The organism is Lysobacterales bacterium (assembly GCA_016721845.1).
Classification (GTDB): Bacteria; Pseudomonadota; Gammaproteobacteria; order Xanthomonadales; family Ahniellaceae; genus JADKHK01.
The window spans coordinates 54972-907500 of record JADKHK010000013.1; the positions used below are offsets into that span (position 1 = coordinate 54972).

At 64.9% G+C, this 852529-nt stretch carries 745 protein-coding genes, 12 tRNA genes, 1 other RNA gene and 21 pseudogenes (1 of these 779 running past the window's edge); 454 read left to right on the top strand and 325 right to left on the bottom strand.

Features of this window, described 5'->3' with window-relative positions; genetic code table 11:
• Positions 1–227 carry the 3' portion of a Rieske 2Fe-2S domain-containing protein gene (locus IPP28_07595; protein ID MBL0040895.1) on the top strand. Its footprint begins 136 nt before the window's first position, so 227 of the gene's 363 nt are visible here — the last part of the coding sequence; its start codon lies off the left edge, out of view; its stop codon occupies positions 225–227.
• Here the strand turns inward: IPP28_07595 and IPP28_07600 are convergent.
• The 6 genes and pseudogenes from IPP28_07600 to IPP28_07625 all read right to left on the bottom strand — a co-directional run bounded on the left by IPP28_07600 (position 221) and on the right by IPP28_07625 (position 6859).
• Positions 221–2062 (bottom strand): SLC13 family permease, encoded by a 1842-nt coding sequence (locus IPP28_07600; GenBank protein MBL0040896.1) that lies wholly within the window; start codon positions 2060–2062, stop codon positions 221–223. The two genes, IPP28_07595 and IPP28_07600, sit on opposite strands and share 7 nt — an antisense overlap.
• A gap of 109 nt (positions 2063–2171) precedes the next feature.
• On the bottom strand, positions 2172–2867 hold the full coding sequence (gene trmB / locus IPP28_07605) for a tRNA (guanosine(46)-N7)-methyltransferase TrmB (protein MBL0040897.1): 696 nt from the start codon (positions 2865–2867) through the stop codon (positions 2172–2174).
• Positions 2867–3874 (bottom strand): annotated as a pseudogene (gene thiS / locus IPP28_07610) (sulfur carrier protein ThiS). The gene trmB and the pseudogene thiS overlap by 1 nt, the downstream one beginning before the upstream one ends.
• A 23-nt stretch (positions 3875–3897) precedes the next feature.
• On the bottom strand, positions 3898–4983 hold the full coding sequence (locus IPP28_07615; protein ID MBL0040898.1) for an ABC transporter permease: 1086 nt from the start codon (positions 4981–4983) through the stop codon (positions 3898–3900).
• On the bottom strand, positions 4980–5894 hold the full coding sequence (locus IPP28_07620) for an ABC transporter ATP-binding protein (GenBank protein ID MBL0040899.1): 915 nt from the start codon (positions 5892–5894) through the stop codon (positions 4980–4982). The genes IPP28_07615 and IPP28_07620 overlap by 4 nt, the downstream gene beginning before the upstream one ends.
• Before the next feature lie 14 nt (positions 5895–5908).
• On the bottom strand, positions 5909–6859 hold the full coding sequence (locus tag IPP28_07625) for a hemolysin secretion protein D (GenBank protein ID MBL0040900.1): 951 nt from the start codon (positions 6857–6859) through the stop codon (positions 5909–5911).
• Between the two features lie 94 nt (positions 6860–6953).
• Here IPP28_07625 and IPP28_07630 point away from each other — a divergent pair, with 94 nt between their 5' ends.
• Positions 6954–8003 (top strand): GGDEF domain-containing protein, encoded by a 1050-nt coding sequence (locus IPP28_07630; GenBank protein ID MBL0040901.1) that lies wholly within the window; start codon positions 6954–6956, stop codon positions 8001–8003.
• On the opposite strand, the gene IPP28_07635 is transcribed toward IPP28_07630, so the two are convergent.
• The 4 genes from IPP28_07635 to IPP28_07650 form a co-directional block, all read right to left on the bottom strand.
• Positions 8004–8696 (bottom strand): DUF3108 domain-containing protein, encoded by a 693-nt coding sequence (locus IPP28_07635; GenBank protein ID MBL0040902.1) that lies wholly within the window; start codon positions 8694–8696, stop codon positions 8004–8006.
• Between the two features lie 67 nt (positions 8697–8763).
• Entirely contained in the window at positions 8764–9399 is a 636-nt protein-coding gene (locus tag IPP28_07640; protein MBL0040903.1) for a phosphoribosylglycinamide formyltransferase, read from the bottom strand.
• On the bottom strand, positions 9399–10436 hold the full coding sequence (locus tag IPP28_07645; protein MBL0040904.1) for a phosphoribosylformylglycinamidine cyclo-ligase: 1038 nt from the start codon (positions 10434–10436) through the stop codon (positions 9399–9401). Before IPP28_07645 ends, IPP28_07640 begins: the two co-directional genes overlap by 1 nt.
• Positions 10437–10530: 94 nt before the next feature.
• Positions 10531–11817, bottom strand: coding sequence for a hypothetical protein (locus IPP28_07650; protein ID MBL0040905.1), 1287 nt, complete (start codon positions 11815–11817; stop codon positions 10531–10533).
• Between the two features lie 78 nt (positions 11818–11895).
• Here IPP28_07650 and IPP28_07655 point away from each other — a divergent pair, with 78 nt between their 5' ends.
• The gene (locus IPP28_07655; protein MBL0040906.1) at positions 11896–14073 is read left to right on the top strand and encodes a serine/threonine protein kinase; all 2178 of its coding nucleotides are present in this window, start codon (positions 11896–11898) and stop codon (positions 14071–14073) included.
• 63 nt (positions 14074–14136) lie between these two features.
• Here the strand turns inward: IPP28_07655 and metG are convergent, their stop codons facing one another.
• Positions 14137–16179, bottom strand: a complete 2043-nt coding sequence (gene metG, locus IPP28_07660; GenBank protein ID MBL0040907.1) for a methionine--tRNA ligase — start codon at positions 16177–16179, stop codon at positions 14137–14139.
• Between the two features lie 139 nt (positions 16180–16318).
• On the opposite strand from metG, the gene apbC reads away from it, so the two are divergent.
• Positions 16319–17407: an iron-sulfur cluster carrier protein ApbC gene (gene apbC / locus IPP28_07665; protein MBL0040908.1), complete on the top strand. Its 1089-nt coding sequence runs from the start codon at positions 16319–16321 to the stop codon at positions 17405–17407.
• A 1731-nt stretch (positions 17408–19138) separates the two neighbouring features.
• Here apbC and IPP28_07670 read toward each other — a convergent pair.
• Positions 19139–20272 (bottom strand): annotated as a pseudogene (locus IPP28_07670) (acyltransferase).
• Between the two features lie 60 nt (positions 20273–20332).
• On the opposite strand from IPP28_07670, the gene IPP28_07675 reads away from it, so the two are divergent.
• The 4 genes and pseudogenes from IPP28_07675 to IPP28_07690 all read left to right on the top strand — a co-directional run bounded on the left by IPP28_07675 (position 20333) and on the right by IPP28_07690 (position 24016).
• Positions 20333–20989 (top strand): YqiJ family protein, encoded by a 657-nt coding sequence (locus IPP28_07675; protein ID MBL0040909.1) that lies wholly within the window; start codon positions 20333–20335, stop codon positions 20987–20989.
• An 8-nt stretch (positions 20990–20997) separates the two neighbouring features.
• Positions 20998–22794: a flotillin family protein gene (locus tag IPP28_07680; GenBank protein ID MBL0040910.1), complete on the top strand. Its 1797-nt coding sequence runs from the start codon at positions 20998–21000 to the stop codon at positions 22792–22794.
• A 10-nt stretch (positions 22795–22804) separates the two neighbouring features.
• Positions 22805–23417 (top strand): annotated as a pseudogene (locus tag IPP28_07685) (DUF1287 domain-containing protein).
• Between the two features lie 29 nt (positions 23418–23446).
• Positions 23447–24016: a dCTP deaminase gene (locus tag IPP28_07690; GenBank protein MBL0040911.1), complete on the top strand. Its 570-nt coding sequence runs from the start codon at positions 23447–23449 to the stop codon at positions 24014–24016.
• Here the strand turns inward: IPP28_07690 and IPP28_07695 are convergent.
• Both IPP28_07695 and IPP28_07700 read right to left on the bottom strand, forming a co-directional pair.
• A complete protein-coding gene (locus tag IPP28_07695) occupies positions 24013–25089 on the bottom strand; it encodes a dienelactone hydrolase family protein (protein ID MBL0040912.1) in 1077 nt (358 codons plus the stop codon). The two genes, IPP28_07690 and IPP28_07695, sit on opposite strands and share 4 nt — an antisense overlap.
• Complete coding sequence (locus IPP28_07700) at positions 25086–27134, bottom strand: diguanylate cyclase (GenBank protein ID MBL0040913.1); 2049 nt, start codon at positions 27132–27134, stop codon at positions 25086–25088. The genes IPP28_07695 and IPP28_07700 overlap by 4 nt, the downstream gene beginning before the upstream one ends.
• 96 nt (positions 27135–27230) lie before the next feature.
• On the opposite strand from IPP28_07700, the gene rimO reads away from it, so the two are divergent.
• Complete coding sequence (rimO, locus tag IPP28_07705; GenBank protein ID MBL0040914.1) at positions 27231–28556, top strand: 30S ribosomal protein S12 methylthiotransferase RimO; 1326 nt, start codon at positions 27231–27233, stop codon at positions 28554–28556.
• Positions 28550–29377, top strand: coding sequence for a DUF3025 domain-containing protein (locus IPP28_07710; protein ID MBL0040915.1), 828 nt, complete (start codon positions 28550–28552; stop codon positions 29375–29377). The genes rimO and IPP28_07710 overlap by 7 nt, the downstream gene beginning before the upstream one ends.
• Positions 29378–29398: 21 nt before the next feature.
• On the opposite strand, the gene IPP28_07715 is transcribed toward IPP28_07710, so the two are convergent.
• From IPP28_07715 to IPP28_07725, 3 genes are all read right to left on the bottom strand, one after another.
• Positions 29399–30190: a transporter substrate-binding domain-containing protein gene (locus tag IPP28_07715; GenBank protein ID MBL0040916.1), complete on the bottom strand. Its 792-nt coding sequence runs from the start codon at positions 30188–30190 to the stop codon at positions 29399–29401.
• Positions 30191–30299: 109 nt separating this feature from the next.
• Positions 30300–30803: a transcription elongation factor GreB gene (gene greB, locus IPP28_07720; GenBank protein MBL0040917.1), complete on the bottom strand. Its 504-nt coding sequence runs from the start codon at positions 30801–30803 to the stop codon at positions 30300–30302.
• Positions 30804–30806: 3 nt separating this feature from the next.
• A complete protein-coding gene (locus IPP28_07725) occupies positions 30807–32321 on the bottom strand; it encodes a DUF853 family protein (GenBank protein MBL0040918.1) in 1515 nt (504 codons plus the stop codon).
• A gap of 113 nt (positions 32322–32434) precedes the next feature.
• Here IPP28_07725 and IPP28_07730 point away from each other — a divergent pair, with 113 nt between their 5' ends.
• The gene (locus IPP28_07730; GenBank protein MBL0040919.1) at positions 32435–33904 is read left to right on the top strand and encodes a transglycosylase SLT domain-containing protein; all 1470 of its coding nucleotides are present in this window, start codon (positions 32435–32437) and stop codon (positions 33902–33904) included.
• 63 nt (positions 33905–33967) lie between these two features.
• On the opposite strand, the gene IPP28_07735 is transcribed toward IPP28_07730, so the two are convergent.
• The 3 genes from IPP28_07735 to IPP28_07745 all read right to left on the bottom strand — a co-directional run bounded on the left by IPP28_07735 (position 33968) and on the right by IPP28_07745 (position 36026).
• On the bottom strand, positions 33968–34405 hold the full coding sequence (locus IPP28_07735) for a hypothetical protein (GenBank protein MBL0040920.1): 438 nt from the start codon (positions 34403–34405) through the stop codon (positions 33968–33970).
• 155 nt (positions 34406–34560) lie between these two features.
• Positions 34561–35412, bottom strand: a complete 852-nt coding sequence (gene psd / locus IPP28_07740; GenBank protein ID MBL0040921.1) for a phosphatidylserine decarboxylase — start codon at positions 35410–35412, stop codon at positions 34561–34563.
• Complete coding sequence (locus IPP28_07745) at positions 35412–36026, bottom strand: SCO family protein (GenBank protein MBL0040922.1); 615 nt, start codon at positions 36024–36026, stop codon at positions 35412–35414. Before IPP28_07745 ends, psd begins: the two co-directional genes overlap by 1 nt.
• Before the next feature lie 64 nt (positions 36027–36090).
• Here IPP28_07745 and prmB point away from each other — a divergent pair, with 64 nt between their 5' ends.
• The 17 genes from prmB to IPP28_07830 all read left to right on the top strand — a co-directional run bounded on the left by prmB (position 36091) and on the right by IPP28_07830 (position 55474).
• The gene (gene prmB / locus IPP28_07750; protein ID MBL0040923.1) at positions 36091–37017 is read left to right on the top strand and encodes a 50S ribosomal protein L3 N(5)-glutamine methyltransferase; all 927 of its coding nucleotides are present in this window, start codon (positions 36091–36093) and stop codon (positions 37015–37017) included.
• Positions 37014–38129, top strand: a complete 1116-nt coding sequence (gene aroC, locus IPP28_07755; protein ID MBL0040924.1) for a chorismate synthase — start codon at positions 37014–37016, stop codon at positions 38127–38129. Before prmB ends, aroC begins: the two co-directional genes overlap by 4 nt.
• A 90-nt stretch (positions 38130–38219) precedes the next feature.
• Positions 38220–39248, top strand: coding sequence for an aspartate-semialdehyde dehydrogenase (locus tag IPP28_07760; protein ID MBL0040925.1), 1029 nt, complete (start codon positions 38220–38222; stop codon positions 39246–39248).
• Between the two features lie 162 nt (positions 39249–39410).
• Positions 39411–42002 carry a hypothetical protein gene (locus IPP28_07765; protein MBL0040926.1) on the top strand — a complete coding sequence of 864 codons (2592 nt, stop codon included), beginning with the start codon at positions 39411–39413 and terminating at the stop codon, positions 42000–42002.
• Between the two features lie 114 nt (positions 42003–42116).
• Entirely contained in the window at positions 42117–42887 is a 771-nt protein-coding gene (gene truA, locus IPP28_07770; protein ID MBL0040927.1) for a tRNA pseudouridine(38-40) synthase TruA, read from the top strand.
• A complete protein-coding gene (locus tag IPP28_07775; GenBank protein ID MBL0040928.1) occupies positions 42884–43522 on the top strand; it encodes a phosphoribosylanthranilate isomerase in 639 nt (212 codons plus the stop codon). Before truA ends, IPP28_07775 begins: the two co-directional genes overlap by 4 nt.
• Entirely contained in the window at positions 43494–44738 is a 1245-nt protein-coding gene (gene trpB / locus IPP28_07780) for a tryptophan synthase subunit beta (GenBank protein MBL0040929.1), read from the top strand. Before IPP28_07775 ends, trpB begins: the two co-directional genes overlap by 29 nt.
• Positions 44739–44758: 20 nt before the next feature.
• Positions 44759–45559: a tryptophan synthase subunit alpha gene (locus IPP28_07785; GenBank protein ID MBL0040930.1), complete on the top strand. Its 801-nt coding sequence runs from the start codon at positions 44759–44761 to the stop codon at positions 45557–45559.
• 83 nt (positions 45560–45642) lie between these two features.
• Positions 45643–46512 (top strand): acetyl-CoA carboxylase carboxyltransferase subunit beta, encoded by an 870-nt coding sequence (locus IPP28_07790; GenBank protein ID MBL0040931.1) that lies wholly within the window; start codon positions 45643–45645, stop codon positions 46510–46512.
• 99 nt (positions 46513–46611) lie between these two features.
• On the top strand, positions 46612–47895 hold the full coding sequence (folC, locus tag IPP28_07795) for a bifunctional tetrahydrofolate synthase/dihydrofolate synthase (protein ID MBL0040932.1): 1284 nt from the start codon (positions 46612–46614) through the stop codon (positions 47893–47895).
• 61 nt (positions 47896–47956) lie between these two features.
• Complete coding sequence (locus IPP28_07800) at positions 47957–48940, top strand: SPOR domain-containing protein (protein ID MBL0040933.1); 984 nt, start codon at positions 47957–47959, stop codon at positions 48938–48940.
• Positions 48937–49476, top strand: a complete 540-nt coding sequence (locus IPP28_07805) for a CvpA family protein (GenBank protein ID MBL0040934.1) — start codon at positions 48937–48939, stop codon at positions 49474–49476. Before IPP28_07800 ends, IPP28_07805 begins: the two co-directional genes overlap by 4 nt.
• Positions 49477–49484: 8 nt before the next feature.
• The gene (gene purF / locus IPP28_07810) at positions 49485–50957 is read left to right on the top strand and encodes an amidophosphoribosyltransferase (protein MBL0040935.1); all 1473 of its coding nucleotides are present in this window, start codon (positions 49485–49487) and stop codon (positions 50955–50957) included.
• On the top strand, positions 50954–51760 hold the full coding sequence (locus IPP28_07815) for a ferritin-like domain-containing protein (GenBank protein ID MBL0040936.1): 807 nt from the start codon (positions 50954–50956) through the stop codon (positions 51758–51760). Before purF ends, IPP28_07815 begins: the two co-directional genes overlap by 4 nt.
• A 209-nt stretch (positions 51761–51969) precedes the next feature.
• Positions 51970–52803 carry a hypothetical protein gene (locus IPP28_07820; protein MBL0040937.1) on the top strand — a complete coding sequence of 278 codons (834 nt, stop codon included), beginning with the start codon at positions 51970–51972 and terminating at the stop codon, positions 52801–52803.
• 3 nt (positions 52804–52806) lie between these two features.
• Positions 52807–53337 (top strand): hypothetical protein, encoded by a 531-nt coding sequence (locus IPP28_07825; GenBank protein MBL0040938.1) that lies wholly within the window; start codon positions 52807–52809, stop codon positions 53335–53337.
• 19 nt (positions 53338–53356) lie between these two features.
• A complete protein-coding gene (locus tag IPP28_07830; GenBank protein MBL0040939.1) occupies positions 53357–55474 on the top strand; it encodes a hypothetical protein in 2118 nt (705 codons plus the stop codon).
• Positions 55475–55581: 107 nt separating this feature from the next.
• Here the strand turns inward: IPP28_07830 and IPP28_07835 are convergent, their stop codons facing one another.
• The 4 genes from IPP28_07835 to rlmM are packed head-to-tail and all read right to left on the bottom strand — an operon-like array spanning position 55582 to position 60053.
• Complete coding sequence (locus IPP28_07835) at positions 55582–56871, bottom strand: amidohydrolase (protein MBL0040940.1); 1290 nt, start codon at positions 56869–56871, stop codon at positions 55582–55584.
• Positions 56872–56882: 11 nt separating this feature from the next.
• The gene (locus IPP28_07840) at positions 56883–57287 is read right to left on the bottom strand and encodes a hypothetical protein (GenBank protein MBL0040941.1); all 405 of its coding nucleotides are present in this window, start codon (positions 57285–57287) and stop codon (positions 56883–56885) included.
• 48 nt (positions 57288–57335) lie between these two features.
• Entirely contained in the window at positions 57336–58970 is a 1635-nt protein-coding gene (locus IPP28_07845) for an FMN-binding glutamate synthase family protein (GenBank protein ID MBL0040942.1), read from the bottom strand.
• Between the two features lie 60 nt (positions 58971–59030).
• The gene (gene rlmM, locus IPP28_07850; GenBank protein MBL0040943.1) at positions 59031–60053 is read right to left on the bottom strand and encodes a 23S rRNA (cytidine(2498)-2'-O)-methyltransferase RlmM; all 1023 of its coding nucleotides are present in this window, start codon (positions 60051–60053) and stop codon (positions 59031–59033) included.
• Between the two features lie 222 nt (positions 60054–60275).
• Here rlmM and IPP28_07855 point away from each other — a divergent pair, with 222 nt between their 5' ends.
• A complete protein-coding gene (locus IPP28_07855) occupies positions 60276–63896 on the top strand; it encodes a M36 family metallopeptidase (GenBank protein ID MBL0040944.1) in 3621 nt (1206 codons plus the stop codon).
• Positions 63897–63967: 71 nt separating this feature from the next.
• Here the strand turns inward: IPP28_07855 and IPP28_07860 are convergent, their stop codons facing one another.
• The 10 genes from IPP28_07860 to gshB all read right to left on the bottom strand — a co-directional run bounded on the left by IPP28_07860 (position 63968) and on the right by gshB (position 71687).
• Complete coding sequence (locus tag IPP28_07860; GenBank protein ID MBL0040945.1) at positions 63968–64528, bottom strand: nucleoside deaminase; 561 nt, start codon at positions 64526–64528, stop codon at positions 63968–63970.
• A gap of 22 nt (positions 64529–64550) precedes the next feature.
• On the bottom strand, positions 64551–64862 hold the full coding sequence (locus tag IPP28_07865) for a hypothetical protein (GenBank protein MBL0040946.1): 312 nt from the start codon (positions 64860–64862) through the stop codon (positions 64551–64553).
• A 50-nt stretch (positions 64863–64912) separates the two neighbouring features.
• Positions 64913–65470 carry a TMEM165/GDT1 family protein gene (locus IPP28_07870; protein ID MBL0040947.1) on the bottom strand — a complete coding sequence of 186 codons (558 nt, stop codon included), beginning with the start codon at positions 65468–65470 and terminating at the stop codon, positions 64913–64915.
• A 250-nt stretch (positions 65471–65720) separates the two neighbouring features.
• Positions 65721–67439, bottom strand: coding sequence for a glutamine--tRNA ligase/YqeY domain fusion protein (locus IPP28_07875; protein ID MBL0040948.1), 1719 nt, complete (start codon positions 67437–67439; stop codon positions 65721–65723).
• 53 nt (positions 67440–67492) lie between these two features.
• The gene (locus IPP28_07880) at positions 67493–67756 is read right to left on the bottom strand and encodes a DUF3253 domain-containing protein (GenBank protein ID MBL0040949.1); all 264 of its coding nucleotides are present in this window, start codon (positions 67754–67756) and stop codon (positions 67493–67495) included.
• A 160-nt stretch (positions 67757–67916) separates the two neighbouring features.
• A complete protein-coding gene (locus IPP28_07885; protein MBL0040950.1) occupies positions 67917–68840 on the bottom strand; it encodes an aspartate carbamoyltransferase catalytic subunit in 924 nt (307 codons plus the stop codon).
• Complete coding sequence (gene ruvX / locus IPP28_07890; protein MBL0040951.1) at positions 68837–69286, bottom strand: Holliday junction resolvase RuvX; 450 nt, start codon at positions 69284–69286, stop codon at positions 68837–68839. The genes IPP28_07885 and ruvX overlap by 4 nt, the downstream gene beginning before the upstream one ends.
• Positions 69279–69845 carry a YqgE/AlgH family protein gene (locus IPP28_07895; protein MBL0040952.1) on the bottom strand — a complete coding sequence of 189 codons (567 nt, stop codon included), beginning with the start codon at positions 69843–69845 and terminating at the stop codon, positions 69279–69281. The genes ruvX and IPP28_07895 overlap by 8 nt, the downstream gene beginning before the upstream one ends.
• A gap of 40 nt (positions 69846–69885) precedes the next feature.
• Positions 69886–70701, bottom strand: coding sequence for an energy transducer TonB (locus tag IPP28_07900; protein ID MBL0040953.1), 816 nt, complete (start codon positions 70699–70701; stop codon positions 69886–69888).
• Positions 70702–70742: 41 nt separating this feature from the next.
• Positions 70743–71687: a glutathione synthase gene (gene gshB / locus IPP28_07905; GenBank protein ID MBL0040954.1), complete on the bottom strand. Its 945-nt coding sequence runs from the start codon at positions 71685–71687 to the stop codon at positions 70743–70745.
• Positions 71688–71931: 244 nt separating this feature from the next.
• On the opposite strand from gshB, the gene pilG reads away from it, so the two are divergent.
• The 7 genes from pilG to IPP28_07940 are packed head-to-tail and all read left to right on the top strand — an operon-like array spanning position 71932 to position 84850.
• Positions 71932–72336, top strand: coding sequence for a twitching motility response regulator PilG (gene pilG, locus IPP28_07910; GenBank protein MBL0040955.1), 405 nt, complete (start codon positions 71932–71934; stop codon positions 72334–72336).
• 58 nt (positions 72337–72394) lie between these two features.
• On the top strand, positions 72395–72943 hold the full coding sequence (locus IPP28_07915; protein ID MBL0040956.1) for a purine-binding chemotaxis protein CheW: 549 nt from the start codon (positions 72395–72397) through the stop codon (positions 72941–72943).
• A gap of 12 nt (positions 72944–72955) precedes the next feature.
• A complete protein-coding gene (locus IPP28_07920) occupies positions 72956–74989 on the top strand; it encodes a type IV pili methyl-accepting chemotaxis transducer N-terminal domain-containing protein (GenBank protein ID MBL0040957.1) in 2034 nt (677 codons plus the stop codon).
• 60 nt (positions 74990–75049) lie between these two features.
• A complete protein-coding gene (locus tag IPP28_07925) occupies positions 75050–75874 on the top strand; it encodes a protein-glutamate O-methyltransferase CheR (GenBank protein ID MBL0040958.1) in 825 nt (274 codons plus the stop codon).
• A gap of 8 nt (positions 75875–75882) precedes the next feature.
• On the top strand, positions 75883–82263 hold the full coding sequence (locus tag IPP28_07930) for an Hpt domain-containing protein (GenBank protein MBL0040959.1): 6381 nt from the start codon (positions 75883–75885) through the stop codon (positions 82261–82263).
• Complete coding sequence (locus tag IPP28_07935) at positions 82250–84376, top strand: chemotaxis protein CheB (protein ID MBL0040960.1); 2127 nt, start codon at positions 82250–82252, stop codon at positions 84374–84376. Before IPP28_07930 ends, IPP28_07935 begins: the two co-directional genes overlap by 14 nt.
• A gap of 12 nt (positions 84377–84388) precedes the next feature.
• Positions 84389–84850: a chemotaxis protein CheW gene (locus IPP28_07940; protein MBL0040961.1), complete on the top strand. Its 462-nt coding sequence runs from the start codon at positions 84389–84391 to the stop codon at positions 84848–84850.
• Between the two features lie 18 nt (positions 84851–84868).
• On the opposite strand, the gene IPP28_07945 is transcribed toward IPP28_07940, so the two are convergent.
• From IPP28_07945 to IPP28_07965, 5 genes are all read right to left on the bottom strand, one after another.
• Positions 84869–85585, bottom strand: a complete 717-nt coding sequence (locus tag IPP28_07945; GenBank protein MBL0040962.1) for a methyltransferase domain-containing protein — start codon at positions 85583–85585, stop codon at positions 84869–84871.
• Between the two features lie 4 nt (positions 85586–85589).
• Entirely contained in the window at positions 85590–85988 is a 399-nt protein-coding gene (locus IPP28_07950) for a hypothetical protein (protein ID MBL0040963.1), read from the bottom strand.
• A gap of 46 nt (positions 85989–86034) precedes the next feature.
• Complete coding sequence (locus IPP28_07955) at positions 86035–86631, bottom strand: HNH endonuclease (protein ID MBL0040964.1); 597 nt, start codon at positions 86629–86631, stop codon at positions 86035–86037.
• 77 nt (positions 86632–86708) lie between these two features.
• Entirely contained in the window at positions 86709–88187 is a 1479-nt protein-coding gene (locus IPP28_07960; protein MBL0040965.1) for a DUF1501 domain-containing protein, read from the bottom strand.
• A gap of 7 nt (positions 88188–88194) precedes the next feature.
• Positions 88195–89982 (bottom strand): DUF1800 domain-containing protein, encoded by a 1788-nt coding sequence (locus tag IPP28_07965; GenBank protein MBL0040966.1) that lies wholly within the window; start codon positions 89980–89982, stop codon positions 88195–88197.
• Positions 89983–90177: 195 nt separating this feature from the next.
• Between IPP28_07965 and IPP28_07970 the strand changes: the two genes are divergently transcribed.
• Together IPP28_07970 and IPP28_07975 are read left to right on the top strand one after the other, a co-directional pair.
• A complete protein-coding gene (locus IPP28_07970; GenBank protein ID MBL0040967.1) occupies positions 90178–90633 on the top strand; it encodes a MerC domain-containing protein in 456 nt (151 codons plus the stop codon).
• Between the two features lie 73 nt (positions 90634–90706).
• Positions 90707–90895, top strand: a complete 189-nt coding sequence (locus IPP28_07975; protein ID MBL0040968.1) for a 30S ribosomal protein THX — start codon at positions 90707–90709, stop codon at positions 90893–90895.
• 57 nt (positions 90896–90952) lie between these two features.
• On the opposite strand, the gene IPP28_07980 is transcribed toward IPP28_07975, so the two are convergent.
• Complete coding sequence (locus IPP28_07980) at positions 90953–92188, bottom strand: imidazolonepropionase (protein MBL0040969.1); 1236 nt, start codon at positions 92186–92188, stop codon at positions 90953–90955.
• 69 nt (positions 92189–92257) lie between these two features.
• Between IPP28_07980 and IPP28_07985 the strand changes: the two genes are divergently transcribed.
• Positions 92258–93487 carry a formimidoylglutamate deiminase gene (locus IPP28_07985; GenBank protein ID MBL0040970.1) on the top strand — a complete coding sequence of 410 codons (1230 nt, stop codon included), beginning with the start codon at positions 92258–92260 and terminating at the stop codon, positions 93485–93487.
• Here IPP28_07985 and IPP28_07990 read toward each other — a convergent pair.
• From IPP28_07990 to IPP28_08005, 4 genes are all read right to left on the bottom strand, one after another.
• Positions 93466–93975, bottom strand: a complete 510-nt coding sequence (locus tag IPP28_07990) for a methylated-DNA--[protein]-cysteine S-methyltransferase (GenBank protein MBL0040971.1) — start codon at positions 93973–93975, stop codon at positions 93466–93468. The genes IPP28_07985 and IPP28_07990 overlap by 22 nt on opposite strands.
• 10 nt (positions 93976–93985) lie before the next feature.
• Positions 93986–95401 (bottom strand): DNA-3-methyladenine glycosylase 2 family protein, encoded by a 1416-nt coding sequence (locus IPP28_07995; GenBank protein MBL0040972.1) that lies wholly within the window; start codon positions 95399–95401, stop codon positions 93986–93988.
• A 25-nt stretch (positions 95402–95426) separates the two neighbouring features.
• A complete protein-coding gene (locus tag IPP28_08000; protein MBL0040973.1) occupies positions 95427–95618 on the bottom strand; it encodes a hypothetical protein in 192 nt (63 codons plus the stop codon).
• 148 nt (positions 95619–95766) lie between these two features.
• Entirely contained in the window at positions 95767–96045 is a 279-nt protein-coding gene (locus tag IPP28_08005; protein ID MBL0040974.1) for a SemiSWEET transporter, read from the bottom strand.
• Between the two features lie 69 nt (positions 96046–96114).
• Between IPP28_08005 and IPP28_08010 the strand changes: the two genes are divergently transcribed.
• The 8 genes from IPP28_08010 (at position 96115) to IPP28_08045 (ending at position 102950) form a co-directional block, all read left to right on the top strand.
• On the top strand, positions 96115–97785 hold the full coding sequence (locus IPP28_08010) for a urocanate hydratase (protein ID MBL0040975.1): 1671 nt from the start codon (positions 96115–96117) through the stop codon (positions 97783–97785).
• Between the two features lie 40 nt (positions 97786–97825).
• The gene (locus IPP28_08015) at positions 97826–98110 is read left to right on the top strand and encodes an AbrB/MazE/SpoVT family DNA-binding domain-containing protein (GenBank protein ID MBL0040976.1); all 285 of its coding nucleotides are present in this window, start codon (positions 97826–97828) and stop codon (positions 98108–98110) included.
• A complete protein-coding gene (locus IPP28_08020; protein ID MBL0040977.1) occupies positions 98107–98451 on the top strand; it encodes a type II toxin-antitoxin system PemK/MazF family toxin in 345 nt (114 codons plus the stop codon). The genes IPP28_08015 and IPP28_08020 overlap by 4 nt, the downstream gene beginning before the upstream one ends.
• A gap of 33 nt (positions 98452–98484) precedes the next feature.
• Positions 98485–99921, top strand: coding sequence for an MATE family efflux transporter (locus IPP28_08025; GenBank protein ID MBL0040978.1), 1437 nt, complete (start codon positions 98485–98487; stop codon positions 99919–99921).
• Between the two features lie 120 nt (positions 99922–100041).
• Positions 100042–101019 carry a hypothetical protein gene (locus IPP28_08030; GenBank protein ID MBL0040979.1) on the top strand — a complete coding sequence of 326 codons (978 nt, stop codon included), beginning with the start codon at positions 100042–100044 and terminating at the stop codon, positions 101017–101019.
• On the top strand, positions 101016–101567 hold the full coding sequence (locus tag IPP28_08035; protein ID MBL0040980.1) for a hypothetical protein: 552 nt from the start codon (positions 101016–101018) through the stop codon (positions 101565–101567). The genes IPP28_08030 and IPP28_08035 overlap by 4 nt, the downstream gene beginning before the upstream one ends.
• Before the next feature lie 121 nt (positions 101568–101688).
• Positions 101689–102498 (top strand): hypothetical protein, encoded by an 810-nt coding sequence (locus IPP28_08040; GenBank protein ID MBL0040981.1) that lies wholly within the window; start codon positions 101689–101691, stop codon positions 102496–102498.
• An 83-nt stretch (positions 102499–102581) separates the two neighbouring features.
• Positions 102582–102950: a VOC family protein gene (locus IPP28_08045; protein MBL0040982.1), complete on the top strand. Its 369-nt coding sequence runs from the start codon at positions 102582–102584 to the stop codon at positions 102948–102950.
• Between the two features lie 91 nt (positions 102951–103041).
• Here the strand turns inward: IPP28_08045 and IPP28_08050 are convergent, their stop codons facing one another.
• Positions 103042–103824: an enoyl-CoA hydratase/isomerase family protein gene (locus IPP28_08050; GenBank protein MBL0040983.1), complete on the bottom strand. Its 783-nt coding sequence runs from the start codon at positions 103822–103824 to the stop codon at positions 103042–103044.
• A 179-nt stretch (positions 103825–104003) separates the two neighbouring features.
• Between IPP28_08050 and IPP28_08055 the strand changes: the two genes are divergently transcribed.
• The 3 genes and pseudogenes from IPP28_08055 to IPP28_08065 all read left to right on the top strand — a co-directional run bounded on the left by IPP28_08055 (position 104004) and on the right by IPP28_08065 (position 106410).
• A complete protein-coding gene (locus tag IPP28_08055; GenBank protein MBL0040984.1) occupies positions 104004–104681 on the top strand; it encodes an FKBP-type peptidyl-prolyl cis-trans isomerase in 678 nt (225 codons plus the stop codon).
• Positions 104682–104748: 67 nt separating this feature from the next.
• A pseudogene (locus tag IPP28_08060) lies at positions 104749–105565 on the top strand (CoA pyrophosphatase).
• Positions 105562–106410 (top strand): sulfurtransferase, encoded by an 849-nt coding sequence (locus IPP28_08065; GenBank protein ID MBL0040985.1) that lies wholly within the window; start codon positions 105562–105564, stop codon positions 106408–106410. The pseudogene IPP28_08060 and the gene IPP28_08065 overlap by 4 nt, the downstream one beginning before the upstream one ends.
• Here IPP28_08065 and IPP28_08070 read toward each other — a convergent pair.
• A complete protein-coding gene (locus tag IPP28_08070; protein MBL0040986.1) occupies positions 106407–107180 on the bottom strand; it encodes an enoyl-CoA hydratase/isomerase family protein in 774 nt (257 codons plus the stop codon). The genes IPP28_08065 and IPP28_08070 overlap by 4 nt on opposite strands.
• A gap of 66 nt (positions 107181–107246) precedes the next feature.
• Here IPP28_08070 and IPP28_08075 point away from each other — a divergent pair, with 66 nt between their 5' ends.
• Entirely contained in the window at positions 107247–107669 is a 423-nt protein-coding gene (locus IPP28_08075; protein MBL0040987.1) for a copper chaperone PCu(A)C, read from the top strand.
• Here the strand turns inward: IPP28_08075 and IPP28_08080 are convergent, their stop codons facing one another.
• Both IPP28_08080 and uvrA read right to left on the bottom strand, forming a co-directional pair.
• Positions 107670–108086, bottom strand: a complete 417-nt coding sequence (locus IPP28_08080) for an acyl-CoA thioesterase (protein MBL0040988.1) — start codon at positions 108084–108086, stop codon at positions 107670–107672.
• Positions 108083–110971: an excinuclease ABC subunit UvrA gene (gene uvrA, locus IPP28_08085; protein MBL0040989.1), complete on the bottom strand. Its 2889-nt coding sequence runs from the start codon at positions 110969–110971 to the stop codon at positions 108083–108085. Before uvrA ends, IPP28_08080 begins: the two co-directional genes overlap by 4 nt.
• Before the next feature lie 228 nt (positions 110972–111199).
• Here uvrA and rplU point away from each other — a divergent pair, with 228 nt between their 5' ends.
• The 3 genes from rplU to obgE all read left to right on the top strand — a co-directional run bounded on the left by rplU (position 111200) and on the right by obgE (position 112961).
• Positions 111200–111511: a 50S ribosomal protein L21 gene (gene rplU / locus IPP28_08090; GenBank protein ID MBL0040990.1), complete on the top strand. Its 312-nt coding sequence runs from the start codon at positions 111200–111202 to the stop codon at positions 111509–111511.
• Between the two features lie 18 nt (positions 111512–111529).
• Complete coding sequence (gene rpmA, locus IPP28_08095) at positions 111530–111784, top strand: 50S ribosomal protein L27 (GenBank protein ID MBL0040991.1); 255 nt, start codon at positions 111530–111532, stop codon at positions 111782–111784.
• A 136-nt stretch (positions 111785–111920) separates the two neighbouring features.
• Positions 111921–112961: a GTPase ObgE gene (gene obgE / locus IPP28_08100; protein ID MBL0040992.1), complete on the top strand. Its 1041-nt coding sequence runs from the start codon at positions 111921–111923 to the stop codon at positions 112959–112961.
• A 118-nt stretch (positions 112962–113079) separates the two neighbouring features.
• On the opposite strand, the gene rpsT is transcribed toward obgE, so the two are convergent.
• Entirely contained in the window at positions 113080–113343 is a 264-nt protein-coding gene (gene rpsT / locus IPP28_08105) for a 30S ribosomal protein S20 (protein ID MBL0040993.1), read from the bottom strand.
• 92 nt (positions 113344–113435) lie between these two features.
• Here rpsT and murJ point away from each other — a divergent pair, with 92 nt between their 5' ends.
• Positions 113436–114989 (top strand): murein biosynthesis integral membrane protein MurJ, encoded by a 1554-nt coding sequence (gene murJ / locus IPP28_08110; protein ID MBL0040994.1) that lies wholly within the window; start codon positions 113436–113438, stop codon positions 114987–114989.
• Between the two features lie 16 nt (positions 114990–115005).
• Here murJ and IPP28_08115 read toward each other — a convergent pair whose 3' ends face one another.
• Entirely contained in the window at positions 115006–116124 is a 1119-nt protein-coding gene (locus IPP28_08115) for a thrombospondin type 3 repeat-containing protein (GenBank protein ID MBL0040995.1), read from the bottom strand.
• A gap of 202 nt (positions 116125–116326) precedes the next feature.
• On the opposite strand from IPP28_08115, the gene IPP28_08120 reads away from it, so the two are divergent.
• The 12 genes from IPP28_08120 to IPP28_08175 all read left to right on the top strand — a co-directional run bounded on the left by IPP28_08120 (position 116327) and on the right by IPP28_08175 (position 131591).
• Positions 116327–117283, top strand: a complete 957-nt coding sequence (locus IPP28_08120) for a bifunctional riboflavin kinase/FAD synthetase (protein MBL0040996.1) — start codon at positions 116327–116329, stop codon at positions 117281–117283.
• Complete coding sequence (gene ileS, locus IPP28_08125) at positions 117280–120159, top strand: isoleucine--tRNA ligase (protein MBL0040997.1); 2880 nt, start codon at positions 117280–117282, stop codon at positions 120157–120159. The genes IPP28_08120 and ileS overlap by 4 nt, the downstream gene beginning before the upstream one ends.
• A complete protein-coding gene (locus tag IPP28_08130; GenBank protein MBL0040998.1) occupies positions 120071–120676 on the top strand; it encodes a lipoprotein signal peptidase in 606 nt (201 codons plus the stop codon). The genes ileS and IPP28_08130 overlap by 89 nt, the downstream gene beginning before the upstream one ends.
• On the top strand, positions 120673–121620 hold the full coding sequence (ispH, locus tag IPP28_08135) for a 4-hydroxy-3-methylbut-2-enyl diphosphate reductase (GenBank protein ID MBL0040999.1): 948 nt from the start codon (positions 120673–120675) through the stop codon (positions 121618–121620). Before IPP28_08130 ends, ispH begins: the two co-directional genes overlap by 4 nt.
• 105 nt (positions 121621–121725) lie before the next feature.
• Positions 121726–124977, top strand: a complete 3252-nt coding sequence (locus tag IPP28_08140) for a M36 family metallopeptidase (GenBank protein ID MBL0041000.1) — start codon at positions 121726–121728, stop codon at positions 124975–124977.
• A 112-nt stretch (positions 124978–125089) separates the two neighbouring features.
• Positions 125090–125165 (top strand) — tRNA-Thr (locus tag IPP28_08145).
• A 103-nt stretch (positions 125166–125268) separates the two neighbouring features.
• Positions 125269–125688, top strand: a complete 420-nt coding sequence (locus IPP28_08150; GenBank protein MBL0041001.1) for a VOC family protein — start codon at positions 125269–125271, stop codon at positions 125686–125688.
• 176 nt (positions 125689–125864) lie between these two features.
• Positions 125865–127778 (top strand): marine proteobacterial sortase target protein, encoded by a 1914-nt coding sequence (locus tag IPP28_08155; protein MBL0041002.1) that lies wholly within the window; start codon positions 125865–125867, stop codon positions 127776–127778.
• Between the two features lie 5 nt (positions 127779–127783).
• Complete coding sequence (locus IPP28_08160; GenBank protein ID MBL0041003.1) at positions 127784–128326, top strand: sortase; 543 nt, start codon at positions 127784–127786, stop codon at positions 128324–128326.
• A 70-nt stretch (positions 128327–128396) separates the two neighbouring features.
• A complete protein-coding gene (locus IPP28_08165) occupies positions 128397–129161 on the top strand; it encodes an NAD kinase (GenBank protein ID MBL0041004.1) in 765 nt (254 codons plus the stop codon).
• On the top strand, positions 129142–130512 hold the full coding sequence (locus IPP28_08170; GenBank protein MBL0041005.1) for a S8 family serine peptidase: 1371 nt from the start codon (positions 129142–129144) through the stop codon (positions 130510–130512). The genes IPP28_08165 and IPP28_08170 overlap by 20 nt, the downstream gene beginning before the upstream one ends.
• A 161-nt stretch (positions 130513–130673) precedes the next feature.
• The gene (locus tag IPP28_08175) at positions 130674–131591 is read left to right on the top strand and encodes a 5'-nucleotidase (GenBank protein MBL0041006.1); all 918 of its coding nucleotides are present in this window, start codon (positions 130674–130676) and stop codon (positions 131589–131591) included.
• Here IPP28_08175 and IPP28_08180 read toward each other — a convergent pair.
• Positions 131578–132963, bottom strand: a complete 1386-nt coding sequence (locus tag IPP28_08180) for an L-serine ammonia-lyase (GenBank protein MBL0041007.1) — start codon at positions 132961–132963, stop codon at positions 131578–131580. The two genes, IPP28_08175 and IPP28_08180, sit on opposite strands and share 14 nt — an antisense overlap.
• A gap of 70 nt (positions 132964–133033) precedes the next feature.
• On the opposite strand from IPP28_08180, the gene IPP28_08185 reads away from it, so the two are divergent.
• Positions 133034–133261: a glutaredoxin family protein gene (locus IPP28_08185; protein ID MBL0041008.1), complete on the top strand. Its 228-nt coding sequence runs from the start codon at positions 133034–133036 to the stop codon at positions 133259–133261.
• A 92-nt stretch (positions 133262–133353) separates the two neighbouring features.
• Here IPP28_08185 and IPP28_08190 read toward each other — a convergent pair whose 3' ends face one another.
• From IPP28_08190 to IPP28_08200, 3 genes are read right to left on the bottom strand one after another with little or no spacing between them, the layout of a single operon-like run.
• Positions 133354–133902, bottom strand: a complete 549-nt coding sequence (locus IPP28_08190) for a YceI family protein (GenBank protein MBL0041009.1) — start codon at positions 133900–133902, stop codon at positions 133354–133356.
• Positions 133899–134504 carry a cytochrome b gene (locus IPP28_08195; protein MBL0041010.1) on the bottom strand — a complete coding sequence of 202 codons (606 nt, stop codon included), beginning with the start codon at positions 134502–134504 and terminating at the stop codon, positions 133899–133901. Before IPP28_08195 ends, IPP28_08190 begins: the two co-directional genes overlap by 4 nt.
• The gene (locus IPP28_08200; protein MBL0041011.1) at positions 134488–135078 is read right to left on the bottom strand and encodes a polyisoprenoid-binding protein; all 591 of its coding nucleotides are present in this window, start codon (positions 135076–135078) and stop codon (positions 134488–134490) included. Before IPP28_08200 ends, IPP28_08195 begins: the two co-directional genes overlap by 17 nt.
• A gap of 92 nt (positions 135079–135170) precedes the next feature.
• Here IPP28_08200 and IPP28_08205 point away from each other — a divergent pair, with 92 nt between their 5' ends.
• Positions 135171–138731, top strand: a complete 3561-nt coding sequence (locus tag IPP28_08205; GenBank protein MBL0041012.1) for a response regulator — start codon at positions 135171–135173, stop codon at positions 138729–138731.
• On the opposite strand, the gene IPP28_08210 is transcribed toward IPP28_08205, so the two are convergent.
• Entirely contained in the window at positions 138710–139507 is a 798-nt protein-coding gene (locus IPP28_08210; protein MBL0041013.1) for a hypothetical protein, read from the bottom strand. The genes IPP28_08205 and IPP28_08210 overlap by 22 nt on opposite strands.
• A 442-nt stretch (positions 139508–139949) precedes the next feature.
• Here IPP28_08210 and IPP28_08215 point away from each other — a divergent pair, with 442 nt between their 5' ends.
• Positions 139950–140168 (top strand): hypothetical protein, encoded by a 219-nt coding sequence (locus IPP28_08215; protein ID MBL0041014.1) that lies wholly within the window; start codon positions 139950–139952, stop codon positions 140166–140168.
• Positions 140169–140458: 290 nt separating this feature from the next.
• Here IPP28_08215 and IPP28_08220 read toward each other — a convergent pair.
• A pseudogene (locus tag IPP28_08220) lies at positions 140459–141536 on the bottom strand (IS110 family transposase).
• A gap of 589 nt (positions 141537–142125) precedes the next feature.
• On the opposite strand from IPP28_08220, the gene IPP28_08225 reads away from it, so the two are divergent.
• Positions 142126–142380, top strand: a complete 255-nt coding sequence (locus tag IPP28_08225) for a hypothetical protein (protein ID MBL0041015.1) — start codon at positions 142126–142128, stop codon at positions 142378–142380.
• An 88-nt stretch (positions 142381–142468) separates the two neighbouring features.
• Complete coding sequence (locus tag IPP28_08230) at positions 142469–142777, top strand: hypothetical protein (GenBank protein ID MBL0041016.1); 309 nt, start codon at positions 142469–142471, stop codon at positions 142775–142777.
• Between the two features lie 288 nt (positions 142778–143065).
• On the opposite strand, the pseudogene IPP28_08235 reads toward IPP28_08230, so the two are convergent.
• A pseudogene (locus IPP28_08235) lies at positions 143066–144147 on the bottom strand (IS110 family transposase).
• Positions 144148–144477: 330 nt separating this feature from the next.
• On the opposite strand from IPP28_08235, the gene IPP28_08240 reads away from it, so the two are divergent.
• Together IPP28_08240 and IPP28_08245 are read left to right on the top strand one after the other, a co-directional pair.
• Complete coding sequence (locus tag IPP28_08240) at positions 144478–144744, top strand: type II toxin-antitoxin system HicA family toxin (GenBank protein MBL0041017.1); 267 nt, start codon at positions 144478–144480, stop codon at positions 144742–144744.
• Complete coding sequence (locus tag IPP28_08245; GenBank protein MBL0041018.1) at positions 144729–145097, top strand: type II toxin-antitoxin system HicB family antitoxin; 369 nt, start codon at positions 144729–144731, stop codon at positions 145095–145097. Before IPP28_08240 ends, IPP28_08245 begins: the two co-directional genes overlap by 16 nt.
• Before the next feature lie 36 nt (positions 145098–145133).
• Here IPP28_08245 and IPP28_08250 read toward each other — a convergent pair whose 3' ends face one another.
• The 3 genes and pseudogenes from IPP28_08250 to IPP28_08260 form a co-directional block, all read right to left on the bottom strand.
• The gene (locus IPP28_08250) at positions 145134–146060 is read right to left on the bottom strand and encodes a histone deacetylase family protein (protein MBL0041019.1); all 927 of its coding nucleotides are present in this window, start codon (positions 146058–146060) and stop codon (positions 145134–145136) included.
• Positions 146061–146080: 20 nt separating this feature from the next.
• Positions 146081–146635, bottom strand: a pseudogene (locus IPP28_08255) (cob(I)yrinic acid a,c-diamide adenosyltransferase).
• Positions 146636–146639: 4 nt separating this feature from the next.
• Complete coding sequence (locus IPP28_08260; protein ID MBL0041020.1) at positions 146640–147188, bottom strand: hypothetical protein; 549 nt, start codon at positions 147186–147188, stop codon at positions 146640–146642.
• Between the two features lie 76 nt (positions 147189–147264).
• Here IPP28_08260 and ubiH point away from each other — a divergent pair, with 76 nt between their 5' ends.
• Entirely contained in the window at positions 147265–148449 is a 1185-nt protein-coding gene (gene ubiH / locus IPP28_08265) for a 2-octaprenyl-6-methoxyphenyl hydroxylase (GenBank protein ID MBL0041021.1), read from the top strand.
• A pseudogene (locus IPP28_08270) lies at positions 148449–149646 on the top strand (FAD-dependent oxidoreductase). Before ubiH ends, IPP28_08270 begins: the two are co-directional and overlap by 1 nt.
• Position 149647: 1 nt before the next feature.
• On the opposite strand, the gene IPP28_08275 reads toward IPP28_08270, so the two are convergent.
• Positions 149648–150823, bottom strand: coding sequence for an ATP-binding protein (locus IPP28_08275; protein MBL0041022.1), 1176 nt, complete (start codon positions 150821–150823; stop codon positions 149648–149650).
• Positions 150824–150969: 146 nt separating this feature from the next.
• Here IPP28_08275 and IPP28_08280 point away from each other — a divergent pair, with 146 nt between their 5' ends.
• A complete protein-coding gene (locus tag IPP28_08280; protein MBL0041023.1) occupies positions 150970–153066 on the top strand; it encodes a molybdopterin-dependent oxidoreductase in 2097 nt (698 codons plus the stop codon).
• Positions 153067–153127: 61 nt separating this feature from the next.
• On the opposite strand, the gene IPP28_08285 is transcribed toward IPP28_08280, so the two are convergent.
• The 3 genes from IPP28_08285 to IPP28_08295 all read right to left on the bottom strand — a co-directional run bounded on the left by IPP28_08285 (position 153128) and on the right by IPP28_08295 (position 160099).
• The gene (locus IPP28_08285) at positions 153128–158041 is read right to left on the bottom strand and encodes a lamin tail domain-containing protein (GenBank protein ID MBL0041024.1); all 4914 of its coding nucleotides are present in this window, start codon (positions 158039–158041) and stop codon (positions 153128–153130) included.
• Positions 158042–158215: 174 nt separating this feature from the next.
• Positions 158216–159181, bottom strand: coding sequence for a sensor domain-containing diguanylate cyclase (locus IPP28_08290; protein ID MBL0041025.1), 966 nt, complete (start codon positions 159179–159181; stop codon positions 158216–158218).
• A gap of 69 nt (positions 159182–159250) precedes the next feature.
• The gene (locus IPP28_08295; GenBank protein MBL0041026.1) at positions 159251–160099 is read right to left on the bottom strand and encodes a pirin family protein; all 849 of its coding nucleotides are present in this window, start codon (positions 160097–160099) and stop codon (positions 159251–159253) included.
• A gap of 133 nt (positions 160100–160232) precedes the next feature.
• Between IPP28_08295 and IPP28_08300 the strand changes: the two genes are divergently transcribed.
• A complete protein-coding gene (locus IPP28_08300; GenBank protein MBL0041027.1) occupies positions 160233–160673 on the top strand; it encodes a DMP19 family protein in 441 nt (146 codons plus the stop codon).
• A gap of 8 nt (positions 160674–160681) precedes the next feature.
• Here the strand turns inward: IPP28_08300 and IPP28_08305 are convergent, their stop codons facing one another.
• The 5 genes from IPP28_08305 to IPP28_08325 all read right to left on the bottom strand — a co-directional run bounded on the left by IPP28_08305 (position 160682) and on the right by IPP28_08325 (position 165840).
• On the bottom strand, positions 160682–161221 hold the full coding sequence (locus tag IPP28_08305) for a GspH/FimT family pseudopilin (GenBank protein MBL0041028.1): 540 nt from the start codon (positions 161219–161221) through the stop codon (positions 160682–160684).
• Between the two features lie 93 nt (positions 161222–161314).
• Positions 161315–162034 (bottom strand): UDP-2,3-diacylglucosamine diphosphatase, encoded by a 720-nt coding sequence (gene lpxH / locus IPP28_08310; GenBank protein MBL0041029.1) that lies wholly within the window; start codon positions 162032–162034, stop codon positions 161315–161317.
• A gap of 52 nt (positions 162035–162086) precedes the next feature.
• Positions 162087–162710 carry a peptidyl-prolyl cis-trans isomerase gene (locus IPP28_08315; protein MBL0041030.1) on the bottom strand — a complete coding sequence of 208 codons (624 nt, stop codon included), beginning with the start codon at positions 162708–162710 and terminating at the stop codon, positions 162087–162089.
• 25 nt (positions 162711–162735) lie between these two features.
• Positions 162736–163971: a hypothetical protein gene (locus IPP28_08320; GenBank protein MBL0041031.1), complete on the bottom strand. Its 1236-nt coding sequence runs from the start codon at positions 163969–163971 to the stop codon at positions 162736–162738.
• A 63-nt stretch (positions 163972–164034) separates the two neighbouring features.
• Positions 164035–165840: an ABC transporter ATP-binding protein/permease gene (locus IPP28_08325; protein ID MBL0041032.1), complete on the bottom strand. Its 1806-nt coding sequence runs from the start codon at positions 165838–165840 to the stop codon at positions 164035–164037.
• Positions 165841–165897: 57 nt separating this feature from the next.
• Between IPP28_08325 and IPP28_08330 the strand changes: the two genes are divergently transcribed.
• Complete coding sequence (locus tag IPP28_08330) at positions 165898–166323, top strand: DUF4399 domain-containing protein (GenBank protein ID MBL0041033.1); 426 nt, start codon at positions 165898–165900, stop codon at positions 166321–166323.
• 27 nt (positions 166324–166350) lie between these two features.
• Here IPP28_08330 and aroB read toward each other — a convergent pair whose 3' ends face one another.
• Positions 166351–167436, bottom strand: coding sequence for a 3-dehydroquinate synthase (gene aroB / locus IPP28_08335; protein MBL0041034.1), 1086 nt, complete (start codon positions 167434–167436; stop codon positions 166351–166353).
• Complete coding sequence (gene aroK, locus IPP28_08340; GenBank protein ID MBL0041035.1) at positions 167433–167975, bottom strand: shikimate kinase AroK; 543 nt, start codon at positions 167973–167975, stop codon at positions 167433–167435. Before aroK ends, aroB begins: the two co-directional genes overlap by 4 nt.
• Before the next feature lie 46 nt (positions 167976–168021).
• Between aroK and xrtH the strand changes: the two genes are divergently transcribed.
• The 7 genes from xrtH to IPP28_08375 all read left to right on the top strand — a co-directional run bounded on the left by xrtH (position 168022) and on the right by IPP28_08375 (position 172708).
• The gene (gene xrtH, locus IPP28_08345; GenBank protein MBL0041036.1) at positions 168022–168585 is read left to right on the top strand and encodes an exosortase H; all 564 of its coding nucleotides are present in this window, start codon (positions 168022–168024) and stop codon (positions 168583–168585) included.
• A 4-nt stretch (positions 168586–168589) separates the two neighbouring features.
• Positions 168590–169402 (top strand): NAD-dependent epimerase/dehydratase family protein, encoded by an 813-nt coding sequence (locus IPP28_08350; GenBank protein MBL0041037.1) that lies wholly within the window; start codon positions 168590–168592, stop codon positions 169400–169402.
• A gap of 69 nt (positions 169403–169471) precedes the next feature.
• Positions 169472–169681, top strand: coding sequence for a dodecin domain-containing protein (locus tag IPP28_08355; protein MBL0041038.1), 210 nt, complete (start codon positions 169472–169474; stop codon positions 169679–169681).
• Between the two features lie 175 nt (positions 169682–169856).
• Positions 169857–170546 carry a response regulator transcription factor gene (locus IPP28_08360; protein MBL0041039.1) on the top strand — a complete coding sequence of 230 codons (690 nt, stop codon included), beginning with the start codon at positions 169857–169859 and terminating at the stop codon, positions 170544–170546.
• A gap of 56 nt (positions 170547–170602) precedes the next feature.
• The gene (gene pdxH / locus IPP28_08365; protein ID MBL0041040.1) at positions 170603–171190 is read left to right on the top strand and encodes a pyridoxamine 5'-phosphate oxidase; all 588 of its coding nucleotides are present in this window, start codon (positions 170603–170605) and stop codon (positions 171188–171190) included.
• The gene (locus tag IPP28_08370; protein ID MBL0041041.1) at positions 171148–171993 is read left to right on the top strand and encodes an ABC transporter substrate-binding protein; all 846 of its coding nucleotides are present in this window, start codon (positions 171148–171150) and stop codon (positions 171991–171993) included. Before pdxH ends, IPP28_08370 begins: the two co-directional genes overlap by 43 nt.
• Before the next feature lie 19 nt (positions 171994–172012).
• Complete coding sequence (locus tag IPP28_08375; GenBank protein MBL0041042.1) at positions 172013–172708, top strand: VIT family protein; 696 nt, start codon at positions 172013–172015, stop codon at positions 172706–172708.
• Between the two features lie 42 nt (positions 172709–172750).
• On the opposite strand, the gene IPP28_08380 is transcribed toward IPP28_08375, so the two are convergent.
• The 6 genes from IPP28_08380 to IPP28_08405 are packed head-to-tail and all read right to left on the bottom strand — an operon-like array spanning position 172751 to position 177786.
• Positions 172751–173776: a phosphotransferase family protein gene (locus IPP28_08380; protein ID MBL0041043.1), complete on the bottom strand. Its 1026-nt coding sequence runs from the start codon at positions 173774–173776 to the stop codon at positions 172751–172753.
• Entirely contained in the window at positions 173773–174987 is a 1215-nt protein-coding gene (locus tag IPP28_08385; GenBank protein ID MBL0041044.1) for an acyl-CoA dehydrogenase family protein, read from the bottom strand. Before IPP28_08385 ends, IPP28_08380 begins: the two co-directional genes overlap by 4 nt.
• Positions 174988–174995: 8 nt before the next feature.
• The gene (locus IPP28_08390; GenBank protein MBL0041045.1) at positions 174996–175706 is read right to left on the bottom strand and encodes a histidine phosphatase family protein; all 711 of its coding nucleotides are present in this window, start codon (positions 175704–175706) and stop codon (positions 174996–174998) included.
• Between the two features lies 1 nt (position 175707).
• Positions 175708–176289 carry a YggT family protein gene (locus tag IPP28_08395; GenBank protein ID MBL0041046.1) on the bottom strand — a complete coding sequence of 194 codons (582 nt, stop codon included), beginning with the start codon at positions 176287–176289 and terminating at the stop codon, positions 175708–175710.
• A gap of 2 nt (positions 176290–176291) precedes the next feature.
• On the bottom strand, positions 176292–177113 hold the full coding sequence (locus IPP28_08400) for a pyrroline-5-carboxylate reductase (GenBank protein ID MBL0041047.1): 822 nt from the start codon (positions 177111–177113) through the stop codon (positions 176292–176294).
• A gap of 4 nt (positions 177114–177117) precedes the next feature.
• A complete protein-coding gene (locus IPP28_08405) occupies positions 177118–177786 on the bottom strand; it encodes a YggS family pyridoxal phosphate-dependent enzyme (GenBank protein ID MBL0041048.1) in 669 nt (222 codons plus the stop codon).
• 81 nt (positions 177787–177867) lie between these two features.
• Here IPP28_08405 and IPP28_08410 point away from each other — a divergent pair, with 81 nt between their 5' ends.
• The 9 genes from IPP28_08410 (at position 177868) to phoU (ending at position 185940) form a co-directional block, all read left to right on the top strand.
• A complete protein-coding gene (locus IPP28_08410; protein MBL0041049.1) occupies positions 177868–178905 on the top strand; it encodes a type IV pilus twitching motility protein PilT in 1038 nt (345 codons plus the stop codon).
• Positions 178906–178950: 45 nt separating this feature from the next.
• Entirely contained in the window at positions 178951–180078 is a 1128-nt protein-coding gene (locus tag IPP28_08415; GenBank protein ID MBL0041050.1) for a PilT/PilU family type 4a pilus ATPase, read from the top strand.
• A 6-nt stretch (positions 180079–180084) separates the two neighbouring features.
• Positions 180085–180345: a DUF2007 domain-containing protein gene (locus tag IPP28_08420; GenBank protein MBL0041051.1), complete on the top strand. Its 261-nt coding sequence runs from the start codon at positions 180085–180087 to the stop codon at positions 180343–180345.
• Between the two features lie 110 nt (positions 180346–180455).
• The gene (locus IPP28_08425) at positions 180456–181568 is read left to right on the top strand and encodes a porin (protein ID MBL0041052.1); all 1113 of its coding nucleotides are present in this window, start codon (positions 180456–180458) and stop codon (positions 181566–181568) included.
• Between the two features lie 11 nt (positions 181569–181579).
• Positions 181580–182599: a phosphate ABC transporter substrate-binding protein PstS gene (pstS, locus tag IPP28_08430; GenBank protein ID MBL0041053.1), complete on the top strand. Its 1020-nt coding sequence runs from the start codon at positions 181580–181582 to the stop codon at positions 182597–182599.
• Positions 182600–182603: 4 nt separating this feature from the next.
• Complete coding sequence (pstC, locus tag IPP28_08435) at positions 182604–183569, top strand: phosphate ABC transporter permease subunit PstC (GenBank protein MBL0041054.1); 966 nt, start codon at positions 182604–182606, stop codon at positions 183567–183569.
• Entirely contained in the window at positions 183569–184423 is an 855-nt protein-coding gene (gene pstA / locus IPP28_08440) for a phosphate ABC transporter permease PstA (protein MBL0041055.1), read from the top strand. The genes pstC and pstA overlap by 1 nt, the downstream gene beginning before the upstream one ends.
• Positions 184416–185219 carry a phosphate ABC transporter ATP-binding protein PstB gene (gene pstB / locus IPP28_08445; GenBank protein ID MBL0041056.1) on the top strand — a complete coding sequence of 268 codons (804 nt, stop codon included), beginning with the start codon at positions 184416–184418 and terminating at the stop codon, positions 185217–185219. The genes pstA and pstB overlap by 8 nt, the downstream gene beginning before the upstream one ends.
• A 22-nt stretch (positions 185220–185241) precedes the next feature.
• A complete protein-coding gene (gene phoU / locus IPP28_08450) occupies positions 185242–185940 on the top strand; it encodes a phosphate signaling complex protein PhoU (GenBank protein ID MBL0041057.1) in 699 nt (232 codons plus the stop codon).
• A gap of 14 nt (positions 185941–185954) precedes the next feature.
• On the opposite strand, the gene IPP28_08455 is transcribed toward phoU, so the two are convergent.
• From IPP28_08455 to IPP28_08475, 5 genes are read right to left on the bottom strand one after another with little or no spacing between them, the layout of a single operon-like run.
• The gene (locus tag IPP28_08455; GenBank protein ID MBL0041058.1) at positions 185955–186281 is read right to left on the bottom strand and encodes a hypothetical protein; all 327 of its coding nucleotides are present in this window, start codon (positions 186279–186281) and stop codon (positions 185955–185957) included.
• Positions 186282–186288: 7 nt separating this feature from the next.
• Positions 186289–187113, bottom strand: coding sequence for a GNAT family N-acetyltransferase (locus tag IPP28_08460; GenBank protein ID MBL0041059.1), 825 nt, complete (start codon positions 187111–187113; stop codon positions 186289–186291).
• 26 nt (positions 187114–187139) lie between these two features.
• On the bottom strand, positions 187140–187610 hold the full coding sequence (ybeY, locus tag IPP28_08465; protein ID MBL0041060.1) for an rRNA maturation RNase YbeY: 471 nt from the start codon (positions 187608–187610) through the stop codon (positions 187140–187142).
• Positions 187607–188593, bottom strand: coding sequence for a PhoH family protein (locus IPP28_08470; protein ID MBL0041061.1), 987 nt, complete (start codon positions 188591–188593; stop codon positions 187607–187609). Before IPP28_08470 ends, ybeY begins: the two co-directional genes overlap by 4 nt.
• A 36-nt stretch (positions 188594–188629) precedes the next feature.
• Entirely contained in the window at positions 188630–189709 is a 1080-nt protein-coding gene (locus tag IPP28_08475) for a M23 family metallopeptidase (GenBank protein MBL0041062.1), read from the bottom strand.
• Between the two features lie 145 nt (positions 189710–189854).
• On the opposite strand from IPP28_08475, the gene IPP28_08480 reads away from it, so the two are divergent.
• A complete protein-coding gene (locus IPP28_08480) occupies positions 189855–190496 on the top strand; it encodes a methyltransferase domain-containing protein (GenBank protein MBL0041063.1) in 642 nt (213 codons plus the stop codon).
• Positions 190497–190502: 6 nt separating this feature from the next.
• Here IPP28_08480 and IPP28_08485 read toward each other — a convergent pair whose 3' ends face one another.
• Entirely contained in the window at positions 190503–192086 is a 1584-nt protein-coding gene (locus IPP28_08485; GenBank protein ID MBL0041064.1) for a hypothetical protein, read from the bottom strand.
• Positions 192087–192213: 127 nt separating this feature from the next.
• Here IPP28_08485 and IPP28_08490 point away from each other — a divergent pair, with 127 nt between their 5' ends.
• Positions 192214–194385, top strand: a complete 2172-nt coding sequence (locus IPP28_08490; protein MBL0041065.1) for a hypothetical protein — start codon at positions 192214–192216, stop codon at positions 194383–194385.
• A gap of 4 nt (positions 194386–194389) precedes the next feature.
• Here IPP28_08490 and IPP28_08495 read toward each other — a convergent pair whose 3' ends face one another.
• Genes IPP28_08495 through IPP28_08505 form a run of 3 tightly spaced genes read right to left on the bottom strand, consistent with a single transcriptional unit; the run spans position 194390 to position 198394 of the window.
• Complete coding sequence (locus IPP28_08495; protein MBL0041066.1) at positions 194390–194923, bottom strand: hypothetical protein; 534 nt, start codon at positions 194921–194923, stop codon at positions 194390–194392.
• An 8-nt stretch (positions 194924–194931) separates the two neighbouring features.
• Positions 194932–196956 (bottom strand): hypothetical protein, encoded by a 2025-nt coding sequence (locus IPP28_08500; GenBank protein ID MBL0041067.1) that lies wholly within the window; start codon positions 196954–196956, stop codon positions 194932–194934.
• 1 nt (position 196957) lies between these two features.
• The gene (locus IPP28_08505) at positions 196958–198394 is read right to left on the bottom strand and encodes a hypothetical protein (GenBank protein ID MBL0041068.1); all 1437 of its coding nucleotides are present in this window, start codon (positions 198392–198394) and stop codon (positions 196958–196960) included.
• A gap of 88 nt (positions 198395–198482) precedes the next feature.
• Here IPP28_08505 and IPP28_08510 point away from each other — a divergent pair, with 88 nt between their 5' ends.
• Positions 198483–199040 carry a sigma-70 family RNA polymerase sigma factor gene (locus tag IPP28_08510; GenBank protein MBL0041069.1) on the top strand — a complete coding sequence of 186 codons (558 nt, stop codon included), beginning with the start codon at positions 198483–198485 and terminating at the stop codon, positions 199038–199040.
• A 50-nt stretch (positions 199041–199090) separates the two neighbouring features.
• Complete coding sequence (locus tag IPP28_08515; protein MBL0041070.1) at positions 199091–201433, top strand: serine/threonine protein kinase; 2343 nt, start codon at positions 199091–199093, stop codon at positions 201431–201433.
• On the opposite strand, the gene IPP28_08520 is transcribed toward IPP28_08515, so the two are convergent.
• Together IPP28_08520 and miaB are read right to left on the bottom strand one after the other, a co-directional pair.
• Entirely contained in the window at positions 201367–201921 is a 555-nt protein-coding gene (locus IPP28_08520; GenBank protein MBL0041071.1) for a tyrosine-protein phosphatase, read from the bottom strand. The two genes, IPP28_08515 and IPP28_08520, sit on opposite strands and share 67 nt — an antisense overlap.
• Positions 201918–203264: a tRNA (N6-isopentenyl adenosine(37)-C2)-methylthiotransferase MiaB gene (gene miaB, locus IPP28_08525; GenBank protein ID MBL0041072.1), complete on the bottom strand. Its 1347-nt coding sequence runs from the start codon at positions 203262–203264 to the stop codon at positions 201918–201920. Before miaB ends, IPP28_08520 begins: the two co-directional genes overlap by 4 nt.
• Here miaB and IPP28_08530 point away from each other — a divergent pair.
• Positions 203235–204137: a lytic transglycosylase domain-containing protein gene (locus IPP28_08530; protein ID MBL0041073.1), complete on the top strand. Its 903-nt coding sequence runs from the start codon at positions 203235–203237 to the stop codon at positions 204135–204137. The two genes, miaB and IPP28_08530, sit on opposite strands and share 30 nt — an antisense overlap.
• Before the next feature lie 83 nt (positions 204138–204220).
• The gene (locus IPP28_08535; GenBank protein MBL0041074.1) at positions 204221–205324 is read left to right on the top strand and encodes a hypothetical protein; all 1104 of its coding nucleotides are present in this window, start codon (positions 204221–204223) and stop codon (positions 205322–205324) included.
• 4 nt (positions 205325–205328) lie between these two features.
• Here the strand turns inward: IPP28_08535 and IPP28_08540 are convergent, their stop codons facing one another.
• The gene (locus IPP28_08540) at positions 205329–206444 is read right to left on the bottom strand and encodes a trypsin-like peptidase domain-containing protein (protein MBL0041075.1); all 1116 of its coding nucleotides are present in this window, start codon (positions 206442–206444) and stop codon (positions 205329–205331) included.
• A 156-nt stretch (positions 206445–206600) separates the two neighbouring features.
• Here IPP28_08540 and petA point away from each other — a divergent pair, with 156 nt between their 5' ends.
• The 7 genes from petA (at position 206601) to IPP28_08575 (ending at position 213778) form a co-directional block, all read left to right on the top strand.
• Positions 206601–207203 carry a ubiquinol-cytochrome c reductase iron-sulfur subunit gene (gene petA, locus IPP28_08545; protein MBL0041076.1) on the top strand — a complete coding sequence of 201 codons (603 nt, stop codon included), beginning with the start codon at positions 206601–206603 and terminating at the stop codon, positions 207201–207203.
• A gap of 2 nt (positions 207204–207205) precedes the next feature.
• Entirely contained in the window at positions 207206–208456 is a 1251-nt protein-coding gene (locus tag IPP28_08550; GenBank protein ID MBL0041077.1) for a cytochrome bc complex cytochrome b subunit, read from the top strand.
• An 8-nt stretch (positions 208457–208464) separates the two neighbouring features.
• On the top strand, positions 208465–209208 hold the full coding sequence (locus IPP28_08555; protein ID MBL0041078.1) for a cytochrome c1: 744 nt from the start codon (positions 208465–208467) through the stop codon (positions 209206–209208).
• Between the two features lie 176 nt (positions 209209–209384).
• Complete coding sequence (locus tag IPP28_08560) at positions 209385–209981, top strand: glutathione S-transferase N-terminal domain-containing protein (protein ID MBL0041079.1); 597 nt, start codon at positions 209385–209387, stop codon at positions 209979–209981.
• 26 nt (positions 209982–210007) lie between these two features.
• Positions 210008–210403 (top strand): ClpXP protease specificity-enhancing factor, encoded by a 396-nt coding sequence (locus IPP28_08565; GenBank protein MBL0041080.1) that lies wholly within the window; start codon positions 210008–210010, stop codon positions 210401–210403.
• A gap of 64 nt (positions 210404–210467) precedes the next feature.
• Positions 210468–212951: a protein kinase gene (locus tag IPP28_08570; protein ID MBL0041081.1), complete on the top strand. Its 2484-nt coding sequence runs from the start codon at positions 210468–210470 to the stop codon at positions 212949–212951.
• A gap of 23 nt (positions 212952–212974) precedes the next feature.
• On the top strand, positions 212975–213778 hold the full coding sequence (locus tag IPP28_08575; GenBank protein MBL0041082.1) for an FHA domain-containing protein: 804 nt from the start codon (positions 212975–212977) through the stop codon (positions 213776–213778).
• A 24-nt stretch (positions 213779–213802) separates the two neighbouring features.
• On the opposite strand, the gene nadC is transcribed toward IPP28_08575, so the two are convergent.
• Together nadC and IPP28_08585 are read right to left on the bottom strand one after the other, a co-directional pair.
• Positions 213803–214651 carry a carboxylating nicotinate-nucleotide diphosphorylase gene (gene nadC / locus IPP28_08580; GenBank protein MBL0041083.1) on the bottom strand — a complete coding sequence of 283 codons (849 nt, stop codon included), beginning with the start codon at positions 214649–214651 and terminating at the stop codon, positions 213803–213805.
• Complete coding sequence (locus IPP28_08585; GenBank protein ID MBL0041084.1) at positions 214648–214920, bottom strand: hypothetical protein; 273 nt, start codon at positions 214918–214920, stop codon at positions 214648–214650. The genes nadC and IPP28_08585 overlap by 4 nt, the downstream gene beginning before the upstream one ends.
• A gap of 83 nt (positions 214921–215003) precedes the next feature.
• Between IPP28_08585 and purE the strand changes: the two genes are divergently transcribed.
• Together purE and IPP28_08595 are read left to right on the top strand one after the other, a co-directional pair.
• Positions 215004–215510, top strand: a complete 507-nt coding sequence (gene purE, locus IPP28_08590; GenBank protein MBL0041085.1) for a 5-(carboxyamino)imidazole ribonucleotide mutase — start codon at positions 215004–215006, stop codon at positions 215508–215510.
• Positions 215507–216652 (top strand): 5-(carboxyamino)imidazole ribonucleotide synthase, encoded by a 1146-nt coding sequence (locus IPP28_08595; protein ID MBL0041086.1) that lies wholly within the window; start codon positions 215507–215509, stop codon positions 216650–216652. Before purE ends, IPP28_08595 begins: the two co-directional genes overlap by 4 nt.
• Positions 216653–216714: 62 nt before the next feature.
• Here the strand turns inward: IPP28_08595 and sodB are convergent, their stop codons facing one another.
• Complete coding sequence (gene sodB / locus IPP28_08600) at positions 216715–217293, bottom strand: superoxide dismutase [Fe] (GenBank protein MBL0041087.1); 579 nt, start codon at positions 217291–217293, stop codon at positions 216715–216717.
• 141 nt (positions 217294–217434) lie between these two features.
• Here sodB and grxD point away from each other — a divergent pair, with 141 nt between their 5' ends.
• The 12 genes from grxD to IPP28_08660 all read left to right on the top strand — a co-directional run bounded on the left by grxD (position 217435) and on the right by IPP28_08660 (position 232008).
• Positions 217435–217752 (top strand): Grx4 family monothiol glutaredoxin, encoded by a 318-nt coding sequence (grxD, locus tag IPP28_08605; protein ID MBL0041088.1) that lies wholly within the window; start codon positions 217435–217437, stop codon positions 217750–217752.
• 1 nt (position 217753) lies between these two features.
• Positions 217754–218464 (top strand): SDR family NAD(P)-dependent oxidoreductase, encoded by a 711-nt coding sequence (locus IPP28_08610; protein ID MBL0041089.1) that lies wholly within the window; start codon positions 217754–217756, stop codon positions 218462–218464.
• Between the two features lie 3 nt (positions 218465–218467).
• On the top strand, positions 218468–219061 hold the full coding sequence (locus IPP28_08615) for a hypothetical protein (GenBank protein ID MBL0041090.1): 594 nt from the start codon (positions 218468–218470) through the stop codon (positions 219059–219061).
• A 206-nt stretch (positions 219062–219267) separates the two neighbouring features.
• Positions 219268–222444: a TonB-dependent receptor gene (locus IPP28_08620; protein ID MBL0041091.1), complete on the top strand. Its 3177-nt coding sequence runs from the start codon at positions 219268–219270 to the stop codon at positions 222442–222444.
• 136 nt (positions 222445–222580) lie between these two features.
• The gene (locus tag IPP28_08625; GenBank protein ID MBL0041092.1) at positions 222581–223621 is read left to right on the top strand and encodes a cyclic nucleotide-binding domain-containing protein; all 1041 of its coding nucleotides are present in this window, start codon (positions 222581–222583) and stop codon (positions 223619–223621) included.
• Positions 223622–223684: 63 nt separating this feature from the next.
• Positions 223685–225040 (top strand): LOG family protein, encoded by a 1356-nt coding sequence (locus IPP28_08630; protein ID MBL0041093.1) that lies wholly within the window; start codon positions 223685–223687, stop codon positions 225038–225040.
• Positions 225041–225173: 133 nt separating this feature from the next.
• Entirely contained in the window at positions 225174–225791 is a 618-nt protein-coding gene (locus IPP28_08635; protein MBL0041094.1) for a GspH/FimT family pseudopilin, read from the top strand.
• 35 nt (positions 225792–225826) lie between these two features.
• Positions 225827–226270: a type IV pilus modification protein PilV gene (pilV, locus tag IPP28_08640; protein MBL0041095.1), complete on the top strand. Its 444-nt coding sequence runs from the start codon at positions 225827–225829 to the stop codon at positions 226268–226270.
• A gap of 62 nt (positions 226271–226332) precedes the next feature.
• Complete coding sequence (locus IPP28_08645; GenBank protein ID MBL0041096.1) at positions 226333–227241, top strand: pilus assembly protein PilW; 909 nt, start codon at positions 226333–226335, stop codon at positions 227239–227241.
• Positions 227238–227780 (top strand): pilus assembly protein, encoded by a 543-nt coding sequence (locus IPP28_08650; GenBank protein MBL0041097.1) that lies wholly within the window; start codon positions 227238–227240, stop codon positions 227778–227780. Before IPP28_08645 ends, IPP28_08650 begins: the two co-directional genes overlap by 4 nt.
• 11 nt (positions 227781–227791) lie before the next feature.
• Positions 227792–231538 (top strand): pre-peptidase C-terminal domain-containing protein, encoded by a 3747-nt coding sequence (locus IPP28_08655; protein MBL0041098.1) that lies wholly within the window; start codon positions 227792–227794, stop codon positions 231536–231538.
• A 98-nt stretch (positions 231539–231636) separates the two neighbouring features.
• On the top strand, positions 231637–232008 hold the full coding sequence (locus tag IPP28_08660) for a pilus assembly protein PilE (protein ID MBL0041099.1): 372 nt from the start codon (positions 231637–231639) through the stop codon (positions 232006–232008).
• Positions 232009–232103: 95 nt separating this feature from the next.
• Here IPP28_08660 and IPP28_08665 read toward each other — a convergent pair.
• The 5 genes from IPP28_08665 to ftsY form a co-directional block, all read right to left on the bottom strand.
• Positions 232104–232179, bottom strand: a tRNA-Asn gene (locus IPP28_08665).
• Positions 232180–232219: 40 nt separating this feature from the next.
• Positions 232220–233338 carry a hypothetical protein gene (locus IPP28_08670; protein MBL0041100.1) on the bottom strand — a complete coding sequence of 373 codons (1119 nt, stop codon included), beginning with the start codon at positions 233336–233338 and terminating at the stop codon, positions 232220–232222.
• Entirely contained in the window at positions 233335–233829 is a 495-nt protein-coding gene (locus IPP28_08675; protein ID MBL0041101.1) for a dihydrofolate reductase, read from the bottom strand. Before IPP28_08675 ends, IPP28_08670 begins: the two co-directional genes overlap by 4 nt.
• A gap of 9 nt (positions 233830–233838) precedes the next feature.
• Positions 233839–234885, bottom strand: coding sequence for an A/G-specific adenine glycosylase (mutY, locus tag IPP28_08680; protein ID MBL0041102.1), 1047 nt, complete (start codon positions 234883–234885; stop codon positions 233839–233841).
• Entirely contained in the window at positions 234882–235892 is a 1011-nt protein-coding gene (gene ftsY / locus IPP28_08685) for a signal recognition particle-docking protein FtsY (protein ID MBL0041103.1), read from the bottom strand. The genes mutY and ftsY overlap by 4 nt, the downstream gene beginning before the upstream one ends.
• A 117-nt stretch (positions 235893–236009) precedes the next feature.
• On the opposite strand from ftsY, the gene IPP28_08690 reads away from it, so the two are divergent.
• From IPP28_08690 to IPP28_08730, 9 genes are all read left to right on the top strand, one after another.
• A complete protein-coding gene (locus tag IPP28_08690) occupies positions 236010–236375 on the top strand; it encodes a hypothetical protein (protein ID MBL0041104.1) in 366 nt (121 codons plus the stop codon).
• Positions 236372–236938 carry a 16S rRNA (guanine(966)-N(2))-methyltransferase RsmD gene (gene rsmD, locus IPP28_08695; GenBank protein ID MBL0041105.1) on the top strand — a complete coding sequence of 189 codons (567 nt, stop codon included), beginning with the start codon at positions 236372–236374 and terminating at the stop codon, positions 236936–236938. Before IPP28_08690 ends, rsmD begins: the two co-directional genes overlap by 4 nt.
• A gap of 31 nt (positions 236939–236969) precedes the next feature.
• Positions 236970–237470: a pantetheine-phosphate adenylyltransferase gene (gene coaD / locus IPP28_08700; GenBank protein ID MBL0041106.1), complete on the top strand. Its 501-nt coding sequence runs from the start codon at positions 236970–236972 to the stop codon at positions 237468–237470.
• A gap of 25 nt (positions 237471–237495) precedes the next feature.
• The gene (locus IPP28_08705) at positions 237496–237993 is read left to right on the top strand and encodes a hypothetical protein (protein ID MBL0041107.1); all 498 of its coding nucleotides are present in this window, start codon (positions 237496–237498) and stop codon (positions 237991–237993) included.
• A gap of 77 nt (positions 237994–238070) precedes the next feature.
• Positions 238071–238334, top strand: coding sequence for a YfhL family 4Fe-4S dicluster ferredoxin (locus tag IPP28_08710; protein ID MBL0041108.1), 264 nt, complete (start codon positions 238071–238073; stop codon positions 238332–238334).
• On the top strand, positions 238331–240013 hold the full coding sequence (gene ggt / locus IPP28_08715) for a gamma-glutamyltransferase (protein MBL0041109.1): 1683 nt from the start codon (positions 238331–238333) through the stop codon (positions 240011–240013). Before IPP28_08710 ends, ggt begins: the two co-directional genes overlap by 4 nt.
• 15 nt (positions 240014–240028) lie before the next feature.
• Positions 240029–240898 carry an MBL fold metallo-hydrolase gene (locus IPP28_08720; GenBank protein ID MBL0041110.1) on the top strand — a complete coding sequence of 290 codons (870 nt, stop codon included), beginning with the start codon at positions 240029–240031 and terminating at the stop codon, positions 240896–240898.
• 30 nt (positions 240899–240928) lie between these two features.
• Entirely contained in the window at positions 240929–241408 is a 480-nt protein-coding gene (locus IPP28_08725) for a DUF4920 domain-containing protein (protein ID MBL0041111.1), read from the top strand.
• Positions 241409–241411: 3 nt separating this feature from the next.
• Positions 241412–242827 (top strand): DUF839 domain-containing protein, encoded by a 1416-nt coding sequence (locus IPP28_08730; GenBank protein MBL0041112.1) that lies wholly within the window; start codon positions 241412–241414, stop codon positions 242825–242827.
• Positions 242828–242857: 30 nt separating this feature from the next.
• Here the strand turns inward: IPP28_08730 and IPP28_08735 are convergent, their stop codons facing one another.
• Positions 242858–243400 carry an NUDIX hydrolase gene (locus tag IPP28_08735; GenBank protein ID MBL0041113.1) on the bottom strand — a complete coding sequence of 181 codons (543 nt, stop codon included), beginning with the start codon at positions 243398–243400 and terminating at the stop codon, positions 242858–242860.
• Positions 243401–243532: 132 nt separating this feature from the next.
• Here IPP28_08735 and IPP28_08740 point away from each other — a divergent pair, with 132 nt between their 5' ends.
• On the top strand, positions 243533–245023 hold the full coding sequence (locus tag IPP28_08740) for a hypothetical protein (protein MBL0041114.1): 1491 nt from the start codon (positions 243533–243535) through the stop codon (positions 245021–245023).
• A 7-nt stretch (positions 245024–245030) separates the two neighbouring features.
• Here IPP28_08740 and IPP28_08745 read toward each other — a convergent pair whose 3' ends face one another.
• Positions 245031–245939, bottom strand: coding sequence for an exodeoxyribonuclease IX (locus tag IPP28_08745; protein ID MBL0041115.1), 909 nt, complete (start codon positions 245937–245939; stop codon positions 245031–245033).
• Positions 245927–246493, bottom strand: coding sequence for a nitroreductase (locus tag IPP28_08750; GenBank protein MBL0041116.1), 567 nt, complete (start codon positions 246491–246493; stop codon positions 245927–245929). Before IPP28_08750 ends, IPP28_08745 begins: the two co-directional genes overlap by 13 nt.
• A 116-nt stretch (positions 246494–246609) precedes the next feature.
• Between IPP28_08750 and IPP28_08755 the strand changes: the two genes are divergently transcribed.
• From IPP28_08755 to IPP28_08775, 5 genes are read left to right on the top strand one after another with little or no spacing between them, the layout of a single operon-like run.
• Positions 246610–247755 (top strand): Re/Si-specific NAD(P)(+) transhydrogenase subunit alpha, encoded by a 1146-nt coding sequence (locus tag IPP28_08755; GenBank protein MBL0041117.1) that lies wholly within the window; start codon positions 246610–246612, stop codon positions 247753–247755.
• A complete protein-coding gene (locus IPP28_08760) occupies positions 247752–248039 on the top strand; it encodes an NAD(P) transhydrogenase subunit alpha (GenBank protein ID MBL0041118.1) in 288 nt (95 codons plus the stop codon). The genes IPP28_08755 and IPP28_08760 overlap by 4 nt, the downstream gene beginning before the upstream one ends.
• A 3-nt stretch (positions 248040–248042) precedes the next feature.
• Positions 248043–249455 (top strand): NAD(P)(+) transhydrogenase (Re/Si-specific) subunit beta, encoded by a 1413-nt coding sequence (locus tag IPP28_08765; protein MBL0041119.1) that lies wholly within the window; start codon positions 248043–248045, stop codon positions 249453–249455.
• 7 nt (positions 249456–249462) lie between these two features.
• On the top strand, positions 249463–249735 hold the full coding sequence (locus IPP28_08770) for an oxidative damage protection protein (protein ID MBL0041120.1): 273 nt from the start codon (positions 249463–249465) through the stop codon (positions 249733–249735).
• A 19-nt stretch (positions 249736–249754) separates the two neighbouring features.
• Entirely contained in the window at positions 249755–250318 is a 564-nt protein-coding gene (locus IPP28_08775) for a hypothetical protein (protein MBL0041121.1), read from the top strand.
• Here the strand turns inward: IPP28_08775 and IPP28_08780 are convergent.
• Positions 250294–251340, bottom strand: a complete 1047-nt coding sequence (locus tag IPP28_08780) for a hypothetical protein (GenBank protein MBL0041122.1) — start codon at positions 251338–251340, stop codon at positions 250294–250296. The two genes, IPP28_08775 and IPP28_08780, sit on opposite strands and share 25 nt — an antisense overlap.
• A gap of 2 nt (positions 251341–251342) precedes the next feature.
• Positions 251343–252758 carry an MBOAT family protein gene (locus IPP28_08785; protein MBL0041123.1) on the bottom strand — a complete coding sequence of 472 codons (1416 nt, stop codon included), beginning with the start codon at positions 252756–252758 and terminating at the stop codon, positions 251343–251345.
• A gap of 79 nt (positions 252759–252837) precedes the next feature.
• Here IPP28_08785 and IPP28_08790 point away from each other — a divergent pair.
• The 14 genes from IPP28_08790 (at position 252838) to IPP28_08855 (ending at position 269085) form a co-directional block, all read left to right on the top strand.
• Positions 252838–252912: transfer RNA gene (locus IPP28_08790), tRNA-Val, on the top strand.
• Positions 252913–253080: 168 nt separating this feature from the next.
• A complete protein-coding gene (thrS, locus tag IPP28_08795; GenBank protein ID MBL0041124.1) occupies positions 253081–254985 on the top strand; it encodes a threonine--tRNA ligase in 1905 nt (634 codons plus the stop codon).
• A gap of 46 nt (positions 254986–255031) precedes the next feature.
• Positions 255032–255550, top strand: coding sequence for a translation initiation factor IF-3 (gene infC, locus IPP28_08800; protein MBL0041125.1), 519 nt, complete (start codon positions 255032–255034; stop codon positions 255548–255550).
• A 111-nt stretch (positions 255551–255661) separates the two neighbouring features.
• Positions 255662–255865 carry a 50S ribosomal protein L35 gene (gene rpmI, locus IPP28_08805; GenBank protein MBL0041126.1) on the top strand — a complete coding sequence of 68 codons (204 nt, stop codon included), beginning with the start codon at positions 255662–255664 and terminating at the stop codon, positions 255863–255865.
• Between the two features lie 16 nt (positions 255866–255881).
• Complete coding sequence (rplT, locus tag IPP28_08810; GenBank protein MBL0041127.1) at positions 255882–256241, top strand: 50S ribosomal protein L20; 360 nt, start codon at positions 255882–255884, stop codon at positions 256239–256241.
• A gap of 131 nt (positions 256242–256372) precedes the next feature.
• A complete protein-coding gene (gene pheS, locus IPP28_08815; protein ID MBL0041128.1) occupies positions 256373–257368 on the top strand; it encodes a phenylalanine--tRNA ligase subunit alpha in 996 nt (331 codons plus the stop codon).
• 21 nt (positions 257369–257389) lie between these two features.
• The gene (locus IPP28_08820; protein ID MBL0041129.1) at positions 257390–259765 is read left to right on the top strand and encodes a phenylalanine--tRNA ligase subunit beta; all 2376 of its coding nucleotides are present in this window, start codon (positions 257390–257392) and stop codon (positions 259763–259765) included.
• Position 259766: 1 nt separating this feature from the next.
• A complete protein-coding gene (gene ihfA, locus IPP28_08825) occupies positions 259767–260069 on the top strand; it encodes an integration host factor subunit alpha (GenBank protein ID MBL0041130.1) in 303 nt (100 codons plus the stop codon).
• Complete coding sequence (locus IPP28_08830; protein ID MBL0041131.1) at positions 260047–260403, top strand: MerR family transcriptional regulator; 357 nt, start codon at positions 260047–260049, stop codon at positions 260401–260403. Before ihfA ends, IPP28_08830 begins: the two co-directional genes overlap by 23 nt.
• Positions 260404–260468: 65 nt before the next feature.
• Positions 260469–260545: transfer RNA gene (locus tag IPP28_08835), tRNA-Pro, on the top strand.
• A gap of 86 nt (positions 260546–260631) precedes the next feature.
• Entirely contained in the window at positions 260632–264063 is a 3432-nt protein-coding gene (locus IPP28_08840; protein MBL0041132.1) for a S8 family serine peptidase, read from the top strand.
• A 148-nt stretch (positions 264064–264211) separates the two neighbouring features.
• A complete protein-coding gene (locus IPP28_08845) occupies positions 264212–265354 on the top strand; it encodes an efflux RND transporter periplasmic adaptor subunit (GenBank protein ID MBL0041133.1) in 1143 nt (380 codons plus the stop codon).
• Positions 265355–265366: 12 nt separating this feature from the next.
• On the top strand, positions 265367–268492 hold the full coding sequence (locus tag IPP28_08850; GenBank protein MBL0041134.1) for an efflux RND transporter permease subunit: 3126 nt from the start codon (positions 265367–265369) through the stop codon (positions 268490–268492).
• The gene (locus tag IPP28_08855) at positions 268489–269085 is read left to right on the top strand and encodes a TetR/AcrR family transcriptional regulator (GenBank protein ID MBL0041135.1); all 597 of its coding nucleotides are present in this window, start codon (positions 268489–268491) and stop codon (positions 269083–269085) included. The genes IPP28_08850 and IPP28_08855 overlap by 4 nt, the downstream gene beginning before the upstream one ends.
• 66 nt (positions 269086–269151) lie before the next feature.
• Here IPP28_08855 and IPP28_08860 read toward each other — a convergent pair whose 3' ends face one another.
• Positions 269152–270246: a peptidase M35 gene (locus tag IPP28_08860; protein MBL0041136.1), complete on the bottom strand. Its 1095-nt coding sequence runs from the start codon at positions 270244–270246 to the stop codon at positions 269152–269154.
• 258 nt (positions 270247–270504) lie between these two features.
• Here IPP28_08860 and IPP28_08865 point away from each other — a divergent pair, with 258 nt between their 5' ends.
• The 3 genes from IPP28_08865 to IPP28_08875 are packed head-to-tail and all read left to right on the top strand — an operon-like array spanning position 270505 to position 273534.
• A complete protein-coding gene (locus IPP28_08865; protein ID MBL0041137.1) occupies positions 270505–271833 on the top strand; it encodes a hypothetical protein in 1329 nt (442 codons plus the stop codon).
• The gene (locus IPP28_08870) at positions 271745–272740 is read left to right on the top strand and encodes a zinc ABC transporter substrate-binding protein (GenBank protein MBL0041138.1); all 996 of its coding nucleotides are present in this window, start codon (positions 271745–271747) and stop codon (positions 272738–272740) included. The genes IPP28_08865 and IPP28_08870 overlap by 89 nt, the downstream gene beginning before the upstream one ends.
• Entirely contained in the window at positions 272737–273534 is a 798-nt protein-coding gene (locus IPP28_08875) for a metal ABC transporter permease (GenBank protein MBL0041139.1), read from the top strand. The genes IPP28_08870 and IPP28_08875 overlap by 4 nt, the downstream gene beginning before the upstream one ends.
• A gap of 14 nt (positions 273535–273548) precedes the next feature.
• Here IPP28_08875 and IPP28_08880 read toward each other — a convergent pair whose 3' ends face one another.
• The gene (locus tag IPP28_08880) at positions 273549–274400 is read right to left on the bottom strand and encodes a hypothetical protein (GenBank protein MBL0041140.1); all 852 of its coding nucleotides are present in this window, start codon (positions 274398–274400) and stop codon (positions 273549–273551) included.
• Positions 274401–274404: 4 nt separating this feature from the next.
• Positions 274405–275916, bottom strand: coding sequence for an aminotransferase class III-fold pyridoxal phosphate-dependent enzyme (locus IPP28_08885; protein ID MBL0041141.1), 1512 nt, complete (start codon positions 275914–275916; stop codon positions 274405–274407).
• A gap of 215 nt (positions 275917–276131) precedes the next feature.
• Here IPP28_08885 and IPP28_08890 point away from each other — a divergent pair, with 215 nt between their 5' ends.
• Positions 276132–277319 carry a sensor histidine kinase gene (locus IPP28_08890; GenBank protein ID MBL0041142.1) on the top strand — a complete coding sequence of 396 codons (1188 nt, stop codon included), beginning with the start codon at positions 276132–276134 and terminating at the stop codon, positions 277317–277319.
• The gene (locus IPP28_08895) at positions 277316–277918 is read left to right on the top strand and encodes a response regulator transcription factor (protein MBL0041143.1); all 603 of its coding nucleotides are present in this window, start codon (positions 277316–277318) and stop codon (positions 277916–277918) included. Before IPP28_08890 ends, IPP28_08895 begins: the two co-directional genes overlap by 4 nt.
• 3 nt (positions 277919–277921) lie before the next feature.
• Here IPP28_08895 and IPP28_08900 read toward each other — a convergent pair whose 3' ends face one another.
• From IPP28_08900 to IPP28_08920, 5 genes are all read right to left on the bottom strand, one after another.
• Positions 277922–278215 (bottom strand): DUF4190 domain-containing protein, encoded by a 294-nt coding sequence (locus IPP28_08900; protein ID MBL0041144.1) that lies wholly within the window; start codon positions 278213–278215, stop codon positions 277922–277924.
• Between the two features lie 47 nt (positions 278216–278262).
• Positions 278263–279090, bottom strand: a complete 828-nt coding sequence (locus IPP28_08905; protein ID MBL0041145.1) for a hypothetical protein — start codon at positions 279088–279090, stop codon at positions 278263–278265.
• A gap of 127 nt (positions 279091–279217) precedes the next feature.
• Complete coding sequence (locus IPP28_08910; GenBank protein ID MBL0041146.1) at positions 279218–280756, bottom strand: aldehyde dehydrogenase family protein; 1539 nt, start codon at positions 280754–280756, stop codon at positions 279218–279220.
• Positions 280757–280783: 27 nt separating this feature from the next.
• Positions 280784–280860: transfer RNA gene (locus IPP28_08915), tRNA-Arg, on the bottom strand.
• 59 nt (positions 280861–280919) lie between these two features.
• Positions 280920–285041: a hypothetical protein gene (locus tag IPP28_08920; GenBank protein ID MBL0041147.1), complete on the bottom strand. Its 4122-nt coding sequence runs from the start codon at positions 285039–285041 to the stop codon at positions 280920–280922.
• Positions 285042–285149: 108 nt separating this feature from the next.
• Between IPP28_08920 and IPP28_08925 the strand changes: the two genes are divergently transcribed.
• The 3 genes from IPP28_08925 to IPP28_08935 all read left to right on the top strand — a co-directional run bounded on the left by IPP28_08925 (position 285150) and on the right by IPP28_08935 (position 290091).
• Complete coding sequence (locus IPP28_08925; protein ID MBL0041148.1) at positions 285150–285899, top strand: sulfurtransferase; 750 nt, start codon at positions 285150–285152, stop codon at positions 285897–285899.
• Positions 285900–285933: 34 nt separating this feature from the next.
• Positions 285934–286449, top strand: a complete 516-nt coding sequence (locus IPP28_08930) for a DUF1993 family protein (GenBank protein ID MBL0041149.1) — start codon at positions 285934–285936, stop codon at positions 286447–286449.
• 102 nt (positions 286450–286551) lie between these two features.
• On the top strand, positions 286552–290091 hold the full coding sequence (locus IPP28_08935) for a M36 family metallopeptidase (protein ID MBL0041150.1): 3540 nt from the start codon (positions 286552–286554) through the stop codon (positions 290089–290091).
• 82 nt (positions 290092–290173) lie between these two features.
• Here the strand turns inward: IPP28_08935 and IPP28_08940 are convergent, their stop codons facing one another.
• From IPP28_08940 to IPP28_08950, 3 genes are all read right to left on the bottom strand, one after another.
• Positions 290174–290788, bottom strand: coding sequence for a trimeric intracellular cation channel family protein (locus tag IPP28_08940; GenBank protein MBL0041151.1), 615 nt, complete (start codon positions 290786–290788; stop codon positions 290174–290176).
• A gap of 186 nt (positions 290789–290974) precedes the next feature.
• Positions 290975–293953 (bottom strand): autotransporter-associated beta strand repeat-containing protein, encoded by a 2979-nt coding sequence (locus IPP28_08945; protein MBL0041152.1) that lies wholly within the window; start codon positions 293951–293953, stop codon positions 290975–290977.
• Positions 293954–294204: 251 nt separating this feature from the next.
• Positions 294205–294933, bottom strand: coding sequence for a 4'-phosphopantetheinyl transferase superfamily protein (locus IPP28_08950; GenBank protein MBL0041153.1), 729 nt, complete (start codon positions 294931–294933; stop codon positions 294205–294207).
• Between the two features lie 168 nt (positions 294934–295101).
• Here IPP28_08950 and IPP28_08955 point away from each other — a divergent pair, with 168 nt between their 5' ends.
• The gene (locus tag IPP28_08955) at positions 295102–296232 is read left to right on the top strand and encodes a hypothetical protein (GenBank protein MBL0041154.1); all 1131 of its coding nucleotides are present in this window, start codon (positions 295102–295104) and stop codon (positions 296230–296232) included.
• On the opposite strand, the gene IPP28_08960 is transcribed toward IPP28_08955, so the two are convergent.
• Positions 296229–296792, bottom strand: coding sequence for an acyl carrier protein (locus tag IPP28_08960; protein ID MBL0041155.1), 564 nt, complete (start codon positions 296790–296792; stop codon positions 296229–296231). The two genes, IPP28_08955 and IPP28_08960, sit on opposite strands and share 4 nt — an antisense overlap.
• 130 nt (positions 296793–296922) lie before the next feature.
• Positions 296923–298329: a hypothetical protein gene (locus tag IPP28_08965; GenBank protein ID MBL0041156.1), complete on the bottom strand. Its 1407-nt coding sequence runs from the start codon at positions 298327–298329 to the stop codon at positions 296923–296925.
• 399 nt (positions 298330–298728) lie between these two features.
• Between IPP28_08965 and IPP28_08970 the strand changes: the two genes are divergently transcribed.
• From IPP28_08970 to IPP28_08980, 3 genes and pseudogenes are all read left to right on the top strand, one after another.
• On the top strand, positions 298729–299049 hold the full coding sequence (locus IPP28_08970) for a ferric reductase-like transmembrane domain-containing protein (GenBank protein ID MBL0041157.1): 321 nt from the start codon (positions 298729–298731) through the stop codon (positions 299047–299049).
• A gap of 1 nt (position 299050) precedes the next feature.
• On the top strand, positions 299051–299254 hold the full coding sequence (locus tag IPP28_08975) for a hypothetical protein (GenBank protein MBL0041158.1): 204 nt from the start codon (positions 299051–299053) through the stop codon (positions 299252–299254).
• Between the two features lie 322 nt (positions 299255–299576).
• Positions 299577–300796 (top strand): annotated as a pseudogene (locus tag IPP28_08980) (Hsp70 family protein).
• A gap of 161 nt (positions 300797–300957) precedes the next feature.
• Here IPP28_08980 and IPP28_08985 read toward each other — a convergent pair.
• The 5 genes from IPP28_08985 to IPP28_09005 form a co-directional block, all read right to left on the bottom strand.
• Positions 300958–301290: a transposase gene (locus IPP28_08985; protein MBL0041159.1), complete on the bottom strand. Its 333-nt coding sequence runs from the start codon at positions 301288–301290 to the stop codon at positions 300958–300960.
• A gap of 141 nt (positions 301291–301431) precedes the next feature.
• Complete coding sequence (locus IPP28_08990) at positions 301432–301728, bottom strand: transposase (protein MBL0041160.1); 297 nt, start codon at positions 301726–301728, stop codon at positions 301432–301434.
• Between the two features lie 93 nt (positions 301729–301821).
• The gene (locus tag IPP28_08995) at positions 301822–302592 is read right to left on the bottom strand and encodes an OST-HTH/LOTUS domain-containing protein (GenBank protein MBL0041161.1); all 771 of its coding nucleotides are present in this window, start codon (positions 302590–302592) and stop codon (positions 301822–301824) included.
• 115 nt (positions 302593–302707) lie between these two features.
• Entirely contained in the window at positions 302708–303529 is an 822-nt protein-coding gene (locus IPP28_09000) for an ImmA/IrrE family metallo-endopeptidase (GenBank protein MBL0041162.1), read from the bottom strand.
• 110 nt (positions 303530–303639) lie between these two features.
• A complete protein-coding gene (locus IPP28_09005; GenBank protein ID MBL0041163.1) occupies positions 303640–303987 on the bottom strand; it encodes a helix-turn-helix transcriptional regulator in 348 nt (115 codons plus the stop codon).
• A gap of 239 nt (positions 303988–304226) precedes the next feature.
• Here IPP28_09005 and IPP28_09010 point away from each other — a divergent pair, with 239 nt between their 5' ends.
• A complete protein-coding gene (locus tag IPP28_09010) occupies positions 304227–305453 on the top strand; it encodes a hypothetical protein (protein ID MBL0041164.1) in 1227 nt (408 codons plus the stop codon).
• 30 nt (positions 305454–305483) lie between these two features.
• Positions 305484–306377: a hypothetical protein gene (locus IPP28_09015; protein MBL0041165.1), complete on the top strand. Its 894-nt coding sequence runs from the start codon at positions 305484–305486 to the stop codon at positions 306375–306377.
• 289 nt (positions 306378–306666) lie between these two features.
• Here the strand turns inward: IPP28_09015 and IPP28_09020 are convergent.
• Both IPP28_09020 and IPP28_09025 read right to left on the bottom strand, forming a co-directional pair.
• Positions 306667–306742, bottom strand: a tRNA-Ala gene (locus IPP28_09020).
• Between the two features lie 57 nt (positions 306743–306799).
• Positions 306800–307882: an HRDC domain-containing protein gene (locus IPP28_09025; protein MBL0041166.1), complete on the bottom strand. Its 1083-nt coding sequence runs from the start codon at positions 307880–307882 to the stop codon at positions 306800–306802.
• A 65-nt stretch (positions 307883–307947) separates the two neighbouring features.
• On the opposite strand from IPP28_09025, the gene IPP28_09030 reads away from it, so the two are divergent.
• Genes IPP28_09030 through IPP28_09040 form a run of 3 tightly spaced genes read left to right on the top strand, consistent with a single transcriptional unit; the run spans position 307948 to position 311952 of the window.
• The gene (locus IPP28_09030; GenBank protein MBL0041167.1) at positions 307948–309840 is read left to right on the top strand and encodes an SUMF1/EgtB/PvdO family nonheme iron enzyme; all 1893 of its coding nucleotides are present in this window, start codon (positions 307948–307950) and stop codon (positions 309838–309840) included.
• Positions 309841–309883: 43 nt separating this feature from the next.
• Positions 309884–310771, top strand: coding sequence for a M48 family metallopeptidase (locus IPP28_09035; protein MBL0041168.1), 888 nt, complete (start codon positions 309884–309886; stop codon positions 310769–310771).
• Complete coding sequence (locus IPP28_09040; GenBank protein MBL0041169.1) at positions 310768–311952, top strand: class I SAM-dependent rRNA methyltransferase; 1185 nt, start codon at positions 310768–310770, stop codon at positions 311950–311952. Before IPP28_09035 ends, IPP28_09040 begins: the two co-directional genes overlap by 4 nt.
• 13 nt (positions 311953–311965) lie before the next feature.
• Here IPP28_09040 and IPP28_09045 read toward each other — a convergent pair whose 3' ends face one another.
• Positions 311966–312553, bottom strand: coding sequence for a dual specificity protein phosphatase family protein (locus IPP28_09045; GenBank protein ID MBL0041170.1), 588 nt, complete (start codon positions 312551–312553; stop codon positions 311966–311968).
• A gap of 87 nt (positions 312554–312640) precedes the next feature.
• On the opposite strand from IPP28_09045, the gene IPP28_09050 reads away from it, so the two are divergent.
• The 12 genes and pseudogenes from IPP28_09050 (at position 312641) to IPP28_09105 (ending at position 325712) form a co-directional block, all read left to right on the top strand.
• Positions 312641–314179 (top strand): DUF4080 domain-containing protein, encoded by a 1539-nt coding sequence (locus tag IPP28_09050; GenBank protein MBL0041171.1) that lies wholly within the window; start codon positions 312641–312643, stop codon positions 314177–314179.
• The gene (locus tag IPP28_09055; GenBank protein MBL0041172.1) at positions 314179–314958 is read left to right on the top strand and encodes a hypothetical protein; all 780 of its coding nucleotides are present in this window, start codon (positions 314179–314181) and stop codon (positions 314956–314958) included. The genes IPP28_09050 and IPP28_09055 overlap by 1 nt, the downstream gene beginning before the upstream one ends.
• Before the next feature lie 124 nt (positions 314959–315082).
• The gene (locus IPP28_09060) at positions 315083–315496 is read left to right on the top strand and encodes a lactoylglutathione lyase (protein ID MBL0041173.1); all 414 of its coding nucleotides are present in this window, start codon (positions 315083–315085) and stop codon (positions 315494–315496) included.
• 1 nt (position 315497) lies between these two features.
• Positions 315498–315983 carry a VOC family protein gene (locus IPP28_09065; protein ID MBL0041174.1) on the top strand — a complete coding sequence of 162 codons (486 nt, stop codon included), beginning with the start codon at positions 315498–315500 and terminating at the stop codon, positions 315981–315983.
• Positions 315983–316234 (top strand): YdeI/OmpD-associated family protein, encoded by a 252-nt coding sequence (locus IPP28_09070; GenBank protein ID MBL0041175.1) that lies wholly within the window; start codon positions 315983–315985, stop codon positions 316232–316234. The genes IPP28_09065 and IPP28_09070 overlap by 1 nt, the downstream gene beginning before the upstream one ends.
• A 68-nt stretch (positions 316235–316302) precedes the next feature.
• Positions 316303–318345, top strand: coding sequence for an excinuclease ABC subunit UvrB (gene uvrB / locus IPP28_09075; protein MBL0041176.1), 2043 nt, complete (start codon positions 316303–316305; stop codon positions 318343–318345).
• 178 nt (positions 318346–318523) lie between these two features.
• The gene (locus IPP28_09080) at positions 318524–320251 is read left to right on the top strand and encodes a DUF11 domain-containing protein (GenBank protein ID MBL0041177.1); all 1728 of its coding nucleotides are present in this window, start codon (positions 318524–318526) and stop codon (positions 320249–320251) included.
• Between the two features lie 3 nt (positions 320252–320254).
• Positions 320255–320581: pseudogene (locus IPP28_09085) on the top strand (DUF11 domain-containing protein).
• A pseudogene (locus IPP28_09090) lies at positions 320570–321700 on the top strand (hypothetical protein). The pseudogenes IPP28_09085 and IPP28_09090 overlap by 12 nt, the downstream one beginning before the upstream one ends.
• A gap of 414 nt (positions 321701–322114) precedes the next feature.
• Positions 322115–322591: pseudogene (locus tag IPP28_09095) on the top strand (DUF11 domain-containing protein).
• Positions 322592–322882: 291 nt separating this feature from the next.
• A pseudogene (locus tag IPP28_09100) lies at positions 322883–323320 on the top strand (hypothetical protein).
• 181 nt (positions 323321–323501) lie between these two features.
• The gene (locus IPP28_09105; protein MBL0041178.1) at positions 323502–325712 is read left to right on the top strand and encodes a DUF11 domain-containing protein; all 2211 of its coding nucleotides are present in this window, start codon (positions 323502–323504) and stop codon (positions 325710–325712) included.
• A 43-nt stretch (positions 325713–325755) separates the two neighbouring features.
• Here IPP28_09105 and IPP28_09110 read toward each other — a convergent pair whose 3' ends face one another.
• Positions 325756–326607, bottom strand: a complete 852-nt coding sequence (locus tag IPP28_09110; GenBank protein MBL0041179.1) for a DUF1003 domain-containing protein — start codon at positions 326605–326607, stop codon at positions 325756–325758.
• Between the two features lie 116 nt (positions 326608–326723).
• Here IPP28_09110 and IPP28_09115 point away from each other — a divergent pair, with 116 nt between their 5' ends.
• The gene (locus IPP28_09115; GenBank protein ID MBL0041180.1) at positions 326724–328514 is read left to right on the top strand and encodes an acyl-CoA dehydrogenase; all 1791 of its coding nucleotides are present in this window, start codon (positions 326724–326726) and stop codon (positions 328512–328514) included.
• Between the two features lie 4 nt (positions 328515–328518).
• On the opposite strand, the gene IPP28_09120 is transcribed toward IPP28_09115, so the two are convergent.
• The 5 genes and pseudogenes from IPP28_09120 to tdh all read right to left on the bottom strand — a co-directional run bounded on the left by IPP28_09120 (position 328519) and on the right by tdh (position 333367).
• Positions 328519–328986: a PilN domain-containing protein gene (locus tag IPP28_09120; protein ID MBL0041181.1), complete on the bottom strand. Its 468-nt coding sequence runs from the start codon at positions 328984–328986 to the stop codon at positions 328519–328521.
• A pseudogene (locus tag IPP28_09125) lies at positions 328983–330234 on the bottom strand (NAD(P)/FAD-dependent oxidoreductase). The gene IPP28_09120 and the pseudogene IPP28_09125 overlap by 4 nt, the downstream one beginning before the upstream one ends.
• Before the next feature lie 33 nt (positions 330235–330267).
• Positions 330268–330999: an arginyltransferase gene (locus IPP28_09130; GenBank protein MBL0041182.1), complete on the bottom strand. Its 732-nt coding sequence runs from the start codon at positions 330997–330999 to the stop codon at positions 330268–330270.
• Positions 330996–332345, bottom strand: coding sequence for a hypothetical protein (locus IPP28_09135; GenBank protein ID MBL0041183.1), 1350 nt, complete (start codon positions 332343–332345; stop codon positions 330996–330998). Before IPP28_09135 ends, IPP28_09130 begins: the two co-directional genes overlap by 4 nt.
• Complete coding sequence (tdh, locus tag IPP28_09140; protein ID MBL0041184.1) at positions 332345–333367, bottom strand: L-threonine 3-dehydrogenase; 1023 nt, start codon at positions 333365–333367, stop codon at positions 332345–332347. Before tdh ends, IPP28_09135 begins: the two co-directional genes overlap by 1 nt.
• Positions 333368–333599: 232 nt before the next feature.
• On the opposite strand from tdh, the gene IPP28_09145 reads away from it, so the two are divergent.
• Entirely contained in the window at positions 333600–335189 is a 1590-nt protein-coding gene (locus IPP28_09145; GenBank protein MBL0041185.1) for a VWA domain-containing protein, read from the top strand.
• Between the two features lie 131 nt (positions 335190–335320).
• Positions 335321–337495 carry a S46 family peptidase gene (locus tag IPP28_09150; protein MBL0041186.1) on the top strand — a complete coding sequence of 725 codons (2175 nt, stop codon included), beginning with the start codon at positions 335321–335323 and terminating at the stop codon, positions 337493–337495.
• A gap of 98 nt (positions 337496–337593) precedes the next feature.
• On the opposite strand, the gene IPP28_09155 is transcribed toward IPP28_09150, so the two are convergent.
• The 5 genes from IPP28_09155 to IPP28_09175 form a co-directional block, all read right to left on the bottom strand.
• Positions 337594–338151, bottom strand: a complete 558-nt coding sequence (locus tag IPP28_09155; GenBank protein MBL0041187.1) for a zf-TFIIB domain-containing protein — start codon at positions 338149–338151, stop codon at positions 337594–337596.
• Positions 338152–338212: 61 nt separating this feature from the next.
• Positions 338213–340081 carry a hypothetical protein gene (locus IPP28_09160; protein MBL0041188.1) on the bottom strand — a complete coding sequence of 623 codons (1869 nt, stop codon included), beginning with the start codon at positions 340079–340081 and terminating at the stop codon, positions 338213–338215.
• Positions 340082–340177: 96 nt separating this feature from the next.
• Complete coding sequence (locus tag IPP28_09165; GenBank protein MBL0041189.1) at positions 340178–341038, bottom strand: methyltransferase; 861 nt, start codon at positions 341036–341038, stop codon at positions 340178–340180.
• Positions 341039–341056: 18 nt separating this feature from the next.
• Positions 341057–342520, bottom strand: a complete 1464-nt coding sequence (locus IPP28_09170) for a M20/M25/M40 family metallo-hydrolase (protein ID MBL0041190.1) — start codon at positions 342518–342520, stop codon at positions 341057–341059.
• A gap of 250 nt (positions 342521–342770) precedes the next feature.
• Positions 342771–342855: transfer RNA gene (locus IPP28_09175), tRNA-Leu, on the bottom strand.
• A 267-nt stretch (positions 342856–343122) separates the two neighbouring features.
• On the opposite strand from IPP28_09175, the gene rnr reads away from it, so the two are divergent.
• The 3 genes from rnr (at position 343123) to IPP28_09190 (ending at position 347900) form a co-directional block, all read left to right on the top strand.
• Positions 343123–345414, top strand: a complete 2292-nt coding sequence (rnr, locus tag IPP28_09180) for a ribonuclease R (GenBank protein ID MBL0041191.1) — start codon at positions 343123–343125, stop codon at positions 345412–345414.
• Positions 345411–346151, top strand: a complete 741-nt coding sequence (gene rlmB, locus IPP28_09185; protein ID MBL0041192.1) for a 23S rRNA (guanosine(2251)-2'-O)-methyltransferase RlmB — start codon at positions 345411–345413, stop codon at positions 346149–346151. Before rnr ends, rlmB begins: the two co-directional genes overlap by 4 nt.
• A gap of 108 nt (positions 346152–346259) precedes the next feature.
• A complete protein-coding gene (locus IPP28_09190) occupies positions 346260–347900 on the top strand; it encodes a vanadium-dependent haloperoxidase (GenBank protein MBL0041193.1) in 1641 nt (546 codons plus the stop codon).
• On the opposite strand, the gene IPP28_09195 is transcribed toward IPP28_09190, so the two are convergent.
• Complete coding sequence (locus tag IPP28_09195) at positions 347901–348236, bottom strand: hypothetical protein (protein MBL0041194.1); 336 nt, start codon at positions 348234–348236, stop codon at positions 347901–347903.
• Positions 348237–348400: 164 nt separating this feature from the next.
• Here IPP28_09195 and gltB point away from each other — a divergent pair.
• Together gltB and IPP28_09205 are read left to right on the top strand one after the other, a co-directional pair.
• Positions 348401–352866 (top strand): annotated as a pseudogene (gene gltB / locus IPP28_09200) (glutamate synthase large subunit).
• Positions 352863–354350: an FAD-dependent oxidoreductase gene (locus IPP28_09205; protein ID MBL0041195.1), complete on the top strand. Its 1488-nt coding sequence runs from the start codon at positions 352863–352865 to the stop codon at positions 354348–354350. Before gltB ends, IPP28_09205 begins: the two are co-directional and overlap by 4 nt.
• 9 nt (positions 354351–354359) lie before the next feature.
• Here IPP28_09205 and cysK read toward each other — a convergent pair whose 3' ends face one another.
• From cysK to IPP28_09235, 6 genes are all read right to left on the bottom strand, one after another.
• Positions 354360–355295: a cysteine synthase A gene (gene cysK / locus IPP28_09210; protein ID MBL0041196.1), complete on the bottom strand. Its 936-nt coding sequence runs from the start codon at positions 355293–355295 to the stop codon at positions 354360–354362.
• A gap of 62 nt (positions 355296–355357) precedes the next feature.
• Positions 355358–356863, bottom strand: coding sequence for a Ppx/GppA family phosphatase (locus tag IPP28_09215; GenBank protein ID MBL0041197.1), 1506 nt, complete (start codon positions 356861–356863; stop codon positions 355358–355360).
• A gap of 5 nt (positions 356864–356868) precedes the next feature.
• Positions 356869–358929, bottom strand: coding sequence for a polyphosphate kinase 1 (gene ppk1, locus IPP28_09220; GenBank protein ID MBL0041198.1), 2061 nt, complete (start codon positions 358927–358929; stop codon positions 356869–356871).
• 52 nt (positions 358930–358981) lie between these two features.
• A complete protein-coding gene (gene phoR, locus IPP28_09225) occupies positions 358982–360310 on the bottom strand; it encodes a phosphate regulon sensor histidine kinase PhoR (GenBank protein MBL0041199.1) in 1329 nt (442 codons plus the stop codon).
• Between the two features lie 17 nt (positions 360311–360327).
• Entirely contained in the window at positions 360328–361017 is a 690-nt protein-coding gene (gene phoB, locus IPP28_09230) for a phosphate regulon transcriptional regulator PhoB (protein MBL0041200.1), read from the bottom strand.
• A gap of 94 nt (positions 361018–361111) precedes the next feature.
• Entirely contained in the window at positions 361112–362623 is a 1512-nt protein-coding gene (locus IPP28_09235; GenBank protein MBL0041201.1) for a M48 family metallopeptidase, read from the bottom strand.
• A 50-nt stretch (positions 362624–362673) separates the two neighbouring features.
• Here IPP28_09235 and IPP28_09240 point away from each other — a divergent pair, with 50 nt between their 5' ends.
• The 7 genes from IPP28_09240 (at position 362674) to IPP28_09270 (ending at position 365673) form a co-directional block, all read left to right on the top strand.
• Complete coding sequence (locus tag IPP28_09240) at positions 362674–363012, top strand: DsrE family protein (GenBank protein MBL0041202.1); 339 nt, start codon at positions 362674–362676, stop codon at positions 363010–363012.
• Positions 363009–363353, top strand: coding sequence for a DsrE family protein (locus tag IPP28_09245; protein ID MBL0041203.1), 345 nt, complete (start codon positions 363009–363011; stop codon positions 363351–363353). The genes IPP28_09240 and IPP28_09245 overlap by 4 nt, the downstream gene beginning before the upstream one ends.
• Positions 363337–363636, top strand: a complete 300-nt coding sequence (locus tag IPP28_09250; GenBank protein MBL0041204.1) for a sulfurtransferase TusB — start codon at positions 363337–363339, stop codon at positions 363634–363636. The genes IPP28_09245 and IPP28_09250 overlap by 17 nt, the downstream gene beginning before the upstream one ends.
• Positions 363633–363968 (top strand): TusE/DsrC/DsvC family sulfur relay protein, encoded by a 336-nt coding sequence (locus IPP28_09255; GenBank protein MBL0041205.1) that lies wholly within the window; start codon positions 363633–363635, stop codon positions 363966–363968. Before IPP28_09250 ends, IPP28_09255 begins: the two co-directional genes overlap by 4 nt.
• Positions 363965–364228 (top strand): glutaredoxin 3, encoded by a 264-nt coding sequence (gene grxC, locus IPP28_09260; GenBank protein MBL0041206.1) that lies wholly within the window; start codon positions 363965–363967, stop codon positions 364226–364228. The genes IPP28_09255 and grxC overlap by 4 nt, the downstream gene beginning before the upstream one ends.
• On the top strand, positions 364207–364605 hold the full coding sequence (locus IPP28_09265; protein ID MBL0041207.1) for a carboxymuconolactone decarboxylase family protein: 399 nt from the start codon (positions 364207–364209) through the stop codon (positions 364603–364605). The genes grxC and IPP28_09265 overlap by 22 nt, the downstream gene beginning before the upstream one ends.
• Before the next feature lie 63 nt (positions 364606–364668).
• Complete coding sequence (locus IPP28_09270; GenBank protein MBL0041208.1) at positions 364669–365673, top strand: isocitrate dehydrogenase; 1005 nt, start codon at positions 364669–364671, stop codon at positions 365671–365673.
• Between the two features lie 12 nt (positions 365674–365685).
• On the opposite strand, the gene IPP28_09275 is transcribed toward IPP28_09270, so the two are convergent.
• Both IPP28_09275 and IPP28_09280 read right to left on the bottom strand, forming a co-directional pair.
• On the bottom strand, positions 365686–368550 hold the full coding sequence (locus IPP28_09275) for a serine/threonine protein kinase (protein MBL0041209.1): 2865 nt from the start codon (positions 368548–368550) through the stop codon (positions 365686–365688).
• A complete protein-coding gene (locus IPP28_09280; protein MBL0041210.1) occupies positions 368547–369110 on the bottom strand; it encodes a sigma-70 family RNA polymerase sigma factor in 564 nt (187 codons plus the stop codon). The genes IPP28_09275 and IPP28_09280 overlap by 4 nt, the downstream gene beginning before the upstream one ends.
• Positions 369111–369244: 134 nt before the next feature.
• On the opposite strand from IPP28_09280, the gene IPP28_09285 reads away from it, so the two are divergent.
• Complete coding sequence (locus IPP28_09285) at positions 369245–370351, top strand: hypothetical protein (protein ID MBL0041211.1); 1107 nt, start codon at positions 369245–369247, stop codon at positions 370349–370351.
• Positions 370352–370422: 71 nt separating this feature from the next.
• Here IPP28_09285 and IPP28_09290 read toward each other — a convergent pair whose 3' ends face one another.
• Both IPP28_09290 and IPP28_09295 read right to left on the bottom strand, forming a co-directional pair.
• Positions 370423–371820, bottom strand: a complete 1398-nt coding sequence (locus IPP28_09290; GenBank protein MBL0041212.1) for a PhoH family protein — start codon at positions 371818–371820, stop codon at positions 370423–370425.
• A gap of 23 nt (positions 371821–371843) precedes the next feature.
• A complete protein-coding gene (locus IPP28_09295; protein MBL0041213.1) occupies positions 371844–372506 on the bottom strand; it encodes a glycine cleavage system protein R in 663 nt (220 codons plus the stop codon).
• Here IPP28_09295 and IPP28_09300 point away from each other — a divergent pair.
• Together IPP28_09300 and IPP28_09305 are read left to right on the top strand one after the other, a co-directional pair.
• Positions 372487–373392 (top strand): 4-hydroxy-tetrahydrodipicolinate synthase, encoded by a 906-nt coding sequence (locus IPP28_09300; GenBank protein MBL0041214.1) that lies wholly within the window; start codon positions 372487–372489, stop codon positions 373390–373392. The genes IPP28_09295 and IPP28_09300 overlap by 20 nt on opposite strands.
• A gap of 12 nt (positions 373393–373404) precedes the next feature.
• Positions 373405–373983, top strand: a complete 579-nt coding sequence (locus tag IPP28_09305) for a hypothetical protein (protein ID MBL0041215.1) — start codon at positions 373405–373407, stop codon at positions 373981–373983.
• Between the two features lie 34 nt (positions 373984–374017).
• Here IPP28_09305 and IPP28_09310 read toward each other — a convergent pair whose 3' ends face one another.
• Both IPP28_09310 and IPP28_09315 read right to left on the bottom strand, forming a co-directional pair.
• A complete protein-coding gene (locus tag IPP28_09310) occupies positions 374018–374341 on the bottom strand; it encodes a ferredoxin family protein (GenBank protein ID MBL0041216.1) in 324 nt (107 codons plus the stop codon).
• Positions 374342–374355: 14 nt separating this feature from the next.
• A tRNA-Glu gene (locus tag IPP28_09315) sits at positions 374356–374431 on the bottom strand.
• 147 nt (positions 374432–374578) lie between these two features.
• Between IPP28_09315 and pcnB the strand changes: the two genes are divergently transcribed.
• The 5 genes from pcnB to pgi all read left to right on the top strand — a co-directional run bounded on the left by pcnB (position 374579) and on the right by pgi (position 379980).
• Positions 374579–375937, top strand: a complete 1359-nt coding sequence (gene pcnB, locus IPP28_09320) for a polynucleotide adenylyltransferase PcnB (protein ID MBL0041217.1) — start codon at positions 374579–374581, stop codon at positions 375935–375937.
• Positions 375938–375945: 8 nt separating this feature from the next.
• The gene (folK, locus tag IPP28_09325; protein ID MBL0041218.1) at positions 375946–376428 is read left to right on the top strand and encodes a 2-amino-4-hydroxy-6-hydroxymethyldihydropteridine diphosphokinase; all 483 of its coding nucleotides are present in this window, start codon (positions 375946–375948) and stop codon (positions 376426–376428) included.
• Between the two features lie 49 nt (positions 376429–376477).
• A complete protein-coding gene (gene panB, locus IPP28_09330) occupies positions 376478–377305 on the top strand; it encodes a 3-methyl-2-oxobutanoate hydroxymethyltransferase (protein ID MBL0041219.1) in 828 nt (275 codons plus the stop codon).
• Positions 377295–378149, top strand: a complete 855-nt coding sequence (locus IPP28_09335; GenBank protein MBL0041220.1) for a pantoate--beta-alanine ligase — start codon at positions 377295–377297, stop codon at positions 378147–378149. Before panB ends, IPP28_09335 begins: the two co-directional genes overlap by 11 nt.
• 277 nt (positions 378150–378426) lie before the next feature.
• Positions 378427–379980, top strand: coding sequence for a glucose-6-phosphate isomerase (gene pgi / locus IPP28_09340; GenBank protein MBL0041221.1), 1554 nt, complete (start codon positions 378427–378429; stop codon positions 379978–379980).
• Here the strand turns inward: pgi and queG are convergent.
• Positions 379972–381039, bottom strand: a complete 1068-nt coding sequence (queG, locus tag IPP28_09345; GenBank protein MBL0041222.1) for a tRNA epoxyqueuosine(34) reductase QueG — start codon at positions 381037–381039, stop codon at positions 379972–379974. The genes pgi and queG overlap by 9 nt on opposite strands.
• A gap of 36 nt (positions 381040–381075) precedes the next feature.
• Between queG and IPP28_09350 the strand changes: the two genes are divergently transcribed.
• From IPP28_09350 to IPP28_09370, 5 genes are all read left to right on the top strand, one after another.
• Complete coding sequence (locus IPP28_09350) at positions 381076–382545, top strand: NAD(P)H-hydrate dehydratase (GenBank protein ID MBL0041223.1); 1470 nt, start codon at positions 381076–381078, stop codon at positions 382543–382545.
• Positions 382542–382979 carry a tRNA (adenosine(37)-N6)-threonylcarbamoyltransferase complex ATPase subunit type 1 TsaE gene (tsaE, locus tag IPP28_09355; GenBank protein ID MBL0041224.1) on the top strand — a complete coding sequence of 146 codons (438 nt, stop codon included), beginning with the start codon at positions 382542–382544 and terminating at the stop codon, positions 382977–382979. Before IPP28_09350 ends, tsaE begins: the two co-directional genes overlap by 4 nt.
• A gap of 117 nt (positions 382980–383096) precedes the next feature.
• A complete protein-coding gene (locus IPP28_09360) occupies positions 383097–384410 on the top strand; it encodes an N-acetylmuramoyl-L-alanine amidase (GenBank protein ID MBL0041225.1) in 1314 nt (437 codons plus the stop codon).
• A gap of 46 nt (positions 384411–384456) precedes the next feature.
• Positions 384457–386253, top strand: a complete 1797-nt coding sequence (gene mutL / locus IPP28_09365) for a DNA mismatch repair endonuclease MutL (GenBank protein ID MBL0041226.1) — start codon at positions 384457–384459, stop codon at positions 386251–386253.
• Positions 386254–386294: 41 nt separating this feature from the next.
• Complete coding sequence (locus tag IPP28_09370; protein MBL0041227.1) at positions 386295–387269, top strand: DUF1684 domain-containing protein; 975 nt, start codon at positions 386295–386297, stop codon at positions 387267–387269.
• 7 nt (positions 387270–387276) lie between these two features.
• Here IPP28_09370 and ptsP read toward each other — a convergent pair whose 3' ends face one another.
• The 14 genes from ptsP to IPP28_09440 all read right to left on the bottom strand — a co-directional run bounded on the left by ptsP (position 387277) and on the right by IPP28_09440 (position 398107).
• Positions 387277–389016 (bottom strand): phosphoenolpyruvate--protein phosphotransferase, encoded by a 1740-nt coding sequence (ptsP, locus tag IPP28_09375; protein ID MBL0041228.1) that lies wholly within the window; start codon positions 389014–389016, stop codon positions 387277–387279.
• On the bottom strand, positions 389013–389282 hold the full coding sequence (locus tag IPP28_09380) for an HPr family phosphocarrier protein (protein ID MBL0041229.1): 270 nt from the start codon (positions 389280–389282) through the stop codon (positions 389013–389015). Before IPP28_09380 ends, ptsP begins: the two co-directional genes overlap by 4 nt.
• Positions 389275–389667 carry a PTS fructose IIA subunit family protein gene (locus IPP28_09385; GenBank protein MBL0041230.1) on the bottom strand — a complete coding sequence of 131 codons (393 nt, stop codon included), beginning with the start codon at positions 389665–389667 and terminating at the stop codon, positions 389275–389277. The genes IPP28_09380 and IPP28_09385 overlap by 8 nt, the downstream gene beginning before the upstream one ends.
• Positions 389664–390575, bottom strand: a complete 912-nt coding sequence (rapZ, locus tag IPP28_09390; GenBank protein MBL0041231.1) for an RNase adapter RapZ — start codon at positions 390573–390575, stop codon at positions 389664–389666. Before rapZ ends, IPP28_09385 begins: the two co-directional genes overlap by 4 nt.
• Positions 390569–391525 carry an HPr(Ser) kinase/phosphatase gene (gene hprK, locus IPP28_09395; GenBank protein ID MBL0041232.1) on the bottom strand — a complete coding sequence of 319 codons (957 nt, stop codon included), beginning with the start codon at positions 391523–391525 and terminating at the stop codon, positions 390569–390571. Before hprK ends, rapZ begins: the two co-directional genes overlap by 7 nt.
• On the bottom strand, positions 391522–391983 hold the full coding sequence (locus IPP28_09400) for a PTS sugar transporter subunit IIA (GenBank protein MBL0041233.1): 462 nt from the start codon (positions 391981–391983) through the stop codon (positions 391522–391524). Before IPP28_09400 ends, hprK begins: the two co-directional genes overlap by 4 nt.
• Positions 391984–392046: 63 nt before the next feature.
• Complete coding sequence (raiA, locus tag IPP28_09405) at positions 392047–392370, bottom strand: ribosome-associated translation inhibitor RaiA (GenBank protein ID MBL0041234.1); 324 nt, start codon at positions 392368–392370, stop codon at positions 392047–392049.
• A gap of 135 nt (positions 392371–392505) precedes the next feature.
• On the bottom strand, positions 392506–393924 hold the full coding sequence (locus tag IPP28_09410) for an RNA polymerase factor sigma-54 (protein ID MBL0041235.1): 1419 nt from the start codon (positions 393922–393924) through the stop codon (positions 392506–392508).
• 91 nt (positions 393925–394015) lie between these two features.
• Complete coding sequence (locus IPP28_09415) at positions 394016–394690, bottom strand: sulfotransferase domain-containing protein (GenBank protein ID MBL0041236.1); 675 nt, start codon at positions 394688–394690, stop codon at positions 394016–394018.
• 82 nt (positions 394691–394772) lie between these two features.
• Complete coding sequence (gene lptB / locus IPP28_09420; protein MBL0041237.1) at positions 394773–395492, bottom strand: LPS export ABC transporter ATP-binding protein; 720 nt, start codon at positions 395490–395492, stop codon at positions 394773–394775.
• Positions 395492–396025: a lipopolysaccharide transport periplasmic protein LptA gene (gene lptA / locus IPP28_09425; GenBank protein ID MBL0041238.1), complete on the bottom strand. Its 534-nt coding sequence runs from the start codon at positions 396023–396025 to the stop codon at positions 395492–395494. Before lptA ends, lptB begins: the two co-directional genes overlap by 1 nt.
• The gene (gene lptC / locus IPP28_09430) at positions 396000–396566 is read right to left on the bottom strand and encodes an LPS export ABC transporter periplasmic protein LptC (protein MBL0041239.1); all 567 of its coding nucleotides are present in this window, start codon (positions 396564–396566) and stop codon (positions 396000–396002) included. Before lptC ends, lptA begins: the two co-directional genes overlap by 26 nt.
• Positions 396563–397117, bottom strand: a complete 555-nt coding sequence (locus tag IPP28_09435) for an HAD hydrolase family protein (GenBank protein ID MBL0041240.1) — start codon at positions 397115–397117, stop codon at positions 396563–396565. Before IPP28_09435 ends, lptC begins: the two co-directional genes overlap by 4 nt.
• A gap of 3 nt (positions 397118–397120) precedes the next feature.
• Complete coding sequence (locus tag IPP28_09440; GenBank protein MBL0041241.1) at positions 397121–398107, bottom strand: KpsF/GutQ family sugar-phosphate isomerase; 987 nt, start codon at positions 398105–398107, stop codon at positions 397121–397123.
• 176 nt (positions 398108–398283) lie between these two features.
• On the opposite strand from IPP28_09440, the gene IPP28_09445 reads away from it, so the two are divergent.
• The 10 genes from IPP28_09445 to fabB all read left to right on the top strand — a co-directional run bounded on the left by IPP28_09445 (position 398284) and on the right by fabB (position 406691).
• Positions 398284–398520: a BolA/IbaG family iron-sulfur metabolism protein gene (locus IPP28_09445; GenBank protein ID MBL0041242.1), complete on the top strand. Its 237-nt coding sequence runs from the start codon at positions 398284–398286 to the stop codon at positions 398518–398520.
• A 39-nt stretch (positions 398521–398559) separates the two neighbouring features.
• Entirely contained in the window at positions 398560–399819 is a 1260-nt protein-coding gene (murA, locus tag IPP28_09450) for a UDP-N-acetylglucosamine 1-carboxyvinyltransferase (GenBank protein ID MBL0041243.1), read from the top strand.
• A 92-nt stretch (positions 399820–399911) separates the two neighbouring features.
• Positions 399912–400793, top strand: a complete 882-nt coding sequence (locus IPP28_09455) for an SCP2 sterol-binding domain-containing protein (protein MBL0041244.1) — start codon at positions 399912–399914, stop codon at positions 400791–400793.
• Positions 400790–401812, top strand: a complete 1023-nt coding sequence (gene nadA, locus IPP28_09460) for a quinolinate synthase NadA (protein MBL0041245.1) — start codon at positions 400790–400792, stop codon at positions 401810–401812. The genes IPP28_09455 and nadA overlap by 4 nt, the downstream gene beginning before the upstream one ends.
• A gap of 5 nt (positions 401813–401817) precedes the next feature.
• Complete coding sequence (locus IPP28_09465) at positions 401818–403356, top strand: FAD-dependent oxidoreductase (GenBank protein MBL0041246.1); 1539 nt, start codon at positions 401818–401820, stop codon at positions 403354–403356.
• A gap of 59 nt (positions 403357–403415) precedes the next feature.
• Entirely contained in the window at positions 403416–403787 is a 372-nt protein-coding gene (locus IPP28_09470) for a cupin domain-containing protein (protein ID MBL0041247.1), read from the top strand.
• A gap of 57 nt (positions 403788–403844) precedes the next feature.
• Positions 403845–404309: a DUF2384 domain-containing protein gene (locus tag IPP28_09475; protein ID MBL0041248.1), complete on the top strand. Its 465-nt coding sequence runs from the start codon at positions 403845–403847 to the stop codon at positions 404307–404309.
• The gene (locus IPP28_09480; protein MBL0041249.1) at positions 404309–404755 is read left to right on the top strand and encodes an RES family NAD+ phosphorylase; all 447 of its coding nucleotides are present in this window, start codon (positions 404309–404311) and stop codon (positions 404753–404755) included. The genes IPP28_09475 and IPP28_09480 overlap by 1 nt, the downstream gene beginning before the upstream one ends.
• A 212-nt stretch (positions 404756–404967) precedes the next feature.
• On the top strand, positions 404968–405483 hold the full coding sequence (gene fabA, locus IPP28_09485) for a 3-hydroxyacyl-[acyl-carrier-protein] dehydratase FabA (protein MBL0041250.1): 516 nt from the start codon (positions 404968–404970) through the stop codon (positions 405481–405483).
• Positions 405483–406691 (top strand): beta-ketoacyl-ACP synthase I, encoded by a 1209-nt coding sequence (gene fabB / locus IPP28_09490; protein MBL0041251.1) that lies wholly within the window; start codon positions 405483–405485, stop codon positions 406689–406691. Before fabA ends, fabB begins: the two co-directional genes overlap by 1 nt.
• On the opposite strand, the gene IPP28_09495 is transcribed toward fabB, so the two are convergent.
• Together IPP28_09495 and IPP28_09500 are read right to left on the bottom strand one after the other, a co-directional pair.
• Positions 406692–407576 (bottom strand): U32 family peptidase, encoded by an 885-nt coding sequence (locus tag IPP28_09495; protein ID MBL0041252.1) that lies wholly within the window; start codon positions 407574–407576, stop codon positions 406692–406694.
• Position 407577: 1 nt separating this feature from the next.
• Positions 407578–408576, bottom strand: a complete 999-nt coding sequence (locus tag IPP28_09500) for a U32 family peptidase (protein ID MBL0041253.1) — start codon at positions 408574–408576, stop codon at positions 407578–407580.
• Between the two features lie 139 nt (positions 408577–408715).
• Here IPP28_09500 and IPP28_09505 point away from each other — a divergent pair, with 139 nt between their 5' ends.
• A complete protein-coding gene (locus IPP28_09505) occupies positions 408716–409189 on the top strand; it encodes a DnrO protein (protein MBL0041254.1) in 474 nt (157 codons plus the stop codon).
• On the opposite strand, the gene IPP28_09510 is transcribed toward IPP28_09505, so the two are convergent.
• Genes IPP28_09510 through IPP28_09525 form a run of 4 tightly spaced genes read right to left on the bottom strand, consistent with a single transcriptional unit; the run spans position 409190 to position 414237 of the window.
• Complete coding sequence (locus IPP28_09510) at positions 409190–409603, bottom strand: cytidine deaminase (GenBank protein ID MBL0041255.1); 414 nt, start codon at positions 409601–409603, stop codon at positions 409190–409192.
• Positions 409603–411081 (bottom strand): UbiD family decarboxylase, encoded by a 1479-nt coding sequence (locus IPP28_09515; GenBank protein MBL0041256.1) that lies wholly within the window; start codon positions 411079–411081, stop codon positions 409603–409605. Before IPP28_09515 ends, IPP28_09510 begins: the two co-directional genes overlap by 1 nt.
• Positions 411078–413006 (bottom strand): pyridoxal-dependent decarboxylase, encoded by a 1929-nt coding sequence (locus IPP28_09520; GenBank protein MBL0041257.1) that lies wholly within the window; start codon positions 413004–413006, stop codon positions 411078–411080. Before IPP28_09520 ends, IPP28_09515 begins: the two co-directional genes overlap by 4 nt.
• 4 nt (positions 413007–413010) lie before the next feature.
• The gene (locus tag IPP28_09525; GenBank protein ID MBL0041258.1) at positions 413011–414237 is read right to left on the bottom strand and encodes an NnrS family protein; all 1227 of its coding nucleotides are present in this window, start codon (positions 414235–414237) and stop codon (positions 413011–413013) included.
• Positions 414238–414325: 88 nt separating this feature from the next.
• Here IPP28_09525 and IPP28_09530 point away from each other — a divergent pair, with 88 nt between their 5' ends.
• From IPP28_09530 to IPP28_09545, 4 genes are all read left to right on the top strand, one after another.
• Positions 414326–414724, top strand: a complete 399-nt coding sequence (locus IPP28_09530) for a hypothetical protein (GenBank protein MBL0041259.1) — start codon at positions 414326–414328, stop codon at positions 414722–414724.
• 63 nt (positions 414725–414787) lie between these two features.
• Entirely contained in the window at positions 414788–416056 is a 1269-nt protein-coding gene (locus tag IPP28_09535; protein MBL0041260.1) for an efflux RND transporter periplasmic adaptor subunit, read from the top strand.
• Positions 416049–419186, top strand: coding sequence for an efflux RND transporter permease subunit (locus tag IPP28_09540; protein MBL0041261.1), 3138 nt, complete (start codon positions 416049–416051; stop codon positions 419184–419186). The genes IPP28_09535 and IPP28_09540 overlap by 8 nt, the downstream gene beginning before the upstream one ends.
• Complete coding sequence (locus IPP28_09545; protein ID MBL0041262.1) at positions 419183–420478, top strand: TolC family protein; 1296 nt, start codon at positions 419183–419185, stop codon at positions 420476–420478. The genes IPP28_09540 and IPP28_09545 overlap by 4 nt, the downstream gene beginning before the upstream one ends.
• 11 nt (positions 420479–420489) lie before the next feature.
• Here the strand turns inward: IPP28_09545 and IPP28_09550 are convergent, their stop codons facing one another.
• The 5 genes from IPP28_09550 to IPP28_09570 all read right to left on the bottom strand — a co-directional run bounded on the left by IPP28_09550 (position 420490) and on the right by IPP28_09570 (position 422639).
• Positions 420490–420897 carry a DUF3224 domain-containing protein gene (locus tag IPP28_09550; protein MBL0041263.1) on the bottom strand — a complete coding sequence of 136 codons (408 nt, stop codon included), beginning with the start codon at positions 420895–420897 and terminating at the stop codon, positions 420490–420492.
• 12 nt (positions 420898–420909) lie between these two features.
• Positions 420910–421149: a type II toxin-antitoxin system HicA family toxin gene (locus tag IPP28_09555; GenBank protein ID MBL0041264.1), complete on the bottom strand. Its 240-nt coding sequence runs from the start codon at positions 421147–421149 to the stop codon at positions 420910–420912.
• Positions 421146–421352 (bottom strand): 2-oxoisovalerate dehydrogenase, encoded by a 207-nt coding sequence (locus IPP28_09560; protein ID MBL0041265.1) that lies wholly within the window; start codon positions 421350–421352, stop codon positions 421146–421148. Before IPP28_09560 ends, IPP28_09555 begins: the two co-directional genes overlap by 4 nt.
• Before the next feature lie 58 nt (positions 421353–421410).
• Positions 421411–421497, bottom strand: a tRNA-Leu gene (locus IPP28_09565).
• 53 nt (positions 421498–421550) lie between these two features.
• Positions 421551–422639, bottom strand: a complete 1089-nt coding sequence (locus IPP28_09570) for a homoserine O-acetyltransferase (protein MBL0041266.1) — start codon at positions 422637–422639, stop codon at positions 421551–421553.
• A gap of 74 nt (positions 422640–422713) precedes the next feature.
• Between IPP28_09570 and IPP28_09575 the strand changes: the two genes are divergently transcribed.
• Both IPP28_09575 and IPP28_09580 read left to right on the top strand, forming a co-directional pair.
• Positions 422714–423376: an SAM-dependent methyltransferase gene (locus tag IPP28_09575; GenBank protein MBL0041267.1), complete on the top strand. Its 663-nt coding sequence runs from the start codon at positions 422714–422716 to the stop codon at positions 423374–423376.
• A 107-nt stretch (positions 423377–423483) separates the two neighbouring features.
• The gene (locus IPP28_09580; protein MBL0041268.1) at positions 423484–425190 is read left to right on the top strand and encodes a DUF418 domain-containing protein; all 1707 of its coding nucleotides are present in this window, start codon (positions 423484–423486) and stop codon (positions 425188–425190) included.
• 1 nt (position 425191) lies between these two features.
• On the opposite strand, the gene IPP28_09585 is transcribed toward IPP28_09580, so the two are convergent.
• The 8 genes from IPP28_09585 to dusA all read right to left on the bottom strand — a co-directional run bounded on the left by IPP28_09585 (position 425192) and on the right by dusA (position 434494).
• Positions 425192–426562 carry a two-component sensor histidine kinase gene (locus IPP28_09585; GenBank protein ID MBL0041269.1) on the bottom strand — a complete coding sequence of 457 codons (1371 nt, stop codon included), beginning with the start codon at positions 426560–426562 and terminating at the stop codon, positions 425192–425194.
• Between the two features lie 9 nt (positions 426563–426571).
• Positions 426572–427252 carry a response regulator transcription factor gene (locus tag IPP28_09590; protein MBL0041270.1) on the bottom strand — a complete coding sequence of 227 codons (681 nt, stop codon included), beginning with the start codon at positions 427250–427252 and terminating at the stop codon, positions 426572–426574.
• A complete protein-coding gene (locus tag IPP28_09595; protein MBL0041271.1) occupies positions 427253–427735 on the bottom strand; it encodes a PepSY domain-containing protein in 483 nt (160 codons plus the stop codon). It abuts the gene before it with no gap.
• Between the two features lie 80 nt (positions 427736–427815).
• A complete protein-coding gene (gene thrC, locus IPP28_09600; protein ID MBL0041272.1) occupies positions 427816–429099 on the bottom strand; it encodes a threonine synthase in 1284 nt (427 codons plus the stop codon).
• Positions 429087–430019, bottom strand: a complete 933-nt coding sequence (locus IPP28_09605; protein ID MBL0041273.1) for a homoserine kinase — start codon at positions 430017–430019, stop codon at positions 429087–429089. Before IPP28_09605 ends, thrC begins: the two co-directional genes overlap by 13 nt.
• On the bottom strand, positions 430016–432484 hold the full coding sequence (thrA, locus tag IPP28_09610) for a bifunctional aspartate kinase/homoserine dehydrogenase I (protein ID MBL0041274.1): 2469 nt from the start codon (positions 432482–432484) through the stop codon (positions 430016–430018). The genes IPP28_09605 and thrA overlap by 4 nt, the downstream gene beginning before the upstream one ends.
• A complete protein-coding gene (locus tag IPP28_09615; protein ID MBL0041275.1) occupies positions 432484–433431 on the bottom strand; it encodes an amidinotransferase in 948 nt (315 codons plus the stop codon). The genes thrA and IPP28_09615 overlap by 1 nt, the downstream gene beginning before the upstream one ends.
• Before the next feature lie 73 nt (positions 433432–433504).
• Positions 433505–434494 carry a tRNA dihydrouridine(20/20a) synthase DusA gene (gene dusA / locus IPP28_09620; protein MBL0041276.1) on the bottom strand — a complete coding sequence of 330 codons (990 nt, stop codon included), beginning with the start codon at positions 434492–434494 and terminating at the stop codon, positions 433505–433507.
• 286 nt (positions 434495–434780) lie between these two features.
• On the opposite strand from dusA, the gene IPP28_09625 reads away from it, so the two are divergent.
• From IPP28_09625 to IPP28_09725, 21 genes are all read left to right on the top strand, one after another.
• Positions 434781–435563 (top strand): hypothetical protein, encoded by a 783-nt coding sequence (locus tag IPP28_09625; GenBank protein MBL0041277.1) that lies wholly within the window; start codon positions 434781–434783, stop codon positions 435561–435563.
• 122 nt (positions 435564–435685) lie between these two features.
• Entirely contained in the window at positions 435686–436411 is a 726-nt protein-coding gene (locus IPP28_09630; protein ID MBL0041278.1) for a hypothetical protein, read from the top strand.
• Positions 436408–437274, top strand: coding sequence for a hypothetical protein (locus IPP28_09635; protein ID MBL0041279.1), 867 nt, complete (start codon positions 436408–436410; stop codon positions 437272–437274). Before IPP28_09630 ends, IPP28_09635 begins: the two co-directional genes overlap by 4 nt.
• On the top strand, positions 437271–438140 hold the full coding sequence (locus IPP28_09640; protein ID MBL0041280.1) for a hypothetical protein: 870 nt from the start codon (positions 437271–437273) through the stop codon (positions 438138–438140). Before IPP28_09635 ends, IPP28_09640 begins: the two co-directional genes overlap by 4 nt.
• Before the next feature lie 65 nt (positions 438141–438205).
• Complete coding sequence (locus IPP28_09645) at positions 438206–438904, top strand: hypothetical protein (GenBank protein ID MBL0041281.1); 699 nt, start codon at positions 438206–438208, stop codon at positions 438902–438904.
• Positions 438901–439683, top strand: coding sequence for a hypothetical protein (locus tag IPP28_09650; GenBank protein MBL0041282.1), 783 nt, complete (start codon positions 438901–438903; stop codon positions 439681–439683). Before IPP28_09645 ends, IPP28_09650 begins: the two co-directional genes overlap by 4 nt.
• Entirely contained in the window at positions 439680–440429 is a 750-nt protein-coding gene (locus tag IPP28_09655) for a hypothetical protein (GenBank protein ID MBL0041283.1), read from the top strand. Before IPP28_09650 ends, IPP28_09655 begins: the two co-directional genes overlap by 4 nt.
• Complete coding sequence (locus IPP28_09660) at positions 440426–440818, top strand: hypothetical protein (GenBank protein MBL0041284.1); 393 nt, start codon at positions 440426–440428, stop codon at positions 440816–440818. The genes IPP28_09655 and IPP28_09660 overlap by 4 nt, the downstream gene beginning before the upstream one ends.
• Positions 440815–441156, top strand: coding sequence for a hypothetical protein (locus IPP28_09665; protein ID MBL0041285.1), 342 nt, complete (start codon positions 440815–440817; stop codon positions 441154–441156). The genes IPP28_09660 and IPP28_09665 overlap by 4 nt, the downstream gene beginning before the upstream one ends.
• Positions 441153–441404 carry a hypothetical protein gene (locus IPP28_09670; protein MBL0041286.1) on the top strand — a complete coding sequence of 84 codons (252 nt, stop codon included), beginning with the start codon at positions 441153–441155 and terminating at the stop codon, positions 441402–441404. Before IPP28_09665 ends, IPP28_09670 begins: the two co-directional genes overlap by 4 nt.
• Positions 441395–441670 (top strand): hypothetical protein, encoded by a 276-nt coding sequence (locus IPP28_09675; GenBank protein MBL0041287.1) that lies wholly within the window; start codon positions 441395–441397, stop codon positions 441668–441670. The genes IPP28_09670 and IPP28_09675 overlap by 10 nt, the downstream gene beginning before the upstream one ends.
• Positions 441671–441900: 230 nt before the next feature.
• Positions 441901–442668: a hypothetical protein gene (locus IPP28_09680; protein ID MBL0041288.1), complete on the top strand. Its 768-nt coding sequence runs from the start codon at positions 441901–441903 to the stop codon at positions 442666–442668.
• A complete protein-coding gene (locus tag IPP28_09685; protein MBL0041289.1) occupies positions 442665–443435 on the top strand; it encodes a hypothetical protein in 771 nt (256 codons plus the stop codon). Before IPP28_09680 ends, IPP28_09685 begins: the two co-directional genes overlap by 4 nt.
• Complete coding sequence (locus IPP28_09690; GenBank protein ID MBL0041290.1) at positions 443432–445315, top strand: hypothetical protein; 1884 nt, start codon at positions 443432–443434, stop codon at positions 445313–445315. The genes IPP28_09685 and IPP28_09690 overlap by 4 nt, the downstream gene beginning before the upstream one ends.
• A gap of 133 nt (positions 445316–445448) precedes the next feature.
• Positions 445449–445709: a type II toxin-antitoxin system prevent-host-death family antitoxin gene (locus IPP28_09695; GenBank protein MBL0041291.1), complete on the top strand. Its 261-nt coding sequence runs from the start codon at positions 445449–445451 to the stop codon at positions 445707–445709.
• On the top strand, positions 445697–446122 hold the full coding sequence (locus tag IPP28_09700; protein MBL0041292.1) for a PIN domain-containing protein: 426 nt from the start codon (positions 445697–445699) through the stop codon (positions 446120–446122). The genes IPP28_09695 and IPP28_09700 overlap by 13 nt, the downstream gene beginning before the upstream one ends.
• Complete coding sequence (locus IPP28_09705) at positions 446119–447969, top strand: hypothetical protein (protein ID MBL0041293.1); 1851 nt, start codon at positions 446119–446121, stop codon at positions 447967–447969. The genes IPP28_09700 and IPP28_09705 overlap by 4 nt, the downstream gene beginning before the upstream one ends.
• The gene (locus tag IPP28_09710; protein ID MBL0041294.1) at positions 447966–450035 is read left to right on the top strand and encodes a hypothetical protein; all 2070 of its coding nucleotides are present in this window, start codon (positions 447966–447968) and stop codon (positions 450033–450035) included. Before IPP28_09705 ends, IPP28_09710 begins: the two co-directional genes overlap by 4 nt.
• Positions 450032–451885 carry a hypothetical protein gene (locus IPP28_09715; protein MBL0041295.1) on the top strand — a complete coding sequence of 618 codons (1854 nt, stop codon included), beginning with the start codon at positions 450032–450034 and terminating at the stop codon, positions 451883–451885. The genes IPP28_09710 and IPP28_09715 overlap by 4 nt, the downstream gene beginning before the upstream one ends.
• A complete protein-coding gene (locus tag IPP28_09720) occupies positions 451872–452273 on the top strand; it encodes a hypothetical protein (GenBank protein ID MBL0041296.1) in 402 nt (133 codons plus the stop codon). The genes IPP28_09715 and IPP28_09720 overlap by 14 nt, the downstream gene beginning before the upstream one ends.
• 44 nt (positions 452274–452317) lie before the next feature.
• A complete protein-coding gene (locus IPP28_09725) occupies positions 452318–454177 on the top strand; it encodes a hypothetical protein (GenBank protein ID MBL0041297.1) in 1860 nt (619 codons plus the stop codon).
• A gap of 68 nt (positions 454178–454245) precedes the next feature.
• Here the strand turns inward: IPP28_09725 and IPP28_09730 are convergent, their stop codons facing one another.
• The 6 genes from IPP28_09730 to mgtE all read right to left on the bottom strand — a co-directional run bounded on the left by IPP28_09730 (position 454246) and on the right by mgtE (position 459214).
• Positions 454246–454665, bottom strand: a complete 420-nt coding sequence (locus IPP28_09730; GenBank protein ID MBL0041298.1) for a hypothetical protein — start codon at positions 454663–454665, stop codon at positions 454246–454248.
• Positions 454666–454738: 73 nt separating this feature from the next.
• The gene (locus IPP28_09735; protein MBL0041299.1) at positions 454739–455272 is read right to left on the bottom strand and encodes a sigma-70 family RNA polymerase sigma factor; all 534 of its coding nucleotides are present in this window, start codon (positions 455270–455272) and stop codon (positions 454739–454741) included.
• Positions 455269–456048, bottom strand: a complete 780-nt coding sequence (gene hutG, locus IPP28_09740; protein ID MBL0041300.1) for an N-formylglutamate deformylase — start codon at positions 456046–456048, stop codon at positions 455269–455271. Before hutG ends, IPP28_09735 begins: the two co-directional genes overlap by 4 nt.
• Before the next feature lie 21 nt (positions 456049–456069).
• Positions 456070–456540 carry a DUF1456 family protein gene (locus IPP28_09745; protein MBL0041301.1) on the bottom strand — a complete coding sequence of 157 codons (471 nt, stop codon included), beginning with the start codon at positions 456538–456540 and terminating at the stop codon, positions 456070–456072.
• 62 nt (positions 456541–456602) lie between these two features.
• Positions 456603–457859 carry an FAD-dependent oxidoreductase gene (locus IPP28_09750; protein MBL0041302.1) on the bottom strand — a complete coding sequence of 419 codons (1257 nt, stop codon included), beginning with the start codon at positions 457857–457859 and terminating at the stop codon, positions 456603–456605.
• The gene (gene mgtE / locus IPP28_09755; protein MBL0041303.1) at positions 457856–459214 is read right to left on the bottom strand and encodes a magnesium transporter; all 1359 of its coding nucleotides are present in this window, start codon (positions 459212–459214) and stop codon (positions 457856–457858) included. The genes IPP28_09750 and mgtE overlap by 4 nt, the downstream gene beginning before the upstream one ends.
• Before the next feature lie 148 nt (positions 459215–459362).
• On the opposite strand from mgtE, the gene IPP28_09760 reads away from it, so the two are divergent.
• Complete coding sequence (locus IPP28_09760; protein ID MBL0041304.1) at positions 459363–461129, top strand: response regulator; 1767 nt, start codon at positions 459363–459365, stop codon at positions 461127–461129.
• Here IPP28_09760 and IPP28_09765 read toward each other — a convergent pair.
• The gene (locus IPP28_09765; GenBank protein ID MBL0041305.1) at positions 461126–462514 is read right to left on the bottom strand and encodes an MBL fold metallo-hydrolase; all 1389 of its coding nucleotides are present in this window, start codon (positions 462512–462514) and stop codon (positions 461126–461128) included. The two genes, IPP28_09760 and IPP28_09765, sit on opposite strands and share 4 nt — an antisense overlap.
• Positions 462515–462642: 128 nt before the next feature.
• On the opposite strand from IPP28_09765, the gene IPP28_09770 reads away from it, so the two are divergent.
• Positions 462643–464670: a M13 family metallopeptidase gene (locus IPP28_09770; protein MBL0041306.1), complete on the top strand. Its 2028-nt coding sequence runs from the start codon at positions 462643–462645 to the stop codon at positions 464668–464670.
• Here the strand turns inward: IPP28_09770 and IPP28_09775 are convergent.
• The 3 genes from IPP28_09775 to IPP28_09785 are packed head-to-tail and all read right to left on the bottom strand — an operon-like array spanning position 464660 to position 467371.
• Positions 464660–465568, bottom strand: a complete 909-nt coding sequence (locus IPP28_09775; GenBank protein ID MBL0041307.1) for an AEC family transporter — start codon at positions 465566–465568, stop codon at positions 464660–464662. The genes IPP28_09770 and IPP28_09775 overlap by 11 nt on opposite strands.
• Positions 465569–465602: 34 nt before the next feature.
• The gene (locus IPP28_09780) at positions 465603–466718 is read right to left on the bottom strand and encodes an inorganic phosphate transporter (protein ID MBL0041308.1); all 1116 of its coding nucleotides are present in this window, start codon (positions 466716–466718) and stop codon (positions 465603–465605) included.
• Positions 466719–466741: 23 nt separating this feature from the next.
• Complete coding sequence (locus tag IPP28_09785; GenBank protein MBL0041309.1) at positions 466742–467371, bottom strand: DUF47 family protein; 630 nt, start codon at positions 467369–467371, stop codon at positions 466742–466744.
• A 148-nt stretch (positions 467372–467519) separates the two neighbouring features.
• Between IPP28_09785 and IPP28_09790 the strand changes: the two genes are divergently transcribed.
• Genes IPP28_09790 through IPP28_09800 form a run of 3 tightly spaced genes read left to right on the top strand, consistent with a single transcriptional unit; the run spans position 467520 to position 470222 of the window.
• Positions 467520–468269 carry a sulfite exporter TauE/SafE family protein gene (locus IPP28_09790; GenBank protein ID MBL0041310.1) on the top strand — a complete coding sequence of 250 codons (750 nt, stop codon included), beginning with the start codon at positions 467520–467522 and terminating at the stop codon, positions 468267–468269.
• A gap of 4 nt (positions 468270–468273) precedes the next feature.
• Positions 468274–469575, top strand: coding sequence for an HlyC/CorC family transporter (locus tag IPP28_09795; protein MBL0041311.1), 1302 nt, complete (start codon positions 468274–468276; stop codon positions 469573–469575).
• Entirely contained in the window at positions 469575–470222 is a 648-nt protein-coding gene (locus IPP28_09800) for an exopolysaccharide biosynthesis protein (GenBank protein MBL0041312.1), read from the top strand. Before IPP28_09795 ends, IPP28_09800 begins: the two co-directional genes overlap by 1 nt.
• Here IPP28_09800 and IPP28_09805 read toward each other — a convergent pair.
• From IPP28_09805 to IPP28_09815, 3 genes are all read right to left on the bottom strand, one after another.
• Positions 470215–472311 (bottom strand): EAL domain-containing protein, encoded by a 2097-nt coding sequence (locus IPP28_09805; protein MBL0041313.1) that lies wholly within the window; start codon positions 472309–472311, stop codon positions 470215–470217. The genes IPP28_09800 and IPP28_09805 overlap by 8 nt on opposite strands.
• Positions 472308–473261: a phosphate/phosphite/phosphonate ABC transporter substrate-binding protein gene (locus IPP28_09810; protein ID MBL0041314.1), complete on the bottom strand. Its 954-nt coding sequence runs from the start codon at positions 473259–473261 to the stop codon at positions 472308–472310. Before IPP28_09810 ends, IPP28_09805 begins: the two co-directional genes overlap by 4 nt.
• 101 nt (positions 473262–473362) lie before the next feature.
• Entirely contained in the window at positions 473363–474130 is a 768-nt protein-coding gene (locus IPP28_09815) for an RNA methyltransferase (protein MBL0041315.1), read from the bottom strand.
• A 122-nt stretch (positions 474131–474252) separates the two neighbouring features.
• Between IPP28_09815 and IPP28_09820 the strand changes: the two genes are divergently transcribed.
• Positions 474253–475047 carry an inositol monophosphatase gene (locus IPP28_09820; GenBank protein ID MBL0041316.1) on the top strand — a complete coding sequence of 265 codons (795 nt, stop codon included), beginning with the start codon at positions 474253–474255 and terminating at the stop codon, positions 475045–475047.
• A gap of 100 nt (positions 475048–475147) precedes the next feature.
• Here the strand turns inward: IPP28_09820 and secF are convergent, their stop codons facing one another.
• From secF to IPP28_09840, 4 genes are all read right to left on the bottom strand, one after another.
• The gene (gene secF, locus IPP28_09825; protein MBL0041317.1) at positions 475148–476086 is read right to left on the bottom strand and encodes a protein translocase subunit SecF; all 939 of its coding nucleotides are present in this window, start codon (positions 476084–476086) and stop codon (positions 475148–475150) included.
• Positions 476087–476101: 15 nt separating this feature from the next.
• Positions 476102–477967, bottom strand: coding sequence for a protein translocase subunit SecD (gene secD / locus IPP28_09830; GenBank protein MBL0041318.1), 1866 nt, complete (start codon positions 477965–477967; stop codon positions 476102–476104).
• A gap of 27 nt (positions 477968–477994) precedes the next feature.
• A complete protein-coding gene (gene yajC / locus IPP28_09835) occupies positions 477995–478324 on the bottom strand; it encodes a preprotein translocase subunit YajC (protein MBL0041319.1) in 330 nt (109 codons plus the stop codon).
• A 76-nt stretch (positions 478325–478400) separates the two neighbouring features.
• Positions 478401–478805, bottom strand: a complete 405-nt coding sequence (locus IPP28_09840; GenBank protein MBL0041320.1) for a hypothetical protein — start codon at positions 478803–478805, stop codon at positions 478401–478403.
• On the opposite strand from IPP28_09840, the gene IPP28_09845 reads away from it, so the two are divergent.
• Entirely contained in the window at positions 478776–479186 is a 411-nt protein-coding gene (locus tag IPP28_09845; protein ID MBL0041321.1) for an MGMT family protein, read from the top strand. The genes IPP28_09840 and IPP28_09845 overlap by 30 nt on opposite strands.
• 38 nt (positions 479187–479224) lie before the next feature.
• Here IPP28_09845 and IPP28_09850 read toward each other — a convergent pair whose 3' ends face one another.
• Positions 479225–481459 (bottom strand): DUF1631 family protein, encoded by a 2235-nt coding sequence (locus IPP28_09850; protein ID MBL0041322.1) that lies wholly within the window; start codon positions 481457–481459, stop codon positions 479225–479227.
• A gap of 116 nt (positions 481460–481575) precedes the next feature.
• Here IPP28_09850 and IPP28_09855 point away from each other — a divergent pair, with 116 nt between their 5' ends.
• Entirely contained in the window at positions 481576–486534 is a 4959-nt protein-coding gene (locus IPP28_09855) for an NAD-glutamate dehydrogenase (protein MBL0041323.1), read from the top strand.
• Between the two features lie 103 nt (positions 486535–486637).
• Here the strand turns inward: IPP28_09855 and IPP28_09860 are convergent, their stop codons facing one another.
• The 3 genes from IPP28_09860 to IPP28_09870 are packed head-to-tail and all read right to left on the bottom strand — an operon-like array spanning position 486638 to position 492412.
• Complete coding sequence (locus IPP28_09860) at positions 486638–488362, bottom strand: STAS domain-containing protein (GenBank protein ID MBL0041324.1); 1725 nt, start codon at positions 488360–488362, stop codon at positions 486638–486640.
• 9 nt (positions 488363–488371) lie between these two features.
• Entirely contained in the window at positions 488372–489847 is a 1476-nt protein-coding gene (gene sbcB, locus IPP28_09865; protein ID MBL0041325.1) for an exodeoxyribonuclease I, read from the bottom strand.
• A 9-nt stretch (positions 489848–489856) separates the two neighbouring features.
• Positions 489857–492412: an EAL domain-containing protein gene (locus tag IPP28_09870; protein MBL0041326.1), complete on the bottom strand. Its 2556-nt coding sequence runs from the start codon at positions 492410–492412 to the stop codon at positions 489857–489859.
• Between the two features lie 272 nt (positions 492413–492684).
• Between IPP28_09870 and IPP28_09875 the strand changes: the two genes are divergently transcribed.
• The 11 genes from IPP28_09875 (at position 492685) to IPP28_09925 (ending at position 508924) form a co-directional block, all read left to right on the top strand.
• A complete protein-coding gene (locus IPP28_09875; GenBank protein ID MBL0041327.1) occupies positions 492685–493938 on the top strand; it encodes an HlyD family efflux transporter periplasmic adaptor subunit in 1254 nt (417 codons plus the stop codon).
• Positions 493939–494037: 99 nt separating this feature from the next.
• Positions 494038–494811: an ABC transporter ATP-binding protein gene (locus IPP28_09880; GenBank protein MBL0041328.1), complete on the top strand. Its 774-nt coding sequence runs from the start codon at positions 494038–494040 to the stop codon at positions 494809–494811.
• A 16-nt stretch (positions 494812–494827) separates the two neighbouring features.
• A complete protein-coding gene (locus tag IPP28_09885; GenBank protein ID MBL0041329.1) occupies positions 494828–495016 on the top strand; it encodes a hypothetical protein in 189 nt (62 codons plus the stop codon).
• Between the two features lie 11 nt (positions 495017–495027).
• On the top strand, positions 495028–497478 hold the full coding sequence (locus IPP28_09890; GenBank protein ID MBL0041330.1) for an ABC transporter permease: 2451 nt from the start codon (positions 495028–495030) through the stop codon (positions 497476–497478).
• A complete protein-coding gene (locus IPP28_09895) occupies positions 497478–499916 on the top strand; it encodes an ABC transporter permease (GenBank protein MBL0041331.1) in 2439 nt (812 codons plus the stop codon). The genes IPP28_09890 and IPP28_09895 overlap by 1 nt, the downstream gene beginning before the upstream one ends.
• 1 nt (position 499917) lies before the next feature.
• Positions 499918–502341, top strand: coding sequence for an ABC transporter permease (locus IPP28_09900; GenBank protein ID MBL0041332.1), 2424 nt, complete (start codon positions 499918–499920; stop codon positions 502339–502341).
• An 8-nt stretch (positions 502342–502349) separates the two neighbouring features.
• On the top strand, positions 502350–504776 hold the full coding sequence (locus IPP28_09905; GenBank protein MBL0041333.1) for an ABC transporter permease: 2427 nt from the start codon (positions 502350–502352) through the stop codon (positions 504774–504776).
• Between the two features lie 8 nt (positions 504777–504784).
• Positions 504785–505450, top strand: a complete 666-nt coding sequence (locus IPP28_09910; GenBank protein ID MBL0041334.1) for an ABC transporter ATP-binding protein — start codon at positions 504785–504787, stop codon at positions 505448–505450.
• A gap of 22 nt (positions 505451–505472) precedes the next feature.
• Positions 505473–506861 carry a sigma-54-dependent Fis family transcriptional regulator gene (locus IPP28_09915; protein ID MBL0041335.1) on the top strand — a complete coding sequence of 463 codons (1389 nt, stop codon included), beginning with the start codon at positions 505473–505475 and terminating at the stop codon, positions 506859–506861.
• A 2-nt stretch (positions 506862–506863) separates the two neighbouring features.
• The gene (locus tag IPP28_09920; protein MBL0041336.1) at positions 506864–508234 is read left to right on the top strand and encodes a hypothetical protein; all 1371 of its coding nucleotides are present in this window, start codon (positions 506864–506866) and stop codon (positions 508232–508234) included.
• 78 nt (positions 508235–508312) lie between these two features.
• Positions 508313–508924 carry a transposase gene (locus IPP28_09925; protein ID MBL0041337.1) on the top strand — a complete coding sequence of 204 codons (612 nt, stop codon included), beginning with the start codon at positions 508313–508315 and terminating at the stop codon, positions 508922–508924.
• A 149-nt stretch (positions 508925–509073) separates the two neighbouring features.
• Here IPP28_09925 and IPP28_09930 read toward each other — a convergent pair whose 3' ends face one another.
• Both IPP28_09930 and IPP28_09935 read right to left on the bottom strand, forming a co-directional pair.
• Positions 509074–510612, bottom strand: a complete 1539-nt coding sequence (locus tag IPP28_09930; GenBank protein ID MBL0041338.1) for a YdiU family protein — start codon at positions 510610–510612, stop codon at positions 509074–509076.
• Positions 510609–512321: a cation:proton antiporter gene (locus IPP28_09935; GenBank protein ID MBL0041339.1), complete on the bottom strand. Its 1713-nt coding sequence runs from the start codon at positions 512319–512321 to the stop codon at positions 510609–510611. Before IPP28_09935 ends, IPP28_09930 begins: the two co-directional genes overlap by 4 nt.
• A 189-nt stretch (positions 512322–512510) precedes the next feature.
• On the opposite strand from IPP28_09935, the gene IPP28_09940 reads away from it, so the two are divergent.
• The 3 genes from IPP28_09940 (at position 512511) to IPP28_09950 (ending at position 514028) form a co-directional block, all read left to right on the top strand.
• Positions 512511–512855: an alkylphosphonate utilization protein gene (locus IPP28_09940; GenBank protein MBL0041340.1), complete on the top strand. Its 345-nt coding sequence runs from the start codon at positions 512511–512513 to the stop codon at positions 512853–512855.
• 334 nt (positions 512856–513189) lie between these two features.
• Positions 513190–513519, top strand: coding sequence for a type II toxin-antitoxin system PrlF family antitoxin (locus tag IPP28_09945; GenBank protein MBL0041341.1), 330 nt, complete (start codon positions 513190–513192; stop codon positions 513517–513519).
• Positions 513516–514028 (top strand): type II toxin-antitoxin system YhaV family toxin, encoded by a 513-nt coding sequence (locus tag IPP28_09950; protein ID MBL0041342.1) that lies wholly within the window; start codon positions 513516–513518, stop codon positions 514026–514028. Before IPP28_09945 ends, IPP28_09950 begins: the two co-directional genes overlap by 4 nt.
• Positions 514029–514357: 329 nt before the next feature.
• Here the strand turns inward: IPP28_09950 and ssrA are convergent.
• Together ssrA and smpB are read right to left on the bottom strand one after the other, a co-directional pair.
• Positions 514358–514705: a transfer-messenger RNA gene (gene ssrA / locus IPP28_09955) on the bottom strand.
• A 75-nt stretch (positions 514706–514780) separates the two neighbouring features.
• Complete coding sequence (gene smpB / locus IPP28_09960; protein MBL0041343.1) at positions 514781–515272, bottom strand: SsrA-binding protein SmpB; 492 nt, start codon at positions 515270–515272, stop codon at positions 514781–514783.
• 63 nt (positions 515273–515335) lie between these two features.
• Between smpB and IPP28_09965 the strand changes: the two genes are divergently transcribed.
• Positions 515336–515782 (top strand): type II toxin-antitoxin system RatA family toxin, encoded by a 447-nt coding sequence (locus tag IPP28_09965; GenBank protein MBL0041344.1) that lies wholly within the window; start codon positions 515336–515338, stop codon positions 515780–515782.
• Positions 515772–516068 (top strand): RnfH family protein, encoded by a 297-nt coding sequence (locus tag IPP28_09970; GenBank protein ID MBL0041345.1) that lies wholly within the window; start codon positions 515772–515774, stop codon positions 516066–516068. Before IPP28_09965 ends, IPP28_09970 begins: the two co-directional genes overlap by 11 nt.
• On the opposite strand, the gene IPP28_09975 is transcribed toward IPP28_09970, so the two are convergent.
• Entirely contained in the window at positions 516055–516441 is a 387-nt protein-coding gene (locus tag IPP28_09975; GenBank protein MBL0041346.1) for an outer membrane protein assembly factor BamE, read from the bottom strand. The genes IPP28_09970 and IPP28_09975 overlap by 14 nt on opposite strands.
• A gap of 77 nt (positions 516442–516518) precedes the next feature.
• Here IPP28_09975 and fur point away from each other — a divergent pair, with 77 nt between their 5' ends.
• Both fur and IPP28_09985 read left to right on the top strand, forming a co-directional pair.
• The gene (fur, locus tag IPP28_09980) at positions 516519–516926 is read left to right on the top strand and encodes a ferric iron uptake transcriptional regulator (GenBank protein ID MBL0041347.1); all 408 of its coding nucleotides are present in this window, start codon (positions 516519–516521) and stop codon (positions 516924–516926) included.
• A 54-nt stretch (positions 516927–516980) separates the two neighbouring features.
• Complete coding sequence (locus tag IPP28_09985) at positions 516981–518705, top strand: hypothetical protein (protein MBL0041348.1); 1725 nt, start codon at positions 516981–516983, stop codon at positions 518703–518705.
• A gap of 52 nt (positions 518706–518757) precedes the next feature.
• Here IPP28_09985 and recN read toward each other — a convergent pair whose 3' ends face one another.
• A complete protein-coding gene (recN, locus tag IPP28_09990) occupies positions 518758–520425 on the bottom strand; it encodes a DNA repair protein RecN (GenBank protein MBL0041349.1) in 1668 nt (555 codons plus the stop codon).
• 54 nt (positions 520426–520479) lie between these two features.
• A complete protein-coding gene (locus IPP28_09995) occupies positions 520480–521583 on the bottom strand; it encodes a GGDEF domain-containing protein (GenBank protein ID MBL0041350.1) in 1104 nt (367 codons plus the stop codon).
• A gap of 90 nt (positions 521584–521673) precedes the next feature.
• Here IPP28_09995 and hrcA point away from each other — a divergent pair, with 90 nt between their 5' ends.
• The 12 genes from hrcA (at position 521674) to IPP28_10055 (ending at position 535865) form a co-directional block, all read left to right on the top strand.
• The gene (gene hrcA, locus IPP28_10000) at positions 521674–522729 is read left to right on the top strand and encodes a heat-inducible transcriptional repressor HrcA (protein ID MBL0041351.1); all 1056 of its coding nucleotides are present in this window, start codon (positions 521674–521676) and stop codon (positions 522727–522729) included.
• Between the two features lie 46 nt (positions 522730–522775).
• Positions 522776–523306, top strand: coding sequence for a nucleotide exchange factor GrpE (gene grpE, locus IPP28_10005; protein MBL0041352.1), 531 nt, complete (start codon positions 522776–522778; stop codon positions 523304–523306).
• An 81-nt stretch (positions 523307–523387) separates the two neighbouring features.
• Complete coding sequence (gene dnaK / locus IPP28_10010; GenBank protein ID MBL0041353.1) at positions 523388–525307, top strand: molecular chaperone DnaK; 1920 nt, start codon at positions 523388–523390, stop codon at positions 525305–525307.
• Positions 525308–525493: 186 nt separating this feature from the next.
• Positions 525494–526612, top strand: coding sequence for a molecular chaperone DnaJ (dnaJ, locus tag IPP28_10015; GenBank protein MBL0041354.1), 1119 nt, complete (start codon positions 525494–525496; stop codon positions 526610–526612).
• 72 nt (positions 526613–526684) lie between these two features.
• Complete coding sequence (locus IPP28_10020) at positions 526685–527122, top strand: VOC family protein (GenBank protein MBL0041355.1); 438 nt, start codon at positions 526685–526687, stop codon at positions 527120–527122.
• A gap of 90 nt (positions 527123–527212) precedes the next feature.
• Positions 527213–529021 (top strand): DUF885 domain-containing protein, encoded by a 1809-nt coding sequence (locus tag IPP28_10025; protein ID MBL0041356.1) that lies wholly within the window; start codon positions 527213–527215, stop codon positions 529019–529021.
• Between the two features lie 73 nt (positions 529022–529094).
• Positions 529095–529892, top strand: coding sequence for a type I methionyl aminopeptidase (gene map, locus IPP28_10030; GenBank protein ID MBL0041357.1), 798 nt, complete (start codon positions 529095–529097; stop codon positions 529890–529892).
• On the top strand, positions 529889–532504 hold the full coding sequence (gene glnD, locus IPP28_10035; protein MBL0041358.1) for a [protein-PII] uridylyltransferase: 2616 nt from the start codon (positions 529889–529891) through the stop codon (positions 532502–532504). Before map ends, glnD begins: the two co-directional genes overlap by 4 nt.
• Positions 532501–533328: a 2,3,4,5-tetrahydropyridine-2,6-dicarboxylate N-succinyltransferase gene (gene dapD, locus IPP28_10040; GenBank protein ID MBL0041359.1), complete on the top strand. Its 828-nt coding sequence runs from the start codon at positions 532501–532503 to the stop codon at positions 533326–533328. The genes glnD and dapD overlap by 4 nt, the downstream gene beginning before the upstream one ends.
• Complete coding sequence (locus tag IPP28_10045) at positions 533328–533696, top strand: Spx/MgsR family RNA polymerase-binding regulatory protein (GenBank protein MBL0041360.1); 369 nt, start codon at positions 533328–533330, stop codon at positions 533694–533696. The genes dapD and IPP28_10045 overlap by 1 nt, the downstream gene beginning before the upstream one ends.
• Entirely contained in the window at positions 533693–534841 is a 1149-nt protein-coding gene (dapE, locus tag IPP28_10050; GenBank protein ID MBL0041361.1) for a succinyl-diaminopimelate desuccinylase, read from the top strand. Before IPP28_10045 ends, dapE begins: the two co-directional genes overlap by 4 nt.
• Positions 534842–534860: 19 nt before the next feature.
• A complete protein-coding gene (locus tag IPP28_10055; protein ID MBL0041362.1) occupies positions 534861–535865 on the top strand; it encodes a Gfo/Idh/MocA family oxidoreductase in 1005 nt (334 codons plus the stop codon).
• 21 nt (positions 535866–535886) lie between these two features.
• Here the strand turns inward: IPP28_10055 and IPP28_10060 are convergent, their stop codons facing one another.
• The 3 genes from IPP28_10060 to parC all read right to left on the bottom strand — a co-directional run bounded on the left by IPP28_10060 (position 535887) and on the right by parC (position 539667).
• A complete protein-coding gene (locus IPP28_10060) occupies positions 535887–536333 on the bottom strand; it encodes a hypothetical protein (GenBank protein ID MBL0041363.1) in 447 nt (148 codons plus the stop codon).
• A gap of 56 nt (positions 536334–536389) precedes the next feature.
• Positions 536390–537319 (bottom strand): TonB family protein, encoded by a 930-nt coding sequence (locus IPP28_10065; protein MBL0041364.1) that lies wholly within the window; start codon positions 537317–537319, stop codon positions 536390–536392.
• Between the two features lie 98 nt (positions 537320–537417).
• Positions 537418–539667: a DNA topoisomerase IV subunit A gene (parC, locus tag IPP28_10070; GenBank protein ID MBL0041365.1), complete on the bottom strand. Its 2250-nt coding sequence runs from the start codon at positions 539665–539667 to the stop codon at positions 537418–537420.
• 156 nt (positions 539668–539823) lie between these two features.
• On the opposite strand from parC, the gene IPP28_10075 reads away from it, so the two are divergent.
• The 3 genes from IPP28_10075 to IPP28_10085 all read left to right on the top strand — a co-directional run bounded on the left by IPP28_10075 (position 539824) and on the right by IPP28_10085 (position 544572).
• Positions 539824–542355, top strand: coding sequence for a hypothetical protein (locus IPP28_10075; GenBank protein MBL0041366.1), 2532 nt, complete (start codon positions 539824–539826; stop codon positions 542353–542355).
• A 62-nt stretch (positions 542356–542417) separates the two neighbouring features.
• Positions 542418–543671, top strand: a complete 1254-nt coding sequence (locus IPP28_10080; GenBank protein ID MBL0041367.1) for a multidrug effflux MFS transporter — start codon at positions 542418–542420, stop codon at positions 543669–543671.
• Between the two features lie 10 nt (positions 543672–543681).
• Positions 543682–544572: a pirin family protein gene (locus IPP28_10085; GenBank protein MBL0041368.1), complete on the top strand. Its 891-nt coding sequence runs from the start codon at positions 543682–543684 to the stop codon at positions 544570–544572.
• A gap of 4 nt (positions 544573–544576) precedes the next feature.
• On the opposite strand, the gene IPP28_10090 is transcribed toward IPP28_10085, so the two are convergent.
• The 4 genes from IPP28_10090 to IPP28_10105 all read right to left on the bottom strand — a co-directional run bounded on the left by IPP28_10090 (position 544577) and on the right by IPP28_10105 (position 550173).
• Complete coding sequence (locus IPP28_10090; GenBank protein ID MBL0041369.1) at positions 544577–546952, bottom strand: protein kinase; 2376 nt, start codon at positions 546950–546952, stop codon at positions 544577–544579.
• 124 nt (positions 546953–547076) lie between these two features.
• Positions 547077–549089 carry a M2 family metallopeptidase gene (locus IPP28_10095; protein MBL0041370.1) on the bottom strand — a complete coding sequence of 671 codons (2013 nt, stop codon included), beginning with the start codon at positions 549087–549089 and terminating at the stop codon, positions 547077–547079.
• Positions 549049–549558: a hypothetical protein gene (locus IPP28_10100; protein ID MBL0041371.1), complete on the bottom strand. Its 510-nt coding sequence runs from the start codon at positions 549556–549558 to the stop codon at positions 549049–549051. The genes IPP28_10095 and IPP28_10100 overlap by 41 nt, the downstream gene beginning before the upstream one ends.
• 9 nt (positions 549559–549567) lie before the next feature.
• Positions 549568–550173 (bottom strand): GNAT family N-acetyltransferase, encoded by a 606-nt coding sequence (locus IPP28_10105; protein ID MBL0041372.1) that lies wholly within the window; start codon positions 550171–550173, stop codon positions 549568–549570.
• 122 nt (positions 550174–550295) lie between these two features.
• Here IPP28_10105 and IPP28_10110 point away from each other — a divergent pair, with 122 nt between their 5' ends.
• The 11 genes from IPP28_10110 (at position 550296) to rplS (ending at position 560317) form a co-directional block, all read left to right on the top strand.
• The gene (locus IPP28_10110; protein ID MBL0041373.1) at positions 550296–551525 is read left to right on the top strand and encodes a sensor histidine kinase; all 1230 of its coding nucleotides are present in this window, start codon (positions 550296–550298) and stop codon (positions 551523–551525) included.
• On the top strand, positions 551522–552163 hold the full coding sequence (locus IPP28_10115; GenBank protein ID MBL0041374.1) for a response regulator transcription factor: 642 nt from the start codon (positions 551522–551524) through the stop codon (positions 552161–552163). Before IPP28_10110 ends, IPP28_10115 begins: the two co-directional genes overlap by 4 nt.
• An 85-nt stretch (positions 552164–552248) precedes the next feature.
• The gene (locus IPP28_10120; protein MBL0041375.1) at positions 552249–553301 is read left to right on the top strand and encodes a hypothetical protein; all 1053 of its coding nucleotides are present in this window, start codon (positions 552249–552251) and stop codon (positions 553299–553301) included.
• Positions 553302–553462: 161 nt separating this feature from the next.
• Entirely contained in the window at positions 553463–554395 is a 933-nt protein-coding gene (locus tag IPP28_10125) for an ATP-binding cassette domain-containing protein (protein ID MBL0041376.1), read from the top strand.
• Positions 554392–555129, top strand: coding sequence for an ABC transporter permease subunit (locus IPP28_10130; GenBank protein MBL0041377.1), 738 nt, complete (start codon positions 554392–554394; stop codon positions 555127–555129). Before IPP28_10125 ends, IPP28_10130 begins: the two co-directional genes overlap by 4 nt.
• 15 nt (positions 555130–555144) lie before the next feature.
• Positions 555145–557004, top strand: a complete 1860-nt coding sequence (locus IPP28_10135) for a Gldg family protein (protein MBL0041378.1) — start codon at positions 555145–555147, stop codon at positions 557002–557004.
• Positions 557005–557015: 11 nt separating this feature from the next.
• A complete protein-coding gene (locus IPP28_10140; protein ID MBL0041379.1) occupies positions 557016–558203 on the top strand; it encodes a DUF4340 domain-containing protein in 1188 nt (395 codons plus the stop codon).
• 173 nt (positions 558204–558376) lie between these two features.
• Positions 558377–558631: a 30S ribosomal protein S16 gene (gene rpsP / locus IPP28_10145; GenBank protein MBL0041380.1), complete on the top strand. Its 255-nt coding sequence runs from the start codon at positions 558377–558379 to the stop codon at positions 558629–558631.
• Positions 558632–558639: 8 nt separating this feature from the next.
• Positions 558640–559143, top strand: coding sequence for a ribosome maturation factor RimM (gene rimM / locus IPP28_10150; protein ID MBL0041381.1), 504 nt, complete (start codon positions 558640–558642; stop codon positions 559141–559143).
• Positions 559144–559146: 3 nt separating this feature from the next.
• Positions 559147–559929: a tRNA (guanosine(37)-N1)-methyltransferase TrmD gene (gene trmD, locus IPP28_10155; GenBank protein ID MBL0041382.1), complete on the top strand. Its 783-nt coding sequence runs from the start codon at positions 559147–559149 to the stop codon at positions 559927–559929.
• A 28-nt stretch (positions 559930–559957) separates the two neighbouring features.
• Positions 559958–560317 (top strand): 50S ribosomal protein L19, encoded by a 360-nt coding sequence (gene rplS, locus IPP28_10160; GenBank protein MBL0041383.1) that lies wholly within the window; start codon positions 559958–559960, stop codon positions 560315–560317.
• Between the two features lie 69 nt (positions 560318–560386).
• Here the strand turns inward: rplS and IPP28_10165 are convergent, their stop codons facing one another.
• Positions 560387–562441: an enoyl-CoA hydratase/isomerase family protein gene (locus tag IPP28_10165; GenBank protein MBL0041384.1), complete on the bottom strand. Its 2055-nt coding sequence runs from the start codon at positions 562439–562441 to the stop codon at positions 560387–560389.
• 74 nt (positions 562442–562515) lie between these two features.
• On the opposite strand from IPP28_10165, the gene IPP28_10170 reads away from it, so the two are divergent.
• From IPP28_10170 to recO, 11 genes and pseudogenes are all read left to right on the top strand, one after another.
• Complete coding sequence (locus tag IPP28_10170; protein MBL0041385.1) at positions 562516–563025, top strand: hypothetical protein; 510 nt, start codon at positions 562516–562518, stop codon at positions 563023–563025.
• Between the two features lie 7 nt (positions 563026–563032).
• Positions 563033–565630, top strand: a complete 2598-nt coding sequence (locus IPP28_10175; protein ID MBL0041386.1) for an EAL domain-containing protein — start codon at positions 563033–563035, stop codon at positions 565628–565630.
• A 148-nt stretch (positions 565631–565778) separates the two neighbouring features.
• On the top strand, positions 565779–566381 hold the full coding sequence (gene rpoE / locus IPP28_10180; GenBank protein MBL0041387.1) for an RNA polymerase sigma factor RpoE: 603 nt from the start codon (positions 565779–565781) through the stop codon (positions 566379–566381).
• The gene (locus IPP28_10185; GenBank protein MBL0041388.1) at positions 566378–566998 is read left to right on the top strand and encodes a sigma-E factor negative regulatory protein; all 621 of its coding nucleotides are present in this window, start codon (positions 566378–566380) and stop codon (positions 566996–566998) included. Before rpoE ends, IPP28_10185 begins: the two co-directional genes overlap by 4 nt.
• 79 nt (positions 566999–567077) lie before the next feature.
• Complete coding sequence (locus IPP28_10190; GenBank protein MBL0041389.1) at positions 567078–567872, top strand: MucB/RseB C-terminal domain-containing protein; 795 nt, start codon at positions 567078–567080, stop codon at positions 567870–567872.
• Between the two features lie 51 nt (positions 567873–567923).
• Positions 567924–569327, top strand: coding sequence for a DegQ family serine endoprotease (locus tag IPP28_10195; protein ID MBL0041390.1), 1404 nt, complete (start codon positions 567924–567926; stop codon positions 569325–569327).
• An 89-nt stretch (positions 569328–569416) separates the two neighbouring features.
• A complete protein-coding gene (gene lepA / locus IPP28_10200) occupies positions 569417–571210 on the top strand; it encodes an elongation factor 4 (GenBank protein ID MBL0041391.1) in 1794 nt (597 codons plus the stop codon).
• A gap of 29 nt (positions 571211–571239) precedes the next feature.
• Entirely contained in the window at positions 571240–572058 is an 819-nt protein-coding gene (lepB, locus tag IPP28_10205; GenBank protein ID MBL0041392.1) for a signal peptidase I, read from the top strand.
• Between the two features lie 214 nt (positions 572059–572272).
• Positions 572273–573109 (top strand): annotated as a pseudogene (gene rnc / locus IPP28_10210) (ribonuclease III).
• Positions 573106–573999, top strand: a complete 894-nt coding sequence (gene era, locus IPP28_10215; protein MBL0041393.1) for a GTPase Era — start codon at positions 573106–573108, stop codon at positions 573997–573999. The pseudogene rnc and the gene era overlap by 4 nt, the downstream one beginning before the upstream one ends.
• Positions 574000–574002: 3 nt before the next feature.
• On the top strand, positions 574003–574731 hold the full coding sequence (recO, locus tag IPP28_10220) for a DNA repair protein RecO (GenBank protein ID MBL0041394.1): 729 nt from the start codon (positions 574003–574005) through the stop codon (positions 574729–574731).
• Here the strand turns inward: recO and IPP28_10225 are convergent.
• Positions 574697–575386 carry a response regulator gene (locus IPP28_10225; GenBank protein ID MBL0041395.1) on the bottom strand — a complete coding sequence of 230 codons (690 nt, stop codon included), beginning with the start codon at positions 575384–575386 and terminating at the stop codon, positions 574697–574699. The genes recO and IPP28_10225 overlap by 35 nt on opposite strands.
• Before the next feature lie 102 nt (positions 575387–575488).
• On the opposite strand from IPP28_10225, the gene rlmD reads away from it, so the two are divergent.
• The 6 genes from rlmD (at position 575489) to IPP28_10255 (ending at position 579881) form a co-directional block, all read left to right on the top strand.
• A complete protein-coding gene (gene rlmD / locus IPP28_10230; GenBank protein MBL0041396.1) occupies positions 575489–576775 on the top strand; it encodes a 23S rRNA (uracil(1939)-C(5))-methyltransferase RlmD in 1287 nt (428 codons plus the stop codon).
• Position 576776: 1 nt separating this feature from the next.
• Positions 576777–577274 (top strand): CYTH domain-containing protein, encoded by a 498-nt coding sequence (locus IPP28_10235; GenBank protein ID MBL0041397.1) that lies wholly within the window; start codon positions 576777–576779, stop codon positions 577272–577274.
• Complete coding sequence (gene nagZ / locus IPP28_10240; protein ID MBL0041398.1) at positions 577268–578281, top strand: beta-N-acetylhexosaminidase; 1014 nt, start codon at positions 577268–577270, stop codon at positions 578279–578281. Before IPP28_10235 ends, nagZ begins: the two co-directional genes overlap by 7 nt.
• Positions 578278–578829, top strand: a complete 552-nt coding sequence (locus IPP28_10245) for a hypoxanthine-guanine phosphoribosyltransferase (protein MBL0041399.1) — start codon at positions 578278–578280, stop codon at positions 578827–578829. Before nagZ ends, IPP28_10245 begins: the two co-directional genes overlap by 4 nt.
• 4 nt (positions 578830–578833) lie before the next feature.
• Positions 578834–579586: an S-methyl-5'-thioinosine phosphorylase gene (locus IPP28_10250; GenBank protein ID MBL0041400.1), complete on the top strand. Its 753-nt coding sequence runs from the start codon at positions 578834–578836 to the stop codon at positions 579584–579586.
• An 88-nt stretch (positions 579587–579674) separates the two neighbouring features.
• On the top strand, positions 579675–579881 hold the full coding sequence (locus IPP28_10255) for a cold-shock protein (GenBank protein ID MBL0041401.1): 207 nt from the start codon (positions 579675–579677) through the stop codon (positions 579879–579881).
• Positions 579882–579933: 52 nt separating this feature from the next.
• Here the strand turns inward: IPP28_10255 and IPP28_10260 are convergent, their stop codons facing one another.
• From IPP28_10260 to IPP28_10330, 15 genes are all read right to left on the bottom strand, one after another.
• The gene (locus IPP28_10260) at positions 579934–581706 is read right to left on the bottom strand and encodes an ATP-binding cassette domain-containing protein (GenBank protein MBL0041402.1); all 1773 of its coding nucleotides are present in this window, start codon (positions 581704–581706) and stop codon (positions 579934–579936) included.
• Between the two features lie 48 nt (positions 581707–581754).
• Entirely contained in the window at positions 581755–582348 is a 594-nt protein-coding gene (locus IPP28_10265; GenBank protein MBL0041403.1) for a YigZ family protein, read from the bottom strand.
• The gene (locus IPP28_10270) at positions 582345–583205 is read right to left on the bottom strand and encodes a hypothetical protein (GenBank protein MBL0041404.1); all 861 of its coding nucleotides are present in this window, start codon (positions 583203–583205) and stop codon (positions 582345–582347) included. Before IPP28_10270 ends, IPP28_10265 begins: the two co-directional genes overlap by 4 nt.
• Entirely contained in the window at positions 583202–583756 is a 555-nt protein-coding gene (locus IPP28_10275) for an RNA polymerase sigma factor (GenBank protein ID MBL0041405.1), read from the bottom strand. Before IPP28_10275 ends, IPP28_10270 begins: the two co-directional genes overlap by 4 nt.
• Before the next feature lie 117 nt (positions 583757–583873).
• Positions 583874–585733: a sulfate adenylyltransferase subunit CysN gene (gene cysN / locus IPP28_10280; protein MBL0041406.1), complete on the bottom strand. Its 1860-nt coding sequence runs from the start codon at positions 585731–585733 to the stop codon at positions 583874–583876.
• Positions 585733–586632 (bottom strand): sulfate adenylyltransferase subunit CysD, encoded by a 900-nt coding sequence (gene cysD / locus IPP28_10285; GenBank protein MBL0041407.1) that lies wholly within the window; start codon positions 586630–586632, stop codon positions 585733–585735. Before cysD ends, cysN begins: the two co-directional genes overlap by 1 nt.
• A gap of 82 nt (positions 586633–586714) precedes the next feature.
• The gene (locus tag IPP28_10290) at positions 586715–588127 is read right to left on the bottom strand and encodes a hypothetical protein (GenBank protein MBL0041408.1); all 1413 of its coding nucleotides are present in this window, start codon (positions 588125–588127) and stop codon (positions 586715–586717) included.
• A 65-nt stretch (positions 588128–588192) separates the two neighbouring features.
• The gene (locus IPP28_10295; GenBank protein ID MBL0041409.1) at positions 588193–589149 is read right to left on the bottom strand and encodes a hypothetical protein; all 957 of its coding nucleotides are present in this window, start codon (positions 589147–589149) and stop codon (positions 588193–588195) included.
• Entirely contained in the window at positions 589118–590536 is a 1419-nt protein-coding gene (gene pbpC, locus IPP28_10300) for a penicillin-binding protein 1C (GenBank protein MBL0041410.1), read from the bottom strand. The genes IPP28_10295 and pbpC overlap by 32 nt, the downstream gene beginning before the upstream one ends.
• Positions 590537–590728: 192 nt before the next feature.
• The gene (locus tag IPP28_10305) at positions 590729–595612 is read right to left on the bottom strand and encodes an alpha-2-macroglobulin family protein (GenBank protein MBL0041411.1); all 4884 of its coding nucleotides are present in this window, start codon (positions 595610–595612) and stop codon (positions 590729–590731) included.
• Positions 595613–595774: 162 nt separating this feature from the next.
• Positions 595775–596077: a type II toxin-antitoxin system RelE/ParE family toxin gene (locus IPP28_10310; GenBank protein ID MBL0041412.1), complete on the bottom strand. Its 303-nt coding sequence runs from the start codon at positions 596075–596077 to the stop codon at positions 595775–595777.
• Positions 596067–596315 carry a type II toxin-antitoxin system Phd/YefM family antitoxin gene (locus IPP28_10315; GenBank protein MBL0041413.1) on the bottom strand — a complete coding sequence of 83 codons (249 nt, stop codon included), beginning with the start codon at positions 596313–596315 and terminating at the stop codon, positions 596067–596069. The genes IPP28_10310 and IPP28_10315 overlap by 11 nt, the downstream gene beginning before the upstream one ends.
• A gap of 144 nt (positions 596316–596459) precedes the next feature.
• On the bottom strand, positions 596460–598307 hold the full coding sequence (locus IPP28_10320; GenBank protein ID MBL0041414.1) for a tetratricopeptide repeat protein: 1848 nt from the start codon (positions 598305–598307) through the stop codon (positions 596460–596462).
• Positions 598308–598348: 41 nt separating this feature from the next.
• Positions 598349–600970: an ABC transporter permease gene (locus IPP28_10325; protein MBL0041415.1), complete on the bottom strand. Its 2622-nt coding sequence runs from the start codon at positions 600968–600970 to the stop codon at positions 598349–598351.
• Complete coding sequence (locus IPP28_10330) at positions 600967–601311, bottom strand: PadR family transcriptional regulator (protein ID MBL0041416.1); 345 nt, start codon at positions 601309–601311, stop codon at positions 600967–600969. Before IPP28_10330 ends, IPP28_10325 begins: the two co-directional genes overlap by 4 nt.
• A gap of 136 nt (positions 601312–601447) precedes the next feature.
• Between IPP28_10330 and IPP28_10335 the strand changes: the two genes are divergently transcribed.
• Positions 601448–602998, top strand: coding sequence for a cryptochrome/photolyase family protein (locus tag IPP28_10335; GenBank protein MBL0041417.1), 1551 nt, complete (start codon positions 601448–601450; stop codon positions 602996–602998).
• Here IPP28_10335 and IPP28_10340 read toward each other — a convergent pair.
• The gene (locus IPP28_10340; protein ID MBL0041418.1) at positions 602976–603542 is read right to left on the bottom strand and encodes a DUF4166 domain-containing protein; all 567 of its coding nucleotides are present in this window, start codon (positions 603540–603542) and stop codon (positions 602976–602978) included. The genes IPP28_10335 and IPP28_10340 overlap by 23 nt on opposite strands.
• A 16-nt stretch (positions 603543–603558) precedes the next feature.
• On the bottom strand, positions 603559–605163 hold the full coding sequence (locus tag IPP28_10345; GenBank protein ID MBL0041419.1) for an NAD(P)/FAD-dependent oxidoreductase: 1605 nt from the start codon (positions 605161–605163) through the stop codon (positions 603559–603561).
• Positions 605164–605325: 162 nt separating this feature from the next.
• On the opposite strand from IPP28_10345, the gene IPP28_10350 reads away from it, so the two are divergent.
• Together IPP28_10350 and IPP28_10355 are read left to right on the top strand one after the other, a co-directional pair.
• Complete coding sequence (locus IPP28_10350) at positions 605326–606483, top strand: NAD(P)/FAD-dependent oxidoreductase (protein MBL0041420.1); 1158 nt, start codon at positions 605326–605328, stop codon at positions 606481–606483.
• 574 nt (positions 606484–607057) lie between these two features.
• The gene (locus tag IPP28_10355) at positions 607058–607198 is read left to right on the top strand and encodes an ATP-binding protein (protein MBL0041421.1); all 141 of its coding nucleotides are present in this window, start codon (positions 607058–607060) and stop codon (positions 607196–607198) included.
• Between the two features lie 227 nt (positions 607199–607425).
• On the opposite strand, the gene IPP28_10360 is transcribed toward IPP28_10355, so the two are convergent.
• Entirely contained in the window at positions 607426–608451 is a 1026-nt protein-coding gene (locus IPP28_10360; GenBank protein MBL0041422.1) for a trypsin-like peptidase domain-containing protein, read from the bottom strand.
• On the opposite strand from IPP28_10360, the gene IPP28_10365 reads away from it, so the two are divergent.
• The 9 genes from IPP28_10365 (at position 608450) to IPP28_10405 (ending at position 616205) form a co-directional block, all read left to right on the top strand.
• Positions 608450–609772, top strand: a complete 1323-nt coding sequence (locus IPP28_10365; protein ID MBL0041423.1) for a right-handed parallel beta-helix repeat-containing protein — start codon at positions 608450–608452, stop codon at positions 609770–609772. The two genes, IPP28_10360 and IPP28_10365, sit on opposite strands and share 2 nt — an antisense overlap.
• Positions 609773–609874: 102 nt before the next feature.
• Entirely contained in the window at positions 609875–610834 is a 960-nt protein-coding gene (locus tag IPP28_10370) for an ABC transporter ATP-binding protein (protein MBL0041424.1), read from the top strand.
• Positions 610831–611592, top strand: a complete 762-nt coding sequence (locus IPP28_10375) for an ABC transporter permease (protein MBL0041425.1) — start codon at positions 610831–610833, stop codon at positions 611590–611592. Before IPP28_10370 ends, IPP28_10375 begins: the two co-directional genes overlap by 4 nt.
• A 75-nt stretch (positions 611593–611667) precedes the next feature.
• Entirely contained in the window at positions 611668–611892 is a 225-nt protein-coding gene (locus IPP28_10380) for a DUF1902 domain-containing protein (GenBank protein ID MBL0041426.1), read from the top strand.
• Entirely contained in the window at positions 611892–612086 is a 195-nt protein-coding gene (locus IPP28_10385; GenBank protein MBL0041427.1) for a type II toxin-antitoxin system HicA family toxin, read from the top strand. Before IPP28_10380 ends, IPP28_10385 begins: the two co-directional genes overlap by 1 nt.
• A gap of 88 nt (positions 612087–612174) precedes the next feature.
• Positions 612175–612918, top strand: a complete 744-nt coding sequence (locus tag IPP28_10390) for an SDR family oxidoreductase (GenBank protein ID MBL0041428.1) — start codon at positions 612175–612177, stop codon at positions 612916–612918.
• Complete coding sequence (locus IPP28_10395) at positions 612915–614345, top strand: deoxyribodipyrimidine photo-lyase (protein MBL0041429.1); 1431 nt, start codon at positions 612915–612917, stop codon at positions 614343–614345. Before IPP28_10390 ends, IPP28_10395 begins: the two co-directional genes overlap by 4 nt.
• Before the next feature lie 70 nt (positions 614346–614415).
• Positions 614416–615987, top strand: a complete 1572-nt coding sequence (locus IPP28_10400) for a wax ester/triacylglycerol synthase family O-acyltransferase (GenBank protein MBL0041430.1) — start codon at positions 614416–614418, stop codon at positions 615985–615987.
• A gap of 77 nt (positions 615988–616064) precedes the next feature.
• Positions 616065–616205, top strand: a complete 141-nt coding sequence (locus IPP28_10405; GenBank protein MBL0041431.1) for an entericidin A/B family lipoprotein — start codon at positions 616065–616067, stop codon at positions 616203–616205.
• A 60-nt stretch (positions 616206–616265) separates the two neighbouring features.
• Here IPP28_10405 and IPP28_10410 read toward each other — a convergent pair whose 3' ends face one another.
• Positions 616266–616982 carry a CsgG/HfaB family protein gene (locus IPP28_10410; protein ID MBL0041432.1) on the bottom strand — a complete coding sequence of 239 codons (717 nt, stop codon included), beginning with the start codon at positions 616980–616982 and terminating at the stop codon, positions 616266–616268.
• Between the two features lie 246 nt (positions 616983–617228).
• Between IPP28_10410 and IPP28_10415 the strand changes: the two genes are divergently transcribed.
• From IPP28_10415 to IPP28_10430, 4 genes and pseudogenes are all read left to right on the top strand, one after another.
• Entirely contained in the window at positions 617229–618035 is an 807-nt protein-coding gene (locus IPP28_10415; GenBank protein MBL0041433.1) for a hypothetical protein, read from the top strand.
• Positions 618036–618562: 527 nt separating this feature from the next.
• Complete coding sequence (locus tag IPP28_10420; protein ID MBL0041434.1) at positions 618563–619348, top strand: zinc metalloprotease; 786 nt, start codon at positions 618563–618565, stop codon at positions 619346–619348.
• A gap of 175 nt (positions 619349–619523) precedes the next feature.
• Positions 619524–620024 (top strand): hypothetical protein, encoded by a 501-nt coding sequence (locus IPP28_10425; GenBank protein ID MBL0041435.1) that lies wholly within the window; start codon positions 619524–619526, stop codon positions 620022–620024.
• 20 nt (positions 620025–620044) lie between these two features.
• A pseudogene (locus tag IPP28_10430) lies at positions 620045–620721 on the top strand (transposase).
• 539 nt (positions 620722–621260) lie between these two features.
• On the opposite strand, the gene IPP28_10435 reads toward IPP28_10430, so the two are convergent.
• Positions 621261–621512, bottom strand: a complete 252-nt coding sequence (locus IPP28_10435) for a hypothetical protein (protein ID MBL0041436.1) — start codon at positions 621510–621512, stop codon at positions 621261–621263.
• Here IPP28_10435 and IPP28_10440 point away from each other — a divergent pair.
• A complete protein-coding gene (locus tag IPP28_10440) occupies positions 621493–623901 on the top strand; it encodes a hypothetical protein (protein MBL0041437.1) in 2409 nt (802 codons plus the stop codon). The two genes, IPP28_10435 and IPP28_10440, sit on opposite strands and share 20 nt — an antisense overlap.
• Before the next feature lie 107 nt (positions 623902–624008).
• Positions 624009–624662, top strand: a complete 654-nt coding sequence (locus IPP28_10445) for a response regulator (GenBank protein ID MBL0041438.1) — start codon at positions 624009–624011, stop codon at positions 624660–624662.
• Between the two features lie 37 nt (positions 624663–624699).
• Here the strand turns inward: IPP28_10445 and rne are convergent, their stop codons facing one another.
• Positions 624700–627588 (bottom strand): ribonuclease E, encoded by a 2889-nt coding sequence (gene rne / locus IPP28_10450; GenBank protein ID MBL0041439.1) that lies wholly within the window; start codon positions 627586–627588, stop codon positions 624700–624702.
• 387 nt (positions 627589–627975) lie between these two features.
• On the opposite strand from rne, the gene IPP28_10455 reads away from it, so the two are divergent.
• Positions 627976–628956 carry an RluA family pseudouridine synthase gene (locus IPP28_10455; protein MBL0041440.1) on the top strand — a complete coding sequence of 327 codons (981 nt, stop codon included), beginning with the start codon at positions 627976–627978 and terminating at the stop codon, positions 628954–628956.
• 10 nt (positions 628957–628966) lie between these two features.
• Here the strand turns inward: IPP28_10455 and IPP28_10460 are convergent, their stop codons facing one another.
• Together IPP28_10460 and IPP28_10465 are read right to left on the bottom strand one after the other, a co-directional pair.
• Complete coding sequence (locus IPP28_10460; GenBank protein MBL0041441.1) at positions 628967–630172, bottom strand: phosphotransferase; 1206 nt, start codon at positions 630170–630172, stop codon at positions 628967–628969.
• Positions 630173–630212: 40 nt separating this feature from the next.
• Positions 630213–630569, bottom strand: coding sequence for a 4a-hydroxytetrahydrobiopterin dehydratase (locus IPP28_10465; GenBank protein ID MBL0041442.1), 357 nt, complete (start codon positions 630567–630569; stop codon positions 630213–630215).
• A gap of 89 nt (positions 630570–630658) precedes the next feature.
• Here IPP28_10465 and IPP28_10470 point away from each other — a divergent pair, with 89 nt between their 5' ends.
• Positions 630659–631243, top strand: a complete 585-nt coding sequence (locus IPP28_10470; GenBank protein ID MBL0041443.1) for an NfuA family Fe-S biogenesis protein — start codon at positions 630659–630661, stop codon at positions 631241–631243.
• Positions 631244–631297: 54 nt separating this feature from the next.
• On the opposite strand, the gene IPP28_10475 is transcribed toward IPP28_10470, so the two are convergent.
• Positions 631298–631630 carry a cytochrome c gene (locus IPP28_10475; GenBank protein ID MBL0041444.1) on the bottom strand — a complete coding sequence of 111 codons (333 nt, stop codon included), beginning with the start codon at positions 631628–631630 and terminating at the stop codon, positions 631298–631300.
• A gap of 11 nt (positions 631631–631641) precedes the next feature.
• Positions 631642–631959: a cytochrome c gene (locus tag IPP28_10480; protein MBL0041445.1), complete on the bottom strand. Its 318-nt coding sequence runs from the start codon at positions 631957–631959 to the stop codon at positions 631642–631644.
• Between the two features lie 349 nt (positions 631960–632308).
• Between IPP28_10480 and IPP28_10485 the strand changes: the two genes are divergently transcribed.
• Genes IPP28_10485 through IPP28_10500 form a run of 4 tightly spaced genes read left to right on the top strand, consistent with a single transcriptional unit; the run spans position 632309 to position 639818 of the window.
• A complete protein-coding gene (locus IPP28_10485; protein ID MBL0041446.1) occupies positions 632309–633085 on the top strand; it encodes an efflux RND transporter periplasmic adaptor subunit in 777 nt (258 codons plus the stop codon).
• Positions 633057–633449, top strand: a complete 393-nt coding sequence (locus IPP28_10490) for a hypothetical protein (protein ID MBL0041447.1) — start codon at positions 633057–633059, stop codon at positions 633447–633449. The genes IPP28_10485 and IPP28_10490 overlap by 29 nt, the downstream gene beginning before the upstream one ends.
• Positions 633446–636736: an efflux RND transporter permease subunit gene (locus IPP28_10495; protein ID MBL0041448.1), complete on the top strand. Its 3291-nt coding sequence runs from the start codon at positions 633446–633448 to the stop codon at positions 636734–636736. Before IPP28_10490 ends, IPP28_10495 begins: the two co-directional genes overlap by 4 nt.
• Before the next feature lie 4 nt (positions 636737–636740).
• On the top strand, positions 636741–639818 hold the full coding sequence (locus IPP28_10500) for an efflux RND transporter permease subunit (GenBank protein MBL0041449.1): 3078 nt from the start codon (positions 636741–636743) through the stop codon (positions 639816–639818).
• A gap of 39 nt (positions 639819–639857) precedes the next feature.
• On the opposite strand, the gene IPP28_10505 is transcribed toward IPP28_10500, so the two are convergent.
• The 4 genes from IPP28_10505 to IPP28_10520 are packed head-to-tail and all read right to left on the bottom strand — an operon-like array spanning position 639858 to position 643296.
• A complete protein-coding gene (locus IPP28_10505; GenBank protein MBL0041450.1) occupies positions 639858–641084 on the bottom strand; it encodes a TraB/GumN family protein in 1227 nt (408 codons plus the stop codon).
• Positions 641077–641964: a carbon-nitrogen hydrolase gene (locus IPP28_10510; protein ID MBL0041451.1), complete on the bottom strand. Its 888-nt coding sequence runs from the start codon at positions 641962–641964 to the stop codon at positions 641077–641079. The genes IPP28_10505 and IPP28_10510 overlap by 8 nt, the downstream gene beginning before the upstream one ends.
• Positions 641954–642997 (bottom strand): agmatine deiminase family protein, encoded by a 1044-nt coding sequence (locus IPP28_10515; protein MBL0041452.1) that lies wholly within the window; start codon positions 642995–642997, stop codon positions 641954–641956. Before IPP28_10515 ends, IPP28_10510 begins: the two co-directional genes overlap by 11 nt.
• Entirely contained in the window at positions 642994–643296 is a 303-nt protein-coding gene (locus tag IPP28_10520; GenBank protein ID MBL0041453.1) for a hypothetical protein, read from the bottom strand. The genes IPP28_10515 and IPP28_10520 overlap by 4 nt, the downstream gene beginning before the upstream one ends.
• A gap of 122 nt (positions 643297–643418) precedes the next feature.
• On the opposite strand from IPP28_10520, the gene IPP28_10525 reads away from it, so the two are divergent.
• Complete coding sequence (locus tag IPP28_10525) at positions 643419–644921, top strand: DUF1800 domain-containing protein (protein MBL0041454.1); 1503 nt, start codon at positions 643419–643421, stop codon at positions 644919–644921.
• A 54-nt stretch (positions 644922–644975) separates the two neighbouring features.
• Entirely contained in the window at positions 644976–646154 is a 1179-nt protein-coding gene (locus IPP28_10530) for a DUF1501 domain-containing protein (GenBank protein MBL0041455.1), read from the top strand.
• Positions 646155–646226: 72 nt separating this feature from the next.
• Here IPP28_10530 and rpmJ read toward each other — a convergent pair whose 3' ends face one another.
• Positions 646227–646352, bottom strand: coding sequence for a 50S ribosomal protein L36 (gene rpmJ, locus IPP28_10535; protein MBL0041456.1), 126 nt, complete (start codon positions 646350–646352; stop codon positions 646227–646229).
• A 221-nt stretch (positions 646353–646573) separates the two neighbouring features.
• Between rpmJ and ndk the strand changes: the two genes are divergently transcribed.
• The 10 genes from ndk (at position 646574) to moeB (ending at position 656360) form a co-directional block, all read left to right on the top strand.
• Entirely contained in the window at positions 646574–646999 is a 426-nt protein-coding gene (gene ndk / locus IPP28_10540; GenBank protein ID MBL0041457.1) for a nucleoside-diphosphate kinase, read from the top strand.
• Between the two features lie 9 nt (positions 647000–647008).
• Positions 647009–648142 (top strand): 23S rRNA (adenine(2503)-C(2))-methyltransferase RlmN, encoded by a 1134-nt coding sequence (gene rlmN / locus IPP28_10545; GenBank protein MBL0041458.1) that lies wholly within the window; start codon positions 647009–647011, stop codon positions 648140–648142.
• The gene (pilW, locus tag IPP28_10550) at positions 648132–648932 is read left to right on the top strand and encodes a type IV pilus biogenesis/stability protein PilW (protein MBL0041459.1); all 801 of its coding nucleotides are present in this window, start codon (positions 648132–648134) and stop codon (positions 648930–648932) included. The genes rlmN and pilW overlap by 11 nt, the downstream gene beginning before the upstream one ends.
• Complete coding sequence (locus IPP28_10555) at positions 648929–650098, top strand: DUF4115 domain-containing protein (protein MBL0041460.1); 1170 nt, start codon at positions 648929–648931, stop codon at positions 650096–650098. Before pilW ends, IPP28_10555 begins: the two co-directional genes overlap by 4 nt.
• Before the next feature lie 46 nt (positions 650099–650144).
• The gene (locus IPP28_10560; GenBank protein ID MBL0041461.1) at positions 650145–650792 is read left to right on the top strand and encodes a tetratricopeptide repeat protein; all 648 of its coding nucleotides are present in this window, start codon (positions 650145–650147) and stop codon (positions 650790–650792) included.
• Positions 650792–651955 (top strand): outer membrane protein assembly factor BamB, encoded by a 1164-nt coding sequence (gene bamB, locus IPP28_10565; GenBank protein ID MBL0041462.1) that lies wholly within the window; start codon positions 650792–650794, stop codon positions 651953–651955. The genes IPP28_10560 and bamB overlap by 1 nt, the downstream gene beginning before the upstream one ends.
• Before the next feature lie 19 nt (positions 651956–651974).
• Positions 651975–653366, top strand: a complete 1392-nt coding sequence (gene der / locus IPP28_10570; protein ID MBL0041463.1) for a ribosome biogenesis GTPase Der — start codon at positions 651975–651977, stop codon at positions 653364–653366.
• A 76-nt stretch (positions 653367–653442) separates the two neighbouring features.
• Positions 653443–654009 carry a molybdenum cofactor guanylyltransferase gene (mobA, locus tag IPP28_10575; protein MBL0041464.1) on the top strand — a complete coding sequence of 189 codons (567 nt, stop codon included), beginning with the start codon at positions 653443–653445 and terminating at the stop codon, positions 654007–654009.
• Between the two features lie 6 nt (positions 654010–654015).
• Positions 654016–655224, top strand: a complete 1209-nt coding sequence (locus tag IPP28_10580) for a molybdopterin molybdotransferase MoeA (protein ID MBL0041465.1) — start codon at positions 654016–654018, stop codon at positions 655222–655224.
• A complete protein-coding gene (gene moeB / locus IPP28_10585) occupies positions 655221–656360 on the top strand; it encodes a molybdopterin-synthase adenylyltransferase MoeB (protein MBL0041466.1) in 1140 nt (379 codons plus the stop codon). The genes IPP28_10580 and moeB overlap by 4 nt, the downstream gene beginning before the upstream one ends.
• Here moeB and IPP28_10590 read toward each other — a convergent pair whose 3' ends face one another.
• A complete protein-coding gene (locus IPP28_10590; GenBank protein ID MBL0041467.1) occupies positions 656361–656600 on the bottom strand; it encodes a DUF1244 domain-containing protein in 240 nt (79 codons plus the stop codon).
• 106 nt (positions 656601–656706) lie between these two features.
• Between IPP28_10590 and IPP28_10595 the strand changes: the two genes are divergently transcribed.
• Complete coding sequence (locus IPP28_10595; protein ID MBL0041468.1) at positions 656707–658830, top strand: S8 family serine peptidase; 2124 nt, start codon at positions 656707–656709, stop codon at positions 658828–658830.
• A gap of 9 nt (positions 658831–658839) precedes the next feature.
• Here IPP28_10595 and IPP28_10600 read toward each other — a convergent pair whose 3' ends face one another.
• From IPP28_10600 to IPP28_10635, 8 genes are all read right to left on the bottom strand, one after another.
• Complete coding sequence (locus IPP28_10600; GenBank protein MBL0041469.1) at positions 658840–659712, bottom strand: DUF4105 domain-containing protein; 873 nt, start codon at positions 659710–659712, stop codon at positions 658840–658842.
• Between the two features lie 34 nt (positions 659713–659746).
• The gene (locus IPP28_10605) at positions 659747–661282 is read right to left on the bottom strand and encodes an FG-GAP repeat protein (protein ID MBL0041470.1); all 1536 of its coding nucleotides are present in this window, start codon (positions 661280–661282) and stop codon (positions 659747–659749) included.
• 164 nt (positions 661283–661446) lie between these two features.
• Positions 661447–665304: a hypothetical protein gene (locus IPP28_10610; protein MBL0041471.1), complete on the bottom strand. Its 3858-nt coding sequence runs from the start codon at positions 665302–665304 to the stop codon at positions 661447–661449.
• Between the two features lie 10 nt (positions 665305–665314).
• A complete protein-coding gene (locus IPP28_10615) occupies positions 665315–667114 on the bottom strand; it encodes a hypothetical protein (GenBank protein ID MBL0041472.1) in 1800 nt (599 codons plus the stop codon).
• Position 667115: 1 nt separating this feature from the next.
• Positions 667116–669134 carry a heme-binding protein gene (locus IPP28_10620; GenBank protein ID MBL0041473.1) on the bottom strand — a complete coding sequence of 673 codons (2019 nt, stop codon included), beginning with the start codon at positions 669132–669134 and terminating at the stop codon, positions 667116–667118.
• A 97-nt stretch (positions 669135–669231) separates the two neighbouring features.
• The gene (locus IPP28_10625) at positions 669232–670080 is read right to left on the bottom strand and encodes a carbon-nitrogen hydrolase family protein (GenBank protein MBL0041474.1); all 849 of its coding nucleotides are present in this window, start codon (positions 670078–670080) and stop codon (positions 669232–669234) included.
• Position 670081: 1 nt separating this feature from the next.
• Positions 670082–670666, bottom strand: a complete 585-nt coding sequence (locus tag IPP28_10630) for a GNAT family N-acetyltransferase (GenBank protein ID MBL0041475.1) — start codon at positions 670664–670666, stop codon at positions 670082–670084.
• Positions 670663–671064 carry a nuclear transport factor 2 family protein gene (locus tag IPP28_10635; GenBank protein MBL0041476.1) on the bottom strand — a complete coding sequence of 134 codons (402 nt, stop codon included), beginning with the start codon at positions 671062–671064 and terminating at the stop codon, positions 670663–670665. Before IPP28_10635 ends, IPP28_10630 begins: the two co-directional genes overlap by 4 nt.
• Positions 671065–671204: 140 nt before the next feature.
• Between IPP28_10635 and IPP28_10640 the strand changes: the two genes are divergently transcribed.
• Complete coding sequence (locus IPP28_10640; protein MBL0041477.1) at positions 671205–673298, top strand: SUMF1/EgtB/PvdO family nonheme iron enzyme; 2094 nt, start codon at positions 671205–671207, stop codon at positions 673296–673298.
• A gap of 11 nt (positions 673299–673309) precedes the next feature.
• Here IPP28_10640 and IPP28_10645 read toward each other — a convergent pair whose 3' ends face one another.
• The 4 genes and pseudogenes from IPP28_10645 to IPP28_10660 form a co-directional block, all read right to left on the bottom strand.
• Positions 673310–673876 carry an NAD(P)H-dependent oxidoreductase gene (locus IPP28_10645; protein MBL0041478.1) on the bottom strand — a complete coding sequence of 189 codons (567 nt, stop codon included), beginning with the start codon at positions 673874–673876 and terminating at the stop codon, positions 673310–673312.
• A gap of 18 nt (positions 673877–673894) precedes the next feature.
• Entirely contained in the window at positions 673895–675544 is a 1650-nt protein-coding gene (locus IPP28_10650; GenBank protein MBL0041479.1) for a hypothetical protein, read from the bottom strand.
• A 7-nt stretch (positions 675545–675551) separates the two neighbouring features.
• Positions 675552–676454 carry a hypothetical protein gene (locus IPP28_10655; GenBank protein MBL0041480.1) on the bottom strand — a complete coding sequence of 301 codons (903 nt, stop codon included), beginning with the start codon at positions 676452–676454 and terminating at the stop codon, positions 675552–675554.
• A gap of 2 nt (positions 676455–676456) precedes the next feature.
• Positions 676457–678865: pseudogene (locus tag IPP28_10660) on the bottom strand (cyclic nucleotide-binding domain-containing protein).
• A 146-nt stretch (positions 678866–679011) separates the two neighbouring features.
• Here IPP28_10660 and IPP28_10665 point away from each other — a divergent pair.
• Complete coding sequence (locus IPP28_10665) at positions 679012–680700, top strand: hypothetical protein (GenBank protein MBL0041481.1); 1689 nt, start codon at positions 679012–679014, stop codon at positions 680698–680700.
• On the top strand, positions 680697–681947 hold the full coding sequence (gene ispG / locus IPP28_10670) for a flavodoxin-dependent (E)-4-hydroxy-3-methylbut-2-enyl-diphosphate synthase (protein MBL0041482.1): 1251 nt from the start codon (positions 680697–680699) through the stop codon (positions 681945–681947). The genes IPP28_10665 and ispG overlap by 4 nt, the downstream gene beginning before the upstream one ends.
• Before the next feature lie 7 nt (positions 681948–681954).
• Here ispG and IPP28_10675 read toward each other — a convergent pair whose 3' ends face one another.
• On the bottom strand, positions 681955–682824 hold the full coding sequence (locus IPP28_10675) for a DMT family transporter (protein ID MBL0041483.1): 870 nt from the start codon (positions 682822–682824) through the stop codon (positions 681955–681957).
• Between the two features lie 179 nt (positions 682825–683003).
• Between IPP28_10675 and IPP28_10680 the strand changes: the two genes are divergently transcribed.
• Positions 683004–683396, top strand: a complete 393-nt coding sequence (locus IPP28_10680; protein MBL0041484.1) for a nuclear transport factor 2 family protein — start codon at positions 683004–683006, stop codon at positions 683394–683396.
• 13 nt (positions 683397–683409) lie between these two features.
• Here the strand turns inward: IPP28_10680 and IPP28_10685 are convergent, their stop codons facing one another.
• From IPP28_10685 to IPP28_10720, 8 genes and pseudogenes are all read right to left on the bottom strand, one after another.
• A complete protein-coding gene (locus IPP28_10685) occupies positions 683410–684897 on the bottom strand; it encodes a DUF4139 domain-containing protein (GenBank protein ID MBL0041485.1) in 1488 nt (495 codons plus the stop codon).
• A 62-nt stretch (positions 684898–684959) separates the two neighbouring features.
• Positions 684960–685173, bottom strand: a pseudogene (locus tag IPP28_10690) (S9 family peptidase).
• A 35-nt stretch (positions 685174–685208) separates the two neighbouring features.
• Positions 685209–686060 (bottom strand): 3-hydroxyacyl-CoA dehydrogenase family protein, encoded by an 852-nt coding sequence (locus IPP28_10695; protein ID MBL0041486.1) that lies wholly within the window; start codon positions 686058–686060, stop codon positions 685209–685211.
• A gap of 20 nt (positions 686061–686080) precedes the next feature.
• Positions 686081–687202 (bottom strand): acyl-CoA dehydrogenase family protein, encoded by a 1122-nt coding sequence (locus IPP28_10700; GenBank protein MBL0041487.1) that lies wholly within the window; start codon positions 687200–687202, stop codon positions 686081–686083.
• Positions 687203–687205: 3 nt separating this feature from the next.
• Entirely contained in the window at positions 687206–688237 is a 1032-nt protein-coding gene (locus tag IPP28_10705) for an HAD-IIIC family phosphatase (GenBank protein MBL0041488.1), read from the bottom strand.
• A gap of 18 nt (positions 688238–688255) precedes the next feature.
• On the bottom strand, positions 688256–688936 hold the full coding sequence (locus IPP28_10710) for a hypothetical protein (GenBank protein MBL0041489.1): 681 nt from the start codon (positions 688934–688936) through the stop codon (positions 688256–688258).
• A gap of 93 nt (positions 688937–689029) precedes the next feature.
• Positions 689030–689641 (bottom strand): 4'-phosphopantetheinyl transferase superfamily protein, encoded by a 612-nt coding sequence (locus IPP28_10715; GenBank protein ID MBL0041490.1) that lies wholly within the window; start codon positions 689639–689641, stop codon positions 689030–689032.
• A gap of 61 nt (positions 689642–689702) precedes the next feature.
• Positions 689703–691730: a S9 family peptidase gene (locus IPP28_10720; protein ID MBL0041491.1), complete on the bottom strand. Its 2028-nt coding sequence runs from the start codon at positions 691728–691730 to the stop codon at positions 689703–689705.
• Between the two features lie 495 nt (positions 691731–692225).
• Here IPP28_10720 and IPP28_10725 point away from each other — a divergent pair, with 495 nt between their 5' ends.
• The 3 genes from IPP28_10725 to phaC are packed head-to-tail and all read left to right on the top strand — an operon-like array spanning position 692226 to position 694597.
• On the top strand, positions 692226–692489 hold the full coding sequence (locus IPP28_10725; protein ID MBL0041492.1) for a hypothetical protein: 264 nt from the start codon (positions 692226–692228) through the stop codon (positions 692487–692489).
• Between the two features lie 29 nt (positions 692490–692518).
• On the top strand, positions 692519–693514 hold the full coding sequence (gene phaE, locus IPP28_10730; GenBank protein ID MBL0041493.1) for a class III poly(R)-hydroxyalkanoic acid synthase subunit PhaE: 996 nt from the start codon (positions 692519–692521) through the stop codon (positions 693512–693514).
• A 15-nt stretch (positions 693515–693529) separates the two neighbouring features.
• Positions 693530–694597 (top strand): class III poly(R)-hydroxyalkanoic acid synthase subunit PhaC, encoded by a 1068-nt coding sequence (gene phaC / locus IPP28_10735; GenBank protein MBL0041494.1) that lies wholly within the window; start codon positions 693530–693532, stop codon positions 694595–694597.
• Positions 694598–694667: 70 nt separating this feature from the next.
• Here phaC and IPP28_10740 read toward each other — a convergent pair whose 3' ends face one another.
• The 7 genes from IPP28_10740 to IPP28_10770 form a co-directional block, all read right to left on the bottom strand.
• Positions 694668–695543 carry a neutral zinc metallopeptidase gene (locus IPP28_10740; GenBank protein MBL0041495.1) on the bottom strand — a complete coding sequence of 292 codons (876 nt, stop codon included), beginning with the start codon at positions 695541–695543 and terminating at the stop codon, positions 694668–694670.
• Positions 695544–695598: 55 nt separating this feature from the next.
• Positions 695599–698433 (bottom strand): protein kinase, encoded by a 2835-nt coding sequence (locus IPP28_10745; protein ID MBL0041496.1) that lies wholly within the window; start codon positions 698431–698433, stop codon positions 695599–695601.
• Positions 698430–698972, bottom strand: coding sequence for a sigma-70 family RNA polymerase sigma factor (locus IPP28_10750; GenBank protein ID MBL0041497.1), 543 nt, complete (start codon positions 698970–698972; stop codon positions 698430–698432). Before IPP28_10750 ends, IPP28_10745 begins: the two co-directional genes overlap by 4 nt.
• 89 nt (positions 698973–699061) lie before the next feature.
• On the bottom strand, positions 699062–701143 hold the full coding sequence (locus IPP28_10755) for a hypothetical protein (protein MBL0041498.1): 2082 nt from the start codon (positions 701141–701143) through the stop codon (positions 699062–699064).
• Positions 701144–701221: 78 nt separating this feature from the next.
• Positions 701222–702715 (bottom strand): pseudouridine synthase, encoded by a 1494-nt coding sequence (locus IPP28_10760; GenBank protein MBL0041499.1) that lies wholly within the window; start codon positions 702713–702715, stop codon positions 701222–701224.
• 3 nt (positions 702716–702718) lie between these two features.
• Positions 702719–703513: an SMC-Scp complex subunit ScpB gene (gene scpB, locus IPP28_10765; protein ID MBL0041500.1), complete on the bottom strand. Its 795-nt coding sequence runs from the start codon at positions 703511–703513 to the stop codon at positions 702719–702721.
• A gap of 14 nt (positions 703514–703527) precedes the next feature.
• Positions 703528–704397 (bottom strand): segregation/condensation protein A, encoded by an 870-nt coding sequence (locus IPP28_10770; GenBank protein MBL0041501.1) that lies wholly within the window; start codon positions 704395–704397, stop codon positions 703528–703530.
• 289 nt (positions 704398–704686) lie between these two features.
• Here IPP28_10770 and IPP28_10775 point away from each other — a divergent pair, with 289 nt between their 5' ends.
• Both IPP28_10775 and IPP28_10780 read left to right on the top strand, forming a co-directional pair.
• Positions 704687–704986 (top strand): YciI family protein, encoded by a 300-nt coding sequence (locus IPP28_10775; GenBank protein ID MBL0041502.1) that lies wholly within the window; start codon positions 704687–704689, stop codon positions 704984–704986.
• A complete protein-coding gene (locus IPP28_10780) occupies positions 704986–705261 on the top strand; it encodes a BolA family transcriptional regulator (protein MBL0041503.1) in 276 nt (91 codons plus the stop codon). The genes IPP28_10775 and IPP28_10780 overlap by 1 nt, the downstream gene beginning before the upstream one ends.
• Here the strand turns inward: IPP28_10780 and queF are convergent, their stop codons facing one another.
• A complete protein-coding gene (queF, locus tag IPP28_10785; GenBank protein ID MBL0041504.1) occupies positions 705262–705651 on the bottom strand; it encodes an NADPH-dependent 7-cyano-7-deazaguanine reductase QueF in 390 nt (129 codons plus the stop codon). It abuts the gene before it with no gap.
• A 111-nt stretch (positions 705652–705762) separates the two neighbouring features.
• Between queF and smc the strand changes: the two genes are divergently transcribed.
• The 6 genes from smc (at position 705763) to IPP28_10815 (ending at position 715500) form a co-directional block, all read left to right on the top strand.
• Positions 705763–709263 (top strand): chromosome segregation protein SMC, encoded by a 3501-nt coding sequence (gene smc, locus IPP28_10790; protein MBL0041505.1) that lies wholly within the window; start codon positions 705763–705765, stop codon positions 709261–709263.
• A 9-nt stretch (positions 709264–709272) separates the two neighbouring features.
• Positions 709273–710073: a cell division protein ZipA gene (zipA, locus tag IPP28_10795; protein ID MBL0041506.1), complete on the top strand. Its 801-nt coding sequence runs from the start codon at positions 709273–709275 to the stop codon at positions 710071–710073.
• Positions 710015–712162, top strand: coding sequence for an NAD-dependent DNA ligase LigA (gene ligA / locus IPP28_10800; GenBank protein ID MBL0041507.1), 2148 nt, complete (start codon positions 710015–710017; stop codon positions 712160–712162). The genes zipA and ligA overlap by 59 nt, the downstream gene beginning before the upstream one ends.
• Before the next feature lie 2 nt (positions 712163–712164).
• Positions 712165–713124, top strand: coding sequence for an EF-P lysine aminoacylase GenX (gene genX, locus IPP28_10805; protein MBL0041508.1), 960 nt, complete (start codon positions 712165–712167; stop codon positions 713122–713124).
• Positions 713125–713159: 35 nt separating this feature from the next.
• Entirely contained in the window at positions 713160–714497 is a 1338-nt protein-coding gene (gene glmM / locus IPP28_10810; GenBank protein ID MBL0041509.1) for a phosphoglucosamine mutase, read from the top strand.
• Positions 714498–714558: 61 nt separating this feature from the next.
• The gene (locus IPP28_10815) at positions 714559–715500 is read left to right on the top strand and encodes an isopenicillin N synthase family oxygenase (GenBank protein MBL0041510.1); all 942 of its coding nucleotides are present in this window, start codon (positions 714559–714561) and stop codon (positions 715498–715500) included.
• 1 nt (position 715501) lies between these two features.
• Here IPP28_10815 and IPP28_10820 read toward each other — a convergent pair whose 3' ends face one another.
• A complete protein-coding gene (locus IPP28_10820) occupies positions 715502–716320 on the bottom strand; it encodes an SDR family oxidoreductase (protein MBL0041511.1) in 819 nt (272 codons plus the stop codon).
• 68 nt (positions 716321–716388) lie between these two features.
• Here IPP28_10820 and IPP28_10825 point away from each other — a divergent pair, with 68 nt between their 5' ends.
• The 29 genes from IPP28_10825 (at position 716389) to deoD (ending at position 745467) form a co-directional block, all read left to right on the top strand.
• Positions 716389–717135, top strand: coding sequence for a triose-phosphate isomerase (locus IPP28_10825; protein MBL0041512.1), 747 nt, complete (start codon positions 716389–716391; stop codon positions 717133–717135).
• 20 nt (positions 717136–717155) lie between these two features.
• The gene (gene secG / locus IPP28_10830; GenBank protein ID MBL0041513.1) at positions 717156–717650 is read left to right on the top strand and encodes a preprotein translocase subunit SecG; all 495 of its coding nucleotides are present in this window, start codon (positions 717156–717158) and stop codon (positions 717648–717650) included.
• A 29-nt stretch (positions 717651–717679) separates the two neighbouring features.
• Positions 717680–717764, top strand: a tRNA-Leu gene (locus IPP28_10835).
• Between the two features lie 73 nt (positions 717765–717837).
• Positions 717838–718197: an NADH-quinone oxidoreductase subunit A gene (locus IPP28_10840; GenBank protein ID MBL0041514.1), complete on the top strand. Its 360-nt coding sequence runs from the start codon at positions 717838–717840 to the stop codon at positions 718195–718197.
• A gap of 4 nt (positions 718198–718201) precedes the next feature.
• Positions 718202–718765: an NADH-quinone oxidoreductase subunit B gene (locus IPP28_10845; protein ID MBL0041515.1), complete on the top strand. Its 564-nt coding sequence runs from the start codon at positions 718202–718204 to the stop codon at positions 718763–718765.
• A 9-nt stretch (positions 718766–718774) separates the two neighbouring features.
• Complete coding sequence (locus IPP28_10850; protein MBL0041516.1) at positions 718775–719503, top strand: NADH-quinone oxidoreductase subunit C; 729 nt, start codon at positions 718775–718777, stop codon at positions 719501–719503.
• Between the two features lie 2 nt (positions 719504–719505).
• The gene (locus tag IPP28_10855; protein ID MBL0041517.1) at positions 719506–720759 is read left to right on the top strand and encodes an NADH-quinone oxidoreductase subunit D; all 1254 of its coding nucleotides are present in this window, start codon (positions 719506–719508) and stop codon (positions 720757–720759) included.
• Positions 720760–720777: 18 nt separating this feature from the next.
• Positions 720778–721305: an NADH-quinone oxidoreductase subunit NuoE gene (gene nuoE, locus IPP28_10860; GenBank protein MBL0041518.1), complete on the top strand. Its 528-nt coding sequence runs from the start codon at positions 720778–720780 to the stop codon at positions 721303–721305.
• A 5-nt stretch (positions 721306–721310) separates the two neighbouring features.
• Positions 721311–722657: an NADH-quinone oxidoreductase subunit NuoF gene (gene nuoF, locus IPP28_10865; protein MBL0041519.1), complete on the top strand. Its 1347-nt coding sequence runs from the start codon at positions 721311–721313 to the stop codon at positions 722655–722657.
• A complete protein-coding gene (locus tag IPP28_10870) occupies positions 722654–725011 on the top strand; it encodes an NADH-quinone oxidoreductase subunit G (protein ID MBL0041520.1) in 2358 nt (785 codons plus the stop codon). The genes nuoF and IPP28_10870 overlap by 4 nt, the downstream gene beginning before the upstream one ends.
• 1 nt (position 725012) lies before the next feature.
• Positions 725013–726059, top strand: coding sequence for an NADH-quinone oxidoreductase subunit NuoH (gene nuoH, locus IPP28_10875; GenBank protein ID MBL0041521.1), 1047 nt, complete (start codon positions 725013–725015; stop codon positions 726057–726059).
• 8 nt (positions 726060–726067) lie between these two features.
• Positions 726068–726556 (top strand): NADH-quinone oxidoreductase subunit NuoI, encoded by a 489-nt coding sequence (gene nuoI, locus IPP28_10880; GenBank protein MBL0041522.1) that lies wholly within the window; start codon positions 726068–726070, stop codon positions 726554–726556.
• Between the two features lie 9 nt (positions 726557–726565).
• Positions 726566–727183, top strand: coding sequence for an NADH-quinone oxidoreductase subunit J (locus IPP28_10885; protein MBL0041523.1), 618 nt, complete (start codon positions 726566–726568; stop codon positions 727181–727183).
• Complete coding sequence (gene nuoK / locus IPP28_10890; GenBank protein ID MBL0041524.1) at positions 727180–727485, top strand: NADH-quinone oxidoreductase subunit NuoK; 306 nt, start codon at positions 727180–727182, stop codon at positions 727483–727485. The genes IPP28_10885 and nuoK overlap by 4 nt, the downstream gene beginning before the upstream one ends.
• Positions 727486–727489: 4 nt before the next feature.
• Entirely contained in the window at positions 727490–729535 is a 2046-nt protein-coding gene (nuoL, locus tag IPP28_10895; GenBank protein MBL0041525.1) for an NADH-quinone oxidoreductase subunit L, read from the top strand.
• A gap of 22 nt (positions 729536–729557) precedes the next feature.
• The gene (locus IPP28_10900; GenBank protein MBL0041526.1) at positions 729558–731069 is read left to right on the top strand and encodes an NADH-quinone oxidoreductase subunit M; all 1512 of its coding nucleotides are present in this window, start codon (positions 729558–729560) and stop codon (positions 731067–731069) included.
• A gap of 45 nt (positions 731070–731114) precedes the next feature.
• Positions 731115–732563, top strand: coding sequence for an NADH-quinone oxidoreductase subunit NuoN (nuoN, locus tag IPP28_10905; GenBank protein ID MBL0041527.1), 1449 nt, complete (start codon positions 731115–731117; stop codon positions 732561–732563).
• Positions 732564–732625: 62 nt separating this feature from the next.
• Positions 732626–732702: transfer RNA gene (locus IPP28_10910), tRNA-Met, on the top strand.
• A 155-nt stretch (positions 732703–732857) separates the two neighbouring features.
• Entirely contained in the window at positions 732858–733373 is a 516-nt protein-coding gene (rimP, locus tag IPP28_10915) for a ribosome maturation factor RimP (protein MBL0041528.1), read from the top strand.
• A gap of 38 nt (positions 733374–733411) precedes the next feature.
• Entirely contained in the window at positions 733412–734899 is a 1488-nt protein-coding gene (gene nusA, locus IPP28_10920) for a transcription termination/antitermination protein NusA (protein ID MBL0041529.1), read from the top strand.
• A 34-nt stretch (positions 734900–734933) separates the two neighbouring features.
• On the top strand, positions 734934–737579 hold the full coding sequence (infB, locus tag IPP28_10925; protein ID MBL0041530.1) for a translation initiation factor IF-2: 2646 nt from the start codon (positions 734934–734936) through the stop codon (positions 737577–737579).
• 12 nt (positions 737580–737591) lie between these two features.
• Positions 737592–737933 (top strand): 30S ribosome-binding factor RbfA, encoded by a 342-nt coding sequence (gene rbfA / locus IPP28_10930; GenBank protein MBL0041531.1) that lies wholly within the window; start codon positions 737592–737594, stop codon positions 737931–737933.
• Positions 737934–737939: 6 nt separating this feature from the next.
• Positions 737940–738806 carry a tRNA pseudouridine(55) synthase TruB gene (gene truB, locus IPP28_10935; protein MBL0041532.1) on the top strand — a complete coding sequence of 289 codons (867 nt, stop codon included), beginning with the start codon at positions 737940–737942 and terminating at the stop codon, positions 738804–738806.
• Positions 738807–738954: 148 nt separating this feature from the next.
• Entirely contained in the window at positions 738955–739224 is a 270-nt protein-coding gene (gene rpsO / locus IPP28_10940) for a 30S ribosomal protein S15 (protein ID MBL0041533.1), read from the top strand.
• A gap of 24 nt (positions 739225–739248) precedes the next feature.
• Positions 739249–741354, top strand: a complete 2106-nt coding sequence (pnp, locus tag IPP28_10945; protein ID MBL0041534.1) for a polyribonucleotide nucleotidyltransferase — start codon at positions 739249–739251, stop codon at positions 741352–741354.
• A 106-nt stretch (positions 741355–741460) separates the two neighbouring features.
• Positions 741461–742225, top strand: a complete 765-nt coding sequence (gene deoC, locus IPP28_10950; GenBank protein MBL0041535.1) for a deoxyribose-phosphate aldolase — start codon at positions 741461–741463, stop codon at positions 742223–742225.
• Position 742226: 1 nt separating this feature from the next.
• Positions 742227–743558, top strand: a complete 1332-nt coding sequence (locus IPP28_10955; GenBank protein MBL0041536.1) for a thymidine phosphorylase — start codon at positions 742227–742229, stop codon at positions 743556–743558.
• Positions 743558–744751, top strand: a complete 1194-nt coding sequence (locus tag IPP28_10960; protein ID MBL0041537.1) for a phosphopentomutase — start codon at positions 743558–743560, stop codon at positions 744749–744751. The genes IPP28_10955 and IPP28_10960 overlap by 1 nt, the downstream gene beginning before the upstream one ends.
• A gap of 8 nt (positions 744752–744759) precedes the next feature.
• Complete coding sequence (gene deoD, locus IPP28_10965) at positions 744760–745467, top strand: purine-nucleoside phosphorylase (GenBank protein MBL0041538.1); 708 nt, start codon at positions 744760–744762, stop codon at positions 745465–745467.
• A gap of 219 nt (positions 745468–745686) precedes the next feature.
• Here the strand turns inward: deoD and IPP28_10970 are convergent, their stop codons facing one another.
• On the bottom strand, positions 745687–747753 hold the full coding sequence (locus tag IPP28_10970) for an NADPH-dependent 2,4-dienoyl-CoA reductase (protein ID MBL0041539.1): 2067 nt from the start codon (positions 747751–747753) through the stop codon (positions 745687–745689).
• Positions 747754–747927: 174 nt separating this feature from the next.
• Here IPP28_10970 and IPP28_10975 point away from each other — a divergent pair, with 174 nt between their 5' ends.
• From IPP28_10975 to IPP28_10985, 3 genes are read left to right on the top strand one after another with little or no spacing between them, the layout of a single operon-like run.
• A complete protein-coding gene (locus IPP28_10975; GenBank protein MBL0041540.1) occupies positions 747928–748767 on the top strand; it encodes a response regulator transcription factor in 840 nt (279 codons plus the stop codon).
• A 21-nt stretch (positions 748768–748788) separates the two neighbouring features.
• Positions 748789–749217 carry a DUF962 domain-containing protein gene (locus IPP28_10980; protein ID MBL0041541.1) on the top strand — a complete coding sequence of 143 codons (429 nt, stop codon included), beginning with the start codon at positions 748789–748791 and terminating at the stop codon, positions 749215–749217.
• The gene (locus tag IPP28_10985; protein ID MBL0041542.1) at positions 749217–750227 is read left to right on the top strand and encodes a 2-dehydropantoate 2-reductase; all 1011 of its coding nucleotides are present in this window, start codon (positions 749217–749219) and stop codon (positions 750225–750227) included. The genes IPP28_10980 and IPP28_10985 overlap by 1 nt, the downstream gene beginning before the upstream one ends.
• Positions 750228–750230: 3 nt before the next feature.
• On the opposite strand, the gene IPP28_10990 is transcribed toward IPP28_10985, so the two are convergent.
• Positions 750231–751019, bottom strand: a complete 789-nt coding sequence (locus IPP28_10990; GenBank protein MBL0041543.1) for a dioxygenase — start codon at positions 751017–751019, stop codon at positions 750231–750233.
• A gap of 126 nt (positions 751020–751145) precedes the next feature.
• On the opposite strand from IPP28_10990, the gene IPP28_10995 reads away from it, so the two are divergent.
• Both IPP28_10995 and IPP28_11000 read left to right on the top strand, forming a co-directional pair.
• The gene (locus IPP28_10995; GenBank protein MBL0041544.1) at positions 751146–752300 is read left to right on the top strand and encodes a pyridoxal phosphate-dependent aminotransferase; all 1155 of its coding nucleotides are present in this window, start codon (positions 751146–751148) and stop codon (positions 752298–752300) included.
• A 4-nt stretch (positions 752301–752304) separates the two neighbouring features.
• Positions 752305–753114, top strand: coding sequence for an amidohydrolase (locus IPP28_11000; protein MBL0041545.1), 810 nt, complete (start codon positions 752305–752307; stop codon positions 753112–753114).
• Here IPP28_11000 and IPP28_11005 read toward each other — a convergent pair.
• Together IPP28_11005 and IPP28_11010 are read right to left on the bottom strand one after the other, a co-directional pair.
• Complete coding sequence (locus tag IPP28_11005; GenBank protein ID MBL0041546.1) at positions 753098–754003, bottom strand: alpha/beta hydrolase; 906 nt, start codon at positions 754001–754003, stop codon at positions 753098–753100. The genes IPP28_11000 and IPP28_11005 overlap by 17 nt on opposite strands.
• 29 nt (positions 754004–754032) lie before the next feature.
• Positions 754033–754752 (bottom strand): site-2 protease family protein, encoded by a 720-nt coding sequence (locus IPP28_11010; GenBank protein ID MBL0041547.1) that lies wholly within the window; start codon positions 754750–754752, stop codon positions 754033–754035.
• Positions 754753–754845: 93 nt separating this feature from the next.
• Here IPP28_11010 and IPP28_11015 point away from each other — a divergent pair, with 93 nt between their 5' ends.
• The 4 genes from IPP28_11015 to IPP28_11030 are packed head-to-tail and all read left to right on the top strand — an operon-like array spanning position 754846 to position 758695.
• The gene (locus tag IPP28_11015; protein MBL0041548.1) at positions 754846–757089 is read left to right on the top strand and encodes a S9 family peptidase; all 2244 of its coding nucleotides are present in this window, start codon (positions 754846–754848) and stop codon (positions 757087–757089) included.
• Positions 757079–757195, top strand: a complete 117-nt coding sequence (locus IPP28_11020; protein MBL0041549.1) for a lipoprotein — start codon at positions 757079–757081, stop codon at positions 757193–757195. The genes IPP28_11015 and IPP28_11020 overlap by 11 nt, the downstream gene beginning before the upstream one ends.
• Entirely contained in the window at positions 757192–758025 is an 834-nt protein-coding gene (gene dapF / locus IPP28_11025) for a diaminopimelate epimerase (protein MBL0041550.1), read from the top strand. Before IPP28_11020 ends, dapF begins: the two co-directional genes overlap by 4 nt.
• Positions 758018–758695, top strand: coding sequence for a DUF484 family protein (locus IPP28_11030; GenBank protein MBL0041551.1), 678 nt, complete (start codon positions 758018–758020; stop codon positions 758693–758695). The genes dapF and IPP28_11030 overlap by 8 nt, the downstream gene beginning before the upstream one ends.
• A gap of 5 nt (positions 758696–758700) precedes the next feature.
• On the opposite strand, the gene IPP28_11035 is transcribed toward IPP28_11030, so the two are convergent.
• The gene (locus tag IPP28_11035) at positions 758701–759549 is read right to left on the bottom strand and encodes a hypothetical protein (GenBank protein MBL0041552.1); all 849 of its coding nucleotides are present in this window, start codon (positions 759547–759549) and stop codon (positions 758701–758703) included.
• Positions 759550–759615: 66 nt separating this feature from the next.
• A tRNA-Ser gene (locus IPP28_11040) sits at positions 759616–759704 on the bottom strand.
• Positions 759705–759836: 132 nt separating this feature from the next.
• Between IPP28_11040 and IPP28_11045 the strand changes: the two genes are divergently transcribed.
• A complete protein-coding gene (locus IPP28_11045; protein MBL0041553.1) occupies positions 759837–760244 on the top strand; it encodes a hypothetical protein in 408 nt (135 codons plus the stop codon).
• Here the strand turns inward: IPP28_11045 and IPP28_11050 are convergent.
• Positions 760220–761221: a glycosyltransferase family 9 protein gene (locus tag IPP28_11050; GenBank protein ID MBL0041554.1), complete on the bottom strand. Its 1002-nt coding sequence runs from the start codon at positions 761219–761221 to the stop codon at positions 760220–760222. The genes IPP28_11045 and IPP28_11050 overlap by 25 nt on opposite strands.
• Before the next feature lie 89 nt (positions 761222–761310).
• Between IPP28_11050 and IPP28_11055 the strand changes: the two genes are divergently transcribed.
• From IPP28_11055 to IPP28_11080, 6 genes are read left to right on the top strand one after another with little or no spacing between them, the layout of a single operon-like run.
• The gene (locus tag IPP28_11055) at positions 761311–762054 is read left to right on the top strand and encodes a 3-deoxy-D-manno-octulosonic acid kinase (GenBank protein ID MBL0041555.1); all 744 of its coding nucleotides are present in this window, start codon (positions 761311–761313) and stop codon (positions 762052–762054) included.
• Positions 762055–762063: 9 nt separating this feature from the next.
• The gene (locus IPP28_11060; GenBank protein MBL0041556.1) at positions 762064–762861 is read left to right on the top strand and encodes an MBL fold metallo-hydrolase; all 798 of its coding nucleotides are present in this window, start codon (positions 762064–762066) and stop codon (positions 762859–762861) included.
• Entirely contained in the window at positions 762858–763868 is a 1011-nt protein-coding gene (gene moaA, locus IPP28_11065) for a GTP 3',8-cyclase MoaA (GenBank protein ID MBL0041557.1), read from the top strand. Before IPP28_11060 ends, moaA begins: the two co-directional genes overlap by 4 nt.
• The gene (gene moaC / locus IPP28_11070; GenBank protein MBL0041558.1) at positions 763869–764360 is read left to right on the top strand and encodes a cyclic pyranopterin monophosphate synthase MoaC; all 492 of its coding nucleotides are present in this window, start codon (positions 763869–763871) and stop codon (positions 764358–764360) included.
• On the top strand, positions 764360–764596 hold the full coding sequence (locus IPP28_11075) for a MoaD/ThiS family protein (GenBank protein ID MBL0041559.1): 237 nt from the start codon (positions 764360–764362) through the stop codon (positions 764594–764596). Before moaC ends, IPP28_11075 begins: the two co-directional genes overlap by 1 nt.
• 2 nt (positions 764597–764598) lie before the next feature.
• Entirely contained in the window at positions 764599–765030 is a 432-nt protein-coding gene (locus tag IPP28_11080; protein ID MBL0041560.1) for a molybdenum cofactor biosynthesis protein MoaE, read from the top strand.
• A gap of 24 nt (positions 765031–765054) precedes the next feature.
• Here the strand turns inward: IPP28_11080 and IPP28_11085 are convergent, their stop codons facing one another.
• Complete coding sequence (locus IPP28_11085; protein ID MBL0041561.1) at positions 765055–766470, bottom strand: DUF418 domain-containing protein; 1416 nt, start codon at positions 766468–766470, stop codon at positions 765055–765057.
• 189 nt (positions 766471–766659) lie between these two features.
• Complete coding sequence (locus IPP28_11090) at positions 766660–768033, bottom strand: exodeoxyribonuclease VII large subunit (GenBank protein MBL0041562.1); 1374 nt, start codon at positions 768031–768033, stop codon at positions 766660–766662.
• A gap of 113 nt (positions 768034–768146) precedes the next feature.
• Between IPP28_11090 and IPP28_11095 the strand changes: the two genes are divergently transcribed.
• The 4 genes from IPP28_11095 to IPP28_11110 all read left to right on the top strand — a co-directional run bounded on the left by IPP28_11095 (position 768147) and on the right by IPP28_11110 (position 775339).
• Positions 768147–770540: a response regulator gene (locus IPP28_11095; GenBank protein ID MBL0041563.1), complete on the top strand. Its 2394-nt coding sequence runs from the start codon at positions 768147–768149 to the stop codon at positions 770538–770540.
• A 94-nt stretch (positions 770541–770634) separates the two neighbouring features.
• Positions 770635–772458 (top strand): FAD-dependent oxidoreductase, encoded by a 1824-nt coding sequence (locus tag IPP28_11100; GenBank protein ID MBL0041564.1) that lies wholly within the window; start codon positions 770635–770637, stop codon positions 772456–772458.
• Positions 772422–774287, top strand: a complete 1866-nt coding sequence (locus IPP28_11105; GenBank protein ID MBL0041565.1) for a 2-oxoacid:acceptor oxidoreductase subunit alpha — start codon at positions 772422–772424, stop codon at positions 774285–774287. Before IPP28_11100 ends, IPP28_11105 begins: the two co-directional genes overlap by 37 nt.
• Positions 774284–775339 carry a 2-oxoacid:ferredoxin oxidoreductase subunit beta gene (locus IPP28_11110; protein ID MBL0041566.1) on the top strand — a complete coding sequence of 352 codons (1056 nt, stop codon included), beginning with the start codon at positions 774284–774286 and terminating at the stop codon, positions 775337–775339. Before IPP28_11105 ends, IPP28_11110 begins: the two co-directional genes overlap by 4 nt.
• A 75-nt stretch (positions 775340–775414) precedes the next feature.
• On the opposite strand, the gene IPP28_11115 is transcribed toward IPP28_11110, so the two are convergent.
• Positions 775415–775945, bottom strand: coding sequence for a transposase (locus tag IPP28_11115; GenBank protein MBL0041567.1), 531 nt, complete (start codon positions 775943–775945; stop codon positions 775415–775417).
• Between the two features lie 62 nt (positions 775946–776007).
• Positions 776008–777018 carry an AraC family transcriptional regulator gene (locus IPP28_11120; protein ID MBL0041568.1) on the bottom strand — a complete coding sequence of 337 codons (1011 nt, stop codon included), beginning with the start codon at positions 777016–777018 and terminating at the stop codon, positions 776008–776010.
• A 111-nt stretch (positions 777019–777129) separates the two neighbouring features.
• Here IPP28_11120 and IPP28_11125 point away from each other — a divergent pair, with 111 nt between their 5' ends.
• The 3 genes from IPP28_11125 (at position 777130) to IPP28_11135 (ending at position 778559) form a co-directional block, all read left to right on the top strand.
• The gene (locus IPP28_11125; protein ID MBL0041569.1) at positions 777130–777873 is read left to right on the top strand and encodes a sterol desaturase family protein; all 744 of its coding nucleotides are present in this window, start codon (positions 777130–777132) and stop codon (positions 777871–777873) included.
• Positions 777870–778310, top strand: a complete 441-nt coding sequence (locus tag IPP28_11130; GenBank protein ID MBL0041570.1) for an SRPBCC family protein — start codon at positions 777870–777872, stop codon at positions 778308–778310. The genes IPP28_11125 and IPP28_11130 overlap by 4 nt, the downstream gene beginning before the upstream one ends.
• Positions 778311–778397: 87 nt before the next feature.
• Positions 778398–778559, top strand: a complete 162-nt coding sequence (locus IPP28_11135) for a hypothetical protein (protein MBL0041571.1) — start codon at positions 778398–778400, stop codon at positions 778557–778559.
• A 4-nt stretch (positions 778560–778563) separates the two neighbouring features.
• Here IPP28_11135 and IPP28_11140 read toward each other — a convergent pair whose 3' ends face one another.
• From IPP28_11140 to IPP28_11160, 5 genes are read right to left on the bottom strand one after another with little or no spacing between them, the layout of a single operon-like run.
• On the bottom strand, positions 778564–779157 hold the full coding sequence (locus tag IPP28_11140; GenBank protein MBL0041572.1) for a hypothetical protein: 594 nt from the start codon (positions 779155–779157) through the stop codon (positions 778564–778566).
• Positions 779154–780122, bottom strand: coding sequence for an MCE family protein (locus IPP28_11145; GenBank protein ID MBL0041573.1), 969 nt, complete (start codon positions 780120–780122; stop codon positions 779154–779156). Before IPP28_11145 ends, IPP28_11140 begins: the two co-directional genes overlap by 4 nt.
• A complete protein-coding gene (locus IPP28_11150; protein MBL0041574.1) occupies positions 780123–780920 on the bottom strand; it encodes an ABC transporter ATP-binding protein in 798 nt (265 codons plus the stop codon).
• A 2-nt stretch (positions 780921–780922) separates the two neighbouring features.
• Positions 780923–782047: an MlaE family lipid ABC transporter permease subunit gene (locus IPP28_11155; protein ID MBL0041575.1), complete on the bottom strand. Its 1125-nt coding sequence runs from the start codon at positions 782045–782047 to the stop codon at positions 780923–780925.
• A gap of 59 nt (positions 782048–782106) precedes the next feature.
• A complete protein-coding gene (locus tag IPP28_11160) occupies positions 782107–782715 on the bottom strand; it encodes a rhomboid family intramembrane serine protease (protein ID MBL0041576.1) in 609 nt (202 codons plus the stop codon).
• A gap of 115 nt (positions 782716–782830) precedes the next feature.
• Between IPP28_11160 and IPP28_11165 the strand changes: the two genes are divergently transcribed.
• The gene (locus IPP28_11165) at positions 782831–783382 is read left to right on the top strand and encodes a DUF2062 domain-containing protein (GenBank protein MBL0041577.1); all 552 of its coding nucleotides are present in this window, start codon (positions 782831–782833) and stop codon (positions 783380–783382) included.
• Between the two features lie 11 nt (positions 783383–783393).
• On the opposite strand, the gene IPP28_11170 is transcribed toward IPP28_11165, so the two are convergent.
• Together IPP28_11170 and IPP28_11175 are read right to left on the bottom strand one after the other, a co-directional pair.
• The gene (locus IPP28_11170) at positions 783394–784125 is read right to left on the bottom strand and encodes a nuclear transport factor 2 family protein (protein ID MBL0041578.1); all 732 of its coding nucleotides are present in this window, start codon (positions 784123–784125) and stop codon (positions 783394–783396) included.
• Positions 784126–784353: 228 nt separating this feature from the next.
• On the bottom strand, positions 784354–784719 hold the full coding sequence (locus IPP28_11175; GenBank protein ID MBL0041579.1) for a DUF861 domain-containing protein: 366 nt from the start codon (positions 784717–784719) through the stop codon (positions 784354–784356).
• 95 nt (positions 784720–784814) lie between these two features.
• On the opposite strand from IPP28_11175, the gene IPP28_11180 reads away from it, so the two are divergent.
• The 3 genes from IPP28_11180 (at position 784815) to IPP28_11190 (ending at position 787908) form a co-directional block, all read left to right on the top strand.
• Positions 784815–786395: an MFS transporter gene (locus IPP28_11180; GenBank protein MBL0041580.1), complete on the top strand. Its 1581-nt coding sequence runs from the start codon at positions 784815–784817 to the stop codon at positions 786393–786395.
• The gene (locus IPP28_11185) at positions 786395–787090 is read left to right on the top strand and encodes a GNAT family N-acetyltransferase (GenBank protein ID MBL0041581.1); all 696 of its coding nucleotides are present in this window, start codon (positions 786395–786397) and stop codon (positions 787088–787090) included. The genes IPP28_11180 and IPP28_11185 overlap by 1 nt, the downstream gene beginning before the upstream one ends.
• An 80-nt stretch (positions 787091–787170) precedes the next feature.
• Positions 787171–787908: a histidine phosphatase family protein gene (locus IPP28_11190; GenBank protein MBL0041582.1), complete on the top strand. Its 738-nt coding sequence runs from the start codon at positions 787171–787173 to the stop codon at positions 787906–787908.
• Between the two features lie 3 nt (positions 787909–787911).
• Here the strand turns inward: IPP28_11190 and ppc are convergent, their stop codons facing one another.
• The gene (gene ppc / locus IPP28_11195; GenBank protein ID MBL0041583.1) at positions 787912–790611 is read right to left on the bottom strand and encodes a phosphoenolpyruvate carboxylase; all 2700 of its coding nucleotides are present in this window, start codon (positions 790609–790611) and stop codon (positions 787912–787914) included.
• A 200-nt stretch (positions 790612–790811) separates the two neighbouring features.
• Here ppc and IPP28_11200 point away from each other — a divergent pair, with 200 nt between their 5' ends.
• Positions 790812–791105: a hypothetical protein gene (locus tag IPP28_11200; protein MBL0041584.1), complete on the top strand. Its 294-nt coding sequence runs from the start codon at positions 790812–790814 to the stop codon at positions 791103–791105.
• Between the two features lie 48 nt (positions 791106–791153).
• Here the strand turns inward: IPP28_11200 and yeiP are convergent, their stop codons facing one another.
• Genes yeiP through IPP28_11215 form a run of 3 tightly spaced genes read right to left on the bottom strand, consistent with a single transcriptional unit; the run spans position 791154 to position 792986 of the window.
• Positions 791154–791717 carry an elongation factor P-like protein YeiP gene (gene yeiP / locus IPP28_11205; GenBank protein ID MBL0041585.1) on the bottom strand — a complete coding sequence of 188 codons (564 nt, stop codon included), beginning with the start codon at positions 791715–791717 and terminating at the stop codon, positions 791154–791156.
• 8 nt (positions 791718–791725) lie between these two features.
• Positions 791726–792493, bottom strand: a complete 768-nt coding sequence (locus tag IPP28_11210) for an SDR family NAD(P)-dependent oxidoreductase (protein MBL0041586.1) — start codon at positions 792491–792493, stop codon at positions 791726–791728.
• Between the two features lie 58 nt (positions 792494–792551).
• Entirely contained in the window at positions 792552–792986 is a 435-nt protein-coding gene (locus tag IPP28_11215; GenBank protein MBL0041587.1) for a cell wall hydrolase, read from the bottom strand.
• 112 nt (positions 792987–793098) lie between these two features.
• On the opposite strand from IPP28_11215, the gene IPP28_11220 reads away from it, so the two are divergent.
• Together IPP28_11220 and IPP28_11225 are read left to right on the top strand one after the other, a co-directional pair.
• Positions 793099–793887 (top strand): hypothetical protein, encoded by a 789-nt coding sequence (locus IPP28_11220; GenBank protein MBL0041588.1) that lies wholly within the window; start codon positions 793099–793101, stop codon positions 793885–793887.
• An 86-nt stretch (positions 793888–793973) separates the two neighbouring features.
• Complete coding sequence (locus IPP28_11225; GenBank protein MBL0041589.1) at positions 793974–797447, top strand: Ig-like domain repeat protein; 3474 nt, start codon at positions 793974–793976, stop codon at positions 797445–797447.
• 10 nt (positions 797448–797457) lie between these two features.
• Here the strand turns inward: IPP28_11225 and IPP28_11230 are convergent, their stop codons facing one another.
• The gene (locus tag IPP28_11230; protein ID MBL0041590.1) at positions 797458–798306 is read right to left on the bottom strand and encodes a hypothetical protein; all 849 of its coding nucleotides are present in this window, start codon (positions 798304–798306) and stop codon (positions 797458–797460) included.
• Between the two features lie 166 nt (positions 798307–798472).
• Here IPP28_11230 and IPP28_11235 point away from each other — a divergent pair, with 166 nt between their 5' ends.
• Positions 798473–798901, top strand: a complete 429-nt coding sequence (locus IPP28_11235; protein MBL0041591.1) for a phasin family protein — start codon at positions 798473–798475, stop codon at positions 798899–798901.
• A 54-nt stretch (positions 798902–798955) separates the two neighbouring features.
• Here IPP28_11235 and IPP28_11240 read toward each other — a convergent pair whose 3' ends face one another.
• A complete protein-coding gene (locus tag IPP28_11240; protein MBL0041592.1) occupies positions 798956–799588 on the bottom strand; it encodes a TetR/AcrR family transcriptional regulator in 633 nt (210 codons plus the stop codon).
• A 13-nt stretch (positions 799589–799601) separates the two neighbouring features.
• Positions 799602–799859, bottom strand: a complete 258-nt coding sequence (locus IPP28_11245; GenBank protein MBL0041593.1) for an acyl-CoA-binding protein — start codon at positions 799857–799859, stop codon at positions 799602–799604.
• A gap of 217 nt (positions 799860–800076) precedes the next feature.
• Between IPP28_11245 and IPP28_11250 the strand changes: the two genes are divergently transcribed.
• Positions 800077–802059: an SDR family oxidoreductase gene (locus IPP28_11250; protein MBL0041594.1), complete on the top strand. Its 1983-nt coding sequence runs from the start codon at positions 800077–800079 to the stop codon at positions 802057–802059.
• Between the two features lie 201 nt (positions 802060–802260).
• Here IPP28_11250 and IPP28_11255 read toward each other — a convergent pair whose 3' ends face one another.
• Complete coding sequence (locus tag IPP28_11255) at positions 802261–802764, bottom strand: phasin family protein (protein MBL0041595.1); 504 nt, start codon at positions 802762–802764, stop codon at positions 802261–802263.
• 107 nt (positions 802765–802871) lie between these two features.
• The gene (locus IPP28_11260; GenBank protein ID MBL0041596.1) at positions 802872–804110 is read right to left on the bottom strand and encodes a patatin-like phospholipase family protein; all 1239 of its coding nucleotides are present in this window, start codon (positions 804108–804110) and stop codon (positions 802872–802874) included.
• Between the two features lie 104 nt (positions 804111–804214).
• Between IPP28_11260 and IPP28_11265 the strand changes: the two genes are divergently transcribed.
• Complete coding sequence (locus tag IPP28_11265; GenBank protein ID MBL0041597.1) at positions 804215–804919, top strand: hypothetical protein; 705 nt, start codon at positions 804215–804217, stop codon at positions 804917–804919.
• A 3-nt stretch (positions 804920–804922) separates the two neighbouring features.
• Here the strand turns inward: IPP28_11265 and IPP28_11270 are convergent, their stop codons facing one another.
• On the bottom strand, positions 804923–805165 hold the full coding sequence (locus IPP28_11270) for a polyhydroxyalkanoic acid system family protein (protein MBL0041598.1): 243 nt from the start codon (positions 805163–805165) through the stop codon (positions 804923–804925).
• 125 nt (positions 805166–805290) lie between these two features.
• On the opposite strand from IPP28_11270, the gene IPP28_11275 reads away from it, so the two are divergent.
• From IPP28_11275 to IPP28_11290, 4 genes are all read left to right on the top strand, one after another.
• On the top strand, positions 805291–805953 hold the full coding sequence (locus tag IPP28_11275; protein ID MBL0041599.1) for a hypothetical protein: 663 nt from the start codon (positions 805291–805293) through the stop codon (positions 805951–805953).
• The gene (locus IPP28_11280) at positions 805940–808645 is read left to right on the top strand and encodes a protein kinase (protein MBL0041600.1); all 2706 of its coding nucleotides are present in this window, start codon (positions 805940–805942) and stop codon (positions 808643–808645) included. The genes IPP28_11275 and IPP28_11280 overlap by 14 nt, the downstream gene beginning before the upstream one ends.
• 22 nt (positions 808646–808667) lie before the next feature.
• Positions 808668–809726, top strand: coding sequence for a putative porin (locus IPP28_11285; GenBank protein ID MBL0041601.1), 1059 nt, complete (start codon positions 808668–808670; stop codon positions 809724–809726).
• Positions 809727–809819: 93 nt separating this feature from the next.
• Positions 809820–810668 carry an FHA domain-containing protein gene (locus IPP28_11290; protein MBL0041602.1) on the top strand — a complete coding sequence of 283 codons (849 nt, stop codon included), beginning with the start codon at positions 809820–809822 and terminating at the stop codon, positions 810666–810668.
• Here the strand turns inward: IPP28_11290 and IPP28_11295 are convergent.
• Together IPP28_11295 and msrP are read right to left on the bottom strand one after the other, a co-directional pair.
• Entirely contained in the window at positions 810652–811236 is a 585-nt protein-coding gene (locus IPP28_11295; GenBank protein MBL0041603.1) for a sulfoxide reductase heme-binding subunit YedZ, read from the bottom strand. The genes IPP28_11290 and IPP28_11295 overlap by 17 nt on opposite strands.
• Positions 811236–812219 (bottom strand): protein-methionine-sulfoxide reductase catalytic subunit MsrP, encoded by a 984-nt coding sequence (msrP, locus tag IPP28_11300; protein ID MBL0041604.1) that lies wholly within the window; start codon positions 812217–812219, stop codon positions 811236–811238. The genes IPP28_11295 and msrP overlap by 1 nt, the downstream gene beginning before the upstream one ends.
• A gap of 214 nt (positions 812220–812433) precedes the next feature.
• Between msrP and serC the strand changes: the two genes are divergently transcribed.
• From serC to IPP28_11335, 7 genes are all read left to right on the top strand, one after another.
• Positions 812434–813513 (top strand): 3-phosphoserine/phosphohydroxythreonine transaminase, encoded by a 1080-nt coding sequence (gene serC / locus IPP28_11305; GenBank protein ID MBL0041605.1) that lies wholly within the window; start codon positions 812434–812436, stop codon positions 813511–813513.
• A 10-nt stretch (positions 813514–813523) separates the two neighbouring features.
• On the top strand, positions 813524–814684 hold the full coding sequence (locus IPP28_11310; GenBank protein MBL0041606.1) for a phosphoglycerate dehydrogenase: 1161 nt from the start codon (positions 813524–813526) through the stop codon (positions 814682–814684).
• On the top strand, positions 814681–815781 hold the full coding sequence (gene pheA, locus IPP28_11315; GenBank protein ID MBL0041607.1) for a prephenate dehydratase: 1101 nt from the start codon (positions 814681–814683) through the stop codon (positions 815779–815781). Before IPP28_11310 ends, pheA begins: the two co-directional genes overlap by 4 nt.
• Complete coding sequence (locus IPP28_11320; GenBank protein ID MBL0041608.1) at positions 815778–816908, top strand: histidinol-phosphate transaminase; 1131 nt, start codon at positions 815778–815780, stop codon at positions 816906–816908. Before pheA ends, IPP28_11320 begins: the two co-directional genes overlap by 4 nt.
• On the top strand, positions 816905–818227 hold the full coding sequence (aroA, locus tag IPP28_11325) for a 3-phosphoshikimate 1-carboxyvinyltransferase (GenBank protein MBL0041609.1): 1323 nt from the start codon (positions 816905–816907) through the stop codon (positions 818225–818227). The genes IPP28_11320 and aroA overlap by 4 nt, the downstream gene beginning before the upstream one ends.
• 70 nt (positions 818228–818297) lie before the next feature.
• Positions 818298–819077, top strand: a complete 780-nt coding sequence (locus tag IPP28_11330) for a DUF2189 domain-containing protein (GenBank protein MBL0041610.1) — start codon at positions 818298–818300, stop codon at positions 819075–819077.
• Positions 819078–819168: 91 nt separating this feature from the next.
• The gene (locus IPP28_11335; protein ID MBL0041611.1) at positions 819169–822033 is read left to right on the top strand and encodes a GGDEF domain-containing protein; all 2865 of its coding nucleotides are present in this window, start codon (positions 819169–819171) and stop codon (positions 822031–822033) included.
• Positions 822034–822036: 3 nt separating this feature from the next.
• Here the strand turns inward: IPP28_11335 and IPP28_11340 are convergent, their stop codons facing one another.
• Entirely contained in the window at positions 822037–822924 is an 888-nt protein-coding gene (locus IPP28_11340) for a DMT family transporter (GenBank protein ID MBL0041612.1), read from the bottom strand.
• A 104-nt stretch (positions 822925–823028) separates the two neighbouring features.
• Here IPP28_11340 and IPP28_11345 point away from each other — a divergent pair, with 104 nt between their 5' ends.
• Positions 823029–823907, top strand: a complete 879-nt coding sequence (locus tag IPP28_11345) for a LysR family transcriptional regulator (GenBank protein ID MBL0041613.1) — start codon at positions 823029–823031, stop codon at positions 823905–823907.
• Here the strand turns inward: IPP28_11345 and IPP28_11350 are convergent, their stop codons facing one another.
• Both IPP28_11350 and IPP28_11355 read right to left on the bottom strand, forming a co-directional pair.
• The gene (locus IPP28_11350) at positions 823908–824975 is read right to left on the bottom strand and encodes a sensor domain-containing diguanylate cyclase (protein ID MBL0041614.1); all 1068 of its coding nucleotides are present in this window, start codon (positions 824973–824975) and stop codon (positions 823908–823910) included. It lies immediately after the preceding gene.
• On the bottom strand, positions 824972–825547 hold the full coding sequence (locus tag IPP28_11355; protein MBL0041615.1) for a hypothetical protein: 576 nt from the start codon (positions 825545–825547) through the stop codon (positions 824972–824974). Before IPP28_11355 ends, IPP28_11350 begins: the two co-directional genes overlap by 4 nt.
• 56 nt (positions 825548–825603) lie before the next feature.
• On the opposite strand from IPP28_11355, the gene IPP28_11360 reads away from it, so the two are divergent.
• The 11 genes from IPP28_11360 to IPP28_11410 all read left to right on the top strand — a co-directional run bounded on the left by IPP28_11360 (position 825604) and on the right by IPP28_11410 (position 837703).
• A complete protein-coding gene (locus IPP28_11360; GenBank protein MBL0041616.1) occupies positions 825604–826896 on the top strand; it encodes an NCS2 family permease in 1293 nt (430 codons plus the stop codon).
• A 50-nt stretch (positions 826897–826946) separates the two neighbouring features.
• Positions 826947–828344, top strand: coding sequence for an NAD(P)/FAD-dependent oxidoreductase (locus IPP28_11365; GenBank protein ID MBL0041617.1), 1398 nt, complete (start codon positions 826947–826949; stop codon positions 828342–828344).
• Between the two features lie 61 nt (positions 828345–828405).
• A complete protein-coding gene (locus IPP28_11370) occupies positions 828406–829089 on the top strand; it encodes a (d)CMP kinase (protein ID MBL0041618.1) in 684 nt (227 codons plus the stop codon).
• A gap of 135 nt (positions 829090–829224) precedes the next feature.
• A complete protein-coding gene (rpsA, locus tag IPP28_11375) occupies positions 829225–830895 on the top strand; it encodes a 30S ribosomal protein S1 (protein ID MBL0041619.1) in 1671 nt (556 codons plus the stop codon).
• A gap of 75 nt (positions 830896–830970) precedes the next feature.
• A complete protein-coding gene (locus IPP28_11380) occupies positions 830971–831276 on the top strand; it encodes an integration host factor subunit beta (GenBank protein ID MBL0041620.1) in 306 nt (101 codons plus the stop codon).
• Positions 831277–831284: 8 nt separating this feature from the next.
• Positions 831285–831557 carry a LapA family protein gene (locus IPP28_11385; GenBank protein ID MBL0041621.1) on the top strand — a complete coding sequence of 91 codons (273 nt, stop codon included), beginning with the start codon at positions 831285–831287 and terminating at the stop codon, positions 831555–831557.
• The gene (gene lapB / locus IPP28_11390; protein ID MBL0041622.1) at positions 831554–832729 is read left to right on the top strand and encodes a lipopolysaccharide assembly protein LapB; all 1176 of its coding nucleotides are present in this window, start codon (positions 831554–831556) and stop codon (positions 832727–832729) included. Before IPP28_11385 ends, lapB begins: the two co-directional genes overlap by 4 nt.
• A gap of 5 nt (positions 832730–832734) precedes the next feature.
• Positions 832735–833763, top strand: coding sequence for a glycosyl transferase family 4 (locus IPP28_11395; GenBank protein ID MBL0041623.1), 1029 nt, complete (start codon positions 832735–832737; stop codon positions 833761–833763).
• Complete coding sequence (locus IPP28_11400; protein ID MBL0041624.1) at positions 833760–835646, top strand: polysaccharide biosynthesis protein; 1887 nt, start codon at positions 833760–833762, stop codon at positions 835644–835646. Before IPP28_11395 ends, IPP28_11400 begins: the two co-directional genes overlap by 4 nt.
• Positions 835646–836527 carry a UTP--glucose-1-phosphate uridylyltransferase GalU gene (galU, locus tag IPP28_11405; GenBank protein ID MBL0041625.1) on the top strand — a complete coding sequence of 294 codons (882 nt, stop codon included), beginning with the start codon at positions 835646–835648 and terminating at the stop codon, positions 836525–836527. Before IPP28_11400 ends, galU begins: the two co-directional genes overlap by 1 nt.
• Positions 836528–836539: 12 nt before the next feature.
• Positions 836540–837703 (top strand): aminotransferase class V-fold PLP-dependent enzyme, encoded by a 1164-nt coding sequence (locus tag IPP28_11410; GenBank protein MBL0041626.1) that lies wholly within the window; start codon positions 836540–836542, stop codon positions 837701–837703.
• Between the two features lie 12 nt (positions 837704–837715).
• Here IPP28_11410 and IPP28_11415 read toward each other — a convergent pair whose 3' ends face one another.
• The 6 genes from IPP28_11415 to IPP28_11440 all read right to left on the bottom strand — a co-directional run bounded on the left by IPP28_11415 (position 837716) and on the right by IPP28_11440 (position 843986).
• On the bottom strand, positions 837716–838489 hold the full coding sequence (locus tag IPP28_11415; GenBank protein ID MBL0041627.1) for a glucose 1-dehydrogenase: 774 nt from the start codon (positions 838487–838489) through the stop codon (positions 837716–837718).
• A gap of 1805 nt (positions 838490–840294) precedes the next feature.
• Entirely contained in the window at positions 840295–840711 is a 417-nt protein-coding gene (locus IPP28_11420; GenBank protein ID MBL0041628.1) for a hypothetical protein, read from the bottom strand.
• Entirely contained in the window at positions 840692–841033 is a 342-nt protein-coding gene (locus IPP28_11425) for a hypothetical protein (GenBank protein ID MBL0041629.1), read from the bottom strand. The genes IPP28_11420 and IPP28_11425 overlap by 20 nt, the downstream gene beginning before the upstream one ends.
• Positions 841034–841132: 99 nt before the next feature.
• A complete protein-coding gene (locus IPP28_11430) occupies positions 841133–842965 on the bottom strand; it encodes a hypothetical protein (protein MBL0041630.1) in 1833 nt (610 codons plus the stop codon).
• A complete protein-coding gene (locus IPP28_11435) occupies positions 842962–843657 on the bottom strand; it encodes a hypothetical protein (GenBank protein ID MBL0041631.1) in 696 nt (231 codons plus the stop codon). The genes IPP28_11430 and IPP28_11435 overlap by 4 nt, the downstream gene beginning before the upstream one ends.
• Positions 843654–843986 (bottom strand): hypothetical protein, encoded by a 333-nt coding sequence (locus IPP28_11440; GenBank protein MBL0041632.1) that lies wholly within the window; start codon positions 843984–843986, stop codon positions 843654–843656. Before IPP28_11440 ends, IPP28_11435 begins: the two co-directional genes overlap by 4 nt.
• Positions 843987–845558: 1572 nt before the next feature.
• Here IPP28_11440 and IPP28_11445 point away from each other — a divergent pair.
• Positions 845559–846029: a hypothetical protein gene (locus IPP28_11445; GenBank protein MBL0041633.1), complete on the top strand. Its 471-nt coding sequence runs from the start codon at positions 845559–845561 to the stop codon at positions 846027–846029.
• Between the two features lie 203 nt (positions 846030–846232).
• On the opposite strand, the gene IPP28_11450 is transcribed toward IPP28_11445, so the two are convergent.
• The 3 genes from IPP28_11450 to IPP28_11460 form a co-directional block, all read right to left on the bottom strand.
• Complete coding sequence (locus IPP28_11450) at positions 846233–846640, bottom strand: MAPEG family protein (GenBank protein MBL0041634.1); 408 nt, start codon at positions 846638–846640, stop codon at positions 846233–846235.
• A 139-nt stretch (positions 846641–846779) separates the two neighbouring features.
• Positions 846780–847427, bottom strand: a complete 648-nt coding sequence (locus IPP28_11455) for a hypothetical protein (GenBank protein ID MBL0041635.1) — start codon at positions 847425–847427, stop codon at positions 846780–846782.
• 127 nt (positions 847428–847554) lie between these two features.
• Positions 847555–847890, bottom strand: coding sequence for a hypothetical protein (locus IPP28_11460; GenBank protein ID MBL0041636.1), 336 nt, complete (start codon positions 847888–847890; stop codon positions 847555–847557).
• Positions 847891–847967: 77 nt separating this feature from the next.
• Between IPP28_11460 and IPP28_11465 the strand changes: the two are divergent.
• Positions 847968–848855 (top strand): annotated as a pseudogene (locus IPP28_11465) (transposase).
• Between the two features lie 252 nt (positions 848856–849107).
• Here the strand turns inward: IPP28_11465 and IPP28_11470 are convergent.
• From IPP28_11470 to IPP28_11485, 4 genes and pseudogenes are all read right to left on the bottom strand, one after another.
• Positions 849108–849311, bottom strand: coding sequence for a hypothetical protein (locus IPP28_11470; protein ID MBL0041637.1), 204 nt, complete (start codon positions 849309–849311; stop codon positions 849108–849110).
• A gap of 961 nt (positions 849312–850272) precedes the next feature.
• Positions 850273–850788, bottom strand: a complete 516-nt coding sequence (locus IPP28_11475) for a hypothetical protein (protein MBL0041638.1) — start codon at positions 850786–850788, stop codon at positions 850273–850275.
• 74 nt (positions 850789–850862) lie between these two features.
• A pseudogene (locus IPP28_11480) lies at positions 850863–851167 on the bottom strand (helix-hairpin-helix domain-containing protein).
• A gap of 191 nt (positions 851168–851358) precedes the next feature.
• Positions 851359–851727, bottom strand: a complete 369-nt coding sequence (locus tag IPP28_11485) for a hypothetical protein (protein ID MBL0041639.1) — start codon at positions 851725–851727, stop codon at positions 851359–851361.
• Positions 851728–852529 lie beyond the last annotated feature (802 nt).

An 852529-nucleotide genomic window follows, 5' to 3' on the forward strand; every position in this document is an offset into this window, starting at 1 on the left:
TCGGCGAGCGTGTGCTCGGCTACCACAACGAATGCCCGCATGCGGGGCGACGGCTGGATTGGGCGCCCGGTCGATTCATCGTCGACAAGGGCCATCTGGTCTGTGCCGCGCATGGCGCGATGTTCAAGCTCGACAACGGCTTCTGCACCTCGGGACCGTGCATGGGCAATGGCCTGGTGCCGATCGCGCTGACCATCGAAGGCGGCGCGGTGGTGCTGGCTCAGTAGATCAGGTTGACCATGATCAGCGCGACGACGGCGAAGATCGCGCTCAAAGGCACGCCGGCGCGGATCAGATCCTGCTGGCGGTAGCTGGCCGGACTCGCCACCAGCGAGATCACCGGGTTCGAGGCGCTGACGAAATTGTTCGAGGCCGCGAGCGTCACCAGCAGCGCGAACGGCGCCGGATTCGCATTTGCCGCCAACGCGATGTTGATCGCCATCGGCACCATCACCACGGTGGCGCCGACTTGCGACATCACCATCGCGAACAGGCTGGTCAGCACGACCAGCGCCAATTGCAGCGCCCAGGCCGGCACGCCGCCAAGCACATGCAGGATCTCCTGCGCGATCCATGCCGCCGCGCCGGTCGAATCCATCGCCCAGCCCAGCGGAATCAGCGAGGCCATGATGAAGATGGTCTTCCAGTTGATCGCCCGGTAGGCCTCGTCCATGTTCAGCACACCGGTCAGCAGCATGCCGACCGCGCCGGCGAGCAGTGCTACCGGCAAGGGCAGGTCGGAGAGCAGGGCCAGCACCATCGACAGCGTGAAGAACACGATGGCGTGATTGAGTCGATGAGGACGCTCCTCTTCCTTCGGATAGTCCGTGACGACGACGAAATCATGGTCTTCCGCGGCATGCGCGAGATCGCGCCAGGCACCATGGAAGACCAGTGTGTCGCCCTGACGCAGCAGGCGTCCGCGGATTTCGTCGCGCCAGATCTTTTCGCCGCGGTTGACGGCCAGCACCGAAATGCCGAAGCGCTTGCGCAGGCGCAGTTCACCGACGCGCTGGCCGATGAATCGCGAGTTCGGCGGCACCACTGCTTCGGCGATGCCGGCGCGGGTCGGATTGAACATGGCGCCGAAGTTGCGTGTCTTCGGCAGCACGCGCAAGCCTTGTTGTTGCGCCCATTCATGAATGCGTTCACGCGGCCCGAGCACGCCGAGAATGGTGTTTGCCCATAGCATCTGGTCGGCCGGTGGCGCGAGGCGAGCCTCCTCGCCCACCTTGATCGCGAGGATCAGCGGCGTGTCGGGCAGGGCCTCCACTTCCGCGATCGACAGGCCGATCAGGGCGCTTTCCGCCGGCACCATCAACTCGACGACTTCGCCTTCGATGCCATAGGTGCTCTCGAAATAGCTGGCGGTCGCGCCGGGCGTCACCACCTGGCGTTCGTCGTCGCGGCTCGGCATCAGCTTCGGCCAGAGCCAGTGGAAATAGGCGAGCCCGGACAGCAGCAGCGCCATGCCGATCGGCGCAATGCTGAACATCGAGAACGGCTCGATGGTGTCGGCGCCGGAGGGCAGGTTGCGGTTCACCGACAGCACCAGATCGTTGAGCAGGATCTGCGGCGAGTTGCCGACCATGGTAATGGTGCCGCCGAGGATGATGCAGCAAGCCATCGGCAGCAGCAGGCGCGACAGCGGCAGGCCGGTGCGCGAACTGATGCGTGCCACCACCGGCAGGAACAGGGCCGTGACGGCCGGATTCTGCATCACCGCCGAAATCAGTCCGGTGACGCCGCAGAGCACCAGCAGCAGGCGTCGTTCATCGCCGTTCGACAGACGTAGGATGTGCGAGGCGGCGGTGTTGAGCACGCCGGTGCGGTCGAGGCCGGCGCCCAGGATCATCGTCGCCATGATCGCGATCACGGCGTTGCCGGCGAAGCCGTCGAACAACTGGTCGGCCGGCACGATGCCGGTGACGCCGAGTGCGACCAGCACCAGCAGCGCCACCACGTCGGCACGCACCCACTCCAGCGTGAACATGACCAGCGTGAACGTGGTCAGTCCGAGCACGAGCAGCATTTCACCAGAGAGGGTCAGGCCGCTGAGCATGGTCCTTGTGGGCCGGGAGGGGATGGACCTGCGTCCGTCCCGAGTGTAGCCCCGTGCGGCGCCATGCCGGAACCGCGCTCGCCGCCTGCGTCAGCGAAATGTCACCGTGTCAGCGCTTGCGGTACAGCAGATCCCAGACCCCGTGGCCGAGGCGTTCGCCGCGCTTCTGGAAGTGGGTCTCGATGCGCCAATCCGGGCGCGGCGCACTCTGGCGCGAGCCGAGTTCATTGCGGAAGGAGGGGCTGGCGTCGAGCACATCGAACATGTGCTCGGCATAGGCTTCCCAATCGGTGGCGAGGTGAAACAGGCCGCCGGGCGCGAGGCGCGAGGCGATCATCTCGACGAAATCCGGTTGCACGATGCGGCGCTTGTGGTGGCGTTTCTTGTGCCAGGGATCGGGGAAATACAGGCGCACTTCGGCGAGGCTGTCCGCGGCGATTTCGTGGCGCAGCACCTCGACGGCATCGTGCTTGGACACGCGCAGGTTCACGAGCCCCGCGGCATCGGCATCACGCAGCAATCGTCCGACGCCGGGTTCATGCACTTCGATGCCGATGTAGTTGCGCGCCGGGTCGGCTTTGGCGGCGGCGAACAGGGCTTCGCCGTTGCCGAAGCCGATTTCGAGCACGACCGGACGGTCGTTGCCGAAGGTCGCTGCGAGATCGCGCGGCCTGCCGGTGTAATCGAGGCCGTAGCGTGGCCATTGGGTCTCGAGTGCCAGCTTCTGGCCTGCGGTGATGCGGCCGATGCGCTTGACGAAACTCTTGATCTCGCGCCGCGGCGGCGTCCGGGTCGAATCCGCCATCAGAGAAAGTGTCCGTCGATCGGACTCGATGCCGATGCGAAACGCTTGCGCGGAATGCGGCCGGCGAGAAAGGCTTCGCGCCCGGCCTCGATCGCCTTGCGCATCGCGCTGGCCATCAACACCGGATGTTTCGCCCCGGCGATGGCGGTGTTCATCAACACGCCGTCGCAGCCGAGTTCCATCGCGATGGCCGCATCCGATGCGGTGCCGACGCCGGCATCGACCAGGATCGGCACCTTGGCGTTCTCGACGATGGTCAGGATGTTGTACGGATTGCGCACGCCGAGCCCGGAACCGATCGGCGCGGCCAGCGGCATCACCGCGACGCAGCCCATGTCTTCGAGCTTCTTCGCGATGATCGGGTCGTCGTTGGTGTAGACCATCACGTCGAAGCCGTCGCGCACCAGCACTTCGGTCGCCTTGAGTGTCTCGATGATGTCCGGGAACAGGGTCTTCTGGTCGGCCAGCACCTCGAGCTTCACGAGCTTGTGCCCGTCCAGCAGTTCGCGCGCCAGCCGGCAGGTACGCACGGCATCGTCGGCCGTGTAGCAGCCGGCAGTATTCGGCAGGATCGTGTAGCGCGATGGCGGCAACACCTCGAGCAGGTTCGGTTCGCCCGGATTCTGGCCGATGTTGCTGCGCCGGATCGCGACCGTGACGATCTCCGCGCCGGCGGCCTCGGTCGCCAGACGGGTTTCCTCCAGGTCCTTGAACTTGCCGGTGCCGGTCAGCAGGCGCGATCGGTAAGTCTTGCCGGCGATGACGAAGCCATCGTCGATCGGGGTCGTCGTGTTCATGCGTACTCCTCAGCCGCCGCCGATCGCATGCACGATCTCGACGCGATCGCCTTCGCCCAGCACGCGCGTGGCGTGCCGAGAGCGCGGGACGATCTCCAGATTCACCTCCACCGCGACCCGCTTTTCGGCGAGCCCGGCGACCATCAGCAATTCAGCCACGTCGGCACCGTCCCGCAGTTGCTGCGGCAGTCCGTTCAACAGGATGTTCATCGGCGCATTGTAGCAATCGACGCTCAATCCAACCGCTTGCGGAAGCGCAGCGTGGCCAGCGAGAGCATGATCATCGTGAAGCCGAGCAGGATCCAGATCTCGCGCTGCAATTCGGGCAGTTCGGCGGCGCGCAGCATGATGCCGCGGATCAAGCGGATGAAATGGGTCAGTGGCAGGATTTCGGCGATCCATTGCGCGGCCCTGGGCATGCCCGCGAACGGGAACATGAAGCCGGACAGCAGGATCTGCGGCAGGAACGTGAAGAAGGCCATCTGCATGGCCTGGAACTGCGTACTCGCGAAGGTCGACAGGAATACGCCGAGACTGAGTGCCGCGAAGATGTAGGTGAGGGCCGACACATAGATCGCCCAGAGTTCGCCGCGGATCGGCACGCCGAAGATGAGCACGCCGAGACTCAGCACGACCGTCACCTGCAGGATGCCGATCAGCACGAACGGGAGCACCTTGCCGAGGATCAGCTCGACGCTGCTCACCGGCGTCGCGATCAGCATCTCGATGTTGCCGCGCTCGCGTTCACGGACGATGGCGACCGCGGTGAACAGGGTCATGGTCATGGTCAGGATCACGCCGATCAAGCCCGGCACGGTGTTGATCGCCGAGCGTCGTTCCGGGTTGTAGCGATTCAGCACGGCCACCGGTGCCGTGCGCGGTGCAGCAACGCCAGGCAGCGGCATCACGACGAGCTGCCTGGCCGCCGCCTGGATCGTCGGGTCGCTGGCATCCACGATCAGCTGCAGTGCTTCACGGTCGCGCGTGGCGAGGCGGCGTTCGAGATCCCGCGGAATGATCAGGATCATGCTGATTTCACCGGCGCGCATCATCGCATCGGCGGCACCCGCCTCCGGCAGCACGGCCCGCACATCGGCGACCTGGCTGTGCGCCAGTGTTTCGATGATCTGGCGACTGGCGCGGGTACCGGCTTCATCGACGACGGCCGCCGCCAGATGGCGCACGTCCATGTTGATCGCGAAACCGAACAGCAACAGCTGGATGGTCGGGATGCCGAGGATCATCGCCGCGGTCAGGCGGTCGCGGCGCAACTGCTTGAGCTCCTTGATGATGATGGCGAGCAAACGTTGCCAGTTCATCGCGGCGTCACCTTGTTGCGGGTGGCGGCGACGAAGACATCTTCGAGATTGGCGCCGAGCGGCTCGAAGCGGATCGTGGCATCGGTCGGTCGCAGCGCATCGATCAATTGCGATTCCGGCAGGTCGCGGCGGACCAGCACGCGCAGGGTCGTACCGAGTTGGGCCACGCCCTCGACGCCGGGAAGATCGACCAGGGCGCGCTGCACCGTGCGCGGATGGGCGGTGATCGCACGGAGTACGCGACTCGGCAGGTTCGCGATCAGGGCCGCGGGCGTGTCGTCGGCGACCAGGCGGCCCTCGTCGAGGATCGCGAGGCGATGGCAGCGTTCGGCTTCGTCCATGTAGTGGGTCGAGACGAGCAGGGTGGTGCCGTCGTCGGCGAGATCGAACAGCGACTCCCAGAATTCGCGCCGCGACTGCGGATCGACCTGACTGGTGGGCTCATCCAGCAGCAGCAACTCCGGTGCGTGCAGGGTCGCGCCAGCGAGGGCAAGGCGCTGCTTCTGGCCACCGCTGAGGGTGCCGGCCAGTTGCGTGGTGCGGTCGCGCAGGTGATAGCGACGCAACGCCAGTCCGATGCGATCCTCCCTTCGCTCACGCGACAGGCCGTGCACCGCGGCGAGAAAGCGCAGGTTCTCGATCACGCTCAGGTCCTCGTACAGCGAGAACTTCTGGGTCATGTAGCCGATGCGGCGTTTCAAGGCTTCGGCTTCGCGAGGAATCGAGAGCCCGAGTACGTCGATCTCGCCGGCGCTGGGCGTCAGCAGGCCGCAGAGCATGCGTATCGTCGTCGACTTGCCCGAACCATTCGGGCCGAGGAAACCATAGACCGCTCCGCGCGGAATGGTCAGGTCGACATGGTCGACCGCGGTCAGCGTACCGAAGCGTCGCGTCAGGCCGCGCGCATGGATGGCGATGTCCCCGCTCATTGCAACGGGGTCGCCTGCAGGGGCAAGCCGGCCGCCAGGTCGCTCGCGGTGCCGGCATCGAATTCGAGTTCGGCGAGAAAGGCAAGGCGATTGGCGTCATTGCCGCTCAAGGCGTAGTAAGGCGTGAAACTCGATTGCGCGGCCAGCATGCGCACGCGCGCCGTCAATGCACCTTCGCGGCCGGTGATGGCGACTGAAAACCGGCTGCCGATCCGGGTCGCGGCGCGTTGAGCGGGCGACAGGTAGACGCGCGCATAAGGTTGTGCGCCGACCAGGAGGATCGCAACGGTGGCACCGACGGCGGGGGTGTCGCCGACCTCCAGCGGAAGGGTTTCGATCCGCGCAGCGACTGGCGCCACGTGCCGCAGGCGTTCGCGCGTGATCTGCAATGCCGCAAGGCGATGCTCCGCCGCCGAGACCGCGGCGCGGGTCTGGGCGAGGGTTTCGCTGCGCGTGCCGGCCAGCACCAGGTCCTCGCTGGCACGTGCGGCCGCGAGTTCGCTGCGGGCGAATTCGGCGCCGGCGCTCAATCGATCGAATTCGGCTGCGCTGACCAGCCCGCGTGCCTTGAGACCAAGTCCGCGCTGAAGTTCATCCTCGGCCAGTTTCAGCGCGGCGCGCGCACGGTCGCTGCGGGCGGCGGCCTCGCGCTTTTGTTCGGTGCGTGCACCCGCTTGTTGTTCCGCCAGCAGTTCGCGAACGCGATCCAGGTCGGCCGTCGCGACCGCCAGTTCGGCCTCGGCACGGTCGCCGCGTTGTTCGAGGATGGAAGCGCCCGCCGCGACCTGCTCACCCTCGTGCACCGACATGATCGTGATCGGCTCGGCTGCCACCGACACCAGTTCGACGCGGTCCCATTCGAGGGTGCCGAGAGCGACCGTCGCCTGGTCGCGCTGACAGGCGGAGAGCAGCAGCGGGACGACTATCCAGAGCAGGCCGTGGCGCATGCAGCGAACCGGTTGAGGGCGGGTGCCGATGGTAGCAATCGGCGATGCGGTCGATGTTGCCGCCGTCGCGACCCATGATAATTTCCGGTCATCCATGACGACGCTCTCCTGGTCTGCCGCCGTGCTGGCCGCGCTCTCGTTCGTGCTCGCGATCGGGTTCTCGCGGCATCGACTGCTGTTGCTCGCGACCGTGCTGGCTGCGGTGGTTGCCGCGCGCATCGATGGCGGCGCACGCGGCTTGCAATCGAGCCTCGCGTTCGCGCCGGTGCTGTTGCTGATTGCTGCCCTCATGCCCGAAACGCGATGGCGCACGAAGCGCAATGCCGGCTGGCTGTCGTTGTTCGCGTTCGCCTTGCTGATGAGCCTGCATGCACCCGCGCATGTGATCGCGGCGCTGGACCGCTTCCTGACGGCGCTCTGGCCCGGATCCGACGCCGGCTTCGGCGCGATGGTGATGCTGTTCCTGGCGGCAGCGGCCTGTCTGCTGCGCTGGGTGCTGCGCGGCACGATGGCCGAGTTGACCGCCAGTCTGGCGCTGATCGCCTTCGGGTGTGCGCTGGCCTTGCTGCGGGATGCCGAGCGCAGCCTGCTTGCATTGACGGCGAGCGGTCTGCTGATCGTGTTCGGTTTGCTCTATGGCGCGTATCGCATGGCCTTCGTGGATGCGCTCTCGGGCTTGCGCAACCGGCGTGCGCTGGACGAGGCCATGGAGCGATTGTCCGGCACTTACGCGATCGCGATGGTCGACATCGACCACTTCAAGTCCTTCAACGATACCCATGGCCATGCGGCCGGCGATGTCGTGCTGCGCGAAGTCGCCGCGCGCTTGCGCCGTCATGCCGGGGCCGCGCCGTATCGCTATGGCGGCGAGGAGTTCTGCATCGTGTTCGAGGATGCTGCGGTCGAACGGGCCGACGACCTGCTCGAATCGGTACGTGCCGCGATCGAGGCACGCGCCATCCGCATCCGGCCGATCGGTCGCGACGGCAAGCCCGGCAAGCCCAAGGACGTGAAGGTCACCGCCAGCGTCGGTGTGGCCGACCGTTCGGAAAAGCGCAAGACGCCGAAGGACGTGATCAGCGCCGCCGACAAGGCGCTCTACAAGGCCAAGGGCGCCGGTCGCAACCGGGTCATGCGCGCCTGATCAGCGCAACAGCATTTCCAGGGTTTCGCCGTCGGGTTCCTTCTGGACGATGCGCACCGGCGTGTAGCCGAGCGCGGGGGCGATCCAGGTGGTGGTGGTGCGTCCGACCTTTTCGCGGATGCGTTCAAGCTTGATGCAGTCGAAACGGCCGCGCGCGGTGGCGATGGTTTCCCGACCAGCGATCCGGTAGCGATGGATGTCGATCTCGCGCTTGTCGGCGACGCGATATTCGAGCGTATCGTGCTTGGCTTTCAGGTCGGCCGCGAGCGCGAGCACGACCAGATTGCGGTCGATCGTGGCCGGGGCGTATTCGAGTGCGACCGAACCGTCGTCGTCGCTGGCGCCGATGCGTTTCGCGGAATGATCGACATCGACGCTGCGATTCTTCTTCTTCCACGCCGCTTTCTGGAAGTAGCGGTAATGCATGGTCTCGGGACGGCCATCCTGCCACCGGAAGGTGCTGTTCTCGTCGATGCGCACGCCGGCGAAGCCGGCCAGGCCTTCGGTGCCTTCGGAGTTCGTGCTGAACTGCCAGCCGTCCTTGCCCATGATCAGTTCGATGCTCGCCTTGCCGAGGACCTTGCCGTTGCGGATCAAGGCATAGTCGCTGTGGAAGGGCTGGATCGGGGCATCCTGTGCCGGTGCGGCGAATGCGGACGACATCAGGACGAGCAAGGCAAACAGACGAATCATCGGGTCAACTCCGGAACAGGCGCACAGCCTACGCGAGCAACTCTGAGTCGCAGGCAAACGCAAAGGTTCAATCGACCCGCAAGGGCTCGGTCAGGATGCGCTCATCGAAGCGGACGTGGTCGGCGTCGAAGCGCAATCGGCCTTCGGCACACCAGCGCACCGCTTGCACGAGCAGACGGTGTTCCTGCGGCAGCAGTCGTTCGGCGAGCGATTCGGCGCTGTCATCGGCGCTGATCGTCAGACGCGTCTGCGCGATCACCGGCCCGGCATCGAGGTCCGGGATCACGACGTGCACGCTGGCGCCGTGTTCGGTGTCGCCGGCCTCGATCGCGCGCCGGTGCGTGTGCAGGCCGGGGTAGTTCGGCAGCAAGGACGGGTGGATGTTGATCATCCGCGACACCCGTGGAGCGACGACGTCGGCCGACAGGATGCGCATGAATCCGGCGCAAACGATCAGGTCGGGTGCGCAGCCATCGATGGCTGCGAACAGGGCGCGGTCGTACTCGACGCGGGTCGAACCGGCTTTCGGCGCGACGTGTGATGCGGGAATTCTGCAGTCGCGCGCCTGTGCGAGTGCGCCCGAGTTCGCCTTGTCGCTGAAGACGCCGACGATACGGGCGTCAAGTTCGCCGCGGCGGACCGCATCGATCAGCGCCCGCAGATTGCTGCCGCGTCCCGATGCGAGAACCGCGATGCGCAGCATCAGCCGATGCGGACGCGTTCGCCGCCACCGGTCGCGACGACCTGGCCGATCTCGCGCGTCGCGAGTCCATGGCCGGCGAGCAGGCGCTTCGCCATCGCGACATCGTTGGGGTCGAGCAACAGGGTGAAGCCGACGCCGCAATTGAAGGTGCGCCACATTTCTTCATTCGCGACGTTGCCCGAGCGCTTCAGCCAGTCGAAGACCGGCGGCAGCACGATGGCGCCGGCATCGATGGCGAGACCCAGGCCGTCCGGCACGACGCGGATGATGTTCTCGGTGATGCCGCCGCCGGTGATGTGGGCCATCGCGTGCACCTCGATCTGGCCCAGCACGTCGAGCATCGGCTTGACGTACAGCGTGGTCGGCGCCATCAGCGCGTCGGCCAGCGATACCGCGCCGATGTTGTCGGCCAGGTTGGCGTTGACATGGCTGAGGATGCGGCGGATCAGCGAATAACCGTTCGAGTGCGGCCCGCTGGCGGCGACGCCGAGGATCACGTCGCCGGCGCGGACCCTCTTGCCGTCGAGCAATTGCGACTGTTCGACCGCACCGACGGTGAAGCCGGCGAGGTCATATTCGCCCGGCGCGTACATGTCCGGCATTTCGGCGGTCTCGCCGCCGATCAATGCGCAGCCGGCCAGTTCACAACCGCGCGCGATGCCGCCAACGACGGCGACCGTGGTCGCGACATCGAGTTTGCCGGTCGCGAAATAATCGAGGAAGAACAGCGGTTCGGCGCCCTGGACGAGCACGTCGTTCACGCACATCGCGACCAGGTCGATGCCGATCGTGTCGTGGCGACCCAGTTGCTGGGCCAGCTTGAGCTTGGTGCCGACGCCGTCGGTGCCCGAGACGAGTACCGGCTCGCGGTACTTGCCGCTGAGATTGAACAACGCGCCGAAGCCGCCGAGACCGCCCATCACTTCCTTGCGAAAGGTGCGCGCGACCAACGGCTTGATGCGCTCGACGACTTCGTTGCCGGCATCGATGTCGACGCCGGCATCGCGATAGGTCAGTCCGGTGGGTACTGCGGCCATGGGGCATTCCGCTGAAAAAAGGCGGGCGATGATACCAGTGGCCTTCGGGCGCTTTCCGTGGCCGTGGCGTGCCCGGCGAGGGTGCCGTGCCGGCTCAGCTCTTGCCGAATGGCCAGCGCAGCTTGTTCAGCAGGCCTTTCTGCTTCTCGTCGATGGTCGGCTGCGTGTTCAGGCGCTGCCGCGGCGTCCATTCGATGCGTCCCACCGCATCATAGGCATTCACCAGGTCGAACACCGCCTCCATGCGCACCTTGGCCATCGCCGAAATCTCGTTCAGGCGCAGCGGATTGTCCATGACCGCGGCGACGACGCCGTGCGAACGATATCCGGGTTCGATGAAGACCTGTTCCTTGAGTCGATAGGTGCCGCCGGGGTCCAGGTGCGACGCGAGTCGCCCGTTCGACTGCATCAGGGCGTGCAGCCAGACCAGGTGCCAATAAGGACGCGACGGTGCCGAGGCACGCGACTGGTTCAGATCCACCGTCGTCAGCTTCTTCCAGGCCGATCGCTGCAATTTGCCTTGGCAATAGACTTCCAGCGCCGACAGACTGGCATCGGCATGGAATACCTCGTTTTTGGGGTCGAGCGTCAGCACCGGGGCCTGGCCCAGCTGGATCTGCGACGGGCCGCCGAGCACGCCGGCACCGAAGAAGTACGGAAGTTCGCCGTCCTCGCGTTCGCTCGCGCCCCCAACCAGGGGTGAATTGGTCGAGAGCGCACCGTCGCGGGCGCCACCGATGCCCGCCTGCAATCCACCAGTGCGTTCGATCGCCTTGTTCTCGGCCCGTCGATTGCTGGACCCGGCCGGCGCAAGGCTGATGCCTTCGACCGTGGCGTCCTCCAGTTTGAGCTGGCGGAAATCCGGCTGCGACTGCAGTTCCTTCTCGCGCTTGATGATGACTTCCAGCCCTTCAGCTGCACCCACCCCGAGCATGGCCGCCTGGGCTTGCTGCTTTCGCTCGGCCAAGGCGTCGGTGCGCGAGGGTTGCAACGCCGGCTCGAAGGCTGCAGGCGCCTGCTGTTCGTAGAAGTTCTCGTCGACGTGGGTAATCCCTGCATTGGCCTGCAATGGCACCGATGCCGCCGCAATCACGCGCGCCAACTGATCGGCGTCGAGCGGATGACGCAGGACCAACGCGTCCTCGGCAGGCGCGTCTGCCTCGACCAGTACCGCGTAATGCACGCCCGACGATTCCGCCTTGATGCGTGCGGCCTCGCCGATCAGCACGCTGGGATCGACGATGACGAGATCGGCGCCGTCATCGTTGCCCCAGATCCACTTGGTTGCAGACTTGGCCGAAAGTTTGCGCAGCAGCAGGCGCAGGAACGCGGTCGTCTCCTCGGAGACGCCGACGACGGCAATGGTCTTGGTCGCGGACATGCACGGATGGTGCGTCTTGCACGGCCGCAACGCAAGCGTCCCGGCGCTATGCTCGGATCGCCCTGCAAATCGAGACCGATGGACGAAGAGGCCGTTACGTCACCCGGACAACGCCACGCGCCTTCGCTCGGGCGTTCGTGGCGAGGTCAGCGTCTGGGCGATTACCGACTCGATGGTGTGCTCGGCGAGGGCGGCATGGGCCTGGTGTTCGCGGCCACCGATACCCGCGACGGTCGCGAGGTCGCGATCAAGCGCGTGCGTCCCGGGCTTGCAACGACCACGTTGATGCGGCGTCTGGCACGCGAGTTCGCGCTGATGCAGCGCGTCGACCATCCCGGCATCGTGCGCCCGCTCGCCCTGGAGGCCGACCCGGAGGGCGCGCCCTACCTGGTGCTGGAGCGTGTGCATGGCGAAGCCTTCGGGGTGGCCGAGCTCGACCGGCCGTCACGCGAGCGCATCGCCTGGATTGCCCAAGCGGCGCGATTGGCCGGCGTGGCGCACGCCGAAGGCATCGTGCATCGCGATATCAAACCCGCGAACCTGATGATCGGCGCGAACGGGCAGGTGTATCTGCTCGATTTCGGCATTGCCAAGCCGGTCGCGGACGAGGCGATGACGGCGCTGACCCAGACCGGCGAACGCATGTTGACGCCGCGTTATGCCGCGCCCGAGCAGTTCCGCGGCGAAGACGTGGACGCGCGCGCCGACGTGTTCGCGCTCGGCACCATGCTGCTCGACAGCGTGTTCGGCATCGACGCGACCGTCCCCGACGCGACGCCGCTGGCGCCGCGCGATATCGCCTGGCTGCAAGCCATCATCGGCTGCGCACGCGATCCCGATCCGGCGCGGCGTTACGCCGATGGCCGCGCGCTGGCCGAGGATCTGGATCGCTGGCTCGCCGGCAAGCGTCCGCGCGCCGCGGGCTGGCTGCGACGCTGGCGCCGGAGTGGCGTGATCGCGACCGTGATGGTGCTGGTGCTGGTGCTCGCGGTCGCCGTGCTGGGCTGGCAATGGCAGGCCGCACGCCGCGCCGCACCGATCGATGCCGGCCTGGGCCTGGTCGTTGCCGACCTCGATGGATTGCCTGCATCGGCATCCGAAACCTTGCAGCTCGCGCTGGCCGCAGACGCCGCCGGCGATCGGCCCCGCGCCGAGGCCTTGATGCGTGCCGCCGATGCCGAAAGTCCGCATCACCCGTTGCCCCTGCTGTATCTCGCGACCTGGGAACGCGGCGAGGGCGAACACACCCAGCTGGCGCGCCTCGATGCCGTGCTCAAGGACAATCGTGACGCCTATCTCGGCCTGTTGCGGGACTGGTTGACCAGCGACGGCGCCTTGCCCTCGCAGACCGAACGCATCCTGCGTGCCGCGCTCGACCTGCGCCCTGCCGCGTGGAAGTTGCGCCTCGCGCTCGCGCACCAGTCCTTGCTGCGGGGTGATGATGCGGCGGCACGGCGCGAGTTGGCGGCGATCGATGCCGATCAGCTCGATCTGAAGCGTGCCACGATCGTGCTCGGCGATCGCGCCATGCTCGGCGACACGCAGGCGGTGGAACGGGTCCTGCCGGCGTTGCGCGCGCGCGATGCGCTGGCGGCCGACGTCGTGGCGGCAACGGTGGCGCTGGCGACCGCGCGTTGCGCCGATGTGGTTGATGGAAGCGAGGCGCGGGTTGCATCGGCGCTCGCCGCGCATCGCCCTGATCTGGCGGAGAAGGCTCAACGCATCGGCCTGCTCTGCCTCGGCGAACTGCAGCGATGGCCGGCCCTGCTCGATGGCGCCCGTCGTGCCTTGCGCGATGCGATCAATGCACAGGACGTCGGCGGCATGCCCGCCATGGCGATCCTGGCCGCGATCGCGGCGGTGCGCTCGGGGGATGCGGACGAGGCCGTGCGTCTGCTCGATCAGGTCGGTGCCGGAACGGTGCACGACGGGCTGCGCCTTGACCTGGCGCTGGCACGACGCATGCTCGGACTGGCGGATGTCGTGTTGCCGGAATTGCTCGTGACGCCTGGCATGACCCGAGACGATCCGGCGCTGGCGGCGCTGGCCCGCGCGTATGTCGCTCATGGCGAAGGTCGGGCCGACGATGCCAGGCAGTCGCTGGCCGACGCACGTCGCGATGGCATTCGCGAATCGCTGTTCGCGATGCACGCGGCCTGGTTGGCGCGGCAGTTGGGCGAGGCCGAGGCATCGACGCCAGAGCGCAGGCCGATGTTGTGGTATCCGCCCACCTCGCGTTGGGCGACGCGGTGGTGAAAACGACATTGCATCGCGCCGGCCGGCGGATGAATGCAGAGCATCGCGACCCGGGGGTCGCTCCTACTTCACCCTCATGCCGGGTTCGGCGCCGCTGTCGGGGCTGAGCAGGAAGGGGCCGCCGCGTTCATCCGAAGCGGCGAGCACCATGCCTTCGCTGAGGCCGAACTTCATCTTGCGTGGAGCGAGGTTGGCGACCATGACGGTCAGGCGACCGACCAGCGTGGCCGGGTCGTAGGCCGACTTGATGCCGGCGAAGACTTGCCGCTGCTCGCTGCCGAGGTCGAGTTTCAGGCGCAGCAGCTTGTCCGCTTCCGGGACCGCTTCCGCTTCGATGATGCGGGCGATGCGCAGGTCGACCTTGGTGAAATCGTCGATCGAGATCGTGCCTGCTGCAGTCGGCGCTTCGGTCTTCTTTTCCGCAGCTTTGGCGGGTGCCGCCGCCTTTGGTGCTTCCGCCAGCGTGTCCTTGCTCGCCTCGACCATGGCCTCGATCGCCTTGGCATCGACGCGGGTCATGAGTGGCTGGAACGGATGGATCACGTGATCGAGCAAGGGTTGCGCGATCTGGTCGAAGTGACCGATCGATTCGCCCAGGAAGGCCTCGGCCTTCGCCACCGTGGCCGGGATCACCGGCTTCAAGTAGCCAGCCATCACGCGGAACAGGTTCAGGCCCTGCGTGCACACGGCCTGCAGTTCGGCGTCGGCGCCCTCCTGCTTGGCGATCACCCACGGCTTCCGGTCGTCGATGTACTTGTTGGCTTCGTCGGCCAACGCCATCACCGTGCGCAACACGCGGCCGAGGTCGCGGGCACGATACGCGGCTTCGATGTCCGGACGGGCGTCGTTGAAGCGCTGCAGCATCGCCGCATCGGGCAGGGTCGTTGCAAGCCGGCCATTGAAGCGTGTGCTGATGAAACCGGCGCAGCGGCTGGCGATATTCACGAACTTGCCGACCAGGTCCGAGTTCACGCGCGCGGCGAAGTCCTCAAGATTGAGGTCGAGGTCCTCGACGCCGGCGCCAGTCTTGCCCGCGAAGTAGTAGCGCAGGTACTCCGGGTTCAGGTGATCGAGATAGGTGCGCGCCTGGATGAAGGTGCCGCGCGACTTCGACATCTTCGCGCCGTTGACGGTGAGATAGCCGTTCACGTGCAGGCGCGTCGGCGTACGCTGGCCCGAGCCGTGCAGCATCGCCGGCCAGAACAGACCGTGGAAGTTGATGATGTCCTTGCCGATGAAATGATGCAGTTCGGTCTTGGTGTCCGGCGCGAGAAAGCCGTCGTACACCAGGCCATGCTGATTGCAGTAGGCCTTGAAGCTGGCGAGATAACCGATCGGTGCATCCAGCCAGACATAGAAGAACTTGCCTGGCGCGTCCGGGATCGGGAAGCCGAAATACGGCGCGTCGCGCGAGATGTCCCAAGGACGCAGACCGCCGTCCAGCCATTCGCCGAGCTTGGCCTTGACCGAGCTGTGTGCCACGTCGCCCGTGAACCAGTCGCGCAACATGCCTTCGAACTTCTGCAGGTCGAAGAAATAGTGCTCGGATTCGCGCAGCACCGGTGTCGCGCCGGACATCACCGAGCGCGGGTTCTTCAAGTCCGTCGCGGCATAGGTGGCTGCACAATTTTCGCAGTTGTCGCCGTACTGGTCCGGCGTGCCGCACTTCGGGCATTCGCCCTTGACGTAACGGTCCGGCAGGAACATCTCCTTCACCGGATCGTAAAGCTGCTCGATCGTGCGCTTGCTGATGTAGCCGGCGTCGCGCAGCTTCAGGTACATCGCCGTCGCGATCTCGCGGTTCTCGTCGCTGTGCGTCGAGTGATAGTGGTCGAACGCGACTTCGAAGGCCTTGAAGTCGCGCTCGTGACCTTCCTGGATGCCGCGAATGAACACTTCGGGCGCGAGCCCGGCCTTTTCGGCCGCGAGCATGATCGGTGTGCCGTGCGCGTCGTCGGCGCAGACGAAATAGGCCGTGTCGCCGAGCATGCGCCGCGCCCGCACCCAGATGTCGGCCTGGATGTACCCGACCAGATGGCCGATGTGCAGCGGTCCGTTCGCATAGGGCAGGGCGGTGGTGACGAGCAGTGTGGAATGCGACGACATGATCTTCTCGGTTGATTCTTCGCCCCGCATCGCGAGGAGAAGACGTCCCGAAGGGACGGATGAGGGGTAATGCGGCCTGCAATGATGCCACGCCGACCCCCAGCCACTAAACTCCGAGATCCGATTCAAGGTACCGATCATGTCCAACGCCCAATCCGTCGCTGAAACCCTGCTCGCCACGATCGTCGATCCGCAGACCGGCCAGACCCTGGTCGAGTCCGGCATCGTCAAGGCCGTCGGTGCGGATGGTGACCGTGTCGTGGTCGACCTGGTCGTGCCCTATCCGGCCGCGAGCTGGCTCGGCGAGCTGCAGGCGCAGGTGAAACGCACGCTGGAAGCCGATGCCGCGATCGTGCTGGCCACGGTGTCGGTGTCGGCGCGGGTGTATTCGCACAAGGTGCAGAACGACCTGACGCCGTTGCCGAACATCAAGAACGTGATCGCGGTGGCGTCCGGCAAGGGCGGCGTCGGCAAGTCGACGACGGCCGCGAATCTGGCGCTGGCCTTGCAGGCGGAAGGCGCCAGGGTCGGCATCCTCGACGCGGACATCTACGGCCCCAGCCAGCCGCGCATGATGGGCGTGTCCGGCAAGCCCGATTCCAAAGATGGCAAGACCATCGAAGCCAAGATCGCGCACGGCGTGCAGGTGATGTCGATCGGTCTGCTGATCGAGGAGGACACGCCGATGATCTGGCGCGGCCCGATGGTCACGCAGGCACTGACGCAGTTGCTGTCCGACACCAACTGGCAGGACCTCGACTACCTCGTCATCGACCTGCCGCCCGGCACCGGCGATATCCACTTGTCGCTTTGCCAGAAGGTGCCGGTCTCGGGTGCGGTGATCGTCACCACGCCGCAGGACATCGCGCTGCTGGATGCGAAGAAGGCGCTGAAGATGTTCGAGAAGGTCAACGTGCCGGTGCTCGGCATCGTCGAGAACATGGCTATCCACGTCTGCTCGAACTGCGGCCACGCCGAACACATCTTCGGAGAAGGCGGCGGCGCCCGCATGGCCGAACAATATGGCGTGCCCGTGCTCGGCAGCTTGCCGCTCGACATCCACATCCGCGAACAGGCCGACGGCGGCACCCCGACGGTGGTCGCCATGCCCGACTCCGACGCCGCGAACCGCTACCGCGCCATCGCCCGAAAAACCGCCGCCCGCCTCTCGCAACAAGCCCGCAACAAGAAGATCAGCTTCCCGAACATCGTGATTCAGAACACTTGATGGCGGCACCGGGCCCCGGGCCGGCGGCGACAGTTTCCGGGGGGAAAGGGGGCCCGGGGGAAGGGGAAAAAAACCCCGCCCCGCGGGGGGGGCCCCCCCCCCCGCCGGGGGGGCCCGGGGGCCGCCCCCCTTTGCCCGGCCCGCGGGGGGCCCGCCGGGGGGCGCGGGCGGGCCGGCCGGGGGGGGGGGGGGGGGAGGGGGGGGGGGGAAGGGCCCCCCCCAACAACCCCCCCCCCCGCGGCCGCCCCAACATCCCCCGGCCGGGCGGCCCCCCCCGCCGGGGCGGGGGGGGGCGCCCGGGGGGGGCCCGGGGGGGGGGGGGGGGGGGGGGCCCCCGGGGGGGAAGAAAGGGGGGGGGGGGGGGGGCGGGGGCCCGCGCCGGGGGGCGGGAACCCCCCCCGCGCGGGGGGGGGGGCCCCGAAAGAGGGAGATACGAGAGGGGCCGGAGGGGGGGCCCCCCCCGGGAAAAAACCCCCCCCCCGGGCCCGGCCCCCCCAAAGGAAAAAAAGTAGGGCCAGCCGGGGAAAGGGGGGGGGGGGGGGGGGGGGGGAAGGGTTCCCCCGGGGGGGGGGGGGGGGGGGGGGCGGGGGGCCCCCCGGGGGGGGCGGCGCGGGGGGGGCGGCCCGGGGGCGGGGGGGCCACGAACGCCGGGGGGGACCCAGGGGGGGGGGCCCAGCCCCAGGGGGGGCCCCCCCGGGGGGGCCCGCCCGGGGCGCCCCCGGCCCGCCCCCCCCCCCGGGCGGGGGGGGGCCCGGGACGGGGCGGGAAGGGGGCCGGGGGGGGGAGGGGGGGGGGGGGAAGCGGGGGCGCGCGGGCCGGGCGCGGGGCCCGGCGGGGGGGGGGGGCCCGCGGGGGGGGGGGGGGGGGCCCCCCCCCCCCCGGGGGGGGGGGGCGCGGGGGGGAAAGGGGGGGGGCGCGGGGGGGGGGGGGGGGGGGCCCCCCCTGGGGGGGGGGGGGGGGGCCCGGGGGGGGGGGGGGGCAAAGGGGGGGGGGGGGCCCGGGCGGGGGAGGGGGGTGCGGCGGGGCCCGGGGGGGCGGGGCCCCCCCGGGGGGGGGGGGGGCGGCGGCGGGAAAAAAAAAAGAGGAAAACGGAAAGGGGGGGGGGGGGAGCAGGGGGGGGGGGAACCTAGAAAACCCCGGGGAAGGCCCCCCCGGGGGGGGGGGGGGGGGGGGGGCCGGGGGGGGGGGGGGGGGGGGGGGCCCGGGGGGCCGGGGGGCCCCCCCCGGGCCCGGGGGGGGGGGGGGGGGGGGGGGGGGGGGGGGGGGGGGGGGGGGGGGGGGGAAGGGGGGGGGCCGGGGGGGGGGGGGTGCCCGGGGCGCGGGGGGGGCCCCCCCGGGGGGGGGGGGGGGGGGGGGCCGCGGGGGGCCGGGCCCGGAGCGGGGGGGACGGGGGGGGCCCCGGCCCCACCCCACGCCCCCCCCCCGCGGGCCCCCCCGCCCCGCCCCCCCCCCCCCCCCCGGGGGCCGGGAGCGGGGGGCGGGGGGCCCCGCCCCCCGGCCCCCCCCCCCCGGGGGGGGCGGCGGCCCGGGCCCCGCCCAGGGCGGGGGCCCGCCCCCCCCGGGGGCCGGGGGGGCCCGGGGGGGGGGGGGCGCGCGGGGCCCCCCCCGGCGCGCCGGGGCCAAAAACCCCACGGGCCCCGGCCCCGGCCACCAAAGGACGGCAGGGCCGGCCCCGGCCCCCCGGCGCTTCCGGAAATACGGCCGCTCCGCAATGCGGTAGGACAGGTCCGAGGCGATCAGCGACAGGACCAGGGCGGTCGGGACGAAGATCAGGGAGGCCGCAATTGGGCCGAGGGGCTTGAGGCTGGGGCCGAGGGTCGCGCCGAGCAGGTAGACGACGATGCTGTGCAGCAGGAACAGCGAGTAGGAACGGTCGCCGATCCATTGCAGGACGCGCCCCGGTGCTTGCGGATGCCGTTGTCCGTAGACGATCGCGAGGATCAGCAGTCCGCCGCTTCCGAGCATGCTCAGCGGGTAGTAGGCGAGGTCGCGATTCAGCAGCAGCACGAACTTCGAGCACGCCACGAAGGCCAGCCAAGCCGCGGCGGCCGCGATCCACAGCGGACGCCGAGCGAGCGCGGCCAGCGGCACGCGCGCAACCGCGATGCCGACCAGGAACAGCAGGCCGTAGCCGTGCAATCGGGCGAGCGGTGTGCCGATCCACAACACGAGCACCAGCAGCACCGTGGCGATCACGAGATGCGCCACCCAGTCGCGACGCGTCACGGCGAAGCCCAGCGCGAGCAGCGGAATCGCGAGATAGAACGCGACCTCGTAACTCATCGACCAGGTCACCGGGTTGATCGCGGTGAGGCCGAGATCGAGGAATCCGTGCAGGAAGGCGAGGTTGAACAGCCAGTCGTGCAACGAGAACACGGTGCCGTCGACTGCCCAGCGTGCGAGCGCCGCGAGCACCAGGGCCAGCCCATAGGCCGGAAGGATGCGCAGGCCGCGCCGGGCGAGGAAATCGACGGGCCGGGCGCGGGCGAAGTCGAACTGGCGCGCCATCAGGAAACCGCTGAGCACGAAGAACAGATCGACGCCGTACAGCGAACGATGCAGCCACAGCAAGGCCGATTCGACACCCCATCCCGGGAAACCCCGCACCTCGGTCTCGGTCCAGCCATAGAACGCCACGAGGCAGTAGCCGAAGGCGTGCACGTTGAAGACGAACAGCGAGGCCAATGCGCGCAGTCCATCCAGCGCGGGCAGGTGCGCGGACGCTGTTGCGGACGAAGCGGCAGGTTCGGTCACGTGGGTGCGCAGGCGAAGATGATCCGGCATTGTCGCAGCGACAGCGACGTGCTGCGATGCAGGATCGAAATTTCCTGCGGCCGCGCTTGAAAGCCGACGGGGCGGCGCCATTGAGCATCGTGCATGCTTCGTGAAAGACTGTCCTTCGACGGTCGGACGGATCAAGGGATGATGGGTTTCCTGTTTGCTGCGCCGAACATCGTGTTCACGGTGTCCTTGGGCGTGCTGGCGCTGTTGCTGGTGCTGGAATTTGCGGGAAGCGGCTTGTCGGATGTGGTCGAGTCGATGTTTCCCGACCTCGATGGCGACGTGCCCGATGCGGACGATGTGTCGATGCCGAGTCAGTTCCTCGGCTGGCTGCGTTCGGGGCGCGTGCCCCTGCTGATGGTGTTCGCGGTCTTCCTGGGCGTGTTTGGTGCCGGCGGGCTGGTCTTGCAATATGCCATCGCCTTGCTGTTCGGTGCACCGCTGCATGTCGGTCTCGCGGCGCTGACGATGCTGCCGCTGTCGCTGCCGGTAGTGCGCATGGCGTCCGCGATCCTGGCGCGGATGATGCCGCGCGACGAGACGGCGGTGATCTCGCGCGACGACCTGGTCGGTCGCATCGCCATCATCGTCACCGGCCACGCACGCAAAGGTTTTCCCGCGCAGGCCAAATTGCGCGACGAATTCCGCACCACGCATTACCTGATGGTCGAACCCGACGAGGACGACATCGAACTTCACCAGGGCGAGGAAGTCGCGCTGATGGCGCGCCGCGGTGCCCTGTACGTCGCGAAACGCGTCGCGCCGCTGCAACTGAACCACACCCATGGGGAAATCCGATGATCGAACAAATGATGGGTCCGGCAATCACCTTCGGACTTGCGCTCGTTGCTTTCATGGTGCTGCTGTACATCGTCAAGGTGTTCGCGCGCATGTACACGCGTGCGTCCAAGGAACTGAGTTTCGTGCGCACCGGCCTCGGCGGACAAAAGGTGATCCTCAATGGCGGCGCCCTGGTGCTGCCGGTGATCCATGAAGTCATTCCGGTCAACATGAACACGCTCAAGCTCGACGTGCATCGTGCGGCCGAGCAGGCACTGATCACCCGCGACCGCATGCGCGTCGACGTCACGGCCGAATTCTTCGTGCGCGTGCAGCCGATCGAGGAATCGATCGCGAACGCGGCGCAGACGCTGGGCCGCAAGACCATCGAGCCAGAAGCGCTGAAGGAACTGGTCGAAGGCAAGTTCGTCGACGCGCTGCGCTCGGTTGCGGCCGAAATGGGCATGGAAGAGCTGCATGAGCAGCGCACCCTGTTCGTTCAGAAGGTGCAGCAGGCGGTGTCCGAGGACCTGCTGAAGAATGGTCTCGAACTGGAAGCGGTCTCGCTCACCGGTCTCGACCAGACCAGCAAGGAATACTTCAACCCGGACAATACCTTCGATGCCGAGGGTCTGACCAAGTTGACCGAAGCGATCGAATTGCGCCGCAAGAAGCGCAACGAAATCCAGCAGGACACCGAAGTCGAGATCCAGAAGAAAAATCTCATCGCCGCGCAGCAGAAGCTGACCATCGCCCGCGAAGAGGAATACGCCAAGCTGCAGCAACAGCGCGAGATCGAGATTCGCCGCGCCACCCAGCAGGCCGAGATCGCGACCCAGCAGGCCGAGAAGACGCGCGAAGCCGAAGAGGCCAAGATCGCCGCGCAGCAGCAGATCGATGCGGCTCGTCTTGGCGCCGAACGTGCCATCCAGGACCAGCGCATCGCGATCGAGCAGCAGCTGAAAGAACGCGACATCGTCAAGGCGAAGTCGGTGCAGACCGCCGAGATCGACCAGCAGAAGGCCGTGCAGATGGCCGAGCAGGATCGCGCGATCGCGATCGCCGAGAAGTCGAAGGCACAGTCCGAGGCGCAGGCCCAGGCGGATCTGGCGCGCGCGTCCGCCGTGCAGGCGCAGGAGCAGGTGGATACCGTGCGCGAAGTCGAACGCGCCGAGCGCCAGAAGAAGATCGAGCTGGTCGAGGCCTCGCGCCAGGCCGAGCGCGAGATGATCGGCATCACCATCGCTGCGGAAGCCGAGAAGAAGGCCGCAAACGATCGCGCCGAAGCCACCCGCACGCTCGCGAATGCCGACGCCGATCGCCAGCGCATCGCCGCGCAAGCCGATGCCGAGGCCGAGAAACTGCGTGCCGAAGCGGCCGAGAAGCGTTACGGCGTCGATGCCGAGGGCCAGCGTCGTTTGAACGAGGCCGCGAACCTGTTGTCTGCCGAACAGATCGCCCTGCAGATCAAGCTGGCCGTGTTGCGTCACCTGCCCGACATCATCCGCGAGAGCGTCAAGCCGATCGCGGCGATCGACGGCATCAAGATCGTGCAGGTCGAGGGGCTGAATGCGGGCGGCGCGGGCGGCGGACAGGGCGATGCGAACGCCACGGCGGGCAGCGGAAATCTGGCCGACCAGGTCGTGTCCAGTGCACTCCGTTATCGCTCGCAGGCCCCACTGATCGAGTCGCTGATGAAGGAAGTCGGCATCACCGGAGCCGACCTGAACGGGATGACGCAGTCGCTGCATGACGGCAGCGGCGAAGCCGATCGCTTGCGCGAGCTGATCGCCAAGCGCGACGCGATCACCCGCAAGGCCGACTGAGCGCGACACGATGCGGCGAATCGTGACTCGCTTGCCGATGATTGCGCTGCTGGCTGGCAGCGGCAGCGTCGTTGCCGATGCCGGCGCCGGCGAGGTCGTCGCCGCGGCGGCGCTCGACCAGGTCGGCGTCACCACGTCCTACGATCCGTCCTATCGCCGGCTCGAATTTCCGAACGGCGATGTGCCGATCGCCACCGGCGTCTGTGCCGACGTGGTGGTGCGCGTTGCGGGAAGCGGGCATCGATCTGCAGCGCGAACTGAATGCCGACATGCGCGCGCACTTCCGAGCGTATCCCGCACACTGGGGGCTGACGAAGCCGGATCGCAACATCGACCATCGCCGCGTGCCGAATCTGCAGCGCTGGTTCGAGCGCCACGGCTGGGCGCTTGCGGTCAGCGCCGATCCGGGCGACTACCAGCCCGGCGATATCGTCAGCTGGCGCTTGTCAAACGGGCGTCCCCACATCGGCGTGGTGGCCACCCGTTATGCCGCCGATGGCCGGCGCCGCCTGGTCGTGCACAACATCGCCTTCGGCGCGCGCGAGGAAGACGTGCTGTTCGCATGGACGGTGACCGGGCACTTTCGCCCACCCGACGCGCCCAAGATCGCGGCCGCCCGCTAGACTGCCGCCCTTTGTCGCGAGGTGGCAGCGTGAGCATCAAATCCGACCACTGGATTCGCCGCATGGCGGAACAGCAGGGCATGATCGAACCGTTCGAAGCCGGCCAGGTCCGCACCAATGCGGGTGGTGGCCGACTGATTTCCTACGGCACGTCGAGTTATGGCTACGACGTGCGCTGCGCGAACGAGTTCAAGATCTTCACCAACATCAACTCGACCATCGTCGATCCGAAGGCTTTCGATCCGAATTCCTTCGTCGATGTCGTGTCCGACATCTGCATCATTCCGCCGAACTCGTTCGCACTGGCGCGTACGGTCGAATATTTCCGCATCCCGCGATCGGTGCTGACCGTGTGTCTGGGCAAGAGCACGTACGCGCGCTGCGGCATCATCGTCAACGTGACGCCGCTGGAGCCCGAGTGGGAAGGCCACGTCACGCTGGAGTTCTCGAACACTACCCCGCTGCCCGCGAAAATCTACGCGCACGAGGGCGTCGCGCAGATGCTGTTCTTCGAGTCCGATGAGGTCTGCGCTGTCAGCTACCGCGACCGCGGCGGCAAGTACCAGGGCCAGAAGGGCGTGACCTTGCCGAAGGCCTAAAGGCGCAGTGCCGTCCGCAGCGACTTGATCAGCATGCGCTTCGGACCTTCGCCGTAGGCTTCGCGCTCGCCGCGGCCCCAGACCGGGTCCGGCCAGGCGGCGTCGCCGTCGAAACGTGCGATCACGTGCACGTGCAGTTGCGGCACGCGATTGCCGAGTGCGGCGACATTGAGCTTGGTCGGTTCGCAGACCGATATCAGCACTTCCGAAACGCGTGCGATCTCGTCGCTGAGGCGGTGCTGGTCGTCGCGCCCCAGGTCGATGATCTCGCGTGCATCTTTCACCTTCGGCACCAGGATCACCCACGGGTAGCGCGCATCGTTCATCAGCAGCACGCGGCACAGCGGCAGCTCGCCGACTTCGCTGCAATCCCCCGCGAGCGCCGGATGCAGGGCAAAACGCGGCGCCTCGGCGAGATGCTGGCGAAAGAACGCGAACGTGCGCCGCCACGCCAGCGCCGCGCTTTCGGCGTGGAAATCGGCGCGTTCGTTGCAGTTGAAGCCATGCCCGGCGGGATAGAAATGCACGGGCAGATCGGGGTGCTTGTGCTTGAGTTCGTCGTGGAAGTCCTGCGGGATCAGCGCGTCGCGCAGACCGAAGTGCATCAGCAGCGGTGCTTTCGGAATCTCGTCGAGAAACGGTCGCGTGCGTGCACCGTAGTAGCTGACGGCCGGCAGCCCGAGCCGCGTCGCGCACAGCCAGGCCAGCGTGCCGCCCCAGCAAAAGCCGATGACGCCGACCGGTCCGTGCGCCTCGGCCACGGCCGCTGTTGCAGCGATATCCAGCAGTGCCTGATCGAAGCCGAGCATGGCGACGCGTTCACGACCAACCGCGATACCGGCGTCGTCGTAATCGAGCTCGACATTGCCGCCGACGCGGTCGAACACGCAGGGCGCATACGCGGCATAGCCGTGCGCCGAGATCTGCTCGGCGACCCAGCGGATGTGGCGATTCACGCCGAACACTTCCTGGATCACGATGACGCTGCCCAGCGGTTCCTCCGGCGGCAGCGACCGATACGCGCGGAAGCGTTGGCCGTCGGCGGCGGCAAGTTCGATCCAGTCGTTGATCATGTCGGCTTGCGGCGGTCGGAACCGGAGCGGGAGATTTCGGTGCGATTCCGACCCAGCGCCTTGGCGCGGTAGAGCGCGTCGTCGGCTGTCGCAATCAGTGCGCTCAATGAGGTCGCGCCGGTCTCGTGCAGTTCGGCCAGACCGATGCTGGCGGTCAGGTCGATGGCCTCGCCCTCGATCACGCCCATGCGCCGCTGTATCGCCAGACGCAGGCGTTCGGCGGTCACCAGGGCCTCCTCGGCGCTGGCACCGGGCAGGGCGGTGATGAACTCTTCGCCGCCATAACGGCCAAGGGGATCGCCGTCGCGCATCTCTTCGCGCAGCACGCGTGCTGCGGCGATCAGGACGCGGTCGCCGAACTGGTGGCCCATCGAGTCGTTGATCGGCTTGAAACGATCGAGGTCGATCAGCAGCAGCGACAGCGGCAGCCCCTGCGCCTTGTGGCGATCGAACAGTTCGATCATCTGCTGCATCACATGGCCGCGATTCGACAAGGTGGTCAGCGGGTCGGTGGTGGCGGCGCGGAACAGATCATGGGTCTGGGCCGTGAGGCGCGCATTCGCGGCGCGGAGCGCGGCATCCTGCGCCGAGATTTCATCGTTCTTCCGGGACAGGATGCGGGCACTGCGGCGCGCTTCGCGCAGGCGCCAGAACACCACGCCGAGCAGGGCCACCAGGGTGGCGATGAAGCCGATGCCGATGCGGCGACGCAAGGTCTCGGTGCGCAGGTTCAACTCCTTCAGTGAGTTGTCGAGGCGCAGCATCTCGACCTGGCGCTCGGCGCGTTCGCGGTCCTGCTTGAGTTCCAGCACCGCCAGTCGCCGTGCCGCCGTCACGCCCAGCAGTTCCTCGCGCAGCACCGCGCGCTGGCGTGCATAGGAGAGCGCCTGCAACGCCTCGCCACGCGCTTCCAGCAAGCCTTCGATCGCCTTGTAGGCGGCGTGCAACTGCGGCTTCAGCTTGGCGCGCGTGAGGTAGTCGAGCGAGCGACCATAGGCGGCTTCCGCAGCGGCCAGCTGGCCCTCGCCGCTGTAAAGGTCGCCGCGATACAGCAAGGCCCGGCCGAGCACGTCGGCCTGGCGCATGGATTCGCCGAGTCGCAAGCCGGCATCGATCTCGATACGGGCTTCGCTCCAGCGCTTCAGCGCAATCAGGGCGCGTGCGGCTTCCAGGCGTTCGAGAGCAATGCCCTGGCGGTCGCCCAGGCGACTGTCGATTGCGAGAGCACGGCGTGCGGTATCGAGCGCGAGGGTCGACTCGCCGACATCGTTCAGCAGGGTGGCATAGCTGCCGAGCGCGGAAGACAGCGCGGCCGGATCGTATTCCTCGCGCGCTGCGGCGATGGCTTTTTCCAGATATTCGCGGGCCGACTGGGTGTCCTCGATTTCGCGGTAGAGCAGCCCGATGTTGCGATACGGCACATCGACACGGTTGCCCGGACCGAGTTGCTTGCGGATATCGAGAGCCTGCATCTGCTGGTCCATGGCTTCCGAGAAGCGGCCCATGTCGCGCAGCACGGTGCCGATGTTCACCAGGGCCAGGGCCGCGTCGGCGGGATGGTTCGCGGCACGGGCGATGCGCAGGGATTCCTGCTGGAAGGCGTACGCCTCCTGCAATTCGCCGCGACGGCGGGCGATGCGACCGAGCAATCCGACCGCCTGCGCGCGATAGCCGGCATGCTGCTGCTCGCCCGCCAGCTTCTGCAGATGTTCCGCGGTCTCGATGCCGGCGTCGTAGTCGCCGGCGACCAGGCTGTTCTCGGCCAGCATCTGCAATACGTACATGCGCTGGGTCGGCGAATCCGCCACGGTGAGTGCATTGCGCCAGTGGCGTTCGGCGCCGGCCGCGTCCTGGGTCGCCGAGTACAGGGTGGCGGCGGCGATCTCGATGCCAAAGCGGCCATTGCGGCCGAGCGCGATGCGGTGCAGGTCCATGGCCCGTTCGACGCCGTGGCCGAAGGCGCTGTCGGCCAGCGCCGCCGGAATGGCGGAGGCCGCAACCAATGCGGCGACGAAGATCGGCAGTCGACGGAAGAAGGCTTTCAAGCGATGTCCTGGACGGGCGCGCGGATGATAGCGGCGCCCGCCCGGTTCAGGCGTGCCGGATATACTCCGCGCCCGTTTTTCCGCCCGGTTCCCGCCATGTCCGCGTCCCAGCCCAAAGTCGGTTTCGTCAGTCTCGGTTGCCCCAAGGCGCTGGTCGACTCCGAGCGCATCCTGACCCAGTTGCGGGTCGAGGGCTATCAGATCGTGCCGAGCTACGATGATGCCGATGTCGTCATCGTCAATACCTGCGGCTTCATCGATGCTGCGGTCGAGGAGTCGCTGGACGCGATCGGCGAGGCCATGGCCGAGAACGGCAAGGTGGTCGTGACCGGCTGCCTGGGCAAGCGTTCCGAACTGATCCGCGAGAAGTATCCGGACGTGCTGTCGGTCTCCGGGCCGCAGGACTACGCGAGCGTGATGAATGCTGTGCACGTGCAGCGTCCGCCGCCGCACGACCCGTTCCTCGATCTGGTGCCGCCGCAAGGCATCAAGTTGACGCCGCGGCACTACGCCTACCTGAAGATCTCCGAGGGCTGCAATCACCGCTGCAGCTTCTGCATCATCCCGTCGATGCGTGGCGATCTGGTGTCGCGCCCGGTCGACGAGGTGCTGATCGAGGCCGAGCGTCTGGTCAAGGGCGGCGTGAAGGAGTTGCTGGTGATTTCGCAGGACACCAGCGCCTACGGCGTGGATCTGAAATATGCGACGCGCAGCTGGCGCGGACGCGACCACGAGACGCGAATGAAGGCCTTGTGCGAAGGCCTCGGCGAGCTGGGCGTGTGGACACGCCTGCACTATGTCTATCCCTACCCGCATGTCGACCACGTCATTCCGCTGATGGCCGACGGCAAGGTGCTGCCTTATCTGGATGTGCCGTTCCAGCACGCCAACCCGCGCATTCTCAAGCTGATGAAGCGTCCGGCATCGGGTGAAAAGACCCTGGAACGCGTACGCGCCTGGCGGGCGATCTGCCCGGAACTGACGATCCGCAGCACCTTCATCGTCGGCTTCCCCGGCGAGACCGAGGCCGAGTTCGAGGAATTGCTGGACTTCCTCGACGAGGCCGAGCTCGACCGCGTCGGTGCCTTTGCCTACTCGCCGGTGGGTGGTGCTAAGGCCAATGACTTGCCGGACCCGGTGCCGGAAGACATCAAGCAGGAGCGACTCGAACGCTTCATGCTGCGCCAGGCCGGGATCAGTGCGGCGCGGCTCCGGCAGAAGGTCGGCAGCATCCAGCGCGTGCTGATCGACGAGGTTGGCCCGACGGTCGCCATCGCTCGCTCGCGTGCCGATGCGCCGGAAATCGACGGCCGCGTCCATGTCGCCGTCGGTACGAAGACCCTGCGTCCGGGCGAATTCGTCGATGTGAAAATCGAACGCTCGGACGAACACGACTTGCACGGAACCGCTGTCGGATCGTGAAGCGGCGCTATCTCGCTCCGGCGCGGCAGGACACGACCGCTGCGACCTTCGCGCATCCGGCCTTCGCCGGGTTTGCGCCGTGGCGCGACTGGTGCACGCAGCCGGAATGGCCGGGGATCGGGACGTTGAGCGCCGGGTTGTCCGGCCTGCGGCATGCCTACACCCGGCAGCCGTTGCGCTTCGTCGCACAGACGCCGGAACTGCTGGCCGATGGGCTGCATTATGAAGCGCGCATCTTCGAGCGCGGCGAGATCGCGACCCGCAGCGGCAACTGGCACGACTTGTTGAACGCGATGGTCTGGTGTCGCTATCCGGCGATCAAGTCGGCGTTGAACTTGCGTCAGCATCGCGATGTGCAGCGAATCGGCACGAAGCAGCGGACGCCGGCGCAGTATGCGCAAACCCTGTTCGACGAGGGCGGCGCCATCGTCTGCCTGCGCGATCATTCGCTGTTGCCGGCCTGGGACGCGCACGACTGGCGCGAACTGTTTCGGCCGGTGCACTGGCAGACAGGCGCGATCGGCGTCGCGGTCTTCGGGCATGCCTTGCTGGAACACGCACTCACGCCGAACAAGCTGATGACGGCGAAGTGTCTGGTCTGGTGCGGCGAGGAGGATGCCGACGAGATTCCCGGCCTCACCGCCGCCGCCATTGCCGATGCCCGCTGGCTTACCGATCCGCAGGAACTCCGTCCGCTCCCGATGTCGGGAATTCCAGGCTGGCACGCACCGCAGGACGAGGCATTCTATGCCGGCGCCGAATGCTTCCGCCCGGTTCGCCCGGGGCGCCGGTATCCGCTGCCGCTGGCGATCGCGCGCTGACTCGGGGCGCGCGCCGTTGGGTCACTCCGCCGCGGCCCAATCGCTCAGGTTGTACTTGTCGAGAATGGTCGCGAGTTCGCCGGAAGCACGCAGCTTGGCGATGCCGGCGGAGAACATGTCGGCGTAGGCCTTGCCGCGCGGGTCGGCCGGCGTGCACGCGATGTACAGCGCTTCCGGGTCGGTGGCGACGTCCGCCATCACCACGCGATCGGCCAAGTTGAGCTTGCCGATCGTCAGCTTGGCGACGTTGATGTCCTCGACCAGCACATCCGCCTTCTTCGAAATCAGGCGCGAGACCGCATTCATCTGGGCACGGCCGGCGCTGGAAATCACGACGATGCGCGCGGGGTCGGCCTTGAACTTCTCGACGTAGGCGTCGACCTCTTCGCTGTAGCTGTAGCCCTCGATGACCGCCAGGCGCTGGTTGGCGAGGCTGTCGATGCCGGCATAGCGCCATTTCGAATCGTCGAGCGTGTAGAACGCGCTCTGCGACATGCCCCAGGCCTCGTTCGGAAACGCAAAGCCTTCGGCGTCGGCCTTCAATGCGCCGACCACGCAATCATGCGCGCCGCGCCGAACCGCGCTGACGGCATCGTCCCAGGGCATCGTCGCGTAACTGATGGTGTGGCCATTGGCGACCGCGATCTTCTCGGCAAGTTCGATCATGTAGCCGGGCGGCTTCTTCGTCGACGGGCCGTTGTAGGGCAGCCATTCGTCGGCCCGGATCGATATCGCATCGGCGAAAGCGCTGGAAGACAGGGCGCAGAGCCCGATGAACAACGCGCAGGAACGAAAACCACTGCTGGCGACCATGGGCAACTCCTGGGTACACGTACTTGTGGACAGGAACGACATCGGGTGACGCAGTCGATGATCCGATGCTACCGCTTTCCGCCCGCTTGTCCATGCTCCTTGACCACGGTCACGCTTCGTAACGAACGTCGATGATGACGAAGTCGCAGCGTCCCGAAGGCAGTTCGGCACTGAACTCGTCGTCGACACGCTTTTTCAGCGCCGCACGCGCCAGTGGCGAGTCGATGCTGATGTGACCGAGTTCGGCATCGGTCTCGTCCGGTCCGACGATGCGGTAACGCTTCAACGCACCGCTGTCGGCCTGTTCGACTTCGAACCATGCGCCGAAGAAGATTGCGCTGCAATCGCTCGGCGGCTCGTGCACCACGCGCACCGATTCAAGGCGCTTGCTCAGGTAGCGCACGCGCCGATCGATCTCGCCGAGTTGCTTCTTGCGGTAGGTGTATTCGGCATTTTCGGAACGGTCGCCTTCGGCCGCCGCGGCGGCCAGCGCCTTGACGACTTCCGGGCGACGCTGTCGCCACAATTCGTCCAGCTCCGCTTTCAGACGCGCATGGCCTTGTGGCGTGATGATCGCCGTGCTGCCGGGCTGCGGCGGTCGCCAGCGTCCCATCGATCAGCGCCGACGGCTGCGCGTGCCGCCGCTGACGCCGCCGAGCACGCCGCGCAGGATCTGGTTGGTCATGCGGGTGCCGGCCGTGCGCATCGCCGACTTCGCGACCGTCTCGATCGCACCCTGACGGCGCTTGGTGCCGAACAGGAATTCCTTGAAGCGTTCGCCCCAGGTGGGTTCCGCATCCGCCGCGGGCGAGGCCTTGCCCGCGGGCGCTTGCGCCGCTTCGGCCGCGGCCGCCTGCTCCTGTACACGGTTCAATTGCTCGAAGGCCGATTCCCGGTTCATCGCCGTGTCGTATTTGGCACCGACGGGCGAGCGCGACCGCACCAGTTGGCGTTCGTCGTCGCTGATCGCGCCGATGCGGCAATGCGGCGGCACGATCAGGGTGCGTTCCACCGGCAACGGGATCCCGCCCTCCTGCAAGGTGGTGACCAGCGCCTCGCCGACGCCGAGCTGGGTGATCGCTTCGACGACATCGACACGCGGATTCGGCGGAAACGTCTCGGCGGCGGTCTTCACCGCTTTCTGGTCGCGCGGGGTGAACGCTCGCAGCGCGTGCTGGATGCGGTTGCCGAGCTGGCCGAGGATCACCGCCGGCACGTCGTCGGGCAATTGCGAAATGAAATAAATGCCGACGCCTTTCGAGCGGATCAGGCGCACGACCTGTTCGACGCGTTGCTGCAACTGTTGCGGCGCATCGTCGAACAGCAGGTGTGCCTCGTCGAAGAAGAACACCAGCTTCGGTTGGTCGAGGTCGCCGACTTCGGGCAGGTTCTCGAACAATTCCGACAGCATCCACAGCAAGAAGCTTGAATACACGCGCGGCTTCAGGATCAGCTGTTCGGACGCAAGCACGTTGATGATGCCGCGCCCGGACATGTCCTGGCGCATGAAGTCGGCGAGATCAAGCGCCGGTTCGCCGAAGAAGCGGCCGCCACCATCGTTTTCGAGTTGCAGCAGGGCGCGCTGGATGGCGGCGATCGATTGCGGCGACACCAGTCCGTACTTCGCCGAAATCTCCTTGGCGTGTTCGGAGACGAAGGTCAGCATGGCGCGCAGGTCGTCGAGGTCGAGCAGCAGCAAGCCCTCGTCGTCGGCGACACGGAACGCGACCTGCAACACGCCTTCCTGCACCTCGTTCAATTCGAGCAGGCGGGTGAGCAGGTTCGGGCCCATCTCCGACACCGTGGTACGCACCGGATGGCCCTTGTCGCCGTAAATGTCCCAAAGCACGACCGGATTGGCTTCGGGCTTCCAGTCGACCAGCCCCAGCCGGGTGATGCGGGCCTGCAATTTTTCGCCCGGTGCGGCGGCTGCCTGGCTGAGTCCGGCGAGATCCCCTTTCACATCCGAGAGGAACACCGGCACGCCCATGCGCGAGAAGCCCTCGGCCAGCACCATCAGCGATACCGATTTGCCGGTGCCGGTGGCGCCGGCGATCAAGCCGTGGCGATTGCCGTACTTCGACAACAGATGCACATCCTGTTCGCCCTTGCCGAGATGAATGCTGCTCACGTCCGTACTCCCTGAGGTTCGAACGGAGATTCTAGCTGCGTTGTTCATGTGCAGCGGTTGCCTCGACCCGGCGCCGCGGCTACCGTGCGCGCAGTTCGTGCAGGGTGTCGGTCATGCGTCGTTTTTCCTATGTGTTCGTTCTGGCGTTGGCCGGATGTGCTTCCCAGCCGCAGCGTGCGGCGCAACAAGGTCACACGGCTTCCGGTGACGAAGTCAGCACGGCCCTGGCCGGGTTCGAGTCCGCGATGGAAGCATGGCGGCGTGGCGAGGCCAATGCCGGCGGCTCGGCGCTGACCAAGGCGCGCCTCGCGCTGGACGAAGCGGTGACCCGCTGCGTGCAATCCGAGGCCTGCGATGCGATGACGGCGCTGCGCGCCCAGTCGACGGCGAACGCACGCATGGCGCACGCGCTGCTCGGCGAGCGCGAGACCGACCCGGTCGAGCCGAACGATGCCGTGACCACGACCGATCATGTTGAACATGCCGGCTCACCCGCCGTGGACATGCCGGAACTCGCGCGTTCCGCGGCGATGTTGAATGGCAAGCGTCTCGACCAGGTCATTCGCCTGAACGGTGCGGTCAAGGCCGGCATCGAGGAATGGTTGACCTGGATGCGTCCGAACCTGCTCGATACCTACGAGAATTACCAATACCTGCGCCATCGCATGTGGCCGGTCTACGAGCAGGCTGGACTGCCCGAAGCCTTGCTGTTCGGCATCATGGCCAAGGAGTCCGGCGGCAAGGTTCATGCCGTGTCGCGCGCCGGTGCTGCCGGATTGCTGCAGTTCATGCCGGCCACGGCGCGCGGCTACGGGCTGGCCCGCAACAGCGGCTTCGACGATCGCTTCGATCCGGCACTGATCACGCGTGCGAATGCCGATTATCTGAACGATCGATTCCGCGAACTCAACAACGACCTCGAACTCGCGCTCGGTGCCTACAACGGCGGCGAGGGACGCATGCGTCGCCTGTCCGGAAACGGCAGCCGTGGATTCTGGGAGGCGCCGGTCTACAACGCGCTGCCGCCGGAAACGCGCGACTACGTGCCCATGGTCCTCGCTGCTGCCTGGCTGTTCCTGCATCCCGAGGACTATGGCCTCGAGTTCGCGAAGTTCGATTCGCGACCGGGACAGATCGTGCTGGAGCGCGCCATGTCGATCAACGAACTGTCGGTCTGCATGGGCCAGTTCGGCAACCCGCGTGGCTGGTTCCGCACGCTGCGCAACCTCAATCCGAGATATGAGGCCGATGCACGCATCGATGCCCGAACGACACTGGATGTCCCGGAGGCGGCTGCGAAAGCCTATGCCGCACGTTGCCGCAGTGGCCTGCTGGCCCAGACAGCGGCGGAGCTGAATGCCGCGCGCCCGCCGGTGGCGTCGGGTTCGACCTGGGTCGCGTCTGCGTCTGCGCCTGCCGGCGCCGGGCGTACCCATGTCGTGCGCAAGGGCGAGACCTTGCATGCCATCGCCCGGCGATTCGGTTGCGGCGTGCCTGCCGTTGCCCAGGCCAATGGCCTGCATCCGCCGCGTTACGCCATCCGTGCCGGACAGCGCTTGCGGGTACCGAGTTGCCGCGCATAAAAAAACCGACCGGCACGGGTCCGGTCGGTCGTTCGCCTCGGGGTCGGGCGATGATGGATGGGATCAGGCGTAGCGGCGCTGGTCGCGGCGCAGATCGCTGGCTTTCTGCAGCTGTTCGCCATGCATCTGACGCAGTGCACGCAGGACCAGCCGATGCAGGTTCTGGATCTCGCCGTAGGGCGAGTTGAAGGTGGCGCGATAGGCGCAGACCAGCCAGCGTTTCAGTCCGGCCAGGCGAATGGCATTGTGCTGGGAACGCACGCGGGCGAACGCCACTGCGGCCTCGACCGACCAGTTGGTCGCTTCGCTGGCGACCGGGGCTTCGCTCGATGTCTCAGCCTGGGTCAGTTCGGCCAGCGCTGTGAGCGCGATCTGGCGGCGCTGGTCCGGCAACAAGGTCGTGATCGACTCATTGACCGCATTGAATTGGCGCAGCAGGGTCAGGTAGCGCGCGAACGCAGTGGTGCGTTGCACCCAGCGATTGTTGGTGACGACGTCCATGATGAGCTCCGTTGCGTGGCTGACGGTGCCCATCATCGTCAACGGCGCCGTGCGAAGCGCGTGTCACGTCACATTTCGTCAAAATGGGGCGGTGGCGCATGTAATCCGCGATCCATCGCACAGTCATATTGCGACCCCGTTCGCGTTATTCCCGCTCAGGGCAGTCGCTGCGCGAGCACCTGACCCAGGCGCACCGGAACTTCCGCGCTCAAGGCCGCGTCCAGCGTCGCGACACCGGGCGGCAGCAACACGATCACGGTCGAGCCGTAGTTGAAGCGAGCCATCTCGGCGAAACGGTCGAGGTGCACCGGATCGGTCCGGTCGCGGTAGTCGCGCACGATCACGCGGTCGGCATAGGCCGGGATCTCGACACCGTGCCACACGGTTTCGACGCCGGAGACCAGCAAAGCGCCGACCATGACCACGGCCATCGGGCCGAACTCGGTCTCGAACAGGCAGACCAGACGCTCATTGCGCGCGAAAACTCGCGGTACCTGCGCCACGGTGCTGGTGCCGACGCTGAACAGCCGCCCGGGCACGTGGCGCGTTTCCAGCAAGCGGCCGGCGCAGGGCATGTGCACCCGATGGTAGTCGCGCGGCGACAGGTACACGGTCGCGAACACGCCACCGTCAAAGCGCTTGGCCAGCGCCGTATCCGCCAACAATTCTTCGGCGCTGAAATCGAAGCCCTTGGCCTGGAACATGCGGCCATAGCGGATCGGCCCGCACTGGCTGATCCGACCGTCGGCCGGCATCACGATCGTCCGCGCGTCGCCCGCGACCACGCGGGCACCCGGTTTCAGCGCGCGGGTAAAAAAAGCGTTGAAGTGCTTGTAGTCGTCGAGATCGCTGCTGGCGGCCTCGGTCCAGTCGACACCGAACTTGTTGGCGATGAAGCGGATCATCGCGTTCTTGAACCACGGTGACTCGATGCGCGCGATGCGCAGCGCGATCGACGACAGCAGTCGATGCGGCAACAGATATTGCAGGGCGATGAAGGGCGACATCAGGACCCCGCGATCCGTTGCAGGTCGGCGAGCATCTTCGCCGGATCGAGCGGCGGCGAGAACCGCCCGATCAGCCGGCTTTCGGTATCGAGTACGAATACGGCGGCGCTGTGGTCGACGTTGTAGTCGGGAGATTCGGTCTGCTCGCGGACATAGAGCACGCCCATCGCACGGGTCAGTGCGCCGAGCCGCTTATGGTCCGCGGTCGCGGCGAGGATGTTCGGGCTGAAGAACTTGGCGTATTCGCCCAGCGTCTTCAGATCATCGCGCTCCGGATCGACCGACACGAACAGGAAACCGACACGGCCGTCGAGCTTCGCGGCGGGCAGGCCGCGGTCGATCTCGCGCATCACGGCCAGCGCGGTCGGGCAGACGTCCGGGCAATGGGTGAAGCCGAAGAACACCAGTTGATACTTGCCCGCCAGGCGGGTCGCGTCGATCGGCTGACCGTCGGCCGCATCCAACGAGAACGGCGACAAGGTGCGCGCCTGCGGGTATTGGCTGAAGGCCGCGTACGACGGCACTGAGGGCGCGCCGGACGGGCGCAGGCCCAGCCACAGTCCGAAGCTGGTCGCGGCCGCGACCAGCACGATGATCCAGGGAAGTTGTCGCATGGGGTCAGCGAATTGGCAGAAAGAGGACGTGGAGTATATCGGCCCCGCTGTCTATGATCGGCCGATGACCGACGAACTCAAGACCATCATCGATTTCATCCGCTACGGCGCTTCGCGTTTTGCCGCGGCCGGGCTGACGTTTGGCCATGGCTACGACAATGCCCTCGACGAGGCCACGCAACTCGTCCTGCACGCCTTGCACCTGCCGCATGACCTGAAGCCGGCGTATGGCGCGGCGCGGCTGGTCGCGAACGAGAAGAAAACCGTGCTCGACCTGTTCGAACGGCGCATTCGCGAGCGCAAGCCGGCCTGTTATCTGACCGGAGAAGCGTGGTTTGCCGATCTCTCGTTCAAGTGCGACGAGCGCGCACTGGTGCCGCGTTCGCCGATCGCGGAGCTGATCGAGCAGGGTTACGAGCCCTGGCGCAATGGTCGGCCCTTGAATCGCGTACTCGATCTCTGCACCGGCGGCGGCTGCATCGCCATTGCCAGTGCGCACTACCTGCCGGATGCCCTGGTCGACGGTGTCGACATCAGCCCCAAGGCATTGTCGCTCGCGAACGAGAATGCCGAGCGTCTGCTCGTCACCGATCGCGTCCGCTTCATCGAATCGAACCTGTTCGCGGGGCTCGACGGCGAGGTCTACGACCTGATCGTGACCAATCCGCCCTACGTGACGCATGCCGAAGTGGACGCGTTGCCCGAGGAATACCGCTTCGAGCCGGAGAACGGCCTGCGTGCCGGCCACGACGGGCTCGATTTGGTGCTGCAGATCCTTGCCGAAGCACCGAAGCATCTCAGCGACGACGGCTTCCTGATCTGCGAGGTCGGCGAAGCCGAGCGTGCGCTGGTCGAACTGCTGCCACAACTGCCGTTCAACTGGATCGAGTTCAAGGTCGGGCAAATGGGCATCTTCCAGATCGAACGCGACAACCTGCTGACCTGGCACATCGAGATCGAGGCCCTGGCCGCGGAGCGACGCGGTCGATGAGCCACAACCGCTTCGGCAAGATCTTCTCGGTCACGACCTTTGGCGAGAGCCACGGGCCGGCGATCGGATGCGTGATCGACGGCGTGCCGCCGGGGATCGCGATAGCCGAAGACGATTTCGCGCACGACCTCGAACGTCGCGCGACGGGCCGGTCGCGCCACACCTCGCAGCGTCACGAGGAAGACCGCGTCGAGATCCTGTCCGGCGTCTACCAGGGCCGCACTACCGGCACTGCGCTGGCGCTGCTGATCCGCAATACCGATGCGCGCAGCAAGGATTACGCGAGCATCGCCGAGCAGTTCCGTCCCGGTCACGCCGATTACACGTATTGGCAGAAATACGGCATCCGCGACCCGCGCGGCGGCGGACGCTCGAGCGCGCGCGAAACGACGATGCGCGTGGCCGCGGCGGTGATCGCGAAAAAGTGGCTGCGGGAGCGCTTCGGTGTCGAAGTGCGTGGGCACATGGCGCAGCTCGGTGAACTCGTGCCGCGTGCATTCGATTCGGACGCGATCGAGACCAATCCGTTCTTTTGGCCCGACATTGCCATGGTGCCCGAGCTCGAAACCTACATGGATGCGTTGCGCAAGTCGGGCGATTCGGTCGGCGCACGGGTCACCGCGGTCGCGACGAACGTGCCCCCGGGCTGGGGCGAGCCGATCTACGGCAAGCTCGACGGCGAACTCGCGGCGGCGATGATGAGCATCAACGCGGTCAAGGGCGTGGAGATCGGCGATGGCTTCGCCTGTGTCACGCAGCGCGGCAGCGAACACCGGGATTTGATGACGCCGGCGGGATTCCGCAGCAATCATGCGGGTGGCATCCTCGGCGGCATTTCGACCGGTCAGGACATCGTCGTCAGCGTCGCAATCAAGCCGACCTCGAGCCTGCGTCTGCCGGGCGAGAGTGTCGACGTGAACGGCGATGCAGTCGAAGTCGTGACCACCGGCCGTCACGACCCCTGCGTCGGCATCCGCGCCACGCCCATCGTCGAAGCGATGCTGGCGCTCACCCTGATCGACCACGCGTTGCGTCATCGCGCGCAGTGCGGCGATGTCGGCGAAGTGGCGCCGCGCATTGCCGCGACCACGACCAAAACCACCACGTCCTGAGCGCCGGAACGTCCGGCGCCGCGACGAGGTCTCGGCCGTTCGGACTTTGCAGCGACTCCCCGGAACGGCGGCAGAAAAAAGGAAAACATCATGAACTCGAACCGCAGTTTCAACGTCGCCGTCGTCGGTGCCACCGGCGCCGTCGGCGAAACCATGCTCAACATCCTGCACGAGCGCGACTTCCCGATCGCGGAACTGGTGCCGCTGGCCAGCGAACGTTCGGCCGGCACGCGGGTGAAGTTTGGCGACCGCAGTTTCGTCACGCAGGATCTCGACAAATACGACTTCGATGGCATCGACATCGCGCTGTTCTCGGCGGGCGGCTCGGTCTCGGCCGTGCATGCGCCGCGCGCAGCCGCGGCCGGTGCGGTCGTCATCGACAACACCTCGCAGTTTCGTTACGACGACGACATCCCGCTGGTGATCGCGGAAGTGAATCCGCATGCGATCGCGCGTTACACCACGCGCGGCATCATCGCGAATCCGAACTGTTCGACGATGCAGATGCTGGTCGCGCTGGCGCCGATTCATCGCGCCGTCGGCATCACCCGCATCAATGTCGCGACGTATCAGTCGGTGTCGGGTGCGGGCCGGTCCGGCCTGGAAGAACTCGGCAAGCAGACGGCGCAGTTGCTGAATTTCCAGGAAGTCGAGAAGCACAAGTTTCCGGTGCAGATCGCGTTCAACCTGATCCCGCAGATCGACGTGTTCATGGACAACGGCTACACCAAGGAAGAGATGAAGATGGTCTGGGAGACCCAGAAGATTCTCGAAGATTCGAGCATCGTGGTGAACCCGACTGCGGTGCGCGTGCCGGTCTTCTACGGGCATTCGGAAGCGGTGCACATCGAGACGCGCACGAAAATCAGTGCGTCCGCTGCACGCGCGCTGCTGGAAGCAGCGCCCGGCATCGAGGTGGTGGACGAGCGCGTCTCCGGCGGTTATCCGACCCCCGTGACCCATGCCGCCGGCAACGATCCGGTCTATGTCGGCCGCATTCGCGACGACATTTCGCATCCGAACGGGCTGAATCTTTGGGTGGTCAGCGACAACATCCGCAAGGGCGCGGCGCTGAACGCGGTCCAGATCGCGGAACGGTTGATTGCCGAATATCTGTGACCGGGCAGGCGGTTTCGCAGCTGCGGGACGGCTGCGATACCGGCAAAACGGGCCGGAAACCCAATCTTCCCCTGTACTTAGGGCCGTGTTATAAGCTCGATTCTAAGATTGCTGACCGTGCGTGATGGTCAGGACCAAACTGGACGAACTGGGGATACGGGCATGAACCGACTGTTGCCGCTTTCTCTCGCCGTGACGCTGGCCTTGGGCAGCAATGCTGCGCTGGCCCTGGGTCTGGGCGGGATCAATGTGAAGTCGGAGTTGAACGAGCCGCTGCGTGCGGAGATCCCGGTGTATGTCAGCTCCCCGGCCGAGGCCGAATCATTGCGGGTGGAACTCGCGGCAGGCGCCGAATTTGCCCGGGTCGGGCTTGATATCGATGACATCGCGGTGCCACTGGAGTTCGACGTCGGCAAGAATGCACGCGGCGAGCCGGTGATTCTGGTGAAGTCGAATCAGGCGATTCGCGAGCCGACCCTCACGTTTCTGGTGGAAGTGAACTGGTCGAACGGACGCTTCCTGCGCGAATATTCGGTCCTGCTGGAACCGCCCGTGACCGTGCCGGTGAGTGCGCCGAGTGCGCCGTCGTCCACGATTGCGCCGGCCGCATCGGTACAACCGATCGCCGAGCCCGAAGCCGCGATGCCGACACCGATTTCCGAGCCCGAGCCGCTGCCTGAAGCCGCGGTCGCGCCGGAACCGCCGCCGATCGAAACCCCCGCGACGCCGGCCGAGGCCGAGCCTGCGCCCGTTGCCGCCGAATCCGAAGCAGCGCCCAGCGAGCCTCTGGCCAGCGAATCGCCGGAAGCAACACCGGAAGGCTCGCCGGCACCGACCGAGCCAGCCCCGGAGCCGATTTCCGAGCCGGTGTCGGTCGCGACGGCGCCGTCCGCGAGCGAATATGGTCCGATCGCATCGGGCGAAACGCTCTGGGAAATCGCCAATACCACGCGTCCCGGCAGCGTCACGCCGAGCCAGATGATGATCGCGTTGCTGCGCGCGAATCCGGACGCGTTCTACCGTGACAATGTCAACGCGCTGAAGCGCGGCGCGATCTTGCGCATTCCCGGCGAGTCGGATTTGCAGGCCTTGGCCGCTGCCGAAGCCGCTGCGGAAATCGTGAGCCAGAATCAGGCCTGGATCGAAGCGACGCGGCCGACGACCGTGGCCGATGCCAGTGTCGAATCGTCCACGCCGAGCACGTCGACCGGTGCGGCGTCGTCGCGACCGGGCGATCGCCTCGAATTGCTGCCGCCCGCGACCGGGCAAAGCGGCGCGGACCGACCGGGTGCGCCCGGCGGTACCGGCGAAAGTGCCGCCGTGCGGGCCGAGCTTGCCCGGACCAAGGAATCCCTGAGCAGCGTTCAGCAGGAGAGCGGCGAACTGCGCTCGCGCGTGAAGGAACTCGAGACCATCAACTCGACCAACCAGCGCCTGATCACGCTCAAGGACAGCGAGCTCAAGAACCTGCAGACCAAGTTGAAGGCGGCCGAGATCGCCGCAGCCGAAGCCGCGAAGAAGCCGGCAGCAACTGCGACGCCTGTGCCGGAGTCGGTGCCGACGCCGGTCGAAACGCCGATCGAGCCGGCCGTGACCGCCACCGAGCCGGTGGCCGCCGATCCTTTGGCAACGGTGGCGCCGGATGCGGTCCAGCCAGATGCCGAGACGACGCCCGATGCCGCCACGGCCGATCCGTTGGCGACCGCCGAACCTGCGACCCCGGATGAGACGGCCGAGCCGGCGGAAGTTACGCCCATCGCCGATGCCGAACCTGTGGCCGTGGGCGAACCGGCGGCACCGGCGGCCGAGCCTTGGTATGGAGCCCTGATGAACAAATATGTACTGGGCGGATTGGGACTGCTGGTCCTTGGCGGATTGGGCTTTGCCCTCGCGCGCCGTCGCAAGCCGGAAGCGCCTGCCGTGGAACCGGGTTCGATCTCCGGTCACTTCGGTGACAGCGTGGGTGGCGACAACGAAGAGTCGTCGATGCTGTCGGCGCTCGCGCAGGACCCGACCGATCTCAACGCGCATCTCAATGTGCTCGAGTTCTATTACATGCGCCGCAATGCCGACAAGTTCGAGGCCGCCGCGGAAGCGATGTACGCGCAGCTGCCCGACCCGAACGCGCCGGAATGGCAGGGCGCGTTGTTGATGGGCCGCGACCTGTGTCCGACCCATCCGATGTTCTCCGATGGTGCCGAAGCGCCGGCCACTGAACATGCGTTCGCCGATCCGTTCGCGTCGGTGCCGAAGTTCGAGGGCCATGCGCCGAAGTCGCAGCCGGCCGCGGTGGAAGACGATTTCGATTTCGATCTGGGCGTCACACCGCCGGCCACGCCGACGACGAAAGCATCGGTTCCGGAACCGGCTGCGGAGAGTTTCGATTTCAATCTGATCGACGACACGTCGAAGCGTGCTGCAACGCCGGCATCGAAGCAGGATCTGTCGTTCGACTTCGATCTCGACACCAGTGTCGCGTCGTCGAAGGCCAACGAGATCTCCTTCGACTTGCCGTCGCTTGATCTCGGCACCGATATCTCGGCGCCGTCGCTGGAGCCGACGACGCAGCAGATGGCCGCGGTCAAGGACGAGTTCCTCGGCGACGATGCCGTGGCGACCAAGATCGATCTCGCCCGCGCCTACCTCGACATGGGTGATGCCGACGGCGCCCGCAGCATGCTCGAGGAAGTTGTCGCCGAGGGCAGCGACGCGCAGAAGGCCGAAGCGAAGAAGCTGCTGTCGGAAATCAGGTAAGCGACCCGATTCGTCGGGACGCGCAGGGGCCGGTAAACTCCGGCCCCTTTGCTTTTGCAGCCGGACCATGGGCGACTACACCGACTTGCCGCATTCACCCACGAGGTGGCTGCGATGACGCGTTACGCGATGGCGGTCGAATACGACGGCTCGCGATTTCATGGCTGGCAGACCCAGCGCGATCGCGTCAGTGTGCAGGCGACGCTGGAGGCCGCGATCGCGAAAGTCGCGCACCATCCGATCGCAGTGACGGCTGCCGGGCGTACTGATACGGGGGTGCATGCCGCCTATCAAGTCGTGCATTTCGACAGCGATGCCGAACGCGTCGAGCGCGCCTGGCTGCTCGGGACCAACACTCATTTGCCGAAGTCCGCGGTGGCGCGCTGGGTGATGCCGGTGGCCGCCGATTTCCATGCACGGTTCTCGGCGCAGTCGCGGCGTTACCGCTACACCATCCTCAACCGTCTGGTGCGTCCGGCGATCGGCCGCGAACGCTTGTCCTGGATCCGCAAGCCGCTGGAGGTCGAGGCGATGCAGGCGGCGAGCCGTTGCCTGATCGGTCTGCATGACTTCACCAGTTTCCGGACCGTTGCCTGCCAGGCCCATTCGCCCGTGCGCGACTTGCGCCACATCGAATTCTCGCGCGAGGCCGACCACATCCACATGGACATCGAAGCCAATGGCTTCCTGCACCACATGGTGCGCAACATCATCGGCAGCCTGATGGTGGTCGGCCACGGCGAACAGCCGCGCGAGTGGATTGCCGAGGTGCTGGCCGCGCGCGACCGCACCCGCGCCGGCGTCACCGGGCCACCGGAAGGACTCGTCTTCATCGGGCCCCGTTACGACCGGCGGTTCGGATTGCCGGACGAGGTGTCGCTGTGAGGACACGCCTCAAGTTCTGCGGCATCACCCGAGTCGATGACGTGAACGCCGGCGTCGCCGCGGGCGCAGACGCGTTGGGGTTCATCCTTGCGGCCGGAAGTCCAAGGCAACTGACGATGGCGCAGTTGGATGCGCTGCTGGCATCGGTGCCGGTGTTCGTGACGCCGGTCGTGTTGTTCCGCGATCACCCGGCGGATGAGGTGTCCGCGGTGTTGGCGCGCTCGCCACGGTTGGTCGCCCAGTTCCATGGTGACGAATCGCCGGGATTTTGTGCGTCGTTCGAACGGCATTGGCTGAAAGCCGTGCCGATGGGGGCGCTGTCCGACGCCGCCTTGACACCTTTCCTGCGAGCCTATGCGGACGCGGGTTGTGGCGGCTTCGTGTTCGACAGTCACGGCGGCGCGGTGGCCGGCGGGAGTGGTCGCGGGTTTGACTGGTCGCGCATTCCGGCAGATCTGCCCGCGCCCCTGGTCCTGGCGGGCGGACTCACGCCCGACACCGTGGCCGAGGCGGTGCGACGCGTGCGGCCCTATGCGGTCGACGTGTCGTCCGGCATCGAATCCGCGCCCGGGATCAAGGATCATGCAAAAATGCGAGGCTTCGCCGATGGGGTTTTCCGTGCTCGAACCGATTGAACCGATCTCCCGCCCCGACGATTTGATGTCCATGCCGGACGCGCGCGGCCATTTCGGGCCTTATGGCGGCCGTTTCGTCGCCGACACGCTGATGGCACCACTCGCGGAACTGTCCGAGGCCTACGCGAAGCTCAAGCATGATCCGGAATTCATCGCCGAACTGGATTACGACTATCGCCACTACGTCGGTCGCCCGAGTCCGATCTACCACGCGAAAGGCCTGTCGAAGGCGGTGGGTGGCGCGCAGATCCTGTTGAAGCGCGAAGACTTGAACCACACCGGCGCGCACAAGATCAACAACACGATCGGTCAGGCCATGCTCGCGAAGCGCATGGGCAAGACCCGCATCATCGCCGAGACCGGTGCCGGTCAGCACGGCGTCGCCAGCGCGACGGTGGCGGCGCGGCTCGGACTCGAATGCGTGGTTTACATGGGCGCCACCGACATCGAGCGCCAGTCGATCAATGTGTTCCGGATGAAATTGCTGGGTGCGACGGTGGTGCCGGTCACCAGCGGCTCGCAGACCCTGAAGGACGCGCTCAATGAAGCCATGCGCGACTGGGTCACGAACGTCGCGAACACGTTCTACATCATCGGCACCGTGGCCGGACCGGATCCCTATCCGACCCTGGTGCGCGATTTCAACGCGGTTTGCGGTCGCGAAGCGCGTGCGCAAATGCTGGCCGAATACGGCCGCTTGCCGGATGCGCTGGTCGCCTGCGTTGGCGGCGGTTCGAATGCGATCGGCCTGTTTCATCCATTCCTCAATGATCGCGACGTCGCGATCTATGGCGCCGAAGCCGCGGGCGAGGGCATCGGCTCCGGTCTGCATGCAGCGTCGCTGGTGGCCGGTCGGCCGGGCGTACTGCATGGCAATCGCACCTACCTGCTGTGTGACGAGAATGGCCAGGTGCGCGAGACCCATTCGGTCTCGGCCGGCCTCGACTATCCCGGCGTCGGTCCCGAGCATGCGTGGCTGAAGGACATCGGTCGTGCGCATTACGTCGGCATCACCGACGACGAGGCGATGGCCGCGTTTCACCAGCTCGCGCGCAGCGAAGGCATCCTGGCCGCGCTTGAATCGAGCCATGCGGTGGCACAAGGCATCAAGCTGGCGCGCGAATTGCCGAAAGACAAGCTCGTGCTCGTCAACCTGTCCGGCCGCGGTGACAAGGACATTTACACGATCGCGAAGCGCGAAGGAATGAAGCTGTGAGCACGCGCATCGACACTCGCATGGCGGCGTTGAAGGCTGCCGGACGCAGCGGCCTGATTCCGTTCGTGACGTCGGGCGATCCGCATCCGGACTGGATGGTCGGCATCCTGCACGCGCTGGTCGAGGGTGGCGCCGACATTCTCGAACTCGGCATGCCGTTCTCGGACCCGATGGCCGATGGCCCGGTGATCCAGAAGTCCAGCGAACGCGCACTCGAACGCGGCATGACGCTGGACCGCACGCTGGCGATCGTGCGCGAATTCCGTGATCGCGACACCACCACGCCGATCGTGCTGATGGGCTATCTGAATCCGGTCGAGTATTACGGCTGGGAAAAATTCGCGACGAACGCCAAGTCCGCCGGCGTCGATGGTCTGCTGATCGTCGACTGCCCGCCGGAGGAAGCCGACAGCGTACGCCCGGTGCTGGCGAAGCACGGACTCGATCAGATCTTCCTGGCGTCTCCGACCACGACCGATGCCCGCATCGCCACCATGGGTGAGCTTGCGCAAGGTTACGTGTACTACGTGTCCTTCGCCGGCATCACCGGCGCCGACCTGCTGGTCATGGCCGACGTCGGGGCGCGGTTGGATGAACTCCGCCAGACGATCCGTGTGCCGATCGCGGTCGGTTTCGGCGTCAAGACGGCCGTGCAAGCCGCTGCGTTGGCGCCGCATGCCGATGCGGTCGTGGTCGGCAGCGCACTGGTGGAGCAACTCGCGGCGGCGACCTCGTTAACGGATGCACAACATCGTGCCCGTGAATTCCTGCGACCCTTGCGCCTTGCCGTCGATGCGGCCCGCGCGACAGAGAAGAACTGATGGCCCGTTCCCCTTCGCATTCCGGTACCCGAAAGCCCGAGACCGATCATGACCTCCACCCGCCAATCAGTGATGCCGATCCGATGAGCTGGCTGAACAAATTGATGCCGAAGCGCATCCGCACCCAGGGCGGCGACAAGCGCAAGGTGCCGGAAGGACTCTGGGGCAAGTGCGAAGGTTGCGGCGCCGTCCTTTATCAGCCCGAGCTGGAAGCCAACCAGCAGGTCTGTCCGAAATGCAGTTTCCACATGCCGATCGGGGCGCGCGAGCGCCTGAAGCTGTTCCTTGACGAGGGCACCGGCACCGAAATCGGTGCTGCGCTCGCGCCGGCCGACGCGCTGAAGTTCAAGGATTCGAAGAAGTACAAGGATCGACTGGTCGCCGCGCAGAAGCAGACCGGCGAAACCGACGCGTTGATCGCGCTGCATGGTCGCCTGAAAGGCATGCCCATTGCGGCCTGCGCCTTCGAGTTCTCGTTCATGGCCGGCTCGATGGGGTCGGTGGTCGGTGAGCGCTTCACGCTCGCCGCCGAACACGCCCTCGCGCAGGGTACGCCGATGGTCTGCTTCGCCGCGTCCGGTGGCGCGCGCATGCAGGAAGGCCTGTTCTCCTTGATGCAGATGGCCAAGACGTCAGCCGCGATCGCACGCCTGCGCGAAGCCGGCCTGCCCTTCATTTCGGTGATGACGCATCCGACCACGGGCGGCGTGTCGGCCAGTTTCGCGATGCTCGGCGACATCAATGTCGGCGAACCGCAGGCGCTGATCGGCTTCGCCGGCCCGCGCGTGATCGAACAGACGGTGCGCGAAACCTTGCCGGAAGGCTTCCAGCGCAGCGAGTTCCTGGTTGAGCACGGCGCCATCGACCTGATCGTCGACCGCCGCCAGATGCGCGACAAGCTCGCCGACCTGCTGGCGATCCTGATGCGGCGGCCGCGCGCCGCGGCAGGCTGACTGCCGACAATTCGTTGCAGTTCCAGCGTGATGCAGGGCACAACGCTTGCATGAACTGCTTCACGGAACGTGGCCACTCGGCTGCGACTGCGGAGACTCATGGGATCGCCCGAATCGCTGGAAGCGTGGTTGTCGCGGCTGGTCGCCGTGCCGACCGATCGGATCGAACTGGGTCTGGCGCGAGTCGACGCGGTGTACGGGCGGCTCGGTCGTCCGCGTCCGGCGCCGATCGTGCTGACGGTCGGCGGCACCAATGGCAAGGGATCGACGGTCGCCTTCCTGGTGGCGATGCTGCGCGCGGCGGGTTATCGGGTCGGCAGTTACACCTCGCCGCATCTGTTCCGCTTCAACGAGCGCATCGTCATCGACGGCGTCGAGGCCAGCGATGAGGCGATCAGCGATGCTTTCGCTGCCATCGATGCCGCGCGTGGCGAGATCGGGCTGACCTTCTTCGAGTTCGCGACCCTGGCCGCGATGCGCCTGTTTGCCAACGGCGCACTCGATATCGCGATCTTCGAGGTCGGCCTGGGCGGGCGCCTCGACGCGGTGAATCTGCTGGATGCCGATGTCGCCATCGTCACCACCATCGATCTCGACCACCAGCAATACCTCGGCGACACGCGCGAAGCGATTGCCGTCGAGAAGGCCGGGATCTTCCGCGCCGGGCGCCCCGCGGTGATCGCGGAAACCGACCCGCCGGCGACTTTGCTGGCCGAGGCCGAACGCATCGGGGCCCATCCCTTGCGACTGGGCAGCGAATACCGCATCGACGTCGACGAAGACGCCTGGCACTGGATCGGCGCGGGCACCAGTCTGCGACTGCCGCATCCGGGCCTGCGTGCACCGGTGCAGCACTACAATGCGGCGGCGGCGATTGCTGCGCTGATGGCGCTGCGCGATCGCGTGCACGTGCCGTTCCGCGCCGTCCGTATCGGCCTGGCCGAAGCCCATGTGCGCGGCCGACTGGAGGTGATTCCGGGTACGGTCGAGACGGTCGTCGACGTCGGCCACAATCCGCAAGCGGCCAATGTGCTGGCCGAATGGTTGCGGCGCCATCCGCGGCGTACGCGCGCCGTGTTTTCGGCGCTCGCCGACAAGGACATCGCCGGGATCGTCGAACCGCTGCTGCCGCGGGTGACGCACTGGCATCTGGCCGGGCTCGATAGCGCCACATCGCGTGGGCTCGACGCGACGCGGCTGCGAGCGCGCATCGGCGACTTGATCGGCGACGACCGCTGCTCGTTGCACGACGACCCGCCTGCGGCCCTCGCCGCAGCGCATGCGCATGCTTCACCCGGGGAGCGGGTGCTCGCATTCGGCTCGTTCCATGTGGTCTCGGCGCTCGGTCCGGTCCTGAACCGATACGCCGCGCCCGCAAACTGACGCCGGTCCGGAACGGCGTCGCCCCGTATAATCCGCGCCCTTCCAACCGCTTGGGATGGCCATGGATCCGATGCTACAAAAGCGGCTGATCGGTGCTTCGGTGCTGATCGTGCTCGCCATCATCTTCGTGCCGATGCTGCTGGATGGTTCCGATCAGGCCGGCTCGGACACCCTGCCGCTGATCATTCCTGAACCGCCCGAACGCGATTTCGAAACCCGCGTCATTCCGCTCGACACCGCTGCGGACACGGCGCCCGCCAGTGTCGCCGAGGCGATCGGCGTGGCACCGGACGAGCCCGCATCGAGCGTCGAACCGGGTGCGGTGCCGGCGAATCCCGATGCGCTCGCGACCGTGGATACGCAGGCACCGACGCGGGTCGACGCGGTGTCGGGCGATGCCGTCAGTCCGGTCGCGACGCCGGCGGCCGCGCCGGTACCGCCCACCGCAGAGGTGAAAGCGCCGGAGCCGGCGCCGGTTGCACCGACGCCCGTCGCTTCACCGCCAGCGGCAACGACGGCGGCGAGCGGACGTTTTCTCGTCGGTCTCGGCAGCTATTCGAACACCGCCAACGCGAATGCACTGGCGACGCAGTTGCGCGCGGCCGGCTACGCGGTCCTGACCGACACGCTCGCCCTGAACGGACAGAATGCAACGCGCCTGCGCATCGGACCGTATGCGACGCGAGGGCAGGCCGAAGCTGCGCGGTTGGCGGTCAAGCAATTGCGCGCCGATCTGCCGGCCGCGATCAGCGAAGTCGACGACACCCCGGCCGCCGATGCGCCCGCGACGGCGCGCAGCGCCGCCACGGCCCAGGTCTGGGCGGTTCAAATCGGCGCATTCAAGGTGGAAACGGAAGCGAACACGAAACGCGATCAGTTGCGTCAGGCCGGATTCGCCGCGTTCGTGGAGAAGATCAACGCCGAAGCCGGCCTGCTCTGGCGCGTGCGCATCGGTCCTGAAAACCAGCGGGCCGATGCCGATGCGGTCAAGGCCGGCGTCAAGCGCCGCTTCGGCATCGACGGCATCGTGGTGCCTTACCCGTGACCATCGCCGACTGGCTGATCGTGCTGACGGTCCTTGCGTCGGTCGTGATCGGGCTGGTCCGCGGTTTCGTGGTCGAGGTGATGGCGCTGGTGGTGTGGGCGGTGGCCCTCCTCGCGTCGGCCTTGCTGGCACCCAGACTGACCGATGCCTTGGCGAGTTCGATCGAGACGCCGTCAGGGCGCATCTTTCTCGCTTATGCCCTGATCTTTGTCGGCACGCTTCTGGTCGGCGCAATCGTCACCTGGATGCTGCGCAAGCTGGTGCAAGGTACCGGTCTTTCCGGTACCGATCGCCTGCTCGGCGGCGTGTTCGGGATCGCGCGTGGCGCCGCGCTGGTCGTGCTGGTCGTGTTGATGCTCGGACTGACGCCGTTTCCGCGGGATGCGTGGTGGCGTGAATCGCGGCTGTTGCCGCAAGTCGTGGTGCTGGCCGAACGTGCCCGCGCCTGGTTGCCCGAGCGCATCGCCGCGCAGATCCGCCTCGACGGCTCGGAAGCGCCGTCACCCATGCCATCCATCGAATCGACTCCTACCTGAGGTTTTCCATGTGCGGCATTCTCGGCATCGTCGGACGCAGTGACATCGGCAGCGCGTTGTACGACGGTCTTACCGTGCTCCAGCATCGCGGCCAGGATGCAGCCGGCATCGCCACCATGGACGGCGCACGCCTGCACCGGCACAAGGGCACCGGGCTCGCGAAAGACGTGTTCGACAGCGAGAGCATCTCCCGCCTCGTCGGTCACATCGGCATCGCCCATTGCCGCTATCCGACCGCCGGCAGCGAAGGCGCCGACGAGGCCCAGCCGTTCTACGTGAATTCGCCGTTCGGCATCGCGCTCGCCCACAACGGCAACCTGATCAATACCGATGCGCTGCGCCGCGACCTGTATGCGCAGGATCGTCGCCACATCAACACCGGGTCCGATTCGGAAGTGCTGCTGAATATCTTCGCGCATGAATTGGCCGCTGGTGATGCCGTGCGTCCAAAGGTCGAGGATGTGTTCGCCGCGATCGCGCGCGTGCACGAGCGCTGTGCCGGAGGTTACGCGGTGGTGGCCCTGGTCCTGGGTCTCGGCGTCGTCGCATTCCGCGACGTGCATGGCATTCGCCCGCTGGTGCTCGGCAAGCGCGAGACGCTGGACGGCCTGGAATGGGCGGTGGCGTCGGAATCGGTGGCGCTCGACCTGCTCGGCTTCAAGCGCGAACGTGACGTGCGTCCGGGCGAGGGCATCGTCATCACCCCGGAGGGCCAGTTGCACGTGCAGCCCTGTGCAGCACCGAAGCAGCACGCTCCCTGCATTTTCGAATACGTCTATTTCGCACGCCCGGACTCGATGATCGAGGATGTGTCGGTCTACAAGGCACGGCTGCGCATGGGCGAGCGGCTCGCGGCAAAGATCCAGCGCCTGCGCGCCGACCACGACATCGAGGCGGTGATCCCGATTCCGGACACCTCGCGCACCGCGGCGCTGGCGCTGGCGCAGGTGCTGGACGTCAAATACCGCGAGGGCTTCGTCAAGAATCGCTATGTCGGCCGCACCTTCATCATGCCGGGGCAGGGCGAACGGGTGAAGTCGGTGCGCCGCAAGCTCAATGCGATCGAGCTCGAATTCCGCAACAAGGTCGTGTTGCTGGTCGATGATTCGATCGTGCGCGGCACGACGTCCAAGCAGATCATCCAGATGGCGCGCGAGGCCGGTGCGCGCAAGGTCTATTTCGCGAGCGCGGCGCCGCCAGTGCGGTATCCGAACGTCTACGGCATCGACATGCCGGCGGCCGACGAGCTGGTGGCCCATGGGCGCAGCGAGTCCGAAGTCGAGCAGTATCTCGGCTGCGACTGGCTGATCTACCAGGACCTCGGCGATCTGGTCGCTTCGGTCGCCGACGGCAATGACGACCTGCGCCACTTCGACACATCGTGCTTTTCCGGCGAGTACGTGACCGGCGTTCCGGACGGGTATCTTGCATCGATCGCGGCCCAGCGCGCCGATACCGCGAAGGCCCAGCGGCGGGGATGAACCTGTTCGACGCCGCCCATCATGCGCTGATGCTGCGCGATCCGGCGGCGAAGGTCGCGGCGGTGCGGCGACTGCACGAGGCCTTCCTGCAGGGCGACGCCATTTGCGCCGAAACGACGGCCGCCGTCGCCATTCCGGTTCCCGGTCGTCCCGATCGGCCCGAACTGGTCGCGCCGCGTGAGCTCGCCGCGCGCGGGCTGGGCTCGGCGGATGGCCGTGCGGCCCTGATCCACGCCGTTGCGCACATCGAATTCAATGCGATCAATCTGGCGCTCGATGCGGTCTACCGGTTCCGTGACCTGCCGCAGGACTATTACGCGGACTGGTTGCAGGTCGCGGTCGACGAAGCGCGTCACTTCGAGCTGTTGCAGGCGCGGCTGGCGCAGCTCGGTCTTCGTTATGGCGACCGTCCGGCCCACAACGGGCTGTGGGATGCGGCTTGCCGGACCGCCGACGACATCCGGGCACGCATGGCCCTGGTCCCCCGGGTGCTGGAAGCGCGCGGCCTGGACGTGACGCCGGGCATGATTGCGCGCCTGCGCGAGGTCGGCGATCACGAAACGGTCGCGGTTCTGGAAGTCATCCTCGCCGAGGAGGTCGCCCATGTCGCGGCCGGAACGCGCTGGTTTCGCCACTGTTGTGGATGTGCAGGTCTGGACCCTGAGCCGACCTTTCTCGACTTGCTGCGCCGCTACGAGGCCGCGATCCGGCCGCCGTTCAACCGGTCGGCGCGCGCCCTGGCGGGGTTTTCGGACGCTGAACAGGCAGGGGTCGAGGCGCTGGTGCCGGTCCGGGACCGCTGATGTCCGGTTTTGTTCCCGGGCTGCGTTACTAGTCCTCGAAGGTCATTCAGCGTCCCCAAACCGGGTGCGCTGGTCCGGCCGAAGGTCCACGTCGCGTCAGGTGCTTCATTCTGCAAAGAATTGATGCTACTTTGCCGGGCGTTTGGGATTCAGTTCGCGCTCAGGCAGTCGCCGTGTGTGCGTTTTCATTGGGAATCAGGAGGAAATCCATGATCCGCAAGTCTCAGTTGTTCCTTGCAGTCGCCGCGCTCGTCGGCATGAACGCCGCCATGGCGGCTTGCAATACCACCCAGTGGGGCCAGGGTAGTGTGACCGCCGTTGTCGGAACGCCGACTCCTGGCAATCCGACTGCCGCAGACGCAGACGGTATCGTGCGTCGCTATAACGGCGTTTGCGGCCTGCGCGCAACGGCTCCGGCCAATTATGTCCAAGACGGACTGCCCAGCGCTGAACCCAGCTTTATCGCACGCTTCTACGTCTACACCGGCGTGACGGGTGGTACGGCCAAAGTGTTCAATGCACTGAACACGGCTGCCGCGGGCAGCACGTTCTCGGTGGACTGGAACGGAACTGGCTTTGATTTCAAGACGGGCGCAGGTGCGACGGCGTTCACTATCGCCGCGACGGGCACGGCCCCCTTCAACAACAAGTGGTACGCGGTCGAACTCAAGTACACCGATGCAACCGACACCGTGTCGGCAAAAGTCAAGGGCAACGGTGCGTTGACTGAAAATGTTGGCTCGGCTGCAGGCTTCACGGTCGCAGGTCCCGATACTGTCCAGTTTGGTTTTGTTAGCGGCACGGCAACTGGCGAAATCCACGTTGATGCCTACGAATCCCGTCGCTCGACCGACATTGGTCGACTGTTGCGCGGCGACGCAAGCGGAAACGGACTGCGAGATAGCGGCGACCTGTTGCCGCTGCGAACTGAAAGTATTGGTTCAGCGCTCTCGCCGGGAAATCCGAATTGCAATGAGGATGCCCCGATTGATGGTGGTGACCTTTCCTGTCTGCGTGTATTGCTCGTCAATGGTGGAGAGTGAGTCATGAGCACAACTAAGATTCTTTCGTCTATTGTTTTGCTTGCTGCTAGCACGGTGGCATTGGCTGAACCGTCGCTTTTGGTCACGATGGAAAAGTCACCGAAGGGTCAGAAGTCTCTGCTTTCTTTCGACTTCGTCGCTGACACTGCTCAGCCGGTCACGGCAATTCGATTTGCGATCGCGTTGAAGCGAAGCGAGCAATCGAAGTCGCTGAAACCCGGCGTCGACGCTGTTTCGGCATCAGAGCGCGCGATCTTGGAGAAGCGGATTTCGCTTGGTCGCTGTGCGGAATCGGTGAGCGCTCCTTCGATTGGTATGTGCGGCGTGGGAACCGGCGATCTGATCGTCTTGGTTGATGGCACCGCATCAAGGAAGGGCATTGCAACCGGTAGCGTCGGGACGGTAGCTGTTCCGAACGACTTGCTGGAGCTTGATGCCAACGGGAAGGTTCGATTGGCGTTCGTAGAATTTGTGAAGACAGAGACTGGCGAGATGTCGAAGGGCATTGTTGTCGGCGACGCCAGCGAAAAGTAATTTAATCGGAGGAATTGCAATGACGATTACCAAATCAAAAATCGGCGCCGTCTTGGCGTTGGCAGTCGGGGCGGGATTGGCTCCGACTGCGCACGCTCAGGTAGTGGACGCCCAAGAAGTAAGCGCAGGGCTCAACACAACGAATAATGTGATTCAGTTCACTTTCACGCCTGACACGGTGACGCCGACACCGGTGAATAACTTCACCGCTCGACCGGTCATCGCAACCGCCAACACCGGTATTTCGAATATCCGTTTCCAGTTGCTCGATGCGAACGGCGATATCGGAACAGCCGGAGCGTGGGTCACCTGTGACGGTGCAACCACCATTGGTATTGGTCTGAACGCAAATACGTTGGTGTCTTGTTCGGCGACTGGCAACTACCTCGTCGAGCGGACCAATGGTTCTGCGTCGATGGCCGCACTTGCCCCGTTTGCTCGTGCCCTGTTCGATGCTGCTCCTGGTACGGCTGGTGTGGATCAAGTGACCTTTGGAACAGTTTGCGATGCTGACGACGATCAGCTGGCAACCGGTTGCACGCTTTATATCGCTCCGACCACTGGTACTCGTGTCATCACCGCTCCGGCGCAGGGCACGGGCTCGATCACGCTGTCGGCAGGTCCGGCCGTTGGCCCGACGATTACCTACACCCCGGCAACGGGCGGTACGGTGACGTTCCCGGCGGCGACCTCGATTGGTGGAACGACGACTCAGGCCATCACCCTCGCGGGTGCCGGTGGCCAGAACGGCGGCACCACGGTGTTGAGCGCGTGCTCGTCGACGGTGGGCAACATCACCTTCACCGATGGCGCTGATACCTGCACGGCAGGTGGCGCTTGCGTCGATGCGTCGCTGGACCTCCAGTGCGTCTCGACCAATGCTGCTCAGACCGGCACGGCGACCTGTACCGAAACCCGCCAGAACGAATCCGTTTCGGGCGACGGCATCACGGTAGTGAGTTCGCGCACCTGGAACGTGTCCTGCCCCGCAGCAAACGTTGCTCCGGCGCTGGCCTACGCCCCGGCTCCGGGTCCGATCACGATGCCGACCGTTGGCCAGGGTCAGACCGCCAACAGCTCGATCGCCGTGACCCCGTCCTTGGGTAGCGGTACCGGTTCGTCGACGGTCAGCGGCTGCGCGTTCTCGGGCGCCGTGGGTGCGACCTTCACGGCCCCGGTCGGCACGCTGACGTTCACGGGCTCGGGCACGACGGCCCAGAACCTGAACTTCTCCTGCGTTGCCCCGACCAATGGTCAGCCGGATGGCACGGCCACTCTGACTTGCTCCGAAAACATCGGTGGCTCGATCAACCCGCGCGTCTGGAACGTGACCTGCCCGGATGGCCTGCCGGTCGCCGCGCCGAACGTGAACTACTCGCAGGCGGGTGGCACCACGATCACCTTCCCGGCCGGTGCGTCGGTGGGTTCGTCGGTTCCCGGTTCGGTCTCGATCGATATCGACATCAACGGCGGCGCCCCGGGTGGCGGTGCTGGTCCGGAAACGGCGTCGGTGTCCTGCTCGGCAACGGCGGGCTTCACGGTCACCGGCGGTACGGCGGGTCCGATCGCAGCAGTGGCAGCGAACGGTACCGATACCACCGCAGCCGTCTCGTGCACCTCGGCCGCTTCGGCCCAGGCCGGCACGCTGACCTGCGTGGCGTCGCAAGTCATCGACGGCGGTGCGCCGACGACGACCAACACGACCTATCCGCTGGATTGCGCTGCTGCTGACGTCAACATCACCTCGGCTCCGCCGGCAGGCCCGATCTCGCTCGCTGGTGCACCGCTGACCAACGTGTCGGGTTCGATCGTGCTGAGCAACTCGGGTTCGGACAGCACCTTGGGCTGCTCGGCCACAGGCGCTGTCACGCTCGGTGTGGTGCCGGGTACGGTGCCGTCGGCTGGTTCGGCGACTGTGCCGTATACCTGCCTGACCGGTGCTGCGGGCGTGGCCGGAACCGGCCAGATCGTCTGCCAGACCCAGGATCCGGATGCAGAAGCAACGCTGACCTATGACATTTCCTGCGTGGGTCTCTCGGATGTGCCGGTGCCGGCGATCAACAACTTCGGCAAGCTGCTGATGGTTGTGCTGGTCATCGGTCTCGGTCTGGTCGGTCTTGGCGCCCGTCGCCAGTGATCTGATTGGCTGAAAAGCTGAAGCAAGACCTGAAGGCCGCTCCGCAAGGGGCGGCCTTCTTGTTTGTGGGGACTTCGGAGCCGATTCAGGATGCCGTTGCTGCAGACCTAGGGTTCGGACGCATCCAACGCACGGTCCACCAAGGTGACGAACGCCTCGACACCACGACGCAGTCCGGCTTCATCGATCATGAATTTCGGCGAGTGATTGGTCGGTGCCTTGCTCGTGTAGATCTCGGGGGAAGTGACGCCCAGTCGGAAGAAGAACGCCGGCACCTGTTCAGCGTAGTACGCGAAGTCTTCGGACGACGTCATATAACCCGCGTCCAGAACCTGGTCCGGAAACATCGTGGTCAACGCCGCAATCGAGCGTGAGGACAGCGTCGGATCATTAACCAATACCGGCATCCCCGCCTTGATCGAGACGGCCGCGGAGGCGCCGGCGCTCTCTGCGATCGCGGTTGCCGTGCGTTCCAGTCGATGCGCGAGATCGGCACGCGTCTCGGGCGTGAAGCTGCGAATCGAGCCGATCATTCTGACCTCGTCGGGAATGATGTTCTCGCGCAGTCCGCCATGGATCGCGCCGAAACTGAGGACCGCCGGCGCGGTGGCGAGATCGGTCTGGCGGGCGATGATGGTGTTCGCGCCGAGCACGATCTGGCTGGCCACGTTGATCGGATCGACGCCCATCCAGGGGCGGGCACCGTGCGTCTGCTGGCCGCGAATGACGATGTCGAAGGTGTCATAAGCGGCCATCATCGGGCCGCTGCGCACGCCAATCTGCCCGACATGAAGATTGCTCGCCACGTGCAGACCGAACATGGCACGAGGTGTGAAACCATCGAATGCGCCCTCGGCGATCATCCGCGGCGCACCGCCGGTCTCGCCATCGGGTGGACCTTCCTCGGCCGGCTGAAAGACGAACAACACCGTGCCGTGCAGTTCATCCCGGCGCGCCGCGAGCAGCTTCGCCGTGGCCAACAGGATGGCGACGTGGGCATCGTGGCCGCAGGCGTGCATGACCCCTGTATCGATGCCGCGATACGTCGTCGTCACGGTCGAGGCGAAAGGCAGGCCGGCCGGCTCGGTGACCGGCAGGGCATCCATGTCGGCCCGCAAGGCGACAGCCGGCCCCGGCCGCGCACCGCGCAGCACGCCCAATACGCCCGTGACGGCGATGCCCTCACGTACCTCCAGGCCGAAGCCGCGCAACTCCCGCGCGACCAGCGCGGCAGTCCGTAGTTCGCGATTGCCGAGTTCGGGATGCTGGTGGATATCGCGCCGCCAATGGATCAGCTGCGGCTCGATCGCATCCAGCACCCGATGGTCGAGCAACGGCCGCTCTTGCGCGACGGCAAGGCCGGCGTGAATGGCCAGCGTCAGCGCCAGCAGTTGCATGGCACCGTGCTTCATGCCGTTCGGCCTGCGCCGAGGCGAGCGCCGAGCAAGGCTGACGGAATCGGCAACATCAGGCCGAGCATGCTCATCCACAGCGGATGCGGCAACATCACGACGTTGTAGATGATGCCCGCGAGCATGAACGCCGCGACGAACAGCGCGCAGGTCCGCGGCCACGCGCGGGACACGCGCGCCGCCACTGCGCCGCCGACGAGACTGCCGAGCCCCCATGCGAACAGCACCGTCACCAAGGCGGCCGTCGGCAGCTTCGCGACATGGGCCGCCACCTGCGCAGGATCATGAAAATCCATGCCCGGCGGCGCCGGAAACCAGTGCAGATTGACAGTTTCGATCATGCCCACGACGAAGCCGCAGGCCACGATGCCGATCAGCACCGCAAGGAATTGCCGAATCATCCGTTCACTCCGTCGGAACCGGTGCGGGAGCGTCGCCGATCGCCGCCGCTACTGCAACTTGGAACCCCGCAGCGACAGCACGTGGGGCGGCGCCGCGAACGTGTCGCTGCGTGCCGCATCCCAGAACACCTTGAACACCGGATGTTCGGGCGTCCCGTCGCGCAACTCGCCCGGCTTGGCCCACACATGCAAGGCCGCGAGCGAGCGAACTTCGGTCGACGACACGCGCCGGATCAAATGCTCCGGCCCCAGTTCGCGCGGATGTTCCAGGCCGGCGGCGGCGATCAGTTCGCGCAGCGCCTTCAGGGTGTTGGCGTGGAACTGGTAGACGCGCTCGGCCTTGTCCGGCACCACCAGCGCGCGTTGGCGCAGTGCGTCCTGCGTGGTCACGCCCGTCGGGCAACGGCCGGTGTGGCAACTCTGTGCCTGGATGCAGCCCAGCGCAAACATGAAGCCACGCGCGGAATTGCAGAAGTCGGCGCCGAGCGCCAAGGTGCGCGCGATGTCGAATGCGGTGACGATCTTGCCGCTGGCGCCGAGTTTGATGCGATCGCGCAGACCAAGACCGACCAAGGTGTTGTGCACCAGCATCAGCGCTTCGCGCAACGGCGCGCCGACATGGTCGGTGAATTCCAGCGGCGCGGCGCCGGTCCCGCCTTCGCCGCCATCGACCACGATGAAATCGGGCACGAGGCCGGTCTCCTGCATCGCCTTGGCGATACCGAACCACTCCCACGGGTGTCCGATCGCGAGTTTGAACCCGGTCGGCTTGCCGCCCGACAATTCACGCAATTCAGCGACGAATTCGAGCAGTCCGCGTGGGGTCGAGAACGCCGAATGCCGCGCCGGCGAGACGCAGTCGACGCCGACCGGCACGCCGCGCGCCTCGGCGATTTCCGCGGTCACCTTGGCGCCCGGAAGCACGCCGCCGTGTCCGGGTTTCGCGCCTTGCGACAATTTCACCTCGATCATCTTCACTGCGTCGAACGCTGCGTTCTCGCGAAAGCGCTCGCGCGAGAACGAGCCATCGCCGTTGCGGCAGCCGAAGTAGCCGCTACCGATCTCCCAGACCAGGTCGCCGCCCATTTCCCGGTGATAACGAGAAATCGAGCCTTCGCCGGTGTCGTGATGGAAGCCACCCCGCTTGGCGCCGGCATTCAAGGCGCGGATCGCGTTCGCACTGAGTGCGCCGAAACTCATCGCCGAGATGTTGAATACGCTCGCCGAATACGGGCTGGCGCAGCGCTCGCCGCCGATCGCGATGCGGAAGTCGTGTGTGGGCGGATCGGTCGGCGCGATCGAGTGGTTGATCCACTCGTATTGCGCGGCATAGACATCCAGTTGCGTCCCGAATGGGCGCTTGTCGACCTCGTTCTTGGCGCGCTGATAGACGATCGAGCGCTGCACCCGCGAGAACGGCAGTTCCTCCGTGTCGTCTTCCAGCAGGTACTGGCGAATCTCGGGACGAATGCGCTCGAAGAAGAAGCGGAAGTGCGAAAGCAGGGGATAGTTGCGACGGATGGCCTGACGCGATTGCGTCAGGTCGCGCAGGCCGACCAGCACCAGGGCCGCGAAACCCGCGAAGGCCAGCCACCATGCCGGTGCAAGCATAGTGGCCGCCCACAGGCTGGCGATTGCGGACACGCAGACGATCGCGAAGGCGAAAAAGCGCGAGGGCAGCATGGCGGACTCCGGCAGGACGACTCGTGCAATTTACGGCATCGCGTGCGCGCGGGCGATGCCTCAGGCGCGCGTCGCGAACACGGTGATTTCCTCGCGATCGTGATACAGCTGCTTGGCACGCAGATCGAGCTCGAACGGTACCGCCGCGCGCATCGCCTCGAAGCATCGTTGCACTTCGGGCCAGCGCTTCTTCATCGGCAGCTTGAGGTTGAACATGGTGTGCCGGCACCAGCCTTCGCGCAACCACGTCGCCATGCGTTCGGCGACCTTGATCGGCTGTTCGACCATGTCGCAGACCATCCACTCCACCGGTTTGTTCGGCTGGTACCGAAAGCCGTCGGCGCGCAGATGTTCGACGATCCCGGTGGCCATCAACGACTCCGCCATCGCGCCGTTATCGACCGCGAAGGTGCGGATCGAACGGCGCACGAATTGGTAGGTCCAGCCGCCGGGACAGGCGCCGAGATCGACGGCGGTCATGCCCGGTTGCAGCCAGCGCCCGCGTTCGTCGTCGTCGAGCAGGACCAGAAAGGCTTCTTCGAGCTTGAGTGTGGAGCGGCTCGGTGCATCGGACGGAAAGCGCAGGCGCGGAATGCCGCCTTTCCATGGCGCGGTTTCGGCATGGGTCGCAATCGATACATCGATCTGCGTACCGCTGTGCGCGAACAAGTGCAGGCGGTGCATGCTGCGCGCGTCGAAGCGCTTTTCGCGCTTCAACGCGGTCGCCATCGCGGATTCGAAGCTGCGCGCAAACGCACGCAATTGTTCGCCATCCGGACTGTCCGCGGTTTCGACCCAGACATCGCTGAGCATCACGCCCGACGCCTTCACATCAGTGAGGATCGGTCCGACCCGATCCTTCGGATCCAGAGCTTCGAACGACGCGCGCACGGGCAGCAATTGCCGCACGAAGATCAATTCACGAACGCGAAGCTTTCGTTGCGGCGGCTGGTGCACATGCAATTCGACGAAGCCGCTGTCGCGTCGGGTCTGCGCATAACCGGCACCGCCACGTGCAGCGAGTTCGTGCTCCAGTTCCTGCGCGCATTCGGGTTCAAAACCGGTGCGGGTGAGGGCGATCAGACGTTGAGTCACCGGCCGGTTCCTCCGGCAACACGCAGTGCGGACCGTTGTGCGATTGCATATTGCGACCGCAACGATGAAGGATCAGAATCTGGCGGCTTGCTGAAGCACAAGTGAATCATTCGATTCACATCCATTCTTGCGATCGAGGTAATAAGCATGGCACCGAGGGTAACGGGGAATTCGAGTAGCGGGCGACGAGTGTCGCCGACGATTCGCGCTTTGGCGATGATGGTAACGGCGACGCTGGCACAGTCGGCGCTGACAAAGGATCTCGCACCGATCGATCGCTGGGCCGATGCTCGGCCTGCAGCACGTGCGCATGCGCCGGTGATCGGCGCTGGCTTGCTGTCCGAATTCCGTGGTCATGTCGACGACCGTCTCGGTGTGCCGACCTTCCTTTGGGCCGGCCCGGATGCTTCGCGTTCGCCGATGAGTCCGACCGTCGGCACGCCTGAAGGCATTGCCCGCGTGCATCTCAAGCGACTTGCCGATGCCTACAAGGTCGGTGCCGACCAGATCGATGCGCTGCAGGTGGTGAATACGTCGCGGCTGAAGAATGGCTCGCAGATCGTGCAGCTTCAGAACGCCGCCGGTGGTATCGAGGTGTTCCGCGAGCGCATTTCGGTGCTGATCAATCCGCGTGGCGATCTCGTTTCAGTGGGCGGCTACATCGCCAGCACGGACTTGATCGATGCGTCGATGCAGGCGCCCGGCGCACGTGCGGCAATGTTTGCAATGAGTGGTGCCGATGCTGCAGCGCTGGCACTGGCCGACTACGGCTTCGATGCCGCGGCCGCCGCGTCAGCCTCGATCAGTCAGGGCGAAGGTGGCTTCCAGAACATCGCGCTGCCTGCTGCAGCCAACGGTGCGTCCTTGGCCGAGCCTGCGCGCGTCAAGCCGGTCTGGTTTCGCTCGGGCGCAGGGCTGATTCCGGCGCATTACGTCGAGGTCCAGGTCGCCGAGACGCCCGAATCGTCTGCCGATTACTACGCTTACGTGATCAGCGCAAAGGACGGGCAGGTCTTGTTCCGTCACAACCAGACGGCCGAACATACCTATCGCGTCTACGCCGAAACGACCGGCGCCCTGCTGCCGTATCCGGGCCCGGAGGGCCGCGCCAATGCGCCGCATCCGACGGCCCAGCCGGACGGCGTGCAACCGCCCTTCGTGCCGTCGGTGTCGACGACCCTGACACAGGGACCGATTTCGAACCCTGCACACATCTGGCTTGCGCCCGGCGCGACGGAGACCACCGGCAACAACGCCGAAGCCTATGCCGACTTCAACAATCCGGATGGGTTCAGTGCCGGCGACCTCCGTGGTGCCACCAACGGCGTGGACACGTTCAACTATGTCTACGACACCTCGCTGGATGTCGGCGTCAACGCCACCCAGCGTCAGGCCGGGATCGTCAACCTGTTCTACATGAACAACTGGCTGCACGACTGGTACTACGACGCCGGCTTCGATGAAGCCTCGGGCAATGGCCAGGTGGTCAATTACTCCGGACTCGGAATCGGTGGCGACAGCATCAAGGCCGAAGCCCAGGATGCGAGTGGCACCAACAATGCCAACATGTCGACGCCTTCGGACGGCGGTCGTCCGCGCATGCAGATGTACACCTGGTCCGGCCAGACACCGCGTCGCGTCGACTATCTGGCGGGCGTCGTGCTGCCGTCGGTGACCTCGGCCGTCGGCGTGCTGGTGACGCCGTCGGTGCCCGGCGCGACGGCGGACATCACGAATGACGTGGTGGTCGTTAACGATGGCAGCGTGACCGGCACCAACGGTACGACCACCGATGCCTGCCAGACGCCATTCGTCAACGATGCCGCCGTCAACGGCAAGATCGCCCTGGTCGATCGTGTCGCAGCGACGCGCGGCTGCAGCATTGGCACCACCCTCGCGAACGCACAGGCCAATGGTGCCATCGCCGTGTTGTTCATCAACACCAGCACGGTTGGCGTGAGCGTCACCGGGTCCTTGCCCGCCTTCACGATTCCGTATTTCTCGGTGTCCCTGGCAGATGGCAATGCGATCAAGGCCGCGATTGCGTCACCGACGACCGTGACCTTGCGCCTGCGTCGCGAACCGCCTGCGGTCTCGCGTGAAGGCGGTATCGACAACGCGGTCATCGCGCACGAGTGGGGCCACTACATCAGCAACCGCCTGGTCCAGAATTCGGCCGGCCTGACCAACAATACCGGTCGTGGCATGGGTGAAGGTTGGGCCGACTTCCATTCGCTGCTGATGCAGGTGAAGGAAGACGACGATCTGGCGCCGAGCAACCCGAACTATGTCGGCACCTACAGTGTCGCCTCGCACTCGCAGTCCGGTCCGAGCACCTCGTATTTCCCGAACACCGGGCCGTACTTCGGCATTCGTCGCTACCCGTATTCGACCAACTTCAACAAGGATCCGTTGACCTACGGTCATACGGTGACCGGCGCCGTCATCGACCCGTCCGTGCCGCGCAGCGCCAATGGTGCGGCCGACAACGCCGCAGTCCACAACATCGGTGAAGTCTGGGCCTCGATGCTGTGGGAGTGCTACACCGGCCTGCTGCGCGACACCGGTCGACTCAGCTTCGCCGAGTCGCAGGACCGCATGAAGCGCTACATCATCGCGGGCTACAAGCTGACGCCACCGGCACCGACCATCCTGGAAGCGCGTGATGCCCTGCTGTCGGCGATCCAGGCCGAAGACGAGCAGGATTTCCAGATCTGCGCATCGGGCTTTGCGCGTCGCGGTGCGGGTTCGGGTGCGGTGGCACCGGATCGGTTCTCCCTCACCAATGCCGGCACCGTTCAGAGCTTCGCGTTCGATTCGGCGGCTGAAGTGGTGTCCGCCACGCTCGACGACAGCACCGCCGCTTGCGATGCCGACGGCGAGCTCGACAATGAGGAAACCGGTGCGCTGAACGTCGTGGTTCGCAACTCCGGCTTCCAGTCGTTGTTGAACACCACGGTGACCGTGACCTCGCCGACCGCTGGCATCAGTTTCCCGAACGGCAACACGTTCGCGGTGCCTGCATCCGCGGCCTTCTCATCGGTGACGGTCGCGATTCCGGTTCGCGCTCAGGGCTTCGCGGCGATCGGCGGCGCGGTCTTCGATGTCGAGGTGAATGATCCTGCCCTCGACAATGCCGCGATCAACCAGTTCGAATTGCGCGTCAATGCCAATGTCGTGCCGAACTCGTCGCTGGTCGACACGTTCGAGTCCGACACCGCGTGGACCAAGCAGTTGGCCAGTCTCTACGGACCGGTTCCCGCAGGCACGATGAGCGATACCTTCTATTGGGGACAGCTGGCTTACTCGGCGACCGACCATACGCTGTACGGTCCGAACCTCGGCGGTCCGTTCGTGACTTGGCTGGTGTCGCCGCCCTTGGCGATGTCGGCTAGCGATCCGTTCGTGATGACCTACGACAGCGCACACAGCTTCGAAGCGCCGAACTGGGATGGTGGCGTCATCGAGTACTCGACCAATGACGGTGCGACCTGGGCGGATATCACGACCTTGACCGGCGCGGCCCTGACGCCGGCGTATTCGGGCGCGCTCACGGCAACGAGTTTCTTCCCGTCGCGTCTCGCCTATCGTGCAACCAATGCGGCGTGGCCGAACTTCAACACCTATCGCATCGACATCCCGGCCGCATCGCCGGTCGCGGGACAGACGATCCGCTTGCGCTTCGGTGTTGCCGCGGATTCTTCCGCCGCGGACTACGGCTGGGAAATCGACAACGTCAACGTGTCTGGCGTGAGCAATACGCCGTTCACCGCGGTCGTGGCGCATGTCGGCGGCTGCAATGCGGGCTTGTTCGGCGACGGCTTCGAATAAGCGTTCGGCAATGAAAAAAACGAAGGGCGCCGCAAGGCGCCCTTCTGCTTTGCGGAACCGCGAGCGATCGTTCAGTAATTCGCGCCACCGCTGGCGCTGTAGAACGCGAGTACATCGCGACACTCGTTGCGCAGGAGGTCGCGCTTCACCGCCACGCCGCGCTTTTCCAGTTCGCCGATCCAGTCGGCGGGCAGCGGACCTTCGTCGAACTCGGTGAGGCTCATCACGTCCTCGGCGCGGGCGCCGATGTGCATCTCGTCGATGCCTGCCCAGAAGCTCGCGCCATAGCATTGGCAGCAGGGCTGCGCCGACGTGACCAGGACGTAGCGGCCGCCGCCCTCGTTCAGGCGGAAGCGCTGCAGGCGCTGTTGCGCGGTCAGGAAAGCCATGATCTCGGCGTGTGCGAGCGAACAGTTCTGCGGCATCACGCGATTCACGCCAACGCTGACGAGCCTCCCTTCGCCGTCGAAAATCGCGGCACCGAACGGGCCGCCGGTGCCGAGTTCGACGTTCTTGCGGGCGAGCCCGGCGACGAAGCGCATGCGCGAATCATCGTCGTCGAAGCGCGTCAGTGGATCGATGTCGGACGACACCCATGCGGGCAGGGTCAGGTGGACTTGGGCGTAGATCATGCTGCGTTCCTTCGGTGTTGCGTTACTGGATCGACGTGGCGTTCCGGGGGGTGCATTGGCCATCGACGCATTGGCAGCCGCTGATGTCTGCGCTGCCGCAGACGCTGCTGCGGCCCTCGCGCAGGCAGGTCGCCCTCACGCCGGCGGGATCGGGCGTATGTGCGACATGCACGCACTGCAGGAATTCGCCGCAACAGTTGCCGACGTTCTTGACGGTGCAGTCCGCGTCCACGGCACAGGTGAGCGGCGATTCCGGTTCGGTCGTCGCGACCGTGTCCACGGTCGCGCAGGCGGCGAACACCATCATTGCGAGGCAGCACATCACGATTCGCATCGTCGGTACTCCGTTGTCGAGTGGGCAAAGGATCGCACGGTCCTCGGTGCTCAGCGCAGCAGCATCCACAGGCCCATTGCCGCGAACAGGAATGCCGCGCTGAAACGCGCCGCGCGCAGCGGCAGGCGATCGGCGAGTCTGCTGCCAAGGAACACCACTGGCACGTTCGCGAGCAGCATACCGATCGTAGTGCCGACGACCACCGCCCACAGCGGCGAGTGTTGTGCGGCCAGCACCACGGTCGCGACCTGGGTCTTGTCGCCCATTTCGGCGATGAAGAATGCGACCAAGGTGGCAATGAACACGCCGCGCCCGGTCGTCGGCAATGCATCCTCGTCATCGAGTTTGTCCGGTACCAGCGTCCACGCCGCAACGGCGAGGAAACTCAGGCCGATGATCCAGCGCAATGCATCTGGCGACAGCCGCTGTGCGATGAGCATGCCGAATGCGCCGGCCAGGGCGTGGTTGAGCAACGTCGCAGCGAGGATGCCGAGGCAGATCGCCCACGGCCGTCGGTAGCGGGCGGCCAGCACCAGGGACAGCAATTGGGTCTTGTCGCCGATTTCGGCGATCGCGACCGCGAGGGTCGAGAGGAGAAGGGCTTCCACGGGAACTCCGGAGGGCAGGGACGATGCGGACACGATGGTCCGTCACGCACGTCCCGGCCCGGGTGATGCGCAACGAACCAGCGGTCTTGCCGCGTCGAAGACGGTCCGCGCCATGGCCGATGCAGGCCAAGCATGTTGACGCGAACGAGGCGGGATCCGGAAGGATCACGCGGCCAGCTACTCCCCGATGGAGTGCGCGCACCTTAGTGAGGATTCGGGCGCGGGGCAACGCCGCACGCCCGGCGTGACCTTACTTGACCGTCCTGGCCCAGGAATCGCGCAGGGTGCAGACACGATTGAAGACCGGTTGGTCGGAGCGATGGTCGACACGATCGGCGACGAAGTAGCCGAGGCGTTCGAACTGGAAGCGTGTTTCCGCCGCGACGTCCGCGAGTGAAGGTTCGAGGCGCGCGGTGACGACGCGTACCGAATTCGGATTCAGGTGATCGCGATAGGTCTTGCCGTCGCGGTCGTCGTCCGGATCGGCCACCGTGAACAGGCGGTCGTAAAGACGCGTCTCCGCAGCGATGGCGTGTCTCGCGCTGACCCAGTGGATCGTGCCTTTCACCTTGCGGTCAGCGCCGGGCATGCCATGGCGCGTGCTCTCGTCGAGCGTGCAATGCACTTCGAGCACATCGCCGTTCGCATCCTTGACCAGGTCCTCGCATTTCACGATGCCGACGCCGCGCAGACGCACCTCACCTCCGGGAACCAGGCGGTGGTAGCCCTTGGGCGGCACCTCCATGAAGTCCTCGCGCTCGATCCAGAGCTCGCGCGAAAACGGCACTGCACGCGTGCCACGCGCCTCGTCCTTGGGATGATTCGCCATGCGCAGCGTTTCTTCATGCGGTCCGGTCAGGTTCGTGATCACGAGCTTGAGCGGATCAATGATGGCCATGCGTCGCTCGGCGCGGGCGTCGAGATCGTTGCGTACTTCGTTCTCGAGCAGCGAGAACTCCAGCACCGATTCCTGCTTGGTGACGCCGGCATTGCGGATGAAGCTGCGGATCGCCTCGGGCGTGAAGCCGCGGCGGCGGATGCCGCGCAGGGTCGGCATGCGTGGGTCGTCCCAGCCGGCGACCAGTCCTTCATTCACCAGCGCGAGCAGCTTGCGCTTGCTCATCACCAGGAAATCGAGATTCAGTCGCGAGAACTCGATCTGGCGCGGCCGGCCGGGTTTCAGCCCGAGGCGGGCAAGTTCGTCGGCGAGCTCCGGCATGTGCCAGACCGGCAGCTGGTCGAGGCACCAGTCGTACAGCGGTCGATGGTCCTCGAATTCGAGTGTGCACAGGGAATGGGTAATGCCTTCGACCGCGTCTGAGACGACGTGCGCGAAGTCGTACATCGGATAGATGCACCAGTCGTTGCCGGTGTTCTGATGCTCGACCTTGCGGATGCGATACAGCGCCGGATCGCGCAGGTTGATGTTGCCTGAACTCATGTCGATCTTCGCGCGCAGCGTGCGCGAGCCATCGGCAAACTCGCCGGCCTTCATGCGCGCGAAAAGATCGAGATTCTCGGCCACCGAACGATCACGAAATGGACTGTTGCGACCCGGTTGCGTCAACGTGCCACGGTATTCGCGCACTTCATCGGCGCTCAGGTCGCAGACGAAGGCACGCCCGTCGCGGATCAGCTTCAGCGCACAACGGTAGATCAGCTCGAAGTAGTCGGACGCATGGCGCAATTCCGCCCACTCGAAGCCGAGCCATTGCACGTCTTCCTGGATCGCGGCGACATATTCCGGGTCTTCCTTGGCCGGATTGGTGTCGTCGAAGCGCAGGTTGCAGCGACCGTCGAATTCGGCAGCCATGCCGAAATTCAGGCAGATCGACTTCGCGTGACCGATGTGCAGGTAGCCGTTCGGCTCGGGCGGGAAACGCGTCGCGATGCGGGTGTGTTTGCCGGAGGCGAGATCGTCGAGGACGATCTGGCGGATGAAATGGTTGGGGACAGGCGTCTCGCTCATGGATCGCGGTTCGGTCAATAGAAGACCGCGAGTTTAGCGGATGCGGACGGGACTCAGTGACCGCGGCTGCGCTTGCGACGCAGGCGCAGGCGCACCGGCCCGCGGGCGTCGTGAATATTCACCGGACGGCCGGACTGGACGATGTCGATCGCGCCCTGGTCCGCCATCTTTGCGGCGACATCGCGCACCGGGCGCATCAGGTCGCGCCATTCGACATTGAGTTCGCCGCCAAGGATGCGTGCGGCTTCGCTGGGACAGATCGTGGCGTCCGGCGTGCGGTGCTCGAGCAGTTCAACGACACACTCGCGGATCAGCACCGCAAGCGAATCTTCGACGGGGAACTGGCGGGAGGTCACGATGCGCGGGCCCTGAATTGCCCGACACGGTAGCGCGCCGCCGAACCGGCGATCATGAGGAATTGTCCGCAGCGTCCGGTGGTGACGATGGTTTGCAGCAGCGCACGGGCGATCCTGTTCATCAGCCCGCGGCGCCGGCGAGTGTGGCCATCACGGCCATGCGGATGGCAACACCGTTCGAGACCTGTTCGAGGATGCGCGACTGCGCACCGTCGGCGACCGCATCGGCGATCTCGACATTGCGGTTGATCGGCCCCGGATGCATCACGATGGCCTGCGGATGAGCACGCCGCAAGCGGGCTTCGTCCAGGCCCCAGTCGCGGAAATAGTCGGCATCGGACGCGATCAACGCGTGCTGCATGCGTTCCTTCTGCAGGCGCAGCATGATCACCACGTCGGCATCGCGTACCGCGTCATCGATGCGATGGTGCACGATGCAACCGGGCAAGGCATCACGGCCGGGCAACAGGGCCTCCGGTCCGGCCACCCGCAACTCGCCAATGCCGAGTGTTTGCAGGGCCTGGATGTCGGAGCGCGCGACGCGCGAGTGCAGGATGTCGCCGATGATGGCGACACGGCGATTCGCCAGGTCGGGCTTGTGGCGCAGGATCGTGTAGGCATCGAGAAGTCCCTGGGTCGGGTGCGCGTGGTTGCCATCGCCGGCATTGATGATCGAGACGCCCTCGGCCGCCTGCTCCGCGAGGAAACCCGGCGTGCCGTTTTCCTTGTGGCGCACCACGAATTGTTCGCAGCCCATCGCCTCGAGATTGCGCAAGGTGTCGAGCAGGGTCTCGCCTTTCTGGGTCGAGGAATGTTCGATGTCGAAGGGAACCACTTGCGCGCCGAGACGCATGGCCGCGAGCTCGAAGCTGACCCGGGTGCGCGTCGATGGCTCGAAGAACAGGTTCACCACCGTGCGTCCGGCCAATACTTGCGGCCGATCCGATTCGCGCAGGCTATCGGCGAGCGCGAACAGCGTTTGCATCTCCGCGCGCGACATCTCGGCGAGGGTGATCAGGTGGCGTCGGGGCGTTGCAGCGTTCATGCGGTGCTGGACTCGGTCTGCGGCTGGCTCAGCCATTGTTCGACGATGCGCCGCGCAGCCTGCGCGTCCAGCATCGCTGCGTCCTTGCGACGCGCGAGACCGGCTCGCCGCGCCGCCGCGAATTCGGCATCGGCCGCCCGCGAGGTGAAGCGTTCGTCGGCGAAATGCACCGGCAGGCGATAGCGCCCTTCCAGCGCGTTCGCATAGGCGCGCGCGGCGTGGGTCATCGGTTGCTCCTGGCCGTCGCGGGCAAGCGGCAATCCGACAATCAGGGCGTCCGGGCGCCAGGTCTTCAGCAGCGCATCGCAGGCCATCCAGTCGGGGCCGCTGTCGGCGTTGCGCAGCACGGCGACGGCACTGGCCGTGCCGGTGATGCGCTGACCGACCGCGACGCCGATGCGACGCAGGCCGAAGTCGAATCCGAGCACGATCGTGGCTTCAGGCATGTCCAGCGGTTCCGGACAGCATGTGGATATCGACGCCGAGCAGGCGCGCCGAGGCATCCCAGCGCTTCTCGATCGGCGTCTCGAACAGGATGTCGTTGTCGCGCGGCTCGGCGGTCAGCCAGGCATTGTCGCGCATCTCCTGTTCGAGCTGGCCGGCCGACCAGCCGGCATAGCCGAGCAAGACGAGGTAGCGCTTCGGGCCGTGACCGGCCGCGATCGCCTGAAGCACGTCCCTGGAGGTGGTCACCATCAGGTCGTCGCCGATGCTCGCGCTCGACTCCCAAGGCTGGCCGGGTTCGTGCAGGACGAAGCCACGCTCCATCTGCACCGGCCCGCCGAGCAATACGCGCTGGTCGGCGATCTCGGGTGGCGTGCGGGTGACACCCACCTGTCGCATCACTTCGCCGAGGCGCCAGTCGGACGGACGATTGACGGTCAGTCCCATCGCGCCCTCCTCATTGTGCTGACAGATCAGGGTGACGCCGCGCGCGAAGTTCGGGTCTTCGAGCGCAGGCATCGCGATCAGCAGGTGTCTGGACAAGTAGCGGGACGAGGACATGGCGCGATTGTAATGGGCGCGGCGTTCCCGATGTGCGTCGTCATTTCCCGGTGACGCTGCCATCCAGGAATTGCCAGGTCCGGGTGATATGCAGCACATCGATGCCTTCATCGCTGGCGGGCAGCGGTGAAAACGGTGCGCCGAGTTCGACGATGCGGATCGCTGCCTGATCCAGGATCTCTGAGCCCGAGGACTGGATCAGGTCGATCCGTTCGACCGAGCCGTCGCGCTTGACCGCGACGGTCAGCACCAGGCTGTTGTGCACCTGCCGACGCCGCGCTTCATCGGGATAATTCAGATTGCCGATGCGTTCGATTTTCGCGACCCAGGCGCGCATGTAGGCGGCATAGGCGTATTCCCGCGTGCTGGCCGAAATGAATTTGCGCTTCGGGCGTTTTGCATAGGCTTCGGTCTGGCGTTCGAGTTCCGCCGCAAGCTTGGCCATCTCGAGACTGTGCTCGATCAGCTCCCGCGCGCTGACCTGGGGCACGTCGGGCGTTTCCGGCTGTGCGTCATCGACACGCTGGACCTGGAAGTCCTTGGCACTGCCGCGCAGCACCGGTTGCGGCGTCGCTTTCTGCGGCTTGGGTGCCCCCGCGCGTTGCGGTGCCGGTGCCAAGCCGTCGGTCGCTTTCGGAATCGGACTGGTGACCGGTTGGCGCGGGCGCTTCGATTCTTCGGATTCGCCGCCGCCCTGCTGCGAGGCATTGGCGAGGAAGTCGGCCTTGTCCGGTTTGGTCGCGGCGGCCGACTGCACGAGGATCACGTCGAGGCTGGGCAGGTAGGCAGCCGGGTCCTCGTAGTCGAAGGTGACGCCGAGGATCACGATGGCATGCAGGATCGCCGAGAACAGCAGGGTGACGCGCAGGCGCTCCTCGGGGCCGATGCGGTGCTGGCTCACGCGAGCTTGCTCTCGATGGCATCGAACAGCATTGCGCCAATGTCGGTACCGGCCTGGGCGTCGATATCGACGATGCCGGTCGGGCTGGTGACGTTGATTTCGGTCAACCAGTCGCCGATCACATCAAGTCCGACGAAGATCAGGCCGCGACGGCGCAGCTCAGGACCGACCTGGGTGCAAATCCAGCGATCGCGCTCGCTCAGCGGTTGGGCGACACCTCGGCCGCCGCGTGCCAGATTGCCGCGGAAGTCATCACCGCCCGGAATGCGAGCAAGGCAGAACGGCACCGGTTCGCCATCGATCATGAGGATGCGCTTGTCGCCCGCGTTGATCTCGGGAATGAATCGTTGTGCCAGTGCGAACTGGCGGCCGTTGTCGGTGAGCGTCTCGAGAATGACATTCAGATTCGGGTCGCCGCGGTGGCTGCGAAAGATCGAGCGTCCGGCCATGCCGTCGATCGGTTTAAGCACGCATTGATCGTGCTCGGCGACGAACTCGCGCAAGTGCGCTGCGTCGCGCGCGACCAGGGTCGGCGGGCAGCATTGCGGGAACTCGAGCGCGAACAGCTTCTCGTTGCAGTCGCGCAGGGCCTGCGGGTGATTCACCAGCAGCGGCCTGGGTTCGCGCGCCATGCTGGCCCAGAGCTGGTCATGCAGGAAGGCGGTATCGACCGGCGGATCCTTGCGCAACATCAGCACGTCGAGTTCGTCCAGACGAAGGATTCGGCGTTCGCCGGCGCTGAACCAGGGGTCGTTGCCGGCAAGCACCTGCAGGGACTGGAAGCGCGCCGACGCGCCGCCCGGCGCCAAAACCAGGTCGGATTGGCCGCAGACGAGGATCTCGTGCCCGCGCCGGCTTGCGGCGCGCAGCATCGCAACCGTGGAATCCTTGGCCGGCCGGATCCGTCCGGGCGGGTCCATCAGCACGCCGATCTTGCGCATGGGTCGGAAACTTCGCTCTTGGGTGGGAGGGCACGCCGCAGGGTTTCGATGCAAGCGCGCAACTGTGTCAGTTTCACGCATGATACCCTTTTTCAACAAGCCATTAGAGTCTTTACTTGACAGGTTTCTCTACGTTGGCTAAACACCATTCAATGAGGTTCGGCACCGCAGTAGTGTGCTTTCCAGCACATTCGACAGGCAACGAACAGGCATCACGTTGGACCCAAAGACTCCCGGGGGTCGCATGGACGAGCAAGGTAAGGAAGGTTCCCTCGCCGGTTTGAAGGTGATGGTCATCGATGATTCGAAGACCATTCGCCGCACTGCCGAGACATTGCTGAAGAAGGAAGGTTGCGACGTCGTGACGGCGACGGATGGTTTCGAGGCTCTGTCGAAGATCTCCGACCAGCAGCCGCAAATCATCTTCGTCGACATCATGATGCCGCGCCTCGATGGCTATCAGACCTGCGCGTTGATCAAGAACAATCAGATGTTCAAGGGCGTGCCGGTGATCATGCTGTCCTCGAAGGACGGTCTGTTCGACAAGGCCCGTGGCCGCATCGTCGGTTCCGAGCAGTACCTGACCAAGCCCTTCACCCGCGAGGAATTGCTGGGTGCGATTCGGCGCCACGTCGACTTGAAGGGCTGACGCCTGTCGCAGGGGGATGCGATGACTCTGGACAGCATTAGCGAGACGTGAGGAACGAATGAGCGAATCCGCACCACCGATGGGCCCATTCGACATGCTGCTCGACTACGAGCATCGAAGTCTTGCCCATGTCGCCGGTTTGCCGGAACAGATCGATGCGCCGGGCCTTTGGCGCGGCATCGCGTTTCGTGTCGCCGGCAAACTGATGGTCAGCAGCATCATCGAGATCAACGAAATCCTGACCTATCCGACGCTCACCTTCGTGCCCGGAACCCGGCCATGGTTGCTCGGAGTCGCGAACGTGCGCGGCAACCTGGTGCCGGTGGTCGACCTGCGCGGTTTCGTCGAGGGCGAGAAGAACACCCACAACGAGCGTTCGCGGGTTCTGGTCGTGAAACAGCAGGGCGGAAGCGTCGGCCTGCTGGTCGACGAAGTGCTCGGGCAGCGCAGTTTTGTGGACGAGAATGAAGTGGTCGGTGCCATCGAGGACGACGAGCGCTATCGGCGCTACGTTCCGAAGCAGTTCGATCTTGGGGGCGTCCGGTATCTGAGCTTCAGCGTGCATGCGCTGGTTCGGAATCGGGAATTTGTTCAGGCAGCGGCGTAAGAGGAACCATCAATGAGCACAACGTCAGCCAATACCGGTTCGCGATTCGGCGGATCCGCATTCTGGGGCCTGATGGCCTTCCTCAGCCTGCTCGCACTGCTTGCGAACGTGGGATGGCGCTTCTACAAGGACAACCAGGAGCGCGCCGCGATCGTCTACACCACCGACCTCCAGGTGCTGTCGCAGCAGATCTCCAAGTTCGCGACCGAAGCGGCGGCCGGTAACCTCGAAGCCTTCGAGGAACTGAAGACGACCCGCACCAACATCGAGACCCGCGTGAACGGTCTGATGAAGGGCGATCCGAAGACCGGCATTCCCGGATACCAGAACGATTCGGATGCGGTGAAGATTCCGTTGAACAAGCTCAACGAGGACTGGCAGCCGATCAACAACGCTGCGAACACGATTCTTTCGCGCCAGGAACTCGTGCTCGATATCACCGACACGGCCCAGGAGTTTTCGGCGGCGATCCCGCAGCTGACCAGCAAGGTCGACGAATTGTTCTCGGTGCTGCGCGATTCTGGCGCGTCCGGCATCCAGATCTACCAGGCCAGTCGCCAGATGCTGCTGGCCGACCGAATGCTGCGTCGCGTGTCCGACATTCTGCGTGGTGGCGATCAGGCGATCTCCGCAGCCGACCAGTTCGCCCGTGACGCCCAGATCTATGGCCGTGTGCTCGATGCGTGGTTGCAGGGTGATGCCGGCATCGGCATCCCGGCACTGACCAATCCTGCTGCCCGCAGCATTGCCACCGACGTGCAGGCGCTTTACGGCGGCATTCGCGAGAACGTCGACAAGATCCAGAGCGCATCGACCGATTTGTTCGAAGTGACCGAAGCCGCGGACAACATCTTCCTGGCCTCCGGACAGTTGCTCGATTCCAGCAAGAACATGGCGACCGGCCTCGGCAAGTTGCCGGCGCAGCGCATGTTCGGCAACGACATCGTCTCGCTGATCATCGGTGGCCTGACCCTGTTCTTCGCCGCACTCGCCGGTCTCTCCCAGTACGGCGCCACGCGCCGCCAGCTGCAGAGCACGGCCGACCTGAACCAGCGTAATCAGGAAGCCATTCTGCGCTTGCTGGACGAAATGGGATCGCTGGCAGAAGGCGATCTGACGGTGAAGGCGACGGTGACCGAGGACATTACCGGCGCGATCGCGGACTCGGTGAACTTCGCGGTGGAAGCGCTGCGCTCGCTGGTGACGACCATCAATGAAACCGCGGTGCAGGTGGCAGCGGCCGCACAGGAAACGCAGGCGACCGCCATGCACCTCGCGGAAGCAGCGGAACATCAGGCGCAGCAGATCACTTCGGCTTCGGCAGCCATCAACGAAATCGCGGTATCGATCGACGAAGTGTCGAAGAACTCCGCCGAATCAGCCGACGTGGCGCAACGCTCCGTGGCCATCGCCGGCAAGGGCGCGGCGATCGTGCGTCAGACGATTCAAGGCATGGACAACATTCGCGATCAGATCCAGGAAACCTCGAAGCGCATCAAGCGCCTCGGTGAATCCACGCAGGAAATCGGATCGATCGTCGAACTGATCAACGACATCGCCGAACAGACGAACATTCTCGCGCTGAACGCCGCCATTCAAGCGGCCTCGGCCGGTGAGGCCGGTCGCGGATTCGCGGTCGTCGCGGACGAAGTGCAACGACTCGCAGAACGCTCCGGTGGTGCGACCAAGCGAATTGAAACGCTGGTGCAAACCATTCAGGCCGATACCAACGAAGCCGTGTCGTCGATGGAACAGACGACGTCGGAAGTGGTCGCGGGTGCCCGCCTCGCCGAAGACGCGGGCCTCGCGCTGGGCGAAATCGAGAAGGTCTCGAACGACCTTGCGGACTTGATTCAGAACATTTCGGAAGCGGCGCGGCAGCAGTCTGCTGCAGCGACGAATATTTCGGCGACGATGAACGTGATTCAGGAAATCACCACGCAGACGTCTGCCGGTGCCTCGCAAACGGCGGAATCGATCGGAAACCTGGCACAGCTCGCGGCTGACCTGCGCCGATCGGTCGCCGACTTCAAGCTGCCGGGCTGACGGAAGTAGTCGATGGTGACCACTGCACCCGCCAGGAACCCCTTTTCGCCCATGCCGAGCATGGGTGATGAGGAGTTCGTGCGTTGGGTGGACCTGCTGCAGCGCAGGACCGGTGTCGTGGTGCCGCCCGACCGCAAGACATTTCTCGTGACTGGATTGCGCATGCGCATGCGCGAAACCGGCTACGCCAGCTTCGATACCTATTTCGATCAGGTCTTGAATGGCGCACGTGGCGCAATCGAATGGGCGACCCTGGTCGACCGGTTGACCGTGCACGAGACACGGTTCTTCCGTCATTCGCCGTCACTCGACTTGATCGCCGAGGAATGGCTGCCCCAGCACATGAAACAGCATCCGGGCGCGTCGGTCCACGCGTGGAGTGTCGGTTGTGCCACCGGCGAAGAAGCCTATTCGCTGGCGATGACGCTGGATCACAAGCTGCGCGCGCTCGATGCCAGCAAGGTGTATTTCGGCGTCACCGCGACCGACATCAGCAACCCTGCGCTCGCGGTCGGCCGGTCCGGCCTGTATCCACGCGAACGACTGGCCGAGCTGCCCGAGGCCTTTCGTTCCGTTTATGCCGTGGCCGAGGGCAAGGACTCTTTTCAGATCGTGGAATCACTGCGCAAACGCGTCGGTTTCGCGGCCTTCAACCTGCTCGACGTGGCGCGTTCGCCACTCAAGAAGCTCGACCTGATCTACTGCCAAAACGTGCTGATCTACTTCGCCCGCGAGCGCCGCAAAGCATTGCTCGATGCGCTTGCCGATCTGCTCAAGCCCGGTGGCCTCCTGGTCCTTGGACCTGGTGAGGTGCTCGGATTTGCCAATCCCCAGCTGACACGGATCGGTGGGCGCCAGACCTTGGCGTACTGCCGGAACGGGTGAGGTTGCGTATGCGTCTGCAACAAGATATCGATTTCACCACCCTCAATTGGGTCAAGCAGGAACTCGACGAAACGCTCAAGCAGGCGCGCCAGGCGCTTGAGGCGTATGTCGACGATCCCGCCGACTCCAGCCTGATGCGGTTCTGCGCCACCTACCTGCATCAGGTGCAGGGCACCTTGCGCATGGTCGAGTTGTATGGCGCCGCCATGGTCGTCGAGGAGATGGAACGCGTCGCGCAGGGCCTGCTCGACGATGCCATCCGCAACAAGAACGATGCCTACGAAGTGCTGATGCGCGGCATCGTGCAGCTGCCCGACTATCTCGAGCGATTGCAGGGCGGTCACAAGGACATCCCGATTGTCCTGTTGCCGCTGCTGAACGATTTGCGGGCCTGCCGCGGCGAAAAGCTGCTGAGTGAGGGTGTGCTGTTCTCGCCCGACTTGTCGGTGTCGATGCCGGCCAGTGCCGCGGGTCCCGACAAACCCTTGCCGGACGCAGAGCTCAAGCCAGTTGCATCGCGGCTGCGCACCAATTACCAGATGGCCTTGGTGAAGTGGTTGCGCGACCAGACATCGAATGTTGCTGCCGCCGGTCTGATGAATGCGCTGGATGGCCTGCGCAGCATCACGTTCCACGAGGAAGGTCGACGGTTGTGGTGGGTGGCTGGCGGCCTGCTCGATGGCGTGCGCAATGGCTTGGTCGACGCCAATCAGGCGGTCAAGCTGCTGTTCGGACGCGTGGATCGTGAAATCAAGCGCCTCGCCGATGCCGGCGAACAGTCGTTCAAGGCCGAGCCGCCGCGCGACCTGGTCAAGAACCTGCTTTATTACGCAGCACACGCCCGTGGTTCCGACGGTCGCGTGGGTGAATTGAAGCGAACCTACAAGCTCGAGATGCTGCTGCCGAGCGACAAGGAAATCGAACACGCGCGTGGCACGCTCAGTGGTCGCAACAAGGCGCTGCTCGACACGGTGTCGACCGCGATCAAGGAAGACCTCATGCGCGTCAAGGACGCGCTCGATCTCTATCTGCGTACCGCGAACGCGAACCCCGCCGATCTCGGTGCGCAGTCGGAAGTGCTGGATCGCGCAGCCGATACGCTCGGCATGCTCGGTCTCGGTGTGCCGCGTCGCGTCATCCTGGAGCAGCGCGACAGCCTGAACGCGATCGTCAGTGGCACCAAGCCGGCCGAAGAAGGCGCCTTGCTCGACATCGCTGGTGCCCTGCTGTTCGTCGATGCATCGCTGGACGACAACATCGATCGCCTCGGTGCGACGGCCGAAGAGCCGGCACCCAAGCTCGACGGTGCCAGCACGATGGAGCTGCCGCAGGTCGAGGTGCGCAAGATCCTCGAAGCGTTGATGAAGGAAGTCCAGGCCAACCTCACACAGGTCAAGCAGGACATCGTCGCTTTCATCGAATCGGGTTGGCAGCACGAAAAAGCCGAATCGATCCCGCGCCTTTTCGACGAGATCGGCGGTGCGATGCGCATGGTTCAGCTCGGTGAGGCGAGCGACCTGCTCGCTGCAATGGGCAAGTTCATCGATGTGGAAGTGCTGCGCCGCAAGCGCGTGCCGACGGCCGACCAGATGGATCGATTGGCCGATGCCGTGGCCAGTATCGAGTATTACCTCGAGGCCACGCATGCCCAGCGTGCCGGGCGCGAGAAGATCCTCGATGTGACCCGTGAAAGCCTGGAGGATCTGGGCTATTGGCCGATGCCGGCCGACGAGCCGGAAGCAGCTGCCGACGCCACCGTCGAGATGGCGACGCTTCCGCTCGAGGCGACGGCGCCAGTCGCGCCGGAGGCAGCGAGCGACACCATGTTGACGTCGATCAGCCTGCCCGGAGCGGCCGAGGTCGATCAGTTCGTCGCGAATATCGATACCGGCAAGTCCGGCATGGATTACGTCGAGACCGTGCCATCGGTCGAGCCGGTCGTGCCAGAGATGCGCACGGTCGTCGAGATCGCGCCGGGCCGCGGCGTGGAAGACCTGGTCGTCGGCACAGCGCCGACGCCGCCCGAGTCTCCGCCGTCGCAGGACGTCGCGGGCCTCAAGTTTGCCGATGCCGTCAGCGGTGCCCAGGCCTTGCAGGCGGCCTCCGCCAGTGGCAGCGATGCCGAAAGCGAAGAAGTCGAATACGAATACGACTGGATCGAGGAAGACCGCGAAGTCATCGAAGAGGCTCCGGTCGCCGACGGCGGCGCCTTCCAGGCCGTGCCTTCGGACGACATCGACGAGGAAATCCGTGAAGTCTTCCTTGAAGAAGTGCAGGAAGAGGTCGAAAACCTCAATCGCAGTTTGCCGGACTGGAAGAACAACACCGCCGACTTCGAGCGCTTGAAGCCGGTACGCCGCTCGTTCCACACGATGAAGGGCAGCGGTCGACTGGTCGGCGCCATGGCGCTCGGCGAATTCAGCTGGAAGGTCGAGAACATGCTGAATCGGGTGCTCGACAAGAGCATCGCGATCTCGCCAGCAGTCATCGACTTGCTCGAGCAGGCAGTGGCGGCCTTGCCGGCGCTGCTCGCGGCCTTGCGCGGCGAGCAACTGCGTGGTGTTGATATTCCGCAGATCATCGAAGTGGCCGAGAAACTCTCGGCAGGCGAAGAGGCCTGGGTGCGCCCGGCCGAGCCGGTGAAGCGCATCGAGAAGGTTCGCGTGCAGGTCAAGCGCGTGAAGCCGAAGCCGGTGGTCGTTGCGCCCCCGCCGTCTCCGATCGTCGAAGCCCCGATTGAACTGACCGAGTCTTTCGACATTCACGCCGACGACATCCATACCGAATCGGCGCAGGAACCGGAGCACGTGGCATTCGTGGCCACGCCGATCGCGCAGCATTCGGTCGATCCGATGATGCTGGAGATCTTGCGCAGCGAAGTCGCGACACATTTGCAGGCAGTGCGTGCCTATCTGACCGAATGTCGTGCGAGTGGTGCGGGGCAGCCGGTCTCGGAGTCCCTGTTGCGCGCGGTACACACGATGCATGGCGCGGTGGCGATGGTCGATCTGCCAGCAGTCGGGCCGCTGTTGGCGCCGCTCGAAGGCTATTTCAAGCGCTTGCGCGGCGCTGGAGAAGCACCGACCCTGGCCGGTGTCGACGCCGTGGAAGAGACGGCATCGATCATCGAGCAGGTCGTTGCAGGGGCGGATCAGCCGGAATTCGTCGCACCCGATACTGCGGTGCTGGCTGAACAGCTGATTCGGTTCCGCAATGGCCTGCCCGAGCCAGACAGCGTGCTCGGTGTCTTCAATGTCAGCGTCGACGAAGAGGAATCGGCGGTTGCGGTCGATCCGTCCGATGCCGATGAAACGACTGAATTCGCGGCTGCGGCCCTGGTGTCGGATGCCGGGTCGATCGAGGCGTCCGTGTCGCCGCAGGACGACAACATCGAGTTGACCGAGCTGGCGGGCGACGATGCCTGGACCTGGGACGACACGGCGGAATCGTCAGCGCTTCCGGAGATCACGCTGGACGAATCGACGTTCGCGGCCGAATCGACCGATGAATCCATGCCGATGCCGACTGCAGATGTGGTCGTCGAAGAGATTTCCCTCGACAGCGCGCCGGTGATGGCCGACGAGGCGCCGGTTCTGGAAGTCGAGGATGCCGATCTCGCCTATCGCGACGACCTGCCGGAGGTGGCGGCAGTGGCCGCGATGGCCGTACCGGACGCGGCGGTTGCAGATCCGGCAGACAGTGGATTCGTCGCGCTTGAGGACTGGTCGATCGAACAGGCCTTCGCAGATGCCTCGTCCGAGCCGGCGTTGCCGGAACTCGGCGACGAAGTGTCGACTCCGGATGAATTGATGCTGGTGGCGTCGGCGTCGACTCCGATGCCTGCGGAAGCAGCGGCCAACGCGTTCGTCGATGTGCCAGCGCCAGTCGCGGCAGCTGCGGCACACGATGTCATGTACGTTCAAGTGGAGCCCGACCAGAATCCGGAAGGATCGCTGGAACTCCCGGACATGGACGAGGACCTGCTCGAGATCTTCGTGCAGGAAGGTGGCGATATCCTCGATGCCGCCGACACGATGATGGCCCGCTTGCGTGAACAGCCGCACGAGCGCGAGATCGTGAGCGGACTGCAGCGCGAATTGCACACTCTGAAAGGCGGCTCGCGCATGGCCGGCCTGGCGCCGATCGGCGACCTCAGCCATGCCATGGAAGCGTTGCTGGAACTGGTTTCGGACGGCCGTCGTTCGATGGATCGTGTGTCGCTGGAATCGCTGGAGCGCGGTTTCGATCGACTGCATCAGCTGGTGCAGCGTGTCGCAAAACGCCAGGCCATCGGCATGCCGGTCAACGTGATCGCACGCTTCGATGCCTTGGTGGCCGGCGAGGAGATTCCGACCATCGGCGGCGCATCGGTCGCAGTCGAAACCGCCGCGGCCGCCATCGAGCCTGCGGTCGCCCCGACCCAGGCGGCGCCTGCGGTCGAAGCATCGCCAGCACCCGTCGCAACTACGCCCGCGCCTGCACCGCGCGCGATGCGCGAGATGGTCGAGGAAGTGGAAGAGGCTGGTCGGGTCGCGCAGGAAATGATCCGTGTCCGCTCCGATCTGCTCGACAATCTCGTCAACTATGCCGGCGAAGTGTCGATCTACCGCTCGCGTCTCGAGCAGCAGATGGGCACGTTCCGCTTCAACTTGCAGGAACTCGATCAAACGGTGACGCGTCTGCGCGAGCAGCTGCGCAAGCTCGAAATCGAGACTGAAGCCCAGATCATCGCGCGCTATCAGCGCGAGCACGAGACCGCGGACGCGGAATTCGACCCGCTCGAGCTCGATCGCTTCTCGACCTTGCAGCAGTTGTCCCGCGCGCTGGCCGAGTCGGTATCCGACTTGGCGGCCTTGCAAAGCGCACTGGACGATTTGACGCGCCAGGCGGAAACCCTGCTGCTGCAGCAGTCGCGTGTCAGTTCCGATCTTCAGGAAGGCCTCATGCGCACGCGCATGGTGCCGTTCGACTCGGTGGTGCCGCGATTGCGTCGCCTGATGCGTCAGACCGCCGGTGAACTCGGCAAGCGCGCCCAGCTGCGCGTCGAGGGTGCACAGGGTGAAATGGATCGCAACGTCCTCGATCGAATGACTGCGCCGCTCGAACACATGCTGCGCAATTCGCTCGCGCACGGCATCGAGTTGCCCGGTGATCGCGCCGACGTCGGCAAGAACGAGGAAGGTACCGTCAACATCGCGATTTCTCGCGAGGCGACGGAAGTCGTGATCCGTGTGACCGATGACGGGCGAGGCATGGACCGCGACGCGATCCGTCGCAAGGCGATCGAGCGCGGCTTGATGAAGCCGGATGCGCAGTTGTCCGACCGCGACCTGTTCGGCTTCGTGCTCGAAACCGGCTTCTCCACCGCGGAAACGGTCAGCAAGATCGCTGGTCGCGGCGTCGGCATGGACGTCGTGCATTCCGAGATCAAGCAGCTCGGTGGATCCCTGTCGATCGACTCGACGCGCGGCAAGGGTTCGCAGTTCACGGTGCGTCTGCCCTTCACGCTGGCGGTGACGCAGGCGATTCTGGTGCGGCTCGGCGAGCATTTGTTCGCAGTGCCGATGTCGTCGGTGCAGGGCGTGGTCCGGATCCGACGCGAAGACCTCGATGCGCGCATGCACCAGCCGAACCCGAGCTACAGCTATGGTGGTGACGACTACACCATCTATGAAATGCACGACCTGCTCGGCACCGTGTCGCACCGCGCCACCGATGATGCGCAGGTGCCGCTGCTGATGATCCGTTCCGGCGACCAGCGCGCTGCCGTGCGTGTGGATGCCGTGCTCGGCAGCCGCGAAGTCGTGGTCAAGTCGGTTGGCCCGCAGATCAGCTCGGTGCCGGGCATTTTCGGCGCCACCATCATGGGCGATGGTTCCGTGGTGATGATCCTCGACATGGCGCCGCTGGTTCGCAAGGTCGCGGCGCTGCGCCAGACCGTCATCGACGAACAGGGCCAGGAAGTGCCCTACCTGCCGGTGCAGACGCCGGTCGTGGCCGAACGCCGCCAGCCACTGGTCATGGTGGTCGACGACTCGATCACGATGCGCAAGGTCACCAGCCGCGTGCTCGAACGCAACGACATCGAGGTCACCACGGCGAAAGACGGTCTCGACGCCGTCGAGAAGATCCAGGACCGCATCCCGGACCTGGTGCTGCTCGATATCGAAATGCCGCGCATGGACGGTTACGAGTTCGCGACGTACATGCGCAACGACCCGCGCCTGAAGGCGGTTCCGATCATCATGATCACGTCGCGTACCGGTGAGAAGCACCGCCAGCGCGCGATGGAAATCGGCGTCGATCGTTACCTTGGCAAGCCCTATCAGGAAGCCGATTTGCTGCGTAATGTCGACGAGATCCTGAGGTTGACCCGTGCCGTCCACTGACACCCATGTCGAAGTCGCGGTTGGCCTGATCTATCCGTCGGGCGACCTGCACACGCACCTGCGCGATGCGCTGCGCGACCTTGGCGCGAGCATCGTCTACGAGACCGAGACCGCGAAATTCGACCGCGCCGCGCTGGATCGTGCGGGCGCACAGGTCGTGATCGTGAACCTCGATCCCGACGCCGACCAGCAAATCGATGCGATCGACGACCTCCTGGTGGACGACCACCTCAAGGTGGTGTTCAACGATGGCGAGGTGACGAGCAGGCTTTCCGGCTACGACTTGGCGCGTTGGGCACGCCACCTGGCGGCGAAGATCGTCGGGGATGCCGAACTGCTGCCGCCGCGGCCGGCGGGTGCGGAAGCGGTGCCGGTGCGCAGCATGCCCCAGCATGCGTTGACCACCTCGAGCATGCCCAAGTCGCTGGATGTGCCGGCCGTCAGCGACCAATCGATGCGCGACGCGACGGACCAGATCGCCAATGCGTTGGCGTCGTTCGACATGCACACGACCAAGCTGGAAGCGAAGAACGCACCGGCGCCGGCGGTGTCCGATCTGGACGATCTGCTGTGCGATTTCGGTCTCTCTCCTTCGGCCGAGAACGCCGCCACGTCCGTCACCACCAGCGACGATTCAAATCCTTTTGCCGACCTCGGGCTCGCGCTCGATTTCGATGCGGAAACGCCCGCGCCCGCGCTACCTTCCACGCCGGTCGTCGCGTCCAGCGGGAGTCCGATCGCGGACGAACTGCTGGCCTTTGCCGATCTCAATTTCGACGAACCCGAACCGGCCAAGGATGTTCCGGCCGGTCTTGACGACTTGCTGGCGAGTCAGCCGCGTGCGGATGCAGTCAAGCCCGCGCCGGCACCCAAGTCAGCCGCATCCTCGCTGCAGACGCCTGCGGAATCGGCGCAGCGCAAGAGCCTGCTCGAAGGATTGTCGCTGTCGCTGGAGCCGCAGGATGACACGCCGGCGCCCGTGGCCGCGGCTGTTCCTGCCGCGGCAGCGGCGGTGGATTTTCCGTTCGATCTCGATGACCTGATGCTCGAGCCGCTGGACGATGGCGCAACGCCCGCGCCGCCGGCCGTTCCCGCATCGCCGAAGCCCGCGGCGGTCGTTCCCACGGTCGTGGCCAGTCCGTTCGACGACCTCGGGCTGGCGCTGGAGCCGATGGGAGGCGATGACGCGCCCGTCGCGCCCCTCTCCCCATCGACCTCATCGCTGAAACCGGCGCCGGCCGCAGCGCCGCCGCAGCCCCAGACGCCATCGGCATCGCCATTCGATGACCTTGATTTCTCGCTGGACGATATTCCCAGTGGTGGCATTTCGGGCGCAGCTGCAGAAGCCGAGCCGGCCACCGCCGACGATTTCAGCTTCACGCTCGACGATACCGTCGAGTTGTCGTTCGACGACTTGAGCAAGGATGCAGCCACCTCTTCGTCCAGATCGGCCGAAGAAGATGATTTCATGCGCGAGTTTGCGGCGATGACGGCGGCTCCGGCGACTTCGGAACGTACCCCGACTCCCCAGGTCGCCGCCGGCGCGTTGGCGCGTGTGTGGGTACTCGGTGCTTCGATCGGTGGGCCGGATGCCGTGCGCGAATTCCTCGCGGCCCTCCCGCCGTCGGTCGGCGCCGTGTTCGTGCTGGCCCAGCACATGGGTGCAGACTTCGTCGACCTGATGGTGGCGCAGTTGCAGAAAGCGACACGCATGCCCGTCGCGATTGCGGAATCCGGCATGCGCACGGGTCACGGTCAAGTCCTGGTCGTGCCCATCGCGGAGCGCATGTTGCTGGATCCGTCCGGCGAGGTGAAAGTGGTCGCGCTGGACGACATTTCGCCTTACAGCCCGTCGATCGACCGCGTCTTGATCGATGTCGCCGACCGCTTCGGTGCCGCAGCCGGCGCCATCATCTTCAGCGGCATGGCCCACGATGCCATCGAAGGCGCCAAGCACATGGCCGCGAAGGGCGGCCAGATCTGGGTACAGGACCCGTCCACCTGCGTCGTCAGTTCGATGATCGACGGCGCAATGGAAGCGGGCATCGTCGGTTTCATCGGAACGCCGGCCGCGCTCGCGGCCGAGTTCGCGCGCCGTTTCGGCAAGGCCTGAAGGAAGCAACGCATGGACAAGCCCAGCGAAATTCGCGGATTGATGATCACGGTCACCAATGGCCGCGTCCTGCTGCCGAACGCGAACGTGACCGAGATCATCACCTATTCGATGCCCGAAGCGATCGAGAACGCCCCCAACTGGCTGCTCGGGCGCACCCGCTGGCGTGGTTGGCGCGTGCCGCTGATTTCGTTTTCGGTGCTCACCGGTCTTGCAGCCAAAGAGGGTGGCGTGAACGCCAAGGTGACTGTGTTGAAGGCACTTGGGGGCAACCCGAAGATGCCGTTTCTCGCGATGGTCGCGCAGGGCTTCCCGCGCCTCACGACGATTTCCAGCGAAACACTGATCACCACCGGCGAAGACGATGCGCGCCCTGCCGGCATCGCCCATACGGTGTTGATCCGCGATGACCAGGCCATCGTGCCGGATCTCGTCGGCATCGAACGCCTGATCAGCGACGCCATCGCGGCCTGAACCGGCGCACCGCGTCGTTCAATCGACGTAGCCGGCCACCATCACGCGCTTGCCGTGCGCGAGCTGCTCGTAGCCGTCTGCCGGCACCGGCAGCACCTCGACGCGCTTGAAGCCGATCTTGCGCATGATCCAGCACAGCGCCTCCGTGCTCGGGACCAGGCAAATGCCGGTCGTGCTGGCTTCGGGACCATGGGTGTCGTCGGTTTCGTCGATGATGCCGAACGAACCCTGCAGCGCACGCACGAACTTGTAGCTGCCGTAATCGACCATGCCACTCATGTTCGGCACGACCTGGGTTTCGACGACGCACATGTGCCGGGTCAGCGCGCGCGCGACGCGCAGGGCACCGACCGGATTCTCCAGGTGATAGATCAGGCCGAGACAGAGGCAGACGTCGAACGGACCTGTCGCCGCCGTATCGAGCGCATGCACGTCGGATTGCAGCAGGCGCATGTGCTTGAGGCCCAGCGTGTCGCGAATCAGGCTGGCATCGGCGACGTGTTCGCTGCGCGCATCGACCGACAGCACGTCGCGAAAACCGAGTTGCGCCAGTTGCACCGAGAACCAGCCTTGATGGCAGGCGAGGTCGACGGCGTCATGGGCCGTGAAGTCGTTGCCGAAGCGTGCACGCAGTGCGGCTTCCAGCATCGCCGAACGGGTGTGGTGGATGCCATCGAGCCAACCCGGATAGAACCACGGACGCGCCAACGCACGCGCTTCGAGATCTGAACTCATGGCCTCATCCTTGATTGGCGGGTGCGAAATCGCGGCGCGCGCTCGCGATGGTGACGGTGAATCCCGCGATCACGTCGATCAGGCACATCGCGGTCAAGGCGAAGAACGCGGCGTGCGCGAACTTCGGCGCGATCAACAATTCGACCAGCGCAACGATGAACACGACCAGCGACAGCGCATGGTCAAGCACGCTCATCGAACTGGTGCGCGTGGCCTTGAAGATCTCGACGTAGAGCAGGGCGAGTCCGAGCAGGATCAGACCGTCTCCGGTGCTGAATGACACGGTGCCGCCGGATGGAAGGGTCAGTGCGAACAGCGATTCGGCAAAACCGGTCTGCGCACCGAATGCGACCAGATTCGCCAGCAACAGCACGATGGACAGCAGGGGAATGGCCGACAACATGGCGCGCACTCTCGAGGTGGGCGCGCATTGTGCCAGACCCGGGCGCTCAGGCGCTTTGGCGGCGGTTGCGCGGCAAATGGCTCATCAGGAAATCCATCTGGTCGGACAGGATGTTGCGGTTCGACAGGATCAGGTGCTCGACCCAACTTGGCCGATAGGGAATCGCCAGCAGGGGCATGTTTGCCTGCTGCGGGGTACGCCCGCCCTTGCGGACATTGCAGGGCAAGCAGGCGCTGACCACGTTCTCCCACGTGTCTCGGCCGCCGCGCGAGGTCGGCAGTACGTGGTCGCGGGTCAATTGCGGCTTGCCGAAATGTTGCCCGCAGTACAGACAAAGATGGCGGTCGCGCGCAAACAGCGCAGCATTGTTCAGTGCCGGAGCGGGTTCAAGCAGCCCGGGACGGGCATGACCGCGACTGGCCACAATCGGATGCAGCGCGACCGTGCTTTGCTCGCCGGTCATCCGGCTCATGCCGCCATGCACGATCAGGCATGGATCGCCAATGGTCCAGGCGACGGCGCCGCGCACGTAAAGGCAGGTGGCGTCTTGCCAGCTCATCCAGTCGAGGATGCGCCCGCTCGAATCGAGCGACAGCACCCGTGTCGAATTCAAGTCGGCCTTCGCTGCAGCCTGCGACAGCATTCCGTCCTCCAGCGCCAGTCAAGCATTCCGCTGGCACCCGAGCATAGCCGAAAGCCATGAAACTGCAGCACGCCTGCTCAAACAGCCGCCGGAAGGAAGCCGAGGTGATGGGAGCCGGTGCCGTTCTGCGAGACGTCATTGAAGCGAGTGACGTTCGGGAACACCAGCCCGCGACCGCCTGCATCGTCCGGGAGACCGTACCAACGAGCCAGGGTCCAGGCGTATTGATCGACGCTGGTGGTCGGGATGATCTGGCCCCAGCCGGCGTCGTCCGGGTTCGAGTTGCTGGTCGCGAGGCTCGGAAAACGGCCGTAGAAACGACCGCCGTTCACGGCGCCGCCGATGACCAGCTGGTGGCCGCCCCAGCCATGGTCGGTGCCGTCGCCGTTGTTGGTCAGGGTGCGGCCGAATTCGCTGGCGGTAAAACTGGTGACCTGGTTGGCGATGCCCATCTGTTGCGTCGCCTGGTAGAACTTGGTCAGTCCGTTCGCGATGGCGGCAAGCTGAGGCGGATGGTCGGCGGCCTGATTGTCGTGGGTGTCGAATCCGCCGAGGCCGACGAAGAAGATCTGGCGCGTCATGTTCAACGTGTCGCGGGCCGAAATCAGGCGCGCCACCATCTTGAGCTGGCGGGTCAGGTAGTCGTCGATGGTGTCATCGGCACCGAAGATCGCGTCGAATGTCGTCGCGCTCGGCACCAGGGCCGAGATCACCTGCTCGTAGTTCGAGACGGTGCGCTTGAATCCGGTGGCATAAGTTCGCTCCAGCGGATTGCCGAGCGGACCGTTGAGGAGCTGGTACAGCGCCTGGCGGCGCGCCGTGGGCTGGCTCCAGGTCGGGTCGATGTTGTCGATGCGATCGACGCCCCAGGGGCTGACGAAGTAGGGCACCACGTCCTCGGCGGTCTGGTAGACGTTGTCACCGTCGGTCGAGATCGTCATTGCCATGTTCTGGTTCGGATTGCTGATGCCGAAGCGATCGGCCAGTATCCCGCCCCAGCCGATGCGGTTGACGCTGTTCGCGGTCGGGGTCTGCCACCAGGCCGACTGGTCGTCATGCGAATACAGTTGCGGCGGCAATGCCACGGATTCGTTCTGGTATTGCGTCTTCGTGGTCGGAAACAGCAGCGGCCCGGTGTTCGCGACGATCGCGAGCGGGCTGTTGGGCTGGTTGAACAGGTTGGCCAGCGCCGTCATCGATGCATGCGGTGCATTGCTGGCCCCGGTCACGACACCGGGATGCAGACCATAGGCAGCGCCACTTGCCGTCGGGGTCAACGACACCAGTTCGCTGCGCGGCACGGCGATGCCACCACGGGTGGCGGCATAGGTCGCATGCGGGGAGACGTCGCGCGGCACGATGAAATTGAAACTGTCGTTGCCACCGTAAAGAAACACGCAGACCAGGGCACGGTAGTCGTTGCCGAGCAGGTTGCGTTGGGATTTCGAATAGACGGTGGCCGCATGGGCCAGCGAAAAACGGCTGGACAGCGCACCGAAGCCCGCGGTCGAAGCGGCGAGGCAAAGCGATTTCTTGAGCAAGTCGCGACGGTTCATGGCTGCCTCACTTCTCGATGACGTATTCGGGGGAAACCATGATCATCCACAAGGCCTCCCAGACGCGGCGCGCACCGTTCTCGTCCCCTGCCGGGACCGTCAACAGATAGGTCCGCAAGGTGGACTTCATGTGCGTGCTCATCGATCCCGACATCAGCAGCAGATTCAGGCGTTCGATGAGCGCGTCGATGGTGGCGTTGCCGGCCAGCAGACGTTCGGCTTCGATGTTGATCTTGGTCGCGTCTGCATCCGCCCATGGCGAAGGATTGCCGGCGTAGTTCCAGACCAGCCAATCCATCACGTTGCTGAAATTGGTGACGTAACCATCGGTCTGGATCTGGAATTCCGGTGCCACCCACCCGCCCGTGGCGATCTCGCCGGCCGGCTTGTAGTCGGGCAGGAAGAAGTTGAACACGGTGCGCGCATGCAGCGGCGATTGCGGGATGTATTGCCCCGGGTACCAGATGTACCAGTCGTTGTAGCGGTTGGATGGGTCGGTGGCGGCGAATGCGCGCCACAACTGCGTCATCCGCAACAGCGGTTCGCGCAGCTTGCCGCGCGGCGCGGCGCCGGTCGTTGCGCCCCGCGCTTCCGGGTCGGTGAGGATGGCGCGGATCACGGTCTTCATGTCGCCGCGCACGCCGAGTCCATTGTTGTTGAATGCCGCCGCCACGCGACTGACGTAGCCCGGACTCGGATTGCTGGTGACGAGGCGCTGGATCAGTTGCTTGCCGATGAATGGTCCGACATTCGGATGATTGAAGACGTTGTCGAGCGCCAATTCGAGATCCTGCTGCGCCGTCACGCCACTGCCGAGCGCGGTCGGCGCCGGACGACCGGCGAGTACGCCGTTCGCCAGTGCCACGCCCGGGTACACCAGCAGCTGCTTGTTTTCGGGATAGGCATGCCAGACGCGATAGATGTTGTCCCACCACGGACCTTCCGGCGCCGTCATCGGCTGGAACCAGCGCTCCGGATGCTCCCAGGCGCTGCAGTACTCGAATTCGCGGACATCGCAGCCGGTGAAGGTAAAGCCGGTGAAGACATGGGCGAATCCGCGGATCGTCTCCTGGTTGTATGTCGGGATCGTCTGGAAGCCGGTCTGGTTCGGGTCATCCATCTCGGTCCCGTCCTGGTTCAGCCGGGTCAGGCCGATCGAGAACAGCTGCATGATTTCCCGCGCGTAGTTCTCGTCCGGTCGGATGTTGTTGGCGACATCGGGCTTGCGATTGCCGAACATCGACAGGTAATGCCCCATCACCGGGCTCAGCGTCACCTGCTCCAGCAGTTCGCGATAGTTGCCGAATCCGTGTTCACCCAGCAGGTCGTAGTAGTAGGCGAGTGCGAAGGGCTCGCCGCCGAGGCCACCGCCTTGATCGGACACGACCAGGATCTCGCTCAGCGAGAATGCGACACGCTGGCGCAGCTGGTCCGGCGCATGCAGGGCGCGTTCGAAAAACACTTCGTTGCGAGTGTCGTTGCCGACGTTGTTGGCGCCGGGGTCCTGCGGATCCTCGGGGAGTGCCGCGATGGCATCCAGATAAGGACGATGCCCGGAGAAGGGCCGCGCGAACTGCTCGTCCAGCCAGGCATTGATCCCGATCGTGTTGAGGTGATCGAACTCGGGCATGGTGGGACCGAAGGTCGCCTGGGTCAGGAAACGCATGGCGTCCTGATCGGTTGCCGGACCGCCCGGCGGTGGTTCGAAACCGCCGGAGAAGATGACCGTTTGCGCGCTGGCCTGGCTGGCCAGACCAAGACCGATCACCGCGACAATCTGCTGCATGCGTGACATGGGCACCCCCGAAGACGTGACGAAATGTAGCAATCTTCATGCCCGCCCAATGTGCGCTACCCGGCAATTTCTGAAGTTCGCCCAAACGATTTCCTCGACAACCCGTTGTTCTGAAAAGACAACAACGACGAGACTTGGATTATTCCGTTATAAAGTTACAATGACGACTTTCCGGCGCCGTGTGACACCGCTTTGATGTCCGTTGAATCCTTGCGAACCCATGATGCCCAGCGCGATCAGCGCTGGCATCGCCGTCTGGACTGGCTCGGTGCCTGGGCGGCTTTCGTGTGTGCGCTGCATTGCGCGGCCTTGCCAGTGTTGCTGGCACTGGCACCGCTCGCGGGCGCGCATTGGCTGGCCTCGCACGTGTTCGATCAGTGGGCGGTGTCGGTTGCGCTGCTGTTTGGTGCGGCGGTGATTGGCGCCGCCTATTGCACCCATCGCTGGCGGCGTGTGCTGGCGCTGTACGCGGGTTCGGCCGTGGTGATGATTTCCGGTGCGTTCCTGGTCCACGATCCCGCTTGGTTGCACGCCAGCCTGCTCAGCAGCGGTGGCGTGATGCTGGCCTTGGCACATGTCGTGAACCGCCGCAGCGCGCTGCGCCATGGCTGCACGCGCAACCTGTGGACCCGTCTGCTCGGGCTGGATTGAACCGAAAACATTCAATTACGCCGGATTCGCTGCTAGCCTTCGCGGCCAAACTCAGTTCAGGAGCAGAAAAACAATGGGCAAGGGCGACCGCAAGACCAAGAAAGGCAAGATCTTCGTGAAGAGCTACGGCAATGTGCGCCCGCATTCGGAAGCCGCCAAGTCGGCTGCGCCGGCAGTCGCAAAGAAGGCTGCCACGCCGGCCGCGAAGCCCGCAGTGAAGAAGGCCGCGCCCGCCAAGAAGAAAGCGACGCCCGCCGGCTGATTGCCGCGCAATCCGTTGCACCGAGAGCCCCCGCGAAGTCGGGGGCTTTTCTTTGGGTCAGTACCGGCGTTCGCCACCGGCAAACAGTCCGAGCGGACCTGGGCCGCCGATCCAGTAACACAACTCCGCAGGCGAACCGACATCCCAGATCGCGAGATCGGCGTCGTGTCCGATGGCGATTCGGCCCTTGCGGCCGCTCAGCCCCAACGCGCTCGCGGCATTCACGGTCGCACCGCGAATGGCTTCTTCGGGCGTCAGTCGGAACAAGGTGCAGGCCTGGTTCATTGCAAGACGCAGCGACAGGATCGGCGACGTGCCGGGATTCAGGTCGCTGGCCACGGCCATCGCCACGCCAAGGCGGCGGAAGGCATCGATCGGCGGCAACTTCGTCTCGCGCAGGCAGTAGAACGCCGCCGGCAGCAACATCGCGACGGTACCTGCTGCGGCCATGCGTGCGACCGCGGCCTCGTTCGTGTATTCGAGATGATCGGCCGACAGGCCGCTGTATTCGGCGGCAACGGCCGCACCATCGAGATCGCTGAGTTGGTCGGCATGCAGCTTGACTGGAAGGTTCAAGGCGCGTGCTGCGTCGAACAACCTGCGCGTCTCGGCCGGCGAGAACGCGATGCCTTCGCAGAATGCGTCGACGGCGTCGACCAGGCCTTCGCGATGCAGTCTCGGCAACCAATCGCTGCAGACGGTGTCCACGAATTCACTCCGTCGTTCCGCGAATTCGGGTGGCAGCGCATGCAGGGCGAGATAGGTGCAGTGCACGTCGATCCCCAGTGCGCTGCCGATGCGTCGAGCAACGCGCAACTGCCGACGTTCGCTATCGAGATCGAGGCCGTAGCCGGACTTGATCTCCAGCGTCGTCACGCCATCGCGCAGCAGGGCGCGCGCGCGCGGCATCGATGCCGCATACAACGCCTCCTCGCTGGCGGCGCGGGTCGCGCGCACCGTGCTGAGGATGCCGCCGCCCGCTTGCGCGATCTCGGCGTAACTCGCGCCATTGAGTCGCGACTCGAATTCATTGGCGCGATGCCCGGCGAACACCAGATGGGTATGGGCGTCGATCAGTCCGGGCGTGACCAGCGCTCCGCCGAACAGTTCCACGCGTTCGGCCATTTCGTCGGGCGCGAAGGGCAGGTCGGCGCGCCGGCCGGCGAACACGATCTGGTGCCCGGCGATGCCGATCGCCGCGTCTTCGATCAGGCCGTAGCCGCGGTCGCCGGCCAGCGTCATCGCGCGCGCGTCGAGCAACAGTCGGTCCCACTGGGTCTTGCCGGTCTTCATCGCGTCGGACCCTGGTCAGGTGGTGCAGTGTAGCCGCTAGGATTGCGCCATCGATTCGATGATTCCGACATGACGCCTCTTCCAGATTTCGTATTGCCCGGCCTCGTCAACGCCCACTCGCATGCATTCCAGCGTGCAATGGCGGGCCTCGCGGAACAGCAGACCGATCCGGCCGACAGCTTCTGGACCTGGCGCGAACAGATGTACCGCTATGCCGGCCTGATCGAACCCGATGACTTGCAGGCCATCGCCGCGCAGTTGTACGTCGAGATGCTGAAGTCGGGCTACACCGCGGTCTGCGAATTCCACTACCTGCACCACCAGCGCGATGGTCGGCCCTACGCCGATGCGTCGGCGATGTCGCGGGCCCTGGTCGCGGCGGCCGACGAAGCCGGCATCGACCTGTGCCTGTTGCCGGTGCTGTACATGCAGGGTGGGTTCGATGGTCGCGCGTTGAGTGCGCGCCAGCAGCGCTTCGGGCATGAGGTCGACGCGTTCCTGCGCCTCGTCGACGCCCTGCGCCGCGATGAGTCCGATGCATTGCAGGTCGGCATCGCACTGCATTCGCTGCGTGCGGTGCCGCCGGAGGCGATGCGCGCCGTGCTCGCCGCGGAAGCCGGCACAGGGCGGCCGATCCATATCCATGTCGCCGAGCAGCTGGCTGAAGTCGATGAATGCCTGGCATTGCGCGGCACGCGACCGGTGTCGTGGTTGCTGGAACAGACCATGGTCGATGCCCGTTGGACGCTGGTCCATGCGACGCATCTGAGCGCGCCGGAAATTCAGGCGATCGCAGCCTTACAGGCCACCGTGTGCCTTTGTCCGACGACCGAGGCCAATCTGGGCGATGGATTGTTTCCGCTGCCGGATTACATCGCGGCGAAGGGTCGTTTCAGCATTGGCTCGGACAGTCATATCTCGGTGTCGCCGGTCGAGGAGTTGCGCTGGCTCGAGTACGGGCAACGCCTGTTCGCGCAGCGTCGCAATATCGCTGTCGACTCGCAGCAACGGTCGGTCGGACGTTTCCTGTTCGATCAGGCGCTGGCCGGCGGACGACACTCGGCCGGAGCCCGGATCGCCGCCAATGCATCGCGCATCACGCTCGATGTCGCGCATCCGCTGCTCGCTGCGCGCAGCGATCGGGAAATGCTCGACACCTGGATCTTCTCCGGAAACATGCCGCTGGTCCGTGAGGTGCGCGTGCGCGGCCGCGATGTCGTGCGCGACGGCTGCCATCTCGACGAAGAACGTATCGCGCGGCGTTACGTCGAGACCGTTCAGCGGCTCGCGCGCAGCTGAAAAGTCGCGTCGGCGTGGCGCGCTTCCAGATCGAGCAGGAAACGCTTGGTGTCGAGGCCCCCACCAAAGCCGGTCATCGATCCGTCGGCACCGATCACGCGATGGCAGGGCACGATGATCGGCAGCGGATTGCGTCCGTTCGCGAGGCCGACCGCGCGCACGCCTTTCGGGTTGCCGATGACGTGGGCGATGTCGCGGTAGCTGCAGGTTTGACCGTAGGGAATGCCGCGCAGTGCCGACCAGACCGACTGCTGGAAGTTCGTCCCTTGCGGCGCGAGCGGCAGGTTGAAGACTTGCGATTCACCCGCGAAATAAGCGGCGAGTTGTCGTCGCAGTTCGGCAAAGGGCGTGACGTCACGCTGCCACCCTGCGCGCGCCGGCTCGTGGCGATTGCGCGGGAACAGCAGCCAGCGCAGGCCGCTGTCATCCGCCGCTGCGGTCAACGTGCCGATGGGACTGTCGATGAGGTCAAAGAAAATCGGGCTCATGCGTAGGTACTCACTGTTCGCTCGCTTCGGTCCAGAGGTGGAGGGCGACGTAACTGCGCCACGGGCGCCAGGTTTCGGCCATCTCGCGTTCGGCGCGCGGTGTCGGATTGCCGAGCGCGCGGCGCACGATCAGATCGCCGAAAGGGAACGCGTCCGGATGGCCGAGCGCACGCATCGCGATGTAGTGCGCGGTCCACGGGCCGATGCCGGGCAGCGCGACCAGTGCGTCGACGAAGGCATCGAGCGACTGGCCGGCACGGAAATGGATGCGGCCATCGACCACGGCCGATGCCAGCGCGCGAATCGTCTGCACGCGTGCCCGGGTCAGGCCGATGCCGTCGAACTCGCGGCCGAGCAATTGCGCTGCGGTCGGAAAGCCGCCGTCTTCGCCGATCAATCGGGTCAGCAAGGTGCGTGTCGCGATGACGCTGATGCGTTGTCCGACGACGGCGCGCACGGCGGTTTCCCAGGCATCGAAACCGACGGGTACGCGCAAACCGGGCCGCGTCGCGAGGCCGTGCCTCAGGCGTGCATCCAGCGACAACACCGACGCGATCGCCTGCGGATCGGCATCCAGATCGAACATGCGTCGCACGCGCTGCGCGAGCGCGGGAATGGCTTTGGTGGGTATCGCTTCGAGGTGCAGGTTCAAGGCGTCGCGCGAGGTGTCTTGTGAAACCCGCAGCAGGGCGTTGGGTCCGTGTTCGGGCAGGGTACGTTCGTAGGTGTTCGCATCGACACGTTCGATGCCCGGCAGCGCACGGGCACGAAGGAACGCGAGCACGCGCGGCCAGTCGTACGGGGGGCGATAGGCGAGGCGCAGGGTCTGGGCCTCGCCGGCGGGCGCATCGTCGTCGCCGGCCTTGCGCAGACGGGTCGGACTCATGCCGGTCGCCGCGAGAAAGGCTTGATTGAACCGGCGCAGGCTGGCGTAACCCGACGCGAAGGCGATGTCGATCACCGGCAGCCGCGTTTCCGTCAACAACTGCTTGGCGATGTGCAGACGATGCGTTCCCGCCGCGGCTTGCGGCGTCACGCCGTAACGCGCGAGAAACACGCGGCGCAGCTGACGTTCGCCGACGCTGAATTCATCGGCCAGTGCGGTCGCATCCTGTTCGTCCAGCGCGCCTTCGTGGATGCGTGCGAGCACGCGATCGGCGAGTTGGTCGCGGGCGCGACCGTCGCGGTCGTCCGGCGACAGTTCCGGACGGCAGCGCAGGCAGGGCCGGAATCCGGCAGCGGCCGCGGCTGCGGCAGTAGCGTAGTAGCGGATATTTTCGGGCTTTGCGGCGGGCGCCGGACAGATCGGCCGGCAGTAGATGCGCGTCGTCCGGACGGCGATGTAGAACAGACCGTCGAAGCGGGCGTCGCGCGCCTGGCGGGCGCGATCGAAGCGATCAATGTCGGTGGGGGAAAGGCCATCCATGGCCGGCACAGTATCAGTGCGCGAATCACTGCACTGGCATGATTTGGACAAGGCTGTCCGAATGCACCGGCGCAGCTGCAATGACCCTCGGCGCAACGTTGTTGCCGATGCTGTGCTTGGTGGATGCAGACCATGTCGCGATCGTCGACAGCACGACATAGACGGCGAGGAAGACGAGTCGCTGGTGCTGGGCGCGGGTCGAGCGGCGGTAGGTCATGGCGGGCCTCCTGGCAATGGATGCACATGGATTGCAACCGGCGTGCCAAGCGATGAAGCCGCATTCCCATGCGGTTTTCATCGCCGATTCGTCATCGTGACGAATGTCCGCGGACAGCGCGCCGTCCGCGCGTGGACAGCGTGAACACTCAGTGCGAGGGCGGCAATCGGTCGCGGTGCCGGTTTTGCCATTTCACAGCGAGGATGGTCATCGACAGCAGCAACGTGATCACGTTCGCCCAGATCATCGGTCGCGAATCGATCAGCACGCCGTAAGCCAGCCACAGCGCGATGCCGATGTTGAACACGATGTACATCGCCAGCGAGATGCTGCGCGTGTCGCGGCTGCGCACGGTCATCCAGGCTTGCGGAACGAAGGCGCCGGTGGTCAGCAAGGCAGCGAGAAAACCGATCTGTTCAGGGATCACGGGAGGCTCGAGGGTGGCGCGCGATGGTAGCGGCCGATGCGATAATGGGCGACTTTCCGAGGGCCGCTCATGACCACCTTCACCCGTCGCGACGATTCGCGCGTCATCCGTGCACCACGCGGCAATGCGTTGAACTGCAAGAGCTGGCAGACCGAAGCCGCGTATCGCATGCTGCAGAACAATCTCGATCCCGAGGTGGCCGAAAATCCCGCCGAACTCGTGGTCTATGGCGGCATCGGCCGTGCTGCCCGGAACTGGGAATCGTTCGATGCGATCCTGAAGTCGCTGCGTGATTTGAACGATGACGAGACGCTGCTGATCCAGAGTGGCAAGCCGGTCGGAATCTTTCCGAGTCATGCCGATGCGCCGCGCGTACTGCTCGCGAACTCGAATCTGGTGCCGGCCTGGGCAACCTGGGAACACTTCCACGAACTCGATCGCAAGGGCTTGATGATGTACGGCCAGATGACGGCCGGCTCGTGGATCTACATCGGTTCGCAGGGCATCGTGCAGGGCACCTACGAGACCTTCGTCGAGATGGGCCGCCAGCACTTTGGCGGCAGCTTGAAAGGACGCTGGATCCTGACGGCGGGCCTTGGCGGCATGGGTGGCGCGCAACCGCTCGCGGCGTCGTTGGCCGGCGCCTGTTCGTTGAACATCGAATGCCGGCAGACGAGCATCGATTTCCGCCTGAAAACGCGCTACGTCGACGAGCAGGCGATCGACCTCGACGACGCATTGGCACGCATCGCGAAGTACACCGCCGCCGGTGAAGCAAAATCGATCGCGCTGCTCGGCAACGCCGCCGAGATCCTGCCGGAGATGGTGCGGCGCGGCGTGCGTCCGGATGCGGTGACCGACCAGACCAGCGCGCACGATCCGGTGCATGGCTACCTGCCGATCGGCTGGAGCATCGAGCGCTGGCTCTCCGAACAGAAGTCGAATCCGGAGGGGGTGCGCGACGCCGCGAAGCGCTCGATGCGCGTCCATGTCGAAGCCATGCTCGCCTTCCATGCACAGGGCATTCCGACGGTCGACTACGGCAACAACATCCGGCAGATGGCCAAGGACGAGGGTTGCACGCATGCCTTCGATTTCCCGGGCTTCGTGCCGGCCTACGTGCGCCCGCTGTTCTGTCGCGGCATCGGTCCGTTCCGCTGGGTCGCGCTGTCGGGTGATCCCGAGGACATTTACAAGACCGATGCCAAGGTCAAGGAACTGATCCCGGACGATCCGCACCTGCACCGCTGGCTCGACATGGCGCGCGAACGCATCAGTTTCCAGGGGCTGCCGGCGCGCATCTGCTGGGTCGGACTGGGGCTGCGGCACAAGCTCGGGCTCGCCTTCAACGAGATGGTGCGCAAGGGTGAAGTGAGCGCGCCGATCGTGATCGGTCGCGATCATCTCGACTCCGGTTCGGTCGCTTCACCCAATCGCGAGACCGAAGCGATGCGCGACGGTTCCGACGCCGTGTCCGACTGGCCGTTGTTGAACGCGATGCTGAACGTCGCCGGCGGCGCGACCTGGGTGTCGCTGCATCACGGCGGCGGCGTCGGCATGGGGTATTCGCAACACAGCGGCGTCGTCATCGTCGCCGACGGCAGCGAAGCCGCCGACCGCCGCCTCGCCCGCGTCCTCTGGAACGATCCCGGCACCGGCGTCATGCGCCACGCCGACGCCGGCTACGAGATCGCCCAGCGCTGTGCGAAGGAGCAGGGGCTGAAACTGCCGATGCTCTGAGTTCGGCGCTCGCCGCTTGCAGTGGTTGTGGCGGGTCGCTATGTTTTATCTGGATAAAACAATTGTGGAGCCTGTCATGTCCCTTGCTGCAACCCTGCGCCGTACTGGCGGTTCAATCACGCTATCGATTCCGAAAGCGGTTGCGAAAGCGCTCGCAGTCGATGCCGGCTCGGTCGTGGAATTGGAAGTGCAGGGGCGAACGTTGTCAGTCACGCCGTCGCGCCGGTCCCTGGCAGAGCGGCTGGCGGCGAGTCCAAGTTCACCGGCGCGGTGGGCGCGCGATGCAACTCTGGAAGACGGCCCGGTCGGGCGAGAACTGCTGTGAGCCGGATTCCTGCGCGAGGTGACATCCTGGCGCTCAGTCTCGATCCGACCAGGGGGCACGAAATTCAAGGGACACGCCCGGTGCTGGTGTTGTCGGCAGATGCCTTCAACAAGGCTTCTGGCTTGTTGCTGGTCGCACCGATCACTCAGGGCGGAACGGCGACACGGCAGAACGGGTTCGGTGTGACCTTGATGGGCTCCGGTACGGTGACGCAGGGCATCGTGCTGTGCGATCAGACGCGGACCGTCGATGCCCGCGCGCGAAGCTACAAGCGCATCGAACGGGCGCCAGCTGCGGTTGTCAACGAAGCACTGGAGTCGGTACGTGCGATCCTGGAGTGACTGCTGTTTCAACAGACGAGTGCGGGGTCAGCGATGCAACTCGAACCGACTCAAGGTGGTGCCGCAGCAGCGCAGGATGTGACGACGCAGTCGAACTGGGCGGCGTTGCGCGAGGCGATTCGCGGCACGAATGCGGATTACACGAAGATTCCGTTGCGGCGCGCGGTGTTCCTGCTGGCGGTGCCGATGGTGCTGGAACTGGTGCTGGAGTCGACGTTCGCGATCGTCGACATCTTCTTCGTCGCCAAGCTCGGGCCGTCGGCGGTGGCCACGGTCGGACTGACCGAGAGTTACCTGTTCCTGCTGTATTCGGTGGCGATGGGTCTGGCCATGGCGGTCACGGCCTTGATCGCGCGGCGCATCGGCGAGGGCAAGGCGGACGAGGCGGCGGTGACGGCGGTGCAGGCGATGATCGTCGCGGTGCTGGCTGCGATCGTGCCGGCGGTCGTCGGCATCGTCTATGCCCAAGATCTGCTGCGATTAATGGGTGCGGATGCCTGGAGCATCGAGCACGGCTATCGCTACACGCAATGGATGCTTGGCGGCAACGCGGTGATCATGCTGCTGTTCGTGATCAACGCGATCTTCCGCGGTGCCGGCGATGCGGCGATCGCGATGCGTGTGTTGTGGCTCGCGAACGGACTCAACATCCTGCTGTGCCCGCTGCTGATCTTCGGGGCTGGCCCGATTCCGGCGCTTGGCATCGAAGGCGCGGCGATCGCGACCAATATCGGCCGCGGCATCGGCGTGTTGTTCCAGCTCTGGATGTTGTTCCGTGGCGGCCAGCACATCCGCGTGCTCGGTGCGCAGCTCGCTTGGCGTGGCGAAGTGCTTTGGCATCTGGTGCGTACTTCGCTCGGTGGCGTCGGCCAGATGCTGATCGGCATGACCGCATGGATTTTCGTGATGCGCGTACTGGCCACGCTCGGTAGCGAAGTCGTGGCCGGGGCCACCATCACGGTACGCATCATGATGTTCGTGATGATGCCGGCCTGGGGCATGTCGAACGCGGCGGCGACCCTGGTCGGCCAGAATCTCGGCGCCAATCAGCCGGATCGTGCCGAAGCCGCGGTCTGGCAGATCGGTCGCTACAACATGGCCTACCTGATCCTGGTCTCGGTGTTGTTCTTTGCGCTGCCGCGCGAGCTGATCGGGTTCTTCAGCGACGACGCCAAGGTGATCGCGATCGGTTCGGAATGGCTGCGCATCCTCTCGTATTCATTCTTCGTCTACGGCTGGTGGATGGTCGCGGTGCAGGCCTTCAACGGCGCCGGCGACACGATGACGCCGACCTGGATCAACCTGGTGTTCTTCTGGCTGATCCAGATTCCGCTGGCGTGGTGGCTGGCCCTGCAACTCGACTGGGGCCATCGCGGCGTGTTCTGGGCGGTGTTCGTGTCGGAGACGTCGGTCGGCGTGTTCACGCTTTGGCTGTTCGCGCGCGGGCGCTGGAAAACGGTGCAGGTGTGAAGGGCGCTGCCCGCGATTGCACCGAATTCTGCCCGCAGGCGGTGGCTTCGCGGTCGGGTTTGGGCGCCAAACCCCGATAGCATCGACCTGCGTTTCCACGAGGCCTTCAGGGAGAGTGCAATGAAGCGGTATCTCGCAGTCGTGTGGATGATGGCGTCGGGCCTCGCATTCGCCGAGGCTGTGGTCGAAAAGGAACCGCCGGCAACGCCGGTTCGCTCGGCGGCGTCGTTGCCGCCAGTGCGCGCCGGCGATGCCCTGAACGCCGGGCTGCTGGCATTGAAGCAGAACGATTTCGCCGCGCTGCAGGAGGCCTTGTCCGACGACAAGGACCTCGCCGAAATCGCCGCAGAGTGGGATGAGCGCGCCGCGCGAAGCAAGCAGCGGCGGGCCGAAACGCTCGAGCAGGATCCGACCGCTCGCGATATGGCCGAGCAGGCGAACGACACGATGCAGGAGACGTGGAACAAACTGCTCAGCGACCAGGGCGTCGACGCGCTCGTTGCGGAATGGCAGCCAGCGCTGACAGAGACCGCTTCGAAGCGCGTGATGGAATTCAATCTCGGCTTCGGCGCGCTGCTCACCGGCATCGCCGGTGACCGCAAGCTCAGCGCCGACCAGGTGCAGCAACTGACACGCTTGATGTATGCGGTGCAGGACTGGACCGGTCGCGTCGATTTCGCCGACGAGGTGCGTCTGCGTCAGGCGGTGATGTCCATCGCGCAACTCGCGCGAGGCACCGGGCTCAAGCGCATCGACGACGTGGAGAGCCTGCGTTTCGAAGAAGCGGCCATTCATGGCGACGAACTCATCCGCACCGTCAAGCGCGTGCTCGCGGCCTATGACGTCGATGCCGATGCCATTCTCGACAGCGTACGGATCGAGGAACACGACGCTGTCGGAGACCGCGCCGTGTTGCGCGTGCAGGGGCGCGTGTTCGGGGTCGATCTGCTGCACGAACAGCCGATGCGTTACTTCGAGGATCACTGGATGGACGCCGATCGTGCCGCGGATAGGGAGCGCTGGGCGGTCGAAGCCGACGAAGCCGACGAACAGGCGGCCGCCGCCACAGCCGTCGCGGCGCCGGAGATCGAGCGATGAAGCGCTGGGCGCGTGCGGTGATGGCGATCGGCTTGATGGGTGCCCTGTCGCTGGTGCAGGCGCTGACGCCGCTGCCGCCAGACAGGGACCGCATCCTCCAGGTGCTGAATGGGGTCTGCGGTTGGGCGCTGAAACACCCGGGTTCCGGCCTGGAGGCGGACCGCAGTCTGCTCGACCCGTTCCTCGCACCCGCGCTGGTCGTGGCCTTCGAGCAGGCGAAAGCGGCCGAGGCCGAATACGTCAAGGCCACCGCTCCGGACGAAAAACCGGAATTCCTCGAAGGTGATCTGATCGTCGGCAGCGTCGAGGGCGCTACCGAGGTCGCGCTCGGCGAACCGCGCATCGACGGCGCGCGCGCTCAGGTCGAGGTCACCGCGATCTACATCGACGAGCGCTTCCCGAAGGCGTCGCGCAATCGCGTCGTGGTGTGGACGAATGTCGTCGAACTCGAGCGGGCCGACAATGCCTGGGGCGTGTCGGATGTCTTGTACCGGGGCGATCCAAAGCAGCGGCTGAGTGTGACGCTGCGGGAGTACGCCACTCCCTGATCGTTGGCGGGCATGGCGCAATCCGAGGGGCACGCTTCACCTGACGAACGTCGGGTCCGGTGCGGTGCCCGCGATGGAATGATGCCGCTGCGTCGATCTCGACGCGACAGGACTGCTCGCCATGATCCGGAAACTGCTGTGCTGCGTGCTCGCAATGACTGCATTGGGGGTTCACGCGCAACTGACCGTGCGTAGCGCCAGCGGCGCCAATCCCGCAGCGATCCAGGCGACGGTCGACCAGTTCCGTGCCGACCTTGGTGGTGCCAACAATGGCGTCGGTGTCTTTTCCGGCGTCGGCGGGCGTCGCGAGGTCAATTGGGATGCGGTGCCCAACGGTTTCTCGGCGCCGAACACGCTGCCGGCCGGATTCTTCAATCAGAATTCGCAGCGTGGTCTGTTCTTCGTCGCGAGTCCTCCGGTCAACGGCTTCATGGTCAGCGATACCAGTACCAGCGGCAATGGCGTCGGCGTCGAATTCACGAACCTCAATGCGACCTATGCGGCGCAGTTCCAGCCGTTCTCGGCGCAGAAGCTGTTCACGCCCTTGTCCGGCAACGTGTTCGACATCATCTTCTTCGTGCCGCTGACCGGTTCGGCGGTTGCCGGCAACGTGCCCGCCACCGTTTCCGGATTCGGTCTGGTGTTCGCGGATGTCGACATCGCGGGCACGACGGCCTTGCAGGCGTTCGATGCGAACGATGTCTCGATCGGTGCGTTCGCGGCGTCGCCGTCGGCCGGCGGCTTGTCCTTCCTCGGCATCCATCTCAATGGCGGCGATCAAGGCATCGCCCGGGTCCGCGTCTCGCTCGGGAATGCCGCCATCGGCCCGGACGATTCGCCGGGCTCGCCGAACTTCCGCGACATCGTCGTGACCGACGACTTCATCTATGGCGAACCAGTGCCGATCCTGCTGAAGGATGGCTTCGAATGAAACGCGCCGTCCTTGTCCGTTCCGCCACTTGACGCTTGAGCGCTTCGGCGCGACAACGGCGGTCCCAACGGAGGAGTACACCCATGATTGCCTACACCCTGGTCGGCACCAACGACCTGCCGCGCGCCGTCGCTTTTTTCGAAGCCCTGTTCGCCGAGTTCAATGCCAAGCACGTGTGGGAAGGCGACACCGGTACGGCCTGGTCGAACGGCGACCAGAATCCCGGTATCGGTGTGATCAAGCCGTTCAATGGCAATTCGGCGACGATTAGCAATGGCTCGATGGTCGCGCTCGCGGCCAGCAGCAAGGAACAGGTCGACCGCGTGCACGCCAAGGCATTGTCGCTCGGCGGCACCGATGAAGGCGCGCCGGGTCAGCGGGGCGACGGCTTCTACGCCGGCTATTTCCGCGATCTCGATGGCAACAAGTTTGCCGCGGTGTTCTTCGGCTGAAGGGCAGGGGCATCGCGGGACGGAGCCCGCTCCCACTGAGATCGGTGCCGTCGTGGGAGCGGGCTCCGTCCCGCGATCATTCCCGCGGACGTTACTGCCCGCGAAACACCGGTTTGCGACGTTCCAGGAAGGCGGTGGTGCCTTCCTTCATGTCAGCGGTCGCGGCGCAGATCGCGAAGGCCTGCGACTCGTAGTCGAGGCCGGCATCGATATGCGTCTCGCCGCCGATCAGCACGGCATCAAGCACGCCACGCACGGCCTGCGGTGCCGATGTCGCGAGTTGTTCGGCGATCTTCTGCACTTCGGCGTCGAGCTGCTCGGCCGCGACGACCCGCGTCAAGGCGCCGAGTTCGTATGCACGCTGCGCGCCGATGTGGTGGCCGAGCAGGCATAGTTCCAGGGTCGCCGAGCGTCCCGCGAGGCGCAACAGGCGTTGCGTACCGCCGAAACCCGGGATCACGCCGAGGTTGATCTCGGGCTGGCCGATCTTTGCCGCGTCCGAGGCGATGCGCAGATGGCAGGCCATGGCCAGTTCCAGCCCGCCGCCGAGCGCAAAGCCCTGGATCTTCGCGATCACCGGCTTGCCGTAACGTTCGATGCGCAGCATCAGTTCCTGGCCGTAGCGCGAGAATTCCAGCGCCTCGACCGGCGACAGCTTCGCCAGCTCGGTTATGTCGGCGCCGGCGACAAATGCCTTGGCACCGCTGCCGGCCAGCACGATCACGCGCACGCGGGGGTCGGTCGCGGCTTGTTCGAAGGCCGCGCGCAATTCGGTCACGGTATCGCGGTTCAGCGCGTTCAGCTTGTCGGGGCGGTTGATCGTGATGGTGCGGATGCCCGCGGCGGTGTCGATCAGCAGATTGGCGTAGGGCATGGTCGGTTTCCGGAAGGGGCGCGCAGTGTAAGTGCTGGACCGGGAACTTTCTGCGCCACGCGCGTTCAATGGCGGTTCTGGCCGCGCGTGGCAGGACCAGGGCCGAGCCGCTAGAATGTCCGGCTTCCGCCCTGACTGCCTCGCGGTCCGGTCGTCGATTTCAACCCCGGAGAGTACGAATGAGCATCCGCTTTGGCGCCGCGTTGTTCGCGGCACTTGCGATCGGCAGCGTTGCCGCGCAGGACACCAGCACCGAAAAAGGCAAGTTGAGCTACGCGATCGGTTTCGAGATCGGTACCGACTTCGTCGACAAGAAGATGGACGTCGACGTCAACACGGTGATCCGTGGCATCCAGGACGGCCTCGCCAAGCGTCCGCCGACGGTGCCGGCCGACCAGATGCGCGCCGCGCTCGACAAGATGCGCGAAAAGCTGATGACCGAAGCCAAGGCCAAGTACGAGCAGATGGCCCGCGAGAACAAGGCCAAGTCCGACAAGTTCCTGGCCGAGAACAAGGTCAAGAAGGGCATCGTCACGCTGCCGTCGGGCATCCAGTACCGCGTCATCGAGGAAGGCAACGGCAAGCGCCCGCTGAAGAACAGCGAAGTGACCGTGCATTACCGTGGTTCGCTGACCAGCGGCCTCGAGTTCGACAGCTCGTTCGCGCGCGGCGTGCCGGCCAAGTTCAAGGTCGACGCGGTGCTCAAGGGCTGGCAGGACGTGCTGCCGATGATGAAGGTCGGCGACCATTGGCAGATCTTCCTGCCGCCGGAGCAGGCCTACGGCATGCGCGGCCAGGGTCCGATCGGTCCGAACGAAGCCCTCGTGTTTGAGATCAAGCTCGTCGACGTCAAGTAATCCGACGCTGACGTGAACCCTGCGAGGCCGGTTGCATCTGCACCCGGCCTCGTTGCTTTCGAATGCCATGAAACGACCGATGAACCTGTTCCCGCCTCCGAAACCGCGCCCGATCGTCACGCCCTGCATCGGCGTATGCACGATGGCCGCCGATGGCTTGTGCGAAGGGTGTGCCCGCACGCTGGACGAGATCGCGCACTGGGGCGGTATGGGTGATGAACAGCGTCGTGTGCTGATGGATGACGTGCTGCCGGCACGCGAGGCTGCGCGTGGCTGAGCGATTCGACATCGAGCGCCTGCGCGCGGCGCTGCACGGCCTTGGCCAGCCGCCGTCCGGTCCGGGCTGGAACCGCGCGCAACTCGCCGATGTGCTGCCGGACTCGGCGCGGCTCGCGCCCGCAGCGGTACTGGTCGGCATCGTCGAGCACGAGGTGCCGACCGTGCTGCTGACACGGCGCACGGAAAATCTGGCGACGCACGCCGGGCAAATCAGTTTTCCCGGCGGCCGCATCGATCCCGGCGATGCCGATGCAATCGCGGCGGCGCTGCGCGAGGCCGACGAGGAAGTCGGGCTCGGCGCCGGGTTCGTGTCACCGCTCGGCTATCTCGACCCGTTCGAGACCATCTCGGCCTATCGCGTGCTGCCGGTCGTGGCACTGGTCCAGCCGGGCTTCGTATTGAACCCGAATCCGGACGAAGTGGCCGAAGCCTTCGAGGCGCCGCTGTCGCTGTTCTTCGATCGCAGCGCCCATCGCGTGCAGCATGTCGAATACCGCGGGTTGCGCCGCGAGATCCACGAATTCGAGTTCGCCGGGCACCGCATCTGGGGTGCGACCGCGGCGATGCTGATCAATCTGCGTGATCGCATGGAGAAATCGGGATGAACGAGGTGCTGATCGGCGTCGAGGCCTTGCGCGCGCGCCTCGGTGATCCCGCCTTGCGCATCGCCGACGTGCGTTTCGATCTGGCCGATACCGGCAGGGGCGAAGCGGCGTATCGGGCTGGCCATCTGCCCGGTGCGGTCTACGCCCACCTCGACCGCGACTTGTCCGACCACGCCCGCAGCGGGCTGGGTCGGCATCCGCTGCCCGAGTCGGCGACGTGGTCGCACTGGCTCGCGTCGGTCGGCTATGCACCGGATCAGGCCTGGGTCGTCTACGACGATGCGAACGCGAGTTTCTCGGCGCGCCTGTGGTGGATGCTGAAAGCCATCGGGCATCGTGACGTCCGCGTGCTTGATGGCGGATTTGCCGCTTGGGTCGCCGCGCACGCGCCCGTTACTGCGACTGTTCCGAACTTCGCGCCGACCGCAGTCGCGATTCGGTTCGATGCCGCCGAGACCGTGGATTTCCCCGAGGTCGAAGCGTTGCGCGACGATCCGTCGCGACGGCTGGTCGACGCCCGCGCGGCGCCGCGTTTCCGAGGCGAGGCCGAGCCGCTCGATCCGGTCGCCGGTCATGTGCCGGGTGCGCTGAATCGTCCGTTTGCCGACAACCTTGATCCCGGCGGACGCTTCAAGTCGGCCGCGATGTTGCGCGCCGAATGGATGAGCCTGCTCGGTGGCGTCGCGCCGGCACGCGTCGTGCACATGTGTGGCTCGGGCGTGACCGCGTGCCACAACCTGCTGGCGATGGAACACGCGGGTCTGCAGGGGTCGACCCTGTTCGCGCCGTCCTGGAGCGGTTGGGTCAGCGATCGCCGTCGCCCGTTCGCGCTCGGCGTCGACTAAGCCTTCGACTTCATCCGGTCGACGAGTGAGCGCAATACCGTCTGGGTTTCATCGCCGAACCAGCCATCGGCGAAGTCTTCGGCCGGGAAGCGGCTCGGGTCGCCCATGATCTCGGCGAGATCACGGCGTGCGAAGCGACGCGTGTTGGCCATCGCCAGTGGCGGCAGGGCCAGATGCTGGCGGCACCAGGCCAGTGCGCGCGGCACCACGTCGTCGATGGACACGACTTCATCGACGAAGCCGATGCGCAGGGCTTCGTCGCTGTCGATCATTGCGCCCGCCACCATCAGTCGCTCGGCCCGGTGCGCACCGACCAGGCGACGCAGCGCGAGCTGGATCACTTCCGGCACCGTCAGCCCGACCTGAACCTCGTTCAGGCCGATGCGGAAGGGCTTTTCGGGATCGGGTGAGCGCGCCATCACGCGGTAGTCGCAGAAGATCGACAGCACCGCGCCGCCTGCCGGTGAATGTCCGGTGATCGCCGCGACCGTCGGGATCGGACTGCGCGCCAGCGTCGCCATCAGTCCGAAGAAATCACCCCAGAACGCGATCATGCCGTTGCGGTCGAGCTCGATCAGTTCGACGACATCGAGTCCGCCGGAAAAAATCTTCGGAGCACCCGACAACACCAACGCACGAAAGCCCTGTCCGGCCGCGTCCGCAAGCGCCGGACGCAGTTGCGCGACCAGCGCGGGCGACAGCGCATTCACCGGCGGGCGCGCGAGGCGCAATTCGAGGATGCGGGACTCGTGTTCGATGCGCTCAAGCATGCGGTTCACCGGTGGCTTCGGAACGGGGGCGTATCATAGCCCGCTCGTCCATACGGTCCCGATGCCATGTCGCTGCGCGCATTCGCCTTGTTCCTACTGATGGTCTCGTCCGCGGCACCCGCCGACGAGGCTGCACTCCGCGCCCGCGATGGCTGGATCCGCGCCGCGCCGCCGGTGGCCCAGGTGCGCGCCGGTTATCTGGTGATCGAAAACGTCGGCGACACCGAGGTCGTGTTGACAAGCGTCGAGAGTGCCGATTTTGGTGCGATCGAAATCCACACCATGTTCGACGACGCCGGCACGATGCGCATGCGCCGCGTACCCGAGTTGCGCGTACCTGCGCACGGCAAAGTCGAACTGAAACCCGGCGGCCTGCACCTGATGATGTTCCGGCCGCAACGTGCGTTGAGCGCCGGTGACGAGGTTATGATCACGATCAGTGGCGCGGGGGCGGCCGTGACGACCAAGCTGGTCGTGCGCAGCGAATAGTCAGGTCAATGCCGCGCGCACGTGCGCCGGCAGTTCGATCGACTTGCCGCTGCGCGGATCCATCCACACGATCACGCTGTCGCCTTCGGCATACAGCCGTTCCGGATGGTCGCGATCGACGATGCGGAAGATCGCGTTGAACGAACTGCGACCGATGCGACCGGCCAGCATGTCGACGACGAGTTCCGCTGGCCACTCGATCGGGCGGCGGAAGTTCATGTTCAGCGCTGCGAGGATCGGCGCCGCCTCGACGCTCTTCCAGTTCGGATGCAAGGTGCTGAACCAGCGAATTCGCGCTTCCTCGACATAGGTCGCGTAGACGGAATTGTTGACGTGGTTGTAGGCATCCATGTCGCCCCAGCGCACCGTCACCGGGGCGCGGACGAGCAGCTTCGGCGGCCTCTCGTTCTCGTTCATGGCTTCGTCTTCTTCGCGGCCTTCTTCGCCGGCTTGGGGGTGGCAGGCATCGCGACACGTTGATCGAGCAGTCGCTTCAGGAAATGCCCGGTGTGCGAGTGAGCGTTCGCCGCGATGTCTTCCGGCGTGCCAGCCGCGAGGATGCGACCGCCGCGGGCGCCGCCTTCGGGCCCGAGGTCGACGATCCAGTCGGCGGTCTTGATCACGTCAAGATTGTGTTCGATCACCACGACGGTATTGCCGTCGTCGCGCAGCCGATGCAACACGCCGAGCAGTTGCGCGACATCGTGGAAGTGCAGGCCGGTGGTCGGTTCATCGAGGATGTAGAGCGTGCGGCCGGTGTCGCGCTTCGAGAGTTCGCGCGAGAGTTTCACGCGCTGCGCCTCGCCGCCGGACAGTGTGGTCGCGCTCTGGCCGAGCTTGATGTAACTCAGGCCCACGTCCATCAAGGTCTGCAGCTTGCGAGCGATCACCGGCACTTTCTCGAACACTGCGAGCGCGTCCTCGACCGTCATCTCCAGCACGTCGCGGATCGAGTAACCCTTGAACAGGATCTCGAGCGTCTCGCGGTTGTAGCGTTTGCCGTGGCAGACGTCGCAGGGCACGTACACGTCGGGCAGGAAGTGCATCTCGACCTTCAGCAAGCCGTCGCCCTGGCAAGCTTCGCAGCGACCGCCCTTGACGTTGAAGCTGAAGCGTCCGGCCTCGTAGCCGCGCGCACGCGCTTCCGGCACCTGCGCGAACAATTCGCGCAGCGGCGTGAACAGCTGCGTGTAGGTCGCCGGATTCGAGCGCGGCGTGCGCCCGATCGGGCTCTGGTCGATGTCGACGACCTTGTCGAACAGGTCGATGCCTTCGACCTTGTCGTAGGGCGCGGCCTGTTCGGCGGCGCCATTCAGTTCGATCGCGGCAATCCGGAACAGGGTGTCGTTGATCAGGGTCGACTTGCCCGAACCGGATACGCCGGTGACGCAGACGAACAGGCCGGCGGGAATTTCCAGATCGACGTGCTGCAGGTTGTTGCCGTGTGCATCGCGCAGGCGCAGCCATTTGTCCGGATCGGGCGCGTGGCGCTTGGCCGGCACGGCGATCGATTTGCGGCCCGACAGGTAATCGCCGGTCAATGAGCGCTTGGCGGCGAGAATGTCGGCGAGTTGCCCCTGCGCGACGATTTCGCCGCCATGCACGCCGGCGCCGGGGCCGATGTCGAGGATATGGTCGGCGCTGCGGATCGCGTCCTCGTCATGCTCGACCACGATGACGGTGTTGCCGAGGTCGCGCAGGCGCGTGAGCGTGGCCAGCAGGCGTTCGTTGTCGCGCTGGTGCAGGCCGATCGAGGGCTCGTCGAGCACATACATCACGCCGACCAGTCCGGCGCCGATCTGCGAGGCGAGCCGGATGCGCTGCGCTTCGCCGCCCGAGAGCGAATCGGCCTTGCGATCCAGCGTGAGATAGTCGAGACCGACATCGATCAGGAAGCGCAGGCGTTCGCGGATCTCCTTGACGATCTTGGCCGCGATCTCGCCGCGCCAGCCATCGAGGTGCAGGTGCTCGAAGAAGCGCTGGGTCTCCTCGACCGGCCAGGCGGTCACCGCAGGCAAGGCCTTGCCGCCCACGAACACATGGCGCGCCGCGCGCCCGAGCCGTTGTCCGGCACATTCGGGGCAGGGACGTTCGCTGATGAACTTCGCCAGTTCCTCGCGCACCATCGCCGATTCGGTCTCGCGGTAGCGACGCTCCAGATTCGGCAGGATGCCCTCGAAGCGATGCTTGCGGTTCACCGTCAGGCCGCCGGACTCGCTGGCGTAGCGGAAATTGATTTCCTCGCTGCCGCTGCCGTGCAGCACCTTGTCGCGCACGTCCTTCGGCAACTGCTGCCACGGCGTTTCAACATCGAAGCCGTAGTGTTTCGACAGCGCCAGGATCATCGCGAAGTAATAGCTGTTGCGGCGGTCCCAGCTGCGGATCGCGCCATTCGCCAGCGCCAGCTCCGGATGCGCGACGACACGCGCCGGATCGAAGAACTGGGTGACGCCGAGGCCGTCGCACTTGCTGCAGGCGCCGACCGGCGAGTTGAACGAGAACAGTCGTGGTTCCAGTTCCGACAGCGAGTAGTCGCAGATCGGGCAGCTGAACTTCGACGAAAACAGGATTTCCTTCGCGACCTTCGCATCCATTTCGGCGACGATGACCATGCCCTCGCTGAGCTTGAGCGCATTCTCGAAACTTTCCGCGAGTCGCTGCTTCAGGTCGGCCTTGGGCTTGAAGCGGTCGACCACGACATCGATGCTGTGCTTGTTGCGCAGGCCGAGCTTCGGTACCGCATCGATTTCGTGGATGTCGCCATTCACGCGCACGCGCACGTAGCCTTGCGCGCGCAGCTGCTCGAACACCTGCAGGTGCTCGCCCTTGCGCTCGCGGATGACCGGCGCGAGCAGCATGTAGCGCGTGTCCGGATCAAGCGCGAGGGTGGCATCGACCATCTGCGAGACCGTCTGTGCCGCCAGTGGTTGGCCGTGGTCCGGGCAGTGCGGCGTACCGGTGCGCGCGTAAAGCAATCGCAGGTAGTCGTAGATTTCGGTGATGGTGCCGACCGTCGAGCGCGGATTGTGCGAGGTCGATTTCTGCTCGATCGATATCGCCGGCGACAGGCCTTCGATGTGGTCGATGTCGGGTTTCTCCATCACCGACAGGAATTGCCGCGCATACGCCGACAGCGACTCGACGTAGCGGCGCTGGCCCTCGGCATAGATGGTGTCGAAGGCCAGCGAGGACTTGCCCGAACCGGACAGGCCGGTGATGACGATCAACTTGTCGCGCGGCAAGTCGAGATCGATGTTCTTGAGATTGTGCGTGCGCGCACCGCGCAGGCGGATCGTGTCCATCACCCGACATCCTCCGAGGAAGCCGGCAAGGCTAGCAGCCGCGGGTCGCGATACGATGTGAAAAAGCCGGTGCCCCGCGAACCCGATCGAATGGTCATTCATTGACCGTTTGGGCGCGTTGCGGCTATGATCCGCGCCCTTTTTGGCTGTTCCAGCCGATGGGGAAGGGACCCCGGAGCAAGCGCGGCCGCGGCCCATGGCCAAAATAACGACAGAGGCATTGCCATCATGTACGCAGTTGTAGTCACCGGCGGTAAGCAGTACCGCGTGATGCAGGGCGAAACCCTGCGAGTTGAGAAGCTCGACGCCGAGGCGGGTTCCTCGGTGAAGTTCGACCAGGTCCTTCTGGTGGGCGACGGCGACGCGATCAGCGTCGGCACGCCGACCGTGGCGGGTGCATCGGTCACCGCGACGATCAAGTCGCATGGCCGTGGCGAGAAGATCCGGATCGTCAAGTTCCGTCGCCGCAAGCACCATCGCAAGCAGATGGGCCACCGTCAGTACTTCACCGAAGTCGAAATCACTGGCATCAGCAAGTAAGAGCCGAGGAGAGCAGCCATGGCACAGAAAAAAGGCGTAGGTTCCACCCGGAACGGCCGCGATTCCAATCCGAAATACCTGGGCGTGAAGCTCTTTGGTGGCCAGGCGGTTGAAGCCGGCAACATCATCGTGCGTCAGCGCGGGACCGAATACCACCCGGGCACGAACGTCGGCCTCGGCCGCGACCACACCCTGTTCGCATTGTCGGACGGCACGGTCGAGTTCAGCGTCAAGGGTCCGAACGGCGGCCGTCGCACCGTCAGCGTCCGCTGAGCGACTGCACCATTCGGTTCACCGGAGAGCCCCGCGCTGCGGGGCTTTCCTGTTTCTGGAACCCAGAATTCCAGCGGCCCGCGAAAAAACCGCTCGCGGCCTTTCCGTTTCCTGAAGAATCCCGCATCCTCCCGCCATGAAATTCGTCGACGAAGCTGAAATCAAGGTGATCGCCGGAGCCGGCGGCAATGGCAGCGTCAGTTTCCGACGCGAAAAATTCATTCCGCTCGGCGGCCCCGACGGCGGCAACGGCGGGGCCGGCGGCAGCGTCATCGTGCAGGCCGACGAAAACCTGAACACGCTGATCGACTTCCGCCATGAACGCCTGTTTCGTGCCAAGCGCGGCGAGAACGGCATGGGCCGGCAGATGACCGGCGCCGCGGGCGAAGACACGGTGATCCGCGTTCCGGTCGGGACCGCGATCATGAACGTCGATACTGAAGAAACCATCGCCGACCTGACCCGCCACGGCCAGCGCGCGCTGGTTGCGCAGGGCGGCAAGGGCGGCGCCGGCAACATGGTGTTCAAGTCCTCGACCAACCGCTCGCCGCGTCGGGCCCAACCGGGCACGCCGGGGGACGAGCGCGAGATCCGCCTGGAGCTGAAGCTGCTGGCCGATGTGGGGCTGCTCGGGTTCCCGAATGCGGGCAAGTCGACCTTCATTCGCGCGGTATCGGCGGCGACGCCGAAGGTCGCGGACTACCCGTTCACGACCCTGTATCCGAACCTCGGCGTGGTCTCGATCAGTCGCGACCACAGCTTCGTCATCGCCGATATTCCGGGCGTGATCGAGGGGGCGGCCGAAGGTGCGGGGCTAGGCATCCAGTTCCTGAAGCACGTGTCGCGCACCAGTTTGCTGCTGCATGTGGTCGACGTGGCGCCGATGGACGAAGCCATCGATCCGGTCGAGCAGGTCAAGACGATCGAGAAGGAATTGAAGAAGTTCGACGCCGAACTGGCCAAGCGTCCGCGCTGGCTGGTGTTCAACAAGATCGACCTGATCGCCGAAGAAGACCGCGACGCGCGTCTGGAAGCGTTGGTCAAGCGCCTGCGCTGGGGCCGCAAGCCGTGGTTCGCGGTGTCGGCGGCGACCGGCGAGGGTTGCGACGCGGTGGTGAAGAAGGCCATGGCCTTCATCGAGGCCGAGAAGCGTGAAGCGGCGGACGCCAAGGCCTGACGTGACTTCAACTGCGCTTGTGGCTTCTGCCCTTGTGGCCTGTACCCACGATAGCCAGCCCAAAAAAAAGCCGGCTTGCGCCGGCTTTTTCGTCAACACGAAGCAGGGCAGCCTCGTATCAAGCCATCGCGCGGATTCGGGCCGTGATGCGGCTCTTGTGGCGCGAGGCCTTGTTCTTGTGGATCTGGCCGCGACCGGCAAAACGGTCGAGCAGCGATTCCGCGGTCTTGAATGCGGTTTCTGCGCCGGCCTTGTTGCCGGACTCGATCAGCTTCAGCACGTTCTTGACGGCCGTACGCATCTGCGAACGCTGACTGTTGTTGTGCAGGCGGTGCTTTTCCGCCTGAACCGCGCGCTTCTTCGCGGACTTGATATTGGCCACAGCTGGACTCCGATATTCGGGGGGGTGAAAAAGGTCGCGAATTATCCGGGCATCGCCGGCCCGAGTCAATCGGTCGTGCCGGGTGCCCGTTCATGAAGCTGCTGCGTTCGACCCTGGTGTTCACGGCGATGACCTTTCTGTCGCGCATCGCCGGCTTTGCCCGCGACATGCTGCAGGCCACGCTGTTCGGCACCGGCGGTGCGATGAGCGCCTTCATCGTCGCCTACCGCATTCCGAATTTCCTGCGCCGCGTGTTTGCCGAAGGTTCGATGGCGATGGCCTTCGTGCCGGTGCTGAACGAGATTCGCGAGCGCAAGGACCCCGCGGCGCTGCGCGACTTCATCGATCACATGGCGGGTTCGCTGGCGGCCGTTGTCTTCGTGGTCGCCGGCGTCGGCATGCTCGCGGCGCCATTGATCGCGACCGTGTTCACGCCGGGCGCATTGGATGAGCCGGAGAAGTTCGCGCTGACGGCGCAGATGCTGCGCATCACTTTCCCGTACCTGGTGTTCATTTCGCTGATGGCCTTGTGCGCCTCGGTATTGAACAGTTTCGGCAAATTCGGCCTGGCCGCCTTCACGCCGGTGCTGCACAACCTCACCGTGATTGCCGCGATGCTGCTGCTGGCGCCGCGCATGGACGTGCCGCCGAAGGCGCTGGCCTGGGGCGTGCTTGCGGCTGGCTTCCTGCAACTCGCCCTGTTGTGGCCGGCGCTGGCGCGGCTGGGCCTGCGGCCGCGCTTCAAGCTCGGTTTCCGCCATGCGGACGTGCGCCGCGTCGGCAGCTTGATGATCCCGACCCTGTTCTCGTCGTCGGTGGCGCAGGTAAACCTGCTGGTGGGCACCGTGTTCGCGTCGCTGCTGGCGGATGGGTCGCAGGACTGGCTGTATTACTCGGACCGGCTGATCGAGTTTCCGCTCGGTTTGTTCGGGGTCGCGATCGGCACGGTGATCCTGCCGCATCTGTCGCGCCGCTTCGCTGCACAGGATCAGGCGGGCTATTCGCATTCGCTGGATTGGGGCCTGCGCCTGGTCCTGCTGGTCGGTTGGCCGGCCGGTCTCGGGCTGATGTTCCTCGCCGAACCGATCACCGCGACTGTCTACAACTACGGCCGCTTTACCGCGCACGACACCCAGATGGCAGCGTGGAGCCTGATGGCGATGAGCATCGGCGTGCCCGCGTTCATGGCCAGCAAGGTGCTGCTGCCGGCGTTTTACGCGCGCCAGGACACCAGGACGCCGATGCGCGCGGCACTCTGGACGGTGGCTGCCAATGTCGGTTTGACCGTCGCAATCGTGACGCCGCTGGCGATGAATCACACGATCGGCGGTCATGCCGGCATCGCGCTCGCCACCGGCGTCGCCGGATTGGTCAACGCGCTCTGGCTGTTCGTCGCGCTGCGCCGTCAACAGATCTTCACCGCGCAACCCGGATGGCCGGCCTATCTGCTCAAGCTCGTGCTCGCCGGCGCGGCCATGGTCGCGACGCTGATCGCGTTGCGTGCTCTGGCGGGCGAATGGTCCGCGCTGCACGCCCTTCACCGCGTGGCCTGGCTGCTCGGTGCCGTGCTGGCCGGTGCCGTGATGTACGCCGTGGTCCTGCTCACGCTCGGCCTTCGGCCCGGGCAATTCCGGGACCGCGGCTGAATTCAGCGGTTCGAACTCAGGTTTCGAAGCCGTTGTCGAACATGACATTGCTGCCGCAGGCATTGCTTGCGTCGTTCGGGCACGGATCGCAGACATCCCCCAAGGTGTCGCCGTCGGCATTGGCCTGGTCGGTGTTGGCGTCGGCCGGGCAGTTGTCGCAGACGCTGCCGACGTTATCGAGATCGCCGTCATTCTGGTCGAAGTTCGACACGCTCGGGCAGTTGTCGCAGGGATTGCCGAACAGGTCGAGGTCGCTGTCGGTCTGGTCGCCGTCCGCGGGACAGATCGGGTCGGTCGCATTCAAGGTCAGCGGGCAATTGTCGATGCCGTCGGCGACACTGTCGCAGTCGTCGTCGCTGTCGCAGACGTCGCCGACGTTGTCCTGATCGTAGTCGGCCTGGTCGACATTCGACGCCAACGGACAGTTGTCGCTGGGATCGGGGATGCCGTCCAGGTCGGTATCGGGGACGATGCCGCACTGGGTCATGCGGATGTCGTCGACGTGCCAGCCGTCGTTGCCCTGGTTGCCGTCCGAGCCGAAGCGGAAGCGAATGCGGACGCTCTGGCCGGCGTACGGGGTCAGGTCGACACGGGTCAGCACGTAGGTCGATCCGCCGCCACACCACGCGCGCTGGCCAAGGTCCGGGTTGGTGATGCCGGTGATCGTGCCGGTGTAAGGATCGGCAAAGATCAGCGCTTCCGGCACATCGGCGTAGGCGCCGCCATTGACCGATATCTGCAGATTGCCGCCGTCGCGGCAGCCCTGATTGACCGGAAAATTGCGGAAACTCTGGAATTCGAGCGTGAGCGGGAACTTGCTCGAATCGTTCGGCAGTGCCACGACCGGCGAGGTCAGCAGTTCTTCCATCGGCGTCTTGAAGTCGCGGCCGCGCCAGGAGCCTGGCGCAGAAAAGGAATTGCTGTTGACGATGGCCCAGCGATCGGCTTTTCGCGCCGGGTTGGTCTGCCAGGAACCGGCACCAGCATTGACGTTGTCGATGAACAGATTGCCGGTCACCGTGCCGATGGCGCAGACGCCCGGGGTGTAACCGGTGCCGGCGTTGACCGCGGAGGCCGACGCGGCAAGTGCCACCAGAAACCAGAATTCCGAACGTGTGCGTGGCAGAACGATCATGGGCAAGCGGCTCCGGAGTGGCGGCCGATCGTAGCCCGACAATGTGATGGAAATCACAGTTTTACGAGCGGATTTCACGTCGCAAATTCAAGCAATTGTGACGCTGGCGCTGCTGGCTGCGACCGACCGTCGGCAGTCCGCGACGACGGGTCACCGCGTTGGCCGTGGTTTGCAGGGTGGCGCCGCTATACTCCCCGGTTCCATGAAGTTCCTGTTTCGTGACACGCGCGGGCCGCGCCTCTGCCCGCGTGGCGCTGTCATTGCCATTGGCGCGTTCGACGGTCTGCATCGGGGTCATCAGGCCTTGGTCGGGCGCGCTTTGGCGCGGGCGCGAGCGCTGGGCTGCGCAGCGGTCGTGCTCGGCTTCGAGCCGCTGCCGCGCGAATTCTTCGGGCGCGGCGGCCGGCTGCCGCGGTTGACGACCGCGCGCGAGAAGATCGAACTGACGCAGGCGCTCGGCATCGACCGGCTGGGGCTGCTGCGCTTCAACGCGGCGCTGTCGAACACCTCGGCCGAGGACTTCGTGCAGCAGATCCTGGTGCATCGCCTCGCTGCGCGCGAAGTCTGGATCGGTCCCGATTTCCGCTTCGGCCACGGCCGCCGCGGCGATGTTGCGATGTTGCGCGACCTGGGCGCGGAGCTCGGCTTCAGCGCACACACGATCGAGCCGGTGCTGGTCGACGGCGAGCGCGTCTCGAGCACGCGCGTGCGTGCCGCCCTGCAGGCGGGGGACCACGTGGCTGCGCGCGAACTGCTGGGCCGCGATTTCGCGATCGGTGGCCGCGTGATCCATGGCCAGAAGCTCGGGCGCACGCTCGGTTACCCGACCGCCAACATCCCGTTGGGCCGGCGTCTGCCGCCGGTGCACGGCATCTACGCGGTGCGCGTGAGCGGGGCCGGCCTGCACGACTGGCCCTCGGTCGCGAGCCTCGGCACGCGACCCACCGTCAATGGTCGCGAGTTGTTGCTCGAAGCGCATCTGTTCGACTTTGATGGCGACCTGTACGGTCGCCGCCTGCGTGTCGACTTCGTCGCCAAGATCCGCGACGAAGCGCGCTTCGCGAACCTCGACGACCTGACCGTGCGCATGCATCTTGATTCGATCGAGGCGCGCCGCATCCTTTCCGAATTCCCATCGACCCAGCGAGAACTCGCGTGAGCATCGACTACAAGCAAACCATTCATCTGCCGGAAACGAAGTTCGCGATGAAGGGCGACTTGCCGATACGCGAGCCGCAGGCACTGGCGGCATGGCAGGCGAGCGATCTGCACGGGCGCATCCAGAGAGCCACCGCGAACCGCCCGAGTTACGTGCTGCACGATGGCCCGCCCTACGCGAACGGCCAGATTCACATCGGCCATGCCGTCAACAAGACGCTCAAGGACATCGTCGTCAAGGGCAAGTTGCTCAGCGGATTCCGTTCGCCTTATGTCCCGGGCTGGGATTGTCATGGCCTGCCGATCGAACTCGTGGTCGAGAAGGAGATCGGCAAGGTCGGCGTCAAGGTCGATGCGCGCACCTTCCGCGCCAAGTGCCGCGACTACGCGGGCAAGCAGATCGACAGCCAGCGCGAAGACTTCAAGCGTCTCGGCGTGCTCGGCTACTGGGATGCGCCTTATCGCACGATGGACTTCAAGTTCGAAGCCGACATGCTGCGTGCGCTCGCGAAGATCGTCGCGAATGGCCATCTGGCGCGCGGCGCCAAGCCCGTGCACTGGTGTTTCGACTGCGGCTCCGCGCTGGCCGAAGCCGAGATCGAATATGCCGACAAGGTGTCGCCGGCGATCGATGTCGCCTACGACGCGGTCGATGCCGATGGTCTTGCCCGAAAATTCGGCGTGACGCAAACCAGCGCCGTCATCGCCGTGCCGATCTGGACGACCACGCCGTGGACCTTGCCGGCGAGCATGGCGGTCACGCTCAATGCCGAGCTCGATTACGCCCTGGTCGAGGGTCCGGCGCGCGACGGTCGTCGCGTGCTGTTGGTGCTGGCCGAAGCGCTGGCGGAATCGGTGCTGAAGCGCAGCGGTGTCGATGTCGTGACCGTGCTCGGTCGTGCCCGCGGCGCCGATCTCGAAGGCTTCAAGCTGCAGCATCCGTTCCTGTCGCGACAGGTGCCGATCATCCTCGGTGAGCACGTCACCGCCGACGCCGGTACCGGTGCCGTGCATACCGCACCAGGCCATGGTCAGGAAGACTTCGCGGTCGGCCAGAAGTACGGCATCGAGGTCGTCAATCCGGTCGGTGGCAATGGCGTCTTCGTCAGCGGTACCGAATTCGTCGAAGGCCTGCATGTCTGGAAGGCCAACGACACGATCATCGAGCTGCTGAAATCGCGCGGCGTGCTGCTCGCGTCCGGCAAGCTCGAACACAGTTATCCGCATTGCTGGCGGCACAAGACACCGGTGGCCTTCCGCGCCACGCCGCAATGGTTCATCGCGATGGACCAGGCGGGTCTGCGCGCGCAGGCATTGGCCGCGATCAAGCAGGTGCAGTGGCTGCCCGACTGGGGCCAGGAGCGCATCACCGGCATGATCGCGAATCGCCCGGACTGGTGCATCTCGCGCCAGCGCACCTGGGGCGTGCCGATCGCGCTGTTCATCGACAAGGAAACCCAGGAACCGCATCCGGATTCGGTGGCCTTGCTGGCCCGGGTCGCCGAGATCGTCGAACGCGAGGGCGCCGATGCCTGGTACGAACTCGACGCGAGCACGCTGCTGGGCGCCGATGCGGCGAAGTACGACAAAGTCACCGACATCCTCGATGTCTGGTTCGATTCCGGCGTGACCCATGCCGGCGTGCTCGACGCGCGACCGGAACTGAATGGCGCGCGGGTAGGCACGATGTACCTCGAAGGTTCCGACCAGCACCGCGGCTGGTTCCACTCCTCCTTGCTCACGTCGGTGGCGATGCACGGCCATGCGCCGTATACGACGGTGCTGACGCACGGCTTCACGGTCGACGCGCAGGGCCGCAAGATGTCGAAGTCGCTCGGCAACATCGTGGTGCCGCAGAAGGTGATCGACCAGATGGGCGCGGATGTCTTGCGTCTTTGGGTCGCATCGACCGATTACCGCAACGAGATGACCTGCGGCGACGAGATCCTGAAACGCGTCGGCGACAGCTATCGCCGCATCCGCAACACGGCGCGCTTCCTGCTCGGCAACCTACATGGCTTTGATCCGGCGCGCGATCGCGTGCCCGCCGGCGAAATGCTCCTGCTCGACCGCTGGGCGATGCAGCAGGCGAAGCGCGTGCTCGAGCTGGCACAGCGCGTCTACGGGCCGGACGCACGCGATGTCGCGAATGTCAGTCGTGACCTGTGCGAGTTCGCGACCCTGGTCCAGGAGTTGATGCGCTTCTGCACGATCGACATGGGCGCGGCCTATCTCGACATGACCAAGGACCGTCTGTACACGATGCAGGAGACGGCACGGGCGCGACGTTCGGCGCAGACCGCGATGCATGCGGCACTGGAAGTGCTGGTACGCGCGCTGGCGCCGATCAGCAGTTTCACCGCCGAAGAGATCTGGACGCTGATGCCGGGGCGAACGCACGATTCGGTGTTCTTCGCGACCTTCGCCGACATTGAGCCATTGTTCGACGGGCTCGCCGTTTCGGCCGAGGAGTCGGCCTTGCTCAACGACCTGACGATCTTGCGTGGCGCTGCGCTGAAGCGCATCGAGGAACTGCGCAACGAGAAGAAGCTCGGGGGTTCGCTGGAAGCCGAGGTCGATGTCTGGCTCGATGCGGCGTCGACGGCCCGTGTCGCCGCTTGTCGCGACGAGTTGCGCTTCTTCTTCATCACGTCGGCCGTGCGCGTGCATGATGTCGCGAACGCACCCGCCGAAGCACTCGTGGCCAGCTTCGGTGCGAACGCGGCACGATTCATCGTGACGCCCACCGAAGCCGTGAAGTGCGTTCGCTGCTGGCACCACCGCGCCGATGTCGGCTCGATCGCGGCGCATCCGGAACTCTGCGGTCGTTGCGCAACCAACGTGGCCGGCGAGGGCGAGCGACGTGACTGGTTCTGACCGGCGGGAGCGGGCGCCGTCCCGCGATCTCCTGGGAATCTCCGGACTCCTGCGCTGGCTGTCGCTGTCGGCGCTGATCGTCGTGCTCGACCAGATCACGAAGTGGTACGCCGTCCAGCATCTCGGCTATGGCGAACGCATTCCGGTTGTCGCCGGCTATTTCGACTGGACCATGGCGCACAACACCGGCGTCGCGTTCTCGATGTTCGCCGACGGCGAGGCGTGGCAGCGCTGGGGCCTGTCGGGCTTCGCGGTCATCGTGTCGATCGGCTTCGCGATCGCTCTGGCGCGACTGTCGAGGCAAGAGCGCGTCAGCGCGCTCGCGTTCGCGCTCGTGATCGGCGGTGCCATCGGCAACATCATCGACCGCGTTCGCCTCGGCTACGTGATCGACTTCATCCTCTGGTACTGGCGCGACCATCACTGGCCGGCCTTCAACATCGCCGACTCCGCCATCGTCTGCGGCGCGGCCGTGTTGATCCTGTTCGGATGGCGTGAAGCCAAGAGGTCGAAATGAACGTCGTGCTCGCCAACCCGCGTGGCTTCTGCGCCGGCGTCGATCGCGCCATCGAGATCGTCGAACGCGCGATCGATGCCTTTGGTGCGCCGATCTACGTGCGCCATGAAGTCGTGCACAACCGTTTCGTGGTCGACAACCTGCGCGCGCGCGGTGCCGTGTTCGTCGAGGAGTTGCCGGAAGTGCCGGACGGCGCAACGGTGATCTTCAGCGCCCATGGCGTGTCGCAGGCGGTGCGCAGCGAGGCGCGCGGTCGCGGGCTCAAGATCTTCGACGCCACCTGTCCGCTGGTGACCAAGGTGCATATCGAAGTCATGCGCCATGCCCGTGCCGGCCGCAATGTCGTGATGATCGGCCATGCCGGCCATCCGGAGGTCGAAGGCACGCTCGGGCAGTGGGATGCGAGTGCCGGTGGCCGCATGCTGCTGGTCGAGTCGCCGGACGATGCGGCGACGCTGGACCTCGATCCCGCGCGCGGTCTTGCGTTCGTCACGCAAACGACGCTCTCGGTCGATGACACGCGCTCGATCATCGATGCCCTGCGCGTGCGCTTTCCGGACATCATCGGGCCACGTCACGACGACATTTGTTATGCGACGCAGAATCGTCAGGACGCGGTGAAACGCCTCGCTGCCGAATGCGACCTGGTGCTGGTCGTGGGTTCGCCGAATTCCTCGAACTCGAACCGCTTGCGTGAATTGGCCGAGAAGCAGGGTGTGGATGCACACCTCATCGATGGCGCCCAGGACATCGATCCGGCCTGGCTGCAAGGCCGTCGCCAAATCGGCGTGACGGCAGGCGCGTCCGCCCCGGAATCGCTGGTGCAGGCGGTCATCGAACGCCTGCGCGCGGGCGGCGCCGAGTCGGTCCGCGAACTCGACGGCGAACCCGAGAGCGTCGTGTTCGCCCTGCCCAAGGAACTGCGCATCCTGATGGTGGACTGAGCGTCCGTCGCCGTCCGTCCCGGTCGTTCGACCGCGCGGCGTTTGCTCGCCCTTCGACGCACGATTCTTGCGAGGCTTGTGCGAGCACGCTGCGGAGTGGGCGCGATGTCGAAACAGTATCCCGGGTGGCGCTTTGTGGCAGCGATGGTCGCATCGTGCATCGCATGTGACCTGCATGCGCAGCCATCGGCGATTCCGCTGGCGGGCCACTTCGATGTGCGCGCGCTTGCGCCGACCCCTGACCCGTCGCACCTGCAGCGCAAGCTCCGCCAGGCCTGGCCTGATGCGGTGCTGCGCATCTCCAACGCGACCGGCGGCGTCGCGGCACTGTTCCGAGAGCAGGGTGCGCTGACCGGTCCGGCCCGGGATGAGGGTGATATCGCGATCGCACGGGCGTTCCTGGCGCAACATCAAGGCGTGTTCGGACTCGATGCCGACGCCATCGACGCGTTGGCCGTGATTGGCGACAGCCCCGGTGGCCGGAGTGGATTGCGCATGCTGCGCGTCGAGCAGCGCCGGGGCGGGTGGCCGGTGTTCGGCAGCGAAACGCGATTCCTGATCGATCGCGACGGCCGGCTGTGGCGCGTATTCGGCGAGCTGCTGCCCGGACTCGACAAGCATGCATCGACACCGGCACGCGACACGCTGTTGTCGCCCGAGGCCGCCCTGTCGCGCCTGTTGGGTTGGGGTGGTTACGCCCTCGACAAGACGCGGGTTCGTGCCAAGACGCGCGCCGACCATGATGCCGTCGAGCTCGACGGGCCGGCGCCGCTGGCGGGTCCGGCCGGAGCACGCCTGATGTGGTTTCCGCGCTCGCCTGGGGTGTTGGTGCCGGCGTGGTCGCTCACGGTATTCCTGTCGGGCAACGAGGATTGGCACGCGTTGGTTGATGCCCGCAGTGGCGATCTGCTGTGGCGTCGCAACATGCGCGAATTCGCCTCGACCCAGCAGGCGCGCTTCTCGGTCTACGTGCAAGGCGACGGCATCACGCCGGCGGACAGTCCTGCGCCGCAATCGCCGAGTCCCGCAGTGCCGGGCGCGGGAACGCAATATCCGTCAATTGCCCGCACCACGGTGAACATGCTCGACGCGCAACGCACCGCATTCAGCCCGAACGGCTGGATCGACGACTGTCCTGCTGCGGCCGATGGCTGTGATGCGACCCGCGGCAACAATGTCGACGCGTGTCTCGACCGCGATGCCAGCAGCAATGTCTGCGACGCCGGCACGCTTGACAGCAACGGTCGCGCCATCGGCAATCCGGATAGCGGCGGCCGCAATCGCGACTTTCTCGGCGCCGCCCCGCGTGACTTCGTCCACACGCCGGCACCATCGGGTGCGAACCCGGATGCCGGCGACAACCCGCTCAATCCCGATTCGCAGCGCGGCGCGTTGGTGCAGGCGTTCTACACGATCAACTGGTTCCATGACCGCATGGCGGCCTTCGGTTTCGATGAGGCTTCGGGCAATTTCCAGCAGCTGAATTTGCTCGGACAGGGCGGATTGGCCGGCGACCGCATTGCCGCCGATATCCAGAACACGGGCAGCAACACCGGGAGTTTCTCGACACCGGCCGATGGTGCCGGTCCCGGGCGTCTGGAGATTTCGCTGTTCACCGGGCCGACGCCGGATCGCGACAGCGCGCTGGATGCCGGCATCGTCCTGCACGAACTCACGCACGGCATGACCCATCGGTTGATCGGTAACGGCAGCGGCCTGCTGTGGGACGTGGCCCGCAGCATGGGCGAGGGCTGGAGCGATTTCTACGCGTTGTCCCTGTTGAACCCGACTGCGGCAGATGCGACCAGTGGCCGCTATGTATTCGCCCCCTGGGTGACCTACAAGCTGGGCGTGCTGAACGACAACTACGTCTACGGCTTCCGGCGATTTCCGTATGGCGGCGATGTCGCGTCCAATCCCCTGACCTTCGCCGACCTCGATGCCGTGACCGCCGACGAGTCGGGCGGCATCGCGCCGAGTCCGCTCAACATCGGCGCCAGTGGCGCGATGGAAGTCCACAACGCCGGCACGATCTGGACGCAAGTGCTGTGGGACGTGCGCGCGCGGGTCATCGCCGATCCCGCCGGCGCGAATGGCGACGTCGCCGTGGGCAACGAGGTCATGCTGCAACTGGTGACCGATGCCTTGAAGATGACGCCGCCGAATCCGAGCCTGATCGACGGCCGCGATGCACTGATCGCGGCGGATTGCGCGACCAACGACTGTCGCAACGAGGCGTCGATCTGGCAGGGATTCGCCGGACGTGGTCTCGGCTATCGCGCGATCGCGCCGCTGTCGGTGATGGGACGTTTCGCGCTGTCGCACATGGGCGTAGGCGAAAGCGTGCGATTGCCGCAGCTCGATGTCGTCGATTCGATGCTCGATGTGTCGATCGACGATGCTCAGGACGGCAATGGCAATGGCCACATCGATCCTGGCGAGACGGTGCAACTCGCCATCCGCTTGCGCAACCCCTGGCGTCGTACCAGCCGGGTCGCGACTGCGGTCAGCGCCAGCCTGGCCACCACGACCGTCGGCCTGCAAGTGCTGGATGCCAATGCCACCTACGCCGATATCGATGCGCAGGCCAGCGTCACCAATGCGGCCGATCGATACCTCGTGCGTGTGCCGGAGTCGATCACTTGCGGCAGCACCATGGCTTTCCAGCTGCAGGTTCAGTCGAGCCTCGGCTTGCAGTTGATCCCGCTGCAGTTGCGGATCGGCACGGCAGCGGGTGTCGGTGCGCCGATCACCTACAGCGCGACGCCTGGTCTCGCCATTCCGACCAGCAGCATCGATGGCGTCGACAGTGCGATGGACATCGTCGACGACCGCGAGATCGCCGATCTCGATTTCCGCATCGACCACCTCACCCATCCGGTTAGCGGCCATCTGAGCGTGATGCTGCGCGCGCCGAACGGTTATGGCAGCGACCTGATCTTCAAGCGCGGGGCATTGATGGTGCCGAACCAGGGCGGCGGCGCCGACTTCGATGCGCTGGTCATCGACGACGACTTGCCGCTGCTAGCCAGCGAAGACTTGAACCAGAGCCTGAGTACGCAGGCGCCGTTCAGCGGCGACTGGTTGCCGGCCTTCAACGGGCCGTTCTGGGACGGCTATCGCCCGTCACCGCCGACACCTCCGGCCGACATCCATCGCGACAGCACGGGTCAATTGTCCCGTCTCGACGGTCTGAGCACCCAGGGGCGTTGGTACATCAGTGTCGCCAACGGCAGCGCCACGCTGGCCGGCACGTTGGCAGGCTGGTCCTTGATCGTGAAACCGCGCGAATACGTCTGCGCCCCCTACCTGCCCGGCGATACCGTATTCCGCGACGGATTCGAGACCCCCCAGTGACGCCATCCGCCCTGCGGTTGCGCCGACAAGCCCGGTTCGCCTAGAATGCGCGCCCCTTCGGGCCTGGGCCGCGGCAGATCGATCGCGATTTCCGGGTTCGACAGGGACTCCTGCCGGTGTAGCTCAGTTGGTAGAGCGGCGCATTCGTAATGCGTAGGTCGTAGGTTCGACTCCTATCTCCGGCACCAATGATCGGAACGGCACCTTCGGGTGCCGTTTTCGTTTCTGGCGACTTGAAATCGCCGGTGTCAGCGCCACGCTTCGTGCTTCATCCACAACGGCGTCATCGCGATGAAATACCTGCACACCATGGTCCGCGTGAGCGATCTCGATGCGTCGCTGCGCTTTTATCGCGATGCGCTCGGGCTTCGGGAGTTGTCGCGCCGGGACTATCCGCAAGGTCGGTTCACCCTGGTGTTCCTGGCGGCGCCGGGTGATGAGGCGGCGCAGGTCGAGTTGACCTGCAACTGGGACCCCGAGGTCTATGTCGGCGGACGCAATTTCGGGCATCTTGCCTACGCTGTCGATGACATCTATGCGGCCTGCGAACGTCTGCAGGCGCATGGGGTGACGATCAATCGTCCGCCGCGCGACGGGCGCATGGCCTTCGTGCGTTCGCCCGACCAGATCTCGATCGAGCTGTTGCAGCGCGGTGATCCGCTGCCGCCGACGGAGCCGTGGCTGTCGATGGCCAACGTCGGCGTCTGGTAGCTCCTCATTCCAGGCCGGGACGGCGCTACGGTCTGCCCGCGATTTGACGGTGACCATCGCTGATCGGGCCGTATCCGGACGGATTTCGCGCGTTCTGCAGGACTGCAATCCCCAGCACGCCAAACCGGCGGATCAGCGGGGAAAGGACGATGCGAGCGGGGCGGATGTGGGCAGCGATGCTGCTGTTGTGGGTGCTGGTCATGCCGGATGCCGATGCCGGGACGGCGCCGGCCGGGCTCAGCGCACGCCGGCCCGATGGCGGTAGCGAACTGCTGGCGGCGACCCAGACCGAGGTCGAGATCGAGATCAACGGCATGGTCGCGCGGGCGACGCTGCGTCAGCGCTTCATCAACCCGCTCGACGTGCACCTCGAGGGGCAATACCGACTGCCGCTGCCGGCCGATGCCGCGGTCTACGCGATGCGCATCGAACTGGACGGACGCGTGATCGAAGGCGTGATCCGCGAGCGCGAAGCGGCGCGCATCGAATACGAAGCGGCCCGCAGCGCCGGCATGGCCACGGCACTCGTCGAGCAACAGAAACTCGACCTGTTCGCGACTCGGGTCGCCAATATTCCGCCGCATGCCGAGGTGCGCGTCGAACTCGAATACTTCCAGAGCATCGGCTTCCACGATGGTCGCTTCGGGCTCGCGCTGCCGTTGACGATCCGGCCGCGTTATGGCGACAGCGCGGCCGACGATTTCGCTGCCTTGCTCGAACAGCCGCAGACAGGCGCGGACGTTGCCGGTGCGACCTTGCCGATCACCCTGAAGCTGCGGCTCGTCGCCGGGGTGCCGGTGCTGGTGCCGGAATCGCCGTCGCACCGGATCCGCGTGCGTCGGCGCGAGCAGTCGTTCGAGATCGAACTCGCCGATGTCGCGGTAATGCCGGACCGCGACTTCGTGCTGACCTGGCGCCCGCAGCCGGGCGCGGTGCCGAGCCTCGCGAGTTTTCGCGAAACCATCGACGGCGATACCTACCTGAGCGTGATGGTGGTGCCGCCGACGGAGCGCGGCGCACGCCTGCCGCGCGAGCTGGTCATCGTGCTCGATAGCTCGGGGTCGATGACCGGCCCCGCTTTCGAGGCCGCACAACAGGCGGCGCGCAGTGCGCTGGCCCGACTCGGGGCGGGCGACTGGTTCAACATCGTCGACTTCGACTCCAGCGCGATCGCATTCCAGCCCGCATCGCTGCCGGTGAATGCCGCGAACATCGCCGCAGCAGAGGCATTCGTGTCTCGCCTGCAGGCCGATGGCGGCACCGAGATTGCCGGTGCGTTGCGGCTTGCGCAATCGCTGCCGGCAGTGAACGGGCATCTGCGCCAGATCGTGTTCATCACCGACGGTGCGGTCGGCAACGAAGGCGCCATCTACCAGCAGCTCGCGCAGACCGATGATCCGGCACGCCTGTTCATGGTCGGCATCGGCGCAGCGCCGAATCGCGCCTTCCTGCGTCGTGCCGCCGAACTGGGGCGCGGTGTCGCCACGGTGATCGACGCCAATGCCGAGATCGATCAGGCACTGATCCAGTTGTTCCGTCGCATCGAGTCGCCGCAGCTCGGCGATGTGCGCATCCAGTGGCCCGAAGGGGCCGAGTCCTATCCGCAGCGCGTGCCCGATCTGTTCGCCGGCGAGCCGTTGTGGCTGACCACGCGCATCGGCGCCGACGCGACAGCGGCGAACGCCGCGATCGGCCTGAAGGCACGCGCGCCGACCGGCACCCTGGACGCGCTGTTCCCGCTCGCGCAATCCAGTCAGGCGCGGGGGATCGCCAAGCTGTGGGCGCGTCGCAAGATCGCCGCGCTGGAGGACGGTATCGCGCTCGGCGACAACGCCGAGCAGGTGCGGAAGGAGGTCCTGGCGACCGCGCTGGCGCATGGCTTGTTGTCCAGCCAGACCAGTTTCGTCGCGGTCGAGAAACGCGTGCGTCGCGGCGACGACGAGGCGATGGCCCGGGCCGAGTTCGCGAATCCTGCGCCCGCCGACCAGGTCGGCTTTGCGCAGACCGCGCTGGGCTGGCGCCTGCAGCTGCTGTTCGCGGCCGGACTGGCGGCGCTGTCGATGCTGTTCCGTCGGGCCGCTCGCGGATGAAGCCGGTGCTGCATCGCATCGCCCGTCTGCTCCTTGCCGCAGCCGCGGTGCAGGCGGGCATCGCGCTGTTTCCGCTCGCCAAGGGTGCGCTGGCGATGCAGCTGATCGCGCACAGTTATCGGCAAACGCCGGGTGCGCGGCCGTGGCCGGGCGCCGATTTTCGCGTCGTCGCGCGGCTGCAGGCGCCGCGCCTGGGCGTGACCCAGCATCTGCTCGATTCGATGAGTGCGCGGGCGCTGGCCTTTGGTCCCGGCCTTGCGCCGGAGGTCAGCGGGCGCGGGCTGATCGTGAGCGCGCATCGCGACAGCCATTTTGCTTGGTTGCGCGAGGTGGGTGTCGGCGATCAGCTGCTGTTCGAACGCGATGGACAGGTGCGGGCGTATCGCGTGGTCACGGGTGAGGTCGTCGATCCGCGCAAGCAGCAGCTCGCGGTCCCTGCGGCCGATCTGCTGGTGCTCACGACGTGCTGGCCGTTCGACGCGCTCGGCGGTCACGCCGAGCTGCGCTATGTGGTGACGGCCATCGCGATCGACCCGAACCCGGGTTGAAACCCGGCATCGCTCCGGTCTGCAACAAAGCGCTTCCGCAGCCGGCAGGCTTGCGGCATCCTGCGCGGCCATGAGCCATCGCATCGCGTTTGCCGCCAGCAAGACCGAAGAAGCGCAGTCCGCGCTGGTCGCACTGCGCGCGGCGCATGGCGAGATCAAGCCTGCCGATGCGGATGTGATCGTCGCGCTCGGCGGTGATGGTTTCATGCTGCAGACCCTGCACCGTCATCGTGATCTGGCCAAGCCGGTGTACGGCATGAAGCTCGGCAGTGTCGGTTTCCTGATGAACCAGTTTCGTCCGGACGATCTGCTGGCGCGCATCGCGCTGGCGCGTCCGACGCAATTGCGGCCGCTGGAAATGACCGCGGTGTCGGAATCGGGTTCGACGGTCGATGCGATCGCGTTCAATGAAGTCTCTCTGTTGCGCCAGACCAAGCAGGCGGCGCACATCCGGGTGTCCTTGAATGGCGTGGTCAAGCTCGACGAGCTGATCTGCGATGGCGTGCTGGTGGCGACACCGGCGGGCAGCACCGCTTACAACCTGTCGGCGCACGGGCCGATCCTGCCGCTGGATTCGCGCGTGCTGGCGATGACCGCGATTTCGCCGTTCCGGCCGCGGCGCTGGCGCGGTGCGGTGCTGCCGGCTTCGGTCGAGGTGCGCTTCGAGATTCTCGATCACTACAAGCGCCCGGTCAGCGCCACCGCCGATGCGAACGAGGTGCGCGACATCGTCGAGGTGACGGTGCGCGAATCGCCGACACGTACGGTCACCCTGCTGTTCGACCCGGAACACAATCTTGAGCAACGGATTCTCGATGAGCAATTTGCCTATTGAACGGTCGATCGCTGCAACGGTGCTGGCACTGGCATCGTGGACACTGTCGGCGGGCGACTGGCGCGACAAGGTCGATGTCGCAGTGTGGACGCAGGCTGCCAAGTCGGCGGCGCCGATCGATGTCCTGATCACGCCGACGACGCCGGCCAAGGCCGCCGTCGACGTGCTTGCCTTGTCGGAACGCACTGCGCCGGCCGAGCGGCCGCGGGTGATTCATGCGGCGCTGCAGTCGGTCGCCGATGCGAGCCAGCGCGACGTGCTGGCCTGGCTGGCGCGCGAGGGCATCGCACATCGCCGCTTCGTGGTCGTCAACGCCATCGCCGCGACGATGCCGCCGGACAAGTTGTCGGCCTTGGCGAAGCGCGCAGACCGATGTCGCGCGTCGATTCCGGATCCCCTCATCAGGCGCTGCCGGCCGAAGACCGAGCCGATGTTGTTCGGCAAGGCGATCACTGCGCTCGAACCGGGCGTCAGCTACATCAATGCCGACGATGTCTGGGCCTTGCCCGGCAATCCACGCGGTGCGGGTGTTGTGATCGCAGGCCAGGACACCGGCTATCGCTGGACCCATCCGGCCATCAAGGCCAATTACCTCGGCTGGAACGGCATCACCGCCGATCACAACTACGCCTGGCACGACGCCATCCCACGCCGGCGGGCGCAAACCTGCGGCGCGAATTCGCTCGCGCCCTGCGACGACAGTCAGCACGGCACGCACACGATGGGGACCATGGTCGGCGACAATGGCAGCAATCGAATTGTCGGCGTGGCTCCGGATGCGAAATGGATTGGCTGCCGCAACATGGAAGAGGGCAATGGCACGCCGACGCCTACCTGGAATGCTTCAACTGGTTCCTCGCCCCAACCGATCTCACCGGCGAGAATCCCGACCCGTCGAAAGCGCCGCACGTCATCAACAATTCCTGGGGCTGTCCGACCTCCGAGGGTGGCAACTCAGGCGAGACATCGCGACCAGTGCGACACCGCCGTCGCCAACCTGACGGCGGCGGGCGTGCTCGTGGTTGCGTCGGCGGGCAACAGCGGCAGCGCCTGTTCGACGGTCAACGACCCGCCGGCGATGTTCTCCGAGTCATTCTCGGTGGGCGCTTGGCAACAGCGACCAGCGCCGACCATCGCCAGTTTTTCCAGCCGCGGCCCAGTGACCGAGGACGGCCGCAACCGCATGAAGCCGGACATCGCCGCGCCCGGTGTCGGCGTTCGGTCATCACGTTTGGCAGGGATACCGCGTACGGCCATGAGCGGCACCAGCATGGCTGGCCCGCATGTCGCCGGATCGGCGGCGTTGCTGATGAGCGCCGATCCGCATCGCGACGCGATCCGCTGGTGGTGAAACGCATCATCATGAATACAGCACTCGGATTCACCAGTGCACAATCGTGCGGCGCATTCCGGCAACGGCGTGCCGCAACGCCTTGTTTGGGATGGCGTCGGAGTGCTGATGCGGTGCAGGCCGCGCTTACGGCCTCGGAATTGTTCGCCAACGATCTTCGAATGACCCGGGAATCGACCGCTGAGAATCGCCTGACGGTCGCGATCAGTTCGCGGGCGTTGTTCGACCTCGGGGAAAGTCATGCGCTGTTCGAGCGTGACGGACTCGATGCCTATCGCGCCTTCCAGATGGCGCGCGAGAACGAATTGCTGGCGCCGGGCATCGCTTTCCCGCTGGTCGAGAAGCTGCTGCGCATCAATCGGCTCTCGGCCGAGACACCGCGCATCGAAGTGATCCTGCTGTCGCGCAACTCGTCCGATACCGGCCTGCGCATCTTCAACGCGATCGAACACTACGGACTCGAGATCGTGCGAGCCGCCTTCACCAATGGCGCCCCGACCTGGCCCTACGTACAACCGTTCGGCGCGCAGTTGTTCCTGTCGGCCAACCACGACGATGTTCGCAGTGCACTCGAAGCCGGTGTCGCCGCGGCGACCATCCTGCCGTCGAAGGCGCCGGACTGGCACTCGGAACAATTGCGCATCGCCTTCGATGGCGATGCGGTGATCTTCTCCGACGAATCCGAGCGCATCTCGCAGGAGCAGGGCCTGCAGGCCTTCCACGACAACGAGATCGAACACGCCGCGAAGCCGATGGGCGGCGGCCCGTTCCGCGCCTTCCTCGACCAGCTGCATCGCATCCAGTCGGCGTTTCCGTTCGGACAAAGCCCGATCCGTACCGCGCTCGTTACCGCACGTTCGGCGCCCGCGCACAAGCGCGTGATCCTGACGCTGCGCGAATGGGGCGTGCGCATCGACGAAGCGCTGTTCCTCGGCGGCCGCGACAAGGGCCCGTTCCTGAAGACCTTCGGTGCCGACATCTTCTTTGACGACTCGGCGCGCAATGCCGATTCGGCGCGCGAACATGTCGCCACCGGCCACGTGCCGCACGGCGTATCGAATCCGACTAGCACTCGATGACGTTGACGGCCAGCCCGCCGCGTGAGGTTTCCTTGTACTTGTCCTGCATGTCGCGGCCAGTGTCGCGCATGGTCTTGATGACCTTGTCGAGGCTGACCTTGTGCTTGCCGTCGCCGCGCAGGGCCATGCGCGAGGCATTGATCGCCTTCACCGCGCCCATCGCGTTGCGTTCGATGCACGGGATCTGCACGAGCCCGCCGATCGGATCACAGGTCAGCCCGAGGTTGTGTTCCATGCCGATCTCTGCCGCATTCTCGATCTGACCGCTGCTGCCGCCGAGCGCGGCGGTGAGTCCGGCGGCCGCCATCGAACAGGCCACGCCGACTTCACCCTGGCAACCGACTTCGGCGCCCGAAATCGAGGCGTTTTCCTTGTACAGGATGCCGATGGCGGCGGCGGTGAGCAGGAAGGTGCGCACACCGGCGAGGTTCGCGCCCGGGCAGAAGCGGTCGTAGTAATGCAGCACGGCCGGGATGATGCCGGCCGCGCCATTGGTCGGCGCGGTGACCACGCGACCGCCGGCGGCGTTTTCCTCGTTCACCGCAAGCGCGTACAGGTTCACCCAGTCGAGCACGGTCAGCGGATCGCGCATCGCCGCTTCGGGTTTCGACGACAACTCGGCGTGCAATGCGGGCGCGCGGCGCGACACATGCAGGCCGCCGGGCAGGGTCGCGATCGTGGTGCGGATGCCGCGCGAGACGCAGGCCTGCATCGCCGTCCAGATCTCGTCGAGTCCGGCATCGATCTCGGCATTGCTGCGCCAGGCCTGTTCATTGGCGTACATCAACTGGGCGATGCCGAGTCCGTGCGTCGCGCAGCGCGCCAGCAACTCGTCGCCGGAGTGGTAGGGATAGGGCAGTTCGGTCTCGTCCGCGACGATGCGATCTTCCGCCGCCTCGTCCTGGTTCACGACGAAGCCGCCGCCAACCGAGTAGTAGTCGCGCGTCGCGATCTCGCGGCCCTCGGCGTCATAGGCCGCGAAGCGCATGCCATTGGTGTGGAACGGCAGTTTCTGGCGCTTGTTCATGATCAGGTCGCGCTTCTCGTCGAAGTCGACCTCGTGCGTGCCGTGCAGGCGGATGCGCTTGCTGGCGCGGATACGGTCGAGCGCGGTCGGGATGAGGTCCGGGTCGATGCGATTCGGCAGATGGCCTTCGAGGCCCATCAGCACCGCTTTGTCGGTGCCGTGGCCGCGACCGGTGAGCGCCAGCGAACCGAACACCTCGGCGCGCACGCGCACGCAACGCGCCAACTGGCCCGATTCGACCAGCCAGCGATCGACGAATCGCGCCGCGGCGCGCATCGGCCCGACGGTGTGCGAACTCGATGGGCCAATGCCGATCTTGAACAGGTCGAAAACGCTGACGCCCATGGCGCGGCTCCATGCGAGGGGCCGGTATTATGTAGGAGCGCCGCGTGCGGCGCGATTCTTTCGAGGTTCCATGCACGCGTTTGAATTCATCCGTCGCGAACGTTGTTCGTTGTGCGACATGGCGGCCCAGATGCTGCACGAACTGGCGGCAGACCCGAGCGACACACGCTACGTCGATGATGACGATGCGCTTGAATCCGTCTATGGCTGGCATGTGCCGGTGCTGCGTCGTGCCGATGGCGAGGAACTGCGCTGGCCGTTCGATGGGGTGAAGCTGAGGCGATTTCTGGATGCATGAATCGCGGGGCGGAGCCCGCTCCCACAAGAGCTCTCACCACTCGGTTGACTGCGGCTTTTGTGGGAGCGGGCTCCGTCCCGCGACTCGACGCCTCAGGACTTCTTGACCAGGCTCAGATCGACATTCACCTCGACTTGGCGGCCGATCATGCTCTCGTCGGCCCAGTCGCCGGTGCCGACATCGAAGGCGATGCGGTCCAGCGTGACTTTGGCTTTCAGGCGCGCACCGTCGGCATTCGGTTCGAAGGTGAACGGAAACTTCAGCGCGACGGTCTTGTTGCGGATCGTCAGCGTGGCGTCGGCCTCGAAGTGCGTGGCATCGATCGCGCGCATCGCCGAGGTCACGAAACGCGCCTTCGGAAAGTCGGCAATGGCAAAGAAGTCCGAACCCTTGAGGGTGTCGTCGCGTTCGCTGTTCTGGGTATCGGCACTGGCCAGGTCGATGCTCACGTCGAGCTTGCTGGTCGCGAGTTGCGCGGCATCGAACTGGATGGCCGGCGCGAACCGGTCGAAACGGCCTTCGAAGGCTTCGCCCTGTTGCTGGCCGGCAAAGGTGAGCGTGCCGGTGCGCATCGTGTAGTCGGCCGCGAGAGTCGAGGACGAAGCGATCAGGGCAAGGAGGCCGAGCAGGCGCAGGTTCATGGTGTATCCGTGGGAGCAGGTTGGGAGACGGTCGCAGCCGCGGCTTCCGCGCGCGGCCTGGCGAAGGGCAGCATGCGCCGCAGGGTGTCGTCGCGGTCGATCAGATGATGTTTCAGCGCGCCGGCCACATGGGCCAGCAGCAGCGCGATGATGGTCCAGGCCAGAAACTCGTGGACCTCGTGGGCGAGGTGCTTGAGGTCCTTGTCCGGCGCGACGATGGCCGGCAGGTTCACCTGGCCGAACCATTGCAGCGGAAAGTTCGAGGCGGAGTTGTAGACCCAGCCCGAGATCGGCATCGCCAGCAATGCGACGTAGAGCAGGCGGTGCACCGCATGGGCCGCAAATGCGACGATCGGCGCCATGCCGGCCACATCCTGCGGGCGCGGATCGATGCCGCGCCAGGCGAAGCGCAGCAGCATTAGCGCCAGCACGGTGATGCCGAACGACTTGTGCAGCGCGTACAGCTTGAACTTGTCCGGCGACACTTTCATGTCGACCATGGTCAGGCCGCCGACCAGCAGGCCGATCACGAACAGCGCGATCGTCCAGTGGAAGAACTTGGCGACGCTGCCCCAGCGCGTGGCATCACTTCTTGCGCTCACGTTTCGCTCCTTCGCGCTGGCCTTCGATGTCGAGCCGGATGGCGATCTCGTCGCCGATCTCGGGGATGTACTTGTGCATGCCGTAGTCGCTGCGACGGATCATCGTCGTCGCGCTGAAGCCGGCGGTGTATTTCAGCGAATACTTGTGGATGGCGGCGCGATTGAACTGCAGGTCGAGCGAGACCGGGCGGGTGATGCCGCGCAAGGTCAACTCGCCATCGATGCGACCATGGTGTTCGTCCTGCTGGGTCACCTGCAGGCAGCGGAAGCGCATGTCCGGGTGCCTGGCGCCATCGAACCAGTCGGATTCGAGCAATTTGCGATTCCAGGCTTCGTCGTCGAGATCGAGCGAAGCGATGCCGATGGTCACGTCGCAGCTGGACTTCGACCAGTCGTCGCGATCGAAGCGGAATCCGCCGCGCAGATCGTGGAACTCGCCTTCGGACTCGCTGAAGCCGAGGTGGCTGACGCGGAACTGCACCTGCGAATGCACGGTGTCGAAGCGATAGCTGTCGGCCGCCGAAGCGGACGTGACTGCGAACAGCGCGAGCAGGGCGGGCAGCAGGATTCTCATGGCCCGCACTTTGCCACGAATGCCGAGTGGTGCCATCGACCCGCGTCGCAATTCCCCTTGGCGAATCTGCAAGCCGCTGGCATCGTCGGCGCATGCGGTCCTTGCTGATCACCGGATGCCTGCTGCTGCCGAACCTGGCCTGGGCCGACGCGATCGCGCCCGCTTTCCGGCTGTATGGCAGCGCCGAAGGCTTGCCGGCACTGTCGACGATGGACCTGACCCAGGACCCCGGCGGTCATCTCTGGATCGCCACCCGCGATGGCTTGGCGCGCTTCGACGGTTTGGGCTTCAAGGTGTTCCGCAACGATCCGGACGATGCCACCTCGTTGCCGTGCAACGACGTGCAGACCGCGCTTGCGACCCGGGACGGACGCATCTGGGTGGGATGCGAGAGCACCGGGCTGGCAATGCTCGACGACAGCGAGGACACCCGGTTCACCCGCATCGTGCCGGACCCGGCGGGCAACGGTCTGCGCGGTGGCGATGTCTTCGCCTTGACCGAGACCGCGCGCGGCGACCTCTACATCGGCACCTACGCGCAGGGACTTGCGCGATTGCGCCGGGGTGAGGCGGCGCCGGTGGCGCTGGACCGGTTGATGGATCTTGATCCGGCCCTGCGCACGGCGACCGTGCTCGACATGGCGGTCGATGTCGACGGCGTGTTGTGGGTCGGAACGCTGGATGCGCTGTGGCGGATCGATGCGGCCGATGCGGATGTGCCGGGCCCGGCGCGCAAGGTGGTTGAACTGCCGCTGGTGAATTCCGTGCAGGTCACCCGCGACGGCACGCTCTGGGTCGGCGCGAATGCGGCCCTGTTCCGCCGTAACGTCGGCACCGACACGCTGGCGCGGGTGGTCCTGCCCGAGGACGCCGGTTTGGTGGAGTCGGTCGTCGACGGCGCTTCGGGCGAGGTCTGGGTGGCCGTGCGCGGCGGCGTGCTACGCCTGCGGGGCGACGGCGGCAGCGACTGGATTCGCCCGCGCCCGGCCGTGCCCGGGGCCCTGCCGGATACCGATGTGCTCGATCTGTTGCGCGATCACGAAGGTGGACTATGGCTCAGCACGGGCGCGCATGGCATCGCCTACCTGCGCCCGGACTGGCAACGCTTTCAGGTCTTCCGGCACGATCCGCTCGATCCCGCGTCACCGTCGAGCGGACGCCGCAGCGGCATCACGCGTTGTCCGGACGACAGTTTGTGGATGCTGGTGCGCAGCGGCGAACTCACCCGCATTTCGCCGCAGGGCGAGGTCGCGCGCTGGACCGGCACCCGCCACGCCGCCGCACTGGCGCGGCGGCGTTTGAGCGGCGTGTGGTGCGACGCCGCCGGCACCTTGTGGCTGCCCGACCGCGAGGGGGTGCTGCATCTCGATCCCGCGCACGACACCCTGGTCACGGGCCTGCGGGTCGGTGAACCCTGGGCCGGTGGGGTCGCCGAAGCGCTGGCACAGTCGCCCGATGGCCGGCTCTGGATCGGCGCGCTGACCGCAGGCCTGAACGTGTTGTCGCCGGATGGACGCAACCAGGTCTGGCGGGCCGGCGAGCAGGGTCTCGACAACGATGACTTCGAGCAGATCAGCGCCGATCCGGAAGGCCGCATCTGGATGGCCGACGCGACCGGCCTTCGCCATCTCGACGATCGTGGCGAGGCCTTCGTGCGCCTGGACGCGGTCGCGCCGGAGCGTGTGCATGCCTTCGCCTTCCTTGATGCCGAACGGCTGCTGGTACATCAACTCGGACGCCTGATGCTGCTGGTCCGTCGGGAGCAAGGCTGGTCGATCGACTGGACCCTGGGCGAGCGTGATGGCTTGCCGGTCGCCGAGGCCTCGACCCTGGTCGTCGACGCTGCCGGGCAAGTCCTGCTCAGCAATCCGCGTGGGCTGTGGCGGGTTGATCCAGTGCAGCCGAGCCTGCATCCGTTCACGCGTGCCGACGGACTGCCGAGCGTGCAGTTCGAGATCATGCCGAGTGCGGTGCGCCAGGGCGAGGATGTGGTGTTTCTGGTCGGCGAGGGCGTGTTGCGCGTGCGTGGCCGGTGGTCGTCGCCATCGCCGCCGTCGCTTCCGCTGAACTGGGCGGCGCTGCGCTATCTGCACGACGAGGAGGTGCGAACCCGCATGCCGGGTGGCGATGCCCTGCAGTTCGGGCCGCTGGATCATGAACTGGCGATCGGTGCGCGCCTGATCTCCTTCATCGAGCCGAAAGCACAGCGGTATCGGTTTCGCATCGAGGGGTTCGACCCGGACTGGGTCGATGTCGGCGCCGCCGGCGAGCGCCTGATCGCGCGCCTGCCGGCGGGCGACTATCGGGTGCAGGTGCGGGCCGAGAATGCGCTCGGGCAGCCCGGCGCGACGACGCTCACGACGCGTCTCGTGATGGCGCCACCCTGGTGGTCGAGTCCCGCGGCGTATGCCATGTATGGCGTGCTGACCCTGCTCGGTTTCGTGCTGCTGTGGCGCATGAACCGCAGGCGCCTGGAGGCCCGTCACGCCATGGCCATGGCCGAGGAGCGGCGGCGTCATGCCGAGTCGGCCAGCGCCGCGAAGAGCGAATTCCTCGCGACCGTGGGCCACGAGATCCGCACGCCGATGACCGGTGTGCTCGGCATGGCCGAACTGCTCGCAGGCACGCCGCTGGATGCCACCCAGCAGCACTACGTCTCGACCGTGCGTCAGTCCGGCCAGCACCTGTTGCGCATGGTCAACGACCTGCTCGATCTGTCGCGTGCCGAGGCCGGCAAGCTTTCCTTGCATCCGCAAGCGACGGCGTTGCACAGCCTGCTGCGCGAAATCGTCGATGCGGTCGCGCCGTTGGCGCAGCGCAAGGGACTCGAATGCGCGCTCGAGATCGCCGACGACCTGCCGAAGGGCGTGCTGGCGGACGCGACGCGGTTGCGCCAGATCGTGCTGAACCTCGCGAACAATGCGCTCAAGTTCACCGCGCGCGGACGCATCGTGCTGCGGGCACGGCGCGAGGGTGCCCTGGTCCGGATCGATGTCGAGGACACCGGGCCGGGCATGACCGAGGCCGAATGCGCGCGCCTGTTCCAGCGGTTTTCGCAGACCAGTTTCGGTGCCGGGCTCGGCGGCAGCGGGCTCGGATTGTCGATCGTGCATCAGCTCGCGCAATTGATGGACGGCGAGGTGGTGTTGCGCTCGACGCCGGGCGTCGGCAGCGTGTTCTCGGTGCGCCTGCCCTTGCCGGACGTGGCGATGACGGAAACCGCGTCGGTCGCGGTCGGCGTGCCGGTTCCGGAGCGCGCCGCGGTGGACAACGCGTCTCGCTGCATCCTCCTGGTCGAGGACGATGCCGTGACGCGTGAAGTCATCGCGACCTGGTTGCGGACGGAGGCTGCGACGGTGCGTGTGGCCGATCAGGCCATGCATGCCCTGCATCATGCCGATGCCGCGGTGGATCTGATCGTCAGCGACCTCGATCTGCCCGGCATGGGTGGCCTGCAGTTGCTGCCCTTGCTGCGGAATCGCATCGGTCGGCACGTGCCGGCGCTGGCGATCAGCGCCCGCAGCGAGGCGAATACCGAAGCCGAGGCACGCGCGGCCGGCTTCGACGGTTTCCTGCGCAAGCCGCTCGACGCCGCGGGTTTGCGCGCGGCGCTGGCCGCACTGCTGCAGGCTCAGCGGAATCCGGCGGCGTAGCCCACGTTGGCGATGTGGTTGACGAGCTCGTAGCAGAGCACGATGTTCTTTTCGTTCGGGTCCCAATAGGCGTTCGCCATGCCGCAATCCTGCGCATACATCCGCACCATCACGCTGCCTTCGGGAAACTTGAACTGCCCGAGCATCGCCGCGAGCTCTTCCAGCAACTTCATCTCGCGCACGAGCTTGGCGGCATCGACGGTGTCGGGCGATTCCGGCTCGACGTAGTTCTTCGGCACGATGAAGCCGTCGAGTTGATGCGTCAGCGTCGAGGCCTGGCCGCGCAGGAAGGCCGACCACGAGGCCGCATTCTCCTGTGCTTCCGGCACGCACGATTCGCGACGTTCGGCGGGCACGCCAAGTCGGCCGGCGAGCGGGCCCATGGTTTCGGGGTCGCTGCCGTAGAGCAGGCAGGCGATCTGGAATCCGCGCTGTTCGTCGATGCCGTGTTCGTCCCACCACGCCAACTGCTCGCGGCTCAAGCCGCTGGTCTTGGCCGAGGCCAGCCACCATTCCATCGCCGCGATCGCATCGGTGCCGTCCTGGCCTTCGCCATCGGGCGCCATCCACCAGGTCGCAAACCGATCCGCCGCGTCCTCCTCGCGACCGAGCACGGGAATGCCGTACAGGTCGACGAAGCCATGCCCGATCTCGTGCAACAACACGAAGCGCAGCGTGCCGCTGACAAATTGGTTCAACGTGATGCTGTCCCGAAACATCGCCTGCGGCGGCGCCAGGCGGATCTTCTCGCTCGCCTGCTCAGCCGAAACCGCCATCGCCCCCACACACAACATACCCGCCACGACACGGCGCACCGACTTCAACATCGCAAATTCCCCCGAAGATGCCCGCGATTGTCAGCGACGGAACGCGCCGCCGTCACCCCGTGATCGCGGGGTGTGATGATCTGCGACAAGAGGCGTGCGTTGCGCTGCTCGCTATTCGCGGAATTGACTGCGTCCGGAAATCCGATTTGCCGGTTAGCCCGACTCTGCGGCCGCGATAAGACATATCCCTACATCGTCGTCGGATATGCCGTTATCTCCCAGCGTCACGCCAATCATCTACTCGGCGCAACTCATCGTGCCACACGCAAGTCTCTTGACCCGCTGCGTTCATCAGGACGAGACTCTGCCGCATAGCCCGACTCTTTGGTCGGATAATTGACGTTAGGCACCATCCCTACCTATGTCGCGAGCACTTAAAAACGCAGCCTTGTTGTTCGTGCTGTATGTCATAGCGTGGCTATCGATGTTTTTTGCTCTCGTTGGCTTTGAGCCCGATCTGATCGTGAGCTACTTCGCCATGGGCTGGACGTTCAGCGGCTTGGAAATGCCGTCTTTCGTGTGGCTGTTTTCATGGCCAGCTTTTGCGTTCATGTTGTCGGCGTGGTTCATCGGCAAGCGCGTTATTTGGGAATGCCGCAATGCTGCCTAACTATGTGTCTATGGACTCCTCCCCCTACGTCAACCTGATTGATCCTGTTCTGCTTCATCACGGGTGGATCGGTGCAAGCGTCTATCCGTCCTCGAAGTGGCGGGATCATCCGCCGGGACATCATGGAATCCGCCGGTGCGGGGCCTATCGTTCAAGCGACCTCGAGGGTCGACATAGTTATCGGCCTTGCCACACCGCGGCCGAGCCGCTGGTGATGAGGTTGATCTGATCGATCCGTTGACGTGCCGCTCTGTGGTGAAAGGGTGTGGTGCGTTGACTGCGGGTATCGATCAGGCGCTGGTCATCACGATCTCCTGATCGAAGCGTTTGCCGTAGTCGGCATCGAAGCTGCGTGCGTGGTGCCACGTCGCCCAGATGATGCGCACCATTTTGTTCGCAAGGCCGACTGCCGCCTTGTTGAAGCCGCGGCGTTCGGCGAGCGCGACCGCCCAGGCGCGCAAACGATCGAGCGGCTTGCCCGCAGCCTGCGCACGTTTTGCCGCCGCGAGTACCGCACGCGCGCCTTGAATCAGCAGCGTGCGGCAATACACGTCGCCGCACTTGCTCATGCGCCCCAGTTGTCGCGTCGATCCGCTCGAATGCTCCTTTGGCGTGAAGCCGAGCCAGCTCGACAGCACGCGACCAATCTTGAAGCGATGAATGTCGCCGACCGATGCGCGCACTGCCGTTGCCGTGACCCAGCCGATGGTCGGCAACTTCTCCAGATCGGCGATCACGCGATCGTCCTTCGCTGTCGACGCGAGTGCACGATCGGCGTCGACGACGCGTTGTTCGAGTGCGCGAATCTCATCGAGCAGCGATGCGATCAGATCGCATGCGCTGATCGAGTGCCTCGTGACCAAGCGCCGTGCGCATCGCCTGCTGGCCACGCTCGGCGCCTTCGGGAATCACGATGCCGAATTCGCGCAGCAAGCCGCGCGCGAGATTGATGCGTGCCGTGCGCGTCTCCTGCCACTGCTGACGCGCACGATGCAGCAACTGGATCACCTGCTGCAGCTCGGTCTTGATCGGCACCGGCTTCAGGTCGATGGCACGCGCCGCTTCGATCATCGCCAGGCAATCCGCAGCGTCGGTCTTGCTGCGCCGCACATAGGGCCGCACGTACTGCGCCGGAAGCAGCGTCACCTGATGACCCAGCGCACTCAGCCAGCGGCCGAAATGATGCGCCGAGCCGCAGGCTTCCATCACCACCCGCACCGGTGCACGGTTCTGCCAGAACGCGATGAACTGCGCACGCGACAGCCGATGTGAATCGATTGCCCTGCCGTCCTGATCAACGGCGAGCACCTGGAACACCGACTTCGCGAGGTCGATGGCGATGGTGGCGACAGCGGGATTACACTTCATGGCGGACTCCTCCGGCGGTGACTGATGCCTCAACACCTTCAGACTGGCACTTCGATGCCGATGCCGCGCCGGGAGGAGTCCATCCCATCATTCAAGCCGACCGCCGAGGAAGTTGCTCGTATCATCCACATACCGTCGCGCGGCGGCGGCTTAACACGGCGTTAGGCCCGAAGTGCAGCAGATCCTCGAACGAGAGCTGGAATTCTTCGACACGGACGAGCAACGCGTTGCTTTTCGAGCCGCCTGCATCAATCCAGTCAACTGCATCGAGTCATGGCAGTACGGCGTAGGGGCGCATACCTGCACCATCGTCGCGGCCGATGACCAAACGCAGATCGTGTACTGCGCATCCGGGTTCGGCCCAGCCTTCCCCTGGAGTGTTCAGCGGCGCGGAGAGACCGACCTCGGTACCGACGCCGTCTGGCACGCATACTTGTATGAGGCATTTGTTTGTTCAACCATGTGGCCGCACGGCCCGCCACGAGGCTTCATTCATTGCGGTCCTGGTGAGCGCAGGGCCTAACCAATCATTCAAGCCGACGCCTTCGGCGCGGCTTAACTCGGGCGTTAGACCTCGCACGCACTGAACATGGCCGACGACGAACTCATCATTGCTCCAGTTCCTGCGCTGGTAGCAGTACTGCTGAACCTGGAGCGACAGAAGGGATCTCCCCTGGTGGAGGCGGAGGTTATTGAGGCACGGAACAACGCCGCGTGCATTGCCATGCCTCGGTCAGCACATGAAGCTGTGGTGAGTGCCCGCGACTACCAAGACATCGATCCGGAGCGTGCGTGGGAAGAGTGGCAGAACATCAGAGCGTCGCTTCATGAAGGCGAGGTCTAACTATGTTTTCAAGCCGAGCGCCGAGGAAGTTGCTCGTATCATCCGAACACCGTCGCACGGCGGCGGCTTAACAAGGCGTTAGGCCTCAATGGACAGTTGGTCGCCAGCCACCGCAGAAGATGTCGCCTCGATGATCGAACGGCATTTGCTTGAATGCCCCGCGGAGTTGGCGACATTGTTCGCGTCGATCCGCACGCCACTACGTGCGGTTCCGATAGAGCGATTCGGCAACACTGAGTACGTCTTCGTCGTAGCGGAACACAACGGCGTGGTCGTCTACTACGAGGATGTGGAAGAAGGCTTCAATCTGTCGCCGCTGGCAGCTGATGGCTCAATTGCCACGCCCGGGTATGAACAGTGGAAGCTGCATCATGCCCTGTGGCATCTTGAGGCCTAACTATCATCTATGGACTCCTCCCCTACGTCAACCTGATTGATCCTGTTCTGCTTCATCACGGGTGGATCGGTGCAAGCGTCTATCCGTCCTCGAAGTGGCGGGATCATCCGCCGGGACATCATGGAATCCGCAGGTGTGGGGCCTATCGTTCAAGCGACCTCGAGGGTCGACATAGTTATCGGCCTTGCCACACCGCGGCCGAGCCGCTGGTGATGAGGTTGATCTGATCGATCCGTTGACGTGCCGCTCTGTGGTGAAAGGGTGTGGTGCGTTGACTGCGGGTATCGATCAGGCGCTGGTCATCACGATCTCCTGATCGAAGCGTTTGCCGTAGTCGGCATCGAAGCTGCGTGCGTGGTGCCACGTCGCCCAGATGATGCGCACCATTTTGTTCGCAAGGCCGACTGCCGCCTTGTTGAAGCCGCGGCGTTCGGCGAGCGCGACCGCCCAGGCGCGCAAACGATCGAGCGGCTTGCCCGCAGCCTGCGCACGTTTTGCCGCCGCGAGTACCGCACGCGCGCCTTGAATCAGCAGCGTGCGGCAATACACGTCGCCGCACTTGCTCATGCGCCCCAGTTGTCGCGTCGATCCGCTCGAATGCTCCTTTGGCGTGAAGCCGAGCCAGCTCGACAGCACGCGACCATTCTTGAAGCGATGAATGTCGCCGACCGATGCGCGCACTGCCGTTGCCGTGACCCAGCCGATGGTCGGCAACTTCTCCAGATCGGCGATCACGCGATCGTCCTTCGCTGTCGACGCGAGTGCACGATCGGCGTCGACGACGCGTTGTTCGAGTGCGCGAATCTCATCGAGCAGCGATGCGATCAGATCGCGCATGCGCGCTGATCGAGTGCCTCGTGACCAAGCGCCGTGCGCATCGCCTGCTGGCCACGCTCGGCGCCTTCGGGAATCACGATGCCGAATTCGCGCAGCAAGCCGCGCGCGAGATTGATGCGTGCCGTGCGCGTCTCCTGCCACTGCTGACGCGCACGATGCAGCAACTGGATCACCTGCTGCAGCTCGGTCTTGATCGGCACCGGCTTCAGGTCGATGGCACGCGCCGCTTCGATCATCGCCAGGCAATCCGCAGCGTCGATCTTGCTGCGCCGCACATAGGGCCGCACGTACTGCGCCGGAAGCAGCGTCACCTGATGACCCAGCGCACTCAGCCAGCGGCCGAAATGATGCGCCGAGCCGCAGGCTTCCATCACCACCCGCACCGGTGCACGGTTCTGCCAGAACGCGATGAACTGCGCACGCGACAGCCGATGTGAATCGATTGCCCTGCCGTCCTGATCAACGGCGAGCACCTGGAACACCGACTTCGCGAGGTCGATGGCGATGGTGGCGACAGCGGGATTACACTTCATGGCGGACTCCTCCGGCGGTGACTGATGCCTCAACACCTTCAGACTGGCACTTCGATGCCGATGCCGCGCCGGGAGGAGTCCATCCCATCATTCAAGCCGACGCCTTCGGCGCGGCTTAACTCGGGCGTTAGGCGTTGAACGTGACCTGCTGGCCGATTTTCGAATGGCTTGTGCGTTGCGACCGCAGGTCGATCAGTCCGCCAAGCCAAACAACGCCCGCACCTGCGCGGCGCCGGCTTCGGCGAGGGCGGTGAGGCTGTAGCCGCCTTCGAGGCCCGCTGCTGATCGTGGAGTGATTGCACTTCGGTGGCGTGGCGCTATCATTTCGTTGTGAACAGCACGCAGCGCAAGACCCTTGAGAAGGTGCTCGCCGACCCCATCAGCGGGAATATCGAGTGGGCGCGCATCGAGTCCCTGCTCAAGGCAGCCGGCTGCAAGGTCGTCGAGGGCGCGGGGTCGTCCGTCACGTTCGAGTTTGGTGGTCGGAAGATGACGATCCATCGGCCGCATCCCGGCAAGGAAGCGCTTCGCTACCGTGTCCTGGCTGTTCGGGAGTTCATCCAGAGAATGGAGATCAAGCCATGGGCAATGCCATGACCTACAAGGGTTACACGGCCAGCATGGTCTTCGACGCCGACGACAAGGTCATTGTCGGGCGCGTCCAGGACATCGACGACATCATCGCCTTCCACGGCGAATCGGTGGCCGAGTTCGAATCAAACTTCCATGCGGCCATCGACGACTATCTGGCGGCATCCCGGGAACTCGGTTCGGCGCCGGAACGACCAGCCAGTGGCAAGGTCATGCTGCGCATCGCACCCGAGGTTCACGCGGCGGCACTGAAGGCGGCTGCACGAAGCGGCACCAGTCTCAACAAGTGGGCGGAAAGCGCGCTGGGCAAGGCGGCACGCAAGGCGCCTGTACGGACTGCGGTGCTGAGCAAAGCCTGATCGAAACGCTCACGAACAGTGAGCGCGCGGAGGCGATCAATCCGCCAAGCCAAACAACGCCCGCACGTGCGCGGCGCCCGCTTCGGCGAGGGCGGTGAGGCTGTAGCCGCCTTCGAGGGTGGAGACGACGCGGCCCGCGGCGTGGCGGTCGGCGAGGGCGACGATTTCGCGGGTGAGCCAGGCGTAGTCGGCGGTTTCGACGTCCAGGCCGCCGAGCGGGTCGAGGCGATGGGCGTCGAAGCCGGCCGAGACCAGGATCAGTTGCGGGCGGAAGCGTTCGACCGCGGGCAGCAACTGTTCCGACCACACCGCGCGGAACTCGCGCGGACCGCTGCCGGCCGGCAGGTGGCCATTGAAGACATTGCCGACGCCGGTCTCGTCGAGCCCGCCACTGCCCGGATACAGCGGCCACTGGTGCGAGGACGCGAACAGCACGCGTGGTTCGCGTTCGAAGCAGTCCTGGGTGCCGTTGCCGTGGTGCACGTCGAAGTCGAGCACGGCCACGCGCTCCAGCCCGCGATCCAGCGCACGCCGCGCACCCAGCGCGATATTGTTGAACACGCAGAAGCCCATGGCTCGGGCCGGCGTGGCATGGTGCCCGGGCGGGCGTACCGCGCAGAACGCGCGACGCGTGCGGCCATCGAGCGCCGCATCCACCGCGGCGACGACGGCACCGGCACCGCGCAGCGCCGCTTCCAGCGAGTCCGCGGCCGGATGCATCACGGTGTCCGAATCGAGGCGCAAGGTCTGCACGTGCGGCGCATGCGCGAAGATCTGCGCGTATTCGACGCCGGGATGCACGCGATCGATCAGGGCGCGCTCGACCAGCGGCGCTTCCACACGCGCAATGTTCGCGAACACCGGCGCATCGAGTGCGCGCAACACCGCCTGGAGACGATCGGGTGATTCCGGATGCCCCGGACCAGGGTAGTGCAGCAGGCAGGCCGGGTGCGTCAGGATCATCGCCGTTCGGTCCGCCGCGATCAGCCGCGCTTGCGGCGCTCGTGCTTCCACAGCACTTCGCCATGCCCGGCAGAACGGGCCAGCACGCGCGATCACGAACAGCAGGTCGGAGACACGATTGAGATAGCGGATGGTGTCCGGGCGCACCGCGTCGTGGTGCGACAGGGTGACCGTTTCGCGTTCGGCGCGACGTGCGATGGTGCGCGCCAGATGACATTGCGCCGCGGCCATGCCGCCGCCGGGCAGGATGAAATCCTTGAGCGGCGGCAGGTCCTCGTTCAGGCCATCGAGGCGGGCTTCCAGCCGCGTGATGTCGGCTTCATGCACCAGTTCGCTGCCCGGGATGCAAAGCTCGCCGCCAAGATCGAACAGTTCGTGCTGGATCTCGGTCAGCATGTCCTCGATCGGCTGCGGCAGCCCGCAGGCAAGCACCACGCCGATAGCGCTGTTCAACTCGTCCACCGTGCCGTAGGCAGTGACGCGTGCGCTGTCCTGGACACGCGCGTGCCATCGCCAAGACCGGTCGAACCGTCGTCGCCGGTACGCGTATAGATCTTGCTGAGGCGGTTGCCCATGCGCTTACGCGGTCGCGGACTGCGCCACGCGGCGCGTCATCAGCGCGTGCGCGCCGAACAGCACCGCCGAATACACCAGCACGCCGGCGATCTGGTTGCGGAAGAACGGGATCGCGGCGATGTAGCAGTTCACCAGACCCTGCAGGTCCGGCGTGTACATCGGGTTCGGATACTCGGCGGCGCCGGCCCAGACCGCGAAATTGGTCACGACGAAGAAGAACAGCGCCGCGCCCAGACCATAACCGACCACGCGCAAGGCGCTGATGCGACCGGCGAGGCGGGTGCCGGCCAGTGCGATGACGGCCATGCAGGCGTAGACCAGCCACATGCCGGAATGGAAACCGATGACGGCATCGGAGATCAGCATCGCGGCCAACGGCACCAGCACGGCCACGTAACGGCTCGCGAACACGGCGCCGGCAAACAGCGCCATCGCCTCGATCGGCGAAAAATTCGGCGGACGCCCGGGCAGCATGCGCGTCGCGGCGGCGACAACGATCAGGGCGACGAGCAGCACGAGGCGCGCGGCGTCGGAACGGAACAACTGCGACATGGACGACTCCGGAACTTCTGGGGCGGACATTCTAATCGACTGACGGGACGCCGGGGCAGCTCGCTATCATCGGCGGATGAAGGATCGGACCGGGCAGGACTTCGATGTCGTGATCGTCGGCGGCGGGCTCGTCGGCATGAGCCTGGCGCTGGCGCTCGATCGTGTCGACGGCTTGCGCGTGCTCGCAATCGAAGCGCAGGCGCCACCGACGCCGCAGGCGCCGCGCTGGGACGAGCGCCATTTCGCGCTCGGCCGGGCATCGACCCTGGCGCTGGACGCGCTTGGCGTGGCCTACGCGGCGGCGGGACAGCATCCGATCCGGCGCATCCACGTCAGTCGTCGCGGTGCGTTCGGACGCACCCTGCTCGATGCCGCAGCGCAGGGATTGCCCGCATTCGGCCAGATCGTGCCGGCGCGGCAACTGGCCGGCGCCCTCGACGACGCGATGGCCCGCACGACGCGCCTCGAACGCGGGCGACCCGCGCGCCTGCAGGACTTCACCGCGCATGACGATCACGTCGCGCTGAACCTGCGCGTCGGCGACGACGAGCGCCATCTGCGCACGCGCCTGCTGGTCGCCGCCGACGGTACCGACTCCGTCATCCGCAACCGCTTGAATATGCCGCTGCAGCGTCACGACTACGACCAGACGGCCATCGTCACCGCCATCGAAGTCGAGCGCGACCTCGATGGTTGCGCCTACGAACGCTTCACCGACAGCGGCCCGATTGCGCTGCTGCCGCTGGATCGCCGTCGTGCCGGTCTGGTGATGACACTGACGACCGAGCAAGCCATCGCCGCACTGGCGATGTCGGACGACGACTTCCTCGCCTTCGCCGAACACCGTTTCGGCACCCGGCTCGGGCATTGGCGCAAGGTCGGGCAACGCCAGCCTTGGCCGTTGAAGCTGCAGTTCGCCGAGCGCGTGGTCGATCGCCGTGTCGCCGTGATCGGCAATGCCGCGCAGACCATTCATCCGATCGGCGCGCAGGGCTTCAATCTCGGCCTGCGTGACGCGCTCGCGCTGGCCGATGTCGTCGCGGCCCATCGCGAGGACATCGGCTCGGTGCAGGCACTGGCCGACTACGCCGAACGCCGTCGCGACGACCGCGAACACACGGCGCGTTTCTCCGATGCGCTGGCGCGCTTCATGGCCAGCGACCTGCCGCTCGGACCGCTGCGCAGTCTGGCCTTGATGTCGGCCGAACACCTGCCGATCGTGCGCGATGCGCTGGTGAATTCGGCCATGGGATTCCGCTGATGAACGCAAGAAACCTGCTGGATGTGATCGTCGTCGGAGGCGGTGCGGTCGGTGCCAGCGCGGCCGCTGCGTTGGCGCAATCGGGGTTCGACGTCGCCCTGGTCGAACCCAATCCACCCGCCGCATCGACCGAAGATGCGCCACTTGATGCGCGCGTCATCGCGTTGTCGCCGGCCTCCGTGCGCTTTGTCGAACGCATCGGCGCATGGCCGCTGCCGGACGCGCGCGCCTTCGCCTATCGCGACATGGAAGTGCGCTCGGGCGACGAGGGGCTGCATTTCGGCCGCGAGCTCGTGGCCGAACCGACGCTCGGCTGGATCGTCGAGCTGCGTGCGTTGCAGGCGCGCCTGTTCGATGCAGCGCGATCCCGTGTGGCCGCTGCGCACGCGGCACGCGTCGTCGACTGCGAACGCGGCGAACGCGAGGCACGAATCGAACTCGACGACGGTACGCCTGCGCGCCCGCCTCGTGGTGTCGGCCGAAGGCGGGCGCTCGTCGTTGCGTGAATCAGCGGGTATCGCTGCGGATGTGCGCGATTACCAGAGCCGCGCCGTCGTCGCGCATCTGACGACCGAGCAGCCAAATCCCGGCATCGCCTTCCAGCGTTTTCTGAAAGGCGGGCCGCTGGCCTTTCTGCCGATCGGCGGCGGTCGTTCCAGTCTGGTGTGGACGCGCCCGGAACCTGAGGTCGAGGCCTTGCTCGCGCTCGACGATGCGGCCTTCTGTGATGCCGTATCTGAAGCCAGTGGCTTGCGCTTCGGACGCGTCGTCGCGGCAACGGTACGTTTCGCGTTTCCGTTGCGCCTGCAACTCGCCGAACGCTTCCACGCCGAACGCCTGGCCCTGCTTGGCGACACCGCCCACGTCGTGCATCCGCTCGCTGGCCTCGGTCTCAATCTCGGCCTGATCGACGCCGCCGCGCTGGTCGACGTGCTCGTCGACGCGCGTATGCGTGATCGCGACCTCGGCAGCCTTGCGACCCTGTCGCGCTTCGACAGCTGGCGCCGCTCCGACACCCACACCGCCGCCCGCGCCATCGACGCCATCGAACGCGGCTTCGGCGGTGACCTCGGCCGCGTTGGCCAATGGCTCTCCCGCGGCCTCGGCCTCGTTGACGCGCTCACGCCGGCCAAACGCTTCTTCGCCGCCGCGGCGTGTGGCGATATCGGGCGCGTGCCGAGGATGGCGCAACGGTGAGTCAGCGGCGCTGCAACGACTGAAGTCTGTTGATCGCATCCGCGAGATTCAGGGCCTGCACTTCGTTCGGCAACGGGAAGCTGCGTTGTTCGCCGTGCACGAACCAGCGTTGCGTGGCTTCGACATCGTCACCCGCGATATGGAATCCGCGCGATGGTTTGGTGCTGGCCGAACGCTTGATCTCGATGGCGATGCGTTCGCGCTTCAACGTGACGAGCAGATCGATTTCCGCGCCGTCCTGGGTACGGTAGAAGCTGCACTCGGCCATTGCGCCCGCGGCCGCCATCAGATGTTCGATCACGAATCCTTCGAAACTGCCGCCGATCACCGGGTGAGCCAGCAATTCCGGTGTGGTCGCAATGCCGAGCAATGCATGCACGATGCCGCTGTCGCGGACGTAGACCTTCGGCGACTTGCGCAATCGCTTGCCGATGTTTCGCGAATGGGCAGGCAGGCGCCGAATCAGAAACAAGTCGCACAACAGATCCAGGTAACGCGTGATGCTCTGGGCCGAAACATCCAGGTTGCGTGCCAGTTGTGCCGCATTGAATTCGGCGCCTTGCAGATGTGCGAGCATGGTCCAGAAGCGTCGCAAAGTTTCGCGCGGCAGACGTGGTGCGAACATCGGGATGTCCCGATGCAAGTAGCTCTGAACGAACTGCTCGCGCCAGACCAGGCTGTGCTCGTCGCTGGTTGCGAGAAACGATTCCGGGAATCCGCCGCGCAGCCAGAGCTGGGCTTGCGTGTCGGCGCCGGTTTCGGTCAGCGTGAACGGCGCCAGTTCGACGACTTCCAGTCGTCCCGCGAGTGACTCCGAAGCGCTTTGCAACAGATCCAGCGATGCCGAACCGAGAACCAGAAACTGGCCACTGCGATGCCCCTGGCGACGGCGCTCGTCGACCGCCACGCGCAGCGACTGGAACAGCGCTGGCACAAAATGCACTTCGTCGAACACCGTCAGGCCTGGCCCCAAACTTGCCAACAAGGCATCCGGATCAGTCAGCGCGGCTCGGTCCGACACGCGCTCGAGATCGAAGAAGCGCGCATCGGGCACATTCCGATCCAGCGCCAATTGTCGCGCCAAGGTGGTTTTTCCGACCTGACGCGGGCCGACCAAAGCAACTACAGGCGCTCTGTCGAGAGCGGCGAGCAGCAGATCGAGGCGGCGAACGAGCATTATTCCTGTAAATCCGGGTTCACATGGATGATATGCAGGGTATTGGAGCGCCGACACATTGTCCACTGTGCCAGCCGCGAATGCGAGCCGGCGGGTGCTTGCTAGGCTACTTCGTCACATGACCAGACATCGCGAGCATGGCGCCCATGAACGGAAACGTCTCGATCCACCACCGCGCCTGCCCGCTCTGCGAAGCGATCTGCGGCTTGCAGTTGAAGTATGTCGATGGCGTGTTGACGTCGATCCGTGGCGATGACGCGGACGCGTTCAGTCGTGGACATCTCTGTCCGAAGGGTGTGGCGATTCTCGACCTGGAGAATGATCCGGATCGGGTGCGTGGGCCGATGCGCCAGGTCGATGGCGTCTGGCACGCGGCGACGTGGGACGAGGCGTTCGCGGAGATCGGGCAACGGTTGCATGCGATCCAGGCTGCGCATGGGCGCGATGCGGTGGCGGTGTATCTCGGCAATCCGAACGTGCATCATTTTTCGCTGATGGCCTATGTGCCGCAGCTGCTGCGTGCCATCGGCTCGCGCAACCAGTTCAGTGCGTCCTCGGTCGACCAGTGGCCGCATCAGCTCGTGAATTGGCAGATGTACGGGCATCAGTGGCTGCTGCCGATTCCCGATCTCGACCGGCTTGACGTGCTGCTGATGCTCGGCGCCAATCCGGTCGCATCGAACGGCAGCCTGATGACGGCGCCGGACGTGACCGTGCGGCTGAAGGCGATCCGCGACCGTGGTGCCTTGATCGTGGTCGATCCGCGCCGCAGCGAGACCGCCGAGATCGCGACGGCGCATCATCCGATCCGTCCCGGCAGCGACGTCTGGTTCCTGATCGCGCTGCTGCAGGCATTGGTGCGACTCGGTGCGCCGCGGCTGGATGCGTATGCGGGCCAGCTCAACGGGTTCGATGTCGCGATGGCGCGCGTGCAGGCGGTGCGGATCGACGATCTGCCGCAGCGCACCGGCATCACGTGGGCGCAGGTCGACGCCATCGCAGCGCAGTTGCATGGCGCCACGAACGCCTGCGTGTACGGACGCATGGGCGTGTCGACGCAGCGCTTCGGCACGGTCGCGCAGTACCTGATCCAGCTGATGAATATCTACCTCGGCCAACTCGATCGCGCCGGCGGTTGTCTTCCGAACGCGGCCATCGTGCCGGTCACCGGGCCGGGCACGTCGAAAGGGTCGCGCGGACGCTGGTCATCGCGCGTGCGCGGCCTGCCGGAAGTCTGCGGCGAATTGCCGGTGGCGGTGCTGCGCGAGGAGATCGAGACGCCGGGTGCGGGGCAGGTGCGCGCCTTGCTGACCGTCGCCGGCAATCCGGTGGCGTCGACTCCGAACGGCGCCGCGCTCGATCGCGCACTCGGCACGCTCGACTTCCAGGTCGCGATCGATCCCTACCTCAATGAAACGACCCGCCACGCCGACTGGATCTTGCCGCCGCCGTCCTTCCTCGCGGAGGACCACTACGACCTCTACTTCAACGCCTTCGCGATCCGTCGCGTCGCGCGCCTGAGCACGCCGACGCAGCCGCTGCCCGAGGGCGCGTTGGCGCAATGGCAGATCCTCGATGGCGTCGTGCGCGGCCTGCGCGAGGCGCGCGGCGAACCGCACACGCCGTTCCTGCCGCCGCGCGAGGTGCTCGCGATGCTGCTCGCGCGTGGCGGCAGCGGCCTCACGATCGACGACCTGCTCGCCGCGCCGCACGGCCTCGATCTCGGCCCGCTTGAACCCTCGCTGCTGCGTCGACTCGAAACTGCGAGCGGCGGCATCGAATGCGCGCCGCCCTTGCTGCTCGACTTGTTCGATGCAGCGGTGAATGAAGACGCGCCCGCCGACGAGACCTTCGATCTGAGCCTGATCGGACGTCGCCACGTGCGCAGCAACAACTCGTGGATGCACAACGCGCATCGGCTGGTGAAGGGCAAGCCACGCCATCAATTGCTGATGCACCCGGATGACCTGGCCAGCCGCGGCATCGCCGGCGGTGCGCGGGTGCGCCTGCGCTCGCGCGTCGGCAGTGTCGACGTCGATGTGCTCGCCAGCGACGCGATGATGCCGGGCGTGGTCTCGCTGCCGCATGGCTTCGGCCATCGCCGCGATGGCGTACAACTCGGCCTTGCCGGCGTGCTGGAGGGCGTCAGCGCCAACGATCTTACCGACGAGACCTGGCTCGACAGCGCGACCGGCAATGCCGCACTGAATGGCGTGCCGGTGCGGATCGATCGCATCGACTGATGCCGCAAAAGAAACGGCCCGCACGAGGCGGGCCGTTGCAGTGCGGGTCGATCCGCGAGGCTTATTCGAAGCCGTCGCGGAAGAACAGTTCACCATCGTTCGGGTAGGCATCGCAGACATCGCCGATCCCGTCGCCGTCGCTGTCGGCCTGATCGGCATTGACGACCAGCGGACAATTGTCGGCGTTGTTCAAGTCGCCATCGCCATCGATGTCCGGATCGCAGGCATCACCGACGCCGTCGTTATCCATGTCGGCCTGATCGTTGTTTGCCGCTGCCGGACAGTTGTCGAGCATGCCGCAGACCGTGTCGCTGTCGCCGTTCAGGACCGGATTGGCGAGGCAGTTGAAGTCCAGATAGGCCACGACGCCGTCATGGTCGGAGGCGCGGATCGGCGACACCGGGCCGGTGGGTGCCGGCAACTGGCGATTGGTCTGATCCGATGCGGCGTTGTTCGAGATGCCGTAGTCGGTGCTCAGGTAATAGCCTTGGGCCGAGCGTGCCAGCAGGATGTGGTCGATGACCTGCACCGAGGCCACGTCGCGCTGGTCCGATCCCTGGACGATGCCGAAGTTCTGCGTGAACTTGTAGGACATGCGCTCGCCTTCCGGCACCGCAAGACCCGAATTGAACAGCGGCGGGGCGACGATGTTGGCGCCGAGGTTGCAGGTTTCCGTGCCTTGACCGTCGCTGAGCACGGCATTGCACTCGTTCGCGGCGTCGTTGTACGTGCCGGCGATCACGCCGATCACGTCAGCATGGCCATCGGTGTATTCGAAGGCGTTGTAGTCGCCGACCAGCACCAGCGGAATGCCCGCCGTGCCCATGCCGTTGAACGGCCCGGCACTGGTCTGGAATTGCTGGACCAGGGTCCCGACATCCTTCGCCTGCTGGAAGCGCTTGGCGCGGTCGCGGTTGCCGGCCACGGTGTCGAGATCGACATTGCCGATCGACTTGGTGTGGTTGTTCAGCACCGCGAACGCATAGGGGCCGTTCGGGCCGTTGAACGTGGCACGCAACAGCAGCGGCGGACGGTCATGCAGGCCTTCGCACGGATAGACCGCCGGCAGGGTGCAGGTGACCACCGGGTCGTACCAGTTCTTGGTCTTGTAGAACTGCTCGACGCTGGCATTGGAGATGCGGCTGCTGTTGATCATGAAGCCGACATCGATGCCGCCCGGGTCGTTGCCCTCGACCAGGAACGACTGATAGTTCGGGCCGCCATCGGCAGCAATCTGGCGAGCCAACTCCTCCAACGTCGTGACTTCATCGACTTCCTGCAGGCCCAGCACGTCCGGTGACTTCAGCACGTTGATCACGTAGGACGACACCTTGCGCAGCTTGTCGCTGTAGGTGAACGCGCCGGCACCCGAGATCGGCGTGTCGCGAACGCAATCGCTGTCGCCGTCGGTGGTGTTGTCATTGTCGCCATCGTCGTCGCCCGGCGGGTCGTCGTTGTCGGTCGGCAACGGCGAGTTCGGGTCGTCGCACAGATGCTGCGTATTGAACGAGCCCACGGTCAGTTCGTTGCCGCCCACGGGCGCCATCACGGCTTCCGGCACCGGCTGGGTGAAGGCCGGCGTGTACTGGGTCGGATAGAACTCGTAGTCGCCGAAGGAGAAGCCGATCACGCCGGTCGCGGCGAAGGTGCTCCCCGCGGTCAGTTCGGTATTGGTGGCGAGGCCAGCCTCGTCGAAGTCGATTTCGATGACTTCCGGGTTGCCGTCCCAGTTGCCCGCGGCTGCATTGCCTGCTTCCGGCGCGAGGCCGAACAGCAAGCCCGATTCGCGGCGCGAACGTGCGCCCCAGGGCGTGACATACGCTTCGGCGTAGAAGTCGCTGGCACGACGCTGGTTCGACGCGGAGATGATCGCCGACGGCATCGACACCAGCATGCCCTCGAAGCATTCGAAGTTGGTGTCGGCATTGTTGAGCGTGCCAGGACCGGAGCCCGGGCAGCTCAAGCTGGCCGGATTGCGCGACGGAATGCCGCTGGCTGCGCTCCAGTCCACGGCGGTCGGGAGTGCCGCCGTGCCGGTGATCGTGACACTGCCGCCTGCCACATTGGTCGCGATCTGGGTCTGCGAAAAGCGTTCCTGGGCCTGGCCGATGACCGTGACCACATCACCGATCGCCACCGTCGGTGCCGTGCTTGTGAACACGAGGATGCCTTCCGAGGTCAGCGCGCTCGCATCGGCATCGGCATTGCTGGACTGCATGAAGAAGCCGTTCTGATCGGCCGGCGATCCATCGATGCCCACAACCTTGGTCACCGCCGTGACGACGGCGCCGACTACGCGAACCTGCACGCCGCCGACGATGGTGGCGTCGTTCGGATTCGGGTCCGCCACGATCGGCGAGAACGCACCGCTGCCCTGGATCTGGTGGATGCGATAGGTTTGCAGGTCGTCGTCGACGATCGTGCCGAGGCCCTGGCCATCGGCGATGGTTGCGCCCGCCGGGTTCGACAGGTTCACGAAGAAGCTTTCGTCCTGCTCGACTGCCGTTTCGCCGGTCACGTTGACGGTGATCGTGCGCGTCAGGTTGGCGGCGTCGAAACTCAGCGAGCCCGAGGCGGCGGTGAAGTCGGTGCCGGCGCTGGCCGAGCCGTTCGCGGTCGCATAGTCGACCGTGACCGAGCCGCTGGACGGTGCGACGTTCATGCTCACCGTGAACACGAACGCGGTCGTGCCGGAGTTGCCTTCGGACAGCGCGACGTCATTGATGCTGAGGCTCGGCTGGTCGTCGTTCTGGATCGTGCCGACCGCCGCCGGATTGCCCGGGAAGGTGGTGTTCTGGCCCGAGCCGGCGCTGATGTTGACGTTGAAGGTTTCGTCGGCTTCGACCGTGGTGTCGCCATTGATCGTGACCACGAAGGTGGCCGAAGACGCGCCTTCGGCGATCGACTTCACTTCGTTCAGCGCGACGTAGTCGCTGCCCGCGGTGGCCGATCCATCGGCAGTGGCGAGCGTGAACGCGACCGGGCCGTAACCCGTCGGCACCGCCTGGTTCAGCGACGCGGTGAAGCTCATCGTATTGCCGGCATTGCCTTCGGCCTGCGAGACCGGGGCGATGCTCAAGCTCAGGTTGACGTCGTCATTGGTGATGGTGCCGGTGGCGCTGGCCGGGGCACCGACGGTGTACGCCGCGTCGGCGTTGATCGTGACGGTCACGCTCTCGTTGCTCTCGACCGCGAAATCGCAGTTCACGATGGCGTTGACGGTCGTCGCATTGGCCGCTGCCGCAATCGTCGCGGTGCCGGCGCCGAGCGTGACATCGCTGCCGTCGGCGGTGTCGCCGCCGGCGCCGACCGTGTAATGCACGGTCAGGCCGCCGGGACCGGCCGCCTGCGTGCTGTTGACGGTGAAGGCAAGATTGCTGGTGCACGCGCCATTGCCTTCGGCGACGCTGTTGCCGCCGACGATGGTCAGGGTCGGCAGCGCGGAATCGTCGTCGGTGACGTTGACGGTGACATCGGTCTGCGCAATGCCGGTGGCGGTGAATTGCAGCGTGGTCGACTCGTTGCTGGCGTCGGCGTCCTGTTCTGCGGCCACGGTGACCGACTGCGGCGTTGCGTAGTCAGCCGGGGTGAACGTGCGCGAAGCCGGCGTGACACTGGCGGCGCCGGCATCGAGCGAGGCGACGTTGACGGTCACGTCGGCGGCGGGCTGGAAGGCGAGGCTGACGTTGAGCGAACTGCCGAAGCCTTCGTTCAAGTTCAACGAGGCCGGGGCGACCACAATGGCCTGGGTGTCGTCGTCCGTGACATTGGCGGTGACGTTGGCTGTGGTGTATCCGGCCGAACCGATCGAGACGGTCGCCGTTTCGTTGGCGAGGTCGAGATCGGCGACGCCGCTGACAGTGACGGTCTGCGGCGTACCGAAGTTGCCGGTGTCGAAGGTCAGTGTCGCGGGCGACGTGGTGGCGGCGCCGGTGTCGTTCGAGGCGACGTTGAACACGGTGCTGCCGGCCGGTGCGCCGGACAGGGTGACGTCGAAGGTGGTCGAACCGCCTTCGCCCAGGTTGACCGAGCCGGCAGTGACCTGGATGGTCGGTGCCGCATCGTCATTGGTGATGGTGCCGGTACCGGTGATCGGGCTACCGAGGTCGTAGGCCGGATTCGCCACGTCGGTCAACGTGACCGTGAACGTCTCATCGGCCTCGAAGGTGTCGTCGCAAGTGATCTGGACGGTGGCATTGCCGGTCGTGTTGCCGGTCGTGATCGTGCCGGTGCCGGTGGTCGTGAAGTCGCTGCCCGAAGTGGCCGTGCCATTCGTCGTCGAGAACGTGAACCCGATGTCGCTCGCAGCAGCAGCCGAACTCGTCACCTGGAAATTCAGCGCCGTCGTGCCACCCACACACCCCGTATTGCCCTCGGCCACCGAGGCGGTGGCGGCGATGGAGAGCGTCGGTGCAGCGGTACAGGGTGTTGCGGCGGACGCTGTGTTTCTTGGGGTCGGAGTGCTTGTTGCGAAGTCCGCGGTATTCGAGTCCGAGTCCGTACATCCGTCGGCCGCACGAAGGGCGCTGAGCGAGACGGAGCCTGCAGGGGCAGTAGCTGCGCCCTCGAAGTAGTTGGCCGTGCCGAATCCCACAAGATCCAAAAACAGCGCGGTTTGCGCGCCGCTACAGGGTGTGGAACCACCATTACAAGCGATAGCCGTTGTCGAATTGGCGAGCAATACCTTTCCACCGGCGCCAGCCATTGCGGTGCCGTTAGTGAAATCTGGTGTTGGCAGCACAGACCCGTTGGCGCCAGTTGCACCCATTCGTACTAGGACGCGCTGACCCGGAGCGATCGATCCTGACAGCGTAGTGGCAACCGCGAAGTTGCCTGTTCCTGCCGCTGATGCATACTGAATTGTTAGGCCAGCCAAGGATTGAGAGGAAGAGCTGCGATTGAAGATCTCGACGAAATCCGCGTGATACGTAGCCCCCACAGACCCGCCATTTGAATAGACTTGGCCAATCGCCAAGTTTCCTGCGGCTTGCGCAGAAACAGACAACAGCACTCCCGACGTCGCGAGAAGTGCCGATCCGAAGAACTTGTTCATGATTACCCCTAACCTGCGGAACTGATACAACGGAACAGGCAGCCTACCAGCGCCGTGTTCCCGGCGCATGACACGGCGCGGCAACGGAAGGTCACATCAGCGGTGGGCGGCTTTGCGGGCGGTCTTGTCGGCGTACATCGCGGCATCGGCGCGGCTGAGCGCGTCGGTCAGGCCGCGATGCGGCTTGCGTTCCGCACAGCCGAGCGACGACGCCACGCCGGCCTGCGCCAGCGCATCGCGCAGGCGTTCGGCGATGCTGCCGGCTTCGGCGAGCGCACAGCCGGGGAGCAGGACCACGAACTCGTCGCCGCCGGTGCGGGCCAGGTGCGCGTCCGTCCGAAGATGTTCGCGCAACGTGTGTGCGGCGCGCTGGATCAGCGCATCGCCGGCGGCATGGCCACGTTGATCGTTCACCGGCTTCAGCCCGTCCAGGTCGAAGGCGATCACCGACAGCCGCTGCCCGACATCGCGACAGCGGTCTTCTTCGCGCGCGCAGAACAGATCAAAGGCACGGCGGTTGCCGATGCCGGTCAGGGCATCGGTCATCGCGCTGGCCTCGTGCTGCACGGCGAGGCGCCAGGCCGTCTCGCGCTCCAGGTCGAACTGCAGGATGGTCGACAACTGCCGCGACAGCAGTTCAATCATCGGCTGCTGTTCCAGCAGTGCCGGATCCTGCGACTGCGGATCGAAGCCGCACAGCGTGCCGAACAGCGCGCCGTCGGCGCGCTGCAGCGGAAAGCTCACGTAGGTATTGATCGGGACCAGCTGGCGGATCGGTGCATCGCGATAGCCGTCGGCGGCATCGACCACCGGCGCAATGCTTGGTGCGCGACCGGCGACCATGCGCGAGCACAGCGTTTCCGCGTAGACCATCGAATCGCCGGGCTTGAGCTGGTAGCCGTTGGCGTCGCTCGGATGCAGCACGATCATGCTCGCGCCCTCGGCGCGGTTGACGCTCCAGACCGCCAGCGGGATGCGCGCATTCAGAAACGCGACCACCGCGCGCGATGCGGTCGCGAAGTCCGGGTAAGGCGGCAGCGGATGGGCCGGATGCAGGCTCATGCCGCCGAGAATAGCCGAGCGCCACCGCGGCGCGACCCGACCTTGGACAGGTCGGGCGCGCCGCACGAGTCAGAAGCGACCGCTGCGGAAATCGTCGAAGGCCTGGCGGATCTCGTCGGGCGTGTTCATCACGAACGGGCCGTAGGCGGCGATCGGTTCGCCGATCGGCTTGCCGGTGATGACCAGCACGCGCGCATCGGTCTCGGCCGAAAGTTCGATGCGCTCGCCGGCACCCAGCATTACCAGTTCGCGCTCGCGCAGCGGACGAATCTGCGACCCGACCTGGGTCAGCCCCGACACCCCCTGCACGAAAGCGGTGTGGCCGGCAGGCGAGACCCACGCAAAGCGCGCGCCCTGCGGCAACTGCACATCAAGGTAATGCGGCTCGGTCGGGCGATCCGCGACCGGACCGATCGTGTCCTCGAAGCGACCGGCGATCACCCGCACGCGCACCCCGGAATCGAGCCTGGCCTCGGGGATGCGTTCGGCTTCGATGTCCTGGTAACCGGGCGTGCCCATCTTCATCGCCGAGGGCAGGTTGATCCAGAGCTGGTAGCCCCAGAGCATGCCGTTTTCCTGCTGCGGCATTTCCTCGTGCACGATGCCGCGTGCCGCCGTCATCCATTGCACGCTGCCGGGGCCGAGATCGCCCTGGTTGCCCTGGTTGTCGCGATGGCGCATGCGGCCGTCGATCATGTAGGTCACGGTCTCGAAGCCGCGATGCGGATGCGGCGGAAACCCCGCGATGTAGTCCTGGGCCTGGTCCGAGCGGAACTCGTCGAGCATCAGGAACGGATCGGCCTGACGGGCAAGTTGCGGATCGAGCAGGCGGGTCAGCTTCACGCCGGCGCCGTCCTCGGCGGCACGGCCGGGGAACCAGTGGGCGATTTCGCGGATGCGGGAAACGGTGGTGTTCATGGCAGCTCCTTGTTGCAGCCAATCTGCGCCCGCCGGCGCCGACGCGCAATCGCGGACGCGGGCAAGGCCGGCTTGCAGGGCTGCATGACACGAAGGGCTTCCGCTACGCTGGCCGCGGGGAATTCGGGGCGACATGGACAAGAATCGCTATCTCGGCGAGTTGGCGGAACATCCCGGTGCGCGCTTCTGGCGTGCGCCGTTCGATGAGCTGTCGCGTCCCGAACAGGTGTTCCGCTGCGTCTGGGAGCTCGAATCCGACGTCAGCGGCGGCGGTTTCGAGCAATATTTCGCGAATTCCGGCGGCGACCATGCCTGGTTCGCCGGTGACGCCCTGCGCGAGATCGGCGCGAAACAACTGGCGGCGATTACCGCCGAAGCGGTGGCACTGTTCGGTGCCGAAGCGCCGGACATCGAGCGCCCGGTCCGGCACGACCAGATCGCCCACCTCGAACGCCCGGTGCACGAGTACTGGGAAGCGCTGAGCGAGGCGTTTTGCGAATACCCGGATGATCTGACCGAACTGCTGTACGACTACGTGTGCGCACACCGCGAGGCGTTTCCGACCGGCGACTGAGCCCGCGGTCAGATCCGGCAGGCGGCGGCGATGGCGGTCGCACTCGGCCGGTCTTCGCGCAGGTCGCCACGGTTGTTCATCACCAGCGCCGTGGCACGGGTCGGGCCACGCGCATCGCAGAAGGTGAAGGTGGCATTGCTGCCGGCGTTCGAACCGTTCGGCTGGAACTGGATGCGCTTGCGGCCGCTGCTGGTGAGCAAGCGCACGTCCTTGATTTCGTCGCGATAGAGCAGGCGCCGGTCGGCGTCATCGATGCGCTCGTTGTTGTTCAGGTCGATCGCGGCGATGAAGCCGCGCTGCCATTCGAAACTGTCGGCACAGGATTCGCCATCGAGGCTCGGGCAGAGAATCGTGTCGTGCTCGTAGAACGCGGCCGCATTGCGCGATTCGGTCAAGGCAGCGAGCAGGGCATTGCGCAGGCTGAGCGTCTGCGCGGCCGCGCGGGCCGAGGCATAGGACGGCAGGGCGATGCCGGCGAGGATGGCGACGAGCGCGACGGCGATCATCAGTTCGATCAGGGTGAATCCGGTGCTGCGGGCGTGGGTCATGGGGTGTCTCCTCCGTGACCGACAGCGTGCGCTCGGGCCGCACCGGCCATCCCGGGTGCGACACCGGAATGCGGCTGCGAAATTTCGGATTCTTCAGGCCGGCAGCGGCAAGGTCGCCAGCCTGAGGCCGTGGGGGTCGATGCGCAGCACGGAGCCGTGTTCGTACCAGTCGCCGAGCACGATGCGTTGTCGCTGATCGCCCAGTTCATGCACGGCCGGACGATGCGTATGGCCGTGGATCATGCGGCGGACGCCGGTCGCGTCGAGCGCCGCTTCGACCGCACTGGCGGTGACATCCATGATCGCGAGGTCCATCGCGCCGGTGTGTTTCGCACTCTCCGCGCGGGCCTGTGCCGCGAATGCGCGTCGCGCCGCCAGCGGTTGCGCGAGGAATTGCCGTTGCCAGTCCGGATGGCGCAATTGGACGCGGATGCGCTGGTAGGCGACGTCATCGAGGCAGAGCGTGTCGCCGTGCAGCAGCAGGGTCGGCGTGCCATGCAGATCGACGACGCTGGATTCGGGCAGCAGCGTCATGCCGGCACGCTGCGCGAACGCCGGCCGGACCAGGAAGTCGCGATTGCCATGCACGAAGGACACCGACACGCCGGCATCGGCGACCTCGCTCAGCGCGTCGGCGACCGTCGCAATCAGCGGCGCGTCATCGTCATCGCCGATATAGGCCTCGAACAAGTCGCCGAGGATGTACAGCGCGTCGGCCTGCTTCGCTTCGCGGCGCAGCCAGTCGCGGAACAATGCCGTGACTGCCGGGCGGCGGTCGTCGAGGTGCAGGTCGGAGATGAACAGCGTGGACATCGGTCATCCGGCGCTCGCGGGTGCGAAGGGGATTCGCACCCGCGAAGAAAGACTACGGCAGGATTTCCGCGCTATTGATGACCACGGCCGACACCGGCACGTCGCTGGGCAGCGGACCCTTCGGGCCGGTCGCGACACCCTTGATGGCGTCGACCACGTCCATGCCCGAGATCACCTTGCCGAACACTGCATAGCCCCACGTGTAGCCGTTTTCCTTGCTGACATGGTTGAGGTTCGGGTTGTCGACGACATTGATGAAGAACTGCGCGGCCGCCGAATGCGGGTCCATGGTGCGCGCCATCGCGACCGAGCCACGCACGTTCGACAGGCCGTTGTCGGCTTCGTTCTGCACCGGCGCACGCGTCGCCTTCTGCGACATGTCGGCGGTGAAGCCGCCGCCCTGGATCATGAAGGTCGGGATCACGCGGTGGAACACGGTGCCGTCGTAGTGCTTGTCCTTGACGTACTGCAGGAAGTTCTCGACCGTCTTCGGTGCCTTGGCGGCATCGAGTTCGATCACGATCTGGCCCATGTTGGTGTTGAGGCGCACCTTGGTCGGCGCGGCGGTGGCGGTCGCGGCAGGTGCCGGCTTGGCGTCGGGCTTGGCCGCGTTCTGTGCCGTGGCAGCGAAGCTGGTGGCGACAAGGGCGAGCGAGATCAGTGCACTGCGGAACATCGGTGTCTCCTGGAACGGGGTGGGCTCAGACCGCGCGTGCGCGCAGTCGTTCAATCAGGACGCGGCGGTCGCTGATCGGCTGGCCGCCATCCTGCACGGCGAAACCGATCGCGGCGTACGCGTTCACGAAATCGATCACTTCGCCGACCGAGGCGCCGGAGCCGTCGGCAATCTCCTGCAGCGAGGCCGGACCTTTCATCATCGCGGTGCCGATGCGGAAATGCTTCGGGAATTCGCGTTCGATCTGCGGCCACTTGACCAGCTTGTATTTCGCATTCAGATCGAAGCCGGGCAGCAGGGTCGTGCCATTCGAAGTACCGATCACGTACAGCCACAGCAAGCGCGACAGCGGCAGCCCGGCGTTCATCGCGCGCAGCTTTTCGATTTCGGCGGCGGGTACCGGCTTCCATTCGCTGCTCGCGATGGTGCCGAGGCAGTAGGGCAGCAACGGTTTCAAGGTCAGCCCGCCGTAGTAGCGGTCGGCGGCGGCATCGACGATCAGCGGCGGCTGGCCGTCACGTTCGAGCTTGCGCGCATCGGCCATGTTCTCCGGCAGGCAGTAGTCGGCCAGGGGCAGCGCCTGCACGGCTGCCGGGGCTGGTGCAGGTGCCGGCGCGGGTGCCGGTGCCGCCACCGGCGGCGGGGTGGCCGCGGTGATGGCCGGTTGCTGTCCGGTCACGCGCCGGGGCAGCAACGATGGTGCACTGATGCCGCCGGCGCTCGGTGCGGGCGTTGCTGCGGCAACCGGAGCGGGTGTCGGCGCTGCAACGGCGGCAGGTGGTGCGACCGGAGTGGGCGCTGCGACTGGCGCAGGGGCCGCTGCGGTGACGGCCGGTTGTTGTCCGGTGATGCGTTTCGGCATGACCGCTGCGGCGGCCGCGGCCGGTGTTGCAGCAGACGCGACCGGTGCAGGCGCCGACTCCGGATCCGCTGCGGCCGCCATGGCCGCACCGCCGGCTGCACGGAGCAGGCTGGCCTTCAGGCCGCCGACACCGATCGGGCGGTGCAGCACATTGTCCTGTTCGTGGCCGTTGGAGGCGGTCAGGCAGATCACGTTGCGACCCGACGACTGCGCCCGCAACCAATCCATGTGCCCGTACAACGAATCGGCGTCGATGATCAGCGCGTCCGCGGCATTGCTGTCGGCGATCCATTCCCAGTTCGCGCCGGCATCACCCCGCAGCGAACTCATCATCGACTTGATCTGTTCGAGCTCCGCCGCAGCGACACTCATCGCCGCGATCCGCATAGTCTTGGCCATCATCCATCCCGAGGTTTGCGCCCGGAAACGGCCGCAAGGGCGGCGATTTTGGCACAGCTTCGGTCAGTCCGTGCCTGCGCCGGTCGCGTGCGCGTCGGCCTGCATCCGCCACAACTCGGCGTAGCGACCATTGCGGGCGAGCAGATCGGCATGATGCCCGGACTCGACCAGGCGGCCGCCATCGAGCACCAGGATGCGGTCGGCGTCGACGATGGTCGAGAGCCGATGCGCGATGATCAGCGTCGTGCGGTTGCGCGCGACCTCGTCGAGTTGGGCCTGGATCAGCCGTTCCGTGCCGGTATCCAGTGCTGACGTGGCCTCGTCGAGGATCAGCAGTGGCGGATTCTTGAGCAGTGTGCGCGCAATCGCCACCCGCTGCTTCTCGCCGCCAGACAGCTTCAGCCCGCGTTCGCCCACTTGCGATTCGAAGCCGTCCGGCAGGCGTTCGATCAGGTCGAGGATTTGTGCCCCGCGCGCGGCGGCAATCACCTCGTCGCGCGTCGCGCCTGGGCGGCCGTAGGCGATGTTGAAATAAATCGTGTCGTTGAAGAGCACGGTGTCCTGCGGAACGATGCCGATGGCGGCGCGCAGCGACCCTTGGGTGACCGCACGCAGGTCCTGCCCGTTGATCGTGATGCGGCCGCTGTCAACGTCGTAGAAGCGGTACAGCAGGCGCGCCAGCGTCGATTTGCCGGCACCGGTCGCGCCGACCACGGCCACGGTCTGCCCGGCCGGAACCTCGAAACTCAGGTCCTGCAGGATGGCGCGACGCGGGTCGTAGCCGAAGCCGACGTGTTCGAAGCGAACCGAGGCGCTGCCCGGCACCAGCGGCTTCGCGTCGGCTGCGTCCTGCACGTCGCGCGACTCCGCCAGCAGCGCGAACATGCGCTCGATATTGGTCAGCGCCTGCTTGACCTCGCGGTAGACCATGCCGAGATAGTTCAGCGGCATCGACAGCTGCAGCAGGAAGGCATTGACCAGCACCAGGTCGCCGATGCTCATGTGGCCCGCGACCACACCGGCGGCCGCGCGCCAGACCAGCAGCGACAGGCCGATCGCGACGATCGAACTCTGGCCGATGTTGAGCAGCGCCAGTGTCTTGAGACTGCGCACGCGCGCATTTTCCAGAGTCTGCAAGCCATGGTCGTAGCGGTCGGCCTCGAAGCCCTCGTTGTTGAAATACTTGACGGTTTCGTAGTTCAGCAGGGAGTCGACCGCGCGCGCGTTGGCATTCGTGTCGGCCTCGTTCATGGCCTTGTAATAGCGGATGCGCCACTCGGTGACCGCGAAGGTGAAGGCGACATAGAGGGTCAGCGTGCCGAGCGTGATCCACGCGAACGACGCATCGAAACTCCTCACCAGGATGATGCAGACGACGGTGATCTCGATCAGCGTCGGCAGGATCGTGTAGACGGTCCAGTCGAGCAGGTCCGAGACCGCACCCATGCCGCGTTCCAGGTCGCGCGAGATGCCGCCGGTGCGGCGTTCCAGATGGAAGCGCAGTGACAAGGCATGGAGGTGTTCGAACACCGCCAGCGTGATCGAGCGAGCCGTGCGCGCCATGACCCGCGCGAACACGATCTGGCGCAGTTCGGTGAACAGGGTGGATGCGAGCCGCAACGCGCCATAGGTCGCGAGCAGCAACACCGGCACGGTCAGCGGCGCGAGCTTCGGATCGAGTGCGTCGACGATCTGCTTGAGCAGCAGCGAGACACTGATCGTCGCTGCCTTCGCGCCAATCAGGAACACCATCGCGACGATGATCCGCAGCCTGAAGCGCCACACGTAGGGCCACAGTGCCCGCAACGTGGCGAAGCCGCCCTCGGGCGGCGCAGTGGCGGATTGCAGCGGATGCGGGATCGCGGACATCGTGGGCTCGTGACAGAGTTGGGACTATGATGACCGCGTCACCATCGACTGGAGATGATCATGCGTTTGCTGCTTTCAAGTCTGGTCCTGCTGTCGGCGACCGCCTTCGCGGACGACGCGCCTGCACCCACGCCGGCCCCGGCCGGCGCCAGCGCCTACATCATTGCCCCGGCCGATGGTGCGACGGTGAAAGGCGAGGTGACCGTGCGTTTCGGCCTGCGTGGCATGGGCGTCGCCCCCGCCGGCATCGCCCAGGCGAATACCGGGCATCATCACCTGCTGATCGACGTCGACACCCTGCCCAAGGCCGGCGAGGCCATCCCCAACGATGCCCAGCATCGCCATTTCGGCGGCGGCCAGACCGAAGTCGCGCTGACGCTCGCGCCCGGCAAACACACGCTGCGCCTGCTGCTCGGCGATCACCTGCATCGGCCGCATGATCCGCCGGTGATGTCGGAACCGGTCACGATTACGGTCGAGTGAGCCCGAGCGCACGCTCCGCTTGCAGGCTCAACCGGCCCCGCCCGCTCTCAGGGTTTCCAGGATCTTCGCATCCGGCACCGACGCGATGATCTCGGCGCGACCGATGCCGCGCCACAGAATCAATCGCAACTGGCCGCTGACGGCCTTCTTGTCGAGGCGCATCGCATCGAGCAGCTTGTCGGCGGGATAGCCGTGCGGAATGCGCGTCGGCAGTCCGAGCCGGACCAGCAAGTCATTCAGGCGATCCAGATCGGCGCTGCTGGCCATGCCGATTCGTGCCGAAAGTTCCGCCGCCAGCACCATGCCGACTGCGACGGCCTCGCCATGATTGAGTCCGCGGTATTCACCCAGGGTCTCGATGGCGTGGCCGAACGTGTGTCCGAAGTTCAGCAGTGCCCGCTCGCCATCCTCGCGTTCGTCGCGCGCGACCACGCCGGCCTTGTGGCGCACGCTGCGCTCGATCGCTTCGACGGTACTGTCTGATTTCAGCATCAGCAGTGCTTCGGCGTGATGTTCGAGCCAGCCGAAAAAGGCGTGGTCGCCGATCGCGCCGTACTTCACCACTTCGGCGAATCCCGCACGCAGCTCGCGCTTGGGCAGGGTGGCCAGCACGGCGGGATCGATCAGCACGGCGCGCGGCTGATGGAAGGCGCCGACCAGGTTCTTGCCCTGCGCCAGGTTCACCGCGGTCTTGCCGCCGACCGAGGAATCGACCATGGCCAGCAAGGTCGTCGGAATCTGCACGAAGGGCACGCCGCGCATCCACAGCGCCGCCGCGAACCCGGTGAGGTCGCCGATCACGCCACCGCCCAGCGCGATGAGTGTGGCATCGCGGCTGGCTCCGATCTTCGCCAGCGCGGAGAAAACCCGATCGGCATTGACGAGCGATTTCTGCACTTCGCCATCGGGCAGCACCAGGCTCGCCAGGCTGCGCGCCGACAGTGCCTGACGCACGCGATCGAGCGCGAGTGGCGCGACCACCTCGTTGCTCACGACCAGCACGTGGCGACCCGCCACCGTGGCCTTGATCGCCTCGGGATCGTCGAGCAGGCCGGGGGCAATCGTGACCGGATAACTGCGCGCGCCGAGTTGCACGTCGACGACCCGCTTCATGCCGCGACTCCCGCGCGCTGCCACTGCATTTCCAGGCGCGCGGCGATCTGGCGCGCCGCCTGCGCGACCGCTGAATTCGAACCGGTGACGGTCATGTCGGCGATCTCCTCGTACAGCGGATTGCGCAATTGCGCCATGGCTTCCAGGCGCTCGCGTCGGTCCGGTGCCCGCAGCAGCGGACGCTTGGCATCACGGGCCAGTCGCGTGAGTTGCTGCGGCACGCTGGCCGACAGGTAGAGCACGTAACCGTGGGCATGAAGCAGGCTGCGGTTGGATTCCGCGAGCACCGCGCCGCCGCCGGTGGCGAGCACCACGCCATCGCGATGCGTCAGTTCCTCGATCAGGCGTGATTCGCGCTGCCGGAATCCGGTTTCGCCCTCGAGTTCGAAGATCAACGCGACGCTGACGCCGTTGCGGCGTTCGATCTCTTCGTCGAGGTCGACGAAGGGCAGGGCGAAATGGGCGGCGAGACGCCGGCCGATCGTGCTCTTGCCTGCGCCCATCGGCCCGATCAGGAACAGATTCGGCGAAGGATTCATGTCGGGATGCTAGCATCGGCGACTTCGATTCCTTCGCGTTCCCGGCATGCTGCGCTTCTCGATCCTGTTCCTCGTTCTGCTCCTCGTCCTGTTCACGCTGGAAGTGCTGGGTCCGGTCGAAAAGCACGTCATCCTGCCGTTCACCGAAAGCCTGGCGACGTTCTCGACCTGGCTGATCCGCCTGTTCGATGATTCGGTGAAAACCTACGGCAATGTCATCCAGAGCACCTCGGTGGCCTGGGGCGTGTCGATTGAACGCGGTTGCAACGGCGTCGAGGCGGTGATCATCCTGTTCGCTGCGATCTTCGCGTTCCCGGCACCTTGGCGACATCGATTCGTCGGCTTCGGTCTCGGTTTCCTCGCGATCCAGAGCCTGAATATCGTGCGGATCGTCAGCCTGTTCTACCTCGGCGAATGGGAAACCGCGAAGTGCTTGCCCGGGCAGGAATGCCATCGCCTGTGGTTCGACTGGTTTCATCTCTACCTGTGGCAGGCACTGATCATCCTCGACGCCCTCGTGGTCTGGCTGATCTGGCTGCGCTACCTGCCGCGTCCCGAGCGTCGCGACCGCCCGCCGCCGTCGGCGCCGATGACGCCGGCCGTGGCCTGAATCGATGTCCCTGCCGCGCGTGCTGATCGCCGGCAGCGGCGATCTGGGGCGCCGGATCGCGGCCCGCCTGCGCGAGGCCGGTGCATCCGTGGTGTCGATCGCACGGCGTCCGCGTCCGGACGAACCCGACCTGATCGCGCTCGACCTGACCCAGCCCGTCGCGGTTCGGCTGCCCGATGCCTTCGACGTGCTGGTGCACTGTCTGGCGCCCGCAATCCGCGACGAGGCCGCCTATCGGGCGGTCTATGTCGATGCCCTGCGTCATTTGCTCGATGCCGTTCCCGGCGCGCGCCGACTGGTTTTCGTCTCCAGCACGGCGGTGTATGGCGACCACGGCGGCGCCCGGGTCGACGAGTCGGCCGAGTGCCGTCCGCGCGAGTTCAATGGCCGCGTCCTGCTGGAGGCTGAGGGGCTGGCCCGGTCCTGTGGTCGCGACGCCCTGGTGCTGCGCCTTGGCGGACTCTACGGCCCCGGGCGCGAGATGTTGCTGCGGCGGGTGCGTTCCGGCGAGCCGCTGCCGGTGTCGGAGCCACCGCTGTACAGCAACCGCATCCATGTCGACGACGCCGCCGCAGCCGCAAGCCATCTGATCACGCAGTCGGCTGCCGGCACCTTCAACCTGGTCGACGATTGCAACGCGCCGCAGCCCGACGTGCTGGACTGGCTGGCCGACCGTCTGCAATGGCCGCGTCTGGCTCGCGTCGCGGGACCGGTTCCGGCGGAGAACAAGCGGGTCGACAACGGTCGCCTGCGCGGCACCGGATTCCGCTTCGACTATCCCGACTACCTCACCGGTTACGACGCGCTGTTGCGGTGACATCGGCGCGAACACAGGGGGTAGACTCGACAGGTGCATCCGCACAATCCCATCACGGCGAGGAATCCCATGGCGACCAATATCGCGAAAGTCATCGAAGTCACCGCATCGTCCAGCAAGGGTATCGAGGATGCCGTCCAGTCCGGCCTGAAAAAGGTCGCGAAGACGGTCAAGGGCATCAAGGGTGCATGGGTCAGCGACATCAAGGTCGTGACCGGCGACGACGGCAAGGTCGTCGAGTGGCGCGTCAACCTGCGCATCAGTTTCCTGGTCGAATGAGGTCCACGGCCGACGACGCGGACGTCGCTGTTCGCGTCATCGGCCGTGTTGCGCGGCTTTTCATTCCGGCGCGCCTGACTTATTGTTGCGGCAGGTTCGCAACAGTTGTTTGCGACAGATGCCGCCCAGTCGCGGACAAGGAACAGGAATGGCCAACGAAGCCGTAGTAGTAGGACTGCTGGAAGACGACCGCGATCAGGCCGATCTGTATCGCGCCTGGCTCGAACAGGCCGGTTTTCTGGTGCGCGCCTACGCCGAAGTGAAGGATTTCCGGCGCCGGCTCGGTGCGGAATCGATCGATTTGCTGCTGCTCGACTGGAACCTCGGCGAAGGTTCCGGGCTGGATCTGCTGGAGTGGTTGCGCCAGTCGGCGCATGCCCGTCTGCCGGTGATCTTCCTGACCGCGCGCACGGCCGAAGAAGACATCGTCTCCGGATTGAAGGCGGGCGCCGATGATTACGTCGTCAAGCCGGCCAAGGCCTCGGAGCTGATCGCGCGCATCCAGACCGTCCTGCGCCGCAGTGGCGTCGCCAACACGCCGACGGGCGGTGGCGGTGGCTGGGTCGAGGAAGTCCTGCCCTACAAGTTCGACCTCGACAAGCGCTCGGTCAGCCTGAATGGCGAATTGATCGACCTCACCGACCGCGAATTCGATCTCGCTTCCTACCTGTTCCGTCGTCATGGCCGCATCGTCAGTCGTGCCGCGCTGCTGGAAAACGTCTGGAACCTTGGCGGTGACGTGAACACGCGCACCGTCGACACCCACGTCAGCCGTCTGCGCAAGAAGATGCTGCTGACCGGCGAGAGCGGCTGGATGCTGAGCGCCGTCTACCAGCACGGTTACCGCCTCGAACCGGCGAAGTGATGCCCTTGTCCTGATCGGCCGGATCGCCTCGGCACTCCGGCATTGGAGTGCCGATGATGTTGTCCGACGAATTGCTGTCCACCTTCCAGCGCCTGATGGCCGAAGCCGAGGCCGCGGGTGAGTCCGATGCGAATGCGATGAACCTGGCGACGACGCAGTCCGACGGCCGCGTGTCGTCGCGCATCGTGCTGCTGAAAGGACTGGATTCGCGGGGTTTCACGTTTTACACGAATCTCGACAGCGACAAGGGCCGACAACTGCGGGCGCATCCGCGCGCGGCACTGTGTTTCCACTGGAAGCGACTCCGCGACGGCGTGCAGGTCCGCGTCGAAGGTCAGGTCGAACCGGTGACCGACGAGGCCGCAGACGCCTATTTCGCGACGCGTCCCCGCGAGAGCCAGCTCGGCGCCTGGGCGTCCTTGCAGTCGCAGACCTTGCCCGACCGCGCCACCTTCGAGCAACGATTTGCCGAAGTCGAACAGCGTTACGCGAACGCACCGGTGCCGCGGCCGCCGCATTGGTCGGGCCGCTGCGTCAGGCCCGACCTGATCGAGTTCTGGTTCGGCGTGCGCTTCCGGCTGCACGAGCGGCATCGCCACGAATGGCGCGACGGCGCCTGGCATTACCGACTGCTGTATCCGTGACCGTTCGATATCCCGAGCGCATCGTCTGCCTGACCGAGGAACCGACCGAGGTGCTCTATGCCCTCGGCGAACAGGACCGCATCGTCGGCATTTCCGGCTTCACGGTGCGGCCGCCGCGTGCGCGGCGCGAGAAACCGAAGGTATCGGCGTTCCTGAGCGCGAAGATCGAACGCATCCTCGACCTCAAGCCGGACCTCGCGATCGGATTCTCCGATATCCAGGCCGATATCGCGCAGGCCCTGATCAAGGCCGGCATCGAAGTCTGGATCAGCAACCATCGCTCGGTCGAAGGCATTCGCGCCTACATCCTGCGCCTCGGTGCGATGGTGGGCGCGGTGGACAAGGCGCGCGCCTATCTCGCCGACATCGATGCCGGCATCGAACGTATCCGTGCCCAGACCGCGGCTTGGCCGAAGCGGCCGCGCGTGTATGTCGAGGAATGGGACGAGCCGCGGATCAGCGGCATCCAGTGGGTGGCCGAACTGGTACGGATTGCCGGAGGCGACGACATTTTTCCCGAGCTGGCCGCGGAACCGCTGGCTCGGCAGCGCATTCTCGCCAACGACGACGAGATCCTCCGGCGGGCACCGGAACTGGTGCTCGGCTCCTGGTGTGGCAAGAAGTTTCGACCCGATCTCGTGGCCGCGCGCCCCGGCTGGGCCGATGTGCCCGCGGTGCGATCCGGCGCACTGGTCGAAATCAAGTCGCCACTCATCCTGCAACCGGGTCCGGCGGCATTGACCGATGGCCTGTACGCGGTGCACGAGGCAATCGCCCGCGTCGCGATGTGCGAGCATCGGTGACGTTGATCAGGAGTACGCAATGCGCAGCAAGCATGTCGAACGTCATCGCACCGATCGCATTGGCTGGCTGCGCGCCGCAGTCCTCGGCGCCAACGACGGCATCGTGTCCACGGCGAGTCTGGTCGTCGGCGTCGCCAGTGCCGGTGGTTCGATGCGCGAAGTGATGGTCGCGGGAACCGCGGGCCTGGTGGCCGGCGCGATGTCGATGGCCGCTGGCGAATACGTCTCGGTCAGTTCGCAGGCCGATACCGAGCGGGCCGATCTCGAACGTGAGCGCCAGGAACTCGCGACCGATGATGTTCACGAGCGCGTCGAACTGGCCGGCATTTACCAGCAGCGCGGTCTGGACCCGGAATTGGCGAAACAGGTGGCCGATCAGTTGATGGCGCACGATGCGCTGGGTGCCCATGCGCGCGACGAACTCGGGATTTCCGAGATGGCGACGGCGCGCCCGGTACAGGCGGCATTCGCTTCCGCGCTGACCTTTGCCGTGGGCGCTGCGCTGCCGCTGCTGCCCGTCGTGCTGGGGCCGGATCGCGTGTCGGTCGCCGCCGTCTCGGCAATCTCCATGGTGTGCCTGGGTGGACTCGGTGCGCTTGCCGGCATTGCGGGCGGCGCCAAGCCGTGGGTAGGCACGGTGCGCGTCATGGGCTGGGGAGCACTCGCGATGGGTGTCACCGCGGCGGCCGGACTGCTGTTCGGCGCCAGCGGCTGATCCCGCCGGGGGATTCGGCCGCGCCGGTTCCAGAGTCCGGCCTTACGAAGAACCCGTTTGTGCCAGCGCGTCCGCACCCATGTTCGCCAGCAAGGCCGTCATCGCACCGGCCTCGGCCGCACGTTCGTTCGAAGCATTGCCCTGTTGCGCACGTTTCGCGACCCCTTGTGCGATCGCCGCCAGGCGAAAAAACGCGAACGCCAGCACGAAGGGCCAATCGCCGATGCTGCTGCGATGGCCCTGATGCTGGTAACGCTCGATCAAGCCCGCTTCGTCGGGAATGCCGAGTGCGACGCGGTCCAGTCCCGCGAGGCCGGGCAGTGCCGGATTGCGCGGCAGGCGCAGGGCCATGCAGAAGTAGCCGAGGTCGGCGAGCGGATGCCCGAGCGTGGCCAGTTCCCAGTCGACGATGGCGAGGATGCGTGGCTCGACCGGGTGCCAGATCAGGTTGTCGATGCGGAAGTCGCCGTGCACCAGCGCAACCCGACCATCGTCCTGCGGACAGCGCGCGGGCAGCCGCTCAATGAGCGTCTCCATCGCATCGATGCGATGGGTTTCGCTGGCGCGATACTGCTTGCTCCAGGTCGCGATCTGGCGCTCGAAATAACTGCCGGGCTTGCCGAAATCGCCGAGTCCGACCGCACCGACGTCGATATCGTGCAGTGCTGCGAGTACGCGCGTGATCTCGTCGTAATACGCGGCGCGCTGATCCGCACCGATGTCGGGCAGGGACGGATCCCAGAATATGCGCCCATCGACATGCGCCATCACGTAGAACACCGCGCCGATCACCGATTCATCGGTGCACAAGGCCAGCGGCTTCGCGACCGGCACGCCATGGCCATGCAGTGCGCTCAGCACCCGAAATTCGCGGTCGACGGCATGGGCGCCCGGCAGCAATTGGCCGAACGGCTTGCGTCGCAGCACATACGTGCCCGACGCTGCTTCTAGCCGATAGGTTGGATTCGATTGCCCGCCCTTGAACTTCGTCGCCGTCACCGGCCCCCGGAAATCGCGTACATGCGTGTCGCACCAGGCGGACAAGGCATCGAGGGGCAGGTCGCTCATCGCGCGCCCACCATCGATTTCGCCAACGCGGTGAGGTGTACTTCGTCGGGGCCGTCGGCGAGGCTGAGCGCACGCGCGCCGGCGTAGGCCTTCGACAGGAATGAATCTTCGGATACGCCGAGCGCGCCGTGGACCTGGATCGCGCGGTCGATGACGCGCTGGGCCATGCGCGGCGCGACGATCTTGATCATGCCGATCTCGTCCTTGGCACCGCGGGCACCGCCGACGTCGAGTTTCTGCGCTGCGGCGAGCGTGAGCAGGCGCGCCTGTTCGATGTCGCAGCGACTGAGCGCGATCGCTTCGCGGACCATGCCCTGTTCGGCAAGCGGACGATGGAAGGCGATGCGGGTTCGCGCACGCGCCACCATCGCGTCGAGCGCACGTTGCGCCAGGCCGATCAGGCGCATGCAGTGGTGGATGCGACCGGGGCCCAGACGCCCCTGTGCGATCTCGAAGCCACGGCCCTCGCCGGCGATCAGGTGATCGAGCGGCACGCGCGCGCCATCGAAGCGCACTTCGGCGTGGCCATTCGGCGCATCATCGAAACCGAACAGATGCAGTGGCCGCACCACGACCACGCCCGGGGTCGACTTCGGCACGATGATCTGACTGTGACGGCGATGCGGTTCGGCCTCCGGATTGGTCACGCCCATCACGATGAAGAAGTCGAGGCGCGGGTCCATCGCGCCGGTGATCCACCACTTGCGTCCGGTCACCACGTAGTGATTGCCATCGCGCTCGATTCGGGTCGCGATATTGGTGGCATCACTCGAAGCCACCTCCGGTTCGGTCATCGCAAACGCCGAGCGCGTGTGTCCGTCGAGCAGCGGTTTCAGCCAGCGCCTCTGCTGTTCAGGCGACCCGTAGTGGTGCAGCACTTCCATGTTGCCGGTGTCGGGCGCGTTGCAGTTGATCGTTTCCGGCGCGATCAAGGACTGCCCGCTCAGCTCCGCGAGTGGTGCGTAGTCAAGATTCGACAGGCCGGCACCGAGCTGCGGGTCGGGCAGGAACAGGTTCCACAGGCCGCGCTGCTTCGCTTCGGTCTTCAGTGCTTCGATGATCGGCGGAATCGTCCAGCGCTGGCCGGGTTGCTCGATGTGCGCGTCGAAGTCGGCCTCGGCCGGCAACACGCGCTCGCGCACGAATCGATCGAGTTCGGCATGCAGGGCATGCGCGCGTTCGGAAAACGGAAACAACGGCGACAGCGCCATGCATCACCTCAGAAGTGGGTCCAGAGCTTGCGTTCGCCGGGTGCCGACAGATGCGGCAACTGGTTGAAGCCGAGCAGGCGCACGCCACCGTCGAACACCACGAATTCGCTGATCGCGGAATTGCGGATGGCGATGTTCAGATCCACCGAACGCGCATCCGGCACCTCCAGCGCCCGTTGCGCCAGTTGCGCGACCACGCCGCCGGAGGTGACCAGCAGCACGCGTTCGCGGCCATGATGGCGCTCGGTCAGGCGCGCCATCGCGGCAGCGACGCGGGCACGGAATCCGAACCAGCCTTCGTCGAGTTGCGATTCCATCGCACCGCTGGCCCAGTGCCGCAGCGCCGCCAGCAGGTAGCGCGCGACCTGCATGCGATCGCGCGGGCCGGGCATGGCCTCGCGGTCGATCGGGCGATGTTGCGGGTGCGTGGCGAGAAATGCCGATAGCACCGCGCCGTGATCGAATTCGTTGAAACCGGGGTCGATCTCCGCCTCGGGCAGCGGTCGGCCGGCTTCGGCGAAGCCCTGTTCGATGCCGGCCAGGGTCTGCTGATGGCGCCGCATCGCGCCGACGACGACGGCATCGAAGCCGATGTCGTGATCAGCGGCGAGCCAGCGCCCGAGGCGTAGCGCCTGATCTTCGCCCAGGGTCGACAACTGGTCGTAGTCATCGGCGTCGAAGGAGGCCTGGGCATGGCGGATGGCGAGGATTTCGGTCATGTCAGAGTCCGATGCCGGTCATGGTCAGCCCGAATTCGGCCAGCGGCGCCGCGATCAGCATGCGCACCAGTTGCAGCGCCAGCACGACGAAGATCGGCGAGAGGTCGAGCCCGCCGATCGGCGGGATGAGCTTCTGGAACGGTTTCAGGATCGGGTCGCTGAGCCGGTACAACATCTGCACGACCGGATTGTAGGGGTCGGGTGAAACGAAACTCAGGACGGCGCGGACGATGATCATCCAGAGCAGGGCGGTCGCCGCGAACTGGATCAGCATCGCCAGTGCGATCACCAGCAGGGCCGGCACGGGCAGGCCGAGGCCGGCCAGGCGATACAGCAGCCAGGTTTCAATCAGGGTCAGCAGAAAGGTGATGAGCAGGGCAGCGAGATTCCAGCCGCGCACCACCGGCAGCGCCTTCTGGATCGGGATCAGCACCGGATTGGTGAGTTTGTAGACGAACTGCGACAGCGGGTTGCGGAAATCGACGCGCAGGCCCTGCATCAGCAGGCGGAAGAAGAACAGCCCGATGACCAGGCCGAACAGGGCCTGGACGATCAAGGCGCCGGCGTTGGCGAGATGGCCCATGCTCAGGCTCCGAACTGGGTCGAGAGCTCGCGCCCGCGTTCCGTGGCGCGAACGACGGCGGCATCCACCAGATCGCGGAATCCGCCGGCTTCGAAGCAGTCCAGCGCAGCCTGCGTGGTGCCGCCGGGCGACGTCACCCGCTGGCGCAGCGTGGCCGGATCGTCGCTGCCGTCTTCGTTCGCCATGCGCGCGGCACCCAGCGCGGTATTCAGGACCAGGGTGCGGGCGGCGGTCGCGGAGAGTCCCTGCCGTTCGGCCGCAGCAATCAGGCTCTCCATCAACAGGAAGAAATAGGCCGGGCCGCTCCCCGACACCGCCGTCACCGCGTCCATCAGGGTTTCGTCGTCGATCCAGACCGTGGCACCGGCCGCAGCCATGATCGCCTCGGCCCGCGATCGAGCGGAGGCGTCGACGCGGGAATCGGCAAACAGACCGGTCACCCCGGCGCCGACCAGCGCCGGCGTGTTCGGCATGCAGCGCACGACGCGCGCACCCGGCTTGAACCAGCCGTGGAAGTTCTGCAGCTGGATGCCGGCGGCGATCGACATCAGCAACGGATTGCGCACAGCGACCTGATCGGCGAGGTCGCGACACACCGTGGCCATGACCTGGGGTTTGACGGCGAGCACGATGATCTCGGCGTCGCGCACCGCATCGCGATTGTCGGCATGCACCGACACCCCGAACTCGGCGGCGAGGCTGTAACGCGCCGCTTCCACCGGCTCGGCCACGTGCATGCTGCGCGGGTCGCTGCCGCGCGCGATTAGTCCACCGATCAGGGCGCGCGCCATGTTGCCGCCGCCGATGAATGCCAAGGTTGTCATGTCGTCATCCACGTGGACCGAAGAGGGCCGATCCTATCCGAACCAGGTTGGCGCCTTCCGCGATGGCGAGCGTGAAGTCGTCGGACATGCCCATCGACAAGGTATCGATGTCGGCATGGCGCTGCTTCAGGGCATCGAAAAGGACGCGCATGCGGCGGAACGTGGCCCGGCGTTGTGTCGGGTCTTCGGCGGGCTTCGGTATCGCCATCAGGCCACGAAGGCGAAGCCGCGGCTGGGCGGCGATGGCGTCGGCGAGCGCGTCGACCATCGCCGGTGCGCAGCCGGATTTGCCGGCTTCAGCGTCGATGTTCACTTGCACCAGCAGGTTGAGCGGCGCCCGATCGGGCGGACGAAATGTCGCCAGCAGCGGAATCAGTTTGTCACGGTCGATGCTCTGTACCCAATCAAAGTGCGCCGCGGCGTCCTTGCACTTGTTCGACTGCAGGGGGCCGATCAGATGCCACTCCAGGTCGAGGTCGGCGAGGTCACGCTGCTTGGTCAGCGCTTCCTGCACATAGTTTTCTCCGAATGCGCGCTGGCCCAGCGCGGCCATCGCACGCACCGATTCGGCCGGCTGAGTCTTGCTGACGGCGAGCAGGCGGACGGCGCGGGTGCCGGTCGCGGCATCAAGGGCCGTTCGAGTACGCTGGAATCGTTCTTGGAGGTCGGTCATGGTTCCGCTCGAGGCGCGTTTTGCAGGCCCGCAAAAAGGGCTATAGTCGGTCCAAGTTTACGTCTCGCACCGGAGAGCCGCATGGATATCGCAGAGCTACTCGCATTTTCGGTCAAGAACAAAGCGTCCGATCTGCATTTGTCTGCAGGCCTGCCGCCGATGATCCGGGTGGATGGCGATGTCCGTCGCATCAACATCCCGGCGCTTGACCACAAGGCCGTGCATTCGCTGGTCTACGACATCATGTCGGACAAGCAGCGGCGCGACTACGAAGAATTCCTCGAGACCGATTTCTCGTTCGAGATCCCAGGGCTGGCGCGCTTCCGCGTCAATGCCTTCAATCAGAATCGCGGCGCCGGTGCGGTGTTCCGTACCATTCCGAGCCAGATCCTGACGCTGGAAGACCTGAACGCGCCGAAAGTGTTCAAGGAGCTGATCGACGTGCCGCAGGGCCTGGTGCTGGTCACCGGTCCGACCGGATCCGGCAAGTCGACGACTCTGGCCGGCATGGTCGATCACATCAACAAGAACGAATACGGCCACATCCTCACCATCGAGGATCCGATCGAATTCGTGCATCAGTCGCAGAAATGCCTGATCAACCAGCGCGAAGTCCATCGTGATACCCACGGGTTCAACGAAGCCTTGCGTTCGGCCTTGCGCGAAGACCCGGACTACATCCTGGTCGGCGAAATGCGCGACATGGAAACCATCCGCCTGGCACTGACCGCCGCGGAAACCGGACATCTGGTGTTCGGGACGCTGCATACGTCCTCGGCGGCGAAGACCGTCGATCGCATCATCGACGTGTTCCCTGCCGGTGAAAAACCGATGGTGCGCTCGATGCTGTCGGAGTCGCTGCGCGCGGTGATCTCGCAGTCGCTGCTGAAGAAGGTCGGTGGCGGCCGCGTGGCCGCGCACGAAATCATGGTCGGCATTCCTGCCATCCGCAACCTGATCCGCGAGGACAAGGTCGCGCAGATGTATTCGTCGATCCAGACCGGAGCCGCCGTCGGCATGCAGACCCTCGACCAGTGCCTGCAGGACCTGGTGAAACGCGGCCTGATCACGCGCACCCAGGCGTCGAGTTATGCCAAGGACAAGAAGCTGTTCGAGTGATGCCGGATCGATGCAGCCTTCCCCGATCCGGCCCGGAGAAACAACATGAGTAGTGTGGACTTCACCTCGTTCCTGAAATTGATGGTCCACAAGAAGGGCTCGGACCTGTTCATCACCGCCGGCATTCCACCGTCGATGAAGGTCAACGGGCGCATTGCGCCGGTGACCCAGGCACCGCTGTCGCCGCAGGCCTGCCGCGACATGGTGCTGAACGTGATGACCCCCTCGCAGCGCGAGGAGTTCGAAAAGACCCACGAATGCCAGTTCGCGATCTCGCTGCAGGGTGTCGGCCGATTCCGCGTCAGTTGCTTCTACCAGCGCAACCAGGTGGGCATGGTGCTGCGTCGCATCGAGACGCGCATTCCGGGCGTCGAGGAACTGGGCCTGCCACCGGTCGTGAAGACGCTGGCGATGACCAAGCGCGGCTTGATCATGTTTGTCGGCGCAACCGGCACCGGCAAATCGACGTCGTTGGCGGCGATGATCGGTTATCGCAACCAGAATTCGACCGGCCACATCATCACGATCGAGGACCCGATCGAATTCGTGCACAAGCACGAGGGCTGCATCATCACCCAGCGCGAAGTCGGCATCGATACCGATTCCTGGGAAAATGCGCTGAAGAACACCTTGCGCCAGGCGCCCGACGTCATCCTGATCGGCGAAGTGCGTACCCGCGAGACCATGGAGCACGCGATCGCGTTCGCCGAAACCGGACACCTCTGCCTCTGCACCCTGCATGCCAACAACGCCAACCAGGCATTGGATCGCGTGCTGCACTTCTTCCCGGAAGACCGTCGCCCGCAGTTGTTGATGGACTTGTCGCTGAACCTGAAGGGCGTGGTCGCACAGCAGCTGGTGCCCACGCCGGATGGCAAGCAGCGCCGCGCGGCGATGGAGGTTCTGCTCGGCACGCCGCTGGTGCAGGATTACATCCGCGACGGCGAGATCCACAAGATCAAGGAAGTGATGAAGGAGTCGACCAACCTCGGCATGCGCACCTTCGACCAGAGCCTGTTCGAGTTGTACCAGGCCGGCGAAATCTCCTACGAGGATGCCTTGCGTCACGCCGATTCGGCGAACGAAGTGCGCTTGCGCATCAAGCTGGCCCAGGGCGGCGACGCCCATTCGCTGTCGCAGGGGCTGGATGGCGTCGAATTGATGGATCAGTAGACGCCCATGCGCTGCGTCTACGTCGCGGAGAACCTGATCGACGCCCATCTGGTGCGCGACCGGCTCTGCGACGATGGCATTCCCGCGGAAATCCACGGCGAGGACCTGACCGGCAGCTTCGGCCTCCTTCCCGGCTACGTCTCGGTCTGGGTGCCGGAAGTCCAGTCCCTCGACGCCGACCAAGTGCTCGAATCGTTCCGGCCAAGTGAGGCGGATGAAGCGGAACGAGGGGATTTCTCCCTCCCGGACGGCGCGGCGCCGGTGTAACGGCGATCACGGCATTGCAACGCCCCCGCAACAAATCCGGCGGGTTGTCATAAAGCAGTCAAATACCGGCAATAGAGTGCGCGCCCATCCGTCATCGAAGGGTCGCCGCCATGTCACATGCTCGTCGTTTGTCTGTCCTGGCGATTGCCAGCGCGTTGTCCCTGCCGGCCCACGCCGAGTACCAGTTCGACCGCATCGGCGAATACGACGCCTTTGTCGACGGCGTATTGCAGACCGATTACAACCGGTTCGACGATGACGTGAGGGACTTCGTCGACGATGCCGAATTCCGCCGCGCCGAGATCATCTTCCGCCTGAAGAACGAGAAGAACACCGAGTTCTTCGTCGGCTACGACCCGCGCGCCGACAAGTGGCTCGACGTCTACGCCAAGTTCATGGTCGGCCCCGGCGGACAGTTCCGCGTCGGCCAGTTCAAGCAGAACATGAACATGGAAGAATTGATCTCGACCAAGAGCATCGACTTCGTCTCGCGCGCACTGCCGAATGCCTTCACGATCGGCCGTAGGCTCGGTGTCGAATACATGCAGTTCGGCAGCAACTGGACCGCATCGGCGGGCGTCTATGATCGCGAACTGACCAACAACGGTGGCAAGGGCACGGGCGTGGTCGTGCGTGCGACCTATGCGCCGCTCTACGAACTCGAGGAAACCCTGCACTTCGGCGTCGCCGTGTCGTCGCAGGAACAGTCCAAGAATGTCGCGCGCTTCTCGACGCGCCCCGAGGCCGATCTCGCGAACTTCCGCCTGGTCGACACCGGCAACATTGCGAATGCCGAGCGCAACAACCAGATCGGTCTGGAAGCCGCCTATTCGAAGGGACCGTGGGCCGTGCAGGGCGAGTACATCCGCGCCGACGTGTCACGCGGTGCCGGTCTCGACGATTACAGCGCCGATGGCTACTACGTCTATGGCACCTGGTTCGTCACCGGCGAAGCCAAGACCTACAAGCAGGGCAAGTTCGACTATCCGGTGCCGAACGATCCCGGCAAGGGTGCGCTCGAACTCGGCCTGCGCTATTCGTCGATCGACCTCGACGACGGCAGCGTGCTTGGTGGCGAGGAACAGAACTGGACGGTCGGCGCCAACTGGTACTGGCGCTCGAACTTCAAGCTGGCGCTCGACTACACCGCGGTGAGCAGCGAGAAAAACGGGGTCTCCGATGACCCGAACCTCGTCACCGCCCGCTTCCAGTTCATGTTCTGAGGACCGACATCATGCTGCCTTCGCTCAAGAGCAAGTTCCTCGTCGCCGCACTGGCATTCAGTGCCTGCGGCATCGCGCCGGCGGCCGATGTCATCGGTGCCGGTTCCACCTTCGTCTATCCGGTCATGGCGAAGTGGTCGGCCGACTATCGTGCGGCGACTCAGACCAAGATCAACTATCAGGCCATCGGCTCGGGCGGTGGTATTGCGCAGATCAAGGCCAGAACCGTCGATTTCGGCGCTTCGGACAAGCCGCTCGATACCGCTGAACTGGATGCCGCCGGCCTCGTGCAGTTCCCGCTGGTGATCGGCGGCGTGGTGCCGGTCGTCAACGTCGCGGGCGTGGCACCGGGTGGCCTTCGTTTCAATGGCACGGTCTTGGCCGACATCTTCCTCGGCAAGATCAAGCGCTGGAACGATCCGGCCATCGCCGCACTGAATCCCGGCGTGACCCTGCCCGACCAGGCGATCACGGTCGTGCATCGTTCCGATGGATCCGGCACCACGTTCAATTTCACGAACTACCTGTCCAAGGTCAATGCCGAGTGGAAGGCCAGGGCGGGCGAGGGCATTACCGTGCGCTGGCCGGTCGGCATCGGCGGCAAGGGCAATGAAGGCGTGGCGGCCTATGTGAAGCAGATCAAGGGTGGCATCGGCTATGTCGAGCTGACCTACGCATTGCAGAGCAAGATGAGCTACGCCGTGATGCAGAATGTCGCCGGCGAATTCGTCGCGCCGAACGAGGAAAGCTTCCAGGCTGCGGCCGACAGTGCCGCCTGGGACCAGGCCCGGGATTTCAATCTGGTCATCACCAATGCGCCGGGCGCGAAGGCCTGGCCGATCGCTGCAACCGTGTTCGTGATGATGAACAAGCAGCCCAAGAATGCCGAGAATGCCAGGGCTGCGCTCGCCTATTTCGACTGGGTGTTTGCCAATGGTGCCGCTCAGGCCAGTGCGCTGCATTACGTTTCCTTGCCCGCCAAGGTGCAGGAGCAGGCCAAGGCGCACTGGACACAGGCGTTGAAGTTCTGACGCCATGCAGGAAGCACTGATCGCTGCTGCCGAACGGCGCGCCGTCCGCGACACGCGCCAGGACCGATTCTTCCGCTGGCTGTTGGCGGGCGCGGGGCTGTTTGTGTTGCTGGCGCTCGGTGGTGCGGCCTTGTCGATGCTCTGGGGCGGACGCGAAGCGCTCGTCGCATTCGGCCTCGACTTCATCACCAGCAGCAACTGGGACCCGATCGGCCAGCAGTTCGGCGCCTGGGTGGCGATCTACGGCACGCTGGTGACGGCGTCGATCGCGATGTTGATCGCGGTGCCGGTGAGCTTCGGCATCGCGTTGTTCCTGACCGAGGTCGCGCCATCGTGGCTGCGTACGCCGGTCGGCACCGCCATCGAATTGCTCGCCGGCATCCCGTCGATCATCTATGGCATGTGGGGTCTGTTCGTATTCGTGCCGATGCTGGCGGAGCACGTGTATCCGTGGGTCGACGCAAACCTCGGGCAATGGCCGATCATCGGTTCCTTGTTCGCCGGTCCGCCGCTCGGCATCGGCACGCTGACCGCGGGACTGGTGCTCGCGATCATGGTCGTGCCCTTCATCTCCTCGGTGATGCGCGACGTGTTCCTGACCGTGCCGACCCGCTTGAAGGAATCGGCCTACGCGCTCGGTTCGACGCGTTGGGAAGTGGTCTGGGACGTGGTGCTGCCGTACACGCGTTCGGCCGTGATCGGCGGCATCTTTCTCGGGCTCGGGCGCGCGCTGGGCGAGACCATGGCCGTCACCTTCGTGCTCGGAAACGCGCATGAACTGTCGGCGTCGCTGCTGATGCCGGGCAACTCGATCGCGGCGACGATCGCCAATGAATTCGCCGAAGCCGATACCGATCTTTATCGCTCCTCGCTGATCGCACTCGGCTTCCTGCTGTTCGTCGTCACCTTCATCGTGCTGGCCTTGGCCAAGTGGATGTTGCGCCAGTTGGCGAAGCGGGAGGGCCTCTGATGGGCGCCGACCTGATCTTCCTGAAACGTCGCATCATCAATGCCGTGGCGCTGTTGTTGTCGGCAGCGGCGGCCGTGCTCGGGTTGGCCGCGCTCGCCTGGATCCTCTGGACGACGCTGAGCAAGGGTATCGCCGCGTTCAACGTCGCGTTGTTCACGCAGATGACACCGCCGCCGGGCGAGGCCGGCGGGCTCGCGAACGCGCTGTTCGGCAGCATCGTGATGTGCCTGCTCGCGACCGCGATCGGGACGCCGATCGGCATCGCCGCCGGCACCTACATCGCCGAATACGCAAACCGGCACTGGATCGGCGGCACGATCCGCTTTGTCAACGACATCCTGTTGTCGGCCCCGTCGATCGTGCTCGGTCTGTTCGTTTACACCCTGGTCGTGCGCCCGATGGGCGGCTTCTCCGGATTCGCCGGCGTGATCGCACTCGCCTTCATCGTGCTGCCGGTGGTGGTGCGCACCACCGACGACATGCTCAAGCTGGTGCCGTCGCAGATGCGCGAAGCAGCGCTGTCGCTAGGAATTCCCCAGTGGAAGGTGACCCTGCAGATCCTGTACCGCGCAGCGGCGCCCGGCATCGTCACCGGCGTGCTGCTCGCGCTCGCGCGCATCAGCGGCGAAACCGCGCCGCTGCTGTTCACGGCGCTGAACAACCAGTATTGGAGCGCCGATCTGTCCGAGCCGATCGCGAGCGCGCCCGTGGTGATTTTCCAGTACGCGATGAGTCCGTTCGAAGACTGGCACGCGCTGGCCTGGGCCGGCGCCTTCCTGATCACCGTGTTCGTGCTGGCGCTGTCGCTGTTCGCGCGCCTGGTCCTGCTACGCAAGCGAGTCGCCCATGACTGATCTCCGCACGGCCGTCGCTGCGCGCGGCGTCCTTCCCGCAAGCGCCACCAAGATGTCGGTGCGCGGCCTGAATTTCCACTACGGTGATTTTCAGGCGCTCAAGGACGTGCGTCTCGACATTCCCGAGAAGCGCGTCACCGCGATGATCGGACCGAGCGGCTGCGGCAAGAGCACGCTGTTGCGGGTGTTCAACCGCATCTATTCGATCTACCCGGGCATGTCAGCTTCGGGCGAAGTGCTGCTCGACGGCGAGAACATTCTCGACGCACGCTATTCGGTCAACCGCCTGCGTGCCAAGGTCGGCATGGTGTTCCAGAAGCCGGTGCCGTTCCCGATGTCGATCCACGACAACATCGCCTACGGCATCAAGCATTACGAGCGATTGAACAAGGCTGACATGGCCGATCGCGTCGAGCAGGCCTTGCGCCAGGCGGCCTTGTGGGACGAGGTCAAGGACAAGCTGAAGCAGAGCGCGAATGGCCTGTCCGGTGGCCAGCAGCAACGCCTGTGCATCGCGCGCGCGATCGCGTTGAAGCCCGACGTGCTGCTGCTGGACGAGCCGACCTCGGCGCTGGATCCGATCGCGACCGGTCGCATCGAGCAGCTGATCGCCGAGCTGCGCAACGATTTCACCATCGTCATCGTCACCCACAACATGCAGCAGGCCGCGCGCTGTTCCGACTTCACCGCCTTCATGTACCTGGGCGAGCTGGTCGAGCATGGCGTCACCGAACAGATCTTCACGCAGCCTTCGGTGCGTCGCACCGAGGACTACATCACCGGCCGATTCGGCTGATTCCGCGGCCGAGGACAGCACGATGCCGAACGAACATATCGTCAAGAGCTACGACGCCGAACTGGCGCGCCTGACCGAAGAGATTGCGCGCATGGGCGATCTGTCCTGCGCCCAATTGCGCGCGGCGGCGAAGGCGCTGGATGCGCGCGACATCGACGCGGCGCGCGCGGTGATGGCCGCGGATGCGGAGATCGATACGCTCGAACACGAAGTCAGCCACGACGTGATCCGGCTGCTCGCGCTGCGCCAGCCGATGGCGCGTGACTTGCGCGAGGTGATGGCGGCTTTGCGCATCAGCGCCGACATCGAACGCATCGGCGACTATGCCAAGAATGTCGCCAAGCGGACCCTGGCGCTCAAGGATGCGCCGCAGATCGCGGCAACGCGCGCGCTCGCGTCGTTGGCGCAGCTCGCACAGGAATTGGTCGCGGAGACGCTCGTTGCCTATCGCGAACGCAATGCCGAGCGCGCGATGAAGGTGCGTGCCCGCGACGCCGAACTCGATGCCGAATACACCCAGCTGTTCCGCTCGCTGCTCACCTACATGATGGAAGACGCCCGCAACATCAGCGCCTGTACCCACCTGCTGTTCGCCGCGAAAAACATCGAACGCATCGGCGACCACGCCACCAACATCGCCGAATACGTCTGGTTCATCGAAAACGGCGAACGCGAAATGCCCGAACGCGAGAAGCGCGACACGACCATCGACGCGCGGTGATCGCCCGATTTGTTTTACCCGATGTGCTTGGCCCACAAGTCAGCGGTGCACCCGAGTAGCGTTCCGACCAACGCAGCGATCGCGAGCCGTTCGGCGGTCGCGCCGATCAATGCCGTCACTGCGACGGCAACCAACGACCCAAGCAGCGTCTGTACGAGCAACGACAAGCTTCGCTTCTTCTCGGTTGTATCGAATCCGATGAGGAAGATGTAACTCGTGACCAACCAGAGTGCGACGAATCGATTGGTGCCGACGGATGCCAGACGAACGTACATAAGTGCTTGGATCGCCGTGTACAAGAGGCCGATACAGATCGACGCAATCGGCAACCAGGGTCTCATTTGAATCTCAGCTTTCCCGCCACTTCATGCGCGTATAAGCGATACGGAAGCCTTGGCGTTCGCCGTTGCGTTGCGAGGCGCTGCCGGGTTCGGTGGCCATCATGCTGAGCGGACAGTGGTGCGAAGCGGCGTAATCGAGGCGGGCGGCGAGGAGAGCAGTCTGTGCCCCCTGGTTGCGTGCCTTGGGGACGGTGCTGGCGCCAGCAAGCAAGGCCATGCCGTCGCCGATGAACAACGAGGCACTGGCGACCGGTTCGCCATCGAGTTCGGCGAGGAAACTGACCATGCGTTCGGCGGGTACGATGGCGCGGCCCAGTTCGTGGATGAAGTGTGCGATGTCGCCGGATTCGCTGCCCCATCCGGACGCTGCAACACCGGCCCAGACCTCGGTTTCGCGTACGTCGATCACGCGTACGCCCAGGCGCGACGCCATTGTCGGTGCCCGTGACACGCCGCCCGCAGAAGGTCGACACAGGACCGAACTCATCTCGATGATGCGGTAGTCGCGTTGCTGCAAGGCGTTCGTCGTGGCGATCCCCGCCAGCGGTGAAATCTCCAGCACGGACTTGGTCGAATGACCATGGAAGAAGGCCTGGATCGCATCGAGTTCATGGCCCTGCGGATCATCGAACACGCCGAAACCGAAGGCCTGCGTCATCGGCGAGCCCGCGCCGTCGAACATCGCGCAGGTGCCGCCGAAGTCATGCCAGCACGAGGTCGACGTGGGGCTCCGTCGTGCCCGCGATTGCACGATTGCGGCACAGGCCAGGCCTTCGGTGCGTTCAAGTTTGCGGGCGAGATCTAGATCGGCGTGCGGGTGTTCGTGATGCATGGGGCGCGGGGTTCCGTGGTCCGGATTCAGTCGATGGCGGCGTAGGGATCGGCAATGCCGAGCGCGGCCAGAAGTCGGGTCTCCAGCGCCTCCATTCGCTCGGCGTCATGGTCGTCGACATGGTCATGGCCCAACAAGTGCAGCGTGCCATGGATGACCATGTGCGCGTAATGGTCGCGCAGACGCTTGCCCTGTTCCTCGGCTTCGCGCGAGACCACCGGTGCGCAGATTGCAAGATCGCCGATCAGCGGCGACTTCACTTCGGGCGGCAAGTCGGTCGGGAAGGACAGGACATTGGTCGCGTAGTCCTTGCCGCGGAAATCACGATTCAGCGCACGACCGGTGTCGGCGTCGGTGATCAGCACGTTGACCTCGGCGGCGCGGCGGCGATTCGCGCCCTTCAACGCGAGTTCGATCCACTGCCGGAACGAGCGCGCTGCGGGAAGGCCTTTCCAGCCGACGTCGCTGCGGATATGCAGGGTCAAAGGCGCACTCACGTCTTGTCCTGCTTCGCGGCGGCCTCGGCCTTTTCGTAGGCCATGACGATGCGCTGCACGATCGGATGACGCACGATGTCGCGGGCTTCGAACAGGGTGAAGCTGATGCCGTCGACCTTGCGCAGCACTTCCATCGCGTGACGCAGGCCCGAGGTCACGTGCTTGGGCAGGTCGATCTGCGTTACGTCGCCGGTGATGACGGCGACCGAGCCGAAGCCGATGCGGGTGAGAAACATCTTCATCTGCTCGACCGTGGTGTTCTGCGCCTCGTCCAGGATCACGAAGGCGTCGTTCAGCGTGCGCCCGCGCATGTAGGCGAGCGGTGCGATCTCGATGACATTGCGTTCGATGAGTTTGGCGACGCGGTCGAAGCCGAGCATTTCGTAGAGCGCGTCATACAGCGGGCGCAGATAAGGATCGACTTTCTGGGACAAGTCGCCCGGAAGGAATCCGAGCTTCTCGCCCGCCTCGACCGCCGGGCGGGTCAGGATCACCCGCTGCACGCGGTTGTTCTCGAGTGCATCGACTGCGCTCGCCACCGCGAGATAAGTCTTGCCGGTTCCGGCCGGGCCGATGCCGAAGCAGATGTCATGGCGGGCGACCGCGTGCAGATAGCGCTGCTGGTTGGCGCCGCGGCCGCGGATATGGCCACGTTTGACCTTGATGCTGACGACCTGTGCCTCGGGCGCGTCGCGTTCGGCGATGCGGTCGGCACCGACTTCGCTCAGCGCGAGATGCACATCGTGTTCGCCGACGGCCGTGGCCTCGGTCGCATCGAACAGGGCACGGATCACCGTCTCGCCGCGCCGGGTCGCGGCCATGCTGCCGCTGATCCGGAAAATCGCGCCGCGATGGGCGATCTCGATGCCGAGTCGTGATTCGATCTGGCGCAGGTGCGCCTCGACCGGACCGGCAAGGTTGGCGAGGCGTTCGTGGTCGTCCGAGGCGAGTGCGAACTCGCGCGATTGAAGTCGTTTCGTCATGGCCGCATTGTAACGCGCGACCCTGCTGCTCCGCGCTCAGTCGGCGAGCACGATCTCGCCGGTATCGATGCTGGCTTGCTTGCGCGTCACGCGGTGCTTGCCGAGGACGCGCTCGAAGCGCTGGAAGTAGGACGGCAGGCCCTCGGCGTCCAGCGTGGGTCCGTCCTGCAACTGGAAATGCAGGTGCGGGAAGAACGCACTGCCGGAAGCACCGATCGCTGCGATGGTCTGGTCACGACGCACGCGGTCGCCGGGTTTCACTGTCACGCTGCCTTGCCTGGCGTGGGCGTAGACGCCGAATTCGCCACCGCCATGATCGATGATCACGTAGTTGCCGAACAGCACTCTCTTGTCCTCGGCGAGCTTGCTCTGGTCGAACTGGCGGTTGTCCGCTTGCGCGTTCTCGACGGCGACAACAGTGCCGTCGCCGATCGCGCGGACCGCGGCCCCGAAGCCGAACCAGGCAGTGTTGTCGCCGAATTCGCCGCGATACATGTCGCCTGTTGCGTCCACCGGCACGAAGTCGTAGCTGTAGCGCATCGCATTGGTCTTGAAGCCCATGGCCTTGATCGGTGCGAACTCGACATCGAAGCGGCGATGATGGCCGAGCGCATCATGGCCATCGTAGTTGATGAAGCGTCCTGCCAGCGGGGTGTGGTAGGCGGCGTGGTTGCGATAGTCGCGCGGGCTCGCCTGTACGGAGGCGCGCAGGCTGCGGCTGCCGTCCGGATTCGACAGTTCGAAGTCGTAGCGCAACATGCTGACCGGAAGCTCCGCAGCCAGCGTGTCGAAGGGATTGAACACGTTCAAACGCTGCCCGGGCGCGATGCGACGTTCGCCGATGATGCCGATGCTCGGGCGCACGCCATTGCCGTCGACGAAGCGGCGCAGCACCAGCGCGCCATCGCGGTTGAAGACGCTCAACTCGATGCGGTCGATGTCGATCGCTTCTTCGCTGCCGTTGGCGACGGTCAGGTCGAAGTTGAGATGCTGCCCGTCGGGCATGCGTTCGATCAGAACCGGTGTCGTCGTGATGACGACAGGGTCGCGGGACAGCGTGTCAGCGAGGCCGAGGGTCGGGAGCATCGCCGCGAGGGCGGAGAACAGGAGGCGCATGGTCGTTCCGGGTAGGAGGAATCGATTCGATGCACGTGGCGACGCCAGGGTTTAAACGAGGTGTCCATCGTGCGCGATGGCATTGCTTGCGCACGGGCGGCCGTCTGCGCGAAAGTGAATCCGATCGGTGGATGGAGGACGGCACATGGCGGTCACGAGACGTTTGCATGTCGGCGGGAAACAGCGTGCGCCGGGTTGGGAGATCCTCAATGCGGTGCCGGCGCCGGAGGTGGATCACATCGGCGACGCCCGCGACCTGTCGCGGTTCGGCGACGCGACCTTTGGCGAAATCTACGCTTCGCACGTGGTCGAGCACTTCGACTACAAGAACGAACTGGCCCAGGCCCTGAGGGAATGGCATCGGGTGCTGGTGCCGGGTGGGCGCGTGCTGATCAGCGTGCCGGACATCGATGTGCTGTCGACGCTGATCGTCGATCGCGCCGCCTGCTCGATGGAGGAACGCTTCCTGCTGATGCGGATGATGTTCGGTGGGCATGTCGACGCCTTTGACCATCACCAGGTCGGTTTCAACGACGAGATTCTCGCGTGGTTCCTCGGCGCAACCGGATTCAGCGGGATGCGTCGGGTCGAGCGGCTGGGGGTGTTCGCCGACACCAGCGAAACCTTGTTCCGGGGCGTGCCGATCAGCATCAACATGATCGCCGACAAGTCGGTGCCGACATGGCCCGGATTCGGCGTATCGGCGGTGCCTGGAACGGACGAACTGGAATGCATCTGCGGCAGCCGCGAACTGTTCGTTGCCTGCCATGGCCAGCGGCGCCGCTGAGTCACCTCAGTCGCAGCGTCCGGGACCGAAGGTGGCGGGTTCGGTTTCGAGTCCGTCGGTGAACAATTCATCGCCGACCATCGGCCCGAATTCGCTGGTGTTGCCTGCGGCATCGACCGCGAGCAGGGTCAGCGGCAACACATTGCCATCACCGTCGAGCTGGAAATTGCGTGATTGCCGTGCGTCCGATTCGCCATAGGTATCGGTGGCGATCAGTTCGCGACCACCGCCCTTGCAGCCGCCTCGATAGAATTGCACGGTGATCGGATAGCTGCTGTGCGCCGGTGCGCTGTCGACGACATAACTCAAGGCGACGCTGCTGCCGCCGCCTTCGGCGACGAAGTTCGGGGGCAGGGTCAGGACCGGATGGTTCTGGAATCGGTTGCCGCCGAATGCAGCGGTCGGATCGTTGCCGGGCGCGTCGGCGTCGGCCGGATCGTTCGGCGTCGGGCCGTCGAAGCCGTTGCTGCTGGCGAGGTCGATGGCGATGCCGCGGTTGCCGGTGAACGAATTGCCGAGGATCGGCGCCTGCCAGCAACTGCCGATCGCGACACCGGCGTTGCCGCCATGCGCAACCAGATTGCCTTCGCCGGGGCCTTCGCCGCCGATCACCACGCGGCAATACCCGCCGAGGCCGACCAGGATCGACGGATAGTGGGCGCCGATGCCATTGCCCATCGCCCGATCATCGCGGCCGACGCCGATGCGGTTGCCGAGGATCTGCGCGTGGGGCACGCCATTCGTGGACTGGAAGGTGCTGGCCGACAATGCGATCGCACTGAAATCGTTGCCCGAAATCGTGTTGCCCTCGGCCAGATCGCTGCCGCCGATCACGGTGTCGCGCGGATCCAGCAGGTACATGCCGAAATCCTGCCGTCCCGGAACTGCGGTGAGGTCGGCGCTGGCGCCGATGATGTTGCCGTGGATACGCACGCGCGTCAGTCCGTATTGCGTCGACAGGCCATAGTCGCGATTGGCGGATATCACGTTGCCCTGTCCGGGCAGCAACCCGCCGACACGGGTATCGCCGCCGATCGTGACACCGGTGCCGTTCGGCACCGCCACTTGTCCGCTCACGTCGACGCCGATGTAGTTGCCCTCGACCACGTTCGGCCCGCCGTTGAACTGGAAGATCGCGCGTCGCCATCGATTCAGCACGAGGCCGCGGACCGTGAGTGGCGCATAGGCGGTAAGACCGTCGCTGGCAGTGTTGGGTCCGCGCAATTCGATCTTCAATGTGTGTGCGATCGGAGACCGTGGCGGGTTCGCATTGGGCAGGGCGCCGGGTTGGGTGTAGCCATCGATGATCAGGGGCTGGAGGATGTTCGGCAAACTGCTGCCGGCAGCGAGGCGCCAATGCTGTGTCGTCGCCTGATAGCCCGCATCGTCCGTCGGCAGGGCGAACGCGATGGTGTCGCTGTCGGCATTGGCGTTGGCGCGATCGATGGCGCCACGCAGCGTACAATCGGCCGCAACGGCGTCGTTGCACCCGGACAATGTGCCGTCGCTGCTGGTGTCGACGACGAACGTGGCGGCGGGTGCCGCGACTGAAGCCGTCATCAGCACGGTGAACAGGGTAGTGCGGGACATGCGAATCTCCTGGCGTCATTCGGGCGTACGTCGCACAGGCAGCGCGACTGACATCACAATGCCGATTTGCGTTCGCTGTCACCTTTTCGCCGCGTTCCACGTAGGGATCAACGGATTCCGAGGACACATGATGCGCTGCCACTGGCTTGCCGGCTTTACCTTGTCGATGAGTTGCCTGCCTGCCTTCGCGCAGGTGACGACCCCGAATCCGATCCTGTTCGTGACGCAGTTCCCGATCCCGGACGACTTCGCGGCGATCGGCTCAGTGTTCGCGAATCATCGCGGTGGCACCGACCTGGTCGGTCGCGGCGGCGATCTCTACATCCGCTACGGCAACGGCACGTTGCGCAACCTCACGCGTGAGGCCGGTTACGGCGAAGCGGGCGTGATGCAGGGCGTGAACGCGATCGCGGTGCGCGATCCGCACGTGCACTGGTCGGGCACGAAGGCCGTCTTCAGCATGGTGATCGGCGCACCACCGCAGCAGTACCAATGGGTCACGAGTTACTTCCAGCTGTACGAGGTCAGCGGCTTTGGCGCCGGACAAACCGTGCAGATCAGCAAGATCGCGAATCAGCCAGCCGACACCAACAACGTGATGCCGGTGTATGCATCGGACGGCACGATCATCTTTGTCTCCGACCGCTCGCGCAACGGCGAACGCCATCTGTATCCGCAGCACGACGAGTACGAATCGACACCGACACCGACCGGGTTGTGGAAGCTCGATCCTGCGGGCGGGACGCTGAAACTGCTGCAGCACTCGCCCTCCGGTTCATTCGACCCGGTCGTCGACAGTTTTGGCCGCGTGCTGTTCACGCGCTGGGATCACCTTCAGCGTGATCAGCAGAACGACTCGCAGGGCAACACCTACGGCACCTTCAACTGGACCTCCGAAGCCGCGAATGCCACTGCGCTGGCTGACCGCAGCGAGGTGTTTCCGGAGCCGCGCATTGCCGTGCCAGGCAGCGGCGTCGAAGGATTCTCGATCAATCACTTTTTCCCGTGGCAGATCCACCAGGACGGCACCGGCGAGGAGACGCTGAACCATCTCGGGCGCCATGAGCTTCACAGCTACTTCAACCGCAGCTTCAATACCGACGCCAATCTGGTCGAATTCATCAGTGCGGTATCCGGACGCGTCAATCCGCGCGATGCCTTCAACTTTCTGCAGTTGAGCGAAGACCCGAACGTGCCTGGGCGCTACTACGCGGTCGATGCGCCCGAGTTCAATACCCAGAACGCCGGCCAGGTGCTTCGCTTCGATGCGGCGCCGTCGGTCAATCCGGCCGATGTGGTGATCGACTATGTCACCCATCCCGATACCGAGGGCACCGAGCCGTCGCCGAACCACAGCGGTCACTACCGAAATCCGGTGATGCTGGCGAATGGCACGCTGATCGCGGCCCATGCCAGCGAGCAGGGCGGCGCCGGCAACAACGGCACCCGCGCGAATCCGGATGCGCGTTACCAGTTCCGCCTGCGGACGCTGTCGACCGCAGGCAATGGCTACCAGGCCGCCAATCTGGCCCTGACCAATGGCCTCGCCCGCTCGGTCACGTACTGGGATCCGGATGTACTGGTCAGTTACAACGGTCCCTTCTGGGAACTGTCGCCGGTGGAAGTGGTGGCGCGCGCGGCACCGAATGCAACCGTCGCGACCACAGCTGCGCCCGAACTCTCCGCGTATGCGCAGCGCAGCGTGATCGAGAATGCGTTCAAGCAGTATTTGCGCGCCAACGGTCTGGGCGTGCTGGTGATGCGCGACGTGACTGCGCGGGACGTCCTCGACAAGCAGCAACCCTTCAATCTGCGCGTTCCGGGCGGACGCCAGACACCGATCAATCCGACCGGTGCGGTCTACGATATCGCGCACATGCAATTGCTGCAGGGCGACCAGATCCGCGGCATCGGCGGTCTGTCGACGCCGACCCCGGGACGTCGCGTGATCGCGCAGTTCCTGCATGACCCCAAGTCGCTGCAGTTGAACGGCCCGAATGCCGGTGGCCCGGCCGGCAGCGTTCCGATCGCCAGTGATGGTTCAGTGGCGGCTTATGTACCCGCATCGCGCGCACTCAGTTGGCAGTCGACGGCGCCGAATGGCACGCCGATCGTGCGCGAACGCTTCTGGATCACGGTGCAGCCCGGCGAAGTGCGCGCCTGCGACGGTTGCCATGGCGTCAACAAGCTCGGTCAGGCCGGGCAGGTTGCGTCGACCCAGACTGCCCAGGCCTTCCTCGATCTGCTCTCGCGCTGGAGCAGCGATGTCGGCTGGATCTTCGCCGATGGCATGGAGTGAGCACTCACTCGCGATAAACGAAGCGGCCCTGCTCGATCGTCATCGCGACGCTGTCGTTGCCGGTCAACGTGCCGCTGAACGTCGCCTCGATGTGCGTCGGAGCGGCTTGCGCGACGGTGACGTCGACGACGAGGTCGTAGCCCATCATGCTGCCGGCGAGAAATCGTTCCGGCGTGTAGTTGGCGAGTTGCGCGACGCTGCCGTTCGGATCGCCGCCGCGGATCGCGTATCGGCCCGGTCCGTCGATGCCGAACAGGTTGATGTTCATGGTCTGTTCGCTGGCGTCTTTCGCGCCGCGGCCCCCGGCGATAAGCAGGGCGCGCGTGTATCCGGGCGGATGGAAGGCGCCGAACAGGTCGTGGTCGGCGATCCATTCGACGCCATCGACGCGCATCGACAACTGGTTTGCCGTCGCCGTCGTGACGGTGGCAGGCGCCGCAGCAGTGATCGCCGCGGCCGGCGGTTCGCTGCAGGCGACCAGCAACAGCGACGACCACATTGCGAGTCGGCGCAGGATCGTGATCGAAGACGTGGACATGGGTACTCCTAACCTTGTTCGTTGGATTCGAAGCCGTCTCTGAACAGCACGAAGACGGCGGCGGGTTCATTGGACTGGCGTTCGACCGCCCCGCTGTCGCAGCGCGCGACGTTGTCGCCGTTGCCGTCGACCGGCACGTCGTAGCCGCGAGCGTCGACGTCGCGTCCGGGCGGACAGTCGATGTGATCGATCAACGGGCTACCGGGCTGTGGCACGAAGACCTGCACCCGTGTCGCGACGTTGCTGAGCGCACTCAGGCCGAGTTGCGACCGTTGCGAAACGATCACGTCCCCGGGTTGTGCCGACGGGCACGACGCAGCGACGAAGTTGCCGCCCGCCGACAGGATCGACGCGCCCGTGCAGCTGGGCTCATTGGCGCCGAGCACGACGCTGTTGCGCAAGCTGATGCTCGTGTTCAGTCCACCGGTGTAGAGCGACGAACCGATGCCGGCCTGCGCACCGAGCAGGGTGCTGTGCGTCAGCGCGAGCTGGGTCGGCGAGGTGTCGGCGTTGCCGGTCGACTCGGCCGCGATGTCGGCACCATAACCCCCGACGCTGATGGCCGAATTGCCGCTGAAGCTCAGATTGACGAACTGGATCGAGCCGTTGTCCTGCAGGTACAGCGCGCCGCCGGCGGTGTTGGCGAGGTTGTCGACGAAGCTGGCGTTGACCAGCGGTGCGATGAAACGACGCGCCATGATCGCACCGCCGATGTTCGCGGCATTGCGCTGGAAGTTGACCTGATCGAGCAGTGGCAGTCCGTCGACCGAATAGATTGCGCCGCCGAACTGCGTCGCGAGATTGTCGGAAAAATCGGTGCGCTCGATTTCGGCGTAACCGAGGATGACTTGTTCGCCCAGCGTGAAGCTTGGGGCCAGGGTCAGTGCGCCACCGCGCAATGCACCGTTGTCGTCGAACGAACAGTCGCGCAATCGCATCTGGCCCTTGCTCCAGATGCCGCCGCCCTCGGCGGCGAGGTTGCGCGCAACCCGGCTGTTGTACAGGTGCAGGACGCTGTATTGGCCGCCCATTGGCGGCTTGATGCCGAACACGTAGGCGGCGCCTCCGAGGCCACTGGCCTCGTTGCCGTCGAACACCGCATCGATCAATGCGGCACCGCTGCCCAGGGTGAACGGCTGGCCGTTGCCGGTGGCCTGTCCCGCAAGATGCAAGCCGGCGCCATCGACCGCACGATTGCCGCCGAAGTGGAGGTGCTCGCCGCTCAACACGGCGCCGTCGTACAGGGCCGCGCCGCCGCCGTGTTGGGACGCGGTGTTGTCGTCGAAGCGCACCCGTTCCGCCGTCGCGCCGGACGCGCCGATGCCGCGCAGCAGCAAGGCGCCGCCATGGCGTGCGGCGTTGTCGGTGAAATTCACGTCGGCCAGTGACAGTGCGGCGAACCATTGCTGGATGGCGCCGCCTTCGCCGCCATTCGCCTGGTTGCCGGCGAACTGGCTGTCGATGATCGTGAGCGGACTGTTGCTGGCGATGGCGCCGCCGTTCGCTGCGGTGTTTTCGACAAAACTGCTGCGCTCGATGCGCACGCCTGCATTGGCTTCGACGTGGATGGCGCCACCGGACAGGGTCGCGGTGGAAGCACGAATCTGCGTATCGGCCAGCAGCAATGTGGTGCCGGTGCCGACATTGATGGCGCCGCCAAAGCTGTTGACGGCGTAGCCTCGGAACAGGTCGAGGCCGCGGATCTCGACGCGGCTTTCGGCGCCGACGATGTTGAAGTGTGCGGCGCCATCCTGGCCATCGAGCGTGATCCGGCTGCCGCCATCGACGATGGTAGCGCCGGTCAGTGTCTTGCGACTCGTGATCGGAATCGTCACCGGCGTCGGCCCGCAGTTGAAGCTCAGCCTGCCGCCGGGAAAAGTCGCGCCCGGATACAACTGCGACAATGCGATGTCGAGTGCGGCTTCACTGCACGTGAACGCGCCAGTGCCGACCACGGCGTCATCGGCGGATGCGTTTCCGGCCCCGATCAGGAGCGTGGCAACTGCGAAGCAATGGTTCATGACGAGGCGCATGTCAGAGGTTCTCGAAGCTGTTGCGGAACAGGAGATCGGGCTGCTGTTGCAGGCGTGCCACGACGTAGCTGGAGGCGCCGCCGTCGGTGCTGTAGCGCTGACCGATCACGACGGGACGACCCGTGCCATCCAGGGCCATGGCCGTTGCGGCTTCGAAGTGGCGATCGGCCCCGACACCGAAATGGAAACGACTCACGCCGGCGTTGCCGAAATCGGCGTCCTTGCTGCCATCGGGCATCAGTCGCACGACCACCAGATCGCTCGGGTTGTCGAGGATGCGGCCGGGGTCGTAGGCACCTGCGACGAGGATGCGACCGCGAGCGTCGACGCGAATCGCCGCAACGCGGGTGACAGCGGGCCAGAGGTCCGGGGCGTCGCTGGCGCTCACGCGGATCTCCGCCAGGCCATCCGCGCTGAACAATGGGTCGGGCGACCATCCGCCCGGGCCGTGGACCAGTCGCAACACGCCGGGCAAACGACCGCTGCCGATCGGCAGGCAACCGAGCAGCACTCGCCCTGCGGCGTCGCGTGCCAGCGACTGCACGATCGGGCAGTCCGTCGCGACCAGGCCATTGGCGCCGCCGACGTCGGCATCGAACGTGCCCTGTGCGGTGATCCGGAAGAGCTTGCCTTGGCGCGTTGCCGGGGGGATGTCGCGATAGGCCGCGAACCAGTAGCTGCCATCGGGGGCTTCCAGGCTGGCGGTGACATGCAAGGCGCTGCCGTCGGGCGGGTTCGGCAACCAGGCGATGCCGGTGCCGTTGAAACTGGTATCCAGCGTGCCGTTCGCTAGGAAGCGCAGCACCACACCTTGCGTGGCCACACCGTCGAACGTCAACACGGCGGCATCACCGCTGACGACCATGCGCCCGGCGGCATCGATGAACACCTGCCGGAATTCGGCATCTTCCGCGCCCATCGATGGCAGGCCGTCGATGTGGCTCTCGAACAGGCCGTCGCCGTAGAACGAATGATCCGGGACGCCGGTGGGCGTGAAACGCTGGATCAGACCGCTGCGTTGCCCCGATCCGTTCAGCGTGGCCGAGCCGACGAAGACGCCGCTGTGATCGGCGGCCAAGGCCAGTGCATGGCAGTAGTCGGTCTCTGCGCCGCCGCGGTTGAAGGTGTAGAAGCCGTAGCCGAAAGGTTGCAGAAAACTGGTGTCGTAGCTGCCATCGGGCAGCAGCCGCAACAGGCCGCAATCGCGGTCGCTGCCGGCGGCGTCGTGAAGGAAGTCGCCGACGACGGTGATGCGCTGGTCAGTGCCGATGGCGATGCCCCGCGCGGTGTCGTCCACCACCGGATTGCCGATGTAGGCGTAGGAAGGAAACAGCACGCCGTTGCCTTGTGCGAAATCCGGGTCGAGCGCGCCGTCGGCGGCTGTCGCGGCGACCGGCGCAAAGGCCAACAGGACGGCGAGGGTGCGAATTCGGAACATGGACGCGGTCTCGCGACGCGGACACGGGCGTCGTCATGGGCACATACGCTGTCGTCGGCCAGACCTGACACGCCGTTACACTCGGCCGATGAATTCTGGTGACGTGACCGAGTTGGTGCAGCGTTGGCGCGACGGCGACGGCGACGCGTTGTCATCGTTGTTGCCGCTGGTGTACGTGGATCTGCGCCGTATCGCGGCACAGCAACTGCGTTCGAACATCGGCCACGACACCCTGCAACCGACGGCACTCGTCAACGACCTGTTCGTGCGCCTGCTCGGCGCGCAGCGCATCGACATCACCGACCGCAAGCACTTCTTCACGACTGCGGCCAAGCTGATGCGTCAGGTGCTGGTCGATCGCGCCCGCGCAAAGTCCCGCGACAAGCGCGGCGGCGATTGGCAACGTGTGGACCTCGTCGAGGCCGCGGCCTTGCCGATCGATGCCGATACCGACCTGCCGGCGCTCGACGACGCACTGCGCAAGCTCGCCGTGCTCGACGCGCGGGTGGCCGAAGTGGTGGAGCTGCGCTGTTTCGGCGGGCTGGAAGTCAGCGAGGTCGCGGCTTTGCTCGGGCTGGACGAACGAACCGTCTATCGGGACTGGGCGATGGCGCGCGCCTGGTTGCGCCAGCAACTGTCGTCGTGAGCACTGTCAGGTGTGGGCGATGATTCGCGTATGAAGGGATGATGCCGCGCATGTCCGATACCGCTGTCGCCTTTGCCGCCGCCCGCGATCAGTTCCATCGTCTGGTGGATCTGGATGCCGAGTCGCGCGCGCGTGAACTGGTGCGACTGGAGGCGGCCGATGCCGAACTGGCCAATTCGGTGCGCGCATTGTTCGCCGGCTTCGACGAACAGGATCTCGCGCCCGCAGCGGCCTCGGGAACGCCGGATCGTCTTGGGCCGTTCCGGGTCCTGCATCTGCTCGGCCGGGGCGGCATGGGCGAGGTTTATGCCGGTGCGCGCGATGATGGCGCGTTCGAACAGCGGGTGGCGCTGAAGCTGATCCGCGCCGGATATGCCGGTCTGGGGCTCGACGGGCGCTTCCATCGCGAACGCCAGATCCTGGCGCGGCTCAATCATCCGCGCATCGCCCGCCTGATCGACGGCGGCCTGTCGGCCAGCGGCCAATCGTGGCTGGCGATGGAATACGTCGATGGCGTGGATCTCGCGGCTTGGGTGACTCGGGCACGTCCCGGTCTGCGTCGCCGTATCGCATTGTTCCTGCGCATCTGCGATGCCGTCGCCTTTGCGCATCGTGCCCTGATCGTGCATCGCGACCTCAAACCGGCGAACGTGCTCGTCGATGCCGACGACGAGCCCAAGCTGCTTGATTTCGGCATTGCGAAACTGGTGGAGGACGATACCGAGGCACAGACGCGAACCGTCGCGGCCGGCCTGACCCTGCGTTACGCCGCGCCGGAGCAAGTGCTCGGCGACCGCACCACGACGGCGACCGACGTCTATGCGCTCGGTGTCGTGCTGTTCGAACTGATCGCGCGGCGTTCGCCCTATCGCGCCGCCGACATGGCGGAAGCGCCGTGGCGCGACGCCGTCCTGCGCGGGGACGTGCATGCACTCGGCGATGTGCTGGGCGACGCGGCCCTTGATGCGATCGATTCGCGCCTCGCTGCCCGCGAACTTGCACCGGTCGTGCGCAAGGCGATGGCCTTGTCGCCCGCGGAACGCTACAGCGGCGTTGCGGCCTTGGCGGACGACTTGCAGGACTGGCTCGACGGGCGTTCGTTCCGCAGTGGCATCGGCACGATGTCGGCACGAATGCGGATGCAATTGCGACGCTGGCGCTGGCCATTGCTGACAGCGACATCGGCCGCCGTGGCGCTGGCCATCGGTGGTGTCGCGGCATTGCAGCAGGCGGCGCGTGCGCGCGAAGAGGCGGCGGTCGCCGAAGCCAATATGCAGGGCATGCTCGACGTGCTCGGCGAACTCGAAGTGATGGACTACACCGAGCCGGATCCGCCACTGTCGAGGGCATTGGTAGCGGCCGGCGAACGCCTGCAACGCGAGCATGCCGAAGAGCCGGCCTATCTCTGGCGTGCGCTCGGTGCGCTGGGTCGCACGCTCTACAACCGTCATCGCCCGGATCTCGCGGCGCCACTGCTGCGCGCCACCGAAGATGCCCTGGCGCGCGACACCGACGCGACGCCGCGGCAGCGTTTCGACTTCGCGGTCATGCGTTACACCGCCGACGCGCCGACGGCCGTTGCGGACATCGCGGCGCAAGCGGCACGGATTGCGGAACTCGCAGCGCGCACCGACGCCGAGAACCGGCTCAGCGAAATCGCGACCAGTGCCTACGGGCTGTCCCTGTATGGCAAGAGTGCCGCAGCGCTGGCGCTGGTGCGTGCCGTTGATACCGCGCCGGCGCAGGTCGCTGCGGCCAGTCGTGCCGTAAGCGACGACTATTTCGTGCGTCGCGGCGACATCGAGTGGCGCGCCGGCGAAGTCGATGCGGCGCGGGCGAGTTACGCACGTGTCGACGGACGGGATCCGCACACGGCGACGGTCGATGCGGTGCAGGTGCTGCGCATGCAGGCGCTGCTGGCACTCGACGCGGGTGATGTCGTGATGGCGCAGGAATCCGCTGCTGCAGCGCAACGTCGCGCGGAAGGCCAGACCTTGCGCCCGGGTGATGCCGAACGTCTGCTGTTGACGCGAGTGCATGTCGCGTTGGCCGGCGACGATGTCGCGACTGCGCAGTCATTGCTCGATCCGGTGCTGCAGCGGTTTGCGACGATGCCGGACGCGCGCCATGTTCGCGCCGACCGACGCAGCGCTGCATGGCTGCAGGCGGTCATCCTCGCGCGCCAAGGTCATTGCGTGCTGGCGCATCCCGCGCTGGACGAAGCCAACGCATCGCTGGCCGGGTCGGTCTCGCTGCCGGCCGTGCAGTCGGAGGCCAAGTGGGCGAGCGAGGCGGTTGCCGCGCAATGCCCGGACGACGAAGCCAATCAGGGCGACGCAGTCGCCCGTCCGAGTTCCGCGCGCGCGGCTGCGACGTCGAGCTTGCGCAGATAACGGATCATGTTCGTCCACACCGCGTGGTAGTTGTAGCCGCCCTCGCGCATTTCTTCGATCGCGTCTTCGGCCGACCAGTCCTCGACGATCATGCGATAGGCGGCGATCACCGTGCCGGTTCGGTCGGCACCATGGCGGCAGTGCAGCAGCACGGGCTGGTTCTCGGGGTCGATCAGCGCCTTCAACGCCCGCATCACTTCGTCGTGATCGACATCCCAGCTCTCGATCGGTGCGTGGATGCGCTGGGCATCCGGCAGCAGCTTGGCGTCATCGGCCGACCAGCGCAGTGAAATCACCGACTTGATGCCGAGTCCCGAGAGCGCATCCTGCGCACCATCGCGCGGCTGGGCGCTGCGATAGATCGTTGCCGATACGCGATGCAGGTTTGGCAGCGCGGGGCTCTCGATCGGCTGCGCCCACTCGTGCGGGCGTGCCGACGTCGCCGCGGCGACGACCAGAAGGGCCGCGGCAAGTGCGGTGCGGATCATGCGGCCGCCTCGGTTGCTGCGACGAGCCGGCCGCGCAAGGAGTTCGTGCGCACCTCGGTGATCACCACATCGACGAATTGTCCGATCAACGCTTTGGGCGCCGGGAAGTTCACGTTGCGCATGTTTTCGGTACGGCCGGTCAAATCGTTCGGGCTCCTCTTGCTGACGCACTCCACCAGCACGCGCTGGACGCTTCCGACCATGGATTCGCTGATCTTCGTCGAGTTGGCCGTGATTGCGGCCTGCAACTGTTGCAGGCGCTCGAGCTTCAGCGCCTCCGGGGTGTCGTCGGCGAGATTCGCGGCCGGTGTGCCGGGACGGCGCGAGTAGACGAAGCTGAAGCTCTGGTCGAACCCGATGTCCTCGCACAGCTTCAAGGTTGCGGCAAAGTCTTTTTCGGTCTCGCCCGGAAATCCGACAATGATGTCGGTGCTGACCGAGATGTCGGGGCGCACCGCGCGGAGCTTGCGGATGCGTGCCTTGAACTCCAGCACGGTGTAGCCGCGCTTCATCGCCGCTAGGACGCGGTCGGAGCCCGACTGCACCGGCAGATGCAGGTAGTTCGCGAGCTTCGGCACGTTGGCATAGGCATCGACCAGGCGATCGGTGAATTCCATCGGGTGCGAGGTCGTGAAGCGGATGCGGCCGATGCCGGGCAGGGCCGCGATGGCTTCGATCAGGAAGGCGAGATCGGCGACATCGCCGTCGTCCATCTCGCCGCGGTAGGCATTGACGTTCTGGCCGAGCAGGTTGACCTCGCGCACGCCCAGCTGTTCGAGGGCGCGGACCTCGGTCATGACATCGTCGAAGCGACGCGACACTTCTTCGCCGCGGGTATAGGGCACGACGCAGAAGGCGCAGTATTTCGAGCAACCTTCCATGATCGACACGAAGGCGGTCGGGCCGTCCTTGCGCGGCGGCGGCAAGTGATCGAACTTTTCGATCTCCGGAAACGAGATGTCGACTTGCGGCCGGCTCGACGTCCGATTCGCCTCGATCATCTCCGGCAAGCGGTGCAGGGTCTGCGGACCGAACACCAGGTCGACATAGGGCGCGCGGTCGATGATCGCTTCGCCTTCCTGGGAGGCGACGCAGCCGCCGACACCAATGATCACATTCCCGCCGCGGGCCTTCTTGAGTTCGCGCCAGCGGCCAAGCTGGCTGAACACTTTCTCCTGCGCCCGCTCGCGGATCGAGCAGGTGTTGATCAGGATGACGTCGGCTTCGGCCTCGTTGTCGGTCACTTCCAGGCCATGCGAAGCCGCGAGCACGTCGGCCATCTTGGTCGAGTCGTACTCGTTCATCTGGCAACCATGGGTCTTGATGAACAGCTTGCCGGACATCGGGACAACCTCGGGATCGAAAAAGCCGCGCAGTTTATGTCTTCCGGGTTGGATATTGTAGGCTGTCAAGGCGCCCGCACTGGCAAATCGCGGGCGAATTCGCGAAACTTTCACGGCGCCCGGCTGGTCCGATCGCCGTTCCCGAAGTGTTCTGCCGGAGTGTTCTGCTTGCGTCCGACCCGTTTCCTGCCCCTGCTGCTCCTCATCCCGCTCGCCGCGACTGCGGGGGACGTGCGCGTGTTCAAGGACAAGAGCGGTGTCATCAATATTGTCAGCACGAACAGCCGTCTTCCCGGCACCGGCGAGCGCTATTACAAGCGCGTCGATGCCAGAGGCACCGTGCATTTCACCTCGAAACCGCCGATGTCCGGGGGCTACTCGGTGGTCTTCGTCGATGCCTGCCCGGCGTGCGACATCCACTCGACCGTGAACTGGAACGCGACACGCTTGAACACGACGGCTTACGCGGATGAAATCGCGGCGGCGGCGGCCGATTACGGGGTCGATGCGTCGCTGGTGCGGGCCCTGATTCATGCCGAGTCGGCGTTCAATCCGAATGCGCGCTCGAACAAGGGTGCGCAGGGACTGATGCAGTTGATGCCGGCGACCGCCGGCATGTACGGCGTGAGCAACGCCTACGATGCCGGACAGAACATCAAGGCCGGCGTCGAACACCTCGCCGGATTGCTCGACCGTTATGACGGCGACATCAAGCTCGCCGCGGCTGCTTACAACGCCGGCGAAGGCGCAGTGAAGAAGTACGGCGGCGTGCCGCCCTATGCCGAGACGCGCGTCTACGTCGATCGCGTCGAGATCCTGATGAAGCGGTACCAGCAGGCGCTCGCAACCGCCGGGGTCGGGGCTTCGTCCTGATCTGCTGTCTCGGGGCCGTGTCCGGTCCCGCGCACATTCTCCGTTCCCTGCGATGAATCCCACATCGCCACCCGGAGAACGTCATGCATCCCACCTCACCGTTTCGTTGCGCCCTGTTGCTGCTGGTCTCTCTTCTCGGGTCGACCGGTGCTTCCGCGGCCGTGTACTGCGCGTCGAACGCGACCGATCTGCAAAACATGCTGGACGCGGCCGCCGGCAGTGCCGATGACGACATCATCCGCGTGCGTTTGGGCAACTTTGTCGCACCCGGCGACGTCAACGGCTTCACCTATGTCTCGGGCAACGACGGCGCGCTGACGATTTCCGGCAACTGGACCGGCAACGTCGCGAATCCCGGCAGCTGCGCGCGCCAGCTGGAGACGCAGCAAGTGACCTGGCTGACCGGGAACGGGCAGCGCCGTGCACTCACCGCGTCGATGACCTCGATGTCGCCCGGCATCCTGCGCATCGAGCAGATCCAGTTCCTGGACGGGCTGACCGGGCTCTCGAGCTTCGGCGGTTGCGTGTCGATCGCGTCGGCCTATGGCACGGTCCAGATCGAACGCAGCGTGTTCGCGGGCTGCATCGCGCCGCTGGGCGACGGCGGTGGCCTCGCGCTGCAGGCGAAGTCGGCGCAGATCAAAGGCAATGTGTTCCATCACAACACTGCCCGTCGCGGCGGCGCGGCGTTCATCGATGGCCGTGGCGGCGCGCTGGTGCTGAACAACAATACCGTCGCCGACAATCTGGCCGAGGGCCTGACCGGTGCCGCAGGGGGCATCCAGTTCGTCAAGTCCGGCATCGACGGCGCGGCTGCCGCGGTGTGGGCCAGCAACAACCTCGTCTGGGGCAACAACGCCGGCACCGATCGCTACGACATCGACGTGAGCGGGTTGTCGGCCAATGCCGCCGTGCTGCGCTACAACCATCTCGGTGTGGTGAAAGGCACGCCGGCGCCGAGCAGCAGCAATACGACTTCGGGCGACCCGCACTTCGTCCTGGCGTCGCGGGAGTTCTGGTTTCATTACGCGACCACCCCGGCATCCGTCGCACGCAACAGCGGCAACAACGCCCCGACCGGCGGCCTGACCAGCATCGACATCAACGGCGGCTTGCGGATCCAGGGCGTCGCGGTGGATCGCGGTGCATTCGAACTCGACGAGTTGTTCGGCAGCAGCTTCGAGTGATCGATCAAGGCGTCTTCGGTCGCTGGATCAGTTCGACTTCGGTGACGAATTCGACGCCGACGCGCAGTGCCCGCACCGTGGCCTTGCTCCCCGGCGCCAGCGCGGCTTCGCGCGAACGCAAGTCGCCTTCGTCGCCGATCAGCTGATTGTTGAATTCAACGACGACATCGCCCGGCTTGAGCCCGGCGTTGTCGGCCGGCCCGCCCGGCAGCAGCAGCGCGATCTGCGCGCCACGCTGCTGCACGGTGCCCTCCGCAGCAGGCGAAGCCGGTGCGCCGGCATATTCGGCGCCCATCCAGCCGCGGATCACTTCGCCGTGCTGGACGATCTGGTCGAGCACCCGCCGCGCCGACGCCGCCGGGATGGCAAAGCTGATGCCGAGCCCGGTGCCGAACTGGGCGGTATTGATACCGACCAGATCGCCATTGGCATTGACCAGCGCGCCGCCGGAATTGCCGGAGTTGATCGCTGCATCGGTCTGGATGAAGTCTTCGTAGCGACTCAGGCTCAATTGATTGCGCCCGGTCGCGCTGACAATGCCGAGCGTGACCGTCTGCGCCAGTCCGTAGGGATTCCCGATCGCGAGCACGACATCGCCAGCGCTGAGGGCTTCCGGTGCCGCGAAATGGGCTGCCGGCAGTTTCGCGCCTTCGACCTTGATGACGGCAAGGTCGGTTTCCTGGTCGACGCCGATCACGCGCGCCGACGTGATGCGCCCGTCCCAGAGTCCGATGAAGATGTCGTCTGCGCCCTCGACCACGTGATGGTTGGTCAGCACGTAGCCGTCGTCGCGCACGATGACGCCCGAGCCGAGGCTGCGTTCAAGGCGCTTGCGTGCCGGCCCGAGGGTGACGCCGTTGTAGCGATTCTGGGTCGGGTCGGTGAACATGCGGTAGGGCTGCTCGGCAACCACGCGCTGAGTGTAGATGCTGACCACCGACGGTCCGGCCTTCTGCACGGCCGCACTGTACGAGCTGGGCGCTGGCGCCGGCATCGCCGCGGGCGCCGGGGAAGTGTTGACGAAGCGTTCCGGCCACAGTCGCGTGGCGACGAAGGCGATGGCGAGGCCGAGCACGACGAACTGCAGGACGAACAGGGCGGTCTGGGTGAGTTTGCGCATGGCCGGCATTCTGACAACGGTTGGCTGCGTTTGTCCGTGCCGGATGGCCGGGTCGGGCACGGATTCGATTGTCCTTGATGGAGCCGATCCACTAGAATCCTGCGTCCTTTGGCTCCCAGAGCCATCCCGATTTCACATCATCGTATGGGGTTTCCCATGGCAGAGCAGGGTGTTAACCACGGGCGTCGGCGGTTTCTGACCGCGACCACCGCCGTGGTGGGGGGCGTCGGCGGCGTGTTCGCCGCCGTGCCGTTCATCAAGGCGTGGCAGCCGAGCGCACGTGCGCAAACCGCCGGTGCGCCGGTCATCGCCGATATCAGCAAGCTGGAGGTCGGTGCCCGCGTCATCACGATGTGGCGCGGCCAACCGGTCTGGATCATCCGGCGCACGCCGGACGTCGTCGAGGCCTTGTCCACGCTGGACGGTCGTCTCAAGGATGCCAAGTCCGACAACCTGGACCAGCAGCCGGACTATGCACGCAACGAAACCCGTTCGCGCAAGCCCGAGATCGCGGTCATGGTCGGCATCTGCACCCACCTCGGCTGTTCGCCGACGTTCGTGCCTGAAATGCTGCCGCAGGCCTTCGACGGCGAATGGAAGGGCGGCTTCTATTGTCCTTGCCACAACTCGCGCTTCGACATGGCCGGTCGCGTCTTCCAGAACGTGCCGGCGCCGGACAATCTGCGCATCCCGCCGTATTTCTTCATCGACGACAACACCATCATGATCGGCGTCGACGCCGATCCGAAGGCGGCCTGATCATGAGCACGAACGTCATCAACCGTGTCATCGACGGCGCCAATGGCTGGATGCAGGACCGTGCGCCGGGCCTGTTCCAGTGGTGGGACCGCCACGCCGCCAAGTACTACGCACCGAAGAATTTCAACTTCTGGTACTTCTTCGGTTCGCTTGCGCTGCTGGTGTTCGTCAACCAGATCCTCACCGGCATCTGGCTGACCATGAACTTCAAGCCGACGGCAGCGGAAGCCTTCGACTCTGTCGAATACATCATGCGCGACGTCGAGTGGGGCTGGCTGATCCGCTACATGCATTCGACCGGGGCCTCGGCCTTCTTCATCGTCGTCTACCTGCACATGTTCCGCGGTCTGATCTATGGCTCGTACCAGAAGCCGCGAGAACTGGTGTGGACGCTCGGCGTGGTGATCTTCCTGGTGCTGATGGCCGAAGCCTTCTTCGGCTACGTCCTGCCCTGGGGCCAGATGTCCTACTGGGGAGCGCAGGTGATTACCTCGCTGTTCAGTGCGGTGCCGGTCATCGGCCCCGACCTGGTCGAGTTCATCCGCGGCGACTACCTGATTTCCGATGCCACGCTGAACCGCTTCTTCGCGCTGCACGTGATCGCCCTGCCGTTCGTGCTGGCCGGACTGATCTACCTCCATCTGATGGCTTTGCACGAAGTCGGATCGAACAATCCGGACGGCGTCGACATCAAGAAGGTCAAGGACAAGGCGACCGGCATCCCGAAGGACGGCATTGCCTTCCATCCGTACTACACGGTCAAGGACATCTTCGGAACGTCGTTCTTCCTGATGATCTTCGCCTTCATCATCTTCTTCGAGCCCACCGTGGGTGGCTGGTTCCTGGAGCACGACAATTTCAGTGCCGCGAACCCGATGGTGACGCCGCAACACATCAAGCCGGTCTGGTACTTCACGCCTTACTACGCGATGTTGCGCGCCATCCCTGACAAGCTGATCGGCGTCATCGTGATGGGTGCCGCGACCCTGATCTTCTTCGCGGTGCCATGGCTGGATCGTTCCAAGGTGAAGTCAATTCGCTACCGCGGCCCGATCACCAAGGTGATGATCACGCTGTTCGTGATCAGCTTCTGCGTGCTCGGCTGGCTCGGCGCGCAGTCGGGCAGCGACACCCAGAAGCTGGTCGCGCAGATCCTGACCTTCTTCTACTTCTCGTTCTTCTTCACGATGCCGATCTGGACCGCGGTCGACAAGACCAAGCCCGTGCCCGAGCGCGTCACCTTCGATCACTGAGACCGACCATGAAGAAGCTGATTGCACTCGCATTTTCCCTCGTCGCTTCGTTGGCCCAGGCCAGCGGCGGTACCGGCGTCACGATCCACAGTTCGGGCGCCGACCTGTCCGACCAGGCCTCGCTGCAGCGCGGCGCGGCCCTGTTCATGAACTACTGCATGGGCTGCCATTCGCTCAAATACCTGCGTTATTCGCGCATGGCCGCAGATCTGGGCCTCACCGAAGAACAGGTGATGGGTTCGATGAATTTCACCGGGATCAAGTTCGGCGAGGCCATGACCGTCGCGCTGAAACCGGTCGATGGTGAAAAATGGATCGGCAAGGCGCCGCCGGACCTGTCCCTGACCGCTCGTGTGCGTGGCAGCGCCGACTGGATCTATACCTATCTGAAGAGCTTCTATCGCGATCCGTCGCGCCCGCTGGGCTGGAATAACACGCTGTTTCCCGGCGCCAGCATGCCGAACGTGTTGTGGGAGCTGCAGGGCGTGCAATCGGCGGTGTTCGACGCGCCGCACGGTGGCCAGGCCGGGGCCGCCCCGGTGTTCTCGCACTTCGAGCAGGCCCAGCCGGGCCGCTTGAAGGCCGAGGAATATGATCAGGTTGCGCGCGATCTCTCGAACTTCCTGCAGTATGCGGCCGAGCCCGCCGGCCTGAAGCGTCAGCAGATCGGCGTCTGGGTCCTGGCATTCCTTGCGGTCCTGACGCTGCTGACGTGGTTGCTGAAGCACGAGTACTGGCGCGACGTGCACTGATCGTTGACGCCGATCGCGAGGCCCGGGTGAAACCGGGCCTTGCCATTTTCGGGCCGACGCGATATTCCGGATTCAGCTGTTTCCGGACACGGAGGTAATCCGACGTGAGCAACGTGAATCCGCCCCCGTGGGGCGCCAAGCGCAAGGCCGCCACGGCGGTCCGCGCGCGCACTGTGCTGACTCTGTTCTCAGGGCGCGACGATATCGACAGTCATCGCGTCCGGCTTGTGCTGGCGGCCAAGGCGGTCGGTTATGACCTGGTGGTCGTCGATCCTGCAAAACCCCCCGAGGACCTGATCGAACTCAATCCTTACAACAGCGTGCCGACCCTGGCCGACCGCGAATTGTCGCTGTACGACGTCGACGTGATCTGCGAGTACCTCGACGAGCGCTATCCGCATCCGCCCTTGTTGCCGGTCGATCCGCTGTCACGCGCCCGGGTGCGTCTTGCGGTCCGGCGCATCGAACGCGACTGGTTGTCGCAGGTCGAGGCGATCCAGACCGGGAGCAAGGCGGTTGCCGAGGCTGCCCGCAAGCGTCTGCGCGAAGGTCTTGTCGCCACGTTGCCGGCGTTCAAAGCCTCGAAGTTCTTCCTGAATCCCGAGATGAGTCTGGCCGACTGCGCACTGGCACCCTTGATCTGGCGATTGCCATCGCTGTCGGTGCAATTGCCCAAGGAAGCCCAGGTCATCATTGACTATGGCGAACGCATTTTCCGCAATCCTGCATTCACTCGCAGCATGACCGATACCGAAAAGCAGCTGCGCCCTTGAGTCGAACGATGAGCGCTACCGAAAAAATGACGTCGAATCGCCCCTACCTGGTACGTGCGATGTACGACTGGATTTGCGATAACGGACTGACCCCCTACTTGCTGGTCGATGCCCGCCAGAATGGTGTGCGCGTGCCGACCCATGCCGTGAAGGATGGCCAGATCGTGCTCAACGTAGCCGTACGGGCGGTGTCCGATCTGGAACTGGGCAACGATCGCATCCGCTTCAACGCACGCTTCGGTGGGGTCAGCCAGCACGTTGATGTGCCGATGCCGGCGGTGCTGGCGATCTATGCTCAGGAGAACGGGCAGGGCATGATGTTTCCGGTCGAGGCTGAAGGCGAAGCGCCCACCCCTCCGGAGAAGCCGGCCGAACCCGAGAAGCCGGCGCGGAAGGGGCCGGGGCTGCGCATCGTGAAATAGGCACGCTGACGCCGGCCGGGCCGCTGACTACAATCCCTTTCCCATTCCGCATCGGTTGCCCAGCGTGATCCAGATTCCCGGTTATCTGATCAAGCGTGAAATCGGTGCCGGCGGCATGGCGACGGTCTATCTGGCCGTTCAGACGTCACTGGAGCGCGAAGTCGCCTTGAAGGTGATGAATCCGGCGATGATCTCGGATCCCACGTTTTCGCGCAGGTTCATGCAGGAGGCGCGCACGCTGGCCTCGCTGGCGCACCCGAACATCGTGGCGGTCTACGACGTCGGCATCACCGACGAGAAGCTGCACTATTTCTCGATGCAACACCTGCCGCACGGTGACTTCCTGCACCGCATCCGCGACGGCATCGGTGAGCGCGAGGTGTTGCGCATCATCGCCGGCGTCGGGCGTGCGCTTGGCTATGCCCATCAGCGCGGTTTCGTGCACCGAGATGTCGCGCCCGGCAATGTCCTGTTCGATGTCAACGGCAGTCCGGTGCTGACCGATTTCGGCATCGCCCGCGCGGTCAGCAAGACCTCACGCATCACCAATGCCGGGGTCAGTGTCGGCACCAGCCACTACATGAGTCCGGAACAGGCGCGCGGTGGCGATGTCGACGGTCGCTCGGACCTGTATTCATTGGGGGCGGTTGCGTTCGAGGCGCTGACCGGGCACGCACCCTACGAGGGCGACGATGGTTTCGCGATTGCCTACGCCCATGTCTTCGAGCCGATTCCACGCCTGCCGCAGCAGGTGCAGCACTGGCAGCCGCTGATCGATCGCGCGATGGCGAAAGACCCCGCACAGCGATATCAGAATGCCGATGAATTTCTGGTTGCGCTCGCCGAGATCGAGCAAAGGCTCCCGGCACCGGTCGATGCCACGCAGCCGATATCGCAGGCGGCAGTGCAGGCGACCCTGAACATGCAGGCCCCTACCCAGGTGATGTCGCGTCTGGCACCGGGCGTACAAGCGGGCGCGACCCAGGTGTTGTCCGTGCCGGCGGCAGCGGGCGACCTCGGTGACGAGTTGCGGTCATTGCGCGAGCAAGCGGCGGCGATGCCGGCATCGATCGTGTCGGCACCGACCCCGGATGCCAGTGCACGCCGCGCCGGGTTGTGGTTTGCCGGATTCGGAATCGTCGCGGCGCTTGCGCTGATCGGTTATGGCCTGTGGCGCGGCCGTGCCCCGGAACCGTTGCCGCCGCTGCCGACGGCGACGCGCAGTGACACCCGACCGACGACGGATGCCATGCCGACGAGCGCGCCGTTGTCGCCACCGTCGCCGACGACCGATGCTGTTGCGGTGCCATCGGACGAGGATCCGAGTGCGCTCGAACTGCTCGGTATTGACGAACCCGATATCGACGAGCAACTGCGCATCGCGCTCGAAACGACGGTCGTCGATCCGATCGCCGAGCTGCTGCGTCTCGCGCGCAACGACATCGCGGGCAAGCGGCTGACCCTGCCGCCGGGCCGCAATGCCACCGACCGCTATCGGTTGGTGCTGAAGATCGATCGCGACAATGCCGTCGCCAGCGCCGGCCTGGTCGAGACCGCGAAGGCGCTGATGGTCGTGGCCGAGGAGCAGTTCGCCGCCGGCAAGATCGACGACTATTTCACGACCGCGGCGCGAGCGATCGAGATCGCCGGCAACTACGATCGCGAGGGCATGGTACGCAAATCGGTCGAGACGCGGCGCAAGCTGCTGGTCGACACCGCGCTGAAGGAAGGCGACGCCGCCTTCGAACGCTGGGATGGCAAGACGGCGCTTGCCGCCTATGCGCGTGCCCTGCATTTCGATCCGGACAACGCGGCGGCCAAGCGCGGCCAGAAGCAATCAACGAACCTCGGACAGCCCGGATTCGTGTTCACCGACAAGGTCGGCGCGACAGCGGGACCGGAGTTGATGGTGCAACGGATCGGCGGCAAGCGTGTCGCGGTGGCCCGCAACGAGACCACGGTCGGTGAATTCACGCGGTTCTGGAATAGCGGCGGTTCGGCCACGCGAGCGGTCCGGCCGGCCTGCCGCGATCGCGAATCGATCTTCCGCAGTTCGAAGACGCGGACATGGCAATCGCCGGGCTTCACCCAGCAGGCCAGTCATCCGGTGGTCTGCGTCGCCTGGCCGGATGTCGAGGCCTATGTCGCCTGGCTGTCCAAGCAGTCCGGAAAACGCTATCGCGCGATGTCGGCGGCCGAATGGACCAGCCTCGCCGCGCAAACCGCGGATGCAACACAATGCCGCGCCAACATCGCCGACCGGCGCTTTGACGCCGAGCACCGCGACCGCGACGCGCTCGCCTGCGACGACGGATTCGCCGGGACCGCGCCGGTTCGCCACTACGATGCCCCCGGCGGGTTGTACGATATGGCCGGCAACGTGCGCGAATGGGTCAACGACTGCGGGTCCGGCTGCAGCAGCCGCGTCGCGATGGGAAGTGCATGGCTGTCGACTGCGGACAAGCTTGATCCGAAGCAGCGCGGCAGCTTTGATGCGGATACCGGTTTCAATACGATCGGCTTTCGCGTCGTGCGCGAGATCGATTGACACACTCAGGAGTTGGATCACACATGAAGCTGCTGTTCCCGAATGGCGAACACGAACCAGTCGAGTTGAAACTGGGCACGACGCGTGTAGGTGGCGCGGCGGGCAACGATATCGTGCTGATGGCGCCCGGCATCGCGGCCCAGCACTGCGAACTCACCTTTGACGGCAGCAACGGCACGATCAAGGTACTGAATGCCGCAAACAGCATTGCGCTGAATGGTCGGCAGGTAATGACGGAAACCCCGATCAAGCCCGGCGACATCGTGCTGTTCGGCAAGATCGGCACCCGGGTCTTGGCCAGCGAACGCATGCAGGCGGCGGCCGCGGCGGCCAAGAAGGAGCCCGAGGACGATGGCCGCACGCGCGTGCGCCAGGCGCTGCCGCGTTATGTCCTGCGCGGCGTGTCCGGCAGCACCTTCGGCAAGACCTTTGCCTTGGTCGGCACCATGACCGTCGGCCGTGCCGCGGAATGCGACATCAGCATCCCGACCGACGAAGTGTCGCGTCAACACGCGAAATTGCAGGTGATGCCGGATGGCATCGCGGTCGAAGACATGGGTTCCGCGAACGGCACCTTCATCAACGACAAGCGGGTCCATACCGGTCTGCTCAAGCCGGGCGAGGAGCTGCGCCTCGATACCGTGCGCTTCATGCTGGTGGCGCCACACCTGGAAATGCAGCAAGTCGCCAAGGCAGCGGAGCCGGCTGCGACCAAGTCGGCGCCGGCAGCGGCTGGCGGCGGTCAGGTCAAGTGGCTCCTGATCGGTCTGGTCGGTGCCGGTGCGGTCATCGCAGCGCTGTGGGCTGCGGGCATCATGAAGTTCTGATGCGTCGCGCGGCTGTGGCGCTGTTCACCAGCGCCGCAGCACGCGCAAACTGAGGTCGATGGCACGCAGGTGCTTGGTCAGCGATCCGACCGAAACGAAGTCCACCCCGAGCGCGGCGATTTCCCCCAGTCGTTCGAACGACACGCCACCGGATACTTCCAGTTCGACCCGGCCGCCGTTGCGGCGCACTGCCTCTTCGACATCGGCGTCGTTCAACTCATCGAGCATGATGCGGTCGGGTCGGGCGGCCAGCGCTGCGTCGAATTCGCGCAGACTCTCGACCTCGATCTCGACCATGCGGCTGCCCGCCACGGCGCGTGCATTCGCGATCGCGGCGGCGATCGAGCCTGCAGCGGCGATGTGGTTTTCCTTGATCAGTACCGCGTCGAACAGACCCATGCGGTGATTCATGCCGCCGCCGCAGCGCACGGCGTATTTCTGCGCCACGCGCAATCCGGGCAGGGTCTTGCGGGTATCCAGTACGCGCGTCCTGGTGTGCGTCAGCGCATCGGCGTAGCGGCGCGTCGTGGTGGCCGTGCCGGAGAGGGTCTGCAGGAAATTCAAAGCGCTGCGCTCGGCACTGACGATGCCTCGGCCGGCACCTTCGATTCGGCACAGCCGCGTGTCGGCAACCACGCGCGCTCCGTCGGCATGCAGCCATTCGATCGTCACGCCCGGATCGAGCGCGCGGAAACAGGCCTCGGCCCAGTCGCGGCCGCACAGCACCATGTCCTCGCGCGTGACGATCGCCGCTTCACAGCGCTGTTCGGGCGGCAACAGGCGCGCGGTCAGATCGCCGTCGCCAATGTCTTCGGCCAGGGCGCGACGCACATCGGCCTCGACCGCCAAGGCGTCCGGCGGCGTCAGCTTCACGTCGGGAAATCCGTGAACTGGGTGGTGCCGATGCCTTCTTCGGGCAGCAGCACGGGCACGCCATCGTCGATGCGGTAGATGACCTTGTCATCGTCGCTGATCAGCGCATCGGCGACGATCGTGTTCAACGCCGTACCGGCCACGTTCTGCACGTGGCCAGCGCGCAATGCGTCATTCACGAACGCCAGCCGGGCACGCGACAGCGGCTTCAACGCGCGCTTGCTCACCGGGCAGCAGAGGATGGAAAGAAATCGTGGATCGAGGGCCATCAGTCATCACGTCGCCATGGAAGCGGGCGCTAAGATAGCAGCCGTCGTGGCGGCCTGAGGCCGTCCATCCCGTGGAGTTGTGCATGACCGCTTCGAACGCCTTGCCCATCGTGGGCATCGTGATGGGCTCGCGTTCCGACTGGGACACGTTGAAGCACGGCGAGGAGACCTTGCAGCGCCTCGCCATTCCCTACGAGGTGCGGGTCGTGTCGGCACATCGCACGCCCGACCTGTTGTTCCAGTATGCCGAGCAGGCGAGTGCGCGCGGCCTCAAAGCCATCATTGCGGGTGCCGGTGGCGCCGCGCATCTGCCCGGGATGCTGGCGGCGAAGACGGCGCTGCCAGTGCTCGGCGTGCCGGTGCAGTCGAAGGTGTTGAACGGCGTTGATTCGCTGCTCTCGATCGTGCAGATGCCGGCCGGCATACCGGTCGCGACCTTTGCGATCGGTGCCGCCGGTGCGGTGAATGCCGCGCTGTTTGCGGCTGCGATCCTGGCGACGCAGGATGCTGCGGTGGCCAAGGCGCTCGATACCTTCCGTCGCGCCCAGACCGAACAGGTCCTGGCGCAACCCGACCCCCGTTCCGCATGACCACGATCGGCATCCTGGGCGGCGGCCAGCTTGCGCGCATGATGGCGCTCGCCGGCGCGCCGCTGGGCCTGCGCTTCCTGGTGATGGACAGCGCCGCCGACGCCTGTGCGGCCCAGTTCGTGCCCTTGCTCGGTGCCGACTATCGCGACGAGCAGGCGCTGGCCGAGTTCGCGCGGCGCGTGGATGTCGTCACTTTCGATTTCGAGAACGTGCCGGCCGAGAGCGCCGAATGGCTGGCAAAGCGAGTCCCCGTATTTCCGAATCCACGCGCGCTTGCGGTGGCGCAGGATCGCTTGGCCGAGAAATCGCTGTTCCGCGAACTCGGCATCGGTGTGCCTGCATTTGCGGCGGTCGACACACGCGAGGATCTTGATCGGGCCGCGCGCGACGTCGGTCTGCCGGCGATCCTGAAGACGCGCCGGCTCGGTTACGACGGCAAGGGCCAGTTCCGGATCAAGTCAGCGAACGACCTCGATGCCGCCTGGGCCGCACTGGGTGCGCAGGCGGAACGTGTGGGGCTCATCCTTGAAGCCTTCGTGCCGTTCGAACGCGAAGTGTCGGTGGTGGCGGTACGCGGCCGCGACGGCGAGTTCCGCGCCTATCCGTTGACCGAGAATTGGCATGAGTCGGGCATTCTCTCGGCGAGCCTTGCGCCGGCCGACACGGACGCGACCTTGGCGCAATCCGCCGTGACTGCAGCGCGCCTGGTCGCCGAGTCGCTCGACTATGTCGGGGTGTTCGCACTGGAACTGTTCGTGCGGAACGGTCAGTTGCTCGCGAACGAGATGGCACCGCGCGTGCACAACTCCGGGCACTGGACCATCGAGGGTGCCGATGTGTCGCAGTTCGAAAATCATCTGCGCGCGGTGCTTGGCTTGCCGCTCGGCAGCATCGACGCACGCGGGCGTTCCTGCATGCTGAACTGGATCGGCGAGATGCCGGATCGGCGCGCCGTGCTTGCGGAGGCGGCGGGCCATTGGCACGACTACGGCAAGTCGCCGCGCGAGGGCCGCAAGGTCGGACACGCGACCTTGATCGCTGACGGCCTGGAAGCGTTGGCCGATGCGCTGGATCGGATCGGCAAGGCACTCGATCGGCGCGCACAGGTTGCGCCGCCGATAGCGCGATTGCGCGGACGCTAGCGCATCGCAGCGCCCGCCGCTCCCGCAGGATCGTGGCGGGAGCGGCCACCGGCCGCGATCAATCAGGCCATCTGTGCCGCGACATGGTCCCAGTTCACCAGGTTCCAGAACGCCTCGACGTACTTCGCGCGGGCATTGCGATAGTCGACGTAGTACGCGTGTTCCCACACGTCGCAGGTGAGCAAGGCGCGGTCGGTGCCGGTCAGCGGCGTCGCTGCGTTCGAGGTGCTGACCAGTCCGAGCGAGCCGTCAGCGCGCTGCACCAGCCAAGCCCAGCCGGAACCGAAAGTGGTCAAGGCCGTATTCGTGAACTGTTCCTTGAACTGCGCGAACGAACCGAAGGCCGCATTGATCGCATCTGCGAGTTTGCCGGTCGGTTCGCCACCGCCGTTCGGCTTCAGACAGTTCCAGTAGAACGTGTGGTTCCACACCTGCGCAGCGTTATTGAACATGCCTCCCGAAGATTTCCGGATGATCTCTTCCAGCGACAGGGACTCGAACTCGGTGCCCTTGATCTGGTTGTTCAGATTGGTCACGTAGGTCTGATGATGCTTGCCGTAGTGGAAATCGATGGTTTCGGCCGAGATATGCGGCGCCAGCGCGTCGCGGGCATAGGGCAGGGCAGGCAGTTCGATGGCCATGTCATCACTCCGTGAAGGGTTGCGGTGAAGGTCGGAAAATGGAGAAGCGCGGACACGAAGTTTAGCAGGCCGTTGCGAAGCCGCCGTCGATATCGCCGCGGGTTGTAGAATCCGCCTCGTCTTCCGCATCGAGATCGCAACATGGAATCCATCGAACGCATCAAGTCCATCGTCGGATCGTCCCCGATCGTGCTGTTCATGAAGGGCACGCCGCAGTTCCCGATGTGCGGTTTCTCCAGTCGCACCGTGCAGGCATTGAAGGACGCTGGTGCCGAATTCACGAGTGTGAATGTGCTTGAAAACCCGGATATTCGCGCCAATCTGCCGCGCTTTTCGAACTGGCCGACATTCCCGCAACTGTTCATCAACGGCGAGTTGATCGGTGGCTGCGACATCACCCTCGAATTGCACGAGAAGGGTGAACTCGCCCAGATGGTGCGCGACGCGGCCAAGGCTTGAGATGTCGGCCGTTCCATCCGGCGCCCTGGCCGGTCAGGTGCTGCTGATTACCGGTGCTGCAGGCGGCCTCGGGTCCGAGCTTGCGAAACAAGCAGCGGCGGCGGGCGCGACCGTGGTGCTGGCGGGCAAGCGCGTTCGTGCGCTGGAGCGCGTGTATGACGAAATCGTCGCTGCTGGCGGTCCCGAGCCGGCGATCTATCCGATCAATCTCGAAGGTGCGACGCCGGCCGAATTCGCGGTGCTCGCGGCCACGCTCGAACAGCAGTGTGGTCGCCTGGACGCGCTGATCCACGCTGCTGCGAGTTTCAGTGGACTGACGCCGCTCGAATCGTTGCCGGCGGAAGACTGGCTGCGTTCGTTGCAGGTGAATCTCAATGCGCCGTTCGCGCTGACGCAGGCCTGCCTGCCGCTGTTGCGTGCAGCGCAAGGCCATTGCGTGTTCGTGCTCGACGACGAGGCCCGGGTCGGCAAGGCCTTCTGGAATGCTTATGGCGTGGCCAAGTTCGCGTTGCGCGGCCTCGTATCCCAGTGGTCGCAGGAGCTGGAACATTCGGGCGTGAAGATGCTCACCTTCACGCCGCCGCCGATGCGCACGACCTTGCGCGCGCGCGCCTATTTCGCCGAGAACCCGGAAGCAGTCGAGACGGCACGGGCGCCAGCGGGCGACTGCCTCGGATTGATCATGCGCAACGCCCAAGTCGCGGTGCATTGATCCATGGACACGCTGTCGGCCGCACTGGTGCTGTTCCTGGTCATGGATCCGCTGGGCAACGTGCCACTGTTCCTGAGCCTGATGAAGGACCTGCCGCCGCAGCGTCGACGCTGGGTGCTGGCGCGCGAACTGGTCATTGCCCTCGGTGCCCTGTTCCTGTTCCTGCTGGCCGGCAAGCCGATGCTGGATCTGCTCAAACTCGATCTCGAAGCGGTGTCGATCACCGGCGGCATCGTGTTGTTCCTGATCGGCCTGCGCATGATTTTTCCGCCGAAGGACGGCGTGTTCGGCGAGCAGATCGGCGGTGAACCGTTCATCGTGCCGCTGGCGGTGCCGGGTATCGCCGGACCGTCGACGATGGCGATCCTGCTGCTGATGGGACATGAGCATCCGGATCGCACCGTCGATTGGTCGATCGCGCTGACCATGGCCTGGGCGGGCACGGCCGTGGTGCTGTTCGCCGCGACCGCGCTCTACCGGTGGCTTGGGGCGAGTGTGCTGTCTGCATTCGAGAAACTGATGGGCATGGTCCTGATCGCGATGTCGGTGCAGATGTTGCTGGATGGTCTGGCCGGATTCCTCGCTCGGGTAGCCTGATCACCAGGCACTCCGGATCACTTGGCAAAAAGTGTTACAACTCAGCACGTTACAAAACTGTCATCGGGCACTGTTAAACTTCGGTTAACCCCCTTATCGCTTCGCGTGGTTGGACGTGCTGGAGGATCGGTTTTCGATCCATCAGATTGGGCGTCGCGCAATGCCGTTGGTGGTGCTTTCTTCCGTTGTCACAACAAGGTGCAAACATGACAAAGCGTAATGCGCTCTCCATGGCGATCCTGCTCGGTTTGGCTGCTGCCATGCCGGTCGTCGCACAGAACACTTCGGCCGGTCTGACTGGTCGCGTCGTCGATGAATCGGGCGCGCCTGTAGCGAACGCCACGATCGAAGTCGTGCATGCCCCGACGGGCGCACGCAAGACGGTCGCGACCGACGCCAATGGCCGCTATACCGTGGTCGGTCTGCGCGTCGGCGGTCCGTACACCGTCACCGCGTCGAAGGACAGCCTGAAAGACGCCGAATCGGACGTCTATCTGGCGCTGGCCGAGCTGACCAATGTCGATGCGCAGCTGGGTGGCGCGGCAGACACCACGTCGCTCGACGCGATCACGGTCACTGCCGATGCGATGTCAATGATGTTCAGCGCCGACAAGATGGGCGCGGGCACGAATGTTTCCGGCGAACAGATCGCGGCTTTCCCGTCGATCGAACGCAATCTGCAGGATTATGCGCGCCTCGATCCGCGCATCGTGCAGACCGACAAGTCGCGTAACGAAATTTCGGTCGGCGGTCAGAACCCGCGCTACAACGCGATCAAGGTCGACGGCATCAGCACCAACGACAGCTTCGGTCTCGAAGGCAACAACTTGCCGACGCCGCGCCAGCCGTTCTCGATGGACACCATCGAAGAAATCGCGGTTGACGTCGCCAACTACGACGTCACGATTTCGGGCGGCGTCGGTGGCGTGATCAATGCCGTGACGAAGTCCGGTACCAACGAATTCCACGGATCGCTGTACGGCCTCTACCGTGACAATTCATGGGTGGCCGAGAATGCCGATGGTTCGGATTTCTCCGGTTTCACCGATGAAACCACCTACGGCTTGACCGTGGGCGGCCCGATCGTGAAGGACAAGCTGTTCTTCTTCTTCAATTATGAAGACTACAACCAGGGTGCGCCCGGTCCGACGTTCGGCCCGGTCGGCTCCTCGGCCTCGAACATCGTCAACATCACGCAAGCCGACATCGAGCGTGTGCGTGCCATTGCCGCCGGCTACGGATTCGATGCCGGTTCTTCGGATGTCGGCGGCGCCGACACGACGGGCGAAGAGTATGGCCTGAAGATCGACTGGAACGTCAACGACGCCCATCGCTTCAACTTCCGTTACGGCACGTCGGACCAGAGTGTCGCCGTGCTTCCGGGTTTCGGTGGCCAGAACGGCAACCAGATTGCGCTCGGTTCGTACGTGTACCAGCGTGATTTCCAGCTCGATACCTATACGGCGCAGTTGTTCAGTGACTGGACCGACAGCTTCTCGACCGAAGCCAAGGTGTCGTATCGCGATTATTCGGCCGTGCGCACGCCCAGGGGCGATCTGCCGGCGATCCAGATTCGAATCGGCACCGGCCTCCTGAATTTGGGGACCGAAGAAAATACCCACGCCAACATTCTCGCGACCGAAACCTGGAACGGCTATCTTGCCGGCAACTGGTTCCTCGGCGACCACACCGTGAAGTTCGGTGCGGATTACGAGAACAACGACATCTACAACCTGTTTGGCCGCCGCATCAACGGCTCCTACTCGTTCAACAGCATCGACCTGTTCGAGCAGGGCATCTCCAGCCGCTACCAGTTGTTTGTCCCGACCGGCGGCAACCTCGATACGATGGCCGCTGCCTGGAGCATTCGCAATCTTGGCCTGTTCGTGCAGGATTCGTGGGCATTCAGCAACAACTTGACCGTGAACTACGGCTTCCGCGTCGACACGCCGAATGTGGGTGAAGACCCGCTGTTCAACGCCGCCGCGTCGGCTGCGTTCCACTACGACAACAGCCAGACCATCGACGGCAACAAGACCGTCGCACCGCGCGTCGGCTTCAACTACACCTTCGACAGCGAGCGCTCGACCCAGTTGCGCGGCGGTTTCGGCCTGTTCCAGGGTGCGGCTGCCAGCGTGTGGCTGTCCAACCCCTACTCGAACAACGGCAGCACCTACACCGACTACTTCTTCTCGACCGGCATTACCCATTTCGATCCCGATCGTGGCGATCAGTTGGGTCTGTTCACGCCGGGCACCGGTGGCACCCAGTCGATCGATTTCGTCGATCCGGACCTGGGCCAGCCCTCGGCCTGGAAGGCGAACTTGGCGATCGATCATGAACTGCCGTGGTGGGGCGCTGTCGCAGCCGCCGAAGTCATCCTGCTTCAGGTTGAAGAAGGCATCTACTATCAGCACCTGAATCTCGGTGCGCCGACGCGCTTTGGTCAGGATGGTCGTGCGTTGTACTGGAACACGGCGGGCTACAACCCGGCAAATTGGCGTCAAGACGGTACCGCGCTGACTGGCACTGCCTCGGGTCGCCAGAACCGCAACCGTTCGTTCAACGACGCGATCATCGCCCGACCGACCAACAAGGGCGGTTCGCAGCAGGGCACATTGTCGCTGAGCAAGCCGATGAGCGAGAGCGATTGGTCGTGGATGGCCGCCTACACCTACACGAATGCCGACGAAGTCAGTGCGCTGACCAGTTCGACGTCGGGTTCGCAGTGGGGCAACGCCAACACCTTCAATCCGAACGAGGAAGTCAACGCGACCTCGTCGTACGAGATCCGCGATCGCTTCAGCGCCGCAGTCAGCTGGAAGCATGCGTTCTTCGAAGATCTGGACACGACGTTCTCGGTGTTCGGCGAAAGCCGTTCGGGCCGACCGTTCAGCTTTGTGTTCGATAACGATGCCAATGGCGACAACCGCTCGTCCAACGACCTGCTGTACATCCCGAACGGTCCGGGCGATGTGGTGTTCGGTTCGGCTGCCGAAGAAACCGCGTTCTGGGCGTACGTGGAGTCGAACGATTACCTGAACTCGCATCGCGGTCAGGTGGCCGAACGCAATGGTGCGCGCGGCAAGGACGTCAATCAGTTTGACGTTCGCGTCTCCCAGGAACTGCCGGGCTTCTTCGGCGACAACAAGGCCGAAGTCTGGATGGACATCCTGAATGTCGGCAATTTGTTGAACGAAGATTGGGGCAAGGTCGACGAAGTCGCCTTCCCGGGTAGCTTCGGCGTGGTCGAGTACGGCGGTATCGATTCGGCAACGGGTCGCTACGTCTACCGCTTCAACACCCCGGACGTGAGCCGTATCTATGACGACCGCGGCATTTCGCGCTGGTCGCTCCAGGTCGGTTTCCGCTACGAGTTCTAAGCGGAACACGCTTGCAGGAAATGAGGAACGGCCCGCCCTGTGCGGGCCGTTTCCTTTGGTGCCTTGACCGGGCCGCCGTTCTGCGGAATTCTCTGTTCCCGCCTTCATGGCCTGACAGCGCATCCTGACCATCGGAATGGTCAACATCAGCCTCTTCAAGAACTTCGTACCCCTCGGCGCGCTGCTGCCGACTGATCGCGCGGAATTGGCGAAATATTCGCGGGTGGGTGTGTATCAGCCCGGGCAGATCATCTTCTCCCGCGGCGAGACCGCACAGACGGTACCGTTCCTGATCTCGGGTGAAGTGGAAGTGTTTGACGGCGGTCAGGGGCGCGTGATTCGTGGCGATACGCCTGAAGCCCGCAATGCGTTGGCCAACGGTCCGCGCCGAGTGACCACCGCGACTTGCCTGAAGACCGCCCAGGTCCTGCTGGTCGATCGCGAACACATGGACCTGATCCTGACCTGGTCGCAAACCGGCGGCCTGGAAGTGACCGAGCATGGGTCACGCAAGAGCGGTGGCGACGATGACTCTCAGGACTGGATGACCGCGCTGCTGCAAAACCAGGCGTTCCATCGCATTCCGCCCGGCAACATCGCGCAGTTGTTTGCGTGCATGCAGTCGGCGAAGTTCAACAGTGGCGAGACCATCATTCAGCAAGGGGATCGCGGCGACTGCTATTTCATCCTCACCGAGGGTCGGGTCCAGGTCGTGCAACAGGATGCCGATGGTTTCAACGAGACCGAGGTGTCGCAGCTCGGAGTGGGCAGTGGTTTCGGTGAGGAAGCCTTGCTGTCCGGGCAGCCGCGGAATGCCACCGTCGTGGCGCAGACCGATATCGCCGTCATGCGCATCGCATGCCAGGATTTCGAGCGCTTGCTCAAGGCACCCTTGTTGTCGCAGATGGTGATCGAGGAAGTGACAGCGGAGCATCAGTTGATCGATGTCCGCCTAGCCGATGAATATGCGCGCGGCCATGTGCCGGGTGCGATCAGCCTGCCGCTCGCGCGTTTGCGCGAATTGGCAGTGCAGCTTGACGCGCAGCGCCCCTGCGCGGTGTATTGCGACTCCGGCCGGCGTAGCGCTTCGGCCACCTTTCTTCTGTGCGAACGAGGTTTCGACGCACGGCTTGTTGCAGGCGGCGTGCCTGCGGAATTGATGACCGAATCGCGTTGATCGGTCGTCTGGCGCGTTCTGCGCCCTGATCAAAGGAATCCCCGAACGATGTCTCCCGTTACTTTGAATGCCCGCATTTCGCCGATGGGCGGCATGGACATGCTGTCGCGCCAGGAAGTCAGCCGGTTGCGTGATGCCAGCCATGGCGGTCTGCACCAGTTGATGCGCCGCTGTGCGCTCGCCGTATTGTCCAGTGGCTCGACCGCAGACGATCCGCGTGCGCTGCTTGACCGTTATCCCGACTTTGATATCCAGGTGCACCAGCAGGATCGTGGCATCAAGTTGGAGTTGATCAACGCGCCGGGAGAAGCCTTTGTCGAGGGCGAAATCATCCGTGGCATCAGCGAATTGCTGTTCGCCGTGGTGCGCGACATCGCTTACGTCGCCAGCGACATTCAGTCCGGACGGTTCAATCTCGAAGAGTCGAACGGCATCACCAATGCCGTATTCGAAATCCTGCGTAATGCACGCATTTTGCGCCCACATCTCGACCCGAACTTGGTCGTCTGCTGGGGCGGGCATTCGATCATGCGCGACGAATACGAATACACCAAGAAAGTGGGCTACCAGCTCGGTCTGCGTGGGCTCGATATCTGCACCGGTTGTGGGCCGGGCGCGATGAAGGGGCCGATGAAGGGCGCGACAATTGGTCACGCCAAGCAACGTCGCCGCACCAATCGCTACATCGGGATCACCGAGCCGGGCATCATCGCCGCCGAGTCGCCGAATCCGATCGTCAACCATCTGGTCATCATGCCGGACATCGAGAAACGCCTCGAAGCCTTCGTGCGCATCGCTCATGCCATCGTGATCTTCCCGGGTGGCGTCGGTACCGCCGAGGAAATCCTCTATCTGCTCGGCATCCTCGCACATCCGGAAAACGCCACCATTCCCCTGCCGATGATCCTGACCGGGCCGAAGGAATCAGTGGCCTATTTCGAGCAGATCGATGCGTTCCTGAAGCTATCGATGGGGCCGGACATCGCCGATATGTACCGCATCATCGTCGATGATCCGAGCGAAGTCGCAGCCGTCGTCAACGCCGGCGTCGACAAGGTGCGACGCAACCGTATCGCCGAAAAGGACGCCTTCTTCTTCAACTGGTCGCTGAAGATCGACGATGCGCTGCAGCAGCCGTTTCAGCCGACCCACGAAAACATGGCGGCACTCAAGTTGCATCGTGGCCAGGAGACGCACGTACTCGCCGCAGAGTTGCGCCGCGCGTTTTCTGGCATCGTCGCTGGCAACGTCAAAGAAGAAGGCATCCTTGCGATTGAGCAGCACGGTCCGTTCGAAATCCACGGTGAACCCGAGATCATGGCCGCGCTCGATCACTTGCTCGCCGCCTTCGTCCAGCAACACCGCATGAAGTTGCCGGGCGGTGCGGTGTACCAGCCATGTTATCGCGTGGTCGCCTGAGATCTGCTGCGTTTCATCGCATTATCGAGGTGGCGTGCCGTTGACCGGGAAGAGGGGCCGTTCGTCGGCCGGTGATTGTCCGGCTGCGAACGCCTCGCTAGGGTGCAAGCATCTCGAAACGGTAGCCAGCATCATGACGGTCGCGACATCCAATGTGGTTGCTTCAGTACGTAATCGACAACGCGGCGTGACGCTGATCGAATTGGTTTTTACGGTTGCGATCGCGGCGATTCTCATGGCGATAGCGGTCCCGAGCTTTCAGTCGGTGATGAATGCCGGCCGCGTGAGTAATCCGGCGAACGAGATGGTGGCTACCTTGCAGTTGGCACGAGTCGAGGCGTTTCGACGCGGCGAACGTACCGTCGTCTGTCGTAGCGACAATGCCGATACCGCTACTCCGTCCTGTAACGCCGGCGCTGGTGCGTGGCGTGGCTGGCTCGCTTTCGTGGATACCGACGGCAACGGCATCGTCGGTGCGACCGAGGTTCGGTTACGGGCGACCAATGTGAGTGCGCCGACGATCGTCATTCCGAGCACCAGAATTTCGGGTGGATCCAGTCGGATCGTGTTCCGTCCCGATGGGTTGGCGCATGAGGCCAATGGAACGCTGCTCGTTGCACAGGTTCGCGTCTGTGTGCCGACGACGACGCCAGCCGAGAACGCACGGGATGTCGTCATTTCAGGAGGCGCACGGATGTCCGTCGTGCGCCGCAACGCCGCGGGCGCTTGTGCCGCGCCGGCGGACTCATGAATTCGGGAGTGGTTGTCATGAAGCGCAATACGTGGATGTGCAGACGGCGGGTCCAGTCAGGATCGAGCTTGTTCGAAGTGATGATCGCGGTTCTGGTGCTGTCCACCGGGATGCTTGGCGTTGCGGCGATGCAGTCCACGTCGCTGCGCAACAGCCAGAGTGCGTTCCAGCGGAGCCAAGCCGTCGTTCTCACCTATGCCATCTCCGATGCAATGCGCGCGAATGTGGCGTCTGCCCGCATCAATGCTTACAACCTGACGTTGCCAACAACCGGTTGCACTGTGCCATCGGCCGGCGGGTCGCTGGCGTCGAAAGATTTGAACGCATGGGTGGCGTCGATTCAGGCGACGATGGGCGGCAGTGCTTGCGGCGGTGTGGTTTGTGCATTGAACGTGTGTCAGATCACCGTGCGCTGGAACGACGAAGCAGGCACGGGCGGCGCAACCTCACAGTCGCTGCGTAGCCGGAGCCGCATATGAGCCGATCATTTCATTCCGTTGGCCGGCCGTCTCGGCAATCTGGCCTCAGCTTGATCGAACTGATGATTTCGATCGTGCTTGGCCTGCTGATCGCCGGTGCGGCAGTCAGCATGTTCTTGTCGTTCAGTCGCACCTACACCGCCTCGGAAAGTCTGTCGCGGATTCAGGAAAACGCGCGCATCTCGTTTGAACTCATGTCGCGCGACATGCGCGAGGCTGGCTCCATTCCTTGTTCGCGATACCTGCCGGTAGTGAATGTACTGAATGGTGCGGATGGTTCTTGGTGGAATACTTGGGGCAGCGGACTGGTGGGTTACGACAACGGCACTTTTCCTGGCTCGCTTGCGGGAACGGATGCGGTGCAGGTGATCTCCGGTGCGTCGTCGACTGCGTTCGTTTCGAATCACGCGCCCGTCTCAGCCACATTCACGGTGGCGCCGGCCAGCCACGGATTTGTCGCAAATGACGTCCTGATGGTCTGCGACTATCGTCAGGCATCGATCTTCCAGATGACCGGCGGCTCCGGCAACTCGGTGGTCCACAACAATTCGGGTACACCCGGAAACTGCAGCAAAGGACTGGGCTTCAAGAAGCCGAGGGATTGTTCGGCAACGGGTGCCGCATATACCTACCCGGACAATTCGGTGATGGTGCGGCTGCAGGCGACACGCTGGTATGTCGCCGCCAATGGTCGCGGCAGCAATTCATTGTTCCGGGTCGCGCTGCGAGGATCAACGGTTGGCGCGGCCGAGGAAGTCGTCGAGGGGGTCTCGGACATGCAGCTGACTTTTCTGCTTCCAGGATCGAGCAACTATGTCGTGGCGAGCTCCATTCCTTCGGCGCGCTGGCGCGACGTGATTGCGATGCGCATGGATCTTGGGCTGTCCGGTATTGATCGGGTGGGTACCGACAATTCGGTGATCACTCGCCGTGTCGTGCACACGGTAACCTTGAGGAGTCGCAACGCATGAATGGCCAACGTTCGATTCGAGCACACGGCCAGCGCGGTGCAGTCCTGGTGATTGTGCTGATTCTGCTGCTGGTGATGACCTGGATGGGTGTGGCGAGCATGCGCGGCACCTCCATGGGCGAGCGCATGAGTGCCGGTATTTATGACCGCAGCATTTCGTTTCAGGCCGCCGAAGCTGCGCTCCGCGAGGCAGAGGCATTGATTGCTTTGAAGCCGGTGTTCCCGACCTCCGACTGCAACGCCGGTTTGTGCGCGCAGCGGGTCGATCTCGCCGCGTCGGACACGATGCGCTGGGAGGATTCGACTGTTGCCTGGCGCGAGGCGGTCTCCAATCTGGATGTCGACAACTCGGGCACCAGCATCGTCGCCGATCCCGAATATTTGATCGAAGCCATGGGCATTGCTCCGAATTGGCCTGGCTGCGATCGGGAAATTCCTATCAACGAGAAGTGCATGTCTCCTCGCTATCGCGTTTCCGCGCGTAGCGCCGAGGCGGATCGTGCCAGGGTCGTCCTGCAAGCCAGTGTCAGCGGATTCTAATGAGGCGTGCCATGAATCAGATCATGAACAATAAATTCCATGCGGTTGATCGGCATCTTCAACGTGCCGCCCTCAGTGCCAGTGTCGCCTTGATCATGGCGATGCCTGTTCAGGCCGGCATCGCCATTCCGAACAAGCCATTGGAGAGCGGCGTTGCGGTGCCGCCGAACGTGATGCTGATTCTCGATACCTCGGGTTCGATGGGCTATCGCAGCTTGCCGAAATACGAAGTCTCGATCGGTGGCGGTGGCTTGAGCACCAGCGATGATGGCGATTCAGTGCCGATCGGTGGGCCGGATGGCACGCGTGAATTGAGCAACGAAACCAACGTCTACGACTTCGATTCGAACAACATCCCCGACGTTGCGTTCCGCACGTATACCTACAACACGCTGTCCTACAATCCGGACGTCACTTACGGGCCGTGGATTACGGCCAGCGGTGCGCCGATGGCGAATACGCCATACACGGCGGTGTCGACCGATGGCAGCCATATCACCGGCGGCACCACCTCGCTGAATGCCTACACGCCAACATTCTTCGTACCCAAGCCGGGTGCGACCGATCTCGAAGACATCACGCAGTATTACCGCTACCAGATCACCGCGGGCGGTGGCAATGTCGTGCGCAGTGACCGTGATCAGGTGAACACAACGAAGACGGTATTGTTCACCGAGACCGGCCTCGCTGCAACACGCAACAACTGGACCAATGGTGGTGGAACCGGTGCCGCTGCGCCGGCAAACGTCGATGCCGGCCGCTCTGCGGCCTTCACGATTCCGGCCGGGGCCGTCAATATGACGGTCACATTGACGGGTTCGGATTCGGACGCGAACTTGTATCTGCGGTTCGGGGCGTTGCCGACGACGAGCGCCTACAATTATCGAAGAAGCGGCAGCAGCAGCAACGAGACGCAAACGGTCGCCAACCCTGCTGCTGGCACTTGGTATGTTGGTGTACGCGCTGCCGATAACGCCAACAACAATTCATTCGCCAACGTCACCCTGAAGGTGGAGTACGAGACCGGCGACCCGGAAACTGGCGTCGTGTCGGTCGGTTGCGATACGACGGTGACAGGTTGGGGTTGGCGGCATTGCGCCTACGCGACGCCGACCGGTCGCAGCGATGCGCAAGAGCGCGCCAACTATGCGAACTGGTGGTCCTATCACCGTACCCGCATGAAGGCCGCCAAGTCCGGCGTGTCGCGCTTTTCCGAACTGGGTGGCGAATATCGCGTCGGACTCGCTGGCTTGGGTTCGATTGTCGAAGAAGTGCCGGTTGGTTCAGACGGGGGATTGTTCCGTGACCGCATCACTCCGGCGTCGACCAATCGCAGCGACTGGTTTTCGAGCCTGTTCGCTATGAACGATAGCGGCGGCACGCCGCTGCGCAGTGCGCTGAAGCGCATCGGTGATTACTACTCGCGGTCGAATGCGGGGAATCCTTATCAGGGCACGGGCGCAGTTGAATTGTCGTGCCGCCAGAACTTCGCGATCTTGACGACCGACGGTTATTGGAACGGTGACAGTGGATTCTCCGGCATGAATGGAGACGAGGATTCCGGTCCGACCGTGAACGGCCCGAACGGCGCCACCTACACCTACTCGCCGGTCCCACCCTACAAAGCGAACGCCGAAAACACTTTGGCCGATGTGGCGATGCACTTCTGGAAGCGGGATCTTCGCACCGATGCCAGCATGGATAATGACGTGCCGTCATCGACCGCCGATCCTGCGTTCTGGCAGCACATGAGTACATTCGGTATTTCGCTGGGTCTTACCGGCACCTTGAAGCCCAGCGATTTCCCGAGTTTGCAGTCGGGGGCGATCAACTGGCCGGCGCCATCGGATGGCGGCGATGCCGAGAATATCGACGATCTCTGGCATGCCGCAGTCAACGGGCGTGGCAAGTTCGTGGCCGCGACCAACCCGCAGTTGTTCGCTCAGGCCTTGCGTTCGGCATTGTCCGCCGTGGTCGAGAGAACGGCTTCCAGTTCGAACGTGTCAGCGAACAGCGCGACGATCAGTACCGAGACGCTGTTGTTCCAGGCACGCTACGTTACCAATCGCTGGATTGGCGAGTTGGTGGCCTATCCAATCACCTCGTCGGGTGCCAGTCCGACGCCACTTTGGACTGCATCGGAGGAAATTCCGGCTGCGGGCTCCCGTACCATCCTGACCTGGAATGGCTCAGCAGGAGCGAACTTCCCAACGGCGGCTCAGTCGACCTACCTCAATGCACCCACAACCGGCGTGAGCGATTATCTACGTGGCGATCAGAGCGAAGAAATCGCCAATGGCGGACTGATGCGCGACCGCTCGCACGTGCTCGGTGACATCATCCACAGCTCGCCTTACTTCTCCAAAGACACCAACACGGTGTTCGTCGGCGCGAATGACGGCATGTTGCATGCGTTTGACGGAGTGACGGGTGAGGAAACATTTGCCTACGTTCCCGGCAATGTCGATCTTGCAGGCTTGAAATCGTTGGCTTCCGACAGCTATTCGCATACCTATTTCGTGGATGGGCCGGTGTTTGTGTCCTCGCGCGAGTCAAATTCCTATGCGAAGAATTTTCTGGTGGCGTCGCTCGGTCGTGGTGGCAAAGGCGTCTTCGGTCTGGATGTCACCGATCCCACCAATTTCGATACGAGCAACGTACTCTGGGACTTCGATGCCGCCGACCACGATCTGATGGGCAATGTGATGGGGCGCCCGATCATCGCGAAAATGAATGATGGTTCGCTCGGCGTGATTGTCGCCAATGGACCCAACAGCACGACTGACACCGCTGTGTTGTACGTATTGAACATGCTGAATGGCGACGTGCTCGCAGAAATCAACACCGGTGTCGGCTCCGCTGTGGCCCCGAACGGATTGTCGACGCCGCGCGCCTGGGACGACGACGGCGATGGCGATGTCGACTTCGTCTACGCCGGCGACCTCAGGGGCAACTTCTGGCGGTTCAATCTGACTTCGGCTTCGCCAGCCAGTTGGGTATCTCCCGCCAATCGTTTGCTGATGCATTCCGCCAAGGATAGCGGTGGCAGTATTCAGCCGATTTCCGGTGGGCCCTCGATTGGTATCGATCCGGTTACCTTCAAGACCTGGGTGTTTTTCGGTACCGGGCGCCTGTTGAATTCGGATGACGTCATCAACGGTGACGGCACGCCAAATACCAAGGTGAATACTTGGTATGGATTGATCGATGATGGCGCAGCCATCGGCGCTCGCGCGACTGATTTGCAAAAGCGCAGCATCGTCGCAGCGGGAACGATCGCCGGCAACGTGGTGCGCGGGTTCGAGCAGAATACGGATCTCCCGGCAGGCAAGAAGGGCTGGTTTATCGACTTGCTCAAGCCGCCGACGCCTGGCACTGCCGAGGGCGAACGGATCATCGGTGATTCCGCCCTGATTGGAACAACCTTGCTGGTATCCAGCGTCATTCCGAATTCGGATGGTTGTGGTTCGGGTGGGCGCGGTTACGTCAACGCATTGGAAGCCTTTACCGGTACCAGTGTCGAGCCCAACTTCTTTGATGTAGACGGTGATGGCGAATACTCGGACGATGTGGTTACTTATGGCGGCAATACGCTTCCGGTAGGTTCCGTCGATCTCGGCGTCGCCATGCCCACTCAGGGTTTGGTGATCGACAATCTACTGTTCGTGGGTGGTTCTGGCGGTGGCAACAGCAGCGTGAAAGTCAACAATCCAGCGAATCAGGGACGTATTTCCTGGCGCGAACTGATCAAGGAGTGAAGTCCGTGAATGACTCAATTGCTTCGACCCGGAAAAATTGGCGATCCAAGTGTTCGCCGGCCAGTCATCGTGCTGGAGGCTTCACGCTTCTTGAACTGATGATCGTGGTGTCGATCATCGCGATTTTGGCGGCGATCGCTTACCCAAGCTTCATGGAACAGGTCGTGAAGACTCGGCGGAAAGCGGCAACGGGTTGCCTCATGGAAGCCGCCCAGTTCATGGAGCGGTATTACACGACTCGCCTGACCTATGTCGGCGCCGACCCTGCGCTGGCGTGCGAAACGGATATCGCCGATTCGTACGTCATCGCCGCACCCACTGGATTGACCGCAACGGCGTACAGCCTCACCGTCGTTCCGCAGGGTTCGCAGGCCACTCACGATACGAAGTGCGGCACCTTGGGTATCGACCAAGCCGGTATCCGCACCAAGTCGGGAACGGCATCAGCGGTCAGTGATTGTTGGGGTTGATCCTGATTTAAGCGCAGCCGTTCTCGGCTGTGCTGCTTGATTCGCAACAACATAAAACAAAAAGCCTGCGAGTGATCGCAGGCTTTTTGTTGATCTGGCTCCCCGAGCTGGATTCGAACCAGCGACACACGGATTAACAGTCCGTTGCTCTACCGACTGAGCTATCGGGGAATTGGAAGGGCGCGCATGATCGTGATTTCAGCGCCTACTGTCAAGTTTGCGATTCGGAAGGCTGCGGCCAATCGGTGGTGATCCACGCGTTTGGACCTTGGAGTTCCTGATCGACGAAGTCGGGATGAAGCAGTTGTACCTCCCATACCAGATCGATACCGTGGTTTTCGCCAGCCATCAGCGGTGGCATCAGGTCGGTGAAGATGGGGTCGAAATCGACATCGCCATCGAGATGGTCGGAGAGCGGCGCTCCCGCCGGGATGAGGGGCAGGAACTGCTCAAACAGCACCACTGCCTGAACGGGCTCCTGAAATTTGCGCGTCTTGGTTTCCTTGCCCGAGCGTTCGGTGTACTGGCCGTTCTCGCGATTTGCCGCGACGACGCGCAATGTGCTGCGTTCTAACGGTACCCGTGCCTCGCCTTCGACCAGCATACGCGCGGCAATGCGCTCGCCGCGGCGCGGGGTGCTGACCGCTGCGGTGAGGCTGATCCGCATATAGCGACGCAGCCTTGCGCGCAGGACGAGCCATAGCCCGGCACCGAGAACGCCGCTGCCGGCGAGCGATTTCATCGCCGGAGACTCACTACCGTCGCTGCCGTGCTGGTCGTACCAAATCGCGCTCGACTCGGGCACTACTTGGTCATGCATGCCAATTGCGGCATTGCCGCCACCGAGCACACCAGCGATGCCGAGCAACACCTTGGCGATGAACCGATCTTTGGGCGACAGTGCGCGCAGGTTTGCCGCAAGCGAGTACTGGTCAGGTGGTTCGACCCACTTCGCTGCTTGCGCGGCATCGCCTTGTGGCGTGAGTAGCGGGGCGTCCACTGGTGCTTCCAGCGTTGTGTCGAAGATCACGCCATCGTCGACACGAAGCTTCGCCACCATTTCGATGTCGATCTTGTGGCCTTTGTAGCGATAGCCTTGAATCAGCGTGCTTGCGATCGGTACGCGCAACTGCGTTGCCGTGACCTTCACCGCCTGTTCGAACACCTGCTTGTTGGCGTCGACGCCGCTGCTGCGCTTCACATCGACGCGTAAGCGCAGCGACAGGACTGCATCATGGCCGACCAGATTCGCGGCGATGCCAGAGAGTTCGCAGACTGGATGTTCGCCGGTCAACCCGTAGTCGATGCGTGCGCTAAAAGTCGAACTCATGGCGGGTTGCTCCGAGCGTAGTCAACGAAACTGTATCCGTAAGCGTGGCGAGTGTCTGCCGTGTGGACTTGGCGCGAAGTCTCGCGCCAGTCGCTGGCGTCAAATGCCGGAAACCATGCGTCGGCATCCGCAAGTGCGACGTCGACGTGAGTCAGGTGCAAGGTGTCGGCGTGTTGCAAGGCAAGTGCATAGATTTCGCCGCCGCCAATCACAAACAGGCGTCGATCGGCGTGCGCGATGGCATCTTCCAGTGTCGCCACCGCCAACATGCCCGGAACCGGGGAGTGGCCACTGCGCGTCAACACCAGATTGTTGCGTCCGGGCAGGGCGCGTCCGATCGATTGCGCGGTTTTTCGGCCCATCAAAATGGTGTGACCAGTGGTCAACGCCTTAAAGCGTTTTAGGTCGTCCGGTAGCGACCACGGCAATTGGTTGTGCAGGCCAATCGCGCGGTTGCGATCAATTGCGGCAATCAGCGAAAGTGCGTTCATCAGTGCAGCTTACGCACTGCGCAGCGCGCGATCGAGTACGCGTCGAATCGCGGTGGGTAACGCCAGATTGACGAAGCGTTCTGGACGGTGCCATTCGTGGTTCGCATCGGCGACAGCGACGGCGCTGTCGAGCCGCGCGGTCAGCGGCTCGATGTCGAGTTTGCCGTGGGTAAAGACGTGACGATAGACCGCGCCACGACAGGGTGCTGTGGTGCTTTTCCAGCGTGTTGCCAATTCCCGTTCGGCGGCCTCTCCCGTATCGAACTCCGGCAGACCGAGCAACCCGCCCCAGATTCCGCTCGGCGGACGCCGCTCGAACAATACTTGTCCGTCTCGGTCGACCAGCACCAGCATCACGATGCGGCGTGTCGGGGTGACTTTGCGCGCCTTCGGTGTTGGCAGCAGTGCGACGCAATCGGTGGCGAGTGCGACGCAATCTTTGCGCAGCGGACAGGTGACGCAGTTCGGGCGCTTTGGCGTGCACACGGTCGCGCCGAGATCCATCAGCGCCTGCGTGTAGTCGCTGATGCGAGCATCCGGAAGTCGCGATTCCGCGATCGCCCAGAGTTGCCGTTCGACCGTCGATTGACCGGGAAATCCGCTGACGCCGCGGTGTCGTGCCAGTACCCGTTTCACATTACCGTCGAGGATGGCGGCACGCATGTGATGTGCTTGCGCCAAGATGGCTGCGGCGGTGCTGCGGCCGATGCCGGGCAGGGCGACAAGTTCATCCAAGGTGTTGGGTAATTCACCAGAATGATGCTCAGTGCAGCGTTGTGCTGCACGATGCAGGTTGCGGCCACGACTGTAATACCCCAATCCCGACCAGTGGGAGAGCACCTCGTCGACCGTGGCCGCAGCCAACGTGGCGAGATCCGGGAAGCGCGTGACGAATCGTTCGAAGTACGGAATGACCGTCGTAACTTGGGTTTGTTGCAGCATCACTTCGCTGAGCCAGACTCGGTACGGCGAGCGCGCTTGCTGCCAAGGCAGATCATGGCGGCCATGGGCATCGAACCAGCGCAATAGCCGTGCTGCGAAATCCGTGTCGGTCATGCGTGATTGCCAGGCTCCGGCAACAAACCATCGACGAACTCTTCGGCATCGAATACGCGCAGGTCGAGAATTCCTTCGCCGACGCCGATGAAGCGAATCGGTACGCCGATTTCTCGTGCGAGCGCGAACACCACGCCACCCTTGGCAGTACCGTCGAGCTTGGTTACCACCAGTCCGGTCAAGCCAACGGCCTGATGAAACTGGCGCGCTTGGTTCAGCGCATTCTGGCCAGTATTGCCGTCGATGACCAACAGCGTCTCATGCGGCGCGCTGGGGTCGAGTTTGCCCATCACGCGCTTGACCTTGGCGAGTTCGTCCATCAGTCCGGCTTGTGTGTGCAATCGGCCGGCGGTGTCCGCGATCAGCACGTCGGCGTTACGAGATTTTGCTGCCGCGATGGCGTCGAATATCACCGACGCGGAATCGGCACCGTCGCGCTGTGCGATCACCGGCACGTGGTTGCGGTCGCCCCAGGTCTTCAGTTGTTCGACCGCCGCCGCGCGAAAGGTATCGCCGGCCGCGAGCATGACGTCCAGGCCTTCGCGCTTCATCCACTTCGCGAGCTTGCCGATGGTCGTGGTCTTGCCCGCGCCATTGACGCCAACGACGAGCAGTACATGGGGCTTCACGTCGTCGCGGATCTCCAGCGCTTGCTCGATCGGGCGCAGCATCGCGACCATCTGCCGGCGCAGGTGCGCGAACAGCGCCGGCACGTCGGCGAACTCGCGCGCCTGCATGCGTCGGCGCAGGTCGTCGAGCAGTTCCACGGTCGCTTTCACGCCGACATCGGCACTCAGCAGGCTGGTTTCAAGCTGGTCGAGCAGATCGTCGTCGAGGCGTGGATGCGAGGACAGCAACGCGCTGACCTGGCGCCCCAGCAGGCTGCTGCGCAATCGATCCCGCCACGTCGGAGACGCGCCGTCCGGTTCGGGGGTGGCAACGGCCGGGCGGGTCGGTTCGGTCGCCGCCGGCACGGTTTCCGGCTTGCGCTTGAAGATTCGGAACATCGGGAGTCCTTGAATTGCCAAAAATGCTAGCAGGGAGTCATGCGGCTTGATTCGGGCGGCGCGTCCGGTTCCAATCGGGCTTGGTCCATGAGGTTTCAACCAAGAAGGGGGAGTGCCATGCGCAAGTCGATGTTGTTGTGGGGTGCCGTCATCGCGATGGCGATTGGTCCGGTGGTCGTGCGCGCCGGTGCCTATGATTCGGTGGTGAAGGTCGTCAACAAATCTCTGTGGGACATCCATGAACTCTATCTGTCCTCGACTTCGCAGGAAGACTGGGGCCCGGATCAGTTGGGCGACGAGGTCGTCGCCAGTGGCGACAGTTTCCAGCTGCACGGCATTCCCTGCGACGACTACGACGTCAAGCTGGTCGACGAGGACGGGGACTCTTGCGTGGTCGGCGGCGTCACGCTGTGTGCCGACTCCGACGCATGGGTGATCACCGACGAAGACCTGCTGGCCTGCCAGGTCGTCACCGAAGAATGAGTCGTGGCGACGGCCGCATCCGCATCATCGCGGGGCGGCTGCGCGGATCGCGGATCGATGTCCCGGATCGGCCTGGACTCAGGCCGACTCCGGATCGCGTGCGAGAGACTTTGTTCAACTGGCTGGCACCCTATGTCGAGGGTGCCCGCGTACTCGATTTGTTCGCAGGGACCGGCGTGCTCGGCATCGAGGCGCTGTCGCGCGGCGCGGGCGAGGTCGAATTCGTCGAATCCGAACGAGGCTTGGCCGAAGCCTTGCGAGCGACGCTGGCGCGGCTGAAGCAATCGGCGAGCGTGCATGGCATGGCGGCCGCGCAATTCCTGACGGCTGCGCGCGCGCCCTACGCGGTGGTGTTTCTCGACCCGCCATTCGACGCGAACCTGTGGTCGGCCACCGCCGAGCGTCTGGAAACAGGCGGGTTTCTCGCCGAGGCTGCGATGATCCACGTCGAGTCCCCGCGCGGCCTGTCGCCGCCGCTACCGACAAACTGGCGACTGCATCGCGAGTTGTTGGCGGGCGAGGTTCGTGCCGCGCTCTATCGACGGGTCGCACCGGTCGGGTAAGCTGCGCGCGCCGCCACTGCCGAGCATCGACTTGCCCCAGTATTCGCCACGTACCGCGGTCTATCCCGGCACTTTCGACCCGATGACGAATGGGCACACCGACCTCGTGCACCGGGCGGCGCCGCTGTTCGAGAAGCTGTATGTCGCGATCGCCGAAAGCCCCGGCAAGGGACCGGTCTTTCCGCTGTCGCAACGCATCGAGCTGGCGCGCGTGGCGATCGGGCCGGTGGCCAATGTCGAAATCGTCGGATTCGACTCTTTGCTCGCCGAGTTCGTGGGCGTAATCGGTGCCGGAGTGATCCTGCGTGGCCTGCGTGCGGTATCGGATTTCGAGTACGAGTTTCAGTTGGCGAGCATGAATCGCCATCTGATTCCGCGTGTCGAAACCCTGTTCCTGACGCCGGCCGAACAGTACAGCTTCATTTCGTCGTCCCTGGTGCGCGAAATCGCGCGTCTGGATGGCGATATTTCCGGCTTTGTCCATCCCGCGGTCCAGCAGGCATTGAAGACCCGCTGGCGCACCGCACTGTAATCCTTAGTCCATTCCGGGGTATGCCATGAAGAACCTGTTCCGTGTCGCCGTACTGCTGAGCCTGCCGCTGTTCGCGATCAGTGCCTGCAAGAAGGAAGAAGCCGCCAAGCCCGCCGTCGTCGCAGCCGCGGTCACGATGCCGACCGATCCGAACGACACCGCGGCCTGGAAGAATTATCTCGTCGGCGTCGCCAAGCAGAACATGGAGGGCATCCGCCAGCGCCCCTACTTCTATTACGTGCCGGCCGGCGACACCCCGGAAGTGCTGGAACAGGTCGATCGCCAGATGTCCGATGTCACCGATGTGGTCGGCCGCGGCATCCTGCCGGGCAACATGATCGCCTTCGGTTCGCCGAACTCGGCGCGCATGGCCGACGTGATCATCGAAGCCTTCAAGGTGGCGCGACCGGCCTCGTTGAAGGAGGTGCGCGTGCTCTTCATCGGCGCCGCTGAAGACGAGCAGCGCGTGCGCGACGCGGTGGCGCCCAGCGCCGCCGACTACGTGTTCGTCGAGGCGAAATAACGCTTTGTCGGGGCGGCACTCGTGGCCGCCCCTGATGCAGTCGGATCGATCACGGTGGGCCGTGAGACAATGGCCGAATGTCCCTGCTGATCAACGATCTCTGCGTCAATTGCGATGTCTGCGAACCGGTCTGCCCGAACAAGGCGATCAGCGCCGGCAAGCATGTCTACGAAATCGATCCGACCCTGTGCACCGAATGCGTCGGCCACTTCGACGTCCCGCAATGCGTGGCGGTCTGCCCGGTTGAATGCATCGATCCTGACCCACAGGTCCCAGAGACGCACGAGCAGTTGCTCGCCAAATACGCATTGCTGATGCGCCAGCAGGAGATCAAGACATGAAGATTCATCGCTATCTGGGCGGGCTGGCGCTCGGGCTCGCGTTCACTGCCCTCGCGATTGCGGAAACACCGAAGGCTCCGGGCAAGGCGGCGATCGCCAGCGCGCACCATCTCGCCACCGACGCCGGGTTCGAAGTGCTGGCCGCGGGGGGCAATGCCTTCGACGCCGCGATCGCCGTGACCGCGGCCCTGGCCGTGGTCGAATCCTCGTCCAGCGGCATTGGCGGGGGAGGATTCTGGCTGCTGCATCGCGCCAGCGATGGCAAGGAGATCATGATCGATGGGCGCGAGAGCGCGCCGCTCGCCGTCGATGCGAAAGCCTATCTCGACGCCGCGGGCCAACTCGATCGCGACAAGAGCGTGAACGGCGCGCTCGCTGGCGGCATTCCCGGCGAACCCGCCGCGCTGGTGCATCTCGCGCAGCATTACGGGCGATTGCCGCTGAAGAAGTCGTTGGCACCGGCGATCCGGCTGGCCCGCGACGGTTTTCCGCTGGAAGACCGCTTGCGCGGCATGCTGGCGATGCGTCAGGAGGTGATGCTGCGTTACCCGGCGTCACGCGCCGTGTTCTTCCCGAAGGGCGAGCTGCTGCCGCTCGGCACCCTCATCAAGCAGCCGGATTTGGCCAGTACCCTGGAAGCGATCGCCGATCGTGGCTTCGACGGGTTCTACAAGGGCAAGCTGGCACGAAAGCTTGTGGACGGCGTGCGTGCGCAGGGCGGCAACTGGACGTTGGCCGATCTTGCGAACTACAAGGCGATCGAACGCGAACCCCTGCGCTTCGACTACCGGGGCGTGCGTATCGTTACCGCAGCGCCACCATCGTCCGGCGGCGTTCTGCTCGCAACCATTCTGAACATCGTCGAAGGGTATGACTACGCGAAGCTCGGTCGCGTCGATCGCATCCACGTGCTGACCGAAGCAATGCGCCGCGCCTATCGCGACCGCAGCTTCATCCTCGGTGACCCGGACTTCGTGCAGATGCCGATCCGCCTGCTGACCAGCAAGGATTACGCGGCCGGCCTGCGTGGCTCGATCCGCATGGATCGGGCCACGCCGTCGTCGTCGCTGCCGGAAGGTCGGGTCGTCGAAGGCGGCACCGACACCACGCATTTCTCCGTGATCGATGCCGACGGCAACATGGCGGCGGTCACCGCGAGCGTGAACCTGCCGATGGGCTCGGGGTTCATCATTCCGGGCACCGGCGTGCTGTTGAACAACGAGATGGACGATTTCGCGCTGGCCGCGAACCAGGCCAATGCCTATGGCCTGATCGGCACCGATGCGAACGCGCCGAAGCCGGGCAAGCGCATGCTCTCGACGATGTCGCCGACCTTTGCGTTCGGGCCGGACCGCATCGCGGTGATCGGCACGCCGGGCGGTTCACGCATCGCGACCATGGTGCTGATCGGGTTGATCGAATTCGTCGAAGGCAGGTCGGCCGCGGAAGTCGTCGCGACCCCGCGCTTCCATCATCAATACCTGCCGGACGCGATCTCGGCCGAAGCCGGCGCGATCGCGAAGGACGATGCGACGGCGTTGCGTGCGCGCGGTCACGTGATCAGCGATGGCGAAAGGCCCTGGGGCAACATGAATCTGGTGGTCTGGGATCTGAAGTCGAATACGCTGAGTGGCGCCAGCGACCCGCGTGGTGTGGTCGGCAAAGCCGATGTGCGTTGAGGTGATGCCATGACGATCCAGCTCTGGTCAGTGCTCGGCAACAGCCAGAAACTCGATGGTGGCGCGATGTTCGGCAATGCGCCGAAAGCGGTGTGGGCGAAGTGGATCGCGCCGGACGAGCAGAACCGCATCCCGCTCGCCTGTCGGGCCTTGTATGCCCGCGGCGTGAATGGCAAGCGCGTGTTGTTCGAAACCGGCATCGGCGCCTTCTTCGAGCCGAAGCTGCGCGAACGTTACGGCGTGGTCGAGGAACGCCATGTGCTGCTCGATTCGCTGGCGGCGATCGGCGTATCGCACGAAGACATCGACGCGGTGGTGATCTCGCACCTGCATTTCGATCACGCCGGCGGCCTGCTCGCGCCGTGGGCCGAAGGACAGGCGCCGCAGCTGCTGTTTCCGAATGCGCGCTACATCGTTGGCGCCGAAGCCTGGGCCCGCGCGAAGTCGCCGCATCCGCGCGATCGCGCCTCGTTCATTCCCGAACTCTGCGATCTGCTCGAAGCGTCGAGTCGACTGGAGATCGTGCACGGCGACCGTTGCGATACGCTTGGCGACGACGTGCGATTCAGCTACTCGAACGGGCACACGCCGGGGCTGATGCTGGCCGAGATCGGCGGTGCCGGAGGCGTCGTGTTCTGCGCCGACCTGATTCCCGGCCGGCCCTGGGTCCATTTGCCGATCACCATGGGCTACGACCGCTATCCGGAAATGTTGATCGACGAGAAGCGCGACTTCCTCGAAGACAAGCTGGCACGCGGCCTGCGGCTTTATTTCACGCACGATCCGGATTGCGCACTTGCCGAGGTCACGCGCGATGCGGCGGGCCGCTTCGGCACCACTGCGATGCAGAACGAATTGCTCGACTACGCCTTGACCACTTCCTGATGTCAGACCGACCCCTACCGGAGTACGACCATGATCAAGCTCGCCCATCTCGGTTTCGCCCTGCTTGCCTTGTTTGCCGTGGAGATGGCGGTGGCGGACGAGTCCAAGCCCGCGCCAGCAGCGACGCTCAATGCCGCGGGTGGCTGGGGTGAAGTGATCGCGGTCGATGCAAAGACCGCGGCACTGGGCACCTCGCTGGAGAAACTCAGCGCCGACAACGCCCGCATCGACGGCGTGTTCAGCGGTCGTGTCGGCAAGGTCTGCCAGAAGCAGGGGTGCTGGCTGCAGTTGGTCGACGGCGAGCAGATGGCGCGGGTGATGACGAACCACGCGTTCACCGTGCCGAAGGACTTGAGCGGCAATGCCGTGGTCAGCGGAACGCTGGAACGTATCGAGATCGGCGAGGATGAGGCGCGGCACATGGCCGAAGATGCCGGAAAGGCTTTTGATCCGACCGCATCGCGGGTCGAGTTCCGGATTTCGGCGCGCGGCGTCGCCACCGCGAAGTAAGTCATGAGCGGCGAACTGCGCGACGCCCGTCGCGATTTCCTGCGGCGCAGTGCCGGTCTCGGGTTGGGAGCCAGCCTGCCGTTCGCCAGCCTGTTCGGATTGGCCGGTTGCCGAACGCATGCGCCGCAGCGCGAATCGTCGGCGAGCGCCGTCGGCTATGGGCCCCTGCGTCCGGTCGCGGACGACACCACGGGACTCGAACTGCTGCGCTTGCCCGATGGCTTTCGCTATCGGAGCTTTGGCTGGAGCGGCGAATCGATGCGCGGCGGCGTCATTCCGTTTGCACACGACGGCATGGGTGTGGTCGGGCATTCCGGTTCGGTCTGCACCCTGATTCGCAACCACGAGGTCACCACGTCGACGGGTGCGATCGGCGCCGACGCGTTGCAGTACGAGGCGCCGGCAGCTGGCGGTTGCGTGGCTTTCGATTTCGATCTGGACACCGGCACGGCGCGCGACTTCCGCGCCGTGCTCGGCGGCACGCTGCAGAACTGCGCCGGTGGCACGACCCCCCGCGGAACCTGGTTGAGTTGCGAGGAAATGACCTTCGATCCGGCCACCGGATTCGACGACAAGGGCCGGCAACGGCCGGAGTTGCACAAGCCGCACGGATATGTGTTCGAAGTCTTCCCGGACGGCATTCGAGCGCCCGAGTTGATCCGCGGCATGGGGCTGTTCAAGCACGAAGCCGCGGCCACCGATCCGGCGACCGGCATCGTCTATCTGACCGAGGATGGCCGTGGTCCATCCGGGTTCTATCGCTATCTGCCGCTCGACCCGGAGCGCCTGTCGAAGGGCGGTGCCCTGCAGATGCTGGCGGTCAGAGGTCGCGCCGACCTGCGCAAAGGGGTGCCGGTCGGCGCGCGGTTCGACGTGCATTGGGTACCGATCGCCGAGTCCGAGCGCTTGAAGCCGGAACCCAACCTGCAGGGTGCGGCCGTTGCCGAGCAGGGGCTCGCGCTCGGTGCGAGTGGCTTTGCGCGTCTCGAAGGCTGCCACATCCATGGCGGCACGATCTTCTTCACGTCGACCAGCGGCGGCGATTTCGGGCACGGCCAGATCTGGGCGTACCGGCCGCGCGAACAAACCCTGAGTCTGTTGTTCGAGGCACGAACGACGGACGCGCTCGACTATCCGGACAACCTCTGCGTGACCCCTCGCGGCGCCTTGCTGATCAACGAGGACAACGACAGCGGTCATCCGCAACGCATGGTCGGCATGGACATGGAGGGACGGACCTTCGCCTTCGCCGAGAGCAATGTCGTTCTCGCGGGCGAACGCGGCTTCACCGGCGATTTCCGCTACGAGGAATGGTGCGGCGTGTGCTTTTCGCCGGACGGGCGCTGGCTGTTCGCGAACTGCTACACGCCCGGATTCACGGTGGCGATCACCGGACCGTGGGAGAACGGGCCGTTGTAGGAGCGGCCCATCGATCGCGATTCGATTCGCCTAACGCCAGGGCGATCCATCGGCATTGCGCTCGGCGAAATACAGGCCGGCCCAGAGCTTCGGATCCATCGGATGACCGGCTGCAGCCTTGGCGACCAGCCAGGCCGCGGCATCCTTGAGCGGCACATGGTGCACGACGATGTTTTCGGTCTCGTCGCCACCGCCGTCGCCCACGCGCGTCAGCCCGGTGGCGCGCACGAAATGGGCGATCTCGGTGCTCAGCCCGGATGAAACCGGTCCGCCGGCGACGTAGTCGATGCGTGCCGCTTCGTAGCCGGTTTCTTCGATCAGTTCGCGATGGGCACTGCTGATGGCATCTTCGTGCTCGCTGCCTTCGAGGTCGCCGATCAGTCCGGCCGGCATCTCGATCGTGATCGCGTTCAAGGGCGGGCGAAACTGTTCGACGAAGACCAGTTCGTCCTGATCGGTCAGCGCAACGACGATCACGGCTCCTTTCGGATTCGCGCGTTCGACGAATTCCCAGCCGCCGCGCCGACGCACATTCAGCCAGCGTCCGTTGAAAAGCAATTCGGTTTCCGTCATGGTGCGCGCCCCTCGATCCAGCCAGCATGCTAGCGGCCGGCTTTCCGCGCCCGCAATGCATGATTCGGCTCGGCGCGTGAAACTTCCGCGCCATCGGCTGGTCTGAGCCCCGTTCCATTTCCGAGGTTGCCCATGCGTGTTCTGCATTCCGTCCTGACTGTCGCGTTGGCGTCGCTGCTGTTCCAGCCGATGTCGGCACTGGCCGAATCGCCAGCGAACACCGCTCCGGCCGCGACCTCCGAAGCCGCTGCCAAAGTGGCCGTTCCGCCCCTGCTCGCGCGTCCGGCGGAGCGACCGAAAGTGGTGCCGCGAGTGCCGACCGAGACCGAGAACCAGATCGATACGGTCACCGATGCACTGACCCTGGTGCGCCTCGCCAAGCAGTTCGAATTGGCCAAGGACTGGCGCCACCAGGCCTATGCATTGGCCAAGCTGTTCGCGATGCGGCCGATGCAGGGCACCGTGGGCTACGAACTGGCCGCGGCCTATGCCCGCCAGGACGACAAGCGCAATGCCTACGACGTGCTGGTGCGCCTGCAGAGCACGGGCTACGGTTTCGATCCCAGCAAGGACGCGCGCTTCGACAAGATCAAGGGCACACGCGTCTGGGACTATGTCGTGCTGAACCTGCAGGCGAACCTGACGCCGTTCGGGGGCGGCCGTGACGGGTTCACCCTGCCGGCCGGTGACACCTTGTTCGAGTCGATCGGCTACGACCCGGTGCGCAAGCAGTTCGTGGTCGCATCGGTGCGCGAAGGCACGATCTATCTGGTCGACGACAAGGGGGCGACGAAGCCATTCATCGTCGCCGATGCCGCCAACGGCCTGCTTGCCAGTTATGGCCTCGCGGTCGATGCGCCGCGCGACCTGCTGTGGGTGATCGGCAACGGCGTGCCGCACAAGAAGGGAATCGTGCAGGCGGATTTCGGTCGCAGCGTGCTGTACAAGTTCTCGCTGTCGGGCGGCAAATTGGTTGCGAAGTACGAAGTGCCGATCGCACATCGGCCCAGCCTGCTGTCTTCGATCGCGGTCTCGCCGAAGGGTGACGTGGTCGTCGCCGACGGTGTCGCGCGCCGCATCTACCAGCTGTCCGGCGAACAGCTGCAGATGATCGTCGAGAACCCTCGTCTCACCAGCATCCGCGGCATGGTCTTCGACAAGACCAGTACCAAGTTGTACTTCGCCGATTACGACCTCGGCCTGTTCGGTATCGACCTGAATACCGGGAAGCCCTTCGCGGTCGCGCCGGAAGCGGGGCTGACCCTCTACAGCGTCGAGGGCCTGGCCTGGTGGAAGGACCAGTTGATCGCGGTGCAGAACGGCTTTCCGCCCGCCCGCGTGATGCGTCTGCAACTGGATGAGGCCGGGACGCGCGTCAAGCATGCACAGGCGCTTGATGCCGCCAAGCCGGAATTTGGGCTGCCGACCCAGGGCGTGGTGGTCGGCGACGCGTTCTGGTTCATCGCGAATTCGCAGCGCGGGCATTACGACAGCTATGGCATTCCGAAGGATGCAGCGCAGCTGAAGCCGGTCCACATCTACCGCAGCGACATCACCTTTGCGGTGGACAGCGGCAAGGGCAAGGTCTCGCCGGCCGCCGCGCCGATGCCGGCCAAGCAGTAGGTCCGGATCAGTCGAAACGCTGCCGCCATTCGCGGCAGCGTCGTCGCGTCAGCGGACCGAAACGGAGCTGGTCCAGCGTTGCTTCCAAGGCGGCCATATCCGGTGCCGCGCAGGCATAGGCGGCGGCATCGACCGGTACCGGCGCATCCAGCGCGATCCGGCTGAGCAGGCGATACAGCAGGGCGTCGTCGCGACCCTTGCGCAGTTTCTCGGCGATCTGCGTCGCGCCGCGCAGGCGCAGGAACGGCACTTCCTCGACGCGCTCCAGCAGCGTGTCCAGCGATCCGAAATGTCCGATCAGGGTCGCGGCGGTTTTCGGGCCGATGCCATGGATGCCCGGAATGTTGTCGACCGCGTCACCCATCAGCGCCAGATAGTCGGCGAACTGTTCCGGACGAATGCCGTACTTGCGCTTGACCGCTGCGGCGTCGGTCCTTTCCTTGCGTGTCACGTCGAAGATCAGGTCGTGCTCGCCGACCAGTTGCGAGAAATCCTTGTCGCCGGTGATCAGCACGCCGCGATAGCCCTGCGCGCGCAAGACATGCAGCGCACTGCCGGCGAGATCGTCGGCCTCGTATTCGCCATCGACCAGCACGCGCAGGCCAAGCGCCCGGCACAGCTGCTTGCAATAGTCGAACTGCGCCGCGAGGTCTGCCGGCGGCAATTCGCGATTCGCCTTGTACGGCGGGTACAAGCGATTGCGGAACGAGGTCGTCAGCGACTCGTCGAAACACACGGCCAGATGCGTCGGCTTTTCGTCGTGCAGCAGGGTCATCAGGGTGTTGAGGAAGCCAAACACCGCGTGCACCGGGCGCTGCTCGACATCGGTGAATTCGGACGCGACCGAGAAATACGCCCGGAACACATAAATGCTGGCGTCGATCAGGTGAACCGGTGGCGGCGTCACGGCAGCCACTCGCGATAGGCCGCGGCGAAACTCGGGCGCGGGCGCTCCGGAACGTCTCCCTCGGGCATGCCGATGTGGATGAAGGCGATGGCGTGTTCGTCGGATGCCAGCCCGAACACTGCGGCGGCCTCGCGATCGTAGGCGGGCCAGCCAGTGATCCATTGCGCACCGAAGCCGAGGGCCTGCGCACCGAGCAGGAGGTTGTAGGCGACACAGCCGGCCGACAGCAGTTGTTCCTGGGGCGGAATCTTGTGGTTCTCGATCAGGCGCGCGACCACGATCAGGCAAATCGGCGCGCGCTCGAAGCGCGATCGGTCCTTGTCCAGCGCCGCGGTGTCTGCTGCCGGCGTGCGCGCGGCCGTGATCGCGGCCAGTCGCTCGCCGAGCACTCGGCCGGCGTCGCTGCGCACACCGATGATCCGGAACGGCGCCAGCTTGCCGTGATCGGGCACGCGCAGGCTGGCGTCGACCAGTTCGCGCAGTTGCGCCGCATCCGGACCGGGATCAAGCAACTGGCGCGAGGGATGTGAGCGGCGTTGCTTGAGAAGTTCGATCAGGCTCATGGCGACCGGGCATCTGCAAATGGCGAATGGTGGCGCAGTGTAGCGACGCCGCCTCCCGCTGCGCCGTCGCATCCGCTAGCATCCGGGCGTCCAATCCACGGATCTGGGGAACCTGCATGGCCGTTACGGTTGCCACGCTGCGCGAAACCGCAGCGAACGAGCGGCGCGTCGCATTGACGCCCGAAGTCGCGAAGAAGCTGAAGGCACTCGGTGCCGAAGTCCGCATCGAAACCGGAGCCGGCCTCGACGCCGCGATGCCGGACGACCTGTTCAAGGATGCGCAATCGATCGCTGCGGCGAGTGATCTGCTCGCGAAGGCTGATGTCGTTCTGGCGGTGCAGCCGCCGGAAGACGACCGCATCGCGAGGATGCGCGAAGGCACGGTGCTGATCGCGATGTTGCAGCCGCATGCGTCGCCCGCCCGCGTCAAGCTGCTGCGCGATCGCAAGATCACCAGTTTCTCGATGGAACTGTTGCCGCGCACGACCCGCGCCCAGGCGATGGACGTGCTCAGCTCGCAGGCCGGCATGGCCGGCTACAAGGCGGTCCTGATCGCGGCGCAGGCGGCGCCCAAGTTCTTCCCGATGCTGACCACCGCGGCCGGCACGATCCGCCCAAGCAAGGTGCTGATCATCGGTGCCGGTGTCGCCGGCTTGCAGGCGATCGCGACCGCACGCCGCCTCGGCGCGCAGGTCGAAGGCTTCGACGTGCGCCCGGAAGTGAAGGAACAGATCGAATCGCTGGGTGCGAAATTCCTCGACCTCGGCGTGTCGGCCGCAGGCAGCGGTGGTTACGCGCGCGCGCTGACGCCGGAAGAACAGGCCGAGCAGCAGAAGCGCCTCGGCGAGCACGTGCGCAACATCGACGTGATCGTGACCACGGCGGCGATTCCGGGGCGCAAGGCGCCGCGCATCATTACCGCCGACATGGTCCGTGGCATGAAGCCCGGTGCCGTGATCGTCGATCTCGCCGCCGAGACCGGCGGCAACTGCGAGTTGACCCAGCCCGGCGAGACCGTCGTCGTCAACGGCGTTGCCGTGATTGGTCCGCTCAATCTCGCCAGCATGGGAGCGATCCATTCCAGCGAAATGTATGCGCGCAACCTGTTCAATTTCCTCAGCCTGATGCTGAAGGATGGTGCACTGAACCTGGACTGGAGCGACGAGCTGATCGAAAAGACCTGCCTGACGCATGCTGGCGTCATCAAGCACGAGGCCAGTCGTGTGGCTGTTGAAGGCGCTGCATCGGAGAAGCAATCATGATCGACGGATTCCTCGCGCTCTACATCTTCCTGCTGGCCGCGTTCACCGGGCATGAAATCATCTCGCGCGTGCCGGTCATCCTGCATACGCCGCTGATGTCGGGATCGAACTTCGTGCACGGCATCGTGCTGGTCGGCGCGATGGTGGCGCTGGCGCATGCCGACACCACGCTCGGCAAGGTCATCGGTTTCATCGGGGTCGCGCTCGGCGCCGGCAATGCCGCGGGGGGTTACGTGGTGACCGAACGCATGCTCGACATGTTCAAGTCGTCGAAGGGGAAGTAAGCGATGAACCTCGATATGGCGACATTGCTCCCAAACATCGCGAAGGCGAGTTATCTGATCGCCGCGGTGCTGTTCATCCTCGGCATCAAGCGCATGGCCAGCCCGGTCACCGCACGCAAGGGCATCGTCCAGGCCGGGATCGGCATGGTGCTGGCGACCGTCGCGACGTTCGCGATCACGGGCGGGCACAACATCGGCCTGATTCTCGGCGCGATCGCACTCGGCGTGATCCCGACCTGGCTCTGGGGCAAGAAGGTCGCGATGACCGACATGCCGCAGATGGTCGCGCTGTTCAATGGCATGGGGGGAGGCTCGGCTGCCGCGATCGGCGCCGGCGAAATGATCAAGTACGTCCACGAGGGCGCGGTGCCGAGCAAGACCACGCTGGTGCTGGCCGTGATCGGCGCACTGATTGGTGCGATCTCGATGTCCGGTTCTGTGATCGCCTGGGCCAAGCTCGATGGGCGCATGGACAAGCGTTTCACCTTCCCCGGCCAGCAATATTTCAACCTGCTGTTCTTCGTCGCGACGATTGCACTCGGCGGCATGCTGGTGATGCAGCTCGATACGACGATCATCGTCGCGTTCTTCGTGATGGCGCTGCTCGTCGGCATCCTGATGACGCTGCCGATCGGCGGTGCCGACATGCCGGTGGTGATCTCGCTTTACAATGCTTTCACCGGTCTCGCGGTCGCCTTCGAAGGCTACGTGATGCAGAACGAGGCGCTGATCATCGCCGGCATGGTGGTCGGTGCAGCGGGCATGCTGCTGACGCAGCTGATGGCCAAGGCGATGAACCGTCCGATCAGTGGCGTGCTGTTCAAGAACTTCGGCGGTGGCGGGCAGTCCGCGGCCGACATCAAGGGTTCGATGAAGCCGATCGAAGCCAGCGACGCGGCGTCGCTGCTGTACATGGCCGACAAGGTCGTGATCGTGCCGGGTTACGGCATGGCGGTGGCGCAGGCGCAACACAAGATCTGGGAGCTGTGCAAGCAGCTGCGCGAGCGCGGCAAGGAAATCAAGTTCGCGATCCATCCGGTGGCGGGCCGCATGCCCGGCCACATGAATGTGCTGCTCGCTGAGGCCGGCGTTCCTTACGACCTGATCGTCGACATGGACGAGATCAATCCCGAGTTCCCGACCTGCGATGTCGCCATCGTGATCGGCGCCAACGACGTCGTGAACCCGGTCGCGAAGACCGACAAGAGTTCGCCGATCTACGGCATGCCAATCCTGGACGTCGCCAATGCGCGCCAGGTCATCGTCATCAAGCGCGGCAAGGGTGCGGGCTTCGCCGGCATCGAGAACGCGCTGTTCTATCAGGAAAACTGCAAGATGCTCTACGCCGACGGCCAGGCCGCGGCGGCGTCGCTGTCGACCGAGCTGAAGCAGATCGATGGCGGTGGCGGGCATTGACGGCGCGATGAGTCGGATCATCCACTGCACCAAGCTCGGCCGAGATGCCGAAGGTCTCGACTTCGCGCCATATCCGGGCGAGCTCGGCGCGCGCATCTACAACGAGGTCTCGAAGGAAGCTTGGGCGGCGTGGCTGGCGCACCAGACCATGTTGATCAACGAGAACCGCCTGTCGCCGATGGATCCGAAAGCCCGCAAATACCTGCGCGAACAGATGCAGGCTTTCCTGTTCGGCGGCGACGCCGACAAGGTGGCGGGATACGTGCCGGTGGATGATTGATGTGAGGAGCCCGAGTCCGGTGACCGCGCGTATTGTTGCCTTGCTGGCGGCTGCAATGGCGACCGGCGTGGGCGCTCACGAATCCGACGATTCCGTGCGGACAATGACCGAGCGTCTGTCCGACCGTTGCGAGCTCGTCGTGCGTGTGGGTGAGGACAGCGAGTCGTGCTGGTCGGAGGTCTGTGCATCGGAGAAATCGGTGCAATTGGGCTGCGACCTGAGTGCGATGCGCCAGGTCGTGACGGTGTCCGCGTCGCCGGACCGCAAGTGGCTGGCGGTGTTGTCGGTGGGCGAGGGACATCCGATGCTCGAGGTCGTGGCGCTCGATGCGCTGACCGAGCAGCACGACTACCGGGTCATGACGACAATCAACCCGTATCCCGGGACGATCGGTTTGGCCGATTGGCAAGACGGCGAGTTGCGGATCGTCAGCGACATGCCGCTGCACGAATTGCCGATCACTGATGGCGATCCAATGGCGCGCATGGGCAGCACCGACGATGTCTACGCGCTCGATCCCGCATCCTGGCAGATCCGCCGCGTCGATCCGGCCAAACCTCAGGTGCCGGGCGCCGCCGACTGACGCGGTTCCGCGAGCGTCGCATCGGCTTCGCGCGTGGTTGCGGTCGTGACCCAACCGCGCTCGACCAGCGCATCGATCAAGGCGTTCGTGTAGGCCGGTTTCTGCCGGTAGTCGATATGCGAATCGTCCGGCAGCGGGAAGTCGCGCAAGGCCGGCACATCGAGTGCGAACAGCGTTTTTGCCGTTGTCGCCGCCGCCATCCTGTCCCAGTAATCGACGCGCGGAAACCAGTCCTCTTCCGCCCAACGGCGCTGGCCGCTGGTGGGCGAGGCGTAGAAGATCACGTCGCCGCCGCGTGCCTGGATCGCGCGCACCCAAGCGTTCGCGGCCTCGACCTGCGGCCACCATTCGTCGAACGGGATCTTCGGCAGATGTCCGCCGAAGCGTTCGAGGTTCGCGGCCAGTTCGCGCTTCTGCGCGTCCCGGTCGCCGCGTTCGTAATCGATATGGCCGAAACGGCGCCGATCCAGCCACTGATAGGGGTGGAACGGTTCGCCCTCGCCATTCCACCAGCGCACCGCACTGCGCAGCAGGCTGAAGTCGCTGCGCGCGATCACCGCGTCGAGTTGCCATTGATTGAGCATCAGCCGATGCGCGGCCCGGCTCGGCGAAAACGCGTGTCGGTAGAATTCGACGACGGACTGTTGCATGTCGAGACTGGGGGCCGCAAAGCCGGCACCATCGATATCGCAGATCACCAGGCCGCGGAAGTCCGGATCGACGGCGAGGTCATGCAAGGTGGCCAGCGGATAGCGGCCATCCATCGCCAGCATCACCGGTTCATGCCGGGGCAGGCGGGTCCGCACGGTGTCGCGGTCGATCGCGTACAGCGTGCGCGAGGCGCCGAGAAAAACGATGGCCTCCGGCGTCGACGTCGCCTTCGCGCGCTGCAGCGACCACAGGTCCGGCGCATCGACGATGATCGGCGTGTAGCCGCGACCGCGCCAATGGTGTTCGACCGCATACAGCACCGAAGCGGCGACCAGGAGGGCGATGACGAGAGCGGTGAGGGCGCGGCGCATGATCAGAACTGGAAGTAGATGAAGGCGCGCGAGACGCCGGGCGACAACACGATGGCCACGATCAGCGCCGCCCAGATCAGCCCGAGCGAGACCGCGCCGCGTTGCTGCAGCCAGCGGCGCAGGTCGTGATGGCGTGACAGCCAGTGCATCGACCACATCAGGCCGAACACGATCAGCGCGATCTTGGCCTCGGCACTCAGGTTGGCCGAGGTGTCCGTGGGCAGGAACATGGCGCTGTGAATCCGCGCAGAATGCACGAAATCCGGTGCACGAAACCAGACCCAAGCGATCAGCACGCCAAACAGCGTGATCAGTCCGCCGAGCAGCGTGCCGATCGGGCCGAGCGAGCGTCCGGCGTGATCGATCGCCGGTCGCGACATGCGCTCTACAACGAGCATCAGGCCATGGAATGCGCCCCAGGCAACGAAGGTCCAGGCAGCGCCGTGCCAGAGGCCACCGAGCAGCATGGTCAGCATCAGATTGCGCAGCGTGAACAGGGTCGAGCCGCGATTGCCGCCGAGCGGCACGTACAGGTAGTCGCGCAGCCAGGTCGAGAGCGAGATATGCCAGCGCCGCCAGAAGTCGGAAAAGCCCGTGGCGGCGTAGGGTGAGCGGAAGTTGTCCGGCAGCCAGAAACCGAGCATCGCCGCGCAGCCGATCGCGCAGGTCGAATAACCGGCGAAGTCGCAGAAGATTTGCCCGGCGAATGCAATCGTGCCGGTCCAGGCGCTCGCACTGTCGATCATCGCTCCGGCCTTGAAGATCGGATCGGCCACCGGGGCGAAGACCGAATCGGCCAACACGATCTTCTCGAACAGGCCGATCAGCAGCAGCGACAGGCCGAGCGTGAAACCGTCCGCCGTCGTGCGTCGCGGCGAGTGCAGCTGCGCGCTGAAGTCGTGGTAACGGACGATCGGACCCGCGACCAGTTGCGGGAAAAAGCCGACGAAGAGCAGGTAGTCGCGCAGGGACTTCTGCACGCGCACTTCGCCCCGATAGACATCGATGCAGTAGCTCAGCGACTGGAACGTGTAGAACGAAATGCCGACCGGCAGCAGGATGTCGAAGCTGGCCGGCTGCCAGTCGACGCCGACGACGGCCAGCAAGACCCGGGTGTTGTCACGCAGGAAGTCGCCGTACTTGAAGAAGCCGAGCAGTCCGAGATTCGCGACCAGGGACACGATCAGCCAGGGCTTGCGATGGTCCGTCCGCGCCTGCGCCATGCGCAGTGCCAGCCACCAGTCCACCGTCGCCGATGCGATCAGAAGCAGGAGGAAAGGCGGGTTCCAGGCCCCGTAAAACAGAAAGCTGGCGGCCAGCAGCACCGACTTGCGCAGCGACCACGACAGACCCGGAAGGTTGAACATCGCGACCACGGCGATGAAGAACACGACGAAGGTCAGCGAGTCGAAGGTCATGGGCAACGGTTTGGGCGGCCGCGCAGTATAGGCGGGCTTGCCTGCGGTCGGCGATCTGCGTATAGTTCGCGGCCCTTGCGGGCGCATAGCTCAGCGGTAGAGCACTACCTTGACATGGTAGGGGTCTCAGGTTCGATCCCTGATGCGCCCACCAATTCCCAGAATTGGTTTTCCTGCAAACAGTCCAGCCGAGAGACGTAGTTCGAACGAACACGATCACGATGACGCGAACCGGAACCCACATCTAGCGAATCCGCAGAATGGCTCCGACATCCCAAGGGCGCTTTCTGCGCCCTTTTTTGTTGCCGCAAGGACCCCCGAAATGATCACGATCACGCTGCCGGATGGCGCGAAGCGCGAATACGCCGCGAACACGACGATCGGCGAAGTCGCCGCCAGCATCGGTGCCGGTCTGGCGAAGGCCGCTCTGGCCGGCAAGGTCGACGGCAAACTCGTCGACCTGAGCTACCCGATTGCCGCCGATGCCGCGCTGGAAATCGTCACCGAGAAGCACCCGGATGCGCTTGAAGTCCTGCGCCATTCGACCGCGCATCTGCTCGCGCAGGCGACGCAGCGCCTGTTCCCGGATACCCAGGTCACGATCGGCCCGGTGGTCGAGAACGGCTTCTACTACGACTTCGCGCGCAAGACGGCGTTTACGCCCGACGACCTCGCAAAGATCGAGGCCGAGATGACGAAGATCGTCGGCGAAGGTTTGCCGGTGTTGCGCTCGGTGATGAGCCGCGACGAGGCGGTGGCGTTCTTCAAGGGCAAGAACGAGCACTACAAGGCCGAGATCATCGAAAGTATCCCGGCCAACGAGGACCTGTCGCTGTACGCACAGGGCGAGTTCATCGACCTGTGCCGCGGCCCGCACGTGCCGAACACGTCCAAGCTGCGCGCGTTCAAGCTGATGAAAGTCGCCGGTGCCTATTGGCGTGCCGACGCCAAGAACGAGATGCTGCAACGCGTCTACGGCACCTCGTGGTTGAACGACAAGGACCTCAAGGCCTATCTGTTCCAGCTCGAAGAGGCCGAGAAGCGCGACCACCGCAAGCTTGGCAAGCAGCTCGATCTGTTCCACATGCAGGAAGAGGCGCCGGGCCTGGTGTTCTGGCATCCGAAGGGCTGGCAGGTCTGGCAGGTCGTCGAGCAGTACATGCGCAAGGTCTACCGCGACAACGGCTATCAGGAGGTGCGCTGCCCGCAGATCCTCGACAAGTCCTTGTGGGAAAAGACCGGCCACTGGGCCAACTATCGCGACAACATGTTCACGACGCACTCGGAAAACCGCGATTACGCGGTCAAGCCGATGAACTGCCCGGGTCACGTGCAGATCTTCAATCATGGCCTCCACAGCTACCGCGAATTGCCGATCCGATACGGCGAATTCGGCGCCTGCCACCGCAATGAACCCTCGGGCGCGTTGCACGGGATCATGCGCGTGCGCGGCTTCACCCAGGACGACGGCCACATCTTCTGCACCGAAGCGCAGATCGAACCCGAAGTGACAGCGTTTCATCGTCAGGCGATGAAGGTCTACTCGGACTTCGGTTTCAGCGACATCGCGCTCAAGATCGCACTGCGCCCCGCCAACCGCATCGGCGATGACGCCGCCTGGGACAAGGCCGAGGATTCGCTGCGTTCGGCGCTGCGGGCCTGCGGCGTGACCTGGGAGGAGTTGCCGGGCGAGGGTGCATTCTACGGTCCGAAGATCGAATACCACTTCCGCGACTCGATCGGTCGCGGCTGGCAGGTCGGCACGATGCAGGTCGATTTCTTCATGCCTGGCCGCCTCGGGGCCGAATACGTGACCGAAGAATCCGGTCGCAAGACGCCGGTGATGCTGCACCGGGCCATTGTCGGTTCGATGGAGCGATTCATCGGCATCCTGATCGAGCATCACGCTGGCATCCTGCCGCCCTGGCTCGCTCCGGTTCAGGCGGTGGTCATGAATATCACCGAGGGACAGGCGGAATACGTCGATTCGGTCGGTGAAACCCTTGTAAATCAAGGCTTCCGGGTCAAGGCTGATTTGCGTGGCGACAAGATCGGCTATAAGATCCGCGAACACACGCTGCAAAAAGTGCCGTATCTGCTCGTCGTCGGAGACCGCGAGCGCGACAATGGCCAAGTGGCGGTGCGCGCGTTGAATGGGGAAGACTTGGGCGTCATGACGCTGGAGCAATTCATCGCGAAGCTGCGCGCAGAAACGGAGAAACACTGAATTTCGTTCGGTGTTTCAGTGAGTTGGGCTCTTTGGAGGTAGCGGTATCAGCACCGAGAAATTGAACCGTCGGAATAACGAGATCCGTGTTCCGCGTGTGCGCCTGATTGGCGCCGATGGCGAACAGATTGGCGTGGTCGGTCGTGATGACGCCCTGCGCATGGCGATGGACCTGGAACTGGATCTCGTCGAGATCGTTCCGAATGCCGATCCGCCGGTGTGCCGCATCATGGACTTCGGCAAGTTCCGGTTCGAAGAGCAGAAGAAGGCGCATGCCGCGCGCAAGAAGCAGAAGGTCGTCGAGATCAAGGAACTCAAGTTCCGCCCGACCACCGACGATGGCGACTACGAGATCAAGCTGCGCAACCTGCGCCGTTTCATCTCCGAGGGCGACAAGGTGAAGATCAATATCCGTTTCCGCGGACGCGAAATGGCCCATACCGAACTCGGTATCGAGATGGCCAAGCGTCTGGAAGCGGACCTGAAGGAAGAAGTGACGATCGAACAGTGGCCGCGTCTCGAAGGGCGGCAGATGGTCATGATGGTGGCGCCGAAGCGGAAGTGACGGTGCCGTAGGAACGCGGAACGGAATGCCGCACAAGCCGGATCGAGCAGGATGGAAAGCGTGGCCTCGGCCACCGCTCGGACCAGTCAAACAACACTCATAGGAAGTGTCATGGCAAAGACGAAAATCAAGACCAACCGGGCCGCTGCAAAGCGTTTCCGGAAGACTGCATCCGGCAAATTCAAGGCCGGTCATGCATTCAAGAGCCACATCCTGACCAAGAAGTCGACCAAGCGGAAACGCAACCTTCGTGGCACCAATCATGTTCGTGCGGAAGACGCAGGTCGCGTCGCCCGCATGGTTCCCTACTTGTAAGCCGGAGGTATAGACCATGGCACGAGTCAAACGTGGTGTAACCGCCCGCGCACGTCACAAGAAGATCCTGGCCCAGGCCAAGGGTTACTACAATGCACGCCGCAAGGTGCTGCGTGTTGCCAAGCAGGCCGTCACCAAGGCTGCTCAGTACGCGTACATCGGCCGCAAGCAGCGCAAGCGCCAGTTCCGTGGCCTGTGGATCGTCCGCATCAATGCGGCCGCCCGCATGTTCGGCATGAGCTACAGCCGCTTCATGAACGGCATGCTGAAAGCCGGCATCACCCTCGATCGCAAGGCACTGGCCGACATCGCCGTGCACGACATCAAGGCGTTCGAAGTGCTCGCAACGAAGGCCAAGGCCGCTCTCGCCGCGTAAGCTTCCAAGCCGGTTCGCGCCGGCCAATGCAGTACACGCGTGGGGAAGGGCTTGGCTCTTCCCCACGTTTTTTTTTGCGTCGCTGAAACTCCGTTTGCGGAGAGACGGGCGCCATCGAAACAGGAATGACGATGGACGAATTGCAGACCGCCGCCGAAGCTGCGACCGGTTCGATCAGGGATGCAGCCACGCTTGACGCCCTCGACGCCATCCGTGTCGCCTGGCTCGGCAAGCAGGGCCGGCTGACCGAACAACTCAAGCTGCTTGGCAAGTTGCCGCCGGAAGAACGCAAGGCGACCGGCGAGCGCGTCAATCAGATCAAGTCGCTGCTCGGCGATGCGATCGAGGCACGTCGTTGCGAGCTCGAATCCGCTGCGTACATCGCGCGTCTGGCGTCCGAACGGATCGATGTCACCATGCCGGGTCGCAATGGCACGCGTGCGAACCTGCATCCGGTCACGCGCACGCTGGATCGCATCACCGACATCTTCGGCCGGCTCGGCTATCAACTCGCCGACGGCCCCGAGATCGAGGACGACTACCATAATTTCGAAGCGCTGAACTTCCCGGAGCACCATCCGGCACGCGCGATGCATGACACCTTCTATTTTCCGGACGGGCGCCTGCTGCGCACGCACACCTCGCCGGTGCAGATCCGCGCGATGCAGGGGCGCACGCCGCCGATCCGCATCATCGCCGCCGGCAAGGTCTATCGCTCGGATTCGGACCAGACGCATACGCCGATGTTCCATCAGGTCGAAGGCCTGCTGGTCGACGAGACGTCGAACTTCGCGGATCTCAAGGGCACACTCAAGCAGTTCGTCACCGCGTTCTTCGAGCGCGATTTCGAGATGCGTTTCCGCCCGAGCTATTTCCCGTTCACCGAGCCGTCGGCCGAAGTCGACATCCGCTGGGACCGCGCCGACGGTACCCAGGGCTGGCTGGAAGTGCTGGGCTGCGGCATGGTCCATCCGAACGTGTTGAAAGCCTGCGGGATTGATGCCGAGCGCTACACCGGTTTCGCATTCGGCCTCGGGGTCGAGCGATTCGCGATGTTGCGCTACGGCGTCGACGACCTGCGCTCGCTGTTCGAGAACGATGCGCGCTTCCTCGCGCAGTTCGCGTGATGGACAGAAGGAACTGATCCGATGAAATTCTCCGAAAACTGGTTGCGCTCGCTGGCGCATACGAAAGCCGAACGCGCCGATCTGCTGCATCGCCTGACCATGGCCGGGCTCGAAGTTGAAGGCGTCGAGGTGCTGGGTGAAGGGCTCGATGGCGTCGTCATCGGCGAGATCATCGAAGCCGAACAACATCCGAATGCCGACAAGCTGCGGGTTTGCAAAGTTTCGATCGGGCAGGGCGAGCCGCTGCAGATCGTTTGCGGCGCGCCCAATGCGCGCGTCGGTCTGAAGGCGCCGCTGGCGACGATTGGCTCGAAGCTGCCGGGTGGTGTCGACATCAGGAAGGCGAAGCTGCGTGACGTCGAATCCTTCGGCATGCTCTGTTCGACGCGCGAACTGCAACTCAGCGACGATCACGGCGGACTGATGGAACTGCCGGCCGATGCGCCGGTCGGTCAATCATTGGCTGCATGGCTCGGCCTGCCCGATGCCTGCATCGAGATCAAGCTGACGCCGAATCGCCCGGATTGCCTGAGCCTGCGCGGGCTCGCCGCGGAAGTGACGGCCTTGTACGGGCTGACGCCGAATGACGGCGCCCGCATCCAGGTCGATGCGAGGTCCACGACCACGCGCGACCTGCGTCTCGATGCACCCGCCGATTGTCCGCGTTATCTCGGTCGCGCCATCGAAGGCATCGACCCGGCGGCGCCGACGCCGTTGTGGTTGAAGGAACGCCTGCGCCGCTCCGGCCTGCGCTCGATCAGCGCCGTCGTTGACGCGACCAATTACGTCATGCTCGAACTCGGCCAGCCGATGCATGCCTTCGACCTCGATGCGCTGTCGGGCGGAATCGTCGTGCGTCGCGCTGCAGCCGGAGAAGCGCTGAAGCTGCTCGACGAACGCGAGGTCATGCTTGATCCGGGTTTCCTCGTCATCGCCGACGAAAAGAAAGCGCTGGCGGTCGCCGGGGTCATGGGCGGTTTCGATTCGCGCGTGACCGATGCCAGCAGGAACCTGTTTCTCGAGTCCGCGCATTTCGCGCCGTCAGCCATCCAGGGGCGTGCGCGCAAACTCGGTCTGCATACCGATGCCTCGCATCGTTTCGAGCGCGGAGTCGATCCCGAGTTGCCGCGTCAGGCGATCGAACGGCTGACACAACTGATCGTCGATATCGCGGGCGGCACGCCCGGCCCGGTGGTCGAGGCCAAGTCGGACGCGCACTTGCCGACGCGTGCTCCGGTGCGCCTGCGTGCGGCGCGACTGGCGCGCGTCACCGGATTGATGCTGCCGGCCGCCGAGGTCGAACAGATCCTGCACGCGCTCGGTTTCGCCGTGCGCAAGATCGAGGGCGGCTGGGAAGTGGTGCCGCCGAGCCAGCGCTTCGACATCGACATCGAAGAGGACCTGATCGAGGAAGTCGTCCGCGTGCATGGCTACGACCGCGTCCCGACTGCGGTGCCGCGGGGCGAGATCGCGCTGCGTCTGCCGCCTGAGGCGCTGGTGCCGGCCGCGGCGATGCGCGCGGCCCTGGTTGCACGCGACTATCGCGAATGCCTGCATTTCAGCTTCGTCTCGGCCGACTGGCTGAAACAATGGGGTCTGGACGAGGGTGGCGTGGCGCTCGCCAATCCGCTGTCGGCCGATCTCGGCGTGATGCGCACCAGCTTGTTGCCGGGTCTGGTCGAAGCGCTGCGGCGCAATCAGGCCCGTCAGCTGGATCGTGTCCGCCTGTTCGAGCTCGGCAAGGCCTTCCGTGCCGGCGACCCGCCGATTGAAACGCCGCGCGTGGCACTGGTGGCGACCGGTTCGGCGGCGGCAGAGCAGTGGGGCGCTGTCGTCCGCGCGATCGACTTCTTCGATGTGAAGGGTGACCTCGCCCAGTTGTTCGCGCTGACCGGTGCGCCGGCCGCATTTTCGCTGCGCCCCGTCCGCCTGCCGTATTTGCACGCCGGCCGCAGTGCCGAAGTGTTGCGTGACGGCCGCGTCATCGGTGTGGTCGGCTGTGTCGATCCGAAGCTCGCGGCCGATCTGGGGGTGACGGGCGACGTCTACCTCGCCGAGCTGGAACTGGCCGCTCTGGCCGAGCGTGCATTGCCGCGTGCGGTTGAACAGAGTCGCTACCCGTCGATTCGTCGAGACATAGCGATCGTCGTCGAAAAGTCGATTGAATTCGCGCGCTTGGAAGGCATTGTGCGGGAAACGCTTGGACTTCTGCTGCGTGATTTCGTGCTGTTTGACGAGTTTGCCGGCAAAGGCTTGCCTGAAAACACAAGAAGCCTCGCTATGGGCTTGATTTTGCAGGATGCTTCGCGCACCCTTGCGGATGTGGACGCTGATTCTGCGGTCCAGTCCGTCTTGACGGCACTGGAACGCGAGACCGGCGCAAGGTTGCGAGGCTGAGATGGCATTGACCAAGGCAGAACTCGCCGAACGGCTCTTTGAGCAGGTCGGCTTGAACAAGCGCGAGGCGAAGGAATTCGTCGACTCGTTCTTCGATGTCATGCGCGATGCACTGGCCCGTGGCGAACAAGTGAAGCTGTCCGGTTTCGGCAATTTCGATCTGCGCCAGAAGAATCAGCGCCCAGGTCGGAACCCGAAGACCGGAGAGGAAATCCCGATCTCGGCACGGCGTGTGGTCACGTTCCGTCCGGGCCAGAAGCTCAAGGTGAGGGTCGAGGCGTATGCTGGATCAGGGCAGCAATAACGAGCTCCCGCCGATTCCGGCGAAGCGCTACTTCACCATCGGTGAAGTCAGTGACCTGTGCGCCGTGAAGCCGCATGTGCTGCGTTACTGGGAGCAGGAATTCACCAGCCTGAATCCGGTGAAGCGTCGTGGCAATCGCCGTTATTACCAGCGCCATGACGTGTTGATGATCCGCCAGATCCGCTCGTTGCTGTACGACCAGGGGTTCACGATCGGCGGCGCGCGCCAGCGTCTGGAAGGCAATCAGGGCAAGGCCGAAGTCACGATCGGGTCCCAGATCGTCAAGCAGGTGCGCCAGGAACTGGAAGAAGTCCTCGCCATCCTGAAGCGCTGACGCGTTGCGGTCAGCCAGCCGAGCGGTCACAATCCGCGCCCGCGTTTCGACGCGGTTTCCGAAGTCGGGGCGTAGCGCAGCCTGGTAGCGCATTTGCCTGGGGGGCAAAGGGTCGTGGGTTCGAATCCCGCCGTCCCGACCAATTCGGACCAATCAACCGGCTGCGGCCGGTTTTTTTGTGCACGTCGTCTCGACGGAGCCGGGGGTGCGATCCGTTAGCATCAACGAATGCTGCCACGCCCGCCACATTTTTTGGTCCTGTTGCTGGTCGGTGCCACGGCCGCGCAGGCCGGCGTGCTGCGTCTGTCCTCTGGCGTCGTCGATCCGCAGCAGTTGGTGCGCGCTCCGGGCGACGATTCGGCCGATGCCGCCGCCAGCCATGTGCTGATCCAGTTCGAGGCCGGTCGCGCCGCGTCGGTGCGTGCCGCGCTGCAGTCGTTGGGCGTGGCCATCGAGGCCTATGTGCCCGAGCACACCCTCCGCGTGCGCCGCGGCGACGTGTCACTGACGACCCTGCGCGCGCTGGCCGGGGTCTCCTGGGTCGGGCGGTGGCGCGCCGAGTGGAAATTCACGTCGGCGACGCGAGCTGCGAGCGGGCCGGGCGAATTCGATGTCTACGGTCACGTCGACGGTGATGCGGACGAACTCGCGGCCGTCGTGGCCAAATGGCTACCGGACGCCCGCGTGCTGCAACGGCCGCGCAGTACCCGGCTCGCGCGCATCGTCGTGGCTTTGCCGCAGCCGGCGATGATCGACACGCTGGCGCAGTCCGACGCGATCACCTGGATCGCGTCCCATGCGCGGCCGGAGACGCACAATACCGAGGCCAGCGGCGTGATCCAGGGCGGGGCAGTCGGCCTGCATCCGTTGTGGTCGCATGGACTCACCGGGCACGGCCAGATCATCGCGGTGGCCGATTCCGGACTGGACGCGAACGAGCGCTGGTTCACGCGCTACAACCCGGGCAGCGGTGCACTGGTCTTCGTCACGCCCGCGCAAGCCACCTTGCCGCCCGCCCTCGGTTCGCGCGTCAGCGATGCCAAGGTGATCGCAAACTGGGTGCAGCCGGGTGCCGACGCCTACGAGACCGTGTTGCCGTGCGGCACGGTGGCGGCGGTCCAGCACGGCACGCATGTCACCGGCACGATTTCAGGCGACAGCGGCATCACCGCCACACCGACGGCCGCGAATGCCGATGTCGGCGACGGCATGGCACCGAATGCGCAGATCCTGTTCCAGGACATTGGCGCCGATTGCCTGGTGATCGACGACTACGCGGCGACGCTGATGCAGGCCCGCAGCGGCGGCGCGCATGTCCACAACAACAGTTGGGGTGCCGCCACCGGCAATGCCTACACCGGCTACGACTTCGATGCCGACGACACGACGTGGCTGCTCGAAGACCTGCTCGTGGTGGCGTCGGCCGGCAATCGCGACGAGGCCATCGCGGCAATCGGTTCGCCGGGCAATGCCAAGAACGCGCTGACCGTCGGCGCCCTGCTGCATGGCGACAACAGTTGTCCGGCCACGTTGTACACGACGAACAACCAATGGGGATCGAGCATCGGTCCCGGCAGCGGATGGCGCGACAAGCCCGAGATCAGCGCCCCGGGTTCGGCGACGATTTCCGCGGCTGGCGACGACGCCAGTGTCGGTGGCGAAGAGCCGGCGCTGACCAGGGCGCTGAGCGGTACCTCGATGGCGTCGCCGACCGTGGCCGGTGGTGCCGCGTTGATGCGCCAATATTTCGTCGATGGCTGGTATCCGCGCGGCAGTGCACGCGCCGGTGATCGCTTGAATCCGCTCGCGGCCACGCTCAAGGCGGCGGTGGTGAACAGTACCGGCGAGCTGATCAACAGTTTCATCGGTGAGACGCGGCTGCCGAGCTACATCACCGGCTGGGGTCGCATGTATCTCGATCGCGACCTGTATTTTCCTGGCGACAGCCGGCGCCAGCGCGTGTTCGAGCGCGCGCATGGCAGCGGGCTCGCGACCGGCGACGTGCATGAATACGCGATCGAGCAGGTCGCGGCCGGCCAGTCGCTGCGCGCGACTCTGGCCTGGTTCGATGCCGCGTCGGTGCCGGGCGTGGAATATCCGCTGGTCAACGACCTCGATCTCGAAGTGATCGGTCCGAACGGCGAGGTCTATCGCGGCAATGCCTTCGGTGACGATCCGAGCTGCCAGACCCAGGCCTGCTTCGATCCCTGCGGGCCGCCCGCGGCGCAGCGCCCGTTCATCACCACGATCTCGATCGATGGCAATGGCACGCGCGACTCGCGCAATACCGTCGAAGCGGTCCGACTGCTCGCGCCGACACCGGGCCGCTACCGGTTCCGGGTCAGCGGATTCAACGTGCCTGGCAATGACCGTGCCGGCAGCGACCGGCAAGGTTACGGGTTGGTCGTCGCCGGCGACTTCGGCGTGCCGTCCGCGGTGCCTGCCGCAGCGCCACTGAACCTGTCGATCGTGCAGAACGACGCCGATGGCATCCGCATCGCTTTCGACGCCGTGGCCGGTGCCGATTCGTATCAGCTGTATCGCGCGACCGGTTCCTGCGCCGGCACCGACATCGCCGATTTCCATCTCGCCGGACAATCGGCGACGGCGCTGATCGAGGACCCGAATACCGTCGGCGGCGATCGTTATGCCTATCGCGTGCGGGCCGTCGATGCCGACACCGAAGGTGCGATCAGCACCTGTGTCGATGTCGTGTCCGCCGATAGCTGCGCCTTGCCGCCCTTGTTCGATCGCGTCGCACCCCGGGCCGATGCGGCATTTGCCGACTGCGCCGTCGCGCTCGACTGGACGCCGGCACCGCCGCGCTGCGCGAATGCCAGTGGCGTCGGCTATCTGGTGCAGCGATCGGACACGCCCGACTTCGTCGCGCCCCTGACGTTCCTGGCGGCCGCGCCGTCGATGATCGATACGCAGGTGCAGAGCCAGACGCTGTACTTCTATCGGGTACGCGCGGTCGACTCCTTCGGCAACACCAGCCTGCCGAGCGCGGCGCGTAACGCCACCACTGCGGGTGCAGGCGGACCGGCCGGTCTCGGTTTCGTCGACGATGCCGACACCCGCAGTTATGCCGATGTGCACGCGCCCTGGCAAATCGCAGCCGGTGTCGCCAGCCAGGGTTTGCGGGCGTATCGCACCAGCGCGGCCGGCGCGCGTTACCCAAAGAACACGTGCGCCGCAATCGAGTTGCCGGCCTTGACGGTCCCCGATGCCGCGAGCCTGCACTACGACGCGCGCTATCAGCTGGAAAATCAGTGGGATGGCGTGGTCGTCGAGATCTCCACCGACGATGGCGCGAGCTGGACTGACCTACCGCCTGATGGCGGCTATCCGGGTTCGTTCGCGCAGACCCAGAGTCCGCCGATCAATGCCTGCGGCTTTGCGGCCGAGCAGGGGGCCTTCAGCGGCGAAACCGCCGCATTCCAGACCTACACGAGCGATCTGACGGTCTTTGCCGGCCAACGCGTCCGTGTTCGCTGGCGCTTTTCCAGCGATCCCGGCATCGAACTCGACGGTTTCCTGCTCGACGCCATCCGCATCGCATCGCCGGGCGCGGATCTGCCGATCGATCTGATTCTGCGCGCGGGCTTCGACAATGACGATGCCGCCGCGATCGGCGGCGCCTGTATCGCGCTGCCCTAGGGTCCGCGGGGCGGGGCGGCGGCACATCCGGTTGCAGACCTGAATCGCGACGCGACCGCGACCTTCGGGCTATTGATTCGAAGTGAATGAACGTTCATTCTCTTCGCCCGGGCCTGGACCCGCCCCCTCATTTCCGTCGAGCACCCTCATGCCGAATCTCTCTTTCTGGCGCATTTTCGCCGCGTTGTCGTTCGCTGCAGCCCTGTCCGCGTGCGGAAAGACGGCGGCGCCCGCTGCTCCGCCACCGACCGCCGTCACCGTGGTGACCTTGAAGACCGCACCGTTGACCTTGACCCGTGAATTGCCCGGTCGCACCACGCCCTTCCTGGTGGCCGAAGTGCGGCCGCAGGTCACCGGCCTGGTCACCGCGCGCCTGTTCACCGAGGGCGGCCTGGTCCAGTCCGGCGACGCCCTGTATCAGCTCGATGACGCGACCTACCGCGCCGACACCGCCAGTGCCGAAGCGGCCGTCGCTCGGGCGAATGCGCTGCTCGAATCGGCCCAGCTGAAGGCCCGGCGCGCCGACGAATTGATCAAGATCCATGCAATCAGCACCCAGGATCACGACAACGCCGTCGCCGCATTGCGTGAGGCCGAAGCCGATGTCGGTGTTGCCAAGGCAGCGTTGCAGTCGGCTCGGGTGCGACTCGGCTACAGCCGCATCACGGCGCCGATTGCCGGCCGCATCGGCAAATCGTCGGTGACCGCCGGTGCGCTGGTGACCGCCAACCAGTCGGAATCGCTCGCGACCATCCAGGAGCTTGATCCGATCCACGTCGATCTGTCGCAGTCGAGCAGTGAACTGCTCGCCTTGCGCAAGGCCCTCGGTGACGATTTCCAGGGCGCCAAGGACTATCCGGTCACGATCCTGCTGGAAGACGGCAGCCGCTACGACCAGGAAGGCAAACTCACCTTTGCCGATGTCAGTGTCGATCCGGCGACCGGCAGCTTCGCGCTGCGTGTGGTGGTGCCGAATCCGCGCGGTGTGTTGTTGCCCGGCATGTACGTTCGCGCCGTGGTCGGCAGTGGCACCTTGCAGGATGCCCTGCTGGTGCCCCAGCAGGGCATCAGCCGCGATCCCAAGGGCGCCGCCAGCGCGATGATCGTGACCGGCGAAGGCAAGGTGGAGCCACGTACCGTGCAGGTCGATCGCACGGTCGGCGACCACTGGCTCGTCACCGGCGGGCTGTCGGCGGGGGATCGCGTCATCGTCGAAGGCCTGCAGAAGGTGCGTCCCGGGGCGATCGTGGTCGCGACGGAAGCGGCACCCGCTGCCGCGCCGACGCGCTGAGCGGAGCACGTCATGGCCCGATTCTTCATCGATCGACCGGTGTTCGCGTGGGTGATCGCGATCATCATCATGCTCGCCGGCCTGCTGTCGGTGACCCAGCTGCCGATCTCGCGTTATCCCGACATCGCGCCGCCCTCGGTCACCGTCAATGCCACGTATCCTGGTGCGACGGCGCAAGCGGTCGAGAACTCGGTGACCCAGATCATCGAACAGTCGATGACCGGACTCGACGGGCTGCAGTACATGTCCTCGACCAGCGATTCGAACGGTGCCGTCGCGGTGACGCTGACGTTTTCGAACGGCACCGATCCCGATATCGCCCAGGTCCAGGTCCAGAACAAGTTGCAGGTCGCGACCGCGCTGCTCCCGCAGATCGTGCAGCAGCAGGGTCTGCGCGTGGACAAGGCACGCGCCGGCTTCCTGCAGGTGGTCGGCTTCGTCTCCGCCGATGGCAGCATGGATCGCAACGACATCGCCGACTACGTCTCGTCCAATGTCGTCGACCAGCTCAGTCGCGTGCCTGGCGTCGGCAGCGTGCAGGTGTTCGGCGGCAAGTACGCGATGCGCGTCTGGCTCGATCCGGCCAAGCTCGCGACGTACCGGCTGGTGCCGAGCGACATCGTGTCCGCGATCCGTGCCCAGAATGCCCAGGTTGCCGCCGGTCAGCTTGGCGGCACGCCGGCGATCGACGGCCAGCAGATCAACGCCACGATCACCGCCCAGGATCGACTGCAATCGGTGGAGCAGTTCGCGGCGATCGTGTTGCGCAGCCATGCCGATGGTTCGGTATTGCGCCTCGGCGACGTCGCGCGGGTCGAGCTCGGTTCCGAGAACTACACGGTGGTCAGCCGCTACAACGGCCAGCCGGCGACCGGGGTCGCGATCATGCTGGCCTCGGGCGCGAATGCGCTGGCCACGGCCGATGCCGTCGCCGCGAAGATCGAACAGATGCGACCGGCCTTTCCGCATGGCCTCAAGACCGTCTTGCCGTTCGACACCACGCCCTTCGTGCGCGTGTCGATCCACGAAGTGCTGAAGACCCTGGCCGAGGCCGTCGTGCTGGTCTTCCTGGTCATCTACCTGTTCCTGCAGAACTTCCGCGCCACCCTGATCCCGACCATCGCGGTGCCGGTGGTGCTGCTCGGTACGCTCGCGGTGCTGCAGGCGCTCGGCTTCTCGATCAACATGCTGACCATGTTCGCGATGGTGCTGGCGATCGGCCTGCTCGTCGATGACGCCATCGTCGTGGTTGAGAACGTCGAACGCGTGATGAGCGAGGAAGGATTGTCGCCGCTCGAGGCAACGCGCAAGTCGATGGACCAGATCACCGGTGCACTCGTCGGCATCGGCGTGGTGCTGGCCGCGGTGTTCGTGCCTATGGCCTTCCTGCAGGGGTCGACCGGCGTGATCTATCGCCAGTTCACCGCGACCATCGTGTCGGCGATGGGCTTGTCGGTGCTGGTCGCGATCGTGCTGACGCCGGCCCTGTGCGCGACCATGCTGTCGCCGTTGAAGAAGGGCGAGCATCACGGCGAACACGGCTTCTTCGGCTGGTTCAATCGCAGCTTCGAGCGCGGCAACCGGGGTTATCGCGGTCTGGTCGGGCGCATGCTCGCCCGCAGCGGTCGCTTCCTGCTCGTCTATGCCGCACTCGCCGTGGTGATGGGCGTGGTCTATCTGCGGGTGCCGTCCTCGTTCCTGCCCGACGAGGACCAGGGCATCCTGTTCACGATCGTGCAGACCCCGGTCGGCGCGACCCAGCAGCGCACGCAGAAAGTGATGACCCAGGTCGAAGACCATTACCAGCAGAACGAGGCCGGGCTGATCGAGTCGGTGTTCGCCGTGCAGGGCTTCAGTTTTTCGGGCGGCGGCCAGAACAACGGCATGGCCTTCGTCAAGCTCAAGGACTGGGAGCTGCGCAAGGATGCAGCATCAGGTGTCACCGCGATGGCCGGGCGGGCGATGGGCGCATTCGGCCAGATCAAGGACGCGATGGTGTTCGCGGTCGCACCGCCACCGGTCACCGAACTCGGCACCACCGGCGGCTTCAACCTCTATCTGAAGGACAACGCCGGGCTCGGTCATCGCGCCCTCGTGGAGGCGCGTGGCCAACTGCTGGCCTTGGCCGGCAAGAGCCCCTTGCTGACCGGCGTGCGCCCGAACGGCCAGGAGGACCAGCCGCAGTTCAAGCTCGACATCGACACCGAAAAGGCGAGTGCGCTCGGCGTCGGCACCGAGGCCATCAACAGCACGCTGACCGTCGCCTGGGGTGGCCAGTACGTTGACGACTTCATCGACCGCAATCGCGTGAAGCGTGTCTACGTGCAGTCCGACGCGCCGTTTCGCATGGTGCCGGAGGATTTCAACCGCTGGTATGTGCGCAATGCCGGCGGCGACATGGTGCCGTTCTCCGCATTCGCGAGCTGGCGCTGGACCTACGGTTCGCCACGCCTGGAACGCTACAACGGCGTGCCCGCGATCAACCTCACCGGCATGCCCGCCGAGGGCGTGAGTTCCGGCGCCGCCATGGCCGAGATGGAACGCCTTGCGGCCGAGTTGCCGGCGGGCGTCGGCATCGAGTGGAGCGGCCAGTCCTTCCAGGAGCGCGTCGCGGACGAACAGACGCCGATGCTCTACGCATTGTCGCTGCTGATCGTGTTCCTGTGTTTGGCGGCCCTGTACGAAAGCTGGTCGATCCCGACCTCGGTACTGATGGTCGTGCCGCTCGGCATTCTCGGCACAGTGTTGTTCACCTGGCTGCGCGGCCTGGAACGCGACGTCTACTTCCAGGTCGGCATGCTCACGACGGTCGGATTGGCCAGCAAGAACGCGGTGCTGATCATCGAGTTCGCGAAGGCCAATGTCGAACGCGGCATGGGCTTGATCGAAGGCACGCTGGCCGCGATCGGCGATCGCCTGCGCCCGATCCTGATGACCTCGATCGCGTTCGGTTTCGGCGTGCTGCCGCTGGCGATCGCGACCGGCGCCGGTTCGGGGGCGCAGCGCGCGATCGGCACCGGCGTGATCGGCGGCATGCTGTTCGGCACCTTCCTCGGCATCTTCTTCATTCCGCTGTTCTTCGTCACCGTGCGCCGCCGCTTCGGAGGTGCGCGTCGCGCTCCGGAGTCGGCGGCGTGAGCGCCATCATCGCGAACGATCGGGCCGCGGCGCAGCGCGATCGCATCCTCTGCGCCGCGCGTCAGTGCTTCATCGAACATGGTTTCCACGCGGCGAGCATGGCCAGCATCGCCGAAGCGGCGGACATGAGCGCGGGCCTGATCTATCGGTATTTCGACAGCAAGAACGCGATCATTCTCGCCATCATCGAGCGCCAGCTGGCGGAGAAGCGGGCCGACATCGCGGCACTCCAACCTGGTGCGGATTTCGCCCAGCGGGTGCGCGACCTGGTCGCGAAGTGGCGCGGCGGCGATGTCCGCACGATGAATCCGACCCTGTTCCTCGAAATGAGCGCGCTGGCATCACGTGATCCGCAGATTGCATCGGCGCTCAGCGAGTCGGACCGTGTCACCCGTTCCGATTTCGCCACCTGGCTGGTCCAGCGTGCCGCGTCCGGGAGTGTGCCGATGAGCGCCGCTGACGCCGAGACTCGCGCATTCGCGCTGCAATGCCTGATCGAAGGGCTGGCCGTACGCATCGTGCGCGAACCCGACCTGTCGGAGCCGATGCTGGCCGACATGCTGGCGATGAACCTGCCGGTGCTGATCCGCTGAGCGAGGTGCGCAAACGACAACGGCCCGCTGTTCGCGGGCCGTCGTGTAGGACGTGGTGCGGGGCGGTCAGTTCTGCGCCGGCGTGTTTTCCGAGAAGTACTCGTGGCTGTCGGCGTTCTTGATGGCGCTCGCCGGGTTGCTGATCGCGAGATTCTTCGCGCCGGTCTGGCCGTAGACGATGTCATCGGTATTGCCGAGCACGTCGAAATGGCTGAGCTCGTGGATGATCGTGCCGGCCTTCGAATCGGTGCCGGTGTTCGGCGCCGACCAGAACGCATTGCACAGGTACACGCGGTAGGGCTGGGTCGGATAGACGTAGGCGTAGGCGCTGGACGTGCAACCACAGTTGAAAGTGAGCTTGGTGTTCGACAGCGCGTATTCGATGCGGTCGTAGTTGCCCTTGACCGAACTGAAACGCGAACTGGTGGCGGTGCCGAACCAGGTCTTGTAGCGCGTGGTGACCGTGCTGTAGGTCTTGCTGGTGAAGTAGCTGTCCGAGTTGATGCCATAGCTGCGTGCCGACGTCAGCGCGGTCTTGATCGAGCTCTGGCGGGTGGTCGAGCAGCTTTCGAACGCCGGCGTCGGATTCAGCGCCTTCATCCCGATCGGGAAGACTTCTTCGTAATTGTTCGGAATGCCACTGCCGTCGACCCAGCGCTGGATCGGGAAGGATTCGACGCGCTTCGACTGGACGTCACGGCGGGCACCATGGTCGTGTGCGTCGCCGGTCTGTGCCAGATCGATCGCGTACTTCATCTGGTACTGGCCGGTCGCCGAGAAATCATAGGCTTCGGACAGGTCGATCTCGATCGACTTGGCTTCACCCGGCTGCAGGGTCATCCAGTCGTCGGGCGCGGGTGCGCCACGCTTGATCCAGCGGCCGTTGTAGTCCGAATCCATGCCGCCGACATTGACGTCGAACAGGTCGTGCTCGATGCCGAAGAACGGCGTCTGCCATTTCAGGACGCTGATCGCTTCGTTGCCTTCGTTGCGCATCGTGAAGGTGACCGCAGAGCCGATGTCCTGGCGGGCCTTGTCCAGCGATGGCGCCATGACGACGCTCAAGCCTGCAGCCTGTACCGACGTTGCCGCGAGCGCGGCGGTAATCGACAACACGAGCGTCCCGAGACCGCGAACAGCGGTCGAATTGCGCTGAATCATGTGCTCTCCCCAGAGTGTTTGTAGGCATGCGTGGATGTTGCCGCTGTGGACAACCGCTCGAAGCTAGCGACGCAGATCGCAGTTTTGCAACGTGTTTCGATTGCGCGCTGCAGCACGTCCGGGTTGCTGATCGGCGTTGTCGCGACGTGCTGCACGCGCGCATTGCGGATCAAAACTGAGTGTGACACTATAACATTTCATGTCGCACTGGTCGGCTGCCTCAGTCGCCCAACCCTCTGTTTATTGGGACCTTATTGAATGAATCGACGCTTGAGCGTGGCACTGTGGACCCTGATGTTGACGTCGACCGTTTCGGCGGATCCGCCTTCTGCCACGGACATCGATGCGCTGGAAGCGCGTATCCGTGCGCTGGAGGCGAGCAGCGTGGCCTTGCAGGCCCAGACCGCCGAGGCCCTTGCGGCGTTGGCGCAAGCGCGCGAGCAGATCGCGGTTCTGCAAGCCGCACCGACTCCGCCGGCCACTTCGGAGGTGGCGGTTGTCGATGCGGGTGCGGCTGCCAGTGCCAATGCCTTCAATCCGGCCATCAGCATCATCCTCAATGGGGGCTATGCCCATCACTCGCTGGATCCGGCCGACTACGCGCTGGCCGGCTTCGCGCTGGCGGGCGAGGGTGGTCCCGGTGCGCAGGGGCTGTCGCTGGGCGAAAGCGAGATCTCCTTCGCCGCGAACATCGATGAAAAATTCTATGGCCAGGTCACGCTCGCCGTGGAGAGCGAGGATGGTGAGGACGGCGTCGGCGTCGAGGAGGCCTACATCGAATCGACGGCCCTGCCGGATGGCCTTACCGCGCGCGCCGGGCGGTTCTTCTCGAATATCGGCTACCTGAATACCCACCACGCGCATACCGACGCATTCTCGGATCGGCCATTGGTCTATCAGGCCCTGCTCGGCAATCAATACGCGGACGATGGCGTGCAATTGCGCTGGATCGCGCCCACCGAGGTCTACCTCGAACTCGGTGGCGAAGTGATGCGTGGCCAGTCGTTCCCGAGTGGCGGCGCGGCCAACGCGGGAACCGGCGTGCGCACCCTGTTCGCGCATGCCGGCGGCGATGTCGGCGACGCGCATTCCTGGCTGGCCGGGGTCTCGGTGCTGGATGCGAGCACCGCGGCGGGCGAGGATGGCTTCAGCGGCGACAACCGCATGTATATCGCCGACTTCACCTGGAAATGGGCCCCGAACGGCAACACCCGTGATGGTGGCCTGACCCTGCGCAGCGAATATCTGCGCGACCAGCGTGACGGGCGTCTCATCGACACCGAACAGGGCACGGACGAGGTATGGGAAGGCCGACGCGATGGCGCCTATGTCGAAGGCGTGTGGCGCATCAATCGGCAGTGGGACGCCGGCTATCGCTATGACCGACTCCGGGCCGACGACCACGGCCCCTACGCCAGTGACGTCGATCCGGTGCGCCACAACCTGATGCTGACTTGGCGCAACAGCGAGTTCAGCTTGATCCGCCTGCAGTACAGCCATGACGAGCCTGCGCCCGATCTGCGCGACAACGCCATTTCGCTGCAATACCAGGCCGCACTGGGCGCGCACGGCGCGCACAAATTCTGAGGTTCACGATGCCCATCCGTCCGTTGTTGTTGCTGTGCCTGCCGCCACGTGCGCGTTTCCGGCATCGGCCAAGATTCGCGTGTTCGCTTGCGAGCCCGAGTGGGCGGCGCTGGTGACCGAGTTGGCCGGCGATGCCGTCGATCTCGATGTCGCGACGTCGGCCCTGCAGGACGTGCATCAGATCGAGGCCAAGCCGAGTCTGATCGCGAAGTTGCGACGTGCCGACGTGTTGGTCTGCAGCGGCGGCGGGCTCGAAGCAGGCTGGTTGCCGCAGCTGATTCGTCAGGCCGGCAACGCCCGGGTCGCGTCCGGCAATGGCGCCTTCATGGCGGTCGCGCAGGTGAACACGCTGGAGCGACCGAGCCAGCTCGATCGTGCCGCGGGCGACGTGCATCCGGAAGGCAATCCGCACATCCAGATGGACCCGCATCGGGTATTGCAGGTGGCCAAGGCGCTGGCGCTGCGACTGCAGCAGGTCGATCCCGCCAACGACGCCATCTACACCCGACGTCTCGGCGACTTCGGTACGCGCTGGAGCGCCGCGATCCTGCGCTGGCAGGAGCGCGCGGCGCCGCTGCGCGGGCGCAACATCGTCGTTCACCACAAGAGCTGGGTCTATCTCGAAGAATGGCTGGGCCTGAAGGAAGTCGGTGCGCTGGAAGCCAAGCCCGGAGTGCCGCCGACCAGTGCCCATCTGTCGAGCCTCGTTGCCACCACGCAGGGCAGCAATACGCTCGCGATCGTGCGCGCCGCCTATCAGGACGCGAAGGCGAGTCACTGGTTGTCCGAACGCACCTCGGTGCCGGCGGTGAGCCTGCCGTTGACGGTCGGTGGTGACGAACGCTCGCGGGATCTGTTCGGCCTGTTCGATTCGACCATCGACCTGCTCCTCGGGGCGGCGAAGTGAGTTTTTCGCTCGAAGGTCTTGATCCGAGCATCCTCGGTCCGGCGGCCCTGGCCGGACTGATCGTGCTGTCCACGCATGTGCCGCTCGGCCAGCGCGTGCTGGCGCGCGGCATCATCTTCATCGATCTTGCGATCGCGCAGATCGCCGCACTCGGGGTGATCCTGGCGCAGTTCCTCGGCGTCGACGAGCAGAGCGCGACGGTGCAGGTCGCCGCAGCCACGGCGGCCTTGCTGGGCGCGGCCTTGTTGAGCTGGACCGATCGGCGCTGGCCGGACTATCAGGAGCCATTGATCGGCACGCTGTTCGTGCTGGCCGCGACCGGCGGACTGTTGCTGCTCGCGAACAATCCGCAGGGTGGCGAGCATCTGAAGGACTTGCTGGTCGGGCAGATCCTGTGGGTGAGCTATGCGCAGTTGTGGCCGGTGGCTTGCCTGTCGATCGTCATGATCGGCGTCCTGTGGTGGCAACGCGAACGCATGGCCGGCTGGCTGTTCTACGCGCTGTTCGCGCTGGCGGTCACCGCATCGGTGCAACTGGTCGGGGTATATCTGGTGTTCGCGAGCCTGATCGTGCCGGCCCTGGCCACCGCCGGCATGAGCGGACGGGCGCGCCTGGTCGCCGGGTATCTGATCGGAGCGCTCGGCTATGCCAGCGGACTGGCGTTCTCCGCGGTATTCGACTTGCCGAGCGGCGCCTTGATCGTCTGGACGCTGTGCGCCACGGCCGTGCTGGCCCAAGTGGTGCCGCGCATCCGCCGCTCGCATCCCGCGCAGCACGAGCAGCCCTCGTTCTGATCCGGAGCTGCTGCTCAGCCGATCTCGATGTGATCCATGCCGTGGTAGCGGTTCACTGCCATCACCGCCTCGTGCACGAGTGGCGTCAGTGCCGGCGAGAACAGGTGGGCGCGATCGACCTGTTCCATCCAGCCGAAGATGCAGTGGCGCAGGTGTTCCTCGGTCCGGGCGTTCGCGAGTGCATCGATCAGCAGCTTGCGGAATTCGCTGCTGGTCGGTACCGAGCCGAGCGCATCGAACAAGGCGGCGAATGCGGCGAACATCTCGCGCGCGTCCAGACCGAATCCGAATTCTTCCGGGCGATAGTCGAAACGACCGCCCGAAGCATCGGCCCAGATCCGGTAACTGACGTGCGCGAGCGGGTGATAGAGCACGTCTTCGCTGATCAGCACCAGCAGCAGCTGTTTCGCGTTCGCCTTGACGCTGCCGGCAGAGGTGCTCCAGAGATGCGTCTGGATGAACTGGAACAGTCGCGTCTGGTCATGGAAATCGGCAAGCTGCAGCTGATCGACGACCAGCACGACCCGCTCGCCTTCGCTGAACGCGCAAGCTTCGGTCAACGCGCGTTCGAACGCGGTCGGCGGCAATTCCTGCGGGCCATCGCCAGTGGTGCCGTCGTCATGCGTGGTGATGATGATCGGCGCCGCTGGCGGTTCCGGTTGCGCGAAGTCGTGATAGACGATGCGCGGATACTCGAGCGCTTGCGCGAGTGCATTTGCGAGCGCGGTCTTGCGCCGGCCCGACTCGCCGGCGATGTGCAAGGTGCGCAGATGCGCGACGTCGGCGCGCATCAGGCAGTCGATCTGGAAACCGTAGTCGTCGTTCGACTCGAAGCCGAACTCGGCGAGGCGGCGGCGCAGGCTCAAAGGCTCAAGCCGCCTCGGCCTTGGGTGCTGCCACGGCGATGCGCGGACCATTCACGAGCGCATCGCGGACACCGGCGACGATCAGGTCGACTTCGTCGCTGGTGATCGTGAACGGTGGCGTGAAGCGCAGGGAATTGGTGCCGCCGTGGATCACGCCGAAGCCGCGCTCACGCAAGTATTCCTCGGTGCTGCCGGTGCCGTAGCACTTGAAGTCCTTCGACAGTTCGGCCGAAAACAGCAGGCCGGTGCCCTGGACATTGGTGATCAGGCCCGGCAGTTCCTTCGCCAGCTGCTCGAACTTCGCGATGAATTCGCGGCCGCGCTCGACGATGTTCGCGCGCAAAGCCGGTGTCAACGCGTCGAGCACCGTGCTGGCGACGTCCATCGCGCGCGGATTCGTGGTCATGGTGTTGCCGTAGATGCCCTTGCGATAACACTTCTCGGCACGCTCGCTGACCGCGAGCACCGACAGCGGATACTGGCCGGCATTCAGCGCCTTCGAATAGGTTTCCATGTCCGGTGCGTCGAGACCGGCGAATTCCGGGTAGTCGACGACCGAGAGATGGCTGGTCGTGCGGATGCCGGCCTGGATCGAATCCATCAGCAGCAGGGTATGGTGCTTGCGGGTGAGTTCGCGCGCAGCAGCGTAGAACGCACGCGGCACCGCACGACCGGGATTGCCTTCGCCCATCACCGGTTCCATGAACATGGCTTCGATGTGCACCTGCTCGCGCGCCGCGTCTTCGAACGCCTTGTGCAGCGCGTCGACGTCGTAGGGCTCGACAGTGATGATGCTGGATTCGTGATGCTTGAAGCTGGCGAGATGGGTGGCATAGGCCTTGCGCGACGAATCGGAGTACAGCATCGGCAGTTCGGTGCGGCCGTGGAAGGCACCCTTGACGGCGATGCGCTTGACCTTCCAGCCGGCATGCGGTGCGCCCGGATCGGTCATCAGTTTCGTGTGCACGTCGGCGATGCGGCCGGCCAGCGACACCGATTCGGAACCCGAATTCAGGCACAGGAACTTGCTGTACGGACAGCCGCCGCGGGTGTGGCCGATTTCCTTGCGCAACGCGCGCGTCAGGCGCAGTTGCGACAGGCTCGGCGTCATCACGTTGGCCATCACGTGCGGCTGGCCCATCGCATTCAGCACTGCTTCCGGCGCATGGCCGAAGCCGAGCATGCCGTAGCCGCCGGAATCATGGACCACGGCGCCTTTCAGCGTGATCAGCCACGGACCGCGTGCTGCGATGGCGAGGTACGGGTTGACGTTGTCGTCGGCGTAGAAGTTCACGAAGCCTTCCTGCACCGCCAGCATCTGTGCGGCCTCGTCCATCGCGACGATGTCCGGGAAATCGGCCTGGATCTGCGCGAAGCGGGCGTACGCGTCATCGACGGCCGTGACCAGTTCCGGGAAGCGCACGGCGAAGCGCTCGATGATCGCGTCGGACAAACCGGTGGTGCGGGCTTTGCCGCCGGCCTTGCGCAGGACATTGAGTTTCTCGACGAGCTTCATGATTGCCTCCAGCCAGACGCGTCTAGGCTTTTCAAATCAAAGGGTTGAAATGCAAGGCGGGCAGGATACCAGCGCCGTTTTGACGCCGTAACCCCCGCCGTTTGAACGCCCGCGATCTGACAGCTGTCAAACCGGGCGTTTGACGCTTGGCCGGCTGGCCCGCAGCGGGTCGTCGCTATCATCCCCGGGCCGGACCGGGCGGCGGTTGGAAGCGAATGACGGGCAGAATGATGGGCAGGATGCGCTGGTCGGACATCGAGACAGGACTGCGCGCGCGTTTGCTGCCGCCGGTGATCCCGCCGGGCGCGATGCCGTTTTTTTCCTTGTCCTATCTGCTGATGCTGCTGTTCCCGGCCTTCATGCCGCGGTTTCCGAGCGTGAACTGGACGGTCACGGCGGCATCCATGCTGGTGTTCCTGCCGATGTATTTCGGCTTCTACTGGCTGCGCGGCTGGCGGCGCGTGGCGACACTCATCGGCATGATCGCGTTGGCACTGGCCATCCTGCCGGCGAACTTCTTCGCGAACACCTATGTCATCTACGCCTGCATCCTCGCGGCTCACCTCAGCATGGTCGAGATGTTGTGCGTCTTCGTCGTCGCGAATGCGGCACTGACCGGAACGGTCTTCGCCCTGGGCGGGCCGGCGACGACGATCGGTCTGATCAATGTGCTGTCGGGCGGCATGGCCATGTTCGGCTGCCGCGCCTGGTACCAGAACGCGCGCAAGAACCAGGCGCTGAAGCTGTCGCAACTCGAGGTGCAGCGCATCGCCGCGCTGGCCGAGCGCGAACGCATCGGTCGCGACTTGCACGATCTGCTCGGGCATACGCTGTCGGTGATCGCGCTGAAGTCCGAGCTCGCGGCCAAGTTGATCGATCGCGACATCGATGCCGCACGGGTCGAGATCAAGGAAGTCGAACGCGTCACCCGCCAGGCCTTGTTCGAGGTGCGCCGTGCCGTGACCGGCATGCGTGCGCACGGTCTGTTGGCCGAGCTCGCGAGCGGTCGTGCGGCTCTGGCGTCGGCCCAGGTCCATTTCGACTACCAGGTGCAGCCGCAGGATCTGCCGACGCAGACCGAGAACGTGCTCGCGATGTGTCTGCGCGAGGCGGTCACCAACATCATCCGCCACGCCCATGCGCGCCGTTGTCATGCGCGACTGGACTGCGCCGAGGCGCGTGTCGTGCTCGAAATCAGCGACGACGGTGTCGGTGGCGTGCGTGCCGAAGGCAATGGCCTGAGCGGCATGCGCGAACGCATCGAAGCCGCCGGTGGCCGGCTGCTGGTGGAATCTCCCAAGGAGGGTGGCACGCAGTTGCGCATCGAGTTGCCGATGACCTTGCCCGAGCCCGAGCACGCATTGAATGCCGCGCGCCATCTCAAGCTGGTGGCCTCGCGATGATCCGCGTCGTCATTGCCGAGGATCAGGCGATGGTGCGTGGCGCACTTGCAGCCTTGCTCAGACTCGAATCGGACATTGACGTGGTGGCCTGCGCGGGCGATGGCGAGGAAGCGTGGGAGATCACCCGCCGGCTGCGCCCGGATGTATTGGTCACCGATATCGAAATGCCGAAGCAGACCGGCTTGGAACTGGCCAAGAAGGTGATCGACACCGGCATGCCGTGCAAGGTGGTGATCCTGACCACGTTCGCGCGACCGGGTTACCTGCGGCGTGCGCTCGATGCCGGCGCCAGCGGCTATCTGCTCAAGGATTCACCGGCCGACAAGCTGGCTGACGCGCTGCGCAAGGTGCACCGCGGCGGCCGTGCCGTCGATCCCGAACTCGCACTTGATGCCTGGAGCGAAGCCGATCCGCTCAGCGACCGCGAACGCCAGGTGTTGCGTCTCGCGGGTGAAGGCGTGGCCGCGAACGACATCGCCGAACAGCTCGGCCTGTCGCATGGCACGGTGCGCAACTATCTGTCGGAAGCCATCGGCAAACTCGGCGTCGAAAACCGCATCGAGGCCTACCGCATGGCGCGGCAGAAGGGCTGGCTGTAACGCTCAGGCCTGGGCAGCGGCAAAGCCGAGGAAGGCCGCCAGCCCGCCGAACAGGAGCACGATCAGCAGCAGGAGCAACAGGCTCATGGCGAGCTGGAGATAGCCGAGAATCATGCCGGCGATGGCCATGTCGTCGCCGATGAATGCACCACTGGATTCGCGGATCTCGCGACGGGCGATATGCCCGCAGACGACCGCGGCGATGGCGCCGACCACCGGCAGCATGAACCAGGCGGCCACCCCGAACACGAGGCTGAGGATGGCATTGGTATTGTGCGGGCGGGTCGGTGTGGTCATGTCGACAGCTTACGGGTTGTGCCTGAAACGACAAGGGTCGCGGAGACTCAACGGACCTGCTTGCAGTTCTCCAGCCAGACCATCTTCTTGAAATCGTCGTAGCGATGGAACGACCCCTTGAAGGTCACCGACTGGCCTTCGCGCATGGTCAGGACCCAGGCCAATTGGTTCGGGCGGAACAGGCAGGCGACGCCGACGCGAAACTGCGCCTGTCCCGGCAGCGGCTTCAACAGCAATTCGCCCATTTCAGGGATCTCGAACGCGACGTTGTAGTCCTCGCCGTCCTCCATGATGTGCTCGATGCGCCCCTTCAGCGCGTAAGAACGACCCTTGTGACGCGCATTCACCGCGACCGCATTCTTGTTTGCTTCGTCCGCGATCTCGCGCGAGAACACGAAGACGTCGCGGGTCGTCGTGTCGTCGCTGTTTTGCTGCCCGGCGCCGCTGGCTCCGGCGACGCGACCGGCTTCACCGCCCTGCAATTTCGCGAGCAGCTCGCACAGATAGGTCCGCATGGTGTCGGCCTTCGCGAGCATGCCTTTCTCGGTCTTCACCAGCATCTCGACGCGCGCGTTCGCACCCTCTTCGCTGACCGTGACGATGGTCGGAATGGCGCGGGTCGCACCGGTCGCGCGCTGTTCGGCCAGCATCGTGCCGGTCTCGGCATCCTCGGTGAGCACGTCCATCTTTTCGGCGATCAGGATGCCGCGCATCTGACCGAGCGCACTCGCGGCGTCGAGATCGGCAACGGTGACATGGCTGCCGAAATTCGTGCCGGTGAAGGCGTTGCCGGATTTGGCGAAGTTGGACTCGCACTCGTTCGCGAACAAGCTGGACGAGGCGATCACGAGCGTGGCGGCGGCAATCAGACGCATGGACTCACTGGCTCCCTGTGGGCGCGCCCGGGACGCGGGCGAAGTCGGCGATGCTCGCGAAAACGAACGCCCGGGCGCAAGGCCCGGGCGTCATGGTGCGGTTGCACTTGAAGTGCAATCGCGACGATCAGAACTCGAACTTGATGCCCTGGGCCAGCGGCAGCGAATCGGAGTAGTTGATGGTGTTGGTCTGGCGGCGCATGTAGGCCTTCCAGGAATCCGAGCCGGATTCGCGACCGCCGCCGGTTTCCTTTTCGCCGCCGAACGCGCCGCCGATTTCCGCACCCGAGGTACCGATGTTGACGTTGGCGATGCCGCAGTCGGAGCCGGCGGCCGACAGATACTGCTCGGCGATCTTGACGTTCTGCGTGAAGATCGACGAGGACAGGCCTTGCGGCACGCCGTTCTGCATCGCGATCGCATCATCGATGCCCTTGAACGGCATCACGTACAGGATCGGCGCGAAGGTTTCGGTCTGCACGCACTCATCCGAATGCTTCACGCCGGTGATGATGGTCGGCAACACGAAATTGCCCGGGCGGTCGGTGAGTGCAGCGCCGCCGGTCTCGACCTTGCCGCCATGCGACTTCGCCAGTTCGATCGCGGCGAGGTAACGCTTCACCGCCGACTGGTCGTTGAGCGGACCCATCAAGGTCGTGGCCAGGGTCGGATCACCGATCTTGCTTTCGACCTGCTTGTAGGCCTTGACCAGCGTGTTCAGCACATCGTTGTAGATCGATTCGTGCACGAACAGGCGCCGCGTCGTCGTGCAGCGCTGGCCGGCCGTGCCGACGGCACCGAAGACAATGCCCGGGATCGCGATTTTCAGGTCCGCCGATTCGTCGAGGATGATGGCGTTGTTGCCGCCGAGTTCGAGCAGTGAGCGGCCCATGCGCTGGGCCACGCGCTCGCCGACCAGACGACCGACCTGGGTCGAGCCGGTGAAGCTGATCAGCGGAATCCGGTGGTCGTCGACAAACTTCTGCGCGATCTGCGTGCCGGCGTCGTTGAACAGGTAGAACAGGTCCGGGAAGCCGCCGGCCTTCAACGCGTCGTTGCAGATCTTCATTGCCGCGATCGCCGACAGCGGCACCTTCGGGCTCGGCTTCCAGATCGAGATGTCGCCGCAGATCGCCGCGATGAACGAGTTCCAGGCCCACACCGCGACCGGGAAGTTGAACGCGCTGATGATCCCGACCATGCCGATCGGGTGCCACTGCTCGTACATGCGGTGGCCCGGGCGCTCCGAGTGCATGGTGTAGCCGTACAGCTGGCGCGACAGGCCGACGGCGAAGTCGGCGATGTCGATCATTTCCTGCACTTCGCCATCGCCTTCCGGCTTGATCTTGCCCATCTCGAGCGCGACCAGCGAGCCGAGCGCATCCTTGTGCTTGCGCAAGGCTTCCCCGCACAGGCGGATCGCTTCGCCGCGTTTCGGTGCCGGCGTCGTGCGCCAGGTCTTGAAGGCTTCCTGGGCGCGCTGGACGATCGTTTCGTAGTCGCTGATCGAGCTGGCATGCACGCGCGAAATCACTTCGCCGGTACTGGGATTGATCGGTTCGAGCACGCCCGCGTCCTGGGTCCCGGCCCATTCGCCGTGGCCGAGGTAGGTGCCGGAATTGTCGGCGCTGAGGCCAAGCGACTTGAGAATGTCGTGTGCGGACATGGAAGACTCCAGAAAGGAAACGAACGATGGCGGCCCCGACACGATTCGAACGTGCGGCCTCGCCCTTAGGAGGGGCGCGCTCTATCCAACTGAGCTACGGGGCCGGTGCGGCCCCGAATTCTAGCGGCATGCCGTTCCTGGGTCGATCCGATCGCGCCGGCGCCTATTCGAAGCCGTCACCGAACAGCTCGATGGCGGTCAGCGTGAGTTCGACGTCACCGATGTTGTTGACGTCACCGGCAGCGACGTGCAGGCCGCCGCGCGTGGTCGTCTGGTACAGCGGGTGCGAAAACTCGAGCGTGTAGTCGCCGGGTTCGAGATCGGGCAAGTTGAACATCCCATTGCTGCCGTCGAACACGCGCACATGCGGGCCGGAGGCATTGACGGCATCGCGGATGAACACGAGGTCCAGCGGCTGGCCATTGCCGACGACGCGACCGACGATTCCGCCGACGCTGTTCGCAGCGACCAGCTCGATGTCGTCGACATAGAACTCGGATTCATTGTCGGCGGCGTCGCGCAGTTGCAGTTGCACGCGGATCATCGACGGGCGCGGCAGGGCGGACACATCCATGCTGTAGGTCGGCGCATACGGGATCCAGCCGGTGTCGCTGCCGTCCGGCAGGCGCAGGCGCATTTCCGCGCCGACCGGGCTTTCCTTGTCGAATTCGATGTGCGCACCGATCAGCGACTTGCTGGTGCGCGGGGCACCGCCTTCCAGCACGATTGAACCATTCGGCGCGGTCATGTCGGCCTTGCCGATCGCACAGAACACATCGCTGGCGGCGCCGGTACGTCCGTCCGCGGTCTGCGGAATCAGCTGGTAGCAATACGTCTCGCCGTCGACGCGGGCGCCGAGCACATGGCGGCCATGCGCCGCGTCGGTATCGATGACTGCGGCGGTATTGCTGAGGATCAGGGTGCCGGGGCCGGACTTCACGATCGCCCGGTCGTAGCGCGGGTCGGTGTCGAAACGCAGCACATGGGCATTCGCCGGCAGCGGCGCCTCGTCTTCGTGCTGGCTGAGCTGGGTCAGCACTTCGGCATGGCTGATGCGCGGCAGCGCGTCGTCGTCCGGACGCATCGGGTTCGCGCCCGCCGCAACCTCGGAGCCGTCGGTCTCGCCGCCCTCGTCGGTGTCGACCGAGCAGGGGTCGGTGCCGTGCAGGCGTTCCTGTGCGGTGCTCAGTCCGTCGCCATCGGCATCGATGCCGGCGCTCGCCGTCGTGGTCGTCGGATCAAGGCAGGCATGCGCGGCCTCGTAGCGATCGGGCAGCGTGTCGCCATCGGTGTCGGTCGCGGCATTGCGCACCGCGAAGCTGGTGGTCGTGCGCTGCACGACGCTGTCGGGGCCGTATCGGGTTTCGAGCACGACGCGGTAGCTGCCGCGCACGCCGGGTTGCAGCGGATCATCGGGCAGGCCGGTCGGCGCGCCCTGGGTGCTCAGGTCGAGGTTGGCGAAGGCGGTGTCGAAGGCTTCCGGATTGAAGGCATCGGCGTTCACGCGCGGCTGCATCGGCGTCTCGACCACGAAGCCGTCCGGGCGTTCGACGCGCAGCAGGAAGCTGATGTCGTTCATCGACACCTTGCCCGCGCCATGGCCGCCGCCCTGGGCGGCATGGGCTTCGACCGGCTCGCCGAGTTCGAAACTGTCGAGCGGCGAACGGTCGTGTTCGGCGCGCGCGAACCGCAGCACCTGCGAGGGCGCCCGATGCTCGTCGACGATGACCCGCAGCGCGAGGTCGCTGCTGCCACCGGCCGAGCTGCCGACGAGGTCGATACGCCAGTCGCCGTTCGGGCCGCTGGCAAGCTGGAACACGCGCTCGCGCGGCGTGTCGACGATCGCGACGCCCGCACCGGACACGACTTCGCTGCCATCGGGGCGGAACAGGCGGATGCTGGTCGGCATGGTCGAGGCGGCGCTGCGCTGCACGCTGAAGTGCAGGGCGCCGGTATCGTTCAAGTAGGTGTCGTCGAGCAACAGGTGGGTCGACTGCGTCGTACCGGCCGGCACCTGCACCTGACGGGCCAGCAGCACGTGTTCGCGCGTCTGCGTCGCGTGCACGGCTTCGGCAGCGAGGTCCAGGGCGTCGCTGTCGACGCCGGTAGCGCCGACCGGAATGAAGTGGAAGTCGCCGCTGGCGGCGCGTGCAAAGGCATCCCACATGGGCTGGTCGGACTTGTTGCCGAGTGCCATGACGGCGATGCGCACCTTCTGGATCGCCTGCAGCAGCAGGGCGGTCGGCTCGCCTTCGCCTTCGCCGCCATTGGTGATCAACAGGATTTCGCGCGGACCGCTGACCCCCGCCGTGTTGAACTGGGTCAAGGCCAGACGCACGCCGTCACCCGGCGCGCCCTTCGGATTCGCGGTCGGCGCCAGTGACGACAGCACCGATTCCAGGCTGGCGCGATGGGCGCTGCTCAACGGTGCCAGCGGCAGCAGCACGCTGGCATCGAGATCGGGTTCGACCCCGTTGCCGTAGTGCGCGATCAGCGAAAACATCGTGCTCGACGACATCCGCGCTGCGGCTTCGCGCACCTTCTGGATCGCCGGCAACAGCAGGCCGACCGGGTCCATGTCGCTGGACAGATCGAGGATCACGGTGACCTGGCGGGTCTGGGCACCGCCCACCGCATTCGCGATCGTGGTGGTCTGACCACCGGATTCGACGCTGAGCGCGAAGGGACCCGGGCCGGACAGGGTGGGGTGGCGGAATTGCACGCGATGGCCGTCGCCATCGGGGACGATACTTTCAATCGGCGCGTCGACGCCGCCGACCGCGATCTTCAGGATGCCGAGACCGGGGCGACTCGCAGCGCCATCGCTGCTGCCTTGGCGCAGCTTGATCGTGCCGACCGGCTGCGGGCCGGGTCCGGGTTCGGCCTGGTTGCCGACCAGGGTCACCGACGGCGCCAGCGGTGCCGGCAGGCAACGCATGCGCAGCACGCCGGGATAGGTGCCGTGCCAGCCGGAGACGATGACGAAGCCGCGCGTGTAGGGCTGGAAGCCCGGTTGCACGAAGCTGGTGTTCACCGAAGACGCGCGCCACTTGTAGAGCTTGCGCGGCGATTTGCCATCGGCACCGTTGGTCAGCACCAGGCTGATCAACGCATCCGGCGTCGGGGTCTGACCGCCATTGTTCAAGGGCAACAGGAACTGCGGCTGCACCGAGAACGACACTTCGCGTCCGGCCGGGCAAGCGCTGAGATCGAACACGCTGTAGTCGCCGCCCAGCTGCTGCGCATTCAATGCGATTTGCGCGACGCTGCCATTGGCCGCGACCGTGGCGCTGAAGTCGATGCCGACCGGACCGAAGCTCATCAGGTTGTTCTGGCCGAGCACGGCCTGTTCATCGACGTAGGTGTAGCGCGCGCGCTGTTGCGCCGGAATCGCCAGCACGTTCAGGTCCTTCACCAGATTGGCAATGGTGAAGTCGTGATAGGCATTGGTGAAGCTGTGGGTCGGCGCGAAGATCTGGATGGCCTGGCGCGTGATGTCGGCCGGATTCGGCGCATCGGTGTGGTCCTGCGCGATTTCCCACCAGGCGCGGATGAAGTCGGCGCCGCGGTAGGGTTCCTCGTTGAAGGTGCCGTATTGCTCCATCAAGTAGGTCCAGAACAGCGCGGCGCCGTAGCTGGCCGTCCACAGCGCGCGGTCCGGGTTGTCGAGATAGCTGTCGGCCTCGCCGAGGAAGGGTGCGGCGCAACTCGCACCGGGATTCAGATCGAGGTCGAAATAGATCTTGTCCTGCATCGCGCGCGCCATGCCCTCGCAGACAGTCTTGCCGAAGGTGCCGCCGCAGCCGTTGACCGAGCCGGCGCCCGCATTGATGTAGGCGTATTCGACGTGGTGGAAGAGTTCATGCCCGAGGATCATGCGATTGCACGAGGCCGAGCGGTTGCGGAAGAAGTCGGACGGCATGGTGATCGCCGACGGATTGGCCAGGCCGTTGTCGCAGTCGTCGGCGGCGTTCGCAGGATTGCCGCAGGCCCAGAACGGCACATCGCCCGGGCTGGTGCTGAAGTAGGGCGCGAGGAAGCCGAGATCGACATAACCGTCGTGGTAGCCAAGCGGATTGCCCTGGCTCTCGACGCCGGTGCGGTCGAGCGCGTCGGCATTGCTCTGGATCAGCGCCGGCGGCATGTAATGCACGGAGTAGATGTTGTCGTCGTAGCGCAGCCGGTACAGGCCGTTGTCGCTGTCGATGGTGTCCGGCAGGTTCGGCGGCCCGGCCGATACAGTCATCGCGACAAAGGCGGCGAGGAGAGGGAGGAAGATGCGCATGGCCGTGATCCTGCTGGGAGGGTTACCCGCACATACGGAGCGGACCGCGCCCGCGGATCATGTCGATCCGAGCCGCTATCATCCGCGTCCCGAATGACGTGTCCGATCATGGTTCTGAACCTCGCCGCCTATCACTTCGTCGCGATCGCCGATGCCGATGCGCTGGCCGACCGGTTGCGCGAACGCCTGACCGCAGATGCGCTGCGCGGCACGGTCCTGGTCACGCCCGAGGGCATCAACCTGTTCCTGGCCGGCGCGCCGGATGTCTTGCGGGGTGTCGTGGCATGGTTGCGCAGCGACGCCCGCTTCGCCGACTTGGTCGTGAAATGGAGCGAGAGCGAACACCTGCCGTTCAAGCGCCTGCGCGTGAAGCGCAAGCGCGAGATCATCACCTTTCGCAAGGACGGGCTGGATCCGGTCGCGGCGCGTGCACCGGTGGTCGATCCACCCACGCTGAAGCGATGGCTCGAACAGGGGCGTGACGATGCCGGCCGCGAGCTCGTGCTGGTCGACACCCGCAATGTGCAGGAGATCGATCACGGCACGTTCGAAGGCGCCCTGACCCTGCCGATCGCCAAGTTCACCGAACTCCCGGACGCCCTGGAGCCGCATCGCGAGGCATTGCGCGACAAGACCATCGTCAGTTTCTGCACCGGCGGCATCCGTTGCGAAAAAGCCGCGATCTGGATGCAGCAGGCCGGCTACGAACACGTGCGCCAGCTTGACGGCGGCATCCTCGGCTACTTCGAGCAGGTCGGCGGCTACGGGTATCGCGACCGCTGCTTCGTGTTCGATGAGCGGGTCGCGCTCGATCCGGCCTTGAAACCGCTGCACGACGAACCCATCGCTGCGGTCTGACCGCCATCCGGGTGGTCCGTAACGGAGTTTGCACATGACCATCCAGATCCACGACGCCTCGCTGCCGTACCTCGCCCGCTTCCTGCGCGCGCTCGACCGCATGATCGACAAGGCCGCCGCGTTCGCCGAAGCCAAGCAGGGCAAGTCTGCCGTCAGTGTCGAGGCGTCGCTGATCAACGCCCGCCTCGCGCCCGACATGTTCGCGTTCGCGCGCCAGGTGCAGATCGCGACCGACATGGCCAAGGGTTGCGCCGCGCGCCTCGCGAATGTCGAAGTGCCGAAGTACGACGACACCGAGACCACGTTCGCCGAACTGAAGGCGCGCATCGCCAGGACGGTCGCCTTCATCGAGAGCTTCAAGTCCGACCAGCTCGATGGCGCCGAAGCGCGTACGATCCAGCTCAAGACCGGCGGTCGCGAGGTCACCTTCACGGGCAGCGACTACCTGTTCGGTTTCGTCTACCCGAACGTGTTCTTCCACCTGACCACGGCTTACAACATCCTGCGTCACAACGGCGTGGAACTCGGCAAGATGGACTTGCTCGGCTGAGTCCGAACGGGCCGGGCGGCGTGGTCACGCGCGCCCGGCGAACTCCTGCGGTACGATCGGCATTCGGTCACATTCGTTTGCCGGAACTCAGGGGATTCGTTCATGAAATCGAAGTTCGCACGTGCACCGCTCGCTCTTGCCGTTTCCATGTTGCTGTCGCAGTCGGCCGGTGCCGCTCTGTTCGAGCCGATCGATCTCTCGCTGGCGCCCGCGTCCAAGAAGAATGCGGTGGCAGACGCCACGCCCCGCCTGAGCATTCCGATGCGGCCGCTGCTTGCCGGCTACGACGCCAAGAAGCTCGATCCCGAATCGATCGCGCGTGCTCACCTCGGCATGATGTTCTCGCAGCAGGATGCGGCCAAGGTGTCGCTGGAGGCGTTCGAGCTGAGTTCGGTCAGCGGGCTCGAGAACGGTGCGAACCTGGTCCAGTTCAAGCGTCGCGTGAACGGCATAGAAGTGTTCCGCGAAGACGTCGGCCTGCTGCTCGATGGCGAGGCGCGACTGGTGGCCTTCCGCGGTCGCGGTGCCTTGCTCGCGTCGGCATCGGCCAAGTCGTTGGCGGTCTTTGGTCTGTCCGCAGTGGACGCCGCGGCCGTCGCGCTCTCCGATTACGGTTACGACTCGGCGGTCATCAAGCAGTCGCTGCAGACGGGACGCAGCGAAGGCGACTACCAGTGGTACGACACCCAGCGCGGGCTGCGTAGTGCTGCCGGTGCGGTGAATTACCAGCCGGTGCGCACCAAGCCGGTCTATTTCCCGACTGCGGATGCCGGCTTGGTGCCGGCGTACTACGTCGAAACCCAGGTCCAGCCGGACGAGCACATGTCGGCGGAGTACTACGCCCATGTCATCAGCGCGGTCGACGGGCGGGTGTTGTTCCGTCACAGCCAGCAGGCCGATGGCACGCCGACGCCGGACACTTACACCTATCGCGTCTGGGGCGAAGCGACCGCGGATGGCTGGCCGCAGCCGTCGCCTTATGGCCGCAACGATATTCCGCATCCGACCGGCTTGCCGGGCTTCATCCCGTCGTTCGTCGCGCAGACCGACGTCACCATCCGCAACAAGCCGTTCTCGATGAACGATCCCTGGTTGCCCGCGGCGACCAGTGTGACCACCGGCAACAACGCCGACGGGTATGCCGACCTGGCCGAGCCGGATGGCTTCGATGTCGGCGACCTGCGTGCAACGACCACGGCCGCGAACCAGTTCCTGCACACCTACAACACGGCGTCGGCGCCCAACGTGTCGAACACCCAGATCATGGCGTCGGTGGTGCAGCAGTTCTACTGGAACAACTGGCTGCACGACGATTACTACGACTCGGGATTTGCCGAGGTCGACGGCAATGCCCAGAACAACAACTTCGGTCGCGGCGGTCTCGGCAGCGACCGCATCAAGTCGGAAGGTCAGGACAACACCGGAACCTGTGCGCCGAGTTGTGCCAACAACGCGAACATGTCGACGCCGGCCGATGGCGCCTCGCCGCGCATGCAGATGTATGTGTTCTCGGGGGTGTCGATTTCGACGCTCACGGTCAACGGTGGCCCGAACTACACCGTCGGCGTATCGGGCACGTTTGGTGCCCAGAGCTTCAACGTGACCGCCGGCATCGTGCAGGCGCTGGACGCCGCCACGGGTGCGATCCCGTCGACGACCGACGGTTGCACGGCGTTGACCAATGCCGCCCAGGTCACGGGCAAGATCGCTTTCGTCGACCGTGGTGAATGCGGATTTGCGGTCAAGGCCAAGGTCGCTCAGGATGCCGGTGCGGTGGGCGTCATCATCGGCAACGTGGCCGGCTCCGGAAGTCCGGGCACGGCGCCCGGGATGGGGGGTACCGATGCCACGGTGACGATCGGTGCCCTGTCGCTGAATTTTGCCGATGCGGAGTCGATCCGCACCATCCTCGGCGACGCCAACCCGGACACGGCCAACATGCAGCGTCAGGTCGGCGTCGGTCGTGACGGTACCCAGGACGGTGCGGTCATCGCGCATGAATGGGGTCATTACCTCAGCAATCGCCTGGTCGCCAACTCGAGCGGCCTGTCGAACAATCAGGGTCGCTCGATGGGCGAGGGCTGGGGCGATTTCAGTGCCCTGATGGCGATGGTCAAGGAAGAGGATCGCGCCGGCGGACCCGCTCCGGATTTCTCGGATCTCTACACGATCGGCAGTTATGCCTCGGGCAATTCCTACTTCGCGATCCGTCGCTATCCGTATTCGACCCAGCTCGGCAAGAACCCGCTGATGTTCAGGCACATCACCAATGGCGTGACCTTGCCGGCCAGTCCGGCACCGGCGTTCGGTGCCGATGGCGGGAGCAATTCGGAAGTGCACAACGCCGGTGAAGTCTGGACCGCAGCGCTGTGGGAATGCTACGCCGGGCTGCTCAACGACACGCCGCGCCTGACGTTCCAGCAAGCCCGCCAGCGCATGAAGGGATACCTGGTGGCCGGCCTCAAGCTGACGCCCCCGGCACCGACCTTCACCGAGGCCCGCGACGGTGTCCTCGCAGCCATCATTGCCCAGGATGCGACCGACTTCCAGATTTGCGCGGCGGGCTTCGCCAAGCGCGGCATGGGCATGCTCGCCGTGTCGCCGCCGCGTGACTCGACCGACCACGCCGGCGCCGTCGAGGACAGCACCATCGGTGCCGACCTGGCCACCACGGCGCTGTCTGCGGACGACAATGCCTCCTGCGACAATGACGGCTACATCGATCTGAACGAGGCGGGCGGCGTCACGGTCGATGTGCGCAATTCCGGCTGGGCATCACTGGCCGGCGGCACGCTGACGGTGACGTCGAGTCATCCGGGTCTGGCCTTCACCGGCTCGAATCCGGCGGCACTGGCGGCCAGCATTCCGTATGCGACCCAGACCTTGAATCTGCCGGTGCAATTGAATTCGCTCCCGGGCTCGGGCGTGATTCAGCTGACGGCGACACCGAATGGCGCGATCGTTTCGCCCCCCGGCACCGCGCAGACAATCTTCGTCCGCGTCGGCGCCAATGACGTGTTGTCGAGTACCGCGACCGAACGCTTCGATGCCAGCAACATCGGCTGGACCACGCAGTTGGCCGACGGTGCCGGTTCGAACTTCCTGTGGCGCCAGTCGACACTGGATGCCACCGGCAATCGGGTTGCTCTGGGTCCGGACAGCGGTTCTTCGGGTACCACCGGCTTCGTCACTCCGGCCATCGCGGTCGGTGCCGGTCCGTTCTCGATCACGCTGACCCACCGCTACCAGTTCGAAGGTGGAACCGTGGCCGACCCGACCCTCTGGGATGGCGGCCAAATCCAGATCAGCACCGATAACGGCGCGACCTGGACGTCGATCGGTGGTGCTGCCTACGACGGTTCGATCAATGGCAACTCGGGCAACCCCATGCAGGGACAGCCCGTGTTTGCGGGCACCAGCACCGGTTATCCGGCGACCATGGTCGACACCATCAATCTCGGCACGACCTATGCCAACAGCACGGTCAAGCTGCGCTTCGCCATCGGTACCGATGGCGGCGCGGGTGCGCCGGGTTGGGAACTGCATACGGTGGCCTTGACCGGCACCAACGCACCGTTCACCGACCTCGTCCCGGAAACCCTGCCTTGCGGTGAAGCGGTGTTCGGCAACGGCTTCGAGTAAGTCGATCCATCCCCCGGCGATCGCAAGGTCGCCGGGGCGTCCAGGAATCCGGCGTTCGAATTCGATCGGGCGATGCAGCCAGTCAACGATCCGGGCGGTGCGTCGACAGCACGTCCGGCATCTGCAGGCCGCGGTGGATGACGACGGCGCGGAACGCGAAGATGAAGAGCAGGGCGGCCGGGCTGGCCCACGCGGCGCCCGGCCAGAACGTGCGCAATGCGATGTACAGCGCGCCACCGAGCAGGATCGGCGTGGCGTAGATCTCGCGTGACATCAGCAGGGTCGGGCGCCCGGCGAGCACGTCGCGGGCGATGCCGCCGCCGATGCTGGTCCAGACGCCGAGCATCACCGCCAGCGGTGCGGCATGGCCGAGGCCGAGCACTTTTTCCGTCGCCGCAATCGCGAACAGTGCGGCGCCAAAGCCGTCGAGATACAGCAGCAAGGTCTGCGTGCGTTCGAACGGGCGCACGATGAAGAAAGTCAGCAGCGCCGAGCCGGCCGCGACCCAGACATAGTTGAAGTCGCCGATCCAGAACACCGGCACGTCGAGGATCAGGTCGCGCACCGTGCCGCCGCCGAGTGCGGTGACGATGCCGAGCACGAGTGCGCCGAACACGTCGATGCAGTCGCGGCGCAACGCCAGTACGCCGGTGATCGCGAACACCGCAGTGCCGATCATGCTGATGGAGTAGAGCAACATGGATGGGATGGCCGCCGGTGTGTGGGATGCGCGGTGTGCGCTCAGGCCTCGCCGTTCGGCAAGGTGTGGTCGACTGTCAGGTGAATCGCATCATCTCAGGTACCGCAATGCCGAATGCCAACACCAGCCTTCCCGTCGATTCGATGTCGAGCGCCTGGGTTGTGGCAAAAGCGCCGCACCGACTCATTCAAAGCCGTTGCGATAGATCGTCGCGCTCGGACTGAGGCTGACCGTGACCGGCGGGCCGTTGCCCACCGCGTTTCGCGCCGTCACCTGGCAGTCATAATGCAAATCGTTGACCAACGGCGCCACGATGATCGGAGACGTCGCCTGAGTGAGCATGAGCGAGCCCGGATCGCACTGTGCGGTGTAGTCGAGGATTGGCGCACCCAGTGCCGGAACGGTGAACACGATACCGGATCCGGCGTCTCCGTCGACGACCGATACGTTGCGAACCTCGCTCGGCACGGCGCGCGCGGCGACGACGATATCGCCCGATTCGGGGCCATCCCCCGCGACATTGCTGGCACGGACGCGGCAAGTCAGGTTCTGTCCATTGCTTTGGCCGCCCAGCGTCAACGGTGACGAGGGTCCGATGACGATGCGTGTGGCCCCGGGCGAACAGCGCACGCGATAACTGGTGATCGGCGCGCCGCCGTCGAACGCCGGCGGATCAAAGGTGAAACGAATTTCTCCGTTGTACCCGACCCCGGCCAGATTCAAGGGCACCTCGGGCACGGTGCGTGGCACGACCGTGAACGTGGCCGACTGGCCAAGACCGGCATCGTTGATCGCTGCGAGCGCGCAACCGTAAGCGGTGCCGTTGACCAGTCCGGAAAAGCCCAGCGGCGACGCGTTCCCCGTGGTTACCCACGCACCCGGGTCGCAAGCGAGACGAAATCCGGTCACGACGGCCCCGCCATTGTTCGCGGGCGGCGAAAACGCAACGCTGAAAGTTGCAACGCCGGCCGTGACCGTCAGCGCGGTCGGTGCGGAAGCCGTGGTCACCGGGATGGCCACGACGGGTGCCGTCGCTGCGCTGGGTCCAACGTCGGCCAGCGTGCGCACGCTGCAGCTGTAGGCGACGCCATTGCTCAGGCCAGGCACCACGATCGGCGACTGCAGCGCATCGATGACGACATTCCCGGGGGTGCATTGCGCGCGGTATCCCGTGACTGGTCCGCTGCCGTTCGGCATGGGTGCGGCAAAACTCAGGCTCAGCTGGGCATTGCCGGGCGTCGCGACGAGGGCCTGCGGCGGATTCGGCACGCGCAACGCAGTCAGCGTGATGTCGTTGCCATCGCCACCGACATAGGAGATGCGGTAGCCGGTGTCGCCATCATGCAGGAATCCGCCCTCGGCGACATTCTCGAAAGCGCCGACGACGGCAGTCGCGCCGGTCACATCGACCAGTTCGATCGTGCTGGGCACCGGCGCTGGCGACAGTGGGTCGAGTACGAGCGTGCCGCCGCCGATGTGGGCTGCAGGCGTGACGAGGCGATCGTTCACCGCTCCGTTGATCGCCATACGCAACGTGCCGCCGGCTTGCACGAGCAGCGCACCCGCCATCGTCCCCGAGCCGGCGAGCGTGCCGCCGTCGGCCACCGTCACCGGGCCGGACAGGCTGGTGTCGATCTGCAGGATGCCGCCGTCCACGGTGGTGGTGCCCGTGTGTGCGCGCGCGCCCTGCCAACGCAGTCGGCCCGCGCCACTCTTGCGTATGCTCGACGTGCCACTACTCGCGCCCGACAGCGTCGCATCGAAGCCATTCGTGTCGATCACGGCGGGAGCGTTGAACACGAACGCGTTCGCGAAGGCCAGGTCCTGGGCGTCGAAGCGCAATCGTGCGCCCGCGCCGTCGAAACTGAGCGGGCCACTGCCGATGTTGCGCGGTGCGGCGATGTTGCTTCGCCGTGTCGCCGGAGCGGCCAGCGCCAGGGTGCCAGCGAGCAACGACGTTCCTCCGGCGTAGTTGGTGGCAGGCACGCTTCCGCCTTCTGGATCGGTGTCGCCCAGGATCTGCACGCCCGCGCCGGCTTTCACGAGCCGGCCAGCGCCGATGATGCGGCCGTCGAATCGGCAGACGTCTCCGAGCGCAGGCGAGACGCTGAGCGCTGCTCCGGCGAGCAAATCGACGACACCGCCATAGATCGGGCCGTTGTCGATGCCACTGATGCAGCCCGCCGAATGCGCGCCAGCCACCTGCAAGGTGCCGAAGTAGAAACTGCCCACGCCTCCGGTAACCGGTTCGACATTGCGTCCCCACACCTGCAACGTGGCGCCCGCATCGAAGCTGGCGCCCACCTTCTGTTCGAAGACGCCTGAGCTCACGCTCACCGAACCGACATGCGCGAAATTGGCGAAGGTCTGCGGATAGCCACCGGATGCCTCCCAGTCGGGCCGGAGGAATTGCGGCAAGTGGACGTGAACGCGGCCGAGCACGTCGCCGTGGTTCACGCCCGACGAGGCACCTGGATTCCAACTGCGAACGATGCCGACGTCGCCTTCGACAATCGCGCCCACTTCATTGGTGAACTGGATGTTGGCCAACCCTTCCGTCGCCATTCGGAGCGAATAGCCGTCGGTGCCGCCGCGCATTCGGCCCCGGTTGACCACGATCGTGTTGTCGAGCGCCGGCATCTCCTGCAGGATGTAAATGCCACCGCGATAGTCGACGCGGCCGTTCACGATGCCCGAGGCTTCGTTGTACAACTCGGACGGATGCCCCTGCCACGGATAACCCATCGTGAACCCGTCGATCGTCCCGGCATTGCTGACATAGGTCGCCTCACGGACCAGGCCGGTGTGCGCTCCGGCGTAGACGAAGGCGATCATCGTCTTGTAGAAGTCGTCCGATTTCAGCTCGCCGAGCACTTGGCCGCGGATGGCGAAAATGGTGCCGTCCTTGCTCGCCACGGCGGCATTCAACGAGGCGCCGGCGCCGATGTCGACGATGCTGTTAGCGCCGACACGGAGCGAATACGGCGCGCCGGCTGCATCGATCGTCGTGTTCGCAGTCACCGCGATGTTCAAATTGGCGATGGTCGGCGCATTGACACCGCCGACCACGGCGCCGGAGCAGACGATCTGCGCGCCGTCGACGATCGGACCGCCGCCGATGACATCGCAACTGGCGTGCAAGGCGCCCGACAAACACAACATCAGCCCTGCGCCTGTCCGCGTCATCATCGCGCCTTCCGCTGTTCGGTCACATGATCATATGATTTGGCACACGAGTCTCCAACGAAAACGGCGCGAATGTTCGCGCCGTTTTTTTCCGCCCCTGGCCTGGTCTGCGTTCACGTCAGGACAGGTGCGGATGGTGCCCCAACAGCCTGCACTCGCCGGATCGACCGCGCACAGGGCGGCGACCATCGCCACGGACCACCCGATGATGCGATTGAAGGTCATCGTCATTGCGCGTTCTCCGCCCCTGTCTGTTGCGGCGAGACCCTCTTGAATCCGGCAACGGCCGAACGCGCGGTTTCATTCTGCAGGTCGGCCGTCGCGTCGCGCAGACTGGCGATCATCCACATCGCTTCGTCCGCGACACCGCCGACGAGGTCGATACGTACCACGGCGTTGTCGTTGACGACGTCGACCGTGCCGTGTCCGGCATCCCGCCACGCCGGCTGCAGGGACTGCAGGGTCGGGCGCAGGCCGATGGCCGCGCAGCACTTGAACACTGCCTCCTTGGCCGACCAGTAGCGCGTCCATGCCCATGGATCGGCGCTGGCCTCGCAGATGCGCATCTCGTCGTCGGTCAGCGCGAAACGCAGCGCGCGCATCCGGTTCGCGCCGATGCATGCCTCGATGTCGAGGCCGAGCGAACGCCACGACGGGGACGAGGCGACGATGGCCGCAGCAAGACCGGCGCCATGGCTGATCGAGCCGCAATAGCCCGCTGGCCAGATCGGTGCATTTCCGTCGCGCCCGACCGCCAGCGTGTGCGCCTGGACCTGCTGCAGTGCCGTGCGTGCGGCGAGTCGGCCGGCAAGGAATTCGTGGTGCCGCTTCAGGTGCAGGTCCGCGGCGTACGCCTCGATGCCCACGGCTGCGGCCCGCGCGTCCAGATCTGGGGCATCGCTGCGTTCGACAGCGATGACGATGCCGGCGGGCAGCAGGTCATGCGGAATGCGCATCGGGCTCCATGTGCCGTGACCAAATCGGGGAAGCGCTATTGCAGCACTCGCCCTCGATTTGCACCAGCTGGTCCGCGGCATCGGGTCGGCAACGCTTGGTGCATACTGAGTGCGCGCTGTGCACGACATCGGGCCGCGCAGATTGGGAACCGCCATCCGGAGCGCGTCTTGCATCCAAGCCCGTCCAGCAATGAACCACCGAGCGCGGCTGATCGCCCGGGCGTGGCGACGAATATTCCGGACGTCCCCTGGCTGCGTCACTTCGGCATCGCCGTGCTGATCGCGCTCGCCCTGCTCGCGGTGTGGGAGTGGCACATGCGCGGCCTGCAGTTGTCCGCGGGCGATCTCGACGACAGCGCCTCGGCCTGGGCCGCACAACGTCGACACATCGCCACCGGCACCGCCGAGGTCGTGATCGTTGGGGATTCGCGCATCCTGTTCGGCACCGATTTCGACCGCTTCGAGGCATTGACCGGGCGGCGTCCGATCCAGTTGGCACTGACCGGCACCCCGGCCCTTCCGGTGCTGCAGGATCTCGCAGGTGATGCCGATTTCCGCGGATTGGTGCTCGTCGGCATCAGCGAACTGGTGTACTTCAGCGTGGACCCGGGGCCGACGAGCGCGGTGCTGGAACGCTATCGGTTCGAGTCGCCGGCCGTGCGCAGCGAGTTCGTGCTGAGGCGGGCGTTGGAGCAGACGTTTGCCTTCCTCGACGAGCACTATCGGTTGGGTACATTGGCGCGCCGCGTGGATCGCGGTTGGCGCGAAGGCGCGCCCGATCCCTACGACGAGGTCTGGAAGGTGGCCGCGAGCGGCGCCGATCGCGAGACCTGGCTGTGGCCACGCATCGCGCACGACGCCCGATTGCGCGCGCATGCGCGCCATGCATGGATCCAGGGCAAGGTGGCGGTGGTCGGCGACGACGTGATCCGCGCGACGCTCGCGGCGACCGTGGACGCGGTCGCACGAATCCGCGCCCATGGCGGTGAGGTTGTCTTCCTGCGGCCACCGTCGGCCTACCAGTTCCGCTTCGGCGAGGAACACTACCTGCCACGCGATCGCGGTTGGGACGCCTTGCTGGCCGCGGCCCGGGTAAAGGGCATCCACTTCGAGGACGACCCGGCGATGCAGGGCCTGGACCTGCCCGAGTACTCGCACCTGACCCGTGCCTGCGCACGCGTCTACACCGATGCCTATGTCCGCGCCGTCGCCGCGCGGACGCCACGCCTGAGGCTGCTCGCGAATGCGCCGACGGCGCTGGCACCGGCGGATTGCCGTGCGGGTGCCGTGCGTCGCTAGGGCAGTTTCGCTGCGATCGACGCCGCCAAGTCACTGATGGTCTCGACCCTGGCAAACTCCATCAGCGGCACCGAGACTGCGAGCCGCTCCAACGTCATCATGACAATCTCCGAGCGCTCGACCGAGTTCGCGCCGAGATCCCTCAGCCGGTCGCTCGGCTTGAACACATGTCCTTCGAGTGCGGGCAACACGTCCTTCGTGGATTCGACGATGGCTTGAAAGGCGCGGTCCCGCTTGGAGGCCGGGGCTGCGTCGTTCGCCGGTTGCGCCGTTTCTTCGGGCGCCGTTGGCTGCTCTATCTCGACCACGTCCGAATCGTCGGTCGCCGATTCATCGCTGCTTTCTTCCTCTTCCTCCCAGGACGCGTCCTCGTCCGTCTCCGACTCGTCTTCGGCTGCCGACTCGTCCTCCACGTATTCCTCGTCGTCGAATTCTTCCTCGGACTCCTGCGCCGAAGCGGTCGCAATCACGCCGAGCGCGCGCTCATGCAGCACGCTGTCAGCGGCAGCAACGACCAGCAGGCCGGTCAAGCCGGTGACGATGGGCAGGCGACGTCGCATCTGGATGCCTCTCTCTCAATCTCGACAGACCCGGCGATGCTCACACGACGGGCACGCGCGCGACAATCGGCGTATCCACGCAGCCATGAAGTTTCACTCGGGAGGGACGAGACACAGACGGTTCGAACGATCAAGGGCCCGTGAAGCGCACCGTGGCCTGGTCGGTATCGGTCGCCAAGGCATCGAGTACTGCGCCGCCGATCAACAAGGCCTGGTTCTGCGAGAGCAGCACCTTGTTCACCCAACTGCCGAAAGTGGTGTACGCGAAGCCGTAACTGCTGCCGGTGCCGCTGTCGTAGTGGCGGGCCATGACCATGCGCATGGGCGGCTGCCAGAAGCTCGATCCCGCAACCAGAAGCAGGCCATCCGTGCGATAGGCGACGCTGTTCGCTTCGCTGCCGGTGACGTTGTTGGCCTCGCCTTCGAGCACGAAGCTGCGTACACCCACTTTGCCGCTGACATTGCCGGCGAAGCTTGCATCGTAGGTGCCGGATGCGGTCGCGCCGATCAGGCACGGACGCAGGGTGCCGGTGTAGGCCCAGCGACAGTTGCCGAGCAGGCGCGTGCGACCGTCGGGCAGCACGGCCATGTCCGACAGACGGTCGTACTTGTCCGCCGTCATGCCCGCGGCCCAGCTGTCCATGTACAGCTGCGCCTTGCCGCCACCGCCAAACGACTGGACCAGCGCGCCGTTCGTGCCGTTGAGTTTGTAGACCATGAAGTCGTAGTCATTGCCGCTCGTGCGCGTCGATCCAGCCATCAGAATGTCGCCGTTCGCGAGGATCGCGACGCGCTTTACTTCATCGTCGAACGCCGCGCCCCAACTCAGCGTCAGCAACCGCGAGCCGATGCTGTTGCCGCCGTCGGTGCCGCCGGTGAAGCTGGTATCGGCGAGGCCCTGCGGGGTCAGCCGCACCGCGAGTCCGTCGTTCAGCGCGCCAGTGCTGCGCAACCTCGTCCCGGCGATCACGGCACGGCCCTGCGCGTCGATCACGATGTCGTGATAGACCATGCCCGCGCCGTTGCCGTCGCACAGCAGTGCCTTGCCGGCATTGCCATAGCTCGAGTCGAGCACGCCGTTGCTGCCGTAGCGCACGACGATGCCGCAATAGCCGTAACCCGTTTCGGTGTAGCCCGCGACATAGATCCGCCCCGACGCGTCGAGTGCGACGCCGTTCGCGACATCGGCGGAACGCCCGCTGCTGCCGAAGTTCGCGCTGAACTTGCCGCTGCCTGCGAACGTGAGGTCAAGCGATCCGCTCGCGGACAGTCGGGTCACGGTCAGGTCGGACACATCGCCGCTGCCACCGAGTGGCGCCCTGCGCGCAAACCCGACGATCACGACCTTGCCATCGGCCTGCACCACGGCATCGTTGGCCTCATCCCATTTCTCGGTCGGCAGATCGAACCAGATCGACTGCCTGCCCCCGTAACCCCAGTTCGCGTCGAGCGGCGGCGTCCACATCTGCGCCTGCAAGGGTGAGGCGCCAACAGACATCAGGGCGAGCAGTGCGGCATTTCGGACTCGAAGGCTCATCACAGATCCCATTCAGCTCCGGCGATTGCCGGCGTGCATGGGGGAACGACATGCGGTGTGCAACCCTGACATCACGTCGACAATCTGCCGCGCGTCAGGCGCTACGCGCAACAGGTTGTTGACGTGATGGCCCGGGTATCAACTTCGCTCCAGAATAAAGGTTGATCTTGCGCGGCGTGTCGACTTACGTCGAAAACACGATCTGGTCGACCGCCGCGCCTGTAGCGCAATTGGTGCCAGCTTCGCCTGCATGTATCAACTCATATACCGCCTCGTGCCGTGGGATCCAGCGCTTCGTCAGCGCGCTCATCTGGATCAGTCTGGACGATTGATTTTCATCAAGAGTGGCCGGCTGCGCAGGGCGTACCATCAACGCTGGCCGAACTGGCGGAGATCCACATGCGCATCACCACCACGCCCTTCCTGGTCGCGATCGCGACCATCAGTGCCGCCAGCGTGATGGCGGCCATTCCAAGCGTCGACTGGGTGTCCACTGCCGCCATGAGCCTGTCCGCCGGCGTGGCGGCCTTGGCCATGATGGGCATGGCGGCCCTGCTGGGGGCGCGTTGGCGTTGGGTCGAGAGCCTGTTCGGCGGGCTCGATCGTGTCTACGAGGTGCACAAGTGGCTGGGTGTGTGGGCCCTGGTGCTGGCCTCGGTACATCTGGTGTTCAAGGCCGGCGCACCGGGACGAGCTGGGCGCGCTGGCGCGCCAGCGTGACGTGGATTGGGTGCAGGTCGCCGGTGGTGCAGATGCACCCGAGTTCCGCGCGCGCATTGAGCGGCTGGTGGGCGAGGTGGGTGCGTCGAAGATCACCATCAGCTTCTGTGGTCCAGTCGGCCTGCTGGAGAAGGTGCGTGCCGAAATGACCCGACATGGCATCCCGGACTCGAAGCTTCACTACGAAAAGTTCGAATTCCGCTGAACCGGGTCGCCGGAGATCGATGACCCGCGAGGGTTCACGCAATCCCGATCGCCGAGCGAGAGGAGCGAGCGCGCTGCGAGGTAGGGTTCCGCCGCGCGTATCTCGACAAGTGCCGTTTGCAGCAAATAGTGCAGCGCACTTCGCTGAAGAGCTTTGTGTTCCATCGGTTACTCGTTGGGGTCGATCCAGCGCGTCACCGTGGTTACGCCGACTTTGTTGTTGCGGAGCTGCGATCCGAGGGTGGAAAGGCACGTGCTGTTGACGCTCACTTAAAACTGACCCGGGCTGCTCGTTCAAAAATGACCCACCCCGGAAGGCTACCCTCAACCTCACAATGACCCCCGAGGAGTGCTCAGCCGAGGTACTCCGCATGCTTTACGGCTATCTGCCGGAGGACATCCGAAGCGATGCAGACAAAGGCACGGTCATCACCGTTCCTGCTGCGTTCAATCAAATGCAAAAGGACTCGACGATGGCGGCCGCTGACGCGGCAGGCATAGGCCGGGTCGCGCTGATGCAGGAGCCGGTAGCTGCTGTCATGAGCGTCATGCGGCAGCGAAAGCACGATGGTGTCTTCGTTGTCTACGACCTCGGGGGCGGCACTCTTGATGTCGCCATCGCCGAGAGCATCGCGGGCCGCGTCAACTTGCTCGCACATGGCGGCATTGCCATGTGCGGAGGACGCGACTTCGACCGGATTCTCTTCGACAACGTCGTCAAACCTTGGCTCTTGGACAAGTTCAACCTGCCTGAAGATCTAACAACCAATCCCCAGTTCAAGTCCTTGTTGCGGATGGCGACCTGGGCAGCGGAGAAGGCCAAGATTGAGCTATCGCAAAAAGACGAGGTGGTTGTCAGTCTGCCCGAAACCGAGTTGGGTGTGCGCGACCTATCTGGCGAAGAGATCTACATCGACATCACGATCGACCGAAAGCGGTACGACAAGCTACTCGCCCCGAAAGTGGAGGAATCCATTCAGGGGGCTCGAGAAACGCTCGAGAAAGTTGGACTGAGTCCGCACGATGTGGAGCGTGTCGTGTTTGCTGGCGGACCAACACATTATAAACCGCTACGCGACAAAGTGGCTTTGAGCTCGGGATTGCACCTTCCACCGAAGTGAATCCAATGACTGCCGTGGCTGAGGGCGCGGCGGTGTTCGCTGAATCTATTGACTGGGCGTCCCAAAGCCGAGGCCGAAAGAGCGCACGAGGAGCAATCAATTCTGGCGGCGCGCTCGACCTTTCGTTTAACTACATCGCTCGCACTCCTGAGTTGAAGGCGAAGCTCGTGGCCAAATTGGGTGCGCGCGCTCCTGCGGGCCTGGAGTTTCAAGTCGACAGCCTGGACACCGGTTGGTCATCCGGACGCATCGCCCTGAAGGACGGCGCCAGCATCGATCTGGGATTGGCGAAGCCCGGCGACAACACGTTCAAAGTGTTCGTTTTCAGTGCCAATCGTGCTCCGGTCACACTTCCGAGGACAAGATCGTCATCGCAGCGCACAGCGGCCAGTATTGATGCCATAGCCACTCGCGGTGTCGGCACGTCCCACTCCAAACCGAGCAGGATGCCGAGGCGTTGATGTCATGCACAACAAACCCAGCGTTTCGGTAAGCCGTGACCGGCTATTTCGGAACAGCGCCAAAATCGGTCACGATCGACCGAAACAGGCGGTCACGCCTTACCGAAACGACCGGTCACGCCTTACCGAAATGGGCGGTCACGATGGACCGAAATACGCAGCCAGAAACAGCCAGCCTTCGTCGGTCTTGATGCAGGTGATGTCGGACAACCACACCTTGTGCGGCGCGGTGGTCGCGACGAAGTGCTGCTGCAGCAGATTCTCGCCACCGGCAGCGAATGGTTCGAGTTCGTGGTCACGCGAAACGCGCGCCGGGCCGCTGCGCGCAATCCTGCGTCACGCATGACGCGACGCACGCGATGACGGCCGATCGGGCGTCCAGCATCACGCAAGGATCGAACGACGCGGATCGAGCCGTAGGTTTCGCGCGAGCCGGCGAAGATGGTCTTCACCACTTCGGAAAGCTCGATATTTCCCCGCTCGCGCACTCGGGTGCGCGGTCGCGCCACTGCAGAAACCCGAGCGCGAGACGCGCAGCAATCGACACATGCGCTGCACCGCGAACTCCGGATCGTTGTCCTTGATCCAGGCGTACCTCACGACGATTCCTTCGCGAAGTACGCCGCCGCTTTTTTTAGAATGTCGCGGTCGAGCTTCAGGCTCGCGTTCTCGGCACGCAGTCGCGCCAGTTCCTTCTGCATCGCCTGGGGCGACATTCCGGTCGCTGGATCAGGCTGCAACTTGTCCCTCTCGCGCACCCAATTGCCTACGGTCTGGGCCGGCACATCGAGCCGCCTTGCCACCTCCGAATGCGACAACCGTTCCTCGATCACCAAGCGCACCACCTCGCGCCGGAAGTCGTCGGGATACGCCTTGCGCTTCTTCGTCTTCATGGACTTCTCCTGTCAGGGTCGATTCAATACGACCCAAAGGCAGGTGTCCACGGAAGCGGGACTGGTTCACACTGGCGCTTCGCGTAACGTGAACTAGCGGGTATGAGCGGGTTCGACCTTCGCTCTGAACCACGCCGAACGCTGCCCATCCACCTCGCGATATCGAAGGTCGAAGAGTCGGGACTCGTGAACCACCTGTCGCCAACTGCTGCAGCCGTACTTGGCAGGCAGTTGCTCGGGGTGTCTTTCTGCAATCCATCGCCCGGCCATTGCCACCGGAGTCCATCCGTCGACGGCCAATGCGCTAGCCGCACTCCTCAGTGCGCGCACGATGCCCGCGGCGGGCCAATCAACGGCGCCATCAGGGGCGATGCCATTGACCACCAGGTCGTGGAATGCATCAGATTGCACGAATTCCGCCGTCAGGCGTCGCGCCTGATCCATGTGCTCGGCCCATCCGCGGAGTTGCTCGAAGTGCCGATCAATGTGGCTGTAGGCCTCGATCAACGCGTCGTGGGCACCACGACATCCGTCCAAGCTCCAGAGGTCGTGCTGACCGATAAAGTGGTGAACCAGGTTGTTCCGCAGGGCGACCAGTTCTTTCAGGTCACTCTCTATCCGGGAAAAATCCTCTGCCGATAGACTCAGGCGCGTCCTCATGCTGAGTGAGATGACGTCACCGGGGGGGTTGGTCGATGCCTCAAAGGAGGGATCGGTCTCGTTGGTTACGACATACGACCCGAGAAAATGACCGACCAGGGTTCCCAGAGTTTTCGTGGCGGCATCGGCGACACGAGCAGCTTGAATCGAGGCCAGGGCATGGGCTGGCCCAGAGATTTCGTGATGTACCACGACAGCCTTGATGAGACGCTCGTACTGCTGCAGGCGCAGCAAGCATCGCCCCAGCAGCCGCTGAACTTCACGTTGAAGCGCTTGCAGCGATTCTTCAGTAGGCATCGTTGTCATAGGGCGGGCGCCGCTAACGTTCCGAAGTCGTCGGGTGCCCATTCGATGCGAACTGGTCGGAGCAGTCAAAACTGTTCTCGTCTTGCCATGACCGATCCCACGAGCGTGGCTCTGCGCCTTCCAGCAACAACAGTGTGATCACCCGGTCCCGGTCGGTGTAGGAATGCTTGAACTCCCGCAATTTCATGTGTGCGCCCTCCTCGGCGCACCAGATCGCCGCGGAGCACTCCACGCCATCGAAGCATTGCACCACGCTTTCGTCGGCGGCCAGGGTGCCGGCGAACGGCTCCTGCGCAGACTCCGACTGGCGGACGCGAGCGCGGGTCATGCGCGCGTTGCGGCTGGCGCGCTGGTACTTGAGGAAACCCTGGTCCCAGTGGATCAAGATCGCACGCTGGTCGGTGGCTTCGATGAAGCGCAAGCACAGCGCTTCGAATGAGACCTCGAAGGTGCGGGCGATGTCGCTCAGCAGGTGCAGCGTGACCTTGCGCTGATCGCCGAGGAGGCGCCGCAGTAGATCCAGGGGCATGAGCAGATTGCTGGCGAATTCGTTGGCTTCGCGCTCGATGTTCCGGCCGTCGAACTGCCCGGACGTGACGCCGCGGTTGTCGCACTCGAAGCGGCTTTGCAGCGCACGGTGCAGAACGAAGTGGCCCAACTCATGCGCGACGGTGAAGCGGCTGCGCTCGGGTGTTGCGTGTTGCTTGTAGAGGATGCCCCATTCGGCTGGATCGTCCGGGTTGCGCACCAAGCAGCCCTCGAAGCCGCTGACGTCGAGCGGCGTCGGTGCCTTGATTTCTCGAACGCCGGCGCCGTAGGGCGTGGTCGGCAGCATCTGCCGCACGACGTCGAGATCGATGGCTTCAGGAATGTTGTCTCCATGCCAGGCGCGCAACCACTTCAGAACCGTGGCGGCCGCGGTGAAGCCATTTAGGGCCGGCGCGCTCACGGCTTCGCGTCACCCTCGCCGCGACCCGGGAACATCAGCTTGAGCGCCTGACGGTAGCGCTCCTTCTCTTCGTCGGTCATGCCCGCATATTCACGAAAGAACGCGACGTCCTCGGGCTTGGCTTCGTGAGCCTCGCGGGGCGTTTCCTCCATCAGGTCCTCGACCGTGACTCCGAAGGTCTTGGCTAGCCGGTGGACGCGCTCGGCGGATGGGCGCTGGCCGTCTTTCATCTCCAGTTCCCAGATGTAGCCGCGGGTGCAGCCGACCGCGTCGGCTACCTGCTGCAGGGTCATGTTCTTGGCTTCGCGTAGGCGCCGAAGCCGGGTTCCGAGTGTCGTTGCCATCGGTCTGCTTCTACTGGACAGGCGTCTCAAGACGTGAGCCAAGAAGTATAGCCACGAGATACATGGGCGGGGTGAAGCGCTCTCGATGATTGACAAGCGGAAATCCGGGTACTAGCCTTTCGCTGTATCTCGCTACACGACAAACAAAGGGAGCATTGCTTTCAAAAACTGACGCCCGTTGTGCCTGATCTCGTGCTGTCCAGCTCCCGACTGCCAGTCCTTTGAAGGAACTCCCCGCAATGAAGAAAACGTTTGTCGATGTGCTTCTCGAACTCCCGGTGGACGCCACGCTCCAGCAGCTCCTGACGGAGCATGCGCTGCCTGTGCCGCTGGGCTTCGCCTGGGACGACACCCCCGAAACCTCACGTGTGCTGCTCGACTGCGTGCGCCAGTGGCCCGATATCGATGCCAAGGATCGCCTGGTCGGCGAACTGAATGCGTGCCTGCCTTTGGCCGACGGGCCGGGGCAGCAGGCAATTTTCCAAGCGGCCGCCAGCGGCGGCAGCGCCCTGATCGGGCTCGCGAGCTGCAAGAGCGACTTGCATCGCGCCTTCTGGTTCTACCGGCACCATCCCGATCTGTTCCGCCACGCGCTGGATGCCGACTTCATCGAACGTCGTGGCAGCCAGGCCCAGCAACATGCGCTGAGTATCAAGCGCCATCCAAACATGACCAAGCCCGCGCTCGCGGCCTTCGGTCAGGCCGTCGCGAAGTTCTATCAGCGCATGCTGAGCTGCGGCGACGGCGTGGAGACCACTATCTTCCAGCGCAGCCCCGGTGTGTTCCTGCTGACGACGCACGTCAAGGGCTTGGCGATGCTGCACCTCGAGTTCCAGGGCACGTCGCTGACGCGCCGCGTCGGCAACCCGAGCATCCACGGCATGCTGGAGTACTCCGAGAAGACTGGCGTGGTGCGTACGCTGATCAAGGGTGGCGCCGCCTACCACCAGATGCTGGCCAGCGAGTTCGCTACCCACCTGCTGGGCCAAGCCGTGGATGCCAAGCGCATCAAGCCGGAGAAACTCGACCTCACTCAGTTCCGTGCCGGCGTCGACTTCCCGCAGGCGATCAAGGACGGGTTCGTTGCCGTGCAACTCAAGCAGATCACGGTGCTGAGTCCGACCGGCAAGCTGAGGGTTGAAGCCACGGCGACAGCGATGGCTCAGCATCAGTCGGTCACCGAGTTGATGCAGGAAGAGATGTCGGCGCCACTGGAGGGCGGTTGGACGGTGACCGCGGTGCAGATCAACCTGTACTACCCGGGTGAGGCAGGGCGCAGGAACCGAGTGATCACCGCCGAGTTGACCAGCATGGGCCGGCTACGGCTTCCGATGCGCGATCCGGTGATGAAGGCCAACGTCGAGCGCTACCTCGTCGAGAAGGGAATCCTGGCGCGCGGCCAGACACTGGATGCGGACGACCTCCCGCAGGTCGACGAGCAGCCGCATTCGATGGTTGAGGGCTGACCGTTGTCGGCGTATGCGGAGTGGGCGCTGGTGTGCCGTTTGTTCTCGACCGGCACGCCCGTGATGAAGATGCGGCTGTCGGCGAGCGAGGTCGGCGTCCTACCCGCGCTGGCGAAGGCTGTGAAGCCGACATCGCACAACGTCAGCATCGTGCCGTGCCCCTACTGTGGGATGAATGGCGGCGAGGTGCGGCGCAGTCGAGACGGCGAACTGGAATGCTGCTGCGCCGAGTGCGGTGCCGTCCCGGTCGATGCCGACGATTTGGCGGCGTTCATGCTTGACGACCACTGGCTACACCGAAAGCTCCGAGCCGCGCTGGATGTCCAGTCAGATGGCGGGTCGGCGACGTTGACCACGAGTGCTTGGCTGCTGGGTCAAGCCGGGAATACGCCGGTGGTGTTGACGCGCGACATCCGCCGACTGTGGCGCGAGCCAGGACTGCTGGATCGGGTGCGCACCGACAACGGCTTGGTACATGTGATTGCACCGGCACACCAGATTGCTGCCGGTGTGCCAACGGACGCGGGCGTGGAGTGGCTGGCACTGGAGGAACGGTTCCGGTTGCGCGGCGACGCAATCTCGTTCCTCGGCGCTCGTGGGACGGCCACCACGGCGCGGCGGAGGAATGATTCGGCGGCGCCGGTCCACGGGCCGTTCTCGGCAGACTTTCGACTCGTGTATTTGGATGGCGAAGCCAGCCCGCCGATTCGCTGCACGAAGGCTCAGTCAGAAGTGTTTCGCGCGCTGTGGGAGTTCGCAGGCCAGGATCGACGAGCTGAAGATGTGATGCGGCGCACTGGCCGCAGCAGCCCGAAGCCCATCGACCTGTTCAAGAGCAACAAAGAGCGGCTCCGGGCCTACAAGACCTTGGTCGTGACCAACCAGAAGGAAGGCTTGTACCGGATGCCGTGCGCGGCACGGTGATCGCCGCCCCTCGGTTCTCTCACCCCGATTGCTGCTCCAATCATCGACTCGGACCGCTCTCCGCGACACCCGCGTAACCTCGCGCCACGACAAGGGTTCTGCCGGTGCCAACCGCGGACGGTTGGTGAGGGTAAGTGGAGAAGAGAGAGGAAAAGGGAGGCGAACCGGGCCGAATTCGCGGCGTCTTCCTGGCGCGCGTGGCACCGGCAAAACTGCGCGAAAACCCGCGGTGACACGGGATTCCGGGCAACAAAAAACCGGCCTTGAGGGCCGGTTCTTGTCTGAGTATTGGTGGAGAGGATGGGAATCGAACCCACGACCTCGTCATTGCGAACGACGCGCTCTACCAACTGAGCTACCCCCCCACATGCCGCTCGGACAGGCCGAGCGGGCGCGCATCTTAGCCGCCGGACCGTGGTGATTCAACTGAAGGCGCGCGCGGCAATGGCGTCCAGCCGCTGGCGTCGCCATTCCGGCAGATCGACAGGCCAGGCCCCGTGGCGCAAGCGAGCTTCCTGAGCCTTGCGCGGGGCGAGCAGCGCGGGCTCGATCGCGAGTGTCGCGGCTTCAGCCTCGATGCCAGCCTTGAGGCGCTCCAGTGCGGCTTCCTCGTCGCGCGAGAATGGCTTCGGCGCGGGAACGAAATCATCGTGCCGTGGCGGATCGCGCAGCAGTTCGAGCAGGTCGCCGGACTTCGCGCGCGGGAATGCGCGCTGCGCCTGCAACATGCGTTGCAACTCGGCGGCCTGGGTCGGCGGCTTCGCGGCGAGGTCGTGCGCGACCTGGTTGTCGATCACCCACGGCTTCGGACGATCGCTGTCGCGTGCGGTCTGTTCGCGCCAACGCAGCAGGGCGTCGAGGCGTCGTTGCGCGTCGAGATCGAGCTTCCAGGCGCTGCGGTAGTCGTGATGGAGATTGACCGGCGTGCCCGCCGCGAATGCGGTGCGCAGGGTGCGTTCGCCCTCTTGCGCGATCCAGGTGCGGCGTCCGAGTGCGTCGAGCCGTTCGAGCAGCGCATCGCCGAGTGCATCGAGATGCACGACATCATCGGCGGCATACGCGAACTGGCGATCACTGAGTGGACGCTGCATCCAGTCCGAGCGCGTCTCGGTCTTCTCCAGTTCGACACCGAGCACGAGCGCGACCAGCTTCTGATACCCGAGCCCGGTGCCGAGGCCGGCCAGTGCCGCTGCGAGCTGCGTATCGAACAAGGCTTCGGGCGGGCGCGGCAAGAGTGGCGCGAGCGCCACCAGATCTTCGCTCGGGCTGTGCATCAGCCAGGTTTGACCGGGCTGCGAGATCGCGTCGCCAAGGTCGTGCAGGACATCGAACGCGAGCGGATCGATCAGCACCGCATCGTCCGCCAGCATCGCCTGCACCAGCGCGAGCTTCGGCCAATAGGTGCGGATGCGTTCGAACTCGGTATCGAGCGCGAGCCGCGACGAGGCACGCAAGGCCGCAAGGGCATCATTCAGCGCCGGTCGGTCGGCAACCCATCGGGCCATGTCAGAATCCAGTGCATCAGGGCGCGCGATGATTGCAGACCAGCGCCCGCGGAGATACCCGAGGCATGTCGGAACGGATGCAGAAACGCGAGTTCTACGGCGCCGTGGCCGGGGTCGCGTTGCTCGTGTTCGCGATGGCCTGGCGCTGGCTGTTCCCGTGGCTGGAGCGCATCGACTGGTCGCGGCCCGCGGTGCCGGTGGTCGAGGCGGTGCCGGAGCGCGTCAGGGAACTGGCAGCCCAGGCCGAGTCGGCGCCGCCGGACGAGGTGATCGAGGAAGAACCCGTACCACCGCCGGGACAACTCGACGAAGCACAACGCAAGCAGGTCGACGAATGGCTGACCGCAGCCAACGCGGCGGTGGAGGAGCGGCGCTGGCTGTCGCCGGACGACGACAATGCCTTGCGCTGGTTCGGCAAGGTGCTCGATCTCGATCGTGGCCATGCGAAAGCGCGAATCGGACGCAGTGCCGTGCTCGATGCACTGTTCGTGCAGGCGGATCACCTGCTGGATGAGGGCGACGCCAAACTGGCCGAAGATCTGGTCGATGCACTCGATCAGCACGGCATCGACGATCGGCGTGCGTCGGTCATCGCCCTGCGCATCACCCGACTCGCGGACGTGCGCGCGCAATTGGCCGAGGCGGCGCAGCGCATTGCCGCCGGCGCGATCTTCGAACCCAGCGACGCCAGCGCAGTCGCGGCTTTCCGCCAGGCACTGGTGCTCGACCCGCGCAATCGGGCTGCGGCGAAAGGCCTGGGCGACATCGAGAACCAGGTGCTGGATGACGCCTTGCGGGCGGCGTCGGAGCAACGCTTCGCCGATGCCGATGCGCTGTTCGTGAAGGCAGTGTCGATCGGTGCCGAGTCCTCCAATCGCGCCGACTACGAACAGAAGATCGGCGAACTCAAGGCACGTGCGAGCGAGGATTTCCTGCTGCGTGCCGAGGCGGCGCTGGCCACCCGAGACCTGGCCAACGCCGCGATCCTGCTCGAACAGTCGCGTGCGCTCGGCGCGGCGCCCGAGCGCATTGCCGCCGTCGAGCAACGACGCGCGAATGCCGCCTTGTATGCGAACTACCAGCCCGGCGACCGCTTCAGCGATGCCTTCAAGGATCGCAGTGGCGAAGGCCCGCAGCTGGTCGTGGTGCCGGTCGGCGAGTTCCTCATGGGGTCGCCGGACAGCGAGCCCGGACGCAGCGCTGCCGAGGGGCCGCAGCATCCGGTGCGCATCACCCGCCCGTACGCATTGGCGCGCAACGAGATCACCGTCGCCGAATTCCGTCGCTTCGTGCGCGAGTCCGGTTATCGCAGCGATGCCGAGCAGCGCGGCGATTCGAATGCCTACGACGAACGCACCGGGCGCATCGTCAAGCGCAAGGACGTGTCCTGGGACAGCGATTTCCAGGGGGGGCGCGCGAAGACCGCCGAGCCGGTCGTGCATGTGTCCTGGAACGATGCCGCCGCCTATGCGGCCTGGCTGAGTACGGCCACCGGACAGCGCTATCGCCTGCCCAGCGAAGCCGAGTTCGAGTTTGCACTGCGTGCCGGCACCACCAGCATCTATTGGTGGGGCGATGGCCATCCGACGCGCCTGGTCGGCAATCTGACCGGCGACGGCGATCGATCCCGCAGCAAGCGCACCTGGGCCAAGTCCTTCGATCACTATCGCGACGGCTTCTGGGGGCCTGCGCCGGTCGCGCGCTTCGAGGCCAACGGCTTCGGTCTGTTCGACCTGGGAAGCAATGTCTCGGAATGGGTCGAGGACTGCTGGCACCAGAATTTCCTGCGCGCACCGGAAGACGGCTCGGCCTGGGTCAATCGCGGTTGCGTGAAACGCGTGGTGCGCGGCGGTTCGTGGGGGAGCGAGCCGGATCAGGCGCGTTCGGCGTATCGGCTCGGTGTCGCCGCGGATACCGGCAGCGCGCGCGTCGGCTTCCGCGTCGCCCGCGACCTGTAGCCACTACACTCCTTCGTTTCGCCCGGGCGCGACTGGAACAGCCATGGATGCACGATTCGGAATGAACGGCCAGCGTCGCCGCGGCGGCATGCGCTGGTGGGTGCTGCTGCTGTTTGCCGGTTATCTCGGCTACTACTGGCTCAGCCATCGCCAGGAGGCCTCGTTTACCGGCCGCACGCAGATGGTCGATACGACGATGGATCAGGAAGTCGCGCTCGGCCTGCAGGGCTTCGAGCAGATTCTCGGCCAGTCGCAGGTGGTCACGACCGGAGAGACCGTCAATTCGGTGCGCGAGATTGCCCGTCGTCTGATCGAGGCCGGTCCGAAGCTGGAACAGTATCTGGCGACGACGCGCGGTGTTCAGGCGACCACGCCGTGGGACAAGTTCGAGTGGGACGTCGCAGTGATCGAGTCGGAGGAGGCCAACGCGTTCTGCCTGCCTGGCGGCAAGATGGCGGTCTATACCGGCATTCTGCCGATCACCCGGAACGATGACGCCCTCGCCAACGTGATGGGCCACGAGATCGCGCATGCCATCCTGCGCCATGGTGCGGAGCGCATGGCGCAGCAAAAACTGGTGCAGCTGGGTTCGGTCGCGGCCGGCATGTCGACCAGCGACATGGACCCGCGCCAGCGTCAGTTGCTGATGGCCGCGATCGGCGTCGGCACGCAATTTGGCGTGACCTTGCCGTTTTCGCGCAGTCACGAATCCGAGGCCGATCATGTCGGGTTGATGCTTGCGGCTGCGGCCTGCTTCAACCCGGCCGAGTCGATCGGCCTGTGGCAGCGCATGGGGGAGCATTCGGCCGGCAAGGCGCCGCCGGAGTTCATGTCCACCCATCCGTCGTCCGAAACACGCATCCAGCGCTTGCAAGCCTGGATGGATGAAGCGAACCAGATTCGCGCTCAATTCTGCGGGAACCAGCAATGAAGAATATCCAGGCCCAGGACGCACTGCCGGTGGTGCGACTGAAGATCGAACGCAAGTCGAATCATCCGTGGATCTTCCAGAAGATGGTCGAGAAACCGGAACCGAAGCCGCGTCCCGGCAGCATCGTCGAAATCTACGATCGCGAAGGCACGTTCTGCGGCCGGGGCTTCTACAACGGCCATTCGCGCATCACCCTGCGCGTGCTCAGCGAGGATCCGGACGAAGCGATCGATGACGACTTTTTCCGTCGCCGCATCGCCGAGGCCATCGATTTGCGTCGCAATGTCCTGAAGCTCGATGCCGTGACCGATTCCTATCGCGTCGTGCATTCGGAAGGCGATGGGCTCTCCGGGCTGGTCGTCGACCGCTTCGGATCACTGCTGGTGATCGAATACTTTTCGGCCGGCATGTGGAAGCAGCGCGATCTGGTGCGGCGCATCCTCGACGAACAGTTTCCGAACTCGACCATGTACTGGTTCGCCGAGGAACATGTCGCCAAGCAGGAAAGTTTCGACTGCAACGTGCCGAGCCCGCCGCCGCCGGTCACCATCACCGAACACGGTCTCAAGTTCCGGGTCGCGGCCGGTGGACGCCACAAGACCGGCTTCTTCTGCGACCAGCGCGACAATCGCCGGCGTCTCGCCGATTTCACCCAGGGCGCGCGCGTGCTCGACCTGTGCTGCAACTCGGGTGGTTTCGCGGTCTATGCGAAGGCCCTCGGAGGCGCCGAGGAAGTGGTCGCGGTCGATCTCGACGAGCAGATCATCGAAGTCGCCAAGCACAACGCGCAGCTGAACAAGGCCAAGGTGCGCTTCATCCACGCCGACATCTTCCCGTGGCTGCGCGACGCCGCGAACAACGGCGAAGAATTCGACACCGTCATCCTCGACCCCGCGAAGATGACGCGTGACCGCGAGCAGGTGATCCCGGCGCTGAAGAAATACCTCGACATGAACAAGCTCGCGCTCGGCGTCGTGAAGCCGGGCGGCATCTTCGTCACCTGTTCCTGCACCGGCCTGGTCAGCGAAGAACAGTTCCTCGACATGATCCGCCGCGCTGCCTTCTACGCGAACCGCACCGTACAGATCCTCGAAGTCCGCGGCGCCGGTCCGGACCACCCGTGGATGGCCCACGTCCAGGACTCGCGCTACCTCAAAGCCGTGTTCTGCCGGGTGTTTTGAAGTCGACTGACCGTCAGTTCTCGAAGCCGAGCTTGGTCAGGTCTTCGCTGCGCACGAGGGTCAGACGTTCGCCGGTGAGGCGTTCGAGGGTGTGCGGCCAGCCGCCGACGGCTTCGAGCAGATGTGCGGCTTCATCCGGGGTCTTGCCGAGGTATTTCATCGCGTAGGCGGCATAGACGTTGCTGGCGCGCCAGCCGACCGTGCAATGCAGCAGGATCTTGCCGTTGCTGGCATCCACTTGTTTCGCGAAGGCCGCGAGCAATTCCGGCGTGTAGGCCTCGGCCTTGTCGATCGGGTGGGTGCTGTAGGCGATGCCGAGCGCGGCCAGTTCGGCACGTTCGTCGAAGCCGATGTTCTCGACGGTCATTTCTTCGGTGCCGCGCACGTTGAAGACCTGGACGATGCCGCGCTCCTTCAGCGACTTCAGGTCGGCCAGCGTCGGTTGTCCGGCGACGACGATGCGGTCGAAGCTGCGTGCTTTGTCGAAGGCGGACTCGGGTGCGGCGGGCACGGCGTTGGCGGCAGACGGCGCCGGTTCGCGCGAAGTGGCGCAGGCACCGAGCAGCATCGTCAGCAACAGGAGGGGCAGGGCAGGGCGCATCGTGGACTCCGCGGTGATCGAGTGGGAGGCGCGAGCATGCCGCGGCCACCCCGGTACGGGAAGTGTCGGCTCCGTCATAATGTGCCGATGACCGACATCGTTCTCGCCACCCTCAATGCGCGTTATGCCCATGCCTCGCTGGGATTGCGCTACCTGCGCGCCAACCTCGGTAACCTGCGCGAGCGCTCCTGCATCCGCGAATTCGTGATCGGACAGAAGAGCGAGGAGATCGTCGAACAGATCCTGGCGGAGCGGCCGCGCATCGTCGGACTGGGCGTCTACATCTGGAATGTCGACGAGTCGACGCGGCTGGTCGCGATGCTGAAATCGGTCGCGCCCGAGATCATCGTCGTGCTCGGTGGTCCCGAGGTCAGCTACGAGACGAACGAGAGCCGCATCTGCGGCTATGCCGATTACGTCGTCACGGGTTGGGGCGATGTCACCTTCGCGAGCCTGTGCGCGCAGCTGCTCGCCGGCGAGACCCCGGTCGCGAAGATCATCCCGGGTGAGCAGCCGCCGCTGGAACAGTTGGTCCTGCCTTACGGCGAATACGGCGACGAGGATGTCTCGCGTCGACACATCTACGTCGAAGCCTCGCGCGGCTGTCCGTTCAAGTGCGAGTTCTGCCTGTCGGCGCTGGACAAGACCGCCTGGCCGTTCCCGCTCGAGGCTTTTCTCGCGCAGATCGACACCCTGTGGCAACGCGGCGTGCGCCAGTTCAAGTTCGTCGACCGCACTTTCAACCTCAAGGTCGACACCTCGCTCGCCATTCTCGGGTTCTTCCTGGACAAGCTCGACGCGAATCCGGCCGATCCGCCCTTCGTGCATTTCGAGCTGATTCCCGATCATCTGCCGGACAAGCTCAAGGCCGGCATCGCGAAGTTTCCGGCGGGCACCCTGCAGTTCGAGATCGGCATCCAGACGTTCGACGCGGCGACGCAGGCGCGCATCTCGCGGCGCCAGAAGAACGAGGTTGCCGAAGCGAATATCCGCTGGCTGCACGAACACTCGCAGGCGCACCTGCATGTGGACCTGATCGCCGGTTTGCCGGGCGAGGACGTGGACAGCTTCGCCGCCGGCTTCGACCGACTGGTGCGCATGGGGCCGCACGAAATCCAGTTCGGGATCCTGAAGCGGCTGCGCGGTGCGCCGATCGCGCGCCACACCATCGAACACGGACTGCGCTTCAATCCGGAGCCGCCGTACAACATCCTCGCGACCGACGTGATCAACTTCGCGACCATGCAGCGCCTGTCGCGCTTCTCGCGCTATTGGGACATCGTCGCGAACTCCGGGCGCTATCCGCGCACGACGCGGTTGCTGCTCGGCGATGCGCCGTTCGCACGCTTCTTGGCCTTGTCCGACTGGCTGTACGCCAAGACGAAGCAGACCCATGCGCTGGCCCACGAGCGCCTGGTGCATTTGCTGCACGAGCATCTGGTCGACGTGCAAGCGCTGGATCGGGGCGACGTCGAGGTGGCCGTGCTCGCCGACTATCGCGACGCCGGTGGCCGCACGCGACTGGCCTTCGAAGCGCCGGATTCGGTGCTGCCGTCACCGCGGCCGCGCAAGGCGGCCAGCGCGACGCCGGCGCGGCAGGCCCGGCATCGGGCAGGAGAGGGATGATGCGCATGTTCCTGTGGGGGCTGGGTCTGTTCCTGTCGACGGCCGCGCGGGCCGATCCCCCGTATTCGGGCACCATCTTTCTCGATCCTGACATCATCACGTCCAGCGACCCGACGACCTATAGCGGGCTCACCTATACCGGCCGGGGCAACCGGGTGATGTTTGACCGTCGAGTCAACGCCTTCGTGACCTACAACGCTTATCTGTTCAATGCCTTCTACAGCGATGGACTTCAGATCGAATTCCAGGTCAATCCCGAGTACGGGAGCGTTGCATCGGCCCAGGTGGAAGTGGCGTTGTATGCGCCGGTGATCGGGCGTCTGCCGCGCGCGCTGCGCGCCAATGTCCTGACTGGTTGGGTACATCGTGGCGACGAGGCCTTCGGCGGCGGCAACCAAAACCTGCTCATCCATACCGGATCGATCGCGCAGAGCTACATCGCCGACGGCATTCTCGAAGAAGCCTTCGTACATGAAGCGTCGCATTCGTCGCTCGACGGCCCGCACGCGGCATCGTCCGGATGGCTGGCTGCGCAGCAGTCGGACGCCGAGTTCATCTCGACCTACGCCCGCGACAATCCCACCCGGGAAGACGTGGCCGAAACCTTTCTCGTTTACCTCGCGGCGCGCTGCCGATCGTCGCGTGTGCCGGTCGCCATGGTGAACACCATCGAGGCCACGGTGCCGGCGCGGCTCGACTATTTCGAGTCGGCGCAACTCGCGCTGGCACCGGTGGTTTGTGACTGGGAAGTTTTTCGCAACGGGTTCGAAACGCCGTAGACGCAGCCCCGGTCCAAGGCGGCCGAAACGATCGTGTTCGTTGGTGTCGAAATACCCGCTGTCCGTTCGACTAGATCCAGACGATGCAGCCGATCGTCGACCCCAACCCAGAGGAGCTGTCGCCATGCCCAAGACCATCATCATCAGCCTGCCCGTCACCGATCTCGAAGCATCGGTGCGCTTCTACACAGCCCTCGGCTTCGTGCACAGCCCGCAATGGTCCGACGACACCGCGGCGCACTTCGTCTGGAGCGAGACGATCAGCGTGATGCTGCTGACCCAGGCCAAATGGCAGACCTTCACCACGCGACCGATTCCGCCGCCGACCTCGAGCGAGGTGGCGCTGGGCCTGTCTTGCGACAGTCGCGCGGAGGTCGATGCGATGAACGCGGCCGCAGCCGCGCATGGCGGCGTCGCCGACATCAATCCGGTCCAGGACCATGGCTTCATGTACGGCCGCGACCTGATGGACCCAGACGGTCACATCTGGGCGCCCATGTGGATGGATCCGGTCGCGATGGCGGGCGAGGGCGCGTGACATGAGCACACCTGCGAAGAACACGATCTGCCTCTGGTACGACCGCGACGCCGAAGCTGCGGCACGGTTCTATGCCGCCACCTTTCCGGACTCGTTCGTCGGCGCCGTGCATCGGGCGCCGGCCGACTTTCCGTCAGGAAAGAAAGGCGATGTCCTGACCGTCGAGTTCAGCGTGCTCGGCATTCCCTGCGTCGGGCTGAACGGCGGGCCCGCGTTCAAGCACAGCGAGGCGTTTTCGTTCCAGGTCGCGACCAAGGATCAGGCCGAGACCGACCACTACTGGAACGCGATCGTCGGGAACGGCGGCCGCGAAAGTGCCTGCGGCTGGTGCAAGGACCGTTGGGGCCTGAATTGGCAGATCACGCCGATCGTGCTCGTCCAGGCGGTGACCAGTCCCGATCCGGCGGTGGCTCAGCGCGCGTTCGAGGTGATGATGACGATGCGCAAGATCGACGTCGCGGCGATCGAAGCGGCCGTTCGCGGTTGATGGCCACGACCAAGCTCGAGCACGGCACCGTGCATCCGTTGCCGCCGGATCTCCGCAAGGCGATCGCGGCGGATGCCGTCGCGACCAGTGTCTGGATCGACATCACGCCGCTGGCGCGCAACGAGTGGATTTGCTGGGTCACCTCGCCCAAGAAGGAAGAAACCCGGCGCAAACGCATCGACGTCGGCATCGACAAGATGCGCTCGGGCCTGCGTCGCCCCTGTTGCTGGCCGGGGTGTCCGCATCGCTGAATGCGGCCGGGGGCGATGCGCGCCTTCCGTTCGATGTGCCGGATCAAAGGCTCTGCGACAATGCCCGAATGACCGATGACGCCATCCCGTTTCAGCTCGTTTCCGAGTACCAGCCGGCGGGCGATCAGCCCGAGGCGATCCGCAAGCTGATCGAAGGCTTCCAGGCCGGGCTGGCGCACCAGACCCTGCTCGGCGTGACCGGATCGGGCAAGACCTACACGATCGCGAACGTGGTCCAGGCGGTCCAGAAGCCGACCATCGTGATGGCACCGAACAAGACCCTGGCAGCGCAGTTGTACGGCGAGTTCAAGTCGTTCTTCCCGAACAACGCGGTCGAATACTTCGTCTCGTACTACGACTACTACCAGCCCGAGGCCTACGTGCCCTCGAGCGACACCTACATCGAGAAGGATGCCTCGATCAACGAACACATCGAGCAGATGCGCCTGTCGGCGACCAAGGCCCTGCTCGAACGCAAGGACGCGCTGATCGTCGCGACCGTGTCGGCGATCTACGGCCTGGGCGACCCGGGCGAGTATTTCCGCATGGTCATCCATCTCGTGCGCGGCGATCGCGTCGAGCAGCGCGAATTGATCCGTCGCCTCACCGAGATCCAGTACGAGCGCGGCGAGTTCGAGCTGAAGCGCGGTTCCTATCGCGTGCGCGGCGAGACCATCGACGTGTTCCCGGCCGAGTCCGAACAGGACGCGATCCGCATCGAACTGTTCGACGGCGAGATCGAGCAGCTGTCGGTGTTCGATCCGCTGACCGGGCACATCCGCCGCAAGCTGCCGCGCTGTACGATCTTTCCCGGCTCGCACTACGTCACCACGCGGCGCACGGCACTGGAAGCGATCGACACGATCAAGGCCGAATTGTCTGAGCGGCTGGAACAGCTGTATGCCGCGAACAAGCTGGTCGAAGCGCAACGCCTGAAGCAGCGCACCCAGTTCGACCTGGAGATGATGGCCGAGGTCGGCTACTGCAACGGCATCGAGAACTACTCGCGACACCTCACCGGCTACGCGCCCGGCGAGCCGCCACCGACCCTGTTCGACTACCTGCCGGCCGATGCGCTGCTGGTGATCGACGAATCGCATGTGACGGTTCCGCAGGTCGGCGGCATGTATCGCGGCGACCGCTCGCGCAAGGAGACCCTGGTCGAGTTCGGATTCCGCTTGCCTTCCGCGCTCGACAACCGGCCGCTGAAGTTCGAGGAGTTCGAACGCCGTTCGCCGCGTGCGATCTATGTCTCGGCGACGCCGGGGCCTTACGAACTGGAACGCAGCGGCGATGCGGTGGTCGAGCAAGTGGTGCGCCCGACCGGTCTGGTCGATCCCGAGGTCGAAGTGCGCTCGGTGCGCACTCAGGTCGACGACCTGCTCAGCGAGATCCACAAGCGCATCGCGATCGGCGACCGTGTGCTGGTCACGACCCTGACCAAGCGCATGGCCGAGAATTTGACCGAGTACTACGGCGAGCAGGGCATCAAGGTGCGCTACCTGCATTCGGACATCGAGACCGTCGAGCGCGTCGAGATCATCCGCGACCTGCGCCTCGGCAAGTTCGACGTGCTGGTCGGCATCAACCTGCTGCGCGAAGGCCTGGACATGCCGGAGGTGTCGCTGGTCGCGATCCTCGACGCCGACAAGGAAGGCTTCCTGCGCAGTGCCGGTTCGCTGATCCAGACCATCGGCCGCGCCGCTCGCAACCTGCGCGGACGCGCGATCCTGTATGCCGACAAGATCACCCGCTCGATGCAGATCGCAATGGGCGAGACCGAGCGCCGTCGCACCAAGCAGGTCGCGCACAACACCGCGCATGGCATCATCCCGCGCTCGGTGAGCAAGGCGGTGGCCGATTACATGGAGGGTGCGCGAGAGGCCGCGAACGACGAGTCGGTGCCCGCCGGCAAGCGCGGGCCGCGGCAGATGTTCCGGGTCGCGGAGGAAAAGATCGACTACGCCGTGCTCGATCCTCAGAAGCTCGCCGCCACCATCCGCAAGCTCGAGGCGCAGATGTACAAGCACGCGCAGAATCTGGAGTTCGAGGAAGCCGCTAAGGTCCGCGACGAGATCCGTCGTGCGCGCGAGCAGGGTCTGATGCGATAGGAGTGGCGCCGTCACCATTGTTTTCCGGGCGCGGCAAGAACTCTCGCTCCTTTGGGCGACTCCCTGCGCAACTGTGATCACGATCACGGATAGACTGCGCCCTGAATCACGTTTGCCGGCACAGGAGTGGCTTCCTGTCGGCGTCGCTTTTCCGGAATTCGGTCGACGGTGGTTGTGAATGAAGACGATGTGGATGTCGCTCGACAAGGCGGCACGGACGCGTGTGCAGTCGTTCCTGGCCCTTGGTCTGCTGCTGGTGCCGCTTGCATCCCAGGCAGCGATGTCGGTCACGCCGTTGACCTGGAACATCGTCGGCCTCGACAGCAATAGCCCGGCCACTGGGCCGAAGCATTTCCCGGTCGGTGCCCGCGTCTGCAGCACGGTGGCCACGACGAATGTCGCGGTGTCCCTGGTCTGGGACAGTGCGAACGCCAACGTCAACATCCGCCCCGGCACGAATTCGGCGCTGAATTTCCCGTCGATTGCCGCGAATGCGTGCGTCGACGCCTACTACGAGGTCGAAATCACGCCGGTACCGGCGGCCTATGACACGACCCGTCGTTATCACATCGTCGCGACCGACGGCAGCGGGAGTTTCTCCAGCCCGGTGCCGCGCGAATTGTATGTCGAGCGCCTGGTTTCGCAGAGCCGCAATGCGATCACCAACGTCCGCTACGGGCCGAACCCGTCGACGCTGACCGTGGTGCCGCCCGGCGGCGGCATGAGCCTCGTGGTCGGCAACACCTACACGATCGAGCTGTCCGGCGGTACCGCCACGCAGGGCTACGAACAGTTCGAGGCCTTCATCAATTTCACCAATACGATCTTCCAGATCCTGGACGTCACGACCACGTATTCGGCGGACACGACGACCCATGTCGACAGTCCGAACGACAAGCTCTACGGTGACGCCTGCTTCTGGGAAAACGACTTGAACAGCCCGCTGTATCGCGCCTGCCGCGATGTCGGCAAGATCGGTGGCAGCAACGTGGTGTCGCTGTACACCATCAAGATCATCGGTGGTGGCGGCACGGCGCAGACGCTGAACACGCTGCTCTACGACTTTTCCGGCAGTTCTTACCATTACAACGCCGACTTCGGGTTGGGCGCGCGCATCGGCAACATCATCGACCCGACCACGGCCACGATCGCCAAGAGTTTCACGCCGTCGACCATTCCGGTCGGTGGCGTGTCGACGCTGAAGCTGACCTTGAGCAATCCGAATACCGGCACGCTCAGCGGCTACAACTTTACCGACCCGCTGCCGGCAGGCATGACGGTCGCGAATCCGCCGAATGCGACGACCAGCGGTTGCGGCACGCCGACCTTTGCGCCGATCGCCGGCGCCACGTCGCTGTCGTTCTCCAACGGCACGGTGGCCGCGAGCGGCAGTTGCACGATCACCGTGAATGTCACGACCGCCGGTACCGGCAGCTTCGTGAACACGACCAATCACCTGTTCATCGACGCCACCGATACCGGCGATGATGCGACGGCGACCCTGACCGTCAACAATGCGCCGCCGCCGCCGGTGTGCACGCCGAATCTGACGATGGCGAGCTGGGCATTCGGCACGACGACGCTGCCGCCGCCGACCACGTTCAAGGCAGGCAACGTCGCCACTGCGACGGCGGCCTTCACCGAGCGCGGCGGCAACACGCCGAATTCGATCGATACCGTGAACGGCCAACCTGCGAACTCCTGGGCTGGTACCGGCTGGAACCGTAGTGCCGATCCGGTGCCCACGGCGGCGACGACGTCGTATTTCGAGTTTTCGGTGGCGACCGCGAATTACGCATCGCAGCCGGTGTCGATCGCGTTCCAGGCCAACCCGATCAGTGGCTGGGCCAATCCGAGCGACAACGAACTCTACGTGTTCGCGAGTGTCGATGGCGGTGCATTCTAGACCGTGTTCTCGAGCACGACCATCCAGCGCAACACCTGGAACACCATTCCGGCGAGCGCCGCAGGTTCGGCGGGGTCGAGCAACACGGTATTCCGGATCATCGGTCGCGGTCGCAGCAATGGTTCCCCGAATGCGCCCTTGCTGGTCGACAATGTCGTGATCAGCGGTTGCGGCGTGCCTGCCCAACCCACGATCGCCAAGGCGTTCTCGCCGAATCCGATCGCGGCCGGTGCAACCTCGACCTTGACCTTCACATTGACGAACACGAATTCCGTGGCGCTCACCGGCGCCACGTTTGCCGACGCGTTGCCGACCGGCATGACCGTGTCGACCGCCGGCTTCGTGAGCAATACCTGCGGCTTCAGCGCCACCGCCCCGATCGTGGGCGCGACCAGTCTCGCCTTCAGCGGCGGCACCATTCCCGCAACCGGCACCTGCACCGTTGCGGTCAATGTCACCAGTTCGGTGCCGGGTCCGAGCACCAACATCAGTGGCTTCATCTCGACCACGCAGACCGGCGAGAACAGTGGTCCTGGCGGTTCCGCGGTCGCGACGCTGACGGTGATCGTGCCGCCAGTGATCGACAAGCTGTTCGCACCGAATCCGATTCTTCCCGGGGGCACCACGACCCTGACCTTCACCATCGCCAATCCCAACGTGAACAACGCGATGGCCGGCGTCGCCTTCAGCGACACCTTCCCGGTGGCGCCGGGTGCGATGGTGGTGGCGGCCGTGCCGAATGCGAGCACGACTGGCTGCGGCGCACCGACTTTTGCGCCGACCGCTGGCGCCGGATCGGTAGCGTTCAGCGGCGGCAGCATCGCTGCGGGTGCAACCTGCACGGTGAAAGTGAATGTCACTGCACCTGTCGCAGGCAGCTACAACAACACGACCGGTCCGGTGTCGCACATCGTCAACGGCGTGCCGGTCAACGGCAATACCGGCAATGACATCCTGACGGTGAATCCGCCGACGCCCGGCATCGCCCTGCTCAAGGAAGTCGGTGCGAGCGCCGTTGGACCTTGGGCCTCCTACCTCACGGTCGAATTGCCGGCCAGTGTCTGGTATCGCTTCACGATCGAGAACACCGGCGACGTGGCACTGACCAGCCTTGGCTTGAATGATCCGCTGCTCGGTGGCGCGGTCAGTTGCGCACCCGCCTTGCCTGCGTCGTTGCCGGTCGCCGACGTGTTCGACAACGACCACATCTTCACCTGCGTCGCCGGGCCGTTTGCAGCCGCGTCAGGCGTGATCACCAATACGGCAACGGCCAGCGGCACCGGCGGCACGCCGGTCAATGACACCGACAGCGCGACCTATGCCAATGCCGCCATGAGCATCGACAAGTCGGCGGCCCCGGCCACGTATTCGACGGCCGGCAACGTGATCACCTACACCTTCGTGGTCACCAATACCGGCAATGCCACGCTCGCCGGTCCGATCACCGTGCTCGACGACCAGACCACCAACGAGACCTGTCCGGCTCTAACCACCATCGGTGATTTCGACAACTTCTTCGATCCGGGCGAAGCGCTCACCTGTTCGGCGACCTACACGATCACGCCGGCTGACGTGATCTCGGGCAGCGTCGTCAATGTCGCCTCGGCCACGAATGGCACGATCGATTCGCCGACCGATACCGCGACCGTCAATCTGATCGGTCCACGTCTGACGCTCGACAAGAACGCGAGTCCCAGCCCGTTCGTGGTGGGCTTGCCGGCCAGCTACACCTTCACGGTGACCAACAACGGCAGCGCGAACACCAGCGGCAACATCGTGGTCAGCGACACCTTGCCGGCCGGCATCACACTGGCGAGCTTCAGCGGCGCGGGCTGGAATTGCATCACGGTCGGTACGCCGAACGTGACCTGCACCTACAGCGGCGCGGCGTTGACGCAGGCGCCCGCGGGCGGTTCGGCGACCACGGTGACGATCAACGTCAACGTCGCGGCCAGCGCGACGACCGGCAACAACACCGCCACGGTCAGCGGTGGCGGTGACCCGACCTGTCCGGCTGCGGCACCCTGTACCGACACGGTGCTGGTGCCGGTGGTCGCACCGGTCCTGGTGACCAGCAAGGTCGGCGTGCTGAACAACGCCGTGGTGTTGCCCAACACATCGACCGAGGCGGGCGACCAGATCAACTACACGATCACCGTCACCAATAACGGTACCGGTCCGGCGACCAACGTGAACGTGGTCGATCCGCTGATCGGCGCGCTGACCTGCGCCCCCGCGCTGGGTTCGACCTTGAATGCCGGCGCGTCGATGGTCTGCACCGGCACCTACACGCTGACGGCGCTCGACATCGGCAATGCCTCGGTCAGCAATACCGCGACCACGACGGCCGGCAATGTCTGCAATCCGACCACCGCCGGTTCGATCTGCAGCGATACGCAAGTCACCCCGCTCGGTGTCGTTCCGGTGCTGACCACGACCAAGACCGGTGTGCTGAACAATGCCGTGGTGGCGCCGAACGACCAGAGCAATCCGGGCGACACCATTGCCTACACGATCCTGGTCAGCAACATCGGCAATGCGGCCGCGACGAATGTCGTCGTGACCGACCCGCGCCTGCCCGGTCTCGTCTGCGCACCGGTCAGCGGTTCGACCCTGGCGGCCGGCGCGACGATGACTTGCACCGGCACGTACACGCTGGTGGCGGGCGACATCACGACCGGTTCGGTGAGCAATACCGCGACCACGACCGCGACCAATGTCTGCAACCCGACCACGACGGGTTCGACCTGCTCGGATACCGAAGTGACGCCGCTGGCCCTGGTGCCGATCCTGACCGCGACGAAGACCGGCGTGCTGAACAATGCCGTGGTCGCACCCAACGACCAGAGCAATCCGGGCGACAGCATCGCGTACACGATCACGGTCGTGAACTCGGGCAATGGTCCGGCGACGAACGTCGTCGTGACTGATCCGCGCCTGCCGGCCCTGGTCTGTGCGCCGGTCAGTGGCTCGACGCTCGCCGCAGGCGCGACGATGACCTGCACCGGCACCTACACATTGGTGGCGGGCGATGTCACGACCGGTTCGGTCAGCAACACGGCGACGGTGGGCGGCGGCAATGTCTGCAACCCGACGACCGCGGGATCAACCTGTTCCGATACCGAAGTGACGCCGCTGACCGTGTTCCCGCTGCTGACCACGACCAAGACCGGTGTGCTGAACAATGCCGTGGTCGCACCCAACGACCAGAGCAATCCGGGCGACAGCGATTGCCTACACGATTACGGTCGTGAACTCGGGCAATGGTCCGGCCACGAATGTCGTCGTGACCGATCCGCGTTTGCCGGGATTGGTTTGCGCCCCCGTCAGTGGTTCGACCCTGGCGGCCGGCGCGACGATGACTTGCACCGGCACCTACACGCTGGTCGCGGGTGATGTCACGACCGGTTCGGTGAGCAATACCGCGACCACGACCGCGACCAATGTCTGCAATCCGACCACGACGGGTTCGACCTGTTCGGATACCGAAGTGACACCGCTGACCCTGGTGCCGATCCTGACGACGACCAAGACCGGCGTGCTGAACAATGCCGTGGTCGCACCGAATGACCAGAGCAATCCGGGCGACACCATTTCCTACACGATCACGGTCGTGAACTCGGGCAATGGTCCGGCCACGAATGTCGTCGTGACCGATCCGCGCCTGCCCGGTCTCGTCTGCGCCCCAGTCAGTGGTTCGACCTTGGCAGCTGGCGCAACGATGACCTGCACCGGCACTTACACGCTGGTGGCGGGCGATGTCACGACCGGTTCGGTCAGCAACACGGCGACGGTGGGCGGCGGCAATGTCTGCAACCCGACGACCGCCGGTTCGACCTGTTCCGACACCGAAGTGACGCCGCTGAATGTGTTCCCGCTGCTGACCACGACCAAGACCGGCGTGCTGAACAATGCCGTGGTCGCGCCGAACGACCAGAGCAATCCGGGCGACACGATTGCCTACACGATTACGGTCGTGAACTCGGGCAATGGTCCGGCCACGAATGTCGTCGTGACCGATCCGCGTTTGCCGGGATTGGTGTGCGCCCCCGTCAGTGGTTCGACCCTGGCGGCCGGCGCGACGATGACTTGCACCGGCACCTACACGCTGGTGGCGGGCGAGATCACGACCGGTTCGGTCAGCAATACCGCGACCACGACCGCGACCAATGTCTGCAACCCGACCACGACGGGTTCGACCTGTTCGGATATCGAAGTGACACCGCTCGCGGTCTTCCCGTTGTTGACCACGACCAAGACGGCCGTGCTGAACAACACCGTGGTGCCGCCGAACGATCAGAGCAACCCGGGCGACACCATCGCCTACACGGTGACGGTGGTGAACTCGGGCAACGGCGCGGCGACGAATGTGACGGTCAATGATCCGCTGCTGCCTCTGTCCTGCACGCCCGCGAGCGGCTCGACCCTGGCGGCCGGTGCGACGATGACCTGCACGGGGACCTATGCACTGACACCCACCGATGTGGGCACCGGTTCGGTCAGCAACACGGCGACGGTGATGGGTGGCAACGTGTGCAATCCGACCACGCCGGGATCGACCTGCAGCGACACCCGCGTGACGCCGCTCGGCCAGGTGCCAGTGCTGACCACGACCAAGACCGCGGTGCTGAACAATGCCGTGGTCGCGCCGAACGACCAGAGCAATCCGGGCGACACGATTGCCTACACGATCACCGTGGTGAACTCGGGCAATGCCGCGGCCACGTCGGTCAATGTCGCCGATCCGATGATCGCTGCGTTGTCCTGCACCATCGCCAGTGTGCCGACGAGCTTGCCGACGACGCTCAACGCCGGTGCGTCCCTGGTCTGCAGCGGTACCCATGTGCTGACGACGATCGATATCGGCAATGGCTCGGTGAGCAACACCGCGACCACGTCCGGCGGCAATGTCTGCAACCCGACCACGCTGGGTTCGACCTGCAGCGACACCGAGGTGACGCCGCTGGTGCTGCTGCCGGATCTGGCCCTGGTGAAGTCGCACGGCGGCAGTTTCGTGCGTGATCAGGCGGGTGGTTCCTACACCTTGACGGTCAGCAACGTCGGTCCGGTGGCCAGCGGCGGATTGGTCACGGTCGTCGATAGTTTGCCGGTCGGGCTGACGGCCACCGTCATCAGTGGCAGCGGCTGGGCCTGCACCCTGGGCACGCTCACCTGCACGCGCTCGGATGCGCTGGCCGCGGGTGCCAGCTATCCGGCGATCACGATTCTGGTCAGCGTCGCGGCGAATGCACCGGACAGCATCATCAACTTCGCCGGCGTCAGCGGCGGTGGCGATACCAACCCGGACAACAACACCGACGACGATCCGGTGACGGTCAGCAACGGCACGCCGCTGGCCCCGACGGCACCTGTGCCGATGGATGCACGCTGGGCCTTGTTGCTGCTGATCGGCCTGATGATGATTCCGGGGCTGCGCGCAGCCTCGCGACGTCCCGCCTGAGATCTCGGGATGCAGGCAGCGTGCCGATCGGCGCGCTGCCTGCTTACGGCCCGCGCAGCATGCCGAGCTGCTTGTCCAGGCGCCGGAATCGCTCCATCATCTCGGCATAGATCTGGTCGGTCTTCTCGTGCAAGTGCGCGACCTCAAGCTCGGCCTTGATGTTGATCTCGTACTCGATGTCGGAACGGACGCGGTCCTTCTCGGCCTGACGGTTCTGGCTGATCAGCACGAAGCAGGACAGGAAGATCGCTTCGAGCGAGACGATCATCGTCAGCAGCCCGAATGGATACGGATCGAACGCCGGTACGCCCAGCGGCAGCGTGTTCAGCGCGATCCAGATGACGAACCAGGCGCCGTTGATCAGCAGGAAGGGCATGCTGCCGCTGAACCACGAGATCCAGTCGGCGATGCGCTGGAACGTGCTGAGCCGCTCCTGGACCTCTTCGTTGACGTTGCGCGAGACCCGCGTGCGCAGCAGGTCGTCGGCCTTGCGCGTCATGTGCCCCATCGCCGCAAGCAGGCGCAGGGCCGCCATCGGGGTCTTCTGGAACAACAGGATCAGGTCATCGCGGTCCATCTCCAGCAATTCGCTGTCGACCAGCGCGATCGCGGTGGCGCTGCGTGGCCCGTTGTCCAGCAAGGCCAGCTCGCCGAAGATTTCGTTGCTCGACGCGACCGTCAGCACGATCTTCTGCCCGGTGGTGTCGCGGATGAACAGCTCGATCTCGCCGCTGCGCACGATGTACAACGATTCGCCCGGATCGCCCTTGCTGAACAAGGTCGCGCCGGCATCGAGACGGCGCAGGTCGACCACTCGCGCGAGCCCGATGCGGTCCTCCTCGCTCAGGTGCTCGAACAGTTCGACGCCGGCCAGCATCTCGGGTTCGCAGGACATCGGTCTCTCCCAGTGCGTCGATCGAGTGTACGCCGCTGCAGCAAGGGGTGGCAGACCATACGCTTGTCGGCGAACCGGTTCCTGCGCCACAGTCCCGCGATGCCCACGGAGACGCCATGAGCCACAGCCCGTTGATCGATCGCCGCCATCTCGATTTCGTCCTGCACAACCTGCTCGGCATCACGCAATTGACGCGCTACCCGCGTTACGCCGAGCACGCTCGCGACATCTTCGATGCAACGATCGATCTCGCCCACCGCATCGCGATCGAGAAGTTCCTGCCGCACAACCGCAAGTCCGATCTGAACGAGCCGCATCTGCTCGACGGAAGCGTGCAGCTGATTCCCGAGATCGGGGATGCAATGCGGGCCTACAACGAGGCCGGATTCACCGCGATCATGGCCGATGCCGGGGATGGCGGCCTGCAGTTGCCGTTCGTGGTCGCGACCGCCTGCGATGCGCTGTTCGCGGCGGCGAACCTCGGCACCTCCGCTTACCCGGCCTTGGCCCGTGCGGCCGCGAACCTGCTCGACGCGCATGCCTGCGACGACCAGAAGCGTCGCTACATGGTGCCCATCCTCGAAGGCCGCTGGTTCGGCACGATGTGCCTGTCGGAACCGCAGGCCGGGAGTTCGCTCGGCGACATCACGACGCTGGCGACGCCACAAGCCGACGGCAGCTACAAGATCTGCGGCGCCAAGATGTGGATCAGCGCCGGCGAACACGAGCTCGGTGCCAACATCGTGCATCTGGTCCTGGCCAAGATCGTCGGCGCGCCGCCCGGCGTGCGCGGCATCAGCCTGTTCATCGTGCCGCGTCACAAGGTCGCCATGGATGGTTCGATCGGTGCACCCAATGACGTGCGTCTCGCCGGACTCAACCACAAGATGGGCCAGCGCGGCAGCGTCAACACCTTCCTGAAATTCGGCGAGCAGGACGACTGCATCGGTGAATTGGTCGGCGAGCCGCATCAGGGCCTCGGCTACATGTTCCACATGATGAACGAGGAGCGCATCGGCGTCGGCGTCGGTGCCGTGCAGCAGGGCAGTGCGGGCTATCTGTATGCGCTGAACTACGCGCGCGAACGCAGGCAGGGTCGTCATCCCGACCAGAAAGATGCGAACGCGCCACCGGTGGCCATCATCGAGCACGCCGACGTGCGGCGCATGCTGCTGTGGCAGAAGTGCGTGGTCGAGGCCGGACAGATGTTGTGTCTCTATGCCGCGCTGCAGGTCGATCGCGCCCATGATCCGGACGCAGGCGTTCAACGCGACGCAGGTCTGTTGCTCGACTTGCTGACGCCGATCGTGAAGTCCTGGGGCTCGGATTCATCGCTCAAGGCGAACGAGCTCGCGATCCAGGTCCTCGGCGGCTACGGCTACACGCGCGAATATCCGGTCGAACAGTTCTATCGCGACAACCGCATCAATCCGATCCATGAAGGCACGAATGGGATCCAGGCACTGGACCTGCTCGGGCGCAAGGTGATGCAGCAGGACGGCGCGGCCCTGAAGCTGCTGTTCGCGGCGATGGCCGAGACCTGTTTGCGTGCCGGTGATGACCCCGAGTTGCGCGTTCATGCGCAACAGTTGCAGCAGGGCATGCGCACCGTGGGCGAAGTCACGCGGATCGCCGCGCAGCGCATGGCGGCAGGCGAGGCGCGGGCGGTGCTCGCCAACGCCACGCACTACATGACGGCACTGTCGACGTTGACCGTGGCCTGGCTGTGGCTGTGGATGGCCGACGCCGCGACCCGCGCTCCCGCACTCGATGACGATTTCCGCGCCGGCAAGCGCCAGGCCTGCCGCTTCTGGTTCGCGACCGAGTTCGCCCAGATCGAACCCGCGGCGCGACTGGTCGGCGAGGTCGATCGATCGGCGTTGGAGATGCAGTCCGGGTGGTTCTAAGTCATCAGCGCTTTGTCGGTGCCGGGCAAGGCAACGACTGAAACACCTCGCGGCCTTCGATCGTGCAGCGGTAGACGGTGGACTTCTTCGGTGTCGGCGTTGTCGTCGCTGACGTGCCTGCAGCCGCCGTCGTGGCTTCGGGTTCGGGCTTGCGTTCCAGCATGATCTCGAAGCTCGGGTGGCCGTTGGCGTCGAGCATGATCTGCAACAGTTCAGGCTTGTGGAATGCGTCTGAAGTATCGAGAGCGCGCAGGTAATTGCTGACTGTGGCGTTGCGGTCGGCGCGGCCGGAGATCTGGAAGCGACTGTCTGAGCCGTTGACGAACTCGACGCGGTCCACGGTGACCGCGGCGGGTGCGAGTTGTTTCAGCGCATCGACGACGTCTGCGGGCGCAGGTTCGCCGGCCTGCGCGATGGCGACGGCCAGACCGAGCGCGAGCGCGGTGAGGAACGAACGGGGAATCGCGGTCATGAATGCTCCGGTGGCTTTGAGTCGTTGCGGGATTGCCCGAGGATGATGCGGGCGTGGCGCTGGTAGGTCCAGTACGCCCAGGCCCAGTTGAGCAGCACGATCAGCCGATTGCGGAAGCCGATGAGGAAGAACACGTGCGCGGCCAGCCAGAACCACCAGGCGAACAAGCCCGGAGAAACGCAGGCCATGCAGATCGACGACGGCAGACATGCGTCCGATGGTGGCGAGGTTGCCGAAGTCGCGATACCGGAACGATGGCGCGGGCTGTCTCGCGATTCGTGTGCGAATCACCGCCGCCACGTGTCGACCCATCTGCTTCGCTGCCGGTGCGACGCCGGGCACGGGTTTGCCGTCCTGCTGCACGCTGGCGAGATCGCCAGCGACGAAGAGTTCGGGATGGCCGGGCACGCTGAGGTCGGGCTCGACGATCACGCGTCCCGCGCGGTCGCGAGGCGTGTCGAGCAGGGAGCCAAGCGGTGATGCGGCCACACCGGCTGCCCACAACACCGTACGTGCGGCCTGTTCGGTGTCGCCAATGCGGTAACCGGCGGCATCGATGGACGCGACTGGCCGCCCGGTGAGGACCTCGACACCGAGTCGTTCGAGTTGCCGGCATGCGGCTTCGGACAAGGCTTCCGGAAAACCCGCGAGCACGCGTGGGCCGGCCTCGATCAGACGAATCCGCGCCGAGGCCGGATCGATACGCCGGAACTCGCGCTTCAGCGTGTGCCGCGCGATTTCGGCCAACGTACCCGCGAGTTCGACACCCGTGGGTCCGCCGCCGATCACTGCGAAATGAAGGCATGCCGCGCGTTCGTGCAGATCATCCGTGGCTTCCGCGCGTTCGAATGCGTTCAGGACGCGACGTCGGATGTCGAGTGCATCGTCCAGCGTCTTCAGACCCGGGGCAAGGGATTCCCAGGCATCGTGGCCGAAGTAGGCATGGCGAGCGCCGGCGGCGAGCAGCAGGTAGTCAAAGGTGAGGATGCTGCCGTCCGCCATCGTGACCGTGCGCGTCGGCGCGTCGATGCCGACGACCTCGGCCATGCGCACTTCGACGTTGCGCTGGCCGCGCAAGATGTGGCGCAGCGGCGCAGCGATGTCCGGCGACGACAGTCCGGCGGTCGCGACCTGGTAAAGCAGGGGCTGGAACAGATGGTGGTTGCAGCGATCGACCAACGTGATGCGCAATGGCGCCGAAGCCAGTGCTCGCGTCGCCCACAATCCGGCGAAGCCGCCGCCGACGATAACGAGATGCGGATGAGCTGCAGCGTCCACGGGTTACTCCGTCGTGTCCTTGCTCGTCGGCAAGCGTTGCCAGTGGCCTTCGCGCAACAGTTCCAGCGGCTGGTAGTGCTGCTTGTAGCCCATCTTGGCGTGGCCATCGAGCCAGTAGCCGAGATAGAGGTGTGGCAGGCCCATGCGTCCTGCCCAAGCAATCTGCTGCAGGATGCAGAACACGCCCAGGCTGCGGCTGGCCATGTCCGGGTCGAAAAACGTGTAGACCGCGCTCAGGCCGATCGGCGTGACATCGGTCACCGCGGCAGCGACCAACCGCTCGCCTTCGCGCACGCACAGGAACCGGGTATCGCACCAGCGGGCCTGCAGGAACTGTTCGAAATCGGCGGCGCCGGCGCCATCCATGCCGCCGCCGGCGTGGCGTGAGCCGAGATAGCGCTGGTACAGGGCCAGGCGTTCGTCGTTGCAATACGGCGGCTCGATGCTCACGCGCAGGCCGCTGTTCCGCTTCAGGCTGCGTGCCTGGCTGCGATTCGGCTTGAACTCGGCGACGACGACGCGGCTCGATACGCAGTCGCGGCAGCCGACGCAGTCCGGTCGATAGACCCGCGGCCCGGAACGCCGGAAACCGGAGCCCAATGCATTCGGGAAGACATGCTTGAGTTCGGGCGATTCCGGATCGAGCACGAGGTCGCGGGCGAGGCGATCGCGGTAGTACCCGCACGGATGCTCATTGGTGCGGTAGAGCTTGATGCTGATCTCGCGGGCGCTCATCCTGGCGCGAATCCGTCGGGCAGCGGCAGCGCTTCACGGGTGCTGCGCGGCAGATCGAGTCGCAGCCCGAAGCCGCGGCGCGTGAGTTCGCGCTGTGCGCGCATCGTCGCTTCGCCATCCAGCCAGATCTCGCGTTTTGCGGCGCGCAGGGCCGGGTCGTCGAACAGGTCGGCGATCGGCATCGTCCAGCTGAGTACGTCGACCGGCATCGGCACGACCAGCGTGTCATCGATGCGCGCGACCAGCATGCGTCCGGCTTCATCCAGTTCGACCGTGGCGCCGGCCGGGCGGTGCATCTCCAGCAGCTGCAGGGTACGCACGAGATAGCGCGCCTCGGCATCGGTTTCAGTCTGCGCGATCAGGTCCAGCAAGGCGTCGCAGCGGGCCAGGTGCAAGGCTTCCGCCGCATCGACCAGGTGTTGCCATTGCGTCGGCGACAATGCGCCGACATTCATCGATTTCGTGATCATCGGATCGTCACCGCACAGCACCGTCATGCGTTCGCGCTGCAGGCGGCCGAGCGCGATCGGATCAAGTTGCCAGACGACATCGTCGATCTTGCGGCTCACACCGATCGCTTCACTCGCCCCCGGCGCCATCGCATCGATCGCGGCGCTCAGGCTCTTGTCGCCGACCAGACGGGCCCACGCGACGCGATCGAGTTCGCGATTCAGCAGGGCATTGCGCGAGTACGGGTCGACCCCCATGCGCTGGGCGAGTTCGCGCCGCGCCGCGGTGAACCCGATCCAGCGCTTCGCCAGCTTGCCGGTACGCTGTTGCGATTGCAGCCACCAGTCCGATTCGCGTGCGTGCGGCGTCGGCGATGGCGGCCCGATGCCGGGCCCGGCATCGTCCTCGCGCCATTCCTCGCTGGCCTGATCGCGGGCCTTGGCGGTTTGCTCGCGCAGATCGCGCCACTTCGAACGCAGGCTGCGCATCAATCCGCCCGGGATCGACTTCACCGTCTGGATCGGATGGGTGCCGATGCGTGCGAGGGTCTTGGCGATGTCCTTGCTGGCATGACCGATCGCGTTCGCGAAGGCCGACGTGCGCGAGATCGCGGCGAGCTGTTCGATCACCTCGATCTCGTGGATGCGCTCGACCAGTTCGGCGCGGCCTTCAACCTGCAGATAGCCGTAATCGGTCGCCAACCGGAACTGCGCGAGATAGCCGCGCATCGGCACCACCGGATCGATCTGCCAGCTTGGGCCGGACAGCAGGGCCGGCTGCAGCACCTGGTCGCTGCGATACTCGGGCTCGGCTTCGAACGCATCGGCCGTGGGCTCGGTCGCCCCCGGTTGTCCCGAGACGAGCAAGCACGCGCACAGGGCAAGCAGCGTGCGCATCAGTTCCAGCTGCAGACGACTTTGCCGCAGGTGCCTGCATCCATCAGGTCAAAGCCGCGCTGGAAGTCGTCGATGTGGATCTGGTGCGTCAGCACTTTCTGCAGCGGGAAGCCGGTCAGCACCATCTGGGTCATCTTGTACCAGGTCTCGTACATGCGGCGGCCGTACATGCCGTGCATGGTCAGGCCCTTGAAGATGACCTTGTCCCAGTCGATGCCGGCGCCCTTGGGCAGGATGCCGAGCAGGGCGATCTTGCCGCCGTGATACATGCAGTCGAGCATGTCGTTGAACGCGTGCGTGTTGCCGCTCATCTCCAGGCCGACGTCGAAACCCTCCATGTGCAGGTCCTTCACGACGTCCTTGAGCGACTGTTTGCTGACGTTGACGACACGCGTCGCACCCATGTCGGCGGCGAGTTTCAGACGGTAGTCGTTGACGTCGGTGACCACGACGTTGCGCGCGCCGACATGCTTGCAGATGCCGGCGGCGATGATGCCGATCGGGCCGGCGCCGGTGATCAGCACGTCTTCGCCGATCACGTCGAATTCGAGCGCGCAGTGCGCGGCATTGCCGTAGGGGTCGAAATAGGCCGCGAGCTCGCTCGGGATCTGGTCCGGGATCGGCCACAGGTTGCTGGCCGGCATCGCGATAAATTCGGCGAAGGCGCCATGCCGGTTGACCCCGATGCCGATCGTGTTCGGGCACAGGTGCTGGCGTCCGGCGCGGCAGTTGCGGCAGTGTCCGCAGACGATGTGGCCTTCCGCCGAGACGCGATCACCGATGCGATAACCGGTGACGCCCGGGCCGAGGTCGACGATGCGGCCGACGAATTCGTGGCCGATGACCAGGCCCGGCTTGATCGTGCGCTGGCTCCATTCGTCCCATTTGTAGATGTGCAGGTCGGTACCGCAGATCGCGGTCTTCTCCAACTTGATCAGCACGTCGTTGGGACCAATCGTCGGCATCGGCACCTGTTCCATCCAGATGCCCTTCGCGGCTTCCTTCTTGACCAGGGCTTTCATCATCGCTTGCGACATGGGCGTTCTCCGGAGCGGGGACGCAATTATGGGGGAGGGCGCTCCGGGTCGCGACCTCCAAGTTGTGGACTGGCGCTGGCGCTGGCGCTGGGCCGGGCGAGGGATGACTGGTCGTTGAACGCGCCGCTGCCGCAGCCGGGAATGCTCCCTCAAGGTTCATGCACACGTCGACAGAGTCGAGGCGCTTGTCCCGTCACTCACCCACGAAGGAGTCACCATGCTGCGTCGCGCCCCGGTTTTGCTCGCGGTCCTACTGCTGATGTTGTCGGCTTGTGCTTCAAAGAAAGCGGTCAGTGACGAGGCGCCGCTCGAGGTGGCGCCTGAAACCGCCGCGGCCTATGCTCCCGCCGACATGGACAGTTCGATGCGCATGGCCTATCCCCCGGACGGGGAGCGCTATGCGCGTATCGAACAGAACCGCGTGACTCGCGTTGTCGACCAGCCGGTATCGACGTTTTCGGTCGATGTCGATACCGGCAGCTACAGCAATGTGCGGCGGATGCTGAATGCCGGCTACCTGCCACCGGCGGACGCGGTGCGCGCGGAAGAGTTCATCAACTACTTCGATTACGACTACGCGCCACCGACGCAACGCGAGGCGCCGTTCGCTGTGCATACCGAACTCGCGCCGGCACCCTGGGCGCCGAATCGCCATCTGCTGCTGGTCGGTCTGAAAGGTTACGAACTGCCGTCCGAAGCATTGCCGCCGGCGAACCTGGTGTTCCTGATCGACACGTCGGGATCGATGATGCCTGCGGACAAGCTTCCGTTGCTGATCGACGCGTTCAAGCAATTGGTGCCGAAACTGCGTCCCCAGGATCGCGTCAGCATCGTCGTTTACGCCGGCTCCGCCGGGGTCGTGCTCGAGCCGACGCCGGGCGATCGCGAGCGCGTCATTTTGGCGGCGCTGAATCGGCTGGAGGCGGGCGGTTCGACCAATGGTGGCGCCGGCATAGATTTGGCATACGGCCTTGCGCGCGAGGCTCGTATCGACAGCGGCATCAATCGCGTGATCTTGGCGACCGACGGCGACTTCAACGTCGGCGTCCACGACCTGGCGACGCTGAAAGCCAGGATTGCCGAGCATCGCGAACAGGGCATCGGACTGACCACGCTCGGTTTCGGCGACGACAACTACAACGACGAACTGTCCGAGCAACTGGCCGACATCGGCAACGGCAATCATGCCTACATCGATTCGTTGAACGAGGCCAACAAGGTGTTCGGTGAGGAACTCTCATCGACCCTGTTCACGATCGCGCACGACGTGAAGGTGCAGGTCGAGTTCAATCCCGCGTTGGTGGCGGAATATCGATTGATCGGTTACGAGAATCGGTTGCTTGCACGCGAGGACTTCAACGATGACCGCGTCGACGCCGGCGAGATCGGAGCTGGCCACGATGTCACGGCGTTGTACGAGATCGTGCTGGTCGGATCCGGGGGCGAACGCACCGACCCGCTGCGCTACACGGCTGCGGCCACGTCAGCGGCTGGTGCGGGCGAATTCGCCTTCGTCAAGCTTCGATACAAGACGGCGCAGGGAGCCGACAGCCAACTGCTGAGCATTCCGGTGACGCGTGCCCAGATCGCCGAGCGAGCGGGTGCACGATTGCAGCAGGCAGCGGCCGTGGCCGCGTTCGCGCAGCGGTTGCGAGGTGCGCAGGACGCCGGGCTCGATTTCGAGGCGATTGCCGACTTGGCTCGGGAGAGCAGCTTGCCCGATCGCCACGGCCATCGCGCCGAGTTCGTCGAACTGGTTCAACGTGCAAGCGCGATCGCGGTCGGCGTCACCGCAGCTTCACATTGAGCCGATCTCGGGCGGCTTCGTCCCGGGCCGCCCACGTTCTGCACCATCGCGCCGTCTTGGCGTTTGCAGCCTGCCTGCCCCTCGGGCATAACACGCGGCTTCGCAATCCTGTTCGAGGTCCGACCATGCATATGTTGGTTCGATTCACCCTGCTCGCCACCGCGTTGGCCGCGGCCGCCGTTTCCGCGGACGAAGGCATGTGGCCGCCGTCGCAAATGCCTTCGATCGAAGCGAAGTTGAAGGCGCGTGGACTCGAACTCGACGCGACGGACCTGTCCTCGCTGACCGAGTATCCGTTGAACGCCATCGTCGGTCTGGGCTATTGCACCGGCTCGTTCCTGTCGCCCAGCGGACTGGTCGCGACCAATCATCACTGCGGTTTCGGCATCGTCCAGTTCAACTCGACGAAAGAAAAGAACCTGATGGCTGATGGCTTCCTGGCCAAGGACTTTGCGGCCGAACTGCCGGCCGACCCGAACCAGCGCCTGTACGTGACCGAATCGATCACCGACGTCACTGCGCGGTTGACGCGGGGCATGGACGGCGTGGGCGGACTGAAGCGATACGCCACCATCGACAAGCGTTCGAAGCAGGCCGCCGCCGAATGCGAGCGCGATCCGGGCTATCGCTGTGATGTCTACAACTTCAACGGTGGCCGCAATTACCTGTTGATCAAGCAACTCGAGATCAAGGATGTGCGCCTGGTGTATGCACCGTCCGAGCAGATCGGCAACTTCGGTGGCGATGTCGATAACTGGATGTGGCCGCGCCATACCGGCGACTTCACCTTCCTGCGCGGCTATGTCGGCCCGGACGGAAAGCCGGCGCCCTACAGCAAGGACAACAAGCCGTATCAGCCGAGGAGCTGGCTCAAGATTGATCCCAAGGGCTTGCAGGTGGGCGATTACGCGATGGTCGCCGGCTATCCGGCGCGAACCAATCGTTCGCGCCTTGCCGAGGAACTGCGCGATGCCATCGAATTCAGCTATCCGCGCAGCATCACGAACATGGGCGAGGCGCTCGACACCATCGCGCGCATGACCAAGGACCGCCCGGACGCGGCGATCAAGTACGCATCGACCGTGCAGAGCCTCTCGAACGGCTGGAAGAATCAGCAGGGCCAGCTCGAAGGTTTCGCGAAGACTACGGCGGTCGCCGACAAGGAAGCGGAGGAGGCACGCCTGCTCGCGTGGATCGATGCCGATGCTGGTCGCACAGCCAAGTACGGCCGGGCCGTGACGGCGCTGAAAGCGGAACTGGCGCGGATTCGTTCACTGCGTGAAACCGAGCTGTATGGCAACAGTCTGCTGTCGATGGGGCCGACACTGTATGGCGCCGCGCGCGACCTGTACAAACTCAGCCGCGAACGGCGCAAGGCCGACGCCGAGCGCAGCTTCGGCTTCCAGGCGCGCGACGAGATCAAGTTCAAGGGCCGCATGGCCTCGATCAATCAGCGCTTCGATGCCGAAGTCGATCGTGCCCTGTTCGAACTTTCGCTCGGTCGTTACCTCAAGTTGGCGAAGTCGGCGCGCATCCCGGAAATCGACCGGGCCCTCGGCATCGACCGCGACGGCATGACCGTGACGGACCTCGATGCCGCGCTTGATCGACTCTATGCGAACACGAAACTCGGCGGCCTCGACGCGCGCATGGCCTTGCTCGATGCGACACCGCGCGACTTCGAGAAGTCCGCCGACAGCTTCGTGCAGTTGGCCGTCGCGATGTATCCGGCCTTCGAACGCATGGAAGCCGAGTGGAAGGTGCGTGCCGGCAACGATGGCCTGTACCGGGCCGCCTATCTGGATGCACTGATTGCGTTCCGCGAATCGGAAGGTCGTCCGGCCTATCCGGATGCGAACAACTCGCTGCGCGTCACTTATGGATCGGTCACCGGTTATTCACCCAGGGACGGTGTCGCCAATACCGAATTCACGACGCTGGAAGGTGTGCTCGCCAAGGTCACCGATGCTGATCCGTTCCTGCACCCGACGCGTGCGGTCGAACTGATGCGTCAGAAGCACTACGGCAAGTATGCCGACCCGAAGCTTGGCACGGTGCCGGTGAACTTCCTGACCGATGTCGACATCACCGGCGGCAATTCCGGGTCTCCGACCTTGAACGGTCGCGGTGAAGTGGTCGGCCTCGTGTTCGACGGCAACTGGGAATCGGTGAGCGCGAGCTGGGTGTTCAATCCGGCCCAGACGCGCGCCATTCACGTGGACATCCGCTACATGCTGTGGGTCATGGACGAAGTCGATCAGGCCGATCATCTGATCCGCGAGATGGGACTGGAACCGACGCCTTGATCCGGTAAAGCGTCGCGGGGCGGAGCCCGCTCCCACAAGAGCCAAGGCGAGCGATGCAGGGGCGTAGCGCGCTACGCCCCTACGCCCCGCGATTTAGGTCAAGCCCCTTCGGTCTGCGACAGGAACAGGAAGGCGAGCAATTCCTTGCCCTTCGGGTGCCCGGCCAGCCAGCCGCGCAGCTCCTTGGCCTTCGCGAAATCGTCGCCCAGCTGCTCGCGCCAGCGGGCTTCGGCGCGGCGCCTGGCCTGTTCCTCGCGCAGACGCTTTTGCCAGTTGGCGTCGAAGATCTTGGCGAGCTGACCGCTGCGCGCCAGTTGTTCGACTAGGCGCCATTCGCCGTGATCCAGCCAGACCAGATCGCAACGATCGCAATGATCGATGTGGTTGGCAGCATCGGCCGAGAAGCGGAACTTGGTCATGAAGCCCTTGCATTGCGGACAGCGCAGCATGGCCTTGTTGTCTTCGGTCTGACTGCTGGCCTCGCCGGCGTCGCTGATCGCATCGTCCGGCGCAGCGTGGGCATTGCGCCATTCCCGATAGTCGATCAGCGACAACAACGCGCCGCGGCACTCCGGACAGGACTGTGCCGGCAATTGCTCGGTCAGCGTGGTGCTGCGCAATTCGTTCGCGGAGCAGGTGGGGCAGGGCAGATTCATCGGAGCGTCCTCGGGTTCTCGACCGGATGACGCGATACGGTGCCCGAAGCTGTCATCGCAATCAATCGAAGCCGTCCGCGAACAGCGCGTCATCGACGATCGTGATCGTCGCTGGCGTGAAGATCCCGGGCCCGGTCGGCGTCACCGTGAATGTTTCGCTGCCTTCGGCGAACGGGTCTGCGTGTACCTGCACCGCAATGCTCGCCTGGTTGGTCCACGGGTTGAACACGACATTGCCGTTGGCAAGGGTGAAGTCGGTGCCGCCACCGGTGGCTGTGCCATTGGTGACGCTGTAACCCACGGTCGTGACGGCCTCGGTGGTGCCGCTCAGCGTGACCGGGATGTAGGCCGTGACGCTGCCGGTCGCAGGTTCGACCAAGGTGAATGATGCGATGGTCGGTGTCGGTGCGGGTTGTGCGGCGAGGGGGGTGGGATGACGGAGCACGCGAACGCCCGACGAGGGCAAAGCGTTTGGATTGCTGGCGCCGTGTGCGCCGGGCAAGGCCGCCGTCGCAGCCTGCGTGTAGCGCAGGCGATCGACAACGGCGCGCGTGGTGGGATCGAAGATGCCAATGGATGCGCCACCGTGGCCACCGGCGCCGGGGCCGCCGGCACCGCCGTTGCCGCCCTGGCCGCCCGCGCCACCAGCGCCGCCGTCGTCTCCCACAGGTCCACCCAGGCCCCTCGGACCGCCGGATTGTGCGTCGCCGCCGTCGCCGCCGTCCCCACCCTGGCCGCCGCTCGAAGGCTTCAGGTAGTTGTCGGCAATCGTTGCATTCGATGTGTTGTCCACGACGATGCCGATCGACGCACCGCCGGCCCCGCCGGACTGGGCACCGAAACCAGCGCAGCCGCCCGCGCCGCCGCCGCCGCCGCTGCCGCCCAGGTCGGGGTTGCAGCCCACGCTGCAATTCTGGCCGCCGCCACCACCACCACCGGCGCCACTCTTGCCGTGGGTGCCATCGACGCCGGCGGAGCCTTGGGGCGGCACATAGAGTCCACTGTTGAGCGCGCCCACGATCGACACCGCCACGCTGCCCGAGGGGCCCGGAACGCCTGCAGCGCCGTTGCCGCCCCCCGCGCCTGGAGCGCCGTCGGTACTGAAGCTCGATGAGGTCGCTCCGCCGCCGCCGGCCGTGGCCCCGCCCGAACCCGGTTCGCCGGATTGACCATTTGCTCCCGTGATGCCGACGCCGCCGCTGCCGCCCTGGCCGCCGATGTTGGAGGCATCCGGGCAGGTGGGATTGTTCCCGCCGGCTCCGCCCAGCAAGGCAATGGTCGAACTGGACTGGCGCGCGGCCTGGCCATCGAGGCCATTGGGGGCCTGCGTCGGTGAACGATCGGGCGCGTCCGCAGCATCGGTGCCATCTGCGCCGCTGCCGGGTTCGATGCGGTTGTACCGAATGAACACGGGCCCGGCGCTGTTGATGACGCGAATGCCGTAACTGCTTTCGCCGGCGGCGACGGCATTGGTCGAACGCAGCGTCAGGAAGGACAGCGTGGCGGGCACATTCACGGCATTGGCGAGAACCGCGGTGTTGCCGCCTTGAACAATGGTCGCGACCGAGCCGGTGCTCTGCACGCGCGCCCAGGTCGCGTCGAATCCGCCGAAGACGTGCACGCCGCCCACCATCGTCAACGATTCGTTGTAGGTGCCGACCTGCACCAGCACCTGCGGCATCAGGTGGGTCTGCGCCAGCGAGATGCCTTGCGAAATGGTCGCGACCGGTGATTCCGGCGTCATGCCGCTGTTGGCGTTGTTCCCGAGCGGCGGCGGCGCGACGAAGATCGCCTGATTCAACTCGCCGTCGATGCCATCGCCGTTGCTGTCGACGAAGTAGGGGTCGGGAAAGTCCTGCGCGTGAAGCATGCCGCTGGCGGCCAATCCGGATATCGTCATCCGACCGATCAATCGCGTGTGATTGTGCATGGTTCGCATCCTCTCAGGCGTGGCGCTAGCGTAGCGCACTGCCTTCGTCAGTCCATACGCAGTCCCGCGCGCCAGGAGGCCAAGCCCGGCAACCTGCTATCGACGCGTCGGTCCGCTCGCCTTGGTCGCGTATACGCCATCGAGGACGAGTTCGGTCCTGAATCCGGACTTCTCCAGCCGCCGGGCGACCTCGGCCGGCACGTCGCGGCCGCTGGTCTTGCGGTTCGGCGCGCCCGTGTAGTGAAACAGGCGTCCGCCGGGACGCAAGACGCGCGCGAGCTGGTCGTAGAACGATTGGGCGTACAGTTCGCCGGCGATGCCGAAGCGTGGTGGATCGTGCAGCACCGCATCGAAACCCTGATCGGGCAGGGCGTGCATCAAGTCCGCGATATCGCCGTGCACGAGGTGCAGGCGCCCGCCGGCCTCGGCGCTGTCCGGGGCCGGCGACCACGGATTGTGCCGACGCAGCCACAACACGTCGCGGTTCTTTTCGACGCTGTGGATGTGCGCCGCGCCGTCAGCCAGGCAACACGCGGCGAAGTAACCGAGGCCGCCGCAGGTGTCGAGAATCTGCTTGCCGCGCGGCTGGATCAGCGCGACCTTGCGCTTCGCGTCGTCCATCGGCGCGATCTGCGCCGAGACCAGCATCTTGATGCCGTCGATCTCGAAGGTCGGCGTGCCCCACTCGGTCGGCACGAGCTTGATCAGCGAACCCGCATAACGCTGCAGCGGCACGAACGCCGAACCGTCCCAGAAATACACCGTGCGGTCTTTCAGTGCTTCTGGCCATGGATAGCGCGTGCCGCACCACTGCCAGCCCTCGGCATCGAGGACAGCTTCACTGCGGGTGCGGCCGAGATCGAACGAATCGACCACCTGCGCCGCACCGCAAGCGCGCGCCGCGCGCAGTGCCTCGGCAAGCGCGCGCGTCAGCAGCGGGCCGCTGTAGCGGGACATCGCGTTTGGTCGTCCGTCCTACTTGCCGAGTTCGACCAGGAATTCGGCGAACGACAGTGCCGCGCCGTCGTAGCTGTCGATATTCGGATTGGTCGATTCGATGACGTAATACTCGTTCGGCGCGTGCGCGCCGCTGCCGTGGCCGAGGCCGAAGTGGCCGGCGGGCAGGTTCAGCGGCGGATCGGTGAACACGAAACCCGGGTACGAACCGGCATTGCGCGGCCACAGCAGCGGGTCGATGCCGCGCCCGCGCAGTGCCGCCTGCATGGCCTGGATGAAGGGACTATCGGCACGGGTCTCGGTCGGGTTGTAGCCGCCGGACACCTTCACTTCGATATCGCCGTAACCGCGCTTCGCGAGATGCGCTTTCAGCGCCGCCACCGCATCGTCGAAGTGCATGCCGGGCACGAGGCGCATGTCGATCTTCGCGATCGCTTGGTGCGGCAGCACGGTCTTGCCGCCCGGACCGGTGTAGCCACCGACCAGTCCTTCGATGTTCACCGTCGGTTGCGACACCAGCCGCTCCTGCGCCTGTTGCCACGGCAGATCATCGATCCAGTGGCTGACGCCGAGCTGCTGTTTGGTGATGGCTTCGTCGCGCACCGTCGAGGCTTTCGCGATCATCGCCCGGTGCGCGTCGCTGATCGGCGGTGCCTTCGGATAGCCGTCGATCGTGATGGTGTTGCCATCTTCGGACACCAGGGTGTCCAGCGCCTTGACCAGACGCCAGGCCGGGCTGTCGACCATGGCTTTCAGCGAGGAATGCACGTCCTTGTTTGGGCCGCGGCCCCATTTTTCGCCACTCGCGATCAGCTCCAACTCGACGATGCCTTTGGCACCGAGGCTCACGGTCACGACACCGTCGAGGCCCTGCATCGCGGTCGGCATGAACACGCCGATCGTCTTCGCGAACGCCGCCTGCACCTTCGGCGTGTGCACCAGCTGGCGGATGTGCACCGATCCGATCTCTTCCTCGCCCTCGGCCACGAGCACGAGGTTCACCGGGAGTTTTCGATCCGCGGCCTTGAATGCATGCAGGGCCGCGAGAAACGCCGACTCCGGACCCTTCTGGTTCACCGCGCCACGGCCCATCATCACCTTGCCGATGTCGGGCATCTCGACGATGCGACCTTCGAGCGGCGGAGATTTCCATTCCGATGCATCGTATTGCTTCACGTCGTACATGAAGTACACGCCGACGGTTTTTTCCGCGCCCGCGTCCAGCGTCGCGAACACGCCGGGCTTGCCCTCGGTCGGGATGATCTCGACCTGCTGGAAACCCGCATCGCGCAGCAACTGCGCCTGATGTTCGGCACCCTCGGTCGAATTCAGGTTTTCCGCCGCGATCGACGGCAACGCGATCCAGTCCTTCAAACGCTGCACATTCGCATCGTGTTGCGCCGCGAGCTGGGCGCGGATCGGTGCGAGGTCATCGTTTCCAGCGAAGGCGCTGCCTGCGAAGGTCGATATCGCGAGCAGCATGGCGACGGTTTGACGCAGGCGGGCGCGCGCTGCAACGGGACGGGCAGTGGTTGGCGTCATGGCAAGGGTCTCGGAGGTGGGCGCAGCGCGCGGAAGTCGCCGTAGTTCTACCAGATGCCTCGAACGCCCGATTTCGCGATGGGACCAAATGTGGGATGGCCGGGCGGGCCGCGTCCGATCGCGGCCACGACGACGTCCGCAGCCTCCGGAAACAACAACGCCGGCACGAGGCCGGCGTTGTGTTTGAAGATGGTGCCCAAGAGAGGACTCGAACCTCCACGGGTCGCCCCGCTAGTACCTGAAACTAGTGCGTCTACCAATTCCGCCACCTGGGCAGGTGTTCCTGCGCCGGATTGGGCCGTGCAGGGGCGCGCACTCTAGGTGCGGGGCGCGGATTTGTCAACGCGGGAGGCGCTTTCGCGGCATTCGACTTACCATGCGTCGATGATCGGGAGCGATGCGTGAAGAAACGAGGCGGCGGCAAGGGCAGTTCGGGTGCGGGATCGGCGGGCGAGCGTCGCGCGCGCGGACCGGGCAAGCGGGTCGGCGGCGGGGCCGTCGCGGCATCGACCGGCAAGCCGAAGAAGAAGGCGGCGCCATGGCTGCCTGACGTGCTGGTGACGGGCCCGGCGCAGGGCGAGCGGTCGAAGCGCACCGCTCCTTCCGGGACGCCCGCGAGCGCGCCGCAGCGGCGGAGTCGTTATGCCGACCCGCAGGCCGAGCGCGAGTCCTTGCGCTACGCCAATCCGATCCTGTCGCGCGAAGGCCTCGCCACATTCCTGGGCGAGTCCGCCGAGTTGATGACGGTCGAGCGCATCGCGGTGAAGCTCGGTTATCGCGACGAAGAACGGCTCGACGCCTTGACCCGTCGACTCACCGCGATGGTGCGCGAAGGCCAGTTGCTGGTGAATCGTCGCGGCGGTTATGGCGTCGCCAAAAAGCTGGACCTGATCGCCGGTTCGGTGATCGCGAACCCGGACGGCTTCGGCTTCCTGAAGCCGGACGACGGTGGCGACGACCTGTTCATCCCGCCGAACGAAATGCGTGCGGTCATGCATGGCGACCGGGTGCTGGTGAACGTCACCAACATCGACCGTCGCGGCCGTCGCGAAGCCGCGATCGCGGAGGTGCTGGAGCGGCGTCGCCCGCGCCTCGTCGGTCGTTTCGACGAGCGCCGTGGACTCGGCATCGTCATTCCCGATGATCGCCGTCTGAGCCAGGAAGTGTTGATCCCGCCCGACCAGCGCGGTGGCGCGGCGGCCGGTCAGATCGTGATCGCCGAGATCACCGAGCCACCGAGCAAGGAACGTCCACCTCTGGGTCGCGTCGTCGCCGTGTTGGGTGAGAAGCTGACCGCGTCGCTGATCGTGCGTGTCGCGATCGAATCGCATGGTTTGCCGCACGACTGGCCGGTCGAAGTGACCCGCGAGGCCGAACGGGTCGAACCGGAGGTCACGAAGCGCGATCGCGAGATGCGTCTGGATCTGCGCGACCTGCCGCTCGTCACCATCGATGGCGAGGACGCGCGCGATTTCGACGATGCCGTGTTTTGCGAACCGCGCAAGGGCGGCGGCTGGCGGCTCGTGGTCGCGATCGCCGACGTCTCGCACTACGTGCCGGTCGGCAGCGAACTCGACAAGCAGGCTTTCGAACGCGCAACCTCGGTCTACTTCCCGGGCTTCGTCGTGCCGATGCTGCCGGAGACGCTGTCGAACGGCATCTGTTCGCTGAACCCGAATGTCGAGCGCCTGTGCATGGTCTGCGACATGGTCGTCACGGCGGACGGCGAAGTCAGCAAATCCAAGTTCCACCCGGCGGTGATGCGCTCGCATGCACGCCTGACCTACACGCGTGTCTGGCGCGCGATCGGCGAACGCGATGCCGAGGAACGTGCGGCGATGGGCGAACTGTTGCCGCACCTGGAAAACCTGCATGCGCTCTACAAGGCCTTCGTGAAACGCAGGTCTGAACGCGGCGCGATCGAGTTCGAGTCGCAGGAAGTGAAGTTCTCGCTCGGCGCCGCAGGCGAAGTGCTGGCGATGCAGCCGCAGGCGCGCAACGACGCCCACAAGCTGATCGAGGAATGCATGATCGCGGCGAACGTCGAGGCCGCGAAGTTCCTGAACAAGGCCAAGGTGCCGGCGCCGTACCGCGTGCATCCGCCGCCGCCCGAAGAAAAATTCGAGGAGCTGCAGAGTTTTCTGGCCGAATTCAGTCTGCGCTTGCCACCGCATGCGTCGGTGAAACCGGCCGACTATGCGGCGCTGCTGCGCAAGATCCGCAAACGTCCCGATGCGCTGCTGCTCGAACAGGTGTTGCTGCGCTCGCAGAGCCTCGCCGTCTACCACCCGGACTGCAACGGCCACTTCGGCCTCGCGCTCGATGCGTATGCCCATTTCACCTCACCGATCAGGCGCTATCCGGACCTGCTCGTGCATCGCGCGATCCGCCACGTGCTGAACGGCGGCAAGGCGGCGAATTACGAGGCCGGGCCCAGCGAAATGCTGGCGCGCGCGCAGCACTGCTCGCAGCGCGAGCGCCGCGCCGACGAGGCCTCGCGCGAGGTCAACGAGCGTTACCAGTGCGCCTGGATGAGCAAGCATGTCGGCTCCGAGTTCGACGGCATCATCAGCGGCGTCACGTCATTCGGGCTGTTCGTCGCCATCGCCGACACCGGTGTCACCGGCCTGATCCACGTCACCCAGTTGCCCAACGACTACTACCACTTCGACGCCGGACGCCGCGAAATGGTCGGCGACCGCCAGGGCCTGCGCTTCCGCCTCGGCGACACGCTGCGTGTGCAGGTGCTGCGCGCAAGCATGGAAGAACGCAAGGTCGATTTGCGCCTGGTGCCGCCGGCCGCCAGCAAGGAACAAGGGAAGAAGAAGCGATGAGCAAGGACATTCTCGCCGGCATCCATGCCGTCGAAGCGGCGATGAAGCATGACGCCGGCAATGTGGTCGAGATCATGGTCGCGGACGCGGCGAAGAATCCGCGTCTGAAGCGGCTGGTCGACGCGGCGCGCGAACTCGACATCAAGCTGCATGCCCGTGACATGGCTCAGCTCGACAAGTTGTGCGGCGGTGAACGGCACCAGGGCGTGGTGGCGTTCTACAACGCGCCGGCCGCGAAGACGGAAAAGGATCTTCCGGCCTTGATCGAGGCCGCCGGCCACGACGCGCTGTTCCTGATCCTCGACGAGATCACCGATCCGCACAATCTCGGCGCCTGCTTGCGCAGTGCACTGGCCGCCAAAGTCACCGCGGTGATCGTGCCGAAGGATCATGCGGCACCCTTGAATGCGACCGTGCGACGTGCGTCGGCCGGTGCGGCGGACCGCATCCCGATCGTGCGTGCGACCAATCTGGCACGGGCGATGGAGGTGCTGAAGGAGGCCGGCGTCTGGATCAGCGGGCTCGATGGCGACGCCACGCAAACGATTCATGACACCGATTTCCGCGGTCCCAGTGCACTCGTGATGGGGGCCGAAGACGAGGGCATGCGACGATTGACCCGCGAGCGTTGCGACTATCTCGTGCGCATTCCGATGCCGGGTCCGATGGAATCGTTGAATGTGTCGGTGGCGACCGGCGTCGCGCTGTTCGAAGTCGCGCGACAGCGTGCGAAGTAACCGCAATCTCGACCTGGCGTATTGAGTTTTTCGAGGCCACTACGTAAGTTGCCGCGATGACGTCGGCGTGAAACCCGACCACCGCTCGATCACTCCAAGGGAAATGGCATGCATCAGATCCAGCAGACCGGCGCCAGCGCCGAAGCCGACGCCGTGTCGGTCAGTCGACGCGGCTTTCTCGGATCGACCGGGGTTGCGGCGGTCAGCTTGATCGGTGCAGGTGCGGCAATCAGCAGTGGCGACGCCAAGGCGGGTTTCGCGCCGCGGCCACGCACCACGCCGCGTGGCGCCAGGGCGCTTGAACAGCGCATCGCACGTGCGGCCGCGAATTTGTCCGGGGTCATGGCTGATCCTGCCGACAATGGTGATGAGCAATCGGTGCCGAATTTCGCGGCCCAGTATTCGAAAGGCCTGCCGCACGATGCCAGCGGTGAAGTCGATGCAGCGGCCTATCAGGCCTTGCGGCGTGCCTGCATCAGCAATCTGGAGTCGGACTGGAGCGCCGTGCCGATGGGGGGCACCGCCAAGCAGGTGAGTCCGCAGGACGCATGGGCGTTCCAGATGGAAGGCGCGGACCCGACCCGGCTGCGGATTCCGGCCGCACCGGCATTTTCGAGCGAGCAGCGCGCCGCCGAAATGTGCGAGGTCTACTGGATGGCGCTGCTGCGCGACGTGCCGTTCGCGCACTATCCGCAGTCGTCTTTGGCGGCCGATGCGGTCGCCGACCTGCGTCGCTTCGCGTTGTTCCGCGATGTCACCGTGCAGACCCTGTTCCGCGGGGTCAGCGCGGGCGAGAAGATCGGCCCGTACCTGTCTCAGTTGCTGTGGAAGCCGATTCCCTATGGCATGACCACGATCACGCAGAAATACGCCGCCGGCGCGCATGGGGTCGATTTCATGACCACGCTCGCAGAATGCCTGCGTGTGCAGAACGGGATCGCGCCGTCGCAGGCGTTGACCCTCGGTGCACCAGTCTATGGCGGTTGCGGACGCGATCTCGGCGAATACGTGCACAAGGATTTCAGTTACCAGGCCTTCCTCAATGCGGCGCTGATCCTGCTCGGCCTGGGTGCTGCGGCGCTCGATGACGCCAATCCGTACAAGGCCTATGCCAATCGCGCCGGCTTCGTCTGCATGGGTGGTCCGGATGTGTTGTCGATGGTCGCGCAAGTCGCGGCCTTGGCGCTCAAGGCGGCGTGGTACCAGAAGTGGTCGGTCAATCGCACGCTGCGACCCGAAGCCTTTGCGCTACGCGTGCACCAGAGCGAAAGCGGCGTGCGCAGCTACCCGATCCATGCCGCGTTGATCGCGTCGCCGGTGCTGGATCGACTGCATGCCGCACATGGCAGCGTGCTGCTGCCGATGGCCTTCGCCGAAGGGTCGCCGACGCACCCCTCGTATCCGGCCGGCCATGCCGCCATCGCCGGTGCGTGCGTCACCGTGCTGAAGGCATTCTTCAAGGAAAGCTTCGTGCTGCCGAATCCGGTGGTGGCAAGTGATGACGGCAATACCCTCGACGCCTATGCCGGCGCGGCGCTGACCCTCGGCGGCGAACTCGACAAACTCGCAGGCAATATCGCCATTGGCCGCAATATCGCAGGCGTGCACTACTGGTCGGATGGTGTCGAGGGCCTGCGTCTCGGTGAACAGGTCGGTCTGGCCTTTCTCGCTGACGTGCGCAGCACCTATCCGGAGTCCTTCGCCGGGTTCGGCCTGACCCGGTTTGACGGTTCGCCGATCGTCGTCTGATTACCCATCGACGCCGTCGTCGCGGCGGCGTCTGCGGTGCCATTGGTGCTTGCGCCAGCGACGTTCCGAGCAGACCAGCAGTCGCCGCATCGGGCGACGCAGCAGCGGCAGGTCCTGGGCAAGCAGCAGCAGGCCGAGCGGCAGCATCCAGAACCCGAGCACCGGCAGGAAGCCGATCACGCCAGCTGCGCTCAGCACGAGTGCGAGCGGGATGCGAACCCAGCGCGAACCCGGTCGTCGCAGCCAGCGCAGGAAGCGCGCGAAGCGTCCCGGAAATCGGCGCTCGACCCGGCGCAATGAGCGGCGAATGCCCTGTTCGTCCTTGTTCGGTGTCATCTGAATGCCCCAGGCAGCGCGTGGTTGTCGCACGGATCGGCGTGTCGTGCGCGCAGCATGCCACCGCTTAGAGCCAAGGCTCTACGCGCCCCCGATACCAGATTGGTCATGGCATTCACTGCGTCACGACGCACACGCGTCGCGATGCATCATGGGCGAACGACATGGGCGACGATCGACAGCTTGGCTTGTATGACCCGCGTTTCGAGCACGACAGTTGCGGCTTCGGGCTGATCGCGAGCCTCGACAACGCGCCCTCGCGCGGTCTGGTCGATGCCGCGATCACGGCACTGGAACGCATGGCTCATCGCGGCGCAGTGGGGGCCGACGGCAAGTCCGGCGATGGCTGCGGACTCCTGCTGCAGCGACCGGAAAAATTCCTGCGTCACGTCGCGGCCGAATGCGGCATCCGCCTCGGGCCATCGTTCGCGGCCGGCAATGTCTTCCTGAGCCCTGACACGGCACTCGCGGCCGAGGCCCGTGGCGTGCTCGAAGCCGAATGTCAGCGCGTCGAACTGCGCGTTGCCGGCTGGCGCGAATTGCCGATCGATACCGAACCCTGTGGCGCGCAGGCACTGGCCAGCATGCCGCGCATGGAGCAGGTGTTCGTGATGCCGACGGTGGCGATGGACCAGTCGAGCTTCCAGCGTGCGCTGTTCCTGGCCCGTCGGCGCAGCGAGATGCGTCTGGCCGACGACCGCGATTTCTACGTGGTCACGCTGTCGGCGCACACGCTCGGCTACAAGGCCATGGTGCTGCCGGCCGGCCTGCGCGTGTTCTACCCGGACCTCGCGCATCCGTTGCTGGCCGCCGCGTTCGCGACCTTCCACCAGCGCTTCTCGACCAATACCGCGCCGCAATGGCGGCTGGCGCAGCCGTTTCGCCTGCTTGCTCACAACGGCGAAATCAACACCATCGAAGGCAACCGGCACTGGGCCGAGGCGCGCAGCGCGAAATGGCGCACGCCCGCTATCGACCTGCGTGAACTGAAGCCGCTGGTGTCGCTCAGCGGCTCGGATTCGATGAGCCTCGACAACATGCTCGAGGTGCTGCTGGCCGGAGGCATGGACCTGCTGCAAGCGATGCGCGTGCTGATCCCGCCGGCCACCGGTGCGCTGGAAGCGCGCGATCCCGACCTCGCCGCCTTCTACGACTATCACGCCCTGTCGATCGATCCCTGGGACGGACCCGCCGGCATCGTGCTTTGCGACGGGCGGTATGCCGGCTGCACGGTCGATCGCAACGGCCTGCGCCCGGCGCGCTGGTTGATGACGCGCGACCGCCACCTCGTGATCGGCTCCGAGACCGGCATCTACGACATCGATGCCGCCGACATCACCGCGAAGGGCAAGATCGGTCCGGGCGAGATGATCGCGGTCGATCTCTATTCGGGCGAATTCCTGGACTCCCCCGCGATCGATGCGATCAACCGGGCGCGCGCGCCGTTCAAGCGTTGGCTGAAGCAGGGCAGCCGTTACCTGGTGTCGGACCTGATCGATCCGGCGCTCGCGACCGAACCCTTCGATGCGGCCACCTTGCATCGACACCAGAAGCTGTTCCAGTTGACGCGCGAGGAGCGCGAAGACCAGTTGCGCGTGCTCGCCGAAACCGAGCAGGAAGCCATCGGCTCGATGGGCGACGACACCCCGCTCGCGGTGTTGTCGCGGCAGACGCGGTCGCTCTACGACTATTTCCGCCAGGCGTTTGCGCAGGTCACCAATCCGCCGATCGATCCGTTGCGCGAACAATGCGTGATGAGTCTGTCGACGCCGATCGGGCGTGAAGGCAATGCCTTCGAGATGGCGCCGGAAAACGCGCGCCAGACCATGCTGAACTCGCCGATCCTGTCGCAACGCAAGCTGCGGCAGATGCTGGCGCACGAGGAATTCGCGAATGCGCATGAGCGTTTCGCGCTGCATTTCGACGCGACCCTCGGCCTGGCGTCCGCCATTCGTCACCTGTGCGCGGCGGTCGAGGCCTCCGTGCGTGCCGGTACCGTCATCGTGATCCTGAGCGACATGCATCCGGAGGCCGGGCGTTTGACGATGCATGCGCTGCTCGCCACCGGTGCGGTGCACGATCATCTCGTGCATGTAGGTCTGCGTTGCGAATGCAACCTGATCATCGAGACCGGCACGGCGCGCGATCCGCATCATTTCGCCTGCCTGATCGGCTATGGCGCGACCGCGGTGTATCCCTACCTTGCCTATCAGACGCTGATCGAGCTGGCGCAAGGCAAGATCATCAAGCCCAAGCGTGGCGGCGAAATGATCGAACTCGGCCGCAGCTACCGGCGCGGCATCAAGAAGGGCCTGCTCAAGATCATTTCGAAGATGGGCATCAGCACGATCGGCTCGTACCGTGGCGCGCGCCTGTTCGAGATCATCGGCCTGAAGCGCGAAGTCGTGGACCTGTGCTTCGCGCATACGCCGAGCCGCATCGGCGGTGCCGGGTTTGCCGAGCTCGAAGCCGATGCGCGCACCCTGCATGCACTGGCCTTCAGCGCGCAGGCGAACATCGAGCCGGGCAGCCTGCTGAAGTATCGCCATGGCGGCGAGTACCACATGTTCAATCCGGATGTGGTGCAGAGCCTGCAGCGCGCGGTGCTGACCGGCGACTATTCCGACTATCGCGTCTATGCCGATCACGTGAACACGCGCCCGGCGTCGACGCTGCGCGACCTGCTTGCGCTGAAGTCGCCGGATGCGCCGTTGCCGATCGAGGCGGTGGAGCCCATCGAATCGCTGTTGCCGCGCTTCGATTCCGCCGGCATGTCGCTGGGCGCCTTGTCGCCGGAAGCGCACGAGGCGCTGGCGATCGCGATGAACCGGCTCGGTGGCCGTTCGAATTCAGGTGAAGGCGGCGAGGATCCGGAGCGCTACGGCACCGAGAAGATGTCGAAGATCAAGCAGGTCGCATCCGGTCGTTTCGGAGTCACGCCCGAATACCTGATCAATGCCGAGGTGCTGCAGATCAAGATCGCGCAGGGCGCCAAACCGGGCGAAGGTGGCCAATTGCCGGGGCACAAGGTCAACGACCTGATCGCGCGCTTGCGGTATGCGCGGCCCGGCATCGGCCTGATCTCGCCGCCGCCGCATCACGACATCTACTCGATCGAGGACCTGGCGGAACTGATCTTCGACCTCAAGGAAGTGAATCCCGAAGCGCTGGTCTCTGTGAAACTGGTGGCGCATGCCGGCATCGGCACGGTGGCGGCCGGTGTCGCCAAGGCCTATGCCGACATGATCACGATTTCCGGCTACGACGGCGGCACCGGCGCCAGCCCGATCTCGTCGATCAAGCACGCCGGCGCGCCCTGGGAACTGGGTGTGTCGGAAGCGCGCCAGACGCTGCGGCGCAACGGGCTGCGCGGCAAGGTGCGCCTGCAGGTCGATGGCGGGTTGAAGACCGGGCTTGACGTGATCAAGGCGGCGATCCTCGGTGCCGATAGCTTCGGCTTCGGCACCGGTCCGATGATCGCGCTCGGCTGCAAGTACCTGCGCATCTGCCATCTGAACAATTGCGCGACCGGCGTCGCCACCCAGGACGAGCGCTTGCGCGAAGCGCATTTCACCGGCTTGCCCGAGCGGGTGATGAATTACTTCCGCTTCGTCGCGATGGAAACGCGCGAATGGCTGGCGCGCCTCGGCGTCGCGAAGCTCGATGACCTGATCGGTCGCACCGACCTGCTGGGCGTGCTCGATGGCGAGACCGACAAGCAACGCGGGCTCGATCTGCTCCCACTGCTCGCCGACGACGTGTTCGACCGTGACGTGAATTCCTGCGCGGCCGGCACCCGCAATCCGCCGCGTGACCCGGCCCAGCTCGCGAGCCGCATGGCCGCCGACATGCGCGAGGCCATCGAGGGCAAGCAGGGCGGCGAGTTCAGGTATGAGATCCGCAATGCCGATCGTGCCATCGGTGCGCGCATCTCGGGCCTGATCGCACGCCGGCACGGCAACCACGGCATGCGCGACAAGCCGATCCATGCGCGCTTCAAGGGCCACAGCGGCCAGAGCTTCGGGGCGTGGAATGCGGGTGGCTTGAACCTTCACCTGGAAGGCGACGCCAACGACTACGTCGGCAAGGGCATGGCCGGCGGCCGCCTGGTCATCCGTCCGCCGGTCGGCGCGCGCTTCGTCGCACGCGCACGCCGATCATCGGCAACACCTGCCTGTACGGCGCCACCGGTGGCGAACTGTATGCCGCGGGTCGTGCCGGTGAACGCTTCGCGGTGCGTAATTCGGGTGCGACCGCGGTCGTCGAGGGCGCGGGAGATCATTGCTGCGAATACATGACCGGGGGCGTCGTCGCCGTGCTCGGGCGCGTCGGCATGAACTTCGGCGCCGGCTTCACCGGCGGTTTCGCCTATGTGCTCGATCTCGATCGCGATTTCGTCGATCGCTACAACCATGAGTTGATCGACATCCTGCGTCTGTCGCCCGAGGGCATGGAACATCACCTGCAGCATCTGCAGCGACTGGTGCGCCGTCACGTGTTCGAGACCGAAAGCGCCTGGGGTCGCACCTTGTTGACCGAATACCGCGACTTCCTCGGCAAGTTCTGGTTGGTGAAACCGAAGGCCGCCAGTCTCGAATCGCTGATCGACACGCTCGGGAGGGCGGCATGAACAAGCCTGTCGCGAAGTCCGCCAAGCCCGGCGTGTTCCAGTTCCTCGAAGTGCCGCGGCGCACACCGCGCGAACTGCCGGTGAACGTGCGCGTGCTCGGCTGGAACGAAATCTACGGCCACTACGACGCGCCGGCCGCGCTCGAGCAGAGCGCGCGCTGTCTCGACTGCGGCAATCCCTATTGCTCGTGGAAATGCCCGGTCCACAACGACATCCCGAACTGGCTGGCGCTGGTCAAGGAAGGCCGCCTGTTCGACGCCGCCGAACTCGCGCACGAGACCAATCCGTTGCCGGAGATCTGCGGTCGCGTCTGTCCGCAGGATCGACTCTGCGAAGGCGCCTGCACGATCAATGTCGGCTTCGAGGCAGTGACGATTGGCGCGGTCGAGAAATACATCGTCGACGAAGCATTCAAGCAAGGCTGGCGACCGGACCTGTCGCGCGTGGTGCCGACCGGTCGGCGCGTCGCCATCATCGGTGCCGGCCCGGCCGGCCTGAGTTGCGCCGATCGGCTGGCGCGTCTCGGCATCGAGGCGCATGTGTTCGATCGCTACGAGGAAATCGGTGGCCTGCTCACCTTCGGCATTCCGCCGTTCAAGCTGGAGAAGCAGGTGATCGCGACGCGGCGCGCGGTGCTCGAAGCGATGGGCGTGACCTTCCATCTTGGTGTCGAAATCGGCCGCGAGCGCACGCTGGATCAATTGCTCGCCGAGTTCGATGCGGTGTTCGCCGGCACCGGCGCCTATCGCTACGTCGATGCCGCGTTGCCGGGGCAATCCTTGCCGGGAGTGGTGCCGGCTTTGCCCTTCCTGGTCGCGAACGGGCGCCGGGTGCTGCACGGCGATACCAAAGATCGCAGATCGGAGGCTGCTCCCACGACGGGGCCGGTGGCGGGTTGGTCGCAGGCGGCGCCGTCGCTGGATGTGCGCGGCCAACGCGTCGTCGTGTTGGGTGGCGGTGATACCGGCATGGATTGCGTGCGCACCGCGGTGCGTCTCGGTGCCAGCGAGGTCACCTGCATCTATCGTCGCGACGAAGCCTCGATGCCGGGCTCCAGGCGCGAGGTGAAGAACGCCAAGGACGAAGGCGTGCGTTTCCTGTTCCATCGCCAGCCGCTCGCGATCGAAGGCGAGGATCGTGCGACCGGTGTGCGCGTCGTCGAGACGCGTGCTTCGGCGCATGGCGCACGCAATGTCGGTCCGGAGATCGTCGACGGCAGCGAGACCGTGATCGCCGCCGATGTGGTGATTCTCGCCTTCGGCTTCCGTCCCGATCCGGCCGACTGGTTGACCACGCACGCCAACGAACGGACCCCCGATCAACGACTCCTCGTCGGGCAGTCCGGGCGCCTGCCGTTCCAGACCGCCCAGCCGAAATTGTTTGCCGGCGGCGATGTCGTGCGCGGCGCCGACCTGGTGGTCACCGCCGTGGCCGACGGCCGCGATGCCGCGGCGAGCATCTCGGCCTGGCTGCGGCAAGGCTGATCGAACCGCCTATTCGTCGGACCCTTCGTTGATGCCTTCGAACAGGAAAGTGCTGAGGTAGCGTTCGCCGGTGTCGGGAAGCATGGTCAGGATCACGCTGCCCGGTTCGGCGATCCGGGCCACTTTCAGTGCCGCCGCGAAGGTGCCGCCCGAGGACAGGCCGCAGAAGATGCCTTCCTGTGTCGACAATGCGCGGGCGGTGTCGCGGGCTTCGAGGTCGGTGACGGTTTCGATGCGGTCGAAGATGTCGCGATTGAGTACGCCCGGAATGAAGTTCGGGGTCCAGCCCTGGATCTTGTGTGGTGCCCATTCGCGACCGGAGAGCAGGGCCGCGCCTTCCGGTTCGGTGACACAGATGCGCAGATCGGGGCGGGCGAATTTCAGCACTTCGCCGGCGCCGGTCAGGGTGCCGCCAGTGCCGTAGCCGGTGACGAACCAGTCGAGGCGGCGACCGGCGAAGTCGCCGAGGATCTCCGGTCCGGTGGTGTTGCGGTGCCAGGCCGGATTGGCCGGATTTTCGAACTGTCGCGCGACAAAGGCACCGTGTTTCGCGGCGTATTCGTTGGCGATGCGAACCATGCCGGTGGCCCGCTCGGCGGCCGGCGTCAGGATCACCTTGGCGCCGAGCGCACGCATCAGTTTGCGGCGTTCGACCGAGAACGAATCGCTCATGAAGGCGACGAAGGGATAGCCGCGCGCTGCGCAGACCATTGCCAGTGCGATGCCGGTATTGCCCGAGGTTGCTTCGACCACCATCTGGCCCTGTTTCAGCGCGCCGCTGGCTTCGGCGTCGAGGATGATGGCGAGCGCGAGGCGGTCCTTCACCGACGACATCGGGTTGAAGGCTTCGAGCTTGACGTACATCGTCACGCCGGCCGGCGCGAGGCGCTGCACGCGCACGACCGGCGTGCGGCCGATGGTGTCGAGGATGCTGTCGAAGATCATGGTCGGACTCCGCGAGGATGGAGCACCAAGGCTAGCGCAGCGGACGCGGTTCCGCAGAGCGATTAGACGGTTTTCACGACCAGCTTGAAGTCGATCGCGGCGAGATGGTCTCGTTCCTGTTCCAGGTCGGTCTGCGTCAAGGGATGCGATTGCAGCCAGCGTTCCGGCAAGGCCAGCTTCAGGGCACGATCGCTGCCCTCGATCGCCAGTTTGGGAACGCGCTCATCGACGCGCGACCGATGCAGCAGGGCGGCAAGGCGCAGCAGGATCATCAGCCGCTCCGCCTGGGGTGCAGCGCGCGCCGGCAGCGATTTCAGTTCCTTGAGCGGAATGCCGCGACGATGGCCGCGCACGACCACGGCCAGGGTCTGCTGTTCGAGGCGGGTGAATCCGGCGAGATCAGAATGCGCGAGGATGTATTCCGCATGTTGATGATGCTGGCTGTGCGCGATCGCCAGGCCTATTTCGTGCACGCGCGCCGCGAAATGCAGCCAGGTGCGATGGGTCTCGTCCAGCTTCCAGGCCTCGGCGACCGCATCGAACATGGTCAGGGCGCTGCGCTCGACGCGTTCGGCATGGGCCTCGTCGACGCTGTAGCGCTGGCACAAGGCCTGGATCGTCGCCTCGCGCGGGTCGCTGTGTTCGGCGCGCCCCACCATGTCCCAGAGCAGGCCGTCGCGCATCGCGGTCTCGCAGGCCTGCATCGACTTGATGCCGAGTGTCTCGATCACCGTGTGCAGGATCACCGCGCCGCCGACGATGACGCCGCGGCGCTCTTCGCTGAGCGAGGGCAGCTTGATCGTGTCGACGTGCCCGGCCTTGATCATGCTGTCGCGGATCTCCTCCATCACCGCACGAGTGATGACGCCATCCTTCTCGCCGAGCTTGTGTGCGATGTCGCCGATCGCCTTGATCGTGCCCGAGGAACCCCAGCACTCCTTCCAGCCTCGGGCCTTGTAGTCGGCCGCGAATTGCTGCAATTCCAGCGCGATGCTGGCGCGGGCGTCGTCGTAGCGTTTGCGCGTGAGTTCGCCGCCGGGGAAATACTTCAGGGTCGAGGCGACGCAGCCCATCTGCAGACTCTCGCGCTCGATCGGTGCATGGCCTTCGCCGATGATGAACTCGGTCGATCCGCCGCCGATGTCGACGACGAGGCGGCGCTTGCGGCTCTCCGGAATCCCGTGCGCCACGCCGAGGTAGATCAGGCGCGCCTCCTCGCGGCCCGAGACGATCTCGATCGGGTGCCCGAGTGCGGTTTCCGCCGCAATCAGGAAGGCGCGCGGCGACTTCAGCTTGCGGATGGTATTGGTCCCGACCGCCCAGACGCGGTCGTCGGGCAGGTGTGCGATCCGCTGGCCGAACTGCGCGAGGCAGGCCAGCGCCTGGCGACGCTTATCGTTGCTGAGCGACCCGTCCTCGCCGAGGCCGGCGGCGAGACGTACCGCCTCGCGCAGACGGTCGATGACCTGCAACTGACCGCGTTCGTAGCGCGCGACCACGAGATGGAAGCTGTTCGATCCGAGATCGACGGCGGCCAGCTCCTCGCCTTCGGGCAACAGGGTCTGCATCGTCGTCACCCGCACAGCCGTGCCAGCAACGACTGTTGTGCCGAATGCGGCATCGCGTCACCGACCTCGATGCGGGCATAGCGGCCCTCGGCATTCAGCGACCAGGCCTGCTGGTTGTCGGCGAGGTAGTTCTCGATTTCCTCGTCGTAGACGCGCTTCGCGATTTCGGCGTCGAGGATCGGGAAGCAGGTTTCGACACGACGCAGCAGGTTGCGCTCCAGCCAGTCGGCACTGGAACAGTAGATCTCCGGCTGGTCGCCGTTCTGGAACCAGTAGACGCGACTGTGTTCGAGGAAACGTCCGACCAGGGAGCGCACGCGGATGTTGTCCGACACGCCGGGCACGCCCGGACGCAGGGCACAGGTGCCACGCACGACAAGGTCGACCTTGACGCCGGATTGCGACGCTTCGTAGAGCAGCCGGATCACGCCGGATTCGTTGAGGTGATTGATCTTGGCGCGGATCGCGGCCGGCTTTCCCTGCTTCGCGTGGTCGATTTCGCGTTCGATCTTGGCCATCAGCGACTTGTGCAGGGTGAACGGCGACTGCAGGATGCGCTTGAGCTTGATCACCGGTCCGAGGCCCGAGAGCTGCTGGAACAGCTTGTGCACGTCTTCGCCGATTTCGGCATCGCAGGTCAACAACCCGAGGTCGGTGTAGGCGCGCGCCGTGCTGGCGTGATAGTTGCCGGTCGACAGATGCACGTAGCGGCGCAAGCCATTCGACTCGCGGCGCACCACCAGCATCATCTTGGCGTGGGTCTTGAAGCCGACCACGCCATACACGACCTGCACGCCGGCCTCCTGCAGCCGGTCGGCGAGACTGAGATTGGCTTCCTCGTCGAAGCGTGCGCGCAGTTCGATCACCACGGTCACGTCCTTGCCGGCGCGCGCCGCTTCGATCAGGTAGGTGACCAGCGGTGAATCCTTGCCGGCGCGATACAAGGTCTGCTTGATCGCGAGCACCCCGGGATCGGTCGCGGCCTGGCGCACGAACTCGAGCACGGTCGCGAACGAATCGAAGGGGTGATGCAACAGGATGTCGCCACCGCGGATCGCATCGAAGATCGTCGGCACGTTGTTGATGCGGGCGTCGATGCGCGGCGTGAACTTCGGGAACTTGAGGTCAGGACGATCGATCATGTCGTAGATCGCCATCACCCGATTGAGGTTCACCGGGCCCTGGCAACGATAGATGTCGTCCTCGCCGACGGCGAAATTGGCCATCAGGATCTTGAGTGTCGGACGCGGCAAGGCGTCGGCCACTTCCAGGCGTACGGCCCGGGCGAAACCGCGTTCCTGCAGTTCCTCCTTCATCGCGTGCGCCAGATTCTCGGCCTCGTCTTCGTCCAGCGACAGTTCGCTGTTGCGGGTCACGCGGAACTGGTACGAGCCCTTGACCTGCATGCCCGGGAACAACTCCTCGACGAATTCCTGCAGCACGCCCGAGAGCAGGACGAAGTCCTGGGTGCCGTCGGAGAGTTCGGCTGGCAGACGGATCACGCGTGGCAGCGAACGCGGTGCGCGCACCAGCGCCATGTTGCCCTCGCGCCCGAACGCGTCCTTGCCCTTCAGCAAGACCACCAGGTTCAGGCTCTTGTTGAGGATGCGCGGGAACGGATGGGCGGGATCCAGCCCGAGCGGCGACAGCACCGGCAGGATCTCGTTCTGGAAATAGCCCTGCAGCCAGCGCCTCTGCTTGGCATTCCATTCGTCGCGCAGCAGCACGCGGATGCCTTGTTCGGCCAGCGCCGGTCGCAGGGTGCGATTCCACAGCCGGTATTGCTCTTCCAGCAGTTCCAGCGCGCGCGAACGCACCCGGTGCAGGGTTTCGAGCATGCTCAGGCCATCGGGTCCGACGGTGGCGCCGCCGAGCTTCAGCGCAGCGACGCGGATCTCGAAGAATTCGTCGATGTTCGAGGAGCAGATGCACAGGAAGCGCACCCGCTCGAGCAGCGGCATGGACGGATCCTGCGCCTGGGCGAGCACGCGGAAGTTGAACTCCATCTGCGACAGTTCGCGATTGATGTACAGGGTTGGATCGCGCAGATCGCGGGACTTGCTCATGGCGGCCACTCGAAACGTGATTTCATTAGCATAGCGAGCGCGCCATGCCGGGTCAGGCGGATTCGTGCAGGATCGCGTCGATCACGCGCTCGCGCGGGAAATGCGCTGAAAACGTGCTGCCGGCACCGACTTCGCTGCGGATCTCCAGCTGCGCCTGATGCAGGCCGAGCACGTGTTTGACGATCGACAACCCGAGCCCGGTACCGCCCTTGTCGCGCGAACGACTGGTCGAGACACGATAGAAACGTTCGGTGATGCGCGGCAAGTGCTCGGCGGGAATGCCGCAGCCGCTGTCCTGCACCGCGAAGCAGGCGCCGCCGTCTTCATCGAACCAGCGCAGCGTGATCCGCCCGCCGGGCGGGGTGTAGCGCACCGCATTGGCGACCAGATTGGCGAAGGCGCTGTGCAAGTCCTTGGCCGAACCGCGCAGATCGCGCGTCGATGTCGCCTCGACCAGAATCTCGTGCTGCTGCTGCGACAGGGCTTCGGCATCACGACGCAGCCCGGTGAGCATCGCCACCATTGCGATCGGCTCGTCGTGGGTGTCGGCCTGGGCATCGAGGCGCGACAGCGTCAGCAGGTCTTCGACGATCTGCGCCATGCGCGCCGACTGCTTGCGCATTTCGCGGACCATGCCATCAAGCTCCGGATCATGTTCCGCATCGATCAGATCGAGGTAGCCGTGCAGCACCGTCAGCGGCGTGCGCAGTTCGTGCGAGACATTGGCGACGAAATCGCGACGTACCTGTTCCAGCTTCAGCAACATCGAGACGTCGCGCACGACCAGCAGCCACTGACCCTGGGCATACGGAATCAGGCGCATGCTCATGCGGATTTCGGGTGTGGCGGGCGAGGGCACGTCGATCAGCGGATCATTCGCGCGCGCCTGCGCCAGCCAGGCCAGGATCTGCGGATTGCGGATCAGTCGGTCGATGATCAGGCCACGATGGCGATGCCCATCCAGGCCGAGCAGTCGGGCCGCGGACGCATTGAACCAGACGATCTGGCGCATCGCGCTCAGCACGACGACGCCATCCGGCAATACCGCCGCAGCTTCACGATAGGCGCGCAACAATCGCACCAATCGACGCTGTCGATGCCGGCTGGCCTGGTGCCGGCGGTAGATGAATTCGGCGACATCGCTCCACACGCCCATGTCGGACGGCGGCGGCAACCGTGTCCGCGCGAGCAGCCAGCGCTGCACGCGCAGCAGGCTGTACAGCGACCACACCGAGTAGCCGGCGAACACCACGATCAGCGCGATCGATACACGACCGCTGACGACGCCGATCGCGAGCGCGACGCCGACCAGCAGCAGCAGGCGACCGATCGAGACCTGCCAGGCGCGCGACTGCAGCACGTTGAGGGTGGGCTTGGGCATGCGCCTAAGCTAACGGCTCAGGCGATGGCGGAGAAGCGATAGCCGGCGCCGCGCACGGTCTGGACCAGGTTTTCCTTGCCGAAGGGTTCCAGGGTCTTGCGCAGGCGACGGATATGCACGTCGACCGTGCGTTCCTCGACATAGACATTGCCGCCCCAGACATGGTCGAGCAGTTGCCCGCGCGAATAGACGCGGTCGGCGTGGGTCATGAAGAAATAGAGCAGACGATATTCGGTCGGCCCGATCGCGACCGGCTTGTCGTCGGCGAAGACGCGGTGCGCCGGTCCGTCGATGCGCAGGCCGCCGAGTTCGACATGGCCGTCCTCGCCGTCGCCCTGCACGCGGCGCAACACGGCCTTGATGCGTGCCACCAGTTCGCGCGCCGAGAACGGCTTCACGACGTAATCGTCGACACCGGCGTCGAGCCCGCTGACCTTGTCGTTTTCCTCGCCGCGCGCGGTCAGCATGATGACGGGTACGTTGCGGGTGAGATCGTCGCGGCGCAGGCGGCGCGCATAGTCGATGCCACTCACGCCCGGCAGCATCCAGTCGAGCAGGATCAGGTCCGGTACCTTGGTCGCGATCGCCTCCTGGGCGGCGCGCACATCGCCTGCATGCACCGGCTTCATGCCGGCACGGGAGATGGCCAGTGCGATCATTTCGCGGATCGCGGCCTCGTCTTCGACGATCAGGATGTGCTTCAACATGTCTTCCGCTCGTTCCTCGAACCCGCGGCATTACACGACAGAAATATGACGCTCGCGTGACTTCGATGGCCACAGCGAGACACGTGGCGCGCGATCAGGTGTCCTGATCCTCGCGGCGGATGCGCTGGCGTTCGAGTTCGGCCATGTAGGGCTTGAGTTCCTCGATTCGGGCCTCGACGCGGGCGCGTTGGTAATAGTCGACGCCGGGGCGTTCGAGCAGACGCTTGAGTTGTTCCATCGCGTCGTAGGGACGACCGGTGTACAGCGCGACTTCGGCGTGGGCTTCGAGCGCACGGGTGTCTTCGCCAGCCAGTTCGCAGGCTCGTGCGAACGTGCCCTGGGTGGTCGGATCGGTGCCGTACTTCGCCAGGATCGGGCGCAGCACGGCCATCGCACGCTGCCCACTGGCCTTGTCGCCATTGGCGTTGAGTGCATCGGCATACGCCAGTTGCACGGCGCGGTGGTCGGGCGAAACCTCGGCCAGCGACTGCAACTGCTTCAACGCCGCGGCAGCGTCGCCGGCGGCGCGCTGCGCTTCGGCACGCGGCAGCAGGAGGGCGAGATCGCCCGGGGCCTTGACCAGCAGCCGATCGAATTCGGCCAGTGCGGACTTCGACTGACCCGAACGCAGCAGTGCCAGTGCCAGACCGTAGCGCAGCGACGGCTCGTGCGCCTCGTCGGCATGACGCAATTCGCCGCGGTAGGTGTCGACAAGTTTCGCCGGCTCTTTCGATGTGAGCACGTGCGCCCGCTCGCGCATGAGCCGGAAGCGCGCTTCGTTCGCCGCCGATTCGGTGACCGCGGGCGGATTTCTCCGAATCGCCTCGACGCGGTTCTTCGCCTCGGTGATGCGCGACGCGGTGACCGGGTGGCTGCGCAGGAATTCGGGCACTTCGACGCTGTTGTTGGAGCGGGTGGCGCGGCCCATGCGCGCGAAGAACCCGGCCATCGCTTCCGGATCGAAGCCGGCCTTGGCCAAGGTGAAGATGCCGATGCGGTCGGCTTCATACTCGTTGTGGCGGGTGAAGTTGATCGCCTGCTGCTGCATCAGGCCCATGCCGCTGATCACCGCGGCTTCGGCACCATTGCCTGTGGAATTGCGCGAAGCGATGATCGCGCCAAGCATTGCCAGCGCAATCGGCAGGGTCGCCTTCTGCATCGACTCGTAGGCACGCACCAGATGATGTTGCGTCACATGCGCGACCTCGTGCGCGAGCACCGCAGCCACTTCGCTTTCGCTCTCGGCGGTGTGCATCAGGCCGACATTCAGGCCGATGAAGCCGCCGGGTGCAGCGAACGCGTTGATCTCATCCGATCGCACGACGAAGAAGGTGAATTCCTGCTCCGGACGTTCGCTGAGCGCGACCAGGCGATAGCCGAGGGCGTACACGTAGTCGTCGATCAATGCATCTTCCAGCACCAGGTCGACGCGGCGCATTTCATACAGCATGCGCGCGCCATAGCGTGCTTCTTCCTCGGGGCTGAGCACGGTGCCCGCCGATGAGCCCATATCGGGCAGTTCGACATTCTGGGCAAACGCGAACGGCGCGCTCAGTACGAAGGCTATAATCGCGGTCAGCAAACGGGTTCGCACGGTCAGACTCATGGTGCCACGGACCCCGTTAGCCTAACCCGAGTTCCGTTAAGGCCGTGCACATGCGCTTTTCGCTATTCATCCAGGATTCGCCGGAATCGGGCGCGGCCGTGGCCAGTGCGCTCGGATTCGCGATTGCGGCCGTGGCCGCCGGCCATGAGTTGCGTCAGATGTTTTTCCACGGCGATGGCGTGCGGAGCGCGCGCGCGAGTGCCGAAGCCGACCACGACCTGCGGGCGCTGGTCGCCCTGGCGCGGCGGCACCAGGTGCCGCTGCTGGCCTGTTCGACCTGGCTGGAACGTCTCGGTGTCGTGTCGGGGGGCGCCGTGCAGGCGGGCAGCCTGGGGCAATGGTGCGGCGTGCTGGACGACGTCGATCGCGTCGTGAGTTTCCGCGCATGAAACGCGTCGCCGTGATCTTCTCGCGTGGCCCATGGCGCGGGGTCGACGCCGGTGCCGGCATCGATGCGGCATTGGCCGTGCTGGCCTTCGAACACGATGTGCAGGTCGGCTTCATCGGTGCCGGTGTCGAATTGCTCGCCGGGGCCGACGAGGGCGACGAACGTGCGCAACGACATCGCATGGTGGCTGCGCTCGCGCATCACGGCGCCAGCCGTTTGCTGGCCAGTCGCGAGTGCCTGCGGGCCCGTGATCTGGTGCCGCGTGGCGCCGAAATCGAACAGATCGACCGCGGCGGTTTCGCGGCCTGGCTGGCGGAGGCAGACCATGTCCTCACGTTCTGAGACCCTGCACTGCCTTGTCCGCGCACCACGCGACGGCGAGGCGCTGACGCTGGCCTTGTCGGTGCTGGCCACGGGCGACGCCCTGCTGCTGCTGCAGGACGGCGTGCACGCGGCGTTCCTCGACGATCTCGTGTTGCCGGCTGGCGTCGAGCCCTGCGTGTTGATGGTCGACGTGCTGCTGCGCGGGCTCGACCCACAGCGCATACGCGGCTTCAATCCGATCGACGAGGCCGGATTCGTCGCACTCGCGGCACGCATGCAGCGGCAGGTGTGCTGGGCATGACCGAGATCGACTTCGATGGCCATCGCATCGAACTGGACGAACGCGGCTACCTGCGTCATGGCGCGGACTGGACCGTGGCGCTGGCCGCGCACCTTGCCGCGCAGGACGGCATCACGCTGACCAACGAGCATTGGGACATCCTGAACCTGCTGCGCGGTCACTACCAGGCCTTCCGCATCGCACCGCCGATGCGCCTGCTGGTGAAGGAGGTCGGCCGGCAGTTCGGTCCCGACAAGGCCAGCAGCCGATACTTGTATCGATTGTTTCCCGAAGGTCCGGCCAAACAGGCTTGTCGTTACGCCGGGCTGCCCAAACCTATGAGCTGCATATGAGCAAGATCCTGATGTATTCCACTGCCATCTGCCCATACTGCGTCGCGGCCAAGAATTTTCTGGTGGGGCGCGGACTGGGCTACGAGGAAGTGCGGGTCGATCGCGACCGCAGCGCTTTCGACACCATGCTGTCGCGCAGCGGCGGGCGCCGCAGCGTGCCACAGATCTTCATCAACGACCGCCATGTCGGCGGCTATGACGAACTGATGCAACTGCATCGCAACGGAGAACTGGATTCATGGCTCACGACCACCCCGTAAGCGACGGCGGCAACGACCGCGTTCAGGCGTTCACCGACTTCCGCAAGCGCATGAACGAGCGCATCCTCGCCGAGGACAACCAAGTCGTGCGCCGCTTCTTCGCGCTCGACACCCAGACCTACAAGCCCGGCGCGCTCGACGTGAAGACCAAGGAACTGCTCGGTCTGGTGGCGTCGATGGTGCTGCGCTGCGACGACTGCATCAGTTACCACGTCGCACAGTGCAAGGAAGTCGGCGTCAACCGCGACGAGTTCTTCGAGGCGTTCAGCGTCGGTTTGGTCGTCGGTGGCTCCATCGTCATCCCGCACCTGCGCCGCGCCGTGGATTTCCTCGATCAGCTGGAAACGCAGGCGGACTCGGCGCATTCTGGCGTTTGACCGCATCCGCCGGGATAATGGCGGGCTACGCGGCCCGCTTGGCCGTTCCCCGGAAGAGTTCCCATGACACACACGATTGCGGTGATCCGCGGCGACGGCATCGGCCCCGAGATCATGGACGCGACCCTGCGCGTGCTCGATGCGCTGCAATGCGGTTTCAAGTACGAATTCGTCGAAGCCGGCCTCGAAGCGCTGGAAAAGCACGGCACGCTGCTGCCGGAGCACACGCTCGAGGCGATCGCCAAGCATCGCGTCGCCTTGAAGAGTCCGCTGACCACGCCGGTCGGCGAAGGCTTCAGTTCGATCAACGTCGAGCTGCGCAAGCGTTTCGACCTGTACGCCAACGTGCGCCCGGCGATCAGCTTCCCGGGCACCAAGTCGCGCTACGAGAACATCGACCTGATCACCGTGCGTGAAAACACCGAGGGCGCCTACATCGGCGAAGGCCAGGCGCTGTCTGCGGACGGCCAGGTGGCGACGCTGACGCAGAAGATCACGCGCCGCGGTTCCGAACGCATCGCGCGTTATGCCTTCGATCTGGCACGCAAGGTCGGCCGCAAGAAGGTCACCATCGTGCACAAGGCGAACATCCTGAAGTCGACCTCGGGCCTGTTCCTGCGCGTGGCGCGTGAAGTCGCGGCCGAATATCCGGATATCCAGATGACCGAGATGATCGTCGACAACTGCTGCATGCAGTTGGTCATGAATCCGCACCAGTTCGACGTCATCGTCACGACGAATCTGTTTGGCGACATCATCTCGGACCTGTGCGCGGGTCTGGTCGGTGGGCTCGGACTGGCGCCGGGTGCCAACATCGGCACCGACGCCGCGATCTTCGAGGCGGTGCACGGCTCGGCACCGGACATCGCCGGCCAGGGCATCGCCAATCCGGTCGCTTTGTTGCTGGGTGCGGCACAGATGCTCGACCACTTCGCGATGGTCGACAAGGCCGCGAAGCTGCGTCTCGCAATCCGTCAGACCATGGCCGCCAAGGATCGCGTGACGCGCGATCTGGGTGGCGACGGCACCACGTCCTCGTTCGCCGACGCGATCATTTCGCGGCTCTGATCGCGATTGCGTTCAGAGCCCTTCGGGCAGCGACTCACCGCGCCCGAAGGCCGCGAGTTCCCGCTCCGTCTCCGCAATTTTCGGATGTTCGGGATTGAGCTTGGATCGACGCAAGCGCAGCGCTTCTTCGTACAGCGACGTGATCTCGTTGCTTTCACCGCCCGCCGCTCGCAGCGTGCGTGCCAGTTCCATGTCGATTAGGGCGACGCGCGGTCCGGGTTCGATCGGTTGCGCGAGGAAACTGTCGCGTGCCCAGCGCAGTTCGGATGCCGCGTCCGTGAACGAACCGCTGCGGCGCAGGCAGCGGCCGAGCAGGGCGCGTGTCCAGCGTGCCTGTTCCGGTTGATCCGGAAAGAGTGTCGCTGAGATATCGATCGAACGTCGGAACTGCGCGCAGCTTTCGGCGAGACGGTCGGCACGATCCAGGACAATGCCGTACGAATTCAGTGTGCCGACCAGTCCGATGTTCTTCCCCTGGGTTTCGCGCAACGCGACGATCATGGCCATTTCCGACGTGGCGCGACTCGTGTCGCCAATCTCGGCGCGCACCGAAGCCATTGCGTCGCGTGCCGTCAGCGTGCGATCGCCGTCGTCGCCGAAGTTCGCTGCCCAGATCTTCGCGGCCTCTTCGAAATAGGGCAGTGCTGAAGCGAACTCGTCGCGCACGTAGAGCAGGCTGCCGTAGTTGAACAACGCCACGGCAAGATCATCGTGATTGGCGCCGAGCGTGCGTCGCTTGCTGTCGATGACGTCCTTGAACAGTGCCGACGCTTCCTCGAAGCGGTGCATGCGTTTGAGCAGATCGGCGATCTCGCCCTTGGTGCTCAGGCTGAGCGGGTGATCGGCGCCGAGGATGCGCGTATGTTCGGCGAGCACGGCCTGAAATGCGGGCAGCGCTTCATCGAACTGGTTCATGGCGCCGAGCGAGCGCGCAATCTCGTGACGGGTGCTGTTCAGCGTGGTGGCGCTGGCGTGCGTGGCTTGATAGTCGATCAGCGCGCGTCGCAGCAGCGGCAGCGCCAGGTCGTAATGCTGTTCGTCCGCCTGCGCCTCGGCGAGCAAGCACAGCACGTCGGCACGCAGTTGCGCCTGATCGGAGCCTGCCGGCCAATCGTCCAGCAGTCGCTCAAGGGTCGAGATCACTTGTCCGGCACGTCGTTGCTGCAGGTCGATTTCCGCGCGCAGAATGGTCGTTTCGATGCGCGCCACATCGGTCGCGGGCAGGCTGCGTTGCATCGCGTCCAGTGCGTCGGCGATGTGCTCGGCCGCGGCGTAGTCGCTGTCGGTGAGCAGCACGCGCGCATGCGCCATCAGCGCCTGCTGTCGCGTGCCGGTGCCCAGGTCGGTCATCGTCCTGATTTCGTCGAACAAGGACCGCGCCTGCTTCAGCTCGCCAAGGCTGTGATAGACGTTGCCGAGGTCGGTGAGCAAGGACGCGCGCAGGTCGGTGTCGATGCTGCGGTCATTGCGCAGGCGTGCGGCGCCCTGATCGACGAGTTCGCGGGCGGTCAAGGCTCGACCATCCATGGCCTGCGGATCCGCGGCCTGGAACAGTTCGCTCAACACGCGCCGCGCGGCATCGGCTCGGAGCGCCTGCATCGTTGCCTGTTCGGCCTGCCACGACGTGGCGACGATGCCGGCCGCAGCGACGGCGATCAAGGCGGCCGACACGGCGACCCCGACGCGATGACGTCGCACGAATTTGCGGGCGCGTTCGCGCCAGTCGGCCGGGCGCGAGCGCAGCGGTCGGTCGTCGAGCCAGGCGCGCAAGTCTTCAGCGAAGGCCTCGGCGCTGCCGTAGCGCTCCTTTGGGGCACGCGCGATGGCCGTCGCGACGATCTGTTCGAGGTCGCGGTCGAGGGTGCGACGCAATTCCTGTGTCGACACCGAGCGCTGACGTGCGATATCGACGGGTTCGGCACGGCGTCGCGACGACTCGTCGCTGCGTCGCGACAGCGCCTGCCGCAGTCGTTGCGGCTCCTGTTCGCAGATGACTGCCGCTGCATGGCGGCCGTTGCCGATGACATAGGGCAGCCGTCCGCACAGCAGTTCGAACAGCACGACACCGAGTGCATGCACATCGGTGGCGGTGCTGACGCCTTCGCCGAGGATTTGTTCGGGCGCGGCATACTCCGGCGTCATCGGCGCTGCTGCCGTGCCCGTCACGCCTTGGTCAGCGACTTCGTCGAGCAGTTTGGCGATGCCGAAGTCGAGCAGCCGCACCTGCCCCGTCGTATCGACCAGGATATTCGATGGCTTGATGTCGCGATGCACGACCAGATTGCGGTGTGCGAAGCCGGCGGCATCGATGACCTGAAGGAACAGGGTGACGCGTTCGCGCAGCGTGAGTCGGCGGGCGTCGCACCAGCGCAACAAGTCCTCGCCGTCGATGTATTGCATCGCCAGCCACGGTGATCCGTCGGCGCTCATGCCGCCGTCGATGAAATGCGCGATGTTCGGGTGCTGCAGCCGCGCCAGAATCGAGCGTTCGCGTTCGAAGCGGCGAATCAGGGCCGGTTCGGTGAAGCCGGCGGCGATCAGCTTCAACGCCACGATCTGAACGCCGCCATCGACATCGCGTTCGGCGCGATAGACGACGCCCATGCCGCCTCGGCCAATCAGCGCGGTCGGTCGAAAGGGTCCGATGGATGAAGGAAGTGCGTGGTCGGCGGCAAGGCCATCCAGCAGGTCGCGCGCTTCGCCTTGCAGCACCGTGGCCTGTGCGGCATGGGCGGCGAGCATGGATTGCACTTCATCGCGCAAGGCTTCGTCCTGCCCCGATTCCCGCAAGACATAGTGTTCGCGTTCGGCCAAGGGCTGGTCCAGCGCTTGCTGGAACAAGGCTTTGACGCGCGCCCAGTCGGCGGCTTCGGTCATCGTGCGGCGACACCCTGCAGGTCGCGCAACAGGAATGCGCGCGCGGTATCCCAGTCGCGACGTACGCTGCGATCGCTGATGCCGAGGTCGGAGGCGATTTCCTCGAAGCTGAGTCCGGCAAAGAAATGCGCCTCGACGATGTGCGCGAGCTGGCCATCGCGGGCTTCAAGGCGATTCAAGGCCTGATCAATGGCAAGCAAGTCGCCGACGCGGGTGTCGACCGGAAGCCCCATCGCGCCGGAAAGATCGGTCCGGATCACGTCACCGCCGCGCTTTTCGGAGGACCGCCGCCGTGCCTCGTCGATGATGATCTGGCGCATCGCCTTGGCCGCAAGCCGGAAGAAATGCTGGCGATCGCTCAAGGGGCGGGCGACGTCCGGCATCAGTTTGAGGAACGCTTCGTGCACGAGGGCGGTGGCCGACAGGGTGGCCGGGCCTTGCTGGCCGAGCGACCGGCTGGCCATCCGCTTCAGTTCCGAATAGACCTCCGCAAAGGCGCGTTCGGCGGCCTCGGCATCGCCGCGCCGGGCCTGATTCAACCATTCCGTCAATTCGCCCATGGCGCCAGCCTTTGAGGTGGAGGCCAGCATACTGGCCCTTGCCTGCGCCACGGCAGTCCGCCTTGTGCCGCCCCCGTTGACCCGCTGTGGTTTTTTTGCGACGATGTCGCGCATCCGCAACAACTCGTGCCGAAATGACCCTTCGCCTGTCGCCACTGTCGGTCCTGATCACCATCGGCCTCGCCGTCGGTCCGATCACCGTGCGTGCCGAAGCGTGGCGGGAGTATGCGCGGTCCGCGATGACACCGGATTTCGCTTGGGCTGACGCTACGAAATCCGAAGCGCCGAGTGCCCGCAACGCGCTGGCGAATGCCTTGAGCGACAACGTGCGCGTCGAATTTCGAACGGCGGTGCAGAGTGAAGTGGTGGAACTCCGCTTCTCGGAAACGCGCGGGAACGACATCGCCGCAGCGAATCTGGCCTCGCTGGCCTTGTTCGACGAGGCCACTCCCGGGCTGAATCGCCAGTTTGCCGGTGCGCAGCTCGCGCACGAATTCGATGGCGGTGCGCGTTTCGGCGCCGGTGTGGTCGTGGCGGAGCAGCAGTTTGCCTCGTTCGGTTTCGGTTCCGAGCGGATCGATACCGGTGACAAGTTGCGCCTGCTCGGCAACGAGTCTTCCACCGCCGCGGGCGTGCGTCTGAATTACACGCAGCCGTTCGGCGAGAAGCTTGCCGTCCAGGCGGCGCTGCAGTCCAAGATCGACATGCAGCCATTCCAGTCCTATCGCGGTGTGTTCAGCGATCCAGGCGATTTCGATATTCCTGCGGAAGCCGAGCTGTCGGCGCGCGTGGCGCTGTCGTCCGCGCTCGGTTTGACCGTGGGCACTCAGCACGTGATGTACAGCGAGCTCAAGGCGTTTTCCAGCTACGCATTGCCGGAACGCTTCCTGTCACTGCTCGGTGATGGTACCTCGCCGGTATTCGCATGGCGTGACCTGACCGTTTACAACCTCGCGTTCGACTATGCCGTCGGCAAGTCGTCGCGGTTGGATCTCCGTTACTCGACGCAGCAGCAGCCGGAGCCAAGTTCGTCGCTGCTCTATGGCGCGCTGCGCGAGGAATTCACCGATCGCAACTTCGCGCTCGGCGTCACTCATCAATTCGACCGCGCCGGTGAACTGCGCCTCGCCGCGAGCCACGCGCCGGTCGAATATTTCCTTGGCACCACCTCGGCCCTCGGTCGCGGTCATGCCAATGGCGACCAGTTTGAATTCGAAGCGCGTTGGCGCGTCGACTTCTGAAGGCTTTACAGGGCTAAAGATCAACTCGGGCTCCTTTCGGAGCCCATTTTTTTGCCTCAGGTTTGGACGAATCAAAGCGATTCGGAAGCGAAATCCGCAAGGCGCGAGCGCTCGCCGCGACGTAGCGTGATATGCGCACTGTGTTGCCAGGCCTTGAAGCGATCGACCGCGTAGGTCAGGCCCGACGTGGTCTCGGTGAGGTAGGGCGTGTCGATCTGTTCGACGTTGCCGAGACAGATCATCTTGGTGCCCGGGCCGGCGCGCGTCAGCAGGGTCTTCATCTGCTTCGGCGTCAGGTTCTGGGCCTCGTCGACGATCACGTAGCGATTCAGGAACGTGCGGCCGCGCATGAAGTTCATCGAGCGGATCTTGATCCGCGATGCAAGCAGGTCATTGGTCGCGGCACGGCCCCAGGAGCCGCCCTCGGACGGGTTCGCGAGCACTTCGAGGTTGTCGGTGAGGGCGCCCATCCACGGCGTCATCTTTTCCTCCTCGGTGCCGGGCAGGAAACCGATATCTTCGCCCACCGAGACGGTCACCCGGGTCATGATGATCTCGCGGTAACGCTGCTGATCCATCACCTGCGCGAGGCCGGCCGCCAGCGCGAGCAGGGTCTTGCCGGTACCGGCGGTGCCGAGCAGGGTGACGAAGTCGATCTCGGGGTCCATCAACGCGTTGAGCGCGAAGTTCTGCTCGCGATTGCGCGCATGGATGCCCCAGATCGAGTGGCTGCCGCCGGTGAAGTCATCGAGGATCTGCAGGCGAGCGATGCCGTCGCGGATGCTGAGGACGCGGAATTCCGGTTCATCTTCACCGGCAAGGTACAGAAACTGGTGCGGCGCCCAGTCCTCGTTCTTGCGCAGCTTGAGTTCGTAGTAAGTGTGGCCCTTCTCGGACCAGGAACGCAGGTCCTTGGCGTGTTTGGTCCAGAAGTCGGCCGGCAGCTCGATGTGGCCGGTGTAGAGCAGGCTGAAGTCGTCGAGCGCGCGATCGTTCTCGTAGTCCTCGGCCGGCACGCCGAAAATCGAGGCCTTGATGCGCAGATTGATGTCTTTCGACACCAGCACGATCTCGGTCTGCGGATGCTGTTCGTGGAGGTGCAGGATCGAGGCCAGAATCTGGTTGTCGGGCAGCTTCTTCATGCGCGACTTGGCCGGGTCCGCCGTCCCGGTCTGGAACAGCAGGCGCCCGATCTGCGAGTCGCGGCGCAGGTTCAAGCCTTTCGGTCGAACCAGCTTCAAGCCCTTGTCGATCTTCTCGGCGCCGTGGGCTTCGATCAATTCGTTGATGAAGCGGCTGACCTGGCGCGCGTTGCGCGCAACCTCGGAAGTGCCCTTCTTGCCGTTGTCGAGTTCCTCCAGCACGGTCATCGGGATGAAGACGTCGTGCTCTTCGAAGCGGAACAGCGCGGTCGGATCATGCATCAGCACATTGGTGTCGAGCACGTAAATGCGCTTGCGTTCGGACATCATCACCGCACCTCCTTGGGGAATCAGAACTTCATCGGGTCCATGATCGCGTCGAGGTTCTGCGCGTCGCAGAATTCGAGGAAATCGTCACGCAGGGAAGCGATATGCGTTTTTGCGGGAATGCCGATGGTGATCTGTGCCGAAAACATTTCGGCACCGGTCTGCATCGCGCGGTAGCGGTTCGAGCTCAGGCTCTCGATCGAGATGCCGTGGTCGATGAAGAACTCGGCGAGCAGATGCAGGATGCCGGGCTTGTCGGCCGCAACCACTTCGACGAGGTAGGGCAGCATCGCATTCTGGGTCTCTTTCGCGGCGGTACGCTGCAGGATCAGGCGGATACCTTCCTCGCGTTCGATGCGGGGTGCTGCTGTTTCGAATTTGGCCACGGCATCCCATGAACCCATCAACAGCATGTTGATCGCGACATCGTCGCCGAGCGTCGACAGTCGCGATTCCAGTAGATGGCAGCCGCTTTCGCCGACACGACGCGTAAGGAGGAGCAGAGGCGATTTTTTTTGCGGAGCCACCGCGATGACGACCAGATAGTTTTCGTTCGATGTCGGTCGCGCCACGGAGTGCTCGTGTGGGCTGAATGGATGAATGCAGAATACTTGTCGCCCCCAGGACCCGCAAGTAACATCGTGGCGTTCCTGGCGACTCTTCCCGATGCAACTCCACGGCAGCATTTGCGCGCTGGTCACGCCCTTCGACGCGCGCGAACAGCTCGACTTCCCCGCACTCGACCGCTTGCTCGACTGGCATCTCGCCAGCGGCACGCATGGTCTTGTGCTGGCCGGGTCGACCGGCGAAGCCGCATTGCTTGACGACGACGAATACCGCATGTTGATCGCGCATGCCGCGGCGCGCATCGCCGGACGCATGCCGGTCATTGCCGGCATCGGCTCGCCCAGCACGACGAAGTCTGTGGCCTACGCGCGCATCGCCGCGAATGCCGGTGCGGATGCCGTGCTCGCGGTTACGCCTTACTACGTGCGTCCGCCCCAGCGTGGCCTGATCGCGCACTACCTGCATCTGGCAGCAGAGTCGGCGCTGCCGATCATCCTGTACAACGTGCCGGGTCGTACCGGCTGCGACCTGTTGCCGGAAACCGTTGCTGCACTGGCTGCGCATCCACGCATCATCGGTGTCAAGGAAGCGCGTCCGGAACCCGAGCGCATGGCAGCATTGCTGCTGTTGCAGTCGCCGGAATTCTCGGTCTTGAGCGGCGATGATCCGACGGCGCTGCACGCGATGTCGGCCGGCGCGAAAGGGACGATCTCGGTCGCGGCCAATGTTGCACCACGTGCTTTTGCACAGCTGTGCGAACGCGCGTTGTCGGCTCGCCCGGCGTCGCGGATGAGCGCAGCCGAAATCGATTCAGATTTGCGCAGGCTTTACGACGTGCTCGCACTCGAATCGAACCCGATTCCGGCAAAATGGGCCTTGCATCGCCTGGGCTATCTTGATGCCATCCACCGTCTGCCGCTGACGCCGCTGTCGGCGCAGCATCACGACGCCATTGATCAATGTCTCGCAGCACTCGCATCGCTCGATGCGGCGCTCGCGGGCTGAGGAGAATCACCGATGTCGAAAATCGTCCCGCTTCCACTCGTGCTGGCTGTCTTTGCCGTGACGCTTTCCGGTTGCGGCCTGTTCGGCAAAGGCAAAATGCACGAGCGTTATCTTGACGCCGAATCAGGCAAGTCGCTGACGGTCCCACCGGACTTGGACTCGCCGGCACGACGCGAATCGATGCTCGTCCCGGAGGCCACCGGGGCACTGGTTGAAGTGTCGGAAGCGCCGGCCGATTCGCTGCCGGTCGACGCGGATGATCCGCAAAGCCGGCTCAAGGTGCGGATGTCGCCTGCTGAGACTTTCGACAAGGTGCTGGCTGCGCTGGAGCAGGCGCAAATCGCGACAATCGGCGACGCGGAGCGCGATGAACATCGCGTCGAGCTGCGCTTCGAGGTGACCGAAGAGCGCAAGCGCTGGTGGTGGAAGGACGGCACGCACACGAACACGATTCGACGCACCGTGCACGTGCTCGACGACGCGATCGGCAGCCGTATCGTGATCGAGGATGGCAGCAGCGGTGTGCGCATCGATGACGAGTACGCGCAGCGCGCGCTGAGCGCATTGCGCGATCGCATCAACTGGGAATGAAGGACGCCTGAGCCGCCGTGCAAGTCGCGGCGGCTTAGCGGATCAGCTGGTCGAGCTTGCCCGGTTTGCCATCCCATTCAGCGGCGTCCGCGGGCGGCTCCTTGCGCGTAGTGATCACCGGCCAGATGCGCGACAGCTCGGCGTTCAGCGGCGTAAAGTGTTCCTGGCCGCCAGGTACATCATCTTCCGGAAAAATCGCTTTGGCCGGACATTCCGGTTCGCACAGGGTGCAGTCGATGCACTCGTCCGGATCGATCACCAGAAAGTTCGGGCCTTCATGGAAACAGTCGACCGGACAGACTTCCACGCAGTCGGTGTATTTGCACTTGATGCAGTTTTCGACGACAACGAACGGCATGCGATCAACCTGGTTGGTACTCCCAAGGGGAATCGAACCCCTGTTTTCGCCGTGAGAGGGCGACGTCCTGGACCGCTAGACGATGGGAGCGCGGCTTGAGGCCACGTTGCAGAGCGCCGTAGTATAACGTCAGTAGCCGCGATCTCAAGGCATCTTGGGCATAATGCCCGGTGCTCGCCGGTACCGTCCGGTGCCGGCTACGACCCAACGGCCGCATTCCGCAGCCACCAGGACATCATGGATTTTCTCGAAACCTCCGATCCCGCCGAAGTGCGGAGACGCGTCGCCGCCCAATTGCGCGTGATCGCGCGCGCCGACCATTGCATCTCGCGGCAATTCATCAGTCCGAATGCGCTGCGCGTGTTGTATCGACTGCGCGACGCTGGCTTCGTGGCCTGCCTCGTCGGTGGTGCCGTGCGCGATCTGCTGCTCGGCAATCGCCCCAAGGACTTCGACGTTGCGACCAATGCGACGCCCGAGCAGGTCAAGGCGCTGTTCCGAAATTGTCGCTTGATCGGCCGGCGATTCCGGCTCGCGCACGTGCACTATGGCGACGAAATCATCGAGGTCTCGACCTTCCGCGGCATCAGCGACGACGGTTCAGGCGACCGCGAAATGGTCGATGGCCGCCTGACCCGCGACAACGTCTACGGCAGCATCGAGGAAGATGCGGTGCGCCGCGACTTCACGGTGAATGCGCTGTATTACGCGATCGACGATTTTTCGGTACACGATTACGTCGGCGGGTTCGAGGATGTGCAGCGACGCGAGTTGCGCCTGATCGGCGATGTCGAGCGCCGCTTCCGCGAAGACCCCGTGCGGACCCTGCGTGCCGTGCGGTTCGCCGCGAAGCTCGGCTTCTCGATCGCCGACGATGTTGCTGCGGGCATCCGCGAATTCGGCCCGCTGCTCGTCGATGCGCCGCCGGCGCGCCTGTTCGACGAGATGCTGAAACTGTTCCTGGCCGGGCACGCGCTGTCGGGTTTCCGCGAGATGGAACGGTATGGCCTGTTTGCCGTGCTGTTTCCGGAGTCTTCCGCTTCGATCCGCAAGGACCCGCGCGGTCGCGCCCTGATCGAGGCGGCGTTGGCGAGCACCGACGGCCGCATCGCGCTCGGACGTCCGGTCACGCCGGCGTTCCTGTTCGCGGCCTTGCTCTGGCCCGCGGTCGAGTATCGGACTGCCTTGCTGGCCGATCGCGGCCATGGCGATCCGGAGGGCGAGGCGTCGGCGCAGATCGTGTCCGAGCAGGCGCAGCGCATCGCCTTGCCGAAGCGCTTCTCTTTGCCGATGCAGGAGATCTGGGACCTGCAGCCGCGCTTCGTGACCAACCAGCGCAAGCGCGTGCAGCGACTGCTGGCGCATCCGCGATTTCGGGCCGCCTACGATTTCCTGTTGTTGCGATCGAGTGCCCATCTGGATCTGGTCGAGTTGGCGCAGCGCTGGGACCGCGCTCAGCAGGAGGGGCCGGATGCGGTGCTGTCGGGTCAGCCACTGGTCGAAAAGTCGGTCGCGTCGGATGAGCCGGTCAGGAAGAAGCGCCGGCGCCGGCGCCGCAAGCCGGGTGAGGCAGCGCCGGCCGCGACCGGCGAGTGAGCAGCGCGATCGACGCATGTGCCTTCGTCGCTCTGGGGGCGAACCTGGATGCACCCGCACCGCGTGTGCGCGAAGCGATGGCCCGGCTTGATGCGATGCCGTTCGGTCGCATCCTCGCGCGCTCGTCGCTGTATCGCACGGCACCGGTGGGCCAACGCGATCAGCCAGACTTCATCAATGCCGTAGTCGCGCTGCAGACATCGCTCGCACCGCTGGTGCTGATGCGCGCGCTGCTTGATCTGGAGACTAGCCTCGGGCGTGTGCGCGCCGAGCGCAATGGTCCGCGCCGCATCGATCTGGACCTGATCGCGTTCGATCAGCGCCGCATCGACACGCCGGGGCTGCAATTGCCGCACCCGCGTGCGATCGAGCGCGCGTTCGTGATGGTGCCGTGGGCCGAGATTGCGCCGGATGTCCGGATTGGAGGCTCGACGGTGCGAGAAGTCGCATTCACGCTGCCGCGTCAGGACATCGCAAGAATTGAGGCTTGAGTCCTTGCCAAACGTCTGCCGATAATCGCGGCCCCCGCGAGGAGCTGCCATGTACGCCGGAGTCACCGAAACCCGCAGCCCGCCGATCACGGTGCCTATGCTGCGACAGTTCAAGCAAGAGGGCCGCAAGATCGCTGCATTGACCGGCTACGACGCGAGCTTCGCCAAGCTCGCGGACGAGGCCGACGTCGACGTGATCCTGATCGGCGACTCGCTGGGCATGGTCGTGCACGGCAAACGCAGCACGCTGTCGGTGACGGTGGATGACATCGTCTACCACGCCCGTTCGGTCGCGCGCGGTTCGAAGCGCGCGCTGCGCATTGCCGACATGCCGTATGCCACCTATCCCGATCCGAAGACGGCCTTCGGCCATGCCGCACGCATGATCGGTGAAGGTGAATGCGCGATGGTCAAGCTCGAAGGCGGTGGTCCGGTGATCGAGTCCATCCGCTACCTCGTCGACCGCGAGGTGCCGGTCTGCGCGCATCTCGGGCTCACGCCGCAATCGGTCCTGCGGCTCGGCGGCTACAAGGTGCAGGGGCGTGGCGATGCTGCTGCTCAGGCGCTGCGCGACGCGGCGCGTGCGGCGCAGGTGGCGGGCGCCGAGATGCTGGTGCTGGAATGCGTGCCGAGCCCGCTTGCGGCTGCGATCCAGGCCGACCTCGCGATCCCGGTCATCGGTATCGGCGCCGGGCCGCAGTGCGATGGACAGATCCTGGTGTGTTACGACGTGATCGGGATCAGTTCCGGTCGTCGGCCACGCTTCGTGAAGAATTTCCTCCAGGGTCGCGACAGCGTGCTCGACGCCTTCAAGGCGTACGTGGCGGAAGTGCGAAGCGGCACCTTTCCAGCCGCGGAGCACGAATATGCCGAGTGAATTGCAGCGCCTTGACGATGGCAACGCGGTCCGGTGCGCCGTCTCGGATTGGCGTCGCGCCGGCTTGCGCATCGGTTTCGTGCCGACCATGGGCAATCTGCATGCCGGCCACTATTCGTTGATTGCGGCCGCGCGTGCGCAATGCGATCACGTCGTTGCCAGCATCTTCGTGAACCCGACCCAGTTCGGCCCGAACGAGGATTTCGCGTCCTATCCGCGCACGATGGAGGCCGATGCAGCCGGCCTGGTGGCCGCGGGCTGCGATCTGCTGTTCGCTCCGACGGCCGAGGTGCTGTATCCGTTCGGCCTCGATGCATCGGTGCGCGTGCACGTGCCGCTCGTCAGCGAGGGTCTCTGCGGCGCATTCCGTCCCGGCCACTTCGATGGTGTCGCGACCGTGGTCGCCAAGTTGTTCCATTGGGTCCAGCCGGACATCGCGTTCTTCGGGCGCAAGGATTTCCAGCAATTGCGTGTCATCGAGCGCATGGTTCGCGATCTCGGTTTGCCGATTGCGATCGTCGGTGTCGAGACCTTGCGCGAGCCGAACGGTCTGGCCATGAGTTCGCGCAACCAGTACCTCGCTACGGAAGAACGTGAGCGTGCGGCCGAGATCTACCGGACCCTGCAGGCCATGCGCGACGCCATCGGGCAGGGCAGGGCGCGCGCGGCGGTGGAGGCGGCTGCCGTGGATCGCCTTGACGCAGTCGGATTTCGTGTCGACTACGCCGCTGTCCGTCGTGCCGAGGATCTGTCGGAGCCGGCAGAAGGTGATCGCGGAAATCTGGTCGCGCTGATCGCCGCCCGGCTCGGCAAGGCGCGTTTGATAGACAACATCATGATTTGATTGAATTTATTTCGAAATGTTGTAATCGAGCAACAGCGGTGTTGTGTTTTTGCATCAGTCTTGCTAAATTACGCCTGCCGAAAGGTCTGATCGCTTGAAATGAGCAATCCCTTTCGACAGCAGGGCGCATTGTTAGGTAATCGTCACTCCGATTAGACCCTCTCTGGTTTTCAGAGAGGGTTTTTTTTGCCTGTGTTTCAGAGGCTTGGCTGCAACGGTGTGGTCATTGGCGCGGGCTATACTCCGGCGTTTCCGGATTCAGCGAGAACGCCCGATCATGAGCTTGGCCTGCGACGCTGAACGTCTGAGTGACACCACGTTGGCGGTCCTGTCGGCCGATGCTGAACGCGGACGGCGGCTACGGCTGCGGGTCGGGCCCGTGTATGCCGATTTTTCCCGACAACGGGTCGACACCGCAGCGCTCGACACCCTTCTTGCTCTGGCCGATCAGGCTGAACTTGAGCGATTTCGGCGCGCCTTGGCCGATGGCGAGCCGCTGAACAGCACCGAGGGTCGGGCTGCGCTGCATCATTCCCTGCGCGCGCGTGCCGAGGATGTTCGTGACGGCATCATGCATTCGGCACATATTGCCGCCGCCGATGCGAGCGAGCGCGTGCAGGCTTGGGTTCGGCGTCTGCTGGATGAGGGCTTTGGCGATTCCCGGTCAGTGCGCGATGTCATCAATGTCGGGATCGGCGGTTCGGACCTCGGCCCACGATTGCTCGATGCCGCGATTGCCGATCCGCAGCATGGGCCACGTCTGCATTTCGTTTCCAGCATCGACGCGCATCGTGCGGCCGAACTGATGGCGGCGCTTGATCCAGCAACGACAATGGTCGTGCTTGTATCCAAGAGCTTCGGTACTGAAGAGACCCTGCTCAATGGACGGTTGCTCGTCGATTGGCTTGAAGCGGCACTCGGTGCAGCCGCGATGCAGCGGCGGCTATTTGCCGTCACCGCAAATGTCCGGGCCGCGCAAGATTTCGGTGTCGATGCCGAGCGCTGTCTGCCGATTTGGGAATGGGTCGGTGGCCGTTATTCGTTGTGGTCGGCGGTCGGTTTTTCGTTCGCGCTTGCGCATGGCATCGACGCGTTCCGGCGACTGCTCGACGGTGCTCGCGAGATGGACCGGCATTTCTTTAGCGCACCGTTGGCGCGCAATCTGCCGGTGCTGCGCGGGCTGATCGAGCATTGGAATCGCGCCGCGCTCGAGTTCCGTTCGCGCTGCGTGGTGCCCTACGACGTACGACTGACGCATCTCCCGGCCTATCTCCAGCAACTCGAAATGGAGAGCAACGGCAAATCGGTGCGCCATGACGGTGCGCCCGTGGACGTGCCGACTGCGCCGATTGTGTGGGGCGGCGTCGGCACCGACGCGCAGCACGCATTTTTTCAGGCGCTGCATCAGGGCACACAAGTGGTGCCGGTCGAATTCATCGGCGTGATCCAGCCGGCGCACCGTCATGACGCGCACCATCGCGTGCTGCTCGCAAACCTGCTCGCGCAAAGCGCCGCGCTCGCTTACGGCCATGACACGCGCGACAGCGATGATCCGCTGGCCGCGCACAAGCATCACGGCGGCAATCGCCCGAGCACGGTTGTCCTGCTCGATGCGCTCACGCCGGAAGCGTTGGGGGCGTTGCTCGCGATGTACGAGCACAGCGTCTTCGTCGAGGCCTGTCTGGTCGGCATCAATCCCTTCGACCAGTGGGGCGTGGAACTCGGCAAGCGCATCGCGAGGCAGTTCCTGCCGGCCTTGACGTCGGATGCCGCCGCGCGCGCGCTCGATCCGGTCACGCAGTCGCTGATCGGCGAGATCCGCTCACGTTGAGCCATGGCGCGCGAGCGCCCATTGCACGTGCTCGCGCACCAGCGGCGAGGGATCGTCACGCCGCGACTGCAGCGCGTCCAGGATGGCCGGCCCGGTCGGTGCATTGCCGAGCGCCACCGCGATGTTGCGCAACCAGCGTTCATGGCCGATGCGGCGGATCGGCGAGCCTTCGGTGCGTGCCAGAAACTCGGCTTCATTCCACGAGAACGCATCGGTCAGCGCGATGCGGTCGAGTCCGTTGCGCGGTAAAAAATCGCGTTCCGCCGTCGGCTGCGCAAACTTGTTCCATGGACAGACCAGCTGGCAATCGTCGCAACCGTAGATGCGGTTGCCGATCAATGCACGCAGGTCCTCGGGAATCGGACCATGCAGCTCGATGGTCAGGTAGGAAATGCAGCGGCGCGCGTCGATGCGATGTGGCGCCACGATGGCCCGGGTCGGGCAGACATCGATGCAGCGCGTGCAGGTGCCGCAGTAGTGGCCGGTTTCCGCGGCGTCATGGGGCAGCGGCAGATCGGTGTACAGCTCGCCGATGAAGAACCAGGAGCCGCGCTTCGTGTCGATCAGGTTGGCGTGCTTGCCGATCCAGCCCAGCCCGGCATTGCGCGCGAGCGCTTTCTCCAGCACCGGTGCGCTGTCGACGAAGGCGCGATAGCCGAACGGTCCGATGATCGCGCCGATGCGATCAGCCAGTTGCTGCAGGCGGTTCCGCATCAGCTTGTGATAATCGCGTCCCAGGGCATAGCGCGAGACATAGGCCAGGCTCGGATCGTCGAGCGTGGCCTGCATGTCGGCGGCATCGGCGCTGAGGTAATCCATGCGGACCGAGATCACGCTGAGGGTGCCAGGCACCAGTTCCTGCGGCCGCGTGCGCTTGCTGCCATGGCGCTGCATATAGTCCATGTCGCCGTGGAAACCATCGTCAAGCCAGTGCAGCAGGTGCGCCTCGTCTTCGTCGAGACGCGTCCCGGTGATGCCGCAGGCCTGGAAGCCGAGGTCGTTCGCCTCGTGCTTGATGCGTGTGGCCAATGCCTGCGGGTCGATGTTCGGATCGGACATGTCGGCAGTATAGGCGTGGCCCCGTACAATGCCGGCATGGAAGACATCGCATCGAATCTTTACCGCGTGGCCGACGTGCGCCGTATCGAGGCGCAGGCGATGCGATTGCCGGGGCACGAGGCCTGGACCTTGATGCAGTGCGCCGGTGCTGCGGCCTTCGCGATGCTGCGTGTGCGCTGGCCTGAAGCGCGGCGTCTGCTCGTCATTTGCGGAAGCGGCAACAATGGCGGCGATGGCTATGTCGTCGCGACGCTGGCGCGTGCACAAGGTCTCAGCGTTTCGTTGCTCCAGGTTGGTGCGGTGCCGACGGGCGAACCGGCCGCGCAGGCCGTTGCCCAGTGGAATGACGTCATCGGCGCCGGCACCGATGGGGATTTGCCAGAGGCCGATCTGATCGTCGACGCGCTGTTCGGCATCGGTCTCGATCGTGCACCGGAAGGTGCGATCGCGGCGCTGATCGCGGCGATCAACGGGCACGCGGCGCCGGTGTTCGCGCTCGACGTTCCCTCGGGCCTGAATGCCGACAGCGGTCATGCTCCGGGCGTCTGTGTGCAGGCCAGTTTGACGCTGAGTTTCATCGCCTGGAAACGCGGGCTATGGACGGGTGTCGCGGCGCGGGTGTGCGGCGAGCGCCGTCTCGCCACTCTGGATCTTCCTTCCGGCGCATTCGTCGGGGTGCCGGCGGATGCACAGCTGATGACCGAGACCGAGGTTGCCAGAGCCTTGCCGCCGCGTGCCCGCGATGCCCACAAGGGCCGAGCGGGGCATGTGCTGGTGGTCGGCGGCGATCAAGGCATGGGCGGTGCGGTGCTGATCGCCGCCGCCGCTGCTGCGCGTGCCGGGGCTGGTCTGGTCAGTGTCGCGACCCGTTCGATGCATGTTCCGGCGTTGCTGGCACGGCAACCGGAGGCAATGGCGCGGGCGGTCGAGAACGACGGCGATCTGCAGCCGATGATCGATCGCGCCAATGTGCTCGCGCTCGGGCCGGGCCTCGGTCAATCGGACTGGAGTGTGCGGCTTGCGCGGCAAGTCTGTGCATCCGGAAAGCCCTTGGTGCTGGATGCCGATGCGTTGAATTTGCTCGCGGCGGGGCGTATCGAACTGCATGGCGATGCAGTGCTGACGCCGCATCCCGGCGAGGCCGCGCGCTTGCTCGGCATCGATGTCCCGACGGTGGAGCGCGATCGCTTCGCCGCGGCGCGCGAACTGGCGCGACGCCATCGTGCCGTGGTGGTGCTGAAAGGGGCGGGCAGTGTGATCGCGGATCGCGACGGGGGGCTGGGCGTCTGTCCGTTCGGCAATCCCGGCATGGCCTCGGGCGGCATGGGGGATGCATTGACCGGTGTGATCGCGGCCTTGATGGCGCAGGGACTTGGACCGGCAGCGGCGGCCCGCATCGGTGTGGCGGTGCACGCACGGGCGGCCGACCTTGTCGCGCGCGACGGCGAACGCGGCCTGCTTGCGAGTGATGTCGTCGCTGCATTGCGTTCAGTCGTGAATCCATGAACTTGCGCGTCGATTTGCCCGACCTGTCCGCGACCGACGCACTGGGCGCGCGCCTCGCGCGCGCCTTGCAGGCGCCGCTGGTGATCGGATTGATCGGCGACCTGGGTGCCGGCAAGACTGCGTTGGTGCGGGCACTGATCCAGTCGCTGCCGACCTATACCCTGATCGAGTCCTACGAGCTCGGCGCGTTGCTGGTCCATCATCTCGACCTGTATCGCTTGCGCCATCCCGAGGAACTGACCGAACTTGGGCTGGCGGACGTGCTCGGGCCGGAGTCCGTGATGTTGATCGAGTGGCCGGACAAGGGGGGCGAAGAGACGCCGACGCTCGACCTTGCCATCCACCTGTTCCGCCTCGGCGACGATGCCCGCCGGGCGGAATTCGACGCGCGAACCGAGGCCGGACGCCGCTTTTGCGAGCGTGTTGCCCGGTAGCTTGATCAAGCGGTTCCGGCCGGGATCTGCCGGATTGTTCAGGAAGTTGCGGTAGTGAACGGATTTGATTGAAGTTTCTTCTTGAAATCCGGTTTCGACTGGCGTTTAATCCGCCGCATGTTCGCCTTTCCCGTCCGTCGCCTGCTCGTTCCAGCACTCGCGTTGATCGCGAGTCGTGCGTTCGCGGGTGATGTGCAGGCCGTGCGTTTCTGGGACGCCGACGATCACACGCGCGTGGTTTTCGACGTCAGTGCGCCGGTGCATTACAAGCTGTTCACGCTCGCGAATCCGGACCGCCTGGTGCTGGACATCGCGCGCAGTCGGGTATCGAAATCGCTGGATGGATTCGAGCTCGAAGGCGCAGTGAAGCGCATTCGTACCGGCCGTCAGGGCGATGACACCTTGCGCGTCGTGCTCGATCTCGATCGCAGCGTGCAACCGAAGAGTTTCCTGCTCAAGCCGGCCGACCAGTTCGGACATCGCCTGGTGATCGACCTGTTCGATTCGGAGTCGGCACCGCGCGTCGTGAAGCGCGAGGCATCGTTGCCGGTCGCGCAGGGCGAGCGCGACGTGGTCGTGTCGATCGATGCCGGCCATGGCGGCGATGATCCGGGCGCTTCCGGCGCGAATGGCTCGCGCGAGAAAGACATCACGCTCGCGGTCGCGCAGGCGCTGGCGGCGCGGATCGATGCCGAACCGGGCATGACCGCGGTACTGACCCGCGATCGCGATTTCTTCATTCCGCTGAAGCGCCGCTACGAGATCGCGCGCGAGCAGAAGGCCGATCTGTTCGTGTCCATCCACGCCGATGCCTTCGTGAAATCGCAGGCGCGCGGCTCGTCGGTGTTCGTGCTGTCGAATCGCGGCGCTTCATCCGAAGCTGCCCGCATGCTGGCGGATCGCGAAAACACTTCCGACCTGGTCGGGGGCGTCTCGATCGACGACAAGGATGCGACCCTGGCCGCCGTACTGCTCGACCTGTCCCAGGGTGCGACCATGCAGGCGTCCGAAATGGTCGCGAACAACGTGTTGCGCGGCCTCGCCGGCATCGGCAACCTGCACAAGCGCGAAGTGCAACGCGCGAACTTCGTCGTGCTGCGCTCGCCCGACGTGCCCTCGATGCTGGTCGAGACCGCATTCATCAGCAATCCGACCGAAGAGAAGCGCCTCAACGATCCCACGCACCGCGACAAGCTCGCCGACGCGTTGGTCGCCGGTATCCGCGACTACTTCGCGACCACGCCGCCGCCGGGCACCTGGTTTGCCGCGAATCCGCAGCGCGCCAAGCATCACGTTGTCGCGCGAGGCGAGTCGCTCTCCCTGATCGCGCAACGGCATCGTGTTTCGGTGGCCTCGCTCAAGCGCGAGAATTCGCTCGCGACCGATAGCGTGAATGCCGGCGTAGTGCTGAAGATCCCGGCATCGATCTGATCGGCCGCGCACGCCGCTAGAATGTCCGGCCCCCGTTGAGGCCGAGATGCGCATCCAGACCCTGCCCGATACCTTGATCAACCAGATCGCCGCAGGCGAGGTCATCGAGCGCCCGGCGTCCGTGGTCAAGGAACTGGTCGAGAATGCGCTCGATGCCGGCGCCAGTCGGATCGAGGTCGAACTGGAAGCGGGCGGGGTCAAGCTCGTGCGCGTTCGCGACAACGGCAGCGGGATCGAGGTCGATGACCTGCCGTTGGCCCTGACCCGCCATGCGACCAGCAAGATCGCCTCGCTCGATGATCTCGAATCGGTGCGCAGCATGGGCTTTCGCGGCGAGGCGCTGCCGAGCATCGCCTCGGTGTCGCGATTTCGCCTGGTGTCGCGCACGCCTGCGGCACCGCACGCCTCGGAACTGGACGTCGACAACGGCCAGTTCGCACGGATCAAGCCGGCCCAGCATCCGGTCGGCACGACCGCCGAGATGCGCGAGCTGTTCTTCAACGTGCCGGCTCGGCGCAAGTTCCTGCGCGCCGAGCGGACCGAGCTCGGGCACGTCGAGGATTGGCTGAGGGCGATCGCGCTGGCGCGTCCGGAAGTCGCGTTCACGCTGCTGCACAACGGGCGGCCATTGCTGCGTGACGAGGCCAGCGGCACGTCGCCCGAATCGCGCGTCGATGCGATGCTCGGCGAGGACTTTCTCGCCCACAGTCTGCGCATCGACCATCAGGCGGCCGGCTTGCGTCTGCACGGCTATGTCGGTTTGCCGACCGCGGCACGGGCGCAGAACGACCGCCAGTTCTTCTATGTGAATCGCAGGCTGGTGCGTGATCGGGTGATTGCCCATGCGGTACGCCAGGCCTATGCCGATGTGCTGTTCCATGGTCGTCATGCGGCCTTCGTGCTGTTTCTCGAACTCGATCCCTTGCTGGTCGACGTGAATGCGCATCCGGCCAAGACCGAAGTGCGTTTCCGCGAACAGCGGCTGATCCACGATTTCCTGTTCCGCAGCCTGCATGAAGCCCTGGCGCAGACGCGCGCCGGGCAGGCGCCGACGATTGCCGCGCCGGCGTTTCCGATGCCGTCGACGAATTCGTTCGTGCCGCAGCAGGCGGGGCTCGGCCTGCGCGTCGGCGAGGGCTTGTCGGCGTATGGCAGCGTCTATGGCCGCAACGAGGCGATGGCCGTGCCGGCGGCGGTCGACGTGCCGACGCTGGCACAGCGCTTGGACGGAGACGTCGTCGCGACGGCGGATGGGGAAATCCCGCCGCTTGGCTTCGCGATCGCGCAACTGCATGGCGTCTATGTGCTCGCCCAGAATGTGCATGGGCTGGTCGTGGTCGACATGCACGCCGCGCATGAGCGTATTACCTATGAGCGTTTGAAGGCGCAGCAGGCCTGTGGTGAGATCGCCTCGCAGCAGTTGCTGGTTCCGACTGCCGTGGCAGTGACGCGACGCGAAGCCGATGCCGCAGAGGATCATCATGCCGAATTCCTGAAGCTCGGCATCGAACTGGCGCGCAGCAGCGAGACGTCGGTGGTGATCAAGCGCATTCCGGTGCTCCTGGATGGCGCCGATGTCGAGCGCCTGCTGCGCGACGTGCTCGCGGAGTTCGTCCAGCACGACAGTTCACGGCGTCTGGAAGAAACCGCGAATGAACTGCTGTCGACGCTGGCCTGTCATGCATCGGTACGCGCCAATCGCCGGCTGACGCTGCCGGAGATGAATGCGCTGCTGCGGCAGATGGAAGCCACCGAACGTTCCGGCCAGTGCAACCATGGTCGACCGACCTGGATGCAGTGGACGATGCAGGACCTGGACCGCCTGTTTCAGCGTGGACGCTGAGCCAGCGCGGACGATGACGACATTGAACCCGAGGATCGACGATGCGCAACGCCCTGATCGCCATGCCACTGTTCGCGAGTGCACTGCTAGCGGCCTGTACGCCGACGCCGTCGCGCGAGGCCGCTGAGGTGAAGACCGTGCCGACGCCGGTTGCTGCTGCAGAACCGGCCTACGATCATGCGGCAGATGTCGAAGCGTGGCGCAGCGCTCGTCTGGCACGCTTGCAGAAGCCGGACGGCTGGCTCAGCCTGATCGGCCTGCATTGGCTGGTCGAAGGCGAACAGACGCTTGGCCATGCGGCAGGCAACGATATCGAACTGGCCGCGGGGCCGGACCACTTCGGCACGATTCGCCTGAGCGGCGATGAAGTGCTGTTTGCCGCGGCCGATGGTGGACCGCAGGTCCTGGTTAGCGACAGCGGCGGCGAACGCAGCGAAGGCGGGCGCACCTGGCATGTGCTCGCGGCTGACGTGAGCGGCAAGCCGTCGCTGGTCAGCGTCGACACGGTCAGCTTTCTGGTCATCAAGCGTGGCGACAAACATGCATTGCGCGTACGCGATTCGGAGGCGCCAACACGCAAGCATTTCACCGGCATCGAACATTTTCCGGTGGACGACAGCTGGCGCATCGTCGCCGACTGGACCCCGCATACCGAACCGAAGTCCTTCGGCATCCAGACCGTCATCGGCACCATCGAAGAGATGCCGAACCCGGGCTACGGCACGTTCACGCGCGATGGACGCGAGTACCGCATCTATCCAGTCGTCGAAGAAGGATCGGACGATCTGTTCATCATCTTCGCCGATCGCACCTCGGGCAAGGAAACCTATGGGCCTGGCCGCTTCGTCTACGCGCCGTGGCCGAAGGAAGACGGAAAGCTGGTCATCGACTTCAACAAGGCCTACAACCCGCCCTGCGCGCTCAACGCCTTCTCGACCTGCCCGCTACCGCCCCCGGAAAATCGCCTCGACCTGCGCGTGACGGCCGGCGAGAAGAAATACGAAGGTGCGCATTGAGCGTTGATCAGGCATTCGCCATCGCATCCACGACCTCGGCCAACGCGGCGCGGTCGGGGGCGTGGAGGAGGCGGGCGGCCTTGTTCTTGAGGGATTTGCGCGACAGCGTGGCGATGGTTTCGCGGACGTCGGCGAGTGCGCTCGGATGCATCGAGAATTCGGTCAGGCCGAGCGCGATCAGCAGCGGCGTGTAGGTCGGATCACCGGCGATTTCGCCGCAGACGCTGATCGGGCGCTTGGCCTGGCGCGCGTTGTCGAGCACGAGATAGAGCAGGCGCAGGAAGCCCGGATGCAGCGGGTCGTAATTGGCCGACACGGCGGCATTGTTGCGATCGGCCGCGAGCACATATTGCGCGAGATCGTTGCTGCCGATGGCGAGGAAGTCGGCATGGCGTGCGATATCGGCGCTGACCAGGGCCGCGGCTGGCACTTCGATCATCGCTCCGAGCGGAATCTCGTCGGCGACCGGATGGCGCGAACGGCGCACTTCATCGGTGCACAGTTCGATCAATTCGCGCGCCTCGCGCACCTCTTCGACCGACGACACCATCGGCAGCAGGATGCGCATCGGACCATAGGCCGAAGCCCGCAGCATCGCCCGAAGTTGCGCCGAGAAGATGTCGCGGCGCGCCAGCGAGTACCGGATGCCGCGCAGACCGAGTGCGGGATTCTCCTCGGCACCGATGTCGAGCGGACCGCCGATGGCCTTGTCGGCACCGAGGTCCAGCGTGCGCAGCGTCACCGGGCGTCCGGCCATCGCGACGATGCCATCGCGGTAGGCGCGGAACTGCTCGTCTTCGGTTGGCAATTCGCGCCGCTTCATGAACAGGAATTCGGTCCGGAACAGGCCGACGCCGTCGGCACCGGAGCGCCGGGCGGCCGCGATCACGTCTGCATTCTCGGCGTTGACATGCAGCTTGATCGACACGCCGTCGCGGGTGCGTGCGTCCGTCACCTTCACGCGTGCACGCTGCTTGCGCAGCTTTTCCGCTTCCTTCTGCTGCGTGCGGAAGCGACTGAGGTCGATGTTGTCCGGGCGCACGATGATGCGGCCCTGGTCGGCATCGAGCAGGATGGGGTCGCCCTCGTGCACCACCGCGAGCGCCTGCTTCACGCCGCAGGCAAAGGGCAGGCGCAGCCCGCGCGCAAGGATGGCGGTGTGCGAATACGGGCTGCTGGCGGTGCAGATCAGGCCGCGCAGACCGCTGTCCGCCAATTGCGCGAGTTCGGCCGGCGGCACGGTGTCACAGACCAGGATCTGGCCTTCCGCGGAATGCTTGCGTTCCGGTTCCGCGCCGCCGCGAGCGAGCGCCGCGTAGACGCGCGACACGACATGGTCGAGATCGTCGCGACGCGCGCGCAGGTACGGGTCGTCGATGGCATCGAACGCTTCGGCCAGCAGGTCGCGCTGGCGCTTCAGCGCCGCCGTTGCGCGCAATTGGTCCTTGCGGATCAGCGCGATGACGGTGTCGGTGAATTCCGGATCGTCGAGGATCATCGCGTGCGCGTCGATGATCTCCGAGAGGTCGCGTGCCAGCGCGCCGCTGACCTTGTCGCTGAGGTTCGCGAGTTCGGTCCGCGCCGTCTTCAATGCACCCTCGAAACGCTTGACCTCGTTCGGCACACCGGCGGCAGGCAAAGGCTCGGTTTCGACATCGATCTTGGTCGAATAGACGACGCGCGCACTGCCGAGCGCCAGACCTTTGGCCGCGATGTTTCCGTCGAGTTCGGTGCGCGCGGTCGTCATTCGCCCTCGTCGAACTTGCGCTGGAACAGGTCGGCCACGGCGGCCATCGCCGCAGCTTCATCCTCGCCTTCGATCCGCAGCCTGACCGGCGTGCCGATGCCGGCCGCGAGCAACATCAGGCCCATGATGCTCTTGGCATTGATCTCGCGTCCGCGGCAGCCGAGCATCACGGTGGACCGGTAACCCGACACGAGTTGCACCAGCTTGGCCGACGCACGTGCATGCAGGCCGAGCTTGTTGCTGATGATGATGTCCTGCTCAAGCATGGTCGACGATCACTCCGTTGCGCGCGCCAGCCGTCGCGGTGTTGACGAGTTCGTCCAGCGATTGTTCCGCATAGTTCATTACCCGCAACAGCATCGGCAGGTTCACGCCGGCGACCCGGCGTACGCGCCCGCCCAGGTTCGCGAGCTTGGCTGCGACATTGCTCGGCGTTGCGCCGTAGACGTCGGTGAGCACGAGCACGCCGGCGCCGGTGTCCAGTTCGCGCATCGCTGCCGAAGCGCGCATCAGGACTTGTTCCGGGCCTTCGCCGAAGCCGGCTTCGACCGCTGCGGTCTTCAATGGCAGTGGACCAACGATGCCGCGCGCCGCACCGAGCATGCCCGGGCCGACGCCGCTGTGGGTGAGCAACAAGACGCCGACGCTCATTCGAGCTCCCGATGGAAGGTCATGACGTGCTCGCGCGTCTCGCGAAAGGCTTCGGCGAGGCGTTCGACGATGTAGACCGAGCGATGCCGGCCGCCGGTGCAGCCGATGCCGACGGTGATGTAGCTGCGCTGGTCCGCTTCGAAACGCGGCAACCAGGTGGCGAGCAGGCCGCGGATCTGTTCGATGTAATGGCCCACTTCCGGAAACTTCGCGAAGTAGTCGCGGATCGCCGCATCGCGCCCGGACAGCGGACGCAGGGTCGCTTCCCAGTGCGGATTCGGCAGGCAGCGCGCATCGAACACGAAATCGGCGTCGCTCGGAACACCGCGCTTGTAGGCGAAGGATTCGAACAGCAGCGACAGGCCGGCGCCCTGGGTGCCGAACTCAGTGGCGATGACGCGGCGCAACTGGTGCACATTGAGGTCGGAGGAGTCGATGACCTTGTCGGCAATCGCCACCAGGGGTCGCAGCAACTTGCGTTCAAGCACGATGGCGTCGTTCAGCGCGAGACCGTCATGCGTGAGCGGATGGCGCCGGCGGGTATCCGAAAAGCGCTTCAACAGCACGTCGTCGCGGGTGTCGAGAAAGATCAGCTGGTAAGCCAGCCCGAGATGGGCGATGCGCGCGAGCATGGCCGGCAGTTTCTGCAAGTCGTCCTGGCGATTGCGCACGTCGACGCCGACCGCGAGTCGCGGGTAGTGGCCCTGCGCGCGCACCGCATCGACGAAGGAGGGCAACAAGGCGGTCGGCAGGTTGTCGACGCAGTAGTAATCGAGGTCTTCGAGCGTGCGCAGCGCGACGGTTTTTCCGGCGCCGGACAAGCCGCTGACGATGATCAGTCGCTCGCTCGGCTGCCCGGGCGTGCGGGGCGGTGGCGGCGGCGTGAAATGCAGGGGCTGGTCTACCATGGCGAGAGTCGACGCATCTGGTGGGCCTGGCGGTCGATGAAGGTTTGCGCAGGGTCGATGCCCTTGCTCTTGAGCAGGAAGGTGCGTGTCGCCGCTTCCACCAGAACCGCGAGATTGCGGCCGGCCGCAACCGGCAGCGTGATCTGCGGCACCTCGACGTCCAGCACGTTGCGGGTGGTGGTCACGCCCTGCAGGCGCGCCATGCCGTCATTCTGCGCATGCACGTCCTCGAGCTTGCCGAGATGCACGACCAGGCGCAGGTACTTGTTCCGCTTGATCGAGGTGTCGCCGAACATCTGACGCACATTCAGGATGCCGAGACCGCGCACTTCGAGCAGGTCCTGCAGCATTTCCGGGCAGGTGCCGTCGATCACGTCGGGTGCGATCAGGGTGAACTCGGGTGCGTCGTCGGCGATCAGGCGATGCCCGCGCGTGACCAGTTCCAGCGCCAGTTCGCTCTTGCCGGAACCGGCATCGCCGGTGATCAGCACGCCGATCGAATAGACCTCCATGAACACCCCGTGCAGCGAGGTGTTGCGCGCCAATGCCCGCGACAGGTGGTACTGCATGTAGGTCAGCACTTCGTGGCCGCGCTTGGCGCTGACCCAGATCGGCGTCTGCGTCTCCTCGGCTGCCTCGCGCAGATCGGCCGGTACCGCCTGGTCGCGTGTCACCACGATCGCGGTGGGCTTGTAGTTCATGATCTTCTGCACCGTATCCCAGCGCTGGCGGGAATCGAGTGCATCGAGGTATTTCAGTTCGTCGATGCCGACGATCTGGACCTTGTTCGGATAGATGATGTTGAGATAGCCGACCAGCGATGGCCGCCGTTGCAGGTTCTCGCCCGGCTCGACCAGTCGATGTTCGCCGCGTTGACCGGCTGACCAGCGCAGCTTCATGCGGTCCGCGACCTGGTCGAACAATTCCCGGGCGGTGATGGTCCGGATCATGCGGCGGCTCCCGTCAGCGAATCGCTGAGGATGTCGATGACGCGTTGCGGCGTGCGCGCGTGGCGCAGGCGTTCGCGTGTGGCGGCGTCGCCGAAGCAATCCGCGAATTCGGCGAGGATGGCGAGGTGTTCGCTGGCGGCATGTGCGGGCACGAGCAGGGCGAAGAAGAGATCAACCGGCAGGCCGTCCGGGGCATGGAAATCGACACCATTGCGGGTGTTGACGAATGCGGCGAGCGGCTTGTCGAGCTGTTCGACGCGGGTGTGCGGGATCGCAACGCCATCGCCGAGTGCGGTCGAACTGCCGAGTTCACGGCGACGCAATGCGGCGTAGATCTCGTCGTGCGGATGATCGGGGCTGCCGAGCAGTGCAGCGATCTGCTGAAGCACCGCGTCGCGGTCGCCGGCAGGGTGGGAGAGCACGATGCGGTCGTGCGAGAGCAGGCGGCTTAGGCGCATCGTCGGTCGGGGTTCCGGGTTGCGGAAGGCGCTGGCCGCACGCTGCGGCCAGCGCAAAGGCGGTCAGGTGCCGGTCTTGCGGACTTGCGCTTCGGCGCGATGATGGTCGGTCAGCTTTTCCTTGTGCTTGCGGATCTGGCTGTCGAGCTTGTCGCTGAGCAGGTCGATGGCCGCGTACATGTCGCTGGCCTCTGCCTCGGCGTGGATCTGCTTCTGGGTGGAGTTGATCGTGGCTTCGGCCTTGTGCAGGAGCTTTTCCAGTCCCAGCACGACGTGCACATTGGTCAGATGATCGAAGTGGCGTTCGACGCGTTGCAGCTTTTCCGTCGCGTAATCGCGCAGTGCGGGAGTGACTTCAACGCCATGTCCAGAGATCTCGAGTTGCATGAGCTACCTCCAACGATTGAGGGCGCGGATGGGCGCCCGGATAGTCCGCCGCGATGGTGACTGTCGCGCCGGCAAGGCAAGTATGGGGTCGGCGTTCGCGATCGGAAGGGAGGCATCGACGAATTCACGTCTCGATCATGCCTTGCGCAACCGGTCGCTGGACGAAGGGATATTCATGGCCTCACGGTACTTGGCGACCGTGCGTCGCGCAACCTGGATGCCGGCGTGTTTCAATGATTCCATCAGCGACTGGTCGCTGAGCGGTCGGGCTTTGCTTTCGGCATCGATCAGCTTGCGGATCATCGCCTGGATCGCCGTGGCCGACGCTTCACCCCCCTCGCTGGTGGCAACCCCGCTGGAGAAGAAGCGCTTGAGTTCGAACACGCCGCGCGGTGTCGCCATGTACTTGCGGGTGGTGGCGCGGGAAATGGTCGATTCGTGCAGGCCGACCTCCTCTGCGATCGCGCGCAAGGTGAGGGGGCGCAGTGCTTCCGGGCCGTAATCCAGAAAAGCGCCCTGTTCACGCACGATGGCGTTGCCGACCTTCAGCAAGGTATCGCCGCGCTGCGCCAGACTTTTCATCAGCCAGCGCGCTTCCTGCAGGCGGCCGCGCAGGTAGTTCCCGGTCTCGCCCCTCGACTCCGCGGCCATGCGTTCGTAGTGGCGGTTGATCCCGATGGCCGGCGCACTGCCCGGGTTCAATTGCACGCGCCAGCGACCGTTGAGCTTGCGCGCGACCAGATCGGGGACAACGGCATCGCCTTCGCTGTCGACCGGGCGTTCTCCGGGGCGCGGATTCAGGCTGCGGATCAGGCGCAGTGCCGAATCGATCTCCGCCGCGCTGACGCCGAGTCGACGTGCCAGTTGCTGGGCATCGGTCTTCGGCAGGGTGTCGAGGTGTTCCGCGACAATCCGCAACGCAAGGTCGCGAGCGGCGCATGCGGGCTGCTGACGCAATTGCAATTGCAGGCATTCGCGCAGGTTGCGCGCACCGACACCGGGAGGGTCGCACTGCTGCAACAGGCAGCGCAGCACCGAGATGTCTTCTGGCGTGACCTGCCAGTCTGCGGGAAGTGCGGCGATGATGCCAGCATCGTCCTCATGCAAGTAGCCATCTTCGCCAATTGCATCGACCAGCGCTGCGGCAATGGCGCGATCGCGCTCGGACAGGGGACGCAGGGCGAGTTGCCAGGCCAGCTCGGCGCGCAGATCGGGTGCCTCGGCGGCGAGTTCACGTTCGCCGTCTTCGCCGGCATGGCCGCCGGACCCCGGTTCGCTCCAGTCACTGAAGGTTTCGAAGTCCTGCAGGTCCAACTGGTCGTCGATATCGTCGGTCGGCTCGGGCTCGCGCTCATCGGACGGCTCGGGACTATCGCCGAAGTCGTCCGCAGGCAGGTCTTCCTCGCGTTCCAGTACCGGGTTCGATTCGAGCAGGTGGGTGACCTCCAGCTCCAGTTCCAGCGTCGACATGGCCAGCAGCTTGATCGCCTGCGTGAGCTGCGGCGTCAGTTTCAGGCTTTGGCTGAGTCCGATCTGGAGAGCGGCTTTGACCACGCTGGGGCGGCCCTCCGTGCGGCCTGGAAGCAAGATTCATTCCAGTCGATTCTACGCAATTCCACGATTTCGCCAAGCGCAACGCGTTGGCTTATTTCCCGGGGTAGCCGAGTTCGCTCATGGTCTGGCCATGCCGTTCCCAGAACAACGCGAGGTCGGCGCCGCGCAATTCGGCGATGTTCATGCTGTTCGAACCCGTGCGGAAGAACTGCGGCATGGCGGAATGCAGCGACGCGAAGTCGACGTCGGCGACGGCTGCGGGTGCCGGCAGGTCGCTGAATTCGGCGATCCGCCGCAATGCCTGTTCGGGGTCGGCAACAATGTCTTCATACCGCAGCACCAGCGTGTTCGCTCGACCCGAGAGCGCCCAGGCACGGGCGTGCGACGACCAGTCGCCGCCCCAGACATCGCCTTTGATGACGTCGGCGAGTTGGACGTCCTCGCCGGCGATGTCGCGACGATAGTGGTAGTACGACACCACCGAAGCGCGACCGTCGCGAACGATGCAGATCGCCTTGGCGTCGTCGTCGGGCAGCTCATGCGTCTTCATGAAGACGATCGTCGGCAAGGCTGCGGCCGCGGCGCGGATCTCGTCACGGGACAGCCCGTGCTTGCGGTGTGCGACCACCTGTTGGAACACGCGGTCGTAGCCGCCCTCGAAATGGTCGTCGTAGAGCGAGAGGGTTTCGAGGCCGAAACCGCGATTGAGCAGGATGCGCAACAGGGTATTGCCGCTGCGCGGATAGGAGGCCAGCCAGATCAGCATGAGGCTCGGGGGCGAATCGTGATCAAGAGTGCGGATTCTGCCTGCCGGACCTTTCGCGGCGCATGCGCGACGTCACAATTCTTCAGATCGTGAACTTCTCGCCGAGATAAACCTCGCGCACGCGCTGATGGACGAGGATCTCCGACGGTTTGCCTTCGGCAAGCACGGTGCCGGCGTGCAGGATGTAGGCGCGGTCGCAGATGCCGAGCGTCTCGCGAACATTGTGGTCGGTGATCAGCACGCCGATGCCACGGTCCTTGAGATGCGCGACGATGCGCTGGATTTCCGATACCGAGATCGGGTCGACACCGGCGAAGGGTTCGTCGAGCAACATGAAGCGCGGCTTCGCGGCGAGCGCGCGTGCGATCTCGACGCGCCGGCGCTCGCCACCGGACAGGCTCTGGCCCTTCTGCTTGCGCACGTGGGCGATCTGCAGGTCGGCGAGCAGGGCTTCCATTTCGTCGCGCTGCTGCTTGCGGTTCAGTCCGGGGCGCAGTTCGAGCACCGCGAGCAAATTGTCTTCGACGCTGAGCGAACGGAACACCGATGGTTCCTGCGGCAGATAGCCGACGCCGCGGCGCGCGCGTTCGTGCATCGGCATCGTGCTGAGGTCGGTGTCGTCGAGCAGGATGGCGCCGGCGTCGGCGCCGATCAGGCCGACGATCATGTAGAAGCAGGTGGTCTTGCCGGCGCCGTTCGGGCCGAGCAAGCCGACGCATTCGCCGGGTGCGACCTGCAGCGAGAAGTCGGAGACGACTTCCCGGTCCTTGTAACGCTTCTTCAGGTGACGCGCCGACAGCATCAGGATTTCGGCGCTTCGGGGGTGGCCGGCACCGCGGCTTTCGGCGTTTTCGGCTTCGGTGCGATCGTCATGTTGACGCGACCGCCGGGCTCGCCGGCCTCCATCTCGCCGCTGTCGAGGTGGTAGATGACGCGTTCGCCGGTCAGCAGGCCGCGCGGGCGCTCGATACGGACGCCGCCGGTCATCACCACCTTCTGTTCGGACAACAGGTATTCGATGCGCTTCGCATCCGCCTTCAGACGTCCCTGCTGGTCGATGTCCTGCTCAAGATGCACGGGCGAGCCATCAAGAACGACGCGACTGACTTCGCCTTCCTTCTGTTCGAATTCGCCGCGCTCGGCACGGATCAGCAGCGAGCCCTGGTCGATGCGGACATCGCCGGTGAGCACCGTGATGCCGGTCTTTTCGCTGGTCTGCGAGTGTTCGGCGCCGACCTGCATCGGCTGGTCACGATCAGCCTTGGCGGCGAACGCGGGCAGGGCCGCCAGTAGGGAAACGAGCAGCGCGCTAGCGCTTCGGAGCAAAACTGCCATGCACATCCGCCTTGAGTTCGAACGTCTTGTCGTTGAGGTCGGCCGAGAGACCGCGGCCGCGCAGTATAGAGCCGGGTTGCTGCACCTCGACCACGCGGTCGGTCTCGATCAGGCGTGTTTCGGTGTGAGCGACCAGTCGTTCCGTCGTCAACGACCAGGCCTGTGCGGCATCGTCGATGTCGCGGGTGACGGCGACATCGGTGTCGAGGTCGATGCGCTTGGCCTTGGTGTCGATCCATGCGGTCGCGCTGCGTGCCTGCCAGCTTTGTCCGTTCTCGCCAAATAGCCGGAACACCGGCGCGGTCAGGGCCATGCCCTTGACGCGCTCGTCGTGCAGCAGTCGCGGTGCCTTGGCGCGGAAGGCGATGGCGCCTTGTTCGTCGAAGGCATCGAGTTCGAAATCCACCAGTTCGTAGCTGGGTCGCGACGGGCCGGAGAATCGGTCGGGCTTGATCTTGTCGAAGTCACGAAACAGCATCCAGCCGGTCGCTGCGGCGATCAACCCGAGCATCACGGCGACGAGAGCCTGAAGTCGACTCATGGGCGGAACCGTGCGACCGCAGCGTCGAGCAGGCCACGCGCGGCCAGGATCACGTCGCAGACTTCCCGCACCGCGCCGTCGCCGCCGTGACGGCGGGTTTGCCAGTGTGTGACGCCGACGATCGACGGATGCGCATTCGCGACCGTGATCGCGAAGCCCACGGTGGACAGGATGCCGAGATCGGGCAGGTCGTCACCGACATGGGCGACGTCCTCGATGCCGAGCCCGAGTTCTGCCGCCAAGGCCAGCATGCGCGCCCGCTTGTCGGGCACGCCGGCAAACACGTGGCGGATGCCGAGGTCGCGCATCCTCTGGGCGACCGCCGGCGTATCGCGCGCGGTGATGACCGCGACATGCACGCCGGACTCCAGCAGCATCTTCAGGCCGAGTCCGTCGAGCACGTGGAAGCGCTTGGCTTCGTGTCCGACATCGCTGTAGTAGAGACCGCCATCGGTCATCACGCCGTCGACATCGAAACAGACGAGGCGCACGCGCGCTGCGCGGTCGCGGACATGGTCGGGAAGATCGGTCAGCGGCGACCAGGACGTCATCGATCAGACCACGCGCGCGCGCAGCAGGTCGTGGATGTTCAGGGCACCGACCAGCTTGCCGGCGCTGTCGACGACGAGCAGGGCGTGGATCTTGAAGTCTTCCATCAGTCGCGCCGCTTCCACCGCGAGCTTGTCGGAAGTGATGGTCTTGGCGCGCGCGGTCATGATCGCGTCGACCGTGGTGCCGCGCAGGTCAATCTCGGCGTCGTCGAGCGTGCGGCGCAGGTCGCCGTCGGTGAACACCCCGAGCACCCGATGGTCGACGTCGACCACGGCGGTCAGTCCAAGGCCCTTGCGGGTCATCTCGATCAGCGCATCGGACACGCTGGATCCGCTCGCAACGCTCGGCACTTGTTCGCCAGCGTGCATGATGTCGCTGATGCGCAGCAGCAGCTTTCGGCCCAGCGAACCGGCCGGATGCGAGCGCGCGAAGTCGTCGGCGGTGAAGCCGCGTGCTTCGAGCAGGGCGATGGCGAGTGCGTCGCCCATGACCAGGGTCGCGGTGGTGCTGGACGTCGGCGCCAGGTTCAGCGGGCAGGCTTCGACCGGCACGCTGACATCGACATGCACGTCGGCGAGGCGGGCGAGCGAGGAATTCGGGTTGCCGCTCATCGCCACCAGCGGAATGCCCTGGCGCTTGATCAGCGGCAGGATCGCGAGCAGCTCATCGGTTTCACCGGAATTGCTGAGCGCGAGCACCACGTCCTTGTCGGTGATCATGCCGAGGTCGCCATGGCTGGCCTCGGCCGGGTGGACGAAGAAGGCCGGCGTGCCGGTGCTGGCGAGCGTGGCCGCGATCTTGTTGGCGATGTGCCCGGACTTGCCCATGCCGGAAACGACGATGCGTCCGGTGCAGTCGAGCATCAGCGCGCAGGCGCGGAAGAAGCTGGCGTCGATCCGGGCCGACAGTCCGCGGATGGCATCGGCCTCGATGTCGAAGACACGGCGGGCGCTGGCGGACAGTCGATCTGGATCGAGCATCGGATGCATCGGTGCCGGCGAAACCGGCTTGAGTTGGGCGTTCACATGGTTTCCCGGGCGCTGGGGGGCGGTCGTGCTCGTCCCGTTGGACGGAATCGGCTAGACTTCGCGGCCCTCATTCTAGCCGCAAGCCGCCGGTGTCGCCCGAACGACACCTGACGCCCGCGAAACTGCCCCGACTGTCCATGGACGCCGCCCGAATCCGTGCTTTGATCGAACAAGGTCTTCCCGATGCGCAGGTGAGCGTGCAGGGTGAGGACGGCGTGCATTTCGAGGCGCGCGTGGTCAGTGCGACCTTCGCCGGCAAGCTGCCATTGGCACGGCATCGCATGGTCTACGCGACGCTCGGCGACCTGATGGGCGGCGCAATCCACGCGCTGGCCCTGAAGACGCTGACGCCGGACGAAGCCGGCCACGCCTGACGCGTCGCGCAGCGGTTCAATCAATCTCAAGGAATACGCATGGCCAAGATCGTGATCAGCGGCGGTGAGCCGCTCAATGGCGAAGTATGGATTTCCGGCGCGAAGAACGCGGTGCTGCCGATCCTCGCCTCCACGCTGCTCTGCGACGAGTCGATTAGCATCGGCAATGTGCCGCATCTGCACGACGTGACCACGACGATGGAGCTGCTCGGCCAGATGGGCGTCCAGTTCATCATCGATGAACGCATGAAGATCCACGTCGATCCGCGCCAGACGAACAATTTCCACGCGCCCTACGACCTGGTGAAGACGATGCGCGCATCGATCCTCGTGCTCGGGCCGCTGGTCGCGCGTTATGGCGAAGCGCACGTCTCCCTGCCGGGCGGTTGCGCGATTGGCTCGCGTCCGGTCGACCAGCACATTCGCGGACTGGAAGCGCTGGGCGCCGAGGTCACCGTCGAAAACGGCTATATCCACGCCAAGGCCAAGCGACTGAAGGGCGCGCGCGTGGTGATGGACCTGGTCACCGTCACCGGCACCGAGAACATCATGATGGCGGCGGCGCTGGCCAGCGGCACCACGATCATCGAGAACGCGGCGCAGGAACCCGAGGTGGTCGATCTCGCGAACTGCCTGAATGCGATGGGCGCCCAAGTTGCCGGCGCGGGCACGAACACCATCACCATCCAGGGCGTCGAGCGCCTGCACGGGACGCACTACGACGTGCTGCCCGACCGCATCGAGACCGGCACTTTCCTGGTCGCCGGCGCCATCACCAGCGGTCGCGTGTTGTTGAAGAAGACGCGGCCGAACACCCTGGACGCAGTGCTCGCCAAGCTCGAACAGGCCGGCGCACACCTCAATGTCGGCGAAGACACGATCGAGCTCGACATGCGCGGCAATCGTCCCAAGGCCATCACGCTGACGACTGCGCCTTATCCGGCTTTCCCGACCGACATGCAGGCGCAGTTCGTCGCACTGAACACGGTCGCCGAGGGCGTCGGCGTGGTCACCGAAACGGTGTTCGAGAACCGCTTCATGCACGTCCAGGAACTGCAGCGTCTCGGCGCCGACATCCGCGTCGAAGGCAATACCGCGATCATCCGCGGCGTTCCGGCGATGACCGGCGCACCGATCATGGCCACCGACCTGCGCGCTTCCGCCTGCCTCGTGCTCGCGGGTCTGGTCGCGAAGGGCGATACCACCGTCGACCGCGTCTATCACATCGACCGCGGCTACGAGTGCATCGAGGAAAAGCTCGGCATGCTCGGCGCGAAGATCCGGCGCTTGCCCAACTGAGCCAGTCGTCCTGACTTGAGTCAAGGCGGAGCGCCGGCGCCGCCGCTGCAATGCGGTCTCGAAGCGATGCTCGGCATCGCGTGGGCACGCGCATGGGCACCGAGGACTCACTTGTGCGCATCCGAACCGGCATTGACCACGTCGACGATGCCTTCGTCCTGCTACTGGCGGTGCGCCAGCGCCTCGTGCTGGCCGCGATGCGGGCCAAGGACGCGTCGGGTGCGCCGCGCCGCGATCCAGGTCGCGAGATCGAAGTACGCGATCGTGCGCGGCGACTCGGTGCGCAGCTCGACCTCGCGCCGACCGCGGTGGACCGCCTGATGGCGGGCGTCGTCGGTGTCGCGCGTCAGGCGCAAGGGCTCGCGCCTGATGCGGATCAAGGCGAAGCGATGGCGTCGGCGTCGATGATCGCGGCCATGACCGACCTCACGCCGATCCGCGAAGAATCCGCGTCCGACCGCTGGCGCTGGCTGCCGCCGCCGCGACGCTGGGCGCCGCTGCTGAAACTGCTGCCGCAACGACTGCAATGCCGCGTGCTCGACACGCTGGTCGCGCGCGCGTTGGCGAAGCCGATCGCGAACGGCTCGCTCGATTTCATGTGCGACCGACGCCTCGGCCTCGAAGTGCCGGACCTCGGGCTGCGCTGGGTCTTCCTGTTCCGCGACGGCCGCATACAAGCCGGCGACGGCCCGGCCGATGCCACGGTGCGCGGCAGCGCCACCGATCTGCTGCTGCTCGCCAGCCGCCTCGAAGACGCCGATACCCTGTTCTTCCAGCGCCGCCTGGTGCTGACCGGCGATACCGAACTGGGCCTGACGGCGCGCAACCTGCTCGATCGACTGGACTGGGCCGACGTGCCGCTGGGCGTGCGCATCGTGCTCAACCATGGGGCACGCATCGCGCAGTCGGCGCGCAACGATCATCGCGCGCGTCATCCCGAAGCAGTGCGGCCGGTCGTGCGCGGCCAAGGATGAGTGCCGCACTCGAATCACGACCCTCCTGGCGAGCGGGCATGGAACACGAATACGCCGGACTGATCGCACGAATCGGTGACCGCCTGCCTTGCCTGGAATGGCCGCTGCACCTGCCGTGGATCGACGCGATCCGCCGGCTCAAGTCCGAGCGTGGCGCGGTGATCATGGCGCACAGCTACCAGTCGCCGGAAATCTTCCACGGCGTCGCCGACGTGACCGGCGATTCGCTCGCCCTGGCCCAGGCGGCGGCCGAGTGCGACGCGCGCGTCATCGTGTTGTGCGGCGTGCACTTCATGGCCGAGACCGCGAAGATCCTGGCGCCGGAGCGCACCGTGCTGATTCCCGATCTCGAAGCCGGGTGCTCGCTCGCGAGTTCGATCACGGCCGATGATGTGCTTGGCTTGCGTGCGCGATATCCGGACGTTCCGGTGGTCAGCTATGTCAACACCACGGCCGCGGTGAAGGCGCTGTCCGACGCCTGCTGCACGTCGGCCAACGCGACGCAGGTGGTCGAGGCCATGGGCAGCGACCGCGTCATCTTCCTGCCGGACCGTTTTCTGGGCGCGCACGTGCAGACGCAGACCGAGGTCGAGCTGATCCTGTGGGGCGGCGCCTGTGAAGTGCACGAACGCTTCACCGCCCAGCAGGCGCGACATGCGCGCGAACGCTTCGACGCGAAACTGGTCGCGCACCCGGAATGTCCGCCGGAGGTGCTCGCCGAAGCCGATTTCGTCGGTTCGACCTCGGCGATGGGGCGCTGGCTGGCGCAGGAGAAGCCCGAGCGTGTCGCGCTGATCACCGAGTGTTCGATGGCCGACAACCTGCGCACGCAGTTTCCGGCGATCGACTTCGTGCAGCCCTGCAACCTGTGTCCGCACATGAAGCGCATCACGTTGCCGAACATCCATGCCTGCCTGATGGACCTGAAGCACGAGGTGCAGGTGCCGGCCGAAATCGCGTCAGGCGCGCGTCGCGCGCTGAGACGCATGCTCGAGGTCGGGCGCCGCGAGCGCCTGTGAACTCGATGCGCGCGCCGCTCATCATCGTCGGTGCCGGCATCGCCGGACTCAGTGCGGCCCTGGCGGCGGCGCCGCACCCGGTCGTGCTGGTCAGTCGTACGCGCGTAGTGCGCGATGTCGCCGGCGATACCGCGACGGTGCTGGCGCAGGGCGGGATCGCCGCGGCGATGGCGAGCGATGATTCGCCCGCCGCGCATGCCGAAGACACCTTGGTCGCCGGCGCACGGCACAACGATCGCGACGCCGTTCGCCATCTCTGCGGCCAGGCGCCGAACGCGATCGAGTGGCTGAGGCAACAGGGGGTGGGCTTCGACGTCGTCGACGACCACGCCGATGCATTGGCCCTCGGCCGTGAAGGTGGCCATCGTTGCGCGCGCATCGTGCATGCCGGCGGCGATGCGACCGGCGCCCGCGTCCTCGCCGTGCTCGGCGAACGCGTGCGCGCGGCACGGCACGTGCAATGGCGCAGCGGCGTCGACGTCGACGGCCTGCTGATGCGCGGCGATGTGGTCGCCGGCGTGCGTTTGCGCACCAACTCGGGTCAGGAACACGGTCTGACCGGATCGGCGGTGGTGCTCGCCACCGGCGGCATCGGCGGCTTGTTCGCGGCCACGACCAATCCGCCGTCGGCACAGGGCCGCGGACTCGCCCTGGCGCTCGCGGCGCACGCGCTGCTGCGCGATCTCGAATTCGTGCAGTTCCATCCGACGGCGCTGGATGTGCCGGATCAAGTGCAGTTGCCGCTGCTCACCGAAGCCTTGCGCGGCGCGGGTGCGACGCTGTGTGATCGTGACGGTCGTGCCTTGATGCAAGGTCTGCATGCACGCGCCGATCTCGCGCCGCGCGACATCGTGGCGCGCACCGTGGCAACGGCATTGCGCGATGGCCGAGGCGCGTTCCTGCGTTGCGAACACCTCGGGCTGAATTGGGAGCGCGACTTCCCGACCGTGCTGGCGCAGAGCCGCGCGCACAGGTTTGATCCGCGCACGCAGCCGTTGCCGATCCGGCCCGCCGCGCACTTCCATATGGGCGGCATCGACGTCGATCTCGATGGCCACAGCAGCGTGCCGGGTTTGTATGCGGTGGGCGAAGTGGCTTGCAACGGCGTGCACGGCGCCAACCGCCTGGCCAGCAACTCGTTGCTCGAAGGGGTCGTGTTCGGTCGTCGCGTCGGTGCCCATGCCGCGCTGGCGGGGGCGCCGCTCACGGCCAATCCGGCGCGACGCACGTTGTGGGTCGCGGACGCCGGTCCGTTGCTGGCCGCTCATCGGCTGGGCGGGTTGCGGCGTTGCCTGGGGGATGTGCTGGGTCCGGTGCGCGTGCATGCGCGCATCGTCGCGACACGCAAGCGCATCGCTGCGGATCCGGAGCTTGCACGCAGCAGCCAGGGCCGCGTCGCATTGGCCATGTTGGATGCCGCAGCGGCACGTCGCGACAGCCTCGGCGCACACCATTGGTCGTCGCTGCCGGTGCCCGAATCCGCCAATGCCGCGATCCGGAAGCGCGATGTGGCCGAAGCGGGTGCATCGATGTCGGGTGCCTGAACAGTGGCCGATGCCGCTGGTCTTGTCCGTTGCCTGGTTTGGATCGACACTCGCTCGTCATGAGCGACCCCGTTTGTCCCGCCCAGATCGCCGCATCGCTGACCGAACTCTGGTCGCCGCGCGTCGTCGCCGAACTCGACGACGCCTACGTCAAGGTTGCGAAGGTGCACGGCACCTTGTGCTGGCACAGCCACGACGACGAGGACGAACTCTTCCATGTGCTGCACGGCCGTCTGCGCATCGAGATGGAAGACCGCAGCGTCGTGCTGAATGCCGGGGATGTCTTCGTCGTCCCGAGAGGCGTGCGCCACAACCCGGTCGCCGAGGAGGAATGCCACATCCTCCTGATCGAGAAGAAGTCGACGCGTCACACCGGCAACGAGGTCACCGATCGGACGCGCTCGCTCGACGAGCAGTTGCGGTCAGTTTGAAGCGTTCTTGACTCCTCCGCCAGTTGGCGGATGATGCTCCTCCAGATGGAGGAAGTCATGAACTACTCCCGAAAGAAGTCCGCGGACGTGGCCGTCGCCGAGCCGGCGGCCGCCAGTCCCTACGTGCGCATGGGGCAACTGGTCGGGCGCAAGATCGAAAGCGAAGCCGACGTGCTGGCCTTGGTCCGCAAAGGCTTGCCGGCGCGGGCAGCGCTCGGGTTTGCCGAGAAGCGTGTCGTTGACCCGAAACTGATCGCCCCGGAGAGCACGTTGCGGCGGCGGGTCGAGCACAACCAGCTGCTGACCGTGGACGAATCCGAGCGGATGATGCGTCTCGCACGCATCACGTCGCTCGCGGAAAGCCTGTTCGGCGACGAGGCGAAGGCGAGGGCGTGGCTGAGTACGCCGCGGGCTCTAGTTTCCGGCGAGCCGCCGATGTCACCGCTCGCGCTTGCGATTACCGAGTCCGGCGCCCGCATCGTCGAATCGATCTTGCTGCGCGTCGAATACGGCATGCCCTGATGCGGCTGTGGCGCATCTCGCGCTATCGCGGTCTGAGCGGCATCGGCGGTACCTATGCCGACAGTCGCTGGCATCACGCGCCGCGTCACGTGCTGTTCGCCGCCGAACATCCGGCACTGGCCACGCTCGAAGTGCTCGCGCACCTGCGCATCGACCTGTCGCAGATGCCGACCACGCTGCGCCTGTTCGCGATCGACCTCAAACCGCGCGCCGCGATCTCGCTCGCGCCGCAATTGCCAAGCGGCTGGCAGGCCAATATCCCGACCACGCAGGCCCACGGCAACGCCTGGCTCGATGTCTCGAAATCGCTGCTTCTCAAAGTGCCCTCGGCGATCCTGCCGCACGCCTACAACTACCTGATCAATCCACGCCACAGACAAGCCACCACCCACCTCGCCGAGGTTGACCTCGGCCCCTTCTGGATTGATCCGCGTCTTGCAAGGTAGACGCCGCGATCGGTCGTAGGCTGGGTTGAGCGAAGCGAAACCCGGCACCCCCCAAGCGCCACCGTCGAACGACCGTGCCAGAACGATCGTTCGTGCGAGTCCATACGCCCCCGCACGCTACGCATGCGTATGGCGAATGTGTTTGACGCGTGTCACCGAAGACGCGTTTACTAGCGGTCAGAATCGTCTTCTCTCTGATCGCAGGTCTTCCGATGAAGCTTCCTTCCTCGCTCTCGTTCGAGCAGTTGATCGCGTGCGCGCGTGGTGATTTTTTTGGTCCGGGCAATGCCAAGTTGCCGGCGCCGCCGATGCTGATGTTTGATCGCATCACCGAGATCGCGCAGAGTGCGGGTCGCTACGGCAAGGGCATCGTGCGCGCGGCGCTCGACGTCAAGCCGGACCTCTGGTTCTTCAACTGCCACTTCAAGGACGATCCGGTGATGCCGGGTTGCCTCGGCCTCGATGCCCTGTGGCAGCTCACCGGTTTCTACCTGTCGTGGCAGGGCCTGCCGGGCCGCGGTCGCGCGCTCGGCGTCGGCAACGTCAAGTTCACCGGCCAGGTGTTGCCCGACGCCAAGCTCGTCACCTATGAAATCGACGTGCGCCGCGTGATGCAGCAGAAGCTCGCGATGGTCATCGCCGACGGCCGCATGCTGGTCGATGGTCGCGAGATCTACGTCGCGAACGATTTGCGCGTCGGTCTGTTCACATCAACCGACGGTTTCTGATGCGTCGCGTCGCGGTGACCGGCATGGGCATCGTCTCGTGCCTCGGCAATACGCTGGATGACGTCTCGACCTCGTTGCGCGAAGGCCGCAGCGGCATCCGCCATTTGCCCGATTACGCCGAACGCGGCTTCCGCAGCCAGGTCGGCGGCGCCTGCGATATCGACCTCGATGGCGCCATCGACCGCAAGCAGAAGCGCTTCATGGGCGACGCGGCCGCGTATGCGCATGTTGCGATGCGCGACGCCATCGCCGATGCCGGACTGAGCGCGGAACAGATCAGTAGCCCGCGCGTCGGCGTCATCGCCGGGTCCGGTGGTGGCTCGGCCGAATGGCAGATCGAGGCCGGTGACTTGATGCGCCAAAAAGGCGTGCGTCGCGTCGGCCCGTACATGGTGCCGCGCACGATGTGTTCGACCGTCTCGGCCACGCTCGCGACGGCGTACGCGATCCAGGGTGTGAGCTACTCGATCGCGGCGGCATGCGCGACCTCGGCGCATTGCATCGGGGCGGCGGCCGACCTGATCCGTGCCGGTCGCCAGGACCTGATGTTCGCCGGTGGCGGCGAAGAACTGCACTGGGGACTGAGCTGCCAGTTCGATGCGATGGGTGCGTTGTCGAGCAAGCGCAATGACGACGCCTCGCGTGCCTCGCGTCCGTACGACGCCGACCGCGACGGCTTCGTGATTGCCGGTGGCGGCGGCATGCTCGTGCTCGAAGACTGGGGCCACGCCGTCGCCCGCGGCGCGCGCATCCATGCCGAGCTCGTCGGTTATGGCGTGACCTCGGACGGCGTCGACATGGTCGCGCCGAGCGGCGAGGGCGCGGTGCGCTGCATGCAAATGGCGCTGGCGGATGTGACCGCGTCGATCGATTACCTGAACACCCATGGCACCTCGACGCCACTCGGCGACATCGTCGAATTGAATGCGGTGCGCGCCGTGTTCGGGGACCGCGTGCCGCCGCTGTCGTCGACGAAGGGACTGTCCGGGCATTCGCTCGGCGCGGCCAGCGTGCACGAGGCCATCTATTGTCTGCTGATGATGCGCGACGGTTTCATGGCTGCGTCGGCAAACATCGAGCAGATCGACGAACGCGCGGCCGGTTTTCCGATTCTGCGCGAACGTGTCGAAGCACGCCTGAACACGGTGATGTCGAACAGCTTCGGCTTCGGCGGCACCAACGCCACACTGGTGTTCGCGCGCGCTTGATCAGGCTGGCTGCAGCGGCAGTCCGGGCTTGCCGGGCGCCGCGCGCCAGTAGCCGTTGACCGCACCGACCCGTTCGATCGGCGCGTCCGCGTCGAGCGCGGCGCGGAAGCGCGTGACGACCTCGGCCATGCCTTCATGCTGCGGATACAGGCGCAGCGCATCGACGCCGAGGGCGCGCAGTTCGGCGATTTCCGGCGCGAGATCGGTGATCTCGTCGCCCTGGATCTGGATGCCGTTGATGCGCAGGAAGCGTTCGCCCTCGCGCGTCGCGAGCGGCAAGCCATCCGGATGCTCGATGCAGCGGAAACCGCAGTCGTCCTTGGCGAGGTCGAGCGCGCGTGCGGTGAAGCAGCGCGCCGAGAAGGCCAGCGGCAGACGCCCCCAGGCGATCACTTCCAGCTCCGGCATGCGCTGGCCGAGTTCGCCCGTCGCCATGCGCAGTTCCGCGATCAGATCGTGGCCTTGTTCGACGCCGGGGACCCAGCGGCGCAGGCCATCCTCGATCAGCAGCGACAGCGCCTGCGCGTTGTAGATGTTCAGCGTTGGCCCTGCGACGAAGGGCAGGCCGCGTTGGCGGCAATATTGCACGGCGCTGAGGTCGTTGGCTTCGATCAGGAATCGACTGTGGTCGACGATGCGGCGGAGGGCGCCAAGCTCGGATTCCGCCTCGATCAGCGCCAGCGTCGACAGCACGATCTGCTTGCCGCTGGCAGCAAGTTGTTCCGCGAGCGCGATCCAGTCTCGGGTGCCGAGCTCGCGGCGCTTGCTGCACACGGTTTCGCCGAGATGGATGCGGTCCAGCGGCCAGGTCGCCGCCTCGCGATAGAAGGCCAGCGTGCGATCGCGTGCCCAGAAATACTGCAGTGGTCCCAAGCTCAATTGCATGTCAGTGCCAGGCGCGGTGATAGGGGCCGAGCGTGGTCTGATGACCTTCGGCCAGTGCGGACAGCGCCGTCTGCCAGGCCGGATCGACCTGCCAGTGATCGCGGTCCTTGCGATAGCGATCGATCGCATTGCGCCAGGTGCGCGCGACGGCGCCGACGTAGGCGACACCGCGCTGTCGGCCCTCGATCTTCAGTGCCGCGACACCTGCCTGCGCCAGACGCGGAATCAATTCGATCGTATTCAGGCTGGTCGGTTCTTCGAGTGCGTGGAAGACTTCGCCGTTCACGTCGAAGCGACCCTTGCACACAGTCGGGTAGCCGGCGGACTCGTGTGCCTGGAAACGGTCGATCAGCACCCCGTTCAGACGCACCGTTCGGGTGCCATCCGGCGCCTCGTCCCAACGCACGAAGCGCGCGGGGGAGCACACGCCGTGGCGATTGGGCGAGGCGCCGGTGACATAGGAAGACAGTTGGCAGCGACCTTCGACCATGATGCACAGGCTGCCGAACGCGAACACTTCGAGCGGCACCGGCGAGGTGGCGCAGACGCGTTCGACCTGCTGGATCGACAGCACGCGCGGCAACACGGCGCGGCTGATGCCGAAGCGTTCGTGCATGTAGATCAGGGCCGCGGCCGTGGTCGCCGAACCTTGCACCGACAGATGCCGCGGCAGCGACGGATGTGTGCGCGCGGCGTAGTCGAGCACGGCCATTTCAGCCGCGATGATGGCGTCGGCGCCGAATTCGGCGGCACGATCGACCGCGGCGAACCAGTGGGCGACGCGGGCGCTGTCCGGATAGGTGTTGAGCGCGATGTAGACCTTGCGGCCGCGCGCATGCGCGTGGGCGATGCCGTCGCGCAGTTCGGCTTCGCTGAAGTTGAGTCCCGGGAATGCGCGCGCATTGGTCTGGTCGCGGAATCCGACATAGACCGCATCGGCGCCGTGCTCGATCGCAGCTTTCAGCGCCGGCAGGTTGCCGGCCGGGCAGACCAGTTGCATCGCATGTCCACGGATGACGAAGACGCGCATGCTGCGCCCTCGCCTGGCGCAACGTCCTTGATCCAGATCAGTCGCGTGGACTTGTTGCCGGCGCGTACCGGCCCCACGCTAGGCCACAGCCATCGAATCGAGGTGCGTGATGAAGTCGTTGCAAGTTCTCTGGGCCGTCGTTCTGTTCATTGCTGCACCTTACGCGTCCGCGCAGGACCAGCACGCGGCGCACGCGCAGGCGCACCATCATCCCGCGGCGGCCGATGCGCCGTCGGTGCCGGCCAAACGCTGGGCGGTCGATGCGCCGCTGCGGGCCGGCATGGGCAAGATTCGTGCAGCCGTGGAAAGCCTCGGGCATCACGAGATGGGACATCTCGACAAGAAGCAGGTCGTGACCTTGGCCGCCGAGATCGACGCGCAAGTGCAATACCTGATCGCGAACTGCAAGCTCGATCCGAAGGCCGATGCTGCGCTGCACGGCATCATCGGCGCCTTGCTCGCGGGCTCGGCATCGCTGAAGGACAAGCCCGACGACGCGGCGCCGGTCGCGACGCTGCGCGCGGCGCTGGCCGATTATCCGAAGTTCTTCGACGATCCGACCTGGCAGCCGCTGGCGGAGTGATCAGCGCGGTCCGGTGTCCGGCAGGACGAAGCGGTAAGGCAGGAGCTCGCCGGCACATACGGTCTGCCAGACGCCGCCCGGTCCGTTGAATCCGACCTCGGCATCATCGCCGAATTCAACCAGCGCCTGCCGGCAGGCGCCGCACGGGGTCACCGGCAGCGATTCGCCGAGCGCATTGAGCGCGACCACGGCGATGGCCGCCAGCCGGAACGCGGAGCCTTCGGCCGCGACCGCAGTCGAGATGGCGGCGCGTTCGGCACAGCTGCCGACCGAAAACGAGGCGTTTTCGACATTGCAGCCGACATAGGTGTGCCCGCTGGCCGAGCGCAAGGCCGCGCCGACGTGATAGCCGGAATACGGCGCGTAGGCCTGGCGGGCGATGTGTTCGGCCGTGGTGCGCAAATCTACGGACATCAGACGGGCTCCTGCATCATTCGCTCCCACAGTGCTTGCATGCGTCGGCCGACGATAACATCCGGCACGATCGTACGGCTCCACTCGCGAGCGGTCTCGCCCGGCCACTTGCGTGTCGCATCGATCCCGAGCTTCGAGCCGAGTCCCGCGACCGGGCTGGCGAAATCGAGGTAGTCGATCGGCGTGTTCTCGACCAGCATCGCATCACGCGCCGGATCGACCCGGGTCGACACTGCCCAGATCACCTGGGACCAGTCGCGCACGTCGATGTCCTCGTCGGTCACGATGACGAACTTGGTGTAAGTGAACTGGCGCAGGTAGGACCAGATGCCCATCATGATCCGGCGCGCATGCCCGGGGTACTGCTTGCGGATGCTGACCACCGCGATCCGGTACGAACAGGCTTCCGGCGGCAGGTAGAAGTCGTGGATCTCCGCGAACACCTTGCGCAGGATCGGCACGAACACGTCGTTCAAGGCCATCGCCAGCACCGACGGTTCGTCGTGTGGGGCGCGGCCCATGTAGCTGCCTTGGTAGATCGCGTCGCGACGCAGGCGCAGGCGTTCAATCGTCAGCACCGGAAACTCGGCGCGCGCGTTGTAGTAGCCGGTGTGGTCGCCGAACGGGCCTTCGGGCGCGTTGTCATTCGGATGGATGAAGCCTTCGAGCAGGATCTCGCAGCCGGCCGGCGCATCGAGTCCGGTGCATTCGCTGTGCCAGACGCGCGTGCGTTCGCCGCGCAGCAGGCCGGCGAATTCGTATTCGGAGATCGTGTCCGGCACCGGCGCGACTGCGGCCAGCGTGGTCGCCGGATCAGCCCCGATCGCGACCAGAACCGGAAAGGGCTGGTCCGGATGCTGGTGCCGCCAGTCGGCGAAATCGAGCGCACCGCCACGATGCGGCAACCAGCGCATGATCACGCGGTTCGCGCCGATGACCTGTTGCCGATAGATCGCGATGTTCTGGCGGCGTTGGCGGGTGCCGCGGGTGATGACGAGGCCGAGCGTGATCAGCTTGCCGGCGTCGTCCGGCCAGCAATGCTGGATGGGCAGTTTCGCCAGGTCGATATCCGTGCCTTCCAGCACGATCTCGTTGAAGGCCGCATCGCGTTGCGTGCGCGGCGCGACGTGCGCCAGTTGCGCCAGCTCCGGCCACAGCGCCAGCGCATCTTTCAGACTCGATGGCCAGCGCGGTTCCTTGATCGCGGCCAGCAATTCGCCAAGTTCGCGCAACGACGATAGCGGGCGCCCCGCCAAGGCGGCCTCGATGCGGCTGCGATGCCCGAACAGGTTGCCGAGAAAGGCATGCGGCGAACCCGTCGGATGCTCGATCAGCAAGGCCGGACCCTGCTGCTTCAGCGCATGCAGGCACAGGGCCGTGGTTTCGAGATGCGGATCGACGGTGTCGTGCACGCGCTGCAGTTGCCCGCGCGCTTCGAGTTGCGCCAGAAAGCCGCGCAAGTCGTGGTGGTGGCTCATGCCATCGCGGCGACGCGTTCGCGCACGCGTCGGGTCAGAAATTCGAAATAGCGGTCGATGTAGCTGATCCCGTTCTCGCGGTCGATCAGGTACGGGTTCATCAGCGTGTGGCGCAAGATCACCAGACGGTCGCGGTCCTCGCCGGCGCCCAGCGATGCCGCATCAATGCCGAGCGCCTGCAGGATGCGCGTGGTCTCGGACAGCCCGAGGACCTCCGGGCGCAGCGTCGTCATTGATCCGAAGAACTCCTTGAGCTGCAGCGGATGCGTCGGGTCGCAGCGCAGTTCGTCGTGCAGATCGCGCACGAACGCGTTCATGCGCGCGAGGTCACGATTGCCGCGCGGATTCAGCGCCAGGCACACCAGGTTGCTGTCCGGCGCGAACGGCACCAGCACCTGCGCGTCGCCGGCGATCTCCTGGGCGAAGCGCAATGCGCGTCCATGGAAGGCTTCGGTGTTGAGGATGGTCTGGCGCGGCAACTGCCCGAAATGGCGATGGTCGAGCGGCAACACCTTGTGCGTGACGTAGACGGCGGCCGCCATTGCGCCGGACTTCGATCCTTCCGGGATGTACTGGCCGAGGCTGCGGTAGCGGGTGAGGTAGTCCTGAGGCGTGATGCCGTGGAACACGTAGTCGGCTTCCTCCGACAACAGCGCCATTGCACGATGGTCGCGGCAGATGAAGGCGCCCGCGCCATAAGGCAGGTAGCCGAGCTTGTGCGGATCGACGGTGACCGAATCGGTCCGGCCGATGGCCGCTACCGCGGCATGCACGGCGGGCGACGGAAACGCGTCGAATCCCGCGTTGACCGCTGCGCGCGGGCGCAGGCTGCCGTCTTCGTTGCGGAACATCGTCGCCAGATAGCCGCCCCAGGCCGCGTCGACATGGACACTGAAGCCGAGCCCGTTGGCGGCGAAGCGGTCGCGCGCGGCGACGAGACCATCGATCGCATCGACCGTGCCGTATTCGGTGGTTCCGAAGACCCCGACCGCCATCAGTACCGGCTGCTGCGCATCGCGACAACGCTGCAGTTCGGCATCCAGCGCATCCAGATCGACACGCATGTCACGTTGCGGCAACAGCGCCAGCTGCGCACGACCGAGGCCGAGCAGCTTCATGCCCTTGCTCCAGGAATAGTGCGCGGTGATCGGCGCCAGTACCTTGGGTACGCGCAGCGCATCGTGTCGGGCAAAGAACGCCGAGATGCCGAGGTGCTCAAGTCGATGCTGCTGCACGCGTTGCTGCCAGCGCTGACGTTCGCCGGTCGCCTGGGCGGCCAGCCAGTCCTGCCAGCGATCGAGCAGGTCGATGCCCTGGGTCGGGCCGAGGTTGAACGCCGTGATGTCGTCGTCGGGCAGGTCGATGTCGGGCACGTTCGCGGCGCGCAGCGCGACCGGGAACGACTTCAGTGCCAGCGCGAGGCGCAGGGCCTGGTAGTTCGCCAGTGTGCCGCCAGAAGTCAGATGCCCGAAGGCGCAGTCTGGCCGCGCCGGGTCGTGCACGTAGCCGAGCATCTTCGCGAGCTGCAATCCGACCTGGACTTCCAGGTCGACGGTGACCGGCGCGGCGTCTTCGCTGACATTGTTCGGGTTGTAGGGCAGGGTCAGGATCTGCGCCGCCAGACCGGGGATCAGCAGGTCCGAGACCATGTGCCCGAGATAGCGCGGGCTGTGGAAAGGGACGGATTTCTTCAGTGCCGCCGAGAGTTGATGCAGTTCGCGCCGCAGCCGGGCTTCGAACGCCTGATAGTCGGGGCGAGTCGCGGCATGGGTCGAAATCGCCGGCGGATCTTCGGGGTGGAAGTTGCGGCGCCAGTAGACATGGTCACGCAGGAACTCGACGACGAGTTTCTCGAGCAGGGCATCGTTCTCGCCATAGGGTCCGAGGAAGCAGGCATCGAGTGCCGGAACGATGTCGTCGTGCATGGCCTCAGCCCGGTTTCGCGTCGGCGCGCGGCGTGGTGTAGATGAAGACGGAACGCAGCACCCAGGGCAGAAAGGCGAGCAGCCAGGCGCAGGCGGCGATGGCCTGCCACAACATCCGGTCCGGCACCAGTTCGGCGACGATGCGCAGCACCGCCACGCACTGGATGAGCACGAACGCGATCGCCGCGACCGTCCCGAGTTGCAGCGGTCGTCCGGAATGGCCTTGTGTCACCCGCGTCACCATCGCGACCAGCAGACTGCCGAAGTAGCCGACATACAGCGCATGCGCCGGAGCACGGCCGAGCACGGCGGCATCGGTCAGCAACAGGGTCAGGCTTTGGCCGGCATACAGCAGCATCGCGGCCGGCAACCAGGCGAAGCCGATGAACAACACGCGCAGCAAGGGCGGCATGCCCCCACGCGGCCAGTTGCGCCACAGCCAGTATGTGGCCAGCGTCGCCAGCGGCAAGTCCGCAAGCCACAGCCAGGCATTGGCCTGCATCAACTCCAGCGCGAGATGGGTCAGCGTGCCGACCCAGAATGCCAGCAGCCAGCCGAGCGACCGCCAGCCGGCGTAGCCACGCACCACGACACCGGCGAAGAACGGGAACATCCGATGCGCGACGGTCACGTAGATCGGCAACAGCAGCCCGAACGTGCCGAGCTTGACCATCGCGATCGCCAGCGCCGGATCACCGGTATGCAGATGGATCGCGAACAGCACCAGGCCGGCCAGGCCGAGCAGCAAGGCCGCGTAGGCACTGACCGAGTGCCAGGTCTTGAGTCGATCCCGACGCAAGGGTCCGAACAGGAACACGCAGCCCGCGATCCAGCCGGCGAGCGTGTTGATCACGCCCAGATGGGCGAGATGCGGATGGCCGAACAGACCGATCAGAAACAGGAGCTGGCCACTGAACAGACCGAGACCGACCGGCAGGTAGTGCCAGGGGGTCAGGTCGGGCTGTCCCATCCAGCGCGGAAACACGGTCAGCAAGAAGCCGAAGATGAAGGGCGGCAGCACCTGGTACTGCATGACGAAGGCATGCGCCCAGCCGGCGAAGACCGGGGGTTGCCCGAGGCCGATGCCGCCGAAGCGCGCCTGATGCAACCACAGCGCCCACCACAACATCGCTGCCAGCACATTGGTCGCACCGACGAAGAACAGCAGGCGATGCGGGGCCGCGGCGAGCAATCGCGGCGAGACCGGAAGGAGATCGGTGATCGCGTTCATGGCGTGCAGTGTGCGCAGCCCGGCCTGCGCTCGCATTGACGCAAGTCAGCTCGGGGAACTTCCTGCAGGCGCTAGACTCTGCACCGTCATGAGCCGATCCTCGACCCTGCGCCGCTGCTTGATGCTCGCCGCCATGGCGATGCTGCTGATTGCGCAATCGCTGGCCTTCGCCTTGCCGATGACACGAGCGGACGCAGGAATCGCGCATGCGACCACGGCAATGCCTGCACACGCGGCGACACCACCCTGCCATCGGCAGGCGAAACCGGCTGCTGCCGCGCCGACAATGCCGTGTTGCGACGAGGAAGGCAGCGCGCTGCGCTGCTGCGACGGCGCCTGTACCTGTGTTGGCCTGATGCTGGCCACGCTGTCCGTTCCGATGCAGTTCGCAGCGCTCGCCTCGCCCGAACTTCGCCTCAACCGTGGCGAAGTCCACGCCCCCTTGCCCGCGCGCATCCCGCCGCTGCCCCCGCCGATTCCTGCTTGAGCGACTGATCCGTACGCGGCGCCCCGTGGCGTCCGCGCGTGTTCGCGTTCGCGAGGAATCGCCATGTCCACGAAGTCCCGGCTGCATCTGCGGCCCGCGGTACTGGTCACCGTCGTCATCACCGCCAGTGTCTTGCTGTCTTGCGGGCGCGACGTGCCGCAATCCCCAGCCGTCACCCCGATTCGCTCCGACGCCGTCGTCGTCGCGGCTGCAGCGTCCGCGATCTACGTCTGTCCGATGCATCCGCACATCACGTCGCCCGCGCCCGGCACGTGTCCGATCTGCGGCATGACCCTGGTCCTCAAGGCGCCCGTTGTGGCGCTGGACAACGCCTCGACCGACGTGCCGGCCGCGACAGCGGTGGCGGTGTCGTCGCTGGTGCGGCAGACGCTCGGCATTCGCATCGCGCATGTGCTGCGCCGTGACCTACAGCCGCGGGTGAAGGTGCCGGCACGTGTCGTGTCCGAAGCCGGCGGCGAACTGCGCCTGCAGTCGCGTGTCGACGGCTTCATCGAGCGGCTGCACGTGTCCGCGCCCGGGACGCCCGTGCAGGCGGGTGCGGTGATCGCCGATGTCTATGCGCCGGAACTGGTGCAGGCGCAGGAAGAGATGTTGCTCGGCGGCGAGTCCGTGGCCGCCGCGGCCGAGCGTTTGCGTCGATACGGCATCGCCGAACGCGACATCGATGCGATTCGCAAGGCCGGCGTGTCATCCCGGACCTTGCCCCTGCGTGCACCGGTCAGCGGCATCGTCACCGCGATCGACATGCGCGAAGGCAGCCGCATCGGCATGTCCGACGTGCTGGCCAGCATCGCGGCGCGGGGTGGCTTGCGCGTCGAAGCCCAGCTGTTCCCGGCGCAGCGCGCGCTGCTCGGCGCGCGCATCGAGGCGCAATTCACGCAACCGGGCGTGCCCGGTGCGCTTTGGCGGGGCAGCGATCCGCAATGGCTGAACCTGCTCGACCCGCTGAGCCAGACGCTCGGTCTGCGCTTTCGCATCGACGCTGCCGATGCCCTGGCGATCGGCAGCGTGCTCGACGCCGACCTGCGCGGTGCACCGCGCACGCAGGTGCTGATGGTGCCGATGTCCGCGGTGATTCGCGACGAAGAAGGCGCGCGTGTCTTGCGCGAGGGCAGCGACGGCGGATTCCTTCCGGTCGAGGTCGGCATCGGCCAGCGCGATGGCGACGACATCGAGATCGTGTCCGGCCTCGCCGAACACGATCGCATCGTCGTCTCCGGACAGTTCCTGATCGACAGCGAGGCGCAGTTGCGCAACGTGTTGCCGAACCTCGAGGTCCGCAGCAAGACCGCGGAGCATCGTCATGATTGAGCGCATCATCCGCTGGTCGCTGGCGCATCGGGCGCTGGTGCTGGTTGCGACCGTGCTGCTGACGATCGCGAGCCTGCTGTCGGTGCGCGGGCTGGCGCTCGATGCGATTCCCGATCTCAGCGACGTCCAGGTGATCATCCGTACGCCGGCCATGGGCCAGGCGCCGCAACTGGTCGAGGACCAGATCACCTATCCGATCACGACCCGCATGCTGGCGCTGCCGAAGGCGAAGGCGGTGCGTGGCTTCTCGATGTACGGCGACTCCTTCGTCTACGTGCTGTTCGAGGACGGCACCGACCTGTACTGGGCACGTTCGCGCGTGCTCGAAGCACTGTCGCAAGTGCGCGGCGAACTGCCGGCCGGGGTCGATCCGGTACTCGGTCCGGATGCGACCGGGGTCGGCTGGGTCTATCAGTACGCACTGGTCGATCGCAGCGGTCGCCACGATCTCGCCGAACTGCGCTCGTTGCAGGACTGGTTCCTGCGCTTCGAGTTGCAGCGCGTGCCGGGCGTGGCCGAGGTCGCTGCGGTCGGCGGTTTCGTGCGCCAGTACGAAGCGGTGGTCGATCCGCGGCGCCTGCAGGCCTACGGGATCGGCTTCAACCAGCTGTTGATGGCGGTGCGCGCGGCGAATCAGGAGAGCGGCGGTGCCCGCATCGAGATGGCGGAGGCCGAGTACGTCGTGCGCGGCATCGGCTACCTCCGTTCGCTGGATGATCTCGGTGCGGTGCCGACGGGCGTGCTGAAGGACGGCAAGGCGGTGCTGCTGCGCGATGTCGCCGAGCTGAGGTTCGGCCCGGGGTCGCGCAACGGCATCGCCGAACTCGATGGCGAGGGCGAGGCGGTGGGCGGCATCGTGGTGATGCGCTACGGCGAGAACGCGAAGGCGGTGATCGACGCGGTCAAGGCGCGCATCGCGCAAGTGCGCGAGCGGCTGCCGGAGGGGGTCGAGGTGGTCACCGTCTACGACCGTTCGGCCCTGATCGACCGCGCCGTGCACAATCTCGGCGGCAAGCTGGTCGAAGAGCTGCTGCTGGTGTCCCTGGTCTGCGTGTTGTTCCTGTGGCACTTCCGTTCGGCGATGGTGGCGATCATCAGCCTGCCGCTCGGGGTGCTGGTCGCGTTGGCGATCATGCGCTGGCAAGGCTTGAATGCGAACATCATGTCGCTCGGCGGCATCGCCATCGCGATCGGCGCCATGGTCGATGCCGCGGTGGTGATGATCGAGAACGCGCATGCGCACCTTGAACGCCATGCCGGCGAACACTGCGTCGAAGCCGGTGGCGCCGACCATGCGCGGATCATCGCGGCGAGCGCGGTCGAGGTCGGTCCGGCGTTGTTCTTCTCGCTGCTGATCACGGCGCTGTCGTTCCTGCCGGTGTTCATGCTGGAAGCGCAGGAAGGGCGCATGTTCGCGCCACTGGCCTGGACCAAGACCTGGGCATTGACCGTGGCCGCACTGCTGGCGATCAGTGTCGTGCCGGTGCTGATCGCGACCTGGGTGCGTGGCCGCTTCCGTGATGAATCGACGCATGGCCTCGTACGTGTCCTTCATGTCGTCTACCGGCCCTTGCTCGGATTCGCCTTGCGCCGTCCGTTCGTGGTCGTCGCTGCCGCCGTGCTGGGACTGGCCAGTGCCGCCTGGCCGCTGTCGCGCATCGGCTCGGAATTCATGCCGGAACTGGAGGAGGGCGACCTGCTCTACATGCCGACCACCTTGCCGGGATTGTCGCCGTCGCAGGCGCAGGCCTTGCTCGGGCGCACCGACCGCATCATCAAGTCGGTGCCGGAAGTCGCGCGCGTGTTCGGCAAGGCCGGGCGCGCCGAATCGGCGACCGATCCGGCGCCGCTGACGATGATCGAGACCCTGATCCAGTTCAAGCCGGAAAGCGAATGGCGCCCGGGCATGAGCGCCGAGAAGCTGCGCGCGGAACTGCAGGAGAAGCTGCAATTGCCGGGAATCACGCAGGCCTTCGTGCCGCCGATCCTGAACCGCATCAACATGCAGGTCAGTGGCGTCCGCACACCCCTGGGCCTGCGCGTCAGCGCGCCCGACCTGGCGTCGCTGGCGCAGGCGTCCGAGCGGATCGCGGCGGTGCTCGGCGGTGTTGCGGGGACGCGCTCTGCCTTTGCCGAACGCGCCGCCGATGCGCGCGAGATCCGGATCGTGCCGGACCGTGCGCGGCTGGCGCAGTACGGGTTCAGCATGCAGGAGACGCAGGAGTGGCTCGCCGCCGCAGTCGGGGGCGAGGCGCAGACCCGTGCCGTCGCGGGCCGCGAGCGCTATCCGGTCAGTCTGCGCCTGGCGCCGGAGTGGCGCGATTCCCCGGAAGCCCTGCGCGAGATTCCGATCGTGACGCCGTCCGGTGCACAGCTGCCGTTCGGGCAACTGGCGGACATCCGCATCGTCGCCGCACCGCCGATGATCCGCAGCGAGGATGCGCAGCTCTCGACCTACGTGTTCGTCGAACTCGACGACAGCGACCTCGCCGCCTACGTGGCGCGCGCGGAGCAGGCCCTGGCGCAGTCCACCGATCTGCCGGCGGCGGCGCAATGGCATTGGGTCGGCAGCTACGAGTCGTTGCAGCGTGCCGGGGACCGCCTGCGCGTCGCCGTGCCCATGACCTTGTTGATCGTGTTCGCATTGCTGTACGCGGTGTTTCGCCGGTTCGGCGAAGCTGCCCTGATCATGCTGACGGTGCCGTTTGCGCTGGTCGGCGGCCTGTGGCTGTTGTGGGCGATGGGCTACGCGTATTCGGTGGCGGTTGCGGTCGGATTCATCGCGCTTGCCGGTGTCGCGGCCGAGTTCGGCGTCGTCATGCTGATCACGCTCGACAGTTCGGTGCGGCAGGCACAGCAGGACGGCCACCTGCGCGACGAGGCTGCGCTCGATGCGGCCTTGCGCGAGGGCGCATTGCGGCGCGTGCGGCCGAAGGCGATGACGGTGGTGACCATCCTTGCCGGCCTGCTGCCGATCCTGCTGGCCGACGGTGCCGGTGCCGCGACCATGAGTCGTATCGCCGCACCGATGCTCGGCGGCATGCTCAGCGCGCCGCTGCTGTCGATGCTGGTGCTGCCGGCGATCTACAAGCGACTCTGGTTGTGGCGGATGCAGCGAGGTGCAGCATGAACACGATGCGATCAATGGCGGGTGCACTGCTGTTCGGACTGGTCGGCTGCGTGCCGGTGCGCACCCCGGCACCTCCGGATGAGTCGACGCGGACCATCGGCACGACTACGGACGCCGCCGCGAGTCTCGACGAACCCTTGACCGCGGCGCGCGCGTTGCAAGTCGCGCTTGCCAGGAATCCCGCTGTGCGCGCGGAGATGGCGCGTCTCGATGCGGTCGAGGCCGAACGCGTGCAAGCCGGCCTGTTGCGCAATCCGATGCTGTCGTTGATGGCCTTGAAGCCGGAAGGCGGCGGGCGTCTCGCGATCGAGGCGGGCTGGATGCAAAGCCTGTTCGACCTGCTGACGCGCTCGCGTCGCGTCGCGCTCGCCGACGCCAATGCGCGTCGCGAGCAGGCCGAGGTCGTGATGCGCCTGCTCGACATCGGCTGGCAGGCACAGATCGCTTTCCACGAGGCCGTCGCCGCGGCCGTGCGCGTGCGGCTGTTGCGATCCGAACTGGCGCTGGACAGCCAGGCGCTGGACGTGCAGACGCGCTGGACGCAACGGGGGTTGTCGTCGCAGGCCGAGCTGCTGCGATGGCAGGCGCTGCGCGACGAGCGCGAGCACATGCTGCACGAGGCCGGGATCGACGCGGTGATGGCGCAGTCGACCCTGGCCATGCGGATGGGACTCGATTCGCGGCAGGCGTTGCGCCTGCCGGACGACGTCGAACAGCCGCTACTGCCCGAGGCCGCCCTGGCCGACTGGCAGGCGCGTGCGCTGGCCGCTCGCCCCGAGTTGCGGGCGAGTGCTGCAGCGATCGACGCCGTGGCAAGCGAGCGCGCGCTCGAGACCGGCACGCTGCGTGCGATCGAGCCCGAACTCGGCGTCCGCATCGAACGCGATGCCAACGCCATGACGATGGCCGGCGCGGAGCTGAAGATCGCATGGCCTTGGTTCGATCGCGGGCAGGCGCGCAGCGCACGTCTGGATGCGCTGCAGCGCGAGGCGACCTGGCGCGATGAAGCGCAGCGTCGCCAGGTCCTGCTCGATGTCGAAGCCGCACTGTCGGTGCTGGTCCATGCGGCCAATGTGGTCGAGAGCACTGATCGGCATCTGATCCGGGCGAGAACGGCCGATGCGCTGGCCGAGCGTCAGCATCGCAATGGCAGTATCGACTTGATGGCACGAATCGAGGTGCAGCGTGGCGTCCTGCTGGCCGAGCGGCAGCGCCTCGATGCGCAGGGCGCGCTTGCGAAGGCGCAGGTGGACGTGCAGAAAGCGATCGGCGCGCCGGGTGCAGGCGGTTGAGCCCGTATCGATCAGGTGTCCGCGGGCAGCGTGTAGTCCAGCGTGTAGAAGTGTGCGCCGCCGGATTCGATCCGGATGTCCATGTGGCCGCGGATGCCGACCAGTTCGCCGCGGCCGGAATCGGGAACGAGGTCGATGCGCAGGACTTTCTCGCCGCGGTCCATCAGGCCGAAATGCTGGGCCGCAAAGCTGCCGTCGCGCCCGTGCAGCGTGCCGGTGATGCGCTCGATCGCGACATACCCGGCCGAGCCCTTCTCGTCGCCGTGCAAGGCCAGCATCTGCCCGACACTCGTCGCCTCCAGATCGCCGCGATAGCGCTTGTCCAAGGCCATCCGCCCCAGGGCCACCGCCTCGCTGCCGCCATCCGAGGGCAAGGGGTTCATCTTCACTTCGAATGGGCCTTCGGCGTGGTGGGGCATGATGTCTCCGCGTCAATCGAACAATGTTGCGACCAAGGTCGCGCGTTCCATTCCGAACGCGATTTCGACATCTTGGAGAATTGCCGCCAAGGTGCCGACCCTCAGCGGGCGATGGTTTGGTATCGTGATGGCATGGACGGGACCGCTGCAGTGCAAGCGGACGTGGCTTCCCGTTTGTCGTACGACGACGTAGCCGATGCGAGAGAGCGCCTTGATCAAATCGTCGGCATCGAGATTGCGCGGCAGCTTCATGCGGCCAGCACTTCATCCCGCACGTAATGAAGTCGAATGACGCTCGGCCGTTCGTCCGATTCGAAATGACAGCGAACTGCATCGCGCACATGGCTACGCAAAGCCTCAAGCGTGTCGCCATCGGTGAAGATGGAATGGCCCAGTGCACGGGCGGTGAATCCACCTTCGGGTGCGTCTTCGATCAGGAAAACGATTTCGCTCATGCGTGGGATTCTACGCTGGCGGCCAACAAAAAACCCGCTCGCGCGGGTTTGATGAACCTGGTGCCGGTGGAGGGACTCGAACCCACACTGTGTCACCACAAACGGATTTTGAGTCCGCCGCGTCTACCAATTCCGCCACACCGGCCGTGCAGGGGCGCGCATCATAGCGGGCGCGCCGGAGATGCGGAAGTCGTGGCTTCAGAGCGAGTTGAGGAAGTCGCCGACCGGCGGGGCGAAGCGTTCGAAGTCGACCAGGAACGAGTCATGGCCCTGGATGCTCGGCAGCGCGTGATATTCGACGATGGCGCCGGCGTGGCGCAGGCCTTCGGCGATTTCGCGCTGCTGCTCGATCGGGAACAGGATGTCGGTGGTGACGCCGATGACCAGCGCGCGCTTGGCTTTCGTGCCCGCGAGTGCGATGTCGACGGCGCCGCCGTGATCGGCGAGATCGAACCAGTCCATCGCCCGCGACAGATAGAGATAGCTGTTCGGATCGAAGCTGCCGACGAAGCGGTCGGCGTGCGCGTCGAGATAGGCCTCGACCTCGAATTCGCGTTCGAACGGGCGCGGGTCCGGCGCGTTCATGCGCTTGCGACCGAAACGGCTGCGCCATTCCTGCGGCGAACGATACGTGACCATGCCGAGTTTGCGGGCGATGCGGAACCCGTTCTCGGGCCAGGCATCGGCGCTGTAGTTGCCGTCTTTCCAGAGCGGATCGCGGCGAATGGCTTCGCGCTGCACCGAGCGGATCGCGGTCGCGAACGGCAGCGAGTGCGGCGCGGTCGAGATCAGCACCAGGTTCGATGCGAACCCCGGGAACATCACCGCGAACGCGAGCGTGGTCATGCCGCCCATCGACGGGCCGATCAGTGCACGCAGGTGCGTGACCCCGAGCGCGTCGAGCACGTGCCTGGACGACGCGGCGATGTCTTCGAGCGTCAGCTCCGGGAAGTTCAGTCGATAGGGCAGGCCGGTGGCGGGGTCGATCGACGCCGCACCGGTCGAGCCCTTGCAGCTGCCGAGCGAATTCACGCAGATCACGAAATGGCGCGAGGTATCGATGGCCTTGCCGGGACCGATCATGGCCTCCCACCAGCCCGGGGTCGGATCGGCGGCGCAGGACGCGGCGTGCGCGCCTGGGGACAGGCCAGTCAGGATCAGCACGGCATTGCCGCGATCGGCGGCGAGTTCGCCCCAGGTTTCGTAGGCCAGACGCGCGCCGACCAGTTGGCCGCCGCGGCGCAGGACGTAGGGCGAGGGCAGATCGATGGTGCGGGTAGCGCTCATGCGAGTCGGGGCGACGAAAGGTGTCGCAGCTTAGCCGCAGCGCGCGCCGCGGCCAATGCAGTCAAAATCGCGCGATGGACGGCAATTCACCCGAGATCGTCAGCCGGCAGCACGCGCCGCACGCGCGCCTCGAACAGGTCGTGCAGCGCCATCGCGACCACGTCTGGCGGGCGCCTCTGCACGCCCCGACCGAGTCGCAGTTCGCGCGTTGGCACAAGGGTGTTGATGTTGCCCGGCCGCTGGTCGTGGATCTCGGTTGCGGTCATGGCGACAGCACGCTGTTGCTGGCCGAACACCACGTCGAGGCGACCGTATTGGGCGTCGACCAGTCCGCGCATCGTCTGGCGCGGCTGGCGCCGACCGGTTACGCGATGCACGGTCGCGCAACCCTGATGCGCGCCGAGGCCGCCACCGTGCTGCGATTGCTGGCCGCCGCGCAGACGCCGATCGATGTCCTCTACCTGTTGTATCCGAACCCCTGGCCGAAGCCCGAACACCTGCAGCGACGCTGGCACGGGCATCCGGTGTTCCCGCTGCTGCTCGCGAACGCCCGCCGGATCGTGTTGCGGACGAACTGGCGCCTCTACGCGGACGAGTTCGCGCAGGCGGCGCGCCTGCTCGGCCGAGTTGCGGAGGTTCGGGCATTGGCGGACGAGGTCGAGGTGCTGACGCCGTTTGAACGCAAGTACCGAGCCTCCGGCCATGTCTGCCACGAGCTGCTCGTCGCCGGAGCCTGACAGCTGTCAGGGCTTGCCATGACGCATGGCACGGCGCATTTTCCCGGTCCACCGCTAGGCTCTCGTCACGCTGCGCAGACGGCGGACTTTCCCCGGGGACCTGGACCATGACGCAAGAATTGAACGCGGCGACCGATGACGCGAGTGATCAGGCCGTGCCTGTCGCTGCAGTGGAACTGGCACCAGTCGCCGAATCGCAGCGCATCGACGTGCTGGACGTGCTGCGCGGCTTCGCGCTGATCGGCATCCTGATGATGAACATCGAGTGGTTCAACCGCTCGATCGCGGTGCTCACCGCGCCCGACCTCGGGTTGCGCGACTTCGACCATGCCGCCGGATTCCTGGTCAAGGTGTTCGTCGAAGGCAAGTTCTACAAGCTGTTCTCGCTGCTGTTCGGCATGGGCTTCGCGGTGATGCTGCTGCGCGCCGAGGAAGCCGGACGGCCGTTCATCGCCTGGTTCGCTCGGCGTGCCGGCGTGCTGCTGTTGATCGGTCTGGCGCACAGCGTGTTCCTGTGGACCGGCGACATCCTGCATGACTATGCGATCGGCGCCTTCCTGTTGCTTGCCGTGGTCTGGCTGCGGCGCGGCGGCGTGGCCAGCGCGAAGCTGCCGGTCTCGATCATCGCCATTGCCGGCAGCGTGCATGCCCTCGTCGCGATGGATAACCATGTGCTCATCGGCTACGCCGTGCTGGCGGCGGTCGTCGCGTTCGCGTTGTGGCTGCGCGGCAAGGACCGCTGGCGTTTCCTGCGCAATCCGCAATGGTTGCTGCGCATCGCCATCGGCATGTCGCTGTTCCCGATCCTGATGATGTCGGCCGCCGGCATTGTCGAAGGCGTTCGCCGCGATCCGGTCGACATGCAGGAACGCTTCGACAAGAGCGAGGCCAAGCGTGCCGAGCTGACCAAGGCCTGGCCGAAACGCGAAGCCGAGGCAATGGTCGAGGCGCGCAAGATCGCGCCCGGTGATTTCGGCGACCTGGACGATGGCGAGGACGACAAGGCCGAGAAGGCCGACAAAGCCAAGAAGACCGAGAAGGGCGACAAGGTCGAGAAGCAGGCCAAGGCGAAAGCCGAGAAGGACGACGAAGACAAGTTGCCCGCGGAAAACTGGTTCGCGCGACGCGAGAACAGGGTCAAAGCCGAGTTCTGGGAGCAGCAGGCGATGACCAGCAAGAGCTATTGGGTCGCGACCAAGTTCCGCGCCGGCGAGACCCTGAACGGCATGGGCGGTGCGCCGTTCTTCGCGCTGTTCCTGCTGTTGCCGATCTTCATGCTCGGCTGGTGGCTGGTCGAGACCGGCAAAATGCGCAATCCGGAGCAGCATCTGCTGTTGTTCCGGACCATGGCCTGGGTCGGCTGGCCGTTCGGTCTGGCGTTCGCAATGACCTCGAGCATCCTGCTGTATCACCCGGCCTGGATCGAGGCGCGCGGGCCGGACATGGTGACGGGTCTGCTGGGCTGGTGCGGCCAGGTGCTGCTCTGTGCGGCCTATGTCGCGAGCTTTGTGCTGCTGCTGCGCAAGCGCTTGTTCAAGCGGATGCTGGGTTGGCTGGCGCCGCTCGGCCGCATGGCGCTGACCAACTACCTGACCCATTCGCTGGTGTTCTCGACCCTGTTCTATGGTTATGGCGCCGGCTGGTTCGGGCATGTGCCGCGCTTCCAGCAAATGGGTCTGGTGGCCGCGATGATCATCTCGCAGGCGATTTTCTCGCGGATCTGGCTCGCGTACTTCAACTACGGCCCGATGGAATGGCTATGGCGTTCCGCGACCTACCTGAAGTGGCAGCCGTTGCGTCGCGCAGCGACCTGAATCAGCGCGTCGCCTCGAAGCGGACGTGGAAGCGGGCGCCGCCGAGCTCCGGCGAGCGCTCGACCGCAAGGTGACCGCGGTAGCTCTTGACGATGTCCTGCACGATCGACAGGCCGATGCCATGGCCCTGGACGCGTTCGTCGCCGCGTACGCCGCGCTTCAACAGGGTTTCGACCTTGTCATCGGGGATGCCGGGGCCGTCGTCGTCGACGCAGATGTCGAGACCGGGACGGCGCGTGCCGGCCGGGTTCAGGCGCACGACCTGCAAGACCACGCGCCCCTTCGCCCACTTGAACGCATTTTCGAGCAGGTTGCCGAGCAACTCCAGCAGGTCCCCGGTTTCGCCGTAGAAGCGGGCTTGTGCATCGATCTCGAATTCGCACAGGATCCCGCGCGCCGCGTAGACCTTCTCCAGTCCGGTGACGATCGCCTCGGCATGTTTCTCGATTTCGATCGGGGCCGAAAATGTCGCATGGCCCGAGGCTGCGGCGCGGGCCAGCTGATAGGCCACCAGATCATCCATGCGCTGCACCTGCTCGGCGATGGTCGTGCGCGTGTCGTCGCCGGCGCTGGTCGCGTCGAGCTGCCCGCGGATCACCGCCAGCGGCGTCTTCAAGCTGTGCGCAAGATCGCCCAGCGTATTGCGGTAGCGCGTGCGTTGCTCGCGTTCGTTGTTGATCACGTCATTGATGCTGGACGTCAGCGGCGACAGTTCGCGCGGGTAACGGTCCGGCAGGCTGTCGCGTTCGCCGCGCTCAACGCGGCCGAGATCATTGGCGACCTGGCGCAGCGGACGCAGGCTCCAGCGCAGCATCAACACCTGGACCAGCAGCAGCACCGCCGCGGCGCTGCCGAGGTGGAAGAACAGCGTGCGCCGGAAGACGTTGACCTGGCGCTTCAGCGCCGTTTCCGACTGCGCCACGAAGAAGGTCATCTTGACCTCCTTGCCGCCACCGATCTCCCAGGCCACGCCTTGCGCATAGCGATAGACGCCGCCGATATTGGTCTCGATCGGGCCATCGAACTGGGTGCGTCCGGGTTCGAGCTGGATATCGAACGGGATCTGCCGGCCCAGCGTCGAGGTCGATCGCCAGTCGTAGTCCGGCCCGGTGACCCCGGCATACAAACCGGACTGGGGGCGTTCGAATTCGGGGTCCGGCGGCACTTCCGGCAAGATCAGCGTGCCCCGCACATTCATGTCGGAGCCGGCGATGTAGGACAGCACGTAGCTGCGCAGTCGTTCGCGGGTCGACTGCAAGGCACTTTTCGTGAACGCCTGTTCCAGCGCGTAGCCGGTCACGCCGAGGAAGGCGGCGAGCGCGAGGCTCGCCGCCCACAGCAGTCGCGTCTGCAAGGACAGGGCGCGACGCATCGGTCGTGATCAGTTCGTGCGCGGAATCGCGAAACGGTAGCCGCGGCCGCGAACGGTTTCGATCGGCTTCAGGCTGTTGTCGGGATCGAGCTTGCGGCGCAGGCGACCGATGAACACTTCCAGCACGTTCGAATCGCGGTCGAAATCCTGCTGGTAGATGTGCTCGGTCAGATCGGCCTTCGACACCAGTTCGCCGGCATGCAGCATCAGGTATTCGAGCACCTTGTATTCATAGGTCGTCAGTTCGACGCCGCTGCCGGCCACCGTCACCGTCTGGGCCGTGGTGTCGAGCACGACCGGGCCGCATTCGAGCTGCGGCTTGCTCCAGCCGGTCGCGCGACGCATCAGGGCGTTGATGCGTGCCAGCAATTCCTCGACGTGGAAGGGCTTGACCAGATAATCGTCGGCGCCAGTCTTCAGGCCCTCGACCTTGTCCTGCCAACTCGAGCGTGCGGTCAGGATCAGGATCGGATATTTCTGGCCGAGGCCGCGCAGCTTCTGGATCAGCTCCAGGCCGGTCATCCGCGGCAAGCCGAGGTCGATGATGGCGACGTCGAAGGGCACTTCCTTGCCGAGGAACATCGCTTCCTCGCCATCGCAGGCGGTGTCGACCGCATAACCTTCGCGCTTGAGACGGGCGGCCAGGGTTTCGCGCAGGGGCGCTTCATCTTCGACCAGCAGGATCCGCATTCACTGTTCTCCTTGTTGTTCGCGCGATTCGGGCGCGGCCGTGGGCTCGATGGGGGTCAATTGCACCACGCGCACGCGACCGCCCGGTGTGAGCAGCTTGACGCGGTAGACGTCGCGGCCTTCGTTGCGCAGGCGGTCGGCCGACAGCACCTTGCCGCCATGCGTGCGTTGCGCCTGCTCGATGGCCTGGTGCATGTCCCGACTGACTTCACGCGGCATCGGATACCGGTTGCGCAGGGCCTCGACACGCTGTGCGCGGGCATCGTAACGCGCCGGCGTCGCCGGGCGGACGATGACGGGTTCGGAAGGTCGATAGGCTTCGCGGTCGTAGCGTGATCGTGCCGGCCCCGGTGACGTCGCCGCGGGGGCTGGCTCCGATTCCATCGCAGCGGTCGCGCGCGGCGACTGGTCCGCTTCCGCACGCGCCGCCATGACCGCGAATGCGGCCAGGCACACGAACAGAAGGGAACGGATGGCAGTCATGGCTCGATCATAGCCCCGGGCAAGGTGCCGGGAAACGCGGCCACGATGGTGCAGCGGCATTGAATCTCGGCTGAAGCGGATCAGCCGGCACGCAGCGCGGTCGCCAGCGCCTCGGGGGCCGCCGCCATCGGCAGGGCCCTCGCCGGTACGGACAGCCAGCGTGCCAGTACCTCGGGCACCGGCACCGGGCGTCCGATCAGGGGCTCGACCACGGACTCGAACTTGGCCGGGTGGGCCGTCGCGACCACGGCCCAGTCGCGCAGGTCGCCCGCGGCACGGCGACCGGCCACGAACTCGGCGGCGGTCGCCGTATGCGGGCAGATGACCGTACCGAATTCGGCGAGGAAGGCGGGGACGCGCCGGCGGATGGTGTCGTCGTCGACCGACAGGGTGTGCAGACCACCGGTCTCGGCGAAGCCGGCGCGCAGGCGTTCCAGGTTGCTCGGTGCACCGACGTCCATCGCGTTCGCGATCGTTGGTACCGATGGACGCGGGGTGTAGGTGCCGGTCTCGAAGAAGTCCGGCAACACGCGGTTCGCGTTGGTGACGATCGCGATGTCGCCGATTGGCAGGCCCATCGCGCGCACCCAGATCGCCGCCAGCGCATTGCCGAGATTGCCGCTCGGGATCGCGACATTCAGGGCCGTACCGCCGCGACGCACATGGCGCAGCGCGGCCTGAGCGTAATAAGCCATCTGCGGCAGCAGGCGACCGATACTGATGCTGTTGGCGCTGGTCAGCGGCACTGCGGCCATCAGCGTGGCGTTCGCGAACGCGGCCTTCACCATGGCCTGGCAGTCGTCGAAGCTGCCGTCGACCGCGTAGCTCGCAACGTTGTCGCCGAAACAGGACAGCAGGTGCTTCTGGCGCGGCGACACACCGCGATCCGGGAACAGCACCGCGACCTTGAAGCCAGGGCGGCGGTGAAACGCACCGGCCACGGCGGACCCGGTATCGCCGCTGGTCGCGACCAGCACGGTCAGATCCGGCGCATCCGCCTTGCGCAAACGCGAGAGGCAGGCTGCCAATACGCGTGCGCCGACATCCTTGAAGGCACCGGTGGGACCATGGAACAGTTCCAGCAAATGGGTGCGCCCGTCCTTCAGCGCGACCAGGGGCGTGTCGAAATCGAGCGCTTCGGCGCAGATCGCGTCGACCTGGTCGGCCAGCGGCGAATCGGCCAGGAACGGCCGCAACAACACGGCGGCGATATCGGCCAGCGTGTCGCGGCCGGCGAAATCGTCGACCGAGAAACGCAGCCAGTGTTCGGGCACATAGAGGCCGCCGTCGCGGGCGAGGCCGCGGCTCAGGGCTTCGACGACGCTGCAACGGTCGCCGCCGCGGGTGGAGATCACGTGCATGATTCGATCCTTGCGCCGGCTGAGGCGACGGGCGAGACATAGGCGCGGGCTTCGAGCCCCGCGTGGGCGAACGCGCCGAGCGCATCCACTTGCGCCGCTTCGGCGGCTGCGCGCGAGGCGAACCAGCCGAACACGCTGGGGCCGGCACCGGAAATGCTGGCGCCATAGGCATCGTGGTCGAGCATCGCCTGCTTGATCGCCGCGAAACCGGGGATCAGATCGGCGCGGCGCGGTTCGACCAACACGTCCTTCAGCCCGGCGCGGATCAGCGCGTGATCGTTCGTGTACAGGCCCGCGAGGAACAAGGCCAAAGCTTCCGACTGCGGCACGAAATCGCCGATCGCGTAGGGCGCGCGCAGGCGTTCGCGGGCGACGCGGGTTTCGACGACGAGGTCAGGATGCACCAGCAACGTGTGCAATCCCTCCGGCACTGGCAGGCGCACAAGACGATCATGCGCGGCCAGCACCAGGCCGCCGAGCAGGCTCGGCGCGACGTTGTCGCCGTGACGCCCGCCACTCGCGGCAAATTCACCTTCGAGCGCATGCGGATACAACGCTTCGAGCGGCAGCGGCGTGTCGAACAGCGCGTTCGCGGCGACCAGCGCGGCCACGGCCGATGCCGCCGATCCACCCATGCCGGAACCCAGCGCAATACCCTTCTCGATCTCCAGCGCGACGCCGAATTCCGCATCGACGGCGGTCAGCAACGACGCGACGGCGCGCGCCGCCGTGTTCTTCTCGACCTCGCGCGGCAGTTCGATCGGCAGGCCGCGGATGGCATCGACGCGCACGCCGCGATCGGCGCATCGCGTGGCGGTCACCCGATCGCCCGGTCCTTCGAGCGCGTGCCCGATCAAGTCGAAGCCGACCGCGCAGTTGCCGACGCTGGCCGGCGCAAACGCGACGGCACGAGCGCGACTCATACGCGGGCCCCGAGATAGGCCGCGACGCGCAGCAGATCGGCAAACACGCCGGCCGCGGTGACTTCCGGGCCCGCGCCCGGGCCTTGCACGACCAGCGGGTTCTTGTTGTAGCGCGCGGTCGTGAACTGCACGAAATTGTCGGTGAGCTTGCCGTTCGCGAAGGCATGCGAGGCCGGCAGCGCGCGCAGGCCGACTCGGGCCTGCCCGGTGGCATCGAGCGAGGCGACGAAGCGCAGCACTTCGCCGTTCGCGCGCGCGGCCTCGAGCCTGGCCTGCATCGCGGCATCGAGTTCCGGCAGTCGTGCCATGAAGTCATCGATCGATCCGGCGGCCAGTTCGGCCGGCACCAGGCTGTCGACTTCGACGTCGGCCAGTTCGGTGGCGAGTCCGAGTTCGCGCGCGAGGATGACGAGCTTGCGCGCCACGTCACGGCCGTCGAGGTCGTCGCGCGGATCGGGTTCGGTATAGCCCAACTGCTTGGCTTCGCGCACCAGCGCCGAGAATGGCTGGCTGCCGTCGAAGCGGTTGAACAGGAAGGCCAGCGTGCCGGAGAACATGCCCTCGATGCGGTCGATGCGATCGCCGGTATCGATCAGGTCGCGCAGGGTCGAAATGATCGGCAGCCCGGCGCCGACCGTGGCTTCGTAACGAAAGCGCGCGCCGGATTCGCGCGCATTCGCGAGGATGTCGCGATAACGCGCGATCGGCCCGCTGCCGGCCTGCTTGTTCGGCGTGACGATGTGGATGCCTTGCGACAACCACTTCGGATACTGCGCGGCGACCAGTGGCGATGCCGAGCAGTCGGCGATCAGTGCGTGTGGCAGGTGCGAGGCGTGCACATGCTTCGCGAACGCATCGAGGTCGCCGTCGCCGGCCTGGGCATAGGTGTCGCGCCAGTGCGCGAGATCGATGCCGGTCTCGGACGTCGCGAGCCTGCGGCTGCCGGAGATCGCGCGCACGCGCAGGTCGATCCCGAACTGGGCACGCAGGCGCGGCGCGGCTTCGCGCAACTGCTCGATCAGAACCGCACCGACATGGCCGGGGCCGACCACGCCGACCGAGATCGTCTGTGCCGACAGGTAGAAGCCGGCGTGCACCGCCCGCAAGGCGCGTGCCGCGTCCGCCGAGTCGATCGCGACCGAGATGTTGCGTTCGCTGGCGCCCTGCGCGATCGCGCGGACGTTGATGCGACCGCGGCCGAGTTGATCGAACAGGCGCGCCGCGGTGCCGGGATGACCGGCCATGCCGTCGCCGACCACGGCCAGCACGCTGATCCCGCGAGTGACCGCGATGCGCTCGATCATGCCGCGATCAAGTTCGCGCGCGAAGGCTTCGGCGAGCAGGCGCTCGGCCCGATCGACTTCGGCGTCGCGGACGACGCAGCAGATCGAGTGTTCGCTCGAACCCTGCGAAATCATCACCACCGAAATGCTGCCGTGGCGGAGCGCGCCGAACACGCGCTCGGCGGTCCCGGGCACGCCGATCATGCCGGCGCCTTCGACGTTCAGAATCGCCAGACCACCGAAAGCGCTGACGCCCTTCACCGGCGGTTCCAGCGAGCGTTCGGCGCTGATGCGCGAGCCGCGATGCGAGGGATTGAAGCTGTTGCGGATGTAGATCGGGATCTGCCGCTCGATCGCTGGCGCCATCGTCTGCGGATGGATCACCTTGGCGCCGAAGTAGGCGAGTTCGCAGGCCTCGTGATAGCTCAACTCCGGGATCAGCACCGCTTCCGGCACCGCGCGCGGATCAGCGCTGTAGACGCCGTCGACGTCGGTCCAGATGTGGACTTCGGCGGCATCGGCCAGCGCACCGAAGATCGCGCCGGAATAGTCGGAGCCATTGCGCCCGAGCGTGGTGGCGCGGCCTTCGCCGTCGCGGGCGACGAAGCCGGTGACGACATAGCGCGTCGATGGCTGGCGGTCGCGCAAGGTGTCGAACAGCGCCTGCGACTGGGCCCAGTCGACCATCACGCCCAGTTCTTCGGCGCGCACGCGCAGGACCTCGCGCGCATCGCACCAGACTGCGGCGTCGCCGCGCACCTTGAAGTGTTCGGCGAGCAGGCGCGAGGACCAGACTTCGCCCAGCCCCTGGATCAGATCGAGCGCTTCGCGCGACGGCGTGCCGAGCAGTGCCAGCGCGTGCAGGACGTCGGCGAGGTCGGCGAATTCCTGTTCCAGCCACGCCACCGTGGCCTCGGCCTGGGCGCCGAGCAAGGCGAGGGCCGTGGCCTGGTGGCGTTCGCGCAAGCGCCCCAGGGCATCACGCCAGACCTCGCTGCGGGCGGCCGCACTGTGCGCCAGCGCGATCAGCGCGTCGGTGACGCCCTGCATGGCCGAAACCACGACGACTTGCCGCTCGCCCTCGCGAGTCGACAGGATCGCAGCGACCTGGGCGATGCGTTCGGCATCGCGCATCGAGGAACCGCCGAACTTGTGGGCGATGAACGGGAAGGACGGGGTCATCAGAAGATCTCCGCGACGCAGCAGCGCAGGCTGCCGCCGGCTTGTTCGATTTCGGTCAGGTCGACGCTGCGCACCGTGAAACCGGCGTCGCGCAGGATCTGGCGGTTGGATGCGCTCAATGCGGCGTCGGCGCGCGCGCTCATGAACACGGTGTCGTTCGCGAGCGCGATGCAATTGCCGACGAAGTTCGCCTTTTCGTCATCGCTCAACCAGACGACGTGCGGCGCATAGCGGGCGGCAATGACTTCGGGTACGCGTGGATCGGCGAACGATCCGGCGTGCAGGACAAGGGCGCGTCCAGCCAGCACGCTCATGACGACATTGGTGTGGTACTCGCCGGGAGCGAGGTCGAACATCAGGCTGATGCGCAGGCCGAAAGCGCGATGCATCGCCTCGGCACCGGCGCGGTTCAGGCGCTCGGTCAGGCCGAACCAGCCGATGCCGGCGGCGCGGTCCGGCACCAGTGCGCCGGTCAGTTCGGCGACGACGTCCGGGGCGATCAGCGATTCGATCGAATAACCGTGTTGCCTGCGGAACCAGTCGAGGATGTCGTCGCGCACAGCCTCGCGCTGGCGGACCGGGTGGCGCATCGCACCGATCATCAGCTTGCCGGGCACGGTCGCGAAGACGTTGTTCGGAAACACCGCATCGGGCGCATCCGGCAGGCCGGGAAATACCTGCGTCGCGATCACGCGACCGATCGATTCGACCAGCCCGGCATGTTCGCGCAGCGCGCGTGCCCGGTCGACCGCACCGGTGGCCATGTAGCGGTTGTCGGTCGCCGATTCCTCGGCCAGGGCGAAATGATCGGGCTGCACGAAGAATGCCCCACGGGCCGTGGCCGGCCGGTCCAGCGCCGGCGCAAGCCGCTGCAACGCCTCGCGAAAGGCGACAGGGTCGGCATACAGGCCGCGGGTCGCGGCCTGATCGGGAACAGGGGAGGACATCGGATCAACCCGGCCGCGGGGAGGGACGCGACCTGCGCCCGATTGTGCGCGAACGCTACCGAGTCGCCAAGTCTCAGGCCGCGGCCCGAATCCCGGCGATTTCGACCAGCGCCTGTTCGATCAGTCCGAAATCGGTGCCGGGTCGGTGCGCGTTTTCGCTGAGTACGCGACGGAAGCGGCGGGCGCCGGGCAGGCCTTGATACAGGCCAAGCAGGTGGCGGGTGAAATGGGCGATCGATTCGCCGCGGGCGAGGCGGGCGTCAATGTAGGGGCGCAGGCCGTGCAGGACGTCGGCGCGATCGGGCAGGGCACAAGTCGGGTCGAACAGGTCGCGCTCGAGTTCCGCGAGCAGGTAGGGCTCATGGTATGCGGCGCGGCCGAGCATCACGCCGTCGAAGTCGCCGATCACGTCGGCGACCGCCGCGCGCGAGGCGAGCCCGCCGTTCAGCACGATCGTCAGTTGCGGGAATTCGGCGCGCAGTCGGCGCACACGGTCGTAGTTCAGCGGCGGAATCTCGCGGTTTTCCTTCGGGCTCAGGCCTTTCAGCCAGGCCTTGCGCGCGTGCACGACGAACACGTCGCAACCGGCGCGGTGCACGGTGTCGACGAAGCGGAACAGGTCGGTGTCATCGTCCTGTCCGTCGACGCCGATGCGGCATTTCACCGTGACCGGGATCTTCACAGTCGCGCGCATCGCGGCGACGCAATCGCCAACGAGTTCCGGTTCGCGCATCAGGCAAGCGCCGAACGCGCCGGACTGCACGCGTTCGCTCGGGCAGCCGCAGTTGAGATTGATTTCGTCGTAACCGACGTCTTCGCCGATGCGGGCCGCTTGCGCGAGCAGTTCAGGCTCCGAGCCGCCGAGTTGCAGCGCGACCGGATGTTCCATCGCCTCGAAGCCGAGCAGGCGCGCGCGATCACCATGGATGGCCGCGTTCGCATGCACCATCTCGGTGTACAGGCGCGCATGCGGCGACAGCAGGCGATGGAAGATGCGGCAAGGACTCGTCGTCCATTCCATCATTGGGGCGACGCACAGGCGCCAGGGTGAAACATTCGTCATCGCGGCAAAAAGAAACGCCCGGTGAGCCCGGGCGTCGTCATTGTAGCGGCGTACTTACTTGCTCGCTTTCTTGGCCGCTTTGGCCGCTTTCTTTTCCTTGGCGGTCTTCTGCGGTGCCTTCTTGGCTTGCTTCTTCTGTTCCATGCCTTTGGCCATCGTGCGCTCTCCGCTGGGTGCTGCAGCAGGCGACCATCGCCCGCCGTGACCGCGATCCTAAACTTCCGTGCGGCGAATGCAATGGCTCGATGATCCCGACATACTCCGACCCGGGTCTCAGGGGGCAATCATGATCCTTCGTCGTGTGATCGAGCATGTCCGTCATCAGGAATGGACCGCGATCGGCATCGACTTCGTCATCGTGGTGTTCGGCGTCTTCTTCGGCATCCAGGTCGCGAACTGGAACGAAGACCGGTTGACCCGCGCCAAGGCCGAGGTGTTCACGGCGCGACTGAAGGAGGACTTGAAGGCGGAAGCCTGGCGCTACCAGTTCCTGCTTGAGTATTACCGCGATGTCCGTGATGCCACCGAAGCCGCCGCCGATGCGCTCAGTGGCAAGGCGCCGCTGTCGAACGAGGTCTTTCTCGTCCACGCCTATCGCGCCACCCAGTACAAGCAGGGCGCGAGCCGACGCGCGACCTACGACGAACTGATATCCACCGGCAACGTCGGCTTGATCGAGGATCGCAAGCTGCTCAATCTCGCGGTGCGCGCCTACAGCGTCGTCACGATCGACGCCACGGTGAAGGAGGGCGTCGAGTCGCCCTACCGTGCGCTGTTCCGGATGAGTGTCTCGAACGACACGCAACGAGCGTTGGCGAAGCAGTGCGGCGATCGCTACATCCTGCCCGGCGACTACACCGACTTCGACCACGTCATCGACTATGCCTGCGAATCCGGCCTGCCCGACGCCGAAGTCGACGCCGCTGCCGAGGCACTACGCGCTGATCCGCAGACGCTGCGTTTCCTGCGCTTGCGCGTCGCAGATCTGGAAACGCGGCTGGCCGACCTGACCGGCAACAATCGCGATGTATTCGAAGGCTTCGTCGGTATCGCGAAGGAGACGCCATGAACGAGGCCCCGGAAGCAGCGCAGCCAACAACATCCGCGCCGCAACCCGCGCGCCGCTCGCGCTGGCAGCGGTTCTCGCCGTCGATGGGCTGGCCGGCGTTCTGGAGCGAGATCCTGATCGTCGTGCTCGGCGTCGTGATCGCGCTCGCGGCAAGCGAGGCGGTGCAGGACTTCAGTTGGCGCAACAAGGTGCGCGATGGCGAAGTTCGGCTTCGCGCCGATACGCTCCGGCTGTTCGTCTGGAGCGCCGAGCAATTCGCCACCTATCCCTGCGTCGACGCGCAACTGGATCGCCTTGCCGCCAATGTGATGGCGAGTGACGCCGTCCTAAACCCCGCACCTGTATTTTCGGACGCTTCGATCCCGCAAAACCCCAAATTCGTCCTGCGCCTGGCCACCCGTCCTTGGCGATTTACGGCGTGGGATGCGTTGGTGAGCGACGGCACCGCGACCCATTTCAGCCAGCAGTCGCAGGATCTCTACGGTGCGACCAGTGAAAGCGCTGCGAGGATGCGTGCCGTCAGGCTCGAATTCGACGAATTGATCGGGCGCCAGATGGCGATGTCCTACCCGATTGCGCTGGATGCCGGGGTGCGCATGTCATTGCTGGCGGATATCGAATTGTTGCGCCGACTGAGTCTTGCGAATTCGATCACCAGCCGACAAATGATGTCGAGTTTGCTCGCTGGGGGCAGCGCGCCGGATGTTGAATCACGTGGCGATCCGAACTGCAAGGCCTCCGGTACGGTGAAGTTCTGCAAGGAACACGAACTGCCAATGGCGGATTGGCGCGACATTCGCGAGACCGTCGTGAGCAGCATCTCGCCCGCTCCGGTGAAGTCCCCATGACCGCACCCAGTAGCCCCGGCGAAGAGACGACTTCGTCTGAACCAACGATCCGCCGCTCGCGTTGGCAGCGCTTCTCGCCGTCGATGGGCTGGCCGGCGTTCTGGAGCGAGATCCTGATCGTGGTGCTGGGTGTCGTGATCGCTCTGGCTGCGAACGAAGCCGTGGAAGACTGGAACTGGCGCCACAAGGTGGAAGATGCGGAGGCACGCTTGCAGGGCGACATCGCCTGGGTGTTCCTGTGGTCGGCGGAGAAATCGGTCACCCAGCCCTGCGTGGACGCACAACTGGCGGCGATGAGCCGCAACGTGCTGGATAGCGGGGACACGCTGCAGCCCCTGCCGGTCGGCACCGCGCTGGACCGGCAATGGGTGGTGCGCATGCCCACGCGCCCCTACCGATTCCCGACCTGGGAGGCACTGCTCGCCGACGGCACCGCGAGCCATTTCCCGCCGCAGCGGCAAGCGATCCTGGGGCGCATCAGCCATGACATGGTGCAGGCGCGTGCCTACGAAGCGGAGTCCCGGGGCCTGGATGGGGCCCTGCTGGTGATGCGCGATCCGATCGCGCTCGATCCGGTGGTCCGCGCCGACCTGCTGACCAATATCAATCGCCTGCGATCCTTGTGGGGCAACGAAAGGCTTTACGCGCGGCAGCGGATGCGCCTGATTGCCGACGCCGGCAGTGCGCCTTCGGAAGAAGTGGTCGAACTCTTCCTCAATGCCGAAGGGAAGCATCCTTCCGGCAGCGACTTCTCCGGTGCGGTGCCCGACTGCAAGAAACAAGGGCTGCCGCTTGCAGACTGGCGCGACTACCGGGACGTCGTCTTCACGGTGGGCGCTCCCCGAGCAGGAGAGGGCAAATGACCCCAACCAGTGTTTCCGGCGAGAAAACGACTTCGCCTGAAACTCCGCCGCGCCGCTCGCGCTGGCAGCGCTTCTCGCCATCGATGGGCTGGCCGGCGTTCTGGAGCGAAATCCTGATCGTGGTGCTGGGCGTTGCGATCGCGCTCGCGGCCACCGAGGCGGTGGAGGAATGGAACTGGCGCAACAAGGTGAAAGACGCCGAAGCCCGCTTGCAGGGCGATGTCGCCTGGGCGTTCTTGTGGTCGGCGGAGAAGGCGGCCGGACAGCCCTGCGTCGATGCCCAGTTGGCGGCGATGGCCAGGGCCGTCATCGAAAGCGGGGAGACCTTGCCGCCGATGCCGGTGGCGACGGTGCTGGACCTTCAACGGGTGGTGTACATGCCCAACCGTCCCTGGCGCTTCCCGGTCTGGGGTGCGCTGCTGGCCGATGGCACCGCGTCGCATTTCGATACGCAGCGACAGGCGGTGTTCGGACGCATCAGTGACGGTCTGGTGTTGTCGCGTGAATCCCAGTCGGATGAGCGACGTCTGGGCGGGCGCTTGCTGCTGATGCGAGACGCGATCCCGCTGGATCCCGGGGTACGCACCAGCCTGCTCGCCGACATCAACAACTTGCGATCCATCGCGGCGTACGATGCCCTGAATGCGCGTCAGCGGATGCGGCTGATCGCCGATGCCGGGCTCGCTCCGCCGGAAGCCATGGTGGAGCGCTTCATGAACGCCTCCGGCGAGCAACCGGTCGGGGTCGATTTCTCCGGCATTGCGCACTTCTGTACGTTGCACGACCTGCCGTTTGCAGACTGGCGCGAGTACCGCAAGCTGCCCGCCACCAACATCCTCTATCCCAATGCGGGTGTCGCCAAATGATCCTGCGCCGCCTCGCACAACATCTGAAAGAGCAGAACTGGACCTCGATCACGATCGAATTCGTATTGCTGGTGCGTGGCGTGTTTCTAGGTATCCAGGCCGCGAACTGGAACGAGGAACGAAACGAGCGGATCGCGGAAATCGGCTATCTGGGCGGATTGCAGAAGGACGTCGACTATTCGATCGGTTCGCTGCAGCACATGATCCAGCGGATGGAGGAGCAGCAGGCCGCAAGGGAGAAGCTGCATGCGTTCGCCACCGACCCGGAGGCGACGTTGCCTCCGGCAGAACGCGAACAGCTCGTGCTGTCCGGCCTGTTTTACCTGGCGCAAGTCGACATCAACGCGGTGACGTTCGAGACCTTGAAGAGCTCGGGCCGGATGTCGGTCATCCACAGCCCGTCGCTGGAGACCGAGTTGCAATCGCTGAGCGCGAACGTCGCCACCGCGCTGCGCGATCAGGCCGACGAAGTGCAGACCACGTATCTGTTTTCCGATCCGCTTCTGATCAGGAATATCGACATGGCCGGCGTGTTCCGGCAGCCGAACCGGGCTGGCAGGCCGAACATCCCCTGGCTGAAGGAGGGCGCTTCCGACCCCGTGACGCCGCACATCATGAAGTCGCAGGAATTCGCCAATGTGCTGCTCTACCGATCCTTCTTCACCGACTCGCGCTTGCGCGGTGCGCGCAGCATGCTCGAACAGCATCAGCGTATCGCCACCTTGATCAAGGCGCGCCAGTCCGAATTGGGAGCCGCGCCATGATCCTGCGCCGCTTCGCGCAAGCATTGAAGGAACAGAACTGGACGTCGATCACCATCGAGTTCGCACTGCTGGTGCTCGGCGTGTTTCTCGGCATCCAGGCGGCGAACTGGAACGAGGCGCGCCAGACCGGCGAGAAATCCGGTGTGTTCTCCGAGCGGCTGAAGGACGATTTGCGCCGCGAAGCCCAGCGTTACCTGTTCCTGCAGGAGTATTACCGGGACGTGCAAGCGGCCACCGAGGCAAGTGCGAACGCGCTGACCGGCAAGCTCCCGCTCTCGAATGAGGCTTTGCTGATCAATGCCTATCGTGCCACCCAGTACCGGGCAGCACCCAGCTTCCGCACCACGTACGACGAACTGATCGCCACTGGCAACCTCGGCCTGATCGAGGATCGAACCATGCTGAACCTGGCGCTCGCGGTGTATCGCCTGAACTCGCTGGAACTGCTGGAGCGGGACAGCATCGCATCGCGCTATCGGGTCCTGTTCCGGGAGGGCATTCCCCACGACGTGCAACGCACATTGGCAAGCCGGTGCGGCGACCGCTTCATCGAGATCGACGGCAAGATCGACCGCGATCACGTGATCGACTATCCCTGCACCACCGAACTGCCTGCGGACGATATCGATGCGGCGGCCAACGCACTGCGCGCGGACCCGAAAATTCTGCGTCAACTCAGCAAGCGGGTCGTCGATCTGGATTCGCACCTGGCCAATTTGGCCGCAAACATGCGCAGTACGTTCGAGCGCAAAGCCGAAATCTTCGGGGAAGCGCCATGATCCTGCGCCGCCTCGCCCAATCCCTGAAGGAACAGAACTGGACCGCAATCACGATCGAGTTCGTGTTGTTGGTGCTGGGTGTGTTTCTCGGCATCCAGGCCGCGAACTGGAACGAAGCGCGCGGTGACCGTTCGCGCGAAGCCGTGTATCTCGCCAGTCTGATGCAGGACCTTCGGAGCGACATCGACGAGATCGACGAGGTCAAGCGCGTGTCGACCTTGCGCTTGTCGGCGATGGGCTACTTGCTGACACAGGCGACCGGCGCGCCGTTGCCCTCGGGATTCGACTCGGCGCGCGGGCGCATCGAGATCGAGCCGACGCCGGCGTTTGCGGCCGACGATCCGAACAGCATCGGCATCGCGATGTTCATCCTGACGACGCTCGACGGAAACCGCCTCGCCTACGACACCATGATCAACACCGGCGGCATCGGCGTCATCCGCGACGACGCGCTCCTGCGCGCGATCCAGTCCTACTACAGCAGCGTCGACAAGGTGCGCACCTTCGAGGCAGCGCTGGAGATCAATCGCGTCAAACTGGTCGACGCCCAGCAGCAAGCGGGCCTGTCGCCGGTGGACGCGATGACGTCTCCGCAGATGATCGCCGCGTTCGCGGATCACCCCGCCTTGCTCGCCGCAGCGAAGAACTACTGGCTCTACACCAATCGCCACTTGAAGCTGATGAATGACCTGCGCGCGGCCGCCGAACACGTCGTCGACGACATAGGGCAAAGGACGAAGCCATGATCATGCGCCGTCTCGCGCAATCGTTGAAGGAACAGAACTGGACCGCGATCAGTGTCGAGTTCGTGCTGCTCGTGCTCGGCGTGTTCCTCGGCATCCAGGCGGCGAACTGGAACAGCTCGATGATCGAGCGCGGCGAATCGCGCGATTCGATGCAACGTCTGGAAGAAGACCTGCGCTTGTCGATCAAGCTCACGCAGTCCAATGCCGAGTTCATGACGGAAGGCGCCCGTAACGCCGACCTGGTGCTCGACCGTCTGCGCGCCTGCAAGCTGCCCGAGGCGGATCGGAATCAATTCGCGAACGGCCTGTACCGCCTGGGGAAGACCATGCCCGCAAGGCTGGTGCGCACGACCTTCGACGAGCTGCGCGACAGCGGCGGCTGCGGTTGATTGGCAATGCCGAATTGCGGCGGGCGCTCAGCGAAACCGTGCGTAGGCAGGATTCGCACGAGGGGGTGTCCAAGCTGATCTCGGTGCGCATGGATCCGCACATCGCGTACGTGGACAGTAATGTGATCTTCGCCGTCGATGCCACGATCGGAGACGCGCAGCGCCTCGAATGGGACCAGCTGGATATCGACTTCGACGTCGCATGCAAGGATCGGCGCTTCCACACAGCCGTCGGCGCGGTGCGCAACTACACTTACGACGCCCTGTCCGACTCGGGCCGGATGCAGAAACGCTACAGGGAACTCCTCGACATGATCGAGAAAGAGAACGCGCCATGATCCTGCGCCGTCTCGCGCAATCGTTGAAGGAACAGAACTGGACCGCGATCTGCATCGAGTTCGTGTTGCTCGTGCTCGGTGTGGCCCTCGGCATCGAGGCGCAGCAATGGGTGAATGAACGCGCCGAGCGCCAACTGGAGCGGGTTTATCTCGAGCGCATCCTGACCGACATCCGCATCTCGATCGATACCGACCAATTGAACGCAACGCGGCTGACCGTGCGAGGACGGCTATCAGCATGGTGTTGAATCGGTTGCGGCGCAGGGAACTGGCTGATTCCGAGAAGGATGCCCGCTCTCGACGCGCTGCTGACGTCCGGCGCGTCGCGCCGTCGGTGTTCGTGTTGAACACGATGGACGAGATGCTCTCGTCCGGAAAGTTTTCCATCATTCGAAATTCGAAAATCCGCGACATCTTGAATGGCTTGGCGCGCGATTCGGATTATCAGGACAAGGTCTATGCCGCCAAGATCGCCCAGGTCGCCACTGCATCCGTGGCCGCGAATCCAACTTGATCGCACATGCCCGAGCGACACAAGACGCCTCTCCTGCACCGTGCGTTGAGGAATGGAACTCGATTTCAGCGCCAACGCCTTCCGGGCGGAGCTTTTCAGGGCGCTTTGGCGAGCACGCAAAGACATCGCCGATCTGGCATCAGTCGAACAATCGCCCGACACTTGCGCATCGCTCAATCCGAATTGGAGCGCGAGCTTGGCACCATCGCGCATTCCCAAGGGGCTGCGCCATGATCATGCGCCGTCTCGCGCAATCGCTGAAGGAACAGAACTGGACCGCGATCTGCATCGAGTTCGTGTTGCTCGTGCTCGGCGTGTTTCTTGGCATCCAGGCGGCGAACTGGAACGAGGCGCGGGCGCTCGATGCGCTCGAACGTGATCATCTGCGCAACCTGAAAGCAGAGATCGAGAAGGACATCGAAGTCACCCACTCCCGGAGGGTGTTCTACAGCGATGTGAACGCCGCCGGCGAGCGTGCGTTGGCATTCCTGGAAGCCGATCGACCCTGCGCCGAGGACCAGTGCTGGCGACTGCTCGTCGATTTCTTTCACGCATCGCAATGGATCGATGTCGGCGTCACGCAGACGACGTATGCCGAGATGCGCCGCATCGGATTGCCGCGCACACGCGCGGTGGCCCTCGTGCTTGAGCGCTATTACGCGCAGTTCGCCAGCATCAACAGCATTTCCAATGAACGGCCGGCGTATCGACTGCTGGCGCGGGGGCTGATCCCGGCGCATGCGCAACAGGCGATGTGGGCCGACTGTCATGAAGGCGTTGGCGGTGAAGAGACCTTCAACAACCGCTGCCCGGCCGGCATTCCGCAGGAACAGGCGGCGCGTGCGGTGGAGGCGCTCCGCGCGCACGTCGACATCAAGCCGACCCTCACGCAATGGACGTCCACGATCGTGCCAATCGTGAAATACCTTGGCGATCCGAATGGCGAGGCCAGCAAGGCGATTGCTGCCATCGATCGGGAATTGGGAGCGGCGCCATGATCCTGCGCCGCTTCGCGCAAGCATTGAAAGAGCAGAACTGGACCAGCATCGCGATCGAGTTCGTGTTGCTCGTGCTGGGTGTTTTTCTCGGCATCCAGGTGGCGAACTGGAACGAGGCGCGGGTCGAGGATGCGAAGGCGCGGGCCTACCTGGCGCGTGTGCATGGCAACTTCGCGTCGGACCTGCAGTCGATCGAGCGTCGCGAGATTTTCTGGCGGCAGGTGATCGATCACGGCAAGCACGCCATCCGCTACGCCGAAACCGGCGAGTTGGTCGACGGTTCCGCGTGGAAAACGGTGCTGGCGTTCTATCAGGCCAGCCAGCTCTGGCAATGGGTCACCGCGGATTCGACCTACCAGGAAATGCGCAGCGGCGGCGAACTGGGCCTGATCCGCGACCAGCGCCTGCGCGATGCCATGTCGAGTTATTACCTCGAGAACGGTTCGGGCACCGCCTACCTGTTCGCCATGCAACCGGAATACCGCAAGATCGTGCGCGGACTGACCCCACAGATCGTCGCCGACCACATCTGGACACAGTGCTGGCTGCAGCCGAGCCCGACCGAACAGCAACTGCCTGATTGCGATTCGCCGATCTCCGAAGCCGAAGCGCAAGCCGTGCTCGACGGCTACCTGAAAGACGCGACACTCTTGCCGGAACTGCGTTTCTGGGTGGCCAACCAGGGCGTGGCCCTGAACGTGATCGGCAACTACAAACCGATCTTGCAGAGCATGATGGCGCGCGAGCAATCGGAGACGGCACGATGAACTTCCTCGCCGAACTGCGCCGCCGCAACGTCATCCGCATGGCCGGGCTGTATCTGGTCGGTGCGTGGCTGGTCACGCAAGTCGCGGCGACCCTGCTGCCGGTGTTCGAGGCACCGGGCTGGGTGATGAAGGCGCTGGTTGCGTTGCTGGCGATCGGCTTCGTCGCGGCGCTGGTGTTCGCCTGGGTGTTCGAGATGACGCCGGAAGGCTTGAAGCGCGATACCGAAGTCCCCGCCGCCGAATCGATCGCGCCGCAGACGGCGCGGCGCATGGATCGCATGCTGTTGCTGGTGATGGGATTGGCGCTCGGCTACTTCGCGTTCGACAAGTTCGTGCTCGCGCCGAAGCGTGAGGCGGCGTCAATCGTCAGTGCCACCGAACAGGCGAAGGCCGAAGCGCCCGTGGCGGCACCGGCCGTCATCGGCCACAAATCGATCGCGGTGCTGCCGTTCGTCAGCATGTCGAGCGCGGTGGACGACGAGTTCTTCGCCGACGGTCTTTCCGAGGAAATCCTGAATTCGCTGGCACGCATCGATGGCATGCAGGTAGTCGGGCGTACGTCCTCGTTCCAGTTCAAGGGCAAGAATGAAGACCTGCGCAGCATCGGCGGAAAACTCGGCGTCGCCAGCGTGCTCGAGGGCAGCGTTCGCCGCGGCGGCGAACGCGCGCGCATCACCGCGCAGCTGATCCGCACCAGCGACGGCATCCATCTGTGGTCGCAAACCTACGACCGCACGCTTCAGGACACGCTGGCGGTGCAACTCGACATCGCCGAGAACGTGGCCGCCACGCTCAATGTGCTGCTCGACGACGAGCAGCGCGAGACCATGCGCAAGGCCGGCGTCGGCAATGTCGATGCCTTCATCCACTATCAGAAAGGATGGAAGGTCTATCTCGAAGCGCACCGTGACACGAAGATCGGCTTGCTCGAAAGCCTGCGCCTGGCGAACGCGGAGTTCGACCAGGCCATCGCGCTGGAACCGAATTACGCGATGGCGCATTACGCCAAGGCCGACCTTTACGAACACACGCTGATCGACGACAACACCAGCGTCGCCGAACGGAAGGACGCCCAACGCGCCGTCCTGCAAACGCTGGAGCGTGCCGCTGCCACCGGCCCCGATGCGCAGAGCCGCGAGTTCGCGTTGGCCGAGCGACAGATGCTCAGCGACGATTGGCGCGGCATCGCCGACCGGCTGTCGAATGCGCTGACGCAGCCGGGCTGCAGTGCGCCGAACTGGATGCCGGTATTCGCCAGCGCATTCGGGTATGGCGAAGCACTCGAGCCCGTGTTGCAGCGCGCGACGGTCTGCGATCCCCTGAACTCGATCAACTGGAACACGCGTGGATGGGTAGCACGTGCCATCGGCAAACCCGAGCGCATCCAGATCGTCCATGCACAGTGGCGCACTTACGCGCCGACGACGGCGCGCAGGGCACAGGAATTCCTCGCTCTGGCCATGCTGGGTCGTCTGGATGAGGTGGCGAAACTGCCAGCATCACTGAACGGCCTGAGTGCGAGTGACTATGGCACGGCGATGCAGGTGGCCAGGCTGCGCGGTCTCGATCGTGCACAGGCGCGTGCATGGATCGGCCCGGGCAACCGCAATGACGACAAGAACCGGCAGTGGCAGATCGTGGAACTGGTCGAAGCAGCGCTGTACGGCGACCGTGCGGCGGCCAATCGCTACGCGACGCTGCTCGATGCGCGCCCGGCCGGCGGCTTGCTGCTCGCCATCGCAGTGACGTATTGCGGCTGCGGCGCGCCGTTCGATCTGGAAGCGACACCCAACTTCAAGGCGCGACTGGCCGAGTCCGGGCTGTCCTGGCCGCCGCCAGTGGCGATTCGGTATCCGCCGCTGAGGGAAGCCGCGCCATGAGCTCCCTCGCCGAACTGCGCCGCCGCAATGTCATCCGCAATGCTGGGGTGCTTCGAATCGTGTCGCGACGGGTGGTGCTGCAACGCCCGACGCCAGCGTTGACGCTATTCCGTACAGTCCGTACAGTACTGGCATGAAAGCGCGCCGCAAGACTGATTCGAAGGGGGCCGAGGAAGCGCGGCAGCAACTGCCGGCGATCCTCGCTGCGGCCGCCGCAGGGCACAGCACCATCATCACGCGTCACGGTCGCGCCGTCGCCGCGGTGGTGCCCGCGATCGCGTTGCAGCAACGCAAGCCGGCGTCCTTGCTGGTGCTGGCCGGCAGCGGTCGCGGTTTGTGGGGCAAGGACAGCGGAAAGACGGTTGCGAAGCTGCGCGACGAATGGAATCGCTAGACGCGAGCGCACTTCCCGAGGGCGCACTGTTGCTGGTCGACAGCGCGCCGATCATCTACACGCTCGAGGGCCACGGCAAATTCGCTGCGCGTTTCGCGCCGCTGTTCGCGCGCCACGCAAATGGCGAGATCCAGCTCGCGGTCACCACCGTCACGATCGCCGAGGTCTTGACCGGTCCGCTCAAGGCAGGCGAAGAAGCACTGGCCAGACGCTACCGCGCGGTCATGGAAGCGTGGCACGTCGTCGAACTCGGCGTCGACATCGCCGAGAGCGCCGCACGCCTGCGCGGCAGCTATGGCCTCAAGCTGCCGGATGCGATCCAGCTCGCCAGCGCGCTGGCCATCAATGCCGATGCACTGGTGACCCATGACCGCGACTTCGCGAACGTCAGCGGGTTGCGAGTCCTCGCATGAGTTTCCTCGCCGAACTCAGACGCCGCAACGTCATTCGCATGGCCGGGTTGTACCTGGTCGGGGCGTGGCTGATCACGCAGGTTGCGGCGACCCTGCTGCCGGTGTTCGACGCGCCGACGTGGGTCATGAAGGCGCTGGTTGCGTTGCTGGCGATCGGATTCTTCGCGGCGCTCGTATTCGCTTGGGTGTTCGAATGGACGCCGCAAGGCTTGAAGCGCGATGGCGAGGTCGCGCCTGATCCATCCATCGCGCCGCAGACGGCGCGGCGGATGGATCGCACGATCATCATGGTGCTGGCTTTGGCGCTGGCCTATTTCGGTTTCGACAAGTTCGTGATGGCGCCTCAGCGCAACGCTGCGTCGGCCGAAACGACGGCGGTCGCGCCGACTGCGAGCGAGCACTCCATCGCCGTGCTGCCGTTCGCGAACATGAGCGGCAAGGCCGACGAGGAGTATTTTTCCGACGGCATGACCGAAGAGCTGTTGAACGTGCTCGCGAAGGTCCCGCGATTGCAGGTGGTCGCGCGCACCTCGGTGTTCCAGTTCAAGGGCAAGTCGGGCGACGTGCGCGAGATCGGTCGCGCACTCGGCGTCGGCCATATCATCGAAGGCAGCGTCCGGCGCGATGGCGATCAGGTGCGTATCACCGCACAGTTGATCCGCGTGGCCGACGGCTTCCATGTCTGGTCGGAATCCTACGATCGCAAGCTCGACAGCGTGTTCGCGCTGCAGGACGAGATCGCGGCGCGCATCGGCGCAGCGCTGAAGGTGTCGTTGGGCGTCGATGCACCGGGCGCGGGGCGTGCCGCAATCGATCCGGCCGCCTACGACGAATATCTGAAGGGCCGCGCGCTGCTGCGCGCACGCACGGACGTGCCTGCGGCGATCGCGTACTTCCAGGCGGCGACGCAGAAGGCACCGGGACTCGCAGCCGCCTGGTCGTCGTTGTCGCTGGCCTGTGAGGCCTGGCACGCGAACAATAAACTGACGCCGGCGCAACTGCAGCAGAGCCTCGCGTGCGAAGCAGACGCAGCGCAGCGCGCGGTCGAACTGGAGCCGAATGCCGCAGCCAGCGAACATGCGCTGGCCAACATGGCGCGGGCACGCCTGAAGTTCTCGGACGCCGAACGTCACTACTTGCGCGCCATCGAGCTTGATCCAGGCTACCCGGACGCGCTCGAGGACTATGCCGAATTGCTGTTCATGGTCGGCCGAGTGGAAGAGTCCAGCCGCGAGACCGACAAGCTCGTGAAACTCGATCCGCTCTTCATCATCGCTTGGGTACGGATGCGCGATGTGGTGATCGCCCAGGACCGCCGTGCCGACATCGCCAAGCTCACGCCAATGTTGCGCAGCAAGTTTCCCGACAGCACGCTCGGCTGGTACTTGCCCTATTCGTCCGCGCTGGCGCACGGTCGTGTGGGAGAAGCGCGCGCCGCATTGGCCGAACTGAAACCCATCAAACCCGAGCAGATCCAGGCGCACGAGCTCCTGCTCGCCTGGGCGCTGCGCGAGCCTGGCGTCGATGAAGCCGGGGTCGCGACCGTGCTTGGCGGAGAAACCCTCGTCGGGCAGACGTTCTATTACATCCTGCGCGGGGACGTTGCTGCTCACGGGCGCTTTGTCGAGGAGATCGGCGTCTCAGGGAAGCAGTACTACTTTGCCCGGCTTCATATGAGCATGCCGGCGGGTCACGCCATGCTGCGCGATCCGCTGGTGAAGGCGAAGCTGGTCGAATACGGCTTCGTCGCGTACTGGCGCGAAAAGGGCTGGCCACCGATCTGCAGGTCGTTGGGCGACAGCGATTTCGAATGCGGCGTCGATGCGCAAGGAACTGGCCATCCATGAGCTTTCTCGCCGAACTGCGCCGCCCGCACGTCATCCGCAGGGCCGGGTTGTACCTGGTCGGGGCGTGGTTGGTCACCCAGGTCGCGGCCACGGTGTTGCCGCTGTTCGACGCACCGGAATGGATGGCGCGCAGTGTGGTCGTGTTGCTCGCGATCGGGTTCGTGCCGGCGCTGGTCATCGCCTGGGTGTTCGAGTTGACGCCGGAAGGTTTGAAGCGCGATGCGGAAGTTGCACCTGGGCAGTCGATCGCACCACAGACCGCGCGCCGCATGGATCGCATGCTGCTGTTGGTGATGGCCTTGGCGCTCGGCTATTTCGCTTTTGACAAGTTCGTACTGTCCGCGCGTCCGCAAGCACCCGTCGCTGCGGCGGATAGCCCCGCCCTGCCAGCCGCGACGACCACAACCGGCAAGGACATCGTCCGCGGCGTCGCAGTCTTGCCGTTCGACAACTTGAGTCCGGACCCTGACAACGCCTTCTTCGCCGGTGGAATCCACGAAGAAGTGTTGACCAAGCTCTCGCGCATCGGCGAGCTGCGCGTGATTTCGCGCACCTCGATGGAACGCATCGCGAAGGAAGGGCTCGAAGTCAGCGCGATCAGCCAGCGACTCGGCGTCAGCCATGTGCTCGAAGGCAGCGTGCGCCGCGCCGGGGATCAGGTCCGGGTCACCGTGCAGCTGATCGATGCGGCGACCGACAATCATGTCTGGGCAGAGAATTACGACCGCAAGCTCGACGATGTGTTCGCGATCCAGAGCGAGATCGCCATCGCGATTGCCGGGCAACTCGAAATCTCGCTGAGCCCGAAGGTGCAAGCAAACCTGGGCGACCGGCCGACGAAAAACCAGGTGGCCTATGATTTGTACTTGCGCGCGATTGAAGAACGCCGGGTATGGCGCGGCGCGGCCACTTTCCCGGTGATGATTGCCTTGCTCGAACCCGCAGTCGCGGCGGATCCCGATTTCCTTCAGGCGCGCATGCGGCTGGCCGATGCCTATGGACGCATGTATTGGTTCGGCGAAGACCCGGACAACCGCTTCGTCGACCTGGCCCGCAACCTGGTCGCCGACATCGAGCAGCGCTGGCCAGGCCGCCCCGACAGTCTGCTCGCGCAAGCGCAACTGCTGTACAACGTGGACCGGAACTACGCGGCGGCGCTGGAGAAGTTCCGCGCGGCCGAAATGGAGTTGCCTGGCAACACAGAGGTGCTCCGAGGCATTTCCAGCAGCTTGAAGCGACTCGGTCGCAACGAGGAATTCCTGGTGGCTACCCGCCGCTTGCATGCGCTGGATCCGGAAGTCCCGGTGACCTACACCGAGACCATGTTCGCGCTGCATGCGCTGGGTCGCTATGACGAGGAGATCGCCCTGGGTGAACAGGCAGTACGCAAGTTTCCCGAAGACGAGTCCAATGCGTACTGGCTCGCAGCGGCGAAGTTGAACCAGCGCGGCGACATCAACGCGATGCTGGATTACGGACGTCGCTTCAGCTCGCACTCCGAGCCCAATGCACCCGGCATGGTCGCCATGGCCCGATTCGTCACCGGCGACATCGAAGGCGCGCTCGCCGTGCGTGCCGAGCGTCGCGGCGCCAATCCGATCACGAATGCCAGACTCGATGCCGAACAAGCCGACTTGTTGCAACTGGTCGGACGAAGCAGCGAGGCGCAGGCACTCGCAGCGCGCGCCTTTGACGTGGTCAAGGCCGCGATCGCCGAGGGCCGACCGGCACCACGCGGACAGGTGGCAGCGTGGTATGCGGACGCAGGCGCCATTGCCGCGCTCGCAGGCGATCGCGAAATGGCCGCCGGCTGGGCGCGCGAGGCCAACGCCGCACCGGTTGCCAGTCTAGAAGAGCAAACCAGGTTGGCCGAATACCTGGCCGACCTGTGGCGGTTCCTGGGCGACCCCGAAGCCGCCTGGCGCAGCAAGGCAACGACCATCGATGCGCTCAACGGTACCCCTCGAGGCACACTGCGCGCCTTCAAGTCCTACTACGACAAGCTCTACGGCCAGTCGCCGAGCTATCGCGCATACATGGCCAGCCTCGTTGCGGAGAAGCAATGAGCTTCCTCGCCGAACTGCGCCGCCGCAACGTGATCCGCATGGCCGGGCTGTACCTGGTCGGGGCGTGGTTGGTCACCCAGGTCGCGGCCACGGTGTTGCCGCTGTTCGACGCACCGGAATGGATGGCGCGCAGTGTGGTCGTGTTGCTCGCGATCGGGTTCGTGCCGGCACTGGTCATCGCCTGGGTGTTCGAATTGACGCCGGAAGGTTTGAAGCGCGACGCCGACGTCGATCCTGCGGTGTCGATCGCGCCGCAGACCGGCAAGCGCATGGACCGGATGATCGTCGCTGGCCTCGTCGCGGTGATCGCGTTGATGGCGATCGAGCGGATCTGGTTCGCACAGCCGGATGCCGCTGCGGCAGCGACATCGACGGTCGCTGCGCCGGCGCAGGTCGAAGCGACCGTGAACCCGAAATCGATCGCCGTGCTCGCGTTCGCGAACATGAGCGCCGACAAGGAAAACGAGTATTTCTCCGATGGTGTCGCGGAGGAGATCCTGAATGCGCTGGCGCAGGTGCGCGACCTCAAGGTGGCCGGGCGCACGTCGTCGTTCTACTTCAAGGGCCGCAACGAACCGCTGTCGACGATCGGAACTGCGCTCGGTGTCGCGCACGTGCTCGAAGGCTCGGTGCGCAAACAGGGCCAGCGCCTGCGCATCACCGCGCAGTTGATCCGCGTCAGCGACGGCTTCCACCTGTGGTCGGAGACGTTCGATGGCAACGACGCCGACATCTTCGCGTTGCAGGAAAGCATCGCGCGGCGCGTCACCAGCGAATTGAAGGTGGCATTGAACGCAGGACCGCAGGTTCGCCTGGTCAATGTCGGCACTGACAACGCGGATGCGTATGCGCTGTATCTGCAAGCCAGCGCCACGTTCAACCGGCGCGATTCGGCGCGCTTCCCCGAGGCCATGGCGCAACTCGAACAAGCCACCACGCTCGACCCGGACTTCGCCCGCGCCTACGCTCGCCTGGCGTCCTTGTACGGGGTGGCGCTGAATTCCGACACCGTGGCGTTCGAAGCGGCCCTCGACGCTGTCGAGGAATTCGCCGGGCGCGCGTCGCAACTCGACCCGTCGCTTGGCGAACCGCACGCGGCGCTCGGTCTGAAGTATCGGTACCAGCGCAAGCTTCGCGAAGGCGGCGCCGCCTTCAAGCGCGCACTGGCACTGGAGCCGGACGACGTGACCGCGAATTTCTGGTGGGCGATCACGCTGACGCAATCCGGTTATCGGACGCAGGGCATTGCCGCGCTCGACCGCACCTTGCAGCTCGACCCGCTGCTGCCCAATGCGTTGTTTTGGCGTGCAAGAGAGCATCTGGCCGACGGCGAACTCGCGCAGGCCGAACGTCTGTTGCGCCGCGCGGCCGAAGGCGGACATTCATTTGTCGGCATGGCCCAGTGGCAACTCGAGCGCGCGCGCGGCAATACCGCGGCGGCCATCGCCGCCATGGCGGACGGCCTCGAATACTTTTCGAGTGCGTATCCGGCCGGGACAACACAGTTGTTCGCGCGCGCCTGCTTCGGCGACGCCGAGGCCAAGTCCCAGGCGCTTGCCCGGATCGATGCCCATCTCGCGACCCGACCGTCGCACATCAGCGGTGTCTCGGCGTACTTCCTGATCCATGCGGGCGAACCCGCGCGCGCCCTTGCGCTGCTGCAGGATCGACCGACCACCAACGACGGCCTGGTCATGGGTGAATTGTTCGGTGCACCGTTGGCGGAGGTCCGGCGACTGCCCGAATTCGCCGAGTTCTTGCGCCGGTTTGGCCTAGCCTCGTATTGGGACGAGGTCGGCCCGCCGGATCAATGCCACAAGGATGCACGGGGCGACTATGTCTGCGAGTGACGCCAATTTGAGCGACTCGTCCTGCAACGTCGATACCGCGCTGATTGAAGCCATGCGCGCGACGCCGGACGCCCCGAAGGGCGATGCCGGCGGCATCGGCCTGCCGGCACTCGCCTATGCCAATGCCGGCGAGAAGGACGAAGCGCGCGAACTGCTGGAGGAGTTGCTCGATCGCGATGCGCGTGGCGAGCATGTCGTCGAGTACCGCATCGCCGCCGTCTACGAAGTCCTCGGCGAGCGCGACCTCGCGCTGCATGGGTTGGAAACGTCCGTCGACGACCGCGGCGGCATCAATGAATGGTTGCGCTGGCTGAATCGCGACCCGGTCTGGACGGCGATGCTCGGGGATCGCCGTTTCAAGGACATCCAACGACGTGCAGGCTGGTAAAAGATGACACCCGGATTGATCGCCATCTGCGAGACCTTCACCCGATGAGTCTTTTCGCCGAACTCAAGCGTCGCAACGTCATCCGCATGGCCGGGCTGTATCTGGTCGGGGCGTGGCTGATCGTGCAGGTGGCGGCGACGTTGCTGCCGGTGTTCGAGGCGCCGGGCTGGGTGATGAAGTCGCTGGTCGCGTTGCTGGCGATCGGCTTCGTCGCGGCGCTGGTGTTCGCTTGGGTGTTCGAACTCACGCCGGACGGCTTGAAGCGCGACGCCGAGGTCGCGCCGGAGCAATCCATCGCGCCACAAACCGCACGGCGAATGGATCGCATGCTGTTGCTGGTGATGACGCTGGCGCTCGGCTACTTCGCATTCGACAAGTTCGTGCTTGCGCCGCAGCGCGAACCGGCGAGTGGGACCGCGGCCGCGCAGGGGGGCGACACGAAATCGGCGGCGGCCGACGAGAAATCGATCGCGGTGCTGCCCTTCGACGATCTCAGCCCGGAGAAGAATCAAGGCTACTTCTCCGACGGCATTGCCGAGGAACTGCTGAATGCGTTGGCACAAGTGCAGGGACTGAAGGTCGCAGGGCGTGCGTCGTCGTCGTATTACAAGGACCGCAGCACGTCGTTGGCCGACATCGGACAGGCACTCGCGGTCGCAACGGTGCTCGAAGGTGCGGTGCGCAAGCAGGGAGACCGCGTCCGCATCAGCGCGCGCCTGACCCGGATCCGTGACAGCCAGCTGCTGTGGTCCGAGAACTACGATGGCGACCTGCAGGATGTCTTTGCGCTGCAGGAGCGTATCGCCCGCAGCATCGCCGAGCGCATGCGGCTGTTGCTCAGCGATCGCCAGAACACGCAACTGGTCGACGCCGGCACCACGAATCCCGAGGCCTACCAGCTGTACCTGCAGGCGAGTTCGATTTTCAATCGGCGCGACCGCACCCGCTTCGTCGATGCCATAGCCGCCCTGAAGCGCGCGGTGGAACTCGATCCGAAGTACGCGCGTGCATTCGCGCGGCTGGCGTCGATGCACGTAGTCCTCGCGTCCTACACCGACGCGGATCTGAACGAAGCACATGCCCAGGTCATGCGTTATGCCGCCGAGGCGCTGGCACTCGATGCGGCGATGGCGGAGGCATGGGCCGCGCGCGGCGCGACGCTGGACAAGTTTTCCGACACGCTGGTGGAGAGCCGCGACGCCTTCGAGCAGGCGATGCGGATCAACCCGAACGACCCCACGGCCAGCTTCTGGTACGGGCTCAACTTGCTGACCAAGGGCTATCGCCGCCAAGGCACGGCGCAGGTCGAGCATGCGCTGGCGCTCGATCCGATGATGCCCAATGTCCTGCGCTGGCGCGGCATGTTGTATCTGCAGGACGGGGACATCGCGCTCGCCGAACCGCTGTTGCAGCGCGCCTACGACCTCGGCCTCGCGAATACCGCGAACGCGCTGTCGGAAATCGCGATGCTGCACGGCGATGCCGCGACCTCCGAGCGCCTGTGGGTCGCCGGCAGCATGGGGCTCGATTACGGCATGAGCTCGGAGGAATTGCTGGCCGTGCACCGCGGCGTGTTCGGCGATGCCGCGGCCAGGCAAGCCGGCGTCGAGGCGCTGCAGCCCGTGCTTGCACGGATGGGATCGAAGAAAGCACTGCCGACCCTGCCGCTGTACCTGTTTCGACTGGGTGCACCGGCCCAGGGACTCGACGTCATCCGTCATCGCGAAATGGGCGAGCGCATCGACTCGATGATCTGGATCTGGACGCGCCAGGGCGCGCCGATCCGCGCCTTGCCCGAATTCGCCGATTTCCTGAGAGCCTTCCACCTGCCTGAACTCTGGGACAAATATGGGACGCCCGACCTGTGCCGGAAAGCAGCGAACGGCGAATGGTCCTGCGAATGAATCGACGAACCGAAAATGACGAACCCGGCGCAGGGCCGGGTTCGTGACTGCGGAGCATTGCACCGGGATCAGCTGTCGAAACCGCCGCCGAACAGTTCGTCGCTGTCGTCGTTGTGGGCGACCGAATCATCGAAGTCGCCACCGAACACCACGTCGTCGGTCGCTAGTTGCGGCATCGGCACCATGTGCGGCGCGAGCGCGGGTTCGCTGATGCGCCAGGCGGCCACGGCCAGCAGCGAGATCGCGCAGGCTGCGAAGACCGGCGGCAAGGTCGCGACCTTGAACCATTCGGCGAGACGCTCACCCAGACTCGGGCGGCGCAGCACCGACAGATCATCAGCCAGGGCCTGTGACCAGTCCGACGTCGCCATGGCGACACGCGCTGCGATCGCCTGTTCCGACGACGCGGCCAGGCCGGTGACAACCGCTTCCTGGCGCGCACCCAAGGACTCGCCGTTGGCCAAGGCCAGCAGTTCGTCGGTGCTCACCCGCAAGTCGGCGTCCGGGGCAGGGCGCGGGTCGCATCGCGGTACAGGGTCTTCAGATTGAGCTTGTTCATCGTCAGTCCTCGATCACGTCCGCGCCGAGTTCGCGCAGTCGGGTTTTCAGTTCCTCGATGCCGCGGTAGCACAATTGCTGTGCCGCCGTGACACTGGCGCCGGTCATCCGGGCCACTTCGTCTGCGGTGAAGCCCTGCAGGGCCAGCTGGACCGGGAGCCGCCGGCGTTCCGGCAATTCCGCGATGCAGCGCAGCAGCAGGTCCGACCATTGGCCCCGACCGGCCTGCGCTTCCGGCCGCAAGGGACTGGAAACGCTGGGATCGAAGCCGGCCTCGTCCTTGTCCTCGATCGATTCGGCGTGCCGGACCTGGGCCCGGCGTACCGCATCGACCACGGTCGTGACGACCACCTTCTGGATATAAGACGCAGCGGCGACCAGATTCTTGTCACTCTCCAGCGCTTTCCACAGTTTGATACGGACTTCCTGCTCGATATCGTCCGGGTCCAGGCCCTGGTCGCGGCTGCAATGCACCTCGATCAGCACGCGCAGGCGCTTGCCGTGTTTCTCCAGCAGGGCCTTGAGGGCATCACTCATGCCAGGGCGGCGGCCAGCAGGGCGCGCAGGACCGGCTGGACCTGTCCGGCTAGATCGTTCCGATAGGCGAAGCTGTCCTCGTCCATGTAGCAACTTTGCGCCATTTCGAGTTGCACGGCTTCGATGCCGCGCGCCGGATCGGCGTAATGACGGGTGATGTAGCCGCCCTTGAAGCGGCCGTTGATCACGTGCGTGTGGCGTGACTGGCCATCGAGCACCGTGCGCAGGCGCGCGGTCAGGGCAGGGCTGGCGGACGCGCCATCGGCGGTTCCGATGTTGAGATCCGACAGACGGCCATCAAAGAACATCGGCACGACGGATCGGATCGAATGCGCCTCCCACAGGATGACGCGGCCGTGTTTGGCATGGACGCGTGCGATCTCGGCCGTCAGTGCGTCGTGGTAGGGACGCCAATAGGTCTCGACACGCGCCTGGATCTCGTCCGCATCGGGTTCGAGGCCCGCGCGATAGACCGGTTCGCCGTCAAACCGGAGCGTCGGCACCAGGCCGGTTTCGCGCCGACCGGGATACAGCGCGATGCCATCCGGCGGTCGATTCAGATCGACGACGTAGCGCGAATGCGAGGGCACCAGCATCGATGCACCGAGCTCATCGCGCGCGAATTCGTACAGTTGGCTGATATGCCAGTCGGTATCCGGCGCGACTCGCGCGCGTGCCGTCATGCGCGCAGCCATCGCGTCCGGGATGAAGCTGCCGTCATGCGGGCAACTGATGATCAGCGGCGAGTGGCCGCGATGCAGGGTGACGATCTCCATGCCGGACATTGTCGCAACCACTCAGCCGGCGCGCACCATGATCGTCAATCCCTTGAGGAAATTGCGCAGGATCTGGTCGCCGCAGGCGCGATAGTTGCGGTGGTCGGCTTGACGGAAGAAGGCCGATAGTTCGGGCTTCGACACCGGGAAGCCGACCTCCTCGAAGGCCTGGTGCATGTCCGCGTCCTGCAGTTCGAATGCGACCCGGAGCTTCTTCAGCACGATGTTGTTGGTGATGCGCTTCTCGACCGGACGCGGTGCTTGGCCGGGCGCTGGACCGCGGCGATGGATGACCAGTCCATCGAGGAAATGGGCGAGCACGGCATCGCTGCATTCGACAAAGCCGGGCTCGTCTTCCTTGCTCAGGAATGCTTGCACCTCGGTCTTGTCGAGGGCGAGATCGGGCTTGGACAGCCGGGCGATGTCGATCACGTGCTGGTCGCTCAGGTCGAGCATGTAGCGGATGCTGCGCAGTACGTCGTTGTGGATCATGCGGATTCCGGAAGGGTCAATGCGTCATCGTAGCGGATGCGTTGCGCATCGCTCCGGCCGGCTCAGAGGGCGAGGCGCGCAGGCCGGTAGGGGCGCGCATCGATCGCGGTCTCGTTGCCGAGCATCTGCGCCGCCAGCAGTTCGGCGGTGGCGTTGGACATGCTCATCCCGAGCATGCCGTGGCCGGTGGCGAGCCAGAGACCTTGCACGCGGGTCGACGCGCCGATGATCGGCAGGTCGTCGGTGGTCATCGGGCGCCAGCCCCACCATTCCTCCACACATTCAGATCCGATCGGTTGATGCAGGAACTCGCTCGCGCCGCGCACCAGCGCATCGAGGCGCACGCGGTTCAGCGTGTCGTCGTAGCCGGCGAATTCCATCGTGCTGCCGAGGCGGAAACCGGAGTCCCAGGTCGTCACGCAGACACGCGGCTCGGCCAGCATCAGGGGTCGCTGCGGGGCGCGCTGCGGACGCGAGTAGGTGATCGAATAGCCTTTGCCGGGCTGGATCGGGAGGCGTAGACCGAGATCTCGCGCGATCAGTGGCGACCACGCACCGCCGGCCAACACCACCTCGCGCGCGGCGATGCGTTCGCCAGTCGCGTGCACGGCATCGATGCGATCGCCGCTGCGATCAAAGCCGGTGACTGCCGTCTGTTCGCGTATCGTCACGCCGGCCGCGCGCGTGCGCGCCGCGAGTTCGGCGACGTAGCGGTCGGGGCGGATGTGGGCGTCATTCGGCCAATACAGGCCACCGGCGACGCCCGGCTTCAACGCCGGTTCCTCGCGCTCGACGCGCGTGCCGGCCCAGTGTTCGACCTGCACGCCGTGTGCGCGCAGGACATCGAGTTCGACACTCGCGGCATCGAGCGCGCGCTGCGTGCGAAACACCTGCAGCTCGCCGGCATGGCCGAATTCGCAGGCGATGCCTTCGTCGCGGATGAAAGCTTCGATCAGGTCGCGCGAGCGATTCAGCAGTGCCGCCTTGGCCGGTGCGACGCGGGCGACCTGGGCATGCGTGCAATTCAGCGCGAAGCGGGCGATCCAGGCGATCCGGGCCGGGTCCAGCGTCGGCGCGATGCGCAGCGGCGCGTCGGGTCTCAGCAACCAGCGCAGGCCCTGCGCGATCACGCCGGGTTGCGCCAGCGGCAGCGCGTGCGAAGGCGTGATCGTGCCGCAATTGCCATGCGAGGCGCCGGCACCGACCGCGCCGCGTTCGAGCACGGTCACGCTGCGACCGCCGCGGGCCAATGCGAGCGCGCAACTCAGCCCGATGACGCCGCCGCCGATGACCAGCACATCGGGCGCCGATGCCGTCACAGCAGGAACACCGTGCCGAGGCCGAGGAAGGCGAGGAAGCCCATGACGTCGGTGACCGTGGTCAGGATCACGCCGCCGGCCAGTGCCGGATCGAAGCCCAGTCGTTTCAGCGTCATCGGTACCACGACACCGGCGCTCGCTGCCGACAGCAGGTTGATCGTCAAGGCGCTGGCGATGACCAGAGACAGGGCCGGATCGCGGAACCACAGCCAGACGATGACCCCGAGCAACAGCCCGAGGACGATGCCGTTCATCAAGGCCACGCGCAATTCCTTCCACAGCAGGGCCGCGACGTTCGACGCGCTGACCTGGCCGAGTGCGAGGCCGCGGATCATCAGGGCCAGCACCTGGGTGCCGGCATTGCCGCCCATGCCCGCCACGATCGGCATCAGGATCGCGAGTGCGACGATCTTTTCGATCGTGCCCTCGAAACGTCCGACCACGCTGGCGGCAAGGAATGCAGTGGCGAGGTTGATGCCAAGCCAGACCAGACGCCGGCGCACCGCGCGCGGCACCGGGCTGAACAAGTCTTCTTCTTCGTCGAGGCCGGCGGCGCTCATCACCTGGTGTTCGGCCTGATAACGAATGATGTCGACGACATCGTCGATGGTGATGCGCCCGAGCAGGACATTGTTCTCGTCGACCACCGGCGCGGTGATCCAGTCGTGGTCGGCGAAGATGCGTGCGACCGCCTCGCTCGACGTGTCGACGGTCACCGCCGACTGGGTGTCGTCGAGCAATTCGTTGATCGGCGTTTCCGGTTGTGCGGTGATCAGCCGCGACAGCGCAACCCGGCCGAGATACTGGTTGCGGCGGCTGGTGACGTAGAGGTGATCGGTGTGGTCCGGCAGTTCGCCGCGCAGGCGCAGGTAGCGCAGCACCACATCGACGCTGACGTCCGGTCGGACGGTCACGGCGTCCGGGTTCATCAGGCGGCCGGCGCTGTCCTCGGGGTAGGAGAGCGCCTGCTCCAGTCGGTCGCGGTCGCTGCGATCGAGCGACCGCAGCACGGTATCGGTGACCGTGTCCGGCAGGTCGTCGAACAGATCGGCGAGGTCGTCGATGTCCAGCGATTCCGCGGCGGCGACGATCTCGTCCTCGTCCATGTCCCTGAGCAAGCTGCCGCGCACTTCCTCGCCGACGTGGACCAGCACCTCGCCATCGTCTTCGGCATCGACCAGACCCCAGACCATCAGGCGCTTGGCGGGCGGCAGCGATTCCAGCAAGTTGCCGATTTCGGCGGGCGTCAGCGCATTGACCAGACGCCGCACCGGTCCGAGGCGGCCCGAATCCAGCGCCTGCGACAGCGTCTTCATCTGGCGCGCCGCCTTGTCGATTTGAGCGAGTTCAGCCATGGCGCGCTCCGGGCGGGGTTCGAAACCGCCTCAACATTCGAGAAAAAGTCCCGTGATTATCGCGGCTTGGCGCAAATATGTCTTGTGCCGGTTGAAGTCGGAATCAGGGCGCTATCGCAGCCATGTTACGCGGTGTCACAATGTCCGGATGCATGGGGCCCAGACTTCGGTTGAGGACGGCAACGAATCCGCCACACGCGAGCGTGCGCTGGAACAGGCGGTGTTGCGCGAATGTCTGGACACGATCGCGCGCGCGAATCAGCGCGGCGTCGCCCTGACCCTGGTGTTGGCACCGATCGCGGCATGGCGTCTGAGCGACCATGCGCCGGCGCGACAATTCTGGATCTGGGCGGCGGTCATGGTGGCGCTTGCGCTGCTCCGCGCCTTGATCGGGCGCTGGTACTTGCGGCATCCGCCGGTGGCCGATCGCCTGGCGGCCTGGCAAGCACGGTTCATGATCGTGGCTGGCAGTGTCGGTCTGGGCTGGAGCGCACTGGCCTGGCCGGTCTTCGGCATGGGCGACGACGTGCGCTTGCTGGTGTTCTGCGTGCTGACGGCGATTGCCGCGATCGGCTTGTTCAGCTACCACGCGATGGCCGAGGCCTTCGCGGCTTTCCTGCTGCCGATCGTCGGCTCGATGCTGGTGGCGGTGGCCGCAGGGCGGGTCGCGCTGGCACAAGAGGTCGCGATCATGGTGCCGCTGTTCGGCGTCATCATGGTGGTCGGTTCGCGTCTGCTCAGCGCCAATGTCGCCGACGTGATCCGCGCCCGCTGGCGCGCTGACGAGCTCAGTCGCGCGGCGCGTTCGGCCAGCGAATCGAAGTCGCGCTTCCTGGCCAGCATGAGCCACGAAATCCGGACGCCGATCAACGGCATGATGGGCATGGCCGAGTTGCTGGCGAACGCGAATCTGCAGGCGCCCCACGATCATTACGCCCGTTCGGTGCTGGGTGCCGGCGCCAGTCTGCTCGCCGTGGTCGACGACGTGCTCGACTTCGCCAAGATCCAGGCTAGCCAACTGACGCTTCGGGCTGCGCCCTGCGACGTGCCGACGTGGATCGAGCGCGTGGTGCAACCGTATTCAACCCTGGCGGCGCAGCGCGGGCTCGAGTTCGTCACGTCGATCGATCCGACCCTGCCGCGGCGACTGGTCGTGGACGAGCACCGGCTGGCACAGGCGCTCGGCAACCTGTTGTCGAATGCGCTGAAGTTCACCGAACACGGCCATCTCGCGGTGACCTTGGCCCGCCAGGATGATGCGCACTGGGCGCTGCGCATTTCCGATTCCGGCATCGGCATCGGCGCCGGCGATCTGCGGCGCATCTTCGAGCCATTCACGCAAGTCGACGAGTCCTCGGGACGGCGCTACGGCGGTACCGGTCTCGGGTTGTCGATCGTCAGGCAGTTGATCGATCTGATGGGCGGCCAGATTCGCTGCGAGAGTCGACCCAATGCCGGCAGCAGCTTCATCATCACCCTGCCGATGGTCGTGGCCGACGCTGGCGACGCGGTCGAGGCTGTCGACGAACAGGTCGGCCACTTGCGCGGTCGCGTGCTGGTTGCGGAGGACAACGCGCTGAACCTGGAAATCACGCGCCTGTTTCTGGAGTCGATGGGACTGGAAGTCGTGAGCGCCGGCGACGGTGCCGAAGCGATCATGCGCTATCAATCGACGCAGCCGGACCTGATCCTGATGGACTGCGAGATGCCAGGCATCGACGGCCTGGAAGCGACCCGCCGCATTCGCGCCGACGCGCATCTCAAGCGCGTGCCGATCATCGCGCTCACCGCCCACGCCCTGCCCGAAGACCGCCAGGCCTGCCTCGATGCCGGCATGGACGACTACCTTTCCAAACCGGTCGACCGTTTGCGCCTGTACCGGGCGCTGCGACCGTGGTTGGGGGGGCAGCGCTAGAACACGACCGACTCGCCCGGCCGCGCCAAGTTCACGCTGGCGCCGAAGTCCTGGCGGAGTTTTTCGGCGAACACGGTGCGGGCCTTGTCTTCGCCGTGTACCAGCCAGACCGGCGGATGGTTCTTGATCGCGCCGTACCATTCGGCGAGGCCGGCCTGATCGGCGTGCGCGGAAAGTCCACCGACGGTATGCAGGGTGGCGTTGACCTTGATCTGTTCGCCGAAGATCTTGACGAACTTGGCGCCGTCGACGAGTTGCCGGCCAAGTGTGCCGGCGGCCTGATAGCCGGCGAAGATCACGTGGGTGGAGTTGCGCCAGAGCTGGTGTTTGAGGTGATGGCGGATGCGGCCGCCATTGCACATGCCGGAACCGGCGATGATGATCAGGCCGCTGCCGACGCGATTGAGCGCCATCGATTCCTGCAGGTTCGCGACCAATTGCAGGTTCGGCAAGCGGAACGGATGCACGCGGCCTTTCCAGACCCGCTTCGCTTCCTCATCGAACAGTTCCTGGTGGTCGTCATAGACCTTCACCACCTTGGTCGCCATCGGGCTGTCGAGCACGATGCGGAAGCGGTCCAGTCCCCATTCGTCGAAATGGCGCGCGAACTGATACAGGATTTCCTGGGTGCGCCCCACCGCGAAGGCCGGAATCAGGATATTGCCGCCCCGTTGGCCGACATCGCGGAAGATCTCGCCGAGTTCGGTCAGGGTGTTTGCGCGGTCGCGATGCAGGCGGTCGCCGTAGGTGCTTTCCAGCATCACCAGATCGGCGTCCTCGATCGTGCTCGGGTCGCGCAGGATCGGCGTGCCCTTGGGGCCGATGTCGCCGGAGAACACCAGCTTGCGGGTGCCATCGTCCTCGTCGGCCCACAGCTCGACGATCGCGGCGCCGATGATGTGGCCGGCATCGCGCAGGCGAAAGCGCAGGCCGGGAAACAGTTCGATGGTCTTGTCGTAGTCGACCGCCTTGAGCTGGTGCAGCACGTCCTCGACATCGCCTTCGTCGTAGAGCGGTTCCAGTGCCTTCAAGCCGCGACGCGCGCGGCGGCGGTTCTCGTACTCGACATCGGCACCGGCCAGACGCGCCGAGTCTTCGAGCATGATCTTCGACAAGTCCTTCGTCGCCCGCTGCGTGTACACCGGGCCGCGATAGCCGCGTTTGCGCAGCAGCGGCAAGCGCCCGACGTGGTCGATGTGCGCATGCGACAGGATCATCGCGTCGAGGGTGTTCAGATCGAAATCGAAACGGGCGGCGTTGCGCTTGTCCTCATCGCGACCCGACTGGATCATGCCGCAGTCGAGCAGGATGCGTCGACCCGCGGCCTCGACCAGGTGACAGGAACCGGTGACTTCGCCCGCAGCGCCGAAAAACGTCAGCTTCATGCCGTGCTCCTTGCGTTATGGCGGCAATGGGTTGAACCGTGTCCGCGCCGCAGTGTCGCGTGACCTTGGTCACTTTGGCAACGCGTCGGCTGCCGCTAACGTGGCGGTTCACCTGACCGGACCCTGCCATGACTTCCCGATTCCGACCGCTCGCCGCAGCGATCACGCTTGCACTGTCGTTCACCGTCACCGCCAAGTCGAACGAGCGCGGCCTCGACAAGGCCAATTTCGACCCATCGGTGGCGGCCTGCACCGATTTCTACCAGTTCGCGAACGGGAACTGGGAGAAGAACAATCCGATCCCCGATGCCTATTCGTCCTGGGGCATGATGAACGAGCTGTCGGAACGCAATCTTGCGGTCCTGCACCAGATTCTCGATGACGCCGCGAACGCGAAGGCCAAGCCGGGCTCGACCCAGCAGAAGATCGGCGACTTCTATGCCGCCGCGATGGACGAGGCGGGCATCGAGAAGGCCGGTTTCGATCCGCTCAAGCCCGACCTGGCGGAGATCGATGCGCTGAAGGACAGCGCCGGCCTGGTCGCACTGATCAACCGCTGGCATGCGAATGGCCTGAGTGTGCTGTTCGGCTTCGGCAAGGAAGCCGACCTGAAGAACTCGGCGATGAACATCGCCTACGCGACCCAGGGCGGACTCGGCATGCCGGATCGCGACTACTACACCAAGGACGACCCCGATTCGAAAGCGTTGCGCGACAAGTACGTGGCCCACGTCGAACGCATGCTGACGATGCTCGGCACCGATGCAACGCAGGCCAAGCGCGATGCAGACGCGATCATGGCGCTGGAAACGCGATTGGCGAAGGCGTCGCTCACCCAGCTTGAGCTGCGCGATCCGAACAAGAGCTACAACCTCGTTGCGCTCGATGTCGCGAACAAGGCGATGCCGCACTACGACTGGAACGCGCTGGTGGCTGCGATCGGCCGCAAGGACATTGCCACGTTCTCGTTCTCGCATCCGGCCTTCTTCGCCGAGATGGACAAGGCCCTGGCCGACACGCCAATCGCGACCTGGCAGGCGTACCTGCGCTGGCATCTGATCGATACCGCGGCGCCCTACCTGTCCAAGTCCTTCGTCGATGCCGATTTCGACTTCTCCGGCCGCACCCTGCGCGGCGCCAAGGAACTGCGCCCGCGCTGGAAGCGCGCGGTCGATGCGGTCAACGCGAACCTTGGCGAAGCGCTCGGCGAGCTGTTCGTCGCGAAGACCTTCCCGCCGGAAGCCAAGGCCGAGATGCTGACGCTGGTGCAGAACCTGCTGAAGGCACTGAAGCATCGCCTGCAGAACCTGGATTGGATGAGCGAAGCGACCAAGCAGGAAGCGATGGCCAAGTTCGCGACCTTCACCCCCAAGATCGGCTACCCGGCCCAGTGGCGCGACTACGCGAAGCTGGAGATCGGGAAGCAGCACTACTGGCGCAACGTGCGTGCCGGCATCACCTTCGAGACGAAGCGCCAGTTCGCGCAGATCGGCCAGCCGGTCGACAAGGCCGAGTGGGGCATGCTGCCGCAGACGGTGAATGCGTATTACAACCCGCTCGCCAACGAGATCGTGTTCCCGGCCGCGATCCTGCAGCCGCCGTTCTTCGACCTGAAGGCCGACGCGGCGCTGAACTACGGCGCCATCGGCGGCGTCATCGGCCACGAGATCATGCACGGCTTCGACGACCAGGGCAGCCAGTTCGACGCCAAGGGCAACTTGCGCATGTGGTGGACGGACGAAGACCGCGCCAAATTCAATGAGCGCACCGCGAAGCTGGTGAAGCAGTTCGACGGCTTCGTCGCGATCGACGATCTGCACGTCAATGGCAAACTGACGCTGGGCGAGAACATCGGCGACCTCGGCGGCCTCCTGATCGCTTACGACGCATGGCGCGCCGCCACCGAGAACCAGCGCCTGATGCCGATCGACGGTCTCACCCCGGACCAGCGCTTCTTCCACGGCTGGGCGCAGGGCTGGCGCCGCATGCACACCGAACAGGACCTCAAGCTGCGTCTGAACACCGACGTGCACGCCCCGGCCAAGTTCCGCGTGCTCGGCCCTTACGCCAACATCGATGCCTTCGCCACCGCATTCGACTGCAAGGCCGGCGACAAGATGGTCGCCAGGCCCGACGAGAAGGTCGTCATCTGGTAATCATCCAGGCCCACAGCGGCAGCGTGACGAGGGAAAGCACGCTGCCGTAGCCGACGATCGCTGCGGCGAGGCTCGGTGCAAGGCGGTGGGAGATGGCGAGTGCGCCGGCGGTGATCATCGGGGGCATGGCGGTTTCCAGCACCGACACGTCGGCGGCAAGGTCGTGGTGGCGCGTCAGCGCCATCAGGGCGAAGACGCAGCCGGGCAAGACGATCAGCTTGAGCAGCAGGCCGAACCCGAGCGGTGCCAGTTCGTCGCGCGGCAGGCGCAGTTTCAGGCTGAGGCCGACCGCGAGCACGGCGATCGGCAACAGGGTGTCGGACAGTTTCGCCAGCACATTCGCGAGCAGCGCCGGCGGTGCGGCCGGCATCAGCGTCAATGCGAAGGCGAGGGCGATGAAGGGCGGAAAGCGCAACAGCTTGCGCAACATCATCGTCGGCGTCGGGCGAGCATCGCCGCCGTAACGCGCGAGGATCCACAGGCCCCAGATGGTGAGAATCAGGAACGATCCGAACTGGTCGTAGATCACCGCGTAAGGCAGGGCATCGCGCCCAAGCAGCGCTTCGGTCAGCGGATAGCCGAGAAAGGACGTGTTGCCGAGCGGCACGCACAGCAGCAGCACGGCGCGCTCATCTTCGCGCAGCTGCAGTGCCCGGGCGATCGGCACGATCAGCGCCAGACTGAGACCGAGCACCAGCCACGGCACCAGCGCAACGCCGGCGATGGCCATGCCCAACTGCAGTTTCGGCACATGCTGAAGGATCGCCGCCGGCAGGCACAGGTAGAGCGCGAACTGGTTCAGGACCTCGGCGCTGTTGTCCGGGAACAGGCGCATGCGCGCGCAGCCGTAGCCGAGCGCGAGCATCAGCAGCACGAATAGCAGGGCGTCGACGCTCATCCGTGCCGACGCCCCCGTCCGCGTTCTGGCCGAATCAGCCGATCCAGCCCAGTGAGCGACCGATCAGCACCATGCCGTAGGCCAGTCCGCCGGCTGCGGGGATGGTCAGGATCCAGGCCCAGACGATGCGTTCGATGATGGTCCACTTCAATGCCTTCGGATTCTTCGCGAAGCCGACACCCATGATCGCGGTCGAGATGCTGTGCGTGGTCGAGACCGGCATGCCGAAATGCGCCGCGACGGTGAGGATGGTTGCAGAACTGGTTTCGGCGGCGAAACCGTCGATCGGATGCAGTTTCACCATCTTGTGCCCGAGCGTCTTGATGATGCGCCAGCCGCCGGCGGCGGTGCCGAGGGCCATCACGATGGCACAGGCGAACACGATCCAGGTGTCGATGTCGCCTTCCTGGCCATTCGGGTGCAGGAAGGACAGCCACGTCGGCAGATCGTTCAACGTACCCGAGGCTTCGGCGCCGAAAATCGCCAGCGCGATGATGCCCATGGTCTTCTGCGCATCATTGGTGCCGTGAGCGAAGCCCATGTAGGCGGCGCTCGCGATCTGCGCCTTGCCGAAGATCGCATTGACCCAGCGCGGACGCGAAACCCGGGCCATCCAGCCGCCGGCGCCGTTCATCGTGCTGATCACCGCCATGAACGTGCCCATGATCAGGATGCCGAGCGTGAATCCGGCGACCGGCGACGAGATCATCGGCATCACGACTTTCCACAGGATGCCCTTGTTCTGGGTCCAGTCGCCTGCGGTCTGCGACCAGATCAGCGCACCGAAATCGCCGTGCGCGGCCGCAACCGCGGCACCGCAGAGGCCGCCGACCAGCGCGTGGCTGGACGAGGACGGCAGGCCCAGCCACCAGGTGATCAGGTTCCAGATGATGCCGCCGGTGAGCGCGCAGATCAGCACGCCCGAGCCGACCGCCACCACATTGGTGTCGATCAGTCCGGACGAAATCGTCTTGGCCACGGCGGTTCCGGCAAGGGCGCCCAGCAGGTTCATGCCGGCCGCGAGGACGACCGCCTGGCGCGGCGTCAGCACCTTGGTCGCGACGACGGTCGCGATCGAATTCGCGGTGTCGTGGAAACCGTTGATGTATTCGAAGATCAGGGCGACCGCGATGACGGCCAGCAAGATCAGGAGGGCAGTGGTCACGCGCGACCTCAGCTGTTCTTGAGGACGATGTGATAGACCACGTTGCCGGCGTCACGGCAGCGGTCGATCGCCTTCTCGATGATCTCGAACAGGTCCTTGCGGATCAGGTAGCGCACCGGATCGGCCTCGTCCTTGTACAACTCGCGGTACAGGTCGAGGATCAGGCGGTCGGCTTCCGACTCGATCGCCTGCAGCTCGTCGTACATCGCCTTGTAGGTCTCGATGGCCATGCCGCGACGCAGTTCGCGGACCATGCGCACGACCACGCCGGCGGCCTTTTCCAGCATCGCCGCGCGCGGCGCGAAATCGACCTGGCCGACGCGGTCGGTGGTCAGCGCGTAGCGTTCGGCGAACTTCTCGACGGCCTTCGGGATCTTGTACAGCGCGGCGCCGAGCGCCTCGATGTCTTCGCGTTCGATCGCAGTGACGAAGGTATTGACCAGTTCGTGGCTGATCTGGGCGGCCAGCTCCTTCTCGCGGTTGCGGGTGCGGGTGAATTCCGCCAGCGAACCGCTCTTGCCCTGATGGCCGAGCAGGGCGGTCAGGGCCTTGGTCGATTCGTGTGCGGCTTCCGCGGATTGCTCCAGCAGGCTGAAGAAGCGGTCGCCTTTTCCGAAGATGGTCTGCAGTGAAAACATGGTCTGGACTCGTGTCGTGGTTTGGAAAGCGGGTGCGCCAGCGGGCGCGATACGGGCATAGGTTATGACCGATAGGTTACAGTCTGGTGACTCGGGTCGGGCTGTCGGGCGACAACCTGTCACTTCGGACCGCTAAGCTCCCGGACTCATGGACCTCAATGAATTCCTGACCTTTGCGGCGATCGGATTCGCCGCTCAGATTGTCGACGGCGCGCTCGGCATGGGCTTCGGGCTGGTGTCGAACGCGGTGCTGCTGGCGATCGGCATACCGCCGGCAGCCTCCAGCGCCGCGATCCACGCCGCCAAGGTCTTCACCGGCGGCGCGTCGGCCTTGTCGCATGCCTGGTTCCGCAATATCGACCGGCGCGTGTTCCTGCATCTGGTGGTACCGGGCATGGTCGGTGGCCTGATCGGTGCCCTGGTTCTGCAGCGGGCGCCGCCCGCCGTGCTGCGTATCGCGATCAGCGCCTATCTGGCCTTGATGGGGCTTTGGCTGCTGCTGCGGGCGATCCGAAACCACGTGGCGCGCAAACGCGTGCATGCCCTCGGCGCGCATGGCACCGGCCTGGTCGCCGGCACGCTGGACGCGATCGGAGGCGGCGGCTGGGGCACGGTCGTGACCTCGTCGCTGATCGCCCAGGGGGCCGAGGCGCGTTACGCCGTTGGCACCACCAATGCCGCCGAATTCTTCGTCGCCATCGCGATCAGCGTGGCCTTGACCGCCAGCCTGGGCGTCGTGCCCTGGGTGTGGCTCGCCGGACTGATCGCCGGCGGCATCCTCGCCGCACCGTTTGCCGCCTGGATGACTCGCCACCTGCCGATGCGCCTGTTGACCGGCATGGTAGGCTTCGCCGTCATTGCGTTGAGCGTGCACTCGCTGTGGCGCCTGCTGCGCTGAACCCATGTCGCTTGAACTGACCATCGTCCTCCTGCTGATCCTCCTGAACGGTTTCTTCGCCTTGTCGGAGATGGCCGTCATGACGGCGCGCAAGACGCGCCTGCGCCAGCGCGCGGGCGACAGCCGTGGCGCCCGCATTGCGCTGGAATTGGCCGAGAAGCCGGAGCGCTTCCTGTCCTCGGTGCAGGTCTGGATCACCCTGATCGGCATCCTCACCGGCTTCTTCGGCGGCGAGTCGATCGCGATGGCGCTGCGCGACGAACTGGCGCTGATTCCGTGGATCGCCCGCCATGCGCAGCCGGTCAGCGTCGGTATCAGCGTCGGCATCATCCTGTTCGTGTCGGTCGTGGTCGGCGAGCTGGTGCCGAAGCGGCTGGCCATCGTGCGCCCGGAGAAGATCGCCACCGCGGTCGCGATCCCGATGCGCATCCTCGCCACGGCTGCGGCTCCTGCGGTCAGCCTGTTGAGCGTGACCACCGAGGCGCTGTTCCGGCTGTTCCCGGTCAAGCACGGCAACGACAGCGACGTGACCGAAGAAGAGATCAAGATGCTGGTCGCGGAAAGCCACGAGCAGGGCGTCATCGACATCGATGAACGCAACATGGTCAATCGCGTGCTGAATCTCGGCGACCGCACCGTCGACAGCCTGATGACACCGCGCACGCGCATCGCCTGGCTGGATGCCGCCGCGTCGCTCGACGACAATCTTTCGGTGCTGCGTGAATCCCGGCATTCGCGCTATCCGGTATTTCGTGGCAGCGATCAGGACGTGCTCGGCGTGGTCGAGACCAAGATGATGGTCGCCGAACTGGCCTCCGGAAAGACGCCGGAGCTGTTCCGCGAGCTGCAGCCGCCGCTGTTCGTGCCGGAGGCGGCCAAGGCCATGCAGTTGCTCGACCAGATGCGCGAGAGCGAAGCCGCGCTGGCCTTTGTCGTCGATGAATACGGCGACATCCAGGGTATGGTCACGATGGGCGACCTGATGGGCGCGGTGTTCGGTCGCCTCGCGCATGCGATCGAGGCCAACGAACAGCCGATCGTCCAGCGCAGCGACGGGTCCTGGTTGATCGACGGCAGTCTGCCGGTGCAGGACCTGCGCGAACTGCTGGGCCTCGACGAATTGCCGCACGAGTCCGATCAGGAATATCGCACCCTGGCCGGCATGTTCATGGCGCAGTTTGGACGCATTCCCGCGGTCGGCGAGCATTTCGCATTCGGCGGTTTCCGCTTCGAGGTCATCGACCTCGATGGCGCGCGCATCGACAAGGCCCTGGTCTCGTCCCTGCCGCCGACGGAAACCGGCTGATGGGCCTGCGCAAGCGCACGCCACGGCCCAAGCCGCCGCGAGTGTCGGATCTGCTCGGGGCGACGCTGGCGGCCTGGGACCAGGAACGCATCGACTTCGGGCAGCTGGTCGATGCGATTCACGAACGTGGCTTCGGCGCGCTGATCCTGCTCGCAGCACTGCCTTGCCTGATTCCGGTGCCGGTGGGTTTCATGGGCGGCATCTTCGGTACCTTGCTCAGCCTGGTCGGACTGCAGATGCTGGCGGGCTTCGACCACCCGTGGTTGCCGGGATTCGTGCGCCGCTTGCAGATTCCGAAGACCTCGGTGGCGAAGTTCGTGCAGGTGCTGGATCCGTGGCTGTCGCGCATCGAGAAGCTGTGCAAGCCGAGCTGGACCTTCTTCCTCAATCGTCACGCACATCGTTTCACCGGCCTGTTGCTGGTCTTCCTCGGCATCGAGTTGGCGTTGCCGGTGCCGATGACGAACATGCCGTTCGCAATCGCGATGATCGGCTATGCCATGGCCTTGCTCGAACGGGATGGTCGCTGGCTGGCTGCACTCTGGGCAGTGACCCTGATCCAGATCGGCGCCGCGTTCTGGTTCGGCGACTGGGTGGTGATGCACCTCGGCGGCTTCATCGAGAGCGTGCGCAGCCTGTTCAGCTGATCGGAACGACGTTGGCCTGGCTGCGATCGCCATACCGCTGGGCGATGATGTGTTCGACCAGCTTCTCGCTGTGCGCGGGTTCGCCGAACCAGTAACCCTGTCCGTACGGGCAATCCAGTTGCCCGAGCACTTCGGCCAAGGCCGCGGACTCGACACCTTCCGCAACCACCGTGATGTCCAGCGAACGCGCCATCGCGATGATGGCGCTGGTCAGCGCCACGTCGTGGCGGTCGGTGAGCAGGTCGGCGACGAAGCTGCGATCGATCTTGACGCCCGATACCGGCACGCGCCGCAAATGGTTGAGACCGGAGAAGCCGGTGCCGAAATCGTCCAGCCACAATTTCACGCCGATCTCGTGCAGGGATTCGAGTGCCGCGATGGCGGCGGATTCGCCATCCAGCAGCGAACTCTCGGTGAGCTCCAGGTGCAGCAGCTCTGCCGCCAGACCGGTGTCGGCCAGCACCTGGGCGACACGGGCCGGGAAGCGGTGGTCGCGCAGTTGCTTCACCGAGACGTTGACGGCGACGAAGGGTGCCCGTCCTGCGCTGCGTGGCCAACGAACGGCGGTGTCGCAGGCGGTGCGCAGGGCGAAGTCGCCGAGCGCATCGATCAGGCCGACGTCTTCGGCGATGCCGACGAACAATGCCGTCGAGACCAGGCCTCGACTCGGGTGATGCCAGCGCAGCAGCGCTTCGGCGCCGTGGATGTGGCCGCTGTCGAAATCGATGATCGGCTGGTAGTGCAATTTCAGTTCATCGCGATCCAGCGCGGCACGCAGGTCCTGTTCGATCGCGAGCCGGTCTTCGGCGAGCCGCGTCAGGTAGTTGGTGAAGTAGCGCGCGCAATTGCGGCCCTGGACCTTGGCCAGGTACATCGCGATGTCGCCGTTCTTGATCAGGCGCGAGGCATCGGCCGCGTCGTCCGGGAACGAGGTGATGCCGATGCTGGCGCTGACATGCAGGAGCTGGTCGGCGACGTTCAATGGAATTCGCAACGACGAGAGCAGCAGCTCGGCGATTTCTCCGGCGCGGCGGCGGGCATCGCGGCCGGACAGCAGCATCACGAATTCGTCGCCGCCGAAACGGGCGATGAAACCCTGTTCCTGCGGGTGTTCGCTGTGCAAGATGTCGCTGAAACGGCGTGCCACGGCCGCGAGGATTTCGTCGCCGACATCGTGCCCGAGGGTGTCATTGATGCGCTTGAAGTCGTCGAGATCGATGAACAGCAAGGCCAGTTCGCCGTCACCTGAGCGCTGCGCGTGCTGGATCGCGTCACCGATGCGCAGTCGCAACGCGATCCGGTTCGGCAAGCCGGTCAAGGCGTCGATGCGGCCAAGCTGTTGCAGTTCGCCCTCGAATCCGGCGAGGCGCTGCTCGACATGGTCGAGCGCGGCCCGCGGGTCGACATCGTTCGCAGCGCCGGCGTGCACGCGTGCGAGCTGTTGCAGTCGCGCGTCGGTACGCAGTCGTGGCACCACGAATCGACGATCGCCGAACGCGAGCAGCCCGACGAAGCTCGTGGCCAGGCCCGCCAACAGCAGCGGGTCGAGCCAGGCCGGCAGTGCTTTCACCGGCAATGGCGCGACTCGGGTATCGCCGCGCTTCAGGGCCAGGCGCAGGGTCGCCAGGCGCTGATCGCCCAGCGTGATCGGGTGTGCGACTTCGATGAAGCGTTCGGCCACGAAGACCTCGGGCCGGGTCGTCGCGGCGGCTTCGGCGGCAAGGGGGTCGTCGGGCTGTTGCCCGAATCGCGCGATGTTGTCGCTGCCGTCATGCAGGATGCGGCCGTCACGATCGAGCAGCAGCACGTAGCCGATGTCGCCGCGATTCAGGGCGCCGCCGAGCACTTCGCCGATGCGTTGCAGGTCGAAGAAATAGGTCGGGTTGACCAGCGATTCCGCGAGCAGGTCGGCGGCGACACGGCCGCGTTCCGCCAAGGCTTCCTCGGCCAGCGCAAACTCGCGTTGTGCCGCAGCATTTGCGACGCGATGCGCCTGCACACGATGCTGCTGCAATGCGACGGCGGCCAGCACCACGACGCACATCGCAACCAGGCTGCCGAGCAGCCACCAGCGCTGCCGCAGGCTCATCGTTCCAGCTCCCGGCGCAGCGGCAGGATGCGTGCGTTCAGTGCCGTCAGCGCACGCCGGGTTTCCGCGTCGATGGCTTCGAAGCGCGCCGTGGCGAAATAGCCGCGCAAGGCGTCGCCGGCGGCAGGGTCTTGATCGATCGCCAGCAAGACATCGCGCAGCGCATCGGCCACCGTGTTTGGCAGGTCCGCACGGACCAGTTCGATCGCACGTGGCACGCTGTCACTCTCGGCGATCACGCGGAAGTCCGCGCGGAAACTCGGCGGCATGCGTCGCGGGTTGTCCCAGTCGAGATTGCTGAAGGCGCCGGCATCGGCGAGGCCCTTGTGGACCCAGGTCGCGATATTGAGTTCCGATCGCGCCAGCAGGAAGCCGACTTCATCCGCCGCGGGACGATCGTCCGGTGTGCCGAGTTCGGTCAGCGGCAGACCCGCACCCAGAAGGGTGATCAGGGGCAGGTAGAAGGCGCTGGTCGACGAGCGTGTCTGCAGCGCAAGGCGTTTGCCGCGCAGATCGGCCAGCGTCTGGATGCCGCTGTCGCGACGCACGAAGACGAGGCTGCGATAGACATTCCGGTCTTCGCGCAGCGCACGCAGGAAAGGTTGGGCGCCCGAGCGGTTTTCGAGTTCGGCAGCCATGGCCGGCGTCTCTGTCACCCAGTCGACACGGCCTCGGCGCAGATAGCCGGCCATCTGCTGCGGGTCGCGGGCGAGTAGTACGGCGCCATCGCGTATGCCCTGTTCGGCCAGCTTCGGAATGACCCGGTCGAGCAGGCCCTTCAGCCGGACATAGTCGGTGCGCGGGTTGTCGGTGATCCGCCCGATGACGATGCGGTCGGGATGTTGCACATCCGCCAGCGACGGCAATGCGATGAAAGCCGCCAGCGCGGCGAGCGCCCATCGCAGTAAAGGTCGCACCTGCAGGAGGCGCCGGCCGTGGGGTTCATTCATCGCGCGGATTCTGGTCGGACCCGGTGTGTGGCCGGGGTTCATCGGGCCCGGACCTTAGCATGCTCGCTCGCAGCTTCGAGGACGCAGCAGTTCCGCATTTTTCACTTGTTGACCACAGATTGTGCCAGTCGCGCCATGCGCTGCGCATCGGCCAGAATGCCCCGCAGGATCATGACTTCGCGGTGGTCGAGATCGGCCCGGTGCAGCATGCGCCGAATGCGCTGCATCAGATGGCCATAGGGCCGCCCCTTGAAGAAGTCGATCTCGGTCAGGGCCTGTTCGAAATGCTCGAACATACGCTCCATCTGCTCGATGCTGGCCGGCGGATGTTCACGCGCCGTCGCCGGCAGTGCCGGAATCGATTGCGCCGCCAAGGCCGCATGGCGCACGCAGAACGAGAGCACTTGCACCGCCTGGGCCAGGTTCAGCGAACTGAATTCGGCCTCGGTGGGAATATGCACGGCCGCATCACATCGGCTCAAGTCCTCATTGGTCAGGCCGGTGCGCTCGGCACCGAACACCAGTGCGACCGGACCTTGCCTTGCCTCGGCCAGCAGCGACTCGGCCGCCGTAGCCGGTTCCAGCAAGGGCAGGCTGATATCGCGCAGGCGTGCCGTGCAGCCGGCGGCAAAGACACAGTCAGCGATCGCTTCGGTGAGCGAGTCACAGACACGCGCGCTGGCCAGGACATCATCGGCGCCCGAGGCGAGTGCGGTGGCGCGCTGGTCCGGAAACAGCTTCGGGCGCACCAGGGCAAGATCGGACAGGCCCATGGTCTTCATCGCGCGCGCGGCGGCGCCGATGTTTTCGGGCAGGGCGGTCTCGATCAGGACGATGCGGATCGGTCGCAGGAATTCGCGCAGGGACATCGGGCTAGTCTAGCCCGCGCCTGAAGCCCGCGTCAGCGCTGGCTTTCAAGCACGCGGCCGGTTTGTTACCCTGCCGCCACTTCGCCCGGCTCCGCGCCGGGCTGTTCTTTCCCGGAGATACCATGCGAAACGGCGCCCTTCACATCGCCATCAAGGCCGCGCGCGCGGCTGGCAACGTCATCACGCGCGCACTGCCCAAACGCGACAGCCTCGTGATCCACGAGAAGGCGCATCTCGATTTCGTCACCGAGGTCGATCGTCTCGCCGAAGCCGAGATCATCAAGGAACTGCGACGATCGTTCCCGACCCATGGGTTTCTCGGCGAAGAGACCGGGCAGGTCGGACCGACCAAGCAGCAATGGGTCATCGATCCGCTCGACGGGACCAGCAACTTCCTGCGCGGCTTCCCGCATTTCTCGGTCTCGATTGCCCTGGTCGAAAAGGGCGAGCCGGTGCTGGGCGTGGTCTTCGATCCGCTGCGCGACGAACTGTTCACGGCGGAAAAGGGTCGCGGCGCACTGCTCAACGATCGGCGCTTGCGCGTGACGCCGCGCAAGGGCATCGAAGGCGCGCTGATCGCGACCGGTTTCCCGTTCCGCCAGCGCAAGCTGTTCGACGATCACCTCGACATGGTCAAGGCCCTGCTCAAGACCGGTGAAGACCTGCGTCGCACCGGTTCGGCCGCGCTGGACCTGGCCTATGTCGCCTGCGGCCGCTTCGATGCCTATTTCGAGATGGGCCTGCAGCCCTGGGACATGGCGGCCGGCGTGCTGCTGGTCCGTGAAGCCGGCGGTCAGGTCACCGATATGCGCGGTGGCGACGGCTTCCTTGCCAAGGGCCATATTGTCGCGGCGAATCTCAACGTCGGCGGCGAACTGCGCAGCGCGATCGAGCCCTTTGTCGGTGGCTTGAACTGACCCTCATCTCGTGGATGCGAGCGGGATTCTCACCCACGACAGACAAAAAGAAAGGCCGGGAGCGATCCCGGCCTTTTGCGTTCTGCACGACGGCTTCCGGTTAAGGACGGCGTGCCAGATCCGACTCGTCCTTGGCACGCGGCAGCAGGTCGATGCGATTGGTGCCGAGCATCAACAGCAGCGGGCAGGCGACGAAGATCGATGACAGCGTACCGATCACGATGCCGATGATCTGCGACTCGGCCATGCCCTTCAGTGCGGAACCGCCGAAGAAGTAGAGCGCCAGCACGGTCAGCAAGGCCACGAACGAGGTGATGATGGTACGCGACAGCGTCTGGTTGACCGATCGGTTCAGCACTTCGTAGGCCTCGACGCGGTGCAGGCTGCGGAAGTTCTCGCGAACGCGATCGAAAACCACGATCGTGTCGTTGATCGAGTAGCCCATCACCGACAGGATGCCGGCGAGCACGTTCAGGTCGAACTCCTTGCCGGTCACCGCGAAGTAGCCGGTACAGATGAGCACGTCGTGCATGGTCGCAAGAATGGCCGCGACCGCAAATTTCCATTCGAAGCGCAGCGAGATGTAAAGCAGGAATCCGAACGCGACGAAGATCACCGCGATCACGCCCTGGCTCGCCAGTTCCTTGCCGACCTGCGGGCCGACGAAGTCGGAGCGGGTGAGCTTGGCCGGGTTGTCGCTGCTTTGAACCGCGGCCAGCACCGAGTCGCCGGTCTTGGTCGCATTCGCCTGGCCGTCTTCGGGCTGCAGTCGCACCACGATGTCGTTGGAGGCACCGAACGTCTGCACCACGGCGTCGGCATAACCCGCCTTGGTCAGGCGTTCGCGCAGGAGCCCGACATCGGCTTCCTTGTCGAACTTCAGTTCGACCACGGTGCCGCCGGTGAAGTCGAGCGCGAAATTGAGGCCACGGGTTGCCAAGGCGCCGATCGCGATCACGAACAGGGCGACCGCGAGGCCGATCGACACCTTGCGCAGGCGCATGAAGTCGAACTTGCTGTCATACGGGAACAGATTCACGTGCGGATCTCCGGATCAGATCGACAGGCGCGCAAGTTTCTTGCGGCCGCTGTAGAAGAGCGAGGCGATGCCGCGCGATACCGAGACCGCGGTGTACATCGAAGTCAGGATGCCGACGCACAGGGACAGTGCGAAGCCGCGGATCGGGCCGGAGCCGAACGAGAACAATGCGACGCCACCGAGCAAGGCGGTAATGTTCGCGTCGAGAATCGTGCCCGAGGCCTTTTCATAGCCGATCGCGATGCTGGCCAAGGGCGATGTGCCGCCGCGTAGTTCCTCGCGGATACGTTCGTTGATCAGGACGTTGGCGTCCACCGACATGCCGACGGTCAGGGCGATGCCGGCCAGGCCGGGCAAGGTGAGGGTGGCGCCGAACAGCGACATCACCGCGACCACCAGCAGCAGGTTGAGCAGCACCGACAGATTGGTGACGACGCCGAACATCTTGTAGTAGATGACAAAGAACGCCATCACGAAACCGAACGAGAACAGTACGGCGCGAACGCCGGCCTTGATGTTGTCGGCGCCGAGGCTGGGTCCGATGATGCGTTCCTCGACGATGTCGATCGGCGCCGAGAGCGAGCCGGCACGCAGCAGCAGCGCCAGTTCGTCGGCTTCACCCTTTTCCAGGCCGGTGGTCTGGAAGTGCTTGCCGAACGGTTCGCGGATGTTGGCGACGCTGATCACTTCTTCCTTCATGCGCGCCGTGCGGATTTCCTTGCCGTCGACGATCTTGGTCTCCGGAATGCGCTCGATGAAGACGACGGCGAGCGGGCGTCCGACGTTTTCTTCGGTGGCGCGCAGCATCTTCTGGCCGCCGGCATCATTGAGGCGGATCGATACCGCCGGCGTGCCGCTGTCCGGGTCGATGGTGCTGGTCGCGGTGACGATTTCATCGCCCTGCGCGATCACGCGGCGACTCAGCAATACCGGCAGGCCGTCGCGCGTGAAGTAGAGCTTGGAGCCGGCCGGGGCGCGCCCGGTCTGCAGCACGTCCTGGATGCGTCCGGCGTTCTCGACATCGGACAAACGATATTCCAGGGTCGCCGTCGCACCGAGGATCTTCTTCGCCGCCGCGGTGTCTTGCACGCCCGGCAACTGCACGGCGATGCGCGAGGCGCCCTGGCGCTGGATCACCGGTTCGGCAACGCCGAGCGCGTTGATGCGATTGCGCAGGGTCGACAGATTCTGTTCGATCACCTGGTCCATCGAGGCGATGCGGGCTTCCTGCGGCACTTTCACCGTCATCGGGAATGAATCGACTGTTCCGGGGAGGTCCAGCAACTGCACCCCGGCGGCCAACGTGGCGATTTCACCCGCGGCCTTCTTGCGGTCGTCGGCGTTGCGCAGCGTGACCAGCACGCCGTCGGCCGCACGCACGGCAGTGCCGCGAATGTCCTTGTCGCGCAACATCGTCTTGATGTCGTCAACCAGGCGCTCGTCGGCTGCTTCGATCACCGCTTTCGAGTCCACTTCCATCAGGAAGTGCACGCCGCCCTGCAGGTCGAGGCCGAGCGTCATCGGATGCGCGCCGAGACTGGACAGCCAGCCCGGAACGGTCGATGCAAGGTTCAATGCCACCGAATAATTCTCGCCGAGCGAGGTGCGCAACATCTCCGATGCACGCAACTGCGTCTCGCCGTCGACCAGGCGCACCAGCAATCGCTTGTCGCTCAATTCGATCGACTTGAATGCGATCTTGGCGCGCTCCAGATCGCCCTGGACCTTTTCCTTGGTCGCGTCATCGAGTACGGCATTGCGACTGGCCGAGATCTGCACCGCAGGGTCCTGCGGGTAGATGTTCGGCAGCGAATAGAGCAAACCGAAGGCCAGCACCACGAAGATGATGGCCTTCTTCCACAGCGGATATTCGAGGGTCATTGCGGGGTTCCCGTTGAGGGAGGCGGCTTACGCCGCCTTGATCGTGCCTTTCGGCAATACGGCGGAGATGGCCTGCTTCTGCACCTTGATCTCGAGCTTGTCGGAAATCTCGACGGTGATGAAGGCATCGCTCATGTCGGTGACGCGGCCGAGGATGCCGCCGGAAGTGACGACTTCATCGCCCTTGCCGAGTCCGTCCAGCATCGAACGGTGTTCCTTCGCACGCTTCATCTGCGGGCGGATGGCGATGAAATAGAAGATCGCGAAGAACACGACCATCATGATCAGGGGCGAAATCGGGTCGGCAGCGGCACTGCCCGCCGCCTGTGCGTGGGCGTCGGAAATCAGGAAGTTCATGGGTCTCGTCTCGTTGTGAGCACCGGACGTGGGGACATTCCGGCACAAAAAAAGGCGGCGGATTATGCCACAGGGGTCAAACCGCGTCCGCGCCCAGATTGATCAGCCGCTCCAGGTTGTCGGCGAGGCGGCCGATCTCGTCGACCAGCAGGTCGATTTCTTCGCTGGTCAGACCGTCGTAGGGGCGGTTCTCGCACAGATGCAGATAGGGCACACCATCGAGATCGCTGACGGCGAGGTAGCCGACGCGCTGTTCCCAGTTGAATCGCAGCGAGCGCTTCGCATCCGACTTCGACAGCGGCGCGATCGGCGTCGAAATGCGCAGATAACGGCGGCCGCCTTCGGTTTCCAGGTCGCCGAGGAAGATGCCCTGGCGGCGTTCGTCGTCAATGTCGAGGTCGAAGCCGATCTGGTAGGGCTCGCTCGCCGTCAGTGCAAAGCGTGCACCGAGATGGGCACGGACGTCTTCGAAACTGCGCATGGTCGTTCTCCAATCCAATACGCTTATGCTAACCGCGTGGACACCGCAGCCGCCATCGCCCGTATTCTCGACACCGTGCGCAGCATTCCTGCGGGCCGCGTCACCAGCTATGGCGAGGTGGCCGCACGCGCAGGACTCAAGGGCCGCGCGCGCATGGTCGGCCGCGTGCTCGGCCTGGCGCCCGAGGACGACCCGGTCCCCTGGTTCCGCGTACTCAAGTCCGACGGTCGCATCGCCTTTCCGGTCGGCAGCGACGCCTACAAGCAGCAGGTGAAGCACCTGCGCAAGGAGGGGGTCGGCGTTTCCAGGACCGGGCGTGTCGACCTCGCTGAGCACGGCTGGTCCAGCGACCTATCGCTGGACGCACTGCTCTGGGGATGAGACCCGAGCGTCAACGGTGAGCGCCGGTTGAGCCGGCATTACGCCGCGCGACTGGTCGCCTGGGCGTCGACCAAGCGACGTTTGACGGCCACCAGCGCCCGCTCGAACAGCGGACCCTGATCGACCGTCTTGATGTGGCCGATCATGATGTCGGTCGCCACGCGGTGCCAGGCGAGGTCGGCGACGAGTTGGCCGTTGCGGTTCACGAACAGGCTGCGCTGGGTCGTCGCACTGTTCCAGATCAGCTTGGCGCGCTGGGATTCGCCCTTCTGGGGATCGCTGATCTCGACCCATTGGCCATTGGCCATGGTCCGCACCCGATTCAGCGCATCGGAATAGGTGATGCCCGCATCTGCGGCTTTCTCGACCACGTCTTGCGGTGGCGCTTCGGCTTCGGCTTCGACCTGTGGCGGCGGTGCATCCGGCAGGTGCTCGGCGTCGATGCGTTCGAACGATTCCGGCGAACTGCCGGGTTTGGCCTCGATTGCGCCCAACAGATCCTTGTAGCGGTTGCGGAATTCCTGCACCACGCCATCGATGTCGTTGTCGTGCATGCCCACCGACGACAACGCTCCGCGCATCGCGCTCACGATCGTCGGCAGCATCGCCTGCCAGTGCGAGCGCTCCACCTCGATGGTGACCGGATCGAAACTCCAGACGAGATCGCGGACCAGCTTGCGGGCCGATTTCCAGTCTTTCGAATCTTCGCCACGGCGGGTCAGGATGAGTTCGAGATGGCGACGCAGCGGGCCGTTCAGCAGCGTGCCGACGACTGGCGGAACGGGCGTGTGTTCGACGACTTCGGCGATCACTTGCTGGCTGGTGCGCTGTGCACTCAGCCGGCGCTCCTGCGCTTGCGCTGCCTCGGCCGAGCGCTTTTCCAGCAGTTGGGCACGCTTCTGCTCGTTGGCCATGAAGGCGCGCAGGTCCTGATGCACGCGATCGACACCGGTGTCGGCGGTGGTGCCGCTGTCGCTCTCGGACACCGCTGCAGCCACGGCAGACTTGATCTGTTCGAGCACGCGGCCGTCGCGGTCACTGTTCGGGCTCCATGACCGACCGACTTCGGCGGCGCTCTCCATCAGTGCACGCAGCGGATGATCGCTGCGGTCGAACACGTGCCCGCCACGCAAGGCAGTTCGCAACAGGGGCACGCGCAATGGCGTGAGCGCCTGCTGCACCTCCTTGGGCAGGGATTCGTCGCGGGCGACGAAATCGAACATCAGCGACACCAGATCGATCGCGTTCTCGACTTGTTCGCTGAGCACGCCATTGCCCGGCTTGCCATTCGCATCGGTCGTCAGCATGCGCCGCAAGTCGGCGCCGAACTGCTCGCTTTCGACCGTGCCGGGATCTGAAATCTGGCCGAGCCGGCGTTCGACCGCAGCGGCATCCAGTTCGACTGCGCCGCCGCCTTCCGCGATGGCCGAGCGCGGGCGTGAAGCGGTGAGCAGCTTGGTAATTTCGTTCGCGAGTGCGCCCAGATCGATCTGCGGCGCTATGGCGGAAGCCATGGCATTGTTTGGATCGCCAGTCGCCGGCGCAACCGGGGCGGGCGCCGGATCGGCACCTGCCCGGCGGACGTGGGTCAACTTCAGTTCCGGCAGGACGCCAGCCTCGAAAAGCAGCTTGTTGCCGTCCTGGATGGCATCGGCGGTGGCGTCGGCGATGTGGCGTTCGATGCGCTTGAGCAGCACCAGTCGCGATTCCAGCCCGATCGGCAGACTCGACAAGGCGGCACGGAGCGCTTCGGCGAGGACACTGCCCGACAGCGGTATCAGGGTGTCGGACTCCGCACGTTGCAGCAGGTGTTGCAGACGGCGTGTCAGTTCCAGTCGCGGACGACCGACGCCATCGTCGCAGCGTGTCGCGATTCGGGTAATGGCCAGCCCGAGTTCCAGTTCGCTTTCGTCGACCAGGCTGAGTTCGTCGGCGGTGCTGTCGACTCGCGACGCATCCTTGTGCATGCTGCGACCGTGCAGGAAAAGCGAGAATGCGCCACGCACTGCCGCATCGAAACGGTCGGTCGCGCCATCGCGCGTGCGGCGCAGCGATCGCAAGTCATCGAAATACAACTGCTTCAGGGTGCCGTCGTTGGTCTTCTCCGACATTTCGAACAAGGTGTCGTCGACCTCGGTGAAGGCCTGCTGCAACGCCGTCTTGAGTCCATTGGCCGCGACATCGCGAACGCCTGCGACGAGTCGTTGCGCCAAGTCGCCGGGTTCGGGGGAGGTACGTCGGGCTTGGAGGTCGACGATGTTGCCGTTGCTCATTGCGAGTTCCCCGAGGATGTTGCGACTCTAGCCGCCGTGCTGCCGCAAAGTGTGCCGACGTTCACATTTGCGGCATTCTTTGACGCCGTTGGGCAATGTGACAAACGGTAGCATTGATGCGGGTTTGCGACGAATTTTTGCATGCCTTGACGTGCATCCTCAGCAGGCGCTTTCAAACGATTGTTTCTCTGGTTCTTGCGGGATACCCCCCGGTATCCTTCGCGCCCCGTTTCAGGTCCTTGGTTGCCGCCGTCATGCCGAACAAGAATGCACTCGTCGAGGCGGTCCTCGCCCAGTTGAAACCCGGATTCAGCGCCGCCCGGCTGGGCATTGCCCAGACCTTTGTCGGGCTGTTCTTCCGGCGAGTGCCGGACGAGGACATGGCCGGCCGCGAGCTGACCGACTGGGCCGGCCTGGCGCGCGATGCGCTCGACTTCCTGCAGGTTCGCACCGGGGACAGCGCTCTGGTCCGCGTTTACAACCCGAATCACGCCGAGCATGGCTGGGAATCGTCCCACACCGTCGTGCAGGTGCTGACCGACGACATGCCCTTTCTCGTCGATTCGGTGACCCTGGCCATTTCCAATTGCGACAACTTCGTCCATGCGGTGGTGCATCCGGTCGTGCAGGTGGACCGCGACGCAGGCGGCCACGTGCTGGGCATGCACGAGGAGTCGGCGACGGGTGGTCGCGGCAAGGCCGAGTCGTTCATGCATTTCGAGATCGATCGCCGCGCTGATCCCGAAGAAATGTCGCGTTTGGCCGAAGCCGTGCAGCGCGCGCTCCATGACGTTCGCGCCTGCGTCCGTGACTGGGCGGGCATGCGCGCGAAGATGCACGAGATCGCCGAAGACCTGGCGGCGCGTCCGCTGCCGGTCGATGCCAGTGCGCGCGTCGAGTTGCAGGAATTCCTGCGCTGGGCCGCCAACGACCACTTCACCTTCCTCGGTTATCGCGAATACACGACGGCGAAGCAGGGTAGCGAAGACGTGCTGCTGGCGGTCGACGGCTCCGGGCTTGGCATCCTGCGCGGCCAGGAAGCGCGGCCGCGACCGCTGAAGTCGCTGGCGGCGCGCGATGTGCCGGACAGCGAAGGCGGCAAGGTCGTCATCATCACCAAGACCAATGCCCGCTCGAACGTGCACCGTCCGGGCTACATGGACTACATCGGCATCCTGCGTTTCGACGCGAATGGCAAGCCGGTCGCCGAAGAACGCTTTCTCGGGTTGTTCACGTCCTCGGCCTACACCGCGCGGCCCTGGGACATACCGCTGGTGCGCAAGAAGTACGAGTCGGTGATGCGCGACTCCGGCTTGAAGCCGGCCGGTCACAGTGGCAAGGCGCTGCGCCACATCCTCGAAACCATGCCGCGTGACGAAATGCTGCAGGCGGCGACCGGCGAGATCCACGACACCGCGATGTCGGTGCTGGCGCTGCAGGAACGTGCCCGCACGCGCCTGTTCCTGCGCCGCGACATCTATGGCCGCTTTTACTCCTGCCTGGTGTTCCTGCCGCGCGACCGATTCACGCAGGCGGTGCGCGAGCGCATCGAGATCCTGCTGCGCGAGACCCTGGAGGGCGAGCGGGTCGATTCCACCGTGCATGTCGGCGACGAACCGCTGGCGCGTCTGCATCTGACGATTCGCCCCAAGGCCGGTGCGCGCGTCGATGTCGATGTGTCGGCACTGGAAATGCGCATCGCCCAGATCGTGCGCAATTGGTACGACGAACTGCGCGATCTGCTGGTCGCCAAGCACGGCGAGGAACGTGGCCTCAAGCTTGCGACGCGCTACGGCAAGGCCCTGCCGATGGGTTATGTCGAATCGAGTTCGACGGAACTCGCCGCCGCCGACGTCGAAACCTGTGCGGCCCTGAAGAGCGCTGACGACTTGCGTCTGGCGCTGTACCGCGCGCCGGGGGACAGCGTGCGCCTGCGCCTCAAGCTGTTCCGATTCGGTGCGCCGATTGCATTGTCGGAAGCGTTGCCGATGATGGAGAACATGGGTCTGCGCGTGTTGTCCGAGCATCCGTTCGAGATGACGCTCGGCGCGGGTTCGCGCATCTTCATCCAGGACTTCGAAGTGCAGCCGCAGGCAGGCATCGAGGTCGATCCGGAACAGGTACGCGACAGCTTCCAGGCTGCGTTCGAACGCACCTGGCGTGGCGATGTCGAGAGCGACGGCTTCAATCGCCTGATTCTCTCCGCGCGGCTGAACTGGCGCCAGGTCGCGATGCTGCGTGGCTACTGCAAGTACCTGCTGCAGATCGGCGTGCCGTTCTCGCAGGCCTACATGGAAGAGGCGCTGAATCGCTACCCGCAGATCGCGCGCCAGCTTGCGGAATTGTTCGAAGCCAAATTCGATCCGGCGCGCAGCGACCATGCCGCCAAGCTCGATATCGCATCGAAGGCCTTGAAGCCCATGCTTGACGGCGTCTCGAGTCTCGACGACGACCGCATCCTGCGCAGTTTCATCACGGTGATCCACGCGACGCTGCGTACCAACTACTACCAGCTCAAGCACGACAAGCCGCGCGATTATCTCTGCTTCAAGTTTGATCCGGCCAAGATCCCGGACCTGCCGAAGCCGCGGCCCTATCGCGAGATCTTCGTCTACTCGGCGCGGGTTGAAGGCGTGCACCTGCGCTTCGGGCCCGTCGCGCGCGGCGGATTGCGCTGGTCCGATCGTCGCGAGGATTTCCGGACCGAAGTGCTCGGCCTCGTCAAGGCGCAGATGGTCAAGAACACCGTCATCGTGCCGGTCGGTGCGAAAGGCGGATTCTTCGTGAAGAAGCCGCCGATCGCTGGCGACCGTGATGCACAGTTGGCGGAAGGGATCGCCTGCTATCGCATCTTCATCAATGCGCTGCTCGACATCACCGACAACTTCGTCGGCGATGCGCTCGTGCATCCGCAGCAGGTCGTCCGCCATGACGCCGACGACCCGTATCTCGTGGTGGCTGCAGACAAAGGCACCGCGACCTTCTCCGACATCGCCAACTCGATTTCTCTGGAGCACGATTTCTGGCTCGGCGATGCGTTCGCCTCCGGTGGCTCGGTCGGTTATGACCACAAGGGCATGGGCATCACCGCGAAAGGTGGCTGGGAGTCCGTCAAGCGTCACTTCCGCTCGCTCGGTCGCGACTCGCAGGCGCAGGAGTTCAGCTGCGTCGGTGTCGGCGACATGTCCGGTGACGTGTTCGGCAATGGCATGCTGCTGTCCGAGCACATTCGCCTGCTCGCGGCATTCGACCACCGCCACATTTTCCTGGACCCGAATCCGGATGCTGCGGTGTCGTTCAAGGAGCGCAGCCGCCTGTTCCACGTGCCGCGATCGAGTTGGGACGACTACGACAAGACACTGATATCGGCTGGCGGCGGGGTGTTCCCGCGCTCGGCCAAGACCATCGCGATCACGCCGCAGGTATGCGTGGCACTCGGCATCGCCGAGGGCACCGAGTCGATGACGCCGAACGAGTTGATGACCGCGATCCTGAAGGCGCCGGTCGATCTGCTCTGGAATGGCGGCATCGGCACCTACGTGAAATCGTCGGCGGAAACGCATGCCGATTGCGGTGATCGTGCCAACAACGCGATCCGCATCAATGGTCGCGACCTGCGCGCGAAGATTATCGGTGAGGGCGGCAACCTGGGCATGACCCAGCGCGGCCGTATCGAGGCGGCCCTCAACAGGGTGTTGCTGAACACCGATTTCATCGACAACTCGGCCGGCGTGGACACGTCCGACCACGAGGTCAACATCAAGATCCTGCTCAACGACATCGTGGCGCGCGGTGCATTGACGATGGCGGCGCGCAACGAATTGCTGGCCGAGATGACCGACGAGGTCGGCACCCTGGTGCTGCGCGACAACTATCTGCAGAACCAGGCGATCAGCGTGATGGAACGCATGAGCGTGTCGCGTCTCGGGTCGAAGCAGCATTTCATCCGCACGCTCGAATCCAAGGGGCTGCTTGATCGCCAGCTCGAATTCCTGCCGAGCGATGCCGAGTTCAGCGAGCGCAAGGCGCGCGGCCTCGGGTTGACGCGCCCGGAACTCTCGGTGCTGCTGTCGTATTCGAAGATCGTGCTGTTCAATCAGTTGCTTGAATCCGACGTGCCCGAAGATCCGTTCCTGTCGGCCGAGCTGGTGCGGTATTTCCCGAAGCCGCTGCAAGGGCGTTATGCCAGCGAGATGCAGGGTCATCGCCTGAAGCGGGAAATCATCGCGACCGCGGTGACGAACTCGATCGTCAACCGCATGGGCGCGACCTTCGTGATGCGCATGCAGGAGGACACCGGCGAATCGCCGGCGCAGATCGCGAAGGCGTATGCCATCGCGCGTGAACTGCTCGATGCACGCAGCATCTGGGCTGCGATCGAGGCACTGGACGGCAAGGTGCACGGCGATGCCCAGATCGACGCGATGCTGCAGGTCTGGCATTTGATCCGCAACTTGACGCGCTGGTTGCTGAACCTGCCGGGCGGGCGCCTCGATATCGCCGGCGCGGTGACGCGTTATGGCGCCAGTTTCAAGGAATTGCGTGATGGTCTTGCCGGCGTGTTCGCCGAGACCGATCGGCAGATCGCGCGCCAGTCGCGCGAGCGCTGGGTCAAGGCTGGTTTCGATGAGGCCCTGGCGGATCGATTGTCCGGGCTGCCGGCATTGGCCTCGGGCCTGGATGTGGTCGAGGTCGCGCTGGAGCGCAAGCTGCCGCTGAAGCAGGTCGCCAAGGTGTATTTCAACCTCGGCGAAGCCCTGCACCTGAAGTGGCTGATGACAAAGATCGACGAGTTGCCGGTCGAGGGGCGCTGGCATGCGCATGCGCGTGGCGTGTCGCGCGACGAATTGTTCGCGCAACAGCGCGCACTGGCCGCGCAGGTACTTGAACGCGGTGACGGCAAGGCCGATGGTGCGGCCCTGGTCGATGCCTGGATCAAGCGCGACGATGCCCCGCTCAAGTTCACGCTGGCGATGTTTGCCGACATGCGCTCGCAGGTGAACATGGACTACCCGACCGTGTCGGTGGCGGTACGTCGTTTGGCGCAGCTGGTGCAGGCCGGTTCGCGCGGCTGATTTGGCGCCTGAAGAGCATTCGGGCCACAAGTGGCCCTCTTACAAGAAGCCTGATCGCGCTCTGTAGGAGGCCCACTTGTGGCCCGATGCTTTTTGACGCCATTCAAAGCCCGATTCGCTGTTCCAATTGCGCCAGGAACTCTCGAGCCGTCTCGACCGCGATCTGGAAGTCGTCGGCGAGCAGCAGCAGGTTCGGGTGTTCGAGGACGTGCATCGCCATCAGCACCTGGTGCGGCTGCGCTTGCAGGCCCGAGAAAAACACCTTGATGCCGAGCCGGTCGGAGCGGTCGAGGAATTGGCGGATCGCCTGTGCGCCCGACGCGTCGATCAGCGGCACGCGACGCAGGCGCAGGATGAAGAGTTTGGGCCGCACTGCGAACTGATCGAGCACGTCGTCGAGCCGGTTCGCGACGGCAAAGAACAGCGGTCCGGAGATCTGGAAGGCCTCGACGCCGTCGGGGAGTTGCGATCGCTGGTCCGGCTGCGTGCGTGCGGTGATGTCTTCCTCGTCGTCCTCGATCAGCTTGCGCCCGGATTCGATCTCGACGACTTCGCTCATGCGGTGCATGAACAGGAAGGCGGCCAGCACGACACCCACTTCGATCGCGATGGTCAGGTCGGCGACGACGGTCAGCGTGAACGTCACGAGCAGGACCACGCGGTCGCCGACCGGCCCGCGCAGCAGGTGCTTGACGTGTTCGATTTCAGCCATGTTCCAGGCCACGACGAGCAGCACCGAGGCCAGGATCGCCAGTGGCACGTCGGTCATCGTCGGCGCCGCAACCAGCATGAAAACGAGCACGAACGCCGCATGCAGGATGCCGGCGAGCGGCGAGCGCGCGCCGGCACGCACGTTGGTCGCGGTGCGTGCGATCGCGCCGGTCGCCGGCAATCCGCCGAACAGGGCCGAGCCGCAGTTCGCGATGCCTTGCGCGACCAGTTCCGCATTCGAGCGATGGCGGCCGCCGATCATGCCGTCCGCCACGACCGCCGAAAGCAAGGATTCGACGCCGGCGAGGAACGCGATCGTGAAGCTCGCCGGCAGCATCTCGAAAGTGCGTTCGAAGGGGATATGCGGGAACGCGAACGCCGGCAGCGTCGCCGGAATGCCGCCAAAGCGCGTGCCGATCGTGTCCACCGGCAGCGCCGTGACATGGACCAGCAAGGCCGCGAGCGCGACCACGATCAGGAATCCGGGCCAGCGCGGACGCCATCGTCGCAGCACCACGATCGCCGCGAGGCCGCCGAGGCACAACAGCGTGGTGGCGAGGTCGGCACTGTCGAAGGCCGCGACGTAGGCGCGCCAGCGCGGCAGGAACTCGGGCGGCACCTTCGCGATGTCGAGGCCGAGCGCATCCTTGATCTGGCTGGAAAAGATGCTGACCGCGATGCCGGCCGTGAAGCCGACGATCACCGGCTGCGGCATGTACTTCATCAGGGTGCCGAGGCGCAGCAAGCCGGCGGCGATCAGCATCAGGCCGGCGAGCAAGGTGCACAGGATCAGGCCGCCGTAGCCGAAGCGCTCGATCACGACGAAGACCACCGGAATGAAAGCCGCCGTCGGTCCGCCCACCTGGACGCGCGATCCGCCGAAGAACGAAATCAGGAACCCGGCGATGATGGCCGTGTGCAGTCCCTTTTCCGGGGTCGTGCCTGAAGCGATGGCCAGCGCCATCGCCAGCGGCAGGGCGACCACCGCAACCGTGAGCCCGGCGACGAGATCGTGGCGGAAATCGGCGACGCCATAACCGCGGCGCAGCACGCTGACGAGCTTCGGCACGTACAAATGCCAGAGCGCGCGCGGAGCATTGCGGGGCAGGGCGACCATGTGTGCTGATTAGATCGCAGCGGCGGCCTCTGGGTAAAGGTGCACCTCGCGCTCGATGTCGAACAGCCAGGCATCGAGCGCGTCGAGGAGTTCCTGGTCGCGTGTCGTCGTCGTGGTCGCACGCAGATCGGCAATGCGCAATTGTCGAGCGGCAAGACTGCGAGAGGCATCGTCGCGGCCGTCGATCAGGCGGGCGCGCACCCAGGACTGGAAGCGCGTGGTCTCGTCCGCATCGAGCGTGTCCGGGTGATGGCGGGCGCGATACCGAAACAGCAGTTCGCGATAGCGCGGATCGCGCAGCCGGGCGTCGAAGCCGGCGAGTTCCGCGGGGGCCGCGCGACGGATCTTCGGCAGCAGCGCCAGGTCGGATTCGGGCGGAAGTCCGCCGTAAAGATCGGCTTCGGCGTCGTTGCCGGCGAAGTCGCGCTCGTTCGCAAACACCAGGGCGAGTTTGGCCGAGAGCAAGCCGCGGTATTCGCCCAGTTGCTCGACATGGCGCTGGCAACGCACCGGATCGAGCGCAATGCGATCGAGATCGACACCGGCCAAGGCACTCGCCGGTGCCAGCACCGGGCAGCGATTCAGGTGCACGGTCTTCAGCGGAATGCGTTCGATGTCGTCAGGCAAATCGGCGCGTGGCACGAAGACGCGATCGCGAATGTCGTCGACGTCAAGGTCCAGCAAACTGGACGGATCCGACATCAGATCGAACACGATCACGCCCTGCGGACTGGATGGATGCGCGGCCAGCGGAATGACCAGGGTGGTGCAGCCGCGCTGCGCCGGGAAGCGCGTCGAGGTGTGCAAGATCATGGCCGGCTTCGCCAGGTCGAGCAGGCGCCCGGCCGAACGCTTGTCGCGATGCGTGAGCAGGAACTGCCAGAGTTTCGGTTGCGCGCCGCGCATCCGTCGCGCCAATGCAAGGGTCGCACGCACGTCCACCAGCGCATCGTGCGCGCCCGCGTGGTCGATGCCGTTTGCGGCGGTCAGGTGTTCGAGCCGGAACGAGGGCGCGCCGTCGTCTCGGGCCGGCCAGTCCATGCCTTGCGGCCGCAGCGCGTAGGCGGCCCGCAGCGGGTCGATCAGATCCCAGCGTGAGCAGCGGTTGCGCCATTCACGGTCGTAAGGCGGAAAGAAGTTGCGCCACAGCCCATGCCGGGTCAGTTCGTCGTCGAAGCGGATCGAGTTGTAGCCGAGCGCGCAACTGCCGGGCACGGTCATGGCCTCGTGCACGCGCGCGAAAAATTCCGGTTCCGGAACACCGTCGCGTTGTGCGATCTGCGGCGTGATGCCGGTGATCAGGCAGGCATCGGGATCGGGCAGGACATCGCGCGTCGGCTGGCAATGGAATGCGATCGGCTCGTCGATCTCGTTCAATTCGGCATCGGTGCGGACCGCCGCGAACTGCGAGGGCCGATCGACACGCGGACGCGCACCGAAACTCTCGTAGTCGTGGAACAGGAAACTTGCGGGTCCGTCCGCCATGACGCGGCCTCAGCTCGCCTCGCGCATCGGTGTGCCTTCCTGGTGGCCGACCTGCGCAAAGGGCAGGGCGCGTTCCAGACCGACTTGCGGTTCGCCGATGAAGTAACCCTGGATGTAGTCGACGGCGCAGTCGCGCAGCAGCGGTAGGATCTGCGGACGATCGACGAATTCTGCGACCGTGAGCTTGCCCACCGAATGCGCGATGCCGGTGATGGCCTTGACCACCGCCTGGTCGACCTTGTCGTCGACGAGCCCTTGAATGAACGATCCGTCGATCTTCAGGAAGTCGACGTCGAGGTGCTTGAGGTGCGAGAAGGTCGAAAAGCCGACGCCGAAATCGTCCAGCGCGAACTGGCAGCCGAGCGCGCGCAAGTGGCCGATCAGGGCCCGCGCCGATTCGAGGTTGCTGACCGCGCGCGACTCGGTGATCTCGAACACCAGTTGCCTGGCTTCGACATCGAATTCCACCAGCTTGTCGGTGACGAAGCTGGCGGTGGCGGGATTGATCAGCGACTGCGCCGACAGGTTCAGCGACAGCTTCACGCGCCGACCCTGACGCGCGGTTTCGCGCAGTGCGCGCAACGCGTTGTGGATCACCCAGCGATCGATGTCGAGCATCATGCCGAAGCGCTCCGCGGTCGGCAGGAAGGCGTCGGGGGCGAGCAGGCGCCCCTGACTGTCGCGCAGGCGCAGCAGCACTTCGAAATAGGGTTCGAGCTTGACACCGCTGTTCGAGGGGGTGTCGCCGAAATCGGCCAGTGGCACGATCGGCTGATAGCTCAGCACGAAGCCGTCGCTGCGCAGTGCTTCCTCGAGTCGCGTCGACCAGCCGAGCTCCATGTCCATGCTGGCGCGCTGGTCGGAGTCCTGCGAAAACACATGGGTCTGGTTGCGCCCGCCGTTCTTCGCCAGATGACAGGCGATGTCGGCATTCGCCATCGCTTCCGCAGACGACTCGGTGTGCTTGTCCATTTTCGCGACGCCGATCGACACGGTGATGCGATAGGTCTTGCCGGCGTAGACGAATGGGTGCGAGGTCAGCGCACGGCGGAATTCGTCGGAGACCGAGTCGATATCCATGCTGGTGACGTTGCGCAGGATGATCGCGTACTCGTCGCCGCCCATGCGCGCCAGATGATCGGACTGGCGCAGTCGTGATTTCAGCCGCGCGCTCACTTCGACCAGCAGCTGGTCGCCGGCGCTGTGGCCGGCCGTGTCGTTGATGTACTTGAAGCGGTCGACGTCGATGAACAGCAGCAGCGAGGTTTGTTCCGAACGTTTCAGGCGCGACACTTCCTGTTCAAGCTGGCTCTCGAAGAAGGCGCGATTGTGCAGCTTGGTCAGGGAGTCGTGACTGGCCTGCCAGCGCAGCTCTTCTTCCAGCACGCGGCGCTGCGACACGTCGCGGAAGGCCACCACCGAGCCTTCGCGGACGCCGTCCACGTTCATCGGGAAGACCGTGCATTCGACCGGAATCGGCCGTCGGGCCGCGCTGATGAAGACCGTTTGCCAATTCGGGACCTGCGAACCTTGCGTGTAGCACTGGCTGAGAAAACAGGCCGAGCGCGGCATCGGCGCGCCGTTCTCGAAGGCATGGTGGAACTTCTCGTAGGCCGACTGTCCGACCAGATCCGACACGTCGGCGTATCCGAGCAGGTCGACCGCGGCGGGGTTCACGAACTGGATGACGCCGCTGCGATCGACTCCATACACGCCGTCGCCGACTGACGACAGGATGCCCTGCAGGCGACGACGCTCCGCATCGACCATCTTGCGATCGCTGACCATTCTCGCCAACGAATGCAGACGCGCCAGGAACAGCTCCTTGGCTTCGCTCTTGAACATGCATTCGATCGCGCCCGAGGCCAGCGAATCGTTGATCACCTGGTCCGAATAGGTGCCGGTGATGACTGCGCAGATCGCACTGCTGCTGCTCGAGTCGGCTTTCAGCGCGCGGATCAGCTCGGTCCCGTTTTCGCCGGGCATGAAGTAGTCGGTGACGACGATGTCGGATGGATTCGCCGCGAACTTGGCCTTGCCCTCGACCACGCTGGACGCCACCTCGACCTGATAACCCTGCTTCGCCAGCAATTTCTGGAACGCCAGACGCACCGTGGCGGAGTCGTCGACCAGCAGCACGCGCATGTTCGCGTGCGTGGTGGCATCGAGCGAAATCGCACTGGGCTGGGTCGGGCGCATCAGCTTCTGCAGTGCCTCGCCGGCCTCGTTGTAGTCGCCCCAGTTCAGCAATGCCGAGCGCGGGCGCTTCATCATCCAGTTGACCGCGCCGGGGCTGGACGAGTCGGCCAGCACCAGCACCGGAAGATGCTCATACTGGTCGCGGCTGAGCAGGTCGAACACTTCGTCGGCCATCGGTTCGCCGTAATCCGGCCAGCCCACCGCACAGGCGACGATCTCGCTCGACGTCCGCGGCATCCGCTGCAGCAACGCCAGCGTCTCCGAAAAATTCTGCATCGCCTGCACCGTGAATCCGGCACCGACCAGCACCGACGACATCGCGCGACGGCGCGTGGTGGACGTTTCAGCAAGCAAGACAGCAGTCAAGGCGTCGCTCTCGGATCCGGAGGTCAACCGAGACTAAACCCTTCGCAGACGGGATTCCATGCGATGCGGGCTTGCCTGGAGTCTGCAAATTCGACTTCGGTGCAAGGAATCGTCAACACGGGAGAATCGCTCACCGGTGTTCGGCGACGGAGCAGATCGCTGTCCGATTCCGGACAAGCGAACACTTCGCTCGTCGTCGTTGACTCCGATAGTGAATAGAAACAGTGGCTTGCGACCATTTAGTTTTGGCACGCCGATTGCGCCAATGGGGCATGGACATCTCACGCCCCGATCTGAAAGCCAAGAAACGCCGTCGCCAGCTGATCTATGTCGGCGCCGGCATCGCCACCCTCGTTGCACTCGCATTCGGCCTCTCGGCGATCGAGCCGGCGGCGCCGAAAGTCAGTCGATCGCAGGTCTGGATCGATGCCGTGAAGCGCGGCGAGATGAAGCGCGAGGTGCGCGGCCCGGGCACGCTGGTGCCGAAGGAAGTGCGCTGGATCGCGGCCGAGACGGCGGCGCGAGTGGATCGATTCATCGTCAAGCCGGGTGCGACGGTGACCGCCGACACCGTGATCATGGAACTGTCGAATCCGGAAGTGATCGACCAGTTGCTGGCCGCGCGGTCGGCGGTGACGGCCGCCGAAGCGGACCATGCGGCGCTGCGGATGGGCCTGGAATCGCAGGTGCTGGACCAGCGCGCGAACATGGCCGGCATCGAGGCCGACTATGAATCGGCACGCCTGCAGGCCGAAGCCGAGGCCGATCTGAACACGAAGGGCATCATTTCCGACATCAACTTCCGCCGCTCGCAGCTCACGTCGGAGCGCCTGAAGGTGCGCCTCGACATCGAGCAGGAACGCATCGCCAAGTTCAAGGACACGATGCAGTCGCAACTGGCCGCAGGCCGCGCGCGCATCGACCAGTTGCGCAACACGCTGGCCTTGCGTGAACGCCAGGCCGAAGCCCTGAAGCTCAAGGCCGGCATTGACGGCGTGCTGCAGCAGGTGCCGGTCGAGGAGGGCCAGCAAGTGGCGCCGGGCACCAATCTCGCGCGTGTCGCCCGCCCGGACGTGCTGATCGCGGAACTGCGCATCGCCGAAACGCAGGCCAAGGATGTGCTCGTTGGCCAAAAGGTTGCGGTCGACACCCGCAATGGCATCGTCGAAGGCGCCGTGTCGCGCATAGATCCGGCCGTGTTGAACGGCACCGTGCAGGTCGACGTTGACCTGGTCGGTGCACTGCCGGCGGGTGCGCGCCCCGACCTGTCGGTCGACGGCACCATCGAGATCGAGCGCCTGGCGAACGTGCTTTACGTCGGCCGCCCGGCCTACGGCCAGCCGGAATCCGACACCACGCTGTTCCGCATCGATCCGAAGTCCGGCATCGCGACGCGCGTGCCGGTGCGCCTCGGCCGCGCCTCGGTCACCGTCATCGAAGTGGGTCGCGGCCTTGCGGAAGGCGACCAGGTGGTGTTGTCCGATACCGCGCAGTGGGACAAGTACGACCGCTTGAAATTGCAGTAACGGCAACCCCCTCCCAACCTCCCCCTCGCGCTGCGAAGGGGAGGAGACAAGATGAAAGACGCAGTACTCCGAATTCAACTCACGACAAGAGCAAACGCCATGACCGCAGCGACTTCCTCCCTGATCCAGATGCGCGACATCAAGAAGGTGTTCTTCACCGACGAGGTCGAGACGCATGCACTCGCCGGTGTTCACTTCGATTTGGCGCGCGGCGAATACGTGTCGATCTCCGGGCCGTCCGGTTGCGGCAAATCGACCCTGCTGTCGATCCTCGGCCTGCTCGACACGCCGACCGAGGGCAGCTACACGCTCAACAACACGTCGGTCGAGGCGATCAACGCCAACGAGCGCGCGCGCATCCGCAACCGCGAGATCGGTTTCATCTTCCAGGCGTTCAACCTGATCGGTGACCTCAGCGTGTTCGAAAACGTCGAGCTGCCGCTGACCTATCGCGACGGCATGGGCAAGGGCGAACGCAAGGATCGCGTGCAGGAAGCGCTCGAACGCGTCGGCATGGCGCATCGCCTCAAACACTACCCGGCGCAGTTGTCCGGCGGTCAGCAGCAGCGCGTCGCGGTGGCGCGCGCCCTGGTCGGCAAGCCGTCGATCCTGCTTGCCGACGAACCGACCGGCAACCTCGACTCGAAGAACGGCGAGGCGGTGATGGAACTGCTCGACGAACTGCACAAGGGCGGCGCGACCATCTGCATGGTCACCCACGATCCGCGTTATGCAGAGTTCGCCGGCCGCAAGATCTTCATGTTCGACGGCCGGGTTGTCGATGAAGAGACCCTGCACCGGTTGCGCAAGGAAGAAGACGCGCGCCTCTTCAAGCGTGTCGCGACGAACCCGTCGGCCGGTCAGGCCGCGTAACCAGGGAGTGAGGAACATGAGCAGCAACGATCGCAATGAGCGGGTCGAACCGAACGCGGTGGCCGATGCCGCGCTGGTGCGTGACCTGGTGAATGGACTGGTGCACGCCTTGCCGGCGATCGCGCTGGGTTCCCCGCGCCTGCCCGATGCGCGCAGCCGCGCGCACGACTTCGCGCGCGCATTCGCCGCCCGCCGCGCCGCCTGAGGAAGCCGACGATGAACGCATTCCTGCGCAATCTCCGCCTCGCGCTGCGTCAGTTCGGTCTGCGGCCGGGACTGTGGGGTGCGATCGTGGTCACCCTCGCGCTCGGCATTGGCGCCAACGCCGCCGTGTTCCACGTGTTCGAGCGCCTGATGCTGGCGGCCCTGCCGTTCCCGGAAGGCGAGCGCCTGGTCGCGGTGTACAACTCCTATCCCAAGAACAATCTTGAAGTCGCCGGGACATCGGTGCCGGACTACTTCGATCGGGTCGAACAGGCGAAGTCGCTGGAATCGCTGGCGATGTTCAACAATCTCGGCATGAACCTCACCGGTGCGGGCGCGACTGAACGCCTGCGTGCGCTGCGCACCACGCCCTCCTTGTTCGACGTGCTGCGGGTTCGGCCGGCGCTGGGTCGTGGCTTCCATGCCGACGAGGCCGTGGCCGGCGGTCCGAAGGTCGTGATCCTGACGCATGCCCTGTGGCTGTCGCGTTTCAATGGCGCGGCCGACACGATCGGCCGGAACATCGAGGTCGACGGCGAGACGTGGCAGGTGATCGGCGTGATGCCGGCCGGATTCCGCGTCCCGACCCAGGAGGCGGACATCCTCGTGCCCTTCCAGTTGGCGCCCGAGCAGCGTTCCGACAACGAACGCGGCAACGAATATTCGTCGTCGATCGGCCGATTGGCACCGGGCGCGACGCTGGAAGGGCTGAACGCGGAGCTCGATGCGATCGTCAAGCGCACCGCCGATCGTTTGCCGGCGGACTACAAGGCCTTCTACGAACAGAGCGGGTTCACCGGGATCGCGCGCGACCTGCGCGAATTCGTCGTAGGCGACATCGGACAGACCTTGTGGACCTTGCAGCTCGCGACCCTGCTGGTGTTGCTGATCGCCTGCGCGAACGTGGCCAACCTGTTGCTGGCGCAGAACATCGCGCGTTCGCGCGAATTCGCGGTGCGCAGCGCGATCGGCGCGGTGCGGGCGCAGCTGGTCCGGCAGACGCTGACCGAGACCGCGGTGGCTGCCTTGATCGGTGGCGCGCTCGGCCTGATCGTGGCTCACGGGGTGTTGCTGGTGTTGCGCGAATTCGCTGGCAGCGCGCTGCTGCTCGCCAGTGTCGACGCGGTCATGCCGTGGCGAACCCAACTGCTGACGCTCGCCGTCAGCGTCGTACTGGTGCCGCTGATCTCGCTGGTGCCGATGGCGTTGGCGACTCGGGACGGTCAGGTGTCCGCGTTGAAGGACGGCGGTCGCGGCAATACCGGCAGTGCCGCCGCGGTCCGTGCGCGCAGTGGCCTGGTGGTCGCGCAGATCGCGCTGTCCTCGGCCTTGCTGGTGACCTCGGGCTTGCTGGTCCGCAGTTACTGGAAGGTCGCCGGCGAGTCGCCCGGCTTCGATGCGCGCGGCGTCACCAGCGCCTTCGTCGAGTTGCCGCAGAATCGTTACGCCGACGCGGTCGCCCGTGTTGCCTTTTACGAGCGCGCGCTGTCGACCGTGCGGGCGATGCCCGGAGTCGAGGAAGCGGGCTGGGTGACCGGACTGCCGTTCACGCCGTTCGGCTGGGGTCGGTCCTACCGGATTCGCGGCATCACCGACGACAACGAGATGCCGCCGCATACGCAGGTCCGCATCGCTGACGGCGGCTACTTCAAGACCGTCGGTATCCCGCTGCTGAAGGGACGCGTGTTCGGTCCGCAGGATCGTGCCGACAGCGAGCACGTGGTGGTCATCGACGAGTTCCTCGCGCGCGAACGCTTCGGCGACCGCGATCCGATCGGCCAGTACGTCGGCAATCCCGGCGAAAACGGCGAGCCGGGTGATTGGTGGCGCGTAATCGGGGTGGTCGGCACCGTCAAGACCAACCGACTGGATCAGGCGGTCAGTAAAGAAACGATCTATTGGCCGATCACCCAGTCGCCGGTGGAAACCGCGACGATGGTGGTGAAGTCGGCGCGCGATGCGGAATCGATGACGCGCGAGCTGCGCGCCACCTTGCAGTCGGTCGATCCGATGCAGGCCGTGTTCAACGTCGCGACCCTGGATGCGCGCATCAACGATTCGCTCGGCATCCGCCGCGCGCCGCTGGTGCTGGTCGCGGCCTTTGCGGTCATCGCGTTGCTGCTGGCCGCGATCGGCCTGTATGGCGTGCTCGCCTTCGTGGTCGGGCGGCGCAGCGGCGAAATCGGCCTGCGCATCGCGATCGGGGCGCAGCCGCGCGATGTGATGCGCCTGGTGGTCGGGCAGGGCATGCGTCTGCTGGCCTTCGGCCTTGCGCTCGGACTGGGGGTCGCGCTGGTCAGCGGTCGCGTCGTTGCGACCCAGCTGTTCGGCATCAGCAGCATGGATCCGGCGACCTTCATCGTCGTCGCCGCCGCACTCGCGCTGGTGGCATTGGTCGCCTGCCTCGCGCCGGCCGCGCGCGCCGCGCGGGTCGATCCGATCGACGCCTTGAGGAGCGAATGATGGCGGCCTGGATGCGTGGCTTTTCGGTGTGGCGGAACCTGCTGGAAGCGGCACGTGCACTGATGGCGCGCCCGGGTTATCTGTTCGCTTGCGTGTTGACGCTCGGTCTTGGCCTCGGCGCCAACCTCGCGATCCTGACCTTGCTCAACAGCGTGTTGCTGAATCCCTGGCCGACGCCGAATCTTGACCGGATCGTCCAGGTCTGGAGCGAGAACCAGCATCGTCGCGGCGATGGCGGCCTGTCGGTGCTCGAATACACCGAACGCAAGGATGCCGCGTCGGTCGAGGCGATGGCGCTGTCGCACCGGATCGGGTTGAACCTCAATGGCGACGAGCAGGCCGAGCGCATCGAAGCGCGGCGCTCGACCTCGAGCCTGTTTCAGGTACTCGGCGTGCAGCCGATGCTGGGGCGGGCGTGGGCCAGCAGCGAAGAGGTCGCCGGTCGCGATCATCTGCTGGTGATCTCGCATGCCTTGTGGCAATCGCGCTTCGCGGGTGCGGCAGACGTCGTCGGTCGCGATGTACGGATCGACGGCGAGCCATGGCGCATCATCGGCGTGATGCCGGACGGGTTCTACTACCCGAGCCCGAGCACGCAGGCGTACGTGCCCTTCGCGTTCGAAGCGGAAGAGTTGCGCGAGGATTTGCGCGGGCGCGTGTATGCCACGGCAATCGCGCTGCTTAAGCCCGGCCGTACGGCCGAGGATTTGCAACTGGAGCTCGCCGCCGAATTTGCCCAACGTGCCCAGTCGACCCCGTCGATCCAGGACGACATCGCCCGCAACGGCACCCAGGTGCGCGTGCAGGGGGTCTTGAGTTACCAGTTCGACCGGATCGGCCCGATCATGCTGATCGCGCAGTTCGCGGTGCTGATGGTGTTGCTGGTCGCCGTCGCGAATCTGACCGGACTCACCCTGTCGAACTGGCTCGCGCAGCGCCGCGCCTATGCGGTGCGCGCGGCGCTCGGCGCGTCGCGCTTCCGGTTGATGGGCAAGGTGTTCGCGGAAGGATTCTGGCTGGCACTTGGCGGTGTCCTCGCTGCCTTGCTGATCGGCCGCCTGGCGCTGGCCGGACTGGTGGCTGCGATGGGTCCGGTGACGGCACGCATGCCTCTGCTCGACATCGATTCCCGCGTCGTGGTCGTGACCTTGGGGCTGGCCATCGGGGCGGCCTTGCTGGCCACCCTGGCGCCGGCCCTCGCCAGCGGGCGTCTGGTACGCACCGCCGAACTGCGTGCGCAAGGGGCGGGCGGCGACGCACCCGCCGCGGGGCGATTGCGCAACCTGCTGGTCGGTGCCCAGATGGCGTTCGCGATGACCTTGTTGTGCGCGTCGTTGCTGCTGGCGCGCAGCATGCAGGATGTATTCGCGGCGCCGGCGGGGCTCGACAGCGCGCAGGTGCTCAGTGCCCAGATCAGCCTGCCGGAGACGCGTTACGACACGCCAGAAAAGCAGGTCGATGCGCAGTCGCGCATGCTGGCGGCGCTGGCCGCCCAGCCCGGCGTACTGGGCACGGCGCTGAGCGATGTCATGCCCTATTCGAATTCGGATCGCAGTTCGAGTTATGGCGTCGTCGGTCGCTCCGACGACGCTGCAGCGACGCCTGCCGCGCATGTGCGCACGGTCAGCAGCGACTGGTTCTCGACCCTGGCGACGCCCGTGCTGCGCGGGCGCGTCTTTGCCGAGGGCGATCGCCTCGGGGCGACCCCGGTCGCGGTGGTCGACCAGCGGTTCGTCGATCGCGAGTTTCCGGAAGGGAATGCCGTTGGTGCGCAGATCGAGGGATTCACCGCCGAACCGCTGACCATTGTCGGTGTGGTCGCGAACGTGCGCCTGCTTTCGCGTGACCGGGATCTCGCACAGCCGACGATCTATGTCGCGCAGGCGCAGCGACCGTCGGCCAATCTCGGCCTCGTGCTGCGTACCCAAGGCGAGCCCGGACTCGCCACCGCGGCCTTGCGCACTGCGCTGCGCGGCGTCGATCCGGATATCGCGCTGTTCGACGTGATGACGCTCGATGAGCGCATCGATGCCAATCTCGCGGGCCGTCGCGGCATGAGCATCACCTTGGCGACGTTTGCCGTCTGCGCCTTGCTGCTGACGGCCATCGGCCTGTTTGGCAGCCTGGCGCTGAGCGTGTCGCAGCGCACGGCCGAGATCGGTGTGCGCATCGCGCTCGGTGCCGATGTCGGGCAGGTGCGCCGGATGATGATCTGGCGCGGCTTGCGGATCGCGTTGATCGGCATCGCCTTCGGCCTCGCGGCGGCATTGGGACTGATGCAGGCGCTCGCAGCAGCGGTGCAGGACCTGAACGTCTTCGACCTTCCCAGCTATGCCATGGCGGTGGCCGCGCTGGTCGTCACCGCACTCGTCGCAAGCATCGTTCCGGCACGGCGCGCTGCACGGGTCGAACCCATCCAGGCCTTGCGTGGAGATTGAGATGACGTCGTTCTGGAACATGTTGCAACTGGAACTGCGCAATGGCCTGCGCCAGCTGACGCGCCGCACCGCGCACAGCGCGCTGATCGTCGCCGTGCTGGCGACGGGGCTCGGCGCCACCCTGTTCGTGCTGGTCGTGATCGATGCGCTCGTGCTGCGGCCGATGCCGTTCCCGGACGCCGAACGGCTGGTGCAGATCGGCGAGTCCGACCACAACGAGCCGGGTTTCCTCGACGCGATGAATTCGCAGGACCTTCTGGACCTGCGCGCGGCGTTGACGCGGTTCGACGCCGTCGAAAGTTTCTCGGGCGGCACCATGAACCTGTCCGATGGCAAACACGTCGAGCGCTACGACGGTCAGTTCGTCAGCGGCGGATTGTTCAGCCTGATCGATGTCGATGCGCAGATCGGGCGAACCCTGAATGCCGACGACGACCGCCCGGGTGCACCCGCACGCGTGGTCATCAGCGACCGCGTCTGGCGGCAACGATTCGCGGCATCGCCCGACGTGCTCGGCCAGATCGTGCGCATCAACATGGAACCGGCCGAGATCATCGGCGTGATGCCGGCCGGGTTTGCCTTTCCGTTCGTCAGCGATGTCTGGACCGCCGCACGCGATGCGACCGGCCAACCGGAGACGCAGCAGCGCGACGCCGAGGTCATCGCGCGCCTGAAACCGGGTGCATCGCTGGACGAGGCTGCACTCGAACTGCAGACGGTGTGGCCACGTCTGCAACAGCAGTCGCCGGAGACGCGTCGCGACGTGACCCTGGCGGCGCAGCCGGCCAGCTTCCGTTTCATCAACCCGCATACGCGCACCATCGTCGGCATTCTGCTCGCGGCGGCCTTGTCGGTGTTGCTCGTGGCCTGCGCCAATGTCGCGAACTTGCAACTCGCGCTGCTCAGCCAGCGCAGCCGTGAACTGGCGCTGCGTGCGGCCATCGGTGCCGGACGCGCGCGCCTGCTCGCGGCCCTGTTGGCGGAGACTCTGGTGCTCACAGCGGTGGCGACGGCGCTGGCCCTGGCCATTGCGCACTGGGCCGGCGTGTACGCCATGCGGACCTTCGTCGAAGCGGGTGATGGTCCGGCCTATTGGGTCGACTTCACGATGACGCCGCGCGTCGCCCTGTTCGGTATCGGCATCGCGGTCTTGACCACGATCGCGGCCGGACTGGTGCCGGGCTTGCGCGCCTCCGGGTACGAACTGAGTCGCACCATCGTCGACAACGGTCGCGCCGGCAGCGGCGCGTCGCGGGTGGCGCGCGGATTGATCGTGGCCCAGGTGGCGTTCTCGTGCGTGTTGCTGATCGGGGCCGGCATGGCCTGGCGGCAGCTCGAAGCCCGTTCGCGATTCGATCTCGGCATCGACACGCCGGCGACGGCGGTATTGACCGCACGCGTCGGCATTTTCCCGCAACAGTATCCGACCGGTGCGGAACAGGTCGCTTTCTTCGAGCGCATCGCCGAACGCTTGCGCGGCGAAGCCGGCGTGTCGGCCGCGACGGTGGCGGAAACGCTGCCGGGTCTGATGAGTGGTCACGCCGAACTGTGGATCGAGGGGCAGGACCCGAATGCGAAGCGCGATGAAGTGGCGCGTGCCGCGGTCGATGATGGTTTTGCCGCGACCTACGGTTTGCGTGCGCTGTCGGGGCGCTTGCCGGATGCACGCGACACCGCCGACAGTCTGCCGGTGGCTGCGGTCGATCAGCGCTTCGCCGACCGCTACTGGCCGGGGCAGGACCCGCTGCAACGGCGCTTCAAGCTGGGCCAGGACGATGCCTCGCCCTGGATCACCGTAGTCGGCGTGGTGCGCAACCTGACGCTCGAAGATGTCGACGACGAGCCGCAGCCGAGCGTGTTGCTGCCGATGCGGCAATCGCCCGTGCGTTTCGCGACCGTGGCCGTCAAGACCAGTGGTGCCGCCGAGGCCTTCGCGCCACGGCTGGCCGAAATCGTGCGCGAAGTCGATGCCGACACGCCGGTGTACTGGGTGCGTACGCTCGATGCGGCGTTGGCCGCGGATCGTGTCGGCGACCGTTTCCTGACGCGGCTGTTCGGTCTGTTCGGTGCGGTCGGCTTGCTGCTCGCCGGCGCCGGACTGTTCGGCGTGCTGGCGCAGGTCGTGCAGGCGCGCACCCGCGAGATCGGCGTGCGTCGTGCCATCGGCGCGACCGGTCGCCAGGTCGTGACCGCGGTGGCCGGCGACAGCGCCCGCCTGCTGCTGATCGGCCTCGTGCTCGGCATCGGCCTCGGCGTGCCGTGGGCGATGCTGCTGGCGCAGACCTCGCTTGGTCTCGATCCGTTCGACCCCCTGATCTTCGGCAGCGTTGTCGCACTCGTGGCCTTGGCCGGTGCGGTGTCGGTGCTGGTCCCCACCCGGCGTGCGCTCGGCATCGCGCCGAGCGAAGCCCTGCGCAGCGAATGAGGATGCCCATGCAGACGTTCTGGAATGACTTGAAGTCCGGCCTGCGCCAACTGCTCAACCAGCCCTGGTCGAGCGCGTTCGCGATCGGTGCGCTGGCGTTGTCGATCGGCGCGATCACCGCGCTGTTCGCGGCGGCCAATGCCCTGTTGCTGCAGCCGGTGCACGGCATCGATGCGCCGGATCGGCTGATCGAGACCGGGCGTGGCCGCGACGGCAGCCTCGACACGATTTCGGCACCGCTGCTGCGCGAGTTCAACGCGCCGAGCACTGCCATCGAAGGCATGTATGCATGGACCTTGTTGCCGGTGAATCTGGTGGCCGGCAAGGAGCCGACGCGCGCCTTCGGATTCATGGTCAGCGAAAACTACTTCGACTTGCTCGGCGTGCGCGCCGAGCGCGGCCGATTGCTGTCGCCACAGGCCGACGCCAAGCGCGGTGCCAGCCCGCACGCGGTGATCAGTCATGCCGCCTGGCTGAAGTATTTCGACGGCGATGCCGATGTCGTCGGTCGCACCATCACCTTGAACGGCCAGTCGTTCACGGTGATCGGCGTCGCCGCCCGCGACTTTCGCAGCCATGTGTCGCTGTTGTCGCCGGATTTGTACGTGCCGCTGTCGATGCAGCGCCAGGTCCAGCCTTCGAACGGCGATTTGCTCGATGTCGTCGGCGCGAGCTGGCTGCTGAGCGGTGCGCGACTGAAATCCGGCGCGACCATCGAGCAGGCCCGCGCGGAACTGCGTGCGCGCTGGGATGCCTTCAACAAGGCGAATCCGGATCCGGGCGAAGCGCGGCCGGACCAGACCATGAATGCGTTGCCGCTGGGTGCATTGCCGAACGACATCGCGCGCGAGTTCACCCTGTTCAGCGGCGTGATGATGGCGCTGGTCGCATTGGTGCTGCTGATCGCCTGCGTCAACGTCGCCAGCATGATGCTCGCCCGCGGCGAAGCGCGCGCCGGCGAATTGTCGGTGCGCAGCGCGCTCGGTGCCGGTCGCTGGCGGCTGACGCGCATGTTGTTCAACGAGTCGCTGCTGCTGGCGGCGATCTCGACCGTCGTTGGCGTGCTGATCGCGAAACTGCTGCTCGGCGCCGTCGATCTCGGCGCCTTGCCCACGCCATTCCCGATCGAGGTCTCGCTTGACCTCGGCTGGCGGCCGCTGCTGGCTTCGGTGGGTGCGGCGGTGATGGCCGCCCTGGTGTTCGGCATGTGGCCGGCGTGGCGCAGCGTGCAGGCTCGCCTGAGCGAGGCTTCGCGTGGCGTCGTGGTATCGCGCAGTCGCAGTCGCGAGTTCCTGGTCGTCGCCCAGGTCGCGCTGACCCTGGTCTTGCTGGTCGCGTCGGCGCTGTTCCTGCGTGCGCTCGACCGCGCCCATGCGATCGAACTCGGGTTCCGCGTCGATGGCGTCTACACCGCCGACCTCGATCTCGAACCGACCGGCTACGACAATCCGCGCCAGCAGCAAGTCGCGCTCGACGTGGCCGAAGCGATCCGCAACACGCCCGGCATCGAACACGTCGCTTATGCGCGTGCCGTGCCGCTGTCGGGTTCGGAAATGGTGCTGGGGACGGTCGGTGACGAGAATACGCCGGAAGACATCCGTTACGCCGCGACCGACATCGTGTCCGAGGACTATTTCCGCACCCTCGACATCGCCGTCGAAGGCGAGACGTTCAGCCGTGCGCGTCATGCCAGCGGTGATCCGGTCGTGATCGTCAACCGCACCATGGCGACGGCCTTGTTCGGCACGCAATCGGCACTCGGTCGCAGCATCAAGTACGACGGCGTCGAATCCGGGCAGGTGCGCATCGTCGGCATCGCCGCCGACAGTCGTTACGCCCGCCTGTCCGAGGTCGACAAACCCTTCCTCTACGTGCCGACCTGGCAGCGTGATGCCGGCCAATACACGTTGTTCGTGCACAGCCTCCTGCCGCAGAACGAGATCGCGCGCATCGTCCGTGATGCGGTCACGCGCGTCGACGGCAACCTGCCGAAGCCGACCGTGCACGGGTTGTCCGACACGGTCGCGCTGGCCTTGTTGCCGCAGCGCGTGGCCAGCGCGGTCGCGGGCACGCTGGGGGCGCTCGGTTTGCTGCTGGCCGGGATCGGCACCTACGGGCTGATCGCCTATTTCGTGGCCAGCCGCACCCGCGAAATCGGCGTGCGCCTGTCGATGGGCGCGACGCCGGCGCGGATCGAACGCGACGTATTACGGCGCGGGCTGCGTCTGGGCGCGATCGGTCTCGTCGTCGGCCTCGGATTCGCCATCGCGCTGGCGCTGGCTGTGTCCGGCCTGGTGTTCGGCCTGGTTGCCGGCGACGTGATCGCCTTCGCGGCCGCGGCGCTCGTGCTGGCCGTGGCGATCTTCAGTGCCAGCTGGTTTCCCGCGCGCCGCGCTGCGCGCGTTTCGCCGATGACGGCGCTCCGCCACGAATGAGCCTGAGCATGATCGAACTTCGCAATCTCGAACGTTCCTACCCGATCGCCAGCGGCCGCAGCTGGGTGTTGCGCAACATCAAGCTGGACATCGCCGAAGGCGATTTCATCTCGATCACCGGGCCGTCCGGCTCCGGCAAGACCAGCCTGCTGAATGTGCTCGGCATGATGGACCACGACTGGAGCGGCGAATTCGCCTTCGACGGCCACAAGGTGCAGGGCATGAGCGCGAAACAGCGCCAGGCCTTCGCGCGCGACAAGGTCGGATTCATCTTCCAGCACTATCACCTCATCGACGATCTGACCGTGGCCGAGAATCTGGACCTGCCGCTGCAATATCGCGACGTGCCGACGCGGGAACGCACGGCGCGGGTTGCCGATGCGCTGGATCGGTTCCAGATCGTCGGCAAGAAGGACCTGTATCCGAACCAGCTTTCGGGCGGACAGCAGCAGCTGGTCGCGGTCGCGCGCGCGGTGATCGCACGGCCGCGCCTGTTGCTCGCCGACGAACCCACCGGCGCCCTGCATTCCAGCCAGGGCCAGATGATCATGGATCTGTTGCGGCAGTTGAACGGCGAGGGCACCACCATCGTCCAGGTCACCCACAACGAGGCCTACGCGAAAATGGCCAAGCGTGTGGTGTCCCTGTTCGACGGCTGGCTGACCGAAGTCTGATGGCAGCGGCTAACATCGCGTCATGTCCCAACTCCCGATCCTGATCGCCGACGACCAGCGCGATGTGCTCGAAGCACTGCGCATGATGCTCAAGGCCGAAGACATGGCCTGCGTCGTCGTCTCCGATCCCGAGGCGGCAATCGCGGCGGTGAAGCGCCAGCATTTCGCCTGTGCGCTGCTCGATCTGAACTACAGCCGCGATACCACGTCGGGACGCGAGGGCATCGAGTTGATCCAGCAGTTGCGCGCGATCGAGGCACAATTGCCGATCGTGGTGATGACCGCGTGGGGCACGATCGATCTCGCGGTGCAGGCGATGCGCCATGGCGCTGGCGACTTCGTCGAGAAGCCCTGGGACAACCATCGCCTGCTCAGCATCCTGCGCAACCAGATCGCGCTCGGTGCAGCGCAGCGCAGGGTCGAGAAGCTCGATGCCGAGAACGGTTACCTGCGGGGTGACGAGGCCGAGGGTTTCATCGCGCAGTCGCGGGCGATGCAGCCGGTGCTGGAGATGATTCGTCGGGTCGGTCCGTCGGACGCGAACATCCTGATCACCGGCGACAACGGCACCGGCAAGGGCGTGATCGCCAAGCATCTGCACGAAGCCTCGCGGCGCAGCGACCGACCCTTCATCAAGGTCAACATGGGCGGTGTACCCGAGCACCTGTTCGAGGCCGAGATGTTCGGTCACGTCAAGGGGGCATTTACCGATGCCAAGAGCGATCGTGTCGGCCGCTTCGAGGTCGCCGATGGCGGCACCTTGTTTCTCGACGAGATCGGCAACATCCCGCCATCGCAGCAGCCGAAACTGCTCCGCGTGCTGGAAGATCGCGAGCTCGAGCGGGTCGGTTCGTCGCGCACGCTGAAAGTCGACGTGCGCGTGATCTCGGCGACCAATGCCGATCTCGCGGCGCTGGTGAACGCCGGCAGTTTTCGCAAGGACCTGCTGTTCCGGCTGAACACGCTGGAAATCCGTCTGCCGCCGCTGCGCGAACGGCGCGAGGACATCGCCGCCCTGACCGCGCATTATCTGGCGCGGTTCGGCGAACGCTACGGACGTCAGGACCTGCGTGTGGCACCGTCGGCCCTGCGCCAGCTGGAGGCCTACCACTGGCCCGGCAACGTGCGCGAGCTCGGGCACCTGGTCGAGCGCGCGGTGCTGATGACGTCCGGCGACGTGATCGAGGATTTCGCGCTCGACCCGAGCCTGCCGCCCGTTGCCAAGTCGAATGGCGGCGCAGCGCCCGCACCGTCGGCCGATGCCCAAACGATCGAGCAAGCCGAAGAGGCGATGATCCGGAATGCGCTCGATCGCACCGGCGGCAATGTGCTCAAGGCTGCCGGCCTGCTTGGGCTGAGCCGTGGCGCCCTGTATCGGCGCCTCGAAAAATACGGGCTGCGTGGCGACTGAACATGCGTCTCGTGCCCGGCATCCGCAGCGAACACGGGCGCAGGCCCTGGCTCAGCTACGAGGCGACGATCCTGCTGGCTGCGCTCGGCGTGATGGTGCCGATGCTGCTGGTGGCCGTGTCGATGGTGCTCTCGGCCAGTGCCCGCCAACACTGGGTGATGCTGCTGGGCTCGGCCCTGCTGTTGTCGCTGCTGCTGGCGACGCGCCTGCGTGCTCGTGTGGTGTTTCCGCTGTACACGCTGTCGAATCTGCTCGAAGCCCTGCGCGAGGGCGACTATTCGCTGCGCGGATCGCGCGCCCGTCGCGGCGATGCGATCGGCGAGGTGATCTGGGAAGTCAATGCGCTGTCGCAAACGCTGCGCGAGCAGCGGCTGCGGGTCGAAGAGACGATGGCGTTGTTGTCCAAGGTGGTGGCCGAGATCGACATCGCCGTGTTCGCGTTCGACGCAAACCAGAACCTGCGTCTGATCAATCCGGCCGGTGCGCGCCTGCTCGGCCTGCATCCGCGCGACGCCGAGGGCCGCAGTGCCGAGGCATTGGGCCTGCTCGACTGCCTCGCCGTCGAAGGCGCGCGCACGCTGCGCCGCAGTTTCCCCGGGGGCGAGGGGCGTTTCGATGTCCGCCGTTCGACCTTTCGCGAAGGCGGATTGCCGCATGAACTGGTGGTACTGACCGATCTCAGCCGCGCCCTGCGCGAGGAAGAGCGGCAGGCCTGGCAGCGTCTGATCCGCGTGCTCGGACACGAACTCAACAACTCATTGGCGCCGATCCGGTCGATGGCCGGCACCTTGCGCACGATGACCGTGCGCGATCCGTTGCCGGCGGATTGGCGCGACGATCTCGCGACCGGCCTGAACCTCATCGGCGAACGCGCCGAAGCGTTGACGCGCTTCATGCTGGGCTACACGACGCTGGCGCGATTGCCGCCACCGGCGAAGCGTCCCACCGATGTGTCGGCGCTGCTTGCGCGGGTCGCGCAGTTGCAGCAGGGCGTTCGGGTGATCTGCGATTGCGTCGACGTGGATGCTGCGATCGTCGATATCGATCCCGACCAGATCGAGCAAGCACTGATCAACCTGCTCAAGAATGCCGCCGAGGCGATGCATCACGCCGGAGACATCCGGCTCGTCGCGCGCATCGATCACGATGGCGGCAGTGACCGCCAGCTGCTGGTGATCGAGGTCATCGACCACGGCCCCGGCCTGGCCGCGACCGACAATCTCTTCGTGCCGTTCTTCACCACCAAGCCCGGCGGCAGCGGCATCGGCCTCGTCCTCGCCCGCCAGATCGCCGAAGGCCACGGCGGCTCGCTCACCCTGGAAAATCGCCGTGATGCAAACGGGTGCGTGGCGCGGATGCTGTTGGTGGTTTGAAGAATGTGGGTCGGGCCACAAGAGCGGTCGGGCCTACAGAGAGCCGGACCTTCGATGCTGATTGTAGGAGGGCCACTTGTGGCCCGACCTACAGAGAGCCGGACCTTCGATGCTGATTGTAGGAGGGCCACTTGTGGCCCGACCGCTTCAGAAAATTCCCAGTACAGCTTCCGCTATTCGCCGGCGATTGGAAGCCGCTGCAAGCACGACGATTCGCGCATGAACGTCAACCCCGATCGCCGCGGTCATGCCGCATTGCGCCGTGGCCGCATGTCGATGAGCCATTGCTGTTATCTGGTCACCACGGTGACATTGCATCGAACCCCATGGTTGGCCGATCCGCGCGTGGCGGATGCAGTTGCTTCATTGCATCGCGACAGCACCTTGTTTGGCGATGCCGAGATTCGCGCGTGGGTACTGATGCCGGATCACTGGCACGGCATCGTCAGACTTGGCCAAACCGTCTCGTTGCAGCGATTCATGAATCGGTTCAAGTCACGTACGGCTAGGGCTGGAAATGCCGCGCTCGGTCGCGTCGGTGCGTTCTGGGCGCAAGCGTTCCATGATCGCGCCATCAGAAACGAACGGGAGCTTGCGCTGGCGACGGAATACGTGGCACGGAATCCGGTGCGTGCGGGGTTGTGCGATCAGCCCTCGGAATACCGGTGGCTTTGGGTGCACGATGTGTAGCAGTCGGGCCGCGAGGTTGGGGCGCGAGCGGTCGGGTCGCGAACGGTCGGGCCACAAGTGGCCCTCCTACAGAGAGCCGGACCGTCGATGCTGTTTGCAGGAGGGCCACTTGTGGCCCGATTTGTGTTTCGTCCGACCCAATCCGCAATTCAGGAACTGCACGACAACATCGAGCAGCCGGCCTTGTCGCGCGCCCAGTCGGGGCGCTTGCCGGCTTGATGCGCAAATTCGGCGCGATCGGTGTAGGGATCGGCGGTCGCGTCGATCAAACGCTGCAGCGGCGCGAGGTCACCCTGTTCCGCAGCATCGATGGCTTCCTGGCACAGCCAGTTGCGCGGCAGGTACAGCGGGTTTGCCGATGTCATTCGCGCCAAGCGCCATGCCGGATCGATCGTGGCGACGCGCTGCGCGTAGCGAAGCAGCCAGTCCTGCAATTTCGGCAGCGACGCGTGGTAGCGCGCGTCGTCATAGGCATGGGCCAGGAAATCTTCGGGCCGCGTCGACATCGCCAGCGTGCGGAAGAACAGCGTGTAGTCGATGCTGCTCGCTGCAAGCAGCGCATAGGCGTCACCGACCAGGGCGATGTCGTCGTCGTGCATCTCGTCGAGACCGAACTTCGCGCTGGTCATCGCCCGTGCGCGGGCTTGATAGTGTCGACCGTAGTGGTCGAGCCCGTCCTGCAGGCTGGATTCGTCGATCTGGCCGAGCAGGGCGCTGCCGAGCCGCGCCAGGTTCCAGTGCACGATCGCGGGCTGCCGGCCGTAGGCATAACGCCGACCTTGTGCATCGGTCGTGTTTGGGGTGAAGGCCGGGTCGTAGTCCTCGACGAAGCCGTACGGGCCATAGTCGATCGTCAATCCGAGCACGCTCATGTTGTCGGTGTTGAGCACACCATGCACGAAACCGATGCGCATCCAGTGTGCGGACAGTTCTGCGCTGCGCTCGCAGATCGTGCGGAACCAGCGGGCGCGACGCTCCGCCCGCGGTCCTTCGAGTTCGGGGAAGTCGCGGTCCATGGTGAAGTCGATCAGACGTGCGAGCAGCCCAGGCTCGTTGCTTGCCGCGAGGATTTCGTAGTGGCCGAAACGCAGGAAGGACGGCGCGACCCGGCACACGATGGCGCCGGGTTCCGGGACTGCGTGTCCGTCGTAGAACATGTCGCGGATGACCGCGTCACCGGTCGTGACCAATGACAGTGCCCGCGTCGTCGGTACGCCGAGCGCGTGCATCGCCTCGCTGCAGACGAATTCGCGCAGGGATGAACGCAGCACCGCGCGGCCGTCGGCATGGCGCGAGTAGGGCGTGCGCCCGGCACCCTTGAGTTGCAATTCATGCCGGCGTCCATCCGGTCCGATGGCCTCTCCAAGCGATATCGCGCGGCCATCGCCGAGCTGCCCGGCCCAGTGGCCGAACTGATGCCCGCCGTAACGGGTCGCAAACGGCTGCATGCCCGTGATCAGCGCATTGCCCGCAAAGACCTGCGCGAAATGCGGCGAAGCAATCTCATCGGCGTCGAAGCCGATGGCTGTGGCGACCGACCGCGAGTGCACCAGCAGGCGCGGCGCCGATACCGGCGTCGGCGCGACGCGCGACCACAGGGCATCGTTGACCTCGCGGCTGCGCGGGTCGTCGAGCGGGTCGCCCGGCAGTTCGCGTATGAAGCGATTGTCGAAGCGCAGTGATCTCATTGCGCCGGTGCAGCATCGTTGCGTAAGCGCATCTGGGTCACCACATGTTCGCCGATCGCGCGTGCCAGCTCCTGCTCACCCATGAACACCTCGCCGACACGTTCGGCGCGCAGCAGTTCGGCCTCATCGTCGCTGTGCGTGCGCACGACGCAATGGATCTTCGGGTTCAGCAGCTTCGCGACGTCGATCATCTTGCGTGCATCCAGGCTGTCCGGCAGCGCGATCACCATCATCGCTGCGCGTGCGACGTGTGCCTGGATCAAGGTCGCCGGCTCAGTCGCGTCGCCTGATACGGCGGGAATTCCGGCGGCACGCAGTGCTTCGATGCGCTCACGATTCTGGTCGGCGACGACGAATGGAATGCCCTCGATGCGCAGGCGTTCCGCCAGCCGGCGACCGACGCGGCCGAATCCGACGATCACGACTTGTCCGCTGAGCAGGCGCTGATCGGTGCTCATCGGCAGTTCGGACAAGGGGTCGACACTCTGCTCCATCAGCCGTGCGACCCGCGAATTCGAACGCACCCAGTTCTGGATCGGTGCGATTGCCCTGAACAGCAGCGGGTTCAGCGAGATCGAGATCAGCGCGCCGGCCACGACCAGTTGCCGTGCCGACTCGGGCATCAGGCCTTCGCTGATCGCCAGCGCGCACAGGATGAACGAGAACTCGCCGATCTGCGCGTCGCCGGCTCCCATGGTCAGCGCGGTATTGAGTGGATAGCCGAGCAGGCGCACGGTGAGGGTGGCGATCAGCATCTTACCGACCAGAATGATCGCGACCACGGCCGCAATCTGCAGTGGCTGGTTCAGCAAAGTGGCGGGATCGAGAAGCATGCCCACCGACACGAAGAACAGCACCGCGAACGCGTCGCGCAGCGGCAATGATTCCTCGGCAGCGCGATGGCTGAGCTCGGACTCGCGCATCATCATGCCGGCGAAAAATGCGCCGAGCGCAAAGCTGACATCGAATAGTTTGGCCGCGCCGAACGCAACCCCGAGTGCAATCGCGATCACGCTCAGCGTGAACAGTTCGCGCGAGCCGGTGCCGCCGACCATCCACAGCAGTCGTGGCAGCAGTCGCTTGCCGACGACCAGCATCAAGGCCACGAACGCAACCAGTTTCAGCAAGGTCAAGGCCAGCGCGGGTCCGAGTGCTGCACGCGGCACTGTGGCATCCACTTCTCCGAACAGACCGCCGAGGTGCGGCAGCAGCACCAGGGCCAACACCATCACTACATCTTCGACCACGAGCCAGCCGATCGCGATGCGGCCGGTGTGGGTGTCGAGTAGATGCCGAGACTCCAGCGCCCTCAGCAACACCACGGTGCTGGCCACCGACAGCGACAGACCGAAGACGATGGCAGTCAGCCACGGCCAGCCGAAACTGTGGCCGACGATCGCACCCAGCGTGGTCGACAGCGTGATCTGCACCAGCGCGCCGGGGATGGCGACACGCTTGACGTCCAGCAGGTCCTCGATCGAGAAGTGAAGGCCGACGCCGAACATCATCAGCATGATGCCGATTTCGGCCAGCTGCGAAGCCAGCACCAGATCGGCATCGAAACCGGGCGTGGCCGGGCCGAGCACGAAGCCGGCCAACAAATAACCGAGCATCGGCGGCAATCGCAGCTTCGCGGCACCGAACCCGAACAGCGTCGCCAACGCCAGGCTCGCGGCGATGGTGGTGATCAGACCGATTTCATGTGGCATCCGTGCTCCTTGCGTGACATGCGGGCCGAGGCGAGCCCGATCTTACGTCTTGGGGCCGATGGTTCGCGTGACAAGGTGGGTGCGTCGTGGCTTCGGCCGCGCGGCATCCGCGCCGATCGGGCCGAAGCCGTTGTCGGATCGGCCTCGGGACGCGAAAATGCTCGGCATTGCCCGCTCCGGAGTTCATGCATGCCCGCCACGCCCAACTGTCCGCAGTGTGCCATGGACAACACCTATCCCGACGGCGACCAGCTGGTCTGCGCCGACTGCGGCCACGAATGGTCGCCGGCGGCGGTCGCCGTTGCCATCGAGGCCGATGCCGTCCGTATCGTGCGTGACGCCAACGGCAGCGTGCTCGCCGATGGCGACAGCGTCGTGCTGATCAAGGACCTGAAGGTGAAGGGGGCCACGTCGCCGCTGAAGATGGGCACCAAGATCCGCAACATCCGCATCGTCGACGGCGACCACGACATCGACTGCAAAACCGACCTCGGCCCGATGCTGCTCAAGTCCGAATTCCTGAAGAAGGTGTGAGTCCGCCGCCGAAAAGAAAAAACCCAGCCGGTTCGCGGCTGGGTTTTGAAGTGGTGGTGCACGCCGGAACTGAACCCGCGTCCGTGTCTCAAGACGCAGAGAAAGGCGTTCCGGCTGAGTCCCTGGGTGGGGACATTTGGCCGTTTTCAGGAACATTGGTCAGATGGACCAAGTGTCGGGAAAGCGGTGTTCGAATCGGTAGGCAGGTCACCAGTCACCGCCTGAGACTGCGGCTCGTACGCATCGTTTGGCGTGAGCAATGCATCTGCATTGCCACGACAATGCGAATGCATTACCATCGGCGCATCCCACCTCATGGTCCTTGGAGGACGACATGCCTGCCACCCTAGAAGTCGAATCCACGTTGACCGACCGCTACCAGACCACGGTTCCGGAGACCGTGCGACGCGCCCTGCGGTTGGGCAAGCGCGACAAGATCCACTACACGATCCGCCCCAGCGGTGAGGTCGTGCTGACGCGCGTTGAAGCCTCGGCAGGTGACGACCCGGTGCTCGGCCAGTTTCTGGACTTTCTGGCCCGTGACATCGCCAGCCATCCGGAGCGTCTGCGGGCCATCGACGCGGCCTTCGTGCAGCGGCTCAAATCCCTGGCCAGCGGTGTCGAAGTCGATCTCGACGCCCCCTTGTCGGTGGACGATGAATGAGTCGCGGCGAGCCTGTGCCCTTGGTCATTCGCGGCTGGACGGTCTTCGCGCATCCGCTGTTCCTGGCGCAGATTGAAGCACTGGCGCAACAGGTCGACGACTTGAAGCAGAAGGATGCGGTCGGGTACGTGAAAAAGAACGCCAGCAAGCGGCTTGCCGCGATCACCAAACTGGCGTTTGACGTCATACCGCAAGACCCGACGCGGCCGGAGTACCGCCAAGGCAACACGCTCGGCGACGACTACAAGCACTGGTTCCGTGCCAAGTTTTTCCAGCAGTTCCGCTTGTTCTTTCGCTACCACCTGTCCAGCAAAGTGATCGTGCTGGCGTGGGTGAACGATGACGACTCGAAACGCGCCTATGAAAGTGATGACGATGCGTACCGAGTGTTTCGGAAGATGCTTGACAGCGGCCACCCGCCGGATAACTGGGATCAGCTACTGCAGGAGGCCACGCCTGCTGCCGAACGATTGCGATCCCGCATGGCGTCCCTCGAAAAATTGGAATGATGAACAACAACCCGGAGCCACAGGAGCAAGTTCGGCTCTCCGTTGACGCCGAGACCGTTCGGTAGTCTTGCGAGTCGCTGGATGCCCCGGCCAGGGAAAATCCTGGGCTGGCAAGACTCATGGGATTGACGCCGGTCTGGCTGGAAACGACCAGCTCGGAATCGAACGCCGGGACAAGTGAGTGAGCTTGTCTGGGTCCTATGGTGTTGACGCTCACTTAAAGCTGACCCGGGCAGAGTGGCGCCCGCAAGGCCGAAGACTGGAAGCCCGCGCAGCGCGGGGATCGCAGCAAAGAAAAAGGGCCCGGAGATCATCCGGGCCCTTCTGATTGGTGGAGATGGGGGGAATTGAACCCCCGTCCGAAAGTGCTACGTCCCAAGTCCTACATGCTTAGCGTCTCTTTGATCTCGCACCAGGCACGCCGAGACGCGCGCTCAACCTGGAGCCAGCTCGTTGATTTTCGTCGCTGCAACCCGAGCACAGGCAGCGCTTATCCCGCAAGCATGACTCGACCTTTGAAAGCACGGGCACTTTCGCGGTCGAGGCTTAGGCCTTAAGCGGCCAGAGCGTAGTTGTCGTCGTTGGCAACTAGAGTTTGCAGCTGGATTAACGAGGAAAGCCACCCCCTCGGCATGCACTCAGTGATTTCACGCCTCCCGTCGAAGCCGATCATCCCCGTGTGTTTACGACGTGACCAGTATGGAGGTCGCCGCTGTCCAATTCAATGACGGCCGTTGCCGATGGTTCACCGATCAGGCGTCACGGTTTTTCGCGCGCATCGTTCGCTGCTTCTCGATCTGCCACTCGCGGTCCTTCTCGGCGGCGCGCTTGTCGTGTTCCTTCTTGCCCTGGGCGAGGCCGATCTCGAGCTTGGCGTTGTTGTTCTTCCAGTACAGCGCGGTCGGGATCAGCGTGTAACCCTTGCGCTCGACCTGGCCGACCAGGCGGTCGATCTCGGCGCGATGCATCAGCAGCTTGCGCGTGCGCCGCTCCTCGGGAACGACATGCGTCGAGGCTGCGGACAGCGGAATGATCTGCGCGCCGAACAGGAAGATCTCGCCGTTCTTGATGATCGCGTAGCCGTCGGTGATGTTGGCGCGGCCGGCACGCAGCGACTTCACTTCCCAGCCCTGCAGCATGATGCCGGCTTCGATGCGTTCGTCAAAACGATACTCGTGCTTCGCGCGCTTGTTCAGCGCGATGGTGCCGCCGCGACTGTCGTCCTTGTCTTTTTTCTTGTTCATGGCTTCAGTGTAGCGGGGCAGGTGCACCGGTTAGAATGCGCGCCTTGCCGGAAGGGTGGATGAGTGAGCCGGATTGATCGCAGCAGCCTGATCGCGCGGCCTGCCGCCGTGGTGTTCGACCTGGTCAACGAAGTGGCGGCGTATCCCGACGCATTCAACTGGTGTCGCGGTGCCAGCGTGCTAGAGCGTGATGCCGGGTCGATGCTGGCGAAACTCGATCTCAGTTTTGCCGGCTTCCAGTCGTCGTTCGCCACGCGCAACCGCTTCATTCGGCCCGAACGCATCGACCTCGAACTGGTCGAGGGACCATTCGCGGCGTTGCGCGGCGCCTGGACCTTCACCGCGCTCGGCGAGCGGGGCTGTCGCGTGAATCTGCACCTCGATTTCGAAATGGCCGGACGCTTCGTCGGATCGGCACTCGCAATCGGTTTCCAGGGGCTGGCGGATCGCATGGTCGACGATTTCGCGCGCGTCGCGCGTCAGCTTCCGGAGCAGGGCGATGCGGATTGAGGTCGTGTACGCAACGGCCGATGTCCAGCATTGCGTCGTACTGAACCTGCGCGATGGTGCCAGCGTGGCCGACGCGATCGCGGCATCCGGATTGCCTCTGGGCGACATCGACGACGAGCAGGTCGGCGTGTGGAATCGTCGCGTCACGCTGGCGACCCTGTTGCGCGAGGCCGATCGCGTCGAGGTCTATCGTCCGCTGGTCGCCGATCCCAAGCAGGCGCGGCGACAACGCGCCGAACGCAATCCGGTCGGCGTACAGGCGAAGCGCAAGTTCAGCCGTTCTTGACCTTGCGATTGTCCTCGGGAATGTTGCGCTGGAGTTCCTTGCTTTCCTCCAGCAATTCGTCGCCGGACTTCGGCAGCCAGTCACCTTCGATCTTGCTCAAGGTGCCGCTCTCGAAGTGCAGGGTCAGCGTCTTGATCTCGGGTTCCTTGCGGCGGTGACTGTTGCTGGTCACGTATTCCCAGCGATCCTGGTTGAACGGCGACGACACCTGCGGTGTACCCATCACCAGTTCGACCTGGCGCATGGTCATGCCCGGCTTCAACTGATCGACCATCTTCTGGTCGACAATGTTGCCTTGGCGCATGTCCATCTTGTAGATCAGGGCGCAGCCGTTGAGCAGGGTCAGCGCGAGCAGCAGGGCGATTCGGAGCATCGGGAACTCACCGGGAAAACGAAGCCGCGATGATACACTGCCGGCCTGAATCGCAACCGTTCCGGAGCCCACCCCGCATGGAAACGCAGGATTTGCGCAAGGCCGGCCTGAAGGTCACGCTGCCGCGCGTGCGTATCCTCGAAATCCTCGAGGAGAAGCACGGCATGCACATGACGGCGGAAGACGTTTACAAGGAATTGCTCAAGCACAACGACGACATCGGCCTGGCCACCGTGTACCGCGTGCTGACCCAGTTCGAGGCCGCCGGCATCGTCTCCAAGCACAATTTCGAGGGTGGCCAGGCCGTCTTCGAACTGGATCGTGGCGAACACCATGATCACATGGTCTGCATCGAGACCGGCAAGGTCATCGAATTCGTCGACGCCGAGATCGAGCGGCGCCAGCACGAGATCGCGGCGCGACATGGTTACGAACTGGAAGAGCACAGCCTCGTGCTCTATGTCCGCCCGAAGCGGAAGAAATAAGCCAATGATGCGGCGCGGCTTCGGGTGGCGCCGCCGAATCCAACGGGGAACAAGATGAAGAAGCTGCTGATTGTCGGCGCGGTGCTGGCTGCCGCGGGTGCCGCCTACTACGTGATGAAGCCGGGCGCGCCCGGGTCGGGCGCACTGTCGCTGTCGGCCGTGTCCACGGTCGGCCCGCTCGACTACGTTCCGGCGGATACGGCCTTCGTGTTCGCGAACGTCGAACCGATGCCCAAGGCCGTGACCAAGGCGTGGATGGAACAGTTCGCCCAAGTGTCCGGCATCTATGCGATGCAGGCCAAGATGGTGGAGCAGGAGCTGGCCAAGGAAGACCCGGAAGGCAAGGGCGTGAAGTGGGCGCGTGCCCTCGCGGCCGAGACTCGCGACCGCACGCCCGAGCAGATCATGGCCGAGCTCGGCATCGACATGCAGATGCGCTACGCGATGTATGAAGTGGCAGCGCGCCCGGTCGTGCGACTGGAACTGGCGGATTCGGCCAAGACCCGCGCCTTCATCGCGCGCATCGAGCAGAACGCCGGCGACAAGGTCCCGACCGCCAAGGTCGATGCGCTCGACTACTGGAACTTCGCCGATGCGGAAGGCAAGGGTCGCCTGGTCGCCGCGATCGATGGATCGCAACTCGTTCTCGCATTCCTGAGCAGCACCCAGGACGACGCTGCGCTGCGCACTGCATTTGGCCTGGATCGTCCGAAGCAGTCGCTGGCGGCCTCGGGCAAGCTGGTCGCGTTGAACAAGGAGTTCGGCTACACGCCGTATTCGAGCGGCTATGTCGACACGCGCAAGCTGATCGCGCTGGTCGACGATGCCCAGCCGGCGGCCGATGCGCCCGCCGCGGCCGACATGAAGGCGACCTGCGAAAAGGACTATGACGCGATTGCCAAGGCGATGCCGCGCTTCGTGTTCGGCTACACCCAGTTCGAGGCCAAGTCGATGCAGGCCAAGATGCTGCTGGAGCTCCGTCCCGATATCGCCGCCGACCTGCAGCCGGTGCCTGCACCGCTGCCTGGCGCCCACGCCACGGCCGGCAGCGCCCTCAACTTCGGCTTCGCGATGAACCTCGAAGCGCTCGCGAATTTCGCGAACAAGCAGGCCGACGCGATCATCGCGGCACCGTATGCCTGCCCGGCCCTGGCCGACCTGAACGACGGTGCGACCAAGGCCAAGGAACAGTTCAGCAATCCGGGCCTGTACATGGCGGCGAGTGCGTTCAATGCGGTGCACGTGATCGCCAGCAAGTTCGCGATGCCGCAACCCGGTGTCGAGGGTGCGTCGTCGTCCGAACCCGAATTCGCCGGAAAGCTGCTGATCGGATCGAAGAGCCCGGCCGGCTTGATCGGCATGCTCGGCGGCTTCGCACCGCAGGTCGCCGCACTGAATCTGCAGCCGAATGGCGAACTCAAGGCCCTTCCGGCTGATCCGTCGATCCCGGTGAAGGGTCCGATGCATGCGCTGATGACCGATGCCGCGATCGGCGTCAGCATCGGCGACGGCGAGTCGACGACCTTGAAGGACACGCTCGCGGCCGATGCCGACAACAAGACGCTGTTGTCGATCGGCTATGGCGGCGCGTTCTTCCAGACGATCTTCGCGCAGGCGTCGGCGGACCTCGCGACGTCCGAAGATCCGGAAGCGATGGAGTTGCAGAAGACGATGGCAGCCCTGCAGAAGGTCTATGCCGATTCGATCGACCGCATTGACATGCAGATGCGCGTCGCCGACCGCGGCGTCGAATTCGTGCAGGATGTGCGTCTGAAGTAGTTCCCGTGTTGTCCCCCTCTCCCTGGACGGGAGAGGGGCAGGAACGCGCGGTTCAGCGCGCCGCCGCGATCATTTCCTTCGCGGCGGAACGGGTGGCGCTGGTGATTTCGACACCACCGAGCATGCGCGCGATTTCGTCGACCCGCGGCTTGGCTTCCAGCGAATCGATGCGGGTGCGGGTCTGGCCATCGACGACCGTCTTGCGCACAGCGAAATGCTGATGACCCTGCGCCGCGACCTGGGCAAGGTGGGTGACGCACAGGACCTGCCGTGTCGATCCGAGTTCGCGCAGCTTGCGCCCGACCACTTCCGCGGTGGCACCGCCGATGCCGGAATCAACCTCGTCGAACACCATCACCGGCACGTCGTCGGAGCCGATTGCCGCGACTTCGATGGCGAGGCTGATCCGTGCCAGTTCGCCGCCGGACGCGATCTTGCGCAGCGGTCGTCCCGGCTGGCCCGGATTCGGGCTGACCACGAATTCGACGTCGTCGCGCCCGGACAACGGAAACGCGCGATCATCGGTCGCCTCGATCTGGATCTCGAACGCGCCCGCGATCGCGAGTTCGCGCAATAGTCCAGTCACGCGTGCGGCGAGCGTGGTGGCGGTGAACCGACGCGATTCGGAGAGCGCCTTGGCGGCGCGGGTGTACTCGACTTGCGCCGCGTCGCGTTCGCGGCGCAGTGCATCGATGCGGGTGCCGGCATGCTGCAGTCGGTCGATTTCGTCGGCGAGTTCGTCGAGTCGCAGACCCAGTTCCTGGGCGGGCACGCGATGCTTGCGCGAGAGTTCGTGCAGCTTGCCGAGCTGCGCGTCGAGTTCGCCGTAGCGTTGCGGATCGAGGTCCTGGCCCGATCGATAGCGTTCCAGTTCGTTGATCGCCTCGACCACCTGGATGCCGGCCGATTCGAGCAATTCCGCCACCGCGGCCAGCGCCGGGTCGAGCTGGGCGAGCTTGCGTGCATCGGTCGCACTGTGCGCGAGCAGGGAGGTCGCCGAGCGATCGTCGTCGCTGTCCAGCGCGTCAATCAATTGCTGGCTGCCGGAGAGCAGGGTGGCGGCATGCGCGAGTCGGCGGTGGTCGTCGACCAGACGCGCATACGATTCGCCCGGGAGCGCGTGCTTCTTCAGCTCCTGGTGCTGGAAGCGCAGGTAATCCAGTCGATCCGGATCGCCTTTTTCGGCACCGGCCAGTTCGGCGATCTGCCGATCGATGTCGGCGATCTGCCGGGCCGCACGCTGCACATCGTCGATGCGGTCGGGGTGTTGCGCAAATGCGTCGAGCAGGGCGAGCTGGTGTTTGCGCGAGAGCAGGGCCTGATGTTCGTGCTGGCCATGGATTTCGACCAGGAACGCGGCGGCCTCGCGCAGCACCGCCAACGACACCGGACGATCATTGATCCAGGCGCGCGAGCTGCCGTCGGCGCGGATCACGCGGCGCAGACGCACGTGCTCTTCGTCGTCGAGTTCCTGTTCGCGCAACCACGCACGGGGGGCGGGCAGGGCGCGCAGATCGAACTCGGCCGACATCTCGGCGCGTTCGGCGCCGTGGCGGACCACGCCGGCATCGCCGCGACCACCGGCCAGCAGCATCAGGGCATCGACCAGCAGGGACTTGCCGGCGCCGGTTTCGCCGGTGAGCACGCTCATGCCGGACGCGAAATTCACGTCGGCGCCATCGATGATCGCGAAATCTTTGACGAACAGGGTACGCAGCATGCCGGAGAGGCTAGCAAAGCCGGGGCCACCGCGTCATCGCGAACCGCGTCGGGTTCAATGGCTCAGGCAGCGGTCACGGCCTTCGGCCTTGGCGCGGTACAGGGCTTCGTCGGCACGATGCAACGCGGTTTCGAGCGGTTCGCCCTCGCGATGCAGGGTCGTGCCCATGGAGACCGTGATCGGCACACCGGTGGCGCGACTGGCGGCCAGCGACAAGGCGGCGCGCAATTCATCCGGCGCCGGCCCGTCGGGCGCCCAGACCATGGCGAACTCTTCGCCACCGAGTCGACCCACCAGGCCATGGCCATCCAGACGTGTCAGCACGTCGCCGACGCCGGCGCTCAATGCCGTGTCGCCACTGCGGTGCCCGTGGCGGTCGTTGATCTGCTTGAAATGATCGAAATCCAGCATCGCCACGCGCCGCCCCGGCGCGCCGCGCAGCGTCGGCGCCGCCTGTTCGAAGAATGCGCGCCGATTGAGCGCCCCGGTCAGGTCGTCGCTGTCGGCCAGCCGGCGCAGGGCCGCATGCGTGCGGGAATTGACGATCAGCATGGTGGTGATCATCGCAATCACCGAGATCAACGCGATCGCGAGCGCCATGACCCCCTGGCGCTGGCTGCGCAGGGCCGATTCCGGTTCGAGGACGAGCGCCGCGAGATTGGCCGCGGCCATCAGCGCATTGATGCCGAGGACCGCGCACATCAGCAGGACCGGTCCACGCTCGCTGCGATCGTGTCGGCGCAGCGCCACGACGATGCGGACGCTGACCGAGATCAGGACCGCGACCAGGACCAGGCCATAGCGGAAGGGTTCACCTGCGGGTCCCGCCGGCATCAGGAACTGCAGCACGACCAGGACGGCGATGAGTGCCAGCAGCGAGCGCCAACCGGCGGCATGCCCGAACAGTCGCAAGACCGCCCCGGCGATCATCAACACCCCGAGCACCAGCAGGCTGTTGCTCACCGAAACCGGCGGCGAGTAAGGCAAGCGCTCGCGGAAGGACAGGATCAGCAGGGCCAGGCCGCTCAAGGCCAGCCCGCCCGAATACTCGAACAGGCTGCGCCGGAACAGGCTGGCGGGTGCCAGCGCGGCCAACGTCGAGCCGTTGGTCAGCAGGATCAGGGCGCTGGCAAACCACAACAGGTCGGAGGTATCCATCGTGGCCGATGTTACACAAGCGCGGGCGCCGAATTGACCCTTGCACAGTCGCATTGATAGCGTGCCGGGAATCCCCATCTTGTGTGCATCATGAGCCGCCGCCTTGCCGACCAACTCGATGCCCGTTCGCGACACGTGTTGCGGACGCTGATCGCGCAGTACATCCGCGATGGCGAGCCCGTGGGTTCGCGCACGCTGGCGAAGCAGAGCGGCCTCGACCTGAGCCCGGCGACGATCCGCAATGTGTTGTCGGACCTCGAAGAAGTCGGCCTGATCGCGGCGCCGCATACCTCGGCCGGGCGGATCCCGACGGCCCAGGGCTACCGGTTGTTCGTCGATTCGCTGCTGCAACTGCAGGCGCCGCGCCCGGACGAGATGGATGCGCTGCAGCGCGAAATCCCGAGCGGCGGCAGCACCCACGAAGTGCTCGGCCGGGTGTCCGGCGTGCTTAGCCAGCTGACCCATTTCGTCGGCCTGGTGACGGTGCCGAAGCGCGAACAGTTCGCTTTCCGCCAGATCGATTTCGTGCCGCTGGGACCGAATCGGGTGCTGGTGATCCTGGTGTTCACCGACAACGAAGTGCAGAACCGCGTGCTCGACCTGCCGCGGGCCTATGCACCGAACGAGCTGGAACAGGTCGCGAACTACCTGAACCAGAATTTCTCGGGCCTGCCGCTGGACGAGATCCGGCGGCGCATCGTCGCCGAGATGGAGGTGGCACGCGATTCCATCGACCGCGTGTTGCGTTCGGCCATCGATCTCGCGAATGCCTCGTTCCGCTGCCAGTCGAGCGAAGAGTTCGTGGTGTCGGGCCAGACCAACTTGATGGGACTGTCCGAGATGGCCAGCGTCGAGCGTTTGCGCGACCTGTTCGAAGCCTTCAATCGCAAGCGCGAGCTCGCCCGCCTGCTTGAAGGCTGCGTGCATGCCGAGGGCGTTCGGCTGTTCATCGGCGAAGAATCGGGCTATGCCCCGCTCGGGTCCTGCAGCGTCGTCACCGCGCCTTACGGTGCTGACGGACGCATGCTTGGCGTGATCGGCGTGATCGGACCCACGCGCATGGACTACGACCGCGTCATTCCGGTCGTGCAGACGACGGCGCGGATCCTCTCGGGTGCCTTGAAGAACGCCGGGCTGGCCCCATAAGCCGGTCGGGGCAATCCGGCCGCTGGGCCGAAGCATGGAGAATTCGATGAACCAGGACACGACGCCGGTGGACGGCGACGACTTCGGCGCTTTGCCGGTCGAGGAAATGGAAGCGCGCATCCGCGATCTGGCGAACCAGCTCGGTGCCGCGCGCGACGAGCAGGTGCGCCTGCTCGCCGAAATGGACAACCAGCGCAAGCGTGCTGCACGCGATGTCGACAGCGCGCGCAAGTTCGGCGTCGAAAAGCTGCTGAACGACCTGATGCCGGTCTGCGACGGGCTGGAAATGGGCCTGAGCCAGGGCGGCAGCGATCCGCTCAAGTTGCGCGAGGGCATGGACCTGACCCTGAAGCTGCTGCTCAAGGCCAGCGAGCAGCACGGCCTGAAGCGGCTGCATCCGGTCGGCGAGGCCTTCAATCCGGAATGGCATCAGGCGATGGCGATGATTCCGTGCGCCGACAAGTCGGCCGGCACCATCATCGACGTGTTCCAGACCGGTTATCGCCTGCACGAGCGCCTGATTCGTCCGGCCATGGTCACCGTCGCCGCCGATCCGCTGCCGCCTGAAGACGCCTGACCCGCCCCCTTGAACCCCGCGTTCACATCCTCATAACAGCGCCATCCGCCGCAAGGCATTCAAGATTTCCGGAGAGACATCATGGGCAAGATCATCGGTATCGACCTCGGCACCACCAACAGCTGCGTCGCGATCATGGACGGCGGTTCGGTCCGCGTGATCGAAAACGCCGAAGGTGACCGCACCACGCCGTCGATCGTCGCGTTCGCGAAGGACGGTGAAGTCATCGTCGGCGCGGCCGCGAAGCGCCAGGGCGTGACCAACCCGAAGAACACCTTTTACGCGGTGAAGCGCCTGATCGGCCGCAAGTTCACCGATGCCGAAGTGAAGAAGGACCTTGACCTGGTGCCCTATGCCATCGTCGGCCACGACAATGGCGACGCCTGGGTCGGCACCTCTGACGGGCGCCGCATGGCGCCACCGGAAATCTCGGCCAAGGTGCTGATGAAAATGAAGAAGACCGCCGAGGATTTCCTCGGTGAAGCGGTCACCGAAGCCGTCATCACGGTGCCAGCCTACTTCAACGACTCGCAGCGCCAGGCGACCAAGGACGCCGGCCGCATCGCCGGTCTCGACGTCAAGCGCATCATCAACGAACCGACCGCGGCGGCGCTGGCCTATGGCCTCGACAAGTCCGGCGGCAAGGACCGCAAGATCGCCGTGTACGACCTCGGCGGCGGCACCTTCGACGTGTCGATCATCGAGATCGCCGAAGTCGATGGCGAGAAGCAGTTCGAAGTGCTGGCCACGAACGGCGACACCTTCCTTGGTGGCGAGGACTTCGACAAGCGCGTCATCGACTTCCTGGTCGAGGAGTTCCAGAAGGAGCAGGGCATCGACCTGCGCAAGGATCCGCTGGCCCTGCAGCGCCTGAAGGACGCGGCCGAGCGCGCCAAGATCGAATTGTCGACGCTGCAGCAGACCGATGTCAGCCTGCCCTACATCACGGCCGATGCCTCGGGTCCGAAGCATCTGACGGTCAAGCTGACGCGCGCCAAGCTCGAAGCGCTGGTCGACGATCTGGTCAAGAAGACCATCGAACCCTGCCGTACCGCCATGGCCGACGCCAAGATCAAGCCGTCCGACATCACCGAGGTCATCCTGGTCGGTGGCATGACCCGCATGCCGCGCGTACAGGCCGCGGTGACCGAGTTCTTCGGCAAGGAACCGCGCAAGGACGTGAACCCGGACGAAGCCGTCGCGATCGGTGCGGCGATCCAGGCCGGCGTGCTCTCGGGCGCGGTCAAGGACGTGCTGCTGCTCGACGTGACCCCGCTGAGCCTGGGCATCGAAACCATGGGCGGCGTGTTCACCAAGCTGATCGAGAAGAACACCACGGTGCCGACCAAGGCCTCGCAGATCTTCTCGACCGCCGAAGACAACCAGACCGCAGTGACCGTGCATGTGCTGCAGGGCGAACGCAAGGAAGCGCGCTACAACAAGTCGCTGGCCAAGTTCGATCTGGCCGGGATCGACGCCGCGCCGCGTGGCATGCCGCAGGTCGAGGTGACCTTCGACATCGACGCGAACGGCATCCTGCATGTGTCGGCCAAGGACAAGAAGACCGGCAAGGAACAGAAGATCGAGATCAAGGCCGGTTCCGGTCTGTCGGAAGCCGAGATCGAACAGATGGTGCGCGATGCCGAAGCGCATCGCGAGGACGACAAGCGCTTCCAGGAACTGGTCGAAGTCCGCAACAAGGCTGATCAACTGGTGCACAGCGTGCGTTCGGCGCTGAAGGAACACGGCGCCAAGGTGCCGGGCGACCAGATCGGTCGTATCGAGGAAGCGGCGAAGGACCTGGAATCGGTGATGAAGGGCGACGACAAGGCCAAGATCGAGTCGAAGATCGCCGCCCTCGAAGCCGCTGCACAGTCGCTCGCCGCCGCCGCCCAGGGCAGTGCCCAGCAGGGCGGACCGGGTCCGGACGCCGGCGCGCAGGCCCAGAAGAACGACGACGTCGTCGACGCCGAGTTCACCGAGGTCAAGGACGACAAGTAAGTCGCCCGACCTGATGCGAACCCGCAACCCGGATTGTGCGAACAGTCCGGGTTTGCGTTTCTAGGCAACGCCACGACGTAGGCTGGGTTGAGCGCAGCGAAACCCGGCAACATCGATTCCAAACAAGCTGGGTTTCATTGCATTCAACCCAGCCTACGCGGCAATTCATCCAGACTGGTCAACGCGATGTCCAAACGCGACTACTACGAAGTGCTCGGTGTCGAGAAATCGGCGTCGGAGGACGATCTGAAGAAGGCCTATCGCCGGCTGGCGATGAAGCATCATCCGGATCGCAACGACGGCGACAAGGATGCCGAGGCCAAGTTCAAGGAGGCGAAGGAGGCCTGGGAAGTCCTGTCGGATCCGGCCAAGCGTCGCGCCTATGACCAGCATGGCCACGCCGCGTTCGAACAGGGCATGGGCGGCGGTGGCGGCGGGTATTCGGATGTCGGCGATATCTTCGGCGACATCTTTAGCGACTTGTTCGGTGGCGGTCGTCGTGGCGGCGGGCAGCCGCGCCGCGGTGCCGACGCGCGCATCGTGGTCGAACTCGACCTCGAAGAGGCGGTATTCGGCGCCACCAAGGAAATCGACGTGCCCGCGGTCGTCAACTGCGATGACTGCGACGGCACCGGTTCGCAGGACAAGAAGACCAGCACCTGTTCGATGTGTCGCGGCCGCGGTCGCGTGGTCGCGCAACGCGGCATCTTCCACGTCGAGCAGGCCTGCCCGACCTGCAGCGGCACCGGCAAGCAGATCGAGAAGCCGTGCAAGAGTTGCCGCGGCCATGGTCGCATCCAGAAGGAAAAGACGCTGGCGGTGAAAATTCCCGCGGGTGTCGATACCGGCGACCGTGTGCGTCTCGGTGGCGAAGGCCATGCCGGTCCGCCGGGCACGCCGAGCGGCGACCTGTTCGTCGAGATGATGGTGCGCGAACACAAGATCTTCCAGCGCGAAGGCAATGACCTTTACTGCGAAGTGCCGATCCGCTTCTCGCAGGCCGCGCTCGGCGGCGAACTGGTTATTCCGACGCTGGATGGTGACGCCAAGATCAAGGTGCCCGCCGAAACCCAGACCGGCAAGCTGTTCCGCCTGCGCGGCAAGGGCGTGAAGTCGGTGCGCGGCCATGACCAGGGCGACCTGCTGTGCCGTGTCGTCGTCGAGACGCCGGTGCGCCTGAGCAAGCGCCAGCGCGAACTGCTGGAGGAATTCGAAGCCACCTTCGACGACGGCAAGGACCACATGCCGCGCCAGACCTCCTGGGTCGATGGCGTGAAATCGTTCTGGGACCGGATGACGTCCTGATCCACGGGCACCACGTGAATCAGGTGTCGTGATCGGCGTACAGTCGTGCTCCCGTCACCCGTGAGCCCCGCCATGCGCGCGAACCTGCCGATCTCCGAGAGCAGCATCATCCCCGCGCTGCGGTATCGCAACGCACCGGCCATGATCGACTGGTTGTGCCGTGCCTTCGGGTTCGAGAAGCACGCGGTCTACGAGGATGGCGAGGGCGGCATCGCTCACGCGCAACTGCGCTACGGCGGCGGGATGCTGATGCTCGGTTCGGCACGGGATGATGCCTACGGTCGACGCATGGCCGCGCCGTCCGAGATCGGCGGACGCAATACCCAGGCCCTGTGCGTGATCGTGACCGATGCCGACGCGCATCTTGCGCAAGCGCTCGCGGCCGGTGCCGAAATCGTCGATCCGATCAGCGATCAGGACTACGGCGGTCGCGGCTACGGTTGCCGCGATCCGGAAGGGCATCTGTGGTGGTTTGGTACCTACAACCCGTGGGCGGCGGCGCTGAGCTGAGACGTGTCGGTCGCGTGACTTCCCGTCCCTCGGGAGATGGCAGGCGGGTTCGGCGCTGCTAGGCTGCGCTCCCGTTTTCCGGAGCCCGTCATGTCGGTCAATCGTCTCGCGTTCGCCGTTGCGCTCACCCTTGGTCTGCCCCTGTTGACTGCGTGCACCCAGACGCCCGAGCCGGTGGCGGAGGTGGCCAAGCCCGCGGCAGTCAATCATGACCAGCAGTTCGAGGCCTTGGCGCGTTCCTGGTTGAGCGACTGGTTCCGCCTGAATCCGGTGTCGGCGACCCAGGTGGGCAGCCATATCGTCGACGGCGAGATCGAGGATCTCAGCGTCAAGGGGCGCACGGCCGCGGTCGAACTCGCACGCCGCACGCTGACGGCGCTGGAAGCGATCGATACCGCGTCCTTGTCGCGCGAAAACCAGATCGATGACGCGATCCTGCGCAACCAGCTCAAGAGCGACATCTGGAGCACCGAGACGCTGCAGAGCTGGGCCTGGGACCCTCAGGTCTATGGCCAGCTGGCCGGCGGCAGCATCTACACGCTGATGGCGCGCGAATTCGCGCCGCTGCCGGAGCGTCTGAAGTCGGCGACGCTGCGCATGGAAAAGCTCCCGGCGCTGTTTGCGCAGGCGCGGGAAAATCTCGATCCGGCGCGGGTGCCGCTGATCCATGCCGAGACCGTCGCCAAGCAGCACGGTGGCATCCTCGGTCTGGTCGACCAGTTCATCACCCCGAACCTCGGCCAGCTCGGCGACGAGGACAAGGAACGCGCCGAAAACGCGATTGCCAACTTGCGCATCGCCGTGGCGGAACACCAGAAGTGGCTGGATGAAACCCTGGTGCCGAACGCCAAGGGCGACTTCCGCATCGGCGCCGCGTTGTACGACCAAAAGCTCGCCTTCGCGCTGAATTCGCCGCTCGGCCGCGGCGAGATCAAGCAGCGCGCCGAAGCCGAGCTGACCCGCGTGCGTGCCGAAATGTACGGTATCGCGCGTGCGGTGCTGGCAGACCAGCCGAAGGCACCGGAGATGCCGGAGCAACCGACGCCGGAGCAGCAGCAGGCGGGCATCGCAGCGGCGCTGGAGCTGGCCTATGCCGACCGCCCGGCACGCGACAAGGTGGTCGAGCTCGCGACCGCCAGCACCGAGCGCGCGACCGCCTTCGTGCGCGAGAAGGGACTGATCACGCTGCCGGAATCGCCGGTCAAGATCATCCTGATGCCGGAATTCCAGCGCGGCGTGTCGGTGGCCTATTGCGATTCGCCGGGTCCGCTCGACAAGCACCTCGACACTTTCTACGCGGTGTCGCCGATTCCGGACGACTGGAGCGACGAGCAGGTCGATTCCTTCCTGCGCGAATACAACACGCGCTCGATCGAGGAGCTGAGCATCCACGAAGCGATGCCGGGCCATTTCCTGCAGATCGCGCATTCGAACAAGCATCCGTCGACGCTGCGCGCGGTGCTCTCGTCCGGCTCCTTCGTCGAAGGCTGGGCGGTGTATTCGGAAAAGATGATGGTCGACGCCGGCTATCTCGACAACGATCCGCTGTTCAAGCTGATCAACCTGAAGTGGTACCTGCGCGTCATCACCAATGCGCTGATGGACCAGGCCATCCACGTCGATGGTATGACCCGCGAAGACGCGATGGCGCTGATGACGGTGCAGGGCTTCCAGCAGGAACGCGAGGCCGCCGGCAAATGGGTGCGGGCGCAACTGACCTCGACCCAGCTGCCGACCTATTTCGTCGGTTTTCAGGAGCACCTGGATCTGGAAAACGCGGTGCGTGAACGCGACGGCGACCAGTTCGACATGCGCAAGTACAACGACACTGTGCTGTCCTTCGGCTCGCCCCCGGGCCGCTACGTGCGCCAGATGATGCTCGACCTGCCGATCGAGTAAACATCTGAATCGATATTCATTTCGGTCATGAGCGGGGCGCGCGGCGCGCGTCCCGCTTCGCTAAACTCGCGGGATGGAAACGCCCGCACGCAGTACCAAGTTCACCCTGAAGTCGGCCGCCGACATCGCCAAGATGCGCGAGGCCGGCCGATTGGCCGCCGACGTGCTCGACATGATCGGCGAACACGTCAAGCCCGGTATCAGCACCGAAGAGCTCGACCGCCTGTGCCACGAGTACATCGTCGACGTACAGAAGGCGATTCCGGCGAACCTCGGCTACAAGGGCTTCCCGAAGGTCATCTGCACCTCGGTCAACAACGTCATCTGCCACGGCATCCCGAGCGCCTCCAAGGTGCTGAAGGACGGCGACATCATCAACATCGACGTCACCGTGATCCGCGATGGCTGGCACGGCGATACCAGCCGCATGTACTACGCCGGCACCCCGCCGGTGCTGGCGAAGCGCCTGGTCGACATCACCTTCGAAGCGATGTGGCGCGGCATCCGCACGGTGCGGCCGGGCAGCACGCTCGGCGATATCGGCCATGCCATCCAGAGTTTCGCCGAGGCGCAGCGCTTCTCGGTCGTGCGCGAATACTGCGGGCACGGCATCGGCCAGATCTATCACGAAGACCCGCAGGTGCTGCATTACGGCAAGCCGGGCACCGGCCCGACGCTGCGCGAGGGCATGACCTTCACGATCGAGCCGATGATCAATGCCGGTGCGCCCGGTACGCGGCTGATGCCGGACGGCTGGACCGTGGTCACGCGCGACCGTTCGCTGTCGGCGCAGTGGGAACACACGATCGCGGTGACCGGCGACGGCTTCGAGGTACTGACCCTCGGCGCTGCGGATCGGACAGCGGCATGAGCGACGCGCGCGGCAACGATCCTGCCGCGCCGGCGGCCTTCATCGCCTCGCAATGGCGCGAGCGCCTGCGCAAGGCCCAGTTCGAGGATGAAGCCTCGTTCGCGCTGGGCACTTCGGCCGAACAGCTGATTTCAGCGCGCGCCGGTCGTGTCGACGATGCCCTGCGTGCCGCCTATGCCGCCGAACTCGCGAATCACACGGGACTCGTGCTCGCGGCCACCGGCGGCTACGGCCGTGGCGAACTGTATCCGCAGTCCGACATCGATCTGCTGCTGATCATCGAAGGTGACGACAATGCCACCCAGATCGCGATCGAGCGCTTCCTCGCCGCGATCTGGAATATCGGCCTGTCGGTCAGCCACATCACGCGCACGCCGGAGCAATGCCTGCGCATCGGTGCCGAAGACCTGTCCTCTGCCACGGCGATGTTCGAGTCTCGTTATCTCGCCGGCGACCCGACACTGCTTGTGAGCACGCTGTCGGCATTGGACGCGCAGCAGGTCTGGCCGCCCGCACTGTTCTTCGCCGCCAAGCGCGACGAACTGCGCGCGCGCCACATCCGCTTCAACGACACCTCGTTCAATCTGGAACCCAACGTCAAGGAAGGCCCGGGCGCGATCCGTGACCTCGACACGCTGGGCTGGATGGCGCGACGCTGTTTCGGCGTGCCGCGCATCCAGTTGCTGGCCGAGCAGGGGCTCGCCAGTGCCGCCGATCAGACCGCGTTGAACCAGGCCCGAGCGGCGCTCGCGCGCTTGCGCTACGGCCTGCATCGCGCGGTGCAACGGCGTGAGGAACGACTGTTGTTCGACCACCAGCGCGAGCTGGCAAAGCTGTTTGGTTACGCCGACCAGCATCGCGAAAACCTCGCCGTCGAGCAGCTGATGCAAGGCTTCTTCCGGGCCGCATCCAGCGTGCGCCGGATTACCCAGCGCCTGTTGCTCGACTGGGAGGAACGCCTCGCTCCCGAGCCTTCGCCGACGATCTGGTTCGAGGACGACTTCGGCCTCCGCCGCGGCCGGCTCGCCCATCGCGATGCGGTCGCCGCGACCGCGACCATGGCCGGCGCATTGAAGGTGTGCCATCGCCTGGCGATGACGCCGGCAGCGGACGGCCTGAATCCCGAACTTGCGGCGGCCATCCAGGCGGCCGTGCCAGGTTACGCAATCACCGACGATGCCGGCGCCTGTGTCGCGCATTTTCTCGCCGTGCTGCGCCAGCCACTGCGCGCCGTGCGCGTTCTTCGCGTGATGTCGGAACTCGATCTGCTCGGGCGCCTGATCCCGGCGTTCGAGCGTGTGACCGGGCGCATGCAGTACGACATGTTCCATGCCTACACCGTCGACCAGCATACGTTGCGTGTGCTCGATCACCTCGCGCGCTTTGTCGATCAGGCGACCGCTGAAGCATTGCCACTTGCGGTGGAAGTGCGGGCACGCCTGCGCAAGCCGGAGCTGCTGCTGCTCGCCGGCCTGTTCCACGACATCGCCAAGGGGCGCGGCGGCGATCATTCCGAACTCGGCGAGCGCGATGCGCGCGAATTCGTGCGCTGGCTCGGCCTGTCGCAGACCGACGCGGACCTGGTTGCGTGGCTGGTGCGGCATCACCTCGACATGTCGATCACGGCACAGAAGCAGGACATCGGCGATCCCGCGGTCGTGCACAAGTTCGCCAGCCTGGTCGCGGACTGGGAACGCCTCGATTACCTCTACCTGCTGACCGTGGCCGATATTTCCGGCACCAGCCCGAAACTCTGGAACACCTGGAAGGACCGGCTGCTGGCGGACCTCTACAACGCCACCCGGTATGCGCTGCGACGCGGCCTCGAACATCCGGTGCACAGTCGCGAACGCGTCGCCGAAATCCTGGGTCAGGCCCGTGACGTGCTGCAAGCACAGGGGGACGATGTCGCGGCGGCGGAACAGGTTTGGGCCGACTATCCCGAAGACAGCGTGCTGCGATTTTCGCCGACGCAGCTCGCGTGGCAGGCCGAGCAGGTGCTGGCGCATGGCGGTGGGCAGGTGGCACGCGTCGCGATCCGCAACGACGGCAGCGGTGGCAGCGAACTGCTGGTGATCTCGCGCGATCGCGACGGCCTGTTCGCGACCATCACCGCCGTGCTCGACCGCATGCAGATCAACGTGCACGATGCCCGCATCGTCACGACCCGCGATGGCCGCGTGCTCGATACCTTCCAGATCCTCGACGCGCAAGGTCAGGCCCTGACCGATCCGGCGCGCAGCGAGGATCTGTGCCGGCGCCTGACCGACGAACTCGGCAAGCCCGATCTGAACCTGACACCGGCGCGTCGGGCCTGGTCACGGCAGCAGAAGCATTTCCACGTGCCCCTGCGGGTCGAATTCGGCGAGCGCGATGGCGGCGCACGCACGCAACTCGCACTCGTCTGCTCCGATCGCCCCGGCCTGCTCGCGCATGTCGCGCAGGCCTTCCGTGCCTGCGGCGTGCGCGTGCACGATGCGCGCATTGCCACCTTCGGCGAACGTGTCGAAGATTTCTTCGTGCTCTCCGACGAACACGACCGCGCACTCGATGCCGCGGCCACGCAGTCGCTGGAACGCACGCTCGCCCACGAACTGGCCCCCCTGCGATGACGCCCAGCCTGCAACACACGATCGAGACCGCGTTCGAGCGGCGCATGGACCTTTCGGCGGCCGAGATCGACGACAGCGTCCGCCCGGCAGTGAATGCGGTGATTGCCTCGCTTGAAACCGGCGAGTTGCGGGTCGCCGAGCCCACCGAAGCCGGCTGGATCGTGCACCAATGGATCAAGAAGGCGGTACTGCTGTCGTTCCGCATCGAAGGCAATCGCGTCATGGTCGGCGCACCCGCGCCGTATTTCGACAAGGTGCCGTTGCGCTACGACGGTTATGACGAGGTCGCGTTCCGTGCTGGTGGCGCGCGCGTGGTGCCGGGCGCGATCGTGCGCCGTGGCGCGCATATCGCGCGCGACGTGGTGCTGATGCCGAGCTTCGTCAACATCGGTGCGCATGTCGGCGAGGGCACGATGGTCGATACCTGGGCCACGGTCGGCTCCTGCGCGCAGGTCGGTGCCAACGTGCATCTGTCCGGCGGCGCGGGCATCGGCGGCGTCCTGGAACCGTTGCAGGCGAACCCGACCATCATCGAGGACGACTGCTTCGTCGGTGCGCGTTCGGAAGTGGTCGAGGGCGTGATCGTCGAACGCGGATCGGTGATCGGCATGGGCGTGTTCCTCGGGTCGAGCACGCGCATCTACGACCGCGAGACCGGCGAGATCCATTACGGGCGCGTGCCCGCAGGCAGCGTCGTCGTCTCTGGCTCGCTGCCGGCGAAGGACGGGTCGCATAGCCTGTACGCGGCCGTCATCGTCAAGAAAGTCGATGCGAAGACGCGGTCCAAGACCAGTCTCAATGACTTGTTGCGCGGGATCGACTGATGGCCGCGCCCATCCTCTACGGCCTGACGAATTGCGACACCTGCAAGAAGGCCCGCAAGTGGCTGGAGCGCGAGGGCGTGGCGCACCAGTTCATCGACTACAAGCTGAATCCGGTTCCCGCTGATGCACTGAAGGCGTGGGCGAAGCAGGTCGGTTGGGACAAGTTGATCAATCGTTCCGGCACCACCTGGCGCGGCTTGATGCCGAGCCGCAAGGATCCGCAGACGGACGCCGAATACGTGCTGCTGGTGCGCGAGTATCCGAGCCTGGTACGTCGTCCGGTCGCCGTGATCGACGGCGAGGTGATGCTCGGCTTCACCGGTGGGCTGTATGAGAAGCGTTTCCTTGCGAGCAAGGCATCGGCATGAGCACGGCGTCGGACATCGCGGCGCTGACGATCGACCTGTGCCGCCGCGCATCGGTGACCCCGGACGATGCCGGCTGCCAGGACCTGATCGCGTCGCGCCTGCAGCATGCCGGTTTCGTGGTTGAACCGATCGATGCCGGTGGTGTGCGCAATCTCTGGGCCTGGCATGGCAGCGTCGGTCCGGTATTCGCTTTCCTCGGCCATACCGATGTGGTGCCGACGGGCGATCTGGCCGCCTGGACCTCGCCGCCGTTCGAACCGCAGGTGCGCGATGGCTTGTTGTTCGCGCGCGGTGCCGCCGACATGAAGGGCAGTGTCGCCGCGATGGTGGTCGCGCTTGAGCGCTTCGTGGCCACGCATCCGGCGCATCCGGGCGTGATCGGTCTGCTGCTGACCAGCGACGAGGAAGGCGAAGCGGTGCATGGCATCCGTCACGTCGTCGACGAATTCCTGCGTCGCGGCCAGCGCATCGATTATTGCGTGGTCGGCGAACCATCGAGCGAATCCTTGCTCGGCGATCGCATCCGCATCGGACGGCGCGGTTCGCTGCACGGGCATCTGCGCGTGCGCGGCGTGCAGGGCCATGTCGCGTTTCCCGAGAAGGCGCTGAATCCGATCCATGCCGCGGCGCCGGCGTTGGCGGAACTGACGGCCATCCGCTGGGACGAAGGCAATGCCCATTTCCCGCCGACCGGGTTCCAGATCTCGAACATCCATGGGGGCACCGGCGCCTACAACGTGATCCCGGGCGAAGTCCGCATCGATTTCAATTTCCGCTTCGGCACCGCGTCCGGCACCGAAGACCTGATGCAGCGCACCGAAGCCGTGCTCGCGAAGCATGGCCTCGACTACCGCATCATCTGGGAGATTTCCGGTGCGCCGTTCCTGACCGCCGATGGACGGCTGCGCGAAGCGACCCACGCCGCGCTGCAGGCCCACGGCATCGCGAATACCCTGGCCGACACTGGCGGCGGCACGTCGGACGGCCGCTTCATCGCCACGCTCGGCAGCCAGATCGTCGAACTCGGCCCGGTCAACGCGAGCATCCACAAGATCGACGAGCATGTTCGCCTCGTCGACCTCGACGCGCTCGGCGCGATCTATCAGGACATCGCGGCGCGGGTGTTGCTGTCGTCCGCGAGTTGATCCGATGCCGCTCGATCCGATGCGCCGCATTCGCTGGGGAATGATCGGGACAGGCTCGGTCGCGCAGCACAAGAGCGGCCCGGCCTACGCGCTGGCGCAGGGCAGCGAACTCGTCGCCGTCGCGTCGAGAACCGCGGAGTCGGCGCGGACGTATGCGGCACGGCACGGCGTCGCGCAGGTCTTCGCGACGCCGACGGACTTGATCCATTCCGCTGCGGTCGATGCGGTCTACATCGCGACGCCACCGTCGTCGCACATCCCGCTGGCATTGGCAGTGGCGAACGCCGGCAAGCCCTGCTGCATCGAGAAGCCGATGGCGCTGTGTTATCGCGATGCACTCGCTGCGCTGCAGGCATTCGAGGCCGCGGCACTGCCGTTGTTCGTCGCCTATTACCGACGATCATTGCCGCGATTCCTCCAGATCGCCGAATGGCTGCGCGCCGGAGCGATCGGCACGGTACGCGCGGTCGACTGGCGATTGCATCGAACCGCGGCGCTGGCAGCGACGGCGTCGAACTGGCGCGTCGATGCGAACGAAGCGCCTGGCGGATTGTTCGAAGATCTGGCTTGCCATGGCCTGGACCTGTTCGATTTCCTGCTTGGGCCGGTCTTGCACGTCGAGCGCGCAACGCTGGAGGACGCCGCCGGCGCGGTGCCGCATCGCGTCGAAGCGGCCTGGCATCATCGCAATGGCGTGGTCGGCCAGGGCATCTGGGATTTCGCCGCGCGTGAACGTGCCGATGTCGTGACCTTCACCGGCGATGCCGGTCGCATCCGGTGCGCGATGTTCGACGAGGCGCCGGTCGTGCTGACCGCGCAAGGTCGCAGCGATGAACGCGTGATTCCGAATCCCGTGCCAATCCAGTTGCATCATGTCGAGCACATGGTCGCGCACCTCAACGGTGCTGCGCAGCATCCGTCGACTGCACAATCAGCCATTCGCACGGCCTGGGTGATGGAACAGATCCTGCGCGGGCCGATGGCCGTTCGCTCGACCATCGCGAAAACAGCGTGCGTATCGTGATGCGGCTGGCTCGGTCCACGATCACTCGTTCGACATTGCGCCGAGTGCACGACCATGGTCGGTCAGGCTGGAATCGCCGACCATGAGCGGATCGGTGCCGACCGGCGCGGGCGAGGGGAGCGGAGATTCGGGGCGGAAGCTGAGGAACACGCCCTGCGGGGCGGCGGCTTCGGTCACGTCGGATTGGCTGGCATCGTCGCGGATCGCGGTGATCAGGACGGGGACCCTTGGGTCGTCGCGGGTAAGCAGGTACAGCCGGTCGCCGACGTGAAGCTTGCCGCGCACGAGCAGCGCGCCCGCCATCCAGGGATCGGCGTCGGTGAACACCATACCGAGCCGGACCAGGGCGTCGCTGTCCGCTGCGGCCGGCGTTTCGACCTTCGCGGCCGGCGCAGGTGCATCAGGCGCCGGGCCGGAACACGCCACGAGCGCGACGGCGAACAGGACGGGTAGCGGAGACTTGATCATCGGCAGACAGCCTGGCGGACGCGACGCTGCCCTACATGGGGCGAAGTCCGCGCCGATCAACTCTGCCGGAAGTTCATCGTGGTCCGTGTCGTCATCGCTTCCGGCACGCCGTCGCGTTCGGCGGGTTTGAACTTCCAGCGCATGAGCGCACGCACGGCGTTGCGGTCGAACAGGCCTTCGGGTTCGCTGCGCACGACGCGGATGTCTTCGGTGCTTCCGTTCGCGGTGACGCGGAACTCCAGTTCGACGAAGCCTTCGAGCTTGCGGCTGCGCGCTTGCGGCGGATAGTCGGGTGCGACCTTGCTGATCGGTTGTGGCGCGGACACGCTCGATCGCCCGGTCGTCACGACCGCTGGCGCCGTCGCGAATTCGCGTGATGCCGCGGGGACAGCGGCAGGCGTGGACGCGACCGCGACGGCGACCGGCTTCGTCGCGACCGGTAGCGCTGGCGCAGATTTGACCGGCGTCGTCTTCGACACTGCGTCGGGAGCGTCTCGTTTCGACACTGCCCGAGTCTTTGCCAAGGTCGAGCGCAGGTCCGCCACGCGTGTTTCGGCGCTGCGGGTGATTGCCGATTCGGCATTGATGCGTGCAATCAATCCGTGCAGGCGCTCGGCTTCGGCCAGATCCTGGTCGCGCACGGCCGCCTCGAATGCGAATTGCGCCAGCGGCATGATCTCGACGAGGGCATCGGCCAAGCCTGGATGATTCGGATCGTGGTCGCGCACCGCCAGGAACAGTTCGGTCGCGTTGTCGCCGGAACGATCGACGATGCGGTTCTCGCGGAACGCGGCGTTCGCGCGGCGCATCAGTTGGGCAGGTGTTTCCTCATCCACGGCCGCCGCGCGCGCGGGCGCCGTCGCCGCTGCTGCGGACGCTACGTTCTGCGCGACGGTCGAATCCGGTGCATCGCTGCAGGCGGACAGCAGCGCCAGCAGCGACAGCACCAGGGCAGGATGACGGCGGTGACGGAATTCAGCGGGCATGGTGACCTCGGTGTTGGCATCGAATGCTTCAAACCGTAGTCGTCGCCGATGACAGCGCCATGTCGCGGCGCTGTCGGTTTGTCACAACGTGCGCACCGTCACGCGCGAGAGATCGCCTCGACCTTCTGATAACCACGAGGCAGCAGCGAACCTCGGGTGGCGCGCGCGGCGGCGATCTCGACGAGATCGGACCAGGAACGCTTCAGTGCCCGGCCACCGGCGGTGACGATGACATCCGCACCCTCCGGAATCACCACGAGGTCGAGCAGGCGTTCGCCGGTCGCGAAGCTCTTGCGCGGGATGTCGATCAGCTTGTTGCCCTTGCCGCCCTTGTCGAGTTCCGGCAATTCGGCGACCGAACACATCAGGATGTAGCCGGCACTGGTCACGGCGACGATGCGGTCGCGCGCCGAGTCGTTGCAGACCGCGATCGCGGCGACCTTGGCACCATCGCCCAGCGACACCAGCGCCTTGCCGGCCTTGTTGCGCGAGATCACGGTCTCGTATTTCGTGACGAATCCGTAGCCGAGATTGGTCGCGATGACCAGTTTCTGCTCGGCATCGGCGATCGCGACGGCATCGAAGCGCGCGCCGGCCGGCGGCGTGAACCGGCCGGTCAGTGGTTCGCCGTTGCCGCGCGCCGACGGCAACGTGTGTGCCGGCGTCGTGTAGGCGCGGCCTTCCGAGTCGACGAACACGACCTGCTGGTTCGACTTGCCTCGCGCATAGGCGAACAGGCCGTCGCCCTCTCGATAGGACAGGTTCGCCGCGTCGACCTCATGGCCTTTGGCCGAGCGCACCCAGCCCTTGTCCGACAGCACGACGGTGACCGGTTCGGAAGCGACCAGATCCGATTCCGACAAGGCCTGCGCAGCACCACGCTCGATCAGCGGCGAGCGACGCTTGTCGCCATAGGTCTCGGCGTCCTTCTTCAACTCGTCCTTCACCAGTGCGCGCAGACGATCGGTCGATTTCAGCGTACTGACGATGCGTGCGCGCTCTTCTTCCAGCGCATCCTGTTCGCCGCGAATCTTCATTTCCTCGAGTCGCGCGAGCTGTTTCAGGCGCGTGTCGAGGATGTAGTCAGCCTGGATCTCGCTGAGCTTGAAACGCGCCATCAGCACCGACCGCGGCTCGTCTTCCGTACGGATGATGCGGATCACTTCATCGAGATTGAGATAGGCGATGCGCAGACCATCGAGCAGGTGGAGGCGCTTTTCGACCTTGTCGAGACGATATTGCAGGCGGCGTCGCACGGTGTCGGTGCGGAAGCTCAGCCACTCGCTCAAGATCATCTTCAGCGGCTTCAATTGTGGTCGACCGTCGAGGCCGATCACGTTCATGTTGATGCGGAAGCTCTTTTCCAGGTCGGTGGTCGCGAACAGATGCCCCATCAGTTCTTCGGCATCGACGCGGTTGCTGCGCGGGATGATGACCAGACGCACCGGGTTCTCGTGGTCGGATTCGTCGCGCACGTCTTCGACCAGCGGCAGCTTCTTGGCACGCATCTGGTTCGCGATCTGTTCCTGGATCCTGGCCGGAGAGGCCTGGTGCGGCAGCGCGGTGATGACGATGTTGCCGTCTTCGCGCGTGTACACAGCGCGGGCGCGGACCGAACCATTGCCGGTCTCGTACATCGACAACAGGTCGGCACGTGGCGTGATGATCTCGGCCTCGGTCGGATAGTCCGGGCCCTTGATGTGCTCGCAGAGATCGCGGGTCGTGGCATCGGGATCGTCGATCAGGCGCATGCAGGCAGCCACGACTTCGCGCAGATTGTGTGGCGGAATGTCGGTCGCCAATCCCACCGCGATGCCGGTGGTGCCGTTCAACAGCACATGCGGGAGTCGTGCCGGCAGCCAGTTCGGTTCTTCCAGCGTGCCATCGAAATTCGGCCCCCAGTCGACCGTGCCCTGGCCGATTTCGTCGAGCAGCACGGCCGCCAGCTTGGTCAGCTTCGACTCGGTATAGCGCATCGCCGCGAAGCTCTTCGGGTCGTCCGAAGATCCGAAGTTGCCCTGGCCTTCGATCAGCGGATAGCGGAACGAGAACGGCTGTGCCATCAGCACCATCGCTTCATAGGCGGCCGAGTCGCCGTGCGGGTGAAACTTGCCGATGACGTCGCCGATCGTGCGCGCCGACTTCTTGGGCTTGGCGCCGGCATCGAGGCCGAGCTCGCTCATCGCGTAGATGATGCGGCGTTGCACCGGCTTTAGACCGTCGCCGACGAAGGGCAGGGCGCGGTCGAGAACGACATACATCGAGTAATCGAGGTAGGCGCGTTCGGCGTAATCCTTGAGCGGGATCTGTTCGAAGCCCTGGAAGGTCGGGCGAGTCGGGTCGGTCATGCGGTGATCCTTCGGCTAGCCGGCCATTATCCGGTCTCGGCAGTGCAGGGCAAGCGACCCAAGCCTGGATCAAGACACTATTTGTGACGCCACAAAAGTGTGAAGTGGATCACATATTGCTACAACATCCGTGACTTTCCCAACTTCAGGTGAACCATGCTGAATCGTCGTCCGGTGCTTGCCGCCGCCTTGATGCTGTTGCCCGTTTCGAGCGCCATGGCGTGCAACACCCCGACGGATCTGTGCATCAACGAGGTGCAAACCTACGGTACCGGCAGTCCCACGGCACGCCGTGCAACCCAGTACATCGAGTTGCGTGGACCGGCCGGCGCGACGATTGCCGCCGGCCACTATCTCGTTGCCGTGGACGGAGATCGCAACCAGAACCCCGGCACGATCGACGTGGTCCTCAGCCTCGAAGGCAAGACGCTGGGCGCGAATGGCTATCTGGTGCTGTTGGCACAAGGCAATTCCTACGTCACCCAGCCCGGCGCGACCGTGCTGTCCAGCAATGCCAGCGGCTTCTCCGGGATTGCCGGCTGGTCGGGTAATGCCGGCGCCCTCGCATTCGAACGTCCGAGCACGAGTTTCTTCCTGGTCACCGCCGCCAGCGCACCGCTGCCCGGGACCGACATCGACACGATCGGCAGCAACGATGGCGTGCCGGACGGCAGCGGCTATGGCGCCTGGACCATCCTCGATTCGGTGGCGATCGCCGACAATGCCAATGACAAGACCTATGCGGCCCTGAATTTCCGCCCCAGTGCCGGCTCGTTCGGCAGTACGGTGATTCTCGCGGGCAGGACCTGGTACGCCGGCCGTTTCGGGGATTCGTTCGGTTCCGCAGCCAATGCATGGGTCGCCAGTTCGGTCCTGGGCGGCGCCAATCCGAACTATCTGCTCGCAGCCGCAGCCGTGACGCCGATCGGCGTGGCTGGAAAGCCCTTGAACCACATCGGCGCGTCCAATACGTGGGCCAATGCGGCGCCCGTGAACGCGTTGCCGGCGTCGGCAAGCACGCTGGAAGATGCCGGTGTTGTGCTGGCGCTCGGGGTGGCCGACAGTGACGCGGCGGGTTCGAACCTGACCGTGAGCGTGTCGGTCGATGTCGGAGCGCTGACACTGGCCAATACTGCAGGCATCGTTGTCGACAGCGGCAGCAATGGCAGTGCCGCAATGGTGTTTTCCGGCGCATTGCCTGCCTTGGGCGCTGCGCTCAACGGCTTGCAGTTCTCGCCACCGGCCAATTTCAACGGCACTGCAACCCTATCGATCACGACCAATGACAATGGCAATACCGGAACCGACGGTGCGAAGTCCGATTCGGACACGCTGACGATCGCGGTGACCGCGGTCAACGACGTACCCTCGTTCGCGGTTGGCACCAACCAGACCGTGGCTTCGGATGCCGGCGCACAGATCGTGAATGGCTTTGCGACGGCCCTGTCGGCCGGGCCCGCCGACGAGTCGGCCCAGGGGCTCGACTTCATCGTCGGCAACGATGCCAACGGCCTGTTCCTCGTGCAGCCGGCGATCGCGGCGAACGGTACGCTGACGTACACGCCGAACCCGAGTTTGACCGGCATCGCCACGGTCAGCGTCAGGATCCATGACGATGGCGGCACCGCCAATGGCGGCGTCGATACCTCGGCACTGCAGACTTTCACGATCACGGTCGATCCGCCGCTGCAGGCCGCGACGTTGGCATCGATCGACGACGATGACGGCGATGACCTGCTCGCCGCGGCGCAAGTCGTGAACTTCACGCTGAATTTCTCGCGCGCGATCGACTTCGCATCGGTGTCGGCCTCCGACTTCAGCTTTACCGGCACGGGTACCGCCACGGTCGATGCGGTGAGCCAGATCGATGCCGACAGCGTCGCCGTTCAGGCGACCGCGACCGGTTCCGGCACGATCGTGCTGACCCTCAGCGGAGAAGTGCTCGATACCTTCGCGATTGCGGTATCGGCGCCCTCCGCAGACGACACGACCTTGACCATCGACGCCGTCGCCCCGACGCTGACCAGCATCACGCGCGTGTCGGCCAGTCCGAGCAATGCGGCGACGGTCGACTTCGACGTGACCTTCTCGGAATCGCTGAGCGCAGTCGGCGCCAATGATTTCACGACCGCCGCAGACGGCACGCTGGCCGGCTTCGGCATCGCTGCGGTCAGTGGCAGCGGCAGTCACTACACGGTGACCGTCAATGCCGGCAGCGGCGACGGCCATCTCGCGCTGGGACTTGCGGCGGCACCGGTCGCCACCGATGTGGCCGGCAACACGCTGGCCACCTCGCTGTTGTCGGCCAGCTATGTCATGGATCGCACCGCCCCGCTTGCCGTGGTCATGAACAAGCTCGATGCCGACCTGCCAACGATGCCGTTCGTCCGATTCGCGGTGGAGTTCGACGAGTCCGTGACCGGTTTGGACCCGAGCGATTTCAACGTCGTCGCGGGGGGGGGCGTGACCGAGGCGATGGTCGTCGATGTCACCGGCAGCGGCACCAGCTGGACCGTACTGGTCTACACCGGTCTGGCCAGCGGAACACTGGGACTCGATCTGCTCGACGACGATTCGATCGTCGATGCAGCGACCAATCCGCTTGCCGGCGGACTCGTCGGCACCCAGTTCTACCTCATCGATGCATCGGTCTTGATCCCCTTGTTCAAGGACGGCTTCGAGAACTGAAACGCGTGGCTAGAAGCCGCAGGCGGCGATATGCTGCCTGCGGCTTCGTCGTTTGTGATGGCATGACTTCTTCTTCGACCGAATTGCGCCCGCGTGCCGTGGTGCCGCTGCTCGCCGCACTGGCGATGTTCGGGCCGTTCACGATCGACACCTTCTTTCCCGCATTCGCGGAAGTGGCCGCAAGCCTGCACGCCAATCCCTGGCAGATGCAGCAGACGATCAGCGCGTATCTGCTCGGTTACGCGCTGATGTCGTTCGTGCACGGGCCGGTGTCCGACGCGCGCGGACGCCGCAACGTGATCCTGTTCGGCGTGACCAGCTACATCCTTGCGTCAATCGTCTGCACGTTCGCGCCCAACATCGAGACGCTGCTGGCGGCGCGTTTCTGGCAGGGCTGTTCGACCGGGGCCGGCATGATCGTCGGGCGCGCCATCATCCGCGACCGCTTCCACGGCGGCGATGCCCAACGCGTGATGGCCTGGGTGTCGATGCTGTTTGGCATCGCACCGGCCTTGGCGCCCCTGGTCGGAGCCTTGATCCATGGCTTCGCCAGCTGGCGCGCGATTTTCGCGTTCATGGTCATCTACGGCGCATTGATGCTGTGGGCCTGCATCCGGGTCTTGCCCGAGACACACCCGCCGGAGCGACGCGTGCCGCTGCGTCCCGGTGCCTTGCTGGCGACCTACCGACGCATCGCGATGGATCGCGCCTTCGTGCTCTGGGTCGGGGCGACGGGCCTATTCTTCGGCGGCCAGTTCATCTACATCAGTTCGGCGCCCGTCTTCATCGAGCGTTTCCTGGCACTCGGCACCTATGGCTACGCCTGGTACTTCGTGCCGACCATCGCCGGCATGACCGCCGGTTCCGCGCTGTCGGCGCGACTGGCCGCCCAGACCAGTCCGTCGCGCTGCGCGAACATCGGATTGCTGGTCATGATTTCCGGGCAGGCGATCAATCTCGCCTACAACGCCGTGACCGAGCATCCCGCGGTGCCGTGGGCGGTGCTGCCGTTCGCGATCTACGGCTGCGGCGTGTCGCTCGCCACCCCGCCGATCAATGTCGCGACACTGGACCGACATCCGCTGCATCGCGGTGCCGCGGCGTCGGTGCAGTCGGCGATGTGGAGCCTGATGATGGTGTTCGTGTCCGGTTTCGCGGCACCGCTCGCGCACGATTCTCCGATGCAGCTGGCCTTGGGTTCGTTCGCGTTCTGGATCGCCGGCGCCCTGTGCCTGTGGCTTGGACCGCAAGTGGTGTTCCTGCACGTGCCGACGCGCGTGGACGCAGCAGAGTCGGAACTCGAAGAACCGGTGTGAGGAGAGCGAGATGCCCGCGGATGGACAGTTGATCGACCCGAAGCGCAGCGAGATCGTGCCGGGCGTGGCAGTCTTGCGTGCGTTGCCGACGCGGGCGCGACGTCTCGTCGGTGCCTGGTGTTTCCTGGACCATTTCGGTCCGGTGGCGGGCGCGGCGATGCAGGCTTTTGCGGTCGGCGCGCATCCGCACATCGGTCTTCAGACTGCGACCTGGTTGTTCGACGGGGCGCTGCTGCATCGCGATTCGCTGGGCTCGGTGCAGCCGGTGCGCGCGGGCGAGTTGAACTTGATGACGGCGGGCCACGGCATTGCGCACAGTGAGCACCTCGGTGCCGGCGCGACCCGCCTGCATGGCCTGCAGTTCTGGATCGCGCTGCCCGAGAGTGCTCGCGAGATCGCGCCGCGTTTCGAACATCATGCGGACCTGCCGCGATGGCACGAAGGCGAGGCGTCGCTGCGCCTGTTTATCGGCGACTACGCAGGACGGCATTCGCCGGCACGGGTGCATACGCCGCTGCTCGGACTCGAAGTGCACGCACCCGTGGCGGAGTCCGTGACGCTCGCGCTCGATCCCGGCTTCGAATACGCGCTGTATGTCGCCTCCGGTCATGTGCGCTGCGATGGCATCGACGTTCCGGCGCAGCGACTGTGCGTGTTTCCCGATGCCGCGAACGCCGCGCAGCTCGAACTTGCCGCCGGAAGTTGTGCCGTATTGATGGGCGGTGCGCCGTTCCGCGAGGCACCGCTGATGTGGTGGAACTTCGTCGCCCGCAGCAACGACGAGATCGCGACCGCACGCGCGGACTGGGCGTCTCGATCCGACCGTTTCGGCGAGGTCGCGGAGGGCGGTGCCCGCATCGACGCGCCGCCCTTCGACCTGCACCTGCGCGCGGCACGCTAGGGCCTCAGGGCGGCAATCCGAGCTTCAGCAGCAGTGCGCGATAGCGTGGATCGCCGCGCAGTGGTTCCAGCAAGGGGTCGTACTTGATCTCGGCGATGCCGCCGTCGCGTTGCGCATACGCCCGCTCCAGCCAGCCGAACGCGGCATCGGCATGACCTCGGGCCGCTTCGACTTCGGCGATCTGGTAGGCCGCATTGAAGCCATAGCGCTCGACCAGGCGGGCCAGGGCAAGGTCGGATCCCGGGACATCGCCGCGGGCGTGATGCAGCAATGCATCGCCAAGCCATTGCAGGGGTTCGTAAGCCGTGGCTTTGAACTCGCTGGTCGCGACATCGAGTTGCTGCTCGCCCAACGCCATGACCGCCAGACGCAGGTGCGCGAACGGGAAGTCGGGCTTGAGGGCCAGCGCGCGATGCTGGGATTCGCGGGCCGCCACTGGGTCGCCGGCGGCTTCCTGGAAATAGCCCAGTGCCTGCCAGGCTGATGGCAGCAGCGGTTCGCGCTCGGTCAGGCGGCGCGTCATCGCGATCGCATCGGGCAGTCGCCCGAGCGATGCCAGCAGGCTCCCGTAGCCTTGGGCCGCGTGACCGCTGCCGGGGTCCAGCGCCAGCGCGCGCTCGTAGTCGACCCGTGCGCCGCGCCAGTCCCAGTTCACCGAGCTGAGCAAGTTGCCGCGAATCCAGTAGGCATCGGCCAGGACCGGATCGAGGTCGATGGCGTGCGCGACCGAGGTCAGTGCTTCGGCATGCGCGCGTGCATAGGCCGCATCGTCGGACGCGTACTCGGCCGACCACATCAGTGCCTGGGCCAGACGCGCATGCGCCGCGGCAAAGTCGGGGTCGATCGCAATCGCCTTGCGCAACGCCGCGACCGCGGTCTGCGCCGCGTCCGCGCCGGGGATCCCGATCGATTGGCGCCCACGCAGGTATTCGGAGTAGGCCTCGGCATTGGTCGAACGATGCAGTCCCGCGTCCGGCTGCTGGTCCGGCAGCAGCTTGATCTTCAGCGCGGTCACGACGGATTGCGCGATGTCGTCCTGCATGCTGAACACGTCGACGATCTGGCGATCGTAGGTCTCGCTCCACAGATGGAATCCATCGGAACAGTTCAGCAGCTGCACCGTGACGCGCAGCCGCTCGCCGGACCGGCGCACGCTGCCGGTCAGCACGGTGGCGACACCGAGGCGGCGTCCGATGCGCTTCAGGTCGGGCTCACCCTCGCGGAACTGGAACGCCGAGGTGCGCCCGGCCACACGCAGTTGCGGCAGTTTCGCGAGCAGGTCCAGCAGCTCTTCCGAGAGGCCATCGGAGAAATAGGCCTGGTCGTGGTTCGGGCTCAGGTCGGCAAAGGGCAGCACGGCGATCGAGGCGGGTTCCGCGGCGGCCGCGACCGCTTCATTCGTCGCCGCTTCGGCCGCGTCACGGGTTCCGCGCCAGGGTTGCCAGGCGAGGATGCCGATCAGCAACAGGCCGGCGGCAGCCAGGACCCAGGTCGTCGATGCCGCGGCAGGGCGTACCGGCAGCGACATCGGCGTGGATCGGCCGACGACGGGAGGTGTCGGCAGCGTCGTGGTGACGATGTCGCGCTGGCCGGACAGATGCGCATCGATACGCTGCATCACCGCGAATCCGGTCTGTGGCCGGGCAGCCGGATCCTTGGCAAGCAGGTCGTCGATCAGCGGCTGCAGGTGCTGCAGCGCCGGAGGCAGCCGCGGCACCGGCGCATTCATGTGCTGCATGCCCACGGTCCAGCCATTGGCGCCGTTGTAGGGCAGTTGCCCGGTCAGCAACTGGAACAACAGGACACCGAGGCCGTACAGATCGGCACGGCCATCGACGACTTCGCCGCGCCATTGCTCCGGGCTCATGTAATGCGGCGTGCCGATGCTGGTGCCTTCACCGGTAAGCCCGAGCTTGATTTCGGCCGCACGGGCGATGCCGAAATCGGACAGCACGCAGGCATCGTCGGCGCGGCGCAGGATGTTTTCCGGTTTGACATCGCGATGCACGACGCCCTGGCGATGCGCGAAGTCCAGGGCCGCGGCGATGTCCCGCGCCGTGCGCAGGGCGTGCACCGGCGTGTCGGCATGGCTGATCGACTGCGCCACCGTGCCGCCCGGCTCATAGGCCATCGCCATGTACGGCAAGCCTTCATGGATGCCGACGTCGTGGATTTCGATGATGTTCGGATGATGCAGTTTGGCGGCGATGCGCGCCTCGCGCAGGAAGCGCTCGGTCGCGACCGGGTCGCGCGCCAGCGACGGGATCAGCAGTTTCAGCGCGACATGCCGGCCGAGCGATTGCTGGACCGCAAGGTAGACGGTCGCCATGCCGCCCTGGCCAAGCACGCGCTCAATGCTGTAACCGGGAATGTCGGGCACCGAGCGGTTCCACCTTGGCGACGCAGCGAGAGTAGCCAATGCGTCGCAACCGGAACAAGCGGCGCGCCGCAACGAAAAACGGGCCGAAGCCCGTTTCCCGTCGTTCTGGCGATGGCCGCGGGAATCACGCGGCGGGCGGCGTCCAGGAGCACTGCTGGCCCTGGTTCTTTTCCTGCAGCCAAGTCATCAGCGGCGCGAAATAGTCGAGGATGGCGCTGGCGTCCATCTGCTCGGTGCCGGTGAGTTCCTTCAGTGTCGCCGGCCACGGCTGGCTCTGGCCGTGCTGCAGCATCGCCCAGTACTTCTTGCCCGCTTCCTTGTTGCCGTAGATCGAGCACTCGTGCAACGGTCCCTTGAAGCCGGCGGCATCGCACAGCGCCTTCTGGAACTGGAACTGCAGGATGTGCGCGAGGAAGTAGCGCGTGTACGGCGTGTTGCCCGGCACGTGGTACTTCGCGCCCGGATCGAAGTCCTGTTCGGTGCGCGCGTTCGGCGCGGCCACGCCCTGGTACTTCATCCGCAGGTCCCACCACGCCTTGTTGTAGTTCTCGGGGCTGATGCGACCCGAGAACACGCCCCAGCGCCACTGGTCGATCATCTTGCCGAAGGGCAGGAAGGCGACCTTGTCCAGCGCCATCTTCATCTGTTCGTTGATCAGTGCTTCCTTGCTGACCTTGGGCGTGCCGACCAGGCCGATCGAGTTCAGGTAATTCGGCGTCAGCGACAACACGATGGTGTCGCCGATGGCTTCATGGAAGCCGTCGTGCGCGCCGCTCTGGAACAGCGGCGGCAGGTTGTTGTAGGCGAGGTAGTAATAGACGTGACCGAGCTCGTGATAGATCGTGGTCAGCTCGTCCTCGGTCGGTGCGATGCACATCTTGATGCGCACGTCGCCCATGTAGTTCATGTCCCAGGCGCTGGCGTGGCAGACCACGTCGCGGTCGCGCGGCTGGATCAGCTGCGAATTCGTCCAGAACGATGCCGGCAGCTTGGGCATGCCGAGCGAGACATAGAAGTCTTCGGCCAATGCCGCCATCTGTTTCGAATTGGCCAGGTCGGCCTGGCGACCGATCTCGACCTGCTGCGCGGCATCGACCTTGCCTGCTGCCTTCATCAGGGCCTCGAAGCCGGCGTCGCGGCGCGATTTCAGGCCGGCATTCACGTCCAGGCTGGAGACGCCTGGATAGGGCTCGACCATGCTGTAGATGTTGCCCCACTGCTGGGCCCACATGTTGCCGGTCAGGTGCGCCGGAATCATGCCGTTGATCTGGCCCTTGTCGCCGTATTGCTCGGTCAGTTCCGATTTCACGTAGCAGTGCAGCTGCTCGTACAGCGGTTTGACTTGATCCCACAGGCGATCAGTTTCCTGTTCGAATTCGGCCGGGCTCATGTCGTAGCCGGACCGCCACATCTCGCCGACATCGGCATAACCGAGTTCCTTGGCGCCTTCGTTGATCAGTTCGGCGAAACGCTGGTAGTCGGCGCGCATCGGCTTCGAGATCGTGTGCCAGCCGTTCCAGGCATCGAGTTGCGCGTCGTAGTCATGGCTGTTCGCGAGCACGTCGGAGAGCACGATCAGGTCGCGGCACTGGCCGTCCTTTTCGCCTTCGCGGCAATACTTGCCGGCGCCGTACATGCCTTCCATCTTGGTCGCGATGGCGGTCAGCTCGCCGAGCTTGGCCGGATCCTTCGGGGCCGGCATCGCCGTCGACAGCTTCATCAAGTCGAGCGCACGGCGCGTTTCCGGCTTCAGCGTGACGCCGTCGAACTTCGCCGATGCATCAACATTGGTCTTCAGTTCACCAAGGAACTTCTCGTTCGATTTCGCCGCCAGCAACTGGGTGTCGCCATTGATGTAAGTCAGCGACAGCCATTGCGCCGCGGTGAGTTCCGGATAGTCCTTCTTCAGCTTGGCATTGATGTCGGCGACGAACCGGTCGGCCGCGGCAGCATCGGGCTTGGCGGTGTCCGCGGTGGGCTGTGCAGGCTGGTTCTGGCAGGCGGCAAGACCAAGCGCGATCGCGCCGGCGATCAGGGTACGGGTCAAGTTCACGGAAAGCTCCGATGGGTCAGGAATTGGGAGTCGAAAGCGCAGGCTAGTGGTCGCGGTCACCGGCGGCAAGTGATGCCGCAGCATGCGATTGCAGGGGCAGCAATCCACGCTGTTGCAGCCAGTCGCGCGCGTCCCCGGCATCGTGTTCGAACCACGCGCGCGCCGAGCCGAGCCGGAACGTGTAGCCCCAGGCATCCATGTCCTGCATCACCCGCTCGCCACCGACGTCTTCCAGCGCGTCGCCGAGCACGATCTGCAGATAGCAGGTTGCGTCTTCCTCGAACTGGCAGTCGCTGGCGTCGGTGTGGATCGTGGCGCGACGTTCCGGCGCTGCGCAGATCAGGTGACAGGCCTCGTGCAGGAGCGAGTGCACGGGCGTATCCGCGCGTGCATACACGGCATGCCCGATGATGCCCGCTTCAGGTTCACCCCAGTAACTGCCGGGAATGGGCGCGTGGTCGCCGATGACCCGAAGGCTGAGGCCGTAGCGTCCGAGCAGACGCTCGATGCCGCCATGTCCGATCGCGGCAAGGGTCAGCACGGGCGCGCCCATCGGGTTCGTTCAACCGTGCTTGACGGCCAGCGTCGGCGTGACCGGACGATCGCGATCGGCGAGCCAGGGCAGGGCGGGCAAGTGGCCCGCGCCGGCCGCGAGATAGGTGTCCTGCACCCACGGGTAGCTGCAAAGCTCTTTCGCAAGCAGGCTGACGCGGCCATAGCCCGGCAAGACCTGCTGGCCAACCTCGCGGAAGCCGTAGGTGCCGTGGAACAGGACCGAGGCGTCATCCCGCGGTTCCAGCAGCACCTCGCAGCACAGGCGCGGGCTGCGCACGTCGGCGAAGCTCTGGACATCGGCGTAGAAGACGCGACCCAGGCCATGGCGGCGATACGCGCCGGCGACGACGATGCGGTCGATGTAGACAAAGTCGTCGTATTCACGCTGGAACCAGCGGAAATTGGGGCTCAGATAATCGGCTTCCGGGGTCAGCGCGACCAGAAAGCCTGCGAGATGCCCGTCGATTTCGGCCACGCGGAAATACCGGGCCTCGTTGAAGAACAAGCGTGCCCGTTCGGCATCCATCGGCAGGATCGTCGGCCCGGCGCTGTTGTTCAGGGCGAGGACGTGTTCGAGTTCGTGGTCGCGAACATCGCGCAGGCGTAGCGTCATGGATTCGGCAACGGGCAGGGGGAGCGGGCGCGGATTATGGCAGAGCAGCCCGCTCTGGCCAGTCGCCAAAGCATGACTTTCGTGGCGTGCGGCGGCACTGGACGGGCGCCTATGATGGCGCTATGGCTCTCACCCGCTTCGATCACGGCAACTGGCTCCGCTACGCGGGGCTGTTCACCTATGCCTGCGTCGGCGTGCCCCTGCTGCGCGAAACTGCGGCGCTGGCCGAAGAAGTCGATGTTCTGGTCTGGCTGCTGCACGGTACCGTTCCGGATGGCATCGGTGTCGACGAGCCGCGCGATCTCGCCGGCTGGTGGCTTGCCTATGTCGCCTTCGGCCTGTCCTACTGGGCCCTGACCAAGGACCTCTCGCGCGCCCGGCCGCGGGCGCTGCGAGTGCCCTTGCTGATCATCATGAACCTGGCCGCGATCGCGATCAGCTGGTTCAGTCAAAGCGGTCTCTCCGGGATCCTGTTGCTGGTCATGGCGGGCGTGTTGCCGTGGTTGCTGGCGCCGCGGATGGCCGTGGTCTGGGCGATCATGCAGAACCTGAGCCTGCTGCCGGTCTTCGTCGGCCTGCGTGACCTCACCGGCGAGCCGTTGTACGGATGGTTCGATGCGATTCTGCAGAGCTTGCTCTATGTCGGGTTCTCGAGTTTCACCTTCGTCACGTCGATGGTCGCACGCGGCCAGGCGGAGGCGCGGGAAGAGCAGCGTCGGCTCAACTCCGAACTGCGCGCGACCCGTGCCTTGCTTGCCGAATCGACTCGCATCGCGGAGCGCGTTCGCATCGCCCGCGAATTGCACGATCTGGTCGGTCACCACCTCACCGCACTGACCCTCAATCTCGAAGTCGCCAGCCACCTCGTCGACGGTAATGCCAAGGACAAGGTGCGCCAGGCGCAGTCGGTCGCGAAGCTGCTGCTGTCGGATGTCCGCGAAGTGGTCGGCCAGATGCGCGACGAGGCCGAGATCGATCTCGGCAGTGCATTGCGCTCGCTGATCGAAGGCGTGCCGACCCCGAAAGTCGTCATGGACCTGCCCGATGATTTCCGGGTCGAGGATGCGCGTCGCGCGCATGTGCTGTTGCGCTGCACCCAGGAAATACTGACCAACACCATCCGCCATGCGCGAGCCGAAACCCTGTGGTTGCGTTTCGCGCGCGAAGCCGATGGCGCACTCACCCTGCGTTCCCGGGACGACGGCGTCGGCGCCGACGCCGTCGCCGCAGGCAATGGCCTGTCCGGCATGCGGGAACGTCTGAACGAATTCGGCGGTTCTCTGGATATCGATACCGCCCCGGGTCGCGGCTTTGCGCTCGCGGCCACCCTGCCCATGGAGACCAAACCATGATTTCCGTCGTACTTGTCGATGACCAGACCCTGGTGCGCCAGGGCGTGCGCAACCTGCTTGAACTCTCCGATTCCATCCGCGTCGTTGCCGAAGCCGCCGACGGCGTCCAGGCGATCGAGTTGATCCCGCGCCTGAAGCCCGACGTCGTCCTGCTCGACATGCGGATGCCGAACTTGTCCGGCCTGGACGTGCTGAAGACGCTGACCGCGCGCGGGCAACTGCCGCCGACCATCATCCTGACCACCTTCGACGACGACCAGCTGGTGCTGGCCGGGCTCAAGGCGGGAGCGCGCGGCTACCTGCTGAAAGACGTCACGCTCGATCAACTGGTCGACGCGGTAAAAACGGTCGCGGGCGGCAGTTCGCTGGTGAAGCCGGCGGTGACTCAGCGCCTGCTGGCTGGGTTGGAGCACATGCACAACCAGTTTGCCAGCCTCGACCAGCCGGACCCGCTGACCGAGCGCGAGACCGAGATCCTGCGCTTGATGGCGGGCGGTTACAGCAACAAGGAGATCGCGAATTCGCTGGGTGTGGCCGAGGGAACCGTCAAGAATCATGTCTCGAACATCCTGTCCAAGCTCGGCGTACGCGACCGTACGCGCGCGGTGCTGAAGGCCTTCGAGATCGGCATCGTGTGACGGATCGCGCATCCGACGGTAGCAAACCGCCGGGTGAAGCCAGTAACATCCCCCACCTTTGCTTCCCGGAACGAAGTCCCTGCCCATGCTGCGAATCGTCGAAATCATCCTGGCCGTCGTCTTTGCCGTCCTGTTTTTCATCGTGCTCGGCCTGTTCTTCGGAAAGGACGCACGCATCACTCGCTCGGTCGAGGTCGGCAATCCGATCACCCAGGTCTACGACAGCCTGAACGGCTTCCACAACCTCAACCAGTGGAATCCTTGGCAGCACGTCGATCCGAACATGACCAAGAACGTCAGCGGCGAGGCCTTCGGCGTCGGTTCCCGGCTCGACTTCCAGAGTTCGGAGAAGCGCGTCGGCAACGGTTCGCTGCAACTGGTCGAAAGCACGCTCGAGGACGACGGCGTGATCCGCTTCGCCGTCGAGAATGATTGGCTCGGCAAGAACAAGCAGCTGATTTTCCGCCTCAAGCAGGATCCGAAGACGCGCAGCGTCAGTGTCATCGCCGAGTTCGATGTCGAGTACGGCTGGAATGTGCTTGGTCGCTATGCCGGCCTGTATCTGGATGGCCGCATCGGCGAGGATCTCGAAATCGCGCTGGCACGCTTCGCGACCACCATGGCCACGGTGCCGATGGTCGACTACAGCCAGATGGTGGTCGAGGAAGTCGAACTGCCGGGACAGAACATTCTTTACGTGGGTGGTGGCATTCCTGCCGCGCCGCGCAAGTGGGACGAAGCCCAGATCGAAATGGACAAGGCGTGGAAGCAGGTCGAGGACTTCATGAAGGCCGAACGCATCGTTGCAACCGGTCCGAAACTGCGCGTCGTGAACGTGCTCGGCGAGGAGTTCAACGACTTCTCGATGGCCTATCCGATCGAATCGGACGCAGTCGCCGTCAAGAACAATGTCCGCATCGGCAAGTCCTATGCCGGCAAGGCGCTGAAGCTGCAGTTCGTCGGCGACCGTCTCGCCATTGGTGTTCCGCGCGGTCCTCGCGAGGCGTTGAAGGCCTATGCGATGACCCATGGCCGGATGTACCCGTGGGACGGCTCCGGCCAGTACGACGAGTGGGTGGGCGATGATCCGGCCACCGGTTATCCGCTGACCAATGTCTACCTGCCGCTGATCAAGTAATTCCAGCGACATGCCGCACCATCGCCCCGGCTCGCCCGGGGCGATTCGTTTGTGCGGGAACTTTTCCGCAGATGCGCACACAGAGTGCCGCTTGAAATCCCGCGGCGCCGTCCCCAATCGGTCGCGCGCCTTGTCCAGTTCAGCCATCGCGAGCGCTCTCGATGATCGAAACCAGAAACCTCAGCAAACGCTACGGCGAATTCGTTGCCGTCGACCGCATCAGCTTCCGGGTCGAACCCGGGCAGGTGCTCGGCTTCCTCGGCCCGAACGGTGCCGGCAAGTCCACCACGATGAAGATGCTCGCCGGGTTCCTGACGCCGAGCGATGGCAGCGCGTCGATCTGCGGCCACGACGTGGTCGAATCCGCGCTCGCCGCCAAGCGTCTGGTCGGCTATCTGCCGGAAGGAGCCCCGAGCTACGGCGAGATGACGGTGCACGGCTTCCTCGAATTCATCGCCGACATCCGAGGTCTGTCGGGTGAACAGCGTCGTCGGCAGCTGGACGATGCCATCGGTCGCCTGAGTCTGCAGGGTGTGGTGCAGCAATCGATCGAAACCCTGTCCAAGGGATTCAAGCGTCGCGTCGGACTGGCGCAGGCGATCCTGCATGACCCGAAGGTGCTGGTGCTCGACGAGCCCACCGACGGCCTCGATCCGAACCAGAAGCACGAGGTGCGTGCCCTGATCCAGGCGATGGCCAAGGACAAGACCATCATCGTGTCGACGCACATCCTCGAAGAGGTCCACGCGGTCTGCAACCGCGCCATCATCATCGCGCGCGGCAAGGTGCTGGCCGACGACACGCCGGCTGCGCTGGAGGCGCGTTCGCGCTTCCACCAGGCGGTGTCGTTGAGTGCCGACAACGCGCAGGCCGCGCGTGACGTGCTGGTCCGGATCGGCGACGTCGCGGCAGTCGAGATCGATACCCAAGATCAGCGCGTGACGGCGTTCCCGCGCCCGGGCAAGGCGATCTTCGGCGCCGTCGTCGATGCCTTGAAGGCGAACGGCATCCAGGTGCACGAGATCGCACTCGAGCAGGGGCGGCTCGACGAAGTCTTCCGCCAGATCACGACCACCGCCAAGGAAGCCGCATGAGTCCGACCCGCATCCTGTTCCGGCGCGAACTCGCGAGTTACTTCGCGACGCCGGTGGCCTACGTGTTCATCGTCATCTTCCTGCTGCTCTCGGGCGCGTTCACGTTCTACATGGGAGGATTCTACGAGCGCGGCCAGGCCGACCTGCAGCCGTTTTTCGGCTTCCACCCCTGGCTGTACCTGTTCCTGATTCCCGCAGTGGCGATGCGGTTGTGGGCCGAGGAGCGCAAGTCCGGCAGCATCGAACTGCTGCTCACCTTGCCGGTCACGATGGGCCAGGCCGTGCTCGGCAAGTTCCTCGCCGCCTGGGCCTTCGTCGGCATCGCGCTGGCACTGACGTTTCCGATCTGGATCACCGTGAACTACCTCGGTGACCCGGACAACGGCGTGATTGTCGCAAGCTACCTCGGTTCGCTGCTGATGGCCGGTGCGTTCCTCGCGGTCGGCTCCTGCCTGTCGGCGATGACGCGCAACCAAGTGGTCGCCTTCATCCTCACCGTGGTCGCCTGCTTCCTGCTGCTGCTGTCCGGTTTCCCGATGGTGCTGGATTTCTTCCGCGGCCTCGGGTTGCCGCAGGGCGTGATCGACGCGATTTCCGGGCTGTCGTTCCTGACCCATTTCAACGCGATCAGCAAGGGCGTGCTGGATCTGCGCGACCTGTTCTATTTCGGGCTGATGATCGGTTTCTGGCTGTATGCCACGACCATCGTCATCGACCTCAAGAAAGCCGACTGAGGAGGCCGACCCATGATTTCATTGAATCGACGCACCCTGACCGGCGGTTCGCTGGCCCTGCTCGGCGTACTGCTGGTCGCGGTGCTGGTGATCGGCAACGTGGTGCTGCGCGGCGCCCGCATCGACTTGACCGGCAATCACCAGTACACGTTGTCGCAGGGTACGAAGCACATCCTGTCCGGCATCGACGAGCCGATCAATCTGTATTTCTATTATTCCGATCGTGCCACGCAAGACATTCCGCTGCTGCGCAATTACGCCGTGCGCGTGCGCGAGTTGCTCGAAGAGATGGCGGCGAAGAGCGGCGGCAAGTTGCGCCTGAACGTGATCGACCCCTTGCCGTTCTCGGAGGAAGAGGATCGAGCCTCCGGATTCGGTCTGCAGGCCTTGCCGGTGGGGGCAGCGGGCGAGTCGGTGTTCTTTGGCCTGGCCGGCACCAACAGTACCGACGGCCAGAGCGTGATCCCGTTCTTCCAGCCGGACAAGGAAGTGTTTCTGGAATACGACATCGCCAAGCTCGTGCACAGTCTGGTCGTCGGGAAGAAGCCGGTGGTCGGCGTGCTGGCAGGCTTGAATGTGGCCTCTGGTTTCGATCCGGCCACGCGCCAGATGCGCGACGGTTGGGCCTTCTATCAGGAACTTGGGGACCTGTTCGACTTGCGTCAGCTCAATCCGGCGGCGACGACGAAGATCGATGCCGAAATCGGCACCCTGCTGCTGGTCCATCCGAAGGGCTTCAGCGATGACCTGAGCTATGCCATCGACCAGTTCGTGCTGCGCGGTGGCCGTCTCGTCGTGTTCGTTGACCCCTATTCGGAGCGCGATGACTCCGGCAATGATCCGGAAAATCCGCAGGCGGCGATGTTCGCCAAGCGTGATTCGGACTTGCCGACGCTGTTCAAGGCCTGGGGCATCGACTATGACCCGACCATGGTCGTGCTCGATGCAGCCAACGCCTTGCCGGTGCAGACCCAGCCGAATGCGCCGCCAACCCGGCATCTGGCCATCCTGGGTCTCGGCAAGGACAGCTTGAGCCAGGACGAGATTCCGACGGCGCAACTGGAGAGCATCAATTTCTCGACCGCCGGCCAGTTCAAGGTGGCCGATGGGTCGGCGCTCAAGTTGATCCCGTTCGTACAGAGCAGCGGCGACGCGATGCTTTACGAGGCCGAGCAGCTGAAGTTCATGCCTGATCCGGAGCAATTGTACGAACGCTTCGCGGCAACGAAGGAACACTATGTCATCGCCGGTCGCCTCGAGGGCAAGCTCAAGACGGCATTCCCGGCGCGCAGCGACGAGGGACATCTGTCCGAATCGAAGGAAGCCGCCAACATCGTCCTGGTCGCCGACACCGACGTGCTGAGCGATCGTCTGTGGGTGCAGGTGCAGAACTTCTTCGGCCAGAAGCTGATGAATGCGTTCGCGAACAACGGCGACCTGATCATCAACATCGTCGACAACCTGGCGGGTTCCGCCGATCTGATCGGCATTCGCGGGCGTGCGACATCGGCACGGCCGTTCACGACGGTCGAAGCGATCAAGCGCCAGGCCGATCAGCGCTTCCGTCAGAAGGAGCAGGAACTGCAGAAGCAGCTGGCGGATACCGAGCAGAAACTGAACGATCTGCAGCAGGGCAAGTCGGCCGAGAACGCCACCATCCTGACTCCGGAGCAACAAGCGGAATTGACGCGCTTCCGTGACGACAAGGTGCGCATCCGCAAGGATCTGCGGCAGGTGCGGCGTCAGCTCGATGCCGATATCGAATCCCTGGGCAGCAAGCTGAAGTTGATCAACATCGGCCTGATGCCGCTGCTGCTGACCATCGGTGCGCTGGCGTTGCTGTGGTGGCGTCGCCGCGAACGCGTGAAGGCCTGAGGAGTGCCGCGATGACGAGACATACGCTGGTCAAATTGGCCCTGGGCACCACGGTGGCCGTCGTGCTGGCCTTGTGGGCAAGCGCTTCGCGGGGTCCGACCGATGAGGCGGCTCGGGTCGGTGAGCCGCTGCTGAAGGGACTGCGCGAGTCGATCAACGAGGTCACGCAGTTGCGCGTGATCGAAGCGGGCGACAAGCCCGCCGTGACCTTGCAGCGCGTCGCCGACGGCTGGACGGTCGTCGAGCGCGGTGGTTATCCGGCCGATATCGGCAAAGTCCGTGAAACCCTGATCGGTCTGTCCGAAGCCACCCTGATCGAGGCCAAGACCGCGAATCCGGAGCGGCATTCGGTGCTCGGCGTCGAGGATGTTGCGAAGCCGGATGCCAAAGGCATGCGCGTCGAGATCGATGGCAAGATCCCGGCGAAGATCGTTGTCGGCACCTACAGCACGCAAGGCAATGGCAGTTTCGTGCGCCGCAATGACGAAGCCCAGGCCTGGCTCGCGAAGGGCAATCTGGTGCCGGACCGCCAGGCTGCGAATTGGTTGGTGAAGGACATCGTCGATATCGCCTCGGATCGCATCATGCGCGTCGAGATCAAGCGCGGCGACAGCTCGTTCGCGGTGCTCAAGACCTCGCCGGAGCAGACCAATTACACCGTCGAAAACCTCCCGGCCGGGCGGGAACTGCTGTCCGAGTACGAGGCCAACGGCATCGCCTCGGTCCTCGCCGGACTCAAGTTCGATGATGTTGCAAAGGCCGAGTCCGCGGTCCCAGATCCGTCCTCGATGATCGTCGCAACGTTCCGCACCTTCGACGGGCTGGTGATCGAGATCACCGGATTTGCATCGGAAGGCAAGCGTTATGCGACTTTCGCGGCCTCGGTCGACGGGGCGCGTGCCGACCTGGCTGCCAAGGCGGCGCAATTGAATGCCGTTGCCGATCACGAACGCGCCACCAAGGCCGAGGCGCCGGCTGCTGATTCGGCCGACCCCTCCACCCAGCCGGCAGCGGAACTCCCGTCGCCGCCTTTGGCCGTCACCGACCCAGCCGCCTTCATCGCCGAGCGCCGCAAGGCGGTCGATGACGAGGCGACCAAGCTGAACGTGCTCACCAAGGCCTGGGTGTACGTGCTTCCGGCGTACAAATATGCGAATATGGATAAGCGTCTTGAGGATCTTCTGAAGCCGAAGGCGTAACTGGATTCGCCATTCCGGTGGCGAATCACCCGCGCGACGCGTTGCGACGGTCAATCCCCCGAATGGGCAGTGGAGCGAAATGGGCTCCTGCTTTCTTTTTTGTGGAAGACCGGATAAAGTCGCGCGCTTTCTTTCATCACCGGTTCGCCGGCCTGTTCGTCAAGAGATCCCAAATCATGGTCAAGATTCGTCTTTCCCGCGGCGGTGCGCCGAAGCGTCCGTTCTATCACATCGTCGTGACGGACAGCCGCAGCGCCCGCGACGGTCGCTCGCTGGAGCGCATTGGCTTCTACAACCCGGTTGCGACCGGCAAGGAAGTCAAGCTGCAGCTGAACGCCGAACGTGCGCAGCACTGGATGTCGCAGGGCGCGCAGCCGAGCGACAAGGTCGCGTACCTGCTGAAGCAGGCGGCCAAGCCGGCGGCTTGATCAGGACGATGAGCGGCCGCCAGATCACGGTTGGCCGCATCGTTGGCGTGCATGGCGTGAAAGGGTGGGTCAAGCTGCTCTCGCACACCGATCCGATCGACAACCTGTTGCGATACCGGCCTTGGCGCGTCGCGCTGGACGGCAGCGAAACCGAGTTGAAGCCGCTGGAAGGGCGGTTGCAGGGCAAGGCACTGGTGGCGCGACTCGAAGGTGTCGATGACCGCGATCAAGCCATGCGCTGGATCGGTGCCGACATCCGCATCGACCGTTCGCTGTTGCCGCCGCCGAAGAAGGGCGAGGTGTACTGGGTCGATCTGGAGGGATTGAAGGTCAGGACGACCGACGGCGTATTGCTCGGTACCGTGTCGCATCTGTTCGCCACCGCGGCGAATGACGTGGTGGTGGTGCAGGGAGAACGCGAGCGGCTGATCCCCTTCATCAAGGATCGGTTCGTCAAGTCGGTGGATGTGGACGGCGGCGAGATCGTCGTCGACTGGGATCCGGAGTTCTAGGCGATGCGCTTCGATGTGCTGAGCCTGTTTCCGGACTTCGTCCGCGATACGGTCAAGCTGGGCGTGGTCGGGCGCGCGATGGATCGCGGCTTGCTGGACGTGCAGGGATGGAACCCGCGCGATTTCACCGAGGACGTGCACCGCACTGTCGATGATCGACCCTGTGGCGGCGGACCCGGGATGGTGATGCTGATCGAGCCCTTGCGGCGCTGTCTGGCTGCAGCGAAGGCGGCAGATCCGCGGCCGGCGAAAGTGCTTTATCTCAGTCCTCAGGGTGAGCGGCTGACGCAAGGAAAAGTTGAAGCCTTGGCGCGCTGCGAGCGGGTGATCCTGCTATGCGGTCGTTACGAGGGCATTGACGAACGATTCTTGGCCGCTTCGGTGGACGAGGAAGTATCGATCGGCGATTATGTGCTGTCCGGCGGCGAGCTTGCCGCGGCGGTGCTGATCGACGCGGTCGGAAGATTGCAGGACGGCGCGCTCGGCGATGCCGCTTCTGCGCAGGAGGATTCGTTCTCCAACGGATTGCTGGACTGTCCGCATTACACGCGCCCGGTGCGCGACGGCGGACAGGACGTACCCGAGGTGCTGTTGTCCGGAAACCATGCGCACATTCGGCGCTGGCGTCTGAAGCAGTCTCTCGGCAGGACATGGTTGCGTCGCCCTGATCTCCTGGCGCGATGCGATCTGGACAAGGCAGCTCGGAAGCTGCTGGAAGAGTTTCGGCAGGAGTATTTCGCCGAGCATGGCCACGACCGGTCAGGACGACCGGACAGCCGAAACTGAGCAACACAGATTTCTACAAGGTGATGTCATGAACTTGCTGCAGCAATTCGAACAGTCGCAAATGAGCCGCACGCTCCCGGCTTTCAGCCCGGGCGACAGCGTCGTCGTCAACGTGAAGGTCAAGGAAGGCAACCGCGAACGCGTGCAGGCCTATGAAGGCGTCGTCATCGCGATGGCCAATGCCGGCCTGAACTCGTCGTTCACCGTGCGCAAGATCTCGCACGGTACCGGCGTCGAGCGCGTCTTCCAGACCCACAGCCCGATCATCGATTCGGTGCAGGTCAAGCGTCGCGGTGCGGTGCGTCGCGCCAAGCTGTATTACCTGCGCGATCTCGAAGGCAAGGCAGCGCGCATTCGCGAAGACCTGTCGCAGAGCATCGCGGGCTGATCCAGTCCCGGTGCGACGAAAAAGCCGCGCATTGCGCGGCTTTTTTGTTTTCCGTATCCGGAGGGACGCTCAAAGGGCGTCCCATCCCGCCTTCGGCTTGAATCGCTCGCCATGCTTGGCCGCCAGCGCCTCCAGTCGGGTTTGCAGCGCAGCCGCGCCAGTATCGCGGATGTACTGGATCGGGCCGCCTCGGAATGGCGCGAACCCGGTGCCGAAGATGATGCCGGCATCGAGTTGTTCGGCGTCGTCGACCACGCGTTCGTGCAGACAGGCCACGGCCTCGTTGAGGAAGGGCAGAATCATGCGGTCTTCCAGATCCCCCGGCGCCTGATAGTTCGACGGCACCTCGGGTTTCTGCGCGCGGCCGTCTTTCCACAGGTAGAAACCTTCGCCGTCCTTCTTGCCGCGTTTGCCGGCGGCGATCATGCCCTGCAGCTTGTCCGGTATCGAGATGCCGAGGAACGGACTGAGCACCTTCGACACGCCGGTCGCGACATCAAGCCCGACCGTATCCATCAGTTCGATCGGACCCATCGGCATGCCGAACTTCTTCGCGGCACGGTCGATCACCGGTCCCGGCACGCCTTCCGCGTATAGCGTCGCGGCTTCAAGCATGTACGGGAACAACACGCGGTTGACCAGGAAGCCGGGCGAGGTCGCGACGGGCACCGGCAGCTTGTCGATGGCTTTCGCGAAGGCGGCGACGCGCGCGCCGACGGAGGCGTCGAGGCCGTCATGCCGCACGATTTCGACCAGCGGCATCATCGCCACCGGGTTGAAGTAGTGCAGGCCGACGAAGCGTTCCGGATGGGCGAGCTGGGTGCGCAGTTCGGTGAGCGGGATGCTGGAGGTATTGGTCGCCAGGATCGCCGTCGCTTTCATGCGCGGTTCGAGATTGGCGTACAGCGCGCGCTTGGCATCGAGGTTCTCGAAGATCGCCTCGATGATCAGGTCCGCCTCCGGCACCTTGGCCGATTCGACGTCAGCGACCAGGCGCGCACGCACCGGCGCGATCCGGTCCTCGGTCTTCAGTTTCTTGGCGAACAGTTCCTCAGCGCGTTTCAGGGCCGGCTCGATGTACTTCATCTCGCGGTCCTGCAGGCTGACGGTGAAGCCCTGCAGGGCGCACCAGGCTGCGATGTCGCCGCCCATCACGCCAGCGCCGATCACGTGCACGTGGCGGATGCCGTGCTCGGCGCCGCCGCCGAGTCCCTTCAGCATTTCCTGCAGGAAGAAGATGCGCACCAGGTTGCGGGCGGTGGGCGTCTCGGCCAGCTTCGACACCGAACGCGGTTCGGCTGCGAGGCCCTTTGCGACGCTGCCACCGTTGCGACGCCAGAATTCGATCATCGTGAACGGGGCGGGGTAGTGCTTCGGATCGGCCTTGCGCGCGACCTGCTTGCGCATTTGCGGCGCGAGGATTTGGCGGGTCAGCCACAAGTTCGTCGCCCAGGTCTTGAAGCGTTGTCCGGCCGGACGATGTGCACCGCGCAGGGCCAGTTCCTTGGCTCTCGCGGCCAATTCCTCGGGGGCGCATACCTTGTCGACGAGGCCGATCGCGCGGGCATTGCTGGCGCTCAGGCCACGCCCGGTCAGCATCATGTCGAACGCTGCTGGTGCGCCGACCAGATGCGGTAAACGCGCGGTGCCGCCCCAGCCGGGCTGGATGCCGAGCTTCACTTCGGGCACGCCGAGGCGGGTCTTCGGATCGTTCGTCGCGATGCGATAACGACAGGCCAGCGAGATTTCGAGGCCGCCACCCATGCAGTGGCCGTGGATCGCCGCGACCGTCGGCATTTTCAGGCCAGCGAGCTTCGCGAACACGCGATGACCGCGCTTGATGGCGTCGATGGTTTCGCCACGTTCGGCAAAGCTGCGGAATTCACGGATGTCGGCGCCAGCGATGAAGCCTGCGGGCTTGGCCGAGCGCAGGATCACTGCTTTGGGCGGCTCGATCTGGATGCGTTCGATCAAGCTGCCGAGTTCTTCGAGCACCTCGCGCGACAGGCTGTTGACCGACTCGCCGGCGCGGTCAAGCAGCAGGGTCAGGACGCGGTCGCCGTCGATCTCGTATTTCCAGTGGCGGGGCTGCAAACCGTCGAACATGGGCACCTCGATGGGCATTTCGTGATGGAGAACAATGATCCCGGGCCGATCGCGGTCTGGTCAATCGCGGCCGTCGAGGCTAAGGTTGGCGCATGAGCGGAGACAACCGGATCAGCACCACGTCGGAGGCTACGTCACTCTTCGTGACGCCAAAGCTCTACGACGAGATTGTCGAGTGCGACAAGCACCTGATCGCGATCGAGTCGCCGCGGGTGGACGACATCATCGCGCAGTTCCGTCAGTTCGCGATGCGCAGCGGGAATTCGGTCTATCACTGGTCCGAGGGTGCCGGCATCGTGTCGATGCGCGAAAGCGATCTCACCGTGCCGGGCAGCCAGCGGATTCACGACGCATTGCGTCACGTCCAGAACAGCCTGCATGTCGGCGTCTACCTCTTCACCGGATTCTCCAAGCTGCTGCGGCCGCCGGTGACCGGCGTGCTGCGACAATTGGCCAAGCAGCAGGGACAGGCACGCAAGCTGGTGTTCATCGATAGCAAGGTGCGCATGCCGGAAGGACTGGAAGTATTCGTGCACCGCATCGTCCACGACATTGAAACGAAGCGTCCGCCGCGTCTGCGCGACGGACGCTGGGTGACTTGAGGCAGCCATGGCGGACGGTGCAGTCCTGTTGCTCGTGAACGAACGTGGTGATCGTCGGCTGCTCTGGGAGCTGCTCGACGGCGAGGAGTTCGAGGCGCTTTATGCGGCGAAGGATGTCGCGCAAGCGCGTTCGATGCTGGCACAGGACAGTGAGGTTGCGCTGGTCGTGCTGGAAGTCGGCGCAGAGGACAGCGAAGTCAAGCTGTTCTGCGAGGAGCTCATGCAGGATCCGCAGACGTCCGCGTTGCCGGTGCTGATCGTCAGCAGCGTCGACCCCGGGCACGTGTGGACGCATGCGGTGCCGGCCAACGTGCGCGGATTTCTGCATTCGCCGGTAGAGTCCGAGGCGGCCTTGGCACTGATCCAGTCGGCCATCATGCCGGCAGCGCCAGTTGCGGCCTCCGCGGCTGTCGACACGGCTCACGTTGCCAGTTCGGGCGAAGACTATCGCTTTGCCTTCGACGCCAGCCTCGATGAACTGCTGGTGTCCGACCCGACCTCCGGCAAGGTGCTGGATGCCAATCAGACCTTTTTGAAGCAATCCGGATTCACGTTGGATCAGGTGCGCGCGCAGACCGTCGACCAGCTCGACCTGACCCATCGTGGCGATGCCCGACGCGAACTCATGCAGTTGATGCAGCGCCAGGGCAGTGTGCGTACGCGGCAGATGACGCCGCGGGCAGACGGTCGCCGGGTGCCGGTCGAAGCCGTTTCGACGCCGGTCCGTGTCGGCGAACAGATGCGGCTGCTCACCGCTCTGCGTGCGATTCCGCCCGATGCCGTCGGTCGTCCATTCGGTGAATTCCTCGACTTGCTGTGGAGCCAGCGCGGCAGCGAGGGCTTGTCCAAGGCATTGACTCAACGTCTCATCGAGTGGGCCAAGTTCGATTTCCTGCATCTGGTGGCGCAACGTGCCGAGACTGGCGAGGAGGGCGATCTCGTCGTCAGCTTTCAGCGTCCAGGTCTGCCGCCGCTGATCGGAGAACACCTGCGCAATGCCGCGTTGCGCAAGGTCATGAATGGCGATGCTTTTGCCGTCCATGCCGACGCCTGGAAAGCGCTCGGCGGCGAGGCGATCGCGAACAGTTATCGATTTGAGTCCCTGGTCGGCATTCCGCTGCGCGACGAGCGCCAGGTCGTTATCGGCGGCATGGTCTGTGCCGGGCGCCACGTGATTGCAGAGGATTCGGGTCTGGTCCAGGCGGCACGATCCGTGGTGACACGCCTGGCCATGGAGCTGGAGATCGAACGTGCGCATGAACTGGGTCGCGCCAAGGGCTTGCAGGATTCGTTGACCGGCCTGCCGAATCGCCTGCTTTACAACGATCGTCTCGAAACCACGATCAAGGAAGCGCATCGCACCGGCGAGTGCTTCGCGGTGCTGTTCGTCGACCTGGATCGATTCAAGACCGTCAACGACAGTCTCGGCCACGGGGTCGGCGACGAGTTGCTGATTGCCGTATCCAAGCGCTTGCGTGCCTGTGTGCGCGGCAGCGATACCGTGGCGCGTTATGCAGGCGACGAGTTCACCCTGATCCTGCGCCACATCGTTCAGCGCGACGACGTGCTGCGTATTGCCGAGAAGATTTGCCGTGTGCTGGAAGCGCCGCTGACGCTGGGCGACGGTCGCGAACTGCACATGACTTCGTCGATCGGCATCAGCTTCTACCCGGACGATGCGACGACCGCAGAGAAGATGCTGAAGCATGCCGACATCGCGATGTACAACGTCAAGGGCATGGGTCGGAACAACTTCCAGGCCTACGTGGCAGTACCCGAGGAATCGCACCAGCAGCGCCTGTCGCTCGAATCGAAGTTGCGCGTGGCGGAGCGCAACAACGAGCTTCGCGCCTACTACCAGCCGCAGGTGAATACGGTCACCGAAGACATCATCGGCATGGAGGCCCTGATCCGCTGGGAACATCCCGAACTGGGCATGATTTCCCCCGGCTTTTTCATTCCGCTGGCCGAGGACAACGGCTTGATCGTGCCGATCGGCGAATGGATGCTGCGGACCGCCTGTGCCGACACCAAGCGCTGGCATGACAAGTTCGGCGTGCCGCTGCGGATCTCGGTGAACCTGTCGGCGCTGCAGTTGCGCCAGCCGAACATGGTCGAGGTGGTGCAGCGCGTGCTTGAAGAGACCGGGCTGGACCCGAATCACCTGGAGCTCGAGGTCACGGAAAGCATCAACGTCAAGACCATTCCTAACCTGATCGAGACGTTGCAGGCGCTGCGCGACATGGGCTGTTCGATCGCCATCGACGATTTCGGCACCGGCCAGAGTTCGCTCGACTACATCAAGCGTTTCCCGGCCGACCGCATCAAGATCGATCAGACCTTCGTGCGCAACATCGGTGTCGACCCGGACGACGAGGCCATCGTTCGCGCCACCATCAACATGGCGCAGCACCTGAACCGCAGCGTGATTGCAGAGGGCGTCGAATACGAGGAGCACCTCAACTTCCTGCGCGAGCACGGATGCGAGGAATTGCAGGGTTATCTGTTCGCCCGGCCGATGCCGCCGGCATCCTTCGAAAACCTGATGGCGGAGCGTGAACGCCTGATCAATGGCGGCCCGGTCGACGCGGCGGAATTGTCGTGAACTTTATCGATTCGCGCTGGTCTATGAGCCCGATTCCTCAGAACGGGACCGCGCGATGCCAGCCAGTTCGTCCTTGCTTCCCACGCCCGCGGCGGTTCTGCCGTTCGCGGCGGTGATGCCGCCGCAGACCCCAGCCGGAGCCGCACGCATGAGCGAGGCCGACGCCGATCTGGAACTGGTACGCCGGGTCCAGGCCGGACAGAAGAACGCCTTCGATCCGCTGGTGCGCAAATACCAGCACAAGGTGTTCGCGATCATCCTGCGCTACGTGCACAACCACGCGGAAGCGCAGGACGTCGCCCAGGACACGTTCCTGCGGGCCTACCGTGCCCTGGCAAATTTCCGCGGCGAAAGCGCGTTCTACACATGGCTTTACACGATCGCGACCAATACCGCGAAGAACCATCTGGTCTCGATGGGCCGTCGGCCGCCGAGTGACGACATCCAGATCGACGATGCGGCCCAGTTTGAGAGCGCGATGCGCTTGCGCGATCCGGCGACGCCGGAGCGCGAGATGATGCGCCAGGAAATCGAAAAGGCGGTCACGACGGCGGTCGATAAATTGCCGGAGGAATTGCGACAGGCGATCACGCTGCGCGAGGTGGATGGCCTGAGTTACGAAGAGATCGCGCAAGTCATGAATTGTCCGATCGGTACCGTGCGTTCCCGCATCTTCCGTGCGCGCGATGCCATCGACCAGAACCTGCGGCCGCTGCTGGATGGCCGCGATACCGGATTGGAAGCGTCATGAGCGACGAGACCGTACGTGAACAACTGTCGTCCTTGATGGACGGCGAACTGGCGCCGGACAGCGCGCGTTTTCTGAGCAAGCGTCTGGGCAATGATCCCGAATTGGCGGCGACCTGGGAACGCTGGCATGGTCTGCGCGACAGTCTGCGCCAGCAGGGCACGTTGGCGCCGATCGATTTTTGCGCCCGGGTGCGCGAGGCGATCGATGCCGACGAGGGCATGGGCGCGCTTGAAGCGCGTGGCCCTGGCCGGATCTGGCGTGGCGTGGCCGGTGGCGCGATTGCGGCCGGTGTCGCGGTGTTTGCGCTGATGCTGGGTGGCCCGGTCACCACACCGGAGCAGGCCGTCCCGGTCGAGGCCACGCTGGCGAGCGTGGCACCGGTCACCACCAGCGATCTGACGCCGAACTGGCGTCTGTCGCCGGTTGCGGACCGTCAGAGTTTCGTTCTGGCGCAGCCTCAGCTCAACGATGAGTTCGACGGCTACTTCGTCGATCACGGCTTGGCCAATGGCAGCGCCGGGGCGCTCGGTATCGTGTCCTACGTGCCGGTGGTGGCGGCACCGGCCACGCGGGCCGAAGCGGCTCAACTGCAAACTGCCGGCAGCGCTGCCCGCTGACATGAAGTCGTCGCTGCGTCTCTGTTTGTTGCTTCTGGGAGCTGCAACCTCGGCGGCAGCCCAGGACGCTCTAGGACTGTTGAGCGCCGCCCAGCAGGCGCAATCGGCGCGTGCTTTCGAAGGCGTCGTGGTGTTCATGCATGACGGCCGCTTCGACGCCGTGCGCGTGGTTCAGCGGCCTGGCGAAGGCGGTTACCAGCAGGTCGCCAGTCTCAGCGGAATGCCGCGTGCGCTGTTCCGCGATGGTCGAGAGACCCGGATCGAGGCGCCGGGTCGTGCCCAGCGCTTGCCATCGATGGTGTTCGCTGCGCACGTGTTCGATGCCGGTCGGGTGGGCGAGAGCTACCAGATCAGCGATGCCGCCGAGGAACGGATTGCCGGATTCAACGCACGAATCGTCGACGCAGTGGCTCGAGACGACGTCCGCCACTCGCAACGCTTGTGGATCAATCCGGAGAATGGCCTGCTGCTCGGCGTGGCCCTGATCGGACCGCGTCGCGAAACCCTGCAGCAGGTGATGTTCACGTCCATGGTCGTCGATGCGCGCAGCAGCGGCGAGGCAGCGGCCAAGGCAGCGGTGGTGGCACCGGCCATGGCCGAAGTCCCGGTCACGTTGCCGAAGGGATTCCGGTTGATCGCCGAGCGCATCGAGAGTGCGCGACGCAGCCTGATCCTGAGCGACGGACTGGCGATGATCACGCTCTATCTGGAACCGCGCAGCGACGAGCTTGACCGCCTGACCACGCTGCGACGCGGCGCAACCCAGCTGGCGTCGCGTCAGCTCGGGCACCAGCGTGCGGTCGTCGTCGGCGAAGTGCCGTTGACGACGGCGGTCGATCTCGCCAATCGCGCTGCCCAAGCGCTGAACGATTGAGTGGTGCCGCGCTGTCGCGCGGCCCGTTTTCACACACAAGGAGAGACATCCATGTTGAAGCGTTGTCTGCAGATCGCCGTGTTCGTCGCGGCCATTGCAGTGTCCCCGTTGCGTGCGCAGGCATTGCCGGATTTCACGCAGCTGGTCGAGCGCAATGCGCCGGCGGTGGTCAATATCACCGCGCGCAAGAATGCCCCTGACGTCAATGATCCATCACAGCTGAGCGAAGAGGAGGTGCCGGAAATCTTCCGTCGCTTCTTTGGAGATCCGCGCCAAATGCCGAATCCTGGCGGTGGCGAGCGCGTGTCCGGCGGTTCCGGCTTCGTCATTTCGGCCGACGGCTACCTGATGACCAACCACCATGTCGTGGACGGCGCCGACGAGGTCACGGTGCGCCTGAAGGATCGCCGCGAGTTCAAGGCCAAGGTCATCGGCAGCGATCAGCAAAGCGATGTCGCCCTGCTCAAGATCGAGGCCAGCGGCTTGACGGCAGCCACGCTTGGGGATTCGTCGAAACTGAAGCCTGGCCAGTGGGTGGTCGCGATCGGTTCGCCCTACAACCTCGACTTTTCGGTGACCGCGGGCATCGTCAGCGCAGTCGGCCGCAATCTCGGCGACGACCAGCGCTACGTACCCTTCATCCAGAACGATGCCGCGATCAACCGCGGCAACTCTGGCGGCCCGCTGTTCAATCTCGACGGTCAGGTCGTCGGCATCAATTCGCAGATCTTCTCGAATACCGGCGGCTCGATCGGCCTCAGCTTCGCGATTCCGATCGATTATGCGAACAAGGTCGTGGCGCAGTTGCGCAGCAAGGGCAAGGTGTCGCGTGGTTACCTCGGTGTGGGCCTGAATGAGATCGATGCGACCAAGGCCAAGGCTTTCGGACTGTCGCGCGTGACCGGTGCGCTCGTCGCCCAGGTCAATGCCGACACGCCCGCCGTGCGTGCCGGCCTCAAGGAAGGCGACGTGATCGTCAGCGTCGATGGCCAGAAGATCGAGCGCTCGGGCGATTTGCCGCCGATCATCGGCGCCACGGCACCGGGAACCAAGGTGACCCTCGGCATCGTCCGCGACGGCAAGCCGATGACGGTGCCGCTGGTCGTTGGCGAGTTGCCGGCCGACTTGACCGCCGGTGGCGGTCGCGGAACCGGTCCGGAAGCCGAACCGGTCAAGGGGGACGCATTGGGGCTCAATGTCCGCGAGTTGAGCGCCGACGAGCGCGAACAGTCCGGCATCGACAACGGCGTCCTCGTCGAAAACGTGACGGGCAGCGGCGCTCGCCGTATCGGGCTGCGCCCGGGCGACGTCGTCATCATGGTCGGGCGCAAGCGCGTGAACTCGGTGGCCGACTTCAAGGCCGCTGCGGCTGCGATCCCGAAAGGCGAGTCGGCGATGTTGCTGGTCCGTCGCGGCGGCAGCAACTCGTTCATCGCCTTGCCGCCGGAGGAATGATCCGGCGCCCGTCGATGGCCGGACCGTGCGATAATCCGCCATCCCCTTGAATGAGTGGCCCCGGCTTCGCGCCGGGGCCTTGGTATTGCATGAAGCATATTCGCAATTTTTCGATCATCGCCCACGTCGACCATGGCAAGTCGACGCTAGCCGACCGCATCATCCAGATCTGCGGCGGTCTTGAAGCGCGCGAGATGGAAGCCCAGGTGCTCGACTCGAACCCGATCGAGCGCGAGCGCGGGATCACGATCAAGGCACAGTCGGTCTCGCTGCCGTTCACGGCCAAGGACGGACAGACCTATCTGCTGAACTTCATCGATACCCCGGGCCACGTCGATTTCTCGTACGAAGTTTCGCGCTCGCTGGCGGCCTGCGAGGGCGCGCTGCTGGTCGTCGATGCGGCGCAGGGCGTCGAGGCGCAGTCGGTCGCGAATTGCTACACCGCGGTCGAGATGGGTCTCGAGGTGCTGCCGATCCTGAACAAGATCGACCTGCCCACGGCCGATCCGGAAAAGGTCAAGAAGGAAATCGAGGCCGTGATCGGCCTCGACGCCACCGACGCCATCCAGGTCAGCGCCAAGACCGGGCTGAACGTGCGCGACGTGCTTGAAGCCATCGTCGAGCAGATTCCGCCGCCAAAGCCTGGCGACTGCCCGCAGTTGCAGGCGCTGATCATCGATTCCTGGTTCGACAACTATCTCGGCGTCGTCTCGTTGGTACGCGTGATGCAGGGCGAGATCAAACCCAAGGACAAGATCCTGGTGATGTCGACCGGGCGCACGCACGAGGTCGATCAGGTCGGCATCTTCACGCCGAAGCGCAAGGTCACCGACCGTCTCGGTCCGGGCGAAGTCGGGTTCGTCTGCGCATCGATCAAGGAAGTGCACGGTGCGCCGGTCGGCGATACCTTGACCATGGCCAAGGATCCGGCCCCGTCGGCGCTGCCGGGTTTCCGGAAGATGCAGCCGCGCGTGTTCGCCGGCATGTTTCCGACCAATGCAGATGACTATCCGGATCTGCGCGAGGCGCTGGAAAAGTTGACGCTGAACGACTCGTCCCTGCATTTCGAGCCGGAAAGTTCGGAAGCGCTCGGTTTCGGATTCCGCTGCGGTTTTCTAGGCATGCTGCACATGGAGATCGTGCAGGAGCGTCTGGAACGCGAATACGACCTTGACCTGATCACCACCGCCCCGACTGTGGTCTACGAAATCCTCGACACCGATGGCAAGGTCGCGCCGCTCGACAATCCAGCCAACCTGCCGCCGCCCAACAAGATCGAGGAGATCCGCGAACCGATCATCCAGGCGACGATCCTGACCCCGCCCGACTACGTGGGCAACGTCATTTCGCTGTGCGAAGAAAAGCGCGGCAGCCAAGTGTCGATCAACTACCTCGGTTCACAGGTCCAGATCATTTACGAAATGCCGCTGGCCGAGGTGGTGCTCGACTTCTTCGACCGGCTGAAATCGGCCAGCCGCGGCTACGCCTCGCTCGACTACCACTTCCTGCGGTTCGATCCCGGCAGCTTCGTGCGCCTTGACGTGCTGATCAATGGCGACAAGGTCGATGCACTGTCGTCGATCGTGCACCGTTCGCAGGCCGACCGCCGCGGCCGTGATCTGTGCGAACGCATGAAGGACCTCATCCCGCGCCAGATGTTCGACGTCGCCATCCAGGCCGCGATCGGGGCGCAGATCATTGCGCGCTCGACGGTGAAGGCGATGCGCAAGAACGTGCTCGCCAAGTGCTACGGCGGCGATGCCACGCGCAAGAAGAAATTGCTGGAGAAACAGAAGGAAGGCAAGAAGCGCATGAAGCAGGTCGGCCGCGTCGAGATCCCGCAGGAAGCTTTCCTCGCGGTGCTGCAGACCGACTCCAAATAACTCCAGACACGGACGCCCGCATGGGAAACATCAAGCTCGATTTCGCCCTGATTCTCGTGGTGCTGACGGCCGTCACCGGCTTCGTCTGGGCCATCGACCACTTGCTGTTCGCGAAAAAGCGCACTGCCCGGTTAGGTGATGCGGCCAAGGAACCTTTGCTGGTCGAGTACTCACGCTCGTTCTTTCCGGTGATCTTCGTCGTCCTGATCATTCGCTCGTTCATCGCCGAGCCGTTCCGGATTCCGTCCAGTTCGATGATGCCGTCACTGCTGATCGGCGATTTCATTCTGGTCAACAAGTTCTCCTACGGCATTCGCATTCCGGTACTGAACAAGGAAATCATCGCCATCGGCAAGCCAAAGCGCGGTGACGTCGTCGTGTTCAAGTATCCAGGGAAGTTCCCTGGCGACCCGGCGGCCGGTACGGACTACATCAAGCGGGTCATCGGCGTACCCGGCGACACCATCAGCTATGTCGAAAAGGTCGTGTACATCAATGGCGAACCGGTCGAGCAGGTGCCGATCGGCCGTTACGAAGGGGTGGGTCAGGGCCAGGGCATGACCGGCGCGCAGCGATCGATCGAGAAGTTGCCCGGCCGAGAGCACGAAATCCTGCAGAGTCCCTATGCGTCCGCACCACCGCCGCTCGGCGATACCTGGACCGTGCCCGAAGGCGGCTATCTGGTACTGGGCGACAATCGCGACAATAGCGAAGACAGCCGGTATTGGGGTATGGTGCCCGAGGCCAATCTGGTCGGCCGCGCCTTCTTCATCTGGATGAACTGGGATTTCGAGAACGGCGGCGTCGACTTCGGACGAATCGGTTCTGTCATCCGCGGAGGAGAATGAAATGACTATCGTGCGTTCGCGTCAATCCGGAATTTCCTTCTTGGGATTTATTATCATTCTCGCGGTCGTCGGGTTTTTCGCGTATCTGTTCATGAAAATCTATCCCGCCTATTACGAGTACTACAACGTAGTCTCGGCGATGGAGGCGATCAAGCGCGAGCCTGCAGTTGCGCGTTGGAGTCCAGCGGAGATTTTGCTCTCTCTGGAAAAGCGCATGTACATCAACTACGTTGAAGAAAAAAACGTCAACAAGCGAAGCTTCCAGATCAAGCGTGCAGGGGCTGGCTACACGCTCTCGGTCAAGTACGAGCGCCGCGAGCCATTGATCTACAACCTAGACTATGTCGCGAAATTCGAGCGTACGGTCCAATTGGGCACTGGCCTCGGTACGAATTGAACTGTGATCAGTTCCCTCTGCGATCTGGCGCTGGTCCACCGCAGTGCCCGTGGGGCCAACAACGAGCGCCTCGAATTTCTCGGTGACGCGGTCGTCGGTCTGGTCGTCGCGGAATTGCTTTACGAACGCTTCCCGAAACTTGACGAAGGGGTGCTCACGCGGATGCGTGCGCACCTCGTGTGCGAACGTGGGTTGGCAGAGGTCGCCCGCAAGCTGAAGCTCGGCGACCGCCTGCAACTGGGGCCGGGTGAACTGAAGTCCGGCGGTCATCGGCGCGACTCCATCCTCGCCGATGCGCTGGAAGCGCTCGCGGCAGCGCGATATTTCGAGTCTGGGTGGGATGCCTGCCGCACCGAAGTGCGCTCTTGGTTCGAACCCGCCTTGAGCAGCATGCACACGGACGAATTCGGCAAGGATGCCAAGACTCGACTGCAGGAATGGCTGCAGGCGCGCTCGCTGGGATTGCCCGACTATCAGCTGGTCGATGCGACGGGTCCAGAACACGCGCGTGAATTTCTGGTGCACTGTCGCGTCGCTGCGCATGCGCGTCAGACCGAGGCGCGAGGCAGCAGCCGCAAATTGGCAGAGGCACGTGCGGCCGAGGCCATGATCACCCAACTCCTGAGTGAAGAACGCAAGGCGACTCCCGCATGACCGAACATCGTTTCGCCACCGTTGCCGTGGTGGGTCGCCCCAACGTCGGCAAGTCGACGCTGTTGAACGCCCTGGTCGGCTTTTCGCTCAGCATCGTCGCGCCGAAACCGCAGACGACGCGCCATCGATTGCTCGGTGTGCTGACCCGCGACGATGTGCAGTTTGCCTTCCTCGACACGCCTGGCATCCATCGAGCGCAGGCGCGAGCCCTGAACAAGATGCTCAATCGAACCGCGTTTTCGGCGCTGGAAGAGGCCGATATCGTGCTGTGGCTGTTGGATGCGATGCGCCGTACCGACGAGGACGAGCTGGTCGCTGAGCGACTGAAAGGTCGCAAGGTGCCGGTCGTGATCGCGTTGAACAAGGCCGACAAGATTGCCGACAAGACGAAATTGCTGCCGATGATCGCCGAACTCCAGCAGTTGTACTCGCCGGATGCGATCGTGCCGATTTCGGCGCTGAAGAATTCCGGTACCGAACAGTTGATCAAGGTGCTGGCCGGGCTTGCGCCGGTGGGAGATGCGCAGTTCGATGCCGAAGACATCACTGATCGCAGCGAACGATTCCTTGCCGCCGAGCGCGTGCGAGAACAACTGATCCTGCAACTCCACGACGAGTTGCCCTATGCGACCAATGTCGAGATCGAGCGTTGGGAACAGGAAGGCGATGTGGTCAAGATCGGGGCGGTGATCTGGGTCGAGCGCGACGCGCAGAAGGCGATCGTGATCGGTGCCGGTGGTGCCCAGCTCAAGGCCATCGGTACGCGGGCGCGAAAGGTTCTGGAGAAGTTGCTGGATGCTCGGGTCCATCTGGAGACCTGGGTGCGCGTACGCGAAAACTGGTCGGACGACGAACGTGCCTTGAAGCGCATGGGCATCGACCAGGCCTGAGCCATGGCCGAGCGCGTCGAGCGGCAGCTGGCCTACGTGCTGCATCAGCGCGCCTACCGCGAAACAAGTGCCATCCTCGAGTTGTTCACGCGAGATCATGGCCGCGTCGCCGTCGTTGCGCGCGGATTGCGAGCTGCGAAACCGCGCTTTTCACGAGGCAACCTGCGTGCCCTGCAGCCGATCGAATGCGCCTGGCTGCACCAGGGCGAGTTGGGCCAGCTGACCGCGGCCGAGGCAGCCGGGTTGCCCCTGGTCCTGAACGGATCCCGGTTGCAATCAGCGCTGTATCTCAACGAATTGCTCGTGCGGATGTTGCAACGTCACGATCCGCAAGCGGCGCTGTTCGAGGCTTATGCACGCTTGTTGCCGCAATTGTCCGCGAATGCCAATGCGCTTGGATTTCAATTGCGTCGTTTCGAAATGCAGCTGCTGTCCGAGCTTGGCTACGGCATCGACTTTGCAGTCGACACTTCGACGCAGATGCCGGTCGTGCCGCGCGGGCGGTATCGGGTAATGCCGGAACACGGCGTGATCAGTGCACGACATCTGGAGGTCGACACGATCTCCGGCGCCGCCTTGCTGGCGTTGTCATCGGGCGAGCAGCCGGATCCCGTGGCATTGCGCGAATTGCGCCGGATGATGCGTGCATTGCTCCTGCACCATCTCGGCGGACGCGGCCTGAATGCCTGGCGGGTGCTCAGGTCGCCAGTGCCGCCTTCAGATCGGGCATGAGCACGGCGCAGGCCTGATCGTAGCGATCGAGCAGGTCGTGCCAGACGATGGGGGTTTGTCGCGTCTCGTCGATGAATCGCGTCAACGGCAACGCGCCGCAGAATCCGGCCGAGGACTTCATTCGATGCAGGGATTCGCGCAACGCATGCTCGTCGCGGACTGAAGCCGCAGCCTCGAGCATGCCGCGATACACCGGCAGCTCGTCGCGCAGCATGCTGCGCAGTGTGCGAACGGTATCCATGTTGCCCCAGATCGTCATTGCGGCCGCATCATCGAGGCCGGGGGTGGCTGATCTGGAGTGACCCGACAAGGCGCCGTGCAATTGCTCGATCGCGATGGGCTTCTCCAGCGCCGAATCGAAACCGATGGCTAGTAAGTCGTCCGCGCGTTGATCATCCAATTCTGCGCTGATGGCGATCAGGCGTGCCCTGCGGATGCCTTCGATCTCGCGCAGGGCCGGCAACAGGGTGCTGCCGTCCTCTCCATCGAGTCGCTGGTCGATCAGCAGGGCGTCGAAGCTGCCCGTTTTCGCTGCTTCCAGCGCCATCGCGGCGGTCGCTGCAACAGCGACGGCATGGCCCAGGGCTTGCAGTTGCGATGACACGACTTCACGGACGATCGGATCATCGTCGATCAGCAGGATCTGCAGACTCATCGGTCGACCTCGATTCGGGCAGGGCGGCGGGGCTGCCGGTAGACTACACGGCCCGAGCCAGCGCCCAGAATCCCCTTGAATCGACGTGTTTCCGCCGAGCCGATGCAGCTCGACATCCAGAACTTCACCCACGACGGCCGCGGCGTTGCGCGCGTCGAAGGCAAGGCGGTCTTCGTGACCGGCGCCCTCGTCGGCGAGCGCGTGATCGCGAAGCTCACCGCCAAGCATCGCCAGTTCGATGAAGCCGAAGTCGTCGAGGTCCTGCAGGCGTCTCCCGATCGTGTGGTGCCGGGATGCGCCCATTTCGGCGTCTGTGGCGGCTGTGCGCTGCAACATCTCGCCCCGGCGGCGCAGATCGCGGCGAAGCAGCAGACCTTGCTCGACAACCTCGGCCGAATCGGTGATGTCACTCCGAAACGCATCCTCGAACCCCTGCAGGGTGACGCCTGGGGTTACCGTCGCCGTGGTCGACTGTCGGTGCGCCATGTCGAGAAGAAGGGACGTGTGCTGGTCGGTTTCCGCGAGACCAATGGCAAGTTCGTGGCCGACCTCCAACGTTGCCCGGTCGTGTTGCCGGCGATCGGCGAACGCCTGACCGCAATCGCCGAACTACTGGCCTCGATGGATGCCGTGCGCGAGATTCCGCAGATCGAGTTCGCCTGTGGCGACGCGCTCACGGTGCTGGTGTTCCGTCATTTGCAGCCGTTGTCGGCGGGTGATCTCGCCAAACTCCAGGCATTCGCGCAGCGCGAACAACTCGCGGTGATGCTGCAGCCAAAGGGGCCGGAGTCGTTGCACGCACTGTGGCCGGAGCAGATCGAGTTGTACTTCGACATTCCGCGCTTCGACCTGCGCCTCGACTTCGATGCGCTGGATTTCATCCAGGTCAATGCCGCGATCAATGCGCGCATGATCGACCATGCTCTGGGCCTGCTTGCCGTGCAACCGGATGAATCGATCTTGGATCTTTTCTGCGGTCTCGGCAATTTCACGTTGCCGCTGGCGCGTGTGGCGAAGTCGGTCGTTGGTGTCGAGGGCGACCACGCGCTGGTCGCTCGGGCGCGGCGCAATGCCGAACGCAACGGCATCGGCAATGCCGAGTTCTTCATGGCCGATCTGGCCGAGAACCAGCGTGACGCGGCCTGGGCGAAACGTCACTATGACCGCGTCCTGCTCGATCCGGCACGCGCCGGGGCCGACAAGCTGATCGAATGGTTCCCGTTCAAGCAGGTGAAGCGGGTCGTCTACGTGTCCTGTCATCCGGCGTCGCTGGCACGGGATGCCGGCCTGCTCGTGCGAGAACATGGCTTCAAGCTCAAGGCGGCGGGCGTGATGGACATGTTCCCACACACCGCCCATGTCGAATCCATCGCCATGTTCGAGCGTTGAGATGGGCGTCGAGATCGAACGCAAGTTCCTGGTGCGCGGCAATGCGTGGCGCGAACAGGTCACGCGCCGCATCGTGATGGACCAGGGCTATCTCGGCGGCGATCGCTGCTCGGTACGAGTGCGCCTGGAGGGCGATGCCGCGATGCTCAACATCAAGTCGCGCGAAGCCGGCGCACGCCGCCTCGAGTTCGAGTATCCGTTGCCGCTCGCGGACGCGCAGGACTTGCTTGAGCAGCTGTCCGGTCCGCGCGTCACCAAGACGCGGCATCATGTCACCGTCGATGCTGCGTTGTTCGAGATCGACGAATTCGCGGGTGCGAATGGTGGCTTGATCGTGGCGGAAATCGAGCTGGATGCGGTCGACGCAACTTTCCCCCGTCCCGAGTGGCTCGGTCGCGAAATCACCCACGAGATTCGCTTCTACAATCTGCGTCTGGCCGAATCGCCGTTCTCCGAGTGGCCGGATCGCGACGCATTGATCAAGGAAATCGCATGCTGATGATCGGCATTGCCGGCAAGACGCTGGCTCCCGAAGAATTCGACTGGATCCGTGCACCGATGGTCTGCGGCGTCATTCTGTTCACGCGGAATTTTTCGTCGCGTGAGCAGTTGCTCGCCCTGTGCGCCGAACTTCGCGCCGCACGAGGGGAAGAGTTCCTGATCGCGGTGGACCAGGAAGGCGGCCCGGTACAGCGCTTTCGCGAGGGGTTCACGGCGCTGCCGGCGTTGGCACTGTTCGGCGAGCGCTATGCCATCGATGCCGCCGGTGCGCTCGCATTGGCGGAACAACACGGTTGGCTGATGGCTTGCGAAATGCTCGCGCTCGGCATCGACCTGAGTTTTGCACCCTGTGTCGACCTGAAACGAGGCAATCGCGCCATTGGCCAGCGCGCGTTCCATGACGATCCGGCAGTAGTGGCGGCCTTCGCAGCGGCCTACGTGCGCGGCATGCACAAGGCCGGCATGGCGGCGACCCTGAAACACTTTCCCGGCCATGGCTCGGTGCTGGAAGACACCCATTTCGATGCCGCGGTCGATCCACGGCCGTTCGCCGTGATCGAGCGCGAAGACCTGTATCCCTTCACCGCAGGATTCGCCGCGCAAGCCGAAGCGGTGATGATGGCGCACGTCAGTTATCCCGCCGTCGCCCCCGAGCCTGCGGGCTACTCGCCCTATTGGATCCGCGACGTGCTGCGTGAGCGCTTGAAGTTCGCTGGCATCGTGTTCTCGGACGACATCGGCATGGCTGCGGCCGAGTCCGCGGGCGGCATCAAGGCACGCATCGACGCGCACCTGGATGCCGGTTGCGACATCGTCCTGGTCTGCGCGCCAACCCTGGTGGCCGAAGCCATCGTCGCGGTGTCGCAGCGCCAAGCCTTGCCGATGGCGAGACTGGCGTCGCTGCGCGCGCGCGCTGTCCCGCAGTGGTCGCAGTTGCTCGCGGCCGATGAGTTCATCCAAACCCGCGCTGGCCTCGCCGCGCTCAGCCAGGAGTCCGTGGCATGAATGCCCATCCGCTGTCCGAAGCCCTGAAACACTCCGACTGTCTCTGGTCGCGCGAGCAGCTGTTCAGCGAGATCGCGCGTCTCGGCCGCGAACTGGATGCTGCCTATGCCGATTGCCCGCAGCCGCCGATCTTCCTGACCGTGATGAACGGCGGCATGTTCTTCGGTGCATATCTGGCGCACGCGAGTGGCGTCGATTTCCACTTCGACTACGTGCATGCGACACGCTATCGCAGCGGCACCCTCGGGCACGCGCTGGAACTGGTGAAGGCGCCGCGCACGCCGCTCAAGGGACGCGACGTGCTGATCGTCGACGACATTCTCGACGAAGGCAAAACCCTGGTGATGGTGCGCGATTGGTGCCTGGCACAGGGTGCTGCCTCGGTGCGCATCGCGGTGCTGGCCGAGAAGAAGCATGATCGCTGCGTGCCCGGCTTCAAGGCCGACTTCATCGGGGTCGATGTTGCCGATCGCTATGTCTACGGCTTCGGCATGGATTACTACGAGCAGGGTCGCAACCTCGATGCCATCTACGCGTTGAAGGACTGAGCCGATGAGCGTTGAACTGGGTCTGATCGGGGGTACCGGCCTGTATGCGTTTCCGGGGCTGTCGAACGCGACGCGCGTCGAGATCGATACGCCCTTCGGCGCGCCGTCGGGTGCCTATGTCTGTGGTGAGCTCGATGGATGCCGCGTCGCCTTCCTGGCACGTCATGGCGAGTCGCATACGGTCGCTCCGCATCGGGTGAACTATCGCGCCAACGTGCACGGCTTCAAGCAACTCGGCTGCCGTCAGGTGATTGGCATCAATGCCGTCGGCGGCATCCGCCACGACATGGGGCCGCGTGTCCTGGTGATCCCGGATCAGATCATCGATTACACCCATGGTCGCGCGAGCAGCTACAGCGATCGCCCGGACACCAAGGTCGAGCACATTGACTTCTCCTTCCCGTACACACCGGCTTTGCGCGCGCGTCTGTTGACGGCGGCGAAGCAGGCGGGCATCGCGGCGATCGATGGCGGCTGTTACGGCGCGACTCAGGGGCCGCGACTGGAGACCGTGGCCGAGATCGCGCGCCTGCGCCGCGATGGCTGCGACCTGGTCGGCATGACCGGCATGCCTGAAGCGGTGCTGGCACGGGAACTCGGCCTCGACTACGCCTGCATCGCGCTGATCGCGAACTGGGCTGCGGGTTGCGGCGATGAAGGCGAGATCAGCATCGAGGAAATCTACGCACATCTGGCGGCGGCCACGGCCCAGGTGCCGCCCTTGGTCCGGGCGCTGTTGGCGATGAATCCGCGCTGAAGGCTTGTAATTATTTTCAATCTGGGAAAAACTCTGGTCGCTGCGCCGTCGTGGCCAGCCGAGTTTCCTTTCAAGGGTTTGTCCAGCAATGCGCACCGGTACCGTGAAGTGGTTCAACGACGCGAAGGGCTTTGGCTTCATCGCGCCTGATGACGGCGGCGAAGATGTCTTCGTCCATTACTCTGCCATCACCGCGAAGGGCTTCCGCAGCCTTCAGGAAGGCCAGAAGGTGAGCTTCGAAGTCCAGCAAGGACCGAAGGGCGCACAGGCCGCAAGCGTCGTCCCGGTCGGCTGATCCGACCCCGCAACGATGCTGGAAAAACCCCGCTCCGGCGGGGTTTTTCTTTTTAGTGCTGAGGCATCGTGAATTGCAGGCGCGCCAGTTCGGCATAAAGGCCGCCGGCCTGCATCAGTTCCGAATGGGTGCCGATGGCCTGGATGCGACCCTGGTCGAGCACGACGATTCGGTCGGCTTTCTGCACGGTGGCGAGCCGATGCGCGATGATGATCGTGGTGCGGCTGCCCATTACGGCATCGATGGCCTCCTGGATCGCTGCCTCGGATTGCGCGTCGAGTGCACTGGTCGCTTCGTCCAGCAGCAGAATCGGCGCATCGCGCAGCAGCGCCCGAGCGATCGCGATGCGTTGGCGCTGGCCGCCAGAGAGCCGGACGCCGCGCTCACCCAGTTCCGCGGCGTACCCGCCGGGCTGGGCGATGATGAACTCGTGGGCCTGGGCCGCCCGGGCAGCGCGCTCGATCTCGGCCCGGGTCGCGTCGTCTCGGCCCATCGCGATGTTCGATGCGGCGTCCATCGCGAAGATCACCGGATGCTGTGGCACGAGGGCGATACGACTGCGCAAATCGGTGAGGCGGGTGGTTTCGATCGGTTGATCATCGATCAGGATTGTTCCGGACTCAGCCTCGTGGAAGCGCAGCAGCAACTGGAACAGGGTGCTCTTGCCGGCACCGCTGGGACCGACCAGGGCGATCGTTTCGCCGGGACGGATGTCGAGCGAGAAGTCGTCGAGCGCGATCTGCTCGGGGCGGCTCGGATAACGGAAACGCACGTGCTCGAAACGAATTGCGCCGCGTCCCAGTTGGGGCGCCGGAAGGGCATCGACGTGGTCGCGCACGGCGGGGTCGGTGTGCAGCAGTTCGGCGATCCGCTCCATCGCACCCGCAGCGCGCTGCACTTCGCCCCAGACTTCGGTGAGCGCGCCGACTGAACCCGCTGCGGTGACCGCGTAGAACACGAATTGGCCGAGCGTGCCGGCAGTCATGTTGCCGGCGAGTACGTCCTTGGCGCCGATCCACAACACCAGGGTGATCGCGCCGAATACCAGCAGGATCACCATCAGTGTCAGCCACGCACGGGTGCCGATGCGGCGGCGCGCCGTCGCCAACGAACGCAGGATGGTGCCGTCGAAGCGCAGCGCTTCGGCCGCCTCGCGCGTATATGCCTGCAGCGTCTGGATCGCGCCGAGCGATTCGGCCGCCTGCGCGCTGGCGTCGGCAATGCGTTCCTGCGACTCCTTGGACAGGCCGCGCACGCGTCGGCCGAAGAAGATGATCGGCAGGATCGCGAGCGGTATCACCAGCGCCGCGAACCCGGCCAGCTTCGGGCTGGTGACGACCAGCAGCACGCTGGCGCCGACCAGCATCACTGCACTGCGCAGCGCGACCGAGACCGAGGAGCCGATGACCGTCTGCACCAGTTCGGCATCGGCGGTGATGCGCGACAGCAGTTCGCCGCTGCGGCTGCGCTCGAAGAAGCTGGTGTCGAGTGTCAGCAGATGCGCGTACAAGCGCCGTCGCAGGTCGGCGACGACCGACTCGCCCAGCATCGAGATGAACCAGAAGCGCAGCGAGGTGGCGACGGCCAGGACGCCGGCGACGATGAACAGGCCGAGGAAACTGCGGTCGATGGCCGAGGGATCAGCGCCGGAAAAACCGTGATCGATCATCTGGCCGACCGACCAGGGCAAGGTCAGCGTCGCCGCGGTCGAGATCGCCAGAAACAGCAGCCAACCCAGGGCGAGCCCACGATAGGGCCGCAAGTAGGGCAGCAGTGCACGCAGCGGCTTCAGGCCGGGCTTCGGCTGTGGGTCGGGTTCGGACATCGTTCGATTGTGGGGGCTGGCCGCGGCGACACAAGTCGTTTGCGCGAATCAGTCGAGCAGACGCAGCGTCGCCTGGCCGCGGGTGGCGTCACGCAGGGCGATGCCGAGGCGATCAATCTGGTCGGCGCGCACGTTGATCTGCAGGGTGACGCCATCGGCGTCGAAGGCTTCGTTGTTTTTTTCTGCGGCCAGCGCGTCGATCAGCGCATGCACGGTGCCGAGATGGGCGAACCCGGCTGAAATCTCGGCCGCCTGCATGGCCACGCGTTCGAGTCGCTCCGCGGTGCGCAGGCATTCCGCAGCGGCACCGCCATAGGCGCGCACCAGGCCGCCGGCACCCAGCTTGATACCGCCGAACCAGCGCGTGACCACGACTGCAACCAGATCCAAGCCTTGTCCGTCGATCGCGGCCAGTATCGGACGCCCCGCCGTGCCAGCCGGTTCATCGGCATCATCGAACCGGTAAAGCTCGCCGATGCGATAGGCCCAGCAGTTGTGGCGCGCATCGGCATCGCTGGCGCCGGCGATGAAGGCCAGGGCCGCCGCGACGTCGGATGCCGGCGCGGCCTGCGCGATGAAACGACTCTTCTTGATCTCGATCTCGAAGCGATGCGGCGCCGCCAGGGTCGGCCGCAGACTCATGGGTCGTAGCGGCGCAGATCGGTCGGGATGACGACGTCGGGATAGGCCAGGTGGAACGCGTGCAGTTCGGTGCGCGCCTCGGTATGGCGTCCGTCGCGCACAAGCTGGCGGATGTGCGCCAGCCATGGCGCAGGCGCGCGCAAGTCGGCCTTGCGTTTCGAGCTTGCGTCGGTGCCGACAATGGCTTCGTCGCCCTCGCTGCGCAGGCGCCCGCCTTCGGCGGACAGGCCACCCAGCGCATCAGTGACCGCCGGTGCGGCCGCCGTTGCCGGTGCGGCGATGTTCTGGCGCCGCTCCGGAATCGCGGCTGCACCACCGTAGTCGGCCCGCTGATGCGGGTCCGGCACCCCCGATTTCTGCTCGGCCGGCGCCGGAGCGGCCAGTGCTTCGGCCGCGGCCTGCGGCAACGCCTGCTTGGCCAGCGCCTCGTCCTTGAACGCCTGCGGCTCGGTTGGGACGGGTGGCGGCGGGGGGGCGGGCGGTGGCGGTGCGCTCGGCAACTGCGCCATTTCCAGGCCCTTGTCGCGGCTGCGATGGTCGCCCGACACGACATCCACTTCGAACACTTCTTCGCGCGTCGCGGGTTTCGCAGCCGTGGTCGATTCCGGCATCTGGCGGGCCTCGAACACGCGCCAGCCGATACCGGCCGCGATCGCGACCCCGGCAAAACTGGCGGCGAGGGCGATCCAGCGCGGCGGCCGGTGTCGCACCGGCTCGGGATGCGCAACGGCTGCACGCGCCTTGGTCAGCACGGCGCGATCGAGCAGTGCGGTCGGCTCCGATTGCGGCAGACGCTTGTACGCCGCCACCTCGGCCTCGTAGTCACGCATCAGGGCGTCGAGTTCCTGGTCGTTCATGCGTAGGACCTCAAGCTCACCCGCAGTTTTTCAAGGGCATAGCGCAATCGCGATTTAGCGGTTTCGCGACCGACACCCATGACTTCGCCGATTTCCTCGATGCCGAGCCCGTTCTCGACCCGCAGCAGGAAGGCGCCACGCTGGTCGGCCGGCAATTCGGCCAAGGCCTCCTGCAGGCGGCGCGATTGCTCGAAGTCGCTGAGCACGCGCTCGGGGCGTTCGCGCTCGTCGTTCTCGGCGACACGGAAGACGTTCTCGGCGGTTTCGCCATTGTCCTCGGGACGTTCGCGACGGTACTGGTCGATGACCAGGTTGTGCGCGATCTGCAGCAGCCAGGTCGAGAACTTGGCTTCGACGCGATAGCGCGCGCGCGCCTGGATCACCCGTCCCCAGACTTCCTGGAACAGTTCGTCGGCCAGCTCCCGCCGCTTCACGCCGCGCAGCAGGAACCGGAACAGCGGCCCGCGATGGCGCGTGTACAACGCCTCGAACGCACGCGCGTCGCCGCTTGCGTAGGCCAGCATCAGTTCCTCGTCACTGCGTTCGGTCATCGTCGGCGAGCGTAAACGATGCGCCCGATGTGGCATAGCCTCGGGTGCGGGAGATTCGAACAGGGGCAGGGCGATGGCGTTCACGGGCGGTGGAACGCGCTTGCCGTCGCTCCGGGGTTAGCGCAACGCCGCCTCCACCACCTGCATCGCCAAATGCTCGGTACTCGCGGCCTGGGTATCGAGCACCAGTTCGGCGTGTTCCGGATGCTCGTAGGGCGAGTCGATGCCGGTGAAGTTCGGAATCTGTCCCGCACGCGCCTTTGCGTACAGGCCTTTCACGTCGCGCTGTTCGCAGACTGCGAGGGGCGTATCGACGAAGATCTCGACGAACTCGCCGTCCGCGAAGCGCTCGCGCGCCATGCGCCGTTCGTCGCGGAACGGCGAGATGAACGAGACAAGAACGATCAGGCCGGCATCGACCATCAGCCGCGCCACTTCGGCGACCCGGCGGATGTTTTCGACCCGGTCTTCGGCGCTGAAGCCGAGATCGCGATTGAGGCCGTGACGGACGTTGTCGCCATCGAGCAGGTAGGTGTGATGGCCGCTGGCGAGCAGTCGCTTTTCGACCAGGTTCGCGATCGTCGACTTGCCCGAACCCGAGAGCCCGGTGAACCACAGGCAGCGCGGCACCTGGCCCTTGATGGCGGCGCGCGCCGGCTTGTCGACGTCGAGCGCCTGCCAGTGCACGTTGCTGGCGCGGCGCAGCGCGAATTCGATGCGGCCCATCGCCACCGTGGCATTCGTCGTGCGGTCGATCAGGACGAAGCTGCCGAGTGCGCGATTTTCGGCATAGGGCGCAAACGCGATGTCCTGGTCCAGCGACAGGTTGCACTGCGCGACTTCGTTCAGCGCCAGACGCGTCGCCGCCAGATGTTCCTGGGTGTTGACGTCGACCTTGTGCTTGATCGCGGTGACCTGCGCGTTCACCGTGCGCGCCGCCGTCTTCAGCAGGTAGCGCCGTCCGGGCATCAAGGGTGCATCGTGCAGCCACAGCAGTTGCACCGCGAACTGGTCGGCGATGGCGCAGGGCGCGGCAGCGGCCGCGAGTACATCGCCGCGGCTCACGTCGATTTCGTGATCGAGCGACAACAGGACCGATTGCCCGGCCGCAGCGGTGTCGCAGGCGTGCTCGCCCACCGCAATCGTCGCAACGCGCGCATGCCGACCTGAAGGGAGGGACACGATCTCGTCGCCGACGCGCACGCGACCACTCGCGATCAGTCCGGCATAGCCACGAAAATCCTGATCCGGTCGGCAGACCCATTGCACCGGCATGCGGAACGGGGCGTTCGATTCATCGCGATCGATGGCGACGGTTTCGAGGTGTTCGAGCAGTGGCGGACCCGCGTACCAGGGCATCGCCGGCGAGCGTGCGATGACGTTGTCGCCGACCAGCCCGGAGATCGGGATGGCCTGTACGTGCGCGATGCCGAGGGTTGTTGCGAGGTCGCGATAAGACGCGACGATCTCGTCGAAGCGCGATGCGTCGTAGCCGATCAGGTCCATCTTGTTCACCGCCAGCACGATCTGGCGGATGCCGAGCAGGGCGACGATGTAGCTGTGTCGGCGCGTCTGCGTCAGCAGACCCTTGCGCGCATCGACGAGCACCACGGCGACATCCGCCGTCGATGCGCCGGTCGCCATGTTGCGCGTGTACTGCTCGTGCCCCGGGCAGTCGGCGACGATGAACTGGCGACGGTCGGTGCCGAAAAACCGGTACGCCACGTCGATGGTGATGCCCTGTTCGCGCTCGGCAGCAAGGCCGTCGAGCAGCAGCGCGTAATCGATCGCTTCGCCCTGGGTGCCATGGCGGGCACTGTCACGTTCCAGTTTGGCGAGCTGGTCGTCGTAGAGCTGCTTGCTTTCGTACAGCAATCGCCCGATCAGGGTGCTCTTGCCGTCATCGACGCTGCCGCAGGTGATGAATCGCAGCAGCGGCTTGTTCTCATGTCGGGACAGATAGTCGGCGATGTCCATCAGAAGTAGCCCTCCTGCTTCTTCTGCTCCATCGAGGCACCGGCATCACCGTCGATCAGTCGACCCTGGCGCTCGGACGAACGCGCCAGCAGCATCTCGGCGATGATCTTCTCCAAGGTATCGGCTTCGGATTCGAAGCCGCCCGACAACGGATAGCAACCGAGCGTACGGAAACGGATGCGGCGCAGTTGCGGCGTTTCGTTCTGGCGCAGGGGCAGACGCGGGTCGTCGACCATGATCAGGCTGCCGTCGCGTTCGACCACCGGCCGTTCCTTCGCGAAATACAGCGGCACGACCGGGATCTGTTCGCGCAGGATGTACAGCCAGATGTCGAGCTCGGTCCAGTTCGAGAGCGGAAACACGCGCACGCTTTCGCCGGGCGCGATCCGCGTGTTGTACAGATTCCAGGGTTCCGGCCGCTGCTGCTTCGGGTCCCAGCGATGTTGCGCGGTACGAAACGAGAACATGCGTTCCTTGGCGCGCGAAGCCTCTTCGTCACGGCGCGCGCCGCCGATGGCGGCGTCGTACTGCCCGGCATCGAGCGCCTGCTTCAGACCCTCGGTCTTCATGATGCGCGTATGTTCGGCCGAGCCATGCGTGAATGGACTCACGCCATCGCGCAGGCCATCCGGGTTGATGTGCACGCGCAGTTCCACGCCATAACGTGCCGGCACCCCGTCGCGCAGCGCGTACATGTCGCGGAACTTCCACGTCGTGTCGACATGCAGCAGCGGAATCGGCGGCGGCGCCGGATGGAAGGCCTTGCGCAACAGGTGCAGCAGCACCGACGAGTCCTTGCCGATCGAATACAGCATCACCGGCCGCGAAAATTCGGCCGCCACTTCACGCAGGATATGCAGGCTCTCCGCTTCGAGCCGGTCGAGATGGGTCAATGTCATTCGTGCATTGTCCGCGAAACCGCGACGGCATGGATATGACGTGGCGTGCGTGCGGCCGCGCGTTATGGAATAAGTCGCTGGCTCAATCGAAGCCGTTGTTGAAGATGCGGGCGGTGTCGGTGTCGAGGCGGGCGACGAGGGGTTGGGAGGGGGCTTGGCCGCAGGTGGGTGCGGTGGCGCCGACGAGGGTGGTGGCGAGGCCCCAGGAGGCGATGTTCGAGAGGGATTGCGCCGGGAACTGGCCGGCGCTGCAGCCGGGTGTGCCCGGATAGGTGAAGCTGGCCACGCCGGCCACGCCGAATGCGGTTTCCACGCTGTCGGGCACGCCGGCGCCGTCGCCGAGTTGTACCGACGCGACGTAGTAGCCCACCTGCGACTGCCCGCTCGAACGCAGGCCCATCGCGAACACGGCGCGATTGCCGCTGGCGCCGGTCGCGGCCACGCTGTTGTCGTCGCCCGTGGCGCCCACTGCCACGCTGCCGCCGAGCGCTGGCGCGGCCGGCAGGAAGACCGTGCGCACGGCGTCGCCGCGAATCACGTACAGGCGTGCCGCGGAGCCGAACGCGCTGTTGTCGCCGACCAGTCCGCCCACCACCATTGCGCCGCCGCCGATCTGTCGCCCCTTGTACACGCGCGACCAGAAGCCGTCTGGCGTCGCGGTCGCACCCATGCCGACCGGTGCCAGCGTGCTGCCGTGCACGCGCATCACGCCCCAGCCGGTGCCGCCGCTCATGCGGAAATTGCCGAAGACACGAATGTCGCCATCGCCGCCGACGCGTGCCGCGACCAGGTCGTCGCTCGCGAATCCCGTCAGGTTCGGCGAGGCGACGGCATCGATCGCACCACCGGCGTTGATGCGCGCGACCACGCCGGTCGGCACGCCGGTCTGGGTATTGCCGTCCAGTTGACCCACGACCAGCCACTCGCCATTCGCCCCCGGAAACACGCCCCGCGTGTGCACCCGCGGATACAGGCGCGCGCCGTTGCTCGGCGGAAACGCCATGCCGCCCAGGTCGTAATAGCCCGGACCGCCGAGGTAGAAGTTCGCATCGAAGCCGCCGCTATTCAGGTCGACCAGCGCCAGCACCATCAGGTCGTAGGTGCCGGGCGCGGTTGCGGCGACCATCATGCGGTCGTCGAACGGATCGCCGTTGCCGACCCCGGCACACGCGGTGGACGACCACTGCGGCGCAAGACCCGCCCCGGCCGGCAGAACATTCACGCCATCGCCGGAAAACGCGGTGTCGAGCGCGCCGTCCGCACGCAGGCGGATCACCGCGAGTTGCGCACCCACGGCCCGGAACGCGACCACGGCCACGCTGCCGTTCGCGAGCGGACACGAACCCAGCGGTATGAAATCGTTCAGCGCCCCGTCCAGCACGCGCAGGCCATCGCCGTCGAAGGCAGGATCAAGCACCTCGGCGCTGGAATCAGGGGCAGCCAGCCACAGCGGCAGGCTCAGGAACAACACAACAAGGCGCGACAGGATCGACATGGCAGGTTCCGGAGGAGGATGACCTGCAGTACGTGGAATGCCCCGGAATTCTTCGCTGCGCGCCCTCAGTTCGACAACACCCGCACTTCCACCGCGTCATACGCGCCACGCGCATCGAGGGCGAGGAGGCGGTGGCGGCCGGGGGCGGTGAAGTGGTGTTCGATGGGGGTGGCGGCGGGGCTCACGGCGATGAGTTTGCCGTTGAGCAGCCATTGCACCTCGCCTTCGGCGCCGAGCGCGCGCAGGCGGGCGGCGGGGGCTTCGCTGACGCCGGGAGCGCGGCGCAGGACGGCACCGTTGATGAGTCCGTCGATGCGCAGGCGGCGCGCGATCTGCGGTTGTGCGTCGCGGCATTCGGGCGCGAAGTCCGGCGTGCGTGCAGCGGTGCGGTCGCGTTGCGGCAGCCAGGGTTCGGCCAGTACCGGCCAGTGCGCGATCGTGCGCGAGGTCGACGGCGCTTCCGAGCACGCGGGCAACACGCGTTCACCCTTCGCATTCACCCGCACGACTTCGCGCAGCGATTCCGCAGCCGCGCTGCCGCGGCTCGGCAAGGTCGGCGGAATGCGCCCGTCCAGAATCCACGCCTCGCGCTTGCGATGGCAGAGCGTCGGTTCGGCGGCATCGTAGGCTTCGCCGAGCGGCCAGCAAATGTCGGCCTTGCTGACCGATTCGGGTTGCGTATCGAAACTGGCGGCACCGACCACGCGCGGCAAGCGGTCGGTCAGCGCGATCAGCAAGGGCAGGGCGGTCGCGGCCCCGTACTGGCCCGGAATCGGCGTGCCGTCCGGTCGGCCGACCCAGACGCCGACGGTGTAATGCGGCGTCACGCCGATCGCCCAAGCATCACGAAAACCGTAACTGGTACCGGTCTTCCAGGCGATGCGCGTGCGCCGGCCGGTGTCGATCAAGCCGTTCGGGTCACCGGGGCGGCCGTGGTCTTCGAGCATGCGGCGCACGATCCAGGCCGCGCCGGCGCTGACCACGCGGCGATCATCCTGCTTTGCGTCGGAGGTGAAGCGCACCGGTCCGCCGACGCCACCATTCCCGAACGCAGCGTAGGCGCCGACCAGTTCGTCCAGCGAGGTCGATGTACCGCCCAGCGCCATCGTCAGATTGGGCTTGGCACCCGAGCGGCAGGTCGAGGCTGACGCCGGCATGTTTCAGCCGCGACGCGAACGCATTCGGGGTGATGCGTTCGAGCACGTCGACCGCCGGCACGTTCAGCGACAAGCGCAATGCTTCGGCGACCGAGACCGGGCCGTTGAAGTCGTCGCCGAAATTGGCCGGTCGATAGCCGGCGAAATCCTGCGGCGCGTCGATCAGCAGGCTCTCGGAATGGATCAGGCCCTCATCGAGTGCGAGCGCGTACAGGAAAGGCTTCAGGGTCGAACCGGGCGAGCGCCGTGCCGCGACCATGTCGACATGGCCGAGCCGCGCTTCATCGGCGAATTCGGCCGAGCCGACATACGCCAGCACCTCGCGCTGCACGTTGTCGATCACCAGCGCCGCGGCCGAGGTCTTGTCGGGCAGACGCGAGATCCAGCCGCCGATGCGTTCTTCGAGCGCGCGCTGGGCGGTGGCGTCGATCGTGGTTGCGATCACGCGCTCATGCGGATGCTGACGACGCATGCGCTCCGCGAACAGGGCGGCACGCATCGGCGTGCGCAAACGACGCGCGACCACGTTTTCGTCGCGCGCTTCGCCGATCACGACGGCGGGCCAGTCGCCGAACTCGGCCAGCCGCGCCAGTACCTTGTCGCGAGCCGCGCGGGCGCGATCGGGATGGCGGTCGGGGCGATTGCGGCTCGGCGACTGCGGCAGCACCGCGAGCAGGGCCGCTTCCGAATGCGACAACTGCGCCGACGGCTTGCCCAGATACGCGAACGAGGCCGCCTGCACGCCTTCGATGCTGCCGCCAAAGGGCGCCAGGTTCAGATACAGCGTCAGGATCTCGCGTTTGCTGAGCCGGATTTCGAGCTGCACCGCGCGAATCATCTGGCGGATCTTGCCGAAGCCGGTATGCGGGATCGGTTCGATCAGGCGCGCCACCTGCATCGTCAGCGTCGAGCCGCCCGAGACGATGCGCCCGTGCCAGGCGGCTTGTGCCGTAGCGCGCGCGAACGCAAACGGATTGATGCCCGGGTGATGCCAGAACCAGCGGTCTTCGTAACCGAGCAGGGCCTCGATGTAGCGCGGCGAGACCTGTTCGATCGTCACCGGATAGCGCCAGACGCCCTGAGCATTCGCGAACGCGCGCAACGGCGTGCCATCGCGCGCCAGCACGATCGTCGCGCTGTCGTCGGCGATGTCGGGAATCGGTGGTGGAAAGAGACGATCCAGCAACACGATCAGCGCACATGCGATGAGCGTGTTGCGGAGTCTGGGGTGGCGGCGGAGCCAGGTGATCACGGCGGTGTGTGCGGCGGGGTTGGCCCCTCATCCGCCCTTCGGGCACCTTCTCCCCGTTGGCACGGGGAGAAGGAAAAATGCACTTGCATGGCGCTGGACCGCATCATTTCCTTCTCCCCGCAACGCGGGGAGAAGGTGCCCGAAGGGCGGATGAGGGGCGCTTTCAGATGAGCGGCCGCATCGCGCCCGACATCATTCCGGCGAGACCACCTTGATCGCGGCCGGCAGCGCTTCGCCGATTCCGCGCAGCGTCGGGCGGTACATGTCCTCGACCAGCGGCGACGGCACCTTGTACGTGCCCGGCGAAACCGCACGCACGGCGTAGAACAGGCGTGCCTTGGAACCGTCGTAGAGCTTGATCGCCGCGACATAACGGTCTTCGCGGTATTCCTCGAAGGCGATCTCGGCCTCGGACGAACGCTCGGACAGGGTCACGCCGTCGATGGTCACGCTGTCCCACTGGCTCTGGTCGCCGAGATTGAAGTTCTCGATCTCCAGGCCGCCGGGCAGCAGGTCGACGATCAGCGCATCCTGCATGTTCTCGTCCGACTCCACCGTCACCATCGCGACCAGCGAATCGCCTTCGGTCAGCGGCGAGCCGTCGTACTTCGTGCCGTCGAGGCGGAAGTAGTCGCGACGCACCGCGACGCCATTGCGCATCGCCTTCGGTGCCGTGCTCGGAAAGCCGACGACGTCCTCGGTCAGGTAGATCGGGCCGTCACCGCGCACGTCCATCTTCACGCCGGCGGCGAGGTCGGGCGCGGTAAAGCTGCGCGCGATCTGAGCGGTGGCCGCGAACGGCTCGTTGAGTTCGCCGGCGAAGACATCGCCTTCGATCTTGCGGTCCGGATCGTTCAACAGCGCGCGGCCGAGACGGAACAGCGCGATCTGTTCCTGGGTGCTGAAGTAGAACTTGCCGTCCCACACCGAGCGGCCGGTGATCTCGCGCGCCATCGCATAGACCTTGGCGTCGTAGGCCGGTTGCGCCAGGCCGTTCTCGTGGGTCAGCGCGACCATCAGCGCAAGGTCGCGCAGGTCGGTGCCGTAGTCGCCGATCCAGGCCGGGCGCTTGAACTCGCGGGTGAAGGCTTCCTCGATCGCCTTGGCGCCGCGTTCGCTGTCGCCCATCAGGTTCAGCGCGACGCCGAGATGCACCAGCGGCAACGGCGCAATGAGCTTGCTGCGTTCGTTGTCGTAGAGCGCGCGCAGCGTGCCGAGCGGCGCCCGCTTCTGGCGCGCCAGGACGTAGCCGGCGTGCATCATTTCGGACAGACGCAGGTGCTCGGAATACTCGTACTCGTAGTGGGCATTGCCGCCCGCGAGCAGATCATCTTCGAGGCGCTTGAGTGTGCGATCCAGCAACTGTGTCGGAGGTTCGAAGCCCGCGTCCTTGGCGGCGACCAGCATCTCGGCCACATACGGCGTGATCGTCGAGACGATGTAGTCGCCTTCCGGCCACATGTTGAAATGGCCGCTCTCGACCTGCATCGAGGCGAGGCGCGAGAACGCCACGTTCATGCGCTCGGCGCGTTCCTTCTGGGTCAGCGGCGTGACCGCGAACTGCTTCGCCGTGGCCTCATCGAGGAAGACCAGCGGGAAGGCCTTGCTGGTGGTCTGCTCGACGCAGCCGTAGGGGTAGCCGATCAGGTCGGTCGCGACCGACGCAAACGGCAGCGGCGGCAAGGTGCCGAGGTTGATGCGCGATACCGTTGATTCCGCGACCAGGCCGCTGCGCAGCGACGCGTCGGGGGTGATGGCCGGATTCGAACCCAGCACTTCGACACGGGCGCGGCGTTCGACCGGATAGGCCGGGCGCACCGCGAACTCGATGCTGCGATCGACCTTCACGTCCTTGCCGCGCACCGCGATCTGCACCTTGGCGATGCCGAACTTCTGCCGCGCCGACAGCGGGAAGCTCAAGGTCGTGCGATCGCCGTCGGCCAGTTTCACGTTGCGCTTGCCATTGGCCACGTCGATGTAATCGCCGCCATCGACCATGACTTCGTAGCTGCCGTCGGCACCGCTGAGGTTGTCGAGATCAAGCGCGAGTTCGGCGCTGTCGCCACTGGCCATGGCGCGTGGCGCGCTGGCTTCGACGACCAGCGGGGCCTGCACGATGATCTCGCGTTCGCCGGCGCCGTAGTGCTGTTCGCCGAAGGCGACGGCGGCAAGACGCAAGGTGCCGTTGAAGTCGGGCAACTGCAGCGAAATCGTCGCGGCACCTTTCGCGTCGAGCGCGACCGGTGCGTTGAACAGATCGATGGTCTGCACCTTCACGTTCGGGCGGCGCGCCTGCGGCAGGCCGAGCAGGGCGGCATCGCCACCGTAGCGCAGGCGCGCCTGCAGGCCGTCCAGCGACTCGATGATGCGGCCGTAGACGTCATAGGCATTGATGGCGTGGCGGCGCGGTGCGAAGAACCAGGCGATCGGGTCCGGCAGCGCGAACTGCGTGAGATTGAGAATGCCGACATCGGTCGCCGACAGCGTGACGTGGGCGGTCTTGCCCGCCAACCCCGGCGCCGACAACGTCACCTGGACCTGTTCGTCCGGGCGCGCCTTGTCTTTCGCGACGATGCTGACGTCGACCTTGCGGCTCTTGCGGTCCAGCGGCAGATGGATGACGCCGACGGCACGCGCGGGCGTGATCTTCTCGGCCGAGGAACCCGGACGGAACACCAGCGCGGTGATGTAGATGTCGTGGCGGTCCCAGCTCGCATCGACGGGGATGCGCAGCTTGGTTTCACCGCTCACGTCGATGCGTTTCTGCCACAGCAGCTGGTCGCTCTCGACCATCAGCAGGGCCGAACCCGGATGCGGCGGCTTGATCGTCAGTTCGACGGTGTCGCCAGGGGCATAGGCGGCCTTGTCGAGCGCGAGCTTGACCTTGTCCGGGCGACTGCCACGATCCTGGCCTTCGTTGTACCAACTCCAGCCGGCCGTGAACGGCACGCGCGTAGTCAGTTGTGTCGCCGGGTCGAAGATTTCCAGACGATAGCCGCCCCAATCGACGCGGGCGTCGTAGCGGGTGCGCTCGCCGGCCTTGAGATCAAGCTCAAGTTCCTCGACGGTTTCCCACTTCGACAGATAGTCGGCCTGCCAGCCGCTGCCCGAGACCCAGCGCCAGTTGTAGTTGCGCAGTTCGCGCAGCAGCTTCAGTTTCAATCCGGATGCGGCCAGCAAGTCACCTGCGGCGTTGCTGCGCACGATCTCGAAGCCGGCGTTGTCGCCCGGATCGGCACCATCGGCCATCTCGAAGAGCGGGCGCGCACCGACCAGTTCGGTGGCCGGCCAGATGGTGCGCTTGAGCGGACGCGTCACCGCACGGCCGCCGCTTTCGAACAGCGAACCGACAACGATGACCTGCAGCGGTCCGGTCGGGGTCTTTGCCTCGTCGATCGCGATTTCGGCCTCGAGCAGGCCTTCGTCGTCGAGCACGTCGTCGAGCGCCTCGCGCGGTTCCTTCGGCAGCTCGGCGAGCGGGTCGCCGAAATGGAAGTCCTTCAGCGCGGCGATCGGATGCACGTCGGCCTGCACCGACACGCGCGCCGTGAAGCGATTGCCGGCAGCGGGTGCGCCGTACAGCCAGTCGCCGTCGACCTTGAGTTGCAGTGCGTCGCCTGCAGCGAGCACTTCCTGTGCATCGAGCACCAGCTTCATGCGTTCGGGCAGGAATTCCTCGACGCGCACCGGATAGCTGGTCGGGTTCTGCAAGGTCGGGTCGGTGCTGAATTCGACGCTCCACTTGCCGGTCGGCACGTCGCCGTCGAGGGTACGTTCATAACGCACGTAATTCAGTTCGCCGGGAGCAAGTTCGCTGCGCGCCAGTTCGCGTCCGTCGGGCTGACGCAGGGCCACGAAGAGCGGCTGCTTGGCGGTCATGCGACCGTCGAAGTCGCGCAGGATCGCATTCACGGCGATGGTTTCGCCGGGACGATAGAGATCGCGCCCCGACCACGGGAAGATGTCGAGCGGCATCTGCGAGCGACCCGCAATCGCGAATTCGGACAGGTCGAGGGCCGGCGTGTTGAAGCTGAGCAGGGCGTAGTCGTCGCCCCAGTGTGCGATCAGGGTGTCGGCCGAGTTGAGCTTGTAATCGATCATCGCCAGACCGCTGTCGTCGGTAGCGGCACTGACCAGGGTGTCGCCCTTGCCATTGCGCACTTCGATCGCGACATTGCCCTTGGCGTCGCCGGATTCCAGCGAGGCGGTATGCACCAGCACGCGGTCGGCGTAGGCGCGCACGTGCAGGCCGATGTCGCTGACGAAGAACATCGCGGTGTCGTATTCGCCGCGATAGCTGCCGGATTTCTTCAATACCGCGTAATACAAGCCGGACTGCTTCATCTCCTGGATGTCGCGGATCGGCAGGTAGCTGACGCTGCGTTCATTGCGCTTCACGTCGAGCGCGAAGCGGTTCGCATAGACCGAGTCGCCGTACTTGGCGAGCTGGTCGACCGACCAGTTCCAGCGCTGGCCGTTCTTCTGGAATTCGTCGAGGAAAGGACGCACCTGTTTGTCGCGGATCTTGAAGAACTCGACATCGGCTTCGCCGACGTTGACCGAGACGATCGGCAAGCCGCGCGATTCGTGCAGGGGCAGGATGTGGCCCTGGCTGGCGAAGCCGACCACCGGTTCCTGTTCGCCGGCATAGATCTCGTGGGACTGGTCCTTGCCGAGGGTGCGGCCGTCGGTCGCCATCAGGCTGCCCTTGACGGTCACGACATAGGTCTTGTCGGCTTCGAGGTAGGGGAAGCGCAGCTTCTGGCCCTCTTCGAGGAACCAGCTGCCGTCGGGCTTGGCGCCGTCTTTCAGTGTGATCGAGATCAACTCGTCGAAGGCTTGTTGCGAGACCAGGGGCTGCGAGAACGGCAGCACGATCGAGGCGCGACCGTCGTAGGACTCGCCGGTCGGCGCATCCAGCGCGAAATCCTGGCGCGCCACCGCGGCTGCGCTGGCCTCGCCCTTCTGCAACTCCGGCGGCGCACCATCGTCGCGACCACCGCATCCCGTCAGCGCCAGCACGACGGCCAGCGCCCATCCCGACAGCCCGTATCCCGACCGACCCACGATACCCATGTGTGATTCCCAAGTTCGCGCGGGAAACCCTTCCCACTGCGTGGCGCGAGTATGCCGTGGCTGTGTGTCGCCGTGTTGCAAACTCGGCCTTTACGCGGCCCGGATGCGGCCGGCTTCGGGCGAATCGCGGGCGGGTCCTGCATCAACGCAAGGCGCGCGAGATCACGGCGCCTTCGGATCGCCCAGCCGTGACAGCGCGGCGTCGTAGACGGCGTTGCGATCGCGCTTGCCGACGGCGATGACGGTCACCGTCACGACCTGATCTTCGACCGAATAGACCAGGCGATAACCGGACTGCCGCAGCTTGATCTTGTAGAGATTCACGGCCCCGGAGAGCGCGGCGCTCGGCACGTGCGGATGGTCGAGGCGTTCGGCGAGCTTCTTCTTGAACTGTTCCCGGATTGTCGCGCCGAGCTTCTTCCATTCCTTGAGGGCCGAAATCTTGAAGGCCAACTCATAACGCATCGAGCGTTACCTTGATGGAAGACTCGTGCTGACGCTTCTGCACCAGCTTCAGCAGCTCCGCGTCGTCGACGAGGTCCATCAGGGCGGCGTAGGCGGTCGCCGGCACGCAATAGAACGCCGGCTCGTTGCGATTCAGCACCACGACCGGCATGCCCTTGCCGCTGGCCACAACCTTCATTGGATTGGCCTTGAGCTCCGAGATGCTGGCGGCGGTCTCGGTCAGGATCTGATGGGTCATGTCAGTGGTCTCGCCTGGAGGTTTGAAGACCGGATAATAGGTCTTGAAATAGGTCTCGTCCATGCGTGCCACTGCTCGGCGCTGGGTCGGCTGGTCGGACGAGTCGGATGCACGAAAGTGGGCCGCCAAATTTGGCGGCCAGCGTCAATCGTGTTCCAAACGCACCCAAAGCGGCTTTTCCGCTTCCACCCAATCGGGTCGAATTTCGAGGGCGCGGGTGAGGCTGGTGTGGGCGGCTTCGGGTTGCTGGGCTTCGTGTTGTGCGATGGCGAGGCGTAGCCAGCTGGTGGCACTGAGCGGGCGCAGGCGGGTGGCGTCGGTGAGGGCGCGGATCGCGGTGGCGGCGTCGCCGTCGCGCAGCGCGAGCAGGCCGAGGTTGTAGGACGCTTCCGGCAGGAAGGCTTGCGTGCGGGCGAGGTCGGCGAGTTGCGCGCGGGCTTCTGCGCGATGGCCTTGTCCGGACGCGACCAGTGCGGCAATGAAGCGTGCGTCTGGCGAGGCTTGTCCGGACTTCGGCAGCTGCGTGAGTGACCCTGCCGCATCGTCCCAGCGCCCGGCGCCGGCCTGGTGGCGGGCGAGTCGCAGCCACCAGGATGGATGCGCGTCGTCGATGCGCGCGACGTGGCGGGCGAGGGCGTCGAGCGCGCCGCCGTCGATGCCGTGATCGAGTGCCGCCAGCGCGCGATAGGTCTTGGCCTCGTCGCTGTCGAGTTCCGCGGGTGGATCGAACAAGCGAATGTCGGTGAGTTCGGGCACGTGCGGCGCACGCGGTGCCAGTCGCGTTTCCGCCGCATCGATGCGGCGCACGATGCGATGGTCGGTCATCGTCGCTTCGATCACGTCCTGCGTGCGCCGTTTCGGCAGATGGCAGGCGACGCAATCGCGTTCGTCCGCACCTTCGGCCTGATCGTCGGTCGCGCTGACCTCGCCATGTGCGCGCGGCAAATCCTCGTGGCAGGCCAGGCAGCGTTCGCGATACCAGCCTCGGGCCTCGACACCGACACGACGCACATGCGGATCGTGGCAACTGGTGCAGCCCATCTGGCCGTCGCTTTCGATGTAGCACGGGCTTTGCAGCATGCGCCAGGCGTGATGATTGATCTGGAAGCGCGCGTCGTCCGGCATCGCCGCGTCGCTGACATCGACCGGCAAGGCATCGTCGCGCAGACGCTGTCCGGGACGGAAGTCGTACCAGTCGCGATCGATGCGGCGCGGACCGATCACTTCGACGGCCGGCAGCAGATGACATTGGAAACACACGTCGTTGCGGGTCGCCCAATCGAGCTTGCCCGGCTGGACGATGCTGGATCGAATCTCCGCCAGCGGCGCGCCGCCGAGCACCGTGCGCACATGCGCTGCGCCTGGTCCGTGGCAACGCTGGCAACCGATGCCTTGCGGAAGATCCTTGGGAAACACATCGGGCGACAACGCGCCGTCGGCGTCGTCGGCCACATCGGGATAGGCGTTGTGGCAGAACAGGCAACCGTGCGTGATGCGGCGCTCCACACCCGGATGCTGCGCCGATTCGTAACCCGGCGATGCCGCGAGCCGCTGCGATTCCGCGTACCAGGTCACCGGCAACTGATACAGCTCGCCGGACGCGGTGCGATGCAGGAAACTCTGCGCGCGATGCCCGGAACCAATGGCCCAATCGACGCGCAGCGTCAACGCATGATTGCCATCGCGGGCCCGTTGTTCGAACCACAACGCATCGTCCCTGCGATACAAGCGAAAGCGCTGCCCGGTCGCCGGATGCGTGTACGCCGCGTCCTCGAATTCTTTCGGCAGCCCGACCTGCAAGGGTCGCGAGAACGCGCGTGCCATGCCCACTTCGGAATAGGTCTGCGCGATCTTCTGGTGGCAATGGCCGCAGGTGTCGTCCTGAAGATAGCCACGCGCCACGCCGTCGCGTGCCTGCCAGCCGAGGCGCGACAACACATCGGCATCGGCCTGCGCCGCACACGCGACGCAGGCCAGCAGCATGAGGAACATTCCGCGCATCATGTCCCGATGATACGCGGGCCGTGCATCGATCAATCTTCGCGCAAGGCTTCCGTCGGCGCGATGCGGGTCGCGCGACGTGCCGGCAGCACGGTGGCGAGCAGGGCGGTCGCGAGCAGCAGGGCCGGCACACCGACATAGGCCATCGGTGCGAACGCGACACTTCCGCCGAGCGCGCCGCTCAAGGTCCACGACACCAGCAGGCAGACCGGCAGACCCATCGCGATGCCCCAGGCGACCTGTCGCAACGCGCCGCGCAACACCAGTTTCACGACCCCGAGCGGCGTCGCGCCGAGCGCCACCCGCACACCGATCTCGCGGGTGCGGCTGGCGACGGTGAAGCGCACCACGCCGTACAGGCCGATCGCCGAGATCAGCAGCGCGACCAGGCCGAGCACGGTCGCGACGCTGCGCGCGATCTCGAACGGCATGCGTTGCTGGGCTGCGACCTGGGTCAGTGACCACGGCTCGCAAGGTTGTGCACGATCGCGCTCGTTGCAGAGGCGCACCAGCTCGCGGGTGACGGTATCGACGCGCGCCGGATCGACGGCGAGCATCAGGTCGCTCATCAAGGGCTGACCGAGTTGCGCCGGCAGGTAGACGGCGGTCTTGTCGAGACCAGTGAACAACAGGCCGCTGGCGATGTCGGCGGCGACACCGACCACTTCGACCTCGCGATCCTTGTCGAAGAAAACGCTTTCTTCGCCAACGAGCTTGATGCGCTGGCCGATGGCATTGCGTCCCGGCCACAGACTCTCGGCGGTCGCCGCGCTGACGATGGCGACATCGGCGCGGTGTGTCGCTTCCTCGGCGCGGAAATCCCGCCCCGTGGTCAGACGGACGCCGAGCGTGCCGAAGTAACGTTCGTCGACCAGATTCACGCCGAGCGGCAGGCTCTGCCCGTCGACCACGGCCGGCGTACGCGACTGCCAGCCATACAGCGGCACACGTGCGGCCGAGGTGCTGCCTTCGACACCGGGAATCTGCTCGATGCGACTGCGCAGCGCGGTGTCCACGGCCGGATGACGCAGATCCATCAGCCGCGACACGTTGAAGCCGGTATCGATGTGCTGGGCGCGGTGCGCGGTCGCGACGATCAAGGCCGCGACGACCAGGAGCACCAGACTGGCGGCGATCTGCAGCACCATCAGCACGCCGCGCAGTTTCGACGGCGAGATCGTGCCGATGCGGGCATCGCGACGCGCACCGGAAGCGATGTTGCGATTCGTCGCGGCGAGCGCCGGCAGCAGCCCGAAACTCATCGTCGTGAACGCGGCCAGCGCGGTGGCCGCGATGAAGACGCGACCATCGATGTGGATGTCGATCGGTTCAAGGCCGAGGCCGATCATCATCGACAAGGCGTAACGATGCGTCGGCTCCACGGTCAGCGCACACAACACCAGCCCGAACGCGGCGGCCGCAATGGCGAGCAGGCCGCTTTCGGTCAGCAGTTGCCGAATCAGCCGCCAGCGCGATGCACCGACGCTGGCGCGGATCGCGAGTTCCTGGCGTTGCGCGGTGGCGCGCGCCAGCATCAGGTTGGCGAGGTTGGCGCAGGCTACGACCAGCACCAGCAGCACGAGGCCGAACACCGGAATCGCCGCGATATTGATGTCGGACGCGTCTTCCGCGGCGAGCAGCGATTTGCGCGGCAACACCAGCACGTCGGCGATGCCTTCATCCTGGCCTTGCCGGTTCGGCAAGGCCTGCAGCGCCGGCAACAGGCGCTGGCGCAGGCTTTCCGGGCTCTCCCCTTGCGCCAGCAGCACGCTGACGTCGTAGCCTTCCGAATAATCGCTGCCGGTGTAGTGGCCGCGCCAGGTCGCATAACCTTCGGTGCTGATCCAGTACTGCGGCGGCAACGGTTGCAGGTCGAGGAAGTTCGCCGGCATGACGCCGACGACGGTGAAGTCGACGCCGCTGAAGTTCAGCGTCTTGCCAACGATGTCCGGATCGGACGCCGTGAGCGAACGCCAGCCGGCATCACTCAGGACCAGGGTTGGTGCCGCGCCAGGGGCGTCGTCGCGCGCGTCGAGCACGCGGCCGATACGCGCCCTGGCATCGAGCAGTGGCAGGTAGTCACCGTTGGCCGCGAGGCCGTAAGCGGTGCGTGGTGCATCGCCGCCGAGCATCATGCGCACCATGTTGCTGATCAGCAGGCCGCGGCTCCGCTCGGCGAGTGCGGGCGCGAGGCTGCGCAATTCGTCTGCGCTCAGGCGCGGACGGAAGTAGCCATCTGCACCGCGCAGATCGGCGAGGTCGACCAGTTCGCCGCGTTGCACGATCTCCGGGGTGCGCAGGATGTAGCTGCCGTAGATCGAGAACAGCACCAGGTTCACTGCGATGGCGGCGCCGAGAATGGCGATGGCAGATAGCGCGAACAGCGGGCTGCGGATCAGGCTGCGCGCGGCGCGGCGCAACTCGCCGGCCCACTGGTCGAACCAGGCCAGGCCATGCGCGGCGCGCACCGCGTCCTTGTGCGACTCGACCATGCCGAGTTCGATGCGCGCGCGGCGCGTCGCTTCGGCTTCGTCGTGGCCTTGCCGGATCAGGTGTTCGCGGCGCGCCTCGAGATGGAAGGCGAGTTCGTCGTCGAGGTCGCGCTCGAAGCGGGCGCGGTGGCGCAGACGTCGCCAGAGCGATGTCAGGCTCATGCCAATGCCTCCAGGTTCGGTGTCGCCAGCACCTGTTCCAATGCCGCGGCGAAGCGTTTCCAGTCGGCCGTGTCCGACTTCAGGCGGGCCTTGCCGTCACGCGTCAACACATAGAATTTTGCCCGACGATTGTTGTCGGACACGCCCCATTCGGACTCGATCAGCCGCTGTTGCTCGAGTCGCGCCAGCGCCGGATACAAGGCGCCTTGCTCGACTGCGAGCACGTCCTGCGACGCGCGCTGGATGCGCAACAACACGCCATAGCCATGCTCGCGTCCCAGCGACACGGCCTTCAACACCAGCAGATCCAGGGTTCCGGGAATGATCGGCGCCGCGCTCATGGTTTCACCTAAGAAGTTTAGGCAAGCCTAGCGGGTTCTCCTAAACAATCAAGGAGAGAGGGCTGTGACTGACGGCAGGGGTGGCGACCTTCCCCTGACCACATGGCCTCCACGTCCTCGCGGCCATCATGCGCGGATGACTTCCGCCCTCCGCAACCTGATCCTCATCCTCGGCGATCAACTCGACGCCGACTCGGCCGCGTTCGACGGATTCGAGGCCGCGCGCGATGGGGTGTGGATGGCCGAGGTGCGCGAGGAAGCGACGCACGTGTGGTCGCACAAGGCGCGGATCGCGGTGTTTCTGGCGGCGATGCGGCACTTCGCAGCCGGGCTGCGTGGGCGCGGCTGGGACGTGCGGTATCGCGCGCACGGCGCGCACGCAGCGGCGACGCTGGCCGATGCGCTGAAGGCCGATCTGGCGGTGTGGCGACCCGAGCGCGTGATCATGGTGCTGGCCGGCGACGGTCGCGTCGATGCGGCGATCCGTGCGGTCTGTGTCGAGGCCGGCGTGCCGATCGAGGTGCGCGAAGACCGCCACTTCTACGCGACGCCGGAACAGTTCGCGACCTGGGCCAATGGTCGGCGCGAGCTGCGGCTGGAGTGGTTCTATCGCGACCTGCGCAAGCGTCATCGCGTGCTGATGGACGGCGCCAAGCCGGCCACCGGGCAGTGGAACTACGACCACGACAATCGCAACGGTTTCGGCGCGCAGGGGCCGGGTTTCCTGCCGGCGCCGAGGCGCTTCGTGCCCGATGCGATCACGCGCGAGGTGCTGGATCTCGTGGCCCGCGACTACGCCGAACATCCCGGCGATCTCGACACGTTTGATTGGCCGGTGACGGCCGAAGCCGCCGAAGCCGCGCTGCAGGATTTCCTTGCGCATCGTCTGCCCGCGTTCGGGCAATGGCAGGACGCGATGTGGAGCGGCGAGCCCTGGCTGTATCACTCGCGCCTGTCGGCGGCGATGAACCTGAAGCTGCTGCCTGCGAAGCGCGTGGTCGACGCGGTCGAGGCCGAATATCGTGCCGGGCGCGTGCCGATCGCTGCGGCGGAAGGCTTCATCCGCCAGATCCTCGGCTGGCGCGAATACGTGCGCGGCCTGTACTGGTGGCGCATCGATCAATGGGCGACCGACAACGCGCTCGACGCACACGCGTCGCTGCCCGAGTTCTATTGGACCGGCGACACCGACCTGCACTGCCTGCGCGACGCCATCGGGCAAACCCTGCGCCACGGCTACGCCCACCACATCCAGCGGCTGATGGTCACCGGCCTGTATGCGCTGCTCGCCGGCGTCGATCCGCAGGCCGTGCACCGCTGGTATCTCGCGGTCTATGTCGATGCGGTCGACTGGGTCGAAGTGCCGAACACGCTCGGCATGAGCCAGTTCGCCGACGGCGGCGTCATGGCCAGCAAGCCCTACATCGCCAGCGGCAAGTACATCGACCGCCAGAGCAACTACTGTCGCGGCTGCCGCTACAAACCCGACCAGATGCTCGGCGCCGAGGCCTGTCCGATCACCACGCTGTATTGGGACTTCCTGCGCCGCCACCGCGACCGCTTCAAAGACCACCCGCGCCTCGGCCTGCAAGTCCGCAACCTCGACCGCTTCGATCCCGACACGCTGGCGGCGTTGCAGGCGCAAGCGGATTCGGTGCGATCGATCAATCCGCCCCAGCCCGCGTGATCGCCGTCCCGGCCCGCAAGCGTCCGCCGTAAGCGAACAGCAGGCCGAGCATCGGCAGGGTCACACGCACCTCGAACACGTAGTGCCCGCCCTCGATCCGCTTCGACGCATCGACCCGCGGCATCAGCACCATCGGCACACGGATGCCGTGGATCCAGGCCCGCATCGGCTGCCAACGCCAAGCGCCGTCGGCGACATCGACGTGCAGCGCGATGCGCAGCGCACCGACGGTTTCCACCCAATACCCCCGCGGCCACGTACCGACCGGATGGAAGCGCGAGCGCATCCAGGTCGAATCGCCAAATCGGCGATCCCAATGCAGGGCGTGCGCATCGGAGCGGATGTCGACATGCAACGCGATCTCGCCCGCCTGGCGCGGCAAACCCATGCGGCCTGCCATGCGTCGTCCCAACCATCCGGCGACACCGCGGCCGTATTGGATCCGGACATTGCCCTGCAGCGTGCCGCCGAAACGATGCAGCGACTGCAGCAACGGATGCAGTCGCGAGAATCCGGTATCGAACCAGCGTTCCACCGCATCCATGGGCGACGCGTCGCGCTCAGCGCGTGCCATTGATCGCCAACGCCACTGCCTGCGCGACTTCGATGCCGTCGATGGCGGCGGAGTAGATGCCGCCGGCGTAACTCGCGCCTTCGCCGGCGGGGTAGAGGCCGCGGGTGTTGATGCTCTGGTAGTCGGCGCCGCGGGTGATGCGGATGGGCGACGACGTGCGTGTTTCGACGGCGGTGAGCAGCGCGTCCGGCATCGCGAATCCCTTGATCTGGCGGTCGAGGGCGGGCAGGGCTTCGCGCATCGCGGCGATGGCGTAGTCGGGCAGGGCGGTGCTCAGGTCGCACAGGTGCACGCCCGGCTGGTACGAAGGCAGCACCGATCCGAGTTCGGTCGACGGTCGGCCGGCGAGGAAGTCGCCGACGCGTTGCGCGGGCGCGCGATAGTCGCCGCCGCCGAGTGCGAAGGCGCGACGTTCCCAGTGGCGCTGGAAGTCGATGCCGGCCAGCGGGCCGCCCGGATAGTCCTCCGGGCTGATGCCGACGACGAAGCCGGCATTGGCATTGCGTTCGTTGCGCGAATATTGGCTCATGCCATTGGTGACGACCTGGCCCGCTTCCGACGTGGCCGCGACCACGGTGCCGCCCGGGCACATGCAGAAGCTGTAGACGGAGCGGCCGTTGCGGGCGTGATGCACCAGCTTGTAGTCGGCGGCGCCGAGCAGCGGATGGCCGGCGTGGTCGCCGAAGCGGGCGCGGTCGATCAGCGACTGCGGATGCTCGATGCGGAAGCCGATCGAGAACGGCTTGGCCTCGATGTGCACGCCCTGGTCGTGCAGATGCTGGAAGGTGTCTCGGGCGCTGTGGCCGATGGCGAGCACGACGTGGTCGCTGCGCAGTTCATCGCCGTTCGCCAAGCGCACGCCGCGCACCTGCCGGTCCTCGATCAGCAGTTCCTCGACGCGCGTACTGAAACGAATCTCGCCGCCGAGCGCTTCGATGTCGCCGCGCATCTTCTCGATCATGCTGACCAGGCGGAAGGTGCCGATGTGCGGCTTGCTGACGTAGAGGATTTCCTCGGGCGCGCCGGCTGCGACGAATTCCTCCAGCACCTTGCGGCCGTAGTGCTGCGGGTCCTTGATCTGGCTGTAGAGCTTGCCGTCCGAGAACGTGCCGGCGCCGCCTTCGCCGAATTGCACGTTCGATTCCGGGTTCAGCACGCTGCCGCGCCACAGGCCCCAGGTGTCCTTGGTGCGCTCGCGCACGGCCTTGCCGCGTTCGAGCACGATCGGGCGATAGCCCATTTGCGCGAGGATCAGCGCCGTGAACAGCCCGCAAGGCCCGAAGCCGATGATCAGCGGGCGATGCTTGAGGTTGGCCGGCGCCTGCGCGACGAAGCGATAGGTCATGTCCGGGCTGGCGGCGACATGCGCGATCGCGCGCTTCGACACCGCAGCTTCGACGCCCTCGCGCAGCGTGACATCGACCGTGTAGATCAGCTGGATCTGTTTCTTCTGGCGCGCGTCGTAGCTGCGCTTGTAGACGGTGAACGCGACCAGGTCGTCCGCGCCGATGCCGAGGCGCGCAAGGAGGGCGGCGCGCAGGTCGTCCTCGGGATGGTCCAGCGGCAGCTTGAGTTCGGTGAGTCGCAACATCGCGGGGAGCTGATCGGATTCGGCCGGGCATGCTAGCGTCCCGGCCGATGAGCGTTCCAGTCGCAGTGGAACGAGTCCGTGGATGCCTGGGTGGGGGGGGGGGCGGGGGCCGCCGGGCGGGGGGCCGGCGCGCGCGTGATCGGCGGCGGCGCTGCCGGCCTGATGTGTGCGTTGACCGCGGGCCAGCGCGGCCGGCGCGTGCGCGTGCTCGAGCATGCGAACCGCGTCGGCAAGAAGATCCTGATGTCGGGCGGCGGGCGCTGCAATTTCACCAACACCGGCACCACACCTGCGAATTATCTTTCTGCAAATCCGCACTACTGCAAGTCGGCGCTGGCGCGCTTTCGGCCGGCGCAGTTCATCGAATTGGTCGAGCGCCACGGCATCGCGTATCACGAGAAGGAACTCGGGCAGTTGTTCTGCGACGATTCCTCGAAGCAGATCGTGCGGATGCTGCTGGACGAGTGCGAGGCCGGCGGCGTGCGCATCGATACCTCGTGCCGGGTCGATGGCGTGGAACGGATCGACGGCGGTTTCGTCGTGCAGACCGCGCTCGGACCGATCCGAACGAGCGCGCTGGTGGTCGCCACCGGCGGCCTGTCGATCCCGAGCATGGGCGCGACCGGCTTCGGCTACGAGCTCGCGCGCCAGTTCGGCCACACGGTGTTGCCGACACGCGCCGGGCTGGTGCCGCTGACGCTGTCGGGCAAGCATCAGGAACGTTTCGAAGGCCTGAGCGGCGTGGCCTTGCCGGTGTCGGCGCGTTGCAACGGCCAGCAGTTCGACAACTTCATGCTGATCACGCACCGCGGCGTCAGCGGTCCGGCGATCCTGCAGATTTCCTCTTACTGGCGGCCAGGCGACGACCTGCGCCTCGATCTCTTGCCGCAGGCGGATGCGTTCGCTGCGTTCAAGGACTTGCAGGCCAAGCGTCCCGCGGCCGAACTGCGCACCGCGCTTGCCGACCTGCTGCCGAAACGCTTCGCCGAGCGCCTGTGCGAGGTCTGGTTCGAGTCGCGTCCGATCAAGCAGTTCAACGATCCCGAACTGCGCGCCATCGCCGCGCAACTGCAGGACTGGCCACTCGTCGCCAGCGGCACCGAAGGCTATCGCACCGCCGAAGTCACGCTCGGCGGCGTCGACACCGACGAACTCTCATCGACCACGATGCAATCCAAACACGTGCCCGGCCTCTATTTCATCGGCGAAGTCGTCGACGTCACCGGCTGGCTCGGCGGCTACAACTTCCAATGGGCCTGGGCCTCGGGACATGCGGCGGGCGTTATTTTTTTAAGTCGTCTGAGACGTTGGCAGGGCTGACGCCCGAACCGAGGCGAGGGGGGACGCGCACTCCCAGACTTCGCACGCCATCATGGCCTGCAAGCCTTGTCCCGAGCCACATCTGCGTTTGGCGTGCATGTTGCCGCTCGCTGAAAATTGACCAGGAAAACGAGGTTTTGCGCGTTCAAAATTGACCAGGGTGTCCAACCTACCGCGTGGTGATTTCACCAACAGGAAGAAGAGGGCACACCATGGCGATGACGCTCCCGGGACGGCTGTCGTCTGCGACGTTGCTCTTTGCACGCGATTGAGGCGAGGGGCACCAGGAAAGGATCGGCGCGGCGGGCGGAAGGATCGCAACACAGTGACGTGGACCTGTGGGGTGACCCGCACCGGCCGGCGCGGCGGGGACCACCTGGGACCGGAGACCCGAAAGCCGGACCGGACCGACCGAACCCCGCGACACACGATAGACGGCACATACGCGAGCCCCCACGTCCTGCACAGGCGCAGATACGCGGACGCTGCACTGAGGTGACCAGCAGAGGTCATCAGCTCAAGCAGGCGCGACGGTGCCACCAGCTGAACACGACACCAGTGAACACACCGTGACTTGGCCGGGTTCGACTTTGCGCAATCGAAGGTCGACGCGGCATTGATCGGCAAACTGGCGACGCTGACCTTCACCGAGAAGGCCGAGAATGCCGTGCTGATCGGCGGCACCGGCAAGACGCATCTGGCCACCCGAGATTGAGGAGTCATGGTGAGGAGGCACCGAGCTCGCCAACCGACGCGATGTGACGATGCGTAGGCGCGGTTTCCGCGCTTTGCTATCGACATCAATCAGGGAGCGACTTCCAGCGGGACGACCACAGCAGGCCGAAGTCGGGCGATGACGTGTTGATGCTTGGCGAACCACAGCATGAAGGCCTGACCGTCTCACGAATGGAGAGCGCCCGACGTAGTGTGTCGGTCAAAATTTTAGTCAAGGGCGTGGCCGTCGATCGAGACGATGAGGTCGCCGCGCCGCAAGCCCGCCTTGTGTGCCGGCGTGCCGGATTCGACCTTGTCGACGCGCAGGCCGCCCGCGCCTTCGACACTCGACGCCTGCGTCGCGTTTGCCTTAAGGCTCACCGGCACGAATCCGAGATAACCGCGACGCACCCGGCCGATGTCGCGCAGCTGCGGCAGTATGTCGCGCACCATGTTGGACGGCACCGCGAAACCGATGTTCTCGGCGCCGAAGTTGACCGCCGTGGTGACGCCCACCGCGTGCCCCTGCATGTCCACCATCGGACCGCCGGAATTGCCGAAGTTGATCGCCGCGTCGGTCTGGATGAAATTCTCGAACGCACCGATGTCACTGACGCCGATCTCGCGCCCCTTGGCCGAGATGATGCCGGTGGTCACGGTCTTGTCGAGTGCGAGCGGATTGCCGATCACCATCACCCAGTCGCCCACGCGGCTCGCATCGCTGTCGGCGAGTTCGAGAAAGGGCAGGTCGCGGCCGGCGTCGATCTGCAGCAAGGCGATGTCGGTGAGTGGGTCGCTGCCACGAACGCGCGCCGGGTAGGTGCGGCCATCGAGCATCACCTCCACCGTCTGCGCGCCCTCGATCACGTGGACATTGGTCACGATCAGCCCGTCTTTCGAAACGAGAAATCCGGTGCCGCCCGTCTTGATCGGTGTGCCGTCGGATTCGGCCTCGGGTTGCGGGCCCTTGTCGCCTTCGCCGAAGAAGAACGTGTAGGGATCGATGGGCTGCTCGCGCTGCGGCGCATTGCCGGTCTTGGCATCGGACGAGGCACCACCCTCGATCGTCGTCGCGTGAATCGCAACCACGGCTGGCGCGACAGCGTCCGCCAGATCCGCCCAACTGGTCGGTGGCCGGAAGCGATCCGGCACGCGCACCGCCTGTGCGCTCGCCGCAATGGCGATCGAACCCAACAACACGGCCGGCAGCATTCGCCAGTGGATTTCATGTGCGACACGACGCAGTGTTTTCATGCCGCCGAACCTAACACGGCGACCGCCGCGCGCCGCGGGCGAAGAACAAACCGGGATGGCTCGTCATCTGTGCCGTCCCGATGTTGGTACGATGGCGGAGCGATCCGAGGCGGAAGCCATGCCCAACTCACTCAGCTGTGCAGCACGTTTGAACGTGCTCGCCCTGTTTGTCGCGATCGGTGCGTCGAGTGCGGGTGCTGTGGATCGCATCGTCACCAATTCGGCCACGGGCAATGACACTGTGTGCGACGCACACTGCACCTTGGAAGAAGCCATTGCCGTCGCCATCCCCGGGCAAGACGTGGTGCGATTTGACCCAACCGTATTCAGCACACCACAGTCCATCGCCAGTGGCGGTTTTTATGTCATCGTGTTCAATAAATCTCTGACGGTGATCGGTCCTGGCAGTGACTTGTTGACCATCAACGGCACGCTGCGGAATATCGCACCCACTGCAGCTACGTCGTATGACATTCGCGGCCTCACGTTCAACACCGTCAATGGATTTTGGGTGCTTAACGGCGCATCTGCGCGCTTTGAAGATGTGCGATTCACCAGCCCCCCTTTTAGCGACTCCGCAATTTGGGCACTGAATGGCAATTTGACGGTCTCGATGTGCGAGTTTGTAAGTATCAGTTACGGTGGTGCTGGTGCTGCCATTGCCCAAGAGAACGGCGGGCTACTCAATGTGAACAACTCCACGTTCAAAAACAACTCGGCTAGTTTGGGCGCGGGCATTTACAGCCGAGCGCAACAAGTCTCGATCCTGGGCAACACGTTTGATGGCAATCACTCAGACAATAGTGGCGGCGCGATCTACCTGACCTCGGCGATCAAGGCCGAAGTCGGCAACAACACGTTTTACAACAACACGGCATCGGGGCCGGGCGGAGCCATTGGGGTTGAGGCAGGCACACAAACATTTGGCGCGTACAACAACACCATCGTGAACAATCAAGGCGTGTCGGCAGCCATTTATTCCGATTCACCCACCGCCATCATTGCCAACAACATCATCGCGATGAACTTTGACTTGGGCAACGGCCCCTTGCCACCCATTGGCGGCGGCGGATTGAATGTCAGTCATTCCAACATCACCAGCTCGTCCAGTCTCAACCTCGCGCCATTGGCCGACAACGGCGGCCTGACGCAAACCATGGCTCTGCTCGACAACAGCACCGCCATCAGCGCCGGCGATCCCGTCGTCTGCAACCTCGCGCCGATCAATGGCATCGACCAACGAGGGCGCCCGCGTCACGTGTGCGATGTGGGTGCGTATGCCAGTACACCCGTAACTGTTTTTGCGGATGGTTTTGAGTAACTCGACGAAGAGCGTTCCTGGCGTCGAACGACGAATGACCTGCGGCGACCAGTGGCTTCAATCGCTACACTCGATCCCGACGACAACCGGGAAGGAACCGACATGGCGGCAGCAGTGCAGGCGGAGGCGCGGGCCGCTGAGCCGATCGTCTCGATCCGTGCTTTAACCAAGACTTACGCGAACGGGTTTTCGGCGCTGAAGGGCATCGACCTCGACATTCGGCGCGGCGAGATCTTCGCCTTGCTCGGGCCGAACGGGGCGGGCAAGACGACCCTGATCAGCATCATCTGCGGCATTGTCAATGCATCGAGCGGCCGCGTCGTCGCCGACGGTTTCGACAATGTGTCGGACTTCCGCAAAGCGCGCGCCCGCATCGGCCTGGTGCCGCAGGAACTGCACACCGACGCCTTCGAAACCGTCTGGGCCACCTGCAATTTCAGTCGCGGGCTGTTCGGCTTCAAGCCTGCCCCGGCGCATATCGAACAGGTGCTCAGGGATCTGAGTTTGTGGGACAAGCGCAACGACAAGATCATGACGCTCTCGGGCGGCATGAAGCGGCGTGTGCTGATCGCCAAGGCGCTCTCGCACGAGCCGAGCATCCTGTTCCTCGACGAACCCACGGCCGGCGTCGACGTCGAACTGCGCCACGACATGTGGAACGTCGTGCGCCGCCTGCGCGAGCGCGGCACCACGATCATCCTGACCACGCACTACATCGAGGAAGCCGAGGAAATGGCCGACCGCGTCGGCGTGATCCTGAAGGGCGAGATCATCCTCGTCGAGGACAAGAGCACGCTGATGAAGAAGCTCGGCAAGCGCGAACTGGCGCTGCATCTGAACGAGCCGCTGGCCGCGATCCCGGCCGCGCTCGCCGATCTCAATCTCGAACTGCAGGAGCAGGGCAGCGTGCTCGTCTATCGCTTCGACGCGGGTGGCGAAGCGACCGGCATCTCGCGCTTGCTGAACCGCCTCGGCAGCGAGGGCATCGGCTTCCATGATCTGAAAACCAGCGAAACCTCGCTCGAAGAAATCTTCGTCAGCCTGGTCAAGGAGCGCGCATGAACTGGCTGGCCATCGCTGCGATCTACAAGTTCGAGATGTCGCGCTGGTTCCGCACCATCGGCCAGAGCGTGGCCTCGCCGGTGATCTCGACCTCGCTGTATTTCATCGTCTTCGGCGCGGCGATTGGCGCGCGCATGGGCGCGATCGACGGCGTCACCTACGGCGCCTTCATCATTCCGGGCCTGATGATGCTGTCGATCCTGAACGAGAGCATCGGCAACGCCTCGTTCGGCATCTACTTCCCGAAGTGGTCGGGCACGATCTTCGAGATCCTGTCGGCGCCGGTGTCCTGGGGCGAGATGCTGCTCGGCTACGTCGGTGCGGCGACGACCAAATCGGTGCTGCTCGGTGCGCTGATCCTGGTCACCGCGCGCGTGTTCGTGCCCTACGAAATCGCGCACCCGGTCTGGATGCTGTGTTTCCTGCTGCTGACCGCGGCCAGCTTCTCGCTGTTCGGCTTCCTGATCGGCATCTGGGCCGATTCCTGGGAAAAACTGCAGACCGTGCCGCTGCTCGTGATCACGCCGCTGACCTTCCTCGGCGGCGCGTTCTATTCCATCGACATGCTGCCCTCGCCGTGGCGCGAGCTGACCTTCTTCAACCCGGTCGTGTACCTGATCTCCGGCTTCCGCTGGAGTTTCTATGGCGTCTCCGACGTACCCGTCGGTTACAGCGCCGCCGCCATCGCCGGCTTCCTCGTCACCTGCGTGCTGATCGCGCGCTGGATGATCCTGAGCGGGTATCGCCTGAAGCGTTGAGTTCGGAGGCGGTCGATTCCGGGTGGCGTCGCCACTGGTGCTAGGATTTCATTGCGGTTGTGGGAGCAGGTTTCCATGCAAAAGACGTACTTCGTGCACGCGCTTTGGGATGACGAAGCACAGGTGTGGGTCGCGAGCAGTGACGATGTGCCGGGCCTGGCCACCGAGGCTGCAACTAGCGAGGAACTCGTCGAGAAGCTCAAGCTTCTGATCCCTGAACTGCTGGCGGCCAACGAGATCGATTTCGCCAGCCCGGTCGCGTTCGAATTGCTCACGCGACGGTTCGAGTTCGCCGCCTGATGGAAGGTTTTTCAGCCGAGTTGAAGCGAATGTTGCTCGCTGCCGGTTGTTACTTCGTGCGTCCCGGCAAAGGCGATCATGAAATCTGGTGCAGCCCACTGACCGAAGTGAGATTCGTGGTCGACGCGAAGATCCTGTCTCGTCACACCGCAAACGCGGTACTCAAACAGGCCGGATTGCCCAAGCGGTTCTGAGTCGTCCGCGAGTCCGCCGATGGCCCTGCATTCACGGCCGATGCACGCAGGTGAAAGTTAGGCTGCGCGCATGGTTACGGGGACATCGATGAAAACGGTGCTGATCGTTGGAGGTCGCGGTGGCGTCGGTCGTGTGTTGGCCGAACGGTTGACTGCACGCGGCGTGCGCGTGGCGCTGGTGGGGCGGGGTGTAGCGCCGGACGGTTTGCCCGAGGGCGCGACGTGGATCGTGGCCGATGCGAGCACCGCAGATGGCGCGGCGCATGCCGTCGCGGCGGCGACCGAGGTGTTCGGCGCACCGCCGGATAGTCTCGTCAACGCCGCCGGGTCGATCCTGATCGCGCCCATCGCCCGGACCAGTGAAGCGCAATATCGCGAGACCTTGGCCGCGAATCTCGATACGGCGTTCTTCCTGTCGCAGGCGTATGTCGCGGCCTTGCAGAAGGCCAAGCGTGGCGGCGCGATGGTGCTGTTTTCGTCGGTCGCGGCGCGTGTCGGATTGGCGAATCACGCCGCCATCGCGATCGCGAAGGCCGGCGTCGAAGCCTTGGTGCGTTCGCTTGCGGCCGACGTTTCCGCTCAGGGCATCCGCATCAATGCGATCGCGCCGGGTCTGCTGGACACGCCGCTCGGTGGGCGTTTTCTCTCTTCCGAACCGATGCGCGAGCAGATGGCCGCGCAGTATCCACTCGGTCGTGTCGGCACGGCGGAGGATGCCGCGGCACTGGCCGAGTTCCTGTTGTCCGATGTGGCCGCGTGGATCACCGGCCAGGTGATCGGCCTCGATGGCGGATTCACGGCGGTGCGACCGCCGGTTCGGAAGGCGTCATGAGCGCTGCCATCGTCTGGTTCCGCCGCGACCTGCGCCTGATCGACCATCCCGCGCTGGATGCCGCCGTGCAAAGCGGCTTGCCGGTCATCGCGCTGTACGTGCATGCGCCGGAAGAGGAGGGCGAATGGCGATCCGGCGCGGCGACCGACTGGTGGTTGCATCACAGCCTGACGGCGCTCGATGCGCAGCTGCGCGAACGCGGAGGACGGCTGATCGTGCGCCGTGGTCCCGCGTTCGCGGCGATCACGCAGCTGATCGGCGAGACCGGCGCGGTCGCGGTGCACTGGAACCGCTTGTACGAACCGGCCGCGATCGCGCGCGACCAGACCATCAAGCAGCAGTTGAAGGCCGATGGTTTCATCGCCGAGAGCAACAACGCCGCGCTGTTTGTCGAACCCTGGCAGGTGAGCACGCAGACCGGTCAGCCGTATCGCGTGTTCACGCCGTTCTGGCGGAATGCGGTCACGAGGATCGCGGATGTCCTGCCGCTGCCGGCACCGAGTGACCTGCGCTTCGCCGATGCCGAACTGCAGTCCGAGTCGATCGCATCGCTGAACCTGTTGCCGACGATCCGCTGGGATGCCGGCATGGCCGCCACCTGGACCCCGGGCGAGCAGGGCGCGCTGGCGCGATTGCGCGATTTCGTCGATCACGCCACGCGATACAGCAAGGAGCGAGATCGCCCGGACCTCGTCGGCACCTCGATGCTGTCGCCGCACCTGCATTTCGGCGAACTCTCGCCGCGCCAGATCCTCGCCGCGCTGCAGCTCGAAGCGCAGGGCGATCCGGGCTGGATGGATCGGGTCGAGCATTACGTACGCGAACTCGGCTGGCGCGAATTCGCACACCACTTGCTGTTCCACTATCCGCACACGCCAAACGCGAACCTCAATACCCAGTTCGACGAGTTCCCCTGGGCCACACCGGACGATGCACTGCTCGCGGCCTGGCAGCGCGGCCGCACCGGCATCCCGATCGTCGACGCCGGCATGCGCCAGTTGTGGGAAACCGGCTGGATGCACAACCGCGTGCGCATGATCGTCGCCTCGTTCCTGACCAAGAACTTGCGCTATCACTGGATCCACGGCGCGCGCTGGTTCTGGGACACGCTGGTCGATGCCGACCTCGCCGCGAACACGCTCGGCTGGCAGTGGGCCGGCGGCACCGGGGCCGATGCCGCACCGTACTTCCGCATCTTCAACCCGGTGCTGCAGGGCGAACGCTTCGACCCGGACGGCGTTTACGTCAAGCGTTTCGTGCCGGAACTGGCGCAGGTGCCGGCCAGCGTCCTGCACAAGGCGTGGACGCTGAAGCCGTCGGAGCAGGCCACGTTCGGCGTCCGCGACGTGTACGCCCGGCCGATGCTGGATCTGGCGAAAACCCGCGACGCTGCGCTGCTGGCCTACGCGTCGATCAAGCGGCTCTGATCCTCGTTGACGCCCTCACGACGCACCGGTACAACCAAGACCGGTGCGAACAATGCGGGGAGCGCAGGCCATGGCGGTGATGACGATGGGGCGACGCGGCCGCGAGCCGATGTCCAAGGTCGATACGGCCTGGTTGCGCATGGAGCGCGCCACCAACCTGATGATGATCTCGGGCGTGATGATGTTCGAGACCCACCTCGACATCGACCGCTTCAAGCGCATGTTGCGCGAACGCTTCCTGGCCTACCGCCGTTTCCAGCAGAAGGCCGTCGACACCCCGGCCGGCGCGTACTGGGAAACCGACACCGATTTCGATCTCGACTGGCATGTGCGGCTGACGGCATTGCCGGGTAAGGGCGGACGCGAGGAACTGCAGCGATTGGTCTCCCATCTCGCCTCGACGCCGCTGGATGCCTCGAAGCCGCGCTGGCAGTTCCATATCGTCGAGAAATACAACGGCGGCAGCGCGTTGATCACGCGCATCCACCACTGCTACGCCGACGGCATCGCGTTGATCCAGGTGCTGTTGTCGCTGACCGACGTGAAGCCTTCGCCGGAAAAGCACATCGAACTGGCCAAGACCTGGCTCAGCGAAGATCGTGGCTCGGTGCTCGAACGCCTGCTGCAACCGGCCCGCGAAGGCCTGACCAATGCGCTGCACATGGGCGAGAAGGTGATCGAGAAGGGCAAGGAATTGATCGCCGATCCGGAACTGGTGCAGAAGCTGGCGGTCGAGGGCGGCGAGATCGCGCGTGAACTCGGCATCGCGCTGAGCCTGCCGGATGATCCGATCACCCGCTTCAAGGGCGCGCTCGGCGTGAGCAAGCGCTGTGCCTGGGCCGAGCCGCTGCCGCTGGCCGAAGTCAAGGTGATCGGCAATGCGCTGGGTTGCACGGTCAACGATGTTTTGCTCGCTTGCGCAGCGGGCGCCCTGCGTTCCTATTTGCTTGAACGGGGCGATGACCCGGATGGATTGACGATCCGTGCGACCGTTCCGGTCAACCTGCGTCCGCTCGAGCATGCGAAGAAGCTCGGCAACCATTTCGGTCTGGTGTTCCTGAACCTGCCGATCGGCGAATCGAATCCGCTGCGACGCCTCGAACGGGTGGCCGAGAACATGCGCGAGTTGAAGCGGTCGCGCCAGGCGATCGTTGCGTTCGGACTGCTGGCCGCGCTCGGCATGGCCCCGGCGGCGTTGCAGAAGACGGCGCTGGAAATGTTCAGCCGCAAGGCATCGGCCGTGGCGACGAACGTGCCGGGTCCGCAGATGCCGCTGTATTTCGCAGGGTGCAAGATCGTCGAACAGATGTTCTGGGTACCGCAGACCGGGTCGATCGGCATGGGCATCAGCATCCTCAGCTACGACGGTGCCGTGCATTTCGGATTGATCACCGACGCCAAGCTCGTGCCCGATCCCGAACTGATCATCAATCGCTTCGCGGCCGAGTTCGAGAAACTGTTGCTGATCGCGCTGATGGAGGACTGGAATACCGACATCACGCCGGCCGACGCCGAAGCCACGCTGCGTCGCTTCGCGGCCGTCCAGGCGGCCGCGCCAGGCGCGAAGGCAGCGCGCAAGCCGAGCGCGAAGCGGCCCTCACGCGCCGAGGCGCAGAAGCGCAAGCTGCAGGAACTCGCCTGAAATCTGCGTCCCTACGCACCTTCCAGGCGATGCGGGGCATGGTAATTTCGCGCCCGCAATTCCAACGGGAGACGATCATGACCAAACTCGTTCTGCGCAGCCTCGTGCTGGCATCGTTCGCCATCGGATTGATGGCTTGCAACACCGTCAAAGGTGTCGGCAAGGACATCAAGAAGGCCGGTGAAACGATCGAGAAGACCGCCGAGAAACACGACTGATTCACGCCGAAAAAAAAGAGCGGGCCGAAGCCCGCTCCTGTCGTCTGGTTGTTGCCTGGATCAGTCGTCCAGGTCCAGCGCACCCTTGGTCTTCTCGCGACGGCGGCTTTCCTTGGCGTCATATTCGTCGACGCAGGCATCCTGCTGCACCATCACGCAGTCCAGATAGTCGGTGATCTCGATCAGGGCCGCGCGGATGGCCTTGCCGGCCGGCGTCTTCTGCTGCTTGCCGAGTGCGCCGCCGAAGCCGCCGCGGGAAATGCCGATGCTCATGCCGCCACCCTTGGCATTGCCTTCGATGGTGCGGACGAAGTCGATTTCGCCGGTGGTGGCGTTGATCACGCGCAGATCGATCGCGAGGTAGGCCGATTCCTTGTTGCCGCCGAGCGAAATGCCCTTGAAGCTGATGCCACCGCCGGTGCTGGCCGTGTTTTCTTCATAGGCACTCACGGTGCCGGCGATGAGGTACTGCGCGCCGGTCAGCTTGCCGATGCGGGCGCCGGTACCGGCCGCGATGCGACCGGAGGCGGCGAGGTTCTGCTCCGACAGCACGGCCTCGATCTTGCTGCGTTCCAGCACCTTGAAGGAACCGGTCGCTGCGAGTTCGTTGGACACCATGCCGGCGAGTTCCCAGCCCACGCCACCACTCCACCAGCCGGCGCTCGTTTCATTGTTGAATTCGATGACCGCGACCGTCGGCTTGCCGCCCCCGGCGAACACCGATCCTGCACCGCACAGCGTGGCGGCGGTGGCAAGTCCCAGCAACAGCTTCTTCATGATGCAATTCCTCACAGGGTGGAAACCAATTGGCCGCAGGCCAGCCTCGGCGTGCGGGGGCGGAACGATTCTAGCCATGGGCGCGCAAGCTGCAAACGATTGTCGCAACCGGCGATCTCGCCCCGCCTCGACTCTCAATACGTAAACCAGTCGTGAAATCGGCCACGGCAATGTGTTGTAGAAGGAAAACTCTAGCCGATCCATTCAGCTTACGTTCCGGCAAAGCTGCCATGCCAGGGTGCCCAAATGAACACGAAAACTCGACTGCTTCCGCTACTCATCGCCCTAGCCATCGACCCGGCAGTGGCTGCTACGACGGTGGACATTGCCGATCGCGACGTTGACGCTCTGGTCGCCTCGATTCATCACGCCAACCAGTCGCGAGAGGCCACCACGATCCGCCTTGCACACGGTGGCCTGTATACCCTGGTCACCGCGTCGGACGAAAACCGTGAACTCGGCCTGCCGGTGATCACGGGAGACATCACGATTCTCGGCAATGACGCCGACTTGCGCCGGTATTCGGACGAGGACTTCGCGCTGGTCGCCGTTGCCGATGGGGGCAAGCTCAAACTTGAACGCCTCACGCTCGCCGAAGGGTCACGCGGTGCGCTGGTGAATCGCGGCGAGCTGGAACTCGATCAGGTGCGTGTCGTCGACAACATCGCCAAGAATGTCCCGGCGATCATCGAGAACTACGGCCAACTGCGCGTGATTGGCAGTGAAATCAGCTACAACCAGCTCGCCGGCACCCAGCGCGATGCGGGCACGGTGCTCAACTACGGTCGCCTCGACTTGTTGCGCTCCAGCATCGAATCGAACTGGATCAGCCGCCGCTACGACTCGCTGGTCGCTGCCTCCGCGGTACTCAATCTCGGCGAGCTGAAGCTGGCCGAAGTGCGAGTGCGCGAGAACACGGCGATGCCGGAACTGGTCGAGACCTCGTTGGGTGCAATCGTGAATGTCGGCAATGGCGCCTATCAGGCCTCCGACTTGACACTCGAACACAATGAGCCTGTGGACACGTTGAGTGCAGCCCGTCTCGCCAACTGATTGACCGTCCCGCTTCCGCAGCAACCAGGCCCGCCACGTGCGGGCCTGGTTGCTTTTGACGACTGCGTCACACGATTGGAAGCGTGATCATGTTCACGGTTGACAAATCGTTGCAAAACAAGATTTCACGCTTGAATGCGTCATCATATTCAATCAGTTCAATTGGATAGATCCCAATACGGAAGCGTATTGGCGACCGCAACGGATCGTGACGTCGAGAGGATCGGGCGAAATGTGCGGCGGCGCAGCATGACGTTCAGCAGGTGTGCGGATATCAATTCCGCCGCGAGTCAGGGGGATGCAGGACGCATCAGACGCGACGTCACGTCGGCGCCGATAGCAGGCGCGGGAATCGTCTGGCCTCCGCTCACGCACATCATCCCAATCCTTTGGAGGAATCCGTGAAGAAAGCGTCTCTCGTTCTTGGCTCGCTCACCCTGCTCGCCGCTGCCATCTCGACGGCCCACGCCGTGCAATTGATTGACGTGCAGTCGGATGTCGATGCCGTGCAGCAGGACATCCACTTCATGGACGGCAAGGGCAGCCTCGTTCGCGGCAAGCGCTGCAATGTCCAGGATCCGAGCATCGAGGAACAGGCACGCGTCCAGGCGGAAATCGACAAGCGCCTGCTTGATCCGTCCTTCATGATCAACGCCAAGGCCGGCAACGTGGTCAACATTGCCTGGCACATCACCACCTACGGCGGCCAGGGCAATGTCACCGACGCCCAGATCGCCAGCCAGTTGCAGGTGCTGAACAATGCCTATGCCGGCACCGGCTTCAGCTTCGCGACCGCATCAATTGACCGCGTCAGCAACCGGACCTATTTCAACCAGTGCTACGGCGCCGGCGAGAAGAAGATGAAACAGGCGCTGGCGATCGCCCCGGCGACGACGCTGAATATCTACACCTGCAATCCGTCGCAGGGCATCCTCGGCTATGCCACCTTCCCGAGCAGCTACGCCGAGTCGAGTTCCATGCACGGCGTCGTGCTGCTGCACTCGTCCCTGCCGGGCGGTTCGGCTGCGCCGTACAACCTCGGTGATACCGCGACCCATGAAGTTGGCCACTACCTTGGCCTGTACCATACCTTCCAGGGCGGTTGCACCGGTGGCGATTCCGTTGCCGATACCGCACCCGAGTCCAGCGCTGCCTTCGGTTGCCCGACCGGACGCGATAGCTGCGCCGGCGGCGGTCTCGACCCGATCACCAACTTCATGGACTACACCGACGACGCATGCATGAACACCTTCAGTGCCGACCAGACGGTGCGCATGCAGCAGCAGGTCGCGACCTACAAGCCGAACCTCTGACCGGTTCCTGCGTCATCCGGAAAAAAAATGGGCGCCTTCGGGCGCCCTTTTCAATTTGAAACAGTCGTAAGTTCCAGCTGGGCTCTATAGACTTCACAAAATCTGAGAAACAAGTCACGTTTCTTGGAACGAAACATGCGAATCCAGCGCATACATATAGATGGAGTCCCCGCTTATGAGCCGTGTCCGAATCGAGAAACGATCCGCAGTGCTGTCAGTTCTCACCTCGAGTTTGTTGGCACTGATGGCCACGAACGCGCAGGCCGGATTGACCGATGTGCCGCTAGCTTGGACTACTTACACACCGGCTCCGTACTTGGTCGGCAACGTGCCCGTTCGCGATCCCGAGGGTGGACGTACTCCCGACTCGACCAACGGCGGAACCAGCTTTGGCGGCGCCGACGACTTGTCCTCGGGTTGGCCACAGACTACGGCGACGTGCAATCCGGTCTCAGCAGGAGTTCGATGCGGTGCTCAACCTACCGCCTATTTCGAATGGAACAAGAGAGGTACCTTGACGGAAGCGGATGACTACTTCTTTTTCCGGATGAGGGTCAATGGCTCACCAGACGGGAATAACGATGGCCTGCTCGATCAGAATCACTGGAATGTCTTGCTCGATGTAGATGGCGATGGTTTTAAGGAGCCTATCCAGAATTTTGTGTGCGAGGCATAACATGACGACCAGGAGCATGTATGCCGAGCAAGAAGAGGAAAGCGGTTGACGCCGCGATGGCGGCTTTGCCGTCGATACCCAAAGAGCTGATCGACCATTTCGTGACCGGCCCGATGAGCGCGGAGGCCGTGGCGATGGCGTCGGCGGCGTTCAAGAAGGCGCTGATCGAGCGCGCGCTGCGTGGCGAGCTGACGCACCACCGGGCTATCCGCCGGGGCTGAGAAGCCAGCGGATGCGGCGAACTACCGCAATGGCAGCAGCGGCAAGACTGTGCTGACCGATGACGGCCCGCTGCGCATCGATGTGCCGCGCGATCGCGACGGCAGTTTCGATCCGCTGCTGATTCCCAAGCACGAGCGCCGGTTCGCCGGCTTCGACGACAAGATCGTGTCGATGTGGCGCGGCATGTCGGTGCGCGAGATCCGCGGCTTTCTTGCCGAGCAATACAGCGTGGACGTGTCGCCGGAGTTCATCAGCACGGTGACCGACGGGTGAGCGGGCCCGGGGGGGGGGCGGCGGGCCGCCCGAGCTCCGTCGTGTTCTTCGACGCACTACGCGTGAAGATTCGCGAGGAAGGCGTGGTGCGCAACAAGGCGATCTACCTGGCGCTTGGCGTATTGCCGGACGGCACGCGCGATATTCTGGCTTGTGGATCGAGAACACGGAGGGCGCGAAGTTCTGGCTGAAGGTATTCAACGCCTAGACGGGGGGCAGGGGGAGGCGGTGGGCCGACGACCGTTGTCGCACGGCGGCGCGGGGGGCGGGGGGGGGGGGGGGGGGGGGGGGGTGCAGCGCGGCTGCGCAAAATCATCAAGAGGCGCGGCCACTTTGCCGACAGAGCACGAATGACTGGCTGCCTGGGAACATCACGGGACTGGAGCCGATCAGCCAAGGAATGGCGCGAGTCGGCGCGGGACGCTTCCGCAAATGACCACGCCCGCACGCGGCCATCGCAGCGACGCCCCGCGGGGACTTTTCAGGAACGCCTCACACACAAAATTTCTGACAGCCCCGTTTTAAGGAGTTCTGGGTCGATATTGCCGGCAAGGACGATGTCGTTAATCTCTACTTTGAGGATGTCGCTCGCCAAGATCTCACCGTCAGCCCCAATCCGATTACCTTGCGTGTCGCACAGTTCAGGGCATGTGCGAGTACACCTGTAAGCGGGACCTGTCAGTACTCCCACACCCGTATTGTCAACATAGGCGACGGCACCGGCGAGTCCTATGTCGATGTTCAGATTCCCGTGAATGTTTTCGACAACACCGCTGGCGGCACGCAGCAGGTCGATTCTTCAGACAATGTTCGACTGATCTTTTCGACGAGCAATTCCGGCGTGAATCCGTTGCAAAAGGATTTTTCCTCAACCTGCAACGAACCGTTTTTCTTTGGCACCTGCGGTTTTGGCGACACGACCCCTGTTTCTCTGACCCATGTCGCGTCGAAACGCGCGGGTGGGGCGACGGTGGTGAACTTTGCGACGGCCATCGAGGCCGCGCACTCCGGATTCTTCATCGAGACGAAGCAAGGCGGCGAGTGGAAGACGGCGCGTTTTGTGCCTGGCTCGGAAGGGCCGACCCCGCTGCAGCGTCGCGACTACAGTGTGACGCTGAAGGGCAACTTTGGCGGCGAATATCGGCTGGTCGAACTGGATTCCCAGGGCGGCAAGCGCGTTCATGGCCCTTATCGGGTCGGCCGCAACTACGGCGACGCCCATCCGGCCGCATACCGCAGCATCGACTGGAAGTCCGCAGCGGCAGAGTGGCGTTCCAGCGAGGCGGCATTGAACAAGTCCCGCTCGGTGGCACTGGCGACAATGTCCAAGGCGGCCACGCCCGGCGTGTCCCGTCCGCTGGCTGAAATCGAGGTCAGCGAACCTGGCGTCGTGCGCGTCCGTGCGGCCGAATTGCGTGCGCTCGGCGTGTCGATCGACAGCATCGATACCGGTGACTATGCATTGATCCGTGGCCACGACGCGGTTCCGCTGTACACCTCGCGCTCCGGCGGCACCCTGGCCGACAGCGACTACATCGAATTCGTCGCCGACTTTGTGCCCACCCTCTATACGCGTAGCGCCGTCTACCAGTTGCGCGCGGACAAGGCGCGTTCGTCCCGCGTCACGATTCGCAATGCCAACGTGCCGAACAGCGGCCGCGCGCCGGCGTTCCACATCGCGACCCGCAGTTTCGAGACCAACCGTACTTACAGCTTCTCGGCGCCGACGGCCGACCCGTTCTACGACGCGCGGATCCTCGCTTACGGGCGCCCGGCCAGTTATGCCAAGCAGATCAGTCTTGATCGACTGTACGCGCAGGGTGGCGATGTCCAGGTCAAGACTACCTTGTGGGGCGGCGCCGACTTCCCGGCCAGTCCCGATCATCATGCCGTCATCAGCATCAACGGCGTGCAGGTCGCGGATGAACGCTTCGACGGCACCGATGCGGCGGTGGTCCAGGCGTCCCTGCCGGCTGCTTCACTGGCGGCCGGTGCCCTGTCGCTGAAGATCGACCTGCCGTTCGACAATGGCCAGATCTTTGACCTGGTGAACTATGACCGTCTCGACGTGACCTATCCGCGACAGCTGGTCATGGACCAGGGCAAGCTCGACTTCGAACTCGATGCCGACATCGTGTCGGTGGGCGATGCGGGCAGTGCCGATGTCAGCGCCTATGCCTTCGATGGCAACAAGTTGACGCGGCTTCGCACCTCGGTAGTGTGCACGACGGCCGCAGCGGCGCCTTGCACGGTGCGCTTCGCCGGCTTGCCGGGCCTGAAGCGTTACGTGATCGGCAATGCGACGGCCGCGCAATCGAGGCGAGCGCTGCGCGCTGCGCCGGCCGACGCGAACCTGTTCGCTGGCGATGCCGACCTGTTGATCGTGAGTCACGCGCAGTTCCGCAGTGTGGCCGAGCGCCTTGCCGATGCGCGTCGAGGCGAAGGTCTGACGGTTGATGTCGTCGATGTCGCCGATGTCTACCGTCAGTTCGGCAATGGGTCCCCCGATCCAGCGGCCATTCGCAGCTACCTGGCCGAAGCCAAGCAGCGCCGCCTCACCCAGTACGTCGTCCTGTTCGGCGGCGACACCTACGACTATCACAACAATCTGGGCTACGCGACGATCAGCCACATTCCCTCGTCCTACGTGGCCTACGACAAGATCTCGCGTTTCGTGCCCAGCGATGCCGATGTCGTCGATTTCGACCGCGACCTGGTTCCGGACCTTGCAATCGGCCGTTTGCCGGCGCGCACCTCGGCCGAAGCCAATGCGATGGTCGACAAGATCCTCGCCCATGACCGCATGCCAGGATTCAATCGCGTGACGATGGTGGCCGACCGCGGCGCCTTCGCCCAGAAATCCGCCGTGATGGCTGCGCTCATTCCGGCCGACATTTCGGTCGAATCACTGAATCTCGACACGTCGACCGTCGTCAATCTGCGCAATGCCATGCTGGCGGACCTCGCGGAGGGCATCGACGTGATCAACTATGTTGGCCATTCGTCGCCGACCCAGTGGTCATTCGAGAACATCCTCACCACCGGCCAGGTCGCGAGCATCAACGCGCCGCGTCCGTTCATCGCGAGTCAGCTGGGTTGCTGGAACGCCTACTATGTCGACCCGCGCTACGACAACGTTTCGCGCGCCATGCTGGCTTCACCGACTGCAGCAGCTGCGGCCGTCGGCCCGACAGGACTTGCGGACGATGTGGCCGAGGAAGTGTTTGCACAGCACTTCTTCCCGCGCTTGCATGGGGGTTCGGCGCGTATCGGTGATGCGGTGCTCGATGCCAAGCAGGCGATGCGCGCGCAGGGTGACCGGCCGATCGATATCCAGCTTGGCGTGAATCTGCTCGGGGATCCGAGCATGCGATTGCATTGATCGCGACATTTGCACGAAGAAACCCGGCGCAAGCCGGGTTTTTTCTTGCAGGAGCGAGGGTTGCGGGCGTCTAATCGAGTGACGATGGGACGCAGGAGGCAGCCGTAATGATTCGCGTGATCTTTGTGGACGACCATGCGATGGTGCGTACCGGTTATCGGGCATCACTCGCAAGCGTGGCCGATATCCAGGTCGTGGGGGAGGCTGGTACTGGCGAGGACGGCGTGAAGCTGGCGCGCGAACTGAAGCCGCATGTGGTGCTGATGGACTTGCATCTGCCGGGTATCAGCGGATTGGAGGCTGCGAGTCGCATTCACCAGCACGATCCCGACTGCAAGGTGATTGCGTTGACCGGGCACAATGAATCTCCGTTTCCGCGCAAATTCATCGAAGCCGGCGCGGCGGGATATGTCACCAAGGATTGTCCGGTCGAGGAACTGGTGCAGGCCATTCGCACGGTGGCGTCGGGGCGCCGTTTCATCAGCCAGCACATTGCCCAGGCGATGGCGCTCGATGCGATGAATGGCGCGAAGTCGTCCCCCTTCGAACAGTTGACGAAGCGCGAGATCGAGATCGTCGTCGCGCTGGCGCAGGGCGAGGACATGCCGACCATCGGCAAGCGTCTGCATGTGACGGCCAAGACGATCGCATCGCACAAGTACAACGTCTTCAAGAAGCTCGATGTCGACAGCGATGTGGCACTCGCGCACATGGCCATCCAACATGGACTGGTCGACGCAGGCAAGAAAAAGCCGCGCTAGGCGCGGCTTTTTCTTTCTCGTGCGGATCAGCGCCTGATCAGGGCGCTGCCGGTGGCTGGTCCGCTGTATCCGGTGCCGATCGCGGCTCGTTCGAATCCGCGACCGCATCCGCTTCGGTGCTCGCCGCTTCACCTGCAGCTGGCGTCGATTCCGTCGGGACGAACGACGGTGCGTGCAGGGCATAGGCGATCGCGGCCGCCATCGGGCGAGCCTGCGGAATATCGGCATAGCGGGGCATGTCGCGCGATGCACGTGGTGCAGGAACGGCTTCCGGCTTCGCTTCGGCCTCCGGTTCGACGGCGGCCACCGGCAGTTCCAGCGACTCCTGGGCCGGAGCGGCTTCCGGTGCCGGCTTGGCGACTGGTTCGTCGATGTCGATCTTAGGCATCACCACAGTGGTCGACGCTGCGATGCCCAGCATCGGGAGCAACTGCGTGGTGGCTGCGGATTCCTTCGTGTTCTCGACGGGCGTCTCGATCACGGCCTGGACCGGTGCAGCCGGCGCGATCTCGGCGACCGCGGCCTGCGCCTCGGTTTCGCCCGACTCGTTGTCGAGTTCGTCCTCGTCATCCAGGTCCATGGCGTCGTTGCCGACACCGTTCAATTCGGCACCACCCGCTTCACGATCGCCGCGACGGCGGCGGCGTCCACCGCGACGGCCACGACGACGCTTGCCGTCGCCATTCGCGCCGGTGGCCGATGCCTCGTTGCCCAGGTTCGTGGCGGCATCGCTGGCGACCAGCGCCGCGATAATCGGCGCAGCCGCTGCAGTGGCTTCGTCGACTGGCTGTGCTGCTGCGGCCAAGGGCTTCATCGTCGCGTCGGCGGCTTTGGGCTGCTGTTGCGGACGTTCGCCGCGCTCCGGACGTTCCGGACGCTCGGCGCGATTCTGTTGCGATGATTCCGGGCGCGGCGCCTTCGGTGGCTGCGCCTGCTTTGCCTGCTGTTCGTTGCGCGGACCACGCTCCTGCTTGTCCTGCCGCTGTTGCTGCGCTTGCTGCTGGCCGCGATCCTTCTGGCCTTGCTGCTGTCCGCCACGGTCCTGGCGTTCATTGCGCTGCTGGCCATCCTGGGGCTTGCCGCCGCTCTTGCGCTCGTCACGGCGCTGCTGATGTTTGCCCTGCTGCGGACGACCATCGCGGCCTTGGGTCGGCTTCTGCTGCGGTGCCGGGGCAGTGGTTGACACGACCGCTTCACCGGCACCGAACATGCTGTCCCAGAGTCGACGGAAGAAACCGGCTTGCTTGGGCGCATTGGTCGTCACGGCGACAGCTTTCGCGATCGGCGCTGCGGCCGCGAGCTCGGCGGGTTCGTCGCGCATCGGCACCGGTGCAGTCGGCGTGATGCGGGTGACGGCCGGCAGTTCGACCGGCTCGACCGGCTGCGTCGAGGTCGGCAGCGGCGTCGGCGTGATGGCCGTGACGCGCTCGTAGCTCGGTGCGGTTTCCATCGCGATTTCGCTCGCGCGCAGGCGACGTACCTCGTAATGCGGCGTGTCCAGCTTCTCGTCGGCGACGATGATGATGCTAGCTTCCTGGCGCGTTTCGATCTCGATGATGGCGCGGCGTTTCTCGTTCAGCAGGAAGTTCGCGATGTCCGCTGGCACCTGCACCAGCACCTGGCCGGTGTTTTCCTTCATCGCCTCTTCTTCGACGATGCGCAGGATCGACAAGGACAGCGATTCGATGCCGCGGATGCGGCCATGACCTTCGCAGCGCGGGCAGACATTCTGTGTCGCTTCGCCGAGAGACGGACGCAGGCGCTGGCGGGACATTTCGAGCAGGCCGAAACGGGAAATGCGTCCGATCTGCACGCGAGCCCGGTCGACCTTGAGCGCGTCGCGCAATTTCTCTTCGACTTCGCGCTGGTGCTTGGCCGACTCCATGTCGATGAAGTCGATGACGATCAAACCGCCCATGTCGCGGATGCGCAACTGACGCGCGACTTCCACGGCTGCTTCGAGGTTGGTGTTGAACGCCGTTTCCTCGATGTCGCCGCCCTTGGTGGCCTTGGCCGAGTTGATGTCGATCGAGGTCAGGGCTTCGGTCTGGTCGATGACGATCGCGCCGCCCGAGGGCAGGCGCACCGTGCGCTCGAACGCGTTCTCGATCTGCATCTCGATCTGGAAGCGCGAAAACAGGGGCACGTTGTCTTTGTAGAGCTTGAGCTTGCGCAGGTTTTGCGGCATCACCTGCTGCATGAACTGGCGCGCATCCTCGTACAGTTCTTCCTGGTCGACGAGGATTTCGCCGATGTCGTTGCGCAGGTAATCGCGCAGCGCCCGGATCATCAGTTTCGACTCCTGGTAGACCAGGAACGGGGCAGGGCGACCCTGGGTCGCCTCGGTGATCGCCTTCCAGACCTGGAGCAGGTAGTCCAGATCCCATTGCAGCTCTTCGGCATCGCGGCCGAGGCCGGCGGTGCGGATGATCAAGCCCATCTCGTCGGGGAGCTTGAGCTCGTCCATCGTTTCCTTGAGGTTCGAACGATCCTCGCCCTCGATGCGGCGCGACACGCCGCCGGCACGCGGATTGTTCGGCATCAGCACGAGGTAACGGCCGGCCAGGCTGATGAACGTGGTCAGGGCGGCGCCCTTGTTGCCGCGTTCTTCCTTGTCGACCTGGACGATGATCTCGCGACCTTCCTTCAACAACTCGCGGATGCCGGCCTTGTTCGGGTCCAGTCCGGGCGTGAAGTATTCGCGTCCGATCTCCTTGAGCGGCAGGAATCCGTGGCGTTCGCCGCCGTATTCGATGAAACAGGCTTCCAGGCTGGGTTCGACGCGGGTGATGCGACCCTTGTAGATGTTCGATTTCTTCTGCTCGCGCGACGGGATTTCGACATCGAGGTCAAACAGGTTTTGGCCATCGACGATAGCCACGCGCAACTCTTCCCGCTGAGTTGCGTTGATCAACATGCGCTTCATTGTGAATGCTTCCTTGCGCTCCTGGCGCGGCGCCCGCTTCGGCACTGGATCTTCGGGTCGTCGCGCGCGGGGCTTTCGCCTCGCCACGCAGCGTTCGACTTCTTGGATCCGGCGGCGGTACGCCCGGTCGGGCGCAAACGTTACTGGGGTGTTGGATTCGGTAGTCTCCGGTCGAATCCGGGCCGGTCGGTGACGTCACACCGAGGCGGTTGTGCTTCCGCACTATCCGCAAGAGCCTGCTGCTCGGATACGATGCACGGGTGCAGGACGTTCTCGTCACTGCATCATTCCCGTCCCGTCCGTTGCGGCAGGCGCGACAAACGGCTTCGATAAGTAATTGATCGAAGCCCGTTTTCGACGCTGATCGCAGAGCGATTCTAGCCGCCGATGAGCAAACCCGCAAACCCGAGGCCGCCCGAGGCCGAAGTCGCCCCGATGCCGTCGGTCCAGATCCTCACGATCTCCGAGGATCGCGACGGCCAGCGCCTCGACAATTTCCTGTTCAACGCGCTCAAGGGTGTGCCGAAGACGCATGTCTATCGGCTGCTCCGGACCGGTCAGGTTCGGATCAATGGCAAGCGCTGCAAGCCCGATACCCGTATCGCGACCGGCGACCTGGTGCGGGTGCCGCCGGTGCGCGTGCCGGAGCCACGCGATCCCGGACAGGCGCCGGAGCGCCTGCTGCGCGCGGTGCCGACCTGGGTGGTGTTCGAGGATCGCCATTATCTGGTCTTCAACAAGCCCAGCGGGATTGCCGCGCATGGCGGCAGCGGCGTCAGTTTCGGCGCCATCGAACTGCTGCGTCAGGCCCGGCCCGATGAGGATTTCGAACTGGTGCATCGCCTCGACCGCGACACCAGTGGTGTGCTGGTGTTCGCCAAGCGGCGACCGGCCCTGACCCAGTTGCAGACCGAGATCCGCGAGAACCGCACCCGCAAGCGCTATCTGGCCTTGCTGTCCGGGCAGTTGCCGAAAGACAAGATGCACGTCGATGTCGCACTGGCGAAGAATGTGCTTCAGGGCGGCGAGCGCATGGTCACCGTCGACGACGACGGCAAGCCTTCCCGCAGCACGTTCCGGGTGCTCGAACGATTGCGCGACGCCACCTACGTCGAAGTCTTGATCGAGACCGGACGCACCCACCAGATCCGCGTCCACGCCCAGCACCTAGGACATCCGCTGCTCGGCGACGACAAGTACGGCGATACCGAAGCGAATCGTGCCGCGAAGCAGCACGGCCTGAAGCGCCTGTTCCTGCATGCCGCCGAGTTCGGTTTCAGCGCGGGCGAACCGCGTCGCGATTACCGCTTCGAAGCGCCGCTGGCGCCGGAACTGGAAGCGGTCCTGGCGAAATGGCCGCGCGCGTAGGCGCAGCGGCTCACGATCGCAACGAAGTGGCCTGCTCCCGGAAGGCCGGGTAGTAGGGGATGTGGGCGCTTCGTTGTCCTTCGTTGGTCTGGCTGATCCGAGCGCCCAGCATCCTGCACCAGTGTCCCAGTGGTCCCAGGTGACCATGTTGTTCGGTCAAATCGGCCAGCAAGGTCGTTCGCAGTACGGCGCGTTGCTGGATTGTCGCGATGCCCCACACTCGAACCTTGCTCGTCAGGTATTGCCGAAGCGTCTCCAGGGTGTGCAGAGCGCACGCCTCGACGAATGTACGCGCATAGAGCGCCTCGTCCTGCGCGGCCGGCAGGTGTTTGACCAACTCGTTCCGGTACGTCTGTTCCATCCGTCCAATGACGGGTTCCGGAATGCGATTGGTGCACCAGCACGTCGGGAAATGAATCCGTCCAAAGACGCCGTCGAGCATCGAATTGCCAAACGCTCCGTACTCGAAATCGATCAGCCGGATGCCTTGATCGGCCAGCATCCAGTTGTCCGGGCAGGGGTCTCGGTGGGTATAGGTCCAGTACGGATGATCGTCCCGGAACAGCGCCGTCAACCTGTCCACATCCGACAGCACCGCCGCACCCAGGTCGACGCCGAAATGGTTCGCGAGCCGTTGCAAGATCGCCTTGAAGCCGGCGCAGACTTGTTCGGGGCGCAGCGGGTCGGGCCGTGGCCCGAGGGCATCTCGAAGATCGACGAAGTCGCTCCGCCGGCTCGCCGACAGTCCGTGCATTCTGGCCAGGACGGACGCCATGTCGATCAATGCGGTGTCTGCTGCGGTGGCGTCATTGCCAAGCAGGATCTGATCGAGTCGGGGGATCTGGCCCAGGTCTTCCATGACGAACAGACCCAAGTTGCGATCACCGCCGTAACATCGCGGAACGAGCAGCGGATCGCCGGTCAAGCGGCCGAGAAATTCCAGTCCCGCCCAATCGTTGAAGAGCGCGACCGCACTGCCCTGCGATGAACTGGGATCGAACCGCTCGTTGTCGCGGCCAATTGCCCGCTTGACGATGATGCTTCGAGGCAGGGCACTGGGCCCGTCGACGACATCAAACCGGAAAAGGATCGAGCGGCCACTGGCCTTGAAGCTGGTCCCATTCCCGAGCAGCACCGGGCCACCGAATCGGGACGAGAGAATCTGCTGGGCGGACGCCGCGCTGTCGAGCATCAGTTCCTGGCTGAGTTGCGGCATGGCGCGATCAGGCGTATGCATAATCCGGCGACGACCGGCTTCAGGGTGCCCGATCGACGTGCAGCATTTCGATTTTGGCGGCGCAGATGAAGTCGTTCTCGGAGAGGCCGCCGACGTCGTGGGTATTGAATCGGATCAGGCAATGGCCGTAGCCGAGTTCCATGTCCGGGTGATGGTCTTCGACGTGGGCGATCCAGGCCACCGCATTGACGAAGGTCATGGTGCGGTGAAAGTCGCGGAAGCGAAAATCCTTGCTGATCAGATTGGCGTCTTCGGACAACGCCCATCCGGGCAACAACGACAGTTGCTGCTCGGCTTCGGTACGACTGAGCGCGTGTTCGGCCCCCTTGCGCGGCTTGCAGTGATGGGCGGCGAGCGAGGCGAGGGTCGGGCTCATCGGAAAATTTCCCTGTCTTGTCGTGGTGTCGCGCGGCACCATATCGCCATCACCCGAATCGTCAAGTATTCGCATTCCAAGGTCACCTCATGATTTCCATTTCCGATACCGCCCAGAGCCATTTCCGCCGCATTCTCGACAACCAGGGCGTCGGCGGGATGGGCATTCGCCTGGCAGCCGTGCATCCGGGCACCGCCAAGGCCGATTGCCGGCTCGAATTCTGCGAACCCGCCGATCTCGATGGCCGCGAGTGGATGCTCGAGTGCAAGGGATTCAACCTCTATGTCGATGCAGCAAGCACCCAGTGGCTCGACGGCGCCGAGATCGACTACGCGCAGAGTGCCACCGGCGGACAGTTGACGATCCGCGCCCCCCACATCAAGGGCCATGAGCCGGGCGCCGACGCCAGCATCGTGGAACGCGTGCGTTATGTCCTCGACCACGACATCGCGCCGCAGCTCGCGGCGCATGGCGGGCGCGTCGCGCTGGAAGAGATCGCCGCCGACGGTGTCGTCGTGCTGCGTTTCGGTGGGGGTTGCCACGGCTGCGGCATGGTCGAAACCACGGTGCGCGAAGGCATCGAGAAGACGCTGATCGCGCGCGTTCCCGGCATCACCGCGGTCCGTGATGCCACCGACCACAGCTGTGGCGACAAGCCTTACATCCGGCGCTGAAAAACGAAGCCCCGCACGCGGCGGGGCTTGTCGGAAAGCTGGCGTCGCGCCACATCAGTGGTGCGGAATTTCCTTGATGTCGCCCTTCTGAGATGCGAAGTAGGCCGCCAGGTCGTCGATATCCTGGTCCTTCAGGTTGGCGGCTTGCGCACCCATGATGGCGTTTGCACGGGCACCCGAGCGGTAATCCTTCAGCACCTTGACGAGATAGTCCTCGTGCTGGCCAGCGAGCTTTGGCGTGTTGGCGTCGATCGGCTTGTTGCCATCGGGGCCGTGACAGGCGGCGCATACGGTCGACTTGGCCTTGCCGGCAGCAGCATCACCCGCGAATGCGGTCGGCGCGACCGCGAACAGGGCAACGGCAGAGATCAGAAAGAACTGGCGCATCGGTGTCGTCCTCACTTCGCCGTGGAAAGGTAAGCCGCGAGATCGGCGATGTCCTGATCAGAAAAGCTCTGAGCCTGAGCTGCCATGGTCGGATGCTTGCGCTCGCCCTTCTTGTAGGCGTTCAGCGCATTGACCAAGTAGGTCTCGCTCTGGCCGGCGATGCGCGGCACGCTGTACATCGGATAGGTGTTCTTGTAACCCGGAATGCCATGGCAGCCGGTACACGTGTAGGCGCGCTTCTTGCCGGCGTCGGCATTGCCGGCGGCCGCGGCGTCAAAGGCGAGGGTGCTGGCGGCCAGGGCCAGCGCAGTGATCAGCAGGCGGGACATCGTCGGATCGGTCCTTCTTTCATGCGGTTGGCGATGCAACCGGGGCGAAAAAACAGCCGTGGAGTATATCCATGGCGACCCGCAGTGGATAGCGGCGCCCATGCCTGATGGCACGGTTACCGGTCGATCTGACAGCTGTAACTGTGCGCCCGCCGCAGCCTGCGCTGACATCGCCGCCGATTGCAGCCCGATCCGCGCTCGCCGCGACTTCCGGCCTATACGTCTGTGCCAGGTGTTCTATTAATATACAACACCAATACTCCCAGCCTGCTTCAGCATCGGCGATATAACTATGTATAAGAAACAATTGCTTGGAACGACTTTCTCCGCTGGAATCTTGGTCGCAATCATGATGCTGACGGCGTGCAGTCGTCCGGAGGGTGCGGGTGGCGAGGGCAAATCCGGAGATAGCGATGTCCCGGTGCCGGTCGAAGCGGCGACCGCAGCGCGCAAGGCCATCGTGGCCAGCTACTCGGGCACTGCGGCGCTGGAGCCCGAGAATCAGGCCATGGTGGTCGCCAAGGCCAGCGGCGTGTTGCTCAAATTGATGGTCGAGGAGGGCGATATCGTCCGCACCGGTGACTTGCTGGCGCAGCTCGACCCTGAAAAGCCGCGACTCGAACTGGCCCGTGCCGAAGCCAACCTGAAACGCCTGGAGAACGACTTCCGTCGCTCCAGCGACCTGTTCACGCGCAAGCTGGTCAGTGCCGAAGCGCAGGAAAAGGCGCGGTTCGACCTGGAAACGCAGAAGGCGGCCTACGACATCGCCAAACTTGAACTTGACTACACCCGCATCGTTGCCCCGATCGGCGGCGTGATTTCGCTGCGGATGGTCAAGGAAGGCAATCTCATCCAGATCAACCAGGGGCTGTTCCGCATCGACGACTTCGATCCGCTGCTGGCGGTGCTGAACGTGCCCGAGCGGGAACTGACGACCATGCGCGCGGGGCAGACGGTGTCGATGCATGTCGATGCCTTGCCGGGTGTGCAGTTTCGAGGGATCGGTGGCGCGCGTCAGTCCGGTGGTCGATGCCGAGACCGGTACGTTCCGTGTCACCACCGAATACCGCGACGAGACGCAGCGCTTGAAGTCCGGCATGTTCGGCCGCGTCGACATCGTTTATGACCGGCGCGCCGATGCGCTGGTGATCCCGCGCGAAGCCTTGATCGAAGGCGATGCCGAGGCCGCGGTGTTCGTGCTTGAACCGGCACCGGCCGAAAAGGCGGACGCCAAGAAGGCCACGCCGGCACCGGGCTTCTTCTCGGGCTGGTTCGGTGGCAAGGACAAGGCGGCGGTCAAGCCGGAGAAGGACAGCAAGCCGGTGCCGACCTTCATCGCCAAGCGACGTGAAGTGAAACTCGGCTATACCAGCGGCACCGATGCCGAAATCGTGTCCGGTCTGAACGACGGAGACCGCGTCGTCACGGTCGGCAAGGCCGCGTTGCGCGATGGCGGCAAGGTGCAGGTCGTCGAGGCGAACACGCCATGAGCCTGATCGAAGTCTCCACGCGTCGTCGCGTCACCATCTTCATGGCCACGATCACGGTCTGCCTGTTCGGGATGATCGCGCTGTTCGATCTGAAGGTGAACCTGCTGCCGGACCTGTCCTATCCGACGCTGACCGTGCGCACCGAATACAGCGGTGCCGCGCCGGTCGAGATCGAGAACCTGATCAGCGAGCCGGTCGAGGAAGCGCTCGGCGTCGTCAAGAACGTGCGCCGAGTGAAATCGGTGTCGCGTGCCGGCCAGTCCGACGTGGTCCTCGAATTCGCCTGGGGCACCGACATGGATCTCGCCGGTCTTGAGGTGCGCGAGAAGCTCGAAGTGCTGATGCTGCCGCTGGAGGCGACGCGACCGCAACTGCTGCGCTTCGATCCGTCGACCGAGCCGATTCTGCGCTACGCGCTGATGGGTGTCGGCGCGAGCGACACTTTCAATGAGGCCGAACTCAAGCAGTTGCGCCGATTTGCCGATGAACAACTGAAGAAGCGGCTGGAGCCGGTGACCGGTGTCGCCGCAGTCAAGATCGGCGGCGGTCTCGAGGACGAGATCCAGGTCCAGATCGACCAGCAGAAGCTGAAGCAACTCAATCTCAGCGTCGGTCAGGTCATCGACCGCCTGCGCGCCGAAAACGTGAACGTCTCCGGCGGGCGCCTCGACGAAGGTTCGCAGCGTTACCTCGTGCGCACCATCAACCAGTTCGCTACGGTCGACGAGATCGGCGCGATGCTGCTCAGTCCGGATGGCGAAGTGACCCTGCGTCTGCGTGACGTCGCCACGGTCCAGCAGGGATTCCGTGAACGCGAATCGGTGATTCGCGTGAATGGTCGAGAAGCGGTGGAAATCGCGATCTACAAGGAAGGCGATGCAAATACCGTGGCGGTCGCCGAGCGCGTCCAGAAGGCCGTCTCGCAGTTGCAGGAGGCCAAGCAGCTTCCGGCGAACGCCAAGCTCGAAAACATCGACGACCAAAGTCGCTTCATCCGCGGTTCGCTGGATGAAGTGAAATCGGCCGCGATCCAGGGCGGTCTGCTGTCGATCCTGGTGATCTTCCTGTTCCTGCGCGACGCCTGGTCGACCTTCGTGATCGGCGTGTCGCTGCCGGTGTCGATCATCGCGACCTTCTTCTTCATGGGCCAGTTCGGCATCAGCCTGAACGTGATGTCGCTGGGCGGCCTGGCGCTCGCGACCGGCATGGTCGTCGACGCCGCGATCGTAGTGCTGGAGAACATATCGAGGCTGCGCGACAAGGGCGTCGGTATCCTCGAAGCGGCCATCAAGGGCACGCAGGAAGTCGGCATGGCGGTGACCGCTTCGGTGCTGACGTCGGTCGCGGTGTTCTTCCCGCTGGTCTTTGTCGAGGGCGTGTCCGGCCAGCTTTTCCGTGATCAGGCGCTCACGGTGACGATTTCGCTGCTGGTCTCGCTCGTCGTTTCATTGACCTTGATCCCGATGCTGTCGTCCTTGCGCGCCGACATCGGTCGCCATGTCGCAGGCGATGATGCGCCGGAGCCGCAGCGCCCGCTGCCGCGCAATCCGATCGCGCGCGTGTTCGTCGCGACCCTGCGCGGAATCGGCCTCGCCTTGCGCTTCGTGGTGTTCTGGGTCACGCGCGTGCTCAGTCGCATCGTCGGCCTGATCGGGATGATCCTGTCGCGCGTTCTGGCACCGTTCGCGGCGTTGACCAACCGTGCCCACGACGCCGTCGAAGATCGTTATGCGAAGTTCCTGCCTTATGCAATGACGCACCCGACGCAGATCCTCGGCGTCGCCTTGCTCGCCTTCGTCGCCAGCCTGATGCTGGTGCCGGGACTTGGCGTCGATCTGGTCCCGCAACTTGCACAGGGGCAGTACGAAGCCACGTTGAAGCTGCCGCCGGGCACGCCCTTGGCGCGCACCGACACCATCGTGCGAGAGATGCAGCGCCGGCATATGGACGATCCGGAAATCGCGACGATCTACGGGGTCAGCGGTGCCGGCACGCGGCTCGATGCCAATCCGACGGAGAGCGGCGAAAACATCGGTCGCCTCGTGATCGGCCTCGCCAGTGGCGCCGATTCGGCTGCGGAAGCGCGTTCGATGGCCAAGCTGCGCAAGTCGGCCGAGGACCTCGGGGTGCGCGACGCGAATTTCGCGCGTCCTGCCCTGCTGAATTATTCGACGCCGCTGGAAATCGAAATTGCCGCATACGATATCGATCGCCTGAAGGCAGCCGGCCGCGCCGTGGTGACGGCGCTGGAAACGTCCGACCGATACACTGACGTGAAGTCGACGGTGGAGCAGGGCCAGCCCGAGATCCAGATTCGTTTCGACCAGGAACGCGCCGCCGCGCTCGGTTTGAGTACGCGCCAGATCGCGGACCAGGTCGTGCGCAAGGTGCGTGGCGAAGTGGCCACGCGCTACAGCTTCCGCGAACGCAAGATCGACGTGCTGGTGCGTGCCCTGGAAGCGGATCGAGGATCGGTCGAGGACATCCGCAACCTGATCGTGAATCCGCAGAGCGACAAGCCGGTGACGCTTTCTGCGGTCGCCGACATTGTCGCGACCGAAGGCCCGGGCGAGATCCGTCGCTCCGATCAGGAGCGTGTCGCCATCGTGTCCGCGAATCTGGCCTATGGCGATCTCGGCACGGCTGCCGATGAAGCGCGACGGCTGATGGCCGAGGCGCAATTGCCGGCCGGTGTCGATGTCCGTGTCAGTGGCCAGAGCGAGGAGTTGCAGGCTTCGGTCAATTCGCTGCTGTTTGCGCTCTGTCTCGCGGTGTTCCTGGTCTACCTGGTCATGGCGTCGCAGTTCGAATCGCTGCTGCACCCGTTCGTGATTCTGTTCTCGATTCCGCTCGCGGTTGTCGGTGCGGTGGTCGGACTGAAACTGTTCGGCATGCCGCTTTCGGTCATCGCCGGCATCGGCATCATCATGCTGGCCGGTATCGTCGTGAACAACGCCATCGTGCTGATCGATCGCGTGAACCAGCTGCGCGGCGAGGGCGTGTCCAAGTTTGATGCGCTGGTCGAAGGCGGTCGTTCGCGTTTGCGCGCGATCACGATGACGACGGTGACCACCCTGGTCGGCTTTCTGCCGATGGCGTTCGGCATCGGCGATGGCGCCGAGATCCGTCAACCGATGGCGATCACGGTGATTGCCGGTCTCACCGTCTCGACGGTGCTGACCCTGATCGTGATTCCGGTCGTTTACACCTTGATGGATCGGCGTCCGGATTCGGACTACGTCGAAGCCGCGCGGCGCGCCGAACTGGCCGCGGCCGCGTCGGAGTGATGCGATGAGCCTGGTCGATCTCAGCCTGCGCCGTCCCGTCACCACGGTGATGGCCTTCATTTCGCTGGTCGTCGTCGGTTTGCTCGCTGCGGTGCGCCTGCCGCTCGAATTCCTGCCGGAAATCGATGCGCCCTTCCTGTTCATCCAGGTGCCGTATGCGGGCTCGACCCCGGAAGAGGTGGAGCGTTCGATCGCGCGGCCGGCCGAAGAGGTGCTGGCGACCCTGTCCGGCATCAAGCGCATCAACTCCAATTCGCGCGCCGACGCCGCGGAAATCTTCATTGAGTTCCGCTGGGACGTGGACATCGCGATCAAGGCGGTGGAGGCGCGCGACCGGCTCGAGGCCGCGCGTGACCAGATGCCGAGCGACGTGCGCCGTTTCTTCGTGTTCAAGTTCTCCACGGCGGACCAGGCCGTGTTGAGTCTGCGCATTTCGTCCGGGCGCGATCTCAGCAATGCCTACGACTTGCTCGATCGCAAGCTGAAGCGTCCGCTGGAGCGCCTGCCTGGCATCGCCCGCGTCGAATTGCAGGGTGTGCAGCCGCCGGAAGTGCAGATCGAACTCAATGCCGACCGCATCAGCGCGCATGGCATCGATCTCGCAAGCCTGAATGCGCGTCTCGCGTCGTCGGCGTTCTCGACGTCGGGTGGGGTGATCAGTGACGGCGATCTGCGCTATCGCGTGCAACCGATCGGCGAGATCGAATCGTTGGAGGCCTATCGAAATCTCGTCATCGACGAGCGTGGCCTGCGTCTGCGCGATATCGCTGACGTGCGCCTGCGCCCGCGCGAACTCGATTACGAGCGACGTCTCGACATGCGACCGGCGGTGGCCGTCGAGATCTTCAAGGAGCGCGGCGCCAATCTGGTCGATGTCGGCCGTCGCGCGCTGGCCGAAGTGCATCGCATCGGTGAAGACCCGGACATGCAGGGGATCGACATCTTCTTCATGCAGGACCAGGCCGAGGGCGTGACCAGTTCGCTCAATGAACTGGCGCATGCCGGCATCATCGGCCTGTTGCTGTCGGTCTTGGTGCTGTACCTGTTCCTTCGTCACTGGGCATCGACCTTGATGGTGACGCTGGCGATTCCGATCTGCTTCGCGATGACGCTCGGTTTCATGTATTTCGCCGGTGTGACCCTGAATATCCTGTCGATGATGGGGTTGCTGCTCGGCGTTGGCATGGTCGTCGACAATGCCGTCGTCGCCGTCGAGAGCATCTACCAGCAGCGCGAGAAGTGGCCGAACGATCCGATCCGCTGTGCGAGCGTCGGCGTGAAGAACGTGACGATCGCGATTTCGGCGGGAACGCTCTGTCATTGCGTCGTGTTCTTGCCGAACATTTTCGGCGAACCGAACTTCATCAGCCTGTATCTCAAGAATGTCGCCATCACCATCACCATTTCGCTGCTGGCCTCCTGGCTGGTCGCGATCAGTCTGATTCCGATGATCTCGGCGCGCATCGAGACGCCGAAGCAGGGCCTGCAGCAACCTTGGGTGTTGGCGTTCCGGAATCGTTATGCGCGCGCGATCGACTGGACCCTGCACCATCGCGGCAAGACCATGGCGATGATGTGGGGCTTGCTGTTGCTCAGCTTCGTGCCGGTCAGTTTCACCAAGACCGACATGTTTCCGAGCGGCGAGACCCGCGAAATGCGCATGCAGTATGAGTTGAACGGCATCTACCGTCTCGATGAGGTGCGCAAGGGCGTCGAGCAAGTCGAGCGCTATCTGCTCGACAACAAGGAAAAGTTCGAAATCACGTCGGTCTACAGCTATTTCGACGAACGCGGCAATGCCCAGACCTCGCTGGTGCTGACCGACGACAAGGTCGCCAAGAAGGCGAGTTCGCTGATCCAGGAGGAAATCCGGGCGGGCTTGCCCAAGCTGGCCATCGGGTCGCCGAATTTCGGACAGGGCCGGCGTGGCGGATCGTCCGACGGGCTGCAGGTGTCGCTGATCGGCGAGTCCAGCGAATTGCTGGATGAACTGGCGCCGCTGGCGCGCGAAGTGCTGGCAAAGGTCGAAGGCGTGCGCGACGTGAAGACCGGGCGTGCCGGCGCGGAGCAGGAAATCCAGGTGCGCGTGGATCGCGAACGCGCCCTGCGGTACGGCTTTTCGGCCGAGCAGGTCGCGCAATTCATCGGCATCGCGATGCGCGGCGCGAATCTGCGCGAGTTCCGCCATGAAGGCCAGGAAGTGCCGGTGTCGGTGCGCTTCCAGGGCGCGGATTCGCAAAGCATCGACGATCTTCGCGGCCTGCGCATCAAGTCGCCGAGCGGCGAACTGGTGCCGCTGATGTCACTGGTCGATGCCCGCGTTCAGGCCGGGCCGGCGGCGATCGGTCGGACCAATCGTCAGACCGCCGTGCAGTTGCAACTGAATCTCGGCAAGGACGCGCCGATGGAGCAGGTGCGGCCGAAGATCGAGGCGGCGATGAATGCCTTGTCCTTGCCCGCCGGCTATCGCTGGTCCTTCGGTGGCGGATTCAGCGATGACAACGAAGCGGGCGCCCAGATGGGATTCAACACCCTGTTGGCCTTGCTGATGATCTTCATCGTGATGGCGGCGGTGTTCGAGTCGCTGCTGTATCCGGTGGCGATCCTGACGTCGATCCTGTTTTCCTACCTCGGCATGTACTGGTTGTTCGCGATTACCGGCACGACTTTCTCTCTGATGGCAGGCATCGGCTTCCTGATCCTGATGGGTGTGGTCGTCAACAACGGCATCGTCATGGTCGAGCACATCAACCAGTTGCGCGAAGAAGGACTCAGTCGCCATGACGCGCTGGTGCAGGGCAGTCGCGATCGTTTGCGGCCGGTGTTGATGACCATGGCCACGACCATCCTGGGCATGCTGCCCTTGTGCATCGGCTCCACCCAGGTGGGTGGCGATGGTCCGCCGTACTTCCCGATGGCACGCGCCATCGTCGGCGGTCTGATCTTTTCGACCATCATCACCCTGCTGGTGCTGCCGGCCATCCTGGCGATCTTCGACGACTGGCGGATCCGCTCGAGTGCGTTCTTCGGGCGCGCGATCAAGCGTGGGCGTTTGACCCCTGAGGCCACGAACACGATTTGAGTGCAACGGTGGGCACCTGCCAGGTGCCCGCCATTGCGCTCAGTGCTTTGCGACGATGCCGCCCATCTTCGAGATCGCGATCCAGACCGCGATGCCGGTGCCGAGGTTGGTCAGCATGAAGGTGACGAAGACGCGGGCGACGCGATTGCGCCACCAGCCCTGCCACTTCAGCAGATCGTCGCGCAGCGCCGCAAAATCGGCAACGCGCGGCTTGCGCACCCAGGCCTCGACCAGTCCGGACAACATCCCGGAGGCCAATGCCGGATGCAGGGGCGTGATCGGTGACGCGATTGCGCCGGCCGCGATGCTGAGTGGGTGCGCTCCGGCCGCGATCGCTCCCAGCGCGCCGCCGATCGCGGTGATCGCTGTCCAGGTGATGACGAGGTCGAGTCCGAGTTCGCGACTGTGGGCAAACCCATAGGCGAAGCCGCCGAGCACAAAGACGGTCAGGAAGATGCCGAACCAGGTGCCGAAGCGCGAGGCCGGTGGTTCGGCGCTGACCGGTGCGAGCAGCGCTTGCGGGTGTTCTTCGCGTTCGCCGAGATGCTTGGCGATGCCTTCGAGGTGCCCGGCACCCAGCACGGCCAGCACCTTGGCGGGCCGTGCGGATTGATCGGCGGCATCGCGCAGCTTGGCGGCCATGAACTGATCGCGTTCCGAGATCAAGGCACGATACAGGTGCTCGGACTGCTTGGCGAATTCGGAGAAGGTGCTGTGCAGCACGTCGCCCTGCTTGAGCTTCTCGATGTCTTCCTCCGAAATCTCGTCGGAGGACAGCACTGAACCGATCATGCCGGCGGTCAGCGTCGTCTTGTCCCAGAAACCGAGGGCCGCGCGCGCACGCCGCAGCGTGAGTCCGACATCGCGGTCGATCAGCCAGCAGTCGATATCGCGGGCGCTGGCCTCGTTCATCGCTGCACGCATTTCGGCGCCGGGCTCGATGCCGAACTGGTCGGCGAGGCGGCGCTGAAAGGCGCCGAGCGCGAGCCCGGCCATCACCACGCCGGCTTTGCCATCGCGCAAGACCCGGAACAGATCCATCTGCGCGACCGCATCCGGTTCCTGCATCGAGCGCGCGCGGTGTTCGCAGAGCTCGACGGCAATCACGTCGAACGACTCCGAGGCAATGATGTCGCGCACGGCTTCAGCCGAACGCCGCGAGACGTGCGCGGTGCCGAGCAACACGAATTCCGTACCGTCGCGGTGAATGCGGACGATGGGCTGATCGTGGGCGGCGACCGGCGTGCCGATGTCGGGCTCAGTCACGGTAACGCTTCAGCAGGTCGGCGTAGGCGTCGATGCGACGGTCGCGCAGGAACGGCCAGATGCGCCGCACGTTCTCGCTGCGTGCCAGATCGATGTCCACGCACAGCAGGGTTTGCGATTCGGTGTCGGCTTCGGCGAGGAATTCGCCTTGCGGCCCTGCAACGAAGCTGGTGCCCCAGAACTGGATGCCGGAGCCACCGCTCGGACTCGGTTCGAAACCGACGCGGTTGCAGCTCAGCACTGGCAAGCCGTTGGCAACGGCATGGCCGCGCTGAGACAGCACCCAGGCCATGCGCTGGCGATCCTTCTCGTCCTGCGTGTCGTTCGGATCCCAGCCGATGGCGGTCGGGTAGAGCAGGATTTCCGCGCCGGCCAAGGCCATCAGGCGCGCGGCCTCGGGATACCACTGGTCCCAGCAGACCAGCACGCCGAGCTTGCCGACCGAGGTCTGGATCGGCTCGAAGCCGAGATCGCCCGGTGTGAAGTAGAACTTTTCGAGGAAGCCCGGATCATCCGGAATGTGCATCTTGCGGTACTTGCCGGCGATCGAGCCATCACGTTCGAAGACCACGGCCGTGTTGTGATAGAGCCCGGCCGCACGGCGTTCGAACAGCGACGCCACGATGACCAGTTTCAGTTCCTTCGCGAGCGTGCCCAGGCGATCGGTGCTCGGGCCCGGGATCGGCTCGGCGCGATCGAACTCGTCGACCGATTCGTGCTGGCAGAAATACGCGCCATTGTGCAGTTCCTGCAGCAGCACCAATTCGACGCCATTGGCCGCAGCTTCGCGCAGGCCGGCTTCGATGGCCGCAAGATTGGCGTCGACCGAGCCGCGGTCCTTCTCCTGCAGCAGCGCGACGGAAAGGGACTTACGTGACATCGACGACTCCTTCGGGCAACTGCATGGTGATGCAGTGCAGGCTGCCATTCTGCTCGATCAGCGAACGTGCCGGTACGGCGATGATCTCGCGTTGCGGGAACGCGCGCGCGAGAACGCGCTTCGCTTCGGCGTCGGCGCGATCGCCATAGGCCGGCATCAGCACGGCACCATTGATGATCAGGAAATTCGCGTACGAGGCCGCCAGTCGGCGACCGTCCGCAGCATGGACGGGCTGTGCCCAAGGCAACGACAGCAAGCGATACGGATGGCCGTCGACATCGCGCATTGCCGCCAGTTCATCGCGCATCGCCGCCAGCGGGGCGTGATGCGGATCGGATTGATCATCGCAAGCCTGGAACACGATCGTGCGGTCCGGTGCGAAGCGGGCGAGGGTGTCGATGTGCGCGTCGGTATCGTCGCCCTGCAGTTCGCCGGACTTCAGCAACACGACCTGCGCCACCGAGAAGATCTTGCCGAGTGTTTCGCACAGGCCGGCCTCGTCCATCGCCGGATGGCGCTGCTGCAGGCAGATCAGCGTACTCATCAGCGTGCCGTGACCGTCGATTTCAATCGCGCCACCTTCCAGCGCGAAGTCGATGCGATCCTGCAGCGCGTTGCGGAATGCGCCATTCGCGTGCAGCGCACCGATCAGCAGATCGTCGCGCGACGCACCGAACTTGCCGCCCCAGCCGGTGAAACGAAAATCGAGCAGCCGGAAACGGTCACCATCGCGTTGCGTGATCGGACCGGAGTCACGCAGCCAGGTATCGTCGTAGTCCGCCAGCGCCAGATGGACGCGTGCCATGTCCAGCCCGGCGCCCGCCAGTCGTGTGCGCACGTGCTCGCGCAAGTCGGCGTCGGCGACGACGACCAGCAAGTGCTGAAAACGAGTCACTGCCGCCGCGAGTGCGACATAGGTCGACTCGACATCGGCGAGGTTCGCGGACCAGTCGGTGCCGGCATGCGGCCACGCGATCAGGACCGCCGACTGGGGTTCCCACTCGGCGGGGAGTTGCCATGCGGCGTCGTTCATTGGACGGGTTTCGGACCTTGTTCGTTCGGGGCCGACTTGTTCAGGACCGCGTGCACGACGTGATCATGCTCGAAGTAGACGGTGAAGGCGGGATAGATCCAGCGCGAGATCGGCGGATCGCCGACCGCATCGCGTTTCTCGCTGGGCGCGCCGAACTGGGCTTCGACGGCGCTCATCAGGCTGCCGCGACGGGGCAGTGCGGCCGATTCGGCGCGCTTGCTGCGTTCGATCAGCAAGGTGTCGGCCTGGACCGCCGGGATCGAAAGTGCGCAGGCGAGGGCAATCAGGAAACGCTTCATTGGGGCCACCCGACAAGGATTGGGGCCGCTTTGTAGCAAATGCCGGGGCTTGGCGCCATGACGCGTCAACCAGTTCCGGTTCCGGGCGTTATCCTCGGCAGCGATTTGGCGGGAGCAGGACGATGGACCTGGCACGACGACAATTCCTCGGTACTGCACCCGCGGCAGCCACGGTCCGGGCCAAGCACAACGGTCCGCATCCGGATGACGCCAGTCTGCCGCTACCGGACGAGCTCACCCTGCTGCTCAGCCGTGCCACTTTCGGTGCCCGCCAGGCGGAAGTCGATCGGGCGCGCGCGATCGGATATGTGAACTGGGTGGCCGAGCAGCTGGCCTATGAGGCGATCGATGATTCCGCGTTGGAAAGTTTGCTGACATCGGCTTTCCCGACCCTGACGATGAGCAATCGGCAGCTGATCGAGAATTCGCTGATCGAGGCCAACCGCTTTCAGGCACTGGGCGAGCTGCGCGCTGCGACCTATGCCCGCCAGCTCTACAGCCCGCGCCAGCTGTTCGAAGTCATGGTCGAGTTCTGGAGCAACCATTTCAACATCGAACACATCGACGGACCGCTGCGCGAATTCAAGACCGTGGATGATCGCGAGGTGGTGCGTCGGCATGCGCTGGGCAAGTTCCGCGACCTGCTGCAGGCCAGCGCGAAATCCGTGGCCATGCTGTATTACCTCGACAACTACACCAATGTCGCGACCGGCCCGAACGAGAACTACGCACGCGAGTTGATGGAGCTGCATACGCTCGGCGTCGATGGTGGCTACACCGAGTCCGACGTCCGCGAAGTGGCGCGCATCCTCACCGGCTGGTCGATCGACGCGCGTCTCGGCAGCGGTACCGAGATCGCATTCGTCTTTCGCAGTCTGTCGCATGACATGGGCGCGAAGCGTGCACTCGAACAGGACTTCCCGGCCGGCCATGGCCAGGATGAGGGCGAGCGCCTGCTCGATCTGCTCGCCGCGCATCCGGCCACGGCGAACTTCATCGCCATGAAGCTGGCGCGCCGGTTCGCCGGCGATGCGCCGCAGCAGAGCCTGGTCGACGCGATGGCTGCAACCTTCACCGCAACCGACGGCGACATCCGCGAAGTCCTGCGCACGCTGTTCAACAGCAGCGAGTTCCGCAACTCCGCCGACCAGAAGCTGAAGCGTCCCGCCGAATTCGTCGCCAGCGTGCTACGGGTCACCGACGCCACCACGACCGGCAATTTCTATCGGCCACTCACCGAGACATTGACCGCGCTGGGCCAGTTGCCTTTCGGCTGGCCGGCACCCAACGGCTATCCGGACGCGATGGGCTACTGGGTCAGCAGCACTTCGGTCTTGTCGCGCTGGAATTTCGTATTCGACCTGCTGGAGGGCCGACTGGCACCCGTGTTGCGGGTGGATCTGCCGACTCTGCTCGGGGTGGCGGCCTCGCCTGAGGCCATCGTCGACCAGTTGGCCACTCGGTTGCTGCGGCGGCCGCTGGCGACCGCCGACCGCGCGCAATTCGTCGCTGTCGCGGCCAGCAACTCGGCGACACGGCGACCGCTGCCCAGCGGCCTGCGGCTCGCCCGTGCGCGCGACGTGGCCGCGCTGATGCTGTCGTCTCCGTACTTCCAATATCGTTGAGGAGTATCTTTCATGTCACTGACTCGACGAGGATTTTTGCAGGGAACCAGTGCCTTGGCCGCGCTGTCCGCGGCGTCGCCCCGGCTGGCCTTCGCGACCGATTCGACGGCGTCGTCGCGAGGTACCGTGGTCCTGATCTTCCAGCGCGGCGGCATGGACGGCTTGAACGTGGTCGTGCCGCACGCCGACAGCGACTACTACCGGCTGCGCCCCGGCATCGGGATTCCGCGTCCGGGAGCGACTGGTGGCGCGATCGATCTGGACGGCTTCTTCGGGATGAATCCGGCGCTTGCACCGCTGTTGCCGCTGTATCAGTCGGGCGAACTCGCGTTCGTGCACGCGACCGGTTATCGCCATGACAGCAGGTCGCATTTCGAATGCCAGGACCACATCGAACGCGGCACCCTCCACCTGCATGACATCACCTCGGGTTGGTTGAATCGTCATCTGGCGGTGGTCGGTGGCGACGCGAATTTCCAGGCCATCGGCTTCGGCGGGGCCATCCAGGCCAGCCTGCGTGGCGTGGCGCCCGTGATCGGTGTCAACGACATTGCCGACTTCACGCTGGCCACGGGTTCGGCGCAGAAGCCCGTGCTCGAATCGGCGCTGGCAAGTCTCTATGACGCGAACACCCTGTTCGCGGCGACATCGGTGCAGGCGCTCGATGCCGTCGACGAACTCGCGGGCGAGCAGCCGTCGCAGTATCCGGTCGAGGGCGGTGCCAGCTATCCGACCGGCCGTTTCGGCAGCCAGCTACGCGAATTGGCGCAAATCATCAAGGCCGGCATGGGTCTGGAGGTCGCCTGCGTCGATATCGGCGGCTGGGATCACCATGCCGCAATCGGCCAGGCGCTGCCACCGCTGCTGTCCGAGTTGGCGCAGGGCCTGCTCGCGTTTCGCAGCGACCTCGGTTCGCGCATGGCCGAGGTCACCGTCGTCACCCTGACCGAATTCGGGCGGCGCGCCTACCAGAACGCGTCCGGAGGCACCGACCATGGCAGCGCCTTTGGCAGCATCGCACTCGGCGGCGGCGTGAATGGCGGCCATGTCTACGCAGAATGGCCCGGTCTGCGGGATGCCGACCTGTTCAATGGTGACTTGAACGTCACCACCGACTACCGCACCTGGCTCGCCGAACTGCTCGAAAAACGCGCGGGAAACAGCGACGTCGCCAGCGTTTTTCCGGAATTCATGCCGGGACCCGCCCTGGGGCTGTTTCGCCCGCGCAGCTGATCGCCCGGGAAATCCGACCCACAAAAAAGCCGGCGTGAGCCGGCTTTTTCGGGTTCCGCTGGTCGCAGCGTCTCAGCGCTGGCGCGCCTTGAAACGCGGATTCGACTTGCAGATCACGAAGACTTTGCCGCGGCGACGAACGATCTTGCAGTCGCGGTGGCGGGCCTTCGCGGACTTGAGCGAGTTGAGGATTTTCATGGCAAAAGGCCTGATTGGTCGTGAAGAAAGCGCGAGACTTTAGCGGCGCGACTGCAGCGACGCAAGCCCGGCGCAACGATCCGGTCGTGCCGCGCTGCGGCGCAAGGATCCGGTTGAGTATCCGAAAGCGTGTCTAAGCTCGCGTTTTGCCTCGCCTTTCATGGTACTCTCCGCGCGATTTTCACCCCTAGAACCCTTGCCACATTTTGTCTGGAGTCCCCATGGCGCTGGAACGCACCCTGTCCATCATCAAACCCGATGCCGTTGCCAAGAACGTGATCGGCGAAATCTATTCGCGCTTCGAAAAGAACGGCTTGCGCATCGTCGCGGCCAAAATGAAGCAGTTGTCGCAGGCTGAAGCCGAAGGTTTCTACGCCGTGCATCGCGAGCGCCCGTTCTTCGCCGCGCTGGTGAAGTTCATGATTTCCGGTCCGGTGATGATCCAGGCGCTGGAAGGCGAGAGCGCCGTCGCGAAGAACCGTGACCTGATGGGCGCCACCGATCCGAAAAAGGCCGACAAGGGCACGATTCGCGCCGACTTCGCCGATTCGATCGATGCCAATGCCGTGCACGGTTCCGATTCGGCCGAAAACGCCGCGATTGAAATCGCGTACTTCTTCTCGACCACCGAAGTCAGCAGTCGCTGATCCGGAGTCATCGTGAGCGAATCTGCTGCCACCGTCGCGCCCGCCAAGGTCAATCTGTTTGACCTGGACCGAACCGGGCTGCAGCAGTTCTTCATCGGGCTCGGCGAGAAGAAATATCGCGCCGAGCAGGTGATGAAGTGGCTGTACCACCAGCAGGTGGACAGCTTCGAAGCGATGACCGATGTCGGCAAGTCACTGCGCACCAAGCTCGACGCCTGCGCCGAGCTGGTGTTGCCGAAGGTGATGCATGAACAGCAGTCGGCGGACGGCACCACCAAGTGGGTGCTCGCGCTGCCGGGCGGCAATGCCATCGAAACGGTCTATATCCCGGAAACCAGCCGCGGCACGCTGTGCGTGTCGTCGCAGGTCGGTTGTTCGCTGAATTGCAGTTTCTGTTCGACCGCGAAGCAGGGCTTCAACCGCAACCTCAGCGCGTCCGAGATCATTGGCCAGGTCTGGATCGCGAACCAGCGCTTGAAGGCACTGGGCCGAGGCGAACGCCCGATCACCAATGTCGTAATGATGGGCATGGGCGAGCCGCTGTTGAATTTCGACAACGTCGTCGCCGCGATGGACCTGATGCGCGACGACTTCGGCTTCGGTCTCGCCAACAAGCGCGTGACGCTCTCGACTGCGGGCCTCGTGCCGATGATCGACCTGCTGTCCGAACGCAGCGATGTCAGTCTGGCGGTGTCGCTGCATTCGCCGATTGACGCGCTGCGTGACCAGTTGGTGCCACTGAACAAGAAGTACCCGATCGCGGAACTGCTGGCGGCATGCAACCGTTATGTCGCCAAGCGCCCGCGTTCGTCGATCACGTTCGAGTACACGTTGATGAAGGGCATCAACGACAAGCCCGAATATGCGCGGGCGCTGGTCAAGTTGTTGCGCCGCGTGCCGTCGAAACTGAACCTGATTCCGTTCAATCCGTTCCCGGGCACCGAGTACGAGCGTTCCGATGCTGAGGCGATCGAGACCTTCAAGAAGATCGTGATGGAAGCGGGATTGATCGCGACCGTGCGTCGCACCCGCGGTGACGATATCGATGCAGCCTGCGGCCAACTGGTCGGCCAGGTGCTGGATCGCACGCGCCGTTCGCGCGAACACCGGGCCCGCCTGGAGGGACGCGTCGATGCTGCGTAACGGGCTGTTGATCTGCTGCTGTGTGCTGCTGTCGGCCTGTACCGGGAGCAAGGATTATTCGCGCGGCGAAGAGTCGCGGCGACCGACTGCCACCGACAACATCGATACCCGTCCGAGCGGCAGCGAGGCCGGCAAGATCAATATCCAGCTCGGTCAGGCTTACCTGAGCCAGGGCAAGCTCGACATGGCGATGGACAAGCTCAAGAAGGGCATCGAACTGGCGCCGCGCAATCCGGATGGTCACACCGTGATCGCGGTGCTGTACGAGCAGCTCGGCAATGTCGCGATGGCGAGCAAGCATTACCAGGAAGCGCGCAAACTGGCGCCGGAATCCGGCCTGACGGCCAACAATCTCGGCCGCTTCCTGTGCAGTCAGGGTCAATATGATCAGGCTGACGGATTGTTCGCTGCTGCGCTGATGGACCCGTTCTACCGCTCGCCGGAAACGGCGCTGCTGAACCGCGGCGGCTGCGCGATGTCGGCCGGCAAGCTCGATGCCGCCTCGGACTATCTGCGCCAGGCGCTGGAGCGCAATCCCGGCATGCCGGATGCGCTGTACCAGTCGGCGACGCTGGCAATGCTGCGCAAGGACCCGATGCGCGCGCGTGCCTTCATGGAGCGTTATCTCGGCGTCGCGACGGTGTCGCCGCAGGCGCTGGCGTTCGCGATCGAGATTGAAGTGGCGCTGGATGATCGGCGCGCGGTGGCGCGTTATCGCGAGCGCCTGATCCAGGAATTTCCGGAGTCCGCCGAAGCGGAATCCCTCAACCGCAATATGGGTTCACGATGACGCGCGCTCCCCGATCCCGCAAGAAGAAATCTGCTGCAACGGTCGAGCCGACGGTCGCTTCCGTCGCCGAAGCCGCAGCGGTCACCGCCGAGTCGCTGAACTTGCCCTTGCCGATGCCCGATGTGGCGACGGAAGTCGTGGCAGAAGTCGCGGCGACTGAACCCGCTTCGGCGGAATCGATCGAGAATCCGGCTGTGGTGGAAGCACCGGAAGCGGTGATCGCCGAGCGCAGCAGCATGCGCGTCGACTTTACCGAGGATCGTTCCCACCTCGGCCCGCGCCTGCGCGCCGCGCGCGAAGTGCGCGGGTGGTCGCGCGAGGACGTTGCGCACCGCTTGCATGTGCCGACTACCGTCGTGGCCGATATCGAGGCCGAGCGCTTCGAACGCCTGGGTGCACCGATCTATGTGCGTGGTTACCTGAGCAAGTATGCGCAGCTCGTCGAGTTGCCGATGGTCGTGGTGAACCGCGTTCTGGAAGGCATGAGCGAGCCGCTGCTGAAAGCGTCGACCGAGGCGCCGCGCGTCGTAGCGACCTGGGAACGTTATCGCGTGGCGGTGATTGGCGGCGTCATCACGCTGGCGGTCGCGATCCCGGTGCTGACCCTGGTCGCGAATCGCGGCATCAATGCGCCGGTGCCGCAGGTGCGCAGCCTCGATGAATCCGAATTGGTCGAGCCCGTCGCGCTCGCGCCGCCGCCTCCGGCCGTTGCATCGGTCTCGGGAGCCGCGTCCGACGCAGTGGATGTTGGGCCGGGTTCAGGTTCCGGGCTCGAATTCGCGCCGGAACCGACGCCGGTCGATCCGATTGCCGCAGCTGTTCCGGCGCCTGCCGAAGCGGCACCGCAGGAGCCACCGCTGATGGCGTCGATGACAGGATTCACAACGCCTGCGAGCGACGGCGTGCATGTGCTCGAAGCGCGTTTCCGCGAGGACAGCTGGATCGAGATCTTCGATGCCGATGGGCGCGTGATCGAGCAGAATCTGGTGCGCGCCGGTCAGAGCCGTCGTTACGAGTCCACTGGCGCGGTCAGCATCAAGATCGGTAATGTGGGTGGTGTCGACGTGCAGGCCGATGGCAATGCGATCGATCTGGCCGTCCACGCTCGTGCCAACGTCGCGCGCCTGCGCCTGTTCGAGAAAGCGGCTGCGACGCCGACACCTTGAGTCCATCCGGGACGCGGCCGCGTCCCTGCAACAACGGGAAAGAAGCATGTCTCTTGAAGAACTCGACGAACACGAGCGCAGTGAGCGCGTCCGCGAATGGGTGCGCAAGAATATCGGCTCGATTGCCCTCGGCCTGGTCGCCGGAATCGGTGCGATCTACGGCCTGGAGCAGTGGAACCACCACCGCCAGCGCAATGCCGGCCTCGCCGGCGACGACTATCGGGCCTACGCTGAGGCGGTGACCAAGAAAGATGCGACCGCAGTCGCGACCTTGGGCAAGAGCTTGCGCGACAAGTATCCGGATTCGCCTTATGCCTCGATGGTCGCGCTGAACGACGCCGCGACCGCGACGAGCGAAGGCAAGACCGATGCCGCGCTGGCGTCGCTGGAATGGGCGGAAGCGCATGCCACGATGCCGGAAGTGAAAACCCTGGCGATGCTGCGTCGTGCACGCTTGCTGGTGGCGACCGGCAAGGCCGAAGCGGCGCTTGAATTGGCCAAGAAGATCGATGGCGAGGGCTTCAAGCCGCTGGCTGCCGAAGTGCGTGGCGATGCACTGCTTGCGCTGAAGCGCAACAGCGAGGCGATCGGTGCGTATGACGAAGCCCTGGTTGGCCTTGATTCCGGTGCTGCTCGCCGGTCCATCGTCGAGATGAAGCGCGACGACCTCGCCGGCGTCAAGGCGGGCAGCTGATGAAGCGCTCCGTCCTGCTGGTCGCGATGTGCGTGCTGGGCTTGTCCGGTTGCGAGTGGCTCAAGGGTCGTTCGACCAAGGACAACCTTGATCCGCCGGCCGAATTGGTCGATTTCGAACCTGTGGCGCCGGTCAGCAAGGCTTGGTCGCTGGGCTTGGGTGACGGTATCGAACGCAGTGGTACCCAGCCGCGTCCGGTCGAGTCCGACGGTGTCGTCTTTGCGTCCGATCTGGACGGCTCGGTGGTCGCGATCGATCTGCTCGGCGGCAAGCAGCGCTGGTCGATTGATGCCGACAAGCGCCTGTCCTCCGGGCCGGGCGTCGGCGAGGGGCTGGTCGTGGTCGGCGGACTCGACGGCGACGTGATCGCCCTCGATCGCGACAGCGGTTCGGCCAAGTGGGCGACCAACGTCTCTTCGGAAGTGCTGGCCAACCCGGTCATCGAAGATGGCATCGTGGTCGTCCGCAGCAATGATGGCCGCGTCTTCGGCTTGAATGCGACCGATGGCTCGCGCGTGTGGTTGTTCGATCGCGGCGTCCCGCTGATCAGTCTGCGTGGCAATGCCACGCCGGTCGTTCGCGATGGTCAGGTGTACGTCGGCTATGACAACGGCAAGTTCGTGGCCTTGCAGTTGGCCGATGGCACCCTGCAGTGGGAGCAGACCATCGCCGCGCCCGAGGGCCGCACCGAACTCGAACGCATGGGCGACATCGATGGCGAGATCGTCGCCAGCGACGGCGAGTTGTACATGGTCACCTATCGCGGCCAGGCCGCCGCTCTCGCACGCGATTCCGGGCGAGTCTTGTGGACGCGCGACATGTCTTCGTTCACGGGCGTCAGTGTCGCGGCCGACGAGGTCTACCTGAGTGACGCCGACGGTGCGGTCTGGGCGCTGGATCGCCGCAGCGGCAGTTCGCTGTGGAAGCAGGATGCCCTGGCGCATCGCTGGCTGACGACCCCGGCGGTCTATGGCGACTACCTGGCGGTCGGTGACTACGATGGCTACCTGCATATCCTCACGCGCAAGGACGGCGCAACCGCAGCGCGCTTCCATCCTGCCGACAAGGCCATCCGGGCCGCGCCGCTGGTCGTCGGCGCGCATGTGCTGATCGAGTCCACCGACGGCGAACTCGCGGCCTTCGTGCTCGAAGCCGCGAACTGAAATCCATCGGGAGTCCAACATGTTGCCAGCCGTTGCGCTTGTTGGGCGCCCGAATGTCGGCAAGTCCACGCTGTTCAATGCCATCACCAACACCCGCGATGCGCTTGTGGCCGACGAGCCGGGTGTCACCCGTGATCGCCACTACGGCGTTTGCCGCAGTGCGGCGCGGCCTTTCGTCGTCGTCGACACTGGCGGCCTGACCGACGATCGCGAACTGCTGGCCGAACTGACCGTGCGCCAATCGCTGGCGGCGGTGGATGAGGCCGCGCTCGCCGTCTTCGTGGTCGACGCCAAGGACGGCATGACTGCGGCGGATGAAACCATTCTGGCGCAATTGCGACGCTATGGCCGGCCGATCATCCTCGCGGTGAACAAGACCGATGGCCGCGATCTCCAGGCCTCGATCAACGAATTTTCGGCGCTGGGTCTGGCGCGCGTGCTGCCGATGGCGGCGTCGCACCGGCGTGGCGTCCCCGAGTTGCTTGAAGCGATCGACGAACTGCTTCCCGAAGACGTCGATGCCGAGGAATTGCCCGACGAAGCCGGCGTACGCGTCGCCATCATCGGGCGCCCCAACGTGGGCAAGTCGACCTTGGTCAATCGCCTGCTCGGTGAAGAACGCGTGATCGCGAGTGAAGTGCCCGGCACCACGCGCGATGCGATCGAAGTACCCCTGCACCGTGACGGTCGCGACTATGTGCTGATCGACACTGCCGGCGTTCGGCGCAAGGGCCGGGTCGAGGAGGCGATCGAGAAGTTCAGCGTGATCAAGACCCTGCAGGCGCTGGAGCGTGCGCATGTGGCCGTGCTGATGGTCGATGCCGCCGAAGGGGTGACCGACCAGGATGCGTCCGTGCTCGGCTATGCACTCGACGCCGGTCGCGCACTGGTGGTTTGCGTGAACAAGTGGGATGGCCTCAGCGAATACCAGCGCGATCGCTGCGAAAGCGAACTGGCGCGACGGCTCGATTTCGTGCAGTGGGCCGAACGGATCGTCATCTCGGCGAAGCATGGTTCGGGCCTGCGCGAACTGGTCGCGGCAGTTGATCGCGCGTATGCCTCGTCGATCATCGACCTCGGTGCCAGTGAAGTGACCAAGGCGGTCGAGATCGCGGTCGAGAGTTTCCAGCCGCCGATGGTCTCGGGCAAGGTCGCCAAGATCCGCTACGCGCACATGGGCGGGCGTAACCCGCCGCGGATCGTGTTGCACGGCTCGCGCCTGGATTCGCTGCCCGCCAGCTACGTGCGCTATCTCGAGAATTTCATGCGCCGTCGCTACAAGCTGGTCGGCACGCCGGTGGTGATCGAGACCCGGGCCGGCGCGAATCCGTTCGCCGGCAAGAAGAACGTGTTGACCGAGAAGCAGGTCCAGAGCCGTCGGCGCATGATGCGTCACGTCAAGCGCCGCTGATCGCGCCACTGGCTTTCGTCGGATCAGTCGTGGCGTCGGTTGCGGCATACTTGGCCGAGCAGACGAGGACAGGCGAATGACGGGGCGAACTCAAGTCACGGGCGGCATTCTGGCGGGAGGCCGCGGCTTGCGCATGGGTGGCGTCGACAAGGGCCTCGTGCTGCACGAAGGCCGTGAACTGGTTGCGCACATGATCCAGCGCCTCAAGCCGCAAGTACATGGCATCGTGATCAGCGCCAATCGCAATGTCGATCGTTATTCGACGTTTGGTTACCCGGTCTACACCGATGACGATGACGGCTTTCTCGGGCCGCTCGCTGGCATCGCGCGCCTGTTGCGCGAAATCGACACCGACTTCCTGGTCACGACGCCGTGCGATACGCCGGAGTTTCCCGACGACCTGGTGCAACGACTGCTGGCGCGCCAGGCCGAGACCGGCGCCGATGCCGTGGTCGCCCAAGATGGCGAGCAACGCCAGTTCCTGTTTGCGCTGTATAGGCGCAGTCTGGCGGACGCCGCCGCCGCGGCGCTTGCCGCCGGTGAACGAGCGGTGTGGCGCTGGCACGAGGATCTGAATCTTGTCGAGGCGCAGGTTCCGGGCGGTGGCGCATTCGCGAACCTGAATACCCGCGCGGATCTCTAGGGTCCGATGGCGCCGACCCCTTTCGATGTGGCCGCGTCGCTGCTGAACGACGAAGCGGTGACGCGGCGGTTGCCCGCCGAATCGGTGCCGCTCGATCAGGCCTTGGGACGCGTGTTGGCCACTGCGGTGACTGCACCGATCAGCGTGCCCGGATTCGCGAATACCGCGATGGACGGCTATGCGCTGCGCACCGCAGGTCGCGGTGCGCGTGCCGGCCAGATATTTCGTTGCGTCGACCTTGCATTGGCCGGTGCGGAAGGCCAGTGCATCGACGATGCCGATGCTTGCGTCGAAATCGCGACGGGTGCCGTGCTGCCGGAAGGGGCCGACGCCGCCGTCCAGTACGAACTCTGTCTCCGCAGCGGCGATCACGTGCAATTGCTCGCCGATGTCGCATCCGGTTCGAACGTGCGTGGTGCCGAGGATGACTACGCCCGTGGTCAGCTCGCGCTGCGGCCCGGTCGCGTGATCGATGCCGGTGCGCTCGGCGTGCTCGCCGGATTCGGCCTGTCCGAGGTATCGGTCCATCGACGCCCGCGCATCGCCGTCGTCGTCACCGGTTCGGAATTGCAGCCGGCGGGGGCGGCCTTGGCGCGCGGGCAGATTCACGACAGCAATTCGGCGACCCTGCGGGCCTTGCTGTCCGCTCACGCGGAGTCCTTGCGGATGATCGGCCCGGTGCCTGACGACCGTGCACTGCTGGCAGCGACCTTGCGAGACGCAGCACATACGCATGACGTGTTGCTGACGGCCGGTGGCGCATCGGCCGGGCGCGCCGATTTCATTCCCGGACTGGTGCGTGAGCTGGGCGAGATCCGCGTCTGGAAGGTCGCGATGCGCCCGGGCATGCCGTTCCTGTGCGGCCGGATCGGCGAATGCCTGGTCTTTGGCCTGCCCGGGAATCCGGTGTCGGTGTTCGCAAGTCTGCTCAGCCTCGTGTTGCCGGTCCTGCGTGCGATGCAGGGCGGCGCACCCGTGGCGCCGCAGTACGCGGGACTCGCGGCACCGGTGCGGAAGTCGCATGCCCGGCTCGAGTGGCGACGCGGTGTGCTCGACAGCCTGCCGGATGGTCGCCGTGTGGTTCATCCGCATGCGGCGCAGGGCTCGGGCATGCTGCGGGGCGTGGCCGAATCGAATGCGTTGTTCCGTATCGATGCCGATGTGCGTGCGCTGGGCGCGGGTCAGGTCGTCGAAGTGCTACCGTTTCCGGCATGAATACCGTGCCGCCGGCGCTCGAAATCGATGGGGTCGACGCCCGTGCCGCGCATGCGCGCGGCGCTGCATTTCTCGATGTCCGTGAAGCCGCCGAACTGGCCGAGGGCGTGTGTCCGGGCGCGACCTGCATCGCCTTGTCGGAGGGCTTGGAGGCCATGCTCGACTGGGCGCGAACCCAGCCCGGGCCCGTGCATGTGCTCTGTGCCGGCGGCGCGCGGTCGTTGCGTGTCGCGCAAGCATTGCGTGAGGCCGGCATCGCCGCGACCTCGGTCCGTGGCGGTGTGCGGCAATGGCGCCTGCAGGGTGGGGCGATCGACATCCCGGCAAAATCGGATGGCAGCGATGATCGCTACCTGCGGCACCTGCTGCTGCCCGAAGTCGGCGCAGCCGGGCAGCGACGCTTGCAGCAGTCGCGCGTAGCCCTGGTCGGTGCCGGTGGACTCGGTTCGCCGGCCGCGTTCTATCTCGCGGCGGCCGGGGTCGGGGGCATTCGCCTGATTGACGACGACGTGGTCGAGCGCAGCAACCTGCAACGCCAGATCCTGCATCGCGACGATCGCATCGGCCAGTGCAAAGTTGACTCCGCCGCTGCAACCTTGTCGGCACTGAACCCTTCCGTGCGCATCGAACCGGTCGCGCAGCGTCTGTCTGCCGACAATGCCTCGGCCTTGTTCGAGGACTGTGATGTCGTCATCGATGGCGCCGACAATTTCCCGACCCGACAACTGGTCAACGCGGTCTGCCTTCAACTCGGCAAGCCCTGGGTCTACGGCGCGGTGCATCGCTTCGAAGGCCAGGTCAGCGTGTTCGATCCGCGTCGCGGCCGTGGTATCGCACCGTGTTATCGCTGCCTGTTTCCGGAGGCGCCACGCCCCGAGGATGCGCCCAATTGCGCTGAAGCCGGCGTACTCGGCGTCCTGCCGGGCATCATCGGCAGCCTGCAGGCGAGCGAGGCGATCAAGCTGCTGCTCGACCTCGGCGAACCGCTGGTCGGGCGCCTGCTCTTGTTCGATGCATTGGCGATGCGTTTTCGCGAACTGCGCTATGGCGCTGATCCGCAGTGTCCCGGATGCAGCGCCGAGGCCAGCGATGTGGCCTTGCCGGATACACGCGCACCATTCTGCGCGGTGGGTTGATCACTTCTGATAGGTCGCTTTCCACTCGGCATAGGGCATGCCGTAAACGTGCTGGCGCGCCTCCTCCTTGCCCATCACGTCGCCGCCTTCTTCGGCGGCTTCGCGATACCAGTCGGCCAGGCAGTTGCGGCAGAAACCGGCGAGGTTCATCAGTTCGATATTCTGTACGTCGGTGCGGCTGCGCAGGTGCGCCACCAGGCGCCGGAATGCCGCAGCCTCGAATTCGGTGGTATCTGACATCGGCGCGCAACTCCGGAACAAGCGATGGACAGGCCCCATGCTGCCATGAATGCGTCCGAACATGCGGCGCCGTTTCGGGCCCGGGATTGCTAGACTGTCGGTACTTATGACATTCAGACACATTCTCCTGATCGCCGGCGTGATCGTCGGCACGGCGGTATCGGCGGCGGCGCCGCATCCGGTCTCCTTGACCTCGCTTCAGATCGACACCCGCGATGCGGTCGTGCCCGATGCGGCAGTAACGCCTGATGCGGCCCTGCTGGTGCAGTTCCCCGGGCCGGTGACGGCGGCGCAGCGCAAGGCCCTGGCGGCGGTCGCGACGATCTATGCCTATTTGCCGCAGGACGCCTTCCTGGTGCGGATGCCCGTGGCGTCCCGCGATCAGCGACTGGCCGCCGCCGGCGTGCGCTGGTCTTCCGCCTGGCAGCCCGCCTACAAAATCGGCCGCGGAGTGCGTGACGCGGCGAAAGCGGTCGCGGACGGTCGCAAGCGCCAGTTGATGCTGCAATTGTTTCCGGATCGCGATCCCGATGCCGTCGTGGCCGAATTGCGGGCGATGCAAATTCCGGGCATCGGTGCCGCGGCTCGCGGTGCCTATTTTTCCCGCCTGCGTCTTGAGTGGTCGGCGGACGAGATCGCCGCCCATGCCGATCGCGTCGCCGCGCTCGCCGAAGTGTTCTGGCTGGATCTCGAACCGCGACGTTCCCTGTTGAACGACACCACGGTCTGGGTCGGCCAATCCGGGCTGGCGGGCGGGCAGGCGACCACGGTCTTCGCGAACGGCATCCATGGCGAGGGCCAGGTCGTTGCCGTGCTCGACACCGGTATCGATCCCGACATGTGTTATTTCCGCACCACCGGTCTTGGCCTGCCGCCGACCAATGCCTGCAACGGCGGCACCACGATCGACCCGGCCCAGCGCAAGATCCTCGGCGTCAACTTCCTCTGGTCGAACGACTGCAACGGCGGCATCGCCAGCAACGAGTGGGACAGCCACGACCACGGCACCCATGTGGCCGGCACGATCGCCGGCGACAATTTCGCGACCCCGATCGGCCACGATGCCGGCGACGGCATGGCGCCGGCCGCGAAACTGGTGATTCAGGACGGCGGCCTGACCACCGACAATTGCGCCGATCTGCCCGGCATCGGCTGTCCGGTCGTGGACCTGAATCCGATTTTTCAGCAGACCTACGACCAGGGTGCGCGCATCCACAGCAATTCCTGGGGCGACAACGAGAACGACCCGACCCAGAACGACTATTCGGCCGGCAGCCAGGATGTCGACGAGTTCATGTGGAACCACCCGGATTTCCTGATCTTCTTTGCGGCCGGCAATTCCGGTCCGGGCACGGCCAGCGTCGGCAGTCCGTCGACCGCGAAGTCGGCGGTCTCGGTCGGCGCGACATTGCGTTCGACCAGTTCAACCGGAATGGCGTCGTTCTCGTCCTGCGGGCCGACCGATGACGGTCGCCGCAAGCCCGAGATCACGGTGCCGGGTTCAAGCATTGTCTCGGCCGACAACGACCTCAATGTCGGTTCGAACAACTGCAGCACGCGTTCGATGTCCGGCACCAGCATGGCGACGCCCGGCGCGGCCGGATTGACCGCCCTGATCCGCCAGTACTACGTCGATGGCTATTACCCGAGCGGCAACGCCGTGGTGGCCAATGCCATGACGCCCTCGGCCGCCTTGATGCGTGCGACCTTGGTGAATTCCGGCCAGAACATGAGTGGCGCGACGGTGATGCCGTCGAACTGCCAGGGATGGGGGCGGGTCACCCTGGACGAGGCGCTGTATTTTCCCGGCGACGCGCGCACGCTCTGGGTCGACGACGACACCACCGGTCTGGCCGAAGCCGCCGGCGAACGCCGCTTTGAATTCGTCGTCAGTGCCGGCCAGCCGTTGAAGATGACGCTTGCCTGGACCGATTACCCGTCGACGCCGGCGGCCTTGCCGCATCTGGTCAACGACCTCGACCTGATCGTCGAACAGGCCGGCACGACGTATCTCGGCAATGTCTGGAGCGGTGGCCAATCGGTCGCCGGCGGCAGCGCGGACCGCTTGAATACGCTGGAACAGGTGCTGATTTCCGCGCCCGTGAGCGGTCCGCTGACGGTGACGGTTCGCGCCCACAACATTCCGAGCGGACCGCAACCGTTTGCCTTGGTCGTGACCGGTGCGGTGACCCCGGATCCGAGCAACGTGTTCGTCGACGGATTCGAATAGTGTCGAGGCTCAATCGCGAGCGCGGATCGCCTGCGAGAAATCATCCCGATCGTCCGAGTCGGCCGCACGCGCGTTGATGCGATGCGCGGCGCGATAGGCGTCGCGTGGCAAGTCGGTGTCGATCAGGCCGAGATCGTAGGCGAAATCGTCGGTGTATCCCGGCAACACGGTCGTCAGACTGAACGGTACGCGCCCGGGGGCGATGTGGTCGATGTGATCGATGATGGCGCTGGTGCAGGTGTTGGTCAGGGTGTTGTAGAACTCGGGCTGCTCGGCCACCGCGTTCGCACGCGCAAGCATGGACACGAACAGCGCGCGCATCTGCGTCGGCGTGGTGCGCACCGGGTACAGGAACACTTCGTCCTTGCGATGGTTCGCACGCAGACCGATCAGGTCGCGTTCGTCGCCGATCACGTACATCAGTTCGTATTGGCGCAGCAGGCCGAGCCAGGGTGAAAACGACTCGCCGCGTTCCTTGCGGATCTCGACCGAGATCGCGAGGAATTCGCCATCATCGAAACCGAAACTGAGGAAGGTGTGCGCCGGACCGCGCCAGTCGGCGAAGGGCTCGACGATGAACCAGACCGAATCGAGGCGGGCAAGGTCGTAGCGACGTTCCTCCCAATACACATCGAAATCGTCGACCGAGCGATAGCGCGCATTGCGGACGTTGTGGACCTGCACCTGGTTGCCGCTAATTTCCGCGGTCGCGAGCCGTGCCTGGTCCGCGTTCCAGTCACGATCGTTGGATGGTCGCACCATCAACACGAGCAAGGCATAGGCCGCGAGCAATGCCAGCGGGATTCGCAGCAGCCAGCGCCGCATCAGCGACCGGCCCATCGGAAATCCGTGGACGCCGTCGAAGCCTTGGATCAAATTCATGTGCGCGTCGCCCTGAATCGGAGCAGCGATCTTGCTATTCCAGCCCGTCCTTGAACAGTACGGTCGCTACCGAGCCGAAGATCGCATAGGTCGCGCCACGATAGCCGCCGAGCGCGCTGGCGCCGTGACAGCTCAACAACAGGTCGTTGCGGCCGTCGCGGTTCAGGTCACCGCCGCGGCTGATGTTCAGCCCGCAATAGTCCTCGCTGCCGGTACCGAGGAAGATGATGCCGTCGGCGTCCGCCAAGGCCCCAAGTTGCAGCGATGGCGGATGCGGACCGGCGTGACCGAACAGGACGTGGACCTTGCCGGAAGCGATGCCATTCGGTGCGGCGAACTGGGCGCCGAGCCCGATGTCGTCGATGCCATCGCCGTTGATGTCGCCGACCCCGGCGATGCTTTCGCCGGCGCGGTCACCCGCCGATTCTCCGTCAATCCGGAATCCGTTCGCGCCGGTCAACGCTTCGAGACTCACCCCGGCAGGCCATGCGGCCGAGTTGCCGAAGACGACGAAGGCACGGGTCTGCAGACTGCCAAGCAGCATGTCGTCGAGACCATCGTGATTCACGTCCGCAGCACCGACAGCGCGGCCAAGGAAATGGACATCGGCGCCGGCCCGCAGGGTGACGCCGCGGACGCCGTCCAGTTGTGTCACCGACAAGGGCGTTTCCAGGTGTTGATCTGTGCCGAACAGGACATAGGCTGCGCCCTGCGCCGCACCCGGCGCGCCGGCACGGTCGGCGCCCGCGATCAGGTCGCGAAGTCCGTCGCCATTGAAGTCACCCGATCCGACACTGGTGCCGAGACGATCGTCGGCGGCGGCCCCATCGATCCGGAAGCCCTGCGCGCCATCCAGTGATGCCAGCGCGATGTGCGTGCCGAGGTTCGGCGCGCGGCCGTAGATCACGTACACGCTGCCGCTTTCGCTGCCGGCGAAGTCGCCATGCACGGTGCCGATGGCGACATCGTCGAGTCCGTCGCCGTTGAAATCACCGAGTGACGCGACCGATTTGCCGACGTTCTCGTATCGCTGCACGCCGGTCATGCAGGTGATCTGACCGGGCAGCATCGTGTCGATCGTCACGATCGCATCCGTGCTCGCCCGGCCGTAAACGATGCAGGCACGACCATTGAAGTCGTTGCTGCTGGACAGCCCGAGGAGCACATCCGCGCGACCGTCGCCATTCACGTCGCCGGCGCCGCGAGCGCGATGATTGAATCCGTCATAGGGCGCGCCATCGAGTCGGAAGCCGTTCGCACCGTCGAGCTGATTCAATGCCAGACCGTCCGGAAACCCGCCGCTCCGCCCGAACACGACGTAGGTGCTGCCGCGTCCCTGTTGGGCTTCCTCAGCCGAGACCAGGAAGTCGTCCAGACCATCGCCATTGAAGTCGCCGATCGCATCGCTGTTGATCCCGAGCAGATCGCCGTCCGCCAGGCCGTCGATCCGGAACCCAGCGTCGGGTGCAAGCGTCGACAATGCGACCGAGTGCTGCGCCACGGTGTTGCCGGCAATGAGCAGGAGTGACGCGCCGAGCGCGAAGACCAACGAGCGAGACGATACGGACATGAGGAACACCGGAAGCAATCACGATGCAGACATCGTGTCGGTTCCGGCCATTCGTCACGTCCGGCGAAGGCGGATTCGCACATCGGAAATTTCGCAAGTTCAGGCGTGCTGCACGTCGGCCCGGGGATGTAGCCCGGCTGATCATTGTCTCGGGCCATTGGCCTTCAGTGGTTCTGCATCTCCACCGTCCGATTCGGCTTCCAATCCAACGGCTTCGAGGTGATGCCGTTCGGGCCATCGACCTGATCGGTGACCCACCACGGTTTGCCTTCGGAATCGAGGTAGAGGTTCTGCATTTCCGGATGCGTGAACGGGCGCGCGCCGATGCGGCCGAGCACGGCGATCTGGCCGCCGGTTTCATCGACGGCACGGTCGCGTTCGAGACCGCGCGACAGAGACGTGGCGGGCGAGGGCGTGGGCCAGGTCGCGACCAGCTGCGGTTTCGGTTGCGGGCTGAAGCCGTAGAACTTCGGTTGCGTCTCGGGGCTGAACAGCTGCAGCACCTTGAGTCCGTTCGCACCATCGGCGACGTAGCCGAACAGTGACGCATTGGTGGCAGCGACGACGATGTCGCGGGCATCGGTGATGGCGCCGTCGGCGTTGAACATCTGGTACAGCGCTGGCGCTTCCGGCTTCGTGACATTGACGATAGCGATGCCGTCCGCGCCATCCGCGACATACGCATAGGTGCGCGCGACATGCAGCTTTGCGGCATGCGCCAGCGGCACCATGGCATTCGGTACGACCCGTGGCTGCGCCGGATCGGTGACATCGACGACTTCGAGCCCGCGCGCCGTGGTGGCGAACAGGTAGCGGAACTGCATCTGGGCCGCACGCGGATCAGCGAGCGCAATCGTCGTGACCGCGCGCGGCGTCATCGGATTGCTCATGTCGAGCACGACGACCCCACGCGGTGTGCTGGCGTAGAACCAGGTGCCTGCTATGGCGAGATGGCGTACGCCATCGAGAACACCGCCCTCGTTCCAGGTCAGGGTACGCGTCAACTGGTTGTTGCGCGGCTCGCCGTCGGCCAGGGTGTTCACGTCGATCAGGATCAGCCCTTCCTCGGCATCAGTGAGGAAGGCAAAGTTGTAGATCGCGAGGAAGGGTTGCTCCATGTTGGTCACGCGCACCAGATCGCCGCTGTTGCGCGCCGGATGAATGGGTTGCGTGGTCGGCAGCACGACGCAGGTGGCCGCCTTCGACGCGACGACGGTGTCGTGGCCGAGCGGCGAGTTGGGTCCGGTCACGATGCGCTGGCTGAAACCCTTGTTGGCGACGCTGGCGATGTCATAGACCACCAGGCCCTTGTCGCGTTCGGCGACATACAGGTATTCGCCACGATGCTGCAGGCAACCGACCGTGCCGTCGGTGCCGTGCGAGAACCCTTCCGGCAGGACGCGGGAACGCGCCTCGTGCTTGGCGTAGCGTTCGGGATAGGCATAGCGGTGCAGGTACGAGCCGATCACCGACTGCGGTTCGTCCCACTCGGTCACCGGCACTGCGCTCAGCGTCTTCTCGCCACCCACAAAGGCGTTGAATCCAAGGAAATCGACGAAGTCGGTACCCTGCAGCAGCAGCTGGGCCATGATCGCGTTGTTGTCGTTCTGCTGGCTCAGATGGCAGTCGGTACAGGTCTTGGTCTCGCCGCGTCGCTCGGTATGCGGATAGTGCGGCGCGAAAGCCTGCGAGGAAAATCCGGCCGCGCTGATCGGCGGCTGCTGGATGTAGATGCGCTCGCGGTTGCTGTTGGTCGATGACAACACCAGGGCCGAACTCGAACGCACCGGCGCGATCTTGCCGCCCTTGACCTCGCCGTGGCGACCGAGCTGGAACATGTCGTCGCGTGCGATCTGCGGATTGTAGGTCGCGTAATTGCGCGTCTCGCCGCCCTCGTAATGCTGACGCTCGGTTTTCCAGTTGGCCTGGATCGGCAGATGACAGCCACCGCAGCTCGTGGTCCACGAGGTGTGGCAGCTGTAGCAAAGCATCTTGTCCTCACTATGCGCGCGCTGGTCCTTGGGCACCCCGGCACCCCAGTTCTGGTTCGCGGTGTCGTTCGAGACCGTGTGGGCGCGCGTCGCCTTGGCGTTATAAGCGGCCGAGGTCGTGTTGGCGACGTCTTTCAGCAGAGACAGCGACCATTCCAGGCCGGGCGTGACGGCCGAGCGCTGGATCAGTTGACCGTTCACCCACTCGAAACGCTTCTTGCCATCGGGATTGCGGATCAACGCGAGCTGCTTGCCCTTCGGACTGGCCATCGGTCCCGAGGTGCTCAGCGACGGATAGGCATCGACCGTGCCGTGGCAGTCCTGGCACTGGATCTCGACGCCGGCCATCACCTCGCCAACGATGTGGCCGTTGCCGTGCGCGTCCTGCGCGTAATGGCAGTCGACGCATTGCAGGCCGAGGTCGACGTGGATGGACGAGAGATGCACCGCCTTCTCGAATTTTTTCGGATCCTTGTCGTCGATCGCCTGATTGTCGGCCGTGAGCAAGGTGCCTTCGCGGTCGCGCTTGAACACGGCGCGGAAGTTCCAGCCGTGGCCGTGGTAATCGGCGAACTGGGTGTCCTTCAGATTCGGATTGTTCTGCGACACTTGCTGCAGGAACTTCGGATCCGACCAGAGGCCGCGAATCGCCGCCTCTTCCGGATTGCGCTGGTTGATCTCGCGGATCTCGGTGTCGCTCGGCTTGCGCTCCTCTTTCGGCCACATCGATGGCGCGTCGGACTCGTAGTCCCACATCGTGTAGCCGAGCATGGTGTTGATGAACATGTTCGGCTGATGCATGTGGCAGATCATGCACTGGCTGGTCGGGATCGCACGGGTGAACTCGTGCTTGAGCGGATGCCCGGGTTCGTCGCGCGGGATGGTCGGGTCGCCCTGTTGCGACGCACCGGTATTGCCGAACTGCGCATAACCGGCCGAGTGCCTCGGATCGCGGTCGTTGGCGTAGACGACATGGCAGGATGAACAGCCGGACGAGCGGAAGTCGCCGGGGTTGTCGTTCGTGCCGAGGAACCACAGGTGCGGATCGTTGAGGCGCGACTTGTGGATGTTGAGGGCCGGAATCGCGACGCGTTGTCCGGTGGCCGGGCCGCGATTGCTTTGCTTGAGGTCGGGCCGGCCAGGTTCTTCGAGGCGCTGGATCTGGCCGAGCGAATCGGGCAGGCCGGTTTCCGCGAACGTCGTGTTGATGTTGCGACCGCCGCGTTCGAAGACGCGGAACACGTCGGCCGGGGGGATCACTTCCCAGGCCGGCAACGGGAACAACTGCGGCAGGATGCCGCGCGACTGCATGTCGGGCGCGACCGCGATCAGTGCCTTGACCACGTTCGGCTGCGAGTCGCGGGTGTAGCTCTCGCCGAGCAGGTAGCGCTTGTAGGGCAGGATGCCGTTGTTGTAGCTGGCACCGCCCCAGAGCATCGCGCTGGTCGCCATCAGGCTGCGTTCGCTGGCCTGGATGATCGGCAGATGGCAGGCACCGCAGGCTTCGCGCGCGATGCGCAGGTCGCCCGGATTGACGAAGCGCACGAATTCCGGCGCCTCCTTGTTCAGCGCGGCGTAGGTATGCGCGGGATTCGCGCTGTCTTTCCACTTCGACGGATAGCGCGGCAGCACGTGCGCGCTGTCCATCGCGCTCTGGTACAGCGGATCGAAGGGACTGTGGGTGCCGAATGCATGTTCGTCAACGTGATCGTCGTGCGCTTTGTCACCGTAGTGGCGGGCGCTGCGCACGTGGAAATTGACGTCTGCGGGTGCCTGGATCGACGCATTGCCGCCATGGCAATCGGTGCAACCGAGCACGACCGCGGGCGAGGCATGCATGGTGTGGCGATCGGTCGACGTGTGGCAACTCACGCAACCTTCCGACTTCGCGTTCGCCTGATCCCAGCGCTGAGTCTTCGGCGCCGAGGGTGCGGTCGTGTAGCTGCGCTCGACCGGCTTTTCTTCGGAGGCCTGCGTGCCGATGCAGCACAGCAGCCCAAGCAACATCGGAGTGAGGAGGCGCTGGATCATGGTCGTCACCTCAGTAGTTCAGGACAACATTGGCGAGCACCGTGGTGTAGGTGTCGTCGCTGCCGTACAGGTCTTCAAGGCCGCTGGCGGGAATCAACGCAGCGGCGGACAGGCGCAGGATCGCGTTCTGGGTCGCGAACGGTCGCCAGATCCAGGCGACCGAGAGGTCGGTGCCGATGCCGCGATCGATCGGTCCCTGGTTGCGCGCGACTTCGAGTGTCGCGGTGTCGTCGAACCAGAGCTGATTGAGGTTGGCCGACACGCGCGACTCCGGCGTCAGGTCGAAGTCGGCCCCGAGCCCGAGCAGTTGCAGACCCGGATTCTCGAAGTTCGACTGGCCCAGTTCGCGCGAGGAACGCAGCGAGGGCAGCAGTGAATTGCGACCCGCCAGTGCCACGCCACCGCCGCCGATCAAGGGCAGGTTCTGGCGCACCCAGTAACTGGTATCGGCGCCGGCAAAGATCGGGTTCTCGAAGATGGCGTCATAGCCCTGCGACTTGTCGTCGAAGGGGTCGCGGTCGCCGCTGGCATACGCGGCCGATGCCCGGACGCGGACCCAGTCGAAGTCCATCGACGCCTCGGCCGCGGCGAAGCCGGCCTCGAGATCGCTGTCGCGACCCGTGAAGGTGCCGATGTTGTTTCCGAACAGATAGTAGGCACTGGCGGTGAGGTTGACGCGCCCGAAGTGGCCATCACCGTTGTAGCCAAGGTAGGTCGCGTCGTATTCGCGCAGGGTTTCGGTGCCGAGCGAGGACGGGCGCGCGAGGAAGCCGTTCTCGTCGAAATGGAATTCGTCCTCGCGATTGCGGTTGTGCACGATCGTGGCTTGCGAAGTGAAGCCGACACGCGGCCAGTCCTGGCGATACAGGTTCGCGACGAAGATGTCGTCGTCGCGCAGGCCGGCGCCGACATCGTTCAGGCCGGAATTGGTGTCCTTCTCGATGCGCCGGAACCAGGCCAGGTTGTACTGCCAGCGATTGTTGTTGCGATTTCCGAACAAGCGCGCGCCGAACTGCAGATCCTGGAACAGGAATCCGCGGAAGTCGGTCGAGAACGGCTGGATGCCGAAGCGCACGGCATCGAAGTCGTAGCGGTCGGAAACATCGCGCAGGTGCTTGTCGACGAACAGTTCCTGCACGGCGACGAAGCCGTCGTCACGGGTGCCACCGAGGCGCGGGTCGATTTGCAGCACGCGCTGGTCGGACACGTCGACGCGGTTGTAGTTGAACGCCAGCGTCGCCCGGTATTCCCATTCCGGCGGCTTGAACGTGGTATTGCCCTTGTAATAGACGATGCCGGCGAGAAAGGTCTGCGCGAAGATGTTCTGCTCGATGTCGCCGAACACGTCGTTGCTGTCCGGGTCTCCGGTCGATTGCGCGCCGACCGGGGTCGGGATCGTGCGCGGTTCCAGCACGGTGTCGGATACGCCGAGCACCGACAGGAACCAGTCGTCGCCGTGGATCGGCTTGTCACCCTTCCAGACGTTGTTGTTGTAAGGGTCGTACCACGGGTACTTCTGGCCAAGCGCTTCCATGATGCGCCAACGGTCCGGCAGCGGCACGAATTCGCCGACCGCATCGTTCGGCGCTGGTGCGATCGCACCCTCGTTGCGGTCCGGCCAGTCCGGTTGTTGCGGTGACGGATGCCCCGGGCGACGGCGCGGGATGGCCGAGTCGTAGGGGTCGTAATTCACGGCGTAAAGCGTGGCCAGGTCGAGCGTGGCGTCGCCGTTCGGGATGTCGATCAGTCGGGCCTGGGCCTGAGAACTGCAGATTGCGGCGATCGCGAGGACGAGCAATGGGCGACGCATCTCAAAGGCCCTCGCAGACGTTCTGTTCATTGGAGTCGAGGAAGGGAGCCTGCGGGCATTGCACGTAGCGCAGGCGCACGCCTTGTGGCGCGAAGCGGTCGCTGCGGATCGCGGTGGGTGCATGGCTGTAAATGCCGCCGAGATTCTTCAACGCGAGCGCCGCGATCATGTCGTCCTGATCGACACCGTCACCGGAAACGCCGATCGCGCCGACCAGCATCGTGCCGGCATAGATCGGCACACCGCCGGGAAAGATCTGCAGGCCGTTGCGCAGTTGCGGCAGGCGCGTGCAACCGGCGTTGCCGAGTTCCGGTCGCAGCTCCAGGATCGGCAGGCTGTCCGCGGTCAAGTAGGCCGTCAGGATCTGGCCAATCTGGTTGTTCAGCAGGTCGTATTGCAGGCCGGTGCTGAACGGACTCCATTGCGCGAACGGTTTCGAGAACGGACCATGCTGTGTGCCGACCAGACCATCGGGAAAGTATGGTCGCGCCAGATTGCCGATCGCGCGTGGTGTCAACGCGACGGTACCGGCGTCGAGCCCGCCGCCTTGCGCGAGCAAATTCGGCATCGCGAAAAAACGGCGTGCGTCGGTGACCACGTTGCCGAAATCGACGGCCGTCGCGGACGGCGAACCATCCGCATTCAGGTACCGCGCATCGGGCAGGGCGGCGAGGGCATCGCCCGCGTCGGCGTGACTCAGGAACAAGGCCGAGCGCGCCTTCTGCACGGCCACGTCGGTGCCGAACACCGGCGCATCGCGCGTTCGCGCCAGCGCCTGGATGTTGCCTTGCACATCGATCACCGAAATCGTCACGCGGGCCTGTGTGCCGGTCGGCCTGCGGATCTGGGCGCGACTTCGATTCGCGACGCGCAATCCTTCCGCGACGATCGTTCGTGCGACTGCCGCTGTCATGAAGCCGGGCGAGCCCTGACCATCGCGTGGTGCATATCGGGGCGTATCCGCACGGTCGACCAGCACGAAGGCATCGAGGCCGGCATAGTCGGCGTTGTCTGGCCGTATGCCTGATGCCGCCGTGCCGAAGGCGACGCCGGGCTGGATCGTGCCATCCGAGAATGCAAACAGGTTCAGCAAGGCGCCGGCGCTGGCCGGAATACTCGCGAAAGCAGGGGCTTGCGCCGGATTGCGGCCGAGATCGGCGAAATCGACATCGCTGAAGCGGAAGGTCTTGCCGTCGGCGGTGATGCGGTCGCCGCGGCGGTCGAGTGGCGCACCGAAGCCGAACGTGCCGGCCGTCGCGATCAGTTCATCGACATCGCGATCGCGGTCACTGACGTTCAGGTCGAGACCATAGACGCCATCGGCGACGATGCCGATGCCGCCCACCGGCGTGCCCGCCTTGTACAAGGGGAAACCGCCGGGATCGGCGGACAACCCGAGCGGCGAGGCTTTCGGCCCGACTCCGACATTCGCGCCGGCGGCGAAGATGCCGGCGAGCACAGGCGCCGGCAGGTTGATCACATCCGAACACAACAGCTGCGAGAACTGCACGCCGAACAACGGACCCGACGGGCCACCGAATTCACCGGGGTTGAAATGTTCCTGCACGATCTGGCTGGCGGTGCGGGTCGAAAAGGCATTGCCTTCGGACGACAGGTAGGCGCCGGTCACGGCCTTGCTGATCGCCGCGAGTTCGCTCGGAATGATGGCGACGCCTTCGAGCCCGCCGACGACACCGCGGCCCGAGCTGATCGTCACCGTCGTGCGTGCCCCGCTCATGCGATAGACGCCGAGCACGTTGCCGACGCGATCGACCACGGCGATGGTCGCCGGTTGGCTCTGCGCCTGCGCCTCGTTGATCGCCTGCGCGATCACCTTCTGCACGTCGGCGACGCTGAGGAAGCTCGCAGCCGTCGCGCAGGACCCGGTACACCCGGAGTCTGCCGTGCCCGACGGTGGCGGCGCGGTGCCGACCGGATCGCCGGAATTGCCGCTGCCGCTGCAGCCCGACACGAGGGCTGCGACAACCGCCATTCCCCACAGGCGATGAAATCCTTGCATCCGCCTTCTCCCCAAGACCGGTACGCACGCCGGAGTGTAGCCCCGATGCGATCCGCTTTTGTAGGCGCGAGCCCCGGCTCGCGACGGCGAGATCCGATCACCAATCCCGATGATTCAGCACCTGGCCGTCGCGACGCACGTGCTCGATCAGCGCAAAATCGAGATCGGCGAAAACCCATTGCGCGGCATCGAGTGTGCCTTGCGCGACGATGCCGTCATCGGCAAAGCCGCGGTCGGGTGGGCCGTAGATCGCGGCCACACCGTGGTTCTCGTCAATGGCCGGCGATTGCGCCAGCGCACCCACCGTATGCGCCACCGCGACGTAGCACTGGTTTTCCAGCGCACGTGCCTGTGCGCCGACGCGCACGCGGTGGTAGCCGGCGAACGAGTCGGTGCAGCTCGGCACCAGGATCAGTTCGGCGCCGAGATCGACTTTCTCGCGCACGACGTTGGGGAATTCGCAGTCGTAGCAGATCGCGACTGCGCACTGCACGCCCTTCACCTCGAACAGCGCATGGCCTTCGCCGCCGCTGATGCCCCACTGCTCGCGTTCGAAGCGGGTCATGCGATGCTTGTCCTGGACGAATTCGCGGCCATCGGGCGTCGCAACGAAGCAGCGATTGCGATAGCGGCCATCGTCGTCGCGAACAGGGATCGAGCCGGCGACGATGGCCATGCGGAAGCGTCTGGCGCGGTCGGTCACGTAGAGGCGGAACTTGCGGATCCAGGGTTGCAGCGCTTCCAATTGCTTCGGCAGCGATTCGCGCACCGCGGTGCCGAACATGGTCGCGAGCTCCATCGAGAAATATTCCGGCAGCAATGCGAGATCGGCACCACCGCGCTTGGCTTCGCCGAGCATCAGGTCCAGCTTCTTCTCGAAGGCATCCCAGGACGCGATCATTCCGACCTGAAATTGGCAAGTGGCGATGCGCAGCGTGCGGTTCATCTCAGGCTCCAAGGGTCTTGCGCCAGAACTGCATCGGTTTTGGCGATTCTGCAGACTCGTCGATGTCCTTCCAGCTCAGCGTCGTTGTGCAGCCATCGATCGGGAGATAACCGCGCCGACGCCAGAAGGCGTCGAGTGGCACGAATTCGACTGGACGACGCGCATCGTCGGCGCTGCGCTGCACGGCGCAGAACACGCAATGCGCGAGACCGAGCCGGGTCGCATGGACTTCGCGATGCTCGAAGAAGGCGACCCCGATGCCGCGGCCGCGATACTCGGGATCAAGGACCGATTCACCGAGATAGAGGGTGTCGTCGACGCGATCGAAGGGCCGCCGGATCTCCGCGGTCTCGTGCGCCAGCGGCAAGGCCGTCGACGCGCCGACGACGCGATCGCCATCGAAGCAGATCGCGACCATCGCGTCGGGCGTGTCGATGTAGGTCTGCAGGTAGCGGCGTTCGTAGTCCGGGTTGCCGTCGTACAGGTAGGGCCAGGCGCGAAACACCTGGATGCGCAGACGGGCGATGTCGTCGAGGTGTCGTCGCAGTGCCGCCGCGGTCTTGGTGACGACACGCAGTTCGCTCATGTCGAGACCTGCGCGATCCAGTCCTGCAGGTTGTAGTAGTTGGTCACGCGCCGGATCAAGCCGTCGCGCACCTCGAAGAACGCGCCGACCGGCAGTCGATAGCGCTGCCCGTTCGCAGGCGGCAGGCCTTCGTCGGTGACCTTGTATTCGCCCTCGATGACGAACTCTGCGGCGGCACGTGAACCCGATGCTTCGGTCAATACGACCAGGTCGACCACCTGTTCGCGGTAGCAGCGGTCCATGTGCGCGAGAAAGCTGCGAAACCAGGCTTTTCCGGCATGGCGTGATCCCTGATTGGCATCGTGCACGATGTCATCACCGAGCAGGGCGAGCATGCCTTCGAAGTCAGCGCGATTGAACGCGGCATAGTAGGCGCGGATCAAGGCGGCGGTGTCCATGGCGTTCGGCTCCGTATCTGAATCCGGATTATGCGATGCGCTCGCGGCGGCGTCATCGCGCTGCGGCAATCTGCAACGATCGACTGGACGAGAAGCGCCGCGACCTGCGCTATAAAGGCGGACCCAGACGCAGTGACCGCATGAGCGCCTTCCCGGAGATCGCCGGCTATCGCATCGAACGTCGCCTCGGCGAAGGTGGCATGGCGGCCGTGTATCTGGCCACGCAGTTGTCGCTCGATCGTCCGGTGGCCATCAAGGTCGTGCATTTCCGCGGCAGCGGCAGCGACCAGATGGCGGTGCGCTTCGAGCATGAAGCGCGCACGATCGCGCGCCTGGAACATCCGAACATCGTCGGCATCTACGAAGTCGGCCGCACGCAGGACGGCGCGCCGTATTACGCGATGGCCTATCTGCCGAATGGCGACCTCGGCCATGCCGCGATCACCGGGCGCGAGGAGACGATCGCGACGGTATTGCGCGAGATCGCGATGGCGCTGGGCTTCGCGCATGCGCAAGGTGTGGTGCACCGCGACGTGAAACCGGACAACGTGCTGTTCGACCGCGAACAACGCGCGCGACTGGCCGACTTCGGCATTTCGCGCAGTCTCGGCAGCGTGCGCGTGACGACCACGGGCGACGCGCTCGGGTCATCCGCTTACATGAGCCCCGAGCAGGCGCGTGGCATCGAGGTCGATGCACGTTCGGACCTCTACAGCCTGGGCGTGATGGCCTACGAATTGCTGACCGGCGAATTGCCGTTCAAGGGCAACGACGCAGTGTCGATGGCGCTGGCGCACCACACCGAGCCGGTGCCGCGATTGCCGGTGAAGTTCGCGCGCTGGCAGCCGCTGCTCGACCAGTCGATGGCCAAGTTGCCGCAGGAACGCTGCCAGAGTGCCGAGGAATTCCTCTCGCTGCTCGATCGGGTGATGCAGCCCGTGCCGCAGCAGTCGACCCAGGTAGTGGGCGAGTTCAAGCCGGCCGCATTGCCGGTGTCGTCACGCCGGACCTGGCCATTGATCCTCGGCGGATTGGCGTTGGCGGCCGTCGTGGGGATGGCTTGGCGCGGACAGTCGGGGGAAGACGCGGCGGGAGCGACGAGCGCTCCGGTGACGCCTGACGTCGCGGTGCAGGACCCGGCACTGGCCCTGATCGTCGATCGCATCGATGCGCAGCGCTGGTTCGAACCGAAGGAGGGCAGTGCATCGGCGTTGCTGGCCGATGCGCTGCAGACCGCGCGCGACGACGAGCGCCTGCGACTCGCCGATCGTTTCATCGTCGCGGTGCGTGGCACGGTGATGCGTGCGCTCGACGAGGCTCGGGACGGCGATGCCGTCGACTTGATCCGTCATTTGCGTGAATTCATCCTCGGCCAGCGCCTGCAGGATCGGGCTGCGAGCACGGCCTTCGAGGCGGCGCTGTCCGAAGCACTGGCGGCGCGCCTGACCGCTGCGGAATCTGCAGGCGATCCGCTGCCGGTCGAGTTGCTGGCTGCGTTGTTCGAGTCCGATGCGTCGTTGCAGGCGCGCTGGAAGGCGCTGGCCGAGCGGCGCCAGGCCGGTCAGCCGCTGCGTGATCTGGGCGGTCCGCCGATGCGGGTGCTGCGGGTCGGTGATCACTGGCTGGCCTTCGCCGAACACGAGGTGACGCGCACCGAATACGGTCGTTTCGCAGCTTCGACGCGGCGTGCGTCGATCTCCTGTCGGGCCATCGGTTCACCACTGAGCCTGGTGCGGCCGCGTACGTGGCGCGAGCCCGGGTTTGCCCAGGGCGAGCAGCATCCGGTGGTCTGCGTGAGCTACGACGACGCCCGCGCTTATGCGGCATGGTTGTCGCAGCAGACCGGCCGCCGCTATCGATTGCCGCGTGCATCGGAATGGCGTGTGGCCGCAGCCGGCGTCGCCTCCGGTAGTGCCGCCTGTCGCATCGGCAATGTCTATGGCCGCGACGGTCGTGATCTCAATTTGCGCGAGCGTCACGACTGCACCGATGGCGCCGAGGACACCCGCGAAGTCGCTGCCTATCCGGCCAGTGCCCAGGGCATATTCGATCTCGCCGGCAATGTTGCCGAATGGGTCAGCGACTGTGCCGCCCAGGGCGAATGTGAGGAACGCAAGATCATGGGCAGTTCTTACCGCGACGGTGCCAACGCGCCGCTGCTCGGCCTGCATGATACGCAGGACGGCGACAAGGCCGCGCTCGACGTCGGTTTCCGCGTCGTGCGCGAGATGTGATGGATTGCGCTTCAGTTCGGCGGAGTAGCAGCTGAAGCGAAGGCGGCGAAGCGGTTGATGAAGTCGGCGAGTTGCGCGCGGGTCTTGGCGTCCTCGAGCATGCCATCCGGGCCGATCAGGGTGTGGGCGCGGGAAACCATGAGGCGACTGCCGTGCCAGGTACGCGCGCCGAGGGTGTGCAGCACCGGCAGCCAGGCGTCCTGCGCGAGGATGGTGCCGAATCCTCCAGGGGAGGCGCCGATGAGGGCGAAAGGACGGTTGCCGAACACGCGCGCGATGTCGTTGGCCGGACGCGACAACCAGTCGATCGCATTCTTGAACACGCCGGGGATGCCGTTGTTGTATTCGGGCGTCGCCAACAGCACGCCATCGGCCGCCGCGAGTTTTTCCTTCAACGCCACGACTGCGGGCGGCAAGCCGTCGCGCGCTTCGGCATCGCCGTCATACAGCGGGATGCCGTGCAGGGTCGCGATCTCGAATTCGACGCCGGCGCCCACGAGCGGCCGTGCCGTTCGCAACAGTGCGGTGTTGAACGAGCCGTCGCGCAGGCTGCCGGAAATGCCGAGGATGCGGGTCATCGTGGTCTCCTCATTGGGTCAGCGCCCGGGATGGGCGGCGTCGTGGAAGGCGTGGCAGGCGATGCAGGTGGTGGGCACGAGGTGCTTCGCGTGTTCGCCGCCGTGGCATTGGCGGCAGTTGTCGATGTCGGGCAAGAGCAGCACCTCGCTCGATGCCGCGTTCGGCGCGTTGTGGCAATCGATGCATTGCATGGTCGTGTGCGAACCATGGTCGAAACGCGCCTTCGGAAACCAGGCGCCGGCCACGCGCACCGGCGCGACCGTCCATTCCTCGGCCGCATTGCGCGTCACCACGTGGCAGGTGTCGCAGGCCTTGTCCTGGAACAGGCGGTCGATCGCGGTCCGTGCCTGGTCGCGTGCCCAGGTCAGTGCTTCCGCGCGCTCCTGCGGCGTGATCGGCTGGCCCGGACGGCGCCGCACGCGCACCACGGTGGGTGCGTTCACCTCATTGAAGCCGCCCTCCAGCGCCTCGCGCGCGAAGAATTCGGTGATGGTGTAGCCGACCTTCTCGACACTGGCATGCGGCACCTCGCGCTCGGCGTCGCGGATGGAAAAGCTCAGCTTGTGGCAGCTCTGGCAGTGCCGCTCGAAATCGATCGGTTGCATGCGCGCGCCACCTGCCTCGGGCACATGGCAGTTGCTGCATTCGAGTACCTCGTCGGCGCCCTCCGCAGCGCGAATGCCGGCGGGATCGAGGTGCACATCATGCGGAAACGTCAGGCCACTTTGTTCCTTGATGCCGGGTGTCGCAAGCGCCGCACGGACCGGGGTGAATTCGCCCTGGGCATTCCATTGCGGCAGCGACACCACGAAGCCGTCGTGCTGCGTGCCGAAGTCGGCAGCGTCGGCATGCGGGTCGGCGCCTTTCATGTTCGTGGCGATGCCGGCATGGCAATCGGCACAGAGTTGCTGGTCGGCGCGCACCAGTCCGTCGGCACCGTTGTGGTCGCGATGGCAGTGCGCGCAGCGATCGTTGCCGACCTGGGAGAGATCGACCTCGGTTGGCACATGCGCCGCGGTCCCGGCATGGCAGGCGACGCATTGCGCATCGCGCACCGAGACGAAGGCATCGACATGGCATTGCTGGCAATCATTGCCGAAAAAATGGTGCGCGGACGCCAGTGATCCGGTCTCCCAGAGCTGGCGACCACCGAGTGGTACGGCCTCGACGACATCGCGCACCGGCGCCGCATAATGCGCCGCCAGCGGCACGCCGAGACCGACCAGCAGGGACAGCAGCAACAAGGCCCAGGACCAGCGGCGTTTGCCGAGTCCGCCGTCGGCGAGCGTCAGCTTTGGCTGCGGCCGCGCAGCCTCGGCCTGGGCCTCGTCGATCGCGGTGATCTCGACCGCAGCCTCGTAGTCTGCAGGCGGATCGATCAGGCGGATGCGCGTGCTGCCGATGTCGATCGCGGCGCCGGACTTTACCGTCGTGTTCTGCTCCGACACACCGTCGACGCGCACGCCCGCGGCGATCAGCGATTCGACCCGATAGCGGCCGCCGCCGACCGCGGTGACGCGGGCATGCGCCAGCGCCGCGCGCAGATCGGTGATGTAGACCGCCTGGTCGGTGCCGCGGCCGATGCCGAGCGTGTCGCCGAAATGGATGTCGTCCTCGAAGACATCGCCGTTCGCGCGTTTCAGTACCCGTCGGATCAGCCAGCGCATCGTCGCCTCACCAATAGAAGAACACGCTGACGATGTGCGCGGTGAGCGCACCCAGCAGGGCGAAGGACAACGGCACGTGCACGTACAGCCAGATCTCCATCAGCGCCTGCAACTGCAGGTCGCGCGACAGTCGCGTGGTCACGGTCTTCTTGCGTGCGAGCACATCCATCAGCTTGCGCAGGGCTTCGTTCTTGCTGTCGGCCGCGTGCGACGACAGGAAATCGACCATCGCGAACATGGTGGGCATGTCGCGCGTGCGCTCGTTGCTGCGCTTCTCCGCGTCACGCTGTTCGAGGTAGGTGCGCACCTGGTCGATCGCGGAATCGGTGTCCTCGCGCGGGCGCAGCAGTTGCCAGGCCGAGCCGCCGACACGGGTGCGTTCGTTCGAACGCAGGATCGCGGCATGGATTTTCGGGTCGACCGCATCGGCCAGCGACAGCGCCTGCTGGTCGAGTTCGGCGATCTCGTCGAGCATGGCCTGACGCGTCGTGTTGTCGCGATTGCGCGTCATCAGCGCCGGATAACGCAGATAGGCGAACAGCCCGAACAGGCCAGAGGCGATGACCAGCAGCATCAGCAGCAGGGCCAGCGAGTGGATGTTCAACCCGACCTGGAAACCGGCGTGCAGGAAGACGATGACGATCAGCGCTGTTCCGAGATAGACGTGCGCCGAGGCCCATCCGAGCAGGGTCCCCATGCGCGCGGCATAGCGCCGTTTGCGGACGCCGAAGGCCATCAGCCAAAGGATCAGCAGCGCGCCGATGGTGCCGAGCGTGTAGCCGAGCCAGGTGCCGCCGTTCGGCAGGCCGACCGGGTCATGCCAGAGGTAGGCAACCACGCTGCCGATCACCAGGACCAGCGCCACCCACAGATAACGCGCACCGGAGAAACTGAGGATGGAATCGCGCATGCTCACCGCCTCGATTGCGCGTAGGCGATGAATTCATCCGGACCAATGCGCAGCGCAGCGCCGGTCGGGCAGGCGCGGACGCAGGCCGGGCCGCCACCGAGGTCCTTGCACATGTCGCACTTCACGGCTTTTTTTTCGGCGGGAGAGGGAGGCTTGAGCGGATCGTAGGGCGATTCTCCCGGGCCCGGCCCGGCACCGAACAGCAGCCACGACAACAGCCCCGGCTTCTTCGGCGGCTTCGCGGCCATGTGGATCACGCCATAGGGGCAGTTGCGCTCGCAGTTGCCGCAGCCAATGCAGTTGTCGGCGATGAAGACCTCGCCGTTCGGGGCGCGGTGGATCGCGTCCGGCGGACAGTCCTTCATGCAATGCGGATGTTCGCAATGCCGGCACGAGGTCGGCACGTGCACGTTGGCGAAGGTCGGGCCGGCCTCGCGGTCGAGGCGCGACGTGCCCGCGTGCGTCTCCGCGCAGGCCTTCTCGCAGTTGTCGCAACGCACGCACAAGGACTCGTCGATCAGCAGGATGTCGGTGGCTTAGCCTGCCCCTTGCGTCAGCAGGAACGAGACGATGTCGCTGCCGGCACCGATCTGTTGCATCGCGATGTTGGCCGCGGTGCGTGCGGAATATTCGGCCTGCAGGCGCAGGCGCAGCAGCGGGTCGCGCGCCACCGCGCGCTTGAAGGCTTCACCGTCGACGCGAATGGTCTCGGTCGCGATCGCCGCCTTGGCGCTGGCCGACCGCTTGCTTTCGCCGAGCAAGGCCATTTCGCCGACATAACTGCCGGCCGGCACATAGGACAGCACGATTTCCTTGCCGCCGATCTCGCGCGAAATCGTCAGCGAACCCCGTCGCACCAGATGCAGGCAGTCACCGGCTTCGCCCTCCTTGAACAGCAACTCGCCGGCCTTGTACTGGCGAATCTCGGCCGACTCGACCATTTCCCTGAGCTTTTCGATGCCGGATTCGGGCGTGAATCGGCTCTGCAAGGCGCGCGCGATGAAGACCTTGTCGACTTCGCGCTTCACCGCCTCGACCGACTGGATCAGCCGGTTCATCGAGCGTCTCGGGGTCTCGATCAGCAGGCAGTTCGACTGCGCGATGACGGTGGCCGAGCGGCGTCGACCCGAAATCAGGCCCATCTCGCCGAAGAACTCGCCGGCCTTGAGGGCAATGCGCTGCTTGCCGGCGTCGTCGACCAGCACTGCGACCTCGCCGTCGACGATCGAATAGAAGCTGTTGGTGTAATCGTTGCGTTCGAAAAGCTTCTCGCCTGGCCGCGGCGTGCGAATCTCGGAATCGATCAGGAATTCGCGCAGTTGCAGCGGCGTGATCCGGGCCAGCAGCGGCACGCGCTCCTGGATGCGGGCGAGCAGGGCATTCACCGACGTGATGCCGGCGACGTTGCGGAACTTGGCCTTGAGCAAGGGTTCGTCGGCCGGTTCGACATGGCGTCCGAGAATGTACTCGACGACTTCGAAGCCCTGGTTCATCGCTTGCTTGATCAGCGGATAGCCCGCCAGCGCGCCGACGATGTAGAGGCCGGGCACGTTCGATTCGTAGCGTTCCGAGATCGCCGGTACTGCATTCGGGTCCTTGCTCGGAAAGACGACGCCGCAGGCCTCGACGAAGGCGCGCGGCGCTGTCGCACCGAGGCGGGCGATGACGCGGTCGCAGAGGATCTGCGCCTTGCCGTTCTGGGTCGCGACATGCATGCGCAAGCGCTTGCGGCCGACGCGCAGCTCCTCGACCGATTCCGGGCCCGAGTTGTACCAGCACTGGATCGTGCCTTCCTCGATCGCACGCAGGATGAGGCGCAGGTTGCCCTCCTTGGCACGTGCGAATTCATCGCGGCGATTGATGACGATGACCTGATTGTTCTTTGCCAGGGCCAAGGCATTCTCGATCGCGGCGTCGCCGGCACCGACGACGACGATGGTCTCGCCGCTGTAGGCGTCCGGATCGTCGAGCTGGTATTGCACGGTCGGCAGGTCTTCGCCGGGTACCCCGAGCTTGCGCAGGTTGCCCTGCATGCCGATGCCCAGCACCACCTGTTTTGCTTCGAACACGGCGCCGTTTGCGCACTGGATGCGGAACCCCTCGTTGCCACGCGTGATCTTCGTGACCTCGTGGCCGTGACGCACGTCGACCTTCAGGCGGGTGACGCCCTGGTCCCATTCCTGCAGGATCTTCTCGCGGCTGCCGGCCTTGAAGGGCAGCGGCGAACGCAGCGGCAGCACGCCCGGTTCGTCCATCACGTGCTTGGCTTTCTGGTATCTGAAGATCGTGTTCGACAGATGCGGCGCGGCTTCAAGCAGCACATGCGACACGCCGAGTTCGGCGGCATGCGCGGCGGCACTGAGCCCGCCCGGGCCGGATCCGACCACTGCGATGTCGACGCGCTCGCTCATGTCCCGTCCCGTTCGTTGCCCGATCTTAGCCCGCCACGGAAGCGCATCGGAAGCATTCCTGCCACATTCCGTTGCGAATCGGCGTGGCTTTGGGCTGTCAATGCACACCTCGACGCATACAATGTCTCCATCAAGGGAGGCACGCCATGAGCGAATTGCATCAGCGGCTGGCAAATGGATTTCCGGATCGTTCCGCGCCCACTCGGGCGTCGATTCCGAGCGATGCAAGGGGGATCGTGCAGTGGGTCGCGGCATTGCCGTTGGCGAATGCAGTGTCGGCGTCGCGCGTGTTGTTGCAGGGTATCCGCGAGTTGAACGGGCTGCGGCTGGATGCTTCGGTGCGCCTGCATGCACTGGAAACCTTGCGTTCGCCGATGGCGCAACTGGTGGCGCAGGCCGACCGTCAGGTGGTGGGTTCGTCGTTTCCGTTGCCGCAGGCCAAGCAGCAGCTCGGGTTGCAGTCACGCGAATTCCACGAGGCGTTTGCACTCGGCTATCGCATGGTGGTGCATGACCTTTGCTCTCCCGGCGGCAAGCTGCCGTTCCTGAAAGGCGGTACCGCGGCGCTGGCGTCGGCGCGCGCGATCGGCCACTACGGCGAGTCGCTGCTGCGCGGTTACCTGCTGTACCAGGCACCATCGCCGGGCGTGTGGCAGGCCCTGCATGACCTGTACCGCTTCACTGATGCCATCGGCGTGGTCGACAAGGCAGTCGCCGATCCCTTGCTGGGCAAGGCGGTCGTCACGCCGAAGCACTGCTACGTCGATGTCCTGGTGATCGCGATCAGCAATCCCTATCGTCTGGCCCAGAAGGAAATGGCGGATGCCCACGAGGCGATGCGCGCCTGGGCGCTTCATTGCGATCTGAGTACCGCCGGTGGCGCGAACGATTTCGACGTCGCTCAGGATCAGGACCGCGGTCCTGGCTACACCCCGGACGAGCGTCATGCCGCCGGTGCGAAGCGTCTCGCATTCACGGCTGCACGCGCGCAGCAGTTCCTCGAGCGCGAGTTGTCCCTCGCGGGTGTTGCGCCGGGACCGCTCAGCTTCGGACTCAAAGGCGGTCCCAAGGCCGCGCTGGGGCAGGATCTCATTCGTCGTCTGTGCAGTGCATGGCGGCCACAATTCGACCGCAATCACTCGCGTCTGGCGGCCGGACACGAGCTGGAGACCCTGATCGGACTGCATGCCATCCATTTTCATCTGGCCGGGCGACTTGATTTCGAGAATTTCGTGCGCGAGCTGCGTGGTCCCGGGATCAGCCTGAGTGAACGCGACAGGACAGCGTCCTGGGCGCAGGGCAGTGGCGACAATTCGCGCGCATTGCCGACCCGAGCGCGCGTGCTCGACCAGGGCTTGGGCGGCTATCGGCTGCAGTGGGGCGCGGAAAGTGGCGCGAAGGCGCGCATCGGCGAACTGGTCGGTCTGGCTTCGCCGGACGACGATGACGCAGTCGAGCGAGAATGGATGGTCGGGGTGATTCGCTGGTTGCGCTTCACCCTCGACGGCCAGGTCGATGCGGGTGTGGAATTGCTGGCGCGCCAGGCCGAGCCGGCCGCGTTGCGGATTTCCGAGGCCGGCACGAGTTTCAAAACGCCCGTGCGGGCGATCGAACTCGAGCCCTTGCATCCGGGGAACGGCGGCCTGAGCTTTCTCGCACCGAGCATCGGTGAACGCAGTTTTGCACGCATGGAAGTATCGATGCGCCCGGACCGCTATGCCGAAACGCGCGAGCCAAGGGTCAGCGTTATCGCCGATATCGACTTGCTCGAAAACACCGGTGCCTACCTGAGGGTCGCGGCGAAGGCGAAAAACGCCGAAAATAGCGCCGCATGAGCGACCACATTCCGTTTTCCGCGCCGATCTCGCGTCGGCGATCCGTCCCCGTGCGTGTCGGGGGCGCTGTCGTCGGTGGCGACGCGCCCATCGTCGTGCAGTCGATGACCAATACCGACACCGCCGACATCAAGGCGACGACGCAGCAGGTGGCCGAACTCTGGCGGGCCGGCTCGGAACTGGTGCGGGTGACGGTGAACAATGCCGAATCGGCGACGGCGGTGCCGCAGATCCGCGACCGCCTCGCGATGATGGGCATCGAGGTGCCCATCGTCGGCGACTTCCACTACAACGGTCACCAGTTGCTGCTGGACGAGCCGGCCTGCGCCGAGGCGCTGGCGAAGTATCGGATCAATCCCGGCAATGTCGGTTTCGGCCGCAAGAAGGATGCGCAGTTCGGCGCGATCGTCGAGATGGCGATCCGTCACGGCAAGCCGGTGCGCATCGGCGTGAACTGGGGTTCGCTCGATCAGAGCGTGCTGGCGCAGATGATGGACGACAACCACGCCCGCGCCGAACCTTGGGACGCGACCACCGTGATGCGCGAGGCCTTGATCCATTCCGCGATCGAATCGGCGCGCAAGGCCGAGGAGATCGGCCTCGGACGCGAACGCATCGTGTTGAGTTGCAAGGTCAGTGGCGTGCAGGACCTGATCGCGGTCTATCGATCATTGGCCGCGCGCTGCGACTACGCGTTGCACCTCGGCTTGACCGAAGCCGGCATGGGCTCGAAGGGCATCGTCGCTTCGACTGCGGCCCTGTCGGTGCTGTTGCAGCAGGGGATCGGCGACACGATACGCATTTCGTTGACGCCGGAACCCGGCGAATCGCGCACGCGCGAAGTCATCGTCGCGCAGGAATTGCTGCAGACCATGGGCCTGCGCGCTTTCACGCCGCTGGTCACCGCTTGTCCCGGATGTGGTCGCACCACCAGCAGTTTCTTCCAGGAACTGGCCAAGACCGTGCAAGACCATGTGCGCGCGAAAATGCCGGAATGGAAGATCCGCTACGACGGCGTCGAGAACATGACCCTGGCCGTGATGGGCTGCATCGTCAACGGGCCGGGTGAATCGAAGCACGCCAACATCGGTATTTCCCTGCCCGGCACCGGCGAAGCACCCACGGCACCGGTGTTCATCGATGGCGAAAAGCGGTACACCTTGCGCGGCGAACACATCGCCCGGGAATTCGTCGCGATCGTCGAAGACTACGTCGCCGCGACGTACAGCGCGCGCATCGCCGGCTGAGCGATGCTCAGGTCGAGGGCTCGACCGACTTCAGCGGTTCCTTGGTCGCATGGCGGCGCGCGAGCACGGCCTCGCGATGCGCGATGTAGGCGCTGGAGACGAGAATGATCGCCGTCCCGAGCAGGGTCCAGTGATCGACCCGTTCGCCGAACAGCAGCCAGCCCGCCGTCGCGACCACCGGCAATTGCGTGAAACTGATCGGCGTTAGTGCGGACACGTCGCCGAGCTTGAGCGCGCGCGTCCACAGCATGTGCCCGCCGGTGCCAAGCACGCCGGCCGCGATCACCCACAGCCAGACGATGCCCTGCGGCCAGCGCCAGACCAGCAGGGCCGGAACCAGCGACATCGGCACCCAGATCAGGGTGGTGTAGAACACGATGCGGTCGGCGGGTTCCAGTGCCGACAGTTGCTTGATCTGGATCGACACCAGGCCGGTCATGAAGGCAGAAACGACCGCGACCCCCATGCCGACGTTGAAATCGGTGCTGCCGGGTCGGGTGATCACCAGTACGCCGGCGAATCCGAGTGCAACCGCCGTCCAGCGCCGCGCATGCACGCGTTCACCGAGAAACAGTGCCGCCGCGATGACCACGAAGATCGGTGACGAATACGACAGCGCCACGGCTTGCGCCAGCGGCAGGTGACCGATTGCCCAGAAGCCGCACATCATGCCGATGACGCCGATCAGGCAGCGCAGCAGGTAGCGCGGGAAATGTTGGGTGCGCAACAACGATGGCCCATGCCGCAACAACAACGGCGTCGTCGCGATCAGTCCGAAAAAGTTGCGGAAGAACGCGACCTCGAAGGTGTGCAGGGACTGCGAAGCAAGGCGAATCGCGACCGCCATCAAGCCGAACAACACGGCACTGGCCAACATCAGCAAGGCGGCAGACTTGTAGTGTGGACTGGGCAATTGCGGCGACATGAGCCGGCAAGTCTATCGACGCCGGTCGAGACATTCGTCAGGCGAAGGTCATGCCCCGAATTTGCCCGCGCCGCGGTTAGGCTGGGATTCAAGTCGGTGACGAAGGATGGGCGATGGCAAGGATCGTATCGATGCTGGTGCTTCTGCTGCTCGTCGCCTGCGCGCGCGAGCCGGATGAACAGCGCCTGCGCGACACCATCGCCGCAATGGAGACGGCGATCGAATCCGGCAAGCCCGGTGAAGTCGCCGACCATGTTGCCGCGGACTTCACTGCTCAGGGCGGCGGCATGGACGCACGGCAGCTGCGCGCGATGCTGGTCGCACAGACCCTGCGCCACCAGAATATCTCGGTGCTGCTGGGGCCACTCGACGTGAAGCTCTACGGCGATCGCGCGACAGTGAAGATGCGCGTGATCGCCACCGGCGGCCAGTGGTTGCCCGAGACCGGCCGCCAGATCGACCTCGAGTCGCATTGGCGATTCGAGGACGGCGAATGGATCTGTTTCCGCGCCGAATGGCAGTGACCGGTCGCTGGCCCTACCAGGTGTAGCGGACCGAGTAGCGGATCTTCTGTTCGCCATCGGCCGGAATGTTCACGACGAAGTCGACGGTGTTGGCGTCGCGCTTGTCGTGTTTCACGTTCTCGTCGGTGATGGCCCAGGTGCTCCAGCGATACAGGTATTCGCGCACCCGGATCGTCGCGGCCTCCTTCTTGCGGTTGCGCACGCTGATCTCGAAGGTTTCGTCGATGCGTTTCGCCGAGGTGTCGATCTTGTAGTCGACCTGCTTGCGCTCGCCGACCACGTCGAAGGCTTCGCCGAGCTTGATGCGCAGCGTCTCGTTGCGCGGCGTGTGTTTGATCACGTCCTCGCCGATGAATTCGAGGCTGCCGTCCTTGCTGGCCTGGTTCACGCGCACGCGTCCTGCCGGCAACGGAATGCCGAGGCCGTTCGCCTGCTTGTTGTCGAACTCCAGCCAGGCGCCGACCGTGCCGCTGTTGGTCGAACCGTAGCCCTGGTCACTGATCGGCGATCCCCAGAATCCGTACGGCTGCGGCGATGCCGTAAAGACCAGCTCACGCTTGCATGTCATGCCGACGGCGGAGGGGAACAGCTCCAGCTGCTTGGTCGAGTTCTGCGGTAGTTCGGTACGACGGCCGAGTGTGTACAGGTGGTATTCGAACAGTTCCGATTCCTCGAAGCCCGGCGCCGCGGCTTCCGCAACCATTGTGCGCTTGGCCATGCCCAGCGCCATCGGTGCCGGCGCCGCAGGTGCACGATTCACTTCGCCCGCGACCAGCTTGAGTTGCGCGTTCGGATAACTCGCGCCGCTCTGGTTGACCACGGTGACCCAGGCCGCGAGGTCCATGCTGCAGGCGTTCGCATCGCCCTTGAGGATGACGTTGTAGTCGCTCCACCAGGTCATGCCCTGCGTCTGGTACGAGACTTGCGCATCGTGCTTGCCGCCGCGCTTGGCATCGACCAGCCAGACCAGGGTCGGTTTGGTGATCAGGCCGCCGGGCAGGGACGGGAAGGCGATGTTGGCGTAGTGCGACAAGGTCTGCACTTCGCCGTTCGGCTGCATCAGGATCAGGCCATTCGTCGCCGACAGCAGCTTGCCGGTGACTTGCTCGACCTTGTCGCCGCGGATCTGGTCGACGCTGATGGTTTCGCCGATGTAACGGCTCAGCAGTTTCTGCCCGTCGACCAGATCGAACTGGTAGTTCTGTTCGATCACGCGGGTGCCGTCCGGGTCGGTGATCGACGCGAAGCTGACCGTGGTCGGATCGATGCGTGTCGCGACATCGCTGAAGCGCACTTCGCCGCTGCCGTTCGGCAACTCGAGTTCGCGGCGATCTCGCACCAGCGCGTAGCCCGGCAGCTGCAGGCCGTAGTTCACGAGTTGCTCGGACGTGATCGCCCCCGGTGCGGCGGACGAGTACACGGTGAGTGAAAAATCCGGAGACGACGCGTGAGCGGTGGACATGGCGAGGGCGACTCCGGTGGCGATGAGGGTGCGGCGCATGGCAGTTCTCCTGACAATGGATGGAAGCGTAGCCCGGAAACGCAGCCTGCGCCGCGCCGGGGTTACTTCAAACGCTCCCAAAGGAAGACGTAACCGATCGCGTCCATGAATGCGGCCTGCTGGTTGTTCGTGGATCCGCCGTGCCCGCCTTCGATATTTTTGTAGGAGGTCACGTTCTTGCCGAGGTCGAGCAGTTTCGCCGCCATCTTGCGCATGGCCGCGATGAACGCGGTCGTCGCGCGTCGAGGTCGTGAACAGGATCGGCGAGTAGGTCTTGGCTGCATCGATGCTCTGATTCGGCGAGTACATCGTCAGGCGTGCGGATGGAATCCTTGACCACTCTTGCGACCCAGCAGGCAGGCTGTGACCAGCTCTTCCAGTAGTGGGCAGGGACGGTATTTGTCGCCCCAACTTTGCTCCAACAGCTTTAGCGCATCGAGCACGTTGTCGAGACCGATCAGGTCGGCAGTGGCCAGTGGGCCCATCCGATGCCCAAGGCACTCGGTGAACACCCGGTCGATATCCACGGCGCTGGCGGCGCCGGCTTCGAGCAGGCTGGCGGCCTCATTGATCGACAGCATCAACACGCGGTTGGCGACAAATCCAGGCATGTCGGCCACCAGTACTGATTTCAAATCCAGTGCGGCCAGCAACTGCAGCGCCAGGGTCAGCGTCCGCTCCGAGGTCTGTGCGGCGCGTATCAGCTCAACGGTATGCCGGAGCGGCACTGGATTCATGAAGTGAATGCCGACCAGAGATTCGGGCCGCGGCGTCGCTGCTGCGATGCGCGAGATGGCAATGGCCGAGGTATTTGCGGCGATCACGGCGTCGTGACGGCAATGCATGCCGATGGCGCGGTGCACACTGTCCTTGACGGATTCCTGCTCGGTGACGTTTTCGATGACGAAATCGACGCAACTGATGGTGGCCATGTCGACGGAATATTGAATGCGCTGAAGCGCAGCGCGCCAATCGCCACCGACCACGGCGCGCGCGCCGGCCATGTGTCCGAGGCGCAGGCCCTGCGCGATTTCGGCGCGGGCCGATTCCAGCGCCACGCGTGACGTATCGACCAGTGTCACGTGCTGGCCGAAGCGCGCCAGTTCTTCGGCGACGCCGCGTCCGATGACGCCGGCACCGACGACGCCGACTTCAAAATGCATGATCGTCCCCGAATGCTCGCTCACAACAGCCAAGCCTCCCCACTGACCGCCCGCGCACCGAGCACGATCTCCTGGATTTGCGTGCTGCCCTCGATCAGTTCCATGACCCGGGCATCGCGAAAATGCCGCTCGACATCGGCTTCGCCGCCGATACCCCGGGCACCTAGCAATTGCAGTGCGTCCGTGGCGACCGCGCTGGCGCACACCGTCGCCTGGTATTTCGCCAACGAGGTCTCGCTGACCGCGGCTGGATGCTGGTTCTGGCGCAGCCAGCCGGCGCGGGCGCACAGCAGTCGTGCGCTTTGCACCTGGACGACCATGCGCGTCAACAGCCGTTGCACCAGTGCCTGCTCCGCCAGCGGCTTGCCAAACTGCTTGCGCTCGCGGGCATGGGTGATGGCCGCCTCGAGACAGGCACCGGCGGCACCCGTCGAGCCCCAGGCCACGCTGTAGCGACCGTAATCGAGCGCGGTTGCCGCGACCGCTGCGAAGCCAAACCCGACGCCACCGATGCGGGCACTGGCAGGCACATGACAGGCCTCGAAACGCATCGTGCCGAGCATGCTGGCGCGGGCACCGAGCAGGCCCCGGATCGGTTCGACCGTCAGGCCGGCCGTATCGCGTTCAACCAGGAATGCCGTCAATTGCCCGTCCAGGCGAGCGATCAGCAGAATCAGCCCGGCGATCTCGGCAAAGCTGATCCAGGTCTTGACGCCGTGCAGCCGGAACCCTTCGCCATCCGCATGCGCCGTGCATTGCAGCGCGCAGGCATCGCTGCCGGCATCCGGTTCTGAAAGCGCAAAGGCAGCGACTGTTGTGCCGTTCGCGAGTGCCGGCAGCCAACGTTCGCGCTGTGTTGCCGAGCCCCAGCGCCGGATGGCCGCGGCGACCATGCCCTGTACGGTCAGCAGGCTGCGGGTTGATGCGCAGACCGCGCCGACGGTTTCGTGGAGCAGCCCAAGCGACAATGCATCGAGGCCATCGCCGATCAGCAGACCGCGCCCACCGATGCGGTGTGCGAGATCGCTGGAAAGCCGTTGCTCGGCGTCAAAGCGGCGCGCATGTGGACGAATCTCGGCGTCGACGAAGGCGCGAAACTGTTCCCTGATCTGTCGTTGTGCATCGGTCCATTCGGGGTGCACGCGTCAGACCTCGTCGATCAGGGTGAGATAGTCCGGCAGCGTCGGCATGGTTTGCAGATCGTGTGCCAACACCACCTCGGCCATGTTGCGCGAGATCTCGCGAAAGCCGGCAAAGCGGTAGGCGATCCACATCATGCGATTGCGGCCGGTGTCGACAAAATCAGCGCGCAGCGCCACGCTGGCATTCTGCGCAGCGTGCATCAGCCAGGTCAGCAAGAAGCCTCCGATGCCGCGCGACACGACGCGGCAGGACGTCAGCAGCAGCCGCAGATGCCAGACCGCGGCGTTTTGTTCGACCAGCACGAGCCCAATGCAGCCGTAACTGCCGAAGCGGTCTTCCAACGCGGCCAGCATCAACAGGTGATCCGGCCGCTCGCGCGAGGCAGCAAGGTCCGCCAGCGAGTAGCAGCGCCCGGTGCTGTTGAGTTGATGCGTGCGCTCGGTCAATTCGTGCGCACGCAGCAGATCGGACGGCTGCGCACGCCAAAGGCGCAGGCGCAAGTCGAGTCCGGCAAGAAATGCCGTCAGCGGGCCGACGAACTCCGCCTGCTCGGTCCGACGACGTTCCTCATGGCGATACAGCGCCCGCCGCTGGCTGGCTTCTGCGGTGACGGCAAGATCGAACTCCGGCAGTTGCGGCAAGCGGCCGCGCAATGTGGCTTCGAAGCAGCGCACCTGCGGATGGGTGTAGCGCACTTCGTCGCGCTCGAACGCCTGGTCATCGACCAGGGCGACGCTGTCCAGGGAGATGTCGAGCGCCGCCGCGATCGCCGCAACGGCAACCGATTTGGGTTGATCACCAAACTGTGGATACAGGAAGTAGTCGAACAGTCCGAAATCGCGCAGGCGGGCTTCGGCCGGACCGCGCTCGGCTCGACTGGCCAGCGATTGCAGCACGCCACGGCGATCGAGTTCGATCACGCTGGCACGCACATCTTCAGGCAGGGCAACGTCGCCGTCTTCCAGCAGCGTGCCGTCCCAGAGCGTGTCGTCCAGATCCCAGATCACGCACTTCAGCGGCGCTTGTGCAGACACGACCCGGGTGCGCTCGGTCTATTTCCGCTTGTTGGCGACAAACGCCGCGATGTTGTCGATGGTCGTGAAGTTGCCGATATTGAGATCGGCGTCTTCAACCTCGATGCCGAACTCCTTTTCGCAAAAAGCGACCAGTTGCAAGGCGAGTAGGGAGTTCACATAGCCGAGCTCGAAGAAATTCTCATCGTCCCTGACCGAGTGGCCCTTAAAGAAGCGAGCCAGGAATGCCCGCGTACTTGCGCGCACCGGGTCCGATCCGTTCACGGCTGCCGGTTTGGGCGTCTCTTGCGCAGCTATGGGCTGCTCGACGGGCTTCGGCGCTTCGGCAGGCTCGGCAATCTGGCTGTCGTCGCTGGCGACCTCGCTGCCATCGTCGGACGATTCTTCTTCCTCGTCGACAGCTTCGCTGTCGTCTCCGGCATCTTCGCTGCCGTCGGCGAGCTCTTCGGCATCGTCCTCATCGGCGGCGTCACTGTCCTCATCCGTGTCTTCGCTGCCATCGAATTCTGCCGCATCGTCTTCATCGGTGAATTCGCTGTCGTCACCCGCGTCTTCGCCATCTTCGTCCCAGGACTCGTCATCCTGCGCATAGGCTGCCGAGATCAACCCGCCATCAATGTCACCGGGCAGGAGGCCGCTGTTCGCGACAACCAACAGGCCAGTCAGGCTGGTGGCGATTCTGAGGCGACGATTGGCCATGGCGTTACCCCGTAAGGTCGAAAAACGAAGGATGCGACTCGCAAGCCAGCGTATCCTGCGCACGCAAACACCACAATCATCAGACCGACCCGGTCAGATTGACCTGATCCCCGCCGCAACCCAGACCACGGCGCCAGCCACCCGGCTGCGCAAGTCGACATGTAGTGTTTTGCCGTCGATCGTCAGCACCATGTGGCCGTGACTCGCATCCGTCCAGACGGCAACAAGCGAGCGCAATAGGGGATCCGCACCGAGCGCACCACAGCATTTGTAAGCGGCTTCCTTGGCGGCCCAGGTGCGGGTCCAGAGATCAGCATCGGCAGCCTGTTCGCAGGCATGCATTTCGTCGGTCGTCAGTGCGTAGCGCAGTGATGGACGTCGGTCGGCCGCGATCGCGGGCTCGATATCGATGCCGAGAGCCCGCCACTGCGGCGCATGGCCAGCAATCGCTACAGCGAGGCCGGCGCCATGACTGATCGAGCCGCAAAAACCGCTAGGCCATTGCGGCAACAGGCCGTTGCGCCCAACGGTCAGCGACTGTGCCTGCAGTTCCTGCAGGCTGGCACGCGCCGCCAGTCGTCCGGCCAGATATTCGCGACGTCGGCCGGGGAGCAGATCGTCGCGGAAGGCAACAATGTCGGCGGACGCAGCACGCGCCTCCAGGTCATCCGCGGCAAGCGGCTCAACGGCAAGCGCCACATCCACCCACGGTTGCCACGGCACGCTCCCGGCCACAGGTCGAGGCACGACCGTGTCGCGTGTCCGCCTACTTCAGTTTTTCCCAAAGAAAGACGTAGCCGATCGTGTCCATGAAGGCGGCCTGCTGGTTGTTCGTCGATCCGCCGTGGCCACCTTCGACGTTCTCGTAGTAGGTCACGTTCTTGCCGAGATCGATCAGCTTCGCCGCCATCTTGCGCGCATGGCCCGGATGCACGCGGTCGTCGCGGGTCGACGTGGTGAACAGGATCGGCGGGTAGATCTTGGTCGCATCGATGTTCTGGTAAGGCGAATACTTCGAGATGTAGGCCCATTCCTCGGTCACGTCCGGGTTGCCGTATTCGCCCATCCAGCTCGCGCCGGCCAGCAACTTGTTGTAGCGCTTCATGTCGAGCAGCGGCACTTCGCACAGCACCGCACCCCACAGGTCCGGGCGCTGCGTGTACATCACGCCCATCAACAATCCGCCATTGCTGCCGCCCTGGATGCCGAGGTGTTTGGTCGAGGTGATCTTGCGTGCGATCAGGTCTTCGCCGATGGCAATGAAGTCGTCGTAAGCGCGCTGGCGGTTCGCTTTCAAGGCCGCCTGATGCCACTTCGGACCGAACTCGCCGCCGCCGCGGATGTTCGCGAGCACGAAGGCGCCGCCGCGTTCCAGCCAGCCGGCGCCGGCGCCGGCGTAGTAGCCCGGCGTTTGCGAGACCTCGAAGCCGCCGTAGCCATAGAGCAGGGTCGGAATCGTGCCGTCGCGAGCGCGATCCTTTCGCAGCACGACGAAGTAGGGCACCTGGGTGCCGTCCTTCGAAGTCGCCTCGTGCTGTTCGACGACCAGCCCGTCCGACTTGAAGTATGCAGCCTGGCGCTTCAGCGGCGTGATCTCGCGCTTGCCGACAGTCCCCATCAGCAGCGAGGTCGGCGTGAGGAAATCAGTGACCGTCATGAAGAAGTCGTCACTCATGTCCGGGTTTTCCGCGAACAGGCTGACATCGGCATTGAGCGGGAAGTTCAGGTACTTGTTCGACCAGGTCTTGCCGTCGAGCAGCATGACCTGCGGGCGGCTCTTGACGTTGTCGAGGATGTTCAGCAGCACGGCGTTGCGAGTGGTCGCATACCCCGACAGCGAACGCTTCGCAGTCGGCACGAACAGCGCGGTGTAGGCGTCCTTGCCGGCGAACAGGTCGTCGACGCGAATGGCCACCAGGCTGCCGGCCGAGAGCGTGTGCTTGCCCGGCTGCCAGTCGCTGCGCAAGGTGATCAGTGCGTACTCTCGGAAGAAGCCGATTTCGGCGTCATCCGGCTTCGGGACCTTTACCAGTTTGCCGTCGCGGACCAGATGGGTCTCGTTCTGGAAGAAGGCCGGCACGCGCACCACACCGTCGTAGCGTGTGCCCTGCGCGAAATCGCTGAAGCCGAAGGTATAGACGTCGGTGGCCTTCGCCTCGAAGACCTGTTTCGCGTCCTTCCAGGGCGTGCCGCGCTTCCATTCATGCACGGTGCGCGGGTAACCGGATTCAGTCAGCGACCCGGCGCCGAAATCGGTGCCGATGTAGAGCGTGTCGCGATCCTTCCAGCCCACTGCCGACTTCGCTTCGGGCAACACGAAGCCGTCTTTGACGAAAGACTTGCTCTTGAGGTCGAATTCGCGCACTTCCACCGCATCGCCGCCGCCGCGCGACAGCGATACCAGGCAGCGATCCTGGTCCGGCTCGATGCAGTCGGCACCCTTCCAGACCCAGTTCGCGTTCTCGGCCTTGTTGAGTGCGTCGATGTCGAGCACGGTTTCCCACTTTGGCTGGGCCTTGCGGTATTCATCGAGCGAGGTGCTGCGCCAGATGCCGCGCACGTGCTGCTCGTCCTTCCAGAAGTTGTAGAAGCGCGTGCCCAGCTTGTTGATGTAGGGGATCCGATCGGTGGCGTTGTTGATAGCGAGCAGACGGTCGTAGAGCGGCTTGAACGAGGGATCGGCTTCCAGCGCCTTCTGGCTCTCGGCGTTGCGGACTTTGATCCACTCCAGCGCCTTGGCGCCTTCCACGTCCTCCAGCCACAGGTAGGGATCTTCGTCGGCAGCGTTGGCCATGGCGGCACCGGTCAACAGGGTCAGGGTCAGGATCGATTTCGTCAGGTTCATGGTTTCCTCCGGAGCGCCTGTTGTAGCAGCCCGATGCGGACCGAGGTAGCCGGTTCGTCCGCTTCGGCGAACGGCTTACACTGCGGAACGCATTCCGGAGCTCCGCATGCCCGCACGACGATTCAGCACCGCAATCACGTCCGCCCAGGCCAGCCTGTTTGGCGACGGGCGTTTTGGTGGCGGGGGCGACACGCATTGCCGAGGTCGCGGCAGGGCTGCAATCGGCACATCGGATGCAAGGCAAACCGATCCTGAAGTCGCGCTATCACGCCACGCTGAACTTCCTCGGCGACAACGACGCCGGGGCCGGGGGGGGGCCGGGGGCGGGGGGGGCGGGGGGGGGAGGGCGGGGGGGGGCCGGGGGGGGGGGGGGGGGGGGGGGGGGGCCTCCGGGGGGGGGGGGGGGGGGCCCGGCGGGGGGGGGGGGCGGTGTCGGCGGGGGCGATGAAGGCCTTGTGGTTGACCTTGCGCCGTGAGCTGGTGGTCGAGGGCTTCGGCAAGGAACTGGATCATTCCTTCGTGCCGCACGTGACCTGGATCTACAGCCGCGATGGCTACCCCGAACAGCCCATCGACCCGATCGTCTGGACCGTCCACGAATTCGTGCTGGTGCACAGCATCGTCCGCAACCCGGACTACCGGATTCTGGGGCGGTGGGGGTTGGCGCGAGATCGATCTGATGTTGCGCTGCAACATGCGCAGGGCTAGCATCGCGTTTCCATTCGGGAGGACAGGTCATGGCGAAAGCCGGTTCGGGTGTGTTCAAGGACTGGGAAGCGTTGCACCAGCAGTGGTGGAATGCGGTCTCGGAAGGCGCGGGCAAGTTCGTGCAGGGTGATTGGCGCGATGGCACCAAGGCTTTCGGTGATCTGTTCGGCGGCAAGCTCGGCGACGGCACCGATGCCGCGACCGAACGCTTCGTCAGCGGCACCAAGCAGTATCTGGACTGGGTCGAGAAGTTCTCCGGCCAGCTCGCGCATGGCGCTCAGTTCCCGAAGGACGCGAGCGGCTGGGTGAAGCTGTTCCAGGGTGCGCTCGGTCCGATGGGCGAGATGAAGAATCCGCTCCATGACCTGTTCGCGACGATGACCGGCGACGGTGCGCGCGGCTTCGAACAGTTCTTCAGCGGCTGGCCGAATCCGGCCGACTGGGCGAAGGGCGAGGTGCAGGGCCTGCTCGGCCTGCCGGCCTTCGGCTACAACCGCGAAACACAGGAACGCCAGCAGAAGTTGACCGCCGCGTGGCTGCGCTATCAGGACGCGATGGGCGCCTACAACCGCCTGATGCTCGAAGCCAGCAAGGGCGCGCTCGGCAAGTTCGAGTCCCTGCTCGCAGCGCGAGAAGAACAGGGCCGCAAGCTGGAAACCCTGCGCGAGGTGTACGACCTGTGGGTCGACGCGGCGGAGGAGGGCTATGCCGAGGTGTCGCTCAGTCCCGAATTCCGAACCGCCTACGGCAACCTGGTCAACCAGCAGATGACCGTACGCAAGCTCGTGCAGACCGAAGTCGAACGCTTCACCGGCCAGTTCGGCATGCCGACCCGTACCGAAGTCGATTCGACCGCACGCCGCATGCAGGAACTGCGGCGCGAGATGCGCGCGTTGCAGGAACGCCTGGACGCGCTCGAAGCCGCTACGTCCGCGCCCAAGGCTGCGAAGCCGACCGTCGTGAAGTCCAAGTCCACTCCGAGCAAGGCACCGGCGAAGAAAGCTGCTGCCCGCCGTTCGCGCTGATCAGGGAGCTGAAGCATCATGGGTCCGATCCAACTCGAACCGAACAAGGTCGCCGCCGAGCTCTCACGCTTTGGAGAAAAGCTCGCCAAAGGCATGAATGTATTGAAAAATGTTCCGGACGTGCATTACGGCGCCAGTGACAAGGAGGCGATCTACAAGGAAGACAAGCTCGTCGTCTATCGCTTCAAGAGCGCGCACAAGGTCACCCACAAGACGCCGCTGCTGATCGCCTACGCGCTGGTCAACCGCCCGTACATGGTCGACCTGCAGGACGACCGCTCGATCGTGAAGAGCCTGCTCGCCGCCGGCCATGACGTGTATCTGATTGACTGGGGCTACCCGGACCCGTCCGATCGCTACGTCACGCTCGACGACTACATCAATGGCTACCTGCGTCGCTCGGTCAAGGCGGTGTCGAAGCATACGGGCGTCGACAAGATCAACCTGCTCGGCATCTGCCAGGGCGGTGCCTTCAGCCTGTGCTACGCCAACCTGTATCCGGAGACCCTGCAGAACCTGATCACGATGGTCACGCCGGTCGATTTCCAGACCCCGGACAACATGCTCAGCCACTGGACCCAGGGCATGGACGTGGACCTGTTCATCGACACCCTCGGCAACGTGCCGGCGGATCTGATGAACTGGTGCTACCTGACCCTGAAGCCCTATCGATTGCTGCAGCAGAAGTATGTCGGCATGACCGACATCCTCGACAACCCGGGCGAGATGGAAAACTTCCTGCGCATGGAGAAGTGGATCTTCGACTCGCCCGACCAGGCCGGCGAAGCCTTCCGCCAGTTCATCAAGGACTTCTACCAAGGCAACAAGCTGCTCAAAGGCGGCTTGAAGATCGGCGAGAAAGCCATTGATCTGAAAGCGATCAAGCTGCCTATCCTGAACATCTTCGCCGAACAGGACCACCTGGTGCCGCCGAACGCCTCACGCGCACTCAAAGGCGCCACGAGCACCAAGGACTACACCGAACTGTCGTTCAAGGGTGGCCACATCGGCATCTACGTGTCCGGTCGCGCGCAGCGCGAAGTGCCGCCGGCCATCGACCAGTGGTTGCGCAAGCGCGGGTAATCCAGGGCGGTTGATGTCGAACGCGAGGGCTGGAGCGATTCCGGCCCTCGCCGATCTCGAATCGGACGCGCTAGAGGCCGTCCACCGCAAACGTGTCGCATTTTGCCGCATCACCGGATTCCATGCCGGTGCGGAACCAGCGCACGCGTTGTTGCGAGGTGCCGTGGGTGAAGGAGTCCGGGACGACGTGGCCGCGGGATTGCTGCTGCAGGCGATCGTCGCCAATCGCGGTGGCAGCGTTGAGGGCGGATTCGATGTCGCCGGATTCCAGCCACTGCAGTTGGCGTTGCGCATGGTTGGCCCAGACCCCGGCATAACAGTCGGCCTGCAGTTCCTGGCGTACGCTCAGGCCGTTCGCGCCTTCCATTTCCTCGCCGCGTGCGCGCAACTGCGCGGTGCGCTGCATGACCCCGGTGACATTCTGGATGTGATGGCCGACTTCGTGCGCGATCACGTAGGCCCGCGCGAATTCGCCGGGGGCATTGAGCTGGCGCTTCATGTCCTCGAAGAAGGCGGTATCGAGATAGACGCGCTGGTCGCCCGAGCAATAGAAGGGGCCGGCCGCCGAGGTGGCATTGCCGCAGGCCGAGGACACCGCATCGGAGAAGATCACCAGCTTCGGGGCCGGATAGCGGCCGCCTTCGAAGGCCTGTGCCCAGACGTCTTCGGTGCTGCCGAGGATGGCGCGGACGAAGTCGGTTTCTTCGGTTTCGGGCAGGGCCTGCGGCGCGGCATCGACCGGCGCATCGCCCTGCGTCGTCGGTCCGGCACCGCCGCCGAGCAGGCTCAGCAGCTCGGCCGGATTCTTGCCGAGGAACAGGGCCACCACGACCACGATCAACAGGCCGCCAATGCCCATGCCGCCGCGGCCACCGGGCATGCGCGGACCACCGCCAGAGTCGGCTCCGACCACATTGTCACTTCGACGACCTCGCTTCCACAGCATCGGCTCACTCCTGCATCCGGGATGCGCCGAGTGTAGCGATTCCGGGCGCGGCGATTCAGCGCGGTGCGGACGCCAGCGCCCGAATCGGACTCCGGTCGGCATCGCTGCACTTGGCGAGCACCGGATCGAGCTGCAGCGCCCGCGTCGCTTCGCTGCGTGCGCGCTCGGTCTGGCCGCCATCGGCGTAGATCAGCGCACGCAGGCCGTGCATGTCGGCGCGACGGGCATCGTCCTTGACGGCAAGGCGTTCGAAGATCGCGGCGGCCGCGTCGACGGCGGACAGGGCTTCCGCGTTGCGCTGCAAATGGCGCAGCGACACCGAACGATTGCGCTGGATGGTCGCGGCATTGATGTTTTCGGCAGTGCCGTTGTGCTGCTGGATCGCGAGTGCGCGATCGAATGCCGACAAGGCATCGACATGGCGGCCCAGCGTCGACAGGATGGCACCGCGACCGGCCAGTGCGATCGCGTATTCGCCGTGCTGTTCACCGAACAGTTGCGCGCGCAAGTCCAGGCTGCGGGCGTTGGCGGTGAGCGCATCGTCCGGCTGCTTTGCGTGCAACAGCGCATTGCTGAGGTTTTGCCAGGTCCGGGCGCAATCGGGATTGCTGGCGTCCTGATTCGATGTCGCGCACAGCTCGGCGATCTCGCGATATTCGGCCATCGCGTGCGCGATGCCGACGCGTTCCCAGTCGATGGTCGCGGCGGTCAGTCGTGCCGACAGCACCTTCGGGTGTGCGGGACCGAACAGCGCGGTGTACATCGCGCGCGCATCGGCGATGTGCGCCGATGCGGCGGCGAGATCGCCATCGGCGAGTTCGATCACCGACAGACTTTCGAGCAGTCCGCCCAGGCGTTCATGGGGCGCCTTGAAGATTGTGCGCGACAGGGCCAGCGATTCCTCCAGCAGCGCACGCGCCTCGTCGATGCGCCCCAACTGGTACTTCACCAGCGACAGGGTGCCAAGGCCGCCCGCGAACTCCGCATCCTTGGGCGTGGGTGACCGTCGCCACGCCGCCAGCGCGCGTTCGAGCGGCGCCTCCGCGGCCTTGCCCTGGCCGGCACTCGCGCGCACCCAGCCGGGCAGCAGCGACCGGAAACGCGCTTCCGCCGAATCGACGTCCGGCAGTGCAGCCGATCGCCGTGCCAACTCATCGGCATTCGCGATTGCTTCGTCGAAGCGCCCGGCCGACATCAGGATATCGACCCAGTCGCCGAGGCCGGCGACGCTGCGGGCATCGGCCACGGTGCGCAATTCGGTCATCAGCGGCTCGGCCAGCGCGATCGCCTCGGCATTGTGCCCGGCGTTGCTCAGCGAGTAGGCACGGCGCAAGCTGGTCGCGAGCCAGTCGCGTCGCTGCGTCGGTTGCGTCTGGAGCAGGTCGGCGGCGCGTGCATAGGCGCGCTCGGCATCGGCATGCGCGCTCATCGTGCTGCTGATGTCGGCATAGGCGATGTGCAATGCGGCGCGGGTGGCGTCGTCGAGCTCGCTGCTTGCATCCAGCCTGGCCGCAGCGGCCTGCACCAGTTGCTGGGGTGTCGGCCGCTGACCTTCGGGCAACTGCGCCTGCGCCGCCTTGAAGATGCCCAGCAGATAGTCGCGCACCGCATTCGCACGCGCGGCCTCGGTGCGTGCCGTTGCCGAGGCCGCAGTTGCGGCGCGTGCCTGCGCTGCGGCTTCGCGACCTTGGTACACCGCCATGCCGAGGCTGCTGACCAGACCGACCATCAGGGCCGCAGTGAGGCTGACCGCTCCGCGATGGCGCTGCACGAACTTGCGCGTGCGATACCAGCGTGATGGTGGATGCGCTGCCACCGGCTGTCCGGCAAGATACCGTCCGATGTCATCGGCGAGCGCGCCGGCACTGCCATAACGGCGTTCCGGATCGGGGTCGATCGCTTTCAGGATCACGTTGTCGAGATCGCCCGCGAGATCGGCGCGCAATCGACGCAGGACCAAGCCGGGCGGCAGGTCATCATCGCCCATCCGGCCGACGATCACCGAGGGGCGCGTCGTCCAGCCGCGCTCGGGGCGCGTACCCGTCAGCAGTTCGTGCAGGATCACGCCGAGCGCGAAGACATCGGTGGCGGTCGAGACCGGGTCATTGCGGAACTGTTCGGGCGCGGCGTAGTCCGGGGTGAATGCGATGCGCGTCGTGCGCGTGGCCGGTTCGTCGGTGTCGAGCAGCTTGGCGATGCCGAAATCGACCAGCTTGAGCTGTCCGTCGGGGGTCACCAGCACATTGGATGGTTTCAGGTCGCGATGCACGATCAGCAAGCGGTGCGCGGCCTCGACGGCGCGGCACATGGTCTCGAACAGCATGAGGCGCGCGCGCAGATCCAGTGCTCGGGTGCGCGCATGCGTGTTCAGCGGCATGCCGTCGATGAAATCGAGCACCAGGTAGGGCGTGCCCTCGATGATGCCGCCATCGATCAGTCGCGCGATGTTGGGGTGGTCGAGCTTGGACAAGGCCTCGCGTTCGCGTCGAAATGCCTTCTGGCGGTCCTCGGCCTGCAGGCCGACACGCAGGATCTTGACTGCGACGGTCCTGGGCGTGGTCGCCGAATCGACACGGGCCCGATAGACCACCGACATGCCGCCTTCGCCGATACAGCTTTCGAGCACGTAAGGTCCGATACGCTTGCCGAGCCAGTGGTCGGCATTGCCCATGCCGGCGTGGGCTTCGATGTCGGCGAAATGCAGATGCACGCCTTCCAGCAGGTTGTCCGCGTCGCCTCGGCCGGCGTCGAGCAGATCGTGCACGCGGGTGCGCAGTGCGGCATCGGGGCAATGCGCATCGAGCCATTTGGCGCGCAGCCGGGTCGGTTGCTCCGACGCGGCCTCGAACCACGCGCGCAGTCCGGCTCCGGGAGGCGGGACCGTGTTCATGGCGACAGCGCACGCTGCAGGAAGGCGCGTGCAAAGCGCCAGTCGCGGTCGATCGTGCGCGAAGACAGCGCATGCAACTCGGCGATGCGCTCGATGCTCAAGCCACCGAACAGATAGAGCTCGACGACCTCCGCCGCGCGTGCGTCTTCATGGGCCAGTGCGGAGAGTGCGCTGTCGAGTTCGAAGGCGCGCTCGGGATGCGCGATCAGCGGATCGAGCAGTCCCTGGCCGTCGCCCGGCAGTTCGATCGCGATCAGGTCGCCGCCGGACTTCAGGCGGGCGCGGGCGCGGGCACGATCGATCAGGAGATGGCGCATGGCCTTGGCGGCGTAGGCATAGAGCCGCGCCGGGTCGCCCAGGTCGAACTCCCGGCGCGCGGCCATCGACAGATAGAGATCGTGGACCAGGGCCGTGGTGTTCAGAGTATCGCCGCGTCGCCGCCGCTGTGCCCGGGCGATGCGCTTGAGTTCGGCATACAAGCGCACGAAGGCGTCGTCGATGCCGAGGGCATTTGGGGTGGCGCTGACCGTGTTGGGCATCGGCGAATGACTCCTTGATGGAACCGATGCGCCCCAGGCGATGCGCGTCCCGGTGTCGATCATGGCAAGCCGGCCGGTCATCGCAAAGGCTACTCGAAGCCGTCGTTGAAGAGCGTGCCGGTGCATCCGTCCTGCCCCAGGCGCGGATCAACCAGGATGTTGTACCGGTTGCCGAACTCGAACTGCGTGCCCGGGGTTTCATCGAGCAGGTACCAGCGTTCGAGTTCGCCGTCGTAGCGCACCGTGACCTGCGGCGTCGGCATCTGGCCGTTGCCGTTGATTGCGACGTGTGGCGGGGCGCAGCGATGGCCGTTGAGGTCCGGATGATCGAGGTAGCTGACGGTGGGCGAGGGCGTGTTGTCGAACCGAACGCTGTGGACGTAGGCATTGCGGCTTCGCTCCTGGGCGTAGACGACGTAGGCGCTGCCGGTCGGCACGATGCTGCCGTCGCTGTTCGCGATGCGCCAGGCGTCGCCGGTGTAGATCGCGGCAAACGGGTGCGGGTTTGCGACGTTGCTGAGACTGGCGCCGCGCGTGGCGCTGACGAAGAACAGGGAATTGCCCGACAGCGAGGCCCACGGTTCGGGCAACAGGCTGGTGCCGCCAAGCATCGTGCTCGCTGCCGCGACATGGGTGCCGGCGTTGCCGTTGCGTTCGGGCTGGAACAGCGCGTAGACGGTGCCGAGACCGAGCGACAGCCCGTCATCGCTGCGCAAGTTCCAGCGTTGCGCCAGTTCGTCGTAGGACTGCGACATCGGGCGTGCATTCGGAAAGAACAACAGTCCGCCACCGCCATCGGACCGAGTGATGTGGAGCAGCGCCTCAGGATGTTCGTTGAGCGAGGCACGCTGCACCGTCGACAAAGTCTGGGTCTGCGGATTCGCGTGCGAGAAACTGGCGTCGCCGTATTCGAAGGCACCGATGTCGACCGAGGGTCCGCGCACCCGTCGCAACCCGTCGCCGTCGAGGTCAGGCAGGCCCGGGTGACGCACGCCGAGATTGCCGGTGTCGCGTGCCGCCGAATTCGGCGCCAGATGCCAATCAGTCGGTGAAGCGAAACCGGCTGCGCCGATCTGCGAGTGCGGGCCGATGCCGGTATCGCCGCTGCTGCCGGACAACAGGTTGTAGTCGTTGAAGACGGCGATGCCTTCGGGTGGATCGGCCAGGATCGCCACCCGACTGCTGCTGGTCGCCAGCAGGTTGTTGTAGGTGTCGAGGCTCATCGGCAAGGGATTGGCGGACTGGCGAAGCATCGCGATGCCACCGCCGCCGTCGGTAATGACCGTGTTGTGATACGCCTCGGCGAACACGCTGCCGCCGAATGCATTGATCTGCACGCCATAGTCGCCCGAGGTCGTGCCGGTGCGGAACGCACTGTCGGCGATGCGCAGATGCATGACGCCGGTGCCGTCGACTGCTGCGAACAGGCCGGTGCGCAAGCGCGCCGCGGCGATCGACGGGTCGCGATGGTCGGTGACCCGGTTGCGCCAGAGGTAGTAAGTGCCCTGTCCCACGGTATGGCTGATCGAGATGCCGCGCCGAAACGCGATCGGACCAGTGGACGGCGTGCCCGGTTGCGAATCGACCAGATTGTCGGTCAGCGTGGCGAAGGTGTCGCGGGCCGACTGGATGTTGATGCCGGCAATGGCCGAGAGCGAGGTCGAGACGCGCGCCCGCTCGATGTAAAGCGCGGTGTTCAGCGCGTTGCCCGGCGACGCGTTGAGGGTGATGGCAATGCCCGTACCGCAGCCGTTGGCCGGCATGGTGATGTCGAGGTCGTGGAACTCGACGATGCCGGGCACATCGGAGGTGTAGCCCAGGCAGCCGCCGTCGAACGCAAGGCCCGCCACCTCGACTTGCATGAACGCGGGGCCGCCGTTCGACAGCGATGAACTGATGCCGAGGTTGTGGCCAGCCGCGAAGCGGGGATGGAAGCCGGTGGCCGCGACGACGCTGATGTTGCGGTTGGAGGTGATCACCGTCTCGGCGATCGGCGTGTCCGTCGCGATCTCGATCCGATCGCCCTGACTGGCCGCGTTGACGCAGGTCTGCAGACTGGCGTTGCAGGGGGTACTGCCGGGCCAGGTTCGGGTATCCGCGCTCGCGGCGCTGGCGAGCACCGCCAGCATCAACGCCAGGGTGTGAAACGTGGGGGTGCGCGGGCAGGGCATCGACAACTCCGGACAGGATGGACTTCGGAGCAAGCGATGTTTTGGGCGCGATCACGACACGCGCCCGTGAAAGTTTTTTCAGCGCGGTCCGCGCGGCGGACCACCACGGTTCGGTTTTCCGCCGCCGGGGCGTGCACCGCCTGGTCGTCCACCGCCGCCAGGACGCGGACCGGCGCCCGGACGGGCGCCGGGACCCCCTGGACCGCGACCTTGCGGGCGCGGATTGTCCATGAAGCTATGCGAGTCCATCGGGCCGGTGAAGGTGGCCGGGCCACGTTTGCCGCCACCACCCTCGCGGCGCGGCTTGCCGGCTCCAGCGCTGCCACCTGGGGCGAAATTCCCGGAGGGGCGGGCCGGGCGCGCATCGATCCGATTGCCACGGTTGTCATCATCGTGCGACGCCCGTTGTTCGCCGCCGAACGAATTGCCGCGCTCCGGACCGCCGCGCGCACCGGTGCCGGGGCCGGCATCGCGGCGCGGCTTGCCCTTGAAGCCACCGGGCTTGCCGCCCGCAGGACGCGGGCCGCCGGGCTTGAATCCGCCGCCGCCCGGTTTGCCACCGGGCTTGCCGCGGCGCGCACCCGAACCGGGCTTGCGATCACGACGGAAGCCATCGTCGGAGACGCGGTCGAAGGCACGCAATTCGCGACCTTCGTCCTGCTGCCCGCTCCAGCCCTCGGCCTTGCCGGAAGGGCGGAATTCGTTGACCGTCTTCTGCGCGCGACGCACGCCGAGTACGGCCTGCAGCGTCAGCGTATCGGGCACGTCGCCGAGACCGAGCTCCTTGCGCAGCGCCACGATCTCGTCCATCGGCAGCGCCTGGTAATGACCGCGACGCAGCTGTCGCGGCAGCTCGATCGTGCCGTAACGGATGCGCTTCAGGCGGCTGACCAGCATGCCCACCGCTTCCCACATGCGGCGCACTTCGCGATTGCGACCTTCGCGCAGCGTCACCCGGAACCAGCTGTGCGTTTCGCCCAAGGAAATGGTGTGGATTTCATCGAACTGCGCCGAGCCATCTTCGAGCTGGACGCCGTTCTTCAGTCGCTCGATGATCTCGTCGGTGACCGTGCCGTGGATGCGGCAGACATATTCGCGCTCGACTTCGCGCGAGGGATGCATCATCGCGTTGGCAAGCTCGCCATCGGTCGTCAGCAGCAGCAGGCCGGTGGTGTTCATGTCGAGCCGGCCGATCGCGATCCAGCGCGCGCCCTTCAGCTTCGGCAATCGTTCGAACACGGTGCGGCGGCCATCCGGATCGTCGGTCGTGGTCAGTTCGCCTTCCGGCTTGTGATACATCAGCAGCTGCACTTCCTCGGCCGGCGTCGGCATGGCGATGAACGCCTTGCCGTCGATCTCGACGCGGTCGCCGTTGCGGATGCTGCCGCCGATTTCCGCGACGTTGCCATTGACCTTGATCTCGCCGGCGCCGATGCGCTCCTCGATGGCACGGCGCGAGCCGATGCCGGCCTGCGCCATCACCTTCTGCAGGCGCTCCTCGACAATGGGCGCGCCATCGCGGGTTTCACGCTTCAGGGACAGGACGCGGCGGGGAGTTTCTTCGTTGCTCATGCTTCAGTGCTCGTTGAATTCGGGTTGGGCGACGTCGCCATCGGGCGCGTCGAGGTCATCGCCGCTGCGGTCTTCGCTCGGCGTGGTGGCGGATTCGATGCCGGCTGCGTGTTCGGTCGGCGTGGTCAGGTCTTCGATATCGCTGGATTCGGCTGCGGTCTGGCGTTCGACATAGCGGTCTTCGATGTTGTCGGATTCGTCGCCGTCATCGGTCGAGCCCGGCGGCGGACCGAGGGTGTCGGGATCCAGCGCGAGCTGCGGCTCGATGTCGCTGAGGTCGCGCAATTCGGCCAGCGGCGGCAGCTGGTCGAGGCTTTTAAGATTGAAGTAGTCGAGGAAATGCTTGGTGGTGCCGAACAGGGCCGGACGGCCGGGTACGTCGCGGTGGCCGACGACGCGGATCCACTCGCGTTCCTCCAGCGTCTTGACCATGTTGGTCGACACCGCGACGCCGCGGATCTGCTCGATCTCGGCGCGCGTGATGGGTTGGCGATAGGCAATCAGCGCCAGTGTTTCCAGCAGCGCACGCGAGTATTTGGTCTGACGTTCCGACCACAGGCGCGATACCCAGGGCTGGGTGTCCTTGCGGATCTGGTAGCGCCAGCCGCTGGCGACTTCGACCAGTTCGACGCCGCGGTCGGCGCAATCGGCCTGCAGTTCGGCGAGCGCGTTGGCAATCGCGTCGACACCCGGCATTTCCTCTTCGCCGAACAGTTCGTTGATCTGCGTCAGTGCCATCGGCTGGCCCGCCGCGAGCAGGGCGGCTTCGACGATGCGTTTCAACTGGAAGTTTTCCATGGTGGGCGTGAACATCAGGATTCGACTTCGATCTCGACTTCGGCGGTGACGGTCCTGGAGCGCACGTAGATCTGCGCGAAGGCGTCGTTCTGGGTGATTTCGAGCAGGTTTTCCTTCGCCAGTTCAAGGATGGCGAGGAAGGCCACGACGATGCCGAGCCTCCCTTCCTCGATCGTGAACAGCGACTCGAACAAGTGGAATTCGTGGTCTTCGAGCTGCGCGAGCACGTCGGTCATGCGCTGGCGCACCGAAAGCGCTTCGCGCTTGATGTTGTGGTGGCCGAACAGGTCGGCGCGCTTCAGCACGTCCTTCAACGCCAGCAGCAGTTCCTTCAATTCGACCGGCGGCGGGACTTTCACCACGGTGCGTTCGCCGACGTCGGCCGAGGCCGGGAAGAAGTCGCGGTCCTGGCGCGGCAGCGCTTCGATGTCTTCCGCCGCCTTCTTGAAACGCTCGTATTCCTGCAGGCGGCGCACCAGATCGGCGCGCGGATCGTCCTCGATGCCTTCCGCGCCCGGGGGACGCGGCAGCAGCAGCCGCGACTTGATCTCGGCGAGGATCGCGGCCATCACGAGATAGTCGGCGGCCAGTTCCAGGCGCATGTCCTGCATCAGGTCGATGTAGTCGACGTACTGGCGCGTGATCTCGGCGATCGGGATGTCGAGAATGTCGAGGTTCTGGCGGCGGATCAGGTACAGCAGCAGGTCGAGCGGGCCTTCGAAGGCTTCGAGGATGACCTCGAGCGCGTCCGGAGGGATGTACAGGTCTTGCGGCATCTGCAGCATCGGCTGACCCTTGATGGTCGCCAGCGGCATTTCCTGCTGCTGCGGCGGCACCGGGAACAGCACGACGTTCGATTGGGTTTCAGCGCTTTCGCTGCTCATGGGCTTGGGGTGCCAGGGATTCCGGTGTCGAAACGCTTACGGCTCGCGCCTGCGCCAAGGACGTTCGCACCGCGAGGCGCGCCACACTGCATCGATCGATCAAGAGGGACATCCGCAACCCGCGAGGGGACCGCGATGCGCGGTGCCGGTCGGAAGGTTGGGGAAACAACGGGCCACTCGCAGGGCGGCTTCGGAGGGTTCAGCCAGAAAGGCATCGCTCCAATGACGCGGCAGGTTACGTGGGTACGCGGCGCTTGTCCAGACATCGCGTGGCCCCGATACTGAACGGATGTGGTACCTCATTCATGGATTCGACCGTCCCGGCAGCCTGCCCGCGCGTCTCGCGGCGCGACCGGCTCATCTCGATCGATTGCGCTTGCTGCTCGACGCCGGCCGTCTGTGCGTGGCCGGACCTTGCCCGGCGATCGATGCCGAAGATCCGGGTCCGGCCGGTTTCACCGGCAGCCTGATCATCGCCGAATTCGACTCGCTGTCTGACGCGCAAGCCTGGGCCGACGCGGACCCCTACCTCGCGGCCGGCGTGTATGAGCGTGTCGAAGTCCGCCCCTTCAAGAAGGTGCTGCCCTGATGCTGCCGCGCGAACAACGTGTTGCCGAAATTCGCCGTCGCCTCGACGCGGCGTTCAGTCCCGCGTCGATCGAGGTCATCGACGACAGTCATAAGCATGCCGGACACGAGGGCGCGCGCGACGGTCGCGGTCATTTCACCGTCCACATCAGCGCCGCGGCATTCCGTGGCCAGTCGCCACTGGCGCAGCACCGCGCGATCTACGCGGCGCTGGGCGAATTGATGAGCACCGATATCCACGCACTCGCGATCAGGTCTGGCGCGCCCGCGGCTTGATCAGGGCAATTCGACCTTGGTGGCCGGTTTCCAGCCCTTGGCGCGGTGTTCGGCGACGACGGTGGTGTAGATGCCGCCGCGCACATACCACTCGGCGGTCAGGCGCATGAAGCGCGGCTTGGTCGCCTTGGCCAGGTCGTCGAGGATCTTGTTGGTCACCGCTTCGTGGAAGGCGCCTTCGTCGCGGTAGCTCCACATGTACAGCTTGAGCGACTTCAGTTCGACGCAGGTTTTCTCGGGCACGTAGTCGAGATGCAGGGTCGCGAAGTCGGGCTGGCCGGTCTTCGGGCAGACGCAGGTGAACTCGGGAATCCGCATCCGGATGGTATAGTCGCGGCCCGGCTGTGGGTTGGGAAAGGTTTCCAGCGCTTTCGACGGTTTGGTCGACACGGTCGTTCTCTCGGATTGGTCAGGCGCGCAAAGGTAGCGAAGCGACCCAGGCGCCGCAAACCCGGTTTGTCCGTCATCCGACGCTCACGAATTCATCACGACACACGCACGATGCGCCTATCGACGATCAAACTTTCCGGCTTCAAATCCTTCGTTGATCCGACGACGCTGCATTTGCCGACCAACATGACCGGCATCGTCGGTCCCAATGGGTGCGGCAAATCCAACATCATCGACGCGATCCGCTGGGTGATGGGCGAGAGTGCAGCCAGCCGCTTGCGCGGCGACGCGATCACCGACGTGATCTTCTCCGGGTCGGGTCAGCGCAAGCCCGTGGGCAGCGCGCAGGTCGAGCTGATCTTCGACAATTCCGACGGCACCATCCAGGGCGAATACGCCGGCTTCAACGAGATTTCGATCAAGCGCCAGGTCAGCCGCGACGGCCAGTCGAACTATTTTCTGAACAACGGCCGCTGCCGTCGCCGTGACATCGTCGACGTGTTCCTCGGTACCGGTCTCGGTGCGCGCAGCTACTCGATCATCGAGCAGGGCATGATCAGCCAGATTGTCGAGGCGCGCCCGGAAGACCTGCGCACCCACCTCGAGGAAGCGGCCGGCATCTCCAAGTACAAGGAGCGCCGCAAGGAAACCGAATCGCGCATGAAGTCGACGCGCGAAAACCTCGATCGCCTGAACGACTTGCGCCAGGAAGTCGACAAGCAGCTCGATCACCTGAATCGCCAGGCCAAGCAGGCCGAGCGTTACCAGAAGCTCAAGGAAGAACACGCCCGCGTCGATGCCGAGTTGAAGGCATTGCACCTGCGCAACCTGCAGGGGGAGCTCGATGCGCGCGGTCAGGCCCTGCGCCAGATCGAGCAGCGCAGCGACCAGCTCACCACCGAGCAACGCGCGATCGAAGCGCGACTCGAAGACGAGCGCGGCAAGCAGATCGAAGCGACCGATCATTTCAACGCCGTGCAGGGCGAGTTGTATCGCGTCGGCGGCGAGATCGCGCGGGTCGAGCAGCAGATCAACTACAACCGCGATCTCTCCGAGCGTCTCGCGCGTGCCGCGAAGGAGACCGATCAGGCCTTGAGCGAAGTCGCCGAGCACATCCGCGGCGACCGCGATCAGATCGAATTGCTGCGCTTGTCGCTGGCCGAGTCCGAACCGCAGATCGAAACCTTGCAGATCGAGGCCGAGAATCGTCAGGACGCACTGCGCGCCGCCGAAGCCGCGATCATTGACTGGCAGCTGCGCTGGGACGCTTATGCCCGCGACAGCGGCGAATCCGCCCGCGCCGCTGACGTCGAACGTACCCGTCTGAACTTCCTCGACAAGCAGTCGCTGGACACGGCGAGTCGGCTCGGTCAGCTGGAGGAGGAGCGTCGCAAGATGGATGTCGCCTCGCTCAGTGAGGGCGCCGAAGCCTTGTTGATGCGCCAGGAAGAGACGAAGGAAAAAGTCGAGCAACTGACCGCGATGCTCGACGAGCGCAAACAGGCGCTGTCGACCGTGCAGGAGCAGACGCGCGAGTTGCAGCACCAGTTGAACGAGTCGCGCAGTCGGTTGCAGTCGGGCAAGGGCCGTCTCGCGTCGCTGGAGGCGCTGCAGCATGCCGCGCTGGGCCAGGAGAAGAATGCAGCCGCCGCGTGGTTCGAATCGGTCGGATTGGGTCGGGCGCGCCGCCTTGGCGAAGCGCTGAAAGTGCAGGAAGGCTGGGAGCGAGCCGTCGAGACCGTGCTTGCCGGATGGCTGGACGCCGCGATCGGTGAGGCACCGCATGGCTTCGGCGACGCGTTGGCGTCGCTGCAAGACGGGCAGGTCAGCATTCTTTCCGCGCAACCGGGAATCAGCAGCAGCGGTGAACGCCTGTCTGCGCGGGTGCAAGGGCCGGCAGCCGCGATGGCCTTGCTCGATCACGTGCAGGTGGCCGAATCCTTCGACTCGGCCAAGCGCATCGCCGCTGGTCTCACGGCCAGCGAATCGGTGATCACCCGTGACGGCGAATGGTTGGGTCGCGATTGGTTGCGTGCGGCCAAGGGTAGTCAGGCGGGCAGCGGTGTGTTGGCCCGCGAACGCGAGCTGCAGGTGCTCGGTGACGCCAACCAGTTGCTGGAAGCACAGATCGAGGAGCTGATCTCGCGCCAGGATGCGCTGAAGCAGGCCAATTTCGATGCCGAGCGCGCGCGCGACGACGCCCAGCGCGACCTGTATTTCTCGCACCGCCAATTGTCCGAGATCGCCGGCCAGATCCAGAGCGAGCGCGGAAAGCTTGAAGCGGCGCAGAGTCGTACCGTGCGCATCGATGCCGAATTGACCGAGTTGCGTGCGCGAGTCGAACAGGTCGATGCCGATGCGCGTGAAGCGCGCGGTCGACTCGATACCGCGGTGACCCTGATGGGTGATCAGGAAGAATTGCGGATCCGCCTCGATGGCGAACGTCGCACGTTCCTGGAACGCCGCGAAGATGCCCGCGCCGGCGCACGCGAAGCGTCGGACCAGGCGCATCAATTGGCCTTGCGCATGGAATCCAAGCGCGCCGCGTTGGCGTCGCTGGAACAGTCGCTTGGCCGCATGCAGCAGCAGCTGTCGACTCTGGAATCCCGCCAGTCCGAGCTGTCGAGCCAGATCGCGACGCAAACGGACCCGACCGCGCAGCTCGATGCCGAACTCCGCACCTACCTCGATCAGCGCATGCTCGTCGACAAGCAGTTGATCGAGGCGCGCAAGGCGCTGGAAGCCTGTGACCTCGGCTTCCGCGCGCTGGAGCAGGATCGCCATCGCGTCGAGCGCGAGCTGTCGATCGAGCGCGAGAAGTTGTCAGGTGTGCGGCTGGAGGAACAAAGCCTGCGGATGCGCGCCGACAGCCATGCCGAAGCCATTGCCGGCGCCGGTTTCGCCAGCGATGCGGTGGCGGCCGAATTGCCGCCGGAAGCGAACATCACCGATTGGGAAGCGAAATCGGCCGATCTCGAACAGAAGATCCGTCGCCTCGAACCAGTGAACCTCGCGGCGATCCAGGAATATGCCGAACAGTCCACGCGCAAGATCTATCTGGACACCCAGCATGCCGACCTGATCCAGGCACTGGAAACCCTGGAGGGCGCGATCAAGAAGATCGACCGCGAAACCCGCACGCGCTTCAAGGAGACCTTCGACAAGGTCAATACCGGATTGCAGGAGCTTTTCCCGCGCCTGTTCGGCGGCGGCCATGCGTATCTGGAATTGACTGGCGAAGACTTGCTCGACACCGGTGTCTCGATCATGGCGCGCCCACCCGGCAAGCGCGTCACCTCGATCTCGCTGTTGTCCGGCGGCGAGAAGGCGCTGACTGCGGTCGCACTGGTGTTTTCGATCTTCCGCCTGAATCCGGCGCCGTTCTGCCTGCTCGACGAGGTCGATGCGCCACTCGATGAAGCCAATGTCGGCCGCTTCTGCAACATGGTCGCCGAAATGAGCGAGCGTGTGCAGTTCCTGTTCGTGACCCACAACAAGGCGACCATGGAGGCCGCGAACCAGCTGTGCGGCGTGACCATGCGCGAGCCGGGCGTGTCACGACTGGTCTCGGTCGATCTCGCGGAAGCGGCCAAGCTGGCCGGCGCGGCCTAAGGAGCCATCATGGACGCGAGCACGTTGCGCATCATCCTCGCCGTCATTGGAGCCCTCGTGCTCGCGTTGATCTGGTGGACCGGGCGGCGCCCGGCGCCACCCCAGGGTCGTCGGGTGCCGAGCAAACCGGCCAGTGAACGGACCGAGCCGCAATTCGGCGACGTTCGCATCGGCGATGACGAGGGCCTCGATCCCGAAATCGCGGCCGAGCTCGATCGCCTCGGTCGCGAGATCAAGGGGGACGATGCGGCCGACGATGCGAGTCCGCGTCAGTCGGAGCTGAGGATCGACATGCCCGAGTCCGACGATGCGCGGCCTGCGCCGGTCTATGTCGAGTCGAATATCGGTGCGCGCGCGTCCGACAAGACCGATCGCATCGTCACCATTTACGTCACTGCGCCGGAAGGCGCCCCGTTTGCAGGCAGCGACATCATCGTTGCGGCCGAGAAGACCGGGCTGGTCTACGGCGCGCTCGGGGTGTTCCATCGCATGCCGGCGACGACGTCCGAGTATGGCGCGGTGTTCAGTGTCGCGAACATGATGCGTCCCGGCCGCTTCGAGATGGGCCAGATCCAGTCGCTGCGCACCGGCGGGCTGTCCCTGTTCATGGTGATGCCGAACGCGCTGTCGGCGCTCGATGCCTGGGACGCGATGTTGCCGACGGCGCAGCGTCTCGCGGAATTGCTCGGCGGTCAGGTACTGGACGAGGAGCGCAACGCGCTCGGCCGACAGCGCATCCAGCATCTTCGCGATGAACTGCGTGCTTACGATCGCGCGCAGGAAAAGAACACCATCCGCAAAACCTGGTGAAATCGTGAGCGGCGCGTCGTTCGCAAGCGGGAATGTGGCCACGCGCATCGAGCAATTGCGCAGCGACATCGACACCCACAACCACCGCTATCACGTGCTGGATGCGCCGACGATCGCGGACAGTGCCTACGATGCGCTGCTGCGCGAATTGCAGGCACTCGAAGCCGAGCATCCGGAGTTCGTCAGCGCCGAGTCACCGACGCAACGCGTCGGGTCGCCGGTCACCGGCGGATTCGCCGAGGTGCGCCACGAGGTGCCGATGCTCAGCCTCGGCAATGCCTTCAGCGACGACGATGTGCGGGATTTCTTCCGTCGCATCGCCGACAAGCTTGGGCATGAGGACATCGCGTTCTCGGTCGAACCCAAGATCGACGGGCTCGCGATCAGCCTGCTCTATGTCGATGGACGCCTGACCCGTGCCGCGACGCGTGGCGATGGCAGCACCGGAGAGGATGTGACGCACAGCGTGCGTACCATTCCCTCGGTGCCGCTGAAGCTGATCGACAGCGGCTGGCCGCGCATGCTGGAAGTTCGTGGCGAGGTGTACATGCCGCGTGAGGCATTCGAGGCGTTCAACGAACGTGCGCGAGAACGTGGCGAACGGACGCTCGCGAATCCGCGCAATGCCGCGGCCGGCTCGATTCGCCAGCTCGACCCCAGGATCTCGGCATCGAGACCGCTGGCCTTCTTCGCGTATGCGCTCGGTCACATCGAACCGGAACCCCGTTGGCGGCAGCACACCGACATGCTCGCGGACTTTCGTCGTTACGGCTTGCCGGTATGTCCAGAGGCCGACCGTGCCATCGGCATCGCGGGTCTGCTCGGCTATTACCGCCGCATTGGCGAACGCCGCGATGCGTTGCCCTACGACATCGACGGCGTCGTCTACAAGGTCGACGAGATCGCCGCTCAGCGCGAACTCGGCTTCGTCTCGCGCGCGCCGCGCTGGGCCATCGCGCACAAGTTCCCGGCGCGAGAAGAACAAACCGTTGTCGAGGCCATCGATGTTCAGGTCGGTCGCACCGGCGCCGTCACGCCGGTCGCGCGCTTGCGTCCGGTCCAGGTCGCGGGCGTCGTCGTCACCAACGCCACCTTGCACAACGAACACGAGGTCCGACGCAAGGACGTGCGGGTCGGCGATACCGTCATCGTGCGCCGCGCCGGCGACGTGATTCCGGAAGTCGTGTCGGTCGTGCTCGACCAGCGCCCCGACGGACTCCCGCCCTTCGAGATGCCGACGCACTGTCCCGAGTGCGGTTCGCTGCTCGCGCGCGAAGGTGACGAGGCGGTATTGCGCTGTACCGGCACGGGGGTCTGCCCGGCGCAGCGCAAGGAATCGATCCGGCATTTCGCATCGCGCCGGGCGATGGATATCGAAGGTCTCGGCGATGCGTACATCGACACTCTCGTCGACCTCGGTTTTGTTCACCACGTCGCCGATCTGTATGCGCTGACGCTGGATCAGCTGCTCGACATGAAACGTCGCGCCGACGAGCGCGACGGGGTGGTTCCGGAGTCCGTCAAGAAGGGCAAGGTAGCGAGTCGCTGGGCCGAGAACCTGTTGGCGGCGATCGACGCCAGTCGTGCCACGACCCTGCCGCGCCTGCTGTTTGCGCTCGGTATCCGCGATGTCGGCGAATCGACCGCGAAGACGCTGGCCCGACATTTCGGTGCGCTCGATCGGATTGCATCGGCCAGCGAGGCCGACCTGATGACCGCGCCCGACGTCGGTCCGGTGGTCGCATCGCGCATCGCCGCGTTCTTCTCGGCACCGCATCAGCGCGAGATCATCGACGGGTTGCGGGCGCGGGGCGTGGCGTGGGAAGAGGGCGAACCGCTCGCGGCGGCCGGTCCGCTGCTCGGCAAGACCATCGTCTTGACCGGTTCGCTCGCCAGTCTGACCCGCGACGAAGCCAAGGAGCGCCTCGAATCCCTCGGAGCGAAGGTGTCCGGCAGCGTGTCGGCGAAGACGAGTTTCCTGGTGGCCGGTGCCGAAGCCGGCAGCAAGCTCGACAAGGCGCAGTCGCTCGGTATTCCGGTGCTGGACGAGAACGCCTTGCTGGCCTTGTTGGCCGGGTACGGCGCCTGAACATGCGGGCCGATCGCCTGAAGGCGCTGCGCCTGCGTGCCGACTTGTACATGCTGATCCGTGCGTTCTTCGCCGCGCGTGGCGTGCTGGAAGTCGAGACACCGATGCTGTCGGCTGCGGGCAATACCGATCCGAACATCGAGAGTTTCGTGACCGGGTTCAGTGGTCATGTCGATGCCGGTGCACGTCGGCGCTGGTTGCGCACCTCGCCGGAATTTCCGTTGAAGCGCCTGCTGGCCGAGGGCGTTGGCGACTGCTACGAACTCGGGCGGGTATTCCGCAATGGCGAGGCCGGGCGCACCCACAACCCCGAGTTCACGATGCTCGAGTGGTATCGCGTCGGCATCGATCATCATGCGCTCGCCGACGAAGTGCTTGAACTGGTCGGTGTGGCGATGCGCGCGGTCGGACGCACCCTCGAAACACGCACGACGACCTATCGCGACTGGTTCCGCGACGCGTTGTCGCTCGACCCCTTTCACGCAAGTGTCGGCGAGTTGCGGCAGGCACTCGGCGACGTGCGCATCGACGAAGACGGCCTTGGTCGCGACGATTGGCTCGATCTGCTGATCACGCATCGTCTGCAGCCGGCGTTGCCCGCCGATCTGGCCCTGATCGTGCATGATTTTCCCGCCTCGCAATGCGCGTTGGCGCGCGTTGTCCGCCGTGACGACGTCGACGTCGCCGAGCGGTTCGAGTGTTATCTGGGTGGACGCGAGCTTGCGAATGGCTACCACGAACTGAACGATGCCGAGGAACAATCGCGGCGCTTTCTGGCCGATCTCGCGAGGCGGCAGGCGCGTGGCCAGGCAGATATCGCCATCGACCAGCGATTGATCGCTGCGCTGCCGGGCCTGCCCGATTGTGCCGGTGTCGCGCTCGGCATCGAGCGCCTGTTGCAAACGATGCTCGGCACGGGTGATCTTCGCGACGTGCTCGCCTATGCTTTCGATGTGGCGTGATCGATGATGCCCTTGACGATGGAATTCGACCGACGATGAGCAATAAGACCTGGTTCGGCACCGATGGCATCCGCGGCCATGTCGGCATCACGCCGATCACCGCCGAGTTCGCGTTGCGGCTGGGTCATGCGGCCGGGCGTGTGCTCGCCAAGTCCGATGGCGGCGTCGTCGTCATCGGCAAGGACACGCGTCGCTCCGGTTACATGCTCGAATCCGCCTTGGAAGCGGGCTTGATTTCAGCCGGCGCCGACGTTCGTCTGCTTGGCCCGATGCCGACGCCGGGCGTGGCGCACCTGACCCAGGCGATCGGCGCCTGTGCCGGCGTCGTGATCAGTGCGTCGCACAACCCGCATCACGACAACGGCTTCAAGTTCTTTTCGGCCAAGGGCGAAAAGCTCGGTGACGCGGAAGAGTTCGCGATCGAGGCTGCACTGGCGGTAGCGCAATCCCCGGTCGCGCCGGAACGCCTGGGCCGCGCCGCGCGCATGACCGATGCGGACGATCGCTATCTCGGTTTCGTCGCGGCCAGCGTGCCGGCCGGATTCCGCCTCGACGGCCTGCGCATCGTCCTCGACTGCGCGCATGGTGCAACCTACAAGCTGGCGCCGCGCCTGTTTTCCATGCTGGGCGCTTCGGTCAACGCGATCGGCATCACACCGGACGGTTTGAACATCAATCGGGGCGTCGGTTCGACTGAACCTGCCGCGCTGCAGGCCGAAGTACGCGACCAACGCGCCGATCTCGGTATCGCCTTTGATGGCGACGGCGACCGCGTGCTGTTCGTCGATGCCGAAGGCGAATTGCTGGATGGCGACGATCTGCTGCACATCCTCGCGACCGAGTGGCATCGCAGCGGTCGTCTGCGCGGGCCGGTGGTCGGTACCCTGATGACGAACATGGCGCTCGAACTCAAGTTGGCGGGGCAGGGCATCGCCTTTTCGCGCGCCAATGTCGGCGACCGCTACGTACACCAGCGCTTGCACGAAACCTCGGGTGTGCTCGGCGGCGAGGCCTCCGGCCACGTGCTTTGCCTGGATCGCGCCGGCACCGGCGATGCGATGATCGCAGCGCTGCAAGTTCTCGAGGCCCTGTCGGCGAGTGCGCGCAGTGCGTCCGAATGGCGCGGCGACATGCCGCGTTTCCCGCAACAGACCATCAATGTTCGTTTTGCCGCGGGCGCACGCCCGTTGGAGACGGCGCAGGTGTTTGCGGCGCGAGCCACGGCTGAAGACGCACTGGCCGGCCGCGGGAGACTGGTCTTGCGTGCCTCCGGGACCGAGCCGGTGATCCGGGTCACGGTCGAGGCCGACGATGCCGCGTTGGTGCAGCGCATCGCACAAGCGGTCGCGGCCGCCGTATCATCCGCCGCTTGATCTCCCATTCGACCCGATTCCCGGACGTGGCAACGCGCACGTCCCCACCCTGGAAGCTGCCATGACCCAGAAGCATGTCCCGACCCTCGACATTCGCCGCTACGACACCGACCGCGACGCCTTCGTACGCGACATCGGCGCGGCCTATCGCGAATACGGTTTCTGCGGCATCAGTGGCCACGGACTCTCGCCGCAATTGGTCGATCGCGCCTATGCCGCATTCAAGGCATTCTTCGCGCTGCCCGATGAGGTGAAACGGCGCTATCACGTGCCCGGTTCCGGCGGCGCCCGTGGCTACACCGGCTTCATGGTCGAGACCGCGAAGGATTCGAAGTATCCGGACCTGAAGGAGTTCTGGCACATCGGCCGCGAGATTCCGCGCGATTCGAAATATGCCGATGTGATGCCGGCGAATCTGTGGCCGGCCGAGGTCGCCGATTTCCACGAGGCGGGTTACGCGCTTTACACCGCGCTTGATCAATTGGGCGTGCGCGTGTTGCGTGCGCTGGCCCTGCACATCGAGCTGCCCGAGAAGTTCTTCGACGACAAGATCGATTTCGGCAACAGCATCCTGCGCCCGATCCACTATCCGCCGATCACCGCACCGGACGTGCCGAACGTGCGCGCCGGCGCGCACGAGGACATCAACTTCATCACCCTGCTCGTCGGCGCCAGCGCAGCGGGCCTGGAAGTGCTGACGCGCGAAGGCGAATGGCTGCCGATCACGACCGAGGGCGACACCATCGTCGTCAACATCGGCGACATGCTGCAGCGCCTGACCAACCACGTCTATCCGTCGACCACGCATCGCGTCGTCAATCCGCCCGGCGATGCCGCGCGCAAGCCGCGTTTCTCGGTCCCGTTCTTCCTGCACCCGAACCCGGATTTCCTGATCGACGTGTTGCCGAGTTGCGTCAGCGCGGACAATCCGAGTCGCTATCCGACCCCGATCACCTCGCACGACTACCTGATGGAACGCCTGCGCGAGATCAAGCTGGTCTGATTCAGTCGAACCGACGGAACTGCTTCGAGCGGCGACCGACTAGGCGCAGTGCGGTCTGGTCGGGCAGGTGCTTGCTGATGAACTTGAGCAGGCGGTTGACGCGTCCGGGCACGCAGATGACGCGATCGTGATCCAGCGCGTCGAACGAGGCTTGCACGACGCTGGCGGCATCCATCCACAGGTAGTTCGGCATCTGGCTGACCAGTGCGCGCGCGCCGGTGACGTCATGGAACTCGGAGTAGGTGAAACCGGGGCAGAGTGCCTGCACGCGGATGCCGCGCCCCGAGGTTTCCAGCGACAGCGACTGCGAGAACTTGATCAGCATGGCTTTCGAGCCACCGTACAGCGTGCTGCCGGCGGAGCCCGGCACCAGTCCGGCCAGTGACGCGACATTGATGATCGCGCCGCGGCGACGTTCACGCATGCCCGGCAGCAGGCGATGGGCGAATTCGGCCGGGGCGTTGATCATCACTTGCAGGAAGCGCGCCTGCGTCGCCCAATCGGTCTGATGATAGGCGCCGGGAACGCCGAAGCCGGCGTTGTTGACCAGAACATCGATGGACAGCCCGCGTTCGGCCAGTGTTGCGCACAGTGATTCGATCGCGGCCGGTTCGGCCAGGTCGGCCGCGATGCAGTCGACCTCGATGCCGTATTTCGTGCGCAGCGTTGCGGCGAGAGACTCCAGCCGATCCATGCGGCGTGCCGTCAGCACCAGATGGCAGCCGCGGGCGGCGGCCATTTCTGCATAGGTCTGGCCGATGCCAGCCGACGCGCCGCTGATCAGGGCGCGTTGTCCGCGCCATTCGAATGCTTGGGTCATGAGCGAGATCAATTGCCGCAGGGGAGGGCGGAGACTATCCTGCGCGCCCTTCAGAGTGGAAACCCGACATGCGCCGACCGCTGATCGCTGGCAACTGGAAGATGCATGGCAGTCTCGCGATGACGCGCGAGTTGGTCTTGGCGATCGAGGCCGCTGGCCCGTTCCCGCAGGTCGACGTCGCAGTGATGCCGCCGTATCCGTATCTTCACGGCGCGCTTGCGGTGGCGAGGACGCTGGCGATCGGTGCGCAGGACGCGAGTGCGCAGGCCAGCGGTGCATATACCGGTGAGGTCGCCCCGGGCATGCTGCGCGAAGTCGGCTGCCGCCAGGTGATCCTCGGACACTCCGAACGTCGCCAGTACCACGCCGAGTCTGATGCATTGATCGCAGCCAAATTCATCGCTGCGCAGGCGGCCGGGTTGACGCCGATCCTCTGTGTCGGCGAGACGCTGGCACAGCGTGATGCCGGCGAAACCGACACCGTGGTGTCGATGCAGTTGCGCGCGGTGATCGATGCCGCAGGGGTCGATGCCTTCGCGAACGCCGTGCTGGCCTACGAGCCAGTCTGGGCGATCGGTACCGGCCGCACCGCCTCGCCTGAACAGGCTCAGGCCGTCCATGCCCTGCTGCGTGGCGTGGTCGCAAAAGATTCTGCTAATATCGCTGGCTCGCTGCGCATCCTGTATGGCGGCAGCGTCAAGCCGAACAATGCGGCGACGCTGTTTGCACAGTCGGATATCGATGGCGGATTGATCGGCGGCGCGTCGCTGGTCGCTGACGATTTCGTCGCGATCATCCGTGCCGCGGCCCACTGAAACGCATCCTGGACATAGAAATGAGCTTCGAACTCGGTCTCAAGATCTTGCTGGCGCTGTATGTCGTGGTCGCGCTCGCGATGATCGGCTTGATCCTGCTGCAGCGCGGTTCCGGTGCGCAAGCCGGCTCCGGCTTCGGCGGTGGCGCCTCGGCCACGGTGTTCGGTTCGCGCGGTTCGGCGAACTTTCTCAGCAGTTCAACGAAATGGCTGGCAGTGCTGTTCTTCGCGCTCAGCATCGGCATGGGCGTCTACATCAGCCACAACGCCAAGAAGACTGCCGGTGCAGCGGCCGATCTCGGCGTGATGGGCGCCGCCCAAACGCCCGCAGAGGTCGTCAAGCCGGCCGCCGCGCCGGCTCCCGCGAACGGTGATGTTCCAGTGGCGCCGACGCCGACCAGCGACGTTCCTGCGGCGACGGATGCCAAGGTTGCTGCGCCCGTCGACACGACGCAGGTCGAGGCCACGGACGACGCGAAAACAAACGAATCAACCCAGCCTGAGTCTTCTAACTGAAGGCGACTAGCGGGTAGAATGAGCAACTTGCCCAGGTGGCGGAATTGGTAGACGCACTACCTTGAGGTGGTAGCGATTTAGGTCGTGGGGGTTCGAGTCCCCCCTTGGGCACCAAACACCTAAAAAGAAGCCGCATCGCGGCTTTCTTTTTTGCAGTAAGACGCACGAAGAAGAAGCGGGACAACGCATGGAACTGTCCGAATACCTGCCGGTACTGCTGTTTCTCGGCCTGGCGACGATCATCGCGGTCGCCCTGCTCGCCATCGGTACGCTGATCGGACCGAGCAAGCCTGGCGAGGACAAGCTCGCACCCTACGAGTGCGGCTTCCTGCCCTTCGAAGATGCGCGCATGAAGTTCGATGTGCGCTATTACCTGATGGCGATCCTGTTCATCGTCTTCGACCTCGAAATCGCCTTCATCTTCCCCTGGGCCGTCGTGTTCCGCGATATCGGCCTGATCGGGCTCATCGAAATGGGCATGTTCCTGCTGCTTCTGGTGCTGGGTTTCGCCTACGTCTGGAAGAAGGGCGCGCTGGAATGGGAGTGATCACATGGGCGTAAAGACTTCGTTCTTCCACAATCCCGAGCCGATCGGCGAAGTCGACGACATCCTTCGTCCCGACGCTTCGAATCCGCTGATCGAGCGCGGTTATGCAGTCGCATCGATGGATGCTCTGGTCAATTGGGCGCGTACCGGCTCGATGTGGCCGATGACCTTCGGCCTCGCCTGCTGCGCCGTCGAAATGATGCAGGCCGGTGCGCCACGACTCGACACCGATCGTTATGGCGTCGTGTTCCGCCCGTCGCCGCGCCAATCGGACGTGATGATCGTGGCCGGCACCCTGGTGAACAAGATGGCGCCGGCGCTGCGCCGCGTCTACGACCAGATGCCCGAACCGAAATGGGTGATCTCGATGGGTTCGTGCGCGAACGGCGGCGGCTACTACCACTATTCCTATTCGGTCGTGCGCGGATGTGACCGCGTGGTCCCGGTCGATGTCTACGTGCCCGGCTGCCCGCCGACGGCAGAGGCGCTGATCTGGGGCATCCTGCAGTTGCAGAAGAAGATCCGCAGGACGAATACCGTCGGCAAGAACGCGATCATCGCGCGCTGAGGAAGAACCATGAGCGACAGCGAGATCCGATTCTCCGACCGGTTGCGCGAACGCTTCGCCGACCAGATCCTGCGCGTGATCGATTCGGTCGATGTGCCGACCGTCGAGATCAAGTCCGAGTGCTGGGTGGATGTCGCGCGCGCATTGCGCGACGAGGCCGAGTTCCGCTTCGAGCAGGCGGTCGACTTGTGCGGCGTCGACTACCTGGGTCATGGCGAGGCCGAGTGGGATACCAGCGATGTCAGCGGTGAGGGCTTCTCGCGCGGTGTCGAAGGCTTCGGGCCGGGCCGCTTCAACTGGTCCGAGCGACCGGAGGCGGCCCACAAGGAACAGCGCTATGCAGTGGTCGTCAACCTGCTTTCGCTGGCACACAACCGGCGCGTGCGCATCCGCTGCTTCGCGCCAGACGAAGGCCTGCCGGTGGTGGCGTCCCTCGTCGGTCTGTGGCGAGGCCTGAACTGGTTCGAACGCGAAGCCTTCGACCTGTTCGGCATCTTGTTCGAAGGTCATCCGGACCTGCGCCGCATCCTCACCGACTATGGTTTCGTGGGTCATCCATTCCGCAAGGACTTCCCGCTGATCGGCAATGTTGAGGTGCGTTACGACGCCGAGAAGCAGCGCGTGATCTATGAACCAGTGTCGATCGAACCGCGTGTCGGCGTGCCGCGCGTGGTGCGCGACGATGCTCGTTACGACCAGGCGCGCTCCGAATCCGCAGCGCGCACGGCAGGGAAGTGAGCATGCAAGAGATCCGCAACTACACGATCAACTTCGGCCCGCAGCATCCGGCTGCGCATGGCGTGCTGCGCCTGGTGCTGGAGCTCGACGGCGAAACCGTGATGCGCGCCGACCCGCATGTCGGCCTGCTGCATCGGGGCACCGAGAAACTGGCCGAATCCAAGCCGTACAACCAGTCGATCGGTTACATGGATCGCCTCGACTACGTGTCGATGATGTGCAACGAACACGCCTACGTGCGTGCGATCGAACAGTTGCTCGGCATTGCCGCGCCGGAACGAGCGCAGGTCATCCGCACGCTGTTCGATGAAATCACGCGCATCCTGAATCACCTGATGTGGCTCGGCTCGAACGCGCTCGATCTGGGTGCGATGACGCTGTTCCTGTATGCGTTCCGCGAGCGCGAGGAACTGATGGACTGCTACGAAGCGGTCTCCGGCGCGCGCATGCATGCGGCCTATTACCGCCCGGGCGGCGTCTACCGCGACCTGCCGGACCAGATGCCGAAGTACCGCGAATCGCCGTGGAACAAGGGCAAGGATCTGAAGCGCGTGAATGCCTGGCGCGAGGGTTCGATGCTGGACTTCCTCGATGCCTTCACCGACGACTTTCCGAAGCGCGTCGACGAATACGAAACGCTGCTGACCGACAATCGCATCTGGAAGCAGCGCACGGTCGGCATCGGCGTGGTGTCGCCGGAGCAGGCACTGGCCTGGGGCATGAGCGGCCCGATGCTGCGCGGTTCCGGGATCGAGTGGGACCTGCGTCGCAAGCAGCCCTATGCCGCATACGACAAGTTCCAGTTCCAGATTCCGATCGGCAAGAACGGCGACTGTTACGACCGCTACCTCGTGCGCGTCGAAGAGATGCGCCAGTCGAACCGCATCATCAAGCAGTGCGTGGCCTGGCTGCGCGCCCATCCCGGTCCGGTGATGGTGCAGAACTACAAGGTTGCACCGCCGAAGCGCGAAGAGATGAAGGACGACATGGAAGCCCTCATCCATCACTTCAAGCTGTTTACCGAAGGTTATGCGGTGCCGGCGGGCGAGGTGTATGCGGCGGTCGAGGCGCCGAAAGGCGAGTTCGCGGCGTACATCATCGCCGATGGCGCCAACAAACCGTTCCGATTGAAGTTGCGCGCGCCGGGTTTTGCGCACCTTTCGGCGATGGACGAGATCGCGACCGGGCACATGCTGCCGGACGTGGTTGCATTGATCGGCACATTCGACGTCGTGTTCGGCGAGATCGATCGCTGAGCGCGGGCAGGACAGACCATGAGAGCCACCGGTAATTTCGAACAGGTCAAGGACATCGATCCGAAGGCCGTGCTGAGCAGCGCGACGATCGAGCATATCGATCACTGGGTCGCCAAATTCCCGCCCGAACGCAAGCGCTCGGCGCTGTTGCAGGCCTTGTGGGCCGCGCAGGAACAGAACCATGGCCATCTGAACGATCCGCTCATTGCCGCGGTCGCCAAGTACCTCGATCTGCCGCCGGTTTGGGCTTATGAAGTCGCGAACTTCTATTCGATGTATGAGACCCGACCGGTCGCCCGCAACAATGTCGCGATCTGCACCAATATTTCCTGCTGGCTCAATGGCGCCGAGGACATCGTTGCCCATTGCGAAAAGAAATTCGGCATCAAGCTCGGCGAATCCACCCCGGATGGCCGCCTGTACCTGAAGCGCGAAGAGGAATGCCTCGCGGCCTGCGCCTGCGCGCCGATGATGGTCGTCAACGGCCACTACCACGAGAAACTCACCACCGCCTCGGTGGATGAGATCCTCGACGGACTGAAGTGAATCCCATGGCACACGGACCTTCCTACCTCGATCGCCACGGCGCCGTCGGACCTGCGCCGCAGGAACACAATGTCGTGTTCACGACCCTGCATTTCGATCAGCCGTGGACCTATGACAGCTATCTGAAGGCCGGCGGTTATCAGGCCCTGCGCAAGATCCTGACCGAGAAGATGGACCAGGCGGCGTTGATCGAGATGGTGAAGCAGTCGGGTTTGCGCGGTCGCGGTGGCGCTGGCTTTCCGACTGGCCTGAAGTGGAGCTTCATGCCGCGCAATGCACCCGGGCAAAAGTACATCCTGTGCAATTCCGACGAGTCGGAACCCGGCACCTGCAAGGACCGCGACATCCTGCGCTACAACCCGCACGCCGTGATCGAAGGCATGGCGATTGCCTGCTATGCGACGGGATCATCGGTTGCCTACAACTACATGCGCGGCGAGTTCCATCACGAGCCGTTCGAACGCATCGAGCTGGCCTTGAAGGACGCCTACGCGCACGGTTGGCTGGGCAAGAACATTCTCGGCAGCGGCATCGACATCGACATCCACAATGCGCTTGGTGCCGGCGCCTACATCTGCGGCGAAGAAACCGCGCTGATGGAATCGCTGGAAGGAAAGAAGGGCCAGCCGCGCTTCAAGCCGCCGTTCCCGGCGAACTTCGGCCTGTTCGGCAAGCCGACCACGATCAACAATACCGAGACCTACGCGTCGGTACCCGCGATCATCCGTAATGGAGCGGAATGGTTCTTGAATCTCGGCAAGCCGAACAATGGCGGACCAAAGGTCTTCTCGGTCTCCGGTCATGTCGCCAAGCCTGGCAACTTCGAAATTCGATTGGGCACATCGTTCAAGGATCTGCTGGAGATGGCCGGCGGTGTGCGCGGTGGCCGCAAGCTCAAGGCCGTCATCCCGGGCGGCTCCTCGATGCCGGTGTTGCCGGCCGAGACGATGATGGGCCTGACCATGGACTACGACAGCATCCAGAAGGCCGGCTCCGGCCTCGGGTCGGGTGCCGTCATCGTGATGGACGACAGCACCTGCATGGTGCGTGCCTGCCAGCGCATCGCGCGCTTCTACTACGCCGAGTCCTGCGGCCAGTGCACGCCCTGCCGCGAAGGCACCGGCTGGATGTATCGCATGCTCACGCGCATCGTCGACGGCAAGGCCACCCTTGACGACCTGCAGATGCTGAAGCAGGCCGCAGGCCAGATCGAGGGCCACACCATTTGTGCCTTCGGCGAGGCCGCGGCGTGGCCGGTGCAAGGATTCCTGCGCCATTACTGGCACGAATTCGAATACTTCATCACGCACGGTCGCTCGATCGTCGACGTGCAGCAGGGAGCCGCGGCATGAGCGCGCAGCCGAGCAATACCACCGCGCCCGATCTCGTGAACATCGAGGTCGACGGCATCGCGATGCAGGTGCCGAAAGGCGCGATGATCATTCATGCCACGGACAAGGCGCGTGTCGCCGTGCCGCGCTTCTGCTACCACGAGAAGCTGCCGATCGCGGCGAATTGCCGCATGTGCCTGGTCGACGTAGAAAAGGCGCCGAAGCCGGTGCCGGCCTGTGCGACGCCGGTCATGGAAGGCATGAAGATCCGCACCCGCTCCGAGCGTGCACTGAATTCGCAGCGGAATGTGATGGAGTTCCTGCTGATCAATCATCCGCTCGACTGCCCGGTCTGCGACCAGGGCGGCGAATGCGAACTCCAGGACGTGGCCATGGGCTACGGTCGTTCGGTCTCGCGTTTCGTCGAGCGCAAGCGCGTCGTCGCCGACGAGGACATCGGGCCGCTGATCGCGACCGACATGACTCGCTGCATCCATTGCACGCGCTGCGTCCGCTTCATGAGCGAGATCGCCGGCACCTCGGAACTCGGCGGCATCGGTCGCGGCGAGAACACCGAGATCGGCACCTACATCGGCAAGTCGATCGAATCGGAACTGGGCGGCAACATCATCGATGTCTGTCCGGTCGGCGCACTGACCAACAAGCCGTTCCGCTTCAAGGCGCGCGCCTGGGAACTGATCGCGCGCGAGTCGATCGGTTACCACGACGCGCTCGGTTCGAACCTGTTCCTGCACACGCGTCGCGGCGAAGTCTTGCGCACGGTCCCCAAGGACAACGAGGCGATCAACGAGAACTGGCTGTCGGATCGCGACCGCTACAGCCATCAGGGCCTGTATGCGGAAGATCGCGCGACCCAGCCGATGGTCCGTGGCGGCGACGGCGAATTGAAGTCGGTCTCGTGGGAAGACGCCATCCGCTTCGTCGCCGATGGCTTGACGCGGATCCAGACGACACACGGCGGCGATCAGATCGCGGCGCTGGTTGCGCCAATGGCGTCGAGCGAAGAGGGTTTCCTGCTCGCCGAACTGCTGCGCGGTCTCGGCAGCGCGAACATCGATCATCGCCTGCGCGTCGTCGACGCCGCAGACCGCAGTGCCGGTGCAACCTTCGAAATGCCCTTGGCCGATGTCGAGAAAGCCGCCGCGATTCTGCTGGTCGGCTCGAATCCACGTCTCGACCAGCCGCTGCTCGGGCATCGCATTCGCAAGGCGTGGAAGCGCGGTGCGATGATCGATGCCGTGAATCCGATCGACTTCGATTTCCACTTCGAAACGGCATCGGCACGGATCGTCGAACCTTGGCAGATGCTCGACGAAGTCGCGGCCATCGCCAAGGCCGCACTCGAATTGTCGGGCGGTAGCGTCGATATGGTCGTGGCCAAGTTGGTTGCCGAGTCCAAGGTTGACGATGTTCATCGCGCCATCGCAAAGCGTTTGCTTGGTGCATCGAGTTCGGTGCTGGTCTTCGGCGATTTCGCCGTACAGCATCCGGCGGCGTCGCGCCTGCGCGCACTCGCACGTGCCGTTGCACAGTTGACAAACACCGCGTTCAACGAAGTCGCTTCGGGTGCGAACGGCGTCGGCTTGGCGCGCGTCGGCGTCGTGCCGGGCGAGGGTGGTGCCAGCGCTGCGCAGATCCTCGCGCAGCCCCGCAAGGCACTGCTGACCTGGCACGCCGGTTCACAGGACACCTTGCGCTCGAAGGCCTACGACGACGCCCGGAGCAATGCCGAGTTCCACGTCTATGTCGGCGCCTACGCCTGTAACGGCGTGAAGCGCACCGCGCATGCGGTGTTGCCGATCGGCCTTGCGCCGGAAATCGACGGCAGCTACGTCAACGTCGATGGTTCGGTTCAGATCGTGGCCGCGGGCGCAAAATTGCCCGGCGAAGCGCGTGCTGGTTGGCGCGTATTGCGGGCGCTTGGTGCAGCGCTCGGGGTGTCGAACTTCGATTTCACCGACATCGCCGATGTGCGTGCGCGCATGGGCGGCAAGCTGGGTGCGGCCGTGCCCATGTCGGCCGCGATGTCGGATACGACGAAGTCGGGTGTTGGCCTGACGCGTATCGCGACCGTGCCGATCTATCGCGCCGACGCGGTACTGCGTCGATCGTCCGCGTTGTTGGCGACGCCTTTGGCACAGCCGGCTGGTGTTGCTCTCAATCCTGCCGACTTCCTGGCGGCAGGCCTGACTCAGGGTGGACGAGCCAAGGTTTCGGATGGAACGAACACTGTTGAATTGCCGGCCTTTGCCGATGCCGGCGTGCCGACGGGCGCGGCCTGGGTCGAACTCGGCCATTCCGAAACTGCTGCGCTGGCACCCAATGGTGCCGGCTTGACCGTGACGAGGGTCTGACATGGACCAGTTGCTGTCGTTGTTCAATACCTACACGGCGGAATTTCCGACCGTGTGGATGGCGATCAAGATCCTGCTGCTGCCGATCGTGCCGCTGATTCTTGCGGTCGCTTTCTACACCGTGACGGAACGCTGGGTGATCGGCTGGATGCAGGTGCGTCGTGGCCCGGTCTACATCGGCAAGGGTTTCCTGCAGCCGTTTGCGGACGTGTTCAAGCTGCTGTTCAAGGAAATCATCGTCCCGTCGAAGTCGAACCTGTTCCTGTTCCGACTGGCGCCGATGCTGGCCTTGATTCCCGCCTTTGCGGCCTGGGCAGTGGTACCGGCGGGCGAGGGCATCGTGCATGCGGACGTCAATGCCGGGCTGTTGTATCTGCTGGCCATGACCTCGATGGGTGTCTACGGCATCATCCTTGCCGGCTGGGCGTCGAACTCGAAATACGCGTTCCTCGGTGCCATGCGCGCCGCCGCCCAGGTGATTTCCTACGAGATTTCGATGGGCTTTGCCCTCGTCGGCGTGTTGATCGCGGCGGGCAGTCTCAACCTGACCGAGATCGGGCATGCGCAGGGCGGCAATGGCGGCGTCTTCGAATGGTTCATGTGGCCGCTGTTCCCGCTGTTCCTGATCTATTTCATTTCCGGGCTCGCCGAGACCAACCGCGCACCCTTCGATGTCGCCGAGGGCGAATCGGAAATCGTGGCGGGGTTCCACGTCGAATATGCCGGATCGGCCTTCGCGCTGTTCTTCCTGGCCGAATACGCGAACATGATCCTGGTGTCGTTCCTGGTCCCGCTGTTCTTCTGCGGTGGCTGGTTGTCGCCGTTCCCGGAATCCTGGGGCCTGATCGGCAAGGGTGGTCCGCATTGGCTGGCCGTCAAGGTCGCCTTCTTCGCTTTCATGTTCCTGTGGTTCCGCGCCACGTTCCCGCGTTACCGCTATGACCAGATCATGCGGCTGGGCTGGAAGGTGTTCATCCCGATCACGATCGCCTGGGTCATGGTCACCGGTGTGCTTGTGTACACCGGCGTTCTGGTTCCGAATTCCTGAGGCGCGCCATGAACGCCGTCATCCGCTATTTCAAGAGTCTGCTGCTGCTCGAACTGCTCAAGGGCATGGCGCTCACCGGCAAGTACCTGGTCGCGCCGAAATACACCGTGCGCTATCCCGAGGAAGCCATTCCGAAGTCGAATCGCTTCCGCGGCCTGCATGCGCTGCGCCGTTATCCGAATGGCGAGGAACGCTGCATCGCCTGCAAGCTGTGCGAGGCCGTGTGTCCGGCGCTCGCGATCACGATCGATTCCGAGCAGCGTGCCGACGGTTCGCGTCGCACCACGCGCTACGACATTGACTTGTTCAAGTGCATCTTCTGCGGTTTCTGCGAAGAGAGCTGCCCGGTCGATTCGATCGTCGAGACTCATGTCCACGAATACCACTTCGAGCAACGCGGCGAGAACATCGTGAGCAAGCAGCAATTGCTGGCCATCGGTGACCGCTACGAGGCCGAAATCGCGGCAGCGCGTCGTCAAGACGCGGCTTACCGCTGAGGAGCACGCATGTCCCTTGAAGCCCTGATGTTTTACCTGTTGGCCACCGTCATGGTCGCTGCCAGTGTCGCCGTGGTGACGCTGCGCAATCCGGTGCATTGCGCGTTGTCGCTGGTGCTGACCTTCTTCACCTGCGCGTGTTTGTGGCTGCTGTTGCGTGCCGAGTTCCTCGCGATCGCGCTGGTCCTCGTCTATGTCGGTGCGGTGATGGTGTTGTTCCTGTTCGTGGTGATGATGCTCGACATCAAGTCCTTGCCCAGCCGCGAAGGCTTCACCACCTACTTGCCGGCGGGACTGGTCGTCGCGTTGATCATGCTGGCCGAACTGATCGGTCTGATGGGTGCGCGCAAGCTCATGCAGGGTGGTGGTGTTCGCGATGCCGCGGCCGAGCAGGGGCTGTCGAACACCGAATGGCTGGGCCGCACCCTGTTCTCGGACTACATCCTGCCGTTCGAAATCGCCGCGGTGATCCTGACGGTCGCGATCGTCGCCGCCGTCGCCCTGACCTTGCGCCATCGCCCGAACGTGCGCACGCAGGATCCGGCCAAGCAGGCTGCGACGCGCCGGGAAGACCGCATCCGCCTGGTCGATTTGCCCAGCAGCAGCGACGGGAGCAAGCAGGCATGATCACACTCGGTCATTACCTCGTGCTTGGTGCGATCCTGTTCTGCGTCAGCGTCGCCGGCATCTTCATCAACCGCAAGAACGTCATCATCCTGCTGATGGCGCTGGAACTGATGCTGCTCGCGGTGAACATGAATTTCGTCGCGTTCTCGGCTTTCCTCGGCGATGCCGCCGGACAGATCTTCGTGTTCTTCATTCTCACCGTGGCAGCGGCGGAGTCCGCGATCGGACTGGCGATTCTGGTCCTGCTGTTCCGCAACCGCGCCACGATCAATGTCGAAGAACTCGACACGATGAAGGGTTGATCCGATGCAGGCCACTTCCCTCAATTCGATCCTGCTCACCATTGCGCTGGCGCCCCTGATTGGCGCCATCATCGCCGGCTTCTTCCGCAACCAGGTCGGCCGGCGCGGCGCGCATGTCGTGACCATCGGCGGCGTCGCGTTGTCCTGCGTGCTGTCGCTGTATGTGTTCAAGCTGGTCGCGTTCGACGGCATGCCGACCTACAACGAGAACCTCTATACCTGGTTCGAGATCGGCGGGTACTCGGCGCACGTCGGATTCCTGATCGACAGCCTGACGGTGATGATGATGGTCGTCGTCACCTTCGTATCGCTGATGGTGCACATCTACACCATCGGCTACATGGCCGAAGATCCCGGCTACCAGCGCTTCTTCAGCTACATCGCGCTATTCACTTTCTCGATGCTGATGCTGGTGATGAGCAACAACTTCCTGCAGCTGTTCTTCGGCTGGGAAGCGGTGGGCCTGGTGTCCTACCTGCTGATCGGATTCTGGTTCAGGAAGCCCAGCGCGGTGTTCGCGAACATGAAGGCCTTCCTGGTCAACCGCGTCGGCGACTTCGGCTTTCTGCTCGGCATCGCCGCGGTGCTGATGTACACCGGCACGCTCGATTACGCCACTGTTTTCGCGAACAAGCTCGCGATCGAAGGCAAGACCATCGAGCTCGTGTCCGGCCACGCATGGGCAGTGCCCACAGTGATCTGCATCCTGTTGTTCATCGGTGCGATGGGCAAGTCGGCGCAGGTGCCGTTGCATGTCTGGTTGCCGGATTCGATGGAAGGCCCGACGCCGATTTCGGCCCTGATCCACGCAGCGACGATGGTCACCGCCGGCATCTTCATGGTCGCGCGCATGTCGCCGCTATTCGAGATGTCGGACACCGCACTGGCAACGATCGCGGTGATCGGTGCGACGACGGCCTTTTTCACCGGTCTGATCGGTCTGGTGCAGAATGACATCAAGCGCGTGGTCGCCTATTCGACGCTGTCGCAGCTTGGCTACATGACGGTCGCGTTGGGCGTGTCGGCCTATTCCGCGGCCGTGTTCCACCTGATGACGCACGCTTTCTTCAAGGCACTGCTGTTCCTCGGTGCCGGCTCGGTGATCATCGCGATGCACCACGAGCAGGACATGCGCTACATGGGTGGCCTGCGCAAATACATGCCGATCACCTGGATCACCGCGGTCATCGGCACGCTGGCCCTGGTCGGCACGCCCTTGTTCTCGGGTTTCTATTCCAAGGACGCGATCATCGTGGCGGCACAGTCGGCGGCGCATCATGGCGGCGCCGCGTTCGCGTATGCCTATTACGCCGTGCTGTTTGGCGTGTTCGTGACTTCGCTGTATTCGTTCCGGTTGCTGTACCTGACCTTCCACGGCAAGGAGCGATTCGTCGTCGAGGCACACCACGGCGATGCGCATCATGACGATCATGACGATGCGCATGGTCATCACGAACCCGGCCATCTCGAACATGCACCGCATGAGTCGCCGCTGGTCGTGACCTTGCCCCTGATCCTGCTCGCGATACCGTCGATCTGCATCGCCTGGTTCTTCGTGCAGCCGATGCTGATCGGGGATTTCTTCAGTGGCGCGATTTTCGTCGATCCGCGACATGCGCCGCTGGCGCATTTTGCCGAGGAGTTCCACGGCGTGGTCGCGTTTGCCCTGCATGGACTGACGACGGCGCCGTTCTGGTTCGCCTTCGCCGGTTTCGCGCTGGCCACTTACCTGTATCTGGTCAATCCGGCCATGCCTGCGCGCATCTATTCGACGCTGAAACCGCTGGCGCGCATTCTCGAGAACAAGTACGGCTTCGACGCCTTCTACCAGGCGGTCTTCGCGCGCGGCAGCGTCCTGTTGGGCCGCGGCCTGTGGAAGGCCGGCGACGTCGGCGTGATCGACGGTGCCATCGTCAATGGTTCGGCTGCCGTCATCGAGCGCGCGTCCAGCATCATGCGCTGGATGCAGTCCGGTTATCTGTATCACTACGCCTTCGCGATGATCCTCGGGCTCATCGCGCTACTTGGCGCGTTCGTCTGGATCGGCTGAACGTGCCCCTGAGGAATTCTGGATGATGTCCGCTCACTTGCTCAGTTGGTTGATTGCGCTGCCGGTGCTCGGTGGTGTCGCAACCCTTGTCTCCGGCGGAGCCGATGCGAATCGTGCGCGCTGGGTCGCCCTTGTTTTCGCGCTGGCGACGCTCGCGCTGTGCGTTCCTTTGCTGAGCGGATTCGATGCGATGTCGAGTTCGATGCAGTTCGTGCAGCGCCTGCCCTGGATCGAAGCCTTGAACGTGAACTATCACGTCGGCGTCGATGGTGTGGCCGTTGCGCTGATCGCCCTGACCGCATTCACGACGGTACTGGTGCTGATCGGGGCCTGGGACGCGATCGACAAGCAGGTCCACCAGTATTTCGCTTCCTTCCTGGTGCTCGAAGGCCTGATGATCGGCGTGTTCTGCGCGCTCGACGCGCTGCTGTTCTACGTGTTCTTCGAAGCCATGCTGATCCCGATGTTCATCATCATCGGCATCTGGGGCGGACCACGCCGCGTCTACGCGACCATCAAGTTCTTCCTGTACACGTTCTTCGGCTCGATCTTCATGCTGATCGGCCTGATCTACCTGTACCTGAAGTCGGGCAGCTTTGATCTGGCCACGCTGGCGCAGTTCCCGCTGACGCGCACCGAGCAGATGTGGCTGTTCTTCTCGTTCCTGCTGGCCTTCGCGGTCAAGGTGCCGATGTTCCCGGTGCATACCTGGCTGCCGGACGCGCACGTCGAGGCGCCGACCGGCGGTTCGGTGATCCTGGCCGCGATCATGCTGAAGATCGGCGGCTTCGGTTTCCTGCGCTTTGCATTGCCGATCACGCCGGATGCCTCGCATGAATTCGCTTGGCTGGTGATCGCGCTGTCGCTGATCGCGGTCGTCTACATCGGCTTCGTCGCACTGGTGCAGCAGGACATGAAGAAGCTGATCGCCTATTCGTCGATTTCGCACATGGGCTTCGTGACGCTCGGTGCCTTCGTGACGCTGACGCTGGCGCGCGACGCCGGCAACATCGACGGCGCGCGTCTGGCACTCCAGGGCGCGATGGTCCAGATGATCTCGCACGGCTTCATTTCGGCGGCGTTGTTCTCCTGCGTCGGCGTGCTTTATGACCGCGTGCACAGTCGCATGATCGGCGACTACGGCGGCGTCGCCAACACGATGCCCTGGTTCGCATTCTTCATGGTGTTCTTCGCGATGGCCAACAGCGGCTTGCCGGGCACCTCGGGTTTCGTCGGTGAATTCATGGTCATCGTGGCCAGTTTCCAGGCCAAGCCGTGGATCGCCGCCACCGCCGCGATCACGCTGATCGTCGGCGCCGCATACACGCTGTGGATGGTCAAGCGGGTGATGTTCGGCGAGGCCACGCATGTCCACGTCAAGGCATTGACCGATATCAATGGCCGCGAGGCACTCGTGCTCGGCGGATTTGCGGCGGCGACGCTGCTGTTCGGCATCTGGCCGGCACCACTGACCCATTTGATGGACGCGTCGATCGCCACGGTGGTCGAGCAGTTGTTGCGCGTGAAGGCGTGAGGAGTTCGCGACATGGTTTCTAATGCAGTCGACATCGCGATCTCGATGGCCGACATCCGGGCGATGTTGCCGGAGATGTTCCTGCTTGCCTCGGTGTTCACGATCCTGATCGCCGACCTGTTCATTCCGCAGCAGCAACGTTCGGTCACGCACTGGTTGTCGATCGTGGTTCTCGTGATCGCCGGGGTGCTGGTGTGGCGCTCCATCGGTGACGTTTCCCTGGCACGCACCGCGTTCAACGGCATGTACATCCGCGACGAGGTCGCGGCGGTGTGCAAACTGTTCATTCTCGGCAGCACCGCGCTGGCGTATGTATATGCGCGTCCGCACCTGAAGCCTCGCGGGCTTTATCAGGGCGAGTTCTACACATTGTCCCTGTTCGCGGTGATCGGCATGATGTTGCTGGTCTCGGCCGGCAACATGCTCAGCGCCTATCTCGGCCTGGAAATGCTGGCGTTGTGCTCTTATGCACTGGTGGCACTGAACCGCGACAGCCCGTTGTCGTCGGAAGCGGCCATGAAATATTTCGTGCTGGGTGCGCTCGCTTCCGGCCTGCTGCTTTACGGCATGAGCATGGTCTACGGCGCCACCGGTTCGCTGGACCTTGGCAGCATCCGCGCGATTGCATCGAGCAACGTGCCGCGACCGGAATTGCTGGTATTCGGTGTTGTCTTCATCGTCGTCGGCATCGCGTTCAAGTTTGGCGCAGCGCCTTTTCATGCCTGGGTGCCTGACGTCTATCAAGGTTCGCCGACCGGCGTCGCCTTGTTCGTGGCCAGCGCACCCAAGGTCGCTGCCTTCGGCATGGCTTATCGGCTGCTCGACAACGGCTTCGGCACGCCAGCGTTGTGGAGCCAGTGGTCGGCGATGCTGTCGGTACTCGCAGTCCTGTCACTGGTGATCGGCAACATCGTGGCGATCGCACAGACCAATCTGAAGCGCATGCTGGCCTACTCGACGATTTCGCACGTCGGATTCCTCTTGCTCGGCATCATCGGAGGCGGTGCGGACGGTTTCGGTGCCGCGTTGTTCTACGCGACGACGTATTCGCTGACGGCGGTGGCTGCGTTCGGCCTGATTGTTCTGCTGTCGCGTGCCGGATTCGAGGCCGAGGAGATCGACGACTTCCGCGGACTCAATCAGCGCAACCCGTTCTACGCCTTCCTGATGCTGGTGGTCATGGCCTCGTTTGCCGGCGTGCCGCTGTTCGTCGGGTTCCTGGCCAAGCTGCAGGTACTGAAAGCGGTGATCCGGGCGGATGCCCTGTGGCTGGCAATCGCCGGCGGGCTGTGTGCGGTGATCGGTGCGTATTACTACCTGCGCGTGATCAAGGTGATGTACTTCGATGAACCGATTGCACAGGCACCGGTCATTGCGCACACCGACAACACGTTCCGCATCGTGCTGACCGCGAACGTGCTCGCGCTGATCGCGCTCGGCGTGTTCGGTGGATCATTGATGACCTGGTGCCTCTCCGCGGTGGCTGCGAGCTGAATCGCTGCGATCTATTTTTGTTGCTTTGCGCAACGCGCGTCACTATGATGCGCGTCGCCTGATGCGGGGTGGAGCAGTCTGGCAGCTCGTCGGGCTCATAACCCGAAGGTCGTAGGTTCAAATCCTACCCCCGCTACCAACGAATACGGAACGGGCCTCTTCGGAGGCCCTTTTCTTTCGCACCGCATGCGTGATCCCGATCACGCTGCACGGCGCACGGACGCGAACCGTGCACGATGCGATGGGCCTTCGGGCCCATTTTTGTTTTTGGAGTCCTGCCATGCAGGAGACGAGATGAACGCGGAACAATTGACCCGACTGTTCGAACCGGTAGTGGCTTCGCTGGGCCTGGAGTGCCTGGGCGTGGAGTTTGTCGCCAGTCGCGGCAGCGGCCTCGTGCGCGTCTATATCGACGTCGAGGGCCGTCACGTCACCGTCGAGGACTGCGAGGCGGTGAGTCGTGAAGTCAGCGGCTTGCTCGACGTGAACGATCCGATTTCCGGCCGCTACACGCTGGAAGTGTCGTCGCCTGGTTTCGACCGTCCGCTGTTCACCGTGGCGCAGTTCGCGCGCTTCATTGGTGAGGCCGCGAAAGTCAGCGTGAATCTCGCGGTGAATGGTCGGCGTCGTTTCCAGGGGACGATCGTCGGCGTGGATGGCGACAATGTCGTGCTGTCGCAGGACGGCGGCGACGTCACGATCGCGCATTCGAACATCGAGAAAGCGAAACTGGTACCGGATTTTTCGGCCATCGACCCGACACCCAAGCCGAGCGGCGCGAAGCCGGGCAAGGGCAAAAAGAAATCTTGATCACGTCGGCACGCTGACGCGTGCCATGGAGCGCAGTGATGAGCAAAGAAATGCTGATGGTCGTGGATGCAGTCGCCAACGAGAAGGGCGTTGCTCGCAGTGTCATCTTCGATGCGATGGAGGCCGCTCTGGCCTCGGCCGCGAAGAAGCGCTACGCCGAGCAGGACGTGGCCATGCGTGTCGCGATCAATCGCAACACCGGTGAGTACGAGACGTTTCGGCGTTGGGAAGTCGTTGCCGATGACGTCGTCATGGAATCGCCGGATCGCCAGCTGCGACTGATGGATGCGGTCGACGTGAAGGCCGACGCCGAAGTCGGCGAGTTCCTCGAAGAGCCGGTGGAGAACGCCGAGTTCGGCCGCATCGCTGCCCAGGCCGCGAAGCAGGTGATCGTGCAGCGCGTGCGCGAAGCCGAGCGTGCCCAGGTCGTCGACGCCTATCGCGATCGCATCGGCGAACTGGTGACCGGTATCGTCAAGCGTGTCGAGCGCGGTGCGGTTTACCTCGATCTCGGTGGCAATGCCGAAGCTTTCATTGCCCGCGACAAGGCCATTCCGCGCGAGAACGTGCGCGCCGGCGATCGTGTCCGTGGCTACCTGCATGACGTGCGCCTGGAAGCGCGCGGACCGCAGCTGTTCGTGTCGCGCACGGCACCCGAATTCATGATGGAACTTTTCAAGCTCGAAGTGCCGGAGGTCGGCCAGGGTCTGGTCACGATCATGGGTTGCGCGCGCGATGCCGGCGATCGCGCGAAGATCGCGGTCAAGGCCAACGATCATCGTACCGACCCGATCGGCGCCTGCATCGGCATGCGCGGCTCGCGCGTACAGGCGGTGTCGAACGAACTCAATGGCGAGCGCGTCGACATCATTCTGTGGAATGACAACCCGGCGCAGTTCGTCATCAACGCGATGGCGCCGGCCGAAGTGCAGTCGATCATCGTCGACGAGGACAAGCATTCGATGGATGTCGCGGTCGCCGAGGACAAGCTGTCGCAGGCCATCGGCCGCGGTGGCCAGAACGTGCGACTGGCGAGCAAGCTGACCGGCTGGCAGCTCAACGTGATGACCCAGGCCCAGGTGCAGCAGAAGAGCGAAGCCGAGCAGGAAGCGGCGCGGCTGCTGTTCGTCGAGAAGCTGGAAGTGGATGCGGAGATCGCATCGATCCTGGTCCAGGAAGGATTCTCCTCGATCGAGGAAATCGCCTACGTGCCGGAAAGCGAACTGCTGTCGGTCGAGGAATTCGACGAGGACATCGTTGCCGAGCTGCGTGCCCGTGCCCGCGATGCGCTGCTCACGCAGATGATCGCCGCCGAGGAAGATCTCGAATCGCACAAGCCGGCCGAGGACCTGCTGGCGCTTGAAGGCATGGACGAAGCCACTGCCTACGCGTTGGCCGAACGCGGCATCCGCAGCCAGGAAGAGCTGGCCGAGCTTGCTGCCGATGAAATCACCGACATCGAAGGCATGGACGCCGAACGCGCCGCCGCCTTGATCCTTGCGGCGCGTGCGCCGTGGTTCCAGTAATTCCGCCGCAGCGAAAGCAGCAAAGAGGCACAGCATGTCCGACGTCACCGTAAATCAGCTCGCGCAAGTCCTCGGCATGTCCGCGGACCGGCTGCTTGCGCAGCTTTCCGAAGCGGGAATGAAGTTCGATCGTGCGGATCAGGTTGTCAGCAGCACCGAAAAGGTGAAGCTGCTCGGTTTCCTGCGTCGCACCCACGGCAAGAAGGAAGAGTCCATCGAAGCGGCCGCGCCCAAGCAGATCACGCTGAAGCGCAAGCAGGTCGGCGAGCTCACCGTTTCCAGCGGCGCGGCCAAGGGCAAGACCGTCAACATCGAAGTGCGCCAGAAGCGCACCTATGTGAAGCGCAGCGAAGTCGAAGAGCAGGTGGTGGCGCCGGAAGTCGATGCCGAGCGCGAACATGCCCTGAAGTTGCTGGCGGAATCGAAAGCCCGCAACGACGCCGAGCAGAAGCGCCTGAGCGAAATGGACGCGGTGCGTCGTGCCGAATTCGAGGCCCAGCGCCACGAACAGGATGAGCGTCGTCGCGCCGAGGAAGCGGTGGCCGATGCTGCGAAGCGCGCCGAAGTCGAGGCCGCGCGCTTGCGCGAGGAAGAAGAGGCCCGCGCCGGCAAGAAGCATCATCACGAGGCACCGAAGAAGGCTGAGGACAAGGCGCCTGCGCCGGTCCGCAAGGAAGCCCCCAAGGGCAGCGAGCCGCCGCATCGACACAAGGGCGCCAAGGGCAGCCACCGCATGGTGGTGACCGACGTCGTGGACGACGACAACAGCGGTGCGTCGCGCTTCGCTGCGGGCGAACTCCATCTGCCGGGCGACCATTCACGTCGTCCGCGCAAGAAGCCGCGCATGTCCAAGCCCGATTTCCGCTCGAATGATCGTGGCGGTGGCGGTGTTTCCGGCGGCTTTTCGCGTCCGACCGCACCGATGGTCCGCGAGGTCGCGATCGGCGACACCATCGTGGTCGCAGATCTCGCCACCAAGATGGCGCTGAAGGGCGCGGACGTGGTGAAGGCGCTGTTCAAGATGGGCGTGATGGCGACCATCAATCAGAGCATCGACCACGATACCGCGGTCCTGGTCGTCGAAGAACTGGGCCACAGGGCTTCGCGCGCGACCGAGAATGATGCCGAATCGGCCTTGGCGGCCAAGCTCGATGTCGCCCAGGGCGACCGCAGCACGCGTCCGCCGGTGGTCACGATCATGGGTCATGTCGACCACGGCAAGACCTCGCTGCTCGACTACATCCGCCGCACCAAAGTGGCTGCGGGCGAAGCGGGCGGCATCACCCAGCACATCGGTGCCTACCACGTGGAGACCGAGAAGGGCGTCGTTTCCTTCCTCGACACCCCGGGCCATGCCGCATTCACGCAGATGCGTGCACGTGGCGCCAAGCTCACCGATATCGTCATCCTCGTCGTTGCAGCCGATGACGGCGTGATGCCGCAGACTATCGAGGCCGTGCAGCATGCGCGCGCCGCGAAGGTGCCGCTGATCGTTGCGGTGAACAAGATGGACAAGCAGGACGCTGATCCGGAACGCGTGAAGCAGGGCCTGATCCAGCACGAAGTGGTGCCGGAAGAATGGGGTGGCGACACGATCTTCGTTCCGGTGTCGGCCAAGACCGGCATGGGTGTCGACGCGTTGCTCGACGCGATCCTCGTGCAGTCGGAAATGATGGAGCTGACCGCAGTGTCCGATGGCCGCGCCAATGGCACCGTGATCGAATCCAGCCTCGACAAGGGCCGTGGCCCGGTCGCGACGGTGCTGGTCCAGAACGGCACGCTGAACAAGGGCGACTTCCTCGTCTGCGGCATCCACTATGGCCGCGTGCGTGCGATGTTCGACGAAGCCGGGCGCCAGGTGAATGAAGCCGGCCCGTCGATTCCGGTGGTGGTGCTGGGCCTCTCCGGGGTGCCGGATGCCGGCGACGATTTCATCGCGGTCGAGGACGAACGTCTGGCCAAGGACGTGGCGCAGCAGCGCGAGCAGAAGCGTCGTGAGACCCGCCTCGTGAAGCAGCAGGCGACCAAGATGGAAGATGTCTGGTCGAGCGTCACCCAGGGCGATGTGCCGACGCTGAACCTGGTCGTGAAGGCCGATGTCCAGGGTTCGACCGAAGCCTTGCGCGATTCGCTGACCCGTCTGAGCACCGATTCGATCAAGATCAACGTGATCGCCAGCGGTGTCGGTGGCATCACCGAATCCGATGCGACGCTGGCCGCTGCATCGAAGGCCGTGATCATCGGCTTCAACGTGCGTGCCGATGGCACCGCGCGCAAGATCGTGCAGGAAAATGGCCTGGATCTGCGCTACTTCTCGATCATCTACGACGTGATCGACCAGGTGAAGCAGGTCGCTACCGGCATGCTCGGCATGGAGGTCCGCGAGGAAATCATCGGCGTGGCCCAGGTGCGCGACGTGTTCCGCTCGTCGAAGTTCGGCCAGGTCGCGGGTTGCATGGTCATCGAGGGCCAGGTCAAGCGCAACAAGCCGATCCGCGTGCTGCGCGAGAACGTCGTCGTTTTCCAGGGCGAGCTCGAATCGTTGCGCCGCTTCAAGGAACTGGTCGACGAAGTGCGCAACGGCATGGAGTGCGGCATCGGCGTGAAGCAATACAACGACATCAAGGTCGGCGATCAGATCGAGTGCTTCGAACGCACCGAAGTCGCGCGGACCTTGTAAGGAACGATGGTCATGCGCGCAGGCTTCCACCGTACCGACCGCATCTCGGCGCTGCTGCGCCGGGAAATCGGCGCCATCGTGCATGACGCCGTGCGCGACAAGCTGATCCCGTCGGTATCGGTCTCGGATGTCGAGGTGACGCGGGACCTCGCGCATGCCACGGTTTTCGTCACGGCCCTGATCGGCGATCAGGGCAAGCCGGCCGTGAAGGAATTGAATGCGGCCGCATGGGAATTCCGGCGCGAACTCGCGCAGCGGGTCGAGCTCAGAACCGTGCCGGCCCTGCATTTCAAGTACGACGATTCGGTCGATCGCGGCGAGCGCATCGACCAGCTGCTGCGCGATCCGGACTGAGGCCGGGTGCACGGCGTCGTCCTGCTCGACAAGCCGATCGGACTGAGTTCGAACGCGGCCTTGCAGCGCGTCCGTCGGCGTTACGAGCGCATCAAGGCCGGTCATGCCGGCACGCTGGATCCGCTCGCGACCGGCATGTTGCCGATCTTTCTCGGCGAGGCGACCAAGTTCATCCAGCACGTGATCTCGGCGCACAAGGCCTACCGGACCACGATCGCGTTCGGGACGGAGACCGCCACAGCGGATCGGGAAGGCGACATCGTCGTCAGCGAGCCATTGCCGACGGCGACGCGCAGCGAACTCGATGCCGTGCTGTCGCGCTTCGTCGGCCGCATCCGCCAGCGTCCGCCGATGTATTCGGCGATCAAGCGCGACGGGGTGCCGATGTACAAGCTGGCGCGCCAGGGCGAGCAGGTCGAGGTACCGGAACGCGATGTCGACATCGAGAAGATCGAGGTGATCGGGTATACGCCCGAAGCGCTTGAGCTCGACGTCACCTGCGGCTCCGGCACCTATATTCGCAGTCTCGGGGTCGATATCGGCCGCGCGCTCGGTTCGGCGGCGCATCTGGCGGAACTGCGGCGGCGCTGGGTCAGTCCGTTCGAATCGCTGCCGATGGTGACGCTGGAAATACTGAACGACTGCGTCGATCCCGGCCACTTCGTGCTGCCGATCGACCGCGCCATGGCTCAGTTTCCGGCCCTGACGCTGGACAGTGCTGCAATGACCGAGTTGAAGTTCGGACGTCGCGTCACCGGACGGACCGAATCGGCCGGGCGCTTTCGCCTGTACGACCCGGCGGGCGGTTTCTTCGGGTTGGGCCAGGTCGACACCGGCATCCTGCGCGCCGACCGATTGATGGCAACCGGATGAACCGCCCGGGGAAATTCACGCCGGTTTGCTTGTAGAGACTTCGGCTCGCCCTTAGAATGCGCGGCCTCCTTCGCCCAAAACCCATTGTAGAGACCGACAGCGCGTATCTGGCGCCGTGTGGACTCGCCCCGTTTCAGGAAAAAATCCCATGTCCCTGACTGCCGAACAATCCGCCAAGATCATCGCCGAACACGGCCGCAAGCCGAATGACACCGGTTCGCCGGAAGTCCAGATCGCGCTGCTGTCTGCCCAGATCGATGTGCTCGCGCCGCACTTCCAGGCGCACGCGAAGGATCATCATTCGCGCCGTGGTCTCATCACCATGGTCAACTCGCGCCGCCGCCTGCTGGCTTATCTGAAGAAGAGCGACAGCGCGCGTTACAAGGCGCTGATCGAGAAACTCGGCCTGCGTCGCTAATCGATCATCCAAAGGAACCGCCTCGTGGCCAAGACAGTCAAGTCGTTCAAGTACGGTAATCATGATGTCACCCTGGAAACGGGTGAGATCGCCCGCCAAGCCAGCGGGGCGGTGGTGGTCAAGATGTCCGACACGGTGGTACTCGTGTCGGTCGTCGGTGCGAAGTCGGTGCGTGAAGGCACCGATTTCTTCCCGCTGACGGTGGACTACCAGGAAAAATTCTACGCCGGTGGCCGTATCCCCGGCGGCTTCTTCAAGCGTGAAGGTCGCCCGACCGAGAAGGAGACGTTGACCTGTCGCCTGATCGATCGCCCGATCCGTCCGCTGTTCCCGGAAGAATTCCGCAACGAAGTGCAGATCATCGCCACCGTCCTGTCGCTGAATCCGGAAGTGGATGGCGACATCCCGGCGCTGATCGGTGCCTCCGCTGCACTCGCGATCTCCGGTCTGCCGTTCAACGGCCCGATCGGTGCCGCCAAGATCGGTTATGCCAATGGCCAGTACCTGCTGTGCCCGACCGCGACCGAGCTCAAGACGTCGCAGCTCGAACTGGTTGTCGCCGGTACCGCGAACGCAGTGCTGATGGTCGAGTCCGAAGCCAAGATGCTGAGCGAAGAAGTGATGCTCGGCGCCGTCACCCACGGCCACAAGGCGATGCAGGTGGTGATCCAGGCCATCAACGAGTTCGCTGCGGAAGCCGGTCGCAAGACCTTCGAATGGACGCCGCCAGCCAAGCAGGACGCCCTGATCAGTGCGATCACGGCCATCATCGGCGATCGCCTCGGTGCCGCCTACAAGATTCACGACAAGGGTCAGCGTCGCGACGCCATCTCGGTCATCCGCAAGGAAGTCCAGGAAACACTCAAGTCCAAATGTGAAGCCAACGGCTGGACCTCGGCCATGATCGCCAAGGAATTCGGCGATCTCGAGTACCACACCATGCGCCGCTCGGTGCTCGACACCAGGATTCGCATCGATGGCCGCGACCTCGTGACCGTGCGCCCGATCACGGTCCGCGTCGGCGTGCTGCCGCGCACCCACGGATCGGCATTGTTCACTCGCGGTGAAACCCAGGCGCTGGTCACCACCACGCTCGGCACCACGCGCGACGCGCAGATCATCGACGCGATCGAAGGCGAGTCCAAGGACCCGTTCCTGTTCCACTACAACTTCCCGCCGTTCTCGGTCGGTGAAACCGGCCGCGGTGGCGGTCCGAAGCGTCGCGAAATCGGCCACGGCCGACTCGCCAAGCGCGGCGTTGCTGCCGTCATGCCGAGCATGGAAGCATTCCCGTACGTGATCCGCTGCGTCTCGGAAATCACCGAGTCGAACGGCTCGTCCTCGATGGCCTCGGTCTGCGGTTCCTCGCTGGCGATGATGGACGCGGGCATCCCGCTGAAGGCACCGGTTGCGGGCATCGCGATGGGCCTGATCAAGGAAGGCGGCGACTATGCCGTGCTGTCCGACATCCTCGGCGACGAAGACCATCTCGGCGACATGGATTTCAAGGTGGCCGGTAGTTCGGAAGGCATTTCCGCACTGCAGATGGACATCAAGATCGACGGCATCACCGAAGAGATCATGAAGGTCGCGCTGAATCAGGCGAAGGGTGGTCGACTGCACATCCTCGGCGAGATGGCCAAGGGCCTGAACGCGCCGCGTGCGGAATTGTCCGATTACGCGCCGCGCCTGCTGACGATGAAGATCCACCCGGACAAGATCCGCGAAGTGATCGGCAAGGGTGGCGCGACCATCCAGGGCATCACCAAGGAAACCGGCACCCAGATCGATATCCAGGACGATGGCACGATCATCATCGCTTCGGTCAACGCCGCCGCCGCCCAGGCCGCGAAGGCGCGCATCGAATCGATCACGTCCGATGTCGAGCCGGGCCGCATCTACGAAGGCAAGGTCGCCAAGTTGATGGACTTCGGTGCCTTCGTCACGATCGCCCCGGGCAAGGACGGACTCGTGCACGTTTCGCAGATCTCCAACGAGCGCGTCGAGAAGGTCTCGGACAAGCTCAAGGAAGGCGACATCGTCAAGGTCAAGGTGCTCGAAGTCGACAAGCAGGGTCGCATCCGCCTGTCGATCAAGGCCGTGCTCGAAGACGAAGCCGCTGCCGGCTGATCTCGCCGACATCGCGAGCAATACAAAAAACGCGCTTCGGCGCGTTTTTTGTTGGGCCGTTGATCCGTGTCAACGCCGGCGATACGGCGTTGGCTAATCTGCGGTCATGGACATGACCCGAACCGCGCAACGCGCCCTGGCCGCGCTCGATCTGACCAGTCTGAACGAGGACGACACGCCTTCAGTCATCTCGGCCTTGTGCGCCAGGGCGCACACGCGGTTTGGTTCTGTCGCGGCGGTGTGCGTGTATCCTGAACATGTCGCCTTGGCGCGCGAATATCTGCAGCGCGGCGGCGGTGACGTGCGGGTTGCGACGGTCGTGAACTTTCCCGACGGGGCACCCGATCCGGCACGTGCCGAGCGCGAGACGCGCCGCGCCATCGCTGCCGGAGCCGACGAAATCGATGTGGTGTTCCCGTGGCGTGCACTGATCGGCGGCGATGCTGCGGTCGGTGCGCGCGTCGTGTCCGACTGCAAGGCCGTGCTGCCGGCGGGCGCGCTGCTGAAAGTCATCCTCGAAACCGGGGAACTGAAGGACCCGGGCCTGATCCGGCGCGCCGCCGACATCGCGCTCGCCCACGGGGCCGATTTCCTCAAGACCTCGACCGGCAAGGTGCCGGTGAACGCCACCCCGGACGCTGCACGCATCCTGTTGCAGGCGATCCTCGCTGCGAAATCGCATTGCGGCTTGAAAGTAGCGGGCGGGGTGCGGCGCGTCGCCGATGCCGCCGCCTATTTCGACATCGTCGACACGATGATGGGGGCCGACTGGGCCACATCGGCGCGCTTCCGGATCGGCGCCAGCGGCCTGCTCGACGACATCGTCGCCGTGTGTTCGGGCACGACGGCTGCCGTCGGCAAGGGCTACTGACATGGCCTATGCCCCGCAATCGGTGATTGCCGACGTGCGCGACGCGCGGGCGCCTGACCCTGCGGCCTTGAACGAATTCGTCCGCGGCATGGCCGACGGCCGCACCAGCGAAGGCCAGATGGCGGCGTTTGCGATGGCCGTTCGTTGTCGCGGACTTTCGGCGCTGGATACGGTGCGCCTGACGCTGGCGATGCGCGACAGCGGCGAGCGCCTGACGCAAGCCATGCTCGGCATCGACCGGCCCCTGCTCGACAAGCATTCGACCGGTGGTGTCGGCGATGCGGTGAGCCTGGCCTTGGCGCCGATGCTCGCCGCCTGTGGCGCGGCGGTACCGATGCTGAGCGGTCGCGGGCTGGGCCATACCGGCGGAACGCTGGACAAGCTCGGCGCGATTCCCGGATACACCGTCGATGCCGACATCGATGCGATGCGTCGTGCATTGCGTGCGGCCGGTTGCGCCATCGTCAGCGCCGGCAAGTCGCTGGCGCCAGCCGACCGACGCCTGTACGCGGTGCGCGACGTCACCGCGACGGTCGATGCCATGCCCTTGATCGTGGCATCGATCCTGTCCAAGAAGCTCGCGGTCCAGCTCGATGCGCTGGTGCTTGATGTCAAATGCGGCAGTGGTGCGTTCTTTCCGGCACGTGATGATGCCGAGCGCCTCGCGCGCAGCCTGGTGGCGGTCGCGAACGACGCCGGCCTGGCCTGTTCGGCGCTGATCACCGACATGGGCGAGCCCCTCGTGGCGGCGGTGGGCAACGCCACCGAACTGCGCGCCGTGCTCGACTACCTGCGTGGCGGTGTTCCACCGCCACGCATGCATGCGGTCTGCCTGGCGCTGGGCAGCGAAGTCCTGCAACGTGGCGGTCTTGCCCGCACGCTGCATGATGCGCGGACACGGCTGCAGCACGCCTTGGACAGCGGTGCGGCGGCGGAGCATTTCGAGCGCATGGTGGCCGCGCTGGGTGGGCCGGACGACTTGATCTTGCGGTCCGATCGATATCTGCCCGTGGCGCCCGTCCATGTCGATGTCGCGGCCAGTGAAGCCGGCACGATTCGCGCGATCGATGCGCGCCGACTGGGCGACCTCGTCGTCGATCTCGGTGGTGGCCGTCGCCATCCCGATGATGCGATCGACCTGGCCGTCGGGCTGGATCAGGTACGCGCGGTCGGCGATGTCGTGTCGCCGGGCGAGCCGCTGCTGCGCCTGTGCCTGCGCAATGCCGAGCAGCTGGAGTGGGCGAGGGCGCGTGCGCTGGCCGCGTTCGAACTCGGTGCAGCGGCGGAACCGGTGCCGCTGGTCCATGCGCGCATCGTTGCAGAGCACAGCTGATGGCGCGCGCGCTGCTGGTCGTGCTCGATTCCCTCGGCATCGGCGCCGCGCCCGATGCGGACCGATTCGGCGATGCCGGTGCCGACACCTTCGGCCACATCGTCGAGCGATGTTCACCGCGGTTGCCGAATCTGCGTGCACTCGGCCTGCATGCGGCACACGCGCTCGCACAAGGGCGCGAACCGACGGCCGATGAACGCGCCGGTCCCGTCGCGACCTGGGCGGCGATGCGCGAACGATCCACCGGCAAGGACACGACCAGTGGTCACTGGGAGATGTGCGGCGTACCGGTGACCTTCGACTGGGGCTACTTCACTGCCCGCGAACACAGTTTTCCGCCAGCGTTGCTGGATGCGTTGTGCGTGCGCGCCGGATTGCGCGGCGTACTCGGCAATTGTCGGGCCTCGGGCACCGAGATCCTCCAGCGTCTGGGTGCCGAACACATCGCGACCGGACAGCCCATCGTCTACACCTCGGCGGACTCGGTGTTCCAGATCGCCGCACACGAAACCCATTTCGGACTTGACCGGCTGTATGGCGTGTGCGAAATCGCGCGCGAACTGGTCGACGACTACCGGATCGCGCGGGTGATCGCGCGCCCCTTCGTCGGCGAGGTCGCCGCGGACTTCAAGCGCACCGGCCATCGTCATGATTACGCCGTGCCGCCGACGGCACCGACCCTGCTCGATGCGCTGGTCGCTGCCGGCAAGTCGGTCATCGCGATCGGCAAGGTCTCCGACATCTTCGCGGGGCAGGGCATCAGCCAGTCGATTCCGGCCAGTGGCCTCGATGCGCTGATCGACACGACGATCCGAGCGTTTCGCGACGCGCCCGACGACAGTCTGGTGTTCGTGAACCTGGTCGATTTCGATTCCGAATACGGCCATCGCCGCGATGTCGCCGGGTATGCCGCCGCATTGGAACGCTTCGATGCGCGCTTGCCGGAACTCATGGCGACCTGTCGCGACGGCGATCTCGCGCTGTTTACGGCCGACCACGGCAACGACCCGACCTGGCCGGGTTCGGACCATACGCGCGAATGCGTGCCCCTGCTTGCGTCTGGCGGCCGCTTGCGTCCGGGCGATGCCGGCCTGCGCGAGGGTTTCGCCGATCTCGGGCAGACCCTGGCTCGGCACTTCGGCCTCGCGCCGCTTGCCCACGGGCGCGCGCTCGATTGCGTTGCCAACGACTGAGGATCCTCATGGGCACACCGCACATTTCCGCCCGTCCCGGTGATTTTGCCGAGACCGTGTTGCTGCCGGGCGATCCGTTGCGCGCCGCGCACATCGCGAACACGCTGCTCGATGAGGCCGTCGAAGTGACGCGAGTACGCGCCATGGGCGGCTACACCGGCACCTGGCACGGCCAGCGCGTGTCAGTGATGGGTACCGGCATGGGCATTCCGTCCGCATCGATCTACGGCACCGAACTGGTGCGCGAATTCGGCGTGAAGCGACTGATCCGCATCGGCACCTGTGGCGGCATCGCGCCCGACCTGCAGCTCGGCGACATCGTGCTGGCGCAAGGCGCGAGCACCGATTCCGGCGTCAATCGCTCGCGCTTCAAGGGCATGGATTTCGCCGCGATCGCGAGTTACCCGCTGCTGTCGGCGGTCGCCGAACAGGCGCGCCGAGACGGTGTGCGCGTGCGCGTCGGCAACGTCTTCAGCGCCGACCTGTTTTACGGCCCCGATCCGACCCTCGTCGACACGCTCGCCGCGATGAACATCCTCGGCATCGAGATGGAAGCCGCCGGCATCTACGGCCTCGCCGCCCAGTACGGCGCCGAAGCACTCGCCGTCTGCGCCGTCTCCGACCACCTCCGCACCCACGCCCAGTGGTCCCCCGAGCAACGCCAGAACGGCCTCGATGCGATGGTGCGGCTGGTGTTGGATGCGGTGGTGGCGTAGCTCAACGCCGCTGTTTGCACGATTTGCGTCGTGTTGACTCGATGAGAGTGGCGAGACCAGACTCGGCTCCGTGCGAGAAGCCCCGTAGGCTGGGTTGAGCGCCAGCGAAACCCGGCACGTGTGTCTGATGCTGGGTTTCATTGCATTCAACCCAGCCTACGAGGTGACGGGGTCATGTAGGAGCGCGGTTCATCGCGCGACCGGAGCGTTTCCGTCACATCACAACGCCGCCGCCAAGCGCGTGCCCTGATCGATCGCGCGTTTGGCGTCGAGCTCGCCGGCTTCGTCGGCGCCGCCGATGAGGTAGGCGGACTTGCCGAGCACGGCCAGTTCGGCGTGCAGGTCGCGGTTCGGTTCCTGGCCGGCGCAGATGACGATGTGGTCGACTTCGAGCAGGCGCGTGGTCGTGCCGATGGTGACGTGCAAGCCGCGTTCGTCGATGCGGTCGTATTGTACGCCGCCGATCATCTCGACGCGCTTCATCTTCAAGGTTGCCCGATGCACCCAGCCGCTGGTCTTGTTCAGTCGCTTTCCGGGCGCGCCGTCGGAGCGTTGCAGCAGATAGACCTGGCGCGCCGGTGGTTCCGGTTGCGGCTTCAGGCCATCGACGCCGCCGCGGCGTGTGAAGCTGTCGTCCACGCCCCATTCCTTGCGCCAGAGTTTTTCGTCCAGCGTTGGCGAATGGCCCGCGTGCACCAGGAATTCGGCGACGTCGAAACCGATGCCGCCGGCACCAATGACGGCGACCCGTGGACCGACCTGCGCACCACCATTGAGCACATCGATGTAGCTCAGCACCTTGGGTGAATCGATGCCGTCGATGCGCACCTTGCGCGGCGTGATGCCGGTCGCGACGATGATCTCGTCGAAGCCGCCCTGGGCCAACTGCTCGGCACCGACGCGCGTGCCGAGTTTCACGTCGACGCCGGTTTCGGCGAGCTGGTGCGTGAAGTAGCGAATCGTCTCGTGGAACTCTTCCTTGCCCGGGATCTTCTTGGCCATGTTGAACTGCCCGCCGATCTCGTTCGCGGCATCGAAAAGGGTCACGCGATGCCCGCGCTCGCCCAGTGTCGTGGCTGCCGCCAATCCGGCCGGACCGGCGCCGACCACGGCGATGCGTTTCGGTGTCGCGGTCGGCTTGATGACGATTTCGGTCTCGTAACAGGCGCGCGGATTCACGAGGCAACTGGCGCGCTTGTTCTCGAACACGTGGTCGAGACAGGCCTGGTTGCAGGCGATGCAGGTGTTGATGTGCTGCGCGCGATTGGCCTTGGCCTTGTTGACCCATTCCGGATCCGCGAGTAGCGGACGCGCCATCGAGACCATGTCGCAGCTGCCATCGGCGAGCAGTTTCTCGGCCACGTCCGGCATGTTGATGCGGTTGGTCGCGATCAGCGGCAGTGTCACGTGTTTCTTCAGTTCGCGCGTGGTGAACGCGAAGCCGGCGCGCGGCACCGAGGTCACGATGGTCGGGATGCGCGCCTCGTGCCAGCCGATGCCGCTGTTGATAATCGTCGCGCTGGCCGCCTCCACGGCTTTCGCAAGCGTGGTGATTTCCTCCCAGCTCTGCCCGCGTTCGACCAGATCGAGCAGGGACAGGCGGTAGATGATGATGAAGTCCTTGCCGACCTTGGCCCGAATCGCCTTGATGATTTCCAGCGGGAAACGCATGCGGTTTTCGTAGGGGCCACCCCATTCGTCGGTGCGCTTGTTGGTGCGCTCGCACAGGAACTGGTTGATCAAATAGCCTTCCGAGCCCATCACCTCGACGCCGTCGTAGCCGGCATCGCGGGCGAGGGCCGCGCAGTTCGCGAAGGCCTTGATCTGCGCCCAGACGCCGCGGCCCGACAATTCGCGCGGCGCGAACGGCGAGATCGGCGACTTGATCTTCGATGGCGCCACGCCGAGCGGGTGGTAGGCGTAACGGCCGGTATGCAGGATCTGCATGCAGATGCGGCCGTCGTGCGCGTGCACCGCCTGGGTGACCTTGCGGTGCCGCGCCACTTCCCACGGCCAGCTCAGCTTGCCCGCGAACGGCGACACCCAGCCGGCGATGTTCGGGGCGATGCCGCCGGTAACGATCAGGCCGACACCACCCTTGGCGCGTTCGCCGAAATAGGCGGCGAGCTTGTCGTAGTCGCGGGCGCGGTCTTCGAGTCCGGTATGCATCGACCCCATCAACACGCGATTGCGCAGCGTGACGTGACCGAGGTTCAAGGGTTGCAGCAGGTGGGGATAGGCGTCAGTCGTCACGGATGGCGTCCGGAATGCGGTTGGAACGCCCATGTTCCGTTCGTCGGCTCGATCCGTCAAACGATTGTTTCATGTTGCGCAATGTGAATTTGGTCACATGTTCGTGGGGGCCTGGTTCACATATGGTCACCTCACCCTCAGGGAAGAACCGCAATGCCCGATTCGATTCGGATCCTTAGTCTGGGTTTTGCGAGCAGCGAGCTGCACATGATGCAGATCGTGCTGGATACGGCCGCAAAGACGCTGCCGCGCGGTTTCCGGCTGGTCAAGGCCAGCGAGGCGGCGGATGTCGCCGTCGTCAACTGGAGCACGCTGAACATCGAGCGCACCCAGGCCTTCCTGGCCGAACGCTTCCCGACGGCACCGATGATTTCCGTGTCCGAGACCGGGGTGTTGGGCTCGCCCGGCATGTGTGTCGCCGAAACGCAATTGCTGCCGAATCTCGCCGCGATGGTCTACGAGGCCATCGATGGCGTCGAGTCCGCGTATCGCGCACGTCCCCCCGAATACGTGTCCTGGCTGAGTGTGCGCCGACATGACGAGGCGCCGGATCCGCAGGTTGCGCCGTCCGTGGCGGCGGTGGCCGCCAAGCCCGTGCCCAGCGTACCGATTTTCGCAGCGCCGCCGTCGGTCGAGACGAGCTCGGCCGAACCGCGTTGGCTCGAGGGCCTGCGTGTCCTCTTGATCGACGTGCGCTCCGACGGCGCGGAAGAGGCGTCCGCGCTGCTCGCAGGCATGGGCGCGCGCGTCGAAGTCGCTCTGGATGAACAGGACGGCTGGATCCGGCATCTCGCACGGCGTTGGGATGTCATCCTGATCGACGCCCATCTCGCCGACGAAACAGGCTTCAAGCTGTGCCATCGAATCACCCATGGCGGCGCGTCGCGCAAGCCGGCCCCGGTTTTCATGCTGGCCGGCAAGTTGAGACCGATTGATCGTGCCCGGGGCGCTCATGCCGGCAGCGCCGGATTCCTGGCGCTGCCGCTGCATCGCGACGCCCTGATTGCCGCGCTCGGGCCATTGCGCGCCGCGATCGCTGCGGGATAATCGGCGCCGGAGGGCTGACCCATGCGCGCCATTGACCAGTTGCTCGGCGAGTACGCCGAATCGCACCGAAATCGCACCAACCAGATCATCCACAAGATCTGCGTCCCCTTCATCGTCTGGTCCACGGTCGGATTGATGTGGTGGGTGCATCCCTGGCTGGCGCTCGGCTTCATGCTGTTCTCGGTCGCCTACTACCTGCGCCTGTCCTGGCCGTTTGCACTGGCGATGGGCGCTGCGGTCGCGTTGATGTGTTTCAGCTTCACCCTGATACCGGCGAACCTGTTGCTGCCGGTGATGGCCGGCGTCTGGATCACGGCATGGATTGCGCAATTCATCGGCCACGAGATCGAGGGCAAGAAGCCGTCGTTCTTCCGTGATGTGTTCTTCCTGCTGATCGGCCCGCTCTGGGTGCTTGCCCCGATCTTCCGCAAGCTCAAGATCGCGTATTGATGCGCATCGGCGTCTTCGGCGCAGGCAGCATCGGCGCCTTCATCGGCGCGATGTTGACCCGGTCCGGTGCCGATGTTGTCCTGGTCGGCCGCGCAGCGCTGGCTGATGCGGTGAGCGCGCATGGCTTGCGCGTCAGCGACAACGACGGACTGGAGGCCGTGCTGCACGACCTGGTCGTGGTCACCTCGGTCGAGGCCTTGCGCGACCGTCAGCTCGTCTTCGTCACCACCAAGAGCGCCGATACCGAGACGGCCGGCCGCGAGCTGGCCCGGGTATTCGGCGATGGCGAGCGCCGCTGCATCGTCAGCTTCCAGAATGGCGTCGGCAATGCCGACGTGTTGCGCCGCCATTTGCCGAAGGCGCAGGTGCTGGCAGGCATGGTGCCCTACAACGTGGTCTGGCAGGCCCCGGCGCATTTCCATCGCGGCACCAGCGGCGACTTGATGGTCGAGGCCTTGGCGGGTGCCGAGGCCACCGTTGCGCTGTTGTGCAAGGCCGGGCTGGACGCCGTGACGCGCGACGATCTGGGCGGTGTGCTCTGGGGCAAGCTGCTGCTCAATCTCAACAATCCGGTGAACGCCTTGACCGGCTTGCCCCTGAAGCGGCAACTGCTGGAGCGCGACGGCCGCCGCATCGTCGCGGCGCTGATGCGCGAAGGCCTGCGGGTGCTCGATGCGGCTGGCATCGTGCCGGCCAAGGCAGGCACGGTGGGACCGCGCTGGGTGCCATTCCTGCTGGACCTGCCGACCCCGGTCTTCAAACGGATTGCGGCGTCGATGCTCAAGCTCGACGACGACGCGCGCTCGTCGATGTGGGAAGACCTGAACAAGCGCCGTCGCACCGAAATCGACTGGATCAATGGCGAAATCGTGCGGCTTGCCGCCGCTCATCGAACGACTGCGCCGCTCAATGCCGCGATCATCGGACTGGTGCGCGAAGCCGAGGCCGCCGGGCAGGGCTCACCGCAATGGTCTGCCACGCAGATCGCGCAACGGCTCGGAATGCGCTGACGGTCAGGACCAGACCAGTGCATGCTGGGCCAGCACGCCGTATTCGTAGGCCGCGGCATGGACGGTCGGCGCGGCGGAGCCCGAGGCCGCCCCTAGCGCGATCGGCAAGGGCAGCCAATGCTCCGGGGTCGGATGGTTGAACCGTGCCTGCGGGGCCGATTCCCAGTCGAGCACGGCCGTATCGCGACCTGCCGCAAGCTGCTCCAGCACCCAGTCGGCAAACGCGCGTGCCTCCGGGCTACCGTTCGAGCTGGCCGCATGCCAGTCGAGTGCGTGCAGGTTGTGGGTCAGCGAACCCGATCCGACGATCAGCACGCCCTCGTCGCGCAGCGGTGCCAGCGTGGCGCCGAGTCGGTGTTGCCAACGCGCATCGCGGTGTGGATCGACCGAGATCGAGATGACCGGCACGTCCGCTTCCGGAAACAGGCGCAGCAGAGGAACCCAGACGCCATGGTCGATGCCGCGCTGCGGGTCCAACTGTGCCGCGAAACCGGCCGACGCCAATCGCTCTCGGATCTCGCCCGCGATCGTCGGTTCGCCGGCGGCCGGATAGCGGATTTCGAACAGTTCGCGCGGGAACCCGTAGAAATCGTGGATCGTTTCGGGTTGCGCCTGTGCAGTCAAGGTCGGGCCGGGGGCATCATGATGCGCCGATGCCACCAGCACCGCGCGTGGCCGCGCCAGCGATCGTCCGATCTGCCGCCACGCCGCGGTGGCGGCATTTTCCTGTACCGCGAGCAATGGCGCGCCATGCGAAACGAACAGGACCGGTTGGCGGATGCTTGCGTTCATGTCGCTACGTTAGAGGCAAAGGTCCGCGAGGACCATTCCGCACTCGTGCAAGCGCCGTTGTCGCTGATGCGCGCGGCGACCGAATCGGCGACACTCCCGGGTCTGAATCGAACCCCGGACGACGCGATGCGCATCGAAACCAAATTGCCCAAGGTCGGCACCACGATTTTCACCGTGATGTCGCAACTGGCCGTGCAGCACAAGGCCGTCAATCTCGGCCAGGGCTTTCCCGATTTCGACGGCCCGGAGCTGATGCGCGACGCGCTGAATCGCGCCATGCACGAGGCCAAGAACCAGTACGCGCCGATGACCGGCATTCCGAAGCTTCGCGAGCAGATCGCGCTGAAGACGCAGGCCCTGTATGGCCGTGCCGTGAATGCCGATAGCGAAGTGACCGTGACCAGCGGTGCCACCGAGGCGCTGTTCTGCGCCCTCGCCGCGATCGTGCGGCCGGGCGAATCGGTGATCGTGCTCGACCCGTGTTACGACAGCTACGAGCCGGCGATCGAATTGAATGGCGGCAAGGCCATCCACGTACCGTTGGACAGCGAAACCTTCGCGGTCGACTGGCAACGCGTGAACGACGCGGTCGAATCCGGCACGCGCGCGATCCTGGTGAACTCGCCGCACAATCCGAGCGGCGCGGTATTCAGTGCCGCCGACCTCGATGCACTCGCCGAGATCGCGCGCCGCCATGATTTGATCGTGATCTCCGACGAGGTCTACGAACACATCATCTTTGACGGCATCGCGCACCAGTCGGTGTTGCGCCATCCGGAACTGGCCGAGCGCAGCTTCGTGATCTCGAGCTTCGGCAAGACCTACCACTGCACCGGCTGGAAGGTCGGCTATTGCATCGCGCCGCCGGCGCTGTCGGTCGAGTTCCGCAAGGTGCACCAGTACGTGACCTTCTGCACCTTCAGCCCGGCGCAGTGGGCGCTGGCCGAAGTGATCGAGCGCCTGCCGAGCCACTATCTGGAACTGCCGGCGTTCTATCAGGAGAAGCGCGATCGCTTCCGCGCCTTGTTGGCGGACACCCCGTTGCGGCTGCTGCCGGTCTGCGGCGCGTACTTCCAGATCGTCGATTACGCGGCGATCAGCGACCGCGACGACATGAGCTTCTGCGAATGGCTGGCGCGCGAGGTCGGCGTCGCCGCGATTCCGGTCTCGGCCTTCTACGAAACCCCACCGGAATCGAAACTGATCCGCTTCTGTTTCGCCAAGACCGACGCGACGCTGGAAGCGGCGGCCGAGCGGCTCAACCAGATCAAGGCGGGCTGAAGCGATGACCGTGCCGACGACCGACCTGCGCGTCTCCCTGGTGCAAGCGGCAACGCATTGGCACGACGCCAAGGCCAATCGCGTGATGTATGGCGATCTGGTGCGACCGCTCGTGGGCAGCACCGATCTGGTCGTGTTGCCGGAAACCTTCACCAGCGGCTTCACCAACGACACCTTGGCGAATGCCGAGACCATGGACGGCGTGACCGTGCGCTGGATGGGCGCACTGGCGTCGGAAGTGAATGCGGTGGTCACCGGTTCCATCGTTGTCCGCGACGGCGACCGCTTCGTCAATCGCCTGGTCTGGATGCGTCCCGACGAGACCTTTGCCGTGTACGACAAGCGCCACCTGTTCCGAATGGCCAACGAACATGAGCGCTACGCCGGCGGCGAGGCGCGCCTGGTGGTCGAACTGAACGGATGGCGCGTCTGTCCGATGGTCTGCTACGACCTGCGTTTCCCGGTGTTCATGCGTAATGCGATGCGGAGCGACCTCGGGCGCATGGACTACGATCTGCTGCTGTTCGTCGCCAACTGGCCGGCGCCGCGACGCGGCCCTTGGCGGACCTTGCTGCGCGCGCGGGCGATCGAGAACCTGTGTTATTCGGTCGGCGTCAATCGCGTCGGCAGCGACGGCAATGGGCTCGCCTACGCCGGCGACAGTGCGGCGATCGATTTTCTCGGCGAGGCGCTGGTCGATCTCGATGCGCAGTCGCAGGTCGTCACGACGAGTTTGTCCGCGACCGCATTGAATGCGCATCGCGAACGCTTCCCGGCCTGGCGCGACGCCGACGCGTTCAATCTGCTGGATTGACGGCGCCGATGCGCAGCCAGAATGCGCGCAGCGATGCATGCACGCGCGCCGGTGCCTCGACCTGCGGGTAGTGGCCGATGTCGTCGAGCCAGACGATGTCCGGCTCGCGGATCAGTTCACGATAGCGTTGTGCCAGATGCGCGCCCGATACGGGGTCGCAGGCACCATTGATCAGGCGCATCGGCACCTGCGATTCGACCAGGGCGCCGACCCAGCGTGCGCGCTGCGCATGCCGCTCCGGCACGTAGCGCATCAGGCGATGGGCGATGCGTCGTCCTTGCCGTTCGCTCAGCAGAGCCCAGAACGCGTCGATCTCGTCCGCCGTCGGCTGCGTGTCCGGACCGAACACGGCGCTGAAACTGCTCGCGAAACTGCGCTTCGACAGCAGCCGCGAGAGCAGCGGACCCAGCGCTGTCAGCAGCAGTTTCTGGATCAGGCGCGGCCGGTGCGATTCCGGAAAGAGGCCGCCATTGAGGAAAGCGATGGAGTCGACGAGGCCGGCATCGCCACGGACACGTCGTTCGAGATCCCGCGCCAGCAGTTCCTGGGCCACGGTGACGCCGTAGTCGTGGGCGATGACATGGGCATTCGCGATGCCGAGCAGGTTGCACCAGTGCACCACCAGGTCGGCCTGCATGGCGATGGTGTAGTCGATATCCGCGGGTTTGTCCGAAAAGCCGAAGCCGAGCAGGTCCGGCGCCAGCAGGTTGAATTCGTGCGACAGCTGCGCCCAGAGCGGATGCCAGTCCAGCGATGCAGTGGGAAAGCCATGGATCAGCAACAGCCACGGTCGAACGACGCCGGGCATCGCGTGCACCCGTGCGAAGACTTGATGGCCGCGAAAGTGTTCAACACGGCCGCGGGCGCGCCAGTCGGCCAGCGCCGACAACGAGATCCGCGGAAAGTCGGCGTTGTTCGTCACGTGCGCAGATGCGCAAGTTGCTCGTGCACGCCATTGCTCATCATCGCGAGGAAGATCGCGAGTCCGAGATAGGCGGTGCCGTATTGCAGTTTCACCTCGATCGGCTGGTCGTAGTAACCCGGCGGCAGCGACTCCTGCCAGGTGCCGCGCCAGACCGACCAGATGCTGGGCAGGGCCATGATCAGGATCAGGAACAGCATCGGGCTGGGCCGCGTGAACAGCAGGACACCCAGGATCGGGCCGCCGATCAGCCAGATCTTCGGTGACAGGATGGCGACGATGCGTCCGCCGTCCAGCGGATTGACCGGCAGCAGGTTCCACAGGTTCAGCATGAAGCCGGAGTAGGCGAGGGCCATCAGCAAGGCGCTGCCGCTGTCGCGCGCGACGTAATAGCAGACCAGGGCGCCGATGGTGCCGGCGACGGGACCGGCCAACGCGATGCGTGCTTCGACGCGCGCATCCATCGGCTGATCCTTGAGCTCGATCCAGGCACCAACGAAGGGAATGAAGGTCGGCGCACCGACGTTCAGGCCGGCGCGCTTCGCGCTCAGGTAGTGGCCGAGTTCATGCACGAAGATCAGCAGGACGAATCCGACGGCGTAGCGCCAGCCGAACAACCAGGCATAGGCGAACACCGAAATGATCATGGTGCCGCCGGTCTTCAGGATCGGGCCGAGCTTGGCGAAATTGAGCAGGAGGAACAGGGCTTTGAGCATGGAAGTGGTCGGGGCGTGACGGGTTCGGGAGGGTGAGCGGAAGAATAGCCGCTCGACTCGCGTAGAATCGCGCGTCCTGTTGATGGAGCGACCATGCTGGCCCCACGAATCCTGATCTCGTCCGCGCTCATGCTGGTCGCGGGCTGCGCGCACCAAGGTACCGACATGAAGAGCGAAGCACCCGCCATTGCCGCGTCGACCCAGCCATCGGCACCGGTGGCGCGGATCGTGCCCTATACGGTCGCGTCGCCGCAGGGCGATCGCGTCGACCCCTACTACTGGTTGCGCGATGACACGCGCTCGAAGCCGGAGGTGCTCGACTATCTCAAGGCCGAGAACGACTACACCACCGCGATGCTGGCGCATGCGCAAGGGGCGAAGGACGTGCTGTTCAAGGAGATCGTCGGCCGCATCCAGCAGGACGACAGTTCAGTGCCCTACCTGAAGCAGGGCTGGTGGCTGTACACCCGGTTCGAACAGGGCAAGGAGTACCCGATCCATGCACGCAAGCACGGCAGCCCGGAGGCGCCCGAAGAAGTGTTGCTCGATGGCAACGTGCTCGGTGCCGGCAAGGGTTTCTACCAGATCGGGGCCTGGCAGCCGAGCCCGGATGGCCAGCAACTGGTTTACGCCGAGGACACCAGTGGTCGCCGCCAGTTCGTGCTGCGCTTCAAGAATCTGCAGACCGGCCAACTGTGGCCGGAGACGATCGCAAACGTCGAGGCGATGACGGTATGGGCGAACGACAATCGCACCGTGCTCTACATCGAGAAGAATCCGCAGACCCTGCTCGGTTTCCGCGTGCGCAAGCATGTGTTGGGCACCGACCCGGCCGCCGATCCCGTGGTCTACGAAGAAAAGGACAGCACCTTCTATCTCGGCATCGGCAAGAGCCGCAGCGATCGCTTCCTGTGGATCGGCCTGAGCAGCACGGTATCGACCGAATGGCGCTATGCCGATGCGAACGATCCGAGCCTGAGCTTCAAGACCGTGCTGCCGCGCGAACGCGACCACGAATATCAGGTCCAGGACCACGGCGACGAGTTCTACATCCTGACCAATTGGAACGCCCGCAACTTCCGCATCATGCGGGCACCGATTGCCGGGGCCGGCGACCGTGCGAACTGGGTCGAATGGGTGGCGCACCGCGATGATGCGCTGCTGCAGTCGATGACCGTGTTGCGCGACCATGTCGCGATCAACGAGCGTTCCGGCGGTCTGCCGAAGATCCGCGTCAAGACCATTGCCGATGGCCATTCGGAATTGCTGGGTTTCGACGAGCCGGCCTACAGTGCCTTCACCGGTGCCAATCCCGAATACGACACCGCGACCCTGCGCATTGTCTACACCTCGCCGCAGACACCGGCGTCGACCTACGACATCGACCTCGCCAGCGGACAACGGACCTTGCTGAAGCGCGAGACCGTGCTCGGTGGGTTCGACCGCGCGAACTATGTCACCGAGTTCCGCTTCGCCACCGCGCGTGACGGTGCGCAGGTGCCGGTGACCCTGCTGTATCGCAAGGGTTTGCGGCGTGACGGCACGGCCGCGCTCTACCAGTATGGCTACGGCTCGTATGGCGCATCGATGAGCCCGGGCTTCAGCGACAAGATCCTGTCCCTGGTCGATCGTGGCGTGGTCTATGCGCTGGCGCATATTCGTGGCGGCGAAGAAATGGGGCGTCACTGGTACGAGTCAGGCCGCCAGTTGCAGAAGAAGAACACCTTCACCGATTTCATCGATGTCACCGATTTCCTCGTGCGCGAAGGCTATGCCGCGAAGGACCGTGTCGTCGCGCAGGGCGGCAGCGCCGGCGGCCTGTTGATGGGTGCGATCGCGAACATGGCACCCGACCGGTATCGCGCCATCGTCGCCGACGTGCCCTTCGTCGATGTCGTCACGACCATGCTCGATGAGTCGATTCCGTTGACGACCAACGAATTCGACGAATGGGGCAATCCCAAGCAGAAAGTGTTCTACGACTACATGCTGTCGTATTCGCCCTACGACAACGTGACGGCCCAGGACTATCCGGCGATGCTGGTGACGACCGGTCTGTACGACAGTCAGGTGCAGTATTTCGAACCGGCCAAGTGGGTGGCGAAGCTGCGTGCGACCAAGACCGGTACGTCACCGCTGCTGCTGAAGACCAACATGGAAGCGGGCCATGGCGGCAAGTCCGGGCGCTTCCGGCGCCTTGAAGAGGTCGCGCTGGCCTATGCCTTCTTCCTCGACCAACTCGGCATCCCGGTCGAGACCGCCGCAAGCGATGGCTTCGAGGGCAACGCGGACGAACCTGCTGCGGCGGACGGTTTCGAGGCCAAGCATGCGCACTAGAGATCTGTTCGCCCTGATCGTGCTGTGCCTAACTTTGGCTGCATGTGGCCAGAAGGGCGATCTGGTGCGGCCGGAACCCGAGCCGAAGGCAGCCGCTGCACAATGAGCCTCCGGTTCACTAAGATGCATGGCATCGGCAACGACTTCGTCGTGCTCGATCGTCGCGCTGCCACCGCACCGATGTCCGCGGAACTGGCACGTCGGTTGGCGGATCGTCATGTCGGCGTCGGCTGCGATCAGGTGATGACAATCGAGCGCAGCGACGACGCGGCCGCAGCATTCCGATACGGCATCTACAATGCCGATGGATCGGTTGCTGGCCAGTGCGGGAACGGCTTGCGCTGTGTCGTGCGCTGGCTAGCCGAGCGAGGTCTGGTGCGAGGGCAGGGCATCCGTCTGATCGGGCCGTCCGGTCCGGTCATGGCCGACCTGCTCGAGGACGGCCGAATTCGAGTCGACATGGGCGTGCCGAAGTTCGCGGCAGCCGATGTCCCGCTGGCGATTGCAACGTCCCAGCCGCGGTATTCCCTGGACCTGGATGGACAACGCATCGATTTCGGCGCGCTGTCGATGGGCAATCCGCACGCGGTGATCGAGGTCGATGATGTGGCTGCCGCGCCGGTTGCCGCACTCGGTGCACGTATCGAAACCCACGAGGTATTTCCGGACCGCGTGAACGTGGGTTTCGCGCAGGTCGTGGACCGCGGTCATGTGCGCCTTCGGGTATTCGAGCGCGGCGTGGGCGAGACCCTGGCCTGTGGCAGCGGGGCGTGTGCGGCGGTGGCCGTGCTGCGCACCTGGGGCCGTGTCGATGCCGACGTGCGGGTGACCCTGCCGGGGGGTGATCTGCAGATTTCCTGGTCCGGCGCCGGCCATCCGGTATGGATGACCGGCCCGGCAACGATCGTATTTGAAGGTGAGTGGAACGATGAGTGATCTGAACCCGCGTCGCGAGATCGACGCCAATGACGTGGCCGGCTTCCTGCGCCGCCATCCCGAATTCCTGGTCGACTTTCCCGATCTGGCGATGAACCTGAAACTGCCGCGCGAGCAGGGTGCGAGCACGTCGCTGGCGAGCTACCAGCTCGACGTGTTGCGCGACAAGACGCGTGCATTGACCCGGCGCCTGCAGGAACTGATCGAGGTCGCGCAGGAAAACGAGCAGTTGATGGCGCGCGTGCACGGCTTCACGCTGTCGCTGATGCGGGCGGGCTCGCTCGGCGACACGCTGTCGCGCGTGGTCGCCACCTTGACCGAGGATTTCCATACCGACTTCGTGCGCATGGCGCTGTTTCGTCCGGTCGACGGATTCCAGCCCGACTGGCTGCGCGTCGCAGCGCGTGATGCCGGCGAATGGGGCCTATTCGCCGAGTTCTTCGGCAAGGGCGAACCGCTGTGCGGGCGCATCAACGCCGACAAGATCGAGTTCCTGTTCGGTCAACACGCCCTGCAGGTGCGCTCGGCCGTGCTGATCCCGATCCGGAATCGCGGCCTGCTCGCGATCGGTTCGCATGATCCGAACCGCTTTCACCCGGGCATGGGCACAATCTTCCTGAAACTCATCGCCGATGCCGTCGACGTGGCCCTCGCACGATTCGAGACCTGAGCCGATCAACGTTCCAGATCCGCATCGCCGGGCTTGGCCGGACGGCGCAGGTGTTCAAGCAAGGCCGACGCCGTGCCGCCCACGTCCGGCAGGTGGCTGACGCGGGCCAAGGTTTCCAACGCGGTGACGATGCGTGCTTGACGCCCGGCGTCGATATCGAACCCGCGCCGCACCAGTGGATCGAGGGTGGCCATCGCCCGTGCGCGGTCGACATGCGTCGGTCGGGTGAGTTGCCGCAACACCGCATCGACGATGCGCGCCCGTCCGAGTGCGTCGACGCATGCGTCGAGATGCCGTTTCAGCAGCCTCGCCGCCTGGTGGCGCACCGTCCAGTCACGATCATCAAGCGCCTGCAATGCCGCGCGGCAGCTCGTCTTGCCCCAGTCGAGGCGATCCAGGAAGTCCAGCGAATCGGCGCGGTCCGCGGCCTGGCTGCAGCCGCGAGCGCAGGCGATCAATTCCTCGCTGCGGCGTTCACCGCCGCGTTCCGACAGTCGGAGGTGATCGACGTACTGGATCGCCGGATAGCTGATGCGTTCGGCATCCGCGGGTTCGACCACGTCGATCACGAGATGAACTGTACCCCCCGGATCACCGACGGCGATGCAGTTCACGGAGAGGAAGCGCTCACCGTCCAGTTGCTCTCGAACCCGGCTGCAGACGGCGTCGGGCACGCCCGAGTCCGGAGCGATGGCTTGCCCGACCTTCGGCATGGTGACACCGCGCAACAAGGTCGCGACCGGAACCGAACTGCCGTGAACGTCGATCCCGGCAAAGTGCAACGTCTGTGCGACTGCACCGTCAGCCAGCAGCGCGCTGAGGACCCATAGCCCGACGCGCAACGAATGTTTCATCAGTCACCTCCAGACCCGCCGGATGCAGAAAAACAAAACGCCCCATGAGGGGCGCTTTGATCGTACTGGCGGAGGAGGAGGGATTCGAACCCTCGGTGCCCGCAAAGGCACGCCTGATTTCGAATCAGGTACAATCGACCACTCTGCCACCCTCCGGATGATGCACGCAGCGGGTCGTGGCTGCGAAGGGCGCGAATCATACGGATTCGGGCATTCCGAGACAACCCTTTTTTTATGGCGCGGCCGGATTCGACGTCGCGGTGCGCCAGTCGTTTGGAGCATTCACGATGAGCCTGATCCATGTCCCGGTGTCCTTCGGCGAGTTGCTCGACAAGGTCGCGATCCTCGAGATCAAGTCGGAGCGCATGAGCGATCCGGTCAAGCTCGCCAATGTGCGCCGCGAACTGGACGAATTGCGCGGCATCTGGGGTCGGTCGGCGCAGGCGACGATCGATATCGCCGACCTGCTCGCCGCGCTCAAGGCCGTCAATGAGCGGCTCTGGGTCATCGAAGACGACATCCGCATCAAGGAATCGAAGCAGGAATTCGACGCCGAATTCATCCGCCTGGCACGAGCGGTCTATTTCGAGAACGACGAGCGTGCACGCGTGAAGCGCGACATCAACATCCAGCTCGGTTCGGCCCTGGTCGAGGAAAAGAGCTATCAGGACTACCGCGTCAAACCTTCGGCTTGACGCCAGTCCATCAACGCGTCCAGCCGTTCGATCACGGTTTCCGCGCTGATCAAGTCCATCACGCCCGGAAACTCGATGCGCTTGCCCCAGCGCACGTCGGGGCCTGCCTTGTTCAAGTATTTGCGGGCCGCCGCATCGTAGCGATCGACGGTCCAGCGCAAATCGGAATACGGACCGCTGCGGGTACTGTCGGTAGCGGCATGCAAGCCGAGCACCTTCGTGCCCATGGCATTGGCGATATGCATCGGTCCGGCGTCGGGCGTCAGCACGGCGGTGGCGCGTTTCATCAGTGCGCAGGCCTGTTTCAGCGTGTCCTGGCCGATCAGGTTCAGGGTCGGTACCGCGCATTCGCGTTCGATCGCCGCACCGGTCTCGCGCTCAAGTGCACTTGGCCCGCCGCACAGCATCACCCTCAGGCCATGGCGACGCACCGCGTGCTCGGCGACACGGGCATAGCCCGTGACCGACCAGTTGCGCAGCACATGGCTGGAACAGGGGCTGATGATCAGGCTGGGTTGATGTCCGGGCAGATGCCGCTCCGCAAACGCCTCGTCGGCGGCCGAGAGCGGAATCTCCCAGCGCTTCACGGCATCCGGCAGACCCAGCGCGTCGCCGAATCGGTACAAGGTATCGAGCACATGGCGGCCGGCTGCAGGCGTGATGCGCTCGTTGATGAACAGGCTGTGGCCTTCCTTCGACTTTGCCCAGTCATGGCCGATGCGACGACTGGCGCGGATCGCGGTGCTGAGCAGGTTGGCGCGCGCGGCCAGCTGACACAGCAGCAGCGCATCGAAACGGCGCCCCTGCAACGATGCGCGCAGATCGCGCCAAACGGCGGCCAGACCTTGCTTCTTGTCGACCGTGATGAACTCGATGCCGGGCAAGTCGCCCACGAGTTTGGCCTCGAACCTGCCGATGATCCAGGTGATGCGCGACTGTGGCGAATGCAGGCGAATGCGCTGCACCAGCGGCAGCATGTGGGTGACATCGCCGAGGGCGGAAAGTCGGAAGATGCAGATCGAATCGACGGCTGCGTTCACGGTCTGGGCTTGGTTACACTGCGGCCATGAATGATGCCACGGGCCCCGCAGATGCTGTTGCTGCACTGGTGCATGTCGATGCCCGAAGCGGCGTGATCCACGATGCCCGGTTGGATCATGCGGCGGCAACGGCCTTGTTCGATGCCTTGGGCGAGCAGCGCGATGGTCGCGGACGCGGCGCCATTCGCATCGTGGACGCAGCGATCGGTCGGATCGTCATTCGCCATTATCGGCGCGGTGGCGCGATCGCTCGCCTGAGTCGCGACTGGTTCGTCTGGACCGGTGCCGAATCGACGCGACCGTTCCGGGAATTCCGCATCACCCGGCAACTTCACGATGCCGGTTTGCCGGTGCCCGAGGTCGTCGCTGCCCGCTTCCAGCGCAGCGGGCTCGGCTACCGTGCCGACCTGGCCACACGCGAGATCAAGGGCGCACACACCTTGGCGGAACGGCTGGACGATCCGGTCGCCGCGGCGCGCGTCGACTGGAGTGCGCTGGGGACCCTGATCGCGCGTTTCCACGCGATCGGGCTGTGGCATGCCGATCTGAATGCGCACAACGTCCTGTTCGACCGTGATGAGCGGGCAGTCCTGATCGATTTCGATCGCGCTCGTGTTCTTGCCCCGTTTGCCAGCGCATTGCAGGGCAACCTGAACCGACTTGCGCGTTCCTTGCACAAGCTCGGGCACGGCCAGCTCGTTTCCGGCGCAGCGTGGAAGCGATGCCATCGCGCCTACGAAGCCGCCATGCACGCGGCTTCGGCCCGCTAAACTGCGCGCATGGATACGGACGGCAGCCTGGCGCTGCGCTTTCTCGGAGTCGGCAATGCGCAGGCGGTGGAGCTCGGTTCCGCCGCCGTCGTGCTGGAGCGCGAGGGTGCACCGCTCCTGCTGGTCGATTGTGGCCAGGAAGCCCTGACGCATTATCTCGAACGCTATCGCGCCGTGCCCGACGCGGTGTTCATCACCCATGCGCATTTCGACCACATCGGTGGCCTGGAGCGTCTGTTCTATCGCACCTATTTCGATGTGGCGCGACGCGGGCGCGTGAAACTCTTCGTCGCGGCCGATCTGGTCCCGGTACTGCAGCATCGCATCGCCAACTATCCGAGCCCGCTGGCCGAAGGTGGTGCGAATTTCTGGGACGCCTTCCAGCTGGTGCCGGTCGATCGCGGCTTCTGGCACGCCGGCTACTGGTTCGACGTGTTCGCCGTGCGCCACCACTTGCCGCATTCGGCGTTCGGCATCGCGTTGCGCGGCAGCTTCCTGTTCACCGGCGACACGCGGCCGATTCCGGAAGTGATCGCCCATCATGCGGACGGCGCCGAACTGATCGCGCATGACTGCGGCCTGCAAGGCAATCCGTCGCACACCGGTCTGGATGATCTGATGCGCGACTACACACCCGAGACACGCGAACGCATGATCGTCTATCACTACGCCACGACGGCCGATCGCGAAGTGTTCGAACGTGCCGGATTGAGGGTGGCGATCGCCGGAGAGGCGCATGCACTCGCGCCGGCACTGGACGCGATGCAGGCCGCGACCCTGAACCGGCATGGCGGACGCGTGCGATGAGCCCGCCGCTGCTCGATCAGCGCGCACGCCCGTTGCGCGATCTGCGCATCTCGGTGATCGACCGCTGCAATTTCCGCTGTCCTTACTGCATGCCGGTCGAGCGCTTCGGCGGACCTTCGGCCTTCATGCCGAAGGGCGACTGGCTGGCGCCGGAAGAGATCGAGCGCATCGCGCGCGTCTTCGTCGCGCTGGGCGTGCGCAAATTGCGCCTGACCGGTGGCGAGCCGCTGCTGCGCGCCGAGTTGTGCGACATCGTCGAACGTCTGGCGCGCATCGACGGCGTCGAGGACCTTGCACTGACCACGAATGCGGTGCTGCTGCCGCGTCATGCCCACGCGCTGCGCAAGGCCGGACTGCATCGCCTGACCATCAGTCTCGATGCGCTCGATCCGGCCGTGTTCCTGCGCATGAGTGGCGGGCAGGGCGATGTCCAAGCCGTGCTGGACGGCGTCGCTTCCGCGGAAGATGCAGGGTTCACGCGCATCAAGTTCAATTGCGTGGTCCAGCGCGGCATCAACGAAGACGAAGTGCTGCCCCTGGTCGAACGATTCCGTGGCACGCCACATGTGCTGCGCTTCATCGAATACATGGATGTCGGTACTTGCAACCGCTGGTCGCGAGTCGAAGTCGTCGACAGCGCCGAACTCTTGCGCCGGATCGAGACGCGCTGGCCGATGACGCCGATCGGGCGGGCACAGCGTGGCGAGGTCGCCGAGCGCTATCGTTTCGAGGACGGGCAGGGCGAAGTCGGCTTCATTTCCTCGGTCAGTGCACCGTTCTGCGGCGACTGCACGCGCGCGCGCATTTCCGCCGATGGCGAGTTGTTCACCTGCCTGTTCGCGGCGCGCGGCGTGCCGTTGCGCCCGCTGCTGGACGGTGACGACGACGCGCTCCGGCAGGCGATTGCGGCGCGCTGGTCGAGTCGGGCCGATCGCTACAGCGAACTGCGTGCCGAGCGAGAGCGTGAAGCCGCGGGGCGCGTCGAAATGTTCCGGATGGGAGGTTGAATGTCGTCGCATACGCTGAGCCATGTCGATGCCGAGGGACGGCCGCGCATGGTCGATGTCGGTGCCAAGGCGGTGACGCGGCGCGAGGCTTGCGCCGAGGCCAGCGTCGTGTTCCCGGCTGAAGTCGCCGAATCCCTGCGGGCGCAGGCCATGCGGTCGGCCAAGGGCGCGGTACTGGATACCGCGGTCGTCGCCGGCACCTTGGCGGTCAAGCGCACGCACGAGCTGGTGCCGTTCTGTCATCCGCTGCCGGTCGAGAAGATCGGCTTCGAATGCGACTGGATGGATGCCGTGCGCCTGCGGCTGCGCTGCACGGTCGCGGCGGTTGCAAAGACCGGCGTCGAGATGGAAGCGCTGGTCGGCGTGCAGATCGCGGCGGCGACCGTTTACGACATGTGCAAGGCGCTGTCGCACGCGATCCGCATCGAGGACGTCGTGGTGGTCGCGAAGTCCGGCGGGCGCGACAATTTCGACCATCGCGGCGCCGACTGATGCACTTGCATGTGCGCTACTTTGCCAGTTTGCGCGACGCGGCCGGATGCGATGCCGAGACCATCGTACACGACGGGGACGCGGTCTCGCTGTACTCCCGCCTGGCACGGCAGCACGGATTCTCGATGCCGCAGTCGCGGGTGCGTCTGGCGGTGAACGGTGCATTCGTGCCGTGGACGCAAGCCCTGCACGATGGTGACGAAGTCGTGTTCCTGCCGCCGGTATCGGGAGGCTGATGATGGACGCCCCTTCGATCTCGTTCTTCCGTCTCAGCGATCACGGCATCGACGTCGCTGCGCTGCGGCGTGCGCTGGATGATCCGCACTGCGGCGCCGTGGTCGGCTTCGATGGCGTCGTGCGCGACCACCATGGCGGTCGCGCCGTGTCCGAACTGCGTTACGAAGCTTATGCGGAACTGGCCGAGCGCGAAGGTCAGGCCATCGTCGAGGAGACCCTGACGAAGTTCGCGGTGCGTCGTATCGTCGCCGAACACCGGGTCGGCCTGCTCGGCATCGGCGACATCGCCGTGTATGTCGGGGTATCCGCTGCGCATCGCGACGCGGCGTTCGCCGCGTGCCGCCACGTCATCGACGAGATCAAGTCCCGCGTGCCGATCTGGAAACACGAACACTACGCCGACGGCGCGGCGGAGTGGATTCATCCGGTTTGACCGTGGTCCGGAGGGCGCTCGGGATCATGCTTCCTGCACCGCCGCCAACGGACGCTCGCGGTCGAGACGCAGCGGCTGCACCTTCCAGTAGGTGATGCTGCGCCAGACCCATTCCATCGGGCCGTAGCGGAAGTGGCGCAGCCACAGCGTGCTGAACAGCCACTGCGCGGCGATGATCGCGGCCACGATCAGCATCTGCGGGCCGCGGCTGATCTGTCCGAACTGGCCGAAGCCGTAGCCATAGAACAACAGGGAAAGCACCAGCGAATGCGTTAGGTAGTTGCTCAGCGCCATGCGGCCGAGGGGAGCCAGCCAGCCGACCAGGCGACGCCCGATGCGCGACTGCATCAGGCAGACGAACAGGCCAAGGTAGCCTGCGCACAGCACGATCTGGCCGAACTGGAACAGGCCGCCGGCGGCATTGCCGATCATCATCACGTCCTTGCTCGCCGGGTGCGCCTGGATCGTGACCACCGCGGCATTGATCGCGAAGCCGACCGGCACGCCGACCCAGGCCATCGTGCGAAACAGGCTCATGTGCTGGTCGATGTGGCGCAGCTTGCCGGTCCACACCAGCCAGTAGCCGACCAGGAACAGCGGCAGCAGGGCGAAGAATGACGCGAACAAGGCGTCTTTCAGTTCTTCGATCGACTCGCCGGTGCGATAGGCCGATGCGACCCAGAAGTCCGGTTGCGTGAATGCGGCGATCTCTTTTTGCTCGTTCTTGTTGCGTTCGGCCTTCGATTCGGCGCGCTCCTGTGCGAGATATTTCACCCGTTCGGCGGACGTCATCGCATCGGTGTCGACGTCCTCGTCTTCCTTGTCCTTGTCCTTGTCCTTGTTCGCGGTCAGATCGACACCGTCGACCTTCGCCTTCGCGACGATTGCATCGGCCGACTTTTCGGTCGCGAGGCGTTCCTGCCACTGCTGCTGCATCTTCGCCGTGTCATGGGTCATCGCGTAATACGACCCGAAGCTCATCATGAACACGAACGGGATCGACATCAGGCCGAGGCTGAACTTCAGTGTCGCGCCCGGCGTACTGACCCGATGCATTCTCGGCTTGCGCAGCAGCACGACGTAACCGAGCAGCAGCATGCCGGTAATCGCGTAGTCGCGCAGGATGTCGCCGGTCCACAGCAGGCTCGCATGCAGCAGGCCGATCACGAACAGCGCAAGCATGCGCCGCGAGAACATCGCGACGAACGGCAACTCTTTCTGCTGCGCTCGCGTCAGCATGACCGCAAAGCCCATCCCGAACAGCAACGAGAACAGCTTGTAGAACTTGCCCTCGACCAGCACTTTCACGAACCATTCGGCCATGTAGTCGTAGCCGAGCAGGCTGCGGTCGAACTGGCCGAGGAAGACGATCGGGCGGTTGAACCACTCGATGTTCATCATCAGGATGCCGATCAGCGCGAAGCCGCGGAGCACATCCATGACCGCGATCCGTTCAGAAAAAGCCAATGGAGTCAGCGATGTGGGCGGCGATGTTCGAGTCGCGACTTCGATTGAATCGGAGGGTAGAACCGCACTCATGAGATGCCCCTGAAGATGAATGGTGATGTAGCTAACCATAACACCAAATCAGGCTGAATCCACGGTAAGGAACCCCAACCGATGGCAGGGTCAGGACGGTGTCGCGTCCCGCCGGGTCGATCGCACGGATACGTTGACCTCTCCATCATGCAGTCGGACACGCAACCCATCGCCGACGCCGACTGGCGCCACCGACCGCACGACGCGGCCGTCGCCGTCGAAGGCAATGGCATAGCCGCGTTCCAGCGTCGACAGCGGGCTGAGGGCGTTGAGCGAGCGGGCAAGACCGGCCAGGTGCGTCACCTGATGCTGAATGCCGCGCACGCAGGCCGCTTGCAAGCGATGGCGGGCATGCTCGGCACGCCGACCCAGCAGGGCGATGCGCTCCAGCGCCGCCGCCCGTTGCAGGCGCAGATGCAGCTGCGCCAGGCGCTGCCGTCGTTGCGCGAGCAGCGGCGCGGGCAGCCGGACCAGACGCGCATGACTGCTGCGCAGTCGATCGCCGAGCCGGTCCAGATGCGCGAGCGGATGCCGCGCCTGCAGTCGCAGCAGCAGACGGTCGACCCGCTGGCCATCGCGATCGAGTCGATGACCGACCGCACGCTGCAGTCGACGTTGCAGCGCATCGAGGCGATCCCGCAACGCATCGCTGGACGGCGCGATCAGTTCCGCTGCAGCGGAAGGTGTCGGAGCGCGCAAGTCCGCGACGAAATCGGCGATGGTGAAGTCAACCTCGTGCCCGACCGCCGATACCAGCGGCATGGGCATCGTCGCGATTCGACGCGCCAGCGCCTCATCGTTGAACGCGAACAGGTCTTCGATCGAGCCGCCACCCCGCGTGAGCAGGACCAGATCATGGCGACCCAGGGCGGCGATCCGGTCCAGCTGCAGTCGCAGCTGCACCGGCGCTTCGGCACCTTGCACCAGACTCGGGAACAGGTCGGCCTCAAGCAAAGGGAAACGTCGCGAGAGCACGCTGACGACGTCGCGAATGGCGGCGCCGCTGGCCGAACTGACGATGGCGATGCGGCGCGGAAAGGCCGGCAGGCCGCGCTTGCGACCGGCGTCGAACAGGCCTTCGCCGGCCAGTCGCGCCTTCAGCGCCTCGAAGGCGCGCTGCAACGCACCTTGTCCGGCGGGTTCCAGGTGCTCGACCTGCAGCTGGAATTCGCCACGTGGTTCGTACAGCGTGACGCGTGCCCGCGCCAGCACGTGCTGGCCGTCGGCGGGTGCGAAGCGCAGCAGCATCGCGCGCGGCCGCCACATTGCGCAACGCACTTGGGCAGCGCTGTCCTTCAACGAAAAATACAGATGCCCGGACTTCGCCTTGAGGAAGTTGGAGATCTCTCCCTCGATCCAGAACAGCGGAAAACCCTGCTCCAGCGCCGCACGCACTTCGGCATTCAACGTCGTTGGCGTCAGGGTGTTTCGTTGCAGTAGCGAGGAATCGGACACAGCGGGCACCGCGGACGGACTTGGGAGCTTAGCGGCTGCCTCGCGGCGGGTCGATGCATTCAGGTGCGCCTTCAACCTAAATCATGCTTGACGTAATCCTTGCGCCCGGCGAGATTCGATCGATGAACGAACGTTCGACATCGGCAGCATTGCGAAAGTTGACATCACACGCGCGAGAACTCGCGACAAGGGGATTGGTTCTGGTCGATGCCTGGCCGGTGGTCGAGATCGCACAGCTGTATGAGCAGGTCGACAATCTCGCCGCCGCAGCCGACTTGCCCGACGCGAACGCGATGTCCGGTGCGGCGCTCGAACTCGCGGTATATCTCTCGGCTCTGGTCGAGTCCGGTAATGTCGCGAATCCTGTTCAGCGGGAGCGGGCGCGTGGATTGTTGGAGCGCCTCGCTGCGGTGTCCGGTGCAGCGACGCCCAGCGGAACGCCGGTCCCGGCTGCAAAGGCGAGCCAGCATCGCATCGTGTACTACCTGCGCGCCGACGACCGTGAGTTGCCCGGACTGATGCAGCAACTTGCGCATGAGCGCTTCGTCACTCGCAGTTTCAGCGATCTGAATCGGGCCATCGCCGAGGCACGCAGCCTGCCGCCACATGCGCTGATCGTCGACGAAGGATTTACGCCGGGTATGGCACGCATGGTTGAAGCAGCCGAGCGTGCCGGCGGACCCGAGCGGCGACGGCCGCCGGTGCTCGCGTTGTGTGATGGCTCGGATGTGCGTCAGCGCCTGTTCGCGCAACGCAATGGCGCCGATGACGTGCTGGAAGGTGCAGACGCATTGCGTGCCGTGGAACGGCTAATGGGCCTCTTCCTGCGCCAGCGGCGCGAAGACGCGCGCGTACTGATCATCGACGACGATGCCTCGATGGCGATGTTCTGCTCAAATGTGTTGGCCCACAGGGGCATCTCCGCGCGGATCGAACACTGCGCGCGTGACGGACTCGATGCGATCGGCGCCTACAAACCGGATCTCGTCCTGCTGGACCTGTACCTGCCGGACATGAACGGTATCGAAGTCGCGCAACTGATCCGCGAGCGACCCGACATGGTGTTGACTCCGATCGTTTTCATGTCCGGCGAGGAAGACATCGACAAGCGCTTCGACGCCATCCGGATGGGCGGCGATGATTTTCTCGCGAAGCCGATGAAACCGAGGCACCTGCTGTCATCGGTCACAAGTCGCATGGGTCGGGCACGCAAGCTTGCCGCGACTGGCCTGCCACTGGATTCGGCGGTCGATTCGCGTTCCGGCCGGATCGACCGCGCCACATTGGTCCACGAGATCGAACGTGCCCGTCGCGGCGAATTGGGCGACTGCGTCGGACTGATCATGCTCAGTGTCGATGACGTACCGACGCTGGCAAAGCGGCTTGGCTTCGTGCGAACCGGTGATCTCGCCCAGCAGATTGGCACGACCATCGCCAGCGAGCCGGCGTTGAAGTCCGGCGTCTGCGCCCTTGGTGAATTCAGTTTCGTGTTGCTGTTACCGGTGTCGAGCGAGGGCGCCTTGCGCATTGCTGCGGAAAATCTGCGTGCGCGGCTGTCCGGACGTGGTTGGTTGTCGGTCGATGCGGCGGTGCGCATGAGTTTTTCCTTGGGTGGTGCGCGTGCAGACACGCCGGGTGTGAAGGTCGATGATTTGATCAGCGGCGTCGGCGATGCCTTACAAGTCGCGCATGAGCAGGGCGGCGGTCGTAGCGAATGGATGACGCGGACTAGCGACGATGATCAGGTCACGCCGGAGGTGCGGCTCGCGCATGCGATCCTCCGGCGGCCGCTGATTGCCGACACGACGCAATTCCGGTTCCGCGCTCTATTGCCCTTGCGTGGACAGTTGAGCAGCCAATATCTCGCCGATTTCGCGCTGGTCGCACCGAAGGCTTCTCAAGCCCTGCGTATCGAGCGCGACACGTTTCTGCCGATCGCGAGAACATTGAACGTGACGCGTGCCGTCGATCGCTGGCAGGTCCATGCGCTCGGTCAGCGGGCCTGCCTGGAGTTGGGTGCCCAGCCAGAACTTAGGCTGCTGCTGCCAATGAGTATCGATAGCCTGTTCGACCCTGCGTTCCCGCAGTGGCTGGGTGCCGACCTGCACGGCCTGCAATGTGATGCGGACGCGTTGGCGCTGGTGTTCAATGCTGGGCAACTGGTCGAGGATGTGCCGCGTGCGAGCCGTGCCCTGGAGTTGATCCAGACGACGGGTGTACGCCTGTGTCTGTCCGGCTTCAGCGATTTCGGTCGCGACCAGCAACGCTTGTGCCGTCTGCCAAGTGTCTATGCGAATCTGATTGACTGGGACACGACGTTGCAGGGCTGGCGTGAGTCGCGTGCCCGTCTGGTCGCAGAGTCGCTGAAGCACGGCAAACTCGTGGTCATGTGCGGCGTCGACGAGCCCTCGCCGCTGGTCGAATTGTTTCGAGATGGCGTGCACTACGTCGTCGGTGACGCATTGGGTACGTGGGGCTCGACACTCACCGCGACTGCGGCGCCAGTCCGATCCTGAATAGCGGTTGCCGGAGAGCGCTTTCGGGCTAGACTCGAATCGTTGTTGCTGTCGCTTCCGTGTTGCGTTCGTCTGTCGTCTGATGGGGAGAAGCATGCGTCCGACCGATATCCGCAAGCCCGACTATTTCCACAAGGTGGTCGACTGCCAATGGGCTTGCCCGGCGCATACGCCGGTGCCCGAATACATCCGCCTGATCGCCGCCGGCAAGCATGACGCCGCCTACATGGTGAACTGGTGGTCGAACGTGTTCCCGGGCGTGCTCGGCCGCACCTGCGATCGTCCGTGCGAACCGGCCTGCCGACGCGGGCGGGTCGAGGAGGGCAATGGCGAGAAGCCTGAACCGGTCGCGATCTGCCGACTCAAGCGCGTCGCCGCCGACCACAAGGGCGATATCAGCGCGCAGATGCCCAAGGCGAAGGCGCGCAATGGCAAGCGTGTCGCCTGCATCGGCGCCGGTCCTGCATCGATGACGGTGGCGCGCGATCTCGCACTCGAAGGTTATGCGGTCACCGTCTTCGATGCCGACCCGAAGGCCGGCGGTTTCATGCGTACCCAGGTGCCGCGCTTCCGGTTGCCGGAATCGGTGATCGACGAGGAATGCGATTTCATCCTCGACCTCGGTGTCGAATTGCGCGGTGGCACCCGCATCGATTCGCTGAAGGAACTGATCGGGCAGGGCTGGGACGCGATCTTCGTCGGTTCCGGTGCGCCACGCGGCCGCGATCTGGACTTGCCCGGCCGCAAGGAAGCAGCGGCCAACATCCATCTCGGCATCGACTGGCTGGCCTCGGTCTCGTTCCAGCACATCGAACGGATCGGTCGCCGGGTGATCGTGCTCGGTGGCGGCAATACCGCGATGGACTGCTGCCGCTCCGCGCGTCGGCTCGGGGGCGACGACGTCAAGGTGATCGTGCGTTCCGGCTACGAGGAAATGAAGGCCTCGCCCTGGGAAAAGGAGGATGCGCAGCACGAAGGCATCCCGTTCCTGAACTATCACGTCCCCAAGACCTTCGAGCACGAGAACGGCAAGCTGGTCGCGATGACCTTCGAGATCGTGCGCGCCGAGTTCGATGCCAAGGGCCGGCGTACCTTGGTGCCGACCGGGGAGCCGGACGTGCGGGTCGACTGCGACGACGTTTTGATTGCAGTCGGGCAGGAGAACGCGTTCCCGTGGATCGAGCGCGACATCGGGCTTGAGTTCGATCAGTGGGGCCTGCCGGTACTCGACAAGGACTCGCTGCAGTCGACGGTCAAGCAGGTTTTTTTCGGGGGCGATGCCGCATTCGGGCCGAAGAACATCATCTGGGCGGTGGCGCACGGTCACGAGGCCGCCGTCTCGATCGACAAGTTCCTGCAAGGCGAGGACGTCAATGAACGGCCGCCGCCGATGGTCAACCTGGCCTCGCAGAAGATGGGCATCCACGAGTGGAGCTACGACAACGAGATCACCCGCGACGAACGCTACGTCGTGCCGTGGGCGCCGAAGGAACTGACGCTGAAGAGCATCAAGGTCGAAGTCGAACTCGGCTTCGACGCGCAGACCGCCTGCAAGGAAGCGGCACGTTGCCTCAACTGCGACGTGCAAACCGTGTTCATCAAGGACGCCTGCATCGAGTGCGATGCCTGCGTCGACATCTGCCCGATGGACAGCATCAGTTTCACTTTCAATGCCGACGAGCCGGAGTTGCGCAAGCGCCTGACCGCGCCGGCGCTGAACCTGACCCAGGACTTGTACGTGTCCGACAACGTCAAGACCGGGAGGGTCATGGTCAAGGACGAGGACGTGTGTCTGCATTGCGGACTCTGTGCCGAACGTTGCCCGACCGGTGCCTGGGACATGCAGAAATTTTTGCTCGAGACCACCAAGGCCGGGCCCGGATGTCGCAGCAAGGCCAAGCTCGGAGCGGCGGCATGAACGCACAATTGAAACCTCAATCCCTCACCGCGACCAACGACTTCGTCGTCAAGTTCGCGAACGTCAACGGCTCGGGTTCGGCCTCCGCCAACGAACTGTTCGCGAAGGCGATCCTGCGCATGGGCGTGCCGGTCAGCCCGCGCAACATCTTCCCGTCGAACATCCAGGGCTTGCCGACCTGGTATGAAATCCGCGTCACCGAGGCCGGCTGGCTGGGTCGACGCGGCGGTGTCGACCTGATGGTCGCGATGAATCCGCAGACCTGGAACAGCGACCTCAAGGAGATCGAACCCGGCGGCTATCTGTTCTATGACAGCAGCAAGCCCTTGCCGGCCTCGCGTTTCCGCAGCGACATTACCGTCATCGGCATGCCGCTGACCGAGATCTGCAACGCCACCTATTCCGATGCGCGGCAACGGCAGCTATTCAAGAACATCCTCTACGTCGGCGCCTTGTCGGTGATGCTGGACATGGAACCGGCGGTGATCGAGCAGTTGTTCACCGAACAATACAAAGGCAAGGAAAAACTGCTCGACTCGAATGTGCAGGCGTTGCATCTCGGCCGCGACTACGCAACGAAACATATCGGTCGCATCGGGCTGAACGTGAAGCGCGCGAACCAGGTCGGCGACCGCATCTTCGTCGATGGCAATAGCGCCGCTGCGCTGGGCTGCGTCTACGGCGGTGCCACCGTGTGCGCCTGGTATCCGATCACGCCATCGAGTTCACTCGCCGAGGCCTTCCAGTCGTACTGCCAGAAGCTGCGTGTCGATCCGGAGACCGGCAAGAACCGCTACGCGATCGTGCAGGCCGAAGACGAGATCGCCTCGGTCGGCATGGTCGTCGGTGCCGGCTGGAACGGAGCACGCGCGTTCACGACCACATCGGGCCCGGGCGTGTCGCTGATGACCGAATTCCTCGGCCTCGCTTACTTCGCCGAGATCCCGATCACCCTGATCAACGTGCAACGTGGCGGGCCATCCACCGGCATGCCGACGCGCACGCAACAGGCCGACATCGTCTCCTGTGCCTATGCGTCGCACGGCGACACCAAGCACATCCTGCTGTTCCCGGAAGATCCGAAAGAATGTTTCGATCATTCCGCCGCGGCCCTGGATCTGGCCGATCGCCTGCAGACGCCGGTGTTCGTGATGACCGACCTCGATATCGGCATGAACCAGCGCCTTTGCGCACCCTTCGACTGGGACGACACGCGCGAATACGACCGCGGCAAGGTGATGACGGCCGAGGAACTCGATGCCGGTCGCGACTTCGGGCGCTATCTCGACGTCGACGGCGACGGCATCCCGTTCCGCACCTATCCGGGCACGCACCCCAGCAAGGGCGGCTTTTTCACCCGCGGCACTACTCGCAATGCCTACGCGCAGTACTCCGAAACCGGTCCGGACTATCTGTACAACGTGCATCGCCTGCTGAAGAAGCTCGATACCGCGAAGACGCTGGTGCCGCAGCCGGTGATTCGTCCGGCCGCAGCACCGACGCGTTTCGGCGTGCTCTATTTCGGTTCGACCAGTCCGGCGATGCACGAGGCGCTGGAGGCATTGGAGGCGATGGGTCTGCATCTTGATGCCTTGCGGCTGCGGGCGTTTCCGTTCTCCGACAGCGTGGTCGAGTTCATCGACGCGCATGATCAGGTCTTCGTGGTCGAACAGAACCGCGATGCGCAATTGCGCGGCATGTTGATCACCGAACTGGAGATCGCACCGCAGCGGTTGCCGAAGATCCTGCACTACGACGGGACGCCGATCACCGCCCGTTTCATCACCGCCGCGATTGCCGAACAGATGCGTGCAGGGAGCCGGGCATGACTTATCTCGCCAAACCGAAGTTGCATCATCCCAGCCTTGCGCAGAACAAGGTCTGCCGTACCCGCCGCGACTACGAAGGACGCGTGTCGACGCTGTGCGCGGGCTGTGGCCACGATTCGATCTCGGCGGCCATCATCCAGGCCTGCTGGGAGATGGATGTCGAACCGCATCGCGTCGCGAAGCTGTCGGGCATCGGCTGCTCGTCGAAGACGCCGGACTACTTCCTCGGCAATTCGCACGGCTTCAACACCGTGCACGGGCGCATGCCCTCGGTGCTGACCGGCGCGAATCTGGCAAATCGCGCGCTGCTGTATCTGGGCGTGTCCGGCGACGGCGATTCCGCCTCGATCGGCATCGGCCAGTTCGCGCACGTGATGCGTCGCGGCGTGAACATGGTCTACATCCTCGAAAACAACGGCGTGTATGGGCTGACCAAGGGCCAGTTCTCGGCCACGGCGGACCAGGGTTCGAAGTCGAAGAAGGGCGTCGTCAATTCGGATACGCCGATCGACACCGTGAGCCTGGCCCTGCAGATGGGCGCCAGTTTCGTGGCACGCGGATTTTCCGGCGACAAACAGCAACTGGTGCCGATCATCAAGGCCGCGATCGCGCACAAGGGCGCGGCCTTCATCGATATCGTCAGTCCCTGCGTCGCGTTCAACAACCACCCGGGCAGCACCAAGAGCTACGACTACGTGCGCGAGCACAACGAGGCGGTGAACCGGATCGACTTCATCCCGACGCGGGAAGAGATTGTCGTCGACTACGCGGAAGGGCAGGTCATCGAAGTCGAGCAACACGACGGCACCGTGCTGCTGCTGCGCAAGCTGCATCGCGACTACGACCCGCACAACAAGATCGGCGCGATGAACTACATCACCAAGCACCAGGCCGAAGGCGAAGTCGTCACCGGCCTGCTCTACGTCGACAACGATGCCCAGGACCTGCACGAACACCTCAACACCATCGACATCCCGCTCAACACCCTCACCGCCAAGGACCTAAACCCCGGCAGGGCGGCACTGGACAAGATCAATCAGCGGTTGCGCTAACGGTGTTCTGCAGTGATGCCGGGAGGCGCGACGAGCACCGTAGGCTGGGTAGAGCGCAGCGAAACCCAGCATCGGTTACTCGAACGACAACTTCGTGATCTCCTGCGAAGCACCCCAGTCGACCTCATAGTGGCCCGCGTCGACGAAGCGGTGAAAACTCGAATGCGGCCAATCGCGCACTTGCGAAACCAATCCGTGTTTGACCGGGTTGAAGTGGATGTAGTCGAGGTGAAGGTGCAGATCCAATTCGTCGCGGATCAGGTGCTCCCAATACCTTCGCTGCCACAGCCCACGCTCCGACTTCTTCCAGCGACTTGGCGAAACATGCTCGTTGGCCGGAATCGCGCGTGAGAAGCGGGACTTGATCAGGCGCCAACGCGTTGGGTAGTTCGTGTCACCCTCCGGAAGGCGCCATACGCAGTGCAGATGATCCGGAAGCACGACGATGGCGGACAGTTCGAAGGGATGACTTGCGCGTACGGCGCGGAATGCGTCGCGCAGGACATCGACATGGCGGACGAGCAGATCGTTGTCGCGGCTATTTGCGGCGTTGACGGTGAAGAAGTAGGTGCTGCCTGGGGACCAGGTCCTGCGATAAGTTCGCATTGCTGAAGGGTACGGCAATTGCTGGGTTTCGCTGCGCTCAACCCAGCCTACGTTTTGGTGTGTCAGTCCTTCGCCTCGGAGCGAACTTTTCCCGCCGTCTTCCCAAACCACCGCTTCGCCGCGCGGCTGAGGCTGCTGGCGTCGTGGTAGCCGAGGTGTTGGGCGGCGGCTTCGAGGGTGAGGCCTTGGGCCAGGAGTTGTTCGAGGGCGTGTTTGCGGGCGGTATCGACGAGGTGGGTCCAGGACTGGCCTTCGTGCCGCAACTGCCGCTGCACGGCGCGCACGCTCATGCCGAGGGCGGCGGCGAGATCGGGGATGCGCATGCGACCGGCTGGTTGTGCGGGTAGCCATTGCTGCGCGAACGCGGTGACGTGGCCCGGTTGCGGCAGGCCGTCGAGCTGGCGGTCGAGCAGATCGCAATGCATGCGGTGCAATTCGGCATCGGCCTGCGGCAGGCGGCGGGCCAGATCGGCGGCGGCGAAACGCAGCGTGTGTGCCGGTGCGTTGAATTGCACGTCGCAGCCGAACAGTTGTCGATAGGCCGACCCATCGCCGAGCGGCGCATGCCGGAAGCTCACCGCGACCGGTGCGAGCGGACGTTCCGCCAGCCAGCGCGCCATCACGCACATGCCGCCGACGATGGCCTCGACCTGCTGCGGAAACTGCTGCACGCGCATCAGCTTCGCGCTGTAGTGGATCGACACGTCGCCATTCGCATGCGTCTCGGTGGTCATCACCCCGGACTCGCTGACCAGTCGGTGATAACGCAGCATCAACGCAAGCGCATCGGCGAGCGAGGCGCTGCTCATCGTCGCCAGGCCGAGCACGCGGAAGGTCGTCGGTTTGGTTGCGTCTGCGACCTTGAGTCCGAGCAGCGGATCCCGTGTCAACGCCAATCCGCGCGCCCAGATGCGGTGCATGTCCTCGACCCCGACGCGACCGTTCGGGGCATCCAGTGTCGCGATATCGACGCGCGTGCCGCTCAGCACCTCATCCGCCGCGACGCCGCACGCCTCGATCACCCCGAGCAGGGTCCGCACATAGGCGTTGGCGATGGTGCGCGGATCGAGCATGTCGCCTGATTAGGCCTGCTGGCGCGAAATGTCAATGTCATTGCGTCTGCCGTCAATGCGTCCCGGCGCCATCGCGACCATGCTCCGTCCATGCCTGCAGGAGCACCGCGCATGCCCACGCACGACACCGACGCGTTTCGATCGCGCTATCGCGCCGACATCAGCCCCCGCTACAACGCCTGGCTGCACGGCGGCTTCGTGTTCGCCTACGGCATCGCGGTGCTGGCGGGATTGATCACGCGCATCGATGCGATCCGTGGTTGGGAATGGCTCGCGATTCCGGCCGGACTGGTCGTCTTCAACTTCGGCGAATATGCCGTGCATCGCGGCTTCGGCCATCACAAGACCTGGCTCGGCGGACTGTTCTACCGACGCCACACCGGCGATCACCACAGCTTTTTCGTCGAGACCAGGATGACCTTCGAACAGGCCCGCGACTGGCGCGTCATCTTCTTTCCGGCCTGGCTGATCGTGCTGTTCTCGATTGGCATCGCCGCGCCCGCTTACCTCGTGGTCGGTCACGTCGTCGGCATGGATGCGGGGGCATTGTTTGCAGCGACCTTGCTGGCCGGTTACCTGACCTACGAGATCTTCCATGCCATCGAACACCTGCCGCCGGACCATGGCGTGACGCGGCTGCCTTGGCTCCGCCAGATGACGCAACTGCATCGACTGCATCATCGACGCGGGCTGATGCGCGACTGCAACTTCAACCTGGTTTTCCCGCTGACGGACTGGTTGCTCGGCACCTTGTATTGGGAACCGATCGACGCGGGTGCGCGGATGCCGGGGCAGATAGGCGTGCCAGACCTCGTCCGCCCTGAGACCGTCGAGGGGCGGGCGGAGTCGTCATGACCACGCACACCACACATACCGTGTTGCGCGCGCCGCCCGAGGTCGTCTACGACGATTTGACCCGACCCGCCCGCTGGCGCGAATGGCACCATGCCTCACTCGGCACCGAGGCGCATGCCGAGGCGTCGATGCGCGTCGGCGACCGTTTTCGCGAACAGATCAAGAGCGTCGGCCTCCGCAAGACACTGCACTGGCGTGTGCTCGAAGCCGATCCGCCACGGTGCTGGATCGCCGCCGCGACGATGGACGACGGCAGCACGGTCCACCTCCGCTACGAGTTTGCGCCGGTGCCCGAAGGCACGCGTTACACACGCACGCTGAGCTACAGGTTGCGGCCGTGGTCGCTGCGCCTGCTCAACGCCACCATCGGCTGGGCCAAGGTGCGCATTGAATCGCGTCAGGCGCTGCACTGCCTGCGGCGCCGTTTCGAGCGGTGACGGGTTCAGAAAGTTTTGGTAGGCGCAGCGGCGCGCGCGTGGGACTATTGCGGCCATATTTCAATTCGCCACACCAGAGGATCAGCGATGGCCGCACCGAATTATGCGTTTGCAAAGAAACAGCGTGAGCTGGCGCAGAAGAAGAAGAAGGAAGAGAAGCTGCGCAAGAAGACCGGCAAGTCCGATGATGCGGGCGAGACCGGCAAGCCGGAAGGCGGCGCGCCGCAGTCCCCGACGCAGAACGGCTGACGCCCTAAGGCGTCGCGCAGTCCGCCGCGCGTACCGCTGATTGCGTGAGCAGTGCCGAGACGACGTCGGCGCTGGCACGTTCGAATGCTTCGGCCAGTGCCTGTGGGTCGTGGCTGGCCGGGTCGGCGCTGGCCGATACCGGTGGAACCGTGAGGATGCGATCCGAGCCGATGCAGCGCAAGCTGGCCTGCGCGGTGACCGCGACCGTGTTCGAGTGATCGGGCTCTACACGCAGATTGAACTCGGTCAGCCACAGATCGATCGCCGCGACGGCCGCCGTGGCCTCCCGGCTGCGGGCGTGCGCGACACGCAATTGTTCCGACAGCATCACCGCGGGCGTATCGGCCCAGCGCAAACCGTCGTGCTGCATGAGCACGGCGCGGTCGACGACGAGCACACGGTTGCTGCGCAGCGCGGACGTGGCATCGACCTTGCCGGGCGCGAGGGTCGCCGGCCAGGCGGTACCGGCATCCGCGAGCGTGAGCTGCAGGGTCGTGAGCGGCTCCGGGCGCTGGATCAGGGTGCAGCACGACAGTGCCAGACCGCCGAGGAGGACGACCGGCGCAACGAGCACGTTGCGGACGATGCTGCGGTTCATTCTTGCTTCTCCGGCACATAGACGGGCAGGGTTTCGCCACCCAGCACATAATCGGCCGGTCCCTGATCGAATTTCTGGGTGATGCGCACCAGGTTGTCGCTGGCCTGCTGCAGCGACAGCAAGGTCGCCGCGAGCTCGTTGCGAGCCTGGGTATCAAGGCTGCCGAAGGTGGACTTGCCGGTTTGCGCGAAGGCGTCGACCTCGCGCGCGGCGGAGCGGATTTCCGCAACGGCTTCACGCGCCTGATCGATCAAACCCGTGCCGGGCTGTCCGTCCTTGCTGGCGACACCTTCCTGCAACTGCGCCAGCAGTGCATCCGCACGCTTGGCCGCGGACGCCAGGCGTTGCTCCAGTTCGCGCGCATCCGCCAGCGCCTCGCGCAAGGCCGGGTAATCGGTCTTCACTTCGTCGCTGACCGACGCGAGATTGTCGAGCAAGGTCGAGACGCGACCGATGTTCTCGTCACTCAGCACTTCAGCGATCCGCGCCATCACTTCCTGCGCGCTGTGCATCGCGCCGCTGCCGCCGCTCATCAGCTGGCTCAGCGTCGAGGGTACGGTATCGATCTCGGGGGCGTGGCGGGTGTCGACCTCGCGCAGCAGCTTCGCTTCGGGCGTGCCGCCGAACATCTCGACCACCGCGACGCCGGTCAGCCCGGTGTAACTGAGTTGGGCCTTGGTATCGGTCTTGATCGGCGTCTCCGCCGCGACGCGAATGCGCACCCGCACCTCGCGCGGATCCTTTGCATCGAGGCTGAGCCGACGCACTTCGCCGACCTGGATGCCGTGATATTGCACGAGGCCGCCGACACTGAGGCCGGTCACCGATTCATGGAAACGCACGTCGTATTCCTGATAATCGCGATCGAGTTGCAGTTTGCCGAGCCACAGCACGAACAGCACCAGCGCGATGGTCACGACCAGCGAGAACAGTCCGATCAGGAAGAATCTGGCATGCGTTTCCATTCAGGTTCCTTGCATGCGCAACGTCAGGGCGCGTTCGGCATTGCGTCCGCGCGGGCCGCGGAAACAGGCTTGTATCCACGGATGCGGATGCTCACTGATTCGCGCCGGCGTGTCGACCGCAACCACGTGCCGGTCGACCAGCACGGCGACGCGGTCGCAGCAGGTGTAGATCGAATCGAGATCGTGGGTGACGAGAAAGACGGTGAGGTCGAGACTCTGCTTCAAGGTCACGATCAGCTCGTCGAAACCCGCTGCACCGAGCGGGTCCAGGCCCGAGGTCGGTTCATCGAGGAACAGGATCTCGGGGTCCAGCGCCAAGGCGCGCGCAATGCCGGCACGTTTGCGCATGCCGCCGGACAACTGGCTCGGCACCTTGTACGCCGCGTCGGCCGGCAAACCGACCAGGGCGATCTTGAGCCGGGCCAGTTCATCCATCAGGTCGAGCGGCAACTTCTGTTGCTCGATCATCGGCACCTTGATGTTTTCGAGCACGGTCAGCGAGGAGAACAGCGCACCGTCCTGGAACATCACGCCCCAGCGCCGCTCGACCGACGCGCGCAGGCTGGCGTCGGCATTGCGCAGGTCGGTGCCGAACACACGCACGTCACCGGCCGCCGGATGCTGCAGGCCGATGATGGAGCGCAGCAACACCGACTTGCCTGCGCCGGAACCGCCGATCACGGCGAGCACTTCGCCGCGACGTACGTCGAGGTCGAGACCCTCGTGCACGACCTGCGCACCGAAGCGGTTGCGCAAGCCGCGCACCGAGATCACCGCATCGTCGATCGCTGCACTCATCGTCACAGGTCCAGTTGCATGTACAGCACCGCGAACAATGCATCGAACACGATGACCAGGAAGATCGACTGCACCACCGAGGACGTGGTGTGGCGACCGACCGATTCGGCGCTGCCCGACACCTTCAAGCCTTCGAGGCAACCGATGCAGGCGATCAGGAACGCGAACACCGGCGCTTTCAGCAATCCCAGCCACAGGTAGTACAGCTCGGTGGTGTCCTGCATGCGCACGAAAAACATCATCGGCGAGATATCCAGGGCCATGGCCCCGACCAGGGCGCCACCGACGATGCCGGACAGCATCGCGATGAAGGCGAGGACCGGCAGCATGATCAGCAAGGCGACCAGGCGCGGGATCACCAGCAATTCGATCGGATCGAGCGCCAGTGCCTGGATCGCATCGATCTCTTCGCGGCTGCGCATCGAGCCGATTTCGGCGGTGAACGCGCTGCCGGAGCGACCGGCGACAAGGATGGCCGACAGCAGCACGCCGAACTCGCGCAGGAAGCTCACCGAGACGATTTCGACCGTGAGGATCGAGGCACCGAAATCGCGCAGCGCGGTCGCCGACAGGAAGGCGACAACGGCGCCCACGAGGAAGCAGAGCAGGGCGACGATCGGTACGGCATCGAGTCCGGTCCGTTCCATGTGATGCACGACCGATGTCATGCGCAGCTTGCGGCGACCGGTGATGATGGCCCAAAAGCATGCATTGACGGTGCCGAAGAACCCGGCGAGTTGCCAGGCATGCGCGGCAATGCCGCTGACGGACTCGCCGAACTGCGCCATCCATTCGCGCCAACTGCTCCGCGGTTGCACCGGCAGCGGCGCGACGCCGGCGCGTTCGGCCACCAGCTCGATCAGGGCCCGATGCTCGGGGCGGGCATGGGCGATGCGCGCGACCGCATCGCGGTATCGGGGAGGGCGATCGAGCAAGCGCAACAACACCAGCGCTCCGGCCGAATCCAGGGCTTCGACACCGGACAGATCGAGCGTGGATGGCCGACGTTGCAGTGCATCGATGCGCGCCAGCAGGTCCGGCAGGTGTTGCATGGTGCAAGTTCCCCGCACCGCCAGCACGGCCTCGCCGAGATCCGATTCGCGCCAGTCCAGTTGCGCCGTAGTCATGGCCGGATCGTAGTGCCTTCACTGCGACTGCGCATGACGGGCGTCAACTGGCCGCGCGCTCAAGCCGCCCGGCGATGAAACTCGGCGCGCCAGTACAGCCAGACCAGTGCGCCGCCGACCAGTCCGCCGAGATGGGCGAAATGAGCGACCCCCTGCTGCGTGCCGGTCACGCCCATCCACAGCTCGACGCCGGCATACAGCGTCACGAACAGCCAGGCCGGCATCGGGATCGGCGGGATCAGCGGCACGATCTTGGCCTTCGGAAACAGCAGGGCAAACACCAGCATCACGCCGAACAGCCCGCCGGACGCGCCAACGGTCGGCCACGGCGAGGCCGTGATGTGGTTGACCGCAAGCTGTGCCAGAGCCGCGCAGACGACACTGGCGACATACAGCAGTGCGAATCGGGCGGGACCGATGATGCGCTCAACGTCGCTGCCGAACATGTGCAGGCCGAGCATGTTGAACAGCAGGTGGGTGAGACCACCATGCAGGAACGCGTAACTCAGCACTTGCCAGGGCGCGAACTCCGGACCCAGCGGCCACAGCGCGCCATCGATCACCAGTTGTTCGGGAATCTGCGCCTGCAGCAGGAAGACGATCACGCAAGCGACGATCAGGCTGCGGCTGACGACCGGCGTATGGAAGCGGAGCAGGGACGAGGACATGCGGATCCAGGCAGGGGGACGGTCGTGATTATGCCTGCACGATGACGACCTGCATCGGCATCGCCAGGACGCGGAGGTTGTCGTTACGATGTCGGCGTTCGCGAGAAGTCCGTCCATGCCGCATGCCGTCATCCACCAGCAATGGCTGCGTCGCCGCAAGCGCCTGCGGCGCGTCCTGCGCGCATTGCCTCGACGTGCGAACGTCGGTCGCTATCCGGTGATTCGTCGCTTCGCCGAAGCCGCGCGGGCGCGCCCCTATCTGTGGTCCTTCAAGTACGAACACGTCTGGCCGGCGCTGTATGTCGGCAGCGTGCTCGCATTCATGCCGACCTACGGATTGCAGATCTTCATTGCCGCGCTCGCGGCCATGGTCGTGCGTGCCAACCTGACGGTGATCGTGGCGCTGCAGATGATCACCAATCCGCTGACGCTGGCGCCGCTCTACCTGCTCACCCACACGGTCGGTCAATGGCTGATCGATGTCACCGGCTACGGATCAGTCGATGCCGGCATCGCCAGCAGCGTGAATGCACTCGTGCTCGGCGGGATCGTGGTCGGATTGGTCATCGCGATGCTGCTGGACATCGCATGGCGACTGCTGGCGTGGGAAGCGCGCAGGTTCCGCGCCCGACTGGCGACATCAGCCGCGGACCATCGCCGCGGCTGATGCGCAGGCGATCACTCGGTGATCAGGGTGCCTTGCGACGTCCAGACCAACCAGCGTCCATCCTTCTTCTTCCAGACATCGGTGAAGGCGAGGTGGCGGGTGAAGTCGACACCTTTTTCGTCCTTGCCATTGGCATGGTATTCACCCGTGACCACGGCGACATCGCCCTCCTTGCGCACGGCCAGATCGGAAACGCTGGCGGCCAAGGTCGTGGCCTTGTTCGTCTTCACGTCAGCGAGGTCTTCCGCCTTGGAGCTGAATTTTCCGGAGCGGGCACTGACGCCAACGAAGTCATCGGCATAGTTGTTCTCGATCCAGCTGGCATCCTTCGCCACATCGGCCGCCGCCCAGTCGCGTTCCAGATAGCGCAGGACATCACTGTCATGCATGGGGGCAGCCATGGTGGCGACGACGACCCACTGCCCGTTGCGTTTTTCCAGCGTGTGGACCGAGCGGCGGTACCAGGATTGCGGTTTGCCGGCGTCGTCCTTGTAGGGGAACACCGAGCGATGGGTAATCGTCGCGCTGCTCGCGCTGCACTGGATGATGTAGTTGTCGGACACGGCCTTTGGCGCATCAGCCGCCTGTGGCGCTGCCGCATTCTTGACGTTCGCCGCGATGTTGGCGGCCTTGCCGTCGCCACCATCGGGCGACAGGTCGCGAAAATCGTCCGCGAGCATGGCACCCAGTTTGGCAGCGTCGCCGGCCATGGCCGCGTCGCCCCAGTCATGGTCGAATTTCACGAGGGCCGCTTGCTCGGCGGGTGGGCAATCGGCGGATACGGACGCAGCTGCAAACGTCATGGCCAAGACGGCCAACGGCAACACGGTTCTCATAAAATCCCCTTCCCCAGTGCGGGAAAGCACGATGCTTTCCCTGCAAAAACGAGTCTGCGCCCGCCTGAATGGGGAGTCAACGAAATGTGAAATAGTTCACATTCCTAGTGCTGCAACGTCTGATAGCGATTCGAATCAGCTGCGACGATCAACGATCAGGTAGTGCTTGGTCAACGGCGCCAGCACCTCGAACACGCCGTTGAAACCGGCCGGAATGAGCAGCGATTGTCCGACGCCGCATTCGACCGCGTGACCGTCATCCGCAGTCAGACGACAGCGGCCTGCGGTGACGAAAAACAGCTCGTCCTCGCGATCGCCCATGGCGATGCGCCAGCTGCCCACCTCGCTCGACCAGATTCCGGCAAACACTTCGCCACTGGCATTGGTGTAGTGGTTCCAGGTGCTTCGCTGCGGATTGCCGGACAGCAGGCGTTCGGGGCGCGGATGGTCGAACTCGGGTTCGACCGGATGCAGGTCGAAACGGATGGCGTGCTTGGACATGATGCAGGCTCGTGTGTGGGTGGCGTCATCCGGTGTTTGCGATGCGTGGCTTCGATCCTACACTCGCAGGCCGAATACCCCACGGCGATCATTCGATGAGCACAGCGACCCCCGACAGCGGCCGAATGCCGCGCCAGATTCCGTACATCATCGCCAACGAGGCCTGCGAACGCTTCAGCTTCTACGGGATGCGCAACATCCTCACGAACTTCCTGATCTCGAGCATGATCCTCGCGTATCTGCCGGAGTCGGAACGCGCGGCGATGTCGAAGGAGGTCTTCCATACCTTCGTGATCGGCGTGTATTTCTTCCCGCTGCTCGGCGGTTGGCTCGCCGATCGCGTGTTCGGCAAGTACCGTACGATCTTCTGGTTCTCGATCCTCTACTGCATCGGCCAGTTCTCGCTGGCGTTCTTCGTGGAAAGCCGCATCGGCTTCTACAGCGGACTGGCGCTGGTCGCGCTCGGTTCCGGCGGCATCAAGCCGCTGGTCGCCAGTTTCATGGGCGACCAGTTCGACCAGAGCAACAAGCACAAGGCCAAACTGGTCTTCGACGCGTTCTACTGGATCATCAACTTCGGTTCGTTCTTCGCGTCGCTGTTCATGCCGATCTTCCTGCGCGAATACGGCCCCGGCGTGGCATTCGGCGTTCCTGGCGTGCTGATGGTGATCGCGACGTTCTTCTTCTGGCTCGGGCGCAGGAAATACGTGCATGTGGCACCGGCGCCGCGCGACCCGGACGCGTTCCTCAACGTGTCGCTGACCGCGCTGAAGAGCAAGCGCGCCGGCGAGTCGAATCCGGGAAGCTTGCTGGGCTGGCTCGGCATCGCACTGGCGCTTGCGTCGTTCTTCTTCATCGGACAGATCGGCTTCGTTTCCGCGTTCTGCCTCGCCATCGTGTTCGTGATTGCGCTCGGCGGCATCGGTACCTCGCTGCAACTCGAACGTGCGCGCGGATTGCACCCGGACGAAGCGGTCGATGGCGTGCGCGCGGTGCTGCGGATCCTGATCGTGTTCGCGTTGACGACGCCGTTCTGGTCATTGTTCGATCAGAAGGCGTCGACCTGGGTGCTGCAGGGCAACAGCATGGCAATGCCGCAGGATGTGTGGTGGTGGCCGAGCATGCTGGTCAAGGACGCGGCGCAGATGCAGGCGCTCAACCCGATCCTGGTCATGCTGCTGATCCCGTTCAACAACGTCGTGCTGTATCCGTTGCTGAACCGTATCGGGCTGCAAGTCACGGCATTGCGTCGAATGGGTTTCGGCATCGCGTTCTCGGGTGTGGCCTGGGTATTCGCCGGCATCCTCCAGTTGTGGCTGGACCAGGGTGATTCGGTCTCGCTGGCGTGGCAGATCGCGCCCTATGCCTTGCTCACGTTCGGCGAGGTGCTGGTGTCCGCAACCGGACTCGAATTCGCCTACAGCCAGGCGCCGGCGCGCATGAAAGGCGTGATCATGGCGTTCTGGTATCTCGCGGTGACCATCGGCAACCTCTGGGTGCTGCTCGCGAACAGCAGCATCAAGCATCCTGCGGTGCTCGCGAAGGTCGGTGAACTGGGCCTCAGCGCGAATGCCTTCCTGATGTTCTTCTTCGCCGGGTTTGCCCTCGTCTGCGCCGCGATCTTCGCGTTGTATGCGCGCGTGTATCCGATGCAGGACAACTACAGGTCGATCTGATGCCGGCTTCGTCGCTGCTTGATCCGCTGTCGAACATCGTCTGGCACAGCCTGATCGGTCCGCAGTCGCACCTGGCCGCGGGCACGGAGCGCATCCGCCGTTTCGCGCCCGGGTTTTCGCAACTGATCGGAGCCCGCGAACGCGAGGCGCCGGCCTTTGCAGCGTTGGCACCGTTCTGTTCGCCGGACGAGCACTTCTACGTGCTGGGCTGGCAGGGCCCGCCACCGGCGGGATGGACGGTCGACGTCGATGCCGAGGTCGACCAGTTGTTCTGGCCGCATGCCGCACCGGAAGCCATGGACTCGAGCGATATCGTGCGGCTCGACGGCGCGCACATCGCACGCATGATCGCGCTGACCGAACTGACACATCCCGGCCCCTTTGCCGAACGCACCATCGCGTTCGGCGAGTACTACGGCATCCTTGACGGCGAGCGCCTGCTGGCGATGGCCGGCGAACGCATGCACGCCGGGGCGCTCCGTGAGATCAGCGCCGTCTGCACGCACCCCGATGCCCAGGGTCGCGGCCTTGCGCGTCGGCTGATGAATCTACTGCTGCGCATCCAGATCGGGCGAGGGCAGACACCCTTCCTGCACGTGATGGCCGAGAACACCCACGCCCGCGCCCTTTACGAGCGGATGGGATTCCGCCATCACCAGCGCCTGGCATGCCGGGTCGTGTCGCGCACCGCCTGATGCGCGATGCGTTTCCGGCGAACGCCTGCGTTTGCGCGACAATGCGTCAATTCTTTGCGGGATAACCAGTGGAGTCGACCATGCATCGCAGTGGCTTCTGGAAGCGCGTGACACTCGGGACCATCGCGGTCGCGCTGGCAGGGGCAGTGGCCGCGAGCGCTGCGTCGACCCCTGCAGCGATCGTCGGGCAGACGCCGGCGGTGAAGATCATCGTGCTGGCGCGGCATGGACACTACGACCTCGACCCCAAGGCCGATCCGAAGCTCGGACCGGGGCTGTCGACGCTCGGCATCGCGCAGGCGCACCTGCTGGGCGCGCGTCTCGCGGGCGAAGCCGATTTTGATGCGGTGCGCGTCAGTCCGTTGCAGCGCGCACAGGATACGGCGCGCGTGGTGATGGAGAGTTTGGACGCACCGGCGATGACGACGCTCGACGATCTCGCCGAATGCATGCCACCGACGCACAAGCCCAGCGATACCGTCGACAGCACGCCGGCATCGCTGAAGGCCTGCACCGAGCAACTCGATCGCCTGTTCGCGACCCGGTTCAAACCGGCGAACGGACATCCACAGCGCGAACTGCTGGTCTGTCATGGCAACGTGATCCGATACCTCACCAGCAAGGTCCTTGGCCTCGACCCGAAATCCTGGCTGGCGATGTCCTTCGGCCACACCAGCCTCAGCACGATCCGGATCGACGCCGATGGTTCGATGCGTCTGCTCGGCGCCGGCGATCTCGGCCATCTCCCGCCGAAACTGCGCACCGGCGCGCTTGGCGATCCCGAACGCAGTCTCGTCGTGCCGACAGCGGTGGACTGACCATCAACCCGTGTTCTGAAGCGCCTGCGACACGCCCTGCACGCAGGTGATCAGTGCGCGCAACAGGTCGTCGTCCGGGCGGTCGGCGGCACGCCAGCGCGCGAGCAGGTCCGCCTGCAGCAGACTCATCGGATCGACGTAGGGATTGCGCAGCCGGATCGAGCGGGCGAGGCGCGGGTCGTTGGCGAGCAGTTCGCGTTCGGTCAACAAGGCCAGCATGTCGCGTACACGTCGGTGCTCGGTTTCGAGCATCGGGAAAAAGCGCGCGTGCAGCGGACCGGCCAGTTCGGAGAACACCCGGGCGATGGCCATGTCGGTTTTCGCGATGACCATTTCGACGTCAGCGAGCAGGCTCGCGAGAAAGCGCCAGTCGCGCGCCATTTCGCGCATCGCATCGACGCCGAATTCGCGCACACCGTGTTCGAGAGCGGTGCCGAGCCCGTACCAGCCGGTGAGTACGCAGCGCGATTGCGTCCACGCGAACACCCACGGAATTGCGCGCAGATCGCGAATCTGCGCACCGCCGCGACGCGCCGGACGCGAACCGAGCGACATCCGCTCGATCACGTCGATCGGCGTGGCGTCGCGGAAATAGGCGACGAAGGCATCGCCGTCACTGACCAGCGCGCGATAGTGCTGCAACGAGACCTCGGCGAGCGTCGCCAGCATCGCGCTCCAGCGTGCTTCGCGCGCTTCTTCGGGTGGCGGCAGCATCGACGGTGCAAGCACGGCGGCCGTGGTTTGCGCGAGCGTGCGCAGCGCGAGTGCATCGATGCCGTATTTGCGGTGAATGACTTCGCCTTGCTCGGTGACGCGCAACCGGCCATTCATGGTGGCGCGCGGTGCGGCCAGAATGGCCGCGCTGGTCTTGCCCCCGCCACGACTCGCGGAGCCGCCGCGGCCATGGAAGAAATCGATTTCCACGCCTGCTGTCGCCGCGATATCGAGCAACTGCGTCTGCGCACACTGCAGCGCCCAGCGCGCGGCGAGCAGACCACCGTCCTTGGCGGAATCGGAATAACCGAGCATCACGAACTGGCGGTCGCCGCGCGCGCGAAGATGTCCGCGATAGACCGGGTCGGCCAGCATGCGCGCCAGCGTCTGCGGTGCCTGCTGCAGGTCTTCGATGGTCTCGAACAGCGGCGCGATGTCGAGCGGCACCTGGTCGTTGCCATCAACCAGCTTTCCCGCGCGCGCCAGTGCGATCACCGACAGCACATCACTGGCGCTCGCGGCCATGCTGATGATGTACAAGCCGATCGCGTCGCGGCCGTAACGTCGACGCACGTCGGCGACCGTGGCAAACACCCGGCGTGCACGATCCAGCAGGGGATCGTCGAGTGGTGCATTGGCAATCGCAGTACCACGCGCCAGCTCCGCGATACGCGCGGCAGAATCCGGATGTGCGGCGAGTTGCGGATCGGCGGCTAGCAGCACGCGCCGATGCACGCGCGCATCCTGGCGCAGGTCGAGCCGCGCCAGGTGGAAACCGAAGGTGCGCACGCGCCAGAGCATGCGGCGCAGCGCGTAGCCGCCGGCATGGTCGCCCTTGTGCGCATGCAGGCTGGCGCGGATGGCTTCAAGGTCGGTGATGAATTCGTCGACGTCGCGATAGGCGTGTTCGCCGCCGTTCGCACTGGCCTCGATGCGGGCGCGCATCAGGCGCAGCAGCACGCGATAGGGCATGTCGCGATGTCTTGCGCTGATCAAGGCCGCAGTTTCGGGCATGGTCGCGAGGTAATGGTCGCGGCGCGCATGGACCTCGGTCGAGAATCCGCACAGACCTTCACTCTGGCTCAGCAAACCGGCGATGCGTTTCAGGTCGCCGACGTATTGCCCGAGGATGGCGCGGCGATGGCGTGCCAGCGCTGCGGCAATCGTTTCCGGGCCGACATTCGGGTTGCCATCCATGTCGCCGCCGACCCAGGACGCGAAACGCAGCAGCGTCGGAATCTCCGGCGATACGCCGAACTTGCGTTCGAATCCGTCGAGCAGCACCTCGTAGAAGATCGGTAGCGTGCGATAGATCGGTTCGACGAGGTAGTGCACCGTGTGCTCGAGTTCGTCGCTGACATCGGGCTTGATCGGCGCCAGGGTCGCGGTCTGCCAACCCGCAGTGAGCGCGGTACGCATGCGCGCCCAGTCGGTGGCGGTCTCGCCGGGTGTGCGCAGGCCACCGATCTCGGCCAGCAGGCAACGCACAATTTCTTCTTCCTTCTGTAGCAGGGATTGCCGTATCGCCTCGGTCGGATGCGCGGTGAACACCGGCTCGATATCGAGCTTCGACAACTGCGCGAGGATCTCGTCCGGCGTGTATCCGGCCTGCTTCAGGGTCGCCAGCGTTTCATGCAAGCCACCCGGCTGATCGCCGCCCTCGTTGATCTGGTAGTGACGACGACGACGGATGCGATGCACGCGTTCGGCCACGTTGACGACCTGGAAATAGGTCGCGAACGCACGCGCAAGCCGCTCGGCGTGGCGCGGACTGTGACCACACAATGCTTGCGCATACTCCTCGATCGGTCGTGCCTGTTCGCGACGCCGGATCGCGCCGGTACGCAATCGCTCGATCTCGGCCAGGAAGTCGATGCCGAGTTGTTCCGCCAGCATGTCGCCGACGAGTGCACCGAGCCGACGCACGTCATCCTTCAAGCCCTGGTCGACCTCGGGAAACTCGACCTCGCGCAGCCGTTCCGGTTCCATTATTCGCACGCCCATGTTGCATCGCGGTAGGCCCGATCATGCCGCACTGCAGGCGTCACGGGAATGCGACCAAGGGGTACGTGATTGACCGAATGTCGGCGTCGTGAGCAGGTCGGTGGCGGGTGCACGAGGGCGCGTTTACAAATCGGCGGGTCGGGCGTAGTGTCGACCCGCACCCCCATACCACCAGGGAGATTCAAATGCGTTCAGGCAATGCGTTGTTCCTGTGTGTCCTGGCTCTGGCCCTCGGCGCTGCGCCGCTGAACATCGCGCGAGCGGATGATCTGAAGAAGGCGGAGGCGGAGCTCGAAGCGGCCAATGCCGAACTCGAAGCGGCCGAGGCGGAGGCGGATCTGGCGGAAGCCGAGGCCGATCTGGCTGACGCCGAAGCTGACCTGGCCGAAGCGGAGGCTGATGAAGCCGAACTGGATGCGGCGGAAGCGGAACTCGACGCAGCAGAAGCAGAACTCGACGCGGCCGAAGAAGACGAGTAATCGCAGACCCGGCCGCGCATCAGCCGGCCGGGTTTCCGTATCGCGGGATCAGGCGCGACCGGCGAATTCCCCGGTCGTGGTGCTGACCAGAATCTTTTCGCCGTTGACGACGTATTCCGGCACCATGATTTCGATGCCGGTATTGAGTTTGGCTGGCTTGGGGCGCTTGGTCGCAGTGGCACCCTTCAGCTCCGGCGCGGTCTCGATCACTTCCAGGATCACGTTCGGCGGCAGTTGCAGACCGATCGGCATCTCGTCGAGCAGGCGCACGAAACACTCTTCCAGACCTTCGGTGATGTAGCCCGCGTTGTCGCCGACGAGGTCGGGGTCCAATGTGTACGGCGTGAAGTCCTCGGTGTCGAGGAAGACGTAGGCGTCGCCGTCCATGTACGAGAACGTGACCGGGCGACGCGACAGTTCGACTTCGCGCATGTCGTCTTCGGCACGGAGGCTGATGTCGAGCTTCACATTGCCCGGCACCGAATACATGATGACGCGATACGTGGTGTTGCCGCCGCGGCCCTGCGGCGCGCTGCGCTCGACATCCTTGACCTGCCAGATACGGCCGTCATGGTCGAGCACGACGCCACGCTTGATGTCATAGGCTTTCATGGATCACCTCACTTGGGTTGCAGGCGGATGGCGCCATCGACGCGAATCACGCTGCCGTTGAGATAGCGGTTCTGCAGGATGAAGGCGACCGCGTCGGCGAATTCATCCGGCTTGCCGAGGCGCGACGGGTAGGGCACCTGCGCGCACAGCGAGTCGTAAACGGCCTGCGGCATGCCATCGACCATCGGGGTATGGAAGACACCGGGTGCGACCGTCATGACGCGTACGCCGATGCGCGCGAACTCGCGCGCCATCGGCAAGGCCATCGCGACGATGCCGCCCTTCGAGGCCGAGTAGGCAGCCTGTCCGATCTGGCCTTCGAACGCGGCGATCGACGCAGTGTTGATGATGACGCCGCGTTCACCGTCCTCGCCCGGGGCATTCGCCTGCATCAAGTTTGCGGCCGCCTTGGCGACATTGAAGGAGCCGACCAGATTCACGCGCACCGTCGTTTCGAACTGCGACAGCGGCATCGGACCGTCCTTGCCGAGCACACGGCCGGCACCGAGGATGCCGGCGCAGCTGATGATCGCATTCAATCCGCCCATCGCCGCCTTGGCGTTGGCCAGCACCGATCCGACATCGGCTTCCGAGGTCACATCGAGCACCGCGAAACGCGCGCGTTCGCCGAGTTCCACTGCTGCAGCCTGGCCTTTCTCCGCGTTCACATCGAGCAGGGTGACTGATGCACCATGCGCGATCAGGTGACGAGCCACGGCCAAGCCGAGCCCGGACGCACCGCCGGTAATGGCGGCCTGGGTCTGGTGAAGTTGCATGGGGATCTCCGAAAGGGGCGCGGATTGTAACCGAGCCCCTGAACTCGGGCGATCAGGGCTAGAGCCGATAGAAGACGTGATCACCGATCAATGCGACGCGTTGGCCGTGGGCCGCCCAGGCCGGCGTGACGCGCTGATAGGCATAGAAGTGATCCGCGGCCGGGACGACGCTGTAGCGATCGCCGCTGTCCGCCCAGCGCAGCATGGTCGTTCCGGCGATGCGCCATGCGCGGTTCCAGGCGCCGAGGTTGCGCAACTGGTATTGCGGCGAGACGATGCTCAGCGCGAATTGCTTGGGCTGCATCAGCACGCCGCAGAGATTCACCGGTCCTTTGCGTGTACCGCGTCGGCGCAATGCCACCTCGGCAACGGCGACCTGGCCCAGGACCGGTTGGTCGCGCGCTTCGAGGTAGAGTGTCGCGGCGAGACAGGTCTGGTCCGCAATCGGTTGCGGCAACCAGTTCGCGATCATCAACAGGGTGGCGAGCTTCATGCGTTTCTCCAGCACACGCGCCGGCGCAGTAGAGCAGCCGATGCCTGAACATTCGGATGCCATCGTCGGTGTCATGGCTAGAGTCGGCGCACTAGGGCTGAACGTCAGGTTCATGTTGCCGCTCGCCCTGTGCCTCGTGCTGGGTGGTTGCGCCCGCGCACCGGCGCTGCGCGACGCCGCCGATCCCGTTTCGCTCCTCGATGAGGTCCGCATCGAGCGCGAGGACCACCAGTGGGCGGTGCCGGCCGATCGTCGATGCCTCGTCATCGAGAATCCGTTCGGCGATCTCCATCTGCGTGCCGGCAAAGAGGGAAGCATCGCCTATCACGCGGTCATGCAACGCATCGAAGCGGCGCTGCCTCGGCCTGCCGTGGTGATGGGCGAAGCGCACGGTTGCGCATCGATGCAGGTGCACATCGACGGCCAGCATCCGGATTCGCGGCAGCGCTGGAACGTGCGACGGGCACGGGTCGATCTCGCCGTGGCGGTGCCGCCGGGTGTGGCGGTCGAGGCCCGCAGCGACGTCGGATCGATCGATGCCAAGAAGCTCGACAATGCGATCCGTGCATACACCGTCAGCGGGAACATCCAGCTCTCCGGGTCAGGCGATGTCGTCGCGCAATCGATCTCCGGCAGCATCGTACTCACCGCGCGCGGGCAACGCCCCGATCGTCGCTGGCAAGCGACCACGGTGAGCGGCGTGATCCGCGCGTTCGTCGAAGCGCAGGTGGCTTCGCTGGCCGCGTCGACCTGCGGCGACGTCCGCACCACGTTTGCCACTGCAGTGAACGGGACGACCCAGGACGGTTGCCACGTCTCGCATCTGGGGCGAACGGAAGCCGTGGACGTCGTGTTGCAGAGTGAACACGGCGACATCGAGATCTATCGTCTGGAACCCTGAACATCGGACGGCGCTAGACTGCGTCGTTTGCAATGCCACGGGTTCAAGGGTGCGTGATGCGCAGCGGGTTTCGAGTCTTTTCGGTGATGGCGACGGCGACCGCCGTGCTGATGGCGTCTGCAGGCATTCAGGCCGGGACGACCTTCAAGCCGGTGCAGTCGCAGCGCGCGGATGGCGTTGAACTTCGTCGCGGCGCGGTCTGGGTCAGCGAGCCGGTTGTGCCGGATTTCGTGCATGTCGCCTTGGGCGACCAGCCGCCTGTCGCGCCATGGCAGCCTGGCGATCCGATTCGCGAGATTCCACGCCAGTTCTACGGTCCTTCCGAGCGCCCGATGCCGCGTCCGGCGAATCCGGTGTCGGCGCTGGATGCGTTGGCGCAACTGCAGGCGCGTGTCGGTGCGATGCGTGCACCTTCGGCGTTCAATACGCCCTTGGTGAACGTGCCCGGCCTCGGCAATACCGGCGTGAGCCCACCTGACCCCGCGGGCGACATCGGCACGACGCATTACCTGCAGTCGATCAACGGCAGTGGCGGCGGCGTCTATCGCATCTTCGACAAGACCGGCACCGCCGTGAGCGGCACGCTGAGCATGGAAGTGCTGGCCGCCGGTGGCGCCTGCGCCAACGGGCTGGGTGATCCGATCGTCCTGTTCGACGAGCTGGCGAATCGCTGGCTGCTGACCGAGTTTTCGTCCAATGCCGGCCGCAGCTTGTGCATCTACATCAGTCAGTTCGCCGACCCGGCCATCGCGCAAACCTGGACGCGTTATGTCGTTCAGGCGCCGCAATTTCCCGACTATCCGAAATACGGCGTGTGGCCCGACGCGTATTACGTGGGTACCAACGAGGGCGCGACCGGCGCCGAGATCTATGCGCTGGACCGGACCCGGATGCTGGCCGGCCAGACGATCTCGACCCAGCGTTTCGTGGCGCCGGAACTGCCGGGATTCGGGTTCCAGGTCCTGCAGCCGATCGACCTCGATGGTGTGGTCTTGCCGCCGATCGGCGCACCGGGCGTGTTCGTTCGGCATCGCGACGACGAGGTCCATGATGCCGGGTCGAACAACCCGAACGCGGATCGCCTGGAGCTGTTCGAACTCGACATCGATTGGACGACACCGGCGAATTCGGTGCTGGCCGGCCCGATTGCGGTGCCGATCTCGGAATTCAGTTCCGACATCAACGGTCTATCGTCGTTCAACGCGTTCGCACAGCCGTCCGGCCAGAAGCTCGACCCGTTGCGCGAACAGGTGATGTTCCGTCCGGCTTATCGTTCCTACGCCAGCTTCGAGCAGATCGTCGGCAACCTGACCACCGACATCGACGGCGCCGACACCGGCGGCGTGCGCTGGTTCGAGTTGCGTCGCACCGGTGGCACGACCCAACCCTGGCAGCTGTACCAGGAAGGCACCGTGGCCCTCGGCGATTTCGTCGACCGCTGGATGGGCGCCATTGCGGTCGACCAGAATGGCAACCTGGGACTGGCCTACAGCGCGGTGCGCGACAGCACCCACCCGGCGCCGAACAACACCGGCGTGCCGGCGGGTCTGCGTTTCATCGGACGCCTGGATGGCGATCCAGTGGACGTGATGACGACCGGCGAGAGCAGTTTAGTGGCCGGCACCGGCTCGCAGTCAGGCGAACGCTGGGGCGACTACCATGCGATGAATGTCGACCCAGCCGACGGCTGCACCTTCTGGTTCACCGGCGAATACGTCAACAGCAGCAGCTGGACCACACGGGTCGCCGGCACGCGGCACGCGCGCTGCGGCTCCCCGCAATTCATGCTCAATTCGGCCGACATTTGGTTGTCGAGCTGTTTGCAGAATGCGCCCCAGACCATCGATATCGACCTCGATGTGCTGGCGCAGAGTGGCTTCAGCGGCGCCGTCGATCTGCAATTCGGAACACTGCCGGTCGGCGTGAGCGGCAGCTTCGCGCCGGGCACGCTGGCGGTACCCGGCACGAGCATCGCCAGCCTGAGCATTGGCGGCAGCACGTTGGCGGGCAACTATCTCATCCCGCTGATCGCGAGCTCGGGTGCGCTGAGCAAGGAATTCGACGCGCGCCTGTCGGTCGAGACCGGGGCCATCCAGCCGTTGTCGCCGGCGGACCTGGCCACCGATGTCGGAACCACACCAACCCTGGCCTGGACCGCGACCGGCAACACGACGCAGTATCTGCTCCAGATCGCCACCGACAGCGACTTCAACAGCATCGTTCAATCGGCCACGGTGGCAGGCTTGAACCACGTGCCGGCGACGGCACTGGCCTTCAACACGCGCTACTACTGGCGCGTGCAGCGTGTCGACGGCGATTGCGGTGCCGGCAATTGGTCGGCCGTGCGCAGCTTCACGACCATGCCGGACCCGACGCAATGCCCACTGGGCACGGCGACCACGACGGTATTCAGCGACCCGATCGAACCGGCACAGCCAGGCTGGACCGTGACCGAATTGCCGGCGCAGGGCCAACCGGGCTGGTCGGTGACGACCACGCGTCCGGCCAGCCCGACGCGTTCCTGGTATGGCAATGACAGCGCTACGGCGACCGAGCAGCGCCTCGATACGCCGACCATTGCGATTCCGCCGGCGGCCACCAGCACCATCCTGCTGTTCTCGCACGCCTACAACATCGAACAGAACAGTCCTGCGGATTGCTGGGACGGCGCGACGCTGGACCTGTCGACCAACAACGGCGGCAGTTTCGCGCCATTGGCCAGTGCCAGCATCCGTGTCGACGGTTACACACGCACGATCACCTCGGCGGCCACCGACAACCCGCTGGGTGTCGGTCGCCCGGTCTGGTGCGGCTCGGCCTTGACGCACCATCCGGTGGTCGCTCAGCTGGGCAATCAGGGCGGCAACAATCTGAAGCTGCGCTTCCGCCTCGGCAGCGATGGCGCCGTCGCCACCGAGGGCTGGTATGTCGACGATCTCGTGGTCAAGGCCTGCACGCCGCTGCCGCCCGCGACCCTCACCCTGACGTCCAGTGCGGATCCCGGTGTGTTTGGACAAGGGACGACGCTGACGGCCACGATGACCGGCAGCTCCGGCTTGCCCACCGGCATGGTCGAATTCCGCGATGGCGCGAGCGTGCTGGGCACGGCGGTCTTGAACAGCGGCATCGCGACACTCGCGGTGACATCGCTGTCCGTCGGGACACACGCGCTGTCGGCGCATTATTCAGGCGACGCGGTCTACGGCAGCAGCAGCGGCAACGATGCGCACACCGTGACCAAGGCCGATACCAGCCTGGTGATCAGCGACACGCCCGATCCAGGCATGCAGGGCAGTCCGGTCACGATCAGCGCGGGACTGGCGGCGGTGGCCCCGGGTGCGGGCAGCCCCGGTGGCAGCATCATCGTCACGGCCAGTCATTCCGGCGGGTGCACGATGGTCCTGCCGGCGACGACGTGCAACCTCGTCTTCGCGACGAGTGGTCCGCAGACCATCTCGGCCAGCTATTCCGGCGATGCCAGTTTCAACGCCGCCGTCGCCATGCCGATCGAGCACCAATCCGACTCGGCCACGGTGTTCATGGACGGCTTCGAGGACTGAACGATGCGGCCTATGCCATCTGCGCCTTGGCATGGGCGATGTCGAGCGCTTCCATCGCGTCCTTCGGCTTGAGCTTGATCGCTTTCGCGTAGAGCGCAGCCGCTTCGTCTTCCTTCTTGTCGCCGTGAATCAGCATCAGTGCGTTCGCGTATTCGATCAGCGCGATCGGCGACTCCGGCGTCAGCTTGATCGCCAGCTTGCAGTGCTCATCGGCCGATGCCGCCTTGGCACCATACGTCAGGCTGGCGATCATGCCGCCGATCTTGCCGACGATCTCGGCGTGATACAGCCCGAGTGCCGTCTGCGCCTCGGCATGCTTCGGTGCGAGCTTGAGCGTGGCGTCGAGGCTTTCCTTGACCTTGCTGGCCAGGCCTTGTGACAGCGCCTTGGCGATCGAGATCATCTGACTGTAGCGGCCAAGCCCGAAGGCGCGGAAATAGTGGCTGTTCGCTTCTTTCGGGAGGGCTGCCATGGCCATCTCGGCGCGCTGGCCGATGCCTTCGAAGCGTTTCAGCTTTTCCTTCTCGTCGTCGACGAGATAGACGGCATGGATGCCGATGGCCTTGTTGGCCAGGGTCGCACCCAGGGCACCGAGCGCATCGCCGAGCTCGAACGCGTGCTGGAACTCGCCGGCGTGATAAGCGCTCCAGCCTTCCTGCAACTGCGCCGCGATCTTCGCGGCATCCGCGGCCTTGCCGAGCTTGCTGTTGCCCTTGATCAGCGCTGCCACATGGGCATCGTCCGGAAAGGTCTCCTGGTCACCCAGATGCAGCTTGGCCCAGTGCTTGTGCAACTTGTCGCCGCTGTAGTCGAAGGCCTTGTTCGCATGCGGAAACGCCGCCCACTTCTTCGCTGCCATGGTGTCCTCCCGTAGATGCAGGGAGCATCCTGCAATCGCGCTTGCCGGACAAGCACCGGTAGTGTGATTGCTCCAGCATCGGCCCCGAATATCGTTGGCGAATGCGAGGCGCGGGTCAGTGGCCAAGGTGGTCGCGGCGCGTCGCTACAGCTGACGGAGAATGTCCATGCGTACCCAGATCAAGACCAAGAAGACCAGCAAGGTCGTGCAGGCAAATGAAGCCTCGCGCAAGTTCGTGCTCGCCGGCCTCGGCGCCGTGTCACTGGTGCAGAAGCAGGGCCAGAAGGCGATCGACGCCTTGGTCTCGGAAGGTGAAAGCTTCCAGTCGCGCACCCGCAAGCTCGTGAAGACCGCGAACAACGACGCGCGCAAGTTCTCGACCAACGTACGCAAGCAGATCACCGGCTACATCAGCCCGATCCGCGCCAAGGCACTGAAGAACGTCGAAACGGTCGAGAATGCGATCGGTGAACGCGTCGGCGCCGTACTCGGACGTTTCGGCGTGCCGTCCAAGGGTGACGTGCAGGAACTGCTGGCCCGGGTGGCCGAGTTGAACAAGGAAATCAAGGGTGGGGCGCGCCGCGCCACGCGTTGATTGCCGAGCGATCATTCGAATGAAAACAAACCCCGGTCGCGAGGCCGGGGTTTTTCATTTGCGGTAGTTGTTCGCCAGCGTGTTCAAGTGCACGCGCTCGGCATCGCGCAGGAAGGGCGCGATCAGCATCATCACCTGGAAGATGCCCTGGCCGAGGTCCTCGTTGCCCTTGTCGGTGTTCACCCCTCGGGTGGAATTGAAGCTCAGCCAGAAGGTGCAGACCAGGATCACATTGGTTGCAGTGGCCTCGATTTCGGCCCGGCTGGCGCGCATGATCTCGGCCTCGGCCAGTCCTTTCAGGATCGCGGTGACGTTCTCGACCGCGCGCTTGAGGATTCGTCCGAAATGCATGCGCAGCTTGCGATTGCGGCTGGTGATGTCGACCAGGTCGCGATAGATGAAGCGAAATTCCCACATCGTCTCGAACGCCAGGTGCAGTTGCAGCCAGATGTCTTCGAGGTTGGGCAGGCGTTCGTCCGGCGCCACGATCACGCGGTCGATCTTTTCCTCGTAGCGCGCGAACAGGTTTTCGACGATGTCTTCCTTGTTGCGGAAGTGGTAGTAGAGGTTGCCCGGGCTGATCTCCAGCTCGTCCGCGATGTGGTTGGTCGTGACGTTCGGCTCGCCGCGCTCGTTGAACATCGCGAGGCTGATGTCGAGGATGCGATCGCGGGTCTTGGGCGCCACGGCCGGGAATGCCTCAGCCGGCCAGTTTCTTGACAAGGTCGACGTACTGCTTCTGTGCGGCGTCCTTTGCCGTGCCGGCCAGTTTTGCCCAGGCCTCGTACTTGGCAACACCGACGAAATCGAAGAACCCCGGCTTGTCACCGCTGACGTCGCCCTGCGAACCCTGCTTGTACAGCGCGTAGAGCTTGAGCATGGTGTCGTTGTCGGGGCGATCCTTCAGGTTCAGGGCTTTCTTCGAGGCATCTTCGAACTGCTTGTTGAGATCGGCCATGACGTCGCTCCGTGGCGCTGCATGAGGAGAAGGGAACGAGCGGCTTGTAGCACGCGTTTCCGGAGGCGGTCAACGCGCAGCGCAGCGCGTCCGCGAGGGCTAGGAAAGCGGCAGGCCCAGGGCTATCTTTGGACGGTCGCGGCTGCCCGTCGCGCCAGTATTCGGCAGATCTGCAGCGCGGCGTCGTTCGCGCTGCTCCAACCTTGAGGGGAGCACCATGACCTACTTCGTGACCGGCGCCACCGGCTTCATCGGCCGCCACCTGCTGGAGAACCTGCTGAAGCGCCGCGGCAAGATCTACGCGCTGGTGCGCAAGAGTTCGCTGGAAAAACTGGAGGCCCTGGTCGAGAAACTCGGCGCGGAGAAGGGCGAGATCATCCCCGTGATCGGTGACTTGACCAAGCCCAAGCTCGGCATCACTGCGGCGCAGCAGAAGCAGCTCACCGGCAAGATCAAGCATTTCTTCCATCTCGCCGCGATCTACGACGTCGAGGCCGACGACGAAACCAACCATGCGGTCAACGTCGAAGGTACGCGGCACGCGCTTCAGTTCGCCGAGGCGATCAAGTCCGGCTGTTTCCACCACGTCAGTTCGATCGCCGCCGCCGGCCGCTATCCGGGCGTGTTCAAGGAGGACATGTTCAGCGAAGCCGAAGGTCTGGACCATCCTTACTACCGCACCAAGCACGAGTCCGAGGGTCTGGTGCGCAAGGATGCCAAGATCCCGTTCCGGATCTACCGCCCGGCCATCGTGATCGGACATTCGAAAACCGGCGAGATCGACAAGATCGACGGGCCGTATTACTTCTTCCGACTGCTCAAGCGCATGCGTGAATACCTGCCGCAGTGGATGCCGACGATCGGCATCGAAGGCTCGCGCATCAATGTCGTTCCGGTCGACTACGTCGTGAATGCGATGGACCACATCGCGCACAAGGCCGGGCTGGATGGCCATTGCTTCCAGCTGGTCGATCCCGAACCGATGCGGGTCGGCGAACTGCTGAATACCTTCGCACGGGCCGCCCACGCGCCGGAAATGACCATGCGTCTCGATGCGCGCATGTTCGCGGTGATTCCGCCGATGGTCCGCGGCGCGGTCGCGAATCTGCCGCCGGTCAAGCGCTTCACGAATTCGGTGCTGAAGGATCTCGGCATCCCGCGCGAGGCGCTCAAGTACATCAATCAGCCGACGCGTTACGACAATCGCGAAACCGAACGCGCGCTGCGCGGCTCCAAGATCAAGCTGGCGGCGCTCGATACCTATGCGTGGCGCCTGTGGGATTTCTGGGAACGCCACCTCGATCCGGACCTGTTCATCGATCGCTCGCTCGAGGGCAAGGTCAAGGGCAAGGTGGTGATGATCACCGGCGGTTCGTCCGGCATCGGCCTCGCGGCCGCGATGAAGCTGGCGGCGACCAAGGCGAAGATCCTGATCGTCGCGCGCGGCGTTGAGGAACTGAATCAGGCCAAGGCCGAAGTCGAGAAGGCCGGTGGGCAATGCTGGGCCTACTCGGCAGACCTGACTGACGAGAAAAGCTGCCACGACCTGGTCGCGGCCGTGCTGAAGGAGCACGGTGGCGTCGATGTGCTGATCAACAACGCCGGTCGTTCGATCCGGCGTTCGGTCGCACTCAGCTACGACCGCTTCCACGACTTCACCCGCACCATCGAGCTGAACTACTACGGTTGCCTGCGCCTGATCATGGGCTTCCTGCCCTCGATGACCGAGAAGCGCCGCGGCCACATCATCAACATCTCCTCGATCGGCGTGCTGGCGAATTCACCGCGCTTCTCGGCCTATGTCGCTTCCAAGGCTGCGCTCGACGCGTTCTCGCGCTGCGCCCAGGCCGAATTCTCGGATTCCGGGATCGCCTTCACCACGGTCAACATGCCGCTGGTACGCACTCCAATGATCGCACCGACCAAGATGTATGACAGTGTGCCGACCCTGTCGCCGGAAGAAGCCGCCGACCTGATCGTCAAGGCGATCATCGAACGCCCGAGCCGTGTTGCGACCCGACTGGGCATCTTCGCGGCCACGCTCAACGCGATCGCGCCGAAGGCTTACGAGGTGGTGATGAATACCGCGTTCAACCTGTTCCCGGACTCGGCTGCGGCCAAGGGCATGAAGGGACGCGACGAGAAGCCGTCGAGCGAACAGATCGCGTTCGCCGCACTGATGCGCGGGGTGCATTGGTAAGGCAACAACGCATCGCACCACAAGAAAAGCATCGGCCCACAAGTGGGCCTCTTACAAGCAGCTCTCTGTGGGCCGATGCTATGTCGTGAATCGTGTTTTCGTCGCATCCAAAAAAGAGAAGCCCGCCAGCCGGCCGAAGGGGAGGGATCTGTCGGCGTGATCGGATGGCGGGCTAATCGGTCGGCGCCTTGCGCCTGATGTTTACTTGGCCTTGCTGGCGGCCTTCTTGGCCGGGGCCTTCTTCGCCGCTGCCTTCTTCGCGGCAGCCGGAGCAGCCGCCTGCGGATTCAGCTTCTTGACGGCCTTGCTGAGTTCTTCGACGCGCGAGACCAGCGCTTCCATTTCGTCACGGCCGGGAACGCCGAGCTTGCCGAGCGCGCGCGAGACGCGATCCTCGAACACCTTCTCGAGCTTGTCCCAGGTATCGGATGCGCGTTCCTTCACTTTTTCCACCTTGGTCTCCACGACGTCGCGCACTTCATCGACCTTGCCGGTCGCGAACTTGCGGGTCTTCTGCTCGATCGACAAGCCTTCCTTCACCAGATTCTCGAACAGCTTGCCACCCGAACCCTGCGCATTCTTCAGCGCGCCGAGACCGGCGGCCCAGATCTGCTGCGCCGATTCGACCAGGGCACCGGCCTTGTTCGAGGCAGCGGCGGAAGCGGCTGCGGACGTGCTCTTGGACTTGAACTTGGGCTTGCTCATGTTCCCTCCACGAATGTTGTTGGCCCACCGAAGGTCGGCACCGTGCGCAGGATGTTCTGCACACTGCCTAGAATAATCACACTATGCCGCGACGTCGCGGCGCGGACTCAGCGGCGTTTGCGTTCGTGGATCGCACGGTCGAGATCGTCGAGCGCATGGCGCAGTCGTGCCGTCACGTCGGTGCGTCGTGGGCGGCGTCCGAGACCTTCCATCAAGCTGCGTTCCGGATCGTCGATGATGTCGCGGCGCAGCGTGATGCCGTGGCGCGCAAAGATGGGCGCGACTTCGTCGTAGCGCGCCGCGAGATCGTCGAGCGTGGCGCGGTAGGCATGTTCGGCCACGCGCTGGCGCATCGTGTAGCTGAACGGGTTGGTGAAGAACATCTCGACGTCGTCCGGACTGGGTTCGAACACCAGCAGGTCGGCACGCTCATGCGTCTTCTGGTACTTGTCCAGACCGACCTGCATGCGCGACTTCAGCATGGTGCGGAAAGTCTGCGACAGGACCGCCGGCAAGCCGCTGTCGACCAGGCTGTCCGGTACCTTGCGCAGATTGGCCGTCGCCAGCGAGGCATCGAAGGGCACCAGCGGGTTGATGCCGAGCACCAGTTCGGCGCCGGCTTCGAGGGCCACCGATGCATGCAGGGTGCGGCGCAACGCGCCATCGACGTAGTACCGGCCGTCGATTTCGACCGGCGGATAAAGGCCGGGCAGGGCGGCGCTGGCCTGGATCGCGCGCGAAATCGGCACGTGGTCCAGCCCTTCGCTGCCGAAACGGACGGTCTTGCCGGTATCGAGTTCGACGCCGATCACGAACAGCTTGCGCGACAGCTTGCGGAAGTCATTCGTGCGCCCGTGCGCTTCGAACAGCTTGCGCAGGAAGTGTTCGATCTCGTTGTTGTCGAACAATCCGGTCGGGATCAACGCACCGAGACGACCGAACACATCGGTGAAATTCGTGTCCAGCGGATGGGTAGCGAGATCGCCGAGCCAGCCGAGCAGGGTGCGCGGAATGGCCGCGACGCGCTTGGCGTATTCGCCCATGGCCGGACGCAGGAAGATTTCCGGGCGGAATCGTTCCTGGTCGGTGACATCGGTCAGGAAGATCCGGCACATTTCCGCGGTATCGAGCCGGTTTGCCAGCCCCGAGGCCAGGAAGGCGCCCGAACTGACGCCGACGTAAACGTCGAGTCCGGTCATGTCCAGGCCGTCCATCGCCTCGTCCATGGCGCGCAAGGCGCCGAGCTCGTACATGCCGCCAATCGGGCCTCCGCCCGCGACCGCCAATCCGATGCGCGGACGGCTGCGTTTGCGGATCGGCTTGGTCGAGGCTTGAACAGTCAGCATTCCGGTTCCATCTTCAGCATGGCAATCGCTCGATTCTATCCGAGCCTGTGCGACGGTCGTCGCCGCAGACGACCATCGTTTACACGAACAGGGGATTTCGCACCATGACCGACACCGCCGATCGCTTGCACGGATTGCTGCGCGACTTGCATCGGGCACGCCATCCCGAGCACGAGCCGCGCAATCGCCTGCCCCAACTGCCGCGCCTGCGGCGTTGGCAGAGTGCGCGTCTCGGGCGCAGTTTCGGCAGCCTGCGCGAGCACCCGCGTTACGGCAATGCCGCCGAATTCTTCCTGAGCGACCTTTACAGCGCCGAGGATGTGAGCTGGCGCGACCGCGACTTGGCGCGGGTGTTGCCGACCATGTTGCGCTGGCTGCCCAACGGGGTACTCGGGTCACTTGCGGACGCGCTGGAGCTGGACCTGATCTCGGTGCGTTGCGACCTGGCCCTGGTCGAGCACCTCCCTGCGGGCGAGATCGACGTGGGCGCCTACGCCCGGGCCTATCGCGCCAGCATCGATGCGGAGCAACGGCGTCGCCAGATCGCGTTGATCGGCAATGTCGGCCGCGAGCTGGAGGCCATCGTGCGCAAGCCCTTCGTGCTCGGCGTCCTCAAGCTGGCACGCGGTCCGGCACGCGGCGCCGGTTTCGGCGAATTGCAGACATTTCTCGAGCGCGGCTTCAGCGCATTCCGGGCGATGGGGCCGGCCGACGAGTTCCTGGCCACGATCACCGATGGCGAAACCACCGCCATGCAACGCCTTCTGTCAGCCCACCCGGATCCGTTCGGATTCGAGTTGCGCGCCTAGGCCTCAGGCGGGTCCGAACTCATCATCGAGGTAACGCTGGATCTCGTCCTCGACCGAACTGCGGATCACCATCAGCAGGAAGCCGAGGGTGGCCTCGACCTTGACGCTGCCCTTGCCGAGCGCGATGTGGCCATCGACACCGGGGCGCGAGAAGTGCAGGGTGTCGCCCTCCCATTCATGGTTGACCTGGAATTTGCGGGCGATGCCCTTGGCCACCCGGTCGATCGAGGCGCGTGCCTCGGACATGGACTTCTTGTGCTTGCGGGAAATCGAGATCGTCGCCATGCCGGGCCCTGTCGAAAGTCGCTGGTGTCGGTGAAGTGCTGCGCTAAGATCATGCCAGAACCCCATGATCGCGGGAGCAAAAACTGATGCGCGTCTGTTTCGTACTGTGCTTGCTGCTGGGAATGTTCGATTCGACCGCGGCAGACTTGTCCGGAACCCTGCGCCTGTTCGCGAACGGCAAGCCCTTGCGCGAGTCTGAAGCGGCCGAGGCGATCATCTATTTTCGTCCGAATACCCCGGTGCTTGCCAAGCCTGCAGCGACGCCCTTCGTGATGACGACGCGCCGCAAGCAATTCGTGCCCCGGGTACTGGCGATCACCGCCGGCAGCTCGGTGCGATTTCCGAACGAAGATCCGATCCTGCACAACGCTTTTTCGACCTCGCCCGAAAATGCCTTCGACACCGGTCAGTACAGTCGTGGCGACGGTCGCACCCAGGTGTTCGGCAAGCCTGGCCTGGTCCGTGTGTACTGCAATGTCCACCACTCGATGTTCGGCTTCTTGCTGGTGCTCGACACGCCGTTCCACACCCGCGCCGATACCTCCGGGCATTTTCGGCTCGACGGCTTGCCGGAAGGCGACGGCGAACTCGTCGTGTTCCATGACCGCGGTGCGCCGCTGAAACAGCAGATCAGCGTGACCAAGGGCAGCACCATCAAGCTCGATCTCGACCTCAACAAGCGCCGCGTGCCGGCGCATTCCAACAAGTTCGGCAAGCCCTACGCGAGAACGCCCAATGCCAATTACTAAGCCCGGCTTCCGCTTGCCGCTTGGTGCGCAGATCTTTCTGGTTTGCGCCGTCCTGATCACCCTTGCGGTCGGTGCCGCCGTCGCGATCACCTATGTCCAGGGACGCAAGATCGCCGAGCAAAGCGTTCAGCGCACCCTCGACACCAGCTCCGGCGTTCAGGCGAACACCAAGCAGTCGCAGTTGCAGCAAGTCCAGAATCTGGTGCAGTTCATCGCCCAGGATCCGGCCATCGTGCAGTATTTCGAGAGTTCGACCGACATCGAACTCGGGCTCGGCGACGTCATGGGCGGCACCATGTCGCTGGCCGACCTGCTGTCGGAACGGCGCGAACAGTACGGATTCGATCTCGGCATCTTCCTCGATGCCGATGGCGAAGTGCTGGCCCGTACCGACGAAACCGAAGCGGTAAAGCAGAACCTGGCCGGCGACGTATTCCTCGCGTCCGCGATCAGTGAAGCCAGCCCGGTGTCGGGGTTGTGGCGTCAGGGCAACTCCCTGCTGCAGGCGGCGGTGATGCCGATCCTGCGCGGCGAGGACCTGCTCGGCTTCCTTGTGCTGGGTGAAGCGATCGACAACACGTTGGCGGCCGACATCAGCAAGGTCAGCGGCGCCGATGTTGCCTACGTCTTCGTCGACAATGACCAGGCGGTACTCAGCGCCAGCAGTCTCGACGCCGACACCGCGGAAGCGCTGACCGGATTTCTCGCCACTCGCGCCGATGTGCGCAAGGCGATCGCTGAGGCCAAGCCGCTGGAACGGATCGACGTGCGCCTCGGCGGACGCGACTGGATCGGTCGCGTCGGCCCGGTCGATGCCGATGCAGGCGGTGCGCTCGGTGCGACTGTGTCGCTGACGTCGCGCGATCGCGCCTATGCCGGATTCCAACGCATTCTCAATCTCGTGCTGGCCACCGGCATCGGCTCGCTGCTCGCGGCATTGCCGCTGTCCTACCTGCTGGCGCGCGCCATCCTGAAACCGGTGCGCACCCTGGCCGATGCCGCCGAGTCCGCGGCGGATGGCCACTACCAGACCCGACTCAGCATCGCCGGCAATGACGAACTGGCACGCTTGTCGCGCGCATTCGACCATCTGCTGTCCGACTTGCGCGAGAAGTCGGACATCGAGGGGTATGTCGCGAATCTGTCGCGTTTCCTGCCCGAGCCTGCCAACGAGCGCAAGACTCATGGCGGCGGGGAGTCGCGCATCACCAGTGCCGCGCCGGCGATACGCCCCCCCGATCTCGCCACCCGAATCGTGCTCGGCATCGATTGTCGCGCACTGGCGAAACCGGTCTCGCGCGACCAGGCCGAGCGCCTGGGCAACGGCATCGAGCAGTTCACTCGCGCGATCGACGACGCGGCGCAACGCGCCATGGCGCATGTGCTCGCATTCAACGGATTTCGCGCCGTGCTCGGGTTTTCCGGCGAAGAACCCTTGCGTCGCGCGTTGCGCACGGCGCGCTTCCTGCGGCGCGATGCGAGCCTGCCGGACGCCTTGTCGGCGTCGCTGGCGTTCGCCGTACACGAGGGCGATGTGGTTGAAGGGCTGCTCGCGATGGCGGGAGGTTCGGTGCCGGTCGCTGGTGGCGGCACGCTGTACCAGCTCGATCGCCTGCTGTCCGAGTCGGGCGAGCACCAGATGCTGGTCGCGAAGCCGATGCTGGAGCAGGTCAAGCAGATCTGTGGCCACGATACCCAGGCCGCAACCGGACTGGTCAGCGGACGTGCGTTCCCGGTGCTGGACCTGGCCCGGCTGGATGCGCTCGAACCGTTGACGGCAAGATCCGGCGGCCCCGGCGGCGATTACGCCACGGTAGTCACGCCCGGGACCTCGATTGCCGCGACCAAGCGCGGCGCCACCCAGGACGTAGTGCTCGGCAGCGTCTTCGCCGGTCGCTACGAGGTCCTTTCCGAACTCGGTGCCGGCGGCATGGGCGTGGTCTACAAGGCGCGTGACCTTGAACTCGACGACATCGTCGCGATCAAGATGCTGCGCGGGGCCGGCCTGATGGATGCCGAACAACTCGACCGGCTCAAGAGCGAGATCAAGCTGGCACGCAAGATCACCCATCCCAACGTCTTGCGCACCTTCGATTTCGGCGATTCCGACGGACGCGCCTACATTTCGATGGAATACGTGCGTGGCATGACCTTGCGCTACCTGATCAAGCAGGCCGGGCGCATTCCGTTCTCCGCCGGCCTGCGCATCGCCAAGCAGTTGTGCGCCGGTCTCGGTGCCGCGCATGAAGTCGGCGTGCTGCACCGGGACATCAAGCCCGAGAACCTGATCCTCGAATCCAGCGGCAATGCGAAGTTGATGGACTTCGGGATCGCCCGACCGATTCGCCGCTCCGAGCCCGGCCACACCCAGCAGGGCATGTTCGTCGGCACACCGCATTATGCGGCGCCGGAACAGCTGGCCGGCGACGAGGTCGACCATCGCGCCGACATCTATGCGAGCGGCGTCCTGCTCTGCGAAATGTTCTGCGGCAAGCTGCCCTTCACCGGCAGCAACACGATGGAGATCTACATGGCACAGATGCAACAGGCACCGATCAAGCCTTCGGAATACTGGCCCGAGATCCCGGCCGGACTGGAGGCGCTGATCCTGCGCTGCATCGCGCGCCGGGCCGATGACCGTTTCCAGAGTGTGGACGAATTGGGGGCTGCGTTGTCGCAGCTGCGTGCTTGAACGTCGTGATGGGGAGATCACCATGAATATCCGCAAGTTGCTGTTGGCCACCGTCTGTTTCGGACTGTCCATGCCGGTGCTGGCCCAGGACGACGCTGCGTCCAGTGTCTGGTCCTGGTACGGCGATCTGAAGCTGCGCGTCGACCACGTCCAGGATCTGGCCGGGCGCGATGACCTCGAACGCAATCGCAGCCGTCTCCGTTTCGGGGCGCGGCGCATGTTCGACAATCTCGAATTCGGTGTCGCGCTCGAGGGTGCGCTCGGCAGCGACGACAACCGCGACAATCGCCGCAACAACGACAACGAGCGCAGCGACGCGCTCAATCTCGACGAGCTCTACCTGCGCTGGAACGTCGCCGACAGCACCAGCGTGGTGCTGGGCCGCACGGCGATGCCGCTGTCGTTGACGCCGATGCTGTGGGACGCCGACCTGCGCCCGATCGGCGCGAGTGTCTCGCACAGCATCGCGACCGGCGATTTCGATCGCCTGGCATTGACCGCGGGCTACTTTGCCGGCACCCATCTGTACGACGACGACTCGCGCATTGCGGCGCTGCAGGCCGGCTGGTTCCTGCGCGAAGGTACCGACTTCGGCGGCGATATCCAGATCGCCTGGCTGGACTTCTCCGAGCTCGAACAACTCACGTTGAATGGCTTGGCGCGCACCAATCGCCGCGCCGGCGCGGTGCTGCTGTCCGACTATGAAATCGTCGATCTGCAAGCCGGATTGCACGCAACACTGAGCGGTTGGCCGCTGGCCGTGCGGGCCGATGTCGCGCGGAACACCGGCGCCGATGATCACAATGAAGCCGGGCGATTCAGCGTCGTGCTTGGCGACAAGCTGCAGCCGATGGGTTGGGAATACGGGTTTGCCGCGCAACGCATCCAGCGCGATGCCGCCATGGCGGCCTTCAACGACGACGACTGGTGGTTCCACAGCTTCGCCAAGGGCCACATGCTCTGGGTGGGCTACGGCATCGACGAGACCTGGAATACCCAGTTTGCGATGCTGCGCGAGAACCGCGACGGCGTCAGCGACGACGTCGACCGCTTCATGCTCGAGCTCAACGCGCGCTGGTGAGACAGCGCCGGGCCCTGTGCTACATTTCAGCGCAGTCGACGGATACGGCGGTGTATGCGGCTCCATTTTCCGCACGGTGAACAAACCGATGTGATGCTTCGCGAGGGTGAAACCTCGCTGGGTTCGGCTGCGTCGAATGCCGTCGTCGTCAAGGGCGATGGCGTGCAGCCGATCCATGCATCGCTGCTGTTCGACCGTCGCGGCCTCACGCTGATCGTTCGCGAAGGCGCCCACAGCACCCATGTCAACGCGCGACCGGTGCGCGAGAAGGCCATCGTCCGTGTCGGCGATATGGTCAGTCTCGGCAACGTCCTCGTCGCGATCAAGCCCGACAGCGACCAGTACATCACCAGCCGCGTTCCGCCCAAGAGCAGCACCGACGACGCCATGTCCGAACAGAACAACGAAACCCGCTACCGCATGGCACCTCCGAAGGCCGTCCTGCGCGGCGTTTCCGGCCCGTATTTCGGCAAGGTCATCGCGATTGCCGGCCGCCTCTCCATCGGGCGCGGCAATGATTGCGACCTGGTGCTCGACGAGCCCGAAATGTCGCGTCGCCACGCCATGGTCGAGGCCACCCCGGCCGGCATCTGGTTGCGCGACCTCGGGTCGGCCAATGGCACCTATGTCAACGGTGTGCAGGTCCGTGATGCGGTGCTGTTCACCGGTGACCAGCTGGCGTTCGACCGCAACCGGTTCCTGATCGAGGCGCCCGGTACCCCGACACGTCCGCTCGGCATGGACGTGCAGGACATCAGCGGCAAACCGCAGGTCGAAGTCACGCAAACCCTGCAGGCCATCCGTCTGGATGCGGCGCGCAGCGACGCAGCCGCGGCAACCGTTGAAGTCGACGCGGCGAAGCAGGGCAGTCCATGGTTGCTGATCGTGGTCGGTGCGCTGATCGCGGTCGGTGTCGCGGCCCTGCTCAGCTTCGGCCGCTGAGTCGCGGCCAGCGCGCCAGCAGCAGCAGGGCCAGAATCGCCGCGTAGATCAATGGCTGGGTCAGGTCGGCCTTGACCAGCCAGGCGAAATGCAACACGCCGAGAATGGCGATCAGGTAGCTCAGCCGATGCAGGCGCTGCCAGCGCTTGCCGAGTCGGCGCATCATCGCGTTCGTCGAGGTGATCGCCAGCGGCACCAGCAACAGCCACGCGCTGAAGCCGACCGTGATGTACGGGCGCTTGACGATGTCGGTGAGCAACTGCGCCCAGAACGCGCCGAGGTCGAGGAACAGGTAGCTCGCGAAGTGCAGGCTGGCGTAGAAGAACGCATAGAGCCCCAACATGCGCCGGAAGCGGATCAGCACGTTCCAGCCGCCGAACCGACGCAAAGGGGTGATCGACAGCGTGATCAACAGGAAGCGCAGCGTCCATGCGCCGGTCTCGTGCACGATGCGCGCCACCGGATCGGGCCCGGGGTCGCCGACGAAGACATCCCAACACAAGACCGCTGCCGGCACCAGGCAGAGCAGGAACAGCAGGACCTTCGCCACCGCGATGCGGGTCATCATCAATACAGGGTCTTCGGATCGAGGCCGGTGTACATCGACGCGACCTGGTCGGCATAGCCGTTGAACGGCGTGGTCGCGATGCGTGCCTTGAACACCGACATGCCTTCGGCGATGCGGCGTTCGGACGCCTGGCTCCAGCGCGGATGATCGACATCCGGATTCACGTTCGCGTAGAAACCGTATTCATCCGGACCCATGTCGCTCCAGCTGGTCGATGGCTGCGTTTCCGAGAAGTGAATCTTCACGATCGACTTGATGCTCTTGAAACCGTACTTCCAGGGCACCACGAGGCGCAACGGTGCGCCGTTCTGGTTCGGCAGCCAGCGTCCGTAGACGCCGACGGCGAACAAGGTCAGCGGATGCATTGCCTCGTCGATGCGCAGGCCTTCGCGGTAGGGCCAATCGAGGACAGCCGAGCGTTGCCCAGGCATCTCGCGCGGGCGCTCGATGGTCTCGAATCGCACGTACTTGGCTTTCGAGGTCGGCTTGAAACGATTCAGCAGACTGGCGAGCGGAAAGCCGTTCCACGGGATCACCATCGACCAGGCCTCGACGCAGCGCAGGCGATAGATGCGCTCCTCGATGGTGACGCCCTTCAGCAGGTCGTCGAGATCGAAGCGACCGGTCACCTCCGCTTCACCCGCCACTTCGAGCGTCCACGGCCGCGGCTTGAAGTTCGCCGAGCGTGCCGCCGGGTCGCCCTTGCCGGTCCCGAACTCGTAATAGTTGTTGTAGCTGGTCACATCGCGGAAGCTGGTGCGCGCCTCGCGAGAACTTCCGGGCCAGGTCTTCAACCCGGGGATCTCCGGTTTCGGCGCGGGCAGGACCGGGGTTTCCGTCTTGGCCTCGGCCTCGTGCTCGCAGCCGGCCAGACCGGCGATGAGGCCGGCGGCCAGGCCTTTCATCAGCGTCCGGCGCTGCAGATAGGCGGACTCGGGCGTGATCTCGGAAGCGGCGATGGGATCGAACAAACGTTGGCGCATGGGGGTACCTCCGGGGACACAGACCCGAACGATGCCGAAATCCTGACACTGAAGCGTGCACGCGTCGTCAATCCGCTGCCTCGGTTTCTTGCCCGAATGTTCGCTGGTAGGTTCGGGAAGTCCGCGGTCTTGCACATGCTCTTCACCGTGTCGGGCTCGCATCAGGTTCCCCATCGACAGTCGCTCCGGTTCCCCGGAGTGCAAAGGAGTGTTTGTGAGCCGCGCCTACAACTTTTCTTCAGGCCCCGGAGCGATTCCGGAACCCGTGCTGACGCAAGCCCGCGACGAGATGCTCGAATGGTCGAGCGCGCGCGCATCGGTGATGGAAATCAGCCATCGCGGCAAGCACTTCATCCAGCTCGCGGAGCAGGCCGAAGCCGACCTGCGCGCGCTGATGGCGATTCCGGCGAACTACAAGGTGCTGTTCCTGCAGGGCGGTGCGACCCAGCATTTCGCGCAGATCCCGATGAACTTCGGCGCCGCTGCCGGTGCCGACTACATCGTCACCGGCCAGTGGGGCCAGAAAGCCTCGAAGGAAGCCAAGCCCTATACGTCGGTGCACATCGCCGCCACGTCCGAAGCCGACAACTTCTTCAAGTTGCCGGCGCGTGCGGCATGGCAACTCGATGCGAGCGCAGCTTACGTGCACTACACGCCGAACGAGACCATTCAGGGCGTCGAGATCCATGACATCCCGGACGTGGGTTCGGTGCCGCTGTTCGCCGACATGTCCTCGAACATCCTGTCGAAACCCGTGGACGTGTCGAAATTCGGCCTGATCTACGCCGGTGCCCAGAAGAACATCGGTGCGTCGGGTCTGGTTGTGCTGATCGTGCGCGAAGACCTGTTGGCGCGATGCCCATCGAACATCGCCGGCATCTTCAACTACGCCGCGCATGCCAAGGATGGGTCGATGCTGAACACGCCGAACACCTTCGGCTGGTACCTGGCCGGCCTCACCTTCCAATGGTTGCAGCGCGAAGGCGGGCTGGTCGAAATGGGCCGCCGCAACGACGAGAAGGCCAAGAAGCTCTACGCCTACATCGATGCATCGGGTTTCTACAGCAATCCGATCGATCCGGCCGCACGCTCGCGCATGAACGTGCCGTTCCGTCTCGCCGACGAAAAGCTCGACGACGCCTTCCTCAAGGAGAGCGAAGCCGCCGGCCTGATGGCGCTGAAGGGACATCGATCGGTCGGCGGCATGCGCGCGAGCATCTACAACGCCATGCCGATGGCGGGCGTCGATGCGTTGATCGACTTCATGCGCGACTTCGCGCGTCGTAACGGTTGAGGTGGGCGCCATGTTCAAGATCAAGACCCTGAACAACATTTCGCAGAACGGCCTCAAGCGTTTGCCGACCGAGCGTTACCAGATCGTCGATGCGCTGGACGGCGCCGACGCGGTCCTGGTGCGTTCCGCCGACATGCATGCGATCGACATTCCAGCTTCCGTGCTCGCGATTGCACGCGCTGGTGCCGGCACCAACAACATCCCGATCGCGGCGATGTCGAAACGCGGCGTGCCGGTGTTCAATGCCCCGGGCGCGAACGCCAACGCAGTGAAGGAGCTGGTGCTCGCCGGCATGCTGCTGTCGGCGCGCAACATCGCCGACGCACTGGCGTTCTCTGCTTCGCTGCCTGCCGAAGGCGGTGAGGAATTGATGGAGAAGGAGAAGAAGCGCTTTGTCGGGTCCGAGCTGATTGGCCGCACGTTGGGCGTGATCGGACTCGGTGCGATCGGCGTGCGTGTCGCCAATGCCGCGCGCGCGCTCGGCATGCGCGTGATCGGCTTCGATCCGCACATGACCGTCGAAGGCGCCTGGGCGCTGTCCTCCGACGTGATCAAGGCCGGTTCGATGAACGAGGTCTATGCGGCTTCGGACTTCATCAGCTTCCACGTGCCGCTGAACGACGCCACGCGTGGTTCGTTCTCGCTGGCCTCGCTCGATGCCGTCAAGCCCGGCGTCGTGCTGCTGAACTTCTCGCGCGACGGCATCCTCGCGCACGACGCGATCAAGGCCGGCCTGGCCGATGGCCGCATCGGTCGCTACGTCACCGATTTCCCGAAGCCGGACTATCAAGGCAATCCTCGGGTGATCGGCCTGCCGCATCTCGGTGCCTCGACCGAGGAGGCGGAAGAGAACTGCGCCTTGATGGTGGTCGACCAGCTCAGGGAATTCCTGGAACACGGCAATGTCGTGAACAGCGTGAATTTCCCGACCACGCGCATGCATCGCACCGGCAAGGCACGCATCTGCGTCGCCAACGCGAACAAGCCGAACATGATCGGCCAGTTGTCGGCGACACTGGGCGCGGCTGGCATCAACATCGCGCAGATGCACAATGCGTCGCGGGGTGATCATGCCTACAACCTGGTCGATGTCGACAACGATGTCGGCCCGGAGGTGGTCGAGCACCTGCGTGCGATCGATGGTGTGCTGTCGGTGCGGGTCATCGCATGAGCGAGGGCGCGCCCAAGCCGAATCTGTCCGAGGTGCGGGCGCGCATCGACGCGATCGACGCCGCGATCCAGCAGCTGATTGCCGAACGCGCGAATTTTGCCCGCCAGGTCGGGCAAGCCAAGGGTCCGTTGAAGGCGGCAGTCGATTATTACCGGCCCGAGCGCGAGGCCCAGGTCTTGCGCATGGTCATCGCACGCAACCAGGGCCCGTTGTCGAACGAGGAAATGGTGCGGCTGTTCCGCGAGATCATGTCGGCCTGCCTGGCGCAGCAGGAGCCGCTGAAGATCGCGTTCCTCGGGCCTGAAGGCACGTTTTCGCAGCTTGCCGTGCACAAGCATTTCGGTCACTCGATCCATGGACTGCCACTCGGCACCATCGAGGAGGTGTTCCAGGAAGTCGAGGCCGGTCATGCCGATTTCGGCGTCGTGCCGGTCGAGAATTCGACCGAAGGCTCGGTGCACCCGACCCACGACATGTTCCTGACGTCGCCGCTGAAGATCTGCGGTGAAGTCGAGTTGCCGATCCATCAATACCTGCTGGCGAAGCAGGACGACCTTGCGCGCATCGAGCGCGTGTTTTCGCATCCGCAGTCGCTCGGGCAGACGCGCAACTGGCTGCGTACGCACCTGCCGAATGCCGAGCGCGTGCCGGTGTCGAGCAATGCCGAAGCAGCCCGGCGTGCGAAAGGGTCCGACGATTCGGCCGCCATCGCGGGCGAGGGTGCGGCGGGCGTCTACGACCTCAAGGTGCTGGCCGGCCCGATCGAGGATCGACCGGACAACACCTCGCGCTTCGTCGTGATCGGACGCGACATCTTTTCGCCGAGCGGCATCGACAAGACCTCGTTGATGCTGATCGCCAAGGACCAGCCCGGCGCGCTGTATCACCTGCTGGCACCCCTGGCGAAGCACGGCATCAGCATGACCCGCATCGAGTCTCGCCCGACCCGCCAGAAGAAGTGGCAGCACGCTTTCTTCATCGACGTGAACGGGCATGTCGAGGACGACAACATGAAGCAGGCGCTCGGTGAACTGGGGCCAGTCACCGACCAGCTGACCGTGTTGGGTTCATATCCGGTGGCGGTGCTGTCGGCATGAGTGGACGGCCCGATTTCGTCGCGCAGGCCATCGCGCCGCTGCGCAAACTGGTGCCTTACGATCCGGGCCACGATCTGCCGGCAATCCGCCGCCAGTTCGCCGGTCGTACGCTGGCCGAGCTCGGTTCGAACGAGAACCCGTGGGGCCCGTCGCCGCGGGTGCTCGAACGCTGCGCGCAGCTCGATGCCTCGACCTTGCTGCGTTATCCCGACCCGCTCGGGTTCGATCTGCGCCGTGCGCTCGCGGCACGGCTGGGCGTCGACGCCGACGAGATCGTGCTGGGCAATGGTTCGCATGAGTTGTTGATGCTGTTGGCGCAGGCCTTTGCCGGCCCGGGCGATCGGATCGTGTTCAGCGAATTCGGATTCGCGGTCTTTCCGATCTCGACGGCGACCGTCGGCGCGACGCCGGTGCGTGTGCCGGCGTTGCCGCTCGATCATCCGACTGCACCGCGCGGCCATGATCTCGATGCCATTGCGGCCGCGGTGACCGAGGACACCAAGCTCGTCTTCATCGCCAATCCGAACAACCCGACCGGTACCTGGTTCTCCCGCAGGGCCTTGGCGGACTTCATGACGAAGATTCCGGCGCATGTTCCGATCGTCGTCGACGAGGCCTATCACGAATACGTGACCGATCCGGACGTGGGTTCGGCCATCGAACTGCGAGCACGCTTCCCGAACGTCATCGTCACCCGCACGTTCTCCAAGGCCTATGGTCTGGCCGGACTGCGCGTCGGTTATCTGGTCGCCGCCGCGGACGGCTGCAACGTGCTGAACCGGGTGCGCGAATCGTTCAACGTCAACGGCGTCGCGCTGGCGCTTGCGGAAGCGGCACTGGCGGACCAGGCGCATGTTGCGTCGGTGCGGGCACGCACACAGGCGCAGGTCGCGGCGCTGAGTCACGAGATTCGCGGGTTGGATCTGTTCGTGCATCCGTCGCAGACGAACTTCGTGCTGGCCGATTTCGGCCGCGAAGCCGCGCCGATCGAGGCGAAGCTGCTGGCGCAGGGCGCCGTCGTGCGGCCGATGAAGGGCTATGGCCTGCCGACCTGTTTGCGCATCAACAACGGTACCGAAGCGGACGATACGCATCTGCTGGATTGCCTGAAGGAAGCCCTGCGATGAGTGGCGGCGGGTTGCAGTTCATCACCGGTCGTGCAGCGCCGTTGCGCGGGCGGATTCGCGTACCGGGCGACAAGTCGGTGTCGCATCGCGCCATCATGTTCGCAAGCCTGGCCGATGGGGTGTCGCGCATCACCGGCTTCCTCGAAGGCGAAGACACCCGCGCGACCGCGGCCGTATTCCGCGCGCTCGGCGTACGCATCGACGCGCCGAACGACGGCGAACGCATCGTCCATGGGGTCGGTGTCGATGGCCTGCGCAGTGCCGGGGCCACACTCGACTGCGGCAATGCCGGCACCGCGATGCGGCTGCTTGCCGGACTGCTGGCCGCACAACCGTTCGATTCGACCCTGATCGGCGACGCCTCGTTGTCGAAGCGGCCGATGCGGCGCGTGATCGAGCCGCTGGCCAGGATGGGGGCACGCATCGGAGCCGACGATGGCCTGCCGCCGCTGCGCGTCCTGGGCGGACTGCGGCTGAGTGGCATCGACTACACCTTGCCGGTCGCTTCCGCGCAGGTGAAATCGGCGCTGCTGCTGGCCGGTTTGTATGCCGACGGCGAGACCACGGTGCGCGAGCCGCATCCGACGCGCGACTACACCGAGTCGATGCTGCGCCAGTTCGGCGTCGTCATCGACTATGCGCCCGGGCACGCGACCTTGCGCGGCGGTCAGCGCCTGCGTGCAAGCAACGTCGACGTGCCGGCCGATTTTTCCTCGGCAGCGTTCTTTCTGGTAGCCGCCAGCATCGTGCCGGGTTCCGATCTGGTGCTCGAGGCGGTCGGCATGAACCCGCGCCGCACCGGACTGCTTGCCACCTTGCGCGACATGGGTGCCGACATCGCGGTGGAACGCGAAGCGGTGCAGGGCGGTGAGGCCGTCGCCGACCTGCGCGTTCGCCATGCCCAGCTGCGCGGCATCGAGGTTCCGGTCGAGCGCGTGCCGGACATGATCGACGAATTCCCGGCCCTGTTCGTGGCCGCGGCGTTGGCCGAAGGTCCGACCGTCGTGCGCGGCGCGGCGGAATTGCGCGTCAAGGAAAGCGATCGGCTTGCGACGATGAGCACGGCCTTGCGCAGTCTCGGGGCGCGCATCGACGAAACGCCCGATGGCGCCACGATTCATGGCGGTGCGGCGTTGATCGGAGGCCGTGTGCACGCCCGTGGCGACCATCGCATCGCGATGAGTGCCGCCATCGCCGGACAATGCGCTTCCGCGCCGGTCGTCGTTGACGACTGCGACAATGTCGCGACGTCGTTCCCCGGTTTCGTCGAACTGGCCACGGGTATCGGCATGCAACTGGCCGCCTCGCATCCCGGGTAGATATTGCCGTCGTCATGCATTCGACCTCGGTTATGCTGATCGTGAGGTCAGCGGAGAACAGGGAACGGCAATGGACGACGCGAACGAGCCGAACCCGGTGCCGCAGGCACCGCGCCCCTTCGTGATTCCTTGCCGTGACTTGACGTTCGAGGCACCGTGGCGCTGGCTTCGGCTGGGCTGGCGGGATCTGCGTCGAACGCCGGCCCTCAGTGCCATGTTCGGTGTCGTGATCGTGCTGGTCAGTGCCGCGATCTCGTGGCTGGCCTGGTCACTCGGGCGTTTCGCCTTGCTCGCCACGCTGCTGTCCGGGTTCGTTTACGTCGCGCCACTGATCGGGGTCGGCTTGTACTCGGTCAGTCGCGGGCTGCTGGCCCATCGCACCCCGAAGCTCGCCGATTCGTTCGTGATCGCGCGGCGCGTGCTTGGACATGCCGGCGTCTTCGCGCTGATCCAGATCGTCATCGTGCTGATCTGGTCGCGCTCGGGCATGATGATCACCGCATTCATCCCGGTGCAGGCAGGCGACACCGGGGCCCTGGCCGAATTCCTGCTGATCGGTTCGGCGGTCGGATCGATCTTCGCCGCCATCACCTTTGCCGTGACGGCGTTTTCCCTGCCGATGATCGCCGACCGCGACGTCGACATGGTCACCGCCTGCATCTCCAGCATCCATGCCGTGCTGCGCAACAAGTGGGTGCTGGCGGAATGGGCCGCGATCATCTGCGCATTGACCGCACTCGGTTTTGCCACCGCGCTGATCGGCCTTGGTCTGGTCATGCCCTGGCTGGCGTACGCGACCTTTCACGCCTATCGCGACACGATCGATGCGTCGGACTGGCCGCTGGTCTGAGCAGTTCGGATGGAACAGTCTGCCACTGCTCGGCGTGCGCGCCGCGGCGCGCCCTTGAGTAGACTCGACGGTGTTCGATTCCGGAGGTTGGATGCTTCGTCTGTGGCGATGTGCGATGTGGGTACTGGTCCTGCTGGTCGCCGGTGCGGCCGACGTCCGGGCCCAGCAGCCGCTGCTCTCGCAATTCCGCCCGGACCTGCGCGTCTATCCGCAATTCTTCACGCTGGCGCAGGGCGCCGACGGCGATCTCTACATCGGCGGCATCGATGGCGTGTTGCGTTACGACGGCGGTCGCTGGCATTGGCTGCCGATGCCCCGACCCGGTGCCGTGCGCGCACTTGCGGTGGACACCGAACGTCGCGTGTGGACGGGCGGCACTGACAGTTTCGGCTATATCGAACGCAACGGCAGCGGTGACGAGCACTACGTCGATCTCTCCGCGCTGTTCGCGGCCGATCTTCAAGGGCGCCGCTTCGCGGATGTCTGGCGTGTGCTGCTCGTGGGCGACGAAGTTTGGTTCCAGGCCCTGCATGATGTGTTCGTGGTGTCGCGTGCCGGCGAACGGCTTGGCTACTGGCATCACGACGGCCGCTTCGGCGCCATTGCCGACGTCGACGGCACCGTGTGGATGCAATGGCGCGGGCAGGGCTTGAAGCAACGCCGCGGCGACGGCTTCGAGATGCTGCCCGGCGGCGAACAGTTTGCGACCGCGCTGATCTACAACCTGTTTCCGCGCGGCGATGGTCGCGTGCTGGTGCACGATGTCGCGCCTTCGCTATGGCAATGGGAGGCCGGTCGTTTCGTTGACCTGACCACGCCGGAATTGGCCGCAAGCCTGACGCAGAGTGGCCTCGGCACGATGGTGGATGCCGGCCACGTCGTGCTGGCCGGCGCTGATGGCCAGGTCCGCGTCGTCGATGTCGACCGCCGCAGCGTCGAGCGGGTGCGGGTGAGCAGCAACTATCTCGCCGACGTAATGCAGGCGTCGGACGGCAGCCTGCTGGTCCTCGATATTTCCGGCGTGTCGCGGATGGATTGGCCGCCGCGCTGGCGCAGCCATGTCGAGTCCGCGGCTGCGATCAACGGCGTGTACACCTTGAACGACATCGATGGCGCGCTCTACGCCAGCACCTGGAACGGGGCCTTTCGCGCCACGTTGGGCGTGAAAGGCCTCGAGGTCGAACCCTTGAAGCTCACTCATCACGAGGCGTGGGCGTTCCATCGGCATGACGGGCAACTGCTGCTGGCGGATTCGCGGCAACTGTCGATCGTCGCGGAGGGCAGGGCACGTGCGGTGTCCGGTGACGACCTGTACCCACGGCAGTTCCTGGATGACCCCGTGGATGCGACGCTGCTCTGGCTCGGCACCGAACACGGGCCGGCCCTGATGCAGCGGGACGGCGACGGATACCGGCTGCGTCATCGCGATTTCTCCCTGGGCTGGCTGATCAACAGTCTGGTCGCCTTCGATGGTGCGATCTGGGTCGGCAGTGGCGAGCGGGGTGCACATCGCCTCGCACGTGCCGGCCTCGATGCCGATGCATTCGCGTTCCAGCCCGTCCGCAACGACATTGGGTTGCCAGCCGGTGCCGCGGAACCGGTACAGTTTTCGCTGTACGGCGGCCACTTGTACGCCAGTCTGCGCGAGGGCCTGTTCCGCTATGCGGATGGTCGCTTCCATGCCGACGATGTGTCCGGACTGGACGCCCTGCTCGACGAAGGTGAGCTGGTCAGTTTCCGCGAAGCGCCGGATGGCGGCGGCTGGGCGTTCAGCTATCACAGCGTCTATCGACGCGGCGGCGACGGTCGGTGGTCGCTGTCCCTGCTCGGCGGGCTGCATACGGGGGCGATCTACGACCTGCTGCCGCGTGCCGGCGGCGAAGCCTGGATCGGCGCCGAAACCGGATTGCTGCAACATCGCGATGCCGAAGTGCCGCTGCCCGCGCCAGCCACGCGCCCGGTGCAGCCGCGGATCGCCGCGGCGCGCGTGCTTCGTGCGGCGGGACATTCAACGTCCTTGCCCTTGAACGAACCGGCAGTGCTGCAACTGGACGGCGGCAGTCTGGAATTCGAATTCGCCTATCCGCGGCTGGATGGCGTGGGGGTCAGCGAGTTCCAGTTTTCGATCGACCCGGCCGGACGCGAATGGTCGCCGTGGCGCAATCGCGCCAGCGCCGCGTTCTTCGCGTTGCCGCCGGGCGACTACCGCCTGCGCCTGCGGGCACGCAGCCGCTATGGCGCGGCGGTAGAAGCCGATCCGTTTGCCTTCACCCTGGTGCCGCGCTGGTATCAGCGCGCATGGTTCTGGCCGCTGCTGGTGTTCACGGTCGGCGGCGTGGTCGCCCTGGCGCTGATCCAGCGGCAACGCCGCAAGGTACGCAGCCTGCGCGAACTGAACCGGCAACTCGATGCGCTGGTGCACGCCCGCACCCAGGAACTGGAACTGGCCAATGTGCAACTGCGCAGCCTTGCCGACAGTGACGGCTTGACGGGGTTGTCGAATCGTCGGCACTTCGATCTGGTGTTCGGCCAGTTGATGCAGCGCGCGAGCGAGCGCAACGAACCCGTCAGCCTGCTGCTGCTCGATGTCGATCACTTCAAGCATTACAACGATCATCATGGCCACCAGGCCGGCGACGACATCCTGCGCACCCTGGCACTGGCGATGCGCGAATCGGTGCGGCCCGACACCCTGGTCGCACGTTACGGCGGTGAGGAATTCGCGGTGCTGGCGCCGCATTGCGATGCCGCGCAGGCGCATGAAATCGCTCAGCGCATCCGCACCCGACTGGCGACGCGGCTCGGCGGTGTCACGGTCAGCATCGGCATCGCCACACGGGTCGGCGCTTCAGGGGAAGACGGCGGCGTGCTCATCGCGCGCGCCGATGCGGCCTTGTATCGCGCCAAGCACAACGGTCGGGACCGCATCGAGACCGACTCGGCGGCACTTGCGTGAGCGTCAGTTCGACTTCTGGCTGAAGGCGACGCTGCCAAGAATCAAGGTTGCGGCGACTGCCATCGGCAACGTCAGCGGCTCGCCCAACAACAGCCAGGCCCAGGCCACCGCGAACAGCGGCACCAGGTAGGTCACGGTCACCGCGCGCGCCGCACCGATGCGAACGATCAGCCGATAGTAGATCGCATAGGCCGCACCGGTGCAGAGCGCACCCAGCGCCAGCGTCGACAGCCAGGCCTTGGTCGACGGCACGACCTCCGGCCAATGACTGATCGCGAACGGCAGCAGTTCCAGGCTGGCGCAACTCAGGGTGACGGCAGCGACGGCGATCGGGGGCATGCCCACCAGTTGCTTGCGCACCAGGTTTGCGCCGATGCCATACAGCAGCGCGGCTCCGGTGCCTGCCGCGACCGCCAGTCCGATGCTGGCGCCCGCGGTCTTGGCGCTGGCCAGCACGATCACTCCGGCGAAACCCGCCAGCAAGGCGACCGCGCGACGAATGCCGATCTTCTCGCCGAAAAATAGAAAAGCGATCAGGGCCGTGAACAGCACCGCCATGCTGTTGCAGATCGCCCCGATGCCGGCCGGCGCGCGTTGCGCCGCGTAGGCGAACAAGGCAAAGGGCACCGCCGAATTGATCGCGCCCAGCAGCGCCAGCATCGGCCAGACCCGCGCCGGGAAACTGTGCCGCGCACGCCACAGGAACGGCAGCAACACGGCAGCGCCGAGCGCCAGTCGCAGTTCGGCCAGCGCCAAGGCACCGAATTCCGGCGCTGCGACGCGCTGGAACATGAAGCTCGCGCCCCAGATCGCGCCAAGCAGGGTCAATTCGAACAGGCTCAGCCAGTCGCGGGCAGGCGCATCCAGGGCACGGGCAGTCGTCGCATTCATCTCGTCACGAAATCAAGTTGGGGCTGGACTGCATTGTCGCGATTGCTGCATGCACCGCAAACGCGTACTTTCGTGGTCAGACACGAATCAAATTTGAGGCTGGCATGACGCAACGCACGGAGTTTCTTTCGGCACTGGCAGCGTTCGAATCGGCCGCAAGGCACCAGAACTTCGCGCGCGCCGGCTCCGAATTGCACCTCACCGCCAGCGCCGTCAGCCATCACGTGCGCAAGCTCGAAGCGCGCCTTGGCGTCGCGCTGTTCCAGCGGCATGCGCGCGGCGTGTCCTTGACCGCAGAAGGGCGCCGGCTCGCCGATTCCGCCAGCAGCGCGATGGCCGACATGGAAGGTGTGGCTGCGGCACTGGCCAGCACGCCGGGTGAGCGCGAACGCGTACGCATCAGCACCTTGCACTCGTTGACCTATGCCTGGCTGATGCCGCGCCTGCCGGACTTTGCCCGGCGCCATCCGGAGGTGCGACTCGGCATCGATACCGAAATCGGGCTCACGCGCTTCGACGACGGCGGTGCCGACCTCGCGATCCGCCATGGTCCGGGCCATTGGCCCGGCCTGACGGCACACCATCTGATGGACGACGCGCTATTCCCGGTTGCGTCGCCCGCGTTCCTCGCCCGGCATCCGCTGTCGGATGCGGCGGGCATCGCAGCCCTGCCATTGATTCACGATCTCGCACGACAGGGTTGGCATGACTGGTTCCGGGCCGCGGGGGTGGCGCTCGCCCGGATCGACGAGCGCTTCGTGTTCAGCGACAGCACCGACGCGCTGGAAGCGGCAGCGCAAGGCCTAGGGGTCGCATTGGCGCGCAAAAAGATCGTCGCTCCCGATCTCGCCGCCGGTCGCCTGATCGCGCTGGTCGGTCCACGCTTGCCGACGCGCTGGCAGTACTACGTCGTCTATCCGGCCCATCGCCGCCTGCGGCCGCCGGCGCAACAGTTCGTCGACTGGCTGCTTACACAGCGCTGATCATGGCAAGTGCTCGGCCGCCACGACGCGATTGCGACCGCCACGCTTGGCCGCGTAAAGGGCCGAATCGGCTCGGCCAACCAAAGTCGCCGGCGCCGTATCGGCGGTGGCGTCGCGCATGGCGACACCGATACTGAGCGTGACTCGCCCTGGCGCGCTGTGTGCGTGCGGAAGCGCGCGCGCCTCGACCGCGATACGCAGGCGTTCCGCCAGCATCATGGCGTCGGCGATCGTGCTGCCGGCGAGCACCACCGCAAATTCCTCGCCGCCGTAACGGGCCAGCGTCGCGTCGGTCGTGCCGATCGATTCGGCCAGGGCCGCAGCGACTTCGCGCAGGCACTGATCGCCGGCGAGATGGCCATAGCCATCGTTGTAGGACTTGAAGTGATCGATATCGATCATCAGCAGCGCGGTGCGCAGGTCCGATACTTGCGCGGCCGACCAGGCCTCGCTGAGCGCGGCATCGAAACGGCGACGGTTGGCGATACCGGTCAGGCCGTCCCGTTGCGCCTGCTGTTCCATCACGCGATAAGCGTCGCGAAGTTGCGCGTTCGCGGTTTCCAGCCGTTGCAGCAGGTCGGCGGCATGCAGGGCGCCGCTGATCTGCGCCGCCACGGTCTCAAGCAGGTCGCGCTGGCCGCGGAAGGCGTCGAGTCGCAAGCTCTCGACATTCAGCGCCGCCAGCACCCGACCATCATGGATGATCGGCACGCACAATTCCGAACGTGTGCCGCCGAGGGTGTCGATCACCAGCGGATGCCCGCGCGTATCCGGAATGTCGACGGTTTCGCCGCTCACCGCGACATGCCCGACCACGCCGGAACCGAGCGCGCGGCGGTAACCAACCTGGACGTCACTGTCGATCGATGCGTGCACGGCATCGCAGACGAATTCGCCGCGCTGATGATCGATGCCGGCAAAGGCGATGAATTCCCAGCCGAACTCGGCGTTCAATGCGTCGACAATGCGCTGAAGCATCGGCCGCAAGGCCATGTCCTGAAGGGCAATGCGCGAGATCCGGTTGAGCGCGGCAAGCTGTCGCAGCACTTCTTCGGCGGAAGCACTCATGACCCCGCCTTGGTCGCGAACCGCCGCCACAGGAATGCAGCCGTCAATTCGACCCCGAGCTTGATCAACCCGAACAGTTTCAGGATCGCTTGCGGCGACTGCGCCGACAGGGCCAGCCAGCCGCCACCGATGACGATCGCATGCAACACCAGCACGCGCGCGTAGGGCTCGGCCATCAATCGTCCCGGCGTGGTGCGCGTCCAGCCCTGGCTTGCCCGCCAATCGACGCGATACCCCCATGAATGAATGGCCGCAATGACCAGTGCCGACAGCCACCAGGCCTGTCCCTGTTGCCAGAGTCCGCCCATCACCAGACCGAAGAACACCAGCACCAGCAGTCCGTGCACGGCCGTGAAGATGCCGTAGTGCAGCGCGAAGAAACTGCTCAGTGCGAACGCTTCGCGCGGGCTATCGGCATGGGCCTCGGCATCGCGCAGTTTCCGGAACTGGACGATGCCCGTACACAGGTTTTCGAACCAGTACAGACCCAGCACGGCGAACACGTCCCACCAGCCGAGCCAGATCGGCACCAGGGTCGCGAGATTCCAGAGCAGGATCAGCACGTAGGCCATGCCCGATCGTAGCGAACCCGCTTAGTATCCGCAGTCAGGCTGATCGGGAAGGGCACATGCTGCAGGCGTTTTTCGGCTTCAAGGAACACCGCACCACGATTCGCACCGAGGTGTTGGCCGGACTGACCACGTTCCTGACCATGGCCTACATCATCTTCGTGAACCCGGACATCCTGTCGGTCACCGGCATGCCGCGCGAATCGGTATTCGTCGCGACCTGCCTGGCCGCCGCGATCGGTTCGCTGGTGATGGGCTTGTATGCGAATTATCCGATTGCGATGGCACCGGGCATGGGCATCAATGCCTACTTCGCGTTCGTGGTCTGCGGCACGCTCGGCTACGCCTGGCAGACCGCACTCGGTGCGGTCTTCATTTCCGGCCTGCTGTTCGTCCTGGTCAGCCTGTTCCGCCTGCGCGAATGGATCGTCAACGCCATCCCGCGCTCGCTGAAGCTCGCGATCTCGGCCGGCATCGGACTGTTCCTGGCCCTGATCGGGATGAAGAATGCCGGTATCGTGGTCGCGGATCCGGCGACCTATCTGAGGCTCGGTGATTTGCACGCGCCTGCGCCCTTGTTCGCGATCGCCGGACTGGTGCTGATCGTGGCGCTGGAAGCGCGCAAGGTGACCGGCGGCGTGATCCTCGGAATTCTGGCAGTCACGATTGCGTCGGTCGGGTCCGGGTTCAGTGCGTTCGGGGGCGTGTTCGCGATGCCGCCTTCACTGGCACCGACCCTGTTGCAGCTCGACATCCGCGGCGCCCTGGACGTCGGCCTGGTCAGCGTGGTGATGACGTTCTTCTTGGTCGAATTGTTCGATGCCACCGGCACCCTGATTGGTGTCAGTCATCGCGCCGGACTGCTCGACGCCGACGGCAAGCTGCCGCGGCTGAAACGCGCGCTGCTGGCCGATTCGACCGCCATCGTCGCCGGCAGCCTGCTCGGGACCTCGTCGACCACCGCCTACATCGAGAGTGCCGCCGGCACCGCGGTCGGCGGACGCACCGGCCTGACCGCGGTCGTCGTGGCGATCCTGTTCCTGCTCGCCCTGTTCCTGGCGCCACTGGCCGGTACCGTACCGGCCTACGCGACGGCACCGGCGCTGATCTATGTCGCGATCCTGATGACCCGTGGGCTCGCCGAGATCGACTGGCACGACCTCACGGAAACGGCGCCGGCCGTGCTCTGTGCCCTGGCGATGCCGTTCACGTTCTCGATCGCGCACGGCATTGCCTTTGGCTTCGTCAGTTATGCCCTGATCAAGTTGCTGGCCGGCCGCGGGCGCGATGTGCCGGTCGCGGTCTGGATCATCGCAGCGGTGTTCGTCGCCAAGTTCGCGTGGCTGGGGTGAGTGCTTCGGTCAACGTGCTGATCGTCGGGGCGGGCTTCGGTGGTCTCGCGATGGCGCGGGAACTCGATCGAATGGGCATGAACGATTACCTGATCGTGGAGAAGGCCGATTCGGTCGGCGGCACCTGGCGCGACAACACCTATCCCGGCGCCGCCTGCGACGTGCCCTCGCATCTGTATTCGCTGTCGTTCGCGCCGAATCCGTACTGGTCGCGACTGTTTCCTCGCCAGGGCGAAATCCGCGCACACATGCAGGACATCGCAACGCCCTGGATGGCGCGCGGCAAGTTTCGTTTCGGCTGGGCCGTGACCGCGTTGCGATGGCGATCGGACCGGAAGATCTGGCAGGTCTCGAACTCCCGAGGCGACTGCATCGACGCACGCATCGTGGTCGCGGCGATGGGCGGCTTGCATGTCCCGAACTGGCCCGACCTTCCCGGTCGCGAATCCTTCGCTGGCCGACATTGCCACAGCGCGCGCTGGGACCCTTCGATCGACTTCGCCGGCCAGCGCGTCGGCGTGATCGGGACCGGCACCAGCGCGATCCAGTTGATCCCCGAACTGGCCAAGACTGCGGGGCGGTTGACCGTGTTCCAGCGGACGCCGGTGTGGGTGTTGCCACGTCCGGATGTCGCGATTCCGTCCTGGCTGCAACGCCTGTTCGCGCGCCTGCCGCCCTTGCGCCTGGCGTTTCGCGCAGCGCTGTATCTGCAACTGGAGTTGCTGTCGCTGACCTTGCTGAAGCCGCGCACGGCGTTCTGGGCGCGATGGCTGGCGCGGCGGCATCTGCGTCGACAGATCCCGGACACCACCGTGCGCAGCGCGCTGCAGCCGGATTATCCGATCGGCTGCAAGCGAATCGCCTTATCCAGCGACTACTACCCGGCATTGCAACGGGCAAACGTGCATCTCGACAGCGCCGCCATCGCCGCGATCGAGCCGGGCGGCATGCGCATGGCCGATGGCCGGCACGTGGCACTCGACGTGCTGGTCTATGCCACCGGGTTCCGGCCAATGGACGTGCTTGCGGCCGTGCAGGTCGAAGGCGAGGGCGGTGCATCGCTCGACCGTGTGTGGTCGGAACGGCCGTGCACGGCAAACGGCGTCGCCGTTCCCGGATTTCCGAACCTGTTCTTCCTGCTCGGACCGAATACCGCGCTCGGACACAATTCGGTCCTGTACATGATCGAGTCGCAGACCCGCCACATCGCGACGCTGCTCCGGGACATGCGCCGGAAACGCGCCACCCGGATCGACGCAACGCCTGCAGCCATGACGCGCTTCATCGCCGACATCGACCGTGCCTTTCCAGGCACCGCCTGGGCAGGTGGTTGCAGGAGTTGGTACCTGGACGCCAAGGGCCGCAACATCGCGCTCTGGGTCGGGCCCGCGATCGGTTATCGCTGGCGACTGTGGCGGGCGCGGCATCGCGACTACATCATCGACTGACCTGACCGCACGGTGCTGGTCCTACAATAGGCGCTGGAACCAGATATTTCGGAGCGGGCGCATGGACAAGGCAGGGATTCCGGTCGTGACGATCGACGGCCCGAGTGGCTCGGGCAAAGGCACGATCTCGCGTGCGCTGGCCGAACGCCTGGGCTGGCATTTTCTCGACAGTGGCGCGCTGTACCGGGCCGTCGGCCTGGCCGCGAGCTGGGCCGACATCGACCTGAATGACGACGATGCACTGGCCCGATGCGCTGCCGAGACTTCGGTGCAATTCGTTGATCGCAAAGGAGATGACCCGCTGGTCTTCGTCAATGGCGTGGAATCCAGCAGCGATCTGCGGACCGAACTGGCGGGCGCTACCGCCTCAGCCATCGCCGCGGTTCCGGCGGTGCGCGCCGCCTTGGTCGACAAGCAGCGCTCGTTCCGTCAAGCGCCCGGACTGGTCGCCGACGGCCGCGATATGGGCACCGTCATCTTCCCGGAGGCGGTGATCAAGGTGTTTCTGACCGCCAGCGCCGACGAGCGCGCCGAGAGGCGGTATAAGCAGTTGAAGCAAAAGGGCTTCGAAGTTACACTCTCCACCCTTTTGCGCGAGATTCTCGCGCGGGACGCCCGTGACGCCGAGCGTCCGGTGGCACCGCTCAAGCCCGCATCCGATGCGATCCTGATCGATACCACCGGCATCGGTATCGATGAGGTGGTGGATCGCGTGTTGGCCCAGGTTCTCGCGAACCCGTACTGACTGCGGCGCACCCCCGACTTGGTGCAGGCGTGGTCCCGGCTCCGTCCGGGGTATTCGCAACGGCGGCAACGCCATCACCCAAGCCGGACGTGGTCCGCGCCGCGGTCCGTCAGATTTCTCCAACTGGAACCCAACATGACCGAAAGTTTTGCCGAACTGTTTGAAATGAGCCAGAACGCGCTGTCGCGTCTGAAGCCGGGCAGCATCGTGACCGGCGTCGTCGTCGAAGTGCGCACCGACGTGGTCGTCATCCACGCCGGACTGAAGTCCGAGGGCATTGTCCCGATCGAGCAGTTCAGGAACGACCTGGGCGAAATCGACGTGGCCGTGGGCGACGAAGTCAAGGTCGCGCTCGACTCGCTGGAAAACGGATTTGGCGAAACCGTGCTGTCGCGCGAGAAGGCCAAGCGCTCGATGGTCTGGGACGAACTGGAGAAGGCGCTGGAAGCCAACGCCACCGTCAACGGTCGCATCAGCGGCAAGGTCAAGGGCGGTTTCACCGTCGACATCCGCGATGTGCGTGCGTTCCTGCCGGGTTCGCTGGTCGATGTGCGCCCGGTGCGCGACACCAGCTACCTCGAAGGCAAGGAACTGGAATTCAAGATCATCAAGCTCGATCGCAAGCGCAACAACGTCGTGGTCTCGCGCCGCGCCGTGGTGGAAAGCGAATTCAGCGCGGAACGCGAACAGCTGATGGAACGCCTGCAGGAGAACGCGGTCGTCAAGGGTGTCGTCAAGAACCTCACCGATTACGGTGCGTTCGTCGATCTCGGCGGCATCGATGGTCTGCTGCACATCACCGACATGGCCTGGAAGCGCGTGCGTCATCCGTCCGAAGTGGTCGAAGTCGGCCAGGAACTGGAAGTGCGCGTGCTCAAGTTCGACCGCGAGCGCAACCGCGTGTCGCTCGGCCTCAAGCAGCTCGGTGAAGATCCCTGGGTCAACATCGCCCGCCGTTATCCGTCCAGCGCCCGCATCTTCGGCAAGGTCAGCAACGTCACCGATTACGGCTGCTTCGTCGAGCTGGAACCGGGCGTCGAAGGCCTGGTCCATGTCTCGGAAATGGACTGGACCAACAAGAACGTCAACCCGGGCAAGATGGTCCAGGTCGGCGACGAAGCCGAAGTCATGGTGCTGGATGTCGATGAAGAGCGTCGCCGCATTTCGCTCGGCATGAAGCAGTGCACCAGCAATCCGTGGGAAACCTTTGCCGCCATGAACAAGAAGGGCGACAAGGTCTCCGGCACGATCAAGTCGATCACCGACTTCGGCGTGTTCATCGGTCTGGACGGCGGCATCGACGGCCTCATCCACCTGTCCGACATTTCGTGGCAGGGCACCGGCGAAGACCTCGTGCGCAACTTCAAGAAGGGTGAAAACCTGGATGCAGTCGTGCTCGCAGTCGACCCGGAGCGCGAGCGCATCTCGCTCGGCATCAAGCAGCTCGAACAGGATCCGTTCGCCTCGTTCATGGCGAACAATCCGCGCGGCAGCATCATCAAGGGCAATGTCCGCGAAGTCGATGCACGCGGTGCCACGATCGACCTCGGCGAAGGCGTCGAGGGCTATCTGCGCGCCAACGACATCGCCAAGGAGCGCATCGAGGACGCGACCACGCGTCTGAAGGTGGGCGACGAAGTCGAAGCCAAGTTCATCGGCATGGACCGCAAGGGCCGTACGCTGCAACTCTCGATTCGCGCCAAGGACGAGCAGGAACTGGCCGACACGCTGGCCGACTATCAGTCGGCTGCGGGCGGTACGACCAAGCTCGGTGCGCTGCTCAAAGAGCAGATGCGCAACAAGTAAGTTCTGCGCGCCGCCGGCAGCGACCCTGCCGGCGGCGCGTTTTTCGTATCTTCCGTTTCTGGTGTCCGGACCGTTATGACGAAATCCGAACTGATCGAAGCCATGGCGCGTCGCCAGATCCACCTCGCGCACCATGACGTCGAGCTCGGCGTCAAGGAAATCCTCGAATATGTGAGTCAGTCGCTGGCGACCGGCGAACGCATCGAGATCCGCGGCTTCGGCAGCTTTTCCCTGCATTTCCGCCCGCCGCGCGTCGGCCGCAATCCCAAGACCGGCGACTCCGTCGCGCTGCCCGGCAAGTACGTCCCGTACTTCAAGCCCGGCAAGGAATTGCGTGACCGCGTGAACGGCATCGTTTCCAACGACGACGGCAACGACTGAGACCGGCGATGAAGCGCGGGATCGTCATCGTCCTGGCATTGCTGGTGGCGTTGCTCGCCGCCGCATTCGCACTCATGAACGAGGCCGAAGTACGCCTCGACTTCCATTTCTTCGCATTCGAGATGTCGCTGGGCGTGGTCGTCATGGTGAGCTTGCTGACCGGATTCCTGCTTGCCAGTGCAGCACTCTCGGCCGCCGTGATCCTGCCGCAACGACTGCGTCTGCGTGCATTGCGACGCCAACTCGATGCCGTCCGCCCGAGCGGGCCGACCGTTCCATGACGCTCGACCTGTCGGTACTGGCCTTGCTGGTACTGCTGGCGTTCCTGTCCGGTTGGCTGCTTGCGCGGCGCAATCCTGCGACGGCCGTCGGCGCCCAGGCCGATCGCCTGCGCCGCAACTATTTTCGCGGCCTCAATTACCTGCTGAACGAGCAGCCGGACAAGGCGATCGAAGTCTTCCTGCAGATCGCCGAAATCGACAAGCAGACCGTGGAAACCCATCTCGCACTCGGAAACCTGTTCCGTCGTCGCGGCGAGACCGATCGTGCGATCCGCGTCCATCAGAATCTGATCGCGCGACCGAACCTGACTCCGGAACAGAAGTCGCTGGCCTTGCTTGAACTGGGCGAGGACTACATGCGCGCCGGCCTGCTCGATCGCGCCGAAACCCTGTTTACCGATCTCGTCGGCATTGATGCGCATGCGCCCGCGGCGTCGCGCCACCTGATCGCGATCTGCCAGCAGGAGCGCGACTGGAAACGCGCCATCGAACATGCGCGGCATCTGGAGCAGATCACCGGCGAGTCGCAGGCGGAACTGGTCAGCCAGTTCCTCAGCGAACTGGCCGAGCATGCGGTCGTCAAACAGGATGCGGTACAGGCCAAGGCCTACCTGACCGAGGCAGTCACCGTGGCGCCGCTGTCGGTGCGCCCGCGCCTGATCGAAGGGCGCCTCGCGCACGAGCGCCAGGACTGGAGCCGCGCCGCGAACGCCTTTGAACGCGCAGTCGAAAACGACATCGAATACCTGCCGATCGCGCTCGCGCCGATGCTCGACGCGCTCGAACATCTCGATCGCCGCGAGTCCATCGACGCCATGCTGGACGAATGGATGCGCCGCTATCCCGGCATCTCGCCGGTGATCAAGATGACCCGCCGCGTGCGTGACCGCGAGGGCGACCAGTCGGCGATCCGCTTTCTGGCCGAGCGCCTGCGCAAGAAGCCATCGGTGCGCGGTCTCGCCGAACTGGTCGAACTGCAACTGGCCGGGGTGCAGGGCGAAGCGCGCGAGCAGCTCGAACAATTGCGCGACTTGCTGAAGCAACTGCTCGACGGTCAGGCACTGTTTCGATGTTCGCGCTGCGGTTTCGGTGCACGTTCGCATCACTGGCAATGCCCGGGCTGCAAGTCCTGGAGCACGATCAAGCCGGTGCACGGCATCGCCGGAAATTGAGCCGGATGCACCCTCCGTTCGATGTGCTGCTGATCCCCCTGGTGGCGTTGCTGGGTACGCTGGCGGCCCGCGCCCTCGCCATGCGCCACGACCAGCTCGACCGGCCTGACCGTCGTCGCCTGCATGGCATACCGACGCCGCGCGGCGGTGGGCTCGGTCCGGTCCTGGCCTGGCTGTGGATCTTGGCCATGCCGACGCTGTTTGCAGCGAACGTGTTTCGTGCTCCTTCGGCCCAGGCCCTGCTCGTCGCGCTCGCGTTGGTGGCGTCGATCGGTGCGCTGGATGATCGCTTTGGTCTGTCCATCCGCCTGCGCCTGATCGTGCATGTCCTTGCGGCAACGGCGGTGGCGGGGAGCTTCGTCGGTTCGTTCGACAACGCGACGTCCATCGTCGCCATCGCGCTGCTGACGTTCGCCGGCGTCGCCTCGATCAACCTGCACAATTTCATGGATGGTCTGAACGGTTTCCTGAGCCTGCAGGCCCTGTTCGTGCTGATGGTGCTGGCGATACTGGGCGCGCTGCGCAGCGATGTCACGTTCACGCATGCCTGCCTGCTCGTCGGCAGTGCCTTGATGGTGTTCCTGCCGTTCAATTTTCCACGGGCGCGCATCTTTCTCGGCGATATCGGCAGCGGTTCGATCGGATTGATGATCGGCGCGATGACCCTGGTGGCTGTCGACCGCGATCTGCTCGGGTGGGGCAGTGCAGCCGTGTTGTCGTCGGCGTTCGTGATCGATGCCGGTGCGACCTTGATCGTCCGCATGCGTCGCACTCGGCACTGGCACCAGGGCCACCGCACCCACCTCTATCAATGGCTCTGGCGACGACGCTGGGGCGTCGTTCGCATCAATGCGGCCTACCAGGGCTGGAACGTGCTGATCGTGCTGCCGGTATTGCTGGGCATGGAACGTTTCGCCAACTCGCTATGGTGGGAATTCGGCGCAACCCTTGCGGTCTACGGCCTCGGACTGTGCGTCTGGCACGCAGCGCGTGGTGCGCTGCGGCGCAGCCATCGGGCACAATACCGACCATGAACCTGCGTCGATTGATTGCCATCCTGCATCCGCGCCTCGCGGTCGTCGCGCACGACCTCGCGATGATCTGGCTCGCCTGGTACGGCACCAACTGGCTGCGCTGGAACCTGCAGATCGATCCGCCGCCGGTGTCGGTGTTCGGCCCCGAGTATGCGATCGTGCTGGTTGCGCAGACCGTCATCCTGGCCTGGACCGGCCTGTATCGCGGCCTGTGGCGCTTCGCCAGCCTCCCGGACCTGTGGAACATCGCGCGCGCGTCGGTGCTCGGCGCCCTCGCGATCGCGCTCGGCCTGTTCTTCCTCGACCGCCTCGAAGGCACGCCGCGTTCGGTGCTGCTGATGTATCCGATCGCGCTGATGCTGCTGCTCGGCACGCCGCGCATGGCCTATCGCTACTGGAAGGACAGCCGCTACGACGGCGGCGGCGCACCGGCCAAGCGCGTGCTCGTGCTCGGCGCCGGCCGGGCCGGCGAGACCCTGGTCCGCGACCTGCGCCGCGACGGCGCCTACCGCGTCGTCGGCTTTCTTGACGACAAACCCGGGCTGCGTGGCGCCAATGTGCATGGCGTGCCCGTGCTCGGTCCGATCGAACAACTGCCGCAACTCGCGCGCGAAGTCGCCGCGGAGATGGTCCTGATCGCGATCCCGACCGCGAGCAACCAGCAGATGCAACGCATCGTCGGCATCTGCGAACAGACCACGCTGCCGTTCCGCACTGTCCCGCGACTGGAAGACGTCGTCGAGGGGCGTTCGAACTTCAACGAACTCAAGGAAGTCGCGATCGAGGACCTGCTCGGGCGCGAACCGGTGTCGCTGGACTGGACCGCGATCCGCGCCGGTCTCGCGTCGCGCAGGGTGTTGATCACCGGCGGCGGCGGCTCGATCGGATCGGAACTCTGTCGCCAGGTGGCGCGCCTCGGCGTCGAACGCCTCGCGGTGCTCGAACTGTCCGAATTCAACCTGTACAAGGTCGAGCAGGAACTGCGGGTCGAATTTCCCGATCTGGTGGTCGACCCGATCCTCGGCGACTGCGGCGACGCCGCGACGCTGGAACGCGTGTTTTCGCGCGTCAAACCCGAAGCGGTCTTCCATGCCGCGGCGTTCAAGCATGTGCCGCTGTTGCAGCACCAGGTGCGCGAAGCGGTGCGCAACAACCTGCTGGCCACGCAAACGCTGGCGCTCGCCGCCGACCGTCACGGCGTGCACAACTTCGTGCTGATCTCGACCGACAAGGCGGTGAATCCGTCCAGCGTGATGGGCGCGACCAAGCGTGCGGCCGAGATCTACTGCCAGAGTTTCGCGCAGCAGTCGAAGACGCACTTCATCACCGTGCGTTTCGGCAACGTGCTCGATTCCGCCGGCAGCGTGGTGCCGCTGTTTCGCGACCAGATCCGTCGCGGTGGTCCGGTGACCGTCACGCATCCGGAGATCTCGCGCTACTTCATGACGATTCCGGAGGCCTGCCAGTTGATCCTGCAGGCGGCCGTGCTCGGCCGCGGCGGCGAAATCTTCGCGCTCGACATGGGCGAGCCGGTGCGTATCCGGTATCTCGCCGAACAGATGATCCTGCTCGCCGGCAAGCTGCCCGAGCGCGACATCCAGATTGTCTACACCGGCCTGCGCGCCGGCGAAAAACTGTTCGAGGAACTCTTCCACGAGCAGGAAAACCACGAGAGCACCGGCCATCCGAAGATCTTCCTGTCGCAACCCCGGTTGATCGCGTTCACCGAACTGACATCGACGATGCGCATGCTGGATGCGGCCGTGCGTCGTTTCGAGGAAGACGAAGCGCTGCGCCTGTTGCAATCGCTGGTACCGGAATTCGACCAGTCGCGCACCGAGCGCGACGCCGACATCGTCTCGATCCACAAGGCCGCTTCTTGATGCGTATCCGCAAAGCCGTGTTCCCGGTGGCCGGTCTCGGCACCCGTTTCCTGCCGGCCAGCAAGGTCGTTCCGAAGGAGATGCTGCCGCTGATCGATCGACCGCTGATCCAGTATGCGGTCGAGGAGGCGGTCGAAGCCGGCTGCGAGACCTTGGTGTTCGTGACCAACCGCTACAAGCACGCCATCGCCGACTATTTCGACAAGGCCTACGAGCTCGAAGCCAAGCTCGAACAGGCCGGCAAGCACGAGTTGCTGAGCATGGTCCGCGACATCCTGCCGCGTCATGTGCAGACCGTGTTCGTGACCCAGCATGAAGCGCTCGGACTGGGCCACGCGGTCCTGTGCGCACGTCCGGTGATCGGCGACGAGCCCTTCGCGGTGCTGCTGCCGGACGACATGATCTGGAACCGCGGTCGCGGCGCGCTGCACCAGATGGCCGACATCGCCGAACGCGACGGTGCCTCGGTGATCGCGGTCGAAGATGTGCCGCGCGAGCATACGAACCGCTATGGCATCGTCTCGGCCGAACCTGTGGATGAACACCTCGCACGGGTGCGCGGCGTCGTCGAGAAACCCAAACCCGACGTGGCGCCGTCCACGCTGGCCATCGTCGGTCGCTACATCCTGTCGCCCCGGATCTTCGACCTGCTGGAAACCACGCGCGCCGGCACCGGCGGCGAAATCCAGCTCACCGATGGGATCGCGGCCCTGCTCGCGCAGGACCCGGTGCTGTCCTACCGCTTCATCGGTCGCCGCTTCGACTGCGGCAATCGCCTCGGCATGGTCCAGGCAACCGTGCACCTTGCGCTCGAAGATCCGGAATTGCACAACGCCGTGGTCGCGATGATGCGCGAGCGCCTGGCGCTGGAAGCGAACTGAGCGGGGCAGGGCATGGACCTGTCCTGGATCATCAACCACCTCGGCGAAGAACGCGACCGTTATTTCGATGCGGTGATTCCACCGATCGTGCAGAGCGCGATCTTCGCGCATCCGGACATCGCGACCATGCGCGCGCGCCTCGCCGACGAGTTCAACGCGCATGTCTACACGCGCGGCCAGAACCCGACGGTCGAGATCGTCGCGAAGAAACTGGCGGCACTGGAAGGCGCCGAACGCGCACTGATGTTCGGCTCCGGCGCCGCGGCCATCGCCGCCGGCGTGCTCGCGAACCTGCGCGCCGGCGACGAGGTGATCTGCGTCGAGAAGCCCTACTTCTGGACCGGGCAGCTGGTGCGCAAGCTGCTCGCGCAATTCGGCATGCGCGGCGTGTTCATCGATGCGCGTGAGGCGGCTGATGTCGAGGCCGCGATCACGCCGGCGACGCGCATGATCGTGCTGGAAAGCCCGAATTCGCTGACCTTCGAGCAACAGGACCTCGCGGCAATCGCCCGGATCGCGCAGGCGAGGGGCATCGTCACGCTCGTCGACAACAGTTATGCGACGCCGCTCGGGCAGTCGCCGATCGCGCTGGGCATCGACCTGGTCGCGCATTCGGCGACCAAGTACCTCGGCGGCCACAGCGATGTCGTCGCCGGTGCCTTGTGCGGTTCCGAACGGATGATGCGCAAGGTCTTCGATGGTCCGTACATGACGCTGGGCGCAATCCTGTCGCCGTTCGATGCCTGGCTGCTGTTGCGCGGCCTGCGCACCTTGCCGGTCCGGCTCGAACGCATCGTCGCGACCACCGCGACGGTATTGGCGCATCTGGCCAATCATCCGAAGGTCCGGCGCATCCATGCACCGATCCTGCCGTACTCGGAACAGCCGGCACTGAGCGCTTCGCAGTTGCGGCATGCGAGCGGCCTGTTCTCGATCGAACTCGACGTGCCCGACATCGCGGCCATCGACCGTTTCTGCAATGCGCTCGAACGATTCCTGATGGCGGCGAGCTGGGGCGGTTACGAATCGCTGGTGTTTCCGGTCGCCGGCGTGCGCGACTGGGGCAGTCTGAATTCACCGGCCAGCGTGCCGGTCAACCTGGTTCGTTTCTCGATCGGCCTGGAAGATGCCGCGGTGCTGATCGCCGATCTGGAACGCGGATTCGCCGCGATCTGATCGGCGCAGGCATCAGCGCGCGGTATAGCCGCCGTCGATGACCAGCTCCGAACCGGTCATGAACTTCGATTCGTCGGAGGCGAGGAAGACGACGCCCCAGGCGATGTCGTCGGGTTCGCCGACATGGCCGAGCGGGTGCACGGACCCGACCTGGGCCTTGGCGGCTTCGATGTCGGTGGCGCCACTGTTGCGCAGGTGATTCTCGACCATCGGCGTCCAGATGTAGCCGGGATGGATCGAGTTCACGCGGATGCGGTCCGGGGCGTAGATCATCGCGTCGGTCTTGGCCATGAGTCGCACCGCGCCCTTGGCGGCGTGATACGGCGGCACGTCCGGGCCACCGACCAGTCCGTAGATCGACGACAGGTTCACGATGCTGCCGGCGCCGGCACGCTTCATGTGCGGGATCGCATGCTTGGTGCAGAAGAACACGCCCTTGACGTTGACCGCCTGGACACGATCCCACTCGGCTTCGGTAACCTCGTGCGTCGGCTTGTTCACGCCGGAGATGCCGGCGTTGTTGACCAGCACATCGATCGACCCGAAGTGCGCGGCGGCCTCATCCATCGCCGACTTCACCTGGGCTTCGTTCGACACGTCGACGTGCCAGAACCGCGCCGGGGCACCGGAGGACGTGAGTTCGGCGACCAGCCGCGCGCCATCCTCATCAAGCACATCGAACACCGCGATGCGCGCGCCTTCAGCCGCCAGTCGCAACGCACACGCACGGCCGATGCCGAGCGCGGCGCCGGTGATCACGCAGGTCTTGTGCTTGACGCGATTCATGGCGCGCTCCGGTTGGGTGGGGTTCGACCATTTGTTCACGGTAACTCGATCCGACAACCGTAAGTGATTGATTATTCGTTAGGTCGCGGCTCGGACAAGGAAGGTCGATTGACGGTGCCTTCGCACATTGGGCCGATCCAAGGATGCCCAGAGCCATGAAATCCGATCCAGGATGACAGTCGTCAGGAAGAAGCGGGCCATAGGCTGCGGCACGTCATCGCAAACGGTCCAGAAACTTCGGCTGATTCAACCCGGAGTGTTACCAAGTCGGGCCCAGAATATCTCGATCTCCAGCCTCGAACCGGCTTCCTTCCGGAGCAGCACCCAAGGCTCTGAGAGATGAGGCCGATTTCTCCCCGGCCGGTACAAGTCGGGCATGTAGCGGCCCATTACGACGCGAATTCCTTCTGCGTAACTCCGGGCCACCAATTCTTGGATGGCAGACAGACAAACCTGAAGGTCTTCAGTTTCCTCACGCGTAGGGGCTGGCCGCTTTACAGGCCATCCTGGCCAATGAAGTCGCAAGATGGACAAACCAACCTGCCTGGTCACCTTCGCAATGCAATGTAGATCCAGATAGGAGCGACAGCCGACGACGGTCAGCGGTAGCGAGCGAATTTCCAGAATCGATTTTCGGCGAGCGGGCACAAAAGAGCGATCCGCATCGACACCAGCAGGTTCCAAGAACAGCGTCATTTCGGTGTCTGACAGGCTGTTTGGCGGCAACTCGGGCAAGCCGACAAGCCGCTGAAGCAATTCTCACCGCGAGCCTTCCCGTAGCTTCAATCATGGCCGACTGGGAGTCGCCCAAGCTTTCGAGTCTGGTCAGTGCGGCGAAAAGGTCTTCAGTCGCCCGCCTGCTCTCCGGCTCAGGGCGAGCCACTGTCCTATGGACGATGTGTGGATCTGTCTCCGGCCGATCGGTACGCCACGCCAAGGAAGTCGGCAGGACAAATGCAGTATCGAGAACCGACATCGATCGCGCATGGGGAGACGGACCCACCAAACGCGTTCGGTTGCGCTGAGTTTCAGCCCAGTGCAGATACATCGAGCAAAAGCGTTCAACTTGGAGCGGCGCGTTGAATCCTCGGACAGCGCACTTTTCAATCACGTGGTCGAAGCCGCACTTGCACGTGCCTAACCATCCAAAACTTAAGCCATCTAGCCGCATTGGGCGACGACATTTCAGGCAGGTCGTGCGCAGTCCATCGCCGTGCCAGGGACATCGGTGCATCCACGGAAGCTGATGGAGTAGCGAGTGGTATCCGTAGTTCAAACATTGGGGACAGTATCGAAAGTGGTGTTTGGCCTGCACCAAAGCTTCATCACATTGAAACGGGAGCCAGTGTCCGTAGTCCCAAAACGTGCGAGTCATGGGCGGCACGTCCAGCGCGGCTGACAATTGTTCCTTGCGCTTGACGGAAAATGTCATCACATGATTGAGATCATCTACGTGCCGAACGGAAATGCCGAAAGCGAAACGGTAGTCTCCGCGCTCGTAACGATTGAGGCGTGTGACGCGTAAGAATGCTCCAATGCCAGAAATGTACGGCCACCGATCGAAGGGCGCGCCAACAAAATGTGGCCGCATGGGGACGTTCATCCGGGCATCCTCGGCAGTCGTGATTTCTCCAAAGCCACTAAGCCGGACAGCTTGAGAGCCGTCATGAAATCGTCGGGCGTAAAACGCTTGAACCTCTGATTCTCCTCGCAACGCGAACCATCAGATAGTAGGTCGCAGTGTCGAAAACACATCATTGGAAAGGGTTCGTCGGGTCCTAGAGAGTTTTGTCCACGAAGCGCGGTCACCGCGTCCAGAAATCTCCTGCCTGCTGTTCAATGGACCATCCTTCAGCAACGGCGCAAGGTGCAAATTCCTCGAGGAACGTCCGGCCCTGCCACGTTTGTGCACCGAAGGATTTCAAGGCTGGCCGAATCTCCAGAAGCCCCTTGAGACCGGTGTACTCGTAGGAGTCACCCGTGAAGCGACCGGTGATCTGAGAGGGCTGTGGGTCCGCATCAGCCGTCGGGACCGAAGATTGGTCTGCGTCTGATTGCACTACCAAGATCACGAACAAGCGGTAACCCATGGCCGTAATTTGGTTGTCAAGCGTTGCGAGATGGGCGTAGTCATCGTGTAGTAGCCGATTTGAATCGTCGATCGCCAGTACGATCACTTCGGCACCCGCCAATGCTGCTTGTTCAGACAGGTGGTTTTTCATGTGATGCACGGAAAACGGCGATTGCGTCTGCTCTCGCACCTTCAAGTTCGCGGAGAGCTTGAGAGAATGAAAAATACGATTCTGTGGACTGTTGCGGCACGCCAGCCAACATTGAATGCCAGTACATCTTCCAGTTTCGCCAGTCGTAGGTCTGACTAAGCATTACCAGCCCCTCGGTCTTGCCGATTCGACCAACGCCGTTTGCGATGATGCCGTGGCGATTGAACTCGATGCCACTGTTGATGGCCTTCCCTAGTGCGGTGATTGGAGGCACCAGAAATCGTGGCCTGATGGCGTACAAAATGGGATGCTTCTTGTCCATGACGAGACCTTTGGTTGCGTTTCGGGGACGGCTTCGATGAGGTTGAGGAGCTCGGCCGGAACACTGCTTCCGGCGGCTCGTTTGCGTTCCATTCGTTCGTCAGCGACGAGGGGGCAAGTCGAAAATCGAGATGCTTCGAGTTGAATTGCCGTCGCTGTTGCGAGGCGAAGCCGTGGAAGCCAAGTCGGAGCGCACATACTCGTCTGCCGCCCAGCGCAACTCGTGTGCCCAGCGCCGCACTGCGTCGTGATAGGCGGCGACAGCGTCCTCGACACCCTTCCAAGAGATCAGTCCACGCTCTTCGCATGCGTTCGCACGTTCTCGTGTCTCGAGATCGTGCGCGGTGCGAGACCATGGCGCCGACACATGCAAGACGACAAAGACTTCGCCGTCTTTCCACAGCGTCATTCGACGCAGATCATTTGCGCTAACGGTGGCTTGGAACGATTGCCCGATCAGGTTGTAGCGACCCTGCAAGGTTCTGCTGCGATACGTTGCCTTCTTCCACCGCACGTAGGGCTGCCGGACCTTTTTCTTGCCGGCAATCTTCACTCTCGGGCGCAGCAGCAATAGTTCCCCTGCATCTTTGTCGGTCAAGGTTGATTGGATTCCGACGACTGTGTCGAAGTACCGTTCGACGACTTGTCGCGGGCTTTGCTTGTAGAGGGCCTCTTGGGGCGTAGCGTGATAGCCGGAAACCGCCACATCCATGAGGTCGTCTAGTGCTTGCAGCTTTGCCGGGTAATCCTCGGCTCGAAGAGCGGTGGTAGCTTCTGGACCATCGCGGTTCGTTCCCTCCGGTCGAAATCCGCCGGCGAGCAGCCGCAGCACCTGCTCTTCGATCTTTTTGAAGAATGCTTCTACATGCGGGCGACCTTCTGGCACGCCCGGAAACCCAATGTTGACTACGCCGCCGAAGAACTTGGCAAGGTTGTGTGTCGCGTCTTTGGCGATGTGGGCCATGGCGCTGTCCAGCGCCAGGCAGGCGCCGCGCAAGATTCGCGAACACGTGTCCACCGCGTTCGGCATCCACGCTTCGGGGTGGTATTGCATGTTCGGCACAATCAGCGCGCGCGGCTGCCATCGAGTGAGGCTGCGTGCTCCCGTGCGCAGGAGGTCGAAGCGGTTGTAGTTGTCCTTCACGACCAAGTTCCACGCCACAATGGCGCGCGATGCCACGTCGATGAAAACGATTAGCCAGAGGCGGGTAATGAGACGCGGGATCCAGTTTCCTTCGGGTGTCTGTATGAGAACGTTCCAATTGACGTCGATACGATGACCGTCCGCTTCGATGCGATCGAAGGGCTTTATTGGGTATAGATGTTCTAGCCGCGTGCTGTGTGTCTTCTCCGGAGACTCTTCATCCAGGTTTGGCGTTGGCAACAATTCGCGAGCAGTCCGAATCCGCCGAATGAGAGCGCGACGGCCCCGGTCCGGTGTAGCCCACATCGGCAAATTGCCCCAGCCTGCTTTAGAGATCAGTTCGAGCAGCTTCTTGAAGAACTTGTTGAACGCGCGGCTAGACCGGCTCCGTTCCGGCAAACGTCCTCGGAAAGCTTCGATGAGCGCCAAGGCTCCAGGCACCAAGCGCAGCAACGTCGCGATGCTCTTGGGCGGCTGGCTCGCGTCGACTGCCGGCTGTTCGGTTTGCTCTTTCTCGCGGCGGTGATGCCAAAGGCAAGCGCGATAGCCGACGAGATTGCCGTCCGGGTGTGCGCGAACTGATTCAGCCACCACGTCCATGAGAGTATTCCTTCGCACGTGGTGGTGCTTCGCAGCGTCGCGAATACTTGAGCCTGCATAGACGGCGGTCAGCGCCTTCTCGTAAGCGACGTAGTGTTTCGCTGCCGTTTCAGGCTCAATGGACTGCGGATTTAGACGCGGCAGTGCTAGCAACTCGGACTCGGGCGGAAGATCGAGAGAGCGACTCATGACGCAATCTCGAAGCACGTACTGCGCAGCATGCGATCTGTGGCATCGCAAGTGAGAATGCCTGCGTGCACGAGATAGGCCAGCACACATTGGATGTCGGCGTGCTGAAATCCTTCCAGGGCCGTCGTAAGCTGCGAGAATCGCAGACGGTGATGGCGCGACAACTGGTCGACAATGGCGTCTTGCACGACGCCACGATTGGTCAATCGAATGGCGGTTTGCACATCTGGAAGCAGCCGAAAGGCAAGAGCGATCCGGTCGCTCTGCGCGAGCACGTCTCTCTCTTGAACAAACTCCAGCGGAAGGTGGGCAGCACGTGCTGCTTCGATCAGTGCCTCAGCGTCGCGATGAGCCCGTCGCTTTTGTCCTTGTGCTGCATTTGAGGAGCCCATAACCATCATCAACATGTGCTCTTCACCGGACGTGTCGCGACACCAAAAGCAGATTTCGTAGAGTGCGGTGCCGACCTGCAGTACCCGGGGACGTTCCGTGTACGCGCTGACCTTGGGGTTGAACTCCAGCAGCAGTGCTTGAGCAATGCGCGCCAAGTTCAATACCCGTACGAGTCGCCCGCCTTCTTTGGGAGACGCGAAAGAATGTGCATCGCCCGCGCGAATCTCTGGCAGTGAAAGATCTCTTGGCGCATATGGACGGTCTCCGCTCGGATACGATTGGGACGAGGTGTTATTCATTGAGGATCCTCTTCGCACGTAGTACGTAAGCGGCGTGCGGACTCAAAGGAAGGCGGCCCCGAACCATCGCCTTCTGGCGTGCGCACCAACAGCCATTCCAATAAGCAACGACCGCGCGCGCTCACGACGAAAAGCCGCTGAAGTTCGTTGCGCTTCTCGTCCACGAGGGCGAATCCATCGAACACAACGTCTGGCAATTCGGTGTCGTCTTGATCGAGCACTACCCGGACTCTGCGTACACAAATGCCGTGAGCAGATGCGTGCGCTCGCGGGATCGGGATCACCAGAAACCACGGCACCTTCTCAGTACCCTTCGGCGAGGCGGTCATGACATGCCTCCCGGCGCGCTCACTCTGGAAGGCTCCGCAAGGAAGGTTTCGAATGGACGCCTTCCCTCAGGGCGCGACGCCATGGATTCGGAGAGACACGGACTCGGTGGACAATGAAATGACAGCGTGACGTGCATGCGAACGCTCCCGGCAAGTGCAGAGGCGCCGACGAGCGCGTCCGCGTGGCAGGGCCGAAGCGAGCAGATGGGAAGGTGCCGAAAGGACCAACTCGTGGATCCAATTTCAGACGCAGTTGACACCGACCGAGGAAAGTGGGACTGTGTAGCGAAGCCGCCAAGCTTTGCACTACCCAGCCCCTGCTCGCAGGGGCTTTTGCTTTTTGGGTATTAGAAATCGTGCAAACGGCTGCGCTACGGCGGACGCCACTGCGGCATGTCTACGCGTACGACGATGGATTCTGCGCCGTCGACGTTTCTCTGAAGATCTGGGGCTTGCGGCGAAGAGTCACTTAGTTTCGTGCCGCAGAGTGCGCGGTGTGCGGGCAGATAGGGAGAGTTTTCCCCCAGCCTTGCACTAGTGCTAAACATGGCGAGTGTCCACCGCGATGGCGATGCTCGCGGCTTCGGTCGGCTGGGCGCCAATGCACTCGCCCGCATTGACTTCGCCGGCCAACCACCGCGCCACTTCGATGGTCCGGGCGAACCGGCCTCGACGCCCCGGCAGTTTGAACACCTCGACGGGGAGCTCGCCGAGGCGTGCGGCCCTCTGAAATGCACGTGACGATCGGTATCCAAGGCACCGTCCGAGCGCTTGACCGCTAAGAAGTTCACTATGCTCATCGAGCATGCGGCGTATCAATTGACTCGCTTCGGTGGGCGTCAAAGGGTGCACATTGCGCCTCTTGGTAGACATTGTCGTTTTGACATGTTTTCATGAGCACATCTATGCCGTATTTGCTTAGCAAATCTGCTCATGCCAAGAGTGCTAGAAACAGGCCAGGGGTCAGACAGACGTAAGCCCTCAAAGGGTCGGCGCGGTCCGCAGACGGGCGCGCTCAAGTCCAACAGGCGGGGTCCCGAGGACCGTGTTTATCGAGTCCGAACCAAAGTGTGGTTGGCAGCTGTCAAGGCGCGCTGCCCGGTCGATTCGTTATTGGGATTGGATCGTCATTTCTTGGGAGACGATCGCGCTGATCTACGTGCCTTCTGGCGGATAGCTCGCGACGACACGGATCCCGGCCTGTCCCGGGATGCGCTTGGCGAGAGGAGTTTGGTAGACATAGTTGGGGAACGACCTGGTTACCACCACACCCGTGCGATCTATCACTCAGAGCTGTGGGAAGAGATTTTGGGTCCGCGACCCCTCAATCTGGACCGGCGCGAAGCGCTACTGAAGATTCTGCTCGATCGACTACACCTGTTCGAACCCAATTCTGAAGACTGGATGGCCGCAGCAGAACTAGGCATCGACTTTTTGGTGCACGACGCCGTTCGATGCGCGACTTCAAGCCGATGAGCTGCCCACTTTTCGCGCAAACGCGATATTGACCGCTTGGCCCTTTTGAGTTTGCTATTTCGACGCGCGATTGAGGCGTCAGCGTTACAGGAGGCCTTGGCACTCGAGAGTGCATTGATTAGCAGCGTAAGAAGGTTCTGTTGTCGATTCGGCTTCAACAGTTCCATTTCAGCTGAATGGGAATTTCTCATTCGCCGCCGCGTCATTGCTGGCCAACAGTCTCTGGCGATCCCTCAGCACATCATCGACTCGGCGACTCTCATGCTGTCGGGTTGGGAGCGCCAATGTGAATCCGCGATACAGCGTCGGCGTTACGAACAGATGCTCTGGGCGGGGGCATGCATGCTCGACAACCAACAAGAACCACCAGTTACGCACTTGGTTCCCCGATGCCAACGAGTGAACGACTATCAGAGCAATCGTCAGGATTTCGTGCATCGCGCCGGCGAGATGGCCAACGAGCGGATCCGACAACATTTCGCTGAAAGCATGCGAGAAGGCGTGAGTGCAGAGGTTCGCTTTGGGGAAATGAGGGGGTACCGCGAGCCAATGCGCAACTGGGATTAGCGCATCGAGCCATGCCTGGAAGGACTGAAACAACGAGGACTAGTCGTCTCCTTGCGATAAGGGATTCTTATCAAGGGTAGGGAAGGGCGGCTTCCGACCCATAGCGGACTGTCAACACCGGAGTTAAGCGGCCTGTGGGCCGCCAGGGAAAACCAGGCTATGACATGAACCCGACTGCGGCCCACAGGTCCGCTTGAACCTAGTTAGGCCGCACCCGCCACCAACTGGAAGATGACTACCCACATGCCGAGAACCGCAATGAAGTTGATGGTGAAGACGGCGCCGCGCAGCCGCACATTGGTAGTGCATACCTGGACGTAGGTGTGCACGATGCGACCCGCAACGAACAGCCACGCAAGCGCAACAGCGAGTTGGCCTGTTGCGCCAAGCAGATGCAGCAGGATGCACGCCACGTAGAACAGCAGCGGCCACTCAAACTGATTGGACAAGTTGGCGCTGATGCGCAGCTCGAACGCGGCGAACGGGTTAGAGCCGTCCGGGCGCCGCCAAATGCCCCAAATGGCCGGAGCCCGTGCGATGGTCAAGAGCGCGTAGAGAAACGCCGCGAGCAGCACATGCACAAGCATTGGAAGTACGAGCTGCTGAAGCATGGACGAGCCCATTTGTGCGGCCTAACGTTTGAGCTGAGCGGCTGACGCCGGCATGGCACTTGGGCCGCGGAGTGAACGATGACACTGGCCGCTCCGCGGCCCAAGTGCCATGCAGGTGGCAGTCCGCCCGAACGAAGGGTTAGGCCGCAACCGTGGGCCAGTGCCGACTGAAAAGCCGTGCCATCAAGGCTGCTGCGATGGGGAAGATGACTGCGTAGCCGATGATTCCAACGTTGCGCAACTGCATGTTGGACAGCGGTACTCCTGCCAAGCCAATGAAGGCCAGCGCAGCGCTGACATACAGCAGAACGCGAGCTACAGCTGCTTGGTCCGGGCCTTGAACGGTTGGTGCCGCGAACAATGCGGCCAGGGGGAAGAAGATGTCCCACGCCAAGATGTCCAGTGCATAGGCGACCGAGGGCCACTGGAAGGCGAACACATTCCGCGCCCAGTCTTGCCCGGCGAAGCCGGGCTCACGGCTGAGGGTCAGGACGCTGAAGTGCACACCGCAGGTAACTACCGCGCACCCGGTCATGAAAGCGACCGATACAACCGCGAACGGCCTTTGAGCAGGCGGAGCATGGGCGAGAAGGCCTACTGTGAACACGACCATAGCGGGAGCGATGGCAATGATGAGGAGTTCCATGAGGGTGAACCATGGGTCCTGGATCTGGTGCTGTGGGGATGGCAGCAAGAGAAGGCCGACTGCGAGGACAACGGCGTAGACGAGACAGAGCAGCGCGACGGAGAGCGCTGCAACGATTGCCATCCTCTGTGCCTTCGGCATTTCGGCCTCGATCAGTCGATGCGCTTCATATGTGCGGCCTAACGCCGTGTTAAGCCGCCGCCGCGCGACGGTGTGTGGATGATACGAGCAACTTCCTCGGCGGTCGGCTTGAACACACAGTTAGGCTTCATCGCGACGCGTCCACCTGGTGCACCTCATAGGACAGGTTTCGCGTGATGAGGCGACGATACACGCGTACGTGAGCGATGCCTCCAACTTGCGCCGGCCCACTGCTGGCGACGACTTTGGCAAGGACCACCTCGCCGTTGTCGAGCCGAACGCTCACGTGCTCTGTTGCGGCGCCCCACTTGCGTGCATTGACGCCGGCAGTTTCGACCACGCCACGCAGATCTTCGATCGGCCCTTGAGGCACGTTCATTGTGAGCGCGACGATGCACGCGAGCACAAATGTTCCGACCACAGCGGAGACGATGTTTCCAATGCGCTCGCGATCAGGTTCCATCATTAGGCCTAACGACGCTGTAGAAAAAGTGGCCCCGATCTTGCTCTCATGAATGCGGGTGAGCAAGGTGGTGAACGATGGCGCGCTACAAGTTTGTCGACATGAGTCCGCGGTTGTTGCCGGTGGATCTGGAAGTGCAACTGGTGCCGGGGACGTTTGCGCATGCGGTGCATCATCTGGTCGATGCGTTGGACCTGTCGGCGTTCGATGCGCACTATCGCAATGACGACAATGGTGCTCCGGCACATGCGCCGCCGATGCTGCTGAAGGCGGTTCTGCTGGCGTATTCGCAAGGCATCGTCAGCTCGCGTGCGATCGAGCGCGCGTGTCGCGACAACGTGTTGTTCATCGCGATCACCGGCGATGCGAAGCCCCATTTCACGACAGTGGCCGACTTCGTCAGCCGTTCGCGTGACGCGATTGCGTCCGTGTTTGCGCAGGTTCTGACGGTCTTGGGCAAGGAAGGTCTGATCGGTCGCGCGATGTTCGCGATCGACGGTGTGAAGCTGCCCTCGAATGCATCGAAGCATCGTTCCGGTACGAGTGACGAGTTTCTGGCGCAGGCCGAGAAGCTGGAGCGTGTCGCGCGGCAGATGCTGGATCGGCATCACGGCAACGACGTCGACGTGCGCGACGAGTCGACCGACAAAGTGACCGCACGCATTGAGCGGATGACGCGCGAAGCGACGCAGATTCACGCGTGGCTTAAGGCGCATCCGCTGGATCGCAAAGGCAGCCAGGACAAGCCGCGCAAGTCGAACCGCACCGACAACGAGTCGGCGAAGCTCGCGACCGACAAGGGCGTGATCCAGGGTTACTGCGGCGTGGCCGTCGTCGATGCCGCACACCAGATCATCGTCGAGGCCTCTGCACACGGCACCGGATCGGAACAGGAATTGTTGTTGCCGGTGATCGACGCGTGCGCGGATCAGCGCAACGTCGACACCCTGATCACCGCCGATGCTGCCCCATCGGGGCCGCGCTTCACAGGAATGACCAGCCAGTATCGCGCGCCATTTGCGCCCTGAAAGGAGGCGCAGAGAGAGCCTCCATCACTCAGCATCTCAACAGAACCGGCCAATGTGACGGGTGGGAGCATGAGCAGCCTAACGCTTGAATTAAGCGGCGGCGAAGCCGTCCGCTTGAATGAACTGTTAGCTGCTGCGTGACGGCCGACAAAGGAACGCATGGCAAGACGCACCAGCCATTACCTTTTTCTATATGCGCTGGCGGGGGCTCTGCCGTAGCGACAAGAACAGCAAAGCCCACAATGTTGCCGCGCCAACGGCCAATGCGATCGCTACCCCAAAGGCTGTCTCTGACCAAAACCAAGAGAAGCCTTGGTTGCCAAAGGTGAAGGCAGCCGCGAGAAACGACAGCGACAGTGCCGGTGCGAGAAGTTTTTTGGACTTGGGTGACATGACCGTTCTCCGTTTGTACACAGCTAACGCCAATTCTCCGACGGGATCGTCGGACTAATGGCGGAGTTTGAAGCCGGGAAGTCGAGCGCGTCAACGCAAGCTGTTGTTCTCGAGGCGTTAACGAGCATTGTTCGCGTTGGTGGGCGTCGATGATTCAGCACTATCTCCGACCATTTGTGCGTAAGAAATTTTTAGCACGACGTTCACGTCGGACTAACCGGCGACTGACCGCTATTGGCCGATAGCAGCGGGGCGCTATCGACCCATAGCGGACTGTCAACGCCGGAGTTAAGCGGCCTGTCGGCCGCCAAGGAAAACCAGCCTATGACATGAACCCGACTGCGGCCCACAGGTCGGCTTGAACACATAGTTATGCGGGCGCACGAGTGAATACCTGGATAGCTCTGCTGCCAGACGCATAGGGAGTGCCCGCTTCAGCGAATCCGAGGTGCCGCAAGGTTGCATGCATTGCTACGTTCTCCACTGCGGAAGTTGCGAACACGCCGTGTCCGACTGCGGCGTTGGAGGCGGCCGACGCGAGTTGGACCGAGAGCTTTCTTCCACGGTAGGGCTCCCTTACGTAGACCCAACCCAACTCGAAAGGAAACGTGTTCTCTGTGAGCTTGAACCCAGACGACCGAGAAATGCGCGAGCGATAGCTGGGGATCGGTACCTTTAGCGCAGCGATGCCGGCCAAGGCATTCTCAACGAATCCAAAAACGAGTGCGCTTGCGCTATTGATTCGCTGAAAAAGACCGGTCGTTGCCACTTCGCCGCCAGCGAGAACGAAAGAGGTATATGCGCCGATCTCAGGCGCCGAGCAGTCAGTGGGAGACTTGAGTAGAATTTTCACGGCAGCCTCCACCGCCCGCATAACGCCGTGTTGACCGCCGCCGCGCGACGGACTATGGATGAAGCGAGAAACGACCTCGGCGGTCGGCTTGAACACATAGTTAGGCGCCTACGGAATAACAGATCGGCAGTTGGTGTCTTTGCGAGATGTGTCCAGAGGCTGCCAATCCATTGAAGACTTCTCTCGGCCACACATCTGTTCCCATCCCGCTGCCTTACGGAAGCGCACACGGAATACATAACCATAAAACTGCCAGACATCATCGATGAGTATGGAAAGGACAAGCTCTTTGTCTTCGTAAAGCTCCAATGTCGGCTCGTACAAGCGATCGACGATGCGCGCGCTGACTGTTTTGCGCCCCACCTTGCACGCCCCGCCGAGTGACTGGCTCTTCTTGGCGCTATGAATTTCGTAGCCGTCCAACGTTGCCTTTCCGGAAGCGCGGTCGAAAATTGGCTGCAATACCTCCAGTTCTTCGTTCCATACGATGCGCGGCTCAATCTCGAAGTTGCGCAATTTGCTGTCGCAGCGCAATGCCAGGACGCCCTCGCCATAGTCTGCATGAGCAGCATCAACCCATATGAAGCCCAAGAAACCCAAGACCAGAAGGAGCGCAACTCGCATAGGGGCCTAACGCCTGAATTAAGCCGAGCCGCGAAGCGGCTTCGGCTTGAATGAATTGTTAGCTGCCAGCGGAACTACGCCGTAGCCGGTTGAAGATTGCCATACCGGCGCTTGCGCAACTCGGTGAAGTGCCACCAGGGTTGCGGCGTTCCCCCTGCCAAGAAGTCAGTGACAGACATGAAGACATCAAGAACACAGGGATCTTGGCGCAAGCCGGTTGCAGCGCAAAGGTCTCGATACAACTCAAGCGGATTCGCGCCGATCAGCTCACTAGGGATGAGTACCCGAGCAGCTCGAAATCACGAGCCGCGGCTGGACCGATGTTGGGAAGATCAGTGAAGCGCAGAAGTTTGCTCCGCGAGACCTTGGTTGGATTCATGGCAGCTAACGCTGTGTTAAGCGGCCGCGCGGCCGAAGAGAAATTTTAGGGCGAAATCGCTAATTCCACCCGGTCCGCTTGAACACATGGTTAGGCAGTGCCTACAGATGGCGTTGCATGCGCGGCGAGGAGTCGACTATCGATGTCGACGTGATGTGCACCGATTGCTTGAAGCAAGCGAAGTGGGGCGATCACGCGAGACCGCCACAGAAGAAGGCGACAGTGCGCATCGCTCGAAGGTCGAATTTCAGATGCAGCACGTCGCAGCCGCCGTCAAAGATGACAGGCATAGAGTTTGCGGGCACCAACTTGGCGCCTCCCGGCTTCCCACGCACAAAGATGCCAGTGACGTAATGTTCTTGGTCGTTACGTGTCTCGGTGTAGTAGCGCGTGTAACTGCGAAGGCGTGCCGCGCCTTTGGGCAGCCTGAGCAAATCCTCAATCGATTCAAGGAGCGCAGAACTCGAGTCGTCTGTTTGAGGCGCAACGGCATTTGGCGCCTGCGCGGCACATCCGGCGAGCATCATCAGTGCCGCGAAACTTGAGAGGAGCGATTTCATCTGCCTAACGCCGTGTTAAGCCGCCGCCGCGCGACGGTGTGTGGATGATACGAGCAACTTCCTCGGCGGTCGGCTTGAACACACAGTTAGGTTTGCACGCGAACAAGCAACAGTTCGCCGGCCGGACCACACGACAACGCAAACACGCCGCTTGTTGGAACACGAACCACGACTGTTTTCGAAGGTTGCGGGCCGCCGCTGAAGCAGCCGTACTTTACCGCGACCTTTCCAGGCGAAAGCCAGACAGGAGACTGGTGATATGCGTAATCGCTGAAGCCAAGGCCGCCAATCTCGAAGACCTTTACTGAGCCTTGGCTGGCTGATGTAAACCGAAGCTCTGCAAATTTCTGAGCATTCGACGGCCGTTCGTGCCTCACCTCACGCAACGACATACCCGCGCAGGCAGACAGCGCGAGAGATGACGCCAACAAGATGAGACGATGGGACATTGCGAACCTAACGCCGTGTTAAGCCGCCGCCGCGCGGCAGAGTGTGGATGATACGAGCAACTTCCTCGGCGCGTCGGCTTGAACACATAGTTAGGACGCACGACCGCTCGGCGCAAGCTCCGGTAGGAACGGCTCGACCAGCGCCATGTACTCCGACGAATGTTGAGGAGGACAAAGCTCGAGCGCAGAAACGAACTCCATAGGCGGACAGTAACCATGCGCCTCGACATAGTGCCGAATCAACACTGGAGCAACGTAGCAAACATGGTGTCCCGGAATTATGAGCTCACCTTTGCCGAGCGGGCCGGATTCCCCCGGACACAACGTGCATCGATGCGGACCGCAGAAGTCGA

Excerpts from the sequence above, each read along its gene's own strand:
- IPP28_07600 (MBL0040896.1), bottom strand. The coding sequence starts at position 2,062 with ATGCTCAGCGGCCTGACCCTCTCTGGTGAAATGCTGCTCGTGCTCGGA.
- trmB (MBL0040897.1), bottom strand. The coding sequence starts at position 2,867 with ATGGCGGATTCGACCCGGACGCCGCCGCGGCGCGAGATCAAGAGTTTC.
- IPP28_07615 (MBL0040898.1), bottom strand. The coding sequence starts at position 4,983 with ATGAACTGGCAACGTTTGCTCGCCATCATCATCAAGGAGCTCAAGCAG.
- IPP28_07625 (MBL0040900.1), bottom strand. The coding sequence starts at position 6,859 with ATGCGCCACGGCCTGCTCTGGATAGTCGTCCCGCTGCTGCTCTCCGCC.
- IPP28_07630 (MBL0040901.1), top strand. The coding sequence starts at position 6,954 with ATGACGACGCTCTCCTGGTCTGCCGCCGTGCTGGCCGCGCTCTCGTTC.
- IPP28_07635 (MBL0040902.1), bottom strand. The coding sequence starts at position 8,696 with ATGATTCGTCTGTTTGCCTTGCTCGTCCTGATGTCGTCCGCATTCGCC.
- IPP28_07640 (MBL0040903.1), bottom strand. The coding sequence starts at position 9,399 with ATGCTGCGCATCGCGGTTCTCGCATCGGGACGCGGCAGCAATCTGCGG.
- IPP28_07645 (MBL0040904.1), bottom strand. The coding sequence starts at position 10,436 with ATGGCCGCAGTACCCACCGGACTGACCTATCGCGATGCCGGCGTCGAC.
- IPP28_07650 (MBL0040905.1), bottom strand. The coding sequence starts at position 11,817 with ATGTCCGCGACCAAGACCATTGCCGTCGTCGGCGTCTCCGAGGAGACG.
- IPP28_07655 (MBL0040906.1), top strand. The coding sequence starts at position 11,896 with ATGGACGAAGAGGCCGTTACGTCACCCGGACAACGCCACGCGCCTTCG.
- metG (MBL0040907.1), bottom strand. The coding sequence starts at position 16,179 with ATGTCGTCGCATTCCACACTGCTCGTCACCACCGCCCTGCCCTATGCG.
- apbC (MBL0040908.1), top strand. The coding sequence starts at position 16,319 with ATGTCCAACGCCCAATCCGTCGCTGAAACCCTGCTCGCCACGATCGTC.
- IPP28_07675 (MBL0040909.1), top strand. The coding sequence starts at position 20,333 with ATGGGTTTCCTGTTTGCTGCGCCGAACATCGTGTTCACGGTGTCCTTG.
- IPP28_07680 (MBL0040910.1), top strand. The coding sequence starts at position 20,998 with ATGATGGGTCCGGCAATCACCTTCGGACTTGCGCTCGTTGCTTTCATG.
- IPP28_07695 (MBL0040912.1), bottom strand. The coding sequence starts at position 25,089 with ATGATCAACGACTGGATCGAACTTGCCGCCGCCGACGGCCAACGCTTC.
- rimO (MBL0040914.1), top strand. The coding sequence starts at position 27,231 with ATGTCCGCGTCCCAGCCCAAAGTCGGTTTCGTCAGTCTCGGTTGCCCC.
- IPP28_07715 (MBL0040916.1), bottom strand. The coding sequence starts at position 30,190 with ATGGTCGCCAGCAGTGGTTTTCGTTCCTGCGCGTTGTTCATCGGGCTC.
- greB (MBL0040917.1), bottom strand. The coding sequence starts at position 30,803 with ATGGGACGCTGGCGACCGCCGCAGCCCGGCAGCACGGCGATCATCACG.
- IPP28_07730 (MBL0040919.1), top strand. The coding sequence starts at position 32,435 with ATGCGTCGTTTTTCCTATGTGTTCGTTCTGGCGTTGGCCGGATGTGCT.
- IPP28_07735 (MBL0040920.1), bottom strand. The coding sequence starts at position 34,405 with ATGGACGTCGTCACCAACAATCGCTGGGTGCAACGCACCACTGCGTTC.
- psd (MBL0040921.1), bottom strand. The coding sequence starts at position 35,412 with ATGTCGCCCTTCATCGCCCTGCAATATCTGTTGCCGCATCGACTGCTG.
- IPP28_07745 (MBL0040922.1), bottom strand. The coding sequence starts at position 36,026 with ATGCGACAACTTCCCTGGATCATCGTGCTGGTCGCGGCCGCGACCAGC.
- prmB (MBL0040923.1), top strand. The coding sequence starts at position 36,091 with ATGACCGACGAACTCAAGACCATCATCGATTTCATCCGCTACGGCGCT.
- aroC (MBL0040924.1), top strand. The coding sequence starts at position 37,014 with ATGAGCCACAACCGCTTCGGCAAGATCTTCTCGGTCACGACCTTTGGC.
- IPP28_07760 (MBL0040925.1), top strand. The coding sequence starts at position 38,220 with ATGAACTCGAACCGCAGTTTCAACGTCGCCGTCGTCGGTGCCACCGGC.
- IPP28_07765 (MBL0040926.1), top strand. The coding sequence starts at position 39,411 with ATGAACCGACTGTTGCCGCTTTCTCTCGCCGTGACGCTGGCCTTGGGC.
- truA (MBL0040927.1), top strand. The coding sequence starts at position 42,117 with ATGACGCGTTACGCGATGGCGGTCGAATACGACGGCTCGCGATTTCAT.
- trpB (MBL0040929.1), top strand. The coding sequence starts at position 43,494 with ATGGGGTTTTCCGTGCTCGAACCGATTGAACCGATCTCCCGCCCCGAC.
- IPP28_07785 (MBL0040930.1), top strand. The coding sequence starts at position 44,759 with ATGGCGGCGTTGAAGGCTGCCGGACGCAGCGGCCTGATTCCGTTCGTG.
- IPP28_07790 (MBL0040931.1), top strand. The coding sequence starts at position 45,643 with ATGAGCTGGCTGAACAAATTGATGCCGAAGCGCATCCGCACCCAGGGC.
- folC (MBL0040932.1), top strand. The coding sequence starts at position 46,612 with ATGGGATCGCCCGAATCGCTGGAAGCGTGGTTGTCGCGGCTGGTCGCC.
- IPP28_07800 (MBL0040933.1), top strand. The coding sequence starts at position 47,957 with ATGGATCCGATGCTACAAAAGCGGCTGATCGGTGCTTCGGTGCTGATC.
- purF (MBL0040935.1), top strand. The coding sequence starts at position 49,485 with ATGTGCGGCATTCTCGGCATCGTCGGACGCAGTGACATCGGCAGCGCG.
- IPP28_07815 (MBL0040936.1), top strand. The coding sequence starts at position 50,954 with ATGAACCTGTTCGACGCCGCCCATCATGCGCTGATGCTGCGCGATCCG.
- IPP28_07820 (MBL0040937.1), top strand. The coding sequence starts at position 51,970 with ATGATCCGCAAGTCTCAGTTGTTCCTTGCAGTCGCCGCGCTCGTCGGC.
- IPP28_07825 (MBL0040938.1), top strand. The coding sequence starts at position 52,807 with ATGAGCACAACTAAGATTCTTTCGTCTATTGTTTTGCTTGCTGCTAGC.
- IPP28_07830 (MBL0040939.1), top strand. The coding sequence starts at position 53,357 with ATGACGATTACCAAATCAAAAATCGGCGCCGTCTTGGCGTTGGCAGTC.
- IPP28_07835 (MBL0040940.1), bottom strand. The coding sequence starts at position 56,871 with ATGCAACTGCTGGCGCTGACGCTGGCCATTCACGCCGGCCTTGCCGTC.
- IPP28_07840 (MBL0040941.1), bottom strand. The coding sequence starts at position 57,287 with ATGATTCGGCAATTCCTTGCGGTGCTGATCGGCATCGTGGCCTGCGGC.
- IPP28_07845 (MBL0040942.1), bottom strand. The coding sequence starts at position 58,970 with ATGCTGCCCTCGCGCTTTTTCGCCTTCGCGATCGTCTGCGTGTCCGCA.
- IPP28_07860 (MBL0040945.1), bottom strand. The coding sequence starts at position 64,528 with ATGATCTACGCCCAAGTCCACCTGACCCTGCCCGCATGGGTGTCGTCC.
- IPP28_07865 (MBL0040946.1), bottom strand. The coding sequence starts at position 64,862 with ATGCGAATCGTGATGTGCTGCCTCGCAATGATGGTGTTCGCCGCCTGC.
- IPP28_07875 (MBL0040948.1), bottom strand. The coding sequence starts at position 67,439 with ATGAGCGAGACGCCTGTCCCCAACCATTTCATCCGCCAGATCGTCCTC.
- IPP28_07885 (MBL0040950.1), bottom strand. The coding sequence starts at position 68,840 with ATGAACGCTGCAACGCCCCGACGCCACCTGATCACCCTCGCCGAGATG.
- ruvX (MBL0040951.1), bottom strand. The coding sequence starts at position 69,286 with ATGCCTGAAGCCACGATCGTGCTCGGATTCGACTTCGGCCTGCGTCGC.
- IPP28_07895 (MBL0040952.1), bottom strand. The coding sequence starts at position 69,845 with ATGTCCTCGTCCCGCTACTTGTCCAGACACCTGCTGATCGCGATGCCT.
- gshB (MBL0040954.1), bottom strand. The coding sequence starts at position 71,687 with ATGCGCAAGATCGGCGTGCTGATGGACCCGCCCGGACGGATCCGGCCG.
- pilG (MBL0040955.1), top strand. The coding sequence starts at position 71,932 with ATGGACGAGCAAGGTAAGGAAGGTTCCCTCGCCGGTTTGAAGGTGATG.
- IPP28_07915 (MBL0040956.1), top strand. The coding sequence starts at position 72,395 with ATGAGCGAATCCGCACCACCGATGGGCCCATTCGACATGCTGCTCGAC.
- IPP28_07920 (MBL0040957.1), top strand. The coding sequence starts at position 72,956 with ATGAGCACAACGTCAGCCAATACCGGTTCGCGATTCGGCGGATCCGCA.
- IPP28_07925 (MBL0040958.1), top strand. The coding sequence starts at position 75,050 with ATGGGTGATGAGGAGTTCGTGCGTTGGGTGGACCTGCTGCAGCGCAGG.
- IPP28_07930 (MBL0040959.1), top strand. The coding sequence starts at position 75,883 with ATGCGTCTGCAACAAGATATCGATTTCACCACCCTCAATTGGGTCAAG.
- IPP28_07940 (MBL0040961.1), top strand. The coding sequence starts at position 84,389 with ATGGACAAGCCCAGCGAAATTCGCGGATTGATGATCACGGTCACCAAT.
- IPP28_07945 (MBL0040962.1), bottom strand. The coding sequence starts at position 85,585 with ATGAGTTCAGATCTCGAAGCGCGTGCGTTGGCGCGTCCGTGGTTCTAT.
- IPP28_07950 (MBL0040963.1), bottom strand. The coding sequence starts at position 85,988 with ATGTTGTCGGCCATTCCCCTGCTGTCCATCGTGCTGTTGCTGGCGAAT.
- IPP28_07955 (MBL0040964.1), bottom strand. The coding sequence starts at position 86,631 with ATGCTGTCGCAGGCTGCAGCGAAGGCCGACTTGAATTCGACACGGGTG.
- IPP28_07960 (MBL0040965.1), bottom strand. The coding sequence starts at position 88,187 with ATGAACCGTCGCGACTTGCTCAAGAAATCGCTTTGCCTCGCCGCTTCG.
- IPP28_07965 (MBL0040966.1), bottom strand. The coding sequence starts at position 89,982 with ATGTCACGCATGCAGCAGATTGTCGCGGTGATCGGTCTTGGTCTGGCC.
- IPP28_07970 (MBL0040967.1), top strand. The coding sequence starts at position 90,178 with ATGTCCGTTGAATCCTTGCGAACCCATGATGCCCAGCGCGATCAGCGC.
- IPP28_07975 (MBL0040968.1), top strand. The coding sequence starts at position 90,707 with ATGGGCAAGGGCGACCGCAAGACCAAGAAAGGCAAGATCTTCGTGAAG.
- IPP28_07980 (MBL0040969.1), bottom strand. The coding sequence starts at position 92,188 with ATGAAGACCGGCAAGACCCAGTGGGACCGACTGTTGCTCGACGCGCGC.
- IPP28_07985 (MBL0040970.1), top strand. The coding sequence starts at position 92,258 with ATGACGCCTCTTCCAGATTTCGTATTGCCCGGCCTCGTCAACGCCCAC.
- IPP28_07990 (MBL0040971.1), bottom strand. The coding sequence starts at position 93,975 with ATGAGCCCGATTTTCTTTGACCTCATCGACAGTCCCATCGGCACGTTG.
- IPP28_07995 (MBL0040972.1), bottom strand. The coding sequence starts at position 95,401 with ATGGATGGCCTTTCCCCCACCGACATTGATCGCTTCGATCGCGCCCGC.
- IPP28_08000 (MBL0040973.1), bottom strand. The coding sequence starts at position 95,618 with ATGACCTACCGCCGCTCGACCCGCGCCCAGCACCAGCGACTCGTCTTC.
- IPP28_08010 (MBL0040975.1), top strand. The coding sequence starts at position 96,115 with ATGACCACCTTCACCCGTCGCGACGATTCGCGCGTCATCCGTGCACCA.
- IPP28_08015 (MBL0040976.1), top strand. The coding sequence starts at position 97,826 with ATGTTTTATCTGGATAAAACAATTGTGGAGCCTGTCATGTCCCTTGCT.
- IPP28_08025 (MBL0040978.1), top strand. The coding sequence starts at position 98,485 with ATGCAACTCGAACCGACTCAAGGTGGTGCCGCAGCAGCGCAGGATGTG.
- IPP28_08030 (MBL0040979.1), top strand. The coding sequence starts at position 100,042 with ATGAAGCGGTATCTCGCAGTCGTGTGGATGATGGCGTCGGGCCTCGCA.
- IPP28_08035 (MBL0040980.1), top strand. The coding sequence starts at position 101,016 with ATGAAGCGCTGGGCGCGTGCGGTGATGGCGATCGGCTTGATGGGTGCC.
- IPP28_08040 (MBL0040981.1), top strand. The coding sequence starts at position 101,689 with ATGATCCGGAAACTGCTGTGCTGCGTGCTCGCAATGACTGCATTGGGG.
- IPP28_08045 (MBL0040982.1), top strand. The coding sequence starts at position 102,582 with ATGATTGCCTACACCCTGGTCGGCACCAACGACCTGCCGCGCGCCGTC.
- IPP28_08050 (MBL0040983.1), bottom strand. The coding sequence starts at position 103,824 with ATGCCCTACGCCAATCTGCTGATCGACACCGCCGCGGGCATCCGCACC.
- IPP28_08055 (MBL0040984.1), top strand. The coding sequence starts at position 104,004 with ATGAGCATCCGCTTTGGCGCCGCGTTGTTCGCGGCACTTGCGATCGGC.
- IPP28_08065 (MBL0040985.1), top strand. The coding sequence starts at position 105,562 with ATGAACGAGGTGCTGATCGGCGTCGAGGCCTTGCGCGCGCGCCTCGGT.
- IPP28_08070 (MBL0040986.1), bottom strand. The coding sequence starts at position 107,180 with ATGCTTGAGCGCATCGAACACGAGTCCCGCATCCTCGAATTGCGCCTC.
- IPP28_08075 (MBL0040987.1), top strand. The coding sequence starts at position 107,247 with ATGTCGCTGCGCGCATTCGCCTTGTTCCTACTGATGGTCTCGTCCGCG.
- IPP28_08080 (MBL0040988.1), bottom strand. The coding sequence starts at position 108,086 with ATGAACGAGAACGAGAGGCCGCCGAAGCTGCTCGTCCGCGCCCCGGTG.
- uvrA (MBL0040989.1), bottom strand. The coding sequence starts at position 110,971 with ATGGACACGATCCGCCTGCGCGGTGCGCGCACGCACAATCTCAAGAAC.
- rplU (MBL0040990.1), top strand. The coding sequence starts at position 111,200 with ATGTACGCAGTTGTAGTCACCGGCGGTAAGCAGTACCGCGTGATGCAG.
- rpmA (MBL0040991.1), top strand. The coding sequence starts at position 111,530 with ATGGCACAGAAAAAAGGCGTAGGTTCCACCCGGAACGGCCGCGATTCC.
- obgE (MBL0040992.1), top strand. The coding sequence starts at position 111,921 with ATGAAATTCGTCGACGAAGCTGAAATCAAGGTGATCGCCGGAGCCGGC.
- murJ (MBL0040994.1), top strand. The coding sequence starts at position 113,436 with ATGAAGCTGCTGCGTTCGACCCTGGTGTTCACGGCGATGACCTTTCTG.
- IPP28_08115 (MBL0040995.1), bottom strand. The coding sequence starts at position 116,124 with ATGATCGTTCTGCCACGCACACGTTCGGAATTCTGGTTTCTGGTGGCA.
- IPP28_08120 (MBL0040996.1), top strand. The coding sequence starts at position 116,327 with ATGAAGTTCCTGTTTCGTGACACGCGCGGGCCGCGCCTCTGCCCGCGT.
- IPP28_08130 (MBL0040998.1), top strand. The coding sequence starts at position 120,071 with ATGTCGGCTCGATCGCGGCGCATCCGGAACTCTGCGGTCGTTGCGCAA.
- ispH (MBL0040999.1), top strand. The coding sequence starts at position 120,673 with ATGAACGTCGTGCTCGCCAACCCGCGTGGCTTCTGCGCCGGCGTCGAT.
- IPP28_08140 (MBL0041000.1), top strand. The coding sequence starts at position 121,726 with ATGTCGAAACAGTATCCCGGGTGGCGCTTTGTGGCAGCGATGGTCGCA.
- IPP28_08150 (MBL0041001.1), top strand. The coding sequence starts at position 125,269 with ATGAAATACCTGCACACCATGGTCCGCGTGAGCGATCTCGATGCGTCG.
- IPP28_08155 (MBL0041002.1), top strand. The coding sequence starts at position 125,865 with ATGCTGCTGTTGTGGGTGCTGGTCATGCCGGATGCCGATGCCGGGACG.
- IPP28_08165 (MBL0041004.1), top strand. The coding sequence starts at position 128,397 with ATGAGCCATCGCATCGCGTTTGCCGCCAGCAAGACCGAAGAAGCGCAG.
- IPP28_08170 (MBL0041005.1), top strand. The coding sequence starts at position 129,142 with ATGAGCAATTTGCCTATTGAACGGTCGATCGCTGCAACGGTGCTGGCA.
- IPP28_08175 (MBL0041006.1), top strand. The coding sequence starts at position 130,674 with ATGACCCGGGAATCGACCGCTGAGAATCGCCTGACGGTCGCGATCAGT.
- IPP28_08180 (MBL0041007.1), bottom strand. The coding sequence starts at position 132,963 with ATGGGCGTCAGCGTTTTCGACCTGTTCAAGATCGGCATTGGCCCATCG.
- IPP28_08185 (MBL0041008.1), top strand. The coding sequence starts at position 133,034 with ATGCACGCGTTTGAATTCATCCGTCGCGAACGTTGTTCGTTGTGCGAC.
- IPP28_08190 (MBL0041009.1), bottom strand. The coding sequence starts at position 133,902 with ATGAACCTGCGCCTGCTCGGCCTCCTTGCCCTGATCGCTTCGTCCTCG.
- IPP28_08200 (MBL0041011.1), bottom strand. The coding sequence starts at position 135,078 with ATGAGAATCCTGCTGCCCGCCCTGCTCGCGCTGTTCGCAGTCACGTCC.
- IPP28_08205 (MBL0041012.1), top strand. The coding sequence starts at position 135,171 with ATGCGGTCCTTGCTGATCACCGGATGCCTGCTGCTGCCGAACCTGGCC.
- IPP28_08210 (MBL0041013.1), bottom strand. The coding sequence starts at position 139,507 with ATGGCGGTTTCGGCTGAGCAGGCGAGCGAGAAGATCCGCCTGGCGCCG.
- IPP28_08225 (MBL0041015.1), top strand. The coding sequence starts at position 142,126 with ATGGCCGACGACGAACTCATCATTGCTCCAGTTCCTGCGCTGGTAGCA.
- IPP28_08230 (MBL0041016.1), top strand. The coding sequence starts at position 142,469 with ATGGACAGTTGGTCGCCAGCCACCGCAGAAGATGTCGCCTCGATGATC.
- IPP28_08245 (MBL0041018.1), top strand. The coding sequence starts at position 144,729 with ATGGGCAATGCCATGACCTACAAGGGTTACACGGCCAGCATGGTCTTC.
- IPP28_08250 (MBL0041019.1), bottom strand. The coding sequence starts at position 146,060 with ATGATCCTGACGCACCCGGCCTGCCTGCTGCACTACCCTGGTCCGGGG.
- IPP28_08260 (MBL0041020.1), bottom strand. The coding sequence starts at position 147,188 with ATGTCGCAGTTGTTCCGTTCCGACGCCGCGCGCCTCGTGCTGCTCGTC.
- ubiH (MBL0041021.1), top strand. The coding sequence starts at position 147,265 with ATGAAGGATCGGACCGGGCAGGACTTCGATGTCGTGATCGTCGGCGGC.
- IPP28_08275 (MBL0041022.1), bottom strand. The coding sequence starts at position 150,823 with ATGCTCGTTCGCCGCCTCGATCTGCTGCTCGCCGCTCTCGACAGAGCG.
- IPP28_08280 (MBL0041023.1), top strand. The coding sequence starts at position 150,970 with ATGAACGGAAACGTCTCGATCCACCACCGCGCCTGCCCGCTCTGCGAA.
- IPP28_08290 (MBL0041025.1), bottom strand. The coding sequence starts at position 159,181 with ATGAGCCTGCATCCGGCCCATCCGCTGCCGCCTTACCCGGACTTCGCG.
- IPP28_08295 (MBL0041026.1), bottom strand. The coding sequence starts at position 160,099 with ATGAACACCACCGTTTCCCGCATCCGCGAAATCGCCCACTGGTTCCCC.
- IPP28_08300 (MBL0041027.1), top strand. The coding sequence starts at position 160,233 with ATGGACAAGAATCGCTATCTCGGCGAGTTGGCGGAACATCCCGGTGCG.
- IPP28_08305 (MBL0041028.1), bottom strand. The coding sequence starts at position 161,221 with ATGACCCACGCCCGCAGCACCGGATTCACCCTGATCGAACTGATGATC.
- lpxH (MBL0041029.1), bottom strand. The coding sequence starts at position 162,034 with ATGTCCACGCTGTTCATCTCCGACCTGCACCTCGACGACCGCCGCCCG.
- IPP28_08315 (MBL0041030.1), bottom strand. The coding sequence starts at position 162,710 with ATGTTCCGCAGTGCACTGATCTCGCTCGCCCTTGTCGCCACCAGCTTC.
- IPP28_08320 (MBL0041031.1), bottom strand. The coding sequence starts at position 163,971 with ATGGCCAAGACTATGCGGATCGCGGCGATGAGTGTCGCTGCGGCGGAG.
- IPP28_08325 (MBL0041032.1), bottom strand. The coding sequence starts at position 165,840 with ATGTCCGCGATCCCGCATCCGCTGCAATCCGCCACTGCGCCGCCCGAG.
- aroB (MBL0041034.1), bottom strand. The coding sequence starts at position 167,436 with ATGAAGCGGGTCGTCGACGTGCAACTCGGCGCGCGCAGTTATCCGGTC.
- aroK (MBL0041035.1), bottom strand. The coding sequence starts at position 167,975 with ATGAATCCTTCGCCGAATCTGTTCCTGATCGGGCCGATGGGCGCAGGC.
- xrtH (MBL0041036.1), top strand. The coding sequence starts at position 168,022 with ATGCTGCGCTTCTCGATCCTGTTCCTCGTTCTGCTCCTCGTCCTGTTC.
- IPP28_08350 (MBL0041037.1), top strand. The coding sequence starts at position 168,590 with ATGTCCCTGCCGCGCGTGCTGATCGCCGGCAGCGGCGATCTGGGGCGC.
- IPP28_08355 (MBL0041038.1), top strand. The coding sequence starts at position 169,472 with ATGGCGACCAATATCGCGAAAGTCATCGAAGTCACCGCATCGTCCAGC.
- pdxH (MBL0041040.1), top strand. The coding sequence starts at position 170,603 with ATGTTGTCCGACGAATTGCTGTCCACCTTCCAGCGCCTGATGGCCGAA.
- IPP28_08370 (MBL0041041.1), top strand. The coding sequence starts at position 171,148 with ATGGCGCGACGGCGCCTGGCATTACCGACTGCTGTATCCGTGACCGTT.
- IPP28_08375 (MBL0041042.1), top strand. The coding sequence starts at position 172,013 with ATGCGCAGCAAGCATGTCGAACGTCATCGCACCGATCGCATTGGCTGG.
- IPP28_08380 (MBL0041043.1), bottom strand. The coding sequence starts at position 173,776 with ATGAGCGACCTGCCCCTCGATGCCTTGTCCGCCTGGTGCGACACGCAT.
- IPP28_08385 (MBL0041044.1), bottom strand. The coding sequence starts at position 174,987 with ATGGCGCTGTCGCCGTTGTTTCCGTTTTCCGAACGCGCGCATGCCCTG.
- IPP28_08390 (MBL0041045.1), bottom strand. The coding sequence starts at position 175,706 with ATGACCGAAATCCTCGCCATCCGCCATGCCCAGGCCTCCTTCGACGCC.
- IPP28_08395 (MBL0041046.1), bottom strand. The coding sequence starts at position 176,289 with ATGGGCCATCTCGCCAACGCCGGCGCCTTGATCGTCCAGGCCCTGTTC.
- IPP28_08400 (MBL0041047.1), bottom strand. The coding sequence starts at position 177,113 with ATGACAACCTTGGCATTCATCGGCGGCGGCAACATGGCGCGCGCCCTG.
- IPP28_08405 (MBL0041048.1), bottom strand. The coding sequence starts at position 177,786 with ATGACCGACCTCCAAGAACGATTCCAGCGTACTCGAACGGCCCTTGAT.
- IPP28_08410 (MBL0041049.1), top strand. The coding sequence starts at position 177,868 with ATGGATATCGCAGAGCTACTCGCATTTTCGGTCAAGAACAAAGCGTCC.
- IPP28_08415 (MBL0041050.1), top strand. The coding sequence starts at position 178,951 with ATGAGTAGTGTGGACTTCACCTCGTTCCTGAAATTGATGGTCCACAAG.
- IPP28_08420 (MBL0041051.1), top strand. The coding sequence starts at position 180,085 with ATGCGCTGCGTCTACGTCGCGGAGAACCTGATCGACGCCCATCTGGTG.
- IPP28_08425 (MBL0041052.1), top strand. The coding sequence starts at position 180,456 with ATGTCACATGCTCGTCGTTTGTCTGTCCTGGCGATTGCCAGCGCGTTG.
- pstS (MBL0041053.1), top strand. The coding sequence starts at position 181,580 with ATGCTGCCTTCGCTCAAGAGCAAGTTCCTCGTCGCCGCACTGGCATTC.
- pstC (MBL0041054.1), top strand. The coding sequence starts at position 182,604 with ATGCAGGAAGCACTGATCGCTGCTGCCGAACGGCGCGCCGTCCGCGAC.
- pstA (MBL0041055.1), top strand. The coding sequence starts at position 183,569 with ATGGGCGCCGACCTGATCTTCCTGAAACGTCGCATCATCAATGCCGTG.
- pstB (MBL0041056.1), top strand. The coding sequence starts at position 184,416 with ATGACTGATCTCCGCACGGCCGTCGCTGCGCGCGGCGTCCTTCCCGCA.
- phoU (MBL0041057.1), top strand. The coding sequence starts at position 185,242 with ATGCCGAACGAACATATCGTCAAGAGCTACGACGCCGAACTGGCGCGC.
- IPP28_08455 (MBL0041058.1), bottom strand. The coding sequence starts at position 186,281 with ATGAGACCCTGGTTGCCGATTGCGTCGATCTGTATCGGCCTCTTGTAC.
- IPP28_08460 (MBL0041059.1), bottom strand. The coding sequence starts at position 187,113 with ATGCATCACGAACACCCGCACGCCGATCTAGATCTCGCCCGCAAACTT.
- IPP28_08470 (MBL0041061.1), bottom strand. The coding sequence starts at position 188,593 with ATGACGAAACGACTTCAATCGCGCGAGTTCGCACTCGCCTCGGACGAC.
- IPP28_08475 (MBL0041062.1), bottom strand. The coding sequence starts at position 189,709 with ATGCGCCTCCTGTTCTCCGCCCTCGCGGCGATGCTCCCGACCCTCGGC.
- IPP28_08480 (MBL0041063.1), top strand. The coding sequence starts at position 189,855 with ATGGCGGTCACGAGACGTTTGCATGTCGGCGGGAAACAGCGTGCGCCG.
- IPP28_08485 (MBL0041064.1), bottom strand. The coding sequence starts at position 192,086 with ATGTCCCGCACTACCCTGTTCACCGTGCTGATGACGGCTTCAGTCGCG.
- IPP28_08490 (MBL0041065.1), top strand. The coding sequence starts at position 192,214 with ATGATGCGCTGCCACTGGCTTGCCGGCTTTACCTTGTCGATGAGTTGC.
- IPP28_08495 (MBL0041066.1), bottom strand. The coding sequence starts at position 194,923 with ATGTCCACGTCTTCGATCACGATCCTGCGCCGACTCGCAATGTGGTCG.
- IPP28_08500 (MBL0041067.1), bottom strand. The coding sequence starts at position 196,956 with ATGCGCCTCGTCATGAACCATTGCTTCGCAGTTGCCACGCTCCTGATC.
- IPP28_08505 (MBL0041068.1), bottom strand. The coding sequence starts at position 198,394 with ATGTTCCGAATTCGCACCCTCGCCGTCCTGTTGGCCTTTGCGCCGGTC.
- IPP28_08510 (MBL0041069.1), top strand. The coding sequence starts at position 198,483 with ATGAATTCTGGTGACGTGACCGAGTTGGTGCAGCGTTGGCGCGACGGC.
- IPP28_08515 (MBL0041070.1), top strand. The coding sequence starts at position 199,091 with ATGTCCGATACCGCTGTCGCCTTTGCCGCCGCCCGCGATCAGTTCCAT.
- IPP28_08520 (MBL0041071.1), bottom strand. The coding sequence starts at position 201,921 with ATGATCCGCACCGCACTTGCCGCGGCCCTTCTGGTCGTCGCCGCGGCG.
- IPP28_08530 (MBL0041073.1), top strand. The coding sequence starts at position 203,235 with ATGGGTCTTGATGAACAGCTTGCCGGACATCGGGACAACCTCGGGATC.
- miaB (MBL0041072.1), bottom strand. The coding sequence starts at position 203,264 with ATGTCCGGCAAGCTGTTCATCAAGACCCATGGTTGCCAGATGAACGAG.
- IPP28_08535 (MBL0041074.1), top strand. The coding sequence starts at position 204,221 with ATGCATCCCACCTCACCGTTTCGTTGCGCCCTGTTGCTGCTGGTCTCT.
- IPP28_08540 (MBL0041075.1), bottom strand. The coding sequence starts at position 206,444 with ATGCGCAAACTCACCCAGACCGCCCTGTTCGTCCTGCAGTTCGTCGTG.
- petA (MBL0041076.1), top strand. The coding sequence starts at position 206,601 with ATGGCAGAGCAGGGTGTTAACCACGGGCGTCGGCGGTTTCTGACCGCG.
- IPP28_08550 (MBL0041077.1), top strand. The coding sequence starts at position 207,206 with ATGAGCACGAACGTCATCAACCGTGTCATCGACGGCGCCAATGGCTGG.
- IPP28_08555 (MBL0041078.1), top strand. The coding sequence starts at position 208,465 with ATGAAGAAGCTGATTGCACTCGCATTTTCCCTCGTCGCTTCGTTGGCC.
- IPP28_08565 (MBL0041080.1), top strand. The coding sequence starts at position 210,008 with ATGACGTCGAATCGCCCCTACCTGGTACGTGCGATGTACGACTGGATT.
- IPP28_08575 (MBL0041082.1), top strand. The coding sequence starts at position 212,975 with ATGAAGCTGCTGTTCCCGAATGGCGAACACGAACCAGTCGAGTTGAAA.
- IPP28_08585 (MBL0041084.1), bottom strand. The coding sequence starts at position 214,920 with ATGGCCCTCGATCCACGATTTCTTTCCATCCTCTGCTGCCCGGTGAGC.
- purE (MBL0041085.1), top strand. The coding sequence starts at position 215,004 with ATGACCGCTTCGAACGCCTTGCCCATCGTGGGCATCGTGATGGGCTCG.
- IPP28_08595 (MBL0041086.1), top strand. The coding sequence starts at position 215,507 with ATGACCACGATCGGCATCCTGGGCGGCGGCCAGCTTGCGCGCATGATG.
- sodB (MBL0041087.1), bottom strand. The coding sequence starts at position 217,293 with ATGGCCATCGAACTGCCTGCCCTGCCCTATGCCCGCGACGCGCTGGCG.
- grxD (MBL0041088.1), top strand. The coding sequence starts at position 217,435 with ATGGAATCCATCGAACGCATCAAGTCCATCGTCGGATCGTCCCCGATC.
- IPP28_08610 (MBL0041089.1), top strand. The coding sequence starts at position 217,754 with ATGTCGGCCGTTCCATCCGGCGCCCTGGCCGGTCAGGTGCTGCTGATT.
- IPP28_08615 (MBL0041090.1), top strand. The coding sequence starts at position 218,468 with ATGGACACGCTGTCGGCCGCACTGGTGCTGTTCCTGGTCATGGATCCG.
- IPP28_08620 (MBL0041091.1), top strand. The coding sequence starts at position 219,268 with ATGACAAAGCGTAATGCGCTCTCCATGGCGATCCTGCTCGGTTTGGCT.
- IPP28_08625 (MBL0041092.1), top strand. The coding sequence starts at position 222,581 with ATGGTCAACATCAGCCTCTTCAAGAACTTCGTACCCCTCGGCGCGCTG.
- IPP28_08635 (MBL0041094.1), top strand. The coding sequence starts at position 225,174 with ATGACGGTCGCGACATCCAATGTGGTTGCTTCAGTACGTAATCGACAA.
- pilV (MBL0041095.1), top strand. The coding sequence starts at position 225,827 with ATGTGCAGACGGCGGGTCCAGTCAGGATCGAGCTTGTTCGAAGTGATG.
- IPP28_08645 (MBL0041096.1), top strand. The coding sequence starts at position 226,333 with ATGATTTCGATCGTGCTTGGCCTGCTGATCGCCGGTGCGGCAGTCAGC.
- IPP28_08650 (MBL0041097.1), top strand. The coding sequence starts at position 227,238 with ATGAATGGCCAACGTTCGATTCGAGCACACGGCCAGCGCGGTGCAGTC.
- IPP28_08655 (MBL0041098.1), top strand. The coding sequence starts at position 227,792 with ATGAATCAGATCATGAACAATAAATTCCATGCGGTTGATCGGCATCTT.
- IPP28_08660 (MBL0041099.1), top strand. The coding sequence starts at position 231,637 with ATGATCGTGGTGTCGATCATCGCGATTTTGGCGGCGATCGCTTACCCA.
- IPP28_08670 (MBL0041100.1), bottom strand. The coding sequence starts at position 233,338 with ATGAGTTCGACTTTTAGCGCACGCATCGACTACGGGTTGACCGGCGAA.
- IPP28_08675 (MBL0041101.1), bottom strand. The coding sequence starts at position 233,829 with ATGAACGCACTTTCGCTGATTGCCGCAATTGATCGCAACCGCGCGATT.
- mutY (MBL0041102.1), bottom strand. The coding sequence starts at position 234,885 with ATGACCGACACGGATTTCGCAGCACGGCTATTGCGCTGGTTCGATGCC.
- ftsY (MBL0041103.1), bottom strand. The coding sequence starts at position 235,892 with ATGTTCCGAATCTTCAAGCGCAAGCCGGAAACCGTGCCGGCGGCGACC.
- IPP28_08690 (MBL0041104.1), top strand. The coding sequence starts at position 236,010 with ATGCGCAAGTCGATGTTGTTGTGGGGTGCCGTCATCGCGATGGCGATT.
- rsmD (MBL0041105.1), top strand. The coding sequence starts at position 236,372 with ATGAGTCGTGGCGACGGCCGCATCCGCATCATCGCGGGGCGGCTGCGC.
- IPP28_08705 (MBL0041107.1), top strand. The coding sequence starts at position 237,496 with ATGAAGAACCTGTTCCGTGTCGCCGTACTGCTGAGCCTGCCGCTGTTC.
- IPP28_08710 (MBL0041108.1), top strand. The coding sequence starts at position 238,071 with ATGTCCCTGCTGATCAACGATCTCTGCGTCAATTGCGATGTCTGCGAA.
- ggt (MBL0041109.1), top strand. The coding sequence starts at position 238,331 with ATGAAGATTCATCGCTATCTGGGCGGGCTGGCGCTCGGGCTCGCGTTC.
- IPP28_08725 (MBL0041111.1), top strand. The coding sequence starts at position 240,929 with ATGATCAAGCTCGCCCATCTCGGTTTCGCCCTGCTTGCCTTGTTTGCC.
- IPP28_08730 (MBL0041112.1), top strand. The coding sequence starts at position 241,412 with ATGAGCGGCGAACTGCGCGACGCCCGTCGCGATTTCCTGCGGCGCAGT.
- IPP28_08735 (MBL0041113.1), bottom strand. The coding sequence starts at position 243,400 with ATGACGGAAACCGAATTGCTTTTCAACGGACGCTGGCTGAATGTGCGT.
- IPP28_08740 (MBL0041114.1), top strand. The coding sequence starts at position 243,533 with ATGCGTGTTCTGCATTCCGTCCTGACTGTCGCGTTGGCGTCGCTGCTG.
- IPP28_08750 (MBL0041116.1), bottom strand. The coding sequence starts at position 246,493 with ATGAGCCTGATCGAACTTCTCAAGCAACGCCGCTCACATCCCTCGCGC.
- IPP28_08755 (MBL0041117.1), top strand. The coding sequence starts at position 246,610 with ATGGCCGTTACGGTTGCCACGCTGCGCGAAACCGCAGCGAACGAGCGG.
- IPP28_08760 (MBL0041118.1), top strand. The coding sequence starts at position 247,752 with ATGATCGACGGATTCCTCGCGCTCTACATCTTCCTGCTGGCCGCGTTC.
- IPP28_08765 (MBL0041119.1), top strand. The coding sequence starts at position 248,043 with ATGAACCTCGATATGGCGACATTGCTCCCAAACATCGCGAAGGCGAGT.
- IPP28_08770 (MBL0041120.1), top strand. The coding sequence starts at position 249,463 with ATGAGTCGGATCATCCACTGCACCAAGCTCGGCCGAGATGCCGAAGGT.
- IPP28_08780 (MBL0041122.1), bottom strand. The coding sequence starts at position 251,340 with ATGCGCCGCGCCCTCACCGCTCTCGTCATCGCCCTCCTGGTCGCCGCT.
- IPP28_08785 (MBL0041123.1), bottom strand. The coding sequence starts at position 252,758 with ATGACCTTCGACTCGCTGACCTTCGTCGTGTTCTTCATCGCCGTGGTC.
- thrS (MBL0041124.1), top strand. The coding sequence starts at position 253,081 with ATGATCACGATCACGCTGCCGGATGGCGCGAAGCGCGAATACGCCGCG.
- rpmI (MBL0041126.1), top strand. The coding sequence starts at position 255,662 with ATGGCAAAGACGAAAATCAAGACCAACCGGGCCGCTGCAAAGCGTTTC.
- rplT (MBL0041127.1), top strand. The coding sequence starts at position 255,882 with ATGGCACGAGTCAAACGTGGTGTAACCGCCCGCGCACGTCACAAGAAG.
- pheS (MBL0041128.1), top strand. The coding sequence starts at position 256,373 with ATGGACGAATTGCAGACCGCCGCCGAAGCTGCGACCGGTTCGATCAGG.
- IPP28_08820 (MBL0041129.1), top strand. The coding sequence starts at position 257,390 with ATGAAATTCTCCGAAAACTGGTTGCGCTCGCTGGCGCATACGAAAGCC.
- ihfA (MBL0041130.1), top strand. The coding sequence starts at position 259,767 with ATGGCATTGACCAAGGCAGAACTCGCCGAACGGCTCTTTGAGCAGGTC.
- IPP28_08830 (MBL0041131.1), top strand. The coding sequence starts at position 260,047 with ATGCTGGATCAGGGCAGCAATAACGAGCTCCCGCCGATTCCGGCGAAG.
- IPP28_08840 (MBL0041132.1), top strand. The coding sequence starts at position 260,632 with ATGCTGCCACGCCCGCCACATTTTTTGGTCCTGTTGCTGGTCGGTGCC.
- IPP28_08845 (MBL0041133.1), top strand. The coding sequence starts at position 264,212 with ATGCCGAATCTCTCTTTCTGGCGCATTTTCGCCGCGTTGTCGTTCGCT.
- IPP28_08850 (MBL0041134.1), top strand. The coding sequence starts at position 265,367 with ATGGCCCGATTCTTCATCGATCGACCGGTGTTCGCGTGGGTGATCGCG.
- IPP28_08860 (MBL0041136.1), bottom strand. The coding sequence starts at position 270,246 with ATGATTCAGCGCAATTCGACCGCTGTTCGCGGTCTCGGGACGCTCGTG.
- IPP28_08865 (MBL0041137.1), top strand. The coding sequence starts at position 270,505 with ATGAATCGACGCTTGAGCGTGGCACTGTGGACCCTGATGTTGACGTCG.
- IPP28_08870 (MBL0041138.1), top strand. The coding sequence starts at position 271,745 with ATGACGAGCCTGCGCCCGATCTGCGCGACAACGCCATTTCGCTGCAAT.
- IPP28_08885 (MBL0041141.1), bottom strand. The coding sequence starts at position 275,916 with ATGAAGCTCGTCGAGAAACTCAATGTCCTGCGCAAGGCCGGCGGCAAA.
- IPP28_08890 (MBL0041142.1), top strand. The coding sequence starts at position 276,132 with ATGACGGGCAGAATGATGGGCAGGATGCGCTGGTCGGACATCGAGACA.
- IPP28_08895 (MBL0041143.1), top strand. The coding sequence starts at position 277,316 with ATGATCCGCGTCGTCATTGCCGAGGATCAGGCGATGGTGCGTGGCGCA.
- IPP28_08900 (MBL0041144.1), bottom strand. The coding sequence starts at position 278,215 with ATGACCACACCGACCCGCCCGCACAATACCAATGCCATCCTCAGCCTC.
- IPP28_08905 (MBL0041145.1), bottom strand. The coding sequence starts at position 279,090 with ATGCGTCTGATTGCCGCCGCCACGCTCGTGATCGCCTCGTCCAGCTTG.
- IPP28_08910 (MBL0041146.1), bottom strand. The coding sequence starts at position 280,756 with ATGTCCGCACACGACATTCTCAAGTCGCTTGGCCTCAGCGCCGACAAT.
- IPP28_08920 (MBL0041147.1), bottom strand. The coding sequence starts at position 285,041 with ATGCGCATCTTCCTCCCTCTCCTCGCCGCCTTTGTCGCGATGACTGTA.
- IPP28_08925 (MBL0041148.1), top strand. The coding sequence starts at position 285,150 with ATGGTTCTGAACCTCGCCGCCTATCACTTCGTCGCGATCGCCGATGCC.
- IPP28_08930 (MBL0041149.1), top strand. The coding sequence starts at position 285,934 with ATGACCATCCAGATCCACGACGCCTCGCTGCCGTACCTCGCCCGCTTC.
- IPP28_08935 (MBL0041150.1), top strand. The coding sequence starts at position 286,552 with ATGAAATCGAAGTTCGCACGTGCACCGCTCGCTCTTGCCGTTTCCATG.
- IPP28_08945 (MBL0041152.1), bottom strand. The coding sequence starts at position 293,953 with ATGTTGTGTTTGTCGGGCGCCTTGCACGCCAGTTGCGATGTCATCGGC.
- IPP28_08950 (MBL0041153.1), bottom strand. The coding sequence starts at position 294,933 with ATGCGCATTCCGCATGACCTGCTGCCCGCCGGCATCGTCATCGCTGTC.
- IPP28_08960 (MBL0041155.1), bottom strand. The coding sequence starts at position 296,792 with ATGCGACGTCGCCTGCCCATCGTCACCGGCTTGACCGGCCTGCTGGTC.
- IPP28_08965 (MBL0041156.1), bottom strand. The coding sequence starts at position 298,329 with ATGAGCCTTCGAGTCCGAAATGCCGCACTGCTCGCCCTGATGTCTGTT.
- IPP28_08970 (MBL0041157.1), top strand. The coding sequence starts at position 298,729 with ATGCGCATCACCACCACGCCCTTCCTGGTCGCGATCGCGACCATCAGT.
- IPP28_08990 (MBL0041160.1), bottom strand. The coding sequence starts at position 301,728 with ATGAAGACGAAGAAGCGCAAGGCGTATCCCGACGACTTCCGGCGCGAG.
- IPP28_09000 (MBL0041162.1), bottom strand. The coding sequence starts at position 303,529 with ATGCTGCCGACCACGCCCTACGGCGCCGGCGTTCGAGAAATCAAGGCA.
- IPP28_09005 (MBL0041163.1), bottom strand. The coding sequence starts at position 303,987 with ATGGCAACGACACTCGGAACCCGGCTTCGGCGCCTACGCGAAGCCAAG.
- IPP28_09010 (MBL0041164.1), top strand. The coding sequence starts at position 304,227 with ATGAAGAAAACGTTTGTCGATGTGCTTCTCGAACTCCCGGTGGACGCC.
- IPP28_09025 (MBL0041166.1), bottom strand. The coding sequence starts at position 307,882 with ATGGCCCGATGGGTTGCCGACCGACCGGCGCTGAATGATGCCCTTGCG.
- IPP28_09030 (MBL0041167.1), top strand. The coding sequence starts at position 307,948 with ATGTCGGAACGGATGCAGAAACGCGAGTTCTACGGCGCCGTGGCCGGG.
- IPP28_09035 (MBL0041168.1), top strand. The coding sequence starts at position 309,884 with ATGGATGCACGATTCGGAATGAACGGCCAGCGTCGCCGCGGCGGCATG.
- IPP28_09040 (MBL0041169.1), top strand. The coding sequence starts at position 310,768 with ATGAAGAATATCCAGGCCCAGGACGCACTGCCGGTGGTGCGACTGAAG.
- IPP28_09045 (MBL0041170.1), bottom strand. The coding sequence starts at position 312,553 with ATGCGCCCTGCCCTGCCCCTCCTGTTGCTGACGATGCTGCTCGGTGCC.
- IPP28_09050 (MBL0041171.1), top strand. The coding sequence starts at position 312,641 with ATGACCGACATCGTTCTCGCCACCCTCAATGCGCGTTATGCCCATGCC.
- IPP28_09055 (MBL0041172.1), top strand. The coding sequence starts at position 314,179 with ATGCGCATGTTCCTGTGGGGGCTGGGTCTGTTCCTGTCGACGGCCGCG.
- IPP28_09060 (MBL0041173.1), top strand. The coding sequence starts at position 315,083 with ATGCCCAAGACCATCATCATCAGCCTGCCCGTCACCGATCTCGAAGCA.
- IPP28_09065 (MBL0041174.1), top strand. The coding sequence starts at position 315,498 with ATGAGCACACCTGCGAAGAACACGATCTGCCTCTGGTACGACCGCGAC.
- IPP28_09070 (MBL0041175.1), top strand. The coding sequence starts at position 315,983 with ATGGCCACGACCAAGCTCGAGCACGGCACCGTGCATCCGTTGCCGCCG.
- uvrB (MBL0041176.1), top strand. The coding sequence starts at position 316,303 with ATGACCGATGACGCCATCCCGTTTCAGCTCGTTTCCGAGTACCAGCCG.
- IPP28_09080 (MBL0041177.1), top strand. The coding sequence starts at position 318,524 with ATGAAGACGATGTGGATGTCGCTCGACAAGGCGGCACGGACGCGTGTG.
- IPP28_09110 (MBL0041179.1), bottom strand. The coding sequence starts at position 326,607 with ATGTCCTGCGAACCCGAGATGCTGGCCGGCGTCGAACTGTTCGAGCAC.
- IPP28_09115 (MBL0041180.1), top strand. The coding sequence starts at position 326,724 with ATGAGCCACAGCCCGTTGATCGATCGCCGCCATCTCGATTTCGTCCTG.
- IPP28_09120 (MBL0041181.1), bottom strand. The coding sequence starts at position 328,986 with ATGACCGCGATTCCCCGTTCGTTCCTCACCGCGCTCGCGCTCGGTCTG.
- IPP28_09130 (MBL0041182.1), bottom strand. The coding sequence starts at position 330,999 with ATGAGCGCCCGCGAGATCAGCATCAAGCTCTACCGCACCAATGAGCAT.
- IPP28_09135 (MBL0041183.1), bottom strand. The coding sequence starts at position 332,345 with ATGCGCACGCTGCTTGCCCTGTGCGCGTGCTTGCTCGTCTCGGGACAA.
- tdh (MBL0041184.1), bottom strand. The coding sequence starts at position 333,367 with ATGAAAGCCCTGGTCAAGAAGGAAGCCGCGAAGGGCATCTGGATGGAA.
- IPP28_09145 (MBL0041185.1), top strand. The coding sequence starts at position 333,600 with ATGCTGCGTCGCGCCCCGGTTTTGCTCGCGGTCCTACTGCTGATGTTG.
- IPP28_09150 (MBL0041186.1), top strand. The coding sequence starts at position 335,321 with ATGTTGGTTCGATTCACCCTGCTCGCCACCGCGTTGGCCGCGGCCGCC.
- IPP28_09155 (MBL0041187.1), bottom strand. The coding sequence starts at position 338,151 with ATGAATCTGCCCTGCCCCACCTGCTCCGCGAACGAATTGCGCAGCACC.
- IPP28_09160 (MBL0041188.1), bottom strand. The coding sequence starts at position 340,081 with ATGCACAATCACACGCGATTGATCGGTCGGATGACGATATCCGGATTG.
- IPP28_09165 (MBL0041189.1), bottom strand. The coding sequence starts at position 341,038 with ATGTCCCGCTACAGCGGCCCGCTGCTGACGCGCGCGCTTGCCGAGGCA.
- IPP28_09170 (MBL0041190.1), bottom strand. The coding sequence starts at position 342,520 with ATGCTGCTCGCGATATCGACCTTCGCAGGCAGCGCCTTCGCTGGAAAC.
- rlmB (MBL0041192.1), top strand. The coding sequence starts at position 345,411 with ATGAGCAAGGACATTCTCGCCGGCATCCATGCCGTCGAAGCGGCGATG.
- IPP28_09190 (MBL0041193.1), top strand. The coding sequence starts at position 346,260 with ATGCATCAGATCCAGCAGACCGGCGCCAGCGCCGAAGCCGACGCCGTG.
- IPP28_09195 (MBL0041194.1), bottom strand. The coding sequence starts at position 348,236 with ATGACACCGAACAAGGACGAACAGGGCATTCGCCGCTCATTGCGCCGG.
- IPP28_09205 (MBL0041195.1), top strand. The coding sequence starts at position 352,863 with ATGAACAAGCCTGTCGCGAAGTCCGCCAAGCCCGGCGTGTTCCAGTTC.
- cysK (MBL0041196.1), bottom strand. The coding sequence starts at position 355,295 with ATGATCTTCGACAGCATCCTCGACACCATCGGCCGCACGCCGGTCGTG.
- IPP28_09215 (MBL0041197.1), bottom strand. The coding sequence starts at position 356,863 with ATGCAGACCCTGTTGCCCGAAGGCGAGGAGCTGGCCGCCGTCGATCTC.
- ppk1 (MBL0041198.1), bottom strand. The coding sequence starts at position 358,929 with ATGAGCAAGTCCCGCGATCTGCGCGATCCAACCCTGTACATCAATCGC.
- phoR (MBL0041199.1), bottom strand. The coding sequence starts at position 360,310 with ATGCCCAAGCCCACCCTCAACGTGCTGCAGTCGCGCGCCTGGCAGGTC.
- phoB (MBL0041200.1), bottom strand. The coding sequence starts at position 361,017 with ATGTTGAAGCACATCCTGATCGTCGAAGACGAGGCCGCGATCCGCGAA.
- IPP28_09235 (MBL0041201.1), bottom strand. The coding sequence starts at position 362,623 with ATGAGTCTGACCGTGCGAACCCGTTTGCTGACCGCGATTATAGCCTTC.
- IPP28_09240 (MBL0041202.1), top strand. The coding sequence starts at position 362,674 with ATGCGCTTTTCGCTATTCATCCAGGATTCGCCGGAATCGGGCGCGGCC.
- IPP28_09245 (MBL0041203.1), top strand. The coding sequence starts at position 363,009 with ATGAAACGCGTCGCCGTGATCTTCTCGCGTGGCCCATGGCGCGGGGTC.
- IPP28_09250 (MBL0041204.1), top strand. The coding sequence starts at position 363,337 with ATGTCCTCACGTTCTGAGACCCTGCACTGCCTTGTCCGCGCACCACGC.
- IPP28_09255 (MBL0041205.1), top strand. The coding sequence starts at position 363,633 with ATGACCGAGATCGACTTCGATGGCCATCGCATCGAACTGGACGAACGC.
- grxC (MBL0041206.1), top strand. The coding sequence starts at position 363,965 with ATGAGCAAGATCCTGATGTATTCCACTGCCATCTGCCCATACTGCGTC.
- IPP28_09265 (MBL0041207.1), top strand. The coding sequence starts at position 364,207 with ATGGCTCACGACCACCCCGTAAGCGACGGCGGCAACGACCGCGTTCAG.
- IPP28_09270 (MBL0041208.1), top strand. The coding sequence starts at position 364,669 with ATGACACACACGATTGCGGTGATCCGCGGCGACGGCATCGGCCCCGAG.
- IPP28_09275 (MBL0041209.1), bottom strand. The coding sequence starts at position 368,550 with ATGACCGAAGCCGCCGACTGGGCGCGCGTCAAAGCCTTGTTCCAGCAA.
- IPP28_09280 (MBL0041210.1), bottom strand. The coding sequence starts at position 369,110 with ATGGGCGAATTGACGGAATGGTTGAATCAGGCCCGGCGCGGCGATGCC.
- IPP28_09285 (MBL0041211.1), top strand. The coding sequence starts at position 369,245 with ATGACCCTTCGCCTGTCGCCACTGTCGGTCCTGATCACCATCGGCCTC.
- IPP28_09290 (MBL0041212.1), bottom strand. The coding sequence starts at position 371,820 with ATGTCCGAACGCAAGCGCATTTACGTGCTCGACACCAATGTGCTGATG.
- IPP28_09300 (MBL0041214.1), top strand. The coding sequence starts at position 372,487 with ATGCAACTCCACGGCAGCATTTGCGCGCTGGTCACGCCCTTCGACGCG.
- IPP28_09295 (MBL0041213.1), bottom strand. The coding sequence starts at position 372,506 with ATGCTGCCGTGGAGTTGCATCGGGAAGAGTCGCCAGGAACGCCACGAT.
- IPP28_09305 (MBL0041215.1), top strand. The coding sequence starts at position 373,405 with ATGTCGAAAATCGTCCCGCTTCCACTCGTGCTGGCTGTCTTTGCCGTG.
- IPP28_09310 (MBL0041216.1), bottom strand. The coding sequence starts at position 374,341 with ATGCCGTTCGTTGTCGTCGAAAACTGCATCAAGTGCAAATACACCGAC.
- pcnB (MBL0041217.1), top strand. The coding sequence starts at position 374,579 with ATGGATTTTCTCGAAACCTCCGATCCCGCCGAAGTGCGGAGACGCGTC.
- panB (MBL0041219.1), top strand. The coding sequence starts at position 376,478 with ATGTACGCCGGAGTCACCGAAACCCGCAGCCCGCCGATCACGGTGCCT.
- IPP28_09335 (MBL0041220.1), top strand. The coding sequence starts at position 377,295 with ATGCCGAGTGAATTGCAGCGCCTTGACGATGGCAACGCGGTCCGGTGC.
- pgi (MBL0041221.1), top strand. The coding sequence starts at position 378,427 with ATGAGCTTGGCCTGCGACGCTGAACGTCTGAGTGACACCACGTTGGCG.
- queG (MBL0041222.1), bottom strand. The coding sequence starts at position 381,039 with ATGTCCGATCCGAACATCGACCCGCAGGCATTGGCCACACGCATCAAG.
- IPP28_09350 (MBL0041223.1), top strand. The coding sequence starts at position 381,076 with ATGGAAGACATCGCATCGAATCTTTACCGCGTGGCCGACGTGCGCCGT.
- tsaE (MBL0041224.1), top strand. The coding sequence starts at position 382,542 with ATGAACTTGCGCGTCGATTTGCCCGACCTGTCCGCGACCGACGCACTG.
- IPP28_09360 (MBL0041225.1), top strand. The coding sequence starts at position 383,097 with ATGTTCGCCTTTCCCGTCCGTCGCCTGCTCGTTCCAGCACTCGCGTTG.
- mutL (MBL0041226.1), top strand. The coding sequence starts at position 384,457 with ATGCGCATCCAGACCCTGCCCGATACCTTGATCAACCAGATCGCCGCA.
- IPP28_09370 (MBL0041227.1), top strand. The coding sequence starts at position 386,295 with ATGCGCAACGCCCTGATCGCCATGCCACTGTTCGCGAGTGCACTGCTA.
- ptsP (MBL0041228.1), bottom strand. The coding sequence starts at position 389,016 with ATGACGACCGCGCGCACCGAACTCGACGGAAACATCGCGGCCAAAGGT.
- IPP28_09380 (MBL0041229.1), bottom strand. The coding sequence starts at position 389,282 with ATGCTTGAGCAGGACATCATCATCAGCAACAAGCTCGGCCTGCATGCA.
- IPP28_09385 (MBL0041230.1), bottom strand. The coding sequence starts at position 389,667 with ATGAGCGTCGGCGTCTTGTTGCTCACCCACAGCGGCGTCGGCCCGGGC.
- rapZ (MBL0041231.1), bottom strand. The coding sequence starts at position 390,575 with ATGGTAGACCAGCCCCTGCATTTCACGCCGCCGCCACCGCCCCGCACG.
- hprK (MBL0041232.1), bottom strand. The coding sequence starts at position 391,525 with ATGATCCGGACCATCACCGCCCGGGAATTGTTCGACCAGGTCGCGGAC.
- IPP28_09400 (MBL0041233.1), bottom strand. The coding sequence starts at position 391,983 with ATGCGCCTAAGCCGCCTGCTCTCGCACGACCGCATCGTGCTCTCCCAC.
- raiA (MBL0041234.1), bottom strand. The coding sequence starts at position 392,370 with ATGCAACTCGAGATCTCTGGACATGGCGTTGAAGTCACTCCCGCACTG.
- IPP28_09415 (MBL0041236.1), bottom strand. The coding sequence starts at position 394,690 with ATGCTGATCTGGCTGGCCTCCTATCCGCGCAGCGGCAATACCCTGTTG.
- lptB (MBL0041237.1), bottom strand. The coding sequence starts at position 395,492 with ATGCTGTCGGCGCGTCACCTGAAGAAGCGTTACAAGGACCGGGAAGTC.
- lptA (MBL0041238.1), bottom strand. The coding sequence starts at position 396,025 with ATGGCAGTTTTGCTCCGAAGCGCTAGCGCGCTGCTCGTTTCCCTACTG.
- lptC (MBL0041239.1), bottom strand. The coding sequence starts at position 396,566 with ATGAGTCGACTTCAGGCTCTCGTCGCCGTGATGCTCGGGTTGATCGCC.
- IPP28_09435 (MBL0041240.1), bottom strand. The coding sequence starts at position 397,117 with ATGACGTCCTGGTCGCCGCTGACCGATCTTCCCGACCATGTCCGCGAC.
- IPP28_09440 (MBL0041241.1), bottom strand. The coding sequence starts at position 398,107 with ATGCATCCGATGCTCGATCCAGATCGACTGTCCGCCAGCGCCCGCCGT.
- IPP28_09445 (MBL0041242.1), top strand. The coding sequence starts at position 398,284 with ATGGACGCCGCCCGAATCCGTGCTTTGATCGAACAAGGTCTTCCCGAT.
- murA (MBL0041243.1), top strand. The coding sequence starts at position 398,560 with ATGGCCAAGATCGTGATCAGCGGCGGTGAGCCGCTCAATGGCGAAGTA.
- IPP28_09455 (MBL0041244.1), top strand. The coding sequence starts at position 399,912 with ATGGGCACCGAGGACTCACTTGTGCGCATCCGAACCGGCATTGACCAC.
- nadA (MBL0041245.1), top strand. The coding sequence starts at position 400,790 with ATGAGTGCCGCACTCGAATCACGACCCTCCTGGCGAGCGGGCATGGAA.
- IPP28_09465 (MBL0041246.1), top strand. The coding sequence starts at position 401,818 with ATGCGCGCGCCGCTCATCATCGTCGGTGCCGGCATCGCCGGACTCAGT.
- IPP28_09470 (MBL0041247.1), top strand. The coding sequence starts at position 403,416 with ATGAGCGACCCCGTTTGTCCCGCCCAGATCGCCGCATCGCTGACCGAA.
- IPP28_09475 (MBL0041248.1), top strand. The coding sequence starts at position 403,845 with ATGAACTACTCCCGAAAGAAGTCCGCGGACGTGGCCGTCGCCGAGCCG.
- IPP28_09480 (MBL0041249.1), top strand. The coding sequence starts at position 404,309 with ATGCGGCTGTGGCGCATCTCGCGCTATCGCGGTCTGAGCGGCATCGGC.
- fabA (MBL0041250.1), top strand. The coding sequence starts at position 404,968 with ATGAAGCTTCCTTCCTCGCTCTCGTTCGAGCAGTTGATCGCGTGCGCG.
- fabB (MBL0041251.1), top strand. The coding sequence starts at position 405,483 with ATGCGTCGCGTCGCGGTGACCGGCATGGGCATCGTCTCGTGCCTCGGC.
- IPP28_09495 (MBL0041252.1), bottom strand. The coding sequence starts at position 407,576 with ATGCAATTGAGCTTGGGACCACTGCAGTATTTCTGGGCACGCGATCGC.
- IPP28_09500 (MBL0041253.1), bottom strand. The coding sequence starts at position 408,576 with ATGCAACTGGTCTGCCCGGCCGGCAACCTGCCGGCGCTGAAAGCTGCG.
- IPP28_09505 (MBL0041254.1), top strand. The coding sequence starts at position 408,716 with ATGAAGTCGTTGCAAGTTCTCTGGGCCGTCGTTCTGTTCATTGCTGCA.
- IPP28_09510 (MBL0041255.1), bottom strand. The coding sequence starts at position 409,603 with ATGTCCGTAGATTTGCGCACCACGGCCGAACACATCGCCCGCCAGGCC.
- IPP28_09515 (MBL0041256.1), bottom strand. The coding sequence starts at position 411,081 with ATGAGCCACCACCACGACTTGCGCGGCTTTCTGGCGCAACTCGAAGCG.
- IPP28_09520 (MBL0041257.1), bottom strand. The coding sequence starts at position 413,006 with ATGCACGACGACATCGTTCCGGCACTCGATGCCTGCTTCCTCGGACCC.
- IPP28_09525 (MBL0041258.1), bottom strand. The coding sequence starts at position 414,237 with ATGAACGCGATCACCGATCTCCTTCCGGTCTCGCCGCGATTGCTCGCC.
- IPP28_09530 (MBL0041259.1), top strand. The coding sequence starts at position 414,326 with ATGAGCCGATCCTCGACCCTGCGCCGCTGCTTGATGCTCGCCGCCATG.
- IPP28_09535 (MBL0041260.1), top strand. The coding sequence starts at position 414,788 with ATGTCCACGAAGTCCCGGCTGCATCTGCGGCCCGCGGTACTGGTCACC.
- IPP28_09540 (MBL0041261.1), top strand. The coding sequence starts at position 416,049 with ATGATTGAGCGCATCATCCGCTGGTCGCTGGCGCATCGGGCGCTGGTG.
- IPP28_09545 (MBL0041262.1), top strand. The coding sequence starts at position 419,183 with ATGAACACGATGCGATCAATGGCGGGTGCACTGCTGTTCGGACTGGTC.
- IPP28_09550 (MBL0041263.1), bottom strand. The coding sequence starts at position 420,897 with ATGCCCCACCACGCCGAAGGCCCATTCGAAGTGAAGATGAACCCCTTG.
- IPP28_09555 (MBL0041264.1), bottom strand. The coding sequence starts at position 421,149 with ATGAAGCTGCCGCGCAATCTCGATGCCGACGATTTGATCAAGGCGCTC.
- IPP28_09560 (MBL0041265.1), bottom strand. The coding sequence starts at position 421,352 with ATGAGCGAAATCGTTTTCCTGATCGAAGACGCACCCGAAGGTGGATTC.
- IPP28_09570 (MBL0041266.1), bottom strand. The coding sequence starts at position 422,639 with ATGAGCGCTACCCGCACCATCGATCTGCCCTCGCCCTACGTCCTGCGC.
- IPP28_09575 (MBL0041267.1), top strand. The coding sequence starts at position 422,714 with ATGGACGGCAATTCACCCGAGATCGTCAGCCGGCAGCACGCGCCGCAC.
- IPP28_09580 (MBL0041268.1), top strand. The coding sequence starts at position 423,484 with ATGACGCAAGAATTGAACGCGGCGACCGATGACGCGAGTGATCAGGCC.
- IPP28_09585 (MBL0041269.1), bottom strand. The coding sequence starts at position 426,562 with ATGCGTCGCGCCCTGTCCTTGCAGACGCGACTGCTGTGGGCGGCGAGC.
- IPP28_09590 (MBL0041270.1), bottom strand. The coding sequence starts at position 427,252 with ATGCGGATCCTGCTGGTCGAAGATGAAGCGCCCCTGCGCGAAACCCTG.
- IPP28_09595 (MBL0041271.1), bottom strand. The coding sequence starts at position 427,735 with ATGACTGCCATCCGTTCCCTTCTGTTCGTGTGCCTGGCCGCATTCGCG.
- IPP28_09605 (MBL0041273.1), bottom strand. The coding sequence starts at position 430,019 with ATGAGTCGCGCTCGTGCCGTCGCGTTTGCGCCGGCCAGCGTCGGCAAC.
- thrA (MBL0041274.1), bottom strand. The coding sequence starts at position 432,484 with ATGACCCCGTCCTTCCCGTTCATCGCCCACAAGTTCGGCGGTTCCTCG.
- IPP28_09615 (MBL0041275.1), bottom strand. The coding sequence starts at position 433,431 with ATGTCCTCCCCTGTTCCCGATCAGGCCGCGACCCGCGGCCTGTATGCC.
- dusA (MBL0041276.1), bottom strand. The coding sequence starts at position 434,494 with ATGACGAATGTTTCACCCTGGCGCCTGTGCGTCGCCCCAATGATGGAA.
- IPP28_09625 (MBL0041277.1), top strand. The coding sequence starts at position 434,781 with ATGATCCTTCGTCGTGTGATCGAGCATGTCCGTCATCAGGAATGGACC.
- IPP28_09635 (MBL0041279.1), top strand. The coding sequence starts at position 436,408 with ATGACCGCACCCAGTAGCCCCGGCGAAGAGACGACTTCGTCTGAACCA.
- IPP28_09640 (MBL0041280.1), top strand. The coding sequence starts at position 437,271 with ATGACCCCAACCAGTGTTTCCGGCGAGAAAACGACTTCGCCTGAAACT.
- IPP28_09650 (MBL0041282.1), top strand. The coding sequence starts at position 438,901 with ATGATCCTGCGCCGCTTCGCGCAAGCATTGAAGGAACAGAACTGGACG.
- IPP28_09655 (MBL0041283.1), top strand. The coding sequence starts at position 439,680 with ATGATCCTGCGCCGCCTCGCCCAATCCCTGAAGGAACAGAACTGGACC.
- IPP28_09660 (MBL0041284.1), top strand. The coding sequence starts at position 440,426 with ATGATCATGCGCCGTCTCGCGCAATCGTTGAAGGAACAGAACTGGACC.
- IPP28_09670 (MBL0041286.1), top strand. The coding sequence starts at position 441,153 with ATGATCCTGCGCCGTCTCGCGCAATCGTTGAAGGAACAGAACTGGACC.
- IPP28_09675 (MBL0041287.1), top strand. The coding sequence starts at position 441,395 with ATGGTGTTGAATCGGTTGCGGCGCAGGGAACTGGCTGATTCCGAGAAG.
- IPP28_09680 (MBL0041288.1), top strand. The coding sequence starts at position 441,901 with ATGATCATGCGCCGTCTCGCGCAATCGCTGAAGGAACAGAACTGGACC.
- IPP28_09685 (MBL0041289.1), top strand. The coding sequence starts at position 442,665 with ATGATCCTGCGCCGCTTCGCGCAAGCATTGAAAGAGCAGAACTGGACC.
- IPP28_09690 (MBL0041290.1), top strand. The coding sequence starts at position 443,432 with ATGAACTTCCTCGCCGAACTGCGCCGCCGCAACGTCATCCGCATGGCC.
- IPP28_09695 (MBL0041291.1), top strand. The coding sequence starts at position 445,449 with ATGAAAGCGCGCCGCAAGACTGATTCGAAGGGGGCCGAGGAAGCGCGG.
- IPP28_09700 (MBL0041292.1), top strand. The coding sequence starts at position 445,697 with ATGGAATCGCTAGACGCGAGCGCACTTCCCGAGGGCGCACTGTTGCTG.
- IPP28_09705 (MBL0041293.1), top strand. The coding sequence starts at position 446,119 with ATGAGTTTCCTCGCCGAACTCAGACGCCGCAACGTCATTCGCATGGCC.
- IPP28_09710 (MBL0041294.1), top strand. The coding sequence starts at position 447,966 with ATGAGCTTTCTCGCCGAACTGCGCCGCCCGCACGTCATCCGCAGGGCC.
- IPP28_09715 (MBL0041295.1), top strand. The coding sequence starts at position 450,032 with ATGAGCTTCCTCGCCGAACTGCGCCGCCGCAACGTGATCCGCATGGCC.
- IPP28_09720 (MBL0041296.1), top strand. The coding sequence starts at position 451,872 with ATGTCTGCGAGTGACGCCAATTTGAGCGACTCGTCCTGCAACGTCGAT.
- IPP28_09725 (MBL0041297.1), top strand. The coding sequence starts at position 452,318 with ATGAGTCTTTTCGCCGAACTCAAGCGTCGCAACGTCATCCGCATGGCC.
- IPP28_09735 (MBL0041299.1), bottom strand. The coding sequence starts at position 455,272 with ATGAGTGATGCCCTCAAGGCCCTGCTGGAGAAACACGGCAAGCGCCTG.
- hutG (MBL0041300.1), bottom strand. The coding sequence starts at position 456,048 with ATGGAGATCGTCACCCTGCATCGCGGCCACTCGCCGCTGATCATCAGT.
- IPP28_09745 (MBL0041301.1), bottom strand. The coding sequence starts at position 456,540 with ATGATCCACAACGACGTACTGCGCAGCATCCGCTACATGCTCGACCTG.
- mgtE (MBL0041303.1), bottom strand. The coding sequence starts at position 459,214 with ATGGCTGAACTCGCTCAAATCGACAAGGCGGCGCGCCAGATGAAGACG.
- IPP28_09760 (MBL0041304.1), top strand. The coding sequence starts at position 459,363 with ATGCATGGGGCCCAGACTTCGGTTGAGGACGGCAACGAATCCGCCACA.
- IPP28_09765 (MBL0041305.1), bottom strand. The coding sequence starts at position 462,514 with ATGAAGCTGACGTTTTTCGGCGCTGCGGGCGAAGTCACCGGTTCCTGT.
- IPP28_09770 (MBL0041306.1), top strand. The coding sequence starts at position 462,643 with ATGACTTCCCGATTCCGACCGCTCGCCGCAGCGATCACGCTTGCACTG.
- IPP28_09775 (MBL0041307.1), bottom strand. The coding sequence starts at position 465,568 with ATGAGCGTCGACGCCCTGCTATTCGTGCTGCTGATGCTCGCGCTCGGC.
- IPP28_09785 (MBL0041309.1), bottom strand. The coding sequence starts at position 467,371 with ATGTTTTCACTGCAGACCATCTTCGGAAAAGGCGACCGCTTCTTCAGC.
- IPP28_09790 (MBL0041310.1), top strand. The coding sequence starts at position 467,520 with ATGGACCTCAATGAATTCCTGACCTTTGCGGCGATCGGATTCGCCGCT.
- IPP28_09795 (MBL0041311.1), top strand. The coding sequence starts at position 468,274 with ATGTCGCTTGAACTGACCATCGTCCTCCTGCTGATCCTCCTGAACGGT.
- IPP28_09800 (MBL0041312.1), top strand. The coding sequence starts at position 469,575 with ATGGGCCTGCGCAAGCGCACGCCACGGCCCAAGCCGCCGCGAGTGTCG.
- IPP28_09805 (MBL0041313.1), bottom strand. The coding sequence starts at position 472,311 with ATGAGCCTGCGGCAGCGCTGGTGGCTGCTCGGCAGCCTGGTTGCGATG.
- IPP28_09810 (MBL0041314.1), bottom strand. The coding sequence starts at position 473,261 with ATGAATGAACCCCACGGCCGGCGCCTCCTGCAGGTGCGACCTTTACTG.
- IPP28_09815 (MBL0041315.1), bottom strand. The coding sequence starts at position 474,130 with ATGTCCCTGCGCGAATTCCTGCGACCGATCCGCATCGTCCTGATCGAG.
- IPP28_09820 (MBL0041316.1), top strand. The coding sequence starts at position 474,253 with ATGCGAAACGGCGCCCTTCACATCGCCATCAAGGCCGCGCGCGCGGCT.
- secD (MBL0041318.1), bottom strand. The coding sequence starts at position 477,967 with ATGACCCTCGAATATCCGCTGTGGAAGAAGGCCATCATCTTCGTGGTG.
- yajC (MBL0041319.1), bottom strand. The coding sequence starts at position 478,324 with ATGAACTTCCTGATTTCCGACGCCCACGCACAGGCGGCGGGCAGTGCC.
- IPP28_09845 (MBL0041321.1), top strand. The coding sequence starts at position 478,776 with ATGGGCACGGACGTCTTCGAAACTGCGCATGGTCGTTCTCCAATCCAA.
- IPP28_09840 (MBL0041320.1), bottom strand. The coding sequence starts at position 478,805 with ATGCGCAGTTTCGAAGACGTCCGTGCCCATCTCGGTGCACGCTTTGCA.
- IPP28_09850 (MBL0041322.1), bottom strand. The coding sequence starts at position 481,459 with ATGAGCAACGGCAACATCGTCGACCTCCAAGCCCGACGTACCTCCCCC.
- IPP28_09855 (MBL0041323.1), top strand. The coding sequence starts at position 481,576 with ATGCGGGTTTGCGACGAATTTTTGCATGCCTTGACGTGCATCCTCAGC.
- IPP28_09860 (MBL0041324.1), bottom strand. The coding sequence starts at position 488,362 with ATGGTCGCCCTGCCCCGCAATGCTCCGCGCGCGCTCTGGCATTTGTAC.
- sbcB (MBL0041325.1), bottom strand. The coding sequence starts at position 489,847 with ATGGCGGACGGACCCGCAAGTTTCCTGTTCCACGACTACGAGAGTTTC.
- IPP28_09875 (MBL0041327.1), top strand. The coding sequence starts at position 492,685 with ATGGACATCTCACGCCCCGATCTGAAAGCCAAGAAACGCCGTCGCCAG.
- IPP28_09880 (MBL0041328.1), top strand. The coding sequence starts at position 494,038 with ATGACCGCAGCGACTTCCTCCCTGATCCAGATGCGCGACATCAAGAAG.
- IPP28_09885 (MBL0041329.1), top strand. The coding sequence starts at position 494,828 with ATGAGCAGCAACGATCGCAATGAGCGGGTCGAACCGAACGCGGTGGCC.
- IPP28_09890 (MBL0041330.1), top strand. The coding sequence starts at position 495,028 with ATGAACGCATTCCTGCGCAATCTCCGCCTCGCGCTGCGTCAGTTCGGT.
- IPP28_09895 (MBL0041331.1), top strand. The coding sequence starts at position 497,478 with ATGGCGGCCTGGATGCGTGGCTTTTCGGTGTGGCGGAACCTGCTGGAA.
- IPP28_09900 (MBL0041332.1), top strand. The coding sequence starts at position 499,918 with ATGACGTCGTTCTGGAACATGTTGCAACTGGAACTGCGCAATGGCCTG.
- IPP28_09905 (MBL0041333.1), top strand. The coding sequence starts at position 502,350 with ATGCAGACGTTCTGGAATGACTTGAAGTCCGGCCTGCGCCAACTGCTC.
- IPP28_09910 (MBL0041334.1), top strand. The coding sequence starts at position 504,785 with ATGATCGAACTTCGCAATCTCGAACGTTCCTACCCGATCGCCAGCGGC.
- IPP28_09915 (MBL0041335.1), top strand. The coding sequence starts at position 505,473 with ATGTCCCAACTCCCGATCCTGATCGCCGACGACCAGCGCGATGTGCTC.
- IPP28_09920 (MBL0041336.1), top strand. The coding sequence starts at position 506,864 with ATGCGTCTCGTGCCCGGCATCCGCAGCGAACACGGGCGCAGGCCCTGG.
- IPP28_09930 (MBL0041338.1), bottom strand. The coding sequence starts at position 510,612 with ATGAGATCACTGCGCTTCGACAATCGCTTCATACGCGAACTGCCGGGC.
- IPP28_09935 (MBL0041339.1), bottom strand. The coding sequence starts at position 512,321 with ATGCCACATGAAATCGGTCTGATCACCACCATCGCCGCGAGCCTGGCG.
- IPP28_09940 (MBL0041340.1), top strand. The coding sequence starts at position 512,511 with ATGCCCGCCACGCCCAACTGTCCGCAGTGTGCCATGGACAACACCTAT.
- IPP28_09945 (MBL0041341.1), top strand. The coding sequence starts at position 513,190 with ATGCCTGCCACCCTAGAAGTCGAATCCACGTTGACCGACCGCTACCAG.
- IPP28_09950 (MBL0041342.1), top strand. The coding sequence starts at position 513,516 with ATGAGTCGCGGCGAGCCTGTGCCCTTGGTCATTCGCGGCTGGACGGTC.
- smpB (MBL0041343.1), bottom strand. The coding sequence starts at position 515,272 with ATGAACAAGAAAAAAGACAAGGACGACAGTCGCGGCGGCACCATCGCG.
- IPP28_09970 (MBL0041345.1), top strand. The coding sequence starts at position 515,772 with ATGCGGATTGAGGTCGTGTACGCAACGGCCGATGTCCAGCATTGCGTC.
- IPP28_09975 (MBL0041346.1), bottom strand. The coding sequence starts at position 516,441 with ATGCTCCGAATCGCCCTGCTGCTCGCGCTGACCCTGCTCAACGGCTGC.
- fur (MBL0041347.1), top strand. The coding sequence starts at position 516,519 with ATGGAAACGCAGGATTTGCGCAAGGCCGGCCTGAAGGTCACGCTGCCG.
- IPP28_09985 (MBL0041348.1), top strand. The coding sequence starts at position 516,981 with ATGAAGAAGCTGCTGATTGTCGGCGCGGTGCTGGCTGCCGCGGGTGCC.
- recN (MBL0041349.1), bottom strand. The coding sequence starts at position 520,425 with ATGCTGCGTACCCTGTTCGTCAAAGATTTCGCGATCATCGATGGCGCC.
- IPP28_09995 (MBL0041350.1), bottom strand. The coding sequence starts at position 521,583 with ATGGATACCTCCGACCTGTTGTGGTTTGCCAGCGCCCTGATCCTGCTG.
- hrcA (MBL0041351.1), top strand. The coding sequence starts at position 521,674 with ATGAGCCGCCGCCTTGCCGACCAACTCGATGCCCGTTCGCGACACGTG.
- grpE (MBL0041352.1), top strand. The coding sequence starts at position 522,776 with ATGAACCAGGACACGACGCCGGTGGACGGCGACGACTTCGGCGCTTTG.
- dnaK (MBL0041353.1), top strand. The coding sequence starts at position 523,388 with ATGGGCAAGATCATCGGTATCGACCTCGGCACCACCAACAGCTGCGTC.
- dnaJ (MBL0041354.1), top strand. The coding sequence starts at position 525,494 with ATGTCCAAACGCGACTACTACGAAGTGCTCGGTGTCGAGAAATCGGCG.
- IPP28_10020 (MBL0041355.1), top strand. The coding sequence starts at position 526,685 with ATGCGCGCGAACCTGCCGATCTCCGAGAGCAGCATCATCCCCGCGCTG.
- IPP28_10025 (MBL0041356.1), top strand. The coding sequence starts at position 527,213 with ATGTCGGTCAATCGTCTCGCGTTCGCCGTTGCGCTCACCCTTGGTCTG.
- map (MBL0041357.1), top strand. The coding sequence starts at position 529,095 with ATGGAAACGCCCGCACGCAGTACCAAGTTCACCCTGAAGTCGGCCGCC.
- glnD (MBL0041358.1), top strand. The coding sequence starts at position 529,889 with ATGAGCGACGCGCGCGGCAACGATCCTGCCGCGCCGGCGGCCTTCATC.
- dapD (MBL0041359.1), top strand. The coding sequence starts at position 532,501 with ATGACGCCCAGCCTGCAACACACGATCGAGACCGCGTTCGAGCGGCGC.
- IPP28_10045 (MBL0041360.1), top strand. The coding sequence starts at position 533,328 with ATGGCCGCGCCCATCCTCTACGGCCTGACGAATTGCGACACCTGCAAG.
- dapE (MBL0041361.1), top strand. The coding sequence starts at position 533,693 with ATGAGCACGGCGTCGGACATCGCGGCGCTGACGATCGACCTGTGCCGC.
- IPP28_10055 (MBL0041362.1), top strand. The coding sequence starts at position 534,861 with ATGCGCCGCATTCGCTGGGGAATGATCGGGACAGGCTCGGTCGCGCAG.
- IPP28_10060 (MBL0041363.1), bottom strand. The coding sequence starts at position 536,333 with ATGATCAAGTCTCCGCTACCCGTCCTGTTCGCCGTCGCGCTCGTGGCG.
- IPP28_10065 (MBL0041364.1), bottom strand. The coding sequence starts at position 537,319 with ATGCCCGCTGAATTCCGTCACCGCCGTCATCCTGCCCTGGTGCTGTCG.
- parC (MBL0041365.1), bottom strand. The coding sequence starts at position 539,667 with ATGACCGACCCGACTCGCCCGACCTTCCAGGGCTTCGAACAGATCCCG.
- IPP28_10075 (MBL0041366.1), top strand. The coding sequence starts at position 539,824 with ATGCTGAATCGTCGTCCGGTGCTTGCCGCCGCCTTGATGCTGTTGCCC.
- IPP28_10080 (MBL0041367.1), top strand. The coding sequence starts at position 542,418 with ATGACTTCTTCTTCGACCGAATTGCGCCCGCGTGCCGTGGTGCCGCTG.
- IPP28_10085 (MBL0041368.1), top strand. The coding sequence starts at position 543,682 with ATGCCCGCGGATGGACAGTTGATCGACCCGAAGCGCAGCGAGATCGTG.
- IPP28_10095 (MBL0041370.1), bottom strand. The coding sequence starts at position 549,089 with ATGCTGCGGCATCACTTGCCGCCGGTGACCGCGACCACTAGCCTGCGC.
- IPP28_10100 (MBL0041371.1), bottom strand. The coding sequence starts at position 549,558 with ATGGGCGCGCCCGTGCTGACCCTTGCCGCGATCGGACATGGCGGCATC.
- IPP28_10105 (MBL0041372.1), bottom strand. The coding sequence starts at position 550,173 with ATGACGCTACGCCTGCGCGATGTTCGCGACCACGAACTCGAACACGTC.
- IPP28_10110 (MBL0041373.1), top strand. The coding sequence starts at position 550,296 with ATGGCTCTCACCCGCTTCGATCACGGCAACTGGCTCCGCTACGCGGGG.
- IPP28_10115 (MBL0041374.1), top strand. The coding sequence starts at position 551,522 with ATGATTTCCGTCGTACTTGTCGATGACCAGACCCTGGTGCGCCAGGGC.
- IPP28_10120 (MBL0041375.1), top strand. The coding sequence starts at position 552,249 with ATGCTGCGAATCGTCGAAATCATCCTGGCCGTCGTCTTTGCCGTCCTG.
- IPP28_10125 (MBL0041376.1), top strand. The coding sequence starts at position 553,463 with ATGATCGAAACCAGAAACCTCAGCAAACGCTACGGCGAATTCGTTGCC.
- IPP28_10130 (MBL0041377.1), top strand. The coding sequence starts at position 554,392 with ATGAGTCCGACCCGCATCCTGTTCCGGCGCGAACTCGCGAGTTACTTC.
- IPP28_10140 (MBL0041379.1), top strand. The coding sequence starts at position 557,016 with ATGACGAGACATACGCTGGTCAAATTGGCCCTGGGCACCACGGTGGCC.
- rimM (MBL0041381.1), top strand. The coding sequence starts at position 558,640 with ATGAGCGGCCGCCAGATCACGGTTGGCCGCATCGTTGGCGTGCATGGC.
- trmD (MBL0041382.1), top strand. The coding sequence starts at position 559,147 with ATGCGCTTCGATGTGCTGAGCCTGTTTCCGGACTTCGTCCGCGATACG.
- rplS (MBL0041383.1), top strand. The coding sequence starts at position 559,958 with ATGAACTTGCTGCAGCAATTCGAACAGTCGCAAATGAGCCGCACGCTC.
- IPP28_10165 (MBL0041384.1), bottom strand. The coding sequence starts at position 562,441 with ATGCCCATCGAGGTGCCCATGTTCGACGGTTTGCAGCCCCGCCACTGG.
- IPP28_10170 (MBL0041385.1), top strand. The coding sequence starts at position 562,516 with ATGAGCGGAGACAACCGGATCAGCACCACGTCGGAGGCTACGTCACTC.
- IPP28_10175 (MBL0041386.1), top strand. The coding sequence starts at position 563,033 with ATGGCGGACGGTGCAGTCCTGTTGCTCGTGAACGAACGTGGTGATCGT.
- rpoE (MBL0041387.1), top strand. The coding sequence starts at position 565,779 with ATGAGCGAGGCCGACGCCGATCTGGAACTGGTACGCCGGGTCCAGGCC.
- IPP28_10185 (MBL0041388.1), top strand. The coding sequence starts at position 566,378 with ATGAGCGACGAGACCGTACGTGAACAACTGTCGTCCTTGATGGACGGC.
- IPP28_10195 (MBL0041390.1), top strand. The coding sequence starts at position 567,924 with ATGTTGAAGCGTTGTCTGCAGATCGCCGTGTTCGTCGCGGCCATTGCA.
- lepA (MBL0041391.1), top strand. The coding sequence starts at position 569,417 with ATGAAGCATATTCGCAATTTTTCGATCATCGCCCACGTCGACCATGGC.
- era (MBL0041393.1), top strand. The coding sequence starts at position 573,106 with ATGACCGAACATCGTTTCGCCACCGTTGCCGTGGTGGGTCGCCCCAAC.
- recO (MBL0041394.1), top strand. The coding sequence starts at position 574,003 with ATGGCCGAGCGCGTCGAGCGGCAGCTGGCCTACGTGCTGCATCAGCGC.
- IPP28_10225 (MBL0041395.1), bottom strand. The coding sequence starts at position 575,386 with ATGAGTCTGCAGATCCTGCTGATCGACGATGATCCGATCGTCCGTGAA.
- rlmD (MBL0041396.1), top strand. The coding sequence starts at position 575,489 with ATGCAGCTCGACATCCAGAACTTCACCCACGACGGCCGCGGCGTTGCG.
- IPP28_10235 (MBL0041397.1), top strand. The coding sequence starts at position 576,777 with ATGGGCGTCGAGATCGAACGCAAGTTCCTGGTGCGCGGCAATGCGTGG.
- nagZ (MBL0041398.1), top strand. The coding sequence starts at position 577,268 with ATGCTGATGATCGGCATTGCCGGCAAGACGCTGGCTCCCGAAGAATTC.
- IPP28_10245 (MBL0041399.1), top strand. The coding sequence starts at position 578,278 with ATGAATGCCCATCCGCTGTCCGAAGCCCTGAAACACTCCGACTGTCTC.
- IPP28_10250 (MBL0041400.1), top strand. The coding sequence starts at position 578,834 with ATGAGCGTTGAACTGGGTCTGATCGGGGGTACCGGCCTGTATGCGTTT.
- IPP28_10255 (MBL0041401.1), top strand. The coding sequence starts at position 579,675 with ATGCGCACCGGTACCGTGAAGTGGTTCAACGACGCGAAGGGCTTTGGC.
- IPP28_10260 (MBL0041402.1), bottom strand. The coding sequence starts at position 581,706 with ATGTCCGAACCCGACCCACAGCCGAAGCCCGGCCTGAAGCCGCTGCGT.
- IPP28_10265 (MBL0041403.1), bottom strand. The coding sequence starts at position 582,348 with ATGAGTCTGCGGCCGACCCTGGCGGCGCCGCATCGCTTCGAGATCGAG.
- IPP28_10270 (MBL0041404.1), bottom strand. The coding sequence starts at position 583,205 with ATGAACGACCAGGAACTCGACGCCCTGATGCGTGACTACGAGGCCGAG.
- IPP28_10275 (MBL0041405.1), bottom strand. The coding sequence starts at position 583,756 with ATGACCGAACGCAGTGACGAGGAACTGATGCTGGCCTACGCAAGCGGC.
- cysN (MBL0041406.1), bottom strand. The coding sequence starts at position 585,733 with ATGGACATCGCCGACTATCTGTCCCGACATGAGAACAAGCCGCTGCTG.
- cysD (MBL0041407.1), bottom strand. The coding sequence starts at position 586,632 with ATGACATTGACCCATCTCGACCGGCTCGAAGCGGAGAGCCTGCATATC.
- IPP28_10290 (MBL0041408.1), bottom strand. The coding sequence starts at position 588,127 with ATGTCGATCCTGTCGCGCCTTGTTGTGTTGTTCCTGAGCCTGCCGCTG.
- IPP28_10305 (MBL0041411.1), bottom strand. The coding sequence starts at position 595,612 with ATGGGTATCGTGGGTCGGTCGGGATACGGGCTGTCGGGATGGGCGCTG.
- IPP28_10310 (MBL0041412.1), bottom strand. The coding sequence starts at position 596,077 with ATGCGTTATGAGTTGGCCTTCAAGATTTCGGCCCTCAAGGAATGGAAG.
- IPP28_10315 (MBL0041413.1), bottom strand. The coding sequence starts at position 596,315 with ATGACCCATCAGATCCTGACCGAGACCGCCGCCAGCATCTCGGAGCTC.
- IPP28_10320 (MBL0041414.1), bottom strand. The coding sequence starts at position 598,307 with ATGTTCCTCATGCTGCTGGCCTGCGTCGCGTGTGCGGCGCAGGCCGAT.
- IPP28_10325 (MBL0041415.1), bottom strand. The coding sequence starts at position 600,970 with ATGAGCCTGACATCGCTCTGGCGACGTCTGCGCCACCGCGCCCGCTTC.
- IPP28_10330 (MBL0041416.1), bottom strand. The coding sequence starts at position 601,311 with ATGAGCGCGGCGCCGATCATTCCCGGAACCCTGGATCTGCTGGTGTTG.
- IPP28_10335 (MBL0041417.1), top strand. The coding sequence starts at position 601,448 with ATGACTTCCGCCCTCCGCAACCTGATCCTCATCCTCGGCGATCAACTC.
- IPP28_10340 (MBL0041418.1), bottom strand. The coding sequence starts at position 603,542 with ATGGATGCGGTGGAACGCTGGTTCGATACCGGATTCTCGCGACTGCAT.
- IPP28_10345 (MBL0041419.1), bottom strand. The coding sequence starts at position 605,163 with ATGTTGCGACTCACCGAACTCAAGCTGCCGCTGGACCATCCCGAGGAC.
- IPP28_10350 (MBL0041420.1), top strand. The coding sequence starts at position 605,326 with ATGTGTGCGTTGACCGCGGGCCAGCGCGGCCGGCGCGTGCGCGTGCTC.
- IPP28_10365 (MBL0041423.1), top strand. The coding sequence starts at position 608,450 with ATGCCGCCGAACCTAACACGGCGACCGCCGCGCGCCGCGGGCGAAGAA.
- IPP28_10360 (MBL0041422.1), bottom strand. The coding sequence starts at position 608,451 with ATGAAAACACTGCGTCGTGTCGCACATGAAATCCACTGGCGAATGCTG.
- IPP28_10370 (MBL0041424.1), top strand. The coding sequence starts at position 609,875 with ATGGCGGCAGCAGTGCAGGCGGAGGCGCGGGCCGCTGAGCCGATCGTC.
- IPP28_10375 (MBL0041425.1), top strand. The coding sequence starts at position 610,831 with ATGAACTGGCTGGCCATCGCTGCGATCTACAAGTTCGAGATGTCGCGC.
- IPP28_10380 (MBL0041426.1), top strand. The coding sequence starts at position 611,668 with ATGCAAAAGACGTACTTCGTGCACGCGCTTTGGGATGACGAAGCACAG.
- IPP28_10385 (MBL0041427.1), top strand. The coding sequence starts at position 611,892 with ATGGAAGGTTTTTCAGCCGAGTTGAAGCGAATGTTGCTCGCTGCCGGT.
- IPP28_10390 (MBL0041428.1), top strand. The coding sequence starts at position 612,175 with ATGAAAACGGTGCTGATCGTTGGAGGTCGCGGTGGCGTCGGTCGTGTG.
- IPP28_10395 (MBL0041429.1), top strand. The coding sequence starts at position 612,915 with ATGAGCGCTGCCATCGTCTGGTTCCGCCGCGACCTGCGCCTGATCGAC.
- IPP28_10400 (MBL0041430.1), top strand. The coding sequence starts at position 614,416 with ATGGCGGTGATGACGATGGGGCGACGCGGCCGCGAGCCGATGTCCAAG.
- IPP28_10405 (MBL0041431.1), top strand. The coding sequence starts at position 616,065 with ATGACCAAACTCGTTCTGCGCAGCCTCGTGCTGGCATCGTTCGCCATC.
- IPP28_10410 (MBL0041432.1), bottom strand. The coding sequence starts at position 616,982 with ATGAAGAAGCTGTTGCTGGGACTTGCCACCGCCGCCACGCTGTGCGGT.
- IPP28_10415 (MBL0041433.1), top strand. The coding sequence starts at position 617,229 with ATGAACACGAAAACTCGACTGCTTCCGCTACTCATCGCCCTAGCCATC.
- IPP28_10420 (MBL0041434.1), top strand. The coding sequence starts at position 618,563 with ATGGACGGCAAGGGCAGCCTCGTTCGCGGCAAGCGCTGCAATGTCCAG.
- IPP28_10425 (MBL0041435.1), top strand. The coding sequence starts at position 619,524 with ATGAGCCGTGTCCGAATCGAGAAACGATCCGCAGTGCTGTCAGTTCTC.
- IPP28_10435 (MBL0041436.1), bottom strand. The coding sequence starts at position 621,512 with ATGGCCGTCGCAAAGTTCACCACCGTCGCCCCACCCGCGCGTTTCGAC.
- IPP28_10445 (MBL0041438.1), top strand. The coding sequence starts at position 624,009 with ATGATTCGCGTGATCTTTGTGGACGACCATGCGATGGTGCGTACCGGT.
- rne (MBL0041439.1), bottom strand. The coding sequence starts at position 627,588 with ATGAAGCGCATGTTGATCAACGCAACTCAGCGGGAAGAGTTGCGCGTG.
- IPP28_10455 (MBL0041440.1), top strand. The coding sequence starts at position 627,976 with ATGAGCAAACCCGCAAACCCGAGGCCGCCCGAGGCCGAAGTCGCCCCG.
- IPP28_10460 (MBL0041441.1), bottom strand. The coding sequence starts at position 630,172 with ATGCCGCAACTCAGCCAGGAACTGATGCTCGACAGCGCGGCGTCCGCC.
- IPP28_10465 (MBL0041442.1), bottom strand. The coding sequence starts at position 630,569 with ATGAGCCCGACCCTCGCCTCGCTCGCCGCCCATCACTGCAAGCCGCGC.
- IPP28_10470 (MBL0041443.1), top strand. The coding sequence starts at position 630,659 with ATGATTTCCATTTCCGATACCGCCCAGAGCCATTTCCGCCGCATTCTC.
- IPP28_10475 (MBL0041444.1), bottom strand. The coding sequence starts at position 631,630 with ATGCGCCAGTTCTTTCTGATCTCTGCCGTTGCCCTGTTCGCGGTCGCG.
- IPP28_10480 (MBL0041445.1), bottom strand. The coding sequence starts at position 631,959 with ATGTCCCGCCTGCTGATCACTGCGCTGGCCCTGGCCGCCAGCACCCTC.
- IPP28_10485 (MBL0041446.1), top strand. The coding sequence starts at position 632,309 with ATGATGCTGACGGCGTGCAGTCGTCCGGAGGGTGCGGGTGGCGAGGGC.
- IPP28_10490 (MBL0041447.1), top strand. The coding sequence starts at position 633,057 with ATGTTCGGCCGCGTCGACATCGTTTATGACCGGCGCGCCGATGCGCTG.
- IPP28_10495 (MBL0041448.1), top strand. The coding sequence starts at position 633,446 with ATGAGCCTGATCGAAGTCTCCACGCGTCGTCGCGTCACCATCTTCATG.
- IPP28_10500 (MBL0041449.1), top strand. The coding sequence starts at position 636,741 with ATGAGCCTGGTCGATCTCAGCCTGCGCCGTCCCGTCACCACGGTGATG.
- IPP28_10510 (MBL0041451.1), bottom strand. The coding sequence starts at position 641,964 with ATGTCACGTAAGTCCCTTTCCGTCGCGCTGCTGCAGGAGAAGGACCGC.
- IPP28_10515 (MBL0041452.1), bottom strand. The coding sequence starts at position 642,997 with ATGAACGACGCCGCATGGCAACTCCCCGCCGAGTGGGAACCCCAGTCG.
- IPP28_10520 (MBL0041453.1), bottom strand. The coding sequence starts at position 643,296 with ATGAAGCGTTTCCTGATTGCCCTCGCCTGCGCACTTTCGATCCCGGCG.
- IPP28_10525 (MBL0041454.1), top strand. The coding sequence starts at position 643,419 with ATGGACCTGGCACGACGACAATTCCTCGGTACTGCACCCGCGGCAGCC.
- rpmJ (MBL0041456.1), bottom strand. The coding sequence starts at position 646,352 with ATGAAAATCCTCAACTCGCTCAAGTCCGCGAAGGCCCGCCACCGCGAC.
- ndk (MBL0041457.1), top strand. The coding sequence starts at position 646,574 with ATGGCGCTGGAACGCACCCTGTCCATCATCAAACCCGATGCCGTTGCC.
- pilW (MBL0041459.1), top strand. The coding sequence starts at position 648,132 with ATGCTGCGTAACGGGCTGTTGATCTGCTGCTGTGTGCTGCTGTCGGCC.
- IPP28_10555 (MBL0041460.1), top strand. The coding sequence starts at position 648,929 with ATGACGCGCGCTCCCCGATCCCGCAAGAAGAAATCTGCTGCAACGGTC.
- IPP28_10560 (MBL0041461.1), top strand. The coding sequence starts at position 650,145 with ATGTCTCTTGAAGAACTCGACGAACACGAGCGCAGTGAGCGCGTCCGC.
- bamB (MBL0041462.1), top strand. The coding sequence starts at position 650,792 with ATGAAGCGCTCCGTCCTGCTGGTCGCGATGTGCGTGCTGGGCTTGTCC.
- der (MBL0041463.1), top strand. The coding sequence starts at position 651,975 with ATGTTGCCAGCCGTTGCGCTTGTTGGGCGCCCGAATGTCGGCAAGTCC.
- mobA (MBL0041464.1), top strand. The coding sequence starts at position 653,443 with ATGACGGGGCGAACTCAAGTCACGGGCGGCATTCTGGCGGGAGGCCGC.
- IPP28_10580 (MBL0041465.1), top strand. The coding sequence starts at position 654,016 with ATGGCGCCGACCCCTTTCGATGTGGCCGCGTCGCTGCTGAACGACGAA.
- moeB (MBL0041466.1), top strand. The coding sequence starts at position 655,221 with ATGAATACCGTGCCGCCGGCGCTCGAAATCGATGGGGTCGACGCCCGT.
- IPP28_10590 (MBL0041467.1), bottom strand. The coding sequence starts at position 656,600 with ATGTCAGATACCACCGAATTCGAGGCTGCGGCATTCCGGCGCCTGGTG.
- IPP28_10595 (MBL0041468.1), top strand. The coding sequence starts at position 656,707 with ATGACATTCAGACACATTCTCCTGATCGCCGGCGTGATCGTCGGCACG.
- IPP28_10600 (MBL0041469.1), bottom strand. The coding sequence starts at position 659,712 with ATGAATTTGATCCAAGGCTTCGACGGCGTCCACGGATTTCCGATGGGC.
- IPP28_10605 (MBL0041470.1), bottom strand. The coding sequence starts at position 661,282 with ATGTCCGTATCGTCTCGCTCGTTGGTCTTCGCGCTCGGCGCGTCACTC.
- IPP28_10610 (MBL0041471.1), bottom strand. The coding sequence starts at position 665,304 with ATGATCCAGCGCCTCCTCACTCCGATGTTGCTTGGGCTGCTGTGCTGC.
- IPP28_10615 (MBL0041472.1), bottom strand. The coding sequence starts at position 667,114 with ATGCGTCGCCCATTGCTCGTCCTCGCGATCGCCGCAATCTGCAGTTCT.
- IPP28_10620 (MBL0041473.1), bottom strand. The coding sequence starts at position 669,134 with ATGCAAGGATTTCATCGCCTGTGGGGAATGGCGGTTGTCGCAGCCCTC.
- IPP28_10625 (MBL0041474.1), bottom strand. The coding sequence starts at position 670,080 with ATGAACCGCACGCTGCGCATCGCCACTTGCCAATTTCAGGTCGGAATG.
- IPP28_10630 (MBL0041475.1), bottom strand. The coding sequence starts at position 670,666 with ATGAGCGAACTGCGTGTCGTCACCAAGACCGCGGCGGCACTGCGACGA.
- IPP28_10635 (MBL0041476.1), bottom strand. The coding sequence starts at position 671,064 with ATGGACACCGCCGCCTTGATCCGCGCCTACTATGCCGCGTTCAATCGC.
- IPP28_10640 (MBL0041477.1), top strand. The coding sequence starts at position 671,205 with ATGAGCGCCTTCCCGGAGATCGCCGGCTATCGCATCGAACGTCGCCTC.
- IPP28_10645 (MBL0041478.1), bottom strand. The coding sequence starts at position 673,876 with ATGACCCGCATCCTCGGCATTTCCGGCAGCCTGCGCGACGGCTCGTTC.
- IPP28_10650 (MBL0041479.1), bottom strand. The coding sequence starts at position 675,544 with ATGCGCTGGCTGATCCGACGGGTACTGAAACGCGCGAACGGCGATGTC.
- IPP28_10655 (MBL0041480.1), bottom strand. The coding sequence starts at position 676,454 with ATGCGCGATTCCATCCTCAGTTTCTCCGGTGCGCGTTATCTGTGGGTG.
- IPP28_10665 (MBL0041481.1), top strand. The coding sequence starts at position 679,012 with ATGAGCGAATTGCATCAGCGGCTGGCAAATGGATTTCCGGATCGTTCC.
- ispG (MBL0041482.1), top strand. The coding sequence starts at position 680,697 with ATGAGCGACCACATTCCGTTTTCCGCGCCGATCTCGCGTCGGCGATCC.
- IPP28_10675 (MBL0041483.1), bottom strand. The coding sequence starts at position 682,824 with ATGTTGGCCAGTGCCGTGTTGTTCGGCTTGATGGCGGTCGCGATTCGC.
- IPP28_10680 (MBL0041484.1), top strand. The coding sequence starts at position 683,004 with ATGCTGGTGCTTCTGCTGCTCGTCGCCTGCGCGCGCGAGCCGGATGAA.
- IPP28_10685 (MBL0041485.1), bottom strand. The coding sequence starts at position 684,897 with ATGCGCCGCACCCTCATCGCCACCGGAGTCGCCCTCGCCATGTCCACC.
- IPP28_10695 (MBL0041486.1), bottom strand. The coding sequence starts at position 686,060 with ATGCATTTTGAAGTCGGCGTCGTCGGTGCCGGCGTCATCGGACGCGGC.
- IPP28_10710 (MBL0041489.1), bottom strand. The coding sequence starts at position 688,936 with ATGGCCAATCGTCGCCTCAGAATCGCCACCAGCCTGACTGGCCTGTTG.
- IPP28_10720 (MBL0041491.1), bottom strand. The coding sequence starts at position 691,730 with ATGGCCAACGCTGCCGACGAAGATCCCTACCTGTGGCTGGAGGACGTG.
- IPP28_10725 (MBL0041492.1), top strand. The coding sequence starts at position 692,226 with ATGAAGGCCTTGTGGTTGACCTTGCGCCGTGAGCTGGTGGTCGAGGGC.
- phaE (MBL0041493.1), top strand. The coding sequence starts at position 692,519 with ATGGCGAAAGCCGGTTCGGGTGTGTTCAAGGACTGGGAAGCGTTGCAC.
- IPP28_10740 (MBL0041495.1), bottom strand. The coding sequence starts at position 695,543 with ATGCTGTGGAAGCGAGGTCGTCGAAGTGACAATGTGGTCGGAGCCGAC.
- IPP28_10745 (MBL0041496.1), bottom strand. The coding sequence starts at position 698,433 with ATGAACACGGTCCCGCCTCCCGGAGCCGGACTGCGCGCGTGGTTCGAG.
- IPP28_10750 (MBL0041497.1), bottom strand. The coding sequence starts at position 698,972 with ATGCCCAACACGGTCAGCGCCACCCCAAATGCCCTCGGCATCGACGAC.
- IPP28_10755 (MBL0041498.1), bottom strand. The coding sequence starts at position 701,143 with ATGCCCTGCCCGCGCACCCCCACGTTTCACACCCTGGCGTTGATGCTG.
- IPP28_10760 (MBL0041499.1), bottom strand. The coding sequence starts at position 702,715 with ATGAGCAACGAAGAAACTCCCCGCCGCGTCCTGTCCCTGAAGCGTGAA.
- scpB (MBL0041500.1), bottom strand. The coding sequence starts at position 703,513 with ATGGAAAACTTCCAGTTGAAACGCATCGTCGAAGCCGCCCTGCTCGCG.
- IPP28_10770 (MBL0041501.1), bottom strand. The coding sequence starts at position 704,397 with ATGAGCAGCGAAAGCGCTGAAACCCAATCGAACGTCGTGCTGTTCCCG.
- IPP28_10775 (MBL0041502.1), top strand. The coding sequence starts at position 704,687 with ATGTGGTACCTCATTCATGGATTCGACCGTCCCGGCAGCCTGCCCGCG.
- IPP28_10780 (MBL0041503.1), top strand. The coding sequence starts at position 704,986 with ATGCTGCCGCGCGAACAACGTGTTGCCGAAATTCGCCGTCGCCTCGAC.
- smc (MBL0041505.1), top strand. The coding sequence starts at position 705,763 with ATGCGCCTATCGACGATCAAACTTTCCGGCTTCAAATCCTTCGTTGAT.
- zipA (MBL0041506.1), top strand. The coding sequence starts at position 709,273 with ATGGACGCGAGCACGTTGCGCATCATCCTCGCCGTCATTGGAGCCCTC.
- ligA (MBL0041507.1), top strand. The coding sequence starts at position 710,015 with ATGAACTGCGTGCTTACGATCGCGCGCAGGAAAAGAACACCATCCGCA.
- genX (MBL0041508.1), top strand. The coding sequence starts at position 712,165 with ATGCGGGCCGATCGCCTGAAGGCGCTGCGCCTGCGTGCCGACTTGTAC.
- glmM (MBL0041509.1), top strand. The coding sequence starts at position 713,160 with ATGAGCAATAAGACCTGGTTCGGCACCGATGGCATCCGCGGCCATGTC.
- IPP28_10815 (MBL0041510.1), top strand. The coding sequence starts at position 714,559 with ATGACCCAGAAGCATGTCCCGACCCTCGACATTCGCCGCTACGACACC.
- IPP28_10820 (MBL0041511.1), bottom strand. The coding sequence starts at position 716,320 with ATGACCCAAGCATTCGAATGGCGCGGACAACGCGCCCTGATCAGCGGC.
- IPP28_10825 (MBL0041512.1), top strand. The coding sequence starts at position 716,389 with ATGCGCCGACCGCTGATCGCTGGCAACTGGAAGATGCATGGCAGTCTC.
- secG (MBL0041513.1), top strand. The coding sequence starts at position 717,156 with ATGAGCTTCGAACTCGGTCTCAAGATCTTGCTGGCGCTGTATGTCGTG.
- IPP28_10840 (MBL0041514.1), top strand. The coding sequence starts at position 717,838 with ATGGAACTGTCCGAATACCTGCCGGTACTGCTGTTTCTCGGCCTGGCG.
- IPP28_10845 (MBL0041515.1), top strand. The coding sequence starts at position 718,202 with ATGGGCGTAAAGACTTCGTTCTTCCACAATCCCGAGCCGATCGGCGAA.
- IPP28_10850 (MBL0041516.1), top strand. The coding sequence starts at position 718,775 with ATGAGCGACAGCGAGATCCGATTCTCCGACCGGTTGCGCGAACGCTTC.
- IPP28_10855 (MBL0041517.1), top strand. The coding sequence starts at position 719,506 with ATGCAAGAGATCCGCAACTACACGATCAACTTCGGCCCGCAGCATCCG.
- nuoE (MBL0041518.1), top strand. The coding sequence starts at position 720,778 with ATGAGAGCCACCGGTAATTTCGAACAGGTCAAGGACATCGATCCGAAG.
- nuoF (MBL0041519.1), top strand. The coding sequence starts at position 721,311 with ATGGCACACGGACCTTCCTACCTCGATCGCCACGGCGCCGTCGGACCT.
- IPP28_10870 (MBL0041520.1), top strand. The coding sequence starts at position 722,654 with ATGAGCGCGCAGCCGAGCAATACCACCGCGCCCGATCTCGTGAACATC.
- nuoH (MBL0041521.1), top strand. The coding sequence starts at position 725,013 with ATGGACCAGTTGCTGTCGTTGTTCAATACCTACACGGCGGAATTTCCG.
- nuoI (MBL0041522.1), top strand. The coding sequence starts at position 726,068 with ATGAACGCCGTCATCCGCTATTTCAAGAGTCTGCTGCTGCTCGAACTG.
- IPP28_10885 (MBL0041523.1), top strand. The coding sequence starts at position 726,566 with ATGTCCCTTGAAGCCCTGATGTTTTACCTGTTGGCCACCGTCATGGTC.
- nuoK (MBL0041524.1), top strand. The coding sequence starts at position 727,180 with ATGATCACACTCGGTCATTACCTCGTGCTTGGTGCGATCCTGTTCTGC.
- nuoL (MBL0041525.1), top strand. The coding sequence starts at position 727,490 with ATGCAGGCCACTTCCCTCAATTCGATCCTGCTCACCATTGCGCTGGCG.
- IPP28_10900 (MBL0041526.1), top strand. The coding sequence starts at position 729,558 with ATGATGTCCGCTCACTTGCTCAGTTGGTTGATTGCGCTGCCGGTGCTC.
- nuoN (MBL0041527.1), top strand. The coding sequence starts at position 731,115 with ATGGCCGACATCCGGGCGATGTTGCCGGAGATGTTCCTGCTTGCCTCG.
- rimP (MBL0041528.1), top strand. The coding sequence starts at position 732,858 with ATGAACGCGGAACAATTGACCCGACTGTTCGAACCGGTAGTGGCTTCG.
- nusA (MBL0041529.1), top strand. The coding sequence starts at position 733,412 with ATGAGCAAAGAAATGCTGATGGTCGTGGATGCAGTCGCCAACGAGAAG.
- infB (MBL0041530.1), top strand. The coding sequence starts at position 734,934 with ATGTCCGACGTCACCGTAAATCAGCTCGCGCAAGTCCTCGGCATGTCC.
- rbfA (MBL0041531.1), top strand. The coding sequence starts at position 737,592 with ATGCGCGCAGGCTTCCACCGTACCGACCGCATCTCGGCGCTGCTGCGC.
- rpsO (MBL0041533.1), top strand. The coding sequence starts at position 738,955 with ATGTCCCTGACTGCCGAACAATCCGCCAAGATCATCGCCGAACACGGC.
- deoC (MBL0041535.1), top strand. The coding sequence starts at position 741,461 with ATGGACATGACCCGAACCGCGCAACGCGCCCTGGCCGCGCTCGATCTG.
- IPP28_10955 (MBL0041536.1), top strand. The coding sequence starts at position 742,227 with ATGGCCTATGCCCCGCAATCGGTGATTGCCGACGTGCGCGACGCGCGG.
- IPP28_10960 (MBL0041537.1), top strand. The coding sequence starts at position 743,558 with ATGGCGCGCGCGCTGCTGGTCGTGCTCGATTCCCTCGGCATCGGCGCC.
- deoD (MBL0041538.1), top strand. The coding sequence starts at position 744,760 with ATGGGCACACCGCACATTTCCGCCCGTCCCGGTGATTTTGCCGAGACC.
- IPP28_10970 (MBL0041539.1), bottom strand. The coding sequence starts at position 747,753 with ATGGGCGTTCCAACCGCATTCCGGACGCCATCCGTGACGACTGACGCC.
- IPP28_10975 (MBL0041540.1), top strand. The coding sequence starts at position 747,928 with ATGATGCAGATCGTGCTGGATACGGCCGCAAAGACGCTGCCGCGCGGT.
- IPP28_10980 (MBL0041541.1), top strand. The coding sequence starts at position 748,789 with ATGCGCGCCATTGACCAGTTGCTCGGCGAGTACGCCGAATCGCACCGA.
- IPP28_10985 (MBL0041542.1), top strand. The coding sequence starts at position 749,217 with ATGCGCATCGGCGTCTTCGGCGCAGGCAGCATCGGCGCCTTCATCGGC.
- IPP28_10990 (MBL0041543.1), bottom strand. The coding sequence starts at position 751,019 with ATGAACGCAAGCATCCGCCAACCGGTCCTGTTCGTTTCGCATGGCGCG.
- IPP28_10995 (MBL0041544.1), top strand. The coding sequence starts at position 751,146 with ATGCGCATCGAAACCAAATTGCCCAAGGTCGGCACCACGATTTTCACC.
- IPP28_11000 (MBL0041545.1), top strand. The coding sequence starts at position 752,305 with ATGACCGTGCCGACGACCGACCTGCGCGTCTCCCTGGTGCAAGCGGCA.
- IPP28_11010 (MBL0041547.1), bottom strand. The coding sequence starts at position 754,752 with ATGCTCAAAGCCCTGTTCCTCCTGCTCAATTTCGCCAAGCTCGGCCCG.
- IPP28_11015 (MBL0041548.1), top strand. The coding sequence starts at position 754,846 with ATGCTGGCCCCACGAATCCTGATCTCGTCCGCGCTCATGCTGGTCGCG.
- IPP28_11020 (MBL0041549.1), top strand. The coding sequence starts at position 757,079 with ATGCGCACTAGAGATCTGTTCGCCCTGATCGTGCTGTGCCTAACTTTG.
- dapF (MBL0041550.1), top strand. The coding sequence starts at position 757,192 with ATGAGCCTCCGGTTCACTAAGATGCATGGCATCGGCAACGACTTCGTC.
- IPP28_11030 (MBL0041551.1), top strand. The coding sequence starts at position 758,018 with ATGAGTGATCTGAACCCGCGTCGCGAGATCGACGCCAATGACGTGGCC.
- IPP28_11035 (MBL0041552.1), bottom strand. The coding sequence starts at position 759,549 with ATGAAACATTCGTTGCGCGTCGGGCTATGGGTCCTCAGCGCGCTGCTG.
- IPP28_11045 (MBL0041553.1), top strand. The coding sequence starts at position 759,837 with ATGAGCCTGATCCATGTCCCGGTGTCCTTCGGCGAGTTGCTCGACAAG.
- IPP28_11050 (MBL0041554.1), bottom strand. The coding sequence starts at position 761,221 with ATGCTGCCGCTGGTGCAGCGCATTCGCCTGCATTCGCCACAGTCGCGC.
- IPP28_11055 (MBL0041555.1), top strand. The coding sequence starts at position 761,311 with ATGAATGATGCCACGGGCCCCGCAGATGCTGTTGCTGCACTGGTGCAT.
- IPP28_11060 (MBL0041556.1), top strand. The coding sequence starts at position 762,064 with ATGGATACGGACGGCAGCCTGGCGCTGCGCTTTCTCGGAGTCGGCAAT.
- moaA (MBL0041557.1), top strand. The coding sequence starts at position 762,858 with ATGAGCCCGCCGCTGCTCGATCAGCGCGCACGCCCGTTGCGCGATCTG.
- moaC (MBL0041558.1), top strand. The coding sequence starts at position 763,869 with ATGTCGTCGCATACGCTGAGCCATGTCGATGCCGAGGGACGGCCGCGC.
- IPP28_11075 (MBL0041559.1), top strand. The coding sequence starts at position 764,360 with ATGCACTTGCATGTGCGCTACTTTGCCAGTTTGCGCGACGCGGCCGGA.
- IPP28_11080 (MBL0041560.1), top strand. The coding sequence starts at position 764,599 with ATGGACGCCCCTTCGATCTCGTTCTTCCGTCTCAGCGATCACGGCATC.
- IPP28_11085 (MBL0041561.1), bottom strand. The coding sequence starts at position 766,470 with ATGGATGTGCTCCGCGGCTTCGCGCTGATCGGCATCCTGATGATGAAC.
- IPP28_11095 (MBL0041563.1), top strand. The coding sequence starts at position 768,147 with ATGAACGAACGTTCGACATCGGCAGCATTGCGAAAGTTGACATCACAC.
- IPP28_11100 (MBL0041564.1), top strand. The coding sequence starts at position 770,635 with ATGCGTCCGACCGATATCCGCAAGCCCGACTATTTCCACAAGGTGGTC.
- IPP28_11105 (MBL0041565.1), top strand. The coding sequence starts at position 772,422 with ATGTCGCAGCAAGGCCAAGCTCGGAGCGGCGGCATGAACGCACAATTG.
- IPP28_11110 (MBL0041566.1), top strand. The coding sequence starts at position 774,284 with ATGACTTATCTCGCCAAACCGAAGTTGCATCATCCCAGCCTTGCGCAG.
- IPP28_11115 (MBL0041567.1), bottom strand. The coding sequence starts at position 775,945 with ATGCGAACTTATCGCAGGACCTGGTCCCCAGGCAGCACCTACTTCTTC.
- IPP28_11120 (MBL0041568.1), bottom strand. The coding sequence starts at position 777,018 with ATGCTCGATCCGCGCACCATCGCCAACGCCTATGTGCGGACCCTGCTC.
- IPP28_11125 (MBL0041569.1), top strand. The coding sequence starts at position 777,130 with ATGCCCACGCACGACACCGACGCGTTTCGATCGCGCTATCGCGCCGAC.
- IPP28_11130 (MBL0041570.1), top strand. The coding sequence starts at position 777,870 with ATGACCACGCACACCACACATACCGTGTTGCGCGCGCCGCCCGAGGTC.
- IPP28_11135 (MBL0041571.1), top strand. The coding sequence starts at position 778,398 with ATGGCCGCACCGAATTATGCGTTTGCAAAGAAACAGCGTGAGCTGGCG.
- IPP28_11140 (MBL0041572.1), bottom strand. The coding sequence starts at position 779,157 with ATGAACCGCAGCATCGTCCGCAACGTGCTCGTTGCGCCGGTCGTCCTC.
- IPP28_11145 (MBL0041573.1), bottom strand. The coding sequence starts at position 780,122 with ATGGAAACGCATGCCAGATTCTTCCTGATCGGACTGTTCTCGCTGGTC.
- IPP28_11150 (MBL0041574.1), bottom strand. The coding sequence starts at position 780,920 with ATGAGTGCAGCGATCGACGATGCGGTGATCTCGGTGCGCGGCTTGCGC.
- IPP28_11155 (MBL0041575.1), bottom strand. The coding sequence starts at position 782,047 with ATGACTACGGCGCAACTGGACTGGCGCGAATCGGATCTCGGCGAGGCC.
- IPP28_11160 (MBL0041576.1), bottom strand. The coding sequence starts at position 782,715 with ATGTCCTCGTCCCTGCTCCGCTTCCATACGCCGGTCGTCAGCCGCAGC.
- IPP28_11165 (MBL0041577.1), top strand. The coding sequence starts at position 782,831 with ATGCCGCATGCCGTCATCCACCAGCAATGGCTGCGTCGCCGCAAGCGC.
- IPP28_11175 (MBL0041579.1), bottom strand. The coding sequence starts at position 784,719 with ATGTCCAAGCACGCCATCCGTTTCGACCTGCATCCGGTCGAACCCGAG.
- IPP28_11180 (MBL0041580.1), top strand. The coding sequence starts at position 784,815 with ATGAGCACAGCGACCCCCGACAGCGGCCGAATGCCGCGCCAGATTCCG.
- IPP28_11185 (MBL0041581.1), top strand. The coding sequence starts at position 786,395 with ATGCCGGCTTCGTCGCTGCTTGATCCGCTGTCGAACATCGTCTGGCAC.
- IPP28_11190 (MBL0041582.1), top strand. The coding sequence starts at position 787,171 with ATGCATCGCAGTGGCTTCTGGAAGCGCGTGACACTCGGGACCATCGCG.
- ppc (MBL0041583.1), bottom strand. The coding sequence starts at position 790,611 with ATGGAACCGGAACGGCTGCGCGAGGTCGAGTTTCCCGAGGTCGACCAG.
- IPP28_11200 (MBL0041584.1), top strand. The coding sequence starts at position 790,812 with ATGCGTTCAGGCAATGCGTTGTTCCTGTGTGTCCTGGCTCTGGCCCTC.
- yeiP (MBL0041585.1), bottom strand. The coding sequence starts at position 791,717 with ATGAAAGCCTATGACATCAAGCGTGGCGTCGTGCTCGACCATGACGGC.
- IPP28_11210 (MBL0041586.1), bottom strand. The coding sequence starts at position 792,493 with ATGCAACTTCACCAGACCCAGGCCGCCATTACCGGCGGTGCGTCCGGG.
- IPP28_11215 (MBL0041587.1), bottom strand. The coding sequence starts at position 792,986 with ATGAAGCTCGCCACCCTGTTGATGATCGCGAACTGGTTGCCGCAACCG.
- IPP28_11220 (MBL0041588.1), top strand. The coding sequence starts at position 793,099 with ATGTTGCCGCTCGCCCTGTGCCTCGTGCTGGGTGGTTGCGCCCGCGCA.
- IPP28_11225 (MBL0041589.1), top strand. The coding sequence starts at position 793,974 with ATGGCGACGGCGACCGCCGTGCTGATGGCGTCTGCAGGCATTCAGGCC.
- IPP28_11230 (MBL0041590.1), bottom strand. The coding sequence starts at position 798,306 with ATGGCAGCGAAGAAGTGGGCGGCGTTTCCGCATGCGAACAAGGCCTTC.
- IPP28_11235 (MBL0041591.1), top strand. The coding sequence starts at position 798,473 with ATGCGTACCCAGATCAAGACCAAGAAGACCAGCAAGGTCGTGCAGGCA.
- IPP28_11245 (MBL0041593.1), bottom strand. The coding sequence starts at position 799,859 with ATGGCCGATCTCAACAAGCAGTTCGAAGATGCCTCGAAGAAAGCCCTG.
- IPP28_11250 (MBL0041594.1), top strand. The coding sequence starts at position 800,077 with ATGACCTACTTCGTGACCGGCGCCACCGGCTTCATCGGCCGCCACCTG.
- IPP28_11255 (MBL0041595.1), bottom strand. The coding sequence starts at position 802,764 with ATGAGCAAGCCCAAGTTCAAGTCCAAGAGCACGTCCGCAGCCGCTTCC.
- IPP28_11260 (MBL0041596.1), bottom strand. The coding sequence starts at position 804,110 with ATGCTGACTGTTCAAGCCTCGACCAAGCCGATCCGCAAACGCAGCCGT.
- IPP28_11265 (MBL0041597.1), top strand. The coding sequence starts at position 804,215 with ATGACCGACACCGCCGATCGCTTGCACGGATTGCTGCGCGACTTGCAT.
- IPP28_11270 (MBL0041598.1), bottom strand. The coding sequence starts at position 805,165 with ATGTCCGAGGCACGCGCCTCGATCGACCGGGTGGCCAAGGGCATCGCC.
- IPP28_11275 (MBL0041599.1), top strand. The coding sequence starts at position 805,291 with ATGCGCGTCTGTTTCGTACTGTGCTTGCTGCTGGGAATGTTCGATTCG.
- IPP28_11280 (MBL0041600.1), top strand. The coding sequence starts at position 805,940 with ATGCCAATTACTAAGCCCGGCTTCCGCTTGCCGCTTGGTGCGCAGATC.
- IPP28_11285 (MBL0041601.1), top strand. The coding sequence starts at position 808,668 with ATGAATATCCGCAAGTTGCTGTTGGCCACCGTCTGTTTCGGACTGTCC.
- IPP28_11290 (MBL0041602.1), top strand. The coding sequence starts at position 809,820 with ATGCTTCGCGAGGGTGAAACCTCGCTGGGTTCGGCTGCGTCGAATGCC.
- IPP28_11295 (MBL0041603.1), bottom strand. The coding sequence starts at position 811,236 with ATGATGACCCGCATCGCGGTGGCGAAGGTCCTGCTGTTCCTGCTCTGC.
- msrP (MBL0041604.1), bottom strand. The coding sequence starts at position 812,219 with ATGCGCCAACGTTTGTTCGATCCCATCGCCGCTTCCGAGATCACGCCC.
- IPP28_11310 (MBL0041606.1), top strand. The coding sequence starts at position 813,524 with ATGTTCAAGATCAAGACCCTGAACAACATTTCGCAGAACGGCCTCAAG.
- pheA (MBL0041607.1), top strand. The coding sequence starts at position 814,681 with ATGAGCGAGGGCGCGCCCAAGCCGAATCTGTCCGAGGTGCGGGCGCGC.
- IPP28_11320 (MBL0041608.1), top strand. The coding sequence starts at position 815,778 with ATGAGTGGACGGCCCGATTTCGTCGCGCAGGCCATCGCGCCGCTGCGC.
- aroA (MBL0041609.1), top strand. The coding sequence starts at position 816,905 with ATGAGTGGCGGCGGGTTGCAGTTCATCACCGGTCGTGCAGCGCCGTTG.
- IPP28_11330 (MBL0041610.1), top strand. The coding sequence starts at position 818,298 with ATGGACGACGCGAACGAGCCGAACCCGGTGCCGCAGGCACCGCGCCCC.
- IPP28_11335 (MBL0041611.1), top strand. The coding sequence starts at position 819,169 with ATGCTTCGTCTGTGGCGATGTGCGATGTGGGTACTGGTCCTGCTGGTC.
- IPP28_11340 (MBL0041612.1), bottom strand. The coding sequence starts at position 822,924 with ATGAATGCGACGACTGCCCGTGCCCTGGATGCGCCTGCCCGCGACTGG.
- IPP28_11345 (MBL0041613.1), top strand. The coding sequence starts at position 823,029 with ATGACGCAACGCACGGAGTTTCTTTCGGCACTGGCAGCGTTCGAATCG.
- IPP28_11350 (MBL0041614.1), bottom strand. The coding sequence starts at position 824,975 with ATGAGTGCTTCCGCCGAAGAAGTGCTGCGACAGCTTGCCGCGCTCAAC.
- IPP28_11355 (MBL0041615.1), bottom strand. The coding sequence starts at position 825,547 with ATGGCCTACGTGCTGATCCTGCTCTGGAATCTCGCGACCCTGGTGCCG.
- IPP28_11360 (MBL0041616.1), top strand. The coding sequence starts at position 825,604 with ATGCTGCAGGCGTTTTTCGGCTTCAAGGAACACCGCACCACGATTCGC.
- IPP28_11365 (MBL0041617.1), top strand. The coding sequence starts at position 826,947 with ATGGCGCGGGAACTCGATCGAATGGGCATGAACGATTACCTGATCGTG.
- IPP28_11370 (MBL0041618.1), top strand. The coding sequence starts at position 828,406 with ATGGACAAGGCAGGGATTCCGGTCGTGACGATCGACGGCCCGAGTGGC.
- rpsA (MBL0041619.1), top strand. The coding sequence starts at position 829,225 with ATGACCGAAAGTTTTGCCGAACTGTTTGAAATGAGCCAGAACGCGCTG.
- IPP28_11380 (MBL0041620.1), top strand. The coding sequence starts at position 830,971 with ATGACGAAATCCGAACTGATCGAAGCCATGGCGCGTCGCCAGATCCAC.
- IPP28_11385 (MBL0041621.1), top strand. The coding sequence starts at position 831,285 with ATGAAGCGCGGGATCGTCATCGTCCTGGCATTGCTGGTGGCGTTGCTC.
- lapB (MBL0041622.1), top strand. The coding sequence starts at position 831,554 with ATGACGCTCGACCTGTCGGTACTGGCCTTGCTGGTACTGCTGGCGTTC.
- IPP28_11395 (MBL0041623.1), top strand. The coding sequence starts at position 832,735 with ATGCACCCTCCGTTCGATGTGCTGCTGATCCCCCTGGTGGCGTTGCTG.
- IPP28_11400 (MBL0041624.1), top strand. The coding sequence starts at position 833,760 with ATGAACCTGCGTCGATTGATTGCCATCCTGCATCCGCGCCTCGCGGTC.
- galU (MBL0041625.1), top strand. The coding sequence starts at position 835,646 with ATGCGTATCCGCAAAGCCGTGTTCCCGGTGGCCGGTCTCGGCACCCGT.
- IPP28_11410 (MBL0041626.1), top strand. The coding sequence starts at position 836,540 with ATGGACCTGTCCTGGATCATCAACCACCTCGGCGAAGAACGCGACCGT.
- IPP28_11415 (MBL0041627.1), bottom strand. The coding sequence starts at position 838,489 with ATGAATCGCGTCAAGCACAAGACCTGCGTGATCACCGGCGCCGCGCTC.
- IPP28_11420 (MBL0041628.1), bottom strand. The coding sequence starts at position 840,711 with ATGAAAAACCACCTGTCTGAACAAGCAGCATTGGCGGGTGCCGAAGTG.
- IPP28_11425 (MBL0041629.1), bottom strand. The coding sequence starts at position 841,033 with ATGGACAAGAAGCATCCCATTTTGTACGCCATCAGGCCACGATTTCTG.
- IPP28_11430 (MBL0041630.1), bottom strand. The coding sequence starts at position 842,965 with ATGAGTCGCTCTCTCGATCTTCCGCCCGAGTCCGAGTTGCTAGCACTG.
- IPP28_11435 (MBL0041631.1), bottom strand. The coding sequence starts at position 843,657 with ATGAATAACACCTCGTCCCAATCGTATCCGAGCGGAGACCGTCCATAT.
- IPP28_11440 (MBL0041632.1), bottom strand. The coding sequence starts at position 843,986 with ATGACCGCCTCGCCGAAGGGTACTGAGAAGGTGCCGTGGTTTCTGGTG.
- IPP28_11450 (MBL0041634.1), bottom strand. The coding sequence starts at position 846,640 with ATGCTTCAGCAGCTCGTACTTCCAATGCTTGTGCATGTGCTGCTCGCG.
- IPP28_11455 (MBL0041635.1), bottom strand. The coding sequence starts at position 847,427 with ATGCCGAAGGCACAGAGGATGGCAATCGTTGCAGCGCTCTCCGTCGCG.
- IPP28_11460 (MBL0041636.1), bottom strand. The coding sequence starts at position 847,890 with ATGGAACCTGATCGCGAGCGCATTGGAAACATCGTCTCCGCTGTGGTC.
- IPP28_11470 (MBL0041637.1), bottom strand. The coding sequence starts at position 849,311 with ATGTCACCCAAGTCCAAAAAACTTCTCGCACCGGCACTGTCGCTGTCG.
- IPP28_11475 (MBL0041638.1), bottom strand. The coding sequence starts at position 850,788 with ATGCGAGTTGCGCTCCTTCTGGTCTTGGGTTTCTTGGGCTTCATATGG.
- IPP28_11485 (MBL0041639.1), bottom strand. The coding sequence starts at position 851,727 with ATGAAATCGCTCCTCTCAAGTTTCGCGGCACTGATGATGCTCGCCGGA.